Source organism: Tunturiibacter gelidiferens (assembly GCF_013410115.1).
Classification (GTDB): Bacteria; Acidobacteriota; Terriglobia; order Terriglobales; family Acidobacteriaceae; genus Edaphobacter; species Edaphobacter gelidiferens.
Genome location: NZ_JACCCV010000002.1, coordinates 691,483 through 1,614,228, shown reverse-complemented (window position 1 = coordinate 1,614,228; position 922,746 = coordinate 691,483). Strand labels below are relative to the sequence as shown.

General features: G+C 57.9%; 758 protein-coding genes, 11 tRNA genes, 4 pseudogenes and 2 riboswitches (2 of these 775 cut by a window edge). Of the genes and pseudogenes, 399 read left to right on the top strand and 374 right to left on the bottom strand.

Annotation, left to right across the window (positions count from 1 at the left end; genetic code table 11):
• The 3 genes from HDF12_RS18780 to HDF12_RS18765 form a co-directional block, all read right to left on the bottom strand.
• A protein-coding gene (locus tag HDF12_RS18780) for an ABC transporter permease (protein WP_179585867.1) crosses the window boundary here: on the bottom strand, nucleotides 1-660 show its beginning. Its footprint begins 1,950 nt before the window's first position; the window shows 660 of its 2,610 coding nt (coding positions 1-660); it begins with the start codon at nucleotides 658-660; its stop codon lies off the left edge, out of view.
• Nucleotide 661: 1 nt separating this feature from the next.
• On the bottom strand, nucleotides 662-1,018 hold the full coding sequence (locus tag HDF12_RS18775) for a PadR family transcriptional regulator (protein WP_179585865.1): 357 nt from the start codon (nucleotides 1,016-1,018) through the stop codon (nucleotides 662-664).
• A gap of 383 nt (nucleotides 1,019-1,401) precedes the next feature.
• Complete coding sequence (locus HDF12_RS18765; RefSeq protein WP_179587111.1) at nucleotides 1,402-1,653, bottom strand: pentapeptide repeat-containing protein; 252 nt, start codon at nucleotides 1,651-1,653, stop codon at nucleotides 1,402-1,404.
• 700 nt (nucleotides 1,654-2,353) lie between these two features.
• On the opposite strand from HDF12_RS18765, the gene HDF12_RS18760 reads away from it, so the two are divergent.
• A complete protein-coding gene (locus HDF12_RS18760; RefSeq protein ID WP_179585863.1) occupies nucleotides 2,354-2,788 on the top strand; it encodes a hypothetical protein in 435 nt (144 codons plus the stop codon).
• Nucleotides 2,789-2,884: 96 nt separating this feature from the next.
• Entirely contained in the window at nucleotides 2,885-3,076 is a 192-nt protein-coding gene (locus tag HDF12_RS18755) for a hypothetical protein (RefSeq protein WP_179585861.1), read from the top strand.
• A 110-nt stretch (nucleotides 3,077-3,186) separates the two neighbouring features.
• On the opposite strand, the gene HDF12_RS22695 is transcribed toward HDF12_RS18755, so the two are convergent.
• Nucleotides 3,187-3,882, bottom strand: a complete 696-nt coding sequence (locus HDF12_RS22695) for an alpha/beta hydrolase family protein (protein WP_179585859.1) — start codon at nucleotides 3,880-3,882, stop codon at nucleotides 3,187-3,189.
• Between the two features lie 812 nt (nucleotides 3,883-4,694).
• Here HDF12_RS22695 and HDF12_RS18745 point away from each other — a divergent pair.
• Complete coding sequence (locus HDF12_RS18745) at nucleotides 4,695-5,678, top strand: tetratricopeptide repeat protein (RefSeq protein ID WP_179585857.1); 984 nt, start codon at nucleotides 4,695-4,697, stop codon at nucleotides 5,676-5,678.
• Between the two features lie 9 nt (nucleotides 5,679-5,687).
• Here HDF12_RS18745 and HDF12_RS18740 read toward each other — a convergent pair whose 3' ends face one another.
• Nucleotides 5,688-8,408 carry an ABC transporter permease gene (locus HDF12_RS18740; RefSeq protein WP_179585855.1) on the bottom strand — a complete coding sequence of 907 codons (2,721 nt, stop codon included), beginning with the start codon at nucleotides 8,406-8,408 and terminating at the stop codon, nucleotides 5,688-5,690.
• Between the two features lie 10 nt (nucleotides 8,409-8,418).
• Nucleotides 8,419-8,757 carry a PadR family transcriptional regulator gene (locus HDF12_RS18735; RefSeq protein ID WP_179585853.1) on the bottom strand — a complete coding sequence of 113 codons (339 nt, stop codon included), beginning with the start codon at nucleotides 8,755-8,757 and terminating at the stop codon, nucleotides 8,419-8,421.
• A 765-nt stretch (nucleotides 8,758-9,522) separates the two neighbouring features.
• Between HDF12_RS18735 and HDF12_RS18730 the strand changes: the two genes are divergently transcribed.
• On the top strand, nucleotides 9,523-10,038 hold the full coding sequence (locus HDF12_RS18730; RefSeq protein ID WP_179585851.1) for a hypothetical protein: 516 nt from the start codon (nucleotides 9,523-9,525) through the stop codon (nucleotides 10,036-10,038).
• Nucleotides 10,039-10,073: 35 nt separating this feature from the next.
• Here the strand turns inward: HDF12_RS18730 and HDF12_RS18725 are convergent, their stop codons facing one another.
• From HDF12_RS18725 to HDF12_RS18710, 4 genes are all read right to left on the bottom strand, one after another.
• Nucleotides 10,074-10,811 (bottom strand): succinate dehydrogenase/fumarate reductase iron-sulfur subunit, encoded by a 738-nt coding sequence (locus HDF12_RS18725; protein WP_179585849.1) that lies wholly within the window; start codon nucleotides 10,809-10,811, stop codon nucleotides 10,074-10,076.
• Nucleotides 10,812-10,826: 15 nt separating this feature from the next.
• Entirely contained in the window at nucleotides 10,827-12,641 is a 1,815-nt protein-coding gene (locus HDF12_RS18720; RefSeq protein ID WP_179585847.1) for a fumarate reductase/succinate dehydrogenase flavoprotein subunit, read from the bottom strand.
• Nucleotides 12,642-13,427: a succinate dehydrogenase gene (locus HDF12_RS18715; RefSeq protein ID WP_179585845.1), complete on the bottom strand. Its 786-nt coding sequence runs from the start codon at nucleotides 13,425-13,427 to the stop codon at nucleotides 12,642-12,644.
• Between the two features lie 799 nt (nucleotides 13,428-14,226).
• A complete protein-coding gene (locus HDF12_RS18710; RefSeq protein ID WP_257025732.1) occupies nucleotides 14,227-14,847 on the bottom strand; it encodes a TetR/AcrR family transcriptional regulator in 621 nt (206 codons plus the stop codon).
• A gap of 204 nt (nucleotides 14,848-15,051) precedes the next feature.
• On the opposite strand from HDF12_RS18710, the gene HDF12_RS18705 reads away from it, so the two are divergent.
• The 7 genes from HDF12_RS18705 to HDF12_RS22500 all read left to right on the top strand — a co-directional run bounded on the left by HDF12_RS18705 (nucleotide 15,052) and on the right by HDF12_RS22500 (nucleotide 20,776).
• Entirely contained in the window at nucleotides 15,052-15,588 is a 537-nt protein-coding gene (locus HDF12_RS18705) for a cupin domain-containing protein (protein ID WP_179585843.1), read from the top strand.
• Between the two features lie 83 nt (nucleotides 15,589-15,671).
• Nucleotides 15,672-16,559 carry an aldo/keto reductase gene (locus HDF12_RS18700; protein WP_179585841.1) on the top strand — a complete coding sequence of 296 codons (888 nt, stop codon included), beginning with the start codon at nucleotides 15,672-15,674 and terminating at the stop codon, nucleotides 16,557-16,559.
• A gap of 84 nt (nucleotides 16,560-16,643) precedes the next feature.
• On the top strand, nucleotides 16,644-18,029 hold the full coding sequence (locus HDF12_RS18695) for a PQQ-dependent sugar dehydrogenase (RefSeq protein WP_179585839.1): 1,386 nt from the start codon (nucleotides 16,644-16,646) through the stop codon (nucleotides 18,027-18,029).
• A 54-nt stretch (nucleotides 18,030-18,083) separates the two neighbouring features.
• Complete coding sequence (locus tag HDF12_RS18690; protein ID WP_179585837.1) at nucleotides 18,084-18,545, top strand: cupin domain-containing protein; 462 nt, start codon at nucleotides 18,084-18,086, stop codon at nucleotides 18,543-18,545.
• A 113-nt stretch (nucleotides 18,546-18,658) separates the two neighbouring features.
• Nucleotides 18,659-19,420, top strand: a complete 762-nt coding sequence (locus tag HDF12_RS18685) for a hypothetical protein (RefSeq protein WP_257025731.1) — start codon at nucleotides 18,659-18,661, stop codon at nucleotides 19,418-19,420.
• 35 nt (nucleotides 19,421-19,455) lie between these two features.
• Nucleotides 19,456-20,646 carry a VIT1/CCC1 transporter family protein gene (locus HDF12_RS18680; protein WP_179585833.1) on the top strand — a complete coding sequence of 397 codons (1,191 nt, stop codon included), beginning with the start codon at nucleotides 19,456-19,458 and terminating at the stop codon, nucleotides 20,644-20,646.
• Nucleotides 20,647-20,650: 4 nt separating this feature from the next.
• Nucleotides 20,651-20,776, top strand: a complete 126-nt coding sequence (locus tag HDF12_RS22500; protein ID WP_257025730.1) for a hypothetical protein — start codon at nucleotides 20,651-20,653, stop codon at nucleotides 20,774-20,776.
• 171 nt (nucleotides 20,777-20,947) lie between these two features.
• Here the strand turns inward: HDF12_RS22500 and HDF12_RS18675 are convergent, their stop codons facing one another.
• The gene (locus HDF12_RS18675; protein ID WP_179585830.1) at nucleotides 20,948-21,340 is read right to left on the bottom strand and encodes a response regulator; all 393 of its coding nucleotides are present in this window, start codon (nucleotides 21,338-21,340) and stop codon (nucleotides 20,948-20,950) included.
• 275 nt (nucleotides 21,341-21,615) lie between these two features.
• On the opposite strand from HDF12_RS18675, the gene HDF12_RS18670 reads away from it, so the two are divergent.
• The 13 genes from HDF12_RS18670 (at nucleotide 21,616) to HDF12_RS18615 (ending at nucleotide 38,809) form a co-directional block, all read left to right on the top strand.
• Entirely contained in the window at nucleotides 21,616-23,271 is a 1,656-nt protein-coding gene (locus tag HDF12_RS18670; RefSeq protein ID WP_179585828.1) for a TPR end-of-group domain-containing protein, read from the top strand.
• A 220-nt stretch (nucleotides 23,272-23,491) separates the two neighbouring features.
• The gene (locus HDF12_RS18665; protein ID WP_179585825.1) at nucleotides 23,492-24,646 is read left to right on the top strand and encodes an HlyD family secretion protein; all 1,155 of its coding nucleotides are present in this window, start codon (nucleotides 23,492-23,494) and stop codon (nucleotides 24,644-24,646) included.
• 8 nt (nucleotides 24,647-24,654) lie between these two features.
• The gene (locus HDF12_RS18660; protein ID WP_179585823.1) at nucleotides 24,655-26,268 is read left to right on the top strand and encodes an MFS transporter; all 1,614 of its coding nucleotides are present in this window, start codon (nucleotides 24,655-24,657) and stop codon (nucleotides 26,266-26,268) included.
• A gap of 83 nt (nucleotides 26,269-26,351) precedes the next feature.
• Nucleotides 26,352-27,719, top strand: a complete 1,368-nt coding sequence (locus tag HDF12_RS18655; protein WP_179585821.1) for a TolC family protein — start codon at nucleotides 26,352-26,354, stop codon at nucleotides 27,717-27,719.
• Nucleotides 27,720-28,139: 420 nt separating this feature from the next.
• A complete protein-coding gene (locus tag HDF12_RS18650) occupies nucleotides 28,140-28,814 on the top strand; it encodes an RNA polymerase sigma factor (protein WP_246373825.1) in 675 nt (224 codons plus the stop codon).
• 677 nt (nucleotides 28,815-29,491) lie between these two features.
• A complete protein-coding gene (locus HDF12_RS18645; RefSeq protein WP_179585819.1) occupies nucleotides 29,492-30,745 on the top strand; it encodes an RNA polymerase sigma factor in 1,254 nt (417 codons plus the stop codon).
• 124 nt (nucleotides 30,746-30,869) lie between these two features.
• Entirely contained in the window at nucleotides 30,870-31,256 is a 387-nt protein-coding gene (locus HDF12_RS18640; protein ID WP_179585817.1) for a YciI family protein, read from the top strand.
• 190 nt (nucleotides 31,257-31,446) lie between these two features.
• On the top strand, nucleotides 31,447-31,887 hold the full coding sequence (locus HDF12_RS18635; protein ID WP_179585815.1) for a YciI family protein: 441 nt from the start codon (nucleotides 31,447-31,449) through the stop codon (nucleotides 31,885-31,887).
• Nucleotides 31,888-32,062: 175 nt separating this feature from the next.
• Nucleotides 32,063-32,527 (top strand): hypothetical protein, encoded by a 465-nt coding sequence (locus tag HDF12_RS22495; protein ID WP_246373827.1) that lies wholly within the window; start codon nucleotides 32,063-32,065, stop codon nucleotides 32,525-32,527.
• 26 nt (nucleotides 32,528-32,553) lie between these two features.
• Complete coding sequence (locus tag HDF12_RS22490) at nucleotides 32,554-32,790, top strand: hypothetical protein (protein ID WP_246373828.1); 237 nt, start codon at nucleotides 32,554-32,556, stop codon at nucleotides 32,788-32,790.
• Nucleotides 32,791-32,996: 206 nt separating this feature from the next.
• Nucleotides 32,997-33,401: a YciI family protein gene (locus tag HDF12_RS18625; RefSeq protein WP_179585813.1), complete on the top strand. Its 405-nt coding sequence runs from the start codon at nucleotides 32,997-32,999 to the stop codon at nucleotides 33,399-33,401.
• Between the two features lie 1,161 nt (nucleotides 33,402-34,562).
• A complete protein-coding gene (locus HDF12_RS18620) occupies nucleotides 34,563-36,110 on the top strand; it encodes an arylsulfatase (protein WP_179585811.1) in 1,548 nt (515 codons plus the stop codon).
• Between the two features lie 107 nt (nucleotides 36,111-36,217).
• A complete protein-coding gene (locus HDF12_RS18615; RefSeq protein WP_179585809.1) occupies nucleotides 36,218-38,809 on the top strand; it encodes a fused MFS/spermidine synthase in 2,592 nt (863 codons plus the stop codon).
• A 196-nt stretch (nucleotides 38,810-39,005) separates the two neighbouring features.
• On the opposite strand, the gene HDF12_RS18610 is transcribed toward HDF12_RS18615, so the two are convergent.
• From HDF12_RS18610 to HDF12_RS18600, 3 genes are all read right to left on the bottom strand, one after another.
• A complete protein-coding gene (locus HDF12_RS18610) occupies nucleotides 39,006-42,140 on the bottom strand; it encodes a chitobiase/beta-hexosaminidase C-terminal domain-containing protein (RefSeq protein WP_179585807.1) in 3,135 nt (1,044 codons plus the stop codon).
• Nucleotides 42,141-42,705: 565 nt separating this feature from the next.
• Entirely contained in the window at nucleotides 42,706-44,868 is a 2,163-nt protein-coding gene (locus HDF12_RS18605; RefSeq protein ID WP_179585805.1) for a DUF7948 domain-containing protein, read from the bottom strand.
• A gap of 185 nt (nucleotides 44,869-45,053) precedes the next feature.
• Nucleotides 45,054-46,046 carry a TolB family protein gene (locus HDF12_RS18600; protein ID WP_179585802.1) on the bottom strand — a complete coding sequence of 331 codons (993 nt, stop codon included), beginning with the start codon at nucleotides 46,044-46,046 and terminating at the stop codon, nucleotides 45,054-45,056.
• 197 nt (nucleotides 46,047-46,243) lie between these two features.
• On the opposite strand from HDF12_RS18600, the gene HDF12_RS18595 reads away from it, so the two are divergent.
• Both HDF12_RS18595 and HDF12_RS18590 read left to right on the top strand, forming a co-directional pair.
• Nucleotides 46,244-46,963, top strand: coding sequence for a DUF305 domain-containing protein (locus tag HDF12_RS18595; RefSeq protein WP_257025728.1), 720 nt, complete (start codon nucleotides 46,244-46,246; stop codon nucleotides 46,961-46,963).
• Nucleotides 46,960-48,969, top strand: a complete 2,010-nt coding sequence (locus tag HDF12_RS18590) for an LVIVD repeat-containing protein (RefSeq protein ID WP_179585798.1) — start codon at nucleotides 46,960-46,962, stop codon at nucleotides 48,967-48,969. The genes HDF12_RS18595 and HDF12_RS18590 overlap by 4 nt, the downstream gene beginning before the upstream one ends.
• A 297-nt stretch (nucleotides 48,970-49,266) precedes the next feature.
• Here the strand turns inward: HDF12_RS18590 and HDF12_RS18585 are convergent, their stop codons facing one another.
• From HDF12_RS18585 to HDF12_RS18545, 9 genes are all read right to left on the bottom strand, one after another.
• A complete protein-coding gene (locus HDF12_RS18585) occupies nucleotides 49,267-50,145 on the bottom strand; it encodes a cupin domain-containing protein (protein ID WP_179585796.1) in 879 nt (292 codons plus the stop codon).
• A 27-nt stretch (nucleotides 50,146-50,172) separates the two neighbouring features.
• The gene (dctA, locus tag HDF12_RS18580; protein ID WP_179585794.1) at nucleotides 50,173-51,471 is read right to left on the bottom strand and encodes a C4-dicarboxylate transporter DctA; all 1,299 of its coding nucleotides are present in this window, start codon (nucleotides 51,469-51,471) and stop codon (nucleotides 50,173-50,175) included.
• Nucleotides 51,472-51,543: 72 nt separating this feature from the next.
• Complete coding sequence (locus HDF12_RS18575; protein WP_179585791.1) at nucleotides 51,544-52,725, bottom strand: dihydrolipoamide acetyltransferase family protein; 1,182 nt, start codon at nucleotides 52,723-52,725, stop codon at nucleotides 51,544-51,546.
• Between the two features lie 37 nt (nucleotides 52,726-52,762).
• A complete protein-coding gene (locus tag HDF12_RS18570) occupies nucleotides 52,763-54,103 on the bottom strand; it encodes a M24 family metallopeptidase (protein WP_179585790.1) in 1,341 nt (446 codons plus the stop codon).
• 23 nt (nucleotides 54,104-54,126) lie between these two features.
• The gene (locus tag HDF12_RS18565) at nucleotides 54,127-55,125 is read right to left on the bottom strand and encodes an alpha-ketoacid dehydrogenase subunit beta (protein ID WP_179585787.1); all 999 of its coding nucleotides are present in this window, start codon (nucleotides 55,123-55,125) and stop codon (nucleotides 54,127-54,129) included.
• Complete coding sequence (locus HDF12_RS18560; protein ID WP_179585785.1) at nucleotides 55,118-56,110, bottom strand: thiamine pyrophosphate-dependent dehydrogenase E1 component subunit alpha; 993 nt, start codon at nucleotides 56,108-56,110, stop codon at nucleotides 55,118-55,120. The genes HDF12_RS18565 and HDF12_RS18560 overlap by 8 nt, the downstream gene beginning before the upstream one ends.
• The gene (locus HDF12_RS18555) at nucleotides 56,107-57,000 is read right to left on the bottom strand and encodes an NAD(P)-dependent oxidoreductase (protein ID WP_179585783.1); all 894 of its coding nucleotides are present in this window, start codon (nucleotides 56,998-57,000) and stop codon (nucleotides 56,107-56,109) included. Before HDF12_RS18555 ends, HDF12_RS18560 begins: the two co-directional genes overlap by 4 nt.
• A gap of 18 nt (nucleotides 57,001-57,018) precedes the next feature.
• Nucleotides 57,019-57,747, bottom strand: coding sequence for a FadR/GntR family transcriptional regulator (locus HDF12_RS18550; protein ID WP_179585781.1), 729 nt, complete (start codon nucleotides 57,745-57,747; stop codon nucleotides 57,019-57,021).
• Between the two features lie 213 nt (nucleotides 57,748-57,960).
• Nucleotides 57,961-59,328, bottom strand: a complete 1,368-nt coding sequence (locus HDF12_RS18545; RefSeq protein WP_179585779.1) for an NAD-dependent succinate-semialdehyde dehydrogenase — start codon at nucleotides 59,326-59,328, stop codon at nucleotides 57,961-57,963.
• Between the two features lie 178 nt (nucleotides 59,329-59,506).
• Between HDF12_RS18545 and HDF12_RS18540 the strand changes: the two genes are divergently transcribed.
• From HDF12_RS18540 to HDF12_RS18530, 3 genes are all read left to right on the top strand, one after another.
• Nucleotides 59,507-62,980: a TonB-dependent receptor gene (locus HDF12_RS18540; protein ID WP_179585777.1), complete on the top strand. Its 3,474-nt coding sequence runs from the start codon at nucleotides 59,507-59,509 to the stop codon at nucleotides 62,978-62,980.
• 73 nt (nucleotides 62,981-63,053) lie between these two features.
• A complete protein-coding gene (locus HDF12_RS18535) occupies nucleotides 63,054-64,319 on the top strand; it encodes an alpha/beta fold hydrolase (protein WP_179585775.1) in 1,266 nt (421 codons plus the stop codon).
• Nucleotides 64,320-64,792: 473 nt separating this feature from the next.
• Nucleotides 64,793-67,651 carry a TonB-dependent receptor gene (locus tag HDF12_RS18530; RefSeq protein ID WP_179585773.1) on the top strand — a complete coding sequence of 953 codons (2,859 nt, stop codon included), beginning with the start codon at nucleotides 64,793-64,795 and terminating at the stop codon, nucleotides 67,649-67,651.
• A gap of 260 nt (nucleotides 67,652-67,911) precedes the next feature.
• On the opposite strand, the gene HDF12_RS18525 is transcribed toward HDF12_RS18530, so the two are convergent.
• The 8 genes from HDF12_RS18525 to HDF12_RS18490 all read right to left on the bottom strand — a co-directional run bounded on the left by HDF12_RS18525 (nucleotide 67,912) and on the right by HDF12_RS18490 (nucleotide 82,127).
• Entirely contained in the window at nucleotides 67,912-71,067 is a 3,156-nt protein-coding gene (locus HDF12_RS18525; RefSeq protein ID WP_257025815.1) for an efflux RND transporter permease subunit, read from the bottom strand.
• 2 nt (nucleotides 71,068-71,069) lie between these two features.
• On the bottom strand, nucleotides 71,070-72,332 hold the full coding sequence (locus HDF12_RS18520) for an efflux RND transporter periplasmic adaptor subunit (protein WP_246373830.1): 1,263 nt from the start codon (nucleotides 72,330-72,332) through the stop codon (nucleotides 71,070-71,072).
• Nucleotides 72,333-72,400: 68 nt separating this feature from the next.
• The gene (locus HDF12_RS18515) at nucleotides 72,401-73,870 is read right to left on the bottom strand and encodes a TolC family protein (RefSeq protein WP_179585771.1); all 1,470 of its coding nucleotides are present in this window, start codon (nucleotides 73,868-73,870) and stop codon (nucleotides 72,401-72,403) included.
• A gap of 37 nt (nucleotides 73,871-73,907) precedes the next feature.
• Nucleotides 73,908-74,954: a YncE family protein gene (locus HDF12_RS18510; RefSeq protein ID WP_257025727.1), complete on the bottom strand. Its 1,047-nt coding sequence runs from the start codon at nucleotides 74,952-74,954 to the stop codon at nucleotides 73,908-73,910.
• A 67-nt stretch (nucleotides 74,955-75,021) separates the two neighbouring features.
• Entirely contained in the window at nucleotides 75,022-76,485 is a 1,464-nt protein-coding gene (locus HDF12_RS18505) for a sensor histidine kinase (RefSeq protein ID WP_179585769.1), read from the bottom strand.
• Nucleotides 76,482-77,192, bottom strand: coding sequence for a response regulator transcription factor (locus HDF12_RS18500; RefSeq protein ID WP_179585767.1), 711 nt, complete (start codon nucleotides 77,190-77,192; stop codon nucleotides 76,482-76,484). Before HDF12_RS18500 ends, HDF12_RS18505 begins: the two co-directional genes overlap by 4 nt.
• A 122-nt stretch (nucleotides 77,193-77,314) precedes the next feature.
• Nucleotides 77,315-78,565, bottom strand: a complete 1,251-nt coding sequence (locus HDF12_RS18495) for an MFS transporter (protein ID WP_179585765.1) — start codon at nucleotides 78,563-78,565, stop codon at nucleotides 77,315-77,317.
• A gap of 157 nt (nucleotides 78,566-78,722) precedes the next feature.
• Nucleotides 78,723-82,127 (bottom strand): TonB-dependent receptor, encoded by a 3,405-nt coding sequence (locus HDF12_RS18490; protein WP_179585763.1) that lies wholly within the window; start codon nucleotides 82,125-82,127, stop codon nucleotides 78,723-78,725.
• Nucleotides 82,128-82,409: 282 nt separating this feature from the next.
• On the opposite strand from HDF12_RS18490, the pseudogene HDF12_RS22485 reads away from it, so the two are divergent.
• Nucleotides 82,410-82,721, top strand: a pseudogene (locus HDF12_RS22485) (winged helix-turn-helix domain-containing protein); the annotation flags it as partial.
• 321 nt (nucleotides 82,722-83,042) lie between these two features.
• Nucleotides 83,043-84,404, top strand: coding sequence for a TPR end-of-group domain-containing protein (locus tag HDF12_RS18485; protein WP_257025839.1), 1,362 nt, complete (start codon nucleotides 83,043-83,045; stop codon nucleotides 84,402-84,404).
• A gap of 139 nt (nucleotides 84,405-84,543) precedes the next feature.
• Here HDF12_RS18485 and HDF12_RS18480 read toward each other — a convergent pair whose 3' ends face one another.
• The gene (locus HDF12_RS18480; RefSeq protein ID WP_179585759.1) at nucleotides 84,544-85,842 is read right to left on the bottom strand and encodes a hypothetical protein; all 1,299 of its coding nucleotides are present in this window, start codon (nucleotides 85,840-85,842) and stop codon (nucleotides 84,544-84,546) included.
• Nucleotides 85,843-86,035: 193 nt separating this feature from the next.
• On the opposite strand from HDF12_RS18480, the gene HDF12_RS18475 reads away from it, so the two are divergent.
• A complete protein-coding gene (locus HDF12_RS18475) occupies nucleotides 86,036-86,503 on the top strand; it encodes a hypothetical protein (RefSeq protein ID WP_179585757.1) in 468 nt (155 codons plus the stop codon).
• Nucleotides 86,504-86,542: 39 nt separating this feature from the next.
• Here HDF12_RS18475 and HDF12_RS18470 read toward each other — a convergent pair whose 3' ends face one another.
• Nucleotides 86,543-86,977, bottom strand: a complete 435-nt coding sequence (locus tag HDF12_RS18470) for a hypothetical protein (RefSeq protein WP_179585755.1) — start codon at nucleotides 86,975-86,977, stop codon at nucleotides 86,543-86,545.
• Nucleotides 86,978-87,610: 633 nt separating this feature from the next.
• Between HDF12_RS18470 and HDF12_RS18465 the strand changes: the two genes are divergently transcribed.
• Nucleotides 87,611-90,175, top strand: a complete 2,565-nt coding sequence (locus tag HDF12_RS18465; RefSeq protein WP_179585753.1) for a TonB-dependent receptor — start codon at nucleotides 87,611-87,613, stop codon at nucleotides 90,173-90,175.
• 9 nt (nucleotides 90,176-90,184) lie between these two features.
• On the opposite strand, the gene HDF12_RS18460 is transcribed toward HDF12_RS18465, so the two are convergent.
• Both HDF12_RS18460 and HDF12_RS18455 read right to left on the bottom strand, forming a co-directional pair.
• A complete protein-coding gene (locus HDF12_RS18460) occupies nucleotides 90,185-92,824 on the bottom strand; it encodes an ABC transporter permease (protein ID WP_179585751.1) in 2,640 nt (879 codons plus the stop codon).
• Nucleotides 92,825-92,833: 9 nt separating this feature from the next.
• Nucleotides 92,834-93,160 carry a PadR family transcriptional regulator gene (locus tag HDF12_RS18455; protein ID WP_179585749.1) on the bottom strand — a complete coding sequence of 109 codons (327 nt, stop codon included), beginning with the start codon at nucleotides 93,158-93,160 and terminating at the stop codon, nucleotides 92,834-92,836.
• Between the two features lie 498 nt (nucleotides 93,161-93,658).
• Here HDF12_RS18455 and HDF12_RS18450 point away from each other — a divergent pair, with 498 nt between their 5' ends.
• From HDF12_RS18450 to HDF12_RS18420, 7 genes are all read left to right on the top strand, one after another.
• Complete coding sequence (locus HDF12_RS18450) at nucleotides 93,659-94,105, top strand: hypothetical protein (RefSeq protein WP_179585747.1); 447 nt, start codon at nucleotides 93,659-93,661, stop codon at nucleotides 94,103-94,105.
• A 104-nt stretch (nucleotides 94,106-94,209) separates the two neighbouring features.
• Nucleotides 94,210-95,688, top strand: coding sequence for a MocR-like pyridoxine biosynthesis transcription factor PdxR (pdxR, locus tag HDF12_RS18445; RefSeq protein WP_179585745.1), 1,479 nt, complete (start codon nucleotides 94,210-94,212; stop codon nucleotides 95,686-95,688).
• Nucleotides 95,689-96,255: 567 nt separating this feature from the next.
• A complete protein-coding gene (locus HDF12_RS18440; protein WP_179585743.1) occupies nucleotides 96,256-97,170 on the top strand; it encodes a sugar phosphate isomerase/epimerase family protein in 915 nt (304 codons plus the stop codon).
• A 318-nt stretch (nucleotides 97,171-97,488) separates the two neighbouring features.
• Nucleotides 97,489-98,160: a TetR/AcrR family transcriptional regulator gene (locus tag HDF12_RS18435; RefSeq protein WP_179585741.1), complete on the top strand. Its 672-nt coding sequence runs from the start codon at nucleotides 97,489-97,491 to the stop codon at nucleotides 98,158-98,160.
• Between the two features lie 132 nt (nucleotides 98,161-98,292).
• The gene (locus HDF12_RS18430) at nucleotides 98,293-101,463 is read left to right on the top strand and encodes an efflux RND transporter permease subunit (protein ID WP_179585739.1); all 3,171 of its coding nucleotides are present in this window, start codon (nucleotides 98,293-98,295) and stop codon (nucleotides 101,461-101,463) included.
• A 187-nt stretch (nucleotides 101,464-101,650) separates the two neighbouring features.
• Complete coding sequence (locus HDF12_RS18425; protein WP_257025726.1) at nucleotides 101,651-102,826, top strand: efflux RND transporter periplasmic adaptor subunit; 1,176 nt, start codon at nucleotides 101,651-101,653, stop codon at nucleotides 102,824-102,826.
• Entirely contained in the window at nucleotides 102,823-104,262 is a 1,440-nt protein-coding gene (locus HDF12_RS18420; protein ID WP_179585735.1) for an efflux transporter outer membrane subunit, read from the top strand. The genes HDF12_RS18425 and HDF12_RS18420 overlap by 4 nt, the downstream gene beginning before the upstream one ends.
• Nucleotides 104,263-104,399: 137 nt before the next feature.
• Here the strand turns inward: HDF12_RS18420 and HDF12_RS18415 are convergent, their stop codons facing one another.
• Both HDF12_RS18415 and HDF12_RS18410 read right to left on the bottom strand, forming a co-directional pair.
• Complete coding sequence (locus HDF12_RS18415) at nucleotides 104,400-105,434, bottom strand: glycosyl hydrolase family 18 protein (RefSeq protein WP_179585733.1); 1,035 nt, start codon at nucleotides 105,432-105,434, stop codon at nucleotides 104,400-104,402.
• A gap of 45 nt (nucleotides 105,435-105,479) precedes the next feature.
• Nucleotides 105,480-107,828 carry a GH92 family glycosyl hydrolase gene (locus HDF12_RS18410; RefSeq protein ID WP_179585731.1) on the bottom strand — a complete coding sequence of 783 codons (2,349 nt, stop codon included), beginning with the start codon at nucleotides 107,826-107,828 and terminating at the stop codon, nucleotides 105,480-105,482.
• A gap of 296 nt (nucleotides 107,829-108,124) precedes the next feature.
• Here HDF12_RS18410 and HDF12_RS18405 point away from each other — a divergent pair, with 296 nt between their 5' ends.
• Nucleotides 108,125-109,534 (top strand): glycoside hydrolase family 125 protein, encoded by a 1,410-nt coding sequence (locus tag HDF12_RS18405; RefSeq protein WP_257025725.1) that lies wholly within the window; start codon nucleotides 108,125-108,127, stop codon nucleotides 109,532-109,534.
• A gap of 71 nt (nucleotides 109,535-109,605) precedes the next feature.
• Here the strand turns inward: HDF12_RS18405 and argE are convergent, their stop codons facing one another.
• Genes argE through hutH form a run of 5 tightly spaced genes read right to left on the bottom strand, consistent with a single transcriptional unit; the run spans nucleotide 109,606 to nucleotide 116,552 of the window.
• Complete coding sequence (gene argE / locus HDF12_RS18400) at nucleotides 109,606-110,745, bottom strand: acetylornithine deacetylase (RefSeq protein WP_179585726.1); 1,140 nt, start codon at nucleotides 110,743-110,745, stop codon at nucleotides 109,606-109,608.
• A complete protein-coding gene (locus tag HDF12_RS18395; RefSeq protein ID WP_179585724.1) occupies nucleotides 110,742-112,148 on the bottom strand; it encodes a formimidoylglutamate deiminase in 1,407 nt (468 codons plus the stop codon). The genes argE and HDF12_RS18395 overlap by 4 nt, the downstream gene beginning before the upstream one ends.
• Complete coding sequence (gene hutI, locus HDF12_RS18390) at nucleotides 112,145-113,368, bottom strand: imidazolonepropionase (RefSeq protein ID WP_179585722.1); 1,224 nt, start codon at nucleotides 113,366-113,368, stop codon at nucleotides 112,145-112,147. Before hutI ends, HDF12_RS18395 begins: the two co-directional genes overlap by 4 nt.
• Complete coding sequence (hutU, locus tag HDF12_RS18385; protein ID WP_179585720.1) at nucleotides 113,365-115,044, bottom strand: urocanate hydratase; 1,680 nt, start codon at nucleotides 115,042-115,044, stop codon at nucleotides 113,365-113,367. The genes hutI and hutU overlap by 4 nt, the downstream gene beginning before the upstream one ends.
• Nucleotides 115,041-116,552, bottom strand: a complete 1,512-nt coding sequence (hutH, locus tag HDF12_RS18380) for a histidine ammonia-lyase (RefSeq protein WP_179587099.1) — start codon at nucleotides 116,550-116,552, stop codon at nucleotides 115,041-115,043. Before hutH ends, hutU begins: the two co-directional genes overlap by 4 nt.
• A gap of 207 nt (nucleotides 116,553-116,759) precedes the next feature.
• Between hutH and HDF12_RS18375 the strand changes: the two genes are divergently transcribed.
• Entirely contained in the window at nucleotides 116,760-117,245 is a 486-nt protein-coding gene (locus tag HDF12_RS18375; protein ID WP_179585718.1) for an Lrp/AsnC family transcriptional regulator, read from the top strand.
• Between the two features lie 37 nt (nucleotides 117,246-117,282).
• On the opposite strand, the gene HDF12_RS18370 is transcribed toward HDF12_RS18375, so the two are convergent.
• Nucleotides 117,283-118,713 (bottom strand): M20/M25/M40 family metallo-hydrolase, encoded by a 1,431-nt coding sequence (locus HDF12_RS18370; RefSeq protein WP_179585716.1) that lies wholly within the window; start codon nucleotides 118,711-118,713, stop codon nucleotides 117,283-117,285.
• Between the two features lie 352 nt (nucleotides 118,714-119,065).
• Here HDF12_RS18370 and HDF12_RS18365 point away from each other — a divergent pair, with 352 nt between their 5' ends.
• The 3 genes from HDF12_RS18365 to HDF12_RS18355 all read left to right on the top strand — a co-directional run bounded on the left by HDF12_RS18365 (nucleotide 119,066) and on the right by HDF12_RS18355 (nucleotide 124,270).
• The gene (locus tag HDF12_RS18365; RefSeq protein WP_179585714.1) at nucleotides 119,066-120,454 is read left to right on the top strand and encodes a multicopper oxidase family protein; all 1,389 of its coding nucleotides are present in this window, start codon (nucleotides 119,066-119,068) and stop codon (nucleotides 120,452-120,454) included.
• Nucleotides 120,455-120,481: 27 nt separating this feature from the next.
• Entirely contained in the window at nucleotides 120,482-122,938 is a 2,457-nt protein-coding gene (locus HDF12_RS18360) for a c-type cytochrome (RefSeq protein ID WP_179585712.1), read from the top strand.
• Nucleotides 122,939-123,022: 84 nt separating this feature from the next.
• On the top strand, nucleotides 123,023-124,270 hold the full coding sequence (locus HDF12_RS18355) for an MFS transporter (RefSeq protein ID WP_179587097.1): 1,248 nt from the start codon (nucleotides 123,023-123,025) through the stop codon (nucleotides 124,268-124,270).
• 200 nt (nucleotides 124,271-124,470) lie between these two features.
• Here the strand turns inward: HDF12_RS18355 and HDF12_RS18350 are convergent, their stop codons facing one another.
• Together HDF12_RS18350 and HDF12_RS18345 are read right to left on the bottom strand one after the other, a co-directional pair.
• A complete protein-coding gene (locus tag HDF12_RS18350; protein ID WP_179585710.1) occupies nucleotides 124,471-125,436 on the bottom strand; it encodes a sugar phosphate isomerase/epimerase family protein in 966 nt (321 codons plus the stop codon).
• A 241-nt stretch (nucleotides 125,437-125,677) separates the two neighbouring features.
• Nucleotides 125,678-127,036 (bottom strand): sugar porter family MFS transporter, encoded by a 1,359-nt coding sequence (locus tag HDF12_RS18345; RefSeq protein ID WP_179585708.1) that lies wholly within the window; start codon nucleotides 127,034-127,036, stop codon nucleotides 125,678-125,680.
• Between the two features lie 648 nt (nucleotides 127,037-127,684).
• Between HDF12_RS18345 and HDF12_RS18340 the strand changes: the two genes are divergently transcribed.
• The 4 genes from HDF12_RS18340 (at nucleotide 127,685) to HDF12_RS18325 (ending at nucleotide 134,050) form a co-directional block, all read left to right on the top strand.
• The gene (locus tag HDF12_RS18340) at nucleotides 127,685-127,888 is read left to right on the top strand and encodes a cold-shock protein (RefSeq protein WP_020712649.1); all 204 of its coding nucleotides are present in this window, start codon (nucleotides 127,685-127,687) and stop codon (nucleotides 127,886-127,888) included.
• A 213-nt stretch (nucleotides 127,889-128,101) separates the two neighbouring features.
• Nucleotides 128,102-128,770: a hypothetical protein gene (locus HDF12_RS18335; protein WP_179585706.1), complete on the top strand. Its 669-nt coding sequence runs from the start codon at nucleotides 128,102-128,104 to the stop codon at nucleotides 128,768-128,770.
• Between the two features lie 91 nt (nucleotides 128,771-128,861).
• A complete protein-coding gene (locus HDF12_RS18330) occupies nucleotides 128,862-129,443 on the top strand; it encodes a KdsC family phosphatase (protein WP_179585704.1) in 582 nt (193 codons plus the stop codon).
• A gap of 50 nt (nucleotides 129,444-129,493) precedes the next feature.
• Nucleotides 129,494-134,050 carry a DEAD/DEAH box helicase gene (locus tag HDF12_RS18325; RefSeq protein WP_179585702.1) on the top strand — a complete coding sequence of 1,519 codons (4,557 nt, stop codon included), beginning with the start codon at nucleotides 129,494-129,496 and terminating at the stop codon, nucleotides 134,048-134,050.
• Nucleotides 134,051-134,457: 407 nt separating this feature from the next.
• On the opposite strand, the gene HDF12_RS18320 is transcribed toward HDF12_RS18325, so the two are convergent.
• A complete protein-coding gene (locus HDF12_RS18320) occupies nucleotides 134,458-134,625 on the bottom strand; it encodes a hypothetical protein (RefSeq protein ID WP_179585700.1) in 168 nt (55 codons plus the stop codon).
• A gap of 101 nt (nucleotides 134,626-134,726) precedes the next feature.
• Between HDF12_RS18320 and ndk the strand changes: the two genes are divergently transcribed.
• The 7 genes from ndk to HDF12_RS18285 all read left to right on the top strand — a co-directional run bounded on the left by ndk (nucleotide 134,727) and on the right by HDF12_RS18285 (nucleotide 145,102).
• Nucleotides 134,727-135,143 carry a nucleoside-diphosphate kinase gene (ndk, locus tag HDF12_RS18315; protein ID WP_179585698.1) on the top strand — a complete coding sequence of 139 codons (417 nt, stop codon included), beginning with the start codon at nucleotides 134,727-134,729 and terminating at the stop codon, nucleotides 135,141-135,143.
• Between the two features lie 96 nt (nucleotides 135,144-135,239).
• Nucleotides 135,240-135,845 (top strand): HAD family hydrolase, encoded by a 606-nt coding sequence (locus HDF12_RS18310; RefSeq protein WP_179585696.1) that lies wholly within the window; start codon nucleotides 135,240-135,242, stop codon nucleotides 135,843-135,845.
• Between the two features lie 291 nt (nucleotides 135,846-136,136).
• Nucleotides 136,137-137,240, top strand: a complete 1,104-nt coding sequence (locus tag HDF12_RS18305; protein WP_257025724.1) for an aldose epimerase family protein — start codon at nucleotides 136,137-136,139, stop codon at nucleotides 137,238-137,240.
• 54 nt (nucleotides 137,241-137,294) lie between these two features.
• On the top strand, nucleotides 137,295-137,999 hold the full coding sequence (locus HDF12_RS18300) for a CoA transferase subunit A (RefSeq protein WP_179585694.1): 705 nt from the start codon (nucleotides 137,295-137,297) through the stop codon (nucleotides 137,997-137,999).
• Nucleotides 137,996-138,655, top strand: a complete 660-nt coding sequence (locus tag HDF12_RS18295) for a 3-oxoacid CoA-transferase subunit B (RefSeq protein ID WP_179585692.1) — start codon at nucleotides 137,996-137,998, stop codon at nucleotides 138,653-138,655. The genes HDF12_RS18300 and HDF12_RS18295 overlap by 4 nt, the downstream gene beginning before the upstream one ends.
• A 79-nt stretch (nucleotides 138,656-138,734) precedes the next feature.
• Nucleotides 138,735-138,928, top strand: a riboswitch (cobalamin riboswitch).
• A 280-nt stretch (nucleotides 138,929-139,208) separates the two neighbouring features.
• The gene (cobN, locus tag HDF12_RS18290; protein WP_257025723.1) at nucleotides 139,209-143,393 is read left to right on the top strand and encodes a cobaltochelatase subunit CobN; all 4,185 of its coding nucleotides are present in this window, start codon (nucleotides 139,209-139,211) and stop codon (nucleotides 143,391-143,393) included.
• Entirely contained in the window at nucleotides 143,390-145,102 is a 1,713-nt protein-coding gene (locus tag HDF12_RS18285; protein ID WP_183791878.1) for an AAA family ATPase, read from the top strand. The genes cobN and HDF12_RS18285 overlap by 4 nt, the downstream gene beginning before the upstream one ends.
• 80 nt (nucleotides 145,103-145,182) lie before the next feature.
• Here HDF12_RS18285 and HDF12_RS18280 read toward each other — a convergent pair whose 3' ends face one another.
• A complete protein-coding gene (locus HDF12_RS18280; protein WP_179585688.1) occupies nucleotides 145,183-146,355 on the bottom strand; it encodes a diflavin oxidoreductase in 1,173 nt (390 codons plus the stop codon).
• A gap of 263 nt (nucleotides 146,356-146,618) precedes the next feature.
• On the opposite strand from HDF12_RS18280, the pseudogene HDF12_RS22480 reads away from it, so the two are divergent.
• From HDF12_RS22480 to HDF12_RS18265, 4 genes and pseudogenes are all read left to right on the top strand, one after another.
• Nucleotides 146,619-146,774: pseudogene (locus HDF12_RS22480) on the top strand (transposase); the annotation flags it as partial.
• A 39-nt stretch (nucleotides 146,775-146,813) separates the two neighbouring features.
• Entirely contained in the window at nucleotides 146,814-147,566 is a 753-nt protein-coding gene (locus HDF12_RS18275; protein ID WP_257025814.1) for an IS1595 family transposase, read from the top strand.
• Between the two features lie 1,890 nt (nucleotides 147,567-149,456).
• Nucleotides 149,457-151,241 carry a cytochrome-c peroxidase gene (locus HDF12_RS18270; RefSeq protein ID WP_179585684.1) on the top strand — a complete coding sequence of 595 codons (1,785 nt, stop codon included), beginning with the start codon at nucleotides 149,457-149,459 and terminating at the stop codon, nucleotides 151,239-151,241.
• A 66-nt stretch (nucleotides 151,242-151,307) separates the two neighbouring features.
• Nucleotides 151,308-151,712: a fibronectin type III domain-containing protein gene (locus tag HDF12_RS18265; RefSeq protein ID WP_218892498.1), complete on the top strand. Its 405-nt coding sequence runs from the start codon at nucleotides 151,308-151,310 to the stop codon at nucleotides 151,710-151,712.
• Between the two features lie 152 nt (nucleotides 151,713-151,864).
• Here the strand turns inward: HDF12_RS18265 and HDF12_RS18260 are convergent, their stop codons facing one another.
• The gene (locus tag HDF12_RS18260; protein WP_257025722.1) at nucleotides 151,865-152,533 is read right to left on the bottom strand and encodes a TetR/AcrR family transcriptional regulator; all 669 of its coding nucleotides are present in this window, start codon (nucleotides 152,531-152,533) and stop codon (nucleotides 151,865-151,867) included.
• Between the two features lie 152 nt (nucleotides 152,534-152,685).
• Here HDF12_RS18260 and HDF12_RS18255 point away from each other — a divergent pair, with 152 nt between their 5' ends.
• Nucleotides 152,686-153,315 (top strand): FMN-dependent NADH-azoreductase, encoded by a 630-nt coding sequence (locus HDF12_RS18255; protein WP_179585680.1) that lies wholly within the window; start codon nucleotides 152,686-152,688, stop codon nucleotides 153,313-153,315.
• 43 nt (nucleotides 153,316-153,358) lie between these two features.
• Nucleotides 153,359-153,751, top strand: a complete 393-nt coding sequence (locus HDF12_RS18250) for a hypothetical protein (RefSeq protein ID WP_179585678.1) — start codon at nucleotides 153,359-153,361, stop codon at nucleotides 153,749-153,751.
• A gap of 194 nt (nucleotides 153,752-153,945) precedes the next feature.
• On the opposite strand, the gene HDF12_RS18245 is transcribed toward HDF12_RS18250, so the two are convergent.
• Nucleotides 153,946-154,386, bottom strand: coding sequence for a DUF6526 family protein (locus HDF12_RS18245; protein ID WP_179585676.1), 441 nt, complete (start codon nucleotides 154,384-154,386; stop codon nucleotides 153,946-153,948).
• Nucleotides 154,387-154,551: 165 nt separating this feature from the next.
• Between HDF12_RS18245 and HDF12_RS18240 the strand changes: the two genes are divergently transcribed.
• Nucleotides 154,552-155,451 (top strand): deoxyribonuclease IV, encoded by a 900-nt coding sequence (locus HDF12_RS18240; RefSeq protein WP_179585674.1) that lies wholly within the window; start codon nucleotides 154,552-154,554, stop codon nucleotides 155,449-155,451.
• Between the two features lie 34 nt (nucleotides 155,452-155,485).
• On the opposite strand, the gene HDF12_RS18235 is transcribed toward HDF12_RS18240, so the two are convergent.
• From HDF12_RS18235 to HDF12_RS18220, 4 genes are all read right to left on the bottom strand, one after another.
• A complete protein-coding gene (locus HDF12_RS18235) occupies nucleotides 155,486-156,268 on the bottom strand; it encodes a hypothetical protein (RefSeq protein ID WP_179585672.1) in 783 nt (260 codons plus the stop codon).
• A 45-nt stretch (nucleotides 156,269-156,313) separates the two neighbouring features.
• Nucleotides 156,314-157,024, bottom strand: coding sequence for an O-methyltransferase (locus tag HDF12_RS18230; protein ID WP_179585670.1), 711 nt, complete (start codon nucleotides 157,022-157,024; stop codon nucleotides 156,314-156,316).
• Nucleotides 157,025-157,081: 57 nt separating this feature from the next.
• Entirely contained in the window at nucleotides 157,082-158,446 is a 1,365-nt protein-coding gene (locus tag HDF12_RS18225) for an FAD-binding protein (protein ID WP_179585668.1), read from the bottom strand.
• Nucleotides 158,447-158,608: 162 nt separating this feature from the next.
• Complete coding sequence (locus HDF12_RS18220; RefSeq protein WP_179585666.1) at nucleotides 158,609-159,811, bottom strand: acyltransferase family protein; 1,203 nt, start codon at nucleotides 159,809-159,811, stop codon at nucleotides 158,609-158,611.
• A gap of 149 nt (nucleotides 159,812-159,960) precedes the next feature.
• Between HDF12_RS18220 and leuS the strand changes: the two genes are divergently transcribed.
• The 5 genes from leuS to guaA all read left to right on the top strand — a co-directional run bounded on the left by leuS (nucleotide 159,961) and on the right by guaA (nucleotide 165,843).
• Nucleotides 159,961-162,549, top strand: a complete 2,589-nt coding sequence (gene leuS / locus HDF12_RS18215) for a leucine--tRNA ligase (RefSeq protein ID WP_179585664.1) — start codon at nucleotides 159,961-159,963, stop codon at nucleotides 162,547-162,549.
• Entirely contained in the window at nucleotides 162,549-163,478 is a 930-nt protein-coding gene (locus tag HDF12_RS18210) for a hypothetical protein (RefSeq protein ID WP_373563958.1), read from the top strand. The genes leuS and HDF12_RS18210 overlap by 1 nt, the downstream gene beginning before the upstream one ends.
• A gap of 276 nt (nucleotides 163,479-163,754) precedes the next feature.
• Nucleotides 163,755-163,925 carry a hypothetical protein gene (locus tag HDF12_RS18205; protein ID WP_179585662.1) on the top strand — a complete coding sequence of 57 codons (171 nt, stop codon included), beginning with the start codon at nucleotides 163,755-163,757 and terminating at the stop codon, nucleotides 163,923-163,925.
• A gap of 103 nt (nucleotides 163,926-164,028) precedes the next feature.
• The gene (locus HDF12_RS18200) at nucleotides 164,029-164,223 is read left to right on the top strand and encodes a hypothetical protein (protein ID WP_179585660.1); all 195 of its coding nucleotides are present in this window, start codon (nucleotides 164,029-164,031) and stop codon (nucleotides 164,221-164,223) included.
• A 48-nt stretch (nucleotides 164,224-164,271) separates the two neighbouring features.
• Nucleotides 164,272-165,843: a glutamine-hydrolyzing GMP synthase gene (guaA, locus tag HDF12_RS18195; RefSeq protein ID WP_179585658.1), complete on the top strand. Its 1,572-nt coding sequence runs from the start codon at nucleotides 164,272-164,274 to the stop codon at nucleotides 165,841-165,843.
• 198 nt (nucleotides 165,844-166,041) lie between these two features.
• On the opposite strand, the gene mctP is transcribed toward guaA, so the two are convergent.
• The 3 genes from mctP to HDF12_RS18180 all read right to left on the bottom strand — a co-directional run bounded on the left by mctP (nucleotide 166,042) and on the right by HDF12_RS18180 (nucleotide 169,076).
• On the bottom strand, nucleotides 166,042-167,553 hold the full coding sequence (mctP, locus tag HDF12_RS18190) for a monocarboxylate uptake permease MctP (RefSeq protein WP_373563957.1): 1,512 nt from the start codon (nucleotides 167,551-167,553) through the stop codon (nucleotides 166,042-166,044).
• A 75-nt stretch (nucleotides 167,554-167,628) separates the two neighbouring features.
• The gene (locus HDF12_RS18185; protein ID WP_353072314.1) at nucleotides 167,629-168,225 is read right to left on the bottom strand and encodes a hypothetical protein; all 597 of its coding nucleotides are present in this window, start codon (nucleotides 168,223-168,225) and stop codon (nucleotides 167,629-167,631) included.
• 74 nt (nucleotides 168,226-168,299) lie between these two features.
• Nucleotides 168,300-169,076, bottom strand: a complete 777-nt coding sequence (locus HDF12_RS18180; RefSeq protein ID WP_179585656.1) for an enoyl-CoA hydratase/isomerase family protein — start codon at nucleotides 169,074-169,076, stop codon at nucleotides 168,300-168,302.
• Nucleotides 169,077-169,133: 57 nt separating this feature from the next.
• Between HDF12_RS18180 and ribH the strand changes: the two genes are divergently transcribed.
• Together ribH and nusB are read left to right on the top strand one after the other, a co-directional pair.
• The gene (gene ribH, locus HDF12_RS22475) at nucleotides 169,134-170,015 is read left to right on the top strand and encodes a 6,7-dimethyl-8-ribityllumazine synthase (RefSeq protein WP_179585654.1); all 882 of its coding nucleotides are present in this window, start codon (nucleotides 169,134-169,136) and stop codon (nucleotides 170,013-170,015) included.
• Entirely contained in the window at nucleotides 170,015-170,437 is a 423-nt protein-coding gene (gene nusB / locus HDF12_RS18170) for a transcription antitermination factor NusB (protein ID WP_179585652.1), read from the top strand. Before ribH ends, nusB begins: the two co-directional genes overlap by 1 nt.
• A gap of 204 nt (nucleotides 170,438-170,641) precedes the next feature.
• On the opposite strand, the gene HDF12_RS18165 is transcribed toward nusB, so the two are convergent.
• Both HDF12_RS18165 and HDF12_RS18160 read right to left on the bottom strand, forming a co-directional pair.
• Entirely contained in the window at nucleotides 170,642-173,086 is a 2,445-nt protein-coding gene (locus tag HDF12_RS18165) for a hypothetical protein (protein ID WP_179585650.1), read from the bottom strand.
• 219 nt (nucleotides 173,087-173,305) lie between these two features.
• Nucleotides 173,306-175,456, bottom strand: a complete 2,151-nt coding sequence (locus HDF12_RS18160) for a S9 family peptidase (RefSeq protein ID WP_179585648.1) — start codon at nucleotides 175,454-175,456, stop codon at nucleotides 173,306-173,308.
• A gap of 645 nt (nucleotides 175,457-176,101) precedes the next feature.
• Between HDF12_RS18160 and rpsL the strand changes: the two genes are divergently transcribed.
• The 36 genes from rpsL to rplQ all read left to right on the top strand — a co-directional run bounded on the left by rpsL (nucleotide 176,102) and on the right by rplQ (nucleotide 199,039).
• A complete protein-coding gene (rpsL, locus tag HDF12_RS18155; RefSeq protein ID WP_123489299.1) occupies nucleotides 176,102-176,488 on the top strand; it encodes a 30S ribosomal protein S12 in 387 nt (128 codons plus the stop codon).
• A gap of 128 nt (nucleotides 176,489-176,616) precedes the next feature.
• Nucleotides 176,617-177,087, top strand: a complete 471-nt coding sequence (rpsG, locus tag HDF12_RS18150) for a 30S ribosomal protein S7 (RefSeq protein ID WP_158943903.1) — start codon at nucleotides 176,617-176,619, stop codon at nucleotides 177,085-177,087.
• Nucleotides 177,088-177,173: 86 nt separating this feature from the next.
• On the top strand, nucleotides 177,174-179,273 hold the full coding sequence (gene fusA, locus HDF12_RS18145) for an elongation factor G (RefSeq protein ID WP_179585646.1): 2,100 nt from the start codon (nucleotides 177,174-177,176) through the stop codon (nucleotides 179,271-179,273).
• Between the two features lie 65 nt (nucleotides 179,274-179,338).
• Nucleotides 179,339-180,526, top strand: a complete 1,188-nt coding sequence (tuf, locus tag HDF12_RS18140) for an elongation factor Tu (RefSeq protein WP_179585644.1) — start codon at nucleotides 179,339-179,341, stop codon at nucleotides 180,524-180,526.
• Nucleotides 180,527-180,654: 128 nt separating this feature from the next.
• Complete coding sequence (gene rpsJ / locus HDF12_RS18135) at nucleotides 180,655-180,972, top strand: 30S ribosomal protein S10 (protein WP_013581294.1); 318 nt, start codon at nucleotides 180,655-180,657, stop codon at nucleotides 180,970-180,972.
• A gap of 96 nt (nucleotides 180,973-181,068) precedes the next feature.
• Nucleotides 181,069-181,809, top strand: a complete 741-nt coding sequence (gene rplC, locus HDF12_RS18130) for a 50S ribosomal protein L3 (RefSeq protein ID WP_179585642.1) — start codon at nucleotides 181,069-181,071, stop codon at nucleotides 181,807-181,809.
• An 87-nt stretch (nucleotides 181,810-181,896) separates the two neighbouring features.
• Nucleotides 181,897-182,595: a 50S ribosomal protein L4 gene (rplD, locus tag HDF12_RS18125; protein ID WP_179585640.1), complete on the top strand. Its 699-nt coding sequence runs from the start codon at nucleotides 181,897-181,899 to the stop codon at nucleotides 182,593-182,595.
• The gene (locus tag HDF12_RS18120; RefSeq protein ID WP_179585638.1) at nucleotides 182,595-182,888 is read left to right on the top strand and encodes a 50S ribosomal protein L23; all 294 of its coding nucleotides are present in this window, start codon (nucleotides 182,595-182,597) and stop codon (nucleotides 182,886-182,888) included. Before rplD ends, HDF12_RS18120 begins: the two co-directional genes overlap by 1 nt.
• Nucleotides 182,889-182,969: 81 nt before the next feature.
• Nucleotides 182,970-183,794 (top strand): 50S ribosomal protein L2, encoded by an 825-nt coding sequence (rplB, locus tag HDF12_RS18115; RefSeq protein WP_179585636.1) that lies wholly within the window; start codon nucleotides 182,970-182,972, stop codon nucleotides 183,792-183,794.
• Nucleotides 183,795-183,916: 122 nt separating this feature from the next.
• On the top strand, nucleotides 183,917-184,204 hold the full coding sequence (gene rpsS, locus HDF12_RS18110) for a 30S ribosomal protein S19 (protein ID WP_158943398.1): 288 nt from the start codon (nucleotides 183,917-183,919) through the stop codon (nucleotides 184,202-184,204).
• 89 nt (nucleotides 184,205-184,293) lie between these two features.
• Nucleotides 184,294-184,815 (top strand): 50S ribosomal protein L22, encoded by a 522-nt coding sequence (gene rplV, locus HDF12_RS18105; protein WP_179585634.1) that lies wholly within the window; start codon nucleotides 184,294-184,296, stop codon nucleotides 184,813-184,815.
• A gap of 78 nt (nucleotides 184,816-184,893) precedes the next feature.
• Nucleotides 184,894-185,568 carry a 30S ribosomal protein S3 gene (gene rpsC, locus HDF12_RS18100; protein ID WP_158943402.1) on the top strand — a complete coding sequence of 225 codons (675 nt, stop codon included), beginning with the start codon at nucleotides 184,894-184,896 and terminating at the stop codon, nucleotides 185,566-185,568.
• Nucleotides 185,569-185,641: 73 nt separating this feature from the next.
• Nucleotides 185,642-186,076 (top strand): 50S ribosomal protein L16, encoded by a 435-nt coding sequence (rplP, locus tag HDF12_RS18095; protein ID WP_179585632.1) that lies wholly within the window; start codon nucleotides 185,642-185,644, stop codon nucleotides 186,074-186,076.
• A gap of 50 nt (nucleotides 186,077-186,126) precedes the next feature.
• A complete protein-coding gene (rpmC, locus tag HDF12_RS18090) occupies nucleotides 186,127-186,402 on the top strand; it encodes a 50S ribosomal protein L29 (protein WP_179585630.1) in 276 nt (91 codons plus the stop codon).
• Nucleotides 186,403-186,404: 2 nt separating this feature from the next.
• Nucleotides 186,405-186,749, top strand: a complete 345-nt coding sequence (rpsQ, locus tag HDF12_RS18085; RefSeq protein WP_179585628.1) for a 30S ribosomal protein S17 — start codon at nucleotides 186,405-186,407, stop codon at nucleotides 186,747-186,749.
• A gap of 66 nt (nucleotides 186,750-186,815) precedes the next feature.
• Nucleotides 186,816-187,187 (top strand): 50S ribosomal protein L14, encoded by a 372-nt coding sequence (gene rplN / locus HDF12_RS18080; protein WP_158790617.1) that lies wholly within the window; start codon nucleotides 186,816-186,818, stop codon nucleotides 187,185-187,187.
• 66 nt (nucleotides 187,188-187,253) lie between these two features.
• Nucleotides 187,254-187,583: a 50S ribosomal protein L24 gene (rplX, locus tag HDF12_RS18075; RefSeq protein ID WP_218892497.1), complete on the top strand. Its 330-nt coding sequence runs from the start codon at nucleotides 187,254-187,256 to the stop codon at nucleotides 187,581-187,583.
• Between the two features lie 122 nt (nucleotides 187,584-187,705).
• On the top strand, nucleotides 187,706-188,254 hold the full coding sequence (gene rplE, locus HDF12_RS18070; RefSeq protein ID WP_179585626.1) for a 50S ribosomal protein L5: 549 nt from the start codon (nucleotides 187,706-187,708) through the stop codon (nucleotides 188,252-188,254).
• A gap of 82 nt (nucleotides 188,255-188,336) precedes the next feature.
• Complete coding sequence (locus HDF12_RS18065) at nucleotides 188,337-188,522, top strand: type Z 30S ribosomal protein S14 (protein WP_020715220.1); 186 nt, start codon at nucleotides 188,337-188,339, stop codon at nucleotides 188,520-188,522.
• A gap of 162 nt (nucleotides 188,523-188,684) precedes the next feature.
• Nucleotides 188,685-189,083, top strand: a complete 399-nt coding sequence (rpsH, locus tag HDF12_RS18060) for a 30S ribosomal protein S8 (protein ID WP_158790620.1) — start codon at nucleotides 188,685-188,687, stop codon at nucleotides 189,081-189,083.
• A 124-nt stretch (nucleotides 189,084-189,207) separates the two neighbouring features.
• The gene (gene rplF, locus HDF12_RS18055; RefSeq protein WP_179585624.1) at nucleotides 189,208-189,753 is read left to right on the top strand and encodes a 50S ribosomal protein L6; all 546 of its coding nucleotides are present in this window, start codon (nucleotides 189,208-189,210) and stop codon (nucleotides 189,751-189,753) included.
• A gap of 116 nt (nucleotides 189,754-189,869) precedes the next feature.
• A complete protein-coding gene (rplR, locus tag HDF12_RS18050) occupies nucleotides 189,870-190,235 on the top strand; it encodes a 50S ribosomal protein L18 (RefSeq protein WP_179585622.1) in 366 nt (121 codons plus the stop codon).
• Between the two features lie 47 nt (nucleotides 190,236-190,282).
• Nucleotides 190,283-190,789: a 30S ribosomal protein S5 gene (gene rpsE, locus HDF12_RS18045; RefSeq protein ID WP_218884479.1), complete on the top strand. Its 507-nt coding sequence runs from the start codon at nucleotides 190,283-190,285 to the stop codon at nucleotides 190,787-190,789.
• A 40-nt stretch (nucleotides 190,790-190,829) separates the two neighbouring features.
• A complete protein-coding gene (gene rpmD, locus HDF12_RS18040; RefSeq protein ID WP_158943424.1) occupies nucleotides 190,830-191,024 on the top strand; it encodes a 50S ribosomal protein L30 in 195 nt (64 codons plus the stop codon).
• Between the two features lie 97 nt (nucleotides 191,025-191,121).
• Nucleotides 191,122-191,583 (top strand): 50S ribosomal protein L15, encoded by a 462-nt coding sequence (gene rplO / locus HDF12_RS18035; protein ID WP_179585620.1) that lies wholly within the window; start codon nucleotides 191,122-191,124, stop codon nucleotides 191,581-191,583.
• A 92-nt stretch (nucleotides 191,584-191,675) separates the two neighbouring features.
• Nucleotides 191,676-193,085 carry a preprotein translocase subunit SecY gene (gene secY, locus HDF12_RS18030; RefSeq protein WP_179585618.1) on the top strand — a complete coding sequence of 470 codons (1,410 nt, stop codon included), beginning with the start codon at nucleotides 191,676-191,678 and terminating at the stop codon, nucleotides 193,083-193,085.
• A gap of 12 nt (nucleotides 193,086-193,097) precedes the next feature.
• Nucleotides 193,098-193,823, top strand: a complete 726-nt coding sequence (locus tag HDF12_RS18025; RefSeq protein ID WP_218892496.1) for an adenylate kinase — start codon at nucleotides 193,098-193,100, stop codon at nucleotides 193,821-193,823.
• Nucleotides 193,824-193,844: 21 nt separating this feature from the next.
• Entirely contained in the window at nucleotides 193,845-194,594 is a 750-nt protein-coding gene (map, locus tag HDF12_RS18020) for a type I methionyl aminopeptidase (protein WP_179585616.1), read from the top strand.
• 146 nt (nucleotides 194,595-194,740) lie between these two features.
• Complete coding sequence (gene infA, locus HDF12_RS18015) at nucleotides 194,741-194,959, top strand: translation initiation factor IF-1 (RefSeq protein WP_013581270.1); 219 nt, start codon at nucleotides 194,741-194,743, stop codon at nucleotides 194,957-194,959.
• A gap of 178 nt (nucleotides 194,960-195,137) precedes the next feature.
• Complete coding sequence (rpmJ, locus tag HDF12_RS18010) at nucleotides 195,138-195,251, top strand: 50S ribosomal protein L36 (RefSeq protein WP_158790629.1); 114 nt, start codon at nucleotides 195,138-195,140, stop codon at nucleotides 195,249-195,251.
• 155 nt (nucleotides 195,252-195,406) lie between these two features.
• Nucleotides 195,407-195,787: a 30S ribosomal protein S13 gene (rpsM, locus tag HDF12_RS18005; protein ID WP_179585614.1), complete on the top strand. Its 381-nt coding sequence runs from the start codon at nucleotides 195,407-195,409 to the stop codon at nucleotides 195,785-195,787.
• A 3-nt stretch (nucleotides 195,788-195,790) separates the two neighbouring features.
• Nucleotides 195,791-196,213: a 30S ribosomal protein S11 gene (rpsK, locus tag HDF12_RS18000; RefSeq protein ID WP_179585612.1), complete on the top strand. Its 423-nt coding sequence runs from the start codon at nucleotides 195,791-195,793 to the stop codon at nucleotides 196,211-196,213.
• 15 nt (nucleotides 196,214-196,228) lie between these two features.
• Nucleotides 196,229-196,414, top strand: a complete 186-nt coding sequence (locus tag HDF12_RS22950) for a DUF1272 domain-containing protein (RefSeq protein WP_373563986.1) — start codon at nucleotides 196,229-196,231, stop codon at nucleotides 196,412-196,414.
• Nucleotides 196,415-196,468: 54 nt separating this feature from the next.
• Nucleotides 196,469-197,101, top strand: coding sequence for a 30S ribosomal protein S4 (rpsD, locus tag HDF12_RS17990; protein WP_179585608.1), 633 nt, complete (start codon nucleotides 196,469-196,471; stop codon nucleotides 197,099-197,101).
• Nucleotides 197,102-197,271: 170 nt separating this feature from the next.
• Nucleotides 197,272-198,375 (top strand): DNA-directed RNA polymerase subunit alpha, encoded by a 1,104-nt coding sequence (locus HDF12_RS17985; protein ID WP_179585606.1) that lies wholly within the window; start codon nucleotides 197,272-197,274, stop codon nucleotides 198,373-198,375.
• A 184-nt stretch (nucleotides 198,376-198,559) separates the two neighbouring features.
• Nucleotides 198,560-199,039 (top strand): 50S ribosomal protein L17, encoded by a 480-nt coding sequence (gene rplQ / locus HDF12_RS17980; protein WP_020715205.1) that lies wholly within the window; start codon nucleotides 198,560-198,562, stop codon nucleotides 199,037-199,039.
• A gap of 76 nt (nucleotides 199,040-199,115) precedes the next feature.
• Here the strand turns inward: rplQ and HDF12_RS17975 are convergent, their stop codons facing one another.
• Nucleotides 199,116-200,504, bottom strand: coding sequence for a GGDEF domain-containing protein (locus tag HDF12_RS17975; RefSeq protein ID WP_179585604.1), 1,389 nt, complete (start codon nucleotides 200,502-200,504; stop codon nucleotides 199,116-199,118).
• 275 nt (nucleotides 200,505-200,779) lie between these two features.
• Between HDF12_RS17975 and HDF12_RS17970 the strand changes: the two genes are divergently transcribed.
• Together HDF12_RS17970 and HDF12_RS17965 are read left to right on the top strand one after the other, a co-directional pair.
• Entirely contained in the window at nucleotides 200,780-201,211 is a 432-nt protein-coding gene (locus HDF12_RS17970; RefSeq protein ID WP_179585602.1) for a hypothetical protein, read from the top strand.
• Between the two features lie 18 nt (nucleotides 201,212-201,229).
• Nucleotides 201,230-202,435, top strand: coding sequence for a lactonase family protein (locus tag HDF12_RS17965; RefSeq protein ID WP_179585600.1), 1,206 nt, complete (start codon nucleotides 201,230-201,232; stop codon nucleotides 202,433-202,435).
• A 110-nt stretch (nucleotides 202,436-202,545) separates the two neighbouring features.
• Here the strand turns inward: HDF12_RS17965 and HDF12_RS17960 are convergent, their stop codons facing one another.
• The 8 genes from HDF12_RS17960 to HDF12_RS17925 all read right to left on the bottom strand — a co-directional run bounded on the left by HDF12_RS17960 (nucleotide 202,546) and on the right by HDF12_RS17925 (nucleotide 209,624).
• Nucleotides 202,546-203,592 carry an NAD(P)-dependent alcohol dehydrogenase gene (locus HDF12_RS17960; protein ID WP_179585598.1) on the bottom strand — a complete coding sequence of 349 codons (1,047 nt, stop codon included), beginning with the start codon at nucleotides 203,590-203,592 and terminating at the stop codon, nucleotides 202,546-202,548.
• Between the two features lie 71 nt (nucleotides 203,593-203,663).
• Nucleotides 203,664-204,203: an adenine phosphoribosyltransferase gene (locus HDF12_RS17955; RefSeq protein ID WP_179585596.1), complete on the bottom strand. Its 540-nt coding sequence runs from the start codon at nucleotides 204,201-204,203 to the stop codon at nucleotides 203,664-203,666.
• A 6-nt stretch (nucleotides 204,204-204,209) separates the two neighbouring features.
• The gene (locus tag HDF12_RS17950; protein WP_179585594.1) at nucleotides 204,210-204,491 is read right to left on the bottom strand and encodes an acylphosphatase; all 282 of its coding nucleotides are present in this window, start codon (nucleotides 204,489-204,491) and stop codon (nucleotides 204,210-204,212) included.
• 100 nt (nucleotides 204,492-204,591) lie between these two features.
• Nucleotides 204,592-205,149, bottom strand: coding sequence for an elongation factor P (gene efp / locus HDF12_RS17945; RefSeq protein WP_179585592.1), 558 nt, complete (start codon nucleotides 205,147-205,149; stop codon nucleotides 204,592-204,594).
• Nucleotides 205,150-205,299: 150 nt separating this feature from the next.
• The gene (locus tag HDF12_RS17940) at nucleotides 205,300-206,253 is read right to left on the bottom strand and encodes a nuclease (RefSeq protein ID WP_179585590.1); all 954 of its coding nucleotides are present in this window, start codon (nucleotides 206,251-206,253) and stop codon (nucleotides 205,300-205,302) included.
• Nucleotides 206,254-206,262: 9 nt separating this feature from the next.
• The gene (locus HDF12_RS17935) at nucleotides 206,263-206,850 is read right to left on the bottom strand and encodes an anthranilate synthase component II (RefSeq protein ID WP_179585588.1); all 588 of its coding nucleotides are present in this window, start codon (nucleotides 206,848-206,850) and stop codon (nucleotides 206,263-206,265) included.
• Between the two features lie 100 nt (nucleotides 206,851-206,950).
• Entirely contained in the window at nucleotides 206,951-207,931 is a 981-nt protein-coding gene (locus tag HDF12_RS17930; protein ID WP_179585586.1) for an alpha/beta fold hydrolase, read from the bottom strand.
• 85 nt (nucleotides 207,932-208,016) lie between these two features.
• Nucleotides 208,017-209,624 carry an anthranilate synthase component I family protein gene (locus HDF12_RS17925; protein WP_179585584.1) on the bottom strand — a complete coding sequence of 536 codons (1,608 nt, stop codon included), beginning with the start codon at nucleotides 209,622-209,624 and terminating at the stop codon, nucleotides 208,017-208,019.
• A 230-nt stretch (nucleotides 209,625-209,854) separates the two neighbouring features.
• On the opposite strand from HDF12_RS17925, the gene HDF12_RS17920 reads away from it, so the two are divergent.
• Nucleotides 209,855-211,120 carry a Glu/Leu/Phe/Val family dehydrogenase gene (locus HDF12_RS17920; protein WP_179585582.1) on the top strand — a complete coding sequence of 422 codons (1,266 nt, stop codon included), beginning with the start codon at nucleotides 209,855-209,857 and terminating at the stop codon, nucleotides 211,118-211,120.
• An 80-nt stretch (nucleotides 211,121-211,200) separates the two neighbouring features.
• Here HDF12_RS17920 and HDF12_RS17915 read toward each other — a convergent pair whose 3' ends face one another.
• Entirely contained in the window at nucleotides 211,201-214,176 is a 2,976-nt protein-coding gene (locus HDF12_RS17915; RefSeq protein ID WP_179585580.1) for an FG-GAP-like repeat-containing protein, read from the bottom strand.
• 385 nt (nucleotides 214,177-214,561) lie between these two features.
• On the opposite strand from HDF12_RS17915, the gene pgsA reads away from it, so the two are divergent.
• Entirely contained in the window at nucleotides 214,562-215,254 is a 693-nt protein-coding gene (gene pgsA / locus HDF12_RS17910; RefSeq protein WP_179585578.1) for a CDP-diacylglycerol--glycerol-3-phosphate 3-phosphatidyltransferase, read from the top strand.
• Between the two features lie 181 nt (nucleotides 215,255-215,435).
• Here the strand turns inward: pgsA and HDF12_RS17905 are convergent, their stop codons facing one another.
• From HDF12_RS17905 to HDF12_RS17895, 3 genes are all read right to left on the bottom strand, one after another.
• Entirely contained in the window at nucleotides 215,436-215,753 is a 318-nt protein-coding gene (locus tag HDF12_RS17905; protein WP_179585576.1) for a hypothetical protein, read from the bottom strand.
• A 523-nt stretch (nucleotides 215,754-216,276) separates the two neighbouring features.
• Nucleotides 216,277-217,800: a fumarate hydratase gene (locus tag HDF12_RS17900; RefSeq protein ID WP_179585574.1), complete on the bottom strand. Its 1,524-nt coding sequence runs from the start codon at nucleotides 217,798-217,800 to the stop codon at nucleotides 216,277-216,279.
• Nucleotides 217,801-217,971: 171 nt separating this feature from the next.
• Complete coding sequence (locus tag HDF12_RS17895; protein ID WP_179585572.1) at nucleotides 217,972-218,706, bottom strand: outer membrane beta-barrel protein; 735 nt, start codon at nucleotides 218,704-218,706, stop codon at nucleotides 217,972-217,974.
• Between the two features lie 140 nt (nucleotides 218,707-218,846).
• Here HDF12_RS17895 and HDF12_RS17890 point away from each other — a divergent pair, with 140 nt between their 5' ends.
• Complete coding sequence (locus HDF12_RS17890) at nucleotides 218,847-219,404, top strand: c-type cytochrome (protein WP_179585570.1); 558 nt, start codon at nucleotides 218,847-218,849, stop codon at nucleotides 219,402-219,404.
• An 83-nt stretch (nucleotides 219,405-219,487) separates the two neighbouring features.
• Here the strand turns inward: HDF12_RS17890 and HDF12_RS17885 are convergent, their stop codons facing one another.
• Nucleotides 219,488-220,600, bottom strand: coding sequence for a DUF481 domain-containing protein (locus tag HDF12_RS17885; RefSeq protein WP_257025720.1), 1,113 nt, complete (start codon nucleotides 220,598-220,600; stop codon nucleotides 219,488-219,490).
• 620 nt (nucleotides 220,601-221,220) lie between these two features.
• Between HDF12_RS17885 and HDF12_RS17880 the strand changes: the two genes are divergently transcribed.
• Both HDF12_RS17880 and HDF12_RS17875 read left to right on the top strand, forming a co-directional pair.
• Nucleotides 221,221-221,958, top strand: a complete 738-nt coding sequence (locus HDF12_RS17880) for a GvpL/GvpF family gas vesicle protein (RefSeq protein ID WP_179585566.1) — start codon at nucleotides 221,221-221,223, stop codon at nucleotides 221,956-221,958.
• A gap of 238 nt (nucleotides 221,959-222,196) precedes the next feature.
• Nucleotides 222,197-223,789: an OmpA family protein gene (locus tag HDF12_RS17875; RefSeq protein WP_246374183.1), complete on the top strand. Its 1,593-nt coding sequence runs from the start codon at nucleotides 222,197-222,199 to the stop codon at nucleotides 223,787-223,789.
• A 167-nt stretch (nucleotides 223,790-223,956) separates the two neighbouring features.
• On the opposite strand, the gene HDF12_RS17870 is transcribed toward HDF12_RS17875, so the two are convergent.
• A complete protein-coding gene (locus tag HDF12_RS17870) occupies nucleotides 223,957-224,178 on the bottom strand; it encodes a hypothetical protein (protein WP_179585564.1) in 222 nt (73 codons plus the stop codon).
• Between the two features lie 130 nt (nucleotides 224,179-224,308).
• Here HDF12_RS17870 and HDF12_RS17865 point away from each other — a divergent pair, with 130 nt between their 5' ends.
• The 3 genes from HDF12_RS17865 (at nucleotide 224,309) to HDF12_RS17855 (ending at nucleotide 227,321) form a co-directional block, all read left to right on the top strand.
• Complete coding sequence (locus tag HDF12_RS17865; RefSeq protein ID WP_179585562.1) at nucleotides 224,309-225,343, top strand: zinc-dependent alcohol dehydrogenase family protein; 1,035 nt, start codon at nucleotides 224,309-224,311, stop codon at nucleotides 225,341-225,343.
• Nucleotides 225,344-225,463: 120 nt separating this feature from the next.
• Nucleotides 225,464-226,405, top strand: a complete 942-nt coding sequence (locus HDF12_RS17860) for an ABC transporter ATP-binding protein (RefSeq protein ID WP_179585560.1) — start codon at nucleotides 225,464-225,466, stop codon at nucleotides 226,403-226,405.
• 31 nt (nucleotides 226,406-226,436) lie between these two features.
• Nucleotides 226,437-227,321, top strand: a complete 885-nt coding sequence (locus HDF12_RS17855) for an ABC transporter permease (protein WP_179585558.1) — start codon at nucleotides 226,437-226,439, stop codon at nucleotides 227,319-227,321.
• 163 nt (nucleotides 227,322-227,484) lie between these two features.
• On the opposite strand, the gene HDF12_RS17850 is transcribed toward HDF12_RS17855, so the two are convergent.
• From HDF12_RS17850 to HDF12_RS17835, 4 genes are all read right to left on the bottom strand, one after another.
• Nucleotides 227,485-228,786 carry an NAD(P)/FAD-dependent oxidoreductase gene (locus HDF12_RS17850; RefSeq protein WP_373563985.1) on the bottom strand — a complete coding sequence of 434 codons (1,302 nt, stop codon included), beginning with the start codon at nucleotides 228,784-228,786 and terminating at the stop codon, nucleotides 227,485-227,487.
• 226 nt (nucleotides 228,787-229,012) lie between these two features.
• Nucleotides 229,013-230,020: a YpdA family putative bacillithiol disulfide reductase gene (locus HDF12_RS17845; RefSeq protein ID WP_179585556.1), complete on the bottom strand. Its 1,008-nt coding sequence runs from the start codon at nucleotides 230,018-230,020 to the stop codon at nucleotides 229,013-229,015.
• 42 nt (nucleotides 230,021-230,062) lie between these two features.
• Nucleotides 230,063-230,770: a response regulator gene (locus tag HDF12_RS17840; protein WP_179585554.1), complete on the bottom strand. Its 708-nt coding sequence runs from the start codon at nucleotides 230,768-230,770 to the stop codon at nucleotides 230,063-230,065.
• 36 nt (nucleotides 230,771-230,806) lie between these two features.
• On the bottom strand, nucleotides 230,807-231,523 hold the full coding sequence (locus tag HDF12_RS17835; RefSeq protein WP_179585552.1) for an Hpt domain-containing response regulator: 717 nt from the start codon (nucleotides 231,521-231,523) through the stop codon (nucleotides 230,807-230,809).
• Nucleotides 231,524-231,608: 85 nt separating this feature from the next.
• Between HDF12_RS17835 and HDF12_RS17830 the strand changes: the two genes are divergently transcribed.
• Together HDF12_RS17830 and HDF12_RS17825 are read left to right on the top strand one after the other, a co-directional pair.
• Entirely contained in the window at nucleotides 231,609-233,516 is a 1,908-nt protein-coding gene (locus HDF12_RS17830; RefSeq protein ID WP_179585550.1) for a DUF2339 domain-containing protein, read from the top strand.
• Complete coding sequence (locus tag HDF12_RS17825; protein ID WP_179585548.1) at nucleotides 233,513-234,811, top strand: DUF3999 family protein; 1,299 nt, start codon at nucleotides 233,513-233,515, stop codon at nucleotides 234,809-234,811. The genes HDF12_RS17830 and HDF12_RS17825 overlap by 4 nt, the downstream gene beginning before the upstream one ends.
• Before the next feature lie 129 nt (nucleotides 234,812-234,940).
• On the opposite strand, the gene HDF12_RS17820 is transcribed toward HDF12_RS17825, so the two are convergent.
• Entirely contained in the window at nucleotides 234,941-237,616 is a 2,676-nt protein-coding gene (locus HDF12_RS17820; protein ID WP_179585546.1) for a DNA translocase FtsK, read from the bottom strand.
• A gap of 380 nt (nucleotides 237,617-237,996) precedes the next feature.
• On the opposite strand from HDF12_RS17820, the gene HDF12_RS17815 reads away from it, so the two are divergent.
• Nucleotides 237,997-238,461, top strand: a complete 465-nt coding sequence (locus HDF12_RS17815; RefSeq protein ID WP_179585544.1) for a PA2169 family four-helix-bundle protein — start codon at nucleotides 237,997-237,999, stop codon at nucleotides 238,459-238,461.
• Nucleotides 238,462-238,593: 132 nt separating this feature from the next.
• Nucleotides 238,594-238,950 (top strand): DoxX family protein, encoded by a 357-nt coding sequence (locus HDF12_RS17810; protein ID WP_179585542.1) that lies wholly within the window; start codon nucleotides 238,594-238,596, stop codon nucleotides 238,948-238,950.
• 12 nt (nucleotides 238,951-238,962) lie between these two features.
• Here the strand turns inward: HDF12_RS17810 and HDF12_RS17805 are convergent, their stop codons facing one another.
• Together HDF12_RS17805 and HDF12_RS17800 are read right to left on the bottom strand one after the other, a co-directional pair.
• Nucleotides 238,963-239,847, bottom strand: coding sequence for an undecaprenyl-diphosphate phosphatase (locus tag HDF12_RS17805; RefSeq protein WP_179585540.1), 885 nt, complete (start codon nucleotides 239,845-239,847; stop codon nucleotides 238,963-238,965).
• Between the two features lie 229 nt (nucleotides 239,848-240,076).
• Complete coding sequence (locus tag HDF12_RS17800; protein ID WP_179585538.1) at nucleotides 240,077-241,102, bottom strand: hypothetical protein; 1,026 nt, start codon at nucleotides 241,100-241,102, stop codon at nucleotides 240,077-240,079.
• 184 nt (nucleotides 241,103-241,286) lie between these two features.
• Here HDF12_RS17800 and HDF12_RS17795 point away from each other — a divergent pair, with 184 nt between their 5' ends.
• Complete coding sequence (locus HDF12_RS17795; RefSeq protein WP_179585536.1) at nucleotides 241,287-242,474, top strand: tetratricopeptide repeat protein; 1,188 nt, start codon at nucleotides 241,287-241,289, stop codon at nucleotides 242,472-242,474.
• A gap of 6 nt (nucleotides 242,475-242,480) precedes the next feature.
• Nucleotides 242,481-244,277 carry a chloride channel protein gene (locus HDF12_RS17790; RefSeq protein WP_179585534.1) on the top strand — a complete coding sequence of 599 codons (1,797 nt, stop codon included), beginning with the start codon at nucleotides 242,481-242,483 and terminating at the stop codon, nucleotides 244,275-244,277.
• A 144-nt stretch (nucleotides 244,278-244,421) separates the two neighbouring features.
• On the opposite strand, the gene HDF12_RS17785 is transcribed toward HDF12_RS17790, so the two are convergent.
• From HDF12_RS17785 to HDF12_RS17765, 5 genes are all read right to left on the bottom strand, one after another.
• Nucleotides 244,422-245,447, bottom strand: coding sequence for a threonine ammonia-lyase (locus tag HDF12_RS17785; RefSeq protein WP_179585531.1), 1,026 nt, complete (start codon nucleotides 245,445-245,447; stop codon nucleotides 244,422-244,424).
• Between the two features lie 56 nt (nucleotides 245,448-245,503).
• The gene (locus HDF12_RS17780; RefSeq protein ID WP_179585529.1) at nucleotides 245,504-247,759 is read right to left on the bottom strand and encodes a patatin-like phospholipase family protein; all 2,256 of its coding nucleotides are present in this window, start codon (nucleotides 247,757-247,759) and stop codon (nucleotides 245,504-245,506) included.
• A gap of 218 nt (nucleotides 247,760-247,977) precedes the next feature.
• Nucleotides 247,978-249,645, bottom strand: coding sequence for a ribonuclease J (locus HDF12_RS17775; protein ID WP_179585527.1), 1,668 nt, complete (start codon nucleotides 249,643-249,645; stop codon nucleotides 247,978-247,980).
• Between the two features lie 111 nt (nucleotides 249,646-249,756).
• Complete coding sequence (gene rpiA, locus HDF12_RS17770) at nucleotides 249,757-250,467, bottom strand: ribose 5-phosphate isomerase A (RefSeq protein WP_179585525.1); 711 nt, start codon at nucleotides 250,465-250,467, stop codon at nucleotides 249,757-249,759.
• Between the two features lie 200 nt (nucleotides 250,468-250,667).
• Nucleotides 250,668-251,381: a DUF4386 domain-containing protein gene (locus HDF12_RS17765; protein ID WP_179585523.1), complete on the bottom strand. Its 714-nt coding sequence runs from the start codon at nucleotides 251,379-251,381 to the stop codon at nucleotides 250,668-250,670.
• A gap of 92 nt (nucleotides 251,382-251,473) precedes the next feature.
• Between HDF12_RS17765 and HDF12_RS22470 the strand changes: the two genes are divergently transcribed.
• Nucleotides 251,474-251,596, top strand: a complete 123-nt coding sequence (locus HDF12_RS22470; RefSeq protein ID WP_257025718.1) for a hypothetical protein — start codon at nucleotides 251,474-251,476, stop codon at nucleotides 251,594-251,596.
• Nucleotides 251,597-251,835: 239 nt separating this feature from the next.
• Here the strand turns inward: HDF12_RS22470 and HDF12_RS17755 are convergent, their stop codons facing one another.
• The gene (locus tag HDF12_RS17755) at nucleotides 251,836-252,324 is read right to left on the bottom strand and encodes a zf-HC2 domain-containing protein (RefSeq protein ID WP_179585519.1); all 489 of its coding nucleotides are present in this window, start codon (nucleotides 252,322-252,324) and stop codon (nucleotides 251,836-251,838) included.
• On the bottom strand, nucleotides 252,321-252,878 hold the full coding sequence (locus HDF12_RS17750; RefSeq protein ID WP_246374179.1) for an RNA polymerase sigma factor: 558 nt from the start codon (nucleotides 252,876-252,878) through the stop codon (nucleotides 252,321-252,323). The genes HDF12_RS17755 and HDF12_RS17750 overlap by 4 nt, the downstream gene beginning before the upstream one ends.
• Nucleotides 252,879-253,204: 326 nt before the next feature.
• Here HDF12_RS17750 and HDF12_RS17745 point away from each other — a divergent pair, with 326 nt between their 5' ends.
• Complete coding sequence (locus tag HDF12_RS17745; RefSeq protein ID WP_179585516.1) at nucleotides 253,205-254,590, top strand: dihydrolipoyl dehydrogenase family protein; 1,386 nt, start codon at nucleotides 253,205-253,207, stop codon at nucleotides 254,588-254,590.
• A 247-nt stretch (nucleotides 254,591-254,837) separates the two neighbouring features.
• Here HDF12_RS17745 and HDF12_RS17740 read toward each other — a convergent pair whose 3' ends face one another.
• The 3 genes from HDF12_RS17740 to HDF12_RS17730 all read right to left on the bottom strand — a co-directional run bounded on the left by HDF12_RS17740 (nucleotide 254,838) and on the right by HDF12_RS17730 (nucleotide 258,025).
• The gene (locus tag HDF12_RS17740; protein WP_179585514.1) at nucleotides 254,838-255,683 is read right to left on the bottom strand and encodes a 2,3,4,5-tetrahydropyridine-2,6-dicarboxylate N-succinyltransferase; all 846 of its coding nucleotides are present in this window, start codon (nucleotides 255,681-255,683) and stop codon (nucleotides 254,838-254,840) included.
• Nucleotides 255,684-255,735: 52 nt separating this feature from the next.
• Nucleotides 255,736-256,656, bottom strand: a complete 921-nt coding sequence (gene dapA, locus HDF12_RS17735; protein ID WP_179585513.1) for a 4-hydroxy-tetrahydrodipicolinate synthase — start codon at nucleotides 256,654-256,656, stop codon at nucleotides 255,736-255,738.
• Between the two features lie 118 nt (nucleotides 256,657-256,774).
• Entirely contained in the window at nucleotides 256,775-258,025 is a 1,251-nt protein-coding gene (locus HDF12_RS17730; protein ID WP_179585511.1) for a pyridoxal phosphate-dependent aminotransferase, read from the bottom strand.
• Between the two features lie 467 nt (nucleotides 258,026-258,492).
• Here HDF12_RS17730 and HDF12_RS17725 point away from each other — a divergent pair, with 467 nt between their 5' ends.
• Nucleotides 258,493-258,759, top strand: coding sequence for a hypothetical protein (locus HDF12_RS17725; protein WP_179585509.1), 267 nt, complete (start codon nucleotides 258,493-258,495; stop codon nucleotides 258,757-258,759).
• Between the two features lie 61 nt (nucleotides 258,760-258,820).
• Here the strand turns inward: HDF12_RS17725 and HDF12_RS17720 are convergent, their stop codons facing one another.
• The 11 genes from HDF12_RS17720 to HDF12_RS17670 form a co-directional block, all read right to left on the bottom strand.
• Nucleotides 258,821-260,104 carry an aminopeptidase gene (locus HDF12_RS17720; protein WP_179585507.1) on the bottom strand — a complete coding sequence of 428 codons (1,284 nt, stop codon included), beginning with the start codon at nucleotides 260,102-260,104 and terminating at the stop codon, nucleotides 258,821-258,823.
• 21 nt (nucleotides 260,105-260,125) lie between these two features.
• Nucleotides 260,126-260,812, bottom strand: a complete 687-nt coding sequence (dapB, locus tag HDF12_RS17715; protein ID WP_179585505.1) for a 4-hydroxy-tetrahydrodipicolinate reductase — start codon at nucleotides 260,810-260,812, stop codon at nucleotides 260,126-260,128.
• A gap of 10 nt (nucleotides 260,813-260,822) precedes the next feature.
• Complete coding sequence (lysC, locus tag HDF12_RS17710; protein ID WP_179587074.1) at nucleotides 260,823-262,226, bottom strand: lysine-sensitive aspartokinase 3; 1,404 nt, start codon at nucleotides 262,224-262,226, stop codon at nucleotides 260,823-260,825.
• A gap of 26 nt (nucleotides 262,227-262,252) precedes the next feature.
• On the bottom strand, nucleotides 262,253-263,374 hold the full coding sequence (gene asd / locus HDF12_RS17705; RefSeq protein ID WP_179585503.1) for an aspartate-semialdehyde dehydrogenase: 1,122 nt from the start codon (nucleotides 263,372-263,374) through the stop codon (nucleotides 262,253-262,255).
• 147 nt (nucleotides 263,375-263,521) lie between these two features.
• A complete protein-coding gene (locus tag HDF12_RS17700; RefSeq protein WP_179585501.1) occupies nucleotides 263,522-263,887 on the bottom strand; it encodes a hypothetical protein in 366 nt (121 codons plus the stop codon).
• A 43-nt stretch (nucleotides 263,888-263,930) separates the two neighbouring features.
• Nucleotides 263,931-264,734, bottom strand: coding sequence for a beta-sandwich domain-containing protein (locus HDF12_RS17695; protein WP_179585499.1), 804 nt, complete (start codon nucleotides 264,732-264,734; stop codon nucleotides 263,931-263,933).
• Between the two features lie 59 nt (nucleotides 264,735-264,793).
• Nucleotides 264,794-265,840 carry an isocitrate/isopropylmalate dehydrogenase family protein gene (locus tag HDF12_RS17690; protein ID WP_179585497.1) on the bottom strand — a complete coding sequence of 349 codons (1,047 nt, stop codon included), beginning with the start codon at nucleotides 265,838-265,840 and terminating at the stop codon, nucleotides 264,794-264,796.
• A 3-nt stretch (nucleotides 265,841-265,843) separates the two neighbouring features.
• Complete coding sequence (nrdR, locus tag HDF12_RS17685; protein WP_179585495.1) at nucleotides 265,844-266,317, bottom strand: transcriptional regulator NrdR; 474 nt, start codon at nucleotides 266,315-266,317, stop codon at nucleotides 265,844-265,846.
• Between the two features lie 238 nt (nucleotides 266,318-266,555).
• Complete coding sequence (locus HDF12_RS17680; protein WP_179585493.1) at nucleotides 266,556-267,599, bottom strand: lysylphosphatidylglycerol synthase transmembrane domain-containing protein; 1,044 nt, start codon at nucleotides 267,597-267,599, stop codon at nucleotides 266,556-266,558.
• Between the two features lie 33 nt (nucleotides 267,600-267,632).
• Nucleotides 267,633-268,337, bottom strand: coding sequence for a lytic transglycosylase domain-containing protein (locus tag HDF12_RS17675; RefSeq protein ID WP_179585491.1), 705 nt, complete (start codon nucleotides 268,335-268,337; stop codon nucleotides 267,633-267,635).
• 56 nt (nucleotides 268,338-268,393) lie between these two features.
• On the bottom strand, nucleotides 268,394-269,377 hold the full coding sequence (locus HDF12_RS17670; protein WP_257025717.1) for an HAD-IIB family hydrolase: 984 nt from the start codon (nucleotides 269,375-269,377) through the stop codon (nucleotides 268,394-268,396).
• A gap of 146 nt (nucleotides 269,378-269,523) precedes the next feature.
• Between HDF12_RS17670 and HDF12_RS17665 the strand changes: the two genes are divergently transcribed.
• Nucleotides 269,524-269,877, top strand: coding sequence for a hypothetical protein (locus HDF12_RS17665; RefSeq protein ID WP_179585487.1), 354 nt, complete (start codon nucleotides 269,524-269,526; stop codon nucleotides 269,875-269,877).
• 148 nt (nucleotides 269,878-270,025) lie between these two features.
• Nucleotides 270,026-271,300: a threonine synthase gene (locus HDF12_RS17660; protein WP_179585485.1), complete on the top strand. Its 1,275-nt coding sequence runs from the start codon at nucleotides 270,026-270,028 to the stop codon at nucleotides 271,298-271,300.
• A 134-nt stretch (nucleotides 271,301-271,434) separates the two neighbouring features.
• Here the strand turns inward: HDF12_RS17660 and HDF12_RS17655 are convergent, their stop codons facing one another.
• The 3 genes from HDF12_RS17655 to HDF12_RS17645 all read right to left on the bottom strand — a co-directional run bounded on the left by HDF12_RS17655 (nucleotide 271,435) and on the right by HDF12_RS17645 (nucleotide 273,731).
• Nucleotides 271,435-271,998: a hydrolase gene (locus HDF12_RS17655; RefSeq protein ID WP_179585483.1), complete on the bottom strand. Its 564-nt coding sequence runs from the start codon at nucleotides 271,996-271,998 to the stop codon at nucleotides 271,435-271,437.
• Nucleotides 271,999-272,293: 295 nt separating this feature from the next.
• A complete protein-coding gene (locus tag HDF12_RS17650) occupies nucleotides 272,294-272,623 on the bottom strand; it encodes an STAS domain-containing protein (protein WP_246374175.1) in 330 nt (109 codons plus the stop codon).
• Nucleotides 272,624-272,753: 130 nt separating this feature from the next.
• Nucleotides 272,754-273,731, bottom strand: a complete 978-nt coding sequence (locus tag HDF12_RS17645; protein WP_179585479.1) for a zinc-dependent alcohol dehydrogenase family protein — start codon at nucleotides 273,729-273,731, stop codon at nucleotides 272,754-272,756.
• Nucleotides 273,732-275,064: 1,333 nt separating this feature from the next.
• Here HDF12_RS17645 and HDF12_RS17640 point away from each other — a divergent pair.
• Entirely contained in the window at nucleotides 275,065-275,241 is a 177-nt protein-coding gene (locus HDF12_RS17640; RefSeq protein WP_179585477.1) for a hypothetical protein, read from the top strand.
• A gap of 201 nt (nucleotides 275,242-275,442) precedes the next feature.
• On the opposite strand, the gene HDF12_RS17635 is transcribed toward HDF12_RS17640, so the two are convergent.
• Together HDF12_RS17635 and HDF12_RS17630 are read right to left on the bottom strand one after the other, a co-directional pair.
• Nucleotides 275,443-276,354, bottom strand: coding sequence for an IS1595 family transposase (locus HDF12_RS17635; RefSeq protein ID WP_179585475.1), 912 nt, complete (start codon nucleotides 276,352-276,354; stop codon nucleotides 275,443-275,445).
• Nucleotides 276,355-276,366: 12 nt separating this feature from the next.
• A complete protein-coding gene (locus tag HDF12_RS17630) occupies nucleotides 276,367-276,678 on the bottom strand; it encodes a hypothetical protein (protein ID WP_179585473.1) in 312 nt (103 codons plus the stop codon).
• A 79-nt stretch (nucleotides 276,679-276,757) separates the two neighbouring features.
• On the opposite strand from HDF12_RS17630, the gene HDF12_RS17625 reads away from it, so the two are divergent.
• A complete protein-coding gene (locus HDF12_RS17625; RefSeq protein ID WP_179585471.1) occupies nucleotides 276,758-278,143 on the top strand; it encodes an MATE family efflux transporter in 1,386 nt (461 codons plus the stop codon).
• Between the two features lie 8 nt (nucleotides 278,144-278,151).
• Here the strand turns inward: HDF12_RS17625 and HDF12_RS17620 are convergent, their stop codons facing one another.
• Both HDF12_RS17620 and HDF12_RS17615 read right to left on the bottom strand, forming a co-directional pair.
• Nucleotides 278,152-279,072, bottom strand: a complete 921-nt coding sequence (locus HDF12_RS17620; protein ID WP_179585469.1) for a DMT family transporter — start codon at nucleotides 279,070-279,072, stop codon at nucleotides 278,152-278,154.
• 91 nt (nucleotides 279,073-279,163) lie between these two features.
• Nucleotides 279,164-281,281: a M13 family metallopeptidase gene (locus HDF12_RS17615; protein WP_257025716.1), complete on the bottom strand. Its 2,118-nt coding sequence runs from the start codon at nucleotides 281,279-281,281 to the stop codon at nucleotides 279,164-279,166.
• 161 nt (nucleotides 281,282-281,442) lie between these two features.
• Here HDF12_RS17615 and HDF12_RS17610 point away from each other — a divergent pair, with 161 nt between their 5' ends.
• Nucleotides 281,443-283,104, top strand: a complete 1,662-nt coding sequence (locus HDF12_RS17610) for a hypothetical protein (protein WP_179585467.1) — start codon at nucleotides 281,443-281,445, stop codon at nucleotides 283,102-283,104.
• Between the two features lie 366 nt (nucleotides 283,105-283,470).
• Here HDF12_RS17610 and rpsT read toward each other — a convergent pair whose 3' ends face one another.
• Entirely contained in the window at nucleotides 283,471-283,749 is a 279-nt protein-coding gene (gene rpsT, locus HDF12_RS17605) for a 30S ribosomal protein S20 (RefSeq protein WP_179585465.1), read from the bottom strand.
• Nucleotides 283,750-284,197: 448 nt separating this feature from the next.
• Here rpsT and HDF12_RS17600 point away from each other — a divergent pair, with 448 nt between their 5' ends.
• Genes HDF12_RS17600 through HDF12_RS17585 form a run of 4 tightly spaced genes read left to right on the top strand, consistent with a single transcriptional unit; the run spans nucleotide 284,198 to nucleotide 288,367 of the window.
• A complete protein-coding gene (locus HDF12_RS17600) occupies nucleotides 284,198-285,235 on the top strand; it encodes a PhoH family protein (RefSeq protein ID WP_179585463.1) in 1,038 nt (345 codons plus the stop codon).
• A 50-nt stretch (nucleotides 285,236-285,285) separates the two neighbouring features.
• Nucleotides 285,286-286,257 (top strand): glycoside hydrolase family 16 protein, encoded by a 972-nt coding sequence (locus HDF12_RS17595; protein WP_373563955.1) that lies wholly within the window; start codon nucleotides 285,286-285,288, stop codon nucleotides 286,255-286,257.
• Complete coding sequence (gene ybeY, locus HDF12_RS17590; protein WP_179585461.1) at nucleotides 286,254-286,916, top strand: rRNA maturation RNase YbeY; 663 nt, start codon at nucleotides 286,254-286,256, stop codon at nucleotides 286,914-286,916. The genes HDF12_RS17595 and ybeY overlap by 4 nt, the downstream gene beginning before the upstream one ends.
• Nucleotides 286,913-288,367, top strand: a complete 1,455-nt coding sequence (locus HDF12_RS17585; protein WP_179585459.1) for a hemolysin family protein — start codon at nucleotides 286,913-286,915, stop codon at nucleotides 288,365-288,367. The genes ybeY and HDF12_RS17585 overlap by 4 nt, the downstream gene beginning before the upstream one ends.
• 455 nt (nucleotides 288,368-288,822) lie before the next feature.
• On the opposite strand, the gene HDF12_RS17580 is transcribed toward HDF12_RS17585, so the two are convergent.
• Entirely contained in the window at nucleotides 288,823-289,887 is a 1,065-nt protein-coding gene (locus HDF12_RS17580) for a rod shape-determining protein (RefSeq protein ID WP_281376834.1), read from the bottom strand.
• A gap of 102 nt (nucleotides 289,888-289,989) precedes the next feature.
• Nucleotides 289,990-291,300, bottom strand: coding sequence for a hypothetical protein (locus tag HDF12_RS17575; RefSeq protein WP_179585457.1), 1,311 nt, complete (start codon nucleotides 291,298-291,300; stop codon nucleotides 289,990-289,992).
• 182 nt (nucleotides 291,301-291,482) lie between these two features.
• Between HDF12_RS17575 and ald the strand changes: the two genes are divergently transcribed.
• The 3 genes from ald to HDF12_RS17560 all read left to right on the top strand — a co-directional run bounded on the left by ald (nucleotide 291,483) and on the right by HDF12_RS17560 (nucleotide 296,641).
• On the top strand, nucleotides 291,483-292,595 hold the full coding sequence (gene ald / locus HDF12_RS17570; protein WP_179585455.1) for an alanine dehydrogenase: 1,113 nt from the start codon (nucleotides 291,483-291,485) through the stop codon (nucleotides 292,593-292,595).
• 69 nt (nucleotides 292,596-292,664) lie between these two features.
• Entirely contained in the window at nucleotides 292,665-295,274 is a 2,610-nt protein-coding gene (locus HDF12_RS17565; protein ID WP_179585453.1) for a sensor histidine kinase, read from the top strand.
• Nucleotides 295,271-296,641, top strand: coding sequence for a sigma-54-dependent transcriptional regulator (locus HDF12_RS17560; protein ID WP_179585451.1), 1,371 nt, complete (start codon nucleotides 295,271-295,273; stop codon nucleotides 296,639-296,641). The genes HDF12_RS17565 and HDF12_RS17560 overlap by 4 nt, the downstream gene beginning before the upstream one ends.
• Here HDF12_RS17560 and HDF12_RS17555 read toward each other — a convergent pair whose 3' ends face one another.
• On the bottom strand, nucleotides 296,642-296,848 hold the full coding sequence (locus HDF12_RS17555) for a hypothetical protein (RefSeq protein ID WP_179585450.1): 207 nt from the start codon (nucleotides 296,846-296,848) through the stop codon (nucleotides 296,642-296,644). It lies immediately after the preceding gene.
• Nucleotides 296,849-296,966: 118 nt separating this feature from the next.
• Nucleotides 296,967-298,013, bottom strand: coding sequence for a GTPase Era (era, locus tag HDF12_RS17550; protein WP_179585448.1), 1,047 nt, complete (start codon nucleotides 298,011-298,013; stop codon nucleotides 296,967-296,969).
• Between the two features lie 60 nt (nucleotides 298,014-298,073).
• On the opposite strand from era, the gene HDF12_RS17545 reads away from it, so the two are divergent.
• The 7 genes from HDF12_RS17545 (at nucleotide 298,074) to HDF12_RS17515 (ending at nucleotide 310,000) form a co-directional block, all read left to right on the top strand.
• Nucleotides 298,074-299,234, top strand: a complete 1,161-nt coding sequence (locus HDF12_RS17545; RefSeq protein WP_179585446.1) for an alpha/beta hydrolase — start codon at nucleotides 298,074-298,076, stop codon at nucleotides 299,232-299,234.
• Nucleotides 299,235-299,410: 176 nt separating this feature from the next.
• Entirely contained in the window at nucleotides 299,411-300,715 is a 1,305-nt protein-coding gene (mreC, locus tag HDF12_RS17540) for a rod shape-determining protein MreC (protein ID WP_179585444.1), read from the top strand.
• 18 nt (nucleotides 300,716-300,733) lie between these two features.
• The gene (gene mreD / locus HDF12_RS17535) at nucleotides 300,734-301,258 is read left to right on the top strand and encodes a rod shape-determining protein MreD (RefSeq protein ID WP_179585442.1); all 525 of its coding nucleotides are present in this window, start codon (nucleotides 300,734-300,736) and stop codon (nucleotides 301,256-301,258) included.
• Nucleotides 301,259-301,359: 101 nt separating this feature from the next.
• Entirely contained in the window at nucleotides 301,360-303,291 is a 1,932-nt protein-coding gene (gene mrdA / locus HDF12_RS17530; RefSeq protein WP_179585438.1) for a penicillin-binding protein 2, read from the top strand.
• Between the two features lie 12 nt (nucleotides 303,292-303,303).
• Complete coding sequence (gene rodA, locus HDF12_RS17525) at nucleotides 303,304-304,404, top strand: rod shape-determining protein RodA (RefSeq protein ID WP_179585437.1); 1,101 nt, start codon at nucleotides 303,304-303,306, stop codon at nucleotides 304,402-304,404.
• A gap of 582 nt (nucleotides 304,405-304,986) precedes the next feature.
• Entirely contained in the window at nucleotides 304,987-308,739 is a 3,753-nt protein-coding gene (locus tag HDF12_RS17520) for an Rne/Rng family ribonuclease (RefSeq protein WP_179585435.1), read from the top strand.
• 265 nt (nucleotides 308,740-309,004) lie between these two features.
• Nucleotides 309,005-310,000, top strand: a complete 996-nt coding sequence (locus HDF12_RS17515) for a hypothetical protein (protein WP_179585433.1) — start codon at nucleotides 309,005-309,007, stop codon at nucleotides 309,998-310,000.
• A gap of 89 nt (nucleotides 310,001-310,089) precedes the next feature.
• On the opposite strand, the gene HDF12_RS17510 is transcribed toward HDF12_RS17515, so the two are convergent.
• The 5 genes from HDF12_RS17510 to HDF12_RS17490 all read right to left on the bottom strand — a co-directional run bounded on the left by HDF12_RS17510 (nucleotide 310,090) and on the right by HDF12_RS17490 (nucleotide 314,485).
• Nucleotides 310,090-310,482, bottom strand: a complete 393-nt coding sequence (locus tag HDF12_RS17510; protein ID WP_179585431.1) for a hypothetical protein — start codon at nucleotides 310,480-310,482, stop codon at nucleotides 310,090-310,092.
• Between the two features lie 79 nt (nucleotides 310,483-310,561).
• Entirely contained in the window at nucleotides 310,562-312,064 is a 1,503-nt protein-coding gene (locus HDF12_RS17505) for a glycosyltransferase (protein ID WP_257025809.1), read from the bottom strand.
• Between the two features lie 267 nt (nucleotides 312,065-312,331).
• The gene (locus HDF12_RS17500) at nucleotides 312,332-313,285 is read right to left on the bottom strand and encodes a radical SAM protein (protein ID WP_179585428.1); all 954 of its coding nucleotides are present in this window, start codon (nucleotides 313,283-313,285) and stop codon (nucleotides 312,332-312,334) included.
• A 223-nt stretch (nucleotides 313,286-313,508) separates the two neighbouring features.
• Nucleotides 313,509-313,907 (bottom strand): hypothetical protein, encoded by a 399-nt coding sequence (locus HDF12_RS17495; RefSeq protein WP_179585426.1) that lies wholly within the window; start codon nucleotides 313,905-313,907, stop codon nucleotides 313,509-313,511.
• Between the two features lie 119 nt (nucleotides 313,908-314,026).
• Nucleotides 314,027-314,485, bottom strand: a complete 459-nt coding sequence (locus HDF12_RS17490; protein WP_179585424.1) for a vitamin K epoxide reductase family protein — start codon at nucleotides 314,483-314,485, stop codon at nucleotides 314,027-314,029.
• A gap of 172 nt (nucleotides 314,486-314,657) precedes the next feature.
• Between HDF12_RS17490 and HDF12_RS17485 the strand changes: the two genes are divergently transcribed.
• From HDF12_RS17485 to HDF12_RS17465, 5 genes are all read left to right on the top strand, one after another.
• Nucleotides 314,658-315,323, top strand: a complete 666-nt coding sequence (locus HDF12_RS17485; protein WP_179585421.1) for a Bax inhibitor-1/YccA family protein — start codon at nucleotides 314,658-314,660, stop codon at nucleotides 315,321-315,323.
• Between the two features lie 36 nt (nucleotides 315,324-315,359).
• Nucleotides 315,360-316,331 (top strand): metallophosphoesterase family protein, encoded by a 972-nt coding sequence (locus tag HDF12_RS17480; protein WP_373563954.1) that lies wholly within the window; start codon nucleotides 315,360-315,362, stop codon nucleotides 316,329-316,331.
• Between the two features lie 76 nt (nucleotides 316,332-316,407).
• Nucleotides 316,408-316,671, top strand: a complete 264-nt coding sequence (locus HDF12_RS17475) for a hypothetical protein (protein ID WP_179585419.1) — start codon at nucleotides 316,408-316,410, stop codon at nucleotides 316,669-316,671.
• The gene (locus HDF12_RS17470) at nucleotides 316,668-317,219 is read left to right on the top strand and encodes a hypothetical protein (RefSeq protein ID WP_179585418.1); all 552 of its coding nucleotides are present in this window, start codon (nucleotides 316,668-316,670) and stop codon (nucleotides 317,217-317,219) included. The genes HDF12_RS17475 and HDF12_RS17470 overlap by 4 nt, the downstream gene beginning before the upstream one ends.
• Nucleotides 317,220-317,440: 221 nt before the next feature.
• On the top strand, nucleotides 317,441-317,980 hold the full coding sequence (locus HDF12_RS17465) for a hypothetical protein (protein WP_179585416.1): 540 nt from the start codon (nucleotides 317,441-317,443) through the stop codon (nucleotides 317,978-317,980).
• Here the strand turns inward: HDF12_RS17465 and HDF12_RS17460 are convergent.
• A complete protein-coding gene (locus tag HDF12_RS17460; RefSeq protein ID WP_179585414.1) occupies nucleotides 317,943-318,842 on the bottom strand; it encodes a DNA-methyltransferase in 900 nt (299 codons plus the stop codon). The two genes, HDF12_RS17465 and HDF12_RS17460, sit on opposite strands and share 38 nt — an antisense overlap.
• Before the next feature lie 102 nt (nucleotides 318,843-318,944).
• Here HDF12_RS17460 and HDF12_RS17455 point away from each other — a divergent pair, with 102 nt between their 5' ends.
• The 7 genes from HDF12_RS17455 (at nucleotide 318,945) to HDF12_RS17425 (ending at nucleotide 324,394) form a co-directional block, all read left to right on the top strand.
• Complete coding sequence (locus tag HDF12_RS17455; RefSeq protein WP_179587063.1) at nucleotides 318,945-319,805, top strand: PP2C family protein-serine/threonine phosphatase; 861 nt, start codon at nucleotides 318,945-318,947, stop codon at nucleotides 319,803-319,805.
• Nucleotides 319,806-319,873: 68 nt separating this feature from the next.
• Nucleotides 319,874-320,734, top strand: a complete 861-nt coding sequence (locus HDF12_RS17450) for a 3-hydroxybutyryl-CoA dehydrogenase (RefSeq protein WP_179585412.1) — start codon at nucleotides 319,874-319,876, stop codon at nucleotides 320,732-320,734.
• A gap of 86 nt (nucleotides 320,735-320,820) precedes the next feature.
• Nucleotides 320,821-321,276: a MaoC family dehydratase gene (locus HDF12_RS17445; RefSeq protein ID WP_179585410.1), complete on the top strand. Its 456-nt coding sequence runs from the start codon at nucleotides 320,821-320,823 to the stop codon at nucleotides 321,274-321,276.
• A 17-nt stretch (nucleotides 321,277-321,293) separates the two neighbouring features.
• A complete protein-coding gene (locus tag HDF12_RS17440) occupies nucleotides 321,294-321,533 on the top strand; it encodes a hypothetical protein (RefSeq protein WP_179585408.1) in 240 nt (79 codons plus the stop codon).
• A 228-nt stretch (nucleotides 321,534-321,761) separates the two neighbouring features.
• The gene (locus HDF12_RS17435; RefSeq protein WP_179585407.1) at nucleotides 321,762-322,829 is read left to right on the top strand and encodes an MBL fold metallo-hydrolase; all 1,068 of its coding nucleotides are present in this window, start codon (nucleotides 321,762-321,764) and stop codon (nucleotides 322,827-322,829) included.
• Between the two features lie 106 nt (nucleotides 322,830-322,935).
• Complete coding sequence (locus HDF12_RS17430) at nucleotides 322,936-323,427, top strand: hypothetical protein (protein ID WP_179585405.1); 492 nt, start codon at nucleotides 322,936-322,938, stop codon at nucleotides 323,425-323,427.
• 136 nt (nucleotides 323,428-323,563) lie between these two features.
• Nucleotides 323,564-324,394, top strand: coding sequence for a rhomboid family intramembrane serine protease (locus HDF12_RS17425; protein WP_179585403.1), 831 nt, complete (start codon nucleotides 323,564-323,566; stop codon nucleotides 324,392-324,394).
• Nucleotides 324,395-324,508: 114 nt separating this feature from the next.
• Here HDF12_RS17425 and HDF12_RS17420 read toward each other — a convergent pair whose 3' ends face one another.
• The 7 genes from HDF12_RS17420 to HDF12_RS17390 form a co-directional block, all read right to left on the bottom strand.
• Complete coding sequence (locus tag HDF12_RS17420; RefSeq protein WP_179585401.1) at nucleotides 324,509-328,129, bottom strand: TonB-dependent receptor; 3,621 nt, start codon at nucleotides 328,127-328,129, stop codon at nucleotides 324,509-324,511.
• Between the two features lie 577 nt (nucleotides 328,130-328,706).
• The gene (locus tag HDF12_RS17415; RefSeq protein WP_179585399.1) at nucleotides 328,707-329,180 is read right to left on the bottom strand and encodes a GAF domain-containing protein; all 474 of its coding nucleotides are present in this window, start codon (nucleotides 329,178-329,180) and stop codon (nucleotides 328,707-328,709) included.
• A 42-nt stretch (nucleotides 329,181-329,222) separates the two neighbouring features.
• Entirely contained in the window at nucleotides 329,223-329,627 is a 405-nt protein-coding gene (locus tag HDF12_RS17410; RefSeq protein WP_179585397.1) for a helix-turn-helix domain-containing protein, read from the bottom strand.
• Nucleotides 329,628-329,859: 232 nt separating this feature from the next.
• Nucleotides 329,860-330,645, bottom strand: a complete 786-nt coding sequence (locus HDF12_RS17405; RefSeq protein WP_179585395.1) for a class I SAM-dependent methyltransferase — start codon at nucleotides 330,643-330,645, stop codon at nucleotides 329,860-329,862.
• A gap of 68 nt (nucleotides 330,646-330,713) precedes the next feature.
• Nucleotides 330,714-331,835: a GNAT family N-acetyltransferase gene (locus HDF12_RS17400; RefSeq protein ID WP_179585393.1), complete on the bottom strand. Its 1,122-nt coding sequence runs from the start codon at nucleotides 331,833-331,835 to the stop codon at nucleotides 330,714-330,716.
• Nucleotides 331,836-332,284: 449 nt separating this feature from the next.
• The gene (fabG, locus tag HDF12_RS17395; RefSeq protein ID WP_179585391.1) at nucleotides 332,285-333,031 is read right to left on the bottom strand and encodes a 3-oxoacyl-[acyl-carrier-protein] reductase; all 747 of its coding nucleotides are present in this window, start codon (nucleotides 333,029-333,031) and stop codon (nucleotides 332,285-332,287) included.
• A 26-nt stretch (nucleotides 333,032-333,057) separates the two neighbouring features.
• Nucleotides 333,058-333,846, bottom strand: coding sequence for a YqjF family protein (locus HDF12_RS17390; protein ID WP_218892492.1), 789 nt, complete (start codon nucleotides 333,844-333,846; stop codon nucleotides 333,058-333,060).
• Nucleotides 333,847-333,920: 74 nt separating this feature from the next.
• Between HDF12_RS17390 and HDF12_RS17385 the strand changes: the two genes are divergently transcribed.
• Nucleotides 333,921-335,525, top strand: coding sequence for an FAD-dependent thymidylate synthase (locus HDF12_RS17385; RefSeq protein WP_179585389.1), 1,605 nt, complete (start codon nucleotides 333,921-333,923; stop codon nucleotides 335,523-335,525).
• Here HDF12_RS17385 and nhaA read toward each other — a convergent pair.
• Nucleotides 335,494-336,870: a Na+/H+ antiporter NhaA gene (gene nhaA, locus HDF12_RS17380; RefSeq protein WP_179585387.1), complete on the bottom strand. Its 1,377-nt coding sequence runs from the start codon at nucleotides 336,868-336,870 to the stop codon at nucleotides 335,494-335,496. The two genes, HDF12_RS17385 and nhaA, sit on opposite strands and share 32 nt — an antisense overlap.
• 248 nt (nucleotides 336,871-337,118) lie before the next feature.
• On the opposite strand from nhaA, the gene HDF12_RS17375 reads away from it, so the two are divergent.
• A complete protein-coding gene (locus HDF12_RS17375) occupies nucleotides 337,119-337,460 on the top strand; it encodes a YXWGXW repeat-containing protein (protein WP_179585385.1) in 342 nt (113 codons plus the stop codon).
• A gap of 357 nt (nucleotides 337,461-337,817) precedes the next feature.
• The gene (gene recA / locus HDF12_RS17370) at nucleotides 337,818-338,885 is read left to right on the top strand and encodes a recombinase RecA (RefSeq protein ID WP_179585383.1); all 1,068 of its coding nucleotides are present in this window, start codon (nucleotides 337,818-337,820) and stop codon (nucleotides 338,883-338,885) included.
• 513 nt (nucleotides 338,886-339,398) lie between these two features.
• Here recA and HDF12_RS17365 read toward each other — a convergent pair.
• The 3 genes from HDF12_RS17365 to HDF12_RS17355 are packed head-to-tail and all read right to left on the bottom strand — an operon-like array spanning nucleotide 339,399 to nucleotide 341,120.
• A complete protein-coding gene (locus tag HDF12_RS17365; protein WP_179585381.1) occupies nucleotides 339,399-339,983 on the bottom strand; it encodes a Spy/CpxP family protein refolding chaperone in 585 nt (194 codons plus the stop codon).
• A 7-nt stretch (nucleotides 339,984-339,990) separates the two neighbouring features.
• Nucleotides 339,991-340,512, bottom strand: coding sequence for a hypothetical protein (locus HDF12_RS17360; RefSeq protein WP_179585379.1), 522 nt, complete (start codon nucleotides 340,510-340,512; stop codon nucleotides 339,991-339,993).
• Nucleotides 340,509-341,120 carry an RNA polymerase sigma factor gene (locus HDF12_RS17355; RefSeq protein ID WP_179585377.1) on the bottom strand — a complete coding sequence of 204 codons (612 nt, stop codon included), beginning with the start codon at nucleotides 341,118-341,120 and terminating at the stop codon, nucleotides 340,509-340,511. Before HDF12_RS17355 ends, HDF12_RS17360 begins: the two co-directional genes overlap by 4 nt.
• A 128-nt stretch (nucleotides 341,121-341,248) precedes the next feature.
• Here HDF12_RS17355 and coaD point away from each other — a divergent pair, with 128 nt between their 5' ends.
• From coaD to HDF12_RS17330, 5 genes are all read left to right on the top strand, one after another.
• Nucleotides 341,249-341,743 (top strand): pantetheine-phosphate adenylyltransferase, encoded by a 495-nt coding sequence (gene coaD / locus HDF12_RS17350; protein WP_179585375.1) that lies wholly within the window; start codon nucleotides 341,249-341,251, stop codon nucleotides 341,741-341,743.
• A 56-nt stretch (nucleotides 341,744-341,799) separates the two neighbouring features.
• Nucleotides 341,800-342,996, top strand: coding sequence for a pyridoxal phosphate-dependent aminotransferase (locus HDF12_RS17345; protein WP_179585373.1), 1,197 nt, complete (start codon nucleotides 341,800-341,802; stop codon nucleotides 342,994-342,996).
• 64 nt (nucleotides 342,997-343,060) lie between these two features.
• On the top strand, nucleotides 343,061-344,227 hold the full coding sequence (locus HDF12_RS17340; protein WP_179585371.1) for a mannose-1-phosphate guanylyltransferase: 1,167 nt from the start codon (nucleotides 343,061-343,063) through the stop codon (nucleotides 344,225-344,227).
• 106 nt (nucleotides 344,228-344,333) lie between these two features.
• The gene (locus tag HDF12_RS17335; protein WP_179585369.1) at nucleotides 344,334-345,785 is read left to right on the top strand and encodes a phosphoglucomutase/phosphomannomutase family protein; all 1,452 of its coding nucleotides are present in this window, start codon (nucleotides 344,334-344,336) and stop codon (nucleotides 345,783-345,785) included.
• Entirely contained in the window at nucleotides 345,782-346,447 is a 666-nt protein-coding gene (locus tag HDF12_RS17330; protein ID WP_179585367.1) for an HAD family hydrolase, read from the top strand. Before HDF12_RS17335 ends, HDF12_RS17330 begins: the two co-directional genes overlap by 4 nt.
• 366 nt (nucleotides 346,448-346,813) lie before the next feature.
• Here HDF12_RS17330 and HDF12_RS17325 read toward each other — a convergent pair whose 3' ends face one another.
• On the bottom strand, nucleotides 346,814-347,164 hold the full coding sequence (locus HDF12_RS17325) for a hypothetical protein (RefSeq protein ID WP_179585365.1): 351 nt from the start codon (nucleotides 347,162-347,164) through the stop codon (nucleotides 346,814-346,816).
• Nucleotides 347,165-347,461: 297 nt separating this feature from the next.
• The gene (kdsB, locus tag HDF12_RS17320; protein ID WP_373563984.1) at nucleotides 347,462-348,247 is read right to left on the bottom strand and encodes a 3-deoxy-manno-octulosonate cytidylyltransferase; all 786 of its coding nucleotides are present in this window, start codon (nucleotides 348,245-348,247) and stop codon (nucleotides 347,462-347,464) included.
• Nucleotides 348,248-348,400: 153 nt separating this feature from the next.
• Here kdsB and HDF12_RS17315 point away from each other — a divergent pair.
• The 3 genes from HDF12_RS17315 (at nucleotide 348,401) to HDF12_RS17305 (ending at nucleotide 352,443) form a co-directional block, all read left to right on the top strand.
• Nucleotides 348,401-348,477: transfer RNA gene (locus tag HDF12_RS17315), tRNA-Met, on the top strand.
• Nucleotides 348,478-348,620: 143 nt separating this feature from the next.
• Nucleotides 348,621-349,853, top strand: coding sequence for a S41 family peptidase (locus HDF12_RS17310; RefSeq protein ID WP_179585363.1), 1,233 nt, complete (start codon nucleotides 348,621-348,623; stop codon nucleotides 349,851-349,853).
• A gap of 127 nt (nucleotides 349,854-349,980) precedes the next feature.
• The gene (locus HDF12_RS17305) at nucleotides 349,981-352,443 is read left to right on the top strand and encodes a penicillin-binding protein 1A (RefSeq protein WP_179585360.1); all 2,463 of its coding nucleotides are present in this window, start codon (nucleotides 349,981-349,983) and stop codon (nucleotides 352,441-352,443) included.
• Here the strand turns inward: HDF12_RS17305 and HDF12_RS17300 are convergent.
• Genes HDF12_RS17300 through ygfZ form a run of 5 tightly spaced genes read right to left on the bottom strand, consistent with a single transcriptional unit; the run spans nucleotide 352,394 to nucleotide 356,649 of the window.
• Nucleotides 352,394-353,374, bottom strand: coding sequence for a bifunctional riboflavin kinase/FAD synthetase (locus tag HDF12_RS17300; protein WP_179585358.1), 981 nt, complete (start codon nucleotides 353,372-353,374; stop codon nucleotides 352,394-352,396). The genes HDF12_RS17305 and HDF12_RS17300 overlap by 50 nt on opposite strands.
• The gene (locus HDF12_RS17295; protein WP_179585356.1) at nucleotides 353,371-354,156 is read right to left on the bottom strand and encodes a hypothetical protein; all 786 of its coding nucleotides are present in this window, start codon (nucleotides 354,154-354,156) and stop codon (nucleotides 353,371-353,373) included. Before HDF12_RS17295 ends, HDF12_RS17300 begins: the two co-directional genes overlap by 4 nt.
• The gene (locus tag HDF12_RS17290; RefSeq protein ID WP_179585354.1) at nucleotides 354,153-354,968 is read right to left on the bottom strand and encodes an MBL fold metallo-hydrolase; all 816 of its coding nucleotides are present in this window, start codon (nucleotides 354,966-354,968) and stop codon (nucleotides 354,153-354,155) included. The genes HDF12_RS17295 and HDF12_RS17290 overlap by 4 nt, the downstream gene beginning before the upstream one ends.
• Before the next feature lie 2 nt (nucleotides 354,969-354,970).
• Nucleotides 354,971-355,582, bottom strand: a complete 612-nt coding sequence (locus HDF12_RS17285; RefSeq protein ID WP_179585353.1) for a DUF1844 domain-containing protein — start codon at nucleotides 355,580-355,582, stop codon at nucleotides 354,971-354,973.
• A gap of 2 nt (nucleotides 355,583-355,584) precedes the next feature.
• Nucleotides 355,585-356,649 carry a CAF17-like 4Fe-4S cluster assembly/insertion protein YgfZ gene (gene ygfZ / locus HDF12_RS17280; RefSeq protein ID WP_179585351.1) on the bottom strand — a complete coding sequence of 355 codons (1,065 nt, stop codon included), beginning with the start codon at nucleotides 356,647-356,649 and terminating at the stop codon, nucleotides 355,585-355,587.
• Nucleotides 356,650-356,707: 58 nt separating this feature from the next.
• On the opposite strand from ygfZ, the gene HDF12_RS17275 reads away from it, so the two are divergent.
• The 8 genes from HDF12_RS17275 (at nucleotide 356,708) to HDF12_RS17240 (ending at nucleotide 365,905) form a co-directional block, all read left to right on the top strand.
• Nucleotides 356,708-358,276, top strand: a complete 1,569-nt coding sequence (locus HDF12_RS17275; protein ID WP_257025714.1) for a hypothetical protein — start codon at nucleotides 356,708-356,710, stop codon at nucleotides 358,274-358,276.
• A 38-nt stretch (nucleotides 358,277-358,314) separates the two neighbouring features.
• Nucleotides 358,315-359,181, top strand: a complete 867-nt coding sequence (gene mtnP / locus HDF12_RS17270; protein WP_179585349.1) for an S-methyl-5'-thioadenosine phosphorylase — start codon at nucleotides 358,315-358,317, stop codon at nucleotides 359,179-359,181.
• A gap of 75 nt (nucleotides 359,182-359,256) precedes the next feature.
• The gene (locus HDF12_RS17265; protein WP_179585347.1) at nucleotides 359,257-360,201 is read left to right on the top strand and encodes a PfkB family carbohydrate kinase; all 945 of its coding nucleotides are present in this window, start codon (nucleotides 359,257-359,259) and stop codon (nucleotides 360,199-360,201) included.
• A complete protein-coding gene (locus tag HDF12_RS17260; RefSeq protein WP_179587057.1) occupies nucleotides 360,188-361,885 on the top strand; it encodes a glycosyltransferase family 39 protein in 1,698 nt (565 codons plus the stop codon). The genes HDF12_RS17265 and HDF12_RS17260 overlap by 14 nt, the downstream gene beginning before the upstream one ends.
• Before the next feature lie 44 nt (nucleotides 361,886-361,929).
• Entirely contained in the window at nucleotides 361,930-362,733 is an 804-nt protein-coding gene (gene dapF / locus HDF12_RS17255) for a diaminopimelate epimerase (protein WP_179585346.1), read from the top strand.
• Nucleotides 362,730-363,674 carry a S66 peptidase family protein gene (locus tag HDF12_RS17250; RefSeq protein ID WP_179585344.1) on the top strand — a complete coding sequence of 315 codons (945 nt, stop codon included), beginning with the start codon at nucleotides 362,730-362,732 and terminating at the stop codon, nucleotides 363,672-363,674. Before dapF ends, HDF12_RS17250 begins: the two co-directional genes overlap by 4 nt.
• Before the next feature lie 16 nt (nucleotides 363,675-363,690).
• On the top strand, nucleotides 363,691-365,124 hold the full coding sequence (mpl, locus tag HDF12_RS17245; RefSeq protein WP_179585342.1) for a UDP-N-acetylmuramate:L-alanyl-gamma-D-glutamyl-meso-diaminopimelate ligase: 1,434 nt from the start codon (nucleotides 363,691-363,693) through the stop codon (nucleotides 365,122-365,124).
• A 46-nt stretch (nucleotides 365,125-365,170) separates the two neighbouring features.
• Nucleotides 365,171-365,905: a lysophospholipid acyltransferase family protein gene (locus HDF12_RS17240; RefSeq protein ID WP_179585340.1), complete on the top strand. Its 735-nt coding sequence runs from the start codon at nucleotides 365,171-365,173 to the stop codon at nucleotides 365,903-365,905.
• Here the strand turns inward: HDF12_RS17240 and HDF12_RS17235 are convergent.
• The 5 genes from HDF12_RS17235 to HDF12_RS17215 form a co-directional block, all read right to left on the bottom strand.
• Entirely contained in the window at nucleotides 365,884-366,576 is a 693-nt protein-coding gene (locus HDF12_RS17235) for an SPOR domain-containing protein (protein ID WP_179585338.1), read from the bottom strand. The two genes, HDF12_RS17240 and HDF12_RS17235, sit on opposite strands and share 22 nt — an antisense overlap.
• A 2-nt stretch (nucleotides 366,577-366,578) precedes the next feature.
• Entirely contained in the window at nucleotides 366,579-367,361 is a 783-nt protein-coding gene (locus HDF12_RS17230; RefSeq protein ID WP_179585336.1) for a slipin family protein, read from the bottom strand.
• Nucleotides 367,362-367,438: 77 nt separating this feature from the next.
• A complete protein-coding gene (locus HDF12_RS17225) occupies nucleotides 367,439-368,116 on the bottom strand; it encodes an outer membrane beta-barrel protein (protein WP_179585334.1) in 678 nt (225 codons plus the stop codon).
• Nucleotides 368,117-368,198: 82 nt separating this feature from the next.
• The gene (locus HDF12_RS17220) at nucleotides 368,199-369,515 is read right to left on the bottom strand and encodes an NfeD family protein (protein ID WP_179585332.1); all 1,317 of its coding nucleotides are present in this window, start codon (nucleotides 369,513-369,515) and stop codon (nucleotides 368,199-368,201) included.
• Complete coding sequence (locus HDF12_RS17215; protein WP_373563953.1) at nucleotides 369,512-371,149, bottom strand: tetratricopeptide repeat protein; 1,638 nt, start codon at nucleotides 371,147-371,149, stop codon at nucleotides 369,512-369,514. The genes HDF12_RS17220 and HDF12_RS17215 overlap by 4 nt, the downstream gene beginning before the upstream one ends.
• 190 nt (nucleotides 371,150-371,339) lie before the next feature.
• On the opposite strand from HDF12_RS17215, the gene HDF12_RS17210 reads away from it, so the two are divergent.
• Complete coding sequence (locus tag HDF12_RS17210; protein WP_179585330.1) at nucleotides 371,340-371,552, top strand: hypothetical protein; 213 nt, start codon at nucleotides 371,340-371,342, stop codon at nucleotides 371,550-371,552.
• A gap of 4 nt (nucleotides 371,553-371,556) precedes the next feature.
• Nucleotides 371,557-372,894, top strand: a complete 1,338-nt coding sequence (locus HDF12_RS17205) for a deoxyguanosinetriphosphate triphosphohydrolase family protein (RefSeq protein ID WP_179585328.1) — start codon at nucleotides 371,557-371,559, stop codon at nucleotides 372,892-372,894.
• 268 nt (nucleotides 372,895-373,162) lie between these two features.
• On the opposite strand, the gene HDF12_RS17200 is transcribed toward HDF12_RS17205, so the two are convergent.
• The 3 genes from HDF12_RS17200 to HDF12_RS17190 all read right to left on the bottom strand — a co-directional run bounded on the left by HDF12_RS17200 (nucleotide 373,163) and on the right by HDF12_RS17190 (nucleotide 375,720).
• On the bottom strand, nucleotides 373,163-374,254 hold the full coding sequence (locus HDF12_RS17200; RefSeq protein WP_179585326.1) for a hypothetical protein: 1,092 nt from the start codon (nucleotides 374,252-374,254) through the stop codon (nucleotides 373,163-373,165).
• A complete protein-coding gene (locus HDF12_RS17195; protein ID WP_179585324.1) occupies nucleotides 374,251-374,859 on the bottom strand; it encodes a hypothetical protein in 609 nt (202 codons plus the stop codon). Before HDF12_RS17195 ends, HDF12_RS17200 begins: the two co-directional genes overlap by 4 nt.
• Nucleotides 374,860-375,243: 384 nt before the next feature.
• Complete coding sequence (locus tag HDF12_RS17190; RefSeq protein ID WP_179585322.1) at nucleotides 375,244-375,720, bottom strand: hypothetical protein; 477 nt, start codon at nucleotides 375,718-375,720, stop codon at nucleotides 375,244-375,246.
• A 119-nt stretch (nucleotides 375,721-375,839) separates the two neighbouring features.
• Here HDF12_RS17190 and HDF12_RS17185 point away from each other — a divergent pair, with 119 nt between their 5' ends.
• A complete protein-coding gene (locus HDF12_RS17185; RefSeq protein ID WP_179585320.1) occupies nucleotides 375,840-376,838 on the top strand; it encodes an AIPR family protein in 999 nt (332 codons plus the stop codon).
• Nucleotides 376,839-377,103: 265 nt separating this feature from the next.
• On the opposite strand, the gene HDF12_RS17180 is transcribed toward HDF12_RS17185, so the two are convergent.
• Together HDF12_RS17180 and HDF12_RS17175 are read right to left on the bottom strand one after the other, a co-directional pair.
• Nucleotides 377,104-377,871 (bottom strand): LytR/AlgR family response regulator transcription factor, encoded by a 768-nt coding sequence (locus tag HDF12_RS17180; RefSeq protein WP_179585318.1) that lies wholly within the window; start codon nucleotides 377,869-377,871, stop codon nucleotides 377,104-377,106.
• Nucleotides 377,859-378,935 (bottom strand): sensor histidine kinase, encoded by a 1,077-nt coding sequence (locus HDF12_RS17175; RefSeq protein ID WP_218892491.1) that lies wholly within the window; start codon nucleotides 378,933-378,935, stop codon nucleotides 377,859-377,861. The genes HDF12_RS17180 and HDF12_RS17175 overlap by 13 nt, the downstream gene beginning before the upstream one ends.
• Nucleotides 378,936-379,309: 374 nt before the next feature.
• On the opposite strand from HDF12_RS17175, the gene HDF12_RS17165 reads away from it, so the two are divergent.
• The 4 genes from HDF12_RS17165 (at nucleotide 379,310) to HDF12_RS17150 (ending at nucleotide 384,017) form a co-directional block, all read left to right on the top strand.
• Nucleotides 379,310-380,593, top strand: coding sequence for a hypothetical protein (locus HDF12_RS17165; RefSeq protein ID WP_179585312.1), 1,284 nt, complete (start codon nucleotides 379,310-379,312; stop codon nucleotides 380,591-380,593).
• 239 nt (nucleotides 380,594-380,832) lie between these two features.
• The gene (locus HDF12_RS17160) at nucleotides 380,833-382,095 is read left to right on the top strand and encodes an epoxide hydrolase family protein (protein WP_179585310.1); all 1,263 of its coding nucleotides are present in this window, start codon (nucleotides 380,833-380,835) and stop codon (nucleotides 382,093-382,095) included.
• Nucleotides 382,096-382,451: 356 nt separating this feature from the next.
• The gene (locus HDF12_RS17155) at nucleotides 382,452-383,570 is read left to right on the top strand and encodes an AbiV family abortive infection protein (RefSeq protein WP_179585308.1); all 1,119 of its coding nucleotides are present in this window, start codon (nucleotides 382,452-382,454) and stop codon (nucleotides 383,568-383,570) included.
• 27 nt (nucleotides 383,571-383,597) lie between these two features.
• Nucleotides 383,598-384,017 carry a hypothetical protein gene (locus tag HDF12_RS17150; RefSeq protein WP_179585306.1) on the top strand — a complete coding sequence of 140 codons (420 nt, stop codon included), beginning with the start codon at nucleotides 383,598-383,600 and terminating at the stop codon, nucleotides 384,015-384,017.
• A gap of 113 nt (nucleotides 384,018-384,130) precedes the next feature.
• Here HDF12_RS17150 and HDF12_RS17145 read toward each other — a convergent pair whose 3' ends face one another.
• The 6 genes from HDF12_RS17145 to HDF12_RS17120 all read right to left on the bottom strand — a co-directional run bounded on the left by HDF12_RS17145 (nucleotide 384,131) and on the right by HDF12_RS17120 (nucleotide 388,008).
• Nucleotides 384,131-385,051, bottom strand: a complete 921-nt coding sequence (locus HDF12_RS17145; RefSeq protein ID WP_179585304.1) for a DUF2490 domain-containing protein — start codon at nucleotides 385,049-385,051, stop codon at nucleotides 384,131-384,133.
• An 86-nt stretch (nucleotides 385,052-385,137) separates the two neighbouring features.
• Nucleotides 385,138-386,766, bottom strand: coding sequence for an ArnT family glycosyltransferase (locus tag HDF12_RS17140; protein WP_179585302.1), 1,629 nt, complete (start codon nucleotides 386,764-386,766; stop codon nucleotides 385,138-385,140).
• A gap of 66 nt (nucleotides 386,767-386,832) precedes the next feature.
• Nucleotides 386,833-387,150, bottom strand: coding sequence for a DUF3467 domain-containing protein (locus HDF12_RS17135; protein WP_179585300.1), 318 nt, complete (start codon nucleotides 387,148-387,150; stop codon nucleotides 386,833-386,835).
• Between the two features lie 36 nt (nucleotides 387,151-387,186).
• Nucleotides 387,187-387,270: transfer RNA gene (locus HDF12_RS17130), tRNA-Leu, on the bottom strand.
• Nucleotides 387,271-387,427: 157 nt separating this feature from the next.
• The gene (locus HDF12_RS17125; RefSeq protein WP_179585298.1) at nucleotides 387,428-387,604 is read right to left on the bottom strand and encodes a hypothetical protein; all 177 of its coding nucleotides are present in this window, start codon (nucleotides 387,602-387,604) and stop codon (nucleotides 387,428-387,430) included.
• A complete protein-coding gene (locus HDF12_RS17120) occupies nucleotides 387,601-388,008 on the bottom strand; it encodes a DUF6677 family protein (RefSeq protein ID WP_179585296.1) in 408 nt (135 codons plus the stop codon). The genes HDF12_RS17125 and HDF12_RS17120 overlap by 4 nt, the downstream gene beginning before the upstream one ends.
• Nucleotides 388,009-388,237: 229 nt before the next feature.
• Here HDF12_RS17120 and HDF12_RS17115 point away from each other — a divergent pair, with 229 nt between their 5' ends.
• On the top strand, nucleotides 388,238-391,054 hold the full coding sequence (locus HDF12_RS17115; protein ID WP_179585294.1) for a M48 family metalloprotease: 2,817 nt from the start codon (nucleotides 388,238-388,240) through the stop codon (nucleotides 391,052-391,054).
• Nucleotides 391,055-391,130: 76 nt separating this feature from the next.
• Here HDF12_RS17115 and HDF12_RS17110 read toward each other — a convergent pair whose 3' ends face one another.
• From HDF12_RS17110 to HDF12_RS17095, 4 genes are all read right to left on the bottom strand, one after another.
• Nucleotides 391,131-392,306, bottom strand: a complete 1,176-nt coding sequence (locus HDF12_RS17110; RefSeq protein WP_179585292.1) for a M24 family metallopeptidase — start codon at nucleotides 392,304-392,306, stop codon at nucleotides 391,131-391,133.
• Nucleotides 392,307-392,655: 349 nt separating this feature from the next.
• On the bottom strand, nucleotides 392,656-395,823 hold the full coding sequence (gene infB / locus HDF12_RS17105) for a translation initiation factor IF-2 (protein WP_179585290.1): 3,168 nt from the start codon (nucleotides 395,821-395,823) through the stop codon (nucleotides 392,656-392,658).
• Nucleotides 395,824-395,959: 136 nt separating this feature from the next.
• Nucleotides 395,960-397,555 carry a transcription termination factor NusA gene (nusA, locus tag HDF12_RS17100; RefSeq protein WP_179585288.1) on the bottom strand — a complete coding sequence of 532 codons (1,596 nt, stop codon included), beginning with the start codon at nucleotides 397,553-397,555 and terminating at the stop codon, nucleotides 395,960-395,962.
• Nucleotides 397,556-397,644: 89 nt separating this feature from the next.
• Nucleotides 397,645-398,226 carry a ribosome maturation factor RimP gene (locus HDF12_RS17095; RefSeq protein ID WP_179585286.1) on the bottom strand — a complete coding sequence of 194 codons (582 nt, stop codon included), beginning with the start codon at nucleotides 398,224-398,226 and terminating at the stop codon, nucleotides 397,645-397,647.
• A 365-nt stretch (nucleotides 398,227-398,591) separates the two neighbouring features.
• Between HDF12_RS17095 and guaB the strand changes: the two genes are divergently transcribed.
• Nucleotides 398,592-400,118 carry an IMP dehydrogenase gene (gene guaB, locus HDF12_RS17090; protein ID WP_179585283.1) on the top strand — a complete coding sequence of 509 codons (1,527 nt, stop codon included), beginning with the start codon at nucleotides 398,592-398,594 and terminating at the stop codon, nucleotides 400,116-400,118.
• Between the two features lie 37 nt (nucleotides 400,119-400,155).
• Nucleotides 400,156-400,425 carry a DUF2277 domain-containing protein gene (locus HDF12_RS17085; RefSeq protein ID WP_179585282.1) on the top strand — a complete coding sequence of 90 codons (270 nt, stop codon included), beginning with the start codon at nucleotides 400,156-400,158 and terminating at the stop codon, nucleotides 400,423-400,425.
• Between the two features lie 128 nt (nucleotides 400,426-400,553).
• On the opposite strand, the gene HDF12_RS17080 is transcribed toward HDF12_RS17085, so the two are convergent.
• From HDF12_RS17080 to HDF12_RS17055, 6 genes are all read right to left on the bottom strand, one after another.
• The gene (locus tag HDF12_RS17080; RefSeq protein ID WP_179585280.1) at nucleotides 400,554-401,543 is read right to left on the bottom strand and encodes a GNAT family N-acetyltransferase; all 990 of its coding nucleotides are present in this window, start codon (nucleotides 401,541-401,543) and stop codon (nucleotides 400,554-400,556) included.
• Nucleotides 401,544-401,723: 180 nt separating this feature from the next.
• A complete protein-coding gene (locus tag HDF12_RS17075) occupies nucleotides 401,724-403,535 on the bottom strand; it encodes an ArnT family glycosyltransferase (protein WP_179585278.1) in 1,812 nt (603 codons plus the stop codon).
• A gap of 27 nt (nucleotides 403,536-403,562) precedes the next feature.
• Nucleotides 403,563-404,561: a DHH family phosphoesterase gene (locus HDF12_RS17070; RefSeq protein ID WP_179585276.1), complete on the bottom strand. Its 999-nt coding sequence runs from the start codon at nucleotides 404,559-404,561 to the stop codon at nucleotides 403,563-403,565.
• Nucleotides 404,558-404,968 (bottom strand): 30S ribosome-binding factor RbfA, encoded by a 411-nt coding sequence (gene rbfA, locus HDF12_RS17065; RefSeq protein ID WP_179585274.1) that lies wholly within the window; start codon nucleotides 404,966-404,968, stop codon nucleotides 404,558-404,560. The genes HDF12_RS17070 and rbfA overlap by 4 nt, the downstream gene beginning before the upstream one ends.
• A gap of 108 nt (nucleotides 404,969-405,076) precedes the next feature.
• Nucleotides 405,077-405,373: a DUF503 domain-containing protein gene (locus tag HDF12_RS17060; RefSeq protein WP_179585272.1), complete on the bottom strand. Its 297-nt coding sequence runs from the start codon at nucleotides 405,371-405,373 to the stop codon at nucleotides 405,077-405,079.
• Nucleotides 405,374-405,605: 232 nt separating this feature from the next.
• Nucleotides 405,606-405,995, bottom strand: coding sequence for a YidH family protein (locus HDF12_RS17055; RefSeq protein ID WP_179585270.1), 390 nt, complete (start codon nucleotides 405,993-405,995; stop codon nucleotides 405,606-405,608).
• Nucleotides 405,996-406,570: 575 nt separating this feature from the next.
• Between HDF12_RS17055 and HDF12_RS17050 the strand changes: the two genes are divergently transcribed.
• Complete coding sequence (locus HDF12_RS17050; protein ID WP_257025713.1) at nucleotides 406,571-407,815, top strand: cytochrome c3 family protein; 1,245 nt, start codon at nucleotides 406,571-406,573, stop codon at nucleotides 407,813-407,815.
• 77 nt (nucleotides 407,816-407,892) lie between these two features.
• Here the strand turns inward: HDF12_RS17050 and HDF12_RS17045 are convergent, their stop codons facing one another.
• On the bottom strand, nucleotides 407,893-408,441 hold the full coding sequence (locus HDF12_RS17045; RefSeq protein ID WP_179585268.1) for a dihydrofolate reductase family protein: 549 nt from the start codon (nucleotides 408,439-408,441) through the stop codon (nucleotides 407,893-407,895).
• Between the two features lie 337 nt (nucleotides 408,442-408,778).
• Here HDF12_RS17045 and HDF12_RS17040 point away from each other — a divergent pair, with 337 nt between their 5' ends.
• Together HDF12_RS17040 and HDF12_RS17035 are read left to right on the top strand one after the other, a co-directional pair.
• Nucleotides 408,779-410,983: a M3 family metallopeptidase gene (locus tag HDF12_RS17040; protein ID WP_257025712.1), complete on the top strand. Its 2,205-nt coding sequence runs from the start codon at nucleotides 408,779-408,781 to the stop codon at nucleotides 410,981-410,983.
• 378 nt (nucleotides 410,984-411,361) lie between these two features.
• On the top strand, nucleotides 411,362-415,288 hold the full coding sequence (locus HDF12_RS17035; protein ID WP_179585266.1) for a TonB-dependent receptor: 3,927 nt from the start codon (nucleotides 411,362-411,364) through the stop codon (nucleotides 415,286-415,288).
• A gap of 142 nt (nucleotides 415,289-415,430) precedes the next feature.
• Here HDF12_RS17035 and eutC read toward each other — a convergent pair whose 3' ends face one another.
• On the bottom strand, nucleotides 415,431-416,213 hold the full coding sequence (gene eutC, locus HDF12_RS17030; protein WP_179585264.1) for an ethanolamine ammonia-lyase subunit EutC: 783 nt from the start codon (nucleotides 416,211-416,213) through the stop codon (nucleotides 415,431-415,433).
• Between the two features lie 182 nt (nucleotides 416,214-416,395).
• On the opposite strand from eutC, the gene HDF12_RS17025 reads away from it, so the two are divergent.
• The 3 genes from HDF12_RS17025 to HDF12_RS17015 all read left to right on the top strand — a co-directional run bounded on the left by HDF12_RS17025 (nucleotide 416,396) and on the right by HDF12_RS17015 (nucleotide 420,046).
• Nucleotides 416,396-418,186 (top strand): ABC transporter ATP-binding protein, encoded by a 1,791-nt coding sequence (locus tag HDF12_RS17025; RefSeq protein WP_179585262.1) that lies wholly within the window; start codon nucleotides 416,396-416,398, stop codon nucleotides 418,184-418,186.
• Nucleotides 418,187-418,270: 84 nt separating this feature from the next.
• Nucleotides 418,271-419,275: a phospholipase D-like domain-containing protein gene (locus tag HDF12_RS17020; RefSeq protein ID WP_179585259.1), complete on the top strand. Its 1,005-nt coding sequence runs from the start codon at nucleotides 418,271-418,273 to the stop codon at nucleotides 419,273-419,275.
• Nucleotides 419,276-419,479: 204 nt separating this feature from the next.
• Nucleotides 419,480-420,046 carry a lipocalin-like domain-containing protein gene (locus HDF12_RS17015; protein ID WP_179585257.1) on the top strand — a complete coding sequence of 189 codons (567 nt, stop codon included), beginning with the start codon at nucleotides 419,480-419,482 and terminating at the stop codon, nucleotides 420,044-420,046.
• A 29-nt stretch (nucleotides 420,047-420,075) separates the two neighbouring features.
• Here HDF12_RS17015 and HDF12_RS17010 read toward each other — a convergent pair whose 3' ends face one another.
• A complete protein-coding gene (locus HDF12_RS17010; RefSeq protein ID WP_179585255.1) occupies nucleotides 420,076-421,452 on the bottom strand; it encodes an ethanolamine ammonia-lyase subunit EutB in 1,377 nt (458 codons plus the stop codon).
• Between the two features lie 104 nt (nucleotides 421,453-421,556).
• On the opposite strand from HDF12_RS17010, the gene HDF12_RS17005 reads away from it, so the two are divergent.
• Nucleotides 421,557-421,799, top strand: coding sequence for a hypothetical protein (locus HDF12_RS17005; protein ID WP_179585253.1), 243 nt, complete (start codon nucleotides 421,557-421,559; stop codon nucleotides 421,797-421,799).
• Between the two features lie 45 nt (nucleotides 421,800-421,844).
• Here HDF12_RS17005 and HDF12_RS17000 read toward each other — a convergent pair whose 3' ends face one another.
• Nucleotides 421,845-423,902: an EAL domain-containing protein gene (locus HDF12_RS17000; RefSeq protein ID WP_179585251.1), complete on the bottom strand. Its 2,058-nt coding sequence runs from the start codon at nucleotides 423,900-423,902 to the stop codon at nucleotides 421,845-421,847.
• Nucleotides 423,903-424,228: 326 nt separating this feature from the next.
• Here HDF12_RS17000 and HDF12_RS16995 point away from each other — a divergent pair, with 326 nt between their 5' ends.
• Genes HDF12_RS16995 through HDF12_RS16985 form a run of 3 tightly spaced genes read left to right on the top strand, consistent with a single transcriptional unit; the run spans nucleotide 424,229 to nucleotide 427,617 of the window.
• Nucleotides 424,229-424,630 carry a BlaI/MecI/CopY family transcriptional regulator gene (locus HDF12_RS16995; RefSeq protein WP_179585249.1) on the top strand — a complete coding sequence of 134 codons (402 nt, stop codon included), beginning with the start codon at nucleotides 424,229-424,231 and terminating at the stop codon, nucleotides 424,628-424,630.
• Between the two features lie 5 nt (nucleotides 424,631-424,635).
• The gene (locus HDF12_RS16990) at nucleotides 424,636-425,997 is read left to right on the top strand and encodes a M56 family metallopeptidase (protein WP_257025805.1); all 1,362 of its coding nucleotides are present in this window, start codon (nucleotides 424,636-424,638) and stop codon (nucleotides 425,995-425,997) included.
• Nucleotides 425,998-426,030: 33 nt separating this feature from the next.
• Nucleotides 426,031-427,617, top strand: a complete 1,587-nt coding sequence (locus HDF12_RS16985; protein ID WP_179585245.1) for a Do family serine endopeptidase — start codon at nucleotides 426,031-426,033, stop codon at nucleotides 427,615-427,617.
• A gap of 61 nt (nucleotides 427,618-427,678) precedes the next feature.
• Here the strand turns inward: HDF12_RS16985 and fdhD are convergent, their stop codons facing one another.
• The 4 genes from fdhD to HDF12_RS16965 all read right to left on the bottom strand — a co-directional run bounded on the left by fdhD (nucleotide 427,679) and on the right by HDF12_RS16965 (nucleotide 433,082).
• Nucleotides 427,679-428,623, bottom strand: a complete 945-nt coding sequence (fdhD, locus tag HDF12_RS16980) for a formate dehydrogenase accessory sulfurtransferase FdhD (RefSeq protein WP_179585243.1) — start codon at nucleotides 428,621-428,623, stop codon at nucleotides 427,679-427,681.
• A 50-nt stretch (nucleotides 428,624-428,673) separates the two neighbouring features.
• A complete protein-coding gene (locus HDF12_RS16975; protein WP_179585241.1) occupies nucleotides 428,674-429,609 on the bottom strand; it encodes a carbohydrate kinase family protein in 936 nt (311 codons plus the stop codon).
• A 65-nt stretch (nucleotides 429,610-429,674) separates the two neighbouring features.
• Nucleotides 429,675-430,862: an acyltransferase family protein gene (locus HDF12_RS16970; protein WP_246374161.1), complete on the bottom strand. Its 1,188-nt coding sequence runs from the start codon at nucleotides 430,860-430,862 to the stop codon at nucleotides 429,675-429,677.
• A 3-nt stretch (nucleotides 430,863-430,865) separates the two neighbouring features.
• Nucleotides 430,866-433,082, bottom strand: coding sequence for an alpha-N-acetylglucosaminidase (locus HDF12_RS16965; protein WP_179585239.1), 2,217 nt, complete (start codon nucleotides 433,080-433,082; stop codon nucleotides 430,866-430,868).
• A 222-nt stretch (nucleotides 433,083-433,304) separates the two neighbouring features.
• Here HDF12_RS16965 and HDF12_RS16960 point away from each other — a divergent pair, with 222 nt between their 5' ends.
• Nucleotides 433,305-434,591, top strand: a complete 1,287-nt coding sequence (locus tag HDF12_RS16960) for a GRP family sugar transporter (RefSeq protein WP_179585237.1) — start codon at nucleotides 433,305-433,307, stop codon at nucleotides 434,589-434,591.
• Between the two features lie 68 nt (nucleotides 434,592-434,659).
• Here HDF12_RS16960 and HDF12_RS16955 read toward each other — a convergent pair whose 3' ends face one another.
• Nucleotides 434,660-435,202, bottom strand: a complete 543-nt coding sequence (locus HDF12_RS16955) for a TetR/AcrR family transcriptional regulator (protein WP_179585235.1) — start codon at nucleotides 435,200-435,202, stop codon at nucleotides 434,660-434,662.
• 299 nt (nucleotides 435,203-435,501) lie between these two features.
• Between HDF12_RS16955 and HDF12_RS16950 the strand changes: the two genes are divergently transcribed.
• The gene (locus HDF12_RS16950; RefSeq protein ID WP_179585233.1) at nucleotides 435,502-436,065 is read left to right on the top strand and encodes a cysteine hydrolase family protein; all 564 of its coding nucleotides are present in this window, start codon (nucleotides 435,502-435,504) and stop codon (nucleotides 436,063-436,065) included.
• A gap of 85 nt (nucleotides 436,066-436,150) precedes the next feature.
• Nucleotides 436,151-436,480, top strand: a complete 330-nt coding sequence (locus HDF12_RS16945) for a hypothetical protein (protein WP_179585231.1) — start codon at nucleotides 436,151-436,153, stop codon at nucleotides 436,478-436,480.
• Between the two features lie 123 nt (nucleotides 436,481-436,603).
• Here the strand turns inward: HDF12_RS16945 and HDF12_RS16940 are convergent, their stop codons facing one another.
• From HDF12_RS16940 to HDF12_RS16930, 3 genes are all read right to left on the bottom strand, one after another.
• A complete protein-coding gene (locus HDF12_RS16940; protein WP_179585229.1) occupies nucleotides 436,604-436,750 on the bottom strand; it encodes a hypothetical protein in 147 nt (48 codons plus the stop codon).
• 154 nt (nucleotides 436,751-436,904) lie between these two features.
• A complete protein-coding gene (locus HDF12_RS16935; RefSeq protein WP_179585228.1) occupies nucleotides 436,905-437,636 on the bottom strand; it encodes an SDR family NAD(P)-dependent oxidoreductase in 732 nt (243 codons plus the stop codon).
• Between the two features lie 101 nt (nucleotides 437,637-437,737).
• Complete coding sequence (locus HDF12_RS16930; protein WP_179585226.1) at nucleotides 437,738-438,484, bottom strand: glucose 1-dehydrogenase; 747 nt, start codon at nucleotides 438,482-438,484, stop codon at nucleotides 437,738-437,740.
• Between the two features lie 201 nt (nucleotides 438,485-438,685).
• On the opposite strand from HDF12_RS16930, the gene HDF12_RS16925 reads away from it, so the two are divergent.
• Nucleotides 438,686-439,045, top strand: a complete 360-nt coding sequence (locus HDF12_RS16925) for an ArsR/SmtB family transcription factor (protein WP_373563951.1) — start codon at nucleotides 438,686-438,688, stop codon at nucleotides 439,043-439,045.
• A gap of 115 nt (nucleotides 439,046-439,160) precedes the next feature.
• Here HDF12_RS16925 and HDF12_RS16920 read toward each other — a convergent pair whose 3' ends face one another.
• Both HDF12_RS16920 and HDF12_RS16915 read right to left on the bottom strand, forming a co-directional pair.
• Nucleotides 439,161-439,916, bottom strand: coding sequence for a bestrophin-like domain (locus HDF12_RS16920; protein ID WP_179585224.1), 756 nt, complete (start codon nucleotides 439,914-439,916; stop codon nucleotides 439,161-439,163).
• Between the two features lie 362 nt (nucleotides 439,917-440,278).
• A tRNA-Glu gene (locus HDF12_RS16915) sits at nucleotides 440,279-440,356 on the bottom strand.
• A gap of 110 nt (nucleotides 440,357-440,466) precedes the next feature.
• Here HDF12_RS16915 and HDF12_RS16910 point away from each other — a divergent pair.
• From HDF12_RS16910 to HDF12_RS16870, 10 genes are all read left to right on the top strand, one after another.
• Nucleotides 440,467-441,234 carry a queuosine precursor transporter gene (locus HDF12_RS16910; protein WP_179585222.1) on the top strand — a complete coding sequence of 256 codons (768 nt, stop codon included), beginning with the start codon at nucleotides 440,467-440,469 and terminating at the stop codon, nucleotides 441,232-441,234.
• A gap of 218 nt (nucleotides 441,235-441,452) precedes the next feature.
• Nucleotides 441,453-442,544 (top strand): efflux RND transporter periplasmic adaptor subunit, encoded by a 1,092-nt coding sequence (locus tag HDF12_RS16905; RefSeq protein WP_373563950.1) that lies wholly within the window; start codon nucleotides 441,453-441,455, stop codon nucleotides 442,542-442,544.
• A 93-nt stretch (nucleotides 442,545-442,637) separates the two neighbouring features.
• Nucleotides 442,638-445,895: an efflux RND transporter permease subunit gene (locus HDF12_RS16900; protein ID WP_179585220.1), complete on the top strand. Its 3,258-nt coding sequence runs from the start codon at nucleotides 442,638-442,640 to the stop codon at nucleotides 445,893-445,895.
• Nucleotides 445,896-446,143: 248 nt separating this feature from the next.
• On the top strand, nucleotides 446,144-447,445 hold the full coding sequence (gene fahA / locus HDF12_RS16895; RefSeq protein ID WP_179585218.1) for a fumarylacetoacetase: 1,302 nt from the start codon (nucleotides 446,144-446,146) through the stop codon (nucleotides 447,443-447,445).
• An 84-nt stretch (nucleotides 447,446-447,529) separates the two neighbouring features.
• Nucleotides 447,530-448,663 (top strand): 4-hydroxyphenylpyruvate dioxygenase, encoded by a 1,134-nt coding sequence (hppD, locus tag HDF12_RS16890; RefSeq protein ID WP_179585216.1) that lies wholly within the window; start codon nucleotides 447,530-447,532, stop codon nucleotides 448,661-448,663.
• A 113-nt stretch (nucleotides 448,664-448,776) separates the two neighbouring features.
• Nucleotides 448,777-449,754 carry a family 43 glycosylhydrolase gene (locus HDF12_RS16885; protein ID WP_179585214.1) on the top strand — a complete coding sequence of 326 codons (978 nt, stop codon included), beginning with the start codon at nucleotides 448,777-448,779 and terminating at the stop codon, nucleotides 449,752-449,754.
• A gap of 249 nt (nucleotides 449,755-450,003) precedes the next feature.
• A complete protein-coding gene (locus tag HDF12_RS16880) occupies nucleotides 450,004-451,923 on the top strand; it encodes a CRTAC1 family protein (protein ID WP_179585212.1) in 1,920 nt (639 codons plus the stop codon).
• A 69-nt stretch (nucleotides 451,924-451,992) separates the two neighbouring features.
• On the top strand, nucleotides 451,993-454,290 hold the full coding sequence (locus HDF12_RS16875) for a tetratricopeptide repeat protein (RefSeq protein ID WP_257025803.1): 2,298 nt from the start codon (nucleotides 451,993-451,995) through the stop codon (nucleotides 454,288-454,290).
• A 222-nt stretch (nucleotides 454,291-454,512) separates the two neighbouring features.
• Nucleotides 454,513-454,899, top strand: a complete 387-nt coding sequence (locus tag HDF12_RS22040) for a hypothetical protein (RefSeq protein ID WP_218892489.1) — start codon at nucleotides 454,513-454,515, stop codon at nucleotides 454,897-454,899.
• A 224-nt stretch (nucleotides 454,900-455,123) separates the two neighbouring features.
• Complete coding sequence (locus tag HDF12_RS16870) at nucleotides 455,124-455,990, top strand: tetratricopeptide repeat protein (protein WP_179585210.1); 867 nt, start codon at nucleotides 455,124-455,126, stop codon at nucleotides 455,988-455,990.
• A 152-nt stretch (nucleotides 455,991-456,142) separates the two neighbouring features.
• Here HDF12_RS16870 and HDF12_RS16865 read toward each other — a convergent pair whose 3' ends face one another.
• The 7 genes and pseudogenes from HDF12_RS16865 to HDF12_RS16840 all read right to left on the bottom strand — a co-directional run bounded on the left by HDF12_RS16865 (nucleotide 456,143) and on the right by HDF12_RS16840 (nucleotide 462,903).
• Nucleotides 456,143-459,499: a TonB-dependent receptor gene (locus HDF12_RS16865; RefSeq protein WP_179585208.1), complete on the bottom strand. Its 3,357-nt coding sequence runs from the start codon at nucleotides 459,497-459,499 to the stop codon at nucleotides 456,143-456,145.
• Nucleotides 459,500-459,678: 179 nt separating this feature from the next.
• On the bottom strand, nucleotides 459,679-459,930 hold the full coding sequence (locus tag HDF12_RS22465; RefSeq protein ID WP_257025802.1) for a TOBE domain-containing protein: 252 nt from the start codon (nucleotides 459,928-459,930) through the stop codon (nucleotides 459,679-459,681).
• An 18-nt stretch (nucleotides 459,931-459,948) separates the two neighbouring features.
• A pseudogene (locus tag HDF12_RS22460) lies at nucleotides 459,949-460,086 on the bottom strand (excisionase family DNA-binding protein); the annotation flags it as partial.
• A gap of 70 nt (nucleotides 460,087-460,156) precedes the next feature.
• Nucleotides 460,157-461,536 (bottom strand): FAD-containing oxidoreductase, encoded by a 1,380-nt coding sequence (locus HDF12_RS16855; RefSeq protein WP_179585206.1) that lies wholly within the window; start codon nucleotides 461,534-461,536, stop codon nucleotides 460,157-460,159.
• Nucleotides 461,533-461,997, bottom strand: a complete 465-nt coding sequence (locus HDF12_RS16850) for a DUF4126 family protein (protein WP_179585204.1) — start codon at nucleotides 461,995-461,997, stop codon at nucleotides 461,533-461,535. The genes HDF12_RS16855 and HDF12_RS16850 overlap by 4 nt, the downstream gene beginning before the upstream one ends.
• Nucleotides 461,998-462,209: 212 nt before the next feature.
• The gene (locus HDF12_RS16845) at nucleotides 462,210-462,686 is read right to left on the bottom strand and encodes a nuclear transport factor 2 family protein (RefSeq protein WP_179585202.1); all 477 of its coding nucleotides are present in this window, start codon (nucleotides 462,684-462,686) and stop codon (nucleotides 462,210-462,212) included.
• Nucleotides 462,687-462,729: 43 nt separating this feature from the next.
• The gene (locus HDF12_RS16840; protein WP_179585200.1) at nucleotides 462,730-462,903 is read right to left on the bottom strand and encodes a hypothetical protein; all 174 of its coding nucleotides are present in this window, start codon (nucleotides 462,901-462,903) and stop codon (nucleotides 462,730-462,732) included.
• 624 nt (nucleotides 462,904-463,527) lie between these two features.
• Here HDF12_RS16840 and HDF12_RS16835 point away from each other — a divergent pair.
• Complete coding sequence (locus tag HDF12_RS16835) at nucleotides 463,528-463,896, top strand: AraC family transcriptional regulator (protein WP_179585198.1); 369 nt, start codon at nucleotides 463,528-463,530, stop codon at nucleotides 463,894-463,896.
• Nucleotides 463,897-464,068: 172 nt separating this feature from the next.
• Here the strand turns inward: HDF12_RS16835 and HDF12_RS16830 are convergent.
• The 3 genes from HDF12_RS16830 to HDF12_RS16820 form a co-directional block, all read right to left on the bottom strand.
• Nucleotides 464,069-464,145, bottom strand: a tRNA-Pro gene (locus tag HDF12_RS16830).
• 387 nt (nucleotides 464,146-464,532) lie between these two features.
• Nucleotides 464,533-466,173, bottom strand: coding sequence for a hypothetical protein (locus tag HDF12_RS16825; RefSeq protein ID WP_179585197.1), 1,641 nt, complete (start codon nucleotides 466,171-466,173; stop codon nucleotides 464,533-464,535).
• A gap of 87 nt (nucleotides 466,174-466,260) precedes the next feature.
• The gene (locus HDF12_RS16820) at nucleotides 466,261-471,495 is read right to left on the bottom strand and encodes an MBG domain-containing protein (RefSeq protein WP_179585195.1); all 5,235 of its coding nucleotides are present in this window, start codon (nucleotides 471,493-471,495) and stop codon (nucleotides 466,261-466,263) included.
• A gap of 436 nt (nucleotides 471,496-471,931) precedes the next feature.
• Here HDF12_RS16820 and HDF12_RS16815 point away from each other — a divergent pair, with 436 nt between their 5' ends.
• Together HDF12_RS16815 and HDF12_RS16810 are read left to right on the top strand one after the other, a co-directional pair.
• Nucleotides 471,932-473,056 (top strand): XdhC family protein, encoded by a 1,125-nt coding sequence (locus tag HDF12_RS16815; RefSeq protein ID WP_179585193.1) that lies wholly within the window; start codon nucleotides 471,932-471,934, stop codon nucleotides 473,054-473,056.
• Complete coding sequence (locus HDF12_RS16810; RefSeq protein ID WP_179585191.1) at nucleotides 473,053-473,610, top strand: nucleotidyltransferase family protein; 558 nt, start codon at nucleotides 473,053-473,055, stop codon at nucleotides 473,608-473,610. Before HDF12_RS16815 ends, HDF12_RS16810 begins: the two co-directional genes overlap by 4 nt.
• 19 nt (nucleotides 473,611-473,629) lie before the next feature.
• Here HDF12_RS16810 and HDF12_RS16805 read toward each other — a convergent pair whose 3' ends face one another.
• From HDF12_RS16805 to HDF12_RS16795, 3 genes are read right to left on the bottom strand one after another with little or no spacing between them, the layout of a single operon-like run.
• Entirely contained in the window at nucleotides 473,630-474,487 is an 858-nt protein-coding gene (locus HDF12_RS16805) for an FAD binding domain-containing protein (RefSeq protein WP_179585189.1), read from the bottom strand.
• Nucleotides 474,487-474,957 carry a (2Fe-2S)-binding protein gene (locus tag HDF12_RS16800; RefSeq protein ID WP_179585187.1) on the bottom strand — a complete coding sequence of 157 codons (471 nt, stop codon included), beginning with the start codon at nucleotides 474,955-474,957 and terminating at the stop codon, nucleotides 474,487-474,489. Before HDF12_RS16800 ends, HDF12_RS16805 begins: the two co-directional genes overlap by 1 nt.
• Complete coding sequence (locus HDF12_RS16795) at nucleotides 474,954-477,278, bottom strand: xanthine dehydrogenase family protein molybdopterin-binding subunit (protein WP_179585185.1); 2,325 nt, start codon at nucleotides 477,276-477,278, stop codon at nucleotides 474,954-474,956. The genes HDF12_RS16800 and HDF12_RS16795 overlap by 4 nt, the downstream gene beginning before the upstream one ends.
• 538 nt (nucleotides 477,279-477,816) lie before the next feature.
• Here HDF12_RS16795 and HDF12_RS22450 point away from each other — a divergent pair.
• The 3 genes from HDF12_RS22450 (at nucleotide 477,817) to HDF12_RS16785 (ending at nucleotide 478,619) form a co-directional block, all read left to right on the top strand.
• Nucleotides 477,817-477,939 (top strand): hypothetical protein, encoded by a 123-nt coding sequence (locus tag HDF12_RS22450; protein ID WP_257025711.1) that lies wholly within the window; start codon nucleotides 477,817-477,819, stop codon nucleotides 477,937-477,939.
• 6 nt (nucleotides 477,940-477,945) lie between these two features.
• Nucleotides 477,946-478,131 carry a carboxymuconolactone decarboxylase family protein gene (locus tag HDF12_RS22445; protein WP_257025800.1) on the top strand — a complete coding sequence of 62 codons (186 nt, stop codon included), beginning with the start codon at nucleotides 477,946-477,948 and terminating at the stop codon, nucleotides 478,129-478,131.
• A 308-nt stretch (nucleotides 478,132-478,439) separates the two neighbouring features.
• Nucleotides 478,440-478,619 carry a hypothetical protein gene (locus HDF12_RS16785; RefSeq protein WP_179585183.1) on the top strand — a complete coding sequence of 60 codons (180 nt, stop codon included), beginning with the start codon at nucleotides 478,440-478,442 and terminating at the stop codon, nucleotides 478,617-478,619.
• Between the two features lie 260 nt (nucleotides 478,620-478,879).
• On the opposite strand, the gene HDF12_RS16780 is transcribed toward HDF12_RS16785, so the two are convergent.
• On the bottom strand, nucleotides 478,880-479,779 hold the full coding sequence (locus HDF12_RS16780) for a hypothetical protein (protein WP_179585181.1): 900 nt from the start codon (nucleotides 479,777-479,779) through the stop codon (nucleotides 478,880-478,882).
• 478 nt (nucleotides 479,780-480,257) lie between these two features.
• On the opposite strand from HDF12_RS16780, the gene HDF12_RS16775 reads away from it, so the two are divergent.
• Together HDF12_RS16775 and HDF12_RS16770 are read left to right on the top strand one after the other, a co-directional pair.
• Nucleotides 480,258-481,364, top strand: coding sequence for a hypothetical protein (locus tag HDF12_RS16775; RefSeq protein ID WP_179585179.1), 1,107 nt, complete (start codon nucleotides 480,258-480,260; stop codon nucleotides 481,362-481,364).
• 175 nt (nucleotides 481,365-481,539) lie between these two features.
• The gene (locus HDF12_RS16770) at nucleotides 481,540-481,911 is read left to right on the top strand and encodes a SnoaL-like domain-containing protein (protein ID WP_179585177.1); all 372 of its coding nucleotides are present in this window, start codon (nucleotides 481,540-481,542) and stop codon (nucleotides 481,909-481,911) included.
• A 46-nt stretch (nucleotides 481,912-481,957) separates the two neighbouring features.
• Here the strand turns inward: HDF12_RS16770 and HDF12_RS16765 are convergent, their stop codons facing one another.
• The 3 genes from HDF12_RS16765 to HDF12_RS16755 all read right to left on the bottom strand — a co-directional run bounded on the left by HDF12_RS16765 (nucleotide 481,958) and on the right by HDF12_RS16755 (nucleotide 486,107).
• A complete protein-coding gene (locus HDF12_RS16765; protein WP_179585175.1) occupies nucleotides 481,958-483,727 on the bottom strand; it encodes a S53 family peptidase in 1,770 nt (589 codons plus the stop codon).
• 345 nt (nucleotides 483,728-484,072) lie between these two features.
• The gene (locus tag HDF12_RS16760; RefSeq protein ID WP_179585173.1) at nucleotides 484,073-484,819 is read right to left on the bottom strand and encodes a hypothetical protein; all 747 of its coding nucleotides are present in this window, start codon (nucleotides 484,817-484,819) and stop codon (nucleotides 484,073-484,075) included.
• A 76-nt stretch (nucleotides 484,820-484,895) separates the two neighbouring features.
• Nucleotides 484,896-486,107, bottom strand: a complete 1,212-nt coding sequence (locus HDF12_RS16755; protein WP_179585171.1) for a hypothetical protein — start codon at nucleotides 486,105-486,107, stop codon at nucleotides 484,896-484,898.
• Nucleotides 486,108-486,404: 297 nt separating this feature from the next.
• Here HDF12_RS16755 and HDF12_RS16750 point away from each other — a divergent pair, with 297 nt between their 5' ends.
• The 5 genes from HDF12_RS16750 to HDF12_RS16730 all read left to right on the top strand — a co-directional run bounded on the left by HDF12_RS16750 (nucleotide 486,405) and on the right by HDF12_RS16730 (nucleotide 497,432).
• Entirely contained in the window at nucleotides 486,405-488,324 is a 1,920-nt protein-coding gene (locus tag HDF12_RS16750; RefSeq protein WP_257025710.1) for a glycoside hydrolase family 15 protein, read from the top strand.
• A gap of 162 nt (nucleotides 488,325-488,486) precedes the next feature.
• Nucleotides 488,487-491,180, top strand: coding sequence for a malto-oligosyltrehalose synthase (gene treY / locus HDF12_RS16745; RefSeq protein WP_306458038.1), 2,694 nt, complete (start codon nucleotides 488,487-488,489; stop codon nucleotides 491,178-491,180).
• On the top strand, nucleotides 491,180-492,931 hold the full coding sequence (gene treZ / locus HDF12_RS16740; protein ID WP_179585169.1) for a malto-oligosyltrehalose trehalohydrolase: 1,752 nt from the start codon (nucleotides 491,180-491,182) through the stop codon (nucleotides 492,929-492,931). The genes treY and treZ overlap by 1 nt, the downstream gene beginning before the upstream one ends.
• Nucleotides 492,932-493,263: 332 nt before the next feature.
• Nucleotides 493,264-494,442, top strand: a complete 1,179-nt coding sequence (locus HDF12_RS16735; RefSeq protein ID WP_257025709.1) for a DUF5666 domain-containing protein — start codon at nucleotides 493,264-493,266, stop codon at nucleotides 494,440-494,442.
• Nucleotides 494,443-494,486: 44 nt separating this feature from the next.
• A complete protein-coding gene (locus HDF12_RS16730; protein WP_179585167.1) occupies nucleotides 494,487-497,432 on the top strand; it encodes a TonB-dependent receptor in 2,946 nt (981 codons plus the stop codon).
• 146 nt (nucleotides 497,433-497,578) lie between these two features.
• Here the strand turns inward: HDF12_RS16730 and hmgA are convergent, their stop codons facing one another.
• The 9 genes from hmgA to allB form a co-directional block, all read right to left on the bottom strand.
• The gene (hmgA, locus tag HDF12_RS16725; RefSeq protein WP_179585165.1) at nucleotides 497,579-498,871 is read right to left on the bottom strand and encodes a homogentisate 1,2-dioxygenase; all 1,293 of its coding nucleotides are present in this window, start codon (nucleotides 498,869-498,871) and stop codon (nucleotides 497,579-497,581) included.
• 464 nt (nucleotides 498,872-499,335) lie between these two features.
• Entirely contained in the window at nucleotides 499,336-500,772 is a 1,437-nt protein-coding gene (locus HDF12_RS16720) for an NAD-dependent succinate-semialdehyde dehydrogenase (RefSeq protein WP_179585163.1), read from the bottom strand.
• 13 nt (nucleotides 500,773-500,785) lie between these two features.
• Nucleotides 500,786-502,060, bottom strand: a complete 1,275-nt coding sequence (locus HDF12_RS16715; protein ID WP_179585162.1) for a M20 family metallo-hydrolase — start codon at nucleotides 502,058-502,060, stop codon at nucleotides 500,786-500,788.
• Nucleotides 502,061-502,097: 37 nt separating this feature from the next.
• Nucleotides 502,098-502,832, bottom strand: a complete 735-nt coding sequence (gene allE / locus HDF12_RS16710) for a (S)-ureidoglycine aminohydrolase (protein WP_179585161.1) — start codon at nucleotides 502,830-502,832, stop codon at nucleotides 502,098-502,100.
• Complete coding sequence (locus tag HDF12_RS16705; protein WP_179585160.1) at nucleotides 502,825-504,075, bottom strand: allantoate amidohydrolase; 1,251 nt, start codon at nucleotides 504,073-504,075, stop codon at nucleotides 502,825-502,827. Before HDF12_RS16705 ends, allE begins: the two co-directional genes overlap by 8 nt.
• Before the next feature lie 19 nt (nucleotides 504,076-504,094).
• The gene (gene pucL, locus HDF12_RS16700; protein ID WP_179585159.1) at nucleotides 504,095-504,943 is read right to left on the bottom strand and encodes a factor-independent urate hydroxylase; all 849 of its coding nucleotides are present in this window, start codon (nucleotides 504,941-504,943) and stop codon (nucleotides 504,095-504,097) included.
• A gap of 4 nt (nucleotides 504,944-504,947) precedes the next feature.
• Nucleotides 504,948-505,286, bottom strand: a complete 339-nt coding sequence (gene uraH, locus HDF12_RS16695) for a hydroxyisourate hydrolase (RefSeq protein WP_179585158.1) — start codon at nucleotides 505,284-505,286, stop codon at nucleotides 504,948-504,950.
• 2 nt (nucleotides 505,287-505,288) lie between these two features.
• Nucleotides 505,289-505,804, bottom strand: coding sequence for a 2-oxo-4-hydroxy-4-carboxy-5-ureidoimidazoline decarboxylase (gene uraD, locus HDF12_RS16690; protein ID WP_179585157.1), 516 nt, complete (start codon nucleotides 505,802-505,804; stop codon nucleotides 505,289-505,291).
• A gap of 13 nt (nucleotides 505,805-505,817) precedes the next feature.
• A complete protein-coding gene (gene allB / locus HDF12_RS16685; protein ID WP_179585156.1) occupies nucleotides 505,818-507,164 on the bottom strand; it encodes an allantoinase AllB in 1,347 nt (448 codons plus the stop codon).
• A 58-nt stretch (nucleotides 507,165-507,222) separates the two neighbouring features.
• On the opposite strand from allB, the gene HDF12_RS16680 reads away from it, so the two are divergent.
• Together HDF12_RS16680 and HDF12_RS16675 are read left to right on the top strand one after the other, a co-directional pair.
• Nucleotides 507,223-507,696, top strand: coding sequence for a nucleoside deaminase (locus tag HDF12_RS16680; protein WP_179585155.1), 474 nt, complete (start codon nucleotides 507,223-507,225; stop codon nucleotides 507,694-507,696).
• 3 nt (nucleotides 507,697-507,699) lie between these two features.
• Entirely contained in the window at nucleotides 507,700-509,013 is a 1,314-nt protein-coding gene (locus HDF12_RS16675) for a homoserine dehydrogenase (RefSeq protein ID WP_179585154.1), read from the top strand.
• Between the two features lie 49 nt (nucleotides 509,014-509,062).
• On the opposite strand, the gene moeB is transcribed toward HDF12_RS16675, so the two are convergent.
• The 4 genes from moeB to HDF12_RS16655 all read right to left on the bottom strand — a co-directional run bounded on the left by moeB (nucleotide 509,063) and on the right by HDF12_RS16655 (nucleotide 512,110).
• Nucleotides 509,063-510,286: a molybdopterin-synthase adenylyltransferase MoeB gene (gene moeB / locus HDF12_RS16670; RefSeq protein ID WP_179585153.1), complete on the bottom strand. Its 1,224-nt coding sequence runs from the start codon at nucleotides 510,284-510,286 to the stop codon at nucleotides 509,063-509,065.
• A 96-nt stretch (nucleotides 510,287-510,382) separates the two neighbouring features.
• Nucleotides 510,383-510,670: a MoaD/ThiS family protein gene (locus HDF12_RS16665; protein WP_179585152.1), complete on the bottom strand. Its 288-nt coding sequence runs from the start codon at nucleotides 510,668-510,670 to the stop codon at nucleotides 510,383-510,385.
• Nucleotides 510,667-511,170 (bottom strand): M67 family metallopeptidase, encoded by a 504-nt coding sequence (locus HDF12_RS16660; RefSeq protein ID WP_179585151.1) that lies wholly within the window; start codon nucleotides 511,168-511,170, stop codon nucleotides 510,667-510,669. The genes HDF12_RS16665 and HDF12_RS16660 overlap by 4 nt, the downstream gene beginning before the upstream one ends.
• A gap of 4 nt (nucleotides 511,171-511,174) precedes the next feature.
• Nucleotides 511,175-512,110: a PLP-dependent cysteine synthase family protein gene (locus HDF12_RS16655; protein ID WP_179585149.1), complete on the bottom strand. Its 936-nt coding sequence runs from the start codon at nucleotides 512,108-512,110 to the stop codon at nucleotides 511,175-511,177.
• 104 nt (nucleotides 512,111-512,214) lie between these two features.
• Here HDF12_RS16655 and HDF12_RS16650 point away from each other — a divergent pair, with 104 nt between their 5' ends.
• Nucleotides 512,215-512,628 (top strand): hypothetical protein, encoded by a 414-nt coding sequence (locus HDF12_RS16650; RefSeq protein WP_179585147.1) that lies wholly within the window; start codon nucleotides 512,215-512,217, stop codon nucleotides 512,626-512,628.
• Nucleotides 512,629-512,662: 34 nt separating this feature from the next.
• Here the strand turns inward: HDF12_RS16650 and rsmI are convergent, their stop codons facing one another.
• The gene (gene rsmI / locus HDF12_RS16645) at nucleotides 512,663-513,547 is read right to left on the bottom strand and encodes a 16S rRNA (cytidine(1402)-2'-O)-methyltransferase (RefSeq protein ID WP_179585145.1); all 885 of its coding nucleotides are present in this window, start codon (nucleotides 513,545-513,547) and stop codon (nucleotides 512,663-512,665) included.
• Nucleotides 513,547-514,653: a CBS domain-containing protein gene (locus tag HDF12_RS16640; RefSeq protein ID WP_179585143.1), complete on the bottom strand. Its 1,107-nt coding sequence runs from the start codon at nucleotides 514,651-514,653 to the stop codon at nucleotides 513,547-513,549. Before HDF12_RS16640 ends, rsmI begins: the two co-directional genes overlap by 1 nt.
• A gap of 61 nt (nucleotides 514,654-514,714) precedes the next feature.
• Here HDF12_RS16640 and rsmD point away from each other — a divergent pair, with 61 nt between their 5' ends.
• Nucleotides 514,715-515,314 (top strand): 16S rRNA (guanine(966)-N(2))-methyltransferase RsmD, encoded by a 600-nt coding sequence (gene rsmD / locus HDF12_RS16635; protein WP_179585140.1) that lies wholly within the window; start codon nucleotides 514,715-514,717, stop codon nucleotides 515,312-515,314.
• Here the strand turns inward: rsmD and HDF12_RS16630 are convergent.
• The 3 genes from HDF12_RS16630 to thiL are packed head-to-tail and all read right to left on the bottom strand — an operon-like array spanning nucleotide 515,256 to nucleotide 518,111.
• Nucleotides 515,256-515,870 carry a hypothetical protein gene (locus HDF12_RS16630; protein WP_179585138.1) on the bottom strand — a complete coding sequence of 205 codons (615 nt, stop codon included), beginning with the start codon at nucleotides 515,868-515,870 and terminating at the stop codon, nucleotides 515,256-515,258. The genes rsmD and HDF12_RS16630 overlap by 59 nt on opposite strands.
• A complete protein-coding gene (locus tag HDF12_RS16625) occupies nucleotides 515,870-517,006 on the bottom strand; it encodes a cystathionine gamma-lyase (RefSeq protein ID WP_179585137.1) in 1,137 nt (378 codons plus the stop codon). The genes HDF12_RS16630 and HDF12_RS16625 overlap by 1 nt, the downstream gene beginning before the upstream one ends.
• 46 nt (nucleotides 517,007-517,052) lie before the next feature.
• A complete protein-coding gene (gene thiL / locus HDF12_RS16620; protein WP_179585135.1) occupies nucleotides 517,053-518,111 on the bottom strand; it encodes a thiamine-phosphate kinase in 1,059 nt (352 codons plus the stop codon).
• 250 nt (nucleotides 518,112-518,361) lie between these two features.
• On the opposite strand from thiL, the gene HDF12_RS16615 reads away from it, so the two are divergent.
• Nucleotides 518,362-519,390 carry a M23 family metallopeptidase gene (locus HDF12_RS16615; RefSeq protein WP_257025799.1) on the top strand — a complete coding sequence of 343 codons (1,029 nt, stop codon included), beginning with the start codon at nucleotides 518,362-518,364 and terminating at the stop codon, nucleotides 519,388-519,390.
• Between the two features lie 276 nt (nucleotides 519,391-519,666).
• Complete coding sequence (locus HDF12_RS16610; protein ID WP_179585133.1) at nucleotides 519,667-521,163, top strand: HD-GYP domain-containing protein; 1,497 nt, start codon at nucleotides 519,667-519,669, stop codon at nucleotides 521,161-521,163.
• An 88-nt stretch (nucleotides 521,164-521,251) separates the two neighbouring features.
• Here HDF12_RS16610 and HDF12_RS16605 read toward each other — a convergent pair whose 3' ends face one another.
• From HDF12_RS16605 to HDF12_RS16590, 4 genes are all read right to left on the bottom strand, one after another.
• Entirely contained in the window at nucleotides 521,252-522,571 is a 1,320-nt protein-coding gene (locus HDF12_RS16605) for a PQQ-dependent sugar dehydrogenase (protein ID WP_179585130.1), read from the bottom strand.
• Nucleotides 522,564-523,259: a histidine phosphatase family protein gene (locus HDF12_RS16600; RefSeq protein ID WP_179585128.1), complete on the bottom strand. Its 696-nt coding sequence runs from the start codon at nucleotides 523,257-523,259 to the stop codon at nucleotides 522,564-522,566. The genes HDF12_RS16605 and HDF12_RS16600 overlap by 8 nt, the downstream gene beginning before the upstream one ends.
• Nucleotides 523,256-524,257 carry a hypothetical protein gene (locus tag HDF12_RS16595; RefSeq protein WP_257025708.1) on the bottom strand — a complete coding sequence of 334 codons (1,002 nt, stop codon included), beginning with the start codon at nucleotides 524,255-524,257 and terminating at the stop codon, nucleotides 523,256-523,258. The genes HDF12_RS16600 and HDF12_RS16595 overlap by 4 nt, the downstream gene beginning before the upstream one ends.
• 157 nt (nucleotides 524,258-524,414) lie before the next feature.
• The gene (locus HDF12_RS16590) at nucleotides 524,415-525,236 is read right to left on the bottom strand and encodes a hypothetical protein (RefSeq protein ID WP_179585124.1); all 822 of its coding nucleotides are present in this window, start codon (nucleotides 525,234-525,236) and stop codon (nucleotides 524,415-524,417) included.
• Nucleotides 525,237-525,467: 231 nt separating this feature from the next.
• Between HDF12_RS16590 and HDF12_RS16585 the strand changes: the two genes are divergently transcribed.
• The 12 genes from HDF12_RS16585 (at nucleotide 525,468) to rplK (ending at nucleotide 530,011) form a co-directional block, all read left to right on the top strand.
• Nucleotides 525,468-525,543 (top strand) — tRNA-Thr (locus HDF12_RS16585).
• 176 nt (nucleotides 525,544-525,719) lie between these two features.
• Nucleotides 525,720-525,806 (top strand) — tRNA-Tyr (locus tag HDF12_RS16580).
• A 42-nt stretch (nucleotides 525,807-525,848) separates the two neighbouring features.
• A complete protein-coding gene (locus HDF12_RS16575; protein ID WP_179585122.1) occupies nucleotides 525,849-526,022 on the top strand; it encodes a hypothetical protein in 174 nt (57 codons plus the stop codon).
• A gap of 23 nt (nucleotides 526,023-526,045) precedes the next feature.
• Nucleotides 526,046-526,120 (top strand) — tRNA-Thr (locus tag HDF12_RS16570).
• Nucleotides 526,121-526,191: 71 nt separating this feature from the next.
• Nucleotides 526,192-526,266 (top strand) — tRNA-Gly (locus tag HDF12_RS16565).
• A 47-nt stretch (nucleotides 526,267-526,313) separates the two neighbouring features.
• The gene (locus HDF12_RS16560) at nucleotides 526,314-526,631 is read left to right on the top strand and encodes a hypothetical protein (protein ID WP_306458036.1); all 318 of its coding nucleotides are present in this window, start codon (nucleotides 526,314-526,316) and stop codon (nucleotides 526,629-526,631) included.
• A 106-nt stretch (nucleotides 526,632-526,737) separates the two neighbouring features.
• Nucleotides 526,738-527,925, top strand: a complete 1,188-nt coding sequence (gene tuf / locus HDF12_RS16555) for an elongation factor Tu (protein WP_179585119.1) — start codon at nucleotides 526,738-526,740, stop codon at nucleotides 527,923-527,925.
• Nucleotides 527,926-528,208: 283 nt separating this feature from the next.
• On the top strand, nucleotides 528,209-528,358 hold the full coding sequence (gene rpmG, locus HDF12_RS16550; RefSeq protein WP_158943905.1) for a 50S ribosomal protein L33: 150 nt from the start codon (nucleotides 528,209-528,211) through the stop codon (nucleotides 528,356-528,358).
• 49 nt (nucleotides 528,359-528,407) lie between these two features.
• A tRNA-Trp gene (locus HDF12_RS16545) sits at nucleotides 528,408-528,483 on the top strand.
• Between the two features lie 66 nt (nucleotides 528,484-528,549).
• Nucleotides 528,550-528,810 carry a preprotein translocase subunit SecE gene (secE, locus tag HDF12_RS16540; RefSeq protein ID WP_179585117.1) on the top strand — a complete coding sequence of 87 codons (261 nt, stop codon included), beginning with the start codon at nucleotides 528,550-528,552 and terminating at the stop codon, nucleotides 528,808-528,810.
• A gap of 42 nt (nucleotides 528,811-528,852) precedes the next feature.
• Entirely contained in the window at nucleotides 528,853-529,491 is a 639-nt protein-coding gene (nusG, locus tag HDF12_RS16535) for a transcription termination/antitermination protein NusG (RefSeq protein WP_179585115.1), read from the top strand.
• An 85-nt stretch (nucleotides 529,492-529,576) separates the two neighbouring features.
• Nucleotides 529,577-530,011, top strand: a complete 435-nt coding sequence (rplK, locus tag HDF12_RS16530; protein WP_179585113.1) for a 50S ribosomal protein L11 — start codon at nucleotides 529,577-529,579, stop codon at nucleotides 530,009-530,011.
• A 136-nt stretch (nucleotides 530,012-530,147) separates the two neighbouring features.
• On the opposite strand, the gene HDF12_RS16525 is transcribed toward rplK, so the two are convergent.
• Nucleotides 530,148-531,245, bottom strand: a complete 1,098-nt coding sequence (locus HDF12_RS16525; protein ID WP_179585111.1) for an SPL family radical SAM protein — start codon at nucleotides 531,243-531,245, stop codon at nucleotides 530,148-530,150.
• Between the two features lie 177 nt (nucleotides 531,246-531,422).
• On the opposite strand from HDF12_RS16525, the gene HDF12_RS16520 reads away from it, so the two are divergent.
• The 6 genes from HDF12_RS16520 to rpoC all read left to right on the top strand — a co-directional run bounded on the left by HDF12_RS16520 (nucleotide 531,423) and on the right by rpoC (nucleotide 544,452).
• Complete coding sequence (locus HDF12_RS16520; RefSeq protein ID WP_179585109.1) at nucleotides 531,423-532,757, top strand: hypothetical protein; 1,335 nt, start codon at nucleotides 531,423-531,425, stop codon at nucleotides 532,755-532,757.
• A 111-nt stretch (nucleotides 532,758-532,868) separates the two neighbouring features.
• Complete coding sequence (rplA, locus tag HDF12_RS16515; RefSeq protein ID WP_179585107.1) at nucleotides 532,869-533,579, top strand: 50S ribosomal protein L1; 711 nt, start codon at nucleotides 532,869-532,871, stop codon at nucleotides 533,577-533,579.
• A gap of 77 nt (nucleotides 533,580-533,656) precedes the next feature.
• A complete protein-coding gene (gene rplJ / locus HDF12_RS16510; protein WP_179585105.1) occupies nucleotides 533,657-534,427 on the top strand; it encodes a 50S ribosomal protein L10 in 771 nt (256 codons plus the stop codon).
• A gap of 137 nt (nucleotides 534,428-534,564) precedes the next feature.
• Nucleotides 534,565-534,939 carry a 50S ribosomal protein L7/L12 gene (gene rplL / locus HDF12_RS16505; protein WP_179585103.1) on the top strand — a complete coding sequence of 125 codons (375 nt, stop codon included), beginning with the start codon at nucleotides 534,565-534,567 and terminating at the stop codon, nucleotides 534,937-534,939.
• Between the two features lie 635 nt (nucleotides 534,940-535,574).
• Nucleotides 535,575-540,062 (top strand): DNA-directed RNA polymerase subunit beta, encoded by a 4,488-nt coding sequence (gene rpoB / locus HDF12_RS16500; protein ID WP_179585101.1) that lies wholly within the window; start codon nucleotides 535,575-535,577, stop codon nucleotides 540,060-540,062.
• Between the two features lie 199 nt (nucleotides 540,063-540,261).
• On the top strand, nucleotides 540,262-544,452 hold the full coding sequence (gene rpoC / locus HDF12_RS16495; RefSeq protein WP_179585099.1) for a DNA-directed RNA polymerase subunit beta': 4,191 nt from the start codon (nucleotides 540,262-540,264) through the stop codon (nucleotides 544,450-544,452).
• A 105-nt stretch (nucleotides 544,453-544,557) separates the two neighbouring features.
• On the opposite strand, the gene HDF12_RS16490 is transcribed toward rpoC, so the two are convergent.
• On the bottom strand, nucleotides 544,558-545,028 hold the full coding sequence (locus HDF12_RS16490) for a hypothetical protein (protein WP_179585097.1): 471 nt from the start codon (nucleotides 545,026-545,028) through the stop codon (nucleotides 544,558-544,560).
• A 116-nt stretch (nucleotides 545,029-545,144) separates the two neighbouring features.
• On the opposite strand from HDF12_RS16490, the gene dinD reads away from it, so the two are divergent.
• The gene (gene dinD / locus HDF12_RS16485) at nucleotides 545,145-545,981 is read left to right on the top strand and encodes a DNA damage-inducible protein D (RefSeq protein ID WP_179585096.1); all 837 of its coding nucleotides are present in this window, start codon (nucleotides 545,145-545,147) and stop codon (nucleotides 545,979-545,981) included.
• Nucleotides 545,982-546,133: 152 nt separating this feature from the next.
• Here the strand turns inward: dinD and HDF12_RS16480 are convergent, their stop codons facing one another.
• From HDF12_RS16480 to HDF12_RS16470, 3 genes are all read right to left on the bottom strand, one after another.
• Nucleotides 546,134-546,670, bottom strand: coding sequence for a DUF417 family protein (locus HDF12_RS16480; protein ID WP_179585095.1), 537 nt, complete (start codon nucleotides 546,668-546,670; stop codon nucleotides 546,134-546,136).
• Nucleotides 546,671-546,889: 219 nt separating this feature from the next.
• Nucleotides 546,890-547,468 (bottom strand): PEP-CTERM sorting domain-containing protein, encoded by a 579-nt coding sequence (locus HDF12_RS16475; protein WP_179585093.1) that lies wholly within the window; start codon nucleotides 547,466-547,468, stop codon nucleotides 546,890-546,892.
• 90 nt (nucleotides 547,469-547,558) lie between these two features.
• Nucleotides 547,559-548,590, bottom strand: coding sequence for an alcohol dehydrogenase (locus HDF12_RS16470; RefSeq protein ID WP_218892488.1), 1,032 nt, complete (start codon nucleotides 548,588-548,590; stop codon nucleotides 547,559-547,561).
• Between the two features lie 296 nt (nucleotides 548,591-548,886).
• On the opposite strand from HDF12_RS16470, the gene HDF12_RS16465 reads away from it, so the two are divergent.
• The 7 genes from HDF12_RS16465 to HDF12_RS16435 all read left to right on the top strand — a co-directional run bounded on the left by HDF12_RS16465 (nucleotide 548,887) and on the right by HDF12_RS16435 (nucleotide 553,775).
• Nucleotides 548,887-549,225, top strand: coding sequence for an ArsR/SmtB family transcription factor (locus tag HDF12_RS16465; protein WP_179585092.1), 339 nt, complete (start codon nucleotides 548,887-548,889; stop codon nucleotides 549,223-549,225).
• Nucleotides 549,222-549,686, top strand: a complete 465-nt coding sequence (locus HDF12_RS16460; protein ID WP_179585091.1) for an SRPBCC domain-containing protein — start codon at nucleotides 549,222-549,224, stop codon at nucleotides 549,684-549,686. The genes HDF12_RS16465 and HDF12_RS16460 overlap by 4 nt, the downstream gene beginning before the upstream one ends.
• A gap of 142 nt (nucleotides 549,687-549,828) precedes the next feature.
• Nucleotides 549,829-550,359 carry an SRPBCC family protein gene (locus HDF12_RS16455; RefSeq protein WP_179585090.1) on the top strand — a complete coding sequence of 177 codons (531 nt, stop codon included), beginning with the start codon at nucleotides 549,829-549,831 and terminating at the stop codon, nucleotides 550,357-550,359.
• Nucleotides 550,360-550,538: 179 nt separating this feature from the next.
• On the top strand, nucleotides 550,539-551,900 hold the full coding sequence (locus HDF12_RS16450) for a phosphatase PAP2 family protein (RefSeq protein WP_179585088.1): 1,362 nt from the start codon (nucleotides 550,539-550,541) through the stop codon (nucleotides 551,898-551,900).
• Complete coding sequence (locus HDF12_RS16445) at nucleotides 551,794-552,291, top strand: phosphatase PAP2 family protein (RefSeq protein ID WP_179585087.1); 498 nt, start codon at nucleotides 551,794-551,796, stop codon at nucleotides 552,289-552,291. Before HDF12_RS16450 ends, HDF12_RS16445 begins: the two co-directional genes overlap by 107 nt.
• A gap of 15 nt (nucleotides 552,292-552,306) precedes the next feature.
• A complete protein-coding gene (locus tag HDF12_RS16440; RefSeq protein WP_179585086.1) occupies nucleotides 552,307-552,957 on the top strand; it encodes a pentapeptide repeat-containing protein in 651 nt (216 codons plus the stop codon).
• Nucleotides 552,958-553,319: 362 nt separating this feature from the next.
• Entirely contained in the window at nucleotides 553,320-553,775 is a 456-nt protein-coding gene (locus tag HDF12_RS16435) for a hypothetical protein (RefSeq protein WP_179585085.1), read from the top strand.
• 1 nt (nucleotide 553,776) lies between these two features.
• Here the strand turns inward: HDF12_RS16435 and HDF12_RS16430 are convergent, their stop codons facing one another.
• Both HDF12_RS16430 and HDF12_RS16425 read right to left on the bottom strand, forming a co-directional pair.
• Nucleotides 553,777-554,343, bottom strand: coding sequence for a DinB family protein (locus HDF12_RS16430; protein ID WP_179585084.1), 567 nt, complete (start codon nucleotides 554,341-554,343; stop codon nucleotides 553,777-553,779).
• A gap of 2 nt (nucleotides 554,344-554,345) precedes the next feature.
• Entirely contained in the window at nucleotides 554,346-555,788 is a 1,443-nt protein-coding gene (locus tag HDF12_RS16425; RefSeq protein WP_179585083.1) for a DUF418 domain-containing protein, read from the bottom strand.
• 418 nt (nucleotides 555,789-556,206) lie between these two features.
• Between HDF12_RS16425 and HDF12_RS16420 the strand changes: the two genes are divergently transcribed.
• Entirely contained in the window at nucleotides 556,207-556,383 is a 177-nt protein-coding gene (locus HDF12_RS16420) for a hypothetical protein (RefSeq protein WP_179585082.1), read from the top strand.
• 113 nt (nucleotides 556,384-556,496) lie between these two features.
• Here HDF12_RS16420 and HDF12_RS16415 read toward each other — a convergent pair whose 3' ends face one another.
• The gene (locus HDF12_RS16415) at nucleotides 556,497-556,958 is read right to left on the bottom strand and encodes a TonB family protein (RefSeq protein ID WP_179585081.1); all 462 of its coding nucleotides are present in this window, start codon (nucleotides 556,956-556,958) and stop codon (nucleotides 556,497-556,499) included.
• A 627-nt stretch (nucleotides 556,959-557,585) separates the two neighbouring features.
• On the opposite strand from HDF12_RS16415, the gene HDF12_RS16410 reads away from it, so the two are divergent.
• From HDF12_RS16410 to HDF12_RS16400, 3 genes are all read left to right on the top strand, one after another.
• Entirely contained in the window at nucleotides 557,586-558,302 is a 717-nt protein-coding gene (locus tag HDF12_RS16410; protein WP_179585080.1) for an ROK family protein, read from the top strand.
• Nucleotides 558,303-558,438: 136 nt separating this feature from the next.
• Nucleotides 558,439-558,828, top strand: coding sequence for a DUF6979 family protein (locus HDF12_RS16405; RefSeq protein ID WP_179585079.1), 390 nt, complete (start codon nucleotides 558,439-558,441; stop codon nucleotides 558,826-558,828).
• Between the two features lie 193 nt (nucleotides 558,829-559,021).
• Complete coding sequence (locus HDF12_RS16400) at nucleotides 559,022-559,282, top strand: GlsB/YeaQ/YmgE family stress response membrane protein (protein ID WP_179585077.1); 261 nt, start codon at nucleotides 559,022-559,024, stop codon at nucleotides 559,280-559,282.
• 85 nt (nucleotides 559,283-559,367) lie between these two features.
• Here the strand turns inward: HDF12_RS16400 and HDF12_RS16395 are convergent, their stop codons facing one another.
• From HDF12_RS16395 to HDF12_RS16385, 3 genes are all read right to left on the bottom strand, one after another.
• Entirely contained in the window at nucleotides 559,368-561,734 is a 2,367-nt protein-coding gene (locus HDF12_RS16395; RefSeq protein ID WP_179585076.1) for a sensor domain-containing protein, read from the bottom strand.
• 250 nt (nucleotides 561,735-561,984) lie between these two features.
• On the bottom strand, nucleotides 561,985-562,815 hold the full coding sequence (locus HDF12_RS16390; RefSeq protein WP_257025707.1) for an alpha/beta hydrolase: 831 nt from the start codon (nucleotides 562,813-562,815) through the stop codon (nucleotides 561,985-561,987).
• 197 nt (nucleotides 562,816-563,012) lie between these two features.
• A complete protein-coding gene (locus HDF12_RS16385) occupies nucleotides 563,013-564,563 on the bottom strand; it encodes a sensor domain-containing diguanylate cyclase (protein WP_179585074.1) in 1,551 nt (516 codons plus the stop codon).
• Nucleotides 564,564-564,957: 394 nt separating this feature from the next.
• On the opposite strand from HDF12_RS16385, the gene HDF12_RS16380 reads away from it, so the two are divergent.
• From HDF12_RS16380 to pyk, 4 genes are all read left to right on the top strand, one after another.
• Complete coding sequence (locus tag HDF12_RS16380) at nucleotides 564,958-566,076, top strand: VWA domain-containing protein (protein ID WP_179585073.1); 1,119 nt, start codon at nucleotides 564,958-564,960, stop codon at nucleotides 566,074-566,076.
• Nucleotides 566,077-566,212: 136 nt separating this feature from the next.
• Complete coding sequence (locus tag HDF12_RS16375) at nucleotides 566,213-566,701, top strand: thioredoxin family protein (RefSeq protein ID WP_179585072.1); 489 nt, start codon at nucleotides 566,213-566,215, stop codon at nucleotides 566,699-566,701.
• Between the two features lie 84 nt (nucleotides 566,702-566,785).
• Nucleotides 566,786-567,631 carry a YihY/virulence factor BrkB family protein gene (locus HDF12_RS16370; RefSeq protein WP_246373353.1) on the top strand — a complete coding sequence of 282 codons (846 nt, stop codon included), beginning with the start codon at nucleotides 566,786-566,788 and terminating at the stop codon, nucleotides 567,629-567,631.
• A 77-nt stretch (nucleotides 567,632-567,708) separates the two neighbouring features.
• Nucleotides 567,709-569,238 (top strand): pyruvate kinase, encoded by a 1,530-nt coding sequence (gene pyk / locus HDF12_RS16365; protein ID WP_257025706.1) that lies wholly within the window; start codon nucleotides 567,709-567,711, stop codon nucleotides 569,236-569,238.
• Nucleotides 569,239-569,340: 102 nt separating this feature from the next.
• Here pyk and HDF12_RS16360 read toward each other — a convergent pair whose 3' ends face one another.
• Nucleotides 569,341-569,868: a PEP-CTERM sorting domain-containing protein gene (locus tag HDF12_RS16360; RefSeq protein ID WP_179585070.1), complete on the bottom strand. Its 528-nt coding sequence runs from the start codon at nucleotides 569,866-569,868 to the stop codon at nucleotides 569,341-569,343.
• A gap of 288 nt (nucleotides 569,869-570,156) precedes the next feature.
• On the opposite strand from HDF12_RS16360, the gene mutL reads away from it, so the two are divergent.
• The 6 genes from mutL (at nucleotide 570,157) to HDF12_RS16325 (ending at nucleotide 578,099) form a co-directional block, all read left to right on the top strand.
• Entirely contained in the window at nucleotides 570,157-572,214 is a 2,058-nt protein-coding gene (mutL, locus tag HDF12_RS16355) for a DNA mismatch repair endonuclease MutL (protein WP_179585069.1), read from the top strand.
• Between the two features lie 99 nt (nucleotides 572,215-572,313).
• Nucleotides 572,314-573,204, top strand: coding sequence for a phosphate ABC transporter substrate-binding protein PstS (pstS, locus tag HDF12_RS16350; protein ID WP_179585068.1), 891 nt, complete (start codon nucleotides 572,314-572,316; stop codon nucleotides 573,202-573,204).
• A 734-nt stretch (nucleotides 573,205-573,938) separates the two neighbouring features.
• A complete protein-coding gene (locus HDF12_RS22690) occupies nucleotides 573,939-574,310 on the top strand; it encodes a PEP-CTERM sorting domain-containing protein (protein ID WP_179585064.1) in 372 nt (123 codons plus the stop codon).
• A gap of 269 nt (nucleotides 574,311-574,579) precedes the next feature.
• Nucleotides 574,580-576,832 carry a hypothetical protein gene (locus HDF12_RS16335; protein ID WP_179585062.1) on the top strand — a complete coding sequence of 751 codons (2,253 nt, stop codon included), beginning with the start codon at nucleotides 574,580-574,582 and terminating at the stop codon, nucleotides 576,830-576,832.
• Nucleotides 576,833-576,837: 5 nt separating this feature from the next.
• Nucleotides 576,838-577,635 (top strand): (d)CMP kinase, encoded by a 798-nt coding sequence (gene cmk, locus HDF12_RS16330; protein WP_179585060.1) that lies wholly within the window; start codon nucleotides 576,838-576,840, stop codon nucleotides 577,633-577,635.
• A 263-nt stretch (nucleotides 577,636-577,898) separates the two neighbouring features.
• On the top strand, nucleotides 577,899-578,099 hold the full coding sequence (locus HDF12_RS16325) for a cold-shock protein (RefSeq protein ID WP_013581125.1): 201 nt from the start codon (nucleotides 577,899-577,901) through the stop codon (nucleotides 578,097-578,099).
• Between the two features lie 148 nt (nucleotides 578,100-578,247).
• Here the strand turns inward: HDF12_RS16325 and HDF12_RS16320 are convergent, their stop codons facing one another.
• Nucleotides 578,248-579,216 (bottom strand): hypothetical protein, encoded by a 969-nt coding sequence (locus tag HDF12_RS16320; protein WP_257025705.1) that lies wholly within the window; start codon nucleotides 579,214-579,216, stop codon nucleotides 578,248-578,250.
• A 314-nt stretch (nucleotides 579,217-579,530) separates the two neighbouring features.
• Between HDF12_RS16320 and HDF12_RS16315 the strand changes: the two genes are divergently transcribed.
• Nucleotides 579,531-582,017 carry a 2-oxoglutarate dehydrogenase E1 component gene (locus tag HDF12_RS16315; protein ID WP_179585055.1) on the top strand — a complete coding sequence of 829 codons (2,487 nt, stop codon included), beginning with the start codon at nucleotides 579,531-579,533 and terminating at the stop codon, nucleotides 582,015-582,017.
• Nucleotides 582,018-582,088: 71 nt separating this feature from the next.
• Here the strand turns inward: HDF12_RS16315 and HDF12_RS16310 are convergent, their stop codons facing one another.
• The 4 genes from HDF12_RS16310 to HDF12_RS16295 all read right to left on the bottom strand — a co-directional run bounded on the left by HDF12_RS16310 (nucleotide 582,089) and on the right by HDF12_RS16295 (nucleotide 587,577).
• The gene (locus tag HDF12_RS16310) at nucleotides 582,089-582,709 is read right to left on the bottom strand and encodes a hypothetical protein (protein ID WP_179585053.1); all 621 of its coding nucleotides are present in this window, start codon (nucleotides 582,707-582,709) and stop codon (nucleotides 582,089-582,091) included.
• Nucleotides 582,693-584,387 (bottom strand): MFS transporter, encoded by a 1,695-nt coding sequence (locus HDF12_RS16305; RefSeq protein ID WP_179585051.1) that lies wholly within the window; start codon nucleotides 584,385-584,387, stop codon nucleotides 582,693-582,695. The genes HDF12_RS16310 and HDF12_RS16305 overlap by 17 nt, the downstream gene beginning before the upstream one ends.
• 229 nt (nucleotides 584,388-584,616) lie before the next feature.
• Nucleotides 584,617-585,423, bottom strand: a complete 807-nt coding sequence (locus tag HDF12_RS16300) for a HugZ family pyridoxamine 5'-phosphate oxidase (RefSeq protein ID WP_179585049.1) — start codon at nucleotides 585,421-585,423, stop codon at nucleotides 584,617-584,619.
• A 294-nt stretch (nucleotides 585,424-585,717) separates the two neighbouring features.
• The gene (locus HDF12_RS16295; protein ID WP_179585047.1) at nucleotides 585,718-587,577 is read right to left on the bottom strand and encodes a phosphoenolpyruvate carboxykinase (GTP); all 1,860 of its coding nucleotides are present in this window, start codon (nucleotides 587,575-587,577) and stop codon (nucleotides 585,718-585,720) included.
• Between the two features lie 270 nt (nucleotides 587,578-587,847).
• Here HDF12_RS16295 and HDF12_RS16290 point away from each other — a divergent pair, with 270 nt between their 5' ends.
• Nucleotides 587,848-588,579, top strand: a complete 732-nt coding sequence (locus HDF12_RS16290) for a tetratricopeptide repeat protein (RefSeq protein WP_179585045.1) — start codon at nucleotides 587,848-587,850, stop codon at nucleotides 588,577-588,579.
• 81 nt (nucleotides 588,580-588,660) lie between these two features.
• Here HDF12_RS16290 and HDF12_RS16285 read toward each other — a convergent pair whose 3' ends face one another.
• The gene (locus HDF12_RS16285) at nucleotides 588,661-589,851 is read right to left on the bottom strand and encodes a potassium channel family protein (RefSeq protein ID WP_179585043.1); all 1,191 of its coding nucleotides are present in this window, start codon (nucleotides 589,849-589,851) and stop codon (nucleotides 588,661-588,663) included.
• 272 nt (nucleotides 589,852-590,123) lie between these two features.
• Between HDF12_RS16285 and HDF12_RS16280 the strand changes: the two genes are divergently transcribed.
• The 7 genes from HDF12_RS16280 to zwf all read left to right on the top strand — a co-directional run bounded on the left by HDF12_RS16280 (nucleotide 590,124) and on the right by zwf (nucleotide 598,273).
• Nucleotides 590,124-590,495 (top strand): response regulator, encoded by a 372-nt coding sequence (locus HDF12_RS16280; RefSeq protein ID WP_179585042.1) that lies wholly within the window; start codon nucleotides 590,124-590,126, stop codon nucleotides 590,493-590,495.
• A gap of 13 nt (nucleotides 590,496-590,508) precedes the next feature.
• Complete coding sequence (locus tag HDF12_RS16275; RefSeq protein WP_179585040.1) at nucleotides 590,509-590,733, top strand: DUF2905 domain-containing protein; 225 nt, start codon at nucleotides 590,509-590,511, stop codon at nucleotides 590,731-590,733.
• 304 nt (nucleotides 590,734-591,037) lie between these two features.
• Complete coding sequence (xseA, locus tag HDF12_RS16270) at nucleotides 591,038-592,420, top strand: exodeoxyribonuclease VII large subunit (protein ID WP_373563947.1); 1,383 nt, start codon at nucleotides 591,038-591,040, stop codon at nucleotides 592,418-592,420.
• Nucleotides 592,417-593,763, top strand: a complete 1,347-nt coding sequence (gene glmM / locus HDF12_RS16265) for a phosphoglucosamine mutase (protein WP_179585037.1) — start codon at nucleotides 592,417-592,419, stop codon at nucleotides 593,761-593,763. The genes xseA and glmM overlap by 4 nt, the downstream gene beginning before the upstream one ends.
• A 339-nt stretch (nucleotides 593,764-594,102) precedes the next feature.
• Complete coding sequence (pgi, locus tag HDF12_RS16260; RefSeq protein WP_179585035.1) at nucleotides 594,103-595,737, top strand: glucose-6-phosphate isomerase; 1,635 nt, start codon at nucleotides 594,103-594,105, stop codon at nucleotides 595,735-595,737.
• 81 nt (nucleotides 595,738-595,818) lie between these two features.
• On the top strand, nucleotides 595,819-596,841 hold the full coding sequence (gene gnd, locus HDF12_RS16255; protein ID WP_179585034.1) for a phosphogluconate dehydrogenase (NAD(+)-dependent, decarboxylating): 1,023 nt from the start codon (nucleotides 595,819-595,821) through the stop codon (nucleotides 596,839-596,841).
• Nucleotides 596,842-596,866: 25 nt separating this feature from the next.
• Complete coding sequence (gene zwf / locus HDF12_RS16250) at nucleotides 596,867-598,273, top strand: glucose-6-phosphate dehydrogenase (protein WP_179585032.1); 1,407 nt, start codon at nucleotides 596,867-596,869, stop codon at nucleotides 598,271-598,273.
• A 30-nt stretch (nucleotides 598,274-598,303) separates the two neighbouring features.
• Here the strand turns inward: zwf and HDF12_RS16245 are convergent, their stop codons facing one another.
• Nucleotides 598,304-599,059 (bottom strand): DeoR/GlpR family DNA-binding transcription regulator, encoded by a 756-nt coding sequence (locus tag HDF12_RS16245; RefSeq protein ID WP_179585030.1) that lies wholly within the window; start codon nucleotides 599,057-599,059, stop codon nucleotides 598,304-598,306.
• Nucleotides 599,060-599,080: 21 nt separating this feature from the next.
• On the opposite strand from HDF12_RS16245, the gene HDF12_RS16240 reads away from it, so the two are divergent.
• The 3 genes from HDF12_RS16240 (at nucleotide 599,081) to HDF12_RS16230 (ending at nucleotide 601,742) form a co-directional block, all read left to right on the top strand.
• Nucleotides 599,081-599,749, top strand: a complete 669-nt coding sequence (locus tag HDF12_RS16240; RefSeq protein ID WP_218892486.1) for an NUDIX hydrolase — start codon at nucleotides 599,081-599,083, stop codon at nucleotides 599,747-599,749.
• A 77-nt stretch (nucleotides 599,750-599,826) separates the two neighbouring features.
• Nucleotides 599,827-601,356, top strand: coding sequence for an aldehyde dehydrogenase (gene adh / locus HDF12_RS16235; RefSeq protein WP_218892485.1), 1,530 nt, complete (start codon nucleotides 599,827-599,829; stop codon nucleotides 601,354-601,356).
• 8 nt (nucleotides 601,357-601,364) lie between these two features.
• Nucleotides 601,365-601,742 (top strand): DUF779 domain-containing protein, encoded by a 378-nt coding sequence (locus HDF12_RS16230; RefSeq protein WP_179585028.1) that lies wholly within the window; start codon nucleotides 601,365-601,367, stop codon nucleotides 601,740-601,742.
• A gap of 86 nt (nucleotides 601,743-601,828) precedes the next feature.
• Here HDF12_RS16230 and HDF12_RS16225 read toward each other — a convergent pair whose 3' ends face one another.
• From HDF12_RS16225 to HDF12_RS16210, 5 genes are all read right to left on the bottom strand, one after another.
• Nucleotides 601,829-602,197, bottom strand: coding sequence for a hypothetical protein (locus HDF12_RS16225; protein ID WP_179585027.1), 369 nt, complete (start codon nucleotides 602,195-602,197; stop codon nucleotides 601,829-601,831).
• Between the two features lie 430 nt (nucleotides 602,198-602,627).
• Entirely contained in the window at nucleotides 602,628-602,867 is a 240-nt protein-coding gene (locus HDF12_RS16220; protein WP_179585026.1) for an anti-sigma factor family protein, read from the bottom strand.
• Entirely contained in the window at nucleotides 602,864-603,490 is a 627-nt protein-coding gene (locus HDF12_RS16215; protein WP_179585025.1) for an RNA polymerase sigma factor, read from the bottom strand. The genes HDF12_RS16220 and HDF12_RS16215 overlap by 4 nt, the downstream gene beginning before the upstream one ends.
• Nucleotides 603,491-603,711: 221 nt before the next feature.
• Nucleotides 603,712-603,777, bottom strand: coding sequence for a hypothetical protein (locus HDF12_RS22945; RefSeq protein ID WP_373563983.1), 66 nt, complete (start codon nucleotides 603,775-603,777; stop codon nucleotides 603,712-603,714).
• A gap of 55 nt (nucleotides 603,778-603,832) precedes the next feature.
• A complete protein-coding gene (locus HDF12_RS16210; RefSeq protein ID WP_257025704.1) occupies nucleotides 603,833-604,204 on the bottom strand; it encodes a hypothetical protein in 372 nt (123 codons plus the stop codon).
• Nucleotides 604,205-604,566: 362 nt separating this feature from the next.
• Between HDF12_RS16210 and HDF12_RS16205 the strand changes: the two genes are divergently transcribed.
• Both HDF12_RS16205 and HDF12_RS16200 read left to right on the top strand, forming a co-directional pair.
• Nucleotides 604,567-606,975 (top strand): lytic transglycosylase domain-containing protein, encoded by a 2,409-nt coding sequence (locus HDF12_RS16205; RefSeq protein ID WP_257025703.1) that lies wholly within the window; start codon nucleotides 604,567-604,569, stop codon nucleotides 606,973-606,975.
• Between the two features lie 211 nt (nucleotides 606,976-607,186).
• Entirely contained in the window at nucleotides 607,187-607,450 is a 264-nt protein-coding gene (locus HDF12_RS16200; RefSeq protein ID WP_179585024.1) for a hypothetical protein, read from the top strand.
• Nucleotides 607,451-607,564: 114 nt separating this feature from the next.
• Here HDF12_RS16200 and HDF12_RS16195 read toward each other — a convergent pair whose 3' ends face one another.
• Together HDF12_RS16195 and HDF12_RS16190 are read right to left on the bottom strand one after the other, a co-directional pair.
• The gene (locus HDF12_RS16195) at nucleotides 607,565-608,821 is read right to left on the bottom strand and encodes an ABC transporter permease (RefSeq protein ID WP_179585023.1); all 1,257 of its coding nucleotides are present in this window, start codon (nucleotides 608,819-608,821) and stop codon (nucleotides 607,565-607,567) included.
• Between the two features lie 2 nt (nucleotides 608,822-608,823).
• Nucleotides 608,824-610,059: an ABC transporter permease gene (locus HDF12_RS16190; RefSeq protein WP_257025702.1), complete on the bottom strand. Its 1,236-nt coding sequence runs from the start codon at nucleotides 610,057-610,059 to the stop codon at nucleotides 608,824-608,826.
• A 151-nt stretch (nucleotides 610,060-610,210) separates the two neighbouring features.
• Here HDF12_RS16190 and HDF12_RS16185 point away from each other — a divergent pair.
• The 4 genes and pseudogenes from HDF12_RS16185 (at nucleotide 610,211) to HDF12_RS16170 (ending at nucleotide 615,805) form a co-directional block, all read left to right on the top strand.
• A tRNA-Leu gene (locus tag HDF12_RS16185) sits at nucleotides 610,211-610,300 on the top strand.
• A 196-nt stretch (nucleotides 610,301-610,496) separates the two neighbouring features.
• Entirely contained in the window at nucleotides 610,497-610,658 is a 162-nt protein-coding gene (locus HDF12_RS22685; RefSeq protein WP_348641504.1) for an alpha-galactosidase, read from the top strand.
• 610 nt (nucleotides 610,659-611,268) lie between these two features.
• Nucleotides 611,269-611,538: pseudogene (locus HDF12_RS16175) on the top strand (SDR family oxidoreductase); the annotation flags it as partial.
• A gap of 676 nt (nucleotides 611,539-612,214) precedes the next feature.
• Nucleotides 612,215-615,805, top strand: coding sequence for a TonB-dependent receptor (locus HDF12_RS16170; RefSeq protein WP_179585022.1), 3,591 nt, complete (start codon nucleotides 612,215-612,217; stop codon nucleotides 615,803-615,805).
• A 32-nt stretch (nucleotides 615,806-615,837) separates the two neighbouring features.
• Here HDF12_RS16170 and HDF12_RS16165 read toward each other — a convergent pair whose 3' ends face one another.
• From HDF12_RS16165 to HDF12_RS16155, 3 genes are all read right to left on the bottom strand, one after another.
• Nucleotides 615,838-617,349, bottom strand: a complete 1,512-nt coding sequence (locus tag HDF12_RS16165) for a hypothetical protein (protein ID WP_373563945.1) — start codon at nucleotides 617,347-617,349, stop codon at nucleotides 615,838-615,840.
• Nucleotides 617,346-618,554, bottom strand: coding sequence for a hypothetical protein (locus HDF12_RS16160; protein WP_257025701.1), 1,209 nt, complete (start codon nucleotides 618,552-618,554; stop codon nucleotides 617,346-617,348). The genes HDF12_RS16165 and HDF12_RS16160 overlap by 4 nt, the downstream gene beginning before the upstream one ends.
• A 367-nt stretch (nucleotides 618,555-618,921) precedes the next feature.
• A complete protein-coding gene (locus HDF12_RS16155; RefSeq protein ID WP_179585021.1) occupies nucleotides 618,922-619,560 on the bottom strand; it encodes a TetR/AcrR family transcriptional regulator in 639 nt (212 codons plus the stop codon).
• Between the two features lie 299 nt (nucleotides 619,561-619,859).
• Between HDF12_RS16155 and HDF12_RS16150 the strand changes: the two genes are divergently transcribed.
• Nucleotides 619,860-621,443, top strand: a complete 1,584-nt coding sequence (locus HDF12_RS16150; protein WP_306458033.1) for a flavin monoamine oxidase family protein — start codon at nucleotides 619,860-619,862, stop codon at nucleotides 621,441-621,443.
• Between the two features lie 28 nt (nucleotides 621,444-621,471).
• The gene (locus tag HDF12_RS16145) at nucleotides 621,472-621,963 is read left to right on the top strand and encodes a RidA family protein (protein ID WP_179585020.1); all 492 of its coding nucleotides are present in this window, start codon (nucleotides 621,472-621,474) and stop codon (nucleotides 621,961-621,963) included.
• Nucleotides 621,964-622,118: 155 nt separating this feature from the next.
• Here HDF12_RS16145 and HDF12_RS16140 read toward each other — a convergent pair whose 3' ends face one another.
• Together HDF12_RS16140 and HDF12_RS16135 are read right to left on the bottom strand one after the other, a co-directional pair.
• Nucleotides 622,119-622,391: a hypothetical protein gene (locus HDF12_RS16140; protein WP_179585018.1), complete on the bottom strand. Its 273-nt coding sequence runs from the start codon at nucleotides 622,389-622,391 to the stop codon at nucleotides 622,119-622,121.
• Between the two features lie 173 nt (nucleotides 622,392-622,564).
• Nucleotides 622,565-622,738, bottom strand: a complete 174-nt coding sequence (locus HDF12_RS16135; protein ID WP_179585016.1) for a hypothetical protein — start codon at nucleotides 622,736-622,738, stop codon at nucleotides 622,565-622,567.
• A 159-nt stretch (nucleotides 622,739-622,897) separates the two neighbouring features.
• Between HDF12_RS16135 and HDF12_RS16130 the strand changes: the two genes are divergently transcribed.
• Nucleotides 622,898-623,278 (top strand): HesB/IscA family protein, encoded by a 381-nt coding sequence (locus HDF12_RS16130; protein WP_179585014.1) that lies wholly within the window; start codon nucleotides 622,898-622,900, stop codon nucleotides 623,276-623,278.
• 206 nt (nucleotides 623,279-623,484) lie between these two features.
• On the opposite strand, the gene HDF12_RS16125 is transcribed toward HDF12_RS16130, so the two are convergent.
• Nucleotides 623,485-624,426, bottom strand: a complete 942-nt coding sequence (locus HDF12_RS16125; protein WP_257025700.1) for a LysR family transcriptional regulator — start codon at nucleotides 624,424-624,426, stop codon at nucleotides 623,485-623,487.
• Nucleotides 624,427-624,527: 101 nt separating this feature from the next.
• Here HDF12_RS16125 and HDF12_RS16120 point away from each other — a divergent pair, with 101 nt between their 5' ends.
• Nucleotides 624,528-625,394 (top strand): NmrA family NAD(P)-binding protein, encoded by an 867-nt coding sequence (locus tag HDF12_RS16120; protein WP_179585013.1) that lies wholly within the window; start codon nucleotides 624,528-624,530, stop codon nucleotides 625,392-625,394.
• A gap of 33 nt (nucleotides 625,395-625,427) precedes the next feature.
• Here the strand turns inward: HDF12_RS16120 and HDF12_RS16115 are convergent, their stop codons facing one another.
• From HDF12_RS16115 to HDF12_RS16095, 5 genes are all read right to left on the bottom strand, one after another.
• Entirely contained in the window at nucleotides 625,428-628,094 is a 2,667-nt protein-coding gene (locus HDF12_RS16115; RefSeq protein WP_179585011.1) for an ABC transporter permease, read from the bottom strand.
• Between the two features lie 14 nt (nucleotides 628,095-628,108).
• Complete coding sequence (locus HDF12_RS16110) at nucleotides 628,109-628,438, bottom strand: PadR family transcriptional regulator (protein WP_179585009.1); 330 nt, start codon at nucleotides 628,436-628,438, stop codon at nucleotides 628,109-628,111.
• Between the two features lie 121 nt (nucleotides 628,439-628,559).
• Nucleotides 628,560-629,276 (bottom strand): hypothetical protein, encoded by a 717-nt coding sequence (locus tag HDF12_RS16105; RefSeq protein ID WP_218892484.1) that lies wholly within the window; start codon nucleotides 629,274-629,276, stop codon nucleotides 628,560-628,562.
• A gap of 164 nt (nucleotides 629,277-629,440) precedes the next feature.
• On the bottom strand, nucleotides 629,441-630,013 hold the full coding sequence (locus tag HDF12_RS16100) for a PP2C family protein-serine/threonine phosphatase (protein ID WP_179585007.1): 573 nt from the start codon (nucleotides 630,011-630,013) through the stop codon (nucleotides 629,441-629,443).
• Between the two features lie 115 nt (nucleotides 630,014-630,128).
• Nucleotides 630,129-630,689, bottom strand: a complete 561-nt coding sequence (locus HDF12_RS16095) for a TetR/AcrR family transcriptional regulator (RefSeq protein ID WP_179585005.1) — start codon at nucleotides 630,687-630,689, stop codon at nucleotides 630,129-630,131.
• 192 nt (nucleotides 630,690-630,881) lie between these two features.
• Here HDF12_RS16095 and HDF12_RS16090 point away from each other — a divergent pair, with 192 nt between their 5' ends.
• Nucleotides 630,882-631,427, top strand: a complete 546-nt coding sequence (locus HDF12_RS16090) for a carboxymuconolactone decarboxylase family protein (RefSeq protein ID WP_179585003.1) — start codon at nucleotides 630,882-630,884, stop codon at nucleotides 631,425-631,427.
• An 87-nt stretch (nucleotides 631,428-631,514) separates the two neighbouring features.
• Here the strand turns inward: HDF12_RS16090 and HDF12_RS16085 are convergent, their stop codons facing one another.
• Nucleotides 631,515-633,179 carry a DHA2 family efflux MFS transporter permease subunit gene (locus tag HDF12_RS16085; RefSeq protein ID WP_179585001.1) on the bottom strand — a complete coding sequence of 555 codons (1,665 nt, stop codon included), beginning with the start codon at nucleotides 633,177-633,179 and terminating at the stop codon, nucleotides 631,515-631,517.
• Between the two features lie 151 nt (nucleotides 633,180-633,330).
• Between HDF12_RS16085 and HDF12_RS16080 the strand changes: the two genes are divergently transcribed.
• Entirely contained in the window at nucleotides 633,331-633,921 is a 591-nt protein-coding gene (locus HDF12_RS16080) for a TetR/AcrR family transcriptional regulator (RefSeq protein WP_179584999.1), read from the top strand.
• Nucleotides 633,922-634,008: 87 nt separating this feature from the next.
• Here the strand turns inward: HDF12_RS16080 and HDF12_RS16075 are convergent, their stop codons facing one another.
• Nucleotides 634,009-637,317 (bottom strand): FG-GAP-like repeat-containing protein, encoded by a 3,309-nt coding sequence (locus tag HDF12_RS16075; RefSeq protein ID WP_179584997.1) that lies wholly within the window; start codon nucleotides 637,315-637,317, stop codon nucleotides 634,009-634,011.
• A 271-nt stretch (nucleotides 637,318-637,588) separates the two neighbouring features.
• On the opposite strand from HDF12_RS16075, the gene HDF12_RS16070 reads away from it, so the two are divergent.
• From HDF12_RS16070 to HDF12_RS16060, 3 genes are all read left to right on the top strand, one after another.
• On the top strand, nucleotides 637,589-638,788 hold the full coding sequence (locus HDF12_RS16070; RefSeq protein WP_179584994.1) for a type II secretion system F family protein: 1,200 nt from the start codon (nucleotides 637,589-637,591) through the stop codon (nucleotides 638,786-638,788).
• Between the two features lie 87 nt (nucleotides 638,789-638,875).
• Nucleotides 638,876-639,574 carry a DUF2306 domain-containing protein gene (locus HDF12_RS16065; RefSeq protein WP_179584992.1) on the top strand — a complete coding sequence of 233 codons (699 nt, stop codon included), beginning with the start codon at nucleotides 638,876-638,878 and terminating at the stop codon, nucleotides 639,572-639,574.
• Between the two features lie 73 nt (nucleotides 639,575-639,647).
• Nucleotides 639,648-640,313 carry a DUF2959 family protein gene (locus HDF12_RS16060; RefSeq protein ID WP_179584990.1) on the top strand — a complete coding sequence of 222 codons (666 nt, stop codon included), beginning with the start codon at nucleotides 639,648-639,650 and terminating at the stop codon, nucleotides 640,311-640,313.
• A 207-nt stretch (nucleotides 640,314-640,520) separates the two neighbouring features.
• Here the strand turns inward: HDF12_RS16060 and HDF12_RS16055 are convergent, their stop codons facing one another.
• On the bottom strand, nucleotides 640,521-641,084 hold the full coding sequence (locus HDF12_RS16055; RefSeq protein ID WP_179584988.1) for an HdeD family acid-resistance protein: 564 nt from the start codon (nucleotides 641,082-641,084) through the stop codon (nucleotides 640,521-640,523).
• A 227-nt stretch (nucleotides 641,085-641,311) separates the two neighbouring features.
• Here HDF12_RS16055 and HDF12_RS16050 point away from each other — a divergent pair, with 227 nt between their 5' ends.
• The 6 genes from HDF12_RS16050 (at nucleotide 641,312) to HDF12_RS16025 (ending at nucleotide 647,474) form a co-directional block, all read left to right on the top strand.
• Nucleotides 641,312-642,946, top strand: coding sequence for a GspE/PulE family protein (locus HDF12_RS16050; RefSeq protein WP_179584986.1), 1,635 nt, complete (start codon nucleotides 641,312-641,314; stop codon nucleotides 642,944-642,946).
• Nucleotides 642,947-643,030: 84 nt separating this feature from the next.
• Nucleotides 643,031-644,158 carry a type IV pilus biogenesis protein PilM gene (locus tag HDF12_RS16045; protein ID WP_179584984.1) on the top strand — a complete coding sequence of 376 codons (1,128 nt, stop codon included), beginning with the start codon at nucleotides 643,031-643,033 and terminating at the stop codon, nucleotides 644,156-644,158.
• Nucleotides 644,158-644,919, top strand: coding sequence for a PilN domain-containing protein (locus HDF12_RS16040; protein WP_179584982.1), 762 nt, complete (start codon nucleotides 644,158-644,160; stop codon nucleotides 644,917-644,919). Before HDF12_RS16045 ends, HDF12_RS16040 begins: the two co-directional genes overlap by 1 nt.
• Nucleotides 644,916-645,614: a hypothetical protein gene (locus HDF12_RS16035; RefSeq protein ID WP_179584980.1), complete on the top strand. Its 699-nt coding sequence runs from the start codon at nucleotides 644,916-644,918 to the stop codon at nucleotides 645,612-645,614. Before HDF12_RS16040 ends, HDF12_RS16035 begins: the two co-directional genes overlap by 4 nt.
• Nucleotides 645,611-646,243: a hypothetical protein gene (locus tag HDF12_RS16030; protein ID WP_179584978.1), complete on the top strand. Its 633-nt coding sequence runs from the start codon at nucleotides 645,611-645,613 to the stop codon at nucleotides 646,241-646,243. The genes HDF12_RS16035 and HDF12_RS16030 overlap by 4 nt, the downstream gene beginning before the upstream one ends.
• A 25-nt stretch (nucleotides 646,244-646,268) precedes the next feature.
• Nucleotides 646,269-647,474, top strand: coding sequence for a type II secretion system protein (locus HDF12_RS16025; RefSeq protein ID WP_257025699.1), 1,206 nt, complete (start codon nucleotides 646,269-646,271; stop codon nucleotides 647,472-647,474).
• 52 nt (nucleotides 647,475-647,526) lie between these two features.
• Here HDF12_RS16025 and HDF12_RS16020 read toward each other — a convergent pair whose 3' ends face one another.
• Both HDF12_RS16020 and HDF12_RS16015 read right to left on the bottom strand, forming a co-directional pair.
• Complete coding sequence (locus HDF12_RS16020; RefSeq protein WP_179584976.1) at nucleotides 647,527-648,717, bottom strand: WD40/YVTN/BNR-like repeat-containing protein; 1,191 nt, start codon at nucleotides 648,715-648,717, stop codon at nucleotides 647,527-647,529.
• A 207-nt stretch (nucleotides 648,718-648,924) separates the two neighbouring features.
• Nucleotides 648,925-649,290: a VOC family protein gene (locus HDF12_RS16015; protein ID WP_179584974.1), complete on the bottom strand. Its 366-nt coding sequence runs from the start codon at nucleotides 649,288-649,290 to the stop codon at nucleotides 648,925-648,927.
• A gap of 132 nt (nucleotides 649,291-649,422) precedes the next feature.
• Here HDF12_RS16015 and HDF12_RS16010 point away from each other — a divergent pair, with 132 nt between their 5' ends.
• Together HDF12_RS16010 and HDF12_RS16005 are read left to right on the top strand one after the other, a co-directional pair.
• Complete coding sequence (locus HDF12_RS16010; RefSeq protein ID WP_179583710.1) at nucleotides 649,423-650,991, top strand: hypothetical protein; 1,569 nt, start codon at nucleotides 649,423-649,425, stop codon at nucleotides 650,989-650,991.
• 8 nt (nucleotides 650,992-650,999) lie between these two features.
• Nucleotides 651,000-651,620 carry a hypothetical protein gene (locus tag HDF12_RS16005; protein ID WP_179584972.1) on the top strand — a complete coding sequence of 207 codons (621 nt, stop codon included), beginning with the start codon at nucleotides 651,000-651,002 and terminating at the stop codon, nucleotides 651,618-651,620.
• Between the two features lie 8 nt (nucleotides 651,621-651,628).
• Here the strand turns inward: HDF12_RS16005 and HDF12_RS16000 are convergent, their stop codons facing one another.
• Nucleotides 651,629-654,271 carry a penicillin acylase family protein gene (locus tag HDF12_RS16000; RefSeq protein WP_179584970.1) on the bottom strand — a complete coding sequence of 881 codons (2,643 nt, stop codon included), beginning with the start codon at nucleotides 654,269-654,271 and terminating at the stop codon, nucleotides 651,629-651,631.
• Nucleotides 654,272-654,425: 154 nt separating this feature from the next.
• Between HDF12_RS16000 and HDF12_RS15995 the strand changes: the two genes are divergently transcribed.
• Nucleotides 654,426-656,048: a Na+/H+ antiporter gene (locus tag HDF12_RS15995; RefSeq protein ID WP_179584968.1), complete on the top strand. Its 1,623-nt coding sequence runs from the start codon at nucleotides 654,426-654,428 to the stop codon at nucleotides 656,046-656,048.
• Nucleotides 656,049-656,079: 31 nt separating this feature from the next.
• On the opposite strand, the gene HDF12_RS15990 is transcribed toward HDF12_RS15995, so the two are convergent.
• Nucleotides 656,080-657,147, bottom strand: coding sequence for a CPBP family intramembrane glutamic endopeptidase (locus tag HDF12_RS15990; RefSeq protein ID WP_179584966.1), 1,068 nt, complete (start codon nucleotides 657,145-657,147; stop codon nucleotides 656,080-656,082).
• Between the two features lie 147 nt (nucleotides 657,148-657,294).
• On the opposite strand from HDF12_RS15990, the gene HDF12_RS15985 reads away from it, so the two are divergent.
• Nucleotides 657,295-658,296, top strand: coding sequence for a DHH family phosphoesterase (locus HDF12_RS15985; protein WP_179584964.1), 1,002 nt, complete (start codon nucleotides 657,295-657,297; stop codon nucleotides 658,294-658,296).
• A 196-nt stretch (nucleotides 658,297-658,492) separates the two neighbouring features.
• Here HDF12_RS15985 and rseP read toward each other — a convergent pair whose 3' ends face one another.
• Both rseP and HDF12_RS15975 read right to left on the bottom strand, forming a co-directional pair.
• Complete coding sequence (rseP, locus tag HDF12_RS15980; RefSeq protein WP_179584962.1) at nucleotides 658,493-659,881, bottom strand: RIP metalloprotease RseP; 1,389 nt, start codon at nucleotides 659,879-659,881, stop codon at nucleotides 658,493-658,495.
• Between the two features lie 38 nt (nucleotides 659,882-659,919).
• Nucleotides 659,920-661,110, bottom strand: coding sequence for a 1-deoxy-D-xylulose-5-phosphate reductoisomerase (locus HDF12_RS15975; protein ID WP_179584960.1), 1,191 nt, complete (start codon nucleotides 661,108-661,110; stop codon nucleotides 659,920-659,922).
• Between the two features lie 396 nt (nucleotides 661,111-661,506).
• Here HDF12_RS15975 and HDF12_RS15970 point away from each other — a divergent pair, with 396 nt between their 5' ends.
• Nucleotides 661,507-661,770, top strand: coding sequence for a hypothetical protein (locus HDF12_RS15970; RefSeq protein ID WP_179584958.1), 264 nt, complete (start codon nucleotides 661,507-661,509; stop codon nucleotides 661,768-661,770).
• Here HDF12_RS15970 and HDF12_RS15965 read toward each other — a convergent pair.
• Together HDF12_RS15965 and HDF12_RS15960 are read right to left on the bottom strand one after the other, a co-directional pair.
• Nucleotides 661,735-662,061, bottom strand: coding sequence for a GIY-YIG nuclease family protein (locus tag HDF12_RS15965; RefSeq protein ID WP_179584956.1), 327 nt, complete (start codon nucleotides 662,059-662,061; stop codon nucleotides 661,735-661,737). The two genes, HDF12_RS15970 and HDF12_RS15965, sit on opposite strands and share 36 nt — an antisense overlap.
• A gap of 271 nt (nucleotides 662,062-662,332) precedes the next feature.
• Complete coding sequence (locus tag HDF12_RS15960) at nucleotides 662,333-663,235, bottom strand: phosphatidate cytidylyltransferase (RefSeq protein WP_306458032.1); 903 nt, start codon at nucleotides 663,233-663,235, stop codon at nucleotides 662,333-662,335.
• A 95-nt stretch (nucleotides 663,236-663,330) separates the two neighbouring features.
• Between HDF12_RS15960 and HDF12_RS22035 the strand changes: the two genes are divergently transcribed.
• From HDF12_RS22035 to HDF12_RS15950, 3 genes are read left to right on the top strand one after another with little or no spacing between them, the layout of a single operon-like run.
• The gene (locus HDF12_RS22035; protein ID WP_218892483.1) at nucleotides 663,331-663,471 is read left to right on the top strand and encodes a hypothetical protein; all 141 of its coding nucleotides are present in this window, start codon (nucleotides 663,331-663,333) and stop codon (nucleotides 663,469-663,471) included.
• Nucleotides 663,435-663,884, top strand: a complete 450-nt coding sequence (locus tag HDF12_RS15955) for a PadR family transcriptional regulator (RefSeq protein ID WP_218892482.1) — start codon at nucleotides 663,435-663,437, stop codon at nucleotides 663,882-663,884. Before HDF12_RS22035 ends, HDF12_RS15955 begins: the two co-directional genes overlap by 37 nt.
• 1 nt (nucleotide 663,885) lies before the next feature.
• Nucleotides 663,886-664,209 carry a DUF3861 domain-containing protein gene (locus HDF12_RS15950; RefSeq protein WP_179584952.1) on the top strand — a complete coding sequence of 108 codons (324 nt, stop codon included), beginning with the start codon at nucleotides 663,886-663,888 and terminating at the stop codon, nucleotides 664,207-664,209.
• A 238-nt stretch (nucleotides 664,210-664,447) separates the two neighbouring features.
• On the opposite strand, the gene HDF12_RS15945 is transcribed toward HDF12_RS15950, so the two are convergent.
• Nucleotides 664,448-665,434 (bottom strand): isoprenyl transferase, encoded by a 987-nt coding sequence (locus HDF12_RS15945; protein ID WP_179584950.1) that lies wholly within the window; start codon nucleotides 665,432-665,434, stop codon nucleotides 664,448-664,450.
• Nucleotides 665,435-665,727: 293 nt separating this feature from the next.
• A complete protein-coding gene (locus HDF12_RS15940) occupies nucleotides 665,728-666,261 on the bottom strand; it encodes a helix-turn-helix domain-containing protein (RefSeq protein ID WP_179584948.1) in 534 nt (177 codons plus the stop codon).
• Nucleotides 666,262-666,488: 227 nt separating this feature from the next.
• Here HDF12_RS15940 and HDF12_RS15935 point away from each other — a divergent pair, with 227 nt between their 5' ends.
• Entirely contained in the window at nucleotides 666,489-667,097 is a 609-nt protein-coding gene (locus tag HDF12_RS15935) for an HD domain-containing protein (protein ID WP_179584946.1), read from the top strand.
• A gap of 23 nt (nucleotides 667,098-667,120) precedes the next feature.
• Here HDF12_RS15935 and HDF12_RS15930 read toward each other — a convergent pair whose 3' ends face one another.
• The 3 genes from HDF12_RS15930 to HDF12_RS15920 form a co-directional block, all read right to left on the bottom strand.
• A complete protein-coding gene (locus HDF12_RS15930) occupies nucleotides 667,121-667,474 on the bottom strand; it encodes a hypothetical protein (RefSeq protein ID WP_179584944.1) in 354 nt (117 codons plus the stop codon).
• Nucleotides 667,471-668,106 carry a bifunctional nicotinamidase/pyrazinamidase gene (pncA, locus tag HDF12_RS15925; RefSeq protein WP_179584943.1) on the bottom strand — a complete coding sequence of 212 codons (636 nt, stop codon included), beginning with the start codon at nucleotides 668,104-668,106 and terminating at the stop codon, nucleotides 667,471-667,473. The genes HDF12_RS15930 and pncA overlap by 4 nt, the downstream gene beginning before the upstream one ends.
• 135 nt (nucleotides 668,107-668,241) lie before the next feature.
• Entirely contained in the window at nucleotides 668,242-668,715 is a 474-nt protein-coding gene (locus HDF12_RS15920; protein ID WP_179584942.1) for a hypothetical protein, read from the bottom strand.
• Between the two features lie 99 nt (nucleotides 668,716-668,814).
• Between HDF12_RS15920 and HDF12_RS15915 the strand changes: the two genes are divergently transcribed.
• From HDF12_RS15915 to HDF12_RS15895, 5 genes are all read left to right on the top strand, one after another.
• Nucleotides 668,815-670,572, top strand: a complete 1,758-nt coding sequence (locus HDF12_RS15915; RefSeq protein WP_179584941.1) for an acyl-CoA carboxylase subunit beta — start codon at nucleotides 668,815-668,817, stop codon at nucleotides 670,570-670,572.
• A gap of 240 nt (nucleotides 670,573-670,812) precedes the next feature.
• Nucleotides 670,813-671,685 carry a hydroxymethylglutaryl-CoA lyase gene (locus HDF12_RS15910; RefSeq protein ID WP_179584940.1) on the top strand — a complete coding sequence of 291 codons (873 nt, stop codon included), beginning with the start codon at nucleotides 670,813-670,815 and terminating at the stop codon, nucleotides 671,683-671,685.
• A 65-nt stretch (nucleotides 671,686-671,750) separates the two neighbouring features.
• Nucleotides 671,751-672,536 (top strand): enoyl-CoA hydratase/isomerase family protein, encoded by a 786-nt coding sequence (locus HDF12_RS15905; protein ID WP_373563942.1) that lies wholly within the window; start codon nucleotides 671,751-671,753, stop codon nucleotides 672,534-672,536.
• Between the two features lie 76 nt (nucleotides 672,537-672,612).
• Complete coding sequence (locus HDF12_RS15900; protein WP_179584939.1) at nucleotides 672,613-673,062, top strand: acyl-CoA thioesterase; 450 nt, start codon at nucleotides 672,613-672,615, stop codon at nucleotides 673,060-673,062.
• Between the two features lie 37 nt (nucleotides 673,063-673,099).
• Complete coding sequence (locus tag HDF12_RS15895; RefSeq protein ID WP_179584938.1) at nucleotides 673,100-673,837, top strand: SDR family oxidoreductase; 738 nt, start codon at nucleotides 673,100-673,102, stop codon at nucleotides 673,835-673,837.
• Nucleotides 673,838-674,045: 208 nt separating this feature from the next.
• Here the strand turns inward: HDF12_RS15895 and HDF12_RS15890 are convergent, their stop codons facing one another.
• The 6 genes from HDF12_RS15890 to crcB form a co-directional block, all read right to left on the bottom strand.
• Nucleotides 674,046-674,462 carry a cobalamin B12-binding domain-containing protein gene (locus HDF12_RS15890; protein WP_179584936.1) on the bottom strand — a complete coding sequence of 139 codons (417 nt, stop codon included), beginning with the start codon at nucleotides 674,460-674,462 and terminating at the stop codon, nucleotides 674,046-674,048.
• A gap of 146 nt (nucleotides 674,463-674,608) precedes the next feature.
• On the bottom strand, nucleotides 674,609-676,225 hold the full coding sequence (locus HDF12_RS15885; RefSeq protein ID WP_179584934.1) for an aspartyl protease family protein: 1,617 nt from the start codon (nucleotides 676,223-676,225) through the stop codon (nucleotides 674,609-674,611).
• A gap of 115 nt (nucleotides 676,226-676,340) precedes the next feature.
• Complete coding sequence (locus HDF12_RS15880; RefSeq protein WP_179584932.1) at nucleotides 676,341-678,917, bottom strand: zinc-dependent metalloprotease; 2,577 nt, start codon at nucleotides 678,915-678,917, stop codon at nucleotides 676,341-676,343.
• 187 nt (nucleotides 678,918-679,104) lie between these two features.
• The gene (locus tag HDF12_RS15875) at nucleotides 679,105-679,890 is read right to left on the bottom strand and encodes a glycosyltransferase family 2 protein (RefSeq protein ID WP_179584930.1); all 786 of its coding nucleotides are present in this window, start codon (nucleotides 679,888-679,890) and stop codon (nucleotides 679,105-679,107) included.
• A gap of 269 nt (nucleotides 679,891-680,159) precedes the next feature.
• Complete coding sequence (cyaY, locus tag HDF12_RS15870; RefSeq protein WP_179584928.1) at nucleotides 680,160-680,498, bottom strand: iron donor protein CyaY; 339 nt, start codon at nucleotides 680,496-680,498, stop codon at nucleotides 680,160-680,162.
• Between the two features lie 9 nt (nucleotides 680,499-680,507).
• On the bottom strand, nucleotides 680,508-680,930 hold the full coding sequence (crcB, locus tag HDF12_RS15865; RefSeq protein WP_179584926.1) for a fluoride efflux transporter CrcB: 423 nt from the start codon (nucleotides 680,928-680,930) through the stop codon (nucleotides 680,508-680,510).
• Between the two features lie 34 nt (nucleotides 680,931-680,964).
• Nucleotides 680,965-681,030: riboswitch (Fluoride riboswitch) on the bottom strand.
• Between the two features lie 275 nt (nucleotides 681,031-681,305).
• Between crcB and HDF12_RS15860 the strand changes: the two genes are divergently transcribed.
• Nucleotides 681,306-682,733, top strand: coding sequence for an MFS transporter (locus tag HDF12_RS15860; RefSeq protein WP_179584924.1), 1,428 nt, complete (start codon nucleotides 681,306-681,308; stop codon nucleotides 682,731-682,733).
• A gap of 139 nt (nucleotides 682,734-682,872) precedes the next feature.
• On the opposite strand, the gene HDF12_RS15855 is transcribed toward HDF12_RS15860, so the two are convergent.
• Nucleotides 682,873-683,337: a single-stranded DNA-binding protein gene (locus HDF12_RS15855; RefSeq protein WP_179584923.1), complete on the bottom strand. Its 465-nt coding sequence runs from the start codon at nucleotides 683,335-683,337 to the stop codon at nucleotides 682,873-682,875.
• 409 nt (nucleotides 683,338-683,746) lie between these two features.
• Between HDF12_RS15855 and HDF12_RS15850 the strand changes: the two genes are divergently transcribed.
• Both HDF12_RS15850 and HDF12_RS15845 read left to right on the top strand, forming a co-directional pair.
• Nucleotides 683,747-684,892, top strand: coding sequence for a LamG domain-containing protein (locus HDF12_RS15850; RefSeq protein WP_179584922.1), 1,146 nt, complete (start codon nucleotides 683,747-683,749; stop codon nucleotides 684,890-684,892).
• Between the two features lie 7 nt (nucleotides 684,893-684,899).
• A complete protein-coding gene (locus HDF12_RS15845) occupies nucleotides 684,900-688,040 on the top strand; it encodes a sensor histidine kinase (protein ID WP_179584921.1) in 3,141 nt (1,046 codons plus the stop codon).
• An 18-nt stretch (nucleotides 688,041-688,058) separates the two neighbouring features.
• Here HDF12_RS15845 and HDF12_RS15840 read toward each other — a convergent pair whose 3' ends face one another.
• Nucleotides 688,059-689,372 (bottom strand): NCS2 family permease, encoded by a 1,314-nt coding sequence (locus HDF12_RS15840; protein ID WP_179584920.1) that lies wholly within the window; start codon nucleotides 689,370-689,372, stop codon nucleotides 688,059-688,061.
• Between the two features lie 71 nt (nucleotides 689,373-689,443).
• Here HDF12_RS15840 and HDF12_RS15835 point away from each other — a divergent pair, with 71 nt between their 5' ends.
• Together HDF12_RS15835 and HDF12_RS15830 are read left to right on the top strand one after the other, a co-directional pair.
• A complete protein-coding gene (locus tag HDF12_RS15835; RefSeq protein WP_179584919.1) occupies nucleotides 689,444-689,956 on the top strand; it encodes a cupin domain-containing protein in 513 nt (170 codons plus the stop codon).
• A gap of 138 nt (nucleotides 689,957-690,094) precedes the next feature.
• The gene (locus HDF12_RS15830) at nucleotides 690,095-691,150 is read left to right on the top strand and encodes a HoxN/HupN/NixA family nickel/cobalt transporter (protein WP_179584918.1); all 1,056 of its coding nucleotides are present in this window, start codon (nucleotides 690,095-690,097) and stop codon (nucleotides 691,148-691,150) included.
• Between the two features lie 137 nt (nucleotides 691,151-691,287).
• Here HDF12_RS15830 and HDF12_RS15825 read toward each other — a convergent pair whose 3' ends face one another.
• The 3 genes from HDF12_RS15825 to HDF12_RS15815 form a co-directional block, all read right to left on the bottom strand.
• On the bottom strand, nucleotides 691,288-693,141 hold the full coding sequence (locus HDF12_RS15825; RefSeq protein ID WP_179584916.1) for an adenylyl cyclase: 1,854 nt from the start codon (nucleotides 693,139-693,141) through the stop codon (nucleotides 691,288-691,290).
• Between the two features lie 263 nt (nucleotides 693,142-693,404).
• Nucleotides 693,405-694,751, bottom strand: coding sequence for a Gfo/Idh/MocA family protein (locus HDF12_RS15820; RefSeq protein WP_373563941.1), 1,347 nt, complete (start codon nucleotides 694,749-694,751; stop codon nucleotides 693,405-693,407).
• A gap of 106 nt (nucleotides 694,752-694,857) precedes the next feature.
• The gene (locus tag HDF12_RS15815) at nucleotides 694,858-695,874 is read right to left on the bottom strand and encodes an NAD(P)-dependent oxidoreductase (RefSeq protein WP_179584914.1); all 1,017 of its coding nucleotides are present in this window, start codon (nucleotides 695,872-695,874) and stop codon (nucleotides 694,858-694,860) included.
• A gap of 203 nt (nucleotides 695,875-696,077) precedes the next feature.
• On the opposite strand from HDF12_RS15815, the gene HDF12_RS15810 reads away from it, so the two are divergent.
• The 3 genes from HDF12_RS15810 to HDF12_RS15800 all read left to right on the top strand — a co-directional run bounded on the left by HDF12_RS15810 (nucleotide 696,078) and on the right by HDF12_RS15800 (nucleotide 700,677).
• A complete protein-coding gene (locus HDF12_RS15810; RefSeq protein ID WP_179584912.1) occupies nucleotides 696,078-697,472 on the top strand; it encodes a glycerate kinase type-2 family protein in 1,395 nt (464 codons plus the stop codon).
• A 173-nt stretch (nucleotides 697,473-697,645) separates the two neighbouring features.
• Entirely contained in the window at nucleotides 697,646-699,268 is a 1,623-nt protein-coding gene (locus tag HDF12_RS15805; protein ID WP_179584910.1) for a phytoene desaturase family protein, read from the top strand.
• On the top strand, nucleotides 699,265-700,677 hold the full coding sequence (locus HDF12_RS15800; RefSeq protein WP_179584908.1) for an APC family permease: 1,413 nt from the start codon (nucleotides 699,265-699,267) through the stop codon (nucleotides 700,675-700,677). The genes HDF12_RS15805 and HDF12_RS15800 overlap by 4 nt, the downstream gene beginning before the upstream one ends.
• A gap of 33 nt (nucleotides 700,678-700,710) precedes the next feature.
• Here HDF12_RS15800 and HDF12_RS15795 read toward each other — a convergent pair.
• Nucleotides 700,711-700,802 (bottom strand) — tRNA-Ser (locus HDF12_RS15795).
• A gap of 357 nt (nucleotides 700,803-701,159) precedes the next feature.
• Here HDF12_RS15795 and queG point away from each other — a divergent pair.
• From queG to HDF12_RS15780, 3 genes are all read left to right on the top strand, one after another.
• On the top strand, nucleotides 701,160-702,326 hold the full coding sequence (gene queG, locus HDF12_RS15790; protein WP_179584906.1) for a tRNA epoxyqueuosine(34) reductase QueG: 1,167 nt from the start codon (nucleotides 701,160-701,162) through the stop codon (nucleotides 702,324-702,326).
• 103 nt (nucleotides 702,327-702,429) lie between these two features.
• A complete protein-coding gene (locus tag HDF12_RS15785; protein ID WP_179584903.1) occupies nucleotides 702,430-703,380 on the top strand; it encodes a YihY/virulence factor BrkB family protein in 951 nt (316 codons plus the stop codon).
• Nucleotides 703,364-705,604 carry a PP2C family protein-serine/threonine phosphatase gene (locus tag HDF12_RS15780; protein WP_179584901.1) on the top strand — a complete coding sequence of 747 codons (2,241 nt, stop codon included), beginning with the start codon at nucleotides 703,364-703,366 and terminating at the stop codon, nucleotides 705,602-705,604. Before HDF12_RS15785 ends, HDF12_RS15780 begins: the two co-directional genes overlap by 17 nt.
• A gap of 471 nt (nucleotides 705,605-706,075) precedes the next feature.
• Here the strand turns inward: HDF12_RS15780 and HDF12_RS15775 are convergent, their stop codons facing one another.
• From HDF12_RS15775 to HDF12_RS15750, 6 genes are all read right to left on the bottom strand, one after another.
• Nucleotides 706,076-707,296 carry a beta-propeller fold lactonase family protein gene (locus HDF12_RS15775; RefSeq protein ID WP_373563940.1) on the bottom strand — a complete coding sequence of 407 codons (1,221 nt, stop codon included), beginning with the start codon at nucleotides 707,294-707,296 and terminating at the stop codon, nucleotides 706,076-706,078.
• Nucleotides 707,297-707,633: 337 nt separating this feature from the next.
• Nucleotides 707,634-708,371 carry a cytochrome c biogenesis protein CcsA gene (gene ccsA / locus HDF12_RS15770; protein ID WP_179584899.1) on the bottom strand — a complete coding sequence of 246 codons (738 nt, stop codon included), beginning with the start codon at nucleotides 708,369-708,371 and terminating at the stop codon, nucleotides 707,634-707,636.
• 24 nt (nucleotides 708,372-708,395) lie between these two features.
• Nucleotides 708,396-709,085 (bottom strand): heme exporter protein CcmB, encoded by a 690-nt coding sequence (locus tag HDF12_RS15765; RefSeq protein ID WP_179584897.1) that lies wholly within the window; start codon nucleotides 709,083-709,085, stop codon nucleotides 708,396-708,398.
• On the bottom strand, nucleotides 709,082-709,603 hold the full coding sequence (ybaK, locus tag HDF12_RS15760) for a Cys-tRNA(Pro) deacylase (protein WP_179584895.1): 522 nt from the start codon (nucleotides 709,601-709,603) through the stop codon (nucleotides 709,082-709,084). The genes HDF12_RS15765 and ybaK overlap by 4 nt, the downstream gene beginning before the upstream one ends.
• On the bottom strand, nucleotides 709,600-710,367 hold the full coding sequence (locus tag HDF12_RS15755) for an ABC transporter ATP-binding protein (protein ID WP_179584893.1): 768 nt from the start codon (nucleotides 710,365-710,367) through the stop codon (nucleotides 709,600-709,602). Before HDF12_RS15755 ends, ybaK begins: the two co-directional genes overlap by 4 nt.
• 19 nt (nucleotides 710,368-710,386) lie before the next feature.
• A complete protein-coding gene (locus HDF12_RS15750) occupies nucleotides 710,387-710,842 on the bottom strand; it encodes a cytochrome c maturation protein CcmE (protein WP_179584891.1) in 456 nt (151 codons plus the stop codon).
• Nucleotides 710,843-711,912: 1,070 nt separating this feature from the next.
• Here HDF12_RS15750 and HDF12_RS15745 point away from each other — a divergent pair.
• Nucleotides 711,913-712,533, top strand: coding sequence for a hypothetical protein (locus tag HDF12_RS15745; RefSeq protein WP_179584889.1), 621 nt, complete (start codon nucleotides 711,913-711,915; stop codon nucleotides 712,531-712,533).
• A 304-nt stretch (nucleotides 712,534-712,837) separates the two neighbouring features.
• The gene (locus HDF12_RS15740) at nucleotides 712,838-713,326 is read left to right on the top strand and encodes a GNAT family N-acetyltransferase (RefSeq protein WP_257025698.1); all 489 of its coding nucleotides are present in this window, start codon (nucleotides 712,838-712,840) and stop codon (nucleotides 713,324-713,326) included.
• Between the two features lie 61 nt (nucleotides 713,327-713,387).
• Here the strand turns inward: HDF12_RS15740 and HDF12_RS15735 are convergent, their stop codons facing one another.
• Nucleotides 713,388-713,921 carry a YciE/YciF ferroxidase family protein gene (locus tag HDF12_RS15735; RefSeq protein WP_179584887.1) on the bottom strand — a complete coding sequence of 178 codons (534 nt, stop codon included), beginning with the start codon at nucleotides 713,919-713,921 and terminating at the stop codon, nucleotides 713,388-713,390.
• Nucleotides 713,922-714,253: 332 nt separating this feature from the next.
• A complete protein-coding gene (locus HDF12_RS15730; RefSeq protein WP_179584885.1) occupies nucleotides 714,254-715,213 on the bottom strand; it encodes an MBL fold metallo-hydrolase in 960 nt (319 codons plus the stop codon).
• 247 nt (nucleotides 715,214-715,460) lie between these two features.
• On the opposite strand from HDF12_RS15730, the gene thiC reads away from it, so the two are divergent.
• Entirely contained in the window at nucleotides 715,461-716,957 is a 1,497-nt protein-coding gene (thiC, locus tag HDF12_RS15725; protein ID WP_179584883.1) for a phosphomethylpyrimidine synthase ThiC, read from the top strand.
• An 854-nt stretch (nucleotides 716,958-717,811) separates the two neighbouring features.
• Here thiC and HDF12_RS15720 read toward each other — a convergent pair.
• Nucleotides 717,812-719,980 carry a M28 family metallopeptidase gene (locus tag HDF12_RS15720; protein WP_179584881.1) on the bottom strand — a complete coding sequence of 723 codons (2,169 nt, stop codon included), beginning with the start codon at nucleotides 719,978-719,980 and terminating at the stop codon, nucleotides 717,812-717,814.
• 304 nt (nucleotides 719,981-720,284) lie between these two features.
• On the opposite strand from HDF12_RS15720, the gene HDF12_RS15715 reads away from it, so the two are divergent.
• On the top strand, nucleotides 720,285-721,025 hold the full coding sequence (locus HDF12_RS15715) for a methyltransferase domain-containing protein (protein ID WP_179584879.1): 741 nt from the start codon (nucleotides 720,285-720,287) through the stop codon (nucleotides 721,023-721,025).
• A 216-nt stretch (nucleotides 721,026-721,241) separates the two neighbouring features.
• Here the strand turns inward: HDF12_RS15715 and mscL are convergent, their stop codons facing one another.
• The 4 genes from mscL to mtnA form a co-directional block, all read right to left on the bottom strand.
• Nucleotides 721,242-721,640, bottom strand: a complete 399-nt coding sequence (gene mscL, locus HDF12_RS15710; RefSeq protein ID WP_179584877.1) for a large conductance mechanosensitive channel protein MscL — start codon at nucleotides 721,638-721,640, stop codon at nucleotides 721,242-721,244.
• A gap of 145 nt (nucleotides 721,641-721,785) precedes the next feature.
• A complete protein-coding gene (locus HDF12_RS15705; RefSeq protein ID WP_179584875.1) occupies nucleotides 721,786-722,091 on the bottom strand; it encodes a permease in 306 nt (101 codons plus the stop codon).
• A 126-nt stretch (nucleotides 722,092-722,217) separates the two neighbouring features.
• On the bottom strand, nucleotides 722,218-724,098 hold the full coding sequence (locus HDF12_RS15700; protein WP_179584873.1) for a VWA domain-containing protein: 1,881 nt from the start codon (nucleotides 724,096-724,098) through the stop codon (nucleotides 722,218-722,220).
• Between the two features lie 89 nt (nucleotides 724,099-724,187).
• Nucleotides 724,188-725,255 carry an S-methyl-5-thioribose-1-phosphate isomerase gene (mtnA, locus tag HDF12_RS15695; RefSeq protein ID WP_179584871.1) on the bottom strand — a complete coding sequence of 356 codons (1,068 nt, stop codon included), beginning with the start codon at nucleotides 725,253-725,255 and terminating at the stop codon, nucleotides 724,188-724,190.
• 359 nt (nucleotides 725,256-725,614) lie between these two features.
• On the opposite strand from mtnA, the gene HDF12_RS15690 reads away from it, so the two are divergent.
• From HDF12_RS15690 to HDF12_RS15675, 4 genes are all read left to right on the top strand, one after another.
• Nucleotides 725,615-725,950: a hypothetical protein gene (locus HDF12_RS15690; protein ID WP_179584869.1), complete on the top strand. Its 336-nt coding sequence runs from the start codon at nucleotides 725,615-725,617 to the stop codon at nucleotides 725,948-725,950.
• 237 nt (nucleotides 725,951-726,187) lie between these two features.
• Nucleotides 726,188-726,463: a hypothetical protein gene (locus HDF12_RS22030; RefSeq protein WP_218892481.1), complete on the top strand. Its 276-nt coding sequence runs from the start codon at nucleotides 726,188-726,190 to the stop codon at nucleotides 726,461-726,463.
• 173 nt (nucleotides 726,464-726,636) lie between these two features.
• Entirely contained in the window at nucleotides 726,637-726,945 is a 309-nt protein-coding gene (locus tag HDF12_RS15680; protein WP_179586997.1) for a PadR family transcriptional regulator, read from the top strand.
• Nucleotides 726,946-726,967: 22 nt separating this feature from the next.
• Entirely contained in the window at nucleotides 726,968-729,607 is a 2,640-nt protein-coding gene (locus tag HDF12_RS15675) for an ABC transporter permease (RefSeq protein WP_218892480.1), read from the top strand.
• Between the two features lie 97 nt (nucleotides 729,608-729,704).
• Here HDF12_RS15675 and pulA read toward each other — a convergent pair whose 3' ends face one another.
• Nucleotides 729,705-733,502 carry a pullulanase-type alpha-1,6-glucosidase gene (gene pulA, locus HDF12_RS15670; RefSeq protein WP_179584865.1) on the bottom strand — a complete coding sequence of 1,266 codons (3,798 nt, stop codon included), beginning with the start codon at nucleotides 733,500-733,502 and terminating at the stop codon, nucleotides 729,705-729,707.
• Nucleotides 733,503-733,712: 210 nt separating this feature from the next.
• Here pulA and HDF12_RS15665 point away from each other — a divergent pair, with 210 nt between their 5' ends.
• Entirely contained in the window at nucleotides 733,713-734,813 is a 1,101-nt protein-coding gene (locus HDF12_RS15665) for a radical SAM protein (RefSeq protein ID WP_179584863.1), read from the top strand.
• Between the two features lie 58 nt (nucleotides 734,814-734,871).
• Here the strand turns inward: HDF12_RS15665 and HDF12_RS15660 are convergent, their stop codons facing one another.
• From HDF12_RS15660 to HDF12_RS15650, 3 genes are all read right to left on the bottom strand, one after another.
• Nucleotides 734,872-735,951 (bottom strand): YncE family protein, encoded by a 1,080-nt coding sequence (locus HDF12_RS15660; RefSeq protein ID WP_179584861.1) that lies wholly within the window; start codon nucleotides 735,949-735,951, stop codon nucleotides 734,872-734,874.
• 90 nt (nucleotides 735,952-736,041) lie between these two features.
• Complete coding sequence (locus HDF12_RS15655) at nucleotides 736,042-737,985, bottom strand: alkaline phosphatase family protein (RefSeq protein ID WP_257025697.1); 1,944 nt, start codon at nucleotides 737,983-737,985, stop codon at nucleotides 736,042-736,044.
• A gap of 231 nt (nucleotides 737,986-738,216) precedes the next feature.
• Nucleotides 738,217-739,932: a multicopper oxidase family protein gene (locus HDF12_RS15650; RefSeq protein ID WP_179584859.1), complete on the bottom strand. Its 1,716-nt coding sequence runs from the start codon at nucleotides 739,930-739,932 to the stop codon at nucleotides 738,217-738,219.
• 167 nt (nucleotides 739,933-740,099) lie between these two features.
• Between HDF12_RS15650 and HDF12_RS15645 the strand changes: the two genes are divergently transcribed.
• Nucleotides 740,100-740,903: a glycosyltransferase family 2 protein gene (locus tag HDF12_RS15645; protein ID WP_179584857.1), complete on the top strand. Its 804-nt coding sequence runs from the start codon at nucleotides 740,100-740,102 to the stop codon at nucleotides 740,901-740,903.
• A gap of 25 nt (nucleotides 740,904-740,928) precedes the next feature.
• On the opposite strand, the gene HDF12_RS15640 is transcribed toward HDF12_RS15645, so the two are convergent.
• Together HDF12_RS15640 and HDF12_RS15635 are read right to left on the bottom strand one after the other, a co-directional pair.
• Nucleotides 740,929-742,269 (bottom strand): ArnT family glycosyltransferase, encoded by a 1,341-nt coding sequence (locus tag HDF12_RS15640; protein ID WP_218892479.1) that lies wholly within the window; start codon nucleotides 742,267-742,269, stop codon nucleotides 740,929-740,931.
• A 17-nt stretch (nucleotides 742,270-742,286) separates the two neighbouring features.
• A complete protein-coding gene (locus tag HDF12_RS15635; RefSeq protein WP_179584856.1) occupies nucleotides 742,287-742,928 on the bottom strand; it encodes an O-methyltransferase in 642 nt (213 codons plus the stop codon).
• A gap of 221 nt (nucleotides 742,929-743,149) precedes the next feature.
• Between HDF12_RS15635 and HDF12_RS15630 the strand changes: the two genes are divergently transcribed.
• The 3 genes from HDF12_RS15630 to HDF12_RS15620 are packed head-to-tail and all read left to right on the top strand — an operon-like array spanning nucleotide 743,150 to nucleotide 747,109.
• Nucleotides 743,150-743,959 (top strand): MIP/aquaporin family protein, encoded by an 810-nt coding sequence (locus tag HDF12_RS15630; protein ID WP_179584855.1) that lies wholly within the window; start codon nucleotides 743,150-743,152, stop codon nucleotides 743,957-743,959.
• 52 nt (nucleotides 743,960-744,011) lie between these two features.
• Nucleotides 744,012-745,508, top strand: a complete 1,497-nt coding sequence (gene glpK / locus HDF12_RS15625; protein ID WP_179584854.1) for a glycerol kinase GlpK — start codon at nucleotides 744,012-744,014, stop codon at nucleotides 745,506-745,508.
• The gene (locus HDF12_RS15620; RefSeq protein ID WP_179584853.1) at nucleotides 745,505-747,109 is read left to right on the top strand and encodes a glycerol-3-phosphate dehydrogenase/oxidase; all 1,605 of its coding nucleotides are present in this window, start codon (nucleotides 745,505-745,507) and stop codon (nucleotides 747,107-747,109) included. Before glpK ends, HDF12_RS15620 begins: the two co-directional genes overlap by 4 nt.
• Before the next feature lie 66 nt (nucleotides 747,110-747,175).
• Here the strand turns inward: HDF12_RS15620 and HDF12_RS15615 are convergent, their stop codons facing one another.
• Both HDF12_RS15615 and HDF12_RS15610 read right to left on the bottom strand, forming a co-directional pair.
• Complete coding sequence (locus HDF12_RS15615; protein ID WP_179584852.1) at nucleotides 747,176-747,982, bottom strand: anti-sigma factor family protein; 807 nt, start codon at nucleotides 747,980-747,982, stop codon at nucleotides 747,176-747,178.
• Nucleotides 747,979-748,692 (bottom strand): RNA polymerase sigma factor, encoded by a 714-nt coding sequence (locus HDF12_RS15610; RefSeq protein ID WP_257025696.1) that lies wholly within the window; start codon nucleotides 748,690-748,692, stop codon nucleotides 747,979-747,981. Before HDF12_RS15610 ends, HDF12_RS15615 begins: the two co-directional genes overlap by 4 nt.
• Nucleotides 748,693-749,004: 312 nt before the next feature.
• Between HDF12_RS15610 and HDF12_RS15605 the strand changes: the two genes are divergently transcribed.
• The 6 genes from HDF12_RS15605 (at nucleotide 749,005) to HDF12_RS15580 (ending at nucleotide 755,133) form a co-directional block, all read left to right on the top strand.
• On the top strand, nucleotides 749,005-750,006 hold the full coding sequence (locus HDF12_RS15605) for a metallophosphoesterase family protein (RefSeq protein ID WP_179584851.1): 1,002 nt from the start codon (nucleotides 749,005-749,007) through the stop codon (nucleotides 750,004-750,006).
• Complete coding sequence (locus HDF12_RS15600) at nucleotides 750,006-750,767, top strand: heme-binding domain-containing protein (protein WP_179584849.1); 762 nt, start codon at nucleotides 750,006-750,008, stop codon at nucleotides 750,765-750,767. The genes HDF12_RS15605 and HDF12_RS15600 overlap by 1 nt, the downstream gene beginning before the upstream one ends.
• A 258-nt stretch (nucleotides 750,768-751,025) precedes the next feature.
• Nucleotides 751,026-752,603, top strand: coding sequence for a hypothetical protein (locus tag HDF12_RS15595; RefSeq protein ID WP_179584848.1), 1,578 nt, complete (start codon nucleotides 751,026-751,028; stop codon nucleotides 752,601-752,603).
• Between the two features lie 272 nt (nucleotides 752,604-752,875).
• Nucleotides 752,876-753,325, top strand: a complete 450-nt coding sequence (gene tsaE, locus HDF12_RS15590) for a tRNA (adenosine(37)-N6)-threonylcarbamoyltransferase complex ATPase subunit type 1 TsaE (protein WP_257025695.1) — start codon at nucleotides 752,876-752,878, stop codon at nucleotides 753,323-753,325.
• Between the two features lie 100 nt (nucleotides 753,326-753,425).
• Nucleotides 753,426-753,878 (top strand): DUF4019 domain-containing protein, encoded by a 453-nt coding sequence (locus HDF12_RS15585; protein ID WP_179584847.1) that lies wholly within the window; start codon nucleotides 753,426-753,428, stop codon nucleotides 753,876-753,878.
• Nucleotides 753,879-754,227: 349 nt separating this feature from the next.
• Nucleotides 754,228-755,133, top strand: coding sequence for a ferritin-like domain-containing protein (locus HDF12_RS15580; RefSeq protein ID WP_179584846.1), 906 nt, complete (start codon nucleotides 754,228-754,230; stop codon nucleotides 755,131-755,133).
• 76 nt (nucleotides 755,134-755,209) lie between these two features.
• On the opposite strand, the gene HDF12_RS15575 is transcribed toward HDF12_RS15580, so the two are convergent.
• Both HDF12_RS15575 and HDF12_RS15570 read right to left on the bottom strand, forming a co-directional pair.
• Complete coding sequence (locus HDF12_RS15575; RefSeq protein WP_257025694.1) at nucleotides 755,210-755,983, bottom strand: class I SAM-dependent methyltransferase; 774 nt, start codon at nucleotides 755,981-755,983, stop codon at nucleotides 755,210-755,212.
• Between the two features lie 7 nt (nucleotides 755,984-755,990).
• Entirely contained in the window at nucleotides 755,991-756,365 is a 375-nt protein-coding gene (locus HDF12_RS15570; protein WP_246373372.1) for a metal-sulfur cluster assembly factor, read from the bottom strand.
• A 55-nt stretch (nucleotides 756,366-756,420) separates the two neighbouring features.
• Here HDF12_RS15570 and HDF12_RS15565 point away from each other — a divergent pair, with 55 nt between their 5' ends.
• Nucleotides 756,421-756,825, top strand: coding sequence for a (R)-mandelonitrile lyase (locus tag HDF12_RS15565; protein ID WP_179584844.1), 405 nt, complete (start codon nucleotides 756,421-756,423; stop codon nucleotides 756,823-756,825).
• Nucleotides 756,826-756,914: 89 nt separating this feature from the next.
• On the opposite strand, the gene HDF12_RS15560 is transcribed toward HDF12_RS15565, so the two are convergent.
• The 5 genes from HDF12_RS15560 to HDF12_RS15540 all read right to left on the bottom strand — a co-directional run bounded on the left by HDF12_RS15560 (nucleotide 756,915) and on the right by HDF12_RS15540 (nucleotide 762,453).
• Nucleotides 756,915-757,949 (bottom strand): polyprenyl synthetase family protein, encoded by a 1,035-nt coding sequence (locus tag HDF12_RS15560; protein WP_179584843.1) that lies wholly within the window; start codon nucleotides 757,947-757,949, stop codon nucleotides 756,915-756,917.
• Between the two features lie 74 nt (nucleotides 757,950-758,023).
• Nucleotides 758,024-759,811, bottom strand: coding sequence for a hypothetical protein (locus tag HDF12_RS15555; protein WP_179584842.1), 1,788 nt, complete (start codon nucleotides 759,809-759,811; stop codon nucleotides 758,024-758,026).
• 110 nt (nucleotides 759,812-759,921) lie between these two features.
• Nucleotides 759,922-760,386, bottom strand: a complete 465-nt coding sequence (locus tag HDF12_RS15550) for a GNAT family N-acetyltransferase (RefSeq protein ID WP_257025693.1) — start codon at nucleotides 760,384-760,386, stop codon at nucleotides 759,922-759,924.
• Nucleotides 760,387-760,389: 3 nt separating this feature from the next.
• Nucleotides 760,390-761,976 carry a DHA2 family efflux MFS transporter permease subunit gene (locus HDF12_RS15545; protein ID WP_179584840.1) on the bottom strand — a complete coding sequence of 529 codons (1,587 nt, stop codon included), beginning with the start codon at nucleotides 761,974-761,976 and terminating at the stop codon, nucleotides 760,390-760,392.
• Between the two features lie 195 nt (nucleotides 761,977-762,171).
• Complete coding sequence (locus tag HDF12_RS15540; RefSeq protein ID WP_179584838.1) at nucleotides 762,172-762,453, bottom strand: hypothetical protein; 282 nt, start codon at nucleotides 762,451-762,453, stop codon at nucleotides 762,172-762,174.
• 357 nt (nucleotides 762,454-762,810) lie between these two features.
• Here HDF12_RS15540 and dnaK point away from each other — a divergent pair, with 357 nt between their 5' ends.
• The 5 genes from dnaK to HDF12_RS15515 all read left to right on the top strand — a co-directional run bounded on the left by dnaK (nucleotide 762,811) and on the right by HDF12_RS15515 (nucleotide 768,122).
• Entirely contained in the window at nucleotides 762,811-764,727 is a 1,917-nt protein-coding gene (dnaK, locus tag HDF12_RS15535) for a molecular chaperone DnaK (protein WP_179584836.1), read from the top strand.
• A gap of 179 nt (nucleotides 764,728-764,906) precedes the next feature.
• The gene (locus tag HDF12_RS15530) at nucleotides 764,907-765,119 is read left to right on the top strand and encodes a hypothetical protein (RefSeq protein WP_179583708.1); all 213 of its coding nucleotides are present in this window, start codon (nucleotides 764,907-764,909) and stop codon (nucleotides 765,117-765,119) included.
• A gap of 156 nt (nucleotides 765,120-765,275) precedes the next feature.
• Nucleotides 765,276-765,926, top strand: a complete 651-nt coding sequence (locus tag HDF12_RS15525) for a hypothetical protein (protein ID WP_373563938.1) — start codon at nucleotides 765,276-765,278, stop codon at nucleotides 765,924-765,926.
• Nucleotides 765,919-766,821 carry an Fpg/Nei family DNA glycosylase gene (locus HDF12_RS15520; protein WP_179584834.1) on the top strand — a complete coding sequence of 301 codons (903 nt, stop codon included), beginning with the start codon at nucleotides 765,919-765,921 and terminating at the stop codon, nucleotides 766,819-766,821. Before HDF12_RS15525 ends, HDF12_RS15520 begins: the two co-directional genes overlap by 8 nt.
• Nucleotides 766,822-766,871: 50 nt before the next feature.
• Entirely contained in the window at nucleotides 766,872-768,122 is a 1,251-nt protein-coding gene (locus HDF12_RS15515; RefSeq protein WP_179584832.1) for a DnaJ C-terminal domain-containing protein, read from the top strand.
• Between the two features lie 115 nt (nucleotides 768,123-768,237).
• Here the strand turns inward: HDF12_RS15515 and HDF12_RS15510 are convergent, their stop codons facing one another.
• Entirely contained in the window at nucleotides 768,238-769,266 is a 1,029-nt protein-coding gene (locus HDF12_RS15510; RefSeq protein ID WP_179584830.1) for an SDR family NAD(P)-dependent oxidoreductase, read from the bottom strand.
• Between the two features lie 118 nt (nucleotides 769,267-769,384).
• Between HDF12_RS15510 and HDF12_RS15505 the strand changes: the two genes are divergently transcribed.
• The gene (locus HDF12_RS15505) at nucleotides 769,385-769,786 is read left to right on the top strand and encodes a MerR family transcriptional regulator (protein ID WP_179584828.1); all 402 of its coding nucleotides are present in this window, start codon (nucleotides 769,385-769,387) and stop codon (nucleotides 769,784-769,786) included.
• Between the two features lie 55 nt (nucleotides 769,787-769,841).
• Here HDF12_RS15505 and HDF12_RS15500 read toward each other — a convergent pair whose 3' ends face one another.
• From HDF12_RS15500 to HDF12_RS15490, 3 genes are all read right to left on the bottom strand, one after another.
• Nucleotides 769,842-771,017, bottom strand: coding sequence for a glycosyltransferase (locus HDF12_RS15500; protein ID WP_179584826.1), 1,176 nt, complete (start codon nucleotides 771,015-771,017; stop codon nucleotides 769,842-769,844).
• A gap of 104 nt (nucleotides 771,018-771,121) precedes the next feature.
• Entirely contained in the window at nucleotides 771,122-773,077 is a 1,956-nt protein-coding gene (locus tag HDF12_RS15495; protein WP_373563937.1) for an ArnT family glycosyltransferase, read from the bottom strand.
• 125 nt (nucleotides 773,078-773,202) lie between these two features.
• Entirely contained in the window at nucleotides 773,203-775,410 is a 2,208-nt protein-coding gene (locus HDF12_RS15490) for an ArnT family glycosyltransferase (RefSeq protein ID WP_179584824.1), read from the bottom strand.
• Between the two features lie 135 nt (nucleotides 775,411-775,545).
• Here HDF12_RS15490 and HDF12_RS15485 point away from each other — a divergent pair, with 135 nt between their 5' ends.
• The gene (locus tag HDF12_RS15485) at nucleotides 775,546-777,108 is read left to right on the top strand and encodes a Ppx/GppA phosphatase family protein (protein WP_179584822.1); all 1,563 of its coding nucleotides are present in this window, start codon (nucleotides 775,546-775,548) and stop codon (nucleotides 777,106-777,108) included.
• Here HDF12_RS15485 and sixA read toward each other — a convergent pair.
• The 5 genes from sixA to HDF12_RS15460 all read right to left on the bottom strand — a co-directional run bounded on the left by sixA (nucleotide 777,060) and on the right by HDF12_RS15460 (nucleotide 782,562).
• Nucleotides 777,060-777,593: a phosphohistidine phosphatase SixA gene (gene sixA / locus HDF12_RS15480; RefSeq protein ID WP_179584820.1), complete on the bottom strand. Its 534-nt coding sequence runs from the start codon at nucleotides 777,591-777,593 to the stop codon at nucleotides 777,060-777,062. The two genes, HDF12_RS15485 and sixA, sit on opposite strands and share 49 nt — an antisense overlap.
• A 73-nt stretch (nucleotides 777,594-777,666) precedes the next feature.
• The gene (locus HDF12_RS15475) at nucleotides 777,667-778,752 is read right to left on the bottom strand and encodes a hypothetical protein (RefSeq protein ID WP_179584818.1); all 1,086 of its coding nucleotides are present in this window, start codon (nucleotides 778,750-778,752) and stop codon (nucleotides 777,667-777,669) included.
• A gap of 71 nt (nucleotides 778,753-778,823) precedes the next feature.
• Entirely contained in the window at nucleotides 778,824-780,926 is a 2,103-nt protein-coding gene (locus HDF12_RS15470) for a M1 family metallopeptidase (RefSeq protein WP_179584815.1), read from the bottom strand.
• A 65-nt stretch (nucleotides 780,927-780,991) separates the two neighbouring features.
• A complete protein-coding gene (locus HDF12_RS15465; protein ID WP_179584813.1) occupies nucleotides 780,992-781,654 on the bottom strand; it encodes a class I SAM-dependent methyltransferase in 663 nt (220 codons plus the stop codon).
• Nucleotides 781,651-782,562 carry a hypothetical protein gene (locus tag HDF12_RS15460; protein ID WP_179584811.1) on the bottom strand — a complete coding sequence of 304 codons (912 nt, stop codon included), beginning with the start codon at nucleotides 782,560-782,562 and terminating at the stop codon, nucleotides 781,651-781,653. Before HDF12_RS15460 ends, HDF12_RS15465 begins: the two co-directional genes overlap by 4 nt.
• 174 nt (nucleotides 782,563-782,736) lie before the next feature.
• On the opposite strand from HDF12_RS15460, the gene HDF12_RS15455 reads away from it, so the two are divergent.
• On the top strand, nucleotides 782,737-783,048 hold the full coding sequence (locus HDF12_RS15455) for a hypothetical protein (protein ID WP_179584809.1): 312 nt from the start codon (nucleotides 782,737-782,739) through the stop codon (nucleotides 783,046-783,048).
• A gap of 9 nt (nucleotides 783,049-783,057) precedes the next feature.
• Here the strand turns inward: HDF12_RS15455 and HDF12_RS15450 are convergent, their stop codons facing one another.
• Both HDF12_RS15450 and HDF12_RS15445 read right to left on the bottom strand, forming a co-directional pair.
• Nucleotides 783,058-784,854 (bottom strand): glycoside hydrolase family 57 protein, encoded by a 1,797-nt coding sequence (locus tag HDF12_RS15450; RefSeq protein WP_179584807.1) that lies wholly within the window; start codon nucleotides 784,852-784,854, stop codon nucleotides 783,058-783,060.
• Nucleotides 784,855-785,019: 165 nt separating this feature from the next.
• A complete protein-coding gene (locus tag HDF12_RS15445; protein WP_179584805.1) occupies nucleotides 785,020-786,156 on the bottom strand; it encodes a BON domain-containing protein in 1,137 nt (378 codons plus the stop codon).
• 450 nt (nucleotides 786,157-786,606) lie between these two features.
• Between HDF12_RS15445 and HDF12_RS15440 the strand changes: the two genes are divergently transcribed.
• Together HDF12_RS15440 and HDF12_RS15435 are read left to right on the top strand one after the other, a co-directional pair.
• Nucleotides 786,607-787,002, top strand: coding sequence for a YtxH domain-containing protein (locus tag HDF12_RS15440; RefSeq protein WP_179584803.1), 396 nt, complete (start codon nucleotides 786,607-786,609; stop codon nucleotides 787,000-787,002).
• Between the two features lie 104 nt (nucleotides 787,003-787,106).
• Nucleotides 787,107-787,688, top strand: coding sequence for a hypothetical protein (locus tag HDF12_RS15435; protein WP_179584801.1), 582 nt, complete (start codon nucleotides 787,107-787,109; stop codon nucleotides 787,686-787,688).
• 13 nt (nucleotides 787,689-787,701) lie between these two features.
• On the opposite strand, the gene mnmA is transcribed toward HDF12_RS15435, so the two are convergent.
• The 5 genes from mnmA to HDF12_RS15410 all read right to left on the bottom strand — a co-directional run bounded on the left by mnmA (nucleotide 787,702) and on the right by HDF12_RS15410 (nucleotide 796,138).
• Nucleotides 787,702-788,826, bottom strand: a complete 1,125-nt coding sequence (gene mnmA, locus HDF12_RS15430) for a tRNA 2-thiouridine(34) synthase MnmA (RefSeq protein ID WP_179584799.1) — start codon at nucleotides 788,824-788,826, stop codon at nucleotides 787,702-787,704.
• A gap of 295 nt (nucleotides 788,827-789,121) precedes the next feature.
• The gene (locus tag HDF12_RS15425; protein ID WP_179584797.1) at nucleotides 789,122-789,574 is read right to left on the bottom strand and encodes a VOC family protein; all 453 of its coding nucleotides are present in this window, start codon (nucleotides 789,572-789,574) and stop codon (nucleotides 789,122-789,124) included.
• 102 nt (nucleotides 789,575-789,676) lie between these two features.
• Nucleotides 789,677-791,662 carry a hypothetical protein gene (locus tag HDF12_RS15420; protein WP_179584795.1) on the bottom strand — a complete coding sequence of 662 codons (1,986 nt, stop codon included), beginning with the start codon at nucleotides 791,660-791,662 and terminating at the stop codon, nucleotides 789,677-789,679.
• Nucleotides 791,663-791,814: 152 nt separating this feature from the next.
• A complete protein-coding gene (locus HDF12_RS15415; RefSeq protein ID WP_179584792.1) occupies nucleotides 791,815-795,171 on the bottom strand; it encodes an alpha-mannosidase in 3,357 nt (1,118 codons plus the stop codon).
• A 226-nt stretch (nucleotides 795,172-795,397) separates the two neighbouring features.
• A complete protein-coding gene (locus HDF12_RS15410; protein ID WP_179584790.1) occupies nucleotides 795,398-796,138 on the bottom strand; it encodes a sulfite exporter TauE/SafE family protein in 741 nt (246 codons plus the stop codon).
• Between the two features lie 86 nt (nucleotides 796,139-796,224).
• Between HDF12_RS15410 and HDF12_RS15405 the strand changes: the two genes are divergently transcribed.
• Both HDF12_RS15405 and HDF12_RS15400 read left to right on the top strand, forming a co-directional pair.
• Nucleotides 796,225-797,649, top strand: a complete 1,425-nt coding sequence (locus HDF12_RS15405) for a serine hydrolase domain-containing protein (RefSeq protein ID WP_257025692.1) — start codon at nucleotides 796,225-796,227, stop codon at nucleotides 797,647-797,649.
• A gap of 150 nt (nucleotides 797,650-797,799) precedes the next feature.
• A complete protein-coding gene (locus HDF12_RS15400; protein ID WP_179584788.1) occupies nucleotides 797,800-799,128 on the top strand; it encodes a protein kinase domain-containing protein in 1,329 nt (442 codons plus the stop codon).
• A 188-nt stretch (nucleotides 799,129-799,316) separates the two neighbouring features.
• Here the strand turns inward: HDF12_RS15400 and HDF12_RS15395 are convergent, their stop codons facing one another.
• A complete protein-coding gene (locus HDF12_RS15395) occupies nucleotides 799,317-800,414 on the bottom strand; it encodes an alpha/beta fold hydrolase (RefSeq protein ID WP_218892478.1) in 1,098 nt (365 codons plus the stop codon).
• A gap of 69 nt (nucleotides 800,415-800,483) precedes the next feature.
• A complete protein-coding gene (locus HDF12_RS15390) occupies nucleotides 800,484-801,242 on the bottom strand; it encodes a bestrophin-like domain (RefSeq protein WP_179584786.1) in 759 nt (252 codons plus the stop codon).
• Between the two features lie 158 nt (nucleotides 801,243-801,400).
• Between HDF12_RS15390 and HDF12_RS15385 the strand changes: the two genes are divergently transcribed.
• Nucleotides 801,401-802,294 (top strand): SDR family oxidoreductase, encoded by an 894-nt coding sequence (locus HDF12_RS15385; protein ID WP_218892477.1) that lies wholly within the window; start codon nucleotides 801,401-801,403, stop codon nucleotides 802,292-802,294.
• Nucleotides 802,295-802,477: 183 nt separating this feature from the next.
• Here HDF12_RS15385 and HDF12_RS15380 read toward each other — a convergent pair whose 3' ends face one another.
• Nucleotides 802,478-804,406: a M61 family metallopeptidase gene (locus tag HDF12_RS15380; RefSeq protein WP_179584782.1), complete on the bottom strand. Its 1,929-nt coding sequence runs from the start codon at nucleotides 804,404-804,406 to the stop codon at nucleotides 802,478-802,480.
• A 118-nt stretch (nucleotides 804,407-804,524) separates the two neighbouring features.
• On the bottom strand, nucleotides 804,525-805,091 hold the full coding sequence (locus HDF12_RS15375; protein ID WP_179584780.1) for a glutathione peroxidase: 567 nt from the start codon (nucleotides 805,089-805,091) through the stop codon (nucleotides 804,525-804,527).
• Between the two features lie 179 nt (nucleotides 805,092-805,270).
• Here HDF12_RS15375 and HDF12_RS15370 point away from each other — a divergent pair, with 179 nt between their 5' ends.
• Nucleotides 805,271-807,154 carry an APC family permease gene (locus HDF12_RS15370; protein WP_179584778.1) on the top strand — a complete coding sequence of 628 codons (1,884 nt, stop codon included), beginning with the start codon at nucleotides 805,271-805,273 and terminating at the stop codon, nucleotides 807,152-807,154.
• A gap of 508 nt (nucleotides 807,155-807,662) precedes the next feature.
• Here the strand turns inward: HDF12_RS15370 and HDF12_RS22430 are convergent.
• Nucleotides 807,663-809,057 carry a cysteine desulfurase family protein gene (locus tag HDF12_RS22430; protein WP_257025691.1) on the bottom strand — a complete coding sequence of 465 codons (1,395 nt, stop codon included), beginning with the start codon at nucleotides 809,055-809,057 and terminating at the stop codon, nucleotides 807,663-807,665.
• 348 nt (nucleotides 809,058-809,405) lie between these two features.
• On the opposite strand from HDF12_RS22430, the gene HDF12_RS15355 reads away from it, so the two are divergent.
• The 4 genes from HDF12_RS15355 to HDF12_RS15340 all read left to right on the top strand — a co-directional run bounded on the left by HDF12_RS15355 (nucleotide 809,406) and on the right by HDF12_RS15340 (nucleotide 813,139).
• Nucleotides 809,406-810,587 (top strand): trypsin-like serine peptidase, encoded by a 1,182-nt coding sequence (locus HDF12_RS15355; RefSeq protein WP_179584776.1) that lies wholly within the window; start codon nucleotides 809,406-809,408, stop codon nucleotides 810,585-810,587.
• A 109-nt stretch (nucleotides 810,588-810,696) separates the two neighbouring features.
• Nucleotides 810,697-811,239, top strand: a complete 543-nt coding sequence (locus HDF12_RS15350; protein WP_179584774.1) for a DinB family protein — start codon at nucleotides 810,697-810,699, stop codon at nucleotides 811,237-811,239.
• Nucleotides 811,240-811,408: 169 nt separating this feature from the next.
• On the top strand, nucleotides 811,409-811,996 hold the full coding sequence (locus HDF12_RS15345; RefSeq protein WP_257025690.1) for a DinB family protein: 588 nt from the start codon (nucleotides 811,409-811,411) through the stop codon (nucleotides 811,994-811,996).
• A gap of 318 nt (nucleotides 811,997-812,314) precedes the next feature.
• Nucleotides 812,315-813,139 (top strand): EAL domain-containing protein, encoded by an 825-nt coding sequence (locus HDF12_RS15340; RefSeq protein WP_179584772.1) that lies wholly within the window; start codon nucleotides 812,315-812,317, stop codon nucleotides 813,137-813,139.
• Between the two features lie 8 nt (nucleotides 813,140-813,147).
• On the opposite strand, the gene HDF12_RS15335 is transcribed toward HDF12_RS15340, so the two are convergent.
• A complete protein-coding gene (locus tag HDF12_RS15335) occupies nucleotides 813,148-813,942 on the bottom strand; it encodes a YmdB family metallophosphoesterase (RefSeq protein WP_179584771.1) in 795 nt (264 codons plus the stop codon).
• A gap of 91 nt (nucleotides 813,943-814,033) precedes the next feature.
• Between HDF12_RS15335 and HDF12_RS15330 the strand changes: the two genes are divergently transcribed.
• Nucleotides 814,034-814,411, top strand: a complete 378-nt coding sequence (locus tag HDF12_RS15330; protein ID WP_179584769.1) for an RrF2 family transcriptional regulator — start codon at nucleotides 814,034-814,036, stop codon at nucleotides 814,409-814,411.
• Between the two features lie 60 nt (nucleotides 814,412-814,471).
• Here HDF12_RS15330 and HDF12_RS15325 read toward each other — a convergent pair whose 3' ends face one another.
• From HDF12_RS15325 to HDF12_RS15305, 5 genes are all read right to left on the bottom strand, one after another.
• Nucleotides 814,472-815,794, bottom strand: coding sequence for an MFS transporter (locus tag HDF12_RS15325; protein WP_179584767.1), 1,323 nt, complete (start codon nucleotides 815,792-815,794; stop codon nucleotides 814,472-814,474).
• Nucleotides 815,795-815,999: 205 nt separating this feature from the next.
• A complete protein-coding gene (locus HDF12_RS15320) occupies nucleotides 816,000-816,698 on the bottom strand; it encodes a hypothetical protein (protein ID WP_179584764.1) in 699 nt (232 codons plus the stop codon).
• A gap of 276 nt (nucleotides 816,699-816,974) precedes the next feature.
• Nucleotides 816,975-818,951, bottom strand: coding sequence for a helix-hairpin-helix domain-containing protein (locus HDF12_RS22425; protein WP_257025689.1), 1,977 nt, complete (start codon nucleotides 818,949-818,951; stop codon nucleotides 816,975-816,977).
• Between the two features lie 132 nt (nucleotides 818,952-819,083).
• Nucleotides 819,084-819,317, bottom strand: a complete 234-nt coding sequence (locus tag HDF12_RS15310; protein ID WP_179584762.1) for a cold shock domain-containing protein — start codon at nucleotides 819,315-819,317, stop codon at nucleotides 819,084-819,086.
• Between the two features lie 315 nt (nucleotides 819,318-819,632).
• Nucleotides 819,633-820,286 carry an NUDIX hydrolase gene (locus HDF12_RS15305; protein ID WP_179584759.1) on the bottom strand — a complete coding sequence of 218 codons (654 nt, stop codon included), beginning with the start codon at nucleotides 820,284-820,286 and terminating at the stop codon, nucleotides 819,633-819,635.
• Nucleotides 820,287-820,406: 120 nt separating this feature from the next.
• Here HDF12_RS15305 and bshC point away from each other — a divergent pair, with 120 nt between their 5' ends.
• Nucleotides 820,407-822,032, top strand: coding sequence for a bacillithiol biosynthesis cysteine-adding enzyme BshC (bshC, locus tag HDF12_RS15300; protein WP_179584757.1), 1,626 nt, complete (start codon nucleotides 820,407-820,409; stop codon nucleotides 822,030-822,032).
• 290 nt (nucleotides 822,033-822,322) lie between these two features.
• Nucleotides 822,323-822,631 (top strand): hypothetical protein, encoded by a 309-nt coding sequence (locus HDF12_RS15295; RefSeq protein WP_179584755.1) that lies wholly within the window; start codon nucleotides 822,323-822,325, stop codon nucleotides 822,629-822,631.
• A 59-nt stretch (nucleotides 822,632-822,690) separates the two neighbouring features.
• On the opposite strand, the gene HDF12_RS15290 is transcribed toward HDF12_RS15295, so the two are convergent.
• On the bottom strand, nucleotides 822,691-823,614 hold the full coding sequence (locus HDF12_RS15290; protein ID WP_218892476.1) for an acid phosphatase: 924 nt from the start codon (nucleotides 823,612-823,614) through the stop codon (nucleotides 822,691-822,693).
• Between the two features lie 187 nt (nucleotides 823,615-823,801).
• Between HDF12_RS15290 and HDF12_RS15285 the strand changes: the two genes are divergently transcribed.
• Complete coding sequence (locus tag HDF12_RS15285) at nucleotides 823,802-825,631, top strand: ABC-F family ATP-binding cassette domain-containing protein (protein WP_179584753.1); 1,830 nt, start codon at nucleotides 823,802-823,804, stop codon at nucleotides 825,629-825,631.
• A gap of 377 nt (nucleotides 825,632-826,008) precedes the next feature.
• Here the strand turns inward: HDF12_RS15285 and HDF12_RS15280 are convergent, their stop codons facing one another.
• Together HDF12_RS15280 and HDF12_RS15275 are read right to left on the bottom strand one after the other, a co-directional pair.
• On the bottom strand, nucleotides 826,009-827,412 hold the full coding sequence (locus HDF12_RS15280; RefSeq protein ID WP_179584751.1) for an amidohydrolase family protein: 1,404 nt from the start codon (nucleotides 827,410-827,412) through the stop codon (nucleotides 826,009-826,011).
• A 236-nt stretch (nucleotides 827,413-827,648) separates the two neighbouring features.
• Nucleotides 827,649-827,957 carry a DUF6582 domain-containing protein gene (locus tag HDF12_RS15275; protein ID WP_179584749.1) on the bottom strand — a complete coding sequence of 103 codons (309 nt, stop codon included), beginning with the start codon at nucleotides 827,955-827,957 and terminating at the stop codon, nucleotides 827,649-827,651.
• A 127-nt stretch (nucleotides 827,958-828,084) separates the two neighbouring features.
• On the opposite strand from HDF12_RS15275, the gene HDF12_RS15270 reads away from it, so the two are divergent.
• Complete coding sequence (locus HDF12_RS15270) at nucleotides 828,085-829,401, top strand: metal-dependent hydrolase family protein (RefSeq protein ID WP_179584747.1); 1,317 nt, start codon at nucleotides 828,085-828,087, stop codon at nucleotides 829,399-829,401.
• Between the two features lie 22 nt (nucleotides 829,402-829,423).
• Here HDF12_RS15270 and HDF12_RS15265 read toward each other — a convergent pair whose 3' ends face one another.
• Nucleotides 829,424-829,933, bottom strand: a complete 510-nt coding sequence (locus HDF12_RS15265; protein ID WP_179584745.1) for a DinB family protein — start codon at nucleotides 829,931-829,933, stop codon at nucleotides 829,424-829,426.
• Between the two features lie 208 nt (nucleotides 829,934-830,141).
• The gene (locus tag HDF12_RS15260; protein WP_179584743.1) at nucleotides 830,142-830,903 is read right to left on the bottom strand and encodes an enoyl-ACP reductase FabI; all 762 of its coding nucleotides are present in this window, start codon (nucleotides 830,901-830,903) and stop codon (nucleotides 830,142-830,144) included.
• 133 nt (nucleotides 830,904-831,036) lie between these two features.
• Here HDF12_RS15260 and HDF12_RS15255 point away from each other — a divergent pair, with 133 nt between their 5' ends.
• Nucleotides 831,037-832,353, top strand: a complete 1,317-nt coding sequence (locus HDF12_RS15255) for a Gfo/Idh/MocA family protein (RefSeq protein ID WP_179584741.1) — start codon at nucleotides 831,037-831,039, stop codon at nucleotides 832,351-832,353.
• Nucleotides 832,354-832,362: 9 nt separating this feature from the next.
• On the opposite strand, the gene HDF12_RS15250 is transcribed toward HDF12_RS15255, so the two are convergent.
• From HDF12_RS15250 to HDF12_RS15230, 5 genes are all read right to left on the bottom strand, one after another.
• Nucleotides 832,363-832,740 (bottom strand): EVE domain-containing protein, encoded by a 378-nt coding sequence (locus tag HDF12_RS15250; RefSeq protein ID WP_179584739.1) that lies wholly within the window; start codon nucleotides 832,738-832,740, stop codon nucleotides 832,363-832,365.
• 37 nt (nucleotides 832,741-832,777) lie between these two features.
• Nucleotides 832,778-833,635, bottom strand: a complete 858-nt coding sequence (murI, locus tag HDF12_RS15245) for a glutamate racemase (protein WP_179584737.1) — start codon at nucleotides 833,633-833,635, stop codon at nucleotides 832,778-832,780.
• Nucleotides 833,636-833,874: 239 nt separating this feature from the next.
• Nucleotides 833,875-834,528, bottom strand: coding sequence for a GerMN domain-containing protein (locus HDF12_RS15240; protein ID WP_179584735.1), 654 nt, complete (start codon nucleotides 834,526-834,528; stop codon nucleotides 833,875-833,877).
• Nucleotides 834,525-835,361: an N-acetylmuramoyl-L-alanine amidase family protein gene (locus HDF12_RS15235; protein WP_179584733.1), complete on the bottom strand. Its 837-nt coding sequence runs from the start codon at nucleotides 835,359-835,361 to the stop codon at nucleotides 834,525-834,527. The genes HDF12_RS15240 and HDF12_RS15235 overlap by 4 nt, the downstream gene beginning before the upstream one ends.
• A gap of 197 nt (nucleotides 835,362-835,558) precedes the next feature.
• The gene (locus HDF12_RS15230) at nucleotides 835,559-836,992 is read right to left on the bottom strand and encodes a DUF1015 domain-containing protein (RefSeq protein ID WP_179584731.1); all 1,434 of its coding nucleotides are present in this window, start codon (nucleotides 836,990-836,992) and stop codon (nucleotides 835,559-835,561) included.
• Nucleotides 836,993-837,254: 262 nt separating this feature from the next.
• Between HDF12_RS15230 and HDF12_RS15225 the strand changes: the two genes are divergently transcribed.
• From HDF12_RS15225 to HDF12_RS15205, 5 genes are all read left to right on the top strand, one after another.
• On the top strand, nucleotides 837,255-838,421 hold the full coding sequence (locus HDF12_RS15225; protein ID WP_246373377.1) for a VWA domain-containing protein: 1,167 nt from the start codon (nucleotides 837,255-837,257) through the stop codon (nucleotides 838,419-838,421).
• Between the two features lie 16 nt (nucleotides 838,422-838,437).
• Complete coding sequence (locus HDF12_RS15220) at nucleotides 838,438-839,559, top strand: VWA domain-containing protein (protein ID WP_179584728.1); 1,122 nt, start codon at nucleotides 838,438-838,440, stop codon at nucleotides 839,557-839,559.
• 104 nt (nucleotides 839,560-839,663) lie between these two features.
• Nucleotides 839,664-840,590, top strand: coding sequence for a cysteine synthase A (cysK, locus tag HDF12_RS15215; protein ID WP_179584726.1), 927 nt, complete (start codon nucleotides 839,664-839,666; stop codon nucleotides 840,588-840,590).
• A 43-nt stretch (nucleotides 840,591-840,633) separates the two neighbouring features.
• Complete coding sequence (locus tag HDF12_RS15210; RefSeq protein WP_179584724.1) at nucleotides 840,634-841,791, top strand: trans-sulfuration enzyme family protein; 1,158 nt, start codon at nucleotides 840,634-840,636, stop codon at nucleotides 841,789-841,791.
• A 238-nt stretch (nucleotides 841,792-842,029) separates the two neighbouring features.
• Nucleotides 842,030-843,187 (top strand): acyl-CoA dehydrogenase, encoded by a 1,158-nt coding sequence (locus HDF12_RS15205; RefSeq protein WP_179584723.1) that lies wholly within the window; start codon nucleotides 842,030-842,032, stop codon nucleotides 843,185-843,187.
• Between the two features lie 17 nt (nucleotides 843,188-843,204).
• Here HDF12_RS15205 and HDF12_RS15200 read toward each other — a convergent pair whose 3' ends face one another.
• From HDF12_RS15200 to HDF12_RS15185, 4 genes are all read right to left on the bottom strand, one after another.
• On the bottom strand, nucleotides 843,205-844,446 hold the full coding sequence (locus HDF12_RS15200) for a DUF5009 domain-containing protein (protein ID WP_179584721.1): 1,242 nt from the start codon (nucleotides 844,444-844,446) through the stop codon (nucleotides 843,205-843,207).
• Nucleotides 844,443-845,519, bottom strand: a complete 1,077-nt coding sequence (locus tag HDF12_RS15195) for a glycoside hydrolase family 18 protein (RefSeq protein ID WP_257025688.1) — start codon at nucleotides 845,517-845,519, stop codon at nucleotides 844,443-844,445. The genes HDF12_RS15200 and HDF12_RS15195 overlap by 4 nt, the downstream gene beginning before the upstream one ends.
• A gap of 256 nt (nucleotides 845,520-845,775) precedes the next feature.
• The gene (locus tag HDF12_RS15190; protein ID WP_179584717.1) at nucleotides 845,776-849,033 is read right to left on the bottom strand and encodes a TonB-dependent receptor; all 3,258 of its coding nucleotides are present in this window, start codon (nucleotides 849,031-849,033) and stop codon (nucleotides 845,776-845,778) included.
• Nucleotides 849,034-849,573: 540 nt separating this feature from the next.
• Entirely contained in the window at nucleotides 849,574-850,350 is a 777-nt protein-coding gene (locus tag HDF12_RS15185) for a UTRA domain-containing protein (protein WP_179584715.1), read from the bottom strand.
• Between the two features lie 369 nt (nucleotides 850,351-850,719).
• Between HDF12_RS15185 and HDF12_RS15180 the strand changes: the two genes are divergently transcribed.
• Nucleotides 850,720-852,492, top strand: coding sequence for a glycoside hydrolase family 9 protein (locus HDF12_RS15180; protein WP_257025687.1), 1,773 nt, complete (start codon nucleotides 850,720-850,722; stop codon nucleotides 852,490-852,492).
• Nucleotides 852,493-852,559: 67 nt separating this feature from the next.
• Here the strand turns inward: HDF12_RS15180 and HDF12_RS15175 are convergent, their stop codons facing one another.
• The 6 genes from HDF12_RS15175 to HDF12_RS15150 form a co-directional block, all read right to left on the bottom strand.
• Entirely contained in the window at nucleotides 852,560-854,632 is a 2,073-nt protein-coding gene (locus HDF12_RS15175) for an FUSC family protein (protein WP_218892475.1), read from the bottom strand.
• A 3-nt stretch (nucleotides 854,633-854,635) separates the two neighbouring features.
• A complete protein-coding gene (locus tag HDF12_RS15170; RefSeq protein ID WP_179584711.1) occupies nucleotides 854,636-855,835 on the bottom strand; it encodes an HlyD family efflux transporter periplasmic adaptor subunit in 1,200 nt (399 codons plus the stop codon).
• A gap of 8 nt (nucleotides 855,836-855,843) precedes the next feature.
• On the bottom strand, nucleotides 855,844-856,104 hold the full coding sequence (locus HDF12_RS15165) for a YtcA family lipoprotein (RefSeq protein WP_179584709.1): 261 nt from the start codon (nucleotides 856,102-856,104) through the stop codon (nucleotides 855,844-855,846).
• A gap of 5 nt (nucleotides 856,105-856,109) precedes the next feature.
• Complete coding sequence (locus HDF12_RS15160) at nucleotides 856,110-857,708, bottom strand: TolC family protein (RefSeq protein ID WP_373563936.1); 1,599 nt, start codon at nucleotides 857,706-857,708, stop codon at nucleotides 856,110-856,112.
• Nucleotides 857,709-858,248 (bottom strand): RNA polymerase sigma factor, encoded by a 540-nt coding sequence (locus HDF12_RS15155; RefSeq protein ID WP_257025791.1) that lies wholly within the window; start codon nucleotides 858,246-858,248, stop codon nucleotides 857,709-857,711.
• A gap of 383 nt (nucleotides 858,249-858,631) precedes the next feature.
• A complete protein-coding gene (locus HDF12_RS15150) occupies nucleotides 858,632-859,000 on the bottom strand; it encodes a hypothetical protein (protein WP_218892474.1) in 369 nt (122 codons plus the stop codon).
• Between the two features lie 288 nt (nucleotides 859,001-859,288).
• Here HDF12_RS15150 and HDF12_RS15145 point away from each other — a divergent pair, with 288 nt between their 5' ends.
• The 4 genes from HDF12_RS15145 to HDF12_RS15130 all read left to right on the top strand — a co-directional run bounded on the left by HDF12_RS15145 (nucleotide 859,289) and on the right by HDF12_RS15130 (nucleotide 866,036).
• Nucleotides 859,289-859,918 carry a response regulator gene (locus HDF12_RS15145; RefSeq protein WP_179584705.1) on the top strand — a complete coding sequence of 210 codons (630 nt, stop codon included), beginning with the start codon at nucleotides 859,289-859,291 and terminating at the stop codon, nucleotides 859,916-859,918.
• Between the two features lie 396 nt (nucleotides 859,919-860,314).
• Nucleotides 860,315-861,463, top strand: coding sequence for an efflux RND transporter periplasmic adaptor subunit (locus HDF12_RS15140; RefSeq protein ID WP_179584703.1), 1,149 nt, complete (start codon nucleotides 860,315-860,317; stop codon nucleotides 861,461-861,463).
• Nucleotides 861,463-864,699 carry an efflux RND transporter permease subunit gene (locus HDF12_RS15135; protein ID WP_179584701.1) on the top strand — a complete coding sequence of 1,079 codons (3,237 nt, stop codon included), beginning with the start codon at nucleotides 861,463-861,465 and terminating at the stop codon, nucleotides 864,697-864,699. Before HDF12_RS15140 ends, HDF12_RS15135 begins: the two co-directional genes overlap by 1 nt.
• A 68-nt stretch (nucleotides 864,700-864,767) precedes the next feature.
• Entirely contained in the window at nucleotides 864,768-866,036 is a 1,269-nt protein-coding gene (locus tag HDF12_RS15130; RefSeq protein ID WP_257025686.1) for a TolC family protein, read from the top strand.
• 358 nt (nucleotides 866,037-866,394) lie between these two features.
• On the opposite strand, the gene HDF12_RS15125 is transcribed toward HDF12_RS15130, so the two are convergent.
• Both HDF12_RS15125 and HDF12_RS15120 read right to left on the bottom strand, forming a co-directional pair.
• Entirely contained in the window at nucleotides 866,395-869,088 is a 2,694-nt protein-coding gene (locus HDF12_RS15125) for an ABC transporter permease (protein WP_218892473.1), read from the bottom strand.
• Between the two features lie 10 nt (nucleotides 869,089-869,098).
• On the bottom strand, nucleotides 869,099-869,443 hold the full coding sequence (locus HDF12_RS15120) for a PadR family transcriptional regulator (protein ID WP_179584697.1): 345 nt from the start codon (nucleotides 869,441-869,443) through the stop codon (nucleotides 869,099-869,101).
• Between the two features lie 781 nt (nucleotides 869,444-870,224).
• Between HDF12_RS15120 and HDF12_RS15115 the strand changes: the two genes are divergently transcribed.
• The 5 genes from HDF12_RS15115 (at nucleotide 870,225) to HDF12_RS15095 (ending at nucleotide 881,935) form a co-directional block, all read left to right on the top strand.
• The gene (locus HDF12_RS15115; RefSeq protein WP_179584695.1) at nucleotides 870,225-870,443 is read left to right on the top strand and encodes a hypothetical protein; all 219 of its coding nucleotides are present in this window, start codon (nucleotides 870,225-870,227) and stop codon (nucleotides 870,441-870,443) included.
• Between the two features lie 298 nt (nucleotides 870,444-870,741).
• Nucleotides 870,742-872,460, top strand: a complete 1,719-nt coding sequence (locus tag HDF12_RS15110; RefSeq protein ID WP_179584693.1) for a glycosyltransferase family 39 protein — start codon at nucleotides 870,742-870,744, stop codon at nucleotides 872,458-872,460.
• A gap of 1,118 nt (nucleotides 872,461-873,578) precedes the next feature.
• Nucleotides 873,579-877,205, top strand: a complete 3,627-nt coding sequence (locus HDF12_RS15105; RefSeq protein ID WP_257025685.1) for a TonB-dependent receptor — start codon at nucleotides 873,579-873,581, stop codon at nucleotides 877,203-877,205.
• Between the two features lie 126 nt (nucleotides 877,206-877,331).
• A complete protein-coding gene (locus HDF12_RS15100) occupies nucleotides 877,332-879,509 on the top strand; it encodes a glycoside hydrolase family 3 C-terminal domain-containing protein (protein WP_179584691.1) in 2,178 nt (725 codons plus the stop codon).
• Nucleotides 879,510-879,553: 44 nt separating this feature from the next.
• Nucleotides 879,554-881,935 (top strand): glycoside hydrolase family 31 protein, encoded by a 2,382-nt coding sequence (locus HDF12_RS15095; RefSeq protein ID WP_179584689.1) that lies wholly within the window; start codon nucleotides 879,554-879,556, stop codon nucleotides 881,933-881,935.
• 40 nt (nucleotides 881,936-881,975) lie between these two features.
• On the opposite strand, the gene HDF12_RS15090 is transcribed toward HDF12_RS15095, so the two are convergent.
• The 4 genes from HDF12_RS15090 to HDF12_RS15075 form a co-directional block, all read right to left on the bottom strand.
• Entirely contained in the window at nucleotides 881,976-884,378 is a 2,403-nt protein-coding gene (locus tag HDF12_RS15090; protein WP_179584686.1) for a glycoside hydrolase family 95 protein, read from the bottom strand.
• 10 nt (nucleotides 884,379-884,388) lie between these two features.
• The gene (locus HDF12_RS15085; protein ID WP_179584684.1) at nucleotides 884,389-886,464 is read right to left on the bottom strand and encodes a beta-galactosidase; all 2,076 of its coding nucleotides are present in this window, start codon (nucleotides 886,462-886,464) and stop codon (nucleotides 884,389-884,391) included.
• Between the two features lie 59 nt (nucleotides 886,465-886,523).
• On the bottom strand, nucleotides 886,524-887,840 hold the full coding sequence (xylA, locus tag HDF12_RS15080; protein ID WP_179584682.1) for a xylose isomerase: 1,317 nt from the start codon (nucleotides 887,838-887,840) through the stop codon (nucleotides 886,524-886,526).
• Between the two features lie 323 nt (nucleotides 887,841-888,163).
• Entirely contained in the window at nucleotides 888,164-889,852 is a 1,689-nt protein-coding gene (locus HDF12_RS15075) for a sodium:solute symporter family protein (protein WP_257025684.1), read from the bottom strand.
• Nucleotides 889,853-890,285: 433 nt separating this feature from the next.
• Between HDF12_RS15075 and HDF12_RS15070 the strand changes: the two genes are divergently transcribed.
• The 4 genes from HDF12_RS15070 to HDF12_RS15055 all read left to right on the top strand — a co-directional run bounded on the left by HDF12_RS15070 (nucleotide 890,286) and on the right by HDF12_RS15055 (nucleotide 897,439).
• On the top strand, nucleotides 890,286-891,527 hold the full coding sequence (locus HDF12_RS15070; protein ID WP_179584678.1) for an ROK family transcriptional regulator: 1,242 nt from the start codon (nucleotides 890,286-890,288) through the stop codon (nucleotides 891,525-891,527).
• A gap of 63 nt (nucleotides 891,528-891,590) precedes the next feature.
• On the top strand, nucleotides 891,591-893,072 hold the full coding sequence (gene xylB, locus HDF12_RS15065) for a xylulokinase (RefSeq protein WP_179584676.1): 1,482 nt from the start codon (nucleotides 891,591-891,593) through the stop codon (nucleotides 893,070-893,072).
• Nucleotides 893,073-894,235: 1,163 nt separating this feature from the next.
• Complete coding sequence (locus HDF12_RS15060) at nucleotides 894,236-896,668, top strand: ABC transporter permease (protein WP_179584674.1); 2,433 nt, start codon at nucleotides 894,236-894,238, stop codon at nucleotides 896,666-896,668.
• A 516-nt stretch (nucleotides 896,669-897,184) separates the two neighbouring features.
• Entirely contained in the window at nucleotides 897,185-897,439 is a 255-nt protein-coding gene (locus HDF12_RS15055; protein ID WP_179584672.1) for a hypothetical protein, read from the top strand.
• A 702-nt stretch (nucleotides 897,440-898,141) separates the two neighbouring features.
• Here HDF12_RS15055 and HDF12_RS15050 read toward each other — a convergent pair.
• The 3 genes from HDF12_RS15050 to HDF12_RS15040 form a co-directional block, all read right to left on the bottom strand.
• A complete protein-coding gene (locus HDF12_RS15050; protein WP_179584670.1) occupies nucleotides 898,142-898,741 on the bottom strand; it encodes a vWA domain-containing protein in 600 nt (199 codons plus the stop codon).
• Between the two features lie 41 nt (nucleotides 898,742-898,782).
• Nucleotides 898,783-899,220, bottom strand: a complete 438-nt coding sequence (locus HDF12_RS15045; RefSeq protein WP_179584668.1) for a vWA domain-containing protein — start codon at nucleotides 899,218-899,220, stop codon at nucleotides 898,783-898,785.
• A 193-nt stretch (nucleotides 899,221-899,413) separates the two neighbouring features.
• Nucleotides 899,414-900,322: a LysR family transcriptional regulator gene (locus tag HDF12_RS15040; RefSeq protein WP_179584666.1), complete on the bottom strand. Its 909-nt coding sequence runs from the start codon at nucleotides 900,320-900,322 to the stop codon at nucleotides 899,414-899,416.
• Nucleotides 900,323-900,502: 180 nt separating this feature from the next.
• Here HDF12_RS15040 and HDF12_RS15035 point away from each other — a divergent pair, with 180 nt between their 5' ends.
• The 4 genes from HDF12_RS15035 to HDF12_RS15020 all read left to right on the top strand — a co-directional run bounded on the left by HDF12_RS15035 (nucleotide 900,503) and on the right by HDF12_RS15020 (nucleotide 903,830).
• Nucleotides 900,503-901,588, top strand: coding sequence for an SDR family oxidoreductase (locus HDF12_RS15035; protein WP_179584664.1), 1,086 nt, complete (start codon nucleotides 900,503-900,505; stop codon nucleotides 901,586-901,588).
• A 209-nt stretch (nucleotides 901,589-901,797) separates the two neighbouring features.
• Nucleotides 901,798-902,538: a 3-oxoacyl-ACP reductase family protein gene (locus tag HDF12_RS15030; RefSeq protein WP_179584662.1), complete on the top strand. Its 741-nt coding sequence runs from the start codon at nucleotides 901,798-901,800 to the stop codon at nucleotides 902,536-902,538.
• Nucleotides 902,539-902,649: 111 nt separating this feature from the next.
• Nucleotides 902,650-903,417, top strand: coding sequence for an SDR family NAD(P)-dependent oxidoreductase (locus tag HDF12_RS15025; protein ID WP_179584660.1), 768 nt, complete (start codon nucleotides 902,650-902,652; stop codon nucleotides 903,415-903,417).
• A 20-nt stretch (nucleotides 903,418-903,437) separates the two neighbouring features.
• Nucleotides 903,438-903,830 (top strand): DUF427 domain-containing protein, encoded by a 393-nt coding sequence (locus tag HDF12_RS15020; RefSeq protein WP_179584658.1) that lies wholly within the window; start codon nucleotides 903,438-903,440, stop codon nucleotides 903,828-903,830.
• 99 nt (nucleotides 903,831-903,929) lie between these two features.
• On the opposite strand, the gene HDF12_RS15015 is transcribed toward HDF12_RS15020, so the two are convergent.
• The gene (locus HDF12_RS15015) at nucleotides 903,930-904,415 is read right to left on the bottom strand and encodes a TetR/AcrR family transcriptional regulator (RefSeq protein ID WP_257025683.1); all 486 of its coding nucleotides are present in this window, start codon (nucleotides 904,413-904,415) and stop codon (nucleotides 903,930-903,932) included.
• Between the two features lie 132 nt (nucleotides 904,416-904,547).
• Here HDF12_RS15015 and HDF12_RS15010 point away from each other — a divergent pair, with 132 nt between their 5' ends.
• The 3 genes from HDF12_RS15010 to HDF12_RS15000 are packed head-to-tail and all read left to right on the top strand — an operon-like array spanning nucleotide 904,548 to nucleotide 906,868.
• Nucleotides 904,548-905,666, top strand: a complete 1,119-nt coding sequence (locus tag HDF12_RS15010) for an alkene reductase (RefSeq protein WP_179584656.1) — start codon at nucleotides 904,548-904,550, stop codon at nucleotides 905,664-905,666.
• 2 nt (nucleotides 905,667-905,668) lie between these two features.
• Entirely contained in the window at nucleotides 905,669-906,070 is a 402-nt protein-coding gene (locus HDF12_RS15005; RefSeq protein ID WP_179584654.1) for a nuclear transport factor 2 family protein, read from the top strand.
• Nucleotides 906,071-906,130: 60 nt separating this feature from the next.
• Complete coding sequence (locus HDF12_RS15000) at nucleotides 906,131-906,868, top strand: SDR family oxidoreductase (protein WP_179584652.1); 738 nt, start codon at nucleotides 906,131-906,133, stop codon at nucleotides 906,866-906,868.
• Nucleotides 906,869-906,906: 38 nt separating this feature from the next.
• Here HDF12_RS15000 and HDF12_RS14995 read toward each other — a convergent pair whose 3' ends face one another.
• Nucleotides 906,907-907,479: a TetR/AcrR family transcriptional regulator gene (locus HDF12_RS14995; RefSeq protein WP_179584650.1), complete on the bottom strand. Its 573-nt coding sequence runs from the start codon at nucleotides 907,477-907,479 to the stop codon at nucleotides 906,907-906,909.
• A 208-nt stretch (nucleotides 907,480-907,687) separates the two neighbouring features.
• Here HDF12_RS14995 and HDF12_RS14990 point away from each other — a divergent pair, with 208 nt between their 5' ends.
• Together HDF12_RS14990 and HDF12_RS14985 are read left to right on the top strand one after the other, a co-directional pair.
• Complete coding sequence (locus tag HDF12_RS14990; protein ID WP_179584648.1) at nucleotides 907,688-908,659, top strand: quinone oxidoreductase family protein; 972 nt, start codon at nucleotides 907,688-907,690, stop codon at nucleotides 908,657-908,659.
• A gap of 138 nt (nucleotides 908,660-908,797) precedes the next feature.
• Nucleotides 908,798-909,199 carry a hypothetical protein gene (locus HDF12_RS14985; protein ID WP_179584646.1) on the top strand — a complete coding sequence of 134 codons (402 nt, stop codon included), beginning with the start codon at nucleotides 908,798-908,800 and terminating at the stop codon, nucleotides 909,197-909,199.
• Nucleotides 909,200-910,188: 989 nt separating this feature from the next.
• Here HDF12_RS14985 and HDF12_RS14980 read toward each other — a convergent pair.
• From HDF12_RS14980 to HDF12_RS14950, 7 genes are all read right to left on the bottom strand, one after another.
• Complete coding sequence (locus HDF12_RS14980; RefSeq protein WP_179584644.1) at nucleotides 910,189-911,091, bottom strand: Vgb family protein; 903 nt, start codon at nucleotides 911,089-911,091, stop codon at nucleotides 910,189-910,191.
• 468 nt (nucleotides 911,092-911,559) lie between these two features.
• Nucleotides 911,560-914,349, bottom strand: coding sequence for a protein kinase domain-containing protein (locus HDF12_RS14975; RefSeq protein WP_179584642.1), 2,790 nt, complete (start codon nucleotides 914,347-914,349; stop codon nucleotides 911,560-911,562).
• Nucleotides 914,350-914,393: 44 nt separating this feature from the next.
• Nucleotides 914,394-914,972 carry a sigma-70 family RNA polymerase sigma factor gene (locus HDF12_RS14970; RefSeq protein WP_179584640.1) on the bottom strand — a complete coding sequence of 193 codons (579 nt, stop codon included), beginning with the start codon at nucleotides 914,970-914,972 and terminating at the stop codon, nucleotides 914,394-914,396.
• A gap of 599 nt (nucleotides 914,973-915,571) precedes the next feature.
• Nucleotides 915,572-916,402: an alpha/beta fold hydrolase gene (locus tag HDF12_RS14965; RefSeq protein WP_179584638.1), complete on the bottom strand. Its 831-nt coding sequence runs from the start codon at nucleotides 916,400-916,402 to the stop codon at nucleotides 915,572-915,574.
• A gap of 313 nt (nucleotides 916,403-916,715) precedes the next feature.
• Entirely contained in the window at nucleotides 916,716-917,810 is a 1,095-nt protein-coding gene (locus HDF12_RS14960) for a hypothetical protein (protein WP_179584636.1), read from the bottom strand.
• Between the two features lie 171 nt (nucleotides 917,811-917,981).
• A complete protein-coding gene (locus tag HDF12_RS14955) occupies nucleotides 917,982-920,039 on the bottom strand; it encodes a tetratricopeptide repeat protein (RefSeq protein WP_179584634.1) in 2,058 nt (685 codons plus the stop codon).
• A 692-nt stretch (nucleotides 920,040-920,731) separates the two neighbouring features.
• Complete coding sequence (locus HDF12_RS14950) at nucleotides 920,732-921,751, bottom strand: TIGR03118 family protein (RefSeq protein WP_179584632.1); 1,020 nt, start codon at nucleotides 921,749-921,751, stop codon at nucleotides 920,732-920,734.
• Between the two features lie 751 nt (nucleotides 921,752-922,502).
• On the opposite strand from HDF12_RS14950, the gene HDF12_RS14945 reads away from it, so the two are divergent.
• Nucleotides 922,503-922,746, top strand: the 5' end (the start) of a protein-coding gene (locus HDF12_RS14945; RefSeq protein ID WP_179584631.1) for a YqgE/AlgH family protein. The gene runs 578 nt beyond the window's last position; 244 of the gene's 822 nt are visible here — the first part of the coding sequence; the start codon lies at nucleotides 922,503-922,505; the stop codon falls past the right edge of the window.

Below are 922,746 nucleotides of genomic sequence, written 5' to 3'. Positions count from 1 at the left end.
GCTGAGCAACACTGTGCCGTTGGCTGTGGGACTGTCATCGGCCTGCGTAAAATCGCGGCCCAGCGCGGGCTGCACGCCCAGTGTGCGGAGCATGTCCCAGGAAAACAACGCACTCCTCAGCTTCTCCGGCAATTGCCCGCCCGAACCCGAGAGCCCAACCCGAATACCCTGCGCGAGCGCGAGACTGCTGTAGCTGCGGTTCTGCTTCTTCCACTCGGCGTACATGCCGCCAGAGACCACGTTGGTATCGGTCGTGTCGTCCCCAAGAGCGCCCGCCTCGTAGAGCATCACAAGGCGATCCGGATCATGGAACGGCAAGGGCTTGAGCAATACGCCACGCACCACCGTGAACAGCGCGACGTTGGCGCCAATGCCCAACGCCATCACGAGAATGGCGATGATCGTAAAGCCGGGCGTGCGGCGAAGCGTGCGCAAACTAAAGCGCAGATCGCGGGCGAGGGATTCAATCCAACTCCAGGACCACACCGCGTGTGTCTGGTCACGAATAAGAGTCGGATTGCCAAAGGCGCGCAGGGCTGCGTAGCGAGCCTCTTCTCCTGAAACGCCACCCTCCCGCTGCTCCTCTTCTTCCAACTCAAGATCGGAGCGCAACTCCCGCTCCAGGTCGGCATCTCTCTTCTTGATCTGCCACCATCTCATGTCAGGCCTCCTCGGGTACCGGCCACATCACGCGCGCGACGGCTTCGGCCATCTGCTTCCACTGCGACTCTTCGACCAGCAACTGCTTCCTGCCTTTGTCAGTCAACCGGTAGTATTTGAACTCCCGATTTCGGTCCGGCGCAGTCTCCCATTTGGAGACGACCCATCCTCGTTCTTCCAGGCGATGGAGCGCGGGATAGAGCGAGCCATGCTGCATCTGCAGGAATTCATTCGTGGTCCTCTGAATATGCTTTCCGATCTGGTGACCGTGAGCAGGCCCATGGAGAAGGGTCCTCAGGATAAGCATGTCAAGCGTTCCCTGGAGCAGCCCGACCCGTTGCTGTGCTCGCTTCGCCATAGAAGACACTCTACCGTCGATCTGGCAGTGATAGTAGACATTCGACCATCGCCTGTCAAGGGACAAAGCAGGGTGAATTCTCCGAAGACGACCTCAGGGACGTAGAGCTCATTGAGAATAATTTGTGCGCCAAAAGGCCGATCAGTAACGAGAAACGCGCTTGTGTTTACCAATAGGCGGCTAGCGTTCCCGAAAAGTCCCGTTTTCGGAAACTACGGGTGCTGCCTGCATGGAAGTTGCCGAAAGCCCCGTTTTTCGTGAGGAACGGATGGTGCAGTTACGCCAGGGAATCTTAGACTCGTATTGCGCCGTGAAGGGTGGGGTCGAAATTCTCCGGCCAAATCGTCAGAGAGTCAAACGTCGCACCTATCAATCGAGTCCTGTCAAAAACACACCCGCCAAGGTTTGCTCCGTTGAGGAATCCCGTTTATAAGCGAGGCATCAGTGAAATTTGCGTGGGAAGCGTCCGCACCCATCAGGTAAGCGCCTTGAAGGTCCGCCTCAATAAAAGTTGAATATTTGAGGTCAGCTCCCTCAAATATCGCTCGGTGCAAGTACATGCCGTCAAAGTTATAGCCTGCGAGGACTGATGCATCTATTTCGATCTCAAAATCTGCGCGGGTGGCGATCTTCATTAGATCTTCAGGAGTTTAGAACCATGATAGTTCCTTGAAAGTCGGCTTTGCGGCAAGCTCAAGGTCGAAGCTTCTCATAACCCCGTTTTTCGCGAGGTTCGATGTCACACACACTCAGGCCCTATGATGTCGATGAGCCAGCGCCAACAATGCGAGCAATCATGGGCCGTGTATAAACCTCCACGGGATCTTCGTCTCGATTGTTCCCGTGGTAATACTCACCTTCGTCAAAAGCGACGAATATATCCCAGAGGGCGGGGCGGTGTTCGTCGGCTGACGTAATCACACCGTAAAAGACCGTTCACCACTGCGTCGCAGAAGGCGAACGTCATCGCAGAAGAGTGGAAACCCTGAGCTAAATTCATTGCTATTTCGTCGTACAGAGTAGAGCGGGGTTCGTCGAGCAAGCGCTCCACCGTTGAACGTCGGCTTCAGTCAACCCAGGCCCGCGAGGATGTGGGTAACCCAATTGATCCTTGTAGAGAACTTCAACTCAGTCAGGATGTCCAGGACATGCATGCCGAAAGTTTAACCCAGGCTGATTCTTTCCAACTCCGCTGGACGAAGTTTCCCAAAACTCCGTTTTGAGGGAACGTCTCACCCCGCGTATTCTCAACCCATCAACTACGCGACTGTCGTGCCTGAGTTGTTCATCCGAATTCCCAAGCTAGAAGCTGTTTATCGTACAGAATTCGCATATATGGGAGACGAAGAACCCGGTCAATACAGTGTCTTCGGCTCGATCCTCATCCCTGCCCTGACCGCTGCGATGGAGAACGGAGATCTGGAAATGATTTTGCCAATCTGTGCATTCTTGGAGGATGTCTCGACCGCTGCCCGCCACGACGGCGTACTGGAGACGCTGTTGAAGGTCGAAGTGGCAGAGTGGCTTGGATGGGCGGCGAACGAGGAGCGACTTGCTCCGTGGCTAGGTACAGAGACAAAACGCATCTGCAACTATGTTCCCGGGCTTGCGCCCAACGACTCCAGCTACGGTCTGAAGAGAAAGCCAACACGATCACTGCTCGGATCGCTGCAGCAATCAAAAGTCTCAACCCAAGGTAAGTTGAAGATTCCCGCAAAGTCGGGTTATCGGCAAGTTCACCCCGTCGGATCGGTACGCCACCTCAACTAAACTCACCCCCACCGGCATCTTTTCTGGCTTTACCGATAAATCGAAGGATCTTTCCTTCATCGATACCGACGCCCTCCGAGTGGTAGCCTGTTTGCCATGCCACAAGCCCCCGTGGATCTCTTGAACGAAAAGCTTGCATCTGTCGCGACCGACATTGAGGCCATCGAAAAAATGATCGCCTCGGAGCCGCCACAGACCACAGACCAGCTCCTGGCGCTCCGCACCGTACAGGAGCTATACCGACGCCTGGCCGACGATCTCCGAGTCGCCATCTCCCTCTTCGAGTAGCACTAAGGTCAATTTCTGGGGACAGACCGTGCTTCAGGGAGTGCGAAATCGCTTTCGCACCGACTGAGCGCCCTAGAAGTCCTCGTTTGGGAAGTGTCTCAGAAAAGCTCTCATGGCGCTTGTTCAGGCTCGGTGACCGAGATAGAACCGGAAGCGAATAATCGGAATGCCTCCACGACTAGCTTGGGCACCTCCTCGTGATTCCGCTTCGTCACGAGTTCGTGCCCTGCGCCAGGAACTGGAAGCAGTACGGTCCTTGCCCGAATGAGCTTCAGCACCACCACCACCTCATCGATGGAGCCGAACCCATCCCGTGTGCCGTGGACGAACATCGCCGGGGTTCGGAGGCGTGGGAAGTGCTCCGTTCGTAACTCATGGGGTCGTTGTGGTGGGTGAAGCGGGTATGAGAGCAATAGGAGTCCGTCGACGAGACCGGGTTCGGTCGCGCCGAGCATCGACGCTTGCCTCCCTCCGTACGAATGACCGCCGAGGAACACTCGGCCCGAAGTTTGTCGGCGCAGGGATCCAACTGCCGCTCGAAGTCCCTGTTGATCGCGCTCAGCACTGCCGCGCGGTGGGGGCCCATGTGGTCGCATCTGGCGGAAGGGAAGATCGCAACGAAGGACTGTTAGCCCCGAGTCGCAAAACGCAACCGCCAGTGCCACGAGAAGCTGAGATCCGCAGTTCGCTCCCGCACCGTGCGTTAGGACAAGGCAGTCGCCGCCCGAACCGGTCGGCCGGTGCACGAACCCTCGAACGGGTGCTTCATTCGGTGTAGCGTCCAAGAATTCCCGGCTGTTGTTCATGGCGTCCTGGAGTGGAGAAACGATCGCAGCATCGGCTGAAACAGACTTTGGTTACAGTATCTCGTGAAAGCACGAGGTCAGTTTGCGAAAACTCCGGTTATTCCCAGATGAAAGCGAGATTGTTGCTGCGTCGTATGTACCGCGATATGCTGACGCCATCATGGCGACCAGAGATGAACTCAAACTTCTTATCGACCAATTTCCCGAAGGACGCCTTGAGCCTGTGATGCAGATGCTTAGTCATCATGTAAATCATCGAAGTCCCAAACTGGATATAGTCCGTATGCAGAGAAAAGGCCAAGAATACAAAAAGCTAGTTATGCAGCGGTTTCGTGAGACAAGAAAGCCCGGAACGATAAGCTTAGGAGGTGGGGGATGATTCTCAGGAATGTATGAGGGCACTCCTTTTGGACAGCATTCCTTCGTTTACTGGGATGACAAAGCATTAGTCCACCAGACCCTTCAATCCTTCGACGGTCAAAGTTCTCCGCCGATGACATCGATGGTTCCCATTGTTCGGGAGAACATCACATTGATTCGGTGAGGCCCTGTTGGCAGTTCGCCTGTTACTTTGCCCCGAACCGCATGCCAGATTGGACGGGGAATCTGTATCTGCAAACCCGAGATGTCTGGCCGAGCTGAAGGTCGAAGTCCGTCGCAGCGTCCGCTTCTGGACAAGTCATTCTCATAAATGGACACAACAACAATCTTTTCTCATGTAGGCATTCAACATAAAAATGCGCTTATGTAGAGATCCAACATGGCAACCTAAGTGCTCTTGATGGATGCGGTCATTTAGGAGGACCTTACTCATGAAAGCCTTTTCTATGCTGTCCAGCGGATTCGTCGTGCGGTCGAAGAGATCGTATCTTCTTCTTGTTTGCCTCGCGGCATGCTGTGCGAACGGCTTGCGGCTGAAGGCGCAGATCCTGACACGGGAAGATCTGCAAAGAGAGACAGCCGCGTATGAAGCGGCGTCGCGTAGTGCGGAGCCACCGCAGATGCCGGCAGTCGAGGCAGGGGGTATATGGTTACGTCTCGGCATTCTGTACCAGGATGCAGGCAGGTACGGTCCCTCGGAGACGGCCTATGAGCACGCTATGAGGCTGCTGACGGCTGTGCCGGTCTCTGCGCCAGGCCTCGCAGATACCATTGATCGCCTGGGAACCCTTTACATGGAGACGGGTAATCTAAAGGGTGCGGAAGCTGCGGAGTCGAAGGCGATGAAGATGCGGGAGGCGGCTGGGTTGGAGCCAGAGCTGTCGCAGAGCTGGTATCACCTTTCTGCGCTATATCTGCGGGAACATCAGGCGGAGAGATCTCGATCGTTTGCGCTGCGCGCCTTCGATGCGTTCTCGAAGGACAGGAACGCCACTCCGGAGGACAAGATCGGCGCGCAGCTGGTTCTGTCCGGCTCTCTATGCCAGTTGCATCGATACCCTGAGGCCATCTCTTACCTGCAGTCCGGGCTACAGCTTTCGAACGAATTTTATGGGGCTGAGCAGCTGCCAACCGGGCTGAATACATTTCTGCTGGGCTATGCGTACTGGAAGAGCGGTGATGCGGCATCGGCGAATAGCCTGATGCAGCGTGGATCGGAGATTCTGGGCAAGACGTTGGGATGGCATCCTACTTATCTGTCTGTGCTGACGCAGTACGCGCATTTTCTTCGAGACACACATGAGCAAAGAGCTGCCCACGAGGTGGAGCGGGAGATTAAGCAGGGGCGTGCTCATTTGAGCCGGGAGCCAAACAGCCAGACGATGCAGACGATCGATATTGCTGCGCTCTTTTGAAGGGAGCGACTACTCGGTCTTCAGTGCCTGCATGGGATCGATGGAGACGGCACGCCGTGCGGGCAACAGAGCGGCCAGCACGGCGATCGATACAAGCAGCATCGCAGAGGACAGGAAGATGGCGGGATTACCTGGTTGGATCTCAAAGAGGAAGTCGCGGACCATGCGGGCGGCGAAGAATGCGCCTAGTCCTCCGGCGAAGAGACCTATGGCGAGCAAACGCATCACCTGACGCATGACGAGGTGGAAGACTTCCATGCGAGTCGCGCCGAGTGCCATTCGGAGACCGATCTCCGTTGTTCTCCGGGTCACGTTCCATGCCACAAGACCATAGACACCGATGCCGCTTAGCAACAGACCGAGGAATGCGAAGAAGCCTGACATGGCGGATAACAGCCGCTCGCGTGAGACTGAGTCGAGAAAGGTCTGTTTGAATTCGAACGGGGCGATCTCAGGACTGGACGGGGCCATCTCGTGCAATGCAGTGAGATATGCCGATCTCGCAGCGGCATCGTTGCGGGCATGAATGACGAAGAAGAGATTGGCTCCGGCGTTAGTCATGCCGGCATTGCCGGTAGTAATTGGAAGATAGACGATGGGTGGGGTCGACTCGCGCAAGGTGTCGTACTTCGTATCCTGAACGATGCCGACGATCTGGAAGTCGTGGAAGGGATAGTTGGCGTTTTTTTGGTAACGAACGATGTTTCGCAGGGTTTTGCCAAGGGCCGAGGTGTTGGGGAAGTAGAGCCGAGCTGCGGCGTGGCTTATGACGCAGGAGTTTCGGTCGGAGTCTTTATTTTCCAGGTCGCGCCCGGCGAGGATGGGTATGCCTACCGCAGAAAAGTAGTGGGCCGCTATTACATTCCCCATGACTTCAGTTGGCTGGGCTTGCCCGGATTTGTCTGCAGCGACGAATTCGTCCATCCAACGATCTCCCATGAGGGGTGAGATTGCGGCGACACTGGCCTGCTCGATGCCTGGAAGCTCCTCCATGCGCGCAGCCATGCGGCGGTAGAGGGCGACTAAGGCATCGCCTTTTTCGGGGATGCGAAGGAAGTCGGTCAGCACGATGAGTACGTTGTCGGTTCGATAGCCGGAGTCCTCGGTGAGCAGATGGGTTATGGTGGTGCCGAATAACGCAGCGATCACCACCAGTGTGAGCGAAAGGGCCAACTGAAAGGGGACGAAAAAACTGCCCAGCCCGGCGGCACCGAGATGCATTCGCGGATGGGAGCTGCGGAGGTCCGCGTCTACGCTGGTGCGGCCTGCGGTCCAGGCGGGAGCCATCCCGAAGAGGAAGGCACAGAAGACGGCACAGGCGATGGTGACAGAGAGCACGGTGAGATTGGGCCGCATGGAGATTGCCTGCTCCGCCTCGGCGTTGCCGAGCATGTGGAGGATCCAGGGGCCACTGAGGGTGGCGAGCCAGATGCCGAGGAGCGCGCCGGGGAGAGCCAGCATGAGGCACTCGACGAAGAGCTGCCGCATGATGCGTAGCCGGCTTGCTCCCAAGGCTCCGCGAATCGCGAACTCCTGCCGGCGGGCGGAGGCGCGGGCGAGAAAGAGGCCGGAGAGATTGGCACAGCAGATGAGCAGAACGGCGGCGACCATCAGTTGCAGGAGCAACAGCGGTTCCGTGTACTGTGAACGAAGCCTGCTCCAGCCAGTGCTCGCGGGCCTGACTTCGAGACGGGCTCTCTCAATCTGAGGCATATGCCGCAGAGCAGGTGGCAGAGTCGCGTCGAGGATGGCGGGAAAGAGAGCGCTGATCTCTGCTTCGGCCTGCGCGCGGGTGACGCCTGGGTTGAGACGGGCAAATGTATCGAGCCACAGCCGGCCGCCGTCGCGCTTGGTGTCCTGGCCATAGAGGATTGCCTGAAATTCGAGCGGCAGATAGATGTCGGGATGTTCGGCGACGATGACTCCCTCGAATCCAGCGGGAGCAACACCGACGATGGTCGCACTGTGGTCGGTCACGGTGATGTGCCTTCCGAGCACGGAAGGGCTGGCTTGATAGCGTTCGATCCAGATGCGATGGCTGATGACTGCGGCCAGGCCGTCGGGTCCGCCGCCCGGCTGGTCGTCGGCGGGAGTAAGCAGACGGCCCAGCGATGGGTTTACGCCCAGAGACTGAAAGGCATTGCCGCTTAGGATTGCGCCGTGTATGCCGCTGTTGACGGCTCCGTCCCTGAAGGGAAAGTCGTAGACACACCAGGCAAAGATGCCATGAAAGGAGCGCGAATGACTCTCGATGAATTCGATGATCGGGAGGTTGAGAGGCGCGTTACTGCCATTCCTTTCGGCGCTCATACTGATGGTCAACCGCACCAACTCGCCGGGATCGCGGACGGGCAGAGTCTTCAGCAAGAGGGCATGGGTCAAGGTAAAGACGGCAGTGTTGGCTCCGATTCCGAGAGAGAGCGTAAGGATGGCAATCAGAGCGAAGCCGGGAGAGTGCCTGATCTGACGGGTTCCAAAGCGCACATCCTGAATCAGCGCATCGACGAATGGGAGCCCACGTTGCCGGCGGTAGCTTTCCCTGGTCTGGGCTACGCCGCCAAATTTGAGGAGTGCGGCGCGCCTTGCGTCCTGTGGCGACATGCCGCGATGCAGGTTCTCTTCCACGGCGAGATCGAGGTGCGTAAGCAACTCCTCGTCGAGCTCCTCGTCGAGCTTGCTCTCTCCGAAGAAGGCGACGCAGCGGCTCCACAAGGTTTGCAGCCAGCCCATAGAAGAACTCCTAACGAGGCGTGGTGAGGAAGCGGGCCATCGTGGCAGCGATCCGCTCCCAGCTTTCCGTCTCTTTTTCGATCTGCTTCCTGCCGGATCGGCTCAGGGAGTAGTACTTGGCGCGGCGGTTGTTCTCTGAGGTTCCCCATTCGGCAGTAATCCAGCGCTTCTGCTGCAGGCGAAGAAGAGCCGGATAGATGGTCCCCTGATTCAGGTTGAGAGTGTCATCGCTTACCTGCTCGATCCGACGTGCTATGCCATAGCCATGCAATGGGCCCATGGACTCCAGTGTCTTCAGCACCATCAGATCGAGGGTGCCTTGCAGAACGTCAGATTTGCTCTCGCCCATTTGCTCCCCTGTTGATTCTCAACAGATACTTTGCGCCCTTTTCCAGTTGAATGTCAACAGGAAGTCCCTCGATTGTCTCAAGAGTATAGTTCGCCTATCACGAAAACCTAGGGACTATTGAGCCTCGTGAGGGGTTCCAGATTCCCGGGTTGCGGCCGGATGACGGGCAAACCCGGAGTATCCTGTAGTGCCCGTAAAGTCCGGTTATCGGCAAGTTCGATCCCGTTATTGTCGAAAAACCCGTTTTGCGTGCACTACAAAAAGAGAATGATTACTTCCGTATTGCAGACCATCCGGGAGTTAGGTGACGAGCATGGCGTTTACCAGGACTGATCTCCGAGCTGTGGAGCTGCAAGGGCCGCCGACGAGGCTCTAATCAAGTCTGGACTACGCTTAGGGAAAGAAGCATAATGTCGTGGTCAAGAAGGCAGGCGTGATGACCCCGTTGAAAACTCGGGTTCTTCAGTTGCAGACGATCTGAACCAATTCTTCGCAGAGGATTGGAACAATTAGGGATGCTGATCACTGCCAAAGGCTCATTCGCAGACGCGACGCTGAGGGTTTTCAGGACGATAGGCAGTAAACGAAGCGGCAGCCGACTATCGTGTACCGCCGATGCACAGCGTTGTTGCGTTGATGCGGGGGTTGGATCCAGACGCAGCTCACTTCCAATCTGGCCGTTGGTCGAATTGCCGGACCGGAACATAGGGCTCGGTTCGCAACATTCGCGGCGCCAGAGAAAATTGAACATGGAGGGAAAGAGCCATGGAATATAAGGTTAAACTCATTTCGACAGCTGGGATTGCTGTGGCCATCTCGAAAGCTGAACTCTATCGCTCGCTCAACGAACCGGAAGAGGCAGAGTCGATCTGTCGCGATATCTTGACCATCGAACCGCAGCATCAGCCCGCACTGCGTTTGCTTGGTCTCTCCCTTACAGATCAATTCACCGGCCGTGAGTCTGATCGCTACCGGGAAACCGAAGAGATCTTCCGGCAACTCAGGGATTCGTACGAGCGCCTCTACTACGCTGGGATTCTGCACGAGCGACGCGCAAAAGCCCAGCTCAACGCTGGGCAACTGCCTCGCTCATTGGTGGCGCTTTTCGACCATGCTCTGCGCCATTTTGCAGAGGCTGAGAAAATCCGCCCGATAGGGAACGACGATGCCATCCTTCGCTGGAATAGCTGCGTGCGGCTGCTTCAAAATCCCGCCTACGAATGGGGAGAATTGGAACAGGAATTGGTTCCTTTTGATGTCCAGGACGCCCGGCCGAGATAGCAAATCTCCCCGTTATTGGGAGAAATGAGTTTCAGTTAGAGGATGCGGAACAGCCGCTTCAGGGGATCGAAATAACGGTCCACGACGCGCTCTTTGAGCGGGATGATCGCGTTCTCTGTAATCGTGATCGACTCGGGGCAGACCTGGCGGCAACAAGTCGTGATGTTGCAGTAACCGATGTTGTGTTTGTGCCTCAAATCGCTGACCCGGTCTTCGGTGTCAAGCGGATGCATTTCCAGTGCGGCTGAATAGACGAGCAGACGCGGACCGATAAATTCGTCGTGCTTGTGGTGTTCCCTCAGAACGTGGCACACGTCCTGGCAGAGAAAACACTCGATGCATTTGCGAAACTCCTGCACGCGCTCGACGTCGGCCTGCTGGATTCGCCATGTTCCATCGGCCGCGTCGGGTGGGCGTGGCTTGAATTGCTTGATCGTCTTCTTAGCCTGGAAATTCCACGAAACATCTGTGACCAGATCGCGTATGACCGGAAACGCGTGCATCGGTTCCACGATGACTGGCATATTCAGGTCGATGGCACTTAGCCGGGTCATACACATAAGGCTGGGCATGCCATTGATTTCGGCAGAGCACGACCCACACTTGCCGGCCTTGCAGTTCCATCTCACCGCCAGGTCGGGTGCTTGCTGCGCCTGGATGCGGTGCACCGCGTCCAGAACAACCATGCCCTCCTCCACGGGTGTTGTGTAATCCCGGAATGCGCCGCCTGCGGAGTTTCCGCGCCAGATGCGAAATGTCGCTGGTGTGGCCATCTCTGTCGTCTCCCGCTATTTCATCTCTTCAATCACCTTCTTTAGCTCATCCGGCATCGGCGTCAGTGCGCGCCTTTCGACTTGCATCTCACCGTCTGCGCTTCGCCTGATGACGATGTTGTACTTTCCCCACTCCGAATCCTTGTTCGGGAAGTCTTCGCGGAACTGCGCGCCGCGGCTTTCTTTTCGCAGCAGCGCAGCACGGGTAATTGCTTCAGACACGACCATCATGTTGCCGATATCGATCGTCGTGTGCCAGCCGTTGTTGTACTCGCGATTGCCCGCTATGCCTGTTCGCTCTGCTCGCGTGCTTAACTGCCCGATCGCGTCGAGCGCCTGTTGCATTTCACTCTCGACCCGCACGATCCCGACGAGGTCCTGCATGGTTTCCTGCAGATCGTATTGAATCTGGTATGGGTTCTCGCCGGCAGGGCCACGGTCAAAGGGAGCGAGGGCCGCTGTTGCGGCGGTCTGAAGCTCCTCCTCGTCGATCGTTACTGGGCCGTTGGCGTTGGCGAATTCTGCGGCAAAGCGCCCCGCACGCCTTCCGAATACAACGAGATCAGAAAGGGAATTTCCGCCCAGCCGATTCGCGCCATGCAATCCTGCTGCCGCCTCCCCCGCGGCGAAAAGCCCGGGCACATTGGACATCTGCGAATCGCCATCGACGCGAATTCCCCCCATCATGTAGTGAGTCGTTGGACCGACTTCCATCGGCTCTTTCGTGATGTCAAGATCGGCAAGCTGCTTGAATTGGTGATACATGCTGGGGAGCTTGCGTTTGATATGCTCCTCTGATTTCGGCATGCGCTCCTTGATCCAGGAAATATCGAGGAAGACACCGCCATGCGGCGAGCCGCGACCTGCCTTGACTTCGCGATTGATGCACCGCGCAACATGGTCCCTGGTGAGCAACTCGGGCGGACGGCGCGCATTCTTATCACCTTGCGTATACCGCCAGCCTTCTTCCTCAGAGTCCGCAGTCTGCTCCTTATACAGGTCAGGGATGTCGTCGAACATGAATCGGCGGCCTTCGCTGTTGCGCAAGACGCCGCCTTCGCCGCGGACACCTTCGGTTACGAGAATCCCGCTCACGCTGATCGGCCAGACCATGCCGGTGGGGTGAAACTGAACGAATTCCATGTCCTGGAGTTCGGCTCCGGCGCGATACGCCAACGCAAGGCCGTCGCCTGTATATTCCCAACTGTTGCTGGTCACCTTGAAGGCACGCCCGATTCCGCCGGTGGCCAGCACCACTGCCTTCGCCTCCCACAACTGGAAGCGGCCCCTCTCGCGGTCGTATCCGCAAGCTCCTGCAATGCGATTTCCGTCGAGCAGCAGGCTGAGTACCGTGCACTCCATGTGGACTTCCATCCCAGTATGGACGCCGTGGTCCTGGAGTGTGCGTATCATCTCCAGGCCGGTGCGGTCGCCGACGTGGGCCAGCCGGGGATATCGGTGTCCGCCGAAGTTTCGTTGAAGAATCTTGCCGTCCGTCGTGCGATCGAAAAGCGCGCCCCATGCCTCGAGTTCGCGGACGCATTCCGGAGCTTCTTTAGCGTGGAGTTCGGCCATGCGCCAGTTGTTCAGGTACTGACCGCCACGCATCGTATCGGCGAAATGAACCCGCCAGTTATCGCGATCGTCGACATTGGCCAGCGCTGCCGCGATGCCTCCTTCGGCCATTACAGTATGCGCTTTGCCGAGTAGTGATTTGCAGACCACGCCGACCTTCGCACCCGCGGCTCCAGCTTCGATGGCGGCGCGCAGGCCTGCTCCGCCAGCTCCAATCACGAGTACGTCGTAGGAGAACCGCTGGAATTCCGGCATCTAGAGAATTCTCCAGTCATGCCAGATGCCCATCGAACAGAGACGGATGTAAATATCGGAAAAAGCAACCCAAAGAAGGCTCGCCCATGCCCACTTCTTATGCCCCGCGTTCAGTCGGCTCACAAAGTTGTAGATCTTGTGCCGAACGGGGTGATCCGAGATCTGGTCAAATGTTCCGCCGATCAGGTGTCGGAATGCATGACACCCGAATACGTATCCGGCCAGAAGCACGACATTCACGACCAAAACGAGACTCCCAATCCCGATCCCAAATCCCTCAGGAAAAAAGAAAGACCTCAACGCGTCGTAGACCAGAAAGCCCCAGACAATGTACGAGAGCCTCAGAAAGTAGCGATGAAAATTCTGCATAATGAGCGGAAAGGTTCTTTCCCCCAAATAACTTTTCCGGGGCTCACTCACCGCACATGCCGGAGGATCGGCCCAAAACGATTTGTAATACGCGCCGCGGTAGTAGTAGCAGGTCACACGGAACAAGCCTGGAATCCAGAGAATGAACAGCGCCGGAGAAAAGGGCAGAAAGTTCGGATACCATCTCGGTTTCGGGCCAAACAAGGCGTGTGGGGAGCTGCCGAAAAGCTCGGGCGAATAAAACGGCGAGATATACGGACCATAGGTGTAATGGCTGTTCTGGAATGCCGCCCAGTTGGCATAGACGAGAAACGCGCCAAAACCCAAGAGGATTGCCGTCGGAGAAAGCCACCAGGCGTCGCGCCGCGACGTTTGGCCAAACTTACCGTCTTTCCAGACTATGTCGGGAGCTGACACAAGTCCCTCCACGGCGGAGGGGCATTCGCAGACTGCGCCCTTCCCGCCTCGATGGCATCGGATTGTATAGCAAGAACTCTACAGTCAACCACCTGCCATGTGAGTCAGGCTGATTCCGGACCGACAGTCATGCGGAAGTGATCCCCGGTTCGGCCCTCGTGCTACCTAATTCCTCCCGGTTGACGGGCAAACCGGAAGTATCCTGTATGCCCGTAAAGTCGGCTTTTCGGCAACTACGCCTCATCGTGTCGCCAATCATTCAAAACTGCGGGTGATGGGCTTCATTTGGTCACCACAGAGTCACCGAAAAATGAACGCAATGTGACGAGATGCTGAAACAGTTGAATTGATTGGTGTCCCCGGTGGGATTCGAGCCCATGTTATCGCCGTGAAAGGGGGTTAGTGGTAGTTTGTATGAGCTATGCAAAGCTTCCTCCGATTCAGTGAACCTGATTCGACTCTTGTTCGGTTCCTGCAAGTTCGCGAAACTCGGGTTATTGAGTGCTCTTGTCGCTGAATGTGCAGTTCAAACAGGAATGCCCGGGCAAGAGTCTATTTGTGCCATCGCACGTTGCGGGAACATCATGTCATATCTGTTCTTCAAACATGCGTCGCGTAAAAAGGCATATCGTTGTCATCAAGAGTTCTCCGCCAATGCTTCTTGCAATTTCTGATTGCGCAAAGATCACCGGTGTCCAGTCAATCACAACAACGACTCTGTCGTTCTGCGTTTGGACGCTGACTAAGCCGCTATCATGTAAGTAGCAGCAAATACTCCATGGTGTGCGAGGTAACGTTCTTAAGGCACATTGGTACAAACATTCCCTAGAATGACGTCGACGGCAGCGCAAGCCAATCGCTCGAGTTCGGAATCACTTTCATGCTCACCGATTCCTGCCAACAGACGGTATAGGATGTCTCCCGTCAATGAGTCGTGAAGCATCACTGCTATCCGTTCAATCGGGACCGTCGTCCCTCGCAGCTCATCGCGATGGCTTTCCAATACCAATCGTATGAAGGAAGCCGTTCTGGCGGGACCGTACGTGTACCACGCCTCGCCTACTTCGGGACAATTCGCTGCCTCCCCGATGGCGAGACGATGAAGCTCCACGGACCGTTTTGCGCTGATGAGCTTCAAAATGTGAAAAGAGAGTTTCTTTAGGCTCTCTTCAAGGTTCAAACCTGTGTAGTCGATCTTCGCGAGCGGCTCATTCGACTCGCGGCACAGGTTCTCGATACTGCTAATGAACAGCCCACATTTCCCACCGAATTCGCTGTAGACGGTGCTTTTCGAACCGCCAGCCAACTCAACGATCTTGTCGATGGTGACACCTTCATAGCCGCGCTTCAGAAACAAGTCTGCTGCGACTTTTTGAAGTTTGCCGTTTCGAACGTCTCCTCGCGACCGCTTGTCAGGCATTCATCTTCCGTCCTGAACGCGTAAAAAATATTCAATAAGATCCACAGCTTCACTTCTCCCGTAATAACAGCATTTTATGTGCTCTTTTTCTTCAGCACCTCTGGAACACTCGTGCGTCGAATTTGCCGTCGAGCGCATCTAATGTGTAATGTACAGTACAGTACATTACGAACGCAAGGCAATCATGAACTACCTGGAGGTCATATGGGAAGCAAACCTAATGATTCGTTCATTGACCCGATAGCTGACCAGGTTGCGATTCAGCGCGGAGTCGCCGTTCGGTCGACGTCTCAACCGGGATCCAATTCAACGATCAGCGTTGTGCATCCCGCTGAATTGAGCAGCGAGACTCAGCAGACACCGGGATCGCTGAGGATGTCCGCCATTGCAGCGATGCATGGCATCGTCTCCTCGCTATGGGCAGGCATATTCGTGGTCGAGCCTTCAGCTAAGACCGGCATTCACCACCACGGCGAACAGGACACCGTCGTTTACGTCCTAGAAGGAGAGGCTTGTGTGCGGTGGGGCGATCTGGGAGAACACTCAGCCACCGTTAGGGCGGGTGATTTTCTGCATGTGCCGGGCTGGTTGCCGCATCAGGAAATCAATTCGTCGCGGGAGCACACATTTCGATGGGTAGTTGTACGGAGTACACCAGAGCCGATCGTGGTGAACTTGCCTGATGATTTCTGGACGTCAACCAACTCAAAACCGCTAAAGAGGAACGCCAGTGAGCACTAGAAGAGATATCTCGAGCTTTGCTGTCGAAAAGACGGCCACTCTGAATATGCCTTCCAAAATTCAACACGAAAAGGAGCAGTCTAATGAATAAGAAACCGATTCTTTCAGCTGCAGCTGCCGGCACACTCACCTTCGGTGGCGATATCACGGTCAACCGGATGGGCTATGGCGCCATGCGTATCACTGGGGCAGGCGTGTGGGGACCTCCCGCGGACAAAGCCGCCGCCTTGGCGACTCTACGGCGCGCGATTGAACTCGGCGTGAACCTGATCGACACGGCCGACTCCTATGGCCCTGGCACATCAGAAGAGTTGATTGAGGAGGGGCTCCACCCATATCCAACTGGATTAGTAATCGCAACCAAAGGTGGGTGGGAGCGCCCGGGCCCCGGCCAATGGACGCATAATGCCAGCCCGAAACATCTTACCGAAGCACTCGAGGGGAGTCTGAAGCGTCTGCGTCTGGACCGTATCGACATCTATCAACTGCACGCTCCCGATAATGCCGTGTCCTTCGAGGCTTCGGTAGAGGCACTGGCCGGACTCCGCAAGCAAGGTAAGATCCGTCATGTTGCGCTTTCGAATGTGACTCGCGAACACGTGGAAAGGGCACGCAAGATCGTGCCAATTGTCTCGGTGCAGAACCGCTACAGCTTCGCTGACCGGGAATCCGACTTCATCGTCGATTATTGCGAGCAGAACAATATTGCTTTCCTTCCGTGGGCTCCCCTCGGTCAAGCGAAGGAGGCACATGATGGCATCAAGAAAGTCGCGAATGATCTTGATGCAACTCCTTTGCAGGTCGCCTTGGCCTGGCTGCTTAAGCGTTCCAAAGTAATCCTGCCTATTCCCGGAACGTCCTCGGTCAAGCACCTGGAGGAGAATATCGCTGCTGGGGATCTTGAGCTCCCTCAGGCAGCGTACGACAAGTTGGCTGCTGTAAGCCATCCTCCCGCAAGTTTACGCGGTTGAAGCGCTGCTAAAAATTTGAATGCTTCTTGCTAAGCCATTGCACGATCGACTGTCGCCAAAAATACAGATCTGGAGATAAGAATTATGAAACGTTCACGCCTCGCAAAGTTCCAAGCATTAGTCCCTCTCGCCTTCGCCGCGTTTCTTCCGTCTGCGCTCCATGCCCAGCAGACGATCACCGGTCAGTCCGCCTTCGCCGACTACACGCAGCAAAAGCCTGGCGTCCGACGAAAGATCACCGTGGCAGACTTGCCGGAACCGAAGCCGTCTGAATCTGTAGACAACGGTCCGACCCTTGCTAAAAGGCCAGAGGGCGCGTGGCCCATTGCCCCAGCCGGTTTTACGGTTCAGCTCTATGCGGGCGGTGACGCAGCCACTCCTATGCAGCGATCCGAAAATAAGAAAGAGACGCACGGGCCTACCTCTGGAACCTTCGTGATGCCCCGCATTATCCATACTGCACCGAATGGCGATCTCTTCGTAGCAGACTCGCAGGCTGGCTCCATACTGGTGCTGCGCGGCGTTACTGATGCGGGGAAGGCGGACACCATCAGCACCTACGCTACGGGTCTCGATCACCCCTTCGGCATTGCGTTTTATCCCGCGGGCCCAAATCCTCGCTGGATATACATCGGCAACGCGACGACCGTGGTTCGATTCGCTTACAAGTCCGGAGACCTGAAGGCAGACCGCGCGCCCGAAACAGTCGTGCCCGATCTTCCTGGCTATGCTCAACTCCGCGGCGGTGGCCACTGGACGCGAGACGTTGTCTTTTCTGCCGACGGTAAGCATATGTTGGTGTCGGTGGGAAGTGGATCGAATGCGGACGATCCTGACACCCATCCCGGAGAGTTTCACCGGGCCGATGTTCTTGAGTACACCCCTGAGGGCAAATTTGTCGAGGTGTACGCCTACGGCATTCGTAACTGCGTCGGCGAGGCGATCAACTCTATTACCGGTCAGCTCTGGTGCTCAACGAATGAGCGTGACGCCCTTGGGAACAATCTCGTTCCAGACTATGTGACTTCAGTGAAAGAAGGCGGCTTTTATGGTTGGCCCTGGTTTTATATGGGAGGCCATCAGGATCCGAGACTAATGGGCACGCATCCTGAACTCAAGTCCAAGGTGATTACGCCAGATGTGCTGGTTCAACCTCATATGGCCTCGCTCGGAATGACGTTTTACCCTACCAGTAAATCCACGTTCCCGTCCCAATACGATGGCGACGGATTCGCATCCGAACACGGGTCCTGGAATCGTGCGAATCGCGGAGGCTATGAAGTTATCCGGATTCCCATGAAGGACGGCAGAGCCACCGGCGAGTATGAGGACTTTCTTACAGGATTCGTCACCGCGGATGGACAGGTCTGGGGCCGACCTGTAGGCGTGGCCGTGGGTCATGATGGCGCTCTCTACGTGACAGATGACGGCTCTCGCAGCGTTTGGCGCGTATCTTACACCGGCAAATAGCCAGACGGTGCTGAATTTCGAGCAGACATCCAACCCAACATGGAGGCAACCGACATGATTTCTAAATACTGCGGGATTGGAATCGCCGCTATCGTCATCGGATCATCTCTGACGGCCCTACTGGCTCAAACCGGCGCGAATACCGTTGCAAGCGGTAAGCGCGAAATCCTGTTGCAAACGACCGAATCGTGGAACGGCAAACCGTACATACACTACCCCACGGCTCAGCCACAACTCACGGCGATCAAACTAACCATCGCACCACATACCGCCTTGCCATGGCACACGCATCCATATCCAAACGTCGTCTATGTACTTTCCGGCACACTCACGCTGCATGACAGGGCCAGCGGCAAGACCCAGGTGGTTCATCAGGGACAAGCGGTCGGCGAGTCAGTGGACGATGTGCATCGGGGCGAGTCGGGTGACGAACCCACCGTACTGCTGATCACTTATGCAGGCACTCCAGGCGTTCCAACCTCAGTCCCTGCAAAGGGCGAGAAGGCGGAGTACTGAATCGTCTCAGCTCAACCGATCTATGAATATGGTGTTTCGTTATGCATAAGGCTTTACGGGTCGATCGAAATGAACTCAATTTTTGCCGAGTTTTGTTCCTCCTTGGGATGTGCTTGCTCCCTGGCTTCGCGAAGGCACACGCTCAAGGAAATTACGAGATCCAAGTCTACGGCGCCGACACGGTGCCACCAAAAAATTTAATGGTCGAACTGCACTCGAACTACACCATCTCTGGCCAGACTCAAACGATTAGTGGCGTCTATCCGACGAATCACCAGGAGCATGAAACCGTCGAATTAACGGAGGGAATCAACAACTGGTCTGAGATCGGTTTCTATGTATTTACCAGCGAGCAAAATGGGCTTGGAGTGCAGTGGGTCGGAGATCATATCCGGCCGCGTGTCCGAGCGCCAGATAGCTGGCATCTTCCAGTTGGCCTCAGCCTTTCCACTGAGATCGGATATCAACGAGCTGCCTACTCACCGGATACGTGGACCTGGGAGATTAGACCAATCATTGATAAGACGATGGGCCGCTGGTACCTCGCGTTCAACCCGGCGCTTGAACGCACCTTGCATGGCCCTGGCGTCAATCAAGGGCTCGGTTTTTCTCCAGGCGTAAAAGTCAGTTACGACTTCACCCGCAAGATCAGTGGTGGCTTCGAATACTACGCGGATTACGGGAGACTTGGGGACTTCTATACCCTTCATAATCAGCAACAGCAGTTCTTTGTCGTAACAGATTTGAACGTATCACCGAAGTGGGAGATCAATATGGGGATTGGAGTTGGCCCAACCGCGGCTACCGATCACCTGATTGTGAAGGGAATCATCGGCAGACGTTTTAATTGGGGGCGAAAGTCTGCGGTCGAATAATAGCTGTTTACCGTGATTGCATTCAAGGGAAGAACATGGCCGACTCGGAAAAGAAGAAACTATTAGCTGCGCTTGATGCCAACTGGCAGGCAGAGATGGAAGGTCATTACACTTACTCGGCGCTGGCGAGAGGAGAAGTTGAGCCTCAACGTCGAAACGCGTTACGTGGACTAGCCGCCGCTGAAAAGCACCATGCCGATCTTTGGGCTGGACGAATCGAAGCTTTAGGCGGGGACGCACCGCGGTACACAGGCTCGCAGTCTGGTCTAGCGGATTCTTTGGCAACCCGAGTCGGGGGACCTGACTTGGCTATGCGACGCCTAGAGATCGATGAAGGCCGCGACATTGCGAAATACGGTAGGCAGCTGAAATCGCTAGGCGATGAGCCAAGCATCGCGATTCTCAAAGAAGTGATCGCGGACGAGCGGGAGCACTATCAAACGTTGAGCAATCTCATTCGTTCACGTCGTCCGCTGCCCACTGTACCGGCTGAGCAAGCTCAGGAAGCTCTGGATAGCCTCTTGAATGCCCGTAAAGAAGGGCATCCCGAGGCAGCAGGTTGGGTCGGAGATGCGATCTACGGCGTCAACGACGGACTCGGTTCTATCTTCGGTATTGTCTCTGGGGTCTCAGGGGCGACGCTAGGTAACAGCCACTTTGTTCTGATTGCGGGATTGGCCGGGATGGTGGCGAGTGCGCTCTCGATGGGCTCGGGGGCTTACTTAGCAGCTAAGAGTCAGCGAGAGATCTATGAAGCTGAGTTTGCCAGAGAACGGGAGGCCGTTGAAGACAATGAAGCCGAGGCCCGCGAAGTACTTTCTCTCAGCTACCAAATCCGCGGGCTGCCTGAAGAAGACGCAGAGCGTTTTGTACACCATCTTTCGAAGAACAAGGAACATCTGATTAGCGCTCTCGCACGGGAGCGTCTCAATACATCCGAAGAAGCATTGAGTAAGCCTCTCGTCTCGGCGCTGTCAGGGGCTTTTTCTACGGCTTTGGGCGCTTTCATTCCGATCATTCCGTTCTTCTTTATGGCTGGGATCAGGGCTGTAATTGTCGCCGCAGTTGTTTCCCTGATAGCGCACTTTGTTGTTGGGGCATCGAAGTCGCTCGTGACAATCCGTCCGTGGTGGAGCAGCGGATTGGAGATGACGGTCGTCGGAGCGATTGAAGGAATCGTCACTTACGTGATCGGCATGGGCTTAGGGAGAATTGGAGGAGGCTAGCCGATTGAAGAAAGCCTCGGCCATCTGCGGGCAACTTACGTCGTGGTTAATGACCCAATCCAAGGTGGAGATGTCAGGAACACAGGTCCAGAGCTTTGTGAGCCATGGTCTGATGACCCTCCTCACCTAGCTCTTCAGGGCCGCGACATAGCGGCCTACCACGAGGATGGCAGTGTGGTGGAGCTGCGAGGCACTCGATTGGCTTTGGACGGTTCGCTTGGTAGCGTTCGCTTCGTTGGTGCCCGTGACCAATAAGAACTGATCGATCACTCTGAGGCCGGAATGGCCGGCTGCACAGAATTCAATATGTTAGTCGCTGATAGAAATAGTTCGTGGCCGACTCGACCGCAGTTCGCAAGTTCACTTCTGTGAACGGCGCGACAAGTACGTCGAATCCCCCTGCCTCAAGCACAGCCGACCACATCGGAAAGTCGCTGCTCAGCGTGTACACGAGAATCGACGGCTGCGGCTCCATAGTAGAGAGCAATCCCCATAAGGTCCACCACTCTTGAGTTGGTAAGCTAGCTGGTATGAGCGCAACAGCATAGATCTTTTGTCGTGAGTGTTGCGCGAAGTCATCGGCGTTGTCGCAAATTGTCAGAACTCCAACAACGGCATTCACCAGATACCGCATACTCCGCTGCATATCGTAAGGTATCAGCGCCAAAACATCTCCAGTGGAGTTCTCGGTCATCGGCGCACCTCCGCTGAGATCGAAACAAACATTATTCCCTCGGACTTTCCTACGGAAGTGAGCTAACGGTGAGCGCGAGGGCAAATCAAGGCCTAACTCGCCTTTCGTCTTAGAATGGGATTGGCCAGCGGACACAATTTGCTATGACAAATAGCTCGACACACCGATCAATGGATGCAGTTCCCACAGATGCCGCGTTGAACGCATTATCACTAGTGCTCGCCAGCGAAATCTTCGCGCGATCCAATCGACTTTCCCAGTTCCTAAGATTTGTGGTGGAACAAACGGTGCACGGCCACGAAGACAACCTCAAGGAATACACCATTGGAACTGAGGCTTATGGTCGAAGGACTGACTTCGATCCTGGCCAGGACACGATTGTAAGGACTGAGGCGCGACGACTCAGACGCAAACTGAAGGAATACTACGAGACTGAAGGCAAATCCGACGATGTAGTAATTTTTATGCGAACCGGAAGCTATGTTCCCGCCATCCGATGGAGGGCGAGCCTGGATGGCCAGTCTCAGGTATCAACACGAACAGCTAATGAGCTCTGGGTAGAGGGCGATGGAGTGCGGGTCGCTCTGACGGCTTTCCAGGCGCATGCGAACGATCCCATCGCCTCGGCATGTGCGTTTGGAATTACTGACGATTTATTGCACAGACTAGTTCAGGCTCCAGGCATCAAAGTTGTTTCGGAGACGGCGAGCCGGTCCTCCCGCAAAAATTCTGACTCCCTCAAGGAAGGCGGCGAACTAGAGGCACAGATCATTCTCGACGGAACAGTTCGCAGTGAACACAACCGCCTGCGGGTATCGGCGCGCGTCTCAACCACTCCTGGTTTGTTGCTTTGGTCACAGCGGTTTGACGCGGCAACGGATGAAGACTCTCTGCTGAAGCTGCACGATGCAGTCGCCGCAGCCTTGTTAAGCCGCATCGCTCCCAGAGCTTCCATTGTGCGCCGTTATCTGGGAACGCCAACGCAAACACTCTATCAGTTCTTCTCGAAAGCTCTTGCTGCAGAGTCACTACTCGAAGAGGGTACTGTTGTCACGATTTCAGATTCCCTCAAAAGGTTCGAGGAACTGGTCTTGGAGGCCCCGGAATACGGACGGCTCCATTGCGGTGTTGCTCAGTGTTACATGGCTTTAGCGCAAAGGGGCGCGCGCTCTTCAAAAGAATTTGTCTCAAGAGCAAGTGAGGCTTGCAAGCGCGCCATTGCGATAGATTCCAATGCCATTGACGCTCATTCAACGTTCGGGTGCATTCTCGCTCAAGAATGGAATTGGAAGGCTGCCGAAGAAAGTTTTCGCAGAGCGCTACGGCTTGGGGACCAGCACGCAGCCCATCGGCAGTTCGCGCAATTTTTACTGCTTCATTCACGCTTCGATGAATCCTGGAAGCACTTTCAGATCGCCGAGGGGATGGACCCCTTCTCTGCCCGGCAGAAGTCGTCCATAGCTCGCTTCTTTTATTACAGCCGTTGGCATCGAGAAGCGAAGGAATACTACGCCAGAGTCATGCAGTATGGCCCGTTGCCGATCGAAGCCACGCTGATTCGCGCGTTTACTGAGATCCAGATGGGTGAGTTGAAGAACGCGGTGGCACTGGCACAGGGAGTTCGCCGAAGGGTGGGAACAGTGCAGCTCTATCTCGCCACAGTTGCGGAGATCTTTGCGCTTTCAAATGAGGTGGATCAAGCGCGGTCGCTCGCCGTGAGTTCGGGCTTGCTGGCGGAACAGGCATCTCTGAGTTATTTTCGGAAGGCTTGCCTGGCTTTAGCACTGAACGAACCTGCAAAGTCGTTAGAGTTTCTGAGCGAATCGTTTAAGCGAAAAGAGGCAGAGCTACCCTGGATCGCTGCAGATCCGCGATTCGATAGAATCCGCGGCGACGCAACCTACCAGTCCATCGTCCGCGCAGTTTTCTAGGAACCAACCCCTCTAATTAGGGATCCGCGAAGGGTCGATGCATGGTAAAGTCAGGGCTTTGCTCACGGTGATCTAACCTTCCCCTCACTTCCGAGGGGCTGTATAGCCTGCTTCAATCGAAATGGGCCTTCTCGAACAAAAATCCTATCTGACCGATTCTTGGTTTGGAAGCTGTTCTTGCGAGTGGCCTGCTTTGGAGATTTCCTGATGAGGTCTGGCTGTGAAGAAGTGGTCTATTGCGATTCCGGTATTGGTGCTGGCTATAGCCATCTTTCTCATCTTTGCCATTCGAGGTCATTGGGACTCTTGGAAGAGTAACGCTGTCCTTCAAAGGACAAACGATGCCTATGTCACAGGCGATCAGATTCCTCTCAGCACTCGCATCAGCGGTACTGTGCAGCGGGTTGGCGTGCAAGACTATCAGTCAGTCAAAGCTGGGCAATCAATCGTTGAATTGGATCACTCTGATTATCAGGCAAGTGTCGATGAGGCGCGAGCTGCGATTAGCGCCGCACGTGCTGAACTCAACGCAAATCAGGATGCGAAGCAGGCCGCTGACGCGAGCATAGATGCTGCAAAGGCGTCAGTAGAGCAGGCACAGGCTGCTGCCGACGCCGCACAAGCTGGGATCGATGCCGCACAAGCTCAGGTGACACAGTCCGTCAGCGAATATCAGCGACAGGAGAAGTTGCTGGCGAACCGGGCCGCGACTCACCAGCAGTTCGAGCAGGTCCAGGAAGCCCGAGACGCCGCTCAAGCTGCCTTGCAAAGCCGCCGCGCCGATCTTGCGCGTGCTAGGGCCGCAGTAGCAAGCAGCCGAGCTGCGGTCGCTGGGGCTCTCCAGCAGAGAGCCGCTCTTAACGCAAAAGATGCATCCCTGCAGGCTCAGATCGCAGCCAAGACCGCGGGCGTAACGATTGCGCAAGTTAGTCTTGCTTACACAAAGATCGTTGCGCCCGCCGACGGTCGAGTTGGTCGACTACGGGTTCATCCGGGGCAGCTTGTGGGAGCGGGCGTTCAGGTCGTTGATTTCGTTCAAGACGGCGCATGGGTCGAGGCCAACTTCCTCGAGACGCAGCTTGCGCACGTTCGTGTTGGCGATACCGCGGACATCAAGATAGACGCCTATCCTTCCCAAATTCTTTACGGCCATGTGAGCGAGATAGCACCCGCGAGTGGGTCCGCTGCAGCACTCTTGCCGCCCGATAACGCTACCGGAAATTTCACCAAGGTCGTTCAGCGTGTGCCAGTCAAGATCCTTTTCGACGGCAACCCCTCCGGTGACATCCTCCGTCCAGGACTGTCTGCGGAGATCACTGTGCATACCGATCGGCAGGAAACAACAGATGCAACTCGTCCGGCAATGGTCCGCTAATGGGAAACATGAAGACAGGTCCACAAATCGAATCTGTCCAACGCATCAGACCTGTTCTTGGGATTGTGGGCGTGCTGTTGGGTGCCTCGCTGGCTACGTTCTTCGGGAGACTTTTGAGCGTCGGGGCGCCCGATCTGCGCGGAGCGCTGGGGATCGACGTGGACTCAGCTTCATGGATCGGCACCACTTACAACATGGGCATGATGTTCATCGGCCCCTTCTCTGTCTACCTCGGCGGCCTACTTGGACCGAGGCGCGTTCTGCTGGTCTCCGCGACGATATTTACCTTGCTGTGTATCGCGATGCCGTTTGCCGGACATCTTCCCGTTCTCTTGTTCTTGCTGGCGGCGGCGGGGATGACAGCCGGGACGTTCTATCCCCTCACATTGTCGTTCATTCTGCGTAATCTTCCCCAGAGTTACCTGCTCTTTGGAATTGCTGCCTATGCGGCGGACATCGTTGTTACGACTCATATGGCGCATTCCTACGAGGGATGGCTGATGGACGCTCTCTCGTGGCAATGGATCTTCTGGACGACTGCGCTGCTCGCACCCATCATGATCTCCTTGGTTGTCTTAGGCATTCCACCGCAACCGATCCCTAAGCCCAAGCCAGGACAGCCTTCGCCAAGCTGGCGAGGCTTCCTCTACTTCAGCCTAGGGGCGGCGTTGCTTTACGGGGCGATGGACCAGGGACAGCGGCTCGACTGGTGGCGTTCCGGCACCTTCGTCGCGATGGTCGTGTCTGGTTCCTTTCTTATTTTGGCAACGGCAGTCCGACACTTCAGCAAGCCGAATCCCCTGATCAACTTCCCCTTCCTGCGGCGGAGAAACACCATTCTGCTCGGCATGGTCATCATGATCTTCCGCTTTGTTCTCTTGTCCGCGGTTGTGCTAGTTCCCAGTTATCTCACGGCAATCCGCGGATATAGGCCGGAACAGGTCGGCCCTGTGCTTCTCTGGCTGGCAATTCCTCAATGCCTCGCCGGCCTTCTCGCGATCTACCTGCTTGGGCGCATTGACTCGCGTCTTATTCTGGCTGCGGGATTTGCCACGGTGGCTGTTGCTGCCCTGATGGATTCGCATATTACTTCCGTCTGGTCAGGGAACAGCTTCGAACTGAGCCAGATCGTGCTGGCAATGGGAGAAGGCTTCGCCTTCAACGGGATGGTCGGCACCATCGTACTCGACCTCATGAACTCTGGGTCCATGGATAAGGGTCCTGACGTGCTCAGCTTCAGCGGCTTCTTTCAGACGATACGACTCTTCGGCGGAGAACTCGGCGCCTCATACATCCAGTTTTTCCTGCACAGCAGACAGGTGTTTCATGCGGATCTGCTGTCAGCGGACATTCAGGGAGGTTCGACCCCCGTTGTCGAACGCACCCATATGTTGACTGCTGGAATGCACGCGCAGTCGGTGACCCAGGATATCGCTACGGGTCGGGCCGCCGTACTGTTTATGGGAAGTATTCGCCAGCAGGCCTTCACCTTGTCGATCATGGACGCTTTCACCTTCATTGCGTATGTCGCAACGACCTGCCTCTTGATCATCGCGTGTCTACGAGGCCTGAAGGTCGGCTTCCGCCAAATCATCGCCACTTCGGCCCAATCTGCTTCATAGGAAGTCTGCTTCAAAGGAAAAGTTGAATGGTGAGAGAAAATACTTCTTTGCGTAGAGCAGCATATCGCATAGGTAGACTACTGGTGGCGTCCGTGGTGCCGGTTGCGCTCGTCTCGCCGATATTGCTCCTCGCTCAGCAGTCTAACGCTGCTGCCGCTTCGGAGCATTTGTCCAATGCTGCCAGCGTGGACCTCACGCTCTCTAGTGCGGTTGAGATGGCGCTCGCGCACAACCGCCACATTATGTTGGCCCATCTGGCCGTGACCGATAGCATGTCCCAGAAGAGACTTGCCGAGTCGCGTTTCTATCCGATCATCAAGAACCAGTCTGCGGTATTACACATTACCGAACTTGAGGGAGTAAGAATTCCTGCGGGAGCCCTCGGGGAAACCTCTTCGGGCTTCTTGCCGGCAGAGACTCTCAATATCGGTCAGGGAGCCCTCACCAGCTATACGAGTGGGACGGAACTGGCCCAACCCATAACGCAGATCTTCAAGATCCGGGCGGGCGTGAAGGCTGCCGATGCCGAGCTGAACTCGGCGCATATTCAATCGGATGACGCGGAGAACGGCGTCGCTTTTCTTGTCCACAAACTCTACTACGGCATCCTTGTTGAGCAGTTACGTGGTGCGGCCGCAAAGGACGCCGTCGACGCCGCAACAGTGGTTGAGCAGGAGGCAAAGCACGGTGTCAATGAAGGGAAGCTCCTTGCGGACGCCGAGCTGGTGAGCCGCACAGATTTGCTCGATAAGCAGCAAGCTGCCCTGGCCTCGCACCTTAACCTCGATGACCTGACCTTGCAACTCGACGACGCGCTCGGTTTGCCGCTTGGAACTCAGCTTATCCTCGACCCAAACTCATTCGGAGCTTCCTCAATTCTTCCCACGCGTGCTGATGCAATTGCACTTCTGCTCAACAAGAGTCCTGCGGTATTGTCGGCCAGACAGACGGTAGAAAAGGCGAAGGCTGATGTCGCCGCGGCGCGAGACGAATACATCCCCGAACTAACCGGAGTAGCCCGTTACAGCTATCAGAGTGGCCTGCCTTTTTTGGCTCATAACTTTGGGACCTTCGGAGCTATCTTCACTTACACCTTGTTCGACGGCGGGGGACGCGAAGCCAAACTCCAGGACGCACGTATCAAGCTGACGATGGCACAGACGCAATTGAAGCAGACCGAGGCAGACGTCAGCATTGAGTTGTCGTCTGCTTACGACAAAACAGAACAGCTTGATCAACTGGTACGAGTGACAACTCAAGCTCTCGAGGCTCGCGAGGAAAGCTTCCGTATTCAGAGCGAGCGAGCGAAGGTTGACGCTCAACTCGCCTCTGGAGTGGCTGCAGCCAATGCAGCGTTGACCTCCGCGCATATGAATTTGCTGAACTCTCAGTTGAACTTGTCTCTCGCCCGGAACAACATTCGACGTCTCCTCGGAGAGCGGCCAGAATGAGAGATACCTCATTCCGGAGCCAGCCCGAACCGTACAAGAGCGGAAGATATTCAAGACTTCGTGCTCGGCGCGTCTTCGGCTCTTCGTTCGAAGTGAATCAAAGAGAGAGTGCGTCTCTGGATGCTTCAATCAAAATTCTGATGCTTCAGGCCGATGTTCGGAATCTACTCACGTCTGGCTCACCGTTACTCACTTCCGTCAAAGGGACTGCTTGAATAACTTGAAACCTGGCAGGGCTGAGAAATAAGTTACTGAACACTACGCCTGATCGATTCTCTTTGATAAGGCAGAACGAACAATCTTATGCTGAGAGCTGAACACTCTTCAGCTCTCACCACGAAGCATTCTTCGTATCCGCTTTAGGCCGCAAAATACCCGTAAAGCAAAGCTAATTTCGCGACTTGCCTGATTGATAACTAAATGGAAGTGCCGGAGAGTAAATTGTTTTTCGATAGCAATCGAATGAGCGCTGGTGCCTCCCCTGAGCGGGGTCAAAATCAAAGATGCTTACTTCATTATGCAAGCGATGAAAGTCTTGTCGCTGCTGCAAAGCAAGGGTTCCACATCGCGTTCGAGGTAATTTCTAACCGTCACTCGAGACGCGTCTTTAACACAGTTTATCGAATCACAAAGAATCGAGAAGACGCAGAAGATGCGTGTCAAGATGCTGCTCTCAAGGCGTTCCTTCATCTCAAAACGTTTGACGAGAGGTCGCTATTCTCTACATGGTTGACGCGAATAGCAATAAATTCTGCGCTCATGATCCTGCGGCAGAAACGTCGACGCAACGAAACCTCAATAGATGCACATCTCGACGGAAATGCGTGGGGATCTCTCGATATACCGGATCCAGGAAAAGACGTTGAGCTGTGCTACCTCGAGCGCGATCGGGAAGTACGTTTGAGAACGGCAGTCAATCGTCTCAGTCCGGTACTCCGCGATGTGCTCGAGATCCGCTTGTCCTCCGACGGGTCAATCAAGGAAATTGCACAGGAAGCGGGAATTTCTGTAGCCGCGGCAAAATCGCGCCTAATTCGCGGAAGACAAGCACTTGGAAGATATATCAACGAACGAGATGCTAAACCAGTCTTTTGAGATGACCTTGCTGCCACCCGCAATCGCTCGCTCGTCCTAATTGGGAGCGCCGGTGGCCGTTTGCGCCATCTTTGCCTTCATTCTCGCAGGACCCATTTACGACCTCACGACCCGGCACCGAATTCATCCTGCGTATACCCTGAACGTTTTATTGTTCATCATCGCGGGACCTCCGGCCCGCATCGGTTTCGCCTCGACACCTGCCTGGCACCACCCTGTGCAATGGATGATCAGCCGGTACTAACATATCTTGTGCGTCAGAATCGTTGAGGAATATATGCGTAATAAGAGGGAGACCCCACCGCAAGACTTGCATCTCTGCAGCATGTCCATAAAGTGAAATTGTTGAACAGGCCTGAACCCTTCCTCTACATGATGTGGTTCACTGAACCGAAATTCTCCGTTCAGCTGCTAATTCGTATGGAAGTCTCAATTGACGCAAAAATCGCCGGATCACTTGTCGAGAACGCCACACCGTAGGGTTGGCTATGAACAACTTGATAAACACAAGCGGAGATACCAGTACTAATCGGTCCTCGATGAGCGGCTGGCGATTTTGCGTCAACCGGGGAGCGGGTGCTGTTGCTCCGGATCTCAGAGTCACGAGTTGGGCACCTTACATCGATCCGCCGTTTGCCAAATTGATTCGGAGTAGCTGGTTTGCTAAGGTCGTCATCATGTCCGAGCATCCCACCGAGCCGATACGCGAATTGCTCGACTCCCTTTATCGTGCGGATTCGAGACGAATCCTGGCAACTCTGATCCGCTTGCTCGGTGATTTTGATCTTGCCGAGGAGGCGATGCACGAGGCCTTTGCGGCTGCGCTGAGCCTGTGGCCAAGCAGTGGAGTACCCGAGAACCCGCGACCATGGTTGATTTCGACGGCCCGATTCAAAGCCATTGATACTCTGCGTCGACGGGCAAGATTTGATGCGTCTCAAGACGAGCTCGTGCGATATCTCGAAGCGCAATGGAGTTCGGCCGAAAGGTCCAAGGAAGAGGACAGCCTTGAGGATGATCGGCTGCGCCTGATTTTTACCTGCTGTCATCCCTCTCTACCACCGGAAGCGCACGTCGCGCTCACCTTGCGTGAGGTGTGCGGGCTGACAACCGAAGAGATCGCAAAGGCCTTCCTCATCACTCCGCGTACGCTGGCGCAGCGCATTGTGCGCGCAAAGGCAAAGATTCGAGACACCCCGATTCGGTATGAAGTGCCAACTCCGCAGGAATTGCCGGAGCGACTGGGCGCGGTGCTTCAGGTCATCTATCTCGTCTTTAATGAGGGCTACTCCGCTGCGGCGGGAGCAGAGGTAACGCGCGCCGAGCTAACCGGCGAGGCGATTCGACTGGGCCGGTTGCTGACCGAACTCCGGCCAGAGCCGGAAGTCATGGGGTTGCTTTCCCTGATGTTGTTGCAGGAATCCCGTCGCGCCGCGAGAACCTCTCCTGCCGGAGATCTGATTTTGCTGGAGAATCAAGATCGTTCACTCTGGAATCGGGAGCAGATCGCGGAGGGAGTGGCATTGCTGGAGAAGGCCCTGAAGTCCCGCGGCTTCGGCTCCTACACACTGCAGGCCGCGATTGCCGCCGTTCATGCGGAGGCGGAATCGGTCGCTCTGACCGACTGGCGGCAGATTGTTGCGCTTTACGACCGATTGGTACGGATTCAGCCTTCGCCAGTTGTCCATCTCAATCGTGCCGTGGCAATTGCCATGCGCGATGGTCCGGAGGCCGGTCTGACGCATATCGACGCGGTGTTGGAACATGGCGAATTGGCAAATTACTATCTGGCGCATTCAGCCCGCGCGGATATGTACCGCAGGCTGGGCAGGACTGCTGAGGCCCGGTCCTCTTATGAGAAAGCTCTGGCGCTGACCCAACAGGAACCGGAGCGGCAATTCCTGCAAGAGCGGATTCGGCAGCTGAAATAAAAAAGCGCAGAAGAAGCAAAATTTCTTGGACGCTTTGTCGAATTCCAGTCTGGCCGTTCGACTATGTAGTGAAGACGGGGCAACCGGGCCGCCCGAAGATTAAACCAGTATAAAAGGAGAAATCATGCCGCAATATTTGCTTGCGAATTACCTTCCCGACAACTTCGACCCGTCCACCATGACCGAAGCGACGGTACGCGCTATCAATGATCTCAACGACGAGTTGGAAGCTGCTGGTGCCAGGCTCATGGCTTGCGGGCTCAGCCCAGCCAGCCATGCGAAGTCGCTACGGGGGCAGCCCAACGGCGAGGTGCTCATCACCGACGGCCCGTATCTGGAAGCCAAGGAGCACATCGGTGGTTTTTGGATACTGGAAGCCGCTGACATGGACGAGGCGCTGGCGTGGGCCCGCAAGGCTACCATCGACCCTCGGTCGCGGGGCGAGGTGCGCGAGATACCATACAGCAGCCTGCCGGGTGGCACACCTCACCCATCGCGGGTCAAGCCGTAAGCACCCCCACCGGCGAAACCGGCTGCTACGGAGCATGATCATGAGCACCGATCACAACCCCGACAACTATGACCCGTCCACAGAGGGCGAAGCGATCCAGCTGCGCTCTCTGAGTTCACCGGTTAACCACAAATAGCTAAACCCGAAATCAAGCCACCCAACCATCGCTCAACCCAAAGGAGATTCCGCAATGCGATTCATGGTCATCGCCAAAGCAACCCCAGAGACAGAAAAAGAAGGCGCCCTCCCCGATCCACAGCTCTTGCTCGAGATGGGCAAGTACAACGAAGAGCTCATGAAGGCAGGCGTCCTGCTCGCCCTCGATGGCCTTCATCCCAGCTCCAAAGGCGCACGTGTCAAATTCTCCGGCAAGTCTCGTACCGTCATCGACGGCCCCTTCACCGAGGCCAAGGAGCTCATCGCCGGCTTCTCGATTCTGCAGGTCAAGTCCCTCGAAGAGGCCATCGAGTTGGTCAAGCGTGCCCCCAACTGCAACCCGGGCAGCGACTCCGAAGTCGAAATCCGCCAGATCTTTGAGATGGAAGATTTTGCACCCATCTTGACCGAAGAGCAGATCCAGCACAAAGTAGAGCGCCGAGCTGAGCTGCCAAATCAGACCGCCAACAAATAGCCGCTCTTGCATCCACGGATTGAAGCTGGTGTGGTCGGTAGCAGTGTCCGCTACCGATCCACATCAGGTCTTCCATCGCGCCATTGAAGCCGTATGGCACATCGAGGCTGCGCCGATATCGTTGCTCGCAATAAGCCGGCGGTCACGGATAGCCCATTCTCAAGAGGGAAAACAAATGCGGAAAAAGAAGGTTCACGCAATCGCAATCAAAAGCTTCGCACTGCTTGTTGTGCTCGGTACGGCCTACCAGGCGACGGCACAGGATGCCACGACGCCGTATCCGAAGATGGCCCCGATCGACCAATACCTCATGACGGATCGGGGTGCGGAAATAGCCTTGGCGCGAAGTGCAGCACCGGAGTCCATTTCACGCGATGCAGAGGTGCTAATTCTTGGACGTCATGGGTTCGAAACAGCGGTCAAAGGCAAAAACGGCTTTGTGTGTATCGTGGGGCGTTCGTGTACGTCCGCCGCTGATCCTGACTTTTGGAATCCGAAGGTACGGGTCCCCATGTGTCTGAATGCACCAGCCGCACGTTCTTACCTTCTGCACCTCACCAAAGAGACCGAGTGGGGACTGGCGGGGCGTACGCAAGCTCAGATGAATGAGTCCATCACCGTCGCCATCGCCAAAAAATAACTGCCGCCGATGGAATCCGGAGCTATGTGCTACATGATGTCGAAGCCGGGATACGCCGGCGACGTAACCCCCACTGGTCGCCCCACATCATGTTTTTCTATTCGGACACCGACCCCGCACTCTGGGGATCGAATCTGCCGGGTTCTCCCGTCGTTGGTGTGAGCGACCCCGTGGAGCACTTGACTTCGTTCGTAATTCCTGTGCAACGGTGGTCAGACGGAGCGGAATATCGCGAAGGCTCCGTCGCCGAGCATCATCATTAGCACATGCACGCCCACCAGAGCTTTTGCTGACCAAGTCCTTCAACGGCGTGGCGCCCTGCTGCGTCCCAGGCGCGTTCCATGGATTGGTCGTCCTCTGACGAGGCTAAAAAAATGGAGTAGCTGTCGATTTTCGGTCTCCGAACGACTATCTGATAACAGAACGACGAGCTACGGCTCCATGAGTCACAGCAAACAGGGAGGAATTAATGAAATACATCTGTTTCGGATACCTCGAACCCGGCAAGTTCGAAAACATGTCTGAGAGCGAGCGCAACACCGTGTTTGACGAGTGTTTTAGCTACAACGACGAACTACGGAAGAACGGACATTTGGTCGCTGAGGAACCTCTTCAGCCCCCCAACACGGCGGTGACCGTGTCTTGGAAGAACGGAAAGGTTGCAGTGACAGACGGTCCGTACGCGGAAACGAATGAGCAATTAGGCGGAATTCAGGTGCTTGAAGCACGAGATCTTAATCGCGCCATTCAGCTCATCTCCCAATGTCCGGGAGTGAAGTTGAATTGTGGAACAATCGAGATACGTCCAGTGGCGGATATTAACGACATAGTTAGGGAGAGCGAGCGGCGACGGCGAAAGGAAACCTCGCGATGAGGGGGGCCACGAGGGAAAGAATGATCAGGATCATGGCCGAGGCTGGGTTGGCGGCAATCATGTTTTCCGCTTGCTTGGACAAGCTGACGCTAGTGCTGCTTCAGACCAGAGCAAGAAGGATGACGAAATGGAAGTCAAAAAAGGCTACGCGCCGGTTGACGGTCTCAGAATTTATTACGAGACTCGTGGAACCGCGAGTCCGACACATCCACCTCTTGTGCTGCTTCACGTCGGCGGAGGCACGATAGAGACCTCGTTCGCCATGTGTTGCCGGAATTCGCGCGTGACCCGCAAGTGATCGCGTTTGAGCAGCAAGGATACTGGCACCACACCGCGGACATTGGCACACCGGTCGTTCAACTTCGAAGCGCACGAATTCGGTGTACATCTGCACGCCGGCGTGATTTTCAGGGGTTACTGTAGAACATCTGGTCGGTCCGCGGGATATCACACGGACCGTAGACCAAAGAGCAATCCGCGTCTTCGCTGCGATCGGTGGGAAACAGATCGTTGCTGATGCGTTTCTACGTTGTAAGCCTCGCCGGCAAACATATTGCTCGACGCGTTTTGTGTCTTCCGAAGCGGCTGATCGCGGATTTTTGGCTGCACTATCCACGAACAGCGCCGTTCGCCGTGACGTAAACTGTCAAAGCCGGTTGAGTTAGGGAGGGTACGGTGGCCGACCGAAGGCTCCCGATGGCTCACTAGCATCCTGATCCAACGCGACACGCTTGGCGACACGTCGAACTTGCTGCTTGCCCCTCCGGGAAACTGACCCACGCCGCGAATATTTTCAAGCTAACCATCGAGCAAGGGAAGGGCATTCTTGACTTGACGGCCACTATGATGGAAAATTAGCCGCGTTCATTGCTTTTCCGTCCAGATCTTTTTCTTGGTCATTTTGAGTCTTTCTCTTTCCCGGCCCCGCTGGTTAGCAATTCACGGCTTCTCCCGATCGGCGAGATCTAGTAGATCCGGTTCGAGGGTAGCTGCTGCTCTAGACAGGATCCAGTCTTGACAACCAGACTGCATCCTCGGTGTTTCTCGCACGACCCTGTTGTGGATGTTAGGACGAGAAAAGGAGCCGCCATGCTTTCGATACTGCTGAGGTCTTTGCCCCGAAGGGTAAACCGATCCATTTGTCACGTAGCCTTGGGCTACTTGGCACTTGCCGGTCTTGCCCAATTATTCGTGTGCCCAGCTAGCGCCCAAGCCGCCAAGCCGAATATTTTGGTAATCTTTGGCGACGACATCGGACAGGCAAACATCAGCCGTTACACACACGGCGTAGTCGGCTACATGACGCCAAACATCGATCGTGTCGGCGAAGAAGGGATGACTTTCACCGACTACTATGCAGAGAATAGCTGCACCGCAGGTCGTTCATCTTTTATTACCGGACAGTCGCCGATGCGAGTCGGCCTCACCAAGGTGGGTGCTCCAGGGGCTCCGGTGGGACTGCAGAAGCGGGACATCACCATTGCAGAGGCTCTCAAGCCGCTGGGCTACGCAACTGGACAGTTCGGCAAGAATCATCTTGGCGATAGGGATGAGTATTTGCCCACCAATCATGGATTTGACGAGTTCTTCGGTAATCTCTATCACTTGAACGCCGAGCAAGAGCCGGAGATGCCTTATTGGCCGAAAGACGATCCCATCTTTCTGAAGGCGTACAACCCCCGTGGCGTAATTCACTCCTATGCCGACGGAAAGATTGAAGACACGGGTCCGCTGAACATCAAACGAATGGAGACGATCGACGACGAGACGTCCAATGCAGCGATGGGATTCATCGACAAGCAGGTAAAAGCGAGCAAACCCTTCTTTGTCTGGATGAACTTTACGAGGATGCACGTCTTTACGCACATCCGTCCTGAGTTCCATGGAAAGAGCGGTATGCCCGGCAATGACTACGCCGATGGCATGTGGGAGCACGATCAAGATGTTGGAAAGCTGCTCAAGCAACTGGACGATTTGAAGATTGCCGATAACACGATCGTGATCTACACCACCGATAACGGTCCTAACATGTTCAGTTGGCCGGATGCAGCGATGACTCCCTTCCGCAGCGAGAAAGACTCGAACTGGGAAGGTGCATTCCGTGTACCAGCGATGATTCGCTGGCCAGGCCATATCAAGGCGAATACATGGTCGAATGAAATTGTCTCGGGTCTGGACTGGTTCCCGACATTGCTGGCAGCAGCCGGCGATCCGAACATCAAGGAGCAATTGTTAAAGGGGACAGGGCCCGGCGGTATGGCGCACAAGGTCCATCTGGACGGCTACAACATTCTTCCTTATCTCGAGGGCAAAGAGGCGCACTCACCCCGTCAAGACTTTTTCTATTTTGATGACGATGGACAACTGGTAGCCATGCGCCATGAAAACTGGAAGTTTGTCTTCTGCGAGCAGCGTGCGCCCGGCAACCTCGTGATCTGGGCAAATCCGTTCACGTGCCTGCGACTTCCGAAGATTTACAACCTTCGCATGGATCCCTATGAGAGAGCAGACATCACATCTGACCAGTACTACGACTGGACGGTACACAACGTTTATCTGGCCATCCAGGGCCAGATTCGTGGCATAGAGTTTATGGAGACTTTCAAAGAGTATCCGCCAAGTCAGGCACCCGCGAGCTTCAGCGTCGATCCCGACCAGGTTTTGAAGATGCTGGAACACCAAAAGGCAGCAATGGCCGGAGGGAAATGAGGTTCACAAAACCCGCGGATACAGCGTACTGAAGGTTTGCATAACTGCTGTTGGAGACCGGGTTTATGCTCATAACGAGTTCGGCCTCTCAAGCTAAGAGGACTGACATGCCACGTGCAGAATCGGCTTTTCCTTCAGTTCTCAATAGAAGAGACAAAGGTGGCAAGCGGAGACGAAAGGAGCCAGTGAAGGAAGAGGCAAGCGCCGGATTCTTGGACCGCCTTCGTACTCTATTATTTGGATTCGTTCTCTTCTTGTCGGGCTCTGCGGCGATCATCTTTCAGGTTCTCTGGATCAGGCAGCTTTCTTTAGTGGTTGGGATTGAAGTCTATTCCATCACGATCGCCATTAGCGCGTTCTTCGCGGGACTTGCTGCCGGAGGCGCGATCTTTGGCCATCTCGTCGACCGATGGAGTAGGCCGCTCCTCCTTTATGCTCTGCTGGAGATTGGCATTGCTCTCGCAAGCGTAGTCGCGACTATAGCGCTCGCCCACTCGGCAGAACCGTTCATCACAATTCAAACTCACGCTGGCCTTCTCGCCTGGGTACTTCCCTTTCTGCTTGTGGGAGCGCCCGCCTTCCTGATGGGCGGAACGCTGCCTGTGGCTATTCGATCGCAGACCCTGGGGCGCCGACAAATCGCGCAAGCCGGAGGTTGGGTCTATGCCGCCAATACGGCCGGAGGCATCGCCGGCGCTTTGTCGAGTTCTTTCGTTTTCCTGCCGTGGCTCGGAGTTCGCGGTACGGCATTAGCCGCAGGCGCTTTGAATCTCGGTGCGGCAAGTCTAGTGTTGATACTGGTCCGGCGCGCCTCGATGAGTTCTCCAGAGGCAGCCAAAGAAAAGGTAAGAACCGCAAGTCCCCCATCCAAATCGCGCGTGGCGCTTGCTCTCTATGCAATCGCCGGAGGTATCGCGCTTGGCTATGAAGTCGTGTGGTCGCAGACCATGCCTCAGTTTATGAGCACCAGAGTGTTTGCATTTTCGTTGGTGCTGGCGACCTATCTCGCGGGCCTCGTGGTTGGTAGCGCCCTTTACGCCCGTTTTAGCCACAAAATCCGCGACACGTGGGGAGTATTTGGTTTCCTCATCTCTGCAGCCGGGCTGGTGGCGCAGTTTGAAATAACTCTTCTGACCCTGTGCCAGCTGCGAGTGCAGATTGAAGCGGGCGATCTGGTCTACGCAGTAGCCGGAAATGAATTTGCACGCATGTGCACACATTTTTTGGTGGCCTCACTTGGCATCGTCTTCGTCCCGACGGTATTGCTGGGAGCTGCGTTTCCAGCTGTTCTGCGATTGACAGCTGGTGTCGAGCACGCGGGTCGTGATGCTGGCACGGTTCTTGCGGTCAATACAGCTGGAGGTATCGCAGGCACCCTATTGACGGGCTTTCTGCTTGTGCCCACGCTTGGACTGGTGCGTACGCTCAGCGTGCTTGCGATTGCGGCCGCAACAGTAGGTGCGTTGGTCGTGCTGCTTGGCTTAAGCGTGAGCGGGAAGCTGCGGTTGGCCGTCTGCGTCGTCGCATTGATTGCCGTCGCGGGAGCGATCTTCACGCCGCCCGATCGTCTTGCTAGGCTGCTCCTCACGACGCGTGGCGGAGGGAACCTGATCTTCTATCAGGAAAGCGGAGGTGGCACGGTTGCTGTCGCAGATCAGCGCTCGGGCGACAATGTGTTTCGTCGGCTTTATATTCAGGGTGTTTCCAACTCCGGCGATGCCATGCCATCTCTGCGCTACATGCGCCTGCAGGCGATGCTGCCGTTGATAATTCACCACGGCGAAACACAATCCGCATTAGTGATCGGTTTCGGCACAGGCATCACCGCTGGAGCAGTCCTGCATTATCCCGGGCTGCAGCGAAGAGTATGTGTCGAGTTGCTTCCTGCGGTGGTGCGAGCAGGAGACCTCTTCCCGGAAAATTACAAGGCTGGGTCAGATCCGCGCATGCAGCTTCGCATCGGTGACGGCCGGCAGGAGCTGTTACGTACGGCAGAGCGCTATGACCTGATCACATTGGAACCGCCGCCACCTTCAGCGGAAGGAGTCGTTAACCTCTACTCGACCGACTTCTACAAGCTTGCGGGCAGGCGGCTCGAGTTTAATGGCCTTTTTGCGCAGTGGTTGCCGCTCACCACGCAGAATGATAAAGACACTCAATCATTGGTCCGCAGTTTTTTGGATGTCTTTCCCTACGCAACCCTCTGGACCACTGAGATGCACGAGATGCTTCTAGTCGGTTCATATTCGCCGATCGAGCTGGACACAACACAGATCGCCAGGCGCTTTGCGCAGAGCAGCGTAAGCACAACTCTACAGACGGTCGGCATCTCTTCGCCGGCTGCTTTGATGGCAACTTGGGTCACAGGAAGAGAAGGGCTTGAACGCTATGCGTCAAACGTCAGGCCGGTGACGGATGATGATCCCCGGATTGAATATGCGTCATGGGTGCGCCCAAAGGAAATCACCAGCACTTTGCCGAAGTTGCTTGCTCTCCGCACAGAGCCGCCCTTGATTGGGGGAGATGATGTTCTGCGAGCGGAAGTCGCCCGGCAACGCGATAGCCTCTGGGATTTCTATGCGGGCGGTATTGCCGCCTACGATGGAGATAGAGAGCAATGGACTCAGGCGATGCAGCGCGTTATGGCTTCCGACGACAAAAATCCCTACTATCTCTGGCTCTTGGGAAGCGCAAGATAAGACGGTGACCCCACTATCGAATCACATCAGAACCGAGCAGGCTGAATAGCCGTGGTGGAGGCTGAGTCGCCGGCACATTCCCGATCAGGAGTCTGCGCGAAGTTAAACTCAGAGGATCAGCAAAACCTAATATCTCCTCTCCGCCCGTGTTGACATCGCCCGTATGACCTTCCACCAAGCGGAGAGATGCTAGCTCCTACTTCGTTAGGGTATAAATCTGCGCCGCTATCGCGCTCTTAGCCTCATCCGGGACGCTTGCGATTGCCTTGATTATTTCGCTGCGCGACACAGTAATCGGGCCGGTGTAGGGAATCGAAGTGACTTCAGGATTGTTTCCTGCGTAGGTGTAATAAATCTTCGCCAGTGGTGACGCATCCGTGATCGTCACCGTGATCGTGCCCTTGAAGTCTTGTCCATTTGGACTGATTACCGGTGTCGGTGACGTGTAGGTATATTTTGCGGCGCCCACTGCGCTATTGCTATATCCGGTTTCAGTGGCGATCGCGCGTAGAAACTGAGTTGACGTCACAGTGATGGACCCCGTATAGAGCGTCGATGCCGTCGTTGGTAAGGTGCCGTCGGTGGTGTAGTAAAAGGTGACGCCTGGAGTCGTATCAGTGAGAGTGACGGTAAACGGGGATGGTCCATAGGTTCCTGGTACAGGGTTGAACACTGGAATTGCCGGCACTAGATGGTAGGTGTAAGTGGTCACTGGAGAAGATTTGAATCCTGGCTCGATCGCTATCGCCTTCACAGTCTCCGTCTTCGAGACTGTTATCGGAGCAATGTAGACAGTCGAGTTGACCGTGGGTCCGGTTCCATCGGTTGTGTAGTAGATGGGTGCGGTATCCGTCATGGTCAATGTCAGCGCGCTGTTGTAAGTCCCCGGTGCCGGGGTGATAACAGGGGCCGGCAGGGTAGGCTCTACGTTGCCGTTGAGTATCACGGTCTGGGTGGAGGGAATTGCGTTATCCATGAAGGTGAGCGAACCAGGTATCGAACCCGTCCTGACCGGTACAAAGCTAACGAGTTCGGTACAGGAGGTCCCAGGGGCGAGTGCTGCCGGCACTGCACTGGAAGTGGTCAGCTCCGGGCAGGTTGAACCACTGTCCAACGCAAACTGATTCGAGATACTGGGATTGGTTCCCTGTAGAGGTAGCGAGAAGATCAGGTTCTCATTGCCATCGTTGACGATGGTCGCGGTCTGTGGGCTGTCACTGCTCGTCTGGCCAGGAGTGGTCGGGAGAAAGTTAAATCTCGGAGCATCGGCGAAATCCAGTTTGTATAACTGACCTATAGATGGGGGGTGAAAAATAGCAAAGTCAGCAACATATACGTTTCCGCTCCAATCCACGGCAACTCCCCACGGCGTAATAATGCCGCTGCTTGAGTCGGCAAGAGTAAGGATGTTTGCATCGGCGAGAACGCTCCCGTTGACGGCTACCATCTCATAAACCGCATCTGCACTTTCATCCGCGACATAGGCGTTACCGACACCGTCTACCTTTACGTCAAACGGCGCTTTGAAGCCGCCCAGAGAAAGGATGGTTGGATTTGGAGGGATCTCGCCGTTCACCGCCACAATTTCTTTCACCTGATGATCGGGGGGATCCGCGACGTAGACGTTGCCGTTTCCATCTACTGCCAGACCCATACCAGAAAATCCGGTCGCTAGTGTCACAGGTGTTGGAATCGCCGGGACAGGCGGAATGGTTCCGTTGACCGCCACAATCTCCTGCACGGCTCCCCCACTCATAAAGTAGATGTTTCCAGCTCCGTCTACCGCGACTGCCGCGTCGTTGGGGCCGTTAGTCAGGAAGACCACGTTCGGGTTAGCGGGAATGCTTCCATTAACCGCAACAATCTTGGCGATGATGCCTATTGCAGCGACATAAAGGTTACCGCTTCCATCTATTGCGAGGCTCGTAACACTGCCGAAGGAATCGAGTGTACGCATCGCCGGATTATTCGATATCTGGCCATGATCCGCTAGGATTTCATAGAGTGTGGTGTCGCTATCGACGAAGTACACATTCCCGTTTCCATCCAACGCTACGCTGGTAGGATACAGGGCTTTGTGAGCGTTTATGTTGCCCACCGTAGTCTTGGTCCCGGGTCTCCAGGTTACCTGTGGTCCGTCTCCTATTCCTGTGATATTGGCTGTAGCAATTACCGTCCCGGAGTTATTGGAGAGTGTGACCGCGCCATATCGTGTGCCCGAGTAGGTTGGCTTGAAGGTGACGACGACCGTGCACGAGTCCCCAGCGTTATAGGTGTGGCTGGTCCCGAGGATGGTACAGGTTCCAGTTCCTGCATCGGTAAAGTCGAGCCCTGTAGCACCCTGAGTGAAAACACCAGGCGCCATAATGGAGCCGGGGCTGCTGAAGTTGAATGTCAGGGTCGCCGTAGCGGTCGCCCCAAGGGCGACGGAGCCGAAGATACCGGGCTTTAGGCTAATCTCCTGGATGGTCTCCGTGCCCGAGTCGGCAACATAGATGTTTCCGAATTTGTCTACCGCGACCCCCTTGGGCGAGGAGAACCCGCTTCCGATCGTCAGGACCTGAGATGAATCATTCGCTGCGATCTCTTTCACGGCGCGGTTGTTGGTGTCCGCGACAAAGACGTTTCCGCTGACGTCGACCGCCACACTTTGCGGATGACTGAAGCTGCTGCCCAGTGATGCTAAGGTGGTGTTCACTTCAACTTCTTTCACCGCACTGTTACCCGTGTCAGCGATGTAGACATTCGCGCTCGCGTCGACGGCGACACCATAGGCGCCCTTGAAGCCGCTACCAATCGCCACCATCGTCGGACTGGTGGGAATCGTGTTATTGACGGCAAGGATCTCTGTCACGGTACTTTGGCTGGAATCGATGACATAGACGTTCCCGCTGCCGTCCATAGCGATGCCATGAGGTGCGGAAAATCCACTGCCGAGCGTCCTGATAGTTGGATCCAATGGGATGGTGCCATTGACCGCCACGATCTCCTTTACGGTGTGGTCCCCTAAATCAGCGACGAAGACGTTTCCGCTTTTGTCCACCGCTACGCCTCTTGCGTCGCTCAGGCCGCTGCCTAGTTTCACGATCTTTGGATTGGCCGGTATGCTGCCATTCACCGCTACGAGCTCCTCTATTGAGCTCTGGTAATCAGCGGCGATGTAGACGTTTCCGCTCGCGTCGACCGCGACTCCTTGTACAACATTCAAGCCGGTCTCCAGCGTAGTGACGACCCCAGCGTAGTTTGCGGTTTGTGCTGAGCTGGCTGCCGCACCTGCGCACAGAGCGGCAAACAGCGAGATTGACGCGGATGTGAGAGTTGTCCTTAGCATGTGACTCCTCAATCGACACTAGAGAAGGGAAGGAGATCAATCTAGAAATTCATCGTAACCATGACGTCGTACTAGGCCCGGTTCAGAACTCGCAACCCGCTTCCTGTTTGGTCACCATCGGAGCGGTTGGCTTAGAGTTGGAGTACCGGGAGCAACTACGACGTTCCGTTTCGGACGTACAAGAATGCTTCTGGCGACGCCGCCATGAAGCTAAACCATAGCTTTCTGCAAGTCAATTGTTGTCACACAGTTTAGGAGGTTCGAGTTCAACGGCCGGGAAGGTCTTCGCCGGGGACGTCATTTTGCCGAAAAAGGGGCGAGACGCAGCTTGAATAAGGAAGTATGTTGCAGTAATTTTTTTGGCGTGGCGTTTCCTCGATTTTGCGGGGGGTTTGGCAAAAAACGGGTGCAAAAACGTGGTGTTTTGGTGGTGAGTTTGTGGTGTTTTGCGTGGTAAACGTGGTGTTTAAGCAGCCAGTTTTCCGGGCTCGAAAAATGCGCCACGGATTTCGGATTTATTTTGAGTTTTTCCGATTTGGGCTTCTTTCGCTAGAAGTCCAGGCGGCTAAGGAGCGTTCTCAATCACGGGAGTCTCATCCAACCTGACTACGAAGGCGTCTTCATTCGAAGCGCTCTTCCCGCCGGTGAACCGGGTGCCTGCCGTGTAAATGGTCGGATAGGTAATGATCCCGCCCAACCGTTCCGCAGGCTTCACCACCGCCACGCCACTGATTTGCGCCCCGAGGAAGACCGTATAGAGTGGGCCATTTCCGTCTTTATCGAGTTTCACCAGAAAGCCTGCAGTGGGGTTCGGCGTAATTGGGGGAGCACCGGGGAACGTGGTTGAGGATGTGTTGCCCGCGACCCAGGTGTCTCCGTCTGCATCCGTTGCAATCGCCTGTCCATCAGAGCTGCCATCCGACCCCGAAAGATATCTGAGGTAGGTCAGCTTTCCCTGGGGCGAGGCCTTCGCGACGAACGCAAAGTCTGCAGCCGACTCCTGACACGGCGAGCAGAAGGTTCCCGCTACGTAGGCGTTTCCGGCAGGGTCTACGGACACTCCAGTGCCGATGGTTGTCTCCAGGCTGAGGGATGTTGAGTATATGAGCGAGTCGCCCGCGGGGCTCAGCTTGGTAAGAAATGCCGAAGGCGACCCTCCAAACATCGTTGACTGGTAACCGGCATAGGGAAAATCATGCGAAACCGATTCGCCAGTCACGTAGGCCGAAAGCGAGTTGTCGACTGCGATGGCGGATATGGAATCGACGTCCGATCCGCCCAGGTAAGTGGAGTACATGAGCGAGGCGCCGTTGGGCGAGAGCTTCGCGACAAATCCGCTGACGGCGCCTCCGGGATAGTATTCATAGCCGTTCACAACTGGAAAATCCGTCGACGTCGTGAATCCCGCCACGTAGGCCGATTGAGACGCATCAATGGCAATCGCTCCACCGTTCTCGCCGTTCGAGCCGCCGAGGTAGGTCGAGTACACGAGGCGGTTGCCTGATGGCGATAGCTTGGTAACAAAAACGGTAGCGTCGCCTTTTTTTGCAAATTGCAAGGGCTGACTGAGAGGAAAGTCATCCGAGTGGGTTTGGCCGCCGATGTAAACACCACTGGCATCGACTGCGATTCCGTTGCCTGCGTCGTTGTCGCCACCGCCCAGATAGGTCGAAAAGAGGATGTTGCCGTGTGTGCCCAGTTTCGTTACAAATGCGTCTGAGTCGCCGGACCTGCTGCCCTGGATGATGCCTCCAACGACGTTGAAGTTACCGGAATAAGTCTGTCCAGTAACGTAGGTGTCACCTAGGCCATCGACGGCCACTGCACTCGCGGTATCGGTATCGGACCCACCGAGGAACGTGACAAACGAGATCGTCGGGTCGATCACAAGTGGTTTCTTCGGATCATATTTTTCGACTGTGAATCCGGCGGTATCTCCCTTCAAAATCCGAAATCCCCCCTTGACGGGTACCTTTTTCCCATCCACCTCCTGATAGATTTTGGGCTGGGCATGACGAAGCTGAATCTTGTTCGGCGTAGCGAGCACCAGGTCGCCATTAGCCTTGTCCACCTCCAGGCTTGCTGCTCCTTCGAACTGGAGTTGAATCTGCCTCGGATCGGCGCCGGGGGCCAGAACAAAATCGTATTCCAGTTCGCTCTCGTCGCCATGGAAGATGAGATCGACGCCTTTATAAACACTCGGGACTTTGACCTGTTCGTAGTGAGGGATATCAGTGTGCCAACCCGCCGGCATCTTTCCGATGAAGTAGTTACTGACGCCGCCAGTTGGCTTCGTCCCCATCGGCTTCCAGCCGTCGCTGCCCGTGAGATGCAGTTTCACCAGAGTGCTTTGTGCGCTCTTTTGCTTCGTCTGGACCTTGCTGAGTTGAGACGCATTGGGAAAGAGCGGTTTCGAAGACTTTGCGGCAGTGCGCTCACCAAACTCGAGTGTGGCGCCATCGGAAGTTATTCCGAGCCTGAATCCGGCACCGCGGCCTATCCACTGGTAGTTCGAAGATGCCTGACCACGATTGGGCTCGAATACGAGGGCGGTTTGCGCGGAGGAGAGCTGGACCTCGACCCCTTGTGGAGCTTTAGTCTTAGGCTGGGAGTTCGGCTGGAGATTCGGCTGGATATTCGGTCGGGTCTGAGTTTGAACAGCAGGTGCGACAACCAAAAGTGCCGCAGTTAAAGAGAATGGGAGAAGCGAGATGTGGGCCATGGCCATTAGGTCTCCTGTGTGAAGAATTGGGGCCCCACTGAGACGTTCGTTTCACCGTCGCTCACTTCTTTCGCGCTGTGTTTTCCGATTCTGCTCGCTTCCTGCACCCCCGTCAATTCGGAATCAGAATTACCGATACATTCCGAGAAGCCGATCTATCGACCAGGGAGTGCGATCCTCTGAGCGCGCAGTCATTGTAGGGCCTCATAGGTGACGTAAGCGAAGCGGGTGGAGTCGGGGGACCAGGAGTTGACGTTCATTGTGCCTTGGCCGCCGGTAGCCTGGATGAGTTTCTTTTGAGTGGCCGCTACTTTGTCGTGGTCGATTGCTACCAGCTTTAGTTCGATGGAGACGTTGCGGGGGTTGTGGTTGGGCGTGCCGGCGGGGTAGCCGATGTATACCAACTTTTTGCCGTCGGGCGAGATGTGGGGGAACCAGTCTTCGAGTCCGTCGCTGACCACCATCTCGGCCTTCTCGTCGTTGTGGCCTGCGCCTTCGGCGGGGAAGCGCCAGACGGCCTCTTTGCCGGAGCGGTCGGAGTTGATGTAGATCCACTTGCCGTCTGGAGAGTAGTCGGGACCGTCGTCGTGGTGGGGGTTGGAGGTGAATTGTTTCTCGGGTCCACCGGCGGCGGGCATGCCGTAGATGTCGAATTGGCCGCTGCCGTTGCGCTGGGCGACAAAGGCGAGCGTGCCGCTGTCGGGCGACCAGCCGTGAAAGTAGCTGGGAGAGTCGGGCGTCATCAGCTTTGCGTTGTTGCCATCGGCGTCGGCGAGGAAGACCTGCGATCCTTTGTTCGGTGGGACGGTGGCTGAGAAGGCAATCTTTGTGCCGTCGGGCGAGATGGCCTTGTCGTTATTGCACTGATAGTCGGCGGGGATCGCGAGCTTTGCTGGCTCGGCGGTGCCGTCCTGCTTGAGCGCGAACTTGTAGATGGCCCCACCGGAGTTGACGATGAGGTACTTACCGTCGGGGGACCAGTTTGGCGCCTCCCATATGGAGTCGGCCGTGTAGACCAGATGCGAGGAGCCGGTGTGCAGGTCGTAGACGAAGAGACGGCTGCGCAGATGCTGCTCTTCCGGGTACGACGGAGGCTGCTGTGCCTGGAGAGACGGTGCCAGCAGAGAGGCTGCGATGAGGGCGAGCTTACTGAAGAATCGCATTTGAATAGAGAGAACCTTCATGGGTGTGACACTCCTCTTTTGATGGAAGTCGCGGGGGGATTCGCTGGTGACGGCGATCTTAGGTGCGCGTACTCGATTCCTCCGGAGCCGAGTACGCAGTTTCCCTCTCAGCGCTCTGGCGCATGGCTTTCCCACTTGCGACTCGCAGCCGCCATGATACCGTGGGAGAACGAAAGTTGCCCGGTGCGATGGGAAGATTGAGACTCGATTCTATTGATTGGAGCCGCAACCCGCTGACCAGGGCGACCGCGACCACAGCACTCGGTGGATGGCTGGCGACTGTGGTGCTTTGCAGCTTGTCGGCCGCCGCGGTTTATGGTCAGCAAACCCAGCCAGTCTCGGCGCCGGTGGTGGTGCAGCCGGGCGCTCCGGGAACTCCAAGCAGACAGCTGCCATCTTCTACAATGGCGCAGGCGCCACAGCGGTCGCAGGCTGATGTGGAGTTTATGCAGGGCATGATCATGCATCACGGGCAGGCGGTGGAGATGACGGCGCTGATTCCGTCACACACGGAGAATAAGGAGATTCGCTCTTTGGGGGCGCGGATCGGCCTTTCGCAGGCGGATGAGATGAAGTTTATGAAGCGGTGGCTTGTGGCGCGCGGAGAGCCCGTATCGATGGCGATGCCGGGGATGCCGGATATGGAAAAGAGTGGCGCTCCCATGCAGGCGATGCCGGGGATGCTGACGCCGAAGCAGATGGAGGCGCTGCGGCAGGCCAAGGGCGCGGAGTTCGACCGGCTATTTTTGACGGGGATGATTCAGCACCACAACGGGGCGCTGGTGATGGTCAAGCAGCTGTTCGATACGCCGGGCGCGGGGCAGGATGCCGACCTGTTCGACTTCGCGACGGATGCTGACAATACGCAAAGGGCCGAGATCGGAATAATGCAGGACATGTTGAAGGAGAAAAGATGAACCGTACGCAGTCACTCGCTTTCCGTTTGGCCGGTGTGGCCTTTGGCGCGGCTTTGGTGTGTTCGAGCTTTAGAGTTTTGTGGGCGCAGGCTCCAGCCGCTCCGGCAGCGCAGGCTGCTCCAGAGGAAGAGGAAAATCCGTTTATGCCGCAACCGGCTGTGCCGCTGCCGCCGGGCATGACGGGGTCGATGACGAACGATCCGCGCGTGGGGCTGAAGCCGGGACTATATGACGCGGGCGAAACTGCGATGGGGATGGAGCATCTTGCGTTTGTGAAGAAGCCCAACGCATTTCAACTGTCGTCTACTAATCCAGACGATCCCGCGGTTCAGAAGAGTCTAGATCTGATAGGCGTGAGCAACAGGGCGAAGATGCCGAAGCCGATGCAGCTTGTGATCGCGCAGCTGGCCTTCGCAAACTCCGACTTTGCGTTTCAGGGAACACACTTGTTCCAAGGCAACTTCTATGGCGTGAACTTCTACGACATCTCGAACCCGGCGAAGGTGTCACTGATCACGTCGCTGGTGTGTCCGGGAGGGCAGGGCGATGTTTCGGTGTATGGAAATCTGCTATTCATGTCAGTGGAGATGCCGAATGGACGGCTGGACTGCGGCGTGCAGGGATTTCCGCCGCTGCCTCCACCGGAGCCGGGGCATGAAAAGGATCATCGGATCCCGACGGCGAGCCCGGATCGCTTTCGCGGTGTGAGGGTCTTTGACATTTCGGACATCAAGAATCCGAAGCAGGTGGCGGCGGTGCAGACCTGCCGCGGATCGCACACGCATACGCTGGTGGTGGATCCGAACGATAAGGACAACGTCTACATCTATGTTTCGGGGACGTCGTTTGTAAGGCAGAGTGAGGAGCTTGCGGGTTGCTCGAGGGAGGAGAAGCCGGACAAGGATCCGAACACTTCGCTGTTTCGGATCGACGTGATCAAGGTGCCGCTTGCCGCGCCGCAGCAGGCTAAGGTGGTTTCGAGTCCGCGAGTCTTTATCGATCCGCGCACGGGCGCTCTGAATGGCCTGAACAATGGTGGAAGCCACGATCAGAAAGCTGAGAAGCCTGCGGACACCAACCAGTGCCATGACATCACGGTGTATTCGGCTTTGGGACTCGCGGCTGGGGCTTGTTCGGGGAATGGCATTCTGCTCGACATCAAAGACCCTGTGCACCCGAAGCGTGTGGATGCGGTGAACGATCCGAACTACTCATACTGGCACTCGGCGTCCTTCTCGAACGATGGAACGAAGGTGGTGTTTACCGATGAGTGGGGCGGCGGTTTGCAGCCGCGTTGCCGTCCGACGGATCCGAACAAGTGGGGAGCGGATGCGATCTTCAATCTTAAGGACGACAAGCTGTCGTTCGCGAGCTACTACAAGATGCCGGCTGCCCAGACGGAGACGGAAAACTGCGTGGCTCACAACGGCTCGCTGATACCGGTTCCCGGTCGCGATATCGAAGTACAAGCCTGGTATCAGGGCGGTATTTCGGTGATGGACTTTACGGACGCTGCGCATCCGTACGAGATCGCTTACTTTGATCGTGGACCCGTCGATGCCAACACACTGATCCTGGGAGGAGACTGGTCTGCATATTGGTACAACGGCTACATCTATGGGTCGGAGATCGCGCGCGGACTCGATGTGTTCAAGCTGGTGCCGAGCAAATTTCTAACGCAGAATGAGATCGATGCTGCCAGCCTTGTGAAGGTCAGCGAGCTGAACGTACAGAACCAGCAGAAGGTCGCGTGGCCGTCTCAGTTGACGGTGGCGCGAGCGTATCTCGATCAGCTGGGGCGCTCGCAGGCACTGTCGTCGGAGCGGATTGCTGATTTGAATAAGGCGATTGTGCGGACGCAGAGGTCGCACCTTGGCAAGAAGGATCTGGCAAAGCTGCATGGCATGGCGGCGTCCGTCGAAACGAGCGCCTCGGACGCAAAGAACCCAGAGGATGCCAGACGGCTGCATGCGCTGGCTCAGATACTGGAGAGTCCAATCGCCTGAGCTCAGCGGCTTGACGTTCCTCAAGTGATGGGTCTGGTCTCGCTGACCAGGCCCATCACTGTTTCTTATTGTGGATCACGGTTGTTTTTTTGCGAAACGGGCGGATTTTGTTCACGAGTGGTCTTCTCTCACGAGAAAACAATAATCCGTCACAGATGGATGCGGAGCGTTGATTTATCGACCTCTTTTTCCCATCGTGCTATCACCAACGTTGCCACTCCATTGCCAATCATCTTCACGGCTGCACGGACAACGGCGCTGTGCACCGGAAGAAGATTGGTACTCGATCCGCACCTGTCAGTCCGGATATCTTTCACGCATTATGCGCCACTCAGAATCGAACCGGAAGGCCTGACGCGCTGGAGGTTGAGGCGTCTGCGTCTCAATGAACCGGAGTGGTTCCGATCCTCGCGTGTAGATTGCGTGCTTCGCACCGACTCCGGTCCAACATAACGTTCCGGGCTCTACGATGTACTTCTTGCCTTCAAATTCACAATCGGCCATGCCCGAAACAAAGTAGTACGACTCCTCGAAGGGATGTGTGTGGTGTGAACCACCGCCGCCTTCCGCAAATTCCACGACGAACATTGTCATGTGGGCCGATCCAAAGTTGCGATCGACCATCATCTTCTGGCTGATCAGGCGCGCACCGTCTCCGGTGTATCCGTCCATCTGCAGGTTGCCGGGCGGCGGCAGTTGGGCATCTTCAAAGTGCCCCACAAAACGGGTGCGAGCGTCCCCTTTATCGAAGCGCTCGATCTTCTCGGGCCAATCGAAGTCGCCAACGAAAAAGGTATCCTGCCCTACGGCCTTGGCCAGAGGCTGTGGAGCAATCATCTCCATCCAGCGTGCGCCGTTGCCGCTGCTTGATCTCATCGCATGTGCTGACCCTACGAGGACCAGGGCGTAATCACCGGGTCCCATGCGGTAGCTCCGGCCATCCATCATCATGTCCATCTCACCTTCCAGCATATAAAAGCTTTTTTCGTAGGCGAGCACGCACTGCTCGAGATAGCCGCCGGGTTCGAGTTGGACGATTTGATGTGCCATGTGAACGGCCGCCGCAGAGGTCGAATGGTCGATGAACGGGACTCGCGAGTAGCCCTTGGCATGTCGGCTATAACCTTCGGGAATGGAGAAGTTGTTTTCTTCGAGCTTGATGACTGCGTGAGCCATGGCCCCTCCTAAAAAGCGAATTTTGCACTACATGCGGCTGCCCAACGTGGCAGCGTCGACTTCGTTTTCCCAGCGCGCGATGACCAGAGTTGCCACGCCGCTGCCGATCATGTTGACCACTGCGCGGAACATCGCCATGAAGCGGTCGATGCCGAGGATGAGCGCCATGCCAGCCACTGGAATCGTCGGCACCACGGACAAGGTGGCGACCAGGGCGATGAAGGATGCTCCCTGCACACCGCTGGCGCCCTTTGAGGTGAGGATGGCAACGGCAAAGATGGTGAGCTGCTGCATGAGCGTGAGGTGGGTTCCAGTAGCCTGTGCGACAAATAGAGCGGCGAGGGTCATGTAGAGCGCGGTGCCGTCCGTGTTGAAGATGTAACCGGTCGGCACCACGAGCCCCACGAGCGCCTTGGAGCAGCCTACCGCCTCGAGCTTCTCCATCAGCGTAGGCATGGCAGCTTCGGAGGAGACGACCGAGAGCACCAGGAGAATCTCTTCTTTGATATAGATCAGGAACCTGAAGATGTTAAAGCCCGCGACCAGCGCAATGCCGCCGAGCACAACGACGACAAAGAAGATGGAGGTGAGATAGAACGTCGCGATCAGTTTGAGCAGCGGTCCCAGCGAGGCGATGCCGTACTTGCCTACGGTGAAGGCCATCGCACCAAAGGCGCCGATCGGAGCGAGGCGCACGAGCATGTTGACGACGGCGAAGACCGCCTGCGTCACCGTGTTGAGCAGCGCCAGCAGGGGGGTCGCGCGCTTCCCCAGCGAGGACAGGGCAAAGCCGAAGAGCAGGGCGACCAGCAGCACCTGCAGTATGTCTCCTTTGGCGAAGGCGTCGACCACTGTGGTTGGGATGATATGCATCAGGAAATCGGTGACGCCCATGGCTTTGGTCTGGCCCACATAGCTGGAGACGGCCTTGGCGTCGAGAGAGGCTGGATCGACGCGGAAGTCGCCCCCTGGATGCACCACATTGCCCACTACAAGCCCTATCAAGAGCGCGATTGTCGAGACGACCTCGAAGTAGAGCAGCGCCTTGCCGCCAACGCGGCCGACCTTCCTCAAGTCCTGCATGCCGGCTATGCCCGAGACGACGGTGCAGAAGATGATCGGCGTGATGATCATCGTGATCAGGCGGATGAAGCCGTCCCCAAGCGGCTTCATGGCGATGGCGTGAGCAGGACTGAAGTAGCCCAAGCAAATCGCCAACGCAACAGCAACGAGAACCTGGAACCAGAAAGTAAAATAAAAAGGGGTTTTACCCTTCGATTCAGTCCCTGCACTTACAGGGAGCTGCTCTACACTGACGCTTTCCATTTTTTATGCCTCATCCTGCGGTCGTCCGTGAAAGTCCATGCCTAGGTCGCGCGCCTCTCAATGTCAGAGGCACTACTTCAGCCAAAGGCCGGGTTCACGGATCGACTCAGCAAGGTCATGCAGGAAAGTCGCAGCCTTTGCCCCGTCCAACACACGATGGTCGCAGGAGATCGTCAGGCTGAAGATTGGCCGCACAACGATGACTCCATCCACGGCGACTGCTCTCTCGACGATTTGACCCACCGCTAAGATTGCTGCCTGTGGTGGAGTGATGATGGCGCAAAAGGAATCGATGTGGAACATCCCGAGATTGCTGACCGTGAAGGTCCCCCCTGCAAAGTCCGTGGGTCGGAGGCGGCCCGCCTTCGCTCTGTCCGTCAGTTCGCGACGTTGCTTGGCGATCTCAGCCAGCGTCGCAGTATTTGCGTTGTGGACCACGGGTGCTACGACGCCGTCCTCGACCGCCATCGCGATGGAGACGTTGACGTCGGAGTTGAGACGGACTCCGTTCTCGATCCAGCTTGCATTGACGCGAGGATGCCGGGCGAGGGCGCGAGCCACGAGCGCTACAAGGATGTCGGTGTGCGTGAGCTTCACTCCAGAGGATTGCTCGACTTCAGCCCCGCGAGCGGCTCGCAGCGAATTCAACGCGGTCGCATCCACCTCCCGTTGCAGGAAGAAGTGGGGGACTGTGGTCCAGCTCTGCACCGTTCGTTCGGCCATGAGACGGCCGATGGAAGAGAGAGATTCGTGTTGAACCGCGGAAGTGTGAGAGTCCTTGCCGTCTACCAGCGCTTGTATGTCGGAGGCAAGAATCTCTCCGCCATCGCCTGAGCCCCGCACGGAGTTGAGATCGATGCCGTTCTCTTTCGCGAGCCTGCGCGCCTTCGGAGAGACTCTTGCGGTGGAGTTAACAGATAATGATTGCGGAGAAGATTCATCGGAGCTCTGGATTGCTTCTGTAACTGGAGTGGCCGTCTGCGGCTGAGGCTTCGCCTCCGCTGGCACCTCCTCTCCCGGACTTAGAATCCAGGCGATAGTCTGGCCGACCGGAATGTCTGTGCCCACTTCGCCAGTGATCCCACCGAGAACGCCGTCGGCAGAGGCTTCGACTTCCATTACGGCCTTGTCTGTTTCGATCTCAAGCAACAAGTCCCCTTTCGAGACCTTGTCGCCTTCTTTTTTGAGCCAGGAGACGAGTTTCCCTGTCTCCTGCGCCATCTCGAGTGCGGGCATTACGACGCTGATAGCCATAAGTTATTGGGATACGCATGACCCTAAGGCCGCAGCGTTAGCTCCCGATCCTCTCTTTTTGTGCGCTGGATGCAACCAGGTTGCGAACGTCCGAACTGGGTTCTACTTCTGTCTCTCGCACCGTGGGAAGCGGACCGCTGACTGTGTAGTAATGAGCGCCAGCGACCAGAAGTTTCTCAGCAGGGAAGCGCGTGATCACCTCATGGCCGGTCTCCGTGACAACGATCTCTTCTTCGATTCGTGCTGCGCTCCAGCCATCTTTCGAGGGCCAGAACGTCTCGAGAGCAAAGACCATTCCAGGTTTGATCTCCTGCGGATGATCTAAAGAGACAAGTCTGCTGATGACCGGTTTTTCCCAGATCGCGAGTCCGATACCGTGTCCGTACTGAAGCGCGAAGGCCGCCTCTTCATTGGGGAAGCCGAAGTCTTGCGCTTTGGGCCACACCGAAGCGACATCGCCCGTCGAACGGCCGGGACGGATCAGATCAATCGCGGCGTCCAGATAGTCGCGGCATCTCTTATAGGCGTCGACCATTGCGTGGGACGAATAACCGATCGAGAACGTGCGGTAGTAACACGTGCGGTAGCCCATGTAAGAGTGGAGGATGTCGTAGTAGACAGGATCGCCGGGGCGCATGATTCTGTCGGAGAAGACGTGCGGATGAGGATTGCATCGTTCGCCGGAGATCGCGTTGACCGCCTCGACGTACTCTGAGCCGAGGTCGTAGAGCACTTTGCTTACCAGGCCCACAGCTTCGTTCTCCCGCATGCCCGGTTTCATCGCCATGTAAAGCTCGTGGTAGGCCGCATCGACCATGGAGGCAGAGGTATTGAGAAGCGCAATCTCGTCCTTGGTTTTGATCACGCGGGCCTCGGACATCAATTGCTGACCGTCGATGACGGTAATGCCCTCGCGCTGCAAGGCAAACAAAACTGGTAGTTCGATGATGTCTATACCTACTGGCTCTTTATGGAGGCCCCGCATCTCCAATTCGAGACGGATCTTCTTCGCGACGTCCTCCGCACGGCCGTGCTCTGGAGACATCGTTCCACGCAGCATAGAGATACCCGGCCGCGAGCGTTCTCCGAGCCATGGACAGTGCAGTTGATGATGTCGCGCTGCGGAGCCGAAGTCCCAAAGGATGGGCTCATCGTTCTGCGGCAGAAGGACGAACCGGTTCGCTTTATCCTGAGCCCATGTGCCGATGTGAGTCGATGTAAGATAACGCACATTATTCATGTCGAAGCAGAGCAGCGCTCCCATCTCAGACTTCGCAAGCAAGTTCTTCGCGCGCTGAAGCCTCTCTACACGAAGACGATCAAAATCGATTCGCTGCTCCCAATCAACTCCCATGGTTCCGTATGTCGGCTGTGCCATTGTTGCTTCTCCCGTTCGTGGTCCTACGATTTGCTACAAAGCTTCTTCGCCGCATCAAAGAGCACCTTCTCGGTCGGTACGGTCAGGTCCTCAAGCGGGGGCGAGAAGGGGATGGGAACGTGCATTGCTCCCATGCGAAGCACCGGGCCGTCGAGATCATAAAAAGCACCTTCCGAGATCACTGATGCCAACTCCGAGGTCACACCGTAGCGGCCGTACCCTTCATCAATCACAATTGCCCGGGATGTTTTCTTCGCAGAATCGATGAGCGTCTTTTCATCCAGCGGCCAGAGAGTTCGCGGGTCGACAACCTCTGCGCTGATGCCGATCTCCGCGAGCATATCTGCCGCTCCCAGTGCTACCTGCACCATGCTGCTGGTCGCTACCAGTGTGATGTCTTTGCCGACGCGCTTTATATCCGCAACTCCGAGAGGGATGGTGTATTCGCCGGTCGGCACGGGGCCTTTTAGCTTGTGGTGCATCATCTTGTCTTCGAAGAAGATGATCGGATTCTCGTCGCGAATCGCGGTCTTTAAAAGGCCTTTCGCGTCAGCTGGAGTAGATGGAATCACAACCTTCAGCCCGGGCACGTGGCATAGCCATGCGTGGAGAGACTGTGAATGTTGAGCGGCAGAGCGCCGGCTGGCTCCGAGTGTTGTGCGCAGAACCATCGGCACCTTCCACTTGCCCCCCGACATGTAGTGGATCTTCGCAGCCTGATTGACCATCTGGTCCATCGTCAGGGTAAGAAAGTCCCCGAACATGATGTCGACGACGGGACGAATCCCAGTCATGGCAGCGCCGACGGCTATGCCGGTAAACCCGGCCTCCGAGATGGGTGTGTCGAAGACACGATTCGTGCCGAACTCTTCGACCAGTCCAGACAATACTTTGAAAGGGGTTCCAGCTTCGGCCACGTCTTCGCCAAGGATGCAGACTCGCGAGTCATGACGCATCTCTTCGGCGAGAGCTTCCCTTACAGCTTGGGCAAAGGTCAGTTCACGGTCAGTAGTCTCAGGCATAGACGTGCATCTCCACTTCTTCTAATGCTGGGTATGGGGCGGCGATGGCGAACTCCACAGCGGATTTCATCTCTTCTCGAACTTCACTCTCAAGCGCGTCAAGCGTAGCTTTATCGGTGAGCCCTTCTTGGAGGAGCCGTTCGCCATGAAGCAGGATGGGATCCCGGCGCGTCTTCCATTCCTGTTCTTCCTGCTTGGTGCGGTAGTAGTCGCGGTTAATGTCGCCCACGTGATGGCCGGTGTAGCGATACGTATTGCAGAGAAGAAAAGCCGGCCCGTCGCCGGCTCTCGCAGCGTCAATGAGCTGCTTCGCCTTACTGTAGACGGCCTGCACGTCCTGGCCATCCACACTCTCGGCCTTCACGCCGAATGCGGTGGCGCGAGCGCAGATGTCTCCCGCTGTGGTCTCACTGTAGTGCGTGTACTCGTTGTAGAGATTGTTTTCGCAGACGTAGATCACAGGAAGCTTCCAGAGCTGGGCGATGTTTAGTACCTCGTAGAGCAGGCCCTGCCCCAGCGCTCCTTCGCCAAAAAAACAAACGGCAACCAGGCCGTTGTTCAGGTACTTTGCGGAGAAGGCAGCACCTGTAGCGATGCCCATGCTGCCACCGACAATCGCATTTGCGCCCAGGTTGCCGGTGGCGGGATCGGCGATGTGCATCGAGCCGCCTTTGCCATGGCAGTATCCCGCTTCCTTGCCTAGCAGCTCAGCAAACATGAGATTTGGTGTTGCGCCTTTGGCTAAGCAGTGCCCGTGCCCACGATGTGTGCTGGTGACGTAGTCTTCTTTTTTGAGAGCTTCGCAGATTCCGACTGCAATGGCTTCTTCGCCGCTGTACAAGTGAGCGAGCCCAGGCATCAACGCACGCGTATAGAGTTCATTCACCTGCTCTTCAAACATGCGGATGCGCAACATCTGGCGATAGGAGTGGAGCGCCAGTTCTTTGCTGAACGTGTTTACGGCTTCTGCGGTTTGGGGTGTCATCTTCCAACTCCTGTGTCGATGCCAGATAGTTTCGCGAGAACATCGAAGATTACGGCGAAGTCCAGCTTGGCCCAGTTCATGGCCCGTGCAGCAGTTAGAAATTCATTGGTAACCGCAGTGGTAGGGAGCGGCACATTCAGCTGCCGTCCAAGATCCAGCGCAAGCAACATATCCTTCTGCATCATGTTTACGTCGAACCAAGCCTCCTCCGGCTGTTGAAGAACGAAGGGACCGCGGTACTTGATCATGGGAGAGGCGATGGCGCTGTGAGTGAGCACGTCCACGGCAACTTCGCGCTTGATGCCGCTCTTCTCGGCCAGCAGCACGCCTTCGGAGAAGGCCAGCATCTGCACGGCAAGGCTCAGATTCGAAGCAATCTTCATGGACAGCGCCAGTCCATTGCCGCCGACGAGCGTCACCTTGGGACCTATATCCAACAGAATCGGCTTGACCTTCTCGAAGGTCTCAGCTCTTCCGCCTACCATCACGGAGAGATTGCCTTGCTGAAGAGTAATAACGCTTCCGGAGACAGGAGCATCCAGCATGTCTGCACCAAGAGCCCGGACCTTTTCCGCGATCTCGCGACTTAGATCCGGCCCAACGGTGCTGATGTCGACCAGGATCTTTCCTGCGCTGAGGCCAGCGAGGAAGCCGTTCGGGCCTTCTGCGATACCTTTCAATGCGGGGCCGTTCGTCACCATAGAGAGAACGACATCGGCTGCTTCGGCTACCTCGCGCGGAGACTCTGCGAATCTCATTCCCTTCGCGATAAGTCGTTCCGCTTTGGACCGTGTCCGGTTGTACCCGGTCACCGAGTGGCCCTTCGCCAGGAGCCTGTCCACCATCTCACTGCCCATTACTCCGAGGCCAATAAAGCCGAGGTTCGCCATTCGATTCTGCCTTTCGTTTTAAGAGGAATGCCCCTTAGGTGATTTACTTTTCATAACTGCAGAAACCTTCGAATCCTGGTGCACCTGTTGCAGGTGAGCACGCATCGCCTTGCGTGCACTGCTGGCACTCCGCTTTTCGATCGCTTCAAGGATTAGTTTGTGATGGACCTGACCGCGCTCCGGCCCACCAGTGACAGAAAAAATTCCCAGCCGTTGCTCCCGCAGGACACCCACGAGAGAATCAAGCAAAGACAAGATGAGTGGATTTCCAGCGGCTTCGGCCAGCGCTAAATGGAAGTCGAGATCGGCTTCGATATAAGCATCGGGATTCTTCATACTGCGGTCCATCACCGCCACGGCCTCTCGCATCATGACCAGGTGCTGTTCTTCAATACGCGTCGCGGCAAGTGCCGTGAACTCGGGTTCCAGAATCTCGCGCATCTCAGCAACGTAGTCAGAGTCTTCGAGGTCGCCGCTCTTGAGAAAGGAGTTCAGGGAATGGCGTATGGCCTGGGACTTTCCAGTGCTGACAAACGTGCCGCGGCCTGAGTACGCCTCGACCAGCCCCTTTTCGCTCAGGGTCTTCACTGCTTCGCGCACAGCCGTGCGGCTGACACCAAACTCCTGAGCTAACTCCCGTTCTGCCGGCAGCTGGTCCCCCGGTTTCAGCTTTCCTTCCTGGATCGACTGCTCGATCTGCTGCACGATCTGCTCATAAAGTCTCGCGGTTCGAACTACTTTGTACATAGGCATCCCCTTCGTCTGACCACCGCTAAGGGTGGTCGTGGTCGAAACACTATACAGGACGCCATGGGTTGAAATTGCCATTCTGGCAGATGATTCTCGTTCTGGGTACTTGGTTATACCGATAGACCAACTGTTCTATCGGGTTGGCAAAATACTTAAGGTGAAGCGGTTATACCAAAATGCCACTTTGGGATAAATCGCTGTGGGTGTCGTCTACTTTTCAATCCATACAGTTTTGACATTCGTGAACTCGCGAATGCCGAACGGTCCAAGTTCGCGCCCAAACCCTGACTGCTTGACCCCGCCAAACGGCACCCGCGGATCAGAGGCGACCATCTTGTTGACGAAGACCATTCCCGCCTCTAACTCCTGGATCAGATGGTCTCGTTCAGACTCGTCCTGAGTCCACACACTCGCACCCAACCCGAAGCGCGTATCGTTGGCAATGCGAATTGCCTCTTCTGCATCCTTCACGCGAAAGATGGTCGCAACCGGGCCGAAGAACTCTTCGCTATATGCGGGAGAATCTCGTGGGATGTCAGTCAGGACTGTTGGCGGATAAAAACTGCCCTTTCCCGGAATCGGCTTGCCTCCAGTCAGTAGCCTTGCACCCGCATCGACTGACTTCTGCACATCGCGGTGCAAGTCCTCAACTGCACTGGTCGAGGCGAGCGGTCCGAGTTCCGTCGTCCGATCCAGAGGATCGCCAACCTTCAGTGCTTCCATACGCGCCACGAACTCCTTCTCAAACCTGTCGGCGATGGAATCTTCCACGATGAATCTCTTGGCCGCGATGCAGGACTGGCCATTATTGGCTACACGCGCCTTGACCGCTGTTGCGACAGCTTCGGCAAAGTTGGCCGACTTCATCACGATGAACGGATCGCTCCCGCCCAGCTCCAGCACGACTTTTTTGATGCTTTTGGCTGCAGAGATGCCAACCTGAACTCCCGCGCCTTCACTTCCTGTAAGCGTTGCCGCTGCGATGCGCGGGTCGGCCAGAATGCCCTCTACCTTTGAAGCGCCAACCAATAGAGTTTGAAAGACACCCTCAGCGAAGCCCGCGCGAAGAAAGACATCTTCCACGGCCAGCGCGCTCTGCGGAACATTGGAGGCGTGCTTAAGCAGTCCGACGTTACCGGCCATCAGCGCCGGAGCGACAAAGCGGATCACCTGCCAGAAAGGATAGTTCCACGGCATGATCGCGAGAACTGGCCCCAGCGGCTGATAACGAATGTAGCTGCGGTTTGCGCTGGTCTCGACCGCCTCGTCCGCCAGAAAACGCTCGGCGTGTTCCGCGTAGTAGCGGCAGGCCCAGGCACTTTTGACGGCCTCATCGATTGCAGCCTGGATGGGTTTTCCCATCTCCAGACTCATCAGGCGGCCAAACTGGTCCTTCTCATCTTCGAGAATCTCTGCCGCTTTAATCATCCGTTCCGCGCGATAGGCGAAGCTGGTTTCACGATGAAGGACAAACGCTGCGGCAGCCTTATCGAGCTTCGTCGCCAACTCCTTGTCGGTCAGCGGATCATAGGTTTTCATTACTTCGCCGGTGGCCGGATTGATGCTTGCAATGCCCATCTCGAAAGGCCTTTCTCATGGCGCCTTGAGGTGAGCGCCTGTGGTCTGACAGTTATACCGCAAGTCCGGATAAGTTTGTCAAGCAACTTCCGAAAAGAATTTATTTTCCAAATTCCTTGACCGGTGTTGTGGTGCGGTGGTAAAGCTGTCGTACCAAAATTTAGGGGGCGAACACGCAATGAACTTTCACAGAGCAGCCAGCCTTGTAACCAGATCGATGCAAGGGGCCGCTGTCGCCCTCGCGGTCCCGGTGTTATTCCTGTCTCTCTCCGTTTCCGCAGGTGCCCAGACAAACACTGGCCGCATCCTCGGCGACGTCAGTGATTCCTCGGGAGCGCTGGTCAGCGGGGCAAAGGTCACAATTACGGATGTGCAGCGGGGAACCACGCGCTCTCTGGTCACCTCTCAGGCTGGGGAGTATGTGGCGCCGGATCTGCTTCCCGGAATCTACTCGGTGCGTGTCGAAGCTCCGACCTTCAAAGCCACAGAGCGCACCAATATTCAGATCGAAGTTGCTTCCGACGCCCAAGTAGATTTCGTTCTACAAACAGGAGCAGCCTCGGAGACAGTCACGGTCACGATGCAGGTGCCGCTGATCAACACGACTTCTTCAAGTCTCGGGGGCACCTTGGGAAACAAGGAGATCAATGATCTCCCGCTCAATGGTCGCAACTACGAAAATCTTCTCCAGCTTCGTCCCGGCATCGTGCGTTATCCCGGCGGCGGCTTCTCTACTACCAGCACCAACGGCCTGCGCGCTGAAGATAACGCCTACATCATCGACGGACTGTTCAACAGCGAGCCGTTCTCCGGCCAAAGCATCATCAATGGAGCTGGTATCGCGGGAGACTCCGCAACCATCCTCCCCGTCGATGCGATTCAGGAGTTCAACCTCATCGAGAATCCGCCGGCGGAGTACGGCTGGAAGCCCGGCGCCATGGTCAACGTCGCGCTCAAATCCGGCACCAACACACTTCACGGTACAGCCTATGCCTTCGGCCGAAACACTCCGATGGATGCGCGCAACTACTTCAATCCCATTGCAGGAGGGCCGAAGAATCCCCGCAGCCTGGAGCAGTTCGGCGGGACCGCGGGAGGCCCGATCCTCAAGGACAAATTGTTCTACTTCGGCGGATATGAGCGGCAGACCTATCAGGTGGCAAGTATCAGCCAGTTGAACACTCCGGTCACGGTCTCACTTAATGGCGACCCGAAGAACAGTGTTGTCGACGCCATCGCAGGGGTCCAAGCGGCTGGCATCGTCCCCAGCACCCCCAGTCTCACCATCGGAGGATGCACCGTGGGGCCGCCCATCGTCTGCAACGGTACAGGCTTTCCCACCAACAACGGCACCAACGCGGCCGGCCCTACGTTCATCAACTACGGCCTACCCAACGACGTCACCACCGATAACGCCGTGGCCAAAGTGGACTATCAGATCAATCAACGTCACTCGATCAATGGTCTGTATTTCTTCGGCAACAACAACGGAACGGTCTCCGACGCCAACCAGCTCCAGACCAAGTGGCTGACCCAGATCCATACTCGCGCACAGGTCGTTGGGGCGAGTTGGACCTGGATCCTCAACCCACGCTGGCTTAACGAAGCCCGCTTTGGCTACAACACCGTCTATCAGCCCACCTTCGTCAACGACCGCGACAAACCAGCCTCTTCCTACGGCCTCAACACCGGCGTCACCAATCCGCTGTACTTCGGTCTGCCGCGCGTCAACATCTCCGACTTCTTCCCCGCGCTGAACGAGCTGGGCGGATTCAACTGGCCGAAGATTCAGGGTCCCGACCGGAGGTTCCAGTTCATCGATCACGTCTCCTACACCGTCGGCAAACACGCCTACAAATTTGGCGGCGAGATACACCGCGATAGCTTCACCGGCGGAGCATATGCCGGTAGCCGCGGCCGCATCAAGTTCGGCTTCGGCACCGACGCATTCCCCGGTGCAACGCCGCTTGAAGACTTCTTCGCCGGTGTGCCCGCATCCGGCAGTCTGCTTAGCGGAGACCCCACCCGGCAGATTCACAACTGGGGATTCGCCGGCTTCGGCCAGGACGACTGGCGGCTCACCAAGAACCTTACGTTCAACCTCGGCCTTCGCTACGAACTCAACACCGTCGTCAAGGAGGCAAACAATTTGCTCGGCAACTTCGATCCCAGCGTAGGGCTGGTTCAGGTGGGCAAGGGCATCAGCGGCCCCTACAACGGCGAGCACTACAACTTCGCCCCACGCGTGGGATTCGCCTGGGACATCGGCGGAAACGGCAGAACCGTGCTGCGCGGCGGTGCTGGGCTCATCTACGAAACCGTCAACTGGGAGTCCTTCCTTGCTTTGAACAACTCCCTCGGCATCAGCACGATCCCCACCGGCGCGATGGGTGTAGGTCCCAACGGCGGCCAGGGAACCGGTTCGATCGCCGTCGGCACCGTCAACTTCACGGGCTCCGCCCTCAACTGGAACGCCGGTTACAACAGCGGCCCGTCTACTGTCTTCCCCACCGGCGTAATCAACTGCGGCGCCAACCCCTGCAGCATTCTCGGCATGGTGCAAAACTTCCGCACGCCGCAGGTCTATAGCTGGAACATTAACGTCCAGCACTCCTTCCGGCCCGACCTTGTGCTTGAGGCCGCCTACGTTGGCAACCATGGGCAAAAGCTCGTCGGTATTCACGACATCAACCAGAACGTTCCATCGGCCGACTTCAATCACGATGAACAGTCCGGCCGCCCCTTCAACGCTCTCTATCCCTATCTCAGCTTCATCTATCAGATGGGCAACATCTATCGATCCAACTATGACGGTCTGCAGATGACCATGACTGCTCGCAACTATCACCACTTCACCGCCGTTGCCGGCTACACCTACTCTCACTCGCTCGACAACGTGGGCGCAAACTGGGACTTCGGCGCCGGTTCAGGCATCCCGCAGGACAGCACCCATCCTCAGCGCGAGTACGCCAGCAGCGACTTTGACATCCGCCACCGCTTCACCCTCACCACCACCTACGCCATCCCCGGCCGAAAATCGTTCCTTCAAGCCCTCGAAGGCTGGCAGGTGAACTCCATCATCAGCCTCTATGGAGCTCAGCCCTGGGGTCCCATCGATACCGGCAACGACTTCAGTCAAACCGGAGAAGGAGTCGACCGCTGGGACTTCTTCGGCAACCCCCGCGACTTCAAGTCAGGGGGCGCGGTCGGTACCCCTTACCTTGCGGGCGCCGATGCTGTCAACGATCCAGTCTGCATGGCCCACGCCCGTTCGATCACCACTCTGGGTATCGGCGGTTGCTACAGATCGGGAAACTCCGTCATGACTCCAGCTGCGCTTGGAACCTTCGGCACGATGGGACGCAATACATTCCGCGACACCGGCTACAAAAACTGGGACTTCTCCGTCGATAAGAACTGGCACTTCCACGACCGCTACGCAGCGCAGTTCCGCGCGGAGTTGTTCAACTTCACCAACCATCCCAACTTCGCCAATCCCTTCGGCGGCCAGAACGGTTGGGGTCACAACGATCCCTCCGTCCCAGGCCAGTTCGGCTGCGGCTGCGCGACCCCGGACGTAGCTGCCTCAAACCCTGTCATTGGCTCAGGGGGCAGTCGCGCCGTGCAACTCGGCCTCAAGCTTTCCTTCTAGCGTTCGCCGTCGGCTCAAGGCGAACGTCGAAATTCAACTGCTTTGAAAACTGTGGAAGAGAGGAATTTCTATCGTGGCAACCAGGCACTCGGCGACCAGGCACTCGGCAACCAGGAACTCGGCAACCAGGAACTTCAAGACCATCGCATCATTACTCGCCATCTGCGCCGGGCTCTCTTCAGCCGGCCTCATGGCTCAGGGAGCGCCGGAGCGTACCTTGGACGAGATCAAGGTTGAGGCCGTCCATCGTGCAGAAGTCGGCGGATATCCTCTCATCGGCCTCGATCCCAACGACGTCCGCGAGGCCTTCAAGTCCATCCACACCCGCGACAAGGATGAGTGGGCCGAAGGCTTCATGGGCGTCGCCGACCGCTACATGGCCGAAGGCAAAAGCCTCGAAAAGACCGATCCAGCCAAGGCCAACGCCGATTACATACGCGCCTGGCATCTCTACTTCTTTGGCCGATGGCCTACCGACTCGTCCCCCAAGAAAAAACTCTCTTATGCCAAAGGCATCGAAGCGTTTCTTGCTCATGCTCGCATGATGGATCCACCCGTCGAAGTCGTTCACATTCCCTTCGAAGGCAAGGAGATCATCGGCTACCTGCGGCTGCCCAAAGGCGCCACCGGCCGCATCCCCATGGTCATCGCCGTCAACGGACTCGATAGCCGCAAGGAAGATCTCACCGAGAGCTTCTCCGCCATTTTGCCCTACGGTATTGGCTACATTGCAGTCGACGGCCCTGGCACCGGCCAATCTCCCGTCAAAGCCAGTCCAACTGCAGACCGCGCCCTCTCAAAGGTCCTCGACTACCTCGCCACCCGGCCCGAGGTCGACTCCCATCGCATCGCCATGCATGGCGTCAGTTGGGGAGCTTATTGGGGCACCAAGATGGCAATCCTCGAGAAAGATCGCCTCAAGTGCGTCAGCGTCCAATCCCCGCCCACCGACCTCTTCTTCCAGAGAGACTTTATCGTGAACTCTCTGGTAGGCAACCGCGAGTATCTCTTCGATCAGATGCCCGCCCTGATGTCCATCTTCGATAATGTAACTACATTGGATCAGGTGGTCGACGAGTTCTCCAAGATGTCTCTGGTCAACCAGCATCTGCTGGGCAAGCCAACCGCGCCCATGCTGATTCTCGCGGGCACCAAAGACACCCAGGTGCCGATCGCCGATGTCTATAAGCTCCTCGACAGCGGCGATGTCCCGAAGGAAGCCTGGATCAATCCTCAGGGAGGCCACCTCGGCCGCCAGGTAGGAGTCTGGCCTGATCCCCGCATCTTCAAACAGGTCATCCTTCCATGGCTCGATCGAAATCTCAAAGCCAACCCATAACGGGCTACCGAACGACAATGCAGAGAATAGGTGACCCCTCTATCTTCAAAATCTGATCTCCCTTATGGAACGATTGGCCGTAATAACGATCCCGCTCTAGAATCTATTGCGGGATCGTTAGCGGTTTACGTCTAAGTGAGTATTAACGTCCTGCGGCGTCGGGCCTCACCCGCAGAATCATCTAAGAACAAGTCCGGCGTCGATGCTTAAGTCAAGGACACGCCTTGATCTCAGCCTGGCTCGGAAGCTTTGGGACACCGTAGTTCTGTCCTCAAAATGGCTGAATCCATCAAAGCTTAAGCCAACCTTAAGATCGCTTTACGCGCTTGTTACGCTGCGTTCACGCCTCCGCAAAAGCCTCCCCCTAGTTTGACTGGAAGCCCTAAAGTGCAATGTGCCTTCTACAGCAGTGCGTCAAACCGAAGCACATCCTCGGGCGCGATCTTCCAGTCATTTTAGAAACGGAGTTGGCGATGTCTCTTGGAAATCATGCGAAGCAATTCGCAGTATCTGTATTCATGTTCTTATTCATCTGCGTGTTATCGGCAGGAGCGCAGACCGGAATAGGACTCCTATCTGGTTCGGTGGTCGATAGCCAGGGAGGCGCGCTGCAAGGGGCGAAGGTAGAGGTAAATCCGGGAGCGGCCTCGACGCTTTCGGACGCGCAGGGGCAGTTCACATTGAACGGGCTAACCGCGGGCGACCACGACGTAACGGTCTCGTATGCTGGATTTGCTCCCTTTACCAAAAAGGTGACGGTGGTTTCCGGGCAGGTGGTGCGGCTGGCTGCTTCGCTGACCGTGGCCTCGAACAAGCAGGATGTGCAGGTGTATGCGGGCCGCGAAGGCGGAGAGATCGAGTCGATCAACCGCACCTTCAATGCGGACAACATCATCAACGTGCTGCCTGCGGACGTGATCAAGAGCCTGCCAAATGCGAACGTAGCGGATGCGCTTGGGCGGCTGGCGAGCGTAACGCTGGAGCGGGACGAGGGCGAGGGCAAGTATGTGCAGGTACGGGGTACAGAGCCGCGGCTGACCAATGTGACGATCGATGGGGTGAACATCGCCTCGGCGGAGACCGTGCGCCAGATCAAGCTGGATATTATTCCCGCGGATCTGGTGGAGTCGGTCCAGATCAACAAGACGTTAGAGGCGAGCATGCCTGGGGACGGTATTGGCGGTTCGGTTGACCTGCGCACGAAGAGTGCGGGCGACCGGCCGACCGTGGCGCTCGAGTCGACCGGAGGGTACACTCCGATCATTGGAGGCCGCACGGCATACCAGTTCGATGGCACGCTGGGGAAGCGGTTTCTGGAGGGAAACAAACTCGGGCTGCTGTTCGGCGGATCGTATGACTGGAACGGACGCGGGATCAACGACGTGGAACCGGCACCTGTGCTTCTGGGCGGATACGATCAGCGGGACTACCAGTACTACCGCAGCCGGACGGGCTACGCAGGTACGGTGGACTATCGGTTCAATGAGACTTCGAGCATCTATTTGAAGGGGTTGTACTCGCTGTTCCACAACTTCGGCAATCGCTGGGACTACAACGTGGCGACCACATATACGGCGGATGGACAGCCTGACGGTACGGGCACGACTACGTTCGGCGCAGAGATTCGGCGACCGGTGCAGGACCTGGGAAGTCTGCAGCTTGGGGGACGGCACGTGATCCGGCGGTCTCTCCTTTCGTGGGATGTGGAGAGCTCAGTGGGACGGACGCGCGACAGGGGGTATTCGGACGCGACCTTCGCTCCGGGAGCGGATTCGGTGTTAAACGGAGGCATCCAGTTCTCGCTCGATCACTCCAATCCTCTGACGCCCAAGCTGGTGGCGCCGAGCGACGTAAACATCTTCGATCCGACTCAGTATTACTACGCGGGCCAGAGGGTGGACCACTACTACAACCCTGAGGTCGATCTGGGCTTCGGCGCGGACCTGGCAACTAACTACACGTTCTTCGGCCATGCGTCGAGCTTCGAGTTTGGAGGGCGGTTCCGGAACGTGCACAAGTTTGCCAATGAGGATGTTACGTACACAGTTCCAGTGGCGGCCGCCAACGACCCTTCTCTCCAGATGACGAACTTCCTCAACGGGTTCAAGGACCCAAACTACTACGGGGGGACGTATCAATTCGGGCCCGCGGTGGACTACCAGAAGGTGCAGGCCTACAACGCGACGTCGCCTCAGATGCCCGATCCCAACAATCCGAGCATTCAGACCAACAACTTCAACCTGATCGAGAAGGTTTCGGCCGGGTACCTGATGGATACGGTAACTTTGAACAAGTTCCGGATCATCGTGGGATTGCGGTTTGAAAACACAAGCGACACCGACAAGGGCAACGTTACGCCGGATTCGCCCCCCGTGGCCCGGAGTGGATCGTATCTCGATGTGCTGCCGAGTGGGTCGGTCCGTTACTCGCTTACACCGTTGAGCGGGATTCGATTGGTGTATGGACGCGGCGTGTCGAGGCCGAACTTCTCAGACCTGGTCTCGTTTGCGTCTATCTCTCCAGGCGGGGTGCGCACGACTTCGAGTGTCGGCAATCCCGCGCTGAAGCCGGAGCACGCGGATAACGTGGACCTGTTGTATGAGCGGAGCCTGAATCCGATCGGACTGTTGCAGGCGGGTGTTTATTACAAGCATCTGTCGGACCCGATCATTCCGTTGCAAACTACGCTGGCCGATGGAACGATTCAGACCCAGCCGCAGAACGCGGGCAGCGCGTACGTGTACGGATTCGAGATCTCCTTTCAACAGCACTTCACGTATCTTCCGGGGCTGCTGAACGGGACGGGACTATCGGCGAACTACGGTTACTCCGCCTCGCAGGTCACCTTCCCGGGATTGCTTTACCCTAATGGCTCGCCCACGGGAATTTCGAGGACGGATAAGCCGGATCTGCTCCGGCAGTCCCCGAACACCTGGAACATCAGCCCGACGTATGACAAGCGGAATCTGTCTGTCCGGCTGGGCCTGAGCTATAACGCAGCAAACATCTTCTCCTATCAATACAGCGACAGCAATGCCGGCCCGATCGTGTTTACGCAGAAGAAGCCAAACGACACGAACACTGGATACCTCGCGTCGGGTGGCGGCATCAAAGGGCCGAATGGGGACACGTATCTGTACGGCCATCTGCAGGTCGATCTGCAGGGAAGCTACAGGCTGCCAAAAGGGTTCACGGCGGTGGCGTATGCGTTGAACCTGAACAACGAGGTGTTCGGTTTCTACAACGGGAGCACCGTGAATCCGATCCAGCGTGAGTTCTACAAACAAACCTTCGGAGGCGGTCTCCGATGGTCGCCTTCGCGCGAAAGATAGACGGAAAAGGGTGCCAGGAGGCATTGTTCATGCCTCCGGCACCCATTCACCGCCAAGCAACTCGTAGCCTTTAGCAGTGCAAGAGATGCAGAGTGGCATTACAGAGTTCGCTGCACTCGTTGGTCCAGATACCTCCACCTGAATTCTTCCATTCGAATCTTTGCGAAGACCCTCATAGTCAGAATCGAATCGACCACGCGGCCTTCAAAGGCCTGAACCTCGGTTTGAGAACATCAGCCTGCAGGCTGAACTCATCATGTCTAAACCGTCGCGTGTGGCTCTTCCATCCCTGTCCGTTCGCTTCTAGCGGTCAGATGGTAATACATCGCCGGCGTAACGATTAGACTCAAAACCACCGAGATCAACAGGCCGCCAATCACGGCGATCGCCAGCGGCTGCAGCATCTGCGACCCGGCCCCCAACGCAAAAGCCAACGGCAGCATGCCACACATCGCAGCCGTCGCCGTCATCACAATCGGCCTCAGTCGCCTTTGGGCTGCATGCATCATTGCATCAAGCGCGTCTGCACCCTCGGCCCGCGCGCGTTCATCCGCATCGAGTAGCAGGATGCCGTTTTTGGCGACGATTCCAATCACCATAATCAAGCCCATGAAACTTGCGACGTTGAAGTCGGTTCGCGTTATCAGGAGCGCCAGAACGACACCGGCCATGGAAAGAATGGAGCTGGTAAGGATCGCGATCGGCGCGGAAAAGTTTCGAAACTCGGCGAGCAGGACGCCGAAGACGAGTGCAAGTGCAAGGATGAGAACCTGGACAAGCTCGCGAAAAGATTTCTGTTGCTCCTCATACGTGCCGCCGTACTGCACCCGAACGCTCGCCGGAAGATTGAGCTTGGCGACCGCGTCCTTCACCTTCACCATGGCGCCGCCAAGGTTGGAACCTTCCAGTCGACCGCTTACGAGCACAACCTGCTCGAGGTTTTCGCGGCGAATCTCATTCTGCGGAGGAAGTTCTTTGATCTCGGCAAGCGCACCCAGCGTCGCGGTGTGTCCTGTCGAGGAGTTGAAGACCGTGTTCTCGATCGCGCTCAAAGAGGAGCGATGTTCGTCTGACATGCGCACACGAACCGTGTAGGGCCGACCAGCAACAATCACAGGATCGGTTGAGGGGAGTCCGTCAAGCAACGAGGTCGCGTCTTCCGCTACCTCCTGAACGGTGAAGCCGAGGCGGCTCGCTAGACCAGGATCGACCTGGAATGTAGTCGCCGGACCACTCAGTGTATTGTCCACGCCGTTCTGAGTGTCGACAACTCCCGGGATAGCTGAGATGGCCGCCTGCACCTTCGGCCCAAGATCGTGCAGAAGTGTGGTGTCGTTCGAAAAGAGTTTGATCTGAATCGGTTCGGGCGAGTTCGAGAGATCGTTGATCATATCCTCAAGGACCTGCACAAACTCGACGTCAAGTTCCGGCTCCTGCTCCTTAATCTTCTGACGTACGTCCGAAATAATCTCATCGATGGGACGTGATCGCTTTGTCTTCAGGCGAACCGAGATATCGCCGGTATTCGCCTCTGTGACGGCCGCGAGACCAAGCTGAAGACCGGTGCGGCGTGTTGTAATCGAAACCTCGGGCGTATCGCGGAGAATCTTTTCGACACGATCGAGCGCTTTGTTCGTCGTTGCAAGAGAGCTGCCCGCTGGCATGATGTAGTCGAGGATAAAGCTCCCTTCGTCCATCGCTGGCAACAGATTCGATCCCAGTGCGCTGTAGGCAAAGTAGCCCAATACGATGAGAACTCCGGATATGGCTGCTAACGCCCAGGTTCGGCGAATCGTCCAGCCGAGCACGCGGTTGTGAAAGTCGAGAACGCGCCGCATGAAGGGGCCATTCTCTTGATGGTCCGCCATCGAGCTATCTGCAGACGGCTTAGAAGATGCATCTTCATGTTGACGCAGAAGCGAAAGTGAGAGCGCAGGCGTAAAGGTCAAAGCCAACAGGAGCGATGTGAGAAGCGCCGCAGTCATGGTCACGGCCAACGCCCGGAAGAAACTACCAGTCACCCCTGTAACCGCGATCAAAGGAAGAAAGACGACCACGGGTGTAACGGTAGACCCGATGAGAGGAACCGTGATCTCGTGCAGCGCAGTGCGTACTGCATCGACACGGGACTGCCCACGATCCCGATGCACGACTATATTTTCCACGACCACGATAGCGTCGTCGATGACAAGGCCGATAGCGGCGGCAAGACCGCCAAGCGTCATTAGGTTAAAGCTCTGTCCGATGATCCAGAGAAAAAGAATTGTAACTGCGACGGTGACAGGTATCACCAGGCCCGCGATCAGCGAAGAGGTCCAGTCGTGCAGAAAAAGAAACAGGATGACGCACGCAAGCAAAAGCCCGATAAGAATGGCGTCGCGAACACTGGCAATGCTCTCACGAACGAGTTCCGATTGGTCATAGAACGGCGTGAGATGAACCCCTGGGGGTAGAGTCTTGGTGAGCTGAGCGATCTCAATGGCGACCGCAGCAGCCACAGCCACCGTGTTGCTGGAAGGCTGCCGCGTTATGTTGAGCAACACGGACGGCGTGCCATTGGCGTCGACGGTAGTGTAGACGGGAAGAGTCGCAGGCCCGAGGGTTGCTACATCCGAGATACGAATCGGGACACCGGCGGCGGTGGTCTTGACGACGAGACGCCCGAGCGATTCGACATCATGCGCCTGAGCGCCCACCAGTCCAAGAATCAGCTGGTGATCGGCCTCGTACAGTCCAGGAGAATCAATGATATTCGAGGTCTGCACCGCGTTCACGAGATCGAGAACGGTGACGCCCGCCGTCTGCAAACGGGCAGGATCCGGGACGATGTGAAACTCAGGAACCTTACCGCCTTGAACCACGACCGTGCTTACGCCCATGACACGGTTCAAGGGAGGCTTGAGATCATAGGTGGCGATCTGCCATAAAGCAGTGGGCGAGACAGTGTTAGGACCACGGTCATCTGCCGTGAGCGCATACCCAAGAATAGGAAAAGTCGCGAAGGTCAGACGATTCGTGGTGATCTTTGCCGTGCTGGGCAGGCTCGACTGGATCTTTGCCAGGGCAGAGTCGGTAAGCTGCAAGGTCCGGAACATGTCCACATTCCAGTCGAAGAAAAGACTCACCTCTGCAGACCCGCGACTGGTGGTGCTACGGACCGTCATCAACCCGGGGACGCTGTTGACGGCATCTTCAATGGGCTTTGTGATCGTGACCTGCATCTGCTCGACCGGCATCACACCGTTATCGACGCCAATAACGACACGCGGAAAGTTCGTATCCGGAAAGACAGAGATGGGCACTTGGAATGCCGCGTAGATGCCGGCAATCGTGAGGACGATGAGGAAGAAGAAGATCGGCTTGGCCGCACGCGACAGCCAGAAGTCTCGTTCGTCAACAGCAGGAGGGTTCCGCAAACTCACTCTTTGCCTCCCGTTTCGGCGTCGCTCTTGCCCGCGGAATCTTTCTCCTCCGCCGGTCCCACTTTGACCTTCGTACCTTCGTCGAGCCCGTAGCCGCCAGTTGTAATGACCATATCGCTGGGCTTCAGACCGCTAACGATCTGCGCCGATTCATCAGTCTGGATGCCGACAGTGACGTTCCGCTTAGCAGCCGCGCCGTCCGCGCCTATCACCATGACGATCTTGCCTGCGCCTTCTGGAGAGCGCTGAACCGCCTCCGTGGGAATCAGGAGAGCGTTCTCTACGGTTCTTCCCTTAAGAGTGGCATGCACCGACGTACCGGCCTTCAGTGTGCCCTTCGGATTCGGTACTCGAAGCCAAACTTCAACCGTCGTGCTGCCAGGATCGAGCGCTGGACTGATGAGCGAGACCTTCGCGTCTAACGGCTCTTCTATTCCGGGCACGGCAATCGTGGCGGGAGAACCCACGACAAGCCGCTGGGCCTGCATCTGAGCAATGTGCAACTTCGCGATCATGAAAGAGGTGTCCATCACGGTTACGACGGGAGTTCCAGCAGCGGCAGTCTCCCCTGCGAAGAGGGGGCGATCGGTAACGAAGCCGGAGATCGGTGTCTTGATTTCGGTGTAGCTAAGTTGTGCTGCCGCACCCAGGTACTTTCCTTTCGCTGAGGTGAGCTGCCCCTTCGCCGATTCCAATGAAGCGCTGGTGCCAACCTTGCCAAGCGCCTCGTATTTCTGTTTCGCGATATCGTACGCTGCCTGCGCCTGCAGAGCAGTTGTTCGCGCAGTATCATAGTCACGGCCTGGTATCGCTCCCTGAGACAGCAACTGCTTGCGGGCATCGAGAATACTGTTGTCGAGATCGAGAGTAGCTTTGGCTTGTTCCAGGTCAAGCCGAGCGCGGGTCTGCTCTTCGGGTACTGCAGACTGGGTTGCCGCCGCATAAGCCCCTTGCGCTGCGTCGAAGGCACCTTTGTTATCCATCGCGGCCGCGGCGAGATCTTCGTTCTCAAGTGTGGCTAAGAGTTGTCCGGCTTTGACGTGGGAGCCACGTTGAACGTAAAACTTACGCACCGGCGCAGTCACTTTAGGTAAGATTGCAGCCTGCGCAACAGGGGCGAGAGTCGCATCTGCGTCAATCTCCTCAGTGATCGGGCCAGTTGCGGGGTGGGCGGCTTGAACGGTGACGACCGGCTTCTCGGCCGTATCATCCGCCTTCTTGCAGCCGCTCTGAACCAGCAGGGAAGCGGACAGGAACATTAAAGATGCAGCCACTCCTGGTGCCCCAGCTCGTTTTGTCGTCTTAGTTACCATTTTGTCGGCCACGGTTAAATCGTCCCCGTAAGTAGTTGAAGGTTTGCCAGCGCAACCTGATAGCGAATGTTGCCGTCCTGATACGCAAGCTCTGCGCTAGTAAAGGAGTTTTGTGCGTCGACAACCTCCAGAACGGTCGCCTCGCCTGCGGAGTAGCGCATCCTGGTCAGGCGAAGGCTTTCTCGTGCTGTCTGTACGCTCAACTCAAGCGAAGCAAGCTGATCGTGAGCGAGAGAAGCCTCTCCGTAGAACTCCTCAAGTTGTGCAATCAGTGTGCGCTGCGTCGATGTCAGCGCCACCTTGGCAGCGTCGCGAAATATGTGCGCTTGTTTGATCTTGTGCTGCGTTGCAAGCCAGTCCCAAACAGGAATGTCGAGTGTCGCCGAAGCGGAGTAGCCAAGGTTGCGAACACCGTCGGGGCCGTTCGCAGCGAACTGCGCGGCATCGATACCATACGAGTAGTTAAGCACCAGATCAGGCAGGTAGGCAGCGCGTGCGGCGGTGATGTCGAGATCTTTCGATCGCAGCGTTGCCAGGGCGCTCTTCAGTTCGGGATTATTCGCGGCTGCCTGGGTCTCCACCACGGTTCGCTCCGGAAGCAGAGTTGCTACAGGAAGCGTGACACTGTACGGCGAGCGCGGATCAGGAAACAACAGGACGCCAAGATCAAGACGGGCCTTCTGCGCCTGCAGCTGAGCATCGCCAAGATCTCGCTGCCGTTGTTGCAGCGTCAACTGTGCCTTGATCACATCCGCGTGTGCTACTTCTCTAGCTGCTTCCCGTTGCTGCGTCTGTTTGACGAAGTCAGCAGCCTCGTTAGTGGCACGCTGTTGAATAACAGTCCGTTCTTGCGCCGCTGTCGAGTTATAAAACAGACCGACTACCGTCGAAGTTAGACCCCTGCGGCTGATCTCCAACTCCGCGCTCGCGATAGCAGCCGCGGCTCCCGCGCGAGCCACAGCGTTGTACTGCGCAAGCCCCAGCGTCTCGGTAGCAACGCCCTGGCTGGTGTACTCGTGCACGGTGTTGTTGGCGATGAACTTGGGCGCAGCCTGTGATCCGATCGAGCCGGCCCCGTTATGCGAACCGTTCGGTTGGGTGTAGAGGTATTGATTGTGATAGACCACAGAAGGAAGCAAAGCCGCCCGAGCGATCGAGCGGTCAAGCTGTGCGCTCTTGCTCGCTGCCACTGCCGCGGCAAATGCTGGCTCGTTCGTTCGTGCCAGCGATAGGGCCAGGTCAAGCGTAATCGCGGGGCCGGGCTGGCTCCCATTTTGCACGAGCACCTGTGCCGCTGCTCCACCGTTCGCCTGCGTGGCTCCGGGGTTGATGGGGGACGCAGTACTCTGCGTCGGCTCTGTAAGCTCCTGGACAGCTATCCCGGAAGTACTCGACTGCCACGCGCTAGCCGGGGATGGCGCGACAGCAACCGCCACCGCCCAGCCAAACGCGAAGATCGTATTGAGTTGAAAGATTTGTTTCATGGTTTGCTTCACACCCACCGATTGCGAGGAATCCCGGCTAGTCCTGGCCGATCACCAGCACGGTAAAGCTATCGGGCAGGATAGACGGGCGCGGGTGAGGAGTCGCGGCGGTTGCAGGCGGTGCAGCGCCGAACTTGGCCGTTACCGTGTAGATCTTTCCGGTCGACGAGTCGAACGCCATCGTTCGAGCGCCCTTCATCGTGGAAAGCGTCTGTATCACCGGATACGTCGCCTTACTGGCATCGACAACGCTCAGCGTACCGTCGCCATTCGAAGAGAACACCAGCTTCTTGCTCGCGTCATATCCCGCGGCATCAGGTCCATCGCCTATGGTCGGCGTACCAAGCGACTTGCCGGTGTGCGAATCGGTGACTACCATCTTCTTGCCGTCGCAGACAGAAAAGAGACGTCCGCCATCCTTATCGAAGGCCAGCCCCGACGGCGAGTCGCATCCGGCCAGCGGCCACGTGGCAGTAATCTTTTGAGCTTTGGCGTCGAGTCGCACAATGCTGTTCTTATCTTCGATGTTTACGAAGACAGTTCCCGCGTCGTCGCTTTGGGGGAACTCCGGTTTGCCGGGCAGCGCGACGGTGCCTATCACTTTCCGATTGGCTGCATCGATCACCGTGGCGTTCTTGCTTGATCCATTGAACGCCCACAGCGTATTGGTGGAGCCCTCATAGGCCATGCCATCGGGATTCGTTCCGGCCGGAATCTTCGTCAGCGTAGAAAAATTGGAAGTATCGAAGACCACAACGTTGTTTGCTCCGCCATCTGAAGCAAAACCAGTCTTGCCATCGGGAGCGATGACGACGCCGTGGCATCGAGTCAATCCCTCAACGGCTCCGATGACCTTTCCAGTATTGGTGTCGACGACGTCGACGCGCGTCAGGTGGGCGATGTAAAGGCGATGGGATGTCGGGTCGACCGTCAGGTAGTCCCAGCCCCCCGTGCCTCCGATAGCCCATCGCTGTTCAATCTGGAATGGCTTTTGCGCCGTGGCAGACGATGTCGTAAGGAAAGGAGCCAGCGTCGATGCGGCAAAGATGAGGGAAGAGACTACTCGTCTGCTTTGATTCGGCATGTCAAGAACACTCCAGAATTGAAGAAATTTGTTTCTACAAATATCGCAGAGCTGGCTTAATGTACGCTTAAGACGTCACAGCTCCTTTTTCAAAATTCCTTGCAGTCCTATGATCTGTTCTTTGGGTTGTGGACGGCACCAGTGGCAGGGTAACGATGGCGCTCGTGCCATGCCCGGGATTACTCTTCAGGCGAATAGCTCCGTGGTATCGCAAAACGATTGCCTTTGAGATCGCCAGCCCCAGACCCGTGCCGCCAGTTCGCCGGCTACGGGACGGATCGCCTCGGTAGAACCGATCGAAGACGTGCGGAAGTACATCTTCTGGAATCCCTTCCCCATCGTCCTCAACAATCAATTGGGCCAACTCTCCCTGACTACTAACGATCGCGCGGACCTCGGTGCCGGCTCCGCTGTGTTGAATCGCGTTGTGGATCAGGTTAGAGCAAAGCAGGCGAAGCTGGTCGGGATCGCAAAAAACGAGAGTCGAAGTATCTGCGTTCACCACCAGGCTGATGCGATTGAAGCTGGCCAGCGTCCGAAAATGCTCAGCCACGTCGCGGAGAACGTCGCCCAGTTCGACAATACGATACGACTCCGGCTGTTCCCCGCCCTCTTCAAGCCGCGCCAGGGTCAGCATCTTTGCTACAAGTTCCTCCATGCGTTCAGAGTCGACTGTCACTCGCTCCAGTCCCTCTTCATATTCCTTCGCGGATCTCGTGCGCATGGTCAAAAGCTGCAGAGAAGACTTCACCACCGCCACCGAGGTTTTCAGCTCGTGGGCAGCATCGCTCACGAACTGTCTTTGTTGCGCGAAAGACTGCTCAAGTCTTAGGAGCGCGGATTCAATGGCTGAGACCAGCGGCTCGAGCTCTCGCACATAGCGGGCCTGACTGGAGGGACCCAGGTTCCACGAAGTTACCGAGATCTTGCCCGCTTGTTCGACAAGTTCATATAGAGGTTGAAGCCCACCGCGCAACAGACGCAGCAACACGACGCCGGTTATGACGAGAAGTAACAGGCCCGAGAGTGCATAGAAAGCGATGGCATCCCGAACTCTTTCCCAGACCGGGTGAGTGCGCGAACCATAGAGAATGATGACATGTCGGGCAACGCCACCTTTGGCATCTCCGGGATCGACTACTCGCAAACCGGGCCTGCGGATGACTCTATAGCGAACCCCTCGGACCGTCAGATTTCGAAACTCCCTTGTGTCGGTGCTGGCCAACTCCTGCTCCCCCCCTGGCCAGCCTTGCGACCCGATCACGCGGCCACGATCATCACGCACGATATAAATGTCCCGCTTCGGAGCGAGCCCCTCGGTTCCGTAAAGCATCAAGTTGTCTTCCGGGTCTTCTGCATCCTGGACCGCACCCAGTACGGAATCTGCTCGACCACGCAGCACTACATCCAAGGCTCGGAAGTGTGAAATCGCCTCATAGACACTGGCGATCCCAATCAAGGCCAGCAGAGAGCAGAGTTCCACCAACAGCACAGCTGTGATCAAGCGTCGTGTCAGCGAGTAGGTCTTCATGCCGATTCATCCTCGGCTTCCTTGAAGCTTGTGTGCTCCATCACAAGCCTGTAACCCCGATTGCGCAGATTCTCGATCGTTGGCGGATTCGTCCCCTCCCCGAGCTTGCGTCTCAGGTTCGAAACATGTGCCTCGATCACATTGGAGTGATGCACCCAGTTAAAGTCGTACATGTGCTCCAGCAACTCCCGCTTGGAGACAATAGCGCGAGGGCGATGCATCAGGTACTCGAGAATACGGTACTCCATGGGAGAAAGCACAATCGGCATGCCTGCACGGAAGACACTCTGGTCTCCGGTATGGAGTTCCAGATCACCCAGGCGAAGCGCAGGACTCGCCATCCCTTTGCCTCGTCGAATAAGCGCCTTTGCCCTGGCAATCACCTCTCCGAGGTCGAAAGGCTTGCTCAGGTAGTCATCCGCGCCGCTGTTGAGGAGTTGAATAATCGAAGACCGTTCGCTCCGTGCCGTCAGGATCAGGACCGCAGTGCTGTCCCTTCGTTCGCGGAGCCGGCGAAGCACCGTCAAGCCATCCAACTTCGGCAGCATAAGATCGAGAATAATCAGGTCGTAGCACAGATTTTCAGCGAGATCAAGACCCGTTTGCCCATCCTCAGCATGATCTACCGCGAAGCCAGGTCCGTCGCGCAGCGCATGTGCCACGTTTTCGGCAAGGCGAATCTCGTCTTCAACTAGCAGCACACGCATGAGTAGATCTCAACACACAAAGCTTAAGCCAGCCTTAAACTGCCCATCCGCCGAAATGATTGCCGGCGTACAGACTAACGCGAATATCAAGATGCTGAACCGTGAAACTCCTCGCAGGCCGATCAACCGGCTTTGGCTCGAAAGCTTCTTCCACGTCTCTCCGGACCAAATCCAAAGATGAAGAGCAGCATCACAATCACGACTACTTCAAAGATCGTAAGTGCTAAAGGATATCCCAGGTGATCGCGCAACAGAAACTCGATGGAAACTGCTGGAGATGCTATCAGCACTCCCAGTTGGTAGACGAATCCAGGGAACAGGCTGCGCACCGAATCTGGAGAAAGTTCGTTCAGGTGTGCCGGAATGACTCCAAAGGCTCCCTGCACCCCGGTTTGCATCAGATAGGATCCAACGACGAGCATCAGAATCGTCCCGCCGAAGGCCCATGCCGGAATCGCTGCGAGGCTCAAAACCAGAGCCATCATAATCGCATATCGCCTTCCTACTCTTTCGGAGATGTATCCAAAGAACACGGCCCCCGTTATAGCTCCGATGTTATAGATAATCGGAATCCCATACAGCGGTTTCATCCCCAGCACCAAAGAGCTTCCGACGGCCGGAATACTCTTGAGAAAGTCGGGGTAAAGATCTTGTGTCCCGTGCGACAGACAGGACATCACGACCATCACCAACAAAAGGTACGAGAAACTCCCCATGTGTTGAAAAAGAGTCTTGAAGATCGTCTTTACTGAGCCCATCCGGTGAAGCTTCCATGCTTCAGACTCCGGCGAAAGTAAAGTCAGGACGACAATTACCGCCGCCATCAACGTTCCTACGAGGAACATCGAATGCCATCCCAGGCGCGGCATGATCGTCAACATACCCACGGCTGCCAGAAGATATCCGAACGGGTAGCCTCCCTGCATCATCCCGGAGAGAAGGCCCCGCAACTTTCTTGGGGCGTTCTCCATCGCGAACGAAGCCCCAATACCCCAATAGCCCCCCATGCCAATTCCATATAGAGCTCGCATCACGACAAAGAATGTGTAGTTCGGAGAGAAGCCGCTTAAAACCGTGATGAGCGAAAAGTAGATGACACACAGCATGAGCGGCTTTCTGCGTCCAAACCGGTCGGCCAGTGCTCCAAAGATCAGGGCGCCAACCGGGCGCATCGCCAGGGTGATCGAGATCGTAAAGACAATTGCTCTCTTCTCTACTTGAAAGTGACTCGCGAGAGTGTCGAAAAGGAAGACAATGACAAAGAAATCGAACGCGTCAAGTACCCAGCCGAGCAGACCGGAAGCCACTGCGAACTGCCAGCCGGGCGTGTTCTGTTCAGTTTGCGAAACAGTCAATTCATCTTCAATATGCATGCAAGGCCCTCGCTGGCATCGATGGTGCAGGCATCGCCAGTACCCCAGCAGACTTCTGAGCTAAAACTGCGTTTCTACTCTCGACAAAGGTTGGGGAGACGAAGCACTGTGAAGCAAGCGCGATGTCGGCTTCGAGTGCCTCCATCGCGCTTAGGTTCTAGAAGACAAACTTCGCTCCAAGTTGGATCTGTCGAGATGACGAGGAGGTTTGGTTGAGTGCCGTGGGGAGGGAAGTCCCATCGAAATCATAGGCAGAATTATTTTGACCGAAGCTGTTCAGGAACCCAGGAGAGAGGTAGTTGGTGTGGTTGAGAATATTGAAGAACTCCGCCCGGAACTGCACATTGAAGGTGTCCGATATTCGCGGCACTTTTGTGTTTTTGAAGAGAGAAAAATCTACAGTCGTGAGATGTGGACCATAGAAACTGTTACGTCCGGAGTTTCCGACAACGTTCGAGCAGAACTGGCGCCCCGCAGGAGCTGCAGGTCCTGAGTAGTTGAGAAAAGAGTTAGGCGCGCATCCCAGAGGGTTCGCCGCAGTTGCAACTCCAAGAGACAACGGCGCCGTCGGTGGCGTGAAGCAATTGGTATTGATGTAGTTCAATCCCTTTCCGCCTGTGGGTTTGCAACCAGGAAGTACATCTGCAAAGTCCATGGAGTAGTCACCGTTGAACCCCGTGCCGAGAGGATCATTTCCTCCTCCCACCGTCACCGTAAAAGGAGCGCCCGTCTCTGCGGTGACGATGCTCCCAACCTCCCATCCGTGGGCCGCGAAGTTTGCAAACGAAGAAGAGAAGTTCGGTGCCGGAATCTCCCAGATGAAGTTACCGGTCAGGACCTGTCTGATATCGAAGTCACAAGCCCCAATCCTGGCCTGCTTGTTGAACAGAAGCGGAACAGCAATCGAATTCAAATAGGTGTCTCCCGTGACTGGAGCTGAACTAAGATCGCGGCACTTGCTCCAGGTGTATGAGAGTTGCCCTTGAATGCCGTGATCCGCCGTCTTCTTCAGTTGGGATTGCAGTCCCTCATAACTGGCCGCCCCATCGAACAACACAGGACGAATGCCGGCCCCGCCGCCCCAATTGGGATCGACTCGTGTCCCAGTCTGTGTGTTCGCACATGTGCTTCCTGCGCTGAGCGAAGATGGGTCACATGGAAAGACGAGACCGACTCCACTCACCACGGTCCCTTGCACGAGATTGATATCGTCAGCTGCTGCTGACAGGTGGAGGGAACGAGAGCCTACATAGCCGAGGGTCATCATGAAACCCTGTCCCAGGTCCTGCTGGATATTTACATTCCAGTTGTAAACGGCTGCGCGCTTCGGATGGATGTCGATGTAACGATTCCGAATCTTCTGACGGTTGAAGTTAACATTGCCGTCGATGACGCCCGTTCCCAGAGTCGCATTAGGATCCGTGCCAATAATTTGGAACGGAGCAGTCGCCGCTGTATTCAATCCAAACTCATAAGGCAGGGGCAGCACGTCAAACATTCCGAACGCTCCGCGCACTGCGGTCTTTCCAGCGCTAAAGGGATCCCATGAGAATCCAACTCGCGGCTCGAAGTCTTTGGTCGTGGGATTGGAGGAGATCGGACTGTTCACACCGACCGGACCACACGCTGTACTGCTGGCTCCGCAGTTGACCAGTGTTGTGATCTCCTGGAAACCCGCGGCTGCAACGGTATAACCATTGACCGTATAACCCGGAACCGTATTCGAATCGGTTGGTTTGGTCGTCGCTTCGTACCGTAGTCCCAGGTTCAGAGTGAAGTTCTTAGTCACGGTCCAGTCGTCCTGAACATAGCCAGCGAAGAGACTCTCACGCAGCCCCACCTCGGTGGACCCTCCCGGAGCAAGCGCGTTTAGCTGATCGGCTTGATTGCTCAAAAACTTCCCGAGGCTGGAGTAAGTGTTCATTCTTCCGTTTGGACTGAGTTGCTCGAGAACGTTGTATCGCATCCGCTCAAAGGCGAAGCCGAGCTTGATCGAGTGGGTGCCCTTCGTCAGGAAGGCGTCATCATAGATCTGACCTGAGGTCCACGCATGGTTGAACTTATTAAATCCATTGAGCCCATAAGCCGTCGTAAGGCCGGCGACCGGCAGCTGCGGTGGCGCTTTGGAACCCGGCGCAATCGCAAGGGCCGCATCAGTTGCTACAGCGTTGCCAGAGATAGGTGTGTTGATCTTGCCGATGATTCGGCTAACACCGCCTCGCAAAGTGTTTGCGAACGAAGGACTAAAGACGTGGGTCTCTTCCGCCGTATAGAGCTGTCTGCGAGAGAAGACGCCGTGGACTGCATTATTAAGTGGATCGGCCTGGGTCTGCGGCCCGGAATCGAAGAAGTAGGTCGCGTCAAGATTGTCCCGATTCGAGATCTTTTGATCAAAGCGGGTGATGACGTAGTTTTCTGACGCGTGGGTAGGTGTGGACACGTTGAGGGATTGAATTCCGTTTATGTCAGGCGCGCTCGTGGGGGCCACCGGCCACAAAGCAAGATAGGGAACGATCGCAGGCACCGCGAGGGCTCTCGAGGCGGCGTCCGGAACGTGGATAGTACCGGAGTTCGACTGACTCTGCCGAATACCTTCGTAGTCCACGAAGATGAAAGAGTGGTCCTTGTAGATCGGCGCTCCCGCGGAACCACCAAACTGAAGCCGGCGGAACGAGGGGATCTGTGGACCGTCAAAGTAGTTGCGGGCATCGAAGATGCTGTCGCGATCGAAGAAGTAAGCAGTCCCATGAACTGCGTTCGTACCCGACTTGGTGATCGCGTTGATAACTGCGCCGGAAGTCCGTCCATACTCCGCCGTGTAGTTGGCGGTCAGCACAGAGAATTCACCGATTGCGTCAACTCCCAGATTGACCCCCGTTGCGCCGCCGGGTGCTGCATTTGAGTAGTCATTGGTGACCATACCGTTCACCCGGTAGGTATTTTCGTTTGCACGATGACCACCGTCACTCAATTGGTTGCCAAAGCCACGATTTCCCTTGTTGGCGCTAAAGCCGGTAGTCGCCTGGTTGGGAATACTCACAACTCCTGGTTCAAGTGTCGCCAACGAGGTCCAGTCTCGACCGTTCAACGGCAATTCTCGAACTGTCCTTGAATCTACCGTTGCGTTCAGACCAGACGACGAGGATTGAATAGAAGGCGGAATCGTAGTCACGATCACAGTTTGAGAGACTTTGCCGGGCAGCAGCTTCCCATCATAGGTCTGTTGCGCACCCACAGTGAGAGTCAGACCCTCTTGCAGCACTGTGCTAAACCCGGTCGCCTCTACCTTGACGGTATAGCTCCCCGGAAGAAGATTTGGAATGACGTAAAACCCCGCGTCGTTGGTCTTGGCGGATCGGCTTGAACCGTTCGAAATATTTTGAGCGGTGACCAGCGCTCCCGGTACTATTGCGCCCGAGTTGTCAGAGATCTCCCCCGAAAGTGTCGCACCCGATACCTGCCCCGCTGCCGGTTTCGAAAGACCGACACCGACGATAAGTGCACTCAAGGTGCACACCAACAAACGCGACCCAAACTTTCTGTAGTCGATTCCAAACGTCATAGCGCCTCCAACTGCCTCATTAAGAAAGTGAATTTTCCGTGCTCAAGGCACAGTTCAGGACTCTGCAAGTGCGTGAATATTGAACCTTAGTCGTGAAACAGGCAATAGATCACGTATCAGTTGGCAAACATTTGGAGATAACGCTACTACTCCTTTGAATTGAGTGAGTTTCGCCGGCGTATAACAGGTCGCAGCCCGCGCCTTTGTAATTGACATGACACAGAAGAGGGGCTTATAGTTCGACGCTGTCGTCAAGTATTCACAAACGCGGGCTTATATCTCATGATCTCGGAGCAAGTCGAAACACATTTCCGCATCGTCCGATTCGGCCTATTTGAGGTCGATCTCGAAGCGTGTGAGCTTCGAAAGAAGGGTGTGCGCATTAAGCTCCAGGATCAGCCGCTACATATTTTAAGAGTGCTCATTGAACGTCCAGGCGAGATCGTAAGCCGGGAAGAATTACGGCATCGACTCTGGCAGCCGGACACCTTTGTTGACTTCGACCACAGTCTGAATACCGCCATGATGCGACTCAGGGAGGTTCTCGGTGATTCATCTGAGAATCCCAGATTTATCGAGACCGTCCCGCGCAAGGGCTACAGATTTGTCGCCCCGGTTCACCAGATCAGACCCGAAACACCAGCAGACTTCGCAGGAACTCAGGAAGTGAATCAGGCTACTCTTCCGCCTGCGACGGAATCGAAAGACCTCGATCAGAGCACGGGTGACGTGGCCGCTGCTCCTACAACTTGGACCAAAAAAAGTTATCAGATCTCGCTGTTTCCTGCGTTGGCGATCGTTGTAATTCTGGTTCTATTGACCGCGATCGTGTCGTCAATTTTCTTCAGACTCCGACCCGACAGCATATTTGCGTACGCCCCATCGAAGCCCATCACGTCTCTGGTCGTACTGCCAATGGAAAATCTCTCAGGCGACAAGAGCCAGGAGTACTTCGCCGATGGCATGACCGACGAACTCATCGCAAGCCTCGCGAGAATTAGTTCAATTCGAGTGCTCTCTCGCACCACGGCCATGGAGTACAAAGACTCGCATGAGTCACTCGGGAAAATCGCCCGTGACCTTGGAGTGGACGCAGTCGTCGAAGGTACGGTCCTTCGCTCCGGGGATCGTGTAAGGATCACCGCAGAGCTGATTCAAGTCTCCACCGACAGGCATCTCTGGGCCGATACCTACGAGAGTCCGATCGATGACGTCCTCACCTTGCAAAACCGGGTAGCCTCCGCAATTGTTGAACAGATCCGCATTCAACTCACATCCCAGGATAAGACACGACTCGCCAGCAGGCGTCTCGTTAAGCCCGAAGCGTACGAGGACTTCCTGAAAGGGTTGTTCTACTGGAACAAGCGATCCAGGGAAGACCTCCTCAAAGCCATCGACTACTTTCAATTGGCTATTGTGAAAGACCCGCAATACGCCTTGGCATATGCTGGTCTGGCAGACTGCTACGGCATTCTCGGAGCAGCTATCGTAGGCACTGTTCCTACGATTGAAGTCGCCCCGAAAGCGGAAGCCGCTGCCATGAAGGCGGTCGAACTGGATGACTCTCTCGCCGAGACGCAGACCGCCTTGGCGACGGTCCAGTTTAACTACAAGTGGGACTGGAAAGCCGCCGAAAGAGGGTTCCGAAGGGCCATCGAGCTGAACCCCAACTACGCGACCGCCCATCAGCGATACTCCCTCTACTTGACCGCAATGGGACGTCGAAGCGAAAGCCTGCTGGAGATGGAGCGCGCTCGGTCACTTGACCCGCTCTCCGTCAGTATGAACTTCAGTCTCGGATGGCGGCTCTACATGGCTCGCGAGTACGACCGCGCCATCGTGCAGTTGAACGATGCAATCGAAATGGATCCAACCTTCGTACTTCCTCATATCGTGCTTGGACAAGCCTACGAGCAGAACGGAGAATTTGCGAAGGCGATCGCCGAGCTGGAGAAGACGGCAATCATGTCGCACCAGAGCCCCCCTGTCATCGCAGCTCTCGGACACGTCTACGCCGTTGCAGGGAGAATCAATGAAGCCCATAAGATTCTCGAAGAGCTTCAGTCGGAGTCGCAAACTGGCTACGTCTCTCCTTTTTATGTTGCCCTTGTCTACGCGGGCTTGAAAGACGAGAGCCGCACCATGGAGTGGCTCGAGAAAGCCTACGCCGATCGCTCCAACAGTATGGTCTTCGCTAACGTAGATCCTCGACTCGACAACCTGCGAAGCGACCCGAAGTTTCAACACCTTCTCGAACGAATGAAGTTTGCTTTTTAGGCATCTTGTCAGCGAAACGTCTTTAGTGAGACGTCATCTCGACCGAAGCCGTGCGGTCTTATCGCACGGCGCAGTGGAGAGGCCCCCGCATTTCGCTTTTGCAGTTGCTTTCTTACAAGCTCGCTTGAACTTCTGGACCCTACAGCTTCGGAGAGGGAAGTACGGTGGAGTTACGCGGCGTTGTCTGAAGCACTAGCCGAGTATCGCGAGCGAAAGTGACGTCCCGTCCACGCTTGATCCACCGTTCGTAGATTGAGATCGCCGCTCCGTAGTAACCGAGTCCGGCAGCGAGGTTTCGCTGCTGCGCGGCCGTTCCGATAATAAAGCCGATAAAACCGAGACTGTTGGAAGCAACTGCATCCTTCCCGAATCCGCCACCCTTATCTTCATCGAGTGGCCGCGCAGCAAGCACCAGCAGGGTGAATGGGACCAGAAGTTTATCCTGCGGCTTTGGCTTCACCTGGCCTTCTGAATCGAGCGCAAGCTTGTCCGGAGCTGCAGAGTCGGCTCCCGTAAGAGATGCCTGAACATTCTGCGTCGTGCCGCTCGGTAGGATCAGTTGCCGAAAGGCGAAGTGCAGCGTTCCGCCACGACCGAAGTTGCGGGCCGGCTTGGCTTCTGTAACCGCCCCGACGATTGTGGCGCCTTCGGGCACTGCAATGGTGTGGTCCGGGTTATAAATAGGCTCCGCCACCGTCGCCCTTATCTCCTGGCCAGACTTTGAGGTAGCAGAGCTCAGCGAGTCGCCGAGGTAAGCCTGGATGATCCACGTCTTGCTATCAACCTGCGACGACGCAGGTGTGATCGCGACTGGCTGCGCCGTTGCATCAGTCTCTACAGCTTGTGGCGAAAGAGAGAGCGGCTCCGAGGTTTCAACCGTCCACGCCGTTTTCTTTTCAATGCGTTGAGGGTGATAGGGAAGCTGGGTGTACAGAAACTGCGTGAGGCGGTCTCCTTTATCCGGGCCGGTAATAATGGCGAGCTTATCTTTTAGGATTTGGACACCATTGTCCCATTGCTGGTGGACGAAGCCTCCTTTGCGAGGCGGCGGTGCGACCAGACGATAGATCGGAGCGCCATCGGTAGCGACACCGGTCACCAGTGGGACCGTTGTGCCATCGGCCAAAGTCACACTCGTAAAGCGAACGACAGGAATACGAAAGGGAGTGAAATCCCCACGAAGGCGGGCGGTAACGCGACGCGAGTGGTTGGCGCGCAGACCTACAACAGTGCCGGAGACAATGGTCTTGGCTGGAAGAACTTCTGTCTCGTCAACATAGATCGGGTAGATGAGCTCCGCTCTTATCGGTTGGCCAACCCGCATCGGAAGATGATCTTCGATCTGGACCGGAAAGGGTGTACCTGCAGGAAGGGTAACGCTTTGAGCTGTGCAGACGCTGGCAAGAAACGCCAGGGAGCACAAGGGGAGTTTTCGCAAAACCATACTCCATGATGAACCCCGAAACTTAACTCAACATTAAGACACGCGAAACCTAATTGAAATCAGAGATCTAGATACCAGGCCCGCACAGGAATCTACGTATTGGACGTAACGCTTCAGCCTTCACGCCCACTTAAGTCTTTGCTGGCAAACTATCGAAGTTCTTAGAGAACTGCAGGGAGCAAAAACCATGAAAAGAAACATGTCAGCTTTGACGACCGCGCTGCTGATAAGCAGCTCCTCCTTGATCGTGCTTGGACAAGAGAAGACGTTGAACCGTTCTCAGCTCCCACCCGCCGTTGAGAAGACTGTACAGACACAGTCCCAGGGAGCCACCATCAAAAGATTTATTACTGAGCGGGAGAATGGCAAGACGGTCTATGAGGCCGAGATGATCGTGAAAGGTCATACAAAAGATATTCAAATTGCCAAGGATGGAACCCTGAACGAGATTGAAGAAGAAGTCTCAATGGATTCTCTTCCTCTGGAAGTTCAAACAGCATTGCGAACAAAGGCAGCAGGGGCAGTGATCACCAAGGTGGAATCATTGACCAGGCAGGGCTCTGTGGTCGCCTACGAGGCATCAACCCTCAAAGGAAGTCAAAGAGGTGAAATTCAAGTCGGACCGACAGGAAAGCAACTCGCCCATCCTGAATAAAGCTCAAGCGGGTGGCCTCTAAGTGACGACAAACACGCTCTACTTTAAAAGAAGAGCCACCGCTTGCGAAAGGGAGATGTCCAAAGGCAGCGGCTGGAAGTCGCGATGGATTGAGTGCTGACGCCGGCCTATCGTTTTAAAGAGAGCGATACGTCCGTCGATCTTAACGTCGAGCAGGGTAGTCTTCCACACACCTGGCCCGACCAGATCGCGTGTGGTCGTGAAGTTCGTTCCCCGATGAATGGTGCCAAGCACACCGTATCCATACGAAACGTCATCGAACAGATAGCCGCTGAGCTGATGGAGTCGTCGTGATCGACCATCAACGATCAGCGTTCCACTCATGCCATGGAGGGCTCGTTCCTCAAAAGTCTGCGGAATGTAATTCGGGTTGGGTTTGTAATTGATGCGAAGCCAGGACCCCTCGTGCCCGCCATCCTCGAACACGAAAGCTCGAGGCAAAAGATCGACCATCTCCCTCGCATGTTTTTCGTCGTTCTGTTGCTCTTGCTTGCTGTTTCGAAGAGAACTCGGATCCGCTGCGATCGACTTGATCCGGGCGACTTCCTCTGCGCGACGGCCCGCGGAGAGCGGTTGGCCATCCTCTGCAATGAGATACCTGAGTCTTCCCTCCCAGATATCCGCTACTCGCTCAGTCCACTCATGCCCTTTCGTACGATCGGACGTCTCGATCGAAGTATAGAGAAACGGCGGTCTTTGCGTAGCCGCCTCTCGCTCTGCGCTGACAACCGACCTCACAACATTCGCAAAATTGTCGCTACTCTGCGCGTGCGAGCTCACGTCGTTGAATTCACTCAATCCAACAACTAGAACGAAGAAGAGAAGAGCCCGGCTGATTCTGTACCTTCGGCCTCGGGCATCTGCCATGGGTAGAGCTTACAAAGTGGGGATTAAGTGGAGCTTAAGAGTGGCTCGATTTTGTCGCTGTTGAAATTGTCTCGCACAAGCTAGAGGCACCATTCAAATTCATGAATGAGGCCTTCCGCATGCCACGGTGACACGCTCAGGATCTCGTGCGCTGATCCACGCGAACCGATCTCATCTCCCGTTCAGCATTTCTTAAGCTTCACTCGTTAACATAAGCGCATGTCACCGCGTCACTTGTTAGCTCTTCTGTTGCTCGCTCTGTCCTGCTCTTCTTTCGCGCAGACTGTGCTGTCTGTCCGCGGCTCCATCCTCGATCCCACGGGCGCAGCTATCCCTGGCGCCACCGTTCGACTCGAAACCACCGCCGGCGTTCTCGCCTCCCAATCCGAATCCGACGCTAAGGGAAACTTCACCCTCAACAACCTCTCCCCTGGCAACTATTCGCTGATTGTCCCTACCTACTCAGGCTTCGCCGCCTACACCGCCCCGCTCCACCTCACCACCAGCATCGCCAACGTAAAGATCACCCTCTTCACCCAGTCCATCAATCAGGAGGTCAACGTCGATGACACCAACCAGTCCCTCTCCACCGACTCCTCCGCCAACAAAGACACCGTCTCAGTCTCCGGCGACGACCTCCGCAAAATCCCCGTCTTCGACCAGGACATCGTCGCCACCCTCACTCCCTTCCTCGACAGCTCCGCAGGTTCATCCGGTGGCACCACCATCATCGTCGACGGCGTCGAGATGAAGTCCGTCGGCGTCTCTGCCTCCGCCATCCAGGAGGTCCGCATCAACAACGACCCCTACTCCGCAGAGTTCACCCGCCCCGGTCGCGGCCGCATCGAGATCACCACCAAACCGGGCTCCCCCATCTTCCACGGCGAGGCCAACTTCATCTTTCGCGACGCCATCTTCAACGCCAAAAATTACTTCTCCCCTGTTCGCCCACCGGAGACCCGCCGCATCTACGAAGGTCACATCGGCGGTCCCGTCGGACGTGACGGACACACCAGCTTCATCGCCTCCGCATCCTACCGCCAGCAGGACACCGCCTCCGTCGTCAACGCCATCGGCCCCAATGGCGTCATCAGCGAGAACGTCCTCACCCCCAACCGCAACTCGCAGTACTCCATGCGCGTCACTCACGACTTCTCTCCCAACCATCGCCTCTCCGTCGGCTACAACTACGAGGGCTCCACCAGCACGAACGCAGGAGTCGGCGGCATCACCCTCCCTGAAGCAGGCTACAACCTCAACTCCCGCGAGGACGACGCCATCTTCAACGACCGCCTCATCCTTACCCCCAATCTCATCAACCAACTCCTCGTCACCTTCGAGAAGGATGAGGACGTCACCAAATCCGTCACCGACGCCCCATCAATCCAGGTCAGCGGCTCCTTCATCGGCGGCGGCGCTCAGGCCGACATCGCACGCACCGAAAACACCATCCACGTCAACGAAATCCTCACCTGGAGCCGCGGAAAGCACTACCTGCGCGTTGGCGTTCAACTTCCACAGTTCAGTCGCCGTGCCGTCGACGACCACACCAATCGTCTCGGCACCGTCAAATTTGCCTCTCTCACCAACTACGCCGCAAACACGCCCTACGTCTTCACCGCGCAGCAAGGCAGCGGACGCGCCCTCTACTGGATCAACGAGCTCGGCTCTTTCATCCAGGACCAGATCAAGCTCACCCCACATCTCCAGGCCTCTCTCGGCCTGCGCTACGACTGGCAGACCTTCCTGCCCGACAACAACAACTTCTCCCCGCGCATCTCGCTCGCCTACGCCCCCGGCAAAGGCAAGACCATCTTCCGCACCGGCACCGGCTTCTTCTACGACCGCACCGGCGGCGACTTCCCCGCCACCGTCAAGCTCCACGACGGCGTCGTCCTCCACTCCATCCAGATCCAGAATCCCACCTTCCCCATCCCACCCAACTTCGACTTCAGCAACGTCCCCACCAATCTCGCCCGTTTCGACGCCCACGTCCGCACACCCTACGCTATCCAATACAGCGTCGGCGTCGAACGCCAGATCCACAAGACCATCACCGTCACCGCAGCCTATCGTGGCCAGGTCGGAGTAAAGTCCTTCCGCTCCCGCGACGCCAACGCCCCCATCCTGCCACCCGACCCGATTCTCTCCGCCAACTACCCGCGCCCCAATCTCAACTACGGCCAGATTCAACAGATCGAATCCGGCGGTCGCAATCTACTCAACGCCCTCGACCTCTCCTTCCGCGGCCAGGCTGGACGCTGGTTCTCCGGTCAGGCCCAGTACACCTTCTCCCGCTTCGAAAACAACACCGGAGGCATCAACGCCTTCCCCCAGAATCAATACAACCCCAACGACGAGTGGGGCCGCGCCGATCAGGACCGCCGCCAGCGCTTCAATCTCATCGGCAACATCAACCCCGATCACTGGCTCTCACTCGGCCTCATCGCCACCCTCTACACCGGCACGCCCTACACCGAGACCACCGGCAACGATGACTTTCACACCGGCCTCGGCAACGCTCGCCCCGCCGGCGTAGGACGCAACACCCTCAAGGCTGGCGGTGTCGCCTCGCTCGACCTCATCTATGACCACGACTTCCGTCTCACCAGGGAGACAGGTGACAAAGCCAAGTTTCTCTCCGCCGGAGTCTCCGCCTTCAACGTCCTCAACCACGCCAACTTCACCAGCTACATCGGCTCTCTCAACTCGTCTCTCTTCGAGCATCCCACCGCGGCCCTCGCAGGTCGTCAACTGCAGTTCTCCATCGGCTACAGCTTCTAGTTGAGCAGTTCACTCCTCACGCAGCAGTCTCATAGGATCCACCGACAGCGCACGCTGCGCTGGAATCCACGTCGCCACCAGTCCCAGCATCGCCATCGCCAGCACAACCCCAGCCAACACCAGAGGATCGCGCGGAGTCGCCTGATGCACGATGAAGGCCAACACCCGGCTCGCCAGAACTCCAAAGATCAGTCCCACTGCCGACCCGAATGCCAGCAATTTGACTGCGCGTCCCAGCGCCGCCCGCAGTACCTGCATCCGCTGAGCGCCGAGCGCAACGCGAATTCCGAACTCCCGCAGCCGTTTGCTCACCGAGTAAGCCGCCATCCCAAAGATCCCCGTGATCGACAGCAGCGCACCCATCATGCCAAGCACACCCAGCGATAACGTTGCGACCCGCGACGGAAACATCACCACCGACAACATGCTGTTCCACGTATTGGTGTCGACCGGCAAACCCGCATCCAGCTCGCGCACTTTACTCCTGATGGCCCCGGCAAGCTCCTGAGGATCGCGCCGCGAACGCACCGCAATATAACCCGCACTCGATGGCGTTCGCAGGGAAGGAAGAAACATCGCCGGCTCTTGCTCTTCCGTAACGCTCAAGTACTTCCCATCTTCGACAACCCCTACGATCTGCACCCGTGTTCCATCCTGCAGCTTGTAATACCTCCCAACCGCGCTCGTTACCGATCCAAACATCTTGCCCGCAAACTCTCTGTTCACCACCACAACGGCAGGGGCATTCATGTCGTCGTTCCATCGGAAGCTTCTCCCCGCCAACAGACTTGTTCCCGCTGCCTCGAAGTACCCGGGAGATATGTCATACCGGTAGGGCATCGCTGCAACATTCGATTGACTCAGCTCCGTAGTTGCATCTTTGAAGACATTAGCCCTGGTACCAGCGCCATAGATCAGTGGTGCGTAGTTATTGACCAATCCAGCGCGCTCGACGCCAGGGATCGTCTCGATCGCATCGATCATTCGTCTCTGCATAGCAGTCGCTCTGTCAACGCTATAGCCAGCCATCGCCAGGTTCGCACCGACCAGCATCGTGTTTCGATCAAAGCCTAAGTTGCTGTGCAACGTACGCACCAGTCCACGCAGCGCCACCATCGAAGAGGTAACGAGCACCGCGCAGATCGCAATCTGAACGACAAGTAACACGTCGCGGACAGTCATCTTCCGACCGAGACGAACGTTCGATCCCGCCTTGACGATCTCATACGGATTCGCCCGAAGCACCTGCCGCACGGGAACGATGGCAAACAGCAGACCACTCACTACAGCCAAAGCCACAGCGACAAGATAGACCGTCGCGTCCGGTGTGACAGGCAGATGGATCGGCGCGTCCGAAAACGGCTGCCACGTGCTCAACCGTCGCAACAGAACCGCGCTGCCCAGCAGTCCCGCGGCTCCTCCAACCAAAGAGATAATCATCGCTTCGGTGAATAGCTGCTGCAGGATGCGTCTACGACTCGAGCCAAGTGCCAGCCGCAGTGCAACCTCGCGGGAGTGGTCCGCAGCATGAGCCGCAAACAGGCTGCCCAGGTTGGCGCATGCAGCCAGCAAAATCAATCCGGAGAGCAGCATCAATCCCGCAATGAACCCCTCCGCTGGACGGCGAAACGAAGTCAGTCCCGTACGCGACAACGTAGAACTCTTATGCACCGACTCTTTAGGATAGGTCTTCTGCAAATACGCACCCACGGAGTTCATATCTGCGACAGCCTGAGCGGGAGTCACACCCGGCTTCAGATGCCCCAGGACCTCGAAGATTCCTGCGTTGTTCGCACGCGCATTCAGGTCGAAGTCAGCGGCCAGCTGCGCCTGGTTAACGATCGGCACAAAGAAGTCCGGAGAGATAAACAGCAGCGTGCCCTGAAATCCCTGCGGTGCTACACCGATGATGGTGAAAGGATGTTGGTTCAGCCGAACGACACGGCCGATCACACCACGATCATCCTGAAAACGGCTGTGCCAATACGAATAGCTGAGCACAACATAGGGCGCGCTATCCGGGCCGTGCTCGTCGGAGCCATGAAAGACGCGGCCAAGATAAGGTTGAATCCTCAACACGTCGAAGTAGTTCCCACTCGTGGCAAAGCCAGTAGATACGGAGAGGTCCTTGCCCGTCTGCACCGCCACAAAGGCGAAATTAAACGCTGCCAGCCCCTCGAAGCTGTGATTGCGATCTCGCAGATCGACGTAGTTGGGATACGACTGCCATCCTGCACCGTCCCCGTACTCGCTTCCATACAGACTCTCGGCTTGCGGCACATTCATTGGGCGCAGAATAAGTCCATTCAAAATCCCGAAGACCACGGCGTTCGCGCCGATGGCAAACGCCAGGGTCAGCACCGCTGTAAGCGCGAACCCCGGAGAGCGGCGCAACTGCCGAGCAGAGTAGCGAAGATCGGACCAGACGCTTTCCAGTCCGAGCGCCACGTCAGCCAAAGCGACACGCTCTCTTGTCGCCGTGCGGTTGCCGAAGCGGACTAGAGCGTCGCGTCGCGCCTCGACGGCGGTCATGCCGGCAGCCAGGTTGTCGTCTATACGCAGGTCAAGGTGCGACTGAAGCTCGGCGTCGATCTCACGGTCTACGCGCGAGCGGGAGAAAAGATTCGTGATACGCCGAACCAGCGACATGGAATCACCTCATGCGTACTGCAACATCGCGCGGATGCCCTTCACCAGTTGCTCAAAGCTCTCTTCCGCATCCTGCAATTCTTTCCGCCCTGCAGCCGTCAGCTTGTAGTACTTCGCTCTGCGGTTGGTCTCTGTCAGAGCCCACTCGGAGCTGATCCATTTACTCTGCTCCATGCGGTGAAGAGCCGGATAAAGCGAACCCTCCTCCACGCGAAGCAACTCCTCGGAGGCTCTCTGGATATGCAGCACAATCCCATACCCATGCAACTCCCCTCTCTGAGAGAGTGTCTTGAGAACCAGCAGATCAAGGCTTCCCTGAAAATCGTTTCTCGCCATCCCCTACCCCTGTACTTCTCAGTATGCGGGGGAGAGTATGCCTAGAAGTGGATGGATGTCAACTGAGATAGTCTCTCGAACCGCTCACTCACACAGGTCTCAGGCGTTCCTTGAAAATAATTCAAAAATCTTCGCCAAAGTTGGCGTATGAGTTATATCCAATTCGCTACAATTAAATAAGAGATTGAAACCAAGGGCTGCCTCCGGCGAAAGCTGCGGCAGCCCTTCCCATTTAACCCATCCACAACGCACCACCAACGCACCACGGAACGACCAGCAAAACACCATGGCACGCAGTCATCATCGCAAGCTCCAAAAGGAGGAACCCGCAATAACAATCCGCTAACTCAAACAAAACAAGTATTTTAGCCGTAACTCACATGGATGCAATATTTTAGCGACACACCCTGCCGCTAAACCATTGCATCCATTTCACTTATCCCCAAAATACCCCCGGGGGGAGGGGGGTACCAACCGCACCACAAAGGAGCCAAAAAAATGGAAACCGCCATCTGCCGCCATATCAAAACCAACGGACGCCGCTGCAAATCACCCTGTCTTGGTCTCTCCGCCTTCTGCTACTTCCACTCCCGCCTCCTCCGCCGCCACAGAACTCTCGTCGAAACCGCGCCCGCCCTGCCCGCAAACGAGCCAGACATCCCCGTCTCCGCAACCGGAACTCCCCAGTATCTGCCCGAAGCCCTCCCCATCGAACTCGACCTACCGCCGCTCGAAGATGTCGAATCCATTCAGGTCTCCATCTCGCTGCTCGTGGCAGCCCTCGCCCGCAACCGCATTGATTCCAAACGAGCAGCGGTCCTCCTCTACGGTCTCCAGCTCGCCTCCACCAACGCCCGCTCCGTCACCATTGAGCCCGCCGCCAGTTCCATCGTCCGCGCTCTCGTCCGCACCAAATCAGGTATGGACCTCGCAATCGACCGATAGATCCGTCCAATCGATAAAGCCAATGATTGGAGATATGGTTCGCGAGGCCAACATCCCCGGGAACAAGCGTTAAGCCCGGAACGTAAAACATATAGTCTGATGCCATGGAAGTAGCCCTCAATCTCGATCCCGTCTCGCCGATAGCCCTCTATCGCCAGATTTACGACGGCCTGCGTGGCGGGATCGTCGGAGGAAGATTCGAGGCTGGCGCCAAGCTACCTGCCTCGCGGGCTCTCGCCACGTCTCTTGGCGTCTCGCGAATTACCGTCACCGAGTGTTACGAGCGATTAGTCTCGGAGGGATATCTTGAAACCCGGCGTGGGTCGGGAACCTTTGTCTGTTCGTCTCTGCCGGAGACGGACATGTACGCGTCCGGGGTGACAGTCGAAATCGATCCGCAGGTCGAGAGTTATCCCCCAGTGCGACTCTCCCGCTACGGCGCGATCATCGACGCGCCAATCCGGCCGCCCAATCCACCCGAGATGCTTCGCCTGGACTCTCACGGACCGGATGTAACCGCATTTCCTCGAAAGCTTTGGACTAGGCTGTGGGTTCGACGCATGCAGGAGGACCCTCCAAAACTCCTGCAATATACCCAGGAGTTCAACGGCAGTACCGAATTGCGAACAGCCGTCGCCCACTATCTGCGCATGTCACGCGCCGTTGTCTGCGATCCAAATCAGATCATCATCACCAGCGGATCTCAGCAGGCACTTTACCTCGCCGCAAGAATCTTTCTGGATCAATCCGACTGCGTTGCGATGGAGGCCCCGGGTTATCGATTTGCAGGACGAATCTTCGACTCCCAGGGAGCCAACATCTTGCCGATTCCAGTCGACCGGAACGGTATGCAAGTCTCGCAGCTCAAAAAGCACAGCGACAAAGCTGTCAAGCTCGTCTACGTGACGCCTTCGCACCAGTATCCCCGGGGCGTCTCGCTTTCGATCGCACGTCGTATGGACTTATTGGCATGGGCAAGACAAGCAGGCGCACTCATTCTGGAGGACGACTACGATAGCGAGTATCGATACAACGAAAGGCCTCTCCCCTCCATACAGGGAATGGTGCCCGACGCTCCGGTCCTCTATGTCGGAACCTTTTCCAAACTCTTATTCCCCACATTAAGACTGGGCTATCTCGTCGTTCCCCGTGCTTTTCAGGACGTATTCACCGGCGGCAAACTGCTCTGTGATTTGCAGAGCTCTTCGATTGATCAACGCATCCTCACAGACTTTCTTACCGAGGGACATCTTGAACCCTATGTCAGAAAGATGCGGATCATCTACCGCAACCGGCGTGCCCTCCTGGTCGAATCGTTGCAAAAACACTTCGGACGCAGAGTCACGGTCTACGGAGACCATGCGGGCATGCACTTCCTGGCTGATTTCCAGATTGACCTCTCTGAAGAAGAGGCCTTCGGGCGCGCGCTTGCCGCCGGGGTTCGGTTAGAGCGCGTCTATTGGCCGGCATGTTCTGCGGTAGAGCGTGCCGGTCACGTGCAATTCGTCTTTGCATTTGCGGCTCTGAGCGAGAATCAATTGATTCTCGCAGCGGAACGCGTGGCTGGCGCGTTTCTCTCGTAACAGAACCTCTGCGCGATCCAGAGCTGTGCCGCGATTCGCCAGCGCATTTGGCTATAGAAATATTTCGCCACGTGGCACTGGTAATCTCTCTCGCGCCTCCATAACGTCGTTGATAGACCCAGGCAGGCTCCTGACAGTTCCGGCCTCTGCAGGGCGCAGTCTCTACTTGGAGGAAGTTACTCATCACCAGTGACGATGTTCTGTTCCACAGTAACAAGAGAATCTAGGCCGGGAGATCCGCGGCTGCCGCTCTTCTCCCGTCTTTCTGTAATCTTCTTTCGCGGTCGAGACCCTCGGGGTGGGACGAGGGGTCGGTCGCTGATCTTTTGGTACCTATTCGGAAAATAGGGATCAATCTCGGGGGCGATCATTCACCCTCCGGAGTGCGTACCTCTCCGATGTAATCATTCGCCCGCCGTCACCCTCGCGAGTATTACCAGGAAAGTCACCTATTGATGTACTGTGGTCGTTGCTGATCGTAGCGCCACCGCAGCCGAGCCAATCTCTGGGCGGAAACGATCTAACGATTAGACCTAACCACAGTTCCTCCAGGTGAAAAGGATCCCAATGACCCATTACACGCGTCGAAACTTCCTCCAGACTGCCACCGCCGCGGCTGCCTACAGCGCCTCCCTTCTCAAGTGTGATCGATTATTGGCATCCCCCTTTGGCCTGCCGATTGGCCTCCAGCTCTACTCCGTCCGCGAGATGCTCGCGAAAGACTACGAGGGAACGCTCAGACAGCTCGCCTCGCTCGGTTATCAGGAGGTTGAGGCGGCTGGCTACTTTGACCACTCACCCGAACAAGTCAAGAGTGCGATGTCGGCGGCCGGTCTCAGATGCGTTAGCGCCCACTATCCCTACTCAAGTCTCAGTAAAGACTTCGATAAGATTGTTGCCTTCAACAAAGAGATTGGCGTGCAGTACATTATCTGCGCCTTCCCTGGCATCAAAGATCCATCACGGCTGAAAGATATGTCTTATCCCGCAATGATTCGTTCCTTCACCCTGGAGGACTATCGGTGGAACGCGGATCAGTTCAACAAGTTTGGCGAAAAGCTGAAGACCGCCGGCATGAAATTCGGTTATCACAACCATACGATGGAGTTTGGTAAACAAGATGGTGTTGTCCCACTCGATGAAATGATTCGCCTGACCGATCCTGAACTCGTGACCTTCGAGCTGGACTGCGGATGGGTCATCGTTGGAGGTGCCAACCCGGTGGACTATCTCCAGCGCTATCCTTCTCGAATCTCCATGCTTCACGTCAAAGACTTCAAGCACACCGACAAGCCAGCATCTGTCATGGAGCCGCCTCCCGCCGCTGAATTAGGCAAGGGAACCCTGGATTATCGTCCAGTTTTTGAGGCAGCGAAAAGGGCAACCATCAAGCATTATTTTGTTGAGCAGGAGGCGTATGACATCCCGCCGTTGGATGCACTTAAGATCGACGCCGACTACATGAAAAAGCTGACCGTTTAAAATGGTTTAGCGTCGTCATATCGGATAACCAACTCCTCTTGCAAGTCCCCGAAGCCCAGATTCTTCGGGCGCTGCAGGCAGGTCGTCGCTGAAATTGATGCGTAAATGGTTCTAAAATCACCTGTTACTCAAAAACTAGCAGAACAATCTCTAAAGGCAAAGTCGATCATTCGATAAATCGACTCTTAATAACTATACTGAACGTACAGTTTCAGAATCATTGCAGACTCTGACTCTAACGTTCAATTTGCGATCACGGAATATTTGATTCACTTCTGCACTTGTGTGACCTGCCTATTTTCTGTTGAGAATAGACGAATGCGAAAACAGCAAACCCTGGAATATGCGGAGGAGCCAAGAAGGCGCGGGCGGCACCGCAGTCTCGAGGCAAAGGCGGCCATTCTGAAGGCGACCCTTCAGTTGTTGGAGCGCGAGTCACTCCGCAAAGTGACATCAGACGCGATCGCAAAGCGGGCTGGTGTTAGTAAGGCCACGATCTACAAGTGGTGGCGTAACAAAAGCATGGTGGCCCTCGACGCTTATCTGGCCGGAATGACAGAACGAGTTGCAACGCCGAATACAGGTTCGGCAGAGGAAGATTTTACAGAGCAATTGAAGTCATTGACCGCTTTTTACACCTCTACGTTGGGGCGGCTTTTCTGTCAGTTTATTGCGGAAGGTCAGAGTGACCCGGGATTTCTGGCATCATTTCGAGAACGCTTCCTCTACGCCCGGAGAGATGCTGCGCGTGTCATGTGGCGGCGCGGCGTGGACCGTGGGGAGATTCGCAGCGCTGTTGACGGGGAGATTGTTCTAGACCTGATTTATGGGCCCACTATTTTTCGATTGCTCGCCGGCCACGGCTCCTTAAATGACTCAGAGTCCGAGGCCATGGTGGAAGCTGTATTCGGAGGTCTAAGGCGACTTGATTATCAGCGCCCCCCGAAGAAGGCCGGCTCTCTTGTAAAACGTCGTAATGGGCAACTTTGAGTCTTGTTCTGCCGCCGCGGCATCTTATTTCTAAACGCTTGGTTTTACATGATTCAAACGAAGCTGTTTCTACACTGACATCTCTTATGGAGCCTCCGGCGAAATAAGAAAGTATCGTCCCAAGGAGCTTTGATGTGGATCGTTCGTCTCGCGCTTAGGAGACCTTACACCTTTGTTGTTCTGTCGCTGCTCTTGTTTATCATCGGGCCCGTAGTCATGCTGCGGACGCCGGTCGATATCTTTCCGAACATTGATATCCCGGTCGTATCCGTCGTATGGAATTATGCGGGACTGTCGCCTGAGCAACTGAGCGATCGAATTGTGCTGCCATTCGAGCGAAACCTTACTACCGTGGTAAACGACATCGATCACACTGAATCGCAGACGTTGAACGGTGTCTCTGTAGTAAAAATCTTCTTCCAACCATCGGTAAACATCTCTCAGGCGGTGGCACAGGTCACCGCAGTCTCGCAGACGGCGCTTCGCCAGTATCCGCAGGGTACGACGCCTCCGTTGGTAATCCAATACAGTGCGTCAAGTGTTCCCGTTTTGCAGCTTGGCGTGTCAGGACCTGGTCTTAGCGAACAGCAGCTCTATGATTTCGGCGCTAACTTCATCCGCACGCAGCTGGCCACCGTTCAGGGTGCTTCGACGCCATTTCCCTATGGAGGCAAGCAACGCCAGATACAGGTGGACGTCGACACGCAAAAACTGCAAGCCTATGGGCTTTCCGCTTCCGATATCGTCAACACCGTATCTACCCAGAATATTATTCTGCCGGCCGGCGACATGAAGATGGGGCACGTCGACTATCAGGTGGAAACCAACAGCGCACCAAGTTCGATTGCAGCGCTGAATAATCTGCCCATAAAGACGGTAAACGGCGCGACTATCTACATCCGTGACATAGGAAATGTCCGTGACGGATTTCCTCCGCAGACGAACATCGTTCGTGTAGATGGGCAGCGCGCTTCGTTGATGACAATTCAAAAGACGGGCAACGCTTCGACCTTGCAAATTATCTCGGACGTGCGAGCCCAAATCCCCCTCATCGCAGCCCAGTTGCCTCCAGCGCTGAAAATGCAGCCCATTGCCGATCAATCGGTCTTCGTTCGAGGAGCAATTAGCGGGGTGGTTCGCGAAGCGATCATCGCTGCATGTCTTACAGCCGCGATGATCTTGCTGTTTCTCGGCAGTTGGCGTTCCACCATTATTATCGCGGTCTCCATCCCCTTGTCGGTCATCTGTTCTCTGTTGATGTTGGCCGCGCTCGGCGAAACGATCAATATCATGACGCTCGGCGGGTTAGCGTTGGCGGTCGGTATTCTTGTAGACGACGCAACCGTCGAGATCGAAAATATCAATCGAAATCTTGAGGAGGGCAAGGAAGTCGAACAGGCAATTCTCGACGGTGCCGCTCAGATTGCAGTCCCAGCTTTTGTCTCGACAATTTCAATCTGCATCGTCTTCGTCCCCATGTTTTTACTCGGAGGGGTCGCGCGATACCTCTTCGTCCCTCTGGCCGAGGCGGTTGTCTTTGCAATGCTCGCGTCGTACTTCCTGTCGCGAACTATTGTCCCGACGATGGCAAAGTACCTTTTGAAGCCGCATCAAGAGGGACAATCAACGCATGTCAGCCGCAATCCGTTGGTTCGCTTCCAACTCACCTTTGAGAAGTACTTCGAAAAACTGCGCAATTGGTACCACGGTCTGTTGAGCTTCTGCCTGGAATATCGAGTCATATTCCTTCTGTCGATCGGAGCTTTCTGGGTGGCCTCTCTGGTGCTTCTGTATCCATGGCTGGGACAGGACTTTTTCCCCTCGGTGGATGGAGGACAGTTCAAGTTACATGTTCGTGCACACACCGGAACGCGAATCGAAGACACAGCGAGACTGTGCGACCAGATCGAAGATGTAATCCGCAAGGAGATCCCTGCCAAAGAGTTGGCCTCTGTTATCGACAACATCGGTATCCCGTACTCCGGCCTGAATCTCTCTTACTCAAACTCCGCTCCCGTCGGTACGGCAGATGCAGACATTCTTGTCTCGCTCGACGAGAAGCATCACCCAACAGCCGAGTACACACATGAACTGCGCGACAAGCTTACCCAGCAGTTTCCAGGTACTGAGTTCTACTATCTGCCGACGGACATGGTCAGCCAAATTCTAAACTTCGGTCTGCCGGCACAAGTTGACATTCAGGTTGTTGGACAGCAAGTCGCGCAAAATCGCGTAGTGGCCGAACAGATGATGCAGCAGATCAGTCACATCCCTGGGACGACGGACCTGCGAATTCAACAGCCGTTCAACCTTCCAATATGGACGATCGACGTCGACCGCACTCGCGCGCAACAGGTGGGTTACAGCCAGCGTGACGTGGCAGTCAGTGTGCTCACCAGCCTTAGCGGCAGCTTCCAGACTAATCCGACGTTCTATCTCAATCCGCAAAATCACGTCAGTTACAACATCGCAGTGCAGACCCCGCAGTACAACGTTCAAAGTCTTCAGCAGCTTGAAAACTTTCCGATTGCGACAAATGGATCGACGCAGCAGCCTCAAATTCTTGGAAATCTAGCCTCGATTCGAAGAGGGGCCGAACAAGGAACGGTAAGCCACTACAACGCCCGTCCCGTAATCGATATCTATGGTTCGGTTGAAGGGACAGATCTCGCAAGCGTTTCGACCAGAATTGAACAGATGGTCAAAGACAGCAAAAGCAAGCTACCTCGTGGTACCGAGATCTATGTCCGTGGGCAGATTCAGACGATGCACACCTCTTTCACGGGGTTGGTCTATGGACTCTTGTTTTCGATCGTGCTGGTCTACGCGCTGATCGTGGTGAACTTCCAGAGCTGGCTCGACCCATTCATCATCATTGCTGCGTTACCCGGAGCTCTAGCCGGAATCGTGTGGCTACTGTTTCTAACCGGCACGCACATCAGCGTCCCTGCATTGACTGGCGCCATCATGTGCGTGGGTGTGGCGACGGCGAACTCGATTCTCGTAGTCAGCTTCGCGAAGGAGCAGATGGACCTGGGCATGAGCGCTCTGGACGCCGCCCTCTCAGCCGGTTTCACGCGGTTCCGCCCAGTCATTATGACGGCCCTTGCAATGATCATCGGTATGGTTCCAATGGCCCTCGGACTGGGCGACGGTGGCGAACAGAACGCGCCGCTAGGCCGCGCAGTCATTGGTGGACTCTTACTAGCCACCTTTGGAACGCTAACCTTCGTTCCGGTCTTCTTTTCGTTTATGCATCGAAATGATCCCCCTCCCGTACCACAAGAAGCGGAGGAAGAGTAATGAGTATTTTAGGATCATTTAACCTATGGAACGTCGCGCCCGCAGCGCATTTGGAGAGATGGCAATGAACCCCGAAGAGCAGAGGACATCAGAAGTAAATCGAGACCGAGGCGTAGGTGAAGAACAACCGGCCCGGCGCGACTCTCAGCAGACAAGCCACGAGCCGCCGAAGGTTTCGCGCGGATCCTTGCTATCCATTGTCGTGATTGCGCTGGTGGTAGCGGTGGTCGTGGCAGTCTTTGGCATCATCACGCGCAAACATGCAAGCGCCGAATTGACGAAGTACACCGACAATACTTCTGCCCCTCCCGTGACGTTGGAGCAACCGGTGATGCAGCAAAATGCCCGCGAGATCGTGCTTCCAGGCAACATTCAGGCCTTTACACTGGCGCCGATCTACGCGCGAACAACCGGCTATGTAAAGGCCTGGTATCACGACATTGGAACGCCTGTGCGCAAAGGCGAGTTACTTGCCGTGATTGAAACTCCTGAGCTCGATCAAGAACTCGCCTCCGCGAAGGCAGATCTCGCTACAGCAAAGAGCAACGCTGGCATCGCGAAGGTAACGGCGGATCGTTACAACGACTTGATCGGTCGCAACGCAGTCTCTCAGCAGGACACAGACAACGCCGTCCAGGCATTGGAGGCGAGGAACACGCAGGTAGCTTCCTCAGAAGCAAACGTGCAGCGATTGGAGGAGCTCGTATCTTTCGAACGTATCGTGGCGCCCTTCGATGGTGTGATCACCGCTCGCAACATCGATACAGGGCAGCTCATCTCAGCTACCGGCAGCACCACGACGGCGGGAGCTGGGACAGTTTCGGGAAATAAAGAGATCTTCGACATATCCGCCGTCCGCACCCTCCGTGTGTTTATCAATGTCCCGCAGATTTATTCGCCTGACGCAAAGAATGGAACGATCGCGAAGTTGACTCTCCCGCAATACCCTGGTCGCACCTTTCAAGGCAAGCTGGTGCGTTCGTCCGACGCCGTTGATCCTGCAACGCGAACCCTTTTGGCTGAGGTGGATGTGGACAATCGCTCGGGTGAGCTCCTTCCGGGCAGCTACACAGAGGTGCATCTAAGTGTGTCGAGCGACGCACCCGCTCTTATAGTCCCGGTAAGTGCGATGATTCTGGAACCGGACGGATTGCGTGTTGCGACCGTGGATGCAAATCATCACGTTCACATGGCGCGCGTAACGCCAGGTCGTGACTACGGAACGACTGTCGAAATTTTAGCTGGCCTCAAGCCCGGCGAATCCATCATCGGCAACCCGCCCGATTCGCTCATCGACGGAGAAGAAGTTCGAGTCGTCAATAACAGCAACAATCAGAGTCAGGCGGCGGAGGGGAAGCGATGAAAGTCCGCAGCTTATCGCTTGCAGGAGCGCTGCTTGGCGCCTTGGCGCTGGGCGGATGCAAAGTTGGACCGAACTACAAGGTTCCATCCATGCCGGCTCCCCCCGCGTACACCGACGACGGCCACAACGGCGACTGGTCCTCGGCCAAGCCAGCCGATGGCACAGATCGAGGAATGTGGTGGGCCGTCTATCAGGACAATGAGCTAAACAGTCTGGAGCAGCGTTGTGCGACCGCTAACCAGAACATTGCCGCCGCTCTCCAGGCCTACGATCAGGCCCATGATCTTGTTCGCGAAAATCGTTCCTCGCTCTACCCCACCGTATCGGTAGGCGCCGGCGCATCCCGCAATCGCATCTCAAACAACGCTCCTTTGAGACCGGTGAACACGGCCGCAACCTACTGGGACTTTCTCATTCCGCTGAGCATCTCGTGGGAGCCGGATCTATGGGGCGGTATTCGCAGACAGATTGAGTCGAGCGCAGCCAATGCACAGGCCACATCTGCGGATCTCGCCAACACTCAGCTCAGCCTCCAGGGACTACTCGCTGTCACTTTCTTTCAGATCCGAGGACTTGACCTTCAGCTACAACTTCTGCGATCGACGATCGATGCCTATACCGAGGCACTTCAGCTTACGGAAGACCGCCTGAAGGGTGGACTAAGTTCGGATAGTGATGTCCAGCAGGCGAAGGCGCAGTTGGAAGAGACTCGGGCTCAGCTCATCGATATTGGAGTGCAGCGCGAACAGTTCGAACACGCAATCGCTGTTCTGATAGGGGAACCCGCAACAGGTTTTCACATCGCCGAGCGTCCGATCATTGGAGATCCGCCCGCTATCCCCACCGGCGTTCCATCGGAGCTGCTGCAGCGGCGCCCGGACATTGCAGCCGCAGAACGTCGGGTCGCCTCGGCGAATGCTCTGATCGGCGTTGCGAAGTCCGCTTATTATCCCACCATCTTTCTTGGTGCAGGCGGCGGCGTGCAGAGCTCCACAATCAGCAAGCTCTTTAACTCAGACAGCACGCAATGGAACGCTGGCCCCTCCGCCAACGAGATTCTATTCGATGCTGGTCGCAGAAGAGCTCAAATGGACCTTGCAATTGCGCAACGCGAGCAGGCCACCGCTCTCTATCGCGAGCAGGTGCTATCTGCCTTTCGCGATGTAGAAGACCAGCTCTCCGCGCTACGAGTGTTGGAACAAGAGGCATCGGTCCAGGCCAGAGCCGTAGACGCAGCAAAAAAGAGCACGGAACTCTCCACGCTTCGCTACAAGCGTGGTCTCGCTCCCTACCTGGAAGTGCTGACGAATCAGACGATCGAATTGACAGATGAAAGAGCTGCTGCCTCTCTAGTCTCCCGGAGAATTGTCGCAAGCACTCAGTTGCAGATGGCGCTTGGAGGCGGTTGGAACTCCGCTCAGCTTCCCGTTAACTAGAACAGGAGCTGAGAAGCAAATTAAAGCCCTCGATCTTCTTCCGGCGCATAGAGCCCTCTGCGCCCGAAAAGCCGAGAGTATTGCTGGCGTGCTATAGCGCTGTCGAAACACTTACAGCAACCGAACCCTAAGTTCAACTATTGCCGCTCCGGCAGAACGCTCCAAATAGCGTTGTCTTCCTGACCGAGAACCCAGGCACAAATTCCCTGCAGATGTCGTTCCTTGGCTAGGTTGTAGCGGTCAGCAAATCCACGTTTCTCGGTGTAGAAGATCCACTCCCGCATCTGATCGCGATAAAAGAAAAAATAAGCACTATGGTCCTGTGGGTCCCACTCCTCGTGACCGTCGTAAGTATCACGAAGGGTCTGGGAATCAATAGCGCTGATGTAATCCGCCGTGATGTTTGGCTTCTGTTCTTTTTCGTTCAGGCCTGGATCGCCGGCGTACCAGTGATATCCGTAGAGCGCAATACCGAGCGATAGCTTCTCCCTGGGCACGACCTTCAGTGCATAATCCAGATTCTCATTCATCCACACCCATCCCCCGACCGGCCCAGGCGTAGTCCATCGCGTGTGCTGGTCGTAGGTCATCAGGCAGATCAGATCCACCGACTCACTAAGCGCCTTCAGATCGAAGACACCACGCCAGTCCGCGAAGATCCACTTGCTGAAGGCGCTGTGGCCCGGGTGTCCCGGCGCATTAGGAACAACCGCGATCTGCAACTGTAGATGTTCTCGGTGCATGGCATCGGCGATGCGCTTCACCGTAGTCGAGAGAGCATCTCGATCGGTCCACGAGATATTCTCGAAGTCGAGCTGAAAGCCATCGTATCCATTCTGCTTGCACTCAGAGATCAGCGAAGCAATCAACGCCGTCTGCGCCTGATCGCTGGTAAGCAATGAATGAACGCCGGCCTTATCAAAGATAGCGATGATAGGAAACAGTGAGATGTGCCGCTGCTTTACGACGCGCATCACGCTCGGATCCGGCTCACCGTACACCATTCCGTTCGAATCCACACCATACCAGGTTGGAACGATGATATCGATCTTGGTCTGGTGCTCCATAAAGTCGCGAACCGAATCCGGATGATCGGTCATATAGAACAGTGTCTTCGTCTGCGCGAAGACCGTTGGCACAACTAATAGAAGGCAGAGCAGAAGCTTCGTCATGAAGACCTTTCACATGAGCTGGAACAAGATCATAAGTTTGGGCGTTTAGGCGCTCTCAAGAGTCAACGAAGGCGGCACATCCGCGGGTTGAGACCCAAACTCAAAGTTCGGTTTGTCCCCCATCTCGAAGACGATGCGGGCACCATTCACAATATCCCGATGATTGAACCAGGACTTCGTGTACGGCTTTCCATTGAAGCTGATCGACTGAATATACTGATCGCCCGCCGAGTGACGGTGCGCAATAATCTCAAGCTGCTTGCCGTTGCCGAGTTGCACGCTGACCTGATCGAACAGGGGTGTGCCAAAGATGTAGTTGCCGCTGACCGGATCAACAGAATAAAAACCCAACGAACTCAGGATGTACCACGACGACATCTGGCCCACGTCTTCGTTACCCTGCAAGCCATCCGGAAGCGCGGCATACATTTTCTCCATCAGCATGCGCACGCGCGCTTGTGTCTTGTGCGGTTGGCCGGCGTAGGCATAAAGATAGGCGATGTGATGCGACGGTTCGTTGCCATGCGCGTATTGACCCACCAGCCCGGCGATATCTGGCGGAGCGTCGGCAGGCAGAGTCGAAGGTTGATCGAACAACTCATCGAGCTTTTCGAGAAACTGCTTCTGTCCGCCAAGAATCTCAATCAATCCCGCGGCATCGTGCTGAATCCCAAACGTAGTCTGCCAGGAGTTCGACTCGGTAAAGTCGCGCCACTTTTTGGAGGTGCCCATCTCAATTGGATCAAACGGCGCAGCCCACTCACCGTTGGCCAGCTTGGGCCGCGCGAAGTTCATCGAGCGGTCGTAGTAGTTGCGATAGTTGCGCGAACGCTCAACCAGCATCGTTGCATCGTCCGAGTGACCAAGCTTCTTCGCGACGTGTGCAATCGACCAGTCGTCATAGCAATATTCGAAGGTCTTGCTGACAGATTCTTCCTCGAGGTCGCAAGGGATATAACCCTTTGATCGGTAATACCCAAGTCCGCGATAATCATCCACCATCGCGCGTTTCATCATCACTTTGTAGGCGCGTTCGTAGTCCACACCCGCAATGCCCTTGTTGCATGCCTCCGCGATCACAGCAGCAGAGTGATAGCCGGTCATCGTCCCGGTCTCGCAGCCCTGCAGCGGCCACACCGGCATTCCCGCAGGACTCTCCTCGGCCATTCGGATCAGCGCATTCGCAAAGTCAGGCACGCGATCCGCCGACATCAGCGTGTAAAGAGGATGAGCCGCGCGATAGGTATCCCACAATGAAAATGCAGTATAGTTTCGCTGCCCATCACGAAGCTGGTGAATCTGCTTATCCATCCCGCGGTAGCGGCCATCGACATCGTCGAAGAGCGAAGGTCCAACGCAGGCGTGGTACAGCGCAGCATAAAAAATCCGCCGATGGGTCTCATTCTCAGTCTTGATCTTGATCCGCGAGAGCTGCTGATTCCACCTCTCCCGCGCGCTGCGACGGACCTTTTCAAAGTCCCATCCCGGAAGCTCAACCTTCAGGTTGTTCGCCGCAGACTCCGCACTGACGCCCGATATCCCGGTCTTCACCAAAATCACCGGATCCTTCGCCGTGTCAAAGAACAGAACGCACTTCAAGGACTTGCCTGTCAGCGGCTGCGTCCCGGCCGGAACCTCAGCTCCCTCTTGATAGAAGACAACCCGAGTCGGCTGCTGAGAGAACTTCATCGTGAAGTAGATCTGCCGTCCGTCGCCCCAAGCCTTGGTGGTGCGCCCACCCGCCAGCGTGTCAGGCGCGGTACGTTGGAGCGAAGCCGTGACCACGGCCGACTGCCCGTTGTATGCGTAGCTATGCTCAAGATCGACGATGATATGGCCCGACTTCGGAGCACCCTCGCCAGTAGGGAAGGTGTATCGATGCAGTCCGGTACGCTCTGTGGCCGTCAGTTCGGCGCGAACTCCATAGTCCTTCAGAAGAACAGAGTAGTAACCCGGTTCGGCATGTTCGTCCGCGTGGTCAAATCGCGAGCGATAGCCTGCATCTGGATTACTGCGTGGACCGGGAACAATCTTCGACTCGCCGGTCCCGGGCATCACAAGAAAGTCGAGCAGATCGCCACAGCCCGTGCCGCTCAGGTGAGTATGGCTGAAGCCCATGATCGACGTGTCGGAGATGTGATAGCCCGAGCACCAGTCCCATTGATCATTGAAGGTATCGGGACTGAGTTGGACCGCACCGAAAGGCACCGTTGCTCCAGGGAACGTATGCCCGTGGCCGCCGGTTCCAATCCTGATATCAACCAGCGATGCCGCATCGAAGGTAGTATCAGTCTTCGAAGATCCGTGGATTACTTTGCCGAACGCGCTCGTCTTAGTCGCGCCCACCGCACAGACAGCCGAGACGCCGCCGAGGAATGTTCTTCTGGAAATCACTGATGCTCCCTAGATACTGAGTGTGAACACTGAATCTCAAAGAGGAAAGTCACTCAGACAGGTTTCCTGCCCTTCGTAACACTTACTCTATTGACGTAGACTAAACTGAACAGTGAGATAATTCGATCAAAATATTGACTAATCTTTGATCAAAAAGTCATTTCTGTGAAATATTCTCTATAAGGGCCGAGTTTTCGCCAGAACCAGAATAAGAGGTACGTTCAAAAACCTCACATCCGAAACCGTTTGATCACCAGATGACACAAGGCAGAATCAGCCGCCGAGAGGCGCTCCGAATGGTAGCAGGAACCGCAACAGCTGCCGTGCTGCAACCTTCGACCGTGTTCGCAGGCGCTATGCCTTCGTCATTTACCTCCAAACGCCCCGCGATCCAGGACAGGAAATTTCACAGCGCAGCCGTTGAGGCCTATCTTACGGACGTGAGCACCAGGATCGGTGATCCCGAACTGGCGTGGCTGTTTGAGAACTGTTATCCGAACACGCTCGACACGACCGTCGAGTTCGGTGCCTTCGAAGGCAAGCCGGATACGGCAGTCATCACAGGGGATATCCCAGCGATGTGGCTGCGCGACTCCTCAGCGCAGGTGTGGCCGTATCTCCCGCTCGCTGCCAAAGACATACAGCTGCGTCGAATGCTCGAAGGCATCATCCGCAGACAGGCCAGATGCATCCTCATCGACCCCTACGCGAATGCCTTCATGGCTAACCTCGACGCGCCTCCGCTCGAGTGGAGCAGAACCGATGCGACCGAGATGAAGCGCGGAGTCGGCGAGCGAAAGTGGGAGCTCGACTCCCTCTGTTATCCGATCCGTCTCTCCTACGGGTACTGGCGCGCGACCGGCGACACCTCTCCCTTCGACAAAACCTGGCACGCCGCGATGAAGCTGGTCGTCGAGACCATGCGCGTTCAGCAGCGCAGGCAAGGCCCCGGCCCCTATCACTTTCAACGCACCTCAAAGACCCCCACCGAAACCTTGCCCGGTGACGGATACGGTGCTCCGGTACTGCCCGTCGGCCTCATCGCATCCGGCTTTCGGCCATCGGATGACGCCTGCACCTTTCCGTTCCTCGTGCCCTCCAATCTCTTCGCCGTCACAGCGCTCGGTTATCTCGCGCAGATGGCCAACGAGATCCTGCACGACTCAACTCTCGCCAATCAGGCAGACTCACTGTCAGGCGAGGTAAAGAAAGCGCTCCAACAACATGCCGTGGCGCAGGCCGCAGAGGGCACCATCTGGGCCTACGAGGTAGACGGCTACGGCAGCCAACTGCTCATGGACGACGCCAACGTCCCGAGTCTGCTCTCGCTTCCGTACATCCACAGCTCACCCGACGCCGCCCTCTACGCCCGCACCCGCAGCTTCGTCTGGAGCGAACGCAATCCCTGGTTCTTCCAAGGCACTGCAGGCAAGGGAATCGGCGGACCCCACGAAGGTAAAGACATGATCTGGCCCATGGCCATCACCATCTACGCCCTCACAAGCCAATCAGAGAAAGAGATCGACCAGGCCCTCGCCATGCTGAAGCAAGCCAGTGCCGGATCAGGCTTCATGCATGAAAGCTTCAATCGCAACGACGCCACAAAGTTCACGAGAAGCTGGTTCGCATGGGCCAACTCGCTATTTGGCGAACTCGTCGCCAACATAGCCACGACCCATCCTGCGTTAGTCCAGACAGCCCACTAACTCGCCACGCGCCTGGCTCGGAAACATCCGACGAATCGATCAAAATAGAACGAATGCACCCCAATCGAATGCTAGCTGCAAAGCTCCTCAATGGCCCTGCGCAAAATTGCAACGCACTCATCGAGTTCCCCACTCGGCACACATTCGCGTGGACTATGCGCCGTCAGCATAGACCCTGGCCCAATCACCACCGCCTCAGCGCCCATTCGCGCGAGCCACGGCGCTTCCGTACCAAAAGAGATAGTCTGGATCTTCGAGTCTGTCTCTTTCAACACCGCCTGAATCACGGCGCTATCGATTCGAGTCTCAAAGCCGCCTTCCATCCTTAGAGCCTCAATCTGCACCTCGAAGCCTTCCCAGCTTTCCTCCGAACTGAGGCGACGAACGACCTCACGCAGCCGCTCAAGAACAACCTCCGGCCGCTGAGTAGAAATAGGTCTCCACTCCAGCAAAAAAGAGCACTCAGCCGGAACAACATTCTTGGCTGTCCCCCCGCGGATCTCCCCAACGTTCAACGTCGTCCACGGCGGAGAAAAAGCATCATTGCGCTCCACCATCAACTCCAGCGCCAGAGCCTCGATCTCTCGCAGCAACCGCGCCGCAGCAAAGATGGCCGACCGTCCAGCCTCAGGAAAAGCACTGTGTGCAGCTCGCCCGATTACCTTGATCGAAGCAAGACAGTAGCCCTTCCCGGCACGCGCAGGAGTAAGCGAAGTAGGTTCCCCAACGATTGCGTACCGTGCACGAATCGCATCAGCCTCGAGAAGAAAGCGAGCCCCCCGGCAACCAACCTCTTCGTCCGCCGTAAACACCAGACAAAACCGCTTGCTCATCTCGCGAGCACTCACCGATGAAGCTGCGGCGAGCATACAAGCAAGAAAGCCCTTCACATCGCACGCGCCGCAACCGTGAAGCATCCCATCCCGCTCACGCAGCTCCGTCGCCTCCCGCCACTCAGCACCAAAGGGAACTGTGTCGGTGTGACAGACGATAGCAAGTTCCGCCTCGATCCGCCCATCTCCCATAGGCTGTGGCGAGACAACAAGATTCACCTTCTCCACGCCCGCCGCATCGTCGTAGCAAAACAGCCGATGATGCCACCCAAGCGGTTCAATAAATCTCTGAATCCACTCCACCACCGGGCGATTGCTCATGCTGGACACACTCGGAATCGCCACCAACTCCTGCAGCAGCGTCTGCGGACGAGTCATAGCTCAGTCCCCAGCCGCGTCTGCACGCTGCGAAAGGCGTCCACGATCTCACCCTGCATCGCATGTTGCCCATCGTCGATGATGACCCGACCATCGACGACCACATCCCGGATCGCTCTCGGAGACATACTGAAGACAATATTCGTCAGCAATTCGTCCGGCAGGCTTCCCGCAATCGAAGCCTCGGAGAGATCTACCGTGAAGAAATCAGCAGCCTTTCCAACCTCCAGCGAGCCAGCCTCGACGTGCAGCGACCGCGCCCCAGCGCGCGTCGCGAAGTCGAACAGAAGAACCGGCAACGCCTCACCTTGTCTGCCGTCAAGGACTGCGCGCTGCAGATGTCGCAGACGCAAGTTCGATTCCAGTTCCCGCGCATTTTCAAGCGCATCTGTCTGAGTGTGGCTATCAGTTCCAAAGGCAATCGACACGCCCGCATCAATCAAAGCATCCGCATCAAGAATCCCGTCGCCGAGATTTCGCTCCGTCGTAGGACAAGCCCCCACCGTAATCTTCCCGCGTCCCATCCGCTCAATCTCGCCACTCTGCAGATGAATCGCATGAATAGCAGTAAAGTCATGCGTCATCAATCCGAGCCCATCCAGGAACTCAAAAGGAGTCGTTCCATACTCCGCGACACAAGCCCCAATCTCTGCAGGTTGTTCGGCAACATGCATGTGCAGCGGCATGGCATGCGTCTGCGCCCAGGCTGAAATATCTTCAAGATAATGACGTGGAACAGCTCGGACACTATGGGGCGCAAGGCCAAAACTCACGGTCGGACGCATCGCTGCAATCTCATTCCGCAACCTCTCCGAATCGTGCAGGAATCTCTCCACGTCAGGCTCGATAAAGCGGATCTGGCCAGAATCAGGGGGAAGCTCAAAACCCGCACGAACATAGGCACAGCGAAGCAACGCGATTCTTATGCCAACACTTTCTGCAGCGCGAATCACCTGCTTAGCCAAAAGGTTCGGATCAGCATAAGCCTCGCCCGCCGGCGTGCGGTGGAGATAGTGAAACTCCCCAACGGTAGTAATGCCCGCAAGTGTCATCTCAAGAAACGCCATGCGAGCGACGTCGTAGATCTCCTCCGGTGTCAGTGCAAGCGCACACCGATACATGATGTTCCGCCACGACCAGAAGTCAGGTCCACTCCTGCGCCTCGACTCCGCCTTGCCTCGGAGCGCACGTTGAAACGAGTGCGAATGAATATCAATCATTCCCGGCAACAGCGCACGACCCGGCAAGCGGCGTACGTCGGAGAGACTCGCGCCTCCACCATCTTTCTCCGCCTTCACCGGCCCAATGGAGAAGATCGTTCCGGCGTCGGTTACAACAACTTCATAACCACTGCGAAAGCGTCCATCAACATAAACGAGATCCGGCTGGTAAGACACGCTCATACAGCCTGCTTTCGTCCGGCGACCCAGACTTCACGCACCATATTTTGCCCAAGCGTATACGGCAGATCCCGCCAGTCTGAACTCTCAAGCACAAGAAAATCTGCGTGCATTCCAACCTCCAGCCGTCCAAGGTTCGACAGGCCAAGCGCCGCCGCAGCATTCGCAGTGGACGCGGTCAAAGCCTCGGGCGCGGTCAGTCCATTCAACCGCACCGCCAGAGCCATCGCCGCTGCCGTGGAGAACAGCGGACTGGACCCTGGATTCAGGTCGGTCCCGATAGCCACCGCAGCTCCGGCATCGATCAGCGCACGACCCGGCGCAGCGGGAAGGCCCAAGTGTAGGCTCACCCCCGGCAGGAGCGTTGCGATCGTCTTCGACCTCGCAACCAACTCACACTGTGCCAGCGAACAGACCTCAAGATGATCGACACTCAGGGCTTCCATCTCTACTCCCAACTCTAGGCCACCGACCTGCTGAAACTGTTCCGTATGCAGCTTGATGCTCAAACCAGCTGCCTGTGCGCAAGCGAGCACAATCCTCGCATCCACCGCGCTCCAGGCATGACGTTCAACAAAGATGTCCACTGCGGAAGCAAGACCACGTCCTGCAACCTCCGGTATCAGCTCGCTGCAAACCATCTCGCGATAAGCTTGTCGTTCAGTAAACCCTTCCGGGCAAATGTGTATCAGCAACGTAGGTACCAGGCGACTCAGCGTCCGCTTCTGTAGTAAGCGGATAGCCTCAAGCATTCGCAACTCCGCTTCGAGCGTGTACCCATAACCAGATTTCACCTCGATAGTCGTAGCGCCAGAACGTTGGAGAGCTTGAATGCGAGGCAACGCAAGCTCGGCCATCTCCTCGCTGCTTTTCTCAGCAGTCTCACGAATCGTATGCCAGATCCCGCCGCCAGCCGCGAGAATCTCTTCGTAGGTCGCACCGGCACTTCGCGCCTCAAAGTCGATGAGACGATCACCTCCCCACACCGCATGGGTATGAGGATCGATAAGTCCAGGAACGACTGCGCGACCACCCAGATCAACTACCGACTCGGCATTTCCGCTCCACTCATACTCAGGTCCAATCCAGGAAATTACACCCGCATCGATAACAACTCGCGCCCGTTCAATAATCTGTAGTTGCCCCATCGCCGCCCCACGCCTCGATCCTTGCCCAAGCGGAGTAGCCAACTGGGAGATCCCCGTCAAAAGCAACTCGCTCATTTCGCTCCGGCAGAATCTGTTGTTGGAGCACTCGGCATATCGAGACCACGCTCAGCCGCGACCCTGTGAGCCTTCTTATACCCCGCATCGGCATGACGAACCACGCCCATCGCTGGATCGTTGGTGAGACAGAGTCGCAGTCGCCGATCGGCCTCCTCGCTGCCGTCTGCCACAGCGACCAACCCGGCATGCTGACTGTATCCCATGCCGACTCCCCCACCATGATGAAAGCTCATCCACCCCGCTCCGCTTGCGATCCCCGTAGCAAAGTTTAGCAACGCCCAATCCGAAACCGCATCCGAACCATCGAGCATAGCCTCGGTCTCACGGTACGGACTTGCAACCGAGCCCGCATCCAGATGATCGCGACCAATCACAATCGGCGCCTTCAGCCTGCCATCTCGCACCATCTGGTTGAACAGCAGACCCGCCTTATCGCGTTCCCGATAACCTAACCAGCAAATGCGCGCAGGCAATCCCTGGTACGCGACATGCTCTCCCGCCCAGGGGAGCCATTGATTCAACCGCGCATCATCAGGAAAAAGTTTGAGCAACGCCGAGTCAGTAGCCGCAATATCAGCCGGATCGCCCGAGAGAGCAACCCACCGGAACGGTCCCCGGCCTTCGCAAAAAGAATCACGAATAAACGCAGGAACGAATCCCGGATAGTCGAATGCATCGCTAACGCCGCCGATCTTTGCCTGCGCCCGCAGATTATTCCCGTAGTCAAAACAGATCGCACCCCGGCGCTGAAGCTCCAGAATCGCCTGAACATGCTGAGCGATATCGGCGCGCACACGCTCGAGATAGCGCTCCGGCTCCCGGCTGCGCTCTGCCGTCAGGTCTTCATCTTCTTTGGCAATCGGCCAGTAGCCGTAGAGCGGATCATGGGCGCTCGTCTGATCTGTAACAATGTCAGGCACAAAACCGGATCGCACAATCTGCGGCAAGATAGCAGCTGCATTCCCAAGCAAACCAATCGAAACCGCACGCCCCTCCTTGCGCGCCACCGTTGCCCGCGCAATCGCATCTTCCAGCGACGTCGCCACCTCATCAAGGTATCGGGTTGCAATACGACGCTGAATCCGGCTCTTGTCTATCTCAACACAAATACTCACGCCTCCCGCCAGCTTCACCGCGAGCGGTTGCGCTCCCCCCATGCCCCCCAGTCCGGCAGTCAGCGTGATTGTCCCCTTCAGCGAACCGTTGAAGTACTTCTGCGCCGCCCCCAGAAAGGTCTCGTAGGTCCCTTGCAGGATCCCCTGCGTCCCGATATAGATCCACGACCCAGCCGTCATCTGCCCATACATCATCAAGCCCGCGCGATCCAGTTTGTCGAATTCGTTCCAGTTAGCCCAATGCGGCACCAGGTTCGAATTCGCAATCAGCACGCGCGGAGCCATCGGGTGCGTCTCCAGCACCGCGACAGCCTTCCCCGACTGCACCAGCATCGTCTCATGGTTTTTCAGACGATCGAGCGTGTGAACCAGCGTATGGTAGGCCTCCCAGTTGCGCGCCGCCTTCCCACGTCCACCATAGACAATCAACTCCTCCGGCTTCTCAGCCACCTCCGGATCGAGATTGTTCATCAGCATGCGTTTGGCTGCTTCCTGGATCCAGCCCTGCGCAGTGCGTGTGTTTCCGCGCGGTGCACGAATGGGGGTGTAAGCGCTCATGCGTGAACGACCTCTCGCGTGTTCAATGTTGACGCCCAGTTGGCCCTCGCGAGAAATCCATCCGCCGCAGCCATGATTCCCGACAAAACCAGATCTCCCTCCCACCCGGGACACTCGAGCCGAAATGCCCCGCGAGCTGCGTCCAGCATCGGAGACACGGATCGATCGCCGCGGAGGTCGAGCGCCCGCGTCGCCGTGAGCCATTCGATCGCCAGCACCACCCGGCAATGCGTTACAGACTGTATCAGCTTCAGCGCAGCGGTCATTCCCATGCTCACAAAGTCTTCCTGGTTACCGCTGGTCGGGATAGAGCAAGCAGAGGCCGGCGTAGCCAGAACCCGCATCTCCGCGACCAGTGCCGCAGAGGTCACCTGCGCCATCATCAGTCCCGACTCGATTCCTGGCTTCGTAGCCAGAAACGCAGGAAGCCCCTCGTTCAGACTAGGGTTCATCAGCCGCTCCGTTCGGCGCTCAGAGATGCCCGCCAACTGGCAGAGAGCAATCGCAAGCTGATCCAGTACCAGCGCCAGTGGCGCTCCATGAAAATTTCCGCCCGAGATAAAGTCATCCTCAAAGAGCAGAGGATTATCCGTCGCGCTGTTCAATTCGATCGCGAAGACCCGCTCCGCCTGACGTAGCGAGTCCCACACCGCCCCGTGAACCTGCGGAACGCATCGCAGACAATAAGCATCCTGAACGCTCGTGCTCGAGCGGTGCCGCGTTGATCCCTCAAGCAGGTCGCGAAGCGAAGCCGCGCTATGAACCTGCCCCGGATGAGGACGCGCCGCATGAAGCCGCTCATCATATGCCGCGGCCGTGCCTCGCAGAGCCTGCAGCGTCAGCGCCGCCGCAATCTGTGCCGACTGAAACAATTCGTCGAGGTCATGCAGCTGCAGACATCCGATCGCCAGCATCGCCTGCGTTCCATTCAGCAGCGAGATCCCCTCCTTCGCCTGAAGCTTCAACGGCTCCAGTCCCACTCGTTGCAGGCACTCCGCCGCCGGTCGCCGCTCCCCGGCAAAAAATGCCTCGCCCTCACCAATCAGCACCAGCGCCATATGCGCAAGAGGAGCCAGGTCTCCGCTCGCGCCAACGCTTCCACGCATCGGCACAACCGGAGTGATGCCATAGTTCAGCAGGTCGCACAAACGCTCCGCAACCACCGGCCGAATCCCGGACAGACCCATCGCAAGAATATTTGCCCTGATCAGCATCATCGCCCGAACAACATCCTCCGGCAGCGGCTCTCCCACTCCGCAACAATGCGAGCGCACCAGGTTCAACTGCATCTGCTCAATCCCATCGGCTTCAAGCCGAACATTCGCCAGCAGTCCCACGCCCGTGTTCAACGCATAGACCGCAGTTTGGCTCAGAAGCGCTTCCTCCACCTTGCCGCGTGAAATCTTCATGCCATCCAGCGCCGTGCCCGCGATCAAAGCGGATTCCCGGACCCGCGCAACTCGAACAACCTCATCAACTGTCAACGATCTTCCAGTAAGTTCAACCATACCAAGCAGCATAGAGGAGCGAGGTTGGCTAAGCCATGCAAAGTCACCGGAAAACTGCCCGATAATCAGAGTAAACATTGGTAGAAGCGATCCGGAAAAGTCGAATCAATCGAACACGGCATGATCAGCGCACGATACACTCGTAACAAGTCTTTAGACAAACTGCAAATTCTGGCTCTGAATTTCGAAAACGGAGAGGCGATATCCATGGCTCATGATCTCGATCCCATCGACCACAACATCGTCCGTATGCTTGCCGAAGACGCCCGAACTTCTTACGCAGAGCTTGGCCGCAAGGTAGGTCTCTCGCCCTCCGCCGTAGCCGAACGAATCCATCAGCTCGAGAGCGCGAAGGTCATCCTCGGATACCGTGCTCTGCTCGACGAAAAAGCCTTCGGCTACTCCGTCATGGCCTTCATCCGCCTCACCTGCGACAACACCCACTACCGTCCCTTCCTCAAGTTCCTCCCCACCATCGACGCCGTTCAGGAGTGCCATCACATCACCGGCGGAGAAGCCTTTCTCATCAAAGTTCGGCTCTCCTCCATCGATCAGCTGGAGCCCCTCATCGAACGTCTGCTCCCCTACGGAATGCCCACAACCAGCATGGTCCTATCGACTCCCGTCTATCGCCAACAGGAGGCGTGGCTCCTCAGGCACGCCGGCTTCCCCTCGCGCACCAGAAAGAAATAAAGAAAGCCTCTCAAAAGAAGAACTCGTTCCCACCAGCCTATTGCGAGGTGAGCGCCTTCAGGAACAGATACTCAAACTCAACTCCGTTATAAAAATCGACGGAACGAATCCGTTCATCGCGGCCATGAGCACGGTCATCATCCCGATCCACGCCCATGCCCGAAAACCCATAACTCGGAATCCCCGCATCCATCGTATAAATACTGTCCGACGCTCCGGTCTCCATCTCGGCGATCACCGGTATCCCCGGCCACATCAACTTCACGGTCGCCTCAAGCGGCTTGAACACCACCGGCTCCAGCGGCGGCGGAGCCATCGACTTACGATCCGACCCCTTCTCCAGCACCTCGCCAGCGTTGGTGACATACTGCACCTTCAGCGTCGGATCGGCAAAGATGCGAATCAGTTCCTGGCGAATCTCCTCCTGCGAATGTCCCGGAAAGATGCGGCAGTTGACGTTCGCGACCGCACTCCCCGGCAGCGCATTCGGCGCATGACCGGCAGACATCATCGTCGCAACGCAGGTCGTATGCAGTAGCGAGTTGTAGATCATATCCTTCGACAATCGCTGCGCAGCCGCCGCATCCGGCACAGGCCCAGACACAGCGGTAAGATCCTCCGCCAGCTGTCCCTTTTCCGTCTTCGCACTGCTGGCAAAATAGACGCGCGTCACTTCATTCGTCTCCAAGGGAAACGTCGTCTTCTCCAATCGCCCCAACGCATCGGCAACATGGTAGATCGCGTTGTCAGGCCGGGGCAGGGAACTGTGTCCTCCCGGATTCGTCGCGGTCACGCGGTAGTCGGCATAGAGCTTCTCCGTCGCCTCCACTCCCATGCTCACAGCTCTGCCTTTCTCCAACTCAGGTCCGCCCGAATCCGGATTCAGCGCAAACGCGCTATCGATCAGATCGCGATGATTCTTCAACAGCCAATCCACACCGTTCGACTTTCCACCCTCTTCGTCCGCAGTCAGCGCAAGAATAATGTCGCGGTTCGGAACAAATCCCTCACGGTGCATTCGGATAAAGCTCTCGACCACCGCAGCGTCGCTGTCCTTCATATCCTGCGTTCCGCGGCCGTAAAAGTAGCCATCCTTCTCGACAAATTGAAACGGATCAGTCGTCCAATCCGAGCGTTTCGCCTCGACGACATCAATATGAGCGATGATCAGAACCGGCTTCAGCGTCGAGCCAGGTCGTCCGCGATATCGCGCCACCATGTTGCCCTTCCTATCATTCGGTCCCAGTACCACCACGTCCGCCTCCGCAAACCCGGCATCGAGCAGCCGTTTCCGCATCGCATCGGCCGCTAAGGTCGTGCTACCAATTGAGTCGGTCGTATTCGTCTCGATCAACTGTTGAAAGATGTCCCGGGCAAGCGTCTTATCGACATTCGGCAACTGGTTCGATTGAGCATAAAGCACAGGCGTCAAAACAACGGAAATCAGACAAGCAGCAATTGATCTCAAGCGGCTATCCTTGTGCGTCAAAGTGGGAGATATGGTCTTATATTCGCACACCAGCGATTCCCTCTGGAGAAATAAGAAACTGTCCAAAGGACTCCAGAGATACTAGAGACAAAAGATGCGTCATCGCGACCGGAGCCGTGCGGTCTCATCGCACGGCGGAGTGGAGACCGCGCATTGCGCCTTTGCTGGTGCTTCTTTTGCAGTACGTACAAGAGTTTTCCAAACACGTTCTAAGAGCTTCGGAACCGACGCAGAAGCACTCCCGCCGCAGCCAGACTGGACAACTCCAACCCAGACGCATATTACTCTAAGACGTCCTTGGAATAAGATCTCGAGCACGAAACGAGTCTTGATGAACCGGAGAAGTTTCTTAGCCGCAACAGGAGCAACGCTGGCACATGCTGCGGGGCCACGGATCACCTGGGGACTGGCAGCATCGGAACACTCGCCCGATTTGCGTCTGCGAATCGAGCCTTGCACTCTGGACATCGGCCACGGCGTTCAGATCAACACCGTCGCGTACAACAGTCAGATCCCGGGTCCCTTGCTCCGTTTAAAAAAGGGGAAGCCAGTGACGATCGATGTCACCAACGCTTCCAAAAATTCAGACCTCGTCCATTGGCACGGGCTCACCACTGATCCCTTGAATGACGGTGCGGTAGAAGAAGGTTCTCCGTTGATCGCACCCGGGGCGACCTTACGATATCAACTGACACCCAACCCCTCCGGCACCCGCTGGTATCACACCCATGCCATGGCCATGGGCGATCTCTCCCTCGCCGCCTACACCGGCCAGTTCGGTTTTCTTCTCGTCGACGGCGCACCTGACCCAGGCCGTCACGACAAGGAAGTCAACCTCGCAATCCGCCATTGGGGTCCTCACTTCGTCCCGATGGTCGAAACCATGCGCGCCGAATCGCAGAACATGCCACAGACCACCGGCTCCGACGTGGGCTACGATCACGCCACCATCAATGCGCACATGCTCGGCGCAGGTGAACCCATTCGCGTCAAACAAGGAGAGCGCGTTCTCTTCCGCCTTTTGAACGCAAGCGCGACAGAAAATGTGCTTCTCGCTCTCCCCGGCCATACCTTCAAGGTCATCGCCATGGACGGCAACCCTGTCCCCAATCCATACTCCGTCGAAGTGCTCTCCCTCGCGGTCGCAGAACGCGTCGATGCCATCGTCGAGATGAACTCTCCAGGCGTCTGGATTCTCGGTTCGACCCTGAAGGAGAGCCGCGACATAGGCCTGGGAGTCGTCGTCGAGTACGCCGGCAAATCCGGCGAACCCATCTGGCGCGATCCCGCTCCCGCCGAATGGGACTACACCCGCTTCGCCGCCAAAGATCCAGTCCCAGAGCCGGAGGAGACCTTCACCCTGACCTTCCGCGATGCCGGTGCGCTCAACAACTCGAAGTTCGATACCTGGACCATCAACGGCGATGCATGGCCCAACGTCAAACCACTCAAGGTCAAGCATGGCAAACGCTATCGCATGCTCTTCCGTAACGCGAGCGGCGACCAGCACCCGATCCACCTGCACCGGCACAGCTTTGAAGTCACCAGAGTCGAAGATCAGCACCTCAGCGGACTCATCAAGGACACCGTCAACGTCATGCCGCTTCAAACCGTTGCCGTAGACTTCGTCGCAGACAATCCAGGCGACTCGCTCCTGCACTGCCATCAGCAACTCCACATGGACTACGGCTTCATGCAAATCATCAAGTACACGGACTAGCCCATGGGCCCAGTGAAAAACGTGAAGATGCAAATACAAAGGTCCGTCACTGGCAATCTGGCCCCCGCTCTACTTGCGGGCGGCTTAGCATTCAGCCTTGGAAACAACGGACACCTTCTCACCGTAGCCGACGCACAGGCAAAGCACACCCCACCTCGCACGGACTGGCCAGTCTACGGCGGTCAAAGCGCAGACGATCACTACTCCGCCCTCCATCAGATCGACCGCACCAACGTCCACAAACTCAAAGTCGCATGGAGCTTCGACACCAAGGAGCCCGGCGGCCTCCAGACCAATCCGCTGATCGTCGGCCGCGTTCTCTTCGGCTTCACCCCAACGCAAAAAGTCATCGCGCTCGACGCAGCCACCGGAAAAAATCTCTGGACCTTCAGCACCGGAACCCCCGGCCTGCAACCCACACGTGGTCTCAGCTACTGGACCGACGGAACCCAAAGCATTCTCTTCGCCGGTCTTCTGAGCAACCTCTACGCGATCGATCCCGCAACCGGCAAACTCATCTCCTCCTTCGGTGACGGCGGCAAGATCGACCTCCGCAAAGATCTCAACGAAAAAGACGTCACTCAATCCTTCGCCGCCCTCACCACCCCCGGCCTCGTCTATAAAGACATGATCATCGTCGGCTTCCGCGCGCCCGAGACCGAACCTGCCCTGCACGGCGACATCCGCGCCTACGACGTCCACACCGGCAAGCTCCGCTGGATCTTCCACACCATCCCCCTTCCCGGCGAACCCGGCTACGAGACCTGGCCCAAAGACGCCTGGAAGGTCACCGGCTCCGCCAACAACTGGGCCGGCATGGCCCTCGACGAAAAGCGCGGCATCGTCTACGTCCCCACCGGCTCCGCCGTCAACGACTTCTACGGCTTCGACCGCCTCGGCGACGACCTCTACGCCAACACCCTCCTCGCTCTCGACGCCAACACCGGCCAACGCCTCTGGCACTTCCAGGGCGTTCATCACGACATATGGGACCGCGACTTCCCCTCACCGCCGTCCTTGGTCACCGTCCATTCCCACGGCAAACAGGTCGACGCCGTAGCCCAGACCACCAAGCAGGGCTACCTCTTCCTCTTCGACCGCACCAACGGCAACCCGCTCTTCCCCATCGCAGAGCACGCCTTCCCCGCCTCCACCGCCCCCGGCGAAAAAGCCTCCCTCACCCAGCCGGTCCCATCCATCCCCGCGCCCTACGCCCGCCAGTTCCTCACCGCCGACATGCTCACCACCCGCACCCCCGAAGCTCACGCCTGGGCAGCCGAACAGTTCAAATCCTTCATCAGCAACGGCATCTTTGTCCCCTTCACCGTCGACAAACAAACCGTCGTCTTCCCCGGCTTTGACGGCGGCGCCGAGTGGGGCGGCTCCGCGGTCGACATCAAAACCGGCGTCATCTACATCAACGCCAACGACATCGTCTGGACCGGCGGCCTCACCGAAAACAAACAAGGCGGCAGCCTCGGCGCCAACGTCTATCAAAGCCAATGCTCCATCTGCCACGGAGGCGACCGCAAAGGCAATCCTCCCGCCTTCCCCTCGCTCATCGACGAACAGAAACGCCTCTCCGACGCCCAGGTCACCGAGATCATCCACAACGGCAAGGGCCGCATGCCCTCCTTCCCCAACGTCGAAGCCGCTCGCCTCACCGCTGTCCTCGAATACCTGAAAACCGGCGACACCGGCGGCAGCGCCACATCCTTCACACCCAAATCCGCCAACCGCTCTGAAATAGCCGGCGCCAAGATCTACGACAAAAACTGCGCCATCTGTCACGGCGACGATCTCCTAGGCGCCCCCTCCAACTACCCCGGCCTCCTTGGCGTCCGCCTCCGTCTCACCGACCAGCAGATCCTCCAGAACATCCACACCGGAAAAGGCCGCATGCCCGCCTTCCACAAGCTCTCCGACGCCGACACCGCGGCCCTCCTCCGCTTCCTCGGCGACAGCGCCTCCCCCATGGTCGAAGCCGCCCTTACCTCCAACAACTCCTCCAAGAAGGAAGTCGAATCCGCCCTGGCCCCACCCGGCGGACTCGCCAAATATCGCTTCACCGGCTACCGCAAGTTCCTCGACCCCGACGGCTACCCCGCAGTCCAGCCGCCCTGGGGCACCCTCAACGCCATCGACCTCAACACCGGCCGCTACCTCTGGAAGATCCCCCTCGGCAACTATCCCGAACTTGCCGCCAAAGGCCTCAAAGACACCGGCAGCGAAAACTACGGCGGCCCCATCGTCACCGCCCGCGGCATCGTCTTCATCGCCGCCACCAACTTCGACCACACCATCCGCGCCTTCGACAGCCGCACCGGCGCCCTCCTCTGGCAAGGCGACCTACCCTACGCCGGCAACGCCACCCCCGCCACCTACATGGTCGACGGTCGCCAGTACGTCGTCATCGCCACCAGCAATGCACGCAACCCCAAAGGCCCTCAAGGCGCAGCCTACGTAGCCTTCGCGTTACCCTAATCCAAGTAGCGGAACAAGCAGCGGAACAAGCAAACAAGCAGCGGAACAAGCAGCGAAACAAGAAGGGAACACCCCACCGTGAACATGCAGATCCGTCTACGACTCGGCGCAATGATGTTCCTCGAGTACTTCATCTGGGGAGCGTGGTACGTCACCGTCGGCACCTGGCTCGCCTCGTCCCTCCACTTCACCGGCCAGCAAATCGGCCTCGCCGCCGGCACCACCGCCGTCGGAGCCATGATCGCCCCCTTCTTCGTCGGCCTCATCGCCGACAAGCTCTTTGCCACCCAGCGCGTCCTCGCCGGCCTCCACCTCCTTGGCGGCATCCTCCTCTTCCTCGCCTCGCAACAAATCGTCTTCAGCGCCATCTACCCGCTGCTCCTCCTCTACTGCCTCTGCTTCATGCCCACTCTCGCCCTCACCAACTCTCTCGCCTTCCGCCAGATGACCGACCCCAAGCTTGAGTTCGGACCCATCCGCGTCCTCGGCACCGCCGGTTGGATCACAGCCGGTCTTCTCGTAGGCACCCTCCGCCTCGAAGCTACCTCCCGCCCCCTGCAACTAGCCGCCGCCCTCTCCATCCTGATGGCCCTCTACTGCCTCACCCTCCCCGACACCCCACCCCTCGCCCGCGAAGGCCGCTTCTCTCTCTCCAGCATCTTCCCCCGCGAAGCCATCGCTCTCCTCCGCGAGCGCTCCATGGCCGTCTTCGCCATCGCATCCTTCCTCATCTGCATCCCGCTGCAGTTCTACTACGCCTTTACCAACCTCTTCCTCAACGAGTCAGGCGTGCACAACGCCGCAGGCAAGATGACCGGCGGCCAGATGTCCGAGCTCTTCTGCATGCTTCTCATCCCGTGGTTCTTCCGTCGCCTCGGCGTCAAATACATGCTCGTCGCCGGCATGTCCGCGTGGGTCCTCCGCTATCTTCTCTTCGCCTACGGCAACGCCGACAGCAAGGTCTGGATGTTCTGGCTCGGCATCCTTCTCCACGGAATCTGCTACGACTTCTTCTTCGTTACCGGCCAGATCTACATCGATCGCAAGGCGTCCCACGCGCTACGAGCCGCAGCCCAGGGCCTCATCACCTTCATCACTTACGGCGCAGGCATGTTCGTAGGTTCGTGGCTCTCCGGAGCAGTCGTAGAGCGCTACACCACAACTTCAGCAACCGGGTTACCGGTTCACTCCTGGCAGTCCATCTGGATTGTCGCGGCCTCAGCCTCGGCCGCGGTCCTCGTGCTCTTCCTCGTTACCTTCACTGACAAAGAAAACTCACCAGTCACAGCCGCTGAAAGCGCAGGCGCAACCCCTATCGAAGCGCCTCTCTAATTCGAAAGATATGTCCTGCCGGCCGGGCCTCCTCCGCGGAGGGCGGTCACTTCGTGACGTGTATACCGCTTCGCTCGACGCTCCCGTTGGTCGCGAGTTTGGATCTCGTGCCGACCAACGGGAGGACTACGCGAAGCTCTAAAAAGGCGTGCGAACGCCCGCCCCACGCGCAGTGGGCCCGTCCGGCAGGACACGCGCCTCTAAGCCCACCAGGCCTCCACCGGAGGCTCCTTCAGCAGCACCCGCGAAAGCATCGATATCGCCGAAGACAATCCCTCCTGCGTAGAAGCCAGAGCATCTTCATGCTCGATACTCATCACATAGTCATACCCCACGAGCCGTAGCGCAGAAGCAATCCGCTTCCACTCCAACTCGCCATGCCCCCAGCCAACCGAACGAAACAACCACGACCTCTTCGCCATCTCACGATAGCTCTTCGTATCCAGCACTCCATTCACGTTGCGCATTGCGGTATTTATCGCCACATCCTTCGCATGAAAGTGAAAGATCGCATCCCCCAGCGCAGCAATCGCCGCCGGAATATCGATCCCCTGCCACCACATATGGCTCGGGTCTAAATTGATCCCAACCGAATCGCCCACAGCCGCACGCAAACGCAGCACAGTCTCCGGGTTATACACACAAAACCCCGGATGAGCCTCCAGCGCCACCTTCACCCCAGCATCCTTGGCAAATTGCGCCGCACCCTTCCAGTAGGGAATCAGCCGCTCCTCCCACTGCCAGGCCAGCGCATCCGAAAACTCCGGAGGCCAAGCCGCTGTAATCCAGTTAGGGGTCACATCCTGCGCCGAACCACCCGGACACCCGGAAAACGTAACCACCACAGGCACATGAATCTGCTCCGCCAGCCTCACCGTCTTCCGCAGCACCTCATCGTCGCGCCCAGCGATCTCTTTCTTCGGATGCACCGGGTTTCCATGGCACGACAACGCACTGATCGTCAGCCCCGCGTCCTCCAACTTCGACCGATACGCCCGCGCCGCCTCTTTACTTGCAAGCAAAGCATCCAGATCAAGATGGCTGCTCCCCGGCCACCCACCAGTCCCAATCTCCAGCGCTTCAATCTGCGGATACTTCTTCAACTCCACCAGCAGATCATCCAACGACAACCCATTAAATATCGGTGTAAACAACCCTAACCGCATCGATAACTCTCCTTAACCCAAGAAGTCACAACCCATGCCGATTCCCAATGAAGCGTAATCGCATCGAAAACTCTCCTCAACCCCAATGAAGCGTCATCTCGACCGAAGTCGCGCGGCCTCATCGCGCGACGTAGTGGAGAGACCCCCGAATTTCGCCTTTGTTGTTGCCGTTGCCTCTCTGGTTGTCATCCCCGAAGGGGATCTGCTTTTGCTTTGCATCCACAAAGCAACCAAAAGAAAATCAAGCCGCAGGCTTCACCTTCTCATGCAAATGTTTCTGCATCGACTCCAGCGTAAACCCCTTCGTCTCCGGATACACAAACAGCACCACCAAAAACTGCACCACCATCATCACTGCAAAGAAGAAAAACGGAATCGACTTCGAATAACGAGCCAGCACCGGAAAAATGCTCGCAATCAAAGCATTTGTAATCCAGTGCGCCGACGAACCAAGACTCTGCCCCTTCGACCGAACACTCGTTGGAAACACCTCGCTGATATAAACCCAGATCACCGCCCCCTGCGAGAACGCGAAGGAGACAATATAAGCAATCAACACCGCCAGCAGAAACTGCTGATGCGACTGAGTCTGAAAGATCATCGCAGCAGCCAGAAGGCAAATCCCGCAGCCCACCGCTCCCACCAGCAGCAGCTTCTTACGTCCCACCTTGTCGATCAGCGAGACTCCAGCCAGCGTCGCCACCAGGTTCATCGCCCCAATCGCCACCGCCTGCAGGTCACTCGACACCCGGCTGAATCCCGCACTGGCAAAGATATCGTTCAGGTAGTACAGAATCGCGTTGATCCCCGTCAGTTGATTGAACATCCCAATCGAGATCGCCAGAAAGATAGGCAGACGATTCTGCGCAGAGAATAACTTCGTCGCCGACTCCAGCCTCTCCTGCCGAATCGACTCGATAATCTCCTGCACCTCTGCCTCAGAGTCAGGCGAACCCATCCGCTGCAGCGTCAGCGTAGCCTCCGCAATCCGGTTCTGCGTAATCAGCCATCGCGAACTCTGCGGAACACTCAGCAGCATGATCAGAAACAGAGCCGCCGGAACAAACGCCACTCCAATCTGCACCCTCCACTCGATCGCTCCCAACCCAAAGTGCGCCACAATCGCATTCGAGAGATACGCCAGCAGAATTCCAACCACCACGTTGATCTGAAACAGCCCCACCATCCGCCCGCGCCACTTCGCCGGCGAAAGCTCCGCAATATAGACCGGCCCCAGCACCGACGAGCCGCCAATCCCCAGGCCGCCAAGAAAACGGAAGAACAAAAATATGGTCCAACTACCCGCCAGCGCACACCCCAACGCCGAGATCACGTACAGCACCGCCATCCATCGCAGCGCCTTGCGGCTGCCCAGCTTCTGACCCAATGCCCCGCTGCCCATTGCCCCAATCACCGTCCCCCACAGCGCGATCGAAACCGTGAAGCCAAGATTCGCTGGCGACAGTTGGTACTTGTCCGTCAGAGCATGAGTAATTCCCGCGATCACAGCCGTGTCGAAGCCGAACAGCAGACCGCCAAGCGCACCGGTAATAGCGCTCTTGGCCAGAAGAAGAACGGAACTCGTCTTTGAAGTTGTCATAGGGCAATGCCTATCCTAGCCTCTGAAACCCAAAATCAGCCAAGTCTCGACCAGCCAAATTTCATGACCGAAAAATAACCAAACAAAACTTCGCCAAAGTTGGCGTATCAGTTATGTCCAATTCGCTACAATTAAGGTTAGAGATCAAAATCCAAGGGCTGCCTGTGGCGAAAGCTGCGGCAGCCTTGGCATTTAAAACGTCTACAACGGACCACAAACTCACCACGAAAGGCCAGCAAAACACCACGAATTGGCGTAGCTACTTCGCTCCTTGGAACAGCGGGAACTCGTCGCAATAGTCCGCCAACTATAACAAAACAAGTATTTTGTGCGTAACTCGCCTGGATGCAATGGTTTAGCGGCAAACCCCGCCCCTAAACCGTTGCATCCATTTCACTTACCTCCAAAATACCCAGGGGTGGGGGAGGGGTACCGACCGCGCCACGAGGAGAAAAAAATTGGAAACCGCATCAAGCGCAAGTCCAACCGTCACAGAATATGCCATGAAAGACCACATATCGACCTTCGAAAACCCGCTTCAGCCTCTTTCCCCGAAGAAACCTGTAACCTTATTGATTGAAATTCGCTCACATCCTGCTACCCTTATAACTAATGGCGAAATATCGCCTTATGAAAGTAGGACGCATCATGGCAAACGGAACAGTGAAATGGTTCAACGACGCAAAAGGTTTTGGCTTCATCACCCCGGAAGACGGTGGAGAGGATCTCTTCGCGCATTACTCTGCAATTAACTCCAGCGGCTTCAAGTCCCTCCAGGAAGGCCAGCGCGTAACGTTTGATATCACCACTGGCCCCAAGGGCAAGCAGGCTGCAAACATCCAGCCCGCCTAACCCCACCCATCTCCGCGGAAGCTGCCGAACCAAGCTGCGCAGTTCCGTGCCCAACAAAGCTACATAAGGGTTGCAATGGCCGCTTGGCGTCTATTGCAGCCCTTCGCAATTCACCCTCCACCCCCGCCACGCGCCGTACAACTATCGAGTGATTCAGTACCTCATTGGTAACTGCTAAGTTACCTGCACTGCGATCCAGCAGGAGGTCTCCCCATGACTCGAATGCAGCAAATCTCCCTCCTCCTTGCCCTCATCCCCCCAACCGTTACCTTCGCTGCCACCGTTCCCCAGACCATCCTTCCCGATAACGTAATCACCTGTCAGCCCAACGCAAATTGTGTCAGCAAGAAGCTTAACGGTCGTAACTATAAGGTGATCAACTCCCCGCGCTTCACGGTCATGGTCTCCATCTCTAAAGAGGGTCCCTACACCCGCGCCGACGTCAGCATCGCCAACAACACCGTCATGCCCCAGAATGTGACCCCGGAAGACTTTCGCGTTGAGGTTATCACCCCAAAGCCCAAGGTACTGCTCTACGTCTCTCCCAATGACGTAAAGGATCTTCCTTCGGCCCCCACCCCGCAATCTCCGACATCCCCAACGCCTCAACTCGGCTCCTCTTTGCTTCCCCGACAAGTTGCCACATCATCGACCGGTCCGGGCGACTCACAAGACCCCAACCCCGAGCAATTCGACGCAGAAGCAAAAAATAGAGCCGCCGACCAAGCCGCTAGCGAACATCCCCTCGAGCCAACGTCCCTCTCTCCTAACGAAGTTACTAGCGGCCGCGTCTACTTCGAGCGTGTCAAGCACGAGCAACTTGTAAATATCGTCCTGCCAATCGCTGGTCTGGTATTCGAATTTCCCTACAACATGAAATAAGCAGGAGGCTGACCATCCCGCTGAATCCAGGAACAACTGCGAGGATATCTGTGTCTGACTTGATCGTGGCCCGCCAAGCTATGATCAAGCCATGACCGCCGACGCCCGAGCGAAAAATATCAAGGTTCTAATCTTCGACGTAGATGGAGTTTTAACAGACGGACAGATCTTCGTCATCCCAAACTCAGAAGGCCATGGGATCGAAGCGAAAGGCTTTTCTGCCCACGACGGACTCGGAATCTCCCTTGGCCGTCTCGGCGGCCTCCGCATCGGAATCATCACCAAGCGTCAATCTCAGACTGTAGCCATTCGCGCCCATGACCTCAAGCTGGAGTTCATCTACCAGGGCCAATCCCACAAGATGAACGCAATCAATGAAATCCTTGAAAAGACCCGCTGCACGCTCGAGCAGCTGGCCTACGTTGGTGACGACATTATTGACCTCCCGGTCATGCGCCGGTGCGGCCTTGCCATCGCCACTGCAAATGCTCGCCAGCAGGTAAAATCCGTAGCTCACTTTGTTACTCCGAATCCCGGAGGGTTTGGAGCCGGTCGGGACGCCATTGACTTCATCCTCTCGGCTCAGGGAACTCTTGAAAAAGTGATCGAGCAGTACCTCGATGAATCGAGCACTGCAGCTGCCGCCTCCGATGTCGGCACTGGCAATATGTAGATAACAAAGGGCGAATAAAGAACGAATAAAAACCGCGCTACAATCAGCGAATGTCGTTGGAAGTCCCTCAATCGCTCTCTTGGGCGCATCCCATCACGGCCGAGTGGTTTCTCTCCAAATTCGGCAGCCCCACCGAGCCTCAGACCTATGGTTGGCCTAGCATTCTTGGTGGCAATGCCACCCTCATCTCAGCTCCGACCGGGTCAGGAAAGACCCTCGCTGCGTTCTTAGTCTGTATCGATCAGCTTCTGCGGCAATCGATCTCCGGCCAACTGGTCCCCTGCACGCAGGTTGTTTACGTTAGCCCCCTCAAAGCCCTCTCCAACGACATTCAGAAAAATCTCGACGGTCCACTCGCCGAGATTCAACAACTGGCAATGCAGCGCGGTTATCTTTGTCCCGAGATCCGCACCGGCGTCCGGACAGGCGACACGCTTCCAAAAGAACGCGCTGCGATGCTCCGCAATCCGCCTCACATTCTTGTCACTACGCCCGAATCTCTCTACATCCTCCTCACCGCCGGCAAGAGCAGGGAACACCTACGTCGCGTTCGAACAGTTATTGTCGACGAAATCCATGCGGTAGCCGACGACAAACGCGGCGCTCACCTGGCTCTATCACTCGAACGCCTCGACGCTCTCGTTACCGGCGAAAATCGTCTCAGCCCCGGTCAGTTCCTCACTGGCCTCGCCGCGCGCCCCCAGAGAATCGGTCTCTCAGCCACGCAGAATCCCATAGAACTTGTGGCCAGCTTTCTCACCGGCATCCACGAAGACCGCGAACCCGCCACTGTCGTACAGGTAGGTCAGCGCCGCGAACTCGACATCGCGATTGAAGTCCCCAGCGACGAACTTAGTTCCGTTACCCACAACGGCATGTGGGAAGAGATCTTCGACAAACTCGCCGCTCACGCTCAAAATCACCGATCAACCCTGGTCTTCGTCAACACCCGCCGCCTCGTCGAAAAGATCGCTTTTGAGCTCGCTACCCGCATCGGCCCTGAGCACGTCGCAGCACACCACGGCTCGCTCTCCCGCACCCTCCGGCTCGACGCCGAGCAGCGCCTCAAGAACGGTCAAATCAAAATCCTCATAGCCACTGCATCTTTGGAGCTTGGCATCGACATCGGCGACATCGACCTTGTCTGCCAGATCAGTACTACCCGATCAGTCGCCGTTGCCATGCAGCGTGTAGGGCGTGCCGGCCACTGGCGCGGAGCCATCCCCAAAGGCCGCCTCTTCGCCACCACGCGTGACGATCTCCTCGAACAAGCCGCTCTCGTCAGAAAGATGCGATCCGGCGAACTGGATCAGTTACAAATTCCTCCGCAGCCTGCCGACGTCCTCATGCAGCAGATCGTCGCAGCCTGCGGAGCGGAGCCCTGGGAGGAAGACGCCCTCTACAACACACTCCGCCGCGCCTATCCGTACCGCAACCTCACACGACAAGCCTTCGACGATCTCCTCATCCTCCTAACCGAGGGCATCGAATCCACCCGAGGCCGTTATGGCGCCTACATCCTCCGCGACGGCGTTCAACATCATCTCCACCCTCGCCGCGGTGCACGGATGATTGCCATCTCCAACGGCGGCGCTATACCTGATACAGCTCTCTACAGCGTTATCCTCCAACCCGAGGGTGTCCAGATCGCGACCTTGGATGAGCACTTCGCCGTCGACTCCAGCCCCGGCGACGTCGTTCTACTCGGCACCTCAAGCTGGCGCATCCAGCGCGTCGAGGCAACCGGTCGCGTCCTCGTCGAAGATGCACATGGCGCACCTCCCAGCTTGCCGTTCTGGGAAGGCGAGGCCCCGCAGCGGACCGCTATCCTCTCGGACGGCGTCGGCGAGCTTCGCGAACAAATCTCCGCACTTACCTCCAACCTAACCCCCGGATACCTCTCTCCCGCACAACCCGAAGTCGCCGCCGCATCCGCCTGGCTAATGCAGGAGTGCGGCGTCTGCGCCAGCGCGGCCCAGCAACTCATCGCCTACATCGTCATCGGCCGCGCCGCCCTCGGAGCTGTTCCCTCCAAAACCACCATCATCGCCGAACGTTTCTTCGATGACGGCGGCGGCATGCAACTCATCCTGCACGCTCCCTTCGGTGGCCGAATCAACAAAGCCTGGGGGCTTGCCCTACGCAAACGGTTCTGCCGAGGCTTCAACTTCGAGCTACAAGCCGCCGCCACAGACAACGGCATCAATATCTCCCTCGCCGAGCAACACAGCTTCCCTCTCGGCGATGTCTTCCAGTTCCTCACCGAACACACAGCGAAGGAACTTCTGGAGCAAGCCTCCATCGCGTCCCCCATCTTCAAGAATCGCTGGCGTTGGGCCGCTGGCCGCAGCCTGCAGCTACTCCGCTTCTCAAAAGGCAAACGCATCGCCCCCCAGATCCAGCGCACCCGTTCGGAAGATCTTATGGCATCGGTCTTCCCACAGGCTGCCGCCTGCTTCGAGACCATCGTCGGCGATATCCAGATACCAAACCACCCGCTCGTCAACGAGGTCATGCAGGACGTCCTCCAGGAAGCGATGGACCTTGAGGGTCTCATCGAGGTTCTTCGCGGAATAAAGGACGGCACCATCTGTTGTCTCGCTGTTGACACGCCAACCCCCTCTCAGTTCGCTCACGAACTCCTCAACGCCAATCCCTACGCTTACCTCGACGAAGCCGGTCTCGAAGAGCGCCGCGCCCGCGCCATCTCACTCGGCCGAAACCTCCCGGACCAACCCGGCAAGCTGGACCCTGCCGCAATCGCAGCCATCCGTAAAGAGATATGGCCCGACCTCCGCGACGAAAACGAGCTCCACGACCTCCTCCACTCCCTCATCGCCCTCCCGCTCACGGTTATCGACCGCGAAGAATCTCGTCACTGGCCCGTCTTCTACGAACGCCTGACACAAAGAGGCCGCGCCCAAACCCTCGACCTAAATGGAACGACCTGCTGGGTCGCCACCGAACGCCTCCCCTACATCGCTGTCCTCAATCCGCTCCGAGACGAATCTCGACTTACCCAGGATGGGTCATTTCGACCACTTTCTGATGCGTCATCTCGACTTACCCAGGATGCGTCATCTCGACCGGAGCAGCAGACGGTTTCATCGTCTGCTGCGGAGTGGAGAGACCCCCGCATTTCGTTTGAGACGGAACAAATCTCCGCCTCGGAGCCAAATGCGACCAACCCAGTTACAAAAAAAGAATCCATCCAGAAATTAGTTCGAGGCTGGTTACAAATTATCGGCCCCACTACAGCCAGCGCCTTCGCAAGCACGCTCCACCTAGACCCTGCCGCCATCTTCCAGGCCTTCCTCACAATGGAGATGCAAGGCCTGCTAATGCGTGGTGCTTTCGAATATCCCGCTAAAACGGAAGACCACGATATTGAGTGGTGCGAACGCCGCATTCTCCAACGTATCCACCGCCGAACCGTGGCAACTCTCCGCAAGCAGGTCGAGCCAGTCACGCCCGCGGTCTACATGCGCTGGCTCCTCACTTGGCAACACCTTGCCCCTCAAACGCAGCTCTCAGGCGAAGAGGGAGTCTTGGAAGCTCTTCGTCAACTGGAGGGCTTCGAAGCTCCTGCCGTCGAATGGGAGCGTACCCTCCTTCCCTCTCGCGTCGCGAACTATGACCCTCGCTGGCTCGACGCCCTCTGTCTCTCCGGAGCAGTAGGCTGGGGTCGAATCTCGCCTCATCCAGCATGGTCTTCAGGAGACGGAGCTGCCCCACGCCGCGTCATTCCCACCAACGCCGCACCCATCACCTTCTTCATTCGCGAAACCGCGGACTGGCTCCCTCACGCCCTGGCACAACAGTGCGTTCAAGACGACAAGCTCGCCGCGGCCCTCAGCCCCGCAGCTCTGCAACTTCGAACCCTTCTCCAGCAACGCGGTGCCTGCTTCGCCAACGATATCCAGCGCATCTCTAACCTCACTCGACAGCAAACGCAGCAGGCTCTGTGGGAGCTCGCCACCGCGGGCCTCGCAGCCGCAGACGGCTTCGACCAGCTTCGTGCCTGCATGGATCCCCGCCGTAAATCCATCACCACCGAAACCTCCGCCGGGCGCACTGCACGCAGTTCGGCTGGCAGATGGTCACTGCTCACCGCAGAGCTTCACGCCGCGCCCACAGCGATCGAGCAGGCTCACCGCACCGAAGCCGCTCTGGAATCCTTCGCCCGCCAACTTCTAAATCGTTACGGCGTTCTATTTCGCGACCTGCTCCTCGGCGAATCCAACGCTCCCAGATGGCGAGATCTTCTCAATACCCTTCGGCGTCTCGAAGCCCGCGGCGAGATCCGCGGCGGTCGTTTCCTCTCCGGCTTCCGTGGCGAGCAATACGCACTCCCTGAGGCTGTCGAATCCATTCGCACCTCCCGCACTCGCGAGTGCAGTGCGATCATCGCAGTAGCCGCCGCCGACCCGATGAACCTCGCCGGTGTCGTCATCCCAGGGGATCGTGTTCCCGCTGTTCCCGGAAGACAAGTCCTTTATTCCAACGGTAGGTTGCACTCGGAAACCTGCGAGCAGAGGGTCGTCGACACCGTCATAGGCGTTCCCCCCTATGCGCCGCCGGGCTATCCCGTCTCTCCTTTGCTCTAAGTCAGCGATCCAAACTCAAAAACATCTTCACTTTCACCGCCTGCCACTTGCGAGATGGCTCTTCGCGGCCCACTTCGATTGTCAACCCCTCTATCCATGTAAGATAATTGTAATCAATCACATCCGCTTGGCGTATTAGTTATGGTCAATCCGATATACTGAGTAAATAGGGAAGAGTTGCCAGGAGTCTCCAAAATCTTATGACGGTTAAACGCAACGAAAGCGCGTAACCCCTTTGCCTGGACGTATTTAGCTGTAACCCCTTCAGAATGACTATTTTGCAAATATGACTATTTTGTAAGTAACTGATATAAAATGGTTTGCGCGAAAATACCCCGGGGGAGGGGTGGGGTACCCTCATGGGCATGAGGAAGCCCCAATCGCATAGAACGAGCCCACCTGCCTCTTCAAGTCTGACGGCGATAAAAAAGCCCGGCGGTGAAGAAAACAATCGCGACCATCAGAGCGAGGCGCGCATGAAGAATGTTATGCAGCCGCAGACTGAGGAGTGCGTCCGCAAGCCACGCGGCGAAGCCCAAAAACCATATCCAAGCTGTCTTTTGGAACATCCGCATGCATCCATGCTCCGGGGAGAAGTTGCAGCCAAGGTCGAACAGGCGCGGTTCGCTGGCCTTGTTCTACACTAAGTAATAGAGACTCACCTAGGAGAAATACGTTGTCACAGCGCACTTTCAGCATCATCAAGCCGGACGCCGTTCGTAAGGGCTACTCCGCAGCTATCCTGGCCGAGATTGAAAAGGCAGGGTTTAAGATTGTTTCGATCAAACGGCTTTCGATTTCGAAGGAGCAGGCAGAAGGCTTCTACCATGTCCACGCGGCGCGGCCGTTCTTCGGTGAACTGACGGAGTTCATGTCGAGCGGGCCCATCTTCCCGATGGTACTTGAGAAGGACAACGCGATCGCCGATCTGCGCAAGCTGATGGGCGCGACTAACCCTGCCCAGGCCGAGGAAGGGACTATCCGTAAGAAGTTCGCCTCGTCAATTGGAGAGAATGCGATCCACGGCTCGGATGCCGAAGACACTGCGGCCTTTGAGATTGGGTACTTTTTTGCCGGTCACGAACTGAAATAGTTAATTCGATTTAGACAAGCCGGCGGCGGGTGAGACCACAAGTTCTGGTCGCACCCGCCGCCGCTGATCTTTGCACGCACGGATAAGGAGTGATTGATGGGGGTTGAATTGCCGAAGTTGACGCTGCCGAAAGGGACTTTCAAGGCCTACCTGTTTGATTGTGATGGGACCATTGTCAATTCGATGCCGCTGCACTATGTGGCGTGGAAGAGGGTTCTGGCGGAATGGAACTGCGAGTTTGGAGAGCAGACGTTCTATGCGTGGGGTGGAATGCCTGTAGCAGAGATTATCGCCACCCTCAATGTACGCGACGGTTTGGCGATGCCAGTGGAGGAAGTGGCAAAGCGCAAGGAAGCACTATACTTCGAGATTCTTCCCGAGCTGAAGGCGGTGCCAGAGGTGCTGGAGCATATCGAGTTTAGCCACGGACACATCCCGTTTGCTGTGGTATCTGGCAGTACCCGAGACTCTGTAACGGCTTCACTGGAGGTGCTGGGACTTCTGGACAAATTCGAAACGCTGGTCTGTGCGGGAGACTATGAGCAAAGCAAACCCGATCCAGAGCCGTTTCTGCTTGCGGCAAAGCGGTTGGGAGTGAAGCCCGAGGACTGCCTTGTCTTCGAGGATACGGAGATGGGAATTCAGGCGGCGACGGCCGCTGGTATGGCTTCGGTGAAGGTGTTGCAGCCATGGGAGTGGTAGAAGTCTCTTGTGGTCGCCCGGCTATTGATTAGGTTCTTTCAAAGATGTTTTGCGGAAGCTACAACTTGTTCGATGATCTCGACCCAAGCGTTTCGTCAGCACTCGGTGAGCTTATGTGATCGGTCCGGATGGCCGATGCTCTTCCCTTCCTGTAGTGGACTCGATGTCCCATCTTATCGCTGTTTCGCGGTGCTTCACGTATAGTGGCGGAGGTCGCTGGAGCGAGCAATATCTCGCTGCAAACAGACCGCATAAAGGATGCTAGGCTCGAAAATGGCGAGGAGAGTGACGATGAGATGGCTAAAGATTATGCTGCTTAGCATGACAACTGCGATGGCTGCACACGGCTCGGTGACGAAGACCCCATTTGGGACAACACCCGATGGCACGGCAGTGGATCTTTACACGCTGAAGAGCGAAGGCATCGAGGCAAGCATTATGACCTTCGGAGCTCGCGTGGTTTCGATCAAGACGCCAGATCGCGACGGCAAAATCGCTGATGTGGTCCTGGGCTACAGCGCGTTGGATGGCTATCTTGCGGATAAGTCGACATACTTTGGTGCGATCGTGGGACGATATGGGAATCGCATCGCGTTCGGAAAGTTTTCACTGGATGGCCATCAGTACCAGATCCCAACGAATAACGGCGCCAACTCGCTGCATGGTGGCACGGTAGGTTTCGATCGTCTGGTGTGGACAGGGCGAGCTATTGCGGACGGAGTGGAGATGACATTGGTGAGCAAGGACGGCGACCAGGGATATCCGGGAACGCTGACGGTACACGTACGATACACGGTTCATCACGGCGCATTGCGCATCGACTATAGCTCCTCGACCGATAAAGATACCGTGATTAATCTGACCAATCACTCGTACTTCAACCTTTCAGGCGATCCGAAGAAGACCATTCTTGACGAGCAGATTATGATTCCGGCAGATCAATACACGCCGGTGAACTTAAGTCAGATCCCTACGGGAGAGCTGGCTTCGGTGGAGGGCACACCGTTTGATTTTCGTAAGTCTACGGTTATTGGTGCACGGATCAACGACGACAATGAACAGCTGAAAATCGGCGGTGGCTATGATCACAACTGGGTCCTGCGCGGCAAGAATGGTGAGGTGAAGACAGCGGCTCGAGTCTACGATCCTTCGAGTGGACGTGTTCTGACCGTGACGACAACTGAGCCTGGAGTGCAGTTTTATACCGGCAATTCACTCAATGGTGCCGCGTATGGCAGCGCGCAGCAGAGCAATGCGAAGAACACCGCTCTCTGTCTCGAAACGCAGCACTTTCCCGATTCACCGAATCATCCTTCCTTTCCGACCACGGAGTTGAAGCCGGGCGAGATGCTTCACAGCACGACGACCTTTACTTTTTCGACGCAAACCAAATAACGATTCGCCCCAACGAGGCGTGTACTCTTCCGCCGCACGTGAGGTTTTTATCCGATGAATAAAGTCGTTCGGACTGCAGACGACGCTGTGGTCGATATTGCGCCAGGTTCTACGATAATGCTTGGCGGCTTTGGGCTTTGCGGGATCCCAGAGAACCTGATCGCCGCCTTAGTGAAGCGCAGGATTACCGGACTGCATACGATCAGCAACAACATGGGCGTTGACGGCTTTGGAATGGGGTTGATGTTGGAGGCCGGTATGATCGCCTCGCATATCGGCAGCTACGTAGGCGAAAACCGTCGGTTGGAGGCCCTGGTATTAAAGGGAGAGCTGGATCTAACCCTGATTCCGCAAGGGACGCTCGCGGAACGGATTCGCGCAGGTGGCGCAGGTATCCCGGCGTTCTATGTGCCGACAGGTCTAGGTACGGTTGTGGCCGAGGGCAAAGAAATACGCAAGATTGGCGACAGAACTTATGTACTTGAGCAGGCGCTTGATGCAGACGTTGCACTGATCAAAGCTTGGAAGGGAGACCGGTTGGGGAATCTGGTCTATCGGAAGACGGCGAGAAACTTTAATCCGGCGATGGCGACTGCCGCCAAGCTAACCATCGCCGAGGTCGAGGTGCTGGTCGAGCCGGGTGAGCTTGATCCGGACCACATCGTTACTCCAGGAATTTATGTAAACCGCATTGTGGTCGGGGCGGCATATCGAAAACCAATTGAGTCGAAGTTTATTCAATCCGGAGGTGCGTTGTGACAGGCAAGGAGCGGATTGCACGGCGGATTGCACGAGAGTTTCAAGATGGGTTTTATGTAAATCTAGGCATTGGACTTCCAACGATGATTGCAGGATATGTGCCTGCGGGTATCGATGTAATGTTTCAGTCGGAAAATGGAATGCTGGGTGTTGGTGCGCCTCCGACCGATGAGTGCGCTGACCCTGACCTTATCAATGCAGGCAAGCAGCCCGTTACGGAACTTCCGGGGTGTTCATTTTTCTCGAGTGAGGAATCGTTCGCGATGATTCGCGGTGGACACATGGATATGAGCATCCTTGGGGCGATGCAGGTAGATGAGCATGGCAACCTTGCGAACTGGACGATTCCGGGAAAGATGGTTAAGGGTATGGGGGGCGCGATGGATCTGGTGGCGGGGGCGCGTCGGGTGATTGTTGCGATGGAGCATCAGACCAAGGATGGAGCTTCAAGGATTTTGAAAGAATGCACGCTGCCGCTGACTGGACAAAGTGTTGTGCATGATATAGTCACGGAGCTTTGCTGGATTCGCGTGACGGCGGAAGGACTAGTGTTGACTGAGGTCGCAGAGGGGATGGACGTCAACGAGGTGAAGGCGCGGACCGACGCGAAGCTACTAGTTTCGCCAGATATGCGAGTGATGACCGTTAAAGCGTGATGCACACGTTTGGTGTCGGATCTGCCGGCTCATCGTTAGCGCTTACACGAGCCCGACAATTTAGCGAATTCATTGTGGTATAACGAAGGCTGTCTCGGGTGCCCACCAGGGCATAACAGGGAAGTCCGGTGAAGAGCCGGCGCGGTTCCGCCACTGTAAGTGAGGAAAGCTGCTTTAAAGTACCACTCGGCCGATGGCTGGGGAAGGTAAAGCGGCGTGCAGATCATCCTGCAACCTCCAAGCCAGGAGACCTACCCGAGAGTAACCGGCAGACTTCTGCGGAGAACATGAAGATGCATGATCGTTATTTTCATACCGTTGCTCATTTGGGTTTTCTGCCTCGAACCTGCCGCCGTGGCATCAGAAAGAGGTGCGAACCTTGACTGATATGCATCGGCAACGCGTAGTACGAGCGGATGGGCGCCCTGTGAATATTGTGCAGCGGCGCGCGCACCTTTCCTATTGCTTTTCAGGATGCTGTTGTGGGAGGACTGAGCGCGGCTATGCACAGGTCCCAGTCGAAACCTACAAGGAGGAGTGGACTCGCCGGAAGATGCGCAATACCGTCCATCTGACGAAGGCCGGATGCCTAGGACCCTGTGTTTTGTCTAATGTTGCGAGCTTGGTCTTCGACGGGCGATCGGTATGGTTTCATTCCGTCAACAGTCCCTGGCAGGTCAGGCAGATATTTTCCTACATCGACACAATGTTGGAAGCAGATCGTTTTCTACAGCCGCCCGAGGAACTGCTTGAGTATGTCTTCAACTTCTACGACTGGGATACGCGACCTGCAGCTTCAGTCTCGAATGCCGCGGAGAGAAACACACATCAACAAGTGCAGGGCATCGCGATCTTGACGCATGCGGACACCGACCTGGTTACGCTGCAGAACGCACGCGCGGCGCTCCCTGGAGACATCGATGTGTTTCCATACTCATTGAATGGTCTACGCAGCGAGGAACAGATGACTGCGCTGCTCGAAGGAGCTTTGGCGCGTGCTCGCGTTATCGTACTGCGTTTGCATGGCCCATTGAATTCGGTCGTGGGCTTCTCGCTTCTTCGTGCCATGTGCGTTACACAAAACCGATTCCTCGTCGTAGTGAGCGGAACCGGTGAGATAAATCCTGAGTTTCTCAATGCTAGTACCGTCGATCTGGATGTAGTCGCGTCGGTAACGACATATTTCGAGCGTGGTGGAACATCGAATATCTTGGAGTGCCTGAAGTTTTTGTCCGACCGTCTCTTGCTGACGGGGCACGGTTATGAGAAGCCTTCGACTCCAGCAGAGCACGGGATTTATATGCCAGATCTCGAGCATGCGGAGTACGAAGACTGGCTGCAACGCGCAGATCCTGCGAAGCCCACGGCAGCTATCCTGTTCTACCGTGCCCATCTTCTCAGCGGGAATACTGCATTCGTTGATGCACTTGCTGAAGCTATGGAGTCTCGTGGTTTGAACGCACTCTGCATCTTTACATCGAGCATGAAGGCTCTGGATGATGGTTTTCCTGCGGCGCTCCGACTTGTGGAACGACGCGTCAATGTCGTTGTCACCACGTTGTCTTTTGCCCTGGGCGAGATCAACACCGGTGATGTGACACTTGCTGGCGAAAATGTTTCGATCCTGGAGAAGTTGGGAGTTCCGGTTATTCAGGCGATCCCAAGCGGGATGCCAAGAGGAAATTGGGAGGTCTCTCGGCGCGGTTTAAATGCGTTGGACACAGCGATCAATGTGGCACTTCCGGAGTTTGATGGCCGCATCATCTCCGTCCCGATCTCGTTTAAGGAACGAGGAAATGTTCAATCCGGCGATCTTTATGTCCCTCATCAAGAGCGTGCAGACCGAGTCGCCGGAATTGCGGCCCGGCTGGCGAGACTTCAGATTCTAGCCAATCCTTATAAACGTGTCGCGTTCGTTCTTACCAACTCTTCGACGAAGGCGGCGCAGGTTGGGAATGCAGTTGGCCTTGACTCGCCGGCGAGCTTGCTGAATCTGCTACGCGCCATGAAAGGACGTCGGTATTCCATCGGAGACCTGCCGAAATCGGGAGATGATCTGATTCACGATCTTCTTTCACGGGGAACGTACGACGACGTATACCCCCTGGACGGGGACCGCGCCCACAGGTACTCGCGCGCGGTCTATCGGCGACGTTTCGAAAGCTTTCCTGACGCCCCACAGAAGCGGTTAAAAGATTCGTGGGGCCAGCCAACTGATCGCGGTTATACGCTGCGATCGTCTTCGAAGATCGATAAGAAGCTGATGAGCGAGGTTGCGACCAAGATTGCTGCGATGGACTTTGAACCATTTAGTGATACTGATGACTACCTGTTCGCAGCGATGCGTCTGGAGAACGCACTGATAGCAATCCAGCCGCCGCGGGGATATGGCCTGAATCCCGATGCCATTTATCACACTCCTGATCTTCCGCCGACTCATCACTACACGGCGTTCTACCAATGGCTGGGGACTTCCGTGGAGGATGGCGGGTGGGGTGCCGATGCGATCGTGCACGTTGGAAAGCATGGAACGCTTGAGTGGCTGCCGGGAAAATCTGTTGGTTTGTCTGACGAATGTTTCCCGGATCTTCTGCTCCAAGATATGCCGCTTATTTACCCGTTCATCATTAATGATCCAGGAGAAGGTAGTCAGTCGAAGCGCAGAGGTCATGCGGTAATTGTGGATCATCTAACGCCACCTATGACGAGTGCAGAAACCTACGGGCCGCTCGCTGCGTTGAATCAATTGGTGAATGAGTACTACGCAGTTGAGAAGCTGGACCCCTCGAAGCTGCCTTTCATCCAGCAACAAATCTGGGAGTTGATTCAGGATGCGAATCTCAACACCGATCTCGATCTTAAAAATATGTTATCGCGCGATCATGGCGATCATAAGCATGATTGGGAGGAAGAACTCACCTCAGAAGGCGTACCCGTTACATTGGCCGAAATGAATGGAAGCGAAGTTGCACATCTGATTGAAGACATCGATGGGTATCTATGTGAGCTTGGCATGGCGCAGATTCGCGATGGTCTGCACATTCTTGGCAACATGCCACCGCTTCCTGAGATGCTGCGCTCCATGACGCGATTGGCGAACGTAGGTTCGCCCAGTCTTTTAGGTGCCATCGCCCGCAATCTTCAGTTCGACTACCAGAAACTTCTCGAAGAGCCAGGAAAGAAGCTTGATGTTGCAATCACTCTGTCTGAGACTGTTTGTTACACGAATGCTGATGTACTCGAAACGCTGGATAAAATGGCAATAAGTCTCTACGAAAAGCTTGAAAAGCTTGGCTTTAGTGTCCAGTCGCTCGAAGATCTGCAACATGCGATTGTCGGCTCTGCTTCGCAAGAGGTCACAGCAGCTCTTACATTCGCCTGCCAGAAGATTGTTCCAAATCTTGAGAGGGTCAATGAAGAGGTTGAGCATGTCCTCGATGCTCTGGAAGGCCGCTACATTCCAGCGGGGCCTGCCGGTGCACCGACACGCGGAATGGCACACATTCTTCCTACAGGCAGAAATTTTTACGCGGTCGATCCACGGGCGCTTCCCTCCGAAGCTTCATGGCGCGTTGGTCAGCAGCTTGCTCGTGAGGCGATAGAGCGCTATCGTGCAGAGGAAGATCAGTACCCCGAGACAGTGGGACTCAGCGCATGGGGTACTTCTCAGATGCGTACGCATGGTGACGACGTGAGCGAGGTGCTGGCGCTACTTGGTGTGCAGCCTGTATGGAATAAACAGTCGAGGCGGCCAGAAGGCGTCTCCCTGATTCCGCTGGAAAAACTTGGTCGCCCGCGCATTGATGTCACCCTTCGAATCAGCGGATTTTTCCGTGATGCGTTTCCTCATCTCATTGACATGATCGATGACGCGGTAGCGCTTGTCATTCAGCAGGATGAGCCGTCTGAAATGAATTTTGTCAAAAAGCATTACTTGACTGAAATCGAGAAAAATAGAGATCAGGGCGCCGAAGAATCGGAAGCATCCGCCAGATATCGAATCTTTGGAGCGAAGCCTGGCACCTACGGTACGGGTGTTCAGGCTTTGATGGAGACACGTCATTGGAAGGAAGACGCGGATATCGCGCAGGTATTTCTCGAATGGGGCGGCTACGCGTATGGTAAGGCAGCAAACGGTGTGGATGCGCGGAGCGTATTTTCGGAACGGCTGAAAAGCGTACAGGTCGCGGTGCACAACCAGGACAACCGCGAGCACGACATCTTTGACTCTGATGATTATTTCCAATTCCACGGCGGCATGGTGGCGACCATTCGCGCCCTTACCGGGGTACAACCTAAGGCTTACTTTGGTGATAGCTCCCGCCCGGATGCTGTCCGTGTGCGCGATTTGCGCGAAGAAGCGCTGCGTGTTTATCGCTCGCGCGTGATCAACCCGAAATGGATCGAGAGCATCAAGCGCCACGGTTACAAGGGTGGGTTGGAGCTAACAGCAACTGTCGACTATATTTTCGGCTTCGATGCGACGGCACACGTAGCTCCAGACTTTATCTATGAAGGGCTCGCTCAAGAATATGCGCTAGACGCTGATACGCAGGACTTTCTGAAACAGTCAAATCCTTGGGCGTTGAATGCGATCGCCGAACGTTTACTCGAAGCGAACGAACGTGGACTATGGGAAGACGCAAGACCGGAGACGCTCGACGCATTGCGTGGAGTCCTGTTCGACAGCGAAACCTTATTGGAAGCACGCGGTGAGATGAGACGGAGCGCGGTATGATCCGTCCAACTTATCCGTTCGCCGCGATTGTCGGCCAGGAGCAGATGAAGATGGCGTTGCTGCTGGCCGCTGTGGATTGGCGCTTGGGCGTGCTCTTGCGTGGAGACAAAGGCGCGGGAAAGACCACAACAGCCAGAGCTCTAGCCGAATTGCTTCCGAAGCCCGGCCGCTTCGTCAATCTTCCAATAGGAATTACGGAGGATCGTCTTCTTGGCGGAATGGATCTGGGGAGTACGTTGAAGGGTGAACCAGCGCTTCGACCTGGACTGGTGGCAGAAGCGAACGGCGGTGTTCTTTATGTCGACGAGGTCAACCTTTTGCCTGACCATCTTGCCGACGCACTGTTGGATGCGGCTGCGACGGGTGTGAGCACGGTCGAGCGAGAAGGTTTTAGCGCGGTACAGGAAGCGCGATTCGTTTTAATGGGAAGCATGAATCCAGAAGAAGGATCGCTGCGGCCTCAGTTGCTCGACCGGTTTGCCCTCGTTGCCGATATTGCTGCCATCAGATTGGCAACCGAAAGGAGGGAGGTCGTTGAACGACGTATGGTCTATGACACCGATCCTTCATTTTTTGTTGCTCAGTGGATGGAGCAGCAGACATATCTTCAACAGCGGATCGCAGCTGCGAGGGTGATGCTTCCGTCTGTGCGTTGTCCTACTGCTATGTTGGAGTACATTAGTACGATCGTTTGCGAGCACGGTGTCATATCTCTTCGTGCGGATCTCGCCATAGCGCGTGCCAGCTGCGCACAAGCAGCGATGCTGGGTTGTGAAGAAGTCACGGCGGAACACATTGGGTCCGTGCTGCCGCTCGCCTTGGCTCATCGCATAGCGCGTTCACCTCAGAGGCCACCCCTTCCAGGAACATCTCCGCCACTAATGCCCCAAACACCGCCGCAGAGTAGGGAGAGTGAAGGTACGGACGAAATGACGGAACAACGCTTTTCGTCGCTGTCAGTCAAAACACCCGAGTTGCGTTGGACTGTGGACGGTGGGAGAAGCGGTGCAACAGGTGGGCGCAAACGGCAAGCGCCGGGACCAGTTGTGAGAACAAAAAAGAACGAGCGGCCTGCGGAACTGGACTCTCGCTTTTCCGTACTTGAAGCTGTCATACAGACCGGTCAGCCGAGCCCACGTCCCCAGGACTTATATGAGAAGATGCGTGAGCCGTTAGTCAGATCGCGATTCTTGTTTGTCGTGGATTCGAGCGGGTCACATGCTGCGCACGAACGGATGAGGGCGGTCAAGGGGGCAGTGTCCGGTCTCATTGAACGCTCTCTGCGACGTCGTGACGAGGTAGCAATGATTGTATTTCGAGGAGAATCTGCCGAGATTTTGGTTGCTCCTACAAGCGACGTAGCGACGGCCCTCGCAGCTCTGGAGTATTTGCCGACAGGCGGCCGTACCCCCCTCGCGCATGCGCTTGAACTGGCGAAAGAACTTGTCACTCCTGAGACACTCTTGTTGCTTGTCACCGATGGACGCGCGAACGTTCCTTATGGCAGCGATGACGCCTGGTATGACGCGTTGCAGGCGGCGGCCAGGATTCGATGTCCCGGTCTGGTGGTCGACACCGAGTCAAGCAACAACGCATTCGGTAAAGCGAAGGAACTTGCTGACACAATGCAAATGGAGTGCATTAGGTTGTCAGAGTTTGAAGCGGGATATGATTTTTCCGTTCTGCTGAAAAACGGCGTCGATCGATAAAGTACGAAATCTTCTGTCTTTCTCCAGAGATAGGTGGCGCGACATATTCGAGCAACTTTTGCCGCGCCGCCTCATGGCTTCTAGTAGACATCTCGCTGGTAACGCTTTTGTTTTTTCATGGCGGCCAGGTACTCGGCGGCGTGGTCGAGGGTGCCGTTCGAGCCGCGGGCGATGACGTCGAGCAGTGCTGTTTCTACATCCTTGGCCATGCGGGTGGCGTCTCCGCAGACGTAGAAGTAGGCTCCGCGTTCCAGCCACTCGTAGAGATCTTTGCAGCGCTCCTGCATGCGGTCCTGGACGTAGACCTTGCGGGCCTGATCGCGGGAGAAGGCCGTATCGAGACGGGTGAGGATGCCGTCTTTGTGCATGGACTGGAACTGATCTTTATAAAGAAAGTCCATGGCCTCGCGCTGTTCGCCGAAGAAGAGCCAGTTGTCGCCGCTTTGGCCGGTGGCCTGGCGCTCTTCGAGGAAGGCGCGGAAGGGGGCGATGCCGGTGCCGGGGCCGATCATGATGACCGGTTTGGTGGTGTCTTCGGGCAGGCGGAAGTTGTTGTTGGAGTGGAGGAAGATCGGCATCGAAGTGCCTTCGCCGGCGCGGTCTCCCAGGTGTCCGGAGGCCACCCCCTGGCGGTCGCGGCCATGGGACTCGTAGCGGACTACCCGGACCGTGGTCTGGACGTTGTCCTTGTGCATGGCCTGGCTGGAGGCGATGGAGTACATGCGGGGGGTGAGGCGCTGAAGGATGTTGAAGAGCTGCTGGGGGTCGGTGACGACCCTCGGGAAGTCGGTGGCGAGGTCGACGAACTCGCGTCCCCAGCAGTACTCCTCGGCGCGGGCCTTGTTTTCCGGGCCGACGAGGCATTTTAAGCCCTCGATGGTGGGGGCCAGCTTGGCGTACTGGCCTACGGAGCCGCGGGCGAGTTTGCCGATGCCGAGGCGGGTGCGGAGGGCCTCTTCGAGGCTGATTTCGACCTTGTAGTGGTCGAGGACGCGCTCGCGGCCGGTGAAGTGGAGGGCTTCGAGGGCCTCGGCTACGGCGATGGCGCGGTTTTCCGGGATGATGCCGACGGCATCGCCGGGGGTGTAGGTCATGCCCTCTTCGATGGTGAGCTCGACGTGGCGGGTCTCCTTCTCCGAGCCCTCGCCGGTAAGGAGGCGGTTGTAGGTCACGGTGGAGAGGAAAGGGTTGTTGCGGGTGTATTTGGACGCGTGTCCGGTCGATTGCTGTTCTTGAGCTTCCACTTCGGTCATCCTTCTATCGTAAAACGCATCGGGGCAAAATGCTTGCAAGGCTGTGTTCTTTTGCGGTGTTTTCGTGGTGTCTCGCTGGTGCGCTGTGGTGATTCCGTGGTGCGTTGTTGCCTCTTGTCTCACGGTATTTCTGAGTCAAGTCTCTTTCGACCCCTCCCCCCTCCCCACTAGGGGTATTTTGCAGGGATGTCTTTTGTTTACAATGGTTTGCGGGGGGAATAATATACTTGACCGACTACGCTATTCCTGTTATTGTTTGATTCATGGAAAGCCCAAAGACATTAATCGAAGCAATCCAATACTTTAGCGATGCCGAGAACTGCCGCAAATTTATGATATCCGTCCGATGGCCCGATGGAATCGTGAAATGTCCTCATTGCGGATCTGAGAAGGTCACGTATCTTGAAAAAGCTAAAGTCTATCGGTGCTACTCCAATCACCCAAAGCAAAAGTTCTCTTTGAAGGTTGGAACCATTTTTGAAGACTCCGCCATTGCCCTCGATAAATGGCTATGCGCTTCTTGGTTACTTTCCAATTGCAGGAACGGTATCAGCTCTTATGAAATGGCCCGAGCAATCGGGGTTACACAGAAGAGCGCATGGTTTATGTCTCATCGCATCCGCGAAGCAATGTCAGATGACAACAAAGGCAAGATCGGCGGAAACTCTAAAGACCCCGTAGAGATCGACGAAACCCTGATCAACGGTAAGCCGCAAAATCGGCATGTTGCCAACCGCACTCAAGACGGCAAGAAAGCCATCGTTATGGGGATGAAAACCCGTAATACACGCCAAGTACGCGCCATGGTTGTCCCTGATACGAAGCGGATAACCCTACAAGAGAAAATCCTTGAGCATGTCGGCTGGGGTTCCCACATCTACACCGACCAGTACTCGTCTTACGACAAACTCAATGCGACGAATCTGTTCGTTCACAAGACCGTGAATCACATGGTTGAACACGTCAAAGGCAATGTTCACACGAATGGAATTGAGAACTTTTGGGCACTGCTGAAGAGGACTCTAAAGGGCACGTACGTTGCTGTAGAGCCTTATCATCTCGACGCTTATGTTACAGAGCAAGTGTTCCGCTTCAATAACAGCCACGGAAAAACCGACGCACAACGGTTCAACAAAGTTATTTCTCAAGTCACAGGCAAGCGTCTTACGTATGCAGAAGTAACAGGCAAGACCGAAGAAAGACCGTTCTAAGAAGCGGCAGGGCCGGGGGAAGAGGAAGCAGGGGTAGGCTGCTTATCTTTCTTGGCGGGATTAACCGCAACTATCTTCCGCATAAAATCTGTGAACTTCTCGAAGTCGCCCTCTGTCTTCAAGGTAGCGTCCGATGCCGCACGTCTTACCGGATTTTTCCAGGATCTCTTCATCTGCATAAGCTTACCTCCCACGGCGTTCGCATACAAATCCCCAACTTGTAGGGTTAGGAAACAAACCATTTTGTATTTCAGGGAAAGTCGTGTATTTTAAGTTACATGGCTCCGCCAAACCCTGAACTCGTCCTGAAACTCGCCAACGATTTGGTTGTCGCACAGAAGCATCTTGAATCTTTGCAGGCGCAATGGGAAGCTCTTTTCTCAAATTCCCCGACTCCTAGTATCCGTAAACCAATGGGTGGAATTGCCTCTCGCGTCTTGCTTGAGATTAACCAGAATCCTAGTTACGCCTTCAATGTAGATAACCTACACAAGATTTTCGGACCTGACGTTGATCGGAAACCTATCGAGTCTGCTCTCTTCAATCTCCACAAAGCTAATAAGATTGTTCGGGTTACGAGGGGTTCCTATAGTTCAATTAAATCTAACGTAGAACCTCAACAGGAAGACATGGAGGACATTTTCAAGTGATTTGTTTGATGAGGACTTATGCCATGAGAAGAAGGAAAAGTCTCTGTTCCAGCATCGGGAATGGCGGCGGATACGAAGGGAATGTCCAGAGCCGCTAAACCTTTTGCCGAGGGTACGGCTCTGGACACCAGATGCAACATTTATTGTGGGGGTAGTTGGACGGGGCAGGTCCGCAAAACTCAGCTCCCGAGGGTTCGAGTCCCTCTACCTCCACGCTTCAGCAAATATGACCGGAGAGCTAATCCTTACTGGATAGGGACACGAGCTTGCACCTCGTGAACAAGGGGTTCGACTCCCTCTCCGGTCTTCACTTGCCTTCTGAGAGATTAATCCACCACCATATGGACATGCAAGTAAAAACATGTACAGGCGAGTAAAAACTGGTAAATCTAGGAATCCGTGACCCTCCATAGTCCCTCATAGATAAAGGAGAACTTTGCTGCCATGGCTGACTATCAAACCGCTATCTTTGGTCTTCAGGAGAACTTACGCCTTCTGAACGGCAATCAAAATCCAGAGGCTCTAGCCCTTTGGAACATAAGTAACGCTCTACTAGTCGTTTGTGACGCTCTACAGGCGCAAGAGCATCGAATTCGTCGGATAGAGAACGGACAAAAATAAGCCATTCTGTGGCGGTTGCTGGGACGGAATTGTTCTGCTGCCCTGTCACGGTTCCTCCATGTTAACTAAATAGTTACAGTCAGTCAAGTATATTATTACCTTTGCGGGTGAGGTGTGTCTGTAACGTATTCATTACAGATGGGTTGCTCGCAAAATATTGAAGATAAATGAGTTATGGTTCCTTTCTATGCCACCCCTTGTTTATCGCTTAAATGAAAAGCTGCAAGGAGCCTTTGGCGCCTTGCAGCTTTTCCTGCTAGTACAAGTATATCGGATTGGGTGGGCGTAATGTGCCACGCGAATCTCCTTGTCTGGCGCGGGGATTTGCTGGTCGGGGGCTTGACAGGTTTGTTCTTTCGATAGTTTTTCCCCTTGGGAAAGAAGAACGAGGCAAATGCTGAGGTTTCGTCGTTGTGCTCAGAATGACAGACGTTCTTCAATCGTTGTGCGGTAACACTTAGCGTGAAAGTTCCGCCGATTCGATGCCTCTATCCTTGTGTGTTGCTCCCTGTTTTGCCGACAAGTCTGGAAGCCGAATGACGAGAAGCGCGTTTAGCATTACTGATACCGTATCCGGACGTCATAACAACCCGAACGACGACTCACGAAGAGGTTATCTATGGATCGGCGAATGCTGGCGATAGTAGCGGTCGTTGTAGTTTGTGTACTGGCGCTGCTCATGACCTTGACAAAACGAACGGTGCCGCCGCGGCGTGGACCCGTCCTCTCAGGCTCGGTTTACAACCCATACCCGCTTGGCATCCTCCCGCCCGATTTGAATTCCGAGATAGATCGTGTTGAACGGGAGGTGGACGTCATTGAAGACCGAGCGCTTGCACGCTGGCACGGGTTACAGCCTCCGATTCTGACAGGTCAGCCGCCGGTGCTTAGGGATATCGGAACGGAAGCAGTAGAGACACTCGGCGAGCTCATGCTTTTCGACAAGAACATATCAACCAACAGAAATCAAGCGTGCGCGTCTTGCCACATGCCATACGTCGGTTTCGGCGGGCCGATTCCCTCGGTCAACCTGACAATAAGCGCGTTTCCCGGATCGGTTCACACTCGGGCAGGCAAGCGGACCCCGCAGCGACACCCGTATTCACCCTTCTTCCCTGTCCTCCAATACAACCAAGCGCAGGGCCAGTTCTTTGGAGGAAATTTCTTCGATTCACGCGCGACCGGGTATTTGCTAAGGATTCCCGACGCCGAGCAGGCACAGGGCCCTCCCGTCGATACTCAGGAAATGGGTCTCCCCGACACTGCCTGCATCGCATTCCGGCTTTCGCAGGCTGTGTACCGACCTCTCTTTGAGGAGGTATGGGGCAAGGGTTCGTTCGAAATCAACTTTCCCCGTGAGACGGAGCAGATCTGTGCGACCCCTGGTGGGGCTGCGGTGTTTGGCGGGAGCACCACGTCGATTCCTCTAAGTGCGGCCGACCGAACCCGCGCCAACACGGTCTACGACCGTTGGGCACAGTCGATTGACGCATACGAGCAGTCTGCACAGGTCAGCGCCTTCTCATCGAAATTCGACGCGTTCCTGGCCGGTAAGTACAAGCTCACACCAGAGGAGATGGCGGGGTTCAAGCTCTTTGACGGCAAGGGCAACTGCAATTCATGCCACCTCGACGGACGAGGAACGACACTCAAGTTAAACCAGACAGACACTAGCTCGGCCGCGATGGTGAATCCTCTGTTCACGTGCTTTGGCTCGGCCAATGAGGGCCTACCTCTCAATCCGCGAGATTCTTTCTATTACGAGACCACACCGGATGCTTACGGATTCACGGCGAACCCTTACGGTTTTGGCTACAGAGATTTGGGACTTGGGACTTTCCTAAGAAGCGGATTCGGCTCCGGTCCCAACCCAAATATGAACTGGAAGCAATACGCACCTGCGGCAGACGGACAAATGCAGGTATCGTCGGCCCGCGATGTGGCTATGACACCGCCACAATGTCCTACCACGGAGGCTCCCGGGCCGTACTTCCAGAAAGCGTTCTTTCACAACGGCTACATTAAGAGCCTGAAGCAACTCGTACATTTCTATAACACGCGCGATAAGTATGCGTATCCTGTCACTTCCGGACATTGCCCGAAGGGAACAACTGAAAAAGTTGATTGCTGGCCTACGCCTGAGGTACGGAACAATATCGATATGACCAGCGGGAATCTTGGCCTCACGGATAAGGAGGAGGATGAAATGGTTGCGTTTCTTCAAACACTGTCGGACGGTTTCACGAGGCCTTACCGCAACAACGATACTTATACGGGGGCTTGTATGAGGGGCGGTTCGGCGGCGACCCAAGGTAACGAGTTGCTGATCCCAACTCCGCCTCTACCACCCTGCGCGTCGGCGATCTGCGGCGTCACGCCTGTACCCAAACCGCCTATTCCGTAGCGTCAACGTTAAACGGTGGGGATGTGACTTCGATTATCTGGCCAGCGACCTTTTTCAGGTGTGATCATGAACAGAGTGGTTGGAATATTGGCGATCTCGGTTTTGAGCAGCAGCGTGTCCGCCCAGGAAAGTCAAACGACTCCAAAAGCTGCGCAGGTACGGATCATCCATGGGCCCGAGATCGAATTGGCGAAGGCGCATGTGACGATTATCAACTGGACGACGAACAATCCCGGTGGCTCCCCCGTGCACTACGGAATCGTGCACTATGGGACAGATCCACATAGACTGATCGAGACCGCAAAATCTCCGATCAGGTTGAACCCGGGTCACTCGTCGACGGTGTTCCGCGTACGTCTCGATAAACTGGAGCCACGGACGACCTACTACTACACCGTTGACTCGATGGAGTCCACCGGCAAGGGCGATGGAGTGAAGAACTCGGTCAACCACTTCAGTACCCTTAGGTAGCGTAGTCCACTTGGCTGCAAGTCGCCCTCGCCAATCAACTGTTTGAGCTGAAGCTGATATCAATCACAGATAATTTTGAAATGCGAGACTGCCTCGTTTGATCTCTCGTTCGATTTCGAGGATTTAGCGAAACGCAAGACGTCGATACGCTCTTAAGCTGGGGCGGAGTGGGACGGTTCGATCAGGGCCAGAACGGGGTGGACGAGGGTGAGGATGGTGTCTGCGATCTCGCTGGAGGGGGGGCGGTTGGGGGTTTGTGCCCACTCTTTGGCGGCGCCGTAGATGGCCCATGCGGTGGTGGTGGCGATCATCTGGGGGGAGGTGGGTGCGGCGGAGGGGTGTTTTTCGAGGCCGTCGAGGAGCATGCGGCGGACGACGGCGATGATGGCGGACTCCATGTGGGGCTCCATCTGTCCAGGGTGGTCGGTGCAGAGGAGCTGGGCTGAGGCGATGAAGTCGCAGACTCCGAGGACGATGGCGCGCAGGGCGGCGGTGCAGGTGCCGTTGAAGGTGATTCCGCGTTCGGAGAGGAGTTCGTTGAAGCGGGTGCCGACGGTGCACTCGAGCAGGGCGAACTTGTCGGGGTAGTGGTCGTAGAAGGTGGCGCGGTTGATGGTGGCGGCTTCGGCGATGTCCTGCACGGAGAGGCTGTCAAACTGCTTTTCTTTCATGAGGTTGACGAGGGCCTGCTGGAGGAGGTTGCGGGTGCGGAGGATGCGCGGATCTGTAGTCCGCTCGGGGGTCCGCTCGGGCATGAGCTCGGGGGCTTGCTCTACGGTCAGCTCGGGAACTTCGGCGAGTTTTGCGGGAGGGCTGGACATTTTGAATTTACCCGGCTGGCACTATTTTATCTGACCGGCCAGTTGTATTTTACTCGATTTTGACGACAGTACTTGCTTAAGCGACATTCGTTGTGTTTTTCTGAATCGACACAAGTTGTTTAAACGTCAGATGTCGTATAGGAGATTTTGCCATGTCCACTTTACTTGTTGTGAATTCCAGCCCCTTTCATGAGACCTCGGTCTCTCGCCATCTCTCTGAGGAGTTCGTCCAGAACTGGAAGCAGGCGAACCCGAACGGAAGAGTGATCACCCGCGACCTGACCTCGAGCGATCTGAAGACGGTCGATGCTGCCTGGGTTGGGGCCGCGTATACGCCGAAGGATGCTCGCACGGCGGAGCAGAAGCAGGCGCTTGAGGTGTCCGATACGCTGCTCGGCGAACTGCGGGCGGCCGATGAGTATGTCTTTGGCGTGCCGATGCACAACTTCGGGATTCCTTCGCTGCTGAAGCTGTGGATCGACCAGATTGCTCGCGTTGGCGAGACGTTTTCGTATTCGGAAGCAGGGCCGAAGGGTCTTCTGCAGGGGAAGAAGGCTACGTTCCTGATCGCCTCCGGTGGGGCCTATGACGCGGGGACGGTGATGGCTTCGTTCAACCATGTTGAGCCGTATCTGCGTTCGGTGTTTGGTTTCATTGGCGTGACGGATACGAAGTTCCTGTCTGCCGGCGGCGCTTCGGCGGTGATGTCTGGGCAGGTGGATCGGGCTACGTTCCTGAAGCCGCATGTTGAGGCGATTCGTTCGCAGTTTGTGGCTGCTTAATCGCTGAGCCGACTTAGCTGATTTCTAAGGAGGAGGTATTGGTATGAAGATCGCATCGCTGGTTGCCAGGTATCTGCTTGGCTTTATCTTTCTTGTCTTCGGATTGAACGGCTTTTTGCACTTCATTCCGACGCCTCCTCCTCCTCCTGGAGTCGCTGGGGATTTCATGATCGCGCTGTTTGAGTCACACTATCTGGTCATCATCTTTCTACTGCAGTTGATTCCTGCGGCGTTTCTCTTGATCAACCGGTTTGTGCCGCTGGCTCTGGTGTTGCTTGGGCCGGTGATCGTGAACATTATTTGTTTCCACGCGCTGATGGCTCCGGCAGGGTTGCCGATGGCGTTGTTTGTGACGGTGCTGTGGGGGCTGGTGGCTTATGGTGTTCGGTCGGCGTTTGCGGGGTTGCTGCAGGTGCGGGCTTCGGAGACGGCCTGAGATTGGCCTGTGTCGCAGCGAGGAGACGGGAACAGCAAAGGCAAATGCGGGGGTCTCTCCACTACGCTGTTCCCGATGAGACCGGGAACAGCTTCGGTCGAGATGACGGCGTTTGGGGGGGTGGAGAATTTAGACGGGGCGCTTCTCTGGTTTGCTGCCAGTGGGCGGCGATGGGGCGTAAACTTTCGTGGAACTCAGATGCGTTGGTTGTCGGGGCGCCAGTTGACGATGGCTTGCTTGATGGCCTTGGGGTCCATGTTTTTGGTGAGGGCTCGGTGGGCGAGGTCGGGGAGTTCGGCGTCGGAGGCGAAGCGTAGGGCGATGAGTTGAGGGACGGTGAGCTCGTCGATGTGCGCGCGGTCGGCGGCGGGGAGGAGCGCGGCGAGGCGGAGACGCTCTTCGAGGCGGATGATGCGGTCCTGGGCTTTGAGGGAGGAGCCACGGGCTGCGCCGGCCATCAGGAAGAAGACGATGGCCATGACGATTCCCCAGAGATGGGTGTGCTGGTAGCCGGGCCAGTTGTGAATGGTGATATAGATGGAGAAGACGAGGTTGAGCAGGAGCAGGGGAAGGATGATGAAGTGAAAGAGTGGGTAGAAGCGGGCGTGGTTTTTGAAGTTCTGCGGGGCGGGCATACGGCGTCCTCTTTGCGGGAAATGATGGCGGGGTCAGCATAGCACCCTGGGCTGTTATGGGTTCCTAAAAGCAAGAACAACGACAGAAGCAGATCCCTACAGGATGACAACAAAAGAACAAGCAACCCTCCAGCAAGGGTAAGGCGAGTGGGGTAGCCTTGGGGGATGACGAGTTCAGCTATCACAAAGACGGGGAAGAAGCGGATTGGTGTGCATGTGGGCACTGCGGGGGGAACGTGGACTGCGGTGGAGCGGGCAGTGGCGGCGGGGGCGAATACCTTTCAGATTTTTTCTTCGAGTCCGCGGCAGTGGCGGGCGGGGGCGGTGAAGCCGGAGGATGCGAAGAAGATGCGGGAGCTGCGGGCGAAGCATGATGTGGGGCCGGTGGCGGTGCATGCTAGTTATCTGATCAATCTCTGCAGCCAGACGGAGAGTGTGCGGACCAGTAGCGTAGGCGCCTTTCGTGGGGAGGTGGAGCGGGCGCTGGCGCTGGGGGCGGAGTACCTGGTGCTGCATCCGGGGAGCTGGAAGGGGCTGACGCGGGAGGAGGGGCTGCGGCTGGCGGGGGAGTCGATTGAGAGGGCGATCGATGGGGTGGACTTTACTCAGGCTTCGGGGCAGGGGAAGGAGTTCAAGATTTTGATTGAGAATACGGCGGGGGCGGAGTTTTCTCTTGGCGGAAAGCTGGAGCAGGTGGCGGAGCTGGTGGAGAGGCTGAAGGCGTGTGCGCCGGTGGGTGTGTGTCTGGATACGTGCCACGTGCATGTGGCGGGGTATGATCTGGTGTCGCCGGATGGGTATGTGGAGACGATGCTGCTGGTGAAGGATACGGTTGGGTTCGATGCGGTGAAGGTGTGGCATTGCAATGATGCGAAGGCGGCGATGGGGTCGAAGCTGGATCGGCATGAGCATATTGGAGAGGGGACGATTGGGGCGGAGGTGTTTCGGCGGCTGCTGCATGATGAGCGGTTTGCGCATGCGGCGTTTATTGCAGAGACGCCGGTGGACGCTCCGGGGGATGAGGCAAGAAATGTTGGGGTGTTGCGGACGCTGGCTGCGGGGTAGTTACTGGCTGGGTTCATTTAGACGGCAGAGCTGCTTACGGTTCGGGTTTGCGCTGATCTTCGATGGTGAAGCCTTCGGGCAATGCGAAGAAGCGAGCTTCGGGCTCTGAGGTGGAGAGGTCTTTTGCTGTGAAGGTCTGCTTGCCGGACTGAGGCGAATCGAGCTTGGAGAGGATGTTGATGCCGAGTTGGGGGGAGTACCAGAATTCGCGCGTGGTGACCATCGGTTGGTCGTTTCCGAAGACGCCTGGATTGAGGGTGGTGATCTCGCGATAGCCGACCGTTTCGATGCCAGCGAGGTTGTTATGTCCGAGATCTTCATGCTGATGGTAGCCGGTGTTGTCTGATAGGGCGCCAGAGGGATGGATGGCAGGTTGATAGGTGCTAGTCACCGACCCCGTGTAAGCCACTACGAAACATTTCTTGATGTCGATTTGACAGTTGTACAGAGTGTGGTCGGCGGGGTTTGAGATCTGAATAAAGTCCATGACGGATTGCATTTTTCCGTTTTTGGGGACCAGCAGCCAGCGCTCCTGATAGATGCGTCCTGTGCCGTCGCGCATGATCTGCCGCTTATTGACGAGGGTGTAGGTCCCGCCGCCCGACATGGGGCGAGACCACTCGGTTTCGAGAGTCAGGCTAAAGGGCGCGTGGGCCAGAGGTGGAATGAAGATGCTTTCCAGTGTTTGGCGCGTTCCTCCGTCGTAGGTTTTGACGGTCGGTTGCGTAGTCTGCGAGAGGAGAAGTGTGTGAGAGGCTAGGAGCGCGATCGTGAGACAGAACGGGCGAAGCGCGGACGACATTAGAACTGTTCGCATGCCTGACTCCGAGAAGTAGGACGAATTATAGACGTTGGGCCAATGTCAGTTGGGCAGATTGATCGGAATCGAAGGGCTGAAGACGAAGGATGTGGATTTGAAGTAGAGGGAGGTGCAGTGGGGGAGTACGACGCCGGGGGCGTTGCCGAAGAAGTCGACGCGGTCGAGGCCCTTGTCTTTGAATCCTTCGTAGAAGCCGTAGCCTTCGGAGTTGTCGCAGATGATGATTCCATCCGGGGCCAGACGTTCGCAGGCGACGTCGATCATCTGCGAGCGGGTGAGCCCGTCGATCACGATGACGTCATAGCGGGCGATTGTCTTTGTGGAGAGGATTTGAGCGACTTGCGCTGCGTCGGTGATGGGTGCGGTTTTCTCTACGTAGTGCAGCTCGACGTTGGCGGGCATGCCGGATGCTATGCGATCGTACCAGTCCTTTTTCCCTTCGAAGGTGACGACGTGTTTCGCTCGTGCCGACCACCACAGGGTGGATTGTCCGCCTCCGAACTCGAGGACTGTTTTGCTGGAGTAGTTGCGGGCGGTGAGAAAGTCCAGGCTGGAGTAGGTGTACCAGGGGATCGGTTCGCCGTGCCGGGATACGGCTGCCATCTTCAAGCTGCTGCGGAAGTGGCCGGTGCGGACGCTGTAGAGGATGGGAGTGAGGACCGCGGTCAGGCTGTTGCGTATAGGGTTGGACAGCCAGGCCGGAAGGAGTTTTTTAATGGGAGCGAATGCTTCGCGAATGGCAAATTGCGACACGTTTGTTCCTTGTAAGACGCTGGCTGATGTTGCGGCATGTATTTGTAAGGGGCGCGATCAGGCGCTGAAGATGTTGGTGTCCAGGAAACGGTTGCGGAACTTTCCTTCTGGATCATATTGCTTGAGGAGGGCTTTGTAGTCGGACATCCTGGGGTAGAGACGCTGCAGGGTTGAGGAGGGAATGGTGTTGACCTTGGCCCAGTGGGGGCGGGCGTTGAAGGGCGCTAGTTTTTCTTCGACGAGGGGGAGGAGGGCCTGGACCGCGTCGTTCTCGGGCTTCCAGGTGAAGTGGATGGCGAGGGAGGGGCGCTGGTAGGCCATGCTGAGCCAGAGGTTGTCGGGAGCGACGGTGCGGAGCTCGGTGATGAAGAGGTGAGGGGTGATGCGGTCGCGGAGCTGCTCGACGGCGAGGATGGCCTCGTAGGCGTGCTCGCGGGGGACGAAGTACTCGGTTTGGATTTCGGCGCCGCTGCTGGGGATGAAGTTGAGCTTGAAGTGGGGGAGGCGCTCGTACCAAGGGCCGGGGACGCCGAATTGTTCGGTGCAGCTTTCGGCGGAGTGGCCGGCGACGGGGTGGAGTTTTTGTTTGGCCTGTGTGGCACCGAAGAATTCGGGGGCGAAGGCAATGGAAGTGGTGCCGGGATCGAGACGGCGCTTGACCCAGACTTCGGTGGCGCGGTGGTTTTGCCAGTCGGTGAAGAGGCTGACGCTGTAGCCGCTGAGGAATATCTCGTCGAGATGATGTTCGAGCTGGGAGAACGAGAGGTTTTCGTAGACGACCTGTGCGACCTGGAAGGTGGGTTGGAGGTCGAGGGTGGTTTTGGTGACGACGCCGAGGCCGCCGAGGTTGACGACTTGGCCGAGGAAGCGGTCGCCATCCTTGGCGCGGGAGAGGGTGTGGAGGGTGCCGTCGGCGGTAACTAATTCGAGGCCAGAGACGATGGTGGCGAGGTTGCCGTTGTTGCTCCCGGAGCCGTGGGTGGCGGTGGCGCAGGCTCCGATGACAGAGACGTGAGGGAGCGAGGCGAGGTTGGGGACGGCGAAGCCCTGGGCGTCGATGATGGGGGCGAGCTTGCCGTAGGTGACGCCTGCGCCAACGGTGGCGGTGCGGGCTTTGGCGTCGATGTCGATGGAGTCGAGCTGCTTGAGGGAGATCTGTGCGTGGGTGCTGTCGGCGATGGCGTTGAAGGAGTGGCCGCGGCCGAGGGCGCGGAGTTTGTCGCAGCTCTTGACGATGTGCTGGACCTCTTCGGCGGTTTTGGGCTGGTAGAGGGTGTCGGTGTGAAAGGTGAGGTTGCCGGCCCAGTTGGTTCGAGGTGCGGTCTGGTGGACGGCGTCTTGCTCGGAGGCTGAGACGAAGCGGGAGAGCATGGCGGCAGTGAGGACGGAGCCGGAGCCTGTAAGGAATTGTCTCTTGTTCATGTCGCACACTCGATTCGGTTGAAGCCTGCGCCTGGTTTGGGGATGGAGCGTGCTGCTCCAGTTGCCGGGTCAGGCCTTTATAGGGATTTGGCGGCTTCGACGCAAGGGGCTCGCCGGAGAGGGATGATTTACGAGCGTGATTCGTGCGTGGGTGGCGTCTGGCTAGGTCGCCTGAAGCGGGGTGGATGTTTCCTTTTTGTTGTAGCTGAAGTAGCGCTTGAGGCTGAGGAAGCGGGATTCGTAAAAGTGATAGCTGAGCAGCGCGACCGGGATGGTGGCAGCCATGACTACGCAGGCTCCGGCGAGAACTCCGAGGGCTTTGGAGTGGAGATGGTTGCTGACGTAGAGACGAGTTGGACTGTTGAGCATCGTCTCGAGGGAGTAGTGGAAGACGTAGATGCCATAGCTGTATTTGCCGAAGAAGCGAAGGGCGCTGTTGGAGAAGAGTTGTTGGGTCTTTGAACCGCGGCGCAGGGCCATGGCGATGAGTGCTGCGAAGGAGATGGCGACGAGAGTGAAACCGAAGGTAGGGATGAAGAAGTTGGTCTCCCAGAGAAGGCCGTGATAGCGGAGCCCGGCGACGATGAGGATCACCGCGCAGATGGTGAGAATGCGGGGGGCGAGCGCGAGGATACGTTGACGGGCGGGTGTGCGGAGAAGGGCGCAGAGGGTGCAGCCGAAGAGGAGGTTGTCGGCGCAGGAGAAGGTGGGGGAGTAGGGGAGATAGAGGTTGTGAAGCCGGGGGCGCAGAGCTACGAGGATGATGCGGAGTGTGAGGATTGCTGCGCAGGCGACGAGGGAGAAGGTGATGAGTGTCTGGAGGCGCTTGATTCGATAGACGAGAAAAGGCCAGACGAGATAGAACTGCTCCTCGACCTGGAGAGACCAGAAGTGGTTGATGTTGAACGCGTGCAGATTGAGAGGGCCGACGGTCCAGAGGGCGAGGTTGGCGGTGTAGGTCAGATAGTAGATCGGCCAGCCTGACCAGATGAAGTGAAGAGGGCGGGTAAGAAGAAACAGCACGATGAGAACGCCGTAGTAGAGCGGGAAGATGCGGAGGGTGCGGCGGGCGTAGAAGGTCTTGAAGAAGTGAGGGAGGGCGCGTGTGTCGAGCAGAATGCCGGTGATGAGAAAGCCGGAGAGAACGAAGAAGAGGTTGACGCCGAGGTAGCAGGACTCGCGGATGCGGTTGAGAAGATCCAGAAGTCTTGAGCCGGTATCGGGATTAGACGCGAAGAGGTGGAAGAAGAGGACCATGAGGATGGCGAGTCCTCGAATGCCGTCGAGTGCTGGAATGTGCTGAAAACCGCCGGGATTTTCGGGATCGCCGGAGGAAGCGTGCTGCGCGGGGGAGGCCGGAGGCATGTCTGGATTATCGGTTATTTGCAGAGAGGCCACAAAGATAAATGTCGGAGGCTTTGGTTGGCGGACGACTGCGAGGGGTTTCGGCTGGACGGGCGAGGTTTTGAAGCGGAGCAACGTTGAAGCGGGCTGGACGGTACAATCAAAGGAGTATGCCTGAGACACGAACGAGCGAAATCGGCGGGAAAACCGCGAATATTGATGAGAGTTCTTCTGCTGCGGAGGGGAATCAGCCGCAGCGGTACAGCCCGGCTGAGATCGAGCCGAAGTGGCAGGCCCGTTGGGATGCGGATCCTTCGCTGTATGCGGCCGAGGGGCACGATTCGGGGAAGCCAAAGTACTACTGTCTGGAGATGCTGCCGTACCCTAGCGGCGCGCTGCACATAGGGCATGTGAGGAACTATGCGATTGGGGATGCGCTGGCCCGGCATATGTGGATGCGCGGGTATAACGTGCTGCACCCGATGGGATGGGATGCGTTTGGGCTGCCGGCGGAGAATGCGGCATTGAAGAATGGCGTGCCGCCGCGGGAGTGGACGTTTGCGAATATCGCGGCGATGAAGAAGCAGTTCCAGCGGCTGGGGATGGGGTTCGACTGGACGACTGAGGTGACGACCTGCCTGCCTGAGTATTACAGGTGGAACCAGTGGTTCTTTTTGAAGATGTTCGAGAAGGGGCTCGCGTATCGGAAGAAGAGCAAGGTGAACTGGTGTCCGGATTGCCAGACTGTGCTGGCGAATGAGCAGGTGATTGGCGGGCGCTGCTGGCGGCATGAGGATACGGTTGTTGAGCTGCGCGATCTGACGCAGTGGTTTTTGCGGATTACGAAGTATGCCGATGAGTTGCTCGAGGGCCTCGACAAGTTGGAGGGTTGGCCGGAGAAGGTCCGGACGATGCAGCGGAACTGGATCGGTCGGAGCGAAGGCGCGCATGTAGATTTCGCTGTGGCGGATGGAGACTCGAAGATCACGGTGTTTACGACGCGGGTGGATACGATCTTCGGCGCGACGTCCGTGCAGCTTGCGCCGGAGCATGCGGTGTCGAAGGCGTTTGCGCTGGAGGATGACGCGCTGCGCGTGCAGATTGAGGAGTTGCTGGAGCAGCAGCAGAAGGCTCGTGAGAGCGATGCGCTGGGTGCGATTGAGAAGCACGGTGTGTTTACCGGGCGCTTCGCGGTGAATCCGTTCAACGGGGAGCGAGTGCCGATCTGGGTGGCGAACTACATTCTGGCGGACTATGGGACGGGCGCGATTATGAGCGTGCCAGCGCATGATGAGCGGGACTTTGAGTTTGCGCAGAAGTATGGGTTAGCAGTGCGCCGGGTAATTGCTCCTGCCATTGATACAAAAGACGCCGCGGGCGCTGATACAAATGATCTGGCGTTGCCTTATACCGATGAAGATGAGGCCGTGCTGATCGATTCGGGGCAGTGGACTGGAGAGAACTGCCTCGAAGCGCAGGAGAAGATGGCTGCGTTTGCGAAGGCGAAGGGGTTTGGTACTCCTACGGTTACATATCGGTTGAAGGACTGGGGAGTCAGCCGGCAAAGGTACTGGGGAACGCCGATTCCGATGGTGTACTGCGACAAGTGCTCACCGGACGAGCCGTTGCCGGTGGCTGAGAGCGAGTTGCCGATTGTGTTGCCGGAGCAGGTGGATATTACACAGACGAATGGCTCGCCGCTCGGGCGGATTGCCGAGTTTGTGAATGCGAAGTGTCCGAAGTGCGGGGGGGTGGCACGAAGAGAGACGGACACGATGGATACGTTCGTCGATTCGAGCTGGTACTTCTATCGGTACACGGATGCGAAGAATTCGGCTGCGCCGTTTGATTCGGATAAGGCGAACTACTGGTTTCCGATTGATCAGTACATCGGCGGAGTGGAGCATGCGATTCTGCATCTGATCTACTCGCGGTTCTGGACGAAGGTGATGCGGGATCTTGGGTTGGTCAAGAACGATGAGCCTGCGGAGCGGCTGTTTACGCAGGGGATGGTGATCAAAGACGGCGCGAAGATGTCGAAGTCGAGGGGCAATGTGGTTTCGCCTGACGAGATGATTTCGCGGTATGGCGCGGATGCGACGAGGATGTATGCACTGTTTGCGGCTCCGCCGGATCGTGATCTGGAGTGGCAGGAAGAGGGTGTTGCGGGGATCTCGCGGTTTTTGGGGAAGGTGTATCGGCTGACGACGAAGTTCTCGAGTGTTGCTCGTACGAATGGAGCTGCGACGAGGCCAAAGGATCAGGCGTTGTTGCGTCGTCTGCATCAGACGATTGCGAAGGTTACGCAGGACTTTGATGGACGATGGCACTTCAATACTTCGATCTCTTCAATCATGATTCTGGTGAACGAGATTACTGCGAACGAAGCGGCGATGGATGCGGGAGAGATCTCTCCGGCTGCGGTGTCTGAGGTGTTGCGTGGTCTGATTTTGCTGCTGGCTCCGTTTGCGCCGTTTTTTGTGGCGGAGATGTGGGAGGAACTTGGCGGCGAGGGCGTGGTGTTTCGCACGCAGTGGCCGGTGGTGAATGAAGAGCTTGCGCGGGAGGATGAGATTGAGATTCCGGTGCAGGTGAATGGCAAGCTGGTGAGTGTTGTGAAGGTGCCGGCGGGTAGCGATGATGCTGTTGTGAAGGCTGCGGCTTTGGCTGATCCTAAGGTGATCGCGCGGATTGAAGGCAAGACTGTGGTGAAGGTGATTGTGGTGCCGGGTAAGCTTGTGAATCTTGTGGTGAAGTAGTGGAGCAGATTCCGCAGGATGGAGTGGTGGTTGCGGCTGGGACGGTTCGGGGGACGCAGTCGTTTGTGCATACTCTTTCGGAGTGCTGGCGGCGGCCTTCGCTGACGGCGCTGGAGGTGTTGTGGCGGTGGGCGTATGGGATTCCGGCGCTGCTGCTGCTGCGGTATGAGGGGTTGAAGATTTTGCAGGCTACGCCGTTGGACTATGCGGCGCTGAAGAGTATGACGGTGGTGGATCCGCTGGGGTCGGCGCAGACGCTGGCGAAGGCGCTAGCGCTGTTGGTGCCGCAGGTACCTGGTGTGGCGATGTGGCTGGCGCCGTTGCTGGTGGTGGCGTGGGTGGTGGTGTCGTCGGTAGGACGAACGCTGGTGCTGAGGCGGGCGGATAAGCGGCTGGAGCGCCGCGTGGGGACGCTGATTGTGCTGCAGGCTGTGCGGGTGGTGGCGCTGCTCGGGAGTTTTGCGGTGTGGTTCTGGTGCATGGAGCGTGTGGCGGAGTGGACCGTGACCGGGCCGATTGCGTCGGGTGGAGAGCCTAATCTGGTGGGGTATTTTTCGCTGGTCATTGTGGCGACGCTGGGGCTGTTTACGCTGTGGGCGGTGGTGAGTTGGGCGCTGTCCGTGGCTCCGTTAGTTGCGATGCTGCGTGGGTTAGGTGTGAGAGGGAGTCTGGCGGCGGCGTTTAGGCTGGGGGCGTTGAAATCGAAGCTGGTAGAGATCAACCTTGTGATGGGGATTGTGAAGATCGCGTTGATTGTGCTGGCGATGGTGTTCTCGGCGACTCCGCTGCCGTTTGAGAGCGTGACGACGCCGGAGTTTTTGTTTTGGTGGTGGGCTGGGGTTACGGTCCTTTATTTTCTTGGATCTGACTTCTTCCATGTGGCGCGGCAGGTGGCTTATTTGCAGCTTTGGCGAGCTTACGAAGATTGAAAGGCTATCCGGCCGGACGGGCCTCCTGCGCGGAGGGCGGTCACTTCGTGACGCGTGTACCTTCTTGTGGTTAGGGAACGATGCTGGTCCTCCCGTTGGTCGGCACGATCCACCTTGCGACCAACGGGAGCACCTCGCGAAGCTTTCACAAGTCACGAAGTGACCGCTGCCCGCGTAGGGCGCCGTCCGGCAGGACAGCTTCTAAGAAGATTTTCCTCTCGACGGCACGCAGATTCTGCATCATACGGGAATCGGCTTACAGAGGGGAGGTTGAGTATGTCATTTGGGATCTATGCGATTGGCTATTTGATTCTGATTGCAGGTGTGGCTTATCTGGCTCACTTGATGCACATTCCTCAGCACTACATCGTCGCGATTGCGGTGATCATGCTGGGAATCGGGGTTGTGACGGGTGTGCAGACTACACGACATAAAGACCCCAGCTAGCGCGGCAGCCGCGGGCATCGGGTACTAAAGTTTTTTCTTTTCGAGAGGGAGATACTGCATCCTATCTCTGCATGGGCCCCTCATTCCCGTTTGGAGAGAGATCATGTCCTCTGCCTTGTATGTCTTTGCCTATCTTCTGCTGATAGCCGGTGTCTCTTACCTGGCTTATCTGAGCCACATTCCGGAAGCCTACATTGTCGCAATGGCTGTGATCATGGTGGGCATCGGCGTGGTGAGTGGGATGGAGAGTGCGCGGTTGAGGAGCTCTCACTACAGAAGAGGGCCTGGCCTCTACTGAAAAGCCTTCGTCTCAGAGAGACGGCGACGTCGCATTTACACTGGGTAGGTGGATACCTCAACGATCGTTATTCTGGATTTTGGGTCGCAGTATACGCAGCTGATTGCGCGGCGTATACGTGAATTCAATGTATTTTCTGTCGTATTGCCTTGTACGGCCCCGCTTGAACAGGTGAAGGCGCTGAACCCGAAGGGTGTGATTCTTTCGGGAGGGCCGTGCTCTGTCTATGACGCGGACGCGCCTAATGCTGATGAGGGTGTACTGGCGATGGGTGTGCCGGTGCTGGGGATCTGCTATGGGCTGCAGTTCATCGTTCATCATCTGGGAGGGAGGGTGGTGGGGGCCGCGGCGCGTGAGTACGGGCATGCCGAGGTGACGGTGGTGGCTGAAACGCCGCTGTTTCGCGGGTTGCCGGGGACGATGGATGTCTGGATGTCGCATGGGGACGAGGCGGAAGAGTTGCCGCTGGGGTTTCAGCTGACGGCGAAGACCGCGAATGCGGTGGCGGGGATTGCAGATGAGTCGAGGGGAATCTGGGCGGTGCAGTTTCATCCTGAGGTTGCGCACACACGGCAGGGGATGGAGCTGCTGAAGAATTTCTGCCTGGATATCTGCGGGGCAGAGCAGGACTGGACGCCGGAACATTTTATTCAGTCGACGGTGGAGAGGGTGCGGGCGCAGGTTGGGACAGGACACGCGATATGCGGGTTGAGCGGAGGTGTGGATTCGAGCGTGGCTGCGGTGCTGGTGGCGCGGGCGATTGGGGACCGGCTGACCTGTATTTTTGTGAACAACGGAGTGCTGCGGAAGGATGAGTTTCTGAAGGTGCAGACGACGATGCGCGAGCAGTTGGGGCTGAATGTGGTCGCGGTGGATTCTTCACAGCGCTTTCTGGAGAAGCTTGCTGGAGTAACGGATCCGGAGAAGAAGCGAAAGGTGATTGGGAACGAGTTTATTGCCGTGTTCGATGATGAGGCGAAGAAGATCTTCGAGGCGCAGAAGGACAGTCAGCCGAGTGCGGGAGAGGAGATCGCGTGGTTGGTGCAGGGCACGCTGTATCCGGATGTGATTGAGTCGAGCAGCGTGCATGGGCCGAGTCATACGATCAAGAGTCACCACAATGTTGGAGGCCTGCCGGCGGATATGAAGCTGAAGCTGATTGAGCCGCTGCGCGATCTGTTCAAAGATGAGGTGCGGCGGATTGGGCGGGACCTGGGTATGCCTGAGGACATCATTGAACGGCAGCCGTTTCCGGGGCCGGGGCTTGCGGTGAGGATTCTTGGCGAGGTGACGGCGGAGCGCGTGGCTATTCTGCAGGAGGCCGATCAGATTGTGGTGGATGAGATCAAGAAGGCTGGACTGTATCGGAAGGTTTGGCAGAGCTTTGCGGTTCTGCTTCCCGTCAAGAGCGTCGGGGTGATGGGGGATCAGCGGACGTATGCGAATACCTGCGCGGTGAGGGCGGTGGAGAGCGAGGATGGGATGACGGCGGATTGGGCTCCGCTGCCGTATGAGGTGCTAAGGACGATCTCGAGCAGGATTGTGAGCGAGGTAAGAGGGATCAATCGGGTGGTGTATGACATTACGTCGAAGCCGCCGGGGACGATTGAGTGGGAGTAAGTGCGCTTGTCCTGCCGGACGGCCCACTACGCGTGGGGCGGTCACTTCGTGACTTGTGTACCGGTCTTGGCTGGGCTAACTTTTAGGGCCTCCCGTTGGTCGGCACGGAATTTAGCTTGCGACCAACGGGAGCACCTCGCGAAGCTTTCACAAGTCACGAAGTGACCGCTGCCCGCGCAGGGCGCCCGTCCGGCAGGACTAGCCTACATAGGCTGCAGCGTCGGTGACATCGGTTCCGGAGTTCAGCTTCATTGCGCGGAAAATTACAGTCAGCAACGTGGAGACGGCTAGATTCAGCAGTAGGGCGGGCACGGCTGCGTACATGGGGTACGTGCTGCCGAAGAGGTGCAGCGGGTAGACCGAACTTTTCAGTCCTAACGCTACCGCCATGGCCGTGCCGCTGAACATGCCTGCCGCCCAGCCGATGAGGAGAGCCCAGGGATTGAACCAGCGGGTGAAGACACCTAGAACGACCGATGGGAAGAGCTGACCCATCCAGATTCCGCCGAGTAACTGCATCTCGATGGCGTAGGGAGCGGGGAGCTTGAGGACAAAGAGCAGTGCGCCGAACTTTACGACGAGCGAGACGATCTTGGCCATGCGGGACTCTTCTTCGGGGAGCATCTTTCGTCGCACCAGCGCTCCGTACAGATTGCGGGTGAAGAGATTGGAGGCGGCGATGGACATGATCGCTGCGGGGACGAGTGCTCCGATGGCGACGGCGGCGAGGCAGAAGCCGGCGAACCACTCGGGAAACATCTTGAGGAACAGAAGAGGTACGGCTTGATTTGGATCTTTGGTGACGACTCCGGCGGCTAGTGCGAGATAGCCGAGCAGGGCGATGAGGCCAAGGAGGAAGCTGTAGGCGGGGAGCATGGCGGCGTTGCGGCGCACTACGTTGGCGCTCTGCGCGCTGAGGACTGCGGTGGCTGTGTGCGGGTAGAGCATGAGCGCTATGGCAGAGCCGATGGCGAGGGTGGAGTAGCCGAGGAACTGGCCTTGTCTCAGGGAGATTGTCGCTGTTGGCATGTGGTGTGCCAGCTGTTGATTTGCGAGTTCGAAGACTCGTGCGTAACCGCCGAGTTTGTGGGGGATATAGATCAGGGCGGCAAGCACCATGACATAGAGCATGACGTCTTTTACGATGGCGATGACGGCCGGAGCGCGCAGACCACTGGAGTAAGTGTAGGCGGCGAGGATGACGAAGGCGGCTGCGAGGGGCCACTCACCGTGGATGCCCATGGCTCCGATGACGACGCGGATGCCGACCAGTTGGAGGGCGATGTACGGCATGAGAGCGAGGATGCCTGTGAGAGCGATGGCGATGGTCAGCCAGCGGTTTCCGTAGCGGCCACTGACAAAGTCGGCGAAGGTTATGTAACCGTGGCGGTGGCATACTGTCCAGAGGCGTGGCAGGACGAGCATCATGTACGGGTAGGCGATGACGGCGTAGGGGACTGCGAAGAATCCCATGGCGCCTGCACCGTAGAGTGCTGCCGGGACCGCGATGACGGTGTAGGCGGTGTAGAGGTCGCCGCCGATGAGGAACCAGGTGATCCAGGTGCCGAAGCTGCGGCCTGCGAGGCCCCACTCTTCGAGCGAGCCCATTCCTGCCTTCGGTCTTCGCCACCGTGCGGCCCAGAATCCGGCGAGCGTTACGAGCAAAAAGAAAAAGCAGAAGACTACCAGTGCGGTCGTATGCAGTTGCAATCGTTCACCCAGCTCTAGAGATTTGCCGCACTCACAGGTTAGCGCAACGGTGCAGGAAGAGGGATGTTTGCTGAGTTAGCTTCGTCCGTTGTCGCCCCACTCGTAGACGACTACGCCGAGGTCGTTGAGGGTTTTGATGACGGCCTCCAAGTTGCGGCGAACCTCGGGGCGCGCGCTGGCGGGGACCTGATGGGCTTCTTCGACGGCGACGACGCGACCATAGGGCCAGGAGTTTTCCGGGATGGCGTTGAGCGCGGTGGGCAGGTCGATGACGCGCACGTTCAGGTCGCGGCGGCGGGCGCCGATGGGCCGTAGCATTCCGCCTACGCCGAGACCGCTGGTGTTGCCGTCGGCGACGACCACGTGCAGTGTTGCCATGGCGCCCTGCACGGTGAGGTAGGGATTTTCCCAGAGATTGAGGCTCTTGACGGCCATGTAGCGGGTCTTCGAAGGGGGCGGGATTAGCTCCATCTGCTGGCGCGCGAGGTTGGTCTCCTGCTGGTGTTCGGCGGCGAGGGCGTTCTGCTCGGCCACGTTGGGGATGGCAGGCTTTGAACAGCCGGCGAGGGCGAGAGGAAGCAGAAGAGCAGCGGGAAGGAGCGTGTCTCGCAGCAGCGAATAGTTCTCGGGCGGCGAGTGTCGGGACAGCGAATGTCGGAATATCGAGGGCACGAATATCAGCATATCAAGCGATGGCATCGATCAAAAGGCCAAAGTTTCCGGCAATTTTCGATGAAGACGAGTGGTTATCGTCCGGTCCATACTGCGGGACGTTTTTCCAGAAAGGCCTTTGTGCCCTCCTCTTTGTCGGCGGTTCCACAGAGGCGGCCGAAGATCTTTGCTTCCATGTCGATGGCTTCTTCGAGGCTGATCTCGCTGCCATCGCGGACTGCTTCGAGGCATGCGGCGACGGCCAGGGGGGCCATGGCGACGATGGTGCGGGCGAGAGCTTCGGAGCGCTCCATCAACTTGTCTGCGGGCAGGACCTCGTCTACCAGGCCGATTCGCAGGGCCTCGGCGGCGTTGATCATCTCGCCGGTGAGCAGGAGTTTGAGCGCCATGGGCTGGCCGACGAGGCGTGGGAGCCGCTGGGTTCCGCCGTAGCCAGGGATGAGGCCGAGCTTGACTTCGGGCTGGCCGAGGCGCGCGGTCTCGCTGGCGAGGCGTATGGTGCAGGCCATGGCCAGCTCGCAGCCGCCGCCGAGGGCGAATCCGTTGATGCAGGCGATGACGGGCTTGCCGCAGGTCTCGATGAGACGGAAGACGCCCTGGCCGCGGCGGGCCTTGGTCTCTCCTGCGTCGGTGGCGGCGAGCTCTTTGATATCTGCGCCGGCCGCGAAGGCCTTTTCGCCTGCACCGGTGAGGAGGATGACCCGGACGGCGGGGTCTGCGGCGAGTGTTGAAAAAACGGCCTCCAGTTCGTTGAAGACCTGGGTGTTGAGGGCGTGGAGCACCTGGGGGCGGTTCAGCGTGACGCGTGCCACCTGATCCTTTATCTCGCACAGCAACGTCTCGTAGTTCACAGACCTCTCCTCTTGCGGGCGATGTGGCGTCGCACTCCAGACGATACAATCGAATCTATGATTAAGGGAATTACGCACGTCAGCGCGATTGCATCGGGGGCTGAGTTTGACCGTATTTCGAGCCTCTTTTCTGCCCTTGGCTTCGAACAGGGCAAGGGATGGCAGGATGCGCAGGGCCGGGGTGCGGCGTTTCTTGCGCCGATTGGCAATCTCGAGTTTGTTACGGGCAGGGAACCGGCGGTTCCAACCGTGCTGATCGAGGTCACGCAGCTGGATCACATTCGTGCGTTGGTGGAAAAGTGGTTGCTTGCGAGTTACCGCACGGAAGAGATTCCGGACATTCTCTCTGCCGCTGAGCTGACTCACTGGAACAGCAGGCTGTTTACGGTGCAGATTACTACCGAGCTGCGGATTGGGTTCTGGCAGTCGGAGAATCCGCTCCATGGCCAGCCTGAGGCTGTTGAGGGTGACCTGAGCGCTGCGAATATGCGGTTTGCCGTGGTGACGACGCGCTGGAATACGGTGATCACCGACCGGCTGCTACAGGGCTCTCTCGATGCGCTGCATCGTAGCGGCGCTGCACGGAAGGATATTGAGATTGTCCGTGTTCCCGGGGCGTGGGAGGTTCCGTCGGCTGCGCGCACGCTGGCGGAGTCGAAGAGGTTCGATGCGATCATCACGCTGGGGTGCCTGCTGCGTGGGGAGACGGCGCACTACGAGGCGATCTACAACGAGGTGGCGCGGGGGATCGGGCAGTCGCAGCAGGAGACCGGTATTCCGCATGCGTTTGGAGTGCTGACCTGCGAGACGCTGGAGCAGGCGCTCGACCGGGCGGGGCTGAAGGCGGGGAATAAAGGCTTCGAGGCGGCCAGCGCGGCGATTGAGATGGTGTCGATTCAGCGCAAGCTCGCGGCGCAGAACAGCCAGGTGAAAAAATAATGGGGACTCGCCGCAAGTCGCGCGAACTCACGATGCAGATGCTGTTTCAGGGAGACCTGGGCAAGCAGTCGCCTGCGGAGGTTCAGAGGCTTTTTTGGGCTTCGGTCGAAGATGTCGATGCCGAGACGCGTGGGTTTGCCGAGGATCTTTATCGCATTGCGACGACTCGCGATGAAGAGATCGACAAGCTGATTGAAGAGCATGCGCAGAACTGGCGGCTGGAGCGGATGCCGGTGGTAGATCGAAATCTGCTGCGGGCTTCGGTGGCGGAGATGCTGGGCTTTCCGAATACACCTGCTGCGATCATCATCAACGAGACGCTGGAGATTGGACGGCGATATGCTGCGCCGGAGTCGATTCACTTTCTTAATGGCGTTCTGGATGCGATTGCGCGGGATCTGCTGAAGAAGCGGTTGGCGTAGGGCGGTTGTCCTGCCGGACGGGCCCGCTGCGCGCGGGGCGGTCACTTCGTGACGTGTATACCGGTCTTGGCTCGACTAATCTTTAGATCCTCCCGCTGGTCGGCACGGAATTTAGCCTGCGACCAGCGGGAGCACCTCGCGAAGCTTTCACAAGTCACGAAGTGACCGCTGTCCGCGCAGGGCGCTCGTCCGGCAGGACCGATTCTAGGATGTGGCCTTACGTGGCTTCTGTACCAGCAGATTAGGAGCGACGATGTTCCCGTTCACGTCGGGTAGTTTCGGCGCGATAGGGGTTGTTGTGTCCTTGTAGGTGCCGTCGGTTTGTTTGGTGATGAGGTGGACGGCGTTGTCTCCCGAGGTGCCTACGAAGAAGGTCAGGTTGTCTGCACTCACCACGCCGGCGACCGGTGCGACGGGGGTTCCCAGCGCAGTCGACAGGGGGATGCTGCCCAGAGTTCCGGCACCGGTGGCTTGTGGCGTGTAGGTCGGCACAACCGCTCCGCTGCCCTGATAGGTCACGAAGGCGATCTTCGAGTCCGAGGTTGGGAAGACGCCGGTGATTGCTGAGGCCGTTACACCGGGGAGCGCACCTGTGAATGCGGTGGTGGTGGGGAACTTCTGCGCGGGGGTATCGGCGGCCGGGCATTGGCCAACGGGAAGGCCTGGTGCAGCGGCAGTACTACCGCTGGCTGGGGTTCCGATTGCGAGATCAGTCAAGGTCGGTGTTGGGGTGACGGTTGCTCCCAAAACGTGGAGGCCGTCGTTGGTGGTGGCAATTCGATCGGTCTGCGGCCCGAGCACTCCGGCATCCGGATAAAAGAGGTTGGTCGTGGTCGAGGAGGTTGTCGGGGGGAGACCTACTGTGGTGGTCACGGGGCAATAGGAGCGGGCTGTGGTCGGATTGCCGCCAAAGAAGGCTCCAACACTTGGCACACCGATGGCCACGTCAGTGGTCGGTTGAGACGACGTTGTCGGATACCAGCCTGTGAAGGCGGAGTGAACCAGCAATGTATTGTTCGGAGTCGTGACGCCGGTCGAAGAGTTGTAATCGCCGAGAGTGATGTAGACGGTCGTACTGTCTGGCGAGAAGACGGCGTGGGTGCCAACGCCGCCGTACTGCGTCAGAATGCTGCCCTTGGTGCTGTAGAGGTAGACAAACTGGCGGATTGGATCGGTGAGGACCAGCGTTGTGCCATCGGGCGAGACTGCGAGCACGATGCCGGGTACGGTCGTGTCCTGGGCGCTGATGCTGTTCGACGTCGCGCTGAAGGTCATGAGCTCAAAGGAGCTTCCCATGTAGATGGTGGATCCGTCGTTGCTGATGACCATGGAGTTGGGCTGATAGGGCAGGCGAACCGGGCTGCCTAGCTGAGTCTGAGTGAAGTCCACGGGCACGAGATAGAACGAGTTTGTGCTCGCGATATACAGATTGGTGCTATTGGTGCCGGGGGCTGTAACGAGCACAGGATTCGAGGTGATTGCTTTTCCGTTGCCGAAGAGGCCAATCTGGTTGAACGGGGACGGGTTGCAGGTGGGTGGTTGGCAGACCGCGGTGATGGCAGCGGCGCCGGGAAAGATCGGGGTGACCGAGGCCGCTGAAGCGGCGGGTATGGTGGTCGGAGTTGTAGATTCGAAGTTGAGAGTCAACCCGGTGAGGACTGTCTGGTTCTTATCCACTGCCACGTAGTTGATTGGTTGAACATTGTTGGGATTTACGGTCACGCTGGTTGAGTTGCTTGTGCCGTTGGTGGCGGTGAGGTTGATCGACACTGGCGGGCAGGTGGAGAAGAAGCCAGCAGAGCTTCCGGCGTTTGAGATGTTTGCGGTGATGACGGTCGATCCTGGCTGCTGCGCGGTGGCGACACCGTTCTGGTCGATGGTCACGATGGAAGCAATCTGCGGGGCGTATGAGAGATGACCGACCTGGCAGCTGATATTCGCGCCGTTTCCGGCCAATACTCTGGCTGCTAGCTGGCTGGTCACGGACTGAGAGACACAACCTGTTGCGGCGACTGCGTTCACTGTGGGTGTGACCGGGACGGTGCAGCACCCATTGCCATTGGTGGTTTGCGCGCAGGTCGTGGTCTGGGTAACGAAGGCCGCGGGGCTGCAATTGGTTGCCGGATCGTTGACGCAGTCGGTCGATAGCGCCCCGAGGGTCACGTTGGTAACGACGGGATGGACGAAGATCGGAAGTGGGTTGCTGCTGACGCCGCCACCGTTTGCTACGACGTAGACTGTGCCGGATTTGTTGGTGGGGTTGCAGGTGGTGAAGTCGGCGATGCCGCCGCCGGTGTTCCTGTTCCAGGTGCCTGCGCAGAGGCGACCGGTTGTCGGCTGGACATCGGCGATGGTCATGTCCGGCTGGCCATTGGGCAGGAAGGTGGCATAGGTGTAGCTGGACACGGTCACGGCTGTGCCCTTGCAGTCGATGGCGGTCGGTGTGGTGACCTGCCCAATCTGAGCAAAGTTCAGCGATACGCCGAAGATCTTGGGTTGTAGCGCGATGTTCGACACCTGACCTACGGCAGGTCCGGTGTCTCCGCCGTTGCAGAAGACTGTGGCTGTTTTCTTGGAACAACCCGAGATAGAGACACCGAAAGGAATCGTGAAAAGCAGAAGAAAGACTAACGTGGCAAACCGACGCATTGAACCTCCCCGTCCAACCAGAACTCAAGCTGAACGGTCACACCGCAACCGCTGAATAGCTGAACCCATAGTGTAAAAGCTGCACAGACCGGAAGCAAATCTTCCGGGCATATTAGTGTTCGAACGTTGGTTGGACGATCCAACCAATCATTCGCATCGTGAGAAGATCGCTCCCTTTCGTGAAAAATCGCCGACGGGGCGAGACCTGAAGGCTTATCTCTATTTCGCGGGCATCTCTGTCTCGAACCAGTTGAGAGCCCGCTCGAGAACATCTCTGCGATGCGCGGGGTCGTGGAACGCATGCCCCTCGTTCGGGTATATCACCAACTGCGTCTTTACGCCTTCGGCGCGGAGAGCATGCCAGAACTCAAAGCTCTGCGGAGCGGGGCACTCGCCGTCGCGATCGCCGACGACGACCAGGGTTGGAGTCTTTACTTTCTTGATGTATTCAATTGCGGAGCTCTTGGCGTAGACGTCGGCATCGTCGTAGACGGTCTTGCCGAAGAATGGCACCATCCACTGGTCGATGGAGTTTTCGCCGTAGTAGCTCTTCCAGTCGCTGATGCCTGCTCCGGCGACCGCGGCCTTGAAGCGCGTTGTCTGGGTGACTCCGAACATAGTCATGAAGCCGCCGTAGCTCCAGCCGGTGAGGCCTTCACGGTTCTTGTCGATGGGGAACCGTTTTTCGAGGACGTCCATGCCGGCGAGGATGTCGTGGAGATCGCCGTAGCCGAAGTCCTTGATGTTGGCCTGGGTGAACTTCTCGCCTTGTCCGTAGCTGCCGCGCGGGTTGGGCATGAAGACGAAGTATCCGAGTGCGGAAAATGGAACACCGCCGTAACCGACGCCGGGCCAGCGTGGGGTGACGGCGGCGGAGGGGCCGCCGTGGACGCTGACCAGGAGGGGATATTTTTTTGTGGGGTCATAGTTGGCGGGGTAGAGGAGCCATCCCTGGACCTTAAAGCCGTCATTGGTCCATTCGATGTTCTCAGTCTTGCCCCATGAGGGCTTGAGGCCGTCATTAAGGTGGGTGATCTGCTTGAGGTCGTGGAGGGAACCGGCCCATACCTCGGGGGCGCGGTCGAAGGAGCTGCGAATCAGCGCGATGGTGTGCTCGTGGGAGAGGGAGACGCTCATTGCCAGGCCGCCGGCACCGATGGTTTCTGGGAAGGTGACGCTGGCCTGCGGGATGTCTCTGCCGTTGGCGAGATCGAGGGCGGTGAGGTGGCTGTTGCCGCCTACGTGTTCGGCGAGGGCGATGAGTTCGGGGCCAGCCCAGCCGAAGTAGGCGATGGATGCGGCGCGGCCTGGGGTGAGGTCCTTCGGTTCGCCTCCGGCGGAGGGGATCAGGTAGAGATCGCCGCCGGTGGATCCCTGGTCGCTCATGATGCCGCCGATGAAGGCGATCTGTGTGCCGTTTGGGGACCAGCGGGGGACGGCGATCTGTAGGTTGTGGAGAGGGCCTGAGACACTCCTTGGATCAAGGACCATCCGCGCTTGGTAATAACACCGGTTTTCAATATAAACGCAGGCATTTGCGCTTTTTGAGCCCGCAGTTTCTCCATGAAGGATCTGATCCACCTTTGTTGCGAAGAGCTTTGCCACCCACCAGTTGTTTTCGCCAGGTGCGCTCGCGGCAACGAAAGCAATCTGCTTCGAATCGGGTGACCAGGCAAATTCATATGTATGTTGATCCGGTGTAGCCGGAATAAGCCATGCACCTTTTCCGGCCGAGATGTCGACTCCGTACACTCCTTGAATTTCCAACGAATCTTCGCCGATGACGCCCGACCATGGCTTCATGGCGGCTAGAGCACCTGCGCTGCGTGTGGCATTTTCGACGAAGAGGAAAGCGATCGACTTTCCGTCTGGTGACCAGGCGAGGGAGTCCAGTCCGCCTTTGAGGTGCGTGAGTTGCTTGGATTCGCCTGAGGTTTTCGACCAGAGAAAGACCTGTTCTTGTCCCGGCTGGTCAGTCTTTGCGGTGCAGTCGGAGATGAAGGCGAGGGCTTCTCCGTCAGGCGACCACTTCGGATCGGAGCTGCTGCAGTTGGTCGCTCCTGAGCCGGTGGTGACGATCTTTTCCTTGGCGGCATCAGGATTCGCAACGTCTGAGAGATGAATCTGACTGCCTTCGTGGGTCCGGACCGACCAGGCTACGGTGGTTCCGTCGGGCGAGATGGCTACGGAGGTGGGGTTTTTAGTCTGGCCAAGCGTCTCAATGAGCGAACCAATCCGTGGATCTTTGGGGATTGAGGAGGTCTTGTCGGCCTCTGCTCTCGCTGCGATGGTGGTTCCAAATGTCGATAGAACGGTAAAGGCGATGAAACCAAAAGAGAGCGAGCACCTGCGAAGATCTACCAAAGCCATGCGAAAAGCCTAGCATGGAGGGGGTGGCCTCTTTGTCATAGAGGCGGCGACTGCATCCCGGCTTGTGCAATCTCCGATTTTTGATGGGAAAATCGACGAAAAGTTTGACGTTTTGCGGTCGAATTGCTATTGTAAGAAGGTTCCGCGAGTATCCGGACCGTGTCGTAGGGGAAGCTCGACGCACGGATGGGTGGAGAAAAACCCACGTGATCTTAGGTTCGCCTCCTGTCGCAAAACGGGTTGAGAACGATTGCGTTATACTGGATACAAGAGATTCACCGCAGGACATTCCCGATCTGTGTTTCGCTAGATTCATTGGATCTGAATGTCGTTCGTCTGCGGCCTATCGCAATCGTGCCTGCGACACCCTCCACCCTGGATGGGCTATGCGGGCCGGGACAGCGAAACGGAGTCGGCTCATCCTTGAAATTGAGGGAAAGACGCTCGGCCACCGTCGACTGTTTACGTCTGGTTTGTTGTACCGGTTTACAGACGCAGCAGGGAAGATCTTCGTCAGAGACGCTTCAGCGTTCTCACTTTTTTGCGTGTACGGCGTATGTACTGCAAAAGGCGAAGCTCAATACTACCTGCGCGTCTCACATAAGTTTGGTTGTAATGTTTCGCGCGCATTAACAAGGAGTTCTAGTGCCTACGTTCCATCAGCTCGTCAAGCAGGGCCGCACGCCCACTCGTTATAAGACCGCCAGCCCTGCGCTTCAGGGTTCGCCCCAGCGCCGTGGCGTCTGCACCCGCGTCTACACTCAGACCCCCAAGAAGCCGAATTCGGCTCTCCGCAAGGTTGCGCGTGTTCGCCTCACCAACGGTATTGAGGTTACGACCTATATCCCGGGTATCGGCCACAACCTGCAGGAGCACTCAATTGTGCTGATCCGCGGCGGCCGTGTGAAGGATCTGCCGGGCGTTCGTTATCACGTCGTTCGCGGCACGCTCGACTCTGTCGGCGTTGCCAACCGGAAGCAGAGCCGCTCGAAGTATGGCGCGAAGCGTCCGAAGGCTGCTGCTGCAAAGTAGTTTCCGGCTTGAAGCAGTTTTGGAGTTTTTAGATCAACCCCAGTTGGCTGGATGGATTTGGCTGGCTGCATAAATCAGGTTCAGGGCTTGAGAGTTCAACGGTCCTGAAGGAAGACGAGAAGAGTGCAATGCCGAGAAAAGGTTACATCGCTAAGCGTGAAGTTGCTGCAGACCCTGTTTATAACTCGACCCTGGTCACGAAGTTTGTCAACTCGATGATGTGGGGTGGTAAGAAGTCGACCGCGCAGGGCATCTTCTACACCGCCATGACCAACCTTGAGCAGAAGGGTGGCGACGAAGCCCTCAAGCTGTTCAAGAAGGCGATCGAGAACTGCAAGCCGCTTCTCGAGGTTAAGAGCCGCCGTGTTGGTGGTGCGAACTACCAGGTGCCGATCGAAGTTCTGCCGGAGCGCCGTACGTCGCTCGCGATTCGCTGGCTTGTGACCTACGGCCGCGCACGTGGCGAGAAGGGCATGGTTGAGAAGCTCACTGCTGAGCTGCTCGATGCGGCTAACGGCCGTGGCGCCGCAATGAAGAAGAAGGAAGACGTTCACCGTATGGCCGAAGCCAATAAGGCTTTCGCACACTACCGCTGGTAATTCGCTTCTCCAGCAGCGTCATTTTTGGATTTTAGGTTCAACGCAGTTATTACCGCGAGCAGATGCTCGCAGATGAGAGATAGATCGTGGCACGCACTACACCTCTGAATCGTTGCCGGAACATCGGAATCATGGCGCACATCGACGCCGGCAAGACGACGACGACCGAGCGCATTCTCTTCTATACGGGCATCACGCACCGTATCGGAGAAGTGCACGAGGGAACTGCGACCATGGACTGGATGGAGCAGGAGCAGGAGCGCGGAATTACGATTACTTCTGCCGCGACGACCTGCACCTGGAAGAACATCCGCATCAATATCATTGACACGCCTGGCCACGTGGACTTCACGGCCGAGGTGGAGCGTTCGCTCCGCGTGCTCGACGGTGCGGTAGCCTGCTTCGACGCTGTCGCTGGTGTGCAGCCTCAGTCTGAGACTGTTTGGCGTCAGGCTGACAAGTACAAGGTTCCCCGGATCTGCTTCATCAACAAGATGGACAAGGCCGGCGCGGACGCCGTCTATGCGACCTCGACGATTGTTGATCGTTTGGGCGCGCGTGCAGTGCCGATCAATATTCAGATCGGTGCCGAGGCGAAGTTTCTTGGTGTCGTCGATCTCGTTACGATGAAGGCTATTTACTGGCACGATGAGACCATGGGCGCCGAGTATTCGGTGGAAGAGATTCCCGCCGATCTGCTCGAGAAGGCTAAGGCTGCACGAGCTTCGCTGATCGAAGCTGTCTCTGATTCTGACGACGAGATCATGCATCTCTATCTTGAGGGGCAGGAGCCCAGCGAGGCTCAGCTCAAGGCCGGCATTCGTAAGGCGACCATCGCGATGAACATCTTTCCGGTGCTCTGCGGTTCGTCCTTCAAGAACAAAGGTGTTCAGACTCTGCTCGATGCAGTTGTCGACTACCTGCCCAGCCCGCTCGATATTCCTCCCATGATCGGCCACAACCCCGACAACATGGAAGAAGAGGTTATCCGCAAGGCTGATGATGCCGAGCCGTTTTCGGCACTTGGCTTCAAGATCATGACGGATCCGTTTGTTGGTCAGCTCATCTTCATCCGTGTCTACTCGGGTCAGTTGAAGACTGGCGACTCGGTGCTGAATCCGCGTACTGGCAAGACGGAGCGTATTGGCCGCCTGCTGAAGATGCACGCCAACAAGCGTGAAGAGATTACCGAGATCCTCGCAGGCGATATCTGCGCTGCGGTTGGTCTGAAGAATCTCGTCACGGGCGATACCATCTGCACGGACAAGCATCCTATTGTGCTTGAGTCGATCGACTTCCCGGCGCCAGTTATCGAGGTTGCTGTGGAGCCGAAGACCAAGGCCGACCAGGAAAAGATGGGTATGGCTCTCGCCAAGCTGGCGCAGGAAGATCCCACGTTCCGCGTTCGCACCGATATCGACTCGGGTCAGACCATCATCGCCGGCATGGGCGAGTTGCACCTTGAGATCATCGTCGACCGCATGATGCGTGAGTACAAGGTCGAAGCCAACGTTGGTAAGCCCCAGGTGAACTACCGCGAGACCATCCGTGCGAACTCCGATGCTGAAGGTAAGTACATCCGTCAGACCGGCGGTTCGGGTAACTACGGTCATTGCAAGATCCGTATCTCGCCCAACGAGCCGGGTAAGGGTTATGAGTTCACCAACGATACGAAGGGTGGCGCTATTCCGAAGGAGTACGTCAAGCCGATCGATCAGGGAATTCAGGACGCGATGCAGCGTGGCATTCTGGCTGGCTACGAGATGGTGGACGTCAAGGTTTCTCTCTACGACGGCAGCTATCACGATGTCGACTCGAACGAAATGGCGTTCAAGATCGCCGGATCGATGGCCTTCAAGGAAGCTGCCCGCAAGGCCAAGCCAGTCCTGCTGGAGCCGGTGATGTCTGTCGAAGTGACTGTTCCTGAGGAGTACATGGGCACGATCATCGGCGATCTCAATAGCCGTCGCGGTCGTATCGAAGGTATGGAGATGGTCGGTGGCACGCAGGCGATCAAGGCCACGGTTCCGCTGAGCACGATGTTTGGTTATGCCACTCACATGCGGTCATCCACGCAGGGTCGCGCGAACTACTCGATGCAGTTCAAGCAGTACGAAGAAGCGCCTCGCTCGGTCTCGGAAGAGATCATTGCCAAGGTGCAGGGCAAAGAAGCAAACGCAAAGTAATCGCGAGGCGTTAGTCTTCGCAGGAATTTAGAAGTCAACGAAACACAGGAAACACGGAGAGAGTCATGGGCAAGGAAAAGTTTGACCGGTCAAAGCCGCACGTAAACATCGGGACGATCGGGCACATCGATCATGGCAAGACGACGCTGACGGCGGCGATTACGAAGGTGCTTTCGAAGCACAACCCGAACAACAAGTTTCGTTCGTTCGACACGATCGACAACGCTCCTGAGGAGCGCGAGCGCGGTATCACGATTGCCACCTCGCACGTGGAGTACGAGACCCCGAACCGGCATTACGCGCACGTCGACTGCCCGGGTCACGCGGACTACATCAAGAACATGATCACCGGAGCAGCGCAGATGGATGGCGCGATCCTGGTGGTGGCAGCGACCGACGGCCCGATGCCCCAGACCAAGGAGCACGTGCTGCTGGCGCGTCAGGTTGGCGTTCCCTTCATCGTGGTGTTCCTGAACAAGTGCGATGCGGTTGAGGACGAAGAGCTGATCGAGCTGGTGGAGATGGAGGTTCGCGAGCTGTTGTCGAAGTACGACTACCCTGGCGATGACACTCCGATCATCCGCGGCTCCGCGTTGGGCGCGCTGAATGGCGAAGCCCAGTGGGAGGCGAAGATCGACGAGCTGATGGCGGCGGTGGACAAGTACATTCCGCAGCCTGAGCGTGCGGTCGACCAGCCGTTCCTGATGCCGATCGAAGATATCTTTTCGATCTCGGGCCGTGGCACTGTGGTGACGGGCCGTATCGAGCGCGGCAAGGTGAAGGTTGGCGAGGACTGCGAGATCGTGGGCTTCCGCGAGACCCGCAAGACGGTCTGCACCGGCGTTGAGATGTTCAAGAAGCAGCTGGACGAGGGTCTGGCGGGCGATAACGCGGGGCTTCTGCTGCGCGGTATTGCGAAGGAAGATGTGGAGCGCGGGATGGTGTTGGCCAAGCCTGGTTCGATCAAGCCCCACACCGACTTCAAGGGCGAGGTCTACGTGTTATCGAAGGAAGAGGGCGGACGTCACACTCCGTTCTTCAACGGCTACCGTCCCCAGTTCTACTTCCGTACCACGGACGTGACGGGTTCGGCGAAGCTTCCTGCGGGCACTGAGATGTGCATGCCCGGCGACAACATTCAGCTGGAGATCACGCTGCATACGCCCGTGGCGATGGAGAAGGGTCTGCGCTTCGCCATTCGCGAAGGCGGACGCACCGTCGGAGCCGGCACCATCAGCGAGATCATCAAGTAAAGAAAGTGCACCACAGAGAAGTTTTTTGGTTGTTGCTGTTTTGAAAATCGAGGGCTACCGGTTCGTGCAGAAGTTCATGGCCGGCAGTTACTCCAAACGATCTTTGAGTAGCGTGAAAGAGACCCAAAATGGCTGGACAAAGAATCAGAATTCGTTTGAAGGCATATGACTACCGCGTGCTGGACACGTCGACCGGTGAGATCGTCGAGACGGCCAAGCGTACCGGAGCCCAGGTTGCGGGTCCGATTCCGCTGCCGACGATGAAGAACAAGTACTGCGTTCTTCGCTCGCCCCACGTCGACAAGAAGTCACGCGAGGCTTTCGAGATCCGCACGCACAAGCGGCTGATCGACATCCTCGAGCCGACCCAGCAGACCGTGGACGCACTGATGAAGCTTGATCTGCCCGCGGGCGTCGATGTAGAGATCAAGACGGTTCAGAAGTAAAGAATTTTTCGGCGAAGTGTTTCAGGATTCGCTTTAGAAGTATTGACCCGGCAGTGCTGAACTTCGAGTCCAGCATGATGAGGAAAGGAAGCTCCAATGTCAGTAGTAGGAATTCTCGGAAAAAAAGTCGGCATGACGCAGATCTTCGACGAGCGCGGTGATATTCACCCTGTGACCGTTCTGAAGGCTGGTCCATGCGTGATCACTCAGTTAAAGACGCTTGCGAAGGACGGGTACGAAGCCGCGCAGATCGGCTACGTTGACTTCGTGAAGGCTTCGAAGATCAATAAGGCGATGACTGGCCACTTCGCAAAGTCGAACGTTCCTCCGGTCAGGATGATCAAGGAAGTTGAGCTCGAAGCAGTGAAGACTGTTGAAGGCGAAGAGAAGGTTACAGCCAAGGCTGGCGATCGCGTCCTGGTCGACATTTTCAATGACGAGCGCTTCGTCGACGTCATTGGCACTTCGAAGGGTCGCGGTTTTGCCGGCGTCATTCGTCGCCACGGGTTTGGTGGCGGTCCTAAGTCGCACGGCCACATGTTCCAAGTGCAGGGTTCGATCGGTGCTTCTTCGTTTCCCTCGCGTGTTTTTCCTGGTCAGCGTATGCCTGGTCACATGGGCCACGCACAGATCACGGTTCGCAACCTGCGTATTCGCGGTATCGATCTTGAGGATAACCTTCTGCTGGTGGAAGGCGCAGTACCCGGCCCGCGTGATGGTTTCGTGCTGATCTCGAAGGCAAAGGCTCCGCCGCGCGAGCGTCGTGGATTTGCGGGCGCAGCAACGAAGGACGCTTTGAAGGCTTCCAAGAAGGCTGCACCGTCCAAGAAGAAATAAGTAGTCGGTTGAAAAGGCTTGCTGCATGAAGCCGCAAACAAGGTTATGGCTCGCCGCATCGATGGCGCGCAAAGAGAGAGAAGAACGATGGCAAACATCAATGTAGTAAATCTCGCTGGAGCGAAGGTCGGAGAGTTCGAACTCGTCGACGAGGTCTTCGCGGCAGAGATCAACGACGGCCTCCTCTGGGAGTCGGTGAAGCACTACCGTGCCGCTCTTCGGCAGGGAACCGCCGCAACCAAGAACCGTAATCAGGTATCGGGCGCAGGTAAGAAGCTCTGGAAGCAAAAGGGAACGGGCCGTGCGCGTGTTGGTTCGATTCGGACTCCGCTCTGGCGTGGTGGTGGTACGGTTCATGGACCGAAGCCACGTAGCTACGAGTACGCCTTTCCGCAGAAGAAGCTGATGGGTGCCCTCCGCTCTGCGATCTCCGCGAAGATCAACGACGGCAAATTCACCATCGTCGACTCGTTCGAAGTTGCCGAGGCGAAGACCAAGCTCTTCCGCACCGCGCTGAACAAGCTCGAAGCGGGCAAGACGACTCTGCTGGTTGAGAGCAGCCGCAAGCTTGACGAGAAGCTCTACCTGGGCTCGCGCAATCTGCAGGGTGTGGAACTGGTTCTCAGCTCCGAGGTTCATCCCTACGACCTGCTCCGTTATGAGCACGCTGTCTTCTCGAAGGATGCCATCGAAGCTCTTCAGGACACTCTCAAGAAGTTTGTATCCAAGCGCAGTAAGGCAACAGATGAGCGCAGCAAAGCCGCCGCGCAGAAGGAGGTTGCGTAATGCCAACTCTCTATACCGTCATTCGCCGCCCCCTCATTACTGAGAAGGGCATGACCGTCAAGGAGACACAGAACACCCTGGTGTTCGAAGTCGCCCTGAAGGCCACCAAGACCGAAGTCAAGCAAGCTGTTGAAACACTCTTCAAGGTCAAAGTCACTGGTGTTCGCACCGCGACCGTTGAGGGCAAGGAGCGCCGCCGGGGTAAGTTCGCCGGCTACCGCCCCGACTGGAAGAAGGCTTACGTTCGCTTGAAAGATGGCGAAAGGATGCCGGAGTACCTCAACAGCCTCTAAGCGAGATTGTTTCGCGAGTAACAGAATTCAGGACCGAAGCGCCGCTAAGCGATTAGCAGCGCGGGCAAGGGAATAAAGACGATGCCGATCAAATCATTTCGACCGATTACCCCATCACTCCGCTTCGCGACGAAGCTTGTCAACGATGACATCACGACGGACAAGCCGCACAAGCCGTTGCTCGGAGTCAAGCAGCGCACCGGCGGCCGCAACAACAACGGCGGTCTCACGATGCGTCACCATGGTGGCGGTCACAAGCAGAAGCTGCGCCTCATCGACTTCAAGCGCGAAAAGTTCGGGATCCCCGGTACGGTTGCGACGGTTGAGTACGATCCTAACCGGAGCTCCCGCATCGCGCTGATCCACTACGCGGACGGCGAGAAGCGCTATATCATTCAGCCGATCGGTCTCACGGTCGGGCAGTCGATCATGAGCGGCCCAGAAGCCGACATCCTCGTCGGCAACGCTCTGCCGTTGAAGTTCATCCCGACCGGAACGATTGTGCATAACATCGAGCTTCGTCCGGGCAAGGGTGCACAGATGGCTCGTTCAGCCGGTGCCCAGGTGAACCTGATTGCCAAGGAAGGCGACTACGCTCTTCTGAAGCTGCCTTCGGGCGAGACCCGCAAGGTTCTTGTTGAGTGCATGGCGACCATTGGCCAGGTTGGCAACACGGACCACGAGAACGTCACGATCGGTAAAGCTGGACGCAATCGCTGGAAGGGTATTCGCCCCTCCAACCGTGGTGTTTCGATGAATCCCGTCGATCACCCGCACGGTGGTGGTGAAGGTAAGACCTCTGGCGGTCGTCACCCGGTTACTCCTTGGGGTCAGCCGACTCGCGGATACAAGACCCGCAACAACAAGCGGACCGATACCTTCATCGTGAAGCGTCGTACGAAGTAAAGAAACAGCTTTTCAGTAAATGTTGTTAGTTTTTGGTTCCGCAGCAAAGGGCAACACCAAGTCTCGCAGGCAAGAGATTCGTCGTATCCAGCATCGCAACAAGAAAGTCGGAGCTTAGCAAAATGTCACGTTCAGCGAAAAAAGGTCCTTTCATCGACGATCACCTCATGAAGAAGATTGTGGGGATGAACCAGGTCAATGACAAGAAAGTACTGCGCACCTGGTCGCGCCGGTCTACGATTCACCCGGACTTCGTCGGTCATACCATTGCCGTACACAACGGCCGCAAGTTCATTCCGGTGTACGTGACGGAGAACATGGTGGGCCACAAGCTCGGAGAGTTTTCGGCCACCCGCACCTTCAAGGGCCACTCCGCGCGTGCCGCTGAGACCTCCGCGAAGCCCAAATAAATCGGGCCGACGGTTGCAGTTAGGTAAGACCGCGAGCCCGCGGCAACGGATGTCGGGCAGCGAAGCAGAAGTTTTGAAGGACGAAGATTATGGCTAAGGCAGCAGAAAAAATCAGAGAGTTCCGCGCAGAAGCTAAGTTTCAGCGCACCAGCCCGCAGAAGGCGAAGCTTGTCCTGGATCTGATCAAGGGACTACGCGTCGAGCAGGCGCTCAATACCGTTCACTTTAGTACGAAGCGCATGGCGCCCGTGGTGGAGAAGGTTCTGCGTTCGGCGATCCAGAACGCGACTTACGTCTCGCAGGAGCAGGGGCTCGACGTCGATGTCGATAACCTCTACGTCCGTACCGCAATTGCGAACGAAGGTCCGCGTATGAAGCGCATCCGCCCTGCCCCAATGGGCCGCGCGTTCCGCTACCAGCGCAGACTCGCACACATCATCGTCACGGTTGCGGAGAAGAAGTCGGCCACTGCGATCAGCGCAGCTGCTGATGCAACTCCAGCTCCAGCCGCGAAGAAGAGCACCAAAAAGGCAGCCAGCAAGACTGCGGCAAAACCCGCAGCCAAGAAGGCAGCCGCCAAGAAACCCGCAACGAAAAAGGCCGCGAAGTAGGCCGGTTTCTTGTAAAATTAAAGTTTTGCACTACCGCCCACCGGCTCAACCGGAGAGGGCACGGAGTAAAGGGAAGCTATGGGACAGAAAGTCCATCCGTATGGGTTGCGCCTCGGCATCAACAAGCCGTGGAAGTCACGCTGGTTCGTGGAACGCGGCTATGACAAGCTGCTGGTCGAAGACGTCAAGCTGAAGGCTGAGCTGCGCGAGAAGTTGAAGGCAGCCGGTGTCAGTTCGGTCGAGGTCGAGCGCCCAGGCAACAAGCTGCGCCTGATCATTCGCACTGCGCGTCCGGGCATCATCATCGGCCGCAAGGGCGCCGAGATCGACAAGCTCAAGGCTGATATTCAGAAGCGCACCAGCCGCGAGGTCTTCATCGACATTCTCGAGGTCAACAAGCCCGAGCTTGACGCTCAGCTGGTTGCCGAGAACATCGCGCTGCAGCTCGAAAAGCGTGTCAGCTTCCGCCGCGCGATGCGCAAGTCGGTTGACTCAGCGCTCCGCTTCGGTTGCAAGGGTATCAAGGTCCGCGTCTCCGGTCGTCTCAACGGAAACGAGATCGCCCGCTCCGAGTGGTATCTCCAGGGCCGTCTGCCGCTGCACACGCTGCGCGCCGACATCGACTACGGTTTTGCTGAGGCGCACACCACCTACGGCATCATCGGCGTCAAGACCTGGGTCTATCGCGGCGACATCTACGAGCAGAAGAAGCGTCGCGACCAGGGCGTTACCACTGGCGCATTCGCAAGCTAAGTTTTCCCGGCTTGGCCGGAGTTTCCGGGGAGCGTGTTGAGCGTATCCCTGAAAGAGTGAAGAGGGTTTTCTTATGTTGATGCCAAAGAAGGTCAAGTTCCGTAAGCAGCAGCGCGGACGAATGAAGGGCAAAGCGTGGCGCGGCTCCGATCTCTCCTTCGGTGACTTCGGCCTGAAGGTGATGGAGTGCGGTTACATTACCGACCGCCAGATCGAAGCCAGCCGTATCGCGATGACTCGTTTCATCAAGCGTGGCGGTAAGGTCTGGCTCCGTCTGTTCCCAGACAAGCCGATCACGAAGAAGCCTGCCGAAACCCGTATGGGTAAAGGTAAGGGCGCTCCGGATCACTGGGTCTGCGTTGTTCGTCCGGGTCGCATTCTGTTCGAGATGGAAGGCGTCACTCCGGAGCTTGCCAAAGAGGCGATGCGTCTCGCGGCTCACAAGCTTCCGCTCAAGACCAGCTTCGTCCAGCGCCACGATGTCAAGGCGACGGTCGTTTCCAAATAAGACCGGGCCAAGTAGCTTTTAGCAATCTTTTAGTAGTTAGGAAAAAGACAATGGAATTCGAAAAGATTAGCAATTTCAGTGACGAAGAGCTCAAGAGCGAGCAGGCCAAGGCCGGCGAGCAGCTCTTCCGCATCCGCTTCCAGAAGAGCCTGGGCAATAACGAGGGCATCAAGAAGCTGCGGACGCTCAAGCTGGACATTGCCCGCATCAAGACCGTCGAACGGCAGCGCACTCTGGCCGCCGAGAAGGCCGCCAACCCCGTCGTCGCCAACGTTGCGCCGGCCAAGAGCACTCGCACCGCCCGCAAGAAAGCGAAGAAGGACTAATCATGGCAGATACAACCAACACAGCAGCTGCAACTCCCGAAGCTCAGACCTCGCGTCGCAATGAGAAGGTGGGTCTGGTCGTCTCGACCAAGATGCAGAAGACGATCGTCGTCGAGATCGAGATGCGCAAGGCGCACCCCAAGTACAAGCGCGTGATGAAGTCGAACAAGAAGTTCTACGCGCATGATGAGCAGAACTCCGCACGCGTCGGCGACGTTGTTCGCATCCGAGAGGCGCGCCCTCTGTCGAAGCTCAAGCGCTGGTCGCTCGAGGAGATTGTTCGCCGTTCTTCGCTCGCGTTGGCTGAAGAGAAATCCGCCGCCGCCCACGCTGCCGAAGCCAAGTAGCTTCTAGCGTCTACCAAGTTCAAGCATGGGGCATGAGCCCCGGCCGTATCACCCAGGAGAAGAACGATGTCAGTGCAAATGAGAACAATGCTTGACGTGGCCGATAACTCCGGCGCGCGCAAGTTGCAGGTGATCCTGCCCCTCGGTGGTGGTCTCGGCAAGAAGGCAGGCCTCGGCGACGTCGTCACCGCAGCTGTCAAGGAAGCCTCTCCCGATGGCACCGTCAAGAAGGGCAAAGTTGTCAAAGCTGTGATCGTCCGTACGCGCAAGGAGTATCGCCGCCGCGACGGGACGTATATCCGCTTCGACCAGAACGCCGCTGTCGTCATCAACGATGCCAATGAGCCAGTCGGGACTCGCGTATTTGGACCTGTGGCCCGCGAGCTTCGCGAGAAAAAGTTCCTCAAGATCGTTTCGCTCGCACCCGAAGTCATCTAATCGATTTCTATTTTCAGTCGGAGTCCGGCTCCGAGGTTTCACGATCGTCGAGGAAAAGAGAGAGCTATGGCAGGCATCAAGATCAAGCGCAATGACAAGGTCGAAGTAATCGCGGGCAAGGACAAGGGCAAGCAGGGCCGCGTCCTTCGCGTCATCGCTGAAAAGAATCGCGTGCTGGTTGAGGGCGTGATGATGGCGAAGAAGCACGTGAAGCCAAATCCGCAGCGCAACATCAAGGGCGGTATTGCAGAGCAGGAGTCCACAATCCACGTCTCGAACGTGATGTTGCTCGATGGCGACGGAAAGAAGTCCCGCGTTGGATCACGCTTCGAAGGCGACACCAAGGTACGCTTTGCGAAGACCAGCGGCGCGACGATCGCTGAGAAGAAGAAGTAAAGAAGATTTAGCGAAGTTTTGTTTTTGTAGAGAAGTTTAAATCCTGTAGCAACGGTTCACCCCACGCATCGGTACACGGGCCAAAACCCAACCCGGCAACCGTGGAGAAAGCGAAGAAAACAATGGCAGCACGTCTGAAGCAGAAGTACGAGACCGAGATCAAGCAGGCGCTGGGCAAAGAGCTCAACATCACCAACGCCATGGCGATCCCGAAGCTCGAGAAGATCGTCATCAACATGGGTCTCGGCGAAGCCACCCAGAACGTCAAGATCATGGATCCCCTGGTGGCCGATCTTGCCTCCATCGCCGGCCAGAAGCCTGTGACCACCAAGGCCAAGAAGTCCATCGCAGCCTTCAAGGTGCGCGAGGGCATGCCCATCGGAGCGATGGTGACCCTGCGCGGCGACACGATGTACGAGTTCCTTGACCGCCTCATCTCGATTGCTCTTCCCCGCGTCCGCGACTTCCGCGGCGTCTCCTCGAAGAGCTTCGATGGCCGCGGCAACTACACCCTTGGCCTGCGCGACCAGCTGATCTTCGCTGAGATCGACTACGCCAAGGTCGATAAACTCAAGGGCATGAACGTCACCATCGTCACGACGGCGAAGGATGACAACGGTGCCCGCGCCCTGCTGAAGAGCTTTGGTATGCCCTTCCGCGTTGGAGCATAAAGAAAGATCAACCAAGTTTTTTCTGAAGAAGATCAACCAGGTTTTCTTTTTGAACTTGCAGCAAAGATAGAGAGCAAAACACATGGCAACTACAGCAAAGCGCGTCAAAGACGCAAGGAAACCGAAGTTCAAGTCTCGCCAGCACAACCGCTGCCAGCTCTGCGGTCGTCCCCGCGCCTTCCTGCGGAAGTTCGGCGTATGCCGTCTCTGCTTCCGTTCGCTCGCCCTCAAGGGAGAAATTCCGGGCGTTGTGAAGTCGAGCTGGTAGAATAAAAGGATTCGTGTGCGGCTCCGGTCGCGCACTTTCTCCAGAGACCTCATCAGGGCGCAAGCTTATGGTGCAGAAGTCTGGACGTATCACCCGAAACAGACATCCCCGCTGGTTCTTGCGAGAGATACTCGTGAGCGAACGGGGGATGAAGGAGAATGAATGAACCTCACAGATCCAGTAGCAGACTTTCTGACCCGCATCCGTAACTCCATCCGTGCGCGTCATCAGAAGCTCGACGTCCCCGCCTCCAAGCTCAAGGCCGAGATCGCCCGCATCCTCAAAGAAGAGGGCTACATCGCGAACTACAAGCCGACCGAAGAGAATGGCATGAAGGTCATCCGCGTTTACCTGAAGTACGGCCCGAACAACGAGGCTGTCATCCGCGACCTGCAGCGTGTGTCGCGTCCCGGCTGCCGTGTGTATCTTGGCCGCGACGAGATCCGCCGCGTTCAGGGTGGTCTTGGCATCTCCATCATGACCACCCCCAAGGGTGTCATGACCGGCCGTCAGGCACGTCGCGAAGGTGTTGGCGGCGAGATCCTCTGCGAAGTCTGGTAAAGAAAAAGAAACAAAGTCCTTTCCGGGATTCAATTCTGGAAAGGTGCATTCGAGCCATCGGCTCATCGGCTGCAGTGGAACTTAGAGATCTTAAGCGACTCGCAAGCCACAAAAGGGATTCGTTATGTCACGTATTGGTAAGAAGCCGATCGCTCTACCCGCCGGCGTCAAGTACACGGTCAGCGAGAACGGCAACACCGTCCTGGTCGAAGGACCCAAGGGCAAGGTCAGCGCGATGCTGCCTGGCGGAATCACCCTCGTCCAGAAGGATGGCCACCTGATCACCGAGCGCCAGACGGATAAGCAGGCGGCGTTTCACGGCCTCGCCCGCGCGCTGGTCTTCAACGCTGTCACCGGCGTCACCACCGGCTGGACCAAAGAGATCGACATCGTCGGCATCGGATACCGCGCCGAGTTGAAGGGGAAGAACATGGTGGTCTTCACCCTGGGCTACTCTCACCCCATCGAGTTTCCTCTGCCAACCGGTATCTCTGTCGAGATCGACCCCAAGCAGACTCACCTCACCGTCTCCGGCATCGATCGGCAGAAGGTAGGCCAGATCGCTGCAGACATGCGCTCTCTCCGCAAACCCGACCCTTACAAGAACAAGGGCGTCCGCTACACCGGCGAGAAGCTGAAGAAGAAGGTCGGCAAGACCGGAGCGAAGTAATCTGCGCTGCGTGAGGAGTGAGATTTGACTTGCTCCTCACGCAGCCACTCAACATTAGTTTCAATAACCGAACGTCCTCAGCACTCTGGGGACGCCACTAGGAAGGAAAGTCAATCATGATCAATCCACGTCAGCGCAATGTGATCCGCCAGCGCGTTCACACCCGCATTCGCGAGAAGATGTCCGGTACCGCCGAGCGTCCACGCCTCAACGTCTATCGCTCGCTCAACCACATCTACACGCAGCTCATCGACGATCTCAACGGAGTCACGATCACCTCTGCCTCTTCTATGGGCAAGAAGACCGAAGAGAAGAAGTACGGCGGAAACATTGCCGCGGCTGCCGAAGTCGGCAAGCTGATCGCCGAGCGCGCGAAGGAGAAGGGCATCAAGAAGATTGTGTTTGACCGTGGTGGCTATCTGTATCACGGCCGCGTCAAAGCCCTCGCCGATGCAGCCCGTGAAGCGGGTCTCGATTTCTAAGGTTCCCACGGCGCCAGATTGGCCGCCAGAAAGCTGGATAAGACATTATGGCAATGAAGAAAAAAATCGATGCGAACCGCCTCAATCTGAAGGATGAGGTCGTTTCGATCAACCGCGTCACCAAGGTCGTCAAGGGCGGTAAGAATATGTCCTTCGCCGCGCTGGTGGTCATCGGCGACCCGGCGGAAGGCGTTGTCGGCTACGGCTCCGGCAAGGCCAAGGAAGTTCCCCAGGCCATTCGCAAGGGGATTGAGTCGGCCAAGAAGAATCTGCACAAGGTCAATCTGACTGAGAGCACGATTCCTCACCAGGTCCTCGGCCACTTCGGCGCAGGCCAGGTCATGCTCAAGCCCGCCCCTGAAGGTACTGGCGTCATCGCCGGTAAGACGGTTCGTGCTGTGATGACCGCTGCCGGTGTGCAGAACGTGCTGACCAAGAGCCTCGGCTCGGCGAACCCGCACAACGTCATCAAGGCTACGTTCGATGCTCTGATCCAGCTTCGCAACAAGGCCGAAGTCGCCGCCCTGCGCGGTAAGGCAGTGGAAGAGCTCTAAGCTCTTGCCCCTGCTCCAACAAGATTCAAGGAGCTCTCTCATGGCTGACACCAACGCAATCGCCAAAATCAAGCTGCAGTACTTCCGTTCCAAGATCTGCACCCCGGTCAAGCACAAGCTCGTCATCAAGGGCCTCGGCTTTACCCGTCTCAACCAGATCGTCGAGCGCGAAGATACGCCATCCATTCGTGGCATGGTCGCAAAGGTCCCCCATCTCGTCCGCGTCGTCGACTAGTCGCGATCCGGCATAACAGCACGACCCCGTAAGGGCTAACTCATAAGCGAGTCGGCGAAGAGCAGAAGCTGCTTCACCGGCGTTAAGCGAGGAAACAATGGCAATCCGTAATCTCTCCAATCTCCGCGCCCCCAAGCGGGCGAACGAAAACAAGAAGCGTGTCGGCCGCGGTATGGGTTCGGGCATGGGTAAGACCTCCACCCGTGGACACAAGGGTCAGGGCTCCCGCTCGGGTTCATCCCTCATGCGTGGTTTTGAAGGCGGCCAGATGCCCCTTCACCGCCGCCTGCCCAAGCGCGGCTTCACCAACATCTTCCGCGTGGAGTACCAGGTGCTTGGCCTCGACCGCGTCGCCGAGATCGTTGCGGCCGAGAACGTTACCGAGTTCACCCTCGACAAGATCATCGAACTTGGCCTGCTCCGCAAGAAGGGCGCGTTGATTAAAGTGTTGAATAACGGAGAGATCAAGACCGCTGTGACGGTTCACGCGCACAAGTTCTCGAAGACCGCCCAGGAGGCGATCGAAAAGGCCGGCGGCAAGGCCATCCTGATCGGCTAGGCAGCATTTAGAATGATTGGCAGGCGAGGGCGCGTGCCCTCGCATCGCCGTTTCACCAGATCACAGGTTTTACCCCGAGGTTCCCGCACCCGATGTTCGAGAAAATCGCAAACATCTTCAAAATCCCCGACCTCCGCAAACGCGTGCTGTTTACGCTTGGCATGTTGGCCGTATACCGCCTCGGCGGGCACATCCCCACCCCCGGCATCAACGCCGACATGCTTGCCCAATTCTTCAATCAGAACTCCGGCTCAGCTCTGGGCCTGGTCGATCTCTTCTCCGGCGGAAACCTGCGCAAGCTCACCGTCTTCGCGCTTGGCATCATGCCGTACATCACGGCGTCGATCATCTTCCAGCTGCTCACCGTCATCTATGAGCCGCTGGCGAAGCTGCAGAAGGAAGGCGAACTCGGGCGCCGCAAGATCACCCAGTGGACGCGTTACGTTACGGTGCTGCTTGGAATCGTGCAGTCGTTTGCCATCGCGCTGACGCTGACGAACACCAGCACCGGCCAGACGATGGTCACCATCTCCCGCGCTGCCTTCATTCCGCTCTGCGTCATTACTCTCACTGCCGGCACTGCATTCATCATGTGGCTGGGGGAACAGATCACCGAACGCGGCATCGGCAACGGGATGAGCCTGCTCATCTTCGCTGGTATCGTCGTCGGTCTGCCGAAAGGCATTGAGAATCTCTACGAGAAGGTACGCGACAACGCCTGGGGTGCGCTGACTCCCCTTGCTGTTGCCCTCCTGATCGCAGGTATGATCGCCGTCGTTGCCTTCATCGTCTTCGTGGAGCGCTCGGAGCGTCGTATTCCGGTCCAGTACGCCAAGCGCATCGTTGGCCGCAAGATGATGGGTGGCCAGTCCACGCACCTTCCGCTCAAGGTCAACTCCGGCGGCGTGATGCCGGTCATCTTCGCCAGCTCGATTCTGTCCGCGCCTCTGCTCTTCTCCGGCGCTCACATCTTCGGCTACTCTCTGCAGGACTCCTCCTTCTTCGGCCCGATCCTGCGTGCCCTGGCTCCTGGTGAACCCTGGTATGAATTGCTGCAGATGGTCGCGATCATCTTCTTCGCTTACTTCTATATCTCGATCGTCTTCCGCCCAGACGACATCGCCGACAACATGCGCAAGTACGGCGGCTTCATCCCGGGCATTCGTCCCGGCAAGCGGACGGCCGACTTTATCAACGACGTGCTGACCCGCATCACTCTCGTCGGCGCTCTCTATCTCATCATCATCACCATCATTCCGCAGCTGCTCATCAGCGGAATCCACTTCAACCATCTCTGGCTCATCGGCTCGGTCTTCGATAGACTGCCGACCTGGATGACCAACGGTCTGGGCGTCAACTTCTACTTTGGTGGCACCAGCCTGCTAATCGTTGTCGGCGTGGCCATGGACACAGTCCAGCAGATCGAATCACAGCTCATCATGCGTCACTACGACGGCTTCACTCCCAAGAGTGGTCGCATCCGTGGCCGCAAGAGCTGGTAGGAAGTTAGCCCGTTGACGACAAGCATCGTATCTGAAACCGAGACGGCCCCGGCAGACAAGAACTTTCTGCCCGGGCCCGTGCTCCTCTTGGGCGCTCCAGGCGTTGGTAAAGGCACGCAGGCGAAGGCTCTGATGGCCGCATACGGCATACCCCAGATATCCACTGGAGATATCCTTCGCGCCAACATCTCCAACGGGACGGATCTGGGCAAGGCAGCTAAAGCGCTCGTGGACCAGGGAACGCTTGTCTCTGATGACCTTGTCAATCAAATGGTCGCGGATCGGCTGAAACAGCCTGACACGCGTCGCGGCTTCATCCTGGACGGCTTTCCTCGGACGCTGAACCAAGCTAACTGGCTCGATACGCATCTGGCTGCCGATTCCGGCGATCTGCCAGTGGTCGCGATCAGCATTGTGGTCGAATACGAACAGTTGCTTCACCGCATCACAGGTCGTCGGATCTCGCCGGCGGGTCGTATCTACAATGTCTATTCGAATCCACCGGCTGTTCCAGGTATCTGTGATGTAGATGGTTCCACTCTCGTCCAACGTCCCGATGATTCTGAGGCTGTCTTTATGGAACGCATGAAGACTTTCGAAGCCCAGACCGCTCCTGTGATTGAACACTACCGGAAGCGGGGCCGCTTCGAAGTAGTAGACGGGGATCGTCCGGTTGAAGAAGTGACTGCCGGAATCTTGTCTGCTCTCAAACGCCTTCGCAAAGATTCGAATCAGTAGCTCCAGAGACAAAGCTGCCCTATGGCCATCATGATTAAAACGGCGCAGGAGATCGAGAAGATGCGGATCTCCGGCAAGGCTCTCCGCCAGGTCCATAACGCGATCGCCCCCCACGTTGTTCCGGGCGCTTCGACGATGGATCTCGAGGAGATTGCCGTCAAAAAGATCGCCGAGCTCGGCGCTATTGCAGCCTTCAAGGGATACCACGGTTATCCTTCCGCTTTGTGTACCTCGGTCAATAACGAGGTGGTTCACGGCATGCCGAATGCCAAGCGCATTCTTGCCGAAGGGGATATTCTCTCGATCGATTGCGGTGTGATTATCGACGGCTACTACTCCGACGCCGCCGTGACCTACCCGATCGGCAAGGTAAGTGCGGAGGCTACAAAGCTTCTTGACGTCACCAAAGCCTCCCTCGAGAAGGCCATCGAGCAGTGTCAGGTGGGCGGGCGTCTGGGCGATGTCTCCGCCGCCGTTCAGGAGTTGTGTGAGGCTGAAGGTTTTGGAGTGGTCCGCGAGTTTGTCGGCCACGGAATTGGCCGTGCTATGCATGAAGATCCGCAGGTTCCGAACTTTGGGGCTGCCGGGAAGGGCCCTCGCCTCAAGGCGGGTATGGTTTTGGCTATCGAACCTATGATCAACGCCGGCGGCCCGGAAGTCCGCGTTTTGAAGGATGGTTGGACGGCGGTGACCATTGATGGCAGCTATAGTGCCCACTTTGAACACACCGTTGCTATTACAAAAGATGGCCCTCAGGTGCTAACCCGCTAGGAAAATAGGCCCCTTTTGGGGTACTATAAGAGATGCGGTGTGCGCAAGTATGTCGCACGGTACTACTCGGTTGAGGAAATGCTCAACTTATAGAAGAAGTTGTGGAGATGAAAGGGGTTAGCCTCTTCACCTCCAAAGGAGATCGTTTGTCGAAGGAAGATGCAATTGAAGTGATGGCGGTGGTTGTCGAAACCCTGCCGAATGCGATGTTCAAGGTCGAGCTTGAGAACAAGCACCAGGCCCTTGCACACGTCTCCGGACGTATGCGCAAAAACTTCATTCGTATCCTCCCCGGCGACCGCGTCGCGATTGAGCTCAGCCCGTACGATCTCAACCGCGGCCGCATTGTCTACCGCTACAAGTAGACAACGGCTACGGGAGCCCATCCCGTCTCCATCATGGGTTGCTCAAGCGCATTTGCACTTGGGATAGGTCAGGGCGATTTGCCCTGGCATTCAGGTCGTTTGTCGGAAGGGAGTTTCGGCCCTTGAGACGCGTCCTCTGGTTTGTCGGGTTTACGTTGCATAAAAGAAGGGAATCACAATGAAGGTTCGTGCCTCAGTAAAGAAGATGTGTGATAAGTGCAAGGTCATTCACCGCCGTGGTGTGGTGCGTGTTATCTGCGAAAACGCGAAGCACAAGCAGCGCCAGGGATAAGAAGACCGCGAAAGGTCTTCTGCAGCACCAAGCATTACCGGCCCCGTCGGGCTAGTTAGCCGAAGTCAAGGCTTGCGTTGAACCCGACGGACCTGCCGTAAACCAAGAACCCGCTTCCGTGGCGAAGCTACGAAGCTCAACCGAAAAGGAACCCCATGGCACGTATTGCTGGAGTCGATGTCCCTAACAACAAACAGGCGCGCATCGGTCTCACCTACATCTTCGGAATCGGCGACTCTCGCGCCGCCAAGATCCTCGCGAAGGCGGATGTCGATCCGGTCGCGAAGGTTGGCACGCTCGATGAGGACGCGCTGAACCGCATCCGTCAGGTTATTGAAGCCGAGGGCCAGATCGAAGGCGATCTCCGCAAGGACATCTCGCTCAACATCAAACGCCTGATCGAAATTCAGTCCTATCGTGGCCTCCGTCATCGCCGCAGCCTTCCTGTTCGTGGCCAGCGCACCCACACCAACGCTCGCACCCGCAAAGGCCCACGTAAGGGAACCGTTGCCGGTAAGAAGAAAGCGACGAAATAAGACATGGCGAAGACACAGAATACGAAGGGCGCAGCAAAGCCCGGCAAGAATAAGAAGTTCAAGAAGCGCGAGCGCAAGAATGTTCCATTTGGTCTCGTCTTTATTCAGGCTTCGTTCAACAACACTATCGTCACCATCACCGACCAGGTTGGCAACACACTGAGCTGGAAGTCGTCTGGTTCCCTTGGCTTCCGCGGCTCCCGTAAGGGGACTCCGTTTGCGGCGCAGCAGGCCGCAGTCGGTGCAGCCAACGCAGCTCGCGACCATGGTGTTCGTTCGGTCGATGTGCGCGTCTCGGGTCCCGGCTCCGGCCGTGAGTCCGCGATCCGCGCTCTCGCCACCACCGGCATCGAGGTGCGCAGCATCCGCGACGTTACGCCGATGCCGCACAACGGTTGCCGTCCTCCGAAGCGCCGCCGCGTCTGATCTGTGGCACTTCTGATGAAGTCCGAATGCGAGCGCTGTAATGCAGCTCTCGATGCAAGCGGAATAGCCTTCATCTGCAGTTATGAGTGCAGTTTTTGTGCAACATGCGCTCAGGTTATGAATGCAATCTGTCCCAACTGCGGCGGTGAGCTTGTTCTCAGGCCCCGTCGCAGGCAAGACGTTACCGCAACTGGATCGTGAAGAAGCGCTGGCCGCGCGTAAAGCGATCGTCACCCGAAGTCAGGAGTTATAAAAATGGCACGTTACACCGGACCCGTCTGCCGCCTTTGCCGCCGCGACGGCACCAAGCTCTTCCTCAAGGGAACCAAGTGCTTCTCTGAAAAATGCCCCGTCGAGAAGCGCAACTTCCCCCCAGGCCAGCACGGCCAGTCCCGCAAAGTGAAGAAGGTCGTCGGCTACGGACTGCAGCTCCGCGAGAAGCAGAAGGCCAAGCGCATCTACTTCACCCTCGAGACCCAGTTCCGCGCCTACTACCAGAAGGCCTCGAACAAGACCGGCGTCACCGGCGAACTCCTGCTCCAGCAGCTTGAGACCCGCCTCGACAACGTCGCATACCGCCTCGGCTTTGCCATGAGCCGCCGCCAGGCACGTCAGGTCGTCCGTCACGGTCACCTCCAGGTCAACGGCCGCAAGGTCAACATCCCGTCCTTCCAGGTGAAGGTTGGCGATGAGATTGCGATCCGCGAAGGCTCCAAGGCTCTGGTTATGCTCGAAGAGGCAAAGAACTTTGCCGCGGGCCAGAACCAGGTTCAGTGGCTCGACATCAATCGCGACAATCTCTCCGGCAAGGTCATCGCTCTGCCGAAGCGCGAGGACGTCAACCTGCCCGTCAACGAGCAGCTGATCGTCGAACTCTACAGCAAGTAACCGCTGTAGTTACACATATAAGATTCGTCATCTTGCAGCGTGGCAAAGAATATCGTATTTGTTCTTTGCCGCGCTACAAATGCGAAAGCAACACAACAAACTAACGCGCAATAGAAACACCCCGCCATCTCGCAGAATGCATCGCGAGTGAGCCGGAAAAGGAGAAACACATGCTTTGGAGAGGTTTTCAAAAGCCCAAGCGTCTCGCAGTTGACACCGAAACACTCACCGAAAAGTACGGCAAGTTCTCCGCGCAGCCCTTTGAGCGCGGCTTCGGTACCACTATCGGCAACGCCCTTCGCCGCACCCTTCTGTCCTCAATCGAGGGTGCCGCAGTAACCGCCGTTCGCATCGAAGGTGTCCTGCACGAGTTCCAGTCCATCACTGGTGTTGTAGAAGATGCAACCGACATCATCCTGAACCTCAAGCAGATTCCGTTCAAGCTTGCCGGCGAAGGCCCCAAGGCTCTCTACCTCCGTGCCGACCAGGCCGGCGTCATCACCTCCGGCATGATCGAAGCTGACGGCGACGTCGAGATCCTCGACAAGAACGTCTACATTTGCACCGTCTCTGAAGGCGGCAAGATCGACATGGAGATGCGCCTCAAGCGCGGCCGTGGCTACATCTCTGCCGACAAGAACTTCGACGGCGACCTCGGCCTCGGCTTCATCCCGGTCGACTCTGTTCACTCGCCCGTTCGCAAGGTCAACTACCTCGTTGAGGCAGCACGTCTCGGTCAGATCACCGACTACGATAAGCTCACGATCGAGATCTGGACCAACGGCACCGTGCTCCCGGCGGATGCGCTCGGCCTCTCCGCCAAGCTGCTGAAGGACCACATGACCATCTTCATCAACTTTGAAGAGGAGATGGAAGCCGGTCACGACGGCAGCCACGACGGCCCCGCCCTGCGCAACGAGAACCTCAACCGCTCGGTCGAAGAGCTCGAGCTCTCCGTCCGCAGCTACAACTGCCTCAAGAACGCCAACATCGCCACCATCGGCGAACTCATTCAGAAGACCGAAGCCGAGATGCTGAAGACCAAGAACTTCGGCCGCAAGTCTCTGAACGAGATCAAAGAGATCCTCGCGCAGATGGGCCTGTCCCTCGGCATGAAGATCGACGAGAACGGCAACCCGCAGCCCGGACCCACCTCCGTTCTGCCCGCAGCTACGCTCGCCGCCAGCTTTGGCAACTTTGACGACGATGATGACGAAGACGAAGATGAGGACGAAGACCTCGACCTCGTCGGTAGCGAACCAGAGAACTTCTAACCAGTACTGCGGCGGTAGATTCGCTCTGCCGCCGCAGTCTCTAGATAAAATCGCAACGCAAGTTGCGTAGCAGTAGGCCTCTTGATTGACCCGAGGTAGCTTCACCCGCGCCAGGCTTAGGCCGAACGCACACATTCCAAGCAATACCGACTCACGGCCAGAGCCGAGTCGAAGGAGATCATCGATGCGTCACCGTAATGCAGGATACAAACTAGGCCGCAACACCAGCCATCGCCGCGCCATGCTGCGCAACCTCGTCACCTCCGTCATCCTGATGGACCGTGTCGAGACCACCATCACCAAGTGCAAGGCCACCCGCCCCCTCATCGAGAAGATGATCACCCTCGGCAAGCGCGGTACCGTCCACGCCCGTCGTCAGGCCGCAGCTTACCTCATGACGCCTGAGTCGGTTGACCGCCTCTTCGCCACAGTAGCGCCCCGTTACGCTGCGCGTCAGGGCGGATACCTCCGCATCACGCGCCTTGGAGCCCGTAAGGGTGACGCCGCCGAGATGGCCTACATCGAGCTCCTCGGTGCAGAGCACGAGCTCAACGAGAAGGCGCAGAAGCGCGCCGAAGCCCGTACCAAGAAGCGTGAAGAGCTTGCCAAGCAGATGGAAGAGCGCGGCGAAGGCGAAGCTGGCGATCCGAACGCGGAAGCGTAACCTTCAGAGCACGATATCAACATAGAGAGGCGCACCCCAAAGGTGCGCCTCTTTTTCTTGCAAGATCTAAAATTATCTAACCGCTGTGCACCATAACACGATTTTTTCCCGCGCGTTTAGCGGCATACAAAGCCTCATCTGCCAGTTCCACAAGCTGAAATCCATTCTCCAGGAGCTCGTTCATCGAAGCCATTCCTACGCTGATTGTCAGTGGTTGATTTTCCCAGTCCTCCGTAGCAACCCGCTGCATGACGCGTCGGGCGAGGCCCATGGCGCTCTCTTCGCCGCTCTCCGGCAGCAGGACTACAAACTCCTCCCCTCCGTAACGCGCAGGCAGGTCGGGCAATCGCACTGTTGTTCGTAGGATCATGCCAAGTCGCCGCAGTACCTCGTCCCCCGCCGCATGGCCCCAGCGATCATTGATAGTTTTGAAGTCGTCAACGTCGATCAGAAGTACCGAAAGTTCCCGCTTTCTCCGCCGCGCCAGTGAAAACTCCATGACCAGTCGCTCTTCAAACGATCTGCGATTGCGCAATCCCGTCAGCTCGTCGGTGACGGCTAGCTTTCGCAGCTGATCGTTGGCGTCTTCGAGTTCGCGATGATAGCGTTCTAGTTCCGCCTGATGGGCTACCTCCTCAGACACGTCGACGGCCACTCCTGCCAGCAGCACGTTTCCCGCTGAATCGTGACAGGGAAACTTGAAGGATCGTAGCGAGCTAACCGACCCGTCGGAGTTCCGAATATGCTCCTCGGTCTCGACCATCTTTCCGCCAGCCATTACTTCGAGATCATGAGTTCGTACAGACTTGGTCAGTTTTCTCGACCAGAGCTGCTCGTCAGTTCGTCCGAGCCACGCGTATTCGCTTACTCCAAACCGTTTTGCGAAGCTGCGGTTATAGAAGAGCAATCGTCCCGCAGCATCTTTGATATAGCTCAGAAACGGGCTGGCATTCATGAACGCGCGAAACAACTCTTCACTCGCCCTAAGACCCGCGCTCGCCCTTTCTTTCTCCGCCAGGGCCTGTTCCAGCGCCCGCCGCTGTACCATCGCTTGCAATCGGAGACTTATCTGTCGCCCGAATATCTCGAGAGCCTCGGATTGATCCTCACTGAGGATGCGAGGGGACATATCGACTACGCAGAACGTCCCCATCGGCTCATCGTCTGAGTTGTACAAACCCACCCCGGCGAAAAAGCGGATTGCCGGATCCAAAGTCACCAAAGGATTGCTGGAAAACCGCGTATCCAACAAGGCATCCTTCACCATGAAGAGCCCCTTTTGCCGGACCGCGTGCGCACAAAAGGCTACCTCCCGCGGTGTTTCACCCATCTTCAGCACTTTGGACGCACGATACCATTGGTGTCGCTCATCGAGCAGCGTCACCAGGCCGAGTGGAGTTCCGCAGAGACAGGCAGCAAGCCGTACCAGTTCGTCACATTCAAGCTCTGGCTGGGAGTCCAACAAATCACGTGTCCAGATCGCCCTTAAGCTAGCGGCTTCAGCTTCTGTTCGACGCACGCTCATCTATCACCGTAAAATCAAAGACAAGAATAGCTGCGGTAACTTGCATATGCCAGAGGCAATTTCAAGTGCTTACGAAAGTAACCTTGTACTCTATTCCCATTGTGGGAAGCATTCGCGGCTGCAGACCAAATTCCGTATAGGTCCGACCAGTTCCGGGTTGGTCTCATGCCAAAGCCTTGCTGATCCCCTCACCCTGCTCTAATCTAGAGACAATCATGTATGAAGACTTCAAAGTAACCGACCGCTGGACCGGGGAAGACCTTCACTGCGTATGGAAGGGAACCATCGTGGCCATCGCGACGCGCCATGCCGACGCTACCGACATCCGCTTTGCCGTCAATGGCAAACCTGTCTGGATCGCCATGCCAAACCTGGCTTGGGTCGAGCAGAAGCGCCGTACGGGGTATGTTATTACGGATTATCTTGCTGCACAGACCGCCGGCCGGTATCTGCAGCACGCCGTCAAGTCTGGATACGATAATGGCCGCGAGATGTACACCATGACTGTCGATGAGGTCCTCGAACACGCCAGCGCCGTAGTAAAGGAAGCTGGCCGCACCGACAATCTTCCAAGTCTTCCCGTCATCAACGAGAATATTCGAGCCGAAGACGAGTTGGGCATTCACCTTCCAGGCGAACCAGCATAACCTCCCGGGGTTTGGTCCATGTTCACGCGCCGCCGATTCCTTGTCTTGTTTCCTGCCTTCGCGGCTTCTGCGCGCGCCTTCGCCGCCTGGCCCATTCGCAAAAAGAAAATAGTCCCGCCGCCCCCGATTCATGTTTTTTTCGGAACTGACACGAACAAGGGAGTCTGCAAAGGCATTTACCGGTCGGTCTTCGATCCTGCCCTTGGTCAACTGGATCCGCCAGTGCTCATTGCCGCCACGGCCCGACCGTCTTATCTTGCGGTGTCGCCTCCCGGCTCGAGTCGCCGCTCTCTTTATGCGGTCAATGCCATCAACGATCCTGCCGCCACAGTTACGACTTTCATGCTGGATCCAGGAACCGGCAACCTTCAGCAGACCGGTCAAGTCCCCTCTGGCGGTGCAGGACCGGCTTATGTTTCGGTAGACTCTACCGGCCACGCTGCCTTTGTCGCTAACTACATGGGCGCTTCCATCGCCTCGTATCGTGTCCAGCCGGATGGCACGCTCAGCCAGCCGGTCGAACGCCTCGATTTCAAGGATCATCAGAAGTTTGGGGCACTCGGGCCTAACTCTGCTCGTCAGGAGAACTCGCACCCGCACTGCGTTACGATCTCGCCGGACGACCGCTTCCTCCTGGTTTGCGATCTTGGAACCGACCACATCTCCGTCTTTTACATTCATCCTGAGACGGGCCAGCTCTCCGATCCGCACCTGTTCACCAACGAGCGTCCAGGGTCAGGACCGCGCCACGTCGTCTTCCACCCCAACGGCCGCTGGGTCTACTGCATCAATGAGATCGACTCCAGCATCGATCGCTGCCTGTGGACAGCTACTCGCTTCAGCAACGCGCCGCAGGGCCTTCTGGTAAACTCCACTTTCTCCATCAAGACGATCGCGCCGGACTTTCCTGCCGAGAAGAATACCGCGGCTGAAATCGCCATCTCACCCGACGGAAATTTTCTGTATGCCAGCAATCGTGGGGAAGACTCTCTAGTCGTCTTCTCGATTGCAAAAAACGGCGACCTTACGCTGCTCCAGCGGATCGCCTGCGGCGGCAAAACGCCTCGCCACTTCACGCTGGATCCGACGGCGCAGTGGCTGCTCTGCGGGAATCAGGACTCCGCAAATGTCAGGGTCTTTCGCCGCGATGCGGCTACTGGAAAGCTCTCCGGCCCCGCGCAGACCGTCGCTTTGGACTCGCCTCTGTTCACGCTCTTCGCCTAGGATCGCGATGACAATCGGCTGGGAAAATTGCAGGTGAGCCTTACAGAAGGCTCCTGCCCTGGCGCCCCTTTCGTCTCACAGACGCCGTCGCCAGGAGCGAAGAGGCCCGGTTAAACTTTAGGCAATGTAGCCATATCGATTACGAAGCGATACTTCACATCGGCCTTCAATACCCGCTCGTAAGCTTCGTTCAGTTTGTCGACCGAGGTCAGTTCAATGTCGGAGACGATGTTGTGCTCGGCGCAGTAATCCAACATCTCTTGCGTCTGGTTCATCCCACCGATCCCCGATCCTGCCAGCGAACGCCGATTGGCCACCACAGAAAACGGAGCCACCGACAAGGGTGTTTCAGGCAGACCCACCAGGCACAGGGTTCCATTCAACCGCAGCAGATTCAGATACTGGTTTATGTCGTGGGGCGCCGAAACGCAGTCGAGAATAAAGTCGAAGCTCCCAGTGTGTTTGGCTAGGGCAGCGGCATCTTTAGTGACAACCACCTCATCGGCACCCAACTTCTTCGCGTCTTCGATCTTGTTTTCGGAGGTGGTGAACTGCACCACATGCGCGCCGAAAGAATGAGCGAACTTCAAACCCATGTGACCCAAACCGCCCAGTCCAACCACGCCCACCTTGCTGTTCTTTCCAACCTTCCAATGACGTAGTGGTGAGTAGGTTGTAATCCCTGCGCACAGCAACGGCGCCACCGCAGCGAGGTTCAACTTCGGGGAGATCGTGTGGACATAATTCTCGTTCACAACGATGTTGTTGGAGTAACCGCCGTAAGTGACTTCTCCCGCGTAGTCGCGCTTGTTGTAGGTTTCGACTGCACCCTTCAAGCAGTACTGCTGTTCGTCGGCCTTGCAGTTCTCGCACACCCGGCAGGAGTCGACGATCACTCCGACGGCGGCGAGATCGCCTACCTTGAACTTCTTTACCGCACCACCAACTGCGGTCACATGCCCGACGATCTCGTGCCCTGGCACCATCGGATAGATCGAGCCGCCCCACTCATCGCGAGCCTGGTGGATATCCGAGTGGCAGACACCGGAGTAAGCAATCTCAACGACTACATCGTTCGCGCCTGGCTCACGTCGCTCGAAGTTGAAAGGAACCAGAGGCGACTTCTTATCGTGCACCGCATATCCACGTGACTTCATCTTTTCCCCTTTGTCTTTGCACTATGCCATTAAGAGATGTTTGTTCTGGCGCGAGCTCCGCTCGATTTCAGTTATTCGTCGTAGTGGAGCAGGCTCAATACGTCGTACTCTTGAAACTTCTCGCGGCCCTTCAGAAAATCGAGTTCAATCGCAAACCCAAGTCCCGCGATCTCTCCGCCGAGCTGCCGCACCAGTTGCACCGTCGCCTGCATCGTGCCGCCGGTCGCGAGCAGGTCGTCGACAATCACGACGCGCTCACCCGGTTGGATGGCATCGAGATGAATCTCCAGAGAGTCGGTCCCGTACTCAAGATCGTAGTTCACACGAGCTGTTGGGGCGGGAAGCTTCTTCGGCTTGCGCACCGGCACAAATCCCGCGTTCAAGCGATACGCCAGCGCCGGTCCGAAGATGAAGCCGCGAGCCTCGATGCCCAGCACCAGGTCGATCTCTTTTCCAATGTAGTACTGCGCGAAGGCGTCGATCAGCGTGGCGAATCCCGCCTTATCCTTCAAGACCGTCGTAATGTCATAGAACAGAATCCCAGGCTTGGGAAAATCCGGCACGGTGCGGATCAGAGTCTTCAGTGGTTCACAATTAATCGGTAGTGTCATCAGTTCTTACCAGGCTCCTTCAATCTCAAATGGTCCGAGCTGCGCGCCTTCGCTCTCGACCAGTTCCTGTTCCTCTACGGCGTCGACGCGGCTGCCGCGCGAACCCTTCCGCAGCGCGTCCTTCAACTCGGCAAGCTCTTCTGGTTTCCCCGCCGCAACGATCTCGACGTGACCCTGGTCGGTATTCCGGACCCATCCCCGCAGGCCAATCTCAGCCGCCTCCTGGTGCACGAACCAGCGAAACCCGACTCCCTGCACGCGACCTTTGACGAGGTAATGGCACACCATGGAGTCTCCAGTTTCGCAGAGCAGCCACCCCCATGCAAGGCACAGCAGACGAAAGAAAAGGCGGAGCCAATGACTCCGCCATCTCTAAGAATGAACTTTGTTACGCCCTGCTCATGTAGGCGCCTTCTGCAGTATCCACGCGAATCTTTTCGCCTTCGTTAATGAAAGCGGGCACCTGCACGACGAGCCCTGTTTCGAGCTTTGCTGGCTTGGAGACCGACGACGCTGTCGCCGACTTAATCCCCGGCTCAGTCTCCATCACGGTCATCTCGACTACTCCTGGAAGCTCGATGCCGACTGCCTTCCCATCGTGGAAACTGACGTTGATCGAGAGATTCGGCAGCAGATAATCTACCGCATCCCCCAGGGTGTCGCGCTTCAGCATGGTCTGCTCAAACTTGTCATCCATGAAGTAGTACTCATCGCCGTCGTTGTAAAGAAACTCCATCTTTACCTCGTCGACGATGACGCGTTCAATCGGATCAGGCGAGCGAAAGCGCTCGGTGAACATCGCGCCCGTGCGCACATTGCGAAGCTTTGCCTGGATGAAGGCGCGGAGGTTGCCGGGAGTACGGTGTTCTACCGAGAACACCAGGTGAAGATCGTCCTTGTACTTGATAATCATGCCCGGGCGCATCTGCGTTGCGGGAATCGACATAAGAGAAAACCCCTGATCTGTGCTGAATTCAGCTGTACTGAGAATTTTTGGTGTGAGCCTCGGCATCTCTGCCGGCGAGCCTACAACCCTATAATTGTAGCTCAGTGAGCACGTTTCATGCTCCCGCCGCCGCCTTGACATCACGGCTGATCAGTCGCCAAAGATCTTTCGGAAGAACCGGCCCAAAGCGTGCGCGAAACCGTGACGAGTTGGCGTTGGCGGTTGCGAATTGGGCGGGGTTGTAGTCTGCGCAGCCGCGCTCGTGGTCGCTTCTCCGGTCTTTCCCTTCGGCTCTGGCGCAGCAGCCGGTGTCAGGCTATCCGCTCCCTCGCCGGAGCTGAGGGTCGCCGCAACCTGCTCATGCAGATCTCCCGCTGGAGCCTGCGGCACCGCAACCGGAGCCAATCCCGCACTCACGGCAGCAGGGAAGGGATGCTGTTCCGCCGCAGTCTTTGAGGCGTCACCTGGGTTCAAGAGTGCGTCGGCTACCGTCATCGTAGGCTCGGGAGCAGGCTCCGGAGGACACCCGCACGAAGAACTCTCGTGGTCGACAACCTCTTTCAGGCTGCCATGCTCGAACAGCACATGCTGTCCGGCTTTCAGCTCGTAGCTCGTCTCACCAAATTGATCGGCAATGTTGAGCACGGGAGCCTGTGCTCCACGGTTCTCAACACACGTGTCGCCGTTCCTCGTCACGCGTAGCTGCAGATCGAGCGGTCCATCTCCACGCATCGTAAAACGCAGGTCAGGCGTCATCACCATATCGTGAGTCGTCGCGGCCATCTGGACCTCAATCGCCCCGCGATCCAGTGCCAGCATCAACGGCTGCTGGCTAGCTCCCTGACCACCCACTCCCTGACCCGACGTCACATGCAGCCCGCTGGTCGCGCACACCCGCACCGTGCCGCCGCGCTTCAACTCAATCTCCGCCGTATGATCTCTCGCCGTGACGGTCGTGTTCCCCACCAGGATCGCCTGCCCGTTGCTCACCTCGAGAGCCCCCGCAACGTTCGCATTCTGAATCCCCACCACCCCAATCGGCTGCTGCGCCCGCGCCACTCCACATCCGATCGCGAACACAACCATCAGCCGACGCACCATCACAACCCCACCCTACATCTTCAGAAAATTTTGAATGATCTGCTTCCCATGCACTGTCAGCACGCTCTCCGGATGAAACTGCACCCCTTCAATCGGCAGCTCACGATGCCGCAGGGCCATAATCGTCTCTCCATCCGCCGTCCTCGCCGACACCTCCAGCTCCTCCGGCAGCCCCTCATCCGACACAATCAGCGAGTGGTACCGCGTACACGTCATCGCCGATGGTATACCCGCAAAGATGGTCTTCCCATCATGCTCTACCTCGCTCGTCTTGCCGTGCATCAGCTTCGGCGCGCGAATCACATTGCCCCCAAACGCCGCCCCAATCGCCTGATGCCCCAGGCACACCCCAAGAATCGGCACCCTCGGCCCACCCGCCGCCCCCAGCGCGGCGAAGTGCTTGATCAGCTCCATGCTGATCCCCGCATCCTGCGGCGTACAAGGCCCCGGCGAGATCAAAATCCTCTCCGGCCGCAGCGCCTCAACCTCCTTCGGCGTCAGCTCATCGTTGCGCCGAATCACCATCTCGGCCCCAAGCTCACCCATATACTGCACCAGGTTGTAAGTAAACGAATCGTAGTTATCCAGAACAAAGACCATAGCAATCCTTAAATTCTACGCCCCACGAAGCACGCTATTCTCGATGCTTAGCGAGAACTTGCCGATAAGTTATTGCGCCGTCCAATGTTTGGAATCGCGGTTAGGTTCCACTTTTATGGAGACTGGCAAGAAACTCCTTCATCTCGGCGATGACCTGTGTTTCGTTGGAGAGGTACACATAGTGGTCCGCATTCGGGATCAGTACAACACGGGCGCTCGGCACGCCGCGCCTGAGGACGTTGGCCCAGTTGGTACAGCGTCCTGTGTCGTCCGCAATCAAAGCGGCTTTGCGGTCCGGCTCGTTGGCGGGAAAGCGGTCCCAATTGTGTGGGCAAGCATATATGGCAAGTATCGGAACAGGAATGCTTGTGTACTTCTGTGCGCCGAAGTTGAGGGCGGCACCTATCGGCGAGCGTGGTGGTAATGGAGGCATGTTTGCCACCTCCGCGTTGTTCTGATGAAGAATGGTCTCGAACTTCGCGATGACAGCCTCCAGTTCCAATAGCTTTTTCTGTTCATCCACGCCACCGGTCTCGATCTCGTCGATACGTCGCTTGAGGTCGTTCATCTCGATCGATAACAGCGGATGCGCTGGATCGTAGAAAGCAAAGCTTGTTGCGGCGTCAAGATAAATGAGTCCGGAAACTTTCTCCGGAAAGCGGCTTCCGATGGAACTTAGTTCCTGGCCTGCAAGAGAGTGCCCCACGAGCACGGGACGTTCGATTTGAAGCGCCTTCATCACCGCAAGAACGTCATCCCCGAGATGGTCCGCCGAGTAATTGCTGTTGGCCGGTGCGGGTTTGCTCGATGCGCCAAACCCTCTTCTTGTGATGCCATAGACATGATGTTGCCCGGTGAACCGCGGAGCGAAACCGTCTAAGCGATGTGCGGTATCTCCAGCCCCGGCTAGAAAGATGAGCGGGCTGCCTGAGCCGCCCCAATCCAGAACTTCAAGCTGAACACCTTGTTCGACGGTCACGAGCTGGATTTTATGCGGCGAGGAGTCGGTCTGGGCGATCACGTGTATAGGAAGTAAGAGTGTGACACTGAATAGCAAGGTAATCTTCCATCGCTCACCCACAGGAAACCTCCTCGAAAAGCGTTCATTATGAAGCGAATACTAGTACTCGGAAACGCGCTTCTTCCATTCGACTCACGCACTAACACTAAACTCCCCTCGCCCGCTCAATCGCCCGCATCACCGCTCTTGCCTTATTCCCACACTCTTCAAACTCCTTCTCCGGCACCGAGTCCGCCACAATACCCGCCCCTGCCTGAAAGTGTCCCTGCTCGCCATTCATATACAGCGTCCGAATCGCAATGCACGAATCCAGGTTCCCTCTGAAGTCTGCATAGAGCACACTCCCGCCATACACCCCTCGCCGAGCAGGCTCCAACTCCTCAATAATCTCCATCGCGCGAATCTTCGGCGCACCGCTCAGCGTCCCGGCAGGGAAGCACGCACGAAACGCATCCAGCGCCCCCAATCCAGCCTTCAGCTTGCCCTCCAGCGAACTCACCATATGCATCACGTGGCTATACCGCTCCACGAACATCAGATCCTTCACCTTCACCGACCCAAACTCACTCACCCGCCCCACATCATTCCGCCCCAGGTCGACCAGCATAATGTGCTCGGCCACCTCCTTCTCATCCGCGCGAAGATCCGTCTCCATCGCCCGATCCTTCACCTCATCCACACCCCGCGGACGCGTACCCGCTATCGGCCGATACTCCACCTCGCGCCCATGCACCCGCACCAATAGCTCCGGCGAAGACCCCACAATATGCGCTACCGTCTGGTTTTTCTTGCCGCCATCCTTCGCGAAACTGTTTCCCTTATCGGCGAACTTGCCTTTCTTGTTGTCATCCTTCGCGAAGTGGAGGATCTGCGTTTCGTCTTTCGTTCTTCCCTCCAACCCAAACCGCAAAAAGTACATATACGGCGAAGGGTTTACAATCCGCAGCGCCCGATACACCTCAAACGCATCCACCCCCGGCACACAATCGAACCGCTGCGACAGCACACACTGAAACACATCCCCCGAAGCGATGTACTCCTTCGTCTTCTCCACCGCCTTCAGAAACTTGAGCCGAGGTGTCCGAGAAGTAATCTTCAGCTTCCCCTCAGGCTTCTTCTTCTTTCGCACCGGCAGCGCCTCCGCCAGCCGCCTCTCCATCTTGTTCAGTCGCCGCACGGCCCGCTCATACGCACCATCGCGAGCCTCCCGCGTCAGGTCCGCCGTCACCATCAGGTGAATCTCCTTCTTCACATGGTCGAACGCCAACACCTGATCAAAAAACATCAAGCAAGCATCCGGAACTCCCAGCTCATCCTTCGCAAGTGTTGGCAGCTTCTCGATCTGCCGCACCACGTCATACGCAAAGAACCCCACCGCCCCAGCCGTAAAGGGAGGCAGCCCCGGTAGCCGCGCCGGAGTATGCCCACTCAGCGCCCGCTTCAGTTCCTCAAAGATGTCCCCATCAAAGGTGCTCTCCCGCCGCCCCTCACGAACCGTAATCCGCGTCCCCCGCGCCACCATCTTCTTGTACGGCTGTATGCCGATAAAGGTATAGCGACCCACATGCTCGCCGCCTTCGACCGACTCCAACAGAAATGCCTCCGGCTCCTCGGACGCGATGCGCAGAAACGCCGACACCGGAGTCTCGAGGTCTGCCGTCACAGTGCGATAAACGGGCACCAGCGAGTGTTTACGGCTTAACTTCAGAAATTCACGGGCAGAGGGGAGGGAACTGGAGTCGAAAGAAGGCATGGCTTCATCCATCATAAATGCGTCTTTATGCACGTTTTACGCTAGGTGCTCTAGCCTTAATCGTAACGGCTCCTCCCCCATCCGTTCGATTGCACATCGTCATTCGGCGAGCCTATACTCCTCGAGTTTGGCCACAGACCGGTCTGGCACAAGCTGTATCCTGCTTCTTGTGAGGCAAAACGATGGCCGGAGAATCGCTGATACCAGCAACAGAACAAAGGAAAGTAAAAATGCAGACCCTTACGCTCGAGCAGGAGACTAACCCCTGGGAAGCCCAGGCCGCTCGATTCGACTTCGCCGCAAAAAAACTCAATCTCGATCAAGGCATCTGGAAGGTCCTCCGCTACCCCTCTCGCGAACTCATCGTCCACATCCCCGTCGGCATGGACGACGGATCCATCGAAGTCTTCACCGGCTACCGCGTCCAGCACTCGGTGGCCCGCGGCCCCGCAAAGGGCGGCATCCGCTACTCCCCTGACGTATCACTCGACGAAGTCCGCGCCCTGGCCTCCTGGATGACCTGGAAGTGCGCAGTCGTCAACATCCCCTTCGGCGGAGCCAAAGGCGGCGTCATCTGTGACCCCAAGAAGATGTCCCAGGGTGAACTCGAACGCATGACCCGCCGCTACACCGCCGAACTCATCGAATTCATCGGACCCGAAAAAGATGTCCCAGCCCCCGACATGGGCACTGACGAGCAGACCATGGCCTGGATCATGGACACCTACTCCATGCACATGCGTCAGACCGTCAACGCCGTCGTCACCGGCAAGCCCGTCAACCTCGGCGGCTCGCGCGGACGCAAAGAAGCCACCGGCCGCGGCGTCTCCGTCGTCTGCGACGAGGCCATCAAGCACCTCGGCATGTCGATCGACGGCTGCCGCGTTATTGTTCAGGGCTTCGGCAACGTCGGCTCGAACTCCGCCAAGCTGCTCGCGCAGAAGGGCTATACCGTCATCGGCATCGCCGAGTACGACGGGGCTCTTTACAACCCCAACGGCATCGACATCCACGCCCTGCTCGAGCACCGCAGGAAAGCCGGAACTATCACTGGCTTCAACGAGGCTGAGGCCGTCGACAGGCACGAACTCCTCACCTACAACTGCGAGATCCTCATCCCCGCAGCCACCGAAAACGTCATCACCAGCAAAAACGCCGATCGCATCCGCTGCAAGATCCTCTGCGAAGGAGCCAACGGCCCGACGACTACGGTGGCCGACGAGATCCTCGCCGACAAGAAGGTTTTCATTATCCCCGACATCCTCGCCAACGCTGGCGGCGTCACCACCAGCTACTTCGAGTGGGTGCAGGACCGCATGGGCTACTTCTGGACCGAGGCCGAGGTCAACCAACGCCTCGACAACATCATGACCGAGAGCTTCAACGACGTCGTGACCTACGCCCAGAACCACAACGTCAACAACCGTATCGCTGCCTATATGCTCGCAATCGACCGCGTCGCCTACACAACCAAACAGCGCGGCATCTACGCCTAAAGCTCACACAACAACAAAGGAAGAGGCAGCTCACGAGGCTGCCTCTTTTGCCGTAGTCGCCGGCGTTCCAATCTGAGCAGCTAGTCCTGCACCGTTACCTTTACCTTAGTCGACACGATGCTCGCAATCGTTCCCGATCCGGTCCCAATGACTCGAATCATATAACTCCCCGGTTTAGTCCCCAGGTTGGTGCAGGCCCCGCATCCTGTCAGCGAAGCCGTTCCGCAAATTGCAAGGACCGCGATCAGCAGGCTCCTAATCGTACGTCTTCGCTTACCCGGTAAGAGCAGAACAACCAGCGCCGCGAGAGTCGTACTCGCAAACGGCAGACCAGCCGTCCGCGACTCGGAATCCGCAACCTGGCATGATCGTGGGGCCATCATGCGCAACTGCAGTGTCGTTGTCCCGCCCCCTCCTGGGATCGTCCCCGTCGCAAACCTGCACGTCGCCTCCGACGGCAGATCACTGCACGATAACTGAACCGGCTGCAGATAACCGGCCTGAGGAGCCACAGCCACTTGGAGGTTCACCATCCCGCCTACTACCGTGGTCGTAGAACCTGTCACCGAAATACTGAACGCACTCATCGTCGCTGCGAGCGGCAGCACTGTCACCGTCACCGGTGCGGAGGTCGATCCCTGATGCGTTGCATCTCCTGAGTACACCGCCGTCAGTGTATGTATCCCCACAGCGAATCCTGAGCCTGCGCTCGCCGGGCAGTTTGCCGCCTGGGTTACAGGGATCGTGCAGATATTCGTCGTGCCGTCGAAAAAAGAGATCGTTCCGGTCGGTGTGCTGCCATCACTCGCAGTCACCACCGCGGACCCACTCACCGTCTGTCCGAAGTAGATCGTCGACGGCGTCGAAATCGTGAAGACCACCGTAGTCGGGATGCCCATTACTGCATGGCTCCCGTTCAACACCACGCTGTTGTAGGTAGAACTCCCGTTGTACTCGGCTGTCAACGCATGCCATCCGATCGGCACCGTTCCGGGGACAGAGATCGAAGCTACACCGCCGCTCACCGGCACGCTCCCCACCGCCTTGCCGTCGACAGCAAACGTCACGGTTCCCGTGACCGACGGGCCATTCGCTGGAGGGGTGACCTGTGCCACAAGCGTGAAGGTCTCGCCATAGTCCGTCGCATTCGGGGCAGCCGTGAGTCTGCCAGAGACAGTCTTCGTCTGGATCCCGCTGAGCAGCACCGTGATCCCACCGGTAATTACGCCATCGTTCTCCGGCGTTGTTCGGCCGATCGCTGGATTCACAATCACTGTCCCGCCATTAGCAACGACCAGGTCTGTCAATCCATCGTTATTCACATCTCCAGCGGAGATTGAATTGATTCCCATTCCCGCCAGGAAGTGCGCTTCTTCCCCAAACATTCGCCCGCCGAGATTGTTCTGGACATTCACCACATAACCGTCGCTCATCACCAAATCCGGCCGACCATCGCCATTTACATCGACTACTGTCAATTGGAAAAAGTTTCGCGAGGGCGCCATCAAGACAGGCGAAGAGAAGCTTCCATCGGCGTTCCCATACCAGATATAAATCGCGTTCGCTATAGATGCCGTCGGGTGAGCGTGATCAGCGCTTTGGTTGTCATAGGCCACGATCACATCCTGGTTGCCATCACCATCGAGATCGACCGTTACCGCCGCCGCTTGCACTAGCCCTGCCATCTGCGGCTCTCCCGGCAGTCCAGTAATCTGAGCGTTAGCAGTCGCACCCGCGTACGCGGTCGTCGGTGTTGCTGTAGTGGAAAACGTTCCGTCTCCATTCCCGTGCAGCAGGAGGGCCTGCGAGGCAGAAACATTCACAACTGCATCCAGATTGCCCGATCCACTGAACTGCCCCAAAGCTCCGCTCAACGCCGGCTGTCCTGCCGCAAACGCGCGCGAACTCCCGAGTCTTCCATCCGCGTTTCCTACCAGGATCGCAATTCCTTCAGGCGAGTCAACTGCTACATCCATCAAGCCGTCGCCATTGAAGTCCGCAACTGCGAAGTTCGTCCGCCCCGGTCCCGCGTTATAGATTCCCTGCAGTGTAAGGCTCAAATCGCTCTGTCCAAGCAGAACACTCATGCCAGCGGGAGTCGCTGTATAAAAATTGTTCCGCCCCGCAACATCAGTCACCGCGACAAGATGTCCCCCCAAACCGGTCGTCGCGTCTGCGCTTCCACTTCCACCCTCGGAGGTGGTCGAAAAACTTCCATCCGCGTTCCCATGAAAGATCTCAATCCGCCCCCCAACTCCCTCCAGCACTAGATCGGGATGTCCGTCGCCATCGACATCATGCAGCAGCATGCTCTGTGCCGCGCTTGATCCCGCATAGGTCCCGGCAGCAGTCAGCAGTCCATCCGTCGAGCCAAGAAAGACATCTGCTGCGCCGCCGGCGACAGACTGAATCACCAGATCGGTGTGACCATCCCCGTTTAGATCTGCTGTCGCCATCGGCCCCACGCCGTTCGCGAGTCGCGTCCCGACGATCCTCACCAGCGTGCCGCTCTCGTCCATCGTCAGCGTAATCAACGAAGGGTTGGCAGCATCCTCCACCAGCAGATCCAAGGGCCCCGTATCGTGCAGCTGCGCTCCCATCACGTAGAGGAACTGCGGTGCCTTCGTTCCCACAATCGCGAAGGTGCCAAGCTCCTGCGCCGGTGCAAAGGTTCCGTCCCCTCTTCCCAGCGCAAGATAGGCTTTGCCGAGTCCAACCGCGCCCCAAACCCATGCGAGATCAACATGCCCGTCGTGATTGAAGTCGGCAACGGCAATCGAAGCCCCCGCTGTGGCAAGTGTCTGTCCTGGGGCGAAGGTTCCCTCCTCGTTACTCAGCAAAATATGAGTCGTCGACGCGGTCGCGGTCGCGCCGTAGTCGGTATAGATCAGATCGGCCCTGCCGTCTCCGTTTAGATCTGCCGCTACGATCCCTGCCGGCCAACTCCCCGTCGCAATCACCAGAGGTTGTTGAAACTGCTGTGCCGTCGCAGCCAGGGCAACAAGGCTCAGAGAGCAGAGTGCAATCGTCTTGGGCAAGACACTTCGAATCGGCATATCGACGCTCGGACTACTTCTCTATCGGCGTCGTCGAATGAACGGAGAGGGGCTTCTGACAGGAAAGGGTTTATGTAAGAGCCCTTTCCCTTGCGGGTATGGAAAACGAACCTCAGAGTCGTCGAAAACCCCGGCATATTCCGTTAAAGACCTCAGCTATCTTGTCGATAGCTACCCATCGTGGCCAAAGCCGGGCGCAGCGCTTGACGTGCGCGGTGCCAACAGCCAACCAAAGCCACTCCTGCGCCGGAAAGTCGGACTATGCTCAAGAGGAAGCGCGCCCCGCAAACTCAGGCTGCCTTTAGCCTTTCCCACTTTCACGCGTCTTACTGTGGCAGAATGCTAGTGTGCCGCGTACTCCTGCTGCGGACTGTGTAACCTCTCGATGAACCTGCCCAACTCCATCACGATGAGCCGTATCGCATGCGTTCCTCTGCTCATCTGGATACTCTCGCCCGCCTTCCCCTTCACCGGCGGACACGGAGCGGTAGGCCTCCGCGGCGGCGAACAGGAGATCATCGCCAGCATCGTCTTCATCCTTGCCGCCATTACCGACGGCCTCGACGGCTACCTCGCCCGCCGCCGCAAACAGATCACCACCATGGGCATGCTGCTCGACCCCCTCGCCGACAAGCTCATGGTCACCGCCGCCTATATCATCCTGGTGGCCTACAACCCTCGCGTGGTCCCACCTTGGATCGCGGTCCTGGTCATCGGGCGCGAGTTCCTGGTCTCCGGTCTCCGCAGCATCGCCGCAACTGAAGGCTTCACCATCGAAGCCAGCGAGATCGGAAAGCTCAAGACCGTCATCCAGATTGTCTCGGTCGTCGCGGCCATCCTCGCGCACCGTTGGGACTACTGGAACTGGGGCGGCTATATCGTCGGCGTCCACTTCATCGCCGTCACCGCTATCTACTGGATGACCATCGTCTCCATCATCTCCGCGATCGACTACTTCATCGGCTTCTGGAAGAAGATCGACCACGCCTCCGACAAACGCCGCAAGCGTCGCAGCTTCGTCCTCAGCCGGAAGCCCAAGCCTGTGCCTCCGACAGAGCACCCCTCCCGCATCACTTAGCAGAGCCCTGGAATTCGGGTGCCCCATCTTCATGACGGTCTCATCGTCGCTAAGGTGGGCATCGTGCGCAGCACGACCCGCTCCGGGTTGCCAACGCTTGCTACCGTAACCCCGTTTCCGTGAACTCCGACCCTGAGGTGCTTATCCACGTAGCGAATTCCGCAGTCCGAGACGACGCGAGCTATGCGGAATTTATGACTTGCAAGCAGATCGGCGGGTATTCGCGGGCGGGGCCGACTGAGTTCAGCTGTTCTTTGGTGAGAATCACGATCCAGAGTGCGGGATCATCTGTCCTAAAGTCTGCTAAGACCTCGGCCACTTGACCGAACGGCAATGACTCATCGGCATAGAAGAAGAGAACTTGTTCCTGACGGGTCGCCATGATCATCCTGATTTGACGGCGTAGATCATTTTCCACAGGCATCAGATCGTCGTTCACGAGGCTGCTGTGATCAAGCCTATAGCGCACAAAAATCTCTCTACCGTCGCCCATGTTCATCAGTTCCTGCCGCTTACATTGATGAGATAAGAGGACTGGAATTCCACTTGCGGACCGACCCAGCGTAGACCATGCATTCGAAAGCATCCAAAGTGCGGCAAGCCCAACCGTCATTGTAAGCAGTGGCCCCAATCCCTTCGTCATCCTTGAATAGACACCCAACTCCGCGGCTTAGTTCCGGATGTTCCCTTAAAGTCGGGTTACAGGCAACTTCACATCAATGGGTTCAAAACTAACCCACTGCCCGATTCTGTCAAGCTCTTAACCAATCTAACCATCATCGTTTCAAAGAGATACGCCTGTCATAATATCCTGCCCCAACTGCTATACTGGTGATAGAGCTAACAGAGAAGGCCCCGACCATCCATCGGGGCCTTTACCTTTTAGTAAACATTTTTTCGCTAAGTCCTTTGAATGGAATAATGTACACCTAAAGTACAAAGCTAAGCCTTCTGTTTTTAATACTTTAGCACTTTGACGACGGGGGAGGGGTACTGTGACACAGACCAACAGTCGCACGCAGCTACTGCAGAATCGGAATCCCGGCGATTCTGCGCGACCACTCCTCCGGTCCCGTCGTATGCACGCTGGTGCCTTTGGTGTCGACCGCCACGGTCACAGGCATATCCTGCACGTCGAACTCGTAGATCGCCTCCATCCCCAGATCGGCGAACGCCAGGACCTTCGAACTCTTGATCGCCTTCGAGACCAGATACGCGGCGCCGCCAATCGCGATCAGATACACCGCCTCGAACTCGCGAATGGCATCAATCCCTGCCGGACCGCGCTCCGCCTTGCCGATCATCCCCAGCAGGCCAGTCTCGGCCAGCATCTGTCGCGTGAACTTGTCCATGCGCGTTGCCGTCGTCGGTCCGGCAGGTCCTACAGCCTCATCGCGCACCGCCTCCACCGGCCCCACATAGTAGATAAACCGGTTCTTGAAGTCGACCGGAAGCTTCTCGCCTCGCGTCAACATGTCGGTCATTCGCTTGTGTGCCGCGTCGCGCCCGGTCAGCAGTTTGCCCGAGAGCAGAATCACCTCGCCCGGCTTCCAAGTCTTCACATCGTCGTGTGTCACGGTATTCAGATCGACCCGTCGCGCTGTATGCACGTCGTACTCCAGCTTCGGCCATGCATCCAGCTTCGGCGGATCCACCATCACTGGTCCGCTGCCATCGAGGTGGAAGTGAAGATGCCGCGTCGCCGCACAGTTCGGAATCATGGCGATCGGCAGATTCGCCGCGTGCGTCGGGAAGTCCATGATCTTCACGTCAAGCACAGTTGTCAGTCCGCCCAGCCCCTGCGCACCGATGCCCAGCCGATTGACCTTGTGATACAGCTCGATCCTCAGCTCTTCGATCTTCGTCTTGGCCCCCCGCGCGATCAACTCCTGCATGTCGATCGGGTCCATCAGCGACTCCTTCGCCATCACCATCGCCTTCTCCGCGGTCCCGCCGATCCCGATTCCCAGCATCCCCGGAGGACACCATCCCGCTCCCATCGTCGGAACTGTCTTCAGCACCCAGTCCACCACCGAATCCGAAGGATTCAACATCGCAAACTTGCTCTTCGCCTCCGAGCCTCCGCCCTTCGACGCAACCGTGACGTCCACCTCTCCACCCTCCACCAACTCGACCACCACCATGGCCGGCGTGTTGTCGCCGGTATTTCTGCGTGTAAATGCAGGGTCTTCCAGAATACTCGGCCTCAACACGTTATCGGCGTTCCGCCACGCCTCGCGCACCCCCTCATCGACCATCTCCTGCATCGTCATCATGCCGCCGATGCCGGGCTCCCACCGAACCTCCATTCCGACTTTCACAAATGCCGTCACAATTCCCGTGTCCTGGCAGATTGGCCGATGACCCTCGGCGCACATCCGCGAGTTGATCAGAATCTGCGCCATTGCATCCTTCGCGGCGTGGCTCTGCTCCATCTCGTAGGCCCGTGCAAGGTTCGTAATGTAGTCCACCGGATGGTAGAAGCTGATGTATTGCAGCGCATCCGCCACACTCCGGATAAAGTCGTCCTGCTTGATCGTCGCCATTACGAACTGCCTCCTACGAATCATTCCCGCCACAGCATTTTACTTGCGCCACAGCATCTCTGGTCGAACGTAGCCTTGCTTCACCCGCATCCCAGGATCAACTCTTGCGCAAAACAAAAACGGGTGCAGCGAAGTCTCTCGCCGCACCCGCTCACAATCAACAACCAACTCTTACTTGATCTTTCCGAATCGGTACACCAGACCGACATTGACGCCAAAGTTGTTCTGAATCGTGCTCTGCGGTCCGTGAGTCAGATCCGTCGGATCCAACCGGAAGAACGTCGCTAGGTAGGTTGGCGAAACCCGAAACGCGATGTTCGGATAGAAGTTGTAGTCGAAGTTGGCACCAAGGGCAAACGCCGGTTTGGTCGCATCCTGCCATACCCCGATATCCCTAGACTGAAAACCCTTGGCGTCGCCGTCAAACTTGCCCAGAACAGCTCCGCCTTCGCCTGTCACAGTCACAGCAATCTTCTCCTTCGCATACACCCGGTAGGCCACTCCGCCCAGGAACGGGTATTCCGAGATCTGCGGATTGAAGGGCAGGGTTACTGGCGAGCCTAGATTGTTCCCGATCTTCGCATTTCCATACGCCCCGCGAACTTCTCCGATGATGCCCAGCTTCGGATTCAGGAAGTAGGTTCCCGACATCCAGAACGTCACTTCATTATTCTTCTGCAGGGAAGAGCCTGGTTTGAACCGCATGTATCCGCCGCCCCCCGCAACTTCATACCGATGGCTGTACGTCTCCGCAGTCGTCCGCGCAATGCGAGCCTTGCGGTTGGCGCTCGACTCCCGCCGCGTCCTGTGCGTCACCTGTGCCTGTACCGCAACCGCCCCGCTGGCCATCAACCCCGCCAGCAACAATCCTGCTACCTTCTTTACACTCGAACGAAAACCGAACATCAACGATTACTCCTGCACAAGCTTGGTTTTGCTATTGTGGTACTCGAGACCTGCGGGCTGGAAACCCAACTGCGGCCATCCCTTATTAGAACATCCGCCGCCCCTCAAAGCGGCCCTCACCCCCAAGGAGTTTGCTCAAGATGGCGAAAAAAAGCAGCGGCAGTGGCGGTTTTGGCAAAGTCTTTCTTGGTTTCTTGCTCGGTGTTGTCGCTGTCGCCCTGGGACTCTTCGCCTATCTCAAGTTCGGACCGCTGCCGGTCGCAGTGGCCGACTCGCCTCTCCCCTTCGAAAAGCAGATTGTCCACCTCCCTCTTGACGCCCGCATCGAACGCGAGTCCAAAGCCGCTCCCTTCGGCACAAGCGAAGATGTCTTTGAGTCCGGAGCACACATCTACCGTGCTCAGTGCGCGAGCTGCCATGGCACTCCTGGCCGCGATGTACCCTACGCCAAGGCTATGTTCCCCTCAACTCCGCAGCTCTGGAAGAAACACGCGACCAGCGACGTAGTCGGCGTCAGCGATGATGAAGCCGGCGAGACCTACTGGAAGGTAGCCAATGGCATCCGTCTCTCTGGCATGCCGTCCTTCAAACACATACTCTCCGATACCGAGATGTGGCAGGTCAGCCTGCTCCTGAAGAACGCGGACAAGGAACTACCCGGTCCGGTCACCCAGATCCTGAACTCGCCGACTCCATAAGCTCTGCCGTCACTGAGAAATCTGACAAAAAGAAAAGGCCTCGGACGCAGTATATGCGGCGAGGCCGTATCTCTTAAAACTAGCTACTTCAGCGTGTACGTTACGCCAGTTACAAACTGGAAGCTGTTGTCTTTGTACCCAAACGCCGGATTGCTCAGATAGTTATCCTGCAGGTTGAGGTTAAGGCTGAATCGCTTGTAGGTCGGCAGCTGCAGACCTGCCGCAAAGATCGCGGAGTAGATGCTCGGATCGTTCCAGGACGGTATAAACGTTCCGCTCTCCGTGAAGAGGATCTTCCGTGGCAGGGTGCGGTGATATAGCTCGGTGAAGCTTGATCCGATCAGATCCGTACTCGCAGTGGGCGGCACGAAGTTCTGCCTTTCATAGTGCACATCCACCTTCACATCAAACTCCTGAACCGGGGTTTCAATGACGGTGTAACCGATACCAGCGCCATAGATCTGTTGCAGATTCAGGCCCTGCGCGAAGTTGTGATCATACGACAAACCGACCAAGCCATAGAGTCGAGGAGTCAAATACTTGTCATGCTCTGCGTCCGCATGAAAGATGTTCGTCTTTGCGACGGAATCCGGAGTCGGAGGCGTAGTCTGCGGAATCACGGGCTGCGTCAACTTGCCATACGTCTCCAACACGTCGATCGTGTCGCGTGTCCGTGGAGGCAGAAACTCGACCGAAGGGACGAGCCGTATCAGGTTGACTGCCGCGGTGAAGCTCTGCCCCGTCTGCGTGGATTCGACCAGCGTGACCCCACCAGATAGCCCCCCCGTCCAATCCTGGAAGATCCCCGGGTTTCCGGTCACCTCTTTGGTGTACGTCGCTCCGTCGATCAAAGCAGAAAGGTCCTTCACCGGTACCGTATCAATTACGCTCGAGGAAGACGTGTCCGCCAGCGTCACAGCGCTGTCCTGATAGGTGATCGTTCCCGGTGTCTTCGAGGTGCGAGTGACCTTCTCTCCGTTCCTCAACGCGACGAACTTACCCCCGCTGTGGAGCTCTTTGATCTTGTCCGCTGTCACCGTAATCTCACCGACCACATCGCTCTTAAAAACAAAAGAGTCACCGTTGGCCCGCTCCAGAGTTCCCGTCAACTGATCGCCATTGGTAAACACGATCACATCGGGTGCCGGTTTGGCCGCGGCGCTCTGGGCCCATCCTGTCGATGCCTGGTAAAACATGGCGCCTAAGATCAGGCTCAAGACAAACAGGTTGTGCCACTTACCTCGCCTGTTGCCAGGGGTTGTTTCGTAGTATGGGCTCATCCGTTAAAAATAGCGTAGCCTAGCGGAAGTTCAGACGTTTTCGAGGTGAATATGCGACCTGTTGTTCGTGTCATTGGAAAAGTGTTGCGTCTGGTCGGCATCTCAAGCCCCGAAGATTCTGCTCCCAAGCCGATAACCGCGTCGGATCCCCCCTCGTGGCGGACTCCCGAGCACCCTCCGGTGAACCCAAAAGAAACTTCAACCGAGAAGTAGATCAGCGATTCTATTCGCCACGATCTGCGTACTTGCTGGTATCGCATCTGGTGGTACGACCTCTTCAGGCCTCGATAGATTGGCCAAGCGCGTGCCCACAAAATAGTGCATCTTTCCGGCGAAGAAAGTGTTGCCAATCGTACTTCAATAGGCATACTATCCGTTTCGGTTCGGCGGAGTCTGCGGCAAATCGCATGCTTCTCAGGGCCAAAAACCTATTGAAATGAAGAGCTCCTTCAAAATTTCCGTATCGGTTTGAGTTACATAACCAACTTCCTGATGGGGCGGTTAGACCCCTCAGCGTGCTCGGAAGGATAAAATTTATGGCATGGTACGCGTATTGCGTCGCAGAGAGACAGGCATTTCCAGAGCTTTGCCGCCACCGCCGCCCGATGCCCCTGACGAATGTCTCGGGGCTCTTCGGTAACCAGACGTTCTTGTTTCCCGCCAGTGATTTAGCCGTTATCGTCTCTGAACACAGCCCCGAAGACAGCGCACGGCTCGACCAACAGGCCGCCAAAGATCACGCGCGTGTCGTCGCAGACTGCTTCAAGCTCTCCACCGTTCTGCCTTTTCGCTTCGGGACCACCTTCCAGGACGACGATGCTCTGCGCCGCTCCGTTCGCTCCAATCAGCGCCACTTTCAAGCCAACGTCGAGCGTCTCCGCGGCAAAGCCGAGATGCATCTCAAGGTCCTCGTCGACGATATCTGCCCAGGCAACGCGACTCGCGACATGACCGTGGGCCAGCAGTATTTGACCAGTCTGCGAGAGAGCGCCAGTCGTCAGCGCGAGCGCCAATCCAAAGCCCGCGCCCTCTCCATCCAGATGCACCGCATGTTCCTGCCGCTAGCCGAAGAGATCACCTGCAAGCGAATGGACACCGGCAAGATGCTTCTCGACATCGCCCACCTCATCGACAACAAGACCGTCGAGCGTTATCAGAACAAGTACACCTCTGCCACGCTCGAGCTCAAGGATTGCCGCATGCAGCTCTCCGGCCCCTGGCCTCCGTACCACTTCGTGCATAAAACCACACCGCAACACCAGCACAGCGCATAACGCAAAAATCAATTACGGCGGCTCCCTTCAGACAGGGGGCCGTTGTTCGTTTCACGACATTTCGCAAGCGCCCTGGTTTGTGCTATTTATGTCCATGGAACCGCGTGGGATGTACCCGGGACAGGGTGCCTTCCCGGACACCCTTTACCCCGTCCTGCGCATCGCATCATAAGTCGTCAGACGCAGGAAAAGCTCTGCGCCTGTGCCCACTAGTTCGTGTTCGGCAAGGAGATCGTGAATGAATCGCACCAAGAACGTCTTTACTGCCCTAATGATTTCTGTTGGAATCTTTGGATATTTTGGGGCTGGCTCGACAGCGCTCCACGCGCAGGAGCCAAACCCGACGGCGCAGACCAATCCTCCCCAAAATCCGGATGAGATCAAGAAGCAGGACAACGGAATCTATATCTACCGTGTAAAGGTCGTTCAGCGCGACCTCGACGCCGTCAACTACCTGCATCGCAGCGGTTCGACCAATATCGGCTTCAGGGGGACACCTCTTCTTCCCTTGGCCAAAGGGGAGGCCAAAGTCACAAGCGAGCGTGGTGGAATTCACATCTCAGCGCGGTTCCAGGGGCTCACACCAGCCAATGGCTTCGGTCCCGAGTACCTGACTTACGTTCTTTGGGCGATCACGCCCGATGGCCGCCCTAACAATCTTGGCGAAGTCCTTCCTGCGAACAATAAGAACAACATAGAGGTGACCACCGCCCTCCAGTCCTTCGGCATGATCGTCACCGCAGAACCCTATTTTTCAGTGACCCAGCCAAGCGACGTCGTCGTGTTGCAGAACGTGATTATCAACGACAAAACCACCGGCGTCCTCGAAAAAGTGAATGCGCACTACTCCCTTTTGGCACGCGGCTCTTACGCCCAGACGGAGGGCTCCAGGTCGAATCTCAATCCCATCACAAGGGATGAAAGATCCCCGCTTGAGCTCTATCAGGCCAACAACGCGGTCCGAATCGCGCAGGCAGCAGGAGCCGATAAATACGCTCCCGACATTATGGCGGAGGCGATGCAGGATCTCCGCAACGCTACCGACATCGACCAGAACAAAAAGGGCGATCGCAAGATGGAGATCACCTTCGCGCGCCAGGCAGTACAGCGTTCTGAAGACGCCCGTCTCGTTACTTTGCGCAAGCAGGCTGCGGAGCGCCAGTTGAACGCAGACAACGCCAAACGCGACGCCGAGGCTCAGGCCCAGCAGTCGCAACTTCAGGCTCAACAGTCGCAGCTTGAGGCTGAACGCGCCCGCGCCGCCCAGGCTGAAGCGGATGCCGACCGCGCCCGTGCCGAAGCAGCCGCCGCCGAAGCTCAGGCTCGTGCCGCCGCCGCCAATAAGAGCGCAACAGACGCCAACGCCGTCCGTGAAAGGCTTCGTAGTCAGCTGAACAGCGTCCTCGCCACCAGCGAATCAGCCCGGGGCCTCATCGTCAACATGTCCGACGTGCTCTTCGACACTGGCCGCTACACCCTCAAGACGAACACGCAGATCAGTCTGGCTAAGGTTGCTGGAATTCTGCAGGCCTATCCTGGTCTGAAGCTCCAGGTCGAGGGCTACACCGATAGCGTCGGAGGAGACCAATACAACCAGAAACTCTCGGAAAACCGTGCTGATGCCGTTCGCGACTTTTTGGTTACGCAGGGCGTCCAGACGGATAACATCTCCGCCACTGGCTACGGCAAAGCCAAGCCTGTAGCCGACAACGCCACAGCGCAGGGCCGAGCCCAGAACCGGCGCGTCAATCTTGTCGTCTCGGGCGACGCGATTGGAGTCCAACAGAGCAGCCCCGACGCCGATCCAGCCCCACCGACAACACCGCAGTAAACTTGTTTCTTCCCAAAACCAGAAGGCCGCCTCAGGCGGCCTTCTCTTCCTAAAACACGAGTCAATTCAAGCGCCCAACAAACTGTAGAGTCAACGATTAGGTCAGCCCACCCAGTGGAACGCGACGCGATCCGGCCCACAACTGCCAGAATCAAAGCAGTCAAACCCTATAAGTGAATCGACCAGCCAAGCTCCGAGAGCTTCTCTTCAATATCGGCAAGCGCGATCGTTAGTGCGGATCGCCGGTGCGGGCTCGAAGTCCGCTCCGACAGAATACGTTCCCGCTGCAACTCCAACGCCTGTCGCCTTCGTTTGCGTTCCGCTACCTCGGCATTATCGTTTGCGGTGACAGGTTTCGGAGCGGCAGCCTGGTTTTGCTGTTCTTCCACGGATTTACTCTCCCATCCTCGCGACATACTGTTCATTCTACGCTGCGATATATCAATATATAAATAGTTTCGCTACTCTCGTCTCCTCGGCGATTCCAAATCGGCAGCATCCAACTCTTCCAGAGACACTATGCGCGCATATCCTATCCAGCAATTCGGCCTCGATCACCTCCGGCACCTTGATCTGCCTACCCCGCAAACAACCCCCGGTACGGTCCTGATCAAAGTTCACGCCGTCTCTCTCAACTATCGCGATCTCATGGTCGTCAAGGGTCTCTACAACCCGAAGATGTCCCTGCCACGCATCCCCTGTTCGGACGGAGCGGGAGAAGTCGTCGCCACGGGCGAAGGTGTCACCCGCGTTAGAGTGGGTGACCGCGTCTGCGGCATCTTCATGCAGCGGTGGCTCGACGGCCCACTCACCGCCGACAAATCAAAGGCCGCTCTCGGTGGCGACGTAGACGGCATGCTCACCGAGTACGCTGTTCTCGACCAAGAGGGAGTCGTCCGTTTCCCCGAGCATCTCACCTACGAAGAAGCTTCCACCTTCCCCTGCGCTGGCGTGACTGTTTGGAACGCTCTTCATCACGCCGGAGACCCACCCAATCCAGTACATCCAGGAGAAACCGTAGTCATCCAGGGCACGGGCGGCGTCTCTATCTTTGCGCTCCAATTCGCAAAGCTCCTCGGAGCCCGCGTCCTCGGCACCTCCTCGAGCGAAGAGAAGTTAACCCGCGCACGCAGCCTCGGCCTCGACGAAGGATGCAACTATAAGCTGCGCCCCGACTGGTCAAAATGGGTTACCGAAACGACCGCTGGCATAGGAGCGGATCGCATCATCGAAGTGGGCGGCGCTGGCACCTTCGGTCAATCTTTGCGAGCCGCCCGAGTCGGCGGCACCGTCGCGCAGATAGGCATCCTCTCCGGCGGCACTACCTCAGACCACGTCGCCCTCACGCCCATCCTTCACAAGCAACTCCGCGTGCAGGGCATCTACGTGGGCTCCCGCGCCATGTTCGAAGAGATGAACGCTGCCATCTCGAAAGCCAGCTTGCGTCCTGTTATCGGCAAGGTCTTCGACTTACCTCAGGCCGCCGAGGCCTTCGCTCACATGGAGTCCGCATCGCACTTCGGAAAGATCGTTATCCGCGTTACATCAGACTAAACGATACCCGACAACCTCAGAACACAGCTTGTTGACCGTGCAAAACAGTCGAAGCCTCAGCCACCGAAACGCTACGTGACGTTGCATATAATCGCAGAAGCGCAGGAGGAGTTGAGCCAAATGATAGTCGAGATCGAAAGCCTCCAGAAAATCTACGATGGCAAGCAACGAGTCGTCGCCGTCGACGGCATCGATCTCAGCGTTCACGAGGGCGAACTCTTCGGCCTTCTCGGTCCCAACGGCGCAGGCAAAACCACCACCATCAGCATCTGCACCACTCGCGCCCTGCCCACCTCGGGTCGTGTTCGCATCGCAGGAATCGACGTCGTCAAAACCCCCGCGGTGGCTCGTCGCTTCATCGGCGTAGTACCCCAGTACAACACGCTCGACCGAGCCTGCACCATCTACGAAAACATCAACTTCCACTGTCTCTACTTCGGTTTCTCCGGCCCCGAAGCGACCGAGCGCACCAATCAACTCCTCGCGCAATTCCACCTGACCGAACGCGCCGGCGCCTATCCCGCCCAACTCTCCGGCGGCCTCGCCCAGCGCGTCCAGATCGCCCGTGCCATCGCCCATCGCCCCAAGGTTCTCTTTCTCGACGAGCCCAGCGCCGGACTCGACCCGCAAAGCCGCATCGCCATGTGGGATGCCGTCCGCAACCTCCGTCAAGAGGGAATTACCGTCGTCCTCACAACCCACTACATGGAAGAGGCCGACGAACTCTGCGATCGCGTCGCCATCATCGACCACGGCAGAATCCTCGTGCAGGACACCCCAACAGCACTCAAAGGTTCCGTCGGCGCGCAGAAGGTCTACGAGCTATACCTTCGCAGCCAGGACAACATCCCCACCCTCGTGCAGCAACTCCAGCAACTCACCGGAGTAGCCAGCGCAGAGCCTACCCCCAAGGGTGTTCGTGTCCTCGCACACGGAGCTGAAGGCCTCCTCTCCGACGTCGTCCGCGAGGCAAACCCCTACGGCCTCCGCGACCTCACCATCACCGAAACCAGCCTCGAAACCGTCTTCATTCGTCTCACCGGCCGCGACCTTCGCGAGTAGTCAAGAGAACCGTCTAAAGACCGAGATATCTATGACCCAACTGGCAGAAGTCGCAAAACCGAGCACGTCGCTAAATCGCCAAACCACCCGCGGCCCTCAGAGCTCGAAGCTCACCCAGTACGCGCGCGCCTTCGTTGGCCTCTTCCGCCGCGATCTCCACGTCTTGCGACGCGAGCTATTCCCCTTCATCATCCGCGTCTGCATGAACCCCCTGCTCTTTCTCTTCGTCTTCACCTACGTCATCCCGCACATGAACGCAGGCGCCGCCATGAATCCCACAGCGTCCATGGCTGGCAACGCCTTCTCGACGGTCTTACTTCCGGGTCTCATGGCCGTGGCCATCATGTTCTCCGGCATTGCCGCGGTCGCACTCCCTCTCGCGCAGGAGTTCGGCATCACACGCGAGATCGACGACCGTGTCATGTGCCCCTTGCCCGTCCCCTTCGTCGCCATCGAAAAGATCTGCTTCTCCGCGGTCCAGAGCGTCATTGCCGCCTGCATCGTCTACCCGCTGGCCTACTATGTTCCAGCGACACACCCCACAACCCATATCAGCAACTGGCCGTTTCTCATTCTTGTCGTAGCCCTTGCCAGCCTTACCGCAGGCGCACTCGGACTCACCATTGGCACCAGCGTCAAGCCGCAGCAGATTGGTCTCATCTTCGGCGTCGTCGTCATCCCCATCACGTTTCTAGGTTGCGTCTACTACCCTTGGGCCGCGCTCACTCATATCCGCTGGCTCCAGGTTGGCGTTCTCATCAACCCAATCGTCTACATGAGCGAGGGCCTCCGCGCAGCCCTTACTCCCACGCTGCCGCACATGAACCCCTTCCTCATCGTCGGCATGCTCATAGCCTCTCTCTGCCTCCTCACCTGGCTGGGCATCAAGGGCTTTCTACGCCGCGTCATCGGCTAGCTTTTTCTGCAGATCCTTCTGAATTTTGAATAATCCGGGTATGCGACGACAGCAACGTCTCAGGAAATCGGCGCAACTGTAAAGCTGATTAGCAGGACGATTGATCAAGCGCGAGATGGCAGCGGCCGCAGCGAGTGCAAATACGGTGTGCCGAAAAGTTAGGTTAGACACGTTTTACATCAGGCAGGGGAAGCTCAACCGTTGAAAGATGCTTCGCCATCTGCCGACCAATTCGAACGCTCTCTGAGATTCCCCTGTCCTCGGGATAATAAAAGCAAGTGTCGGCAACCTGTAGTCCTCGAATCGGAGTTTGGATCGGCGGAATCTTTGCTGCGAATCCGGGTTCACAGACAGGTTGCGCATGACGAAGACGGGCTACATGCTGCGCGATAATGTCCTCGCGCGTCAGCTGCGGATTCAACCTCTGGAGATATCCGAAGGACTCATTCAGAAGTTCTTCGTCGGTCCAGGTGAATTTGATGTTGTCGTTTGGCATGTAATAAGGCACATACACCACAGTGTCGCCACCGACCGGTCTGAGCTGCGAGAACTCAATGATCCCAGGGGTAGAAATATCTGGTTCGCTGATATTGACCCAGAAGTGTGGACTCACCGATCGCTTGAGTTTGAAGACCAGGCAGCAAATACCCATATTTACTATCGATTCGTAACGAGCCTTCCAATCTTCAGGTAGGTCTGGGATCATCGCTGTGACCAGCGGCGTTGGGACCGTACAAATAACCGCATCCGCTCGCACGAACCCCTCGGGCGTCATGACCCCCTTCACCTGCCCATCTTCCACAATTACTTTCTGCGCCCCACAACGCGTGCGGACCTTGCCTCCGCTCTTCACAATCGACGAGCACAGAGCATTCACCAGCGTCTGACTTCCGCCTTCAATGTAGCCGAGTTCTTCCTCCATGAATGACTTGCGGGATCGACCGATCCGCTTGATCCGGGTCCAGATCCAGGCAGCTGAGACATTATCCGCATATTGATAGAACTTCAATGCAAACAGTGGTTTCCAGAGACGCTCAAACACCTCCGTCCCACACCATCGAGTGATCCAAGTGTGGGCTGCCTCTGTTTCAATCGCATCCCAGCGCTCCCGCCGCACAGACAAAAACGCAAACAGGCCATATCTGAGTCGAGAGAGGAGGCTGATTTCAGGAAATTTCAATAGCGCAAAGGGAGTGCCCCAATCGTGCATCCTGTTGCCCGTAAAGATGCCCATGGAGGTAGTCCTCCACTTTAGCTGGTCGCCGATGCCAAGTTCTTCCAGCAGCGCCATTGTTGGCGCATCGCTCTTGCAAACGAAGTGGTAAAAGCGCTCTATGGAAAGCCCCGCCATGTCAAAGTGAGCAGCCATGCCGCCGGGCTCAGGCGCAACCTCCAGAACTTCCACCGTGTGTCCGGCCTTCGCGGCGTGGAACGCTGCAGAAAGGCCCATTGCCCCTGATCCAATGATTACAACGTGAGCGATAAAGCACCTTCTCCTGAAGTTTGCGCAAAGCGTGAAGTCGTATGGTTCGTTACGGACATTACGCAACCAACAGAGGAGATCTGGCTCTCCTTGCGCAGCACATATTCCCCTGAAAATTTCTTCGGTTGTCGGTTCCAGACTACCATCCGTCAGGGAGTCAGCAACAGGACAGGATGGAAGGGCTATCGCTCCAGCCTAGCCCCGCAACCTAAGCCGCAACTCGCTTCCTTCGCAGATCTTCCGCGATCAACTTCCCATGGAAGCGCCCATTTTCGATGAAGATCTCACTCGTCCGCTCCCCCGCGACAATGACTCCAGCCGCATAGATTCCCGGCACATTGCTTTCGAGCGTACCCGGATTGCATACGGGGCAACGGTCATTCGCTTTATCCAGCTTTACCCCCAGCCTCTCGATGAACTCGAAGTCGGGATGGTACCCCGTCAGCGCAAACACAAACTGGTTCGCAATCGTCACCTTTCCTCTCCGGGTTGCGAGAGTCACATCGTCCTCTGTAATGTTCGTGACAACGCTGTCGAAGTAGGCTTCGACCTCATGATTCTTGATCCGGTTATTGATGTCCGGCAGAATCCAGTACTTCACACTTTTTGGAATCTCCTTACCCCGATGCACCAGCGTCACCTTCGCACCATGACGCCAAAGGTCCAGCGCTGCAATCGCCGCGGAGTTCTTTCCCCCAATCACCAAGACATCAAGCCCATAGTAAGGATGTGGCTCATGATAGTAGTGCTTCACCTTGCTGAGATCCTCGCCGGGAATCCCAAGGTAGTTCGGTAGATCGTAGTATCCGGTGGCGACCACCAACTTCCGTGCACGATGGTTCACCGCCCGCCCAAAGCGATCCATCGTACGAACGCGAAAATTACCGTCTGCACCATCTACCTGCTCAACATTCTCATACTGACGAACGTCCAGCCGATAGAACTCAGCCACCTTGCGGTAGTACTCAAGCGCCTCACTGCGATTGGGTTTCTGATTTGGACTGGAGAAGGGCATATCCCCGATCTCCAGCAGCTCCGGCGTTGTAAAAAATGTCATATGCGCCGGATAATGAAACAGTGAATTGCAAAGGCAGCCTTTATCGACCAGCATCGTCGTAAAACCCGCCCGTTGCGCCTCAATCGCGCAGGCCATGCCAGTCGGCCCCGCCCCAATCACTAATAAATCCACAATCTCTGAAGCCGCACCCTCGCTCATACCTTCATTTTACTGAAGGCCCGCAAACGGCAGATCCGAGATCTAGTTGTCCAGAACAACGAGCTTGTGAGCGATCGCAAACAGCGCCAACTCCAGCCGCGTCGAAACGCCGGTCTTATCGAAGATATTCGAAAGATGCCGCTTCACCGTCTCCTCACTGATCGTGAACTGCTTAGCAACATCTTTGTTGCTGCAGCCTTCCACGATGCAGGTCACGACCTCCAACTCCCTGGGCGTCAAACCATAGGTCTTCCGCTCCGGAACTGCGGCTGCCTTCTTCATCAGCTCGTTCAGCGCCGTCACCAGATTAGCAACCCGCTCCCCGCCTATCCAGTAGTCGCCAGAGAGCACAGCCCGCAGCGAACGGGAAAGATCGCCCGCAACCGCATCCTTCAGCACGATACCGCGAGCTCCGATCTGCAGCGCTTCGATGATCTGTTGCGTTGAGATCGTACTCGTCAGCATGATGATCTTCACCCGCGGCGACTTGCTCATAATCGCGCGCAGAGCCTCTAGTCCAGGCAGCCGTGGCATCTGCAGGTCCAGCAGCAGAATGTCCGGCTCCAGCTCCAGTGTCTGCGTAATCGCCACATCGCCATCTTCGGCTTCGCCTACCACCTCGAAGCCGGCCTCATTCTCCAGCATGTTCTTCACGCCGAAGCGCACCACCGGATGATCATCGGCAACAACGATACGGATCGGTGTCGCCGCAACAACTGCATCGTCAGATTTCTTTATCGATTCCTTCATCGTTGCATCATCTCCCGACAACTCGTTGACCCGACACTAGTTGCTTTCGCGTGCGACCAGAATACGCCGCAGCCGTTCGCACGCCACCATGAATTCGTCCAGTGTAGCTACATCGTCATCACGCAAACCCCGCTCCTCCATTGACGTTGCAAGTCTTTGCAGCTCAACCGCACCCACCATCCCGCATCCACCCTTGATGGCATGAGCTTCCTTTCTATACGCAGCGTCATTGCCATCGGATGTTGCCCGTCGCATCTTCCCAATCCTCGCCTCGGCATCCTTGAGGCAAAGGGCATACAACTGCTCCAGCTGCGACCGCCGCATGGACTGTGAAAGCTTCCCATAGACCCCCTCATCCAACACACCCCCCTTCGCACCGCTTGATCCCTCGTCGGCTCGAGCAGAACCACGGGAGATTGCTCTCGCCAGGGTCTCCATCGTAAACGGTTTCAGTAGAAACCCGTCGAACTCCTGCCCCGTCCCATCCTCCAACTCACTCCCGCTCATCGCCAGCAGTAAGCTCCCCGTCCCGCACAATCCGCGCAGGCGCCGAGCAAGTTCATCCCCCGCAGTCCCAGGCATCTGCATATCCGTCAACACCACCTCAGGCAACGGACGGGCCCGCTGCACGTGCACCAGCGCGGCATCCCCCGACTCCAACGCCTCAACCTCGTATCCCGCCCTCTCCGCCAGCAGCATAAGCACCTCCCGGCTCAACTCATCGTCATCCACAATCAAAATCCGAACCGGCATGTCTCTCACTCGTCCTTAGCGCAAAGACTATCAACTGACAGTCTTGAGTACCATTCTGGCGCATGATAGCGGTAAAGTAGTTGCCATGGCTTCGGAGGATGTGCAGGACGACCAGAATCAGGACCGGCCGAAGCAGCCCAACGAGCAAGCCCAGCTGGCCGCGACCCTCGCAGCCCTCTCCGCCCGCGTCGAGAGTCTTGAACAGCAGTTAGCGCAACTGCGTTCTACCCCCTCCTTCAAAGCGCGCAAACTCGCAGCCCCTCCACCACGCCCTTCCTCAACTCCATCCACAGAAGTCCCCGTCCCCGACTTCGTCTGCAATCTTCCCAAACCCAACGGCTCACTGGAAGACCGCATCGGCTCCCAGCTCTTCAGCCGCATCGGAATCGTCGCCCTCCTCATCGCCACCACTCTCTTCCTCAAGTGGGCGATCGACAACCACTGGATAGGCCCCACAGGCCGCATCCTCGCCGGTCTGATCGCAGGCGCGGCCATCGTAGTCTGGTCCGAGCGCTTCCGCCGCCAGGGCTTCAACGCCTTCTCCTACTCGCTCAAGGCCATCGGCAGCGGAGCCCTCTACCTGTCCCTCTGGGCCGCCTTCCAGCTCTACCATCTACTACCCGCCGGCATAGCTCTCACCGCCATGATTCTGGTCACCGCCTGGAACGCCTACATGGCCTGGTCGCAGAACAGCCAGATTTTAGCCGCCTACGCACTCGCTGGAGCCTTCGCAACGCCCTTGCTCCTCTCCACCGGCGGCAATCACGAAGTCTTCCTCTTCACGTACATCCTCGCAATCGATGTCGCCACGGTCTCGCTCGTCCGCCTTAAGCCCTGGCCGCACCTTCTCTTCGGAATCTTCCCCGCCACCGTGGCCTTCTTCATCGGCTGGTACGTCGAATGGTTCGACGTCTACAACACGCCGAAGCCGCTCTCCACCACAGCGATCTTCATCGGCCTCTTCTTCCTCACCTTCCTCCTGCCATCCATCCGCACTCAGCAAAATGACCAACACCCATCAAGTCCAATAACCGAAATCCTCCTCCCATTGGCGAATGCAACCTTCGCGGCACTCGCGCTCTACTCCGTCCTGCAGGACACCGGCAATCACGATCTCCTCCCCTGGCTGGCGGTTCTATTCGCCGCGTTCTATCTGGGCCTGATGCGCTTGCCCCAATCCCGCATAACCTCCGCCGTCCATCTCTCTCTCGCGATCGTCTTCCTCACCATCGCCATCCCACTTAAGGCCAGTGGCCGCTGGATCATCGTTGGCTGGCTCGCTGAGGGCGCAGCTCTCCTCTGGGTGGCGGCACGTCTCTCCAGCCCAACGCCAGTCAAGGACGCCGCTTCTGCTCCACTCATCCTTCGCCGCCTCGCCACCATCGCTCTCGCCCTCGGTGTCTGCGGCCTCCTCATCGAACCCTTCTGGCTCAATGAGCAAATCGACACGGCCTTCTTCAACCTCCGTTTCGCCACCGCCCTCTTCGGACTCGCCGCTCTAGGCCTCTCCGCGCTCATCGCGCATGGCTCCCTGCGCCACTCCGACCAGCAGAACAAAGCGTTCCCAAACTGGGTCACCATCGCGGGATCCTCCATCGTCGCGTTCAACTTCATCGCCATCCTCTCGTGTCTCCGCGAGCTTGACTCCGCATGGCGCGTCTCTGCTGGCAACCCCGAAGCCGATCTGCAAAAGGCCCTAGCCATCTCCACCTTTCTCATGCTCTACGGCGCGTGCCTGCTGGCTTTGGGCTTCTGGAAGCGCTCCGCCTTCATCCGCTGGCAGGCGCTCCTCCTGCTGGTCTTCACCATCGGTAAAGCCTTCCTCTACGACTTGCGCAACCTCAGCCAGGGCTACCGCGTCCTAAGCTTTCTCGGACTCGGGGCCTTATTGATGGCCATCAGCTTCGCCTATCAGAAGGACTGGCTGGCTCTCCGCCTCCCCAATCCCACACCCGAACCCCATCTGCCCCCGCAGGAAGGAGCCGACCGGTGAAGTCTGCGATTCTCCTGACCGTCCTTCTCTGGCAGTCGAACGCAAACCCGGAGCCAACTGACCCTCACTATCTTCGCTTCGAACGAGCCATCACGGTACCGTCAGGCGCAGGTCAAAGCTGCGCCATCATCGACCCCTCTCTCTTCCCACACGCCGGTCCGTCCCTCAAAGATCTCCGCCTCTTTCAGAACAACCGAGAGATCCCCTATGCCATCACGCTGAGCGAACCGCAGCAACCTGACAGCGACACCGCCGTCATCCGTAACCTCGGCCTTCGCGGTCGCAACATCGTCTTCGACCTCGAGATGCCGAACCGCCCCTACACCGAACTCACCCTCGAGCTAGCCGGACACGACTTCATCGCCACCGCCACCGTCTCCGGGACCCACGACCCCAACTACGCGAACCAGACGAATCTCGGCGAGTTTACGATCTTCGACCTGAGCAGCCAACATCTCTCTCGCAGCACAACGATTCATCTGCAGGAGACCAGCCTCCCCTATCTCCACATCGAACTAGCAGTCTCCCCAGCTGCCGCCGCACACGCCTTAGACACCTCTCCGCAAGTTCTTCAAAAGATAGTGAAATCGGTCACCGTTCCCCCCAGCCGCGAAGCTCAGTCTCTCTACACCAAGGCAGCCGAAGTCTCAAGCATCATTCAGCGCGGCCGCCAAAGCATCGCCACCTTCGCCCTGCCACAACGTATTCCCATTGAGCGAGTCTCCTTCTCTCTCTCGCCGGCCTTCAAAGTGAACTTCAGCCGCGATGTCAACATCAAGGACCATCCCACCGCCACTCCCAATCCAGCCGACGCACTCAGCGAGACCCTGGCCGGCACCATCTTTCGCGTCCACCTCACTCAAGCAGGTCGCGAGATCCGTCAGGAGCAACTCAGCGTCCCCGCTACCCTGGGCTCGAACATGCAAAGCGCAGCCACAGTCGAAGTCGCGGTCAACAACGGCGACGACGCCCCACTCCCGATCACCGCCATACGCCTCGAGATGCGTCAGCGCAAGATCTGTTTCGACGCCCCCACGGCAGTGCCTCTCACCCTTTTCTACGGCGACGCCGCCCTCACTGCGCCCCAGTACGACTACACCCGCCTCTTCTCTCCCTCGAGCGAGTTTCACGAAGCAAAGTTAGGACCTGAACAGTTCAACCCTGCCTACCGCGATCGTCCAGACGCCCGCCCTCTCACGGATCGCCATCCCCATCTGCTCTGGATCGCCCTTCTGGTCGTGATTTGCATTCTCGCGATCGTCGCCATCCGTTCGTCGAAGACAGTCCACCACTAGCTGTCCGCCGCTGGCAGCATATCTTCCGACCAAAGGGAGGGCTACGTCTTCCAACTCCGCCGAGACAAGGTATACAAGTCACGAAGTGACCGCCCTCCGCGCAGGAGGCCCGTCCGGCAGGACAGATTCTTACCGAATCGCCGCATCCACTTCACTGATCCAGTTAGGAGACTTCAGAATCTCACGCGGCTTCGACCCATCCGCCGGACCCACCAAACCATCGTTGTACATCATGTCGATCAGATGAGCGGCGCGCCCATAACCGATCCGCAGCCTGCGCTGAAGCAGGGAAGTGCTCGCCTTCCCAAACTCAAACACCAGCCGAACCGCATCGTCATACAGTTCGTCGTTATTGTCCCCATCCACGCCACCATCCCCATCTTTGCCGGTCCCGTTGTCTTCCTTCGGCCCTTCCAGGAAGCCATGCACATACTCGGCCTCACCCTGCGCCCTCCAGAACGCAGTCACGGCCGAGATCTCTTTCTCGGTCACAAACGGCGCATGCACACGCTGCACCCGGCTCGTCCCTGGCGGCAGATAGAGCATATCGCCGCGTCCCAGCAAGCTCTCAGCACCATTCGAATCGATGATCGTCCGCGAGTCCACCTTCGTCGCCAACCTGAAGCTCATACGAGTAGGCACATTGGCCTTGATCAATCCCGTAATCACGTCCACCGAAGGCCGCTGCGTCGCAAGCACCAGATGAATACCCACGGCACGAGCCATCTGCGCCAACCGTGTGATCGACTCTTCGACATTCGCCCGATCCAGCATCATCAAGTCAGCCAACTCATCGATGATGATGATGATGTAAGGCAGCGGCTCCTGATTCACATCCTCAAACAAGTACTCGCTGCCATGGTCGAACAGTTTATTGAACTGATCGATATTCCTCACATGATTCGCCGCCAGCAGCTTCAACCTTCGTTCCATCTCGCGCACAGCATTTCGCAGCGCATTTGCTGCCAGCTTCGCCTCGGTAATGATCGGCGTAAACAGGTGCGGGATTCCCTCATACATCCCAAGCTCCACCCGCTTCGGGTCCACAAGAATCATGCGAACCTGTTCCGGCGTCGACTTGAACAGCACACTCATGATCATCGCGTTGATCGCAACCGACTTGCCCGAGCCAGTCGAACCGGCAATCAACACATGCGGCATACTCGCCAGGTCTGCCGTCACGATGCGCCCGTTGATGTCCTTACCAAGTGCAATCGCCAGCCTGCTCTTGCTCTGCGCGAAGCTCTCACACTCGACCACATCCCTCAGCCAGATCGTCTCCCGCTCATGGTTCGGCACCTGGATCCCAACCGTGCTCTTACCCGGCATCCGCTCAATCAGAATCGACTCAGCCGCCATCGCAAGGCAAAGATCATCCGCCAGCCCCGTAATCCGAGCGACCTTAACCCCAGCCTCCGGCTTGAACTCAAACGTCGTCACCACCGGCCCCGGATTGATCTGCGTCACCTGCCCATCGACACCAAACTCAGCCGACTTCTCCACCAGCACCCGCGCCTCTTCACGCAGCGCATCCTCGCGAACCACAGCGTGCTCTTCACTCCGATAAAGCAGCGACGAAGGCGGCAGCTTATACCCCCGCACACTCTTCGGCACAATCGTTACCGGCTTGATATCCGCATCCGCCCGCTTGCCAAACGAAATATTATCCGGCAACGTGTGAAGCGGCTGCGAAGCAGCAGGGACTGGAGCAAACGGAGCTCTCGGCTCCTCCGCCACCTTCTTCGGCACCCGCATCGGTGCCGGAGCCTTCATCGAAACAGGCTCACGCCCGTCCTCAGCACCAGCAAAATCTCTGAAGTTCGACTCGTCATCCAGCGCATGCACCGGGGCCGCCGCCTTGGCCAGCACCTCCGCAAACGGCGCCGCCGCCGCCACCGCCGTACTGAACGCTGTCACCGGAGGAGCATCCACCAGCGTCCGCGGCATAGCCTCGAAGATCGAAGTATGATGCCCGACCGCAACCTCCTCGGGTGAAATCGAGATCGGCTGCACCTTCTTCTTCCTGCTCAACCAGCCAAACAAACCACCCAACAGCGTCGTCGACTCCGGCTCAGGCTCCAGTCTCCTGCGCTCTGCCGCCTCCGCAAGCTCACGAGCCCGCCGCGCCCTGGCATCCGCCTGCTCCCGTTTACTCCCATAAGCCTCTTCCAGATCTACCTCAGCACCAGCCCGGCGACTCCGACGCTGCGACCACCACTCCCACAGCCGCTGCACAAATCCAAACCGGATTGTCGCCCACTCCCGTGCCGTATTGAACGTAAACGTCGTTGCCAGGTAGAGCGACACCGCCACCATCAGCGTCAGAACAATCGCAGCTCCGGGCAGATTCAAATAATGCACCAACAGATCCGCCAGCAGCCGCCCCGTCGTCCCCTCAACGGGCAGCGAGCCGCGCCACATCATCTCCCCAGGCAACAGCGCAATCGCAGCCGGCCCAAACACCACCCACATCCCCAACCCAATCGTCTTCGCCAACGGAGACCCAGCCGGTCGAGACCGCATCCAGCAGATCCCCAGCCGTCCCAGCACCAGCGGCAGGAAAAACGCCGCAACCCCAATCAGCTGCAGCATCGCATCCGCGAGATACGCCCCAACCATCCCCGTCCAGTTATGTGCAGGCCGCCCTTTCACATACTGTCCCACCGTATCGAAAGACGGATCGGTCGGCGTATAGCTCGCCAGCGCCAGCAGCAGCAGCCCCGCGCTCACCAGTACGACCATCCCGAGAATCTCATTCAGGCGGCGGTTGCGCGTCGGGGTCGAAACAAGTCTCAGCGTTTTCATTGGGGAGCCTTCATGTGAGGGGGACGCGCGGACTCATTCGTCACAGCGCGCAACACCTCTCACGCCGTCCGATCCAAACCGAGCCCGCAAATCACCAGAGCACCTTCGATTATCCCAGACCCTCCCCAACCCCCTGCACAAATGTCGAAAAACCTCACTCCGGGGTACCCACATACAAACCCACGGGCACACCCTGCATCTACTCCTTCATATTCACCGCCGAGCAAAATTTCACTCGGCGGTCCTTAGAACCGGTTGGCAGGGGAGCGGGATTTTCGCGATTTCTCCAGCTTGCCGTCGGCGGAGGAGAATCGCGCACAACCGACGGACCCTGCTCCAACCGCACCCCGAACCCACTTCACCCAAGATTGAGGTCCATAATGCCGACAGATTCAGGTAAGCAGAACGAAATGCACCGCGCTCTCAACTCCCTCATCAGCACCCTTCTCGACAGCCAGAAAGGCTTTGCCGACATCGGCGAACATCTGAAAGAAGACACTCTCAAACGTTACTTCCTCGCCGAATCTCTCAAGCGCGCCAGCTTCCGCGGCGATCTGGAGGAGGTCCTCCATCAGAACGGCGTACACGACATCAAAGAGTCCGGCACGACCGCCGGCACCCTCCACCGCGTCTGGGGAGACCTGAAAGCCAAGCTCGGCGGCGGCGACCACACCCTCCTCGAGACCGCCGAACAGGGCGAAGACGAGGCCAAGAAGGCCTATGCCGACGCTCTCAATCAGGATCTTCCGCTCCCCGTCCGCCAGCTTGTTGCAGAGCAACAGGCCCACGTCCTCACCTCTCACGACTACGTGAAGAGCCACCGCGACGCACTCGTATCCAAATAACCAAGGCGATGCAACTCGACGATGGGCAGCAGGGTTCGTCCCCGCTGCCCATATTTTTTGTTTTGTTGGCGTCAATAATTGTGCTTCTGTAGATATGCGTCAAGACAGGCGCAAAGAGGGAAGTGATTCAACATGATCGGCCGCATCCTCCTCGCCTCAATCTTCCTTATCTCCGGCACTCTTCACTTCCTGGCCCCCGACGTTTACCTCCGAATCATGCCGCCCTACCTACCCGCGCACACACTTCTAATCCACATCAGCGGTGCGGCGGAGATACTTGGCGGCATCGGCCTGCTCATCCCCTGGACGCGCCACGCCGCAGCTTGGGGTCTGGTGGTTCTGCTCATCGCCGTCCTTCCAGCGAACATCTACATGGCAACGTCGCACATGCGCTTACCCGGCATCATGGGCCAAAGCTGGGCGCAGTGGCTACGCATCCCTCTGCAAATCCCACTTATCTACTGGGCTTGGCTCTACACGCGCCGATAGCCGATAGACGGTCTAATACCCGGCGCGATACAGCCCAAACACCACCACGGACGCCACCAGGCAATAGATCCCGAAGAGGTACCATCTGCCCTCTTCCAGCCAGCTGCTCAACCACCTCAACGCCAACAGTCCTGCCAGAAATGCAAACACAGCACCAAGCAACCCCATCACCATGCTTCCGTGCAAATCAATCGGCACCCCCGCCGCCGTCGCCTCATGGGATGCCTTCATCAGCCGCAGCACCTCGCGTCCCACCGCTGGAGGAGTCAGCACAACCGCGAGCGCAAAGCTGAACCGCTCCGCCCGCTCTTTGCTCGCCCCCGTCAACATGCCCGTCGAGATCGTAGCTCCCGACCTCGAAAATCCGCGGAACGGCAGGCACAAGCCCTGAATCGCACCAATCCAACCCGCCTGCCGCATCGTCACGCTGTCGCCATAGACCTTCTCGTGCGCGCCCATGCGCCGTTTCTCCATCAGGCCAGCCAGCAGAATCAGCAAACCAGCCGCCGCCAGAGCAGGAGCAATCAAATCCAGCCGCCCGAAGAGCAACTCGATCTCTCCCTTTGAAGCTCCCTTGAACGCAGTCTTCTCAATCACTTTGATGATCACTTCGCCAATCACTGCCGTCAGCAGCGAAGCCCATACCAGCCGGATCAGAAATCGCTTGAACGCATCGCCACTCGAAAAATAGGTCTTCTTCCACTGGTTCCAGAAGTAAACAATCACGGCGAACATCGTGCCTGTATGCAGCATCACCAGCAGCAGTGTCATCTGCGGCGTAGTCGGGTCCAGCCCCAACAGCTTTTCAGCAACTACAACGTGAGCGGAGCTCGAGACAGGCAAAAGTTCAGCGAGCCCTTGCACGATGGCAAGGATGATGACATGAAGAATCGACATGCATCCATCCTAAAGCGTCCGCGTGTGTAAACGGTAAACAAGATAGGTCCTGCCGGACGGGCCCACTGCGCGTGGAGCGGTCACTTCGTGACTTGTACCGCTTCGCTTGGCGCTCCCGTTGGTCGTGAAGGAAGATGATTCCGACCAACGGGAGGACGACGCGAAGCTTTAAAAAGGCGTGCGAACGCCCGCCCCACGCGTAGTGAGCCCGTCCGGCAGGACATCGCCTCTAGTCCCGATCACTCCCATAGATCGCGATCCCCTGCGAAACCCGAAACGCAATACTAGCCCCGCGCGCCGCAAACTCCGACTTCGGATATCGCGCCTTTAGATCCATCGCCAGTGCCTGCGTCCTCTTCGCCGCCTCGTCCGCCCGTTTCTTGTCCTCCTGCACCTCGTACATCGTCACCACCACACCCTGCCGATACACCGCGTTATACATCGCCTCCGCAGCCTTAGGTCCATCCGCATACTGCTGCGCATACTTCAAATAAAGCCCCGTCTCCATCTCCGGACACTTTGGCAGCCCCTGCCAGTCCCCACACAGCTTGTTGTCCAGCAGATCGAACGCCGCGCGCGCCGCAAACTCGCTCCCCGGATACGTCTTCATCACCTTCTTCAACTCTCCCTCATAGATCTGCGGCCGCAGATAGGCCTCCTGCTCCTTCGCACTCGGCAGCGTGCTGATATCGACCTTATCCAACTGCCAGCGAATATCCGCTGCCCGCCACGCCGCCTCAGCCGCCAGCGGCGAGTCCGGAAAGTACTCCGCCACACGCTTATAAAGTAGGTGAGCCGCCCCAGCCGCCCCCTTAGGCGCATGCGGCCGCTCCGCCTCATCTTCAAAGTTCGCCGCCGACCCAAACAAAATTACATCCCCACCCGCCGTCCCAGGCCCCAGAATCCCTTTATCCCGAATCCAACCCGACGCCGGTGTTACATTTGCGTCCTCGCCAAACTCAGGCTTGTTGCGATCGTCCTCATTCGCATCGTCGTTAATATCGGTATTCGCAAACACCTTCACCCACGGCCCACTCCGCTCAACGATCTGCACCTCGTGTCCCGGCGTTACCAGCGAAAGCTTCTGCGCATCTGCATCTGACGCAACATACACATTCGCATCATGCAGCACAGTCGCAATGGCCGCCCTGTCGTAGTTCGGTCTCTTCTTCTGCCCCATCGCAGCGGCGCTCGTTATCAGCACAGCCGTCCCAACACCCATAGCCGCACATCGCCTGATAGAAAAAATCCGCATAGTCCTCACTTCGACGCCGCCACAATCCGCAGGGCAGCGAGATACGGTCCAGTCTAAACTTTTGCTCCTCGACGAAACGAACCAACATCCGCCATGACTCCACAAACTGCGCCACTATCTCTGTGCGCATCAAACCCATAGACTAAAGAAAGACCATGCAGCAAGATAAAAACGTGCAAATCGCATGATGACACTGCAAACGGAAGACTATTCGAGCCTCAAGCGGAAGTTGATCCTCCGCGACACCCTGACCTTTCTCAGTCTGCTGCTCGTCACCATCGTCCTGTTCCTCCTTACGTTCTTTCTCTTTCGCTCCTTCACCACTCATCGCGAAGAGCTCGCCCAACGCTGGTCCGCACGAGGCCAGACCGCCATCAACGCAGGCCATCCCGATCAGGCCATCGTCGCCCTCCGCACCGCCCTCTCCTACGCCCCCGGCCAGCGCTCCTGCGAGCTCCTCCTCGCCCAGGCCCTGGGCGACGCCGGCCACACCGAGGAGTCCTTCAACTACTTCCTGGGCCTATGGGAGACTCAACCCGGCGACGGCTTCATCAACCTCAGCCTCGCCCGCCTCGCCGCAAAGAAGAACGAGGTACAGCCCGCCATCAACTACTACCGCGCGTCCGTCTATGGCACCTGGGAGGGAGACGGAGTCGTTCGCCGCCGCGAGGTCCGCCTCGAGCTCTCGCGCTATCTCATCGCGCATCAGGACTTCAGCAGCGCCCGCACCGAACTCCTCATTACCGGAGGCAACGCGCCCGACGACGTCCCCCTCGCCATCACCCTCGCACAACTTCTCGAGCAGGCCAAAGCCCCTCACGACGCCTTGACCTACTACCGGAAGGTCCTCGCGCAGGAGCCAGAAAACCAGATCGCCCTCCAATCCGCCGCTCGCCTCGAATACGACTCCGGCCACTTCGACGAAGCTCACCGCCTCATGGAACAGGCCATGCACCAGCAGGAAAACTCCCCCTCCACCCACGAAGCAACAACCCTCGCCGACAAGCAGATGCTCGAAGACTCCAAACGCATCCTGGAACTAGCACCCCTGAAGAAGCTCCCCGACAACGAACGTGTCACGCGCATCCTAAAAGCCCGCGCCCTGGCGAAGAAGCGCTTCGACGCCTGCAGTACCCAACTCTCTGCCGCCAGCGGCCTCTCCACTCGGCTGCAGGATCTCACCACGAAATGGGCCAGCAAAGACGCCACCAGCAGCCGCTCCGCCCTCCTCAACGACCCCACTCAGCAGGACGCAACCCTGCAACTCATCTTCGACACCGAGACCCAGACCAGCAAAATATGCTCCGCTCCCACCGGCGACGACGCGCTCCTCTTGCAACTCGCCCAATTTCCAAAAGCGATGGAGCCCTAAGCGAAGATGGAAGATCAAACAGCAATAGCGGAGACTGAACCAATCGCACCCAGCACTCTCCGCGAAGACGTGATCGCCCGCATCGCTCCCGGCCGCGAAGAGCGCGTCTTTCTTCTCCTCTCCATCTTCATCGGCGTCGTCTCCGGTCTCCTCGTGGTCTCCTTCCGCATGGCCATCGAGTGGCTCAGCGTCCTCCTGCTCGGCTCGTCTCCAAACCCGCATCAGCCGCGCCTCCTCTACGTCCCCGCCGCCGCCGGCCTAGTCATCGCAGTTCTCACCCGCTACGTCTTCCCCAAAGTACGCGGCAGCGGAATCAACCAGACCAAAGCCGCACTCTACATCAGTAACGGCTACATCTCCTTCCGCACCGTCATCGGCAAGTTCCTCCTCTCCGCCCTCGCCATCGGCAGCGGCCACTCCCTCGGCCCCGAAGACCCATCTCTCCAGATCGGCGCCGGCGTAGCCTCCCTCATAAGCCGCCGCTTCGGCATGTCGAAGGAAAAACTCCGCATCTTCGCGCCCATCGGAGCCGCCGCCGGACTCGCCGCAGCCTTCAATGCTCCCATCTCCGCCATCCTCTTCGTCATCGAAGAGGTCATCGGCCAATGGAGCGCCGCAGTCCTCGGCTCCATCGTCCTCTCCGCAGTCGCCAGCGTCGTCGTCGCCCGCTCCTTCTGGGGCGCGCAGCCCATGTTCCGCATCCCCGTCATCGATCTCCGCGACTCCCGCGAGCTCCTCGCCTACGCCGCCCTCGGAGTCGTCGGCGGTTTCGCCTCCCTCCTCTTCGCCAGGGCCCTCAGCTATCTCCGCCCCAAACTTCGCAGCCAGCCTCAATGGTCGCAGCTCCTCCAACCCGCCGCGGCCGGACTCCTCGTAGGAGCCATCGGCTACTTCGGACTCGTCCAGGTCATGGGCGCCGGCTACCAGGCCATCGACCAGGCCATGCACGCCCAGTTCGCCTGGAAGATGCTCCTCCTCCTCGCTCTCTTCAAGATCATCGCCACCACGCTCTCCTTCTCCAGCGGCACTCCCGGCGGAATGTTCGCACCTACACTCTTCATCGGAGCCATGCTCGGCGCCGCAGTAGGCACCTTCGAAAAGATCTACTTCCCCCACCTCACCGGCACCATCGGCTCCTACGCGTTGGTGGGCATGGGGGTCCTCTTCGCCGCGTTTCTGCGCGCCCCCCTCACCTCAGTCTTCATGGTGCTCGAGGTCAGCGGCAACTACTCCATCGTCCTGCCCGTCATCCTCGCCAACACCATCGCCTACCTCATCTCCCGCGTCCTCCAGCCCGTCCCCATCCTAGAGCAGTTCACCCACCAGGACGGCCTCGATCTCCCTTCCATGGAAGAGCTTCGCGAAGAGAGCAACCTGCACCTCGAAGACGCCATGCAGCCTGTCACCGTCCCCATCCTCCAGGGCAGCGAAACCATCGTTGACACTCTCAGATCCCTAGCCCAATACGAAGACCTGAATTCCATCCCGGTCTTCCTCGTTCACTGCACCGATGGCCTCTGGTACTCCGCAAGAAGAGAACAGCTCGAAGCGCTCACCCAGACCCCTTCCGCCGACCCGCTCGAAGATCAATCCGCAGCCACACCTGCACCCACAGCCGCAACATTAGCCGAACATCTAGGCCCGGAACGCACTCCCGTCCTCTTCCCCGACCAGCCTCTGTCCAGCGCACTCCCACACTTCCAGCGCTGGCCTCTCCTCCCCATCACCAACCGCGCCATGCGAGGCTCCCTCGAAGGCGTAGTGTCCCTCCATGACGTCCTAACCCGCTACCAAAAACACTAAGTCGATCCCGACCAACGGGAGGACCGAAACAGCAGTGTCTGCACGACCGGTATACAAGTCACGAAGTGACCGCGCGAACCGGGGTCCCCGCAAACAGGTCTTCGTTTGTGGGGTGGCCAAGCGTAGCGGGCCCGTCCGGCAGGACTAAGCCTTCGCAGCCAACTCCCCCTCCAACTGCTCCCGCAGCGCCGGCTCCAGATTTCCCCCACTCAAAATCACCGCTACCTTCTTCACCTTTGGCAACTCCTCTGCATGAAACAGAGCCGCCGCCAGCGTCACCGCCCCACTCGGCTCCGGCACCAGCTTTGTCGCACGCAACATCACCCGCATCGCCGCCAGTATCTCCTCTTCCGACACCGTAACAATCCCATCCACAAACTTCATCACATGCGCAAAGTTCAACACGCCCATACTCTGCGTCCGCAGCCCATCCCCAATCGTCCGAGTAGTCTTCGCCGCGGGCCACTCCACCAGTGTCTTCGAATAAAAACTCTCCTTCGCATCCGCCGCCAGCTCCGGCTCCGCGCCCCACACCTGCACCGCGGCGCTCACCAACCCAGCCTGCGCCGCCAGCTTCACCGACGTAGCCGTCCCACTCAGCAACCCACCCCCGCTCACCGGAGAGATCACCAGCTCCACACCCGGCAGCTGCTCCGCAATCTCCAACCCGCACGTAGCCTGCCCCGCGATAATCTGCGGAGCGTCATAGGGCGGAATCATCGCATACCCCAACTCCGCTACCAGCTCTTCCGCCTTTGACCTCCGCTCCGACGAAGCCGGTCCCACCTCCACAATCTCTGCACCAAGCGCCCTCGTAGCCGCCTTCTTCACCTCCGGAGCATTCGAAGGCATCACAATCACGGCCTTCGCCCCCAGCGCCCGCGCGGCATACGCCACGCCCTGCGCATGGTTGCCACTCGAATAAGTAATCACCCCACGCCGCAGAGACTCAGGTGACAACTGCGCCACCATGTTGTAAGCCCCGCGCAGCTTGAAGCTCCCAATCGGCTGTTCACTCTCCGCTTTGATATAGAGATCAAACTCCGGCTCCGGAAACTTCCCCATCCGCAACCGAGCCCGTTCCACCCGATAAAGCGGCGTCCTCACTGCAATCCCAGCAATCCGTTCTTTCGCCGCCCGAATCTCCTCCAACGTCACAAACTCACTCATCAACCCACATCTCCTCAGCTCATCGCCGCAGAGATAATACTATCCGCCCAGCCGAACTAAAACACTCTCCCCAATCCAAAGAACCACTTGCGATGATCGCTGTCACCTATGCTCCCACCCCCATAAAACGGACCCAGCAGCGTCTTCACCACCACTGCGCCTGAGATGTCGTTTGGCAGAGTCGGTGTCCCCGGAGCCGCGTTCCAAACCTTCCCAATCTCATAAAATCCCGCCGCATAGATAGAATCGCCAATCACCGGATTCAGCTTCGTCAGCCGGTACAGATAGCCCGCCTGCCCCAGAAAATAATCGCTCCCCAGCAGCTCTCCGCGATCATACGCACTCAGCCGCAGCGCGCCGCCCAGCGAAAATCCTGCCAGCCCGAGGTTCGTCGCTCCGAAGCTCGTTCCTCCCTCCATCGTGCCGAAGATAATGCCCTTCTCCCCCACCGGAAGAAAATGCGCAACCTTCGAATCCCATTGCGAGTACCCACCCTCGCCAAACGGCCTCTGCGTCGAGTACGCGTACCGTGTCAGCAGCTCCGACCCTCTGGTAGGAACCTGCACATTATCCTGCCCCAGATACTGAAATCGCACATTGCTCACAAATGGAGTCAGATGAAAGATCTGCTCAATCGGCTGCCCCACCCGCAGCGTCTCGCCATACCACTGGTAGTCCTCGCCCACTCGCAACTCAGCCTTCGAGCTGAACCGATACCCAAGGTCGACCCCAAACCCATTCCGCTCCTCGGTGTACTGCGACAGCTCCTGGCTCCCCGAGTAAAACGAATCAATCGTGTGCGTATAGTAGGCTCGCGGCGCAACAAAGTACCGCTTGCCCACAATCAACGGCTGATACAACTCCCCGGCAATCCCCGCCACCTGACCGATCGATGCATCCACCCTCACCTCAGACCCCGGCCCCGTCAACCCGAAGAACGTAGCCCGTCCACCCAGCCCAAGCTGAATGTCATTCGAGTCATTGGACGCAAGCGTCAGGCCCACATTCAAAAATGGCGGCCCATAGTTTGTCAGCCGCGGCCGCACCAGCAACCCCGTCTTGTCCTTCTCATCGAGCAGGTTGTAGCTGATGCTCGAGTACGTTCCCGTGCCCTGCAAGTCCGCAATGGTGCTGTTAATCCTGTCCGGATCGACAGGTTTCCCGACATACTTCGTGAACTCATTCGCAACCTCTGCCCGCTGCGCCCCTTTGAGCCCATACACCGTTACAAACTGCGGCACCGGAACCCTTGTCCGTCGCCGGGCATCCCGCTGCGCCACATACGCCTGCCAGTCAGCATCGTTCAGCGCGTACTTCTCCAACTCCGCCGCATGCTCCTCCGCCACCTTCACGCCCTGCGGAATAATCTCCGCGCTCTTCTCAAACTCGCTGGAGCTGAACTTGCTCACGTCGACCTTCAGCAGAACATTCGCGTCTTTCATGCTCTTCAGCTCATTGGCCGCGACCATGATGGATAGATTTCTTCCTGCTACTCCAACCAGCGAATTGAAACTCGTCTTATCCACCGGCCCCGTGTCCAGATACACGGCAATCACGATCTCCGCGCCCATTCCCCGCGCCACATCTACCGGCAAATTATTCACCGCAGCGCCATCTGAAAAGACTTCGTCCCCATGAGCCACCGGTGCGAATACCCCTGGGATCGACATCGTCGATCGCATCGCCTGCGCCAGAGATCCATCCTTGAAAACATGCTCGTGGCCCGTCGTAATATCCGTGGCTACGCAGCGGAAGGGAATCGGCAGATCATCGAAGCTCTTCAAATCGTAGTAAGGCAGCATCGTCCGATCCAACAGCAAGCCCACCCCCGACCCTGAATTCAACCCGTTCGGCAGGCTCAATCCATGCTTCAGCCCAAACTGCAGCCGGTTAGGGAAAGCGAGTCTGTCCTCTTTGCGCCGATAGCTCAGCGCAGGAAACGGAACCTGCCCGCTCAACACCGCCGGCCAGTCGATTCCCCCAACAAATGTCTCAATCTCCTGCGGGCTGTTTCCAGACGCATACAACCCGCCTATCAGGCCGCCCATGCTGGTTCCGGCAACATCGTCCACTGGAATATGATGCGCCTCCATCCACTCAATCACGCCGATATGCGCAAAGCCCAGCGCCCCGCCGCCCTCCAGCACCAACCCAATCCTGGGCCGCGTCGGCGGCTCAACCACCGGCTTCTGCGCCTCAGCCGCTCCTGCGAATGTCGCCGCGATCGCGATCGTCGCGAACATCCACCGGTAAAACAGAGAGACACCTTGCCTGACACCGCGCATCGCTACTCCCTGAGAGGCTTCGTTCACTCTCCAGCAACTAACCGTTCGCGCTGATCCTACTATCCCCGCACCCTCATCTCGACCGCTAACTCAAAGGGGTAACCACCGCTCTAACCCGCATCAACACTCGCAAAATCAGATCTCGAGTAGTCGTTCTCGGTCTGCAACCACTCCTGGCAGACCGAATCAAGACGCAAAAAAAAAGCGCCCCGCCAGGAGCGCCTTTTCGTCTTCCTACAGACTCGTCAGATCTCCAGAATCACCGGCATGATCAAAGGCCGCCGGCTCGTGCTCTTCTGGATATACCTCTTCAAATCGTTCCGAATCTTCTCTTTGATCACGCCATAGTCGGCCTTCTCCTCCGATGAAGATCCTTCCAGCGTCCGCTGCACTACCTGCCGCGCCTCACTGATCAAACCCTCTTCTGTTGCGATCGCCATACCGCGGATCACAATCTCAGGCGGATTCTCCAGCAATCCCGTCTGCTTATTGATCGCAATGATCGGCAGCACAATGCCATCCTCGCTCAAATGCTTCCGGTCGCGAATGACAATGTCTTCCACCACATCCGTCGAGGTCCCGCCCGAATCGATGCACACTCGCCCGACCGTAACCTTTCCGGTCTTCGTGGCAGAGCCCTTATCGAACTCCAGAACCTCGCCGTCTTCCATCAAAATCGTCTTCTCGACCACGCCCATCGACCCCGCCAGCTCCGCGTGACGCTTCAGGTGGCGATAGTCTCCATGGATCGGAATAAAGAACTTCGGACGAACGAGATTAATCATCAACCTCAGCTCCTCCTGGCTCCCATGTCCGCTCACGTGGATCAGCCCCGACTGTCCATCATCATGGATCACCTTTGCATCGCGCCGCTCCAAGTGATCAATCATCCTGTAGATCGACTTCTCATTTCCCGGAATCACCCGCGAACTCAGCAACACCGTATCGCCAGCTTCGATATGCGCAAATTTGTGGTTGTTCACCGCCGCCCGGCTCAGCGCACTCATCGGCTCACCCTGCGTACCGCTGATCATGATCAGCAACTTATTCGCAGGAAAATCACGAATCTGTCCCGGATTGATCACCAAGCCCTGCGGCAGATCCAGATACCCAAGGTCCTGCGCAATCTCGGTCGAGTTATCCAGCGACCGTCCAATCACCGCGACCTTGCGCCCATGCTGATGCGCCAGCTCCATCGCCAGCCGAATCCGATGAATCGAAGATGAGAAGCAGCTGAAGAAAAGCTTCTTCTTCGTCTGCGAAAAGATCTCATCCAGCTTCGGCCTAACAGCCCGCTCACTCGGCGTATATCCATTGCGATCGACGTTAGTCGAATCCTGCAGCAACGCCAGCACACCCTGCTTGCCCAGCTCCGCAAACGCATGCAGATCGAACGGCTTGTTATCCGGCGGCGACAGGTCGATCTTGAAGTCGCCCGTATGCAGCACCACGCCCACTGGCGTATGAATCGCCAGCGCCACGCAGTCCACCAGCGAGTGCGTCACCCGGATCGGCATGATCGAAAACGGCCCCAGCGTAATCCGATGCCCGGGAATCATCTCGTTCAAATCCGCGTCATCCAGCAGCCGGTGTTCTTCCAGCTTGCCCTCAACATACGCCAGCGTAAACTCGGTCCCATACACCGGAACATTCAGTTCAGACAGAATCCACGGCAGCCCACCAATGTGGTCTTCGTGTCCATGGGTCAAAAGGATCGCGCGAACCTTCTCGCGGTTTTCAGTCAAATAGCTGATATCCGGGACAACAATGTCCACACCCAGCAACTCTTCTTCAGGAAACATCAAACCGGCGTCGATGACAATAATGTCATCCTGCCAGCGGAGGGCCATGCAGTTCATACCGAACTCGCCAAGGCCACCCAGCGGAATCATCTTCAATTTATCTTGTGCCATCAATAGTTAAGCTTACCATCGCAAGCTCAACTGCCCTTGGCAACGAGGCAAACAAGGCATCTTCACCGCCCGAAATGACATGCGATCAATTGTCAACGCCCGATGAATCGCCTATCCCGCCGCCTCCAGAACCTCGATCCCCTCAAGGCCACCAATCACCACCTTGCTCGCCATCCCCAGAAACAGCCCGTGCTCCACGACCCCAACCGTCCCTTTCAACTTCGCCGCCGCCTCATACGCATCGAAGCCAACCTGCGGCAGCTTGCAATGCACAATGTAGTGCTTCCCATCGGTCACATAGGGTTTGCCATCATCCGTCACCCGCAACTCAGACTCAAACCCGAGATCCTGCAGCCGCTTGATCGTCGTCTCATAGCCAAACGGCACCACCTCAACCGGCAGCGCAAACACCGCCCCCAGAGTCTTCACCAGCTTTCTCGGGTCCACCGCAATAATCAGCTTCTTACTCGCCATCGCCACAATCTTCTCCCGCAGCAGCGCCCCGCCATGCCCCTTGATCAGATAAAGCGTCCCTTCCTGCACCTCATCCGCGCCATCGATCGTCAAGTCCAACTCCGGCAGATGCGCAAAGTCGCTCATCGGAATCTTCAACTCCAGCGCCAGCTTCTGCGAGGCCTCAGACGTAGCAATCGCCTTGATCCGCAATCCCTCCGCAACCCGTCGCCCCACCTCTTCAATCACCAGCGCCGAGGTAGACCCCGTCCCCAGGCCCACCGCCATTCCATCTTCAATCTGCGACGCCGCCCACACCGCAGCCCGGCGCTTAGCTGCATCGGTCGAATTGCTCTCAGGAGAACTCATGCCTTCCTTGATATCACGGGAAGCAAAAATCTGCACGACACCGCCAACAAGTCAGGGACGAGCCGGTTAGATGAGCGCATCGCCCTGTTCTCGTCAGCTGAAAATTACTTCCGGTTTGCCCGTCATTCACGCGCCATGCATGACGGCACTCTTCTCACCTTCGACGAAGGGCATCATGAGACGTCAGTGATCGGATGGACTCAAGAGACTACGGTCGGCTCCCGGACCTTCCAACCCCTGATCCAGAGCCAAAGGGTGAAGAGTACTTCGCCGAAGGCCGTGATGAAAGTGAAGTCAAGGTTGGCATTCGGAAGAACGTATGGCCCCAAGCCGGCAATCATCCAGCCCAATCCAGCGATGAACAACGCAATCCCCAATATCCACGGAATATAGCCGGAGCGGTACACCAAATAGCCCAGTAGAACCAGATGAAGCCCAAAGATGATCAGGGACACGGACCATTCGTAATGGAACGAATGGAGCTGAAACCACACCTGTGCCTGCAGCGGGCCGGAGCCGAAGAGGGTGAGGTAATACGGGGTGACGAGGAGATGGTAGACATTCAGCAAGCTAAACACGCTGCAGAGAGCACCGGCGGCGTAGACCAGCTGGCACCACGCGGTTAGCAAGGACAGCGCTCTGTTGACCGGTGCGAGCAGGACATACAGCGCCCAGGCAATGATGACGTCACCGATAAAGCTGATGATGTAACAGAGTATGGCGACAGCAAAGAGGCCAGGGTGGGCGGAGATATTCTGCATGGTTTGAGCGGCGTTGTTCGCAGCCACCAGCTTCGGGTAAATGGAAAACTCAGCGTAGCTGACAGGATTGAGCAGGTAGGCGAAGCCGGCGACCACCGCTGCCTGACGCAGTGTGACGCCGTCGTAAGATTTTGCAGCGGATACCGGCTTCATTGGCTTGCTCCTTGCGACGGGTTTGCGGTGAGTGGTCCTTGAGTTGAGTTCGGTGGGAATTGCGCAGTGCCGCACCAGGAGCAGAATCGCTGATGGTTCGAAACAGTCATGCCGCAGTGGGCGCAGGTCGCGGCGATCGGCTGACGCAGGACAAAGTAAAGAAGAAATCCGAGCAAGTGAGGAAACAAGGCTGCGACCAGAACCCAGAGGACTGACCGCATATCGCGCCGCCGAGCGTCCGCATACACGAACCCGAGACACAGAAGCCAGATAGCGCTCACGATGCCGAACACTAAGGCAGCGCTGCCATACGCGGACATTGTCCGCAACACAGCGCCCTGGTCAGAGGCCTTGTATCCCATAACCAGCCCGACCAGCAACATCCAGCCCATAAGGACCCAAGCCCAAGGCCGAATTGTCTTCGGAACAATGTTCAAAAATTGACGGAGGTGTTTCATAAAATCCTTTCTTCCCGGTGAGTGCCGGCTTTCGATAGCAAAGGCAATAGCGGAAACAGCAGTAAGAAACAAAGAGAGGGCACAATCCAGAAAGCGAGCAGCCCCTGCCGCACCTGCATGCGCTGTATATCGAAGACAGAAGCGATCAGGCCCCCAAATTGCAGATCGACGAATGAGCCGCCCATTGTGAGTACGACGGCGGCAACGCTGATCAACGCCCATCGCCGGCGGCCTGGCTGCGCGGCCTGGACCTGCTGCGCAGGCAGCCTGAGGGACGCGAAAACCCTGGCATTGAGGTTTGGATCCACCTCGAAGGAAAAACCGCCGAGGCCCGCGATAACCCTGTTGCTGGCGCTGAGATACTCCTGGCATGGAGCGCAAATGTCAAGATGCTCGCGAAGAGATTGTTCCCTCTCAGCCGAGATGCTGCCCGCCAGACTCTCGTCGATCATTTGCTGGAAACTTTCGTGGTGGTCAATGTTCATGCTGTTTCTCCCTCGAACTGCGGCCGCAGCGTTGCCAACCCTCGATAAATTCTTGAAGCGACGGTAGAGACCGGCGCTCCCACAACGACGGATATCTCCTGTAGCGATAAGTCCTCTTGAAAGCGCAGCACGAGGGCTTCGCGATAGACGGGTTCCAGGGTTTGCAGCGAGCGAGCAAGCCGGTCAGCATCTTCTGTCCGCGCCGCAAGCGTGAATGGCGAAGGCGAATTGGACGCAGGCGCTGGCCGAACACCACCATCATCATCGTCTGAGTCCAGACTTAAATTCCGCCGCTTACGCATGGCATCGACAGCAATATTGCGTGCGACCCTGAAGAGCCAGGGCTCAAAGCGGGAGTGTCCGTCGTAGGAGGAGCCTCGCTCAAGAACGCGCAGCCAAGTCTCCTGCACCAAATCGTCAACCCCGTCGCGTCTGCCCAACAGGTAAATGAGATAACGAACAAGTCGATATTGGTATTGCTCGACCAGCGCCTCAAGGACAACGACATTTCCCTGGCGCAACCCAAGCGCGATTTGTTGCGTATCGCTCTCCATTGACGCCCTCGAAGTCAGCCCATAATCGAACATACGTGGTGTATACGAACCATGGGGCCGGAATTACGAAAAGGCTCGAATCAGCGGCAATTGGGAACTCGAAACTCGCTTCTTGCCAGTCAAATAGTATTTCCTGGCGATGGTCGGCCACTTGGAAGTTGGCCGATTTCCCGTTTCAGTTTATGCAAAATCCCCAAAGCACTCATCGATTGACAGCTGGGTACCTACAAATCAACTGACGGGACGCGATAATGTAAGCCATCTGCGACCTCGGGTGCATCTGAGAAATGCCCCGATTATTAGTTCAATCGCAACGGAGATCTCTCATGTCCACGCCCGAACAGTACGACGCAATCATCATCGGCAGCGGAGAAGGCGGAAAATATCTAGCCTGGCACCTTGCCTCCCAGGGCAAGAAGGTCGCCAACATCGAAGACAAGCGTCTCGGAGGAGCCTGCCCCAACATCGCCTGCCTCCCCAGCAAGAACGTCATCCACTCCGCCAAGGTCGCCTCCTTCTTCCAGCGCGGCGCAGAGTTCGGAATCGTCCACGGCAAATGGCACGTCGACATGGAAGCCGTCAGCGCCCGCCGCCAGCGAATGATCGATGGCCTCCGCGACATGCACCTCAACAACTACGCCAAATCCAAAGCCGAGATCGTCATGGGCTTCGGCCGCTTCCTCGCCGAAAAAACCGTCGAGGTCGCCCTCAACGCCGGTGGCACCCGCACCCTCCGCTCCGATTACATCTTCCTCGACACCGGCTCCCGCGCCACCATCGACCCCATCGCCGGCCTCGCCGAGTCCGCCCCAATGACCCACATCGAAGCCCTCGAACTCACCATCCTCCCCGAACACCTCCTCGTCCTCGGCGGAGGCTTCATCGGCCTCGAGCTCGCCCAGGCCATGCGCCGCTTCGGCTCCAACGTCACCATCGTCGAGCGCAACCCAACCCTCGTCCATCGCGAAGACCCCGACGTCACCGAAGCCCTCCACCAGCTCTTCGCGGACGAAGGCATCGATATCGTCACCAACGCCAGCGTCACCCGCGTCGAAGGCACCTCCGGCAAATCCGTCATCGTCCACCTCGGCGACGGAGCCAGACTAGAGGGCACCCACCTCTTAGTCGCTACCGGTCGCACCCCCAACACGCAAAACATGGGCCTCGACCTCGTCGGCATCAAGACCACCCCCTCCGGCCACTTCCAGGTCAACGACCGCCTCGAGACCACCGCCCCCGGCGTGTGGGCCATGGGCGACTCTGCCGGCTCGCCCCACTTCACCCACATCTCCTTCGACGACTTCCGCATCATCCGCGACAACCTGGCCGGAGCCAACCGCACAACGAAGAATCGGCACGTCCCCTCTGTCACCTTCACCGACCCTGAGCTATCCCACGTAGGCCTCACCGAAAACGAAGCAAAGAAGCAGGGAACAGCCTACCGCCTCGGCAAAATCCCCATGGCCGCCGCCCTCCGCACTCGCACCCTCGATGAAACCCGTGGCTTCATGAAGGTCCTCATCGCCCCCGACGATCGCATCCTCGGCTTCACCGCCCTCGGCCCCGGCGTCGGCGAACTCCTGCCCGTCATTCAACTTGCCATGTCCGCAGACCTGCCCTACACCGCCGTCCACAACCTCATCCTCACCCACCCCACCCTCTCCGAAGGCTTCATCAACCTTTTCAACACCGTCCCAAAGAAACCCGCTTAGCAACCAAACCCAAGCGAATCACTCCATCCCGACCAACGGGAGGGCCACCTCAGATCCTTTATCACAGCAAGGTATACACGCCACGAAGTGGCCGCCCCACGCGTAGTGGGCCCGTCCGGCAGGACAGCGCTCACAAAAAATAAACTTCAAAAACGTGGCGTATTTTTCGACATCCAAAAAGCAGCATTTAAAACACCACATCAGCCACACAAAACACCACAAACTCACCACGATTTACCACCACAAATCACCGCAAAATCTCCTCTAACACCAAGGAAAGCTCCGTTTTCTCGTCCCGATATTTAACAATCACCGGAGCCGCCAAACTAAGCCCCCACTCCGCGCCCTTGCCCTTCGAAACCGCCCGCGACCCCGGCACCACCACCGCTCCTTCAGGAATCACCAGCGGCATCTCCGCCGTAGCCTTATAGATCTCGCCCTTCACCAGGTCATACACCGGCGTCCCCCGCGTCAACACGGTTCCCGCCGCCAGCACCGCGCGCCTGCGCACCACGGTTCCCTCGTAAACACCAGTGTTTCCGCCAATCAAGCAATCATCTTCAATAATCACCGGGCTAGCATTCACCGGCTCCAGCACTCCGCCAATCTGCGCCGCCGCACTCAGGTGCACCCGCTTACCCACCTGCGCACAACTCCCCACCAGCGCATGCGAATCCACCATCGTCCCCTCATCCACATAAGCGCCCACATTCACGTAAGAAGGAGGAATCAACGCAACCCCCTTAGCCACATAGGCCCCACTCCGCGCACTCACCCCACCCGGCACCACGCGCACCCCATCCGCAACCACAAATCGTCGCACCGGATACGTATGTTTATCAATAAACCTCAGCGTCTCACCACCCATCTCCCGCATCGTTCCAATGCGAAACCCCAGCAAAATCCCGCGCTTCACCCACCCATTCACCCGCCACCCCAGCGGCACTGAAGCATCCGGCTCAGCCGCCCGCAACTCGCCAGCCTCCAGCTTCCCGCGCAACTCAAGAAAACACGCCTCCGCCTCAGCACTCCCAATCGCCGCCGCACCCTGCGCAAACCAATCCTCAATCCGCTCCTGCAAATCTCCGTTCAAAACGCACTCCTCATCTCTCTCATCTCATAACTATCAGACATCTGCATGCAGCCTAAAACATTCGCAGATCTTCACCCGAAGACGGAACGCTCACCAGCATTCCCAGCTCACCCACAATCCGCTCCAGCCGTCTCCGCGTCGCATCCGACACCGGCACCATCGGCAACCGCAGCACATCCTCGCCGCGCCCCAGCATATGCAGCACCGCCTTCACTGGAGCGGGACTAGCCTCCCAGAAGTGCGCCTGCATCAGCCGGAAGAACTGCCGGTTGATCCGCCTCGCATCCACCCAATCGTTCTCCAGCGCAGCCCCCACCATCCGCGCCATCTGCCCCGGAATCACATTCGAAGCCACCGAAACCAACCCCGCCCCACCCAGCGCCATCACCGGCAACGCCAGCCCATCGTCGCCAGCAAACACCTTGAAGCTCCGCGGAGCTGTCGTCAGCAGCTCGGTAATCTGCGCAATATTTCCGCTCGACTCCTTCACTCCAATCACATTCTTCAACTCCGCCAGCCGAAGCACCGTCGCCGGCTCCAGGTTCGCACCCGTCCGCGAAGGAATGTTGTACAGCAGCACCGGCAGTTCTGTCGCCTCCGCAATCGCTCGAAAGTGCTGATACTGCCCCTCCTGACCAGGCCGATTGTAGTAGGGATTCGCAGACAAAACGCCCGTCAACCCATGCACCTGCGACAGCTTCTGCACCCGCGCCACAGCCTCGTGCGTCGAGTTATGCGTGCATCCCGCAAACACCGGCACCCGTCCCCCCGCCGCAGCAACCACGACCTCGATCGCCCGCAACCACTCGACTTCAGTCAAAGTTGAAGCCTCGCCGGTCGTCCCACAAGGCACAAGAAAATCGATCCCGCTCTCAACCTGCCACAGCACCAGCGCACGCAGCGCAGGTTCGTCGACGCTGCCGTCCCTGCGAAAGGGAGTCACCAGCGCCGTTCCACAACCCATCAATTCCATAATGACTGCAAGTTTACCGCGTCAGCGGTGTTGATTTCAGAACATCCGTCCCCGCCGCTCCGCAAAGCAAAAAAAAGCCCCGACGATCTCTCGCCGAGGCTCAACACTTTTTACACGACTAGCCTCGATAAAGCTCCGACGGCACATGGAACTCCGGCATATGCAGCGCCGCCGCTCCGTTCGCCGCGCCCGCCGGCATATCCATGCACTTCACGAAAGCCGTCTGGAACTTCGCCATCTCTGCCTTCGTCCCCACCGTCACACGCACATAGTTCGGCATCGCCGACCAGGTCCGCCCAATCGCAACGTTCTCCTTCAGCATGGCGTTTTGAAACTCCTTCCCAGGGCGTTTCACATCCACCATGAACATATTTCCCTGAGACCCCGGAATGACCTTGTATCCGTGTTTGGCCAAAAACTCCACCGTCTCCGTACGAATATCTGCGTTGATCTTCTTGCGCAGCGGCACAAGGTCCTTGTCCTGCAAACTTGCACGAGCAGCAGCAGCGCTCGTAATTGAGACGCTGGCCAGGCTCTGGCTAGGCCCACCAACATTATTGAAACGGTCAATCAAATCAGGTCTCGCCACGACGAACCCCGCCCGCAAGCCAGCCATCCCATAGATCTTCGAGAACGTCCGCATCACAATCACATCTTTATCCTGGTTCACCAGGTCGATGCATGACTCGTCATTCGAGAAGTGATGATAAGCCTCATCGATGATCACCACCGACCCCTTCGGCTTGTTATTCACCAGCCACACGATGTCTTCCTTAGGCGTCATCGTCCCTGTCGGGTTATTCGGATTCACAATGTAGTAAGCGCCAGGCGAAGGATGCGCCTTCAGCATCGCCTTCACGTCATGGGCATAGGTTGCAGTCAGCGGCACCGGATACTTCGGCGCCTTCATCACCTCAGCCGCGCGCGGCCCCTGTTCATAACTCGGATCGCCGTAAACCAGCGGCTTGTCCGGGCCAAGGTTCGACATCAACGCCAGATCCAGCGGCCCGCTCGATCCAGGAAACAGCGCCGAATAATCCTTCTTCAACCCAAACTCCCCATTGAAAACATCGATCGTCTTGACGTATTCATCCCAGTGATAACGGCCGCCCTGCACGCCCATGCTACATATCGCCGTCAACGCGGACTGTGCCGGTCCCAGCGGATTCTCATTCGAACTGATCACGACGGTGTCAGCCGACAGCGGCTGCATCCCACGCGATCCACTTCGTCGGCCCGCCTGCCCTGCGGGCGCAGCAGCAGGTGCGATCGCGGCAAAGGCTGGAAAAGAGGTAGCGGCCGCCGAGGCTGCACCAACAATGCGCAGAAACGATCTGCGGGAAACGCCTTGCGTCATATCGGAATTCATAGAAGTTCTCCTCGAAAGTCGATTAGTAGAGATGCGACACCGCGGCAACAGAAGGAATACGCCTACTGAGGGAACGAATAAGCTAAAGGTCTCCCGCAAACCAGATCGTCTTGCCGGAACTGCTCTTTGAGAACTTGGATGTTTGGACGAACCGCAGTGCGGTTGAACATCAATCTACAGCGAATTTCCTGCGAATGCGAGGAAAATTTCCTGAATCGATCCGAAAAACCGGGTGGAACTTCTCCGCGATCTGTCTCGTAGTCCTGCACGACCAACGCTGACCGCACCTGCGAAAGCTCGTAAATCGAAACTCGGAGTCTAGATGCCAGACATAGCCGGTTCCTCATCTTCATGGCAGCCGCGTCTCTTCTGTTTATTGCCGTCCTCTTGTTTGTCACTCGTAAACGAAAGACAAGCCCAACTCGAGGGCACTTCTAACCCTTGCGACAATCGTAGTGGTAGCAGGAATGGTCTTCGCGAGATATTCCCATCTCTGGTTCCACACACTCCCGTGGCAGATCTACTACGGCCTCCCAGCCCTGGTCACACTCACCCTAGCGCCGCTTGCTTTGCGAATGTCCCGCATCGAGATTTGCCAGTACGTCCCTATAGCGTTTCTCATGGCGCCTCTGATCCACGTTGTCTTCTCCCTGCTCGTCGGATGGCACGACTACATGCCCTTCCCCTTCTACATCCCCTCGCTAGCCGAGTTTTTCGGAAGCCGAATCCGCTGACCGGTTCAAGTGGACACTGAGAAGCCCGGTTAGCCATAGAGCCCACATAGGCTCAACCCGGCTAAACCCACTCACCCTTGCGCATCAACGGCTCGGCTGTTCCATCGGCGGCCACACCATCCACATCCATCTCACCCGACCCAATCATCCAGTCGACATGGATCAAACTGGCATTCGCGCCCAGCGCCGCCAGTTGCTCCGCATCCATCTTTTCGCCGCCGATCAAGCACGTCGAATAAGCCTGTCCCAGCGCAATATGGCTCGCCGCATTCTCATCGAACAGCGTATTCCAGAACAGCACCGCACTCTGCGCAATCGGCGACGAGTGCGGCACCAGCGCCACCTCACCCAATCGTCGCGCCCCATCGTCCGTACTGATCAGACGATTCAACACATCCTCACCAGCCGTCGCCGTGGCCTCGACAATCCTGCCGTCTTCAAATCGCACCGCAATATTTTCAATCAATGTCCCCTGGTGCGACAGTGGCTTGGACGCCCTGACCGTCCCATCCACGCGGTCCTTGTGCGGAGTCGTAAAGCACTCCTCGGTAGGAATATTCGGCTGACAATAAATCCCATTCCCCGCAGTCGTCCCACCACCGGCCCAAAGATGATCATCCGCCAACCCAACGGTCAAATTCGTCGTCCCACCTTGCGATTTGAAGTGCAACGCCGAAAACCGCTTCGCATTCAGCATCTCCATACGCTTCTTCAGCCGCGCACCATGCTCCTGCCACTCAAGCACCGGATCATCCACCGCCACGCGTGAGGCCACAAAGATCGCCTCCCAAAGCTTCGCAACTGCGACCTCCACCGGCTCGCCCGGAAACACCAGCTTCGCCCACTCCGGCGTCGCACACGCAACGATCGTCCAGTTGATCTCGTGCCGCGTAATCAACTCCATCACCGGCTTACCCGCCTTCGACGCCGCAACATTGGCCCGCGCGACCTTCGCCGGATCCTGCTTTGCCAGCAGCGCAGGGTTAGTCCCCGCAATCGCCAGCCGCGCCGCCCCGCTCCGGAATCCCTCTGCAATCCCATCCTGCAGCCACTTCGGCGCATAGTCGAAGCTCGCATCCGCACCATACTCGAACCGCGCCAGCACACTCGGATCATCCGCATAGAATGTTGTCACCAGCAGCGCCCCTGCTTTATACGCGTGTTCGGTGATCCGCCGCACCAACGGCAACGCCTCCATCGGAGCGGACATGATCAGCTCCTGTCCAGCGCGCAAGCCCAGCCCGACCTTCACCGCGACCTCTGCCAGCCGATCCAGCTTCTCTTCAAACGTGAGATCTGCGAACTTCATCACTGGCGACTTTGAAACCATCTCCGCAACACTCATAACATCTCCTCGCAACACCAACTAAATCTCGTTAAAAACACTCTGGAAGTCGTAGCATCCGGACCGCGACGACAACCACTCCGCTGCTCGCACCGCGCCCTCGGCAAATCCCCGTCGCGAAAACGCCTCATGCGTCAGCACCAGACGGTCTGCGTCGCTCGCAGCAATCAGCGAATGCAGTCCCATCACATCGCCGTCACGCTTCGACTCAACCGGCACCGCAGTCGCACCAGTCGCAGCCTCCACAACCTTAGACAAACTTATCGCGGTGCCAGAGGGCGAATCCAGCTTGCTCGCATGATGCGTCTCCGCGATCGAAAACGCATACCCCGCCTTCTTCAGATCTTCCCCCATCGTCTTTGCGAGGCGCAGCATCACCTGCACACCGATGGAAAAGTTCGTTCCATACAACAATCCCGCCTGTTTCCGCTCCGCCAACGACTTCATATCCGTCAGCTTGTCATACCATCCCGTCGTCCCAATCACCATCTTTGCGCCCGTCGCCAGGCAAGCCCGCATATTCTGAACCGCCGCCTCTGGCGTAGTGAAATCAATAACCACATCGAACCCCGAAACAAACGGTGGTGTCAGCGCCGAGGCTCCCGCATTCTCCTTCGCGTCCAGCACATTCACACTATGCCCACGTTCCGCCGCAACCGATGCCACCAGCTTGCCTGTCTTCCCCATCCCCAAAACCAGAACCCGCATGTATGCCTTTCTAAGCCTTGCTCTCTAGCTGAACCCTGTTCGCAACATCGAACACCGTCTCATCCGGGTTCGCAAAGAAGTGGTTGTGCAAACTGCGCACCGCCTCCTCTACATCCTCTTCATCGATCATGAAACTCATATTGATCTCGCTCGCTCCCTGCGAGATCATCCGCACATTCACATGGCTGATCGCCGAAAATACCTGGCCTGCAATGCCATTGTGTCCACGAATATCCTCTCCCACCAGGCAGACCAGGGCCTTGTGCCCCTCCATCTTCACGTCCGCAATCTTCGCCAGCTCCGCGCAGATCTCCGGCAGTTGCTGATTGCTGTCCACCGTCAGCGAGATACTCACCTCACTCGTCGAGACCATATCAATGGCGCACTTCCACTTATCAAAGACATCAAACACAGCCTTCAGATACCCATGCGACATCAACATCCGACTCGCGACGACATCAATAATCGTCAACCGCTTCTTCGCCGCGATGCTTTTGAACGGACTCGCGCACTTCGCCGCCATCGCTGTAATCTTCGTGCCTTCATTCTCCGCATTGCGCGAGTTCAGCACCCACACCGGAATGCTCTTCTGCACTGCGGGCAAGATCGTCGCCGGATGCAGCACCTTCGCGCCGAAGTAAGCCAGTTCAGCCGCCTCTTCAAAGCTGATCGTCTTCACCCGCAGCGCATCCGGGCATATCCGAGGATCGGTCGTCATAATTCCATTCACGTCGGTCCAGATCTCAATCGCGCCCGCATGCATCCCGCCACCCACCAGCGCAGCGGTGAAGTCACTCCCCCCACGCCCCAGCGTAGTGGTCACACCCTCCGCCGTCGATCCGATAAATCCGCCCATCACCGGCGTCTTTCCAACTGCAACCAGCGGCAAAACAATCTCCGCCAGCTTCGCTTCAATCGCTGCATCCTGCGGCACCGCCTTGCCATAGCTTGCATCGGTAATAATGCAGCTTCGAGCGTCGACATGTGCGCCCTGCAGCCCGTGCTGATCCAGCGCTTCCGCCATCATCCTGCTCGACAGCCTCTCGCCAAAGCTCACCACCAGATCATTCGTACGCGGAGTCAGCTCTCCCACCGCCGCGATTCCACGCAGCAGATCGTCCAGCGCATCGAACTCCTGGTGCAACATCTGCTGAACTCGAACGCACCGCTCCCCCTCAAGCAACGCGGTCGACGTATCGATATGCCGGTGCCTCAACCGAGCGCCAATCGCCAGCGACCCAGCCTTGTCACCGCGTCCAGCCGCAGACGCAGCAGACAACAACAGATCCGTCACCTTCGCCATCGCCGATACCACAACGACAGCCTCCAGCCCCTTCTCCCGTCGTCCGCGAACGATCGCCGCAGTCCGCTTCATGGCCGGCGCATCTTCCACCGACGTGCCGCCAAACTTCATCACGACCAGCTTCTCTCGCGCTACACTCAAGCCGTCACCGCCACGGCCCTGGCCGAAAACCTCTCCAATGGAACGCCCAACTTATCCAGTTTGCCCAACAACGCCAGCACCTCCGCGTTCAACACCGCCGCGCCTGCGGCTCCGCGAATCGTATTGTGCGACAACACCACAAACTTCCAATCCAACAAAGTGCACTCGCGCAAACGTCCCACCGTCGCCGCCATCCCATGCCCGCGCATCCTGTCCAGCCGAGGCTGCGGCCGGTCCACTCCCTCGGCATACTCCACCGGCTGATCAGGAGCGGTCGGCAGATGTTGTCCCTCCAGCGGCAAAAACTCTTTCCACGCCGCCAGAATCTCCTCGCGCGTAGCCTTCTTCTTCAGCTTGATGCTCACGCACTCCGTATGTCCATCCTCCACCGCCACCCGGTTGCAATGCGCGCTCACCTTCGCATCCAGCAACTCGATCTTCGAGCCCTTGCGCTCCCCCAGCAGCTTGCCGACCTCTTCCTGCAGCTTCTCCTCTTCATTCTTGATGAACGGCACAACGTTCCCCAGAATGTCGAGCGATGCCACCCCCGGATAGCCCGCGCCGCTTACCGCCTGCATCGTCGAAACGAACAAGCTCTCAATGCCAAACTTCTCTTCAAGCGGCTTCAGCGCCAGCACCAGCCCAATCGCGCTGCAGTTAGGATTTGTGACGATATATCCACCACGCCCGCCATGCTCCTTCCGCCAACTCTGCGTCTCCAGCAGCGCAAGATGATCCGCATTCACCTCAGGCACCACCAACGGCACATCCGCCGTCATCCGAAACGCGCTGGAGTTCGAAATCACCGCGCATCCCGCTGCCGCAAACTGCGGCTCCAGCTCCCGCGCAATATCCGCATCCAGCGCGGCAAAGATAATCTTTGGCAGCTCAATCGCCGAGCCCTCAGGAACATTTGGCTGCAACGTCATCGCCGCGATTCGCTTTGGCAGTGGAGTATCCAGCTTCCACCTGCAAGCATCGGCGTACGTCTTCCCAGAGCTGCGATCGCTCGCCGCCAGCCACGCAATCTCGAACCACGGATGATTGCTCAAAAGTTGAATGAATCGCTGCCCGACCATTCCGGTCGCGCCAAGAATGCCAACCCTGCGTCGTTCCATCCACTAAGAATAACGCGCCGGCCGAACACCGTCACTCACCCATAAGCCGACCAACGGAAGGACCAAGCGGAAAACTCAACAAAAAAGGTATACAAGTCACGAAGTAACCGCCCTCCGCGCAGGAGGCCCGTCCGGCAGGACGGGCCTCTAATTATCCCGCCGCCGCGAGCGCGTCATCCGGTGCCCACCGCCCGCCCACACCAACAAGGCCACCAGCAGATGGAGCAGAAACCAGAAGTGAATCCCCTGATCCTGATAGATCAGATACAGCACCAGCGCCCTTGGCAGCAGTAGCCAGAAAAGCAGAGGAACCAAGCCCTGGAAGTGTGGTGGTGTCAGATCGAAGTGAAACGGCCCCAGCAACCCCTGAAACCAAGCCACGACCATCGCCAGCCGTGGCAGAAACAGAGCAAACACCAGAAACCAAAGCGGCAGCGCATGTACCACGAAGGCCAAATCAACCGTAAACTGCGCCGAATGCTGTGCCGCCAACACCGCCAATCCTGCAATCATCCCGCCTCCGTAGCTGTCCTTTGATTTTTTTCGCGATCAACTTCTACTTCACGCTGAAACTGAAGTCCGCCTTCGTCGTTCCCTTCGGCTCAACCGTCACCGTCATCGTCTGCTCGCCGAGCTTCTCGTGCACCGCCGCCAAAGTATACGTCCCCGCCGGCAATCCAGTGATCCCAAAATGTCCATCGGCATCCGTCACCGCAAAAAACGGCGTCGCCGACACATTGATAAACGCGTTCATCCAGGGATGGTTATTGCATCGCACCGGAATCATCACCTCCGGCTGATTGAACTGCTTCACCTGCGGCGCGCCCTTCGGCCCCTGCGAGATATCGATCGGCTGACTTCCCACCACCGTCGGCATCGTATGAATGTTGTGCATCGTCGAGTCTGAGTTCCTGAACTCCACCGACCCGCCCCGCACCACTGCGATCACATGCGGCACATACTTGCATCCCACCTGGTCCAGCACCACCGGAGCAGGCGTCGGCCCACCCGCCAGCATCGCAGCCGGAGGCCCGCTCTTGATATACACGTACACATTCCCGAGCTTGCCACCCTTCACCGCATACTGCTCCGCAAAGTTGTCTCCCGCAGTCATCGAGCAAACTGGATCCATCGACATATCGATCTTCACAGGCTCCGCGGTCTTCCCAACAAAACGGATTGTTCCAGTCACCATTCCCAGAGTCGCCTTGTCGAACTGAACAGTCGAAGCCGGAGGAGTGGTCGGCACCGTCGCCGTGTTTCCATCCCCGCTATGCTTCACTGCGTCACTCGGCTTACATCCGCTCAACCCTGCCGCTGCAATCGCGGCGGCCATCAACCAACCACAAATCCGCCTCATACCACCTCACACAACCGACCCTTTGTTGAGAACCTCAGAGTTGCATCAAACACCCAGACTTAAGCCGCCGCCACTGGAGCTTCCATCGCCTCCACCACTGCATCCGCAAACGCCTTCGTCCCGCTCGTGCCGCCAACATCCTTCGTCAGTGTCTTTCCTTCGCGATAGACCTGCTCCAGCCCAGCCTGCACGCGCTCTGCCGTCGCTGGCTCATCGATGTGGTGAAGCATCAGCACCGCGCTCTGCAGCAGGGCAGTCGGATTCGCCATATCTTTTCCCGCAATATCAGGAGCCGACCCATGCACCGCCTCAAAGATCGCGCACTCCGTCCCCAGGTTCGCCCCTGGCACCAACCCAAGCCCACCCACAAACGCACTGCAAAGGTCGCTCAGAATATCCCCATACAAATTCTCAGTCAGCAAAATGTCGTACTGATAAGGATTCATCACCAACTGCATACATGTGTTATCAACAATGTGCTCGTGGTACGCGATCTCCGGAAAATCCTTCCCGACCGTCTGACAGCACCGAAGAAACAGGCCATCGGACAGCTTCATGATGTTCGCTTTATGGATCGCATGAATTTTCTTCCGCCCATGCTTCCGCGCATAGTCAAACGCAAACTTCGCAATCCGTGTCGAACCCTTCTCGGTAATAATCTTCAGAGCCTGCACCACCCCCGGCACCACCTCATGCTCGAGGCCAGCGTACAGATCCTCCATATTCTCGCGCACAATCACGAGATCCAGCCCAGGATACTTCGTCTTCAAACCCGGCAGATTCTTCACCGGCCGAAAGTTCGCAAACAGCTCAAACTTCTTTCGCAGCGTCACGTTGATCGAAGCGAACCCTCCACCAACCGGCGTAGTCACCGGCCCCTTCAGCGCCACGCGATTCTTCTCGATCGAGTCATACAACACCTTCGGAATGTACTCACCCGTCTTCTCGAACGCATTCGCCCCCGCGTCATATGGGTGCCAGTCAAACGCCACACCCGTCGCCGCACCCGCGGCCTCAAGAATCTTCACCACCGCGCCAGAGACCTCCGGGCCAATCCCATCTCCCGCAATCAAAGTAATCCTGTGCGTCTTCTTCGTTGCCGTCATTCCCTACCGCCTTTTCTTTAGGTCTTTTCCATTCAGAAGCTCTTCCAACTCTTCCTTGAACTCGCGAACATCCTTGAAGTCCCGATACACACTCGCGAACCGAATATACGCAACCGTATCGATCTCCTTCAGCCGCGACATAATCAACTCGCCAACCTCATTGGTCGTCCGCTCTCGCTCCGGAGAATCGACCACATACGCCTCGGTCTCATCTACGATCCGTTCCAGATTCACAGCGGCGACCGGCCTCTTTTCGCAAGCATGCAGCAGCCCGCTCAGCACCTTCTGCCGGTCGAACTTCTCCCGCCGTCCATCTTTTTTCACCACCATGTAGGGGATCTCGTCGATCCGCTCATACGTCGTGAATCGCTTGTTACAGCCTTCGCACTCCCGTCGCCGGCGTATCGAATCGGCGTCTTTACTCTCGCGTGAATCGACAACTCGGTCCTGGGCAAAACCACAGTAGGGGCACTTCATCGGAATAAATCGATTCTAGCAGCGCGTGTCCTGCCAGACGGGCGCCCTGCGCGGGCGGCGGTCACTTCGTGACGGGTATACCTGTCTCGGCAAGTCGTCAGCAAAGATCCTCCCGTTGGTCGGAATCACGATCGCCGACCAACGGGAGGCCAGCGCCCTTCACTCACCGCAAAAAGGTACACAAGTCACGAAGTGACCGCCGCCCGCGTAGGGCGCCCGTCCGGCAGGACATCGCCTTCTACCCCTCCACCACCGCAGCCCCAGCCGCCTCGCTCTCCTGCGCCACCTTCTTCAAGCTCACATGCTCCACCCGCGAATAAATCAACCCAGTAGGAATGATGCAAAGAAAAGTCACCACCAGCAGTAACGCTCCGCAAGCCGTAGCAGCCTCTATCGGCGCACCATAAAACGTATGCATCGCCGCAGCCGTAATCGCAATCTGAGTAAACCACCCAATGATCGGCAGCTGCACCAAAGACCCGCCAATACTCGCCGCCATCAGCAGCATCGTCCGCGAAAACGTCACCCCTGCCAACTCAGGCGTATGCACAAACGCATGCGCCGTCTCCAAATAAGCGAACCCGATCATCATCCATATCGTCAGCGACAGCAGCGTCACCACACCAAAGTCCCGCGCCGAAGACAACGCATTCAGCCCATCCCGGAACCCGATAATCTTCGTAGCAATACTCTCTCCAGCAGGCTTCGAAACCAGCCCCACCGTCCCCCGTGCGAATGACGCCACCGCCCCACCCGCCGCCCGCACCACACCCGCAAAGATAGCAATCGCCAGCGTCGCCGCCATGCTCAACACGCCTGCCCGCACGAACACCTCATGATGCGGCAGCCCCTTAGGAGTAAACGCCAGCGCTCCAGAAAAGATAAGCGCAGCCGCGCCCAGATCAAACATTCGCTCAATCGTCCAAACCGCCACCTGGGAACTCAAGGACAGATTCTCCCGCCGCGATATCAGGTACGGCCGAGTGAAATCAGCCAGCCGCCCAAACAGTGCCACAGCCGTAAAGCCAATAAACTGCGAACCCACCAGGGAAGTGGCCGCAACCTTCTTCGTCGGCGACAGAAACACCGACCACCGCACCGCCCGCAGATAAAACGTAACGTAAATCAGCACAATACCCGCAACGATATGTCCCACGCTCACATACCGAAGCTGTTGCCAGAAGTTGGCCCAGTCAAACTGCACCTTGGCCCGAAACAACCACACCAGCACCACCAGCGCGACTGCGCCGACTCCCCACACCACTCCATTACGCTTCGTCATCAATCTCTCTCTTGGTCTGTAGCCTGTGCTGTCTTACCGTGCCTGAGCGACCATTGCCATCTGCTTCCGCCGGTTGAACTCGCGAATCACTCTGGCCACATACGCCCGCGTCTCGCGATACGGAGGCACCCCGTGATACTTATCCACCGCACCCGGCCCGGCGTTGTAAGCAGCCAGTGCCAACGCCACATTGTCGTGATAGCGCGTCAGCATCAAATCCAGATACGCCGTACCGCCCGAGATATTCTGCTCCGGACGAAACGCATCCTCCACGCCCATCGCACTCGCAGTCCCTGGCATCAGCTGCATCAAACCCTGCGCGCCCGTCCGCGAAACTGCCCTTACCTGTCCGCCACTCTCTGCCCTCACCACACTCGCCAGCAGATCCTCATCAATGTTGTGCGCTGTTCCCGCATGCGCCAACATCTCATGCATCTCTTCCTTCGTCGGTGCGGTCATCAACGTTACTGCGGACGGCGCCTTCACCTCCGCCACTGGTTCCGGCAAATCCGCGATCATCTCCACCCGAACCACTGCGTCCGAAGCGACGTCCATATAGTTCGAATCGGACGCGGGCTTACCCTTCTCAACAAAGTAGAGACGGACCCTATCCCCAACCGCCTCCCGCCGAACGCAATCCACCTCGAACCCGTTCTTCAGCGTCACATGCTCAGCCGCGTGCGCCAGCGGGCACACCGCCGCCAACGCTACGCCGAACACAAACGCTTTAAGACACATTGCCACCTTCAAAGCCTAACACCCTCAACCCTCCACCGACCCGATCAAAACTCCCACTATCGTGTCACTGGCAGACCGTTCAACACCGCTTCAATCGCCTCCGCGACACCATCCTCATCATGCCGCAGCCCCATCACCCACCCTCTCTCTGCAGCCATCGCCTTCAAATCCTCCGGAGCGTTCCCCATCAACACCGCCTGCCCCGCAACCTCCAGCATCGAAACGTCATTCCAGTTATCCCCAATCGCCAGAATCTCCTCCGCCTTCACCCCATGCGTCTCCGCCACTCGCAGCAGCGCCGACCCCTTGCTGCACCCCGCCGGCAAAATATCCACGATACTCAAATCCCGCTCCGGATACTCCGTCCGATGCAGCGCCGCCTCCGCGCCAACAGCCCTCCCCTGGGGAGAAATTCCACCCTTAGTCCGCCCAATATCCTGCAACCGCCCCACTTCATCCTTCCCGAGCGGCGTAACCCCAACAGCCGACACCCCCGGATGCTCCAGCAGCCGCGCCTCCGCCCGCCGCATCCGCTCCACCGTCCCGCAAAGCATCATCTGGATCGGCGCGTGCCCCTCCAGCGCCTTTTCAATCGGCACCACACATTCGATATAAGGCTCATTCGCCGCCACCCACCTGCCGATGCTCGCGTTCAGCTCCGCCAGATGCTCCACCACCAGTGCCCCCCGCACATCCTCCCCATCGTCGCCCACCTTATCGAAGGTAACCACCAGCGCATCGCGAAACTCCTCCACATGTCCACATAGCCACCGTGCCGTTTCCACCGGCAGCAACGTCCTCTCCAGCAGCTGCGCCCCAATCGTCCGCGTCACCGTCCCATTCGAGCTGATCAGCGCATCCTCCTCCCGCAAACCCAGCCGACGCAGCACCTTCATCGCATAAGAGTGCCGCCGCCCCGTAGCCACCACCACCTGCGCCCCGGCCCTCTCCGCCGACTTCATCGCGGCCAGATTTCGCTCGCTCACCTGTCCATCGGGCCCCACCAGCGTCCCGTCCATATCCACCGCGATCAAACGCATTCCTAACCTCGATTCCTCTGCATATTCTCTCATTTCTCTTGAATACATATCCATAAACCATTCATTTTCTTTGATTTACTGGAAATTCACTCGACATTCACCTGCCCCTGGGCGACACTGGAAGCAGGCACCACAAAGGCTTGTTTATGTTTCACAAAAATGTACTAACCTCCCTCGGGAGCATCTCACCGCAGCAAATTCCAGCTTCTTCTCCCCAGCTCCCCAATCGAATTACGCTGGTTCCCCCAGGCGGCGAAGCTCCGCCCCAGAGGAAACCATCTCCGCTCCTCGACCTGATCGCCATCGCCGCCCCGCGTTGTTCCTCGTTCTTCGCAGAAGCGGCGGTCCTCGTCCTTGTCTTGGCCCTGCTCGACAGGTTCATGCTCAAAGGCCGGATGGAGCTCAACTGGGTCATCAGCGCCTTGGCCATCAGCGTCGCGCTGCTCATCGCCAGCATCGTCACGGACTTCTCGTCCCGCCGCTGGCTCCAGCGCCACTGACGATTTGATTACAACCTCATCACGAGTCAGATCGCAAAGCCCCACGCGGTCTGACCAGTAACCATCGACAAAGGAAAATCTCACTCATCAGTCTTTACCCTGTTGAGAATGCGTCTTTTCGCCCAAGGTATCCGTTAGCATCTAATATATGGCCGTTATTGTTTCGCTCGAATGTTCTCGCTGTCACCACCACCTCTCTGCCGAAACTCCTCAAACTCTTTGCCCCCTCTGCGCCGGCTCCCTCTACGTCCGTTACGACATGGACAAGCTTCGCCAAACCGCAAAGCGCGAAGACATCGCCGCCCGCGCCGCAGCCTCCCCAGCGAGCCTCGGCATGTGGCGCTACTCCAGCGTCTTGCCAGACGTAACCCCCGTCACCCTCGGGGAGGGCTGGACCCCCATGCTCCACAGCAAGCGCTACCCCGGCCTCTACATCAAGGAAGAAGGCGCAAACCCCACCGGCACCTTCAAGGCCCGCGGCCTCTCGCTCGCCGTCACCATGGCGAAGCACTACGGCCTCCAGCATCTCGCCGTCCCCTCCGCAGGCAACGCCGCCGGAGCCCTCGCCGCCTACGCCGCCGCAGCAGACATCAAGGCCCACATCTTCATGCCCCAGGACGTCCCCTTCGCCAACTACCTCGAAGGCATCGTCTACGGAGCCGACGTCACCATGGTCGACGGCCTCATCTCTGACTGCGCCCGCCTGGTCGCCGAAAACATCAAGGCTCAGCGCGACGCCAACACCCCCGCAAATCAGGTCTGGTTCGACATCTCCACCCTCAAGGAGCCCTTCCGCGTAGAAGGCAAAAAAACCATGGGCTACGAACTCGTCGAGCAGCTGGGCTGGACCTACCCCGACGCGGTCTTCTACCCCACCGGCGGCGGCGTCGGCCTCATCGGCATGTGGAAGGCCTTCGACGAAATGGAGCAGTTAGGCTGGGTCGAGAAGGGAAGCAAGCGCCCAAAGATGTACGCCCTCCAGGCCTCCGGCTGCGCCCCCGTCGCCAAAGCCTTCGCAGAAAATAAACCGGCCAGCGACTTCTTCGAGAACGCGGCCACCTTCGCCGCCGGCCTTCGCGTTCCCAAGCCCTACGGCGATGCCATCATCCTCGACATCGTCCGCCAGTCCGGCGGCGCATCCCTCGCCTTCTCCGACGAGCAGATCCTTGCCAGCATCCTCGACTGGGCCAAACACGAGGGCATCTTCCTCTCCCCCGAAGGTGCCGCCGCCACCGCGGCCTACGACGCCCTCCTCGCCACCGGCGACCTCAAGGCCACCGACAAGGTCGTCCTCTTCAACACCGGCGCCGGCCTCAAGTACACCGACATGACCGCGGAAGCCATGCACCTCAAGCGCCCCAGCGAAAAGAAAGCCCATCTCCCCAGCAGTATGCCGGTAGGAGGCATCATCACCCCACAGTAAGCCCATTCCGACCAAAGGGAGGACCCACGCACATCACCCACCAAGACCGGTACACACGTCACGAAGTGACCGCCTCCCGCGCAGGGAGCCCGTCCGGCAGGACTCACGAAACAGGATAGAGCGCGCCATCCCGCCTACCCGAGCGCCTTCACAATCTGCGTCACACTCCGAACCCGCCCCATCATCGGAAACACATTCTTTATCGGGAACTCATGCGCCTCCGCGCTCACGCTCGACATCGCATCCTCGGCGAACACCACCTCATACCCCTGATCGAACGCAGCCCGCGCGGTAGACTCCACGCCAAAATTAGTAGCGATCCCGCCAATCACGATCGTCTTGATCCCACGCCGCCTCAAATGCAGTTCGAGATCGGTCCCATAAAACGCGCCCCACGACCGCTTCTTCACAATCAGATCCTCCGCCTGCACCCCGGCCTCCGGAACAAACTCAGTGGCATTCGGCGGCGGCGTGCCTCGCATCAAAGACGTATCCACCGGCAGCTGCAGCATCTCCGGAATCAGCACCTTCACGAAAATTACCGCCGCGCCCTTCTTCCGAAACGTCTTCGCCAGCCCAGCGCACCGGCTCACCACATCAGCCGAGCTATACGGCGCCAGATCCATTGCCGCAATGCCATACTCCAGATCGATCAGCACCAGCGCCGTCGTCTTCGGATCAAGAACAAGATCGCTCACAGAACCCCCTTGGTATCTCTCGATATAAAGATGCGAAAACTTCGCGGCGAGGCTTCTTCACAAAAAGGAAAACAGCCCTGTTTTGCAGTTAAGTTTGTTCTTTGGATGTTGTTCTTCTGTCGTGGCTGTTGCCTGTTCTTCTGTCGTGGCCGTTGCCTGTTCTTTTGTTTGTCATTCCGCACCTGAGCGAAGTCGAAGGGGGAGGAATCTGCGGTGGCCGTTGCCGTTGTCTTTTCTAAAGATCCGCGTCCTCGCCGAAGATCAATATCAGCCCTTCAGTGTGACGGACAGGCTCCTAGAGACTTGCCTCCGCCGCATCCACCGTCGGGAAGGTCTTCAAGACTTTGTGCACCTTCGTCATCTCCAGCAGCGACTCAATCCGCTCATTCGCCCCCGCCAGCAGCAACTTCCGCCCATGACTCTCCGCCGACACGTAGTAGTTCATCAGTAGCCCCAGCCCGGCCGAATCCATATACGGACTCTCGCTCAGATCCACAATCATCACCTGCGGCGTCTGTCCGCGAAACTCATTCTGAAATCCGAAGATCGTAGACAGGGTCAGCGGTCCAGCGAGCTTCAGGATCGTCGTGCCCTCGCTCTTTCCGGGCGTAAAACTATGAGTCAAAGGTTGATCAAGCATGTTTGAAAGTGTAGCAAGCCTCCCCGGCCGCAGATTACAGCCGTGTAAATCCTGCAGACCCGCTCGCCACTCCCAAAACAAACGCCACACTCCGACTCGAACATTCACAATTACGTTAGAGATCGACCACCACTTTACCCAGAGCACCGGACTCCACCAATGCATGGGCAGCATCAAGATCTGTTCCGGCAAAGGGTCGTTCGTTCATCATCGGCCTCAGCTTACCGTCATCAACCAGCGCCGCCGCCTCGCGAAGAATCTCCCCATGATGCGCCTGCCCCACTCCCGTTAGCAGAGGCATCAGCGTAAACACACCCGAGTACGTCGCTCCGCGAAACGAAAGCGGAGCCAGGGAGTGCGTGCTCCATCCCAGGCAACTCACCACATGGCCGCTATACCTCTTCACTGCAACAAACGATGCGTCAATCGTCGCACCGCCCACCGTGTCATACACAATATCGAAGCCCTCACCATCGGCATACTGCACGACATATTGCTCCGCCGAAACCGCGCGGTAGTCGATAGCCGTTGCACCAAACTCTTCCACGACTCGTCGCTTCTCCGCCGAAACCGTAGCGAACACCTCCGCGCCAAACGCCTTCGCAAGCTGCACCGCAACATGCCCCACTCCACCCGCACCCGCATGCACCAGCACCTTCTGTCCCCCATGCACCTTCGCGCGATCAACCATGCCCTCCCACGCCGTAATCGTGATCAACGGCAGAGCCGCGGCCTCGCGCATCGAAAGCGACTTCGGCTTCCTTGCAATCAGGTCGGCATTCGCCACCACGAACTCCGCCAGTGCCCCCTGCAGCCCACCCACGCCGCCCACCATGCCATAAACCTCATCACCCGGTCGAAACGCCGTCACCCCCGAACCAACCTCCTCCACCACCCCAGCCATATCAAGCCCCAGCACCGCAGGCAACGGCTGCTTCGCATGAGGAGCCTTCCCCGCGCGAATCTTCGTGTCCAACGGATTCACGCCACTCGCGTGCACACGAACCAGCACCTGGCCTGCCAACGGAACAGGGCGGGGAAGTTCTACCTGCATAAAAGCTGCTTCGGGACGTTCCACAATAAAGGCGCGCATTCGGTTCTCTCATCCTGTGAGTAATTTGTAGTTAACCTGTTCCAACCATCGGGGCCACAAACGTTTGATTCGGCGGCCTCCAAAGCGGTCCGGCCACCTCCAGCCGAAAGCTGTCAACCCCCAAACTCACAAATCCCCGCGCCAGACAAGCCGATTCGCTCCTGAGCAGAGTCGAATGACACAAACACCGAATTCTGCCCTTAAGCCGTTGCAGCCATGGAATCTGTCCTCAAGCCGTTGCCATCATCCTGAGCGGCGCGAAGGATCCCGATGAACCTCTAACCTGCCCTCACCGCTCGTTCCTTTCAGCCCACCCTCTCCAAGCCGTTGCCGGAATTCTGTCCTCAAGCCGTTGCCGCTATGGAATTCTGTCCTGAAGCCGTTGCCGCTATGGAATTCTGCCCTCAAGCCGTTGCCGCCATGGAATCTGTCCTCAAGCCGTTGCCGTCATCCTGAGCGGAGCGAAGGATCCCGATGAACTCTAACCTGCCCTCACCGCTCGTCCCTTTCAGCCCACCCTCTGCTGCGTTGTCTATTCTCCCCTCGCGACAGAGCTGCTCCTATTTATCACAATCTACGGCCGTACCGCTCTTTGCCCTTGTCAACCCCCAAACTCACCAATCGCCGCGCCACACAAGCAGATTCGCGTGGCGTATGAGTTTCATTCCACCAGTTATACTGGTAGCAGACTTCAAAAAAGACCCCGGCGTAACCCGGGGTTTCGTCTTTTCCGGAAAAATCTCGAGCTAAATATAACAAAACAAGTATTTTAGGCATAAGTCTCTAAGAATCAATATTTTACAGACACCATAGGCTTCTATCTTGCAGATTCGATTGAACTTGCGTCCAAAATAAATGATTATATGTTTCACGTAGGACGTTGAAACTAAAAGACATTAATCTAAAACGAGTTTACTTGACAACGCAAATCCCTGAAATTAAAAGGTTTTCCTTTGTCTCGAAACTCCCATCTAGCCGACATTCCGATCACAACCCGCTATGGGGTCGAAGCTAGATGGCATCCGAGCCTGAGTTGCCTATACGCCAAAGACGATGCTGATGGTTGGGTGTGGTGTAGCTGCAAGCTGGTTATCGAGGGTCGTTTGGTATGGTTCCTGCCTCAAAGTCAATCCCGTCTTTGCTTAGGTATTGTTGCTGATGGCCACAGTTAGCGCATTTGATTTCCGTTAGCGGGACAACATGCCAATCGGCCTGATTCGGCGCAAGGTTGAGATTTAGGTCTTCCAAGATGATTCCAGCCTTGCACTTCTTACATTGAACTCCGAAATGTGCCGACAATCTTTTGTCTCCTTTAATTCCCTACAATATTCGCATGGCCGAAGACATCATGTTCGACAAAGACAAGCTAGAAGCCGTTCTCAAACGGATGATTGACGCGAAGCCGACCACGTTCAAAGAAGCTGTTGCAAAGCCCAAATTGAACAAGGATGGATCGCCGCGCAAGAAGAAATCTGTCCAGAAAATGGACAGACCCTCCCCACAGGGTTAGCTGCAGGAAGGGAGTTTCTGTAAATCGCCCCTTTACCGCTTTGCGGCTGGCTTAGTTGTTCTCAACTGTCGCCAGAGAGCCAAGCAAGCAGAAACAAGCAGAACAACATGGTAAAAGTTGTTTACGTAATGCATGGTTATCCTCAGTGCCTACCTTCATGCTCCCGATGTTCTGCGGAGTTTGGTGGTCTGAGTCAGAACGTTAGAAGATCAGATCCTTATAGGGCAATGGCTTTCTAGTTGCCATGTTTTCAAGGGTCATGTTGAACAACCAAGGTTGTAGGCCGCGACGGTTATATCGCCAGCAGAACTCACCAAGGTATCTATCAAGGTGATCGGCTGAAAGCTGGTGATAGTTGCCTACCAAACCCCGTTTGAACAACGAAAACGCATTCTCTACCGTTTGTGTCGAAGTCCAGTTCTTGTTGTAGAGTTCGTGCTTGTGGATGCCGACCACATGCCGATCTTTCGGAAACATCGACTTGTATTTCTTATCGCCGTCTGTGACAACCTTCTCAGTTTTCTTGTCCAGTTTTTCTCTCAGAACGGGCCGAATATGCCAATCTTTGGAAGACTTCACACGCTGTAGATGAATGCTTCCGTCACGTTCTGCGATGCCGACAACAACGGTCTTAGACTTCTTGCCACCCTTTACGCCTTGACCACGTCTGCGACCACCAACATAGGTTTCGTCAATTTCTACAGTGACCGATTCACCACCAAGTTTCATTGATTTAGGTTCTTGCATGGCTTCGCGGATTCGGTGGCACAGATGCCATGCTGTCTTGTAGGTAATCCCGAGATGCCGCGCCACCTGACTAGCAGAGATGCCCTTCTTAGCCTCAGTCATTAGGGTGATCGCCATGAACCATTTAGTCAGTGGAAGATGTGAGTCGTGAAAGATCGTATTGGCTGTTGGGCTAAAGTGAAGACCACAGTCAGCGCATTCAAACTTGCGGTATATCTTGCGTGTTGTGCCTTTGGTTTCAATCAAATAGCACTTATCATGGTCGCAAGCTAAACACCGCACCCCATTCGGCCATCTTGTCTTGATCCAGAACGCAAGAGCCATCTCTTCATTAGGAAAAGTCTTAGCAAGTGAGTAAAGATTCATCAGCCACGTCTCCTAGTTTGACTTACGTGCTTCTGGCATGGTCGCGAGCAAACGCTCGACTTCATGGATGTCCGCCACATGCTCAAGACGAAGCAAAAGTGGCTCGTATTGTTCAGAGATATTTCGGTACGCAGGAGTCTGACGAGCGAGTTCTAGAGCGATCTCCCATTGATCCACCGGAACAAGACCTTGTTCAGCAATCGTTAGCATTCCGCGAAGAGTATGAACGTCAGCTAGCTGAGTTGTGTACTCGCGAATCAAAGCAGCAATCTTTCGGGGAAACTCAGGCGGCATCGAAGACATAGCTTTTTTACCTAAAAACAATTATGTGCTCTGACCCAACCTACGTCAAGCATATAATCATTCCAAAATACCCCGAGAGGGGGGAGGGGGGTACCCAGAAATGTCCATTCGCCAGCAAATCCCGCCCGTGCTCACGCTCGCCCTCCCGCTCATCCTCGCCGAACTCGGCTGGATGTCCATGGGCATCGTCGACACCATCATGGTCGGACACATGGCCAACCCCGCGCTCGCCATCTCCGCCGCCGCCCTCGGCCAGGTCCTCTACAACACCATCGCATTCGGCATTGCCGGAATTCTCCTCGGCCTCGACACCTACCTCTCCCAGTCCCACGGTGCAGGTCGCTTTGAAGAAGCCAACCGCTGGCTCCTCCACGGCCTCATCCTCGCCGCTGGCCTGGCCCTCACGCTCATCCTCATAATCCTCTGCGCCCCGGCGCTCATGCTCCGCCTCCCCATCGACCACGCCGTCCTCACCGGCTCGGTCGCCTTCCTCGGCGCTCTCAACTACGGCACCCCGGCACTCTTCCTCTACTTCACCCTCCGCCGCTACCTTCAGGCCTTCAACCACGTACGCCCCATCGCCGTCGCCCTGGTCACAGCAAACCTCATCAACGTCTGCGGCAACTGGCTACTCATCTACGGCCATGCCTTCGGCCCCTTCCATATCCCCGCCCTCGGCGTCACGGGCGCAGGCCTCGCCACCTCTTTCTCCCGCTGCTACCTCGCCCTCTTCATGGTCATCGCCCTATGGCGCATCGAGCGCCGCCACCACTACGGCCTCCGCAGCATGGCCCGCCACTTCGAGCCGCGCCGCCTCCGCCGCCTCGCCCTCCTGGGAGCACCCGCCGGCGGTCAGATCTTCGTCGAAATCTCCATCTTCGGCATGGTCACCTTCCTCATCGGAGTCATGGGACGCCTCCCCCTGGCCGGCCACGAGATCGCACTCAACTGTGCCAGCTTCACCTTCATGGTCCCCTTCGCCATCTCCGCCGCAGCCGCGGTGCGCGTCGGCCAGGCCATCGGCCGCAAATCCCCCGCCGAAGCCGCCTCAGCAGGATGGGCCGCAATCCTCCTCGGCGCAGGCGTCATGGCCTGCTTCTCCGCTGTCCTCCTGCTCTTCCCCCACGCCATCGCCGCCAGCTTCACCACTGACCGCGACGTCATCGCCGCAACCATCCCTCTGCTCTTCGTCGCCGCCATCTTCCAGTTCTTCGACGGCCTCCAGATCACCGCCACCGGCTCCCTTCGGGGTGCAGGAAACACCCACGCCGGCCTCGTCGTCCAGATCGTCGGCTACTGGGTCATCGGCCTCCCCATCGGCTACCTCTTCGGCTTCCGCCTCCACTACGGAGCCGTCGGCCTCTGGCTAGGCCTCTGCGCCGGCCTTATCGTAGCCGGCACCACCCTCACCCTCATCTGGCGCCACACCACCAAAAAATTGAAGTCGTCGACCGTGACCCAGGAGCCACTAACAACCATCCACTAGCCACAACTTCAACCAGCCAGAGCCATATCCTCGCGCACCCTGGTCTTCGACCGCGTCGTCAACGTAACCGCCGAAGCAAGAATCAACCCACCCCCAACCCACGCGCTCGGCCCCAGCCGCTCTCCCAGCACAATCACTCCCAGCAGACTCCCGATCAGCGGCTCCATATTCAGCAGCACACCCGCCTGCGAAGCTGGAACCTGAGTCATCCCCCAGTTCCAAAGCAGCGTAGTGGCGGCCGTACAAAGCACCCCACTGGCCGCCAGCGCCAGCCATGCCTTCACCGAAACCCCCGCCACCGGCGGCATCCCATACCGCACCGGCACCCACACCATCAGCATCAAGGTCCCCAACAGCAACCCATACGCCGTCACCACAATATGCGAGTGCCGCCCCATCAACTCCTTATTGAAAAGAATCCAGAACAGCGCAATCAGCAACGACACCACCACCAGCGCATCCCCAGCCAGTGTAGCGCCACCCTTGGCATGCAATCCGCCACCCAGCGCAATCAGGCCCGCCCCGCAAGTAGATCCCGCCAGAGCCACCCACCCCACCCAATCCATCCGCTCATGCGCAAACACCGCCGCCCCCACCGCAAGAATCACCGGCATCGTCCCCACCATCAGCGCAGCATGACTCACTGTCGTAATCGATAGCCCGTAAAACTGAATCAGAAACTGCAGCGGCACCCCCATAAACGAAGCAACCACCAACAACCCCCACTCCCGTCGATTCAATCCCGGACGATGCGTTACCAGCAGCGGCAGCAAAACCACCATCGCAAACAGGAACCGGTACAGCACCATATGCGCAAAGCCCATCTCCGCCAGCGCAATCTTTCCAAAGAAAAACCCGCATCCCCACAACGAACTGGCCAGCGCACAAGCAGCAAACCCCAGTGCCCGTCTCTTCTCCAAAACCGCCATACTTCCACTCTCGCACACTTAAAAGCGGACGGGAGAGAAAGCCGAAGCCTCTCTCCCGCAGCGTCCCGAATTCGAATACTAAGCTAATTCGCTACCAGACGCGGCAGCTCTTTACCGGCACCATCGGCGACCCCTTCTTGCAGCCGAAAGCCGCCGCAAATCCTGGCTGATTCACAATCGCTCCATTCGCGCGGAAGTGATCCGGCGAGTGAGGATCCGTCAACACCTGCGTCCGCACCTGCTCCGGCCTTGAGTTCTCGCACCAGTTCTGCGCATAGCCGATGTAGAACCGCTGCGGCGCCGTGTATCCATCTTTCTTCGTCGCCAGATCCACGCCCTCCTTCTTCGCACGATCGAGGTAAGCCATATAAGCCAGCAGCAAACCGCCATTGTCCGCAGTGTTCTCGCCCAGCGTCAGCTTGCCATTCACCTTCACATCGTCAACGGCGACAAAGCTGCCATACTCATCCGCAAGACAGTCCGTCCGAGCTACGAAGTTCTTCGTATCCTCCGGTGTCCACCAGTCGCTCAGGTTGCCCTTACCGTCGAACTTCTTGCCCTCATCGTCGAACCCGTGGGTCAGCTCATGTCCAATCACCGCGCCGATATGACCATAGTTCACTGCATCATCCTGCTTCGGGTCGTAGAACGAGGGCTGCAGAATGCCAGCAGGGAAGTTGATGTCGTTCATGCTCTGGTTGTAGTAGGCATTCACCTCCGGAGGAGTCATGCCCCACTCGCTGTGGTCCACCGGCTTGCCGATCTTGTTCAACTGGCGGTCATTCTCAAACGCATCCGCACGTCGAGCATTACCCAGTGCGTCATCCGGTTTGATCTCGAGTTTCGAGTAATCGCGGAACTTATCCGGATACCCGATCTTGTTCGCCACCTCGTGCAGCTTCTCCTTTGCCTTGACCTTGGTCGCGGCAGACATCCACTCCAGTTGGTCGATATCCCGTCCCATCGCTGCCTCAATGTCGCCGACCATCTCCACCATCTTCGCCTTACTGTCTCCCGCAAAGTACTGCTCCACATATACCTTGCCCAACGCCTCACCCAGCGCGCCATTCACGGAGTTCGAGCAGCGCTTCCATCGTGCTGCCTGCTCGGGCTGACCATTCAGAATGCGTCCGTAGAAGTCGAAGTTCTCTGCATCGAACCTCTTCGGCAGCCTGCCCGCCGATGTCGTCAACACCTGATATCGCATGTAGGCCTTCAGCGTCTCCAAGTCGGTCGCCTGGATCTCCTGCTCGAGAACAGGAAAGAAATCGGGCGTCGAATTGTTAATCTCTGTCACATGCGGAGAGTGCATTTCATCCTCGAACTCTCCAAATTTGAACCCCGGCAGACTCGCCTCGAACGTCGCAATCGGCTGCAAGTGGTAGGTCTTCTCCGGGTCGCGCATCTCAGTTACGCTCATCGACGCTTTGGCCAGCGCGGTCTCGAACGTCATGATCGATTGCGCATCCTTCTTTGCCTTCTCGGGAGAGCTCCCCGCGAGTTCCAGCATCTTTGCTACGTGAGCAACATACTGCTCTCGCAACTCGACGTCCTTCGCTCCGGTTCGAAGGTAATAGTCTTTTTCCGGTAACCCAAGCCCACCCTGCTGTGCAATCGCAATCTGCTTGGTCGCGTCCTTATAATCCTGCTGTTCCCCATAACCGAAGAACACATTCACGCCAATCCTCTGCAGCTTCCCCATCAGTGGCGGCAGGTCAGACTTGCTCTTCACCGCGTCGATCTCGTGCAAAAGCGGTTCAACCGGAGCCAGTCCTTTCGCTTCAATGGCGTCCGTATCCATGCACGCCTTGTAGTAGTCGCCAATCTTCTGCTCATCGGGCGAACGTCCCGTGCCGCCAGCAGCAGCCTTGTTCAAAATCCCATTCAACGATTGAGTGTTCACGTTATAAAGCGCGTAGAACTGGTCTACGTTCGGTTGATCTGAGGGGATCGGATGGTTCGCCGCGAACTTCCCGCAGGCAAACTTGTAAAAGTCGTTACAGGGATCGACCGAAGTATCCAGAGAGGTAGTATCAAATCCCGGAATCGGCAGATAAGTCTCGGTTGGCTTGCTATTGTCGCTCACCACCTTGGTCTGCTGTGCCAATCCGGCACTCCAGGCGCCGGCCATAGCCAAGCCAATTACTAAACCAACTCCAGCCCGGCGTCTCATCGTGCCAGGCACTCCCAACATCCATGTGTTCGACATTTCATCATCCTTTGTGCGCAGAACTTCTGCAGCCTTTGTATCACCAACCCAACGCCGGCCATTATTTTCACCCGTTCGTCCGCATACCTTGGCGTCGCCCGCGCGTCTGTGAAAGCATTACAGCCAGCGTTCTCGGTGAGCAGAGATACGCATCTACTCCCATGACGGTTCCCAGATCTCTCATTTCGACGTTCCGCCGCCGCCTCCCGCTTATTGGTGTTGTTCTTTTTTCCCTCTCTTCCCCCCTTTTCGCAGCCCGAGGTCCCGAGCCTCCGCTGCGCCTGCCACTGGAACCGTTCGGCTTCCAACCGCTCTCCGAGCAGTTCCTTCTCGCAGGCAGCTCCATGTTGACGATCCACTATGTCGACAATCAACACCTCTTGCTCACCTTCAGCGCCCGTCACCTCCTCAAGCGCCTTCCCGACGAGCCCGAGGACGATATGGACCGCACCATCGACGCCGTCCTCCTCGAACTTCCCTCTGGCCACATTTTGGCCCGCACCACGTGGCGCACCCACGACCATGGCCAATATCTTTGGAGTCTGGGCCACGGTCACTTCCTCCTCCGTATCCGCGACACCCTCACTACCTTCGCTCCTCTCGCCAATCTCTCCACCAGCCAGCCCTTTGCCGAGCACCCTTTTCTCTCCACAGACAACCGCCGCATAGCCGCCGTCATCCTCTCTCCCGATGCCGACCTCCTCACCGTCGAGACCGTCAAGCGCACTCCGGCCCCTCCCAAACCGAAGACTCCACTCTTCGGCCCAACCCCGGTCGAGCCGGCTCCTGAACCCCCCGTCGTTCAAATCAATTTCTATCGCCTCCACCTGCCACCGGAATCTGGTGCTGCAGTCAAATCCAACTTCGCCGGTGTCGCCCACTCCAGGGGCACGGGAGGAGTCCCGGTCACCATCGCCGGCTATCTCGCCACCGTGGACCAGGGCCATCGTCATTACGCCTTTGACTTCCACTCCTACGCCGGCAAGGTCGACGAGCTCTCTCCCTTCGACTCCACCTGCCGCCCCTTCCCACTCTTCGTCAGTCACAGTGAGTTCATCGTCTTCGGCTGCCGTGCCGGCAATGCCATCGGTGCAGTCGGCGGCTTCAACATGAGGGGGCAGGAGATGTGGGAACAAGGTCTCTTCGGCGACTTCATCGCTCCGTCCCTCGTCTACGCCCCGTCCAGCGGCCGATTCGCCCTTAGCCGCGTCCTCCTCCACTCCTCCGCCATCTCCGATCAGCCCATTAGCGCCGACGAGATCTCGTCGCAAACCGTCGTCGTCTATCAGACCGACAGCGGCAAGCAAATCCTCCACGCCGACTGCACCCCCGTAGAGCGCGCAGGCCAAAACTTCGCCCTCTCCCCCGACGGCCTCTCCCTCGCCCTCATCCACGCCAACGCCATCGAGATCTACCATCTCCCACCCCTCACCCCCAAAGAGGAGAATGCGGTCAAACTCGCCCAGACCTCCGCTCCGCCCGAAAACGATCTCCCCGTCCGCTTCGTCACCCAACCCTCTCCGTCAGCCGAAGAGGCCGATTCCACCGTTCAACCCGAAGCTCAGCCCGCCAACGCCGTCGCCCCAACCCCAGCAAACACAGCTACATCGACCTCCGATTCCGCACAGCCGCCTGCACCCGCAAACCAAGCCCCCGCTGCGGCATCCAGCGATGCTGCTGAAGCATCGACCGACGCCGCACAAGCCTCTGGCGACCCGTCACCCGAAGTCCACCGCAAACCGCCCACCCTCTACACCCTCCCCACAGACAAACCATCAGATCGCCCAGCCAATTCCGACCGCCCAAAGGACAACCCTCAATAAGCTCTCTCATCCAAAAACAATCTGCACCGACGAAGCAATCGGCACTACGAAACGATCTGCACCCGCTAAATCATCCGCACTCACGAATCGTCATCTCGACCAATGCACGAGGCGCCCCTGTACGCTCTCGGTCATCTAAATCATCTGCACCCAATCATCTGCACCCACGAATCGTCATCTCGACCGAAGTCACGCGGTCTCATCGCGTGACGCAGTGGAGAGATCCCTGTATTTCGTCGTTGCGGTTGACGTTCGAGTCGCCTGCCGACAACAGGGACAAACAGAAAAAGGCTGGCTACGGTCTCCCGCAAGCCAGCCTTTTTCATAAATCTCTACGCTCGAAACCTTCAAATCAACGACTGAAAATTAAGCAGCCTTCTTAGGCGCAACAGCCTTCACGCGCGCGTTCAAGCGGCTCTTGTAGCGGCTCGCCGTGTTCTTGTGCAGAACGCCCTTCTGAACGCTCTTGTCCAAAATCGAAGCGGTTTCGCGGTATTGGGTGGTCGCCGCAGCGTGGTCGCCCTTGGCGATCGACTCGCGCAGAAGGCGCAGGGTTCCGCGCAGCTTGCTTTTGTTGGAGCGGTTCACCGCAGTCTTGGCTACGGTCTGACGTGCGCGCTTCAAAGACGAAACATGATTTGCCATAAACTCTCTTCTCTCAACCCTTACATTTGTAGGGGAAAATGGGATGCAGGCTCAAGGCCAGCCGACTCTGTATCCAGTCACGGCCTGCCGCACTCCCTGCAATATCTAAGTCTACGGAAACCTGGGCCTTTGGTCAACCCATCTTCTACCCGAAAATACGGCGTATTAGCCCCGAAAAGCATCCAATTCGTAGAAAACATGCCGTACCGCGATCCCATCCCGGTTCTGCACCAAAATCTATTCATCATTTGCCCCTTGACGCCATCTTCCCGACGTTCTACTCTTTGCCCATCTTCGACACTAGATTGGCACTTTCCGCCATCCCGGTCGCAGTCAAAGGGCGCAGCCAATGCGCCACCAGCCAGTGTCCGCTCTTCCCCTCAAAAACTCCCAAGTCAACCGGCCAAGCACCCAACCCAGCTCCCCCTGACGGAGGTCAGCACACTACTTGATCAAAAAATCCCTGGAAATCACACCTGGCATTGAGCCCCTGTACGGGACCCACGACGAAAACCTCCGCATCCTCGAGGACAAACTCAACGTCACGATCGATCTCCGCTCCGACGCTATCCACGTTACCGGCGAAGCCACCAACGTTGCTCGCGTCGAACAAGTCTTCACCGACTTCGATACCCTACGAAAATCAGGCGTCAACCTCCACAACGGCGAACTCAACGGAATGCTTAAGCTCGTCGTCGCCGATTCCACCACCACCCTCAAATCTCTTGTCGACGCAGGTAAGCAGCGCTCGGCCGGCGTCAAACGCATGGTTCAGCCCCGCTCGCCCAACCAGCGCAAGTATGTCGAAGCCATAGAACAATCCGACATGACCTTCGGCCTCGGCCCCGCCGGCACCGGAAAGACCTACCTCGCCGTAGCCATGGCAGTCTCGGCGCTCATGGCCAAAAAAGTCAGCCGCATCATCCTGGTTCGTCCCGCAGTCGAAGCCGGCGAACGTCTCGGCTTCCTCCCCGGCTCGCTCCAGGAAAAAGTCGACCCCTACCTCCGCCCCCTCTACGACGCCCTCTACGACCTCCTCGACCCCGTCAAGGTCGACAAGCTCCTCGAATCCAACGTCATTGAGGTCGCTCCTCTCGCATTCATGCGTGGCCGTACCCTCTCCGACGCCTTCATCATCATGGACGAAGCCCAGAACACGACCATGGAACAGATGAAGATGTTCGTCACCCGCCTCGGCAACAACTCCAAGGCCGTCATCACCGGCGACCTCACCCAGACCGACCTGCCCAACCCAAAGAAGTCCGGCCTCCTCGAAGCCCTCCACGTGCTCGACGGCGTCGAAGGCATTCGCTTCTGCCACTTCGAAGACGTCGACGTCGTCCGCCACCAGCTCGTCCAACGCATCGTGCGAGCCTACGACAGCTACGGAAAGGCCCAGCAGCAGCTTCCGCTCCCCATCGGCGAAACCGCCCTGCCCGATCCGAACGTCATCCAGGCCGCCAAACCCATACCAAAACCTCAATGAACTCAACCAATCTGCGATAATCAAGGACAGGGGGCGCAATCGAGCCCCCTGTGACATTTGGCACCACCTGCTTCCAAGCGATGACCACCACCGAACCTCCAAGTACTCGCTCCATCCCCGCGCTCCGCCGCCTCGGCTACTTGCGCACACTCTCACGCGCCTGCCTCGCGCTCTCTCTCACAGCTGGACTCTCGACCGTTCTCAGAGCCGAAGCTCCAAACCCATCGGACTGGATCCTCACTTGGAGCGACGAGTTCAACGGCCCAAGCGGCTCCTCCCCCGATCCCGCCAAATGGAAATTCGACATCGGCGGCAGCGGCTACGGCAACCACGAGCTAGAGTCCTACACCAACCGTCCCGTCAACGCCCACCTGCAGGACGGCCACCTCATCATCACCGCCCTCAAGGAAACCCACACCGGTCCCGACGGCATTACCCAGCCTTACACCTCCGCCCGCATCCTCACCAAGGGTCTCTTCTCCCAGCCCTACGGACGCTTCGAAGCCCGCATGAAGCTTCCCACCGGCAAAGGCATCTGGCCCGCCTTCTGGCTCCTTGGCAGCAACATCGACTCCGACCCCTGGCCCAAATCCGGCGAGATCGACATCATGGAGAACATCGGCAACCCCACCGAAGTCCACAGCACCCTCCATGGCCCCGGATACAGCGGCGCGCATCCCATCACCGCAAAGTTCACCCTCCCGGCAGGCGAGGCCGTCAACACTGCCTTTCATCTCTACTCCGTTGAGTGGACTCCGAACGACATAAAATTCTTTGTCGACGATCACCTCATCACCCACCGCACTCCCGCCGACCTGCCGCCCGGCACCCATTGGGTCTTTGATCATCCTTTCTTCATCATCTTGAATCTGGCCACCGGCGGCGACTGGCCCGGCAATCCCGACCACACCACCACCTTCCCCCAGCAGATGGTCATCGACTACGTTCGCGTCTATAAACCAAATCAGACGCAACCCAGCCAAACACCCATCGCAGCGTCCACTCCGAAGTCTCTTCAATGATCACCATCGAATTACCCTCTAGCATCAAAGAAAACCTCTCACGCCCCGGCCTGACGAGCTTTCTCAACCGTGCCCGCCTCGCCGTCGGCGTTACCGGTCAGGTCGAGGTCCTGCTCGCGGACGACCTCACCCTTCGCCGCCTCAACAGATCCTTCCGGGGCAAAAACAAGCCCACCGACGTACTCAGCTTTCCCGCCCCTGCAGAAATCTCCGACACCCACGCCGGAGACCTCGCGATATCCCTCGAAATCGCAGCCCGTCAGGCCGCCATCTACGGCCACTCCCTGCGCGACGAAGTACAGATCCTTCTCTTACACGGTCTCCTCCATCTCTCAGGTCTCGACCACGAAACCGACGACGGAGAGATGGCAGCCCGCGAAACCACTCTCCGCAGCAAACTTAAACTCTCCAACACTCTCATCGCGCGAACTACCGCGCACCCGCGAAAATTACTGCCACCCGCAACCAAAAAGAGCGCGTCGCGTTTAAAAACCCCGTCCGTCCGATCAACAAAAAAATCTTCAACCCTCACGAAAAAATCGTCATCTCGACCCAAGGCGGCGCTCTATGCCGCAGCAGTGGAGAGCCCCCCGCATTCCGCGGGAAGCACCAAAGAACTCAAAAGCGCAAAGATCAAACCTAAGCGAGGCGCAAAGTGACTCCCGGCTACGCCTATACCCTCGCCCTCATTCTCCTCCTCGCTATCCTTGCGTTGGCTGCCTACGTTGACCGCATCTACTCCGAGATGGGCAAGTTCCTTGCTCGCGAGTATCAGGACAATATCGACTCGTGGGAGCGAGTCGTCGAACCCCGTCTCCGCCTCGGTCGGGAGTCGATCGCCCTTTCAGCTTCAGTCCTTCGCCAGCTCTCCTTGGCAGCTTTGGCCTTGCTCTCTGGCCTACGCCTCTACACCCACACCACTCTGGTCCCGACCCTCGCGCGTACCCCAAGCCTCAGCGAAGTTCTCCGTGCCGTCTTCGAACTCATTCTCCTGATCCTCATCTTCGACCGCCTCCTCCCCCAGCTCCTCTTCTCCCGCACCCGCGGCCTCTGGATCGCGCGCATCACGCCCCTTCTTCAGACCCTCTTCTACCTCATCCTTCCCGTCACTCTCCTCCTCGGCCTCCTCCTCTCCATTGCAGCCCTCGCCGAACCCGAAGACACCACCGAAGAGGACCATCCCTCCGAAGCCATGGACGCTCTGCTCGAAGCCGGCGAAGAAGAGGGGATCCTCGAAGAGTCAGACCGCGAACTCGTCCGCTCTGCCGTGGAGTTCGGCGACAAAATCGTCCTCGAGGTCATGACCCCACGCCCTGAGATCTTCTCCGTTCCCGGCACTCTTACCCTGCAGGAGTTCACCGCCGAGATCAACGAGCACGCGTTCTCTCGTGTCCCCGTCTACAACGGTTCGCTCGACCACGTCACCGGCATCGCCTTCGCCCACGATCTCCTCAAGGTCCTTGACACTGAGGCCAACACCCGCACCGTAGCCCAGATTCAACGCCCCGCCGCCTTCGTACCCGAGACCAAAAAGGTAGCCGAACTCCTTCGCGAGATGCAGCGCGAAAAGCAGCACATGCGCATGGTCATCGACGAGTACGGCAGCGTCGCAGGCCTTGTCACCATTGAGGATTTGCTTGAGGCGATCGTAGGCAACATCGCCGACGAGCACGACGAACCTGAAGCAGACGACGAACCTATCCGCGAAACCAACGGCGCTTACGTCGTCTCTGGTTCGTTCGAGCTTTCTCGTCTGCGCGACCTCTTCGCCGATCAATTTGAGCCGAATCATCGCGCTACGCGACCCGCTGAGGATGGAGAACCGCATGATGCGGAAGAAGAACGGGTTGAGCTGGATGGGGGTGAGAGGGAAGAGGCGGAGGATTTGAAGGATCTTCGCGATACGCGGGACGATCCTACGGCTCTACGGCTTCCAGAACACTATGAATCTACGACACTTGGGGGCTTGGTGTCGGAGATTGCGGGGCATATTCCTCTGCCCGGCGAGGTGGTGGAAGAAGATGGGCTTCGGCTGGAGGTGCTTGCCAGTACGGACCGGCGGATCGATCGGATTCGTGTGAGTCTTACGAATCCTCCTGACCTTTCCTAAAAAAATTGCAGTGTGGTTATGTTTTTTTCTGACGTGGTGAATATGCGAAAAATAAAGGGATTTTGCGAAAATAGCGCGTTTTAGCGTGGTGTTTTGATGGTGTGATTGTGGTGGTTTGTGTGGCTGGGATGGTGTTTTAGCAGCCATATTTCGAGGGGCTAAAAACACGCCACGTTTTTCAACTTTATTTTGGCTCTCCTGCCGGACGGGCCCACTACGCGTGGGGCGGTCACTTCGTGACTTGTATACCCCTTCGGTTGGCGCTCCCGTTGGTCGCGAGGGAAGATTGATTCCGACCAACGGGAGGACCACGCGAAGCTCTAAAAAGGCGTGCGAACGCCCGCGCTCCGCGCAGGAGGCCCGTCCGGCAGGACAGCTTCTACAACAGAAAGGTCCCGGATTGAGTCCGAGACCTTCCCTGTAACCAGAGTGGAACCATCGCATCAGTGTCTTGTTTAGTCGATTGAGATCTTTCGGAGCAGTTTGAAGTCGGAGAGCATCTTTCCTGTTCCGAGCACGACAGATGCCAGGGGGTCGTCGGCGATCGAGACGGGAAGCCCTGTCTCCTCGCGGATGCGCTTGTCGAGGTTCTTGATGAGGGCGCCGCCGCCGGTGAGTACGATGCCGCGGTCGGAGATATCGGCGGAGAGTTCGGGCGGGGTTCGCTCGAGGGCTACGCGGATGGCGTTAATGATGGTTGCGATGCACTCGCTGAGGGCTTCGCGGATCTCGGAGTCTTCGATGGTGATGGTCTTCGGCACACCCTCGATGAGGTTGCGGCCCTTGACCTCCATCGAGATGGGTTTGTCGAGCGGGTAGGCCGAGCCGAGGGAGATCTTGATCTGTTCTGCGGTGCGTTCGCCGATGAGCAGGTTGTACTTCCGCTTGAGGTAGGTCATCACGGCCTCATCCATCTGGTTGCCAGCCATGCGGACCGAACGTGAGTAGACGATGCCTGCGAGCGAAATTACCGCGATGTCAGTGGTGCCGCCGCCGATGTCGACGACCATGTTGCCGCCCGGCTCGGTGATGGGCAAACCCGCGCCAATCGCGGCGACCATGGCCTGTTCGACCAGGTGAACCTCGGAGGCTTTGGCTCGATAAGCCGAGTCCATGACAGCTCGTTTTTCTACCTGAGTGATCTCGGAGGGGACGCCGATCACGATACGCGGGTGAACCATCATCTTCCGGTTGTGCGCCTTCTGGATGAAGTAGTTCAGCATCTTTTCGGTGTGGCGGAAGTCGGCGATGACGCCGTCTTTCATCGGCTTGATGGCGACGATATTTCCCGGCGTGCGGCCGAGCATCTCTTTGGCCTCTTTGCCGACGGCCTCAACCTCGTTGGTGATCTTGTTCACCGCGATGATGGAGGGCTCGTTGACGATGATGCCTTTGCCGTGAGCGAAGACGAGCGTGTTCGCCGTGCCGAGGTCGATAGCAAGGTCGCTGGAGAAGAGGCTGAAAAGAGACCGCATATTGTGAATGCGGGAGTAACGCATCTGAAAACTATTCGAAGACATAGGTGTTTGCGATCGATCCTAAAAAGAGACTCACACTAGTGTATTCCTTTAGCAAGCTGTATTTCAGCACCTAACCTAACCAGTAAGCATGCCTCTTCTGTGTTAGTCCCGTTCTGGTTCACACAGCAGCCGACAGCAGAAGAGCGCCGAGGGATAGATGAGTATGCTGACGTGGCGGGTGTAGGCGAAGCCGGCGAGGTAGGGAAGTGTGGAGGCTACTACCAGGGCTAGAAATGTAGCGGCGGCCACGCGCAACGAGCGATCGTCTTCGAAGCGACGCCGGAGCAGCAGAACGATTGCGCTGACAGTCGCGATCCAGAACATCAGCCGGAAGAGCAGCATCCCGGCGATTTCGATCAGTTGCCGGGCGCCAAAGATTGCGGTTGAGCCGTACTTCTCGACCGAGAAGAAGAGGATCCTCAGCTTGCGCCGATCTCCTGACAGCGTCTCTCGAGGATGAGTTTGCAGATACTGGAGCGCCGCCCGCAGGTGATAGTCGTTGAAGCTCCACTCGTCGGGGAAGCTCATTCCGCGATTCAACTCGAAGTCGTACCAGTCGAGGGAGTCGCCATGCGTGGGTGGGTAATTCTGAAGAAAGCCGGCGTTGTTGCCTTTATGGAGATTGATGCCGTCGAAGCTGGTTCCCACGCTGAATCGTCCGCTCGCGTGGTGCTGATGGAGCGCCCACCCCAAAGGCGCTGCCGCAACCAGCAGCACGGCGAGCCATCGCAGCTTGGTTTGACGCTCCAAAGCCAGGAAACCCACCAGCAGCACCAACACGGCGACCAGCATCCCGCTCTTCGAGAGGTAAAGTCCATCGAGCGCTGCTGCGAACAGCACGGCTCCTCGAACGCCGCGCAGACCAGGCCAGTCGAGGAACAGCATCGCCGCGGCCATCGCCAGAAAACTGTAGGAGAACCCTTCGTCTACCTGCAGATTGGTCACGTCGGCCAGAAACGCCGGAATGAAGAACGGAATAAGAAGTAGAAGGATTACCATCAGCCTGCGACCGAACGGCCGCGGCAGGCAGCACCATGCCAGATAGATGGCGAACTCGACCGGCAACAACAGGAGGATCGTCTTGAAACAGGCGACGGGAACGTAGCGGTCGCCAAAGAGCCGAATGCCCGAGGCGACCGTGATCGCGGTGGCCGGCATGCGCGCTGCATGGAAGCAGATGGGATTGCCGCGAGTCCCCATCTCCTCGGTGCAGACCGTAATACCACCGCCGTTGAGCAGGCTGCGCGTAGTTGGTCCCACCAGATTGGTGAGGGAAAAGAGCGACCTGTCTGCCCTCGCCTGATCGAGGGTCCACACCGCGGCCAGCGACACCAGTACAGGGACGATCAGCAGCACCAGCAGCAGGCGGCGGTCTTGCTTTGTCTGATCCAAATCGCCTGCGGTTCGTGGCATCTGCCCAATCTAATCGAAGTTGACCCGATTGCTACTTTTTCCTGTCCTGTTTCCTCATGGTGTTATCGCCCCGGTTCGGTTATGGGACTGTGCTTGAGGATGGCTTTCTCATCCTGCCGCGACATCGTTCTGGTGCAAATAGATACAATCGAAATAAGCTTCAGCGATGTGGAGACAGACGAATGATTATTGGTGTGCCTAAGGAAGTTAAGGATCACGAGAGCCGCGTAGGGGTAACCCCGGCTGGCGTCAAAGCACTGGTTGAAGCGGGACACAAGGTTCTGGTGGAGCATGATGCCGGGGCGCTGTCTGCCATGCCGGACGACGAGTACCAGGAGGCGGGCGCGGAGATCGTCGGCTCAGCGTATGACGTTTGGCGGTTGGCCGAGATGGTCGTCAAGGTGAAGGAGCCGGTTGAGAAGGAGTACAAGCACTTTCGCGAGGGCCTGGTTCTGTTCACGTATCTCCACCTCGCTCCGTTGAACGACCTGACCGATTCGCTGCTTACCTCGAAGGTCACAGGCATCGCTTATGAGACCGTTCGCGATCGCACGGGAGCCCTGCCGTTGCTGACCCCGATGAGCGAGGTCGCCGGTCGCATGAGCGTCCAGGTTGGCGCAGCTTATCTTGAGAAGGAGCATGGCGGACGCGGAGTTCTTCTGGGCGGCGTTCCGGGTGTGCCTCCGGGAAATGTTTGCATCATCGGCGGCGGCATTGTGGGCACGAACGCTGCGAAGATTGCGTTGGGCATGGGCGCGAAGGTGACGTTGATTGATTTGAACCTGAATCGTCTACGCGAGCTTGACGACATCTTTGGCGGCCGCATCTACACGGTTGCTTCGAACAGCTACAACATCGAACATGCGGTTCGAGAGGCGGACCTTGTGATTGGAGGCGTTCTGATTCCGGGCGCGGCTGCGCCGAAGATCGTGACGAAGGCGATGGTGGCGAAGATGAAGAAGGGCGCGGTGATCGTCGATGTTGCGATCGATCAGGGAGGCTGCATTGAGACCGCGCACCCGACCACGCACTCGAATCCTTCGTATGAGGTCAACGGCGTGGTGCATTACTGCGTGACGAATATGCCTGCTGCAGTGCCAAATACGTCGACGCTTGCCTTGACGAACGCGACTTTTCCCTACGTGCTGAAGCTGGCGCGGCTGGGGGCCAACGCGGCGATCAGTGAAGACAAGGGCATTGCAGAGGGAGTCAATACCTTCAACGGCGTTCTGACCTACGGTGCAGTGGCCCAGGCGCAGAAGCGCGAGTGGCAGGCTGTGGCGAAGCTGGTGTAGCTGGTGCGGGTTGAGCGAGGGATGCGTGCTCCGCCCGCATATAATCTGGGGGATTGAGGAGGGCGAGCCATGGGAACTACGAACCGGCGAAAGATTTGGATCGTAGCTCTGGGTGCGTGCCTGCTCATCCTCTTCGTGGCCCTTGCCACGCTGAACGCATTTAACACACAGCTGCCGAAGCCCGCCAGCACGCAACAGACGGTCATCTTCACAGGCCTGTCGATCGTGGCTTTTCTTCTCTTCGTCGTGGTGCTTCTGCTGCTCGTCCGCAACGTGTTGAAGCTTTATGCCGACCAGCGCAGCCGCGTGATGGGTACGCGTCTGCGCACGCGGATGTTGTGGGGCGCGGTGCTGGTGAGTCTGGTTCCGATTGCCTCAATGTTTGCGTTCAGCTATCAGCTGATGAACCGCGCGGTCGATCGCTGGTTTACGCAGCCGGTGACGGATATGCGGGAAGACAGCAATAACATGGCGTTGGAGCTGGCGCACTACACGACCGCTAACGCTCGCGCGGAGGCGGATTCGATTGCCGCCAGCCTTCCTGCGGCACCGGTGGTTGCTCCCGAGGGCAAAGCGCCCGGTGCTGCACACGCGGCTGCTTCGGTTCATGGCTCCGGCCGCCGCTCGAACCACGGTCCCCTGCCCGGTGTTGGTCATGCGGTCGTGCCGTCGGCTGCGACTCGGAATCGCGAGGCAATTCACGATGTTTTGCGACAGCACGAGATCACGTTGCAGAACGGCTTTGCGATCGTCTATCGCGAGGGCCGCGTCGTTGCTTCGTTTCACATGCCGCAGCGTGCCGGTGCGACGGCGCAGGTTAAGGTTTGGCTCCCGGATCAGGTGGCTGGGGTTGATACGGACGAGTCGGGGGCTCGTGCACCCACTGATCCAACGGATACTGCGATTCTTGCCGCTGCGCTGCGCATCGACCAGCCCGTGTTCTCGCTTGGAACTACAGACTACGCGCTTGGCGCGACCACTCTTAAACAAGGTGAGACCGTTGTCGTAGGCCTGCCAATGCCGTTTGGGATGGCTGCGACGATGACCAATCTGCGCAAGGCGGCGGATGCGTACTGGGTGCTTTATAGCGAGCGGCGTCAGATCAGGGATCTTTATATGCTCCTGTTGCTGATGATGACGAGCCTTGCTCTGTTCGCGTCGTGCTGGCTTGCGCTGCATCTGTCGAAACAGGTGACTAAGCCGGTTGAGGCGCTGGCGGATGCGATGGAGGCGATTGCACAGGGGGATTACGGCCACCGCGTGCAGGAGAGCGCGACCGAAGAGCTTGGGGAGCTGGTGCGGAGCTTCAACCATATGGCTGCCGATCTTGAGGGCAGCCGGCGCGCGGTGGAGGAGTCTACGGTACAGCTGAGTGCGGCCAACACCGCGCTTGAGGCGCGGCGCGGCGAGCTTGAGACGATGCTGGAGACGATTCCGAATGGAGTTGCTACGCTCGACACCGATCGCCGGATCATCCTGGCCAACCGGGCGCTTAGCGAGATGATGGATCCCGGCGGGCAGAGGCCGTTCTATGGGCTGGTGATGGAGGAGGTCTTTCCGCCTGAGGTCTCCGAGGTGCTTGACCGGCTGATTAAACGCAGCCATCGCATGGGCTCGGCGTCGAGCGAGATTGAGATTACAGGCTTCCCGCAGACCTCGAGCGACAGGTTCGGCGGGACGATGAACCTGCTGGCTACGGTCGCGCTGCTGGAGATGCCAGCGGCGACGGAACGGATGCGGCGCGAGCACCAGGGGTACGTGATTGTTCTTGAAAACGCGACCGAGCTGCTGCGTGCGCAGAAGCAATCGGCGTGGAAGGAAGTGGCGCGGCGTGTGGCCCACGAGATTAAAAATCCGCTGACACCGATCAGCCTGAGCGCTGAGCAGATTCGCCGCCACATCGATCGCCTGGCTCGCGCCGTCGCCGAGGTCACACCTGCAAGCGCTCCTGAGCCGCCTTCTATCGCCGTCATTCGTCGATGCTCGGAGGTGATCACCTCGTCGGTGGAGAGCATGCGTTCGCTTGTCGATCAGTTTGCCGCGCTCGCTGAGTTTCCGACGGCTCGACCCAAGCCTGCGGACCTCAACACGATTGTGGAGAACTCGCTGGCGCTGTTCGCCGGACGCATGCAGGCGATTCGCATCGTGCGCAAGATGAGCCCCGACCTGCCGTTGATTATGGCGGACCCTGAGGCTCTCAAACGCGCTCTCGGCAATCTCATCGACAACGCCGCCGAGGCTATGCAGCAGAGTCTCTACCGCGAGCTGCAGATCGGCACATGTCTCTTAGAGAATGGAATGGTCGAACTCGCGATTGCCGACAGCGGCTCTGGTCTTACTGACGACATGCGCGAGCGACTCTTTCTGCCTTACTTCTCCACCAAGCAGCGTGGCACCGGCCTCGGTCTCGCGATTGCCGCAAAGATCATTCAGGAGCACCAGGGTACGATACGTGCGGAGAAGAACGAACCAGCAGGGGCCAGGTTCATCATCGAGCTGCGCCCAGCCCTTTCGCTTGATAGCGACTCCGACGCGCCGGCGGGCCTCAGCGCCTTCGCCATTCCGCAGAACGGCCATCAGCCGCCGGTCGAGGTTGAATCTGCCACTGAGACTCCAGTTCCCAGCAACACTAAAGCAGAGGACGACTTTGCTTCCACCCTCCCCAGAGGCCCACAATGAACCACGTACTCATCGTTGACGACGAAGCTGAGATCCGCGAGTCGCTCGAAAGCATCCTTCGTGAAGAGGATTATCTCGTCACCACTGCCGCGACTGCGGGCGAAGCTCTCGAGCTTCTGCGCGACGCTGCCTACGATGTTGTTCTGCTGGATATCTGGCTGCCCGATCGCGACGGTCTCGATACTCTGACCGAGATCCGTCAGATGGAGTCGACGAATGTGCCTGAGGTTGTGATCATCAGCGGTCACGGCACGATCGAAGCGGCTGTGCGCGCCACGAAGCTGGGGGCCTATGACTTCCTCGAGAAGCCTCTGTCGCTCGACCGCACGCTCATCGTACTTAAGAACGCGATGAAGGCTCGCCAGATGCGTGAGGACAACCAGGAGTTCTCGCGTCAGCTTACAAAGGGAACGGTGACAGGAAACTCCGTCCCGATGAAGGCGCTGCGCCAGCAGATCAAGTTGATGGCGCCGACGAACGGACGCGTGCTGATCTACGGGGAGTCCGGGGCAGGGAAGGAGCTCGTCGGCAGAGCCATGCACGCGGAGAGTCTGCGCAAGGACCGTCCTTTCGTTGAACTCAACTGCGCCGCGATCCCGGAGGATTACATCGAGAGCGAACTCTTCGGCTATCGCCATGGAGCGGTGCCGGGCGGCCCAACCGAGAAGCGCGGAACGTTTGAGAGAGCGGATGGCGGCACACTCTTCCTCGACGAAGTCGGCGACATGAGCCTGAAGACGCAGGCCAAGGTGTTGCGCGCTTTGGATGAGCAGCGCTTTCTTCCGGTCGGAGCTTCGCACCCGGTGCACGTCGATGTGCGGGTTATCGCAGCTACCAATAAGGATCTTGAAGAGGAGATCGCTCGGGGCAACTTCCGCGAAGATCTGTTCTATCGTCTCAACGTCATTCCGTTTTTTGTGCCGCCTCTGCGCGACCGCAAAGAAGATATTCCTCTGCTCGTCAAAGAATTTCTGCAGCAGTTTGGCGCCGAGTATGGTCGTCCTCACGTCGAGATGACCGAAGATGCGCTAGCGGCGTTGAAGCAATACCATTGGCCAGGCAACGTTCGCGAGCTGCGCAATTTGGTGGAACGCGTCCTGATCCTCAACCCGAAGACGCTGCGTATTGAGCGCAAACATCTGCCCATGCTCGTCTATCGTGACTCGGCCAAGGACTCCAACAAGGGCAATGGACGCGAGGAGTTCACCAGCCTGCTGCAGGCTCGTGAAGCCTATGAACGCGACTACATCCTGAAAAAACTAGACGAGTTCCATGGCAACGTCAGCCGCGCTGCCGAAGGGCTTGGCCTTGAACGCAGTCATCTGTACCGCAAGATGAAGGCTCTAGGCGTTAGCGTCAAGGAATAGTCACTTTTTCGCTTTGCCATACGCTTCTTCAAGGTGTTTCAGAGCTGCTGAAAGTTCGCCATCGTCTTCAATCGCGAAGCTTTGCCACTTTTCGCCTTCAGTCTGTCCAGGTTCATTCAGTTTCGTTGCGATTGCGTTCGGCAACTCCAACCCTCTTGTGCCGGGAAGCAAGGCAAAGATCGTATCGCCCCGATAGATGCTGATCATTCCAAACATGCGGCCTGTTCTTGTCTCAGGCCACCGTCGAACCTCTTCTATCAACAGAATCGACCGCCGCCGCATCTCCTCAGATACCTTGGGTAGCGCTGGCCGTCTGGTTCCCATATCACTCTTCCGTTTGCTGTTTTTCCGCAATCAACTCCAACTGGCGGCGCCAGTCGAGGTCTTCGACGAAGCCGCGGCTGGAGCGCCACTCCTCCTGAACCTTGACGAAGAGCTCGAGAAAGACGCGTGTGCCGAGGAGTGATTCGATGTCTTTGCGGGCTGCGGTGCCGATGCGCTTCAACATCTCGCCCTGCTTGCCGATGAGGATTGCCTTCTGGCCCGTTCGCTCGCAAAAGATGGCGGCGGAGATTTTGGTCACCGGCAGCTTGCCGTCCTTCATCTTCTTCATAGAGGCGGGCTCTTCGAACTTCTCGATCACTACCGCAGTGGCGTAAGGGACTTCTTCGCCAGTCAGCATCAGGATTTTTTCGCGGATGAGTTCGGCGACGAGGAAGCGCTCCGGCTGGTCGGTCAGTTGATGCTTTGGGAAGTAGCGCTGGCCTTCTTTGAGCTGGCCAACGATCTTTTCGAGAAGCAGATCGAGGCCTTCCTTCTTGCGGGCGGAGATTGGAATCACGTCGGCGAAGGAGTGCAGCGTGGACCAGTGCGCTATCAGCGGGAGCAGGTCCTTCTTTGGAATCGCGTCCATCTTGTTGAGAACCAAGATCACGGGGCATTCCAGCTTTTTGATCAACGAGAGCGCGAAGTCGTCTTCGGCGGCAGACATGCCCATTCGCCCTGTCGTCTTGCCGCTGTCGCCTGCACCGGGAGTCTTTGGCAGACGGTGGGTCACGTCGACGATGAAGAGCACGGCGTCGCGCGACTCCAGCGCGTCGTGGACCTCCTGCATCATCCGTTTGTCGAGCTGCGTGTCCGGCTTATGGATGCCCGGTGTGTCGACCAGAACCACCTGCGCGGCGGGATGCCCGGGTTCGCCTTTAGCCTTCTTTTTCAACGGAACTTCGAGCACACCGTGGATGCGGGTGCGCGTCGTCTGCGGTTTGTGCGTGACGATAGCGAGCTTCTGTCCGAGCAGCGCATTGAGCAAGGTTGATTTCCCCGCGTTGGGGCGACCGATGATGGAGACGAAACCGGAGCGAAAGGCCATTCTCCTTATTATGCGCTGTTATAGTGCCCGAATCTGCAAACGTCGTCTAAACTGACTCGTATGAGATTCACCAAACTGCGGACTGCTCGCAGATTCGCTCGAGGTCTGGCCCTGCTATCCTCCGTCACCGCACCACTTTTCCTTTCGGCTCAAGCCATCAAACCCTTCTTTTCGATCGAGGTTCATTCTGACCGGACGGTGACCTTCTCCTACAAAGATGCCGCGGCGACCACGGTTGAACTCGTGGTCGGCGGATTGCCGAAGAAGCTGCCGATGAAGAAGGATGCGGCCGGCATCTGGACGGTGACGACGCCGTCTTTGCCGCCCGAGATCTACGGATATCACTTCGAGTCGGACGGCGATTTCCGGCTCGATCCTGCCAATCCAGACACGACGATCAACCTGGTTGATGTCGCGAATGAGCTGACGGTACCAGGCGACACGCCGCAACTATGGGAGGTAGCTAACGTCCCGCACGGCGTCCTGCACCACTACAACTACACGACGAACACTGTCCTTGGCCTGCCTCAAAATCAGAGTCGTTACTACGTCTACACTCCGCCGGGCTATGACCCGAAGGCTCCGCAGCCGTATCCGGTCCTCTATCTGCTTCACGGGTGGAGCGATTCTGACTCGGGCTGGACGGCGGTGGGCCGCGTCGATCTGATCCTCGACAATCTGCTGGCACAGGGAAAGATCAAGCCGATGGTTGTGGTGATGCCGCTGGGCTACGGAGATATGTCCTTCATTCACCAGTTTCATGTCTGGGAAGATCCTGCCGCCATCGACCGGAACACCGACCTGTTTGCCAAGGCTTTGCTCACCGAGGTCCTTCCGCGTGTTGAGGCCGATTACCACGTCTCGAAGGATCGCAACGACCGCGCCATCACCGGACTCTCCATGGGCGGCCTTGAAAGCCTGGAGATCGGACTCTCGCACACCGATAAGTTTGCCTGGGTCGGAGGGTTCAGCTCGGCCGTTCACAACTTGAACTACGAGGGCAATTTGGCATCGCTCAACCCCAAGGCCGCCGATCTTCGCCTGCTTTGGGTGGCGTGCGGAACAGAGGATTCACTGATCGAGCCGAACCGAAGATTCGTTGAGTTTCTCAAGAGCAAGAACATGCAGGTGAAGCAGATCGAAACACCTGGCTACCACACGTGGATGGTCTGGCGGGATAATCTGAGCCAGTTTGCTCCGCTGCTCTTTCAGCCGAAGTAGCGCCGGGCAGCATGCGCCGAACGTGGTATGGACCATCTCGCAAATCGGAGTCAAGGTCTTACGCGAGTACGGTGTAGTGGGGAAATCGTTCGGCAGGTAAGAAAGAAAAGTTGGCCTCCGCATCCAGCACGCCACCTCCGCCCGCGCGTGACTTCGCGGATAATCGGTGTTAGCGCATGGAATCTTTCTTCACACGGTTTAAAAACGTTCTGGTGCTGGTGGCGATCCTGCTGGCCCAGACGATCGGTCTTGCGGTGCAGGTTCGCCGGCCGGTCGAATCGGGTGCGCCCGACAGCAACAGGGTTACGCTTATCCGCTATTGGGCCGTCTCCATCGTTACTCCGTTTGAGCGATTCTTCCACGGAATCGGCCACACTGTTCGCTATGGATGGTCCGACTATGTCGACCTGCGCAACACCCGCCAACAGAACCACGACCTTCAGGAGCAGATCGCACGGCTCCGGCTGGAGCAGGCTTCTTTCGCCGAAGACGCCATGCAGGGGCATCGGCTGCAGGCCATGCTCGACTTCCAGCAACACTACGTCTCCACCACTGTCGCGGCGCAGGTGATTGGGACGAGCGGCAATGATCTCTCTCGCGTGGTCTATATAGATAAAGGCGCGAAGGATGGCCTGAAGGCGGACCAGGCGGTTATTACTCCGGACGGCATCGTCGGGAAGATCCGGGATGTCTTCCCGCACACGTCGCAGGTGCTGCTGATCAACGACCAGACCTCGGGGGCGGGCGTGCTGCTTGCTACCACCCGGATTCGTGCCATTCTTCGGGGTAGCACCACCGGCCAGATTCTTATCAATAATCTGACTCCGGACGATCGCATTAAGCCCGGCGAGCAGGTGCTCAGCTCCGGCGGCGACCAGGTTTATCCGCGCGGGCTTCCCGTCGGCACGATCGAGTCGATCAAGGTCGACCCGGATCACCAGCCTTACACGCTCATCCAGCTTCGACCCGCAGCCAATCTGAATCAGCTTGAGGAAGTTCTGGTGATCACTGGCACCCAGATCACGCTCCCCGTGGCCGCCCAGAAGGATCTGGCTGCAGGTGTTGTGACTGCCGAGACTCAGGCCGCTGCCAAACAGCTCGCAGATCAGCAGACTGCCGAGGCTGCTGCCCGGTCGGCCGCTCAGATAGTGGCTGATCGCCTGCCGAGCATTCATGAGGGAGACGATGCCGCCAAGACCGGAGCCGCGACGACACCCGCCGCCACTACTCCTCCGCTCAATGTCGTGCCGAAGCCGCTTCCGACTATTCACTCAGACCGCTATTCGCCAGGAGCAACTCCATCGGCGGCCAGTCTCAAGCCTGGCGCTCCTGAGGCGGCCAATCCGGTTGTGCCTCAAACGACTCCGGACGCAACGACTCAGCCAGCCACGCAGAAGCCGGTGCAGCCAAAGCCTCGGAAACCTCAGCCTCAACCGGACTCGGCTCAGCCCCCGGCCCAGTCCCCAAACCCGCAGCCGTAGCAGTCCGCTAACTACACCATGGCCACCCGCAGCTTTACATCCCGTCGAGAGCTAGAGCAGCACAGCTTTCCTTCTGCCGTCGCGTTGCTCGTTCCGTTGGGGGCGATCCTTCTGCAGGCGCTGCTCCCCAGGCCGTTTCCGCGACTTGCCATCCTCGATCTCCCTCTGATCGTCACCATCTTCTTCGCTGTCTCGCGTCGCAATCCTGTCGCAGGAACCCTTACTGGAGCAGCCATTGGGCTTCTTCAGGACGCCCTCACCGCTCAGCCCATCGGGGTCAACGGCATGGCGAAGTCGGTCATCGGGTACATCGCGGCCAGCATTGGCATCCAGGTTGACGTGGAAAACCTTACGACCCGCATTCTTATCAACTTCGGCTTCTTTCTTATCAATAGCTTCCTGCTCTTCCTCATCAACCGCCGTCTCCTTGGACTCACAAACTTCCACATCTATTGGAGCCACGAGTTCTTCCGCGCTGCAATTAATACAGTCGTAGCCCTTCCCATCTTCTTTCTGCTCGATAACACCAAACGCACCGAGTAAAACGTGGATTTCATTTGTCTAATTTCATTCGTCTAAACGGTACTCACGACACAACAGTGGTATGCACGAATCATCAACTCCAGTCGTAGACTGAGATAAGCATGCAACTAACCCACCATATCGACCCGAATGACGTCGGCCCCAACGGCAGGGCCGAGAAGGTCTCTGCGGGGAAGCTTCATGCAGCTCAGTACATCGTCGCGCTCATTCTGATCGTTCTTATCACCGGTCTCTGGCGGCTGCAGGTTCTTGGCGCTGATAACTTCCGCGCGCTCGCCGAAGCCAATCGCATTCGTAAGGTTCCAATCCTCGCTCCACGCGGTCGCCTGTTTGACCGAGAGGGCCGGCTGCTCGTCGACAACTACCCTTCGGTCTCCTGCTATTTGCTGCGCGAGCAGGTCAAAGACCTTGATGCCGATCTGCCTCTCATCTCGCAGGGTCTCCACATTCCCATCGAGCAGATCCAGTCCACGCTGCGCCGCTACCAGATCGCGCCCAAATATCAGCCCATTCCGTTGAAGCAGGACATCTCGCCCGACGAGCAGGCCTTCATCGCGGCCCATCGCGACGAACTTCCCGAGCTCGAGACCCTGGACGAGCAGCGCCGTCTCTATCCTCGGGATGGATTCGCCGCCCACCTTATCGGGTATGTCGGCGAAGTCTCTGAGCAGATGCTCGACGACCCACGCTACGCCTTCTACTCGCCCGGCGACGTCGTTGGCCGCTCTGGCGTTGAACAGACCTACGACGCGCTGCTTCGCGGGAAAGACGGCAGCCGCGACGTCATCGTCAACAGCCACGGCAAGGAGCTTGGCCACCTCGGCCAGGAGCTTGCTGTCCCAGGCAAAGACCTGAAGCTCACCATCGACCTCGACCTGCAGATTGCCGCTGAAAAAGCTCTCGATGGCAAGAACGGCGCCATCGTTGCGATGGATCCTCACACCGGCGAGATCCTCGCGATGGTCTCGCGCCCAACCTACGATCCCAACCAGTTCTCGGTTCGCCTCACCAAAAACTACTGGAACGAGATCATCAATAATCCCGATCACCCGCTGCTGAATAAGAGCCTCCAGGCGCAGCTCGCTCCGGGCAGCACCTTCAAGATCATCATGTCAGTCGCGGGTTTGCAGGAGAATGTAGCCCAGACCATGCACGTAAGCTGCAACGGTGGTGCGGAGTTCTACGGCCACTTCTATGCCTGTGACAAACACCACGGTGCGGTCGACATCAATAATGCGATTCCGTACTCCTGCGACACCTTCTACTACACGCTCGCTAATCGTCTTGGCATCGATACCATCGCGAAGTACGCTACATCTGTGGGTCTGGGTCAGAGAACAGGAATCGACCTGCCCGATGAGGTTGCCGGAACGATGCCCTCCACGGCGTGGAAGCTGAAGACTCAGCACGACAAGTGGTTCGCTGGCGAGACCATCTCGGTTGGTATCGGTCAAGGTGCCGTAACTGCAACACCGATGCAACTCGCTCGTGCACTCAGCGGTATCGCATCGGGTGGAGTCTTCCGGCGTCCCCACGTTGTCTTTGCCGATGAAGTTCCGTCCGACATGCAGCAAGCGATTCAGGAGTCCTTCCCCGGGTCCGGCAATGCGACCATTCCGCTGAGTACGGAGAACTGGCAGCTGATTACTGACGCCATGGCGAATGTGACCAGCAGCCCTATCGGCACTGCCTACGCCGCTCATCTTGAAGGGGTCGATTTTGCAGGCAAGACCGGGACTGCCCAGGTGATCGGCCATGACGCATTGGCCAAGACCAACAAAGGTCATAACACGGAGCCGAACGCCTGGTTCGTCGGCATGGCTCCGCGGCGGAATCCCGACATCGTTGTCGCCGTCCTCTGGGAGCATGGGAACTGGGGCAACAACTCCGCCAAGCTCGCCTCGCAAATCATCGACGCCTATGTGAACAAACAGCGCAAACGCGACAACAACATCCGCATCGCAACTACGCCTGAGCCTGCCAAGCCCACGACTCCCACCAGCGAAGCACCTACCGTACCGAGCGCCGAATAGGACAGACCAGCCATGCCCCGTTTCTCCTCCTACCGCGACTTCGATTGGGTCCTTCTCGGATTCGTGCTTCTGCTCTCGCTCATCTCTGTCCTCGAGATCAAGTCGGCCACGCTCCACACCAAGTTCCACGGCTTCGATCATAAGCAGATCCAGTTCCTGGCCGGCGGCATCTTCCTGATGTTCGTCATCTCCCTGATCGACTATCACCGCCTGATCGACATCATCCACTGGGCCTATGGCGTCAGCGTGCTGTCGCTCATTGCGGTCCTGATCGTCGGCACCAAGGTGCTGGGCGGGCGGCGCTGGATCAAATTTCCCGGCGGCATCCACTTTCAGCCGTCCGAGTGGGTCAAGCTCGTGCTCATCCTCACAGTGGCCCGCTACTTCTGGGGGCTGGCGGGTAAGGAACTCACGTGGGGGGACATCGGCAAGGCCGCTGCCATGGTCGTTGTTCCGATGGCGCTGGTACTCAAACAGCCGGATCTTGGGACAGCGTTGACTTATCTCCCTATTTTGATTTGTGGGTTATTCCTCGGCGGCATCCGCGTCAAGCAGGTTGGCCTCGTCGTCCTAGCGCTTGCCATTATCGGTGGCGTAGCCTGGAAGAGCGGCAAGCATCTCAAGCCATATCAGCAGGCACGGATCAACGCCTTCATGGACCCCGACTCTGACCCGCGCGGCTCCGGCTACCAGATCCGCCAGTCTCTTATTGCGGTCGGTTCAGGCGGAATTTGGGGCAAGGGCGCGAACAAGGGCACCCAGACCCAGGGCGACTTCTTGCCCATTCCTTACACCGATTTCATCTTCGCGGCCTTCTGCGAAGAGCACGGCTTCGTCGGCGCAATCGGAGTTCTGCTCCTCTACTTCCTCATTCTTATGCGTTTAATTCAGAACGCCCAGACCGCTTCTGATCTGCCTGGCAGCTTCATCATCATGGGGGTGGTCGCAGTAATCGTCTTTCAGATCGCGGTTAACGTAGGCATGGTCGTCGGCCTGATGCCGGTCACGGGCATTCCTTTGCCGTTGCTGAGTTACGGTGGTTCGTCGGTTCTGTTTACGTTTCTCTCGCTCGGCATCGTGATGAACATCCGCATGCGGCGCTTCGTCAACTAGCGGCATGTCAGTCAGCGGATCGCAAGGGGTTACAGCTTTACAACAAAGGAATGTGAATGCCGTGTGGCTTTTGCAACCGCTTTAGTGCAATACTGTTAGCAACACCTGTTCGGCTGTAGATGCCGCTCAGTGTACCCCGCTACTCAGGCGCACGGTCGCCAGTCAGCGGCAACAAAAGACTTTTTAGAAGAAAAGGCCGGCCAGCCAGAGACATCGATCCGTTGGCCGGACAGGTTTTAGGGAATGATTGCATCCGGATGGCGAACGGCCCCGCCTCAAGTGTCTGATTTTGAGGTTGTTCTGGTCACAAACTCCGCATGTCTCGAATTGCTTGAAGCATCCCCCCGTGTCCCCGATCTACCCGGTAACGCCGAATCCGCCCTCGCCTTGAGTGCGCCCACGGCAGAGCTGTACTCCTACCTCGCACCGGTCGTCGAGTTCTGTTCACGAGCTTCCGCAGCCCGTAATCTGTCCGCTCCACGGTGAGCCAAACCTGGCCTCTTGGTCAGGCGAACTCCCGATTGTTCTCTGTCGCGTCTGCCGCTCGAACCTCATTGAGGTCGGGCAGAAAGAGCACAGCGAATGTCGAAAGAAATTTATATCTCCAGTACTCCCCATGAGACCCGTCTCGCCATCGTCGAAAACGACGCCCTAACCGAAATCTATTACGAGCGCGAGAACGAATACACCCTCGCCGGATCCATTTATAACGGCAAAGTCACGCGCGTTCTGCCAGGCATGCAGTCCTCCTTCGTGGATATCGGCCTCGAGCGCGACGCCTTCCTTTACATCACGGACTTCATGGAGGAGGCCGGGGACTCGGCTGACTTCGATACCAATGGCGACTCCGGCCGCCGCTCCGAGGGTCGGCGCAATGACCGTGGCAACGGCAGCGCCACCACCATCGAAGGCACGGTAGCCAGCCCTCCGGACCGCCTCGACCAGACCAGCGACTCCGGTGTTCGCTCTTCTGAGCGCACGGACCGCGGTGGCCGTGGCGACCGTGGCCGCGGTGGCAGAGGCCGTCGTGACCGCGGCGGCAACCGCGACCGCCAGCCCGTCGCCGACCCGCTCGCGCCCACGTCGCCGGATGACGCCTTCGATGCGCCGGTCGCCGACTACCTCTCTGCCGACCAGCCAGCGGAAAACATCATCACCGACCGAAACGATGGAGGCGAGATCGGCGAAGGAGCTCCCGGTGCCGATGGCAGCCGCCGCTGGCGTGGCCGTCGTGGCCGTCGTCGTGGCCGAGGCCCGTCTCAACGCGACGAGTCGCCGAACGTCGCCAGTGCCACTCCAGATAACGCCTCAGCTGAGGTCGCCTATGACGAAGACTCTTTCGACATCGACGGAGCCGCCGCACCTATCGCGCCTTCCAGTAGCCCGACTGCGCCAATCGCCTCTGCCTATGGGACCCCCGAGACGACCACCGCCTCTTCTGCGGAGAACGCAGACCGTGGCAATCGCGACCGGGGAAATGACCGTGGCGAGCGCAACGATCGCGGGGGACGTAATCGCGGAGGCCGCAACGACCGCGGCAATCGAGGTGACCGTGGCGGCCGTGATCGCGAGCCGCGCATCCCTCGCGGCTTCGCTCCAAAAACCTCGCTCTACGGCGTCGACGACTCACCCGCCTACGATCAGGCGCCTGAACTCGATGCAAACGCTCCAGAGCCCATCGTTCTCCCTGGCGAGTCTCTCTCCAAGTACCGCAAAGGCGGAGACGAGCCTGTAGCCGCGGCGTCAAAGCCTCTCGAGATAAACGTCATCGTCCCATCCGCGCCGGCATTCACCATTCCAGAGGGCTGGGATGGCGGATCGATACTTCCTGGCGAGTCACTCTCCCGTCATCGCCGCCAGGAGAATCGCAACGAGCCTCGCGCAGAGCCTCGCCAGGAGGCCCGTGCAGACCACCGCAATGCTAGCCCCGCGGCTTCACAGCCTCGCGCCGAAGTCGTTCGCGAAGCTGACGGATTCAGCGTCGCGGAGACTCTTGAGGAGCAGCCTGAGGTTCTTCTCGCCACGCATCCCGACCTCATCTCCCCCGAGCAACTTCAGCACGAGACACCGGCCGAGCCGGTCGAATACGAACCCACCGAAGCCTCTGCCTCCTATCGCATCGACCCGGCAGCTCCCAGCGAGTACCGCCAGAGCGCGCCAGTGCTCGATGCTCCAGAGGAGATCCAGCCGGAGACCTCGGCTGAGCCGCAAGCTTACGACCACAGCGCCGTTCACAGCATCACCCCGGGCCCGGACGAGCACGTTGCGCAGTTGCACGCTGAGTCGGCACCCGCTGAGTACGAACCATTTGACTGGCAGACCCCTGCAGTAACCCATGTCGAGTCTGCATCCGCTGTTCATGCCGAGACCGCACCTGCGCCTCACGAGCTGACCACGCTTCACGCCACCGGCGAGATGCACTCTGAGGCTCCGGTCGCGATCTTTACGCCCGAGCATGCCACCGAAACCGTCTCGCCGATTGAGCACGAGACTGCTGTCGCGAATCCAGCTGACAATGTCATCGCAGATGAAGCGGCTCCCCAGCACTTTGCGCCTGGCATCGGGTCACTCGAAGAGGAGACACTCGAGGAGGAGGACTTCAACACCACTCTCCACGCCAGCTCTATTGAAGAGATGGACGACTTTGAGGAAGAAGAGACCCTCGAAGGCGCAGCCGATCTCGGCACCATGATCCGCGAGATGTCCATCGACCAGATCACGCGCTCCGGCAACGTGGACGAAGAGGAAGAGGACGACCTCGAAGAAGAGGACGCTATCTACGATCCTCTCGTCGGCGATCTTGAGGACACTGACGAAGAAGACCTCGACGAATCCGACACCGAAGAAGATGTTCTGCATGAGGAGTTCGTTGAAGGCGATGAAGTAGCTGCCAACGGATTTGATCAGTCGCAGGCTGGTGCTGCGGCTCCCGCGACCGATCGCAATCGCGATCAGGACCGTGGCCGTGGCCGCCGTGATGGTCGTCGTGATGGCCGCCGCGGAGACCGATATGGCCGCGGCGATCGCAACGACCGTCCTCGCAACACCGGCGGCGCTGGCGACCGTGAGCGTGCCAGCGGCGGTGGTGGTCGCGATCGTCGTGGTGGCCGCAGTTCCATGCAGTCCACAAATCTCCCAGCCATCAGCGAGCTGCTCAAGCCAGGCCAGGAGATCCTCGTTCAGATCGCGAAGGAGCCGATTGCAAAGAAGGGCGCACGCATCACCTCGCACATTGCGCTCCCGGGCCGTTTCCTGGTCTTCATGCCAACCGTCAACCACACCGGCGTCTCCCGCAAGATCGACTCTGATAGCGAACGCCGTCGCCTGAAGGAGATTCTGCTCAGCGAGAAAGGCGAGGCTGCTGGCGGGTTCATCGTCCGCACCGCCGCATCAGGAGCCAGCGAAGAGGAGCTTCGCTCCGACCTGCGCTTCCTCCTCAACCTCTGGGCCGACATCAAGCAGCGCTCCGAGTCTTCGAAGTCGCCAGCGCTCATCTATCACGACCTCAATCTCGTTGAGCGCATCCTTCGCGATCAGGTTACGGATAACTTCTCCGCCATCTGGGTCGACAGCGAAAGTGAATACGAGCGCGTTCTGCGATTCCTGCAGCGCTTCCAGCCCTCGCTGATTCGCCGCGTGAAGCTCTACACCAAAGAGACTCCTCTCTTCGAGCAGTTCGGCATCACCGAAGAGATCAATAAGGCCCTCCGCTCCAAGGTATGGCTGAAGTCCGGCGGCTCCATCGTCATCAACCAGACCGAGGCCCTCGTCGCGATCGACATCAACACCGGCAAGTTCGTCGGCAAGACGGCGCGCCTCGAAGACACCATCGTCAAGACCAACCTCGATGCGATCCCAGAGATCGTCCGTCAGATTCGTCTGCGCGATCTTGGCGGCATCATCATCATCGACTTCATCGACATGGACGAGCGAAAGAACCGCAACAAGGTCATGGCTGCGCTCGAAGAGGAGTTGAAGACCGATCGAGCCCCTTCGAAGGTTCTTCAGTTCAATGACTTTGGCCTGGTCGCCATTACTCGCAAACGCGTCAAGCAGTCGCTGGAGCGCACGTTGTCCACCACCTGCAACATCTGCACTGGCACTGGCATGGTCAAGTCGCCCGTCACGGTCTGCAACGACATCTACATCGAGATGCGCAAGATGCAGAAGCACCTGGACCGCGGCGACGTGATGCTTCGCGTCAACCCCGAGGTTGTCAAACAACTCAAAGCGCCAGGCACCAAATGGCTTCAGGAGATGGAAGAGATGGTCGGCAAGACGATCCTCGTCAAATCCGATCCCAGCTTGCACCCTGAGCAGTTCGACATTCACTAGACCGCTGTTTCGGAGAGGAGCTGCGGGCTTTAGCCTGTGACGAGACTCCGAAAAAAGATCGATCCATGGCATGAGATACTACGGGCGTCCAACACCAGGACGCCCGTAACTATTCCTCCCTCAGCAGCTTATAGCAGAGGCGAAGTGTAAAAACTCTCGCGGTTTGTCATCCTAAACGACATTTCCTGCGTCTTACACAACAAGCGCGTTACAGTTGGGTTCAAGCCAATGAAGAACCTCACAGCACCAAGGGAGCCACGCAAAGATGCACACCACGATCATTGGGAATCGCCTACACCGTATCCTTGGCCGCACCGCGGCAATCACTTTTTTTGCTGCTGCAGGGAGCCTGGGCCTTCACGCGCAGCAGTCTGCCGGAACCGCATCACCCTTGCCGCCGGTTAATCTTAAGGCGAGCCTCGTTGCGCCGCTCAATCTTTACACTCCGGACGATCTCGGCTACAGCAGCAGCACCGGCAGCGTCGAGACCGCCAATGCCGTGGACTTCAACCTCAGCAGCGATGCCACACAGCCCCCACCGCGTCGTCGTTATAGCCGCCCAAACTACAACGACAGCCGAACCAACGCTGATGGGTCCGCGAAGTATACCTTCGTCGTTGGTGGCGGTCTGACGGTGCCCACGGGCCCCACCCACAGCGCACTTACGACTAGTTGGAAGGTCCAGGCCGGCGTCGGTCGCAACTTCAATAAGACCTTCGGCGTCATCGCCCAGTTCGACTACGACAACTTCGGGGTCAACACCAGCACGCTCAACAATCTGCTGGCGATCTACGACTCACTCGGAGTAGTAGATCAGAACGGCAATCCTATCTCTCAGCTAAGCGGAAATAGCCACGATTGGTCTTTCACTCTCAACCCGATCGTCAACTACTATACTTCGGACACTAAGGGCGCTTATGTGATCGGCGGCGCGGGTTTTTATCATAAGACAGCTAATTTCTCCACGCCCCTGCCCGGTATCTATTGCGATCCTTTCGGCTTTTGCTACCAGTATCTGGCCAATGCCACGATCGACAAGTACACCAGCAACGCATTCGGTGTGAATGGTGGCCTGGGCTTCACCTATAAGGTCTCTCGGTTCGCTTCCACGCGATTCTTCGTTGAGGGCCGCTACGTCTACACGTTCAACTCTCAACGCCAATTCTCCTACGGCGACGCAAACGGCAACGGATTCAACGTCTTTCCGCAGAACAGCGCAAAGACGAGTTACATCCCGATTACCTTTGGTCTGCGTTTCTAGCGGTTACCCACGAAATCGAGTTGCAAGAAGAGAGGCGCATTGCCTCTCTTCTTTTTTAAGATTCTGACGTGTAACTATTTAGCGTCTCTTCAGGGAGCGGACCATCGCAGCCGAAGAAAAAATCCCGCACTCACACCGACCACTGTTGCAACGCTCATCAGGATCTGATGGCCAACCCCACGCTGACGCATCTCCCACGCATTCAGCCACAACACGCCGATGAGAACGGCCATTAAAGCTATCCCGCCAATCCACGGAGAGTGCTCTCTCCCGAGGACAAGCGCTGTCATATAGCCCCCCACCGTTGTGCACACCAGCCACACCCCATCCTGCAGAAACTTGTATCTTGACGTGATTCGGAAGTCCCGCGCGACCAGATCGGGCGAGGCCGTAGTCATGGCAAAGGTTGCCGCCATCGACAGGCCCACTGTTACCAAATATCCAAGAACGATCGCAAGTAGAAGAAAAGCGCCAGTAATCATGAACCCATTCTGGTCTCCTGCGCTGCGGACCGGCAGCTTTTTCGGAGACATCGACAGCCAGTCTATCAGTCTCGATCGTCTAAACGCCCACGGGATACGGCTTCTCGTGCATCTCCTGGTCGGGGTCGCGGCTTCGTTCAAACCGCCCTTGCAACAGGCTCAACAGGCCTGTGTACCAGTAGCCAAACACAAACAGCACAAGAAACGGCACCGTAAAGAAGTTCTCCGTCGAAATGGCATAGTAGACGGTCCAGGCAAAATAGCATCCGATCGCCATCTCAATCCAGGGAATCACGCCCAGTCGTTTGCGATACACCTTCGCCTGGCTCTTCTCGCCCTTTTTCTTCACGCTGTACTTAGGCGTCCTCGCAAACGCGCTCTTCACTCCGAACAGCGCCTCCAACACAGCCTTGGTATTGGTGATCGTCAACCCGACCCCACCCAACGCCATGACAAACGGCACATAGATGATCGATTTGTACCAGCTCTTCGGATAGAGCTCCTTCTGGCTCACCATGTAGAACGTTGAAACCGACATCGTGCTGGCGATGAACAGAGGGAAGTCGATCAGCAGCATCTGGATGTAGCCTTGCCAGCTGCGGATAATCATCGCGGGCATCAGCAAAACACTCAGCACAATCATGAGTGGATAGCTGATATTCGCTGTAAGGTGATACCACGCCTCGAGCTTCGTATGCCAAGGAGCATCGCTCTTCAGCACCCGCGGCAAAATCTTTTTCCCTGTCTGGATCAGGCCCTTTGCCCATCGCGCCTGCTGCGTTTTGAACGCAGTCATCTCGATCGGCAGCTCCGCCGGGCACTCCACATCCTGCAGATACTTGAACTGCCACCCCACCAACTGCGCCCTGTAGCTCAGGTCTGTATCCTCAGTGAGCGTGTCGTGCTGCCAACCACCCGCGGTTGAGATCGTCTCTCGCCGCCACATCCCCGCCGTGCCGTTGAAATTAAAGAACACTCCGGCGCGGCTTCGTCCCCCATGCTCGAGCACGAAATGCCCGTCCAGTAGAATCGCCTCGACCTGCGTCAGGAAGCTGTAGTTCCGATTCAGGTGGGTCCACCGCGTCTGCACCATGCCGATCTCCGGTTGCGCGAAGTGGTGAATCACCTGCATCACCCACTGTCGCGGAGGCACAAAGTCTGCATCGAAGATCGCCACAAACTCGCCACGAGCGACATCGAGACCCTTGTCCAACGCTCCCGCCTTATACCCATGCCGGTTGCTGCGATGCAGATACACAATCGGCTGCGGAGCCATTCCGACGAATCCGCGCGCGTAGCGCTCGACAATCTCCCGCGCTACTCCGGTGGTCTCATCGGTTGAATCGTCCAGCACCTGAACCTCAAACCGGTCTCGCGGATAGTCCAGTCTGCAGACCGCCTCAATCAACCGCTCGATCACGAATTGTTCATTGAAGATTGGTAGTTGAATCGTCACGAAGGGCAGCTGCCCTTCAGCGAACCGCATGGGCGGCTCGCTCCACTTTGCTGCGTTTTTTTTGTTTTTGAAGTAAAGCCACACCAACTGATAGCGGTGAATCCCATAAAACGCCAGAATGATCATGACGATGAAGTAGGGAATCAGCATCGCTGTATCGAACGCATTCCATCGATACAGGTGCTCAAACGTCTTGTCCGCGTAGTGCGTCTTCCAATAGTGACCGAAGCCCTTTGGACCGACCAGCAACCCGAGTTGGGACGTCAAAGTTTGAAGAGAAAATTGCAGGTCGTTGCTCCACGATAGGTTGGGGTACCCAACCGATTCTACGCGAATCACTGCTTGAAATCAGGTTAAGACGGCCGTACTTCAGCAAGAGACAGCGACTGCCCCTTAATTCAAAAACATGGTCCGGAAGACCGTATCGCGTTGAACGGGCTTGAACCCTGCGTCGCGAATCACCTGCCGTAGCTGCTCCTCGGTTGCCGCGTTTGCACCCTCGGCGAGCATCACGCTGCCTACATCGTTGCCGCCGAAGCGTAGACCCACCTGCAGCACTTTGAGTCCCTGGGTCTCCAGGTTCGACTGCACGTTCTCGATGTTGTCGAGGTACATTCGCGAGATCGCCAGCGTCTTCAGATACTCGACCGCCGTCGCCTCCTCAAACCCCTGCATCGACGCGGCTTTTGGTGCGAAGGCCCACGGCGTGAACGAGGCAAACCCCCTCGTCTCTTCTTGCAAAACGCGAACTGCCTCCAGGTGATTGATGCGGTGCTCCATCGTCTCGCCGCAGCCGAAGGTCATAGTGGCAGTGGTCTGCATTCCGAGCTTATGGGCCGCGCGATGAACTGCGAGCCAGTCCGCCGTGGGCCGCTTTGTGCTGGTGCCTTGTTGTACCGCGTCGTCTAGAATACCCGCGTCATCACCGGGGATTGAGTCGAGTCCGGCGTCGTGGAGGCGTGCGATGGTGTCCTCTACGGGGGCTCCAGTTTGCTCTGCGATTGAGAGGATCTCGCCGGCGGACAGGGAGTGCAGCCAGATAGCAGGGAAGCGCTGTTTGATGCTGCGAAAGAGCCCGTCAAACCAGGAGATTGTAAGCGCCGGGGTTACCTCGCCCTGGAGCATCACGCCGTGACCGCCCCGCTCGACTACGTTGGAGATCTGGTTGCAGAGTTGATCAAAACCCGCGCCAGCTGCGGCTTGCGTGTAGGTTACTCTTCCGTCGATCGCATAGCTTACTACGCCCTCGGGGTGCAGACGGCGGCGTACGGCGTCGGCCTCCATTCCAATCCCAATCAGATCATCGCTGCGAAAGCAGTCCAGCGCTTCGTTCCGGCTAATTCCCATGCTTCAATTCTACGGTTTTTGACGGAAAAAATTCTGGATGAGGGAAAAGGCGTTTTTTCACGGCTATTTTGCGTTTTTTGGTGTGTTTGCTGTGGTGAAAACATGGTGAAGTTGTGGTGAAATGCGTGGCTAACGTGGTGTTTTAGCCGTCACTTTTTCGATGTCGAAAAATGCGCCACGTTTGCACGTTTATTTTTCAGCCGGAAACCGATCCCATAGTCACTTATCGCTGAAGCAGCCTAACCAGAAGAACAACGACCATCGAGACGAGTGCAATCAGGATAGGAATGCCGGCCTTCAGCCACATGCTGAACGAGGCCACCTGTTTTTCGAGCGCCTCCATCCGGTGTTCGTGCTGTTCCATTGAGAGCTGCGCGCGCTTCACCCCTTCGCCTACTTCGGTGATCTGCGCGCTCTGGTCCTGGAGTTGGCGGTAGAGCCCCAGATGAGCCTTCGTGACCTGTCCGAGGTCGCCGCGAACTCCTTCGGCCATGGCCAACATCGCGGCCTCGTTTGCCTTTTCGGCGGCAGCCTTGGACGTGAAAAACCTGTCTGCCATCGGCACCAGCCGAGAGATGTGAGGCAACAACTCAACTAACTGCGCGAATACCTTTGGCCACATACGCTGCTCCGGTCTTTCTCTTCTTATCGTTTTATCGTTGCTACAGCAGCCCAAACCGATTCCTAATCCTAGTCCAGACGCGTCCTTTGCTGATCCGTGCCGAAGCTATTTGGAGACTTCTATGAGGTCAGCGCCGAGCGCTTCTGTCGCCATTTCATTACGAGCGCAACGACTGTGACCAGCAGAATGGCTGTCACGATTCCCTGCGACCATAGGCAGTAGATGCACCACTTCTGCAGGACGTACGCCTCGATGTAGCTTAGAAACGCGGCGAAGAGAAAGCCCACCTGGGCGAACTCGAAGACCAGCCACCAGCGGCCCATGAGAGCGAGTACGCCAATCGCTGCATAGCCCGCAATCCCCAGCATTGCCACGGGAATATGCGATCCCGCCTTTGGGTCTTCGTCAAAGGTACGCGGCGGAAAGACGGCAAACCGGCTGTGATTGACTGCGCCGCAGTCGAATTTTTCGGTCACAGCACAGGGCGGAGCCAGGGCGGGGTCCATATAGTGAACGCGCAACGCCATCGTTGAAACGACAATTCCTGTAACTGCCAGCAACGCAATCAGATACTTCATAACTTCGATTTTACTTCGTGAGGTTGCCGAAGGCGACGAAGGGCCGTCTTTGAATTTGATGGCATGTAGTTCGGGCTTCGGACGTTGGACCGGTCATGGTTAGGGGCGCGTATCATAGAGATAGGCGAGACACGCCCGAATAAAGCTTCAGGGCTTGCCGCGGAGAGATGAGATGATTGACAACCGCTTGAACATGAACGGGTATCCCACCACGCTCGAGGGCGCACGCGAGGAGACTGCCTCGTTGCTCGCGAAGGTGCTGGGCATTACTTCGTTAGGCTTTCTGATCACGGCGTTCGGCGTTGCGACGGCTCCTCCGTGGAGCACGCTGCCGGGGATGATTGCGGTGCTTGTCCTGGTTCTGGCGATCACCTTCACCCGCAAGGCGAGTCCGGCGCTTGCGCTTGGGCTGTTTCTTACGCTGACCTACTTCATGGGTTGGGAGATCGGCCCGCTGATTCACCGCTACGTTCAGACTGTTGGTTCGGCCGTGGTCTTCAACGCGGCGGCAACTACCGGTCTGGGCATGGCTGCCATGGGATGCGTCGCGTATCTGTTCAATATCAACTATCGACGCATCGCCGGTATCGGCTTCGCGGCTCTGTTGCTGCTCATTATCGCCGGTATCGCGAGCATGTTCTTCCACTTTATGACGCCGGACACCTACTCCTGGCTGACGCTGGGGATCTTCACGCTGCTCACGGTCGGCGACTTCGCCCGCATTCGTGTCGGCGGCGATGGCCGGTCTGCGGTCTCGCTTTCGCTGTCGATCTATCTTGATGCGATCAACATCTTTCTTGCAGTCTTGCAGTTGATGAGCGGACGCCGCAGGAATTAGTGCAGATTCGCTTGATCAACTGAAGATACGCTTTGGGTGGATCTCGCGATTTATCATGAAGCCGTGAACTCAACCAATCGCAGACAATTTCTCACGATGCTTGGTGCTACCGGTCTTTCGGCCGCCGTTGCGCCTTCGCTTCTTGCTGCACCAGCGCCGGTCCGTGGACAAGTTCGTGAGCCGTTTACTTTCCTGTTCGTTACGGATGCGCATCTCCAGCCTGAGTTGAACGGAGTTGTCGGTACGGATATGGCGTTCAAGAGAGCTCGCGCGGTCAAAGCCGACTTTGCCATCAACGGCGGCGATCACGTCTTCGACGCGCTCGGCGTACCGAAGCAGCGCGCCCTCACCCTCTTCGACCTCTACGACAAGACCGAGCAGAACCTCGGTGTGAAGGAGTATCACACCGTCGGCAATCACGACGTGCTTGGCATCTACCCAGCGAGCGGCATCGCGCAGGATGATCCGCTCTACGGCAAGAAGCTCTTCGAGCAGCGCTTCGGCAAACTGTACTACTCTTTCGATCACAAGGGTCACCACTTCATCGTGCTGGACTCGATCGGCATCACGCCGGACAGGGCCTACGAAGGCCGTATCGATGCGGCACAGTTACAATGGCTGGCGGCCGATCTCGCCGGGTTGCCTGTTGGAACCCCTGTCATCGTCTCAGTGCATATTCCACTGGTCACTGCGATCGCAGCGTATATGCCAGAACCTGCTGTTGCGCCAGCGCATCACGGGATGAGCGTCGCCAATGCAAACCAGGTTCTGGATCTGTTCGCCGGACATAATGTGCTTGGCGTTCTGCAAGGCCACACTCACATCAACGAGACGGTTGTGTGGAAGGGCGTTCCGTACATGACCAGCGGAGCGGTGTGCGGCAACTGGTGGCATGGCACACGTCTCGGCACGCCCGAAGGCTTTACGGTCGTCACCGTCGCAAACAACAAGCTCACGACACACTACGAGCCCTCCGGCTTCCAGACGATCTCACCGCAAAACACTTAGAGAAGCACTCGCGTCGGTCGGAGTCCTTGCAGATGGACTTCCGCGATCCATTGGTTACCGTGGTACATTGGTACACGTGGCAGAATCGAAAAAACTCGTTGAGATTGAGCGGATCCAGACGGGCGTCCGCATGGAGAAGCGGCTGCTGAAGGTGCTGAAAGCCGTAGCCGAGCTGAAGGACATGAGTCTGGGGGATCTGCTGGAGGGCATTGTGCTTCATGCCTTCGAGGGTAAGTCCGCGTTCTCTCCGCAGACCATGAAAGAGATCGAGAAGTTGAAAACTATCTATGGCCTGACGCTGCGCGCGTCCGACAGCCATCGATTGAAGGAGCGCAGATGAAAACACGCACGTTACTTCCTCTGGTACTTGCAACGGGCGCGATGAGCGGAGGCCAGCATGCTGCGGTCGCGCAAGCAACTGCGGCTCCCGCTCATGTCAGCAACAGCTTTCGGTTTGTCGTGCCGGCTCCGCTGAAGCGCGCCTCGGCGCTCTTTGGCCCGGAGGGGGAGCGATGCTGGGCGGGCGAGCACTGGAAGCCCGAGTTTATTCATCCTCAGCTGGCGGAGGACATCCAGGGGGCTATCTTTACAGTCCAGCATGGTCCGCACAAGAGCGTGTGGGTCAATACGATCTTCGATCCTGCTGGCGGCCGTATGCAGTATGTGTCCTTCATTCCTGAGACGCTCGTCTTCACCGTCGATGTGCGTCTCTCTGTGCTCACTCCGGCGACCACGAAGGTAGAGGTGACCTACGTTCGGACTGCGCTCGACGCGTCAGCGAATGAAGACGTGGTGGCCATGGGGAAGCGAGATGGAGAGAGCGGGCCGGAGTGGCAGAGGGCGATTGAGGACTGCCTAGCGGCCGAGCGAAAGACTGTACAGCGCTAATCGGCTGATGGATGCGGCGACCGCACGGGTTTGATCCTGCGCGGCTCGCCGGGCTGCAGGCGGCGGGACTAAATTACGCAGAGCCGCGAAAAAATCGACCGAATCACGCCAATTCCGGGGTATGCTGGGTAGCACTTCAGACGAGGTCCAAATTTCAGAGCTGTCTCGACCTGACTTTTCTTTTGCACGTGGGCCCAATTTCATCTCTCAGGAGTGATGCCATGCAGTGTCCGGTCTGCCATAACGAAGTCTCGGCCCAGAGTGCATTTTGTAACAGTTGCGGTGCGCCCCTTGCTACGGGCGGCGCCTCTGCAAGTTCAAGCGTGCCACCGCCAACGAACTACACAGATGTTCCGTCGGGTTACTCTGCCGTTCCACCTGCTTACGTTGCAGCACCGCCGGCCGCGACCAGTTCGGGGCTCTCGGAGAATGCGGCAGCGGCGATCGCCTACCTGACGATTATTCCGGCGATCATCTTTCTATTGCTCGAGCCCTACAACAAGATGCCGCTGGTCAGATTTCACTCGTGGCAGTCGATCGGCCTCTGCGTCGCTGCGTTTGTGCTGCAGGCGATCATCAGCTTCGCGGAGATTGCGATGCACTTCGTTCCGGGGATTATTCTGCTGTTTTCGCTGGTGCATCTGGTTATCGGCGTCGGTCTCTTTCTGATCTGGTTGTTCATTATTTTGAAGGCCAGCAAGGGCGAGTGGTACAAGCTGCCGGTTATTGGCGACTTCGCCGAGAAGCAGGCGCGCGGCTAGCTTTCCGGGCCTTGGGGAGCGGCAGATCCTCTCTTCGCGGATTGAAGGGCGCGAGTCGCTTCTCCATCACGACAATGGCAGCGGCGCTCTCGTCGACCATGATGAAGCTGCGATCGTGTTTGGCTGCAGCCACGCCTGTCGTTCCGCTGCCGGCGAAGAAATCGAGCACCGTGTCACCCGAGTTGGAATGAACGCGCACGATGCGCTCGAGAACTCCCAGTGGCTTCTGCGTGGCGTAGCCGGTCTTCTCCCTGCCGGTGGGCGAGACGATGGTGTGCCACCAGACGTCGGTGGGCGTCTTGCCGCGCGCGGCCTTCTTCGCACCGACCAGCCCCGGGGCCATGTAGGGAATGCGGTCGCTCTCGTTGAGGTTGAAGGTGTAGCGTTTTGGATCTCTGGTGTACCAGAGGATGTTGTCGTGCTTGGCGGGCCAGCGTTTGGTTGCGCGCGCGCCGTAGTCGTAGGCCCAGATGATCTCGTTCTGGAAGCACTCTCGGCCGAAGATCTCATCGAGCATGATCTTGCAGTAGTGGACCTCGCGATAGTCGATGTGAAAGAAGAGCGAGCCGGTGGGCGAGAGGACGCGGTGGGCCTCGACCAGGCGCGGCCGCAGGAAGCCGAGGAAGTCGTCGAAGCTGTCGCCGTAGCCTGCGCCCCCGCTTTGCTGCTCGAGTACTTCGGTGCGGTAGCGTCGGCCACCGAATCCTGTGCGGTCGCCTGCTTCGTCGCGAATGGTCTTAATCTGGGTGCGACTCTGACGTTTGCCCGTATTGAAAGGGGGATCGACGTAGATCAGCTCTACGGATGCGGTTGCCAGTGACTGCAAAACGACTAGGTTATCTCCCTGCACGATCCGGTTCATACCAACGTTCTCCGCTCCTAACACTAACGTACCCTTGGTCTCGGCGGCTTCGACGTGTATCGTTCTCTTCGGATGGCCTGTCTGCATCGGCCACGTTCGACTATGTCCGCCACTCACCTTATCTACGCTATGCTCACCCATCGCGGCCGCGTCCGTAAGGGCAATGAAGATACCTGCGCGGCAGCACCGGAGATCGGGGCGTTTGTCGTCTGCGACGGCATGGGCGGCGCAGCCGCCGGAGAGGTCGCGAGCAACCTGGCCGCCGATACCTTCCTGGCGAATCTCGCGCCACCTCGGCCTGGAAGCAGCGAAGAGTTGCAGAGGCCGGAGGCGCGCATGAATGCTGCGATTCAGGCGGCCAATCATGCGGTCTATCAGCAGTCACGTCACTCGAGGCAGTACAACGGTATGGGTACTACGCTGGTCGCGCTGCTGCACACGCCCGTCGTCAGTGGGCAGAATGGGAATGCTTCCGCGGCGCGTCGTTCGCCGGCCAATCATCTGAACTCCCGAGTCACCGATCCTCCCACGCTCTGGCTGGGCCACGTTGGCGACAGCCGCTGCTACCGGCAACGTCGCGGCAAGCTCGAGCAGCTCACCATCGATCATTCGCTGGTCGAAGAGCAGCTTCGCGCCGGGCAGATCACGCTGGATCAGGCGGCGCACTCGCCTATGCGCAACCTCATCACGCGCGCCATCGGTTCGCAGGCTACGGTGCAGGCCGAGATTCAGAGCCACCGCCCCCAGGCGAACGACGTGTATATGCTCGCCTCCGACGGTCTGACCCACGAGGTCAGCGACGAAGAGATCGCGGAGATTCTGACTGCGATCCCCAAGCCGCAGACCATGGCGGCGCTCACCATAGCGTGCGAAGAGCTGATTACGACTGCCAATCGGAACGGTGGTAACGACAACATCACTGTGCTGCTGGTCGCGGTCGCGCCGGATCTACCTCGTCCCTGACATGACCCACCCATAATCCGCGTCCCCCTCGCAAGCTGCTACACTGCGAAGTCGTCTGAAACTCCTCTATGTCCGACTTGAAAAGCATTGCAATCCTCGGCGCCGGGACCATGGGCAACGGCATCGCACACGTCTGCGCCCGCTCCGGCTTCAACGTGATCCTCTACGATCTGCAACAGCCGTTTCTTGATCGCGGGCTCGCCACCATCGAAAAAAACCTCGCACGTGAAGTAGCGAAGAGCAAGCTTACCCAGCAGCAGGCCGACGAGGCCAGAGCCCGCATTACACCCACGCTCGACCGCGAAGCTCTCAGCAGTTGTGGCTTTGCCATTGAGGCGGCGACTGAGAAGTTTGCGATCAAGGCGGAGATCTTCCGCGATCTCGACCGCATCCTTCCGGCTGACGCCATCCTCGCGACGAACACCAGTTCCATCTCAATCACGAAGCTCGCGGCAGTGACGAAGCGCCCCGAACAGATCATCGGCATGCACTTTTTCAACCCGGTACCGGTGATGCAGCTGGTGGAGGTCATCCGCGGCCTCGCAACCTCGCAGGCTACCTTCGACGCTGTCCACGCGCTCTCCAAAAAGCTTGGCAAGACGCCGGTTGAGGTCAACGACGCCGCTGGATTCATCTCGAATCGCGTGCTGATGCCGCTGATCAACGAGGCGATCTACTCGGTGATGGAGGGCGTGGCTACCGCCGAGGCTGTCGATCAGGTCTTCGTGCTCGGCATGGCGCATCCGATGGGCCCGCTTACCCTCGCCGACTTCATCGGCCTCGACGTCTGCGCCGACATCATGCGCGTTCTGGCCGACGGTCTCGGCAGCCCGAAGTACAACCCCTGTCCACTGCTTGTTCGTATGGTCGACGCCGGCTGGCTGGGCCGAAAATCAGGCCGCGGCTTCTACACTTACCCCACGTCTTGAGCTAGACGAGTCCGTGCGGCTTTACACTAACGAAACCAGCCGAAGCCTGAAGCGAAGTGCAGCATCCAAAAGGAACAGGAGAGACAATGCCCCAGGAGTTTTATTTCGAAGACTTTTACGTAGGCCAGAAGTTTCACTCGCTTGGCCAGGCCAAGGTGAGCGCCGAAGAGATCAAAGAGTTCGGCAGCAAGTACGACCCGCAACCCTTCCACCTCGACGAGGCCGCCGGCGAGAACTCGTTCTTCAAGGGCCTCGCTGCCTCGGGTTGGCTCACCGCGGCCGTCGTTATGCGCCTTCGCGTGCAGTCGATCACGGTCGCCGGCGGCATGATCGGCGCTGGCGTCGAAGAGATGCGCTGGACTGAGCCTGTCCGACCGGGTGACTCGCTCCGTACCGAGATCGAGGTGGTTGGCGTGCGCCACTCCAACTCCCGCAAGGAGTTCGGCGTGGTCCGCACCCGCACCCTCGCCTTCAACCAGCGCGACCAGGTCGTCATGCGTTCGACGGTCAACTTTCTGGCTCCCGTCAGGCCCACTGTCTAGCAAAGGATGAGCCTTCCATGACTAGTGAGGATCTCGCTCTTCTCAAGTCGAGCATCGACCTCGTCGTCACCCTTGAGATGGCAGACGGCGAGCGGTTCCTCGCCCAAATCCTCTTTGTCTTCGACTCTGAGGATACCCCTGACGTCTTTTACCTGAAGGTTGAGCGTGGCCCCCACGGCAACTTTGTCCCTCTGGGAAGCGGCGGTTATTCAACACTTCTCTCCGACATCGCTGCGCTTCACCGCCTGGAGCCCTGAGGCGTTCGCACGCGTTTTTACTGCTTCGCGCGGTCCTTCCCTTGGTCGGAATCGACTTCTTCCCGACCAACGGGAGGACCAGCGCAGATCGTCGGCTGCAAGAAAGGTATACGCGTCACGAAGTGACCGCCCCGAGCGTAGTAGGCCGGTCCGGCAGGACAGCTTCCTGGTGAACCAAACTGATTACCCCGGCGACATACTCACAATTAATCGGCGTATTCTTACCAGATGATGCGTATGACAGTGCTCGCCTCCGGGTCCAAAGGCAATAGCACCGTTATCGCCAGCTCCCGAACGCGCGTTCTGGTCGACGCCGGTCTCTCATGCCGCGAGCTTTTGAAGCGCATGGCCGTTGCGGGAGAAGATCCCGCCAGACTCGACGCCATCCTCGTCACGCACGAGCATCAGGACCACATCGCAGGCCTCGCGGTCCTCGCCCGCCGTCTCAAAATCCCTGTTTTCTTTACCGAGCCGACCCACCGCGCCTGGGTCCGTATGCTCACCCCGCGCAGCACGATGACCTACGCCAAATGGCTCGATCACGTGCAGCGCGAAAAGGAGGCCCGCGCCACAGCTATCGCAGCGAGTACCTCTACCGCCGGCCTCGCCACCCAGCTTGCCGCCCAGTCCGAGGCGATCGCCAGCGTCTCCGCCGAGGCCGCTGCTCTCAACCGCTCCGACGATCCCAACGCGACGCTTGAGCTGCCCATCGATCCAGACGAAGAGGAGCTTTGCGGTCCGGAGCCCGATTCCGCCGCCGCGCAGAAAGCTGAACAAAAGGCTGATCCTACGCACCTTCCCGCCGTGGAGTACTTTCACTCCGGCACCCAATTCTCAATCGGCGACATCGAGATCACCCCTTTTACCATCCCGCACGATGCGGCCGACCCCTGCGGCTTCGTCTTCGAGGCCGAGGGGATTCGCATGGCGTTGGCCACCGATCTTGGCTACATGCCCCCCAACGTCAAGGCCGCCCTCAAGCGCATCGACGTCTTGTTGCTGGAGTCAAACCACGATCTAGAGATGCTCCGCGACGGCCCCTACCCTTGGTCGGTCAAGCAGCGCGTGCTCTCGCGGGTTGGCCACCTGTCCAATCACGCGACTGCCGAGTTTCTGCAAAAAGACTACGACGGCGGCGCTGCCTGGATCGTCCTCGGCCACCTCTCCGAGTCCAACAACGCTCCCGAACTTGCGCGTCTTTCTGCGGAGCAGGCGCTGGGTAACCAACCGACGCTGCTCGGTAACCGGATTCTTTTGGCTGGACAGGCTGTTCCGCTCGATCCAATCACTCTTTAGTTCTGCATTTTCAAGCGCTTAGTGAGGGTACTCCAAGGGTTACGATTCGATGAATCCTTTCCTTTCTTCCGGCTATCAAACAGGATAGAATGGTGACTATAAACTGATGAAAAAAACAGCGTTAGCATTTCCCGTCAACCGCAGAACTCACACCTCGGGTTGCATCGATCAGGTAGTGGGGGACATTCTCTCCGGTTGGCGCTATGACATCTCGGGTCTGTCTCCGGCCATGCGCACGGACTACGACCAGCATCTGTCAGATTGCAGTCATTGCCGTCGCCGCCAGCGCATCGCCCGTACCATCGATGTGCTTCTGATCAGCGTGAGCACCCTTTCGATTGTTGCCTTTCTGCTGGCTGCGGTGGTTATTCACCGGGTCGAGGTCGTCACCCACATCAACACGGTTCGGGTTCATCTGAACCAGGCCCACGCTGTGGCCGTCTCGCTTGAGGCTGTCGCGATTGCCGGCCTGATCTTCTCGACACTTCTCTGGGTGCTGGTTGCCGTCGCGACCCCGCTTCCTGGCTTTATCGGCAGCATCGTCCAGCAGCGTATCCCCGCAGACCTCCGCGACCGCTTTACCAAGGACGCCGCCTGAAGACAGTCTTGAACACTTAGTGATCGTTAGATGGTGGCCTGGGATCGATCCTTTCGAGATGCAGTGGCATTCTCCGACTACTTCTGACGAACGACTCTCCACCGTCTCCTTGCATTTGATAGCGTAGTAGAACATCATGCCTCCCCCTACTCCTGAAGGCGAAGTCCTTCCGCCGCACACCGACGCGGTCCCCGCTCAGCCGATCCCCGACTACGAGCGCGAGGTCTCGCGCCCGAACTCCCGCGAACGCGGCTGGAACATTCTCGCCACGCCGGGTACTTACATTCTGCTTGGGATCAACATCGCGGTCTTCTGCTACATGATCTTTCGGGGAGTCTCGCCCAGCAACCCAACGCCCAACCAGCTGCTCTACTTCGGTGCCACCAACACCGAGTTCATTATGCACGGTCAGTGGTATCGCCTGCTTACGGCTACCTTTGTCCACGTCGGCCTGCTCCATATCGCGACCAACATGTGGTGCCTCTGGAACCTGGGACTGCTCGGTGAGCCGCTGCTGGGTCCCTTTGGGTTGATCGCGGTGTATGTCATTACGGGCATTTCTGGCAACCTGCTCGGACTGTTCTCCAATGTGGTCTTTCGAGACTACGGCTCGGTTGGCGCGGGAGCCTCGGGTGCGGTCTTCGGCATCGCCGGTATCCTGATCGTTCTGCTGTCGAACAAGAAGCTGCCCATCCCGGCGTTCGAGCTCAAGCGGCTCCGCCGCTCCGTGATTCAGTTCGCGGTGTTGAACCTGATCATCGGAATCGGCGCCAACTTTACCAGTATTGTCCGGATCGACAACCACGCCCACATCGGCGGGTTTCTGAGCGGGCTGGCGCTGGGTGTTCCTCTGGTGCCGCGCATGACCTCCGGCCGCACCCGCTACCTCGCGCGGCAGAAGCTCACCTTCGCCGCCGCCGCGTTTCTGCTCTTCCTCTTCGCGTACTTCATCACCAAGCTTAAGTAGATCTGCTTAGCAAGTCAGCGAGTTAGCAAGCTAGCGAACTTCTCGCTGACTTGCTAACTCGCCTACTTCCCGCTGACTCGCTAAAAGACGAGTCCGCCGATTCGGCACGTAACCTCAGAACGTTAGCTTGAGGGCAAGTTGTATTAAGCGCGGATTGTTGACAGTGGAGTTCACTGAGCCGAAGAAAGGGGAGACCGTGCCCGCAGCCGGTGAATTGAAGTTGATGTCGGCGATTGGCGATCCGTATTGCGGATGATTGAACAGGTTGAAGAACTCAGCGCGGAAGTTCAAGCCCACCTCACGTGGCAAGCGAAATTGCTTGATGAGTGAGAAGTCAGAGTTGACGAAATCGGGTCCCGAGACCGGGACACGATTGGCATTGCCGAGCTTGCCGGGGACGATTAACTTACCGGTGCTGTCAAATTGTTGGGCCTGAGGGGGGGCGAAGCAAGCAGAATTGATCCACTGGTAGTGGCTGTGACTCGCTGCGTGCGTATCGCAGCCGGGAATCTGGTCGGGCCGGTTGTAATTGAAGCCGTTGCCGGCTTCATTGAAGTTAGCGCCCGACTGGTTACTGGTGTCGATCAGAGGAACCGGGAACCCGGAGGAGATCCTTTGAATCAGCGTGACCTGCCAGTTGCCGAGAAGAGTGTCGGTCACAGGGCCCCAGGTGCTTCCGAACGCTTTGCCTTTGCCGACTGGCAGGTCATAGATGATGCTCGCAGTGAAGCTGTGATTCAGGTTGATCTGCGACAGTCCCCAGTCGAGGTTTTCCCAGTTGGGCAATGGGAAATAGGGGGCGCTCAACAACGAGCCAAGGCCGTCGCTTAGACCATTGTCGTAGGTGCGCGAGTAGGTGTAAGCGATCAGCGCGTAAAGGCCATGCTTGGGCGTCTTGGTCTCTGCTTTGATCTGCAGCGAGTTGTAGTGGGTTTTGCCCACATCGCCAAAGAGAATGATCGAGTTAAAGTTCTCGGTGGGGTAGGGATAGATGTAGGGTGCGCCGCCGGGCAGGCAGCCGATCGTATAGGTAGAGTCGACTCCGCAAGCAGAAGGGCTGTTGACGTTGATGGCATTGCCGCTTACCAGTATGTGGCCGGCGACCGCGCCGGCATAGCCAGCGGTGAGCAGAACATCGCCTGGCAGCTGGCGTTCCACGTTGACGTTATATTGATGAACCCTGCCAGGCTGGAAGTTGGGTGGCTGATAGTAGAACGTGCCTTGGAAGTTGGCCACAGTCCCCGGCGTGGGCGGAATCGGAAAGCCGTCGGAGAGGAAGAAGGTTCCCGAAGGTGTCTGGCCGTTGAGGGCGCAGAATGAAGTCGCAAAGGCGCAGCCCGCTCCATGGAATTGATCGGTCTCGCCGAGGTTGGGCGGATTTTGCCACAGGCCCTGCGCGCCCTGGCTCCAGACCGAGTCGTGGTAGATGCCGAAGCCGCCGCGGAGCACTGTCTTGTCGCTACCGAGGACCTTCCACGCGAAGCCCAGACGGGGTTCGTATGCGCCTCCGAACCTATTGATGCCCGCCGATCGGCTCACTCCGTTCTGGCCTGCGATCTGAAGCTCTCGGGTCGAGGGGATGTAGTTCGCCATCCGGTCATGGACCTCGGTGATCGGACTCGTGACGGCCCACGCCAGGCCCAGATTGAGGGTCAGCGACGGGATGATCCGCCAGTCATCCTCGACGAAGGGTCTTACGATCTTCCAGCGGCGGCCTGTGACTGCACCATTGAATGTCTGGTCGTGGATGGCGCCGCCGCTAATCCCCATCAGCAGGTCGGCCTCGGGATTGCCGGGGGCTACACCTGCCCCGCTGAAGTTGCCCGTGACACCGGGGAGCAGAAAGCCGGATCCAAAGGCTTCTGTGCCGACATTCATCTGATTGGCACGGAGATCGATTCCGACGTGAATATCATGTTTGCCGCGGATGAGGTCGAGATCGTCTTTGAAGGAGTAGATATTGGTTCCACCCTGGAAGGGAGAGTAGCCACGATCGCCGATTGCCCAATATCCGCTGGTGGGCGAGACGGAAACCACACCTTGACTGTAGGATCCTCCGGCAAGGGGGGTCCCGGTAGGCGAGCAGCCGGTATTGGCATTGGGGATGCCGAGGAGGGCCGATCCGCAGGTGAAGTTACCCTGTGAGTCAATGTAGTTGAAGATGCGGTCGTAGCCGAAGGTGGCCTGGTTGAGTGTGTTGGCCGCAAACACGTGGCTCCAGCCGATGCCGGCATTGCGTGCGTGATTGATGAGGTTTTCATTGCTGCCGAAGGCATTCTGTTCGGCGAGGCCGGGCGCGCCGCCGGGCGCAAAAGAAAACGCCTGGTCGTAGCTGAAGCGGCCAAACAGGTTGTCCTTGGCTGTGAGCGTCTCATCCAACCGAATATCGAATTTGGTTTCGTTTAGGACGCGGACGGGCTCGTTGACATAGTTGTAGCTCCCACCGGAAGCGTTGGGCGCAGGATAGATATTGAGCAGGCCCTGACCAGCGCTGTTGATCAGGTTTGAAGGAATCTTGTTGCAGGGGGTTCCCTGTGCCTGGCTGCCGTCGGGGTTCGCGGGTATTGGAGTGCCGGAGGCGTCGCACTGGAAGTAAGGGTTGGGTGAGCCGAACATATTCGGGTTAGCGATGACGGGATTGAAAGCGCCATTGGTGCCTGTCGAAATATTGGTACCGAAGGGGTCGGCCGAGAAATCGCCTTTGCGCATGGCCAGTGAAGGAATCAGACCGGTGAAGGTGATTCCTTGACGCTGATACTTCTGCTCGCCATCCACGAAGAAAAACGTTTTGTTGTGGAGGATCGGTCCTCCGATAGAGCCGCCAAATTGATTCAGATTGAACTTCGGGGTTGTAGTGTCAAAGTCCCCCTTCGCGTCGAAGGCGGTGTTACGGACGAACTCGAAGAGAGATCCGTGGAAGTCATTTGTACCCGACTTGGTTGTGACCAGCACGGTGGGGCCGGCGCGGGAGCCGTATTCCGCGGAGTAGCTGTAGGTGAGTACTTTGAATTCCTGGATATCGTCGATGGAAGAGAAGACGCCGATTCCGCCCGCCGTCAGTTCGTTATTGTCGACTCCATCGAGCAGCCAATCGGTGCTGTTGGGCCGGGAACCGCCAACCGACAGAGAGAAGGAACCGCGCGCGGCCACTTCGCTGTCGGTGCCGGAGGTGAAAAAGCTGTTGGGGTTGGTCTCTGCTGTAGCGCCTGCAGTGAGCGTGGCGAGTTGGACGAAGTCGCGACCGTTCAAGGGAAGCTGCGACACCTGCTGCGAAGTGATCACCTGGCCGAGAGAAGGATTCGTGGTCTCGGCGGTTACCGCGTCCCCGGAGACCGTCACGGTCGAGACTACGGTTGCAGGAGTGATGGAAAAATTGAGTTCGCGGGCTTCGCCAATCTGGAGATTGAGATCTTTGGCTTCTGTGCTTTGAAAGCCGGTGAAGTCGACGCGCACGGTGAAACTTCCGACAGGGAGCAGAGGAATCAGATAGTGGCCGGCGCTGTCCGTCTTGGATTCGCGAGTCAGGCCGGTGCTCTGGGCGGTGACCGTGACCGTAGCCCCCGCGATGGCCGATCCGGATTTATCAAGCACAGTCCCGGAAAAACTACCGCTTGCCTGGCCGTACATTGTTGGACAGATGGCAAGCAAGAGAGCGAAGGCAACAACAAAAAAAGATCTTCTCAACGAGATCCTGTTCGTCAAACCTTCTGCAAAGTTTCGACATTCTGCGCTCATGATTATGCGTCTCATCACCAACCCCTTTCGATCACATCGGCTAAAGGCGATTCTTGCGTGTAAAGAAGATTGCAGCTTATAGAGCAGTGCACTACTCAGGCAACGAAATTCAACGAAGAACTGAACCCCTTCGAAATAGGCCGTCCTGCTCCTCGCGGATAACGAGAAGTTTGTGGTTCTCCGTGAACTAATTGAGACCAAAGCCCGCGTAACGCGATGATTTACAAACCTAAAATGGGAGGTACGACTAACCTACACACAAAATTTCTGAAGTCAATCTAAAACGACACAGCGCTCGATCTGAGCTTCGCTGCCATCGTCCGATGCCTCTCAGGATGAGTCCGGACACCGAAGTTACTGAAGTGTGGATCAACGAGTTCTCAGCGCTACCTTTGGAGAGCATAGAACGTGACGTCTGCATCCTCTCATTCTCGGGATACAGTGCATACGTTCAACGAAAGGATTGAGTTCGCAAGAATTGCGATTTTTGCTGAATGCATACGCAGACTGGAAGCGAACAAGGCGGCTGGCGCTCGCCAATCAGGAATACAGGGCAAGAGGCGCTACCGTAGCCCCATCATCTGGCCTCAGCCCAAAACTCTTCGAGCACGCGGGCACACTCTTCCAGCAGCGCCTGCGCGTCTGCATCGAATGCATTCAGGTGTTCGCTCTCCACATCCAGCGTGCCGATGACGCGATCGCCGTGGCCGTGGGCAAGAACCGGGACGATGATCTCCGCTCGCGTGCTGTCGAACGTGGTCATGTAGCCCGAATCATCCGCTACATTTCCAGCGTTGATCGTTCTTATTCCAGCGATCGCTCTGGCGGTGAGTCCCTGCGTAATAGGAAACGCAGGGTGCGACGGCGCAGAGTACCCGCTCCAGGCGATATTTACAACCAGTCCGCGTTGGAAGTCCACATCATAGATCCCCACCCAACGCCAGGATCCTTCCTTCCGAATTGCATCCGCAATTCGTTTCGCCCGCGTTGCGCGATCTGAGTTTTCAGCAGTGATGTCCCTGAGCTTGTGCAGAAGTTCGCTATCCGGCACCAGTCGATCCTCCGGTCTGAGTAGAGTGAGACGAAGTTCGTCTTAGCTGAGAGTCGTCTGAGCGAACTTTCTCACCATGGCCAGCAGCAGTCTCCGGTCGCTCTCCGACAGGTGTGCCGAGTACCGTTGCACCTGCGTCAAAAACCGGATCTCCTCTTCGCCCAGGTTCAGCCCCGACATCTCCTTGGCCATCGTCTCTTCGGCAAAGAACTCCGAGAGCTGCAGGTCCAGCGCGCGCGCAATCTTCTGGAGTGTCTCGAGCGACGGCACCGTGTGCCCGTTCTCCACTCGCGAGAGATAGCAGCGCAACAGGCCGGTCCGCTTCTCGATGTCACCTTGCGACATTCCCTTTTGCAGCCGATATCCGCGAATCGTAGAACCGATATTCATCGAGATGGAAAGAGCCTCAATCGACTCGTTCGCCAGATCAACAGGTATAGTTTGCATGTCAGCCATTAGCCACAAAGTAAACAGGCGCAACGAGTTGGTCAATGACTATCTTTGGGGACTCAGGTGTTTCCTGTACCATCCCAGGTTCATCGAGAGGCAGTTACCAGCCAAACCCTGAAGCCTTACTTGAACTCCGGGTGAGTCTGGAACCGGCCCAGACATTACAGGATCAGTTACTAGTCTTAAAGTAACTCGGCCTCCCGGCGGATGGGGCTTGCGGAGAGGTCAATCACACTCCCACCCACCGGTATACGCTGCATAGATCCTCCGGCGAGGCCACGTGGTCCGCGGCCGCATCCTCCTCCGACATCTCCACTGTCCCGGTCCACAGAAGTTTGAAGCCGGCATGAGCCTCCAGCAACTCTCCAGCCTCGGGGTTGAAGTAGATGACGTCCAGCATCCCTGGCCTGCCCGCAAATTCAGTCTCCAGCCGCTCGATCAGCCGCTTCACCACAGGAGCAGCGAACGGATTGAAGAGATAAAGCAGGCACGGCCCCTCTGGAAACGAAAACTCCGTCGCGTCTTGACAGAGAATCTGCACCGGGCACACCGCTCGCCCAGCGTCGGTCCACGCGACCACGTTCGACTTGGCAGTCTTCGCCAGCGATGCGTTGAGCTCCACGCCGATCACTTGCCGAAACGAAAACTCCGACGCCATCATCACCGCACGCCCCTTCCCGCACCCCAGATCGATGAAGCTGTACTGAGAGATCGCGGCGTGTCCGGAGTCGGAGATCCAATCTTCGACCACCCGCCGAAACCGCGAAGGAGCCATGCCGTAGTACGCGGTATTGAACACATCGTTTTTATGGCCCGAGCGCAGGTCTCCGCCACCGATCAGCCCGCTCGTATCGACGCCGTGGCGTTGGTCGAACGGATGTAGCATCGGCTTCTCTACACCCGCTGTGCCGTCCTGTGGCTGGAGTCGCCCCAGCGCGGTCCGCATCGTCCCCGCGAGGCCCCGCTGAGCCAGCGACCATCGCAGCTTCGACCATGCTGTGCTGAGTCTCGTCATTGGATATCGTGTCTGCGTCAGAGTCTCTGCGAAACGAAGTCGCGCCGGCTTCATTCCTGAGTAGAAACTTAGTGCAACTCCCAACGCAACGCAGGATCAACCAGCGTCTGCAGCAGAAAGTTATTTCTTGGCGGCGACCAGTGGGCCACCCGGCGCAGCAGCGAGACAAACAGCGACCGCTTCGCCACCACAATATCAACCGCCTTCTCGGAGATGAATGCATGCCGCATCGAGTGCGGCGTCCCTCCTTCGAAGAACAGCCTGTCCGTTCCGATCTCTATCTCGTGTTCGATCAGGTACGCCCGGATCACCGTCCCAACCGAGTATCGCTCCAGGCCTCCGCGATTCATCTGCCAGTCGATCTCCGAAATGCCATGATGTCTCCGGCCACCCAGCAAGCTGATCCACTGGCCGTCGGGCGTCTTCACGCCAACGCAGAATAATCCGTCCAGCGCCTTCATCGTGCTGTATCGCCTCTCGAGGACGGCCTCGGAGACGGGATGCGTCGAGGCCCGGTTCAATTCAATCAGCTGAGCTTTGCCCAGCATGCTCTTCACGTCGCCTTCAAAGGTGCAGCCGAGCTCTGCTTCGGCCTTGCGGCGGTAGTACCTCAGGTTTCGGCGTGTGTGTTTGCCCATGGCGGCCAGGGTCGCATCGACCGTCTTCTCCAGCACGATGGTGGCTCCTACCTCGCGTGTCTGGGTGGTCCACAGGCGCTTTTCGTCTCCTGGAATCGAACCGTCGAAGCACTCCGACCATGTCTCATCGCCTTCGCCAGCATAACTGAGCATGACAACCTGGGCGCCGTTCGTCATCAGGTAGCGGCCCACGCTGGCTGAGATCTTTGTCCGCTCGGCAGGCAGTGCAATCACAGCTCTGCTGCCGTTGAAGTCGCTCGTGGTGAAGACGCGCGACGGCATCCCCAGCACCTTGTACTCATAAACCAGTACCGCGCCCTTCAGGTCTTCTGCCCGCAGTGCGGCAAGGTCCAGATCCCGCCGCTTTCCTACCAGCACCATGTAGGGAATCTTCTTGAGATTGTCGGTTCCAGTAAGGAAGTACTCCAGGTAGTCCATCGCTCCGGTCTGTTTGCACAGCGCGCTCAGGCGGACCAGGACAGGCTGAATACGCAGAATCGCAGCCCGTCCGCGCAGAACGAAAAAGTGCGCGGCATCCAGATCATTGCCCAATAAGTCCTTCGCTTCATGGCTGGTCGACAGCATAGTTACGTAGTTAACCGAAGATCGCTAAAACTGTGAGGACATTCGTCTTTTGCGGCGCGGTAGACCTTGGTCTGTTCGTGGTCTGGTTCGTGTGATGCGTCTTGCCGGTTCTATGGCCGGCTTGCCTCTAACAAATTAGGAACAACTTCTTGCAGATGAGTCACACAGCGGCTAATGAGATACGCCAAATCAAACAGATTGGATCTTCCGTGCTTCAACAACTGCTGCAAGGATTCGGAACCTGGTTTCTCAATTCCTCCCCATAATTGTCTATGGGAGGCAACCCTAAAGGTCTCTGATGGGTGCAAAAGATCGACCTCGAGATTCAAAAGAAAATCGAACCATAAATCGATTACTAGAAAGACTTTACAGCAAATAGCCGACGAACCCTCTACTTTGTGGTACCCAAAAGAGAGTTACCCCATGTGCATCCCGCCGTTGACGTCCAGCGTGTGTCCGGTGATATAGCTGGCCTCCTCCGATGCGAGAAACGAAACGGCATGCGCGACCTCGACGTCGGTTCCAACTCGTCCCAGCGGAATGAACTGTGCATTCATCGCCTTCTGCTCCGTGGTCAGGACCTCCGTCATCGCCGTCTCGATGAATCCCGGCGCCACCGCATTCACGGTAATCGTCCGGCTCGCCAGCTCCCGGGCCAGCGACTTGGTCAGCCCAATTAGGCCGGCCTTCGAGGCCGCATAGTTCGCCTGCCCCGCCTGTCCCGTCTGCCCCACCACCGAGGTCACGTTGATGATGCGCCCCCAGCGGCTCTTCACCATCTGCGACATCACCGCCTGCGTCATCAGGAACGCGCCCGTCAGATTCGTCGTCAGCACATCGTCCCAATCCTTCCGCTTCATCCGCAGCGCCAGGATGTCCCGTGTGATTCCGGCATTGTTGACCAGAATATTCACTGCGCCAAAGTGCGTGATTACCGCTTTAGCACACTCTTTAATCGACTCTTCGCTCGAAACATCCAGAGCAAACGCATGCGCCTTTCCACCGGCAGCCGCAATCTCTGCAGCAACGTCGCCCAGCTTCTCGAGATTTCTTGCAGCCAACGCTACCGTCGCTCCCGCCCGTGCCAACTCCATCGCACAAGCGCGTCCAATCCCCTGCGAAGCCCCAGTCACCAACGCAATACGACCTGCCGAAATGCTCATAACTCTCCTTGAATCAAACCCCACCATTATACGAACCCGTTCAGCGGATTCTGCGAACCGTCTTCGCGCAGCGACCAGATATAAACATGCAGCTCTCGCGCAAAGTGCAACACCGGCGCACGGTCCGGCAGCGTAATTCCATGCGCCGCGGGCAGTTCATTCACGCGAATCTCCGCCTCGGCCCGCTCCAGCGGCCAGGGAAGATGATGAATATGCCCCACCAGCACCTTCCTGCCGTGGGGCGTAAACAGACAGTAACGCTCCGTCAAAAAATGTTCCAGCGTGCCGTAGACACTTGGTCCCGCGACCTCACCCAGCCCGCGATAGCTCGCTTCAAAACGAACGTTGCGCCCAGTCAACAGCCGTCTGCTTCTGTACTCGATCGTTCCATCCTCAGCGGTCTCACGCTGCATGTCGGCCAGAAAATACGGCAGGTGAAACAGCGTCCGCGCCCCGACAACCGCCAGCGCACTCGCCGCATCCAGCGAGAAAAAATACACACCGCGCAGTCCAGTAGTCCGCGAGCGTACATACGTTCGCAGATTTAACTCACAAAACGAAGCCGTGCCCGGCACTGTGACGCATCTTTGCCCCAACGCACGCGTCCGCACCCGATCCATCCAGAACGGCACCACGCCCGCCCACGCCCATCCGTCAAAACTATCGACCTCCAGCTCATCAGGCAGTAGCCGCGCCATCGCGTCCACCGCAATCGGCCAGTGCGCGAACAGCAGGTCGTTCCACCGCTGCCCCATGCGCCACCGTCCAGCAGGCAACGCATACGGTCGATGCTCGACGGCGCTCAAAACATCCATGATCTCAGCATAGCCGTCTCGAAGACCCCCTTCGGAAAACCAGCTTCACCGGATCAAGTATCCTGAGCATCACCATGCCAGCGAACCAGAAGACAGACATCCAGACCTCCTCCCCCGCCAACGCCCCCGCCGCACACCCGCCAGCCAGCGAGACCGACGTCTACGCCATCCACGGCGCCGACCCCGAGGTCCTCGCCTACGCCATGGCCAAGTACTCCCGCTCCGCTCTCACCATGAAGGAGTCTCTCTCCGAGATCAGCTCCCAGCGCGCCGAGCAGTTCCTCAACACCTTCTACTTCGCCTACGGCCATCGCTCCATCGCCGACCTCGCCCACATCCCCTTCGCCATCGAGCGCCTCTCTCTCCTCGCCGCCATCGAGCTAGTCGACGAGACACGCTGGGACGGCCAGGAGCGCTCCACCCGCTATCAGAACTTCCGCCTCTCCGGCTGGTTCACCCCCGCGCTCGCCGCCGAAACCCCCACCTTCACCGCCGCCGTCGAGCGCCTCTTCGCCACCTACGACAAGGTCAGCGCCGGCATGCTCACCGCGCTCAAGGCCGCCATTCCGCAGCCCGAATCCATGAAGCCCGACGCCTACGAGCGCACCCTCAAGGCCCGCGCCTTCGACGTCGCCCGCTATCTCCTCCCGCTCGCGACCAACACCTCACTCGGCCAGATCGTCAACGCCCGCACCCTCGAAACCCAGGTCTCCCGCCTGCTCACCAGCGACTTCGCCGAGATCCGTCAGCTCGGCGAAAAGCTCCGCAACGCCGCCTCCGAGGCCGCGTGGAACGTCCAGCACGCAGCCGGCGAGGTTCTCTGCGAAGAGATCGCCTCCGTCGACGCCGACTGCGCCCGGCGAGCCCACGAAGCCTTCCTGCGCCCCGTAAAAGCCGCGCCCACGCTGGTCAAATACGCCACCCCCAACGATTACCAGCGCGAAACCCGCAGCGAACTCGCCCACGCCGCAAAGCTCCTCATGGGCAGCCAGCCCATCGCCCCCGCGCCTGTCGTCGATCTCCTCGACGGCGACGAGCCCCTCGAGGTCGAACTCGCCACCTCGCTCCTCTACCCGCACTGCCACTACCCCTACCGGCAACTCCGGCACAGCGTCGCCGCTCTCAGCGCCAACCAGCGCGGCGAGATCATCTCCCTCGGCACAAAACATCGCGGCCGCCACGACGAGCTCCTCCGCAGCTTCTCCTCCGGCCACAGCCTCCGCTTCGACATCCTCATGGACATCGGCGGCTTCCGCGACATGCACCGCCACCGCCGCTGCGTCCAGCTCCTCCAGCCCTACACCGACCTCCACGGCTACGACGAGCCCATCTGCCCCGGCCAACCTACCCTCGCCGAAGCCGGCCTCGAAACCCTCTACAGCGAAACCCTCGCCGCCACCTACGCCACCTACCGCAGCCTCCGCGACAGCGGCGTCCCCGAAGCCGCCCAATCCGCCCAGTACTGCCTGCCGCTGGCCACCCGCTGCCGCTCTCTCTTCAAGATGGACTTCGCCGAAGCCCTCTACATCTCCGAACTTCGCAGCGGCGTCGCAGGCCACTTCAGCTACCGCCGCGTCGCCTGGGAGATGTACCGCGCAGTCGCCAAAAAGCACCCGTCCCTCGCGCAATACTTCCGCATCGAAGACGTCAACGAACCAGTGGATCTTCTGCGACGATAGGGTCTTCGGCTTTCTGCGATCTCAGCAGAAGAAAACTTCCGAAGATCCCATCGACGATGGAGGCCGCGAGCGTTCCGATCTTTGCAAGGTCCAGCGGCTCGCCTTCGGGAAATACCAATGCGGCGATGAACAAAGACATCGTGAAGCCGATACCGCAAACCCAGCTCGCGGCGAAGATCTGTGTCCAGTTCACTCCAGCAGGGCGCGAGGCTAATCTCATTTTCTCCGCAGCCCAGGCAAATGCGGTGATTCCGAAGGGTTTGCCGACGAGTAGCCCAAGTGCGACGCCAAGCGTGACCGGATTCCTCGCAGCGATGAGAAGTTTTCCGAGGACATGCACCCCGGCATTCGAGAACGCAAACAGCGGCATGATAACGAAGCTCACCCACGGCTGAAGCGCATGTTCGATACGGTGCAGCGGCGACTCCATGTGGGCACACTGCTCTTCCATTGCGTGCAGAGCCGCATGCGCTTCGATCGAGTCCGGCTCCGCTGCATCAAAGCGCTCCACCAGGCGTTGCATCTTCGCCACAAATCGTGGCTTGCCACTCGAACTGCTACAGGGGATCGTGAAGGCAAGCATGACGCCGGCGATGGTCGCATGCACTCCGGATTGCATCACCACAAACCACACGACGACGCCGATAATGGCATACACCCAGGGGTTTCGCACGCCAGCCTTGTTGGCTCCATAAGATATGCAGAGCCCCACCGCACCGAATACCAGGTACAGGAAGTTCAGATTCGCCGTGTAAAAGACCGCGATGACGAGCACAACGATGATGTCGTCAGCAATCGCGAGAGCCGCGACGAAGAGCTTGAGTGAGACAGGGACTCGATCGCCCAACAGAGTAAGGACGCCGAGGGCGAATGCGATGTCGGTCGCCATGGGAATGCCCCAGGCGTTGGCCACCGGGGTTCCGTGATTGACTGCGAAGTAGAGTGCCGCAGGCAACAGGCAACCGCCCAGTGCGGCGATAAACGGAAACGTCGCCTGCTGGAACGAAGCCAGCTCGCCGATCAGCAGCTCGCGCTTGATCTCAAGGCCCACAAGAAAAAAGAAGACGGACATCAGGCCGTCGTTGACCCAGAGATGTCGGCTCCAGGTCAGGACAGTGTGCCCGAATCCGGCTGTGACTTCCTTCTCCCATATCATGTGGTAGCTGTGCTCCCACGGGGAGTTGGCCCAGACGAGTGCGAGCACAGTGGCGGCCAGCAGCAGAATTCCGCCCGACGCCTCCATCTTCGCAAAGCGCGTGAAGGGGCTTTTTAGTACATCGATGGGAGTTCGGGCCGACGTCGAGAGAGCAGACCTGCCCGGTAACGTAGGCTGCAACTCTTCCATGGAGACTCCTGATAGATTTCGGCTTCGAGCGTCAGGAATATCGTACATGCCTGACCGATGATCACTTGAGATATCACGCTATGCCAGGACGTGGCGAGCCCTCTGCATCTCCGAACTACCCAACTTCACCTCTGTTCCCGCTTACAGCCGAGCCCCGTATCCGGGAAGACGCGGTTCGGGTCATTGACATCGTGATGAAGATAAGGTTCTCTCGAAGCTGGAACTGAAACGGAGAACTTAATTTGAAGATGAAATGGCTTTTTGCTGCAGTCACCACAGTCACCCTGACAATGCCCTCGTTTGGCCAGATCGGCATCTACATCGGCAGAACGCCTCCGCCGTTGCGTTACGAAGTACGCCCACCCATGCCCGGAGACGGGTATGCCTGGGTTGATGGCTACTGGGGAGTCAACGACGGTCGCTACGTCTGGGTTCCCGGCCGATGGGATCGTCCACCCTATGCCGGAGCCTATTGGAGCCATCCGCACTACGACCACTACGAGCAAGGATGGCAGATGCACGAAGGACACTGGGACCACGAAGACCATCGCGATCATCACTACGACGATCATCACGATGACCACCACTAGAACGTAATCCAAGCTGAGGATATGTCCTGACGGACGGGCCCACTACGCGTAGGGCGGTCACTTCGTGACTCGTATACCTTGTCTCGGCAGGGTTAGACTTCTTCGGTCCTCCCGCTGGTCGGAATCAGACTGTGCCCGACCAACGGGAGGACCAATGCCGCCAGATTCACCCGGAAAAGGTACACACGTCACGAAGTGACCGCCCTACGCGTAGTGGGCCCGTCCGGCAGGACACGGTCTTCCAAAAATCACCTCTAAGTTGTATTCGCCTTTTATTTGCTTTTCCCGTTTTGAATGCTAGAATCCCAAATTGAAACATCAACCTCCCTTTCACTCACTCTTCAGGAGAGAAATATCGTGGCAGATGACCGCAGCAAGGCAATAGAACTGGCCCTTTCCGGGCTGGAAAAGCAGTTTGGCAAGGGTTCCATCATGCGGCTCGGCTCGAAAGACGTCGTTCCCATCTCGGTCATCTCTACCGGTTCCATCTCCTTCGACGCAGCGCTCGGCGTTGGCGGCGTCCCACGTGGTCGCGTCATCGAGATCTTTGGCCCTGAGTCCTCGGGCAAGACCACCATCACCCTCCAGATCATCGCCGAAGCCCAAAAAGCCGGCGGCCTTGCTGCCTTCGTCGACGCAGAACACGCGCTCGACCCCGCCTACGCCGCCAAACTCGGCGTCGACATCGACAACCTCCTCGTCTCGCAGCCCGACTACGGCGAACAGGCTCTCGAGATCGTCGAAGCCCTCGTCCGCTCGAACGCCATCGACGTCCTCGTAGTCGACTCGGTCGCCGCGCTCGTCCCCAAGGCCGAGCTCGACGGCGAGATGGGCGACTCCCACATGGGCCTGCAGGCTCGACTCATGTCGCAGGCCCTCCGCAAGCTCACCGGAACCGTCTCGAAGTCCCGAACCTGCTTGATCTTCATCAACCAGATCCGCGAGAAGATCGGCGTCATGTTCGGCAACCCCGAGACCACCACCGGCGGCAAGGCCCTCAAGTTCTACTCCTCGGTCCGCATCGACATCCGCCGCATCGGCGCAGTCAAGGACGGCGACTCGGTCGTCGGCTCCCGCACCAAGGTCAAGATCGTCAAGAACAAGGTCGCCGCACCCTTCCGCGACGCCGAGTTTGACATCCTCTACGGCGAAGGCATCTCCCGCGAGGGCGACGTGCTCGACCTCGCCGTCCTGCACAACATCGTCGACAAGAGCGGAGCCTGGTACAGCTATCAGGGCGAGCGCATCGGCCAGGGCCGCGAGAACGTTCGCGCCTTCATGAAGGAAAACAAAGACGTCTTCGCCCGCGTCGACTCCGAACTACGCAAGAAGCTCGGCATCTCCGGCGTAGCCTCAGCCGAAGTCCCCCCGGTTCCCGCCGACGGCCCCGTTCAGGCCAAGGAAGCCGTCCGAGCCAAAAAGTAATCGTCATCACAGCAGGGAAGCACCCGAGGAAGCGCCGGCATCAGGTTTGCCGGCGCTTCTCCGTCTAAATGCCTCTGGAAGCCACATACGACACATCATCTCGGCGAACCGCGAACGGTTTCATCGTTCATTGTGCAGTGGAGATCCCTGTATTTGTCTTTTTCGCAGCCAGAGGGGGTTTTCAGACAGAGGGGTTTTCAGTTGTCAAGCCCCAATCGAAGCTAAATCTATGCAAACAAGCCACATAGACGTGGCACATGAGTTACGCCAAACAATTTATACTGGAATCAGATGAAAAAAGCCCCGGGCTAATCCCGGGGCTTTTACTTTCAGAAACACAAAAACTCCCGTAACTCCTTTGCCTGCAGGAATCTGCAGGCAACTCGTTTGGAATGAAGGCTTTACAAGGTAATACCCATGCTCTAAGCTAATGAAATAAGCGACTTATGCGCAGGTAATAGGGGGGGACCCCCTGAAAAACGAGGGAACCAAAGCTGGCAACGCAGCCCCTTACTACATCCCCTCGCCGCCGCCCGGGCCACCTGGAGGTGGTCCCTGGCCATCGGGAACCCGACCCGGTCCTTCCGGTCCACCCTGCATCCTCATGCGGCGGCGCTCGCGCCCCTCGGCCTGCAGTTTGGTCCATTGGTCCGGTGTCAGCACGTTGCGAATTGCCAGCAGCATCTTGGCGTTCGCCTTTTCAAGCTCCGCGCGAGCCTGGGCTGTCTGGTCGATCTGCGCCAGGATCTTGTTCGTATCCGGAGGATTCGCCGCCAGCATCGGCTCCATCAGAACCTCCTGCTTCTCGACGTTCGCCCTCAAGTCGATCAGCTGCAGCTTGCTCTGCTGAAGGATGTCATCCATCTTCTTCTGCTGGTCCGGCGTAAGCGTCAGCTTCTGGATCAGGTCAGGATTATGCCACCAAATCCCTGGAGGCCCGATGCGAAAGCCCCCGCGCATCCCCGCTCCTCCACCCCATCCGCCGCGGTCCCGATCCATCGGGCCACCCGGCTGCGGTGGCGAACCTGCCGGTGGCTGCGCCGTCAAAAAAGTTCCAGAAAGAGTCGCAAATAAAACAATCGAAAGTAAAGGTCTCATGCGCATGTCAGTTCGTCCTTTGGTCTGAAGTGGAGGTTACAGAAGTTGTTCCATCGGTCGGATCAGCCAGCGGCTCCATCGGCGAAGGCACATCGGCAGAGACCTTCTGATCGATATCTGACAGCAAAGCCTCGTCCGACTCAGCCGCCCGCGAAGACGCCGCAGCGGCCTTCGTCGCCGCGGAACGAGCGGCAGACTGCTGTTGATGCAAGGTGATCGGGAATAGGGCAGCGACAAAGACTACAGCCGCTGCAGCCCAGTAAAGTGGCTGCGAGAGCACATGGTGCGGAGGCGCGATGGAGGAACGCCGCGCGTAGCTGTGAGCGAATTCCTGCCGCGAATAAGAGATCGACGCGTCGCGGAAGTGAGAGAGCGAATCGCGCAGGCTCTTCAACTCCGCCGAGCAGATCAGGCAAGCCTGAAGATGCTGATCAACAACATCGGTGTCGCGATCGGCGCCAGCAGACCGAAGTGACGAGTCGGCGAGGAGAACGTCGCAGAGTTGCTCGTGAGTGAGGTGGAGGTTCATAGAGAGTCCTTGAGAGAAGCGTTGTGACGTGCCCGAATGGTTGCGAGGGCGCGGTAAAGGTGCGTCTTGACGGTGCTGATTGGCAACCCCGTAATGCTGGCGATCTCAGAGAGCTCAAGCTCTTCGAGGAACCGAAGGAGGAAGATGCTGCGCTGGCGATCCGAGAGCTGTGCGACGCTCTCCCAGACTAATGTCATCTGCTCGCTGGCAATCAGACGCGACTCAAGCGAACTGTCGCGATGCGGAACGTGCGACGAGATGTCGGATACATCAATGGCTGTATCCGAGACCCGCTTCCAGAAGCGAAAACGGTCGGTGCGGGTATGATCGCGAACCAGGTTCAGCGCAATCCGCATCAGCCAGGTCAGGATCGAACAGTCGCCGCGGAAGCTGCTACGCGCCGACCAGGCTCGAACGAAAGTATCCTGGGTCAACGTCTGCGCCACATCGCGGTCCCGAATTGAGATCAGATGGAACCTGAAGATCCGCTGCTCGTACGTAGCAACGATCGAGTCCATATCGTCGAGCGGTGTGGCCGAAGCCTGCGGTGCGATGTTCGTCTGCCGCGTGATAGTGAGACCGTCGGTGCTAAGAGCTTGTGATGGCATTAGGGAACCGTATTCAGCGCGCTGCCGCATTGTTTTGGCTATTGGGAGAGACGCTTGAGGGCACACGCAAGACTACAGGAAGGCGTGGATTTATTTTTTACCGATAAAGCGCGGTATGCTGCTCATGCATGCATACGGTAAAAGCGATTTATCCAGGGACCTTCGATCCGCTGACCAACGGGCACCTCGACCTGATCGCCCGAGGGTCGAAGATAGTCGACGAGTTGGTCGTAGCGATTCTTCGCAACTCCGAAAAAGGCACGCCTCTGTTCACTGTCCCGGAGCGCGAAGAGATGATTGCCGAAGCGACCCGCAACTTTGGCAATGTCTCGGTGACCACGTTCGACGGCCTTCTGGTCGACTTTGCCCGGCAACAGGGTGCTAAAGCTGTCCTCCGAGGCATTCGGGCTATCAGCGACTACGAGTATGAGTTTCAGATGGCGATGATGAACCGCAAGCTCGATCCGGAGCTCGAAACCCTCTTTATGATGCCGGCAGAAAAGTACACCTACGTCAGTTCAAGACTGATAAAAGGGGTCTTCCAGCTCGGCGGCGACGTTACGGCTCTGGTGCCTCCTCTCGTGGTCGAGCGCCTCAAGGCCAAGGTTCCGAACCGGCTCTGAAGGCCTGAGAAGACTTGCTCCTTTATCTCGGTGGCCAAATCTGCCACACTAGAGGCATGACCACAGCGACAGCGACGAAGATATTTGCGGACCGTATCGGCCGCATCGAAGTTTCCGCAACCATGGCGATCACAGCCGCAGCGCTGAAGCTCAAGTCTGAAGGCGTGAACCTCGCAGACTTCGGTGCGGGCGAACCTCATTTCTCCACTCCGCGCCACATCAAGGACGCGGCCATTGAGGCGATCGAGAAGAACTTTACCCGCTATACGAATGTCGCGGGTATTCCCGAGGTTCGCAAGGCGATCGTGGATCGTCACGCCTGCGACTTTGGCTCGAACTACACTCCCGACGAGTGCGTCTTCACCACTGGAGGCAAGCTGGCGCTGTTCAATGCGATTCAGGTTCTGGTTGACCACGGGGATGAGGTTATTCTTCCCGTTCCCTACTGGGTCTCTTTCAAAGACATCATTCAATACGCCGGTGGCAAGGCCGTTTTGGTCGAGAGCAAAGAGGAAGAAAACTTTCGCATCACCGCGAAGATGATCGAGGCAGCGATCACCCCGAAGACCAAGGCGATTATCCTAAATACTCCGTCGAATCCTTCCGGTGCTGTGGTAGCTCCGGAAGATCTCGAAGCTATCGTTCGTCTCGCTCACAAGAATGGGATTTACGTGCTGCTCGACGAGTGCTACGTCTACCTGACGTTCACTGGTGAGGTCGTCAGTGGCGGCTCCTTCACAGATTGCAAGGAACACATCGTTGTGTTGGGATCCCTCTCGAAGACCTACGCGATGACAGGATGGAGAGCAGGCTTTGCGCTTGGCCCCAAGCCGATCATCGCGGCGATGAGCAAGCTACAGTCGCAGAGCACCTCGAACACAGCCAGCATGGTGCAGCGTGCGTCGATCGCCGCACTGACCGGATCGCAGGAGTGCGTCTCAGAGATGCGCGCCGACTACATCAAGCTGCGCGATCAGACTCTGGCAGGCTTCAAAACCATCCCGGGTCTGACCTGCACGGTGCCGCAGGGAGCCTTCTATGTGTATCCGAATGTGAGCAAGTTCATTGGTAAGGGCGGTATCAAGTCGGCGTCAGACCTAGCGGCGAAGCTGCTGAGTGAGGCGCATGTCGTCGTCGTTCCCGGTGAGGCCTTCGGGACTTCAGAGCATATCCGGCTCTCCTATGCGGTATCGCACGATGTCGTGGATGAAGGCGTAAAGCGAATGCGGGATTACTTCGCAACGTTGAGTTAGCTGTTGATCTTGCGTCTGGACCGCACTGCTTTACGGTGCGGTCTCTTCACTAAGACGGAGGCTTATGCCCATTGAAGGTAGTAAGACGGAGCAGAGGTTCGCTCCGGTGATTCTTGCAGGCGGCAGCGGAACACGGTTCTGGCCTCGAAGCCGGAAGGCGCGGGCGAAGCAGGTGCTGGCTCTGGATGGAGAGCGCACCATGATTCAGCAGACGGTTGAGCGTCTGACTCCGCTGGTTGACCCTGCCGAAGTGTGGGTGATTACGAATAGCCTCCTTGGTGACCTTATCGCCGAGCAACTTCCTGAGGTGCCTCGCGAGCATATCCTGAGCGAACCTGCGGCCAGAAATACTGCGCCTGCGTGTGCTCTTGCTGCGTTCCTGCTGGAGCCGAGTTCACCAGAGACGGTGATTGGGATCTTTCCATCCGATCATGTGGTGAAGAACGGGGCGAGATTCGCGGAGGTGATTCGGGCTGGGATTGCGCTGGCTGCGAGTGGGGAGAAGATTGTCGTTCTCGGCGTTCCTCCTACGCGGGCAGAGACTGGTTATGGCTACATCGAGCTGGGTGAGGTCGTAGATCCTTCGAAGGTGCCTCATTCCGGAGTTGCGGTTCGTCGCGTGAAGCGGTTCACAGAGAAGCCGAATGCCGAGGTTGCGGAGCAGTTCGTTGCTTCGGGGAACTATGCGTGGAACGGAGGGATCTTCCTTTGGAGCGCGCGAACTCTGGCGAATGCGATTCGCGAGCACTGTCCTGCGATGGCTCCGCTGCTGGAGCGGATTGCTGCGGCTTATCGGACGTCGAAGGAGGAGTTCGAGCGCGTCTTCGCGGAGGCTTATCCACTTTGCGACAACATCAGCATCGACTATGCGGTGCTCGAACCGCGCTCGGCCAAAGGCGAAGCAGGCGCTGAGATCTATAGTCTTCCGGGCGACTTTGAGTGGAACGATCTGGGCTGCTGGTCGGCGTTGCATGAGCATGCGGCTGGTTGTCCTCCGGAGAGCGTCTCGCTGACGAATGTGTTTGAGGGCGAAGATCCGCTTTGCATCTCGATCGACTCGAGCGGGAACTACATTCATGCGCCGGGAAAGGTCATCGCTCTGGTTGGCGTGACGAATCTAGTTGTGGTTCAGACCAAGGATGCTCTGCTGATTACGACTCGCGAACGCTCGCAGGATGTGGGCAAAGTCGTCGCTCAACTGAAGAGTGCTGGGCGAGAAGACCTGATCTGAAGTTCGTTTCTTCGTTCACCTTTCGTCTTCATTTATTTTCTTGTCTTCCTTTCTTTTCGCTGTTGCGGTTGCTGCATCAATCCATTCAGGAAAAATCGAAGAAACTATGGCAGAGACAGTTGTAAAGTTTGGCACGGACGGCTGGCGGGGCATTATTGCGGATGACTTTACTTATGCAAACGTTCGGGTGGCGGCGTCTGCGATTGCGAACTACGTTTTAGCGCAGGAGGATGCGGCGGCCGGGGTGTGTCTTGCGTATGACACGCGGTTCGGCTCGCACTCCTTCGCGAAGGTTGTGGCTGAGGTGCTCGCGGGGGCGGGCATTCCGGTGGCTATGGCGGCGGAGATCACGCCTACGCCTGCACTCTCGTATGCGGTGCGCGAGCGGAAGGCGGCGGGTGGTGTGATGATCACCTCGAGCCACAATCCGGCCGAGTGGAACGGCGTGAAGTACAAGGCGAGCTACGGCGGTTCGGGCAAGCCTTCGATCATGGCTGCGATTGAGGGGTATCTCGACAAGCCGTTGGCGAAGGCCGCGAAGCCTGCGCCGATCGAGACGGTCGATTTCAACACGGATTACGTTGCTGCGATTGCGCGGTTTGTTGATCTCGATGCCATTCGCGCCTCGGGATACAAGTTTTTGATTGATTGCATGTATGGAGCAGGCCGTGGAGTGGTTGCCGGGATCTTCACGAGGGCTGGAATTCCTTTCGTCGAAATTCGCAATGAGATCAATCCGGCGTTTCCGGGGATCAATCCTGAGCCGATTCTGCCGCACATCAAGGCTGCGCAGGCTGCGGTGGTTGCGGAGAGGTGCGATGCCGGGCTGATCACGGATGGAGATGCAGACCGGATCGGCGCGGTGGATGAGCATGGCAATGTGGTGGATGCGCACAAGATCTTTGCAGTGATTCTGAAGTGGCTGTTGGAGCGGAAGAAGTGGCCGGGCGATGTGACACGCGCGTTCAACACGACGAAGATGCTGGACCGGATCTCGGCGAAGTATGGGCGACGGCTGCATGAGCACGGGATCGGGTTCAAGTATGTGTGCGACCTGATGCTCGAGCAGGAGATTCTGATTGGCGGCGAGGAGTCGGGCGGCATTGGCATCAGCCGGCATCTGCCGGAGCGGGATGGGATGCTGAACTCGCTTTTGCTGGCGAACGTGATGGCGGATGAGAAGAAGACGCTCGGGCAACTCGTCGCTGCCTTGCAGGAGGAGTTTGGCGAACACCAGTATGGACGCATCGATATGCATATCGATGAGGAACTGAAGCAGTCTGCGATTGCTCGGGCGAAGACCTTGAAGGATTCGGTGGGAGCGGCGGACTTTGCGGGGCTGAAGGTGCTTCGGGTGGAGACGCTGGATGGGATCAAGTTCTTTCTCGAGAATCCTGACTGTGCGGGCAAACCTAACGCTGCTGAGACTTGGGTATTGTTGCGGGCGTCGGGGACGGAGCCGCTGTTGCGGGTGTATTGCGAGAGCTGCTCGGTGGAGTCTGTGGAGCGTGTGCTGGCAGCGGCGAAGAACTTTGTGCTGCAGGGACGTGGGGCTTGAGCGAAGAGGTCTGCGTGAGGGCGAAGGGCATCCTGTTCGATATGGATGGGGTGCTGGTGAGCTCTATCGGTTCGGTGGTGCGTTGCTGGCGGGAGTGGGCGGAGCACTATGAGATTCCGAATGCGGAGGTTTTTATGGTGCCGCATGGGATGCGTGCCATCGAGATTGTGAAGGAGCTGCGCCCGGATATCGATGCGGAGGAAGGGCTCCGGTACATCGAGGATCTGGAGATGAATGATGTGGCGGACCTTGTGGTGCTGCCGGGAGTGAAGGCTCTGTTGGAGAGTCTGCCGGCGGAGCGGTGGGCGATTGTGACCTCGGCGACACGAAGGCTGCTGCTGGGCCGTCTGAAGACGGCTGGACTGCCGGTGCCGGAGCGAATTATCAGTGCGGATATGGTGGAGCGGGGAAAGCCCGATCCGGAGCCGTACCGCCGTGGCGCGGAGCTGCTGGGACTGAGGCCGGAGGAGTGCCTGGTGGTGGAGGATGCGCCTTCTGGCGTGGGTGCCGGGTTGGCAGCCGGGTGCCGGGTGCTGGGCGTTGCCGGGACGCACAACGTAGACGACCTGAAGGGTGCGCAGTGGGTTGTTCGGTCGCTTGAGGGGGTTTCGGTGGGCGCGGGCGTGGATGGGCTGGAAGTGCGGTTTACCCCGGTGGGCTGAGTCTGGGGGCTGCTGGATCTGTCGCCTGCCTGATGTCTCTGTCAACGTCTTGTCTCCTCTCCCCAGGTTCAGGGGGAACCCCCTATTACCAGGATATAAGTTATTTATTTTCAATAACTTAGACGTGTGTATTGTTTGTAAAATATAGATAACAAAGGTCTTACTTGCAGATTCCTGCAAACAAATAAGTTACGGCTGAGTGTTCGCTTTAAACGCAAAAAACTCCACGGTTTGGTGGAGTTTTTGTTCCTTTGTTTCAAGTATAGAGGATTGGGGTAACTGATACGCCACGCTTATCCTATTGATTATAAGCTGGTTACTCTGTTTTTGAGGTTGACAACGGTTTTGAGCCCGTTTTACGCGCTCTTACCAGTGAATGGATGGGCTGAAGATGTAGTGGGTTTCGAGAAACGAAGCCAGCGGGAAGAGAAGGAGCATGATGGCGGTGGCCCAGTAGAAGAGTTGCAAGGGGAGGGTGGCGGAGAGGGGTGGATGGGGGTAGGGCTCGGCTTCGCGGAAGATGAAGGCGCCGATGAGGGAGATGCCGGCGGAAAGGGCGAGGAGGAGGACGGAGTCGATGATGCGGTCCTGGATAGCCTGGTGGGGCTGGAGGAGGAGCTGGGGGTCTTCGAGGGCGAAGAAGACGGTGTGAAAGACCGTGAGGAGGGAGAGGAGGCAGAGGAGGAGGGCTACGGGTTTGGCTAGTTCGAGCAACATACTTCTGCTCCGCGGGTGGAGTTCTAGTTTACTGCTTTCTTGGCGATTCTTGTCAGATGGAAGAGAACAAAGATGACAGGAGATTCCGCCGTGCGCTGCGGAATGACAATAAAAGAACAGACAACGGCAACAGCAGATCCCATTCGGGGATGACAACAAGAAAGAGAAAGGCAACGACAAAAGAAGAAAGACAAAGGCAACTGCCAAAGCGGAATGCGGGGGGCTCTCCACTGCGCTGTTCACGATGAGACTGTGAACAGCTTCGGTCGAGATGGCGGCACTTTTGTGTGGGTAATGTTAGCGGAGGAGGGCTTCGACGCGCTGGAGGTCTTCTTCGGTGTCGACTCCGATAGTGTCGAATTCGGTGGGCTCGACGTAGATGGGGATGCCGTTTTCGAGGAAGCGGAGTTGCTCCAGGCGTTCGGTTTGTTCGAGAAGGCTGGGGGGCAGGGTGGGGAAGCGCTCGAGGGTGGTCTTGCGGTAGGCGTAGAGGCCGATGTGCTTCCAGTACTGCGGGGCGGTGGCTCTGTCGCTGGCTGCGCTCTCTCGAATTGTCTTGTTGAGGGCTGCTCCGTCGCGGGCTTGTCCTTTGCCGATTTGTCCATCACGATCGAAGGGGATGGTGGCTCGGGAGAAGTAGAGGGCTCGGCCGTCGGCGGCGGTGACTACCTTTACGGCGTTGGGGTTGGCGATGTTTTCGGGTGTGCAGAGGACTTTGAGGGTGGAGACTTCGACGTGATGGTGGGTGAAGGGGCGGAGGAGTGCGGTGAGGTGTTGCGGTTTGAGGAGGGGCTCGTCGCCCTGGATGTTGATGTAGATGTCGGCGTGGTGGTGGCGGGCGACGGCGTGGACGCGATCGGTGCCGCTGGGGAGGTCGGGTGAGGTGAGCTGGACGGGCCATTGGTTGCGATGGCAGAGGTCGGCGACCTCGTCGGAGTCGGTGGCGATGAGGACGCGATCGAGCTGGGGGCAGGCGCTGGCGGCGTCGTAGACCCAGGCGAGCATGGGGCGTCCGGCGAGATTGCGGAGGACTTTGCGGGGGAGACGCGTGGAGGCCAGACGGGCGGGGATGACGCCGAGGATGGACGGCTTCTCGCCTTGGCTGGCCCGCTGATGGCTGTCCGTGGCTGGCTTTTCGCTGTGGCCGGAATCAAGTATGATTGGAGATGGCTGTGCCGTGGCGATCGTTCTCTCTGACTACAGAGGAGTTTTGTGCCGGCATGCCTTATACACATTGGCGGTGTAGCTCAGATGGTTAGAGCGACGGACTCATAACCCGTAGGTCGGCAGTTCGATTCTGCCCACCGCCACCAAAGTGTTATAGCGACTGCTGGCGCACTCTCTATGGATCGAGAGTATCATTTTGTCTATATTGTTTTGCCTGCGGGATCGTTTCGCCTGCGGGTGCGTCTAACCGGTATTGCGCCGGGAACACCCCTTGGAGTCGCTCCGAACTATGCCTAAGATCTCGAAGATACTGTTGCTTGCTGTGTCGGTTGTTCTGGTTGTCACCGTGTTTTTAGGGGTGAACTCAAACCCTGTGAGCGCTGCGAGCGAGCCGCAGGATGGTGCTTATCGCCAGATCAATGTGTATAGCGAAGTGCTGCGGCATATCCAGACGGATTATGTGGAAGAGCCGAATATCAACGCGGTGACCAATGGCGCGTTGCGTGGGCTGCTGGAGTCGCTGGATGCGGACTCGAGCTATCTGACGCCGGAAGACTATAAGGCGTTCAAGGCGGATAAGGGCGGCAAGGCGCAGGTGGGGATCAATGTTTCGAAGCGGTTTGGGTATGCGACCGTAGTTTCGGTGGTGCCGGGGAGCCCGGCGGATAAGGCGAATCTGTCCGATGGCGACATTATTGAGGCGATTGGGCCGCAGGATACCCGGGATATCTCGCTGGCGATGATTCAGCTGCTGCTGGAGGGGGCTCCGGGGAGTGAGCTAACGGTTTCGGTGGTGCGGCCGCGGAAGGCTGCGCCGGACAAGATCGTGATGACGCGGGTTTCGACGCCGCCGCCGCCGGTTGCGGAGACGATGTATGAGAACTCGTCGATTCTTTATCTGAAACCGGGTGTGCTGGACCATGATCATGTGCAGCAGATCGAGGCGAAGTTGAAAGCGATGCAGAAGGTGGGGAATAAGAAGATTCTGCTTGATCTGCGTGACGTTGCGGCGGGCGATATGCCTGAGGCGACTCGGCTGGCGAATTTTTTCCTGAAAGACGGCACGATTGCGATGCTGGAGGGGCAGAAGGTTGCCAAGCAGACGTTTACGGCGGATGCGTCGAAGGCGATCAATACGACCGCGCCGGTGGTAGTGCTGGTGAATCGCGGGACGGCGGGGCCGGCGGAGCTGGTGGCTGCGGCGCTGCTGGATAACAAACGCGCGGATCTGGTGGGGGAGAAGACTTTTGGCGAGGGCGCTCAGCAGAAGACGTTCGAGCTGCCGGATGGTGCGGCGTTGATTCTGTCGATTGCGAAGTATGAGTCGCCTTCGGGTAAGAAGCTGCAGGATGATGGCGTTACGCCTGGAGTGCTGGTGGCTTCGACTGCCGAGGATGCGGTAGCGGAGGAAGACACGACGACTCCCGCGGAGAAGACGCAGCAGCCGCTGCAGAAGCCTGCAGTGACGGTGGATGAACAACTGACGAAGGCGCTGGACCTGTTGAAGAGCAAGGCCGCTTAGGCTGATTGTTTCGGGCGTGTGATTGGCCCTTTTGTGGGAGAGAAACGTCTCCTCTGCCGTGCTATCGTGAGACTTCGTGCAGAGCTTACACAGCCCCGAAAAAAGGCCGCCAACGCCTGATGACGAGATGCCCGATTGGCAACGTGCGCTGCGCCGCGCCACGCTGAATGGGCCTGATTATCCGAGTCGCCGCATTGCGAGGCGGGTTACGTTTTATGCGCTGCTCGGGCTGTCTGCTGTTTTTGGGGCGCTTTGCGGGTTGATGCTGGTTTACTCCATTGATCTGCCGCAGATGGATGACCTGGCGCGGTATCGTCCGAACACTACGACAGAGTTGCTGGATGTGCATGGCAAGCCGTTTGGCTCGTTTGCGCTGGAGCGGCGGGTGGTGCTGCCTTATTCCGAGTTTCCGACGGTTCTGAAACAGGCGATCATTTCAATTGAAGACAAGAGCTTTGAGAGCAACTGGGGAGTGAACCTGGTGCGGGCTGTGGGGGCCGCGTATCGGGATCTGCACTCGAATGGGAGAGCACAGGGGGCATCGACGTTGACGATGCAGCTGGCGCGTAACTTGTTTCTCTCGTCGGAGAAGACGTATGGCCGCAAGCTGCAGGAGGTGTTCCTGTCGGTTCAGATTGAGCGGCGATTTACGAAACAGCAGATCTTCGAGCTATATGCGAACCAGATCTATCTGGGGCATGGGACGTATGGGTTTGAGGCCGGATCGGAGTATTTCTTCAATAAGAAGGTGCATGATCTGACGTTGCCGGAGGCTGCGCTGCTGGCGGCGTTGCCGAAGGGGCCTGAGGCTTATTCGCCGATCAAGTTTCCCGATCGCGCGTTGAAGCGCAGAAATCTTGTACTGAGCGAGATGCTTGCGGACGGCAAGATCACGAAGAGGCAGGAAGAGGCTGCTGAAGCGGCACCGCTTGGGCTGCATCTGGAGCCGCCTGCGAACAGCGTCGCACCTTATTTTGTGGAAGAGGTGCGAAAGCAACTGGAGAAGCAGTTTGGTGTGGAAGAGGTTCATGGCGCGGGTCTGAAGGTTTATACGACGCTCGATCTCGATCTGCAGCAGGTGGCGAATAAGGCGATTCTGGATGGTACGGCAACATATGAGCGGCGGCGTGGCTGGAAGGGAAGGCTGCCGAACGTTGTACTGGACGGAGCAGATATTGAGAGCTATCGTCATCCGGATTGGGTGCAGCCGATTGATATTGGAAGCTATGTCCACGGGGTGGTCACGGCGGTCTCTGCGAAGAGAGTTACGGTGAAGGTAGGTGCGCGGCTGGTTGTGCTTACGCCTCAGGACTGGAGATGGACGCAAAACACCGATGGCGACAGCTTTCTGCGTACAGGGGATGTCGTGTACGTGAAGGTACAAAGCTTCGCCGGGGATGGAACGCTGAACGCTTCGCTGGAGCAGGATTCTGGAGCGCAGGCCTCGATGATGGCGGTGGATAACTCTACCGGCGAGGTGTTGGCGATGGTGGGCGGGCGGGACTTTGGGTTGTCGCAGTTCAATCGCGCGACGCAGGCGCAGCGGCAGGTGGGTTCGTCGTTCAAGCCTTATGTTTATACGACCGCGATTGAGGGTGGTGCCAAACCTACGGACTTCATTGTTGACGGGCCTACGACCTTTCCTACGCCGAATGGGCCTTATACGCCGCATAACTATGAGGGAGACTACAAGGGGACGATGTCGCTTCTGAACGCGTTCGCCGAGTCGAGGAATATCCCGGCGTTGAAGCTGGCGGACCGGTACGGAATCCGCAAGGTGATTGACACGGCGCATCGGTTTGGAGTGACCAGCAACATTCCCGTGTTTCTGCCGGTGGCGATTGGTTCGGCGGATATTACGCTGGCCGAGCAGGTGAGCGCCTATAGCGTCTTTCCGAACGACGGCATTCGGATTGAGCCGCGCTACATTCGCAAGGTGACGCAGGCGGACGGGCTGCCGCTGGATGCGGCTCCGTCGCAGGTTTCAGAGGTGATTTCGGTTGATACGGCGCGGACGATGATGCAGTTTCTGCAGGCGGTGGTTCGATATGGGACTGGCGCTTCCGCTTCGCAGTTGAAGCATCCTCTGGGCGGTAAGACAGGGACCACGAACGACTTCACGGACGCCTGGTTCATTGGGTTTTCGCCGTCGATTACGTGTGGGACGTGGATTGGATTTGATGATCGCGAGTCGCTGGGTGAAAAAGAGACCGGGGCGAGAGCGGCGTTGCCGATGTGGATGGATTTTATGAAGGCTGCGATTGCGACCAAGCCGGATGAGGCATTCCCCACGTCGGGCGCGCCGAAGAAGAAGTTGGATGTCCCCACGGGTGGTCCGAATGCAGCTAAACCTGTACAGCCGCTGGTGCCGAAGCAGGACCAGAGTCTGGAAGCGCCGAGCTTAGAGAGGTCGAAGCCTGCCGCTCCAGCTTCCGCTGCGCCGGTACCTGCTGAGGAGAAGCCGAAGATGCCTGAAGCATCTCGTCCTGCGCCGCAGCTGGTTGCGGTTCCGGTAAAACCAACGGTGATGACCGCGAAGTCTAAGGACGAGCGGAGTGGAGTTTCGAACCCACCGCCCGACATATATTGAAGTAGCGTTTTGCCTTGGTGACGTCGCGGCCGATCTGTTCCTTGAGCGCTTCGGGATTTGGCCAGCGCATCTCTGCGCGAAGACGACGCAGAAACGTCAGGGTAAGCGGCGTGGATTCGTTCAGATCGATGGGGTGGAAGTTGAGCAGGTGGGTTTCAACAGTGAAGGAGTCGGCTCCGAAGGTTGGGCGATTGCCTACGTTCGTCACTCCATCAAAAGTCTCGCTTGAGGTTCCGGTGCCGACGGTCAACTCCGTGATGTAGACGCCGTTTGCGGGAAGCAGCTCGGTGTAGGGGGCGAGATTGATGGTGGGGACGGTGTAGCGGGTGCCGTAGCCGCGGCCTGAGGCGGGAGTGCCGCAGATGGCGAAGCTGCGGCCGAGCAGGGCGCGAACGTGGGTGACGTCGCCTTCGGCGATCATCTGGCGGATGCGGCTTGAGGAGATAGTCTCTCCGCGCAGATGACGCGGCGCGTAGACACGCACGCTGAAGCCGAGTTCGCGGCCGAGTGCTTCGAGGCTTTCGACGCCGGCCTCGGCCTGATAGCCGAAGCGGAAGTTTTCTCCCTCGTGCAGCTGGGTGACGTGCAGGGCGTCTTTGAGCACTTCGGTGGCAAAGGCGCGGGCGGTCATATGCGAGAGTTCTGTGGTGAAGGGAAGTACGAGAACGGCGTCGATGCCAGTGGCTGCGAGCAGCTCGAGCTTTTGCGGGAGCGGCGTGATGAGCGGCTGGCTGGATTCGGGGCGGATGACTCGTGCAGGGTGTGGATCGAAGGTGATGGCTATGGAACGAATGTTTTCTGCGCGTGCCTGCCCTACGACCTCGGCGGTGACCCACTGGTGGCCGCGATGGACGCCGTCGAAGTTTCCGATGGTGGCGATCGAAGGACCGAAGTCAGCGGGGATGTCTGCGAGAGAGTTGAAGATGATCATGGCTTCGCTTCGTTCCTTGATTCTCCGAGAAGAGCCGGTACGCGAGAGGTCGGCGCACCGATAAGTCCGTGATGCTCGGGAAGGTTGTAAAGAACGGCGTAGTCTTCCCGAGAGTGGGACCCCGCCCATACATAGTGTTTCTGGTTGTAGCTTCGAGATACGACCAATGAGTAGACTGCTTTAGATTCAGGATGGACGATGAAGACCGAGAACGGGTCGTAGGTGGTGGCATAAGGTTTTGTGGAACCGTTGAAGCCGTCCCCACCCATAACCTGAGAGAGAGTCTCTTTGCCGACTATAAGACCAGTACCGTCGGGAGTCGATTGAAATGAAGTGACATCCAAGTAGTCGCGTTCAAGTACTTTGTAAGGATCGCCCGAGGTTGAAAATCCAATTACAAGTAATGCGGCGGCGTCGCTCGCTCCGGCATCGCTGATGAAAAATAGAAGGGTACGCGAGTCCGAAGCTGTGCCATATTTGCCAACAAGGAAATAGCGAGAAGGATGAAGTTTCAGGCCCGGGATATCGATCCAATACCCGAGCGCCCGACGCTCGTTAGGATTTGCTGGAATACGAGCTATAGAGTTTCTCGCGGTGAAATCAAAGTGCTTGCCTTCGAAATCGACCTGAAAGGAACGAAACGAGGAGTTACCTCCTGGTTTGGATTGAAACGTAAACGAGATTAGCTTGTTGGTTTCGGGCAAGCTGAAGTTGACGGACTCGCCAGCGGCGACTTGATACGAGGCTATGACGAGAATCAGGAACTTCCATGCGATACTCATGCGGCGGTCTCCGGTGCGATCTCGAAGGTGATCTTGAGGCCGTCGTAGGCCAGACGAACGTGGGGTGGGAGCTCGGCTTCGGTGGTGGCGTGGTCGAGGTCGTGGCTCATATGGGTGAAGAAGGCACGGCTCGGTTTCAGCTGATCTACCAGGGCTACAGACTTATCGAGGTGCGAGTGGCTGGGATGAGGGTCGCGGCGGAGGGCATCGAGGATGAGTACGTCGAGATTCTGGAGGAGCGGGATGCTCTCGGGTGGGATGTCGCTCATGTCGGTGAGATAGGCAGCGTTGCCGAAGCGGTAGCCGGTGATCTCCTCGCGGCCGTGGGTGACCGGGACTCTGCGAAAACATGCACCGAAGAGATCGACGCCTGCTCCGGGTGTTGGGTCGATGCGGTGAATCTCGACCTGGGCGCTGGTGGGGTAGCGATCTTCTTTGCGGAAGGTGTACTCGAAGATGCGCTCGAGGCTGCTTGCGGTGGCGTCGTCGGCGTAGATGGGCATGTCGCCTTTGACGCGGAAGCTGAGGGGGCGCAGGTCGTCGAAGCCGAGGACGTGATCGGCGTGACCGTGGGTGTAGAGTACGGCGTCGACGTGACGGATGTTTTCGCGGATGGCTTGCGCGTGGAAGTCGGGGCCGGTGTCGACGAGGACGGTGTGGTTGTTGTAGTCGAGGCGGATGGAGGGGCGGGTTCGGCGATTGCGCGGGTCTCCGTGTGGCGAGACGGCGGAAGTGCAGACGGCGCAGTCGCAGCCGAGGGTCGGCACCCCCATGGAGGTGCCGGTGCCGAGGAAGGTGAGGGTCGCCTCCATCGTTAGCGGACGATGCTGGGGCCTGCGGGGCCTGGACGGCCTGCGCCGCCTGGTGCCTTGGCTGCTGCGGACCGTGCGAGTGCCTGGGTGACTTCAAGAAACGCCATGCGCAGTTCGAACAGTGCGCTTTCAAGGAGGCGGGTCTCTTCGGGGGAGAGATTGCCCTTGGTCTTGTCTTCGAGGACCTGGAGCATGTCGATGCTCTGGCGCGCTCCGAGGATGTCGACCTGGGGCTGCTGGCCCTCCTGCGTGGTGCCGCCGAGCTGCATGATGGAGGTCATGTAGACGGACTGGACGAGCTGATCGAAGCTCATGGCGGGCGGGTGGTCCATGCCGGGGTTGGCCGAGCGAATCGCGGTGTCTAGGCGATCAGCGGTCATCTCGTAGGCGCGCTTTGCCTGTTCGGTCTGCTCGGCGGTCAGGGCTGGCGGAAGTTCGGGCTCTTGCGGTGTCTCGGGCGCGGCGGGCGGGGGCGGTGCGGCAGCTGCTGGTTCGGACGACCTTGACTCGCGCTCTTCTCTTTCAGGGGAAGGGTCGGCATCGGGGCGCAGTTCGCCGTCCATGGTGAACTTGCGGCGGTCGGTTACAACGAAGGGCTTGTTCTGTTCAGGCATGATCACACTCTTTCAGAAAGTTCAGATGCAACCGGAGGCGCGGAGGCTGCAGACTGCGAAAAGGGAAGCGAGACCGGCGTAGCGATACCACCGGAGTAAACGATTGGAAGGCCGCGGTCCAGAGCTTCGCGACGGATGTAGCCTAGTCCGAGGTTGATGGCGTGAGCTTCGCCGGGCAATGGGACGGCAGCGACGCTGGTGAGTCCGCCGATTTGCTTACCGTCTGCTTCAAGGGATGTGCCGGCGGCGGGGAGGTCGCCTGCGAGATGGAAGCCGCTGAAGGTGCGATGGACGTTGCCTCGGGAACGGATCCGCTCGACGATCTCCTGGCCGAGGTAGCAGCCTTTGGCGAAGTGCAGGGCGCGCGTCTGGCCGGTCTCTTGTGGGAGTTCGCGGTCGCGGATATCGGTTCCGATCTGCGGAGTTCCTTCGAGCACGCGGAGCCATTCGAGGCTTTGATCTTCGCAGAGTGTTGTGCCGAGATCCTGAAGGGTGCTGGCGAGCTTTGCGGTTGTCGCTTCATCGGCCCACAGTTCGTACCGCGGTATTAGAGGACTATATGCGTGCAGGATGTCTACATGGGAGTCGTTCCAGGTGAGTGAGCGCATCGCAAGGGCTGCGAGATTATCGGTTGTCAGACCGATTTGCTGTAGGAGCGAGGCTGCTTTGGGACCAGCGATTAACAGACCCGATCGCGTGCTGCTGATGTCTGCGAGTTCGACGTCGTCCATGATGATGAACCGGTCGAGGAGCGCGATTAAGCCTGCGACCTGAGGCGAGGTTGTCTCCATGAGGAGATCGTCTGGGCGGGCGAAGATGGTGGCGTCGCCCTGGATGCGGCCTTGAACGCTGAGGAAGAAGTTATAGTTGCCCTCGCCGGCAGTCAGGTGCTGGATGGAGTTGGTGACCATTCCGTTCAACCAACGGACGCGGTCTTCTCCGGTGACTCGGATCCAGCCGGTATTGTGCAAAGGGGATAGGCCGGTGTTCTGGAGGAGCGCCGTAAGCCGCGAGGCGGGGGTCGAAGTTGATGAGATCGAGATGTCGGATTGTGTTGGTGAACTCATGACGAAATGATGCGAGAAACTTGCGTACACTTGATTATAGCGGTGGATCGAGAGGGTTATGTTGCTGGGAAGGCTTTGGGCCGGGAGCGAGGGTTCGACGAAGATGATTGCGGCGTTTGCGCTGTGGTCGACAAGTTTTGCATACGCAGCGCAGACGGCGACCCAAAGTGTTCCTCAGCCAGCTTCGCCTGCCGCGAGTCAGCAGCCAATGACGAAGCAGCAGGCGAAGGAGCTTTTTCGTTCTGTGGATGAGATTCTGAACTTCGTGAGCAGCGACACCAAGTTGCCGATTGAGCATACCGTGAAGCGCAAACTAATCTCGCGCGATCAGGTCAATCGCTATCTCAAGGAGAAGTTCGACGAGGACGAGGGAGCCAAGCGCATGGAGCGGTCGGAGGTTGTGCTTAAGAAGTTCGGGATGCTTGATCGCGATTTTCATCTTCGACCGTTTTTGCTGTCGCTGTTGACCGAGCAGGTTGCCGGGTTTTACGACAACAAGACGAAGACGGTTAACCTGCTTGACTGGATCGAGCCTGACGAGCAGAAGCCGGTGCTGGCGCATGAACTGACTCACGCTCTGCAGGATCAGAGGATCAATCTGACCAGTTGGTCTGATGTGAGTCTGGCTAACACCTCCTATAACGTGCAGGAAGACAATCATCATCTGCAGGTGGATGAGGCAGACACCGCACGCACCGCCGTGGCGGAGGGGCAGGCGATGGCGGTCTTCATCGATTACACGTTGCGGCCATCAGGGAAGACGATTGCCGACGCGCCGGATCTCGCGGACAAGTTGAAGGACCAGGTGACAGATACGGGCGGCTCGCCGGTGATGGCGCGCGCGCCTCTGTTGCTCCAGGAGTCATTGCTGTTTCCGTATGGCGAAGGGCTTAGCTTCGAGCAGGCGATTCTGGTCAAGGCGGGCAAAGAAGCGGCGTTCAGTGGCGTGCTCGCGAATCCGCCGTCTTCGAGCTTCGAGATTATGAATCCGCAGGCCTACATGGCGCATGCACCGGTGCCGGTGATTCGGTTACCGGATATTCATCCACTGCTTGACCCGGAGTATGCACCGTATGACATCGGCGTGATGGGAGAACTGGATGTTCGCATTCTTGCCGAGCTGTTTGGTGGAAGAGAGATTGGAACTGCGCTGGCGCCGGAGTGGAACGGCGGTGTCTACTACGCAGCGCAACGCAAATCGGCTGTGACTGCGGCGGAGAAGGAGTCGACGGCCTCTATCGGGTTGCTCTACTACTCGCGCTGGAAAAATGCCGACTCGGCGAGTTCCTTCCTCCGCATCTATGCGGCGCAGATTCCGAGAAAGTACTCCAACGTTGTGGAGCGAAAGAAAGATGAGGCCAGTGAGACGGAACTGGTTTACTCCACGAACGAGGGGGATGTTCTGATCTCTCGACTGGGAGATGCCGTCTTTGTTGGTGAAGGTTTCAACCTTGCCCTCGCACGAAAGCTGCGCGACACAATCGCAAGCATGCAGCCGCAGGGGCCGATGCAACAGGCTGATATGCCAGTGACAGAACCGGCATTGTCGATGTCGCGGGTTCTGGCGTCCTTTGGCGCAGTGAGTGAAAGCAGCCTGCAACGGTATACTTCCAGAGGGGCGAAGTAGCTAGCCGCAACGTGTCCGCTAAAGGGAGCAAAGTTATTTTGAAGAAGGCAGAGATTGGAATTATCGGGGGCAGCGGTCTGTACGCCATGCCCGGACTTACCAATGTGCGCGAGGAACGCCTGACAACTCCATTCGGCGAGCCGTCGGATGCTTTTGTTCTGGGCGAACTCGAAGGCCGAAACGTCGCTTTTCTCGCTCGTCATGGGCGTGGTCATCGCATTCTCCCCAGTGAGTTAAACTTCCGCGCAAACATCTTTGCGATGAAGATGCTGGGTGTCGATTCGATTCTTTCGGTCTCGGCCGTGGGCTCGCTGAAAGAAGAACACAAGCCGACGGACTTCGTGATTCCGGATCAGTTTATCGACCGCACCTTTGCTCGCGCTTCTACATTTTTTGGCGAAGGCATCGTTGCTCATGTCGCCTTCGGCGATCCTATATGTGCGCCGCTGGCCGACGTATTGAAACAGGCTTGCGACACCGTTGGTGTTGTCGGCAAGCTTGGTGGGACGTATGTCTGCATGGAGGGACCGCAGTTCTCCACCCGCGCGGAATCGAATCTCTATAGAAGCTGGGGCGCAGATGTGATTGGGATGACGAACCTGCAGGAGGCGAAGCTCGCTCGCGAGGCCGAGCTCTGCTACGCCACCGTGGCGATGGTCACTGACTACGACTGCTGGCGCGCGGGTCACGACGACGTTACCGTGGATCAGATTGTTGCTGTGATGCATCAGAATGCAGACAACGCTTCCAAGGTGGTCCGTGCGGCCGTTGCGGCGATGCCGGCGGATATGACGAAGGGTTGCGCCTGCGTCGATGCTTTGAAGTATGCCATTCTTACTGATCGCAAGGCAATTCCAGGGGGGACAAAGCAGAAGCTCTCGCTGCTTCTCGATAAGTATCTCTGAGGGCATTATTCGCGTCTTAGATTTATGTATCAGAAATAGTTACTAATAAAAAACCAGTGTGCAAAAAGGGAGTTTATGGCAATTCTTGTTGTGGGTTCGGTGGCATTCGATAACATTGAAACTCCCCATGGTGCTGTGAAGGATTGCCTGGGCGGCGCGGCAACGCACTTCTCGCTTGCTGCCAGTTACTTCACGCCAGTACGTGTTATTGCCGTCGTGGGAAAAGACTTTACCGCTGAACATGAGGCGATTTTTACTCGTCGCGGCATTGATACGAGAGGTATCGAGCGCTCGGAGGGCCTCAGCTTTCACTGGACCGGCTCCTATTCGGGGAATATGGATGAGGCGAAGACGCTCGGTACAGACCTGAATGTGTTCGAAACCTTCGAGCCGAAGATTCCGGACGCTTATAAAGACAGCGAGTATCTCTTTCTTGCGAATATCGATCCGGTGTTGCAGTCTCGTGTGCGGAGTCAGATGTCCAACGTCCGGATGGTTTGCGGCGATACGATGAACTACTGGATTGCCGATCACTCTGCGAATCTTGCCAAGGTGCTGCGCGAACTCGATGTGCTGCTGATCAATGATGGTGAGGCTCGCATGCTGGCCGGAGAACGCAATCTGGTTTTGGCGGCAGAGAAGGTGCTCGCCATGGGACCGAAGACGCTGGTGGTCAAGCACGGCGAGTATGGCGCGACTGCTTTCTTCAGTGATCGCTCGTTCCCTGGTGTTGGCAAGGCGCTGCGTCCATTCAGGGCACCGGCGCTGCCTCTATCGGAGGTGGTTGACCCTACGGGCGCTGGAGATTCTTTTGCTGGGGGGTTCTACGGGTACCTCGCGTCGCAACCTGAGTTGACGCCGGCGGTTCTTCGGACTGCGATGTTTTATGGTGGCGTGATGGGTTCGTTTGCGGTGGAGCGTTTTGGAACCGAGCGTCTGCAGAATGTGTCTCGCGAAGAGATCGATGAACGATTTAAGCTCTTCCTGGAGATCTCGCACCTTGAACATGCGGGCGTCTAAAAAGTCTCGGCTGGACAAGCCGGCGGCATCGGCCTTTGCGGCCGGTGCCGCTGACTCGGGCGCTGTGAAGTTCGACCCTGAAGAGGTACGGCCAGCGACGCGGCAGGAGACCTTTCCAGTTGCGTTAGCGGCGGTGCTGCTGTCTTTTATCGCGCTGCTTCTGTCGTATTCGCGTGGATATCTTCTGCTCTATGGTGATGCTGTCGCTCATCTCGGAATAGCTCGTCGCATTCTGGATTCGCGCAACCCCGGGCTTGTTCAACTGGGTGGAGTCTGGTTGCCGTTGCCCCATCTTCTGATGCTGCCGTTTGTGCAGAAGGTTGAATGGTGGCAGAACGGGCTCGCGGGAGCGTGGCCTTCGCTGATCTGCTACATCGCCAGCGTAGCGGGGATCTATCGGCTTGCGCGTTTGATTATGATTCCTCGGTGGGCTCTTGCGGCGACGGCTCTCTACGCGCTCAATCCGAATCTGCTTTATCTTTCGACCACGGCGATGACGGAGCCGTTGTTCCTGATGCTTCTCATCTGGACGACGCTGCTTACCGTTGAATGCGTCGCCGCAATCAGAGGCTCTCGACCGAGCGCCGTCAGCCGACGTCTGTTCCTGCTTGGGATCTTTATCGTGGCGGCTGTTTTTACTCGTTACGACGGATGGATTCTTGGTGCTGCGGTTTGGTGCATTATAATGTTCTCACTTGCGCGCAATCGTGTGGTGTGGCGCAAGGTCGCTCCCCTTTTTGTTGTTTTTACCCTGCTCGTGATTGCCGGACCGGTTAGCTGGCTGGCTTATAACCAGCACTTCTTTCATGATCCGCTGGACTTCCTGCGGGGGCCTTATTCGGCGGCCGCGATTGAAAAGAAGACGATGCCGCCTAACGGCCATCACCATCGTGGATGGCATAATCCTGCGTGGGCACTGTTGTTTTATACGCGCACGGCGCAGGTGGACGCTGCCTTCTGGGAGACTGGGTTTGTGCTGATGGCGGCTGCGGTGAGTGGGCTGATCCTGGCTATACGTCGTCGCTTCGCGCTGTCGTCGTTATTGCTCTGGATGCCGTTGCCCTTCTATGTCTATTCGGTGGCTTATGGTTCGGTACCGATCTTCATTCCGCAGCTTTGGCCACACTCTTACTACAACTCGCGTTACGGGATGGAGCTGCTGCCGGCGCTGGCGGTCTTTACGTTTGTAGCGGTGCAGTGGATGGAGCGGCGGTGGAGCGAGACGCAGCCGCTTGCCAAGAGATTGATGCAGCCGGTGGTGCTTCTGCTGATCGCGTTGAATACGGTCGGAATGATGTACCGCACGCCGCTGGTGCTGAAAGAGGCGCTTGTCAATTCGACGACGCGTGTTGCGTTTGAGACAGCGCTCGCTCGTCAGCTGGGCGAGTTCCCCTACGGCTCGACCATCCTGATGTACAACTCCGATCACATCGGGGCGCTGCAGGATGCAGGAATTCCTCTGCGGCAGACCGTCAACGAAGGAGATTACGACAGCTTTCAGGCGGCGTTGGCTGCGCCTGCTGAGCACGCGGGCTATGTTGTCGCAGTTGCCGGAGATCCGGTGGCGGCTGCTGTCGCGATGCATCCTCAGGGACTCACCGAGTTGACGATTCTTTGCACGAGCGGCCAGCCTTGCGCACGGATCTACAAGTCCGACCGATCGAGTGTTGCATCGCCAAAGTAGGGTCAGCCGACCTCGCATATCGCCATGAGGCACAATAGGAGCACATGATTTCTTTCGTCAAAGCGCATGCTTGCGGTAACGACTTTCTGATCATTGAGGAGCCGCTCGCACAGCGTCGACATGCCGAGCTTGCCCGGAAGCTCTGTGCACGGAACACCAGTGTTGGTGCGGATGGAATTGAGTTTCTGGATCGAAGGGCGAACGGTGAGTTTTTTCTGCGGCTCTTCAATGCGGACGGAAGTGAGGCGGAACTCTCGGGTAATGGGACGCGCTGCGTTGCTGCGTGGCTGGCGACCAGTGAGGGAAGGCAGGAGGTCGCGCTTGGGACTCATGGTGGCCTGCGAACCTGCCATGTGATTGAGTCGAACGATCCGCTCTATCTGATCGAGAGCGAGATGGGTGTTCCTCGTGTGATGCAACGCACGATTGTGCTGCCAGGGGTTGGCGAGGTGTCGGGTGCGATGGTGAATGTTGGCAACCCTCACTTCGTTCTCTTCGTTGATAGCGAAGATTTCAGCGCGCATGGGTTGAGCTGGCAGGAGCTTGGGGCGCAGATCAGTGGGAGTCCCGCATTTCCTCATGGGACCAACGTTGAGTTCGTTCGGGTTCTGTCGCCTTCGGAGATAGCTTTTCGCATCTTTGAGAGGGGTTGCGGGCCTACCACCTCGTCCGGGACGGGCACGTGCGCTTCTTCGGCAGCGGCGATGGCGCTTCGCGGCTCTGAGCGGGAGTTGACCGCGATTGCGGAGGGCGGACCGCAGCGGACGGTGTGGTCTTCGAACGATGCAGTGATGCGTTTGACGGGACCGGCGGAGATTATCTGCCGAGGTGAGGTCGCGGCTCTGTGACAACATCCTTTTTCAAGCCTCGGGCTCTGCGTTCAGGCGCGACTCTTGCGGTTTTGTCGCCGGCGAGTACTCCTAAGCCGGAGTTGGTGGAGCGCGGCATAGCCCACTTGCAGCGGCTTGGGTACAACACCGTGCTCAGCCCGCATGCTTTGGATAACGGGCCGCTTTACTATGCGGGCAAACTTGAGGATCGTCTCCAGGATTTGCATGCGGCGTTTGCGAATCCGGAGATTGATGGGATCGTCTGCACGCGGGGTGGGTGGGGATCGGCGGAGTTGCTGCCTTATCTTGATGCGACGCTTATCCGATCGAATCCGAAGCTGTTTATCGGGTACAGCGACCATACGTCGCTTCATTGCTGGCTTCACAACGAGGCGAATCTTGCGACGTTCTATGGGCCGATGGTGGCGGCGGATTTCTCGCGGGATGATGGCGTGGATCTTCCGAGCTGGCATCATAGTCTGACGGACAGTGGAGCATGGTCGCTTGGTGAAGCGGAGGGGCTTCGCGTCTTGCGTGCGGGGCGGGCGGAGGGCGTGGTCGCGGGTGGGTGTCTGTCCATCTTCGTGGAGGCGATTGGTACGCCGTATGCTCCGCGAATCGAGCGGGAGAGCATTCTCTTTTTGGAGGACATCGGGACGAAGCCGTACCAGTGGGACCGCATGCTGCTGCATCTTCGCTATGCCGGAGTTCTTGAAAAAGCGACGGGGATTGTTTTCGGGGATATGGGGCAGTGTGTTTCACAGGAGGAGCAGGACTATCTGGAGCGCGCGATTCTTCACTCGCTTAGGGAGTTTGATGGCCCGATTGCGGTCGGGCTGCGTTGTGGGCATGTGAGCACGTACAACGTGACGTTGCCGCTTGGGGTCTCCGCGAGACTGGACCTTACTGACGCGAGGAATCCGCGGATGCACCTTCTCGAAGCAGCGGTGAGCGGTTAGGCTGGAGTCTCGCGACATGCAAAATTCCAAACACATTCATCTGATCGGCATCTGCGGTACGGCGATGGCCTCGCTGGCCGGAATGCTGCAGCTTCAAGGACACCGCGTTACGGGGTCGGACACGGCCGCCTATCCGCCGATGAGTGATCTGCTGGCTTCGCTTAAGATTCCGATTCGTGAACCATTTTCAGAGAGCAATCTGGAACCGAGGCCGGACCTGGTTGTGGTCGGGAATGCAATCTCGCGTGGAAACGTCGAGCTTGAATATGTTCTTGATACACGCATTCCATTTTGTTCGATGGCCTCGATTCTGCACGATGAGTTTCTGCCGGGGCGGGAGTCGCTGGTTGTCGCGGGAACGCATGGCAAGACGACAACTACGAGCATGCTGGCGTGGATCTATGAGGTTGCGTCGAGACAGAACCCCGCGCTGGCGCCCTCGTTTCTGATTGGTGGCGTTGCGGAGAACTTTGGGACCAGCTTTATGGTTCGCTCGACGAAGCCGTTTCTGCTCGAGGGGGATGAGTACGACACTGCGTTCTTCGATAAGGGGCCAAAGTTTCTTCATTATTTTCCGGACGCTCTGATTTTGACTCACGTCGAGTTCGATCATGCGGATATCTACGCTGATCTTGGTGCGGTGAAGACCGCCTTCAAGCGGCTGGTCAATCTTGTGCCGGGGCGCGGGCGGATTGTTGCGTTCGATGGCAGCGAGAACGTGAGTGAGTGTATCGAGAAGGCCTTCTGCGCGGTGGAGCGATATGGCTTCGATCCTCTGTCGCACTGGCGTCTTGCAGATCTGCGGCATGAAGGGGCGTTGACTCGCTGGACGGTGACGCGCGCGGGTGCTCCGTTTGCTGATCTGAGCCTGCCGATGGCGGGGGCGCATAACGCGCTCAACGCTACGGCGGCGGCGGCGCTTGCAGCAGGGCAGGGTGTTCCGAGTGGGGCGATCGTCGAGGCGCTGGCGACCTTCAAGAGCGTGAAGCGAAGGCTCGAAGTCCGTTCCGTTGTGGGGGGCGTCACGGTAATCGACGACTTTGCGCATCATCCGACGGCGATTCGCGAGACTCTCCGGGCGCTCCGCGAATCGTACCCGAACCGACGCCTCTGGGCGGTGCTGGAGCCGCGATCGAACACGCTCAGGCGGAATGTGTTTGAGCTCGATCTGGTGGACAGCCTCGCGCTGGCAGACCGGGTTGTGCTGGCCTCGGTCTTCAAATCCGCGAGCATTCCGACGGACGAACGATTGCACCCCGAGCATGTTGTGAGTGCTTTGAACAAGCGCGGAGTACCTGCGAGTTTGCTGGCCGATGCCGATGCGATCGTCGGAGCGGTTGCGCCCGAGTTGCGAGAGGGAGATGTTGTTGCGATCCTTTCCAATGGCGGATTCGGGAATATCTACGGGAAGCTTCCGGCGGCGATTGCGGGCCGAATCTCAAGGACGTAACGCAGCCGGTCGGAGCTCTGTCGCGACTGTTATCCTTGAAGATGGTATGTTCGCAACCCTGAAGCTCGTCTTTGTTTATCTCGCCCTAGGTCCAATCGCCGGGATCGTTGGCATTCCTTACACTTTGTTGGTCGGAGACATCACCCGGCTCTATCGGGTTGCGATGTGGATCACGAACGCGGGGGTGCGTGCTGCTGGAATCAAGATCGAGATCAGCGGGTTCGAGAATATTCCAGCGGGACGCAGCTGCATCTTCATGAGCAATCATGTCTCGAATCTTGATCCTCCGGTTACGATTCCGCTTCTTCCAGGGCGTAGTTCGGTTTTGCTGAAGAAGGAGCTAATGAATATCCCCATCCTGGGAAAGGCGATGCGGCTGGCGAAGTTTGTGCCAGTAGAGCGTGGCAACCGTCGCGATGCCGCGCAGGCCAGCGTGGCGGCCGCTGTGGATGCGCTGCGCTCGGGGCTGCACATCCTCGTGTATCCGGAGGGAACTCGTTCGCCGGATGGGCGACTCTCGACCTTCAAAAAGGGGCCATTTTTTCTGGCGCAGGAGACGAAGGCACCGATTATTCCTATCGCTGTGTCGGGGACGCAGACGATGATGAGGAAGGGAAGTAACGCCATCACGCCTGGATTGGCGCGCGTTCAACTGCTTCCGGCTATCGAGCCGTCGGACTATGCGACTCGGGAGGAGCTGATGCGGGCGGTCCGGAACGCGATTGCAGAGGCTCTGCCGCTGGAGATGAAGCCTGCAGATTACTTGACGATGGCGTTGTAGCCGTCGGTCTGGAGACGCTGCCGCATGGCGTCGGCATCCTTTTTGGTTGGGAAGGGCCCGATCTGAACATGAAGCAGCTTGTCCTGCGGCTCCTTGTGAATGGCGACGTTGTAGCCGCGATGCTTCAGGGCATTAACGAGGACGTCGGCGTCCTCCTGGTGTGAGACGGCGGCGACCTGGACGATGGCTACTCCCGGTGCTGCCGGCCCTGTAGGCGCGAGCGACACTTGCCTGGTGGTGGGCTTGGTCGCTGATTCGGTGCGGGTATCGGGGCGAAAGTCTGCGGCGACGGCCTTGACCCTGGTGATGGCTGGAGTGGGCTGGCTCGGCTCGTTGGACGCGGTTGTTGGAGCGTCCGAGAGGCTGGGAGTTTGGCTCGCGTCGTCGGCCTGGATTGCAGGCGAAGAGGGCGCTGTGTGGGCTGCGGGGCTTCCCGGTGCGGGTTTGGAGGCACTGGGCTCAGAGCTTGTGGTGGTCTCCGCTGCGCTGATAACAGGTGGGGCGGAACGCCTGCCCAGGGAGTAGCCGAAGCCGAAGAAGACCGCGCAGAGCAGAGCGAGCACGAAGAAGATGCCAAGGATAGTGGTGGCGCCAAGCGAGATCTCGCGATCCTGTCCGCGAGAGTCGTGAAGATCCTGCAAGTCATCGTCGGTTTGGTAGCGGCTGTTCACGGTCAGACCTTTTTCTCCAGCGCCGCGTCGGGCGTGAGTGTCGTCTTATTGAACAGGTTCATCAGCTCCATTGGAAGGGGAAAGACGATGGTGGTATTTTTCTCGACACCTATCTCGGTGAGGGTCTGGAGGTAGCGGAGCTGGAGGGTCATGGGCTGGGTGGCCATGAGCTGGGCGGCTTCGACGAGCTTGGCGGCGGCGTTGAACTCACCCTCGGCGTGGATGATCTTCGCTCGGCGTTCGCGTTCAGCTTCGGCCTGCTTGGCCATGGCGCGGAGCATGGACTCGGGCATGTCGACCTGCTTGACCTCGACGGAGACGACTTTGACGCCGAAGGGGGCGGTGTGGCCGTCGATGATGGTCTGAATGCGGATGTTGAGGGCTTCGCGGTGGGCGAGGAGGCCATCGAGGTCCACTTCGCCGAGGACCGAGCGCAGTGTGGTCTGGGCGAACTGCGAGGTCTGATAGATGTAGTTTGCCACCTCGATGACGGCCTTGGTGGGGTCTACGACGCGCAGAGTGATGACTGCATTGACCTTGAGGGTGACGTTGTCGCGGGTGATGACGTCCTGCGGGGGAACTTCCATCGCTTCCTGGCGGAGACTGACGCGCACGATCTGGTCGAGGGGGCGGAAGATCCAGATGAGACCCGGTCCGGCTGCGGCCTGCTTGACCCGGCCGAGACGAAAGATGACGCCTCGCTCGTACTCTTTGAGAATGTTGAGGGAGTTAACCAGGTAGAGAACTACGATGACGATGGCAAAGAGGAGCGGGAGAGACATCATGGGTAAAACCTCTGTCGGCCCAACTGCTGCCGCCGCTGCGATTGTAAAGCAGGCGCAGCAGCGGCCGGTGTTACTGGCTAGAAGCGAAAGAAGAAGCCGAAGCCGGGTTGGAGCTCGGTGGTGTGTTTCTGAATGGTGAGATAGTTGGTTTCGAAGTCCGGAGCCTTGAAGAACAGCTGGCGAAACTCGGCGCGTGCTCCGAAGTGCTTGTTTAGCATGTAGTCGCCGCCGACGTTGTAGTAGTAGGTGGCGCGTGCCTGCGGCGACAGGCCTTCTCCGCCGCCGGGTGTGGGTCGGAAGGCGGTTGTACCGGCGCCACCACCGGCGAACGGGGCGATCCCATGAAACTCACGGCGGAAGTGGGCTACGTAACCGAAGGTGTATTCGGAGGCATTCTGCTGAACTCCTCCGACCGGCGCCGCTCCAAAAGGAGTGAAGGTCTGGGTGTATCGGGCGTAGGCGTAGTTGAACTCAAACCCGAGGTATGGGGATTTCGTATAGCGGATGGTTACGAGTGGGCCTACGGTATTGCCGGGGTGGAGATTGACCGCGGTCGGGACGGTGTTGATGACGACGGTGCCGTTAGAGTCTTTGTTGATGATGGCGGAGGCGACCACGCCGATGTCGAGGCGGGAGAGCTGACGGTCCAGGCCTGATTGCGGGGTGGCCTGTGCGTTGGCGGTTAATCCGGCCGCGGGGAGCAGCAGGCAAAGTACAACGTTCCGAACCCACGACGGGCGAGACACATTCAACATCAAGAAAAGACTCCCTTATTCAAAACTACTGTTCTTTCAGTCTACTCTGGCGCGGAGTCTGGTGGGGCCTTCGACTGGCGCGTCAGACGGGCTTATTGGCGGGTTCGACGACCAGGGTCAGGCCGTCCAGGTCGCGGACTGAGACCAAAGAGCCTACGTCGAGAGATTCCTGTCCGCGGAGCGAGGCCTGCCATAGCTCGCCGCGAATCTCCACCTGCCCAGTGGGGCAAAGCGGGGTGCGGACGACGGCGATGCCGCCGATCATGGCCTGTGGGCCGGTAAGGACCTTGCCACGCCGGGCACGAAGCGCTATCCAGGCAAGGCCGAAGGAGATGGCGCCGAAGCCGAGGCCTGCGCCCAGGGCTGTCGCGATGTGGACGCGGAGTTCTGGGATGGGCCCGTCGACGAGGGTGGCCAGGCCGAAGACGAGAGAGGCGATGCCGGCGATCGCAAGGACGCCGTGACTGCCGAACTTTGCTTCGAGCAACATCATTATGAACGCTGCCAGCAGGAGAACGATTGCTGTGTGGCGGACGGGGAGAAGGTTCAGCCCGAAGAGGCCCAGGAGGATGAAGAGCGTACCGATGGAGCCGGGAACCACGGTGCCGGGAACGTTGAACTCCAGGTAGATGAGGAGGCCGCCGAGAACGAGCAGCAGGACGGCGATGTCTGGGTTGGTGAGTTTGCTGAGCAGGCGCTCGCGCTCGGAGGGAGCGGTGGTGACAATCTCTGCTCCCTGAAGATGCAGGGTCTGGGTGGTGCCGTCGAAGCGGTGGATCTCGCGGCCATCCAGCGTTTTGAGCAGGGTGGCGTCGTCGGCAGAGACGAGGTCGATGAGCTTCAGCTTCAGTGCCTCTTCGTCGCTGTAGGACTTCGAGTTGCGAACGGCGTCTTCGGCGGCTTCGACGTTGCGACCGCGGCGGGAGGTGTAGGAACGGAGGAAGGCGGCGGCGTCATTCTCGATCTTGTCTTTGAGGACGGGATCGAGCTGACGGCCTTCGACGATGGGATGAGCCGCTCCGGCGTTGGTTCCGGGGGCCATCGCGGCGATGTCGGCTGATTCGAGGATGAAGAATCCGGCCGAACCTGCTCTGCTGCCCGATGGTGAGATGAAGATGATTACAGGGACGGGTGAGTTTTCGATGGCCTGAACCATGACGCGGGTGGATTCGAGCAGGCCGCCGGGGGTGCTCATTGAGATCAGCACTGCCTGAGCGTGGCGATGGGCAGCCTCGTGGAGGCCACGCTGAAGATAGTCCGCGGTTATGGGCTGGATGGTGTCGTGAATGGTGAGTTTGACGACGGTGCCGGGGGAGTCGGGAGCGGCGAACAAACGTGTGGACAGTGAGCAGGAGATCGCCATCAGCAAGAGAAGGGCGAATCTCGTGACGGAAGTCATGGCAGGCTCTGTCCGCGTGCCTGCAGGGCCTGACGCATGCCTTGCGCTGAAGAGTCCTTCGGGTCGAGTTGGAGTGCTTTACTGACGTCTCTCGCAGATGCAGACGCGTCATTGGCCTGCAGATCGAGGCGGGCGAGAACGAGATAGGCCGGGATGTTCGGATGCAGCATGATGGAGCTTTGAGCTTCGGCGCGCGCGTCAGCTGAGTTTCCGCTGCGCTCGCGAACCTGGGCGAGCCCCGCGTGCGCCTCTGCGCTTGCGGCGTCCGCGGCGATGGCGGTCTGGAACTCCTGTTCGGCTTCGGGAACCAGCCCTTGCGTGAGATACTCGTGGCCCTGTTGCGTGTACTCCGCGGCCTGTTCCGCAGGGGGCAGGGTGGCCAGACGCATGGCACGCATCTGGTCGAGTTGAAAGGCCGCCTGACGGAAGGAGGCCTCTGAGTAGGTGCGGCGAATGCGTTCGAGTGGGTCGAAGTCCGACGATGCTGTCGTGTCGGTGGCGGCTGCGGCGGCCACAGCTGGGGGTTTTCGGCCTGAGTTGATGCTGGTCTTGAGTTGTGCTGCTTCAGAGTCCGCAGGGCGCAGCTTCAGGGTGAGATCAACTTCGCGTTTGGCTCCTGCGAAGTCGCCTTGGCGAAACAGGGCAACAGCGAGGTTGTAGTGGTAGTCCGGGTCGTTGGGATCGGCAGTCGAGGCGCGCTGAAAGAGCGGAACAGCGTTGTGGCCCTGGCGGCTGGAGGCGACGGCCTGGTTATTGACAACTTCGGGAAGCGGCAGTCGGCTGGCGACGAAGGCGAAGGCTGATTCGGCCTCGGCGTACTTTGCGGTGTTGAAGCGGGACAGGCCGATATAGAACCCTGCTTCAAGAGCGCGGCGGTCCGTTTGAGGAATCTTCGCAAACGTTACTGCGGCCTGGTCGTACTCTCGCTCTGAGTATTGTGCTTTGCCGAGAGCGAGAAGGGCTGCAGGATAGTTCGGGTTCGCCGCAATGGCTGCCTGCAGGCGCTTGATTCGCTCTTGCGAGGTTGGCGCGTCGGTGCCGCGAATGTAGTTCTCGAAGGCGCTTAGCTGGACTCCGCCCGAAGCGGCGAGAAAGGTCTGTTGGGCCACGTTGAAGTGAGGATCGATTTGGCGTGCCGCCTTCCACGCGATGGCGTTTTCTACGTCGAAGAGGCGGTTGAGTTCGCTTGAATCCTGCAGCGGCGCAGAGAGTTTGAGGTTTTTGACCTCGAGCACCTGGGCTTGTACCGCGATGCGGCCATTCGCGACGTTGTAGCTGCCTACGATGACGAAGTCGGCGTCGAGATTTTGCGCAATGCGAATGGTGGTCGCGCGGGATGGCCTGAAGTCGATGGGCAGGCCGAGATGGTCGAGCGCGTACTGCCGGTCTTCGCGGGCGATGGTGAGGAAGCCTGCAGAGGTGAGGCGCTGGTTCAGCGTGTCGGGAAACGAATCGCCAACCCATGCCAGAGCTGCCTGTCCGGAGCGGTTGTCGAACGGGAGAACGAGTACGACGCGACCTCCGGCGTCAGAGGTCTCCGACGATTGTGAGATTCCGGGAATACTGCATAGCAGAATTAGGGGGAGGAGCCAGGACCGTCGAAGGATCGAGCGAACTTGAAGGCGCTTCTTCACAGATATGAGTATAGAGGGTCAGGGTTTTTGAAGTGGGGGATAGCTATAGGGACGGGAAAATTCACCCCCTTCGATAAAACTGAACCGGGTGACGACAATTCTTGGGGAAAAATTCTGCCGTCGCCGAAGCCAGCCAGGCACTATTTCGTGATTCCACTGGTAATGTATGATGGCGGTTCAGGGGGAGAATATGCCAGCATCTAAGCCGTTGAAGCAGGTGTCTCAAAAAGTCTTCAAACGTGTGGAAAAAGCTGCATCGCCTCTTCGACCGACCCAACTCTTGGATGATCTCAGCCGAAAATATAGTTATGCGGATGTGCAAGATGCTCTCTCCGATCTACTTGAGGATCAGCGGATTTCCCTCACTCCTGATCGACATCTGATCATCAGCAGCAAAGCATAATACTGTGAGAAGTATTGCTGGTCAGAGTCGATTAGTCCCTGAACCACCACGAGACGGAGACGACCGCAACGACTTTCAGCGCGATCGGGATTCCATTCTTTATTCTTCAGCGCTACAACGTCTTTCGACAACAACCCAGGTCGTATCAGGCGAACAGGGTCGGGTTTTTCATAATCGATTGACCCACTCCCTTCAGGTAGCGCAGGTGGGGCGCCGACTTGCGGAGAAGCTCAAGCTTAAACAGCCTGCACTGGCGACTCGTTACGGCCTGAATGAAGATGTAGTCGAAGCTGCTTGCTTAGCTCACGATCTCGGACATCCGCCATTCGGACACCTAGCGGAAATCATGCTGGATAAATTAGCCAGTGAATCGAAGGGGGTCCAAGGTTTTGAAGGAAACGCTCAGAGTTTCCGGATAGTGACAGTATTGGCCTTTCGATCCGAAAAATTTGAGGGACTCAACCTCACAAAGCAAACTCTGCGCGCAATTCTTAAGTATCCTTGGACCTATTCAGCGAAACGTTCAGATGAAAAGCGCAAAAAGTGGGGGACGTACGACTCCGAATTAGATATCTTTCAAGCGGCTGTTGGAAAGAGAGGCAAGGGCCCCTACCCTCGATCTGTTGAGGCTGAATTGATGGACTGGGCCGACGATTTGACATACGCAATCCATGACGCTGAGGATTTTTATCGCGCTGGCCTTATTCCCCTGCACCTACTGCGATACGTTTCTGGCATGGCCAATTCGTCCGAGAGGGACAATTTTCTAGATTACGTTTCAAGCAAGAAAACGAAAATTTCGGAGCTACGAAACTGTTCGAATGAAGATCTTGATTCTATGCTGCGAGAACTCCTCGCCACGTTTTTCAAGCTCTCTGGACCTTACCAAGGTACTCGAGAAGACCGCAGTAAACTTCGCACCTTCACCAGCGAGTTGGTTGGACGGTATATCAATGGAATCAAATTGATCGCGGAGGACTCCGACGGGAAGAAGGTCTCGGCTGGTAAAGAATTGCAAAAGGAAATCGCTTTACTCAAACAACTGACTTGGTATTACGTGATCGATGGCCCGGGCCTGGCTCTCCAGCAACACGCGCAACGTAAGATCATCGAGGATTTATACAAGACCTTTCTTAACGAAGCTCGAAGAGATTCGCCCTCTTATCTTCTTCCGCCATACTGCCGAGACCGTTTGAAGAAAAAAGAGAAAGATAATCGCGATTCGCCCGAACGGGTGGTAGTCGATCTGATAGCGGGAATGACCGAGTCCCAAACGCTCCTTACCTACCAAAAACTCAACGGCGTCGTAATGCCTTCGGGTCTCGAACACTGGGTCCTGTGACAAAAGCCTTAGGTGTTGCGGCAGGTCCCTGACTATTGAGGGGTCTTTCAGCCTGCGTTAGCAAGGAATTTCCCGTTCAGTGACAAAGACAACTTACCCCCGGCAAAGTGAGCTTATCGGCATGTTCGATCCCGTAGTTGCCGAAGACCCCGCTTTGTCAGGAACTATAACGTCAGGTCGGAACGTCGGCAGGCTGTTTCCGAGTTGCCGACCATCCGGGAGTTTCGTGAGGATAAGAGCGTCTATCAGGAGTGGTTCCCCTAATATGTCACTGTGCCCATTCCAGGACGCCATCAGCATAGAATCTGCCGGCTGGTCGTACATAGAAATCGCACCCTTTCGCTTCATTTTCCGCCTTGTTGTACTCAGACAATTCGCTGTCATCTTTGAAGTGTCCGCTGACGTTAACGCTGATATAGCGGTAAAACTTTTTTATCCGCTCAGTTGAGTCTTCTTTCCGCGAGTCAGCTGATCTTTGAGAAGATTTCCAAGCATCCGCGCGAGGGGCTTGATCGAATCCATGATCTCTAAAAAAATCGGGCGATACTCCAAAGTCGATCCTGTATCGACGATTGTCCTTTTGCGGAACTTCGTGAAGAAACTCTGACTCGATAATCATCGGATCGGGATTACTCGAGTAAGGGAAAAACGCTCTTACGTCCGGACTTATCTCTCGACCACGGAGCGAGGACGTTGCAACGCCCGACTTATCTACGCTAATGATATGTACGTCTTCGACACGGTCTTCCGCCGAAAGACCTCCAGTTGCGCTACCACGCCGTAATTCCGCTCTCAGGCATTCGAGGTAGACGGCTGACTCATCATCGTTTTGAACAAGAACATCAAAGACGAATCGGCCTTCTCCTCCAGGCTGGGCTATCACTTTGATGCTAACCGATGTTCTTTGCTTCAATTTGACGCGCTCCATCGGAGGGCGGAAAGACTTTGTTGGGGATGTCCCAGACGGTATTGGCCCCACATTAATCCGGTGGGTCCGGTAATTCGGCGTGATCACTGACACCGGAAGATTAGCTCCGATACCGTATTTACTTGGTGGGTCGGTGAGGATCAACGTTCGAGGTTCGTCTCCAGAGTCAAAGACCCCCTGAGTGCCTTCGCTAACTTGTCGAAGTAATTCAGGGCCAAAATCCTGTGGACGAATACCGTCGGGAATGATCAGCACAGCGCCCTTAATCTTCCGGTTGTTCTCGTCGACGATCTCCAAGCTGACGACAACAGAGGGTCCGTTCGCTTCAGAAACCAAATAGTTGAAAGCCAATGAGCCTTTAGCGCTTAATATCAGGCTTTCGATTACCACCCCCAAGCCACTCGTGACGCAACCGCGGCGCGTTAGTTTCATCGCTTTTCTCCTTTGCAGTCCACTTGAACTTGCACGCCCCCATCTGAACTCTTCACTTCTCGAAAGAATGAGACGTATTCCTTCGCTGGTTCGCCAAACACGAAGAGGTATGGGATGGGCCAACGGGCTGTCCGTTCTGCGTTGAAAACGCCATCATCATCGGTTCGCAATTCGGGACCACGAAGCAAGTCATGTCCTTCTCGATCCCTCAATTGAACGATGGCCCGGGTGAGCGGAGTTAGACTTCCGCTGCACACACATGTGCCGTGTAAAACCAGCGGGGCTGTTAGCCCCTTTATAAGTTCCGTATAAATGATGGCCGGGAAACTAAAAAGCAACACAAAAGCAAAAAGAGCCTTGGCCGCCAGACGCTCCGATCCCGAACTGAAGTAAGAATGTTGAGATATCGAATACGTTGAATCTGAGTTGATTACTCTTGTCTCAGTTATCACACGGTATGCCAGCCCGATAGCAAGAAGCTGGGCCGCTAGCTTCGAGACTAAAGCCCATCCACCTCCGAAACCCAAGAAGACGCGGTCCGTCCAGTCCGACAGCGCACCTAGCTGGGTTGCAGCACCAGTCAAGAGCGTTACAAATCCGGACACTGTCAACTCCGTGGACTTGTCGTCGGCGGTTGGCGTAAGGTCAGTACGCCTATCCACTAGGTCTTCCCAGAACCGGCGCAACCAGCGCCGAGCGCCTGACACAACACTTTTCAAGTCCGTGGTCATGTAGAGTGATGTGGAGTATACCAAAGGTAGGCGTTTATCGCGTTATTGGAAGAGCGACGCGAAGGGGATGTTCAGCCTATGCGGCTGTGGTCGCGCTACAAGAGTCGTGAAGCCTGCTCGCAGATTGTACGGGTGGCTCTGCGGGTAACCCGAAGGGTTGTATCAGTTTTCCTCAGTCAATCGACTGAATCACGACTTTGGTTTGTCTCCACAAGATTACGGTGACCCTAAAGCCAACAAGACGTACCTCAGGTTGCTTCACTGTAGCGTAGCGACGATTCGCTGAATCGTAGAGCCCCGAACCGATGCACCCCGAAGCACTTTCCTAATAGTGTTGCGATCGACATTTGCCATGCGGACCAAACTTTTAATGGGCACTCCCCTGATTCGTTCGATCAATCCTGCGTCAGCTTTCACAATCTGGCCCAAGTCATCAAATTCAGCCGGTTTGAACGCGAGTAGTGAGAAGTCATCGCCATGTTCCCACTTTCGATCCGTCTCTTTGCCAATGTAGCGCGCTCGCATGGCAGTGACATGCATCCGTTGTAAAACCCCTCGTGTATCTGCAGTGCACGGCGACCCATCGGGTGCAAATGATTTAGATTCGGGATGAAACGGATAGAGCCTCAATATGTAGCCGAAAGTTTGCGGGATCACCTTGTCAAATTGAGGTGTTTGTGTGAACGCAAGTGAATGATGACTTTTATCGTGAACATTGATGCAGTCGGCTTTCATCCAAGCGTCACGATTCTTGGTAAATGACGTTAGCAATGCAAATCGGTCTCGATTGATACCTGCCGGATACGCTTCCGGACTTTTACAAGTTCATCACACGTGACGTAGACGAGCAGCTCTTGGAATACATTTTCGACGCCAACGTCCGCGATCATGCGCCCGATGTAAAGGTGAACAAGGGCATACAGACAACATTGTCTAATCCTGGAGGTGATGATTTCTGGTGGCTGAACAACGGCGTCACGATCATTGCTTCAGACGCGACGTTGAAGGCAGGAGCATTGCAGATCGAGAGCCCAATGATCGTCAATGGGCTACAGACCTCGTACGAGTTGTTCCACCATTTCAAGAATGATGGAGGGGATAAAAAGGATCAGCGAACAATTATGGTAAAGGTAATCGTCAACAGCAAAGATGACACCTCCGATCGGATCATCAACGCCACAAACAGTCAGACGAAAATCGACGCCATAAATCTCCATGCAACTGAGAAGGTTCAACGCACAATCGAAACAGCGTTGAAGACTGCGGGCTACTTCTATGACCGCCGCAAGAACTTCTATCGCAACCAAGGTAAACCAGCGGCAAAGATTATCACGATTCCCTTCATGGCCCAGGCTGTCACTGCCATCGTTTTACAGCAGCCCGATCATGCGAGAGCTAGACCGGGAACCGTGGCAGAGAAGAACTATAAAGAGCTCTTCAGCGACAAATACCCAGTGAACCTTTACCCAAAATGTGTAGAGATAGTGAAGCGCGCGCAGAGGTTTTTGTCGGACCAAAGCGATGTTAGACGGGCTGACAATTTGAATCTGCTCTACTACCTCGCAATGTATTCAGCCTCAGCAGCAATTGGGAGTGTGAAACCCAATAGGCAGGCAATCGCTGACTTGGATGTAGCTACCGTCACTGAGACCGTTATGGTCAACGGATACGAGTGGACTTCACAGAAGTTCAAAGAACTCGGTGGCGATGACAAAGCCGCTAAAGGACCCCATCTCGCTGAAGCGCTTAGAAAGCATCTTCTCGCTACATTTGCAAAAAAGAAATCAGTTACGGGCAAGAAATCTCAGCTCCCTAACAAAGAGGTCACGAGCGACGGGTCACTAGTTCAGTAAACATCCCAAGGTCGTCGTCAATTGAACTTCGGTGAGCTGAGGGGGGTGAAATTTCCCTAGCCTATAGCTATCCCAGGGTTTTTGAAGTGGGGGATAGCTATAGAGCGGGGAAAATTCACCCCCTACAATAAGAACTGACTGTCAGGAATTTTCAATATGTTTATTTCGATAACCCCGTCTTGACCCTCTCGTGCATCAGGAAATCCATGACCGCATTTGGAGTGAACGATCGCAGCTGCCGTTGGTCAGTCGGCTCAGAGTTAGCCTATTTTTGGCAGACCCTACCTGATGACAACCAGCGCTCAAGTCGATCCGCGTAGGTGCGGCTCGAGCGATGCTCCGAGCCGTCCGAAAGCTTCACTGTGAACTCGCGGTTTTCGATGTATCGCAGCTCCAGTATGCCTCTGGTCTGCACAATCCGGGAGCGGTGTATGCGGATAAACTTTGCCGGGTCGAGCCTTTGTTCGAGAGACACCATCGTCTCGCGTAACAGGTACGAACGACCGTTGACGTGGAGTTCAACATAATCACCAGCAGCCCCAACCCACTCAACATCCTCCGCAATGACGATTTGAATGCGAGATCCAGCTTGCACCGTGAACCGGGATGCGAATCCGTCTGAGGTGCGGCCCAGCATTTTGATGACCCGCTGTGCCATGTCGGCCTTTAATGCGGAGTCGACCAGATCACGAGCTCGACTAACAGCTGCCGCGAAGCGCGTGTCGTCCACTGGCTTCAACAAGTAATGCAGCGCATGAACATCGAATGCCCGCAAAACATGTTGCTCATACGCTGTGAGAAAAATGAATGCGGGCAGACTTTCTGCAGGCAAGGCCCGCACCACCTCGAAACCGTCCATTCCGGGCATCTGGATGTCGAGGAACACAACATCGGGAGATCGTTCCAGAATTCTTTGCACTGCGGACTGCCCATCTGCGCATTCCCCAACAATCTCGACATCCCTGAATTTGCGTAATCTGAGAACGACGCCACGACGCGCCAAGGGCTCGTCGTCGACGATTAGAGCGCGCACGGTGGAGCCTCAAGCAGGCTCCGAGTCCTGCGTAACGGCAATTCCAGCACGACCTCGCAACCGCCTGCCTCAGGCCACCCAAGCGAGAACTCGAAATTCGCTCCATAAAGCGTCTTCAGGCGCTCCGCTGTGTTTCCGAGACCAATTCCATTTCCATTCTTCTTCTTGCCTTCACCAGGCCGTCCGGAGTTCCCGATGACAATTCGCAACCTGTCGTCATCGAGTCCACTCTTGATCGCAATCCATCCACCTTCGATCAACGGCGCCACTCCGTAGCGCACTGCGTTCTCAATGAGCGGCTGCAGCACCATGTTCGGCACCAGGGCATCCCGCGTTTCGAATGGAATAGCCATATCGACTTTTAGCCGCCCTCCGAGCCTCGTTTGTTCGATCGCCAGATAGCCTTCGGTAAAGGCCAGTTCCTGAGAAAGCGTCACCTCTGCTGTGACTTCGGAGTCCAGGCTTGTGCGCAGAAGGTCTCCGATCTGTGCCAGCATGCGCGTGGCCGCAGGGGCATTTCCATCCAGAACGAGAGTTGAGACGGCATTGAGCGAATTGAACAGGAAGTGTGGGTTCAACTGATAGCGAAGTGCGAGCAGCCTCGCCTCTCTGAGCGCAGACTCTGCGCGAAGTAGCCGCTCGTTCTCCATGCTCGATTGCTGCCATTGCTTAATGCTGAAGTAGAGACTGCACCACATGAAGAGCATGAAAAATGACCACGCCCAAACCGTAACCAGAGCGTGCCACGGCACATGATTGAAATTCTGCAAAATGAGGCCGGATGCGCAAGCTACGGGAATGGATGTGACCATGGCCGCCGCGGCTCCCTTCAATTCAAATGCGATCCAGGACCGCGATTGTCTCAGCAGCCAACGGCAAAAAGGGCGCAGGATAACACTTCCCAGGAACATGAAGAAGACAGGCACCGTCTCCTCCCGGAAGAACACACGCTTAGTCAAAAACGCATGAATGGATTCCAGAAGGTGGAAGAGATAAAAGCAGCACCATCCAATGATCTGGATTTGCCAGAAGGACCGCAAGTTCAGGACATTCTGTCGATTCATGCATAGCATTTTAGCTAAAAGTGTGGATCGGCATTCCTCGCCCTGACGCACGAAACCCTCGGCTCATCGCATTTCTCAATCGCCGAGCAGATTAGGCCTGGCTTATCAACTTCATTGAGCTAGGCTCTGAACACAATTTGAACGAGGCTGTTAGTTCGCCAGTCGTTTTCGGACTCTGAAGAGCTGGGCCTGTAGTCTCACGTAATCGTTCTGAACGTGGAACACCACATGCACTTCTCACTCAACAGGAATCCGTGAAGTTGTGAGCCAATTCTGCTGTCAATAGCACGCTAACTGTCAGAGCGCCGACTGGTACCTGACGTAATACACCAATCATCTCGGCAACACAACTTTACTGGCGGAAAAGAGGAGATATGAACATGCTTATACAGTTGCTGAAATTCCGGACGCTGTGGGTGACAACGATTGCATTGGCTTGCTTCAGCAATGCATTCGCTCAACAGAGCTACAGAATGACCGACTTGGGCAATAACAAGAATACGAACAACTTCGCGATGGTCATGGGCCTCAACAATCTAGGGTGGGCGGAGAACATGGATGGGATCGTAAACCCTCCTGAGACAAGTACGTCTACGACAATTGCAAGCGGCCGCGCCGTGATCAGCATCTACGGATTCAACATCGACCTGGGCACGCTTGGAAAACCCGACGCCAACAGTTGGACTGACTATGGCGGGATCAACGACCTCGGGGAAGCCGTTGGTTTCTCCGAAACAGCTGTGCCGGATCCGAACGGCGAAGACCTTTGCGGCTTTGGCACACATCTTGAGTGCGTTCCGTTTCTTTGGCGAGAAGGCCACATGAGTGCTCTTCCCACGCTCGGCGGAATTAATGGGTGGGCCAACGCCATCAATAACCGCGAACAAATCGTCGGATTTGCCGAAGACGGTGCCCTGGACTCCACATGCGGAGACACCGTGACGAACAATCGAATTATCTTGCCGGCGTTGTGGGAAAGAGGCAACGTCAAAGCTCTTCCTCTGGCAAGTAGAAGCGATAAAGACGGTTTTGCGAACGGGATTAATGAACGAGGCCACGCCGTAGGCTACTCAGGAAACTGCACCGAGGCTCACGCCGTAGTGTGGAAAGACAAGACTGTCTTCCCGCTTAAGGATTACGGAGTTTTCAGTTCCGCATACGCCATTAACAACAGCGGTCAGATCGTCGGGCAAATCGGCAGTGCTGCAGGCTACTTTGCCGCATTTTGGCCGCAGGGCGCAGATGGCGAAGTCAAAAGCCTCAAACTTCTGCCGGGAGATTCTGCCGCCTTTGCCACCGGCATCAACAACCGGGGTCAGGTGGTGGGAAGCACTTTTGACTCGAATGGCGACTGGTCCCACGGCTTCATCTGGCAGGACGATGTGATCACCGACCTTAATACGGTAATTCCCGACGATTCCAACCTCCTTATAATCGCAGCTAGCAATATCAATGAGCTCGGACAAATCTCAGGCATGGCAACGGTGCAAAACGGCCCCCATAAGGGCGAAATTCATGCCTTCCTTTTGACCCCGGCAGACATACGCATCGGCGCCTCGATGGCAGACTACGCACGTACACACCCGCATTTGGCTTTACGCGCGAATGCTTGCAATCACTCCTCTAAGAGATTCGGACCTGCCCGACTCCAGCGATAAAGGTCTGCGTTCCGTCGCGTATGTGTCTGAACTCTCCCAGGTTTACCCAGACGCGACGGAACGCAGGGGTGGGAACACGAGCCCGTGAGACGTGTCAAACGGCACGCCTCACGGCTTTTCAATGAGCGCACCGCAGATGTCGGCGAACGCTCGTCAACAGCTGTTGTCTAGGAACGCCGGATCAGATATAAGGATGGCCATTTGAGGGCAACCTCGGAATCATTGAGTGAAGCAAGAGCATGATGAAAACTGGATTCGAGAAAGCGAAAAGGACAGGCTGGCAGGTTGAGAGGTTACTTCTGGTCGCGTTGCTTTTACACTCCGCAATTGCACTCGGACAGATTCAAGCGACTAAGAAGCTTGAACCTGTTCCAATCCGGCCATTCAAAATGCATGTTCCCGACAGTGTTCTAAATGATCTTAAACGCCGTTTAGCAGATGCCAAATGGCCCGATCAACTTCCGGGGACGACCTGGGAGTACGGCGCCGACATCAAGAAGGTTCGGGAACTTGCGGACTATTGGCAGAACGGTTACGACTGGCGTGCGCAAGAAGCGAAGATCAACCAGCTTGACCAGTTCACAACGAAAATTGATGGGCAGCAGATTTACTTTATTCATCAGCGATCTCCTCGCCCCGGCGCCATACCGTTGATGCTGATTCACGGATGGCCCGGCTCGATTTTGGAGTTTGAGAAGCTCGTTGGGCCGCTCACCCGGCCCAAAGACAAAAACAGCCCGGCATTTGATGTAATCATTCCTTCGCTTCCTGGTTTTGGATATTCCGGACCTACCACAGCCCGTGGCTGGGGCCCGCAGCGTATGGCAACGGCTCTAGTTGTTCTGATGGACCGTTTGGGTTACTCCAAGTACGGCGTACAAGGTGGTGACTGGGGTTCGGCAATAGCCCAGGACATGGCTTACCAGGCGCCAACACACGTGATCGGGTTGCATCTGAACCTCATCTACGTGCCGCCGCCGAACCAGGAAGCCGTTGCGAAAATGAGCGATGCGGAGCGGAAACGGTATTCCTACTTTGACCGGGAAGAGAGCAGCTTCTTTTTCCTCCAAGCCAGTGAACCGCAGACTCTTGCCTACGCCCTTACTGACTCCGCAGTGGGGTGGCTGGCCTGGATGATTGGCAAATTTCAACTGCTTACGGACAACAACGGCGATTTCCTTACGGCTGTGGATCGCGACACATTTTTAACCGATGTTACGCTCTATTGGGTAACCGGCACGATCGGCTCCGCTATGCGAATCTATCGTGAGAATCGGCTCACTATTGAGGAAATCGTGCCAACACCACACCTGGAGACTCCTGTGGGGTATGCGGATTTTCCTAAGGAAGTGGCTGTCCCGCCGTTTAGCTGGATTACCCAGACTTACAACATAGTACAAAAAACTTGCATGCCGAAGGGCGGACACTTCGCGGCTCTGGAACAGCCCGATCTCTTGGTTGCCGACATACGGAAGTTTTTTGCAAAGCTTGATCAGAAGTAATTAGATATATATGAGCTGTAGAGAGTGCCCTTGTTAGTCGACAGATTCGACCCCACGTTGGAGCAGTCCGCCCCCCAACATTTGAGACCAATCACTATGGCAATTGCGTGAGCGCGGCTGCAATTCGCTGAAGCGTCGCGCGTCGAACAGGTATGGACTACCGAATTGCCCGAAGACATAAGCACGGGCGGAGTGCGCCATCATTGTGTGAGATCGCTCTGCAGATTAGAAAGACGGCGTGTCCTCCTTTGGCTTCATGTTCAAAACTCTTTCCAGATCGAGACAGCGAATTGGGAGCAAAATGATCGGCAAGTGGAAGAAAAGCTCATCCGCCCAGCCGCTCTACAATGCTCTGCATGGCAACCATTGAAGAAATTGAACCAATATTAAATGCCTGTCTGCTGAATGCCGAGAGGCTGCTGAGTTCCGCAAAGGTCGTGATGGCCCCGGGGCAGTACCATGTCGCCTACCACCTCGCCGCGCTCGCCATGGAAGAGATTGGCAAAGCCGGATTGATCTTCATCGAGTCGGTGGACCCGAAAGACGAGCCAGAACAGGAAGATTCGCGTCTCAGCAAATGGATGGAGGACCACGAACGAAAGCTGTTCTGGGCTATCTGGCTACCGGCTTTCGGAATCGAGGCCAATTGGCGGACGATCCCGAAACATATGGAGTTAGCCAAGGGTATTCACGAGACCAGATTGCAGACGCTCTACTTCGATCCCGCATATCCGAACGCCCAGGATGAAATCACCGAAGAACGTGCTGGCCGCCTCGTTAGGCTGACAGAATCGCGTCTGGAGATGGAAAAAGCGAAGCGATACCGGGACCTGGATGAGCAGGAACGGTCTGACATGCAGTGGTTCTTCTTAGCAACGCGGAACCCGGAGATGAAGCCGTTCATTTTCTCGAAGCAGAGCATTGAAAAGCAGATCGAGCTGCAGGATAACCGCACGGGTTGGATACGCTGGCTGCGTGAGCTGTTCGAGGAGCAGGCTCGCAAGGCAATGGAGCAGGCACAGATCGAAATGCAACGTCAGCGACCCGAAGGAGAGGAGAAATACACCGACAAGTGGAAGCTACGTATCCGGCTTAAGTCGTGGTCGCACTCAATCCGGCCCAACCAGCTCACAGGCTGGAATAAAGACATCGACAAGATCAAGCTGATTCACACTTCGGACAGAAACGAGCTGATAGTCGAATTCACAATTGGCAAAAACATCCTGATGGGGAATTTGTGGGGCATGGGCATGCAGAGTGTCATGATCTTCGTGTCTGCTCTGAACATCTCTACGAGCGGTTTCTTTTGGTGGTATCTACCCACCTTCACTTCTCGCTTCTATGAGACGATCACCGATCTTGAGACCGACCACCAGGTCATCATCGAACGCGTTCCGGAGCTTCGGATTTCATGGGGCCACATGGCTCTCAAGGAAGATGACTTGCTACGCCAGATGCCGATGGTTTTCGGTTAGGTCGCAAAGGCATCGGAGCAGGAACAGGTGTTTTACCACCGCTATTTCAGCATGCTGGGCATGATGGCGAAGAACGACATCTTCTTTCAGTTCGAACACAATCTAGTCGTTGGTTTTATGGAGTGCTTCGATATGGCTCTTAAGACCTATGAAGATTGGGACGGCAAACCGGAAACCTACGAGGCATCGGTCAACGCCGTATTCACGCGTTTCGCTACTTCCGAAGAGTTCATGAGGATGCTGAAGGAATGTGCGAACGCCGTAATTCAGGTGAAAACACAAACGTTCACAAGGCCAATCACCTTGGAAGATGTAGCAAGATCAAAAATCATCTTCGACATCTATATCCGCCTCAAGGCGGCGGTATACATGCAGGAGCAGATCGCCAGCGGAGCATTGAAATCGGAGCCTACCGCGCCAGCCGATGAATCTCCAGCAGCGGAATAGAGAATTCTTCGACCGTCTCACGCGTTACCACGTGACATAACTCCGAGTGTTGTTCCAACCCAGTTCACCCCCTGCAATAGGAACTGACTGTGCAGGAACCCTTCCGCGGTATCTCACTCCTCAGGAGGTGCACTGTGGGAGAAGTTCCAGAAGGCATTTACGGAGAAGATGTTGTCAACCCGGTCGGGACCGTTGTTGTTGAAGGTATATTGATTCATGTAGCCCAACTCTGTGCGGATCGATCTGCTGAGGTTGATGCCCGGGCCGATGAAGGCCCGATTCCTGTCCGCTCCTGACCTGGCTCCAAAGTTGGTGCTGTTCATGTTGACGAATATTTCGTCGTACACCGCAATCAGCCAGATCTTTTTCACACCCAGCGGTTGTATCAGCTTGCCCATTTCGCGGAGACGCACGCCAGTGCCGCTGCCGGCGCTATGGAATCGTTGCTCTAGACGCGTTCGCGACGAAAGGTCCGTACTGCCGACAAGATGCTGCCAACTGATCTGTTCCCAGATGCGGTTTTCAGTCGACGGTTTTAGCGCATATGGCTGGTCCGTGCGGACGTAGGCATAGCCAACCCAAAGCGACCAGGCTTGATTCAGCGAATAGCCGAAACCCGGTCGCACCAGTCCCTGTGAAAAACGGCTCGAGTCGTCTCCAAGCCGCAACTGTCCATCCATCCATAGCCGCCATGAACCTTTCGGATTGTTCATCGACTGCGGAAGCTTCCCCGTCATTGAGCCCCCGAACCACGTCCCTGAGTCAACGTATTGTGCTTCAAGTGTTGGAGCAAAAACGAGCATGACTGCAATGAACAAGAAACCGATTACGAGGAGATGGTGCAGGCGTTGCCTTTTGGCTATGTGCTCCGCCTTTAGTTGAGTTTTCTGTCCCGGGATAGCATGCAAACCGGCGTGCGTTCCACCAGGATCAGCCTCCCGCAGGTTTGGCGCAACATCGCGATCTTCCTTCCTACGTTGATTCCAGACCGCTACGCCTTCTTTCAGTTTGGTGAGATGTTCGGGATTTGCCATTTGATCGCAGTAGTCGATGCGCCGAGTTCATCATAAGGCTACGATCAAAGCGTTGTTCAGTTTGCTGCCGAGAAACGTGCTCCTCCTTATTCGGGTGAAATCGGCAGTGGGGGGTGAATTTTCCCTACTGTATAGCTATCCCCTGGTTTTTGAAGTGGGAGGAGCGCTGCTTCGACGATGCGGGGGAAGTGCAGGACGGCCGCCCACTCCCCTTTGCGGTGCCCCTGCCAGACGACTTCGCCGTGAAGGAGTATCGCGACTTCGGCCGGAGAAAGGTCGCGATGGAAGTCGAAGTACTTTGTGTCCGCGGACTCGTTCTGGCGACCGAGGTTGACGCGGTTTGCCGGGGGAGCCCATTTTGTGGAGAAGAGGAGCGCAACATCGTAACTTCCAGGATCGGCGGCTGCCCTCTGAATCTGATCGAGGGAGAAGTTCTGGATGGGAGTCGTCTTGATGGGGTGATTAGTGTAGCCGAGTTCGGGGCGGTTGAGCTCAGAGACTGCGGGCCATGCCGTGAGCACCGTGGCCTGAGGGTACTTCAGGTCGATGAAGCGGATCGCCTGCTGATGCAGCACGATGAAGTCGCGATAGGTCAGGTTGTCCTCAGGCGCGAAAGCGTAGGGCGGGTTGATCCAGATGCCGGCGAGGAATGCAGCAGCGCTCAGGGCAGCAAGGAGAGGCCATCGCTCGGGGATGCGGCGGCACCAGGTGTTGACGCAGACGAGCAGGATGAGCGGATACATCGGCAGCAGATAGCGAGTGAGGAGCGCGCCCCCGAGGACGGAGAATGCGATCCAGTTCGCGAGCAGGATTACGCCGATGGCTTTCAGTGCGGGGCGAGAGATGGGGGACCGCGAGTTAGTGGCAGCGACGGGGATCAACATCGCGGCGATCGTGCATACGACGGGGACGAACATATTCATGTGTGCGAAGAGATGAAGGAAGCGGTGCCATAGACAGAGGACGATGCGATAGGCGTCGAGGTTTGCGGTGGCGTTGTAGCGAAGGAACTCCGGATTGCCGAAGACAAAGCCGGTGTGGCGATAGTGATATCCATACCAGGCGGCAAGCGGCAGTATCGGGGCTAGCAGTGCGACGATCCAGCAGAAATGGAGTCTGCGCAACGAGGTCTCGCGACGATTTTTTTGAAGAAGGACAATTTCCCAGAGGGCGAGCGCTGCTGGTGTGACAATAGATGTTTCTTTAGACAGAGCGGCGAGAGAAAACATTGCCGCGGCATAGATCGTATTCAAGCCGAGTCTCGACGGTGTCTCAGCAGCGCCTTCGCGGTTGAAGTAGAAGGCGAGGCCCCAGAGGCTGAAGGCGGCAGCGAAGATGTCGGCGTGAGCGAGTGTGCTCTGTGCGAACCAGACGGGATAGATCGCGGTGAGTACGACTGTGACCGCCGCAACTCCCGCGGTCGTCAGCGTCTTTGCAAGTTTGAAAACACCAAGCAGAGTAACTGCGGCGACCATGCAGACCAGTGTGCGAGTCCCGCTGACGACGTATCCGGAGAGGTGCCACCAGGCGGCCAGGAGGATCGAAGGCAGCGGAGGATGCGCGTTGGTGACGGTGCTCTGCGGGATGAGGGTGCCGGTGCGAAAGAAGTCCCACGCAGCGGGAATGTAATAGCCTCCTTCGTCCCAGAAGTAGGGGAGGCGAAGGAGGCGAAAGTGGGAGAGGTAGACGGCGACGAAGAAGAGCGGATAGAGCATCCAGAGAGGGATGTTCTCGAAAGCTCGTTGCCCGTCTTCTTCAGTGCTGCGTTGGGGTCGCACGCTTTAGTTGATGGGGCCTTCGGTCTGGGGAAGCTGCTCGAGGGTGATGGAGCCGAAGGTCTGCTCGTACTGAGCCAAATTGTGGCCGAGCACGTTCCAGAGAGCCTTTGCCTGCTGCGGGCTGAGATAGATGCCTTGAAAGTTCTTCACGTTCAACTCCTCCGGGTTGTCCTGGCTCATGGTGCCGAAGACGAGGAAGAAGTCCCAGACGCTCATGCGGACCTGAACGCTGTTGGCGTAGCCGTCACGATAGTCCGCGGTGCTGGTGAGCTTGAGCTGGGGCTGCTTGTCCTGGGGCTGATTGGGGTTCTGCTGGCTCATCGAATCTCTTTCGGGGGTTGGGTTGCTTTCAGATATTGGTGCGGGAGAAGGGACTCGAACCCCCACGGATTTCTCCGCTTGGACCTAAACCAAGTGCGTCTGCCATTTCGCCACTCCCGCATTCTTCATTGGGCGACACCGTGATGGTGCGCGAAGAACTTGAGTGCCACATCCAGCCTATGGCAAAGGGGTGTTGAATGCAACGTTCAGCGCAGGAAGAGATGCGATCAGTCCCCGGAGGTCAGTGCCCGCAGGCCAGTGCTTGATCAGTCTCCGCTCAGTGCTTGATAAGCCACATAATCCAGCTGGCTGCGATCGTGCCGCCCACAAAGAGAACGAAGCAGAAGGCGCCGAAGCGGATCATCGTGCGGGGTTCGGAGCGCTGCGTAATACCGAAGACGATCGAAGTGAAGAGGGAGAAGAGCAGGACTGCTCCGAAGTGAGAGATGGTCACGAGCGCTTCCTCCCGGTCGCCAGCGAGTGCGCGTCGACGGCGGAAATAATGTTGAGGAGGCCGGCCACCACCATGAACTTGGTGCCGTAATCGGCGGTAGCGACCTGAACGGTGACCTGGCCGAGATCGAAGATGCGCGCGAGGACGTAGAGCAATCCGTTACCGAGATCGCCGGCGAAGTTGAGGATGTCCAGCAGGTCGCCGGTGTTGGGCGAGTAGATCTTGCCCTTGAGGGCGAGGCCGATGGTGAACATCGCGACGATCGAGACCATCAGGAGGCCGCCACGGATCCATTTGCGCTGCAGCAGATGACCTGCACCGGGAATGAGCCATCCAGCGATCAGGACCAATGTCGGAAATGAAGTAGATTGCGCGCGCGCTTGTGCCGAAACGTTAGTAGCCATTGCTGCTTCGATGATAACAGGATGCTTGGCTGCTAAGAATTTGAACTTACAGGCAAGCCAGCCTCAAGGTTTTGAAGCTGGAATTGTCATGGAAGCGTAGCTGGTCATACCTCGTAAAGGGGATTGCAAACGCCAGGCACGCGTCGGATGATCTCCCACGAGGAGACAAACAGGGTACGGAGGATCCGATCACTCGAATATCATTGTCTCAGTTCACTCCAGGCCATCTATGCGCTCTTGTTCGACTCTGCTGTTCTCTCTGCTTCTTGTGGTCTCTCATGCCCTCCCCCAAACGGTGCGTCAATCGACCTGCGGACCGCCGCCGGCCATTCTCCAGTCCACCCAACCCAACATCTTCTCCGAGCAGCAAGAGGAATGGCTCGGCGAAGCTATGGCGGACTACATCGATCGCGAATTCCGCCCCGTAAAGAACTCCGAAGAAAACGCCTACGTCGCTGCCATCGGCGACCGCCTTTTGGCGGCACTTCCGCCAACTAAGATCAAGTTCCACTTCGCGCTCGTCGAATCTATCGACGTCAATGGCTTTTCGCTCGCCGGCGGACGCGTTTACCTCACCCGCAAACTCGTCGCCAGCGCTCACAACGAAGACGAGGTCGCAGGCGTCATCGCTCACGAGATGGGCCACATTCTCTCCCACCAGTTCGCTATCGAGACTACCGCAGACCTTCACCGTCTCCTCGGTGTCACCTCAGTAACTGACCGGGCCGACATCTACGCCAAGTTTCAACGCCTCACCGACGCCCGCCTGCACGACAGGAATGGCACCAACGGAGACTCTGACGAGAACCAAGATGGGGCAGACCGCGTCGCCGTATATGCTGCTGCCGCCGCTGGCTACCGACCACAGGCCTATGCCGAGTTTTGGGACCGTTCTTTCTTCGTTGGCGGCAAGACCGGCAGCCGCCTTGGCGATTTCTTCCAGACGACAACTCCCACGCAGAAGCGCCTGCGACGTATCCGCGGCATCATTGCCGAACTCCCCGTTGGCTGCGGAGCCATTGCCGCAAACACTCCCCCTGCCTTCGAGCATTGGCATACCCTCGTCCTGGAAAACCAGGCAGCTGCTGCACCTTCCCCATCTGGACCCGGGGCCAGTACAGCCACGGTCCAACTCACTCCGCCCCTCCACCTCGAAATCGAGCGGCTCCGCTTCAGCCGCGATGGGCTGTACATCCTCGCGCAGGACGAAAGCTCCATATTCGTCCTCTCTCGTAGTCCGTTTCGTCATCTCTTTCGTTTCGATGCTGAGCATGCCTTTCCTGCGGACTTCACGCCGGACTCGAAACAGATTGCCTTTTACAATCGCGATCTCCATGTGGAACTCTGGAGCGTCGCCCAGCAGAAACTCGTTTCAGCTCACGAGGTCGTTGCTCAGGAAGAGTGCCTCCAGACGCTCCTATCGCCCGACGGACGAACCCTGATCTGCATCGCCTATCCACCAGCCAGCAGCGATCTCAAGCTCCTACTTATCGACGTCGAAACTGGAAAAGTCGTCTTCGAGAACAGCAACTGGTTTCAGCCGAGCGTTCAATTGGAATACTCGGTTTACGCTAACTTGTTTACCCGCTCCGGTGTCCTGCCCTCAGCGTTTTCAGCGGACGGCAACACTCTCCTCCTCGGTCCTGCGCCGGAGCGCGTTGCCTTTGACCTGCGCACCCGGACTCCCCTCAAGATCTCCGGGGCTCTTACTGGCAACGAATTCCCAATCAGCTACTGCTTCCTGGGCAACGACAAGGTCCTCGCAATTCACGGTTCTAACCCTATGCAATCGGGTGTCTTCACCTTCCCCGAAGGTAAGCGTCTCCAGTCGATCAAACTCGACCTCCCTTTTTTAGACGCTACTACTGGCGCCGAACACATCATCACTTCGGGTCCCCATGGGCCCGGGGTGGGCGTCGTCGATGTGAACGCCGCAAAATACGTCTTATCCTCCAAATCCTCGGCAGTCGACGTCATCGGCGGTTCCTTTGTCAGCGAAAACGTCGATGGCTCCATATATCTTGGAAAACTTGGCGATCGGGCCCTGGTCGATGGGATTCGAGCCGACATGCCTCTAAGCCCTCTCCCAGCCGCAGGCTCTGTCACGCTCTCACCCGACGGGCGCTATCTCGCCCTCTCAGCCCGAACTCGCGGCGCCGTGTGGGACCTCGCCACCGGCAGACAGATCTTCCTTGTCCGAGGTTTTCGCTCGTCATGGTGGACCCCGGAAGGCAAACTCTTCGCCGAATTCAGTCGAATCGACAAGGATCACCCGACCGTCGTGGCTGAACTCACGCTTGAACCGCATAGCGCAAAAAACATGGGCTACAAGTTACCAGAACAGGCGCATCTCGCAAACGACTCTCTCCTCGAGTGGACGTCCCAGAATAAGAAAGCGTGGACGCTCACGGCTTACTCGCCAGCCGACCTAGCCTTGAAGTGGACCCGAAATTTCCCAGACGGTCGTCCTGGCTACACGACCAACGATGGCGATACTGACCTCATCTTCAGCGACCTACTCCAATCCCCGGCCGCGAAGGCCAAACTTCGCGGAAACCCCGCGATCAAAGGGATGGCGGATGCAGTTAAGCAAAAGGCCGCTGGACGTCTCATTGAGATCGTGAACGCAGAGGACGGCACCATGCGCGCACAAGTCATTGTCGAGGTGCCGCTCACCTACCAAGGCGTCGTCGGCTTCAACAAAATAGGTGATTTGCTTTACCTCTCCACCGGCGACAACCGAACTATCGTCTACTCCATTAAAACGGGCACCCAGCTCCGCCAACTATTTGGGACCGTCGTCGCTGCAGACCAGTCCTCCCAGATCGTCTGCACCACCAACCGCCGAGACGAGGTCATCGTCTCAGACAGAAGCGGCGGTGAGCTCTTTCATCTCGCCGTTGGCAGCCCCATCCGTTTCGTAGAACTCCGCGACCATGGCACGCAACTCCTCATCCTTACCGCCGACCAAATAATCCGCCGTTACAACATCCCGGTTCGGTTCTCACAAAACGAACTGCAAAGCACTGCTTCGAGTGCTCCATGATCGACGGTCATTGTTAAGACGCGGATATATCTTTGATGATTGATGAACCCCGCCTCCGATGATTGTTCCAAAGCGTTCAGGCGCGAACCAGCTCATTCTGGATGCGACCGGTGACCTCGGCTTTGCCTTTGCGGGCGATCATGTCGACTTCGCTGCGGATGCCGAACTCGCCGGGGAAGTAGAGGCCGGGTTCGACAGAGAAGCAGGTGTTGGGAAGGAGGAGGCGCTCGTCGTGGGTCTCGAGGTTGTCGAGGTGCGCGCCGTTGCCGTGGAGGACGGTGCCGATGTTGTGGCCGGTGCGATGCGTAAACCAGTCCCCGAAGCCAGCATTGCGGATGACGTTGCGCGAAGCATCATCGGCCTGCCAGCCGGCGATGGGCTGGTTGGCGGCGAAGGCGTCCTGCACGACTTTGATGGAGGCGTCGCGTGCATCGCGGACGGTGTTGAAGATGAGGTGTTCTCGTTCTGTGGGTTCGCGGCCGACGACGCCGGTCCAGGTGATGTCGTACCAGACGGCGGAGGGGTCGTCTTTGAGCTTGGCCCAGATATCGATAAGGACGAAGTCGCCTTTGCCGACGGGACGGGAGCTGGCGGCTGTGGGCTCGTAGTGGGAGTCTGCGGAGTTGGCGCCAGCGCTGACGTTTGGACCGTGTTCCCAGTCGAGTCCAGCTCGGGCCATTGCTTCTTGCAGGTACTGGACCATGGCGTGCTCATCGGTGCCGCCGGAGCGAGCGCGTGTGCCAATCTCGCTCCATGCCGCAGCAAGGATCTCGTCGATGTGCTTTTGCGCAACGTAGTGGGTGGCAAGCTGGGCGTCGGTGAGGACAGCCTCGAAGTGGCTGACGAGGTCGGCTGAGCTGACGATCTCTTTGCCCAGGCTGCGAAGGAACTCGATGGTGCCGGCATCGACCATGGAGACGTACATGATGGCATTTCGCGGTGAGTACTGCATGGCGATCTTCTCCGAACCCACCAGTATTCCTTCGAGCCTTTGCTCAAGCTCCTGCCAGGAGGAGTATTCGGTCTTTTCGCCTGGCAGTGAGTCGAGCTTGCCTGATTCGATTCGATGGACAAGTTTCTGCGGCACTCCCCCATGTGAGGGAATGTAGTAATACCAGCGGCGAGTGACAAAGGCGTTCGGATCAAGGCCGAGGATGCTGTAGGCGAGCGGGTCGCGGTGGTGATGATCGTAGAAGAGCCATCCATCAAGGTTGGCGTCGCGCAGAGCCGACTGAATTGCCGTGAGGTTCATGATCTCAATCCTAATCTGTCGATCCACCGGGCAGGGGAGGGTGCGCCAGACAAATCACCAGGAGCGGGATGCCACCGGAAATAAGAAAGACGAAAAATAAAGTTAGAATTCGTGGCGTATTTTTGACTCGCAAAAAGACAGGTGTCAGAACACCACGTTTACCACGCAGTCCACCACATCTACACCAGCAAAACACCACGTTCTGCACCACGAATTCCGCAAAAACCCCTTATAAAACGCCAATTCACCACCGCAGAAAAAAATATCCGAACCCAGCCCGTTTTTCCCATCGCGCAAACAGCAAAGAGCCGGGATTTCTCCCGGCCCTTTGTGTTGTGAAGTGATCGATTTATGCGTTGACGGGGTTCTCGGCGTTGGCTGCAGCAGCGGCTGCGGCGGCCTCGCGTTCTTTTTCGGCTTTCTCTGCTTTTCTGGCTGCGGCAGAGTTCTGGCCAAGTTCGGCGGCGAGGGTTTCGGTGGTGAAGGACTCGATGACGTCGCCGACACGGATGTCCTTGTGTCCTGCGAGATCGATACCGCACTCGACGCCCTGACGGACTTCGGAGACGTCGTCCTTGAAGCGCTTGAGCGAGGCGATCTTGCCCTTCCAGACCTCGGCGCCTTCGCGGAGCAGACGTACCTGCTGGTCGCGTTTGATGAGGCCATCGGTGACGCGGCAGCCGGCGATCTGGCCGACCTTGGTGATCTTGAAGACGTTGAGGACCTCGGCGCGGCCGGCGTAGTTCTCCTTGAAGACTGGTTCGAGGAGGCCGTACATCGCTTTGGTGATCTCGTCCTGCAGCTCGTAGATGATGGAGTGCAGACGAATCTCGACGTTTTCGCGCTCGGCAACTTCGGCGGCCTTGCGGTCGGGACGGACGTTGAAGCCGATGACGACGGCGTTGGAGGCGGAGGCGAGGAGGACGTCGGACTCGGTGATGGCGCCGACGCCGGAGTGGAGGACGCGAACGCGAACCTTCTCGGTGGACATGCGCTGGAGCGAGTCGGCGAGGACCTCGACGGAGCCTTGTACGTCGCCCTTGAGGATCAGGTTGAGATCCTTCATGCCAGCCTGCTTGATCTGCTCGGCGAGGCCTTCGAGCGAGACGCGGGAGCTCTTGGCGAGTTGAGCCTCGCGCTCCTTCATCTTGCGGTACTGAGCGATGCCCTTGGCCTTGTCGCGGTCTGCCATGACGAGGAAGGTGTCGCCTGCGTCGGGCATGCCTTCGAGGCCGAGGATCTCGACCGGGGTGGAGGGGCCGGCTTCGGTGATGGGACGGCCGCGGTCGTCGAACATGGCGCGGATCTTGCCGAAGGTGTTGCCGACGATGTAGCTGTCTCCGGTACGGAGGGTTCCGTTCTGCACGAGGATGCTGGCAACGGCGCCGCGGCCACGGTCGAGCTTGGCTTCGATGACGGTTCCGACGGCGGGTCGGTCGGGTTGGGCCTTCTGTTCGTTGACGTCGGCGACGAGGCAGATCATCTCCTCGAGCTTGTCGAGGTTGAGATGCTTCTTCGCGGAGACTTCGACGAACTCGGTGTCGCCACCCATGTTGGAGGGTTGAAGGCCGCGCGCGGTGAGCTGCTGGATGACCTTCGAGGGGTTGGCCTCGGGCTTGTCGATCTTGTTGACCGCGACGATGATCGGCACATTGGCTGCGCGGGCGTGGTCGATGGCTTCGAGGGTCTGGGGCATGACACCGTCGTCGGCTGCAACGACGATAACGACGATGTCGGTGACCTTGGCTCCGCGGGCACGCATGCGGGTGAAGGCCTCGTGGCCGGGGGTGTCGAGGAATACGATCTCGCGACCGAAGGCGGGGGAGTCGGGTTTGGTGATTTTGACCTTGTAGGCGCCGATGTGCTGGGTGATGCCTCCGGCTTCGCCGCCTGCGACGTCGGTGGAGCGGATCGCGTCGAGGAGCGAGGTTTTACCGTGATCGACGTGGCCCATGACAGTGACCACGGGCGAGCGAACGACTTCGACCATGCCGGTGGTGTCTTCGAGGAAGCCTTCGATGGCCTCGTTTTCGAGCTGCTCTTCGACCGAGATGATGGTGGCGTCGGCGCCGAACTGGCGGGCAACGTCCTTGACCAGCTCGCCTTCGAGGGACTGGTTGACGGTGACGAAGACGCCCTTCATGAGGAGGGTCGCGATGAGATCCTTGCCGCGGACGTCGAGCTTCTCGGCGAGGTCCTTGACGCTGATGCCTTCAGTGACGGTGATGGTGCGGGTGATCGGCACCGGCTCACGGGAGATTTGGGCGCCGCCGAAGCGTGGTGGCGGCTGGAAGCCCTTCATCGGGCCTTCCTTGGTCTTCTCGTAACGCTGTCCGCCACGGCGTGAGGCTGGGCGTGCTGCGGGGCGCATCCCTGGCTTTTCGCCAGGGCCGGGCATTACACCGGGTGCTCCGCCTGGAGCGCCGCCTGGGCGGGCACCGAAGCCAGGGCGGGCAGGGAAGCCGGGACGAGCGCCGGGAGTGAAACCGGGACGGCCGGGTGCACCACCGGGGCCGGATGGGCCTCCGGGGAAGGTGCGTGTGGGGTGCATCGGACGGCGTGCGCCTGGGGCTGACGAGGACATCGGCCGGGAGCCGGGTGTACCGGGCGACTGCGGACGGGGGCGCTCGAATATGGGGCGGCCGCGCTGAGGTGTGCCGGGAGCCACTGGAGGTGCGGTATAGATGGGGCGCGGGCCGGTCTGCGGCATGATGACGCGACGAGCCGGCGGTCCGGGGGGCGTGGCCGGCGCTGCGGGTGCTGCTTCTGACTCTGCCTCTGCGGTGCCAGCTGACGCTTCTACGACCGGAACAGCTGATGGCGTTTCAACTGCCGGAGACGGCAGGACCGCGGCCTTTGGTGCCGGGGTCACTTCTTCGGCCGGGGTTGGTGGTACCGGCTTTGCGACCGGCGGAGGAGCAACGACGGTAGTGGTCGCAACGACCGGGCGGTCAGTGGCCGGTGGGCGGACTGCTGGAGGACGTGCGATGACGGGACCGACCGGCGGCTTGCTCGCGATGGCGGGGCCAGGCGCAGGCGCGACGATATTCGCGCCCTGCCGCGGCAGAGGCACGATTCGGCGAGGCACTACCGGTGCAGCCTGGGCTGGCGCTGCTGAGGAGGCCGGGGCCGGAGGCGCTGCGATGACGCGCGGCGGTGCAGCTGCGACGGTGGCAGATGCCGGAGGCGGCGGCGCGACGACGGCGGTTGGGCGCGGTGGTGGCGCGGCTTTGGCGGTCGCTTCGGCCTGTTTGCGCTCGAGGATTGCCTTTAGGGCGTCGCCTGGTTTGGAGACCTTTGAGAGGTCAAACTTCGGCTTGTTCTCGGCCTGTTGCTGGCGGCTCGCGCTGCTTCTTCCGCCGTTTTTGAAGTAATCCCGAACTCTTTCGGCCTGATCGGCTTCAATCGAGCTGGAGTGGGTCTTTCCAGACACGCCAATGGCTTCGAGCGCGTCCAGAATGGGCCTGCTCTTTACTTCCAGTTCTCGTGCCAGATCGTTAATTCGAACTTTGCTCATCCGTCCCTTTTCGCTTGCCCTGCGCGGTTAGCTGTTCATAGCAGCCTCATCGTTGCAGGAATCTCTATTGTAAGTGCTCTCACTGGATTTCGAGAGTTCTTGATCCAGGGAATGCTGTGGCGCGTGGTTGAAATGGCTAACCACGATCGTTTCCATCGTCGATACCTTCATCCGAGTTCTCCTGGGCTTCGTCAACCAAGGTGTCTACGGTGTCGTTATCCAACTCAATCTGTTCTTCGCGTGCATCGTTGTCCGAGAAGGCATCGGTGGCGGATTCCGCCTCTTCTGCGTTAGCGATGTCTTCGGACGAGAGGTTGTTGACCTCTTGTGCGGTGCCGACGCCCGCTTCTTCGGCGAGAATTGCCTCGGGTGTCTTTTCCATAGAGCCCTCCTCTGATTCTGTTGCTTCCGTTTCAGATGCAGCGGAGAGGGCCGGGGCGGGACGATCTTCGCCTTCTTCGTACTGGCCGAAGTAGTGACGAACGGCGACGGAGATCTTTTCGACGGTCTTTTCGCCGATGCCGGGAACCTCTTCAAGCTGTTCGGGGGTCATGTCGGCGAGGGCTTCGACGGTGGTGATGCCGGCGGCGATGAGCTTCTCCAAGATGGCTTCGCCGAGCTCGGAGACCTGCTCGATCGGCGTGGTCGGACCGCCGCTCATGGCCTGCATCTGGCTCTCGACCTCCTGACGCTTCTCCTCTTCGCTCTTGATGTCGATCTTCCATTGGAGGAGCTTGGCGGCGAGGCGGACGTTCTGGCCCTTCTTGCCGATGGCGAGCGAGAGCTGGGTGTCGTCGACGATGACTTCGATCTGCTTGTCGGCGAGGTCGGTGATGGAGACCCGGCTGACCTTGGCGGGCTGCAGGGCCTTCTCGGCGAAGGTGGTGATCTCTTCGGAGAACTCGATGATGTCGATCTTTTCGCCGCGCAGCTCGCGGATGATGGACTGGACGCGCATGCCCTTCATGCCGACGCAGGCGCCGACGGGGTCGACGTCTTTGTCGCGGCTCATGACGGCAATCTTGGTACGCTCGCCGGCTTCGCGTGCGATGGCGCGGATGGTGACGGTGCCGTCGTAGATCTCGGGAACCTCGGACTGGAAGAGGTTTTGGACGAGAGCTGGAGCGGCGCGAGAGACGATGACCTGGGGACCCTTGGCGGCGCGGTCGACGCGAAGGAGGACGACGCGGACGCGTTCTCCGACGGCGAACTGCTCGAGACGTGATTGCTCGCGCTTGGGCATGCGGGCTTCGGCTTTGCCGAGGTCGAAGATGACGTCCATCGGCTCGAGGCGCTTGACGGTGGCATTGAGGACCTCGCCGGCGCGGTGGTTGTACTCGTTGAAGACGGTGTCGCGCTCGGCTTCGCGAACCTTCTGGAAGATGACCTGCTTGGCCATCTGGGCGGCGATGCGGCCGAGTGGAGTGGTGTCCTTGTAGAAGCGCAGTTCGCCGCCGACCTCGACCTCTGGGGCCAGTTCGCGGGCCTGCTCGAGTGTCATCTGGTTGATGTCATCCTCGACCTGTTCGGGGGTCTCGACGACGGTCTTGAAGACATAGGCGCGAATCTCGCCGGTTTCGCGGTCCATCTCGGCGCGCATGTTCTCCTGGGTCTTGTAGTACTTGCGCGTGGCCAGCGCAATGGCGTCTTCCACGGCACCTACAACAACGGCCGGCTCGATTCCCTTGTCTCGGCTCAACGTCTCAATCGATTGATACAGAACACTTGCCATTGGTCACTCTTCCTTGCTCTTGCCCGATCTCTCGGGTTTGTTTCGTGCTTGTTGTGCTGATTTGAATCTGTCCTTTGTGCGAACAGTTTCTAAATCTCTGCGACTAAATTGGCCTTTTCGACGTTCGCCAAGGCGATGTCGACGGTGGATTCTGTCACAGCCTTCTTTGCCTTGCCCTTCTGTTTGACGGCAGAGAGGTCGATCGTCAGTACACCGTCTGCAAATTTAGTGAGACGGCCTTGCCACTGCCTGTTCTTGTTCACCGGCGTGAAGGTCTGGAGCTTGACCAGACTACCTTGAAACCGGGTGAAGTCTTCGGGCCGAAACAGCTTCCGTTCGAGGCCCGGTGAGGAGACCTCGAGGGTGTACTCTGCGCCCGGGATAAGGTCTTCTACGTCGAGCACGGTGCCAAAATCCTGTGCAAATACAGCGCAATCCTCGTGGGTGACGCCGGAGAGCCTTTCTACCGGCACTCCTTTTGGAAGATCTGCAACGGCCTCATTTGCGGCGAGTTCGGCAAGTTTGGCTCGTTCGGCTGCATTCTTTTCTACAAAGACGCGCAAGGTGCGGAATTTGACTCCGCCCTGAAACTCAAGATCGACGAGTTCCAGGTTGTGGGAGGCGGCGACACGCTCCGCGGTTGCTCGAATTTGGTCTAGCTGGACTGCCATAAGCGTTATTTCCGGTGCAATGGTCCCGTGTGCACAAACGTTTTTAGAGCAAATAAAAAGTGGGCTTTAGCCCACTCATCTCTTCCGTCAAATCACCGGTGCGGTCACGGCTCTTATTCTTACGACGGAACAAAATCGTCTGCAACTCAAATGATACATCTCCTTTTGCCGTAATTCAATGGGGCTCGCCGGTTCGAAGGAAGGGGGAGGAGTTCCGAGGGGCCGCGAAACTTTCGTGAAATTGTGCCATCCAATTTGCTATGGGTCGGATACGACTCTACAATCGATGAAATCCGGCGAAATACAGCCTTGCTGCCGCACGGCCTGTCGCTTTTAAACCATCACAACTGGATCTTATAAAAATTATGATTAGCTCCCCCGTACCCGAAGCCCTTACGTTTGATGATGTTCTTCTTGTGCCTGCTTACAGCGATGTTGTTCCGACCCAGGTGAGCACGCAGACGCAGCTGACACGAAATATCACTCTGAGCACGCCGCTGATGTCGGCTGCGATGGATACGGTGACGGAGGCGCGGCTAGCGATTGCGATGGCGCAGCAGGGTGGGCTGGGCGTGGTGCATCGCAATCTGACGATCGAACAGCAGGCGGGAGAGATCGATAAGGTAAAGCGGTCGGAGAGCGGGATGATTGTGGACCCGGTGACGATTACACCGGAGCAGACGATCGCCGATGCGCTGGAGGTGATGCGGCGGTACAAGATCTCCGGAGTGCCGGTGACGAAGAATAAGAAGCTGGTGGGAATTTTGACGAATCGCGACCTGCGGTTTGTCTCGCGGACGGATCTGACGATCGATTCGGTGATGACGAAGACCAATCTGATCACGGTTCCGGTCGGTACGACGCTGGAACAGGCAGAACAGATTCTGCATCAGCATCGCGTGGAGAAGCTGCTTGTTGTGAATGATGACTACGAGCTAAAGGGTTTGATTACAGTCAAGGATATTCAGAAGAAGTTGAAGTATCCGAATGCTTCGAAGGATTCGCAGGGGCGGCTGCGGGTGGCGGGAGCGATTGGAGCTACGGGAGATTTTCTGGAGCGGGCTGAGGCGCTGGTTGCAGCGCGGGTGGATGCGCTGGCGATCGATTCGGCGCATGGGCACTCGTCGCGGGTGCTGGAGGCTGTGCGCGAGGTGAAGAAACGGTTTCCGCAGATTGATTTGATGGCGGGGAATATTGCTACGTATGAGGGCGCGATTGCGCTTATGGATGCGGGGGCCGATGCGGTGAAGGTGGGGATCGGGCCGGGGTCGATCTGCACGACGCGCATGGTGACTGGTGCTGGGATGCCGCAGATTACGGCGATCTCAGAGGCTTATCGTGCGGGGCAGGAGCGGGGAATTCCGATTATTGCGGATGGCGGGATTAAATACTCGGGCGATGTGACCAAGGCGATTGCTGCCGGGGCGAGCGTGGTGATGATGGGGTCGCTGTTTGCTGGGGTCGATGAGAGTCCGGGGGAGACGATTCTTTATCAGGGGCGCTCATTCAAGGCCTATCGCGGGATGGGTTCGCTGTCGGCTATGGCGCAGGGATCGGGGGAGCGCTACTTCCAGGGCAAGAGCGATATGGAAGATGCTGCGAGCACGGAGAGGCCTTCGTTGACGGCGCGGGAGAACGGCGGCTCGAACCGGCTGGCGAAGTTTGTGCCGGAGGGAATTGAAGGGCGGGTGCCGCATCGTGGACCGCTTGAGGGCATGGTATATCAGCTGGTTGGCGGTCTGCGTTCGGGGATGGGGTATTTAGGATGCGGAACGATCGCGGAGTTGCAGGCGAATGCTCGGTTTATTCGGATTTCGAACGCCGGGCTGCGGGAGAGTCACGTTCATGACGTGATCATCACGCGTGAGGCTCCTAACTATCACGTGGAGTAGGATTCGGTCGTTAGTTCCTATGCGTTGAGGTGAAGCAATGTGCAGGAATATCAAAACACTGTTTAACTTCGATCCTCCCGTCACGGACGCAGAGATTCGAGATGCGTCGCTTCAGTTTGTCAGGAAGATTAGTGGTTTCACCAAGCCATCGAAGGCGAATGAAGTTGCGTTTGAGTCTGCGGTGGATGAGATATCGCTGATCTCTGGCCGCCTTTTGGCCTCACTCGAGACCAATGCGCCGCCTAAGGATCGAGACGAAGAGGCCGCCAAGAAGAAGGCTCGCGCGGCGGAACGGTTTGCTGTTTGATCTTGGTGAGGGTCCTGCCGGACGGGCCCACTGCGCGTGGCGCGGTCACTTCGTGACGTGTGTACCTTGTTTCGGTGGGATAGTCATCGCTTGTCCTCCCGCTGGTCGGGAATAAGACTCTGTGCGCTTCAGGATGTCTGATTCGTCTTGTCGAGAACCATGGCGTCGAAACGATGGCGTGTGAAGAAGCTGTGGTTCTCATAAAGCTTGACGGCCTGCTGGTTGGCTTCGGTGACTGTCAGAGTGATGGCTGCGAAGCCGGCGTGGGTTAGATGGTGGGTGCAATGGTCGAGGAGGGCTCGTCCAAGGCCTTGGCCTCGCCAGGTGGGTGCGATGCAGAGCTGGGTGATGTGGGCCACGTCGCTGGCTACGCGCGAACATAACAACATTCCGACGATGGCGCTGGTGTGGCGGTCGCGAAGCACCCAGGAGGCGTTGGGCTCAAAGACGCCGCAGCCGGGGAAGCGGACGATGTTGTGGAGGAAGCGAAGTGAGCCGTGGAGGGAGCAGTACTGATCGTTGATGCGGGCGTCGATGTGGCCCAGATAGCACTCGTGGATCAGTTCGGCGGCGGCCTGATAGTGATCGGTGGACCAGCGCAGCAGCTCTACATTCGCGGGAAGATTCAGTTCGGGTGAGTCGTGGGGGGCGTCTCCCGAGGCGCTGAGATCACACTCCATGAAGAGGCGGGGATACATAGTGAAGCCGGCCGCCAGGAAGGCCTCGTTGATAGAGCCGGCGTCGTATAGCAGGAGCTGGGACTCGATCCGTTGAATGCCGGGAGAGTTTTGCAGTAGCTGCAGCAGCTGGTGGAGCAGGGTCTGTGTAGTCTGAAGCATCTGCGCCGTGTCGTTGGCGATGGCGAAGGCGTCACCGACAACTGCCTTCTGGCCTTCGTAGACGCAGAAGGTGAAGCCGCAGATTCGTCCCCGGTCCAGCGCAACAAAGCCGGGCAGGATGCGGGAGTCGAGGTATTGAAGGAGAAGTTCGGTGGAGCTTTGATAGTTCCAGCGAAGGCGGTGCTCCCAGACGCGCGACTCGGTTTCGAGCAGGGGACGGAGCTGGCGCGCCGAAAAGTGGCGAAGGTCCAGTATCTCGAGTTGGGTCGCGACGGCCATACCTGTGGGAGGTCTTTCGTCGAGCTTATAGGAATTTTGGAGGGATGGGTGAGTGTTAGGTGGGGCACCCCAATGTCCTGCCGGACGGGCTCCCTGCGCGGGAGGCGGTCACTTCGTGACTTGTGTACCGGTCTTGCCTGCGCCAAGTGCTTTGGTCCTCCCTTTGGTCGGGACCAAGGTCTAGGGACGAGCGTAGACGCGGTAGACCTCGATGCCTTGCGATTCGTAGAGGAATAAGGGCTTGTAGACGCGTCCGGCTAGCCAGCGGTCGAGGTCGGCGGCGTCGCTGGCGCGGATGACTAGGATGTGTTCCTCGCTGGGGACGCCGTCGGTGCTGTAGTGGATCATAGGCTCGTTGCGGTAGAAGGCGAGGCCGTAGTCCATGTCGCGCTTGATATCGGTGGCGACCAGTTTTACGTCGGGCGCCTGTTGCTGGATCTCGCGGGCGAGCGGCCGGGCAGAGTAGTTCATGTCGAGCTCTTTGCCGTAGAAGCCGAGGAGAAAAACGAGGGTCGCGAGGACTGGAAGCAGGGTTACATTGCAGACCTGCGGGATGCCCCAGCGACGGATGGTGAGGAAGACGATGGCTCCAAATGCTAGTGCGGTGGCGCCGGCGATCAACAGCCATTGCGTGGAGGGTACGAGGGTCTCGTACTTCATGTGCTGGGGGGCGAGGGCGAGGACGAAGACGAGGAGACCACAGGTGGCGGCGTGAGCCCAGACAAGCCATTGGGGCAGACCTTGGCGGCGACTACGGTTGAGATAGTCGGCCGTGAGGATGGTCAATGGAGGAATAGAGGGAAGAATATAGCCGGGGAGTTTGGAGCCGGAGAACGAGAAGAAGACGATGGGGAAGAGTGCCCATAAGACCAGGAACTCGGGGAAGGCGTCGCCGGCGCGGGTGTGGCCGAGGTAACGCTGTGGATTGTGGCGGACCTTCCACTCGGCGATTGAGACTTCGATGGAGTCGACTAAGGCACGGATGGCCATGACAGTCCAGGGCATCAGGCCGATGAGGAGGACGGCGAGATAGTACCAGAAGGGCTGATGGTGCTGGTAGCGGTTGGTGGCGAAGCGCTCGAGATTGTGTTCGAGAAAGAAGAGGCGGTAGAAGGTCGGGTTGCGCTTTTGAACCGCGATGTACCAGGGCAACACCATGACGAGATAAAGGACAACACCGGGGATCCAGATGGTGCGGCGAAGAACCGACCACTCGCGCCGGAGGCCAACGAAGAGAAGGATGATGGATAGTGCAAGAAAAGGGGCTACAGGACCTTTCGCCAGCGTCGCGGCTGCTCCGAAGAAGTAGAGATCGAAGAGCCAGAATTTTTTGCCTGTTTCGTACCAGGCGTACCAGCCGAGCATTCCGATGCAGAAAGGGGCCGCGAGCTGCATGTCGGTGGAGGCGCCGCGGGCGAAGCTGACGATGGCGACGCAGGAGGCGGTGATGAGTGCGGCGTCGAGGTGGCCTCCGGGCCGGAAGCGCCTCATGTGGAGGAAGACGAGGACGACGAGCGCCAGAGTCGCAGAAGAGGACGGGAGGCGGGCGGTCCAGTCGGAGACTCCGAACTCCTTGAAGAAGCTCATGGCGCGCCAGTAGTAAAGGGCAGGCTTTTCCAGCCAGGGCTTGCCGTAGAGGATGGGGGTGACGGTGCCGCCTGCGATGCAGTGAAAGGAGTTGCGAATGTCTTCCGGGCGGAGGCTGCGCGGGACCATCTTAGCGTCGACATCGTGGCAGGCCATGGAGTGCGCGGTGAGCATCTCGCGGGCGATCTGGGCGTATCGTGGTTCGTCTGCGCCTACCAGTCCAAGCTGGTCGCCGCCGAAGACCGGGACAAGACCGTAGAGCAAAAGGAAAACAGTGACGACGAAGAGAATTACAAACTCGCGGATCGTGGTGATAGATGGCAGCTTCAGATAGTGCTGCAGCCGCTTCATGGTTGCGCTGCCATTCCTTGCGCCGGAGACGGCGGGATGTTGGATATCGTTCATTTTCCTAAGAGAAGCGAGACAAGGCTATCAGAGTCCTGTCCGCAGCTGGGTGAGGATTCGCTCGAGGGCCACCGGGAGGGGGCCCTCGAGGGTGCATCCGCTGGCGTTGCGATGGCCGCCGCCGCCGAAGCGTTCGGCGATCCGGGCGACGTCAGTCTCGCCTTTGCTTCGTATGCTGAGGCGAAACTGGTCGGCGTTGGCGACCTCGCGAAGGAAGACGGCAGATTCGACACCGGCGATGCTGATGAGGTAGTTGACGACCCCCTCACAGTCCTCGGCGTTGGCACCGATGCGGTCCATATCTTCGCTGGTAACCCAGGTCCAGGCTAGATCGTCGTCGCACTGGAGGTTGGAGAGGGCGATGCCTAGCAGGCGGATCTTGCTGGCCGGATTGGAGAGGTAAATGTCGCGGGCTATCCGGCTGGGATTGGCGCCACAGGCTGCGAGATGGTGAACCATCGCGAAGGTGTCGGCGGTGGTGCTGGAGTAGGTGAAGGTGCCGGTGTCGGAGAGAATGCCGGCGTAGAGGCAGGTGGCCATGGAGGGCGTGATCTCGACGTTTGCGGCGCTGGCGATGTGGTAGACCATGGCGGCGACGGCGCAGGCGTGTTCGTCGATCCAGTTGACCGAGGCGAAGTGACGGCCGCTGGCATGGTGGTCGATGTTGATAAGGGTGCGGCCCTCCAGGCCGAGGAGGCCGGTGCGGACGATGCCGTCGCACTCGAGGAGTATGGCGGGGGTGGTGCCCGTGGGGTCAACGTCGTTCGCAGACGGGACGTGGTGGATCCGACTGATGTTTGGAAGGGTGTTGTAGGAGGAAGGGATGGGGTCGGCGAAGACGATGTCGGCCTGGCAGCCGAGTTGGTCGAGTACTTCGGCGAGGGCGAGGACCGAGCCGATGGCGTCCCCGTCGGGGCGAGTGTGCGAGGCCAGGAGGAAGCGGGGATAGGACCGAAAGGCCGCCAGTAGATCGTCAATCTGCGCTGCGTGAGGCTTCGCCTCGAGGAGCTGGGCTTGGGGAGTCATGGTTTGGCGGGGGCCCCTGGGGTCGGTTCGGCTGGGGTGCGCCTCTGCTCGCGCTTTCGGGTGCGGGCAAGAAGCTCGTCCATGCGTCCGGTCATCTTCTCGGAGCGGTCGATGGCGAAGGTGAGCTCGGGCACATGGCGAACGCCCATGCGATCGCGGAGCTGGGAGCGAATGTAGGCGCGGGCTGTGGTGAGGCCTTCCAGGGTGGAGGCCTCTTCCTCCTCGTTGCCGTGGACGGCTACGAAGATGCGGGCGGATTTGCCGCCGGGAGCGAGGACGACCTCTGTGACGTAGCTGGGTGCGATGCGGGGATCGGAGAGCTCGCCTTCCAGCATGGCTCCAATCTCCTCGGAGAAGGTGTTGGCGACTCGGTTACGGTGGTAGGTTCTGGCGCGCTGCTCGGGCATAAGATTTTGACTAGGTAGAACGGTTGAGGATATCAAAGTTGGGGCTTTCTACCTAGCGCATGGCGGCGATTCTGGCGGATTTCTTGTGGATTGCGGCGACTTTCCGGGTCATTCCGGCAGGATTTCGGCGTAGGAGTCGGTGATTTCGGCGCTTAGATTGGCGGCGATGCGGTGGACGGCGTGGTCGATCTGGTGGAGCTGGCCGGTGAGGTAGCTGGTGGAGGAGGAGATGGCGGCGATACCTAAGGTGGCGCGGTTCCAGACCATGCCGTCGTCGAGCTCGGCTATGGCTAAGTTGAAGCTGTGGCGGAGTTTATCTTTCATGGAGCGGAGGACCTGGCGGCGGTCTTTGAGGGACTGGGCGTGGGGGATTTCTAGTTCGATGGTGAGTTTGGCTATGGGCATGATGTTTTTACCCTCCCCCTCCCCCCTCTCAGGGTATTTTGGACGTAAGTCTTTTACTTCGTTGTATTTGGAGGAGGTGTGTGGCTGTAAAATATTCCATCTAAAGGGCTTGCTTGCAAAATATTGAAAGCAGGAGACTTGCGCGATGCTCTTTGGATTGGGAAAGTTCCTGGCTTGAGTGGTCGCCTTCTGTGTGGTTGTTTTGTCAAGTCCCCCTGATTTTTTTTGGTGTCTAACGGACGAGAACCAAGTAGATGGCCATGGCTATTCCCACGGCAGCCAGGATAAGGCCGAGAAGGACGGCGTCGCGAGAGACGCGGCCGGGACGCCAGGTGCCGGAGCTTAGTTCGTGGACCAGCTGGAAGTGGCGGTAGACGGAGCTGAGGTTGACGATGACACCGAGGGCCACTAGGAAGACTCCTGACCAGAGAGATAATCCCGTGGTGCGGGGAGGCAGGTGGGACTGGGCGGCGGTGATCTGACGGAGGAAGAGGCCGAAGCGGCTGACGGCGAAGCCGATTCCCATGAGGCCGAGGCCGGTCCGGATCCACGCGAGGAAGGTCCGCTCGGCTGCGAAGTAGACGCGGGGGTCCTGCTCGGCGGGCTGGGGCGAAGGGGCCATGGTGGGATTGTAAGGCAGCGGGGGTGGTTCGAGGCGTGGGGGAACGGTGTGGTGGTTGTGGTGTTTCGTTGGTGTTTTAGTGGCAGATTGTGGTGATTTGGGGTGGTGCTGCTGGGGGGAGGCTCTCTGATGCGCTAACAATTCCTTTTTCAGTATGCGGATCTGACGGCTCATTAGAACAGGCCGGAGAGGAGGGCATACCCCAAGGGCTAAAGCCCCCTTTTCTTTTTGTCTTGAGAGGCCCAAGGCTGAAGCCTTGGGGTACCTAGAGGCAAAGGCAAGGTGCAAATGCAAATGCAAATGCAAATGCAAATACGGAGGTCTCTCCACTGCGCTGTTCACGTGAGGCTGTGAACAGCTTCGGTCGAGATGACGGGGCTTTGCGTTTGGAGGGAGGATGAGCAAGCGGCGATCGAAGGCTCGGCTGGGAGCGGAGGGTTAGCGCCTGGATGGGCTGACAACGCTCTGGATGGGCTGACGACGCTCTGGATGGGCTGACGACGCTCTGGACTCGCTTAACAACGCTCCGGACGCGCTGACAATTTTGTGACGGCGTTCGCTTATAGTCGGAGACCATGATGGGGCAGGGGGATGGATGGGGGGAGAGGATGATGGCCGGCGGGTGGCGGTTTTTTTTCGTGCTTGTGTTTACGGGTTTGCTTGCAGGCTGGGCGAGGGCGGCTACGGTGAAGGCGGAGTTTGTGGGCTCGGAGAGTTGCAAGACGTGTCATGCTGCGGCGTACAGGGGGTGGAAGCAGACGCGGATGGCGAATGTGGTGCGTGATCCAAAGGCGCATCCCGAGGCGGTGCTGGCGGACTTTACGCATCCGAATCCGCTGGTGACGTTTGGGCTTGATGATGTTGCGTTTGTGTATGGGAGCCGGTGGAAGCAGAGGTTTTTTACCAAGCGTGGGGACGACTACTATCCGGAGCCGGCGCAGTGGGATGTGAAGAAGGGGAGATGGCTGCCGTATCACGCGGAGACGGGGACTGACTGGTGGCTTCCGTTCTACGGGCCGAGTAACTTCGATCGTCCTACGGGGCCGACGTGCGATGGGTGCCACTCGGTGAACTACAACGTGGAGACGAAGCAGGTGACGGAGTGGAATGTGGGCTGCGAGAAGTGCCATGGGCCGGGGAGTCTGCATGTAGCGCATCCGACGAAACAGAACATTGTGAACCCGGGAACGCTTGATTATGTGCGGGGGAACGATACCTGTATTCAGTGCCACAGCCAGGGACGGCCGATGGGGAATCCGATCGAAGGGAAGTACTTCGACTGGCCAGTGGGTTTTGTGCCGGGGGAGCGGCTAGCGGAGTTCTGGACGCTGGAAGAGTTGAAGCCGGGAGTGACGAACTTTTTTCAGTATGCGGACCTGACGGCGCACAAGAACAGGATGCAGGGGAATGATTTTGTGCAGAGCAATATGTATCACCGGCAGATCAGATGCTTTGACTGCCATCAGGTTCACAGTAATGAGAACGAATCGGACCTGATTGCGAGGGGGAATGCGGTTTGTCTGACGTGCCACACGAAGGACAATCCTGCGGGGCTGAAGGGGACGGTCAGTGAGCATACGCATCATGCGGCGGGGAGCAAGGGGAGTGAGTGTGTGGCGTGCCATATGCCGAAGATCGAGCAGACGATCAAGGACAACTTTGTGAGTGCGCATACGTTCCGGTTTATTACGCCGAAGGAGACGGAGTTGTCGGGGATTCCTAATCCTTGTACTTCGTGCCATAGGGATAAGTCGACGGCGTGGGCTACGAAGGAGTTGAGGGGGTGGAAGACTACTTCGCCCTGGCGAGTGGGGAATTAGTTGCTTGTCGCAGAGACAGTGTTACTGCGGATGCGGCGGTCGGATTATTTCCACTGGATCGCTAACAAGCCTAATGGCTATCTTTTGGGCTCATACCGCATCGCCACCGCCCCCGAGCCGAACTCCTGCCGGCTCACGAGCCTCAAGTCGACATGCTTCGATAGCCCGGAGAACAACGTCGGCCCGTGGCCCGCCAGCCTGGGCTGCACCACGAACTCGTACTCATCGATCAATCCCAACTCCGCCAAGGCCAGCGGGAGCTTTACGCCTCCCACGAACAGTCCCTTACCCGGCTCTCGCTTGAGCTGCTGAACGGCCTTCTCCAGATCTCCGCGCACGAGCTCCGCGTTCCAATCGACCCGGTCCAAGGTGCTCGACACGACGTACTTCTTTGCCGCGTCGATCGTCCGGGCGAAGGGTTCCATCCAATCAGGCCTCGTCCCGGCCCGCGCCGGCTGCCGCCACGCTGCCTCCATCATCTCGTAAGTCACCCGGCCAAAGAGGAGGGCATCGGCCTGGTTGAGGTTCTCGACCGCGTGGCGATGCAAGTCTTCATCCGGGATAATTGCTCGATGATCGCAGCACCCGTCCAATGTGACGTTGATGGAATACCGGAGGGGTTGCATTCCGCAAGAGTACCGCCGATGGGATAGACCAGCAAGGCTAGCCCGCTTCAGGGCTAGGAGCCACTCACCTGATGCATGACGATGACAATTTGAGCGATGTTAGCGGCATGTCGCAGAGACAATGTTGCTGCGGAATGACAGTAAAAGGGCATGCAAGTGCAAGTGCAAGCGGAGCCGCAACGCAACCGAGTGCAGGTGCAGCTTCAACCGCAGCTTCCTCCGCTTCGCGTCGGAATGACAACAAAAGGGCATGTAACCGCAACCGCAAGTGCAAGTACAACAGGAAACCCGCGGCCCTTCGGAAAATCTTCTACAATTTGGGATTGGGAGATGCCCATTGCGACAGACATGGTTGTCAGGGATTGCGCCGGTTTTCTTGCGGCGTGCGAGTTTAGTGGTGGTGTTGGGAGCGTTTGCGGGGGTGATTGTGAGTAGTTCGCAGGGTGCGGTAGTGAACGACAAGCAGGTGGCGTTTGGGCCGGGGAATCCTTTTTATGCGAAGAGTACGCTGCCGTTTGAGGCTCCGCCCTTCGACAAGATCAAGGATGGCGACTATGAGCCGGCCATTGAGGCTGGGATGGCGGAGGAGTTGAAGGAGATCGGCGCGATTGCAGATAACTCCGCTGCGCCTACGTTTGAGAATACGGTTGTGGCGATGGAGAAGACAGGCTCGCTGTTTCAGCGGGCGATGGCGGCGTTCAGCGGAGTGACGGGAGCGAACACGAATCCTGAGTTGGAGAGGGTACAGAAGGAGCTGGCTCCGAAGCTGGCGGCGCACAGGGACGCGATTTATCTGAACACGAAGTTGTTTCATCGTGTGGCTGCGGTGTATGAGCAGAGGGAGTCGCTGAAGCTGAGCCCGGAGGGGCTGCGGCTGGTGCAGGTGAGGTATAGAGACTTTGTTCATGCGGGAGCGAACCTGTCGGATGCGGATAAGGACAAGCTGAGGAAGCTGAATGAAGAGGAGTCGACGCTGTCGAACGGCTTCCGAAGCAAGGTGCTGGCGGCGACCAAAGATGCGGCTTATGCGACGACGGATCAAGCTGCGCTGGCGGGGTTGACGGCGGCGGATTTGAGCGGGGCGGAGGCGGCGGCGAAGGAGCGGAAGAAGGAGGGGTATGTGTTGCCGTTGCAGAATACGACGCAGCAGCCCTATCTCTCGTCGTTGAGTGTGAGGGCGACGCGGCAGGCGGTGTTTGATGCTTCGTGGACGCGGACCGAGCGTGGAGATGCGAACGATACACGATCGACGATTGCGCGCCTTGCGCAGCTGAGGGCAGAGAAGGGCAAACTGCTGGGGCATGACAGCTATGCCGGATGGAAGCTTGAAGACCAGATGGCGAAGACGCCGGAGAACGCATTGAAGTTTATGGATGCGCTGGTGGCTCCGTCGACGGCGAATGCGGCCGATGAGGCGAAGGATATTCAGGGGGTGATCGACTCTCAAAACAACGATACGCAGAAGGGTGGGTTTTCGGTTGAGGCGTGGGATTGGGAGTTTTACTCGGAGCAGGTGAGGAAGGCGAAGTACGACATCGATGAGGCGCAGGTGCGGCCTTACTTCGAGTTGAATAACGTGCTTGAGAATGGTGTGTTTTATGCGGCGGGACAGCTGTATGGGTTGAGTTTCAAGGAGCGGAAGGATATTCCGGTGTGGAATCCGGATGTGCGCGTGTTTGAGGTGTTCGACGGGGATAGCAAGCCGCTGGCGCTGTTTTACTGCGACTACTACAAGCGGGATAACAAGAACGGCGGCGCGTGGATGTCGAACTTCGTCGATCAGTCGAAGCTGATGGGCACGCTGCCGGTGGTGTACAACGTTGCGAATCTGCCGAAGCCTGCGGCGGGGGAGCCGGCGCTGGTCAGCTTCAGCGATGTGGTGACGATGTTCCATGAGTTTGGGCACGCGCTGCATGGGATGCTGGCGGATAGTGAGTATCCGAGCCTGTCGGGGACGTCGGTGGCGCGGGACTTTGTGGAGTTTCCGTCGCAGTTCAATGAGCATTGGGCGACGTATCCGGCGGTGTTCGCGCACTATGCGAAGCACTATAAGACGGGCGCGGCGATGCCTGAGGATCTGGCAACGAAGATCAAGAAGGCGGCGGACTTCAACCAGGGGTATCTGCTGACGGAGTTGCTGGCGGCGGCGGAGCTGGATATGCAGTGGCACTCGCTGCCGGTGGGTGATGGGTTGCAGGAGCCGGATGCGTTCGAGAAAGCTGCGCTGGCGAAGAAGGGTTTTGCGCTGAGCTATGTGCCGCCGCGGTACAGGTCGAGCTACTTCTCGCACATCTGGGGCGGGGGATATGCGGCGGGGTACTACGCGTATCTTTGGAGCGAGATGCTGGATGATGATGCGTTCCAGTGGTTTCAGGATCATGGCGGATTGACGCGGGCGAATGGAGACCGGTTCCGGAAGATGGTGCTGTCGCGTGGGAACACGGAGGATCTGGCGAAGATGTATGAGGCGTGGCTGGGGAGTGCGCCGAAGGTGGAGCCGATGCTGAAGTATCGCGGGCTGGAGAAGGGTGCGACGAAGTAGGTTGGAGCTGAGATGAACGAGGTGTGAGTGAGCCGCTTGCGATGATGTCGCAGGCGGCTTCTTTCTTTGTGGCGGGATGTTTCGGCGTAAGTGCGAGATGTTTTACGGCTTGAGGGACTCAGATCGCGCGGGATGGGTGGAAGGCGCGACGAGATTTTTCTTCGCAATTTTGACAACTTCAGATATGCTGATTTTCATTCCAAGTTCACATAGCAAACTGAATTTCACCTGTCGCGAAGTTTAAGTTCACAGTTGCCTGGGCGTCGTCACCGCGGGTCCGCCGTGTTGCATCGCTGCATTTGTGTCTTCCGGATTGGTTATCTTCAGACAAAAAGAGACTTGTTTCCGTTCACGCTGCACTACTTCAGGAGCCAGATTATGACTAAACGTATGCGTTTTTCGTTTCTCGTCCTTGTTTGCCAGATGGCGTTGCTGCTTCTGGTTTGTCCGGTGTTTGGGCAGCAGACGCTCGGTGGTCTGACGGGTGTGGTGACCGATAGTCAGGGGGGGATTCTGTCGGGCACGGTGGTGACCGTGGTGGGAGATCAGACGGGTTTGACGCGGACGCAGACGGCGGGGAGCAATGGGTTTTATGACTTTGCCAATCTGCCGATTGGGACGTATACGCTTTCGTTTTCGAAAGAGGGATTTCAGACGCAGAAGATGAACGCGATTCCTGTTCAGAGCGACCGGACGGGCACGGTGAATGCGAGTTTGAGTGTGGGCGCAGTGAACACAGTGGTAAGCGTGGACGCCGCGCCATTGATGAATGCGGTGGATACGACGAACGGCTACGTTCTGGATAAGGCGCAGATCGAGTCGATACCGCAGCCTACGGGGAGCTTTACCGGGCTGGCGATTCTGTCGCCGGGTGTGAATGCGGAGCTGTCTGGCGGTACGGGAGCTCAGTCTGGACTTGGGAATCTGCCGATCTGGGCGAATGGTCAGCGCGATACGAGCAATAGCTTCTCGATCAACGGCGTGGACGCGAGCAATCTTTTCAACGGGAAGAGTACCAGCCAGGTCGGCTCGCAGCGCGTCGTGAATAGTACTGGCGCTTCGACGACGCAGGGCGGAGCGGGGGTGATACAGACGGTCGCCTCGGTGTATCTTTCGATCGGCAATGCTATTCCAACGCCCGCGCCGGAGACGATTCAGGAGGTCCGGGTGAACGCCTCGATGTATGACGCGCAGCAGGGCTCTACTTCTGGGGCGCACATCGACTTGAATACTGCCTCCGGCACCAACGCGTATCACGGCACGGCGTATGGGCGTCGCGGGACGAATTGGATTAATGCAGCGCCGTTTTTCTTCAAGAACAATCCGCTCCTGGCGAATGATTCCAAGGATCAGAATCCTGAGTTGCATCGCTATGTCGCCGGGGGCACCTTTGGTGGTCCGATTATAAAGGACAAGTTGTTTGGCTTCGTGTCGTACCAACACCTGCAGGTATCGGATACGGAGATCGGCGACAACTTCATCAACGTGCCGGTTGGTCTCTCCGATAACAATCGTGATGCTGCTGATTTCGCGAACCTGATCAACGGTCCCTTTGGTACCAGTCTGACCGCGGCCAACATCGATCGTACTGCGTTGGCTCTGTTCAACTCGCCTTCGCTTCCGGGTCAGCCGGGCAAGTGGCTTGTGCCGAACGACACAGGATCGTCGGTCATGTCTGCCTCCCACCCCTACAACGCTTTTCTTCCGGGCACTGGCCGTTTCAAGGCCGATATGGCGGTGGCTAATCTTGACTACAACATCAACAGTAAAGACACGCTTTCGCTGAAGTATTTTTATCAGCACGATCCCACCCTTGCTCCTTATGCCTACTCGAGCGTTCCGGGATTTACCGAACACCTCGACTCCGGCGCGCAAGTCTTCTCCATCATTAACACCTACCTGGTGAAGTCGAACTTGAGTACGACGGAGAGTTTGGGGTTCCTTCGCGAGAAGACGTGGGTGGATAACGAGCAGCCCTTTGGGCCGAACGCGATTCCTGGAGGGTCGCAGGGCACGGTTTCGATCAATGAGTTTGGGTCGAACTATTTTCCCGGCGTGTCGATTGTAAATGTGCTGGGGAGCGCACAAGCCCAACATGGTTTGGTTAGCTCCGGCATCCTGAACATCGGCCCGAATGCCGAGGGGCAGGCTCCTAACACCGGGGCCTTCCAGAATCGCTGGCAGCCGTCGGGCAACGCCATCTGGACGTTGGGTAAGCACACGGTCACCTTCGGAACCAACTACAGCTATACGCAGCTGAACACGATCGACAAGCGTACGGGCACCGGCACCGTCGCGACAGACGACTTGAGCGCTTATGCGCAGGGATATGTGACGCCGGGCAGCTCTTCGACGTCTTTCTATGTCAGCTCGTTCCTGCAGGGCGATGCGAGCCGTTACTACCGGGCAAACCAGGTGGGAAGCTATGTACAGGACAAGTTTCAATTTACGCCGACACTTTCGATCACCGCTGGGCTGCGTTATGACTGGGACGGCGGCCTGACTGAGAAGAACGGACGTATCTTCAACTTTGACCCCGCGCTTTACAACTACAACGCGTCGTCGGACACGATTGTGAACCCGGGCTTCATCATTGCGAGTAACAACAAGAACGGCACCAGCGGCGTGAGCCCGACGACGCTGACGGGACGGCAGTGGGGAGTTGGTCCGCGGTTGGGCGCGGCGTGGCAGCCTGAGAAGTTCGGGGGGAAGGTGGTGGTCCGGTCGGGCTTCGGGATGTACTACGACCGCGGCGAACTCTTTAGCTACTTCTCACCTGGGTATGCAATTGGTACGGTCACGGGCGGGCCTTTCGGAGTCAATCAGCAGCTTCCGTTTGTGACGGCGCAGAGTTGCCCGGTCCAGAGCCTTTACAGCTACTACATTCCGACGTGCGGCGGCGGCGGCGGCTTCTCGCCACCGGTTACAGAGCCGACGGCTGCCACGGGTAACCTGGCAAACCCTTATACGAACGTTCAGAATGCGCCGCCGACGAATCCGCAGTCGTCCGACCTGAGCAACTACCTGCCGAATATCGCGAGCATCAACAATGGTGGGCAGCCGATTTCGCTTGGCGTCTACGATCGCACGAACAAACTGCCTTACACGTTCAACTACACCCTCGATATCCAGTGGCAGCCACGCAACGACCTCGCGGTCACACTGGGCTATGTCGGTAATCTGGGCCGGCATCAGGTGATTCCGGTTCCGTTCAACCAGCCGGGTATCGCATCACCCAGTGCCAGCATCCACGGCGAGAAGTATTCCTACGGCTATAACGTCGGCGGAGCCACTTTGCCTGACGGTAGTGGATATGATTTCGACTATGAGGGCGGCAACATCGATCATCGGGTTCCGTATGTTGGGTATGCTGCAGAGTCGATCTCGTATCGGGCGGCGGGCGTGGATGCCTACAATGCGCTGACGGCCCATCTTGAAAAGCGCATGAGCCACGGGATCCAGGTGGCTGCCTCTTACACGTACTCCCATGCGCTGGATGAACAGAGCGGCCTGGGGTTGTTCTATAACGGCAACAACCCTCGCAATCTGCGCGACGGATATGCTTCAGCCGACTTTGACCGCACGCATGTGATCAACTTCAACTACGTCTTCCGGCTGCCCGATTTAGTCCATAGCCACTCTATTGAGAGCTATTTTACGAACGGCTGGTCGCTGGTAGGCCTGACGATTCTGCAGAGTGGTCAGCCCTATAGCGTGATTGACTTCAGCGGAGCCGTGGGTAGCATCTATTACGGCGTCAGCAACGGCATTACGAATCCAATTGTGCCGCTGGCTTCTGGCTGCACGGCGAAGAACGCGAAGACGGGCCACTCCGGGGCGTTCAATCCAAGCGGCGACCCGAATCTGAATGCTTTGAAGGCATCCTGTTTTACGATTCCTGTGCTGCAGGCAGGCGGACTGAGCGGCGCGGTTCCGACCTCAGATCCTTATGAGACCGACTTCACCACGGGTCAGCGCAATATCTTCCGCCAGGCTTTCCAGAAGCGCTCGGATGCCTCGCTGATGAAGGTGACGAAGTTCACGGAGCGGTACAGTCTCACGTATACGTTTGATGTTTATAACCTGACGAATACGAGCAGCTTCGATGTGCCCGGCAACGAGGTGGCGCAGAACGTAAACTATAACGGATTTCCGGCGGCTGGAACGCCGGTCCTACCGACGGGCTGCAATACCACCACCCCAGGCACCGGGAGCTTTTACAATTGCCCGAGTGGGCTGGGCACGGTGACGCACACGATTGGTAGTCCGCGACAGATACAGATGTCGTTGCGGTTCCTGTTCTGACTTCCTGTTTGGAGAGGGCTGTCCTGCCGGACGGGCTCCCTGCGCGGGAGGCGGTCACTTCGTGACGTGTATAACCCTGTCGTGGCGGAGATGATGTGCGGCCGTCCCGTTGGTCGGGATGAGAGGGCTACACTCACGCTCTTTAGGATTTCAGTTGGGGATGGGTGATCTCTTTCAGGGCGGTGCCGGTGAGTTGGAGTCGCTGGGCTTCGGTGCAGTAGAAGGCGATGCGGGCGGCGGCGGTGATGTAGTCGAGGCCGGCGGTGCGGATGTTCGAGATGCAGTTGCGATCGGCGTCGGTGCGGCCTGGGGCTGGGTTCCAGGTGATGTAGGCGCCGAGGGAGTCGGGGGAGCTGAGGCCGGGGCGCTCGCCGATTAGGATTACTGAGAGGCGGGCGTGGAGGAGAGAGCCGATTTGGTCGGCGATGGCGACGCGGGCCTGGGTGGCGATGCAAATTGGGCCGAGAGTATGCGGAAGCGTGGGAAGGAGCGCGGCGAGCAGGGGGATGGCGTGGTGCTCTATCGCTGTGGCGGAGAGGCCGTCGGCGATGACGATCACTATGTCGCACGGGGATGGATGGAGGAGAGCGGCGGAGGCGGGAGCGAGGGTTCGGCCGAGGTCGGGACGGCGGAGGTAGGAGGCGCGGTCTGGGGCGGCGCTGGCAACGGCCAGGATTGGGGTGGGCAGGGAGGGGATCTCGGTGCGTAGGCGGCGGATGAGATGTTCGGTGTCGAGTGCGGCGTGGACGGCGTCGCGGGCCTGGGCGTGGGCGAGTTGGAAGTCGAGGATCTCTGTGGTGGTGAGACTTACGCCGGTGCGGCGGAGGGAGACTCGAGCTGGCGTGTAGTTGCGTAGCGAGGGAGTCGTTGTACTCGCTGGGGTGGCGGATTGAGAATGGTCTATCTTTATCTCGTGTTCAGGCATGTTGGTCTGGGACGTTCGGGAGACGATGATAGCCAGTGTACGGAATGAGCTGGAGTCCTGTAGGAGCTAGTTGCGTGAAACGGAGCTTGTTGGTGAGATGGTGTTAATTTCTACTTGAAGACCGAATCTATCAGTTGGACCTGCGATTCTGCACGGGGTGTCATGTTTTACCAGGGCTCTCTATGTTGCGGTTTATTGGAAGTCTAATTCGGCCTTATCGCGGCACGCTGGTGGGGATTTTTGTCGCCATGCTGGTCGAGACGGTGATGAGCCTGGCGACGCCGTGGCCGTTGAAGATCATTCTGGACAATGTGGTTGGCGACCACAAGATGGCTCCATGGCTGCATCGGCTGGTTGGGCTGTTGCTGGAACATGAATCAAGGATGCATATAGCGGGGCTGGCGGCGTTGGCGTTTGTGTTGATCTCGCTGCTTGGCGCAATCGCTTCTTATATTGACAACTATTACACGGAGAGCGTGGGGCAGTGGGTGGCGCATGACCTGCGCATGAAGATGTATGAGCATCTGCAGCGGCTTTCGCTGGGGTACTACAACACGCATGCGACGGGAACGATTCTGAGCACGATTACTGCAGATATCCAGACGATCCAGGGGTTCGCTTCGTCTTCGACGTTGAATATTCTGGTGGATCTGCTGACGATCGTCTGCATGCTGGGGTTGATGTTCTGGCTGAACTGGGACTTCACGCTGATTGCAGTTGGAGTGACGCCGTTTCTGCTGCTGTTTGTTTCGCGTTTCAAGAAGGCGGTGAAGAAGGCGACGCATGAGGTTCGCAGGGAGCAGAGCGAGATTGTTGCGGTGGTGCAGCAGGGGCTGGAGTCGATCCAGGCGGTGAAGGCGTTTGGGCAGGAGGAGACGGAGCAGGCGCAGTTGCAGCTGGTGAGCGAGGCGACGGTGAGCGCGGCGTTGAAGGCGAGGAGCGTGAAGGCGCTGTTGTCGCCGGTGGTGACGATTACGGTGGCGCTGTGCACGGCGGTGGTGCTGTGGCGGGGGGCGGCGCTGATTCTGGCGAGGACGATGACGGTGGGGGAACTGACGGTGTATCTGGCTTACCTGGCGAAGTTCTTCAAGCCAGTGAAGGATCTGGCGACGACAACCAATGCGGTGGCGCAGGCGGCGGTGGGGGCGGAGCGGGTTCGGGAGATTCTAGAGACGGATACGGTGATTCCGGAGAAGGCGGATGGGTTTGCGCCGGGTACGGTCGCGGGGGCGATCGAGTTTGAACATGCGGCGTTTGGATATGATGCAGCGTCTCCGATTTTGACGGATGTGAGCTTCAAGATTGGGGCGGGTCAGTTTGTGGGAATCGTGGGGCCGACGGGGAGCGGGAAGTCTACGGTGGTGAGTTTGATTCCGCGGTTCTACGATGTGCAGTCGGGAACGGTGAAGATCGACGGCGAAGATGTGCGGGACTATAAGCTAAAGTCGCTGCGATGCAAGATTGGATATGTGCTGCAGGATACGGTGCTGTTTCGCGGGACGATTCTGGAGAATATCGCGTTTGGACGGCCGTCGGCTACGAAGGATGAGGTGGTTGCGGCGGCGAAGCTGGCGAATGCTGATGAGTTCATTATGAAGATGCCGCTGGGGTACGAGACGATGGTGGGGGAGCGGGGATCGACGCTGTCGGGTGGGCAGAGGCAGAGGATCGGGATTGCGCGGGTGATGGTTCGGAACAGCCCGATTCTGCTGCTGGATGAGCCCACAGCGGCGCTCGATAGCGAGTCGGAGAAGCTGGTGATCGATGCGCTGGAAAAGCTGATGAAGGGGCGGACAGTGATTGCGATTGCCCATCGATTGAGCACGATCCGGGATGCGAATCAGATTATTGTGATCAACGGCGGGGTTGTGGCGGAGAATGGGACGCATGAGGAGCTGATGGCGGTGAATGGAATCTATGCGGCGCTGCATCGTACGCAGTTCGACGCGGGGTTGGATAAGGTGATGGCGTAGAGGAGCTGGAGTTGTGTTGAGCCGGGAAAGGCTGTAGAAGATATCAACGCCGGTTCTTGAGATCAGTGGTTGAAGGAAGAGATTATGTCGCGCTCTGTGATTGTTTTGCCTGACGACTCCGCTCAGCCGATTTTGGACGCCATTCATGGTGCGAAGGATTCGATCCGGGTAAAGATGTTTGTATTTTCGGATCCGACTTTGCTGCAGGCGGTGATGGAGGCGCATCAGCGCGGGGTGAAGGTGCGGGTGATGCTGAACCCGGAGCGGCGGGATGGGGAGAAGGAGAACGGCGAGTCGCGGATTGCGTTGACGGACGCGGGGATCGAGGTGCTGGACAGCAATCCTTGCTTTGACCTGACGCATGAGAAGTCGATGGTGATCGATGACAGGATGGCGTTTGTCGAGTCGCTGAACTGGGAGACGAAGAATCTTACCGAGACGCGGGACTATGCGATTGTGACGACGCATAAGCACGAGGTTGAAGAGATCATGGAGTGCTTCGACGCGGATTGGAAGAGAGAGAACTTCAATGCGGGAGAGCACTCGCATCTGATCTGGTGTATCGGCAATGGGCGGCAGCGGCTGGGGCAACTGATCGATGAGGCGAAGCACTCGTTGTGGCTGCAGAATGAGCGGTACCAGGATCCGACGATCATTGAGCACCTGGTGAGAGCGAACCAGCGTGGGGTGACGATTCACATCATGGCACGGCCTCCGCACAAACTGAAGAAAGACAAGTTGATTGAGGGTGTGAGCGGACTGAGGGTGCTGGAAGACATTGGCGTGAAGATTCACAAGCTGAAACACATCAAGCTGCATGCGAAGCTGCTGCTGGCTGATGATGCGCGGGCGATCATTGGGTCGATCAATCTTGCTCCGGGGAGCTTTGATAGCCGGCGGGAGCTGGCGATCGAGGTGAGGGATGAGCACATTATCGACCGTCTGAAAAAGATCGTTCGGCATGACTGGGAGAATTCCAAGCAGCTTGATCTTTCGGATGAGGGGCTGCTGGCGGAGCTGGGTCAATATGATCCGAACGTTGCGGAGGATCTGGGGCTCGAGACGCATAAGGGTGGGAAGAAGTATTGAACGGGCGGTGCTTTACAGCTGTGGAAGTGCAGGCCGTTGGTTTCCTCGAAAGAATGGCTCTGTGATTCGCTCGAAGCGGGTGCACGCAAAGGAAAGAACAACAGAAGACGCCTGCGCTGCGGAATGACAAAACAAAAACCAGGCAAGCGCAACAGCAACTGCAAAAGTTGGGGGTTCCGCAACACTCGTCTACGGAGGAAACTTATGCGATCGTTTCTTGCCTTAATCGGTTGCTGTTTCGCGGTGGCCGCCAGCGTAACGGGTTACGCCCAATCGACTCATCCAGCTATAAAGGAGCAACGCGCCAACTCTGTAACGCACAAATTGGTCGGCACGTGGCGGCTCGTCAGCGTTGAGACCGTTCGCCCGAACGGCGAAGTCATCTATCCGTTCTACGGCCGACATCCGGAAGGAGTGTTGATCTACGACCGCAGCGGTTGGATGAGCGTGCAGATTGTTTCGGACCCAAAACCAACTTTGGCCAGCAGTGGCTCTCGCGAGGGTTTGCTGGCGGCGACGCCGCCCGAAAAGGCTAATCTGGTTGACGGTTACTACGCGTATTGCGGTACCTGGACTGTAGACAAGTCAAACTCCACAGTGACCCATCACATCACACAATCGTTATATCCAGCCGAGCGGGGCACGGAAGGCGTCCGGAACTTTTCCCTGGATGGTAGCCGGCTGATATTGGTTGCAAAAGGGATTCATGAGATGGGAGAAGTTCACGAACGGAGTCTAGTTTGGGAGCGCGTTCCGTCTGAGTTGCCATAGCTTCGCGTGGCGACAAGCGGGTAGTGCGTCTAGGGGAGCATGGCCGGCAGGTGAAGGCGGTGGGGGGCGGTGGTGTTGAGCCAGGATTCGAACTCGGGGGCTGGGCGGAGGTTGAGGAGGCGGCGGAGGTAGAGGGCGTCGTGGAAGGATGTGCTCTGGTAGTGGAGCATGATGTCGTCGGCTCCGGGGACGCCCATGATGTAGTTGACGCCTGCGGCGCCGAGCATGGTGAGGAGGGCGTCCATGTCGTCCTGGTCGGCTTCGGCGTGGTTGGTGTAGCAGATGTCGCAGCCCATGGGGAGGCCGAGGAGTTTGCCGCAGAAGTGGTCTTCGAGGCTGGCGCGGAGGATCTGCTTGCCGTCGTAGAGATACTCGGGACCGATGAAACCGACGACGGTGTTGACGAGCATTGGGTTGAAGTGGCGGGCTACGGCGTAGGCGCGGGCTTCGAGGGTTTGCTGGTCGATACCCTGGCCGCGGGTTCCGCGGTGGGCGTTGGCGCTTAGGCTGCTGCCCTGGCCGGTTTCGAAGTACATGATGTTGGGGGTGGGGTTCTCTGGTGCGCGGTTGAGGCTGCGGGCTTGTTGGTGGGCTTCTTCGAGGAGGGCGAGGTTGATGCCGAAGCTCTTGTTAGTGGCTTCGGTCCCTCCGATGGATTGGAAGAGGAGGTCGAGCGGCGCGCCTTGCTGCATGGCTTGCATCTGGGTGGTGAGGTGGGCGAGGACGCAGGATTGGGTGGGGATGTCGTAGCGGCGGCGGATGTGGTCGACGAGGTGGAGCAGGTTGGTGAGGGTGGCGACGTTGTCGGAGACGGGGTTGATGCCGATGACGGCGTCGCCAGAGCCGAGGAGTAGGCCGTCGAGGATGGAAGCGGCGATGCCTGCGGGGTTGTCTGTCGGGTGGTTGGGTTGGAGACGGGTGGAGAGGCGTCCGGGGAGGCCTACGGTGGTGCGAAATTTGGTAACGACATTTATTTTGCGGGCTGCGAGGATGAGGTCCTGGAGGCGCATGAGTTTGGAGACGGCGGCGGCCATCTCCGGGGTAAGGCCGGGGGCGAGGGCGGCGAGGCTGGCGGGAGTGGCGTCGTCCGAGAGGAGATGATCGCGGAGTTCGCCTACGGTGAGGCTGGAGATCGGGGCGAAGGCGGTGATGGCGGCGGGGGTGCGGCTGGTGTCGAGGATGAGGCGGGTGACCTCGTCGGTCTCGTAGGGGACGATGGGTTCGTTGAGAAGGTGGGTGAGGGGGAGATCGGCGAGGGTGCGCTGCGCGGCTACGCGTTGTTGTGCGCTGGTGGCGGCGATGCCTGCGAGTTCGTCGCCCGAGCGGGCGGGGGTGGCTTTGGCGAGGAGATCGGCGAGGGAGTCGAAGGTGTAACGGACGCTCGCTATGGTGTGGGCGTGGGCCATTTGGTACTACGCTAGCAGGGTTCGCTTGAGAGGATGGCTCTGCACGCAGAAGAAAAGAAACAACCGCAGATTCCTCCCCCGTTCGACGAAGCTCAGGGTGCGGAATGACAAGCAAAAGGACAGGCAACCGCAAAAGCGTTACGTTTCTCTTTGCTGCTATGACTGCAACGACAAATACAAAGGCGAAATACAGGGATCTCTCCACTGCGTCGTGCGATGAAACCGCCGCGACTCCGGTCGAGATGACCATTTTTGGGGGGGTGAAGAACGAGCAAAAGGCAAAGGCAAAATACAAAAAAGCAGATCCCTGCGGGATGACAACAAAAGAACAAGCAATGACGAGATAAAAGCAGGTGCAAGTGCAAAAGATAGCTGGGAAGAGTTGTGGCTTATTAGTGAGTTTCGAGTTTGATTTTGAGGACGGTGTTGAGGTCGGAGAGGCGCTGCATCTCGCGCTTGTCTTCGTCGATGTCCTGGATGGCGACGACGCCGCCGGAGACTTTGCCGTCCGGGTCGAGAACGGGGGCGCCGGTGAGGCTGATCCAGGCGCTTGAACCGTCGCTGTGGAAGCGGAGGTACTCGGTTGGGCCGATGGATTTTCCTCCCATGATGGCTTTGGCGAGCGGATGGTCATGGTCCTGATCGATATTCCGGTTGGATTCCGAGTTGGGTCCGGGTGTGAACGAGATGGACTCTTTGCAGTAGTCGTCGATCATGGCTGGAGCGGCCTCGGTGCTGCGAAGGATCTCCTCGGCTCGCGGATTGCTCATGACGACGCGGCCATCGGGTGCTTCAGCGATGACGATTCCTACTGGAACCGCGTCGAAGACCGCTTTGAGACGAGCTTCGCTGCGGCGGAGGGCCTCCTCGGCACTTCTCTGGTCGTTGATGTCCTCGACGGTGCCGTACCAGCGGATGATTTTGCCGTTCTTTCCGCGGCGTGCCGTTGCACGAGCGCGCATCCAGCGCCAAGTGCCATCGACGCGATGGATGCGGTACTGAACGTCGAGCGGGCGGCCGGTGCGGAGGGACTCCGTCCAGATGCGGGAGGTTGGTTTGACGTCGTCGGGGTGGAGGGCGCGGATCCAACCGGTTCCGAGAGAGTCCGAAACGGAAAGGCCGGTGAGGCTCTCCCATCTTTGACTGGCATCGAGGATCATGCCGTCGGGGTCGGCGGTCCAGGGAACCTGGGGGTTGAGCTCGACGGTGTGGCGGTAGTGGTCTTCGCTTTCGGCGAGAGCCTGCTCGGCCTGTTTTCGGCGGGTGATATCGACGACGGAGACGGAGACTCCGATGACCTCGTCGGCCTCGTCGCGGGCGGGGTGGAAGGAGATGAGATGAGTGCGCTTTTCGTTGAGGGGATTGGGGTCCGGGTAGCAGATCTCGAGGTCGTTGCTGGCTTCGCCGTTGAGTGCGCGGAGGAGGTAGGGTTCGCAGAGGGGGAAGACGGTTGGCATGACCTCTGAGATATAACGGCCGAGGTGCGCGGCTACGGGGAGGTGATGCATTCCGGCGAGGCGTTTGTTGACGCTGACGTAACGCAGGTTGCGATCGATGAAGCAGAGTCCGACTGGGACCCCATCGTAGATGGCATTGAGTTGCGCGAGGCGTTGAGTGGGAAGAGCTTCGAGGCGCAGAGGGAGGGTGGAGTCGGCTGCGGGGGAGCGGGGCTCGGGGATGGGAGGAGCGGGGTCGAGCCTGGCGGCGAGGACCTCGGGGAGTTGTTCGGGCGGGACGGGGCGACCGTAGAGCCAGCCCTGGCCGAGATCGCAACCTAGCCAGAGGAGCATGTCGGCTATGGTTTGGCTTTCGACGCCTTCGGCTACCGTGGTGAGGCTGAGACTGTTGCCGAGGCCGACGATAGCGGCGGCGATCTTGCGGCTCTCTCGGGTGTGGCCCATGGAACGGACGAAGCTGGCGTCGATTTTGAGCTCGTCGAAGGGAAGTGACTGGAGGTGGCGGAGGCTGGAGTAGCCGGTGCCGAAGTCGTCGAGGGCGAGACGGGAGCCTTGCTCTTTGAGTTCGGTGGCGATGCGGTAGGCGTGCTCGGTGTTGCTGGCGAGAGCGCTTTCGGTGATCTCGAGGATGAGACGGTTGAGAGGAAAGCTGGCTTGCTCGGCGGCGGCGTGGATGTGTTTGGGGAGGGAGAAGTCGGTGAGCTGGGTGAGGGAGATGTTGACCGAGAGGGTGAGGTGGTCGGGGATGTTTTTTGCGGCGGCGAAGACGGCTCGGAGGAGGTTGCCGGTGAGTTGGCCGTTGAGGCCGGTGTCTTCGGCGAGGGGGATGAATTCGTTGGGGGTGATGAGACCGCGGACGGGGTGCTGCCAACGCGCGAGGACCTCGAATCCGCTGAGCAGGCCTGTGCGAAGCTCCACCAGCGGTTGAAAGTACGGAATAATTTCGTTCTTCTCGAGCGCTCTACGCAGATCGTTCGCGTCTTCCGCAGCCATGGCAAAGACGATACTACGGTCCGGATGCAAGTTATACAGGGATTTTTGGTTTGGCCGCGGACAAACAGATATGGGTTTATTCGTTTGAGTGTGGGCTCTTAGAGGTGGGCCTCCTGTTGTCGAAGCATCCTTCGATGGGAAGCTTCGATCGCGCTGTTTCTGCTTGATTCGGATCGAAGCTGGTGTAGGTTTATCGCGAGCAATGGTATCCAGAGGCGACTATTTTTTTGGGGTTGTTGTGCTAACTAATGGATTAGTTGATCGTCTCTCCTTTGAATAGTTTCAGACTTCTGATCGCTTGAGGGAGTCTGGACGTTGAGAGGGTGATGCCGCCGAAGAAGTCCATCACGTTGACAGAGGCTGAGTTACGGCTCATGAAGATACTGTGGGCGCGCGGCGAGTCGGCTGTGGGAGAGCTGGTGGCTGCGATGCCAGAGGGGGCGGCGCTGGCTTATAACTCTGTGCTGACGACGATCCGGATTCTGGAGCAGAAGAGGTATGTGAGTCACCGGCAGGAGGGCAGGGCGTTTCTGTATAGCCCCTGCGTTGCAGAGCAGGAGGCGAGCCGGTCCGAGGTTCGTCATATGCTGCAGCGTTTTTTTGGTAATTCGAGGGAGAGGTTGCTGCTTTCGCTGCTTGGGGATGACGAGGTGACGGCGGAGGAGTTGCAGCGCTTGAAAGAGGCGATTGCGGTGGCCGCGGATGACCGCGCGGGAGACGAACTGTGATTGGGATGGATTTGAACCTATTGCATGCTGTCGAAGGTCTGTCGCGAGTGGCGGCTGGGGCTGTGGTGTCGGGGTTGTGGCAGGGGCTGGTGCTGGCTGCCTGTGTGTGGATCTGTCTGCGGCTAGTGCCGAAGACTACGGCTGCGGTTCGGTTTGCGGTTTGGACGGCGGTGTTTGCAGTTCTGGCGTTGCTGCCGCTGCTTCATGCTTACGGAATTCATTCTAGTGATGAGGCGGCCGGTCATGGTGCAGTGGTGCAGCTGGATGTGCGATGGAGCTTTGCGATGGCTGCGCTGTGGCTGACGGTTGCGATGGTGCGCGGGGCGAAGTTGGCGATCAGTGCGGTGCAGCTGCGCGGGATTTGGAAGCGCGCGACGCCGTTGGAGACGGGCTCGGGTTGGGATTTGTCGCTGGCGGCAGCGGGGTGGCGTGGGGTGACGCTTTGCACGTCGGCGGATGTGGACCGGCCGAGTGTGATTGGATTTTTTTCGCCGCGGATCTTGATTCCCCTTGAGGTGTATGAGCGGCTTACTCCAGCGGAACTGGAGCAGATTGTGTTGCACGAGATTGGACATCTGCGGCGGGCCGATGACTGGATGAATCTGGTGCAGAAGATCGTTTTGGTGCTGGTGCCGTTGAATCCGGTTTTGCTATGGATCGAGCGAAGGTTGTGCTTCGAACGGGAGCTGGCGTGCGACGACGCAGTGCTTCGAACGACCAAGGCTCCGAAGGCCTACGCGACGTGCCTGACGGGGCTGGCTGAGCAGCGTTTGAGGCGGAGAGCAGCTGTGCTTTCGCTGGGTGCGTGGGAGAGACGATCGGAGTTGGCGCAGAGAGTGCATAGCATTCTGCGGCGCAGTGAAGGGATGGGCAGGACGCAGGCTCGCGTGTTGATGAGTGTGCTTGTGCTCGGACTCGTTGGGGGAGCGGCTGAGCTTTCACGTTGTCCGCAGGTTGTTGCGTTCTCCGGTGGTGCAGCTGCTTTGCATGCCGACATGCAGCGTTCCGCTGCGGCCGATGCAGAGTATCAAGCTGTCGCGTTTCGTCCTTCTGTAGCGAATATTCCTGCTGCGGGCGCGACACACGAGATTCTGCTAAAGGCTTCTATGCCGATGGGTTCGACTGGCCAGATTATTCAGCCAACGAAGGCAACTGCGGCTAAACGGCGTCGCTCGGTGCATTCGGCTGCGCTGCTGCGCGCGAAGCAGGATCGAGGGATGGTGCGGATGCAGAGATGGGTTGTGCTGACCTCTTGGGAGGAGTCGTTGCAGCCAAGGATGGTGCTCACGGTGTCGAGTGAGCGGGTGTTTTCTTCTTCGTTTGCAGCCGTGCCTACCGCGGGCGGCTGGCTGGTCATTCAACTTTAAACAAAGCTGTACGAACCGTTGTGAGGATCGATCATGTCGTTTGAAACTAATAAATTAGTAGGTAAGGCGGGACGGGTTGCCGTTCCTGCAGGCGCTGCCGCGGCTCTGGTGCTGGCAGCTGGGATGCTGGTTCATCACAATGGCGTTCATGCGGCGATGATCTCGTCGCCGATCTCTTCTCCCGCACCGATGGATGACAACAGTGTGTCTTCACTGGTTGCGCTGGACAACGCTGTGGAGGCGGTTGCGGCGCGGGTTACGCCGGCGGTGGTTAACGTTGCGGTGACATCGCGTGGCTCGGCGGAACACCAGGTGGGTGAGGATCAGGAGGACGGTCAGGAGCAGGGTCAGGCATTGCCGCCGGGGCTTCAGCAGTTCTTTGGACAGCTGCCGCCGGGGATGATGCAGCAGCTCCATCCGCAGCAGCCGCAACTGGAGCATGGGATTGGTAGCGGGATCATCATCTCACCGGATGGTTATATCGTGACGAACAATCATGTGATCGATGGTGCGGTGGAGATGCGTGTGACGCTGCATGACCGGCGTGTGCTGAAGGCGAAGCTGGTTGGGCGTGATCCTCTGACGGACATCGCGGTGATCAAGGTGGAAGCGCACGACCTGCCGAGCATTGCGTGGGGCGATTCGACGAAGCTGAAGCCGGGACAGACGGTGCTGGCGTTCGGCAGTCCGTTTGGGTATTTTCAGTTTTCGGTGACGCGTGGAATCGTGAGTGCTGTGGATCGGCAGAATCCTTATCGTGACGATGCACGAAAGCCTGGTGGGTATATTCAGACCGATGCTGCGATCAATCCTGGCAACTCGGGCGGCCCTCTGGTGAATGCGCGGGGAGAGCTGGTTGGAATCAATACGTTCATCATCTCGAACGGCGGCTCCTTTGCGGGCGCCGGGTTCGCGATTCCCTCGCAGATGGTGAGGGCGACGGCTGACCAGTTGATCAAGACGGGCGCGGTGCATCACGGCTATCTCGGGATCAGTATGAACGACGTGACGCCTGAGAATGCGAGCTTCTTCAACCTGAAGGAGGCGACGGGTGCGATTGTGACGCAGGTGTCGCCTGACTCTCCAGCTGCGCAGGCGGGGCTGAAGAACGGCGACGTGATCGATGAGCTGAATGGGCAGAAGGTGATCAACGGAGGCGCGCTGCAAGTCGCGGTGAGCGAAGATACTCCGGGGACGACGATTGCTTTGGGCCTTATTCGAAACGGGTCTTCGCAGACGGTGAACGTGAAGGTTGGCGAATATCACAAGGATGCCGAGGTGGCGAGCAATGGTGAGAGCGCGGGTCCGCAGAAGGGGAGGCTTGGACTTGCTGTTGCTGAGCTGACGCCTGATGTTCGGCAGCAGTTGCATATTCCTTCGCAGGTGCAGGGCGTTGCGATTCAGAGCGTTCGTCCGGGAAGTCCGGCGGATGAGGCGAGCCTTGCTCCTGGGGATGTGATCCTTGAGGTGGATCGGCATCCGGTAACTTCGGCGGAGCAGTTTGTGAATGCAGCGCACGCGAATCCGACAGGGAAGGATCTGTTGCTGCTGGTCTGGTCGCAGGGCGGTGCGAGCTATCGCGTGGTTCATCCGGATGCAGGAAACCAGAGCGGTATGTAAGCGCTTGACGTAGTGAAGGCCGCTGCGGGAGATCGTGGCGGCCTTTTTTTTAGTGTCGTGCTTAGTCTGATGTGTAACCGAGTATGTGGTGTGCGCCGTTGTAGATGTTGAAGTGACCTTCGCGGAGGAAGCCTGCGAGGGTGATGTCGAAGTCCTTTGCAACTTGTACGGCGAGGCTTGAGGGAGCACCGACAGAGGCGACCATGGCGACTCCGCCCATTAGAGCTTTCTGCAGGAGCTCGAAGCTGGCGCGGCCGGAGAGTAAGAGCAGTGTGTCGCGGAGGGGAGTGCGGTCGGCGAGAAACTCTGCACCGAGGAGCTTGTCGACGGCGTTGTGGCGGCCAACATCTTCGCGGACGGAGAGGAATTCACCGGCGGAGTTGAAGAGAGCTGCGCCGTGAATTCCGCCGGTTTGATTGAAGAGGGTTTGTGCTTCGCGCAGGCGATTCGGGAGCTGATAAAGAGTGTCGGCTTCAATTTGAAAGACGTTTTTTCTGCGTGGTGGACAGACGGTCTGGAGCGCAAGCAGCGAGGCTTTGCCGCAGATGCCGCAGCTGGAGGTGGTGTAGAAGTTTCGCTCGAGATTGGCGAGGCTCACGGCCACATCGGGTGCGAGGTCTACGCGGACGACGTTTTTCTCCGGCCGATAAGGGAGCGCGCTCTCCATCTGGAGATTTGCTGCGGGGAGTTCGGTGCTGTTGGCGAGATAGACGATCTGGTCGATGTCGTTTGGGTCGCGCACGACTCCTTCGGTCATGAGGAAGCCCGCGACGAGGTCGAAGTCGTGGCCGGGTGTGCGCATAGTGACGGAGATGGACTTTACGGATCTTGCGTCGAGAGCGCCGTGGGCAAGTTGGATCTCGAGTGGCTCCTCGACGGCGAGGGAGTCCTGGGCGTGATGCGAGCTGAAGCCCACGACTTTTTCGATCGCCAGAGCGTGGGTGGCCCGGCTCAGCTCTGGATTTGCTTGGAGATTTTGCTGTGAGATTGGAGCGGAGCTCTTCATGAGGGGTGCGAGTCCTTCTGAAAATCTAGCGAGCAGCTTAGTGAACGGACCTAGACATAGTGAGGCGTGTGATGTCGTGAGCCGGCTTTCATTAGATCTTCGATGGTTTCGAGGGGTTGGATTCCGCCTCTGGCGCCTACGGCGGTGCAGTTCAGAGCAGCTGCGGCGCAGGCAAAGTCGAGTTGGCGTGCAAGAGGCCATTCTTGCAGCAGGCCGTAGATGAATCCTGCGTGGAAGATATCTCCGGCGCCGGTGGTGTCGACAACGGAGACGCAAAAGGCGGGAGTGTGATGGAACTGCTTGCCATCCCAGGCGACGACGCCCTCTTCGCCCAGCGTGGCGGCTACGAGAGTGCATTTATAGCGACGTTGGATTAGCTGTAGCGCTTTTTCGAGGCTGGGCTCCGACGTCAGACGTTGGGGGAAATCCCGGCTCACAATGAGGTAGTCGATGTTTTCGATGAGCTCTTCTACGCCGAGATAGAGCTCATCTAAATCGGCGATGACCGGTATGCCGGCAGCGCGAGCCCAGGTCGCCGCGAGGGTTGCAGCGGCGGTGTCGTGGCCATCGACATGAAGCGCCCGCGCGTTGACGATCCATTCGCGGTTGAGGTCGGTCGGCTGAAGGATGAGTCGTTCGTCTCGGCGGCAGAGGACGGTTCTTTCGCCGCCGGCGTCGACGAGGATCAAGGACTGTGGACTGGCGGCGCCTGCGGCTGTGATGATTTGGGTCTCGACTCCCGCGTGAGCGAAGGCTTCGCGATGAAGTGCGGCGGCTGCGTCGTCGCCCAGCTTGCCTACATATCGTGTTTTGATTCCCCAGCGCTGGCAGGCGACGACTGTCGACGCGACTTGTCCTCCCGGTAGGACGGTCGCAGTTTGGTACTCAACCTTAGAGCCACGTGGTGGGTAGTTTGTCAGGGGGATAACGGTGTCGGTGGCGTTGAGCCCCACGCCCACGAGATCGACCTTCGACAGTTTCGTCATCTTGTCACTGTAAATGGAATTATGTGTCCGGCGATATCGCCGGACACATGATGGTTGGGTGTGGTTTAGATCTTGATGAAGATTTTGCGGCGGTAGAGGACGGCTACGAAGAGCCAGCATACGGCTACGAACGCGAGGGCGTAGAGCAGAGAGGCGAATGCTGTGTTCGGAACGGCCTGCAGGATCGAGCGAAAGATGGATTGCTGAAGGTTGACGCCTGGATGGACGGGGATGCTTGATAGTGCAGCTGCCAGTAGCTCGGAGAAGACGTAGGCGACGATGGCGTTGGTTCCAAAGATGAAAAAGGGCTTGAGGAGGCCGTCGTGATTTTGTTTGGCGTTTTGTTTCTTGGGTAGATCGACGATGAACAGGCTCAGGGCGAGGAGGGAGAGGCTGAGGCCGCCGGCGAAGAGGACGTAGGAACTGGTCCAGAGTTTTTTGTTGATGGGGAAGGAGAGGTTCCAGAGTCCTCCGAGAAGAATGCCGCTGAGGCCTGCTGTGGCGATGCCGGTTATCTTCTGATTGAGCGTGCGCTGGGTGCGCAGCCAGATGCCGGTGAGGACGCCGAGGAGAGCGGTGGCGAGGGCGGGGATGGTGCTGAGAAGACCTTCGGGGTCGCGGGTGTGCTCGTAGAGATGAGAGGCGGAGAAGATCTGTCGGTCGAGCCATGCGGTGAGATTGGCGTCGCGGTCGAGGAGAGGAATGTCGTGGGTGGGAACGCCGTATCCCGGGACAGGGACGAAGCGCATCAGGATCCAGTAGGCAAGGAGTGCGGAGACGGCTAGAACTGCTTTGCTGCGCCAGCCGGGGCTGATGAGATAGAGCGAGGCAACGACGAAGTAGCAGATGGCGATGCGGGGGAGCACTCCGTAGAAGCGCATGGTGTGGAGGTTGAAGAAGGGAAAGCTGTTGACCAGGAGGCCGAGCAGGAAGAGGATCACGGCACGGCGGAGGACGTGGAGCAAGAGGGATTGTCGGGTGGCGCCTTGAGCGAGCCTCGAGGCAGTGGAGAAGACGGTCGAGATACCGACGAGAAAGAGGAAGGTGGGAAAGACGAGATCGGTTGGGGTGAAGCCGTTCCAGGCGGCGTGTTTGAGGGGCCAGTAGGCTCGGAGTTCATCGCCGTTGTTGTTGACGAGAATCATGAAGGCGATGGTGAGGCCGCGCAGGAAGTCGAGTGAGAGAAGGCGTGCTGGACGGGCGCCGGTAAGAGAGGGCCAAGGGGTTTCGGAGGGTGCGCTCATTGTGGTCATAGTTTACTGGTGAGCCTCGGACTGTTGGTTGGGAGCGAGGTGAAGGGTGCGGGCGATAGCAAGAGCAGCGGCGTAGGAGTCGCCGTGCGGCTCGGCGTCGTAGGTTTTGCGGCTGTGATTCCAATCGTCGCCGAAGGAATACCAGTCCATGGGCTTTGGGGCTTCGCCGGTATCGAGCGAGGCAGAGAGCGAGTCGAAGTACATCTGCCAGCGGACCATGTAGTAGTCGCTCGTCAAGCCAGCCCAGTCTCGGTTGCCGTACTCGTGAAGGCCGTACTCGCTGGCCTTGCGGTCGCCCCAGGTGGTGAGGATGGAGCGGGCATCGTAGTTGAGCCGTTCGAGCTCCCCTGGTGACGATGCCCAGGGCGGGACGAAGGAGAGCCATCTTCCGAGAAGGAAGAAGGGGCTGGTCTGGAGGAGTTGGTCCTGTAGCTCCATGTCGTGAAGCCATTCCTTCGTGAGTTTGGCGAAGGCCGTCTTGTCTTTGGAGTCGTAGGCTTGCTTGATCAGCGGCAAGAGGCGGCGGCTCTCATTGGCCATCGCCTGCCGGGCTACGTCGACGAGGTCGTAGTGATAGGTTTCGGTGGAGCGTAATGCGGGGTCGACTTCGAGAAGTTCGGTGAGTGCGGGGGCGAAGTCGGCTGGGTTGTAGCGCAAGACGTCGGGGGACCATGTTGCGGCGCGTGCTGCGGTCAGGGATGGCTGGGAGTTGAAGACGGAGTCTTGTGAGGCGTCGCGTTCTCCGTGCTGTGTGTTGCCGTCGGCTCGGTAGCCGTAGGCTGTTTGGAGTAGGATCTGCCAGGCGCGACGAGCGTGTGAGTCGTCCGCTCCGTATCGGCGGGTTGCGTAGGCGTTGGTCCATTCGGCCAGGTCGACGGAATCAGTGTGCCAGGCCATCTCGGTGTAGAAGTCGAAGGCGAAGGGGTTGGTGTCCATGCCTTCGGTGAAGACGGCGGTCCCGACGATGCGGCTGTTGGGGAGCGCGGCCAATTTGGGGAGGCGAACGGCGTAGTCGTAGAGGGGCGCTCCCATGGTGGTGCGTCCGCCGAACTCCCAGAGTCCACCGTAGAGCCAGGATGCACCACGAAACTCGCGGTCACGGTTCTCTCGGGGGATGCGGCCTTGCTCGATCTCGGCTATGAGAACGTGACTGGTGTCTACGGCAGAGAGTAACTCCTGGGTTGGGTTTTGCTGCCATCCGAGGAGCATCCAGAGCGCGTTGGGGTGGTCGCGCATGAGGGCTTGTTGCACTTTTTTTGCGGCGGCTGGAACCGGGACGTCGCCGGCTGCGCCGCCCTCCTGGAAGATCTCCATGTCGTAGATGGCCGAATCGCCATAGAGGGCGTGCTGATGGCGGTAGAAAGATGTCGCTAGTTTGTCGAAGTTTGGATCGCGGGGATCGAGCCAACCGGGGCGAGTGAATCCATTCCAGTCGCCTTGCCTGATGACGTGTGCGCCGGGGTGAAGGGAGGCAAAGTCGGCGGGGACGATGCCGTAGTAGCCGGGCAGAACGGGCGTGATGCCGAGGCTGCGGAGTGCGGCGATGAGTTGTTGTGCTGAGTGAGAACGTTTTTCGAGAAGCTCCATGGAGATGGGACCCTGGAAGCAACACATGTTGCCCATCAGCTGCCAGTTTTGGTGAGCTGGCTGAACGATCCAGTTTCGGATGGCCTCGTCTGAGTAGCCGGAGTCGCGAAAGGTTTGGTAGAGAACAAGGTCCATGCCGCGTTCGATGAGGATGGCGTTGGTGCCGCTCAGGGCGAGGATGTCTATCTCATGCTGCCAGCGTTCCTGATCCCAGTAAGGAGCGGAGTAGCCATCGACGTTCTCATTCAGGGCGTAGCGCCAGGGGTAAAGAGCGGGCTTCTCGATTGGGACGTCAGGTGCGGGGAGGATCAGGCCGGGAGAGCCGAGCTGTGAGCCGTTGGGTGAAATCTGCAAGTGGGCTACGTACTTCAGATACCAGTTGACGCCATACAGCAAGGTAGGCTGCGTGGCTGCTGCAACGAGAATGTGGCCTCGGGTGCCGGTGATCCGGAAATAGTCCTTGTGGTCGGGCTTCGGGACGAGAGCGAGTTGTAACTGTGGCGCAAGATGAGGCATGAGCCGATGGAGCACTCCTTCGGCTGGTAACGTGGACGACTCGGCACACGCGGATGCAGGCGGCACGATGAGGCCGATGGCGACAAGCGGAATTGCGAGGAACAGCCTCAAATGCATGCACACCAATGTAGCGAAGTTTAATGGAGAGCGTAACCACTTACTATGGACAAGATCGTTTGGAGGTTGATGTGAGTTTCGGAAAAAGGGTAAAGACGATTGCTACCGACAGCCACTTCCTAATTCCACTCTGTGTGCTTGTGCTGGGGATTGCTCTGCTGGCGGCGTTGCATTAAAGCGGTGGAATACGGGCGGTTTGAAGGAAAGCATCGAGGGAGTCGAATGGCGCTTGCGTTAGATCGGGTGAGAAGAACGCGGTTGTCTCTGCATGGTTTGGGTGTCATCTGCGGATTGACGGCGGGCGTTTGGCTGGGCGCGGCGGAGGCTCCGACGAAGCTTGTGAATGCAGGGTTCTCTCCGTTTGCGATCTCGCTGTGTATGGTTGCGGGGGTATTTACGGCGCGATGGACCTTTCCTACCCTGTTGAAGGGGACGGGTTACGTCTTCGAGGATCTGTCGGAGAGGAAGCATTTGATCGTGTGGGCGCTGATGGCGGGCGCGCTGTGGGCGGTGGCCAATACTCTCACCGTCTTTGCGATTCGTGATGTGGGATTGGCTGTGGCGTTTCCGATGTGGAATGCGAACTCGCTGATTGGGTTGTTCTGGGGACGAGTTCTGTTTCGAGAGTTGGAGGGAGCGAGCGGAAGGAATATTGCAAAGGTTGTCGTGGGCGCGATGGCAATCGTGATTGCTGCGGTGATGCTGGGTTTCAGCACGATCTACGGCGGAGTGGTAGGGAGTCATGCTTTTCGCGGGATTATTGCGGCGTTGGGCGCGAGCCTGATGTGGGGGACCATGTATGTTCCGTATCGCAAGGCTTATCTGAGCGGGATGAATCCGCTGTCGTTTGTGACAGTGTTTACGGTGGGCGAGTTGGGAACAGTGCTGGCGTTAACGCTGACTCTGGATGGCGGGCTGCACTCGTCGGCGTTCCGGCTGTTTCAAATGCCGGGAGTGTTGTTCTGGCTATTTCTTGGGGGATTTGTGTGGGTGATCGGGGATCTGTTTCAACAGTTTGCGGCGAAGTATTTGGGGATTGGACGGGGGATCCCGCTTTCGAATACGAATCAGCTTTGGGGACTTGCGTGGGGTGCGCTGGTATTCGGCGAATTAGCGGCGGCTGACTGGCAGCATAAGTCGATGGTGATTGCAGGGTCAGTCATTATGATCCTTGGTGCACTCGCTATCAGCACAGCGGTGGCATCGGCAAAGGAGCGAAGTTCGACGAATGAGGCTGTAATGCGGGAGTGCAATCGGTACGGCTTGAACTACCAGCGAACGATGATGGCGCAGGCCGGAGATGAACTCGACGGAAGAGACAGACGGCGTCGTTGGTGGGACTACGTCATCGTTCTGACTGCGACTGCGGTCTTTGTCACTCTGGGAGTTCGGGCAATGACGCCACCGCTGACGATGGACTTTCGTTGGGCCGTGTTTCTGAGTGTGGTGTTGATGATTAGTCTCTTCGTCGGAGGGTGGTGTCTTTGGCGGCGGACTCGATTCACGTGAAGTCGCAGCCGCGTTGATGATCTTATGGGGCCATTGGTTCAGGCTACAAATCGGGTCTGGTCACTTCTTTATGGGGCCAAACGCGACTCTAGATAGGCAGCGAGAGCGAGTTTGTATTCCTTGACAAGTTCTTCCCGTTCTTTGAAATTGGCTTCTGCGTAGAGCTTGTTCATGCTTTTGATGATACCCAGAGAGACGTTCGCCATTCGGAACGCCATTTCTTGCGAAATGGCAGGTCTTTTGCTGCGGAATACGTTGGCGATTCTCTCCCTTAGTCGGTTTCTTGCTTCTTGACTGCGCTTGTATTTCACCGGAGCGTCAAGGATTGCGAAATAGGCTGGGTGTTCGTCTACGAAACGAGTCGTCAGTTGGACGAGATGGTGAGCTATCTGCCTCACAGTCATCTCCGCCACGGTCTGCTCGTTGAGGTGCGCCCAGCGCTCTTCCATCTCTGCGACGTATTGTCTCCGGAGTGCCAGGACGATCGCCGGCTTATTGGGAAAGTATTGATAGAGGGTTCCGATGGAAGCACTGGCGCGGTCGGCGATCTCAGTCATGGTGGCAGCGTCGTAACCAACCTCAGCCAGCAGAGACGCGGCGGCTTCCAGCAACTGGCTAAGACGTCGTTCTCCTCGCTCTTGCTGTGGAGCCCGCCTCGGGCTTGACATTGTTGAGGACATACTCATATTCTAAGCCCTTAGAACAAACTTGAGGGTTACCTCATGTTTAGGACTCACCGATCCCTGCTCGACAGCTCTCAGGCTTATCAATCCAGAAGCGGCGTTATTGGTGTGTCGCTAGCTCCGTACTCGACGACCGATTCACCAGTAGCTCACGGTTCCTGTCGAAATTTTTCTAATGCTCCGCATTCCAGGCTAACCGCAGTTCGAAACAAAAGAAGGAGAACACCATGGCAATAACGGCTGTTGACCCGAAGACCGCTCTTGTGATCATCGATCTGCAGAATGGTATCGTTGCGATGCCCACCGCACATCCCGTGGGGGGTGTCGTGAAGCATGCCAGTTTATTAGCGGATGCGTTCCGTCGACATGACTTGCCGGTAGTGTTGGTCAACGTCTCCGCCGGAGCACCGGGGCGAACGGAACAGGCACCCAGAGTTCGTGAGTTTCCTGCCGGATGGACGGATCTCGTTCCTGAGTTGAACCAGCAGCCGCGAGACCACACGGTGACGAAGCGGACGTGGGGAGCCTTCACGAATACGGGTCTTGAGGAACATCTGAAGAAGCTGGGTGTCACGCAGGTTGTGGTCGCCGGGGTCGCCACGAGTTCCGGTATCGAATCCACTGCCCGGCAGGCGCACGAGAACGGTTTCAACGTCACCCTCGCTGTGGACGCTATGACGGATATGAACCTCGATGCTCACATCAATAGCATCACCAGGGTCTTCCCGCGCTTGGGTGAAACCGGCACGACCAAAGAGATCGTCGCTCTCCTCGACAGCACCCGCGCGTGAGGTGGCGTCACCGCGCTCTGGAACAGGTTTGAGGCGAATGTAACTAAGAAAAATTCTTGTTCAACGAAAAGGAGCATCCTTCCAAATGGAATGGGGTCAATCTGCAGCGTACTTGTTTGGCGGCGTTTTTCTCACAAACGCTATTCCGCATTTTGTGAGCGGCGTGATGGGACGTCCCTTTCAAAGCCCATTTGCTAAACCGCCTGGCGAAGGACTTTCTTCTTCGTTGGTGAACGTGCTTTGGGGATTTTTTAATCTGATGGTTGCTTATGTTCTGATTTGTCGTGTTGGCAGCTTCAGTTTGCGTTCTACGGATCATGTCGTTTCTTTGGGATTGGGCATTCTTCTGATGGGTGTGATGACGGCGCGCAGTTTCGGACGGTTCCACGGCGGCAACTCACATGGGAACTCATGAGCGGGCCGACGAAAGGGACCTTCCGTTCGCTGAACAGCTTCAACTATCGAGTGTGGGCTTGTGGGGCGCTGGTCTCTAACGTGGGAACGTGGATGCAGCGCACCGCGCAGGATTGGATCGTCCTCAGAGATAGATAAGCCTGTTCTTCCCGGGAGCGACCTGTTCGAGAAGCTGCTCTTCTGTAAGAGCGCCGAAGAGTTTCGTTGTGCGGTCAACGTTTGACTTCCAACCGCGGAGCGCCGAGTCGATGAGCGAAGCTTCTGGGTTCATGCTGTAGTACCTCTCTTATCGAAAAAGCCAAAATGACTATGAATTCAATCATTGGTAGTTCCTACTCTGGTCTGAACTGGGGCCGCCACGCTGCTTGATGCTGACGGACAGCGTGGCGAGTTCACTCAGTTTGTTTCATCGATATCTAGTTGTGTTAGATCTGTGCTGTTCCGCCGTCTACGAATAGCTCAATACCGTTGACGAAGCTTGAGTCGTCAGAGGCGAGGAAGAGCGCTACGGTCGCGATCTCTTCGGGGCGACCGATTTCGCCACGTGGGATAAGTGTCTTGAAGTACTCCTTCGCGTCGGGTCCTAGAGGATCGAGGATTGGGGTATCGATGGTCCCTGGGCTGAGGACGTTGACGCGGATTTTGCGGTCCTTGAGGTCATTGAGCCATGTGCGCGCAAAGGATCGCACCGCGGCTTTGCTGGCGCTGTAGACGCCGAAGGCAGGGAAGCCCTTGATGCTGGCGATGGAGCCGTTCATGAAGATCGAGCCGCCGTCGTTGAAGAGCGGGAGGGCCTTCTGCACGGTGAACAGTGTGCCGCGCACGTTGAGGTCGAAGGTTTTATCGAAGTGTTCTTCGGTGACTTCACCGATCTTTGCGAACTCGCCCTGGCCTGCGCTGGCGAAGAGGATATCGATCTTTCCTTTTTCTTTCTTGACGGTTTTGTATAAGCGATCGAGGTCAGCGAGGTTTGCAGCGTCGCCCTGGACGCCGGTCACGTTCTTGCCGATGGCCTTGACGGCTTCATCGAGTTTGTCCTGACGGCGGCCGGTGATGAAGACATATGCGCCCTCTTTCACGAAGAGTTTTGCTGTGGCAAGCGCCATGCCTGATGTTGCTGCCGTGATGACTGCTACTTTTCCTTCGAGCTTTCCCATGTCAGTCCTTCCTTTCACGGTTGGTGTTCTTGCTTTTCGGTCGCGATTTGAAGGCCACCCAATTACGGAATGATGCTCGGCGTTGAGTGGCCTTTGTGGAGTTAGCGGAGACCGCCGCCGGTGATCACGCGCTCGCCGGTAATCCACTTTGCGTCTTCGGACGCGAAGAAGGTTACGACGGAGGCGATGTCGTCGACCTGGCCGGCGCGGCCGAGGGGAGTTTGCGCGACGAGAGCTTTCTCGAAGTCGGATCCAATGAACCCGGCGGACTGTGTGCCTTCGGTGTCGACGATGCCGGGGTTGACTGAGTTGACGCGGATCTTACGCGCACCAAGTTCCTTTGCGAGGACACCGGTGATGGCATCGAGAGCGCCTTTGGTGCCTGTGTAGACGGCGCTGTTGGGAGGGGTGATACTGCTGACGCCAGAGCCGATGTTAATGATGCTGGCCCCCTCGCCGAGGTGCTTGACCGCTGCCTGGGTGGTGAGGAGCACGCCGAGTACATTGATGTTGAAGATCTTGTGGAACTGTTCTTCGGTTACGGTTTCGATGGGAGAGAACTCATAGACGCCCGAGTTGTTAACGAGGATGTCGAGGCGGCCGTAGTTCTTGATGGCTGCGTCGATTATGCCCTGTGCTTCTGCGGCCTTGGAGACGTCTCCACCGACGGCGACGGCTTTGCCTCCGGCTGCGGTGATGGCGGAGACGACGGTGTCTGCACCAGACTTGCTGGAGGCGTAGTTGACGATAACGGATGCGCCTTCTGCGGCGAGCGACTTGGCGATGGCGGCCCCGATACCCTTGGATGCCCCGGTGACGACTGCTACTTTACCTTTTAGCTTGCTCATGTCTGAGTCCTCTTCGAGATTGCTCTGTCGAACTTGGGATTTCTGAATTGCCCGTGAAGGCAGGCTCTCATTACTGCTGAGTAGATGGAGTTCGATCATGAGAAGATTCATTAGTTCTGGTTTTATGCACTATTGAACAATTTATGTAAAAAGACTATCGTGGTGTTCATGAGGCCTCTATTCCACCCCTCGGTCCAGGACGTGACGGTTGAAGCGATCCTTCATGCCTTGTCTGACCCGGTGCGTGTGGCGATCTATGCCGACATTGTGGGACAGGAGTGTTCCCACAACTGTTTGGCGTTTTCGAATATCAGCGAGAAACCGATACCGAAGTCAACGCTTTCGCAGCACTTCAAAATACTTCGCGAGGCCGGGTTGATACGGGGCGAGCGTCAAGGTGTCGAGATGCACAACACTTCTCGTTGCGCGGAGATCGACAAGCGTTTCCCAGGGTTGATCGGAGCTATTGTTACGGCGCACAATATCCAGCTGGCCGACGGGGTGCGGCAGACTAAGGCGATCAGACGGAAGTCTTCTCAGCGGATTGTAAGAAGTAAGTAAAGGCACAGCGACAAGATCAGAGACTCGCGACCCCGACCGTGCGTGATGCTGTCCGGCCGACAAGCCACTCCCAACGAAGAATGAAAGTGTGAATCGATCAGGAGCCCGTCTGCTTTCAATGTCCCATCTGGCTCAGCGCATCGAGAATCGGGGTCGGCAAGATCTTGAGAACTCCGCTGAATGGCGTATACATCTCCAGGATGAGGAAGATCGCAGAGGAAACCGCCATCGCTCCAAGAGCTAGTATTATCAGGACCGTGGGGTTGGGCGGGGCGAAAAGACCGAAGCTGACAAAGATGGCGGCCAGCCACGAGACCAAGACCAACAGGAGTGGAATCGGAACGGCGTTCTGCTCCGCCCTGAGGAACATTAGCCATTGAGTCTGCCGTAAGCCAAAAACCATTGTCATGATCTGGGCTTTCTCGGCGACCTGTCTGTCATCTTTCGGGGCCAGCAACTCCAGCTTGCCGAAAAGAATTTCGCCGTGATCCCCCGGTCTGAGTTCGAACTTCCGGGATGCCTGACTTGGCCAGATGCGCTCGAGACCAGCCTCCACTGTCTGGTGAAACTCCGCACGAATTGGCCCGGTCTCGGGGCCATACTTTACCAGTAGGCGATCAATGGCGACAATCTCCGAGGACATCTCCGCTACCTCGTTCTTGCGAGCATCGTAGGAAGACTTTGCGGAAGAGATCAGCATCCCGAGGACCAGCGCGGCCATGGTCGCAATGAGCCCAGTCGCGAGCCTGATGACTTCCTTTGCATCTGATTCGACGTGATCGTCCGGAACGACCCGGCGGACAGCCATGCCGACGAGAGCCGCGGCGAAGACGGATACGAAGATGATCGAGCTGACTACGATTGAATTCATCAGTATCCCCTTTCGACTACGCCATTCTTGCAAGGCAGGTAGATTTCTGCCCGCAGCAAAGTTTGGCGCGGACCGTTCTGCAAACTGCGGGGTCCGCCTTCTGTCGGAATCACTATAGGAGGGTGCATGACCCAAAGACAACGTTGCAGACCCTAAAATGCTAGCCGTGTATGCATTAATCCGTTAGCGCCCCGAAGGACCTAGTGGGAAAGCGGCTTGGTCCAGTAGCAACCAAAATTGCAACCGAAACGGTGACACAATGCAACCGGCCCGGGGAAAGGGCGAATAGCGGGCAGCCACAATAGTGGCACAGGTCACCTTCCTGCGACACTATTGTTTTAATTTAGGTCTTTTAGAATCTTTGGTGTCCCCGATGGGATTCGAACCCATGTTATCGCCGTGAAAGGGCGGTGTCCTGGGCCGGGCTAGACGACGGGGACGCACCAGGTAGAAGGCACCCGCAGCACCCTCACCACTTCTAACGCTAACAACCGAGCCATGCTCTGTCAAAAACTGGCGCGCCTCACGTTGGCACGGCATACTGGTATCGATGCCGTCGCAACTCCACACGATCCAACCGGCCCCCACGCCATCGACTCTTCGCAGTTTCAAGTATCTTGACGCCCTCACGACCGCATTCGTAGTCATCCTGCTTGTTTCGAACCTCATCGCGCAAAAGGTCTGCCTCTTCGGGCCAATCTCCATCGGCAGCCGGTCCATCGGCCCATTCGCGGTCAGCGGAGCGGTTCTCCTGTTCCCCATCACCTATATCTTCGGAGACGTCTTTACCGAGGTGTACGGCTTCGCCGCCTCACGGAGAGCCATCTGGCTGGGCTTCTTCGGCACCGCCCTCCTGTATCTCATCGGAGCCGTCGTCATCGCACTGCCCTCTGCTCCGGGGTGGAAGAATCAGCAGGCGTTCTCTACGGTCTTTGGTTTTATCCCGCGCATCCTGGCCGCCAGTCTTATCGCCTTCTGGGCCGGTGAGTTCGCCAACTCCTATACTATGGCGCGGCTCAAGCTCTTCACGAACGGACGCATGCTTTGGACCCGTACCATCGGTTCCACCGTCGTCGGCCAGGCGGTCGACACGGTTCTTGTCATTATTCTGACCTTTGGCGGAATATATCCCGTCCGCATCCTCCTCAACATAATCGTCACCGGTTACGCCCTGAAGGTAGGCTATGAGGTGGTCGCTACCCCGATCACGTATCTTGTCATAAACTGGCTCAAGCGAGCCGAGCAAGCCGATGCGTTTGATCGTCACCAGAGCTTCAACCCTTTTGCATTTGCTGAAAAGAGCAGTTTGGACGCCTGACACCCCCGGGGAATTGGTTGGGACACCTTCAAAAACTCTTTAGATACATATTCCCGAACCCTTCTCGGGGACGCAGTCATCTAAAATGGAAATCCTGAGTCGTAGCCAGTAAAACGTTGATCCGCAGAATCTTGCGCCGTAAATCTTCCTGTCCACCACTTATTGCAACCCGTTTGGTGGCTTGTCGTCGAAGTCGTCGCTTGTGAAGGAGAAGTTCTGTGCCCTTGATTTTGAACACCCCCCGCGTCTTCCCAGTGCTTGTCTGCGCGGCTGCATGCCTGGTCGCAGGTTGCAAGTCGGCACCGCCCCCGCAGCCTCCCCCGCAGGCCATGCCGGTGAAGGTAGCACCCGTCTCGTTGTCGCCTGTTCCCAACTCCGACACCTACGTCGCCACCATCAAGAGCCGTCGCTCGTCCACCATGCAACCGCAGGTCGACGGCAACCTGGTCAAGATCTTCGTGAAGTCCGGCGACGCCGTAAAAGCCGGTCAGGTGCTTATGCGAATCGATCCCTTGAAGCAGATGGCATCGGTCCAGTCGCAGCAGGGAACTCAGGCGCAGAAGAAAGCCCTCTACGACTACAACAAGATCGAAGTCGACCGGCAGCGCAAGCTATTCGAAGCCGGGGTGGTCTCGCGGGACACATACGACCAGGCGAATCAGGCCTACGAAAACTCCAAGGCCGACTTCGAGTCCAATCAGGCCCTCACCGATACCCAGAAGCAGCAACTCGCCTACTACGATATCCGCGCCCCCTTTAACGGCGTTGTGGGCGATATCCCAGTTCACCTCGGCGACTACGTCTCACCCACCACGCTGCTGACCACGGTGGACGAGAACGCTGACCTTGAAGCTTATATCTACATCCCAACTGAACGCGCCGGCAGCATTCGTAATGGACTTCCGGTAGAGATTCTAGATACGGCAGGCAACGTCCTGGTCAAAACGAAGGTTGACTTCATCTCGCCGCAGGTTGATAACGGACTGCAAAGCGTCCTCGCTAAGGCAAGTGTCCCACGGACGGCGGACATTCTTCGGAACCAGCAGCTGGTGAAGGCTCGCATCACCTGGAGCACCGCACCTGCGCCCACAGTGCCGGTCCTTGCCGTCAGTCTCGTCGGCGGCCAGACCTTCGTCTACGTCGCAACGCCTAAAGGGGACGGCTACGTTGCGCACCAGGTGCCGGTCACCGTCGGCGAAACAGTCGGTAACACCTATCCCGTTCTTGGTGGTCTCAAGACGGGAGAAAAAGTAATCACCTCAGGCCTGCAGTTTCTGCAGGAGGGTGCGCCGGTCAAGCCACTCGGCTAATCAACTGATTCATCGATCCCTGCGGACTTCATCCTGACTCCGCACAGTCTCACGCTCCACCCCGGGGCCAGCCGCTCCGGTTAGAGGTCAGCCTTGTTCGTAGACTTTTTTATTCGTCGTCCGATCTTCGCCACGGTCTGTGCGCTCCTCATCGTGCTCGCGGGCGCGGTCTGCATTCCGAGCCTTCCGATCTCGCTCTATCCGGATCTCGCGCCGCCTCAGGTCATCGTCTCCAGCAACTACATCGGCGCCAACTCCAAAGACGTCGAGTCCGCCGTCACCATCATCCTCGAGCAGGCCATCAACGGCGTTGAAGGTATGCGGTACATGAGCTCCACCAGCTCCAACGATGGCACCTCTTCTATCATCGTCACCTTCCAGACTGGCTATAACCTCGACATAGCCGCTGTTGACGTACAGAATCGCGTTGCCACCGTTCAAGGCCGTCTCCCCGCCACCGTCAACAACACCGGTATCAGCATCACCAAGGCGAGCTCGAACTTCATCTTCGCCGCCGGCTTCATCTCTCCCGACCACTCCCTCTCCCCGGCCTTCATCTCCAACTACCTCGACGTCTATGTCTCGGATGCACTCAAGCGCGTCCCCGGCGTCGGTGCCGTCATCATCTTCGGCGAGCGCAAGTACGCCATGCGCCTTTGGCTTGATCCCAACCGGCTCGCGGCCCGCGGTCTCACCGCACTCGATGTCACCAATGCCCTCGCAGGGCAGAACGTAGAAGTGCCCGCCGGACAACTCGGGCAACCTCCCTCCGATCCCAAGCAGGTCTTCCAGATGGCGGTTCGAGTCATCGGCCGCTTTGACGACCCGAAACAGTTCGAAAACATCGTCATCAAAAACAATCCCACCGCCGGCGGCGTTGTTCTGTTCAAAGATATCGGCCGCGCGGAGCTAGGCGCCGAAACCTACAGCACAGCCCTCAAATACTCCGGCGGAGATGCCATCGGTGTCGGCGTCCAGCAGCTCTCCAACGCCAACGCCCTCGACGTCGACAAGAAGTGCCGCGCCGTCCTCGCAGAGCTCCAGAAAAACTTCCCCCCTGGCATGAAGGGCATCATCGCAGTCGACACCACCCTTGTCATCGGCGAGTCGGTCAACGAGGTCGTCACCACCATCGGTGAAGCGATCGTCATCGTCATCATCGTGATCTTCCTCTTCCTGCAGGACTGGCGCGCCACCATCATCCCCGCCGTCACCATCCCGGTCTCGCTCATCGGCACCTTCGCCTTCATCAAGATCTTCGGCTTCAGCATCAACTCCCTCACCCTCTTCGGCATCACTCTCGCTACAGGTCTAGTCGTCGACGACGCCATCGTCGTGATCGAAAACGTGCAGCGCCACCTCTCCGGCCACTCCATCATCCCGGAGCGCCACGAACTCAGCGAACCCGACCCCTACGCCCCCGACACTCTCGCGCAGGAGAAGGTTGGCAAAGGCATGCAGCAGACCTCCTCCGATCCCCACAAGGCCACCAGCATCGCCATGGCCGAGGTCACCAGCGCCGTCATCGCCACCTCGCTCGTCCTCATCTCCGTCTTCATCCCAGTCAGCTTCTTTCCCGGCACCACCGGCATTCTCTATAAACAGTTCTCGCTTACCATCGCCTTCTCCATTGCGATCTCAGCCTTCAACGCCCTCACCCTCTCGCCGGCCCTCGCCGCCATCCTCCTGCGTCCGGAACAAAAAAAGACCGGCATCATGGGGCTGCTCCTGAACCCCATCGAAGCCGTCATCCAGTGGGTCATTCGGACTTATGCGCGCATCGTCACCTTCGTCGTGCGCATTCGCTACGTCATGCTTTTGTTCTTCGTCGGAGCTCTCGCAGCCACGGCGTTCATGTACAACTACGTGCCCACTGCCTTCATCCCGCAGGAAGACCAGTCCTACTTCCTCATCATCGTGCAGACGCCCCCGGGAGCCTCGCTTAGCTATACCGGCGAGTTCGCCGACCGCGTAGCTGATCTCGTACGCAAGAACGACGGCGTCTTCGGCACCTTCTCCGTCATGGGTTTCTCGCTCGCCGGCGGCAGCTCGCCAAACTCCGGCCTCATCTTCGCACCGCTTAAGCCCATCAACGACCGCACCAAGATGGGACCCAAGTTTACCGCTCACAACATCGTCCTCGACGTAGGACCCAAGCTCTTCGGCGTCCCCGGCGGTATCGCCTTCGCAGCCGAACCACCCGCCGTCGCTGGCCTCGGCACCGTCGGTGGCTTCCAGTTCATCCTGCAGGACGGTGGCCGCAACTCCTTCGACGATATCTCCCGCGTAGCCCACACACTAGTCGCGCAAGGCAGCGCCCCTGGCTCTGGCCTCACCGCGATGAACACGCAGTTCACTTCGAACGATCCGCAACTTCAGGTCATCATCGATCGGCAGAAGGCCGAGACCATCGGCGTCCCCTTCGCCCAGATCACCGCCGCCCTCGGCACCTTCATGGGCTCCAGCTACATCAACGACTTCAACTTCAACAACCGCTCCTACCGCGTCTACGTTCAGGCCGACGAGCAGTTCCGCCGCAACGCGCAGGATCTCCGCCAGTACTACGTTCGCTCCAACACCAACCAGATGATCCCGCTCGACAACCTCGCCACTGTCACTCAGATCTCGGGCCCACAGGTCATCAACCACTACAACCTCTTCCGCTCGGCCGAGATCGACGGCTCGCCCGCCCCCGGAACTAGCTCGGGTCAAGGCAACGACGCCATGGTCAAGCTCTTCCAGAAGAACAAGCTTCAGGGCATGACCTACTCCTGGACCGGCCTCGCGCTTGAAGAAGTTGAGTCCGCCGGCAAGGCCATCATCATCTTCGGCCTTGGCCTGCTGGTCGTCTACCTCACCCTCTCGGCCCAGTACGAGTCCTTTGCGCTGCCGTTCATCATCCTCCTTGCCGTTCCTATGGCGATCCTCGGCGCTCTCTCTCTCGTCTCTCTCCGCGGCCTGGTCGACGACGTCTACGTCCAGATCGGCCTGGTCATGCTCATCGGCCTCTCAGCCAAAAACTCGATCCTCATCGTCGAGTTCGCCGAGCAACTCCTCGAGCAGGGCCGCTCGATCATCGACGCCGCCATCGAGGCCGCAGAACTCCGCCTCCGACCCATCCTGATGACCTCCATCGCCTTCATTCTCGGCGTCGGTCCTCTCTTTTTCGCCACTGGAGCCGGAGCCTACGGCCGTCACTCCGTCGGCACAGCCATCGTTGGCGGCATGGTGCTCTCTACCGTGCTCAACCTCTTCTTCATCCCGGTCCTCTACGTCATCCTGAAGACTATCCTCGTCAAGTACTCGCGCAAAAAAGCCGTAGCCCCAAACACGGAACTACCCGCTAAATAGGAGCGATGTCCTGCCGGACGGGAGCCCTGCGCGGCGGCGGTCAGTTCGTGTGACGTGTGTACCGTTCCAGGCAGGAAGAATATCCACGGTCCTCCCGCTGGACGGCACGGGCACTAGCTTGCGACCAACGGGAGCACCCCGCGAAGCAACTACAAGTCACGAAGTGACCGCTGCCCGCGCAGGGCGCCCGTCCGGCAGGACAAGATCTCCAGAAACGCTCAGCCCTCTTGGGTCGGCTATCATGCTCCATGGCAAAACAAAGCATTGCGGCTCACAAGAGCTGGCTTCCCGACGCCAACCACCCCACCACCGACTTTCCGCTCACTCATCTCCCCTACGGCGCTTTCGCGGTCGAGGACCAGCAACATCTCTGCGTCGCCATTGGAGCCCACCTCCTCGATCTTCACGCCTGTGCCGCATCAGGCCTGCTTCCCGCCACCCTCACGGAAGCCTGCCAGGCTCCCACCCTCAACCTGCTCATGTCTCAGGGCTCTCAATCCTGGGCTCTCCTCCGCAAAACCCTCACCACTCTTCTCCACGCCGACGTAAAATCCGAGCACAAGGAAAAAGTCGAAGCCGCGCTACACTCCATCGCCGGATCAACCTTCCAAAAACCGGTCCACATCCCCAACTACACCGACTTCTACGCCTCCATCCACCACGCCACCCGTGTCGGTCAGCTTTTCCGCCCCGACCAGCCTCTCCTCCCCAACTACAAGCACATTCCTATCGGCTATCACGGGCGGGCCTCTTCCATCCTGGTGAGCGGCGAACCCATCGTCCGACCCATCGGCCAAACCCGCCCGTCCGCCGGAGAAATCCAACCCAATTTCATTTCCACCAGCAAGCTGGACTACGAATTGGAACTGGCGCTTTACATAGGGAAGCCCAGTACTCAGGGCACCCCTGTCCCCATCTCCGATGCAGCCGATCACCTCTTCGGCATCAGCCTCCTCAACGACTGGTCGGCCCGCGACATCCAGTCCTGGGAGTACCAGCCTCTCGGCCCCTTTCTGGCCAAAAACTTCGCTACCACCGTCTCCCCCTGGGTCACCCCAATCGCCGCACTGGAACCCTTCCGAGTCCCCGCGGCCCGTCGCTTGGCCACCGATCCGAAACCTCTTTCCTATCTCCACTCCGCCGCAGACCAGAAGTCCGGAGGATTGGATGTAGCACTTGAAGTCTTTCTCCTAACCGCAACCATGAAAGCTAATAAACTTGAACCTTTCCCGCTCAGCCAATCCAACGCCCAGGACCTTTACTGGACCCCCGCCCAACTGACCACTCACCACACGAGCAACGGCTGCAACCTCCAGGCAGGCGACATCCTCGCCACCGGAACGATCTCCGGCCCCGCCGAAGCCTCCGCCGGCTGTCTCCTCGAGCTCACCCGCAACGGCGCCCAACCCATCCTTCTCCCGACAGCCGAAACCCGCACCTTCCTCGAAGACGGCGACGAGATCATCCTTCGCGGCTCCTGCGAATCGCCAGGCCATCCCCGCATCGGACTAGGCGAGTGCCGCGCCACCATCCACTCAGCCCGCACCTGACCGCCCTAGCCAACTCCAACCCAAGTGAACTATCCTCATCTTGCGCCGCGGGCTACCCACGCCCGCCGCATCGGAGACCTCCTCATGGCAACACACGCCCCGACCCATCCCCAACAAGAATCAGCCACCACCGACTTTCTCCCCCTCAAGGGAACCGACCACGTCGAGTTTTACGTCGGCAACGCTCGTCAGGCCGCTTATTTTTACCGCGCCGCCTTCGGCATGTCGCTCGTCGCCTACTCCGGCCCCGAGACCGGTCAGCGTGACCGCGCCAGCTACGTCCTCCAGCAAGGCAAGGTGCGTTTTGTCCTCACGACTACCCTTCGCACAGACTCCGATATCTCCCGCCACGTCGACAAGCACGGCGACGGCGTCCACTCGATCGCCCTCTGGGTCGATAACGCCCGCCAGTCCTGGCTCGAAACCACCAGTCGCGGAGCGCGCAGCATCCAGGCACCCACCGACGCGAAGGACGCCGGCGGCAGCGTCACCACCGCCAGCATCGCCGCCTACGGCGACACCATTCACACCTTCGTCGAGCGCACCCACTATAGCGGTCCCTTCCTCCCCGGGTATCAGGCCGTCTCCAATGACAACATCGCCCGCCCCGTTGGCCTCCTTCACATCGACCACATCGTCGGCAACGTCGGCTGGAACTCCATGAATCAATGGGTCGACTTCTACCGCGACGTCATGGGTTTTGGTCTCTACCAGCACTTCGACGACAACGACATCTCCACCGAGTACTCCGCCCTCATGTCTAAGGTGATGGCCAACGGCAACGGCTACGTCAAATTCCCCATCAACGAACCCGCCGAAGGCCGCCGAAAGTCCCAGATCGAGGAGTACCTCGACTTCTACCAGGGCCCGGGCGTCCAGCACATGGCTCTCGCCACCAACGACATCCTCGCCACAGTCGCCGCGATGAAGCAACAAGGCGTCGACTTCCTCACCGTCCCCCACTCCTACTACACGGAGCTGCAGACGCGCATCGGTAAGATCGACGAGCCCATCGAAGAGCTAGAAAAACTGGGCATCCTCGTCGACCGCGACAACGAAGGCTATATGCTCCAGATCTTCACCAAGCCTGTCGAAGACCGCCCCACAGTCTTCTACGAGATCATTCAGCGCAAGGGAAGCCGCAGCTTCGGCAAAGGAAACTTCAAGGCTCTCTTCGAAGCCATCGAGAGAGAGCAGGAGTTGCGCGGAAATCTGTAGACAACAGGAGCGACGCGGCAACTAACCAGGCCGCCTCACGCCAACTTCATCGCAGGCAGGTCGAACGAAAGGTAGACTTGGTGGCTCTGCTGACAGAAAAATCACATTCAGCATTGTCGCGTCTCGCTGCCTGTTGCTGTCTCGCCTGGCTGCTCCTTCTGCGCCCAGGCAACGTCTCCGGGGCCATAACACCCGGAGCCGTCTGGTTCGACAATCGCGGCCAGCAGATTCAGGCTCATGGCGGCGGCATCCTAAAGGTCGACGACACCTTCTTCTGGTTTGGGGAGGATCGCTCCCAGGGTCTCGATCCGAATAAGCGCTACGTCAGCTGTTACGCGTCGAAAGATCTCGAACACTGGACCTTCCGCGACCAGGTTCTCAAGCTCTCCGATCCTGAAAACTTCGGCCCAGGGTGGCTCATCGAACGCCCCAAGGTCTTCTACAACGCCGCGACAAAGAAGTATGTCCTTTACGCCCACGTCGACGACGGCACCTACAAACTCGCTCGCGTCGGAATCGCCATCAGCGATACAGTCGACGGGAACTATCGCTACCTCAAAAGCTTTCGCCCTCTCGGCTTGGAAAGTCGCGACATAGGTCAGTTCATCGACGACGACGGCACAGCTTACCTCATCTTCGAAAGCCGCCCCACCAAAGGATTTGTCATCGCCCGCCTCTCTCCCGACTACCTCAACGTCGAGAAGCAGATGAGTCTCGTCCCCGCTCCGCTCGAAGGCGGCGCCGTGGTCCACTATAAGGGGCTGTACTACGTCATCGGTTCGCATCTCACGGGATGGAGTCCGAACCCCAACGTCTACGCCACCGCCACCAGTCTCGAAGGTCCATGGACAGAGTTCAAAAACATCGCTCCTCCAGCGCTCAAAACCTATAACTCGCAATCCTCCACGCTGCTCAGGATCATAGGCACGAAGACCACCTCGGTCATCTTCATGGCCGATCAGTGGAAGCCAAAAGAGTTATGGGACTCGCGCTACCTCTGGATGCCTCTGCAAATTGATGGAGGTCAGCTTCTACTTCCCGAGCCCAGGCCGTGGACGATCGATATCAATACCGGGGAGGCAAAGTATTAGCGCGATCGGCAAGACGCGTTGCCCCATAATGCTTGGTCGAAATAGTGATAGACACGAGCACTTACAAGAACGATGATGCTGGGGCGACGACTTAATCGCCAGCAAAGGGGCAAGATCACGCGCTTATTGGCAATCCTTCTGGGACTATGTGCTCTCGCGGGACGGAGCATGCCGGGTTTCGTGAATGTTTCTTCTCGCTTAAGCTTCGAACCCCGCGCTTGAAAGTTAACGGATGAGAATAAAGAGGTTATGAAACACCTTCAAAAAACGATCCTAACGATCGCTTTGATAGGCGAGCTCTTCGCGGGCGCACTCGGGGCGGCACAGGAAACAGGTAAGGCTGGCGCGGGTTCGACTCAAGACCAGCCCGTCCCGACTGTCCCACATGGCGGGTCTGCGACAGCAGGTGTGTTTGCTGCGGTAAAGGATTCAGAGTTGCGTCCAATCACCGCTGGCGGGTTTGTTAACGACGGCCCAGTGATCTTCAAAGATGTCGCCAAACAAGCCGGCCTGACAGGGTGGCATCACGTGATGGGCACGCCGGAAAAGAGGTACATTTTGGAAGCGCCTGGATCGGGGGTAGCCTTACTGGACTATGACAATGATGGCTGGCTCGATATCTACCTGGTAAACGGCTCCACCTACGACGCTTTGAAGGGTACTGCTGATCCACCTCATGCAGCACTGTTTCACAATAACCACGACGGAACGTTTACCGATGTTGCTGCCAAGGCCGGAGTTGCCAACGATCGTTGGGGTTACGGCGTCGCAGTTGGAGATTACGACAACGACGGCTGGCCGGATATCTATGTCTCCAACTTCGGCAAGAACCGGCTCTATCACAATAACCACGATGGAACCTTTACTGACGTGGCAGAGAAGGCGGGCGTAACGTTGGGGAACTGGTCTACCGGTGCCACGTTTGGAGACTACGACGGAGATGGCCGACTCGACCTCTTCGTTCCCGGGTATGTTCACTATGACGTGAACCATCCGCCTGATCCCGGCTCCGAAACAGTCGGGCTAAGTTACTGCCAGTTTCGGGGTGTAAACACCCTGTGCGGTCCGCGTGGACTTGAGGGAGAGGCCGATCATCTATTTCACAACAACGGGGATGGGACCTTTACTGACGTCAGCGAAAAGGCGGGCGTCTCAGATAAGGCGCGCTACTACGGATTTACGGCAGTGTTCGTCGATATCAACAATGACGGCAAGGTTGATCTGGTCGTGACGAACGATTCGTCGCCGAACTATCTATATATGAACAACGGAGATGGGACCTTTGAAGACGCAAGCTACTACTCTGGTTTCGCATTGAACCAACAGGGACGCGACCAGGCCGGCATGGGCCTGGCTGTTGGTGACTACCTCAATAATGGCTTGGTCGACCTCTACACGGGTACATTCTCCGACGACTATAAGCCGCTCTTCAGAAACGGAGGTGACCAGGGGTTCACCGAGATTAGTCCGGAGATGGGGATCGCAGAGATCACTTATCCTTTTCTCACCTGGGCGACCGAGTTTATTGATTACGACAACGACGGCTGGAAAGATATTTTTCTAGTCAATGGACACGTATATCCTCAGGTGGACAAGTACGACTGGGGAACCTCTTACGCACAGCGTCCGCTGCTATTCCATAACGTAGACAAGGGAAAGAAGTTCGAGGTAATGCCGGCCGTGATCGGAAGTGGGTTGGCGGAGGTGATTCCAGGCAGGGGAGCCGCATTCGGCGACCTTTTCAACGACGGTAAAACGGATGTCGTTATCAACTCAATGGATCATGTGCCGTCGTTGATGCGAGATGTCAGTCCAGACCATCACCACTGGGTTGGATTAAAGCTAATCGGAGGGCCGAAGAGTCCGCGAGATGCTGCGGGGGCTACGGTGTATCTGGTGGCGAACGGAGTGCGTCAGCGAGCAGATGTACTGAGCGGTGGCAGCTATGAATCTTCCAACGATCAGCGGCCACACTTTGGGATAGGTGACGCAACTACCGTGGATTCTGTGGAGATTCGCTGGCCGAGTGGAACTGTGGAACAGCTAACGCTCCCGAGTGTCGATCGTTTTTTCACCGTTCAGGAGGGGAAAGGCATTGTGCCGGGCCTTCTCAATCCGCCGGTAACGGTAAAGAAGACCGCAGAAATCAGCAGACAGAAGACTCACTAGATGAGTAGAATTCCGTCAACCTTTCGCAGCAGAGTGGCTTGTAAGTCCGCGAAGAAAAAGTTGGGTACGATGCTGTTTTTCAAGTGGGCCAAAACGCAGGTGAGGCGTATGGTTGTCAATCGGCGGCGACTGGCTGTCGCGAGGGGAGCCTACGTCAGTCTGGTCGGGGTGCTCGCTCTTGGAAGCGTCTTTGCTTTTCTTCCTCGAATTCAAGCTCATTCAGATTTGAGCCAGACCCAGCAGAAGATTGCAGACGAAGCTGCAGTCCGCAAAGATTATGCAGATAGAGTTGGCAGAACCTACAACTTTGCCTTTGGAAAAGGAAACATCTCAACACCCGGAAATGCTGCGGTCGAGGGCGACAACTTTCTCGAGCCTGATGCGTTTCCGACGGCCGATTACTGCGGTCACTGTCACAAAGAGGCGTACCACCAGTGGCGGCAGTCTTTGCATTCCAACTCATTTAGAACGCCGTTCTATCGCACGAGCGTAAATATCCTTATCAGGACTAAGGGAATCGAGTTTTCCCGTCACTGCGATAGCTGTCACAACCCGATCGCCGTTCTCGGTGGCGGATTAACGCAGAACTCAATGGTTGACCGAAAATTTGATCAGGACGGGTTGACCTGCACTACGTGCCATTCCGTTCAGAAGCTGCAATCGACGCTCGGCAACGGTGGCTATGTGATGGGCGTACCCGCAGTACTGGTTGATGAAAAGGGCAGTCGCATCCCTGGCCTCGTGCCGGACTCGGAGATTTTGGCGCACCTTGATAGGCATTCGAAGGCGGTGATGCAGACCTTCTATCGTACGCCCGAGTTTTGCTCCGCTTGCCACAAAGCCAACTTGCCAAACCCACTGAATGATTACAAATTCATTCGCGCGTTTACCGCATACGATGAGTGGCAGAACTCAAAGTTTTCGCAGCGAAATCCTCTCACGTTCTATCAAGCTGATTTCACCACCTGCCAGGGCTGTCACATGAAGCGCGCGTCGAATGCGCTGCCCGAGCCGGGAGCGAAGAACGGTACATTCGCATCGCATCGCTGGACAGCGGGCAATACCGCCGTTCCTTTCTACTACGGGTTTGATGAGCAGCTGGAGAAGACAGTCGAATTTCTGAAGACAGGCAACTATCTAAACGTCGATCTATTTGCAATTCGTAAGGCGAGTGACGACAAGCTGATCGCACCGTTGGGTTCGACTGCGTTCACTCTTGCTTCGGGTGATGTAGTACAGGTGATGACTGTTATTCAAAACAAAAACATCGGCCATTCCCTGATTCCCGAAGTGCGCGATCTGTATGAGGCTTGGGTAGAGTTTGTCGTCACGGACTCGAACGGCAAGGAGATCTATCACAGCGGTTTCATCAAGCCGGATGGAATGCTGGACGAGCGGGCACACAGTTTTACGAACCGTCCAGTCAACACGGACGGGGTGTTCGTCGACAATCACAAAGTATGGACGATCCATTCTGTCGCTTATGACAACACAGTTCAGGCAGGCAGGTCGTCTCTCATTCGCTACGAGTTTCGCATTCCTCCCGAGGCGAAGGGGGCGGTGACTATAACCGCCAAAGTGAACTATCGACATCTCCGGCAGAGCTATCTCAATAACGTTTTTGGCAAGGATCACGTTGCATATCCAATCGTCGAGCTCGCCTCGCGCAGCCGAACGCTCAACATCGGAGACAATCCTGTTAGCGCGCCTGATCCTCACGATAACGCTGACTGGATGCGCTGGAATAACCTTGGCATCGCCTATCTCGATCAACTCCAGTACAGCGACGCGATTCAGGCTTTTTCCCAGGTAATCAAGCTGCGTCCTGACTATGCGGATGGCTACACCAATATCGGCCTAACGAATATCGAATGGGAAAAATATGCTTCAGCTCGTGGGGGTCTTGAAAAAGCTCTAGAGCTAAGTCCCAACAATGCGCGTGCTCTTTACTATCTTGCATTGGTAGAACGACGAGCAGGGCATCCCGATGCTGAAGTAGAAGATCTGAAAAAAGTGCTTGCGCAGTACCCTCAATCGCGAGATGCTCGTCGCGAGCTCGGAATCTCTTACTACCAACAACGTAGACCACAAGAAGCGATGGAACAGTTTGAGGCGTTACAAGCGATCGACCCCGATGACCTGACCGCGCATTACAACCTCGCACTGCTTTACCGTCGTGCTGGAATGAAGGACAAAGCCAAAGAACAATCCGCGAAGTTTGTCACGAAGAAGATAGATCCCGGCGCTCCGACTTATTCCCTGGATTTTCTCCGCAAGCATCCTGAGATCTCGATCGAAAGCGTGCCGTGGCATGTACATAAGGATGTATCGCAACCGGAAGTTATGAGCGCTGGGGGAGAGCACTAAGGCGAGCCGTGTGCAACCTTCTCCGCCTCCGGCATACTCGACAACACTCTACGGTGAGATACTTCCTCTGCCAGAGGGAATTACGTTAGGGGCAAAAACTTGAACAGAAGAAGTTTGACCGTACTTGTATTTGTGGTGATAGCTGGCACATTCGTCAGCCCTGTGCGATGCAGGGCCCAAACTCAATGCCCTTGGCTAAATGCGGCAACGGCCGCAGGTGTTTTGGGCGGTGAGGTCCAGGCGACCACGACCCCTCTTACGTCACAGGGCGATACCACCTGCGACTTCAAGCGCAGTGAGCATTCGACCGTTTTTGAGTTGACAATTGCTGTGCACACGATGGCGCTTCCCTCGAAAGACTTTGCCATGTATCTTGCGCGATGCTCCGGTACGGCAGTTCCGCTGAAGGCGATTGGCAATGAAGCAGTCCAGTGTGTCCCGAGTAACAACTCCCTCAACGGAGGCGAGCAGATCATCGGCCGGGTACGAGATCGTGTTTTCGTCATTGACATCCAGAGAGGCTCGCCCAGACAGTCAGTTTCAACCCAAACTGGCCTGAGTGAAGAAGCGAGAAACGTTGCCGAGCAAGTAGCGGGAGCGCTCTTTTAGACATGTCCTTTATCGCTCGTTCTCCGCGCATGCATCTGGACTTGATTAAGCTGTGCTTGGTTTGCTGTGTGGGATTAACTCCGATCTCTTATGCGAAGGCACAGCAGGACGCTCGCGCGAGCGCATCAAATACTTCAACTGATTCAGTCCAGCATAGCCCGAGCCCGACAGAGGAAGTACAACGGCTAATCTCCCGTGGCCAGTTGAGCGAAGCCGAGACACGCTTGAACTCCTTGGCAACGCAACAGCCGGAGCCGGCGGGGGTAGAGCGTATGCGTGGAATGATTCGATACCAACGCAATAGCTTTGCAGACGCGAATTTAGCCTTCGAAAAAGCCATAGTTCAGGATGGCAACGATCTGCTGGCGATACAGATGCGCGGTGTGACGCTGTATCGCATGGGGCAACCGGCCGCAGCGATTCCTCTGCTTGAACGTGCGAACAGTCCAATTGCCAGCGTCAACGCCGATGGAACCTATGTTCTGGCGGTCTGTTATCTCGAAGTGCATAGATACGATGATGCGCGTCGCATCTTTGCCCAACAGTACAAAATCCCAGCCGACTCCGCAGCGGCGTATTTATTCTTGGCGCGTATGCTGTTCCGTCGCAACTACCCCGCCGAGTCCGAGCAGATGGCACGCAAAGCCCTCCAAATCGAACCAAGACTGCCTTTAGCTCATCTGTTGTTGGGACAGCTCGCCCTGTCGCGTTCAAACGCCGCTGGAGCTGTCGTCGAATTTGAAGCCGAACGGGCAATCAATCCAATGGATGGAGAGGTGTATGAGCGTCTGGGCGACTCATACCTGAGAGCTCTGCGATACGAAGATGCGCAACAGGCGTTGAACTGTGCGCTTCTACTAGAGCCGAATTCGACAGGGCCATATATTTTGCTGGGGCAGGTTCTGTTGAAACGAGATGATGCCTTGACGGCGCTAAACTATCTGTTGCGTGCGGAACACATGGATTCCAGCAATCACCTTATCCACTTGCTTCTGGGGCAGGCCTTCCGCGCTTTGGGGCGCAAGGAAGATGCGACGCGCGAGTACAAGAGCGCAGAGACTATCCAGAATGCTGTCGAAAGCCAAAGATAGTGTCATGCACGACGCCGTTCTCACTATGCGAATCTTCTTTTGCATGTGGATGCTCGAATCTCTCAGCCAACACTGTCCGAGCAGACCGGACCGTTCGCAGCGTTAGGAACGCTGTTCGTACAGACGAGCTCTAGGGTTGCACTGAAGACTGGCTATCTACTTAGTCTGATTGCGAATTGCACGACTCGAGGGTCGGTTGTAGTAGCGGTGATGCTGCCGAACGCGGGGGAACCAAAACTGCCGTTGGGCTGCGCGAACTCCGGCGTATTGGTAACGTTGAACATCTCGGCGCGGAACTCCAGGTCAGCTTTTTCTACCAGCCGGGTTCGCTTGATGAGCGATACATCCAGGTCGCGGTAGGCAGGGCCACGCACGGGGTTGCGCGATGCGGTGCCAATAACGAATTGAGGGGCTGTGCTGAATGCGGCAGTGTTGAAGTAGTGCGCGGGGGTACGCTGGCCGGCCGTCAAATTGGGGTTGCCAACGATGTCGGGGCGCTGAAGAGAAAAACCTGCGAAAGCGTTGTTATTGGTGGCCTGTGTGACGGTGACCGGCATCCCCGATTGCAGCGACAGGATGGTATTCAAGCTCCAGCCTCCGAGCATCGGGTTGCCTACCCCGGTCGAGGCGAAGCGATGGTTTCGCCCAGCCGGTAAATCGTAGATGCCGCTGAACGAGGTTACATTGGGCATATCGCCATTCGATGAGTCGCGTTCCAGATGAGGGCGGTAGGTGTCCGCTGCGATGAGAGAGCTTGTGTTGGGTGAGGAGAGAACGGTGGAGGAGAAGACGGAAGACGCATCATCGATGAGTTTGGAGTGAGTATAGGCGAAGAGGAAGGAGATACCGTGCGAGAAGCGTTGTTCGGCCTTGGCCTCAATTGCGTTGTAGTTGGTGGTTCCCGAGTTATGGCGGTACGTCGCAACGTTTTGGAAGCGAGGATAAGGTTTGATGAGTTGTGCGGCAGCGATGTTCTTCGTATTCAGAGAACTGGATGGCGGAAGTTGGCCGAAGTAAGGATTTGTGACTGGGGTGAGGAGCGAAGCGCCCTCCGCTAGCTGATCGGCCGTGAGCTGGTTAAGATTCGAGTCGGGGATACCGACGTGAATAATGTTCGACCCTACGTATGCAACCTCAACAGAGAGATTGTTAGTCACGGCGCGCTGGACGGCGAGGTTCCACTGCTGGACGTAACCCGAACCGGCGGTGCGATCGGCAGTGTATACACTTTGGCCAAGACCGGCGTTGGGAGTAAGTGGAATTGGAGCCACGGAAGGTCCGTGCGAGAGTGCAAAGGCGGCGTTCACGCTGTCCTGAGTCTTCTGCGTAACACTTTGGATGAAAGGGAATTGGGGAATAGTAAATGGAGTTGTGATCCCTGACTGGTCGATAAAGACAATTCCAAAGCCAGAGCGAATTACCGTCTTCTCGGTCGCGAGATAGGTGAACCCCACACGAGGAGCAACGTTGCCGTAGTGGAGTTCGCGGGCACTGCGCGAGTTTCCATCGACGCCTACGTAGTCAAGCTGTTGCGTCCCGAGGTTGAAGACAGCTCCTTGGTTGTTCTTTTCGGTAGAGGGATGGTGCAGGGTCCAGCGCGCTCCGATGTTGAGTGTTAGGCGATTGGAGGCCTTCCAGTCGTCTTGAAGAAAATACTCCTCGATGTAGTCGCGAGGACGGAGCTTAGCCTGTTGCAGGTCTATTTGAAAGGTGTCGACCTGTCCTAGAAGAAAGCTTGCGATGGAATTACCGTTGGTGAGCTTATCGCCGGGGGCGATGACAAGACCCTGTTGATTTGTGCCGGTGGTGGTGAAGGCAAAGGAGCCGGTGGGGTTGGGCGGCGAAACAGTATTGAGTTGGTACCAACGGAAGTCGATGCCAGCCTTAATGGCGTGGGCACCGCGTGTGTAGACAGCCGTGTCGACGACCTGCCAAACCGAGGTCTGGAAGTTCGCGAAGGTGCTTGCGGAGGGACCAAGCTGCTGGATGCCAGTGAGCGTAAAGAGGGGAAGGGCATTATTGAATGCTGCGTTGGTAGGGATGCCGGGGATGCCAAGCGTGGCGGAGGCGGTACTGTCGAGTTCAGGACCGATGATATTGTTGCTGCGACGGGTGTACCCACCCGTGAGGTTGTTGACCAGTCGCGGGGAGAAGATATGGGTCTCGTTGGCGACGGCCTGTTGTCCTCGCATGTTCGAGAGTCCAGGGACTCCGCCAGTACCGAGAGCTGATCCGCTGATGAGGCCGCTACCATCGGGCAACGGGGTGACGGGCTGCTCGACTTCGTTGTAGTAGGTGTAGCGGCCAAAGGCGTGGTCACGAGTACCGTACGCACCGTCGACGCGAACGTCAAACTGATTCTGATGGTCCGCGTCGTTTGCAGTGCGGCTGTAATTGTTGGCGGCATTGCCGTTGGTCGGAAGTGGAAAGCGTGCAAGGAGAGCCTGGGCGGCAGGATCGAATGGTATGTTGATGACGTCTCCGGGAAATTCCTGCCTCACATTCTTTCCATTGACGATGGTTGTGGTGGTGGGATTGTAGATATGCGAGACATTGTGGAAGATGCCGTTGCGTTCGTTGATTGTGGGGATCGTCGAGGTCAGGGTGCGGCCGATGAGCTGCTTGATTCCTTGATAGTCGCCGAAAAAGAAGAGACGATCGCGGAGAATAGGCGCGCCGAGTGTAGCGCCATAGAGGCTGCGACGATACTCAGGCTTGCGGCCCGTCGGCGCGAAGTAGTTGCGGGCATTAAGATCTTCATTGCGAAGATATTCAAAGAGGCTGCCATGCACCTCGTTAGAGCCCGACCGGGTGGCAACGTTGACCACACCACCGTTGAATCGGCCGAACTCCGCCGGCACGTTATTGGCTTCGATGGTGAATTCCGCAATGTCGTCGAGGATAGGAAAGAAGGCTACCTGACCAGGTTCGGGCTGCAGCGCAGAGATGCCGTCGTAGATGTACTCATTGGTACGGGGGCGACCGCCATTGATGCGAGGAAGCAAGGTTCCGGGAGGCAACTCGACCCCCGGGGCCAGTGTCGTGAGCTGAATGAAGTTTCTTGTATTGAGTGGAATCGCGGCAACATAGGCGCCGGAGATGTTGGTCTCGATATTGCTGGTCTCCGCTTGCAGGAGTGGCGCGTCGCTATTGACGGTTACAGTCTGTCGATCGCCTCCAGGACTCAGCGTGAGATCAAGGCTCACCGTCTGTCCAACGATGACGTTGACGCCCTCGCGATCCAGATTTTTGAACCCGGGTGCCCGTACTTCTACACGATAAGAGCCCGGGTTGAGATGGATTAAAAGATAATCGCCGGAGCTGGAGGTGGTCGTAGACTGATGCAGGTTCGTGGAGGACTCGGTTAATTCAATCGGCGCGTTTGCGATCGCGGCGCCAGAGGGATCGAGAACGCGGCCCTTCAGATCCGCTGCGATTTGAGCGGAGGCAATGGCTCCATCTATCAAGATAAAGAGGAAAAAGGCGTAAGAAAGGCGCTGAAGCTTCATGAAACCCGCTCCTGGAAACGCAGCTTTGAGGTGCGTCCGGTGGTAGTAAGGATTAGCGCGAACAGTCGAGCTGAAGACTGGCCTCCCCGCACGTGTTCCACTCGAATAGTACGAAGCTAGTCGATTTAAATCGTATAGTCAAACGATTCATCTAGGTGCCGGAGAGGCATCTACTGTGTCTATGAGGGATCGTCAAGGCGCTCAATCATTACGTCGGTCGACTTAATGAGAGCAGCTGCAAGATCGCCTTTCTTCAACTGAAGCTCGCGAACCGCATTTGCGGTGATGATTGCCGTGACATGCGTGTCTCCTACAGAGAGCACAACCTCGGCAAGCAGCCCTTGTATCTGGATACTCACAACCTTACCGGCGAGTTGATTTCTACCGCTCACCCGGCGATATCGTTGTCGCGAGTCGACTGCGGGTTTCATCTGGTCTCTTGTCAGAAAAGGCTTCAAAGCTGCCTCCGACAAGCGATGGTGCCCACCGGGGGTCTGGACGGTCTTCAACTTTCCGCTCAATATCCATTGTTTGATCGTTGGGTAGCTCACGCCCAGCATTCGGGATGCTTCTCGAGGCGTCAGCATTTGGCGAGTCGTCGACATGGCCTACAGTTTTAGCATTTTTTCGGAGTAGGAGAAACCCTGAATTTGAATTTCACCTAAGTGGTCTCATCGATTGGAGCATCGTGGGAATCAGCTCCGAAACCGTCGGATGAATGTGAACCGCGTGAGAGAGAGTAGTGTAGGGGGCGCCTGCGTACATCGTACTCAGGATGCAGTGAATGGCCTCGTCTCCGCCGGTTCCCAGGATGGCGGCTCCCAGAATTTTTTTGCTCTCTGCGTCCACTAGTATCTTCATGAAACCCTGCGACTCTCCCTTCTCGACGGCACGTCCAACTTTCGTCATTGGGCGAGTTCCAATCAAGGCAGCGCGTCCACTCTTGCGTACCTGCATTTCGGTGAGACCGACCTGTGCCAGAGGCGGGTCAACGTAAAGGGCGCTCACAGGGATGCGGTCACTGACTCGCCGCGAGGCCTTGTCGAGGAGATTATCAGCAACAATCTCAAAGTCGTTGTAAGAGGTATGAGTAAAAGCTCCTCTACCGTTACAATCTCCCAGCGCCCAGATTCCCGCAACGGAGGTTTGGAGCTGATCGTCTGCAGTGATGTAGCCGCGCTCATCAGTCCGCACGCCGGCGGCTGCCAGTCCAAGATCGTCGGTGTTCGGCCGTCTTCCAACGGCAAGCAGGATCCGCGATCCTACGACCCTAGGATGACCCTCAAGGCAGTCGAGCCCGATCGCTACTCCTTCGCCGTCGTTTTCAAGTCGGATACAGTTTGCGTCGAGACGAAGCTGAATACCCTCGGACTGCAGGATCTCCTGAACGCCGGATGAGAGGTCGTGATCCTCGTTGGGTATGATCCGCGCTTTGCGCTCGACAACTGTTACCTCAGCGCCGAAGCGGCGATACATCTGAGCAAATTCCAACCCGACGTAGCTTCCACCTACGACAATGAGGTGTTGTGGCAGTTCATCAAGATCGAGGACGGTCGTGCTGGTCAGAAAAGGAACCTCGTGGACTCCAGGCATATCTGGTACAGCCGGCCTCGCGCCAACGTTCAGAAAGATATTCTTCGCGTGAATCACCTCGTCGCCAACCCGAATCTCATTCGGAGACACGAAGCGCGCAGTCCCTGTAAAGACCGTGCATCGCTCCATGCCTCGCAGCCAGCTTTCGATGCCTGTTCGAGACTTCATAACGATGGCGTCTTTGCGAGCCAGGACTTGCTTCATATCAACGCTCACCGGTTCGCGTCGTATGACTCCGAAGTCGCTTCCTCGGCGCGCAATATGCGCTGCATGCGCGCTCGCGACCATGGCTTTGGTCGGAGTGCATCCGTTGTTTACACAGGTGCCCCCGAATAGCTTGCGCTCGACGATGGCGACCGTCCAGCCGGCCTGCGTGAGTCGGCCTGCCAACGATGGTCCTGCCTGTCCGGCACCAACGATGATTGCGTCGAAAGACTGTTTCATCCGAGTCTCGTAACCACCACGATAGCAAGTATGATCGCCACGGCGTCCTCAAGCAAGGCGGCAGGGAGATCTTTTCCAAAGACCTCACCAAGTTTGGTGCGTACGGCGGCGCCCCCAAGTGTGCCTGCAACCGCGCCCACGGCGCCGGCGACAAGGCCGAACGTCAGCGACTGTCGTGCTGCTCCCACCGCCGCTCCAGCGAACGCCCCGCTGATGACCCGCGCGATGAATTGAGGAGGCACCTTGCGGCTGGGAGTCTTGGGCAGTTTGTCGTTGATCAACTCACCGATAGCGAGGAGTGTAAAGATGTAGGGTGTCGCCGCATATCCTAAAAAGGCGAGAGGAGTGCCCTGGAGTGGCAAGATACCCAGCCGGGCTGCCCAACTTACGGCCGCGGGTGCGGTCATAGCGCGGAGCCCGGAGACAATACCAATCAAAAATGCAAGCGCAATGATGAACATAATGCTCCTGTTGCGGAGAGATATTTTACTTGTCGTGTTGACGGGGGCTTTGCGACCGCATATGAGCCGAAGATAGCTTGCCTATTTACTAAGCGTTGTTGGCTGAGGATATGTCAGGGGTGTGATAAAAGAAAGACCCCAAAAGCATACGCTGCCACCAACCCTTTCGAGGGGCTTCGGTGGCAGAGCCTCACGTCGAAGGGTCGTCGAGCCTAAAGGCCAAGCTCCGTAAGGCCCGGGTGGTCGTCTGGGCGCCGGCCAAGTGGCCAATGAAAGAGCCGCTCACTCTCTTTGATAGGGAGATCGTTGATGCAGGCATAACGATGGTGCATCACGCCGTCGTTGTCGAACTCCCAGTTTTCATTGCCGTAAGAGCGGTACCACTGGCCGGTTGCGTCATGCGATTCGTAGGCAAAACGAACCGCGATGCGGGAGCCTCCAAAGGCCCACAGCTCCTTGATGAGCCGATAATCCAACTCCTTTTGCCATTTGCGAGTGAGAAATTGAACGATCTGCTCTCGTCCGTTGACGAACTCAGAGCGATTGCGCCACTTGCTGTCGACGGTATAAGCAAGGCAAACCTGTTCGGGATTGCGCGAGTTCCAGCCGTCTTCGGCCTTGCGTACCTTAAGGATTGCCGTCTCCTGCGTGAACGGCGGGACGAGTGCGACTGCCTGTTCCTTGCTCATACCTCTGCTCCTTCGAACTGCGCCGATGGCCGGTAAACATACACTATCTGTGAAGCATTACGGTCAGAACAAAAACAAACAGAGCAATGATACCGACAACTGTGCCGAGAAGGCCCGTCGCGATAAAGATCGTTGCCGAGCGTTTGTTCTCGGGTTTGGGCGGGGTGATGCCGACTGTCATGATGAAGCCGTCGACTACTCCCTGTATAAGTCCCATCTCAGTTTCCTCTCCCTAGAGATACCGGATTTTCAATGGGCGCATGTGGCTGATCTTGCGGTAGGTTGTCTGTTCTTGCTGGATCTATGATGAATAAGGGAGATCGCGCATGACTGGGTTCGGTGGCGGGACAAACGGAGTGCTTCGTAGGCTCGACGCCGTCCCTTGCCACGACCCGATGAGGTCGAAGCGCATCTCCGTCTTAATGGAAGGGGAGTCGGTGCCCCTGCTCCCTGGACAACCCACTACCAATAACGAACGCTCACCCTGGACTGGCATGATCCTGGAGAGGCATCGCCTCGGCGCAGTAGCCATACCAGAGCATGAGCACACACGTTTTGTCTGCATCTTCAATCCAGTGGTCCGGTCGAGATGGACTGGAACAGCTCCGGACAAAAAGGCCGTGTCCGATCGGATGTTGGCAGCCTAATCCTACTGGCGCCGGGGACCCGAGACAGCCTGCTCTGGCATGGGCCTTCGCAGCGTATCGTGGCATCTCTGGAGCCATCGCTGCTCAGTCAGGCTGCCGAACAAATTGGTATCAGAGGGCTATGCGACTTCGAAAATCAGTGGTCGTTTCAAGATGAACAGTTGCGTCTCCTGCTAACGGAGATGGAGCGAGAGATGAGCGCAGGCTGGCCCATGGGATCTCTTTATGGAGATATGTTGGGGATGTCCTTGTCGATAGCTCTCATCAAGAAGTATGGGCTTACTTCATCGGCCCCCGCCAGAATAAAAGGCGGCCTCTCGCGCCCGAATCTCCGGCGAGTGCAGTCCTACATAGAAGCAAATCTGCATCGCGATATTCGCCTCCAGGAGTTGGCGGCCCTCACAGACCTAAGTGTCTTTCACTTCGCACGGACTTTTAGGGAAAGTTCAGGATCCACGCCGCATCAATACATCGTGGGTATGAGAGTCCAGAAGGCGAAGACATTAGCCGAACCCGAACAAAAGGTCCAGAAATTACCGCATTGGACGATCAACCAACAGTAGCCCGGCCAAGATATTGGGAACTCCTCTTTTTGGGCAAAAAGTGCACAGAATGGCGAGCTTCAATACCGTCCCCGGGTGGAAACAACGCTTTCGGTGTACTCCGCGGCGGCACCAGTTCGAACACGACAAATGGCTTGGGCTGTAAATTGTTGAAAAGCAAGAGGGATTTAAATGGTCGGGGCGAGAGGATTCGAACCTCCGACCCCCTGGTCCCGAACCAGGTGCGCTACCAGACTGCGCTACGCCCCGAATGTGCTGCGGTGAGATGTCGATGAGAGTGCTTTCCGTAAGGCTCAAGCGCGCGGGTGGGCTTGCAGGATCGCTATACCGACTCAGGTAGTTTAGCAGATTTGGCGGCGGGGTGGCGATGGAGCGGGAAGCGGTGACTTCGGCTGTGCTGGTTCGAAGTGAGTTGCGGCGTATCGAAGACAGGAAGCAACAAGGGAGAAGCAAGGTGCGGGCGCTCGATTGCGCGGTTACGCGATGATCTATTGAGCTGGTACTGGCGAGGTTAGGATGTTCGCGAGTGCGCTGGCTGAATGGGCGCTTCAGGTTTACCGTGAGGCGGAAAATAAGAAGAAGCCTGGAGCTCCTCCTCTCAGGTTTGAGACAAAAGTCGATCAGATTCGTGATTGGTTAGTGATTCGTAGTGGATTTTGGCTTAGCGTATGGCTGGCCCTCCCGTTTCACCGAGTTTGCGTCGAAGGTAGCCGTGTCCCCGGGGGTGAATGAGGCTCCGTCGGGAACGAGTGTGCTGTCGAGGACGCGACCAGGTTGGCCGCTGGTTCGCATCGAGATGCGTGCAGGATCGATTCCTTTTTCGTCGATGAGGTACTGCTCTACGTTGAGGTCGCGCTGGGCTGCAGCATCAGGCGTTTCATCGTCGGAGTGTCTGCCGACAATTACCAGTTTTGAGGTGGTGTCGCGGTTGAGGGTGAGAGCGATCTCGTCCAGGCAGGCCTTCCCTTCGTTGTCGACGCGGACGGGACGCTTCAGATCCCGCTCAAACGAAACGCTGCAGAGGGGGCGTACCTGCGGGACCGGCGGAGGTGGAGGCGTGATGATTGTCACTGTGGTGTCGGCGGAGGCGTGTTTGCCGAGATCATCGACAACGTTGCAGGTGACCGTGACGATGCCTGAGGGAGCGCCGCTGGTGACGAGCGTCGCGGTAGGTGTGGTTCCGGAGATCTGGCCAGCGGAGGCGGAGTAGGAGTAGCTGAGGGTGAGACCCTCCAGGCTGCTCGCGACGGCTGTGATGGTCGAGGGGTCGCCGGGCATGACGGTGCTGGGGTTGGCGGAGCAAGCGATGGAGGGCGGAGCGGGGTTATGGATGCGGAAGCCGGCGGAGCAGTTGGCGCTCTCGCCAGGGCGTTTGCCTTCGCTGACGTGACCCGAGACGGTATAGTCGCCTGGTGCGAGGCCTGCGGTGTTGATGTTGGCTGTTGCGTCGTTGTTGGTGAGCTCACCGCCGCTGGCGGTCCAGGTGTAGGAAAGCTTCTTCTTCGCTTCGAGGTTTGTAGCAGTGGCTGTAACGGTTACGGGATCGCCAGGGAAGACGTTGGTTGGTTGAACGGTGCAGCCAAGTTGGACAGGTGGGGGAGGCGTTTGCTGGCCGAAGCGCAGAACTACGCCGGCAGAGAGGCGGTAGGCAGTGATATCACCAACGCCTCCGGTTACCTGGGCGGGGTCGACTGGACCGTAGTCAACGTGGGAGTAGTTGAAGTCAGCTTGGGCTATGCGAAGGGCGATGTGATTGTTGAAAACTGGCAGGACGAGGTCGAGACCTGCTCCGGCGGTGACGCCCCAGCCCCAGGTGCAGGGTTGGAAGGCTGGTCCGCCTGCTCTGGCTCCGCCGCCGAGAACGTGGGCGAAGGGGATGAAGCGGCCTTTTTGGTAGCGGAGAACAGGGCCGGCTTGGGCGGTGTAATAGCAATCGTTGGTCCCGTTCGGGAAGAAGCTGCCCTCGGCTTGGACGCCCAAGTAACGATTGAAATAGGCGGTGGCACTTGCGACTGCACCGGCATTGATGGGCTGATAGACGAAGGGGGTGATTTCGCTGTTGAAGGGATGGAAGTAGGCGTAGCCGCCGTAGAGATCGAGCCGCGAAAAATCGGGAGGTGGCGTGGAGGCGGTTTTGACCGCCTGCGCTACAGCGGACAGCGGCGAGGCTGCGATGCAAAGGGCGACGAGGAGCTTGGTCCCGGAATTGAGTAGGGCACTCGTGAGGCGCTTGGTGTGAGGGCTCAATTTATTGGGGCTCACGGGGCGGAGATGCATAAGGATGAAACCTCCAACTGCGGTGCTTTCCTGATTTTCTTTACCCTGTATGTCCTGTGAGATTGCCAGGACACACGGGTAGCACTATTACTTCCCGACGGACAGAAAAACCGAGGTAGATTGAGCCGGCGTCGTGAAGTTCGCGCTGGTGCCGGTGATGTTGACGGTGTAGGTCTGGAATGTGGTGTTGAAGCAGCAACCCGCCAGGCCAAGGATACCGAAGGAAAGAAGGATGACTGCGAGAAGGCGAATCTCGTGAGTACCTAGCTTTCTGCGGCGCCGGAGTCCGGCAAAGAAGATGCCAAGTCCGGTGAGTTCGACCGGGAAGACGGCGGCAGCGGTGATTGGGGTGAGATCCATGGGTTTGAGGTTAGGGATCGATGGATTGCTAAGTTTGGCGTCGGCCGCGGTAGTGTTGATGGTCAGCGCGACAGTGGCGGTGCCTCCGGCGGTGAGTGTCGGATTGCTGGCGAAGGTGCATGTAGCGTCAGCAGGAAGGCCAGAGCAGGAGAGATTGATCTGGCCCGCAAAGGCTCCAACGGAGGTAAGTACGATCTGATAGCTCGTTGCACCAGGACCGCGAATGAGCTGAGTGGGAGGCGTGGCGGACATTGTGAAGCTGCCCACGGGAGCGTTGATGACTTGGGTGAGGGTGGCCGAACTGGTGGAGAAGTTGGTGTTGGCCTGGAAGATGGCGGTGATGGTGTGGCTGCCTGAGGTAAGAGCGCTGGTGGCGAATGTAGCGATACCGCTGCTGTTCAGGGTACCGGTGCCGAGGAGATTTCCGCCATCCGAGAAGTTGACGGTGCCAGTGGACACACCAGTTGTGGTGGTGACCGTGGCCGTGAAAGTGACGGTGGTGCCAGCGGCTGCAGGCGAGCCGGAACTTGTGACCGTAGTGACGGTGCCGACAGGACTGATGTCGAGCGTGCCGGGGTGGATGGTGGCGATATAGTTGCCGGCAGAGGTTCCCGAGACGCTGGCACCGATGGGGTATTGGCCTGCCGCGGACGTGGGGGTCGCGACGGTCGTATAGGTGACGACTACGTCGTCGCCAGGGACTACGCCGGTGACGGTTCCAGAAAATGCGGGGTTGGGTGCGCCGTAGAGACGGCTCGCGCTGTTGACGTTAATGACTAGAGCGCCTTGATTTTGGGTAATGGTGAGCGAGCCGTTGACCAGGTTGACGGAGTAGTTTGAGAGAGCCGCGCCGGAGACCGAGGGAATGATCGGGTAGGTGCCCACGGGGGAGTTCAGAACAGCGGAACTGTTAAACGTGGTAGCGACAGAGTCGCCTTTGAGCAGACCGGTGGTTGTTCCGGTGAAGACAGGGTTCGGTGTGTTGTAGGTGCGCGTGGCATTAGTCGCCGTAACGGTTAGCGTGGCTGGGGTAATGGTGAGAGTTCCGTTTGTCGTTGTTATGGTGCTGTAGTTGGCGGTCGCAGGACCTGAAACAGTGGGGATGATCGTGTAGGTACCAATCGGTGATGTTGGTGTGTCCGTGGTGGTGTAGGTAATGGTGAAGGTATCGCCGTTCAGGGCGCCATTGACCGTGCTGGTAAAGGTGGGATCGGTCGCGCCGTAGTTGCGTGTGGCGTTGTTAGCAGTCACGTTGACAGTGATGGAGGCCTGAGTAATCGCGAGAGTTCCCGGGGTAACCTGGACTGTGTAGTTGGAGGCTGCAGGACCGCCGACCGCGTCATTAATCGGGTAGGAGCCGACTGGTGACGCGACAGTGGCTATAGTCGAGTAAGCGTTCGTGAAGGTATCTCCGTTGAGAGCGCCACTGACAGTGCTGCTGAAGATTGGGTTGGCTGCTCCGTAGGTCTTGGTCGCGTTGTTGACCGTGATGGTGAGGACCGCAGGCGTGACGGTGAGGGTGCCGGCAGCGACGGTGATGGCGTAATTGCCGACGTTTGCTCCGGCCACGGTCGCGTTGATGGGATAAGTTCCAGCAGGCGAGGTGGCTGTGGCCGGTGAGGTATAGGCGATTGTGAGCACGTCGCCGTTGAAGGTTCCCCCACTAACGGTATTGCCGTTCAAGACGCCGAGGGTGGTGCTGTTGAAGGCGGGATTGGCTTGGCCGTACTGACGGCTCAAGTTGAGAACTGTTACGACGATGGGAGCCTGAGTGATGGTGAGGGTTCCGGGTGTGTTCGTGATCGCGTAGTTGGAGAGGTTTGTTGTCCCAGCCGTGGTGAGAGTCGCGATGATCGGGTAGGTATTTACAGGAGAGGTGACGGTGGCGGTGCTGGAGTAGGCGACGAGAATCGTGTCGCCCGAGGCAACTCCGGTCAGTGAGCCGGTGAAGGTAGGGTTGGACGCTCCGTAGAGGCGGGTAACGTTGTTGACGGTGACGTTGAGCGCAGCCGGAGTGACCGTGAGGTTCACGTTACCGGTGGCGGGCAAGTAGTTGGTGTCGCCGGAGTAGTTGAAGGTGAGTGTGTAGGTGCCGACGGCGAGGCCGCTGTTGGAAGCGTTGCAGGTGGAACCTAGTCCGAAGGTACCGGTGACGTTGCAAACAGTCCGTGCACCGAGGCTAAAGGTGATGGTGCCGCTCGGAGAGGGGCTGCCATTGGTGACGTTGACGGTTTGAGAAAAGGGTTGGCCGTAAACTTCGGTTTCGGCTGGCAATGTGAATTGAAGCGGCGCAATGACCTTTCCGGTTCCGGTAAGCGTGATTGTCTGAGGGCTGTTGTACGAGTTGGAGATGATAGTGACGGCGGCCGTCAGCGAACCCTTGGCGGTTGGAGTAAAGACGAAGCCCAGGTTGCAGGTGGAACCCGAGATGATGGTGGTACCGCAGGTGGTAGTGCCCGGATCGATCGTGAAGTGAGGATCGGAGGTGGTAATTGAACCGTTGAGGGTGAAGGGAGCAGAGCCAAAGTTACTCAAGGTCTGCTGGATGACGCCGGAGCTTTGGCCAACCAGAACGTTGCCGAAGGCGAGCGTGGGATTGGGATAGGTAATCTCGCGGACGGAGTTGTTGCCGTTGTCGACTTCGAAGAGATCGCTGTTGCCTTCAACGGCGATGCTGAGGGGGTTGTTGATCTGGGCGAGGTTGGCGAAGCCGCCATCGCCTGAATTTCCGGCAGTCCCGGTGCCAAGGGTGGTCGAGATGTTGCTGCCGCTGCTTGTGGTAGAGACGAAGACAGTGTAGACGGTGTTAGCGGTGGCATCCGCAATGTAGAGGTCTCCAGCCGCATCGAAGGCTAGGGAAGACGGAGAGATGATGGCGGTCCCTGTGGCTTGGCCAGCAACTGTTGTGGTCGTGGTTCCATTTCCGGCAATTTGGTGAATGATGCCGAACTTATCCACTGCGTAGACGAGATGTCCGCCTGTGTCGGCGATGTAGAGGATGCCGGTAGCGTCGAGAATGAGGCCGCCAGGTGAGACGAAACTGGCAGTCGTGGCGAGGACGCCGTCGGCCGAGGAGTTGGTTCCGCTGCCTGCGATAGTGCGGCTCCCGCCACCTGCAAAGACCTCGATCACGTTATGCGTCGAGCCTGCCTGGGCGATGAAGAGGTTGTCGAAGCCATCGACATAGATGGAGGTTGGCGTATCAAGGCCGGTTACATAGCCGGTATTCAGGCTGCCATCGACGCCAAAGCGGGAAACTGTGCCGTGAACGGCGTCGGTTATGAAGTAGTTTCCGGTGGAGTCAATTGTGATGGCTGAGGAGGTGAGTAGGCCGGATCCTCCGGGAATGATGGGAAATGGCGGGCCGCTGACAGGAAGCTTTAGGAGGTTGCCCGAGCCGGGAGTTGCGCCAGTTTCGAGGATGTACGCGTTGCCGGCAGGGTCTACCGTTACTGCTGAAGGAGCGGTAAGGGAGCTGACAACAGTTTTCACGATACCGGGGGTGAAGACACCGAGCGAGCCGGTTGCCCTGCCTTCGAGCCCTTGGGAGATGCTGTTGCCGGAGACCGAGTCGGCGAGCTTGATGGGAGCGCTGCGCAGTCCAAGAAGAGTGGGTGTGAAGCGAACAAAGACCTGGCAGGTAACAGGTGGCGCGCCCGGAGCCGAAGGGGTAAGGACGCCGGTGCAGGTATTTGTGATGATGTTGAAGTCTGGCCCTGAAGTAACAGATAGATTTACTTTCTGGTTGACAACAAAGGTGACCGGGAGGCCAGCGCTGAGACTCCCGACTGGCGTAGGCGGGAAGATGATGTTGCTGCTGAGTTTGCGAAGGATGCTGTTGCTGGAGTCAGCGAGAGAGAAGTTGCCTAGGCTGTCGACGGCAATTCCGCGGGGACCGTTGAGAGGGAAGTCGAGTGCGGAGGTTCCGTCCTGGACCGGGCTGTAGGAGCCGGAGGCGCCATTGGGGAGGCCCGCGGTGATGGTCACGCTGGATGCGCCCAGGACGTAACTGACCACGACATCGGGAGTGGTCTCGGTAATGTAGATTGACTGCGTGGGCGAAAAGGCTAGACCGTATGGCTTGTTCAGTGCCGTGGCGATTGTGCCTGAGTTGTCATTGGAGCATTGGCCGACGGCTGTTTGGAACGTCAATAGGCCGACGACCTGGCGGACGCAGTTGTTGCCGGTATCGGCGATGAAGAGATCTCCTGCGCCGTTGATTGCGAGACCTGAGGGGGCGTTCAGCGTGACATTGCCGGTGACGCCGGGGCAGGTTGTAGAAACTAGTGCAGAAGGCGCGCCAGCTAATACGCAGAGGCTCGAGGAAGGAGCCTGGAGCAGGACCTGATAGGTGCTGAGAGCAGCGGGGACTTCAGTATCCTGAATGGCGATGTAGAGGTTGTTGCTGGCGTCAAGGGCCAGACCGTTGGGGTTCGGGGTGGTTGAGACTGCGGAACCGCAGGTGCCGGAGACGGTGGTAAGCGAAGCGACTCCGGAGGCTCCTGCGGCGAGTTTGCGGACGCAGTTGTGACTACTGTCTGCGATGTAGAGGTTGTTCGAGCTGTCGACCGCAAGACCCGTGGGTTGGTATAGACCCTGGGAGGGGGCCGGAGTGCTGTTCGATGAAGTGGAACAGGTGTCTCCTTTGCCCGAAACAGCGAGTCCGACCAGGGTACTCATCGACCCCGAGCTATCGATTTTGCGCACGCAGTTGTTCAACGTATCCGAGAGATATTGGTTGCCGTTCGAATCGAAGACAATATAGGACGGAGTGTTGAGGCTGACCGTTGTCGCGGGTCCGAAGTCCCCGTTGAAGCCTGGAGTGATGGTTCCGGCATATCGAGTGCCGCTCTGCACCAAAGTAAGGGCCTGGGCGTGTGCGAGAGACGAAACGGTGGCGGATGCAACGAGAACGACCAGGGCAGACAGGGCCTGAACACCGGCAAGACGGCTGAGATGCATGAATGAAGCTCCTAGGTTCGTGCTACAAAGTGAATCAGGACGGACGCGCAAGTGCAGGTGAAGCGGTTCTTTTGGAGTTGCGACGCTCCATCAACGGTAGGTATCCGGTCTCCTGCGCCAAAAGTATTGCATATAGAGGATTTGAGGGAACTACCTATAAAGTGGCAGTTGCAACAGCCTCGGGACGATTGAGTTTTTGGAAATTCGAGCAATCTTCGGCTAAGAGTAAGAGAAGACGCTACAGGAGGAAGGGTGCTGTTCTGCGTAGAGTAACTACTCTCTTCGCGGCAGCTAGCCCTGTTTGAGCACTTATCTCTCATCACTTGAGATCCCACTCTTGGAACGACCCGAGGCTACGGCGTCTGCCGTTTCGATGGACAGATGAGACCCCGACGCGGAGAATAGCAGTCAGGGTTGAGGGAGGCAGACTTTTGGCATGAAAGAAAGTCGGCAGATCGTTCGGATGTGGCGGCAAGGAGGAGCAGCCGCGATGGTGACGCTTGTACGGGTCGAGGGATCGAGCTATCGACGGCCGGGAGCTCGCCTGCTGCTGGGGAAGCAAGGAGAGTACGCAGGGACGATTAGTGGAGGATGCCTAGAGGCCGAGGTGATGCGCAAGGCCGCGTGGTTGGTTCGGGATGGCGCCGTGGTGGAGCGGTATTCGACGATGTTTGATGACACGGCGGAGGTGCCGTTTGGGCTGGGGTGCGGGGGGATAGTCGATCTACTGATCGAACCGGTCGATACTCCTGAGTGCCGAGCTGCGCTCGCGGCACTGGAAGTTGCGCTTGCTGGGGATGAGGTGACGGTGCTGACCTGGCTACCGTGTGCCGGAAGGAGCCTGGAACGTGCTGTACTTGCGGCGACGGGAGATTTCACATTTGCCAGCGCGGGCCTGACAGAGCCTGAACTAATGGAGGCGAGGGCAGCCGTACTACTTCGAGGCGCTGTTGCGAATATGCTCTCTGGCGTCTTTGTGGAGCGAATCACCACTCCACAGCGGTTGTTCGTTCTGGGGGCAGGTGACGACGCGAAACCAGTGGTGAGTATGGCGGCGTTACTGGGTTGGAGCGTTTCGGTGATGGATGGACGGGCGCAGATGGCTCGCGCGGATCGATTTCCGGAGGCGGAGCGGGTGATCGTGGCATCTGCCGCGTCGAGTGAGCTTCTGGCGATTCGTCCTGACGACGCAGTGGTGCTGATGACACATAGTTATGAGCAGGACAGGGATCTGCTGGCCGCGGTGCTCCCGTTGCATCCCAGGTACCTTGGTCTGCTGGGAGCACGGCACCGGAGTTCGCTGCTGGTCAGCGAGGCTGCAGCGATATTGGGATGGACGGTTGGGGCGTGCTGCGACCGTATCTATGCGCCAGTGGGGTTGGATCTTGGCGGCGACGGGCCGGAGGCAATTGCGCTTGCGGTAATCGCTGAGGTGCAAGCGTCGTGCATGGGGAAGCTGGGTGCTTCGCGAAGGTTGTCGCCGGAAGATGTTGAGATTCACCTGAGAGAGGGTGGCGTCGCACGCTATTTGCAAACACAGTGTGCGCTGGATGTTGCGTGAAGCGGATCGGTGCCGTGATTCTCGCGGCTGGGGCTTCGAGGCGGCTCGGGGAGCCGAAGCAACTGGTGAAGATAGGGGCCGAAAATCTGTTGGAACACTCGGTGAGGGTAGCTCGTGAGGCCGGATTTTCACCGGTGGTCGTGGTGTTGGGGGCTTCTGCGGAATCGATCGAGGCGGAGTGTGAGTTGGGTGATGCTGATGTTTTGAGGAATGACAACTGGTGCGAGGGAATGAGCGCTTCAGTGCGAGTTGGAGTGGGGGCTCTGCATGACCTGGACGGTTGTGTGGTGATGACTTGCGATATGCCGGGTGTGACGGCTTTGCACCTACGGAGCCTGGCGGCTTCAGGAGAGGTAGCAGGGTCCACGTACGATGGTCGGCGAGGAGTGCCGGCTTATTTTCCGGCGTCCTTGTTTAAGGATCTGATGGAGTTGCGGGGCGATGCCGGAGCAAAAGATTTGCTGCGGTCGGCACAGTGCGTAGCGTTGGCTGGTGGGGAGTTGGATGTGGATACGATTGAAGATCTGGCACGTGCGCGTAAATTGTTTGGGTAGAGGCTCTCGCGGCATGATGCTAGAGGGTGTGCAGAAACTCTTCGAGGAGGTTGGCAGCAACTGCAGCGCGGTATTTCGCAGTGCTGCGGATGTCATCGATGGGAAGGGTTTCGCTCAATAAAGCTCCGCGGGCGGCGGCGAGGGAAGCGGGCGTCACGGGTTTGTTGAGGAGAGACTGTTCCGTGGCGATGAGGCGGGCAGGAGTCTCGCGCAGGCTGGCGGCTCCGATGCGGATACTTTCGATCACGCCACGGTTGGTGCGGGCGACTGCGGCGATTGCGACCTTTGAGATAGCTTGGGCGTTCCGAGTCCCCACCTTGCGAATGTAGATTTTGTAATCAACGAAGTTACGTGAGAGCGTGATGCTGTGGAGGAGTTCATCAGGGGCGAGAGCGGCTTTTTTGTAGCTTAGGTGAAAGTCGCGGTAAGGAATCGTGCGACTGCCGCGAGTTGAGACGAGGGTGACGATGGCGTCGTAAGCGAGCAGCGCGGGAGGGGAGTCGGCGGCGGGGCTGGCATTGACGATGTTGCCGCCGATGGTGCCGCGGTTCTGGTTCGCAATCGAGCCGGTCCAGCTGGCGGCCTGAGAGAGGAGGGAGAGTTCGCTGGCGATGACGGGGTGATTGCGAACGTCACTGAAAGTACTGCTGGCACCGATGCGGACTGCGTCTGGAGTGACTTCAATGAAACGCAGCTCTTGGAGGTTCCAGAGAGAGACGAGCTTTTTGGGCTGTAGACGCCCAGCGCCTAGCGCGACCATTAACTCGGTGCCGCCGGCGATCGGGGTGTAGCGGTCGGGCGAGTCTGCGAGGATTTGGAGAACAGCATCGAGCGATTTTGGCGCGATGAGATCGTAATGCGTGATGTTGGAGCGCATTATTCGGCGGCTCCAACGAGAGCTGCGGCCTGGACAGCGTTGAAGATGCGAATGTAGCCAGTGCAGCGGCAAAGATTGCCGGAGAGACCGTCCTGAATTTGTAACAGAGTTGGTTGCGGATATTTTTCGAGCAGGTGGCGTGTGGCCAGAATCATGCCTGGGGTGCAGATGCCGCACTGTGCCCCCCCGTTCTCAAGGAAGCATTGCTGGATAGGGTGAAGTCTTTCGTTGATTGCGACGCCTTCAATCGTCGTAATCTCCGCCCCTTCTGCTTGCAGGATAGGAACGAGGCAAGAGTTGACCAGATCGCCATTCATAAGAACCGAGCAGGAGCCACATTCTCCCTCGCCGCAGCCTTCTTTTGCTCCCGGAAGGTGAAGGTCTTCGCGAAGAACGTCGAGGAGACGCTTCATTGGCGGGGACTCGATGGTCTTTGACTGCCCGTTGACAGTGAGTTGAATCGTGGTCACGCGGTGGCCTCGCTGAAAATTGGGCCGGCCACCGCGGGATCGAGAGATTCGCTGCCTGCTTCGGGAGTGCGGGTCATTCGTTCGAAGATGTCTTCGGGAAGGAGCGGAATTTCGGTGAAGGAGATGCTGGTGGCATGCTCGATGGCGTTGAGGATGGCGGGAGCAGGGCCGTCCATAGGGAGTTCGCCGATGCCTTTGGCTCCGAAGGCTCCATGGGGGCTTGGAATCTCCTCGAAGGTGACATGGATGGGCGGGACGTCGGCGCTGGTGGGCATGATGTAGTTCGTCATCTGGTTGTTGGCGAGATGGCCGTTTTGCCAGAGGCATTTCTCGTAGAGCGCGTAGCCGATACCCTGGGCGACTCCGCCTTCGATCTGGCCGGCGGCGAGGATTGGGTGAAGGACCTTTCCTACTTCCTGCAGGGCATAGAAGTTTGTGACGCTTGCAGAATAGGTGGTGGTATCGACGGCGACCTCGGCGACGTAGACGGCCCAGGCGTACGCGGGATAGGCTTCGCCACTATAGTTTTCGTCGTCCCAGAAGATGTCGCCGGGGGATTGGTAGCGGGCTTCGGACTTGAGGGAGCCGTGTTGGGCGAGGAAGAGAAGCGCGGCGGGGCGGAAGTCTTCGGGGGGGTAGTCAGGTGCGAGATAGCCGCTGTGGACAAGGCTGCCGCAGAGTGATTGCGCGGCGCGTTCGACGAGTTTGCCGACCACCATCGCGGTGCGGCTGGCTACTGTGGGGCCTGAGTTAGGTACCCGGCCGGTGTCGGGTTGGGCGATCAGGATCTGGTCGTAGGGTAAGCGGAGGGTTTGGGCGGCGATCTGGCAGAGGATGGTGTTGGTCCCCTGACCGAACTCTGTGGAGGAGACGAGAAGGCGCGGTTGGCCTTCGGGTGTCAGCTCGATCTCTACGAGGGAGTTGAGGCGGCGTTCGCCGGAGCCGGTGAAGCCTGCGCCGTGGAAGAAGGTAGCGAAGCCGATGCCGCGTTTGACGATGCTGGTTGGGTTCTCGCGGTTGAACTGGTCGCGTTTGGCGTGGTAGTCGGACTCTTCGAGGGCTCGGGTGAGTAGGTGCTGCATGTCGACGGGATCTTTGAGGAGCTGGCCGGTTGCGGTGTGGCCTCCGGTGCCGAGGAAGTTGCGGCGGCGGAGCTCTTCGGGGGTGAGGCCGACGACCTTGGCGATCTTGTCCATGTGACGTTCGAGGGCGAAGATGCTTTGCGGTGCGCCGAAGCCGCGGAAGGCTCCGTGGGGCGGAATATTTGTTGCGACTGCTTTGGCGCGGACGGTGAGGTGGGGCCAGTGGTAGGGGCCGGGGGCGTGGATGGTGCCGCGGGAGAGGACGACGGGGGAGAGGGTGGCGTAGGCCCCGCCGTCGATGGCGAAGTCTATCTCGCCGGCGAGGAGCTTGCCGTCCTTGCTGACGGCGGTGCGATGGCGGGTGCGGCTGGGGTGGCGCTTGGTGGTGGCGCCCATGTCTTCGGCGCGGTCGTAGCAGAGCTTGACGGGGTGGCCGGACTTCATGGCGAGGAGGGCGGCGTGGCTGCCGATGACGGAGGGGAAGTCCTCCTTGCCGCCGAAGGCTCCACCGGTCTCGGTCTGGATGACTCGGCACTTCTCGGCAGGGAAGTTGAAGACGAGCTCGAGGGCGTGGACCAGATAGTAGGGGCACTGCATGGAGCCGCGGACTGTTACTCCGGCTTCAGGCGAGTACTCGGCTATGACTCCGTTGTTCTCGATGTAGAGCTGCTCCTGGGCTCCGGTGCGGTACTCGCCTTCGACGATGTAGTCGGCTGTCTGCCAGATCTCGTCGGGGATCGGCTTCTGGTTCTTCTGCATGAGGTAGGTCTTGAAAGTGTTGGCGTTTTCGCCTTCGCCCCAGATGATCTGCTCTTTTTTTTCGGAGTCCTCGATGGTGTAGATGGCGGGGAGTTCTTCGTAGGTGATGTGGACCGCGGCTACCGCGGCGGGGAGTACGGCCCGGTCGGGATGGGCGAGGAGGAGGATGGGCTCTTCGGCGTGGTTGACGTGGGTGACCGCCAGGCAGGGGTGGTCTTTGGTGAGGTGGACGATGGTGTTTTCGCCGGGGATATCGGCGGCGGAGACGATGGTGTATTCGTGCCAGGGAATGGCGGGGTCGAAGGCGATGGAGGTGATGCGGCCGCGGGGGATGGTGCTGCGGACGGTGGCTCCGAACCACATATCGGGAAGGCTGATGTCGTCGACGTACAGGGCGCGGCCCATGACCTTGTCTCTGCCCTCTTTGCGGATGGGGGAGCTGCCAACGATCTGGGATCCGATCTGGTGATGGCTGGTCATGGAAGATGTTGCATAAGGATAGACGAAGTTTGGTGGCTAAGGATAAGATCGTTCGGTTTGAGGGTACCCCCCCCTCCCCCTCATGGGGTATTTTGGAAGCAAGTCCTTTTATTTGAAAAGTTTGCAGGTGGGTAGTGGCTGCAAGATCTTCAAATAAAAGGGGTTGCTTCCAAAATACTTGTTTTCAATACGATGCGAGGCAGTTCCTGGTGCTTCGGAGGGATAGAACAGCGCTGACTGTTTCCATCTCGACGCCTGTATCCAGTATAGAGGGTTGAGAGTAACTCATGCGCCACGCGATTTCGCTGGATTGGCGCGGGGTTTCGCGATCTGGGGGCTTGACAGAGATTTTTTGGTTCGAGTGGTTTTGAATGGACTCGTCTGGCGCCTGGTGTTTGGTGAAAGCGAGTACTACGGTTGACGATGTCGGATTGCGAGTCGAAACTGGCTGGGAATTGAGCGGCAGCCAAATGGGGGCCAGACTACTTGGCAGACGTGTTCCGGGTAGACAAATATTTCGCAGGATGGGAGAGACGCGATGTATGACATGGCGAATTTGAAGAAGCTGGGGGCGCTTGGGGATGGAGCTTCGGAGGCGACCAAGGCTTTCTGGGCGTTCGATAAAGCGGCGATGGCGGACGGGGCTATTCCTAAAAAATAGAAGGAGCTGATTGCGGTGGCGGTGGCGTTGACGACGCAGTGTCCCTACTGTCTGGAGTTGCATCGATCCGGGGCGCAGGCTGCAGGGGCGAGTCAGGAGGAGTTGGCTGAGACGGCGTTGGTGGCCGCTGCGCTTCGTGCGGGGGCGGCGATTACGCATGCGGCTCATGTGATGGGCGGGGCGAAGAGTTAGTTGCTGCGGGTGCTCTTGGTGTGAGGCGCCCGCGTATGTGGTGAACCTAAACGGAAAGCGGGTTTCTCCACTGCGCGGGCCACGATGAAACTGTGGGCCGCTGCGGTCGAAATGACGATTCGAAGGGGTGGGAAGTGGGGTCGAGGGTGACCGCAGATTCCTCCGCTGCGCTGCGGATGACAACAAAGGACAGGAGACAACAAGGGCAACGACAACAGCAACAGCGACGGCAACGGCAACGGCAACGGCGAATACGGGGTCTCTGAGCTGCGCTGTTCACGATGAGACTGTGAACAGCTTCGGTCGAGATGACGACCGAAGGGGTGGTGGAAGTGGGGTCGGGGGTGACCGCAGATTCCTCCGCTGCGCTGCGGAATGACAACAAAACGACAGGCAACAACAAGGGCAACGACAACAGCAACAGCCACAACAAGGGCAACGGCGAATACGGGGGTCTCTCCGCTGCGCTGTTCACGATGAGACCGTGAACAGCTTCGGTCGAGATGACGATTTTGCGGAGGAACGGGAACGGTTGGAGTGTTTGGGTTGGAAGGTCCGAACGGTCTGGGTGGGTCGAAGGTGTCGGGATCCTTCACTCCGTTCAGGATGACGGCGAAGAGCAGACAACGGCAAAGGCAACGGCAACGGCAACGGCAACGGCAACGGCAACGGCAAATACGGGGATTCTTCGCTTCGCTCAGAATGACGGCGTTTTTCGGTGAGTGGGTTAGTGGTGAGTGGTGAGTGGTTAGTGGTGGGTGACGGTGGCGAGGGCTTGATGGGTGAAGCTGTCGTAGAAGAGTTTGTAGCCGGATTCGTTACCGCCCTGAACCTGGAAGAGTAACTCGGAGTGGCCTTCGTGGGCGAAGTCGGCGGCGCCGGCGAGGTGCATGAGGCGGCCGAGGTGGTGAACTTCGCCCATGGGGGAGATGGCGAACCAGTGGTTGACCCAGGCGTCGTCGGGTGGGCCGTCGCAGAGGTAGCCGTTGAGCGTGACCTCAAGGATGCGCCAGTTTTTGTTTGAGACGTAGGAGGAGCCGGGGGCGATCTGGTCGTCTGTGATGGTGGAGTCGTGGTAGTTCGATGGTGAGTTGCTGGTAATTTGCGTGCAGTTCTTTGGGTGAGGGTAGAGTTTACGGAAGGCCTGCCGGACGTTGGTGAGGTCGAGAGGGAAGACTGCCGCGGGACGCCAGTTGTCGGGGTCTTTGAGGGTGGGGAGGGTGGTGGCGAGGATGGTGTGGGGCGGGTCAGGCCGGTCGGGCGTGGGGTGGGGCTCGAGGTTGGATACGGAGGCGGGGTTGGTGATGGCCTGGACGCCGATCTCTGAGTAGAAGTGGTAGGCGGCGGGAGTGTTTGCGACGACCATGGCTACGGGCTTGCCGTCTTTGACGAGATTCCACGCGGTGGTGGGCGGGAAGAGGGAGGTGATGGTTGTGAGGCAGGCCTGGTCCTGGCAATGAGCGTTGTAGGAGCGCCAGAGCCGGCCGGATTGGTGGAAGAGGACGCGGACTCCGGGCTGACCCTGGTTGTCGCCTGCCTGGTTGTCGGCACGGGCGGAGGAGGTGGACTCGAAGATGCCGATGAGAGGTCTTTGTGCTGAGGCTGTGAGGGTGGAGAGAAGCAGGAGGGTGAGGGCTCGGGGCTTCATGGTGGGGTTAGTTTACTCATGAGATGAGACTGCGCTGCGGTTCGGAAGACGATTTTTGGGTGGTCGTGGGGAGTCGGGTAGTGGCTTAGGGAACCCTGGGAGCGAGGGGTAACAGAAGAAGCAATAGGAAGATAACAGTAATAGAAGAAGTGACGGTAAAGATAGCAACGACCGCAAAAGCAACGACAACGGCAAAGCAACGACAACGGCAAAGCAACAACAACGGCAAAGCAACAACAACGGCAAAAGCAACCGCAGATCCCCTTCGGGGATGACAACAAGAACGGCAAAAGCGACGGCAAGGAGGGAACACCGGGCGGAAGGCGGTGAGATTTGCAATTTTGAGAGGACTACACGGGTCACGAAGAATTCATCTGGCGGTCATACTGCGTTGCATCCATCGGAGGAGTATCGCTTTGAACGTAGCTTTCTCTGTTTCATCCAACTCTTCCGCCTAGTTGATTCAGGAGGTTTCACCATGTCTACCGCACTGTTTCCAATGATCTCGCGCAATGCTCTTGTTGCGTCTGCCGCCATGCTGCTTAGCGTTGCCCCGGCGTTTGGCCAGGCCAGCACGCCTACCGCTGTTGACGGTTACCACGTCAGCGTCTTCGCAAGGGGATACAAGGGGAAGTTTACCGCTCCCGATTCGATCGCCGTCTACAAGGATCATGTTTATATCGGCTACGGCGATGGAAATGATCCCGCGGGCGCAGATGGAAAGTCGAACATGATCGTCGAATATAACCTGGCCGGGCAGATGGTTTATAGCTTTTCGGTGAAGGGACACAATGACGGTCTGAAGCTGAACCCCTACACGCACAAGCTTTGGGTGATGCAAAATGAGGATGCAAATCCAAGTCTGGTGATCTTCGATCCGGATACGCGGGTGAAACAGACGGTTCCCTTTGCGGCTGCGCCCGCGGCGGGAGGCGGATATGACGACATCACCTTCGTGAAGGGCAAGACCTATCTGAGCGCCTCCAATCCGGCTCATAATCCGAACGCAGCGCCGGCTATCGTCGAGGCAAAAATTGAAGGCGGGCTGGTGGTGGTGACGCCGGTGTTGGAAGGCACTGCAACGGCAAAGAACGTCCTGACCGGGCAGCCTGTGACGTTGAACCTCCAGGATCCTGACTCGATGACGACATCGCCGCTGGGAGATATTGTGCTGGACAGCCAGGGCGACTCTGAGTTGGTTGTGGTGCGGTATCCCGGGAGCACGGCTCAGAGTGCGCTCCAGATACCGTTGAGCTCTCCCTATGGCCAGCCGCAGGTGGATGACACGCTGTTCGCGCCGTCGACCGATGGCTTCCTCCTGGTGTCAGATGAGCCTGCCAACGTCACGTACAAGATCACCAAGGATGTTTTTAGTCCAGGCGCCGCTTACTCGGCGGGAGTTGCGGGTTCAAGCGCGGCTCCGGGGTTTGTGGGACGGCTGGACCTGGAGTTCGGGCAGCTGACGCCAATTGTGAGCGGCATGAAGAGTCCGCATGGACTTGGTTTTGTGAGCACGAATGATAAAGAGGTAGAAACGAAGCAGGAGGAGATGAAGGAAGCCTGCCAGATTCTGCTTTCTAACTAGCGGGGTTGTAGGGGCTGTTGCGTGGTGATGGAGGCCGCTTAGGATGATTGTGATCTGGATCCTGGGCGGCCTCGCGTTGCAGGTACTGTCCAGAGTTTGCCAGGAACAGCCGTGCGCCTCTTGCCTTATGATGGCGGGGTCTGGAATACACAGTTTTTAGAAAAGGAGACGCACAATGACGACGCAGGAATTGGCCGACAAGTTGGTGAAGCTTTGCCGGGAAGGCAAATTTAAGGAGGCAACCGAGAGCCTATACGGCGAGGACATCGTGAGCATGGAGGCGGGAGCGCCTCCGGGAGGATCGCGCGAGTCCAAAGGACTGGAGGCGGTCAAAGCCAAGGGCGAGTGGTGGGCGACAAACCATGAGGTTCACTCCTGTACGGTCGAGGGACCTCTGGTCGCCGGCTCGCACTTTACCTGCACCTTCAAACTGGATGTGACGTTCAAACCGCAGAGCCGGCGGTTCGTGATGGAAGAGGTTGCGGTGTACAAGGTTGTGGGCGGCAAGGTGGTCTACGAAGAGTTCTTCTACGACATGGGCCAGTAGTTGCTCCCTCCGCCTGGGGATCGATTCCGGGCGGAGGGTTTTAGAGTTATCGACGTTTGCCGGCAGCGGCTTTGCGCCGGTTGGTTGCGGCGTGCGGCTTGCGTGCCGGGCGCGTGCGGACGGGCTTTTTCTTGCTGCCCTTGCTCTTTCCACCCTTCGAGGTGCTGGTAGATGAGGGGTTGACGACGGCGATGAGCTTTGTGCCGATGGGGGAGCCGAGGCCGGTGCAGGCGTCCCAGCCGGGGCCGGCGGTGAAGCCTGTGGGAGAGCCGGAGTAGTTGGTGCCGGAGGTGATGTCGTTGAAGGCGGCGGCGCCTTTGGCGGCGTAGATGGCGGGTTGAATGAAGCCTGCAGTAGTTCCGTTCTGTGCGTTAGCTACGGCGATGAGGCCGGCCCAGAGAGGAGCTACGGCGCTGGTGCCGCCGATGGGCAGGGTCTTGCCGTCGACGCGGATGATGTAGCCGGTGGAGGGGTCGGCGTCGCCGGAGACGTCGGGGACGCCTCGGCCGCCTGCGGAGTTGGTGGGGGCGGGGACGCCTGCGTTGGCCTGCCAGGTGGGGAGTGGGAAGAAGTTGCTGACGCCGCCTCCGGTTGCGCCTTCGTTGTTGGCGATTTCGTTCCAGACGACCTCGGAGTTGATGGAGGAGCCGGTGCCGATGAGTTTGGTTCCTCCGCAGGCGAGGACGTGGGGGCTGGAGGCGGGGAAGTCTACGTGGTTGCTGCCGTCGGTGAGGCCGTCGGTGGAGCCGTTGTCGCCGGAGGCTACGGTGATGGTGATGCCGAGGGCGGCGGCGGACTGGCAGGCGGCGTCGAGGGCGTTGAGGGACTGGGTGGTCCAGCTAGACTCGGGGCCGCCCCAGCTGATGGAGATGACGCTGGGTTTGTTGGTGGTGTCATGGACGGCGGTGGCGATGGCGTCGATGAAACCCTGGTCGGTGTTGGGGGCGAAGTAGACGACGATGCTGGCGCCTGGGGCGACGGATGCGGCGACTTCGATGTCGAGCATGACCTCGCCGTCGGCGCTGTTGGCGTTGGTGGGGCTGTTTTTGCCGCCGTCGACGGAGACGGTTTTGACGCTGGGGGTTTTCTGGCCGAGGGTTTTGAAGTAGGCGGTGAGGTCGGTGGTTTTGTAGCCTCCGCCTAGCTCGATGATGCCGATGGTCTGGCCTGCGGCGGAGGCGTTGGGCGGGAACTGGTAGAGCGCGGCGATCTGAGGCGGGGTATAGGAGATGCTGGTGCCGGAGGCGTGGGGATGGGCGAAGCCTCCGGCCTGGGCGATGTTGGCGGTGAGGTCGCCGGCTTCGCCTGCGATGCGAAAGTGGGGCTGTGCCTGGGGGCGGTTGTCGAGGCCGAGGACGGCTTCGACGGGGCCGACGAGGTCGGTGGGGAGGGTGATGCTGCCCTCGCGGACGCGGTAGGTGGTGCCGTCGTGAGTTTTGTGGACGAGGGTGACGCCGAAGGCCTTCTGCATGGCGGCGACGGTGCCGGTGAGCTTGATGGTGCGGCGCTCGGGGCCGGGCGTGTCGGGTGCGACGGTGAGGCCGAACTCTTTGGCAAAGGTGCGGACGAGTTTGACGGCGGCGGGGTCGGCTCCGTGAGTCTTTCTGTATTGGGCGTGGGTGAGGCGCTGCTTGCCGAGGCGGTTGGCGACTTTGAGAGGGGCCTTGCGGCGGACGACGACCGAGACGGTGATCTTTGTGCCGGAGGGCGCGGGCTTTTCGCCGGCGGTTTGCACGAAGGCAGATTTTTCGCTGCCGGGAAGTACGGTGCGGGGGGAGGCTGAGATGTGGGGAGTGGATGTCTTTTTGGTTGCCATTGAATGGTCCTCGAAATTTGGGGATGAATTTGTGTGAGGGGCCGGATTAGGTGGCGAGTTTCGCGAAGACCAATAGTATGCCTGCTCCGTGGAGGAAGGAAGCTGTTGGAGATGAAAATTCGCGACGCCTGCGGGATAGTGCGCAGACGTGAAGGATCGTATCGCCGTCTTCGGACGAGCGCGTGTGGGGGTGTGGCTCGATTGAACTGGAGCAAATTTCGAGTTGACGTAGAGGATACCGAACGGAGGGCAAAAGCAGATTCCTCCCCCTTCGGCTTCGCTCAGGGTGCGGAATGACAACAAAAATGAGCGGTAGAACACCTCTATAGCAACAGGAAATTTGCTTTAGAAGTGACGCAGGGGTTCGGTGGGTGCGGAGGATTTGAAGTCGGGATCGCCGGGGATGGGGTCGAGGTTGGAGCGAAGGTCGGCGCTGCGTTCGAGAGAGCGGCTGACGATGTCGCGGGAGCCGAGACCGACGGCGAGAGCGAGGGTGAGGACGATGCCGCCGAAGAGGATTCCGAAGGCGAGTTCGACGACGGCGCCGCCGATCTGGAGGTGGTCGAGGACCATGGCGGCGGTGAGGACCAGGACGAGCCACTTGATGCCGAGAGAGAGGAAGCGGGCGTACTGGAGCTTGGCGTTGACGGCTCCGATGAGGACGGAGCGTTCGAGGAAGCGGGCGATGAGGGTGCCGGCGATGAGCAGGAGAACGGCTCCGATGGAGTGGGTGAGGTAGGGGAGAACGAAGAGGGAGATCTGGGATTCGCCGGGGAAGGCGGCGTCGAAGGCGGAGATGCCGATGAAGCAGCCGATGGCGACGCATCCCCAGAAGACGACGCGGGCGAGGAGGGCTGTCGGGCTATGGGCGGGAGACCAGTCGGAGATGGTGGCGGAGGAGTTGCGGGCGAGGCGCTCGTCGAACTTGGCGGCGGTGAGCGAGCGGCGAAGGAGTGCGGCGAGGCCCATGCCGATGGCGGTCATGATGACGAGGGCGAGAAGAAGGGCGATAAGGGCCGGGAGAAAGCTCGCCAGCTTGTAGAGGACCTGCTGGGCGGATTGGCGGAGTGCCTGTTCGACTTGTTGCCACATGAGAGGGTCTCCTTACGGGTTTGCTGGCCTATTTTGATTTGCCGTTCGGTTAGAGATTTTTGCTGAAGTGCTTTCTCTATGGGTTGAAGCGGTCGGGCCAGCGCCAGCGTGATACGAGATAGGGTTTGTCGGTTTCAAAAGCTACGGCGAGATCCTGAATGTGCTTTTCGGGGGGCGTGCCCGTGCTGATCAAGGTGAGATGAGAGGCAACCCAGGCGAGATAGAGCGGGGTGAGCGCGCCGAGAAGGTGACCGCGGTTGATGGTGCGCAGGCGGTAGGCGAGGATGAAGTCGTAGACGATGCGAGCCCAGAGATTATCGGGCATGCGGAAGTTTTCCGGTTGGAGCATGGAGAGTTTCTTGAGGCCGAGGAGCGAGTTGGGCGGAAGGACCAGGGACCAGATCTCGTGGAGGTTGGTGTAGGCGAGACGGAAGGCCTCGAGCATGGGTGCGGTTTCGGGCGGCTCGGCGACGTGAGCGGTTTGCGGAAGGGGCTGTGCGGGTTGGGTGCCGCGGGCACGCTGCCAGAAGGAGGCTTTGGCGTCGACGTCGGCGAAGAATGAGCCGGTGATGTGGGCGAGGAGGCTGTTGAGGTCGCGATTCGCGGGTTGAGGGATGGCGCGAGGGGTGACCTCTACCTCGGCGACTGTGAAGTTGGCGTTTGCTGCTTCCGCGAGGGGCCAGAGCAAGGAGTCGTCCTGTGCTGTGGCGGTGAAGCGCTGTGCTGTGGCGGCGAGACGGCCGGCCATGCGAAGGGAGAGGCCGAGGTCGATGGCGAGGGGGTAGCGCGGGCGGGTGCCGAAGAGGGCGCGGGTGACGGGGTAGAGCATCGCGGAGTTGACGAGGCCTTCGCGGGGGCCGAGTTCGTAGTGCGCGACGGAGAGGTCGCTGGTGAGAGTGGATTGGGCTAGAGCGCGGATGGTCTCGGGATGCAGAGACTGGCATTCGGCGCCGAGAAGGAGGCAGCTGGTGGCGCGGTTTTCCTGCGCGAGTTTGTAGGTGTTGAGATAGTCGGCTGCGGTGAGGACCCAGGGGGTCGCAGAGACGGCGGTGGGGGTGTAGGGGATGAGGCGCAAGGGGCTGCCGGAGGAGAGCTGAGGCGCGGTGTCCGGGGTGGCGACGAGGACCGTTTCGTTTGGAAACGCGAGGGCAAGGTTTGAGAGCGTGATTTCGAAGGCCTCTTGAGAGAGGGGAACCAGGCTAACGAGCATGCTGCTGGTTGCGGTCGTCGCGGGCGTCGGGTTCATGGCGTCCGAGGTAAGGTCGATATTTGTCTGCGCGGAGGCCATCGTGCGATGTGGACTTTCTCGGTTCGGTTAGCGGCGCCTCAGGTTGTCGATATCTGCCGGAAGGTACTTATCGTCTGAAGAGGCGTTCCTGCCGTGAGTGTACTGCCGATTCTGAGGCTGCGCGAGAGCAAGGGTGGCAGCGGCGAAAGATTTTTCACGGGCCCGGTTGCTCGAAGGGTAATTTCGCTGGCATACTTCATTGCCTTGCCTTGGGGTCGCGGTGTTGCGCATCTGATGGGTTAAATCCATTCCTGAAAGAGATGCCGGGTGTGGCGTAAGTGGTTGTAGGCGGGCTGAATGCACCGGCAAGTTGGAGGTTTTGTGGCGAAGGCGAAGAAGAAAGTCGCAGGCAAGTTGCATGGTGCTGTAGACGGGGCGGCGCATGGGGCGTTGCACGGGGCGTTACATGGGGAGAGGATTGAAGACTACGCGATGATGGGGGACTGCGAGACTGCGGCGCTGGTGTCGAAAGAGGGGTCGATCGACTGGTTATGCTGGCCCACCTTCTCGTCTGCTGCTTGCTTTGCGGCGCTGCTGGGGACGCGGGATCACGGCTTCTGGCAGATCGTACCGAAGGGTAAGGTGAAGGCGACGAGGCGGGAGTACGAAGGGCACACGTTGATCGTTGAGACTACTTTTGAGACGAGGGAGGGAGAGGTGTGCCTGATCGACTTTATGCCGCCGCGCGAGAGGCACTCTCATGTTGTGCGGATCGTGCGTGGCATTCGCGGCAGGGTATCGATGCAGATGGATCTGGCGATCCGGTTTGATTACGGACGGACGATTCCCTGGGTGACGCGCACGGCGGACGGGTTGCGGGCGATCGCCGGCATGGACATGGTTACGCTGAGAACGAAGGCGCGATTGCGTGGAGAAGGCATGACGACGCGGAGCGACTTCACGGTGCGTAAGGGCGAGACGATGAGTTTTACGCTGACCAGTTCTTCGTCTCTAGAGAAGAGTCCACCTGAGCTCTCGGTGGATAAAGCGTTTGCGGAGACGCAGAGGTTCTGGAGCAAGTGGAGCCGGAAGAATGCGTACGCCGGGCCTTACGCGGAGGCGGTGGAGCGTTCGCTGATTACTTTGAAGGCGATGACGTATCGACCGTCGGGGGGGATTGTGGCGGCTGTAACGACCTCGTTGCCGGAGAGGATTGGCGGGGCGCGCAACTGGGACTATCGCTATTGCTGGCTGCGCGACACGGCGTTTACGTTGCTGATTTTGATGCAGGCCAGTTATGTGGACGAGGCGGTGGAGTGGCGTAAGTGGTTGCTGCGCGCCATCGCCGGGGCACCCGATCAGGTGCAGACGATCTATGGCATCTGCGGCGAGCGGCAGCTGGTGGAGTGGCAGGCAGACTGGCTGCCCGGTTATGAGAATTCGAGTCCGGTTCGGATCGGGAATGCGGCGGTGGATCAGTTTCAGCTGGACGTCTTTGGTGAGGTTTCGTCGGCTCTGTCGAGGGTTCCGCAGGCTGAAGACGAGATACGTGTGTCGGCGGCGTCGGTGCAGGCGGCACTGATCGATCATCTGTGCAAGGTGTGGCCGAACCCTGATGAAGGGATCTGGGAGACACGCGGCGGTGCGCAACACTTTACTCACTCGAAGGTGATGGCGTGGGTGGCGCTTGATCGGGCGATTAGGCATCACGAGCAGTTCGATGGGAAGGGTGACGTCAAGCGATGGAAGAAGAACCGCGAGATGTTGCATCGGGAGATATGTAAGAAGGGGTTTGATAAGAAGTTGAACAGCTTTGTGCAGTCGTATGGATCGAAACAGCTCGACGCCTCGTGTCTGCGAATTGGGCTGGTGGGATTTTTGCCGATGGATGATCCGCGGATTATTGGCACGGTGGAGGCGATCGAGAGACGGCTGATGAAGGACGGCTTCGTGGAACGGTACGATACCAAGAAGACGAAGGATGGGCTTGCAGGAGGTGAAGGCGCATTTCTGGCTTGCAGCTTCTGGCTGGTTACGAACTTGTGGCTGATCGGGCGAAAGGAAGATGCGAAGGCGATGTTTGAACGACTGCTTGCGCTGCGCAACGACGTTGGGCTGTTGTCGGAGGAGTACGATCCTATTGGAAAGCGGATGGTGGGGAACTTCCCCCAGGCGTTATCGCACATTGCGTTAATACATTCTGCTTTTGCGATGTCGGGTTTGTGGCGGCCTGAGCAGAATGCTGCGGCGGAATCTGCATCTCGTCGAAAGAAGTAGAGCTAGATACGCGTCGTGTGACGCCGTTGGGTCTCCACGGTTATCTCCAAATGCAACCAACGAGAGCTTCTGAGTCTCTAACCGATTACCTGGATTTTTTTGTGCGGGATTTCTGCGTGATTTTTACTGCCTTGTTTCCTGAACGCTACTTTCGATTGGTTGATGATGCTACGAATTCCAGGTTCTACCTACAGACTGCAACTGCATAAAGACTTCACCTTCGACGATGCAGCGAAGATAGCCGATTATTTGCATGAACTCGGAATCTCGCATGTTTACAGCTCTCCCTATCTTCAGGCTGCGCCGGGGAGCATGCATGGATATGACGTGGTCGATCATCAGAAGGTAAATGAAGAGCTGGGTGGTGCGGCGGCTCATGAACGGTTCTGCAAGAGGCTGGGTGAGGCGGGGTTGGGGCAGGTGCTGGACATCGTGCCGAATCATATGTCGCTCGGCAAGGAGAACCGCTTCTGGTGGGATGTGCTCGAAAACGGCACGTCGAGCCGGTATGCTTCGTTCTTCGATATCGACTGGCAGCCGCAGGAGGAGCGGCTGCGGGACAAGGTGCTGGTGCCGATCCTTGGGGACCAGTACGGGAGGGTGTTGCAGGCGGGCGGGATCAAGGTGGTGCGGCGCGGCATCAAGTTTCAGGTGGAGTGTTCGGGGCAGTCGCTGCCGGTGTCGCCGCAGTCGCTGCCGGTGATTCTGTCTCGAGCGGCGGAGTATGCGAAGTCGGATACGTTGAGTTTTCTTGCGGCTTCGTTCGGCCGTTTGCCGGCGCCGGAGTATGTGGATCGGCGAACGATTCTGGCTCGCCATCGCGACAAGGTGGTGTTGTTTACTCTGCTGGAGCGGTTGTGCGCGGAGGAGCCGGAGATCTTCGATGCGATGGACCGGGCGATGGCGGACCTGAATGAGAACCTAGACGCAGTGGATGATTTTTTGAATCAGCAGAACTACCGATTGGCTTACTGGAAGACTGCGGACCAGCAGCTGAGCTATCGGCGATTTTTTGATGTGAACACGCTGATTGGTCTGCGAGTGGAGCGCGAATATGTGTTCGAGGAGACGCATGCGCTCGTGTTGGATTGGTTGAAGCGGGGAGTTCTGGATGGCGTGCGGGTGGATCATCCGGATGGGCTGCGTGATCCGAAGGAGTACTTCAAACGGCTGCGCGAACGCGCTCCGGATGCGTGGGTGATCGGGGAAAAGATTCTTGAGCCTGGCGAGTTCCTACGCGAGGATTGGCCGATTGAGGGGACGAGCGGGTACGACTTTTTGAATGTTGTTTCGGGAGTGCTGGTGGCGCCCGAGGGCATGATGGAGTTGAGCTCGGTCTATGCGGATTTTACGGAGCAGCCTACGGACTTTCACGCCATTGCGCATGAGAAGAAGATCAACGTGTCGCAGGAGGCACTGGGGAGCGATGTGAATCGGCTGACGTCGATCTTCGTGGAGATATGCGAGGCGAATCGTGATCGGCGCGACTACACGAGGGCCGAGGTGAGGCGCGCGATTCGCGAGGTCGCGGCGTGCTTTTCGATCTATCGGACGTACGTGGTGCCGGAGCGTGAGGAGATTACCGAGGAAGATCGCGAGTACATTACGCAGGCTGCGGAGTGCGCGAAGGAGAAGCGGCAGGATATCGATGGAGGGCTCTTCGACTTTCTTCGGGACGTGTTGACGATGGAGGTGAAGGGGAAGCTGGAAAGCGAGTTTTTGTTGAGGTTCCAGCAGTTCACCGGACCGGTGATGGCGAAGGGCGTGGAGGATACGGCGTTTTATTGCTTCAATCGGTTGACGGGAATGAATGAGGTGGGGAGCGATCCGGGGCGAAATGGATTGAGCGTTGAGGAGTTTCATTCGTATTGCGGGAAGATGCAGGAGACGCATCCTTGCACGATGACGACGCTGTCGACGCATGACACCAAGCGCAGCGATGACGTAAGGGCGCGGTTGGCCGTGCTGTCGGAGGTACCGGGGAAGTTTGGTGCGGCGATACAGCGCTGGTCGCGGATGAACAATGCGTTTCGCGCGCGCAAGCCTGGCGTGGATCCGTTGCCGGATCGGAATACGGAGTACTTTTTCTACCAGACTTTGATTGGGGCGTGGCCGCTGCCGATGGATCGCGCTCAGGCGTATATGTTGAAGGCGATGCGCGAGGCGAAGCAACAGACGACCTGGGTGGCGAACAATAAAGAGTTTGAAGATGCACTGAGTCTGTTCATTGAATTTACGTATAGCTATGCGCCGTTTCAGCGAGAGCTACAGCAGTTTGTGGAGAGGATTCTGGAGGCGGGGCGTGTGAATTCGCTGGCGCAGACGCTGTTGAAGTACACCGCTCCGGGTGTGCCGGATCTGTACCAGGGAACGGAGATCTGGGATTTGAGTCTTGTGGATCCGGATAATCGTCGGCCGGTGGACTATGCACTGCGGCAGAGGTTGCTATATGAGTTGAAGCAGATGAACGGCGGTGATGCGGCGGCACAGGTGATGGCAAGAGCTGAGGAAGGGCTGCCGAAGATGTGGACCATCCATAAGGCGCTTCAACTGAGACGTGAGAGGCCGAAGTCGTTTGGTGCAGAGGCGGACTATGTTCCGTTGATGGTGGATGGAGCGAAGCATGACCACGTGATTGCGTATCTGCGAGGTGAGGATGTGGTGACGGTGGCGCCAAGGCTCACTGTGAAGCTTGACGGAGCGTGGAAGGACACAGTGGTGACACTACCGGAGGGACGATGGAGGAATCGTTTGACGGGAGCGATCGTTGAGGGTGGCGAGGTCGAAGTCAAGGGGCTGTTGAAGGATTTTCCGGTGGCGCTACTGGCGCGCGAAGAGGTTGGGGGAGACCGCTGATGCATGAGTTTACGGTTTGGGCGCCGAGTGCGTCGAAGATGGGCGTGAAGATCGGCGATGTTACTTATCCGATGAGCGGGCCTGACGAACACGGATGGTGGAGTGCTTCCGTGGAGCAGGCGGGACCCGGGACGGACTATGGCTTTGTGATTGGAGATGATCCGAAGGCCTGGCCTGATCCAAGGTCGGAGTGGCAGCCGGATGGAGTGCATGGACTGTCGCGGGTGTATGACCAGAGGGTTTTCAAGTGGAGTGATAGAGGCTGGAGTGCGCCTGCGCTTGCGCATGCAGTGATCTATGAGTTGCATGTGGGCACGTTTACGCCGCAGGGGACCTTCGATTCGGCGATAGAGAAGCTTGGGTATCTGGTCGAGCTTGGCATTACGCATGTGGAGTTGATGCCGGTGGCTGCGTTTCCAGGTGGGCAGGGTTGGGGGTATGACGGGGCTGCGCTGTTCGCGGTGACCGAACAGTATGGTGGGCCGGATGGGTTGAAGCGGCTGGTGGATGCCTGCCATGCGCGTGGGCTCGCGGTGTTGCTGGATGTGGTTTATAACCACTTCGGACCGGTGGGGAACTACTCGGGCAAGTATGGACCTTACATCACGGAGAGACACCACACTCCCTGGGGGGGCGCGATTAATTTCGAAGGTGAGGGAAGCGACGAGGTCCGGAGGTTTTTCTGCGACAACGCGCTGATGTGGATGAGGGATTATCACATCGATGGACTTCGCCTGGACGCAGTGCATGAGTATGTCGACCGGTCAGCGATTCATTTTATGGAGCAGCTCTCGTTCGAGGTGAAGGCGTTGTCTGCGAAGGTGGGACGACGGCTGGTGCTGATCGCCGAGAGTGATCTGAACGATCCCAGAGTTGTTACTCCTGCGAGGGATGGCGGGTACGGGATGGATGCGCAGTGGAGCGATGATTTTCATCATGCGCTGTTTACGGTGCTGACGAACGAAGGAACGGGGAAGGGATACTACTCGGACTTCGGCACATTGGAGAAGCTGGCGAAGTCCCTGGCGAAGAACTTTGTGCAGGACGGGAGCTACTCGGAGTATCGGAGGCGATCGCATGGGCGCCCGGCTGATGATCTGTCGCCGCATCATTTTTTGGGATATATCCAGAATCACGACCAGGTTGGCAATCGTGCGGTTGGCGACAGAGTAGATCAGACGGTGGGGTTCGACCGCGCGAAGGTGGCGGCGGCGATCGTAATGACGGCGCCATTTATTCCGATGATCTTTCAGGGCGAGGAGTACGCCGCGTCGACTCCGTTTCAATACTTCGCGGACCACGAGGATCCTGAGATGGCAAAGTCGGTAAAGAACGGGCGTCGAGGCGAGTTTGCGGCGTTTGGGTGGAACCCGGAGGACATTCCCGATCCGGAAGATGTCGAGACGTTTCTACGCTCGAAGTTGAATTGGGAGGAGATTCATCAAGGGCGCCATGGGGAGATGTTGGATTGGTACCGGAGACTGATTCAGCTGCGGCGTGGGTCTGTGGCGCTGAATGACGGTGCGGTGGGACATGTGAAGGCGACCTTCGATGAGAAGGGGCGTTGGCTGATCTTCGAGCGGGGGGTGGTGACGGTGATGTGCAATCTTGGATCGGAGAAGGTGGAGCTTCCCCACGCAAAGAGATCTGCATTGTTGCTGGGTTCGAAGGCTGAGGTTGTGGTCAAGGGTGGCGCTGTGGAGTTGCCTACGGAGAGCGTGGCGATCCTTTCGAGTGAGACGCTTCGGTAGCCGTCCTACAGGGAGCTTGTTCCGTTCGATCCTGGATTTGAATCGGATCTTTCCGGTGCGGAGGTCTTTGCCATGAGTGTTATTGTCGCAAGTTGAATCGCGTTATGAGAGACTGACGGGCGATGGTTCTGTGGGCAGGGAACCGCAAAGCGTTTAGCATAGAGCAGTGGGTGGGAGCCGGTTTGCTCGGGGGTCCGCCTTCTTCTAGACAAGGCTTTTCCCAGGAAACTTTTGCGCTGCTATCTCGTCTTCCTTAGTGGATGGCGACCTGGAGGAGTAAATTTCAGGCGACCGACGAGGATGCGGCGGTATTTCACTTGAGGAAGAGAACCATGTTTAAAAATTCTGGGTTTTTCCGGGCAGTCGTATTGGGCACCGGTTTGATCGTTTCGATCGCCGCATTGTCTGTCGGAGAGGCCATTGCTTTAGCGCAGAGTCCGGCTGCGGCGTCTGCAGCTGTGCGCCAGATTGGTACGGTGAAGACGATAGCAGGGAACAGCGTGACGCTCACGACGGATGCGGGGCAGGAGGTTGTCGTGAGTGTGGCCGATGGGGCTCGCATTTTGCAACTAGCGCCGGGCAGCACCGATTTGAAGACGGCACAGACGATTACGCTGGGTGACATTGCGGCAGGGGACCGGGTGCTGGTGAGTGGCAAGGCTGGTGACGGCGGTGCGGGGCTTACGGCATCGCGTGTGATCTTGATGAAGTCGTCGGATATTGCGCAGAAGCATGAGGCGGAGCAGGGCGATTGGCAGAAGCGGGGCACGGGCGGGATTGTGAGCGCCGTGGATGCCGGGGCCGGCTCGGTAGCGTTGTCGGTCGGCGCGAAGAAGCTGACGGTGAAGACGTCGAGTGCGACGAAGTTTCGGCGATATGCGGGCGACTCGGTGAAGTTTGAAGATGCGAAGCCGGGAACGCTGGCACAGATACAGGTGGGAGATCAGCTGCGTGTGCGCGGCGCGACGTCCGATGATGGGTCGTCGATCCAGGCGGAAGAAGTTGTGAGCGGGTCGTTCAGGAATCTTGCTGGTCTGATCGCAACGATCGATGCGGCTGGCGGAACGCTGACGTTGAAGGACCTGGCGACCAAGAAGACGGTGACGGTGAAGATTACAGACAACTCCAGCCTGAAGGCGTTGCCGCCTCAGGCTGCGGCAAGATTTGCGGCTCGTGCAAAGGGCGGGGGCGGCGACTCTCAGGCTCCTGCGCAGGGTGCAGGACAGGCTGCCGGCGGCGGTGAACGGACGGGCGGTACGGGCCACTCTGCTGGAACGGATCTCTCTCAACTGGTGAGCCGGCTGCCGAGCCAGGGTGTTGCGGATCTTAAGGTGGGAGATGCAGTGATGATCGTCGCGTCGCAGCCGGACTCGGCCGTCAGTCAGGTGACGTGTGTGACTTTGCTCTCGGGGGTAGAGCCGATTCTGGCGGCGACACCTAGCGGGGGGCCGGCGTTGACGCTCTCTCCCTGGAGCCTGGGTGGTGGTGCGGCTGAAGGTGGCACGCAGTAGCCCGATCGCGAAGTGAAACGGTAGAAATTTTTTTAGGAGAAGGAATGTCATTCCGGGCAGGGTTGAAGTTTGTTTTGTTCTTTTTTGTTGCATTGATGCCGGTGATTTCGAGCGCCCAGCAGACGGGTGCAATCGTGCGTGGGGTGGTAGCGGATCCTGAGAGTGCGGTGATTCCGGGGGCGACGGTGACGCTGACGCCGGCCTCTGGCAAGGCTTTGATCACGCAGTCGCAGAGTGATGGAAGCTATGTGCTGCGTGGTGTTCCGGCGGGGACCTATTCCCTGACGGTGACGATCTCGGGATTCGCGTCGTATGTGAAGCTGGGGGTGAGGATTGCGGCGGGGCAGAACCTGACGCTGGATGCGAAGATGGCGATCCAGGAAGAGAAGCAAGAGGTGAACGTCAATGCGCAGGGTGCGCAGGTGAGCGTGGACTCCGACAGTAATGCCAGTAGCACCGTTATCAAGGGGAAGGATCTGGATGCGCTCTCGGATGATCCGGACGAGTTGTCTTCGGAGTTGACCGCACTGGCGGGGCCCGCTGCGGGGCCGAACGGTGGGCAGATTTATGTGGATGGGTTTACTGGTGGACAGCTGCCTCCGAAGTCTCAGATCCGGGAGATTCGCATCAATCAGAATCCGTTTTCGGCGCAGTACGACAAGCTTGGCTATGGGCGCGTCGAGGTTTTTACGAAGCCGGGGACGGACAAGTATCACGGCAGCCTGAGTGTGCAGGGCGGGGATAATGCCTTCAACACGTCGAACCCATTCTTGGGGCCCTCGAATACGCAGCCTCCGTACCACACGATCTTTATTCTGGGCAGCGTGAGTGGCCCTATCAATCGCTTCGCTTCGTTTACGGTTGGTGGATCTCATCGGACGATTCAGGACAACAATATCGTCAATCCGAGTGGCTACTATGCGACGTCGGCTGATGCGACGACGCCGTGCGATCCGGGTGTTGCAACGATTTCAAGCTGCTCTTATTTTTCTTCTTATCCGGAGTCGGCGCGAGCTGTGTCGCATCCGCAGACGCGAAGTGATGTGAGTCCGCGGGTCGACCTTGCGCTGGGAGAGAAGAACACGCTGACCGTGCGCTATCAATACAACGTGAATGGACAGCAGAACAACGGCATTGGGAATACGAATCTTCCGACGGCGGGCTATAACACGGAGACTACGGAGCATACGGTCCAGATCAGCGATACGCAGATTCTGAGTCCTCGCGTGATCAATGAGACGCGGTTTGAGTATCAGCGTGACTACTCGACGCAGGACCCGCTGAGCACGGCTCCAACGCTGTCGGTGCAGGGAATCTTTACGTCGGGTGGATCGAGCCTGGGGACGCAGAGGAGCACCAGCACTCACTTTGAGGTGCAGAACTACAGTTCGATTGCGCTGGCAAAAAACTTCATCCGGTTTGGTGGGCGGTTGCGCACGACCAACGAGTCGCTCTTGTCAAATGCGGGATCGAATGGGACTTTTACTTACTCTTATCTGCTGGATCCTTGTTTCGATTCAAATCCTGGTATCAAGCGACCGAGTACTTGTAATCCTGCGGCGACCAAGCCCTGCGATACGCTGAATGCAGGGATTTCGTCGTACCAGTGTGGTTTGCCCGGGCAGTATGCGGAGACGGCGATTAATAAGCTGCAGGTGGATGGGCGCCTGACCGATGTCGGGTTCTATGCGGAGGATGACTGGAAGCCGAAGGGGAATCTGACGATTACGTATGGGCTTCGGCTGGAGGCGCAGAACGTGATCAATAGTGGTCACGATTTTGCGCCGCGGATTTCGTTCGCGTATGGGATTCCGCGGGGGGGCAATAAGTCGCCGGTCACAGTGGTACGAGGCGGATTCGGAATCTTTTACGATCGCTTTACGCTGTCGAATTATCTGACTACGCTGCAGGAGAATGGCTTCAATCAGGTGACCTCGACGGTCCTTAATCCCGGGGCTGTGTGCACGCCGGACAATCCTGGTAACTGTGGCGCGTCGGTCGCGAACAAAATTACAACTTACGGACTAGGCGACGGGATACGCAGCTCGTACACGATGCAGGAGGCGGTTGGGGTCGATCAGCAGCTTGGGCGCGCGGCCACAATGTCGGTGAACTACCTTTATGCGCGTGGCGATCATCAGTATCTGAGCAGAAACTTCATTATCGATACGGGCTTCGATCAGCAGTTTCAGTCGGGCGGTGTCTATAAAGAAAATCAGCTATTGATCAATGGAAATGCGCGGTTGAAGAAGCTGACGTTGTTCGGGTTTTATTCGTTGAATCTTGCCGATGCCAATACCTCGGGGGCGGGATTCTTTCCGACCAGCAATACGGACACGAAGGTGGACTATGGGCGTGCGTCGTTTACGCATGCGAGCTTTGCGGTTGTCGGGGGGAGCTGGCAGCTTCCGTATAGCTTCTCTGCGAGTCCGTTCATTATTGTGCAGTCGGGAACGCCGTATAACCTGACGACCGGTCTCGATCCTACGGGTTCCTCGATCTACAACCAACGGCCGTTTTTCGAGAGTGGAGATAGTGGGCGCTGCAGGATTTCGCGTGACTTCAGCTCCACGCAGACCGGCAGCCTGACGCCGGTGCCGATCAACTACTGCGATGGTCCGTCGAACTTTACGTTCAATCTTCGCGCTTCGCGGACGTTTGGATTTGGGGAGCGAACTCGCGGAGCTACTCCGGCGGCGGGAGCGAGTAGCGGCCCTGGTGGTGGTCCCGGAGGACTTGGTGGTGCTCGTGCCGGTGGGCCGGGTGGTGTTCGTGGAGGGTTCGGGCCACAGGGTGCGAGTTCGGGTCATCGGTATACGTTCACCCTCGGCGCGCAGGCATTCAACTTGTTCAACGTCATCCCCTACGGCACGCCTACGAGTAGTTTGAGTTCGCCTCGGTTTGGTCAGTTCACTACGCTGGCTGCTGGGCCGTTCAGCTCTGCTACGGCTTCGCGGCGGATTACGTTGCAGGCTACGTTTAATTTTTAAGGGGCACGGAAGAGACGTCCTGGCGGACGGGCCCACTGCGCGTGGGGCGGTCACTTCGTGACTTGTATACCTTGTCTCGTTTGACCGAACACCAATGGTCCTCCCGTTGGTCGGAGACTGGATGTGACTTGCGGCTTGAATGAGTGCTACGGTTTGAAGTTCTTCTTCAGGGTCTGCCAGCAGGTGTAGTACTCGTGCTGGCGGGCGGCGGTATCCATTGCGAACTTTGTGGGGCAGCAGACGAAGCGAGTTTCGAACATGAAGGCAAGGGTGCCTTCGAGTTTGACAGGCTTGAGGTCGGCTTTGCTGGCGCGGTCAAAGGTTTCTGCGTCGGGACCGTGACCGCTCATGCAGTTGTGCAGGCTGGCTCCGCCGGGGACGAAACCTTCGGCTTTGGCGTCGTACTCGCCGGTGACGAGGCCCATGAACTCGTTCATGAAGTTGCGGTGAAACCACGGCGGACGGAAGGTGTGCTCGGCGACGATCCAGCGCGGGGGGAAGATGGCGAAGTCTACGTTTGCGGTGCCGGGGATCTCGCTGGGCGAGGTAAGGACGGTGTAGATGGAGGGGTCGGGGTGGTCAAAGCTGACCGAGTTGATGCAGTTGAAGCGGGCGAGGTCGTACTTGCAGGGAGCGTAGTTGCCGTGCCAGGCGACGACGTCGAGCGGGGAGTGGTCGAAGTCGGAGGCCCAGAGATTTCCCTGAAATTTTGCTACGACCTGGAAGGTGCCGTTGTCGCGGTCGTCGTAGGCGGCGTGCGGGGTGAGAAAGTCGCGGCTGTTTGCAAGGCCGTTAGCGCCGATGGCGCCGAGCTCGGGTAGGCGGAAGCTGGCGCCGTAGTTCTCGAGGAGATAGCCGCGGGCCTGTGGGTCGAGAAGCTCTACGCGGAACTTGATGCCGCGGGGGATGATGGCGACTTCGCCGGGGGTGAGTTCGAGGATGCCGAGTTCGGTGTGGAGCATGAGCCGGCCGAGCTGGGGGACGAAGAGAAGCTCGCCGTCGGCGGTGTAGAAGAAGCGGTCGGTCATGCTCTTGGTTGCGGCGTAGATGTGGATGGCGACGCCGGAGTGCATGGTGAGGTCGCCGTTGCCGGCGAGGGTGGTGAGGCCGTCTACAAAGTCGACTGGCGTCGTTGGTAGTGGAAGCGGGTCCCAGCGAAGTTGGTTGGGTGTGGTTTCGATTTCGTTGAATGGAGTGGCGCGAACCATGCCGTTGGCGATCCGCTCGTAGGGTTTGTGCATGACGGAAGGGCGGATCCGGTAGGTCCAGGTGCGACGGTTGAGCAGGCGGGGCGCGGTGAAGGGGCTGCCGCTTAGCTGCTCGGTGTAGAGGCCGAGCGGGGCCTTTTGTGGGGCGTTCTGACCGACGGGGAGTGCGCCGGGGTGGGCCTCGGTGGCAAACTCATTTCCGAAGCCGCTGGAGTACTTGAGATCGGGCATGGTGATCCTCTTGTGTAAAAAGTGTGTCTGGTCGACGAGGGCTTCACGACGAGCGGAGACGGCTTCTCGACGACACAGAAGCTTAGCCGAAAACGGGTGTCTCGTGTTGGGAGAGGGGAAGGCGTCAGTGTTCCGAATTTAAATTTCACAAGAGACTAATTGCTTCCGGATGGAGCCGCATCTTGCTAGAGGGTGATTAAGAACAGACAACGGCTTGAAAGGCGTGGGTGAAAAGGGACGAGCGGTTTGGGCGTGGCGGAGTTCGTCGGGATCCTTCGCTGCGCTCAGGATGACAGCAAAGGCTAATACTGGCGTGGCCAGCTCTTCGGCAGGATGACAGCGAGGGCCTAATACGCGGCTTGGCCACCTTATTCGGGGCTTTGGTGTTCGATCTTGCTTAGGACTAGCCGTTCGATCTTGCTTAGGACAAAGGATGCCTACAATTCGCTCGGGGCTGATACAGGCTAGCGGGTGGGGGAGGGGTCGGCGGTGGAGACGAGGTATGGCTTGGTGGCGGGTTCGTTGGGGGTCGTCGCGGAGGAGATGACGACGGTTTTTGCATTGAGGAACTCGCGCATGCCTGCGGCGGAGAGTTCGCGGCCATAGCCGGAGCGCTTGATGCCGCCGAAGGGCAGGCGGGGATCGCTGGCGACCATGGCGTTGAGGAAGACGCCGCCGCATTGCAGCTCGGAGATGAAGCGTTGTTGTTCGGCGGGGTCGCGCGTCCAGGCGGAGGCGCTGAGGCCGAAGGGGGTGTCGTTCGCGATCTCGATGGCCTCGTTGATGTTCTCGACGCGGAAGAGCATGGCTACGGGGCCGAAGAGCTCTTCGCGATAGACGGCGGAGGTGCGTGGGACGCCGGTGAGGACGGTGGGCTCGAAGTAGTTGCCGGTACCGAGCATGCGTTCGCCTCCTGTGAGGATGCGTGCTCCAGCGCGTGTGGCGGCTTGCACTTGTTGCTCGAGCAGGTCGACGGCGCGAACAGTGGCGAGCGGGCCGATGTCGGTGCGGTCTTTCATGGGGTCGCCTACGCGCATGGCTTCCATGCCTGCGACGAAGCGCGATTCGAAGACGTCGTAGACCTCGTCGGCGACGATGAAGCGTTTGGCCGCGATGCAGGATTGTCCGGAGTTGACGCAGCGGGCGCGGACGGCGGTTTCGATGGCGGCGTCGAGATCGGCGGAGGGCATGACGATAAAGGGATCGCTGCCGCCGAGTTCGAGGACGGATTTCTTGATGAGCCAGCCGGCCTGCGCGCCGATGGCTCGACCTGCGGTCTCGCTGCCGGTGACGGTGACGGCGGCTACGCGCTCGTCGCCCAAGACGGTTTCGACTTGATGAATTTCGAGGAGGAGGCTTTGGAAGGTGCCGCGGGGAAAGCCAGCGCGACGAACCAGGGACTCGATGGCGAGTGCGCACTGCGGGACGTTGTTGGCGTGCTTAAGGAGAGCGACGTTGCCGGCCATGAGCGCCGGTGCGAGGAAGCGGAAGACCTGCCAGAAGGGGAAGTTCCACGGCATGACGGCCAGCACGATGCCGATTGGATCCCACCGCACGTAGCTGTAGTTGTCTTCGGTGGGGATGGACTCGGGTGCGAGGATGCGGGCAGCGTGTTCGGCGTAGTAGCGGCAGGCGTCGGCGCATTTGAGGATCTCGAAGCGAGCTGCCTCAAGGGGCTTGCCCATCTCCTGGGTGATGAGGATGGAGAGGTCGTCGATCTCGTGTTCGAGGATGGAGGCGAGCTTGCGCATCCACAGGGCGCGGTGTTCGAGCGGCACGAGAGAGTAGGTGCGAAAGGAGTCGGCGGCGAGGGCGATCTTCTGGCGCGCGGCTTCGTCGGTGAGCGGGTCGAAGCTGCGCAACAGCTTGCCGGTGGCGGGATTAATGGATTCGATGGCCATGCCGAATGCGGAGTTACTCTGACGCTAGTTTAGCAAGAGCTGAGGCAAGCACCTGTACCCCGAGAGTGGTATCCGCTGGCGTGGCATATTCGTCCGGTCTGTGGCTTACGCCGTTGCGGCAAGGGATGAAGATCATGGCGATGGGTGCGATGCGGGCCATGAACAGCGAGTCGTGATAGGCACGGCTGACCATCTTTCTGGGAGAGATGCCGTGGGTGGCGCAGACCTCTTTGAGGAGTTCGACGAGGTGTGGGGAGGATTGCGCGGGGGCGTCGGCGTTGATGATCTGCTCGGTGATGATGACGCCGCGGCGTTGGCGGAGGGTTTCGATGTCGCGGCGGATGGCCTGCGTGACGGACTCGCGGCGGGTGGGGTCGGTGTCGCGGATGTCGAGTTGGAGGACGACACGGCTGGGGACGCTGTTGACTGCGCCCGGAAAGACCTCGCAGGTGCCGACGGTGGCAACGGTGTCGATGGCATGGGTGGCGAGGGTGTGTTTTTCGATTGCGAGAATGAGTTCGGCCGCGGCGCAGAGAGCGTCTTTGCGGTCGGGCATGAGGAGCGCGCCTGCATGGCCGCCGAGGCCGCTGATGGTGAAACGATAGCCTGCGGGGGCGGCGATGCTGGTGACGATGCCGATGGGAGTGCCTTCGCGTTCGAGCAGGGGACCCTGTTCGATGTGGAGTTCGAGCCAGGCGTGGTAGTGGTTCGGTGAGAGCTTAACCGAAGCGAGGTCGCCGGTGAAGCCCGCAGCCGTGCGAACTTGTGCGAGGGTCTTGGCCGTGTCGGCTGGCTCGTTGGCTTCGTGGAGAGCGTCGGCTTGTTTAGGATCGAGGGTCCCGGACATTAGGCGGCTGCCGAGACAGCCGATGCCGAAGCGGGTGGGCTCTTCGGAGGTGAACATGACGAGTTCGATGGAGCGGCGGGGCTGCAGGCCGCTGCGTTTGAGCGTGCGCATCGCTTCGAGACCGCCGAGGACGCCGACGGTGCCGTCGTACATGCCGGCGTGAGGGATGGCGTCGGTGTGTGAGCCGGTGGCGACTGCAGGCGCGTCGGGGTCAGTGCCGGTCCAGCGGATGAAGATGTTGCCTACGGCGTCGTCGCGAACCTCGAAACCGTCGGCGGTGGCAAGTTCTTTGAGCCATGCGCGGGCGCGGAGATCGTCTGGAGAGAAGACGATGCGGGTGACGGAGGTGCCGTTGCTGACGGGCTCGGCGTCGGTGAAGGTTGCGAGGGTTGCGAGTTCGCTCGTCAGCCGTGGTTGATCGATCTGAATTTGCTGTGCCAAAACTGTTGCCTCCTTTTGGCCGAGGTTGACGTAGATGCTAGACCAGTGGGTGACGGTTCCAGTCTTTGTAGATGAGGTATTTTGCGGGACGCTTGCCGATGGCTGCGAACCACTGTGGACAGAAGGGTCCCATCCAGATGAAGTCGCCTGCAGTGACTGGATACCAGCTGTCTCCGAGGCGATAGATGCCGCCGCCTTCAAGCATCAGAAGGCCGTGCTCCATGATGTGAACCTCGACCATGCTGAGTGCGGCGCCGGGCTGGTAAGTCATGGTGTTGACCGCGAAATCGAAGGACGGAGAGCCGGGCAGGAGGCTGCGAACCTGGAGGTCGGGGTCGTCGTTGAGGGGGACTGAGAGCGTCTTATCTTCGTGGCCTATGAGGAGCTCTGGTGGAGGAACGGAAGCGATCGCTTCGTAGGGTTTTTCGATGATGACGAGGCGCGTGGCCTGTTGCGCGGTAAGTGTGTGTGCGGCGTCTTCAGGGATGTAGGTGAAGCTTCCTGGGATGAGTGATTGAAACGTGCTGTCGGTTGCGAGATCGGCTGCACCCTCGAGGGTATAGATAAAACGCTGGTTGGATGTGGGTCCCAGTTTGCCGCCGGGTTCGAGTTCGGCGGTGTATTGGGTGAAGGCAGCGCCTGCTGCGGGGGAGATGTGGACGACGGCGGTGGCGAGTTCCATGCCGGGCAGCACTGTGCGGACGAAGGTGTCCGGCGTGTGGAGAAGATGATCGCGCTGATTGGTGCTGCGGGTCTGTCCCAGCTTATGCATGGCTATCCTTGGTTTTATCATCGCTCAGGAGCGCGAGGAACTCCATTGCAGTTGAGAGTGCGGCTTCTACGTCCTGTGGGAGTACGGCTTCGTCGGGGTGGTGACTGAGTCCACCGGGGCTGCGGAGGAAGAGCATCGCCGAGGGGATGGTTGGGGCGAGGATCATCGCATCGTGGCCGGCTCCGCTGGTCATTCTGTTGCTGGGGAAGCCAGCGTTTGCGGCGGCGCTTTGCAGTAAGGCTGTGACACGGGGGTCGAGCGGGACAGCGGACTGCTCCATCTCGGTGATGAGTGTGAGGGTTACGCCGCGTTTGGCTGCTGCTTTCTTTGCGATTTGCGTCAGAGCGTCGACCGCAGCGTGGCGTGTGTTGTCGTCTGCGTGGCGGATGTCGAGCGACGTCTTTACTCTGCCGGCGATGACATTTCCAGCGCCGGGGAAGGCGTCCAGCTTGCCGACTGTTGCGACGAGGCCTTCGTGAGCGGTGGCGTAGGCCTCGACGGAGACGATCCATTCGGCTGCGGCGGCCATTGCGTCGTGTCGCAGGTGCATTGGAGTGGTTCCGGCGTGGTTTGCCTGTCCTTCGAAGAGGAGTTGCAGGCGGGTCTGTCCTACGAGTGCCTCGACGACGCCGAGTGATGCGCCCACGCTCTCCAGAATGGGGCCCTGTTCTATGTGAAACTCGAGATAAGCGAAGGCGTCGCGGGATAAGACTGCTGCGGGAAGGTTTGCGGGATCTAGGCCGTAGTGGCGTATGGCTTCTGCGATGCTTACGCCATCTGGATCCGTGCGCTGCAGTGTCTCTGGATCGAGCTTTCCTACAACGGCGAGGCTGCCGAGGAAGGCTTTGCTGAAGCGGACACCTTCCTCCTCTGAAAAGCCGATGACTTCGAGGGAGAAGGGAAGCCGGTGTTCTCGTGATTCTTCGACGACGGCGATGCCAAGGATGACCCCGAGGATGCCGTCGAAGGCTCCGGCGTTGGGTACGGTGTCGAGGTGCGAGCCGATGATCAGGCGAGGGGCGTTCGGGACAGGAGACTGCAAAAGTCCGCGAAGGTTGCCGATGGCGTCGACGTGTACCGTCATTCCGGCGGCCTCCATCCACTGTCGCAGCAGCGCGTGGACGGCGTGCATGGGAGGGGTAAGGAAGCGACGGGTGATCTCACCGGGGACTTCGGTGTGAGTGGCGATCTCGCGGCAGCGAGCGATGATGCGAGTGGCGCAATCTCTTTTTGTGCCTGTCATGGTTGCTTATTTGCTGCGCTCACGATTTGCGGCGGACGCGCGCCTCGATGTATCCGTGGGGTTCGTCGGTGGGGACGAAGATCTCGTTTGGATTGTCCTGGTTGAAGCGGGAGAGGTCGACGAGGAGGCAGTGCTTGTTGGGCATGGTGATCTCGATCTCGTTGATTGCAGGGACGGCTTCGAGCGCGCTCTCTGCCATGGCGTAGAGGGTCTGCTGAACGGATCTGCTGTCGTGGTTGGCGAAGGTGCGCAGCATCGTCTCGCGAAGCTTTGTACGTAAAGCATCGAAGTTCAGACCGGGTGAGGTGTAGCGCCACTCCGCAGTGACGGCGGTTCCGAAGAGGCGATCTTTGGTCTCGGGCAGAGTGGTCAGTGAGTCCTTGATGTAGCCCTCGAAGCCGGAGTTGGCGGTCTTGAGAAGGACGAGGTTGTCGAGGCCCGAGAGGATGTGAAAGCTGCCGCCCTGCTCGCGTTCTACACTGGTTGTTTGAAGTTCGCCGCTGCCACGCATGAAGGCGCTGGGATGTGGTTCACCGTCAACGGTAAGGCGCTTCCACATGGTGCTTTCGATGCGGACCGAGGCGGAGGAGACCTGCGGATTTCGTCCTAGCAGGAAGTCGACCAGCTCTTTGGCGTAGTCCTCCATGGCGGTTGCCTTTGAAGTTCGCGCGAGGGAGTAGACGGTGTTCTTCATCGTGTCTGTCGGCAGGATTTTGCTGTTGTCCCCGTCAAGGTGAGCGGTCTCGAAGTCGCCTTTCAGTAAGACTTGAACCGTCCATTCGCGCAGGTCGTGGCCGTGAGCGTGGCGGGTCACCTTCATCAGGCGGACCCGGGATTTTCCGTAACGATTTTCAGCCAGCTCAATCATCTGGTCAGCTTCCTCGATAGGTGGTGTAGCCGTTCGCAGTCAGAAGTAGCGGGATGTGGTAGTGCTGCTCGCCTTCGGTGACTGTAAAGACGATTTCGATATATGGATAGAGGCCGCTCAGCTGATGCTGGTTGTAGTAGGCGATGGTTTCGAAGTGAACGCGATATATGCCCGGCTGCAGGGCTTCGGTTGCAGGAAGGAGATGTTTGCAGCGACCGTCGGCGTCGGTGATTGCTACGTTGAGGGACGACCACTCCCCGTCTGTTAGGCGAGCGAGGGTGATGGGGACGCCTGTGGCTGGCCGTCCCAGGGCTGTGTCGAGAATATGTGTGGAGATGCCCATCGTTAGTCCGACTCCAGCCAGCGACGAAGGCGAAGCTGCGTGATCTGGCGTTGTTGTTCGGCTGCTTCATGTAGCTCTGTGGCCGCGTCGTTTTGCATTCTGCTTTCAAGGATGGCAAGGATCTCCGCGGATTTCTTGCCTGAGGCGCAGACAATGAAGATTCTGTCGAAGCGCTGTTCGTAGAGACGGTTCGCTGCGTCGAGAGCCAGTTTCGCAGCATGGTCGTCGGAGTGAGCTGCGTGTTGCTCCTGTGCCGACCAGCGCAGAGACTCTTCGGTTGTCTGGGTCTGCGCATGCTTTTGGCCAATGCGGGGATGGCTGTCGAACGCCTCCTGCCATGCCTGCTCCGGAAGAGCAAACCATATGGAAGCGGAGGTTTCGAGGAGGGAAGCTTCGTCGGCGATTGGGCGCGCGGATGCCAATGTCTCTGCCCACGCATGGGAGCCGCAGCAGGGGAGAGCCTCGCGGGCGGCAATGGTGGGGTCGAGCGAATTCCATCGGGCCAGAACTTTGTTCATGCGTGTCTGCCTACTATAACTTGACCTCACGGCCCTGAGGCGTGGGGGCGAAGGTGCCTTCAACGTAAGCTGGCTCTCCTCGCAGATAGGTGGCCTTTACCAGGCCGCGCAGCGTCTCCCCCATGTACGGTGAAATGGTGTGGCGATAGTGTAGTTTGTCGGGAGTTACGGTGAACTCTGCCTCGGTGTCGAAGACAACGAAGTTGGCGTCACGGCCGGATTGCAGTGCGCCTGCCTGATGAGTAAGACCGGCGAGAGCTGCAGGTGCTGCGCTCATCCAGCGCGCGATGTCTTCGAGCGTGTGGCCGCGATGAGTGCAGTTCGTGTGGATGACCGAGAACGCAAGGGACAGGCTGGCGATACCGCCCCAGGCCTGATCGAAGCGGCCAGTGTCTGTGCGCTTCATCTCGGGCGGGCAGGGGGAGTGGTCGGTGACGATCATGTCGATGGTTCCATCGCGAAGACCGCGCCAGAGCCCTCGTTGGTTTTCCCTGCTGCGAATGGGTGGCGCGCACTTGAGCAGGGTTGCACCGTCGGGGATCTCTTCTGCGGCGAAGTGCAGATAGTGAGGGCAGGTTTCGACTGTGATTGGGAGGCCTTCTTTGCGGGCGGAGGTCAGCTCGGCCAGAGCGAGCGCGGTGGAGAGGTGAACGATGTGCAGGCGGAAGTCGTATTGGCGGCAGAGCCGGATCATCAGGCGAATGGCCTGGAGTTCGGCTTCGTCGGGGCGCGAAGCGAGATAGGTTTGGTATTGGCGCCAGTCTGCGTTGCGCAGTGACTGGGTCGCAGCGTCGATCGGGGCAGCCAGTTCGGCGTGTACGAGAAGAGGGAGGCCTGACTGCGCGATCGATGGCAGCGCGGCTTCCAGTTGTTGCTGGTCGATCATTGTGAAGCCGTCGCAGCCGGGGTAGATGAGAAAGCATTTGAAGCCGAGGACTCCGGCTTGCGCTAGAGGGAGGATGTGCTGCTGATTGTCCGCGACGGCTCCGCCCCACGGTGCCCAGTCTACGAAACACTCTCCTTGTGCGGCTTCGCGCTTCTCTTCGAGTGCGGCTACGGTGGTGGTCTCGGGGAGACAGTTGAGTGGCATGTCGATCAGGGTAGCGTAGCCTCCCGCTGCTGCTGCACGGGTCGCAGTGCGGAAGCCTTCCCATTCGGTACGTCCCGGCTGGTTGATGTGTACGTGTGTATCCACCAGCCCGGGAAGGAGAGCATCGTTGCCGCAGTTGTGGACGATGGCGTCTGTGGGAACCTCGGACGCGCGGCAGACAGCGCGGATCGTTCCGTCCTCCACGAGGAGCGCGCCGGGTTGTGTGCCCTGTGGAGTGACGATGCGTTTTGAGAGAAAGGCATGTGCCATAATCTGATTATTCCGTTACTGCTGCCGCACAGATTGTTCCATAAGGATACCGAGCCGAATGCAGGGCAACCCAGTCTTCATGCAGAGAGCGATCGCGCTGGCGACGGAGAATGTCACCTCCGGTCGCGGAGGACCGTTTGGCGCGGTGATTGTGCGCGATGGTGAGATCGTTGCTACGGGCGCGAATCTTGTCACTGCGACGAACGATCCAACGGCGCATGGCGAGATTGTAGCAATCCGTAACGCTTGTACGGCGCTTGCGAGCTATCAGCTGACGGGATGCCATATCTATACCAGCTGCGAGCCTTGCCCGATGTGCCTCGCAGCGATCTACTGGGCACGTTGCGAGGCGATCTTTTACGGGAGTTGCGCCGCCGATGCTGCAGCAGCTGGTTTTGACGATGCTTTTCTCTATGAGGAGATGAAGCTGCCGCTTGATCAGCGGAAGATACCGACGGTAAATCTTCTGCCGGAGCAGGCGATTTCGAGCTTTGAGGCCTGGCGTGAGCGCGCCGGCAGAATCGACTATTGAGACATGACGACGAAGCGGAAGAAGGTAGCGGCAAAAAACAATAAAGCGGATTCTGTTGTGAAGGTTGCACTGCTTGGATTTGGCACGGTTGGTGGATCGGTGGCGCGGGTGCTTGCTGCGTCGAGGTTTCCGGGTGTGCAGTTGACACATATCTTCAACCGCAATGTGGATCGGAAGCGTAGCTCTGAAGCTGCGAAGGCCGTGCCGGCTTCGGTGGTGTGGACCGATAGCATCGATGTGATTCTGCGGTCGGATGTTGATGTTGTTATTGAGTTGATGGGTGGCCTGAACCCGGTGGAGGGGTGGCTGCGGAAGGCTCTGGCCGTGGGCAAGTCGGTGGTGACGGCGAATAAGCAACTAATCGCGTATCGAGGCACGAATCTGGCGAAGCTTGCAGCGCAGCATAACGTTCATCTGCTGCATGGAGCTGCCGTGGCAGGTGGCGTGCCGGTGATTCCGGGGATGCTGCAGGGGTTGTGCGGCGACCAGGTGACCAGGCTCAGTGGCATCGTGAACGGTACTTGCAACTACATTCTGAGCCGGATGGAGGCTGGGGCGGATTACGCGACGGTGCTGGCTGATGCGCAGCAGCTCGGCTATGCGGAGTCTGATCCGTCTGCCGATGTGGACGGTTACGATGCGCGGGCGAAACTCTGTATTTTGTCGCGCATTGCGATGCACGCTGAACTTGATCCGGATGCGGTTGCGATACAGACCATCTCGGCGATTGAGGCGATCGATTTTTCTTATGCGAAGGAGTTGAACTGCACCATTCGCCAGGTTTCGCGTGCGGAGCTCGATGGGAAGATTGTGCATGCGCGGGTTGCGCCGATGCTGGTTCCGCTGGTCTCGCCGATGGCCTGGTCGCACGGTACGCAGAACATGGTGGTGGTGAGTGGAAGATTTGGCGGGGATGTTGTCTTCTCGGGGCATGGCGCTGGTGGCGAGCCGACGGCGGTTGCGGTTGTGTCGGATCTGCTGGCCGTCGCGCAGGATTGTAAAACGGTGCAGCTGCCAGTGCGCAGGCGCGAGGTGACGGGAGATTTTCTGGCACCGCACTATCTGCGATTTGTCGTCGACGATAAGCCGGGAATTGTCTCGGCGATTTCGGGGGCGCTCTCGAAGGTGGGCGCCAATATCGATTCGCTGCTGCAGCGGCGGGGATATCCGAAGCATCGGCTGCCCTTTGTAGTGACGACTGAGCCTTGTCTGAGCTCGACGATTGAGCGGGCGCTGGCGTCGGTCGCTCGCATGGATTGCATGCTGGAGAAGCCGCTGTGCTTGCAGATGCTTGAAGTGGAAGATAAAGCAGAATAGGAAGCGGCGCAGGGTGAGTGCGCCGCCTCTTTGGGTTACTGGAGGTGGGTTAGTACTTGGGCAGCGAGGGATCGATCTTGTCGGCCCAGGCGAGGATGCCGCCGGTTAGATTTGACACGTTGGAGAAGCCGGCTTGTTTGAGCGCGAGTGCCGCTCTCTGGCTGCGTGCGCCGGACTTGCAGTGGACGACAATCTCGCGATCCTTCTTGTCGGCCAGTTCGGCGGTGCGAAGCGCGATCTCACCGACTGGAATGAGCGGCGCGCCGAGATTTACGATCTTGTACTCGTGCGGTTCGCGGACGTCGAGAACGAAGACGTCTTCCTTGGCGTCGAGCTTGCGCTTCAGCTCCTGGACGGAGATCTGGGGGATGCCGTCGACGACGGGAAGGTCGCTTACTGCCTTGTCGCGGGCGACTTCGAGTGGGCCGACTTCGCTCGGCGGAGTGATGCCGCAGAACTGGTCGTAGTCGATGAGCTCTGTGACGGTGGGATTGGGACCGCAGACGGGGCACTCGGGATTCTTGCGGAGCTTGAGGGTGCGGAAGGTCATGCCGAGGGCGTCTACAAGGAGCAGGCGGCCGATCAATGGCTCGCCGATGCCGAGGATCAGCTTGATGGTCTCGGTTGCCTGGATGACTCCGACGAGGCCCGGAAGAATGCCGAGGACGCCGCCCTCAGCGCAAGAAGGAACCAGGCCAGGCGGTGGCGGCTCGGGATAGAGGCAGCGATAGCAGGGGCCTTCTTTGGTGCCGAAGACGCTGGCCTGACCCTCAAAGCGGAAGATGGAGCCGTAGGCGTTGGGCTTACCGAGCAGGACGCAGGCGTCGTTGACGAGGTAGCGGGTCTGGAAGTTGTCGGTGCCGTCGGCGATGACGTCGTAGTCTTTCAGGATCTCGAGCGCGTTGGCGCTGGTGAGCATGGTGTTGTGCTTGATGACGTTGACGGTGGGATTCAGGCCCTTGAGCATGATCTCGGCGGAGTCGACCTTGAGCTTGCCGACGGTCGCGGTGGAGTGGATGATCTGGCGCTGCAGGTTGCTGGCGTCGACGGTATCGAAGTCGACGAGGCCGATGGTGCCTACGCCTGCGGCTGCGAGATAAAGGGCGAGCGGTGCGCCAAGACCGCCTGTGCCGACGCAGAGTACCTTCGCGGCCTTTAGCTTCTGCTGGCCCTCCATCCCGACTTCGGGGAGGATCAGGTGCCGGGAGTAGCGAGCGATCTCATCGTTGGAGAGCTTTGGGAGTTCTACGGTCTCTTCTAGGGCTGCTGGCATTGTCTTTTCCTCTGCCTCTCATGGAAGCGTCAAAAATCTTCATCTCGTAAAACCGTCTTCGAACTGATTCTTTAGACGGTTACAAATAGGAAAATTTTAGGGTCGACAGTTCGTTCCGCCGGCGATGGAGGGGATGATCGTGAGTTCGTCCGTGTCGGTTGCCGGGGTCTCTTCTTTGTTTGGGAGGTAGCGGATGTCGTCATCGTTCAGGTAGACGTTGACGAACGAGCGCAGCTTGCCTTCCGGGGTGAAGAGGTGCGGCTTCAGTTCGGGGTATTGGACGGTGAGCTGCTGAAACACGCTGCCGACGGTTGTTCCCGCGACGCTGACGGTCTCTAATCCGCCTGTGTAGGCGCGCAGCGGGGTGGGGATGTGAATGTTCATGCCTGACCTTTCTGGTTGGGTGCCGCTGCTTCGGCGACGTTAGTGGCGATGTCGATCTGAATTGGTTCATCCTCGAAGTTCTTGTCGTCTTCCCCTGTCCCGCTTAGCAGAAAGGAGTTTGTCAGGACAGCTTTGCCCTGTTCGACGCTGGTGATGATGTAGGAGCAGCTGAGCCAGTGGGCTTCGGCGAAGTCGGTCTTCGACCATTGGGCTGGATGGTCGGGATGCGAGTGGTAGAAGCCGACGATGTCCAGGCCGAGGCCGCGCGCCTGGCGCTGAATTTTGACGAGCTCCTGCGGGGCGATGTGGTAGCGGTTGTGGGCAGAGTCGGTGCGGGTGTTGCCGGCGCGAACGATCTGCTGGACGTGATTGACCGCCACGGCGCTATTGCCGTCGCCGGCGATGTTCTTGCCGAGCAGGACGCCGCAGCACTCGTTCGGGTAGGTCTCTTCGCCGTGGACGCGTAGGGCTTCGTAGTCGGCGTAGTGGATGCGAAGCATCTGGTTAGCCCTCCTGCCAGAAGCGTTCGCTCATGTACTTCTCAGCGGAGTCGCAGAGGATGGTGACGATGACTGCTTCGCGGCCGGCGCTGGCCTCCTGCTCGCCAATCTGAAGAGACGCAGCGACGGCGGCGGCAGCGGAGATTCCCACGAGCAGGCCCTGATTGCGGGCCAGATTTTTCACCATGTCGTAGGCGGTTTCGGTGGGTATGTCGATGTTCGCGTCGGCGAGTGATGGATCGTAGATGCGCGGCACAATTGCGGTTGCCATGTGCTTGAGGCCTTCGAGACCGTTGAAGGGCGAGTCCGGCTGCATGGAGATGCAACGGATCGATGGGTTCAACTCCTTCAGGCGTCGGGTTGTGCCCATAAAGGTGCCGCTGGTCCCGAGGCCCGCGACGAAGTGGGTCACCTGGCCTTCGGTCTGCTCCCAGATCTCGTTCGCGGTGGTGCGGTAGTGCGCCTTCCAGTTCTCGTCGTTGGAGTACTGGTCGGCGTAGTAGTACTTGTCTGGTTCGGCTGCGGCCATCTCTCGAGCTTTACGGATTGCGCCGTCGGAGCCGTTGGCTGGGTCGGTCCAGAGAACCTCTGCTCCGTAGGCGGCGAGATAGCGTTTGCGCTCGGGCGAGACGTTCGATGGCATGCAGAGCGTGACCCGGAAGCCCAACGCAGCGCCGAGCATGGCGTAGGCGATACCGGTGTTGCCGCTGGTGGCATCGAGCAGGCCGCGGCTGTCGCTGAGGAGACCTCGGCGCTGTGCGTCGGCGACGATGGCGGAGGCAGCACGATCCTTGACCGAGCCGCCTGGGTTCGCCCATTCGGCTTTGCCTAAAATCTGGACTCCGGGCAGATGGGCGCTCAGGCGTTCGAGCCGCACCAAGGGGGTGTGGCCAACGCGGTCGAGGATGCCGGTTCCAAACGGTTTGACGGTGGTGATCATGCAGCTTCCATCTTCTTTTGATTCATTTGAATCGTTCTGCGCTGCGGTGATTGAAGGACTTCCGCGGATGTGCGACAGTTAATCGAGTCTAACGTATTGCACTTATGGCGAAAAAGATCCCACAACGAAGCTTTAATGATGTTCTTGGTCTCCTCGGAGGCCAGAGATTCGATGTTGCCCCCGCGCAGGAGGGTGCAAAGCGAACGCCAAATGCAGTCCAGGTAAGGAAATACGGCTGTGCGGCTGAGATTGCCGCGGCGCCTGATGGCACGGTTGAGATCCTGGCCCGTCCCGGCTGGCTGCTGAATGGGGAGATTACGCGTCTGCTCGACCGGGGATACCAGAAGTTCCTCAAGACGAGCAAGCTGGAGATTCCCGCATCGGCGGATCATCTGCGGGCGATCCATGAGTTCACCGAAGAGTTGAACGAGGCGATAGGCGCGACCAGCCTTTATAACCAGGCGCTGGGAACTACCAGCAACGTTTATCACTACGATCGGGTCAAGGGGCGGGACTAAGATCTGGGCCGGGAATGAACTGCGGCATGGCAGCCTAGCGCAGCTTGTTCTGTTCGCGTTGCAACTCTCGATAGGCTTGGCTCTTGCCGATGCCGCGTTCGCGAGCGACTCGCTTCAGGGCGTCCATCTCGCTGATTCCTTCTGACTTCATCATGGCGGAGACCTCGGCGGCAAGGGTGTTTTTCTTGTCTTCGGAGGTGCTCTCGATGGTTGTGGGCGCGAGCATCAGCACAATCTCCCCGCGCACGCTGGCGCGACTGGAGAGTTGGGACCGTAGGTCGGCGACCGTGCCACGCAAAAACTCTTCATGCATCTTGGTCAGTTCGCGCGCGATGACGATGTGCTGTTCGGGGCCGAATACGCCTTCGATGTCTGCGAGGGTGTCGAGGATGCGATGGGGGGCTTCGTAGAAGACGTTGGTTACGTCGCCTCGTACGAGGTCTTCGAGAGCGGTCTTTCGTTGGCCTGCTTTGGCGGGGAGAAAGCCGTGGAAAGTGAATCGTTCGGTGTTGAGGCCGCTTGCGATCAGGCCGCTGATGGCGGCGTTGGCTCCGGGGATGGGGAAGACATCAACTCCTGAGGCGAGGGCGGCCGCGACGATCTGGCCTCCGGGATCGGCGATGCCGGGGGTTCCGGCGTCACTGACGATCGCTATGCGCGCACCGTTTTTTAGTTCGGCTATGAGTTCTTCGGTGCGTGAGCCCTCGTTGTGCATGTGATAACTCACGGTCGGGGTGCGGATCTCAAAGTGATTGAGCAGCTTCTGGGTCTGCCGCGTATCCTCGCAGGCGATGCGGTCCGCCTGACGCAGCACTCGGAGCGCACGCAAGGTGATGTCTTCAAGGTTGCCGATGGGGGTGGCTACGAGGTAGAGACCCGGCGCCAGCGGCCGGTCGTCGTTGTCGCGACTTGCGGGCATTATTCCGGTTGCCGCAGCTTGCGGCGCTGGTTCAGCATTCCCATGGAGAGAGCAAGATTCTGCGGCGTGATGATGCCGACGATGCGGTCGCCTTCGAGCACGGGAACCATCTGCGCGCCCTGGCCGGCCATGATGCGGCGCAGGGTTTTGACGAGGGAATCGTCGGGCTGCGCGGTTTGGAAGGAGCGCGTCATCACGCCCTGGACATAGCCGTTGCCGTCGCTTTGCAGGGCATCGACGATGCTCTGCCGCGAGACAGCGCCAACGAGGTTAGATCCGCGCACTACGGGAAAGACATCCTGCAGGGTGTGGACCGAGCGCTGGAGCGCATCTTCGAGCGTATCCGAGGCCGAGAGCATGCTGAACTGCGTCAGCATGACGTCGCGCATCCGCACCGCGTCCACATCGGTTTGAAGCAGCAGGCCCTGATCTTCCATATGTGCGCCGATCATGAGGAAGGCTCCGATCATGACCAGCCACATGTTCGGCACAAGAAGGCCGGCGACTATGAGCGCGATGGCGATGAATTGGCCGAGACCTGCCGCTGCTCGTGAAGTCTTGATGACGCCCTTTGTCTTGGCGAACTCGCCGCGAAAGACACGTCCACCATCAAGCGGCGATGCTGGCAGCAGGTTCACGACACCCAGCAGAATGTTCATCCATATCGCCGCCCTCAGCAGGTGCGCAGGCGACATCCATGGGCGTTCGAGAAGGCTAACCTCAGGCGCAATGGTTAGTGTCATCGCGGCCAGCAGCAGGCCGAATCCGATGTTTGCACTCGGCCCGATGACGGCCATGCGCTTCTGCATCTCCGGCGTTGTAGCCTTTTCGGTTGCCTCGGGGCTTGCGTAACTCATCAGGCCGCCTACGGGGAGTAGAAGCACACTGCGGAGTTCAAGTCCGAACCACGCGGCGCCGATGGCGCGAGCTACCTCGCGGACGATGACTGCGAGCAGGAGCAGCAGCCAGAGAGCAAATCCGCGGCTCCCGGTTGCTCCCGTCATCGAGGCGTAGCTGACCGACAACCCAAGGATAAGGAGGAAGAAGGTATGAATGCGAACATCCACGCCGAGAAATCTGCCGATCGGAAAAGACCACCCACGCATATTCTCCATTGTATGCGCTGCGGTTTACCAATTCGCGCGCTTGCGGCTTACCATAGGAAAGATGCGCGTCATTGCAGGTACTTACCGTTCCCGTCAACTCTCTGCTCCGCCCGGTTTGAAGACGCGCCCGACGAGCGACCGTCTGCGCGAGACCCTCTTCAATATTCTCGCGCCGAGGCTGGAAGGTTGTCGATTCGTCGATCTCTACGCCGGTACGGGAGCGGTTGGAATCGAAGCGATAAGTCGTGGCGCGGAGCACGTATGGTTTGCTGAGAACGCCGAACCGGCGCTGGCTTCGCTGCGGCAGAATCTTGCTGCGCTGAAGATCAGTCGCGGCTTCACGTTGGAGGATCGTGGTGTGGGGGCGATGCTGCAACGCCTTGGCAAACTGCCGCAACCGGTGGACATCGTCTATCTCGATCCGCCGTACGAGGCGGAGGACGAATACTCAGGCACGCTGAATTTTTTTGGAAGTGTGCGAGGAAGTGCGATTCTCAGTGCGAATGCTTTGGTGATCGCCGAACACGGGCGTAAGGGCAAGCTTGCTTCAAAATATGGCGTGCTCGAACACACTCGGCTCTTGAAGCAGGGCGATGCCGCGCTCAGCTTTTTTGTCGCTGCGGCGGCTGAGCGAACCCTCCACCCTGATGGTGACCAGTAAGAAGATCTACTTGGAATGCAACCTCGCGATCGGTCAATAGGTTCCATCCAACGCCGTGCAGCGTGTTGCCTTCGATGCCGATGATACGCACGCCTTCCCAGCTAAGCCGCGCTGTCTCCCACGCTATTCCGCCTGCGCTCCAGGCGATCATCGAGTGAAACCCAACAAATAAGAGAAGTCCCTGCGTAACGAGGGGGTGTGTTTCAACGACCGGTTTCATTTCGATGTGAGTACAGTGCTCCGGTTGAATGGTATCGACGATATAGGCGTAGCCGCCGGCCACAGCGCACATCTCCTGCGGATTTGGACAGGCAAAGACGCCGGTCGGCATCTTTGAGTTGGTGAAGCCCAGGGCGCAGGTTGCGAGAAATGCTCCGCCGTTGGCTGGCTGAACCATCAGCTGCAACGCACCTCGGGCGAGGGCATCTTCTTCGCCTGCGATCTGCCTAGGATAGATAAACTGCCGTGCGGGCGCGATCAACGGCGCCGTCTTCAGTATCTCAGCTGTCCAGTTCTGAGCAAATTTTTCGCTGGCATCTGTCGCCTGATTGAGCATTAACGGGTTGCATCCAGGGCTTGCGCCATATCTTCGATGAGGTCCTCGATGGCTTCGCAGCCGGCGCTCAGGCGGATGAAGCCGTCGGGTACTGTATCGCCGCCCCACTTCGCGCGACGTTCGGCTGTTGTCGTTATACCGCCAAAGCTGGTGGCGTCTGTTAGCAACGTTGACTGGGAAAGAAAGGTCTCTGCGGCGGTTTTATCTCGCAACACGAAGCTCAACACCGGGCCGAAGTAGCGCATCTGCTTCTTCGCGATCTCGTGGCCGGGATGCGATGGTAAGCCGGGGTAGAAGACGCTAGTTACTTCTTTCCTTGACGTGAGAAATTCGGCGATGCGTTGCGCGTTTTCGCAGGAGCGCTCGAGGCGCAGGGGAAGTGTCGCGATGGAACGAAGCGCAAGCCATGCTTCCATCGGGCCCAGGGCGGCTCCGGTAAGGGTGCGCCATTGGTCGATCTTTGCGCGAAGTTCCAGGTCTCGCACTGCGACGTGACCGAGCAGGAGGTCGCTGTGGCCGGTCATGGATTTCGTGTCTGAGGCGACGGAAAAGTCTGCGCCTAATGCGAGCGGAAGTTGTCCCAAGGGTGTGGGCGTGGTGTTGTCCACAGCGACCAGAGCTCCTGCACGATGTGCGGCCTCGCTCAGCAGGGCGATGTCACATATCTCCATGCCGGGGTTACTTGGCGACTCCAACCAGAGGAGTCGCGCGCCTTCGAGCAGCTCGGCCTGTGCGTTTCCGGCAGTCGGTGACATGCGCAAGGTGATCCCCATGGGAGCGAAGTACTCCTGCAGCAGCACGCGTGCGGTGTAGTAGGCGTTCGAAGGAAGTACGACAACGTCTCCCGGTCGTAGCACCGCTCCAAAGACCGCAGCACACGCGGCCATGCCGGAGGCGAAGACCAGCGCGGTTGCCCGGTAGCTTTCGCCTGTAGCGAGGTGGCCGGATTCGATTTGGCCGATTGCTTTTTCGAGTGCGGTCCAGGTTGGGTTATGCGAGCGTGCGTAGGTGTAGGGAGTGTCCGATGGGTCACCCGGCGTGTGATATGGCGCGGCGAATACTGGCCCCGTGTGGAGCGGCTCGCCGGGGACAGTCCGGCTCAGCGTAGAACGAATGATTCTGGTGGATTCGCGCATATTTTTAGGGTGCAGATTCGATTCGAACCGATTGATGGTAGCAGGCTCAGCGGGGTGTCTTTTTTTCTGTCTTGGTGGATTTGGAGAAGTGCTCCCATCCGCCGGGTTTCAACTCCGTGCGGCTGCCGTCTGGTGCGAGCAGAGTCATCAGGGGTTGCGCGGTGCGGCGAGCCTTCAGAGTTCCAATTCGCGTAAGTGGTACTCCTGCGAGGGAGGATGGCATCGTGACTGAGGATGGCGCGGTGAAGAGTAGTTCGTAGTCCTCGCCCCCGTGCAGTGCTGCGTGGAGTGCGGCTTGGGCATCCAGCTTCCCGGCGAGGGGATGGATTGGCAGCGCTTCCTGTTCGATCTCTGCGTTCACTCCGGAGGCGCGACAGAGGTGGGCAAGGTCGGTCGAAAGCCCGTCGCTGATATCGAGGCATGCTGTGGCGAGGCCTCTTCGCAGCAGGGCCTCGCCCACATCCAGACGCGGTTCGGGAAACAGGTGGGGATGGTCGTCGGTGGTTTTCAAGTTGATGATCCGTTTTCTTCGCCCCAGCAAGGTGGCCAACTCTGCAGCCGCGCCCCCGAGTTGGCCGGTTACGTAGAGGGCATCTCCGGGGAAGGCTCCAGAGCGTCGTAGAGCCTTGCCCTTTGGCGCAGATCCGATCAGCACGATGTCGGCAAGGATCAGGGCTTGTTTGCCGCCGGGCGACTCCGAGGTGTCTCCGCCCGCCAGCGGTACGGCATGCAGCTCAGCCAGCGCACGGAGGCCGTTGAAGAAGCGGGTCGTCCAGGCTCGTCCTGCTGCCTCGGCGAGCATGGTGGAGGGAAGCGCCAGGGAGAGGAAGGCCGCCAATGGGGTCGCGCCCATGGCCGCAAGGTCGCTCAATCCGCGAGCGAGGCAGCGATGGCCGACCGACTCCGGTGGATGGGAGTCGCGGCGGAAGTGGCGACCTTCCAGGGTAAAGTCCGTGGTCACAAGGACTTCACATCCGGACGGAGGCCGCAGAATCGCGCAATCGTCACCGATGCCCAGTTTGACCGCACTGCCGGTCGTCGCGAAGTCACGGCGAATCTGCTCGATCAGGCCCAACTCTCCGAAGGGTGAAAAAGGTTTCTTCATCTAAAGGCAGACTAAATGGTAAGCACAATGTGACTCTTTTGTGGTAGTTACGCGATGAAGATCTGGACTAAGCTCGTTTGCACGGTGGGTAACTGCTTTGGTACCCTCTAAGAGGAAGCTCATGAGAGATGTTCAATTGGAAATGGCGATTGTCGAAGTCGATTTACATCGCGTGATTCATTTGATTGCAACCTCTCCGAGCCGCGGTTTCGCTTCGCGGTCAAATCTGGGCCAGGGATTCTGATTGAAGCTGAAAAAACGCCATTACATCATGCTCGTCAGCCGCGACGAAGAAGGCAACCTTAGCAAGGTACCTGTTCCTCTGCACTACGCTTATCTGTTTGTGGCTGCCGCGATCATCGGCATGTTTACGATCACCGGGTTGGCCGGGTCCTACTCCCGGATGCTGATCAAGACTGCCCGATTCAATCAGCTGCGGCAGGACCACAACTCGCTCCAGAAGGACTACGCGCACCTCGAGAAGGCGGCGCATGAAAAAGATATTCAGGCGGCTTCACTGGGTTCTCTCGCGAGCGAGGTCTCCGTACTGTACGGTCTGACGGCGAGCAAACTTGCGTCACCCATGGGTAAAGTCAGTGACGGGCATCATGGCAAGTCGTCGGGAGTGGCTGAAGCGATCGCTACGACGCCAGTGACCGGCGGCTCGGATTCTTCGGATACCTCGGAGCAGGCCTACTACAAGTCCATCGGTGCCTTCTACTCGCTCCGCAGCTCTGCGATGAGCGGGACGGCTACCCGGGCGATCTCGAGTCTCAACGGTCCCGGATTCGTCTCTACGGATCTACTGGGAGCCAGCAGCCTGGAGGTTGCGTCGTATGTCCCGACACTATGGCCGATCATGGGGCCCATTACCAGCAGCTTCGGCCAGCGCGAAGACCCGGTCCTGGGTAACGGCGAAGGAGAGTTCCACACCGGCATCGACATCAGCGCTCCGAACGGAATACCAATCCGCGCGACCGGGGACGGCATCGTGAAGCAGGCCGAGATGTCCAATGGCTACGGACGCGAGGTCGTGATCGACCATGGGCATGGGGTTGAGACTGTCTATGGGCACATGTCCGGCTTCGCCTGCATCGCGGGGCAGACGGTGGTTCGCGGCCAGGTGATCGGCTACGTCGGTCACAGCGGGCGCACCACAGGCTCGCACCTGCACTACGAGGTTCGTATCAGGAATACCCCGGTGAATCCGCATAAATATCTGCGGACAACGTTGGCGGATCTGGGCACGGAGTCAGCGACGGGGCAGAAGGGGCAATAGTTCCAAAGGAATCCAGACGGCAGGGCTGATGCGGGTTGTCGGCTCTGCCGTTTTTTGCGCTCGTGAAACAGGGTGGATGAACGGGCATTCAAAGGTCCATTCCCGTAACGGGAGAACGCTTTGGCCTATTCCTCTTGTGCACCATTTGGGTAATACCAACTCACCTATGCCGCCGATATATTCACCATGAACACTGAAGTTCTGCAGTAGATCGCGTCTGTCAGCCCTGGAAAAAGACACTATTCCAATCTGGCTTTACGAGAGAACAAGACACACATGGCGCAGACCTCGGCTGCTTTTCGACGTAACACGCAGGGCTTTGACGGATCCATCTCCCTGTCGGAGATTATTTCGGCGCTCTCCTACGCGCTCGACCTGACCGAGGGCGCGGTCCATGGGCATGCGCTCCGCAGTTGTCTGCTGGGTATGCGCATCGCCGAAGAGGTTAACCTTCCGTCCGACCAGACCAGCAGCCTCTACTTTGCACTCTTGTTGAAAGATATCGGCGGCAGCCGCAGCGCCAGCCGCGTAAGCCAGATTATTGGCGGAGTGGATCGAGCGGCGAGCGCAGCGCTGAATCTTGAAGACTGGAGCAAACCGCACAAGCCGAGTCTCTCGACCCTGAAGCTTCTCTGGAGCCAGGTTCTTCCCGACGCCGGTCGCGTCGTAAGGGCAGCCAGATCCCTCAAGAACGGCGTCACTCGTCACCACAATACTTTCGATAGAATCGGAATTCGTTACGACCGCGGAGCAAGCATACTCAACGAACTCGGCATGGGACCTATCGCTGCCGAGGCCGTCCGCAGTGTGGACGAACGATGGGACGGCAGCGGCTACCCGGACAGCCTGAAGGGAGAGCAGATTCCCCTGTTGGCCCGCATCTGCGCTATTGCCCAGCACCTGGATCTCACCTCCGCGGCAGCTGGAATGCAGAGTGCGATCGACACCCTCGAAGAACGCAGCGGAACCTGGTTCGATCCACAACTTGTCCGCATCGCACGATCCCTGCATCGCCGCAGGGAACTCTGGAACAACTGCTCCCCTGCGGATGCAGAGCAGGACACGCGGCAGGCTGTTCTCGACCTCGACTCCGGCAAGCGGCACCAGTTGGAGTCAAGCCAGATCGACCGGATCTGCGAGGCCTTCGCAGACGTGGTTGACGCCAAGTCTCACTTTACCTTTCGCCACTCGCAAGGGGTTGCGGACGCCGCCTTCGGCATCGCGCAGGCAATGGGACTCGCACCAGACCGCGCACAGCTGGTTCGCAGAGCTGCATTGCTGCATGACATCGGCAAACTGGGTGTCGCCAATGCCATCCTCGACAAGAAGAGCCAGTTGAGCCCGGAAGAGTGGAAGGCAGTCTACGAACATCCGCGCATCACGCGGCGCATCCTGGAGCGAATTGCGCCCTTCCACGAGATGGCCGTGATTGCAGGGGAGCATCATGAAAAGCTTGATGGTTCGGGCTACCCGGATCATCTGAAGGGTTCCGATCTCTCGGTTGAGTCTCGCATCGTTGCGGTTGCGGATGTGTACGCGGCGCTCTCGGAAGATCGCCCTTATCGTGCTGGTATCGAGCTCGATGAGACTCTGTCGATTATGTCGAAGCTGATTCCTGTACAACTCGACGCAGACTGCTTCGAGGCGCTGGTCTCGGTGGTTTCGAGCGAGCGCGACGCCACGGTCCCGGCGCCGCAGGTTGCGGGTTCGTCCCTTGGCTATTCGTTCAAAAACAGGGGCTTTAAAAACCCCGCCTTTGAAAGCGCTCTCTGACACAACAGCTCAGAGATCCCTACAAAACAAGAACGGCCGAAGATCTCGGCCGTTCTTATCATTTTGAGGCTGTAGGCTTGAGACGGTCCTATTTCCCGGTGTAGCTGACGTGCCAGATCGTCTTTGACCCATCGTCCGTGACGAAGAGCGAACCGTCCTTGGCCACGGTGACGCCGACAGGACGGCCCCAGACCTTGCCGTCAGGGGTGACGAATCCGGTCAGGAAGTCCTCGTACTCGCCGGTCGCCTGGCCGTCGTGCATAGGGATGCGGATGACCTCGTAGCCGGAGCGGTGCGCGCGGTTCCAGGAGCCGTGTTCGGCTGCGAAGCCGTCGCCACCGTAGGAGGAGGGGAACTGCTTGCCGGTGTAGAAGGTCATTTCGAGCGACGCAAAGTGCGACTGCAGGAGGACGTCCGGGGTGATGACCTTGTTCTTCAGCTCCGGGTGCGTGCCCACCAGACGCGGGTCCTGATGGCCGCCCATGTAGTACCAGGGCCAGCCGTAGAAGCCGTCCTCCTTCACGCTGGTGATGTAGTCGGGGACGAGGTTGTCGCCGAGCCGGTCACGCTCGTTGGTGGAGCACCAGAGCTGCCCGGTCGTCGGGTTGATGGCCTCGCCGACGCAGTTGCGAATGCCGCTCGCGAAGATCTTCACGAACTTGCCTTCAGGAGAAAACTCAAGGACATCGGCGCGGTGGAACTCGTTGGGGTGCGTGTCCGGATCGTCAGCGTTAGAGGCCGAACCGACGGAGATGAACATCCGCTTGCCGTCCTGCGAGAAGGCTACGTCGCGGGTCCAGTGGCCGCCGCCGCGGAGCTGCGCGTAGCCTGGAAGTACCGGCACAATCACCTCAGGCGCAGCACTCGCCTTCATGTCGCCGTCTTTGTAGGCAAAGCGGACGACGCTGGTGGTGTTGGCGACGTAGACCCACTTCGGGTGCTCTCCCAGCGGATAGAAGGCGATGCCGAACGGGTGGTCGAGCCCTGTTGCGAAGACCTCGGTGGTGGTTGCTTTGCCGTCGGCTCCGACGCCGCGCAGCACCTTCACCTGACCAGCTTTGCTGTCGGCGAGAAAGAGATCTCCGTTCGGTGCGGTGCGGATCAGGCGCGGCTCGGTGAAGCCCTGCGCGTACATCTCGACCTTGAAGCCTGCTGGTGCGACAGGCCATGCGCCCTCGGGCCGCGGAACGACGCTCGGGCCATTGTCGACGGACTCGTCGGGCTTCGGCTCGGGCAGGTCGGCAAGTGTGATCTTGCGGCGGACCCCGGGGTGCTCTTGCGTGTAGTCGGCGAAGGCTGCCTGCCCGGTGATGACTGCGCCAGATTGCGCGAACGCGGAGGACGGCAGTATCGACACCATGGAGGCAAGAGCCAGGACTCGAAGAACGGAGGGAGTAGAGCTATGCATGAGACGTTTCTCCTTGGAGCGTGAAAGCGGTTAGATGCTGCTGCCCGATCATTCGAAGTTGATTGTTGACCACCTCGAGTTCGACTGCATCGAGGTTTTCTATAAAGTTGACGAAATGAAAGCGCCGAAAGTTTGACATCAGCTGCTGATCGGTCGCATTGGGGAAGAGTAAGAGAATGCGAATGGCCTGCATGAAGAAGCCGTGGGTAAAGACGGCGATGCATCCCTTTGATTTCAATTGGGCAAGTCGTTTGATTACGTTGCGGGCGCGGCTGACAAAATCGCTGAATGATTCAGCGCCGGCTCCGTCGGAGTAGGACGGGTCGTCTCGCTCCCAGAACCCTAGAATGTGCGGCATCTGCTGCTCTTCGCTCGTTCCGTTGTGTTTTGCAGGGTTTAGATAATGGAATTCCTGGATCGGCCACTCTTCAATTGGCACCCCGGGATAGCGTTGTCGCAGCGGGACCGAGGTCTGCTGAGCACGGAGATAAGGCGAGATGAGAAACAGCGTCGGTTCGCAGGAGAAGCCGTCGGCGAAGGCCTTTGCCTGGGCGTGACCGAGTTCCGTCAGGGGATTGGTGATGTGGTCGGGCGGTATGCCGCCTGCATTCGCGACGCTCTGGCCGTGGCGAATGAGCAGGATACGGGTGGGCGGGTGCGTAGCAACGTCAGTCGTCTCGGTCGTCATGGCTGAAGATCGGTGTTGGGCGCTGCGAGTTGCTTGACGAGTTCAAGCGGGATGTTCGCCGTTAGAACGGCACGATCTTTATGCTGTTCGATCTTCGTCGAGTCGGTCAACTCGCGGAATGCGGCATCGGTAGTGGGGTGAGGCTGGATCTGTGCCTGTGCCTGTTGCACGGACTTCATGAGCGTGAGCAGCGACGCGAGAGTCTCCGTTGCGCGGGCCGCTTCAGCATCGGTGGTGGCGATCTGTTCGATGCGCAGGTGAATCGTGCCTAGATAGCGCAGGCTGGCGACGAAGGTAGTGTCCTCCGGCAGGGGGAGTTGCAATCCGAAGATGCTGATGGAGCCTCGCTCGGAGAACGGTAGACCGATGTGGCCGATCGCCCAGGCGCTCGAAAATGCAGGCACATCGCGGTAGCGCGCAGACAAGAGCGACGAGCCCGAAAACGGCGAGGCCGCGGAGCGATGTCGATCGAGAATGGAGTGAATCTGTTCGGCGGTCGGCATGTTCGAGGCGGCGATGGTGTCGTAACCGAGCTGCGAGATCCGCAGGGGCCGCGTAGCCTTCTCGTCACCGACGCGGATGGTAAAGATATCGTGGTCCGCGTAGCTCTCCGTTGCTGTCGCGATCGAGGCGAGGTAGCGTGCCAGACGAGCACCATCAAAACGGCCCTCGAAGACCTCGGAGTAGCCGACCGGACCGTTCGGACCCGCGGGGTCGTCCATGCGGTGGAGAGCAAAGGCGACGGAGTCGAGATCGCGCTCGGGTACGATGCCGGTTGCGTCGATGAACTGTTGATACTCGGGGGTCCGATCCACGGGCGAACGATCGAAGTGAGTGGCAGCCCGCAACGGCTTCAGGTTGGCGTAGACGATCGCGTCAGACTCGGGGAGCAGTCGCGCGACCTCCGGCGGAGCGGCCTTTCGCAACACCAGCGCGACCACCAGCGCGGCCATCAACGCCAGCATCAGCAACAGAGAGTAGCGTGTGCGCTTATGCATCAGGGACATAGCCGTTCGGGCAAAGTGTCAGCATGGTCAGTACGATTCACGAACTGCAGCGCCTCAAGCAATAAGCATAGCCCATCTTGCGTCATGGCCTTCGGTCGTTGCTCGTTGACGTGCGAGGTGGAAGAAGAGTTCCGAGCTGTTTCGCGGTTTATTCCACGATGGCGAAGGTGTAGATCTTTCCGCCGTTGGTGACGTTGCCTGTGCCAGGTGGCAGAATGCCGAACTCGCCGCCTGCGACGTTGTTTTCCACGGTAAATTCGTAGGTGCGCGGGGCGGTTCGCACCGGCTTGAAGGGGACCTCGTCTCGGTCCGCTCCTCCACTGGAGTGGAAGACGCCGCCAGTAAGGATTCGGAACTCACGGTTGCTGGAGTTGAGGCGGAAGCGAACGAAGGTGTACTCGCTGGCCGCGACGCCCTCCGGCGTGTAGAGCAGAATTTCGATCGGACGCTTCAGCGCGAGTGCCGATTCACGGCCATTGACGCGGCCGTTGCGATCCTGCTTGATGATGCCGTTGGTCACGGTTGACTTGATGAATCCGCCGGACTTGATATGAACGATCTCTGGATCGATCGCGGTCCACCTTCCAGTGCGGTCTTTGTAATAGACACCGATCTCATTGACGTCGGAGAGAACGACAGGCTTTTCGGTCTCCGGCACATTGGTGATCTGCCGTCGACTCTTGTTCATCATTGCGGAGACGACCCGGTCGGAGAGTCCAGCCGTCTTGAGCGCGACCAGGGCGTCAGCGTCGGTGATATATCTCCCAGGCTGTGTGTTGATGGTTTGAATGATCAGGTCATCGCCGAGGCCCGCCTTCACCATCTTCACTACCGAATCGTTGTTCATGACCGCGGACTTGGACGACGATGTTGTCTGGGGGCCTTCAATCAACTGGGGGGCATCGCCTGTGCTCTGCGCCACTACCGGCAAGGTGCTGAAGAGAAGAGAGAGTAGAAGCAAAAAGCGCATGAATTTTGTCCGACCGGGTCCCGGGATTGAAAGAGAAATGCTCGCATAGCCTAGCATAGCGGCGCATTTTGGACGCTCCGCGCGACGGCCTTGTGAGCCGAAGAAATCCGCAGCGAGAGCGCCATTGCTCCGAGGTTCCTGCTATGCTAAAGTTACGTCTGCGGCGCACTCTGCGCGGGCACTGCTGCGCGTTGGGCGGCTGAGCTTACAGAGAGCAAAATTGCTGTTTGGGCTGGCGTAGCTCAGCTGGTAGAGCATCTGATTTGTAATCAGAGGGTCGGGGGTTCAAGTCCCTTCGCCAGCTCCAGTTTCAAGCAGCGGGAAAAGAAAGATGGTTTTGGTTGAACTGCTTGCCGTTCTGGCTTTGCAGGCCTCCTGGTCATTCCTTCAAGGGTAGATACCCGCCCGATTCGGGGTTTAGAATCGAAGTGTGGGCTTGAGAGATTGAGATGAGGGCTGCGCGCTGGGGTTCAAGCGGGATGTGCACAGGTGGCCGAGTGGTTAATGGCAGCAGACTGTAAATCTGCCACTCTTCGAGTTACGGAGGTTCGAATCCTCCCCTGTGCACCACTTATTTGCAGGGCGGTTTGGTTGCAGGAGTTGGTGAGTGTTGTGGATCTAAGCCCGGCAGGCAGCGGAAGGATGGTGATTGCGCTGGTTGTGCTGGGATTGCTGGCGGTAGCTGTCTGGCAGACGATGGAGCCGGGCAAGTACCAGCAGCTTACTTGGATCCTGTTAGGTTTTTTTGCCTTCCGTGTCATACTCGGACGGCTGCGTTCGCGGTAAGATTGGTTGGTTGGTTTTTATAGGCTGGCGTAGCTCAGTGGTAGAGCACTCCCTTGGTAAGGGAGAGGTCGAGAGTTCAAGCCTCTCCGTCAGCTCCAGAGATTGATTGCAGGGCAGTTGTCCTTCGATGCCCGTAGCAGGAAGCAAAGGGCTCGGTCCCTGCAGGTTAGCGGGAGTAACTCAGTGGTAGAGTCACAGCCTTCCAAGCTGTTGGTCGCGGGTCCGATTCCCGTCTCCCGCTCCAAAGATTGATAGACGCGGTCAGGTAGTGAGAGATCGCAGGAGAGTGTGTTGAGCAGTCTGTATCAGCAACCCGTACTTACCGTCTCTGATCCCGAGACCTTCAGCAAGGTGAAGTCAGCAGTTGAGGCCTCCTTCTCTTCCAGCAGGGTCGCGGACTTCCTGAAGTCGCTGGAGAGGTCGAAGCTGCGGATTCGCGACTTCGAGACGGTTCTCGGCAAGGGAGACTTGGGAGCCGCCACACAGGCGGAGTACAACAGGCTGGGCAACTCCGACCAGGGCCAGATTCGCGAACTCTATCTCGCCAGCCTGGAGCAGGTTGCACCGGAGCTGCGAGAGAAGTTCTTCAAGCTGTACGCGTACTACTGAGACAAACTTCCGTTCATCAAGTTTAGATTTTCGCTTTTAGTTTTCGTTTGAAGTATTCACCTGAACCCCGGTGCACGCGCCGGCCAACACGAGGAGACGAGCAGTCATGGGCAAGGAAAAGTTTGACCGGTCAAAGCCGCACGTAAACATCGGGACGATCGGGCACATCGATCATGGCAAGACGACGCTGACGGCGGCGATTACGAAGGTGCTTTCGAAGCACAACCCGAACAACAAGTTTCGTTCGTTCGACACGATCGACAACGCTCCTGAGGAGCGCGAGCGCGGTATCACGATTGCCACCTCGCACGTGGAGTACGAGACCCCGAACCGGCATTACGCGCACGTCGACTGCCCGGGTCACGCGGACTACATCAAGAACATGATCACCGGAGCAGCGCAGATGGATGGCGCGATCCTGGTGGTGGCAGCGACCGACGGCCCGATGCCCCAGACCAAGGAGCACGTGCTGCTGGCGCGTCAGGTTGGCGTTCCCTTCATCGTGGTGTTCCTGAACAAGTGCGATGCGGTTGAGGACGAAGAGCTGATCGAGCTGGTGGAGATGGAGGTTCGCGAGCTGTTGTCGAAGTACGACTACCCTGGCGATGACACTCCGATCATCCGCGGCTCCGCGTTGGGCGCGCTGAATGGCGAAGCCCAGTGGGAGGCGAAGATCGACGAGCTGATGGCGGCGGTGGACAAGTACATTCCGCAGCCTGAGCGTGCGGTCGACCAGCCGTTCCTGATGCCGATCGAAGATATCTTTTCGATCTCGGGCCGTGGCACTGTGGTGACGGGCCGTATCGAGCGCGGCAAGGTGACGGTTGGCGAGGACTGCGAGATCGTGGGCTTCCGCGAGACCCGCAAGACGGTCTGCACCGGCGTTGAGATGTTCAAGAAGCAGCTGGACGAGGGTCTGGCGGGCGATAACGCGGGGCTTCTGCTGCGCGGTATTGCGAAGGAAGATGTGGAGCGCGGGATGGTGTTGGCCAAGCCTGGTTCGATCAAGCCCCACACCGACTTCAAGGGCGAGGTCTACGTGTTATCGAAGGAAGAGGGCGGACGTCACACTCCGTTCTTCAACGGCTACCGTCCCCAGTTCTACTTCCGTACCACGGACGTGACGGGTTCGGCGAAGCTTCCTGCGGGCACTGAGATGTGCATGCCCGGCGACAACATTCAGCTGGAGATCACGCTGCATACGCCCGTGGCGATGGAGAAGGGTCTGCGCTTCGCCATTCGCGAAGGCGGACGCACCGTCGGAGCCGGCACCATCAGCGAGATCATCAAGTAGAGATTCGAACGATAGACGGCAGGAAGAATCCTGCCGTCTATCGTTTAGTGGTTTTGTTGCTTCATGGTTTTATTCGGCAGCCATCGTTCTGGCAGTTCGGTTCCATGGCTTTCCTGAAACACTGTTTTAAGAGATAATTTACGAGGACGAGCGTGGCCTGACCGCTTTTCTTCCGTCTCACAATCAGGATTTGGTTGCAGGGGCCATTGCCCTGTGTCGCGGCGTGTCACTACGCTGCTTGCCAGCCGAGGTGGCTGGCCACGTTAGAAGGAGATTTTTCATTATGCGCGAGATCATTACTCTTCAGTGCCCGGATTGCAAGAACCGGAACTACTCCACGACGAAGAACAAGAAGACGACCACCGGTCGCCTCGAGTTCTCGAAATTCTGCAACACCTGCCGGAAGCACACGGACCACAAGGAAACGAAGTAGTCTCCAGCCGGATTCTGGGGTGAGGCGCAGGTCTCACTCCGCACAACCTGGGGGAGTAAGCTCAACGGTTAAACTGTCGGTCTCCAAAACCGAACTTCTCGGTTCGAATCCGAGCTCCCCCGCCAGTTTGCCCGGTCCCTCAAGTCCGGGAACAGACACCACAACGCACCACGAAGATTGAGGCAGTTACTATGGCCAAGACAATAGCGGTAACCGAACAGCCCAGCACCGGATTGCAGCAGTTGAAGTCGCAGCCAGCCCGTCTCGGCGAGTTCCTCAAGGACGTTCGCAGCGAGATGCGCAAGGTGATCTCGCCTTCGCGCGCCGAGGTTCAGTCGACTACGATCGTCGTGCTTGTGACCGTCTTCATCTTCGCCGCGTACTTCTGGCTGGTGGACAACATCATCGGCCGGGCGATCGAAGCCCTGTTGCACCGGCTAACCCAGCACTAAAAAGATTTGATTCCGAGCAAGAGCGGTAGAGAGAAGTACACGATGCGTGAAAAAGGCACAACGATGGCGGCAGAAGAGCAAAATCCGGAAGAGCAGAATCCTCAGGGAGAACCCTCTGAGCAGCTCGCTCCACCGGTCAATGAGAACTTCAAGTGGTACATCATTCACGCCTACTCGGGCTTTGAGCGCAAGGTGCGCGAGTCGCTCGAGAGCCGTATCACCGCCTTCGGTCTGCAGAACCGCATCGGCCGCATCATGATCCCGACCGAGCCGGTCACCGAGCTGCGCAACGGCAAGAAGTACACCATCGAGCGCGTCTTCCTGCCTGGCTATGTTCTGGTCGAGATGGATCTGGACAACGACCTGTGGCACGTCATCAAGAACACACCGCGCGTCACCGGCTTCCTCGGAACCGGCGACAACCCGGTTGCGCTCTCCGAGCAGGAGGTAAGCTCCATCCTCTTCCGCACCGAGACCGCAGGCAACAAGCCGACTATGAAGGTCAAGTACGAAAAGGGCGAGCAGGTCCGCATCAACGAAGGCCCCTTCGCCAACTTCACCGGTGCGGTCGACGATATCAACGAGGACAAGCAGACCCTCAAGGTAATGGTCAGCATCTTTGGCCGCTCCACTCCGGTCGAGATCGAGTTCTCCAAGGTCGACAAGGTCGTCGACGAGTAGTTCAAGAGTTTTGAAATAACATTAAGCAGCAGGCGTTTGGATATAACAACGCCCGCCGCTGGAAGAGTAAAGAGGATTTACCCGAATGGCACCGAAGAAGATCACTGGATACGTCAAGCTTCAGATTATGGCCGGCAAGGCCACCCCTGCACCTCCGGTCGGCCCCGCGCTCGGTCAGGCTCAGGTCAACATCATGGAGTTCTGCAAGCAGTTCAACGAGCGCACCAAGGCGCCTGACATGGCCGGACTCACCATCCCCGTCGTCATCAGCGTCTACGCAGACCGCACCTTCAGCTTCATCACCAAGACCCCTCCGGCTCCGGTGCTCCTGCTCAAGGCCGCGGGCATCGAGAAGGGCTCGGGCACTCCGAACAAGGAGAAGAAGGGCAAGGTGACAGAGAAGCAGATCATCGCCATCGCCACCCAGAAGATGCCGGACATGAACGCGACCACCGTCGAGGCCGCAGCGAAGACCATTCGCGGCACTGCCCGTTCGATGGGCATTGAAGTCGTAGGCTAACTCACGGCTGTTCGCACCGACTAAGTTTTCTACAATCGAGGACGCAAGGAATCATCACCGATGTTGTCTGTCGACGATGACCTCCGGGCGTCCTCTCTCGTCGTTAACTGTGCCCGGGCCTTAGCCTTCTCGTGGACTACGCAAATAGTCTTTGTTGCCTCGCTGTTGTTGCCACACTCCGAGTCGGTCTTTTGCCTCCGCCCTCTTCGTTTCGAGTGAGCAGGGCGTCGCTCGATCGCTTCCCTAGGCCGTACCGTCGGCACGCGCTGTCGACCATCCTTGCGAGACGCTCGCGATACTCTCTTCCGGCGAAGTCAGCTGTAGCGAAGCGCTTGGCATAGTCGGCCTGTAGGGCAGGGAAGTGCTCACGAACGAAGCTCAGGTAAGTAGGACGTGAGCACGGCTTGAGGAAGAGTGGATGGGCGGCGAAGAAACTCGCTCCGACTGCAGCTGCGCGACGAGCCATACCGTCCAGCGCCTCTTCGTTATCGGTAATGCCGGGCAGCAGCGGCGAGCCGAAGACTCCTGCGACGATCCCAGCCTCTCGCAACCGCTTCACCGCCTGAAAGCGTAGATCAGGCCGGGGCGCTCGTGGCTCCAGCAGACGCGCCAGCGCTGCATCTGGTGTCGTAATCGTCACGTGCACCACCAGGGTATTGCGGCGAGCAACTTGTACCAGCAGATCGATATCTCGTTCGATTAGCCGCGACTTGGTCACAATGCCAAGGCGGTACCCTTCCTTTCGCGCAAACACTTCGAGCAGGCTGCGCGTGATTCTCGCTCGCCGCTCGATCGGCTGGTAGGGATCGGTGGCGGTGCCGAGTGCCACCTCGTCCGCCGGGTCGATCTTCTTCAACTCCTGCTCCAGCAGCCATGCGGCGTTCTGCTTCAGAAAGATCATTCGCTCGAACGCTAGAGGGTCTCTCATATCTATCGCGTTGTTCGTGACCTCCGCGCTCGTCTCCGCCGGTACCTTCGGAGCCATGAACTCATGCGTATACCGTGCATAGCAGTACTTGCAGCCGAACTCGCATCCCCGGTACGGATTGATGCTGTAGGCCAGCGACAGCTGCCTCTTCGACACCGATTTATTCAGGATGCTTCGCACCTTCAACATCTTGAATTCGATCAGGTGGCCATCGTCGGCGTGCTCCGCTTCAGCCGCCAGCCGGGCGATGCCGGTAGGTTGCTGCGGCAGAATTGGGAAGAGAGTTGCGCCTAGTTTATTCGCCATTTGTTCGCCTTCCGGAAAACTAATATATCCCGGGCCTCACGCCTCGTCAAAGCGTGTTCTCCCACAGCCTTTCGAGGCCAGACGAAAGAGAGCGATTACTGGGGCGATATTCATCTTGCGGAAGATTGGAATGTTTGTAAAATCCCGCATATGCTAGGCATCCAGGCATGGCGGAGGATGAAGTACATTCTTCTGTTCGCGCTCGTGTTTTTTTTGTCGTATCGGGCTCGTCACGCCCAGATCGACGACGCTCTGATCTACGCGCGTTACATCAACAACGCGCTCTCGGGCGACGGGTTTGTCTTCAATGTCGGAGAGAAGGTGAATGGGCTCACCTCCCCTCTGTTCTGCTACCTCCTGTTCGCTGTCTCATGGATACTTCACGGCAACATTATTCTCGCGTCGGTTCTCATCTCCGCCACATTTCTGTTCCTCGCAAGTGTCCTTGCCGAGCGCATGGTCCCGTTTGCCGGCTTTCTGATAGCTAGCGTCGGATATTTTTATGTTCAGGTGGGCATGGAGACCGCGTTGTTCCTCTTCATGCTGATACTTACGGTTACGCTTTGCCGGGAGGAAATATACAACTGGCTGCCTTCGGTACTGGCGCTTTTAGTGCTCACACGATTCGAAGGCGGCATGATGCTTCTGGTGGTTTGCGCGCATCTTTTTCGCCGTCGACGCTGGCCAGCGTTATCGTCTTTTCTTCCGGCTCTGGCGATTGCGGCCGGTTTTCTCCTGCTGAACTATCGTGTCTACGGTCAGATCCTTCCCTCCTCAACCACCGCGAAGATCGGACAAGGTCTATCGGGCGCCCTGGGACCATGGCCAACGGCCTTCTTCGGAATGGCGTGGCAATTGGATAAGGACTTCAAACCGACGATCTATTTCGTGTTGGCGGTGGTGGCACTTACCTTCGTGGGGGTCAAACGTCTGCGGGGAACGGCTCTGAATGAAACGGTCTTACCCTTCTGCGCGCTGCTCCTCGCGTTCTACGTGCTATTGAATGTACCGGGGTATCGCTGGTACTTCGCACCGTTTATCTTCTTTGGCCTGGTCTATGGAGCCGAGGGCATCCCTCGGAACCGAGTTGGATATTCCATTGCGGCTGTCGTTCTAGCTGCCGTCGCCCTTACAAATGCCTTCGTGGTGCAGAGATTCAACGAAACGCCCGAAACCGACTACCGAGTATTGGCGGAGTGGCTGAACCGGAATACTCCTCAGGAGGCAACGATCGAAGCCGTGGAGACTGGGCGACTCGGCTACTACTGCAGCCATCGATATATCTACGATGTGATGGGCCTGACGACGCCCAAGAACGCCGACCACGTGACTCACGGAGATTGGGTCTCCTGGGTCGCTGAAGATAAACCGGACTATATCGTGATGCATTCACCGGCACTCAAATGGGAGAAGGCGGCACTCAAAGATCCTGCCTACGAGGCGACTCCATTTCTCTATCGCGGGGTGTACGTTTTGCGGAGGAAACCAGCCCAACAGGCGGCCAATCCTTGACGTGGGGCCGCGTTTCCGGCATACTCATAAGAGTGCCTCAATGTCCAATTGAGGCCAGTCGAGAACCACGCCCGGAGGGAACAGCTCCAGAGGGGTGGGAGACGAGGGAAAATGGCAAGGAAGCTCTCTAAGAATCTAGTAAAGGCGCGTGCGCTCGTTGAGCCCCGTCCTTATCTGTTGGCGGACGCTGTTCCGCTCCTGCAAAAAGCAAAGTATGCAAAGTTCGACGAGACCGTCGATCTGACCATGCGTCTTGGCGTCGATCCCCGCCACGCGGACCAGATGGTTCGCGGTACTGTGGTCCTCCCACACGGCCTGGGCAAGTCCAAGATTGTCGCCGTGATCACCTCGGGCGATCGCATCAAGGAAGCAGAGGCCGCTGGCGCTGAGTTCTTCGGTGGCGAGGAACTGGTTGAAAAGATTCAGAAAGAAGGCTGGACGGCCTTCGACGCTCTGATCGCGACCCCCGACATGATGCGTTCGGTCGGACGTCTCGGCAAGGTGCTCGGCCCCAAGGGTCTGATGCCCAACCCGAAGACGGGTACGGTCACCACTGACGTTGCCGCCGCGGTCAAGGAGATCAAGGCCGGTAAGATCGAGTTCCGCACCGACAAGACTGCGCTCGTTCACGTTCCAGTTGGCAAGCTCTCGTTCGATCCGCAGAAGCTGGTCGATAACGCGATGACCGTCATTACGAGCGTCGTCAAGGCTAAGCCGTCGGCCGCCAAGGGCAAGTACATCAAGGGTGTCACGCTGAGCTCGTCGATGGGCCCCGGAATCCAGCTCGACTACGCCGCTGCCGAACTGGCAGGCAAGGCCTAATCAATTTAGTTAGCACGAAACCCCCTCTGGCCGCGGAAGCGAGGAGCGGGGCAAGCGAAAGCGAAGAGGATTCAGTCATGGCATTGTCCAGAGCATCAAAGACGGAGAAGGTGAAGCAGCTCGCAACCGAGCTCGAGCACTCGACCTCCGCTATCATCGGCACCTTCAAGGGCCTCACAGCCGCGAAGGACTTCGAGCTGCGTAAGACGGTTCGCGCCGCCGGCGGAAACTACCACGTTGTCAAGAACAAGCTGGCTGCACGCGCCAGCGAAGGCACCAAGATCGAGTCGGCGCTGCAGGGCCTCAAGGGCGTATCGGCTGTTGCTTACACCTCGGGCGACCCCGTCGCTCTGGCCAAGGCACTTTCGACCTGGGTCAAGGACAACGCAGAGTTTACCTTCAAGCTCGGCATCGTCGACGGCAAGGTGATCGACGTTCGCGAGATCGGCGATCTCGCCACCATGCCGGGCAAGGAAGAGCTCTTCTCGAAGCTCCTCTTCCTCATTCAGTCGCCCGCGCAGCGTCTGGCCACCGTCATCAACGCCACAGGCCGCGATCTCGCGGTTGTCATCAACCAGGGCGTCGAAAAGGGCAAGTTTGCTGGCGCAGCCGCTCCGGCAGCCGCAGTCGAAGCTCCGAAGGCTGAAGCCAAGGTTGAAGAGACCCCTGTCGCAACCGCAGCAGCTGCTGAGGCTACTGTCGTTGAGGCTCCCGCAGCTGAAGGTCAGCTCGTCGCCGAGGCACACGCCGTTGAAGCTCCGGCCGCCGATGCAACCGCTGAGCAGCCTGAGAACTCCACCGCATCGCAGGGTGGGGAAGCCGCAACCACGGACCCGGTCGAAGGCTAAACAAGTTTCGCCTGGTCTTCCCGGGGGCGCTGGTCTGGGCGCAACGGAAACCCTGGAAGGCATAGGCAGCCGAAGCGCAGTCAGGCTTTGGTAGAGCAATAAGCACCACAAAGTTCAGTTCTAATTGGAGAAATAACATGGCAGACATCCAGCAGTTGGAAGATTCAATCGTTAGCCTCAGCCTCCTCGAGGCTTCGGCTCTGGTCAAGAAGCTCGAAGAGCGTCTCGGCGTTTCGGCAGCAGCAGCAGTTGCAGCCCCGGCAGCAGGCGGTGGCGCAGCGGCAGCGGCTCCGGTCGAAGAGAAGACCGAATTCACCGTCATCCTCAAGGATGCCGGCGCGAATAAGATCAACACCATCAAGGCTGTACGCGAAGTCACCGCTCTTGGGCTGAAGGAAGCCAAGGATCTGGTCGATGCCGCTCCCAAGCCCTTGAAGGAGAACATTTCGAAGGATGACGCAGCTGCCATCGCCAAGAAGTTCGAAGGCGTTGCCACCATCGAAATCAAGTAGTTAACTGCCAGCTTGCACGATAAGGCGGAACGCGATATTCTTGACGTTAGAGAAAATTCGTTCCGCCTTGACGTGCTCGTAGGCGGCCAGCTGTATCCAGAAAAAACTTCGTTGTACCCGGATCATCCTGTCTTCACAGGTTAAGGAACCGGCCACTATACGCTTCGAGCGGCGGATGCGCATAGTGCAATAAGAAACATGCGAGCGGCACAACTTTGGGGTAGGCGAACCTCAATGGCGGCAGGCATTAACACCACTTATATAGAAACAGTGCACAAGTCGACCTTTGCGCTCATGGGGCATGCTGTCCCCGCGAGCGCTTTGCCGTGTTTATCGGCATTGTCTCCACTATAGGAGCCAACAGTACGCTGCACGCGTTCTTTATAGCAGCTTCGAACGCCGGCAGGTAGTAAAAGTTTCAAGATTTATCCGCGCCGCGGACCATTACGGCAAGACATTTTGCGCACGGGACTCGCTGCCATCGAGGACAGCAAGACCCGAAGATCTTAAAGACTGCGCGATCAGAACCAAACCCGGAGGGCCTGACCGATGCCCTCCCCTAACGAGTGAAGCCAGCAATACGATGCAGGCAGACGCACTCGGGAGGCCTCGAAGGTCAGTTTTCAGGAGAGAGCATGTCTGGCGAGTCCAACAACAGCGAAATGCGCGCGATCCGTAGTCGTCTTGATTTTTCGAAGATCCCCACATCCATTCAGATTCCCAACCTCATCGAAGTGCAGCGCCGCAGCTACGAGCGCTTCCTGCAGATGGACAAGCTCCCGCAGGAGCGCGAGGACAACGGCCTGCAGTCGGTCTTTACCTCCGTATTTCCCATCACCGACTTCCGTAACGTCTCCGAGCTCGAGTTCGTCGACTTCTCCATCGGCAACTGGGAGTGCAAGTGCGGCTACCTCAAAGGTCTCAACCACCTGCGCACGGCCTGCACCAACTGCGGCCACATGGTCATCACCGACCCCTTCCACCCGGGCGACGTGCTCTGCAACTTCTGCGGAACATACAACAAGAACACCCCTGACTTCTGCACCAAGTGCGGCGACCCTGTCGGCCTGCAGCTGAAGTACGACCAGGCAGAGTGCGAAGAGCGCGGCATGACCTACTCTGCCCCTCTCAAGGTCACCATCCGCCTGAAGATCTACGACAAGGACCCGGAGACCGGCGTCAAGAGCCTGCGCGACATGAAGGAGCAGGAAGTCTTCTTCGGCGACATTCCGCTGATGAGCCAGAACGGCACCTTCATCGTCAACGGCACCGAGCGCGTCATCGTATCGCAGCTCCACCGTTCGCCCGGCGTCTTCTTCGAGACGGCGAACAACCGCACCTACTTCCTCGGCAAGATCATCCCCTACCGCGGCAGCTGGGTTGAGTTCGAGTACGACCAGAAGAACACCCTCTACGTCCGCATCGACCGCAAGCGCAAGTTTCTCGGCACCATCTTTCTGCGCGCGCTCGGCCTGCGTACCGACGAGGAGATCCTTAAGACCTTCTACACCGTCGACACCATCAACGTGGCCGACGGCAAGCTCAGCTGGAAGGTCGCTCCCGAGGGTCAACTCAGCAACCTGCAGGGCACCCGTCCGGCCCATGCCATCACCGTAAAGGGTGAAGAGATCGCACCGGCCACTCGCAAGATCTCCGCTCACACGATGAAGGGTCTGCGCAGTCACAAGATCGACGCAGTTGAAGTCGAGACCAGCGAGTTCGACGGCGCCATGACCGCCGCCGACGTCGTCGATCTCACCACCGGCGAGCTGCTCTACGAAGCCAACCAGGAGCTCACCGCCGACAAGCTGCACAAGATCATTCAGTCCGGCGTCACCAGCATCGAGGTCTTCTTCCCCGAGCGCGACGACGTGGGCAACATCATCACCAACACACTCCGCCGCGACTCCGTGCGCAAGCCTGAGGAAGCTCTCATCGAGATCTACCGCAAGCTGCGTCCCGGTGACCCACCGACTCTCGACACCGCCACTGCGCTCTTCGAAGGCATGTTCTTCGATCCGCGCAAGTATGACTTCTCGCGCGTCGGCCGCCTCAAGTTCAACATCAAGCTATACGAGAACCAGGATCCCTCAGGCCTCGACAAGCGCACGTTGACCCCCGAAGACTTCTACGGCACCATTCGCTACCTCCTCAAGCTGCGCAAGAACATCGGCGTGGTGGATGACATCGATCACCTTGGCAACCGCCGCGTCCGCGCCGTCGGTGAGCTGATGGAGAACCAGTTCCGCATCGGCCTCGTCCGGATGGAGCGCGCCATCAAGGAAAAGATGTCGGTCTATCAGGAGATGTCGACCGCGATGCCGCACGACCTCATCAACGCCAAGCCAGTCATGGCCGCGATTCGTGAGTTCTTCGGCTCCTCGCAGCTCTCGCAATTCATGGACCAGACCAACCCCCTGTCGGAGATCACGCACAAGCGTCGTCTCTCCGCCCTTGGGCCCGGTGGTCTCTCCCGTGAGCGCGCTGGCTTCGAAGTCCGCGACGTGCACCCCACTCACTACGGCCGCATCTGCCCGATTGAGACGCCGGAAGGCCCGAACATCGGTCTTATCTCGTCACTCTCCTGCTTTGCGCGCATCAACGAGTACGGCTTCATCGAATCGCCCTACCGTCGCGTGAAGGAAGGCCGCGCGCTCGACTACGTCTCCGTTTCGAACGCCGGCGAGTCCGGTCTGCGTCAGGGCGACTACCTCGAGATCGAAGAGGCTCGCGCCAAGAATGCAGAACTGAAGAAGGCTGGCAAGCGCACCATGGACCTCGCCCCCTTCAGCTTCTACCTCTCGGCCTGGGAAGAAGATCGCCACACCATCGCGCAGGCGAACATCGAGCTCGATGAGAAGTTGAACATCATGCAGGATGTTGTCGACGCCCGTCGTCAGGGCAACTTCGTCCTCGTCAACAAGTCTGAAGTGGACTACGTTGACGTCTCACCGAAACAGCTGGTCTCGGTCGCGGCCTCGCTCGTCCCGTTCCTCGAGCACGACGACGCGAACCGCGCACTGATGGGCGCCAACATGCAACGGCAGTCAGTTCCTCTGCTCGTCGCTGAGGCCCCGTTCGTCGGTACCGGCATGGAAGGCGTCACCGCCCGCGACTCCGGCGCCGTCATTCTGGCTAAGCGTAACGGCATCATCGACTCGGTCGACTCCGAACGCATCATCGTCCGCGTAGAAGGCGAGCATCACCCCACGCAGCTCTCGCGTGAGGTCGGTTCGGACATCTACCAGCTCACGAAGTTCAAGCGCTCCAACCAGAACACCTGCATCAACCAGAAGCCGATCGTCCGCAAGGGTGATCGCGTCGTCAAGGGTCAGGTCATCGCCGACGGTCCTTGCACCGAGCAGGGCGAACTCGGCCTCGGCCGCAACGTTCTGGTCGCCTTCATGCCGTGGCGCGGTTACAACTTCGAGGACGCGATCCTCATCTCGGAGAAGCTGGTCCGCGAGGACTACTACACCTCGATCCACATCGAGGAGTTCGAGATCGAAGCCCGCGACACGAAGCTTGGGCCGGAAGAGATCACGCGCGATATCCCCAACGTCAGCGAGCACGCACTTCGCGATCTCGACGACTCGGGCATCATTCGCATCGGCGCGAAGATCGGTCACAACGATATCCTCGTCGGCAAGGTAACGCCGAAGGGTGAAACGCAACTGACGCCGGAAGAGAAGCTTCTCCGCGCCATCTTCGGCGAAAAGGCCGGCGATGTTCGCGACGCTTCGCTCACGTGCCCTCCGGGTATCGAAGGCACCGTCGTCGACGTCCGCATCTTCTCCCGCAAGGGTCAGGAGAAGGACGAGCGCGCCAAGCAGATCGAGCAGGAGATGATCGAGAAGCTCGAGCGCAACCTCGCGGACGAGATTCGTATTCTCACCGACGAGCGCCTCAAGCGCCTCGAAGCTATTCTCGGTGCGAAGGAAGTTCTCGCCGACCTGCATGACGAGCGCACCAACAAGAAGCTGCTCAACAAGGGCGACATCCTCGACCGCGACACCATCGAGCTCATCAGCACTCGTAACCTCAAGCGCATTCGCTACGCCGACAAGGACCCCCGCGTCAACGAGCAGATCGACGAGATCGAGGAGATGACCTCACGCCAGATCGACGTTCTCCGCAAGATCACCAACGAGAAGATCGGCAAGATGCAGAAGGGCGACGAACTCTCGCCCGGCGTCATCAAGATGGTCAAGGTCTACATCGCCATGAAGCGCAAGCTCTCTGTCGGTGACAAGATGGCCGGCCGCCACGGTAACAAGGGTGTTATTGCACGTATCCTCCCTGAGGAAGACATGCCGTACCTTCCCGATGGAACTCCAGTCGAGATCGTCCTCAACCCGCTCGGCGTACCTTCCCGTATGAACGTCGGTCAGATCCTCGAGACGCACCTTGGGTGGGCTGCACACACCCTTGGCGCACAGATCGCTGAACTCGCCGCAACCATGGAGTCGGCCAACGAAGTCCGCGAGCTCTTCAAGGCGCGCTTCGCCGGTACCGCCGCTCTCAACCAGCTTCTTGACCTCGACGACGAGCAGACCCTGCGCGTTGCCGCCGGCATGAAGCGTGGCATCTGGTTCGGCACGGCAGTCTTCGACGGCGCACGCGAGACCGAGATCAAGGCGCTTCTCAAGGCCGCTGGTCTTCCCAGCTCGGGCAAATCGCAGCTCTACGATGGCATGCTCGGCGATCCCTTCGAGCAGCCCGCCACCGTCGGCTACATCTACATGCTCAAGCTGTCGCACCTTGTCGACGACAAGATCCACGCTCGTTCCATCGGACCGTACTCGCTCATCACTCAGCAGCCGCTGGGCGGTAAGGCGCAGTTTGGCGGGCAGCGCTTCGGTGAGATGGAGGTCTGGGCCCTTGAAGCTTACGGCGCCGCCTACATCCTGCAGGAGCTGCTCACCGCCAAGTCCGACGACGTCTTCGGTCGTACCAAGATCTACGAGGCCATCGTCAAGGGCGAAGCTGCCATCGAGCCAGGTGTACCCGAGTCGTTCAACGTTCTTATCCGCGAACTGCAGTCCCTCTGCCTCGACGTCGAACTGATCAAACAGGCCGACCAGAAGAAGCAGCCGCTGCCAGCCATCGCCGCAGCAGATTAGTCGATACCGCTCCACCCCAGGCACGGTCCTTCTGAATGAGGCTCACGCTCAACATTCACGAAGGGCCGGCCAAAGGGGAAGAGCAACTAAAGAGAAGCAGGCGACGGACCTAACCACCCACCGCCCAGCAGAAGTAAAGCAGCAGTAACCAGCAGCAAGGCGCAAAAAACGCCAGACACTGCACACGGAGACGCCAAATATGTTTCGCTCCAGCCCCTTTGAACTGACCGGACCCATCGCCGACTTCGACGCCATCAAGATCCAGCTCGCCAGCCCTGAGAAGATCCGCAGCTGGTCGCACGGCGAGGTCACCAAGCCGGAAACCATCAACTACCGTACCTTCAAGCCCGAGCGCGACGGCCTCTTCTGCGCCCGCATCTTCGGACCCATCACCGACTGGGAGTGCCTCTGCGGCAAGTACAAGCGCATGAAGCACCGCGGCGTCATCTGCGACAAGTGCGGCGTCGAAGTCACCCTCTCGAAGGTTCGCCGCGAGCGCCTCGGACACATCGAGCTCGCCAGCCCCTGCTCGCACGTCTGGTTCTTCAAGGGCCTTCCCTCGCGCATCGGCCACCTGCTCGACATCAGCCTGCGTGAGCTCGAGGCCGTCCTCTACTTCGAGTCCTACGTCGTCGTCGACCCAGGCGATGCGCCGGTCAAAGAGCGCGAAGTCATCAAGGACGAGACCAAGTTCCGCGAGCTCGACCAGCAGTACCGCCCCTCCGGCTTCAAAGCCATGATGGGCGCCGAGGCCATCAAGGAGCTTCTCAAGCGCGTGGAAGTCACCGAGCTCGCCATCGAGCTGCGCGAGCGCATGAAGACCGAGACCTCGCTGCAGAAGAAGCTCAAGTACTCCAAGCGGCTCAAGATCGTCGAGGCCTTCCGCAAGTCCGACAACCTCCCGCAGTGGATGATCCTCGATGTGATCCCCGTGATCCCGCCAGAGCTTCGCCCCCTCGTTCCGCTCGACGGCGGCCGCTTCGCCACGTCTGACCTGAACGACCTGTATCGCCGCGTCATCAACCGCAACAACCGCCTCAAGAAGCTGATGGACCTCCACGCACCTGAGGTCATCGTCCGCAACGAGAAGCGCATGCTGCAGGAGGCCGTCGATGCTCTCTTCGACAACGGCCGTCGTGGCCGCGTTCTCCGTGGCGCGAACAACCGTCCGCTGAAGTCGCTCTCCGACACCCTCAAGGGCAAGCAGGGCCGCTTCCGTCAGAACCTCCTCGGCAAGCGCGTCGACTACTCTGGCCGTTCGGTCATCGTCGTCGGTCCCGAACTGAAGCTGCACCAGTGCGGTCTTCCCAAGAAGATGGCGCTCGAGCTCTTCAAGCCCTTCATCTATCACCGCCTCGAGCAGACCGGCCACTGCACCACCATCAAGCAAGCCAAAGAGATGGTCGAGATGCAGGAGCCGATCGTCTGGGACATCCTCGAAGAGGTCATCAAGGATCACCCGGTTCTCCTGAACCGTGCCCCGACGCTTCACCGTCTCGGCATCCAGGCCTTCGAGCCCGTGCTCGTCGAAGGTAAGGCGATCAAGATCCATCCGCTCGTCTGCACCGCCTTCAACGCCGATTTCGACGGCGACCAGATGGCCGTTCACATCCCGCTCTCGCCTGAGGCCCAGATCGAAGCCAGCGTACTCATGCTCGCTTCGCATAACATCTTGTCCCCAGCCTCTGGGCAACCGATCACAGTCCCGACGCAGGACCTCGTCCTCGGCCTTTACTACCTCACCAAGGCAAAGGTTAACGCCAAGGGTGAAGGCCGCGTCTTCGCCAACATCGAAGAGGTCTTCATGGCCCTCGAAGCGAAGCAGGTCGAGACCCTCACCCCGATCCGTCTGCGCTACACCGGCCCTGTCCTCGACATGACCACCGCGTACGACGATCAGGACCTCACCCACACCGAGCCGGTCGAGTTCAACAAGCAGTACATCAACACGACCGTCGGCCGCGCCATCCTCAACGATGCGCTCCCCGAGGGCATGCCTTACGTCAACGGCTTGCTCAAGAAGAAGGGTATCGGCCAGCTCATCAACTACTGCTACCTGAATCTCGGCCTCGAAGTCACGGTCAAGACTCTCGACCGCGTCAAGGACCTCGGCTTCACCTATGCCACGCGCTCCGGCCTCTCTGTGGGCTTGGACGACATGGTCATCCCCGACTCCAAGTACACCGTCGTGGGCGAAGCGGAAAAGCAGGTTCTCGCCATGCAGCAGCAGTACCTCGACGGAGCCATCACCAACGGTGAGCGCTCCAACAAGGTCATCCAGATGTGGTCTGGAGTCACCGAGCGCGTCGCCGACGAGATGTTCAACAACATGAAGCGTGCCGACAAGGAAGGAGCCATGAACCCGATCTACATCATGGCCGACTCCGGTGCTCGTGGATCCAAACAGCAGATCCGCCAGCTCTCCGGCATGCGTGGTTTGATGGCCAAGCCCTCCGGCGAGATCATCGAAACCCCCATCACGGCGAACTTCCGCGAAGGTCTCACCGTGCTGCAGTACTTCATCTCGACTCACGGCGCACGTAAGGGCCTCGCCGACACCGCACTCAAGACCGCAGACTCGGGTTACCTCACCCGTCGTCTGGTCGACGTTGCGCAGGATGTCATCATCTCGCACAACGACTGCGGCACGGTCGAAGGCATCTACGTGACGCCAATCATCGAGGCGGGCGAGACCATCGAGCCCCTTCGCGACCGCATCATCGGCCGCGTCTCGCTCGAGAAGCTCAAGGACTTCGAGGGCAAGACCATCGTCGACATCAACCAGGAGATCGACGAAGATCTCGCCAGCGCCGTTCAGGCCGCGGGTATCGAGCGCGTCAAGATTCGCTCGGTCCTCACCTGCGAATCCAAGCGCGGCGTCTGCATCCTCTGCTACGGCCGTAACCTCGGCTCCGGCAAGATGGTCGAGATGGGCGAAGCCGTCGGCGTCATCGCGGCGCAGTCCATCGGCGAGCCTGGCACCCAGCTCACCATGCGTACCTTCCACATCGGCGGTACGGCATCGCGCGTATCCGACGCCTCGCACCTCGAGGCCAAGAACGTCGGCACCGTGCGCTTCATCAACCTCGTCACCGTTCGCTCCAAGGACGGCGGCCTGGTCGCCTTCAACCGCAACGGTTCGCTCGCCATCGTCGACGAGAAGGGCCGCGAGAAGGAGCGTTACGCTGTCGTCTACGGTGCCAAGCTGAAGGTCGAAGAGGGCCAGCAGGTCGTCCAGGGCACGCGCCTCGGCGAGTGGGATCCCTACACCTTCTCCCTCCTCACCGAGATCGCCGGAACCGTCCAGTTCAAGGACCTCCAGGAAGGCCTCACACTCAACGAAGAAGTCGACGAAGTCACCGGCCTCAGCCGTCTTGTCGTCACCGACTCCTCCGATGAGAAGCGTCAGCCCGCCATCATCATCAAGTCCGCTCAGGGCAACAAGCGTTACCTCATGCCTTCACGCGCTCACCTCATGGTGGCCGACGGCGACGAGATCTTCCCCGGCGACATCCTTGCCAAGATCCCACGCGAAACCACGCGTACCAAGGACATCACCGGCGGTCTCCCACGCGTCGTCGAACTCTTCGAGGCCCGCAAGCCCCGCGACCCGGCAATCATCAGCAAGATCGATGGTGTCGTTCGCTTCGGCGAAGTCTCCAAGGGTCAGCGCAAGGTCTACGTCACCGCGGACAACGGTCAGGAAGAGGAGTACAGCGTTCCCCGCGGTACTTACGTCAACGTGCAGGAAGGCGAACGCCTCCGTGCCGGTGATGCTCTGATCGACGGTCCCCGCAACCCGCACGACATTCTGGAAGTTCTCGGCGAGCGCGCACTTCAGCAGTACCTCGTCAACGAAATCCAGGAAGTCTACCGGCTCCAGGGCGTCACCATCTCCGACAAGCACATCGAAACCATCGTTCGTCAGATGCTTCGCTGGGTCAAGATCGAAGAAGTCGGTGACACCAGCTTCCTCGTCGATCAGCAGACCGACCGCTTCCGCTTCAACGCCGAGAACCAGCGCGTGTTGATGTCCGGCGGCAAGCCTGCCATCGGCCGTTCGCTCCTGCTCGGCATCACCAAGGCGTCGCTCTCGACCGACAGCTTCATCTCGGCCGCCAGCTTCCAGGAGACCACCCGCGTACTCACTGAAGCCAGCATCAACGGCTCCATCGACACGCTCCGTGGCCTCAAGGAAAACGTCATCGTAGGCCGCCTCATCCCCGCCGGAACCGGCATGGAGTACTACCGCAACGTCCAGCTCTCACCCGAACTGGAAGAAGCGGCAGCCCAGGTCCAGCAGGAAGTGGCATCCGCCATCGAAGCCGAAGAACGCGAGCTAGAGCAGATGCGCATGGAAGGCGAACAAGAAGAACTAGCCGCCGAGTAAGTACTTCGTACCGTCCTCGACGCTTCGCGTGAAAACTTAAACTGCAGCAACAAAACGGGCGGACTCGAAAGAGTCCGCCCGTTTTGTCTACCATGTGTGGCTCTCTCATTCAGGAGGTGACATCTCATCCTCATTGTCATCCAATTCCATCTTCCCAAATTTTTCAGGAAGTTCCTCGAGTTGATCCTCAATATCACCGAATTCGATCAAACCGAAAGTATTTGGGGCAGGACGGTTGAAGACTCTTCCTTTGCGGGAATAAGACCCAAGAGTTCCAACTAAAGAAACCCGACTTGAAGCGTCGATTGGTTTTCCAAGTTGCGAAAGAATATCGTTGACATGCATCGGACCGCCCTTGTCCCTCAAGAGATTTTGAATTGCGAACAATGTTGTCCCCGGACGCAGAGATGCTTCCGCGTCGACTGCCTTGGAATGTTCAACCTCTTTGGGAAGAAGTTTTATTGAGTCTTGTAGCGCTTGGATGTATGCATTAGACTCCCTAATGCGCATCTCCAACTCTCTGATTTCATTCTGCTTTCTTTCGACTAGTTTTTGGAAATTCTCACGTATGCCCATGGGTATCTCCTCGCAAATTCATTATGGCATGGTAATAATGGGAAATTGTGGGAAAGTGTACAAACGTTTTGCCCTCTTGAGGTGTACCATCAGAAAGATAGGAGTGCTTGACCATCATGGCAGAAGACTTAGATGAAATCGTCAATTCGCTGGACAATCTAAAGAAAACCGCCGCAAATCAAGAAAATTACTGGATGGCCCGCGATCTGCAAATAATTCTTGGATACAAAAACTGGGAAAATTTCGAGAAAGTAATTGAAAAGGGAAAGATAGCGTGCGAAGGGTCAGGAGTGAAAGCTGGATATCACTTCCTTGAGTCCAAGAAGATGATCGAAGCCGGAAAGGGAGCAAGGGTAGAAAGGGCAGACTGGTATCTCACCCGTTATGCCTGTTATCTGATCGCAATGAATGGCGAATCCTCCAAACCCGAGATAGCAAAGGCTCAAACTTACTTCGCGGTGCAGACTCGTCTCCAAGAGATTCACGCTGAGGAAGATCAAGACGTAGAGCGAATCAAACTTCGTGAGCGTGTTCGCACTAATAATAAGACGCTTGCCGGAGTGGCAAAGGAATGTGGAGTACAGCGCTTTGGGATCTTCAACGACGCCGGTTATAGAGGCTTATATGGAATGGGAATCGCTGATATTAAGCGTGTAAAAGGAATTGCTGAAAAAGACAGCGTCCTCGATTTCTCGGGGAGAGCTGAACTGGCTGCGCACGACTTCCGAATTACCCAGACTGAATCAAAGCTTAAAAGGGAACAGATTTCCGGCGAACATCGCGCCACAGAAGCACATAAGATAGTTGGACAAGAGGTCAGAGAAGCCATTAGGCGTGTCGGGGGGACAATGCCGGAGAAACTACCCAAAGAGACCAATATAAAAACCCTGATATCTGCGCAAAAGAAAGCGCTTAAATCGAGTGCTAAAAAGCACCCGAAACAATTGTCTTAAATCCATTTGAACGGGCGGGTGGCTCACACACCCTTAGTCTTGCTAATTTGAACCAACCACAAAAGATCGGGTGCCCCATCCTTCGCGCACTTGCGAAGGGGGGAGTGTAATCAGCTCAGGACTCCGAGATTCATCAATTTCCCCGTAGACCATCATCTCTGATTCTCAGCCATGATCGCTTTTCGGCCATAGTAGCTGATCAGATAGAACGCAACTCCGAAAGCGATAATGTCCTTGAAGAGAAACAGGCCAGTGTTGTTCATGTAGTGGATGCCGTTCACCACGGCGGTGTCATCCGGAGTCGTGATCAACATGGTGGTTGTCGTGAAGAACATGCCGACTAGAATGATCCCGCCCAGAATGCCTGCTTTCGGCTTGAAGTAGCCAATGATCAGCAGGATTGCTGCAGTCCATTCCGTGAGCCCGATCATGTCCCCCAAAATATATGGTCCAAAGTGATTGAACTGCCAACTGGTCAATGGGCTGTTACTGACAAGCGGGATGATGCCCTCTGCTCCCGGTACTGTCATCTTGAATTTCCCCGCCCACAGCAACATCACGATCATTCCAACACTGCAAATAAGGAAAGGGATATTTCGATTTGCGACAAACGCCGCGATCTTTGTTAGCACACTCTTCGCCTGTATTTCGTTATCGCCCCATGCCCCAGTCGGTGTGGTTTCAGCCATAAAAAGACTCCCTAATGTAAGGTCATCATCGAGCAGATGGCCCACATCTAAAAGTCTATATCTGGCCCTACATCTCGATTGTGAGATGTGGGCATTCACGCCACGCTAGCACCGCTTCTCTTGGCAGAACCTAAATGTTCGCCAGCCCAACTGCGCGTACCAAATGATTCGCGAGCCACCCGTCGCGAGTGTTAGCGCAGTCCGCAGGAGCCGCCGCCGCTAGGAAGCTCTTCGGGCAGCTCGCATGCGGCTGAAGCCAATTTGCAAGAGACCGGCAAGGCCGGTACCGAGCAGGACAAGGCTCGACGGCTCAGGTGTGGCCTCACCTCCCGTCACCACGAAGTCGAGCGAGGTAATCTCCTCGACCACCTCTGTCTGGTCCCCGCCGATAGAATCGCGAACGCCGCTGCCATAGCAGGTCGTTGTTACGAAGGTAGGCACCGCCCCGGTGCCGGCGAGAGGGGGGATGTCCTGGCAGGTACCGTCGATTTCGAAATCGTAGATGAAATTTGGTCCAAAGTTGGTGAACGCGAGCGAGCCGCCAAAGAAATCCACTGTGTCGAAGCTGCTCGGGCTCGGAAACTCGGGCGACTGAATGAGGGGATACAAGAAATCAAACTGGTAATTTGGGTGGAGATAGAAGAACACCTTGTCCGGATCGAACGAGAAGGTGGTCGAGCCCGTGTCGTCGAAGTTGTGGTAGACGAAGTTGACGGTAACCGTCACGAGTGGATCGGCCTGAGCCGCAAGGCAACCGCCAAAAACCAGTAGACACAGAAGACAAAGGGATCGACGCATGAACGCCTCCTAAATTCCTCTTCTAAGGCACGTCTACACTAGCCCCGAATTAGCCCCAGGTCAATGGATGAATTCAGGACCTCGGTCACGCTACATCGTCAGCACCACGCGAAACTGTGCATTCCCGCTCATCATCCGCGCATAAGCCTCGGTTGCTTTTTCGAGCGGATAGGTTTCAATCATGGGCCGCACGCCGGTCAGCTCTGCGAAGCGCAGTGTGTCCTCGGAGTCAGTTGGTGTTCCCGAAGCCCACCCTTGAATCGTTCGGCTAGAAGTGATGAGCTGTATTGGCGTGACCTCAATGGGATCGAAGCTGGCACCAATCACCATAAGCTTGCCGTTCGGCCCCAGCCCATTGATCAACTCAGACATCGCCTTCGAACTCGGAGCGGTCGCCAAAATCACCTTTGCCCCGCCCAGCTTTTGTAACTCCTCGGCAGCGTTCGTCGCTTTGCTGTCGATGTACACATTCGCTCCAAGCTTCTTCGCAAGCGCCGCGTTCTCCGGTCCACGCCCGATCGCCGCAACGTTATAGCCAAACTTGCTCGCAAACTGAATCCCAAGGTGACCCAGACCGCCGATACCCTGAACCGCAACGAGGTCACTGGGCAGCGCACCGCTGTGCCGCAGCGCGTTGAAGGTAGTAATCCCCGCGCAGAGCAATGGCGCCGCTTCAACGTCACTCAGACTATCCGGCATCGCCACCAGAGCCTCCACGGGAGCAACCATGTACTGCTGATATCCGCCGTCATAGCTGATGCCCGGAATCTTCATATTCGAACAGTTTCCAAAATCACCACGCCGACACGAGAGACACGAGTTGTCATGGCCGCCATGCCAGCCCACACCGACACGCTGTCCCTTCTTCCACCCCGAAACACCCGAACCCACCTCATCGATGACGCCGGCCACCTCATGTCCGGGAGCGCGCGGATACTGAATTCCAGGCCACGCGCCTTCTTTCGTCAGCGAATCACTGTGACAAACGCCGCAGGCCAGCACCTTGATCCTTATATGCCCCGCATCTGGGTTAGGAATCGCACGCTCCACAATCTGAAAATCTCCGCCGGCCGCGGAAACTTGAGCCACCTTCATCGTTGCTGCTGCGACGGCTGTTGCCATAAATCCTCCTGAGCTTTCAATCACGATGTTGGAAAAAGCTTGCTGGTGGTGCATTGACCTCTTCGCTGCCTACGTCCATTCGCGCGAGCAGGTCATCGCACAAAACTTCGACGGCGGGTAGCCCACCTTGGTTTCATCAATTTCCACCAACCAGAAATAATCGGGTGCCCCATCCTTCGCGCACTCTCCAAAGGGTGAGATGGAAAACAGCCGGAGCCACCCGTCAATAGCGACTCTCCGCATATGATGAAACTTAAATCTTGACAATAAGTTATTACTTATATAAGTTATAACCTATGAATGGCCTCGACACAAAGTTCTCCGCCTTAGCTGACCCAACTCGCCGGGCGATTCTGGCGCGGCTCTCACTGGGCGAGGCCACGGTCAATGAACTGGCACGTCCCTTCGAGATGTCGCAACCGGCGATATCGCAACATCTCAAAGTGCTCGAAGATGCTGGGCTGATCATGCGACGGGTGGAAGGCACAAAGCGCCCCCGTCGTCTCGCGAAGGAGGGAATCGAAGCGATGAATCAATGGCTTGGAATGCTCCGCACTGCGCTTGAGAAGAACTACGACCGGCTGGACGGAGTTCTGGCCGCTATCGACACAAAGAAGAGAGGAGAGATGCGATGAGCAAGATGACGTTGAAGACGGAAGGCGATACCCATGTGATTGTGACGAGGCGCTTTGATGCGCCGCCGGAAGCGCTGTATCGCGCGCACACCGATCCGAAGTTGTTACAAAAGTGGCTGCTCGGCCCTGAAGGCTGGAGCATGCCTGTCTGCATCAACGACGCGAAGCCTGGAGGGAAGTTCCGCTACGAGTGGACCAACGGCAAAGGCGCCGGATTCCACATAACGGGTGAGTACCTTGAACTGAACCCTTTCAGCAGAATCGTCCACGTCGAACGGATGCACCTGCCGGATCCAACGCCGGACAACCACATTGAAACCACCTTCGACCGCGACGGCGAAGGAACCTTGATGACAATCAGGATGACTCTACCCGATGAGAAAACGCGAGCAACGATGCTGGCGACAGGCATGGAACACGGTATGGAAGCAAGCTACGTGCGCCTCGAAGCAATGATCTAGCGTGCCTGCTGTGCGGAACCAAACGTAAGCGAAAAACAAGCTACGCCGGGTGCCCCATATCTCGACTCCGAGATGTGGGCATTCGCGCTGGCGCGAACCGTCTTTCCACTTCTATACTGGCGGCTCACTCCCGGGAGCCACTATGTTCAAAGCAATCGGCCTCATCGTTGTTCTGGCTGTCGCTGCAATCCTTCTCCTCGCGCTCACCAAGCCGAGCAGTTTCCGAGTCGAGCGCTCCACCACCATCGCCGCTCCGCCCGAAAAGATCGCCGCCCTCATCAACGACTTCCATCAATGGAACGCGTGGTCGCCCTGGGCGCACCTCGATCCCATCATGAAGACCACCTACTCTGGCCCATCCAGTGGCGTCGGCTCCGTCTACGAGTGGGAAGGGAACAGCAAAGTAGGCAAGGGCCGCATGGAGATCCTCGCCATCGAACCCACAAAGACCACCATCAAGCTCGACTTCCTCAAGCCCTTCGAAAACCACAACACCGCCGACTTCGTGCTCGAACCGGAAGGTTCCACCACCCGCGTCAACTGGATCATGAACGGCCCGCTCAGGTTCTTCCCGGGCAGAGTGATGAGCGTCTTTACCTCAATGGACAAAGTGATCGGCCCCGACTTCGACAAGGGGCTCGCCAACTTGAAAGCCGCCGCCGAACATCCGTAATCAGAGGCTTCAAAGAGGGCTCGCCCCGTAGCTCACAACATTAATTCAGCCCGGCTGTCCTGATTGCGAAGCGCCATTTTTTGGTGCAACTCTGTTTTTTCGATTGTGCCTTGCCCAGGCCGGTGCTACAACGTCGCATGCTTGACATAACTAGTATCCCGCCTTCCTTACAGGATCTCGTGTCCTCGCATGCCAACCCTCAACCCAACCTCAACCAACATAACCGCCGCAAGTTCCTGAGTCAGATCGGGGGAACACTGGCCGCCGGCGCACTCGCATCCCCTGTCTTCGCGTCGGCGCAGTCCGGCTCCGAAGAGGCTCCCTCATCGGCGAAGGTTCAGACTACCGCGAGCGGCTTCGGCATACCAAGCAATCCGCGGGTCCAGGCATCGTTTGCGATCCGTCTCAACGCGGCGATCGCTCAGGCTCTTGTTCCAATTCCTTCCCATCAAACCAACGGCGATCAGCAGCGTTATCCCGACGGTTCGGCCACCTACACTAAAGTTGTCCTTCAGGATTCGATCGGCTTGGTAAACCCCGCCGCTTATCGAACCTTCACGACCGCTCTGGCCAGCGGCAAACCATCGGACTTCGAGAACATCATCATTGGTGGAACCCGCACTCTGAACGGGCCACAGGGCGGCTTAGCCTTCACGCTCGAGGGAACAGACTCGCATCAATTCGGCAGTTCACCCTCTCCTCACAACCAGGAGACCGAAGTCGTCGTTCCAGCGCCGCCAGCCTTCTCCAGCCCCGCCTGGGGTACCGAGCTCACCGAGCTCTACTGGTGCTCGCTGCTGCGCGACACAGCCTTCACCGATTACCAAACCAGCCCCGTAGCCGCCGCGGCCTGCGCCGAGCTGACCAGCATGCCCAGCTACGCCGGGCCGCGAACGCATTCCGGTCAGGTCACACCCAATCTGCTCTTCCGCGGCTCCTACCCAGGCGAGACACTTGGGCCCTATATCTCGCAGCTGATCATCACACCCAGCTTCTTCGGACCCTTGCCCCTCACCAATCAGTACATAACCTATCAGGCCGGTCTCAACTACATGCTGGATCCCGATTCATTCCTGCAAGTCCAGAACGGGATCAATACAGGCCTCACCAATCAAGCGGACCCCAACGTTCGCTTCCTGCAAAACGGCCGTGGACTCGCCGCGTGGACCCACGTCGACGTGCTCTTTCAGGCATACTTCGTCGCGTTTCTCGTCATGAACACCCTCGGCGTACCCCTCAATCCAGGCAATCCCTACGCAACCTCCCGCACCCAAAATGGATTCGACACACTAGGTGGCCCGGACATCTCCGCCACCATCGGCGAAGTAGCAGCGCGTGTTCTCGACACGGTCTGGTATCAAAAGTGGTTCGTTCATTTGCGTCCACGGCCTGAGTCCAGCGGCGGCATCGCCTACCTCACCAGGACGAACCCAGTTGGGCAGCCTTCAGGCCAGGCTGAACAACAACTTCCTCAACTCGCAGGCCCTCCAGGCGAGCTATGCCGCCTACAACAGCTGGTTTCTCTCGCAAGCCTTTCCTGAGGGATCGCCCGCTCACCCCGCCTACCCCACCGGTCACGGCACTGTCGCCGGGGCTTGTATCACCGTTCTCAAGTTCTTCTACGATGGAAACTTCGTCATCCCCAACCCACAGGTGCCTGCACCAGACGGTCTTTCGCTCAACCCCTACACAGGCCCTGACGCAGGTAGTCTCACCATCAACGGCGAGCTCAACAAACTCGCGCACAACATCACCTTCGGCCACGGCATTCACGCCGGCATCCACTGGCGCAGCGACAGCGACGATTCGCTCCGCCTCGGAGAGGCCTTCGCCATCAGCTTCCTGCAGGACAAGATTCGCGTCTACAACGAAAAACTAACGGTGCATCTCACCAAGCTGGACGGGTCCATCGCCACCATCTCCAATCAGTGAGGATATTCTGGAAGCATGGCGACGAAGACCAAGGGCCGCATCGCCCCGCAGATAGAGTTTGATCTACTCACGGAGACTTTTACCGAGCAGTTCGAATCCGGGCAGGTAAGCGACGCCACAGGGTCAGACATGGCTTTGCCTCCGCTTCTAAGTCCGCGCGGACAACCCGCGAGAATCGATCGCTGTCTTCTAAACTCCGTCTCGCTGGCTGATCCAACAGCACACGGGCTGCACTTGCACGACTCCCGCATCGAAAGCTCCGATCTGGCGAACGGTGACCTGAAGGCAAGCTCCATCGAGCGCGTGGAGTTCGTCTCAACGAGACTCACCGGCGCTATCTTCACCGATGCCCAACTGAAGAGCGTCCTCTTCAAAGAGTGCAAGCTGGACTTCGCTCTCCTGCGAATGGCGCGCCTTCAACACTGCGTCTTCGAGAACTGCAACCTGACCGATGCAGACTTCTACAGCGCCGATCTGTCCGGCACCATCTTTCGCGACTGCGACCTCAGCCGCGCGGACCTGTCACACGTGAAGCTCATTGGTGCGGATATTCGCGGCTGCCGGCTCGACGGCCTTCGGGGGACACCAGCCACCATGAGCGGTCTCACCATCAGCTCAGACCAAGCTGCCCTGCTAATAACCCTTTTTGATGTCCAGGTGAAATGACGACACGTCAAACCGGCGCAACCAATTCGTCGAGCGATGTAGAACAGCGACGCCACACCGTAATGTCCCGCATCACAAGCCACTGAGAGATGACAATCAGGGAAGGATGCTCTGGCTCCTGCATCAGTCAAGAACATCGTGATGGTTCACAGCGCATTTGCGGACGGTTCAAGCTGATCGAAGGTCATCCCGCTCTCCGCGCTTTGGGTCCACCTCCTCAGTCGAGACAGCCGCAGTCCAAGTGGTACCTTGTATCAACCTTGCAGTGTGTTATCTATAGAGACCTGCCACCCAAGCCGAGTTTGGTCTAGTGTGCACGTGCTACCGGGAAGCGCAGTGCACTGCGAGTCGAGGATACTTCCATGACCTTTAGCCCCAGGTACATCTTTCAACCCTCCGCAAAATACGATGGCGTCCGCCCCATCAACATCTATCTCCTGCGCCTGCTCTACATCCTGATGTTCTTCGTGCTGGGCAAAGAAACCTGGACCCACATCCTCACTCATCAGGGACCGTGGGAGCCAATGGATGCCGTCGCGTGGTGCCTCTGGACAGCCTTCGCCACCCTGGCTGGCCTGGGAATCATTCGCCCTCTCAAGATGCTGCCGATCGTGCTGCTCGAGGTCTTCTACAAAGTCATGTGGCTCATCGTAGTGGCGTACCCACTCTGGTCGAAGGGCACGTTGGCGGGTTCATCAGCCGAAGGCACCACCTCCGCGTTTCTGTGGGTCATACTCCCCATCGTCGCAGTTCCGTGGGGATACGCGTTCCTGACTTACGTCTACAACCCAAAAAAACTACTGCAGGCAACCACATGATCTAAGAACCGTAGCCGGGACCGCGAGGCCACCCGCACTCTCTCCAAAGCTTCTCCCAGTTCCAGATCCCGTCCGACGCCTCATACGGCAACGCAAATCCCATCTGATGCGCGAGCATGCACACCTGACCACGATGGTGAGCTTCGTGAGCAAGCATGTAGCAAAGCATCTCCACGCCAGCCGGCCACTCCGGAGCCCACCCGTCCCGGCGAAACTTCTCGATGCGGCCGCCCTCACCACCCAGCGCTTCAGCCAGCATCTCCTCGCAGCGAGCGGCGCTCTCGGCCAATCCCTCACGAGCCTGCTGCGGCGTGCAGTGCGCGCGGTTCAGTTGTAGTGGAACCTTCAGATGCGGAGCCGTAAGCCTGACCCACTTGCAGCGGACGTTATGCACGTGCGTGAAGATCGCTGCAATGGTGCGAGCCTTATCCGGCGGTTTGGCCGGCGGCTTGGCTCTCCACGCCGCAGGATCAAGATGTTCGATCAGCATCTGGTTCATGCGATCGTTGGCCGCAAACATCTGAACTGGTACCCGGCCAAGCTGCGTGCGAACCTCGTGTTGACGCATGGTCAAACAGTAGCGTCGGCAACCACCGGCGCCGGAGCCACCGCCCGAATCCGCATCGGCTGCCGCTTCCAGTACGTCAGCGAACGCCACACCCACTCCATCGGACCAAACTCAAAGTACCGCAGCCAGATCGAGCTGAACGCCATATTGAAGATCCACATTCCCAGCACCGCATAGTAGATCTTGTAGTACTCCACATAGCCGTACCAGTGCCAGGCGCCCCACACGAAGATCGTCTTCATCGTGATGCTCGTCAGCAGATAGTTCGACAGCGCCATCTGTCCGACCGATGCGATCCGTGCCAGCAGCCACTTGAACACTCCCGTCTTCAACAGAATCAGCAGCAGCGCAGCATTCCCCAGCGCTCCTGCAATCCTCCCTATGTCATATGGAGCCTGCATCCAGATCAGAGTTTTGAACATGTCGAAGTGTCCCGCCCATGCCTTCCACGCGCCAACCCCCGTCACAGCCCAGCCTACCCCGAGTCCGATCACCGCGATCCACGCGTACGTCTTCAAGCTTAAGCGGCCCGGCAAAAAACCATTCTTGTACAGCGCCATGCCAAGAAGCATCAGCCCGACCCAGTCGCCGAACCCGAAGTAAGCGCCCTTCAACTCGCCCATCAACACATTCCCAGCCACGTGCCCCTGCGCCTTCAAATACCCCTTCTGCATCGCGGCGATATCTTCGTACTTCTTCTTGTCCGGAGCACGCCATCTGTCCTGCGTGCTCTGCCACTTCTTCAGATCGCCGATCTCATCCTCAGTAAGCGTCTGGTGTTGCGCCAGCTTCGCATTGGCCTTCGCCGCGGCCTGCTTCGCGCTGTATGCGCTTCCGTACTGCCCCCCCATCATCAGCACGGAGTTGAGAAACAGAATGACGCCCGCCGTCCACATCAGGCGCTTCACCCGAACATTGCGGAAGGGAAACAGAAACAGCAACGCCGCCACGCCGTAGTAAAACAGGATGTCGCCGTCCCAGATCAGGTAACCGTGAATCATCCCGATCAGCACCAGCCATATGTTCCGCCGCGTAAAGATGTCGGCCGCCTTGATCCCTGCTCCTCGCGCCAGCGCCCGCTCCGTCAGCAGGATCACACCCGCCCCAAACAGCATGGAAAACAGCGCACGCATCTTGCCCTCGGCAAAGATCCAGCGCAGAAACCACACAGTCGTATTGATCTTCCAGTGCGGTCCATCGAACACCGGTTTCACCGTGCTCAGAGGATACGCATAGTTACGAAATCCATAAGCGAATTCACAGATGTTCATCACCAGGATGCCCATCAGCGAAAAGCCCCGCAGCACATCCATGCTGCTTATCCGCTCCCCGCGCGCTACTGGCCTCGTGGCGCTCAGTTCAGCGTGCGCCGGTCCAGCCAACTCCTCGGCAGCCCCGGGAGCGATCATGCCCTCATCAACACCCACTCCAGCAACACTCGCCATGCTTCCCTCCGGGGAGCACTCGCAGGTCCTCTCGGCCCAGGCCGCGCGCGTCGATTCATCGCATTTTCACCCGAAGTATCCCACCCCGCACTCCCGCCAATCAAGCGAAATCGCTTGCCACAGCCCCAGAGCCGCCATTTCAGGTCCGGAACCCACCAGTGAAAAGCCTCTCGCCACCAACGAAGCGCAACCGGTTCGCACCCCCATCCGTGGACGAAAATAAATTCGACAAAACTGGCGTATTTTTTATCTAGCATCTTGATGGTATTGATTCACCACGTTTACCACGCATCCCACCGCGATCACACCGTCAAAAGACCTCACGCAGCCGTCACGTTTTCGCAAAAACCCCCGCGAAATACACCCTTTCAGCACCTATAAAAAAACGCGGACCTCCACATTCTGCATCCAACCACCCATGGCCTCCTCCCCCACCCCGCCGCCTGAGAAGAGACAAGCCTTCTGCAGCCCCATCCTGCTGATCGTCATCGCCTGCGTCATCGCTGGAGCGATCGCGGTCTTCCTTGTCTTGCGCCCAAATCCCAATGGCAAAGGGCAGAGCAGCCCCACCGCCACTCCAGCCTCCCAACAATAACGCCTCTTCTTGCAACGCAAAAAAGGCAGACTCTAAAGAGTCTGCCTTTCAGCTTGAACCAGGCCCACATCAACGATCTCCGCTGAAGGGAGGGCTGTCAGTCAAACAGGGAACTAACGGGCTCCACGCAGAACAACCGCCAGATTGACCGGAACCGCAGTAGGCTGGTCATCCAGTGTGCCCGGAGTGAAGCGATACTGACTGACCGCAGCCAGAACGTTACGGTCCATCACTGGGTTGACCGACTGAACGATCTTTAGATCCGTCGGCTTACCGCTCGGGTCGACCGTCATCGCAACAACAGCGGTTCGCTCAAACTGGGTCGTTGGAGCGAAGTCGGCGTCCGATTCGACCGCGACGGTGTAAATCAACTTGGGAACATTGACTCCGGTGGAGATCCGAACAGGAGCCGCGGTTGTAGAGGAACCGCGATCGGACTCAGCGCCGGCAAACGGTGCGGCAACCAGCTCAGCGCGCAGGTTGGCGGCAGAGGTCTGGGTTTTTGCAGGCGAATTTGCCTGAGCGTGAAGCAACATGGGGGACAGGGCGAGAGTGGCCACAATGATTCGACGCATATTATCAATTCCTAGGGCATATGTGCCCATCACCACAATAAACCAAATAAAATACGACTGTCAATAAAAATGTCTTAAAAATGTAAACCAATTGTATTGAGAGACTTATTCGGATAGAAAATATGCAAACGAAAAGATTCATAATGTCTTCATTAATTTAGATTCGCTTTGTTTTCGCTTTGACTATTGGGAGAACTACCGAAAACCCTTTGTAGCGCTACCCACAGAACCCGCCACTTTTTTACAGAGGCAAAGACATGGGCAAACTTCCCTGTAAAAATGGCTGTCAACCCCCAAACGCGCTAAAACCCGCGTCCAGTAAGGCTTTTGGCGTGGCGTATAAGTTATGTCCCATCCTGTAAAATTGAAATTAGGTTCTAGGGTGAAGGACCGAATACGTCGAGTGTTGGTGACCAAGGCTATAACCCCAATGGAATGACGTTTTTGCCTATAAGTCCTTTGCTATGTTAATTTTAGAGAGAGGCTAAATTGTAAGTGGCTGAAAAAGCGATACTTGAGTGGTATAACCCCCCCAGGGGGTACCCCCCGGAAGTCTGGAGCGTCCGTTTTGATCACCTTCCGCCAAAGTATCCAAAGGTATCCGCAACGCTGCTAACATCCAATTCAATGAAAGTTCTGGTCATCGACATCGGGGGCACCAACATCAAGGTTGCCTCGACCGACATGCGCGTCCCTATCAAGATCCCCTCCGGTCCCACCATGACCGCTGAACAAATGACCCAAGACGTCCTCGCCGCCACCGCCGGATGGACCTACGACTGCGTCTCCATCGGCTACCCTGGTCCGGTCGTCCACCATCGTCCGATCGCCGAACCCCATAACCTCGGCGGAGGCTGGATCGATTTTCCATACGAGAAGGCATTCGGCAAGCCCCTCCGCTTCATTAACGACGCCGCGATGCAGGCTCTCGGCGGTTACAAAGGAGGGCGCATGCTCTTCCTCGGCACCGGCACCGGCCTAGGCTCGGCAATGATCTTCGATGGCGTCATCATCCCGCTCGAACTCGCTCATCTGCCTTACAAAAAAGGGCTGACCTACGAACAGTACATCGGTCTCGTGGGCCTCGAACGTCGCGGAGTCAAGCGCTGGAGAAAGTCCGTCCTCGACATCATTAGCCGCCTCAAGGCCGCGATGGTCTGCGACACCGTGCTCCTCGGCGGTGGCAACGCCAAGATGATGAAGTCCCTGCCCAATCATGTGATTCTGGGCGCGAACACAAACGCGATAGACGGCGGCATCAAGCTCTGGCAAGACACCGCACTTGACCCATCAGGCACCGGCCCGACGAAACAAAGTTCGACCAAGCCAACTTCAAAGACCTGACCAGACCGGGAGCGTCGCAGGACGATTCGGCAATCGATCGTCAGGTTTGGGCGAGACCGCCTCGGCAGCACGATCGCGTGCGAGCGGCGATCACGCCTGCTACCGGATCTGAAACAATCCTCACAGGAGAGATACTATGGCGAACAAATACGGCGAGGCCGCTCTGATCGCGGCCCGCATGGATACCTACGGCAAATCGATCACGCCCGCAGCTCGCTGGGACCAGGCGACCGCAAAACTCTATCCGACCAGCCCCTCGGCCCAGCGAAAGGGTGGCCCCCGGTTCGCCTTCCTCAGTCTTTGTGAAGCCGGCCTGGTAAAGGGAATTCCTGCCGGGCAATATGCTCCATCCAACAAGGCCAAGGCCTATGCTCTTCGTGCCGTAGCGCTTCTCAACGCAGGCACCCACAAGACTGTCTCTACGCTCTGGGCTGAGGTCACCGACGGCGAAGACATCGCGCACAACAGCCAGATGGACGTGGTCCTGGCTCTTTGGAAGAACGATCTGATCGTCCGCAGTGCCTAAGTCGTCATTCGCCGATCTGCAACGTGGTTGTCTTGTTGACCGGATAAAGCGCGCCCACCCGCCGTACTCTCTTACCGAAAATCTCCGAATCAGCAAGATCAAACTCTTGCGTCGGCACAAAGTAAGAGTATCCTTCTCCCATCCAGCGAGACGTATCCGGCCGCCCCGGAAAACCAAACACGGAGGATCAGCTATGTTTCATCTGCTTTGGACGGCTCTCATCGGTCTCATCGTCGGTGCGCTTGCCAAGCTCATCATTCCGGGCAAAGAGCCCGGTGGCATCTTCATTACGATGTTGATCGGCATAGCAGGGTCCTTCCTCGGGACCTTCCTCGGCCGGGCTATTGGTCACTATGAGCCTGATCAGTCCGCTGGCTTTCTGATGTCGCTTGTCGGTGCCCTCATCTTGTTGGGCATCTACCACCTGATCAAGCGCAGCCGGGCAACGACCTAGCAATCACAAGTAGTTTCTGAAGATTCAGCGGTTGTCGCGCGCCCAGGGATACCTCCGTCGCGATCGTCGCTGTGCCAAAAGTCCTCTACCGAACCAATCCGGTAACGGGCTCCGAGGCACGAGCGGCGGGGCCGTTGGCGTACTGCCTTATCACGTCACTGAACTCCGCCATCGCCACAGGTTTCGCAATGAAGTTGCCCTGCGCTTCGTCACACTTCCTTCGCAACAAAAATCGCATCTGTTCATCGGTCTCGACCCCTTCGGCGACTACTTTAATATTTAGCCCGTGAGACATCGCGATAATCGTTCGAACCACGGCCGCGGCATTGGCGTCGGTTCCGGCCTTCTTCACGAAGCTCTGATCGATCTTCAGCCGGTCGACCTGATATTCCAGCAGATACGAGAAGCTGCAGAATCCCGTGCCGAAGTCGTCAATGGAGATACGGACTCCCAGCTCCCTCATTCTCTGCAACTTGTCCAGAACATGCTCGGAGTTGACCATCAACATATTTTCCGTGATTTCGATCTGTAGTTTCTCGGGAGAGAGACCGCTCTTCGACAGCGAATGTTCAACAATAGGGACGAGATTTTTTTGCTGAAACTGCCGTGGCGACAGATTGATTGAGACCGTTAGATCCATCCCAAGCTCGTCCTGCAGCGCCTTCCCCTCGCAGCATGCGGTCATAAAGGCCCACTCCCCGATCGGCACAATGAGTCCAGTCTCTTCTGCCAATGGAATAAATTGCGATGGCGAGATGCTTCCAAGTCTAGGATGATTCCAGCGGAGCAACGCTTCCATGCCGGTAACGGCTCCGGTGGTCAGCGAGATCTGTGGCTGATAATGCATGCTGAGCTCTTTATTCGTCAATGCGTGGCGCAGTGCATGCTCCATCGTCAGTCGCTCTGCCGTCTCCTTCAGCATGCTCTCGCTGAAGATCTGGAACTGGCTCCGCCCATTCTCCTTTGCCGCGTACATTGCCGAATCCGCCCGTTTGAGCAGATGCTTGGCATCGCTTGCGAAGTCGGGGTAAATGCAGACTCCGACACTCGCGGTCACACGTACCAGGTGCTCTTCGATTGATATCTCCGGAGATAACGCGGCTACCAGATTGGCTGCGCATTGTTCAACGTCGTCCACGTTGGTGATGTCCGGCATTACAACAACAAACTCGTCTCCACCTACCCGCGCCACCACATCCGTGCTGCGCACGGAGCGACGCAGTCTCTGCGCAGCCTCGATCAAAATCTGGTCCCCTGCCGAATGTCCCAAGGAGTCGTTGATACGTTTAAAGTGATCTAGATCGATGACAAAGACTGCGACCTTGGTTCCATACCGTCGTGCCAGTTCCACCGTCTGAACGGTCTTGTCCTGCAAAAGCGCGCGCCCGGTCAGTCCCGTCAATTGATCGTGTGTGGCCAAATGAGTGACATACTCCATCATCTGGCGCCGGTCCGTAATGTCGAACGCGATGCTCACAAAGCCGCTTACTTCACCGGCCTCGTTGGTCACGGCTCTCATGGCCAGATTGATCGGGGTTCGTGCGCCGTCGCGTCGGACAAGCGTCCACTCCTGTTCCTCCATCTTTCCCGCGGCCGCCCTCGTCGTCAGAACTTCGAACCCATACTTTTCCAACGTCGCGGCAGAGTCGATCGCGACCGCCCTACCCAACAGCTCTCGTTCGTCGTGCAGCACTGTTAGTGAAGCCTTCTCGACTAGTTCCTCGCGGCGATACCCCGTCAGCTTCTCTGCTTCCCCGTTCATTGCCGTAATCATTCCCGCGATATTGGTCGCGATAATGCTGAAGGGAGCGTTCTGAAAGACAGAGTCCGTAAACTCCGCCAGGTGCGCGTATCGTTCCTGCGTCGCCTTGGCTTCGCTGATATCGCTGAAGGTGATGGCCAGCCCATCTCCGAGCTTGACGACCTGGGTTCGCAACCAGGTTGCCTTGACGCTCGGGTAACTTACGGGAAACTCTTCGTTGAGCGATTCCCCAGTCTCGACAACTCTGCAAAATCTCGTGAACATCGGCCCCGTGGTCTTAATCGGAGTCACTGCGCACAGAGTCTGTCCCAGGAGCTCAGAACGTGATCGTCCCGTCAGTCTCTCAACGTTGGCATTGACGTACAGAACTCGGAAGTCTACGACTCTGCCTGCTTCATCTCGTACAGATTCAAAGAGCCCAAAGGCATCCAGACTGGTCTCGGCGGCTGCCAGAAACTGTGAATGCGCCTGCTCGGCCCCTCTTAGCTTCTCTACGCGGCTATATTCGCGCCACAGCGCCCAAATTGCAACGGCGGTGCCGGATATTGCAATCAAGACAGCGCTCAACTTTCCGAACTCGGCCCCATGATTGACTCGCCAGAGTTCCGCCACCACCAGCGAAACCGGCGCCGCTGAGAGAATCGTCTTCCAAATCCAGGATCGCTGGGATTCGAGCGCAGAAGCCTTCAAGAAATACCTCGAAATACGTGCAAGTATAGCGCCAGCATCGTGCTTCTCTAACCCCCCGTCCGCTAGCATAACCGGACGAAGCAACTTCTCTCGCAATCAAAATGCGTGATCCACGTGCACCTTGTAAAACGTTTGCCTTCGACTTTTATTCCGCAGCGATACCAAATGCAGTCTATTCGTTCCTAGCAGCCTGGGATCAACTTTTTTGATTCCATCTCGCTTGAACGAGCGCAGCGATCTCTTCGGCACACTATTCCTGCGACATCCAGCCATGCATTTCCATCCAATTCGCGAGCAGTGTCGGATAGATGGCTAGCTCGGACATTCCTTTCATCCCCTGAGCCATTCCCGTTCCATGTTGCCCGCGTTCGAAGATGTGCAGCTCCACTGGCACACCGGCCTGCTTCAATGCGTCGTAGAATGCCGTTGCATTCATCGGATTGACAGTCTGGTCGGCCGTAGTGGAGAAGATGAAGCAGGGAGAGGTATTCTTCGTCACCAGCTTCACCACCGAGATCGAGTCCAACATTGCCTTCGTCGGATGGTCGCCCAGCAGCCCCTCCATATTCGTCCTTCTCGGTACTGAGTCGTCCATTGTGAATCGCCCATAGGACACAATCGCGAAGTCCGGCCGGTCGCTGACTCTATCAACAGGATCCTCAGCGCCCGAAGAGCCGTTATCATTCACTGCTGCCAGATAGCCTGCCAGGTGACCGCCAGCCGAGAAGCCCCACAGCCCGATCTTGTCCTTCGCTACTCCCAGTTCTGCTGCGTGGCTGCGTACATAGCGCATCGCCCGTGCGCCATCCAGCATCGGAGAAGGGAAGTGGTATCGCGGTCCCAGCCGGTACTCCAACACGAAAGCTGTTACGCCATGCGCATTCAGCCAACGCGCCTCCTCCCCACCCTCCTTTTCGATCGCCAGATGGACATATCCGCCGCCTGGCATCACGATCACAGCAGAATGTAAGCCAGCCCCCGGTGCTGGATACACATACATCTTCGGTACGTCTCCTTCACCGTCGCCCAATGCGCCGGGCGCTCCGTTTGGCCATAACACGACGGTCTTTGCAAATCCCATGGGAGGCTTCGTCACGGTTGCTGCGACCAGCGAGTGAGCGGGTGTAGCAGCCGTAGCCGAGTTTGAGGCGCACCCGACTCCAAGGAGCGCACAGAAACAACCAACTGTCAGCCAAAGAAGTTGTCTCATCGTCCCGTCAAGATACATTCTTCTCAACCCATTGCGTTGGCAAAATACGAGATGGCGGACCCGCATTGTCAGGCCGTCGAATCCGCAGTGGACATCTCGGCTGTCGATTTCACCGCCGTCGTCGACTCCACTCGGTTTCGTCCCAGATACTTGGCACGATACAACGCGTGATCGGAGGCCGTTAGTAAAGATATCACCGCAGTGTTCCGGTTCGGTACCTCCGCCGCCACCCCCACGCTGATGGTTTGGATTCCAAGTTGGTTACCCGAGTGCGGCACCTTCAAGGATGCGACAGCCTCGCGGACGTTTTCCGCCACTCGCACCGCAACTTCGATCGTCGTGTTCGGCAGGATCACGGCAAACTCTTCGCCCCCAAAACGCGCTGCGATCTCAGCTTTACCTTGTAACGCACTTGCAATCACCTTCGCGATGCAGCGCAGACATTCATCCCCGCCAACATGTCCATAGAGGTCGTTATACGCTTTGAAAAGATCCACATCGATCAGCAGCAGCGACAGCGGTTGCTGATCGCGCATAGCCCGGTGCCATGCCTCCTCGAGCCTTTCATCAAAGGCCCGCCGGTTGGCAAGACCGGTCAGGGAATCCGCATTGGCCAGTTCGCGGTATCGCAGTTCGCTCTTCTGCAACGAAATCTCGAGCGCTTTGCGCTCCTCGAGTAGAGCCGCCACTGGAAAGAAGGTGAAGAGGGCCACGGCAAGGAAGATCTGCTCAATCACAATCTTGTGGAGCAGATTTGTACCAGTAATCAGCATCAACGGCCCGTGTCCAGTGACAGTGAACCAGATCGAGATCAGTGCAATTACAAACACGGCTAGAACCGTGCCCGGGAAACCCAACCGGAACACCACCAGCAACAGCGCGGGAAAGATAAAGAAGATGAGCGGGTCTTTGCTGTGGCTGAACACCAGCGCTGTCGCGGCCGCCGGAACCATCAGTAATAACAGTGTTCTCGGCAGTTCCTGACTTCGCAGCATCGTAAAGAAGCCTGGCCGCTGCAAGATGAAGACTAGTGGCGCGATGATCGCCATCCCCAACACATCACCCAGGTACCAAGTACGAAACAGCATCCACCAGGGGCCTGCCTTCACAAAGAGTAACGTCCACGAAGCTCCCAGAGCACTGGTCAGCGCCGTCGCCGCAACGACCGCGACGCCAAGAAAGCCCAGCAGGGGAAGGCGCTTCGTCAGCTGCAGAGGGTTGCCGAACCAGCGCGTCAACAGCACAGATGAGGTGATTACTTCCACCGAGTTGGCTACCGACACGCCGATCGCCAGCCGCAACGGGTCGCCGTAGATCACATCGGCCAGCGTATCGGCCAGGAAACCCGCAATGAAATAAGGGATCCAGGTTTTTTTCGGGCGCGTAACCACCAGCGCAAACAAAAGTCCGTTGGTGAACCAAATCGTCGCAACTCCATCCGACTGTCTCGAAAGCACAATCCCCAGCCAGGAAAAAAGCAGCAGAATAAAGAACGTAGCGATCAGGTGTCGCCAGTGAATGGACCCGGAGCGCGAGTGTGTATCTGTGACTTCAGGAGCAGCACAATGAGCCAGCTCTACATCGAGCGACGCTTCGCCAACGCTCTTGCTTATGTCCATTGCATTCTCGTTCCAGCATTTTCCCAACGCTGTCAGCATACTGCAAGGAGAGCTGTCTAACACCTTATCGCGCAGAGCAACTCCACCTATCTTTCGCCTGCTTCTTCAGGAAACGCGGCCGTTAAAGTTACGAAGATCCGCTGGCGATTGCAAACGGCTCCCGAGCCGAGGGCGCAAAGACTCCACGAGCCGAGGATTTTCGTTCTGCAAGCGGTTCACTTGAATCAGAGAAACCGGAATGCGGAAGAGCAGATTGAACGATGAATCGATAGTAGCAAGTCAGAGATTTCTCGTCAGCAAAAACGTCAGGTCAAACGACTCCAGTTTGAAACCCCACCCACCCGGTGTCGTCTAAACTCACATGATCGCCCCCCACCTGCTCCGGCCTCTTGTTATGGTCGTTGTCTTACTCGCCTCCGGCCTGCGCGTTCCGAGCATCGCCGCACAACAAAAAACCTCTCCGCCCGATCAGTCCCCTTCCACCACGGCAGCGACGATCGCCGTCGACGCCCGGCTGGTCAATCTTCCCGTGGTCGTACGTGACAAAAAGGGAGCACTTATCCAGAACCTTACCAAGGATGACTTCACCCTTCAGGTGGACGGTAAGGCCCAGACCATCCGGTACTTCGACAAGGACACTAACCTCCCGCTCACCCTCGGCCTCCTCGTCGACACCAGCCAGTCCCAGCGCGGTGTCCTGGACGAAGAACGCACCGCGAGCAGCACCTTCCTCGATCAGATGCTCACCAACCCGAAGGATCAGGCCTTCATCGTCCAGTTTGCGCGTCAAACGGAGCTGTTGCAGGACTTAACGACTTCGCGCCCGCTGCTCCAAAGGGCTCTGAAAGAGATCGATACTCCCGCCCCCGCCTCCGCTGATGACGATAGTGACAGCCGCAGCCACAGCCGGGGAGGGACCGTTCTTTATGATGCTCTCTTTTTGGCTTCCGACGAGCTGATGAGTAAGCAGACAGGCCGCAAAGCCCTGATCATTCTCTCAGATGGTGTAGATCGAAACAGCAAGGAGAATCTCGTGCGATCCATCGAAGCCGCCCAGCGAGCCGACACCATCATCTATGCCATTTACTTCAAAGGGGAAGAGTCCCATCCGCAGAACAATAACCCTCAGCATGGCCGTGGTGGCTATCCTGGCGGTGGCTTCCCCGGGGGCGGATATCCTGGTGGTGGCTACCCCGGCGGCCGTGGCGGCTATCCCGGAGGTGGCAATGGGGGTGGCAATGGGGGGAACTATCCCAGCCAGAGCAAGGTCGACGGAAAGAAGATCCTCGAACGCATGGCACAGGAGACTGGTGGCCGTCTCTTCGAGGTAAAGAAAAATCAAGACGTCGCTCAGATCTATAACCAGATAGCGGAAGAGCTTCGAGCACAGTACCGCCTCGGTTACACCCCCGCCCAGGACGCAGCTTCGAACGGCTACCATCAGGTCGCGGTAGACATCCATCAGAAAGGTCTCGTCGTCCAGACCCGCGACGGCTACTATGCCGGGAAGTAGCCGTCACCGGCTTCTCTCAGCATAGTTTTGCGTTACTCCCTGATCTTCATGCATCATCTGTAGATATCGGGATTGAATGTAGATATCCGGATCGCAGCGGGCGCCCTCACAGTCCTGTCCTACGAACAAGGTCTCGATGAACACGATACGTCGCATCACGATTCGCACTGTTGCAGTAGCGCTTCTGGCGCTCATGATGACTTCATTCGCTCCGGCCTCTGCTCAGTCCGTCTTCATGGTCAACAGGAACCTCTACTCAGAGACCGCCAACGCCAATGCTGACATTGCCGCCGCAATGGTCACCGCCCGCCGCGAGCACAAGCGCATCATCCTCGACTTCGGTGCAAACTGGTGCGGTGACTGTCAGGTCCTGGATTACTACTACCGCCAAAGTCCCAATGCGGAACTCCTCGCCAAGCACTTTCTTGTTGTGCACATCGATACCGGCCATGTAGACCACAACGTGGATGTGGCAAAGAAGTATCATGTTCCCATCGCCCATGGCATTCCTTCTCTCGCTGTCATCGACGCCCACGGCACCCTCCTCTACGCCGAACACGAGAAGGAGTTCGAGCACACCAGCGTTGAAGCCGTCACGGCTTTCCTCAATCGGTGGAAGGCGTAATCTGTCTCTTTCGCTCTTCGGTGTGCCCTTATGAGAAGACTTCTTCGTCTTCCCAGGATCCTCCACGGAACGCTGCTCCGGGCAATGAGGCACGATAGCCTCAACCTCGCCCAATCTACTGCCTACTCGGCGATGGTCTCACTGTTTCCGGCCCTCATCGTCGCTGCCGCCGCTATCAGCCTCGTTCCGGACAATACTCCTTTTCGCTTCCAGTTCGCTCTCTTCTTCGATCGCATCCTTCCTCCAGATGTCAGCCCCCTGCTGCAAAGTTATTTTGTCGCTTCGCCACAAACGACCCGTTCCACTCACGCACTGAGCCTTGCGGCGCTCGTCAGTCTCAGCGGCGCCTCCAGCGTTCTAGCGACCATCATGGAAGGTCTGCGCCGTGCTAACGATCTCCCGTTCGACTGTTGGACTTTTTGGCAGCGTCGCATCCGAGCACTCGTTCTGGTCCCCCTCTCGCTGATTCCCTTCGCGCTCGCCAGCGTCCTCGTGGTCTTCGGTCACTTCATCACGACCTGGGTCGCCCTGCACATCACGCCCTCTGCCCGTACGTCGGTCTTTATCCTTGCTCTCGTCATCCGATGGAGCGTTGCGCTTATCGGCAGCATCGGCGTCACTGCCCTCATCTACCATATGGGAACTCCCATGCAACAATCATGGAAGCGTACCCTCCCTGGGGCCTTCGTCTCCACCGCCATGTGGTTTTTTGCGACTGTCGTCTTCGGCTGGTATGTCACACGCTTCGCCAACTACTCTCAGGTCTATGGATCCCTGGGCGCCGGCATAGCGCTCCTGTTCTGGCTCTATATCATCTCGCTCTGCGTTCTGTGCGGGGCTGAGTTTAATGCAGAGTTCCACTCTCGATTTTTCCACCCGCATCATCCTCATTCCAACCCCGCGCCCCCAAACACCCTCCTCCCCGGTTAGAATTGCCACGGCAGTTAAAACTCACTGGTCATACCATCATTCTTTCGCGATGGTGAGAAAGTCTCCTCAAGCGACCCATGAAGAAATCTTTGAACTCAATGCCCAATGTTGCTCCCTTTGCCGCAATAGAACGTGGTCGCCGCGCCAAGATCGTCGCCACCCTCGGCCCCGCTTCCAGTACTCCGGAGATATTCCGCCAGCTTGTCCGCGCCGGACTCGACGTCGCCCGCCTGAACTTCTCTCATGGCAGCCACGAACAAAAGGCCGAGCTCATACGCATGGTCCGCACGATCTCCAAAGAAGAGGGCAAGCCCATCTGCATCCTCGCCGACCTGCAGGGCCCCAAGATTCGCACTGGGAAACTCAAAGGTCATAAGCCTGTGCAACTCGTCGCCGGCAAGCGCCTGACAATCACCCCGCGCGAGATCGAAGGCACCGCCGCTTTGGTGGGCACCACCTTCAAGACGCTCGCCGAAAACCTCGAGCCCGGCTCCCGCATCCTGCTCTCCGACGGCCTCATCGAGCTGCGTGTCGAGACGGTCAAAGGAGTAGACGTCACCTGCGAGATCATCAACGGCGGCATGCTCGGCGAAAACAAGGGCATCAACCTCCCGGGTATCGCCGTCAACGTTCCTTCGCTCACCGAGAAGGACGAAGAGGACCTCATCTTCGCCATCGCTCAGGGTGTAGATACCGTCGCCGTCTCCTTTGTCCGCACCGCCGACGACGTACGCCACGTGAAGAATCGTCTGGCCGCTCTGAAGTCCGACGCGTGGGTTGTTGCCAAGCTGGAAAAGCCACAGGCGATTGAACATCTCGATAGCATCCTCGAAATCACTGATGCGATCATGGTCGCTCGCGGCGACCTGGGCGTAGAGGTTCCGCCGGAAAAGGTTCCGGCTCTCCAAAAGCACATCATTCGCCGCGCCGCTGAGTTCCGCAAGCCCGTGATCACGGCCACGCAGATGCTCGAGTCGATGATCGACAACCCGCGTCCCACTCGCGCCGAGGCGTCAGACGTCGCCAACGCCATCTACGACGGCACCGACTCGGTCATGCTCTCCGCCGAAAGCGCTGCAGGCAAGTATCCCGTCGAAGCCGTCGCCATGATGGCCAAAATCATTACCGAGACAGAGCACCAGATCCGCCTCGATCCTCGTCCCGCACTCGGTCATCACCCCAGTGTCCGCCTCTCCATCGCGGAGACAATCTGCGAGTGTATGTCGCATGCGGCCGACGACCTCGACGTAGCCGCTATCGCCATCTTCACCGAGAGCGGCATGACCGCCCGGCTCCTCTCCAAGTACCACCCCGACCCGCCCATCTTCGCGCTCTCGCCCTTTGAGAAGGTCATCAACCGCTGCATGCTTCTCTGGGGCACATATCCTATCCTCTGCGCTCGCTTTCGCGATACGGACAAGCTCGTCAACATGGCCGAACAGATCCTCGAAACACAGGGCCATGTTCATCAGCGTCAGATCGTTGGCATCGTCGCCGGGACTCGCACCAAATCCGGGGCGACGAACTTCATGCGTCTCCACATGGTAGGCGACCGAGATACCGAAACCCACAAATCCAAAACCGCAACAAAGAAAAAAGTCAGATGATCGGTAGATAGTCATTCGACTGCCGCCTACCTCTACATAAAAAGAAGAGCCGCTTCATATTGCGAAGCGGCTCTTCCGTGACTCATGATGCAATGCAGTGAATCAACCAAAGCGTAATTTGAGGCGCATCGCACCGGCGATACCGAAGATACCCGTGCCAAAGAGCGCAAGGCTGCTGGGCTCGGGAACCGGCGAATTCTTGCTTACGTCTACAGTGTCGGATTCGGGAAGGCTCAGTCCCTTCGGCCCTCCTATCGTTGCTGTCTCAATACCCCAGGTAGCGCTCAGATCGATAACGTCTCCATCGGCGAGGCCGAACGACAAACCTTTGGAATCAAAAAAGCTGGTTGGCAAAAAGAATCCAGGGACAACTCCCGGGTAGGTAAGTTTGTTGTCACCGAACCCTTGCAGAGAAGTGATCTTCGAAGATCCTGCCCAATCTTTGACGGTGCCCGTAACGCCCGTAATGTCATAGATATCTGAAGCGCCTCTTTCTGTCGCGGTAAACGTACCGGAGCCAGAGAAGAGAGGGCCCGAAAAACTGAAATCGAAGGTATCGGCGAACGCGGCAGAAGTGGTGGCGAGAGTAACCAAGGCCAGAATGCAGAGTCCCAGTGTTCTATGTTTCATAACGCTCCTAAAGGTCGCAGGACGAGTACTTGCAACGTGTACTTGCATTCTGATGGCCAATCACGAGACGCGAAAACTCGTTCATAATCGCTTTCCAACCCTCATCGGCGTGGTATTTTGCCCCAAAAAGTGCAATCAAATGCATGTGAAAGTGGTATTCATTTACCCATTTGGACAACAGCTGCGAATCTATTTCCCACAATGAGCTGAAAGCGTTCGCTTCTACAGCCGAATTGCCGCTGTGGCCGAGTGAATCAGCAGGCGCACCCATCCCCTACAATCGATCTCATGGGCCGCATCCATATCCTCTCCGACCTCGTGGCGAACCAGATCGCTGCCGGCGAAGTTGTCGAACGACCCGCATCCGTCGTCAAAGAACTCCTCGAAAACTCCCTTGACGCCCACGCCACCCGCATCCGAATTGAGGTCGAGGCCGGCGGGCGCAAGTTGATCCGCATCACCGACAATGGTCACGGCATGGTACGCGACGACGCCCTCCTCGCCTTTGAGCGCCACGCCACCTCCAAGCTCCGCAGTGCCGATGACCTCCTCTCCATCGCAACCTTAGGCTTTCGCGGCGAGGCCCTGCCTTCGATCGCCAGTGTCTCTCGCCTGAAAATGGAAACCCGCGTTGCCGAAGAGGCCTCAGGCACCGTCGTAGAGATCGCCGGCGGCAACATCCTCCGCGTCGAAGACGCCGGTCTCCCAGTTGGGACCACCATCACCCTTCGCGATCTATTCTTCAACACCCCCGCTCGCCGCAAATTCCTCAAGTCCGAGCAGACCGAGCTCTCCCATATCGCCGCCCTCGTCACCCACTATGCCCTCGTCCACCCCGCAAAACACTTCGAACTTCACTCCTCCACGCAGGCTCTTCTTGTCGCCCCCGCCGTTGCCAACGCCGCCGACCGCCTCTTCCAGATCTTCGGCAAAGACACCAGTCACTACATGCTCCCAACCACCGCCGAACTTGACTTCACTCGCGCCGGCCTTCCCGAGCCCCCACCATGGAAGCGCGATGAGGACTACGTTGCACCCGACCCCGGTTACCTGCGCCTGACTGGCTTCGTCTCCAAGCCCGAACTGCAAAAGCTCAATCGCAACTCCATCTATGTCTTCGTCAATCAGCGTCTCATCCGCGACAAGCTTATCCTCCACGCACTCTCCGAGGCCTACCGCAACATCCTACCTCCGACCTCCTACCCCGTCGTCCTCCTATACCTCGAGATGCCGCCGCAAGAGGTCGATGTAAACGTTCATCCAGCCAAGACCGAGGTCCGTTTCCGCCAGCCAAGCTTCGTGCACGACTTCGTTCGCGACACCATTCGCACCACGCTCATCCAGGCCCGTCCCGCAGCCAGCTTCGCCACCGCTCTTCAGAATGGTCCGCACGGTGTTTCAAGCGCTCTGCTCATCGACGTAAGCCCGCTCCCCGGCCCTCCAGACGGCAGCAACGCCATACCCCAGCCAGTCTTCGGCCCCACCTTTCAACCGTCGACATTCGAAGGCCATCCACTTACTCGTCTGACTGTCGAAGAAGAAGGTGCTCGTTATTTTTCGAATGGCTCCGAAGCCGCGCAATGGGATGTTCCAACTTCGACCGAGACAGTAAAGTCTCCCAACTTCCAACTTGCTGCCCCGATCGTGCCCCCGTCTCCGGGCCGCTTCGCCTTCGCCGGACATTCGATTCCCGTGGGCTACGAGTCCATCGAAACTGAGCCTGGATATGACCCCGCCTCGCCGCAGCAAGCCGACACCCTCACCGCCCTCTCCACCCTCAAGCCGCTTGGTCAGCTTCGTGACTCATTTATCCTCGCCACCAACGAAGAGGGCCTCTGGATCATCGATCAGCACGTGGCTCATGAGCGCATCCTATTCGAAAAAGTTCTGCGCGATCGCGACACCGAACAGATCCAGCGACAGCGTCTGCTCATGCCTCTGCTCATCGACCTCCTCCCCGCGCAGATGATCACCTTCGCCGAGATCGCCGAAGAGTTGGAGCGCAACGGCTTCGAAGTAGAACCCTTCGGCCCCCGCACTCTGGCGGTCAAAGCTGCACCGGTGGGTCTCGAGGGCCTCGAGCTTGAACACCTGCTTGAAGAGATCCTGGCCGTCCCCGACCGCAATCGCCAAACCGAGAACTCGGAAGCCCGCCGTCGCCGCATCGCGGCTTCTATCGCCTGCCACGCTGCGATCAAGATCAACCAGCCACTTGAACACTCGAAGATCGAGTGGCTGCTCGAGTCACTCGGAAAAACCGAGCATCCCACGGCTTGTCCTCACGGCCGGCCCATCGCTCTGCGCTACTCCTATAAGGACATTGCGAAGGCCTTCCAGCGCATCTAGCTCTGTGAAGACTCTGCGAATATGTCGTTTGGGCGGCAACCAACACTCCGTGGTCGTGCAACAAAACTAAGATAAATCTTCGCTTCACGGGAGAAGACTTTGCGCAAATCTATCGATAGCTTCCGCGTCCCTCTCCGAGCAGCCCATGTTCTTTGTTTTGCGTCCACCCTTTTTTTTGTCTCCCTAGTGGGCTGCAAATCAAGCTCTGGTGGCAGCGAAGCTCAGAGTGTCAATCTAAATGGCGCCGGAAGCACCTTCGTCTATCCAGTAATGTCCCAATGGACTTCGGCCTTCTCCAACGCACACTCCAGTGTGCGCATCAACTATCAATCCATCGGCTCTGGGGGTGGCGTTCAGCAGGTCAAAAACGGCACAGTAGACTTCGGAGCCTCCGATGCCGCGCTCAATGATGATCAACTCAGTGGCATGAAACCTGTAATCCAGATCCCCGAATCTGCAGGCCCGGTTTGCATCACCTACTCGCTACCCGGCCTCAGCAAGCCGATCCAGCTCTCTCCCGATGCCGTCGCGGGGATCTTCCTCGGCAAGATCACCTCATGGCATGACCCGATCCTGGTAAAAGACAACCCAGGTGTTGCTCTGCCCAACATGAAGATTCTCGTCGCCCACCGCACCGATGGCAGCGGCACCACGAATGCTTTCACCACCTATCTCTCGTCCGTCAGTCCAGAGTGGCAGCAGAAGGTTGGCAAGGGCAACTCCGTCGACTGGCCCGTTGGCATGGGTGGAAAGGGAAGTGAGGGAGTCACTGGGCAGGTCCGTCAAACTCCTGGAGCCATCGGATATGTCGAACTGACTTTCGCGCAGCAGAACAAACTACCCGTCGCCTCGGTTAAGAATCTCGCCGGCAAGTACATCCTGCCGGATACGTCCAGTACCACCGCCGCTATCGCAGCCTTCACCGATCAACTCTCAAAAGATCCACGCACTCCGATTGTGAACGCCCCAGTCTCCGCGCCAGACGCCTAACCCGATTTCGACCCTCACCTTCCTCATCATCCCGAAGGACGGCCCAGATGTCGCCAAACGAACGGCCCTTCGAAACTTCATCCAGTACGTCATTACCGACGGACAGGCCGCGGCGGCCACGCTCAACTACGCACCACTTCCCGATGGCGTCAAAACTTATGACCGTCAGCAGCTCCAACAGATGACTGCTGCGGGCCAGCCTATCCCGTAAAACTTCAATTGACCCACTTTGTAGCTTCTACCGGGGACAAGTCGAGGGCGCGCTTCTTCAGCAAAGATGGCGCAGCTTACTCTCCGGCGCTCTTGTTGCAAATAAAAAATCGCAAGAATTGCTCGTTTACCACTTCCGCCTCCTTTCCAAACCGGGTAAGCTACGGTGCTATAGCAGTTAGATCGACAAACAGATTTTGCAGTTGGAAGACAGTACGCATCCTCGGAGGTCTTATGCGTTCTTCGTTCCGTTCGTTTCTGGTCCTCGCTTCCGCCTTTCTACTAGGCGCAAACCTTGCAAAAGCAGACACCATCAGCGTCTCCATCTCGGAGCTGGCTAGCGGCACCCTCGGAAGTCAATCTTCACCAACGAGCTTGTAACCTTCACCGGCACATTTGCGAGTCAGCAACTCTTGGCCTGCGTCGCTGCGAACAGTTGCCTTGGTTCTCTGGGTCCAGGCGAGTACATACTCTCCACCTTCACTGACCCTGAAACAACCACTACTCTGGTAACGACCCTCACCGTGGCCGGTCTCGGGATCTTCCTCGCGAACAGCGGCGACAATTTCATAGACATCTTCTACCCGGGCGGTCCCCTGACACATGTCTCGATAGCCGACGGCGGTGACCCCAATGGCCATCTCACCTTTCCGCTTGATACAACAGATCTCAATCTCCAGAACTGTCTGTCGGACTTTCCTGCGAGCGATTGCCCTCTCAGCGCCTCTACCTCCGGCGGAACCTTGATACTGACCGCCGCGAGCGAAGACTACACGACCTCCACCGTGGTCACCCCCGACAGCTCGTCCGTTCCTGAGCCCTCAACCCTGGCCCTGCTCGCAACCGGCATCGCGGGGCTCTCTGAACTTATCCGCCGCCGCGTGCGATCCGCCTGATTCCTTCAACGAAGCTCTCGGAGGCGTGCATCTGCACGCCTAACCCTTGCTAACAATTCTCGCAAACAAGCACAAATTCAAAAGAATCGATGATGACCTCCCTTGAACGTCAAACGGAGAGCTACTTCTTAGAGGGCTCTATCCGGCAAACCGTCCAACTTTGCGGTATTCTTGTAATAACGCGCAGCAGACACTTGACCGAACTTTAGTCGCGCGCCGCTCCTTTTGAATCGAAGACCGTCCTTCGGCCCAGGCCGAAGATTGCTGGAGTGCGGATCATCGCCCAGCAGGAAGGCAACACCTTGAGTAACCTAAGCACTCCCACGGCTGACCAGCTCGCCGCCGCCCGCCTCGCGCATTGGCATCACAACGCCGATCCCATCCTCACCATCAACATGCTCCGCGATTGGCTCAACACCACAGGCCTGGTCTTCTTCACACCTCGCGCAGCTCAGCTTCCCGCGCCCGCGCCCTCGTTCGTCGAAGCCATCCTCGGGACCGCCAACGCCGCTCCTACTCTTGCCGACACCGACCAGTCCCGCAGCCTCCTCTCCCGTCTCGTCCTCGACGGCGGTGCGATTCCCCTCAATCTACTTGGTTCCCCCAACGGCACCGGCAGCGAAACGCCAGACTTCATCGTCTCTCCGCTCGCCTTCCCCTACATCTTCACCCTGCGGGGCGACAAAGCTTGGAAGCAGCCACCCGCCACCAGCGGCGCCACCAAGGTCTCCCCCCTCGCCCTCAACGCATACACCCTTCTCGCGGAACGCGCGAAAAACCACTCCACCGGCATGAGCTCCTATGATCTCACCACTCAGCTTGGCAAAGAGGTCACCGAGACCGCCGTCCTCCGCTCGCTCACCGAGCTCTGGCAGCACCTCCGCGTCATCCCCGTTCCCCAGCCTGACGGAGCCGCCACCCTCTGGGAGCTCACGACCGCCCGATTCACCAAGCAGATTAAAGCCGGTGCCAACGCAGGACAACCCTCGGCCCTCTCGGCCCTCATCTCTCTCTATCTGGGCCAGGCCATCGTCGCCTCTGAAGAAGACATCGAGACCTTCCTCTCGCCTATCGCAGCCCGCTCGCGCATCCGCGACGTTATCCACGCGCTCATCTCCGCGCGCCAGCTGGAGACCATCGCCGTAGAGGGCCGCACAGTCCTCCACGTCGCCGGCGAACTCCCCACCTTCCTCGCAATCGCAGCTCCCGCACCCGACGACATCGACTCTATTGTCGTCACTACCGAAGGCGACAACGCAGAATCCTCCGAGGAAACTGGCCGGATCAAGAAGTTCATCCCCAAGCCCCGCAAGGTCGGGACAGGATTTGTAACCAAACCTGGTCGCAGCTCCGAATCCACTCCTTCCCCGCGCGAGCGCCGGCCCTTCACCCGCGAATCCAACCGGCCCGACCGCCCCAGCTTCACCAAACCCTGGCAAGAAGAGAAGGCCGACCGCCTCGCAGCCGCATCCGCCTCAGACATCTCGAACGAAGGCGACAGCGCCGAAGCCCCCCGCGCCCCTCGCACTTATGACCGCAAGCCGAGCTCCGATCGAGCGGGGAAGCGACCCTCCTTCGGCTCGAAACCATTCGGCTCAAAGCCCTCTTTTGGATCGAAGCCGTCCTTCGGCAGCCGCCCAAGCTTTGGCAACAAGCCGGCGTTCGGCAGCAAGGCCCGCTTTGGCACCGATCGTCCCTCTGTCGGGGGGGACCGCTCCAGCTTCCGCCGCAGTGAAGACTCTGGCGACAGTCGCCCGCCGCGCCGTGAATACACACCGCGCCCACACACCGATGCCCCAGTAGGAGACAGCGACCGTCCGCGCAAGACCTTCTCCAAGTCAGGCACCTTCGGGCGCAAGCGTGAAGGCTTCGCAGGCAAGCCAAGCTTCGGGCGCGACAGCAGCAACTCCCGTCCGCCCCGCCGCGACTACGGCGACTCTCGCCCCCCACGCCGCGACTTTGCACCTCGTCCCGACGCAGACGCTGGAGAAAGCCGCCCTGCCCGTCGAACCTTCGGCGACAGGTCAGCCAAGCCCAGCTTCGGTGGACCCCGTAAACCGGGCAGCTTCTCTGCTCGCCCGCAACGCAGCTACGACGGCGGCGACCGCACCAACGGCTTCGCCCCACGCAAAAACTTCTCTCGCGACTCCGAAGACCGACCCCGCCGCACAGAGGGCCGTGCAGCACGTCCCGACGGTCCCCCCTTCCGCAAGTTCGACGCGCCTCGCACCCCACGTCCCAAGGGCGCCTTCGAAGGCAAATCCAGCGGCAGCTTCGGCGAGAAAAAGCCGTACAGCAAAACCGCCAGCAGCTTTGGCGCAAAAAAGCCGTACAGCAAATCCAGCGGCGGCTTCGCCGGCAAATCAACTACTGGCAGCTTCGCCGGCAAGAAACCGTACAGCAAATCCGCCACCACCGGAGCCGGCAAACCCGCCAGCACGTTCGACAAGTTCAAGGGCAACAACAAGCCCTTCGGCAACAGGCCTCCCGCCCGCAAATTCAAACGTGAGGAAGGGGAGTAAGCCGGATGACGCAGCCGCACGAGGACTCCGCACCCGCAACGCAGCCTGAAACCAAAAAGCGCCAGCGTCCCGTCATCGCCATCGACGGGCCTGCTGGCGCCGGAAAAAGCACCCTAGCCGCCCATCTCGCCCGCCGCTTCGGATTCCTCAACCTTGAGACCGGCGCCATGTACCGCGCTCTCGCCCTCAAAGCCATCGAGAACGACTACGACTTCGATGAAGAAGCGCCACTCATGGAACTCGCCGCCCACACCCGCATCACCCTAGAGCCCCAACTCGAAGGCAACCGTGTCCTGCTCGACGGCATGGACGTCTCCCGCCGCATTCGCGAAACCGACGTCACCAACGCCGCCTCCAAAATCTCTGTCCACCCTCAACTTCGCGCCTGGATGGTCCAGCAGCAGCGTGCGCTAGGAGAAGCTGGTGGGGTCGTCATGGAAGGCCGCGACATCGGCACGGCTGTCTTTCCGGACGCTGAAGTCAAAATCTTCCTCGACGCGGCCCCCGAGGTTCGGGGCAGCCGCCGTTATCGCCAGGCCGCGCCCGGGTCCGATTCCGTTGGACCTACTGTCAGGCAGAACTCCGCGCGCCAAGCTCCCGATCCCGTCACGGCAGAGCAGCAGCGCCTCTCCGAAGAAGCCGTCCTCCGCGAGCTGAAAGACCGCGACTACCGTGATCGCAATAGGGCCGAATCCCCCCTTAGGGCCGCCGCCGATGCAGTGATCCTGGACTCGACCTCTATGACCCTTGACGAGGTCTTGAATCAGGCCGAGGAGATCGTCCGAACTCACCTCAAAGCGTAACGCTGCGTGATATCTAACATTGTCGATGCACGTTTGTCGAATCCATCCAACCCCGATATCCTCTAACAAGCCGAAATATTCACATTTTTTGCACCATAAATAGTGCAACCATAACTATTTAGGAGAATAAGTAAAAAAAACTTGGCAACTGTGCTAACCTTCACACATCGTTTGAAACAGATTGGATTTCTGCAAAGCTCGTACTGTACGAACCCCGATTTGGATCTAGCGGCAAATTCAATAGCAATAAGGAAATAGCGAACATGGAACAGGGAACAGTGAAGTGGTTTAACGATGCCAAGGGGTTTGGCTTTATCAGCCGTCAGAACGGCGAGGACGTATTCGTACACTACTCGGCGATCAATTCGAACGGTTTCAAGAGCCTTCAAGAGGGCCAGGCTGTACAGTTCAACGTGGTAAAGGGACCTAAGGGTTGGCAGGCGTCTGACGTTCAGCCTCTCTAGTCTTTAGCACTACGACTACAGCGACAACCAAGTTTTGCGAAAGGGATGGCCTCGGCTATCCCTTTGCGCGTTTTTCGCTATGTTTTGCCGCAAACCATCCATCATCTTCCCCCGGAGAGCTGGTGTAGTCTCCGCTCACGCCTGACGATCACTTCGGTATCGCCTCCGGCTCAACGGAACTCTCCACCGGTACTATCGTCGAAGTTGCCTTGAACTTCCGATAGTCCGATTCGACCGCTTCAATGTGTCCGTTGAAGCCCAAAAACAGCAAGGCTCGAGCAGACCCCTGGCCTTCGAATCTCGCCGGCAACCATACCTCGCCATTAACCTTTCTCTGCTCCATTGAGAAGTTTGTCCCCTTCTGAATATTCGCCACCAGCCCGCCACCGATCTTGAAGTTATTCACAAAGTGTCCTTCGGCCTTTACCAGCACGCGGTCCTGTTCATCGACCCACACCGTGCCCATCATGTCTCGAACCACCTCCTCGAATCTGGTTCGTGTCTTGGCCTTCGGATCGCCTGCATAGTCCGCCACAATCGTGTCCCTGCCATTCAACTGCACTCGTCGCGGACTGGTAAAGCTTCCCAACTCCAGCGCTCGCGAGGCCGTCATCAAATCGTGCCCGCGCGCATCGGACTCCTTCCCCTCCTTATCGGCCTTCTGTCGTCTCTCCTTGGCCTTCTCGGAGTCCTTATCAATCCGTTCATTCTCTTTCTTCTGTTCGTCCGGGCTTAGCTCTCGCCCATCCTTCTTTACCAGCCGGCCCACCGGCACTCCATTCGCCCAAAAGACCTCATACTCCATTGTCTCGGTCTTCTTTAGTCCGCCACGCGAATCCAGTCGTTGTTCCGTCACCAGCGACCGATACAAATAGTCCTTCTCGATCGCCTCTGCGGCTCTCTGATTCGTCTCTACGTCGTTCATGAGAGCAGCAATATCCGGCAGCGATCGTTCCGCAGCCTTCCCGTCCTCCTTTGCCGGAGCAGAGGTAGTAGGAGCAGAAGGGGTGATAGGAGCAGAAGGAGCGACACTTTGTGCAGGCTCCTGAGCCGAGGGCGGCGCAACTGTGTTTGCCTGGCCCGGAAGGGTCAGAGCAATCGCTTCGGACAAACCCATCGAACCCACCACTAGGAGCAAAACCAGAAACCTGCGAGCCTCGACCACCATAAGTTCCCACTATAAGCGGCAAATCGAGACTCCGCTCCTCCGAGACTATGTTCCATAGTCGAAATCCCACCTCTAACCCGCTGGGAAAAAACGGCTTACAACATCTCTGGGCTCTCTGTCCTTTGGCTCGCTGATCTCAGAGGGTGCAACTTTATGGTCATAGCCTCTCGCGGGCCGCTCGAGAGCGTGCACCCGACCTCCGAAAGGTCTAGCATAGATAGAGGACGCGCACCGCTCGCGAATAGATCTGAAGTGAGGAAGCAATGGCCACGAAGGCAGAGGCACTGACTGCAACAACACCCGCAGTTGAACAACACGAACGAGAGACAATCTTCGATATCTTCCGCCGCTGGGGCTACCTCCAGGCATCACTTGACCCTCTCGGTCAGTACCTTCCTCCCGAGCCATTTCCAACTCCCGCACCAGAAGGCGATATTGCGAAAGAAGCGCGCAGCTACTACTGCGGAACCATCGCCGCGGAGTTCATGCACATCCCCAGCAACGAACAACGTCAGTGGCTGCAGGAGCGCATCGAACAAGTTGCTCCCAAGCCTGATCAAGCATTGATCCTCACGCAACTCATTCGCGCCGACCTCTTCGAGCAGGTCATTCAGTCGCGTTACCTCGGCACCAAGCGATTCTCCCTCGAAGGAATCACAGCGCTGATCCCGTTCCTCGATCGCGTCTTCGCAGTCAGTGCGGGAACCGGCGTCGCCACGGCCATGATCGCAATGAGCCACCGCGGCCGCCTCAACGTCATGACCAACACCATCGGTCGGTCTCCTTCAGAGATCTTCACAAAATTCGAAGACGTCGATCCCCGCAGCACCATGGGTGGCGGCGATGTGAAGTATCACGTCGGCGCAACCGGCGAATACCACTCGCCCGACGGAAAAACCATCTCGCTCCATCTCGCCTCGAACCCAAGCCATCTCGAAGCAGTCGACCCCGTAGTCCTGGGACGCACCCGAGCCAAGCAGGAGCGCATCGGTAAAGATGGCAACGATCAGGTTCTGCCGCTGATCATCCACGGAGACGCAGCATTTGCAGGACAAGGCATTCTCGCCGAGACGCTGAACATGGCCACGCTGCACGGATACAACGTCGGCGGCACCATCCACGTCATCGTCAACAATCTCCTCGGATTCACAGCTGTCCCCGAAGAGTCGAACTCCTCGCGCTTTGCCACCGACATCGCGAAGCGTCTCCCCATTCCGATCTTCCATGTCAACGCCGAAGATCCGGATGCCGTCGTGCGAGTCGCCGCAATCGCTGCCGAGTATCGCAATCGCTTCCACTCTGACATCGTGGTCGATCTCGTAGGCTATCGCAAACACGGACACAGTGAAGTCGACGATCCCACCGTCACGCAGCCCCGCCGTTACGCCATCATCAAGGATCGCCCCGCGCTCTACCAGCTCTATGCAAAGCAGATCGGCATCGACCCCACCGCCGAAGTGCAGAAGGTCCAGCAAGAGCTCCTCGACGATCAAAAGACCGCGACCCATGCCGATCATAAGCCGCAGCTAGCCCAGCTACCCGCCTATTGGGACCCCTACAAAGGTGGCGAATGCGAGCCCGAGTATAACGTTCCCACCGGCCTGCCTGCCGAGCGCATCAACCAGCTGGTCACCTCGCTGACCTCATACCCAAGCGGATTCCATATCCATCCCAAGGTGAAGAAACTCTTCGAGCAGCGTCAGGAGATGGGCGCAGGCTCGCGGCTCTTCGACTACGGTATGGCCGAGCTCGTAGCCTTCGCCTCGCTACTGGAAGCCGGAGTCCCCGTGCGTCTAAGCGGACAGGATTCGCAGCGCGGAACCTTCAATCAGCGCCACGCCGTCATGGTCGATACTGAAACCGAAGTCCGCTACATTCCCCTCGCTCATCTAAACGAAACGCAGGGCAAGTTCGAGGTCTACAACTCGCTCCTCTCCGAAGCCGCGGTCCTCGGCTTCGAGTACGGCTTCTCCCGCGACTATCCCGAGACCCTCGTCCTGTGGGAAGCGCAGTTCGGCGACTTCGCCAACGGCGCGCAGATCATCATGGATCAGTTCATCGCCGCCAGTGAAGCGAAGTGGGGTCTCCTCTCCGGCATAGTCCTGCTTCTTCCTCACGGCTACGAAGGCCAGGGGCCCGAGCATTCCAGCGCTCGTATCGAGCGTTACCTGCAGCTCGCCGCGAACGACAACATCCAGATCTGTCAGCCCTCGAATGCAGCGCAGTACTTCCATCTCCTGCGCCGACAGGCTCTCAGGCCATGGCGCAAGCCGCTCGTCGTCTTCACCCCGAAGAGCATGCTTCGCCACCCCGACGCTTCTTCAACCCTCGCCGACTTCGCCATCGAGCACTTCCAGAACGTACTGCCCGACAACGACGTAAAAAATCCGCGCCGCCTACTCGTCTGCAGCGGAAAGATCGGCCACAACCTCCGCGTCGAGCGCGAGAAACGCAAGGACTTCAGCGTCGGCATCATCTTCCTCGAGCAGATGTACCCCTGGCCCGAGCAGGAACTGCAGGCTGCTCTCGACCAGCACCCGGACGCACAAGAGATCATCTGGGTCCAGGAAGAGCCAGCCAACATGGGAGCATTCTCCTACGTGATGCCGTTGCTGCGGCGCATGTCCGGCGACCGCGCTGTACTCAGCGTCAAACGGAGTGCCAGTGCAACGCCAGCAACCGGTTCCGCCAAGGCTCACGAGATCGAAGAAAAAACCCTGATCGACCTGGCACTCGGCGCGGCCGTCTAATCAACGCTGCAAAATCCGCGGGCACAGCCTTGGTTTCGGCTGTGCCCGTCGTCGTCCATGGCAACGAAAGTTTATTCGGCGACGTGTACCGCAACCTTTCTGCGGCGAATAAAGCCCGCAGCTGTCAGCAGCCCGCTCCCCAGCAATACAAAGTTGCGAGTCTCCGGGATATCAGGAAAGGCAGCCTTCCTGAAAACGACTGCATCATCGTAGTCTCCATCAAAGAGCGGAATGAATGAATCTTCCGCTTCAAGGTATCCATTGGAACTGTTATAGATCGCGGAGCCGTTTGGTACGGAGTAAGTCATCATCGAGCCGCTTCCCATCTGCGGCATTGTCGATGCGTTGTTCCTCATCTCGATAAACGGGTTAGGGATGGTGTCGGCAGAAGCGAGTTTGGCAGAAAATAGCGCGACAACCAACGAGGATGTAGCGCAAAACACACGTAGCGTTAACCTCATGGCAAGACCTCGGAAAAGTTTTTCAGAGAAGGGGCCTGCCCGAGTAAGGAGCACGCCGGCGGCCAAACGTATTTCCTCCTCTTCCGGAAGCCTCGCAACTCGCCACACCATTATTTTCAAAGATTTGCGGGCTGGACTTTTATTGACTCCGTCTTCCATTTCCCCAACAACCGCAAAAAGCTGCAGGAACGAAAGAAAACAGTTCGATCCAGTATTACGGCTTCGTTTCAATAGTGCTCGCAACAGAGTGCGACGGTATCGGATTCGCAACCTCTCGCGCATAGATCTGGTACGTCGTCTTCGGCGGATCTTCATGCTGATGTAACGCACGCACGCGAGCGCGAATCGTCTCATCAGCCGCAGTAATCCTTTCGCGCGAACGCAGGTAATCCAGCCACGACTCCATCACGAAGGTCTCGTTCAGATGTTTCGGATCGATGGCGTCGCGGTAGATGCCCCATCGCATCGCGCCATCCCGCAGCCGCACGCCTCGAAGCTGATGGATCGCAGAGGTGAACTCCGCATAGTTTTCGATCGGCACGCAGTACTCAATCGAAATTCGGACAGGACCGTCTGTAGGCTCCGTATCGAGTGCAAGCTGTGGCGCAGGATGCTTCCATTGATACGGCGTGTGGTCAGGAAGCGGACCCTGCAGGATATGAAACCGTCTCGCGAATGGGAAGGTGATCAGCAAACCACACGCCGCTGTGGTCAGCGAGATCGTCGTCGATGTGTGTTCCGCGATGTACCCCCACAGAATCGCGCCGAACGCCATGCCTCCCTGAAAGGTCGTCATGTAGGTGCCCAGCGCGCGAGCCTGTACCCACGCCGGCACCGAAAGCTGAACCGAAACGTTGATCGTCGACATCGTGCTGGTCCAGGCCGCGCCAGATAAGACAAGCGTCGCGATCAGTATCGAGGGGCTGCGCACGAACGCCAGGACCAGCAGTACAACGACGTTGTAGAGCGTCGAAGTCGCCAGAATCTGATCCGCGGAAAATCGCTGCCGAATGCGATGAAGCGTAGTAGCCGCGATCACTGCTCCCAACCCCAGCGAGCCGTTCAAAATTCCATAACCCAGTGGACCCTGTTTCAGATCACGCTTTGCGACGACGGCCAGCAGCGACCAGATCGCAGAGATGAAGAACGTGTAGATGAACGCGCGCACCAGCGACGACTGCAGGTCCGGCGCGTATCGCACATAGCGCAGCCCCGAGCGGATCGAACCAGCGATGCGCTCCGACGGCAGCGCAGACTTGAACAGGGGAATCCTCTTCCAGTTCACCAGCACCCAGATCACGCCTGCGAACGAGAGTGCATTAAGCGCGAACACGGAGCCGGCCCCTGTGTAAACCCTCTGGAAGCCGGCAACCATCAATCCGCCGAGCGCTGGGCCCACCGCACGGGCCAGGTTGTTGCTCGCGGCATTGAGCGATACCGTATCCGGAATCAGTTCGCGAGGCACCAGCTCCGGCACAATCGCCTGCCAGGCTGGGTTGTTCATCGCTGAACCGATGTTGAGCAGGAACGTAAAGGCGAGCAGAGCCCACGGCGAGATGTGGCCTATGAAAGTAAGGATCGCAAGAATGCCCACCGAGCCGAGCATCCAGGCCTGCCAGAAGATCAGCAGCTTGCGCCTGTCGAAGATGTCCGCCGTTGCCCCCGCCAGCAGCCCCAGCAGCAACACCGGCAGACTGGCCGCGGTCTGCATCAATGCAATCAGCAGAGGCGACGCGGTCAGGGATGTCATCAGCCATGTGCCTGCAGTGTCCTGCATCCACGTCCCTACAGATGAGATTGTGCTGGCAATCCATCGGTCACGAAACAGAGGAATCTTCAGCGGTGCGAAGCCGTTGGAACTTGCCGGAATCGAGGCTTCAGGGGCGGTGTTGGGAGATTCAAGGGGCATCGCTCCGATTAGTTTACGGTGTGACGGTCACTCTTCGAGGATTTCAAAAAACGCGCCGAGGGAGATGATCCCATATAGTTCATGGTTAAAAAGGAAACCCACGCAGCGCGGTGGGGGCTGTTGCGTGGGTATTCCAGTAAAGCAACGAAGTGGGTGGACTTCGTTATGACTGACTCAACCCGAAGGGAGTCTTGCCACTCATTAAAGATAAAGGCAAAGGGGATAGGAGTCAATAGGCATTTGTGGGGAGTGCCTCGTTCTGGCGGGCATGTTTGACCATCTCGACCAAAACGGAACGGGTGTCACCGGGCGTGGTCGCCTCGCGGGAGAAGACGATGCGGGCGCCCTTGATCCCCGCCGAAGTAACGGCACGTACATGGAAGCCCAGACGGTCGACCGAGGTCATGGTTGCGGACTCGGCTTCGAGGTTTGCGTGGGCCTTCGTGAGCAGGATGAGGGCATCGCCGTGGTCGGCATTCATGTGGTCAAGAATGCCCTGCGCTGCCTCTGCAAGGGGGTCAGGAGAGGCTGAGGCGTACTCCGGGGCAGTAACCCAGCCCATGACGCCGAACCCGCCCACATAGTAGACATCCACCGGTTCCAGACGGAAGAAGGCGAAGTCCGTGAAGTCCACCCAGTAGTGGCTGTTGGGGTGGGCCTTCAGATAAAGTTCGCGAGCCTCGGGCTTCTCGTCGTCGGTGATTTGAAGGACGTTTCCAACGAGTGTGGCTCGCGCAGCGCCGAGCACGTCGCCATCGGCGGGTGGTTGGGTGACGAAGAGGCTGGCACGAGGGTCCGCCTTCAGATTCTGGGTGTGCATCGCCATCGTGCTGATCAGGAACAAGGGCCGACCTGCGGGGTCGAGTGCGTAGGGCATCAGGGAGCCGAAGGGGAAGCCAGGCTGCTTGCGGGAGACCGTCGAAAGGGTCGCTACGCTAGCCAGGTGGAAAAGGGTGCGGGCGCGTTCGGCGTGGCTGGGTTCGGGCGCCGGTGGCTGCGGATTGGGGTTGTAGGGTGCTGCGTGCTGATTCGACATAGGATCTGCTTCGCTCTCTGGGTGGTGCTTTCGTTGGGACCTCTGAAGGTCAATCACGATTCAAATAGAACCGGATCTCGGGAGATCTGACTCCCGGCTGGAGGGGGGAAAATAAAGTGCTGAAACGTGGCGTATTTTTCGTGACCGGAAATCGTGGTGGTTTCAGCCAGCATTTCACCACGATCTCACCACGTTTCTCCATCCGGAAAACCACGTTTTCGCACCTGCATTTTGCAAAAACCCCTGCAAAAACGCTTGGCCACCACGCAGAAAAAAATACCGTATCGGCCGCTCCTAAAGTCTGCAGATCAGGAGTTCGCGCTCGTAGATCATCTCGGGGGGGAGATGGTCGTGGAGGGCTAGGAAGAGCTCTTCGTGGCCCATGACCTCTTGTTTCCATTGGGCGCGGTCTACGGTCTGGAGTGTGTCGAAGGTGGCTTTCATCTGTTCGCGGGAAATGTCTAAGCCCTTCCAGTTCATGTCGTCGAAGTGTGGGGTCCAGCCGATGGGGGTTTCTTTGCCCTGGGCGCGGCCGCGGACACGGTCGATGATCCACTTGAGGACGCGCATGTTTTCGCTGTAGCCGGGCCAGAGGAAGCTGCCGTCGGGCGCTTTGCGAAACCAGTTGACGTGGAAGACGCGAGGGGTGGCGGAGAGGTTGCGCTGCATCTTGAGCCAGTGACGGAAGTAGTCGCCCATGTGGTAGCCGCAGAAGGGAAGCATGGCCATGGGGTCGCGGCGGACTTTGCCGATAGCGCCTCCGGCTGCTGCGGTGGTTTCGGAGCCCATGGTGGCGCCGATGTAGACGCCGGCGGACCAGTTGAAGGCCTGGTAGACGAGGGGCATGGTGGTGGGGCGGCGGCCGCCGAAGATGAAGGCGGAGATGGGGACGCCGTTGGGGTTCTCCCAGTCGGGGTCGATGGTGGGGCACTGGGCGGCTGGGGCGGTGAAGCGGCCGTTGGGGTGAGCGGCGGGTTGGCCGGTTTCTTTGGAGATTGCGGGAGTCCAGCGGTTGCCGCGCCAGTCGATGAGTTCGGCAGGTGGGGTGTCAGTCATGCCCTCCCACCAGACGCCGCCTTCGGGGGTGAGGGCTACGTTGGTGAAGATGGTGTTTTTGGCGAGCGTGGCCATGGCATTGGGGTTGGTTTTGGAGCTGGTGCCGGGGGCTACGCCGAAGAAGCCGTACTCGGGATTGATGGCGCGGAGTTGGCCGCTGGCGTCGGGCTTGATCCAAGCGATGTCGTCGCCAACGGTCCAGACCTTCCAGCCTTCGAAGCCGGCGGGGGGGATCATCATGGCGAAGTTGGTTTTGCCGCAGGCGCTGGGGAAGGCGGCGGCTACGTAGGTTTTCTCGGTGGTGCCGTCGGGGCGCTTGGGGGATTCGACGCCGACGATGAGCATGTGCTCGGCCATCCAGCCTTCGTCGCGGGCGATGTTGGAGGCGATGCGGAGCGCGAAGCATTTTTTGCCGAGGAGCGCGTTGCCGCCGTAGCCGGAGCCGTAGGACCAGATCTCGCGGGTTTCGGGGAAGTGGACGATGTATTTTTCGTCGTTGCAGGGCCAGGGGACGTCCTGTTCGCCGGGAGCGAGGGGCGCGCCGACGGTGTGCATGCAGGGGACGACGCGCTTTTCGTCCTTGTCGATTTCGGCGAAGACGGGTGCGCCGATGCGGGCCATGATGCGCATGTTGACCACGGCGTAGGCGGAGTCGGTGAGCTGGACGCCGATCTGCGACATGGGCGAGCCGATGGGGCCCATGGAGTAGGGAAGGACGTACATGGTGCGGCCGCGCATGGCTCCTTTGAAGAGGGCCTTGAGCTTTTTGCGCATGACGAAGGGGTCTTCCCAGTTGTTGGTGGGGCCGGCGGTGTCCTTGGAGAGGGAGCAGATGAAGGTGCGGTCTTCGACGCGGGCGACGTCGTTGGGGGCGGAGCGGGCGAGGAAGCAGCCGGGCCAGAGCTTTTCGTTGAGCTTGGTGAAGGTTCCGGCGTGGACGAGCTGGCTGCAGAGGAAGTCGTACTCGGCCTGGGAGCCGTCGATCCAGTGGATGCTGTCGGGCTGACAGAGGTCCGCCATCTTTTCGACCCAGCGGATGAGGTGTTTGTTGGTGGTAGGCGGGGCTGCGATGGCGGTTTCGACGGCTATGGTCTTCATAGGTTGGCGCGATTTCCTTCGGGTACAAGTCTTCGCTTCTACCGTTGGGCTGTCAACCCTTGGTTGTGGGGGTGCTGGATTTTGGAAGATTCTTATCGGCGATTCGCTGATCCTGGGAGGGTTTGGCATGATGGCCGACCTGAGATTGGGGTTTAGGCCACACTACTGTTCCCGGCGCTGGTAGACTTAAAGTTCTGCGCTGTGACTTCGCGCGACCAGTTCTCTCAAAGCGGCAAACCGCGACGAGCAAAAAAGGAAGAACAAGACAAAGTGGACCAGCAGACCAAACAAGCTCTCAAGCATGACCAGTTCGTCGATACGACTCAGCATGGCCTGGAATGGGCCAAAGAAAACCGCCGCTCCGTGATTGCTACCAGCGCTATTGTGCTGGTGGCGATTCTGATCGTGGTGGGTGGATTTCTGATCTATAACAGCCGCGCGAACCAGGCTTCGGTCGCCTTCGGGGCTGCGATGCAGGCTTATCAGACACCGCTTGCAGCGCCTGGGCAGCAGGTGCCCGCGGGTGTGAAGACTTATGCGTCGCCGACCGAGCGTGCCAAGGCGGCCAACGATCTTTTTATGGGCGTCGCGTACAAGTACGGTATGACTCCGGATGGAAGGGTGGCTCGCTACTTCGGCGGGCTGACGTATATGGAAGAGGGGCAGAACGGCCCGGCGGAGAGCACGCTGAAGCAGGTGGCAAGTAGTTGGAATGGGGATCTTGCGGCGCTCGCGAAGCTTTCGCTGGCGCAGCTTTACCGCCAAACGGGGCGGGATTCTCAGGCTGTGGATATTTATAACGAGCTGACTGCCAAGCCGACGACCACGGTGCCTTCGGGGCTGGCGCAACTGCAGCTGGCGGAGTTGTATGAAGCACAGGGGAAGCCGGAGCTGGCGAAGAAGATCTACGCGCAGCTGAAGGATAAAGATGCCAAGGGCGCTGCGGGGTCGCTGGCTGCTCAGAAGTTGAATCCTGCGCCGACGGGACCTGCTGGACAGTAGTTCTTGGATGTAATTTGGGAGTGAGTTCGGGATGCCGGGGTTTCAGCCTTGGCATCCCGAATCTGCGTGTGGGGAAGAAGATTAGCCGTGGTCTTCGTCGTGAAAGAAGGGTGTGCGATCGCCTGCGGACTTCAAGGCTGTGGCGGCGTCGGTTCGCATTCTGGTCAGGATGCTCCACTGGTCGTTGACTTTTGGAGGCGCGACCCAGACCGGGAGCGGGAGGCGCAGGTAATCGGACAGGCCGTGGGCGGCCGGCTCGTAGAGCGCACGGATGGTGTGGAGGCGTTTTGCAGCGGCGGGATCGCCACAGAGTCGGAGTTGATTTTCGCCTAGCGCCTCACAGAGATGGTAGAAGTCTTTGGAGGGGAGGCGGTCAGGGTCGGTGCGGGGTTTGCCGTCTTTTCGTTCGAGGACTTCGAAGACTTCGCCGATGTCGATGAGGGCGTGGCGGGACATGACGAAGGTGAGTTGAGCCTGGCGGGAGTGGGCGCCTTCGATGACTGAGATGAGGAGCGCGCAGGTGTCCAGGATGGAGACGAGGGCGGCGAGCCAGCTTTGGGTGTCGTGCTGGGAACGGTAGTAACAAAGAAGTGGGTAGGAGATGTGCGATTCGAGGATCTCGGCCGACCATCGCTCCCACTCCTCCAAGAGGTCGATGAGGGCTTCTTCGCTTCCTTCGAAGGCGTGGCGGCGGAGGAGCTCGGCTGCGTTGGGCGGGGAGCCGGCGCGCGCGTCGAGAAGGGCCACGTTGATTTCCCGCCGGGAGAAAGCCTGATACAAAACGGGAAGGTAGCCGATGACGAGGGCGACGAAGCCGAGGCCTACGCCTGATTCAAAGATGATGAAGGCTCGTGCGAGCAGGCTGTGTGGGACGACGTCTCCCAGGCCAAGGGTGAAGAGGGTTGTGCCGCTGACGTACAGATCTGTGTCGAATTGTGCCCAGGCGCTGTTGGTGTGGATCAGCATCGCGTCGCCGAACGGGGAGCCCAGGGAGAAGTAAAACAATCCGAAGCCGAAGATGAGAAGAATCGCCCAGAGGAGGAGAAGCAGGAGAAGGGAGAGGGGGCCGTAGATGCTGTAGATCTGCCCGCGGAGTTTTTTGTCGGTGACGCGATCGGCCATCAGGACCCAGGGAACCCAGGTGGCGATGAAGAAGATGCGGGTGATGCGAAATCGTCCGGTGGGGCGGCGGGGGAGGATGATGGTCTGGAAGGCGTCGAGGGCGACTCCCAGGCAAAACAGTAGACCGGCGATGAATGCGGCGACTTGCAAATTGTGATCCTTAATCCAGTCGGAGTCAGCGTTCTGTCGTAAACCTTACCAGAGACTGCAGTTGCGATTCTCTGCGGATGGAATCGCAGCTCGTTGTTCGCAACATTGTTTTGCACAGCCTGGCTCGTGACCTTGTCTGGAGAGTGGAGTCTAAATCTTTAGAACGAAATCATTGAATTTTGATTCGACAAATATGTGTTTTGAAGCCTAGTCTTGACCCATCAGGCATGTGTTGACGTGCACACCCCAAACGATTCGCACGGAGGGCACCGATGAATCGAGTTCTGGTGGTTGATGATGACCGTCTGGTGGCCGACACGCTGACTCTTATCTTTGAGAAGAGTGGTTTCAAGGCGAAGGCCGCTTACTCCGCTGATCAAGGGTTAGAGTGTTCTCGCGAGTTTGTGCCTAACCTGTTGTTATGCGACGTGTCGATGCCCGGACGAGATGGACTTTCGCTGGTAAACGATGTGACGCGGGAGCTGCCCGCGTGTCGCATCCTTATGCTGACCGGTTTTTATTCCAATCTGAAAAACGTGCGTGAACAGGCGCGTACCTGGTCGAGGCCTGTAGGCATACTTACAAAACCGTGTCAGCCCTCGGAGCTTCTACGTGAGGCTGCCGTGCTGCTGGCGACTGCTTAGCGAGTGATGCGGCATGCCTGAGCTAGGCCGTACTCTCCTCATCCTCGGGTTGCTGCTGGCTTTTGCCGGGGGGATCATTCTCGGGCTGAATCGCCTGAATCTGCCTCTTGGACGCCTCTCTGGGGACCTCAGCTGGCGTGGCCGGGGATGGTCGGTTTCGTTTCCAATCGCGACTTCGATTCTGATCAGTGTTCTTCTGAGCGTGATTCTTTGGGTTGTGGGACGGCTGCGCCGCTGACCGTCCGATTAGCCGCGTCGCGATGCTAGACTCAGGCAAGATGTCCGAAAGGGAAGACAATCCGCCGACACTGGCCAGCCTTCGAGCGCGGCGAGGGAAGGTCCGGACTGAAAGACGGTCAACATCGAAGGCTCCGGCAATTCCGTCGCCGGACCTGCTGCTTCAAACGGATTTTTTTTCATTCTTTGAGGAAGAGGCCGCGATCGCGGTTGCTGCTTCTGTTGATTCAGTCCCTCGCAGTGAAGGGTCCAGCGAGATTGCGATAAAACCCCCGCCTCGAAGTGTGCCGGGCATGAGGGAACCGGTGACTGAGCGTCGCATCTGGAGCGTTCGCTCCCTTGTGACGAACGTTAGACAACAGATCGAGATGACCTATACCGACCTCTGGGTCGAAGGTGAGATCTCCAACTGCCGGCCGGCCCCCTCGGGGCACATCTACTTCACGTTGAAGGATGGCGAGGCCCAGTTGCCGGTTGTGCTGTTTCGCCGTCAGGCGGGTTTGTTACGTTTTCGGCCTGCGGATGGGCTTTCCGTTCTGGTTCGTGGCCGCATCTCTGTGTATGAGAGCCGCGGGCAGCTGCAGCTTATCGCGGAGACGATGGAACCTCGCGGCGCCGGTGCGTTGCAACTTGCGTTCGAGCAGCTGAAGGCGCGACTGCTTGCAGAAGGACTGTTTGATGCGTCGCGTAAACGTCAGCTGCCATCGTTCCCGAAGTGTGTTGGCGTCGTTACTTCACTCTCCGGCGCAGTGATCCGCGACATCGTTACGGTCGTTCGCCGTCGTCATGCGCGGCTCAATCTGCTGGTGTATCCCGCTACGATGCAAGGTGGGTCCAGTCCGGAGTCTGTCGCTGCAGGGATTCGGTGGTTCAACAAAAATGCTTCGCTGGTCGATGTCATCGTGGTTGCAAGAGGCGGCGGGTCGATGGAAGATCTCGCCGGCTTCAACGATGAGGCGCTGGCCCGTACGATCGCCGCGTCCGGACTGCCTGTCGTCTCTGCAATTGGCCACGAGACGGACTTCACGATCGCCGATTTTGTCGCGGATCTTCGCGCGGCGACGCCTTCGGCTGCTGCCGAGTTGATTACGTCTGCCCAACATCGCATCGAGGAGCGCGTGGCTGCGTTGAGTGCGAGAGTGCAACGTGCTGGAAGATTCCACCTGATGCACGCACGACAGCGCTACGCACGACTTTCTGCGGAGGCGGTTTTGAACCGACTGCGAGATGCCGTCAACCGCAGAGACCAACGGCTCGACGAGCTTCGGCTACGTCTTGAGGCGGCAGCGCAAGGGCGCCTTCGCGTTCCGATCCAACGGCTGAATTCGATGAGTGATCGTCTCCGGCGCCAGGATATTTCTATTCGCATTGCCGCGACGGATCATCGTTTGCAGGCTGTGGCGGTGCGGTTGCAGCGCGCCGCGGTTCAGACGGTTGCGAGTCGGCATACACGTCTCGAAATGACTTCGGCGAGGCTCGACGCGCTGTCGCCACTCGCAGTCTTATCGCGTGGCTATGCTCTCGTTTATTTGCAAGGCGGCGCTGCAGACGGTACGTTGCTGCGTTCCTCCGCAGATGCCGCGGTTGGACAGACGATACGCGCGCGGCTTGCACAGGGGACGCTCGAGGCCGAAATAAGTCAGACTCATATGGAAGACGCAAACATAATGGAGACCTGGAAGTCATGAAGAAGCTCTTTGGAACCGACGGCATTCGCGCTGTCGCAGGGCAGTCACCACTTGATGCCACCACGGTATACGCTATCGGACTTGCTCTTGCACATATTCTCGGTGCGAAGACTCCGACGCCGCGTGTCTTACTCGGAATGGATACTCGCGAATCCAGCGAATGGATTGCCGCAACCTTGACCGCCGGGCTCGATGAGGGCGGAGCTTCTGTTGAAAGCGCTGGTGTGATCACAACGCCGGCGGTTGCGTTTCTCACGCATACTCATGGCTTCGCTACCGGCGTCGTCATCTCGGCCTCACACAATCCGTGGCAGGACAACGGCATTAAACTCTTTGGGCCAGATGGTTATAAGCTTCCGGATGCCGTTGAGCTTGCGATCGAAGAGGAGATCTTCCGTCAACTTGCTGCATCGACGACGTCGCCGCAAAGGACCGCGTCGCCTGCTGTGAATGAGGCCGACCGCGCAGAGTATGTTCAGTTTCTGTTGGCGTCCGTTTCTGAGCTTTCACTGGATGGGAAGCGGATCGTGATCGACTGCGCCAATGGAGCTGCTTCGTCGGTTGCACCGCAGCTGTTTTCTGATCTTGGCGGAGAGGTTTTGATTACTCACGCCAGTCCGGATGGGAGAAATATCAATGAGGACTGCGGGGCATTGCACCCGGAGATCGTTGCCGAACAGGTGAAGAGGTGCAAGGCGTCGATGGGGATTACGTTCGATGGCGATGCCGACCGTGCGCTCTTTGCAGATGAGCATGGTCGCGTTGTGAATGGGGATGCCGTACTTCTGCTGGCAGCACGCGATCTACAACGTCGTGGGCTTTTGACGAACTCGACGGTGGTTGCGACGACGATGTCGAACATGGGGCTTGAGGCGGCGCTGAAACGCAGCGGAATCGACATGCTTCGCGCCGCTGTCGGAGACAAGTATGTTCTTGAGCAGATGATCGCCACCGGCGCAGCCCTGGGCGGAGAACAGTCCGGTCATATTATCTTTAGCGGACGCAGCACGACGGGGGATGGACTGCTGACTGCTTTGCTGCTGCTGGATGTTGTCCACAGGAGCGGGAAGTCTTTAGCGGAACTTGTGGCAGATCTGAAGGTTTTTCCGCAGGTGATTGTGAACGTCAAGGTGCGCGAGAAGAGACCGCTTGAAGGGATTCCAAATGTGGCTGCTGCTATTCGCGCTGCCGAGGTGGAACTTGCTGACTCGGGCCGAGTTGTGATTCGTTACAGTGGCACGGAGGCTTTGGCGCGGGTGATGATCGAGGCTGAATCAGAGCCGCTCATGCGGCATCATGCCGACACGATAGCTGCGGCGATTCGTACCGAGATTGGTGTTTGAAGAGACAGCACGTAACTGATTTGCGACGGCTGAATGCGAAAAAGAGCCTTAACTGATCATCTTCATAAAAGTGGTAACTTTTATGCGGCCAGTCTTCTCATAGACGATGGAACGGGCTCGGTATTTTCAGGAATATCTATTTGCCTTTTCGTCATCTACTGCAGAGAGAGCGAACCACGGGGGAGCGGGAGTGATGCGAACTTGCGTACTGAAGTATTTTCGTTAATTTTGGGGAAATGTGCCGAGTTTTTTCGGCTTACTCCTTCCACACGTTACTTGTAACAGGAATGGATAGTAGTCTGGTTTGGCGGAACAAACAGAGATGCAAGGAGTATGTAGATGACTACGAAATTGACGCCGCTCGGCGAGCGTTCGGCATGGAAGGCGCTGGGTGCGCACTATCAGCAGATCCACGACAAGACGCTACGCCAGCTGTTTGCGGATGATCCGGCGCGCGGGGAGCGGTTCACCCTTGAAGCTGCTGGGATCTTTCTCGACTACTCGAAGAATCGGATTACGGACGAGACGCTGAAACTTCTGATTCAGCTGGCGGAGGAGTCGGGGTTAAGAGCACGGATCGACGCGATGTTCCGTGGGGAGAAGATTAATATCACCGAGAATCGGGCTGTGCTGCATGTTGCGTTGCGCGCGCCGAAGGGTGAGAAGATCATCGTCGATGGTGAGGACGTTGTGCCGGCGGTTCATGTCGTATTGGACAAGATGGCCGCCTTCGCGGAACGTGTCCGAAGTGGAGCGTGGAAGGGACACACTGGAAAGCGGATTAAGAATGTCATTAATATTGGGATCGGCGGCTCAGATCTTGGGCCGGTGATGGCGTATGAAGCGCTGAAGCACTATAGCCAGCGCGATATCACCTTCCGGTTCGTCTCGAATGTGGATGGCACGGACTTTGCGGAGGCTGTGCAGGATCTCAATGCGGATGAGACGCTTTTTCTGGTTGCTTCGAAGACCTTTACGACGCTTGAGACGATGACGAATGCGCACTCGGCACGGGACTGGTCCCTTGCTGGATTGGGCGGCGACGAGAAGGCGGTTGCGAAGCACTTCGTGGCGATCTCGACGAACGCCAAAGAGGTTGCAAAGTTCGGCATTGATACGGCGAATATGTTTGAGTTCTGGGACTGGGTCGGTGGGCGCTATTCGATGGATTCGGCGATCGGGCTGTCGACGATGCTGGCGATTGGGCCGGACAATTTTCGCGCGATGCTGGATGGTTTTCATCAAATGGATGAGCACTTCCGTACCGCGCCGTTCGCGAGCAATCTGCCCGTTCTGCTGGGGCTGCTCACAGTCTGGTACACCGATTTTTTCGATGCGCAGACCGTTGCGGTTCTGCCGTATGAGCAGTACCTGAAGCGTTTTCCGGCATACCTGCAGCAGTTGACGATGGAGAGCAACGGCAAGCACGTGACGCTTGATGGAACGCATGTTGCGACCGAGACGGGGCCGATCTATTGGGGCGAGCCTGGGACGAATGGACAGCACTCGTTCTATCAGCTGATCCACCAGGGAACACGGTTGATCCCTTGCGACTTTATTGGGTTTTACAAGACGCTCAATCCGCTGGGGCAGCATCACGATATGCTGATGGCGAATGTGTTTGCGCAGGCTGAAGCGCTGGCGTTCGGCAAGACGGCGGAGCAGGTGAAGGCGGAGGGTACGCCCGATTGGCTGGTTCCGCATCGGGTGTTCGAGGGCAATCGTCCGTCGAATACGATCCTTGCGGATCACCTGACTCCGGAGGTGTTGGGAAAATTGATTGCTCTGTACGAGCATGCGGTGTTCACGCAAGGTACTATCTGGAGCATCGACTCGTTCGATCAATGGGGCGTTGAGCTTGGCAAGGTGCTGGCACAGAAGATTATCGGAGAGCTGGAGAGTAAGACGGAGCCTGAGCTTTCGCATGATACTTCTACAACAAATTTGATTCGGAGATACAGGAAGAACAAATAGCCCGGCGGCTAACGGACGCAAGAAGACTCTGCGCCGTTTTTGATGTTCAGTGAACCAGCAACTTTGGAAAGGGAGCGTTTAATGCAACTTGGAATGATAGGCCTGGGCAGGATGGGTGCCAACATGGTGAAACGGTTGGCGAAGAATGGGCATGAATGCGTCGTCTTCGACAGGTCGCAACAGGTAGTCTCTGACCTTGCGAAGGAGAAGGGCGTCACGGGAGGATCTTCGCTCGGCGACTTCGTTAGCAAACTGTCCAAGCCGCGCGCTATCTGGCTGATGATTCCTGCGGGAGTTGTGGATCAGACGATCGCTGAACTGGTGCCTCACCTGGAGAAGGACGATATTCTGATCGACGGTGGGAATTCGTATTACATCGACGACATTCGCCGTTCCAAGGAGCTTGAGCCTAAGGGAATTCGCTATGTCGATGTGGGCACGAGCGGAGGCGTATGGGGACTCGAGCGCGGGTACTGCATGATGATTGGCGGACCGAAGGCTGTCGTTGAGCATCTGGATCCAATCTTCAAGACGATTGCTCCTGGGATTGGCGATATTCCCAAGACTCCGGGGCGCGAGAAGGTTGGTGGGACGGCGGAGTTGGGGTATCTGCACTGTGGGGAGACGGGCGGCGGTCACTTCGTCAAGATGGTGCATAACGGGATCGAGTACGGGATGATGGCGGCTTATGCTGAGGGTCTGGGCGTGCTGAAGGCGGCCGATATCGGCAAGCACACGGCGGAGATCGATGCTGAGACGACGCCGTTGCGAGATCCGGAGCATTATCTGTACGACTTCAACCTGCCCGATGTCGCCGAGGTATGGCGCCGCGGAAGCGTGATTGCATCGTGGCTGCTGGATCTGACCGCGTCGGCGCTGATTGGAGATCCGGAGCTGTCGAAGTATGGCGGCAGGGTCTCGGATTCGGGTGAAGGACGGTGGACGATCAAGGCTGCGATCGATGAAGGCGTTCCAACTCCTGTGCTGACGACGGCGCTCTATACGCGGTTCAGTTCGCGAGGTGAGGCTGACTTCTCGAACAAGCTGTTGTCTGCGATGCGCTTCGCCTTTGGCGGCCATCTTGAGAAGCCGCACGAAAAATAGTCTTAGGACTTGAAGGAGAAAACTCGTGAGTCAAACTCATTCCGATGCGCTGGTCTTCTTTGGCGCGACCGGCGACCTTGCTTATAAGAAGATATTTCCTGCGCTTCAGTCGATGGTCAAGCGGGGCACCCTCAACGTGCCGGTGATTGGTGTGGCGAAGGCTGGTTGGAACCTTGACCAGTTCAAGGCGCGTGCCCAGGATAGTCTCGAGAAACATGGCGGACTCGATCCTGCAGCGTGGGAGAAGCTGAAGTCGCTGCTGCAGTATGTCGATGGCGACTATGTGGATCCGGCTACGTTTGTCGCGGTGCGGAAGGCGTTGGGTTCTTCGGAACATCCCGCTCATTATCTGGCGATTCCTCCTTCTTTGTTCGAGGAGGTGGTCGAGCAGTTGGTGAAGTCCGGCTCGGCCAAGGGCGCTCGGATGATTGTGGAGAAGCCGTTCGGGCATGATCTGGCTTCGGCACAGGAGCTGAACCGGATTTTGCTGTCGGCGTTTCCGGAGTCATCGATCTTTCGTATCGATCATTACCTGGCGAAGGGGCCGGTTCATAACATGGTGTCCTTTCGCTTTTCGAACACATTTCTGGAGCCGATCTGGAATCGTGACTATGTTGAGACCGTTCAGATCACGATGGCGGAAGACTTTGGCGTTCAGGGCCGTGGCGCTTTTTACGACCAGACGGGCGCGATTCGCGATGTGATTCAAAACCATATCTTCCAGGTGATGTGTAATCTCGCGATGGAGTGTCCGGCGCGAGGCGATGCTGAGTCGATGCGTGATGAGAAGGTGAAGGTGCTCAAGGCCATTCCACCGATCGAGTCGAAAGATCTGGTTCGTGGACAGTTTCGCGGCTATCTGGATGAGAAGGGTGTTGCGCCGAACTCGAAGGTCGAGACGTTTGCTTGTCTTAAGCTGGAGATTAAATCGTGGAGATGGGACGGTGTTCCTTTCTACATCCGTGCGGGAAAAAATCTTCCGGTGACATGCATGGAGGTGATGGCGCGGTTTCGCAAACCACCGACCACGAACATCACAGAGCCGAATACGGCGCAGAACTATATGCGCTTCCGCATTAGTCCGGAGATGACAGTGGCGATGTCGGTCTCTGTCGCGGACGAGCTTGGGGGCGGGCGCGAGGCGGTGGAGTTGATTGCGAGCCGTCATCCGAGTCCGCAGGAGATGGAGGCGTACGAGCGGGTGCTAACGGACGCGATTGCCGGTGACGCTACGCTATTTGCGCGACAGGATTACGTTGAAGAGGCCTGGCGGATTGTCGATCCTGTTCTCAAAGAAGATACGCCGGTGTACGTTTACGAGCCCCACACGTGGGGTCCGCCAGAGGCAGGGAGGAATATTGTTCCTTGCTGCGGATGGGATACGCCGCTTGCCCAGGAGCCGGACGACTTCAGGGTTGTCGCGAGAGGATAGAGGAAGAGCCTCGCCGGTGGCCGGGGCTTTTCAGGCCCGGGTGACGGTGATTCCGAGTTTTGCGTAAGGGCGTAAGAGAGTTTTTTCCGCAGAGCGTTCTGTGATGATGCCGCTGATCTCCGAGAGGGGGACGACGACGTAGGGAGAGGCTGCGTTGAGCTTTTCGGAGGAGGCTAGGACGAAGGTCTCTGCTGCAGCGTGGCTCAGGGCTCGCTTGATCGCAGCTTCTTCGTAGTTGCCTGTGGTGAGGCCCGTCTTCGGATGGACGCCGGTGACTCCCATGAAGAAGGTGTCAGCGTGGATTTGAGCGATGGCCTCGATTGCGGAGGATCCGACGGCGACGACTGAGTGGCGGAACAGGCGTCCGCCGATGAGGATGACTTCGATGTTCTGGTGGTCGATGAGTTCCAGAGCGATGGTGGGGCTATGTGTGACGATGGTGGCTTTCAGGTCGAGAGAGATGTGCCGTGCGACTTGCCTGGCGGTGGTGCCGCCGTCGAGGATTACGACTTGTCCGGCCCGAATCATCTTTGCTGCTGCGCGACCGATGGCTACTTTGCCCTCGGGAGCGATTCGCTCGCGGCTGGGGAAATCTGCGACGGCGGGGGAGGAAGGCAGAGCCCCGCCGTGAACGCGTTGGAGGAGACCTTCGTGGGCCATTTCGCGAAGGTCGCGGCGGATCGTGTCTTCTGAGACCCCCATTGCGACGCTTACTTCTTTTGCGATGACCTGGCCCTGGCGCTTGAGGATGGAGAGGATCTGCTGTTTTCGATGAGTGGTTAGCATTTTCGCTGTTCACGATAATACTTGACTTTGCACGAAACTGCACGGTATGGTTTCGGCATGTTTAATTTCGTGCAGGCCTCCTCCATGAAAGACCGCGTCCGGATCAAGAAGATCGAGACACTTTCCGATGACTGGTACGTGTTAAAGAAAACTACGTTCGAACTGCAACGGAGCGATGGGACCTGGCAGCAGCAGAGCAGGGAGACCTATGACCGGGGCAATGGTGCAACGATCCTGCTGTACAACCTGGAGTGGCGCACGGTTGTACTGACAAGGCAGTTTCGGTTTCCGGCTTTTGTGAATGGGCATCCGGGCTTGTTGATTGAGACGGCGGCGGGGCTTCTGGATAAGGCTAGTCCGGAGGAGCGGATCAAGGCGGAGGTGGAGGAGGAGACCGGGTATCGCGTCGAGCATGTTCGGAAGATATTTGAGGCTTTCATGAGTCCGGGGTCGGTGACTGAGAAGCTCTATTTTTTTCTGGCCGAGTATGACAGTGGGAACAGGGTGGCGGTCGGTGGCGGAAACTTTGTTGAGGGCGAAGATATTGAGGTTTTGGAGCTTTCGATGGAGGACGCAATGGCAGCGATCGAAAGGGGCGAGATTGCGGACGGCAAGACGATCATGTTGCTGCAGTACGCGTTTATTCATGTGTTCAGCGAGAGAGGAAAGGCGATTCCGACTGTTTGTTGAGGGCTGTGACAGATTTCGGTGTGGAGGACTACAATTTCGAGCGCGGTGTAGGTAACGATCTCGAGGGAGTGGATGCTATGGCTACGATGACAGCGCTGCAGCCGGGGACCTATGGGTTTCCTGTGTCGATCAAGAAACGGTATGAGAACTTCATTGGCGGGGAGTGGGTGGCGCCGCTGTCGGGACAATATTTTGAGAATGTGACGCCGGTGACGGGACAGGTGCTGTGCGAGATTGCGCGCTCGAATGCTGCCGATGTGGACCGGGCACTGGATGCGGCGCATGCGGCGAAGAAGGCTTGGGGGAAGACTTCGACTACTGAGCGCGGGCGGATGCTGGAGAAGATCGCGCAGCGGATCGAAGACAATCTCGAGATGCTGGCGACGGTGGAGACGTGGGATAACGGGAAGCCGATTCGTGAGACGATGGCGGCGGATATGCCTCTGGCGGTCGATCACTTCCGTTATTTTGCAGGTGTGATTCGGGCGCAGGAGGGGTCGATCTCGGAGATCGATAAAGACACGATTGCCTACCACTATCATGAGCCGTTGGGTGTGATCGGGCTGATTATTCCGTGGAACTTTCCGATCCTCATGGCGACGTGGAAGCTTGCGCCGGCGCTGGCGGCAGGGAACTGTGTGGTGCTGAAGCCGGCAGAACAGACGCCGATGTCAATCCTGGTTTTGATGGAGTTGATTCAGGATATTCTGCCGCCCGGTGTGGTGAATATCGTCAACGGGTTTGGGCTGGAGGCAGGTAAGCCGCTGGCTTCGAGCAAGCGCATCAACAAGATTGCGTTTACCGGGGAGACGACGACGGGGCGTTTGATTATGCAGTATGCGTCGCAGAATATTATTCCGGTGACGCTCGAGCTAGGGGGGAAGAGCCCGAATATCTTCTTCAAGGATGTCGCGAGCGCGGACGATGCGTTCTTCGACAAGGCGTTGGAAGGCTTTACGATGTTCGCATTGAACCAGGGCGAGGTATGTACTTGCCCTTCGCGCGCACTGATTCAGGACACGCTCTACGATCAATTCATGGAGCGTGCCCTGAAGCGCGTTGGTGCGATCAAGCAGGGGAATCCGCTGGATAAGACGACGATGATTGGGGCGCAGGCCTCGAGCGAGCAGATGGAGAAGATTCTTTCTTACTTTGACATCGGCAGGCAGGAGGGTGCTGAGGTGCTGGCTGGAGGGAAGCGCGCTGCGCAGACGGGTGATCTGGCAGAGGGGTTCTATATTGAACCGACCGTCTTCAAAGGCAATAACAAGATGCGCATCTTCCAGGAGGAGATCTTTGGGCCTGTGGTCTCGGTGACGACCTTCCACGACGAGGATGAGGCGCTGGCGCTGGCGAACGACACGTTGTATGGGCTGGGCGCAGGGGTTTGGACAAGGGATATGAATCGGGCTTACCACTTTGGGCGGGCGATTGAGGCGGGACGGGTGTGGACGAACTGCTATCACCTGTATCCGGCTCATGCGGCGTTTGGAGGATATAAGCAGTCGGGCGTTGGGCGTGAGAATCACAAGATGATGCTGGAGCATTATCAGCAGACGAAGAATCAGTTGGTGAGCTATAGCCCGAATGCGATGGGATTTTTCTAGAGGCAGAGATGGTGGATGTGCCGGAACAGGTTGTAACGACGCCTGCTGCTGAGGAGCTGATGGGCAGGTTGTCGGACAAACATGGGGAGCTGATGTTTCATCAGTCGGGAGGTTGCTGTGACGGCAGCTCTCCCATGTGTTATCCGCGGGGAGAGTTTCTGGTGGGGGATGGCGATGTGCTGTTGGCTACGCTGGGAGAGACTCCGTTTTATATGAGCGGGAGCCAGTTTGAGTACTGGAAGCACACGCAGCTGATCCTGGATGTGGTGCCGGGGCGCGGGGGAATGTTTTCTCTCGAGAATGGGGAAGGCGTGAGATTTCTGATCCGGTCGAGGGTGTTCACGGATGCGGAGATTGGGGCGTTGCGGGTGGCAGGGCGGATTTGATGTCTCCGCGCGACTAGAACCCTGCAACTGGTGATACAATTGCGGCCCACCCACGGGAGGGGTCACCTCATGTGCCCTGTCTCAGCTCAAAAATCTCTCTGGATCATCGCAATACTATTTGCAGTCATCGGTGTTGCGTCAGCCCCCGAAGCCCATGCGGATTCGATTACCGACCCCGCCGCGACTTTCACGTTCAAATGTTGTAACAGCGTAACGGCGAAGGTGTACGACCTACAGGTCACGATCGATTTGCCAGCCTCTGGCAACCCGTTATTCGGAATCATGCCACTGGACCCAACCTGCGCCTCGTCGTTCCAGAACCCATTTACGGCAACATTTACATGCGGCGATGGGATCGCCACTACGGATACGATCCGTGAATCCGTAGTGGTAAAAGGCAACACAGTGCCGAGAGTGCTGATCGCAACCTGGAGTGACAAGGAGGGCAAGATCATCGGCTCCGCCACTCCGATACCTGAGCCCGCCAGCATAGAGTACGTACTGGGGATCGGGATCCCATTGCTCGTGGCACTGCGAAAGCGTATCGACTATAGGCGCTGAGATTAACGTGAGCCCATGGCGCACTCTTCGATCCGGCAGGCAAGAAGCAACCGCTATCCCGGCGCTGAGCGTATCTGCGTAATACGCCGCAGGTGGTCGGGTGAAATGCTCGTGTACGGATCTCGTGGGAGGACCGAGCAACCCTCTAACGCTGCCCAGTGATTCGTTGCGGAAGGTACAGAGCTTCAAAGAACATAGGAGCGCCATAGCATTGGTTCAATGCGGCTGCGGCAACTGCGGGCTCACACTCCGTGCAGACGACAATCAGTTTTTCCGCGCTGGAAGAAAAGCTCCGTCTAAGAAGAGCTTCTAAGGTCTCTTAGGTTATTTCTTTACGGCCAGACACTTCGCCATGATGGCGGAGTGAAGGCGTTCGCGTAGTCCGGGGGAGACTTCGTAGATCTCGTTGCCCTTGTAGACCTCGATGGTCTGGTGGGTGGTGTTGAGCACGACGCGGCAGTGCTGGCAGCCAGCGGTGTGTTCGCTGATCTCCTCGCGAAGCTCGGCGGTGAGATGGTCGTCGAAGTAGTCGGAAAGATGGCTCAATAGGTCCGTGCAGTTCATGCTGGCTGGCCCTCCTGCTTCTGCCGGAAGTATCGGCTGAGACGTTCGCGCAGCTGAAGACGCGCACGCAACAATCTGGATTTCACTGCGGGTACGCTCAAGCCGAGTGCCTCCGCTGTCTCTTCCGTGGAGAGATTTTCGACGTCGCGAAGAGTAAAGACGGTCCGAAATCCTGGAGGGAGACCCTGAATGGTCTTGCGGAGGATGTCGGCGAGTTCAGCCTGGTTGTACTGCTGCTCGGGATTTGGCCGCCACTCGGCGAAGTCGCGAGGGATAGATCCTTCGTCGGTCTGGACGTCTTCGTCCATGGAGACGGTCTTGCTGGTTTTGCGCTTGCGCAGCCGCATGAGGCTCTCATTGACCGCGATACGGACGAGCCAGGTCGAGAACTTCGAGTTTCCCTGGAACTGGTCCAGCTTCTCGTAGGCCTTGAGGAATGCGTCTTGCGTGATGTCTTCGGCGTCTTCACGGTTTTGCGTAATATGCTGTGCGACCCGGAAGATCTGGCGTTCATACTGACGAACCAGCTGCTCGAATGCGGCGGTATCCCCTTCTTTCGCGCGCGCTACAAGCGCTACGTCGGGGTGTACCTCTTCCGTGGCTGGGGATTGGATGGCTGGCATGAATGAAAAGGTGCGGAAACAAACACTGAAATCATCCGGTTAAAGGAGCGGAGAGATCAGTATCTACAACATAGTAAATGTCTGTGAGGTAGAGAGCAAAGTTATGGATTTGGGAGAGCTTTTGCGGAGAGCGATTTTTATTGCCGATAGCGCGGTTACCGGAGAACTTAGCCCGAGAGGCTGATGTTCTCCGGTGCTGCCGAACATTGAGGGCGCAGGGTTTAGCCGCGCACGAACTTGCGACGGAGTGCGCTGGCTGCTCCGACGAGACCGGTCCCGAAGAGGATGATGGTGCTCGGCTCCGGGGTCGGGGTTGAGGTGACGTTGGTGATGACGATGTTGTCATCGTTGTAGTCGAGGTCGGAGCCGGTAGTCGACAGAGCTGAAGTATTGACCGGTTGTCACGTCGTCGAGGATGAAGACGAGGGAATCGCCGGCTTTGACGGAGAGGGAGACGGAGGAGCCAACCGCGGAGGAGTGGTTGTCGAGGGAGGGCGTGGTCTTTGCGCCTGAGGTCTTGTCCCAGAGAATGATCTTGTCGTCGTTGGCGGCGCTGGAAGCATAGAAGTAGGCGGTAATTTTTCCGTTGCTGGTTGCTGTAAACGACTGATCTGGAGCCAGCTGGCCTACGTTAGCGTAGGGGATGGCATCAGCAAGCAGGGGGGAAAACCCGAGAGCGAGAATGGAAGCAAAGATGAGCAGTGTCAGACGCATAGGTTTCCTCTGGCGGGTCTTCGATCTCTTTTTGGGGTTGGAGAAAGTAATCGTGGGAGCAAAATTTAACTATGAGTTCGCTGCATATGCATATTTGCTCTCTCCTATTTGTCTATTCGGCTGAGGCGGACAAAGGTTTACCCTCTGTGTGGAAGAACGATTTGGAAATTGGTTACTTTTGGGCGGTTTTGATTGAACGTTGCTGGGCCGATAAGAGGCTTGAGGGTAACTGGAACACCTCTCACGAACGATCCGGTGAGGTATCGGCTGAAGTATCTGTGGTGGTTCGTGCTCGATTGGTGCTGCGGAGCTGGAGCGGCGCAGCTTAGAGTGGAGATGTGGGTTGGAGAAACAAGGGAACGATGGTGACCATCAGGGGTAAGGTTTGGTCGGCGGTGGTTGCCGCCTCTTTGATGGGGATGAGCGTGCCGTTCTGGGCGGGCTGTGCAATGGGGCTGGCGCAGAGCACTGAGCTGGCGACGCCGCAGACGAAGCAGACTAAGAAGCCACCGTCCAAATCCGAGACACCTTCCGGAGGCGCAGGGAAGTCTTCGGGCTCCAAGCCGAAGGGTTCGAGCGGAAAGTCAAAGGCCGGATCTTCCAGTAAAGCGAAAGGGAAGAAGGGCAGTACGACTCGGAAGAGTCATGTGGTTTCGCGAAAACCGACGGCGCAGACCATCCACCTGACGAGCGCCTTCAAGGCTTCGGAGCAGCTTCGTCCGATGGCGCAACAGTTGGCTGCGACTCGCTCCGTAGCGGCATATAACGGAGTGGAAGCGTATGCGCGGCAGCATCCGGGAGAAGGTGCGGCTGCGGCTTATCTGGCGCTTGGACATGCTCAGTTGCTGGATCACCGTTATGACGATGCTGTGCGCAGCTATCGGCAGGCGAATGCAAGCGGCACGGCTCTGGACGATTACGCCGATTATCTGGGCGCACAGGCCGCGGTGCAGGCGGGTCATGGAACCGATGCGTACGGTTTGCTGGATCGGTTTGAGGAACGACATCCGGAGAGTATCTTCGATGCGAGTGCGCCGGTGTTGCTGGCGAATGCTTATCTTCAGCAAAATGATCCGCAGGGTGCACTGAAGGTTCTGGTGCCGCTGGCAGATTCGGCGCAGGCGTCGCATGTAGATTTTCGCTATGCGCTGGCGCGGGCTTACCAGACCTCGGGTGATACGACCCATGCTGGCGTGATTTACAAGAGTATTTATGTGGGGTTTCCGTTGAGCATTGAGGCGGCACAGGCGCGGGCACAGTTGCAGGCGATGAATACACCTCCCAGCGCGGCGGAGCGGAAGATTCACGGGGACCAGCTGTTCAACGCCAAGCGATACGCCGAGGCTGGTGAGGAGTACCACGCGATCGAGCACGATGGTTCGGGTTTGAACTCGGCAGATCATGATGCTCTGTTGATCTATGCGGCGGCGTGCGATATGAGGTTGAAGAAGATCAGCCGGCGAGAGGTGGAGAAGCTTCCGGACACCAGGGACGATAGCGCAGCGCTGAAGCTGTATCTGCTGGCGGAGCTGTCGCGAACGGAGAACGACCAGGTCGCGCATGACGCTTTGATTTCGCAGATGGTCAGGGATTTTCCGACGAGCCGGTGGCTTGAGGAGGCACTTTATTCGGGCGGAAATATGTATCTGTTGAAGCACGACCCGCAACAGGCGACTTATCACTACGCGCTCCTGGTGAAGCTGTTTCCAAAGAGCGCGTACGGGCCTTCGGCACACTGGCGGGCTGCGTGGATGAACTATCGGCAGCATAACTATGCCGAGGCTGCTCGCTTGATGGAGGAGCAGATCCAGATGTTTGGCGGGGGGATTGAGATTCCCGGGGCTCTCTACTGGCGCGGACGAATCTACGAGGATGAAGAGAAGGACTTTGGTCAGGCGGCGAACTACTATCGCGCGGTGACGGCCTCTTACGTCAACTCCTACTATGCAGGGCTTGCGAGGCAGCGTCTGAATGTACTGAAGACGCAGGCCACAAGTGTGGCTCCAGCTGCGGCTTTGAGTGCGGTGCACGTGCCTGTAGTTCCCGATCTGACTGGGGAGTTGCCTGAGAACGAGCCTCATCTGATCAAGGCGAGGCTGCTGGCGAATGCGGCGTTGAATGAATATATCGGGCCCGAGATCCAGGCGAGTTCGACATCGAGCGAATGGGGGGCGCTGGCTCAGGCTGAGATCTATTCGTCATATGGGGAGACGACGCGGGCGATTCAATCGATGAAACATAGCGGGATCTCCTTTTTTTCGCTGCCGTTGGACCAGGTTCCGACGATCTATTGGAAGCTTCTGTTTCCGCAGCCCTACTGGGTGGATCTGACTGCTTACTCGCAGAAGAATGGGTTGGATCCTTTTCTTGTGGCGTCGCTGATTCGGCAGGAGTCAGAGTTCAATGCGGGAGTTGTAAGCCATGCGAATGCTTGGGGGCTGATGCAATTGCTTCCTTCGGTGGGAAAGTCCGCGGCCAAGAAGCAGGGAATCAAACACTTCGATGCGAATATGTTACTGAATCCGACTACGAATCTTCAGTTGGGAACACTGAATCTGCGGGAAGTGATGGACCGGTTCGGCGGTCAGGCTGAGTATGCGCTGGCAGCTTACAACGCAGGGGACGTACCGGTGCGACAGTGGATGGCGATCGGAGACTACAAAGACATCGCCGAGTTTGTCGAGTCGATTCCTTACACCGAGACCCGGGAGTATGTGCAGGCGATTCTTCGGAACCGCGAGATCTATCGTGCGCTCTATTCGACCCGGTAGAAGAGAACCAGCGAGGCGTCTCCCCGAGCAAAATTGTGCAAAACGCGGGATTGACAGCGGCAGGAAATCCGTTATGCTTTGCACCAGAAGTAGTGCATAGAGCTACAAGGCAAAAGCCATCCAGGAGGTCTCTTCCGCAGCCCGACAAATCGGTATTGGCGCTAGAACGTGAGTCATGAACCGCAGACAACCGTTGGAAGAAGAGGCAAGCATGGTAGCGGAATTGAACCTACTTGAAGTGTGGATCCCGGAGCAGATGCAGCCGGGTACGTTGTTTCTGCTGGAGCAGGCAGGCGAGCTGGGTAAGGCGGACAACCCTTACTGGGCGGTGCTTGCGTGTCCATCGTGCGGGTCGCTGGGGTTGATTACGAAGCAGCAGTGCGCGGGTCTGCAGGCGATGATCTGCGGAGGTTCCGATTGTTCGGCGGAGTATTTTCTTGAGGATCAGACGATTCGGTATCGTCTGGCTAATTAGAAGCGTGTGTCCTGCCGGACGGGCCTCCTGCGCGGAGGGCGGTCACTTCGTGACTTGTGTACCGGTCTTGGCTGGATGAGTGCGTGAGTGTTCCCGTTGGTCCGGACCAAGGGGCTACTCGTGTCGAAGAGCGACGACGGGATCCATGCGTGAAGCGCGCACCGCGGGGAGGAGTCCAGAGATGACGCCGACCGCGGCGAGGATTGCGAACGAGACGAGCATGATGGTCGGGGAGGCGCGGAGAAGGATGTCGCCCTCATGGTTGGCGGTCTTGTAGATGTCGGAGTAGAGCGGCATCGGCGGAATGAGGTACGCGACGATGACGGCTACGATCATTCCGATGATGCCTGCGAGGAAGGTTAGCGTCAGGCTTTCGAGGAGAAACTGCGTGAGGATGTCTTTGCGGCGTGCTCCGAGAGCTTTGAGCAGGCCGATCTCGCGTGTACGCTCGGTGACCGAGACGAGCATGATGTTCATGACGCCGACTCCGCCGACGCCGAGGGTCATGGCGCCGATGATGCCGAGGAGAAGATCGAGCGCGGTGCTGAACTGCATGATCTCGGCTGAGTCGGCGACTGTGTCCCAACTGGGGACGGCCTTATCGTCTTTGGGGTCGAAGTGGTGCCGTTGCGCGAGGACGGCGCGTACTGCCTGCAGCGCCTTGAGATGAAGTTCGGGCGCGCTGGGTTGAAAGACGATGCTGTCGGGGTCGCGCTGGTTGCGGAGCAGACGCATCATGTCGAAGGGGACGAAGGCGTTTTCGTTGTCTGGACCGTTGTTGGAGGAGTCCTGGATTTTGTTCTTTAGAACGCCGATTACTTGAAAGACGTGACCTTCGATCTCAACCGACTCGCCTACGGGAGGGTAACCGTTGAAGAGCTTTTGCGCGGCGTGCGGACCGAAGATGACGACCTGGCGATGGTCGGTGAAGTCGGCGGCTTCGAAGTAGCGGCCCTGATCGACGTTGAGCCTGCGCATTCCGCCGTAAGGGAAGTCGACTGCTTTGCTCTGGATGTTGACTACCTTTGAGCCGTACTTGAAGCTGAAGCCATCGTCGGTCTCGGAACTGACGGCTTTGAGGAAGGGGACAGCGTCGCGGACGGCTTCGGTATCGCCGTCGAGGAACTTTACTTTTTTGCCGGATCGTTCGCCGCCCGCTTGCATGCTGGTTTGTCCGCCCCACACCATGATGACGTTGTCGCCCAGGCCCATGAAGCCGTTGAGTACGCCCTCTCCGAGGCTCTTGCCGTAGCTGAGCAGGAGGACAACGGTGACCAGGCCCCAGATGATTCCGAGCATGGTGAGACCAGAGCGGAGACGGTTGCGAAGGAGCGAGTCGAGGCTTTGGCGAATGATCTCACTAAGGTTCATCGCTATTCGGTCCTCAGGCATTCCATGGGGCTAAGATTTGCGGCTCGCAGTGCGGGATACATTCCAGCGAAGACGGTGATGGCTGCAAGAGTGGTGAGCGACGCGGCGATGGCCAACGGAGAGATTACTGGATGTGGCACGAAGTCAGGGAGCGGGACGTAGCGCATCGCTATGCAGACACCGACTCCGAGTGCAAGGCCACCGAGACCGCTTACCAACGTGATGATTGCGGACTCGACGAGAAATTGGCGTTTGATGTCGATGGCCGTCGCACCGAGCGCTTTGCGTACACCGATTTCGCGAGTGCGTTCAGTGACCGCGACCAGCATGATATTCATGACCCCGATACCACCCAGAGCGAGAGTGAGGAGCGCTACCGCTCCGAAGAAGAACGTCATGACGCTGAAGATGCGCTCGGTAAACTTCGAGCCTTCGAGAGTGTCCCAGATCCACAACGCTTCTTTGTCGTTGGGATCGTAGTGATGGCGCTCCGCGATGATTCGTGTGACTTGGGCCAATGCTTTTTCATGCATCTCGGGCGATACCGGTTCGACGACGATGTTGTTTACATATCCGCGAATGACGCCGGGGCCTTCGGTGGGTGGGAAGTCACGGGCCATGGCGGAGTATGTTGTGAACAGTTGTGTGTTGTCCGGGCCGCTGCCGTAGCTGCCATTCTGCTTCTTTTTGGCGAGCACACCGATGATGGTGTATTGGTAGCCGCTTACCATAAGCGGTTGTCCGATGACCGGTTTTCCGGGGAAGAGCTGCCGGTTTGCTTCGGCTCCAAGTATTATGACTCGTGCTCCCTCAGCTTCGTCCTGCTCGGTCATGAGGCGTCCTTGCTCGACGGTGAGGGACCGGAATCGCTGATAATCTGGCCACACTCCGCGCACAGCTCGGTTGGCTGCGTTCCACTGGCTGACCTCAGAGACGCTGCGTCGTAGTTCGGGGCTTACGGTCTTTACTAGCGTGGCCTGCTGCTGGATTGCGATGGCGTCATCGACGGTGAGATGGATGTCGCGGCCAGCAGCGTATCCTCCTGCCTGGGCACCGGTCTTGCCGGCAAAGATGATGGCGATGTCGGTGCCGATTGTGCGGAGATGTTCCTTTTGGTCCACGTTGAACCCGATGCCCAGCCCAACGAGCAGGATCACCGAAGTGATGCCCCAGACGATGCCGAACATAGTCAGAAAGCTACGGAGCTTGGTGTCCCAGAGCGCAGATAAGGTTTGCATCAGGATTTCGTTGAATGGCATAGCTGGGACCGACCCGGGATAATATGCAAACTGAGTTTCGAAGATACGCACATATGCTCGTTGATGTTCCGTGACTGGAAGTCTTCGGGAATGCGTTAAGATGGTGCAGGCGGGGTGTTCTTTCTCGCGAGCCCGGATGGTGAAATCGGCAGACACAGCGGACTTAAAATCCGCAGACCCTTATCAGGTCGTGGGGGTTCAAGTCCCCCTCCGGGCACCATCCTACAATTACGCTGTGGTTCAATCTATTGATTTTAGTGAACACTTAGACGCGCTATTTCTGCAAACGAGAGCCTGGAGACGCCAAAGTTTTATGCGGGCTACACGTCGCATGGGCAAGGACAAGCTTCGCATGCTCTTCACAGCTCCAGGTAGCGGGGATTCTGCCAACACATCCGGATCCCAAACCACGACCTGTGATTTACAACTCGTGGGAGGCGACCGAATTCGCTTTTGATGAGGCAGGCCAAATCGCGTTGGCGGACAAAGCTGGCAAGCTGGGGGTGGAACGTTTCATCGTCGATGACGGGTGGTTTGGACAGCGAAACAGCGATCGAGCCGGACTTGGAGATTGGTAATACTGACGCGCTGGACAGATTAGCCCTCCAAGATGGCTTCACTCACGCCGATACGCCAGAGACTATGGCTGCCTGGGTCACGGACGTGCCGAACTTTCTCGACAAGCGTGCGATCCCATTGCAGTTTAGATTCGTATCCGCGATGCAGGGTGCGTTGGGAATTGGGGAAACCTAAGCAAGTGGGCACCAGACGAAATAGATACTGCGGCGCCTTACCGTCTGTAAAGTTGAAACTGCGAGACGGCACTCAGATGAGCGCGGCGACCGATCAGTCTGGGAGCTTTACCTTCAAGAATCCTTCCGCGCGCTCTCAATATTGCTCAAGGATGCCTCGGGGTCTTCACAAGCCAGGTTCCCACAATTGGAGGGGAATTAGTTTGCCACTGAGGCTTGCTGACGACCTGCCAAACTGAGATATACAGCGATCAAGCGACAAGCTCTAGGAGAGGCTTGCGTATCCCGGCTCCTTCGCACCGTGTTCCAATAGCAAACCATTGGAACAGAGATTCAGCAACCGCTTTGGGTTCCTGAATCGAACTTCGCTAGCTCGCTGGCTCCCATTCCCCTTCGGCTGATCGTTGCGTATGCCGGTGCTTAAGCCTCTACCAAGGGAGCAATTGAGACTCGGGTCAGACACTGGGCTGCCATTCTTGGATCGCGTGGCGTACGCGTGAACGCTATCGCGCCAGGAGTAATCGATACGGATATGTCGAGTTTTACGAAGACAGAGTCAGGTCGAGAAGTTGCTCTGGAAATGCAGGCGCTGAAGCGACTCGGCAAACCCGAGGACGTCGCGGACGTAGTCGCTTTCGTGGCATCAGACTGTGCGCGTTGGATCACAGGTGCGAGTATTCCCGTCGATGGCGGCTCGAGGCTTTAAGCGTGAGTGTAAAAGTTTCATCTCGATAGCGAATTCTGAATCAGCAGTAAGAGTCAGCTTGCCGAAGGTTTAGATGGTCAGAGCGTCTTAGACCCGCACTCGCGAATCATCAGCTGCGAGCCTTCGCAGAGTGGCTATGGGATTTTTTTTTGAGGTGGCCATAGCAGATCCCACCAGGTTCGCCTAAAGTCAGTCCTACCAAGTAACGATTCGATTATTTCGAAGTAGTTTATGGCTTACAGGGTGCTGCGGCTTTGGCTTTCTCCACTTTCGATGCGAGCCTGCCTCGTCGATTCTTCCGAAACTAAATGGAAGAATCTATGGCCCGCAATTCTTCGGAAGATTTCACCATGTCGTGTCCGGCGTCCAGAACAAATTCCACCCTCAACAGCATTGAACGTTGCGTAAATAGAACCCAGGCGTGATTACGATCCGTTCCATCTCGGATTGGAAATCTTCATTGCACGAAGCGAAGGGTGCTTCAGGTATTGGCCAATCTGGTCAGTCAACAGCATTCATTCGTCAATGGATCTGATGGAACACATGCCTACCCAAAAAACGACCGCTCAGATTGTTATTCAGTTTGCGTGAGGTCGGCCTGAATACAGCTTGTCGATCCGCGGTCATGCATCGCGGCGTCGCTTTTGATGATCTTGCGAGGCACAGGAGACGAATCATGAAAACACTATGTGGGTTGCTAATACTATTGCTCGCCACAACGTTGAACGGAGCGGGGCAGGCGATCTCGGTCAATGGCGGGTCGATCCAGGGCACCATCACAGATAGTACGGGAGCGATCGTACCGGATGCGACGATCTTTATTCTCGGTAATGACACCAATTCGTCGAAGACTTTGAAGTCTGACTCCAGCGGCTTCTATAGCTTAGGGCCTTTGACTCCCGGGCCTTATACGGTGACAGTGAATGCTGCGGGGTTTGAGAAGCTTACGGTGAAGACGGTTGTCCGTACGGGGACGGCGACTAATGGAAATTTCAAGCTCGCGATCGGCTCCTCGACTGAGACGGTGGAGGTAAACGCCGGCGCGCTTCAGATTAACACGGATCAGGCGGGCGTCAGCGACGTTATCACGAAGGACCAGATCGATTCTCTGCCGGTGAACGGGCGAAACTTTCTCGATCTCGCCCAGATCGAACCAGGGGTCATCCTGCAGAGTGGGGAGTCGTTCGACCCGACGAAGGCAGGCTACTCTGCGATTTCGACAAGCGGTGTTTCGGGTCGCACCACGCGTATTCTTCTCGACGGTCAGGACATCACTGACGAGAACGTCGGAACAACCATCTTCAATGTGTCACAGGGCGCGATCGGTGACTTTCAGCTGAACCGCTCGACACAAGACGTCTCAGGCGAGGTAACCTCGACTGGTCAGGTGCTGGTGTCAACGAACTCCGGAACCAACAAATTCCATGGCCAGGCGTTCTATAACTTTCAGGATCACAGCGCGCTCTTTGCGAGAACTGCGGGCGGCATCGATACTCCTTTTCAGAGGAACCAGTTCGGTGGAAGCATCGGGGGGCCGATTCTCAAAGACAAGTTATTTTTCTTCGCGAATGCGGAGCGCATTAAGCAGGAGTCACCAGTTTCGATCACACTTGCTCCGCTCTTCTCGGCGATTCAGGAGGCACACCCGACAATACCGTCTCCGTACCGAGAGACGTACTCCACCGTTCGGTTGGATTACAGCGGACGATGGGGCGTGCATTATTTCGCTCGCGCCAACTACGACGTCAACAGCTCGAGCTCGAACTTCGGAGCCGGCTATGAGATATACAACAACCGCGATAACACACCTGGTATCGCGGGCGGAGCTGACTTTACAATCGGGCATTTTACCCACTCGTTTCGTGCAAGCTACGAGAAGTTCCATAATCTTTTGATCGACGGTACGACAGGAAACGCCAGTGTTTATAATGGTTTTCCAGGCTTGAACTTTCGTCTGAGCTCTGCGGGTCTTTACTCAGGGCCGAACGTCGATTCTCCGCAAGAAACCTATCAGTCGGATAAGCAGTTCCGCTACGACGGAAGTTGGACCAAAAGCTCTCATCTGATTCGTTACGGGTATAGCATCAATCGCATTCTGGGCGGCGGCTTTGCAAGCTTTCTTGGACTCGCTCCCCGAGCGACGCTTACAGCGTCCACTCAGCTTGCCGACTGCGGAAGTGGAACGCCTGGTCCGTGCCCCTCGGATCCTCTGAACGGGTACTACGCCTCTACCGTGTTGTTTGGTAATGGACAGGGTTTTTTCACAGAGAACCCAGGCTTTGGTCTGCCAGGCGGGGGAGTCGAGGATTGGCGGGAGGGTGCCTACGTCTCCGACAACTGGAAGATTACTCCGAGCTTCACTCTTACTGCGGGAGTGCGGTGGAGCGTCGATACTGATCGGGCTAACCAGGATCTGCCAACTCCGCTCTGCTCCGACGTAACGATCTCTCCTGCCCCTTGCTCTGGCAGCGCGCCGCTCTTCGACCAGTTTCAGCCGGGGCTAGGGAAGAGGATTCACCAGCCCTATGCAAACTTCGGCCCGCAGCTTGGATTCGCTTTCAGTCCCGGGGATCATAAGACTGTCGTGCGCGCGGCCTTCGGCATCTTTTACGAGGGCGATGTCTTCAACAACACCCTCAACTCACGCCAGGCTCTGATCAAGAAAGGACTGTTCAACGATACGAACCACAGTATATGCGGCGGTACAAACTCCCTCACGCTGCCGGACGGTTCAGTCGTCACGAGTGACGGCGGAGTCTCCATTGCCGATATTTGTACGGAGCCTTTGAGTCAGGCAGGCCAGCACTTTATCAATCTTCAAAATCTGTTTCAGCAGGTGACTAAATCGGTTGGCCCGGCCAGCAACGGTCAATATGTCGGGAATACACTGACGATAGTCGGCGCATACGCGGCACCCTATCGAACGCCGTACTCGGAACAGTGGAACGGCGGTATCCAGCGGGAGATCTTCAAGGGGGGCATTCTCTCAGTCGACTATGTCCACAACTCTACTCTGAAGATCGCTCAACAGATTGATGTGAATCGCGTGGGCGCCGCACGTACGCTGAATCTAGCTGCGGCTCAGAACGCGATCGCTTCTGCTACCAGCTCCTTCCACTGCGCTGGCGGATACAGTTCTGCGGCCATTGCCTGTGCTATTGCCGCTGGAGCGCAGATCGCTGACTTCGCGGCAAACGGTCTGGACTCGGGAAACACCTTCCTCAATAGCAATCCCGCGTCGTACAACGGGTTGACAGTGGCTACAGGGGCGGCGTTTCCGGGTATCAATCCAAATCTAGGTGAGGGCCTGTTTCTGTTTCCCGCCGGGAGGTCAGGCTATGATGCGCTGCAGGTGGTATTTCGTGAACAGAAGGCACACCCTGCTCCTGGAATTATGAGTTCCAATCTGCAGATTTCGTATTCCTTCTCGCGTGCCATCTCTACAGCAAACCCCGCGACAAACAATGGGAACACAGGTGTTGGTGATCAGTTCTTTTCATCGCCATCTTACGACTATGACAATCCCACGGCCTATATCGGCCGGAGTGGGCTAGATCATACCCATGAGATCTCGTTTGGAGGATCAGCGACACTGAAGTATGGTCCACAGATCGGTATCATCGGGCACTTCTTCTCTGCTGCGGCCACGAACCTCTATCTTGACAATGGTGGAACGAGCGGCAGCGCGGTAGGGGGTATCTTCCAGTCCGATGTTACGGGCGATGGGACAATCGGCGATATCGTTCCTGGAACCCAACCTGGCGCGTTCATGCATGAGTACAAGGGGAACAATCTCAATAAGTTAATCTCTCAGTACAACTCAACGCAGGCCGGTCAGTTTACGCCGGCGGGTCAGGCGTTGCTTACAGCAGGACTCTTTACTCCGGGGCAACTGTCGGCTCTTCAGGCGACACAGCAGCCGATTTCACCTGTCCCGGAGGCGCGCGGTCCAGAAAACGCTTTTTATCGCGCCCTCGATCTGAGCATCTCGTATCCGATTCGTTTGAGTCGGCTGCGGGAGGGAGTGTCGCTGGTGCCGGGGATCGCATTCTATAACGTTGGCAACTTCTCGAACTTCAAAGACTACATCAACGGCACACTCGCAAACACGACAACCGCGCTGGGCGGGAACGCCGCTTTGAGCGGGTTGCTCAATGGCCCCAACAGCTTCGCCGACCACGATCAGAATCGTGTGCAGCGCGGTTCGGGCACATCGGATATCGGTGGACCGCGAACTACTGAGTTCCAATTGCGACTGAACTTCTAATCATCACGACGGGGCCTTCGGAAGAGTCTTCCCTATGGGACGACGACGTCGAAGGCTCCTGTCTCAATCGTCGCGCTGTGTTTCATCTGGATGAAGATTCGATAGCGGCCAGACGAGGGAAAGCCGTAGGGGAATTCGACGGTGCTGGAGAGCGGCGCGCTGTGTGTTCCCATGTCCATGTTCATGGCTACTGTGTTCATGGTTCCACGGCGGTCGCTCGCATCATTCTCGCTGCTTCCGTTGGCGAGCATGAGCGCGGCCATCGCAGCGGAACCCTCAGGATGAGTGTGGGCAAAGACGGCACCGTCGGTCTTGACGAAGGCTGCGTGACCCGCCATGCCCATGTAAGGCTCAACGTCAGTTGCAGGCTTTCCGTTGGCGTCAAGCAGATGAAAGCGGAAGGCGTATGCGGTGTTTGCGCTGATGGTTGAGGGGCGATCCCACACCATCATGTATCCATCAGGTAGTTTGTAGGAGTTGCCGAGTTGACCCTGGCTGAGCGGCTGCGGAGATCCCTTTGCGTCGTCGGGGCCGAGCGGTCCGCCCGGCATATCGGCTGGAACGGTGATGGTGGAGACGAGTGTTTCGGGGAAGCCGTTCGCGTGAACGATGTCGCCGTAGAGCTTGTAGGTGCCGGCGGGCATGGCAGGCAGCGCGATACGAAAGTCTCCTGCGGAGGCGAGTACGGGATGCAGGTGGAAGACAGCATCCATCTCCGGCTCTCGAATCGCGTAGAGATGCATCAGGTGTCCGTGGTCGGGAAGAAAGTCTTTGTTGGATCGGAAGCTACGCTCCTTGCCTCCATCGTAAGACTGCACGTTGAGATCGAGGGTATTGCCTGAGAGTGCCGGTGTCAGCGCCATGGGGTGATAGACATCCAGCGCGTAACTGGCCGCCTCGACGTTCCACCAGGCCGCGCCGCCCCATATCAAGAGAGCCATGACCACGAGGCTGCCTGCAGTTGCAAGAATGGCTCGACGTCTGCGATTTGGAGATGGAATGGCGCCGGGTTCCAGGCGAGCATCCCGGACAGCCGCGGCGACGATACCGGCCATGCTGACAATCAGGAAGAGGCCAAGGATTCCGAGAGTGATTCCGAGGCCATGTTGCATCTTCAACGTCGAGAGGGCGACGGCGGGTACGGGAACTGAGACGGTTTGAGTTCCTGCGTCTCCAGCGATCTCAAAGCGAACCTGCCAGGAGCCGGAGGCCATCATCCAGATGCTGCCGGTAAAGAATGCCGGGTCGGCGCTGGAGTTTGTCATCGGGTCGGAGGTGGGAGGATGCTTCGACGCTTCCCCGGTGATTGGAAGAGGAGTAATCCGGATGCTTTTGACTGTCGCGCCGTTCGAACGTGCTTCGACGGAAGCTACTCCGGGAATCACGATTGGCGTGCGGATCGTGACGAAGAGTTTGTAGGGGCCTGCATCGACCTGTTCATAGACATCCTTGCTGCCTACGTGAGCGTGGGCTCGGAGGGGAGCGGCGAAGGCACAGAGCAAGAGGAGCAGAATTGCGCGAATCGGGCTGGACAAACGCTTCACCGTTGCACGCTCCGCATCCAGCGTCCGAAGCTGAGGCCGATCCAGGTTCCGATGGAACCGTAGATTGCTGCGCGCAGCAGTCCACCAAACAGAACGGAGCCGTGATCGGGCTGGTAGAAGAGACGCAGGCGATCGAGGCCGTTGGGGCGGGAGTTGTAGTCGAAGTAGATGGTGCCGAAGAAGCGGTTCTCGGATGCCTTAGAGAGCAGGAAGGTAGCGAACGGCCACTCCACGATGACCAGCACGGAGACGAACAAAAAGCCGGAGACGAGAGCGACCATCCAGGGCTTCCAACTGCGGGTTCGCTGCCAGAGCAGATCGAGTGCAAGCGCGGGAGCGAAGATGAGGACGGGGAACTTTGCCGGGACCATGTGGGTGACGGGATAGAAGACGGGACCAAGCTTCGGCTGTGCGGGGAAGAGAGGAAGGATAAGAATCTCTGCGATTGCGAAGATCATGTAGACCATCGCTGCGGAGGTGGCAGCCCACTTGTAGCGGGAGGCCTGGGAGAGCATGGCGAAGACGACCGGAAGGCCGATTGCCATTGCGATGTAAGCAGAGGCCGAGTGGAGCTGGACGTCCCATGTGTACTCGATGAGAAAGAACATCTGGCCGGCTATAAAGAGACCACCAACGTAAAGGAGGAGGCGCTGCAGGGTCTTGAAGGTGCTTTCGCTGGCCTGCTGTCCTTCGGCCGCGCAGCGATTCATTGCGGCGAGGATGAGAAAGAGGATGCCGACTCCGACGCCGCGAATGCCGAGAATTAATAGCGTGTGGGGTGGACTCACGATCTTGACGTCGAGACCGTAAGCGGCGTGCCACCAGTTGTCGAAGGGGGCTGAGGTGATCATCGCGATGCCGCCCCAGGCCGCGATGAAGGCACCGAGCGGGGCGCGGAAGCCGAGGACATTAACCGATGCGACGCGCGTGCTGGAGGAGCGTCCGAAGGTGTTGACCAGCATGAGGTAGCCGCAGATGATCGCGGCCAGAACTCCGCAGGCATAGATGGCCATGTGCGCCGGCGTCCAGAAGCTGTCGCGGCCTATGGAACGATGCCAGGAGACGTCCCAGGCTCCGCCGATGGAGGAGGAGGTGACGGCGAGGGCGCCCCACCAGATGTACCAGGGAACGCTCGAGGTCTTTGAGGCTACCAGCGTGCCAGCCTGCTTTCCAGCGTATGGAGTTGGGAAGGTGGAAGAAGCCATGGTGACCTCGCTCTGATGGGTCCTATCTTATATGTTGCTTTGCGTTGATTTGTCAGGGTTGAGGGGTTACCCCCCTGGGGGGTATTTCTTGCTAAACCACTTATTTTTAGTCGCTTACGCATTTTTATCTTTTCCAAAATCGTCATTCTAAAGTAGTTACAGGTAAATTTGTCTAATCAAAGGAGTTATCGGCTTAAACGAAAAACCCGGCTGAGCTGCCGGGGCTTGGTATCTCTTCTATTTCAGTATAGCTGTTGGCGCGTAACTGATACGCCACGCGTATCTTCCTTATTTACTGAGAGATACATGGTTTGGCGACTTGACAGGATTCTAATGCCATTGGAGCGGTGCCTGCGGGTGAGCAAGACTATGGTTTTGCCGCACGTGGAGTTCGGGTGGCGATTCGCTTCTTTCCCCCTTTTGGCGGTCGTGGCGTGCTCTTACTTCGGATGCCGTTAGCTACGGCGTGAAGAGTCTCATTCGAGAATGCGGCGTCATCGACGGCGCGAGCGATGACGATGGCACCGACGAGGCTTGCGTAGAGTGTGATGGCTCGCTCGCGGCGGAGGCTGGCGGAGCTGCCCTGAACGATTGCAGACAGGTAATCGATGAAGGGCTTGAGCTCTTCGGTTACGATGTGGCGCACGGCGGTGCTTTGCCGGGCGATCTCTGAGCCGAGAGCGGCTATGGTGCAGCCCCGGCCCGCGTTGTCGCGATGTTTGGCGGCGAGGTAGGTATCGGCAAGCGCGTGGACGGGATCGCCAGTGGTCTGGTCGAGTACTTTGATCCAGCTGTCGCGCATCTTTTGGACGGCGCGTCCGCAGGCCTGGGCGACGAGATCATCTTTTGATCTAAAGTGGCCGTAGAAGCCGCCGTGGGTGAGGCCGGCGCTCTTCATGAGATCGGCGACACCGATGCCGTCGATGCCGCGCTCTCGAAAGAGCCTGGTTGCAACATCGAGGATTCGTTCGCGGTTCTCTGCTGCTTTTGTACGGCTTACTCTCATCGAAGATCGACCTTGGGGGTTGATTGAAGTTCGAGTCTTATTTTATGACGATCGTCATCTTTGTTGGGTTTTAGCCATGCCGATGTTAAATCGGTTGTCGAAATTTGCTGACCAGCAAGGAAGTTTTGCGATAGAGTAAACATAACTTTTCGAAAAAATTGATTTTCTTAGTTCTGTGCTTCAGGCGATGCGGCTCTCGCGATGTCTTTGGCGGAGCTTCCATTTCTTTTCGTTCCACCACGATGTTCGTTCTCTTGCAGCTGCATCAGGATTTGAATTCATTGGAAGAAAGAGGTGGCATGATGGGGATCTCCCGGCGCGATTTTCTGATGCGAGTAGGGCAGGTGGGTGGCTATAGTGCCGCGTTTGCAACGATGCAGTCTCTCGGGCTGATGCCGATGAAGGGTGCGCAGGCGGAGCCGATTCAGGCGGCAGCTGGGTCGGGCAAGGGCGTAAAGGTGGTGGTGCTGGGTGGTGGGATCGGCGGCCTGGTTTCAGCTTATGAGCTGCAGAAGCTGGGATATGAAGTGACTCTGCTGGAGGCACGCGAACGACCGGGTGGGCGCAACTGGACCGGACGCGCCGGGCAGGAGGTTTGCTTCTGCGATGGAAGCAAACAGGCGATCAAGTGGGAAGAGGGAAACTATCAGAACCTTGGACCGGCGCGGCTGCCGAGCACCCACTGGACGATGTTGGGATATTGTCGCGAGCTCGGCGTTCCGATGGAGGTGGAGATCAATACGTCGCGCTCCACACTGCTTCAGAACGACCGGGCGAATGATGGGAAGCCAGTACCGCAGAGGAAGGCGATCAACGATACGCGGGGGCATGTTTCGGAGCTGCTGTCGAAGTGTGTTGCCCATGGCGCGCTGGACTCGGAGTTGAGCAAAGAAGATCGCGAGCGGATGACGGCGTTTCTGAAAGTGTATGGACCGCTGGACGATAAGGGTGCGTATGTTGGGTCGGAGCGGGCTGGATATAAGACGGCGCCGGGCGCCGGGGCACAGGTGGGGGTGGCGGAGATGCCGCTGGATATGCGGGTGCTGCTGGATGAGGACTTCTGGTATGACCTGTTCATCGAAGAAGATTGGGACTGGCAGGCAACGATGATGCAGCCGGTGGGCGGGATGGACCGGATACCGTATGCGTTTGCGAAGGCGCTGGGACCGGTGGTGCAGTACAACTCACCTGTGACGGAGATTCGGAAGACGTCGAACGGTGTTCGCGTGATGTATACGCAGGGCGGCGCGACGAAGCAGGTGGAGGCTGCTTACTGCATTACGGCGTTGCCGTTTTCGATGCTGAAGAAGATCCCTAATGATCTGTCGCCGACGTTCAAGAAGGTAGTGGACGAGAGCACGATGGGCGGGGCGTACAAAATTGCGTGGGAGAGCAGAAGGTTCTGGGAGCAGGACTACAACATCTATGGTGGGCTTTCGTATCTGATGCAGGGGCCAAGCCCGATCTGGTATCCGTCGTCGCGGCTGATGCACCCGACGGGTGTGGTGGTGTCGGGTTATTCGGATGAGCTGGATACACCGTTTTACAACTTGACGCTGGAGGAGAAGTTTAAGGCGTCGCGGGCGTCGATTGAGAAGATTCACCCGGGGCATGGGAGTGAGCTGAAGAACCCCGTGTTCTGCGGGTGGAGCCGGGTGCCGTGGAATGAGGGCTCCTGGATTAGTCAATATGGCGGCGGGAAAAGCGGGTATGACGTGATCATCCAGGCGGATGGGCCGATCTACTTTGCTGGCGATACGGCGAGCCACATTGTCGGATGGCAGGAGGGTGCGGCGCTGAGCGCGCGCCGTGCGGTGGGGATGATCTCCGATAAGGTGAAGTCTGCGAGACTTGCCGGGGCTGCTAGCGCGGTGCTTGGATAGTTTTTTCTGGAAGCATAGGGAGTGATTGATGAAGATTAAGCTTGGTGTGATGGCAGCAGCGTTGATGGCTGTTGCGTGTGGAGTGCAGGCACAAGTTGTCGTGAAGCATCTGCAGCCGAATGAGAAGTCGCCTATCGCGAATGGTGTGTGGGCTGGAGACACGCTTTATTTGAGCGGGCAGCTGGCGTCGCCTGTGACGCCTGCCGATGAGACGAAGGGGACTGCCGCGGTTTATGGCGATACAAAGACGCAGGCGATGAGCGCGCTGAACAAGATTCAGGCGCTGTTGAAAGAGCAAGGGCTGGATATGAAGGACGTCGTGAAGATGACGGTGTTTCTGGCGGGTGATCCGGATAAGGGTGGCAAGCTGGATTTCCCGGGGCTTCAGGCGGCGTATACGCAGTTCTTTGGCACGAAGGATCAGCCGAATAAGCCGGCGAGGAGCGCGTTTCAAGTAGCGGCGCTGGCCGCTCCGTGGGCGCTGATTGAGATAGAAGTGATTGCGGTGAGAGGGAAGTAACGACACACGTCGGACGGCGGGAGGGTAGAGGCTTCTCTCAGGAAGACATTACACTCCCGTTGCGGTAGGGCGATTTTTCCAAGGCATAGAGCGCGGCGGGTAAGCATACGGCCGGCACGGTCTTTACGAGACGGCCGGCCCGTGTTTTCGAAGATCTACCTGAGATGCTGCCAGGCGTCGAAGGTGAAGATGCCGATGATGCCCGCGGTCATGACCGCAGCCGCAACACCAAAGACGCGGACGAACGGCGCGATCTTGGTTACTTTACGGACGATCTCGGTCTGTATCTGTTGTTCGTGAGTCGCGTTTTCACTGAGGAAGAGCTGGTCCTCTTCATAGCGGGTGAGCTGTCCCTTGTAGGCGAGTAGCGCGAGGAAACAGGCCGAAAATACCGCCCAGACGATTAGGAGAACAGGTAAAGCGCTCATAGCGGTTCCTCCGCCCTGTGACAGGGCCGACGTTTTTTCGGGCGGTCCGTGTGCCGATTCTTGCGAGTTATGTGTCTTTGGTAACGGGCCGTCCGTCGCAATGATACGCTCTGGGACTATTGATGGAACAGGGTTTTTCGAAGGGGAGACTAAGTTATAACGAGGCTGGAATGTTAGTGGTGAAAGGCCCAGCGGATGGCCAGAAACGCAATGGTTGCAACTACGGCGAGCACCGTAGACAGCATGATGAAGATGAACCACGCTGCACGATTTGCGGCCCTGGGTGAGGGCTGGGTGATGCCCATGGTGTTGATGAAGGCGTTCGAGATGAAGAGGAGAAGCTTCACGTTAGGTTGGATGGAGGGTCTAGTGGAATGGTAGCAGGATTCTTAGGCAGGCTGCTGAATCGGACTGGGCTGCGGCGCATCCTATGCAATGAGCACTTGCCGGAGCAGAGGCAGGCGCATACACTTAAAGATGTCTGAATGAGACAAGGAGATTTGCCGATGTCGACTGCTACTGTTACCCCTGAAGTCGTTGTTGGAGCACCTGCTTCGACTACGCCTGTGACTTTGACTCCGGCCGCGATCAACAAGGTTCGGGAGATCATGGCGACGCAGACTCCGGTTCCCGCTGGGCTTCGGATCGGTGTGGTTGGTGGTGGATGTTCGGGTTTCCAGTACTCCATGTCGTTTGAAAATCAGAGCGGAATGATGGACAAGGTCTATAAGTTCGAGGATCTAAAGGTGTTTGTGGACGCGACCTCAGCTATGTACCTGCAGAATTGCACGGTGGACTATGTGGAGACGCTTGAGGCCGCCGGGTTCAAGTTCGAGAATGCCGCGGTGAAGAGCACCTGCGGTTGCGGATCGAGCTTCAGCGTTTAGTTTTTTTGGGATTTGGTTTAGAAAAAAAGCCCCGGTGGTTGCCGGGGCTTTTTTGCGTCCTTTGGGGCGTTTTTGGGGGTGGTTTTAGGAAAAGTGGTGGTTTGGACGCGGTGTTTTTGTGGTGAGATCGTGGTGTTTTGCGTGGTGGATGTGGTGGCTTGGCATCGGTTTGGCGGACAACGAAAAATGCGCCAACTTTTTCAGATTTATTTTTGAGGACGTGAGGGAGGGTTCGCGAGTTCGAGGACGAAGTCGAGGAAGGCGCGAAGTTTGGCGGGTGGAAGGTGGCGGGAGGGGTAGAGGGCGAAGAGGGGGAATCTCTCGTCGGGCCAGTTGGGGAAGATATCGATAAGATCACCGCGGTCGAGTTCGGTCTGGACTGAGAGGGCGAGAACCTGGGCGATTCCTGCTCCGGCGACGCAGGCCCCGAGGAAGGTGTAGGGGTCGGAGAGCATGAGACGGCCTGAGGTCTTGATGGGGACGATCCTGCGGCCGCGATGGAACTCCCACTCGTAGGGCTGGTTGGTTCGTGGATCTCGGAATTGGAGGCAGTGGTGTTTTGCCAGATCGGTGGGCTTCTCTGGGCGTCCCTGCCTGGCGAGATACGATGGGGCCGCGACGGTGACGATGTGGGTTTCGAGGAGTTTGCGTGCGACGAGTGATGAGGAGGGCGGTTCGCCGAAGCGGACAGCCAGATCAAAGCCTTCGGAGACGAGGTCGCCCAACTCTGGGCGGGTGAGGAGCTCGAGCGAGACCTCGGGGTAGCGGTCGAGAAAGCCGCCCAGATGCGGGGCGAGGAGAAGGCTGGAGAAGAGCGGGTCCATGTTGACGCGGAGGCGGCCACGGACGGTGGCGGAAGATCCGGAGGCGAAGGTGACAGCGTCGGCGATGCCGGTGAGGAGAGGGCTGGTCTCTTCGTAGAGGCGGCGGCCTTCGGCGGTCAGGGTGAGGGAGCGGGTGGTGCGGTCGAGCAGACGAACGCCGACGCGGGATTCGAGGCGGGCGATGGAGCGACTGACGGCTGGCTGAGTGATGCCGAGAGCCTCAGCTGCGCGGATGAAACTACCCCCTTCGACAACTGCCATGAGCACACTGATGCCGCTTAGCAGGCGATCATTCGGAGCATTGGAGGGTGTCATTTTATTCATAACTGCTGGTAATGATTCTAGTTCTGTTTATGTATGAATAGTCATTTTGATTTTCCCATCCTATATGCGGATCTGATTTTGATTCCTCAAGGAGATTGACCATGTTTGCAGTGATGGGAGTAACGGGTAATGTCGGCGGTGAGATGGCAAGAACTCTGCTGGCTGCGAAGAAGTCTGTGCGTGCGATCGTGCGCGATGCCAAGAAGGGTGAGGAGTGGGCGAGGCTTGGATGCGAGATCGCGGTTGCTGATTTGAATGATGTGAAGTCACTGACTGCAGCGTTTCAGGGAGTTGATGGCGTGTTTACGATGCTTCCGCCGATATACGATCCGACGCCTGGTTTCGCGGAACATATGGCGATGTCGAAGGTTTTGACGGAGGCTTTGAAGTCTGTGCGCCCGAAGAGGGTGGTGCATCTTTCGACGATTGGAGCACAGGCGACTGAGCAGAATCTGCTGTCACTGCATACGATCCTCGAGAGGATGCTGGGAGAGGTGTCCCTGCCGATGACGATTCTGCGTCCGGGCTGGTTTATGGAGAACTCAGCGCATAATGTTGTCTCTGCCCGTGACCAAGGCGTGATTTATAGCTTCCTGACTCCGGCTGATAAGGGGTTTCCGTTTATCGCGACCGCGGATATCGCGCAGCTTGGCGCTGAGTTGTTGCAGGAGGTATGGAGCGGGCATCGCGTGGTGGAGTTGACTGGGCCGCGCCCTGTATCGCCGAATGACCTGGCTGCTGGATTTGCAAAGGTGCTGGAGCGTCCGATTGCGGTGGAGATTCTTCCGCGTGAGGAGTGGGAGGCGCTGTCTCGTTCGCAGGGGATGAAGAATCCGACGCCGTGGATGCGAATGCTCGATGGATTCAATGAAGGCTGGATTGAATTTGAGAGACCCGCGGAGGTGCGGAAGGGCAAGGTTGAGTTGGAGACAGTTTTGAAGGGCCTGGTAGAAAAGGCTGCCGTATAAGACCGGAAGACTCACGGTCAGGGATTTGACCGCTTACTCGGTCCTCAGGGCTTGCATGGGATCGATCTTGAGAGCGCGAAGGGCGGGGATGGCGCAGGCGGCGACGGCGGTGAGCAGAAGACTGCCAATCATGGCGGCGAAGACGACTGGATCGTAGGGGCTGGTTCCGAAGAGGATCGACCGTATGAGCGTTCCGACGACTGCGCCGCCTGCGAGGCCGATGAGGAGGCCGAGGAAGACGGGACGCAGGCCGTCTAGAAGAATGAGGCGCAGGACCTGGGAGCGCTGGGCGCCGAGGGCGATGCGGATGCCGATCTCCGTGATGCGCTGCGAGATGAGATACGAGAGGACGCCATAAAGTCCGATGGCGGCGAGAAGCAGCGAGAGCAGGGCGAAGGCGAGTGTGAGAGTAGCGCTGAAGCTCTGGCTGGCGGTGGTCTTGCCGAGGATCTGTTGCATGGTGAGAACGTCGTAGACGGGAAGCGAAGGATCGAGCGCGGCCACTTGTTTCTGCACGGGAACAGAGAGGAGGAGTGGATCACCGGGGGTGCGCACCATGATGGTGGAGCTGCTGACCTGGTTGGGAAGGCCGGACAGGACAGGGAAGTACATGGTGGGTTTGATGGGCTCGGCGACGTCGTAGACCGTGTCGCCGACTACTCCGATGATCTCGTAGTTTTCCGGCTCTGGAACGTCCCAGCTTACCCGGATATGCCGGCCGATGGGGTTATCGCCGGAGAAGTATTGGTCGGCGAGTTTTTTACTGATGACGATGTAGTGATCGCGGGTGAGACGCTCTTGATTGGTGAAGACGCGGCCGCTGAGGAGTGGAATCTGCATGACCTTGAAGTATTCGGGATCGGCGGAACGATAGATGGCGTCGTCTTGCAGGACGGAGGCGGCTGGCGGGTGCTCGGGGATGGTGAAGACGTCGTCGCCTTCGTAGCCTCCTCCGGGAGGAGTGGAGACGAGGGCTGCAGAAATGACTCCGGGTAGGCGTCGCACTTTTTCGAGCAGAGACTCATGGAAGGCTACGACCTTTTCCCTGGTGTTGTACTGATTCTCCGGCAGGCCGTATTTGATGGTGAGGACACGATCGGTGACGCAGCCAAGATCGGTGGTTCTGAGATGCATGAAGCTTTTGAAGAGGAGGCCGGCGGAGAAGAGCAGGATGACGGTGAGCGCGATTTCAACTGCGAGGAGAGTTTTGCGTATTGTTGCGCGCGAGGTGCTGCCCCCGATGGATCGCGAGGACTCCTGAAGGACTCCGAAGGCCATCTTTCCGGTTGCTGAGATGGCGGGCAGCAGACCTGCCAACAACGCCGTTAAGACGACGAGACCCATGGAGAAGGCGAGGACGGGGACGTCCATCCGCACCACCTCGGCGCGGGGCAGCGCGTCCCAGTGCGTTGCGAGCCAGTGGGTTGTGAGAGCAGAGATTGCCAGTCCGAGTACACCTCCGGCGGTGCAGATCAACAGGCTTTCGGTCATCAGTTCGCGGATGAGGGTGAGACGTGTGCCGCCCAGGGCGCCGCGCACTGCGATCTCTTTGCGCCGGGCCGCGCTGCGTGCGACGAAGAGGTTGGAGACGTTGAGACAGGCGATGAGCAACATGCACCCGACGGCGCAAAAGAGGACGGTGAGTGGAGTCTTTATGTCGAGGACTACGTCGTCGATCATGGGCCGGGAGACGGCGCTTTCTGCGACGGGCTTCGACGCGTTGGCCAGATGCAGTTGGTACTGCAGAGCGCTGACTTGTGCGAGCGCCGATGTGGCGGTGACTCCAGGCTTGAGCCTGGCGATGACGAGGCTTTGATGATTGTCGTGCGCGTCGTATTGGCGTGCGGTGAGGGTTTGTGCGTAGGGCACCCAGACCTGGGTCTTCGAATCGGGATAGGTGAACGAGGCGGGGAGGACGCCGATGACCGTGTACGGATTGCTGTCGAGACGAACCTGTTTGCCTACGATGGAGGCGTCTCCGGCAAAGCGCCTTTGAAAGATGTTCCAGGTGAGCAGGACAACGTGGTTGGCACCGACCTGATCTTCTTCGGGGGTGAAGGAGCGGCCGTGGGCCATCTGAATACCGAGGAGAGGAAAGAGATTCCAGGAGCCGCCTGCGGCCTTGACGACCTCGGGTAGTTCGGCGTGTTCGCCGGCGAGATTGAAGCCATACTCGCGCCATGCGGCCATGTCCTGATAGCCGTTGGTGTGCGCACGCCAGTCGCGGAAGTCGCCGGGTGCGACGACGTTGAATCCATCGCCGAGCTGGTTGTCGTGAAAGTGCTCGTAGACCATGACGAGATTGTTGGGATCGTGGAAGGGCAGAGGCTTGAGCAGGACGGCGCGCACGATGGTGAACAGCGAGGTGGTGGCGCCGATGCCGAGGGCCATGACGAGGACGGCGACGATGGCGAAGCCGGGAGAGCGGACGAGGGTTCGGGCGCCGTATCGGACGTCGCGGGTGAACTTTTCCAGCCAGCTCCAACTCCAGGTGGAACGCGCCTGATCGTGAAGCAGGGTTGGATTGCCAAAGGTGCGCAAGGCGGCGGAGCGGGCCTGATCCGGGGCCATTCCGGCGGCTATGTTTTCGGCGATCTGCTGGTCGAGGTGAAACTGCATCTCCTGGTCGAGACGAGCTGTTTCGGAGCTGCGGCGGAAGAGCATCAACATGGCCATGCGGAGACGTTGGATCCAGCGCATTTGTACCTCCGTTGTTATACGTTCTCGACCACCAAGTTGATGGCGTTGGAGAGCCTGCTCCAGCTTTCCTTTTCACGCTCCAACTGGGTGCGTCCGGCGGCGGTGAGGGAGTAGAACTTGGCCTGTCGGCCGGTTTCGGTCTCGCTCCATTTGGCGCGTATCCATGCCTGCTGCTCGAGGCGGTGGAGAGCGGGATAGAGGGAGCCCTGTTGGACCTGGAGGACCTCGTTCGAGATCTGCTGGATGCGTTTGGCGATGGCCCAGCCGTGCATCGGCTCGAGTGCGATGGTTTTGAGGATGAGGAGGTCTAACGTGCCCTGCACGAGATCGCTTGGCTTACCCATACTATGACTATCTACACAAGGCTATTGTAGATAGTCAACAATTATTTTCTTTTGGGTTGGTGCGCAGGATGGAGCGCCGCCGGATAGGGTTCCGGCGTGTTGAGGTGAGTGATTTTGACTGCTAGTGCGTATCCTGGGGGGCGAGCGTGCCGTCCGACCAGTGGCCAACTCGGAGGAGAAAGATGGTCATGCGGTCTTCGGGGACATTGCCGGCAATCGTGGGCACCCCGGCCAGATTCGCTCCCCAGCTTTGAGTTGCGTCGCCCGGGACATACCACATCATGTGCGGATGCCAGTGCGTGTCATCGTCGCTTAAATACTGCTGCTTTGACATCATGTAGCACATCGCATTCGGCTCCAGCGTGGGTAGTTCCTTTTTGTCGAGTGCCGCTTTGAGCGTCTGCGCGATTTCCGTCTTTGACTTTCCTGCCAGCACGAGTTTGGTCTTGAGCAGGACAATAGGCAGATAGGTCTTTGCGGCGGGCGCATTCAAGCAGTGAGGGGCTTGAACTTTGGGGTTCCAGAACTCCGGATCGTCCGTGGACTTGGCCCATGACCGCTCTACCAGACAGACGAAGCCATTGCTGCCCTTGACTGCGGTCGTGTAGCCCTGCTGCGAGAGCACAAGCACCTCCGCTCCGTCCGAGATGGATGCGGGGGCAGCACTGCGAGCGAGCTCGATCTCGGAGGTTTTCTCCGGGATGAGGTACTGATCGAGAGGAGCGGCGACGGGATAGGGAGCCGCCGGCGCCTGCGCTCGTGCCTGCCAGGGGGTGCCGGGGACGACAAATTGCACAGTGACGAGTAAGGCGATGAGACTGATCAGCTTCTTCGGCATGGAGTTCTCCAGTGCACGTATTTTCAGCTTCAGGCCCGCACATACCGGCCTCCGGTATGGCAAAACAGCTATGGTGCGGATAGTAGACCACGGAACCAACGTCGATCTACATAGTCTCTGACGCGAAGGCTCAGGGTTTGTGAGCCGCGCGAGTTCGCAAGTTTTCAGGCGACTGAGGGTACGAGTGGCGGCGCTTCGAGTACGGTGGCGGATTCGACTTCGGTGGCGAGGCGCGTGATCGTGAGGACGGTGAGGTCGTCTTCCTGACCGAAGTCTACGGCGGCCTCGGTGGCCTGCTTGGCGTCGGGACTGGTGGCGACGAGTTGCTGGAGGCGGTCGAAGCCGAAGAGTTCGCCGTCGAGGTTGCGGGCTTCGAGGAGACCGTCGGTGTAGAGGGTGAGGCGGTCTCCGACTTCGAGTTGAATCGTTGTCTCTTCGTACCTGGCTGACGGGACGAGGCCGAGAGTGAGCGCGGCGGGAAGATGAAGCTCGTTCTGGTTGAGATAAGGCGGAAGATGGCCGGCGTTGGCGAAGGTGCAGAGGCCATCGGGTTCGAGACGGAGGATGAGGCAGGTGACGAATCCGTTTTGCAGGCGGTTGTGCAGGCGGCGATTGAGACCGGAGAGGATGTCGGCTGGATCGGTGAACATCTCGGCGAGGGTGCGGGAGCCTTGCTGGGAGGCGATGCGGACGACGGAGATCATTCGGTGAAGAAGGCAAAGAAGGCGACGAGCCATGTGGCGAAGCTATGGCGCTTTTTGAAGGCGAAGGGGATCAGGATCAGTGGGAACACTGGAGCTGGAGACCGTGCTGAAGACGCTGGTCGAACGCGCCGTTTCCTGAGAGGGCGAGTTACTCGTAGGTCAGGAGCGCGGGTAACTCGTCGAGAGCTCTGCGAAAGGCCTTGGTATCACCAAGGACGCGGCCAACGATGAGGGACCCTTCGATCTGGATGATTGCCTGCTCGGCTCTTTTGCGCGCCTCGGCGCTGGGCAGGCCGCTCTCTTTTGCTATGTCGGTGAAGGCTTTGATCCAGGCCTGGAGTGCGCCTTTGAGTGCGTCGGCAAGCACGGGGCTGCCGCCAGCGAGGGAGAGCACCTCGAAGGCGCAGGGGAGGGTGCCGTCGGCATAACAGGCTCGTAGCTGCTCGATGGCGGCGCGAAGTTTTTTGCGGGGATCTCCCGGCTCCTTGAGAGGCTCGAAGACATTCTGCCGCAGCCATGCGTGCGTTCCTTCGGCGACCGCCAACGCGATCTGCTCCTTTCCTCCGGGGAAGCGGTGGTACAGGCTTGCCTTTTCCAGTCCTGTCGCCTCCGAGAGGCGTGCGAGGCTGGTTCCCTCGAAGCCGTATGTGCGAAATACTCCTGCAGACCGGACGAGCAGCTCCTGATCGCTTACGGTGGAGTGTGCCATGTTGAATCTCCCTTCGCTTCGACCTTCTTCGTTCCCACTTCTTTAGAGTATCCCGATCGTTCGTTCGCTTCATTTTCGGTGCATTTGTAAATTTATAAAATTCTTTTGCAACTTTACCGATCGTTCGGTATCAAACGAGGTGAGTCAGAAGTTTAGGCTTGCAGTTCATTCGAACCAACGAGGAGAATTTCTATGTCGCGTCTTTCCGCTATCGATCCAAATGTTGCAACCGGTAAGGCAAAGGATCTGCTCACTGCTGTCCACGGTGCTCTCGGGATCGTGCCCAATATGACCAAGGTCATGGTGAACTCGCCTGCTGTTCTGGAGGGTTATCTGGGGTTGAGTGGTGCTTTGAGCCACAGTCTGCTGGATGCCAAGACTCGGGAGCAGCTTGCCCTGGTGACCGCGCAGGAAAACCATTGTGATTATTGCCTCTCGGCTCATTCGGCTATCGGGAAGATGGTTGGCCTGACGTCGGAGCAAATTGGCGAGGCCCGCAGCGGGCATGGTCAAGATGCGCGCGCTACCGCGGCGTTAACGTTTGCGCGTCGTGTTCTGGAGACTCGTGGAGAGATAAGCGATGAGGATCTTGCTGCGGTTCGCGTGGCCGGCTTCAATGATGGCGAGGTAGCCGAGATTATTGCTCACGTCGCGTTGAACGTGCTGACGAACTACTTCAACAATGCGGCGCAGGTCGAGATTGATTTTCCGAAGGTCTCGTTTGCCAAGGCAGGCTGACGATCGGTCGAGTTGGCGCAGCCCGCGTATCGGCAGAAGTTCTCCAGTGCGCGGGCTGCATAGTTCTGGCCCGTGCTCCGCGAAAGCTTAGTGGCCTTCTGGAGCTTTGGCGGGTGCTTTGAAGCTTTTGGTGAGCAGGACCAGTGGGGCTGCGATGAGGGTGATGACGCCGATGATGTGGAAGCAGTCCATGAAGGCGAGGAGCTGGGTTTGGGCGTGGAGCTGGTCGTAGACGCGTCCGTAGGCTGCGGTGACGGCGTCGGCTGCTGACATGCCGTGGGATTGCAGGTAGGCGGCAGTCTGGTGGATGTTCTGCTGGAGAGCGCCGTTCGAGGCTGCGATGTTTGAGCCTACGCGCTCCTGATGGAAGTTCTGGCGGCGCTCGGACATGGTGGTGATGAAGGCGATGCCGAAGCTGCCGCCCCAGTTGCGGAAGAAGTTGGTGAGCGATGAGGCTTTGTTGTTTTGCGCCGGGCTGAGCTGCGAGTAGGCGATGACCGAGAGCGGCACGAAGAAGAAGCCGTAGCCGAGACCCTGGAGCGCGCGGGCGAGGGCGTAATGCTTGTAGTCGGTGTCGAGGTTGAAGTGGCTGTAATGGAGGAAGGACATGCCGACGATCATGACGGCTCCGAAGAGCAGGATGCGGGGCTTGACGATGCCTCGTTGAACCAGCTGCGCGCCTACGGGGGCGAGGAAGGTGATGACTAAGGCTCCCGGCCCAAGTACCAGACCGGCGTCGATGGCGCGGTAGCCGTAGAGGGACTGGAGGAGCTGCGGGATCATGGTGGTGGAGGCGAAGAGGCCGAAGCCGAAGACGAAGTAGAAGAAGTTGGCGAGGGCGAAGTTGCGGACCTTGAGGAGGCGGAAGTCGATGATGGGATCGGGGACGTGAAGCTCCCAAAAGACTGCGGCGGTGAGGCAGGAGATGCCGATGACGAACATCGTGATGATAAAGCGGGAGCCGAACCAGTCGTCGATCTGGCCGCGGTCGAGGAGGACTTCGAGGGCAGCGGAGCCGAGGCCGACGAGGGCGATGCCGATGCCGTCGACGCGGAGTTTTCCTGGCTTTCCGTTAACCGCTGGGCCGCGGACGGTCTTGCGCTCTTCGGCGTAGGCGGGTGGGTCGTGGACGAAGCGGTTGGTGAGGAAGAGGGAGAGCAGGCCGACGGGGATGTTGATGAAGAAGACCCAGCGCCAGTTGTAGTTGTCGGTGATCCAGCCGCCTAGGACGGGGCCGATGGCCGGGGCAGTGACGATGGCGACGGTGTAGAGGGCGAAGGCGGAGGCGCGTTTGGCGGGGGGGAAGGCGTCTACGAGGATGGCCTGTTCGACCGGGGCGAGGCCGCCGCCGCCGATGCCTTGCAGGACGCGCGAGAGGAGCATGATCCCGAGGGTGGGAGCGATGCCGCAGAAGAACGATGTGATGGTGAAGAGGGCGACGCAGGCCATGTAGTAGGTCTTGCGGCCGAAGACGCGGGAGAGCCACGCGGACATCGGCAGGACGACGGCGTTGGCGACGAGGTAGGTGGTGAGGATCCAGGTGACCTCGTCGTAGGAGCGGCCGAGACCGCCGGCGATGTAGGGGAGCGAGACGTTGGCGATGGAGGTGTCGAGCAGCTCCATGAAGGTGGCCAGGGTGACGGTGAGGGCGACGACCCAGGGGTTGATGACGGGGCGGCGGGGGGCTTGAGCGACTTTTTTAGACTTTGGCGGGGCGACCTGGACTGGTTCAATGAGGGTGGCGGTGGCCATGGATGTGTCGATCTCCTCCCGAACCGCTGATAGGGCCTCTCAAAAAAGAGACTGAACGGTTTCTTTAAGCATCTGATTCATGAGAGGCGCTGCACGATTCGTTTTTCCTGCTGTAGGATTTCGAAGCGGGCGGCACAGCGAGGCTAAAGGTATGGGAAAAGGTGAGTTGACGCGGCAGAGAATCATCGAGGAGGCGGCTCCGATCTTCAATCAGAGGGGTTTTGCGGGGTGCTCGATGCAGGACGTGCTGGATGCGACGGGGTTGGAGAAGGGTGGGGTTTATCGTCACTTCGAGAGCAAGGAGGAGCTTGCGGCGGAGGCGTTTCGGTATGCGTGGGCGCGGGTGGCCAAGGCGCGGCGTGAAGGGCAGGATGCGATTCCGGGGGCAGTGGAGAAGCTGAAGTACTCGGTGAGGCGGTTTGCGGAGACTCCGGGGATCTTTCCGGGGGGATGCCCGCTGATGAATACGGCGATCGATGCGGATGATGGGAATCCGTTGCTGCGCAGCCTGGTGTGCGCGGCGATGAAGGAGTGGAAGGCGCGGCTTGCGAGCATTGTGGAGGAAGGGATCGAGGGTGGGGAGATTCGGGGAGAGGTAGAGCCGCGGCGGGTTGCGAACACGATTATTGCGACGCTGGAGGGAGCGCTGATGATCAGCCGGCTGGAGGGGAATCGGACTGCGGTGCAGGATGCGCGGGAGTCGCTTGAGATGATGTTGGGCGGGATCGAGGCTGCTTCGTAGGGCAGTTCGAGACAAGTAAAATCCCCGGTGATCCCGGGGATTTTTTATGGGTTGATTTTTAGGAACGATTCTTTTCTGCGCGACCGATCACTGCACGGTCACTTGAAAGTTGATTGCGTGTGAGAGGTTGCCAGAGGAGTCTGCGGTGGTTACGGTGATGGTCTGGGCGCCGGCTGGGGTGCCCGGATTGGTGACGGGGTTGGAAGGCGAGGAAGAGCTGCAGCCAGAGAAAGTAAACAGGCCTGCAGCTAGTAAGAGTGTGAACAACATTGCGCGCGCGAAGCGACGGTTGAGTCCGCGGGTGCGGCGGGGAGAGAAGGCCAGAAAGAGAAGGCTGGCCCACGCAACACCTTGCAGCGGAACGGAGAGTCTGCGCAGGAAGGCGGTGGTTGGCGCGGTGGTTGTGATGGTGAGGGTTGAAGTTGCCGCGCCGCTCGATGGGGTTACAGAGGAGGGGGCGAAGGTGCAGCCGACGCCGGTGGGCAGCGTGCCGCAGGAGAATTTCACCGTGCCGGTGTAGCCACCCACAGGGGTGACGGTGAGAGTGGTGGTGGCAGACTGTCCGGCCTTGATCGTTGCGGAGGACGGGGAAGCGGTGATGGTGTAGTCCGGCGCGGCGACCGTTACTGTGACTGGTGTGGAGGCGCTGCCGAGGTTGGCAACGTCGCCGGCGTAGGTTGCTGTAACGGCAAAACTGCCGGTGGCAGTGAAGGCGAAGGGTAGCGTCGCCACTCCGTTGATGAGTGAGGTGGTGCCGAGCGTTGCGGTTGACGAGGCGAATGTAACTTTACCGGTTGGGTTGAGACCAGTGACCGACGCCGTGAAGGTGAGTTGCTGGTTAGTTCCGGCGCTGCCTGCAGAGACGGAGAGGGTGGTGGTGGAATTTACGGGAGCGACGAAGATCGAGACTGCGTTGGAGGAGCTTGGAGTATTGTTAGCGTCTCCGGGGTAGTTGGCGATGACGGGATAGGTGCCGGCCGCCGCGAAGGAAGTGGCGAGAGCGGCGGTGCCGTTGGTGATAGCTGCTGTTCCGAGTGCTTTGCCGTTGGTGATGAAGGAGACTGTGCCGGTTGGGCTGGCTCCGGTGACCGTTGCTGTGAGGGTGAGCTGCTGGCCGGGCGCTGCGCTGGTTGAGGAGGCCGCGAGTGTGGTCTTCGAGGGAAGAGGAGCCGGAGCGGTTGGAGCGGGGTTGAGCTGGTTAAGGAGAGATATGGTTGCACCACCTGCTGTGTAGACGTAGTCGAGCGTATGATCGCCTGGCAGACTGGGCGCTTGAGCATTAAGTCGAGCCAGCATCGAGAAGCCTGTACTAATTAGAGGATAGGTATTCTCAAGAACGAAGTTACCTGTACCGTCTCCTAAAAACACCGCAAGAACTCCAGGCTGCCCATAAGGAAAAGATTGCAGGAGCAGATCCGGGTGGCCATCTGCGTTGACATCCCCAATTGACGCTAACGGGGAGGCGCCATAAGGAAAGGTGCCCGTGAGGTCGGGAGTGTAAAACGGTGTTGTCTGAAATGTCCCATCCCCATTTCCAGCATATAAGCTAACACCGGTAGGGCCGTTATTGTAGACCACCAGATCCGGTTTTCCGTCGCCATTCAAATCGCTGAGAGAGATGGCGTTTCCGGCGATGCTTAGAGGTTGGCGGTTGAAGGTGCCATCGCCATTGCCCAGGAGAGTGGAGTTGTCCCAGATGATATCGAGGATGCCGTCTCCGTTCAGGTCGGCTATGAGTATTGGTGAAACGAGGGAGTTCGGTATTTGTTGCGCTAGTTCGACCGGAGCGGCGAAATTTCCGGCTCCATTGCCTGCAAGATAGTAGAGAGTCTCATAGGGATAGGCTCTTGAAGAAGGGGTGGTATAGACGATGTCTAGATTTCCGTCGCCGTTGAAGTCTCCTACGACGGTAGCTCCTACCCCAGGAACGGGTATCTGTAACTCATTGACGATGGGCTGGAAGGTACCGTTTCCGTTCCCCGCCAGAAATTCTACCTGGGCATTGCCACTAGGTGTTACGCCCGGAAAGAAGAGGACATCTTCCTTCCCATCTCCGTTGAAGTCCCCTACCGTAGTTGGGCCAGCGAAAGGATTGGGGGAAACTTGAGTTCGGCTTACCACAGTAAAGCTGCCATCGCCGCGTCCTAGAGCTACGATCAAGTTGCCGGACTCGTCGGTGGAAAGCACATCTGTGAGTCCGTCGGCGTTTAGATCAGCCACCGCTTGGTAGTTCGAGCCCAGCAACGTAGCTCTGGGGCCCTGAAAGGTGCCGTTGCCGTTTCCTGCAAGGACGATGGACTCGACATTGGATTGGAAGTAAAGGTTGGTAATTCCATTATCAGCTGTCTCAGGTATGGCAAAGTTGGAGACGCCGTAGCTCTCCCCAAGAGTCAGACCTCCAGCCCCGTCGTTGAGGGCAATAGTCGTCACGTTGCCAATGAGAGCGAGATTTGTAATGTTGCTGGCATTCGTATTCTGGAAGGGAACGATGTATAGGTACTTTACTGTTGGGTCGAGCGCCAGGCTGCTTCCGTTCGTCAACGTTCCACTTGAGTCGCCAAGCAAGACCTGGAGCGATGACGTCGGGGTCTGAGGATTCGGTCCAAGGTAGGCAACGTCGGTCAACCCGTCGCGGTTGAAATCCCCGACGACAAAAGCTGTCCCTGTGCTCGCCGTAGTGAGTTGTGGCGTGTTCAGCGTTCCATCACCGTTTCCGTAATAGATCGCAATTTGCGTGTAGCCTGCGATGATGTCCTGCTTGCCATCGCCATTGAAGTCACCAGCGTTGATGGTAGACAGAGATACACCTGACGGCGCGGGATAGAGCTTAGGCGAAGAGAGCGATCCTGGTTTGCCGACGCCCTGATTGAGAAGTACGCCCACATTCACCGTATCTGCGACAACGGCGATATCGAGGTAACCGTCTCCGTTTAGATCGACTGCGGTGATTCCGCTAAGCGCGCTCGAAGGGACCGGGTAGTAGGACGCTGTTTGAAAGGTACCGTCCCCATTCCCTAGCATTACACCGACGTACGCACCTGAACATGAAAAGGCAAGGTCAATCTTGTTGTCATTATTCAAATCCGTTGCCAAAACGAATTGCGGGGAGCATGACAGTGGGATGCTTGTAAGAGTTGGAGATGACGCCGGGCCGTTGTTCAGTCTTAGGCCCATCGCGTTGATACCGTTTGGAGTGGCCTCATCAATTCGTCCATCGCCATTGAAGTCTCCGAATGCGCCGGTGGCTGTTGGGAAGAGTGCGAAGTTGTACGGAAGCGTTGGGTAGATGGGTTTTTGAGTCTGAGCGACGGCGGGAAGGGTGAGGAATGGGGCGATCAGGAGGACGAGGAGTGATCGGGCTCCGGAGGGGGTCTTGAACCAAGAGGTCGCAGTCATTTGTGGCATGTCCTTCAAAGATGCTCAGCGGGAAGAGGTTTGTGGATCTCGTACCGTGCTTGTATGTGCGAGTCGGTGCCACCTGCGAATCTCACCGGAGGTGACCCGGAATGTCACACCAGATCATACAAGAGCGCAGTTGCCTGGTCGTAGAGGATCTTGTGAACTGTTTGGGGGATGGAGAAGGTGTGTCATTCTGAGACGCGTTTTGGTTGTGGGAACGTCTAAGATGGACGTGTAACTTTGAGCGGAGACTGGTGCCGTAGGGTCTATGACTGAGTTTGTAATCAAGCTGGCGGACGAGCGCGGACGGGTGATGGAGCAGAGCCATGCGGCGGCTACCGCAGAGGAGTTGAAGGCGCGGTTTACGCAGGCGGGGTACTTCGTCTATTCGGTCAAGGCGAAGAGTGCGCTGGGGGCGAGCAAGAAGAAGGTGAAGCTGGAGACGTTTCTGGTCTTCAATCAACAGTTTTTGACTTTGATCAAGGCTGGGTTGCCGATTCTGGGGTCGCTGGAGCTGCTGGGCAAGCGGCAGAAGATTCCGCACTTTCGCGCGCAGCTGGAGGACGTGGCATCGCGGGTGAAGACGGGTGAGTCGATCTCGCAGGCGTTCGAGGCGCAGGGTGGATTTCCGATCGTGTATACGACGACGCTGCTGGCGGGAGAGCGGTCGGGAAATCTGGAAGAGGTGCTGCAGCGGTTTCTGGACTTTCAGCGGGTGTCGCTGACGTTTCGGAAAAAGCTGAAGGCGAGTCTGATCTATCCGGCGCTGCTCGTGGTAATGGTGATTGCGCTGTTTATTTTTCTGATCACGTTTGTGGTGCCGCGGTTTGCGCAGCTTTACGATCAGCTAGGGACGAAGCTGCCTGCGTTGACTACGTTTTTGCTGGATTTGGGGCGCGAGGCGCAGGCTTACGGAATCTACGTAGCGGTGGTGGTGGGGGCTGTTGGATTTTTGCTGTATCGCTGGTCGAAGACAGATGCGGGCGCGAGACTGATCGATAAGATTCGGATCAAACTGCCGGTGTTTGGCAGTGTGTGGCTGAAGTACCAGGTGGGGTTGTTTTCGCGGACGCTTTCGACGCTGTTGACGGGCGGTTTGCCGTTGGTGCCATCGCTTGAGACGGCGGCGAAGTCGATCGATTCGCGGGAGATTGCGAGCGCGGTCTATAAGTCTGTGGAGACGGTCCGCGAGGGGAAGGGTTTGTCGGTCAGTCTGCAGGCGACGAAGGTGTTTCCGGAGCTGGCGATCGAGATGATCGAGGTGGGCGAGTCGACTGGCGCGCTGCCGCAGATGTTGAATTCGGTGGCGGAGTTTTTTGAGGAGGATGTGCAGACGAATCTTACCGCTGCGATGAGTCTGATCGAGCCGCTGATCCTGATCATGATGGGGCTGGTGGTGACGACGATTCTGATTGCGCTGTATCTGCCGATCTTCAGCTTGAGCGCGGGCGGAACGGGCGGACAGTAGGGAACGGCGGGATTCTTCTTTGCGTACCTTCGGGTATCCTCGCGTGTCTGAGCGGATTGCGGCTTGGTCTCGCAGCAGGGAGGGGGTATGGATACGAAGGCTTCGGCACGGGGAGTCGAGGTGCGAGAGGGCTCCTTTCGTGCCTATCCTAAATATCATCAGTATCCTGGGTGGCTGAAGGTGGGTTTCTGGTTCTGCGTTGTGATTGCGGTGGCGGTAGTGCTGCGTCGAGTCGCGGTGTTTGCTCATCTGGCGCAGGGTGGATCGTCGTCGCCGACGGCGGCCCTTGATGCGGTGTTTGCGTCGCATGAAGCTTTGACGCTTGCGCATATTCTTCCGGCGATGGCGTTTGTGCTGCTGAGTCCGTCTGTGCTGTTGCAACGGTCGAGGACGATATGGGCGGAGCGGCTGTTCTTCCCGTTGGGAGCCTGGGTGGGAGTTACCGCGTATGCCATGAGCGCTCATCCGGTTGGAGGGTGGGTGGAGCGGTCGGCTGTTCTGTTGTTCAACAGCCTCTTCTTGTTTTCGCTGCTGCGGGCCTTTGTGGCTGCGCGGCGGGGTGAGGCGGTTGAAAAGATGCGCTGGATGTTGCGGTCGGTTGCGATTCTTCTTGGTATCGCAACCACGCGGCCGGTGATGGGTGTGTTCTTTGCTACGAGCCGGTTGACGCATCTTGAGCCGGCGCAGTTCTTCGGCGTTGCGTTCTGGATCGGATTTTCGATCAACACGATTGCTATTGAACTCTGGCTGCGTTCGAGGGGAGACCGGCTTCCTGTTGTGGGTTAGGGCGCATTCAGGCCAGGGTCTTTGAGAGAGAGGTTACAATTCGTCAAGCTCTGGCGGGGTGGAGGAGTTGACTGTGATCTCTCGGCGTTGGGTGTTGCGATACGTGATGGCGGTGGCTCCGCTGATTCTTCTGGCTGGGTGTACCAGCTCCTACTACAAGGCGATGAAGACGTTTGGCAAGGAGAAGCGGGACATTCTGGTGTCGCGGGTGAAGGACTCGAAGAAGGACCAGCAGCAGGCGAAGGAGCAGATCAAAACGACGATGGAGTCGTTTCAGGAGCTGACCGGGTTTCAGGGTGGGTCGCTGGAGAAGAACTACAAAAAATTAAACGGAGAGTACGAGAAGGCTGCGGATAGTGCGCAGAAGCTGCACAACCGCATCGACTCGATCGATCAGGTGTCGAACGATCTCTTCAAGGAGTGGCAGAAGGAGATCGATGGGATGGAGAACAAGAAGCTGAAGGCGCAGTCTGCGGTGATGCTGCGGCAGTCGCGGTTAAGTGAGGCGGGATACATCAAGTCGATGCGGCAGACTGAGGCGCGGATGACACCGGTCATCACGGCGTTTCGCGATCAGGTGACGTTTCTAAAGCATAATTTGAATGCGCGGGCGATTGGATCGTTGAAGGGAACCTCGGCGCAGATGTCGACCGATGTGGATGTGCTGATGGTGAGCCTGGATGCGTCGATCGCGCAGGCCGATGCTTTGATTGCTTCTTTGAATACGGATCAGCCTTAGAAGATCTGTCCTGCCGGACGGGCCCACTGCGCGTGGGGCGGGCGTTCGCACGCCCTTTTACTGCTTCGCGTGGTCCTCCCGTTGGTCGGAGGAAAGATGGCGCCGACCAGCGGGAGGCTCTATGCTGCTGGCTTAGCCAAGACCGGTATACCCGTCACGAAGTGACCGCTTCCCGCGCAGGGAGCCCGTCCGGCAGGACATGGTCTGTCAGAGACTCTGCTTGAGCACGCGCTTGGCGGCGAGCGAGAGCATGAGGCGGGAGAAGCCGCTGAACATCATGCTGATACCGACCAGCGTTCCGATGACCCAGACCGTGCTCGCAGGCCACGAGCGCCAAATCATAATGGCCAGGATGAGAGTGATGACACCGTCGAACAAGAGCCAGCTCGCTCCGTGGCGGGGACGAAGCTGGAAGGATTGGATGATCTCCACGATTCCTTCGAAGACCAGATAGACGGCAAGGATCAGCGTCAGGACGATGAGGGCATCGAGCGGGTGCAGCAGGAGATAGACGCCCGTGAAGAGGTAGATGGCGCCGACGAGCAGCTCCCAGAGCACGCCGCCGGTGGTGTGGGTCTTGAAGGCGAAGACGAAGTGTGTGATTCCACTGATGATCATCGCCCAGGCAAAGATGAGTGTGACCGCGATGCCCGAGAACGGCGGGACGAGAATAGCGAAGAGGCCAGCCAGGATGAGCAGAATGCTGAGGGCTATGGACCAGTTGATGGCTTTGGGGGCGAGCGCGGCTAAGGTGGGTGGGTAGGTGCTCATGGTGGGGTCCTCCAAAAGACGTAGGTCTGTGAGACTAAACGGGGTTGCGCGGAGGATACCATAAGAGGTGATTCTGCTGAATAATAGAAGATTGGACGGAAGTTTCGTCTCCTGCGGATTTCGGCTTTTTCTTATGACCGGATTCGCGCAAGAAAGATCGTTTGAACACACTGTGAATGACGCGAAGGTGTGAGTGACGGTTTGGTTGGAACAGGAGTCTTACGAATATGGCAATGGCACCGTTGGCAATACCGATTAATGAGGCAGGAATGGGCGAGGTGGAGCGCGCGCAGTCGCTGGCGCGACGCTATCGTGCTGATTTCGTAGACCTGAAGAACTTCAAGATCTCGCATGAGTTGTTCAAGAGCGTGCCGGTGGACATGATGTTCCGGTACAACTTCGTGCCGCTGGAGCAGATGGAGGGCAAGCTTGCGATTGCGGTCTCTGATCCTTCGAAGCTGATGGTGCTGGACGAGATCTCGGGGTTGCTGGGACAGCGGCTGGTGACGCGGGTGGCGACACTGAGCCAGATCACCGAACTGCTGAAGAAGACCGAGCAGAGCCAGCGTGTGCTCGATGAGGCGAGTGAGGGTCTTGCGTTCGATGTGCTGCACGGCGATGAGAACCAGGACTCGAATATTTCGATTGAGCGGCTGACGAGCGAAGACGATATCTCGCCGATTATCCGGCTGGTGGACACGACGATCTTTACGGCGCTGGAGCGACGCGCTTCGGATATTCACCTCGAGACCTTCGATGATTCGCTGCTGGTGAAGTACCGCATCGACGGCGTGCTGCAGCAGGCGATGGCTCCGATTGCGCGCGAGCATCATCAGACGATTCTTTCGCGTATCAAGGTCATGAGCGAGCTGGATATTGCAGAGCGGCGCGTGCCGCAGGACGGTCGCTTCCGCGTGCGGTACAAGGGCAGGCTGATCGACTTCCGTGTGTCGATTATGCCGACGGTGCATGGCGAGAATGCCGTGCTTCGTGTGCTCGACAAAGAGTCGATGTCGGAGAAGTTCAAGTCGCTATCGCTGGATGTGGTGGGGTTTGCGGCGAAGGATCTGGAACGGTTTCGGCGGTACATCAAAGAGCCGTATGGGATGGTGCTGGTGACGGGGCCGACGGGTTCGGGTAAGACGACGACGCTTTACGCTGCGTTGAACGAGATTAAATCTGAAGAAGATAAGATCATCACGATCGAAGACCCAGTGGAGTATCAGATTCGCGGCATCACGCAGATTCCTGTGAACGAGAAAAAGGGACTGACGTTTGCTCGAGGGTTGCGGTCGATTCTGCGGCATGACCCGGACAAGATCCTGGTCGGAGAGATTCGCGATGCGGAGACCGCGCAGATTGCCATCAACTCCGCGCTGACGGGGCACCTTGTTTTCACAACGGTGCACGCGAATAACGTGGTCGACGTGCTGGGCCGGTTTTTGAACATGGGTGTTGAACCTTACAACTTTGTTTCTGCGCTGAACTGCATTCTGGCACAGCGTCTGGTGCGGCAGGTTTGTGAATTTTGTGTGAGAGACGTGCACTATAGCGATGCAGAGTTGTTGGCGAGCGGTCTGGATCTGCACGAGTGGCGCGGGTTCAATTTTCGCGAGGGACCTGGATGCATTGAGTGCGGCGGGACGGGGTATCGTGGACGGTCGGCGATTCACGAACTGCTGGAACTGGACGATGAGATTCGCGAGATGTTGCTGGCGAAGAAGCCGGGAAGCGAGATTCGTAAGAAAGCCAAGCAGAAGGGGATGGCGTTTCTGAGGGATTCGGCACTGGAGAGAGTAAGGGATGGGATCACGACGCTGAAGGAGATCAACAAGGTTACGTTTATCGAGGCGGGACGGTAGACGGGCCGCGGAAACACGATTTGACACCGCGCACCACGATGGTGACGTAGTGACAATCGATAGAGCAAGGTAGTCTAGGACGGAATGGAAATTTTACCGAAGACATTGGGCACGCGGCCGCGGCTGGCGGTTGAGGTTCGCGCAGAGGGCGTCGTGGCGGCGCGGGCTGAAGATGCCTCTGCTCTGCTGACCGCTGTGGCACGAGTTGACCTGGCGAATGGCGCGCTGGCTCCTGGACTGAAGCCTGGCAACCTCGTTGATAAGACTTGCGTGTCGTTAGCGGTGCGCAAGGCGCTCGACACGGTTTCGGGGCGTGGGTCGTCGGATCGGGCAGAGCGGGGCGCGGGGCGCCTTCGGGATGTGACGCTGGTGGTGCCGGATTCGGCGGTGCGTGTGTTGTTTCTGGACTTCGAACAGCTGCCCACCAAAGTGGCGGAGGCTTTGCCTCTGGTGCGGTTTCGTTTGAAGAAGCTGCTGCCCTTCGACGCGGATGATGCAATGGTGAGCTACCAGGTGATGTCGAGCGAGAAGGGAACGATCAAGCTACTGGCGGTTGCGATCCCGAAGGCTGTGCTCGAAGAGTACGAGGCGATGGTGCTGGCTGCGGGATATCTGCCGGGCGCGGTGCTGCCGAGTACGCTGGCTGCGCTGGCGGGCCTAGACGAGACGCCGTCGCCGGTGCTGGTGGTTAACGCCGGGCTCGGTTCGGTGACGACGGCGATTGTGCAGGCGGGAGTTCTGCTGCTGCATCGTTCTGTGGATATGGGTGCGAGTGCAGGTGCTCCGGTTGAACTGGTTGAGAGCGCGATACCGCTGGTGGACCGGGAGAGTTCGGTGCAGGAGTGGGCGCGGCAGGAGCCGCTGGGGCCCGATGGATGGGATCGGTTCGATGCGCCTTCTGGAATGCCGCCTTCGGTGATGAATTCGGCTTTGGTGCGAGAGATTGAGGCGCAGGCAGCGGCGCGTGAAGTGGCGCAGGCGGTGAGCGTGGCGGCGGCTTACTTTGAAGACTCGTTGCATACGGCTCCTGAGCAGTTGCTGATCGCGGGAACACTGGATGCGGGGACGCTGACGGCGGCGACCGAAGAGAACGGGCTGGAGGGCCTGCGGGTGCGCGAGATGATGGATGCAGGGATGATGGAGGCGGGAGCGGTGACGGCGAGTGTGCCGCGAGGCTGGCTGGCCGGCGTCCGGGGAGCGCTGAAGAACTGATGCGAATCTCTGTCAATCTTGCGAATCGACCGTTCATTGAGCTGAGGCCGTTGTTTGCGAAGCTTCGGCTGGCGATGGTAGTGCTGGCTCTGCTGGCGGTGGGGCTGGGGTTTGCGTTGCACTCTCTGAATGCCAAGGCTCGCGTGGCGCAGGCGCAGATGGACGCACTGAAGGCGAAGACGCAGAGGTATCAGAACGAGCGCCAGGCGAACGAAGCGAGGATGCACCAGCCGCAGAATATGGCAGTGCTGGAGCGGTCGCGTTTTCTGAACCAGATGTTTGCCGAGAAGAGCTTCAGCTGGACGGCCGTGATGATGGACCTCGAGAAGGTGCTGCCGGTTGGGGTGCAGGTGACCAGCATCGATCCGGCGATTACGAAGGAAGGCGATGTGAATATTCGGCTGCGGGTGAGCGGCGATCGCGACAAGGCAGTGCAGCTGGTAAGAAATCTGGAGACGTCGCAACGGTTCCTTTCGCCGAGGCTTGCTTCGGAGCAGGCGCAGACGCAGGAGGGAAACCGGAGTGCGGCGCAGGTGACGGTTCCCGGCGCAGTACAGTTCGATGTGTTGAGTGGATATAACCCGCTGCCGGAGAGGTCTGTGAAGGATGTCGCGGCGAAGGGCAAGGGCGGTGCAGCGGAGGGTGATTCGCCCGCGGACGGGGTGAAGAAGAAGAGGGCGACGGCTCCGAAGAGCGCATCTCCTGCATCTCCAAAAAGCGGCTTGGCGAAGACTCCAGCGCAGAAGGGAGCTGCGCGATGACGACGGTAGCCGAGAAGAAGCGAACCGCAGTTGCGGCGAAGCAGTGGGCCGAGAAGGCGAGCCGTCTGGGCACCCTGAAGAACTTCCATATCGCAGGAGTCGTGGCGCTGGGGCTGGTGAATCTTTACCTGCTGGCGCATATGGCCTTCGCGTGGCGCGCGGCGAACAGCCAGAATGCGGCTGCGTTGGCGGACCAGATGGTACAGATGAGGACGGCGGAGATCGCAAGACAGCCACTGGAAGGTTTGGACGAGAAGCTGGCGCAGGCCACGAAGGATGCAGACAAGTTCTACAAGCAGCGGCTGCCGTTTGCGAACTCCGAGGTGGCTGGAGAGCTGGGCGCATTGGCGAAGAAGCAGGGAGTGAAACTGACGCGGGTGCAGTATGCCTACTCGCCGGTGATGGATGGGACCGTCGGCGCACTGACCGAGGCGCGGATGGATGCGAGCTTGAGTGGGGACTACCGGCCGCTGGTGCTGTTTATCAACTTGCTGGAGCGGGACAAGATGTACTTCCTGATCACGGGGCTTACACTGACCGGGCAGCAGAGCGGGACGGTCGGGCTAAGGCTGCGGCTGACGACTTACCTGCGGTCGCCGGTGGGGACCGAAGGCTCGGAGAAGAGCGTAGCTGGTGCTGGTGAGAAGGCGGCTGACAGCACCTCGGAAGCAACTGCGGCGGGAGGCCAGCGATGATGCGGCTGACTGCGGATCAACAGAAGAAGGGCGCTGCGATCGTTGCGTTCGTGCTGGTTGCGGCTGGCGTCTTGTACTACGAGCTGCGTGATGACAGCCCTGCTCCGGTGGCGCCGCCTGTGGTCGTCACGGCTCCGGCGAGGTCTGCTCCTGCTGCGGGGGCGGTTGTTGCGCTGCCGTCGGGAAATATCGCGGGTGCGGCGGCGAAGAAGCTTGGGACGACCTCGGCACAGCTTGATCCGACGCTGCGAATGGATGCGATGCTGGTCACTGAGTCGCTGGTGTACTCGGGTGGTGGACGGAATATATTTTCGGCGAACTCTGCCCCGATTGATATCCCAAAGCCGATTGTGCCAGTCAGAACGGTGAAGGCTCCGCCGCCGGGTCCGCCGCCACCTCCACCTGGTCCGCCTCCACCACCTCCGATCGACCTGAAGTTCTTTGGTACCGCGACCGCCGCGGACGGAACACGCAGAGCATTTCTGCTGCACGGGGAGGATGTGTTTCTGGCCTCCAATGGCGATATCGTGCAGCGGCGGTATAAGGTGATAACGATCTCGGCCAACTCCGTGCAGGTGGAGGATATGGCGAACAACAATACGCAGACGCTGCCGCTGTTGGCGCGGTGAGACTGCGAAGCTGGAGGTAGATGCGATGAGGAAGCTTCGCCCCGGTTTTCGGCTCGGTGACCGCAATCCCCGTGTGTGCGCGAAGGGTGATCTGCGCGTCGGGGATCTGCACATTGATGACCTCCACATTGATGTTCGACACGGAGAGCAGGGCTTCATGCTGGTGGGGTTGATCGTTGCGATCTTCATCATTCTGCTGGTGCTGGGAATCGCGGCTCCGAAGATGGCGCAGGAGCTGAGGCGCGAGAAGGAGGTCGAGGCGGTCCATCGCGGAAACCAGTACGTGCGCGCGATCCAGCTCTACTACCGCAAGAACAACTCCTATCCGGGCACGATGGATGCGCTGGCGAAGGGAACGCCTGTGAAGTATCTGCGTCAGGAGTACGTCGATCCTTTCACGGGCAAGGCGGATTGGCGATTGATTCACGTCGGCGAGGCGAAGACTACAGTGAAGGGATTCTTCGGCAAGCCATTGACGGGTCTTGCGCCGGGGTTGGGTTCGGCCGCGGGCCTGGCATCTCCTGGGGCGGCCGGGGCGGGAGCCGCAGGTTCCTCGTCGGCATTTGGGTCTTCGAGCGGCAGCGCATTCGGTTCATCGGGGGCAGGGTCGGGGTCAAGCGCCTTTGGGGGCTCTTCCGGAACTACGCTGGGAGGTACAAGCTCCGCCGGGGCTACCTCGGGTGGCACCACGGGCGCTGGAACTTCAAGCCCCGGTGCGAGCGGGGCGACGGGTTCAACGGACAGCTCGGGAGCCGCCTCAACTGGGACCGGCACGAACAGCACATTGGGGTCTGCGGCCGGGATTGCCAGCCAATCCACCGGTGGTTTTTCGGGGGGTGGAGCACCGTTCGTCGGTGTTGGCATTCCGAAGGAGGGGACGTCGATCAAGGTGCTGAACGAGCAGACGTCGTACAACACGTGGGAGTTTATCTACGATCCTCGGATTGAGCAGATGAAAGCCGCCGCGGGTCTGCAGGGTGGAGGAACGCAGGGACTTGGATCGGCCGGCGGACTGAGCTCCGGTGTTGGTGGTACTGGGACTGGTACTGGAACGTCTGGGTTTGGATCGTCAGGCACATCGGGATTTGGGTCTTCACCTAGTTCCGGATTTGGCTCGTCGCCCAGCTCAGGATTTGGCTCATCGCCAAGTTCGGGCTTCGGGTCGTCTCCTTCATCAGGGACTCAGGGGAGCGGCACGACTACTCCGACTACGCCACAGCAGCCTCAGTGATCCCTTTGAGGCTCCAGTGTTGCGCGGGAAATCGTAGCTTGAGGCCGGGCGACTACGGTTTCTTTGTGACCGCTGCTTTTTGATCGATGGTGCGCAGACGGCCGATACGTCCATGCGGACCCACGACGAAGGGAAGCGAGAGCGCGTTCCAGTTCTTGTCGGCATCCGCAGGGTCAGTCGGTGAGGGAGTAAGCGGACGCCAGTTTTTGCCGTCGTCGGTGGAGATGTCGGTGCCGTTGGGGCCCACGGTGATCCAGAGTTTTTGATCGGCGTCGTAGGCTACGGAAGAGCGGTAGCCGTGGGGTTGCGTTTGAGCTATCACAGGATTCTCGAAATAGCTGCTGAAGGGGACGTGAAATCCAGTCTTCTGAATAAGCAGGGATGTCCTGCTTGGTTCTTCAGGTTTCGTGTAATCACCGCCAACCACCATGACTTTTTCTGGCAACCATCCGTCCCATTTTGTTATCGCTTGCGCAAACGCTCCTGAAGATGAGCCTCCGCCGCCGAAATCCAGTCGGTCAGACATGAAACTCGTAGAGCAAGGTGGGCCATCCCATTCCGAGTAATTACTAGAGACTAGTCTTGCTCTTGATTTTCCGCCCGTTACGAAGAGAAACTCGGGATAGACAGAAGTGCTAAAGAGTAACGATTGGTTGCTCGCTGCAAATATCGCTTCGCCGTTCGCGGCTTTAGCATTGCGTTCGCCGCATGGACCTTTCCAGCCTGATCCGTTTCTTCCCCATTTGCGCCAGTTATTACCACCATCTGAGGTAATAAAGATTGCGAAGTTGCCGTCGACAGGATCTCCAATCAAGATGCCATTTAGGTAACCAGTACGTAATGGTTCGAGCTGGATCGCGTCCCAAAAGCCGTCTTTATCAGGATTGATGAAGACGAGTTTCCACGTCTGACATCCATCCGTGGTTTTGTAGAGGCGCGATTGATCGCCTGGGCCGCTCGACATGACGATGGCGGTGTTTTCGTCGAACGCCTGAACGCCGCGGAAGTCGAGCTTTTCAGATCCGGGCGGTATCGCGCAGGTCTGCCAGAGGTAGCCGCCATCTTCGGTGCGCAGCACGGTGCCGTTGGTGCCGCTGGCCCACGCGACTCCTCCGCCAACGTTGTGAATGCCGCGCAGGCTTGCGGTGGTGTGGGACTCTTCGATATCCCATTGAGCAAAGGCAAAGTTCGCGGCTTGTGTTGTTACCAGGGTGAGCGCCAGAAGAAGGTGAGAGGATCGCATCTGCTGATTAGTGTATGACGGAGCCCTGAACGAAGCGCGGAGGCTGATGTGAGGAAAGCGGTTCGTGCTGCGCACGAAGGCCCACACATCGCGATGAGACTGCGATGTATGGGGCACCCGCACCCGCCGATGTATTGGGCTCCGGCGATGAGAGAACAAAGGGGACTCGGCCGTTGAGCTGACCCGCTGCGATACGTCGTTGGGGGGTTACGTCTTCTGCTGCCAGAGGCCGAGCGGTGCTCCGGTGGGGTCGCTGATAACGCTGAACCAGCCCATGTTCGGCACCTCTTGAACGTCTACGTGGACCTTCGCGCCGAGGCCCGCGGCTTGTTTTGTAGCCGCGTGGATGTCGTCGACTGCAACATAGGGCAGCCAGGCCGACGGCGCTCCGGGGACGGGTTGTGTCATCATGCCGCCGCCGGGGCCGTCGCCCTCGGGTTTGAAGGTGGAGTAGATCATGCTGCCGCCCATATCCGTGTCGGTGATCGTCCAGCCGAACATATTTGTGTAGAAGGTTTTGGCTTTAGCAACGTCGGTGCTCCCTAACTCCAGGTGACAGAAGGGGTGTGCCATTGAGTTGTCCTCTTTTTTCAGGATGGTGTTTCGCGGCCCGCGTGCACGCAAAGGATTTTACTCGGAAACGGTTTACAGGGTTGTGACACCATTCTTCAAAGAGTGGAAGCCTGCGATCCCCGGAGGAGTTCCATGATGAGACGCATTGGATGGATCGGAGTGCTGAGTCTGGTATGCGCTGGGATGGGCGCAGCGAGGATGGCGGCGCAGAACGGGACAAACCATAAAGGCGGCTCGACCTCCGGAACGTCGTACAAGCGGCAGCAACCGGCACCGAAGGGAGCTCCTGCCGCTGGGGCGAAGGTGGCGCCGACGAATGCGCAGAAGCAGCCGTTGGTGCAACCTCAACCGACAGGTACGCTCAAGCCGCTCCAGACGCTTCCTTATCAATCGCCAACAGCGAGTGCGCCGGCGAAGGGGGCCACTGTTCCGACGCAGCCGTCCGGATCTGCGCCAGCGGCGAATCCCGCTAACCAGCTGTACATGAACCGGCAACCGATCGGGACGAGGACAACTGGATCGGCTTCGACGCCTATACCTACACCAACACCAACACCAACACCAACACCTACACCTACACCAACACCAACACCTACACCAACACCAACACCTACACCAACACCAACACCTACACCTACACCTACACGAGACACCACGGGAGCCTCGACCGGGTCGGGAACGATTGGGTCAAATTCGCCGCCAGGGACGGCGCAAAACCCGAATGCTTCAGGCGAAGGCTCGAAGGAGTCACCGGGGACTGGATCGAACTCGCTACCATCAACGACAAAAAATCCGCCGCCTGCTACCGGTATGACTACCCGGCAACCTCCGCGCTGGCCGCCGAAAGGATCGCAGACGCCGGCACCGACGTATCCGCGACATCCTCCGAAGACACCGCCGCCGATTCCCTACTATGGGGCGCTGCCGCCGTATGGATATCGGCCGCCGCTGCCGCAACAGATCACTTCGCAGGCGCCAGGTTTGCCGCCCCCGCAGACGGTGCAGCCGTCTGACAACGGACAACCACCACAACCGGTTCAGAGCGCGCAGACACCAGCAGGGCCGACACCGAGTGCGCCGCCGTCGACAGCTCAGACCTCAGAGGCGCCGTCGGTGAATACACAGACGCCACAGCCTCAAGCGTCGTCGAGTCCGGACCATCCAAAGAGCATTCCTGCGATCGAACCGCCGCCGTCCGGATTGAGTCCGGTTATCCCTCTGGTGCCATCGGAGGTCGCTCTGACCTTAACTCCTTCATCCCTTCGACCGGTGGTAGGAAGAAAGATCGTCGTGGTGCCGGCGTTGACGCCGTCGCATGCTGGGACGAGCTACCAGCTGAACTGGGGCGACGGTTCGGCGATGGAGACTGTAACCGATTCGGGCACACATCGTTATGCGAAGCCGAAGTTATACAAGGTATCGGCCAGGGCCGTGGTGGGGACCAGCGAGTTGAACCGCGAGATTCTGCTGCAGGTGGGCCCGGTGGTCCCGCCGTGGGTTGCTGTGCTGCTTACGACAATCGCAGGAGTGGGGCTCTGGGGCATGCACACGCTGGTGAAGGTGACTACAGGCTGCCGCTGGGAGGTGCCGAAGATGAAGTTGTTAGGCAGAGAGACGTATGTGTCGCTGAGTTTTGTATCTGATATGGGGCCCGCTGAAGAGCGCATCACGTTTTCGAAAAAGAGACGCAGGTCCGGATAGGAGCAGCGATGACAGAGACAGCCGAGGAGAACAGAACGAAAGAAGCGACTGCAGTTCTTACCGAGAATATGAGCATAGGAGATCTGTTTTCGCTGGTCTCAGGCGGCGAGGCAGAGACCGACCTGAAGGCGGGGCTCGGCGCGGAGGAGTTGACGGATCTGCGCAAGAAAGTTCCGAAGATGATCTCGTGGAGCAGCGTACAAGAGGGTGTGACCGATTCGCTGGCGGAGGCGATGCATGTAAGCGTGTTGGCAACGCTGGCGAACGGATGGAAGCATTACTCGAAGTTTATGGAAGACGTGCGGCAGAGCCGGAGCAACCCGGAGATGGAGATTGTCTCAGCGATCGCCGACCACTCCATCCACTCCACCCTGCACCCGTATGTGGATGTCCGGCTGGCAGGAGTGAAGGTTCACGAGATCGCGTTCGATGTCGGACTTGTGACCACGATTCGGGGGCTGCTGCTGGGGTTGAAGAAGGGCGAGATCGTCTCGGTAGAGCTTGGGGAGTGCGAGTGGTCCGGAAAGATTGCGGTGGCGGAGGTGGATGTGCTTGAGCGAAAGCTCAAAAAGCTGAAACTTCCAGGGCATCTACGCCTGCAGCATGGCATCGCGATTCCTCTCAGTTGAGACCGTCGCTACTTCGGAGTGAGCGTCAAGGTGTGAGTGGTGGCGGCATCGACTGCTGCATGGCTGAAGGGCAGGGGAAACGTGGTGCCGTGATACCAGGCTGGCCACTGATCCATGAACCAGACGCTCAGAGGATTGGAGGATTCGCCGAGGACGAGGTTTAGGGTGCTGTTGTCGAGTTCGGATAGATCGGCAGTGAAGCGCTCGGAGGGGCCGAAGCTGTGGCCTACCTGCTTGACAGTGACGTCGTCGCCGCTTTGGGGCTGGGGGCCGGGGCTGGTGGGCAGGCCGAGGACGCGCTGAAGGATCGGAGACTGGCTATAGATGGGGTGTTCGATGTTGATGGGCCGGAACTCTCCGTAGTGCCACCTGGAGAGATCGGCTGGAGCGTGGCTATCGGCGAGGGCTTTTGAGACGGCGGCGGTGAGGAGGTCGTCCCAGCAGGAATAGGCCGGGGGAAGCCAGCGGCTGGGGGTGTGCATGATGAGCCACTCTTCCGCGTAGGATTTGTTGCCCCAGGTGTAGAGAGCCGCTCCAGTGCGGCGGACTCCAGGCTGAAGATCCGATTTTGTTCCGGGCTGCGACGTGAACTGCGGGTCGAGCAGGAGTGGCCACAGCGCGGCGCGAGTAGCAACGACGATGGCGGGAGCCGCGGCGTCCGCTTCCACGTTGCCGTTCCAGTCGCGGAGAAGATCGGCAGCCTGGTGAAGACGTTTTGCGGCGACCTTTTCTGTCGTGAACTCGGCTTTGGTGGTGTGATCGAGGGCATAGGCGAGACGCTGAGCGATGACGTGATCGACATCGGAGTATACGTCGGTCTGGAGCGCGAGCATGTCTGCGGCGGTGAGGTGGTCTTTGGTCTCGGCGGCGCGCGCAGTGAGGACCTTCCAGATGCGCTCATTGCGGTAGGGAGCGGCCCAGTTGAGAGTGATGGGGTAGGGATAGTCGTCGCTTGTGACGCGGGCGTTCGCGGTGGCGAGGATGCCGTTGGGCGGGTCGGTCGCCTGCGGCAGGTTGTCATAGGGAATCGTGCCAACCCAATCCTGCGCGGGGTCGAGCGCGTCGGCGGGAACCGGGCTGATGGGGCTTGGCGTAACGATATTGCCGCGAATCGGAATCTTTCCGACGGCATGGTAGCCGATGTGGCCCTGGTCATCCGCATAGACGAGATTCTGCGCAGGGCCGCCAAAGCTGGAGAAGGCAGAGATAAGGCCGGCGCCGTCGGTTGCCGTATCGACGGCCAAAAACGATGGCGAAATGTTTGCGGGATCGTAGATCGTCCAGCGAAGGGAGAGGCTGCGCTTCTCGCTGGGAAAGATGCCCGAGATGACAGGCGTATTCACGCCGCCGTGCTGAGTGGCAGGCACATCAAGGACAACATCCTTCGCTCCTTTGACGTGGATGATCTCCTGTTGGTGAATCACCGCATGCCAGGCGCTGTCGTGCGTTTGATACTCCATCGTGTCGCCACTACCGCGTATGTGTTCGACGTAGACATCCTGCACCTCAGCGCCGAGATTCGTAAATCCCCATGCCACATGGGCGTTGTGGCCGACGATGATAAACGGGACGCCGGGCAGTGAGACGCCGGAGACGTGCAGATCTCCACTCGGCGCGGGTGCTTCAAGATCCGCTTCATACCAGATCCCCGGAATATTATGCGCGAGGTGCATGTCGTTGGAGAGCAGCGGCTTGCCTGTAGCCGTGTGAGCGCCTGAGACGACCCAGTCGTTCGACCCCGCAAAGCATCCGTCGCACACAGGATTTTTCAGTATCTGTTGCAGGGCGAGCAGATCTTCGGGACTCGCAGTAGGAAGCGCCGGTCTCCGAAGTTTCGTCTGCGATTCGTCGAGTGGAATATCCGGAATATCCTGCTGCGGCGCAGTCAGATCGATCAGCGGCTGAGCCGGCGGATGGTCGCGCCACGAGCCCACAGGATACAGGTCCCCAACCAGATGCGAAGGCAGCCGCGCCGTAAGCGCCTCGCGATTCAACTCCTGCGGAAAGCTGTTCGTAAGATCCTGAAACATCACCAAGCCAATCAGCAGGCTGTCGCGCGGAGTCCACGGCGCAGGCACATAGCGCAGCAGCCGAAACTCGAGCGGAAGATGAGCGCTCTGGTCGGCGATCGACGCATTGACGCCAGCGGCATAGCGCTCCAGCAGATGAAGCTGATCTGCCGGGAGAGTAGCCAGCGCACGATCGGCCGCAGCGCGAATCTGCAGCGTGCGTTGAGCGCGATCGTGCTCAAGCAGAGGCGCACCGAGGATCTCCGCAAGGTTGCCCGCGGCGTGTCGGCGCAGCGCATCCATCTGCCACAGCCGGTCCTGCGCGGTCACATATCCCTGCGCCGTCACCAGATCGTCAAGCGAACTTGCCCGAAGATGAGGAACGCCATGGCCGTCGCGCTGAACCGAGACTGGAGCGGACAACCCAGAGATGGAGATGACTCCATCCAGCTGCGGCAGAGCATCGTGCATCGCCTGGCGAGTCCAATGGCGCGCGTAGAAGAAACCAACCGCGCCGGAAACCAACACGAGCAAAGTAAAAATAACGACGAGTCGATAAAAGATCCGTCTGCGCTGAACCCGCAGAGCGGTGCGGGCTTCTTCCGGGGAGGCTGCTGCGGCGATCGATTCGTACGGGTTCATAGCCTTGATCGAAGTGTAAATGGAGTGCGGGAATCTGCGCGCAACTCGACATCGCCTCGCACATGTCATTTAATCTGGTTTACTTGGCATCAGTTTCAGAGACACTGGACGTAGTTTCGTTTGCAACGCGGTGCCGGACCGAAACGAGGGTGTTATGGAAGCTGGATCGAGTCTGCATGCTGTCGAGACAGTCATTCTTCTTCTGCTGGTGCTGGTCGCCGGTTTTGCGGCGATGGCGCGGCGGATCAAGGTGCCCTATCCCATCGTGCTGGTGCTGGCGGGGCTGATCATCAGCTTCCTGCCGCGTATGCCGCGTGTTCCGCTCGATCCGAACGTCGTCTTCGTGGTCTTTCTGCCGCCGCTGCTGTACGCGTCCGCGTGGTGGATGTCCTGGCGTGAGTTTCGCCGCAACGCAATCTTGATAAGCCTGATGGCGTTCGGGCTGGTCGGCTTCACGGTGTGGGGCGTAGCGGAGTTCTCCGAGCACTTCATCACTGCGCTCGACTGGAAGGCTGGCTTTCTGCTCGGTGCGGTCGTCGCAACAACAGACGCGATCGCCGCAACCTCGATTGCAAAGTCCATCGGCCTGCCCAGGCGGATCGTCGACATCCTGGAAGGTGAAAGCCTGTTGAACGATGCGACCGGTCTGCTGGCGCTCGAGATTGGACTTGGAATCATCCAGGGCGGTGAGACCCCGACGCTGGGCGGGGGCCTGGCGAGGCTGCTGTATCTGGTAATCGGAGGCATCGGGATCGGCCTGCTGATCGGGGTGATCGTGGGCTGGCTGGAAAAGTTCATCGACTACGGTCCGGTCGAGCTCGTGGTGAGTCTCGTCGTTCCGTACGCAGCTTACATCGCAGGAGAGCACGCCAAGGCCTCAGGAGTTCTGGCAGTCGTGGCGTGCGGAATCTACCTGAGCCGCAAGAGTACGCAGTTCTTTTCGCCGGAGGTGCGTCTGCAGGTGCATGGCGCCTGGGACGCACTGACCTTCATGCTGAATGGCCTGGTCTTTGTGCTGATCGGATTGCAGCTGCCCTACGTCCTGAACGGGATTCACGGCAAGTTCGGCAGGGGAACGCTGATCTTTTACGGAGCCGTCTTCAGCGTGGTGCTGATCGTGCTGCGAATGGTCTGGGTCTTTCCGGCCATCAAGATCGCGTCGTATGTGGAACGGCGATGGATGGGGCATCAAGAGGAGGAACTGCGCCCGCGCGAGGTCTTCGTCGTCGGATGGACAGGAATGCGCGGTGTCATCGCGCTGGCTGCGGCGTTCTCTGTTCCGGAGATGCTGGGAAACGGTAGAGCTGAGACAAGAAACCTGATCGTGTTTCTGGCGTTCTGTGTCATCCTGGTCACCCTCGTGCTCCAGGGTCTTACGCTGCCCGCGTTGATTCGCGCGCTGGGACTGGCCGGCGTACCGGGCATGGATCCGGAGGAGAAGGAGGCACGGAGAATCGTACTTCGTGCGGCGCTTCATCATCTTGAGGAGGAACGCAAGCGGCAAGGGCAGGACGCAGAGCATCTATACGACGACCTGATTCATCGGTACAGGCACAAGCTTGCAGCCGTCGGCGGTGGCGAAGAAGGAGATCTTGAGGCCGCCGACACCGAGACGATGACACGTCTGCGAAGCATCCTGGAAGATGCCTTGCAGGCCGAGCGACGCACGCTGATCAGTCTGCGCGACAGGGGGCGGATCAGTGATGACACGTTGCGGACGATGGAGCGCGAGTTGGACCTCGCCGAGACCAGGTATCAGGGGACGCCGATCGCGTAGCTCTGGCATGCCGTAAACCTTCCAGATGGAACTACTCCAATCCAGCTCCCCTGATGACACCATCCTGAGACTCGACCGGTGGCTCCAGGAGCCGGGTATAGCCCGCGTTGGTGCGCGGCAGCGTGAAGACGATGACCGCGATAATCAGGATGATGATCGGCAGGATGACGACGCTGCCTTCAGGACCCGTTGTGCCTCCACTCAGCAGCGGCTTGCCGACGGGGTGGGTAGCGAGGAGGTGGTGTTGCACCATGATGCCGCTGTCGGCTACTCCGTAGAGGAAGGATTGGCCCCAGTCCCAGGTAGTGTGAAAGCCGACGGCCCACCAGAGAGAGCCGGTACGCCAGAGGACGAGACAGAACATCATCGAGGCGATACCTGCGGTAAGCAGCCCGATGGGCGACTCTCCGGGATTGCTGCCGTGGATCAGGCCAAAAAACGTTGAAAAGATGACAGCCGAAGTCCAGAAGGCAAGAACGTTGCTGTGAGGAGTTTTGAAGGCTGATCGAAAGAGGCCGGCCAGGCCGCGAGTGAGCGTGTACTGGAGATAGCCACGAGTGAAGTACTCCTCCAGTAAACCGACAGCGAAGAACAACGCCAGCCACTGCGCGCCGTAGCGGAGTATGTCGCTGCCAAAGAGGAGGCGATTGTCGAAGACAAGAAAACCAGCCTTCCAGAGGATGAGAATGAACGGTGTGAGGCAGATGATGCCCCAGGCGAGCCCCGCGACAAAGTGCGGGAGCTTGCTGGCACCTCCAAGACCATAGACGCCGATAGGGCGGCGCTCCACCTTCGACATGATCCACGTGATGATCCCAACTCCGAACAGCGGTACGGCCTCGTTCAGAAACATGAAGTAAAAGGGGATAGTGTGGTCCGGCGAGGTGTGGTGGGTGGGTGGATGAATCTTGTGCGTGATGAAGTTCGCGAGAAAGAGAAAGGCCGCGAAGAGAGCAATAAAGATGAGCATGCTCCAGCCGGCGCGAAGCCCGTCCGTGCCGAAGAACACATGGCGCAGCGGCGAGGGTCGCTCGATCGGAGAGTGCGGGGTCGGAGGAAGCGGCGTGTCGGGCAATGGATCTTGGGTATTGGTCTGCAAGGGAATCCTCGTAGGGCTGGATTTGGTATACGCGAAGAGCCTGCGGGAAGTTCCGCGAAGTGACAGGGATCGCGACCGATGCAGGGTGCGCTATGCTGGACTCTTCACACCTTCCAGGAAAGGTGTTGAGCACGGGAGAGAGCCGATTTGGACTGTAAGATTTTTTATCACGATAAGTGCTTCGATGGTGCTTGTTCGGCTTCGCTATTCACGCGATTTCACCGGGAGTGCGTGAAGACGGCGACCTCGTACTCCTACCATGGGCTGGTGCATCGAGCAGGCGCACTCTTCGACGAAGCCGAGTTCATCAGCGGCGAAAACGCGATCGTGGACTTCAAATACTCCGCTTCGCCCAAGGTGACCTGGTGGTTCGATCATCACCAGAGTGCGTTTTTGACGCCCGAAGACCAGATGAACTTTGAAGCAGGACAGGCCGACGGTTCGCAGCGCATGCGAAAGTTCTTCAACCCGAACTACATCTCCTGCACTAGCCTGATCGCAGACATCACGCAGGTCAACTTCGGCTTCGACACAGCTCCCATGCTGGAGCTGATCCAGTGGGCCGACATCGTCGACGGCGCGCGGTACGAAAGCGCCAAGGCCGCAGTCGAGATGGCCGAGCCTGCGATGAAGCTGACGATGGTCATCGAAAGCTCCGCCGACGGCACCCTGGTGAAGAGACTGATTCCGCTTCTGACCGAGATGAGTCTGCAGCAGGTTCTGGACCAGGGATTCGTTCAGGAGCAGCTTGGCCCGTTGATGGGCCGGCACTGGGCCGCGCTTGAGCTCATCAAACAGCGAGCCACCGTCGACCAGGGCGTGATCACCTTCGACATCTCCGACCAGCCGACCGAGGGATACAACAAGTTCATCCCGTACTACCTGCATCCTGACGCAACCTACAACGTGGGGTTGAGCAAATCGAGCTTCCGAACCAAGGTGTCCGTAGGAACCAACCCGTGGACCAAGCTGATGCCTTCGGAGCTGGTCAATCTCGCTGCCATCTGCGAGCGCTACGGCGGGGGAGGCCACGCTCGCGTAGGCGCGATCAGCTTTCCCCCTGATCGCGAGGACGAAGCGCGACAGGCAGTCGGCGAGATCGTGGCGGAGCTGCGAGCAGCTTCAACCGGACCTGAAAAAAATAGTTGAAAAAGTTGGCATATTTTTTCCACCTGGAAAAGTGACGGTCAATGCACCACATTCACCATGCATCCCACCACGTTCTCACCACCAAAACACCACACCAAAAACACTCTTTTTCTAAAACACCCTCAAAAAATACCAGCAAAAACAACAAACCCCGGAGCGAACCATGCTCGCTCCGGGGTTTTGTTGTTTTTCTAAACTAAGGTTTAAGTTTTGTAAAAAGATTGAGCTTCGTCAGATCGTTGAAGATGACGAACGCAAAGAACGCCAGCAGGCAAACAAACGCAACCTGGTACACGCGCTCCTTGATCTGCTGATTTACATCCCGCCGCATGATCGTTTCAATCAGCAAAAACAGGATCATGCCGCCGTCGAGAATCGGAATCGGCAGCAGGTTGAAGATCCCCAGATTCAACGAGATGTAGCTCATCAAGCCAATCAAAGGCATCCAGCCCGGCATCTGCGCCGCCTGATGAATCTGCTGCCCAATCCCAATCGGACTCTGCAAACTCTTAACCGAAACCTGCCGGGTAAACAGCCGTTTCAGAACCTCAACGATAAGAAGAGAGCCTTTTTTGTTGAACTCCCACGACGCAACCATTGCCTTACCCAGCGGCAGCCTCTCTACTTTGACGGGAGGCTGCACAGCCACAAAACCTAGCCGGTAGTCCTTTTCCTTAGGTCCACCGGGAGTCTCTGCTAGCTCCGGAGTGACCTGAATTGGTAAAGTCTGCGTCGTGCCATCAGGCGCAGTGCGTTGAATCAAAAGGGCCGCGGGCTTACCAGCCTGATTCTGAAGATAGGACAACAGTGCAGGAACCGAGTGCAACTGAAGCCCGTCGATGCTGAGGATCTTGTCGTGTGGCTTGAGTCCAGCTCGGGCTGCGGGCATGTTGGGCTCAAGAGAGTCGACCTGAACGGGCGTCGTCTGCATCTTCGGAATCAGGCCAAGGTTGTCGAGAGAAAAGTCGTCGGGTGCGCCCTTGTTTTCAACGAAGAGTTTGGTGTCGGTGCGCTGGCCGTTGCGGATGAAGGAGAACGGCACGGTCTGGTTAAGATTCAGAAGGGAGCGTATTCCGACCTGGTCCCAAGTGGGGTTTTCGATGGAATCATAGTGGACGATAGTGTCGCCGCTACCGATGCCGGTCCTGCTTGCGGGCGTGTTCGGGGTGATGTAATCGGTGTGGGCAGGCCCGTCGATGAACTCCTGCACCTCGTTGTGGAGCATGGAGACGCCGGTCATGAGGCCGAGGGCGAGGATGAAGTTTGCGATCGGGCCTGCGAGTGCGACCAGGATGCGCTGCCAGCGGGGATGGGCGTTGAAGTCGCCGGGATCGGTTGTGCGAGGCTCGTCCGTCTCAATGGTCTGGAAGGACATTTCGCCGGCCATCTTGACGTAGCCGCCGAGGGGAACGGCGGCGATCTGGTATTCGGTGTCGCCGCGGCGGAAGCCGAAGAGGCGCTTGCCGAAGCCGATGGAAAAGACCTCGACGCGGATACCGCAGAGCTTGGCGACCGCGAAGTGGCCGAACTCGTGGACCAGAACCATGATGCCGAGGACGATGAGAAGCTGGATGATTGTTGCCATGAAGTTCGGGAGGACCTCGTTACTTGGTTGGCTGCAGGCTACCGTTGGGCGCCGGTGAGTTGGCGGGCAATCACTTCGCGCGCAGAGGCACGCGCGGCAAGATCTGCATCAAGCACATCGAGGATAGACGCCGGAGATTGACCGGAAGTTAGCTGCAGCACAGCCTCTATTGTACGCGGGATGCCAAGGAAGGGGATACGTCCTTCGAGGAATGCGGCTACGGCGATCTCGTCGGCGGCGTTGAGGGCGATGCAGGCGTTGCCACCGGTTTCGGCTGCTTCGTAGGCGAGTCGGAGACAGGGGAATCGATTGAGATCGGGCTGGGAGAAGTCCAGCTGCGAGAGTGTGGTGAGGTCGAAGGTGAGGGCCTCTTTTTCAGTCACGGCGACGCGCTCTGGATAAGCGAGGGCGTAGAGGATGGGGAGGCGCATGTCGGTGACGGAGATCTGGGCGAGGATGCTGCCGTCGACGAACTCGACGAGGGAGTGGACTGTGGATTGAGGGTGGATGGTGGTGCGGACCCGGCTGGCAGGGAGGTTGAAGAGGCGGCAGGCTTCGATGACCTCGAAGCCTTTGTTCATCATGGTGGCGGAGTCGATGGTGATGCGCTGGCCCATGACCCAGGTGGGATGCTTGAGGGCCTGCTGCGGGGTGATGTTCTCGAACTCGGCGAGGGGAGTGTTGCGGAAGGGGCCACCCGATGCTGTGAGCCAGATCTGCTTCACTTCGGCTGCGGTGCCGCCGCGCATGCACTGGTGAACGGCGTTGTGCTCGGAGTCGATGGGGAGGAGGGCTACGTTGTGTTGCTTTGCCGCGGCGATGATGAGCTCGCCTGCGGCTACGAGGCACTCCTTGTTGGCGAGGCCGATGGTCTTGCCGGCGCAGACTGCGGCATAGGTGGCTTCGAGGCCGGCTACGCCTACGATGGCCGACACTACGAAGTTGACCTCAGGCAGCGTGGCGACATGGATGGTGCCTTTGCTGCCATGGACGACTTCGATGTTGGTGATGCCTTCGGCTTTAAGGCGAGTCAGCAGAGCGGCTGCGAGGGCTTCGGTGGCGAGAGAGATGACTCTGGGCCGCCAGCGTAGGCACTGGGCGAAGGCATCGTCGATGTTGGTGCCAGCGGCGAGGGAGACGACCTGGTAACGGTCGGGGAAGGATTCGCAGATGGAGAGAGTGCTGTGGCCGATCGAGCCGGTCGAGCCGAGGATTGCTAGCTTTTTCACGAGGCCTCGGCCTCGGGGTCTATGGGGTGCTTTGGATTCTCAAGGTGGCTGGCGGCGCGCAGCGTGGCTGGCCTGCCGAAGGGGTCTCCCCCCCTATTACCTGCGCGTAAGTCTTTTCCTTGCATAGATATGGGGGTCGCGTTGTCTCGTAAATATTTCATATACAAAGGGTTACTTGCAAATATGTCCAGTCAAAGGAGTTACGTCGCATCCTTGGTAAACGTCGGGGTTTACTTCAGAACTACTTCAAGTATAGCCGGTTGAGGGAAACTAATACGCCATGCGAATTCCCTTGATTGAGGCGGGTTTGAGCTGTTTCTGGGCTTGACAAGATTTGGCCGCGAGGGCTTCCGGGGAATTTGTGCGATTTGGGTGAGAAAGGGGTGGACGGTCGGTATGGGTGGGTCCGACCTCTTCGGGATCCTTCGCTGCGCTCAGGATGACAGCAAAGGCGATGATTCGACGGCAGAGGCGACTGCACAGGCTGAGGATTCGATGGCACAGTCGATTGATTTGACTGCACAGGCTAATGATTCGATGGCAGAGGCTGATGATTTGATGGCGCGGGCTGATGCGAGGCGAGAGCGGGCACGGCAGTTGAGAGATCGCGGGTTTCTTCGACTCTTATTTCTGGTCGGCTATGTTCTGGTGTGGGGTTAGGATTTGCCAGCCGTGTTGGGCAGCGAGGTCTTTGAAGTCAGGGTTTTGCTGGATGATGAGGGCTAGTTTTTTGGTTCGGGTCCAGCCTTTTATTTCTTTTTCTCGGGCTATGGCTGATCGGATGTCGCCGAAACGCTCGTGCAGGAGAAGACGGTTGCAGTGATATTTGCTGGCGAAGGTGGACTTGATTCCGTTTTTGTGTTCGAAGAGGCGCTGGTCGAATCTGCTGGTAACGCCGGTGTAGAGGGTTCCGGTGCGGCTGCCGAGGATATAGACGTGGCCTTCTGGCATGGTTGTTTTGTGGGGAAAAACGGGTTGTTTTCGCAGAAAGGGTGGAACGGTATGGGTGGGTATGAGTGTGTCGGGATCCTTCGCTGCGCTCAGGATGACAGCAAAGGCGGACAACGGCAAGTGCAAAGGCGAACAATGGCAAGTGCAAAGGGCGGACACAGGTGCAAAGGGCGGACACGGAAAGTGCAAAGGGCGGACACGGAAAGTGCAAAGGCGGACACGGAAAGTGCAAAGGCGGACAACGGCAAGTGCGAGAACGTTTGGAGTGCCGTTAGAAGCGGCCGAGGCCGAAGTAGTCCTTGAGGAGAAGGACGTACCAGAGGACTGGGGCGGCGAGGAGGAGAGCGTCGATGCGGTCGAGGATGCCGCCGTGGCCGGGAAGCATGGTGCCGGAGTCCTTGACGCCTGCGCCGCGTTTGATGGCGGACTCGAGAAGGTCTCCTAGCTGGGCGGCGATGTTGAGGATCGCGGCGAGCAGGAGGGATTGCCAGAGTGGCTCGGAGATGTGAAGCAGGGTGTTGCCGTGGGCGGTGAGGGTGTCGGCGATGGCGATGACGATGCTGGCGGCGATCACGCTGCCGACGATAGAGGCGATAGAGCCCGCCCAGGTTTTGCCAGGGCTGAGACGGGGGGCGAGCTTGCGTTTGCCGAAGGCGCGGCCGATGTAAAGGGCTGCTATATCGCCGGCCCAGACACAGACCATGAGGAAGAGGACGAGCGCGGGACCATCCTCCTGTTTCCAGAGGAGGGGGACCAGCGTGAGGGGGTAGGCAATGTAGATGAGGCCGAAGAGGCCCTGGGCGGTGTCGGGCAGGACCTGGATGAGCGGGGCTCGAAAGCCGTTCCAGGCGAAGAGAATCAGGGTGAGTCCGCTGAGGACGGGAAGCTGGGACTCGACGGGAACGTTGGGGAGGGTGACGACGAAGGCGAGAGCGGTTCCGAGGGTCATCCACCAGATGGGGATGCGGAGTTTGGCTCCGTGTGCTTCTGCACCGACGGAGGCCAGCTTGAGGTATTCATAGGCTGCGAGTTCTGCAACGATGGCGCTGAAGAGTGTGATCATCCACAGCTGTCCGAAGAAGATGAGGGCGAAGACGGCGAGGATGAGAACCGTGGCGGTGAGGACGCGTTTCATGAAGTCCTGAACAGGATATATCGGGTCATAAAAGATCATTTTATTTTATATCTTGACTTATCAAGATATATCTTAGTACTATCCATTCATGAGAAACTTACACGAACACTTACACGAGCACTACAGAGGTTGCCATGGCACAGAAGAAGGGCGTGGTGAGAGACACAGGGACGATCAACGGGGCGGATTTGGCGACTTTGGCGGGCGGCACGGCTTTCGCGGAGGACGCGGAGGGCCGATGCGGTTTTTTGGGGCAGGCGATCTTCGTTATGTGATTTTGCAGCAGATTGCGGAGAAGCCGAGCCATGGATACGAGATCATCAAGTCGATCCAGGAGCGGCTGGGCGGGATGTATGCACCGAGTCCGGGGGTGGTGTATCCGATGCTGACGATGCTGGAGGAGATGGGACACGCGACCGTGGTCTCCGAGGGCGCGCGCAAGCTTTATACGATCACGGAGGAGGGGTCGAAGTCACTGGCTGAGAATAAAGCGGTGGTGGATGCGATCTTCGCGAGGATGGACCATGCTCGCAGCGAGCAGGGGAGTGGTCGTTCTCCTCAGATTGAACGCGCGGTGGAGAACTTCCGGATGGCGCTGCGGATGAAGAAGGGTCCGCTGACGACGGAACAGATTCACGTGATTACGGACATCATTGACGCTGCTGCAAAGCAGATTGAGAGGGCTTGAGATGAACTCTTACCGTTACAAGATCACGGTGGAGGCGCTGACTGGAGCGAAGGGAGAGCCGGTGGAGGGACGGACACTGTCGTTCGAGACTGCGAACCACGACGATATTCTGGGGATCGTGGAGCGAATGCAGACTCGGTTGCCATTCGATAACGACACGGTCGCGTCGCTGGGAGTTGGTTTGAAGCTGTTCTCCGAGGTGGCGCTGATGCAGCGCAACGACCCGATGTTTGCAGCGATTCGTCCGGCGCTGGGGGAGTTTGTGCGTGGATTGAAGCAGCGGCCGGAGACCGTTGGTTCTGACGGTCCGGGCAGGTTGCTTTAGGCTAGCGGCGGGTGAAGGGATGCGGAGCGGGGCGTCCTGCCGGACGGGCCCGCTGCGCGGTGCGGGCGTTCACACGCCTTTTTACTGCTTCGCGTGGTCCTCCCGTTGGTCGGGGAAGAAGTTGATTCCGACCAACGGGAGGACCTGCGTCGATAACCTGCCGAGACAAGGTATACACGTCACGAAGTGACCGCCCTCCGCGTAGGAGGCCCCGTCCGGCAGGACTATTGTTAGCTTGTTAGCGGCGGGTGAGGACGGCATCGGGCTTTGCTTCTGCTTTAGCCTCGACTTTGTCATCCGATTTGGGGATGAGGTGGTCCTTGATCTCTGCGGCTACTTCTTCCGCGGGCTCAAGGTTGTTGAGATCCTCATCGGTGAAGCTTTCGCCGAGGCCACCGAAGCGGCGCTCGCGATGCTGGTAGGCGTTGATGGCCTCGAGCAGGTGTAGGCCGTTGAAGTCGGGCCAGAGGCGGTCGGTGACGAAGATTTCAGAGTAGGCGATCTGCCAGAGCAGGAAGTTGGAGATGCGCTGCTCGCCTGATGTGCGGATGACGAGGTCGGGGTCGGGCATGTGCGCGGTGTAGAGGGCGCGGGCGATGGTGGGCTCGTCGAGAGACTCGAGGGCGCCGGCGCCGAGGAGGTCATCGACGGAGCAGCCGCGGGTGTGGGCTTCGGTGGTGAGGTCGGTGAGAATGGTGCGGACGGCGTCAACGATCTCGGAGCGGGCGCCGTAGTTGAGAGCGAGGGTGAGGGTGGTGCCGGTGTTCTTTGCGGTAGACTCCGAGGCCCACTGCATGGTGTCCTGGACTTCCTGCGGCAGGTCGTGGGTGCGACCGATGTAGGCCATGCGGACGTTGTTATCGTTCATGCGCTTTACGTTGCCGACGAGGTAGCTTTTGAGCAGCTTCATGAGGAAGCTGACTTCGGATTTGGGGCGGCGCAGGTTGTTTTCGAGCGAGAAGGCGTAGAGGGTGAGCCAGGGCAGGTTGATACGCGAGGCAGTTTCTACAACGAACTGGACGGATTCGGCGCCCTTCTGGTGGCCGAGGAAGCGCTTGAGGGAACGTTTTCCGGCCCAACGGCCGTTGCCGTCCATGATGATGGCGACGTGTTGCGGAATTTTGGCTGGATCCAGCTCTCGGTATACGCTCTGCTCTTCGGCAGAGAGCTCATGGCTGCGATTGGGGACGCGGCTGGAGTTCGGTAGGGGTGTTGATGCGCGCAAAGCGACCTCGCAGATATTGACGCTAGCACACCGCTGGAGGGCGCGCAACGAAGGACGTCGGTTTTGCAGAGCCGGAACAGCGCGAGTGGTTGGGGGGACCCGCAGATGGAATTTTTCGCCGAGGTCGCGAGCCAGCGCATCTTCGGATTGCAGAGGGTTTAGCGAGCGTCTGAGGCTAGAGATTCGTAGTGAGTACAAAGAGAACGGGCTGAAGAGAAGATCGAGCGGAGAGGAGAGCATCACCACAGTGGTGTTGCTCTCCCTGGAGGTTTTAACTATGCACGAGCTGCGGTTCAGGCAGTACGGCGGCGTCCTGCAGCCAACTCGCGAACATGGTTGAGGAAGATGGAACGTTGCAGATCGTCGAGCTGCGATGTGTACATGGCGATCTCGGCGAGGAAGGGGTCGGTCATGAGGACCGCGGTCTCGTCGCGATGGCGGGTGTTGGAGTCGCGCAGCAGGGCGGAGATGTCGACCTGGAGAGCGCGAGCGAGGCGATCGAGAGAAGACAGGGTCGGCATGGCTTTGCCATTCTCGATCTTAGAGATGTAGGTGCGAGGCACTCCCATGCGAGCTGCGAGCTGACGCTGCGAGAGATTACGCACATGGCGCAGGTCTCGAACAGCGCGGGCTACCTGCAGTCCGCCTTCTTGAGTTGATGGTGGGGGAACCAGCGCCAGTGGTGCTGGAGCGGGTTCGGGCTCTTCGACCTCGAGGCATTTGTGGCAGCGACGGCACAGCGCATTGGCTGTCCGAAACTGCACCAAACTGCAGTGGTCGCAACGTAGTACCTCACGTTGTTCGACAGGTGCCATCATGGTTGCCATAAGTTTTGTTGTAGCGAAGGGACCCAGAGCAAGGACCCAGCACATGTCCGATAACGGAACATATGATGTGCCTAGATTGACACTGGCTCTTGGGGGAGTCAACAAAAAAACCGCAGACAAATCCACAAAAACCTAAAAAAACAGGAAAGGAACCAAAGTGGTAACTTGCTTGCTGCTTCGGAAGGCGGTAGGCGGCCGCGTTAGATTTGGAGAGGAGGAGTTTTTGAATGAGCGATGGTTTCGGGCGAGTGCAGGCGCTGGCGTTGTTGGAAGAATGGACCAAGGGCGAGAGTCTGCGGAAGCATGGGTTGGCAGTCTCGGTTTGTACGGAGTCCTATGGCGTGATGGAGGCTTCGCGGTTGGGGCTCGAGGGGGAGGAGGCTTCGTCGTTTGTCGAGAGATATGCGAGCGCGGGGCTGCTGCACGATATGGACTATGAACGGCATCCTTCGCTGGAGGAACATCCGTTTGTCGGGGTGAGGCGTTTGCGGGAGCTGGGCTGGCCGGAGGAAGTGCTGCGTGCGATCCTGGCGCACGCGGACTACTCGGGAACGCCGCGGGAGTCGCATCTCGATAAGGCGCTGTTTGCGTGTGATGAGCTCGCTGGATTTCTGACGGCTTGCGCGCTGGTGAAACCTTCGAAGTCGATTCATGAGGTCGAGGTGGCGAGCGTCAAAAAGAAGATGAAGGATAAGGCGTTCGCGCGGGCGGTGAAGCGGGAGGATATTACCGATGGCGCGGTGCTGCTTGGGGTGAGCGTGGAGGAGCATGTGGGGAACTGTCTGCGGGCGATGCAGGCGCGGGCCGGAGAGCTGGGGCTGGAGGGTCAACTCTGATCGTGGCCAGTGTGATCCGTGCGTTAGTGGCAGCCGCGGAGGATGGCTAGCCAAAAGAGCGAGAGAAAAATGGAACCGATGATGCCGATGATTAGGATCGGTGGCCGGGTTGGGTTGGGTGTGGTGACGGAGCGATGGCTACGGCTGTTTTGCTCGGGATGGAGCGGGTTATAGGTGATGGAGATTTGCTCGTTCTGGGGGACAGCGATGGGGGATTGGAACTCGTCGGAGTAGAGGCGGCCGTGTGCGTAGTAGTCGAAGGAGATGCGGAACTTTTCGCGGTTCTGGAAGCCGAAGGCCAGGATGCTGAGGCCGGGAGACTGGTAGCGGCAGGTGGTGACGGTGGCTTCGGTGGCGATCCAGGGCTGCTCGGTCACAGCGTGTTAGATGCTATGCGCGGAATGCCGGCGGCGGCTAGGGCTTCATTGGTTTCTGCGACTGAGCCGGGCAGGTTGACGGGGCGGCTGGCGTCTTCGACGACGATGGTTTCGAAGCCGAGGGCGTGGCCGTCGAGGGCGGAGTAGCGGATGCAGAAGTCGTAGGCGAGGCCGCAGAGGAAGAGACGGGTGAGGTTGCGTTCGCGGAGGTAGCCGGCGAGGCCGGTGGGTGTGGTGTGGTCGTTTTCGAGGAAGGCAGAGTAGCTGTCGATGTGGCGGCGGAAGCCTTTGCGGAGGATGAGCTCGGCGTGGGGGATGTGGAGGGCGGGATGGAAGGCTGCGCCTTCGGTGTGTTGCAGGACGTGTTCGGGCCAGAGTGTCTGCGGGCCGTAGGGGGCTTTGATGATCTCGTAGGGCTGGGCGTTCGCATGAGTTGCGGCGTGGGTGGTGGCGAAGGAGATGTGTTGGGTGGGGTGCCAGTCCTGAGTGAGGATGACGTGGTCGAACTTTTTTGCGAGGGCGTTGATGAGGGGGACTATGGCGTTGCCGTCTGCGATGGCCAAGGTACCGCCGGGCATGAAGTCGTTTTGGAGGTCTATGACTAAGAGCGCGTCGGTGGGTTGGAGTTGCATGGTGACTTGATGGTAGTGCAACAGGTGAAGACTACGGTCGTCCTTCGGACGATGCCCACATCTCAAAATCGAGATATGGGGCACCCGGCGTCATTGGACATGAAATAAGTCTGACATTGCTGCCTGCGTTAATGCTTATGGTTTGAGGTTTGTGGTGTCCTGGATGGTGCCGATTTTTATATCGGAGCTTTTGCAGTTCTTGTCGAGGCAGAAGCCCGTGATCCAGACTTCGCCGTCGCCGAGCATGACGCCCTGGGAGTTGACGAAGAGAGCGTCATATTTCTGTTTGAGGATGACGTCGGAGATGTCGTGGGTGATGATGCGGTCGTAATCCTTGATGAAGGCCTTGGGGGATTTGATGGTTATGGGACGCTTGCCGGGGTTGACCTTGATGGGGTAGTGAACGAGGGCGGCGACGGCGGCGGGGTTGTGCTTAGCGACGGCTTGCTGGAGGTTGAAGAGGAGCTGCTGAACTTTGACGTGGCTTCCGACGGAGAGATCGATGGATTTGTCGAGGTCGGCGGTAGGGGTTTGAGCGATGCCGCGGGCAGGCAGGAGAAGCACGCTGGAGATCAGGATCAACTGTGCGAGTTTAGTGCGGAGGTTCATTCCGTATCTCCAAGGAAGTTCTCTGAAATAGCTCTGGATTCAGTTCGAAGATAGGGTACACGTGTTCGGACGAGACGGTGAACCTAATGTGCGGCTAAGATGCTAGGCTGGCGAGCTTTTGTGAATGGCCGGTCAGCGGAGGAGTCGAAGTTGGAGAGTGTGTTGGGGTCGAAGCTGGATGTGAAGGCGGCGCGGTTTGGAGCGAATCGTGCAGCGTTGCAGGTATTGATGGCGGCTTTGCGGGTTTCGGAGGACGAGATTCGGCTGGGTGGCGGGGCGAAGGCGGCGGAGGCGCAGAGGGCCAAGGGGCGGCTGACGGTGCGGGAGCGGCTGGCGCTGTTGCTGGATGAGGGCAGCGAGTTTCTGGAGTTGGGGCTGTGGGCCGCGTATGAAATGTATGGCGAGTATGGTGGTGCTCCGGCGGCGGGTGTGGTGACAGGGCTGGGTCGGGTGAGTGGGCGGCTGTGCATGATCGTGGCAAATGATGCGACGGTGAAGGCAGGGGCGTTTTTTCCGATGACGGCGAAGAAGGTGCTGCGGGCGCAGACGATTGCGCTGGAGAACCGGATTCCGACTCTGTATCTGGTGGATTCGGCTGGGGTGTTTCTGCCGCTGCAGGAGGATGTGTTTCCGGATACGGATGATTTTGGCAGGGTGTTTCGCAATAATGCGGTGATGAGTTCGCTGGGGGTGCCGCAGATAACGGCGATTATGGGGATGTGCGTGGCGGGTGGCGCTTATCTGCCCGTGATGACGGATACGGTGTTGATGACGGAAGGATCGGGGTTGTTTCTGGCGGGGCCGTCGCTGGTGCAGGCGGCGATTGGGCAGAAGACGGACGCCGAGGAGCTGGGTGGGGCGGCGATGCATGCGGAGATCTCGGGCACCGTGGACTTCAAGGAGCCAAATGATCATCTGTGCCTGGCACGGTTACGTTCTCTGGTGGGGAAGATTGGTTCGCCTGCCAAGGCGCCGTTTAGTGTTGTTGCGTATGACGGGGGGAAGGACGCGCCGAAGTTTGCCGCGGAGGATTTGTATGGGTTGATCGATCCCGATCCAGCGAAGGCTGCGAGCAATGTGTATGACATGCGCGAGGTGATTGCGCGGATTGTGGATCGTAGCGAGTTCGATGAGTACAAGGCGGAGTTTGGGCGGACGGTGTTGTGTGGGTATGCGCGGATTGGCGGGCGGGCCGTGGGGATTGTGGCGAATCAGAAGATGCACCAGTCGCAGACGGTTGCGGTGGGGCCGCAGGCGGGAGAGAAGCGAACGGAGTTCGGCGGGGTGATCTATACGGAGAGTGCGCAGAAGGCGGCGCGGTTCATTATGGATTGCAATCAGAGTCTGGTGCCGCTGATCTTTCTGCATGATGTGAATGGGTTCATGGTGGGGAAGGATGCGGAGTGGAGTGGGATTATTCGTGCTGGGGCGAAGATGGTGAGTGCGGTGAGTACGAGCGTCGTACCGAAGATTACGGTGATTGTGGGTGGGAGCTTTGGGGCGGGGCACTATGCGATGTGCGGGAAGGCTTATGATCCGCGGTTTTTGTTTGCGTGGCCTACGGCTCGGTATGCGGTGATGAGCGGGGCTTCGGCGGCGAATACGCTGGCAGAAGTGAGGGCGAAGCAGATGGAGCGTGGGGGGCAGGTGCTGTCGGATGCGGAGAAGAAGGCGCTGTATGACGAGATCAAGTCGTCGTATGATGCGCAGGCCGATCCGAGGTATGGGGCGGCGCGGCTTTGGATCGATGCGATTATTGACCCGGTGAAGACGCGGGAGGTTTTGACGACGGCGTTGGAGGCGGCTAGTTTGAACCCTGACGTGGCTAGGTTTAATCCGGGGGTTTTGCAGACGTGATCTCCAAAGGAGTGGAAGTCTTGTCGGATTACGGGTGGTTGGCCGTGATTCTCTGGGCCGTTCCTGGATCGGTCTTAGTGGGCTTGGTCCTAATTGGTTTTTGGGGATTGGGTTTCGCTGGGACGGCGATGCCCTCCGGACTCTATTGGCTGAGCTGGCTTTCCGTATTGTTGTTTCTCACGTACTTATTTGTGACTGTGCGCGTCGGCGTGGTCTTCATACGGCAGAGGATTAATAAAGATGTCTGATCACGTGAAAATCATTGAGTGTCCGCGGGATGCTTGGCAGGGGCTGCCGAAGAATATGCCGGCGGAGGTGAAGGCGGATTATCTGCGGGTGTTGATTGCGGCGGGGTTCAAGCATATCGATGCGGTGAGCTTTGTTTCGCGGTCGGCGGTGCCGCAGATGGCGGACTCGGAGCTGGTGCTGGAGTATCTGGATCCGCCGGATGATGTGGAGATTATTGGCATCGTCGTGAATGCGAAGGGTGCGGAGCGAGCGGTGAAGACGGGTAGCGTGCAGACGCTGGGATTTCCCTATTCGGTGTCGCCTACGTTTTTGCAGAGGAACCAAGGGCAGACGCCGGAGGAGGCGCTGGAAGAGCTGGAGAAGGTGGGCACGCTGGCGTACAAGGCTGGGATGGATGTGGTGGCGTATATCTCGATGGCGTTTGGGAATCCTTATGGCGAGGCCTGGGACATCGATGAGGTGGTGGCGGCTTGCGATCTGCTGGCCGATAGCGGGGTGACACAGATCTCGCTGGCGGATACGGTGGGGCTGGCGACGCCGAAGCAGGTGAGCGATCTGGTGGCGGATGTTCTGGCGGTGCATGAGGGGATTGAGATTGGGGTGCATCTGCATGCGCGGCCGGATCAGGCTGCGGAGAAGATTCGCGCGGCGTACGAGGCTGGGTGCAGGCGGTTCGATGCGGCGATTGGCGGCCTGGGTGGATGCCCGTTTGCGCAGGATGCGCTGGTGGGGAATGTCGCGACCGAGGTGCTGCTGGCGGAGTTGAAGGGGCTGGGGGCGGAGTTGGAGCCGCTGCGGCCGTTGGATGGGTTGCTGGCGGCGAGTGCGGAGATCTCTCGGAAATATGGTGAGAGAGTGCAGTAAGAGCAGCGAGTCAGCTGATCAGCGAGCTAGCTGGGCTGGCGGAGGACAGAGTTAGGAGGCTTTTTGTGAGTTATGTAACGATTTTAGTTACGGATGTGGATGGAGTTCGGATGATTACGTTGAATCGTCCGGAACGGCGCAATGCGATGACGCCGGAGATGCAACAGGAGTTGATTCGGGCGATGGAAGAGGCTGCTGCGAGCGATTGTAGTGTGGTGGTGTTCGCGGGTGCGGGTGAGGCGTTTTGTGCCGGGTTGGATTTGAGCGCGCTGCAGGGGATGAATGACAAGTCTGCTGCGGAACACACCGCGGACGCGGAGCGGATTGCGCGGCTGTTTCGAACATTATATGAGCTGCCGAAGCCTACGATTGCGGCGGTGCACGGAGCTGCGATTGCGGGTGGGACCGGGCTGGCGACGATGTGCGACTTTACACTGGCGGTGCCGGGTGCGAAGTTCGGGTACACGGAGGTGAAGATCGGATTTGTGCCGGCGGTCGTGTCGGCTTTTCTTGTGTTGCAGATTGGGGAGAAGCCGGCTCGGGACCTGTTGCTGACGGGGCGGATCTTTACCAGCGAAGAGGCGCAGCGTTTGGGGTTGGTGAATGAGGTTGTCGACGCGGAGAAGCTGACGGCTCGGACGCTGGAGCTGGTGGGGATGTTGCGGGCTAACAGTCCGGAGGCGATGGCGGCAACGAAGCGGTTGCTGAGGGCGCAGAATAAGCCGTGGTTGGATGCGGCGATTGCAGAGGCACTGGCGGCGAATGCGGAGGCCAGAGGGACGCATGATTTTCGCGAGGGCGTGGCGGCGTTTCTGGAGAAGAGGAAGCCAGTTTGGGGAAGGGGCTTGTAGTTGCGGGGACGCGTAGCTGGAACGACTCGGATGCAGATCGATCAGGATCGTGGTTCCGATTAGGTAGACTGTCTGGATGACTGAAGTTGTCGCAGAGAAGCGTGTTGGGGAGGCCCGGATACGGGTGCGGTATGCCGAGACCGACCAGATGGGCGTGGTATATCACTCGAACTACCTGATCTGGTTTGAGGTGGGCCGGGTAGAGTTGATCCGCAATATGGGGTTGGACTACAAGCGAATGGAGGTGGAAGAGGGCTGCGGGATTGCGGTGGTGGAGGTGCATGTGCGATACCGTGCGCCGGCCAGGTATGACGATGAGCTAATGGTCGAGACGAGGTTGATGGCCGCGCGCGGGGCGGTGATTAAATTTCGCTACAAGGTGTTGCGGATTGCCGATGGCGCGTTGCTGTGCGAGGGCGAGACGGTGCATGTTGTGGTGGGCAAGAATATGAAGAAGATGTGCTTGCCGCCAAAGTATGCGGAACGTTTTGCGGCTTATCTGGCGTCACACGCATCCCATGAGTAAGTGGTTTGCAGTCAGATCTGTGATGAGGTGAGTTTGGATGAGTACTGACAAAAAGGTTGCGCTGATTACGGGTGGAAATAAGGGAATTGGTCTGGAGACGGCTCGGCAGCTTGGGAAGCTCGGGATTACTGTGCTGATTGGCGTTCGCGATGTGGCCAAGGGCGAAGCTGCGGTGGCCGAGCTGAAGAAGGACGGTGTGGAAGCTCGGGCGGTGAAGCTTGATGTGGATAATCCCGCGGACTATGCGGCGGTGGCGAAGTTGATCGAGAAGGATTATGGCGTGCTCGATATCCTGGTCAATAATGCCGGAATCTTTCTGGATGGGCGGAAGGGAAATGCGACCTCCACGACCTCAAAAGAAATTTTGCAGAAGACGTTCAATACGAACTTCTTTGCGGTGGTGGGTCTGACTCAGGCGCTGCTGCCTCTTTTGAAGAAGAGTCTGGGTGGGCGGATTGTGAATCTTTCGAGCATCCTGGGCTCGAATACGTTGCACGCTACGCCGGGGTCGTTTATCTACGATGCGAAGACGTTCGCTTATGACGCTTCGAAGGCGGCGCTCAATTCGTTTTCGATTCACCTTGCGCATGAGTTGAAGGATACAAAGATCAAGGTGAACTCGGCGCACCCCGGGTGGGTGAAGACGGATATGGGCGGCGAGGGCGCGCAGCTCGATATCGTGACTGGGGCGAAGACCTCGGTGGAATTGGCTACGCTGCAGGATAGTGGGCCGAATGGTGAGTTTCTTCACCTTGGTAAGGCGCTGCCCTGGTAGTTGATTTGTCCTGCCGGACGGGTGCCCTGCGCGGGCGGCGGTCACTTCGTGACTTGTATACCCCTTCGGTTGGCGCTCCCGTTGGTCACGAGGAATGATCATTCCGACCAACGGGAGGCCTGCAGAAGTTCATCCTGCCGAGACCGGTATAAGTGCCACGAAGTGACCGCGCGCCGCGCAGGCGGCTCGTCCGGCAGGACATTAGTTTTCAAAGAGCAAAGGTTCGCGGTTTTACGTTTTCACGGATGAAGGTGATGGTGGTTTCAAGCGCCGTTCCCGGTCCGAAGATGGCCGAGACGCCGTTTTCTTTTAATTTCGGCTGATCCTCGTCGGGGATGGTGCCTCCCAGGACGAGGAGGATGTCTTCGGCTTTCTGTTCGCGGAGCAGGGCGGTGATGCGGGGGACGATGACGTTGTGAGCGCCGGAGAGGATGGAGAGGCCGATGCAGTCGACGTCCTCCTGGATGGCGGCGGAGACGATCATCTCGGGGGTCTGGCGGAGGCCGGTGTAGATGACCTCCATGCCGGCGTCGCGGAGGGCGCGGGCGATGATTTTTGCGCCGCGGTCGTGGCCGTCGAGGCCGGGTTTTGCGACTAGAACGCGGATTGGAGGCGTATTAGGCATTGAGGAGCGAGTATATCTGGCGGGTGGCACCGTGGGGTACCCCTCCCCCCTTCCCCTTCCGAAGGTGGAACCGTGGCGTCTTGATGCGTTTGTTGACAAAGGGATTTCGAGCGCACGTCGACTTACTGGGATTGGCTAATCTCCCTTCACTTGTGCGCGGTGGGTGCTTCGAATAAAACGAGGTTGTCGCGATAATCGATGTGCATGACGAGTTGTTGGAGAGTGGGGTAGCCGAGGAAGCCGTGAACTCCGTCGAATCGTGACAGGTTGATCGAGTCCATCCCGGTGACGGGAAGCCGAAGGCCGGCGAAGTCTGCGGTGAAGCTGCCGGCTTCTTTCAGTTTGCTTACTCCGGAGACACCGCGGATAAAGGTCATGGAGTCCTTTGTTTGGGTCATTTGTTTTGCGAAATCAGTGTCGATCAAGTTGGTGAACGAGCCGGTGTCGACAATAAAGAGCGTCGGCTTGCTGCTGTTGATGACGACGGGCATGATGAGTTGATGACCCCGGCGGTAGATGCTTGTCCAATTCTGCATGGATGGCGCTTTGAAGCGGTCGAAGCTGGTGAGATCATTTGCCGGATCACCACCGAGTGCGTCTAGTGGTGCGGTGGGAGCGGAGGAAAGTTGGGGCAACGGCTCAAGGCGGATCTCGTGTTTTACGTAGTCGAGAGTGACGAGGTAACGAGAGAAGATGTCGGTGCCGACGAGGCCGTCGCTCGTATCGAGGGCCTGGCCGATGTGGCCGCCGCCCAAGACGCTGAAGTTTTCCAGAGCACCGACGTTGCAGTTTTTGAACTCGATGCCTCCGATACGAACTGACGCGGCGGTGAATTGGTCGATGGCGTTGGACCCCTGATCACCGAAGCCCCAGACGCGGGAGGAGCTCACCTTTTGCAGACCCATTCCGGCGAATACGCTGTGCGCAAGGAGAAATCCGCTGGCGCCGGTGTCGATCTGGAGGGTGCGCTTGTGTCCGTTGAAGGCGATTTCAAGACCGTAGTGGTCGATACCGATGGCACCGTAGACGGGCGTCATCGGTATTCGCAGGGGGCCGGTTGCAGACGATAGTTCGCAACGGTTTTTGAGTTCCGAGTCTTCCTGTGCGAGCTGTCTGGTCAGTGTAGCCCGACGTTTGTCGTCGATCGATTTGGCGTCGTGGACAAAATTTGCAAGTTCGGTCGCGGACTGTTCGTCGTTCAGGGAGTTGATCCACGCGAAGCGGATGTTCTCATTATTAGGGCTGAGCTGATGGGCGAGTGCAAGGTGTTTTTGGGCGGTGGCGTGATAACCGGCGAGCGATTCGTACTTAGCTAGTCCCTCGTAGGCGGCGGGGAGACAGGGGTCGAGCTTGAGCGCCTTGAGCATAAGCGCATAGGATTCCAGCCAGTCTCCTTCAGCGTGGCGGAGTTCGCCTGCAGTGACGATCGCAACAGGATCTGTTGGTTCGGCGAGCGTCCATGCATCGGTTTTTTTCCTGGCTTCGTCGAGTTTGCCCTGACCTATCAGGCTGTCAATCTCAAGCTGCCGACTACGGCTATTTTTGGGGTCGGCCTTGTATTCGGCCGCGGCGAGGTCGGCCGATTTTTTATAGTCTTCACGATAAAACGCCAACTCGGTTGGGGTGGGGACAACTTTATCGATTTGGCAGGAAGAACTTTTGGCAGAGGGAGTCGTTTGTGCAAAGCCGGTTGAAGTGAGGATGGCTAAGACGAAGAGGGATAACCAGGAGGTAGGCAAGAGCGCGGCGGCCGAGTCTTTCATGTTTATGCTGAATATAGTCAAGAAAAGAGATTCCTTCCATCCTAAGTCCAGATGGATTAGGGATGAAGATATATCGTTTGTGGGATTTCCTAAAGAGCCGGTCTCTGCAAAGAAATCAGAGGTCGTCGGCGGTGCCGATGGGCATGCCGGGTGGGGCTTCGATCGGCTTGGCTGGGATGAACTTGGCGGGGTCGCGGTTGAAGTCGTTGATGCGGTCGATGAGGGCGGCGCGGTGGATGGCTTCGGCGGTGTCGGGGAGGGGGGCGGCGGTGGTCCACTGCTTGAGGAGGTCGTTGAGGTGAGAGCGGGCGATGGCTCGGGCCTGCGTGGAGGCTTGCGGGTTGACGGCGAGAGAGAGCATGGCTTCGAGGGCGCGGAACTCTACGGCTCGCTCTACTTCGGAGGACATGGTGTGGCCGCCTTCGGGTCGCTCGGCGGTGGTTTTGGAGATGGCTTCGAGGACGCCGCGGAGGGAGGGGGCGCCGGCGAGGCGCATGTGGTACTGGACGAGGCGCGAGGCGCGGGCGGGGTTGAGGAGGACGTTGAGGGTGAGGTCGGCGGCTGACTCGGCGGTGGCGACGGGGTCGAAGGTGAGGCCGGTCTCGGAGGGGAAGGATTCGCGGGTGCGGGGGAGACCGGGAGGGCGTGGGGGGAGGATCTTGAGGAGAGATTCGGGGAGGGTGAGGGTTTCGGGGGAGAGGGTTTTGAGGACGGCGGTAAGGGCTTTCTTCTGTTCGGCGGAGGGGACGATCTCGGGGGCGGGTTGGTTGTCGCCGCGGAGGTTGTAGCGGTAGTCGAGGCCGCCTATTTCTTTGATGGCGGCTTCGGTCTGGTAGCGGTGGAGGAGGTAGAGGGGGACGAGAGTGTCTTCAAGCTGCGCCATAGGAGTGCCGGTAGTGATGGCGTCTTCGTTGAAGCGTGCGAGGGCGGCGGTGCGGATGGTGAGGATGCGGTCCAGTTCATCGGCGGGGTTGGTGCCGTTGTCCCAGAGATGGGCGTGGGGGTGTGCTTCGCCGAGGGGGCGCGCGTCTTCGTCGGTGATGTAGAGGAGGCCGGTCTTTTCGCTGGCTTCGAGGATGGCGTTGAGGGCTGCGGGGTCTTCGGTGGGTTTGCCTGCGGCGTCGAATTCGCGGTAGCCGTAGTCGATGGCTACCTTGTCCCAGATGCCTATGTTCACGCCGTAGGTTTGGGCGAGGGTGGGGATGCCTTCTTTGTTCAGCATGATGTAGGGATGGGGGTAGTCCATGACGGAGACGGACTCTTCGGGGGTGTGGGGGAAGGAGCTGGCGGCGAAGTTGTGGGCGAGACCTAGGGTGTGGCCGGTCTCGTGCGCGGCTAGCTGGCGGGTGCGGGCCAGGGCCATTTGGAGCATCGGATCGGTTTCGGGATTCTTTTGAGGATTTGCGGTTGTGCGATTCCACGTCCCAAGTGGGGCACCCGGAATCGGTGTAAATCCGGGACCTCGTTCGAATTCCCTGTAGGGGCTGAGGAGGGCTTCGGCGATGAGGTAGTCCTGGCGGCTGCGGAGGGAGCCGAGGGTTACGTTGCCCTTAATGATCTCGCCGGTGCGCGGGTCGACGACAGCGGAGCCGTAGCTCCAGCCGCGGGTGTAGCGGTGGACCCACTGGATGATGTTGTAGCGGATGTCCATGGGGTCGGCGTCGGCGGGGAGGATGTCGACGCGGAAGGTGCCCTTGGCCCAGCCTGCGGCCTGGAAGGCTTGATCCCACCAACGTGCGCCTTCGAGGAGCGCGGTGCGGATGGGTTCAGCGGCGCCGCGGTCGACGTAGTACTGGATGGGGGTTACGGCTTCGCAGGCGTGGGTGCAGGCGGGATCTTTTTTGAGGAGGCGGTGGCGGATGATGAAGTCCTGATCGAGCGGTGCGCCTAACGGAGCGGCGTAATCGCGATAGCTGGTGGGGAAGTAGCCGGCGCGGGGATCGAAGCGGCGGGGCGTGAAGCCGGGGCCGGGGAGTTCGATGAAGGACTGGTGCTCGCGGAGGGTGAGGGCGTGGGGGTCAGGGGTGACGTTGGCGACGAACTCTCCTTTCGAGGGGTCGTCGGTGGTGAAGGTGAGGATGGATTCTACTTCGGTGTTTTTGGGGAAGGCTTTGGTGGCGTCGAGGGCAATGGTGGAGCGGGTGGGGTCGAGCTTGTAGGTGCCTTGCTTGGTGGTGGTGAGGGTCTCGGCTACACCGTGGGCGTCGCGGAGGTAGAAGTCGGTTGCGTCGATGAGGACTGCGCCGTTGGGGTCTTCGGCCTCGACTTTGAAGCCGTAGAGGATGGACTCTGGGAAGGACTGGCGGACGGCTAGCTGCTCGAGCGGGTCGGTGGAGGTGGAGCGGAAGTGCTGGTTGGGTTCTACGAGGAGAAGCTTGGGGCCGGTGCGCTCGAAGTGGAGGATCCGGCCTTCGGAGATCTGGCCGCGGTCGAGGCCGAGGTCGTTGGAGCCGGTGCCGTAGGGGAGGGAGTGGGTGTAGAGGAGGTCGGGGCTGTGGCCGTTGGCGTCGAGGTGGGGGATCTCGAGATAGAGCTTGCCGGCTTTGGCGTCCCAGTCGAGCGGGAGGTAGCCGTCGAGGTGCTTCATGCCGGTGGTTTTGGCAGCGATGGTTTGCGCGGAGATTGTAACCGGAAGCGTGGCATATAGCGTTGGGGAGATGGCGAGGAGGGCCAGGGTCATGCGTTTGGGCATGGTTTTGTTTTACACCAGAGGGGCAAGACAAGAGCAACGGCAAAGACAAATGCGGGGTCTTGACGGATACCGTAGAATGCATCGGTTCGCTGCAACTGAGAGATGTGGCCGCAATCCACTGCGCGGTTCACGATGAGACTGTGACTGCTTCGGTCGAAATGACGATTACATTTCTTGAGGAAGGAGGTCAGGACCTGCGGGCGGTCTGCCAGGCTTTGGCGTACTGCCAGCTGGTGTAGGTGGAGTGGTAGAGGTGGAGCAGGAGGCCTTCGCGGCCATCGAGGAAGCCGAGGCGGAGAAGATAGTTTCGGAAGAAGGTGAGGAGGGGGAGGACGAGGACGTTGTGAAGGAGGGCAAGGCGTGAGTAGCTGGTGTGGCCCTTTTCGATGACGGTCTGCGCACCGAGGGTGCTGTAGCGGTTGAGGCTTTCGATGTAGCTCTCGAGGGTTGGGTAGGCGTGGTGGACGATGTCGTGTTTGAGGGTCTCGGTGACGCCATCGAGTGCGATGGTCTCGTGGACGGGACGGTCGGTGAAGCGGGCGGGAGGAGCGAAGTTGGCGGAGTGGCGGCGGAAGAGGCGGAGGTGGGGATCGGGATAGAAGCCGCCGTGGCGGATCCAGCGGCCGAGGAAGAGATTGCGACGACGGAGGAGGTAGGCGTCGGCGGAGGGAGAGGCGGCGAGGAGAGCGCTGATCTCGGCCTGCAGCTCGGGGGTGAGGGCTTCGTCGGCGTCGAGGGAGAGGATCCAGGTGCCGGTGCAACGCTCGATGGCGAAGTTTTTCTGGGCGGCGAAGCCCTGCCAGGGTTCGAGGAAGAGTTTGGCCTTGAAGGATGCGGCGATCTCGAGGGTGCGGTCGGTAGAGCCGGAGTCCACAACGACGATCTCGTCGGCGAATTGGACGCTAGCGAGGGTACGGGCCAGGTTGGCCTCTTCGTTGAGCGTAATGATCGCTACGGACAGCTTCGGCGTCATGATGGCTATCCCATCCTCCCTGGTCTGGGAGCGAAACTCGTTAGTTGTTTTGTATGCCAGTTGGCCGGATGGCCGCGTAGGGTTTTAGCTTAATACGGTTTGCGCTTTGAAGTTCATTTTTTTGTTGCGGGTGGGCACCGCTTTCCGTTTAAGGAAAACGGGATCGTGTGGCGTGGAGGCTGAGCACTCGCCTGTGCCGCGAACGATGAGGCTGTTCGCGGCTTCGATTGTTGAGGTTGGATAGGTGAAGGCAGGGGTGTTGTTGGTGGTCAGGGGAGGGTGATGGCGGGGTCTTTGAGGTGCTCGCGGAGGAGGCGCTGGGTGAGGGTCTTGAGATCTTCTCCGGTCTTGGTGAAGGTGAAGGTACTGGTGGCTTCCGCCCAGTCGAGCTTGTAGCTGGTGGCCTGGGCCGAGATCCAGACCTGGCGGATGGGGGTGTTGGGAGTGATGACGAACTTGCTGGAGCCGTTCTCGAAGATGATGTTCATGACGCCGTTGTTGTCTTCGAACTCGAAGCCCGCATCGTCGTCCTCGGCGGAGATGAGGGACTGTTTGAGGGATTCGAGGGCGCGGTCGGATTCGCGGCGGAAGGTGGCTTCGTCGATCATGACGTTAGTTTACCCGGTGTACTCTTCTTGGGCTGTTTCGGCGATGGCCTGGGCCGGGACTGTGCGGTAGGCGAGAAGGTGGCCTGCGGCTACCGCAGCGACGCATAAGACCACGGACAGAACAACATTCGCGAGGGCTCTGCCCCACGCGCCGGATCGCATCAGGTCGAAGGTCTGGAGGCTGAAGGAGGAGAAGGTGGTGAAGCCTCCGCAGATGCCGACCATGACGAAGAGGCGGAGATTCTCGGAGCCGGGATAGCGGCCACTTTGCAGGGTGAGCGTTCCGAAGTAGCCGATGATGAACGACCCGAGAACGTTGATGAGAATGGTGCCGAAGGGAAATCCGACGCTGTAGGTGAGAGTGAGGCGCGTGATGGCGTAACGCAGTAAGCCGCCCAACGCACTGCCGATTGTGACCCAGAGATATGACATCGTCTGCCTCGTTGTTCCTCAAATTAAGAAGATCGAATTGGCAGAGGTCATCAGCCGGATCTTTACGGCGGTTTTGGGAGACCTCATTCCCATGAACTTATCGTAACAGTAAAGGGATGGCTGCTTTTGTAGGTCAATTTCAAAAAGGCGGCCGTCCTATGCTGCGGGCGGCCGTGAGGAAGGACATCTGGCGAGTACCGCACTGCGACGGCGGCACGCGGCTCGGTAGGAGCAGAAGGTGGCTGCTCACTGCAGGTCTGTTCCCCTGAATGGTAGGTAGAACGGGAGGGCGAATTGTCAGGAGAAAGTCAGGTTCAGATCATTTGATTGCACTATTGATTCAGTCGATCTGCATCGTTTTCGTAAAATGGGTTGATGAAAAAGAGTATTTCCCCGATTTACATCACGAGCCTGATCGCGGGCGCCTTTTTCATGGAGAACTTAGACGGCACGATCATCGCTACTGCGCTGCCCCAGATGGCACGCAGTTTCCATGTCGGCGCGGTCAATTTGAACATTGGCATGACCGCATATCTGCTTACGCTTGCGGTCTTCATCCCGATCAGTGGATGGGTTGCCGACCGTTTCGGTTCGCGTTCCGTCTTCGCGTGTGCGATAGGTGTCTTCACGCTGGCTTCGCTGTTGTGCGGTGCAGCTGGGACGCTTACGCAATTTACCTTTATGCGGGTTCTGCAGGGTATTGGCGGCGCGATGATGGTGCCGGTGGGTCGACTTATTGTTCTTCGGACTACACCCAAGGAGAAGCTGACCCAGGCAATCGCTTACATCACGTGGCCTGGTTTAACGGCGCTGGTTATTGGCCCTCCGCTCGGAGGCTTCATTACAACGTATGCGAGCTGGCACTGGATCTTCTTTCTCAATCTCCCTGTCGGAGTCCTGGCTCTGGTGCTCACGCTGCTTTGGATCGAAAATGTTCGAACCTATGAAAGACATCCTTTCGACTGGACGACGTTTCTGTTGGGAGGCTTCGCATCGACCGGGGCTGTGTACGCGATGGAGAAGCTGGGAGGAGACGGCGACAGCTGGCAGGTGCCAAGTGCCATTCTTGCTCTGAGTGCGCTCAGCGGAGTTGCGGCGATCGTCTTAGCAAGACGCAAGCCGGCGACCGCGTTGGTGGACTTCGAATCGTTGAAGCTCAAGACGTACTCGCTCTCGGTCTATGGAGCAAGCGCATTTCGAATTGCGGTTGCGGTGCTCCCATTTCTTCTGCCACTGATGTTTCAGATTGCCTTTGGACTGAACGCGTTTAGATCTGGCCTTTATCTGCTTGCGCTCTTCGGGGGCGATCTGAGCATGAAGGTATTTGTGATCCAGGCGCTGCGCCGGTTCGGCTTCCGCAACATTCTGCTGGTCAATGGAGTGATTACGGCGGCATCGATGGCACTCTGTGCGACGTTGAACCCTTCTACGCCAACTCTCGTGATTCTCGCGATTTTGTTCTTTCACGGAGCTTGTCGATCGATGGAGTTCACCTGCATGACTACGCTCGCCTACACGGAGATCCCTCCTAACAGGATGAGCCGCGCGAATGGATTCCTGAGCGCGATTATGCAGCTGAGCATGGGGATGGGCGTGGCCGTGGGTGCGATTACGCTGCGTCTGGTTGCGCACGCGCACGGTCACTCTGCCGCGGTGCCGCAACTACGCGACTTCCACATGGCAATACTCTTTATCGCTGTTCTGGCGCTTGGGCCGGTCTTCGATAGCCTTGGACTACCACACGATGCGGGAGTCGCCACGAGCGGTCATCGCCAGGAGAGTCTCGAGGTAACTCCGGTTTAGCGAGAGCGCGCTGGAGCGTTGAGGGCGTGCTGATGGTCGTATGTGCGATGACGCCTGTGGCGGGATGACGAGCAAGATCAAAAAGGCCCCTCGTTGTGAGGAGCCTGTTGATGAAAGGATCAGATGCTGCTGTGTGAAGTTAGAAGGGGATGTCGTCGTCGGTGATGCCTACGTCGGCGTAGTCGGGCTGGCTGGAGGGGGTGCGCTGGTCGTAGCTGGCGGTGTTGGACTTGGAGTAGCCGCCGGTGGAGGCGCCTTCGCCACCGGATTTGCCGCCGAGTAAGGTGAGTTCATTGCAGAGGATCTCGGTCTTGTACTTTTTTTCGCCGCTGGTCTTGTCATCCCAGGAGCGAGTCTGGATCTTGCCTTCAATGAGGATCTGCGAGCCTTTTTTGACGTAGTCGCGCACAACCTCTGCGGTGCGCTGGAAGCAGACGATGTTATGCCATTCGGTCTTGTCGGCCCAGTTACCCTGGGCGTCTTTCTGGCGGTCTGCGGTGGCGAGAGAGAAGCTTGCGACGGTCATGCCGCCGGCGGTGGAACGGATCTCGGGGTCTTTGCCGACGTTGCCGAGGAGGAAGACTTTATTGACGCCTTTTGCCATGTGAAGAACTCCGGTGTTTTTTACGAAAGTGAGGTGGCTGCCCAGGTTGGTGCTTGTCGCTGCTTCAGGTACGTCCTCCCGTGGACGTTGTTCGAGGGTACTTCAGTGCATAAACTTTATCCGCTTCGTATCGAAGCTGGGATCTTCCATGCAACGATCCAACCGCATCTACTGGGCGGAAGACCATATCTTACACCATGAGAACCAAGGCTTTCGACACGGCCAGAGGCTTATTGCAAGCGCGATTTGCGGCTGAAAGAACGATGAGATCGGAGTTCTTTCCGTTGCCGGATCAAAGGGGAGGAGGATCGTAGTGGCAGGCTGCGAAGGGAGATAGGGATGGATTATGATTGCTATCTCAATCAGGCAAATTGAGATAACTCCGGGGGTTCTTGTGTCCGAATGGTATGTGACCGCTTCCAAGAATGACTTCCGGCTTCGGGATCGGCGGGGCGGTCGCTCGGGCCTCAGTCAGAGTTTGCTGTGGTTGATTACGTTGCGCCACGTGGTTTGTCTTACGGCGTTTCTGTTTTTGCTGGCTGGGTGCCGCTCCCGGCAGAACGTCGCTGGTCCGACGGTGGAATTTACGAAGATTCCCCCCGCTGCGCAGGGCGGCCGGGAGCGCGTCGACACGATCTCAGGGCGTGTGACTGGCTCACGGCCAGGTCAACGGATCGTAATCTATGCGATGAGCGGGCCGTGGTGGGTTCAGCCCTGGCCGGACCAGCCGTTTATTACCATTCAGACGGATTCGACGTGGAGCACGTCAAGTCATCTCGGGTTCAAGTATGCTGCGATGCTGGTCGATCCGGGATATCAACCGCCGCCGACGATGGATGTGGCACCTACGGTTGGCGGTTCGATTGCGGCGTTGGCGATCGTCGATGGTGTTGGCAAACCTCAGATTGCGCCTACGGTGCCGATTAAATTCAGCGGCTATGACTGGGGAGTCCGCACGATCGCTTCGGATCGCGGAGGGTTGAATCTTCCCTACGAAGGCGATAACGCGTGGGTCGATCCGCAAGGGGCGCTCCATCTTCGCATCAGGAAGAAAGGGAACAAGTGGTCTTGCGCGGAGGTGGAGATGAACCGAAGTTTGGGATATGGAACCTACATCTTTACGGTAAGGGACACGTCTCATCTGGAACCAGCCGCGGTCTTAAGCTTGAACACTTTTGACGATTGGGGAGGAGAGCAGAACTATCGTGAGGTGGATGTTGAGATGAGTCAATGGGGCGATGGCGCCAGTAAGGACAATGCACAGTTCGGTATTCAGCCTTTTTATGTTCCGGGCAATGTCGCTCCGTTTGTGGAGCCTGCGGGTAAACTGACTCACTCGTTCCACTGGGAGCCTGGGCGAGTGAAGTTTGTGACGGTGCGAGGAGACTCGATTCGCGAAGGCGCGCCCGTTGTTGCGGAACATGTCTTTACCTCGGGCGTACCCTCGCCTGGCCACGAGAAGATGCAGCTGCTGTTTTACGTGGTTGCGAGCGATAAGTATCCGATGCAAAAAGAGAGTGAAGTTGTTCTGGAGAAGTTCGAGTACCTTCCGTGATGGGGTTATGAAAGTTCATCGGCTTGTCGGAAAAATGGTGGCCGTGTTCGTTGTGATGTTCGTCGCCCAAACGGTTCACGCTGTCGATCCGAACCGGGCTCTCTCGCAATACATGCGAGAGAGTTGGGGGCTTGAGAGAGGTTTCACCGGGGGCGCGGTGACCTCGATCGCTCAGACCGCAGATGGGTTTCTGTGGATCGGGACGGAGAAGGGCCTGGTTCGTTTTGACGGACTAAGCTTTCACGTCTTCCAACAGCAGATTCCAGCGACGCTCCCGATCGGCCCCGTGCAGGAACTGGTTGCGGACTCTCAATCGAATCTGTGGATCCTTCTGGCGAATACTACGATCCTGCGATATCACGATGGGAAGTTCGACCCAGGCCACAGTCAGGCAGAGGTTGGAATTACATCCATTGGGCGACGCAGAGATGGTTCGGCGCTTCTCTCGTCCCTGGCTCTGGGGCCGCTTGCGTATCACGCAGGCAAGTTCGATGTTCTCACCGCGCCTCAGGCGCCTGGGAGATCCGATCCTGCTCAGGCAGCAGTGATGAATGATGAGCTCTCCAGCCGACTGAGCTGGGCAACCGGCGTGGCTACTCACCGATTTGCCAAGCCGAATACTGCGGTAGCGGCAGTAGCAGAGACCAGCGATGGCGTCATCTGGTTAGGTACACCCGATAAAGGTCTCTTCTATTTGAGAGACGGGCAGGTTCACAGCGTAGCGCTGGAGGTGGATGACGGAAGGGTTAATTGCCTGCTTCCGATGGAGAATGGCGAACTGTTGATTGGAACCGACAAAGGCGTTTTGCGCTGGAATGGCTCGAAGATTACTCGCGAGGGCGTGCCCTCTGTACTTTGGAAGGTTTCGGTTCTCTCGGCGATTCGTGACAGGGACGGAAACATCTGGATCGGCAGTTCTCATGGACTGCTTCGATTCAACGCCCTCGGCATCTCTTCTGATGACGAAGGGACGGTTGCTTCGGGCCTGGCGGTGAACACTCTCTTTGAGGATCGAGAGGGGAACATATGGATCGGAACGCCGCGGGGTATTGAAAGGCTTCGTGACAGCACTTTCGTGAGCTACGCGGTTGACAACGACTTACGGTCGGCGAGCGGTGGTCCGGTCTATGTCGATGCAGGAGAACGCACGTGGTTTGCCCCTCTCGACGGTGGGTTGCATTGGCTGAGAGATGGAAAGATCGAAAGCGTGAACGCTGCGGGCCTGGACAGAGATGTTGTCTACTCCATCACGGGCAGCCGCGATGAGTTGTGGGTGGGCAGACAACGAGGCGGGCTCACACGGTTGCGTTTTACGAACGGCGCCTTCGAGACCAAGACCTACACGCATGCGGATGGACTCCTTCAGGACAGTGTGTATGCAGTTCATCGGAATCGCGACGGATCTGTCTGGGCTGGGACTCTTAACGGAGGGGTCAGTGAAGTAAGGGACGGAAAGCTTACTTCCTACACCATGGCGAATGGGATGCCGTCCAATGCGGTGACATCGATAGCCGAAGGTGCCGATGGAACCATGTGGTTCGCAACCCCGGTTGGTCTGACTCAGCTATCGCATGGGCAGTGGCGAACCTTTACAGAGAACAATGGGCTGCCATCACCCGATATTGATTGTCTGCTTGAGGATTCAAGCCATGTATTGTGGGTCGGGACGACGTCTGGCCTCGCGTATCTCAACTCCGGTACAGTCCATATCCCTCGTAATGTGCCAGAGGCGCTGCATGAGCAGATCTTCGGAGTTGCGGAAGACACCAATGGCTGGCTCTGGGTTGCGACCTCCAATCACGTTCTAAGAGTGAAGCGCGATAGACTGCTGAGCGGCGTGGCGCAGGAGGGAGATGTGCGAGAGTATGGGACTATCGATGGATTGAGTGGAGTCGAGGGGGTCAAGAGGCAGCAATCGGTCGTCGCAGATCCACTGGGACGCATCTGGTTTTCCATGAATCACGGACTTTCGGTGGTCGATCCGATTCGAGCGACGCACTCTACGGCACCAGTGTTGGCGAAGATAGATGCGGTTTCGGTCGATGGAGTTCCAATCGATTTAGCGACTTCTGTGCGCGTTCCATCTGTTCGTCAGCGAATGACGTTCAACTTTTCGGGTGTGAGTCTCTCTGTGCCGGAGCGAGTTCGATACAAGTATCGTCTTGATGGATTCGATCGTGGATGGAGTGAGCCGGTTGGGTTGCGAGAGGCTGTGTACACAAACCTGGACCCAGGATCTTACACGTTCCACGTTATCGCCTCGAACAGCGATGGGGTGTGGAACATGGACGGGCCTTCGTTGAATCTGACGGTGGTTCCGGCGTTTTACCAGACGAACTGGTTTCTGTTGCTGTGCGCGGCGACGGTGGCAGTTCTGGCGTGGGCGGTTTATCAGTGGCATGTCGGCCAGGTAACGTCGCGGATGGATATCCAGTTTATCGAGCGACTCTCGGAACGAACTCGCATCGCTCGTGAGCTTCACGACACACTGTTGCAGAGTTTTCAGGGATTGATTCTTCATTTTCAGACGGCACGGGACCTGATTCCAAGAGATCCTTCGGAGGCGGAGAAGAGTCTCGATTCCGCTCTGGAGAGTGCGGATCAGGCGATGGTGGAGGGACGCAACGCAATTTACGACATACGGTCTTCTACTTTGGTCGATGACGACCTGGCGCACATGATCACCACGCTGGGAAGAGAGCTTGGAGCCAACAGCGAAGATGGAACCGGGCCGCGGTTCTCTGTCGTCGAGGAAGGAACCGCGAAGCCACTGGATCCGATCTTTCGGGACGACGTCTACCACATCGTTCGAGAGGCGCTGCGAAACTCCTTCAAGCATAGTGAAGCGCAGAAGATCGAAGCGGAGATTACGTACGGGAAGAGGCTGCTGCGCGTGCGGATCCGCGACGATGGGAAGGGAATCGACCGGAAGGTCCTCGAGGAAGGGGAGCGCGCGGGGCATTGGGGATTGCCTGGCATGCGAGAGCGCGCCAAACGGATCAGTGGACAACTGGCGGTGTGGAGTGAGGCTGGCGTTGGGACCGAGGTGGAGTTAAACCTCCCCGGATCCCTGGTTTACGAAGCAGGCTCCTCTCAATTTTTGCTTCGATTCTTCCGCAGGATTGGAACTCGAGATAAGGGGCTGTGAAGTTCGTGGAGTCGTAGTCTATTTGCGGACGAGAAAGATGAAGCGGAGAAGGAATAGGGCTGCGAGAAGATAGAGCATCCAGTCCTGACGGCGAGCGCGTCCGGCGAGGAGTTGCAGAAGCGCGTAGCTGGTGAGGCCGAAGCTGAGGCCGTCGGCGATGGACCAGGTAAGAGGGATGGTCGCAACGGTCAAGAAGGCGGGGATACCGATCTGCGGATCGTCCCATTCGATCTCGCCGAGGCCGGTGAGCATGAGGCCGCCGACCAGGATGAGCGCGGGCGCGGTGGCGAAGGTTGGGATCGCTCCGACGAGAGGAGCGATGAAGAGCGAGAGGAAGAAGAGGATGCCGGTGACGATGGCAGTGACGCCAGTGCGTCCTCCTGCTGCGACTCCAGCGGAAGACTCGATGTAGCTGGTGACCGTGCTGGTGCCGGCGAGTGAACCGAGGATGGTGGAGGATGCGTCGGCGAAGAAGATGCGGTTGAGGCGAGGGATGGTGTGGTCGGGGGCGATGAGGCCGGCGCGCTGAGTGACGGCGACGAGCGTGCCGATGTTGTCGAAGAGGTCGACGAAGAGAAAGACGAAGATGATCTCGAAGGCTCCGACGTGGAGCGCGCCAAGGATGTCCAGGTGGAAGGCTGTCGCTTTGATCGCGGTGAGGTCGTAGGTAGAGGGTTGCCAGTGAACCTGGTGGCAGAGAATGCCTACGAACATTGTGGTGAGAACACCGATGAGCATAGAGGCTCGGACGCGAAGGACCTGCAGGATCGCGATGAGTAAGAGGCCGAAGATGGCGAGCGCGGTTTGAGGGGCGCGGAGGTTGCCCAGAGTGACGGTGGTGGCGGCGCTTGGGACGATAATGCCCGCGTTGCGGAAGCCGATAAAGGCGATGAAGAGGCCGATGCCTCCGCCTACCGCTGCATGGAGTTGATGGGGGATAGCGGCGACAAGGCGCTGGCGAATACCGGTGAAGGTAAGGGCGAGGAAGATAACTCCGGAGAGGAAGACGGCGCCGAGAGCAGTTTGCCAGGGGACTCCCATGCCGAGGACGACGGTATAGGTAAAGTAGGCATTGAGACCCATGCCGGGTGCGAGGGCGAGGGGATAGTTGGCGATGCTTCCCATGAGGATGCTGCCGAAAGCCGCGCAGAGACAGGTGGCCGTAGTAATGGCGGCGAGGGGCATGCCGGTTTTGCTGAGCAGAGAAGGGTTCACGAAGATGATGTAAGCCATCGTGATGAAGGTCGTTAGTCCGGCAAGAATCTCTGTTCGCCAGTTGGTCGCGTGTTCTGAGAAGCCGAAGTAGTGCTCCAGGCGAGTGCGGATGGGCATCAGGTCAGGCTCCTGTGAGACGGGAAACTAGAATGGATGGAGTAGTACCAGCATAGCGTGAGAGGGCTTCGATGACGGCAGAGGACGTGAAGAAATTGCTTGGGTTGCAACCGCATCCGCGCGAGGGCGGGTGGTATGTGAGGACCTACGAGGCCGCGGAGAAGGTGGACGCCGAGATATTTAAGGACAAGAGGTATGCGGGAGCACGACGGACTGCGACTGCGATCTATTATCTGCTGGAGCCGGACACGTTCAGTGAGATGCACCGGCTGAAGTCGGATGAGGTGTTCCATTTTTATGCCGGCGACGCGGTGGAGATGCTGCAGTTGGTCGAGAAAGGTAAGGGCGCGACGGTGGTGATCGGGAACGATCTGCTACGAGGTCAAAGGCCGCAGGTAGTTGTGGAGCGGGGCGTGTGGCAAGGCTCACGCCTGGTTGACGGAGGGCGATGGGCGCTGCTGGGATGTACGGTGAGTCCAGGGTTCGAGTTTGAGGACTACGAGACCGGCGAGCGACGGGAGCTGTGCGAAGCGTGGCCCGAGTTTGCTGAGGAGATTACGGCTTTGACCAGAGTCGCTCCCTGAGAGATGGAGGCCAGTGCTTGCTGCATCCGATATTGCAGTCAGCGATTACCTTTGAAGATGTGGATATTTTCAGCGACGAATAAGACGCCTTTTCACCTGATGTTGTACTGTGATTCGTATTGTTTGGGTACGGACTGAATGAAACATCTGTTTAGCGGCGTGCTTGACCATATTGCGGCCAGTACCAGGCGCAAGGTCATCGCTATTTACATTCTTCTTCTCCTGATGAATGTGTCTGCCTGGATGTGGGCTTTTCTTGCATTTCGACACTATCCCGTGTTGCTGGGTACTGCATTCCTGGCTTACAGCTTCGGCCTTCGTCATGCGGTGGATGCCGATCATATTGCAGCGATCGACAACGTAACGCGGAAGTTGATGCAGGAGGGCAAACGCCCGGTTGCGGTGGGATTCATGTTCTCTCTCGGACATTCGACGATTGTGGTCCTGGGCTCGATTGCTATCTCGGCTACAGCATTGTCGCTGCAACATCGACTGGATGCCGCGAGACACATCGGCGGCGTGGTAGGGACGCTCGTTTCGACACTGTTTCTCTTTGCGATCGCGATCGTGAATATGGCGGTTCTGCGGTCGGTGTATCTTGCTTTCCAGCGGGTTCGTCGAGGGGAGCGGTATGTTGAGGAAGACTTCGATCTGCTGCTGGGCAGCCGCGGATTTCTCTCTCGCCTGTTTCGTCCCATGTTCGCGTTGATCCGCCGCAGTTGGCACATGTACCCGCTCGGCATTCTGTTCGGCCTTGGATTCGACACCGCGACGGAGATTGGATTGCTTGGCCTCTCGGCCTCTGAGGCCGCAAGAGGATTGTCGCTGTGGTCAGTTCTGGTCTTTCCCGCGCTGTTTGCCGCAGGTATGTCGCTGATCGACACCACCGATAATGTCTTGATGCTTGGTGCTTATGGGTGGGCTTTTGTAAAGCCGATTCGCAAAATCTACTACAACATGACAATCACCCTGATCTCGGTGGTCGTTGCGGTGTTGGTCGGGGGAATTGAAGCCCTCGGCCTGATGGCAGATCAGTTCCATTTTCATGGGGCTTTTTGGGCTTTGGTTGGAACTCTCAATGAGAACTTCGGCACACTGGGGTACGTCATCATTGGGCTTTTCGCTTTGAGCTGGATCGTCTCGATCTGGTTTTACAAGTGGCGCAGGTTCGACGAGTTGGAAGTGAGTACTTGAGTGCGCTTTGTGGTTGCTTGCGTTCGAGAGCACGGTGTCTTGATTCATCGACAGAAACAAAATAATTGAGGGACAGCATAACGTCTGCTGCCCCTCCAGGAATGATTGGACAAGTCTGTTCTTGAAGTGCCTTGTATTTAGGGGTAGAGCACGACAGGATTCAGACTGCCTCCATTGCTGCTGTTGGCAGTTGTGCCTTGTCCGTTGATGACGTGGGTGATCTGACCGCTGCCATTCAGAAAGACGGTGCCGACGTCGTGAATCGCTATCCCGCTTGTATCGGGGACAGTCATCGCGTTGTCTTCGATGATGTTGATTCCCTGATTGAAGAAGGAGTAAATGCCCAGACCGTAGGCCTGATGCGTGTTCGCTGAGTTGGAGACTACGTACGACGGGTAGCCATTGGCCGATCCGTCGGTCCATGCGCTCTGGCTCGGTGGATCATATGGCAACTCGCTTTGATAGAAGATAGTTTCGCCGCCATTGCCGTTCCACAGCACCTGCTCCTTCTGGTAGTGTTCTACGGCGAGGCCGAGCGCTGTGACGTTGTCACCATTGACAACGAGGCCATGGTCCGCGGTATTCACTATCCAGCCGACGCCGGTGCCGTGGTCCGCGCGCCATGCCCAGATGTCGTCGAGCAGGACGTCGTTGCTGTTGATTTCGAGACTGGTGGTGGCGCTTCCAGCGGTGGCTCCGCCGATGCGGAAGAAGACATCGCTCAAGGAGGATGGATTCGAGGAGTGATCCCGGAAGCGGTTAAATCCGAACCAGTTGTCCAGGCCTCTCAGCCTCGAGCTCCCGAGTTGGACGAGCGCGTCGGAGTTGATCGGGCCGGCATCGACGATTAGGCCGGCGATCCTCACTCCATCTACATCCGTAACCGTGATGGCAGGTCGGCCTGTCTGCGGGACAAGCGTAGCGAAGCCGAGGCCGAGCACAATGGTGTTGGGATAGAGGACGCGGATGGAGTCTTTGAGCTGATAGACCCCCGGCGTGAGGATGAGGCTCTTGCCCAGGAGTAGCGCGAGATTAATCACCTCCACGTTGGTTGAAGGGGTCGCGACAAAGAAGTTGTTGATCGACCTTGATTGACCTGGTGTGTTTGCGCCTGACCAGCTGACGCCAGACGAGTTTTTCTGCAGCGCAGGAACAAAGACCTTATAGTTGCCATTGCTGTCGGTATAGAGGAAGGGTTTTTCGCGACTGATCGGGGTGCTCGGCAGGGTTGTGTAGGCTGGATTGGGATAGCTTTGCGCGGGCGCTCCGACGACGCCGGTGAAGACCTGGTCCCAGACCGCGTTGGACCATCCACCGATGCTGCTGTTCCGCACATAAAACTGCTGCTGCGATCCGTTGATGACAAAGCCGGTCTGAGAGTCAGCGATGAAGCCACCGCTCGCGAACTGCGGACCGGCGCTGCAGTAGTCCTGGAGGGAGAGATTGGCCCCGGTGATGTTCACCCGCCGCATCGGCGCGGCCTGCGAGACCGCCCAAAAGTCGGCCGAGGACTGACAGCCGGAGAGACCCATGACGTTGATCGTCAGGTTCGACATTGAACGCCAGAAGTTGTCGAGAGCGATGCAGTTGTTGGCGGCGAAACACTGGTTATATACATCGACGTGGCCGTTGATGGTGACGTCGGCCGGCGACGCGCCCAGTCCGGCGACCTCCGTGTAATAGCCCACCTGGAAGTCGAGAGGAGTGGCGGCGCTGCCGTAGACTCCTGGCTTGAATAAGAGTGCGTAGCGCTGCGTGCCAAACTGATTGCTAACCTGCTGGTTGGCTATGGAGTCGACCGTTGCCTGAATCTGACTTGTCGACATGCTGGGATCGAAGATGTAAACATTGGGGCCAAAGTCTGAGGCGACTTCGGTTGCGTTCTGAGCAACGGCTGAGCCGCTTAGAGCACCTACCGTTAAGAGAAGTGTTCCGACGAGGCGCGCGAAGGCTAGCTTCGCAGTGGAAGATTCGCTTGTTGTATTTTTCACGTTTGCAACTCCGGTACGCGTGGGGTGGATTGCGCCGGCAACGATAAGCTGCGTTTCACTCGCTTGTCAAACCAGGAGTGCTGGTAGTTTGTGCTCCACAAAAAAGTGTCAAGTATTCATTTTTTAACAAAGGATTCGTGAGATTGAGATTGACTTTCCGCTGAGTGGCTTCGAGATCAATTGTTGCGCGCCAACCGCTTCAAATGGCGGTCGATTAAACAAACCACAGCGACTTTGAGTGCTGCGTGCAGAAATATATCTCTCTATAGAAGCTTCATCGAGTCGGGATCCCACTTCACTACTTCACCACGCTCCATGCTCAGATTGCTCAGTAGGGCAGCACCGGCGGCGCGGAAACCAAATACCGCATCTTCCACAACGGGCTTCCGTGTGCGAACCGCCGAGAAGAAATTACTGAAGTGGTCGTAGCTGTCGCTGTATCCGGCGGGGGCGACATATTTTTCATACCCGGCCGACGGACTTCCCGTTGGATGTGAGACCGGATACTTCTGGCGGTAGCTTTCCAGGAAGCGTTTTTGCATTGCATCCGTAAAGGTTCCGATTGTGTAGCTTGGTTCTTTCTGGAGCGGCACTCGGCTAATGCTGACTGTGTTGCCGGCAATCTCCATGGTGCCTTCCGACCCGGTGAAGATCAGCCCTTCACTCTCCTCGCCACCGTCGACGAAGTTCACGCGAAGACTGAGGTTGAATCCTTCACGGTAGTCAAAGAGGCCCAGCATCACGTCGGGGACGTCGCGCCCGTCCTTCCAGAAGCGCAGCCCGCCTGTTGCCATCGCTCGCGTGGGGCCATTTGATCCGGTGATGAAGTGGGTGCCGCTAAAGAGGTGAACGAAGAGATCTCCCGCTACGCCGCTGCTGTAGGCCTTCCATTTGCGCCACTGAAAGAAGTGCTCTGCATTGAATGGAATTTTGGGAGCGGTCCCCTGAAAGCGAGGCCAGTCGCAGGTTTCCGTTGAGGCGTCGAGTGGCACGGTATAGTTCCATGCGCCCATGGACGAGTTACGGTCCCAGCGCGCGGTCACCATATTGAGTTGGCCAATGGCTCCCGAAGCCAGCAGCTCCTTGGCCTTCGAGTAGATGATCGAACTCACGCGCTGGCTTCCGACCTGGACGATGCGGTTTGTCGTGCGGGCGGTTTCAATGATCTCAGGTCCATCGGAATAGAGATGGATCATCGGTTTTTCGCAATAGACATCCTTGCCCGCGTTCATGGCGTCGATGGCAGCCTGCTTGTGCCAATGGTCTGGCGTGGCGATGATGACGGCGTCGATATCCTTGCGGGCCAGGATCTCTTTGTAGTCGCGCGTCGTAAAAATGTCTGTGCCCCAGAGTTCCTTGCTGCGCTCGAGCCTGCCGTCGTAGCAGTCTGCTACGGCCACCAACTTCGCGCCCGGAACCTGCACTGCAAACTTCGTATCGGACTGGCCCTGAATGCCGGCTCCAATCAGTGCGAACTGTACGTGATCGTTGGCTGTAACCGGCGCGGCAGGGCCAGTCTGAGCTGCTGTCAGCGCATACATCTTTGACCCCAGTAACGTCTCCGCGGTTGCTGTTCCCGCGGCTTTCAGGAAATTTCTACGGTTCAGCACGTGCCCCTATCCTCGCAACATGAAGTTGACCACTCTCTGCAACGATATTCTCTGTCAAAGACTTTGTCTTGTTTCCAGAGCGGCGAAGGTTTGAATCGTCGACCAATCAGGTTTGCTGCGTCTTTGGGTTGCTGGCGACCGTGCATCCAGCGATATCTTCCATCACACGAATGGAGCCGCAAATATCTTCTTCGCCGTAGCCTTTTGCGATGGCCGCGCGAAAGAGTTGTCGCGAGAGTGCCGTTAGCGGTGCTGGCACGTTCAGTTCGGCAGCGGACTCCAGCATCAACTCCATATCTTTCTCCAGCCACTTGACGGAGAAGTTCGTGGTGAAGTTTCGGGCAAAGACCAAGGGCGCCTTGATTGAGATCAGGCCCGATTTGGCGGCGCTATTGTTGAGGATATCTAGCATCATCTCAGGATCGACTCCGGCTTTAGTGCTGAGAATGAGACTCTCGTTGAAGGCCTGAAGGAGATTGCCGAGGATCATGTTCTGCGAGAGTTTGGCGTGGAGCCCCATGCCGGCCCCCCCGCAGTAGTACAACTGCTTGCCCATAGCCTCGAAGTATGGGCGCACCTTTTCGAAGACGTCCTGTGATCCTCCGACCATGAAGGTGAGGGTGCCTGCTTCCGCCCCGCCTTTTGATCCGGTACAGGGAGCGTCCAGGAATGCGATGCCTTTCTCGGCGAGTTCGGCGGCGATGGCGCGGCTTGCAGAGGGAGAGACAGTACTACAGTCCACAATGATGGATCCTTTGGCAGCGGTCTCCGCGAGTCCATCTTTGCCGAGGATCGTCTTTCGCGACATCTCCGTGTTGCCGACGCAGAGGAAGATGCAGTCGCTTTGCCGCGCTACCTCGGCAGGTGTATCGCACGAAATCCCACCTTTAGCCGCGAGTGCCTCAACTTTTCCTCTGCTAAACGACCATAGTGCGACTTGATGGCCTGCTTCAATAAGATGAAGGGCCATTGGGCCACCCATAATGCCTAAGCCAAGAAATCCAAGCTTTGCCATGCGATTTTGATCTCCTCGTGAACTTGAGCTAATGATGAAAGACGGCGGGGTGAAAGAGAAATTTTGACGATGGTGCGACCTATTAATTAGTATCTCCTTCGTTGCCATCCTTGTGCCACTGTGCGGGGAGGGGTTCGGTATTTCGGCAGGCGGAACTGCATTTTCCTTTTAGTCTGAGAGTTAACTTAGGAAGCTGTATTTTTAATCGAGGCGCGTGGCGATCGATAGCTAGAGTAATTTGCCTGGCCGGAAGTCGCGCTCGGTGGCTGTGCTTCCAAGTCTAAGAGCGGGTATTGCTGGGGTGTCACTGCATGATAACGACTGCGTCGGGCTTACGAGAGGTTGCCTGTAATCTCTTTTTGCAGTCACTTGCGGATTGCAGCATCGAGCAAGCTGTTAACCGTAAGGTGAAGCGCATAGCCGGGGCAGGCGATACTACGTTCTTAGCTATTGGCGACGACGTAGTCGACCTTAGCCGTATACGCCGTATCGGCGTGGTGGCTGCGGGTAAAGCTGCCTCTCCAATGCTCAAAGCACTGCTGCCCTCTTTACGAGGGCTGAGCCAATGCGATTTGTCTGGTGTGGTGATTGCCAGCGACCGACCAACAGATCTTCCTCCAGGCTTTCAGTTTTTTGCCGGAGGACATCCAACACCCAATCAAGCCTCGATCGATGGAGCGGAAGCGGCCGTGGCGCTTGTGCGTTCGCTACGGAAGGAAGCTATCGCGACGGGAGATTCGCTCTGTCTGTTTCTTATCAGCGGAGGCGCCTCCGCGATGATGGAATTGCCACTTGACTCCAGGATCACGCTTGAAGATATGGTGAAATTTCACCGAGAACTGGTGCATAGCGGCGGTTCTATTGCTGAGATAAATTGTGTTCGCAAGCACTTCTCGGCGATGAAGGGAGGCCGCCTGGCCCTTGAGGCCGAGGGCATCCTGAGCTACTCTCTGCTTGTCTCGGATGTGCCGTTGGGGCATCTGGACGCCCTGGGATCTGGCCCTACGCTGCCGGATAGCTCTACCGTTGATCAATGCAAAGAGATTCTTGAGCGGTATGGATTGATGAACAGATTTCCGGTTTCGGTCCGGCAGTTTTTTTCATCGACCCAACTTCACGAAACACCCAAATCGGCTCAACTCCGTTCAAAAGCCGTGACTCTGCTATCGTCCGAGGATCTGGTAGAGATCGTCGAACAACGCGCCAGAGATCTTGGGTTCTACGTGGTCGTCGACAATACCTGCGACGACTGGAGCTACAGTGTCGCCGCCGAATATCTGCTGGAACGTCTTCGGGACCTGAGGCGGGATCATGGACGCGTCTGCCTGATCTCTTCTGGTGAAGTGACGGTTGAGTTGTCCGCAAGAGAGTCCGAGTTGGATGGTTCGGAGCGGGACGATACGTTGGGGGTTGGTGGACGCAATCAGCACTTTGCGCTCTATGCCGCGACCTTGTTGAGGTCGTTGGACGCGCGCACGGTCGTCCTCTCTGCGGGCACAGATGGCGTCGATGGGAATAGTGCGGCCGCAGGCGCCGTTGTGGATGAGACTCTTTTGGATGACGAAAAACTGCTGTTTCAGGCTCAGGGGTCTTTGCAACGCTTCGACTCCGGCACTTTTTTGCAGGAAGCTGGCTTGAGCATCGTAACCGGCGCTACTGGAAACAACTTACGCGATCTGCGCATTTTGTTGGCGGCCGAGTTCTGAAATAACAAGGACGCAGGCCATTTGCTCGAGCTGAGCAAACCTAAGGAGCGTCATCTTCGCGACAAGTAGTTTTGCATCGACGGATCCCCCAGCCAACAGCGATTGGCGAAACAAGGTCAACGTATCGGTTGTTTTCCCTTTGTTATTAGAACTCTGACGTAGATACTGCCAGTATGTCTGCAACGGCAGCAGTGTTGGGAAAAGTCGGGCTTCCAGCGCCAATCAAAGAGATCGCGGCACGCCCCTGGGATGCGATCGTTGTAGGCGCGGGCCACAACGGGTTGGCGTGCGCGACTTACCTGGCGCGGGCAGGTCAACGCGTCCTCGTGCTCGAAAGCCGGGAGCGAGTTGGGGGTGCCTGTACTGTCGAAGAGCCGTTTCCCGGCGTTCGAATGTCGCCCTGCGCCTATCTTGCCGGACTGCTGCATCCGCTCGTGATCAAGGAACTCGGCTTGCCGGGCCGCGGCTTCGATTGGACGCCCGCTGTCAACGGACTCTTTGTGCCCTTTCTGGACGGCAGCAGCATCCAGCTTTGGGACGATGACGCTCGATGCGAAGCGGAGGTTCGCCGCTTTTCGTCACGGGACGTCGAAGGCTGGCGCGCGATGAATGACGTAATCCGCAGATTGCGAGATGCGCTGCGGCCTGCAACCGGCATTCCTGGCGACGATCCAGACGAGAGCCGACGCGATCTATGGATCGGCGATGCACCCACGCAAGAGCGACTCGAAGAGCTTCTAAAGGATGACGCCGAAGCGCGCGGTCTTCTTTTTGATTGGTCCATGGCGGAGTTCGTTGACCGCTACCTTATCGATGAGCGAATGCAGTCTGCCTATCTGGGGCAGGGCGTGATCGGCACCAACGCAAGTCCTTTTGACGCTGGTACGGCCTCCATCCGCTTCCATCACTCCTCAGGCAGGCTCGGCGATATGCCAGGCATGTGGGGTTATGTGAAGGGCGGGATGGGGATGGTCTCCTTCTACTTCTGTGATGCTGCCAGAGAAGCCGGAGCGATCGTGGCCGCGGGCGTGAACGTGGCACGAATTCTCCCCGGTGAGGGCGTGCTCCTTGAAGGTGGAGAGCGAATCACTGCACAGGTTGTCGTCTCCAATGCGGACCCGATCCGCACGTTGCGCATGCTGGACGTCGATGCGGACCCAGCCTGGGCTGCAAAGGTGCACTCGGTGCCGATCGAAGGATGCACGGTCAAGCTAAACGTATTGCTTCGCGAACTGCCAAACTTCAAGGCCCGACCGGGAATCGAACAGCCACAGCACTACGGCCAGATCAATGCTCCTCTAACGAAAGAGGAGTGGAAGGCCAGTTATGCCGCAGCCCGTTCAGGATCCCTTCCGGAACAACTCTGGTGCGAGCTTTACTTTCAGAGCGTCCACGATGCAACCGTAGCTCCAGCGGGTCTCCACACCATGAGCGTCTTCGCGCAATACGTTCCGTACAAGTTCGCATCTGGAAGTTGGGAGGAGCGTCGCAACGACGCCAAAGCCTTGGCATTGCGGTCGATCGGCCGCTTTTGCAGCAATCTGAAGGACGCTGTCGTCGACGCGCAGGTACTGGGGCCGCCGGACATCGAGCAGAAGGTCGGCCTCACCGGCGGACATATATTTCAGGGCGAGTGTCTTCCTGCTTACATGTGGAGCAAGCGCCTTACGGCGAGAACTCCGATGAAGGGCGTCTACCTCTGCGGCGCGTGCACACACCCTGGCGGTAGCGTCATCGGGATCAACGGGCGGAATGCTGCGATGGCGGTGCTTCGCGATCTGGATGAAGCCCGATGACTGAACCCGGCCATCTGGGAGAGAAACAACTACTGAAGCGCGAGTTGGGTCTCTTCGATCTGACTCTCTTCTACATCGCGGGCGGACTGAGTCTGCGCTGGATAGCAACAGCCGCTGCCGCCGGGCCAAGCACAATCCTTGTCTGGATCTTCGCGTGTCTGTTCTTCTTCGTGCCTCTCGCTGCGAGCGTGCTCGAACTTTCGGCGCGCTATCCGGAGGAAGGTGGACTTTACGTCTGGACGCAACGCGCGTTCGGCGACTTCTCGGGCTTTCTCGCAGCGTGGACGTACTGGATGAGTAATCTTCCATACTTCCCCGCGGTGCTCTACTTCGGAGCCGGTAGCTTGCTCTTCGCCTTTCCCCACGGACAGAAGCTTGCCGCCACCGGCAGCTATTACCTTTTGTTTGCTCTGGGATGTCTCGCTGTGATTACGGTGCTCAACGTTCGCGGGCTGAAATTCGGAAAATGGCTGAACAGCGTCGGCGCATTCGGCAGTTGGATTCCGATCATCATCCTGCTAGTGCTAGCCGGTGTCAGCGTCTTGCGCTTTGGGTCCGCCACGAAGTTCACGGCTGTGAGTATGACTCCTCACGCCGATCTCAAAAACGCCATCTTCTGGTCGACGATCTTCTTCGCTTTCGGTGGTTGCGAGACTGGCTCCTTCATGAGCGAGGAGATCAAGAACGCTCGGCGCACTATTCCCCGCGCACTCATCGTTTCAGGAGTAATTCTCGCCGGCAGTTATATCGCAGGAACAATCGCAATGCTCGTCGCTCTGCCGAGCGCTGAAATTAGTGGTGTCGGCGGTTTCGCAAGTGCCATCCAGGTGATGTGTAGCCGCCTTGGTCTTTCGTGGATCGTTGTAGTGATCGTGCTCCTCGTTGCACTCAACAGCATCGGAGGAGCTGCGTCCTTCCTTTCATCGACCTCCCGCTTACCCTTTGTGGCCGGCATCGATCGATACCTGCCGAAGGCCTTCGGACGCGTCCATAGAAGGTGGGGCACGCCATGGATTGCGATCATCTTTTACGGCTTTGCAGGAATGCTCTGTGCCTTGCTGAGTCAGGCCGGCAGCACAGTGCAAGGCGCCTACGACCTGCTCGTCAGCATGTCGATCGTCACCTACTTCATCCCATTTGTCTTTCTATTCCTGGCGATGATCCGCTTGCAGCGCGAACCTTTCCCGCAGGGAGGAATTCGGTTTCCGGGGGGACGGTCCGTCGCAGTTCTACTCGCCTCCGTCGGCCTGATTACTACTATGTTGACGATTGTCCTGGCGCTCGTTCCGCCCGACGACGAGCCGGATAAGGGGTTAGCGATCGCCAAGATACTTGGCTCAACATTCCTTCTTGTCGGTGCCGGAGCAGCCGTCTTTCTAACTGCGAAATGGCGACGGGAAACCGAATAAACAGCGACCGAGCCGTGGTTTTGACCAGGTTGATGGCGGAGAGGGAGGGATTCGAACCCCCGATAGACTTACGCCTATGTCTGATTTCGAGTCAGGTGCATTCAACCGGGCTCTGCCACCTCTCCGCATTTTTATCAATCACCTGAATACCGTCTTTAGCTTGGCCAAAGTGCCGGTGTCAGCGTGGCGTTAATTGCAGTCTGAGGAACTGTAACTAACCTATCGATGGCAGCCGAATACCAGCAGGCGCGAAAGCCGAAGAGCGCACGTCCATCGATAGTGATTGTGACCTGGCATCTCCCCGAAGATTTCGGACGTCGTGCCCAGCTAAGACAAGTCTACCGGCAAAGGCGTGTCTGGTGCAATGCCATCTGTATTCCTCGACGTGCCATCTTATGCGAGCACGGAAAGAGTTGTTCCCTTCGCCATTTATCCTGAACGTGGATTAATAAGATGGTTCTTTGCGGGATGACAAGCTTTTGATGACCCAGACAGCACAACCCGCCGCGGCCTGGACATCCGATCTCAAGCAATGGCTGCGTGAGTTAGCCGCGCGCTCCGGCTTCGATACCGCGGGAGTAGCGCCAGTCGTCTCCGCAACCTCCGAAGCAGACGCAAAGCCTCTGGACGCGCAGCGATTTGCAGCCTGGGTCGACGCCGGCAGAGCAGGCGAGATGGAGTATCTCAAGCGCCGCGACGACCACGGAGTTCTGCTGCGAAGCGACGTGCAAATCGTGATGCCCTGGGCGCAATCGGTCATCGTCTGCGCGTTGAACTACAACACCGCCGCCCCACTCTCCATCGACGAGGCCTCACCCGGCACCGGATGGATCGCCCGCTATGCCTGGAGTGGCCGCACCGACCCCACAAGTCCTGACGAACTCGCCCCCACCGACTATCACGACGAGCTGCTAGGCCGCCTGCAGAAGATCGAATCACAACTTCACGAGCGGTTTGCCTGCCAGACTCGCTGCTACGTCGACACCGGCCCTCTGGTGGAGCGAGCCGCGGCCGCAAAGGCCGGCATCGGCTGGGTCGGCAAGAACACCTGCATCCTCGATCAAAAGCTCGGCTCCTGGCTTCTGCTCGGCGTCATCGTCACCTCAATCCCCGTGTCGTCCGAGTTCGAACCAGATATCGCTGCCGACCGCTGCGGAAGCTGCACCCGTTGCATCGACGCCTGCCCCACCGGCGCGCTGGTTGCGCCGCATCAGATGGACGCCTCGCTCTGCATCGCCTACCTCACGATCGAGAAAAAGGGAGTCATCGCCGAAGAGCTGCGCGAGCCGATGGGCCGCCAGGTCTTCGGCTGCGATATCTGCCAGGATGTCTGCCCGTGGAACCGCCGCTCTCCAGTCTCCCAGAACGAGGGCATGCTCACACGAAAGCAGCTGATCAACCCGTCGTTGTCCTGGCTCGCGGCAATGGACCCCGCGACGTTCAAGCGTTGGTTCAAGGGCTCTCCCCTGGAGCGAACCCGGCTCAAACGACTGCAGCGAAACGTCGCCATCGCCATGGGAAACAGTGGCGACCCACAGTTCATTCCACAGCTCGAGCAATGGAGCGCGGTCGAAGATTCCGTACTCGCGGAGTCGTCTCAATGGGCTTTGGCACGCATCTACAGCCTCTCGGCCGCTCCAAACGGCTAGCCATCCCAAGCCAACACCAGCGACCACCACAAACGGACACCCTCTGCTAGCATCGGAGTGAGTCGCGCGGCCCAGTTCGCCTGACTCTGCATCGAACTCTCCTATGCCGTCAATTTCTCCTAACGAACCCCAATCGAAGACCGACCAGGATCTGCCACCCAGGCCGATCGAAGACGTTCCGCCCGTCGTTTGCGACGACAGCTTATCTGGGCAGATCGTCGCGCTGGTTCGCTATATGACGCGCACCGAGGTCCACACCTACGCCTTCAGCGTCGCCGCCAACGTGATCCTTTCGCTCTTTCCCTTCATCGTGCTGCTGTTGACCATCTCCCGCAGCGTCTTCCACTCGCGCTCGATGGAAGCTATCGTCGGCGACATGATGAAGAATCTGCTTCCTGTCGGCCAGGACTTCGTCATGCGGAACATGCAGCTTCTGGCCCACCCCCACAAACAAACGCAGCTCTTCTCGCTGGTCATGCTGCTCATCACCTCGACCGGTGTCTTTCTCCCCTTGGAGGTTGCGCTTAACAGGGTTTGGGGAGTACGTCAGAATCGAAACTATCTTCACAATCAGGCCATATCACTTGGACTCGCCTTTGCCGTCGGCGTGCTGGCGATGGCCTCAGTCGCGTCCACGGCGAGCCAGCAGACCATCCTGGCCTGGGTCTTCTTCGGTCATACAGAAAACGTTGTCTTCCACTTCGTCTCTTACGGCTTCCTCAAGCTCTGCGCCGGGCTTGCGAGCATCCTGATGTTCTTTCTAATCTATTGGGTGCTGCCCTACAGAAAAATTCCGGCTCTAGCGGTGCTGCCAACAGCCATCGTCATCGGCCTGCTGTGGCAGATGGCGAAGTACCTCTATATCAGGGCTCTTCCCTGGCTGGACTTCCAGTCCGTCTACGGACCGTTCTATATTTCGGTAGGGTTGATGATGTGGGCGTTTCTCTCCGGCTTGCTCTTGCTGGCAGGAGCACACTTTTCGGCAACACGGCACAGCCTGAAGCTGGCACGGCGAGCGGAACTGGAGGCGGCAAACGATGCAAGATCCGAATAGCCCTACCGGGCCGCGCTTCCTCACGCTGCTGAGGGAACGGCTACCGACAGGACTTGCCGGAGCCGCGGCGTGGCTTGGGTTATGGTTCTGTGTGTTGTTCGTTCGTCGTTGGATCTCAGGCGGATTCGGGACCTTTTTAGGAGTCCTGCAGTTTTTTGTTGGAATTGCTCTCGTCTGTGTCGCGATCCCACTCACCTGGCAGATGGTGCGAAAGCATCTGCTCTGGAGCCTCCGCAACAAGCTCGTGCTTACCTATCTCCTCATCGGTCTTGCACCGGTGGTCCTGTTCCTCACCCTGGTTGCCGTTCTGGCCTACGTCGCCGCAGGGCAGTTCGCCATTCACCTCACCGACTCCCGGCTGCAGGCTGAGCTGGTTCAGATGAGAAACGAGAGCGGCCACCGCGCCGACCTCACCACAGCGCTCGTCGCCGGACGCCCGAAGGATTCGGCGCAGCAAATTGGCAGTGAGATCCAGGACATCGAACAGGCCGGGGAAGTAGCTCGCCTCGAAATACCCCGCATCAGGGCCCATCGCGAGCTACGCGTCTTTATGAACGGCGCTCAGCTCGACCTCGGCCCAAAATATCGCGGGAAAGCGCCGTTCGGTCTTCCTCCCTGGGCGACGGAACTGCCGGGTGGTGAATTCTCAGGATTGGTTCTCGACGGACATGACCTTTACCTTGTCGCCGTTCATCAGAAAAAGTGGAACGACGGACGTATCTTCACTCTGATGTCGAGCTTGCCGGTTGACAGCGCCTTCCTGAAGTTGGCCTCAGAGGGCCTGGGACAGGCCAGCCTGCTCCCCCAGCGCGCTGGAAGAGCAACCAACGAGATCAGTCAGGAGAACAACGGCGCCACTCCTGCAACCACTAAAAAATCGAATCAAAAGGTTAGATTCGCAGTCGGAGCAGATGGTATCAACGGTGGATCGACCTGGGTCGTCGGGGGAGCCGAGCCGCCTGCCGTCAACTTCGCTGACGCCCGCGTAAGCTTCACCTCGACCGAGCCCATCATCGAGTGGGATTCCGGAGAGCGAGACAACATTCTCATCGCCGTCTCCTCGCGGCCCTCTCTGCTGTACAACCAGTTGTTCGGCTCCTCGCTCGGTGGTATTGTCACCAGCGTTCTGCGCATCGCCATCATCCTGCTCTGCGTGGTCTTCGCGCTCATTGAACTCCTGGCGCTGTGGATGGCCATCGGACTCAGTCGCTCCATCACATCCTCCGTAGCCGATCTCTACAGCGCAACGGAGCATATCGAGGACGGGGATCTCGACTACCGTATCGGCGTTAAGAGCGACGACCAGCTAGCCGAATTGAGTCGATCCTTCAACACCATGTCAGGGTCCTTGAAGCGGCTGCTTGAAGAACAGAAGGAGAAGGAGCGTCTGCAGAACGAGATCTCCATCGCCCAGGAAGTTCAGGCCAACCTCTTTCCGCTGCACTCTCAGGGACTTGAAACCCTCGATCTGCACGGAGTCTGCCGGCCTGCACGCTCAGTCAGCGGTGACTACTACGACTTTCTCGTCTTCCACGAAGAAGCACATTCGGGCATGATGAGCCGCCGCGAGACCGGCGTAGGCATCGCTATCGGCGACATCAGCGGGAAGGGAATCTCGGCGGCGCTGCTCATGGCAACCCTCCACTCCGCAGTGCGGGCCTACCGCTTCGCCAGCGAAGAGCTCGTCTACAGCGAATCCAGCGTGGCCGGTCTGATGGCCAGCAGGGAAGGCCGCGGGGGAGACTGCGACGAGCTATTCCAATCGCCGGGACGCATCCTCTCCCTCCTCAATCGACACCTCTACCGCAGCACGCAGCCGGAAAAGTACGCGACCCTGTTTCTCGCCCACTACGACGTAGCCACAGCCATGATGACCTACTCCAACGCAGGACAACTTCCGCCTCTCGTCCTCGGCCGTGACGGCCACATCCGAAGACTCGACAAAGGCGGCACCGTAGTTGGCCTCATGGACGGCATGCACTACGAAGAAGACCGTTTCCGCATGCAGCCGGGAGACATCATGGTCGCGTACTCCGACGGTGTCACCGAACCCGAGAACGACTTCGGCGAGTTTGGCGAAGAGCGGATGATGGAGGTCGTTGCACGCTACCGGGATCAGCCCCTGCACGTCATCTCGGGCCAGGTCATGCTGGCGCTCGACGCCTGGATCGGCGCTGAAGAGCAACCCGACGACATTACCCTCGTACTGGCCCGCAAGACCTAAAATTCGGGCCCAATCGCCAGCCCACTTAGTGAAACTCTTAGAACCTGTCCTGCCGGACGGGCCCACTACGCGTGGGGCGGTCACTTCGTGACGGGTATCCCGGTCTTGGCGAAGCGATCTGCAACGGCCCTCCCGTTGGTCGGCATGAGCATAAGCCCGACCAACGGGAGGACCGGGCGAAGCTTTAAAAAGGCGTGCGAACGCCCGCCCTCCGCGCAGGAGGCCCGTCTGGCAGGACAGCGTCTTCTGGAATTTTTTAGAAGCACCTCAAAAAAATAGTTGGAAAACATGGCGTATTTTTCGGCGGCGAAAAGTACGCTGTCAGCACACCATCTTTACCACGCATTTCACCACGATCGCACCATCAAAAAACCACGATCAAACATGCGCTTTTTCCAAAACACCACTCAAAAACCCAGCAAAAGAACAGAGATCTAGTCGCCCACCACGCCAAACTTTTTTCTTGAAAAACTATTTCTCTCGAATCGCTTTAATCGCAATCGAGTTGGGAGAGATTCCAGCCGGAAGAATGGTAAAAAGTGCAGGTCCTTGTTTCCCAGCGGTCCGAATCAGCGCAACGTCGCCAGAATGGGTATCTGCAGCCAGCAAAAGATGCTCATCCTCCGAAAATGCAAGCGCATCTGGCCCGGAACCCGTACGGACACTGCCAGCCAGCTTCCCATCATCGATACTGTAAAGCCCAATGGAATCTGCACCTGTATTCGCGACCCAAAGCATACTGTTGTCGCGGCTCACGATCCCACGAACTGGCCTGTTTCCAATGGCGTAAGTTCCTCCAACCTCATTGGTCCATGTAGCGATCTCCGAGAAGCTGTCGGAATCAAAGTTTGAAACAAAGATCTCGCCGCCATCCGGTTTCATCGCAAGATGAACCGGCGTCTTCCCAACATCAAGCAAGGCCAGCATATGGTCGGATGTAAGCGAAGGATTTTGTTTAGCTGCCCACGATCCAGCCGCCGCCGTAAGACTCACTGCCATCACCTGATGTCCCGCGGAACAGGCCACGAACGCCTTCGAGGAGTCGGGCAGAATGACAGTGTCTGCGGCTCCTGGACAGCCGGAAAATGTCGAACGGAGGTGTATGGCCGTTCCAGACGACGGCTTAGCTGAGTCATAGGGAGTTACATCGAGGAGAGACACGCTGCCGCTGCCATGGTTTGTGATCACCAGTGTGCGGCCATCGGACGATATGTGCGTCTGGATGGGTTGCTCGCCGGCACCTGCGACGGACACTTCGCGGCGACGATCGAGGTCAAGGATACTCACGCTGTTCGAGCCGTAGTTGGCGACGTAGGCCCGGTGTCCAGTAGGGTCGACCGTGATGAAGTACGGTTGGCGGTGGACTGAAATCGTCGCAACAACGCGATTTGTCTCGGCGTCGATCACGGAGATAGTGCCAGATTGAGCGTTGGCGACGTAGATCTCATTTCGAGCCGGGTTGACAGCCAGGTTGGTTGGATTGGCGCCTACCTGTAGCGTGCGATCCTGACGAAGGTAGACGAGATCAAGCACGGTGACTGTATTCGATCCACCGTTGCTGATGTAAGCATACTCTCGATAGCCAGCTGGAACGTCGGGGAAGCTGCTCCTGCGGCAGCCAGAGAGGCTGAGGAGGAATGCAAGTGCTGCGACGATATTGAAACGAAAGGCAGACAGGTGGGGCGTGGGCACTGTTCGGAGTCTATCGAGGTGTTCCAAGGGCTGCAAGAGGAAGTGCGATAGCGAAGTTTTAGCTGTTTCCGAGAAACTTCTCGATGCCACATGGTGTTTATATTGTCGATGCTGATCATAGAAGGTCGATTTACAGCATCACATGCAATTCCTACTCGGACAACGAAGCTGCGGTCCCCCTGCGGCTTCGTTGATTTTTAGCGGCGTGCACCCCGCACATGGGCCCAGTTCCAGGCAGTCCATGCGAAATATCCTCCCTGAATAACCCATACAGTCACATAAGCGAAGAGTAGGTGCCGGTGAGGCATGCTGCTGATATCGAAGAAAGAACGCCAAGTCATTGCGGGATCTCCAAAGAAGCTTCGATGGCCTGCAGGGCGGCTTCCTGCTCGGCAAACTGACGGCGTCGCTCGAGGGCGAAACGGAAGAGAACGATACAGACGCCCCAAACGGTCCAGCCAGCGAGGTTCCAATAAAAAGCAGGGAGCATGGAAGGATCGACGCCCGAGTCAGGTCCACCGCCGAAGACCGGCGCAGGATGCTGGGTGCGCCACCATCGAATGGACATGTAGACGATGGGAACATCGACTGCGGCAAACACCGAGAGGACCGCGGCCAGTGTATGGGTCTGGCCGGTGGAGGAGAAGCGGCGCAGCATGAGGTAGCTGACATAGAGCAACCATAGGAGCAGCATGCTGGTAAGGCGTGGATCCCAGGTCCACCAGATGCCCCACGTGGCGCGGCCCCAGAGCATGCCCGTGAGCAGGCAGATGCTCGAGTAGACGACAGTTACTTCCGCGGTGCTAAGCGCGAGGGCATCTGCGGTGAGGGCTTTGAGTGGCTCTCGACGTCGCCAATAGAGGTAGAAGAGCGAGGCTACGAAGTTGATGTACGGGAAGATCAGGCTCAACATCGCAATGGGAACGTGATAGTAGAAGATGCGACCGACGTTGCCCTGTGCCGCATCCGTGGGGACGAGGAAGATGGCCTGTCGGAAGCCGACGGCGAGCACAGCGACGCTGATTCCAAACCAGAGCCAGGCGACGCCGCGGAGAGTGGGGGTACGCTGCTCCATAGACCTAGTTTATCCCGAATGCCGTCATTCGGCGTTGAGTACGGTCTCAAAGAGCAAAATGCAGACCGTGGTAAAGATGATGTCGTAGCCGAGGAGTTGCTTGATCCAGGTGTTGATCTGGATTGGGTCCAGGTCTGCGGTTAGGACGCCAGTGGTGGCCTCGACCATTGCCAGGAGGGCGGGGAGAGAGATTGGCAGGAGGAGGAGCGGGAGGAGTAGTTCACGGTTGCGGGCGCGAAGTCCAAGGGCAGCGAAGAAGGTGCCGTTGACTACAAGCGCCCAGGTTCCCAGCGGCAGGATGAGAGCGAGGAGCCAGACGTTGCCGAGGGCGTGAAGGTTGAAAAATACGATGAAGATAGGGGCTAGGACCGCCTCAACCAGGAGAACGAAGAGCATGTTGGCGAGCGCTTTGCCTAGGAAGAGGGCGGAGGCTGGGGAGGGGGCCATGCGCTGGGCTTCGAGGACGTTGTTGCGCTGCTCCCGGGTCCAGGACTGGTTGAGGGCAGTGATGGAGGCGAAGAGGAGGGCTACCCAGAGGATGCCGCCGGAGATCTGGCGGGCCATGGTGGGGTAGCTGGTGGGGTCGAAGGCCAGGCCGAAGACTACGACCACCAGGAGGGAGAAGAAGAGCATCCCGTTGATGGAGTCGCGGGAGCGCCACTCAAGGCGTAGGTCTTTGCGGAGGTGGTCGAGGACGTGCTGGAGATACTTCATGCCGGCGCGTGGCCTTTGGTGAGGTCGGCGAGGGTTGCGTTGGCGGCGCGGAGGTAGTCGGCGGGAGCGAGGAGGAGCTGGAGGCCTCGCTGGCCGGCGGAGACGGAGATCTGGTCGAAGAGTTCGATGGTCTCTTCGGCGAAGGCAGGGAAGGGCTTTTTGGCTCCCATGACCGTGACTCCGCCACGGATGTAGCCGGTGAGCGGCTCGACCTCCTTGAGGGAGGCCAGTTCGGCTTTTTTTGCTCCGGCGGCGTGGGCTAGTTTTTTGAGGTCGAGTTCGGCGTCGCCTGGGATGACCGCGAAGACGTGGTCCATCCCTGCTGGGCCGCCGGCGCTTGTGTTGGTGTGGGCGAGGAGGGTTTTGAAGACCTGCTCGGGGGGGAGGCCTATCTTGCGGGCTACGGAGATGGCGGTGAGGTCGTCGGGATCGACCTCGTAGGGGCGGAGTTCGTAGGGGATGCCGAGGGTGTCGAGGAGGCGGGCGGCGTTGGTCTTGGCTGGGGCGGGCGTCTTCACCCAGCGGCCTCGGCTGGGGAGTCCATGATGTGGTGGTTCGTCTGCTGCGAGCTTACGATCTGGCCGTTGCGCATGGTGAGGATGCGGTCGGCGATGGGTTCGGCCAGGGCGGACTGGTGCGTGGTGAGGAGGATGGTGCGGGCACCGGCTACGCCGTTGACTGGTGCTACGGGCCAGGTTCGGAAGTCGGCGAGGAGCTCGACCATGTGGCGGGCGGAGGCGGCATCGAGGTTGGAGAAGGGCTCGTCGAGGAGGAGTATCTCGGGGTCGGTCTGGAGGACGCGGGCGAGCGAGGTGCGCTGGCGCATGCCCTGGGAGTATTGGCCTACGGGGCGGTTGAGCTTGGGGTCGAGGCCTACGGCGCGGAGGGCCATCTCGGGGTTGCCGACGCAGGCGCAGCCTCCGTCGCGATGAAGAGAGGAGAAGTAGTTCAGGTTCTCGATGGCGGTGAGCTCGTCGTAGAGCATGGGTGAGTGGCTCATGTAGGCGATGCGGCGGCGTTGCTGGTGGGGATGGTCGGAGAAGACGGTGACACGCCCGCGCGTGGGTGTGATGAGGCCGGCGATGATGCGGAGGAGGGTGGATTTTCCGGCTCCGTTTTCGCCGAGGATGACGGTGCAGGAGCCGGTGCAGAAGCTGGTGGTTACGTTGCGGAGTGCGGCGAAGGTGCCGTAGATCTTCGAGACGGAGTCGAGCGAGATGCAGTTGCTGGCGGCTGCGGATGGAGTCGGACTGCTGCGGGTTGTCTCGGCCGTCTGCGTCATATTTTTTGTGCGCGGCGGGTTAGCGAGTTGCAGGAAGCGTTGCGGCGGCGGTTGTGGCCGGGGTTGCAGAGGCTGGCGCCGGGGCGTACTTGGAGGCGCATTTGGCCTGGAGCTGGGTGGCGTGGAAGACGCCGTCGTGGCCGTAGGTGCCGACGGCGAGAGCCTGGGCGTCGTCCTTGAAGGTGTCGGGCGGCGGCTCGGAGCCTTGGTAGGCGACCGAGAGTTTGCGGCCCTGTTCGAGGAGGTCGAAGGTGGCGCTGGTGCCTACGCGGTGGATGCTTCCGGGGGCGACGTTGCCGGCTACGCGGAGGTGGCGGACGTAGGCTTTGTTCCCCATGCCCTGGAGCTCGCCGATGGTGACGTAGTAGCTCTTATTGTCGCGGCCGCCGGTGAACGAGAGATAGGCGATGGTGGCCACGATGATCAGTGTGGCGACGATGAATTTGATCGGGCTCTTGCGGGGTGCGTTTGCCATGTTCTTCGTCTTTCAGTCTACGTTCGCGGGTTCGATTTGGGTAGTCAGCCGGTTGGGGGATACCCCCTCCCCCCCCTTGGGGGTATCTTGGGCGTAAGTTTATTGGAATGAATAAGTTACAGGGGGTTTGTGTCTGTAAATATTCCATTCAAAGGACTTGCGTGCAAAATACTTGTTTTGTTGCAGTTGCGCTCCTTATTGAATGAATGGTGCGGGAGTATATTCGATTCCTGCTCGCTACTTCTATTTTAGACGATTGGCGGGGGGGTAATACGCCACGACAAAAGCCGCTCTGGACAAGGGTTTTAGCGACTTTGGGGGTTGACAAGAATTTTGATGTGGCATGCTTCGTTGGACTTTGCGAGATTTTGACGGATGTGCCGGTTTGAGTCAACCAACGCTGAGGCATTTTCACTTTTCCCGGTGTCTAACCTCGTATGGCTTTTAGAATGTGGGCTGTGCGCTTGGTCCGCTTTGCAGGTTGGGTGGTTGTGTCTCTGGTGCTGCTCGCTTTTCTGGCAGTGCAGATTCAGCTGATAATATCGCGCTGGCGAGCCGAGCGGCTGTCCGCAGATATGCACCAGATTCGCCTCTATCAGAGCACGTGGGCCGATGCCCAACGCCTTATGAATCGCTGGGGAGCGTGGGGCCACTACGACGGCAGTTGCACGGCTGCAAGTTGCCAATACGCAATCGGCATGGGCACCATCAGATATCAAAACCCCCATGCCCCCCGTCGCGCTTGGGTAGAATGGTTTTCCGCGCACGATCGACTCAATCTCTACCAATGGCTCGGCGGGCGCGACGTAGTGTTTTATGCTTCCTTCACAGTTCATGATGGGAGCATCTGGAGAACAGGCAGCGGGATCGGCGTCGACGTCCCCACCAGGAGGATGCGAAGGGAAAACGATTGGCCCTGGAGTCTCTCTATCAGTGCCGCGAGTCGCCAGCGACTTCATCGGACAATAGAAGACCCGTTCAGTTCCAGTTATCTGGGCTCTGAGGATGAACTCGCCATACACCCGTACTACAAAGTGTGGAGGCCGAGTGGTTGCGAGATTCTCTGCCAAATGGTGGTTGCCTACTATTCCACCCATACGCCACCGGCCGAGATCGAGCGTCTGACGTCATACAACTTCTCCTGCTTTACTCAGTTGATCGCGTGTGCACACATTGAAGATCTATTGCCTGCATCCAAAGAGTGGCACCTCTACGACGAATACCAATCCAGCCCCACTGTGCCGATACCACCTCCAAGACCCGAATCCAGCTATGCAAAGATGCCAATCCCTCCCCCTTGCAGCAACATTCCCGTATGGGCGCATGCGCGTGACGTCCGCTATACTTTAGCCGTCGAAGTCCTCCCGACGACTGCAGATGATCAGAAGTACGATCCCGGAATGGCAAAAGTGCGAGTCGTCACCTCTCTCAAAGAGCCTGCTCCCTGGCTGCCCGGCGCTATCGTAAGGACGTACCACTACGGCAACGGATCCATCCCGCCTGAGAAAGACGGAGAACTGGTTTCTGGAAAACGGTTCATCGTGTTTCCCGTTGGGAATGACGAAAGGCACGATATCGTAACAAAAGACTCACCAATCAAACTCGAACGATGCGGTGTGCTCGAAGACACTCCCGAAATACGGCGCGAGCTTGAGAAGGGTTTTGCGCAGAACGACACGCTGAAGCCTTAGTCCCAAGTGAAAACAAGCAACTGCAAAGACGAAATGCGGGTCTTGACGGATACCGCAGCATGCATCGGTTCGCTGCAACTGAGAGATGTGGCCGCAATCCACTGCGCCGTGCGATAAGACTGCACGGCTCCGGTCGAGATGACGATCAGTAAAGTTTCTGGACAGGTTGAAGCGCGATCTGGGCAGGCGGCTGGCCTCTTTGCCGGAGGTGGATGAGGCGGCCCTTTCGCATGTTGGGAGTGAAAAGTAGAGTTAATGTATGGAAATCGCTGGAGGAGTTACAGGGAAGAGTGATCGAGGTCGGATGGCATACAGCCTGCGTCCGCATCGAGTGGGAGACATGGGGTGGATTGTCTATCGAGAAGGTCTCGGATATGCGGAGCAGTACGGATGGGATGAGACGTTTGAGGCGTTGGTGGCGCGGATCGTGAGTGAGTTCCTCATGAACTTCGACGCTGAGCGAGAGCGCTGCTGGATTGCTGAGGTGGATGGCAAGAGTGTGGGACATGTGTTTCTGGTGAAGCATCCGACGGAAGCCGAGACGGCGAAGCTGCGATTGCTGTTTGTTGAGCCAAGTGCGCGAGGCATGGGGCTGGGAGATGCACTGGTGAGTGAGTGCGTTCGTTTTGCGCGGGGTGCGGGGTATAAGAGAGTGGTTTTGTGGACGCAGAGCATTCTTACCGGCGCGCATCGAATCTATGAGAGAGCTGGGTTCAGACTGGTGAAAGAGGAGCCGCACCACAGCTTTGGCAAAGATCTTGTAGGACAGACCTGGGAGCTCGATCTGATTTGAGGGGATTGAGACGAACGAAGCGGAGATCTTTTTGGGACCTCCGCTTCGTTTTAGAAAGCGCTTAGACGCTGGTGGTGGTTGTGGTTTTGGTTTCGGCGGCGGTGGTGTTGACGCTGTCGGAGATGGTGGAGAGGAGCTCGTCGGCGTTCTTCTCTTCGTCGAGGATGCTGTCGAGGAGGTCGGCTGCGTCGTCGTCGCCGAGAAGTTCGGCCCAGGTGCGGAGGGTGCCGTAGACGGCGATCTCGTGATGTTCGACCTGCTGGGCGGAGGCGATGAGGGTGATGTCGCGGATGCTGGGGTCGGCTGCGTCCTTGATGTTGTCTTCGGCTTCGGTGACGAGGGCAGAGATGGCTTTGCATGTGGAGGTGTCGGCGTTGCCGTTGGTGGCGTCGCGAAGGATGCTTTCGACCTTGGCTACGTGGCCCTGGGTTTCGGTGAGGTGGTTGCGGAATGCGCTGGCCAGCTGCGGGTCGGTGGACTTCTCGATCATGGTGGGGAGGGCCTTGGTGATCTTCTGCTCCATGTCGAGCGCCTTTTTGAGGTTGGCGATGTAGAGGGTGCGGAGGTCTTCGATGTTTTCTGAGAATAGTTTCATGGGTGATGCTCCTTTTTTGGAAAGATCGCGAGATGTCTCGCTGGCGCGCGAAGGCGTCTTGTGGTGTTGCGTGATGATGTGTGGGTGAGAGCGGCGAACGTTCAAGCCGGGGTGCTCACGGTCGTTCTGGCGATCTGCTGGGTTGGATGCGAGGTTTTGGAGAGGGTTGGCTGTGGAATTCGGCTTATTCCTGCTGGGTGGGGAGGTGTGGAGCGCGGCGCAAATTATGGAGTGGTCAGTTTCTATTAGACCGTGATTGGGGCAGAGTCGATCGGCCACATGTCGGGTGTCCCGACTATTCGTACACTTGCAACAACGAGCCCATCAGAGATTCACTTTGCAACAGTTTCGAGAGGAATCGCTTCGAAATACTTTGGCACAATCACCTTTGTTTTCGGAGAAGCAGCCACAATCTCCTGTACGAAGGATTGTAGGGCCTCTAGAGCAGGCTGCTGCGAGGCGCTATACGGCGCCAGAAAGTTGTCCCAATGAGTCGGGAGAACTATGGCTGGATAATGGAGGTCGCGCATAAGGCGGCCGCTATAGTCGTAGATCTCCTTTCGAGAAACACCGGCTCCAATCAACGCGACGTCCGGCTCCAGTCCGGCTATTTCGCGTTCGATGTAGTTCATCCCGCCAAACGCGAGAATCTGATGACCGTGGAAACGGATCAGGTAGGCGAGAGTGCCTCCCTCTGGGTGAATCTGTTCCAAGGTCAACGGTGCTTTCATTCCAGCCGGGGCAGTCGCGGAACTAAAGTAGCGCTTGTGGTCCAGAGGGCTATGAATACTGGGAATGACTTTGAGGGAAAAAGAGCCGAATTGGTAGTCTTCTCCGCCACGTACAGTGATCAGCTTTTCTTCAGGCACGCCGTAGGCCCGCATGACATTTTCGGTGCTCTCGGTGCCGATTACTGCGGCGCCAGTTTTGAGGGCGATGTGGGGAACATCCAGAATGTGGTCGTAATGAGTGTGAGTGACGAGGACGAAGTCTGCTCGTTGAATGTGCGAATCGATTGTTGCTATGTCCGGCGTTGCGACGTCGTCCCACCGAAACGCCCGGCGGACATCTCCTGGCATGGGGTGACCTCCGGGTGGTGGAGGTCCGTTGATTCTCGACAGATATGGATCGATCAGAATCGTCATGGTTCCATCGCTGATCTCCCATCCTGCCGTTCCCAGATATTTCAGGACGACTTGGCTGTTCTTTTCCGCGGTCGGTTGATTCTGAGTCGCCAGAGTTGTGAGCACAGTTACCGTGAATACAAAGCAAACGAGCCAGGATTTCATCATGGAAATGCGCCTCCCAGCCGAACTTGCTGCGCAGTCTACTTGAGCAGAGCAACGAGGTGCAAAAAAGGCACTATCATTACGGGTCCCTACGCTTATTGCGGCTGCAACGGTCCGAAAACGGTTCCACAGAGTTGAGGATGGATCGTGGCTAGTCGGAAGCGGACCCTGCAAACATTGCGGGAAGCGTCAGTGGAGGTGCGTGCATCGTATACTTACTCGATAACACGGCAGGACGGGCAGGGGAGACATGAGCGAAAACGGGAACAGCGCAGCGGCAAACGGCAATGGCAATGGGGCGCACTCGCACGGCAACGACTACAAGGTGCCGACGGGGCGGGCGGAGTGGATTGTGAAGCGCAAGGCCGAGGCTGCGCGGACTGGCGATACCAATATGAGCCAGATGCACTTTGCGCGGAAGGGCTTGATTACCGAAGAGATGGCTTATGTCGCGCAGCGGGAGAAGATTGCGGCGGAGCTGGTGCGGAGCGAGGTGGCGAAGGGAACGATGATTATCCCGGCGAATATCAACCACGTGGAGCTGGAGCCGATGGCGATTGGAGTGGAATCGCTATGCAAGATCAATGCGAATATCGGGAACTCGGCGCTGGTGTCGAATGTGGATGAGGAGCTGCGGAAGCTGCATACGGCGGTGCACTTTGGCGCGGATACGGTAATGGATCTGTCGACGGGCGGGGATATTCCAATGATTCGGGAGCAGATTCTGCGGCATTCGCCGGTGCCGATTGGGACGGTGCCGCTGTATGAGGCGTTGTCGCGAGTGAAGCGGGTGGAGGATCTGAATATCGATCTTTACCTTGAGGTGATTGAGGAGCAGGCTCAGCAGGGAGTCGATTACTTTACGATTCATGCGGGCGTTCTGATTGAATATGTGCCTCTGGTGGCGAAGCGGATTACGGGGATTGTGAGCCGGGGCGGGGCGATTCTGGCGCAGTGGATGACTTCGAAGCATAAGCAGAACTTTTTGTATGAGAACTTTGATCGGATTACGAAGATCATGGCGAAGTATGACGTGAGCTACTCGTTGGGTGATGGGCTGCGGCCCGGATGTCTGGCGGATGCGAGCGATGAGGCTCAGTTTGCGGAGTTGAAGACGCTGGGCGAGTTGACTCGGCAGGCGTGGAAGAGCGACGTGCAGGTGATGATCGAGGGGCCGGGACATATTCCGATGGACCAGATCAAGCTGCAGGTGGATAAAGAGGTCGAGCTTTGCGATGGGGCTCCGTTCTATGTGCTGGGGCCGCTGGTGACCGATATCGCGCCGGGGTATGACCACATTACGTCTGCGATTGGCGCGGCGATGATTGGGTGGCATGGTGCGGCGATGCTCTGCTATGTGACTCCGAAGGAGCACCTGGGGCTGCCGAATGAGAAGGATGTGAAGGACGGGATTATCGCTTACAAGATTGCTGCGCATGCGGCGGATGTGGCAAGACATCGGCCGGGGGCGAGGGATAGGGATGATGCGATCTCGCATGCGCGGTATACGTTCGATTGGGATAAGCAGTTTGCGCTGTCGCTTGATCCGGAGACGGCGCGGGGGATGCACGATGAGACGCTGCCGGATGACTACTACAAGGAAGCGGCGTTCTGCAGCATGTGCGGGCCGAAGTTCTGCAGCATGAACTGGTCGAGCAAGGTGGATGAGTTCAATGCGAAGGAGCATGGTCTGCACAAGCAGGACCTGACGCAGATTGTGACTGAGCAGATGGCTTTGCGGGGGTAGTCTTTCGGGTTGCCGGGAGGGTTCGAACGGTATGGGTAGGTGGAAGGTGTCGGGATCCTTCACTCCGTTCAGGATGACTGCAAAGGCAACTGCGAAAGACAAAAGCTAAATACGGGGATCCTTCGCTTCGCTCAGGATGACGACCGTATTGGAGGGGTGGCTTCGTTGGAGTGGCAGTGGTTTTATAGAGAAAGGCCGCGGCCCTGGTTTGGGAGGCGGCCTTTATCTTTTTGGGGAGGAGTTTGGTTTAGGTTGGCTCGTAGCGGTGGCTGCGAGTTTGTTGCGTCGGGGGCGAATCGGACTGGGCTGCGGGGCGGCACGGGGTAGCTCAGAGCTGGGTTCGAAGGACGGCTCGAATTGGTCAGCGCTGAAGTTGAAAGCCATGCCCGCGATGCGATGGAGGATGCGGTTTGGTGTGGGCTGGCAACAACTTACTCCGTGGGGCGGCAGCACAGGGGTGAATCTAGAGAATATCTTTCTCCTGTTTGTCAGATCGCATGGCAAGAAGTGCAGGAGCAATAATCATTGCGAGAAATACCAAAGCTAAAACGAGATCATGGACCATTGGGGAGTCTCCTTTGGGCGGCTTTGACCGTCTTGAGAGTAATCATGCTGCAGGTGACTAAGTGGGGATATCCCACTTCGGCAATGAAAGATACATCTTTTGGGGGATGGTCTTCTTTTTCTTTGGCGCTGCTGTCCTGCCGGACGGGCCTCCTGCGCGGAGGGCGGTCACTTTGTGACGCGTGTACTCCTTCGGGTGGTCCTCCCGTTGGTCGGAATCTAAAGTCAGCCAGCTTTCTGGTGGTGGCTGACTGTGGTGTTGAGGATGGTGGTTTGTGGTGGGTTGATGGTTATTTGGCGGCCTCCTTGTTTGCGTTTTCCAAGATGGTGGCGGAGCGGTTGAGGGCTGCGGTCAGGGCGGCTAACTGGGATTGTGCTCGGGGGGCGTCGGGGGCGTCGATGCCCTCGTTCACTCCGGGGATGACGACGGCGGCGTAGCCGGTGAATTCGCCTGGGGCGTAGATGGTGTGTTTGTACCAGGAGCGCTTGGGCAGGCCCTCGGGGTTGAGGAGAGCGCCTTCGGCGTTGCGCAGGGACTGGTTGAGGGTGGTGGGGTTCGCCGGTGGTGTGGACTGGGTGGCGCGGATGGCGGTGCCGGCGGCGGCGAAGCGATTGGCTGCGGCGAGGGCGGGAGCAAAGTCGAGGGTGAGGTTTTTGGTGGTGGCTTGTTTTTGCGCGGCTTCGAGGTAACCGACGATCTCTTTGCCATAGAGCTGATAGTCGTAGGGTAGGACGTCGGCGTCGGCCATGTGGAGGATTTCGAGGCCGAAGACGCGGGCCTGCTGCTGCTCGTAGACGAAGGTGGGGTCGGCGAATTTGGTGAACCAGTTGTAGTTGTCGAAGACGGAGTGGTAGACGCCGTAGGGACCTTCGGAGCCGATGTCGGTGGAGGGAACGCCGAGGTGCTGGATGAAGGGGGTGTAGTCGGAGCCGGAGCCGAGGGTGCCGATGTGGACGTCGGAGTCGGTCGCTTCGGTGGGGCGGCGGGTGCGACGGGTAGGAGGGGGTGCGGCCTGGTCGGCCTTCCACTGGTCGTAGACTGTGCCGCCTTTGGGGCTGGCGACCTCTTTCGTGACTTCGCGGACGAACTGCTTGAGGGAGGGTACGGCGGCGGCATCGAAGTTGGGGCCGGCGACGCCTACGTCGGTGTTGAAGTAGGCGACGGCGTGGGCGAGGACTTTTTCGTGCTGTTCGGCCCACTCGGTTGAGCCGATGAGGCCCTCTTCTTCGGCGTCCCAGCTGCAGATGACGATGGTGCGCTGGGGCTTCCAGCCTTGTTTGAGGAGGTCGCCGAGGCCGTGGACGGTTTCGAGCATGGCGGCGGTGCCGGAGTTGGGGTCGACCGCGCCGTAGACCCAGGCGTCGCGGTGGTTGCCGGCTACGACCCAGTCGTCGGAGTTGTCGGTGCCGGGGATCCTGCCTTCGACATCCCAGATGGTGCGGAGGGCGATGTCCTGGTCGAGGTGCATGTGGACGGTGATTTTTGGGGGAGTGCCGTGGGTTCCGCCTGCTCCGAGGTGATAGGTGAAGGGGAGTGCGCCTTGCCAGTCGCGGGGGGATTCGGCTCCGCCGAGGGCTTTGAGGATGGGAGCGGCGTCGTGGTAGGAGAGGGGATTGGTGGGGATGCTGGGTTGATTGTTTTCGAGCTTGTCGACGGGGATTCGTTTGGAGTCGGGTAGGTCGAGGGTGGAGGCAACGCCTGGCGTTGTGGGATCGCCGGGGTAGATGGGGAGGAACTGGATGGAGCCGCGCTGGACGCCGGTCTCGGGGCGATAGGGCCCGCGGGGGTACATGTCGCCGCGGAAAAAGCCGTCGTCGGCGGGGTCGGAGTAGATGAGGACGCCGACGGCTCCGTACTGCTGGGCGATGTAGGTCTTGATGCCGCGGAAGTTTTCGCCGTAGCGGACGAGGACTATCTTGCCTTTGACGCTAACGCCTAGTTTGGCGAGCTGTTGGAAGTCGGCGAGGGTGCCGTAGTTGGCGTAGATGACCTCGGCGGTGACGTCGCCGGAGGGAGAGGAGCCGTTGAAGGCGGGGAGTATGCGAGGGTCGTCCTGAAAGGGGTCGCCACCGAATTTGTTGGGATCTACATGTTCGGGGGTGGGGCCGGACATTATTTTTTTGCCGTCGGCATCGAAGGCTTCTATGGCGATTTTGACGGGCTTGTTGAGGAGGACTTTGTAGGGGACGATCTGGGTTTCGAGGCCGGCGGCTTTGAACTTGTCGGCGACGTAGACGGCAGTGGCGTAGTCCTCTGGCGAACTGGCCCAGTGGGGAGCGGAGGTGAGGGTTTTGAGGTGCTGGCCGGCGAGTGCAGCGTCGGGAACTGCCATGAAGGATTTGTCCCACTTTGCCTGTTGCGAGAAGTCGCGATAACCGAAGACCTGGGGGGTAGGGGACTGGGCGAGCGTGAGGGCAGCGAGAGGAAGCAGGCAGGCTACGGTGCGGAGACGGGTCAATTCGTGGGCCTCGGTGTGGTTTGTGGACTATGAGGTAGGGTATCGCAAAAGAGTTGTGGACTGGGGTGGCATCTGTCTGGGTTTGAGATGCTTCGCGAAGTTTAAAAATTAACACGAGGAGTTGACGACACTCGCACTGCTTTTCGCATCAGAGAGCGGAGATGTGGTTCTGCGGCTGGGACTGACGAGCAGAAGAGTAGCGCTCGAGGGAACACTGGGCAGAGGGTCTTCGCGGCCGATACGACGACTGGGCTAACTCTCTGACCATGGTAAACTTGCGGAAAGTCTAGACTCCGAGGTGTTCGTGGTTAACCAGGATTCGTGGCGAAGCCGTCTGTACTCCTCGTATGTAACGAGCGGGCAGGCAAAAGCTGATCCTTCACAAAACCAGTCGATGTTTGCGGATCGAAGGCGATATATCGAGCCGGTCATTCGTCGCCACTTTGCGGTTGATAAAGACACGCCGATACTTGACCTGGGGTGCGGGCACGGGGCGTTTGTTCACGTTCTGCGACTGAATGGGTTTACTTCGGTCACGGGCGTCGATGTTTCGGGAGAGCAGGTAGCTCTTGCCCACAAGCTTGGAATCGACGGCATATCCCAGGGCGAACTTCTGGACTCACTGCAAGGCACGGAGAGCGGGTCGGTGGGAGTCGTTCTGCTTTGGGATATTGTGGAGCACCTGACGCGGGACGAAGCGTTTGTGGTTCTCGACGAGGTCTTTCGGGTGCTTCGTCCGGGGGGCAAATGTCTTATCCATGTTCCGAATGCGGAGGGCATCTTCGGAATGCGGGTTCGTTACGGCGACCTTACCCATGAGCAGAGCTTCACTCCTACCTCTGCGAACCAACTATTGACGACGATCGGATTCTGGAAGGTTGCGGCTTATGAGGATAAGCCGGTTCCGCATGGATTCATGAGTCTGGGGCGACGGGTGGTGTGGGAGGCTGGAACTTTTCCGTATCGGTTGCTGCTTGCGGCTGAGACGAGCGACACGCGGTTTGTTCTCTCTCAGAACATGCTTGTTGTGGCGCATAAACGCTAGTTTGTTTGGGCTAATCGTTCCTTCGCCACCCGGGGTTGGGCGGGCTGGTCTTTAGGATGATCTTTTCTTAGGGGGTTCTCTTCAGTTGAAGGAGGACCCCTTTTTTGTTGCGGTTATTGGGCTTGATTTTGGAGTTACAGCAATGAGTTGTTGACGACGCGGAAGGGCCCACGACGGATTGTGGGCCGCTCTCGCGATGTCGTTTGTCGAGGAGAGTTATACGGGCTGGGTGCAGAACTTGCAGCGAGTGGCGGCAATGGGAATGTCGCCAAGGCACTGCGGGCAGGCTTTGGTGGCTGGCGGTTCAACTACTGCGGGGTGAAATTTCTTGAGGAGATATTGGGTGGGAATGACGAGGAAGAAGTAGACGACGGCGGCGAGGATCAGGAAGTTAATGACGGCAGTGAGGAAGTCGCCGTAACGGACTTCGCCGCCGTTGACGTGTCCGACCAGATATCCGAAGTTGGGCTTCCCTACGATGGCTCCGATAAGCGGACCAATCACTTTTTCAGTGAGGGAGGTAACGATGGCCGTGAATGCTGCTCCGATGATGACGGCGACAGCAAGATCAATGACATTGCCACGCAGGACGAAATCGCGGAATCCTTTGAACATGAGGTCAGTCTCCTAAAAGTTGATCGTGCCTGGAACCGTTTGATCGCTGCTCGTTCCGGTGCGGCGAGTATAACGCAGAGGGTTTTTAGAGGATGGAGTGGGTGGTTGATCGGGTGAACATGGCGGGAATTCGCTACGAGGTTCGTTATTGCGAGGATGCAATCCAGCGGGCGTAGGGGTAGAGGAGAAAGAAGAGAATCATGCAGAGGGCCATGAGGTCCATGTAGATGCAGAGGATGACGCCGGCGTGGTAGAAGCTCCAGCGGCGTTGTATGCAGCGGACGGTGTCGGCGGTGCCGGCGATGGCAAAAAGGACGGGAAGGATAAGGAATGGGGTGGCGCGGTTGTGGGGGAAGTCGGAGAGGAGTAGAGCGGCTGCGAGACTGAAGAGAACGAGGAGACTGCCGCGTAGAAGAGAGTGGGCACGCGGATTGAAGATGGGATGTCTCACGCCAATGTGTCTACAGACAAGGATACGGGTGTAGACGGTTTGGCGCCATTTTGTGGGAGCGAGTCTTGTGGAGGCACAGAGAGTTACGGGGGCGGCATTTTTGACCGCGGCAAATCGATTGTGGGGCTACTTCTCTGGTGAGGGTGCCGCGGGCGTTTCCGTGGCAGCGGAGGCGGGGAGTGGAGGCAGGTCTTTGACGGCACCTATGGGGACTTCGAGAGACCCGATGCGGTTGGTGACGAGATCGTGAATGCCGACGCGGAGGTAGAAGTCGCCTTTGAGCGGGACGCTGATCTCCTGGCGGTACGGAAGACCTGAGTGCAGGATTTGTTTATAGAGATCGGGTGAGAAGTTCGCTCGGACGGGGTCGCTTTCCATGTTGAGGAGGCTGCCGTTTCGATCGTAGACATAGGTGAGGAATTGAAGCTCGGCGTGGTAGTTGCCGTCGGAGGCTTGCTCGGTGTGGATGGAGTAGGGGTCGGCTGCGATGTCGATGGCGTAGCGGCGGTAGGGACCTTTCATGTCCGAGGATGGATTGAGGGTGTTGCCTTTGGCTACGTCTGTTTCTCGAGCTTTGCTGGTGGGGAGAACGCGAACCTTGAGGGTGATCTGGGTGGAGTCGGGGGCGCCGTGCATCATGGCGACGTGCATGGGATCCACTGGTGGGGCTGCGGTGGCTGAGGCTTTGCCAGATCTGTGATGGGGTTGTAGTGAGATGTCGGGGTCATCGGCGAAGTAGCCGCGACGGTAGGCGAGGTTTAGACCGGATTGCTGAAGTTTGACCTGGATTTTTCGGAAGTTTCCATTCCATTTGGAGTCGGTAGGGGAGTAGGTGAGCGTGTAGTAGTGGGAGCCGGCGGCTGTGGCTTTGTTTATCGCGTCAACGAGGTCGTTGGTGTTGATGAAGGCGTGGCCTCCACTGTCGTCGGCCATTCTGAGCATCGTCAGGTTTTCGGCGCCGGCTGTCAGGTGATACTTAACCTCGTCGGCGTTGAAGCGTTTGGCGTCGTCGAGGTAGATGGAGGTGGACTGAGAGATGTCCATGTTGGGGGATGTCATGGCTCCGCGGGCGTCGATGGGATAGACGGCGACCTGTGCGCGGGTGAGGAGGTTTGTCGTCTCGCGATACTCCGCCTCGGAGCTGGCGACTACCGTGAATGGATCGTTGATGGAGCCATCGGGGAGGACGTCGAGTGGAAAAGAGCCCGAGAACCAGATCAGATTTTTTCGGCCCGGGATGCCGGAGAGGAAACGAGCGAGCTGATTGATGGCATCGAGGGTGTATTTGGCTCGGAGTTGGGACTGGAAGGAGTTTTGTTGCGCGTCGAACTGTTTGAGGTCTGCTATGACTTGTTGCATGAAAGCCGTCGACCCGGGTTGTGCAGTAACTCCACTTGTGGCGACTGTCTCGCTCATCTGATCGGCGGATTGGGTGGTGTTGCCTCCGGTGACGCGCTCAATAAGAGGGGAGTGGGCTATGTTCTTGTTGTCGATGGCGGCTTTGAGAAGTTCCGGATCTGAAGTGAAACTCTGCAGAAAGAGGAGCTTGGTGGTGAGGCCAAAGATTGCTGTGGGGACGCCAGGTTTGGCAGTTTTTATGTATTTGCGAAATTGATCGTGGAGGTAGATCTGGTCGGTGACGGGCGTGTTGAGAGTGTCGACGAGAAGCACGTTGACCGCGTCGCTGGGAGCGGGAGAGTAGTTGGAGAAGATGCCGGGGGAGTTCACTGGCATGGGTTTCGTTGCGGCGGTGCCGGATGGGTCGCCATGTTCTTCGAAGGACTTTATCTGCTGAGGCTGGCCGCTCTCCAGCAGGGTGAAGTCGCTGGCTTTGAGATTGCGGACCGGGTTCTGGCTCTTGTCTGTGACGACTACGTCTACGACGACCAGCTGCGTGTGGGCGCGGAGCGTGGCGACGGACTGCGTGGGCTGCGGCGCTTGTGAAGTAGTTTGTGCGAGGCTGGCAGTGAGGGGAAGGAGAAACAGGAGGGGAAGCTTGCTCAGCATGGGGTCTCCGGTTGGGTTCAACCTAGTTGACCACAAACCGGAGTGAATACGGGTAGGAGGAGCGTGATTCAGGTGCGCGAGGAAGCTGCCTAGACGGCTGTGAGCTCGGGTTCTGTCTGCTTTGCCATGATGCGGATCGATTGGTTGTAGGGGGCTGTGAGGACGCCGCGCTCGGTGATGATGGCGGTGACGTACTTTGCGGGGGTGACGTCGAAGGCTGGGTTCTCGATGGCTACGCCGTGGGGCGTCATCTGCTTGCCGTTGGAGTGAGTGACCTCGCGAGCGTCGCGCTGTTCTATGGGGATGCTGTCGCCCGTGGCAGTTTGAAGGTCGAGGGTGGACCAGGGGGCGGCGACGTAGAAGGGGATGGTGTGTTCTTTCGCGAGGATGGCTACGCCGTAGGTGCCGATCTTGTTGGCGACGTCGCCGTTGGCGGCGATTCGGTCGGCTCCGACGATGACGGCCTGGATACGGCCCTGGCGCATGAGAGAGGCGGCCATGTTGTCGCAGAGGACGGTGGTGGGGATGTTGTCCTTCATGAGCTCCCATGCGGTGAGGCGGGCGCCCTGGAGGAAGGGACGGGTTTCGTCGGCGAAGACATCGATTTTGTGACCGCGGGCTATTGCGGACCTGATCACTCCCAGCGCCGATCCATAGCCGCAGGTGGCGAGGGCGCCGGCGTTGCAGTGGGTGAGGACGGTTCCTTCCGTGGGAAGGAGCGATGCGCCGTGTGCGCCCATCTGCTTGCAGGCAGCGATGTCTTCGTCGTACATGCGGCGGGCTTTGGCGACGACGGCGGATTTGATCTCGGCGAGGGGGGTGTTTTTGGCGGCGAGTTCGATGTAGAGATTGCGGATCTCGTCGATGCCCCAGAAGAGGTTGACGGCGGTGGGGCGGGTTTCGGCGAGGGTCTTGGCGATGAGGGCGACTTCTTCGGTGAGGGCGGGAAGGGTGGTCGCGGAGCTGCGATCGATGCCGATGGCCATGCCCATGGCGGCAGAGACGCCGATGGCCGGTGCTCCGCGGACGATCATGTCGCGGATGACCGTGGCGACCTGTTTGTAGTCGGTGGCGAGGACGTAGGTCTCCTCGAGGGGGAGTTTGGTCTGGTCGAGGAAGTTAACGCCGGTAGGGAGCCATTCGAGGGTAGGGATCATGTCCCTTCTAGTTTATCGCGAATGGCCTGTATGGGGGCGGATATGGGGACCGTAGGCGGTTCTGGGGGCGTAGAAGCGCTGGCAGCAGCAGGTGCAGCGAACCGGGCGCAGAGCCAGGTAATGGAAGAACCAGTCCCAGCCGCGGCGATGAGAGCGGTGCAGGGATTCGGTGTTGCAGTGGGGACAGAATCTTCCGTCGGAGAACTTCGGCTTTGAGAACATGGGGGCTATATCGGCGGGGATGTTGCGAGTGTTAGGTTCGTGAGAATTATTTCTCTCTGGTGAGGCTTTACGTGCGGGTTCTCGTCCAAAACGGGAATAAAGCTGCGGCTGAGTTTTGGTTGGTGAGGGAGGTTCTCGTGAGAAAAGATGTGCTGACAAATATTCTTCTGGCCGTGATTGCGATAGCGTTGGTTGCGATCGCTGCGAGGCCGTATGTGTCTCCTCCAACGGTTGCGGCTGACTCGGCGGCGGCTCATGCGCTCTACATCGAGCCGGGAGTGCAGAATCTGCGGTATCCGGATGGGACGGGGCAGGTGTACGGGAAGGTGGTCGTGGATCTGCGGACCGGGAAGATCTGGGGTTTCCCTACAGGGACCGTCGATCCTTATCCTTCTTATCCGCTGGACAGCAAGCCGGCGGTTTCGCGTCCGTTTGCGCTGGGACGGTATGCGTTTGAGGATACGGATAAGTGATGGAGGAATGATTACGTTTGTTGCCACTTGAATTGAGGAGGAGGATCGCTATGCCGGTTCAGTTTGTTCATTCGACCACCGATGAACTTTCGATGGTGAAGATTCCTGCGATGGGCTCGAGCTCGCGGTGCGGCTGCAGCATGATGCAACCGGGGAGGCGCTTACTTTGATGGAGACGGTGAATGCGCCGGGGTTTGGGCCGCCGCTGCATCGTCACTCTGAGACTGAGGTGTTTGGGTGCTTGAAGGAGAGTATCTGTATGAAGTGGAGGGAAAGATTTCGGGCTACGACGGGAGATGTTGTCAGGGAGGCGTGGCGCATACCTTCGTGAATGTGAGCGATCGCCCGTCGCGGCAATTGGTGTTGCTGCTGCCGGCGATGGATGCGATGAAGTTTTTCGCTGGGTTGGGAGAGATTAGGAAGGCAGGGCGTCCGGAGCAGTCGATGTTGAACGCCTATGGCGCGGAATGGGGTGTGGAGTTTCTTGGGCCGCCGATCAAGGCTACTGCCTGATCGACAGCTTGCTATGGCTAACGGGTGGTGATTGTAGTGGGGGGCTTCGTAGGCTTTGCGATAGTTTGCGGTAGCCTTCGCTTCCCATAGACGGTCGAGTGGTGTTATCTTTCTCCCCATAGACGTTCGAGTGGAGAGTGGCTTTGGACCGAAGCAAAAAACAAGACAGCGAGATGGTCCAGGGAACATTGGACATGCTGGTCCTCAAGGCGCTCGTGATGGGGCCGGCGCATGGCCACACCATCGCGCGGGTGATTGAACAGACGTCAGAGGACGTGCTGCAGGTGGAACAGGGGTCGCTGTATCCTGCGCTTCACCGGCTTGAAGATCGCGGATGGCTTCAGGCGTATTGGGGCACAAGCGAAAACAATCGCAAGGCGAAGTTTTATCGGCTTACTACGGCGGGGAAGAAACAGCTGGCGCTGGAGACGAATCGCTGGCGAGAGATGGTGCGTGCAATCGGCCTCGTCATGGGGGAGTAAGTGTAACGCGAAAGGAAGTCAGATGAGCTTGCGTAGGTTTTTCAAAAGACGGCTAAGCGATGCAGAGGTGAGACTCGAGATGGAGAATCATCTTGCCCTCGAATGCGATGAGTACCTTGGTCGCGGAATGAGCGAAGAAGAAGCGCGACGACAAGCTTATCTGAAGTTCGGATCTCCGCAGCGTGTCCGCGAGGATCTTTGGCGGAGGAACAGCATTGCGCCGCTGGAAAATATACTTCGCGATCTTCGCTATGCATTGCGAACGCTACGTCGCAGTCCAGGATATGCGTTTATGGCGATTCTGACGCTCGGCCTGGGTATCGGTGCGAATGCTGCGATCTTTGTTGTCATTAATGGAGTACTGCTGCGCCCGCTGCCGTATGCGCAGCCAACCCAAATCGTGCATGTTGAACAGACAGCGTCGCGCATCGGAACGGATCCGATTGAATTCTCAGTGCAGGAGGTGGAGGAGTATCGCCAACTGAATCACGTGTTCTCCGACCTGGCCGAATATCATTCGATGACCTTTACCTTGCTTGGAGCAAAGGTGCCGGAGCGTGTGAGTACAGGGGTGGTCTCTGCGAACTTCTTCGACGTGCTGGGAGTGAAGCCTGTGCTGGGACGGCTTATCACACCGGCAGACGAGAGTCCGAAGGCTGAGCCTGTGCTGGTGCTGAGTTATGCGTACTGGGTCAAGAACTTTGGCCGGGATCCGAAGATAATAGGCCGCACGTTCGAGATGAATGATCGTGTTCATACAGTCGTTGGGGTACTCCCGCCGCTTCCGGAGTATCCGGACGCAAACGATGTTTATATGCCGACGACGTCGTGCCCCTTCCGGTCCAACCCGAAGATGATCGCCGACCGGGATATGCGGATGGTGACGGTCTTCGCGCGAATGAAACCGGGGGTGACGGCAACTCAGGCACAGAGTGATCTGGCTACGATCACAAATCGGCTTGCCCTCAGCTATCCGAAATCGTACCCGTCAGGCGCGGGACTTTCGACGCAGATGACCGGCCTGGAGCAGGAACTGACTCATGCGGCGCGGCCCACCTTTCTGACTTTGCTGGGGGCGGCTGGACTGGTGCTGCTGCTGGCGTGCGCGAACCTGGCGAATCTGGCCATTTCGCGACAACTTCGTCGATCTCAGGAGACGGCTATCCGCATGGCCACGGGTGCGAGCTCCTGGGATATCTTTCGACAACTTCTGACCGAGAGCATGGTGGTGGCTTTGGCAGGAGGGGTGTTGGGACTTGGAATTGCGGCGGTTGGATCGAAGCTGTTGATTGCCTATGCGGCACGAATGACACCGCTGTCGGGAGAGATTCACCTTGATGGTCGGGTGTTCCTGTTTGTAGCTGCCCTGTCGGTTATTGCGGGCGTGATGTTTGGAGCGCTTCCTGGATTTGTGGCCAGCCGCGATCGTCTGAGTGTCCTGACTAGCTCTGGCGAGAGATCAGTTGGAAGCGGAGGAGTGACGCGGGCTCGGCAGGCACTGGTGGCGGTGCAGGTGTCGCTCTCCTTCGTGTTGCTGATGTGTGCGGGATTGATGCTCCAGAGTTTGCACAAGCTGCTGTCAGTTGACCCGGGATTCAAGACCGCGAATGTGCTCTCGATGCGTATCAGTTTAGATTGGACCAAATATGCGAAACGCACAGAGCTGAATCAGTTCTTCCACCAGGTGCTGAGCCGTGCAACGGGACTGCCCGGAGTCGAGAGCGCTGCAGTGAGCGTGATGGTCCCGCTCAACAGCAACATGGGCACAATGACTGGAGGTGTGTTGCTGGAGGGACGGCCTTTGAACCCGGGCGAGTTGATGCCGCAGGTGGACTTTGAACTCGCAAGTCCCGACTATTTTCGTGTACTTGGTGTGCCGATTCTCGCGGGGCGTGCATTTACGGACGGAGATACGGAGCACTCTCCGGCAGTAGCTGTCGTGAACGCGCGCATGGCAAAACACTACTGGCCTACGGAAGATCCGATCGGCCGTCATGTGTCGATAGATAACGGTAAGACGTGGATCACTGTGGTTGGAGTGGCAAGCAGTGTTCATCAATATGGACTTGATAAGGATTTGAAAGAGGGAATCTATCTGCCGCAGGATCAGTCTCCTTCTCTCACCGACGCTCACCTGCTGGTACGAACGCGTGTCGATCCGATGCACACCGCCAACCAGATCGCCGATGTCATTCACCAGATCGATCCGCACCAGCCGGTGACTGAGATACGGACGCTGGATCAGCTGCGAAGCGCGCAGTTGGGAACTCCCAGGGTGACGGCTACCCTGTTGGGTCTGTTCGCAGCGCTGGCATTGTTCATTACTGTGGTGGGGGTGAGTGGAACACTTGCGCTAGCGGTGGCCCATAGGACCAAAGAGATCGGGATACGAATCGCACTTGGCGCTCCGAAAGGGGAGATTCTGCACAATGTGCTGGTGCGTGGCATGATTCCGGTGATCGCCGGAATAGCAGCGGGGGCTATCGTGGCGATGTTCTCAACGAGACTCTTGGCTAGCATGCTGTTCGCGATCAGACCTGATGATCCACTGACCTTCGGGTCTATCGCGATTCTTCTTGCCATGGTGGCGCTGATCGGATGCGCGATTCCGGCACGGAGCGCAATTCGAGTCGATCCGATAAAAGCGCTGCGCACGGAGTAGTGCTCGCCGAGAACGCGAATGCGTGCGCAGCGCGGTTATCTCTTTGATTCGCGTGCTCTCACGCGCTTGAACGGACACCGTTGTAGGCGATGGGTGCCTACTCGCTTTCGGCGACAAAGACAGCGGTTGTGAGCGCCGGGACTATAACGGTTCCTTCTTTCGAGTTGAACGTGGACTGCCTAGTTGCGGGATCGCTGGAGTTTCGCTGCACCGGGTGCAGATGCAGGCCCAAGCCCTGGAGATGAGTGTTGGTGAACGTCACGGAAGCATTGGTTGCGTTGAAGACGACCAGGATGTGTTTGTAGATTCCATAGCCCCCGCCATTCGCATCGAGATTCATTACGATCAGCCCCGGCGTCTGGCTTGAACCGGTATTCAGAAACGTCAGGTTCCGCTGCACTTCCTCAAACGTAGGCATGCGGAACAGCTCTGAACTGTAGCGGATCTGCAGCAATTCACTGAATGCTGCTTTACTGTATGCGATATTTGCCGGAAGCGGGGTGTAGGAGGGGTTACTGAGCAGCGGCATCATGATCGGCCACTGGGCCTGGTTCTGGCTTGCAATGGGCAGACCGATGCCCCAGTTTGCGGTCTTACCGCTCCAGTCGATCTTATTGAACCAGTCTCCGGAGTTGTAGCTGTTCTGGTCCATGTCCTTGGAGCGCAGGAGATCATCGCCTGCCTGGAAGAACGGAATCCCCTCTCCGAGGGTTACGAGGCTCATGCCCATCAGCTGCCTGCGGGCACGAGTGGCAATGTTGTCGTTGTAGCTCGACTTCAGCTGCACCTTGTCGAAGAGGTCCTGGTTGTCGTGGACTGAGGCATAGTTCACCGCTTCGATTGGGCTCTTGGTGTATCCGGTTGGTTGTCCGTTATAGAGCACCTGGGCTCCGGTTACTGTTGCCCCGGCGCTGTCGGTAAAGCTGTAGTCGCGCAGATTTCCCGTGAGTCCTACATCGATCCAGTCAGAGTACTGCAACAACTGATTTTGCTGACCGTTTAGCGGCGGATTTGAGTTGGTGTAGTCGCTTGGGTCGGTGAAGAGCCCGGTGGCAAAGCCCTGCACGCGCTCATCAGTAAACGGGCTGCCGCCGTGGATGCCGTCGCGGATGCGGTCGTTGAAGGTTCCAACGCCAAAACCATACAGATTGATCTGCGAGGCATTGGGGCCTATCTGATTGTTCGCGGTGTCTCCGAAGTTGAAGCCTTCTCCATACAAATAAATCTTCGATCCGTCGACACCATCTTTCTCGGGAGTGAGTGCCTGAAGGGCCTGCTGGATGGCCTGCACGTTGTAAGTGAACATGAAGCTAAGGATGTCGAAGCGGAAGCCATCGATCTTGTAGTCCTTCGCGTTGAGTACGAGGGTGTCGATGATCAGCTTTTCCATCATGCGATGTTCGCTTGCGGTATCCGGGCAGCACGAACCTGTTTCGAGGTTTCCATTCGCATCGAGGCGGTGATAGTAGTTTGGTACCACCTCGTCGAGGTTGGAGTTGGGTCCCTCGCCGCTGGCATTGGTGTGATTGAAGACGACATCCTGGACGACGCGCAGACCGGCTTTGTGCAGGCCGTCAACCATGACCCGATATTCGCGCACGCGGTTATCGGGATTGATCGCGTAACTACCCTCGGGCGTCAAGTAGTGCACAGGATCATAGCCCCAGTTATATGCGGGGCTGGTCTGGCTGGCGGTTACTGCTGCCTGCTGCTGCTGGCCATCGGGTGGATATACCCCCAGACCGGTGGGAATGATCCATTTGGATTTGTCTTCATTCACGCTGGCGAAGTGGAACGAAGGCAAGATGTGGACTGCCTTGAGCCCGCTTTCGGCCAGCGAGCGAAGATGCTTCATGCCGTCCGAGCCCTGGTCCTCAAAGGCCTCGTACATGCCGCGGTGAGCCAAGGGAACTGTGAGATCGTTCACGCTGAAGTCGCGAATATGCAGTTCATAGATGCTCATATCGCTGACGCTTCTTAGCGGAGGTGACGTCTCCTCGTCCCAGCCTGCGGGCTTCGTCCTGTCGGAGTCGAGATCTGTGATTCTGCTCTTGGTGCCATTCAATGCGATATCGATCGAATAGGGATCGCTGGTGACATTCGTGTCCACCGCGCCGTCGGCTGACACCCACACCTTCACGCTGTAGAGATAGTATTTATCTTTCCAGCTGGGGTCGCCTTTCGCTACCCATACTCCATCGTGCTCATGCATCGTGACGACGGCGGAAGGCGCGGTGTCGGATTCGTGATCGAAGAGCTGGAGGGAGACGTTCTGCGCGGTGGGGGCCCAGAGCTTCAGCTTGACGGCGCAGTCCTCGTCGTCGGGCCAATCGCGCCAGTTTTTGTCGTCCCAATGGTGAAAGACGACGCCTAGCTTGCCGGGGTAGTAGTAGAGATCGTCCAAAACACCTGCGAATTGAATGCCAGTGGCATACTGCAGCATTCCATTGGAACCGACCGCGGAAAACGCGAGTTGTCCTTCGAGCGCGGTTTGCAAGGTCGAGAGCTGCGTATTCTCCGGTAGCTGGAGGACGGTGTATCCACTCAGTTGCGGGTAGCGTAGCAACTCGTCTGCAGTCAGGGCTCCGCCAACGGTGAGCGGAATATTGGTGCCTCCAGTGACGCCGGTGGGAGTTACAGACAGGCCGCCGGTGAGGCTGGAGCTGATCGCGAAGGTGTCACCACTTTGAGCAAACTGCGGCTGGATGGCCACTCGCTGGCGATCAAGCCAGTATGCCTGCTCTACGTTCAGAAGACTATCCAGTATCTGGGTAGGAGTCGGAGTTGTGAGGAAGACAGTCGCGTTGCCTGAGATCACCCAAGCCTGGGTATTGGTGGCGACATCCAGATGCATATCAGGTCCGGGATCTTTAACCCCGGTAGAGATGTTGTGGATGATGAATCCGAGGTCCTTCGGGTTGGGAATCAGACTTATGTCGAAGTACGCGCCGTAGGAGTCATGGCTGGTCACTCCAGTCAGTCCATCGTTGTAGTCGCCGGTGTACTCCGCTGTGTCGTTGAAGGCATAGACGGTCCAGTTCGCATAGTTCCCGTCGGGCCGGAAGTAGTGAATGCGGGCGTACCCGGGCAGGAGCGCGGTGGGATTGGTGAGACTGGGTTGGCTCTTGTAGAGCTTGCCGATCCCGGTGTAGCCCCAGTACTCGAAGCCTTCCGTGGAAGGATCGACAAATTCGTTCGGCCCTGGGTCTTTCTGATCGCCGCCAGGCGCGGAGGGATTGTGAATGATGAGCCCAAGGTTCTGCGCGTTCGGGACAGCCGCTACGTCAAAATACGCTCCGTATGCGTCAGTATTCGTCACGGGGACGAGTCCGCTGTTGTAGTCGCCGGTGAACTCCGTGGTGTCGTAGAAGGCGTAGATGGTCCAGCCTCCGTAGTTGCCGTCCGTCCGGTGGTAGTGAACACGGACGTATCCCGGCAGCAGCGCGGTGGGATTGGTCAGGCTGGGTGCAGTTGTATACAGCTTGGCTATCCCGGAGTATGCCCAGTACTCGATGCCCTGGGTCGCGGGATCGACAAAGAGATTGTTGGGAGTGTCCTTCTGGTCTCCGCCCGATGCCGTCGGGTTGTGAATGATGATGCCAACTTCTTGCGCGCCGGAGGTCACTCCAACGTCGAAGTACGCGCCGAAGGTGTCGGTGCCAGTGACCTGTACTGGGCCGCCGCCATAGTTGCCAGTGTTTTCTGTTGTGTTATCAAAGGCATAGATCGTCCAACCGGCATAGTTGCCATCCGGTCGGTGGTAGTGAATACGTATATCGCCGGTTGGAATGGCTGGATCCGCAAAGGCCTGGGCTGCTGCAAAGACGCACAGTAGAAGCATGAAGAAGTGGGATCCTGCCTTGCGCAGAAAACGCCGTGATGTAACGAATTTCATGAGTGGCTCCCCGGAGAAACTGGCTGGTTTCGTTTGGAGTCAACGGCGCGGACGGTCAGCGTTCGTCTAAGACTCCCAATAGCAGCGCCGCGACACTAGTTGAATTGAACTTCCAGTGTCAAGAGAATTGCGGGCCCTTTTCTTTGTCCCCTCGGTTTGCTTTTGGGATTGCGAGTGGTCTGGCTGGCGCTGGCGAACTAGACTAGAAGGATGAGCCAGATTGCCGCTTCGGTCGCGAGTACGTTTTCCGAGATTGCCGCTAGGGTCGCACAGGGTTCCCGGATTGGACGGGATGATGCGCGATGGCTCTGGACGAACGCGTCCGATGCCGAGTTGTGCTCGCTTGCCGCCGGGGTGCGCGGGCGATTTCATGCGCCGGGTTCCTGTACGTATATGGTGATGCGGATCATTAACTATACGAACGTATGTGTAGCGCAATGCGACTACTGTGCTTTTTACAAACTACCTAGCCAGGACGGCGGGTACGTGTTGAGCCACGAGGAAGTATTTGCGAAGCTGGATGAGCTGCTTGCGCTGGGCGGGGATCTGGCGGCCTTCAACGGAGGGTTCAATCCACATTTGCCGTTGAGTTACTACTGCGAGTTATTTGCTGCGATTCGAGCACGATATGGGGATGCGCTGGAGTTCTACGCACTGACGATTGCGGAGTTCATGTATCTGGCCGACCACGCAAAGCTGAGCTATTCGGAGGCGGCGACGCGGCTGAAGGATGCAGGCGTCCGTTGGATCACTGGCGGTGGATCGGAGATTTTGACCGAGGATTTTCGTGCGCGGCACTCTAAGTTTAAGTACACGGTGGCGCAGTACATTGAAGCGCAGCGGGCGATTGTGGAAGCTGGGCTGAAGACGACGGCGACGATGGTGATCGGATTTGATGAGGGCCTCGAGGAGAGGCTTGAGCATCTCGAGCGAACGCGGCAGTTTCAGGATGAGACTGGAGGACTGGGAAGTTTTCTCTGCTGGACGTATAAACCTTACTTCACGCAGATTGGTGGTATCGAGATTACGACTGCGGAGTATCTGCGCCATCTTGCTCTCTGTCGGATCTACCTGGACAATATTCCGAGAATACGTACTTCGGTACTTACACAGAATGAGCATGCGCTGGTGGGTTTGAACTATGGCGCGGATGACTTCGATCTTCCGATCGAAGATGAAGTAACTCAGAAGGCAGGCGCGACGATCAGCTTAGACTTCGAGAGGATATTGAACTACGCGCGTGAGCTTGGATACTCGCCGGAGTATCGACATGTTTCGTTGGGGCAGCCACCGTGGTTGGCTGTGTCGTAGTCTGCGATAGGAACCACGTTTGAGCCCTCCTTCGGATACGTTTGAATGCTGCTCTTAGTTAGCGTCCGACGACGATGACAGAGAAGGTGCCGGGGATTGGAGTTGGCCGGAACTGTAGTTCTTCGGATGCGGCGCCGGTGTTCTGGCCGAACCTGGACGTTACCAGGTAGGCTTTGGCGTCATTTTGACTGACGATCATGGTTCTGGCACCGGGCTGGGTTTTGACCTGCTGAATTCGAGAGTATTTGAGTAGTGATTCGCGGCGAAAGATAGAAAGTGTGCCAGTTGTGTCTGCGACGAAGAGCAGATTGTGGCGTGAATCGAAGTCCAGATCTCCTGCGTTTGCGGGACCATCTGCGATAGCGGCTATTTGGCCCGTTTCCGAACTGACGGTGATCAGCTTGTGGTCTTCGCAGGCGGTGAATAGTTGATGGCGGACGCTGTCGATCGCGAGTCCGCTGGGTCCGGTGCACGGCGCTAGTTGCCATGAAGCCGAGACATTCTTCGCGGTCGCATCTATTCGGATAATCTCACCGAGGGCCGGAAGGGTCACGAAGACAGTACCGCTTTGATCGGTGATCGCTGAGCCTGGACGTCCGGCAAGCGGGATGGTGGCGGTGACCTGGTTGGTCGTAGCGTCGATCACGGTTGCGCTGTGACTATGAGAATTAAAGGCGATGACCGAGTTCGAAGATGGGTCGAAGACGATGGCAGCGGGAACGGCTCCGGTGGGCACCGATGCGACCAGCTTGAGGCTGGAACGATCAAAGACGCGGACAAAGCCGGCTGATCCGTCGGTCGGGTCGGTGACGTAGCCGTATTTTCCGGAGTCATCGAGGGCGATGTCGCGAATGTTCTTCATGCCTTCGACTTCGCCGAGCAGTTTGCCGGTGTCGGTATCGACCACCATCACGCGATTGGTGCGGGGAATGTAGAGACGATGGGCAGGCGCGTCGAGAACGATATAACCCCAGCCCCCTGTGCCGCCGAGGTTCCATTGGTCTCGTACATGAAACTGTGACAGAGGTGTAGGACTGGCTGAGTAGAGCAGGGAAGAGGAGAGGGTTACCAGGAAGAAGATCGCTGAGGGAATCGTCTTCGACGTTAGTTTTTGTAGATGTTGGATCGTGTTATTCATTGGATTTATCGGTGAAGTACCTATTTAGAAAGTTATCTTCGACGGCCAGTTTGGCTGGCCGTCGAAGAGTTGGTCGAATGAGACTAGCTATTATTTAGAGGAGAATTGGAAGTCATCCGTTAGATCGCCGATTGCTGGGCTGTTCGTCGGGACGTAGGGGCTGCTGGCTTTCTGGATCGGGTTCGGCAGGTTGTCGCGGCTGCGGTCGGAGATGGTTGGAAGTCCCCAGTTCTTCTCGATGTACTTCATGAGTGAGACGTGATCGCCGTACTCGTGCGAGACGTGGCCGCCCACAGAGTACTTCGACACAACGATGAGAGGGATGCGGGTACCGTCGCCGAAGAAGTCGACGGGCTGGATGTAGCCGGAGTCATAGTATCCGCCGCCCTCGTCGAAGGTGACGAAGATAGCAGTGTCGGCCCAGAGGGTCGGGTTGGCTTTGACGCCGTCGATGATCTTCTTGGTGAAGCCTTCGAAGAGGTCGAGTTTGGAAGATGCCGGGTGACCATCGTTGAAGCCGCTGGGCTTGACGATGGAGACTGGCGGCAGGTTGCCGGTGTCGATGTCCTCATAGAGCTCAGTCGTGTCCGCGATGTAGGTCTGGCGGGCGGCCTGGGTCCCCATGAACTGGGTCTGGTACTGGAAGGGGTTGCAGATGTTGCAATACGCATCGAAGGAGTTCGACTCGGTGGGATCGGTTACGTAGAGATCCCAGTTCTCGCCGAAGTATTTGAAGGGAACATTGTGAGCGACGAGGTCGTCGCCGATGCTCTTCTGGCTGGTTGGTGGAATGGTGAAGGGCGAGTACTGCGAGGTGAGGGTACCGTCGCCGTTGTAGCCGGGGTTGTAGTTATTGACGAGGTAGTAGTCACCCTTGACGCAGTTGGACTTCACTGGCCGCTTGAGGGACTGGAGGTAGTTGGTCACTGCAGGGACACCTGGCTGGCTGATGTCTCCGCAGTTGACGTAGCTGCCGCCGCCGTAGCCATCCTGATCATAGAAGTCATTGGTGGCGGGCTGGGGGTTGGGGTTCTCCACCTGGTTGGTTGGGGGCTTCGCGGCAACGCCCTTGCTGTTGGTGTAGAAGATGGCGTCGCCGAAGCCGAACATGATGTGGTTGGCGCCGGTGCCGCCCATGACGGACTGGTGGAAGTTATCGCTGATGGTGTACTCGTCAGCGAGCTTCTTGAAGTACGGAGCGTCGCCCTGGGCCATGTTGTAGAAGCCCATGGAGGTGGCGCCTTCGCCGGTGGTCGTTTCGTTGAAGTTGGCTGGCTGCTTGGCTCCATTGCCGCCGGTGCCAACCGAGACTTCAACCCAGGGGAAGAGGTCGTTCAAGCAACCGCTGGCGTTGTCTTCGGTGGCGTAGTCGGCGTTGCAGTCCGTCTGCTGCCACATCTGAAAGAAGCGGTGCACAGGGCTGTTGGTGTAGGCGTCGTACGGCATTTTGGGTCCGCTGAGCTGGAAGACACCTTCGCGCAGGTTCGTGTCGTTCGTAATGCGAGTGTCGGGCTTGCCGCCGGCGATACCGGTTGCGCCAGTCAACAGAAACTTGTCATAACCAGCAGCGAGACCGGTATCTGCAAGTTCGGCGACCTTGAGCGTAGTGAAAGGAGCGCTGGTTTCGCTGGGTTTTTCAGGACCTCCAGCGAGAGCCGCCGGAAGCGTGCTGTAGATGCTCTTGGACTGAGGGCTATTGGAATACTTTCCGTTGTCGGCGGTGGTGGTGTCGAGGGCCGAGAACTGCGCGGAGAGCGAGTAGTTTGGGCCGGCCTTGCCGTTGGCATTGACGATGCCTTTGGAGAGGAGGTTCGAGACGGTCTCGCCTTCCTTGGGCTTGTAGGTCGCGTAGACGTGATCGAAGGTACGGTTTTCGCCGATGATGATGATGACGTGCTTGATGGGGGTCTTTGTTTCGGGGACAGCAGTTTGGGCGTAGGCGGATTGTGGCAGTCCCGCAAACACTTGCAGCGCAATCAACATCATCGCGCCGCACTTCAAGGTCCCGTTAGGGGCGTTGACAGTACGTTTCAAAGTGATACCTCCGGAAAACTGAGGGAACGGATTGAGCCGTTGGGGAATACAACCTCAGTGGGATAACCGTAGAGGTATCAGCATGCTTGATGTGTCACGCCAAAATGAAATGATCAATAATTACGATTACATTGTTCGTCGCATTTCGTCGCGCCAAATATCATTTTGAAAAGTAACATTCCGTTCATTCGGTATTCACTGTTCAAGCGATGCAAGATTGAATCTTGCGATCTAGACGACGACTTTGTAGGGTCTCATCATCTCGTTGTCTTCGTGCTCCAGGATGTGACAGTGCCAGACGTAGAGGAGTTCGTCGCCGGGAGAGACCGGTGCTCCGTGGGGGAGATCGAAGCGCATGATGACGCGGGTGACATAGCCTGGGTAGGACTTGATCGTATCTTTGTAAGCGGGGCGCTCATTGCTTTCTGGCGCCATTGGCTTTCCGGTGAAGACGAGCTTACCGGTCTGCTGGTAGGTTGGCACGTCGAAGGCCTGGCGATTCAAGACCTGGAAGCGCACGAGGTGGACGTGCAGGGGATGAACGTCGCCAGTAGTGTTGACGAAGGACCAGATCTCGGTCGAACCGGCCTTCGGATCTTCGGTGATGGGCTCATGCCAGCGCGCATTTCCCAGAAGGCCGATGATAACGTAGCCGTCGGAGGGGCGCTCTTTTTCTGAGACGAGGAGGAGACGCTCCCGGGTTTCGTAGTTGGGGGAGAGCGGCTCGAAGGGTACGAGCGTTTCAGGGACTACGCTGGTGTCTCTGCCCGAGAGAGGTTTGGTCACCTTGAAGAGCATGACGTCCTCGGTGAGGTACTGGCCGCCCATCGTATAGGGGGCAGGGGCGTCGTTGACGAGCGAGAAAGATTTGCCTTCACAGCTGGAAAAGTCGACGACAATATCGAAGCGCTCGGCTGGTCCGATGAGGAGGTAGTGGAGTTCGAGAGGGGCAGGGAGCAGACCGCCGTCGGTGCCGACCTGCTGGAAGGACGGCACGTCCAAGGAGTCATTCTGAACCTTGCCGGCAGCGTTGGAGTTGAAGAGTCGCAGGTGGTAAAAGCGTGCATTAGCGGCGTTGACGATGCGGAAGCGGTACTTGCGTGGCTCGACCTCGAGGAACGGTGCGACTTTCCCGTTGACACAGTTGTAGTCGCCGTAAAATTCCTGGATCCAGACCGGGTGTTCCTTCGGACCGTTGACAACTTTCGGGTAGAAGAGCGAGCCGTCATGGTGGAAGAGGCGGTCTTGCAACATGAGGGGAATCTCGAAGTCGCCCTGCGGCAGATTGAGTGCTCTCTCCGCGTCGTCGCGAATGAGATAGGTGCCTGCCAGACCAGCGTAGACGTTCAGCCGAGTGATCCCAAGGCAGTGATCGTGATACCAGAGGGCAGTAGAAGGTTGGCAGTTGGGATAGGCAGAGGGGCGCGGGTTGAACTTTGACCCATGCGGCCCATGTTCGCCTTGCGCGGTGAACCATGCTTCGGGGTAGCCGTCGTCGTCCGGCATTGTGCAGGCGCCGTGGAGGTGCGCCACATTGCGGACAGCAGGCAGGGACGATTCGGCTCCGTGGATGGAGTGATCGATGGGAAGCAGATGCGTAGAGGGGAGCTTGCTGATCCAGTTGACGCTGAGAGGTTTGCCGCCTTCGGCCTCTATGGTTGGACCGGGCCAGCATCCGTCATATCCCCAGAGGGTTGTGGGCGGGAGATCCCGATGCACCTTCTGTTGAAACTGGCGCATTTCGATGTCGATGACTTCGGCTGGTTTGCCGGTTGCGCGGATAGTTGGCGGAATGGGAAGGGCATCGACGTAGGGCGTAAGCTTGACTCCGCTGCGTACCTGCGCGGGTGAAGCCATCGCCTGTTGCATCGCCGGCACGGTCTTGCTGAGGGTGAACCCAGCAGCGGTGGTGAGGCCCCTTTGGAGAAGGCGGCGTCTGCTTAGCATCGTATGCGGCCGGGACCGGATGGGATTATTGCGAGGGGAAAGTCCATTAATTGCGGTTCAATCTGCTTGTTTTCAATCTTCCTGCACCAAGAAAACAGTAGTCTGACTTTGTTACGACACGATGAAGGTATCCGAATTCGGCGTGAAGGCAAATAGAATGAGGAGACATGCCGAGGTCGACACTATCCGTTGCCATCATTACGCTGAATGAAGAAGCCAACCTCGCGCGGACGCTCGCTAGCGTGCATTTTGCGGATGAAGTGGTGGTGGTGGATTCGGGATCGACTGATCGTACGTCGGAGATTGCGAAGTCGTTCGGAGCGAAGGTCTTTACGGAGCCGTGGAAGGGTTTTGCGAAACAGAAGAACTCTGCTATTGAAAAATGTGTGGGTACGTGGGTTCTTTCGCTTGACGCGGACGAAGAGCTAACGGTTGAGCTTCAGAGAGAGATCGGTCAGATGCTTGAGGCAGATCCTCAGGCCCTGCCGCAGATAGATGGCTACCGGCTTCGGCTGCGACATGTCTTTCTCGGGCGCTGGATGCGTCACGGGGGCTACTATCCGGATTTTAAGTTGCGCTTGTTTCGTCGTATGACCAGCTCTGGTGCGGTCTGCTTCACCGATCGCCCGGTGCATGAGTCTGTGCAGATTGCGGGTGGGGTTGAGACGATGAAGAATGACTTTCTCCACCATGGCTATCCCGATTTAAATATCTATCTTGAACACATGAACCGGTATAGCAGTCTTGGCGGCCAGATGGTTGCTGCGAAGGGGAAGGTCAGCCGTTCGTGGGTAGCTTTCTGCTGGAATGTTGCTTTGGTCCCGATCCTGACGTTTGTCTGGAACTTTGGGTTTCGCCTGGGTTTTCTGGACGGTCGCGAGGGGCTACTACTTCATCTTTACCATTCGGCCTATATCAGTTGGAAGTATGCGAAGGCGTGGCAGATCGGGAGTCATGCAGGTGACACCTAGAGCATTCACACTCATGAGGGCGATGTTATGTCGGCCTCATATCAAGGTCGCGGCTCGATGACCTGAGTGTGGCGGATTGGAAGAGATAGACAGCAAGAATGGTCATGAGTGGTTCGAGCGGGTGGCGAAAGCGTGCCTGGACGGTGACGAAGTAGTAGGTAAGCGGTAGAAGTGCAAAAGCCCACGCGAAGAGGATGGCTCCCGGGATGCGTTGCTTCAGCGCCAAGAAAAGACCTAGAAGCGCGGCGAGGCTGACAAAACTGTAGTTCAGAACGCGGAAAGCTTCGTTGAGAACTCCTTTTTCGGGTGGTTTGGGGACGCTGATCCAGTAAAAATAAAACCGCTTGAGGGCGAGTTCGAAGAAGCGCAGTTTGTGGGTGCGGATATGTTCGCGCGCGAGCTTTCCTTCACGCTGGACGTAGGCGTATTCGCCCATATTTTTGTATTCAAGATACTCCGGGCAGACGTCGCAGACGGGCACTCTAGTGCCGACGGTGAATCCGTTATAGGAGTCGAGAACGGAGTCGTGCAGTTCTGCGCCGAGGTTGCCGCGAATCGGGATGAAGGCGCGAAATACTTTTTGGTTGCGGATCATCCACGGGGCGAGACAGGCGACGAAGATAAGTGCTGCGATGATGGCTTTTCCAATTGCGGGGCTGAGCGTCGCCTTCTGCTTCGCTGCACCAAGGAGCATCCATACACCACAGACTGGAAGGAAGAGGAGAATGGTCGAGTTCAGGAGCGCGATCATTCCCCAGAAAAGTCCGAAGAGGCACCATCGAAGGTTGGTTTGAGGGTTCGGCTCTGGAGGATCTTCGCCTATGTTGCGAACACGAAGGGCAATAGTGATTACAGCGGAGAACAGCAGAGCTGTAAGGGCCATGTCCCAGACCCAGTGAACGGCATATTGCAGAGCGGCAGGATAGAGCGCCCAAAGCCATGCTGACCACAGGGCGATGTTACGAGCTCGTCCGGTGGGTCGAAAGCATCTTGCGGCAATCTCAAATATAAGTGGAGCCGTTGCTGCGGAGAAGATGCTATTGATGGTCAGGATTACCCAGGCGGACTTCGCGCTGTAGACGCCGAAGATCTTGAAGACGCCGGCAAGCAGCAGAGGATACAGAGGCGGTACCCATGCGGTGGGCCCGGAATGACCAGTGAAGGGGTCAGCGTAACCGAAGCCGGTGACTAGTGCGCGGGCGATGCGGCCCATCTCCCAGCCGAACTGAAGGTGATCCTCCGACGGGCGGATGCGATAGGTGTGGGCGAGAGTGATGTAGAGGACGCGGAGGAGCAGTCCGATCCAGAAGATGTGCCAAGGCGCTCGAAAAGAAAGGGACTGTCGTTGTGTCTGTGGGCTTGGCATTCGCTGATTCCCCGCGTTTAGCTGCGGTCGCCGCGAGGCTGCGCGATGACAAGACCGCGAGGGGTAGGTAAGAAGACGACGGAGAGAAGACCTTCCGATTCCATCGACTTCGCCGCGTCACGGACGACTTTGTGGTGCGAACTGGCGTCGTGCATGAGGATGAGGCCATTGGGATTGATCTGGGGGAGAAAGCGCTTAACCTCCTGCTCACGGATAGGCATGTCGGAGTCGGAGAAGAAGAGATCGATCGTGCCGTCGATCTTCATCTCGAGGCTGGACTGGTTGCGAAGTTCGATCCAGGGGTTGAGGGGGGAGGCTTCGAGGCGTTCTTTTGCGCGAGCGTAGACGACTGGGTCGAACTCGCAGCTGATGACCTTGCCGAAGCCGTTGCGTTCGAGGCCTCTTGCAACCCATTCTGTTGAGACACCGAGGAAAGATCCTGTTTCAACGACCAGCTTGGGTTTTATGGTGGTGACCAGCGTCGCAAGGAACTCCAGGACCTCGAGCTCGGCGGTCATGGAGTCGATCATGCTCCAGTGCTCGGGCTGGGGGCACTCGGGGGTGGCGCGGTGTGATTCAGGTTGAAGCATACCGGCGGCGCGATCATGCCGGAGCATGATCTTGTGTTCCTGCTTTATCTTCTTGCTGAATAGACCCATGCGAAAACTCCCTGATCATCCATTATGCGGGATCGGAAGGAGCAACGAGGAGTGGACGAAGAACTTCGTCGATATCCGGATTTTGACCAGCATTATGCGGCAACCCTCCGCGCAATGAAAAAAATGTAGATAATGGCGAACGAGCGGGCAGCCGCAATTTCGACTTTTGTGGCTCTTCCCGAGTGAGATAAATCGAACAGCAAGCCAGGAGAAAACGCTGCATGAGTAAGACGTTCGCGGGGCAACTGATATCGGAAGCAATGGCTATGTTTATCATTATTGCCTTCGGCGACTCGGTCGCGGCAATGTACACGCTCTATAGTCCAAGCCCCTACCAGCAGGCATATTGGGGAGTGTGCATTGCGTGGGGGCTGGCCGTAACGATCGCTATCTATACGACGACTTCGGTGAGTGGTTGCCACGGTAATCCCGCTGTTACGCTGGCACTCGCGGTATACCGGCGGTTTTCCTGGAGTAAAGTGATCCCGTATTGCCTTGCGCAAGTGACCGGAGCCTTTCTGGGCGCGGGGATCGTATACACACTGTTCTCCCCAGTGATCGACAACTTCAATCTGACGAATCACCTTACGAGAGCGGCCGGCGGGGCTGCGGGGGTCTTCTTCACTCACCCCGGCCTGGCGATTACGCCCATGCACGCCTTTAGCGACGAGATCATCCTGACTGCATTTTTGATCTTTGGCATTTTCGCGATTACTGAGCAGTACAACGAAATGGCGCCCGGTGCGAATGCGGGAGCGTTGATGATTGGTTTTCTGGTGGCGTTGATTGGCGCTTCGATGGGTTACCTGGAGGCCTGGGCGATCAATCCTGCTCGCGATTTTGGACCGCGACTGTTCTGTTTTCTCATGGGCTGGGGCGCTTCTGCGTTGCCGTCGCCACAGAGTTATTGGTGGATTCCAATCGTCGCGCCGCTGCTCGGAGGACTTGTGGGCGGCGGAACCTACCAACTTCTGATCCGGCCCTTTCTGCCAGCGAGAAAGAAAGCATTGCTCGACGCCATGAAGGCATAACGTTCGATGCAGGTAAGTCGTCCTTCAAGCCACGAGCATCAAAGGAGACAAGATGAAGTATGTACTTTCGCTCGATCAAGGAACGACGAGCTCCCGCGCCATCCTCTTCGACCACGACGGACAGATCGCGGGGACTGCATCGCACGAGTTTCCGCAGATCTATCCGAACAGTGGCTGGGTAGAGCATGATCCTTTTGACATTCTCACCTCGCAGCTCGGCACTGCGGTTGAGGTGATGGGCAAAGCGCGAGTACGTCCAAGAGATGTCATCGCACTTGGAATCACCAATCAGCGGGAGACTACCGTCGTTTGGGATCGCGAGACGGGGAAGCCGGTGTACAACGCCATCGTCTGGCAGGACAGCCGTACCGCTGCCCTGACGAAAAAGCTTGCCGACGATGGAGCGGAGGACACGGTGCGGCAGAAAACGGGGCTTCTGTTGAGCCCTTACTTCTCCGCGAGCAAGGTCGCCTGGATACTGGAGAATGTTGGTGGAGCGCGCGCTCGGGCCGAGGCAGGAAAACTTGCCTTCGGGACGGTCGACAGCTGGCTGGTGTGGAATTTGACCAGTGGGAAACGTCACGTCACAGATCGCACCAATGCGTCGCGAACTCTTCTCTACAACATCGTTGAGGACCGGTGGGACGACGATCTGCTGAAGCTCTTCAATATTCCAAAGAGTCTTTTGCCTGAAGTTGTCTGGTCGAACGAGAACGTAGGGCAGGTGACGACCTCGCTTGGTCTAGGCGAGGTAGAGATCGCAGGAATCGCTGGCGACCAGCAGTCGGCCTTGTTTGGGCAGCTTTGTGTCTCTCCTGGCGACGCCAAAAATACCTATGGTACGGGTTGCTTCCTGCTGCAGCATATTGGCGGTAAGTTCGCGCTTTCGGGCCACCGGCTGATTACAACGCTTGCGTGTAGCACCGATCGGAAGCTGGCCTATGCGCTTGAGGGCAGCATCTTCATAGGCGGAGCGGTGGTGCAGTGGCTTCGAGACAACATGAAGTTTTTCCGGAAGTCCTCGGAGGTGGAGGCCATCGCGGCCTCTGTGCCTGACTCGGATGGTGTGGTCTTTGTTCCTGCATTTACCGGCCTTGGAGCGCCGTACTGGGATGCGCAGGCAAGAGGCCTGATCATTGGCCTGCAGCGCGGTACACAAATCGCCCACATAGCGAGAGCCGCCATCGAGAGCATCGCATTTCAGGTTGCGGACGTTCTTCGAGTGATGGACTCCGATACAAAAAATCCCTTCACGGAGCTTCGCGTAGATGGGGGAGCCGCAGCCAACGACGACCTCATGCAGTTTCAGGCCGACCTGTTGGGTGTCCCGGTTCATCGGCCCGCTGTGCTTGAGACGACTGCGCTTGGCGCTGCCTATCTGGCCGGTCTCTCCAGCGGATTCTGGAACAGCATCGACGAGTTGAAACAGCATCGCAAGGCTGACACGATCTTCGAGCCGAAGACCGATAAGAAACAGATGCAAAAGCTGCAGGAAAATTGGAGAGAAGCCGTCGAGCGTTCTCGCCACTGGAACAAGGAGAGCAGATGAATCGCGATGAGATGGTAGCCCGTGTACGGAACAGGAAAGAACCCTGGGACATTGTGGTGATCGGCGGAGGAGCTACAGGGGCCGGAGTTGCCGTCGACGCAGCATCGCGAGGTTATGACGTGCTGCTTCTGGAGCGGGAAGACTTTGGCAAAGGAACCTCGAGTCGCGCAACCAAGCTCGTTCATGGTGGCGTCCGCTATCTTGAGCAAGGGAACGTCTCGCTTGTGATGGAAGCGTTGAAGGAGCGGGGAATCCTCCTGCGGAACGCTCCACACATCGTGAAAGACCTGAAATTTATCGTTCCAAACTACTCCTGGTGGGAGGCGCCGTTCTACGGAATTGGGATGAAGGTCTACGACTTTCTTGCAGGCAAATACAGCTTCGGCGCATCCAAGGTACTTTCACTCGAAGAGACGATGCAGCTTTTGCCCACGATTCGCAAGGACGGCTTGCGCGGCGGGGTGATGTACCACGACGGGCAGTTTGATGACACGCGTCTCCTGATCAATCTGATGACAACTGCCGCAGAGCATGGAGCGGCCCTGTTGAACTACGCAGGCGTTATCGAGCTGAAGAAAGATGAGTCGGGGTTCGTGCAAGGGGTGGTGGCGGTAGATGGTGAAAGCGGAGAAAAGTATGAAATTACGGCTCGTTGCGTGGTGAATGCCACAGGCATCTTCACTGATGAAATTCGCCGGTTCGCCGAACCCGGGGCCGAGCAAATGATGGCACCCAGCCAGGGGATTCATCTTATGTTCGACCGGTCCTTCTTGATCGGGGACACGGCTCTGCTGGTGCCCCATACCGACGATGGACGCGTACTGTTTGCTGTCCCGTGGCACAACCGGACTCTGGTCGGTACCACGGATACGCCCATCGAGACGGTCTCGTACGAACCGCTACCCTTTGAGGAAGAGATCGAGTTCGTCCTTGAGACTGCGGGCCGCTACCTGAGCCACAAGCCGACTCGAGAGGATATTCTCAGCGTTTATGTCGGCATCCGGCCGCTGGTAAAGGCTGCTGGAGCCAGCGATGGAAAAACTTCCTCGCTCTCTCGCGACTACACGATTCACATTGACCACTCCGGTCTGCTCACAATCGTCGGTGGGAAGTGGACGACCTATCGGCATATGGCCGAAGATTGTGTCGATCACGCCACGACCCTTGGTCGACTGGACGAAAGGCCTTGTGTTACGGCTACTATGCATCTTCACGGCTACCATCAGCATCCTGAGGAATTTGGCAGTTTGTCAGTATATGGAGCAGACGCTCCAGCAATTCTTGAACTTGCAAAAGAAAACCCGGAGCTCGCCAAACCGCTGCATCCTGATCTTCCTTACATTGCCGCAGAGGTCGTTTGGGCCGCACGAAACGAGATGTCTCGCACGTTGGACGATGCACTAGCGCGGCGCACTCGTGCGCTCCTATTGAACGCGCGTGCCGCAATAGCGATAGCGCCTGAGGTCGCATCTTTACTCGCTAGAGAACTCGGCAAGGATGCAGCGTGGGTCGAGGAGCAGGTGAGAATCTTTGGCGCGCTCGCAGCCCAGTACATTCCTCAGGGTACTAAATATCCGACCGCACCCCCTCCTATTGTGTGAGATTTTGCAAACGATGAGGCTTAGATACGGAGGATTTCGTTTGTGCCCAAGAGGGACTTCGTTCGATCACGCGGATTTTTGTATATGAACCAAGGCGGCCACCAGGAGATCGAGGTCGGCGGGATTGACGTCGCTGACGGCAACAATACGCAGGTCTGATGTGGTGGCGGTTTGGAGATTGAAACCTGCACGTGTATTGGGCAATGTTGTGAGGGTGGGGCTGGTGGATCGTTGCGTTAGGAAGATGGAGACTTCATGTCTGTGAATGGTGAAGAGGAGCAGTGCGGCCGGTTGTCCGTTGAGGTAGGTGAGGTCGGCTCCTTTTAGGATGGTATCGGGCGGCAGGGAGTCGGGAAGGTTGAAGCTAAAGGGAAGACGACCTTGAAACCACGGTTTAACGGTGTGCCGATCGGTCGAGATGACTTGTGGGGCCGCTCCGTTGGAGAGAGTTGCGAGGTGCTGGTCGAGGAGTTCTGCGGCGAGGTTGTTGGTTGGATGCAGCTGACGCCAACCGAGGAGTGAGAGGGCAAGAAGGATACCCGCAGCGAGGGCTGTCCAGACTGCGGGACGGAAGTGAGAGATGGTTGCAAACGTTTTCGGTTGCGTTTGCGCGGTCTGCGTTTGGTGCGAATGGAGCCGGGTGGTAAGGCGGGCGAGGGCTTCAGGCGGCGGGGCGAATCGTTGCCCGGCGCGGACGGTGGCGGCCTTGAGTCGTGTCGCGGAGAGGACGCGGAGCGTGCAGGCATGGCAGGTGGAGAGATGAAGCTGAATTCCGTCCTGCTCGCTCGATGAGAGTTCGCCGTCGATAAAGGCGTTGAGCTCGTCTGGATTGAGATGTTCCATTGACCGATTGTTTTGCGACATCTGATTCATAGGGATTCCCCAAATTGCGGTTGCAAGAGTTGACGGAGGGAGCTGCGGGCGCGTGAAACGCGCGACATAACCGTGCCGATGGGGACGTCGAGGATGAGGGCGATGTCTTTGTATTTGATCTCTTCAACGTCGCAGAGGAGCAAAACTTCGCGAAGTTGTGACGGAAGCTGATCGAGTGCGATGTTGAGAGCGGCCTGGTTGTCGAGACGAATGAGAGTGTCTTCCGGGGTGGGGCCAGCGTTGGTGGTGTCGAGTGTTTCGGGATTGTCTTCGAGGTAGACGGTGCGGGAGGCGGCGATGCCAGTGCGCGAGGTGAGAAAGGTGTTTCGAAGAATGCGGAAGACCCAGGCCTTGAAGTTGGTGCCGGACTGGAAGGAGTCGAAGGCACGGAGAGCCTTGGAGAAGGTCTCCTGCACGAGATCTTCGGCCTCGGCTTGATCATGAGTGAGCCAGAAGGCGTGGTTGTAGAGCGATGCGAAGAGAGGAAGCGCGAGTCGCTCGAAATCTGCGCTGCGGGTGTTTTCAGAGAGCATGGTGCGGTTTGCCTCGAGCTGGCTGGGGTTATGGACTGCGGTCCAGGGGGCGGACCCAGACCAGGATTGATCCCAACGACTACCAGGCTCAGCAGCTTTGAGGATCATAGCAAAGTCAGGCGAGCAGGATGCCCGGGGGATGGAGGAATGGGCGTTGTGTACGGTTTCAGGGGTCATGGTGTGAGGATCAGCATGAGACGAATATCAAGGATTGGTAGCGAAAACGCATGTCGGAACCTTGGCTGAAGAGAAGTCTTGTATCACTCCTCAAACTAAAGATGAGAGGCGGATTTATTCCATGCGATTTACAGCGTTCTAGAAATGAGCGCGAGACTTGCCGTCCCTCGGCTACAGCAGACAAACAGACATCTTTGCTAACCATAATGATGACGGATTATTCCTCGCGCTTTTTCTTTGGACGGACGGGAATAAACGCGCGTCTCGCCAGTTTAGGAGGGTGTAGGCGATCAAAAACAAACGGAGCTTGATATGAGTCGGTTCAAAGAAGACGAAGTAATGCGGGCAGACCAGGGTGCTGCGCGATCCGCGGGAGATGGCATCGATCGGCGCAATTTTTTAGGGTGTATGGCATGGGCCGGCACAGGGCTCCTGTGGTCGATGGCTGGCGGCGTGCCAACTTCGACGTTGTTAGCGCAGACGATGAAGGGTGGTGCTGCTGCTGGGGTTGGTAAGGTGGAGGACTTCTCCTTTGTGCAGATTAGCGACAGCCACATTGGTTTCAATAAAGGTGCCAACCCGGATGTAACAGGAACGCTGAAGAAGGCGATTGACAGGGCCAATATTGTGCCTGCCGGCATGAAGGCTCCCGATTTCATGCTTCACACCGGCGACATCACGCAGAATTCGAAAGCAGCGGAGTTCGATACCGCGTCGCAGGTCATTAAAGGGTTCAAGAACGAAGTGTTCTATGTGCCGGGAGAGCACGACTATATCGACGATGGTGCGCAGTACAAACAACGTTTTGGCAAGGGCACTGTGGGCAATGGTTGGTACAGCTACAACCACAAAGGGGTTCACTTTGTAGGCTTGAACAACTGCGTGCAAGTAGATGCGATGGGGAATATGGGCGATGACCAATTGAAGTGGCTGAAGTCTGACCTGGCCGGGTTGAGCCACTCGACCCCTATCGTGGTCTTCGCGCATATTCCTTTGTGGATGGTCTATGAGAAGTGGGGATGGGGCACGAAGGATGGAGAGCAGGCGCTGGCCATGCTGAAGCCCTTTGGTTCGGTGACGGTTCTGAACGGTCACATCCACCAGGTGGTGCAAAAGGTTGAAGGCAATGTGGCCTTCCACACGGCAATGGCGACGGCGTTTCCGCAGCCTGCACCGGGAGCAGCGCCGAACCCAGGGCCGATGATGGTTCCAGCGGGCAAGCTGGAGAGTGTGCTTGGAGTGACCAAAGTCAAGGTCGTTCGAGGACATACTCATCTGGCTATTGTCGACACGAACCTGGCGGGGACTGTCTAGTGCGCCCGTGGACTGCTGCGGCATTGACCGTAGCCGTAGTAGTTGCTTTGGGGTATGTTCATCCGTTTGGGAATCCGCGTGTCGAGCCGGCGAAGGGGCTCGGCAAGCTGCTGGAGGGTGCGATTATGCCGGCAGACGCAAAGGCGGTGCTGGTGAACAAGTGTGCGGACTGCCACTCGAGCGAGACTCGCTGGCCAGTGTATGCGCGGATCGCTCCAGGATCGTGGCTGATCGAGCGCGACATCATCGAGGCACGCAAGAAGATGGACCTCTCAAAATGGGAACATATGCCGGCGGATAAGCAGGAGGTTTTGACTGCAAAGATCTTCGAAGAGGCAAAGAGCGGGGAAATGCCTCCGCTGCAGTATCGGTTGCTGCACTGGAATGCAAAGCTTTCCAAGGCCGATGTGCAAACGCTGTCTATGCTCGGCAAGAGTTCGGGTGGGAGCGAGGCGACATTGGCTGGGGATGGCGATGCGGTGCGGGGTAAAGCAGTGTTTGAGAAGCGGTGCACAGGCTGCCATGCGATGGCTGTCGACCGGGAGGGACCGAGGTTGGCCGGAGTGTATGGCAGAAGGGCCGGGATCATTGCGGGATTTACTTATTCCACGGGCTTGAAAAATTCTGCCGTGACTTGGAACGATGCGACCCTGGAGAAGTGGTTGAGCGATCCCGATTTGATGGTTCCGGACAACAATATGAGCTTTAGCGTTCCCAAGGCAGAAGAGCGGCGGGACTTGATCGCTTACCTGAAACAGTAGTGAGAGGTTGGCTGAAGATTGCAGGGAGAGCACATTTTGATGGCTGAGCGAGGTCATTGGCAGGATTGTGGATGTTCGCGTCGCATTGCTATTTCTGTGCAGGAGTAAAGCCGATCACTTGCGACGGAGCACGAATGATCAGCCTAACTATTGGCTAAGGAGCGAGGCGACTAGTTCCTGTGCGCTCCAGAGAATCCCACGAGCAACAGTAGCCGTGCAAACTCGTGCTTGTTCTTTCGCGAATCTCGGAGGATCGACATGATTCGTTTCAATCTCGTAGGCGTCGCATCGTTTCGCTCTACGTTGAGGCTAGGTCAGGTGCTCGCGCTTCTATTTGTGGGATTAGGTGCGAGTATCGCTCTGAGAGCTCAAAGCGTTAATCTCGTGTCTTTTTCTCCGTCGTTCGGTAATGGCTCAGAGCAGGTATTTGTGGCGACCTACTTCGTTCCCAGAGGTGTAACGGATGGGCAGTCGTTTTCTCTCTTTATTATGAACGGTGTTGCTCCGGGGAGTAAGAGAGGGTGGTCGTCAGATCAATGCATTTTGACCTACAACGTTAGTTCAGGCGTCATCCAGCTCGCCGAAGACTCGGGAGGTAAATTCCTCTCGACCACCGCCACCGCTGAAACTGCGCAAAGTGTTAGCAACTCTCAGTGCTCGGTGCTGGCCAGTCTATCTTCCGCAACCATCTCCGGCGACAGTGTGACGGTTAGATTTTTTGTAGCGTTTTCCGCTGCATTCAGGGGGGCTAAGCAACTATACCTGTCTGCTGATAGTAAAGGATGGATGGGAGATACAAATCCGCCGATACAAGTCGGAACTTATAACGTCACCGCCAGTGTGTCCTCGGTATTTATTTCGCCTTCTTCCGGTAGTGGTTCAGAGGAGACATTTATGGCGATATATTCAGACGTAACCTCTCAAATTCAATCCGTTTTCTTGAATCTGAAGAGTTCAGGCAATAACACCCTCGCCGCCAACGCATGTAAGTTGCGTTATGACCCCGGCTCGACTGACATTTTTCTTGTAAACGACGCTGGCACCAACTATGGCTCGCCACTAACATCCGGATCAACTGCCGTCCTTAGTAATAGTCAATGCACGTTGTTTGGTATAGGGACTTATGCGACCACCTTCGGTAACAACGTTATTGCTTATTTCAGGGTTTCTTTCGCCCCTGTATTTGTTGGCAAGAAGGAGATTACGTTGGGAGGGGTAGATCAGACTGGCGTTTCTACTTTTAGCAATCTGTCGCGTGGGACCTACATTGTCACCGCATCGTCCCCTGCCGCTTCTCAAACCTTCACGCTTACCAGCACGCCAGTCAACATTGCGGCCGCCGGAGGATCTGCAAATTCGGCCATCACGGTGTTTTCAAACGGAGGATTTAAAGGAAGTGTGGCATTGACATGTGCTGTCATCAGTCCTGGAGGATCGGCTTACCAACCTACTTGCCAGATTGTCGAACCTAGTACCGTATGGTTGGGCACATCGGCGACAGCAACCCTCGTTGTCAACACTACTGCCGCTTCGGCTTCCACGTCTCGGAGCACCGTGAAGCAACTCTCTGTCTTTTACAGCAGCGTCGCTGTAGCCCTCCTAGTTTTTTTTCGACCGCGTATCCGATGGAAACGGCAAACGATACTTCTCCTGCTGGTATTCACTATCGTTTCCGGAGCTGCCATCGGGTGTGGCAGGATCGATAGCCCAGTCATTGAACCCACCGGTTCCGGCGCAACAAATTCAGGTACGACCGTTGAGAACTATATCATTGCAGTAACGGGCACAAGCGGTTCAGTCACGGCAACGACAGCGGTGAGCGTCACCGTGAAATGAACGCTCGGGTAAGCCGGTAAACGAATATCATCGCCGATAAATCCTGACCGTTCATCAATCAAAAATTCGACATGGATTGCGTGTTTATAACGATTTGATACTCCACCTATAAGAAGCAAATATGGATTCTTCGCTTGCTTTCATCTCGAAAGTATCTGCCGGAATTTAAGCGGAACGCAGGGACCTGTATCGAGGGAAATGGGTTCGACGGAGGAGCGCGTTTATTCAGAATGAGAAGATGGAGAATGACTTGGGGGAGATGAGGGGGGAGCTTGGAATTTCGGGAAAAGAAGCGGTTCAAGACGCGGAGTGCTGCGGGGACGCTGGCGATGGGGGAGAGGGTAGCAGAGATGTTGCTGCCTGTGCCAAAGATGTTTGTGCTGCGAGGGGATTTGGGCGCGGGCAAGACTACGCTGGTGAAGGGGATTGCTGCGGCCCTTGGAGCAGCCTCGGAGGAGGAGGTGACCAGTCCTACTTTTACGCTTGTGCATGAGTACACAGGAAAGAAGGTCCGGCTGTTTCATCTGGATCTTTACCGGTTGGAGACGGAACGGGAGTTGTTGACGCTGGGACTGGAAGAGATGAGCGAGGAGCCAGATGCGCTTGTGTTGGTGGAGTGGGGCGAGAAGTTTCCGAGTGTCGTGGAGCGGGCCGATGGGGAGATCGTGATTGAACATGCCGGTGGGGATGAGCGCATGTTTTATGTGCGGGTGAAGGCGTAGAGCAGTTGTCTGTGATGCTTCAGTTGGAAACGGCGGCAAGGCGTAATACGATTGGTTTGTTTGAAGTCAATCTAGGATTTCGATCAGCGGGAGGCCTTGCATGCGTAGAGTTTCGAGGATCGTCTTGGCAGTGTGTGTCGTGGTGGGAGCGACGCGAGGACAGTTGAGTTTTGCGATGCAGGAACACGCTCCGCAAGCGCAACAGGATGCGGTTCAACTTGCGGCGCGTGATGCGGAAGAGTGGATGATAAAGCTGGATGCCGGCAAGTATGCAGAGTGCTGGACTGAGGCGTCGCAGATGGTAAAGAACGCTGTCACGATGGAGAAGTTTGAGTCCTCGATGAAGGCTGTGCGTGATCCGATGGGGAAGCTCGAGAGCAGGAAGCTGCAAAGCGCTTCGCATACGACGTTGCTACCGGGAGTTCCTTCTGGCGAGTACGTCGTGATTCTCTATGAGACTAGCTTTGACCACAAACCTACAGCGCAGGAGACTGTGATTATGAGCCGGGAGAAGGATAAGGTTTGGCGGGTGGCGGGGTATTACATTAAGTAAGGTTTGTGGGGATCGCAGGCGCGGCTTGCGGTGTGCGGTGGGAAGCGTTGGAGGCGGAAGCTCAGATCTAACCATTGGATCGATCCAATGAGCCCGTGTTCAAGACGGCTTGAATTGTGTGTGCAAGATGTTGCAACTTCACTTACTTAGCAGACAAAAATTAATGATTGAAGGCCATCCAAGTTGCTTCCGGTCACGTTTTGAAAGTACCGAGTAGCACGATTCAGGATCGTCTCCAACGTTTCTCTCCGAGCAACCTTCCTCCTTCCGCATCTCGATCGCAGTATAGGCCAGCTTTCAAGTCGACAAAGTGTGTGTAGGGTTTTGTGGCCTCAGGAGGGCCAAAGTCATGAATGGAAAAAGTCTTGTCGAGCCTGTAAGGGGCTCGTTGCCGCGTCGTTCGTTCGTTACCCGTGCTGGGTTGTTCGGCTTGTCTGCAACAGCAGCGGCGTTTCTTCCGGGCACGCCACTTCGTGCGCAGACTCCGGGTGTTGATAACCTGAGTGGCGATACGGCGCAGGAGATCTTTACTGCGGCTCTGATTGCCGAGGACTTGGCGAGTACGTTCTATTACAACGGTCTGGTGGGTCCTGTGGTTATGGATCCGAACCTTGCCGGACCTGGCGGGACGGCGACGCATGTGGAGCCGACCGGTAACCTGGGCAACGTTGAATACTTTCGCGCTGCGTTGAGCGAAGAGATTCAGCATGCCGATCTGCTTCGTTCTCTGATTGGGAAGACGTCTTCGACGACCGATCCGATCCAGACGTTTTATCTGCCGACGGGAACGTTCGATACACTTTCTGCCTTCATCAGTGTTCTGAATACTCTGGAGAATACTTTTATTGCGGCTTACCTTATGGCTACGATCGAGTTTGCGCAGATGGCGTCGGATACGAGAGGTGGTCTGGTTATTGAGCGCGATGCTAGCGGGGCTGCTTATACGGCGCGGGACCTGGAGTACTTTGCGCAGGTGGCTGCCTCGATCATGGGCGTGGAGGCGGAGCATCGTGTGCTGGGCAGAGTGGTGATGAATCAGAATCCGGCTAACAACACGAACTACGAACGTACGGATTTACTGACAACGGTCTACAACGGCAAGAGGTCTGCTGTAGCTGCGCTGACGCCGTTCTTGTCGCCTGGAGCTGGGTTGACGGCGTATTCGCTGCAGACTGCGCTTACCAATGCACCAAGCGTTTACTTGAATGTACCTGGTGGACCGCCGAAGCCACCTTCTTACCCGGCGGGACACTGATGGCGGCAGGTTGATCAGCAGCAAACTACGATTCCCGGGGCGCGGCTTAGGGTCGCGCTCCGGGAGTCGTTCTGACTCAGGCGGGTTGTTTCTCGCGGCCGGTGAGGCGGTAGATGGCGCACTCCTCGTCGCCGGTGGAGCCGTACTCTTTTTGCTGGGCGATGGCGGCTAGGTCGGCAGCGTGGTCCTCGGGGGACATGGCTACAGGGCCGAGAAAGAGTCTGGTGAAGGCTGGATGGTGGTCGAGGATGGCTCGGCACTCGGAGTTGACGTAGAGAAGGTCGAAGGCAGGGGTGGGTGCTCCTCGGCGTGGGGCGAATTGAGTTTCGATGCGGCGGAGGAGGAGCTTGAGTACGGGAGCTTCGAAGGGGTGGAAGAGGAAGGCGAGAGTGGGGGCGCGGGGAAAGTCGAAGGTGAGGGCATCTTGTTCGAGGAGGCGGATGGGGGCGAGGGGCTGCGCGGTGGAGTCGACGGTGTGGGAGGCGCGCCAGTGCTCGAGGTTGAGTTGGGCGGTGTCGGCGAGGCTGGGGTTGAGTTCGATGCCGATCACCTGATGGAAGGGCAGCTCGCTGGCGACGAGCATGGCGCGGCCTTTGCCGGCTCCGATGTCGACGAATGTGTAGTGGTGGATGGGGTGCGGTGGATTAGTGTCGCGCCAGAGGCCGATGAGGGTGCGGAGGATGCTGGGGGCGACGCCGTAGTAGGCGGTGACGTGGGCATCGTTTGGGTGGCCGGTGGTGAGGTTGCCTGCGGCGATGAGGCCGCTGGTCTCTACGCCGTGGATTTGATCGAAGGGATGCTGGGGTGGAGAAGATGCAGGCATGACCAAGGCGGACTTTGATTTGCGCATGGGCATGTTAGCGGATTTGGATCAGGTTCGGATTGCCGTTAAGGCCTAAAGTTTTGCGGCCTGCGGGAGTGATGTTAAGGGGTGTCCAGATGGGCGTGTTGAGGAGAGTGACGGTGGTGCGGCTGACTGTTTCAAGGCCGGCGAGGCGGTTTAAGATTTGTGCGCTGAGTTGGGCGTTGGCGGCTTCGTCGGTTTGGCTCGGGATTAGCGAGACTTCTACGATGTGTTTTTGCGGGATGCCTGGTATTCCTGCGCCGGGAGCTTCGGCGTCGGGGGTGATGGTGATGGAGCGGATGAGACCGAGGTCGACGACGTTGCAGGGCAGGACGGGGTCGTAACAGTCGCGGAGGGCCTGAAGGATGTCGGGTTCGGTGAGCATCATCTTCGATGATAGCGTCCCCGCTGAGTGTCGAGTCGAGAAGTGCTAGAGTGGCGAGATGAAGATTGTGACGGGCAGTGAGAGAGGAAGCAAGAGGGGTCCGGAGGCTTGGTTCACTGGAGATGTATGGGTGGACGGAATTGCGGAGCCGGCTGCGCCTTCGCGGTTGCAGGCAGCTCGCGTGACGTTTTCCCCTGGGGCGAGGACGGCGTGGCATACGCATCCGGTGGTGCAGGTGTTGGAGGTGATCTCTGGCCTGGGGTGGGTGCAGCTTGAGGGGGAGGCGGCGCGGGCGATTCATCCTGGAGACGTGGTTGTGATTGGGGCAGGAGAGAATCATTGGCATGGCGCGCAGGCCGGACGCACGCTGGTGCACCTGGCGATGCAGCAGGCGGATGACTCAGGAAAGACGGTTGCGTGGGGCGTGAAGGTTACGGACGAGGAGTATGGTGCGGCGGGGTGATGGTGGCTTTCCTGGGCAGGGGAAGGAAGGCCGCAGATCGCGGATGACAACCAGAATGCGACGGCGCTAATCAGTTTTGCGGTCGACCTCTAGTTTTTTCGTTCGACCAGATATTGGGCGAGGGATTTGAGAGGGTCGGCGGCGGGGCCGAAGGGGGCGAGGGCGGCGAAGGCGTCGGCGATGAGCTCCTGTGCGTCGTGGAGGGACCGGTCGATGCCGAAGACGGCGGGCCAGGTAGCTTTGATGCTGGCGGTGTCCTTGCCTGCGGTCTTGCCCAATTCTTCGGAGCTTTGCGTCATGTCGAGGACATCGTCAACGATTTGGAAGGCGAGGCCGGCCTTCTCGCCGAAGGTGCGGAGGCGGGCGATGGTGTCGGCGTAGGGGGCGTAGGCGGTGCGACCTGTTTCAGAGCGAGACTTTGAGTCGCTGGCGGGTTCGTCGTTGCCGTTTCCGTAGCCGCTGCTCGCTGAGCGATGCCGCAGACTGAGACCGTAGAGACCGCCGGAGACAATGCTGGTGGTGATGAGAGCGCCGGTCTTGGAACGGTGGATGGCTTCGACGAGGGCGGCGGTTGGAGGCGTGCCTTCGGCTTCGATGTCCATAACCTGACCACCGATCATGCCGGGAGGGAGTTTTGTGTCGAGGTCACCGACACGACCTACGCCAGTGCCTACCGCGACGGAGACTTCGCGAAGGATCGCAACGGTGGTGGGTGATGGGATGGGAAGGCTGGCGATGGTTTGGAAGGCGAGGGTTTGGAGGGCGTCGCCAGCGAGGATGGCGGTGGCTTCGCCGAAGACAACGTGGCAGGTGGGCTGGCCGCGGCGCAGATCGTCGTTGTCCAGGGCTGGGAGGTCGTCGTGAATGAGGGAGTACGTGTGGATCATCTCCAACGCTGCGCCTAGATCGGCGATGCCTTCGGGGTAGGTTTCCGTGGCTGTGACCATTCTTGCGGCTTCCATACAGAGGATGGGACGGAGACGCTTGCCGCCGGCGAAGGTGCTGTGACGCATGGCGCGATGGATGGAGTGAGGTAGGGTGTCGGTTGCGGGCAGGAGGCGTTCGAGGGCAGCATCGGTGAGCTGAGCGCCGGAGAGAAGCAGATCTTTTACTGTGGGTTGCATCGGCTTCGATGATAAATCAGCTGAATGATGTGAGGTTGGCCATGTGGTCAGTATATGCGGATGGTGCGGATTTTTTACGGAAGCGCAGGTTGAGATTTCGGTTTGCGGAAGAGGAGCAGGAGCAGAGTGGCGATGGCGATGAGTGAGATCGCGTCGCCGAGGGTTTGGTCGGGAGTTTGGACGTGGGTGATCGTGACGGTGGAGGAGCCGGCGGGGATGGGGAGAGCTATGAGGCCGTCGTCGCGTTGGTCTCGGGTTGAGTCAGACGCGCCGTTGAGGGTGATGTGCCAGCTTGGGTAGTCGCGGAGATTTAGGATCAGGTCTTCGGCGATGGGGGCGTCGATGGTGAGGTGTGTGGGAGTGGGGCTAGGTTGGGTGTCGGTTGGGGCTTTGCTGTTTGGATTCGGGGAGAGCCAGAAGGCGGGGTCGTTGTGGGCGAGGGAGTCGTTGTCGGCGGTGGTGGGGGTGTATTCGTCGGTGGGGTCGGTGCCTTGGTTGGAGTGGAAGAGAGCTTCGCGGGCTGCGGGTGTGTCTTCTTCGTCGCAGGATTGACGGAAGAGGGTGTAGGCGGGGTAGGTGAGGGCTGCGGCGAGCGTGATCGCTATGAGTGTGCAGGTGAGGGGTTTGAGATGCACGCGGGTTAGCGCAAGTGCGGCAGATAGGCCGAAAACGGCGGCTAGGATTGCGAGGAAGCGCCAGGGGAATTGCAGGAAGGCGAGCTCGGGGGCGTGGTTCCAGATGAAAGCGGTGAGAGGGGTGAGGAGAAGAGTAATGGCTATGGTGAGGGTGGCGAGGGACGCCAGGGGAGAGCTGTTGTGCGAATGGTCGGGGGCGACGGCGGGTTTGGCAAAATGCGGGGGTCTCTCCACTTCGCTGCGCTTCGGTCGAGATGACGCTTCTTTGACTAGTTCGTGTTGGTTCTTTGTTGGATGCTCTCGCGTGTTCGACAACTTTGTTCGCGCCTTCGGGATCGCAGGGCGGTGGAGGCGGCTGATGGCGATAGCGAGGACGGTTAGCGCGAGGATGATTACGGCGAGGAGGGATGCGGTGTGGAGAACCTGATCGTGAGGGAGGTCGCCGGTGTGATGGAAGAGGAAGTTGTCCTGGATGCGCATGTTGGGGATGATGGCCATGGCGATCTGGACGTAACGGCGTTCGTAGGCGGCGGGAACGATGTACAAGGCGGCTAGTCCGAGGCCGAGGATAGTGCCGGAGATTGTGTTGACTGCAATATCTTTGCGAGGCGTGTTGGAGGGCCTGGCAAGGCGGAGGAGGGTGAGGAGAGCTAGAGCGTAGCAGCTCATGACGGCGGCGGGAGCATTGGTGAGCCAGAGGAGGGCGATGGGTATCGCGATGCCGGGGATGGTGACTCGCTCCCGGAGTATGGCGTGGAGGAGAAGCGGGATGAAGGCGGCGGCGAGGAGTTCGGCGTACGCGGTGCGCTCGTAGGCTGTGAAGAGCATGTAGGGATTCACCGTGTAGAGGATCGCGGCCAGGAGAGAAGCGGTGGGGGCAGCGAAGGCGCGGGCGAGACGGTGGAAGGCAAGGCCGCTGGCTGTTAGGGCTAGCCATGTGTAGACGATGGGGGTTGCGGTGATTGGGAAGATGACGGTGAGGATGGCGCCGAGGGTCCAGGAGAGTGGAGGGTAGAAGACGAAGCGTGGTTCACCGGCGTTCCACGCGGCGGTGTAGGCCCAGTGAGGATGAAGGTTGCCGTGGGTGAATTGGCGGGCGGCCTCCATCCAATTGAGGAGATGGAAGTCGAAGTCGTGGCCGCAGGAGCAGCCGTGGAGGATGAGAGGGAGGATGGCGATGTAGGCGGCTAGTGGAATCAGGAGATAGGGGAGCCGGTCGCGCTGCATGTCTTTGAGGGTATCGCAGAGTCAGACGCGGGCATTACACGATGTTGACTGCTGTCGATCGGTCTGAGAGCGGGAAGATCAAAGAAGCAATTTGGACATTTCGTATTCGATCAGATTGGGATGGTTGGGATATGGCTCGGTTCGGCCGTTTTTGGTGAATCCAAGGCGCTCGTAGAAAGATATGGCGGCAAGATTGTTGTTGGTGACCATGAGACGAAGAGTGTGCGCTGCACAGAGCGAGCCCAGGATTCGATCGCATTGACAAGGAGCGTGCCTGTGCCGGCGCGACGGTGGTTGGGCGCAACCCACATGGAGACGAGCTCGGCGCTGCGCGGAACTTGTTGATCGAGGAAGCCACAGGCAATGCCGCAATACTCGTCCTGATGATACGCGAGGTATCCGATCGACTGTTGGGTGCAGAGATTGGCGGCGCGGCTATGCCAGTCGGTTTCAGAGAATTGAGATTCGCGGGCGGAGGTGCTTCCGAAGGCGGATGGTGTGTCCTGGAGAGCGCAAAGGCGAACTGTTTTGTAGCTGGCGGATAGGGTTGGAGTGATCCGGTGAAGAGTGACCATGAGCTAATGAGCGCCGGCGGGGGGCTTGCCTGGTTTTACTTTTTTGAAGAGCCAGACGATGCCGACGCAGAAGAAGCAGAGGAGAGAGAGCCAGCGAAAGACGTCGACGAAGGCCCAGAGGGAGGCCTGGCGGCCAAGCTGTTGGTAGAGCGAGGCCTGGGCGGGATCGGCGGCGTTCGCCTGTCCGTAGGGGTTGGTAAGGAACTGGGTCATGCTGCCGATGGAGTTTTGAAATTGCTGGCCGGTGCGCGGGACGTAGTTGATGATCTCGTTTTGGTGGACGTCCGAGCGTCGGGTTAGCAGGGTGGAGGCGATGGAGATGCCGATGGAGCCGCCGACGTTACGCATGAGGTTGAAGAGTCCGCTGGCGTTGCCGATCTGTTTCGCATCAAGGGTTCCGTAGGCGGCGGTGCTGATGGGGACGAAGACGAAGCTGAGACCGAAGCCGGTGATGAGGATGGGGAGAAGCAGGGTCGTGGGGGAGATGTCGAGGGTGACGTTGCCGAAGTAGAGAGTAGTGAGGCCGAAGGTGAAGAAGCCGAAGGTGAGCAGGTAGCGCGGGTCTACTTTGTTGGAGAGGTAACCGATGATAGGCATGCCGCAGACAGCACCGATGCCGCGCGGCGCTACGACGAGGCCAGCGGTGAAGGCTGTGTAGCCGAGGAGCTCCTGGTAGAAGAGCGGCAGGACGGTGACGGTGGAGTAGATGCCGACGCCGAACATGAAGATAAGGATGGAACCGAGGAGGAAGTTCCGGTCTTTGAGGACTTTTAGGTCGACGATGGTGTCTTTGTCGCGCCAGCAGTGCCAGCAGAAGTAAATAAAAGATGTGACGAGGAAGAAGACGGCCCAGCGGATCCAGGTGGCTCCGAACCAGTCGTCTTCCTGACCTTTGTCGAGGACGACCTGGAGGCAGCCGGTCCAGACGACGAGGGCGGCGAAACCGTAGCGGTCGAAGGCGGGAACCCGGGCTTTGCTGATGTACGGCGGGTCATGGACGAAGCGGGTGATCATGAGGATGGCGAGGACGCCAATGGGGATGTTGATGTAGAAGGCGTAGCGCCAGGAGTAGGTGTCGGTGAGCCAGCCGCCGAGGGTGGGGCCTAGGACCGGGGCTACGACGACTCCGAAGGCGAAGACGGCCATGGCGGCTCCGCGTTTGGCGGGTGGGAAGGATTCGAGGAGGATGGCCTGGGAGAGAGGTTGGAGTGCGCCGCCGCCTGCGCCTTGAACGATGCGGGCCAGCAGCAAGATGCCCAGGGTGGGAGCGGCTCCGCAGGCGAAGCTGGCGACGGTGAAGATGACGATGCAGGAGAGGAGGAAGCGTTTGCGGCCGAATTTGAGGGAAAACCAGTTGCTCGCGGGGAGAACGATGGCGTTGGCGACGAGGTAGCTAGTGAGGACCCAGGTGGCTTCGTCGTTCGAGGCAGAGAGGGAGCCGGCAATGTAGGGAAGGGCGACCGAGGCGATGGCGGTGTCGAGCACCTCCATGAACGTGGCGAGCATGACCGAGGCGGCGATGAGCCAGGGGTTCACACCCTGGGTGACTGAAGCGGATTGATCGGGTGGTGCGGTCGCAGCCGAGGCCATGGTCTTTAGAGGGGTTCCTTGGGTGCAGTGATTGTCTCCTAAATAGAGGCAAAAAAGGAGTTGATGGATGCATTTCGAGTTCCCGCGTGCGGTTAGCGGCGCAAAAAAGGCGGCAGGCCCGTTGGATGGAGCCTGCCGCGCTTTGTTGGTTATGGTTATCCGGCGCTCGAGCTGCCGGTTCTGTGTCGACGGACTTTAGGAGGGATTGCGGCCCATCGGGCCCATCGACTGGGAGACGTTGTGATAAGAGCCCATCTGAAGCCTCCGCGTGGAGGGGGAGTGGCGGAGTGGGGGGACTTGAACGGCGTCGAGGCTCTTGGGGAGGTGGGTGGACCAGGTGTAGGTGGTGGTCGAGATGTTGGGGGAGTCTTCGGTGGCGTTACAACCCGAGAGAAGACCGGCTAGGAGGCCTGCGAGGCCCAGGGAGGCGACTTTCAAGAGACGGCGTGCGGTGCGGCTTGCAGTAAGGGAAGGCATGAGCAGAGCTCCAAGTGATGCATTAATTGAAGGAAGCGTAACCGGGGGCATCAAGGGCGACAATGACACCTTCGAGGGACCGATTGGGTGAGGGCGCCGGGATGTTTTGGCGGATCACGTGTTTGGTTTATCGGAAGTAGCTGTGGGGACTGGAGGTTCTTCGAGAGGATTTTGGGGTCAGGTTTCAGTTCTTTTGTAATGGCTGAAGACATCTAAAGCTATTTGAAAGAAGGGGTAAGGGTTCTGAATTCTAAGGGTGGCTAGGTACATCAGAATAGTTGACAATAAGTGACTCAAGGTGAGATTCTTAAGAGGTCAAAAATGTGATGGGCTGTGCGCCCGGAATGGGGATTTGGGATGGCGAAGATTATTGGAATTGACTTGGGAACAACGAACTCATGTGTGGCGGTGATGGAAGGTGGCGAGCCAAAGGTGATCCCGAACGAAGAGGGTGGCCGGACGACTCCGTCGGTGGTTGCGTTTACCAAGGGCGGGGAGCGGTTGGTCGGCCAGGTTGCCAAGCGGCAGGCGATTACGAACCCGGAGAACACGATCTATTCGATCAAGCGCTTTATGGGTCGCCGGTTGAACGAGGTTGGCGATGAGATGAAGATGGTGCCGTACAAGGTGGTGGCGAAGGGCGACAACATCGTCATTGTGGCGCAGGGCAAGGAGTACACGCCGCCTGAGATCTCGGCGATGATTCTGCAGAAGTTGAAGAAAGCTTCGGAGGATTATCTGGGGACTTCGGTGACCGAGGCTGTGATTACGGTTCCGGCTTACTTCAACGATGCACAGCGTCAGGCGACGAAAGATGCCGGCAAGATTGCCGGGCTTGATGTGAAGCGCATTGTGAACGAGCCGACGGCGGCTGCACTGGCGTATGGGCTAGATAAGAAGAAGGACGAGACGATTGCGGTCTATGACTTCGGCGGCGGTACGTTCGATATCTCGATCCTCGAGGTTGGCGAAGGCGTGATTGAGGTGAAGTCGACCAATGGCGATACGCATCTTGGCGGCGACAATCTCGACCAGCGCATTGTGGATTGGCTGATTGCGGAGTTCAAGTCGGAGACTGGACTTGATCTGCACTCGAAGGGCAACGAGATGGCGCTGCAGCGGCTGAAGGATGCTGCGGAGCGGGCGAAGATCGAGTTGTCGACGGCGCAGGAGACGGAGATCAATCTGCCGTTTATTACTGCCGATGCGAGTGGGCCGAAGCACCTGGTGCGGAAGTTGACTCGGGCGAAGCTGGAGTCGCTGGTCGATGATCTGCTGCAGCGGTCGATTGGACCTTGCAAGCAGGCGATGAAGGACGCCGGAGTGGATGCGAGCAAGATCGACGAGGTGGTTCTGGTCGGCGGTCAGACTCGTATGCCGAAGATTCAGCAGCTGGTGAAGGACCTGTTCGGCAAGGAGCCGCATAAGGGTGTGAATCCGGATGAGGTTGTAGCGATCGGTGCGGCGGTTCAGGCTGGTGTGCTGGCTGGCGAGGTGAAGGACCTGCTGCTGCTCGATGTGACTCCGCTGACGTTGTCGATTGAGACGATGGGCGGTGTTGCCACGGCGATGATCAACCGGAACACGACGATACCGACGAAGAAGACGGAGACATTCTCTACGGCGGCCGACTCGCAGACTGAGGTTGAGGTGCATGTGTTGCAGGGGGAACGACCTATGGCGGCGCAGAACCGGACGCTGGGCAAGTTCAAGCTGGCTGGAATTCCTCCGGCTCCGCGTGGCGTGCCGCAGATCGAGGTGACGTTCGACATCGACGCGAACGGCATTCTTAATGTGACGGCGAAGGATAATGCCACGGGTAAGGATCAGAAGATTACGATCACGAGTTCGTCGGGCCTGAGCAAGGAAGAGGTTGAGCGGATGGCGAAGGATGCCGAGGCTCATGCTGCTGAAGATAAAGAGCAGCGCGATGCGGTTGAGGCGCGGAATGGACTGGATTCGCTGGTCTACAACATCGAAAAGATGTTGAAGGATGCTGGCGATAAGGTTCAGGCGTCGGACAAGACCGAGGTTGAGACGGCGCTGGCTGAGGCTAAGACGACTCTGGCTGGCTCGCCGAGTGCGACTGATCTGAATGCTGCGAAGGATCGTCTAACTACGGTTAGCCACAAGCTGGCTGAGGCGATGTACAAGGCCTCAGCAGCTTCAGCACCGACCGATGGTGCGACAGGCACGACCGAATCTCATGAAGAGCCGAAGAAGGATGAAGGCGTGATCGATGCCGAGTACGTCGACGTCGATGAAAAGAAATAAGTGTAATCCGGAAGGTCTGGTTTTGACGTAATAAAGGTGAGGGGCGTTCCTGAGGGGGTGCCCCTCCTTTTTATCAGGCTGGCTTACGGCGATTGGCGTGTAGAGTGCGTCTATCACCAGAAAGGTGTGTATCGGTGAGCAAGACAAAAAGCGAAGATAGGTACGCAGAGACGTTTTGGATGGAGAACCTGGAACTCAATCGATTGCTTGGAGGGAAGACCATGACCGAGACGATGTGGAAGTGCGACCAGGTTCGAGCAGGCCGGCTGTACAACCGGATGATGTTCGACACCAAGGAAGAAGCGATGCAGTTCGCCCAGCGGATGCAGCAGATGGAGCCGGACCAGATGTTTCAGATTGAGGCGATTGAGGCACGGCAGGTTTGGAACTAATGCTTGGATGAAGCGCGGTTGAAATGAGCCGACGTGCTTCCTGGTACTGGTAGGAGATCGAGATTAAGCAGTTGGTGAGGACGAAGGCAGGCGCGACTTCAAGTGCGTTGGCCGTCGTCCTCGCTGTTTATGGGCACCGGTTAGATGGGATCCTGCGTGGATGCATCAAAGGAGGCTGGAGGACACCTGGTGGTCAATTGGGAGGCAGTTCAGGCGGTGGCAACCGTTGCTCTCGTGGTTACGAGTGCTGGCGCTATCTCCTACGCGGGGTTGCAGCTGAGGCATGAGCGGGATTACCGGGCGGTTGAGAATCTTGAGAAACAGTTGAGCTTCTTTTTGTCGGAGAAGTTTGTGGCGGTAAGGCGCAGGCTTGCGGAGTCGCGGCTGGATGAGACGGGATTGAAGTCCTGGACGGTGGAGGAACCTCCGGTGAGTGCATTCGAGGTGCTGGATTTTTATGAGCACCTGTCGCTATTGGTGAAGAAGGGCCACCTTGATGTCTATGACGTGTGGCACACGTTCTATGAATGGGCGCAGCCGGTGTATGTGGATATGCAGCCGCTGATCGAGAGCGAAGAGAGTGCTTACACGGAGCACTACAGAGACCTGCAACGAATGATGCGTCAGATGGATGAGATTCAGATGGACAAAATGCAGACGCAGAAGGGCGAGCACTGGGCGCTGTGGACTCCGGAGCGCATTATTGAGCACTACCAGTATGAGTTGAAGACGAGTGGGCGGCCGCGTCGTATTCGGCGGCGACATCAGACGCAGGTGACTGCGACGAGGTTGAGAGACGATGCCTGAGGGAAATGAGATTCATCGCTGGGCGGAGCGGCATGCGGCGGCGTTTGCCGGGAAGATCGTTCGGGTGGATGGGCCGCAGGGGCGGTTTGTCGATGCAGAGATGATCGACGGAAAGAAGCTGCGGCGTGTGCTGGCTGTGGGGAAGCATCTGGGGTATGACTTTGGGAAGGACTTGATTCTGCATGTGCATCTCGGCTTACAGGGGGACTTCACGGAGGGCTCGGGACCGCTGCCGGATGTGCGTGGTGCGCTGCGGTTGCGGATTTGGAATGAGGCTGCGGTGAAGAAACCGGCTGCTCCGGGAGTGAGTAAGCGGCATGCGTGGTACTCGGATGACGATGGGACCGGACATATTGAGGCTGCGAATGTGGCCTGGGTGGAGCTGCGGGGGCCGATGGACTGCTCGATTTATTCGCAGGCGAAGTGGGAGGCACTTCTTGAGCGGCTTGGGCCTGATCCGCTGAATGGAGACGGGCCGGAGAAGATGATTGCGAGGATTGCAAAGAGTAAGAAGGCGATTGGCGAGTTGTTGATGGATCAATCGGTGGCCGCGGGAGTGGGGAATATCTTTCGCGCGGAGTTGCTGTTTCGGGCGAGGCTGAGTCCATTTACGCCGGGGAAGGAGGTAGAGGAGAGCACGCTGCGGTCGATATGGAAGGAGGCGGGCGTGTTGATGAAGGCGGGGATGGTTGACCGGCGGATTGTGTCGACGAAGCCGAAAGATCGCCCGCATAAGAGTGGGCCGGTGCTGAAGGAAGAGGCGCATTATGTGTATCGACGGCAGGGGCGGCCCTGTTGGATTAGCGGGACGAAGATTTTGACGAAGGTAATGGCGGGACGGAATCTGTTCTGGTGTCCGGTTTGCCAAGCGGCACCTGAGGAGAAGGTTCAGTAAGGTTTAGAGATGCGCGTGAGGCGCATTGGTAAGAGAATGGAAGAAAGATTATGGCGACGACACAGACGAAGGACTATTACGGCACGCTCGGCGTGAAGAAGACGGCGACGGCAGAGGAGATTCGCAAGGCTTTTCGGAAGGCTGCGCGGAAGTATCACCCGGACGTGAATCCGAATGACAAAAAGGCTGAAGAGAAGTTTAAAGAGATCTCTGAGGCGAACGATGTGTTGAGTGATGAGAAGAAGCGGAAGATCTATGACCAGCTTGGCTTCTACTCGGACAATATCGATCCGGCGGCGGCGGAGGCTGCTGCTCGTGGCGGCTATGGCGGCGGTGCATCTTCTGCTGGATATGGCGGCGGGCGTCCAAGCGCAGGCCGGGGAGCGGGTCAGGAGGTTCCGTTCGACTTTGGGGGGTTCGATTTTTCGGATTTTCAGAGCGGACGATCGGCGCAGCAGGAGCAGGGTGGTGGGTTTGGCGGGAGCTTCAAGGACATCTTCAGCGGGATGTTCAATGGCGGGAAGCAGGCTTCGCGCGGGCCGCAGCCGGGGACCGATCTTGAGTATCAGGTGAGTGTGGACTTTTGGACGGCGGTGCGCGGTGGCGTGACTCGGCTGGAGATTCAGCGGCAGGAGGTTTGTCCGACTTGTAAGGGTAAGTCGACTACGGGCGGGAGTGTGGAGTGTCCGGAGTGCCATGGGTCTGGGCAGGTGACGCAGATGGGTGGGAGGATGAAGTTCAATATTCAATGCCCACGGTGCGGCGGGTCGGGGAAGGTGCAGAACTCGTGCCCGACGTGCGATGGTGAGGGGGTGGTGACGAAGAGGGAGCCGCTCGAGTTTCGCATCAAGGCGGGGACGCGCGATGGCCAGAGAATTCGGCTGGCGGGAAAGGGAAATGCCGGGATTAATGGTGGGCCTTCCGGGGATCTGTTTTTGATTATCAAGGCGGGGACGCATCCGGTGTTTACTCGGAGCGCGGATGACATATATGTAACCGTTCCGGTTACGATGACGGAGGCTGCGCTGGGAGCGAAGATTGAAGTGCCTACTATCGATACGCATGAGGGTGGGGCGAGGACGCAGTTGAAGATTCCTCCTGGAACCCAGACGGGGCAGAAGTTGCGACTGCGAGAGAAGGGAGTGCCTTCGGCTTCGCGGGACGGAGTGCGGGGCGATCAGATTGTGGAGGTGAAGATCGTGGTGCCGAAGGTGCAGGATGAGCGGAGCAAGGAAATCCTGCGGGAGTTGGCGAAGTTGAATCCGGAAGATCCGCGGGACGGATTGTTTACGGCGGTTTGATGAACTGAATGTGCGTTTGTTTTGAAGGCGGGGCTGATCTTGGTTCGATCAGCCCCTTTTCTCGTAATTGGATGCGGGATTATTTGTTGTCAGGTCGGCTTTGGTGTGATTTTGATTATGTTTCGAATACCTCGCTGGCTTTGTGTGCCGACACCTTCACGGTGAAACCGAGCGGAACCTCGTTGTTGCCGGAGGGGGCGGGCAGAAGGAACTCGTTGGCAAGGCTTGCGAGGTACTGAGTGGCTTCGGGGGCGAGACCGGCTATGCGGGCCGCGAGCCAAGCTTGTGGGGTTATGGTGATCTCGGCGCGGCCAGCGGTTACGGCGTCGTAGATCTTGTTGGCGGCGCGGTTGACTGAGGCTGCAAGTATGGGAGTTTTGGCGGCAAGTTTGAACCAGCGCTCCTCTTTTTTGGCCTGTCCAGTGTAGTTCGCATGAACCGCTCCGCCGGTGCGCATGAGGCCCGGGCAGACGGTGGTGACGCGAATACCCTTGTGGCGCAGTTCGGCGTGAAGCCCTTGGGAGTAGCCCACCAGGGCGAACTTGCTGGCAACGTAAGGAAGCAGGTGAGGCATAGCGAATTTGCCACCTATGCTGGCGATGTTGACGATGGCGGCATCACCATACATGGGGTTGCGTTGGAGCAGGTGAGGAAGAGCGGCGTTGGTGGTGTAGAGCGCTGCGAAGAAGTTGGTTGCCATGGCGCGGCGGTAGGCGGCGATGGGCTGGTTTTCGACGGGCCCGACCTCAATGACGCCAGCATTGTTGATGAGGATGTCGATGTGGCCGAAGAAGCCAACGGCATAGTCGACCAGCATGGCTGCCTGGGCGGCGTCGGTGAGATCGGCGGGTAGAAGGAGGATGTCGTCGGGGTGCTGAACGGCGTTGTGGGCGAGGAGGGTGTCACGAGCCTGGGTGAGTTCGTCGGAGTTTCGGGAGACGAGGATGAGTTTTGCGCCGGATTTGCCAAAGCGGTGCGCGAGAGCAAGACCCAGGCCTCGGGATCCGCCGGTGATGAGAACGACCCGGCTGCGGTGGCGCTTTTCGGTGTGAGGCATAAAGGCGCGGGCTGCGGCGATGGCGGCGATGGCGGCGATTCCGGTGAGGATCTGCGTGGCGTGAAGTAAGGCTCTGGAGGTCTTCATAGTTGTAGGTGAGATGCTGATCCAGAGCATAGTGGAGTTTGTTTGACTTGCGTATGTCGTGAAGAGCTAGACTTCGGTAAGGCATCTGATCAGGGTTGGGACTTCAGGGGTTGGGACTATGGCGACAAAGCGGAAGACCAAGGGCGCGTACATGATCTCGTCGGTGGCGGAGATGTACGAGATTCATCCGCAGACGCTGCGTCTGTATGAGCGGGAGGGGTTGCTGCGGCCGTCGCGAAGTGAAGGAAATACGCGACTATATACCGATGAGGATCTGGAGCGGCTGGAGTTTATTTTGAACCTGGCGCGGGATCTTGGGGTGAATATTGCCGGAATCGCGATTGTGTTGCAGATGCGGGAGCGGATGGAGGAGATGAATCGACAGATGCAGGGTTTTGTCGACTATGTCCGGACGGAGATGCTGACGCGGATGCAGCAACAGCAGGCGCCGGGCGCTGGGTTGGTTCCAATGCGTAGGCAGGTGCTGATTCCTGGGCGGAAGGATAAGAAAGGCAGCTGAGGACAGCGTTGGGACGGGTCGGTTGGGGCCGTGTGTCGAGTGGACAGTGAATGCGTTACAAGGGACCAAGACGAACCAGGACGCCGCCTGGGTTGATGCGATAACGCTCGCCGCGGTAGACGATCTCTCGTCCAAAGTAGCTGGCGGCCCAACTGTAGAAGCCGAGCAGATCGCAGAGCGGGTAGAGCCAGAAGAAAGTAAGAGAGAGCTTGTCGCGCATGATGACGAAGCCGATGAGCAGGGCCTGAAGCCACCGATTGACGAGGGCGGCGAACAGTAGCCAGAAGCCGATAACGGGTCGGCCGATGGCGAGTGCGGAGAGGAAGCCGATGATGCCGAAGGGCATGGCGAAGGTGAGGCCGGAGCCGAGGTGTCCGGCGGGTCTGGAGCAGCGAGTGTTCTTCATCCAGCTGATCTGGTGGTGCAATCCGCCGATGATGCTTCCGTAGTTGATGAAGTGATCGACGATGGTCGTGGAAAGGGTTACTTTGTAGCCTTTATCTGCGATCCGGTTGCCGAGCCAGAAGTCGTCGGCGAGCAGATCTCCTATGTCTTTGAGACCTCCTATTTCGCGGATCAAGGCCTTTCGAGTGAGAAGAGTTGGGCCGAGTCCGAACTTGATGTCTTCGAGTAGATTTGCGGTGAGGACTCCACTGGAGAATTCGACAGTTTGGGTGAGCGCGGTCAGGAGAGAGCTGTTTCCTGCTGGTTGGCCCCGAAAAGCGCAGGTGACCAACCCTACGGCTGGATCGGCGAGAGGCTGCAGGATCTCGTGAAGGTAGGATGGGCCGACGCGGACATCGCTGTCAGAGAAGAGGATGACCTCGTGCTTCGCTGCTTCGACCAGGAGCGACATGGAGAAGGTCTTGGGATTCTGCCAGAGCGGCTCGCCCGAGGCCAGAAAACGCGTGGGGATGGATGGGAATCGACGAGCGACCTCCTGAGCGCAGAGGATTCCGGGATCAGAGAGCGATCTTGCGCAGAAGATGAGTTCGAACTCCGGGTGGTTGAGGGTGAAGAAGCTCTCGAGGTTTTCCTCCAGTCCTGCCTCCTTGCCGTGCAGGGGCTTGAGGATGCTTACCGGCGGGGAGTAGTTGCCCTGATCGTTGCGACGTGAGCGAAAGTGAAGGCCGCCCAGGAAGGCGAGAAGAAAAGATACTCCGGAGGTCAGGGTGCCGAAGATGCCAACTATGAGGGCACCTCGAGCGATCAGGAGCAGGATGGGAGACATGGCTTCTATAAGGATATCGGCTCGTGTCCTGTTGTGCCACTGCGGGGATTCGGGGGGTACTGTGGTCTTATGCGGGGTCTGTTGAAGCGGTGGCTGCGAGACAATCAGCGGTTGGAGAGGATGAATTTACCGCCTTCTGTTGCGAGCAGGTGAACGGGAGCGAAGCGAGCGAGGTCGGCGGCACGTTGCTTGCTGAAGGTGAGCAGGAAGATTCGTTGGGAACCGGTCCAGGCTTGGCGGAGTCCGTCGTCGGTGCCGAAGATCGGGGGAGCGTCGGGCCAGAAGGAGCCGTACCAGGGACCGTAGATTCGCCCGTTGACAAGGCCTGCCTGTTGGCCGGTGTAGAAGAGGATGGAAGATCCTGAGGAGAGCCAGCCGTCGATGATGACGCGATCGCCGGGACGAAGTTCCTGGTTGACGGCGAGGGCAAGGTCCTTCGAACCGAGGATGGGATAGAAGCGGACGAGGCCCTCGTGTGCGGCCAGGAGAGAGACCGTCATGGCTGCGGCCAAGACGAGATTAGCGGCGTAGGTGAAGGAGCGGCGGCGCAGGAGGTAACTGCCGATGCCGATGCCAAGCATGCTGAGAGCGACGGCGGTGAGTGGTGCGCGGAATAGTCCCATCGCGTCTCCGGTTAGGTCGAAGAGATGGCCGAGAGAGAGGTTGTAGAAGTCCGGGTTGGAGTTGAGAAGAGATGCGAGGTCGGTGCCGGGGGCCGGGTGCGGTGCGGTGAGGGCGAAGTATCCGCAGGCGATAGCGATGACCGTAGTGAGAGGGACGAGGAGGTAAAGATGCCAGCGGAGGGCGCTCTTCGCTGCGTCGACTCCGATTGGCATGGAGTCTGGAGATTGGTCGGATCGAGCGAGGAGCCCGCCAGCCATGAGACACAGGGCGGGAATCGCGGGAATGGAGTAGTACTCCTGGCGACTTGAGAGGGAGAAGAAACCCATAACGAGGAGAGACCAGAGAAGAAGGGAGAGCGATGCTTCGTGTTCGCGTGCAAGGGTGAGGGTGTTTGTGGTGATGCTGGCCGCGCGGTGGCGGAGGTTTCGGATATGGCCGGCGATAGCTCCGGGCAGGAAGACCGTCCAAGGCGTGATCCAAATGGCGAGATAAACCCAGAAGAGCAAGAGAGGGGTTTGGCCGTAGTCGTGGGGAATGCGTTTCGAGAGGAATCGAGCGATGTGCTCGTTGTAGAGATAGAACCAGGCCCAGCCGCCGGTTGCAGGGAGGCCAAGGTTCGCGGGGAGGGGGATCGCCGGGGTGCGGAGGGCGGCGAGAATGTGCCACGGCGCTGCGAGTGCGAGGAAGACCAACGCGCTGGGAAGAGGGTGGAGCTTAAGGAGGGCGCGAAGTTGTTTTGTGAAGGCCAGGTAGAGGAGGACGAAGCCGATGGGGAAGACGAGGCCTATGAGGCCCTTGGTCAGGACATTTGCAGCCATGACGGCGGCGAACGAGAGGCACGGCAGGAGGGCTGATTTTTGCGGTTGGGAGGCCGGTGATGTGCGACCCGGTTGAAGGTGGACTGGTTGGACGCGATTCAGGGCGATGAGGAAGAGATGGACGGCGAGGGTCATCCAGAGAGCGATGAGAATGTCTGGGATGTAGAAACGAGTGTAGAGGTAGGGGCCGATGCTGGTGGCCATGGCGACAGCGGCGTAGAAGCCTCCGCGATCGGGGTTTTCGGCCGGAGAGATCGTTGCGAAGAGGCGAATGCCGAGGGCGTAGACGGCAAGGAGCAGTGCGAGAACGGCGAGAGCTAGAGGAAGGCGTGCGGCCCAGTCGCGGACGCCGAAGAGATGCATGGATCCGGCCGCCATCCAGTACATGAGTGGAGGCTTGTCGAAGAAGCGAACGCCGTCGATGTAGGGGGTGACGAAATCGTGGCGCTGGAGCATCTCGCGGGCGATCTCGATGTAGATGGAGTCGACATCGTCGAGGAGGCCGGGGCTGAAGAGGCCGCCAATCTGAAGGATGAGCCAGAGAAAGAAGATGACTGCGAGAGAGACCGGGTTCCAGAGGCGGCGCGGTCTGGCGTTATGGGGAGAGGTCTCGTGCACTAGGGTTTCTTCGTCGAGTTTTGATTTGTTCAGTGTGTGCGGTTTATGGCTTTTGTCGTTAGACGCTTTGCCAGATAACCCGGTGCTGCGAGAGAGCTGTGATATCAAGATTGCCGCGGTTCGGATCAGGGAGTCCTGCCTGAGTTTTCGAGTGGACGGTCGGTGTAGAGGGCTTTGCCGGAGCTTTCGAAGAGGAGGATTTTGTGGTTCCCAAGAAGTCGATCGACTGCGCCACGTTGATCGAGAGGGACGAAGAGAAGCTTGCGTTCGCCTTGCCCCCAGATGTTCAGGAGATCCTGCGGTGTTAGGAAGATGGGTGGTGCGTCGGGAAAGGTGCCGCCAAACAGCATGGAGGAGGCACGGCCGTCGACGAGGTCGATCTGACGGCCGAGGTAGAAGGTGATCGAGGATCCGTAGGACTGGTCACCGTAGAAGATGACTTTGTTTTCAGGGGAGATGGCGTGACTGGCTTCGAGATGCTGGATTGTGTCGGCAAAGCTCTTGGAGGAGAGCATGGGGGCGAAGCGGGCGAAGGCGATGTGGGCTGCGATGAAGAAGGTGGTAGCGGTGACGGCCACGGCCACGGTTGAGGCGAGATGCCTGCGCTGGGTACGAAGAAGCCACGCGACCGAGGGACCGATAAGGAAGGCGATGGCGGCGAGTGCGGCTGGAAGGCGCAGCGCGGCGAAGCTGGGGCCAGTGAGATCGAAGATGCCTGACATGGAGAGGGTGTAGTCGCCGACACCGCGATGGGCGAGAAGGTCGCCTATGTCGGGAACGAAGGGAAGGTGGCGGGAGGTCCAGAGGCCGTAGGCGAGGGTGATGGCAATGGCGATGCCGAGGACGGTGAGTGTGGCGTGGCCGACCATGATCCAGAGACGGGAGGATCGGTCGGCGGCGAAGGTCTGCTCGGCGCGACTGAGGGCGACGGCGAGCAGGATGATGATCGCGAGGTAGGCGGGGAAGGTGTAGTACTCCTGGTTTGTGGAAACGGAGAAGAAGACCAGGACGAGTGAGGCGAAGAGGCTAAGAACGAGAGTGCTGCGCTGGGCGAGGGTCTCGACGCTGAGCAGCGGAGTGCCGGACGGAGAGTTCGACTGTCGGCGACGGAGGCCGTGGAGCAGGAAGAGAATGAGTGCCAGAAAGAGGGTGAAGATGTAAGGGACTTTCAGGGCGTTTTGCAGAACGAGGCCAACTACGACGACTGCGTAGGGCTGCCAGTAGAAGGTTTTTGCTTCGTCTACGGGAGCGGGGTTCGAGGCGCGATAGCGCTGGAACGCGACGTAGGCCTGCCGGCACAAGGTTCCGCAGAAGAGCGACCAAGGAAAGAGCCAGACGAGATGAAGGCTCCAGAAGAGGTAGCCCGGTAGCTTGTTGTAGTCCTTGGGATAGCGGCGACCAAGGAACCGGAGAACGTGCTCGTTGATGAAGTAGAACCAGAAGAAGCCGTGCCCGTTCATGCCGCCGGTGTTGCGCAGGCCGGCGAGGATGTGCCAGGGAGCTGCGATGACGAGATAGAGCAGGATGCCTGTGAAGGGCTTGAGACCGCGCCAGTTTTTGTACTCCCCGCTGAGAATGAGGTAGGCGATGGCTGTGCCAAAGAAGAAGACGAGGGCTACGAGGCCTTTGGTGAGGACAGCCAGAGCGAGAGCTGTCCACATGCCGTAGGCGTAGACAGCTGGTGAGAAAGATGAGGAAGCTCCTCTACTCGGCTGGGTTCCGGTCGCGATGGCCACTATTTTCTCGGCGTTGGAAGAGCCAGGATCGATCCTTGTTGGCCGTTGAGCTATCGCTGTCTGACTTGTTTGAGGAACTACCGATCGGAGGAGGCAGAAGAGGGCGAGCGCCAGAAAGAGCGAGAGCAGGACTTCGGGAATGTAGTAGCGGGTGAAGAGAAAGACACCGACTGTAGTGAGGGTTGCGAGGCCGGTGTAGAAGGCAGTGCGGGGGTTGAAGGCGCGATAGGCCCATTGATAACCGAAGAGAGCCAGGAGAAAGACGCCGATTGCCTGCGGAAGGTGCACGGCGAAGGTGTTGAATCCGAAGAGTCGGAAGCTCAGCGCCCCCAGCCAGTAGGGTAGCGGTGCCTTTTCGAGATAACGGATGCCGTCGACACGGAGAGTAACGAGGTCGCCGGAGAGAGCCATGTGTTGGGCGGCGTCGGCATGAGTGGCGTCGGCGTCATCGAGCAGCGGGGGAGAGAAGAGGGCTGCGAAGAAGATGATGAGCCAGAGGCCGGTGAGAGTGAGAAGGGCTGCAGAGCGTCGGGGGGTGCAGGATTCGAGGGAGGCCTTAGGTTCGGCGATTTTTTCCAATACGGTGTCTGCGAGCATGATTTTGTGTGGCTCTCTAAGCATAAATGGGTGAGAGGGTAGGCTGCTGGCACGAGCCAGCCGGATTCAGAGAATCGATCGCGGGATGTAATCTGCTGGTGGTGGGATTTTTGCTCCCTGAGGTGATTCCGAAATATGCCTACGTTTGCCGCGATCGATATTGGGTCGAACTCTTGCCGGTTGAAGATTGCTACGGTTCAGATGCACCGATTGAAGACTTTGCATGAAGATCGTGAAGTTACGCGGCTGGGAGAGAGTGTTTTTCAGACCGGAGTGATCTCACCGGAGGCGATGGCGGCTACCATTCGGGCGCTCAAGCGGTTTCATAAAGCGGTACAGCTCCATGTGGCGGATAAGGTCCGTGTGGTGGCGACGAGCGCGATGCGGGATGCGCGGAATGCCGCGGCGTTTACCGAGTGGGTGAAGGCGACGACTGGGTGGAGCGTTGAGGTGATCTCGGGGCTTGAGGAAGGGCGGTTGATTCATCTGGGGGTGGTGACCCATGAGGTCGGGGCACGGGGTCGTTGTCTGCTGATTGATCTGGGTGGCGGGAGCTGTGAGGTGACGCTCTCTGATGGCGGACGGATCAAGACGATGGTGAGCATGCCGTTGGGCGCGGTACGCCTGCAGGAAGAGTTTCTGCGCACCGATCCGCCGTCGAAGGAGGATGTTGCGCGGTTGAAACAGTTCATCGACCGCGAGTTGAAGCGGGCAGAGAAGAAGCTGGGGACGCCGAGGGTGGGGTTGGTGATTGCGACCTCGGGGACGGCGTCGGCGCTGGCGGAGGCGAGTGGTCATGTTCGCAAAGGCAGAACGGTGAAGAAGACGCTGGCCAAGAAGCGGGTGGAGCGCGTGGGGGCGTTGACTGCGGATACTCCGGATGTGCGGAGGCTGGCTGATCGATTGGCGAAGATGAACAATGCGGAGCGGGAGGCTGTTCCGGGGATCGGTCCGCGGCGGTCGGAGATCATTATTGGCGGGTCGCTGGTGTATGCGAGCCTGCTGGAAAAGATGGGATTGAAGGGCTTTCGCTACTCGCCGCTGGGGCTGCGGGATGGGATGTTGGCGCAGATGCTGGCGGAGGTGGATCTGCGGACCTCGGTGCACCAGAAGATTGAGAGCGAACGCTGGGCGGGGGTGCTGGAGGTTTGCGAGAGATATGGAATCGAACAGCGGCAGGTGGAGCCGGTACGGCAACATGTGGTGGAGCTATTCGATGCGCTGGCACGAGTGCATGAGCTGCCGGAGGAGTACAGGCTGTGGCTTGAGGCGGCGGCGATGATGCAGGATGTCGGCAAGTTTATGAACCACCAGGGACACTACCGGCATACGCAGTACATTATTGCGAACTCGGAGATCTTCGGATTTTCTCCAGAGCAGCGAATGATTGTGAGCGCCGTGGCTCGTTATATGGGGAAGAGCCGGCCGGATCCGCTGGACCGGCCGATGCGATGGATTCCTGTGGAAGAGCATGCCAACGTTACGCGGGCGGTGGTCCTGCTGCGGCTGGCGGTAGCGCTGAATCAGGATCGGGCCAGCGCGGTACTCCAGATGAAGACCCACGTGTATCCGAAGCGGGTGCTGCTGGAGCTGGTGCCGGGGCGCGGCGGGGCAGAGTTAGAGGCCTGGTCGCTGAAGAAGGAAGCGGCTTACTTCCGCGAGGTCTTCCGGCGGGAGCTCTTCGTTGAGGTGGCGTAGAGGGCGCGGACGGTACGAGGATCCAAAAGGGCTTGCAGGGTGGCAGGGCCGCGGGTTAGGACGACACGGGCAATGGACCCCTTGCGGAGGCGGATCTTGGCTTCCGGGCTTGAGGCGGGCACCAGGAGGGAGCCTAAGAAGACAGATATGTTGGGGTTATGGCCCACAACGAGAACGTTTTCGCGATTGGAGAGCTCGCGAAGGAGCTTTTGGAAGTCTTTTACGGTGGCGGCGGGGGCCAGTGCGTCAGATTGTTGAATCGGCGCCTCGTAACCGGTCTCGGTGCCGATCATAGCGGCGGTCTGGAGACTGCGCTTCAGCGGGCTTGAGACGATGAGGTCGAACTGTATGTTCAATGCATTGAGCACGTAGGCGAGTTGTAGGCTGTGTTTTTTTCCTTCTTTATCGAGCGGACGCTTCATGTCGAGAAGGGGGTTGGCTCGGCGAAGGCCGGCACTGGCATGGCGAAGAATATACAAATTCATAATCTATTCACATTCTATCGCAGTGTTGTTTCTGGAACATGGCCGGGCGGTGAACGTGTGGTGAGATCCCGGACTAATGCGGTGGTTTGGCTGGATCGTGATGGAAGACTCCGGGATCTGGTTCGTCGAGCGAGGGTGAGGCGGGTTCCGGGTTTGGGATCGGGTCGAGGGGCAGAGCGGATCGCGGAGTTGGGATGGTGTGATTTGGGTGCAGAGGGTCGATAGGGTTGACCTTGCCAACTATCGGTAGGATCGGCAGGGGCGAGGGGGTGAAGATTGGATTCTGGAGAGCTAGGGAGGTTTCGGCTCCGCGCTGCCAGAAGCGAGTGAATAAGAAGAAGAAGAGGCCTGATTGGGCGAGCAGAAACATTGGCCAGACTCGCGGCTGGGCGAGCATGTGCATCGAGACGCGGGCGGTGAGGATTACGGCGGCCGCTCCGAGCAGGGTGAGAAAGAGGAAGATGGGCCACGCTTGCGAGAAGTGAGCGCGGAGGGTTCGCCACGCGGGGGCGAGGGCGCGGCGGACGCGGCGGTCTGGCTTGCCGTTGTGGCGCAGATGCAGACCTAATTGGACGGTGTAGACCTCGACGAGATCGAAGTAGAGACGAAGGATGGAGGCTACGAGGAAGATGAGGATGTAGCCGATAAGGGTTGCGAAGAAGGCATGACGTTCGACCGCGTGTTTGTCGACGTGATCAGCCCACTTGGACTGGAGGAAGACGAGAGGGCCGAGGATGAGCGTCGAGATGAGGATGGTGAGGAGAGTGATTCGGAAGAATCTCCAAAAGTGGAGCAGGCCCTGGTGCAGAAGAGTACTAAGGCGGGCAGGGCTCTTGGTTTGGTAACAGTAGAGGGTTCCGGGCACGAGCAAGAGATACACGAGGAGATAGAGGGGAATAGCGGAGTAGGACTCCGTCCTGCCGCCTGAGGGACCGTCTTGAAGGCGGAGAAAGGCTTCGCCCATTGTGCCGAGGTCGAAGCCGCCCATGAGTCGTTGTGCGGCCAGGGAGTGATCCATCATGGAGCTGAACTGACTGTGGAGGCGAACGGTGAAGATCAGAGCGAGACCTAGGTTGAAGACGTAGGCCCACAGAACCGCAGGGAATCGGCGTAACGTCAGGAAGAGGCCGTGAAGGAAGATGTTGCGGCGTTCGAGCATGTGGCGAAACTCCAAATTTGTGGTTGCGGGGCGTCAGGGTTGTCGGACGATTACTCACACGATCCAGGCACTCACACGATCCAGGATGAGAGTTGGGCCAAGAGCTGTTGAACGCTAAGCCAGATGTTGGAGAGTTTGAGTGCGGGGATGTTATTGGGTGTGGTGACGTAGCTGTTGTTGAAGGGATCTTTGTCGAGCAGGGTGACGTGGTCGGGGTCGATCTCGACGGAGACGATCTTAGCGTTGCGGGTGAAGGTGAGCTTGGTCCAGCGGTCCAGGCCGTCCCAGTGTTCGCGAAGGCGGGTGCCGTCGTCGAAGGCGATCTCGGCGGTGACAGGGAGGGTGAAGTCACCCTTGCGATGCAGGTAGACCGTGGAGAGGTATTGGATCTGCTTCTTGTCTTTAGTTTCGGGAAGCCACCACTTGACTGGATCAGAGGAGACTTGATCCACGGTGTAGTCGAGAACTTGCGTTCCGTAGACGGCCTGATTGAAATAGGGGCGGAGGCTTGAGATGGGGACAACCTGAGAGTTGCTCGGAGCGTTGAAGACGGCGGCGAGGCCGGTCTGCGGAATGAACTGGGGCGTGTCTGCATGACGCGCGGTCTGAGTTGAAGGATTGATGACTGTGCCTCCGAGGGCGGTTGCGCGACCGTTTTTGATGGCGACTTCTTCGATGGTACGGAGGAAGTCTTCGGTGGTTGGATGGGTGAAGCGGTAGCGCATGAAGTAGGTGCGCATCGCTTCCTCCATGGTGTCGCGACCGATGAGGCCTTCAAGTGTGGCGAGGAGTGTCGCCGACTTACCGTAGGTGATGCCGCCGTAGGAGAAGAAGTCACGAAATTTGAAGGCCCAGCGGGTGACCGGATCGAAGTCAGGTTTGGCTCTGTAGTCGAGGCGACGGAGGTCGGTGTCGCTGAAGTTCGCGTAGGAACGTCCGAAGACGGAGTTCTGGGAGCCGAGGATCGCGTTCATGACCGTAACTTCGGTGTAGGAGTTGATGCCCTCGTCAAGCCAGGCATCTTCGAACTCGTTGGTGGCGACCATGCCGTACCAGTACTGGTGGCCGAACTCGTGCTCGGCAGCTTGCTCGGTGAGGTAGGTGGGATCGTACCAGGAGGTGTCGCCAGTGAAGAGAGTGGGATACTCCATGCCGCCGATCTCGGAGCCTGGTTCGGGATCGATGACGGTGATGATCTTATAGGGATAGGGCCCGTAGCGATGGTCATATTGCGCGAGGGTCTTCTGCATGATGTCGAGGTAACGAGCACCGGCTTTGGGATGGGCGGCGAGCGCGAGGACGTGGATCTTTACCGGGCCGAGGGAAGAAAGATAGGTGCCATCGGTGATGGTGAAGTTCGGGCTGGCGGCCCAGGCGAAGTCGCCTATGTCTTCGCCGTAGAAGCTGAGAGTCTTGGTGTTGTCCGGGTTGATGGCTTCACCCGTGGGAATGCCGCTGGCTCCGACGACGTAGCGGCGCGGGAGGGTGAGTGAGACGCGGAAGGTGGCGAAGTCGGAGAAGAACTCTGTGGTGGAGTGGTACTGGTGGCAGTTCCAGGCGCCGTGCCAGAAGACGCCGGGCTTGGGATACCACTGGCCTCCCATGATGAAGTCGCGCTTGTAGCCGTTGCGCGCGACGGAGAGAGGGAAGACGTCGTGGAAGTCGAGGCGGAAGGTGATGGAGTCGTTGGGCGCGAGCGGGTGAGGGAGGCTGAGCTCGGTTACGGTGTGGTCTTCGGCGTTGTTGTCGTCGGGTGCGATGAAGTGCATGGCTGTGGTGAGGTCGCCGTAGCCGTCGGCCTCGATGTGGGAGATGGTGATGCTGCCGCGCTCTTCCGCGGGATAGTCGTTATCGTCTTCGTTGCCGCGAACACCGCCGGTGAAGTGGGTTTCGCTGGTGAAGGTGGACTCGGGGCGGAAGGCGTTGAGGTAGAGATGAAAGGGAATTGTAGTGAGGGGCTGGCCTGTGAGGTTTTTGTAGGTGAGGGTCTCGGTGGCGTCGAGGGTCTTTTTGCCGGTGTCGAGTTTGGCGTCGATGTTGTAGGCGACGACCCGGGTGGAGAGAGGTTTGCCATCGGGGGAGTTGGTGGCGATGCTGGGCTGCGAAGTTGTTTGGGCCTTGACGGCGAGCGGCAGAAGGAGTGCAGCGACGAGGAGCGGGTGGGTGCGCGGCATACGGGGATTGTAGGTGTGGTTGTGGATTTGGCGAGGAAAAAGTTTGTGCTCCGTCGTCGAGGGGCTCATGGAGTGGCCGGGTTGAACTGCCAGAGTTCGGTGACCAGGATGCCGGCGAGTCGGTGTCGATGTGCGATTCGAGTGAGGCCTGCTTGCTGGAGGGAGGTGGCGTGGTCGGGGAGTCGAGCGGTGCGGAGCCCGGTGAGGATGCGGAAGGCGAGGTAGAGAGTGCGGACGAGGACCTTTGCAGGGAGACGCATGGGGCCGCTGGGGATGTGGAAGTCAGAGACCAGCCAGAGGGCTTTCGGGGCGAGAGTTGGTGCGATGCGGTTGACTAGATTCTCGAGGTCGGGCTGCGTGAGGCAGTCGAGGAAGAAGTGGGTGACGATGAGATCGTAGGGTCCGTCGAGTGGGCAGGTGAGTGCGTTGGCTTGGTGGGTCTTGAGGCGGGTGGATGCGTTGGGGGCCAAGGCTTCGCAGCGTTTACGGAGGAGCAGGAGCATGGCGGCGCTGGTGTCGATCGCATCGGCGCGGAGGTGAGGATTTTCGGCGAGGAGTTGGGCGAGGAAACGGCCGTCGCCATCGCCGAGGACGAGGGCTTGCTTGCGCTTGAGGAGGCTTGGAAGGTAATGGAGGCGGCAGTCTTCGAGAGCGCGGCCGAGGGTGATGTATTCGAGCCAGCGATAGGGGCGTGCGATGAGATCGAAGTTGGGTTGGGCGGTCGTCATCGAGGGAGGAAGGGGAGTAGGAGGAGCGGAGTGATGAAGGCGAGGTCGGCGAGGCTGCGGAGGGCGAGCCGGCCTGTGTGGTGGCGACGGCGATGGAGAAGGAGAAGGGATGTGGCAGAGACGGCGATCGCAAATGGGATTGGCCAGGAAGCCTGGTGGTCGAGCCGGGTGAGGGCGGCGCTGAGGAAGATGAGGCCGGTGGTGAGAAGGGGAAGGTTGCGGAGGGCCAGATGAGTGGCGGCGTGTGCCTGATGATCGGATTGCGGAAGAGAGCTGTGTTCCCAGGCGTAGATGAAGAGGCAGTTGAGGCTGCACGCAGTCGCGAAGAGGATTGCGAGCGGGAGCAGGGAGATGCGGAGGTCGGGACGGCGAGCTATGGTGGGAATGAAGGTGGCCGCGGCGAAGAAGAGGCCGACGGCGATCTCCTTTGGAAGTCGATGAGCGCTGCTGGTGGCGTGAATGAGAATGAAGTAGCCGCAGAGCAGGCCGCCGAGGATGAGATAGAGATGGATGGCCTGGGCTTCAAGGTGGGGGAGAAGAATTGCTAGAGCGACGGAGGCACTGAGGATGCCGGTGAGGAAGCGGCGGCGATGTCGGTTATGGAAGTAGTGGCGGGCTTCGAGCTTTGCGTTGGTTGATGCGCCGATGTAGCGGGCGTCGAGGAGACGGTCGGCGGCGTAGAGCATCCAGACGGCGAGGAACATGGCCACGATACTGATCGCTGGGAGATGGAGGTGGTTGGCGGAGGCGATAAACCAGGTCCAAAGGGCGGCTACTGTGGGGGCATCGAGGGAGAGAAGATGCCAGAGGGTGAGGGGATTCCTGGGAGATGTGGCTTGGTGGCTGAGAGTGGCGGTGTGGGGTGGGGTTTGGGTCGCTGTCGTCACCGTCAGTCTGGTCCTTTCCATTAGTCTCTGATGCCATTGGTTGTGCGATTGGGGGTGGAATTTGGGGGGTCCCCCCGGGGGGTACCCTACCGTAAACTACCTTTTTTCAAATATTTACGATTTTTTGCCCTTTGCAAAATCTTCATTCCAAAAGGGTTGCGGGTAAATTCGTCCAATCAAAGGGGTTACGGTTTAATGTCGAAAACCCCGGTGGTTTCCGGGGTTTTTCTCTTTGCTTATTCATTCATTATAGCTGTTGGCGTGAAACTAATACGCCACGTGAATGTGCTGGATTGGCCCGGGTTTTCGTGGTTTTGGGGCTTGACAGGTTTTCTGGTGAGCGCGCAGGTCTTGGTTGACCATCGCTTAGGGTGGCGATTGTCTGGTGATGGGAGAACGTGCAACGACAAAGAGCAAAAGCAGATCCCCTTCGGGGATGACAACAAGAAAAGCAGAAGAAAAAGCGACGGCGACGGCAACGGCAAGAACAACGGCAGAGTTTGGTAAAGGAAAAGGCTAGGCGGTGGTTTCGACTGGGTGGGGGATCGGTGTAAGAGGATGGGTCTCTGCGGCACCGGTTACCCAGAGGCCGGGGTCGATGTCGGGGAATATGCTGTCGCGGAGTTCGATCTCGGTGAGGCGGGTTTGCTCGGCTTCGGTGATTGCGCCGGTTGACTCGAAGGTCTGCCAGAGGGCTTTTATTTCATTGAACTGATCGTTATGGGTGAGGAAGCGAATTTCGGCGTAGTCGCGAGCTGCACCGGTGGTGATCAGGAATTGCCAGTCGGAGGACTCCAGGAGGAGGAGTTCGCGGCATAGTTGTTGCATGATGCGAAGGCCCAGTGAGGAGGTGCGCCAGAGGCCTGCGGTGCAGACATCACGGGTGTAGAGCTCGGCGGGGTAGATGTGGGTGTAGGTCCAGCTGGTCTCGGGGTTGAGCCAGACCTGGTTGTTGCCTTCGGATCCCCAGGAGCCTTCGTTCATGGCGATGAAGCCGGCGCGCGGGTACTGGTCGAGGTAGTCGGCGCAACTGATGAGCTTGATCCCCGAATCGTAATCATGGAGATTGCGGGCGACGGATTCGAGCCAGAGGGGACCCTCGAACCACCAGTGGCCGAAGAGTTCGGCGTCGAAGGGGGAGCAGAGGATGGGTGGGACGGTGTCGTTGAAGCCGGATTTGAGCGCCTCGTAGACGAGATGGACGAAGTGGCCGGCGTGAGCCTTGGTGCGCTCGGCGGCTTCGTGGGGGTAGTAGGGCTGTTTGTCGTTCATGTCGACCCTGGAGCCAGTGACGCGCCAGTAACGATGACCGCCGGGCCAACGCTTCTTGTGGAAGTCGAGGTAGACGCTGTCGCCGGGATAACCGGTGTCGCCGGACCAGACCTGGAGGCCGGTGCGGGGATCGCGGGGAAAGATGGTCGTGGCGTGTTGCTTGTCGTAGGGTCCGTCAACGTAGTAAGGCTGATAGAGGGAGCGATGCGGCTGATGGGTCTGGCGATCCTCATCAGGGCTTTGCGGCTTGTTATTGCCGGGGCGGTCGTAGGGGGAGGCGGTGCGCCGGGACTCCTCGATAAGGTGGGTGTCTACAAAGAAGAACTCGAGGCCGGACTCGGAGAGAGCTTGTTCGATGCCGATGCGATTGAAAGCTGGAGGGGTGGGGCTGCCGTCGGCGTTAGAGACGGGATAGCTCCAGGGACCGGCGGGACGGTAGCCACACTCGGGTGCCCAGATGCCGCGGGGAGCTTTGCCGATGTGGCGGATGTGGGTGTCGACGGCGGTGCGGATCTGGGCTCGGACGCTTTCGTCGGTGCCGAGCAGAGGCATGTAACCGTGGGTGGCGCCGCAGGTGATGATGTCGATGAGGCCGGTGTCGTTGAAGTGGCGGAAGGCGGCGATGAGATCACGGTCGAAGTGGTTGAAGTCTTCGAGTGCCTGGGAGAAGAAGCGCTGCCAGAAACGGGCAGTCTCGGCGAGATGACCATCGCCGGCTTGCAGGAAGAACGCCTCGTCTTCACGGGCGGCGACGATCTTGCGAGTGAGGTAGTGAGGAAACTCGGCCAGGAAGACAGGGTGAGAGAGCTGTTCGAGCAGGATGGGCGAGAGGTTGAGATTGCAGTTAAAACGGATCTGGTCGCGCTCGAGATTTTTGAGGACACGGAGGAAGGGGAGGTAGGTCTCGGCTGCGGCTTCGTGGAGCCATTCCAGGCCGTGGGGCCACGTGCCGTGATTGACGACATACGGAAGATGCGCATGCAGGGTGAAGGTGAGAAACCCTGCGGGGCGAGACGCATTGTCGAGCGATGCCTTCGTCAAGACGGAACACCTCTGGAGTTACGCTTCGGTTAGGGGCAGTCTTGTGACGGATTCGTCGGCTGCAGCTTGGTTTAGACCGGCTTCGCAATGATGAGCTTCAGGCGACGGGACGACAGGCCGGGTGGTCTGCGTCCCTTGTTCTAAACGGTTAGATGCAAAGTTTTGCTATTGTGGCGGCTGGTCTGCAGGTCGCTGTTGAAGATCGGGATTGGAGCTGGTGCTCTCGGTATTTTTTGTGGAAACTCTGAGAGATAAAGTGTTGGTCAGACGGAAGCGGATGAGGCTTTCGGATGGGATCTGAACTTGTTCGCCGCGGGTGATGGTGTTTGCGCCAGCGCCGACACCGCCACCGGCTGCTGCGCCGATTGCTGCTCCTTTGCCACCGCCGAGGATGCCACCGAGGATAGCACCGACGGCTGCTCCGCCGCCGACTTTTTCGGCTGTATTTTTACCGCGGCCCTTGCCTTCGACGCTGTAGGGTTCTGTGGTGACGGCGAGCTTTTCGCCGCGGCGGTTAATGCTGGTGAGTTCGACGGTAAGTAGGGAACTGCCTTTGTAGTGGGCTGCTTCCTGGACGGCGGAGACACGGCCTGAGACAGGGGTTCCCTGGCGAATGACGACGAGACCATCGAGGATGATGTCGGTGGCAACGGTGCCGGTGAAGGTGTCGCCCTGTTGGGTGGTGGCGCTGTCGAGAGTTTGAATGATGCGAATGGGGATCGTGGTGTCGGGTGGAACTGTGATGCTACGGAATTCAGGCGCGGGCGGCGGGGGTGGAGGAGGCGGAGGGAGTTCCTGCTGGGGGGCCGGGGGCGGGACGGCGGCTGCTACCTGAGGGGGAGGAACATCGGCAGGCGCAGACTCGTGAACGACGGGGGCGGGCTTTGGCTTGGGTGTTGGCTTGGGGGTCGGGAGTTTCTTTGGTGCGACGGGGGGAGGGGGTGGAGGCGGAGGAACGACTGCGGCAGTGATGACGGGAGCGGGAGCCTGCACGGAGAGATTGTTGACTACAGTCTTGATCCCGGCGACTTGAGCGGCGTCGGCTGCGGCGAGGGAGCGCGCTGCTTCGCTGCTGACGTTGCCGTTGAGGGTGGCGACGCGTCCCTGGACGGAGGAGTTGATGGGCTCGGACTTGAGTGCGTCGTCCCCGAAGATGCGGCTTTGCACAGCGGCGGTGAGACTGGCGTCGTCGGTAGGAGTCGCGGGCGCGGAACTCTTGCATCCGGAGAAGCCGAGAGTGATGGCTAGAGTTGCGACGGCCAGTAGGGCGCGGGTGGCGGAGAGATGACGTTCGGCGTACATGAAACCCCTTTCGTGCGTCGAGTGACTTGCACTGCGAACACTCTAAATCACTGAACAGCTATCCGATGCAGCGTCTCAGTTCGAAGTTTCGAGGGAATGATGGGTTTCCCTATCTTTGCGGAGCGGTGGTCTTCCTGGGGATTAGACGAACCTGTTTCCGAAAGATATCGAAAAATCATGGGTAGCATTTTGGCTCAGATCAAGCAGGGATGCCCAGCAGGGCATGCGAGGTTCTGCGACAAATGATGCGTGGTGAAGATGAGGGCGCGCAACCTAATTGGAACGCAGGGCATCTCCCTAAACGAAGGCAGTGCGGCTTTACCGGTTGATTGGGCGAGGCAGGGTATTCCTGATTCGATTTCAGATCTGACGGATTAGAAATCTGCAAGTTGAGATATAAAAGGCGGAGAGGCAGATTCCGCACTTGAAGCCTGAAAGAGGAGAATGAGCATGTCAGATAACGACAACGAGAGTGGAGTAAGTGGATTGGGTTGGTTCCTGGCGGGACTGGGGATTGGTGCACTTGTAGGGGTACTGTATGCCCCGAAGGCCGGGAAAGAGACGCGGGAAGATCTGGTAGCGAGCGCGCTCGATGCTAAGGACAAAGCGGCTGTTCTTGCGCAGCAGGCGCAGGATCGCGCGACTGTTCTGGCTGCACAAGGCAAGCAGCAGGTGAGCGAGTACGTTGATCGGGGTAAGGAGTACTATGACCGCGGTCGGACTCAGTGGGCTCAGTATGTTGAGAAGGGTAAAGGCCTGGTGCAGGAGCATACCGATAAGGTGAGTGCTGCGATTGACGCGGGTAAAGAAGCGTATGCGAGCACGACGGGCGAATCTCACTCGTAAACGTTTATCTTTTAGTCGTTTCTGATAGTCTGGGCCCGGTCGACCCTTGCTGGCGGCCGGGCCTTATGATTGTTATCTCGTAACTTGAGGGATTGAGAGACGTTATGGAAGCGATGCGGATCGTGATGTCAGGAATGTGGCTGCAGGACCCAGACTCGCTTTCGTCGGGGAACTCGAAGATGTTGATGGTCTTCGTGGGTATGGTTGCGGTTGCTCTGGTGGTTCAGGCGGGCGCTCTGATCGTTATGGCTGTTGGCGCGGCGAAGGCACGGAAGCGCGGACTTGAGATTTTTGAAGAGATTCGCGCGAAGGTGATGCCGCTTATGGAGAGCTCTCATGGTTTCATTCAGGACACTGCTCCGAAGGTGAAGATCATCACGGAGAACCTGGTTGAGACGAGCCATGTTGTTCGCGCGAAAGCTCAGGAGTTTGACGCGACCGCGAGCGATTTGAACTCGAAGACACGGGCGCAGATGGCGAGGGTGGATGGGATGGTGACCTCGGTTCTGAATACTACTTCCGACATCTCGGAGACGGTTCAGCGGGGGATCAAAGTTCCGCTTCGCGAGGTTTCGGGGCTGGTGAATGGGCTGAAGGCGGGGTTGGACGTTCTGGCTGGCCGGGCGAAGGGATTTGGAAGCGGGCGGGCGAGCGGTCGTCGTCCTGACTCCGATGACGGCTGGTAGGTTCTGATTTCTGTCAGGTGATCCAACCACCCCCGACTACCTCGTCTTCCTGATAGAAGACGGCGGACTGGCCGGGGGTGATTGCACGTTGGGGCTCGTCGAAGAAGGCGTGGACTGTCTGGTCGTCGATGCGGGTGAGGGTGGCCATGGCCGGTGTGTGGCGGTGGCGGATCTTGATGCTGACTCGGACTCCCTCGCCTTCGGCGAGGCCGGGGATGGAGATCCAGTTGAGGCGATTGGCGAAGAGGTCGCGGGAGAGGAGATCTTCGTCTGAGCCTACCGTCACCTGGTGGGAGTCGGGGTGGATGGCCAGGACGTAGAGGGGGTTCGGCGATGTGATGCCGAGGCCTTTGCGCTGGCCGACGGTGAAGCTCTGGATGCCTTCGTGATGGCCGATGACTTCGCCGGTGGTTGTGACTAGCTCGCCGGCTGTATTGGGGAGGTCTTCGCCCTGCTCGTCGAGGTAGGCCTTGAGGAAGGTGTTGTAGTCGCCGCCGGGAATGAAGCAGATCTCCTGGGAGTCGGACTTCTGGGCTACGGCGAGGCCGGCTTCTGCGGCCATCTGGCGGACGGCGGGCTTCTGCATCTCGCCTAGTGGGAACATGGTGCGGCTTAGCTGCTCCTGGGTGAGGCCGAAGAGGAAGTAGGTCTGGTCCTTCGATTTGTCTTCAGGGCGGGAGAGGATCCAGCGCTGTCTGACTTGGTCAAAATGATTTCGCGCATAATGCCCGGTGGCGATGCGGTCGGCGCCGATCTGCCGGGCGGTGGTGAGGAGCTGGTCGAACTTGAGGTGGTTGTTGCAGAGGGTGCAGGGGATGGGCGTGCGGCCGGCTAGGTATTCGCTGACGAATGGCTTGACGACGTCGGCTTCGAAACGCTCCTGCTGGTTGACGACGTAGTAGGGGATGTCGAGTTGCTCGGCTACGTGGCGGGCGTCGTAGACGTCGTCGATGGAGCAGCAGCGTCCCTGGACGGATTCGGGCATGCCCTCGTGTCCGGCGAGACGGCGCTGGTTCCAGAGCTGGAGGGTGAGGCCGACGAGGTCGTGGCCCTGAGCGCGCAGGAGGGCGGCTACAGCGGAGGAGTCGACTCCTCCGGACATGGCGACCGCTATCGTGTTGTTGGGCTCGTTGGGCATTTGTTATGTGCGGGCCTGAGTGGGGGGCCCCTCCTATTACCTGCTCGTAAGGCGCTTATTTTCGTAGACTTGCGACAGGTATATCTCTGTAAAATACTACTGCTAAAGGATTTACTTGCAGATTCCTCATTTCAAAGGGCTTATGTGCTAAACGCACGGAAAGCCCCGAATTGTCGGGGCTTTTTCCTTACTCTTTATCGAGTATAGCAGTTTGAGTGAAACTGATACGCCACGCGATTTCGCTGGATTGGCGCGGGTTTTGTTGTGTAGGGGGCTTGACAGGATTTTGGCGGCCTCAGTTTCGGTGACGAGAGTTGGCCGGAGCCAGCGTTGCGCCCCACTGTTCGGGACTTAGATCGCGGGCATGTCGTGAAAACAACCAGAGGTGACCGTCCAGATCGAGCGCGCCGTACTGGAGCTCGCCATAGACGGTCTCATTAAGCTCCTCGATGATGGTGGCTCCTGAGCTCTTCGTGTGTTGGAAGTGGGATTCGACGTCTTCCACAAAAATCGTGAGGCTCTGGGTGTAGGCGCCTAGCTGCGCGGGTGCGGCTCTGTCTGCGCGTGTGGACTGGACCATGATCCACGCATCGCCGAGATGCATTTGAGCGCCGCTGAGGGGGTCTCCATAGCGGTAGTGTTCCGCGAAGCCCAAGGTCTTGGTCAACCAATCGATGGCTGCGGCCAGATCGCGATAAAAGATGTGGGGAAGTAGGGTGTCGACCGGGACAGAACGGTTCGCGATCATGAGCGTCCTCCTGGAGATCGTGCGAGCAAGTTTGGGGCGACGCCAATCCCCGAGGATGCGGGCTCTGGAGGGTGGCCTTATCTGTGAGACTGGTTTTGCATTTTACTGAGTTGCTTTCGCGACGGTGTAGAGCGAGATATTGATGCCGGAGAGAATGGCGAGTTGAGCGCCATCGGGCGATAGAGCGAACGACTGTTCGGCGAGGGAGACGTCGGGGTTGAGGGAGAAGAAGAGACGTTTGCCGTCACTGACCCTGTAGACGCTGATCTCCTGCTCCTTGAGGTCCTGTTTTTTGAATGTCTGGCCGCGTGCTCTGGAGGAGTGAGCGCGGACAACTCTAACTGCGACGTCGTTCTGGTTCGTACTGCTTGAGGATTGTTCGATCTCGTCCGAAGAGCCTTTGCCGGTGAGGATGGGATGGCCGTCAAGACGAATGAGGCGATACCAGTTCTGGAGGGGAGAGTCGCTGCAGCCTACGAGGAAGACAGAGCCGGTGAGAGGCGTAGCGAGGTCCGGGCGACAGGCAGAGGTGAGATTCGCGATGGTGTGTTCGGTGCGGTCCCAGCGGAACTCGCGAATGCGCCAACGATTTCGACCGGTTGAGTTGACCCGAACCTCGCCGGTGTCGGAGAGGACTGGCGGAGGGAGAGCGGAGGTTTGGCGGGAGGTGAGTAGAAGTTCGAAGTTTTGATCGAAGAGGCGGATATCGATGTCTTCTTCTGGTTCGATGTGGGTGTCGTGGGCGAGCTCGGCATGCATGGTTGCGGTGTGTCGCTCATGTAGCGTTCCGACGGCGACGAACTCTCCGGAGGGTGAAGTTGAGACGAAGACGAGTTGGCCGGGAATGGAGGTCTCGCGAACAACGTTGAGGTCGGAGTCGAGAAGACGGAGATGGTGGCCGAGATGAACCAGGATCTGACCGGATGCGCCGTGCCAGATGAACTGACCTTCTCCCTGAACCTGCCAGTCGACGATTTTTTTTACCTTGAGCGTTGCGGGATCGAGGAGGACGGCGCGTATGGTGCGCATGGATTCGGTGCGGATGCCGGCAGGAAAGCGCTGGCGTAGTTTGTGCGGGTCGTAGGTGAAGAGAAGGTTCTGGGAGTCGAGGTAGGTCACCGTGGATTCGTAGTCGAAGGCGCTGAACTCTCGGCTGTCGTGAGGCGAGAAGCCGAAGAGAGCGGCGGAGATGGAGAGGGAGGCGTTTGCCGATACGGTGCTGGTTTCCGTGGGGACTGTGGAACAGGAGGTGGTGCAGATACTTGTTTCGTCGATCTCTGGTGGAGGAGGAGGCGGGGGAGGAGGAGCTGGTGCTGGTGCCACAGCGGGGGATGGTGATTCGGAGCCCAGGGCGGGCGAATCTGACTTGGCCTCGAGGGTTGGGCCTGGACGAACAACGATCGAAGACTGCGGCATGAGAATGAGCTGAGTTGCGCCTTCGAGCCGGATGTTGTCTTTGAGGGAGGAGAGGACGGAGGCGCCATCGGGACCAGTGCCGACGCTGAGGGTGACTTTCTTAAGGCCGATGACCTGCCCTGCCTGGATGACTTTCGGGGTCTTGTCCTCTACGGAGTTTCCCCTGACGCTCATGTCGTCCTTCGAGTTGACGGGAGGTGGTGCGGGTGCAGTCGATCTTCCCATGCCGAAGTGCGGATTACTGCTGGCCGCGCCGAACCTCGCGCCGGTGTCTGCCAATGGGATGCCCTCGTCGACGTGTGGGACGGCGATGAGGGCGAAGAGAGTGAGCGGAAGGGGAGAGATGTGGCCATCACAGTCGGCGTGGTCGAAGGCGACGGTGAGGCTGGACCCTTTGTTAAGCTTTGATCGCTTTTCGAGATCGACGACGTGGCCGACGACCATTGATCCGGCGCGAAGGTGGCAGTTGGGTTGATTCCAGTCCACGCGCGCTTTCGCGAACACCGACGCGCCGGGCGAAAGCTTGCCAACATCGAGAGCGGCAAGGAGCTCAACCTGGATGGGGGCCTGCGACGTAATGGGCAGGTCCCGATTTTTGGTCGTACGCTGAGCGAGAGAAGGAGTTATTAAAGAAAAAGGGAGAAAAAAGTGGAGCAGAGCCCGGCGAATCATGAGAAAAGCCTTAAGCACTAAGTGATTTGATCGAGTTTGAGGAAAGTATAAATGGATCCGAGGATTACCTCACGTGATGTTTCCCCAGGTCAGCAGAAAGCGCCACCGGAGGCGTGAGCTCTGGCGGCGCTTATCGGTGGCTGGGTGAGAGGTTATTTATTGATTGTTGCCGCGGTGGGGGGCGGGTAGATGGCCTGGAGGGTGAGGATCTCGTAGGGTTTGATGGGGATGGTGACTACGTCGTTGGTGAGGGAGAGGTGGTCGCCTTCGGGTTTTTCCATCATGTTGGATTCGATCGCGTAGGTGGCTCCGGGGGGGATGTGGAGTTTGACTTCGGATGCGGTGCCGGCCCACTCGTACATGCGGAAGACCAGGGCGTCGGAGTCTTCGGCTTTTTTGATGGCGGTGAGGGTTACGTTGGGGTTTTCGATGCTGGCGAAGGAGTGCTCGGCGGGGAGAGTGCCGGTGTGGGCGAAGACCTGCGTGGCTTTGAGGGGGTCGTTGAGCTCATACCCGCGACGGACGGTCTGGGCTTGCTTCCAGCTTCCTGCGTGGGGGTAGAGGGCGTAGACGAAGTGCTGGTGGCCGCGGTCGGCTTCGGCGTCTGGCCAGGTGGGGGAGCGGAGAAGCGTGATGCGGAGGGTGTTGCCGACGGCGTCGTAGCCGTACTTGGAGTCGTTGAGGATGGAGAGTCCTTGTTTGTCGTCGCCGAGGTCGGCCCAGCGCATGGCGGGGACTTCGAACTGGGCCTTCTCCCAGGAGTTGTTGCGGGTGGTGGGGCGCTCGATGGAGCCGTAGGGGATCTCGTAGGTGGCTTTCCCGGATGTGGCGGCTAAGGGGAAGGCGGCTTTTAGGAGGACGTGGGTCTCGTGCCAGTCGATGTCGTTGGAGATGCGGACTGTGTCGGCTCCGGCGTCTAGGGAGATGTCCTGAACGAATTTGGAGGACTGCCAGGTGCGGGTGATCCGGATGGTTTTACGGAGTGGGCCGTTATCTGTGATGGCGATGGAGTCCACGTTAGCGATGGGAGTCATCGTGCCGTCGAGAGTGCCGGGGTCGATGTTCCAGGCGTCGTATTGCTTGGGGGTGTCCTTGAAAGTTTGGAGTTGATTGCCACAGCCGTTAGGGGCCAGCGCCTCCTGCTCGTGGACTAGATCGAAGATGAGAGTTTTTGACTTAAGGCTTGTAATGCAACCAGATTTGCGGTCGATCACTGCTTCTATGTGAGCGTTACCGAGAGTAACCGAGTTGGGCCCCTCGTCCACATGGAGAGCAGAGTAGGGATGAGTGTCGGGCGCTGACTTTTCTACGTGGAGTACGGTGTAACCGAGTGCCGGAATGTTATCTACACGGGCGAGAATATCGAAGCGATGAGTAGCTGCGTCGTGCGAGACGACTTGGGCGAGCACGGGTTTGTTCCTGGAGTCATGAATTTGAATCCCGTCGGAAGAGTCTGGAAGCTGCACCGACAGGAAGACGGTGTCGCTTCGCTGCCAAGCCATGGGATTGGTTACGAGAACGGGGATGCCGCTCTTGCCTGTGGTGTCGATTTGGTCGGCGAGGGTTTTGAGAGAGGCGTCGGTGATGAGTTTGTCGGCGTTAAAGACTTCGGTGTAGTCGCGCTGGGCGTCTTTGTAGATGACGGCGATGCCGGAGCCGGCGGCGAGGTCGTGGAAACCGTTGAAGGTGATTTTTTTCCAGCTTTCGGTGAGTTCGGCGTTGGGGTAGGGCTGGCCGTCGAGCCAGGCGAGGGAGGCTAGTTTTTCGGCGTCGAGGGTGGCTACCTCGCTGGTGCGCATGTTGCGTTTGTGCGCGGCTTGCGTGGTGTAGACGCCGCGGTGGTACTCGAAGTAGAGCTCGTCTTTCCAGGTGGGGATGCCGAGGGCTCCGTTGGCGGCTGGTGGGGCGGTGTAGCCTTTCGCGATGGAGTCGTAGTCCCATGTGGGGGAGGTTGGGTTGAGGTTCTTTTCTACGTTGGTGAAGTAGTTTTGCGCGGTGTGGTAGCGCATGGTGGGGACGGCGTCGTGATCTTTGGAGCCTGCGGCGATCCAGTGGTCGGCCTGGTCGAGCATGGCGCGGGTGGGGCCGCCGCCGTGGTCGCCGATGCCGTAGAGGTCGAGCATCTCGGTGGTGCCGGGGTTGCGGTCGGCGGACTCGGCGAAGTCGGCGGAGATGCGGGTGGGGTTGACGTTGTCGTGGACGTAGTCGGTGGGGAAGTAGGTGAGGACTTTGCTGCCGTCGGGCGACTCCCACCAGAAGAGGCGGAAGGGGAGCTGGTTGGTGTCGTTCCAGTGCATCTTTTGCGTGACGAAGTAGTCGAGGCCGGAGCGCTTGTAGATCTGGGGGAGCTGCCAGTTGTAGCCGAAGGAGTCGGGGTTCCAGCCGATGCGGGCGGTGACGCCGTACTGCTGCTGGAAGTAGCGCTGGCCGAGGAGGAGCTGGCGGACCTGGGATTCGCCGTCGGGGAGGTTGAGGTCGGGCTCGACCCACATGCCGCCGACGATCTCCCAACGGCCCTCTTTGACGCGCTGCTTGATCTGCTCGTTGAGCGCGGGATATTTTTCGGCCATCCACTCGGTGTACTGGGCGGCGGATTGGGAGAAGGTGTAGTCGGGGTACTCGTTCATGAGCTGGAGCGCGGTGGTGAAGGTGCGCTTGACGACGTCGATGGTTTCGCTGCGGGGCCAGAGCCAGGCGGCGTCGATGTGGGAGTTTCCGGCGAGGTCGATTTTGGCTTCGGCGAGGACGGGGTGCAGGGTTGTGAGGATCTCCTGGGCGTGGCGGAGGGATTTGTCGAAGGCGGCCTGGTCGGCGGAGGTGAGGGCGTTGGTGTCGATGGCGGCTACGGCCTCTTCTACTTTGGGGAGGAGGTCTGGGCGCGGGGTGGGGAGCGCGGGGAGGAGGTTGGCGGCGGCGATGCACTGGATGCGGATGTCGTCTGGGGATGGGCGGGCGTTGGCGCCGGTGGCGTTGGGATTTGGCTCGATGGTGAGGCGGACGCCGGAGAAGTTCTTGTCGTCGACGGTCTGGAGGAGTTTGACGGCTACGAGGATCTTGTCGCCGGGGTGGGCGGGTTCGAAGAGGACGATGGGTTCGAGGTCTTCGCCGAGGGCGACGCGCTTGCCGTTGAAGTAGATGATCTCGGGGACGGCACCGTTGGCGTCGGAGCGGAACTGGAAGGAGATGCGGGCGCCGGTGATGTCATAGCCGTTGAGGGTCTTGGGGACTTCGATCTCGCGGCGATACCAGACGGCCTCGTGGGGGGCTTTGGATTTGGGCTGGACGAGGGTCCAGGAGGAGTCGTCGAGGGTGGGGGATTCGCCGTGGGGGATGTCGCCTACGTGGAAGCGCCAGTCGCCTGCGGGGAGGGAGTTGAGGGTCTCGAGGGTGTGGAGCTTGGCTACCGCGGCGGGAGAGAGGTTCTTTTGTTCGCGGACTGGAGTAAAGGATTGGGCGAGGAGGGGGGCGCAGGAGAGCAGGAGGGCGAGCGAGAGCCGGCGAAGACGCATAAGGGGAGGTTAGCAAATGCAGCGACCTTTGCAAGTGCGGGTGTCCTGCCGGACGGGCGCCCTGCGCGGGTGGCGGTCACTTCGTGAAGCGTATACCGGTCTTGGCACGAAGAACACCCACGGTCCTCCCGTTGGTCGGCACGAGCTTCTGCTTGCGACCAACGGGAGCACCAAGCGAAGCGGTACACAAGTCACGAAGTGATCGCCGCCCGCCCAGGGCGCACTTTTATCTATGCCGCGCCGCCTGGATCAGCAACAGCACTCCGACGCAGAACAGTCCAAGGTGGACGTATTTGAGAAAGGTTTCTCCGCGAAGGCGTTGATTGACGGCCCTGCCGAGAAAGATGGCGGGAAGCGCGACCGTTAGCGAGATCAGGTAGAAGTGCGTCACTGCAGGAACCCAGAGTCCCGCGAGCCGGTATCCTGCGAGCGCGACGATGCTCGCGGGCAGGAAGTACCCCTGGAGGGTGGCGCGAAAGTGCTGCGGAGACCAGCGCCGCATGGCTCCATAGACGACAAGCGGAGGCCCGTTCATTCCATAGGCGCCGCCGAGCACACCTGCGAGAAACCCGCAGCCTAGCAGCCATCTGCGGCTGTCGTCGTGGAGCCTGGGCGGTTTTTTGCCGAGCAGAAAATATCCCGAGAACGCGAGGATCAGGATCGCCAGAGCAGCCTTGACGAGGTGCTGATGAGTGCTGGTCAGAAGCGCGATTCCCAGCGGAATGCCAAGGAACGTGGGGGCAAGGAGCCAGCCCGTGCTGCGCAGATGGATCTTCCGCCAGTCCTGCGCTACGACAAGGGCGGAGATGGTAATCGAGAGGAGAACGACGACCGGAGCGGCGACCTCTATAGGGAGACTGAGGGCGAGCAGCGGGACAGCGATCAATCCTTCGCCGAAGCCGAACGTAGATCGAATGAGGGTAGCGAAGAACACCACCAGCAGAACGTGCAGGGTCGTTGAATCCATTCTCTCGCAAGCATACTGTGCGAAACGAATTTGAGATTTACGCAGCGGGCTGGCGGGTGGATGGGGGCGCTGATAGTCTTTCGTGCATGAGGAATCTGCGAGTTAGAGCGGCGGCAGTGTTTGGATTCGGTTTTGTAACGATGGGTGCGGGGTGGGCGCAGAACTCGCTGCCTGCGGCTACGGCGACGGGGATTGACGCGGCGGCGGCTGAGGTGTTGAAGGCTACCGGGGTGCCGAGTGCTTCGGTGGCGGTGGTTGAGGGTGGGAAGATCGCGTACGTGAAGGCTTATGGGAAGGCGCGGCTGGAGCCGGTGATGCTGGCGGAGCCGGGGATGCAGTACTCGATCGGATCGGTGAGCAAGCAGTTTACGGCGGCGGTGATTTTGCTGTTGGTGCAGGACGGCAAGGTGAAGCTGGACGATCCCCTGGGGAGGTATCTGCCGGAGTTGACGCGGGCGAAGGACGTGACGGTGCGGCAGGTGTTGTCGATGACGTCGGGGTATCAGGACTTCTGGCCGGAGGATTATGTGATGACGTCGATGATGCAGCCGGCGACGCCGCAGCACATTCTGGAGGTGTGGGGGAAGAAGCCGCTGGACTTCGAGCCGGGGACGAAGTGGCAGTATTCGAATACGAACTATGTGATTGCGGGGCGGATCGCGGAGGTTGTTGCGGGGAAGCCGCTGATCGAGCAGTTGCAGGAGCGGATCTTTCGGCCGTTGAAGATGACTGGGGTGTTGAACTCGGACGCGAGCAGGCTGCCGTCGAACGATCCTACGGGGTATTACCAGCATGCGCTGGGACCCTTGCGTCCCGCTCCGCAGGAGGGTGCGGGATGGATGTTTGCGGCGGGGGAGCTGGCGATGCCTGCGAGCGATCTGGCGTTGTGGAATATCAGCTTGATGAATCGAACGTTGCTGGCTCCGGCTTCCTATGACGAGATGTTTACGGAGGTGAAGCTGAAGGACGGGAGCGGCACGCATTATGGGTTGGGCGTGCAGGTGGGGGAGCGAGAGGGGCACCGCATCGTGTCGCATAGCGGGGAGGTATCGGGGTTTGTCTCGCAGAATACGGTGTTTCCCGACGATAAGGTGGCGGTAACGGTGCTGACGAATGAAGATGCTTCGAGCGCGGCGGCTGCTTTGGCGCGGAAGATCGCTCCGCTGGTGCTGGGGCAGAGTGCCAGTGCCAATGCGGCGGATAGTGCTGCGGGGGCGGAGAAGCGTGCGCTGGATATCTTTACCGGGTTACAGGATGGAAAGCTGGATCGTTCGCAGTTGACGGCGTTTTGCGATGCGTACTTTACGGCGGAGGCTGTGCAGGATTTTGCGAGTAGCTTGAAGCCCCTGGGGGTGCCAAACAGTTTCAAGCAGGCGGACGAGGAGTTGCGCGGCGGAATGACGTTTCGAGTCTTCGATGTGAGCTTTCCGGATCGGAAGTTGCGGGTGACGACGTATGAGGAGCCGGACGGGAAGCTAGAGCAGTACCTGGTAATTCCATCGGGGAGCTAGTATCCGTTGAGAGGCGCGGCGCAATAAAGGATAATGGTCCTTGGTGTACGAGGCGTATGGTTGCACGAAGATGTTTTCGTCGTCCCTCTTTGTTTTATTTGGCCTGTGCGGCTTTCTCCCTTGAGTCAATACTTAGGACGGTGGATTAACATGGAACTCTGGACGGAATATGAAGGAAGAACGATCGATGGAGCGTTCCCTCTCACGAAGCTGATACGGCCCGAAGGCAGAAGCGCCTTCTTTTCGACGTCGAACGGCGTGGGTGGACCGACGGTGATACGGCTGATCGAGTCTCACTTCGATGATGAGGAGATCCTGGTGCGGTGGCGCGGGATTCAGGCGCTGAATCATCCGAATCTTGTGAAGCTGATTCAGTTTGGACGCGTGACGCTGGATGAGACCTCGCTGGTCTACGCGGTGATGGAGCCGGTGGATGCCAACATGGGCGAGATTGTGACGGAGCGGCGGTTGACGGTGCCGGAGACGAGACAGGTGGCGACGAGCCTTGCGTCTGCGCTCGACGCGCTGCACACAAATGGTTTTGTGCATGAGCATATCGAGCCGGCGAATGTGCTTGCGGTTGGCGAGGCGATCAAGCTGCGAAGCGACTGCATTCGGGAGACTCCCGAGGGGCAGGAGGGACGCGAACTGAAGAGCAAAGACGCGCGTGATTTCGCGGTGGTGCTGCTGCAGGCGTTGACGCAGAAGAAGACGTTGGAAGAGGCGAAACGAGACCAGCCGCTGGAGGCTCCGTTCGATGCAATTATTCGCAAGGGAATGAGTGGGGAGTGGGGAATCCCGGAGATAGTCGCGGCGTTGCGGCCGGACACGGAGATTCGGGTCGAGGCCCGTCCTGTTGTGGTGAGCGAGCCTCAGGCGGAGAAGGTGGTTGAGACGCCTGCTGAGCTTCCGACGTATCCGACGCATCGTGTCCAGGTGCCAGTGGAGGAGGAGTCACGCGGCCTTGAAGGGCGGCGGCTTGCGATCGGTGCAGGGGCGATGCTGCTGTTGTTGCTGGTCGCCTTCTTTGTGCATGGCCGATGGTCGAAGTCGAGCGCCGCGGTGCAGGCGAATGCCGCTGTTCCTGCGATTGCGACGGAGGCGAGTGATGCGGCTGCTGCACCACCGGCACTGGAGACGCCTGCGGCTGATGCTGCTCCTGTGGTGGCTGCGCCAGCTCCCGCTGCGGTGACGCCGGTGGCTTCCGTGCCTGAGCGGGCGACGCAGGGGAGCGGTACTGGTCAGTGGCGGGTGGTGGCGTTTACATATAACGGCGAGGCTTTGGCTCAGCAGAAGGTGGCGAGTATTGCAGCGAAGCATCCGGATCTGCGGCCCGAGGTGTTTACGCCGAATGGACATGCACCGTACCTGGTTGTGGTTGGAGGGACGATGGGGCGGGATGAGGCTTTTGCTTTTGTGAGGAAGGGGCGCGCGGAGGGACTACCTCACGACAGCTATGCTCAGAACTATCGTCGGTAGTGGGGTTGGATCAGGCGAAAACAAGAAGGTGCGGAGATGGTTCTCCGCACCTTCTTTGTTTTTTTGGATGCTTGATGTCCTGCCGGACGGGCCCACTGCGCGTGGGGCGGTCACTTCGTGACAGGTATACCTTGTCTTGCTGGGTCAAAAATATTTGTCCTCCCGTTGGTCGGAGTTTGGATAAGGCTCTAGTGTTTTTCTGTCTGGGCCAGGAAGTCAATGAGGTATTGCTTCCAGACGATGGCTTGTGTGTGGGTCCCGTGGCCACGGGTGGCGTCGGAGATGGGGATGAGGATGAACTTTGCGTTAGGCATCTTCTTGACCATCGTTTCGGCGATGCCGAGTTCGGGTGGGTTGATGAAGTCGTCGGCGGAGTTGATCCAGAGGACTGGGGCGGTGATGGTGGGGAGCTTTGGCTCGGGATTGTAGTTGCGCGAGGCGTTGACGTAGTAGAGGAAGTTGTTGGCGTCGGTGTGGGCGATGTCGGCGGCGAGGACGCGGTCGATGTAGGCTTCGGCCTGGGCTCGGGTGGGATAGTTTTTCTGCATCTGAAGCGGAGCCCCGCCCGCGATGACGATGAGGGTGTTGGCTCCGCGCAGGCCTTCGGCGGGTTCGGTGGTGTACTCGCCGTTGTTCCAGGCGGGGTCGTGCTTGATGGACTCCATGGCCATGTAGCGCCACATGCGATTGCGGCCAGCGAGTTCGACGGGGAGGCAGGCAAAGGGGGCGAGGGCGTCAGAGAATTTGGGGAAGGTCTCGCCCCAGACGAAGGACTGCATGCAGCCCATGGAGGTGCCGAGGATGAGGCGGAGGTGGTCGACGTGGAGGCCTTCGAGGAGCATGGTGTGTTGCGAGGAGACCATGTCGTCGTAGTCGTACTGGGGGAAGTGCATGTGGAGGCCGTCGGAGGGCTTGGAGGAGTCGCCGTGGCCTATGTCGTCGGGGAGGATGATGAAGAATTTTGTGGTGTCGAGGGGTTGGCCGGGGCCGAAGAGGACGTTGGAGAAGGCGGGGTTGAGGAGGGAGTGGGCGTCGCCGCCGGTGCCGTGGAGGAGGAGGACGGCGTTGTCGGTGTGGCCGTCGGCGCCGCGGTGGGGTTGGCCGAGGGTGAGGTAGTGGAGCTTGAGTTCGGGGAGAGTTTCGCCGGTGCCGAAGCGGAAGTCTTTGATGATGTAGGTGCCATCTTGATTGGGCCACTTGGCGGGGGTGGTCTGAGCTGTGGCGGCTACGAAGGAGAGGAGCAAGAGGAGAACGATGCGGCGAAGGTGGCTGATCTGCGTTGTCAACTGTGACTCCCGCGGCGATGGTTTCGCGTGTTGATTTCAAGATATATCGGATATCACGGATCGAGGCTGCTAATCGTTCATATTCTGTTGGGCGCGCTGGAAGGCGAAGTCGGTGACATGGACCCAGCCGCGAAAGGGCAGGTTGACGTCGGCGATGGCGAGCAGAACGAGGGTGATGAGGAGCGTGAAGCAGAAGACCTGAACGGCGTGGAGGGCTCGATTGGCGGAGCCGAAGAGGGAGGCGGAGAGGACGGTGACGAGGCCGCCGACGAGCAGGACTGCCCAGAAGATGGTCGGGAGGCGATAGGCGCTCTGGAGGAGGCGGGTGCGGCGGTGTTCGGTGAGGGAGCTGAGCTCGGTGAGTGCGTGATCCTCGGCGGTGAGTTCGGAGGGCGTGGCGGCTTTGACGGACATGAGGGTCTTCCACATGTCGCGATTGAGGAGGTGGCTTTCTTCGGGGAGTTTGCTTTGGTGCATCTCGGGCCAGTCGTAGTTGATGACGGCGTCTGCGTAGGTGCGGCATTGTTGCTCGAGGAGGATGCGCTGCGGTGTGGGAAGGCCTTCGGCGATGCGGTAGACGTTGCGCAGGGCGTTGGCTTCGAGGTCGGCGTTGAGGTTGGCTTCGCCGAAGTTGGTCCATACGGTGTAGAGCATGAAGCCGAGGATGACGGCGTAGGTGGTGCCGAGGATACCGAGCTGCCAGCCGATGAGGTCGTTGTGCACGGTGCGCCGTTCGCGTGGCCAGACGCGGTTTAGAAGTGCGAGGAAGAGCATGGAGAGGGTCATCGTGACGATGAGGATGACGATGTTTTGCGTGAGGGTAAGCATGGAAGGTGAGGATCTCCGCGGGATGGTCTCCAAGCTTACCGAAGGTTGAGGGGTTTCTGCCGCTATTTTTTTTGAAGCGATGTGGAGATGTGCGCGTTGGCCAAATCTGCATCAAACGCGCAGGTGAGTGCTTTACGAAAAGGAGTCTGGTGAATTCGATGAGTGATCTTTATACGTTGCAGGACCCGACGAAGCAGTATCCGCGGCCGAAGTTCAAGAAGCAGACGCAGGCTGTGCCGGGGTTGGATAAGAAGATGACGCCGAAGGCCGATCATGGCGAGACGAGCTACCGCGGGAGCGGACGGTTGGCGAATCGGAAGGCGCTGGTGACGGGTGGGGACTCTGGGATTGGAAGGGCGGCGGCAATTGCGTTTGCGCGGGAGGGCGCTGATGTTGCGATCAACTATCTGCCGAGCGAGGAGGCGGATGCGCGTGAGGTGATCGCGTTGATCGAGGCGGAAGGAAGGAAGGCGATTGCGTTACCGGGCGATCTGAAGGATGAGAAGTTTTGCGTGAAGCTGGTGAAGGAGGCGCGCAAGAAACTGGGTGGGTTGGATATTCTGGCTTGTGTCGCGGGCAGACAGCATGCGGTCGAAAAGATTGCGGATATGACGACGAAGCTGTTCGAGGAGACGTATCGGGTGAATGTGTTTGCGTTGTTCTGGATGTGCAAGGCGGCGCTCCCGTTGATGCCGCCGGGCGGATCGATCATTACGACGGCTTCGATCCAGGCGACGCATCCTAGTCCGAGCTTGCTGGATTACGCACCTACGAAGGCTGCGATTCTTGCGTTTACCAGGGCGCTGGCGCGGCAGGTTGCGGAGGACGGGATTCGCGTGAACTGTGTGGCACCCGGGCCGGTTTGGACTCCGCTGCAGACGAGTGGTGGGCAGCCTGCAAAGAAGATTCCTGATTTTGGTTCGGAGACGCCGATGAAACGGCCGGGGCAGCCGGTGGAGATGGCTCCACTGTATGTGCTGCTGGCTTCGCAGGAGTCGAGCTATGTGACGGGCGAGGTGTATGGAGCTACAGGTGGGTTGGAGGTTTCGTAGAGTGATTGCCTGCGCTGGGAGAGAAGCAGATTCCTTCGCTACGCTGCGGAATGACAAACAAGGGAACTGGTAACAGCAACAACAAGTGCAACTACGAGACCACGGAACGACAGGCAAAAGCGAAGTCAAAAACGAAGCGCCGCTCTCGATGAGAACGGCGCTTCATTCGTTTGGTTTGGATGATTATTCGGCGGAGTCTTTTTCTTTCTTCTCGGCTGGGATGGGTTCGGATTTGGCGAGGGGTTTGGTGATGTCGTCGAGGTAGGCGGGGGTGCCGTCTACGCGGACGAGGCGGGGGTAGCGTTCGCCGTCGTGGTAGTCGATGTCGGCGGTGGTGACGAAGGCGTCGCTCTGAAGGATGAAGTGGATGGGCTCGGAGGTTCCCTTTGCCTGCTTGATCGCGGTTTTGAGGGCGTCGGCGGAGAAGACGTTGCCGTTGACGGCGATGATTTTTTGTCCTGGGAAGAACTTCGCCTTGTCAGCGGGTCCGTTCCAGCGGACGTCGGAGATCAAACCTTCTTTATTGAGGCGAAGGCCCAGGGAGTACCAGGCGTTGGTGCCAATGCCGTAGCGAGCATAGGTCTCGGCGACTGTGCGTTCTGATTTTGTGGGCTCTTCGGTGTAGACGAGCTTGTAGCCGCCGCGTTCGATGCCGGCGAGATCGGCGCGTGGGTTGAGGTTGTCGATGCGCTCGTGGATGAAAGTGGCCCAATCGTACTTGTAGACCTGATTGAGGTCGGCGATGAGTTCGTCACGGTTGTAGGTGACGATGAGGGGGCCGGTGTTGCCGCCTTTGCCGAGGAAGATGTGCAGGAAGTCGGTGAGGGACTTCTTGTTGCTCGTCTTCTGGCGGATGAGAGTGTCGGCGTCGAGCCAGAAGAGTTCGCCCTCCTGGTAGTAGTCCTGACCGCGCTTCCAGTTGGACCATGCGGGGTTGCCGCCGCGGAGGATACTGGCAGCGATGGCGGTGTCCTCGGTGGAGCGCCAGTCGCGGCCGGGCTTGTAGTCAAGCTGGGCGGCAGAGAGGGCCAGCATGTCGCGGTACTGCTCCTGCGACTTGAGACCGGAGCGGGCGGCGAGAACGTTGCCAAGGTAGTGGGTCATGCCTTCGTAGACCCAGAGGAGCGAGCCCTGCTGCATCTTTTCGAAGTCGTCCTGGTAGAGGTTGAAGGGGCGGCGGTACTTGCCGTTCCAGGAGTGGGTGAACTCGTGGGAGAGGAGGTCGGATTCGGCGAGTTGATGCGAGGGGTCTGAGAAGCCTTTTTCGCCTACGCCGTTGTCGGAGGATTGGCCGTGCTCGAGGCCTTCGCCACCGGCTACGTCAGAGAGAGTAAGGAGGAAGTGGTAGACGTTGTAGTGGCGGGAGTCGTATGCTGCGCCGGTTTCGCGGACGAGGTTGTTGAGCTCGACGAGGAGGGCGGGGCGGAGCTTGGAGTCTTCGGGTGAATCGGAGACTACGTCGATGTAGTGCTTGGGTGTGACCTCGGGTGCGAGGGCGAACTCGTGGAAGTACTGGCCGGTGATGACGGGCGAGTCTTCGAGCTGCTCGACGGTGGTGGGGGCATAGTGGGTGAGGCCGCCTTTGGGGTTCTGCGGATCGTAGCCGTCGGTGGGGGTGAGGGCGGTGCCGATGCCCCAGCCTGCGGGGACTTTGACCGAGGGTTGAATGGCGATGTCTTTGACGGGGGTCTTCGCGGGGTAGAGGAGAAGTTTCTCCCATTCGAGGACAGCTAGCTTGTCGGTGACGCGGGCGGTGACGATGCAGTCGAGATGAGCATGGAGCGTGGTGACTCCATCGGGAACGGTGACGTGGAACTCATAGAGGTCTTCGTCGTCGCGACGCCAGGGGAGGACTTTGCCGTTGGCGGTGAAGACTACTCCGGTGATGTCATCGACGGGGCCCGTGGGGCGGTGGTTGCCGGGGATCCACTTGGGTGTGGTGAGAGAGACGGGGCCGGGCTGGACGGGGATGTCGACTTCAGCGTGATAGACCTTGCGGGGAGCTTCGGAGAGGTCGGCGGTGATCTGGATAGGAGCCTGCTGGGCTCGGAGGAGGCCAGGGGTTCCGAGGGCGAGCAGGGCTAGAGGCAGGAGAGCAGTGCGGGTGGTCATGAGCGGGGACGGTTCCTCTCGAAGCTAAGGGGGGATTTTAGATATTAGGTGAGACGGATAAGGAGAACGAAAGGACGCATGCTGATTTGGGGGTCAGGATGCGTCCTTTGCTTCGGAATCAGGAGTTGAGGGCGGACTCGATGGCGGCGACGATGGTGGGATCATCGGGGAGGACTTCGGGAGAGAAGCGGGCGGTGACGTTGCCGTTGCGGTCGATGAGGAACTTTTCGAAGTTCCAGAGGATGCCGGGTTCGGGGTTGGTGGTGGCGTTGTGCTGCTGGAGGAAGCCGTTGAGGTTTTCGCGGAAGGCTTCGCGGCCGGGGCTGGTGGCGTTTGGTTCGGCGGCGATGAGGGATTGATAGAGGGGATGGGTGTCGGGGCCGGTGACGGTGATCTTGGAGAACATGGGGAAGTCGACGCCGAAGGTGGAGCGACAGAAGGTCTGGATGTCCTCGTTGGAGCCTGGTTCCTGGCCGCCGAAGTCGTTGGCAGGGAAGCCGCAGACGACGAAGCCGGAGTCTTTGAAGCGGGCGTAGATCTTCTCGAGGGCGTCGTACTGGGGGGTGAGACCGCACTTGGAGGCGACGTTGACGATGAGGAGGACTTTGCCGCGATAGTCGGCGAGGGAGGTGCCTTCGCCGGTGATTTTGTGGACGGGGATGTCGTAGAGAGCAGCGGGGGACATGGGTTCTCCTGAAATCTTTATTCAGTCGATTATAGGCGGGGTGGGATCTCCGGAACTCCTTTCAGATGGCGGAGATCGTGCGAGTCTTTATGCGATCTTTACGACTTTTTCGAGGGGCTGAAGGTTAAATGCAGAGATTGAGTGAGTTGAGTTGACATAGAAGGTACGATCTAAATCGTATGTCATTAACAGATTCGATTATTGGACGGCCCCTTGCTACGAGTGAGGAGCGGGCAGAGCACATTGGTGTTGCTGCGGGAATTCCTATCTTTGGCCTGGATGGGCTGACGAGCGCGGCGTACGGGCCTGAGGCGGCGATGACGCTGTTGATCCCGTTGGGGATCGGCGGAGTGGAGTACGGTTGGCGGATTATTTCGGCGATCCTGATTCTGCTGGCAATTGTTTACTTCAGCTATCGGCAGACGATTGCTGCTTATCCAGGTGGTGGCGGGAGCTATACGGTCGCGTCGGAGAATCTGGGCGAGAAGCCTGGGCTGCTGGCGGCCGCGGCGCTGATGATCGACTATATTCTGACGGCGGCAGTGGGAATCTCTGCTGGCGTGACGGCGTTGACGTCGTCGGTGCAGGGTACGCGATTCGCAGGGCTGCAGAGCCATACGCTGCTGATCTGTCTGATCATCCTTGTGATTCTCGCATTGGTAAATATGCGAGGCGTGAAGGATACGGGAACGGCATTTATGCTGCCTACGTTCCTTTTTGTCAGTACGCTGCTCGCGTTGATTGTGGTTGGGATGTGGAAGACGGTGCATGCGGGTGGGCATCCGATGCCGATGGCTCCGATTCCTGCTGCGCTGCCGGCGACGGTTGGGACGCTGGGAACGTGGATGCTGTTGAAGGCGTTTGCAAGCGGATGCGCGGCGATGACCGGAGTGGAGGCGGTGTCGAATGGGGTGATGGCGTTCGGCGAGCCGAGGGTGCAGCGGGCGCAGCGGACGCTGACTGTAATCATCGGAATACTGATGGTGCTGTTGTTCGGGATTGCCTATCTGGCGAAGACTTATCGAGTGATGCCGATGGATCCGGATGCGGCGCACTTTCAGAGTTTGTTGAGCTTACTGGTGACCGCGGTCTTCGGGCGGGGATGGTTTTATTTTCTGACGATGGGCAGCGTTTTGCTGGCGCTGGCGTTGAGTGCGAATACGGCGTTCGCGGACTTTCCGCGGCTGACCAGGGCGATTGCGATGCATGATTATCTGCCGCATGTGTTTATTCTGCGTGGGCGGCGGCTGCTGTACTCGCATGGGATCTATGCACTGACCGGGTTTACGGCGGTGATCCTGATTCTGTTTGGCGGTGTGACGGACCGGCTGATTCCGCTGTATGCGATTGGAGCGTTTCTTGCTTTCACGCTGTCGCAGGCGGGGATGGTGGTGCATTGGAAGAAGGGCGAGGCTCATCCGGGGCGCGGCTGGCACATGTTTGTGAACGGCATTGGCGCCGTGGCGACGGGGATTACAACGATCGTCGTGCTGGTTGCAAAGTTCCGGGCAGGCGCGTGGGTTACGGCGCTGCTGGTGCCGGTGCTGATTGGGATCATGTGGGTGGTGAAGCGGCACTACTCGCGGGTGAAGCGGGAGATGGCGGATTTGACGCCGTTGAACCTGGTGAATCTGCAGGAGCCGATTGTGGTGATACCGATGGCGAGATGGGACCGGATTACGGAGAAGGCGATGCGGTTCGGGCTGCTGCTGTCGAAGGAGATCAAGGTGGTGCATGTGCACTCGGATGATGAAGAGGGCAGCCTGGATGAGCTTTGGCATGAGTATGTGATGGATCCGATCAAGAAGGAAGGGCTGCAGGAGCCGGAGTTGGTGACGATTCCTTCTAACTACCGATTCGTTATCAATCCGCTGATGGACTACATTTTGAAGCTCGAGGAGGACAATCCCGGGCGGAAGGTGGCGGTGCTGCTGCCGGAGCTGGTGGTGCGGCATTGGTGGGAGAATGCGCTGCATAATCAGCGGGTCCAGCTGCTGAAGTTGTTGCTGCTGTTGAAGGGGAATCAGCGGATTGTGGTGGTTAATATTCCCTGGTATTTGTGAGCGTGGTGGGGGGCGTTTTTGTTGGGGTTCTGGGGAAACAGATGTTTTGGGCCTGGTGTTTTGATGGTGAGTTTGTGGTGAGATGCGTGTTGAGACGTGGTGTTTCGCCGCGTGTTTTTCCGTGACAGAAAATACGCCAACTTTTTTGGTTTTTTTTGGATGCTGGCCCCTCTTGCGAGGCGGCTTTGCTTTAGTCCGCTGGTTTGAATCCCAACGTTCGGAACGCGAATATTGCGTGCCGATGGGGATCGTCTCGCAGGGACGATAACAGGCAACGGCTGGAGAGGGTGGGTTGAAAGAGTCGAGCGGTAAGGGTGGCGCAGGGGATCGTCGGGATCCTTCGCTGCGCTCAGGATGACAGCAAAGGCTTGTGGCTCAGGATGACAGCAAAGGTTTGTGGCATGTTGGATTTTTTGTTGCGCTCAGGAGGACGGCAAAAGCTTGTGGCATGTTGGGATTTTCGCTGCGCTCAGGATGACAGCAAAGGTTTGTGGGTACGTATGGGGTTCTAGGCGGGGATCAGGGCGGGGGCCTTGCGCCAGGCGGGGCTTAGGTCGCGGAGGCGGGCTACGGCGGTGGGGATCAGGGTAAGGGCTTCGTCGATCTCTTCGGCGGTGGTGAGGCGGGAGAGAGAGAAGCGGATGCTGGCGCGGGCACGGGCGGGAGAGAGGCCCATGGCGGTGAGGACGTGGGAGGGTTCGGTGGCTCCGGATTGGCAGGCTGAGCCTCCGCTGACGGAGAGGCCTTTGAGGTCGAGGGCGATGACGAGGGCTTCGGCTTCGATGTGATCGAAGTAGAGGCTGGTGGTGTTGGAGACGCGGGGCGCTCCGGCTCCGTTGATGCCGCACTCTTCTACCTGGGAGAGAATGCCTTGCTCGAGACGGTCGCGCAGGGCTGCGAGATGGGTGGGGCTGTCGGCGTAGTTGGGAGGGGCGGGGGCGGTCGGGCGTTCGCCCGATGCCCACATCTCAGAGTCGAGATGTGGGGCACCCGATTCTGTGGCGGGAGCGGAAGTTGGGGCAGGTGATAACCCACCCTTCGCAAAGCGCGCGAAGGATGGGGCACCCGGAGTTGTGGAACTGTCGAGATTGGCAACGCCTGCAGTTGTGGCGGATGTTGTTGCGAGCCAGGCCTGGGCGAGTTCGGCGGCTTTGCCGATGGCGACGATGCCGGCCACGTTTTCAGTTCCGGCGCGGCGCTGGCGCTCGTGGTTGCCGCCGTGGAGCATAGGGGCGAGGCGGACGCTGCGACGTACGAAGAGGACACCGATGCCTTTGGGGGCGTAGATCTTGTGGCCGGAGAGGGTGAGGAGGTCTACGTCCTTGAGTGCGCCCTTGGGGCTGAGGTCGAGGGGGAGACGGCCTACGGCCTGGACCGCGTCGGTGTGGAAGAGTGCGCCGGCGGCGTGGGCGATGGCGGCGAGCTCAGCGATGGGCTGGATGACGCCGGTCTCGTTGTTCGCGAACATGACGCTGACGAGTTTTGTGTTGGGGCGGAGGGCGGCCTGGAGCGCGGCTGGTTCGATGAGGCCTTGCGGGGTGCTGGGGAGGAAGGTGACTTCGATGTTCTTCTTTTCGAGGGATTCGGCGGCGCGGAGGATGGCGTCGTGCTCGATGCTGGTGGTGATGAGGTGGGCGGGCTCGGCGGTACGCTCGAGGGTTCCGAAGAGGGCGAGGTTGTCGCTTTCGGTGCCGCCGGAGGTGAAGACGATCTCGGAGGTGCGGCAGTGGAGGAGGCTTGCGATCTGATCTCGGGCGTGATCGACGGCGGCGCGGGCGAACTGGCCCTGCTGGTGGATGGAGCTGGCGTTGCCGTAGTGCTCGAGGAAGAAGGGACGCATGGCCTCGAAGACCTCGGGGAGGAGAGGTGTGGTGGCGTTGGCGTCCATGTAGATTCGGCGCATGGTTTTATTTTACTGCCAGAGTGATTCGAGGCTGGATTGGCGGGCAGAGGAGGAGATGCAGCTCCAACGTTGTATGCCGCGCGTTGTAATCGCATCGAGTTTGAGCGAAGAAGATAAATCGGGCGTAACGTAAAGGCTCGATTCTTCACGATACAAGGCATGAAGGATGAGCTCTTGTTCTTCAGGAACGTGGAAAGTGCGACTTGATTGGCCGGAGGGCGAAAACGCGAAGAGAGAGATCGAGGATGAAGTGAAGCTGGCCTAAGCGGTCGAGTAGGCGCCAGATGGACCTCCTGATTCCCCCGAGGCGTGATGGGAATTTCAGATCTGAGTCACAAGGAGATCACGATGGCGCAAAAGGCAAAATTGGACTCTCGCAAAGCATCTTCACCACTGACTCCGGAGCAGGTGTTCCGCTTAGACAACGTGATGAAGCACGGAACGCCGCCCAAGGCGCTGCAATCACTCAAGTCCTCCAACAGCTTTACGTTTGTTGATGCGCCGGGCGATTTGAAGTTAGAGAAGTTGATCCACAAGGTGTCGCTGAAGGATGGGATGGCGGCGTACCAGATTGAGAACAAGTACGGGTTGCTGCGTGGATTGCCTATTCAGGAGTACATTCGTCAGCGCCCTGGAGTCCAGGTGGAATCCCCGACGCTGCCTCTGCCTCCGCCCGCGCCTCCTTTCTATGCGGAGTGGGCTGACCGGATCTACCATCCGAAGCTGTCTCCGCGGATCACGAGAACCATAATGAGGCGCAAGGACGGTAGTCGTCTTTATCCGCATGGGTATATCTGGGGTACCGATGTCCGGCAGGCGTTCTTCCCGTCGGGGTATCCATGGCAGTGCATTGGGAAGCTCGATGTCTATACGGATCCTTCGAGCTTTGTGCCGTCGGGATTCGGAACGGGAACGCTGGTGGGACCCAATACCGTGATCACTGCGTCGCACATGGTGCCGTGGGGTGCGAACCCGGCGATGATTCAATTTACGCCGGGCTACTTCAATGGAGTGTCGGTTGCGGGCGCCGGGGTGACCTCGTATGTTGAGGCGTCTTCATCGTACGACACCAATAGCCCTCCAGCTCCCGCGTTTGATTTCGCAGTGTTGAAGCTGCAGGACCGATTGGGAGATAGTTTGGGCTGGCTCGGAGCGCGGTCGTATGACGATAACTGGAACGATCTGAATGTCTGGACCCTGGTTGGCTATCCGGGGCTGATCGCGAATGCGGAGCAGCCCTCTTTTCAGGGTGGGATCAGCTTTCATGATGACGATGAGGATAGCAACGACTTCGGCGATGCGATGGAACTGGAGACTCAGGACGGGGATTCCAGTCCCGGGGACTCCGGCGGGCCGTATTTTGCTGAGTGGGCGGATGGGCCTTATGTTGTGGGCGTGGATGTTGGGGGAGAGGCGGAGTTCTCGCTGAATCCTTTTACTCCGTGGCCGTTTGAAGACGATAACAATGTTGCGTCGGCGGGGCCTGCCTTTTTACAGCTGATCAACTGGGCGCGTGCGAACTGGGACTAAGTGGCTTGGTTGGTGTGAGTTATTTGTTGAGACCAGTGGCTTCTGTTTTTGCCGCCGATGTTGTGCTCCAATCGTTGGAAGAGAGTGGTTGGAAGGACGGGAGCGAGGAATGGAAGTACAGGAGCGGCGACTTGTGATGGAGCAGCTGGCTTCGAGTGAAGCGAGGCTATTGGAGTTGGTGCGTGGATTGACGGACGAGCAGTGGAGCTTTCGCGAGACGCCTGAGCGATGGTCGATTGCAGAGAACATCGAGCACTTGATTGTGTTTGAAGGATTCATCCGGTCCGCGATTGCGAAGACTCTGGAAGGGCCGGCCGAGCCTGAGAAGAAGGCAGATGTTGGCGCGAAGGAGCCGCTCGTTCTGGGAGTTGCAGCTGGCCGGAGTAACAAACTGATTGCCCGGGAGGTCGTTCGTCCGACGGGGAGGTGGCCGGACCGGAGTGAGTTAGTACTTGAGTTACAAAAGACCAGGGCGGTTACAGTTGCATTTGCTGCGGGGACGAAGGCGGATCTGCGCGATCATTTCTTCCCTCATATTGCGTTCGGAGATCTGGACTGTTATCAGTGGCTGGAGGTGTTGGGCCAGCATAGCGCGCGGCATGCGTTGCAGATTGAAGAGATCAAGGCTGACGCGGGGTTTCCTGTCACTTAGACTCTGCGGGGGATGTGGGTGCGGAGACGCTTTTGATCGTGGGTGGCTGGTGGACTCGATTGCTGCGCGGGAGGCGCTGCTTCGTGACACATCAAGAGATGAAATCTGGTAGGCTTAGCGCGGTTCTGCGGTGATTGTTTGTAACAGATTTGAAACAAATATGGAGACGATGATGATGAAGCGGATTGTTGTGGCGTTGGCGCTGGCGGGTTGTTGTGTGACGGGCGTGCAGGCGCAGATGGATGCGAAGGAGCCGAAGATTGCTGCCGGAACGATCATTGAGCCGGCGAAGAGCTTCGATGGGATGCTGAAGGGCTTTGAAGAGGAGTTTGTGCCGCTGGCGGAGGCGATGCCTGCGGAGAAGTTCGACTTTGCACCGAGCGCGGCGATCTTTGTGGCTGGGCAGGGAAGCGAGTATGCGACGGTGAGCACGTTTCGTGCGATGGTGCTGCATGTGGCGTCGGCGAACTACTTTTACGCTTCGATGGTGAGCGGGACCAAGCCGGATGTGGATGTGAAGGCGCTGGCGGATATCAAGGGGAAGGATCAGGCGATTGAGGCGCTGAAGGCTTCGTTTGTGTTTGCGCATAAGGCGTTTGGCACGCTGACGGCGAAGAACGCTTTTGAGAGCGTGCGTGGGACGCAGACGCGGGCGAGCCTTGCGGGAGGACTGGTGGCGCATGGCTTCGATCACTATGGACAGCTGGTGGAGTATCTGCGGATGAATGGGATTGTGCCGCCGGCGAGCAGAAAGTAGGGCTACACCCGGCCTGACCGTGGGCGGGATTTGAGGAAGCAGGGAAGAGGGCAGCCTTTACGGGCTGCTCTTTTTTACGCGATGGATTGGGGATGGTGATGTCATTGGTGTTATCAAATTTGCCGTTAAACAAGGCTTTTGGAGGGAAAAACTAAAGAAACGCTACATCTGAGCCGATGTTTTCTTCGTTAGCTCAAGTACAACCTGCCGGATTGTAAGGGGAGAAGACCCCAACATGACCCGTCCGCCGGTTGGAAGCATAGGAAATGTTTATATCTCCCAGACTTCTTGAGCTATGCGAAGTAAGGGAGGCCTGCAATGTTTTATTCGACGCAGAGCGGTTACGGATCGAAGCATCGGATGCGAAGGACGTTTCCTGAGTTTCAGATTGTCTTGCAGCCGATCGTGGACTTAGAGACCGAGACGGTCTATGCGTATGAGGCGCTGTGCCGCGGGCCGCATGGAGAGAACTACTCCGAGCTGGTAAAAGACTTTGAACCCTTCGAGATTCCTGCGTTCGACAAGCTTGCGATGGCGAGGTCGTTGCGCCTGGCGGCAGCGATGCGGTTGGAGCAGAGCGGCGTCAAGTTTGCCATCAATCTTGGGCCTTTGATGGAGCTGCGGGGCAAGGATGCTTACTATGTGGTTCGGCTGGCGAAGCACTACGGATTGCGGGCGGATTCTCTGGTGCTGGAGTTGTCAGAGGGTGTGCGACTGGATGGCAACGAACTGGCACGGATCGTCGATCTGCATCGCAAGGCTGGGGTGGTGATTGCAATTGACGACTTCGGGGCGGGGTATGCGGGGCTGAATGTGCTGGCGCGGTGCGCTCCGGATGTGGTGAAGATCGATCGGGAGCTGATCAAGGGGATCGCGACGAATCGTGCGAAGAAGACGATTGTGGAGGCGTTCAGCAAGGTTTGCCGGAAGATGCGGGTGAAGCTGATCGCGGAGGGCGTCGAGACGGTGGAGGAGTACCTGACGCTGCGAGGGTTTGGGATCCGGTACATGCAGGGATTTCTGTTTGCGCGTCCGGTAGGGTGCGAGATTCCGCAAGTGCGGTATCCGCGGAGTGAACCGAAGCATTTTTCCCGGATCACGCGCACGGAGCTGGAGTGGTTTCGAAATGCGATTCGGCAGTAGAGCCGGAGCTATTCGCCGAGCATGATGCGCTGGATGTGATGGGCGCGGCCGGTGGCTCCGTCGCAGGTGATGAGGGCGGCGCACATCTTTGGGTTGCCCTTGGCGGGTTCGAACTTGCCGGGCATGCCGGTGAGGAAGCGGGCGAGGACGAGCTCTTTTTCTACGCCGATGACGGAGTCGTAGGGGCCGGACATGCCGACGTCGGTCTGGTAGGCGGTGCCGTTGGGGAGGATGCGTTCATCGGCAGTGGGGATGTGGGTGTGGGTGCCGAGGAGAGCGGTGATGCGGCCGTCGAGGTACCAGCCGAGGGCTACTTTTTCGCTGGTCGCTTCGCCGTGGAGGTCGAGGAGGATGACCTTGGCGGTGATCTTGCTGAGGAGTTCGTCGGCTTTGCGGAAGGGGTCGTCGCAGGAGGACATGAAGACGCGGCACTGGAGGTTCATGACGGCGTAGGGCTGGCCGGTGGGGAGCTCGCCCTGGTAGACGCCGAAGCCGGGGGTGCCGACGGCGTAGTTGGCGGGGCGGAGGACGCGGCGGCCGCGGGCGTGGGAGTCGGCGGGGACGGTCATGTATTCGAAGATCTCGCGCTTGTCCCAGATGTGGTTGCCGGTGGTGATGACGTGGGCGCCGAGGTCGAAGAGCTCTTCTGCGATGGAGGGGGTGATGCCGAAGCCGCCGGCGGCGTTTTCTCCGTTGATGACGAGGAGGTCGACGGCGTTGGTTTCGAGGACGTGGGGGAGGTGTTCGCGGACGATGTGGCGGCCGGCGGAGCCGAAGACGTCGCCGACAAAAAGGATGTTCACTGAAGAAGTTTACATGGTGGTGGGGTGGAGAATTTTTAGTGGATAAGGGATGAGGCGGCGAATCCTCGGCTGGGTGTGGTAGCTTTTTTGAATGGCACAGAGCGGGCGGTTTCAGTTGAGCGTGCGAATTTTGGCGGTGCTGGCGAGCGAGCCGGGGGCAATGCATACCTCGTCGGCGATTGCGGAGGAGCTGAAGGAGAGCGCCGTGATGGTGCGGAGAGCGTTTCTGCTGCTGCATAAAGCTGGTCTGATCGAGCAGAAGAAGGGACCTCATGGCGGGGCGAAGCTGAAGGTTCCGGCGAAGCAGATCGGGCTTGGGGATGTGTTCGAGGCTTCGGCGGGAGACTGGTTGAGCATTGAGGACAAGGCCGTGAGCGCGTGGATCAAGAAGGTGCGCGGGGACGCGGTGGCTGCGATGAATGAGCACACGCTGTCTGGCGTGGTGAAGCGGATGAAGAAGACGAAGTAGGTCTTTCGATCTTTTTCGAGACAGCCTCGGTGGGAGCCGGGGCTTTTCTGCGTTTGTTGGTTATATGTCCTGAACGCTGAGGGTGCGGGGATCAGTGACTCGCTGCATGAGGGCGGCTGCGATGAGCATGCAGAGGCCACCGGCGATGATGGCGTAGATGCGGTTGTTGTGGAGGAAGTGAGTCATGACCCAGCCGAAGAAGAGGGAGGCCAGGATTTCGGGGGTGACGACGAAGAAGTTGAAGATGCCCATGTAGACGCCGGTGCGCTCCGGGGGGAGGGTGGCGGCGAGCATCGCGTAGGGCATGGAGAGTGTGCTGGCCCAGGCGATGCCTACGCCGAGCATGGTGAAGAGGAGCATGTACTTGTTGTGCATGACGACGACAGAGATGAGGCCGATGGCTCCGCAGAGCAGGCAGGCGGTGTGGGTCTTTTTTCTTCCGATTTTTTTGGCGAGCCAGGGCAGGGCGAAGGAGAAGGCGAAGCAGACGGCAGAGTAGGCGGCGAAGCAGATGCCTCCCCACTCGATGCCTTCTTTGTAGAGCGGTGAGGCGGGGTCGTTCGCGCCGAAGACATTGTGGGCGACGGCGACGGGGAAGTAGAGCCACATGCAGAAGAGGCCGAGCCAGGTGAAGAGCTGGACGGGACCGAGCCTGCGCATCGTCTCCGGCGTGTGGGCGATTGCGGAGAGGATCTCCTTTGCGCCGGCGATCAGGCCGGTTTTTTCTTTTTTGGCGCGGCGAAATGCTTCCATGTTCTCGGGGGGATATTCGGGCGTGGTGAAGATGGTCCATAAGACCGCGCCGAGATAGGCTGCTGCGCCGATGTAGAACGAGATGCGGACGGTGGTGGGGACGGCCCGGGTGTCGCCGACGACCTGGGTCAAGTGGAAGACGTTGGTGAGAAGCCAGGGAAGTGCGGACGCGATGACGGCGCCGAGGCCGATGAAGAGGCTCTGCATGGCGAAGCCGCGAGTGCGCTGGCCTTCGGGGAGGATATCGGCGACGAAGGCACGAAAGGGCTCCATGCTGACGTTGATGGAGGCATCGAGGATCCAGAGCATGCCGGCGGCCATCCAGAGGCTGGAGCAGTTGGGCATGAAGAGGAGCATGAGGGAGCTGAGGATGGCTCCGACGAGGAAGTAGGGGCGGCGGCGGCCGAGAGGGCCCCAGGTGTGGTCGCTGGCGTTGCCGATGATGGGTTGGATGAGCAGGCCGGTGAGTGGAGCGGCGAGCCACAGGATGGGGATCTGATCGGCGCGGGCTCCGAGGTACTCGTAGATGGCGCTCATGTTGGCCATCTGGAGGCCCCAGCCGAACTGGATGCCGAGGAAGCCGAAGCTCATATTCCAGATCTGCCAGAAGCTGCGTTCAGGCTTTCTCATGGAGGTTCTTGCAGGTTCTTCGAGATGCAGCGCAGCGGGAGGGAGGTTCTGGGCTTGCTGGGCGGGAGCAGTCGGATGCGACGAGATGTTCGGGCGCGGGCTCACAGCGGGGAAGCATAACAGCCGCGGTGCCGGAGAAGCTATGCGTTTAATTGCGAGGCTTCGCGGGAGCCTGGGCAGGGTTGCGGAGGGTTTGTTGTGGGGGCTATTCGTTGCGGATGTCGAGTGAGCCCATGCCTACGTTGATTTCAAGAGCTCCGGCGCCAGAGCCTGAGTAGTTTTTGGTGGTGGTGAAGTGGCCGTCGGAGCCGCCGGGGCGGTGGTCGTGGAGGGTGCCAAGGCCAACGTTGACTTCCAATTTGGAGTAGCTCTTGTCTTTGTCGAGGAGGAGATTCATGTGGCCCATTCCGACGTTGAACTGCCGGTGGCCGGCGCTGCCGGCTGCGTTGAAGTTTAGGTCGCCGTAGCCGAGGTTGATTTCGTTGTCGGAGTTGAGGCCCATGGGGAGAGTGATGGTTACAGTTGCGTGGGCTGCCTTGGGGAAGTTGAGATTGATGACACCTTTGTCGGGCAGGACGCGGAGGGTCTGGATGTAGTTGGCGATGGTGTAGCTACCGGACTGGGTGTTGAGCGTGATCGTGAGCTTGATCTCCTTTGCGTCGGGCTGAATGTTGAGGCGGAGGTCGGCGCGGCAGATGTGGAGCTTCAGTTTTCCGTCGGGGGCGAAGGAGCGAGCGACTTCCAGGTGGTGAGGCTGGAGGATGTCGGAGGGGGCGCTGGTGTAGTCGTGGGTGGTGATGGGCTTGTCGAATTCGCCGCAGTCCATGGAGTCATTCTGTGCGGCGCGGGCGCAGAGCGTTGTGGCTGCCATAAAGGCGAAGACGAAGAGGAATGATTTAGGCACGCGGCTCTCCTATGGTGTTAGTGGTGGTACGTGGCTTGGGATTCGGTGGTTCCTTGATTTGAAGTGAGGGAAGGCAACTGCAGATTCCTCCCCCGTTCGACTACGCTCAGGGTGCGGAATGACAAACAAGAGAGCAGGCAACTGCGACAACAAGTGCAACTGCGATAGCAACTGCAACGACTGCGATAGCAAATGCAACGACAAGTGCAACTGCGGTAACGAATGCAACTGCTGTGGGACGGTACTCGATTTGCTCCACTTCGTCGTGCTGTGGAACTAAGGTTTGGGACGGAGGTTCTTGAGGAGGGCTTCGGCGGTGGGTTGAGTGTTGAGGATGTCGGCGGGCGAGAGCCAGGCGCGGCGGAGCTGGGTGATTCCGTAACGCATCTGGTCGAGCTCTTCGGTGGCGTGGGCGTCGGTGTTGATGACGATCTTGCAGTTGTGTTTTTTTGCGAGGCGAAGGTGAAGGTCGTTGAGGTCGGCTCGGGCTGGGCTGGCGTTGTGTTCGACGGCTACGCCTAGTTTGGCGGCCTGTTTGAGGATGGTGTCGATGTTGATTGCGTAGGGTTCGCGGCCGAGGACTTTGCGGCCTGTGGGGTGGCCGAGGATGCGGACGTGTGGGTTCTCGAGGGCGCGGAGGACGCGGGCGGTCATCTCGTCGGCGGCCTGATTGAAGTGGGAGTGGACGCTGGCTACGACGATGTCCATCTGGGCGAGGGTGGAGTCGTCGAGGTCGAGGGCGCCGTCGGCGAGGATGTCTACTTCGATGCCGGGGAGGATGCGGAAGGTGAGGGGGAGGGTGAGTGGAGGTCTTGTGGTCGCATCGGCGAAATGCGGGGGTCTCTCCACTGCGGCGGCAAAGTGCGCCGCCTCCGGTCGAGATGACGAAGCTTGTGATGGGTCGGCTATGTTATGGTCCGGTCGAGATGACGAGGTTTTTAGGAGGTCCCAAAGATTGGAGATGCGTGAGTTTGTTGGAGGGGTGTCGCGGGCTAGCGACTCGTTGAGTGCGACGAGGTCTTGTTGGAGTTGGGCGTCGACTTCGCGGATGCGCTTGATGTGGGCGAGGGCGCGGGTGTCGTCGAGGCCGTTGGTCATGGCGAGGTTTTTGCTGTGATCGGTGATGGCGATGTAGTTGAGGCCGCGGAGGAGGGCGGCTTCGGCCATCTGGCGGATGGTGTCGCGGCCGTCGGTGGCTTCGGTGTGCATGTGGAGGTCGCCGCGGATGTCGGCTAGTGTGATGAGCTGCGGGAGGTTGTGGGTGGCGGCGGCTTCGAGTTCTCCACCATTCTCTCGGAGCTCGGGTGGAATGTAGTCGAGGTCGAGGGCGTTGTAGATGTCGGCTTCGGAGGCGGCGGCTACGATGACGTTGTCTTCGAGGCGGAGGAGGGCATACTCGCTGAGGGTGAGGCCGCGTTTGATGGCGCGTTGGCGGAGGGCTACGTTGTGCATCTTCGAGCCGGTGAAGTATTGGAGGGCGGCTCCGTAGCTGGCGCGGGGGAGGAGGCGGACGTCGACCTGGAGGTTGTTGCGGAGGGTGAAGCTTACTTTGTTTTGGCCTTTGGCGATGAGCTTGTCGATGAGGGGAAGGGACGCGACGTGTTCGACGGCTGCGCTGACGACGTCGGGTTCGCAGGCGGGGCCGGTGGCGAGGAGGTCGAGGTCGCCTACGGTCTCTCGGCCGCGGCGGAGGGAGCCGGCGGGGATGATCTCGTCGATGCCGGGGAAGGCGCGGATGAGATTGATGATGGTGTCGGCGTGCTGCTGGGCCTTGTCGATGCGGAAGCGGCTGGAGTTTTTGCGGTGGTCTTCGATGCCCTTGAGGAGCTTGATGACGAACTTTTCGCCCATGCGGGGGAGCTTGGTGAGGTGACCGGCTTTGGCGGCGGCCTCGAGGCCGTCGATGTCGCAGACCTGGCAGGCGGACCAGACGAGGGCAACGGTCTTGGGACCCATGCCGGGGAGGCGAAGAAGGTCGAGCATGGTGGGTTTGTACTTTTGCAGTAGCTCTTCGCGGAGGGGCATGGTGCCGGTGGTGAGGAGAAAGACTATGTTGGCGGCCATGCCTTTGCCGATGCCTGGGATGGCGAGGAGCGCTTTCGGGTCGTCGGCGATGGTTGAGAGCTGAGTGGTTTGCTGCTCGACGGCCTCGGCGGCGCGGCGGTAGGAGCGGATGCGGAAGGGGTCTGCTGAGTCGATCTCGAGTAGGGAAGCGGTTTCGTCGAGGAGGCGGGCGATCGAGATATTGTCCATGGGAGGGCTTCAGAGGCGCGTGCGGCCACTGATGTCAGTATGCAACAGATGTGAGGGGAAGAGCCTTGCAGGGGTCGAGCAGGGCTGATCGTTCGAGCCGCTGCGCCGACCGTAGAGGGTCGAACCTCTGTCTTACTGGGACTGAGACTGAGTTGCTTCCTTGAGACGGGCGACTTGATCAGCCTGAGGACCCTTAGTGCCCTGGATGATGTCGAACTCTACTTCATCTCCTTCTTTAAGGCTCTTGTATCCCTCGCGTTGGATGGAGCTGTAGTGAACGAAGACGTCGGCCCCGCCATCACGGCCCAGGAAACCGTAGCCTTTTGCGTTGTTGAACCACTTGACCGTACCCTTATATTGAGCCACTTGAGATGCTCCCTTTTTATGCGTCCTAACACTGATGGTGTACCGGGAAGTGAAAGCGTTTCAACGGTACCGCCATTGGTAAGGTGTGACGCAAACAGCCTCGTGGGAGTTTTCCGCATGCTGTGATCGTGGGACGGTTTTTTAAGATAACCAAATGTATGGTTACGGACGTGCTGGTGTTGTACTGATGCGTTGCGATGATACGGCTGACTTCGTCCTCATCTTGTGGATGGCATGAAAAAACTACGACGCTAGTGGGCCTTTTGTCGGGTAGGAGCTTGACTTCAGACCACTAAAGAGGCTGGTGCTCGGCGACTAGAGGCGGCCAGACCTGCGGGCGGAGTCGTAGAGCATGAGGCCGATGAGGGTTTTGCCGTCGTGGATCTTGTTGGCGGCGATGAGGGCGAGGGCTTCTGAGAGGGGGAGGCGGAAGACCTCGATGTTTTCGTCGGGTTCGGGGGCGGAGGCGCCTTCGCGGAGGTCGCGGGCGATGTAGATCTGCATCCACTCGCCGAGGAAGCCGGGGCTGGCGAAGTATTTGGTCAGCAGGGTCCAGCGCTTGGCACGGTAGCCGGTCTCTTCGATCATCTCGCGCTTGGCGGCGGCAAGGGTGGCCTCGTTGGCGTCGACGCGGCCGGCTGGGAGCTCGATGAGGAACTGGCCTGCGGCGTGGCGGAACTGTCGTACGAGGATGACGTCGGGGTCGGCGGGGTTTTTGGACTCGTCTACGGCGAGAATGACCACGGAGCCGTTATGACGGATGACGTCGCGGGTGTGGACGAAGCCGCTGGGTTCTTCGACCTTGTCGGTGAAGACGGAGAAGACTCTGCCTTTGTAGGAGAGTTTGGAGGAGATGAGCTTTGGTTTGGCAAACTTCGACCCTGGTTTGATGGTGGTTGCGGCTGGTGGTTTCGGGGCCTGGGTCTGGAGGGCGCTGGGCTTGGTGGACTTCTTTCTTTGTACGGACATGAGGCTAAAGTATCATCCTGCATCTAGACTTAGGTGACGGGCATCCAACGGAATGCGCGGAAAATTTTGAGTCGCCTGGCTGCGGGTTGTGGCGGTGGTTGAGATTGAGGATAGGTCTGCATGAGCGTTGAGTGTTTTCCGAACACGGTGTTGCCGCATGTGTCGCATATCTATCGCGACTATCTTGCGATGGCGGAGAGCGCGGGTGATTCGGCGGTGCGGAAGTGGTATGGGGCGGAGCCGTTTGCCGGGAGGTGGGTGGGGAAGCGTTTGCCGGTGAAGGATGCTGGAGCGCTGGCGGATTTGTTGGAGAAGCAGGCGGTTGAATTTGGCGCGGGGGATGCCGCGAAGGCGAATATTGCGAAGTTGAGAACAGGTGCGCGGGCGGTGGTGACGGGGCAGCAGGTGGTGCTGTTCGGTGGACCGCTGTTGACGATCCTGAAGGCGGCTACGGCGGTGGCGCGAGCCAAGGAGGCGACCAAGGCAACTGGTGTTGAACATGTGCCGGTGTTCTGGATGGCGACGGAGGACCATGATCTGGAAGAGGTGGACCAGGTTTCGCTGTTGACGAAGAGTTCGGTGGAGACTCTGCGCGCGGGGTTGAAGGTGACGAAGGCAGTGCCGGTGGGTGGGGTTGTTCCGGGGCCTGGGCTGGAGACTGTGGTGGAGCGGGCGTGCGAACTGCTAGAGTTCGCGCCGGTGAGCGAGTGGTTGCGGGAGTGTTATTTGCCGGGTGATGGAACGCGGGCCACGCTGGCGTTGGCGTTCGGGCGGCTGATCTCGAGGATCTTTGCAGACCAGGGGTTGGTGGTGATGGATGCGGCCTCGCGGGAGTTTCATGCATTGGGTGCGAGTACGCTGCGGTACGCAATTGAACATGCGGCGGAGCTGCAGGGCGCTTTGATGGCTCGGGGTGAAGAGTTGGTGGCGCGTGGGTATCACGCGCAGGTGCTGGTGGCCGAGGGTGGCTCGATGTTGTTTCTGCTGGATGAGGCGACGAGAGAGCGGGTGGCTCTGCGGCGCAGCACAGACGGACAGTGGAAGGCTGGTGGGCGAAGTTATTCGACGGCTGAGTTGATTGCGATTTTGGAAGCGTCGCCGGAGAGGCTGAGCCCGAATGCGCTGCTGCGGCCAGTGTTTCAGGACACGGTATTGCCGACGGCGGCGTATGTGGGCGGACCGGCGGAGATCGCTTACTTTGCGCAGAGTGCGGTTTTGTATGAGGCAATTCTGCGGCGGATTACGCCGGTGCTGCCGAGGTTGAGCGCGACGCTGCTGGAGCCGGCGATCGCGACCGTGATGGATAAGGATGAGGTACAGCTGCCGGACGCGATGACGACGGCAGAGGCGCTGGCGCAAAGACTGGGTGCGCGGACGATGCCGATTGAAGGGAAGCGTAAGTTGGCTGCCGTGGGGAATGCCGTGGAGGTCGAGCTTAGCGCGCTAACAGAGTATCTCGGTGGAATGGATGAGTCGCTGGGGCGGTCGGCGGAGGTTTCGGGGTCAAAAATGCTGTACCAGATGAATCGGCTGAGGAGGATGGCGGCGACGTTTGAGCTGCAGAAGGAGGCGAGTTTGCGGAAGCATGCGGAGGCGATTGTGCTGAACGTGTTTCCTGGTGGGCATCCGCAGGAGCGGGTGGTTGCGGGTGTTTGGTTTATGGCGCGGTATGGGGATGGGTTGGTGGAGAAGTTGGTGGGAGTGGCGGGGAACCAGTGTCCGGGGCATGTGGTGGTGCGGTTGTAGCTTTGATGGATTTTTCTGAAGCATTATCGCTGGACTGCAGGAAGGCATACCCCGGGGGCTAAAGCCCCTTCTTTTATTGCTGGACGGAGAGGCCCAAGGCTGAAGCCTTGGGGTACCTAGATGCGAATATCTCTGCACAAAGAGACCAAAGCTAATGCATTGGGCTACCAGCCCTGATCTTGGTCCGCGTTGAGACTCAAGGCTTAAGCCCTGGGGTATCTGGATGCGAAGGCAAACCTGGGACTCCTGGATGCGCTGGCGGTTTTAGAATGGGTGGGTGAGGTGTTGCGATGGGTTTGAGTGATCAGCCGTTTGAGGTGATGTGTCCGGATTGTGGGGCGATGTTGAAGGTGGACCCGGTGACGCGGTCGGTGATTGCGCACAAGTCCGCTCCGAAGAAGAAGATGTTTGAGGACTTTGGTGAGGCGGCGAAGGCGTTGCGCGAGGCGGATGCGCGGAGGGATTCTATCTTTCAGCAGAGCGTGGATGCGCAGAAGAACAAAGATGATGTGATGGCGAAGAAGTTTGCGGAGGCGGTGAAGAAGGCGAAGGAGACTCCGCTGACGGATCGGCCGTTGCGGGATTTCGATTTGGATTAGGTGGTTGGCTGGGCGACGACGCTGGGTGGAACTGAGATTTGGCTGGTGTCCGGATCGTGTCAATGCACGACTGGCTTTGTCTCGATCGCGAGAGGGGTCGCGAGAGCCGCGGCTTCTGCAGCACAGTCGCGCGAGGGTTTTAGTTCTTTAGCGCGAGCTACGTCATATTCGACTTTAGCAGCGTCGAGATCGGCACGAAAGGCGGGGTCAGCGTGCAGTCTTGCGACTGTGCTTGCACCCATAATCCTTCCCTCGTTTACGTCGCTTTGCCAATGTACGTTGCAGACCAGGCGACTATCTCCGAATGAACGTCCGCGCGCCAGGATCGCGTCGGTCTGTTCAGGAGCAATCTCAGTCAGAATGAGGGCCCAAGCCCATCCGATCGTTGTGTGTCCCGATGGGTATGAGCCATCTTTCCTCAAGGACGTTTCGTCGTTCGGAGTGCAGGAGGGGCGGTTATTTTCAGCAAACGGACGGCTTCGGTTGTAATGATTCTTGGCGGCATAGGTGGAAAGCGCAGCATCGGTAAATGACCGCCGCAACAACATGTAGAGATGCGGTGTCTCGGCCTCGGTAATCGGAATGCCGATGGAGCAGGAAAAGGTTTCGGCTACATGAGGGAACGAAAGGTCAGCATCGCTCGTTGCCTGCTGCCAACGCGGAGACCCTTGCAGGGCGAGGCTGGCTCGGCTGACAGCTTCGTCCAGCGCATAAATAGCGGTGCCCGGCACGGGTGCTGGTGGAACCAAAGCCAAACTATTTGGCAACGCCCCCTGCGGCAAGTATCCGGCCAGGATGCCCGGGTAGATCTCCGGCACCGAGATCAGTCCATAGGATTTTGTTTGCGAAGGAGTTGAAGGTGCAGTGGCAACTGAAGCAGGAACCCCTGCCGGGGCTGGCGTCGGATTCTGCCCTCTGGACTGAGTCGCAATTGTGACGCAAAGGAGTGCAACAAGGAATGTGCCGAAAGGCTTTATCTTCAAGGTCTATCCTCCGCGCAGTGCCGTGATGTATTGACTTCGACATTATGAACCCGTTGCCCCCGCAATCTGCTGGCATGCGCGACTTTTTTAGCGGAGGACATGATCTTGAGATGCGGCTTATTCGACTGAATCGCTGATTATGCTCGCACGATTAGGAATGGTGTGGTCCAGACGGTAAACTGGAGGAATGCCACCAATCTTAAATGCGCAGGGTTTGACTAAGGCCTTTGGCGCTACGCCTTTGTTTCGTGAGATCAGTTTTACCGTGAGTGATGGGGATCGCATTGGGCTGATTGGGCCGAATGGTGCGGGGAAGTCTACGCTGCTGAAGGTGCTGGGGGGGGATGAAGACGCTGATGCCGGGGATGTGGCGGTGCGGAAGCGGGCGCGGGTGGGGTATGTGGAGCAGGAGTCGGTGTTTGCGCCGGGGGTGACGGTGCGCGAGGTGCTGGAGGCTGCGCTGGTGCGGGCGAAGGTGGCTGAGGGCGAGCATGAGGGGAGGTTGCGGGAGACGAGCGGGCGGACGGGGTTTCCGGATTTGAGAGCGGAGGCGGCGCGGCTGAGCGGTGGGTGGCGGAAGCGACTGGCGATTGCGGAGGCGGTGGTGACGCATCCGGATGTGCTGCTGCTGGATGAGCCGACGAACCATCTGGACTTAGCCGGGATTGCGTGGCTGGAGGAGCTGCTGAATGAGGGTAGTTTTGCTTGTGTGCTTATCAGCCATGATCGTTATTTTCTTGAGAATGTTGCGACAGAGATAGTGGAACTGAATCGCGTGTATGCCGAGGGGCTGCTGCGGGTGAAGGGGACTTACTCGAAGTTTATCGAGGGCAAGCAGGCGTATATGGAGGCGCAGAGCAAGCTGCAGGATGCGCTGAAGAATCGCGTGAAGATTGAAGTGGACTGGCTGAGGCGTGGGCCGAAGGCGAGGAGTACGAAGGCGAAGGCGCGGATCGATAATGCTCAGGATCTGATTGGGCAGTTGAAGGAGGTCAACTCGCGGGTGCAGACGTCGAGCGCGGGGATTGATTTTTCGGCTACGGACCGGCAGACGAAGCGGCTGGTGGAGCTCGAGGATGTCTCGGTTGTGCTGGGGGATCGGAAGATTGTGGAGGGGTTGAATTTTCTGGTGACCTCGGGGATGCGCGTGGGATTGGTGGGACCGAATGGGAGTGGGAAGACTACTCTGCTGCGGTTGCTGACAGGTGAGTTGGAGCCTTCGAAGGGGGCGATCAAGAAGGCGGCTTCGCTGAAGATTGTTTACTTCAGCCAGATGCGAGAGCTGGAGGAGGGGGTGACGCTGCGGCGGGCGTTGGCTCCGGATTCGGACTCGGTGGTTTACCAGGGACGCGTGGTGCATGTGGCTAGTTATGCTACGAAGTTTCTGTTTACGAGTGAGCAGCTGAACCAGCCGGTGGAGAGGCTGAGTGGAGGCGAGCGGGCTCGCGTGTTGATTGCGAAGCTGATGCTGGAGCCGGCGGATCTGCTGCTGCTCGATGAGCCGACGAACGATCTGGATATTGCGACGCTGGAGATTCTGGAGGAGAGTTTGCTCGAGTACACGGGGGCGCTGGTGTTGGTGACGCATGATCGTTACATGTTGGATCGTGTGTCGACGATTGTGCTGGGGCTGGATGGGAGGGGTGGTTCGGAGATGTTTGCGGACTACTCGCAGTGGGAGCAGTGGCGGGGTGTGAAGGTGGAAGAGGCGATCGCTCCGGGGGCTACGGGGGTTGCGGTTTCGCCTGCTGCTGTTTCGAATGGGTCGAATGGGGCTTCGAGTTCGGGCGGGAAGAAGAAACTTTCTTATCTTGAGGCTAGGGAGTATGCGGGGATTGAGGGTGCGGTGGAGGCGGCGGAGGATCGGCTGCAGAAGGCTCGGGAGACGATGGAAGATCCGGCGGTGGCGGTGGATGCGAAGCGGTTGACGACGGCGCTTGCGGAGATGGAGGCGGCTCAGGAGGCTGCGGATGGGCTGTATGCGCGGTGGGCTGAGTTGACGGAGAAGGTTGGTTAGATCCTTTCCTGTTGCGAATATGTTTGAGTGGCGGACGAGAGCGGTCGGGCTTTCGCCCGATGCCATACATCAAAATCGATGTATGGGGCACCCGGCTTTAGGGACCTCTGATTTAAGCCGTAAGTAGAAAGTTTGGTGGTGGGTGGGTGCTAAGGCCCCGGAGGTGAGGGTCGAAAAGCTTCGATGGTATGGGGTATGTGAAGACTGTCGGGATCCTTCGCTCCCGCTCAGGATGACAGCAAATACTGGGGAGCACCACTAATCAGAGGTTCCTTAGAGCGGATTTGATGTTGGTGTGGAGGAAGGCAACCGCAGATTCCCTTCGGGAATGACAAACAGAATGCCAAGAGGCGGCTCTACACAACTGCGGCGTTGCTCTAGTGTTGTGCGAGGACGCGACGGTTGGACTCGGATTGGATTTTGTCGAGGTCGTGGTGTAGGAGTTGGTTGTGCTCGACCATCAGTTCGCCGCCTACGTAGACGCTGTCGATGTCGCGCTCGGCGGCGATGAGGACGAGATTTGCGTAGGGGTCTTCGAGGGAGACGCCTAGACGCTTTGGGTTGATGAGGAGGAAGTCGGCGAACTTGCCGGGTTCAAGTGAGCCGAGTTTGTCTTTGACGTTGAGGACGTCGGCGGAGCCCATGGTGTGCAGCCAGAGGACCTGATAGGGACTCATGACGGAGGCGTCTTCGTATTTGTCGTGGATGGCGTAGAGGCCGGTGCGCATGTTTTCAAAGGGGTCGGCGAGGTCGGCGCTGGCTTCGCCGTCGACGCCCATGCCGACGCGGATGCCCATCTTGAGGTACTTCGGTATGTCGGCTACGCCTGAGGCGAGGCGGCCGTTGGAGAGCGGGTTCCAGGACATGGAGGCGCCGGCTTTGGCGGTCTCTTGGAGGATGAATTCGTCGGAGTGGATGAAGTGTCCGAAGATGAGCTGGTTGTTGAGCAGGCCGCTGTCCATCATCCAACGAAACTTGGAGCGCTGTTCGCCTTGGTCGTCGGGCGCTTCGATGTAGTGGGTCTGATTGCCGAGGTGGAACTCCTTCATCATGGCAGCTTCCATCATTGCCTGCTGGTAGGTGTTGTTGAATGCGGTCATGCCGCTGATCATGACGCTGAGGAAGTGCGGATTGGCTGGCTGGGCGGAGGTCCAGTCGAGGAAAGTCTTGAGGCGTGCGCGTGCCTGATCGATGGTGATTGAGGGAGACATACGGTCGGGTCCGTAACTATGCACGAAGCGGATGCCGGACTCTGATGCACCGCGGAACTGGGCTTCTTCGAACTGATTGTTTAGCTCTGCGGTTTTGGCTCGGCCGCCGTAGGTGAAGTTGTAGGCGGTGGTGATGCCGTGCTCAAGGTGGTCGAGCGAGCCGAGGAGAGCGAACCAGTACATGTCCTCGGGCGACGCTTTGGCAGCGTGGATTCCGTAGAGATCGTCGATCCAGCCGGGGAGAGTTTTGTCGGCTGCGAGGCCGCGGTAGGCAGCTTGCCAAAGGTGGCTGTGCGCGGAGATGAAGCCGGGGATCATGAGGTCGCCGTGGGCGTCGATGACTTTGTCGGCGTGGAGGGTGGCGGGCGGGTCTCCGGCAGCGACGGCGAGGATGGTGCCGTCTGATGCGATGGAGAGATAGCCGTTGATAGGCTCGCGCTGGTTGGCGGCCATGGTCATGATGCGCGCGTTACGGATGATGAGTTTGGGGTTCGCGGCGAACGCGGCAGAGGTAAGGATCGCGAGGAGGATGGCCGTCCGGCGAAGGAGGACTGGAAGATGACGGGGCATGGTTGTGTTTAGCGCGGATGGATTGTCAAGTCAATTGGAAAGTGTGCGATGCGGGAAATGGCAGATGTTCTTGGTGTGGGGTGAATGTGCGGAGAAGGCAGGTTGGCTGGGACCTCCGGCTACTGGTTGTGGGCTGCTTCGCCGGATGCCGCGTCGCAACACGCCGGATGCCCGATTGCAAAACATAGATGCGGGCACCCGGGTGTAGTTTTGAGTGCTGCTTGACGAGGTTTGTGTCAGGCTGACTTTTTGTGTTTTGGGTTGGCGGTGTGTGGTTTTTTACCGAGATCGTGCCAGTCAGTTTCGGGCATTTCTACACCGTAGTGTTTGGCTGCAGCTTTGATATTGGCAAAGGCCTGTTCGCGTTCGTGATCGGTGACATCCTTCACCTGGTCGAAGCGGGCGATGGCGTTGCGGACGTGGGAGGCGTTACTAAGAGGCTCTTTGCGCTTCTCAGGAAAGGCGTAGACAGAGGCCGGAAGGTCGTTACGCTCTTTGGCGTCGAGAGCGTTGTTGTCTTCGTGGTGTTTCCAGGTTGCTTTCATATTCCCTCCATGTGTACTCCAGCTTGCCGCTGGTCGGGTTGCGTACGGAGGTTGGATGTGGCGCGGTGGCTGCGGCGTTGTGAGGATGGGCGCGATCTGGCTGATTTCACGGTATGCTGCTGGAACTATGAAAAAACTTCTTTGTGGACTAGTGTGCGGGTTGGTTGCGGGTTTTGCGGCGTTGGCGATTTGCTTGGCGCAGGATGCAGGGCCAGCTAAGCATGTGGTGGTGCTGCATGCGGCGCGGATGCTGGATGTAGCTGCCGGGAAGTTGGTGGCTCCGGGTGAGGTGCTGGTGGAGGGAGAGAGGATTGTTGCGGTGGGTCCGCACGTGGAGCGACCTGCCGGCGCAGAGGTGATCGATCTGGGGGATGCGACGCTGATGCCGGGGTTGATCGATGCGCATGTGCATCTGTTTCTGCATCCGGGGGCGGAGGATTTGCAGACAGTGCAGGAGAGTGTGCCGGAGCGGACATTGATTGCGGCGGGGGCGGCGAAGGCGGATTTGATGGCGGGATTTACGGCGGAGCGCGATATGGGTACCGAGGGTGCGGGTTGCGCGGATGTGGCGGTGCGAAATGCGATCAACTCCGGGTTGATACCTGGGCCGCGGATGCGGATGAGCTGCAATGCGATCGATTTGACCGGCGGGCACGAGGACGCGATTGGGTATAACCCGGCGCAGAGGGTGCTCTCGAATGCAGACTATGCGGATTCGAGTGAGGAGATTGTGAAGGTGATGCGGGAGCAGCGGAAGGGCGGCGCGGACTTTACGAAGGTGTATGAGACGGGGAAGGATGGTGTGCGGGAGGGTGAGTTTGTGACGCCGTATCAGTACACGGAGGCGGAGCTTCGAGCGGCGGTGAAAGAGGCTGAGCGGACGGGCGGTGGAGTGGGATCGGGGCGGGGGGTGGCGGTGCATGCGACGGGGGAGCCGGGGACGGGGTTTGCGGTGGCGGCGGGTGTGGCCTCGGTCGATCATGCGTATCAGTTGAGCGATTCGACGATGAAGGCGATGAAGGAGAAGCAGATTTATGCGGTGCCTACGTTTGCGATCAGCGAGTACTTTGCCGACCACGCCGCGAGTAAGGCGACAGAGGCGAGAGAGAGGCAGTTGATTGTCTACCATGCGGCGGAGTTCAAGAAGCAATTGGCGGCGGGGGTGCCGATGGCGGTGGGGAGCGATGTGGGGCCGTTTCCGCACGGGACGCAGGCGCGTGAGTTGGAATTGATGGTGGAGTTTGGGATGAAGCCGGCGGCGGTGTTGCAGGCGGATTTGCTGAATGGAGCGAAGCTGCTGGGTTGGGCTGGGAAGATTGGGGAGTTGAAGGCTGGGTACTATGCGGATGTGATCGCAGTGCCGGGAGATCCGTTGGTGGATATCTCGGCGACGACGAAGGTGGTGTTTGTGATGAAGAATGGGGTGATCTACAAGCGGCCTTGAGGTGCGGCCTGAAGGATTGCTCTCAGGCTGACCATTGCTCGTCGGCAGAGGGGCCGTAGAGTGCGGGGACGGGGATGTCGTTGAGGCGGAGATACACTCCAACCTGGGCGGTATGGTGGATGAGATGGTCGAAGCACATCTCGCGGAAGGATTGGGAGCGCGGTTTGTGGGAGATGACTTGTTCGCCGTAAGAAAACTTCCACAAAGTGGAGAGACGCTCGTCGCTGGCGGAGGCTAAGGAAGCACGGCATTTGGCGGAGCATTCCTCAAGCTGCTTCAACGCGTTTTCGCGAGTGGTGAACTCGAGAGCCATGTGTGGGCGTTTGGAGGTGGCCATATCCATGCCGTCGTCTTCCAGGATGTAGTAACCGAACATAGGAAGAGTGGCGCAGTGCATGGCGAGCCTGCCGAGAGGCATTGATTTGTCGTGACACTTCCAGTTGTTTTTGTTCTCGGGGACGCGCTCGAGGGTGCGGCGGGTGTTGGAGATTTCGGTGTCGAAGTCCTGGAGGAGAATTTCAGCGATCGTCATGTCGGCTCCGTCTATACGGACAGAAGGATATACGAAGCGGGAAGAGGGAAAGATGAAAAGTAAATGCGAAATACAGGGATCCTTCGGCTGCGCAGGTCACGATGAGACTGTGACCTGCGCAGCTCAGGATGACGTGCTGGGTGGTTGCTATCGGGTGTGGTTGCCGTGGTAGTGGCCGGTGACGTTGTGATACGCGGGGGGGCCTTTGTTATAGACCGGTGATGTTGAAGCCGCAGTCGACGAAGGTGATTTCGCCGGTGATGCCGCTGGCGAGGGGGCTCGAGAGGAAGAGAGCAGTGTTGCCAACCTCTAAGGCATCGACGTTGCGATGGAGTGGGGCGCGCTGTTCGACGGCGGTGAGGATGCTGGTGAAGTCGCTGATACCGCGGGCGGCGAGGGTTTTGATGGGCCCGGCGGAGATGGCGTTGACGCGGATCTTCTTTGCGCCGAGGTCCGAGGCGAGGTAGCGGACGGCGGCCTCGAGGCCGGCTTTGGCGACGCCCATGATGTTGTAGTTGGGGAAGACTTTTTCTGCGCCGTAGTAGGTGAGGGTGAGGATGGAGCTTCCTTCGGCCATGAGAGGCTCTGCGGCGCGAGCGAGGGCGATGAGGGAGTAGACGCTGATGTCGTGCGCGATGCGGAAGTCTTCGCGGGCGGTGTTGAGAACGTTGTTCTTGATGTTCGGGGCAAAGCCGATGGAGTGGACGAGGATGTCGATCTTGCCGTAGGCGGATTTGAGCTGGTCGATGACGCCGTCAATGTCGGCGTCGATGGAGACGTCGCAGCGGAAGGTCTTTGTTCCGGGGAGATCGGCGGCGAGCTCTTCGGCTTCGCGCTGGAGGCGTTCGTTCTGGTAGCAGATGGCGAGGGTGGCGCCGGCTTCAAAGAGCTTCTGGGCGATGCCCCAGGCGATGCTGCGTTTGTTGGCGAGGCCGAAGACGACGGCTACTTTGCCTTTGAGGTCAATCATGATGCGCGGTGATCCTTTCGAGATGGCTTGGCGGCTGAGGCGCGGCCCAACAGAAAGGATAGCAGGGTGAGGGCGGTACGAGAGCGCGGCGGATTCTTCTATAGTGGAGGCGTTGTTCGAGGAGGATATTTTGATGTCGGAGTTTTCGCGCAGACGGTTTTTACAGACGGGGAGTGGGTTGGCTATGGCGGCGGCTCTGCCGGGAGCGGTGGTGCTTGGGCAGGAGCAGGCGCAGCCGGTGGCGAGTGGGGACCGGGTAAGATTCGCGAGCATCGGCGTGGGGATTCAAGGGTCTTCGCTGTTGAGGGCTGCGGTGACACTGCCGCAGGCGCAGTGTGTGGCGGCGTGCGATCTGTATGACGGGCGGCACACGTTGGCGAAGGAGATTGCGGGCGCGAATATCAAGACGACGCGGCGGTATCAGGACATTTTGGAGGACAAGGATATCGAAGCGGTGATTGTTGCGGTGCCAGATCACTGGCATAAGCAGATCACGGTGGATGCGATTCGCGCGGGGAAGGATGTGCATTGCGAGAAGCCGATGTCGCACACGATCGCTGAGGGGGAAGAGATGGTGGCGGCGGTGAAGGGGAGCAACAACTTTGTGCAGGTGGGTTCGCAGCGGGTGAGTTCGAAGGTATTTGGGAAGGCGAAGGAGTTGTACGACTCGGGCGCGATTGGCGAGGTGCATCAGGTTGAGCTACAGCTGGGGAGAAACTCGCCGGGTGGAGCGTGGGTGTATCCGCCGCCGTTGGATCTTTCGCCGGAGACGCTGGACTGGGCGACGTGGCAGGGGAGTGCGCCGAAGAAGGCGTTCGATCCGATTGCGTTTGCGCGGTGGCGTGCGTTTCACGAGTACGGCACTGGGATGGCGGGTGACCTGATGGTGCATCTGCTGAGCGGGATGCAATTTGTAACTGGGATCAATGCAATTCCGGACAGGGCTTATTCGATTGGGGGGATCTATCGCTGGAAGGATGGGCGGAATATGCCGGACCTGATGGTGACGGAGTTTGAATATAGCGGTGTGCCGGTGACGGTGCGATTGACACTGGGGACGGATACGCCGGAGGTGACGCGGGTGATGGGGCCGAAGGGTGTGATCGAGATTTCGAATACCAATACGGTCACGTTGATTCCTCAGCTGGGAGTGGATCGGTCGCCGGCTTATGGGATCAATGGGTTTCCGGCGGCGATGCATGCGCAGTATGAGAAGCAGTGGCACGCGGAGCACGATGCGTTTCTGGCGGAGCATCCGTTGGATGACACGATGGCTTGGAAGGGACCGTCGTGGGATGAGCTGCGGCCGCACCTGGCTACGTTCTTCGATGCGGTGCGGTCGCGGAAGCCGGTGGCGGAGGACGTGGTGTTTGGATACCATGCGGCGGCGGCTTGCCATATGGCGAATGCTTCCTACTTCGAGAAGAAGGTGATCTTGAAGAAGGCTTAGGAAGAAGGCTTAGGTGGTGAGCCAGTCGTACTGGGCGTCGGTGAGGGGGACGACCGAGAGGCGGAACTGGCGGAAGAGGATGGAGTCTTTGAAGACGGCGGCGGTGCGCATCTCGTCGAGAGGCTTCTCGGTTTTGAGGCGCTTGACGGGCTTGATGCGGACCTGCGGGTTTTTGGGGTCGGTAGCGTCGACGGAGACGACCTTCGCTGTGCCTATGGCGGCTTTGCCGATGTTGGAGTGATAGATGACGAGTTTTTCTCCGGGCTTCATGCCACGAAGGTTGAGGAGGGCCTGGGGGTTGGAGATGCCGTCCCAGGTGGTCTCGCCATCGCGCTCGAGGTCTTCGAAGGAGTATTTGGTGGGTTCGGTTTTCAGCAGGAAGGGCATCGTTTTCTCTCCGTTTGAAGGATAAAGCAGGTTCAGCTTAGCCGCCGAGGTCGACGAGATTGACTTCGGTGACGGGCTGGCCGAGGAAGTTGGAGCCGAGGCGCTGGAATTTTTCTATGGAGTCGGTGGCGTAGAAGGTGCAGGTGGGTTTGGCGGTGGGGGTGAGGTTGGGGAAGTGGTGGGCTACGAGGGTGGCGGTGGCTCGGGCGGTGGCGTCGGCGGAGTCGATGATGGTGAGGGGGTGGCCGATGGAGTCGAGGGTGCGGTGGATGGCCGGCTCGATGAGTGGGTAGTGGGTGCAGCCGAGGAGGAGGGTCTGCGTGGCGGGTGCGGCGGCAAGGGCTTCGGTTAGGTAGATTTTTAGAACTTCGTCGGTGACGGGGTGGTTGGTCCAGCCCTCTTCGACGAGGGGGACGAGGAGGGGGCAGGCTTTTTCGCAGACTTCGAGGCCGAGGGCGTTGAGGGCGTGGGTGTAGGCGTGGGACTGGACCGTGGCCTGAGTGGCGAGGACGAGGACGTGGTTGGGGCTGTCGGGGAAGCTGGAGGTTGCGAGGGCCGCCTGGGCTCCGGGTTCGACTACGCCGATGACGGGGATGGGCAGGGCTTGCTGGATGTCCGGCAGGGCGAGGGCGGTGGCGGTGTTGCAGGCGATGACGAGGAGGTCGGCTCCTTGTGCGTGGAGGAACTTTGCACTGGAGACGGCGTAGCGGGCGACGGTCTCGCGGGACTTGGAGCCGTAGGGGAGACGCGCGGTGTCGCCTAGGAAGAGGTAGTGGGCGTGTGGGATGAGCGGGAGGAGCGCGCGGAGGACGGTGAGGCCGCCGAAGCCTGAGTCGAAGACGCCGATGGTGAGGGATTTTGCGGTGTTTGGATTGGCTGCGGGGCTTTCGGTCATGGTTGTTTTATTGCTGAAGCTGCTTTCTTTTTTGTTGAGGGCTGTTTCTCTTGCTTAGGGCTGGTTCTTTCTGCTGAAGCTCTTGTTATTGTTTGAACATTCTTTTTTGGCGGAAAGGTTCGGAGGTTGTGAAGGGGCGGAGACCTTCGGGGTCCTTCGCTGCGCTCAGGATGACGGCAGAACGTGGAACGGCAAGAACAATAGTCGAGGCGACGAATGAACTATTTATGCTCTTTCTTTTATAGCTGAGGAGCTTCGGTGGGTGGGGCTGGGTGAGAGGTGGTGTCGACTGCGGGGTAGGTGCGGAGCAGGTCTGCGTGGCCGGCGAGGGTGTCGTGGGGCTGGCCGTCGACGAGGAAACGGACGCCTGTGACCTGCGGGAGGGCGGCGTGGAGGGTGCCGATGATCGATTGCACGGTGAGCGCTTCGACCTGAATGCCAGAGGGGTGGTTGTCTACGAAGGAGCCGCGGAGATTGACGATCGCCAACTGGGCGTTCTGTGACGAGCCGATGTGATACCTGTCGGGAGTGTTTGTCGCAGGGGTGAGGAGGAAGACATCATCGACCGCGGGACCGCTTTGGAGGGGGTGTTTCGAGGCGGGAATGGAGTAAGTTGCGAGGAGATGCTCGAGGAGGGTGCGGGCGCGGAGGGTGGGGGCCTGAGGGAGGGCGACGGATTCGGTGGTTGGGGTGATGGAGGCGTCCGCGTCGTTGGCGAGGTAGAGGGAGATGTCTTCGGTGCTGGTGGCGGTGGGTGCGGCGATGGGAGTGGCGTCGTTGAGTGCGGCGAGACGTTTGTGAGCCTGCTGGCAGCCGCGGAGGAGGAAGGCGGACATGAGGAAGATGCCTGCGATGAGGCTCCAGAAGAGTATGCGCTGGTAGCGGGGGATCATCGGGCGGCTCCAGCGAGGGGGTTCTGGTTTCTGCGCCAGTTGGCGAGTCCGGTGGCGATGGCTTGGGCGATCTGCTGCTGATAGTTGGCGTCGCTGGCGGGGGTGGCTTCCCCGTCGGCTGGGACGAGTGGTGCGATCTCGATTGCGACGGCGGGGCAGGTGAGGTTGTCGAGAGGCCGGAGAGAGGAGCGGGTGAGTAGGACTGGCAGGCGGGAGTGGAGGAGGGCGAGGCCGAGGGAGTTGGCGAGGGCGAGGCTTTGGGGGATGGATGCGGATTGGGCGGTGTCCCAGGGGATCGCATGGCGGGTGTCGGCGTCGGAGTCGTCGGGTGGGGGAACGTCGGAGGTGATGATGTGGATGCCGTTGCCGCTGGCGGTGGCGTGGAGGACGAGGCAGGCGGTGGGGTGGGAGTGGTTGGCGATCTCGGCGCGCTGGTCGGTGGTGAAGGGGATGGCGGGGTCGGAGTCGCGGGTGGCGATGACGGAGAAGCCGCTGGTGGAGAGGAGAGCGCGGAGGCGGGCGGCGAAGGCGAGGGTAAGGGATTTTTCGGGGAGGCTGTCGGAGAGGCGGGCGCCGGAGTCGGAGCCGCCGTGGGCGGGGTCGAGGAAGATGGTGGTGCGGGGAATGGGTTGCTGGGCTTGAGCGGTGAGGGGGGCGAGGCTCGTCAGGAGGACGAGGAAGAGACGCGCGGCGAATTGTTTGCAGGGATGAGTCAAGAGAGTGTCTGGATGATTGTAAAGGGTGGGGTGGAGTGGGGAGAGAAAAGCGAAATACGGGGTCTTGACGGATACCGCAGCATGAATCGGTTCGCTGCAATTGAAAGCTGTAGCCACAATCCACTGCGCAGCTCACGATGAGACTGTGAGCTGCTTCGGTCGAGATGACAGTTTTAGAATTGGCGAAACTCCAAACAGCAGATTCTTCGCTTCGCTGCGGAAATGACAGCAAAAGGACAAGCAACAACAAAGCAATGGCACTGGCGAAAGCTGTGGCTAACAATGCGGGCAGGCTTTCTGCTTTGTCAGGCGTTTTAGTCGAGGGCGTAGATGGCTAGGCCGCTTAGGAGTTTTGGGTAGAAGTCGGTGGATTTCTGGGGCATGACGTCGCCGGAGAGGGAGATGTCGCGGAGCTGGTCGAGGGTGATGGGTTTGATGAGGAAGGCGATGTCTGCTTCGCCGCTGGCGACGAGCGCGGTGGCTTCGGAGGCCTCGCGGATGTAGCGGACGTTGCCGAGGCGGGTGATGGTCTCCTGATCGAGGCCGAGGAGCTTGTCGAGGATGATGCTGTGGAGCTGCACGACATCGAGCTGGGCCTGGCGGGGGGAGATGCCTTTGAGGGCCGCTGCGATGATGTCGGGCTTTGGGGTGAGGAGGTAGTTGCCGTCGCCGGTGGCGGCGAGGAAGGCGGTGCCGGGAGTGGCGTTGAGGTCGGCGAGGTCGGGGGTGGCGAGTTCTTTGACGTTGAAGAAGGCGCTGGCTTTGGTGACGAAGTCGGGTGAGCTGAAATTGGGCAGACCGTGGACGACGCGGTGGGTGGGGAGGATGGTAATGCCGGGCGCGTCCATATTGACGAATGTCATCATCATGGCGGCTTCGGGGAAGGCGGGGGTGGGCAGGGTGGAGCGGGTGTCGCCGTCCGCGATGACCGATGGGGAGCCGTCTTCGTCGCCGGGGATGGGCTGCTTGAAGGGGAGCTTGAGTTGGGCTGAGCGCTCCTTGGCGTAGGCGACGGAGGTCTCGTAGCGGTGATGGCCGTCGGCGATGATGAGTTTTTTGTCGGCCATGGCGGTGAGGAGGAGATTGATGATGTTGGGGTCGGTGATCTTCCAGAGGCGGTGGACGACGTTGTACTCGTCGGTGATGGCGAGGTCGGCTGGGGCGGTGTCCGGTCCGATCATGCCGCTGAAGTTTTTGCCGGGGCCGTTGGCGCCGAAGATGAGCTTTTCGGCGGTGAATGCAGGGTCGGAGTAGAGCATGTAGATCTGCTCGCAGTAGGCGCGGGTGGCCTTGAAGAGGGCGAGGCGGTCGGACTTGTGCTTGGGGAAGGTCTGCTCGTGGCGGTAGACGACCTTGTCGGCGTAGTCGTAGAGGTGGCCGAGGGCGATGAAGCCGCGACGTTCCCGGATTTCGTTGGTGCCGGGAACTTCGTAGGTCTGGGAGTAGCCGTAGACGGCGGGCTCGGACTCTTCGGCGAGGACGTGGTTGCGGCGCCACTCGCGGAGTGTCTCGGCGGCGCGGGTGTAGACGTTATGGGCCTGTTCGCCGGGGGGGAGGAAGTCCTGGGCATCAGTGTCGCCGGGCTCGTGTTTGCCGAGGATGACGCGGATGAGGTTGTAGGGGCTGGCTTCGTAGTAGCGCTGCTGCATGGCCGGGGTGATCTTGTCGTAGGGCTGGGTGACGACGTCTTCCATGTTGACGCGAGCGGGGTCGTAACGGAGGGCGCGGAAGGGGTAAAGACGGGCCATGCTTTGCAGGTTCTCCAGAGTTGGAATATGAGGTGATTGTACGGGTTGGGGTGTGAAGAGAGGGTAAGAAGGGGGTGACGAATCCGAAAGCGCACCTAGAACGTTGACGAGACAGCGTTAGCGACGCTCTGTAACGATCTGCAGCGAAATGATGACAAAAGGGGTTGACACGGGGTCTATTATCTTCAGAACGCAGCATCTGGTGGACTTGGCGGGCTGTGGGTCTGGTGATTAGTGGAGATGGTGTGGAGGAACTCCACGGATGGTACGACGGCCAAGTGGTCGCGAGGATGGCATAGGTGCCGAGATGGAGATCAACATACGGGACAAGGTAGTTGCCGGAGACGACAGGCGGAGAGATTGGGTGGCGGGTCGCCAGAGAGGGCGTCTGGCTGTGTGGGGGCTCGTGGTGCTGCTGTGCCTGGGGTTGTGGGGTGCATCGGGAAGTGAAGTCTGTCGCGGGCAGGAGCAGGAGAATCCGCTGGATGTGGTAAATACGCCGGCGCCGCCTACACCACCGAAGACACCTGAGGACAAGAAACCGGTTATTGAAGGCGCAGCAAACGCGGCTGCGCTGGCCACCTCGAGGCGGGATGCGCGGATTCGTGTGGATGTGAACCTGGTGTTGATTCCTGCGACTGTGACTGACTCGATGAACCGGCTAGTCACGGGATTGGAGCGGGAGAACTTCGAGGTCTTCGACAACAATGTGGGGCAGGTGATTAAGAGCTTTTCGACGCAGGATGCGCCGGTAACGATCGGAATCATCTTCGACCTGAGCGGGAGCATGTCGTCAAAGTTTGTGCGGGCACGGAAGGCGCTCAGTGAGTTTTTGAGAACGTCCAATCCTCAGGACGAATTTTTCGTGGTGGGGTTCAATGATCGGCCAGCGGTGATTGTGGACTATACGTCGGATGTCGACGATGTAGAGGCGCGGATGGTGATGTTGAAGCCCGAGAACCGGACAGCGCTGATCGATGCGATCTATCTGGGTGTGGATAAGCTGAAGCAGGCGAAGTATGAACGGAAGGCGTTACTGATTATCTCGGACGGTGGAGATAATCGAAGCCGTTATACGGAGGGCGAGCTGCGGCGAGTGGTTCGAGAGAGCGATGTACAGATTTACTCGATCGGGATCTTCGACCAGTATGCGCCGACGACCGAAGAGCAGCTGGGGCCTATTCTGCTGACGGATATCTGCGACATGACCGGAGGACGGATGTTCCGAGTGTCGGAGTTGGGGGATCTGGGCGATATTGCTTCGCGGATCAGCGCGGAGCTGAGAAATGAATATGTGATCGGGTACAGGCCTTCGGAGGTGAAGCAGGATGGGAACTGGCGTAAATTGAAGATACGACTCGTTCCGCCGCCAGGGCTTCCGAACCTGACGGTACATAATCGCCAGGGGTACTATGCACCTTCGCAGTAAGAGCTTTTGGCCAGGGATGGCCGCAGGATGGTTGATGCTGATGGCTGGTGGGGTGGGCGGTTGGGCCCAGCGGCCGGCATCTCCGCAGACACCCGCGAAACAACAACCCGTTTCACAACAGCCTTCGCTGACCGTCGATCGCGATCCGGTGGCTTCGCCTGACCCTGATACGCCGGCGCGGAGCCAGACAACCGCGCCGCAGGGTGTGGGGAGTAGCGGTACGATTGCGCGGGAGAACGGCAAGTATACGTTGCGGCAGGATGCTTACGAGGTCCGCCTGAATGCGACGGTGCTGGATGGGAGCGGGCGGTCGATTCAGACGCTGGATAAAGATGCATTTCATATTTATGAAGATGGAGTTCCGCAGACGATCAATTCGTTTCGGCACGAGGATCTGCCGGTGTCGCTGGGGCTGCTGATCGACAGCTCTGGGTCGATGTACGACAAGCGAGTGGCGGTGGACAAGGCGTCGCTCGATTTTGTGAAGCTGTCGAATCCCGAGGATGAAGAGTTTCTGGTGGACTTCTCATGGGAGGCGTTCATCGATCAGGACTTTACGAACAATATCGACAAGTTGCAACAGGGGCTGGGATACATCAAATCGAGCGGTGGAACAGCGATCTACGATGCGCTGGTGGCTTCGGCGGATTATCTGGCGAAGAACGCAAAACATCCGAAGCAGGTTCTGCTGGTGATTACGGACGGCGAAGATAATGCTTCGAGTGCAACACTGGAGCAGACGATTCGGAGGATTCAGGATCTCGATGGTCCGGTGATTTACTGTGTAGGCTTGCTGTTTGGTGAGGATACGGATAAGCGCGAGTCGCGGCATGCGCGCAGGGTGCTGGAGACGCTGGCGGAACAGACCGGCGGTGCGGCTTACTTTCCGAAGTCGGTGAAGGAGGTCGATACGATCGCCGCGGAGGTGGCGCAGGATATTCGCACGCAGTACACGATCTCCTATCACTCGACGAAGTCGCCGACGTTGGGTGGTTATCGCGAGGTGCATGTGGAGGCTAAGTCGAAGAACTTCGGGCGGCTTTCGGTGCGGACGCGGACTGGGTACTATCCGAGGGTGGTGGCGGATGCGAGCAAAGGTGGCGGCGCTGGCTTTAGTGACCCAGAAAAGAAGAACTGAGGCGTAGGATCGCTGATGGAGTTAAAGGCGATTGCCTCAGGATACCTCCGTCTGTTAGTACGATTGAACCTGACGGTCGATTTTGTGTGTGAAGGATTGGATTGATGAAGGTTGTTGAGAGCATTTTGGAGTTAGTTGGGCAGACGCCAATGGTGCGTCTCCGCCGGCTTGAATTGAGAAGTGGTAGTGAGAACTGCGCAGAGATCTGGGCAAAGCTGGAGTTCTTGAATCCGGGTGGAAGTATTAAAGACAGGGCTGCGCTCGGGATTGTGCTGGATGCTGAGCGGCGGGGCGTGCTGCAGCCTGGCGGCACGATTGTGGAGGCGACGGCTGGGAATACTGGTGTTGGGCTGGCGCTGATCGGAGTCAATCGCGGGTACAAGGTGATGCTGTATGTGCCGGAGCAGTTTGCCGAGGAGAAGTGCAAGCTGATGCGCGGACTCGGAGCGACAGTGGTTCGGACTCCTGAACCCGAGGGCATGGCGGGGGCTATTCGGAGGGCCCTGCAGTTCGAGAAAGAGACGCCGGGGGCGTTCGCTGCGCTGCAGTTTGAAAATCCGGCGAACCCTGACTTTCATGAGGAGACGACTGCAGCCGAGATTTGGGAGCAGATGGAAGGCCGCGTGGACGCGTGGGTCTCAGGGGTCGGTTCGGCGGGAACGTTTACCGGAGTGGCCCGGTTTTTCAAGAAGAAGCGGGCTGAGATTCTGACCGTTGCCGTCGAACCGCAGGGGAGTGTTCTGGAGGGCGGCGAGCCGGGACCGCATAAGGTGGAAGGAATTGGAGTTTCGTTTATTCCTGCGACGTTTGACCGCTCTGTGTGTGATCGCGTGATGATGGTGATGGACGAGCCAGCGTTGGAGATGGTGAAGCGGCTTGCTGCGGAAGAGGGTGTGTTCGCGGGGTCCAGCGCGGGGGCGATGTTGTGCGCGGCGGTTGACGTGGCGCGGGAGCTGGGAGCGGGGAAGAGAGTGGTGACGGTGATTCCGGATTCGGCGGAGCGGTATCTGTCGAAGGAATTGCTGAATTAATTTTTGATTGCAAAATAGATTGTGTTTATTGAGGTTACAAATAATGGAAGCGACGAAGAAACCTGGGTTTGCAACACGGGCGATTCATGATGGGCAGGCTCCTGACCAGTTGACGGGCGCGGTGAATGTACCGATTTATCTGACCTCGACATATCAGCAGGAGGAGATCGGGAAGAACAAGGGGCACGAGTATGCGCGGCTGACCAATCCAACACGAGATGCGTTGGAAGAAAGTCTGTGTTCGCTTGAGGGCGGGACGAGCGCTCATGTGTTCGGCAGCGGGATGGCGGCGATCACGGCGCTGTGCACGATGATGAAGTCGGGTGACCATGTGGTCTGCTCGGATAATGTGTACGGCGGGACCGGGCGGCTGTTTGACAAAGTACTGACGAACTATGGGTTGACGTTTACCTACGTCGATACGAGCGTGGCCGAGAATGTCGCTGCTGCGATTACTCCGGCGACGAAGTTGGTGCACATCGAGACGCCGACGAATCCGATGATGTCGCTGACGGATATTGGCGCAGTGGCGAGGATCTGCCATGCGAAGGGTGTGGAGTTGAGTGTTGACAACACGTTCCTGTCGCCCTATCTGCAGCAGCCGATCGCACTGGGCGCCGATATCGTGATGCATTCGACGACGAAGTTTTTGAATGGCCACTCGGATGGGTTGGGCGGCGTTCTGATCTGCACCAAACCGGAGCATGCGGAGACATTTCGGTTTGTGCAGAAGTGTACGGGCGGGATCTTGTCGCCGTTTGAGAGTTATCTATTGTTGCGCGGGGTGAAGACTTTGGCCGTGCGGATGAAGCAGCATGATGCTAATGGCCGCGTAGTTACTGAGTTTTTGAAGGGTCATGCAAAGGTTCAGCAAGTGTTTTATCCCGGGTTGGTTGAGCATCCGCAGCACGAACTGGCGAAGCGGCAGCAGCACGGGTTCGGGTCCATGATCTCGATGGAACTTGGGTCGCTGGAGAAGGCAAACAAGTTTGCAAAGGCGCTTAAGCTTGGACTGCTGGCGGAATCACTGGGAGGGGTGGAGACGTTGATATGTCATCCGGCGACGATGACGCATGCTGCGGTGGGAGCGGAGGGTCGCGCGCGTCTAGGAATTACGGACGGATTGATGCGGGTTTCGGTGGGGATTGAGGATGTGGAGGATATCGTCGCGGATTTGGGGCAGGCGCTGGATAAGATCTGAAGCGACGTCCTGCCGGACGGGCCTCCTGCGCGGAGGGCGGTCACTTCGTGACGGGTATACCTCGTGGTGGCGAGTGAAAGGCTGTGGTCCTCCCTTTGGTTGGAAGGAGATGGCGCAGATCAACGGGAGGCCCGATGCAGCGGACCTCGCACTTACATTGGTATACGCGTCACCCGTGCCAGAGTATGCATGAATGTGATACATGTATTAGCGCAGGTTATGAAGCCTTGGAGGATGCATGTTTGGGTTGACCGATGAGCAGAAGCAGTTGCAGAGCGCAGTACGGGCGTTTGCCGAGGGCGAGATTGCGCCACATGTCTCGGAGTGGGATGAAAAGAGCGAGTTTCCGCACGATGTGGTGAAGAAGCTTGGGGAGATGGGTTTGCTGGGGGTGATCTTTCCCGAGTCGCTGGGCGGAGCGGGTATGGGTTACGTGGAGTATGTGCTGGCGATTGAGGAGCTTTCGCGCGTGGATGGGAGTGTAGGAATCATCGTTGCGGCGCATAACTCGCTGTGTACGAATCACATCATGCTTGGTGGGAACGATGAGCAGAGGAAGCGGTGGATTCCCAAGCTGGCGAGTGGCCAGTGGCTGGGTGCGTGGGGGTTGACGGAGCCGGGTTCGGGCTCGGATGCCGGCGGGGCCCGCACCACGGCGGTAAAGCAGGGAGATAAGTGGGTGCTGAATGGGAGCAAGACGTTCATCACTAATGGGAGTTATGCGAACTGCGCGGTGGTGCTCGCGGTGACGGATAAGGAGAAGGGAACTCGCGGCGGGATCTCGGCGTTTGTCGTGGAGCGCGGAACGAAGGGGTTTCGGTCGGGTCGGAAGGAGAACAAGCTGGGGCTGCGGGCGAGCGACACGGCGGAGTTGATCTTCGAGGACTGTGAGGTTCCATCGGAGAATCTGGTTGGGAAAGAGGGAAACGGGTTTAAAGATGCTATGCGGGTGCTCGATGGAGGGAGAATTTCGATCGCGGCGCTGAGTCTGGGGATGGCGCGAGGAGCGCTCGATGCGGCGATGAAGTATGCGCAGGAGAGACGGCAGTTCGGTAAAGCTATCAGCGAGTTTCAGGCGATTCAATTCAAACTCGCGGACATGGCGACGCAGCTCGATGCGGCTTGGCTGTTGACGATGCGTGCAGCACAGATGAAGGATGCGGGCAAGAAGGTGACGCTAGAGTCGGCGATGGCGAAGCTGTATGCGAGCGAGGCTGCGTGCAAGATCTGCGACGAGGGCGTGCAGATTCATGGGGGGTATGGGTTCATCAAGGATTATCCGGCAGAGAAGTTTTACCGGGATGTAAGGCTCTGCCCGATTGGTGAGGGAACAAGTGAGATTCAGCGGATGGTGATTGCGCGAGAGCTGCTGGGGAAGAGCCCCAGCCGTGGATAGTGCAGTTTTTTATTGGGTCAGATCTGAAGTCTTAGCTTCCATTTGGTGAGTAGTGCAGCGAGGGCCAGAATCAATGCTGTGAAGATCAGGCATCTCAGCACGCCCGGGATGCCTGAGTTAGCGTGTTCCGCGAAGTATGTGAAGCCACACGCAGAGGCAATAAAAAAATAAAAGTCTGGGAGGAGGTAGGTGAGAAGGGTATTCTCGCCTGCTGGACGTGTAAATGCGGCCCAGCGAACGGCTCGCCTGACATCGCAGATCCAATAAAGCAGCGTGAATAACAGTACGTTGCAGCCAATGCTGTAGAGACACCAGGTTGGGGTGGCGCGAATCTTTGAGATGCCTAATGGAGTAAGGAGCCATCCGCATAAGAGCGTGATGCTGGCGAATGAGATGGCCGCGATAGATTTTTGTCGAGGCGTTTTCCATCGGAGGTCGCGGTTGTTCACAAAGATGCCCGAAGTGACAACTCCGGCCAAAGCGATCGAAGCCATGGCTCCGTTGCCGAATGGCCATAGGTAGAGCGGAATGCCGTGTAGAAATAAAATCCATTTTGCCGTTGATGCAATGCAGAGGACAGTCATGACGACGAACCACACGAGGGGCGCCCAGCGCCATTGTCGAGTTGCGATGTATAGGATTGAGACTGCGAGATACGTGTATCCGATCAATCCCAAAATCTCTGGATAAGATGTGCTGATCCACGCTGCGTGTCCGTCAGGCGTCGCTCTGCGGAAGATGGCGAACATCACTACCATCAATGCCAGACCGGAAAATCGCAGGATTCGAAATAGGGTTTGGTGGCGTTCGGAGCGGCTGTACACGTTCCAATAAAGTACGGCGCCGATAAGAGCGAAGATGGTCCAGAGCGCCGAATCGATCCCCATCAACGAATGGCTTCCGAGTTCAGCGTTGGCAAGAATAAGTCCGAGAACGACCAACGCGATGGTTCGTAGAATCACGTGGAGCCAGAGAGCGGGCATGGAGGGGTTTTTGCGGAGACGATGTTCCAGGGCGATGGGAACGGTCATACCGAGGATGAATAGGAAAGCCGGGAACACCATATCGACGTAGGTCATGGCATCGACTTTTGCTGGGGCGTGATAGTTCCACCAGGGAAGATCTTTGACTGCGGCTAATTCGTTGACGAAGATCATGAGAGTCATCGTGAGTCCGCGAAAGATATCGATGGATGCGACGCGATTGGCGCGAGTCGAACTGGTTATGCGCGTCAGGGGAAGTTCAATCGTCGAATTCATTTGGACTCCGTTGCCGTCGTGGGGTGACGCTGCAGACCGATATTGATTGAATCAAGGAGGGTATTGGCCGAGTCACCGGAGTACTCCCAGAACATGACGCCGGCTAGCTTGTGATCAATCACATACTCGCACTTCTTCTTTAGTGACTCGGGGTCCTCATACGATATGAAGGTTTGGGTGTCCCGATTGTAGAGGTAGGGAGCAGAAGCCTGCGCATCCCAATAGCGAATGTAACCGTCAGCCTGCAGGCTGGTTAAAGAGTTGTACGGGAGGTAGGTGTTGGGTGCTTCCTTGCCGGGCTGAAAAAGTCCGTGGGTTTGATCGGGGACCTGGCTCCAGCTTTTTCCATAGAAGGGCACGCCGAGCACTAATTTTTTCGCTGGCACGCCAGCACTCTCATACTCGTGAATAGTACGGTCGGCGGAGATCTTCTTCGGATCGGCCGGATTGGTGAAGAGGGGCGCGTGGTGTCCGGTGGTTTTATCCCAACTTGGAACGTAGTAGTCGTAGGACATCAGGTTGACGGTGTCCACGTATTTTTGCACTCTAGCCATCTCGGTGTGTTCCAGGAATTCAGTTGAAGCGCCGGTTGCGATAGAGATTAGGAGGCGCCGATGAAGACTCTTCTTTTCGTGATCGAATCGTGATCTCAGCTCTTTGAGTAGAAGAGTGTAGTTCTGCTTGTCTTCCGGACGATAGCGATGGCTATCCCCAGACATTCCGGGGTACTCCCAATCGATATCAAGACCATCCAACTGGTATTTTTCTACAAATTTGACCGCGCTATCGATGAAGATCTTTCTGCTTTGTTCTGTTAGGGCCATATCGGAGAAGTCACCCGACCATGTCCAGCCGCCAATTGAAACCAACACAGTGAGAGATGGGTTGTCGTGTTTTAGAGCATTGAGGGCAGCAAAGTTTTCAGCATCGTGCGCGAAGCCTTCTACAATTTGACCGTTTTGTAGATTGGCAAAGGCGTAGTTGATCCGCGTCAACTTTTCTGCTGATATTTCTCCGGGTGCGATGATCCTGTCTTTTGGAAAAATGTATGCAATGATCTGTTTTTTGGACAAGTCAGACGTGTCGGCGTGCAAGCAGGGTGAGAGGAACATAGTTAGAACAAGAATAGCCAGTGACGAAGGAGCAACACGAACTCTGAAATGATTTGAAGAGGAGCACCTACAGTTCATGGAATTCCTACTCTAGCCACGTCAACTATTTTGCGACTTTCTCTGTGGCCGAACGTCCGGGCAATAATTTCATTCTCGATGAAGAAAGAAAGAGGACGGCGAAGGTTCTTCGCCGTCCCGGAGGCTTCGTATTTATGGGTTAGAAGACAAATTTCAGTGCCAGTTGGATGTTGCGAGGTTCGTTGACTGTATTGCTGATCTGACCGAAGTTGTTTCCAGGGCTGGCGTTGTTGCTCGGCGGAGCCAAACTGACCATGTTGAAGGCGTTCAGGAAGTCGCTGCGGAACTCAACGTGACTCCCTTCTGTGATCGCGAAGTCCTTGGACAGGGCGAGGTCGATCTGCTGATAGCCAGGATCACGTTCTGAACCCACCGAGGAGTTTCCAAAGCTCGAGGCGCTCTGCTCTTGGTAGGCACAGGTTCCATTGTCGAAGTCACTTGCGCAGGTCTGAGCTGAAGGATCGGTGCCAAAATAGTTGGTTTCTGTACGACCCCTTACATGGAGAGAACGGAGGTGGTTGGCACGAGCTGCTCTGGCATTCACCGAGTTCGAATAGAAGGCATTTGAAGCTACGGTGATGGGGAAGCCGGTGTGGAAGCTCATGATGGAACCCACTTTCCAACCTCCAACCACCTCATCCGCAATGCGATTCATGCCACCACCGAACTGACGCCCGCGGCCGAAAGGCAACTCGTAGTAGCCAGAGATGGAGACGTTGTGCTTAGCATCGAAGTACGTCGGACCATAATCCGCGCCACCGTTATATGCATCCTGCCAGTACGCACTTTGTGAGTCGCCCGCACCGCCGCTTGCACCATAGTAGCCCAGGTTATTGCTGAGGCCCTTGCTGTAGGTCCAGTTGGCCAGGAACTCGAGGCCGTGGTCGAGGCGACGCCGTCCGGTTACCTGCAGCGAACTGTAGTTCATGACAGCTTCCGACTCGGTGTAGCTGATGTTCGCAATCTGGTTTAGGGCTGGGTTGAGAACAGATAGAGTCGTGATAGGAAGGGCGCAGGTGAGGCAGGCGCGCTGGTTTCCTTCACGCGGATCTACCAGGTGAGTTCCGTTCTGTCCCAGGTAAGCGACCGTTACGGAGGTGAAGTTGTCTACTTGATATTCGGTAGTAAGGTTGTACTGCTGAATCAAGGCGGGCTTCAGATTTGGCTGCCATGCCCGTACGTTACCCGCATATACAGACGGATCGGACGGACGATAGAAGCCGTTGGTGATGCTCAGGAAGGGAGCTCCGTTGGCGCAGGGCAATTTGTTGGTGCAGGATGCGTCGACAAAGAACGGCGGGTTGAGCGTGAGCCGCAGATTGGCTCCCGTGCCCTCCAGGAAGTTGGTAATGCCGTAACCGCCGCGAAGCACAAACTTGTCATGGAAGGATTCCGGCGACCACGCGAAGCCCAACCTCGGCATAAAGCCCGCATGATAAGCATTGTAGAGAGCACGCGGAGCACCGTTCACACCTGCGTTGGTGATCACGCCGGTGGTAAGGTTGATATTCGCCTGCTTGTTGTTGACCTCTATATAGGGCTGATCGTACTCCCAGCGCAGGCCGAGATTGATCGTCAGGTTGGAGGTCAGTTTGAAGTCATCCTGCGCGAAGACGGCGGGACGATACTGGCGTTGTCCCCAGCGGCCGGTTAGAGCGCCCTGACCTTCGGAGGTTACGTTGTCGCTCAAGAAGTCACCAACTTTGCCATTGAATCCGAACCAACCTAGTGACCCATCGTTGCCCGAGTAGTAGCGATTCTCCTGGTAGCGAAGCACCTGAGCACCGAACTTCAGTGTCTGTTTGCCGTGTTGCCAGGTGAGATTATCTCCGTAGGTATAAGCGTTCACGATGCTGTCGCTATTGATACCGCCGTAGGACCCATTGCCATCCTGAGCCTGCGGAGCGCCGATGTCATCCACTGTGCCAGAGTTAGCGCCATTGCCGATGACGAGGGTGCTGAAGCCGGGAACGAGTTGGGTTCCAGGTATGCCAAGTTTGGCGTTGCCAGTGAGGCCCCAATTGCCGGAGACGTCGGTTGGAGTTTGAATGTAGCGAGTGCGGCCATAGCCAGCACGCGCTTCATTGACGATGCTGGGCGAGATTTCGTGGGTCCAGTTGACAATGAATCCGGTGTAGGGGTCGTTGTTATTCGTTGGAATGTCGGTCGGTAGAGCGACCTTCGAGAAGCCGTCGTTCTCGCGGCCGATAGAGAAGCGACCAGAGATCGTGTCCCGGTTAGTCGCCCGCCAATCGATCTTGAAATCGCCCTGGTTGTTGACTGTGGCCTGGCCCGATGCCCCGACGAAGTTTACGGACGTGTTCGTCACGGTATTGGGCTCTGGATAAAGCTCTGGGTGGGCGAAGAGATAGATTGCTGCGGGATTCGTGATGCCGGGCAACGTGCGATCTGCTGCAGAGACGACCGTTCGGTTTTCGACGGTGGAGTTATGCTGGCGAGCTCCCTGGTAATCCACAAAAAAGAAGAGCTTGTCTTTGAAGATGGGACCGCCGAGTGTGCCGCCGAAGATGGCGCGGTTGAATGGAGCACGTGGTGCGCCGGTCAGCTTTGCAGCCCATGTATTTGCGTTCAAATTCTGGTTTTCACCGAAGAAGAAAGCGTTGCCATGGAATCGATTGGTCCCGCTTTTAGTGACCATGACTACCTGACCGCCGTTTGCGTTGCCGTACTCAGCGGTAGAATTGCCGGTGATGATGCGGACTTCGCCGAGTGCGTCGACGTTGGGGCTGTAGCCGATGTAGTTATCGATCGCCTCGTTGATATCGGCTCCGTCGAGAGTGTAGTTGTTGCTCTGCTCGCGGTTTCCGTTGACGTTGAACCCGCCATTATATTGACCGCGGCCCACGTTATCGAGCGCCTGGGGGTTTGGAGTGATGGCCCCGGCGACTAACAGAGTGAGCGTGGAGAAGTTGCGGCTCTGCAACGGCAGCTCCGTGGCGGCTGCTGCAGTAATCGTGTCGCCGGTCGTTGCGTTTTCTGTGTTAAGAATGGGCGCCGTGTCGGTGACGATGACATTGCTATTTGTTCCGCCGACCTTCAAGGCTACGTTTACTTTCGCTTCCTGATCGACTTCAAGCGAAAAAGCGTTGGTGCTTTGTGGAGCGAAACTACTGGACTCTACGGTGATCTTGTATTGTCCAATCTGCAAAAAATGGAGAGAGTAGATGCCACTCGGATTGGTCACAGTCGGAGTGGCTACACCTGTTAGGACGTTGGTAGCGGTTACCTTAGCGCCCGCCACGACAGCACCGGTTGGATCGGTCACGATACCGGTAATAGAGCCGGTAATGGTCTGCGTGAACGCTGGCAGACAAGTCGCGATGACCAGCGCTAACGCTGATAGACAACGGAATCCGAACTTTAGTCCTTTGTGCATTGCGTTCCTCCAAAGTAAATTTTCGAGCGAATTGCTTGTGCCTATGCGAGGTTTCGCGGTTGGCTTGTTCTGGCCCATCATGCTTGCTGCAACAGATCGTGTGCATTTCATTGGGTGGGACTTGAAAGCGTCAGACTTCGTGAATAGTCCGTAGGTCGAAATGAAAGGTTGCCGCGTTCATCGAAGCTTGTGATCTCTTCTGAGTGCGGATACTACATCTCCCGGAAAAGCAGGGAGCTCAATTTCTGATGTGACCAAAAGAAGGCAAAATTTGTTCAAGAATTGAAATGTGCGGATGACAGATCGTATAGACAACTGTACTGAAGTGCAAGAGATTTTTTTGAGCACCGTCTCGGAGGGACGAAAGGAGCTCCGAGCACATGGAACGTTTCGCCTGGATTGCGAAGCTCTGAATCCGGGTGGCAGGGGACACTGTCCGACTAGACCGGGCAGTTTTTTTGCAACACTCGGGTAAACGGCGGCTGCTCAATTAGATTTGATCCGAGCAGGAACGGTATTCCGGTGTAGGTCAAAGCCTCCTTACTCGATCGTGGTCGTCGGAACGCGGATGGACGCGCGGTATCGGTGGCCGCAATAACGAGAACACGCGACTTCAATTGGTATCTCTGCCGTCGTCATGATGACTCGGGAGATCGACAGCATGATCGCGTTCTTCGGGATGGAAAGCAACTCCGACTCTTCGCGGGTTGCCGGCGAGGCCTCGAGTACTTCATCGGCCCAGGCAGCGCGAACGCCGTATTTGTCACGAAGCACCTTGTAAAGCGACTCTGACGAGAAATCGGTTCGTTCGAGTCCGGGATAGTGTTTCAAAGGAATGTGCGATTCTTCGAGCGCCATCGGAGTTCCATCCGCAATTCGCAGGCGACGAAGTTGCAGGACTGCCGAACCTTCTTCCACTCGAAGCTGTTCCGTGAGAACACCTTTAGCTAGCAGGACGGTTTGCGCGAGGAGTCGTGAACTTGGCATCATCCCGCGTCGTTTCATGTCCTCAGTAAATCCCCTGAGGTGCATGATGTTCTTCTCCAGCTTGGGCCGGGTGACATAAGTGCCTCGTCCTTTTTGGCTGAGCGCGTAACCCCGACTCTTCAGGTTATGCAGGGCTTGCCGGGCAGTCATTCGGCTGACCTGATAAGAACGCGCCAGCTCAAACTCCGAGGGAAGGCAATCGCCAACCGCCAATTCGCCAGCCTGAATCTTTTCGATCAAAGCCTGTTGAATCTGGTAGTACAACGGAATGAACCCGTTTTTATCTAACGACAGCGAATAAGAAAAGGATTGGGCATCGGGTTTTTCCACGCGGTCTCCTGGGAAAGTGTTATGCGTCCAGTTTTGCTGACGGGAGAAATCAGTCGATCAGTGGAAACCTAATCGTGATCAAGAGCATCTTCAAAACACCTCACACGCTGCATTTCTCTGCAGACCTGCTGGCGTGATTTTGGGGAAAACAATGGGCTGCCATCGCGCTTTTTTTCTGGTTTAGAGATTAGCGGATGAGTATAGTCGTCCAGACAAGTTGACGCAATGAGAATTCCGAGATTCTCAGGTCGCAACTCGTCGTTCGCCCAGATTTTTATCTCACAATGGTTTTCGAGGATTAGAAAAATTAAACACCCACGGATCATGGCTCTAATCGGTTGCTTTGTTGGAATATCTCCTTTCACGGCTATGGGACAGCTAAACGTCGTAGTCGACCAGGTCGGCTATGAGACGCGGTCGTCCAAAGACGCAATCGTAGTCGGAACGGAGCGGGATCACCCAGAGAAGTTTTCGCTGATCGATACGGTAAGCAGCAGGGTTGTGCTGACAGGGAGCCTGACTCCCAATGGCCAGGTAGATTCATGGGGTGGCCGCATCTTCTGGACTGCAGACTTTTCCTCATGGCAGGTCGTTGGCCACTACGCGATTCAGATTCAGTCGACCGCCGGCGAGGTGCGTTCCTGCCCGTTCGATATTGATGACGATCTTCTCGAACGTAATACGCTCTCCAATATCATCTACTACTTCAAAGGACAGCGCGCCAGTGGCTTGATGGATCAGGCGGATCGTCATCTTCGCCTGCCCGCAGGCCAGTCAGGCTTTGTAGATGTTCATGGTGGCTGGTATGACGCGACCGGCGACTACGGAATCCATCTTTCTCATCAAAATCCCACCTCTTACTTCAATCCTCAACAGGTGCCGCTGGTTGCGTGGACTTTGTTGAAGAGTTATCGAGTTCTTGAAGCTCGACATGACGATAACTTTAGCGAGTACATGCGGCGAATGCTGGATGAGGGGCTCTTTGGCGCTGACTTTCTCGTGCGAATCAAACGGCCGGGTGGCTCTTTTTTCGAAAGTATTACGGCTCCGGGAAAGAATAAGCTTCCGCAGGATCGTGCGATCGGCAATCCTAACTGGCGAACACAGATCAAGAAGAATGCTTCAGATTCGACCGAGCAGATACAAACTGCGGAGGGTCCGCACGCTTATGAGGCGAGCTTTCGCGCAGGAGGAGGCATGGCCATTGCCGCTCTAGCGCTCGCCAGTACTATGCCGATCGACGGAGATCTGCATCGCACTGAATACCTTCGTGCCGCTGCGGAAGCGTTTCGATTTCTCGATGTGCACAATCGCGAGTTACTCAACGACGGGAAGGAGAACATCCTCGACGACTACTGTGCGCTGATGGCTGCTACTGAACTGTATCGGGCCACGAAGCGGGAAACGTATCGCCTGGCAGCTGACCGGCGAGCCCTCAATTTAATGGAGCGTCTTAACAGCGCTGAAGGCCGCCACGACTATTGGCGAGCCGATGATGGTTCGCGGCCCTACTTCCATCCCTCTGACGCGGGCTTGCCTATCGTCAGCTTGCTTGAATACGCACAGATTGCCTTGCCTGATGCACAGAAACATCTGCTTAGCGTCGTAGAAAGATCGCTGCGTTTCGAGCTTGGTATTACGTCGGAGGTCAACAATCCATTCGGATACGCCAGACAACTGGTTCGTATGGGAGATGGCAGGGTTCGCAGCGCATTTTTCTTTCCTCACGACACAGAGGCAGCGCCATGGTGGCAAGGCGAAGATGCTCGATTGGCCTCGCTATCAGCCGCTGCGCGGATGGCATCTCCGCTTTTCGATTCCGACCCCGTCTTTCAATCACAGCTTCAGGAGTACGCCTGGAATCAGTTGCACTGGATTCTTGGCCGGAACCCCTTTGACGCAAGCATGCTGATGGGGAGCGGACATGGAAACGCACCGTATATGTTCTTTCGTTCTTATAAGTACACGAGTGCTCCAGGCTCCATCCTCAACGGTATTACTGCGGCTACCGACAGTGAGGACGGCATTGCTTTCAACGAGGGATACGCCGTGACCGGCAACGATGAAGACTGGCGCTGGACTGAGCAGTGGCTTCCGCATGCTGCCTGGTACTTATATGCCGTTAGCCTTCCACACTCTTGATCCAGAGGATCGTGTGCGCCGTCGATGCCTGATCCCTCGACCGCGAGGCCAACGAGTTTCAGGAGCCTTAGACTTCATGGCTTAGAATTAGCGCGAACGCTTGAAGTTCTTCAAACCGCGCGATCGTGTTTCGAGAATATTCCCCGTAACGCGGGTCATTAAGTATCGCTGGAGCTAGGAAAGCATTCGCGGGAACCGTAACGGGAACCGTCTTTTTCACAACGCCTTCGGCCAGCCCATCAATATATTCCGCTAGTCTTCGACGCATTTCGATGAGGTCAGGTTCAGTGAGAAAATCTTTGTCTTCTTCACTGTAGAGGACCGCGAACTGATTCCAAAAGAGCGTTCCTGCGGTGAGAGATGTTCGGAGAATCATCTCGCTTGTGCGGACATGCCGTTCCCGGTCAACGCCGAATTCGTAATCTACAGAATCATTCATCGATCGAAGCGCAACAACTGTCTTGCCGACCTGATCCCGCAGGGCATCTGCTTGTTCAAGCAGATCTTTCTGGTCGGGACGAGGTTCGATGAGACGGAGGAAACTCGCAACGGTCTTGAGAACGCCTGCAAGGCCCTGACGCATGACTGTGACAGTGCGCACTGGCCATATCTGATCGAAGACAAACCACATGACGAGAAGTGCGACGAGTATGCCGATAAGACGGTCACGTGCGGGGGCGAGCTCGGTGGGAGCACTAAAATCTTCAAACGCCACGAGGTAAAACGAAAACGCCATCTGTAACCCTACATAATTGAACCTTGGGCCCGCGGCTGTCCAGGCTGAGATGAATGCAACGAATCCAATAAGAATGACCAGCGATGTGATCGAATCCATGTGCGGAAAGAGAAGAGAGATCGCTCCAAGACCTAGAATGAGACCGCCGAAGATCGAGCCCAACAGACGGAAGAAAAGTCTTTGTTTAATCGCGCCACTACTACTAAGCCCGGTGACAATAACCGTAATCACTGCAGTCGAAATTCCAGGCCAATCAACAGCGTTGTAGACAACATAACAGAGAGTCGCGCATAGGCTGATCTTAAGTCCGAATGCAATCGTGTCGCTTCTGCCAACCGCCCCTGGAATGAAAAACGGCGCCTTTCTTACGGGCATCGCGACTAATTCTTTATTGCCCAATTGGGCGGCGTCGGTAGGCATTGTCAGAAGAGCATGAAGGGCTGCTTCGACCCGATCCAGCAACGTCACACAGTTCTCGGGCATAAATTGCAAGCGGCTTTCAATTTTTGGAATGGAAACCGGGATCAGTTCACGGCACTGTTCAGCGATGATTGCGCACCGTCGTCTTAGCTCTGGACTATCTTCCTCAGTATTTTGCAGGCCGAAAGCGGCGGAGACATCCAGGATCTGGGAGAGCATCGTGAGGCGCAAACGTGTTCCCGGAGGGAGGGTCCCTGCATCGAGATCTCGCTCCGCAATTTTGTTGTATAGCTCCAGCATTCCATTTGTACCGGCTATTGCAAGGCGGGAGACGGGAAGCACTGCGGCGGATCGCTCTTCTGTTGTCCCACTCTGAGCGTATACAGTGAACATCTTCTCCAGCGCCTGGTATCGGATTTTGCGCTGTGCTTCTAATTTTTTCGCGGGGTCGCGATCGCCGAAGAGGTACTCCACCAGAACAGCAGAGCCGACCGCGACTGAGAGCGTCGCGAGCAGCCAGAGCGAGCCTTTAACCAAACTGTCCGCAGGGGCATGTTTCTCCCAATTCCCAATTACGGTGCAGAATATTAACCCCCAGGTCGATCCGAGAGTCGGAAAGTTGGTTGAGGCCACCAGCACACCCGCAACAAATGTAACGATGGCGACGCTCAGTACACGGGCCATCGGATCGTTGTCACTAAGGATGACAACTCCCAGCTCAACTGCAATCGCAATTGCGACAGTGAGCAACGAAATCAGGCCGGTCCGGAAGGAAATTGTGGGACTGTCGCGTCCGACGAGGAAGATAAAGTACATGCCGATGTAAATAGACGGCATCCGCCAGGTCAACATGAGGCTCAGAGCGATTATCGTTGCAAGTACGATACGGAGAGAGCTGTTGAGCCGCCCAGGCGTGGGTTGTAGATCCTCCCAGAACTTTCGCTTTAGAGACGTGATGGTGCCGAATAAGGATGTTTCCACCATTTGCTATCTCACGACCGTCACTGCGGTAGCGCCGATGCGAAACAAATTCGGGTCGGGATCCTTGACCCGAACACGAACAGGGAATCGCGTGGAAAGATGAACCCAGTTCAAGGTGCGCTCGATGTTGGGTAGTCCGCCGGTGACGCTTCCATCTTCCGGGAAGACGCCGAATCCAATGCTCTCGACGACCCCATTGAACCGTCGGTCAGGATGCCCCATGAGGTACACATCAACATGCGCTCCGATGCCGATATTCTTCACCTTCGACTCGCGATAGTTTGCGACAACCCACCAGGTCCGAGTGTCTATGAGGGTGAAAAGCGGCGTGCCTGGACGCGCGTACTCGCCTACAGAGATATTCATGTTGGTCACGTAGGCATTGAAGGGAGCGACAACGCGGCAGCGCTCCAGATCGAGGCGCGCACTGTCCACCTTCGCTGCCTTTCCTGGCCGTTCCGACATCAGCGTGTCGACCGTATCGATAGTGTGAATTGCCTGCCCCAGCTTCGCCTGCGATTCTGCTGCGGCAGAATCCGCCTCTTGTTGTCGCAGGATCGACGTGGCGAGTTGAGCTTGCGATTGCTCCAGCGCGGCCTGGGCTTCATCGAAGTTTCCTTGGGCGACTCGGACTGCGGTATTGGCCTGATCGATCTGCTCTACCGTCACGTACTGCTTTTTTAGCAGTGGTTCGATGCGGTGCAGGTCATTGGTGGCCAGCTTCAACTGAGCCTCCGCAGCCGCTACGGATGCTTGAGATCGGGAGACGGTGGCCTTCGCCACATCAATGCTGCTGCCTGCAGTTTTGACACCGGTTCTGGAGCTATGGACACCCGCAAGAGCAGCTTCGGCGGCGCTGTTCTGGGCCGCGATTCTTCGTTTCGCATCGATGATCTGCTGCTCCAGTGCCTCCTGATCCGACAACGCCTGCTGTAGGGCGTACTCATAGGGGCGAGGATCTATAAAGAACAGGAGGTCGCCTTTCTTCACGAACGCATTATCCTTTACCGGAAGTTCCACCAGCCTGCCGCTTACCTCTGGGGCAATCTCGATGTAATTCGCCCGCACGCTCGCGTCGTCGGTGCGTGGGTGAAGATCGGTTTGCAAGATGACAATAAAGAGGGCGACTAATGCGGACGCAACAACGCCGATGGCAATCCTACGGCCAATTTGTTTGCGGTCAAGAGCTTCGGGTGTCTGTTCCATGTGTCCTCCTACCGGAAAAAAATCAGCCAGAGCAGGCTTGTGAAGAGTATGACGACGCTGGGGTAGAAGAGCGCGACCGGCCCAACCTCAGAGTCCAACTTGAATCGAACCAGGAAGTGACGTACGACGAACGCGAGGACCACGGCAATCGACAGACAGAGCATCCATACCGGGAAAAAGGAGCCAATAATATCAATCGACGGCGCATGGTGGCACCCGGCGCAGAGTAGGCACAAAGCTAATAGGGAAGCTGGACGCTTGCTTCTCATGGTCATCACTTCTGGCCATCCTGTGTATGTAATTTCGTTGCGGGTGGTTTGGTCCTAAGCAGGTTTCCAGTCACAAACTCAAGATCAACGGCTTCCAGAAGCAACTGAGATCGTGCCGAGACGCCGGAGAGTCGAGCCTGTGCTAACTGTCTTTCGGCAGTAACCACATCGATCAAATTTTTCACTCCATATTGATAGGCTTCCAGAGAAGCAGAGTACGAAGTGTTCGCAGAGTCGAGCAGGGCAAGTGCGGCCTGCTCTTTTCTCAGTGCCGTACGAAAAGCAATAAACGCTGTCCAAACTTCCCGTGTTGCCTGATCGTGTTTCGCGGTCATTACATCCTGTGCCTCACGTCTCGTCGATTCGGCAATGGCCACTCCGTTTTTTCTAGCTCCTCCATCGAAGATCCGCCACTCCACTCCCAACTCGGCGGACCAGGTAGTTACGTTGGCATAGCCAAGCTGGCCATTGTCCGCCGTAGGCCATACCACGGTCTGTGCCGCAGAGCCCGACAGTGAAATCTTCGGACGATATTCCGCTTTGGCCGCTCTCACCTGATCGTCAGCCGCGCGAATCTCTGCAGCCTGAGCCATCAGGTCAGGCCGATCCGACAGGGCTCGATCGATCAGCTCATTGATGGAAAGGGTAAGCGATTCGGGCAACGAGGAATTTTTCTGCGCGTCGATAGTTATATCCGGCGAAGGCTCCACGCCTATCGCTTCGGTAAGCGTTACTCGCGAGATTTTCTCGTCGCCGTCCGCAGACTCCAAATCGAATACGGCCTGCGAGGTCTCGGCGCGGGCATTGAGCACGTCAGGCAAGGTGGAGCGTCCGTTTGCTAGTTGATCTTCGGCTGCATCCTGAGTGGTTTGCGCGGTCTTAAGCGTCTCCTGTGCCGCCTGCAGTCGTTCCTGCGCAGTAAGCAGTTTGTAATAGTCACTAGCTACTTGAAAAGCCACTTCCTGATTCGCCTGGATGAAGTTAGCGCCGGCGGCTAGTTTTTCGGCTTTCGCGCTGTCGACCTTGGCCTCTCGTTTGCCAAAGTCAAAGAGCAGATACTGCAGCGTGACCTCGGGTTGGATCAGCGGGATCTCAACCGTAGAATAGCCGCGAGGTAAAAGCGACTCCGGAAACGGGGAGATCGTCCGCTGGTCAGCAAATACTGCAAGTCCAGCGAGCACAGGGTAGTAAGCGCTCTTCTCTATCCCGAGCTGTTCGGCCTTTTGCTTCGCTTGCTCCCACACGATTCGAGTGCGGGGATTATTGCGTTCCGCTATATCGATCAGTTCGGGAAGCGTGTACACCCGTTTAGGATCGAGGGTTGCAACCTTTCCCGACGGAACGGCATGAGCAGCACAGTCTGATGCCGAGCCAGGCGTCGACGCGGTACCCGCACACTGCGTAAGCCCGCTTTGTGGTGTCCAGAAACCCACAAAGAAAAACATCAGCGCCAGCCTGAAACTGGATTTAGAAAGAAGGTGTGTCGTGTCTTTCATCTGAGAGTGGTCAAAGTCTACCAGTTCGTTCCCGACAGAGAGATTGTAATTCCGATCGAAAAAGATGAGGAGACTGTACGAGTCGTTAGACTGGAAGAGATTGACCACTCATCCGAGCGACCGGCGCAGCACGGTTCTGGCGCGCAACAAACGGGATTTCGTCGCGGCTACGGAGATTCCTGCGATTTCGGCGATCTCTTTGATCGAAGTGTCGTGTACCTGTTGAATTTCCACGATCGTGCGAAGCGCTGGTCTCAGCCGGCGGATTGCGCGTTTTAGATGGTGTTCTCGTTCGGACCTCGCATAGTGCTCTTCAGTATTGGCCCGTCGATCGGGCACCTCCCAATGCTGCCACGTTTCGCCCTCCGCCCCGCCATCCATTGAAATCTCGGGATGCGCGCGTTTCCGACGTAGAATCATGAGCGCGGAGTTGATGGCAATTCGTGTAACCCAGGTGGAGAAAGTCGACCTGCCGTCGAAGTTCTTGAGGTGAACATAAGCCTTCAGAAAAGCATCTTGAAGTGCATCTTCCGCGTCTTGCCGATTTCTCGTGATCCGATACATCGTGCTGAAAGTTTTCTTTGAGTGGCGATTCCAAAGCTCGGAGAAAGCGAGATGCTCTCCCGTCTTCGCTGCGGCGACCAACATCTCATCATTGGAGGTCTCGAGAATAGCTTGCACGCTTATGGTGCCCGTTGAAAAGTATGAGTCCATTTGGAAGGCCTTTCTGAGAAATTTTGGAGAAATTTCGCTATGTCGACGATTAAGATCAAACTTCGTACCAATTAGAAGACCAGTGAAACGTTTGATTCAGGTATTGAAGAGAGTTGCTCCATGAGTGCTTGTATTTGTCCTGTGAGCGATGAGAATCGCTAAACGGATAAGGATCTTCCCGAAGGTAAAGCGGAAACCGATCGCTCGATAGCCTAAATCGTGCTTCTATTGGGACACTCTTTCGAGGGGGGAGGAGAATTTCCTCAATGCGAATATCGCTTGCTCGCGAAGGGTGCGCTCGCTACAGAAAGGTTGGTTTAGTCGCCGCTCATGGTCTTGTCGGAGGACGAAACCACCAGTCGTCGTCCAAACATCCGTGCGTCAAGGGAGTAGGCTCCAGGTCCCAACAGCCCCAGAGAAGCGGCGACCAGAATAGAAGAGATGAGAGGGATGAAGACGAGATCCTTCATGTCAAGCAGCATCGCTACCTCAATCAGACAGCATGCGATCGAAGACACTGGAGTGAATAGTCCAAGACAGATTGCAACACCCAGCAAACCCAGGCCGGCGGACTGCCAAATGTGAGCGGCTGGATTTCCCTGGGGCATTGCTTCGGTGAAAAGCGTTGCAGCGACAGAGACACGCAGAAGAATCAAAGCAACGCCCGCCGCTCCCGTCGGGAACATCGAAAAGAGTCTCTGCACAGTCGTGAGCCTATCCGGTCTACGGAAAACCGGCAAACCCGAAGAGAGGGTACGAAGAGTAATACTTTTGGGGGGTATCGCAGTACTCTACTCACCGGTCTGCCCCGCATCTTGCAGTGAGCTCAGCAGGCGGATTCGGAAGTTTAATGTCACTCCAGCTCAGCCACGGAGATAAAATGAGACGTCCACCACCGAATCAAATCGGTCGATGCTCGGGAGCTTCCATCTGGGCTGTTCTGTGGAAGATCCGAGCGGAGTAGAAGGATCGAAATGAGTGAAATACGTACAATTAGAGTTCTTACGGTCGACGATCATCCGCTTCTTAGAACTGGAATTTCGGGCGCGATCAACGCGCAGCCCGACATGTCAGTCGTGGCCGAAGCTGCCGATGGCGAAGAGGCGATTGCATCGTTTCGATTACACCGCCCGGATGTAACACTGATGGATATTCGGATGCCCAAGACGAATGGCATCGACGCGATCTCAGCCATTCGTAAGGATTTTCCTAACGCTCGCATCGTCGTCCTGACCACCTACGGAGGCGATATTCAGGCTCTTCGAGCTTTCAAGGCTGGAGCAGTCGGGTATCTCTTGAAAAGTATGCTGCGTACCGAGCTAATCGACACCATACGGCTCGCTCATGCAGGTATGAGACGGATTCCGCCCGAGATAGCCCAGGAACTGGCAGAGCACGCCGGCGACGAGATCCTCACAACGCGAGAGATCGAAGTGCTGCGCGATGTTGCCAAGGGAAGTTCTAACAAGGTAATCGCATCGCGACTTGCCATCTCTGAGCATACCGTCAAGGGGCACCTCAAAAACATTCTTTCCAAGCTCGACGCCAGTGATCGGACTCACGCAGTTATGATCGCTCTCAAGCGCGGCTTTCTAGACATCTAATGTTGGTTAGTAGACCGGCTAGTCACGGTAGGGAGGATGTCTCGATCACATAATCTACAGTAGTCCTGCTTGACATCATCGTAGCGTTCGCGAAGGTCGACAGCGCAACTTTGAAGGGGTTGACTGTCTCCATTTTGGATCGAGCTTCTTTCTCTCACATTCGATTGGCCTTCTCCCATTGAGCCGCTACCGAAACAGGGTCAACTTCAGTCAAAAAAATTGACACGGGAATAGCAACCAAACGATAGACTTTAGTTTAGGCGTGACGAGTGCGTCATGTGATTCCAGAAATGCGCTTTATGACTGATTCAAGCGTCGCTCAGATCGCGTGCATCGGATGATCTCTAAAATGGAAGAATTAAGGCTTGATCCTATGGGGGATAACGAGTTTACGCGATGAGTTCAATCAGCTTCAGGCACCCTGCCACTCTGTTGTTCTGCTTCGGCGCCTGTCTACTAGCAGGTTGCAGCGCAAAGCCATCCGATCCAAAAAGCGAAGCTCCACCGGCCGCTGTCGTCCAACCCGATGCCGACCCAAATCTGGTTCACGTTGATCACCCGGATCAGTTCACGCTGGTTGCGGCGACAGACTACGCTGCCACCTCCACGATCCAGGTCACCGGCACGGTAAATCCCGACATCTCGCGCACTATTCCGGTGATATCCATTGCCTCCGGCCGCGTCGTTGAGGTCCACGCCCGCATCGGTGACTACGTTAAGAAGGGCCAGCTCCTGATGGACGTTCAGAGCACCGACGTGTCCGGTGCTTTTGGCTCTTACCTGAAGGCTGTGAACGACGAACGTCTTGCCAAGGTACAGCTCGACCGGGCGAAGATCCTCAACGACAAGGGGGCCATTCCCAATAGTCAGGTTGAGATCGCCCAGAACGCCGAAGACGATGCAAAGGCAGCCCTATCTGCCTCCGAAGAGCAACTCCGCGTTCTTGGTGTTGACAAAAACCACCCAGCCGCAACGGTCAAGGTTTACGCACCCGCCTCGGGCTTTATCATCGCCCAAAATGTCACCAATGCCGCCGCAGCCGGAGTCACTTACGCCGGCTCGGCCAACGCCTTCACCATCGCCGACCTGTCGCACGTATGGATTATCTGCGACGTCTACGAGAACGATCTTCCCACAGTCCATCTCGGTCAGAAGGCGGACATCCGCCTCACCGCCTACCCCGACCGCGTTCTCACCGGCGTCATCAGCGACATCGGAGCCGTCCTCGACCCGCAGATCCGCACGGCCAAGGTTCGTATCCAAGTTGAAAACCCCAACACTTTGATGCGCGTCGGCATGTTTGCCACCGCCACCATTCACGGCAAGACCGCGCAGACGCACGTGCAGGTGCCTGCCACCGCAGTACTCCATCTGCACGACCGCGACTGGGTCTACACTCCCGCCGGGGACGGCAAGTTCCGCCGAGTGATGGTGCGCGGGGGCGCATCCTTGCCGGGCAATATGCAGGAGATTATCTCCGGCCTTAACGCGGGCCAGCAGGTCGTCACCAACGCCCTCGCGCTGCAGAACACGGCGGATCAGTAATGATTCGTAAGCTCGTCGATTTTGCACTGAACAATCGCTGGCTGATACTCGGCCTCGCGATTATGCTGTTCGCCTGGGGCATCGTCTCCTTCCACAACCTGCCGGTGGAAGCCTACCCCGACGTTGCCAACAACTACGTCCAGATCATCACCCAGTGGCCCGGCCGCGCCGCCGAGGAGATCGAGCAGCAGGTCACCATCCCGCTCGAGATCGGAATGGCGGGCATCCCGCACATGACCCACCTGCGGTCAACCTCGCTCGCCGGAATCTCCAGCCTCAACCTTATCTTTGACGACGACTCGGTCAACGACTGGAATCGTGAAAAGGTTCTTGAGCGCCTCGCCCAGGTCACTCTCCCAACTGGCATTCAACCGCAGATGGGCACCGACTGGAGCCCCGTCGGTCAGATCTATTGGTACACCCTCCGCAGCACCAACCCGCTCTACGACAACATGGATCTCAAGTCCCTCGAGGACTGGACCATCGAAAAGCAGTTTAAATCCGTTCCCGGTGTTGTCGACGACTCAAGCTTTGGTGGCATGACACGCGAGTATCAGGTCCGCGTCGATCCCGACAAACTCGTTGCTTACGGGCTCAGCATCGGTCAGGTCGAGCAGCAGCTGGCCAACAACAACACCAACGCAGGCGGCAGTTTTATCGAACAGGGCCAGCAGCAGATCAACGTCCGCGAAGTTGGCCTTTACAAGAATGTCCACGATATAGAAGAGACCGTCCTTAAGACTCAGTCCGGCACCGCACTCCGCGTCAAAGATATCGCGACGGTCGCCCAGGGACCGAAGATCCGGCTCGGTCAGATCGGCAAAGCCTGTCGCGCCGGGGGCCTGCCTCTCACCGACCCACCAGGTTCCTGGACCGCGAACGACCCGTGCGTCGATCACCAGGACAAGCCTGGCAGCTCAAAGGCGATCCATCGGGAAGATGGAAAGATCGTCGATGACGGGGACGTTGTTGAAGGCATTGTTGCTCTCCAGAAGGGGGATGACTCTGAGTTCGCCCTGGCTGGCATTCACAAGAAGGTGGACGAACTCAACAACCGTGTCCTCCCGCCAGGAGTCAAGGTCGTCCCGTTTCTTGATCGAAGCGACCTGCTTCACTACACAACCCATACGGTGCTGCATAACCTCACCGAAGGCATCATCCTCGTCGTCATCATTCTCTTCCTGTTTCTGGGGAACGTCCGCGGCGCTCTCATCGTCTCTCTCACCATTCCGTTTGCTCTTCTCTTTGCCTCCATCTGTCTCGACCTCCGGCACATCCCCGCGAATCTCCTGTCTCTGGGCGCGTTGGACTTCGGCATGGTTGTCGACGGCGCTGTCGTAATGGTGGAAAACATCGTCCGTCACCTCAGCCATCAGCGCAAAGACTCGCTGTCTCCGGCAGAGCAGATTCGCGAGGCCGCGCACGAAGTGCAGCGCCCCGTCTTCTACGCGATCGGCATCATCATCACGGCCTATCTGCCGATCTTCACCCTGCAGGCAGTTGAAGGCCGTCTCTTCCAGCCCATGGCCTGGACCGTGGCGTTCGCTCTTCTCGGTGCTCTTGTCTTCTCCATGCTGATCGCGCCGGTTCTGGCCAGCCTGCTCTTTCCCAACGGCACCACGGAGTGGCAGAATCCGGTGATGGCGTGGCTCACCGACCGCTACCGTCACTCCGCGCGATGGGCCATCGAGCATCGTTACGTTACGCTCAGCGTGGCAGGTGGGGCTCTTGCTCTTGCTCTGTTCCTGGGGCTCAGCGGCGTGATCGGGTCAGAGTTTCTTCCTCATCTCGATGAAGGCGCCATCTGGGTTCGTGGCACACTCGCCCCAAGCACCGGCCCGACGGAGAGCCTGCGAGTGATGAATCAAGCTCGTATCACTCTCTCTTCTTTTCCCGAGGTGACCCAGGTCGTAAGTCAGACCGGTCGTCCTGACGACGGCACCGATGTTACCGGTTTCTTCAATACCGAGTACTTTGTTGACCTGAAGCCCAAAGAAGCGTGGCGTCCCGTCTTCAAGAAAAACAAAGACGAGCTGATCGGTGCGATGGACCGCGAGCTGGAGAAGATGCCCGGCGTCATCTGGAACTTCTCGCAGCCGATCTCCGACAATGTCGAAGAGGCCGTCAGCGGTGTCAAAGGCGAACTCGCCGTCAAGATCTACGGGGATGATCTCAAGACCCTCGAGGCGAAGGGTGACCAGATCGTCTCCATCATGACCAAGATCAAAGGAGTAAGTGATCTTGGGCTATTTCGTGTCATCGGCCAGCCCAATCTGAACTACACCGTGAATCGCTCGGCCGCGGCACGCTTTGGAATCAATGTCGCCGATATTCAGGACGCAATCCAAACCGCAGTGGGGGGCAACGCAGTCAGCCAGGTCCTTCAGGGAGAAGCGCGTTACGACCTCGTCGTCCGCTATCTGCCGCAGTACCGCGACACGCAGGAGGCCATCAATAATATCCGGCTTCTTTCGCCCTCAGGGGAGCGTGTCTCGCTGGCACAGCTTACCAACATCTCGATGGAAGATGGTGCTGAAACGATCTCTCGCGAAGGTGGCCAGCGCTTTGTGGCCATCAAATACAGCGTTCGCAATCGAGATCTCGGCAGCACCGTCGAAGAGGCCATCGCTAAAGTCAATGAGCAGGTAAAGCTCCCGCCCGGCTACAAGATCGACTGGGCTGGCGAGTACGAGAGCCAGAAGCGCTCCTCTCGCCGTCTCATGCTCGTACTTCCCGTTACGATCCTCATCATCTTCATCATTCTCTATTCCATGTTTCACTCCGGCAAATGGGCCGGCCTTATCTTAGTCAATGTCTCAATGGCTCCAGTCGGCGGTCTGCTCGCTCTGCTCCTTACTCACACAAACTTCAGCGTCTCCTCTGGCGTCGGCTTTCTGGCTCTCTTCGGCGTCTCGGTTCAGACGGGTGTCATTATGCTCGAGTACATCAATCAGATGCGGGTTCGTGGCCACTCCATCGAAGAGTCCGCAATCGAAGGGGCAGTGCTTCGCCTTCGTCCCATCATGATGACCATGCTCGTTGCCACTCTAGGTCTTCTACCTGCAGCAACCTCGCACGGCATCGGGTCCGACTCGCAGCGTCCCTTCGCCATGGTCATCGTCGGCGGTCTCATTGGCGCGCTTCTCATCAGCGTCTTCCTTCTGCCCACGTTATACGTCTGGATTGCAAGGCCCGACGATGTCCTCCCTACCCCCGAGACGGAGTTTGAGAACTAATGCAGTTCAAGCATGCAGGCAAATTTTCAATAAGAACTACGCAGACCAAAGGAGGTTCGGAAAACTACATGACGAAGAAAAAACATCGAATCCTCCTTGTTGCCTCCTGCCTTCTGCTCGTGGCTCGTGTCGCGTTTCCGCAGACTCAGCCATCCAGCTCCGCCCCTGCCGCCATCACCATGCAGCAGGCCGTAGATATAGCGCGAATGAAGAATCCCAACCTGCTCTCCTCACAGCAGAACCTGCTCTCAGTCAAAGCTCAGGAGATTCAGGCTGGAGTTAGAGCCAATCCCTACTTCGGATTTACTGGATCAAACATAACTCTTCCTGCAGAGGGAGCCTCTAATCCATATGCCTATAGCTTGCAGGTTTCGAGGCTCTTCGAGCGCGGCGAGAAGCGTCGCTGGCGTCTCGACAGCGCCCGCTCCACGACGGCCCAGACCGACGCCCAATACCACCAGCAGGAGCAACAGACCATACTTGCCGTGCGCCAGGCCTTCACCAGCTTCGTCATCGCAAAGGCTGCAAAAAAACTAGCCGACGACAACCTAAGCGACTTCAGGCACGAGCTCGACATCGGACGGGAGCGCTACAAAGCCGGAGATATCGCCAAGCTCGACTTCGAACGCCTCGACCTCCAGCTGGCTCAGTTTGAATCTGACGAGTCCAACGCCATCACGAATGCCCAGCAGGCCAGCATCCAGCTTCAGGCTCTCCTCGGCTATGACAAAGCTCGCACCGACTTCGATGTCATCGGTGATGTTGTGCCGCCGCTCGTCTCCGACACGATGGAAGGGCTGGAACAGAAGGCGCTCGCCGCACGCCCCGACTACCATGCCGCCCATCTCGGCGTGGCCGTTGCCGATGCCAACGTCAAGCTCGCCTACGCGAACGGCACCACCGACCCAACCCTCGAAGGCGAATATGACCGCAGCGGCACCTATAACTCTGCCGGCTTCAACTTCAATATTCCCATCCGAATCTTTGATCGAAATCAGGGGAATAAAGAGACCAGCAAATATCTCGCACAGGCTAGTCGTTTCACCGAGCTTGCGACCCGCAATCAGGTAGTCGCCGACGTCGATCAGGCTTGGTCCGGCTACGCTAATGCCAAGGTCCTCTCCGATCGCTACAACGGCCACTACCTCGATGAAGCGAAGGACGTTCTCGATATCGCCCAGTTCAGTTATCAGCACGGCGGCCTTGCCCTGATCGACTATCTGGACGCACTGCGCGAATCCCGCTCCGTCACATCCGACGCTCTCAACGCCTACTCCCAAACCTGGATGGCAATCCACCAGCTAAGCTTCGCCACCGCCACCGAGATAGTCCCATAGCCTCGCTGAGGTTCTGTATCACCTGGCAAAGAAGCGACAGACATACTAGCCCAATTGCAAACAGCTAAACCGCTCCTCTGCGCGACGGCATCAGACGATCCGCGCTTTCGCCTGAACGGCTGAACCGTCCATTAAGAATCGATCCACCCTTCCAGACGAAAAATAAAGTCGAGAAAAGTGGCGCATTTTTTATGCCTCAGAAATGTGGTGTTTGGAAACCACGTTTACCACGCATTTCACCACAACCTGACCACGTTCTCACCACCATCTGCAGCCGAAAATCTGGAAAAACCCCTGCAAACCGGTGCAAACACCACAGCTGTATATTTATGTCCGCAATCCTCGTTGCAAGGGTTAGTTACTGGGCTTTCAGCGCTTCGACTGGATCGACTCCAGCAGCGCGGCGCGCTGGTAGATAGCTGGCAATCGCAGCCGCTGTCGCCAGGACAACCGGTACCGCAAAGAACGTCAGGGGATCGAGCGGGCTGATGCCGAAGAGCAGGGTTTTCATGAGCTGCATCAGTGCAGCTGCTGCTCCAAGGCCAACGGCAATGCCAACTCCGGTTAGCACAAGAGCCGATCGAACGAACATCCACCGCAGCAGGTTTTTCTGTGCTCCAAGTGCCAGTCGAATTCCTATTTCGCGAGTCCTCTGCGAAACAGCATATGAGATAACTCCATAGATGCCGACGAGGCTCAGGGCAAGTGCCATTGCACCGGCAAGCGCCAGCATTACAAGCGTGAATGAGGTCCGCGCAAGCGACTGGCTATAGATCTCCTGCATAGTGTTCACCGATGCGAGCGGCAGGCTCGCGTTCACAGACCAGACGGCCTGTTGCACCTGGTTGAGGAAGCTTTCAGTTCCAGCACGGTTACTGCGAATGGCGAACGTGACAAAGCGTGGGGCATCGATGGTAGGCTTCGGCGTATATGGATCGTTGATCATTGCCGGCCAGTAGACGATGGCGGGCGCTTTCTCATCAACGCCGTGCACCCTCACATCTTCGACGACTCCGATCACCTCCTGCCATGGAGTGTTTGAGAACTGACGGAGCCGTTTGCCGATAGCCGAGGACGCCGAACCCCACGACTCCCGCGCAAAGTTCTCCGACACGATCACCTTGGGCCGCAGGTCGTAGATATCTGCCCATGTGAAGTCGTGACCAGCCACAAAACGTGTACCCATAGCATTGAAGTACGCTGGTGAGACGAAGTTGAAGAGCCTGAGAGGAGGTTCCCCGCCTTCGTAATTTTTTCCTTCTACGCGAATCTGGTCCCAGTTGGGGTCGATGTTCTCCATGGGAACAGATCCGGCGAACCCAACCGAAGTGACTCCCGGAATGGCAGCGATTTTGTCGGCGATGTTGTTCTGAACGTGCGTGACCACTTGCGGATCGGAGACCAGCAGGTCGGGAATCCAAATATGCGTGGTTTGCAGGTGCTGGGGATCGGCAAAGCCGGGCTCGACGCGGTGTAGCGCAGCGAAGGTGCGAATCATAAGCAGAGCGCTTATTAGCAGAACGAGCGCCATGGCTACCTGTGCTATGACCAGTACATTGCGCGAGTGCTGCCGCGCACGACCAGCGCTGGCTGTCCGGTTTCCGCCTCCCATCATTGCGGAGGTTTGGGTCCGCGCATATCTCATAGCCGGTATGGATCCGAAGAACAGCCCCGAAAGAATCGAGAGAGCGAGAGTCAGGCCGAGCGAGCGCGCATCGAGAGAGAGTTCGCTCAGGCGCGGCAGATCGGCGGGACCCGTGGCAACGAGGAGGCGCAAGCCGACAAAGGCTACCACGATCGCAAGTACGCCGCCGAGGAGTCCGAGCGATATGCTTTCGATCATCAGCTCACGCGCGATGCGCATACGGCCAGCGCCGAGCGCGGCTCGAATGGAAAGCTCCTGGTGGCGAGACTCCGCGCGCACCAACAGGAGATTGGCCACGTTGGTGCATGCAATCAGCATCACGAGTCCGACGGTCGCCATAACCACCCACAACATACTGCCTACGCCGCCAATGATCTGCTGCTTCAGTGAACGGAGGCTGGGTGTGATTCGCCACGTCTCGTAGAAGTGAGGGTTGGTCCCGGGGCCGTTTGACCAGGAATCCATCCAGACAGGAATCAGACGCGCAATGTCGGCATCTGCCTGTGCGATCGCGATCCCGGGCTTGAGACGAGCGATTCCGTAGAAGCCGAAGCCTGCGAGTTTTTGATTGGTGCGATCCAGCGCCAGCGGGATCAGAAGATCGAAATCACGATCGACGAGCCGGAAGCCGCGCGGCATCACGCCAACAACCTCTCTGGTCTGGGCGTCGACCTGAATAGGGCGCCCGATCACATTGCGATCTCCGCCGAAGCGGCGTTGCCAATACCCGTAGCTCAATACCACGCTCTTTCGTCCATGCGGATCCTGATCGACTTCAGAAAGCCAACGGCCGGCTACAGGAGGAACTTTAAGTGTCTCGAGTACGCCGTCGCTCACGATCTCGGTTCGCACCTCTTCCGGTTTAGCCACGCCCGTTACACTGGCCGTACCCGGCGTCCAAATACCCATTGTCTCGAACGTTCGATTGTGCTGAGAGAAAGTGAGGTACATCGACGATGAGAGCTGAAGGCCGTTGGAAAAGTTGGCGAGTCCCCCGGCGCCAGGAGCGTTGAGCCATAGAGAGACAAGCTGTTCTGAATTGGGGTAAGGCAACGGCTTCAAAAGGATGCTGTTCAACACGCTGAAGATCGCGGTATTGGCCCCGATCCCGATCGCCAGCGTAAGGAGAACGGTCGCGGTAAAGCCCGGCGACGTCCGCAGCCTTCGGAAGGTGAACTTCAAGTCGGCCACAATGGATTCAAGCGCCGGCCATTGCCATACTTCACGGCTGCGCTGTTCAATGAGAGCCACGTTGCCAAATTCGCGCCGCGCCTCCTGCTCTGCCTGCTTGCGCGAGATGCCGTCGTCCATCAACTCCTCGATACGGTTCTCCATATGTTCCTGGATCGAAACGGAGATATCGTCATAGCGGCGGCGTCGAGAGAAAAATTGAGCGAACCACTGCAATTGTGACCTCCTACGCCTTGGCAACAGCGAGCACGCGCGTGATGCCGGCGAACATCTTTTCGAAGCTGATGACTTCTTTCTCGAGGTGGCGGATGCCCGCGTCAGTAAGTCGATAAATGCGCGTGGGGCGGCCCTTGGTAGAGACTCCGGTCTCCGCTTCGAGCCAGCCTTCCTTCAGCATTCGCTGGAGTGCCGGATAGAGAGAACCTTCTTCCACCTGCAGCAGGTCGTCGGACAACTGTTTAATATGCTTCACGAGTGCATAGCCATGCATGGGGTGTAGTCGCAGGGACTGAAGAATCATGACCTCCAGCGCACCAGGGAAAAGATCGCGATGTTTGGGGTTCTTCGCCATGGAAGAATACTATATCAAAATACCTATTCTAAAAATAGGTATTTTGTCAGGTGAAGCATACATAAAAAACTTCGCTCCTTCAACTCGGGCAAATTCTGCATGTGATCTATAGGCGGGCTCCAAATCGTGCAGAGAACGCAGAGTTGGATCGGTACGGTAAGCCCCGCTCGCTGCGGAAACGTTTCCGCAGACAACTCCTGCTTCATTGCGGAAGGAGGGCGTACGGTGCGGCGGGGGCTGCGGCACTGTTGCCTGTCGCAAAGAGATCGTGATGGTGACGAGGATCAATCACACCGCCTCACTACCTAAAATGTTCCGGCACTGACGGAGTTCTTCTGCTCAACGTTCGATTTGCAGACGGTGGAGAGACCTAACGAGAAACTAGCGGTGCAGCGGAACACCGACGGCTTTATGCTGATACCGTGGTACGGCAAGCGCATGACTCCGCAGCAGTGGTCTGCCCGATTCTTCTGCATCCGTGAGAGTGATTAGTAGCGCGTCCATAAGTTGCGTGGCAAACCGTGCGCGGGATGAGACCCGCTACTAGACCGAGGCCCAACCTGGACATGCGGAAGAAATTGGGATAGAAGATATACAGTAACCGTGGACCCAATGAGTATAACTTTGGGGCTGGTTCGCTGCCGCTCGGACCTCAAGTCCGGAGCTGGCATTCAAGACAGCCTTCTATATTTCAGGTATCCCGAAACCTCAGGCTACCGAAGCCAAGACCCCTATCTAGCGACTCCATCCGGCACGAGACATTTAGCATAAGGAAGTTGCCATGAGCACTCTTTGGTTCCTTGCCGCATTGGCTTTGGATGATCGTACGTTACCGACTCCAGGTGAAAATCCAGGCGAAACTGGCAGTTTTCTCCCAGGAATACCTGACAACCTGCTGATACTCGTTGTCTCGATCGGCGCGCTTCTGGCGGTGCCAACCTTGAAGGTGGCAGTCCTATTGCTTCGAGAATTTAAGTTCTGGCTTCGTGAACATCTCTAAGAAATTGTATCAGCGTAGAAAACGGTGAGGGTTAGGAAACTTTTCTACCCTACGTGATGCTGCTTTCGCAGTCGTTGTCTGCGTACCAACAATTCTCGTCCTCGGATTTTTGCCAAGCCCACACTAGTATCACGTCGTCGTAACCTGTAGTGCGATTCTCAATGCGGCGATCACTGTGGCTGTCTGTTGGAATCCGGATGATATGACCAGGAGTACGGCCTTATCCAACAATGTATAAACAAGAAAGTCTCTTGTTAACGGGGGCTACTAACTCCTGTAGATGAGGTGGAGGAATCTTTTGTTTGCGCGAATTCGTAAATCTGCATTCGGTCCTGCCTTGTGCGGTCTGTTTCTTGTCCTTGCGATTGTTGTTTCACATCCTGTAGCCGAGATGGGTCTGGATGACGATTGGTCTTACATTTGGAGCGCACGGGTACTCGCCGATACGGGGCACGTTGTTTATAACGGATGGTCGGCCGCTATGCTGGGTTGGCAACTGTACCTCGGCGCACTCTTCTTCAAGATATTCGGATTTTCTTTTTTTATTGCTAGGGTCTCCGTACTAGTTGTTGCGGTAGCGACGATCATGTTGGCTCAACGCCTTCTCGTTCGCTTAGGAGTGAACGAGTGGAACGCTACGGTCGGCGCTCTGATGATTGCGCTGTCACCAGTGTTTTTGTCAGTGGCCTTTAGCTTTATGTCCGACGTCCCGGGGTTTTTCTGTATAGTTCTTTGTTTCTACAGTTGCGCACGCGCGATTCAGGCAAGCACGACGCGGAAGGCGATTGGATGGCTCGTGTTTGCAGCGCTATCAAATGCAGTTGGTGGGACTGTCCGCCAGTTAGCTTGGCTTGGGGCTCTGGTAATGGTTCCTTCCGTAGCATGGCATCTTCGGAGAAGGGCTGGCATTCCGATAGTGGCAGCTGCGTTGTGGCTCATCAGTGTCGGAATGATCGGATGGAGTATGTACTGGTTCCGCCACCAACCTTACTCACTTACCGATGCGCTCGTACACATGCCGCACGGACGAGTAGGCGGTGTGCTGAAGAACATAGTGCTGCGTAATAGCCTAGCTATCTGTTTCTTCGTCCTTCCAATTATCACCGCCTTCATAGTCAAGCTGCCCTTTCGCGATCGGCTAACGCGTTTTGAAGCTACTGCCCTATTAAGTGCCTTTGCAGTGGTGGGGCTTCTCGGTTTGATTTTCAGCAAGCAGATTAGCTTCGAACTTGAGTTCACTAGCAGCACCGTTATAAACAGAGGATTGACCAGCGGATCTGGGATTCTTGGTGTACAGCCGGATGTACTTCCTTATGACTGTCGTATGGTGCTCACTCTGCTAACCCTTGCTGCTCTCTCGGGTTTCATTCTGTTTCTACTTAACGTTTCCAAAATTCAACGCCCGCATTGGAAAGGCAAAGCGACATTCACATGGAGTAGTACGTTTGCGATGTTTGGTCCATTTACCATGGCCTACATCGTATTGCTCGTGACAAGGACAAACATCTTCGACAGATACCTGATTCCCTTGATCTTTGTGGCCGTAGTGGGTCTTTTGAGGTTATATGAGGAGAGAGTCGGTGGTCGTCTACCGTTGTTGACCGTGGCTTTAATTCTGATGTTTGGAACCTTTGGTGTTGCTGAACTTCACGACTTGTATGCCAGAGATCGTGCGGTGTTGGCAATCACAAACGAAGTGCTGTCCACGGGTGTGACTAGAAGTGAGATTCGTGCTGGATTTGAATACGACGCCTGGACAGAACTCGAGAATTCTCGTTATGTCAACGATTCTCGGTTGATGGTTCCAACAGGAGCTTACAAGATTCATCCAATGCGGCAAGGTCTTTCGCCGGCATGTCAATCCTGGTTTTCAGGCCTCATGCCGTCGTTGAATATTCACTATGCTTTGGCGTACGACCAATCAACGTGCTATGAAACGTCATCTTTTGCGCCTGTTTCCTTTCAGGCGTGGTTACCTTCTCACAATCGCACTCTATACGTTCAGAGGGTCCCGTAAAGCAAAGGATAGTCGGAATCATAGACCCTGAATTCGATAGCTCGCTCAATCGTCGGACCGCCCCTACCTTCATTGTTAGAGACTCAACAGGGTAGAAGGGGGCAGCGGCTTGAACTGCGACGATTGTTCCGGCTCTTCTGGTCAGCGAGTGGCGGCAGTCGGCAGAGTGGGGAACAAAGACAGTGATCGAAGGGATGTCCTAATAGGATGCTTCCATTTCGGGGACGACAACCTCGAAACGGGAGCAAAAATCGGCACAAACGGTTAGATGAAGCTGGCTTGGACCTCAGCATAGGTTGGCCATAAGAACCGTCAGAGTCACAACCCTTCGACTCTGGTTGCCTCCACTAATCCGACCACTCACCTCGTCAACCTCAAACTTCACGCCATATACCAGCGCGGGTTTGCACACGCCGCCCGCGTCACTCGCATTGGCATTTACGAGCATAGTTCACGCGCAAGGCACGATGGACTTTTCCGGTGCTCAAACGCTCACGGGAACTTTCAAGACTTTTGCGGTTTATGCGGTCATCTGTTTCGGCTGATCTTCGCCAAATTCGGATCATGAGTGGTCGTTTTCGAAGACGCCATCCCAGGCCTCTTCGTAGCGCTGTTTGGTGCAGGCGTCTTCGGATGGGCTCCTGGCTGGATCGGTTCTCTGATGGGCCAATCAATGAACAGACCAAGGGCCAAGCACGGCCTCGACCCCTCAACAGGGATGGCGGTCATATTAGTCACGGTAATTCTGAGCTTCGCGCTGAAACACCCTGCGACTCCGCCTGACGGTTGTAGACCCCTTTATTTATTCTTTATTCCCTACTTGCAATGTTCCTGCAAGTGGCCAAGTTTCTGAAAGTCCATTGCCGTAACAATATATCTAGACACGCTCAGTCCATGCGTGCTTCGTTTCGCGCTTGCTGCCCATTAAAGCTCCTTGATCCCTCGAAAACCGACAAAAGAGCGGTTTTTCATCTTTTTAATTTCATAGTTGACTGTTTTTGTTTGCGTGTACTATGCTCATTTCGATTTCGTACAAGACTAAATCTATTCCCTGACAGAGAGCTACCCAACAACAATTAGTTCGGGTCACAAAAAAATCAAGTGAAAGAGGCCGCACCATGCTTTACACAATGTCTAACCTTCAACTCAAAAGGAGACTCGCTTTACTCCTATTCCTGACCGTCAGCTTGCTCGGCACAGCTACACATCTGCAGGCGCAGACTACTGCCAGTCTCTCGGGCAACGTCGTCGATACGACCGGCGCCGTCATCCCGGGAGCCACGGTCAGCCTCACCAACACGGCAAGCAGAGACAAGCGCAACGTGACTTCCAACGCCTCCGGCTATTTCACCTTCGCTGGTGTTATCCCAGGGACCTACACGGTGCAGATTGCGGCGCCTGGTTTCCGCGGATTCCGTCAGGATAATGTGACGGTCGACCCGGGAGACGTTCGCAATCTCAACAACCTCAGCCTCACTGTCGGTGGCAGTACAGACACGGTCACTGTAGAGAGCGCTGCCAACGAGATCGCCCCCCAGGACTCCGGCGAGCGCTCGGCGCTATTGACCGCCAGGGACATAGAGAGGCTTCCTATTGAGAGCCGCAACCTCTCTGAATTACTAAAAATTCTCCCTGGAACCACGACAACCGCGAGTGGCACGGGCAACGGCCCTGGCTTCGACTTCAGCGATAACGGGTCTTCAGGCTCTGCGGTTGGAGTAGGCCTTAACACCAATGGTGCTCCCTATCGCGGAGGCACAGCCTATCTGTTGGACGGCGCGAGCATCATCGATCCCGGCTGTGCCTGCTGGTCGATCGCAACTGTGAACCCGGATATGACCCAGGAGGTTAAGGTTCAGACCTCCAACTTCGGCGCCGATGCGGCCCAGGGCCCCGTCGTCATCAACGTGATCAGCCGCTCCGGTTCGTCAGAGTTCCACGGTCAGGGGTATTTCTACGCGCGTAACAGTGTGCTGAACGCCAATACCTGGCAAGACAAGCACAGCACAACTCCAACCGCACGGCCGGAAGCCTCTTACTACTATCCGGGCGGCAGCGTGGGCGGCCCCATCCTGATTCCTCACACCAACTTCAATTACAGCCGCAAACTGCTTTTCTGGGCTGGGTTCGAAGATTTTCGTCAGACACTCCCAGCAGCCTCACCCTTAACCTCCTATGTGCCGACCCCGGCCATGCGCGCCGGCAACTTCAGCCTCAGCGATCCGGACAACGCAGCACTCTGCGCTACGAGCACAGGAAACGATTTCTGTCAGTCACTGAACGGCGGATACGCTCCGGATGGAACAAAGCTGAGCGGCACGCAGATTCCTACGCAGTATCTCGATCCAGGTGCGCTGGCGTTACTGAAGCTCTTTCCCCAGCCCAATACGAATCCCTCGAGCAACGGCAGCGGTTACAACTACTTTCTGCAGACGACCAACGTCCACAATGGATATATCTACCGCGGCCGCGTGGACTACAATCTCAGCGACAAAAACAAGTTGTTTGTGAGCTACCAATATGGCAGCGACTCCGAGACCAGCCTGGCGCATATCTATTACACCCCTTCCAATGCCGTCGCCTATCCTGGTGGTCCGCTCGTAAGCGCCGTTCACTCTCACGTGTTGAGCGGCAGCTACATTCATGTGTTTAACTCCGCGGCGACCAACGAATTACGCGTCGCCGTGGGCTGGCTGGACAATCCGTTCTCCGCCAGCAACCTGAAGGCGATGGATATCTCTACCCTCGGCTATCCCTACGGCACCGTTTACAACAACGCCTCCGAGCTTGTGCCGTCAATTAACTCGCCGGGAGCCCGTACGTTACCCGACATTTCACAACCAGACCTGTTTGGAAATGGCGGAGTCTACAACACCAACAAGAAGGCCCCGTCTGTGGCCGATGACGTCACGTTCGTCTACAGAACACATACTTTTAAGATGGGTGGCTACTGGAGCCGGTCAGGTAATAAGCAGGAGACCTACGGCTCTCCCAACGGGTCGCTCTCGTTTGCAAGTGGGGCAAAGACCGATCAGGTCACCGGCCTGACCATAGGCACGGTCAATCCGCTGGCAAACTTTCTGATGGGCATCACCAGCGGCTATACGCAGAATAATAGTAATCCCACCGACGACATGGCCTATACCACCGGTGCCGGCTATTTCCTGGATAACTGGAAGACGACCCGCCACCTGACGCTCAACCTCGGACTTCGCCTCGAACACCTCGGTCGATGGCAGGACAACACAGGTACGGGTCTTGCAGTGTGGGAGCCCAATCGCTACGCTGCCGACGTCAGCACAGGCAAGATCTATCCTGGTGTCTATTGGCATGCTATCGATGGGGCCGTCCCTAACGGAGGATCTCCAGTACAGACGATCTTCTTCGAGCCTCGCCTCGGATTAGCCTATGACGTTAGAGGCAACGGTGAGACTGTTGTGCGCGGCGGCTGGGCGGCCTATCGCTGGAACGATCAGTACAACGACTATGCTGGTCCGCTCCAGACATCACTCGGGGTCAAGACGTACAACTCCAGCAATAACCAAGCAATCACCCTCAAGGAGATTGCAGCCCTCGGTTCAAACTCGGCGTCGCTTGGTTCACTGCCTTCGAGCGTTTACGCTACCGACCAGGCCGACGACAAGGTGGGCGTAACCTATGCCTACAACCTGACCATCTCGCAGCGCATCCCGCGCAATATGCTGCTGGAGGTCGCCTATGTCGGCAATCAAACTCAGAACATCCTCATGGGTGGACAGAGCGGCGGCTCCGGTGTAGGCGGCACCAGCTTCGTCAACCAGAACAAGGTTCCGGTCGGCGGACTTTTCAAACCAGATCCCGTCACCGGCGCACCTGCTCCGGTTGATCCTGAGAACGTTCCCAACATCGCGGACTATTTCCCCTACTACAAGGGCTACGGCACCAACGCAATCTCGGTCAACACCCACTCGGGTTATGCGAACTATAACGGAGCCCAGGTCAGTCTGCTTCGCCAGACGGGCCGTGCAACTTTCAATGTCAACTACACCTACTCAAAGTCGCTGGGAATCGTCGGCGGCGTCGGCAACTCATCGACCTCGGTCGATGCCTTCAACGTCGCGGGCAATTACGGCGTCCTGAACATCGACCGTCCCCACGTCGTTAACACTTCCTATGCGTTCGATCTCGGCTCGCCCATTCACGGTCATCTCCTGGCGGGTGGATTTGTGAACGGGTGGACGCTCTCCGGCACCACTACCTGGCAGTCAGGTGGAAATCTGCAGGCAAACACAAGCCAGAACCTCGGCTTGACCATCGAGAACACCACGCTTGGCCACACCGTAGGCTCATCCACTTTCTACGGAACGCCATTCAACAGTGTGCTCCCGGTCACCATCTGCAATCCAACCGCTGGCCTTAAGCACAATCAGCACGTCAACCTCGATTGCTTCACCGCGCCACAGATCGGGCAGGTGGGAGACCGTCAGGCCCCGTATCTCAGCGGCCCGTCCTACTTCGACTCCGATCTCGGCATTTACAAGAGTTTCCACGTCACTGAGCATCAGGCCCTGCAGATTCGTGGATCGGCGTTCAACTTCCTCAATCATCCGCTGCCTGGCTACAGCACCTCGGATCTGGTGACACTAAAGCTTCAAACTCCGAATAACAGTTCCTTCGCGTCTCAGGTCTCTAATGTCGACCGTGGCATCACCGACGCGAAGTACACACAACGCACCCTATTGCTCGCAATCAAGTACAACTTCTAGCGGAGTTGTTCTCCAATTGTGCAATTGGACGAGCTCTGCCGCCACCTGCCCTGGCGGTAGAGCCTGTCTTATGTTCCGTCTGTATCACTCTGCAAGTCACGCCGAACGATAGGGAGTATCGCTGTCATGTATAGGTTCAACCGATCCATCTACATCGCGTCTACGCTCGCTGTCGTCTCCTTCTCGCAGCTTCTACCGGCGCAGCAGAGCTATCGTTTTCAAGACACCCATCTCCCCGTCGAGGAACGCATCACCGATCTGCTCTCGCACATGACGCTCGAGGAGAAGGTGCAAGCACTCAGCACGAACCCAACCATTCCCAGGCTAGGAGTCGTCGGCACCCAACACGTAGAAGGCCTGCACGGGCTCGCCCTTGGAGGTCCTGCCGGGTGGGAGGGTAAGAATCTTCCCGTCATTCCCACGACTCAGTTTCCTCAGTCGCGCGGACTCGGCCAGACCTGGGATCCCGCACTCATTCAGAAGGCTGCTGCTGCTGAAGGTTACGAGACTCGTTATGCGTACGGGAAATACCATCGTGGCGGCATGGTCGTTCGCGCGCCAAATGCTGACCTCAGCCGCGATCCGCGCTGGGGTCGCAGTGAAGAATCTTACGGAGAAGACCCGTTCCTCGTCGGAACAATGGCCGCTGCTTTTACCCGCGGACTGCAGGGCGATGATCCTCATGTCTGGCTCACTTCCTCGCTCCTCAAGCACTTTCTCGCCAACAGCAACGAAGACGGTCGCGATGGCTCCTCGTCGAACTTCGACGAGCGCCTCTTCCGTGAGTATTACTCCGTGCCGTTTCGCATGGCCATCCAACAAGGTGGTGCCAACGCCATGATGACCGCCTACAACGGCTGGAACGGTGTGCCGATGATCGAGAATCCTGTGCTTCGCTCTGCGGTCATCAAGGAATGGGGATTCGACGGCATCATTTGCACCGACGGCGGCGCTCTCACAAATCTCGTCACCCATCACCACGCCTTCAAAACTATGTCTGAGGCTGCCGCTGCCGCGATTCACGCGGGCATCAACCAGTTTCTTGATGACTACCGCCAACCCGTCATGGACTCCCTCAAACAGAACCTCATCACCGAGCAAGAGATCGACGCCAACATCCGCGGCGTCTTCCGTGTCATGCTGCGACTGGGCATGCTGGACCCTGCCGAGCAGATTCCTTACGCCAAAATCGGCGTAGTCGATCAGGTAAAGGGAGATCCATGGAACTGGCCCGAACGACACGCTCTCGCACGTCAGGTCACCGATGAGTCCATCGTGCTTTTGAAGAACGAAAATAACATCCTTCCTCTTCGTCCCGACAACGCAAAGAACATCGCAGTCATCGGCCCACTCGCCGACCGCGTAGCACTTGACTGGTACAGCGGTACTCCGCCCTACGTCATCACGCCGCTCGCTGGAATCCGCACACGCGCTGGATCGTCCACATCCGTCGCCTTCTCGAAAGGGGATGATGTAAACGAAGCTGCCGCTCTCGCCGCCAAAGCCGATGTCGCCATCGTGATCGTGGGCAACCACCCTACATGCGACGCTGGATGGTTCAAATGCGCACTGCCGAGCGAGGGCAAAGAAGCGATTGATCGCAAGAGTCTCACGTTGGAGCAGGAAGAACTCGTCAAGGCTGTCTACGCCGCCAATCCCAAGACCGTTGTTGTACTGCAAACGAGCTTCCCTTACACGACCAACTGGACCCAGGAGCATATACCAGCCATCCTCCAGATCACTCACAACAGCGAAGAGCAAGGAAACGCCCTCGCGGACGTGCTCTTTGGTGACTACAATCCAGCGGGACGTCTAACTCAGACATGGGTTAGCTCCATCGATCAGCTTCCTCCCATGATGGACTACGATCTTCGCCACGGTCGTACTTACCTCTATCTCAAACAGAAACCTCTATATGCCTTCGGCTTCGGCTTGAGCTATACGAGTTTCGTCTATTCGAATTTGCACGTCAGCACATCCACCCTCGCGCCGAACGGCGACTTGACCGTCACCGCCGACATACGCAACACAGGCACGAGAGAGGGTGACGAAGTCGTCCAACTCTACGTCGCCTATCCTCACTCTACCGTGTCGCGTCCCATCGAAGAACTAAAAGGCTTCGAACGCACGCACCTTCGCGCTGGTGAATCCAAAGCCGTCACTCTTCACCTACCCGCACAGTCGCTCGGCTACTGGAATGAAACACAACACGCCTTTGTTGTTGAACCTGGCCCCATCGAACTTCGAATCGGCGCCAGCTCGGACGATATCAAGCTAAGCAAAACCTTAAACGTCGCCCGTTAGGTACGGACCCCTCTGGTAGATACTTGAACAAAGAAGAGAAAATTATGTCCAGGCACCTCCGCACCGCTGTCCACTTCATTCCGCTTTCTTGTCTCTGCGCGCTTCTGGCAACTCCGGTGATTCGCGCTCAGCAGCTGTCGCTCTCTCGCGATAACGCCACGGTGCTCGTCGAGCCCTACGCGCCAAATATCGTTCGCGTCTCCATTAGCCTGCGGCGCGAGGATGCGCTCGCTGCACCGGGGTATGGCATCGTAGCGACGCCAGCTCCTACGGGATGGACAGCCGGGAGTGAGACTTCAGGTGACACCTTGCGTTCCAACCGCCTTGTCGTCACGATCTCACCCCAGGGGCCGAAGTGGGTTCCCACCGGAACCAGAGCCGACATAGCGAAGTTCTTCAACGGCTCCACTCCAGGCGTCGGCCTCTCCATAAAAACCCCCGATAATGCGGACCTCGTTCACATGCAGGGCTGGCAGATGTCGGTCCCCAACCACAAGGACGGTAACGCCGACATCCTCTATGACAGGCGCGCTACGGACCCACCCTTCTTCCAGGTGGGCGCCAGCTTCGCTTCTCCTCCGGACGAGCACTACTATGGCCTGGGCCAGAATCAGGAAGGTTACCTCGACCATCGCAACCATGTACTTCGTTGTGCTCACGATTACAACGCACCCTCGGGCCAAAGTGTATGTGTTCCATTCATAGTTACAAACAAAGGTTACGGCATCCTTTGGGACAACCCGTCCGCGACCACCGTTGCCTTCGGATTCAACGATCAGGTGCGTTGGACGTCAGACGTCGGCCAGCGAGTATCTTTTTTCGTCATTGCCGGCGCAACCTACGATGAAATCTACGCCGGTTATCGTCTGCTCACCGGCTCAACCCCTATGCTCCCAAAGTCTGCGTACGGATACATTCAAAGTAAGCAGCGCTACACGAGTCAGGCCGAACTTCTCGGTGTGGCGCACGGATATCGCGAACGTCACTACCCGATCGACGACCTTGTCATCGACTGGTTCCACTATACGATCATGGGTCAGATGGACATGGATCCCGCCAAATGGCCAGACCCCACGGCGATGAACAAAGAATTGCACGCCATGAACTTCCACACCATGATCAGCATCTGGCCCCGCTTTGTCTCCCAAGGCCGTTACTACAATACTGTGCTAAAGAATGGATGGTTCGAGCATCTCGCCGACGACACGCCCACCAATGGTTTACCGTACGACCGCGCCGGCTCAGACATCGACACCACCAATCCTGACGCCGCAAAGTGGTACTGGGGCGTGGTCAAAGAGAACTACATTAGCAAAGGTTTCGACGCCTTCTGGGCCGACGAGACCGAGCCGGATCTTCCTCCTAGCGGAAGTTACTTCCACATTGGCCCTGGCACGCAGTTCTTCAACACCTACCCCCTCTTTCACACTGCAGCCTTCTACAACGGCTTTCGCGAAGACCTTCCGACCCGCGCACTCATCCTCGCTCGCGACGCCTATCTCGGGGCGCAGCACAACGGCGCCATCTTCTGGTCATCCGACATCAGCGGAAATTGGGACACCCTGAAGCGTCAGGTCCCAACCGGCATCAACTTCGTGGCATCGGGTACACCCTACTGGAGCACCGACATCGGTGGCTGGCAGTATCTTCCCTCGCATCACACGCCGCTGCACACTCCGCTCATCGACCCCTCTGACGCCCGCGAAAACATCGGCCACTACGATGACTATCCCGAACTCTACGTACGCTGGTTCGAGTACGGGGCCTTTCAGCCCAACTTCCGCAGTCACGGAAGCCGTCCGCAGAATGAGGTGTGGTCCTACGGCAAGCAGGCCGAACCAATCCTCGTGAAGTATCTCCGCCTTCGCTATCAGCTCATGCCGTATATCTATAGCCTAGGCCACATGACCAACCAGACCGGCGCTCCCTTCATGCGCGGACTGTTCATGGACTTCGGAAGCGACCCTAAGGTTGCCAACATCGGTGACGAGTATATGTTCGGACCTGCTCTGCTGGTCGCTCCGGTAACAGAGCAGGGAAGTACTTCACGGGAGGTTTATCTGCCCGCTGGAACCGACTGGTACAACTACTGGACGAATGCGAAGGTGCATGGTGGGCAGGCCATCACTGTCGATGCTCCCATCGACACGATTCCCCTCTTCGTTCGTGCCGGTTCTATCATTCCTCTCGGCAGCGCTGTTGAAAGTACCAACGAAGATCAGAAGATCGATCGCGTTCGCGTCTATCCCGGCGCCGACGGCGACTTCGACCTCTATCGCGACGATGGCAACACCTACAACTATGAGAAGGGCCAATTCCAACTCACCCATCTTCACTGGTCCAACGCAACAGGAAAGCTAACCCACAGCGGTCCAGACGCATGGAGCGCGCCCGATGCCTCGGTGATGGAGGTAGAAAACCGATAGCTAGAGTCGCACCTTCTGAGACGGGTTACTCGAACGCGCTCTAGCCAACCGTTCGCAGCAACCCGTCGAGTACCTTCCTCGCGCCAGCCTTCATCTGCAACTCGCGAACAACCGATCCATAGCGAACTTTGACAACCCCATCGCGCTTTGACTGTAGCCTCAACTCTGTCATTCGCCCAGCCTTCCATGTCACTCCAACGGTCACTCCTCCCATCGCCCGTAGCCCGTCGACTCGCCCCTCGGGCAACGCGGAGGGCAATGCTGGCAGCACGCGAACTTCATTCGGACGGCTATCCAGCAGCATCCCCGCAATCGCCGCGGTTGCTCCAAGGTTTCCATCGATTTGGAACGGCGGATGCGCATCCCACAAATTCGGAAAGCTTCCCGCCGAGCTCTGCTTAATGGGATCTACTGGATTCCACAGGTTTCGGAGCAAGGCATACGCATGGTCGCCGTCTCCGAGCCGCGCCCACAGCAACATTTTATAAGCAAGCGACCAACCCGTTGCGCCATCACCTCTTACCTCCAGCGACTGTCGCGCCGCCTCAGCCAGCTTCGGAGTTGTTTCAGGATCGATCTCTCCTCCGGGATACACGGCCCACAGATGCGAAACATGACGGTGATGCGGATCGACCTCGCGATATGGCTCAAGCCACTCCATCACGCGGCCGTCGGTGCCAATCTGGATAGGAGCAAGCTGCGTCTGAGTTTGGATCAGCTTCGTTCGTAGATCCTCGTCCAGCCCAAGCTTCGCCTCCGCCTCTGCCGTCGCGCCGAACAGGTAACGCAGATTCTCCTCGTCGATCGCAGGTCCCATGCACACACTGGCCTTCCGTCCATCGGGCATGTAAAAAGTGTTCTCCGGCGAATTGGAGGGCGCGGTGACAAGCCATCCATGCTTCGGTTCGTGAACCAGCATCGACAGATAAAACTCTGAAGCGCCCTTCATCGTGGGATACATACGTCGTAGAAACTCCGCGTCGCCCGTGTAGAGATAGTGCTCCCATATGTGCTGGCACAGCCACGCCGAACCGATAATAGTCGAACCCCACGAAGCCTCTTCTCCGGGTGACGTGAAGCCCCACGCATTCGTCATCACATGCGCGACCCATCCATCGGCGCCGTAGTAGCTCCGTGCTGTATGCCCGCCGGGCACCTGCAGTCCTTCCATAAGAGCGAACAGCGGATCCGTTAGATCTCCTAGCGCCGTCGGCTCCGCTGGCCAGTAGTTCATCTGCACATTGACGTTCAGGTGCCAGTCGCCCTTCCATCCAGGATGAATCCCCTCTGCCCAAAGCCCTTGAAGATTTGCCGGCAGGCCACCCGGACGAGACGACGAAATCAACAGATAACGCCCAAACTGAAAGTAGAGCGCCGCCAACCCAGGATCGTTCGCTCCCCAATGAGCCGCGGCTAAGCGGTCTGCGGCCGTGCTCTGTTCCAGCGCTGCGTCGCCGTCTCCCATCGCAAGCGATACTCGGCGGAAGTAGCTGCGATAATCCGCCTGGTGGCGCGCAAGCAACAACTTATAAGGCTGCTGTGCCGCCGCGCGCATATCCTGCAGAGCGACGAACTCGGCGTCATGGCTGTGACGGCCTGCGAAACCTCCATAGTTGGTTGCCGCGGTCACCAGTAGCGTAACCTCGTCAGCGCGATAGATCAAAAGAGAATCGCCATCGACTGGTTTTATCGTGCCGCCGCGAGTGAACGCTCGCACACGGGTGGCATACCGAAGACCAGCCACGTCGTGCGCGCCCGAATCCAGCGCGCCCGTCATTACCAAGCCATCTTTACCATCGGTCTTCGTCTGGAAACGCTCCACTCTGCCCAGACGAACGCGCAACGAAAGCGAACGGGATCGGCTCACCCGCAGGTGCACCACAATCACCTGATCCGGGGCGCTTGTGAATACTTCGCGTGTATAGCGCACTCCATTTACAACAAAACTCGTTGTCGCCACGGCCCCATCGAGATCAAGCCATCTGCGATATGCGCTGGCGTTCGCATCCTTCATCCCATCAAACGAGAGCAGTAGCTTTCCCAGCTCCTCGTACGAACCATAGCGAGGATCGCCGCTCCCCGCATCAGCCGATGTAAAGCTCTTATTTACCAGCGTCTCAGCGGCCACATTGTCACCTGCAAGCAGAAGCCTGCGAATCTCTGGAAGCTCCTTCGCCGCGTCTGTGCGATCCGAGTCGTGGGGTGAGCCGGACCACATTGAACTCTCATTCAGGTCCACTCGCTCCTCGGAGACGCCTCCATACATCGTCGCTCCCAGCCGTCCATTGCCCGTTGGCATAGCCTCCTCGAAGACGCGTGCCGGCGCACCGAAGCGCACCATCAGGTCACCGGAAGGCACGAAGCTCTGGGCTGCAAGCATTGAACTGAAGCCAAACAACAACGTGAGCGCGCCCCATCGTTCCGCCTTCGAGAAGCCAGACAAAGCGATCCTCCTACTTACTCCCAGCCGACTCCTGAAGCACCACAACACCAAACCGCGGAAGCGAAACGCTTGTCGTGTCCCCACCCTTGAGCACATCGTGCATTGCATGTGGCAGCTTGATGACGCGCATCTCCGATCCATAGTTCGTCAGAATGAGAACCCGCGTCTTTGCGTTCGACCGTATCGCCATATCCACGTCTGCCGGAATCTCAGGCAATACTGTCGCGATGTCGCTCTCCTTGAGCATCCACTCAGCAGCACGTCTCATCGCAGCCGCATCAAGCCCCGTGCCAATGTATGTAATCGTTCCCCGCCCAACTTTGCGTGTCACAGCCGCGGGCTGTCCGTCCAACCAGCCGTTGCTTGTTCCGTAACGCATCAGAACCTGCGTAGCCTGATCCGTTACGCCAAGCTGTTCGGCCCAGGTCGTATCCTGCGCATCTCCCCACACGCCGCTCACCGGCACTGTTTGATCCAGTGCGTAGAACTGCTCAACCCTCGCTCCCAGCATTGCGGCGAGTGGTCCCGGCTGCCGCTCTGGAAATAGACTGTTGTCTTCGTCCTTCATGGCACTCCGCTGCCCCAGCACAAGATTGCCACCTGTACGAACGTAAGCCTCCAAATTCTTTGCAGCCTCTGGCGTCAGTACGTTCAACGCCGGAGCGACGACCAGCTTGTACTGCGTCAGAGGGGCTGTATCCGCAACCACGTCAACCGAGCCAGCAAGTTTATGCAGCGGAGCGTAGTAACTCAACAGAGCATCGACCGGATCGAATGCTTTATTGTGCCTCTGCCAATTAATAGCCCATCGACTCGAGTAGTCCTGCAGCACCGCAATCTGCGACCTCACGGTCGTTCCAGCCAGCACTGGAGCGACCTTCTCGAACTCTTCCCCAATCTGCTTCACCTCGCCGTATAGCGGGACGGGCGTCCCATCGGCTCCAACCAGCGTACCGTGGTACTGCTCCTGTCCGTTCAGCGCGCTCCGCCACTGCCAGTACTCCACTGCCTCCGAGCCATGGCCAATCGCATTCCACGCCATAGCCCGAACCTCGCCCTTATCGAGCGCATTGTTGTCCGTCTGCCAGTTCACAAAGCCCGGCTGCGTCTCCATCACCCAGAAGTTCTTGCGCAAAAATCCACGAGTCAAATCGTGTGTCGCCCCATTGCGCACTGGGTCCAGATGTCCCGTCCCCACATAATCGTCCCACGAGGCAAAGTCCAAATCCTGCGCCACGGTGTAGTGATCGTATGCGTCGAACCATCCCATCATGTTCGTAGTGATCATCTGTCGAGGCTCAGCATGCGCGCGAATCGCATCCAACTGGTTCTTCTGATAACTCCGCCAAGTGTCGGAGACGAACTCTTTCCAGTTCAGCATCAGACCAGGATTCCCACCATGCTCCTCAATAGGAATCTGGCTCCAATCCTGGTAGGTCTCGCTCCAATAAGCGGTGGTCCACCGCGCATTTAGATTCTCAAGTGTTCCGTACTTGGCACGAAGCCACCTTTGAAATTGTGCCTGGGTCGTTTCTCCGAAGCTCTCGTTGGCGTATTCGTTGTCTATTTGCCAACCGATCACATTCGCGTCATGACCGAACGCCTCGGACATTTTCTCCGCGACCTTCCGGCTCAGCTCGCGATACGTCGGATCGCTCCAGTCGAACTGTTGGCGATTTCCATGCCCATCCTTCCTGCCGTTTTCCATGGTGCGCAGGGTTTCCGGATACTTCTGCGTAAGCCAAGCCGGCGGCGCGGCGGATGGCGTGCCCATCACAACCGCGATGTGATGCCGTTCTGCCGCACGCACTGCATGCTGCAACCACTCCAGATGAAATTCGCCCTCGTGAGGCTCGATGGTGCTCCAAGCAAACTCACCCACACGTACAAAATTTACATGCGCCTGTTCCATGAGTGTGAGGTCTGCATCCCATCGGCTCTCGGGCCACTGCTCGGGATACCACGCCGCTCCGAGCCCCAACGCAGGGCGTCGCGCATCAGGGGGCAACGCAACCTGAGCAAGAGCAGGGACACTCAAAGTCAACAGGGCAAATGCAGATCGTTTAACCCAACGGCGGAAAATCATGGAAACTCCTTCACTCGAGGACCCACAGGTATTCGCTGTCCGATGCGGCCCTTGCCTCGCTACAGGTAACGGTTGATCAGGTTTTCTAGCTGCTCCTGCCGTCCCGATCGCGGCTGGGGATTAATGTTGTGCTCTTCGCTTCGGGCAGCGATTGTGTCCAGCGACTCCTCGCCTGCAAGCATCGCCTGGTTCTCCGGTAACTTCCAGCCGGCATATCGGGTTGCAACAATTTCGGCGAGGCGTCCTTCCTCATGGATCTTTGCCGCGATTAGGAACGCACGCGCACACATATCCACCCCGCCGATATGCCCATGTAGCAGATCCTCGGGATCGATCGACTGCCTCCGCACCTTAGCGTCGAAGTTCATTCCGCCCGGCCCTAGACCTCCAGCCTGGATCACGTGATACATCGCCAATGTCATCGAGTACAGATCGACTGGAAATTGGTCCGTGTCCCAACCAAGCAACGGATCGCCGCGGTTGATATCGAGCGAACCGAGAATTCCAAGGTCAGCGGCGGTCGCAATCTCATGTTCGAAGGTGTGACCCGCCAACAACGCATGATTCCCCTCGAGGTTCACTTTCACTTCGCTCTCAAGCCCGAACCTCTTTAAGAACCCGTACACGGTCGCCACATCAAAGTCATATTGATGCGCGGTGGGCTCCTTCGGCTTCGGTTCAAGCAATATCTGACCATTGAATCCGATCTTGTGTTTGTAATCGACCACCAACGCAAGCATGCGGCCCATCTGCTCCAACTCATGTTTCAGGCTGGTGTTCAGCAGCGTCTCGTAGCCCTCGCGGCCGCCCCACAATACATAGTTCTCGCCACCCAACTTCTTCGTCACATCCATGCAATGCTTGATCGTCGTCGCACTGTACGCAAAGACCTCAGGGTCTGGATTAGTCGCCGCACCCGACATGAATCGCGGATGAGTGAATAGGTTCGCCGTACCCCACAACAGTCGAGTTTTCGACGACTCCATCTTCTTCAACAGATAATCCGACATGTAGTGAAGATTCGCGATTGACTCACCTAGGGTTCTGCCCTCGGGAGTGACATCGCGGTCATGAAACGTGTAGAAGGGAAGATCAAGAACACGAAATAGATCAAATGCGGCGTCTGCCTTGTCCTGTGCAGCTTGCATCGCGTCGCTACGACCCATCCATGGACGATGAATCGTTGGAGCGCCAAACGGATCGCTGCCGTTCATTGCAAGACTGTGCCAATATGCCACCGCAAATCGAAGGTGCTCGCGGAGTGGTTTGCCCAACACTGTTCGATCCGCATCGTACCAGCGGTATGCCAGATCGGACGTGCTCTCGGCTCCCTCATATCGCACGGTCGGAAAGTTGCTGAAAATAGATTGACCCATATATCCCCCAAATAAGTGTGTTTTGTGCTGTGTGCTGCACAGAAACTCAATCCACCGAGTGCGCCGTAGGCCGGAACCGCACAGTGTAGAACGCTCCGAAGAGAGTCAGAAGAACGCCCCACCAGAGCGTCGGTTGTAGATTCGCTAAAACCGTTTCGGGCTCGTGCCCGAACCGCTCAAAGAGGCCTTGGCCTAATAGAACCAGACCGTCAGCCAGCATCAAGATGCCGCAGAAAAACCATATGGAGATCCTTGCTCTGCGCGTCTGCCATTTCCGCTCTTGCGATCGGTTGTCTCTCATCGTCTCTCCTCGCAGCTCAATTCTAAAAAAACACTATATTCAGAATGAAAAACACAACAATCACCACAACCGCCCAGAATGCGGGCTTCTGCCAAAGGTTTTCGGCCCCATCGCTAGGCAGCGGAGTGACTCCGTACACTAGGCCCGCAAGCTGAGCGGTCGGTATGGGCTTCGTCATCAGGCTTACAACCACTGTAACTCCGACGCAGATAAGCCAACTCCACAGCGCGCGGTAGAGATTTTCTGCCATGGGACGTGCATCGGAACTCATCGCGATATACCGCAGACCGTCTGCGTTTACACGGACCCACACGAACATCCCTATTGAAGCCACGGTCCCGGCCAGCAGGCCCCAGAATCCTCCGGCCTTCGTCGCCCTCTTCCAGAGCATCCCGAGAATTACAGTGCCAAAGAGCGGCGCGATAAAGAAACTGAACAGCGCCTGCACGTAGTCCATAATCGATGCTGCATTCATCACGAGATACGCTGTCGCAATCGACACAAGCATTCCGATAACCGTTGACCATCGTCCCATCGCGACGTAGTGTTTGTCCGAAGCTCTTTTATTGATGAAGGCGCCGTAGAGGTCGTAGGTCCAAACAGTGGAGAATGCGCTGATATTGCCTGCCATACCGCTCATAAAGCCCGCGATCAATGCCGTGATCCCAAGTCCCAAAAGACCGGGGCCACAATAGCGAATTAACATCAACGGCAGAACGTCGTCGTAGCTATGCTGTCCGGTCGCCTTTGCTACATTGCCGGAAACCAGGTGAAACACCATGGAGCCATCCGCATTGTGCAGGCCAAGTGCAATCAGACCCGGAAGAATCACGATCAACGGAACTGCCATCTTGAACGCCGCGCCGATCACGGGTGCCATCTTTGCGGAGCGTAGGCTATTCGCACTCAATACGCGCTGAACCACAAGAAAATCTGTCGTCCAGTAGCCGAAGCTGATGACAAACCCTAGGCCAAACACGATGCCTGTCCAGTGCACGCCCATCGGATTGTCCTTGAATCCTCCAAGCGTGTTCCACAGGTGCGTATAGTTGGCGCTCCCTACGTTCGCCGCAATCTGCGCCTTCAGGTTTGTCCACCCATGCGCCTCAAGCAACCCTAGAATCGGAATCGTCGCGGCCCCCGCCCATATCAAAACGAACTGCAGCACCTCGTTGATGATGGCCGAGCGTAAGCCGCCGAGCATTACGTACAACGCCACTGTCCCCGCGCCCACCCAGATCGAGAACATCAGATTCCAGCCAAGCACCGTCTGCATCACGACAGCCATGGCGTACATATTGACCCCGCTCATCAGGATCGTCATCAGCGCAAACGACACCGCGCTCACCGCTCTTGCACCCTCGCCAAACCGAAGATGCAGATATCCCGGCACGGAGTGGGTCTTCGAGATGTAGTAGAACGGCATCATGACGATGCCGAGGAACAGCATCGCCGGAATTGCGCCTATCCAATACCAGTGGGTCGCCAGCATCCCGTATTGATACGCGGCCCCGGCCCATCCCATTAGCTCCAATGACCCCAGATTCGCTGATACGAAGCTCAGCCCAGCCACCCAGGCAGACATCTCTCTTCCAGCAAGAAAGAACTCTTCGCTCGTGTTCGTCGATCCCTTCACATAAAACCCAATGAAGATGACTAGGGCGAAGTAGAGCAGCAGGATCAGGACGTCGACTGGATTCAGTCGCGTCATCTGGGCGCCGAGTATAGAAGAGCTTGAAGCGATAGAAAGCATTATGTACTGCGGAGAGCCTTCCAAAAGGTTAGGTGCAGCAGCATCGGGGCCACGTCGAGAACGTTATTTTACTCGCGACCCGAACTATATCGACTCCCCCACAAATTTGTCAATGGACGATGTGTCGACCACAAAGCCCTATTATCGCTCTGACCGCCTAGAATTTGGAGTTCGCAAGTTTTCTTTTCCTTCTCCTGAGATCGTTCAACTTAGCCCTGTAAATTGCGACGGCACACCGCTATACTGAACCTCGAAGAAATAGTTCTTGCGGTTGTATTAACTCAGGGAACGCCACGCACATCCCTGCAAAGTCGAGATAGGCCAATTTTACGGGACCTGCATTTCTCCCGCTATGGAGCACTGATGAATTCTCAGCTCGTGCGAGCGCACCATGTCTGCTAAAGAAAGAACAGGACATGTCGACAAAGGATTCAGGCGGGTAGACCTCGCCTATGTAGAGCTAGCATCAAGCGAGATCGCTCGCGACATCAACCGCGACATCGTATTGGAGATCGTTCGTTCCAAGCAGCCCATCTCGCGTGCTGATCTATCACGCGTCTCTGGCTTGCAGCCAAGTACCGTCTCCAATATCGTCGAGCAGCTCCTCCAGGAGACATGGATTGTTGAGGGTGCTGTAGCCCGAAGACCGCGCGGCCGTCGCCCGACTATGCTCTCGCTCAACGACAACCTCGTGATGTTGGTCGCCGACCTTCGACCCCGCAGAGCAATCCTCGCCATTATCGACCTCAATGGCCGCATGCTTGCCCATGAGGAGATCAGCATCTTCTCTGATCCGGAGCGATCGGTCGCGGGAATGATCGAAACCATGCAGGCCATGCGCGATCGCTTCCCCCACAAAACCTTCGAAGGCGTCGGAATAAGCGTACCGGGCCGCGTTCATCCAAAGACAAACCACCTCATCCACGCCCCGAATCTCAAATGGGCGGACTACGACATCAAAGGAGCGATTCAGAAAAAGCTTCGCCTTCAGGTCGAACTCGACAACGACGCGACAGCCTGCCTTCTCTCTGAACTATGGTTCGGTCGCATGGACAAAACGCGCAACGCCGTTCTCATCAGCCTCTCGGAAGGCCTTGGCACTGCAATCTTCGCCAACGGACAGATCGTCTCGGGCCTTAACGGCCTCGCCGGTGAGTTCGGTCACATCCCGGTCGATCCTGCCGGTCCTCTCTGCGGCTGCGGCAAGCGCGGTTGCTGGGAGACGCTCGCTTCATCCGACGCAGCCCTGCGCTTCTATTCCGAACTCAACCCAAACGCAAACGTCACTTCCATTCAAAACCTCATGCACCTCGCCGAAGAAGGTGATTCTCTCGCAATCAAGGCGATAAAGAAGCAGGCCCTGCATCTCGGACAAGGCCTCCGCCTCGTCACCGCGGCCCTATCTCCCGAACTCATCCTCATCACCGGCGCCCTCACCACAGCTTGGTCGACTTTCGGCTCCATTGTGCAGGACGAGTTAGTCTCAGGCATTCTCGCAGGCTTACCACCTCGCCTCGAGATCACAACGGGAGGAGAGATGGCCCGCCTTCGCGGGGCTGCCGCGATCGCACTCCAGCGTCATTCCGGCTATCACAGTTCATCGCGCCGTGGCGCGAAGATAAATCGAACGTAAGCAAGCGCTCCGAGATTAATGACTAAACCGCAAGCAACGCACATAATCACGAGACTCACATCAATGTATCTAGGAATCGACTGCGGCACTCAAGGGACAAAGACTCTCCTGATCGATGAGCAAGGCATCGCGCACGGTCGAGGACATGCCACGCATCAAGTCATCCAGCGACCCTCCGGCACCCGCGAGCAGGAACCAAAGTGGTGGATTGATGCGCTCCGTTTCTCAGTGAAACAAGCGATATCACAGGCTCCTGGCCATCAAATCGAAGCTCTCGCGGTCTCCGGCCAGCAGCACGGCCTTGTCGTTCTCGACGAGCACATGCAGATCATTCGTCCCGCCAAGCTCTGGAACGATACCGAAACAGCAACGCAAAACGCGGAACTCATCGCCCGCTTCGGAGGCCCGCAAGCCCTTTTCGAGCGCTTCGGCATCATCCCCCTCACCGGCTACACCGTATCAAAGCTGCTCTGGCTGCAGCAGCGGGAACCAGAAAACTTCGCCAGAATCCGTCACATTCTTCTTCCCCACGAGTATCTCAACTTCTGGCTTACCGGCAATCTCTGCGCGGAGTACGGAGACGCATCCGGAACCGGATACTTCGATGTCCGCAATCGCACCTGGGCCGCCGAGGTCCTCGCCTCCATTGATCACGGCACCGGTCATCTCCTTCGAGCGCTGCCACCTCTCGTTCCCGCGCAGCGGATTATCGGCACCGTAAAGTCGGATGTAGCCGCCGATCTCGGCATCTCCAACTCCTGTCTCGTCGCCAGCGGCGGGGGCGACAACATGATGGGAGCCATCGGCACAGGCAATGTTATCGAAGGCGTCGTCACCATGAGCCTTGGTTCCTCTGCCACGGTCTACTCCTTTCGCAACGAGCCCGCGGCTAAACCGAATCCGGGCATCGCTCCCTTCTGTTCCTCTTCCGGCGGCTGGCTTCCGCTCGTATGCACGATGAACGCAACCAACGTCGTCACGCAGATTCTAGACACCCTTGGCCGTACCGTAGCCGATATAGAGTTTGCCCTCGCCACCACAAGCCCCGGGTCAAACGCATTGACCTTCATTCCTTTTCTGAACGGCGAGCGTACCCCCGATCTGCCCTCCGCGCTAGGCGCTCTCATCGGAATCTCCGCATCCAACTTCGGGCCTGAAAACTTTATCCGCGCAACAATCGAGGGAGTCAGCTTCGGCATTCTAGACGGCCTCGATCTTATTCTCGAAGGCACCCACGCCAAACGCATTCTGCTCATCGGTGGCGGGTCAAGATCCGCGCAATGGCGTCAGCTCCTCGCCGATGCCAGCGGCACAGCCGTTCACGTCCCTCTTGAAGAAGAGGCAGGCTGTCTCGGCGCCTGCATTCAGGCGATCTTCGCCGCTCGCAGCGAAATCGGCTCGCCGGAGACTTTCATCGAAATCTGTGATCGTTGCGTCAAAGTAGATGACAAAAGAACAGCCTCCCCGAATCTTGCCCTGGCATCTCAATATACTCAAGCGCGCGCAGCTTACAAGCACCACCGGGCTACTCAATACGGGATTTAGCCGGGGCGATTCGCTGATCGGCGGTTGGCGCCCACAGTACTATTAGTCATGGAAATTCAGGTTCCAAACAAATCTGAAATCTTCCGTCTCTCTGACATTCCGTCAAAGAGACTGAGTGCTACTACGCGACCAGATTGCTTTCTAGGTAGACGAGAAAGCGCCTGGTCACCCATCGAGCCGTGATTGGCAACCAGAAGTCTGCCTCTCGCCCGTGAAGTCCTTTGGGTGAGAGCCAGGCTCGTTTGTTTACAGGATCTCGCAGCGCTCTCTCTAAAACAGAGAAATATTCCCTGTGGACACCCCTAAAGAAAAAAACTTTGACGGCGAGAGAGAATCTCTGCGGGCCTGTGTCGAGGTTGTTACGGACCTCAGTTCGCGAAATGGTGGAGGGATGCGATTGATCCAGTTAACGATCATCGGATTCGGGAGCGGGCGCTATGTGCTGGCCCATCAGGCGTGGTGCACCGCTTCCGTCAATTTGGTTGGGCCGAGCACGTTTGTGATGCGCTTTAGATCATATGCCATTGCCGCGAGCCCGATTTCCACCTTTGCCCGGACAACCCTCGCATCAGCAGACGAGGATGTCCGAAAATACGGTACTCCATCGTAGCGAAGGGATGCTCGATGGTGGATCGGCGTAACCTCATCGCTTCTGGGGTCATAGCGGAAGTCCTCCTGCTCGAACAGCTTGCCATCGCATTGATTATTAACTGTCCTCCGTAGCAGCCGGTATTGTGAGGACAAATGTTGTCCCGGCCTGAACACCACTTTCAAGGGAAATCTTTCCGCCGTGCGCTTCTACAGCTTTCTTCGCCACCAACATCTGCCATTCAGTACAAGGGAATGCTGCCACCCTTCAGCGATCATCAAAGGTGTGCAAAGTCTCATTCACGCCGGATGCGTGCGGTTATAGCTAGGGCGATGTCCGGTTCGGACTCAGAGGAGTAAGGTGCGGTTTGCCGACAAACCTGAAGTCAACTCACGAGAAGCGCGTTTTTCGTTACTAATCCTCGGACCAAGCTCACCAGAGCTCAAAAAGCGCACTGCCCAGCTGTCCCTGGGAACTGGCAACATCAAATGGAACCGCCGTCCCAGCACGTGCGTACACCGATACAAGCCCCGGGAGTCCGAGGGAAATACACGACGATGCGTAAGGGGGGAGCATGAACGCCGATATACGACTCGCTCTACGACAGTTGCGAAAAGCGCCTGGATTCGCCCTGACCGCCGTGCTCACACTTGCACTCGCCATTGGTGCCAATGCAATCGTGTTCAGCGTACTAAATGCGTTGATCCTACGACCCCTCAACGTGCCGCACCCTGAGACGCTGTTGATGCTGGAACGCGCCTACGGGTCAGATTCATCTCCATCGGAGTCCTATCCGGATTACCGTGACCTGCGTGATAGGAACCGCAGCTTCGACTCGCTGGTGCTATACAACATCATGGGTGGCGTTGGGCTCGATACCGGCCACGGAAATCCCTCCGTAGTCTGGCCCTATACCGTAAGTGGCAATTACTTCGATGCCCTCGGCATCCAGCCCTATCTTGGCCGGTTTATCCATGCTTCTGAAGAACATGGGCCGAACAGCGTGCCCGAGATTGTTCTGAGCTATGCGCTCTGGCACAGCAGCTTTAACGGGGATCCTGCTGCAGTGGGCCGCACTGTTCAGATCAACAAGCATCCCTTCACCATCATCGGCGTTGCTCCGCGGGACTTCCGCGGCACCGAACTCTTCTTCGCGCCCGATCTCTGGGCTCCCATCGTCGATTCGCCCCAAATTACTGATTGGTTTTCGCTCGAGGAGCGTGGCAACCATAACGCCTGGGCGATAGGACACCTCAAGCCCGGAGTAACGCCAGCCGCAGCTACCTCGGACTTGAACACCATTGCAAATTCGCTGGCGAAAACCTATCCCAAATCCGATGATGGCCTGAAATTCTCCTTGTCCCGCCCCGGACTTGCTGGAAATACGCTCGGTCGACCCACGCGCGCTTTTATGTTCGGGCTTATGCTCCTCGCAGGTCTTATCCTGCTTGCCGCATGCGCCAATCTTGGTAGCCTGTTCGCGGCGCGCGCAGGGGATCGCTCACGGGAAATCGCAGTGCGCATGGCTCTGGGATCGCGTCGCCAGCTCATCTTCCGCCAGCTCATCACGGAAGGCGTTTTGATCTCTCTGGCCGGAGGTCTTTGTGGCACGGCGGGAGCTGTAGTCATCCTGCGCGCTCTCAGCACATGGCGGCCGATTCCGAATATCCCGATCAACATACCGGTAAATCCGGATGTGAACACCTACGCTCTGGCCTTCCTGCTGGCTGTCTTCAGTGGGCTGTTCTTTGGCTTGGTCCCTGTCCGCCAGATTCTTCGCTCCGATCCCTGGCAGATCATTCGCTCCGGGTCCACAAGCGTCGGCGGGTCACGCCGCTTTACACTGCGCGACGTTCTGTTAGGTTTACAGATCGCCATTTGCGCCGTATTGGTCACCGCTTCGCTCGTCGCCGTGCGCGGCCTGGCTCGTTCGCTACAAAGCAACTACGGTATTCAGCCTAAGGACGTGATGCTCGTAAAGACCGATCTGAAGATGGCTGGATATGATGCCGACAAGCGTGTACAGATGGAGAAACGCATGCTCGATGCCGCCGCTGAGATTCCGGGTGTCGCTGCTGTGGGATATGCCGATCGCCTTCCACTCAGCATTGGCGGAGGGGATTCCGACGTATACACCGACACCACCACCGATTTTCGCCCGACGAGCGCTGCAGCCGATGCCCAGAACTTCAGTGTCTCGCCCGACTATTTCCGTGCCGCCGGCACTGCTCTCCTCGTCGGCAGAGCTTTTACCATGCACGACGAAGACAAGGCTCCCATCGTGGCCGTCGTGAATCGAGAATTCGCCCGCAAGGTCTTCGGATCCGTCGACAAAGCCGTAGGTGGCCATTTCAAGTTTTGGGGCGGTAACCGGGCGGAAGTGGTAGGCGTGGTCGAAGACGGCAAATATCAAACCTTGACCGAAGATCCCAAGCCGGCCATGTTCTTTTCCTTCCTCCAGCACCCTTCCAGCGACACTTGGCTCATCGTTCGCTCGGAGCGTGACCCGAAGGAGATTGCTCCAGCACTGCAACGTTCGATGCGCAGCCTCGATCCAGCTCTACCGCTTGAAATAAGGACCTGGCACAGCGAGCTCGATTCCGCACTCTTCGCCGCTCGCGTAGCCACCGTTTCTCTCGGCGCGCTTGGCCTGCTGGGCGCGATGCTTGCCATCACCGGCATCTTCGGCATGGCCGCTTATACCGTCAGCAAACGCCTCCGCGAACTCGGCATCCGCATAGCTCTCGGAGCTGATCAACACGAACTACTCGGTTCAGCGCTCGGACGTACCTTCCGGCTGCTCACGATTGGATCGATAGCTGGCATGACTCTCGGCGTACTGGCAACCCGTGTCCTGTCGTCTATCGTGTATCAGGCCACGCCGAAAGACCCCGTCATTCTCGGCGGTGTCATTCTCACCATGCTTTGCGTAGGTCTCGTAGCCGCTTTGGTTCCCGCTCGGCGTGCCCTCGCTGTCGACCCGATGATCCTGCTGCGCGAAGAATGAGTTGAAGCAAACAAGTCACAGTCGACAAGTGAGCACTTGCCAATGCACATCGACACGATGATTAGTCCTCATACGTCGACATTGCGGGAAGTGATCCGCGATTCACATTAGCGTTGGCGCGATGCTCCCGGATCACGGGCAAACCGCGCCTTACTCCCCTGTTGCACTCGCGTGGCAGCATTCCATGGCAACCAGCACTACAAGACCGCACCTCTCTGCAAGACGGCACAGCTGGAGCACGAGGTGAAACGTTGGAGCAGGATCGTGGCGAAGCCCCTTGTCCACGATCGACACGGATCGACTTCGTCCGACAAGTTACGCGGCAGACTCTTTATCGCCGCTGTGCCATGCGGCCCGTACGCTCTTCTCCAACTGGTCCTGTCGTGCCTTGACCCAGGGAGCATAGTGCTTTTCCGTGATCTTTGACGCTCTTGTGACCGAGGAGGACCGAGACTTGGTGGATGGGACCCCTGCGAGGAGCAATTCGATGGCGAAGGTGTCGCGGAGCATATGGGGATGGCAGCGCTTCGGAGTTCCGTCCGGCTTCTTGAGCGCGGCCACTTCGAAGAGCCTTCGATAGGCCCGCTGCCAATCGGCACAGCCGATTTCGGATTGCCGGTCCCCCTCCAGAAGAAGTATTGCGGATTTGGTTTCGGCCCGGGGAGGGTGCCGACCAGCCACTTCATGCAGGTGAAGTTTGCTGGTGGCGTCGCGCTTGTTTTTGGGTGGTGCGATGGCGGACGTAGACGGAAGCATGGCGTCATCAGTTAAGTCTGAACGGTACAAATTTGCCACAGGTTCCTAGCTTGTCCGGATTTTACGGTGCTAATTATTTATTTTGTTTTACTTAGAGATGGTGGAGGCGGTGGGAGTCGAACCCCTGTTTCGCATTGATGCAGCGTAACTTATTGATTCTAAAAACACACAAAACACACAAAATGGCATGTTTCGCAGGGGACTAGCACAAATTAGCACAAAATGACTTTTTACTCCGAAGCGTGGGTTCTTACCAGACTCACGCTTCGGCGCGCACCCTCGTAGTCTCGGTTGTGCGCCCGATTCCTAGGCTGAGCGCATACTGCTCCCTTAGTAGACCCGACACCATTTTGGGGAAGAGAGGTTGTTAGGGGAGGGGAGAAGACACGATATGGTGACCCGACCGAAGGCTGTTGAGGTCCGGTCACGAAGCGAGACAACAGCCAAGATTCAGGCAACTCCTTCGAGTCGCCGTCGACCCATTGAGACCACCAGTGTTTGCGGCAAGTTCAAGGTCGAAGTTTGTCATAACGCCGTTTTCAAGGAATCAGGTTACTACTTCCCAAAAGCCGACCTATCGTTACTTATCAGGTGTCGCTGAGTCCATTGGCGATCCATCACACTATTGAAAAATCCATAACGAGAAGGGTTGGCAGCACTCATCTTGTCCGACAAGCCGATGCTGACGACGGTGCCGGGTTGTTGCATGCCTACCGCCTAGTTCGGAGGTGGCGGCAATACCCTCCGCGAGCCCGGCTTCGGAGCCTCCACCTCCGGGTGCAGCGTAGTCGGGTCGGCAAGCACCTTCGGGTTCGCGACCGGGAAGGTCACTCCCGTCGTTCGGATATACGCCTTACCATTCAAAATGGACCCTGCGATACTGTGATGCCCCGGCTTGAAATCGTCGCTTCGCGGAAACTCCAGGATGTACCGGTGGCGCACCATGGTTACCAGCTCTTGAAGCGTCTGGTCCAGTGTCCGTTTGGTCGCAAACAGCTCCACGCCGCCCGTCAGTTCACAAATAATGTCGAACGGGTCCTCTGGGTCCGCGCTCCCGGTCGTCAGCACCCCGAAGATGGCCACCGACTCTATCTGCCCACGCTCCTGCACCGTCCACCACGTTGCCTTGTTGCTTCCCGAGTCCGCCCCATCAGAGATTGTGACGAGCACTCTCCGCCCCGGCTGTTGATGGAGTTTCTCGGTCACATACGACAGTGCATCCCAAAGGGGCTTGCAAGCCCTGGAATGTGCATTTGAAACCGTAACGCCTGAACCCGTCCTCTGCCGGATCGCCCACGCCGCCATCGCAGTGTTCATCGCGTTCTCCAGAGACTTCGCATCTGGCGTAATCTGGTCGGCTACAAGGGTGAGGTCGCAGCCCATCGCATAGATGGATACCGGTCTTGCGGGCCCAGGGACCCACGCGCTAACCCCGTCACCGCTTCTTGCACTAGGGGCAGCAATTCGCTCTTCGGTACCATCGTGTCGATCAGGATCGCCATCGAGATCGGGTCGTCGCCCTCCATCCGCACATAAGTCGGTGGAACCGCCGGTCCCGAGTCAAGGCTCAGCCGAAATTGCGCAGGCGGCACCGGCGTCATCTCCTTGTGCCTCTTCGTCAACACAAGTGTCGGAACCTGCGCCAGGTTCGTATACAGATGCAGCGTCGTTATGGGTGCGTCGTTCGCGGGCGAAGTCTGCTGAGCCCATCCGCAACCCGCACCCAGTAAACCTAGCCATACCCACCATAGCCAGCCAGACCCAAAGCTCTGCGAAGGTACCAGGCGCCTCCCCATAGTGCCAACCAGTATGCCATTTTCGGCGCGCCTTCGCAGCCGGTCAACCCGACCGTCACAGGCCAACGCACTCATTGAGCAACGTTGGAATATTAGTCCTGTAAAACGCTCTTCTCGGAAGTAATGATTCGTCATCACCCGCGGAGTTGAGTTGCAGTTCCTTGTCTTGATGGCCGAAGATCCCGTCACAGTACTAGTTGGGTCGTGGATTGAACTGGAAACAAAGTGCAAAAGTCTTCTCTAGGTGCTCTATGAAGATGCGAACTTTGGCAGACATCCTGCGGCTCGCCGGCCGCACAGCAAGGATCGGCACTGTCCGTTCAAACGGAGTGAGAAGACGTACAACTGTACCTTCTCTGAGCTCTGCAGCGAAGAGCCATGCCGGCGCCTGAGCAATACCTAAATGCTCAAGGACACCCATCCTCATCTGTTCAATATCGTCGGTTCTAAAGACTCCTGTGGGGACAACACGCTTCACATCTTGTCCAGAGCCAAAGCTCCACGGCTGTATGGAACCTCGTTCGACAAAGACGACGGATCGAAAGCGGCTAAGATCCTCAGGTGATTCCGGTGCTCCGTAACGTGCGAGGTACTGGGGGGTCGCGACGAGAACGGTCATCGTCTGCCCCAGTCTTCGCGCAACCAGGGTGGAGTCCGGGAGGTCACCGGAGTGGATTGCCAAGTCGAATCCGTCTTCGATGATTGTTGCGGGACTTTCCGATGTGGACATCTCGATCGCTATATCAGGGTAGGCAGTAAAAAATGCAGGCAGCTTTGACACCATATGGAGGCGGGCGAATGTGGGAGGAACGGCTACTCGAATGAGGCCTTTCGGGGCGGTCTGGCCTCGACCAATTCGCGAAGTCGCGTTTTCAAAATCGTCGAGAATGCGCAAGGCTGACTCGTAAAAGTCGCGGCCTGCCTCAGTCAGAGCAATGGAACGAGAAGTGCGGTGAATCAACTCGGTGCCGAGTTCCTCTTCAAGGGAGGAAATCTGTTTGCTAACAGCAGGCTGACCAATTCCACGTTCTTTCGCAACTGCGGAGAAGCTCCCTTTCTCAATCACTCGGACGAACGCTTGCATCGCATCCAATCGGTCCATACAGCCTCCCTATTCCTCTGTGGAATGGATTGTATTTTGCTAGAGAAGGATTCACGTCTTGAGTGAGTATTCCCATCTGGAATTGCTTGAATTCCTCGAAGCACCATATCTTCTTGCAGGAATGGCACATCAGATGAGCGTCGCTTAATACCACTCAACACGACATGGAAGGAAACCTCGATGACCCCGACCTCTAAAGAGTCAGCTTCGGACCGTGAAATCCTGCTCGTTGGTCCATATGGCGTGCTTGGAACAGGAGTGATCGACGCTGTTGCCGCTAACCCGGTCTGGCGTATCACTACAGCAGCGCGCCGGCCTGCGCCGACATATCGCGCCCAAATCCCACCCCGCCACATTAGCGTCGACCTTATGGATCGTGACAGCACGATCAAGGCTTTCTCGAATCTGGATACCGTGACCGATCTGGTTTACGCGGCCTATGTTGAGAAGCCGACGATGGCCGAAACCGTAGCACCCAATGCCAGGATGCTGACAAACACACTTGAAGCCCTTGCGGCGCGGAATATCCCTCTCAAACACATCGTTCTGGCGGGCGGGGCCAAATCTTATGGATTCAGTCTAGGCTCGTTCAACGCTCCCGCAAAAGAAACTGAACCCCGTCTTATCGCACCGATCCACTATCACCAACAGGAGGACATCGTTGCCGCTTGGTCCAGCAAGAATGGAGCGACCTGGACGGTCTTGCGCCCGCATCTCGTGATGGGGCCGAGCTTAAATTCGCCGATGAATCTTGTCACGAGCCTAGCTACCTATGCTGCGATGAGCCGCGAACTTGGAATTCCGTTGCGGTTTCCAGGCCGCCGCGAAGGATGGAACACACTTCAAGAAACCACCGATGCAGAGTTGTTTGGACGGGCCACCCTGTGGGCGCTCGACGAAGACAAGGCACGTAACGAGATCTTCAATGTGTCCAACGGGGACCTCTACCGTTGGCGGCAGCTTTGGAACGAGTTGGCGTTTTTTTATGATCTTCCCGTGGCAGAGCCTCTTGCTCTGTCTACAGGTTCGGAGATGAGTGAGAAGGGTTCGTTGTGGGATTCGATAGTAGCTCGCTATGGACTGCATGCAACGCCGTACGAGCAGATCGCGAACTGGCACTTCGTGGACTGGATGCTCAACTTCGGCGAAGAGGTAACCCTAAGCACAATCAAGATTCGCAAAGCCGGCTTCGCTGATTGCATCGACACGCATGAAAGTTTCAGACGACAACTGACGAAGCTTCGGGAACTACGAATCATCCCGTAGATTGCGCTTTCGCGGTGCGTTAGAAGATGCGGGGGGTCACTCTCCCACATCGCACCAGTTTCCCATTCCTTTCAGGAATAGTCGGTATTCCTGATGCTGCCAAATCTGATTCAGAACTCACACATCAGATGAATGTCTGGCAGCAGGATGCGCTGGCGGTCAGTTGATCAGCGAACCGATCAAACATTTTCAGAAAACGAAGGAGATCCATGTCTAAGTTAGCTAACAAAGTGGCACTTGTTACCGGCGGTTCCAGGGGTATTGGCGCAGCAATTGCGAAACGTCTGGCTGCAGATGGAGCAAACGTAGCCTTCACGTACGCCAAGGACGCTGGTGCGGCCGCGGCTGTAGTCAAGGCGATTGAGCTCGGCGGTGGAAAGGCCGTCGCGATCCAAGCAGACGCTGTTAAAGTCGAAGCGGTCAAAGCCGCGGTCGAAAAGACCGTCGCGACCTTCGGCCGGTTGGACGTACTTGTGAACAACGCTGGCATGGCCATTCCGAAATCGTTCGAAGAGGCGACTCTGGAAGAGATGGACCTCGTGATCAACATCAACATCCGTGGTGTATTCGCCGCGACTCAGGCGGCGCTTAAGCACTTGGGTGACGGTGGCCGAATCATCAACGTCGGTTCGTGCGTGGGCGAGCGTGCCGCTGCACCCGGTCTTGTGCCCTACGCGGCCACAAAGGGAGCCGTCAAAATGTTCACTCAAGCGCTGTCCAGAGAGGTCGGCAGCCGGGGCATCACGGTCAACAACGTGCAGCCGGGTCCGATCGATACGGATTTGAATCCTGCCTCGGGTGATTGGGCGGTACCGCAGAAGGCCGCCACAGCACTCGACCGCTATGGGAACGTTGAGGAGATCGCCGCAATGGTGGCGTTCGTCGCCGGTCCTGAATCCTCTTACATCACCGGTGCAAATCTGACCGTTGATGGCGGAATGAATGCCTAAATCAGCACCTGCATTCAGGCCAGACGCGACCAGATATGTCACCTCGCATATCTGGTGCTCACTTTCAACTGAGGGTGCACTCGTGAGGCACCTGCATAGCCAAAGAGAACAATGACTACACTTCAAAACAAAACGGCGCTCGTGACGGGCGCATCGAGAGGAATTGGGCGCGCGACAGCACTGACGCTTGCTGAGGCTGGGGCACACATCCTGGTTCACTACAGCCGCTCAAAACAGGAAGCAGAGTCTCTCGTGGCCGCGATTCAAGCTAAGGGCGGCCGCGCAGATGCTATCTCAGCGGATCTGGGAACTCCGGACGGTGCTTCGTCTCTCACCAAACAGGTGCGCTCCATCATCGGCGATCGACTAGATGTGCTTGTACTCAACGCCGGAATCAGCAAGCTTGCCCGCATCGAGGATCACACGATAGAGGATTTTGACAACCTCTTTGCGACAAACGTCCGAGGTCCGTTCTTCGTGGTTCAGCAACTCCTGTCCGTTCTAGGCGAGGGTTCGAACATCGTTGTTATCTCTTCTGCTGTAGCCCGTACAGTGGTCGGTAAGCCTGGGTTGGAAAATCCTTCCATTCTTGCCTATGCCGCGACCAAAGGGGCCCTGGAGACTCTGGTCAAGAACTGGGCTGCTATTCTCGGGCCGGGCGGCATTCGTGTAAATGCTGTCGCTCCAGGGGTCATCGACACGGATATGTCGAATTTCACCAAGACCGAAGTGGGACGCGAGGCTGCGCTGGGGATGCAGGCGCTGAAGCGGCTCGGTAAACCCGAGGATGTCGCCGATGTCGTCGCCTTTGTGGCGTCCGATGCGGCGCGCTGGATCACCGGTGCCAGTATTCCCGTGGATGGTGGTTCGAAGCTTTAACCGGCAACGTGAGGAGCGCAATGGATACCAAGTCGAGCAAAGGTAAAGATGTCAAGATTCCCGGGCCTGACCATCCCATCACAATTTCTCTTACTGAGGGCAAGGTCCGTATAACGGTTGCCGGAAAGATCGTCGCTGAATCGACACGAGCACTTCTGCTGGAGGAGAAGGGGTACCCACCCGTCTACTACCTGCCGCGCAACGATGCGGACATGTCGCTTCTCGCTCGGACAACGCACTACACCTATTGTCCGTATAAAGGTGATTGCACGTACTACAGCATTCCCAGTGGTGGAGCGAAGTCAGAATATGCCGTTTGGACCTACGAAAAGCCTTACGAAGCAGTCGCCGACATTAAAGAGCATCTGGCGTTTTATCCCTCGCGTGTCGACGCAATCGAAGTCATATCGTAAGGCGCGAGCTGATTTCAGGGAACTCATTGCTTGATTAGAGGGTACGAAGGGCTGCCATAAAGTTCTCGATTTTGCGGGTCGACGAGACTTTGCCGGATTTCAAGTTGCGCTCGATGCATAATCCGGAAAAGAAGGACAGCACCATCTCCGCAATTGCGGATGGAGCCATCCTGGTTTTTTCGGCTTGATATTCATAGCGAGAAGGCGCTGCAGCAGTGTTCGAGCTTCCGCCATCATCTCGCCGGTTTGACCGGGTAGGATGGCGAGTTCCCGCATAGAGTTGACGGAAAAGCAGCCCTGCTGGTCTCCCTTGTTGTAGGGACCCTGCTTGAGGAACGTCTCGACGTTGTTCCAGCCAAAAGGTTGAGTGGTAAGAAGCCCCCTCTTCTCCTGGGTGTCAAGGTAGTGCTGAAGACACGCTACAAACAAATCTTCCTTGTCTCGAAACTCGGTATACAGCCCTGACTTGTTCACGCCTGTGGCTTGTTCCAGTTCCTGGAGACTCGTGTCCGCAAACCCATGCTTCCAGAAGACGGGCATCGCCTTCTCCAGCACTTCCCGGCTAAAGCGCTTTGGACGTCCCATAGCAGTATTATCTGATAACGAACCAAATAGTTCAATATCTCTGCATCCTCGCCGCCCCATCGTCATCGTATAGAACTAAACGGTTCTAAACCGTACGCAAGGTCGAATAAGCCCGATGCCGGAGTTCATGTGATGTCGAATCAGCCGCTTTTTACAGCATATCGGATGGGAGACCTGGATCTTCCTAACCGCATCGTCATGGCCCCTCTTACTCGGATGCGCGCGCAATCACACGATCATGTGCCTACTGCGTTGCAGGCGGGTTATTACGCGCAGCGTGCTTCAGCCGGAGTAATCATCGCCGAGGCCACCGCGATTAGCCCGGAAGGATTTGGCTGGGCCGATACGCCGGGACTGTGGACGGAAGAGCAGGTCCGCGGATGGCGACGCGTCACGAAGGCCGTCCATGCGACCGGTGGTCGCATCATTGCGCAACTTTGGCACACCGGCGCAATCTCGCATCCGGAATTACGGGACGGCGCGCAGCCCGTGTCCGCATCCAACGTCGATCCAGGCCAGATCTCGGTCACGCGGACCGGAAGGAAGCCTACGGTAACACCGCGGCCCCTGACAAAGCAGGAGATTCAAGTCACGGTTGCGGACTTCGGGCGAGCTGCTCGAAACGCGATGGAAGCCGGCTTCGATGGTGTCCAGATCCTCGCCAACTATCTCTATTTGATCTCACAGTTTCTAAATGCCACCACCAACCTGCGTCAAGACGAGTATGGCGGGCGCCTGGAAAATCGTTCGCGCTTTCTCTTCGAGGTCGTTGAGTCGGTCCTGGGTGAGGTCGATGCACAACAGGTTGGAGTCAAGATCAGCCCGATGCACGAAGGCGGTGCATTTCAGGCCAACGCCGAAACTCTGCCCGTCACCGAATATGCAATTCGGAAGCTGAGTACCTACAATCTTTCGCACTTGTTGCTCATGGGCAATACCACCGACTTCTCCGGAACTCCACTCGAAAAGTTGGCCGGGGATGGTATGTTCCAGCATTTCCGCCCTCTCTATAACGGGACGTTGATCGCCAACGTGAATATGGATCGCGAGCGCGGGAACCGGCTTATCTCAGAAGGATTGGCCGACCTGATCGCGTTTGGCCGTCCCTACATCGCAAATCCCGACCTGGTTGAGAGGTTTGTAGAGAACGTCCCTCTCGCTGAGGTTGATTGGGACACAGTCTACGGCTCGGGGCCGCGTGGCTATTCCGACTACCCAACCTACCAGCCATCAGAACTCACACGGAGCTGAACATGCCAAAGACAACACCCGAACAAAACAAGGCGATCGTTCTCGAAGCCTTCGATACTCTCTTCAATAAACGCGACTACGCCGCAGCTGAACGCTTCTGGTCACCGAAGTACATTCAGCACAGCGCGCACATCGCTCCGGGACGCGAAGGGCTTTTTACTCTTGTCCGCGCGACCCCAGATACGCTGCGCTATGAAAACCAACTCATCGTCGCAGAAGGAGACTATGTCATCGCGCACGGCCGTTTCACCGGGATGGGGAGGCCCGCAGCCTGGATTGCCGCCGACGTTGTCCGATTCGAAGACGGTCTCTTGGCCGAGCACTGGGATGTATTGCAAGACGAAGCCACACAGGCAGAGTCCGTCAGCGGCCTTCCCATGTTTGGGGACACATTCCCTTCGTAAGTGTTCGGCATTCACATTTCGGGGACAACTGAGAGCAACGGAGACAGAGGACGCCTGCTGATGAGCGGACATAAGAAGCTGCAAGGAAAAATAGCAGTGATTACTGGTGGCACAACCGGGATCGGGTTGGCTACGGCGAAGCTCTTTGTAAAAGAGGGCGCCTATGTCTTCATAACAGGCCGCCGCCATAAAGAACTCGACGAGGCAGTGAAAGCAATTGGCAGCAATGTCACTGGCGTTCAGGGAGACATTGCCAAACTAACGGACCTTGATCGTCTCTATGAGGCTGTCGCGGCCAAGGGAAGGATCGATGTCGTCTTCGCGAATGCCGGCGTCGCTGAATTTGCTCCACTCGGCAAAATCACTGAAGAGCATTTTGACAAGCTCTTCGACATCAACGTCAAGGGAACGCTATTCACTGTGCAGAAATCGTTACCGCTGATGAACGATGGTGGTTCGATTATTCTCAACGGCTCAGTCGCGAGCGTGAAAGGCACGGCCGCCTTCGGCGTTTATGGCGCAACGAAGGCAGCTCTCCGTTCTTTCGTCCGAACCTGGACCTCGGATCTAAAGGACCGTCATATTCGTTCCAACGTCATTAGTCCAGGACCGACCGATACGCCGGTTATCGATGGGCAACCTGCAGACGCAATTGCACGAATCGTGTCCACCATCCCCATGGGACGCATGGGACGACCCGATGAAATTGCTAAAGCCGCGCTTTTTCTGGCGTCCGATGATTCCAGTTTCGTCACGGGTATCGAGCTGTTCGTCGATGGCGGCAGAGGGCAAGTCTGATCAACGCACGCTGCACCGAATACCTTGCCTTGTCACGTTCAGGAGGGATGCTTTAGAAGGTTGGCCACCGTCTTCAGGATTTCGTGCGAAAGCGCCTCATCCGATACGGCGTGGGCCAGCGACATCGCTCCGACAAGAGCGCTGAACGTCAGGATCGCCTTCGATCTTGCCGCGCGCTTATCCCTACCTGGCAGCAACCCGACAAGCAAATCAAGATCGGCCTCGACTTGATCAGAGGTGAGCGCACGAGTCCGCTTATCGCTGCGAGCGATTTCCGGGGCCAATGCACTGAAGGCACAGCCTGCACCGGGATTCTTGCGGTGCGCATCGCTCACATAATCGTCGATAAGCTTCTCGAAGGAGAGCGGCTGCCCGCTGGATGCGCCAACTTCCTTTTGTCGCTGCCAGACACCGAATGCATCGCCGAGTGCCTCCGCCACGAGTTCGTCACGAGAGTCGAAGTGCTTATAGAAGCCGCCTACCGTCAGGCCCGCTTCCTTCATCAACTCCGCAATTCCAAATCCCGCAAGGCCCTTTTCACGGAATCTCTTTGAGGCAATGGCAACGATGCGCTTATGCGTCTTCTCCTTTTGCGCCTGGGAATAACCCATCTGAACCTCACCGAAAATAATCTGCGACCGAATCAGGATTACGAATCTAATCCGGTAATGAGGATTATAGCAATAATCCACAGTGCTAGACGAAGGCCAAGGACTCAAGCTATTCGGGATCTGCTGGTGGTCTCGATCGACACTAATAATCTCCGGAGTTGCGACCTAGCGACGCAGGTCAGGAGTGACGGGAAAAGGGAGAACCAAAATGCGTGCAATGAGAGCAGAGCAATTTAGCGGTTATGAAGCGTTGAAGCTCGTAGAGCTTCCAAAACCAACGGTCACCGACGGGAAGGTACTCGTGCGAATCACTGCTGCAGGTGTCACGCCGCTCGATCATACGATTCTCGTCGGCGATTTTCACATCCCGGAGAGGCCGCTCATCTTGGGCAACGAAGGAGCGGGCGTGGTGGAGGAGGGAGGCGGAGCGGATTTTCCCACTGGCTCGCGTGTGATGTTCTGGGGCACCTATGGCGCTTTTGAAGATGGGACCTATTGCGAGTGGATTGCTGTACGGAAGGAAGACCTCTGCTTGATTCCTGACAATGTCGATGACGTGAGTGCTGCTGGCATTCCAGTCGCATATCTCACAGCTCAAGTGGCTCTTTCTCTGGCAGGGTTTCGTTGCGGCAAGACTGTTCTGGCACCAGCGATCGGGGGATCGGTCGGCAACGCTGTAACGCAATTGGCCCGCGCTCTTGGAGCAAAGCACGCTATATCGAGCACGACCAATCATGCGAAAGCCGAGCAGGCGAAGGCACTCGGATTCAATGAGGTAATCGATACCTCCGTGGAAAAGTTAACTGACGGCGTACGTCGTATCACAGACGGCTACGGCGCAGACATCATCATCGACGGGATCGGCGGCGATGTGTTGAGCGAAGCCGTCAAAGCGCTTGCGCCGGGAGGAAGCCTCATAACGCTGGGGTATTCCGCAAGCCGCAAGACCACCATTGACGTGACAAGTCTCATTGTGTCGCAGACCAGCATCCGGGGTTTCAATATGTTCTCTCAGCCGCAGGCGATCGTTGCTGACGCCTGGAAATCTACTGCCTCTCTGCTTAGATCGGGTGCGATCAAACCGATCGTGGCTAAGACGTTCCCTCTGGCCGAAGCTACTGAGGCTCTGCGTTATCTCGTTGAAGGCCGCCCCTTCGGGAGGGTAGTTCTCACAGTCTGACGACAATTGATGGGGGAAACATAACAGGTATCCCGCTCCCGCAATTGGCGCGAGGTTCGCACTACGCGCAGGCGTAGTGCGAACACAAGTTGTCAAATCAACCCAACTACACTCGGACGAGCTTACTCAGAGGAATCAATGACAACAATAAAGACGATTCGGCTAGCTCCGGTGGTCACGGCAATCAATGTCCTGGTCGCGAGCTGCTTTTCCATCGTGGGGATCATCCGTCCGCAATACCTGGTCCCTGCGGGATACGTTCCAACGCAGGCGTCGTTGATATTGGCGATGTACGCGGCGGCGCGCACAATTCCCCTGGCCTTGTTCGCATTGGGGGCGATCTACAAGCAGGCGACTTCTGCGTTGCTGATCCTAGGTGCGCTCGCCGGCGCCATGCAATTGCTGGATGCCGGAATCGGTCTGTTTGAGCATGATCTTGGGAAATGCGCTGGGCCGCTCTTTATCGCCGTCCTCCAATTCTTCGTGGTGTATCTGCTTCACAGATCAGTGCGGATCACGCCGGAAACGAAGCGTGAATAAACGTCCGCTTGTTGCCGCAGATATTCCTCACCGTTGCATTGTCGGTACCCACATGGTCGACTTTTTGCAGAGCTTGCCTCAGATGCGGAGACGGCCATGCTCGTCTCACTGTCTTCGAAGACGCTGGCCTCCAGTCTTCAGGAGATGCGCGCTGTGGACCGAGAGACATCTTCACCTAAGCGTAGGGCCGCTTCCAGAACAAAAGGAATATCGAATACAAGGCCAAAGCCCTCATTGTTAGCCGGCTACGCGTGATTGTCAGAATTACTCCCCACAAACGCCGCAGGATCCACGAATATTTGAGTTTCCGAGCGGCAGTCAAGACAGACGCAGGCACGGCTGCAGCAGCCCCCACTGACGAGAGTAAGGTGCGGGTTGCCCGTGATCCGCCCAGAACTCCGAAGTCCTGAAATTTCTCGGCCCGCAGTGTTCCCTGAGTGCGTTGGCGATTTACCACTCGTCGAGACCCGGTGCCGCCGGAACCTGAGGTTCGCTGAAGCGAACTCCGTCTATCGTGACTAATACCGTGGCCGCTGTTCAGTTGGCTAAAATCAGTTAGAGCGCTATTCGGTTGGCACCACAGCAAACGTGATTGCAGCTAACGCGCAGGATGCCAATAGTCTCGTCATGATTGTCTCCTCATTTCCTCCGTCATATGGCGCGCGCCTTCCTGGCGTGAGACTCGGCTGCTACGGTGTTGCGTGTTGAAGTCGCGATCACCGGAAGCCGCGCGCTCTTGCTGAGTAATAGGAATTCCAAAATAATTCGGCTAAGCGTGGCGCAATCTTTTTTTGTGGAGCTTGCAACCAGAGGAAGAGACGCAGGTTGGAGTGGAGCCCGGTCCGTCTCCCAGCGTGTACGCGTTCTACCGGGGCTTCACTCCGCAACGTCTGGTAATTCTGGCGCTGGCGGTAATGACCTTTGCCGCAGCGTTCACGCTCGAAAGTCGGACGAAGAGAACGCACGCTGCCGCTGTGCCAAGCCACTTGTCAGTTACGATCTTCCGGCTGGGGAAGTGGGTCCGCCAACACGAGACCGGTGGAAAGACCAAAGGGCATGGCGGCGACCGCACTCTCAAAACCTGTTTTGGGATCGATCACATAAAGACCGGAGGCACCAGTGAAGTCGGTCGCATACAATTTGCCGTCCCGGGCGAAAGCCAACCCCATCACGGTGTTACTTCCCACCAGATTAACGATCTTCGTGGCTGCGCCGGTTTCGGGATTGATGCGATACAGGATCGCAGGAACATAAGAAGGGTTGAGAGTGGTCGTCACACCGTACAGGTTCCCGTGACGATCGAATGCTAGGCCCATAAAGTATTGAGGAGCGCCCGTTGGACCGATGCGGGTAAAGTCCCCGGTAAACTTATTGACCCTATACAGCGAGTTGAAATTTGGGTCTGAGCCGGAGCAGTCGGTGTTCAGATCGTTCGGGTCACCGTTCGGGTAACAACCTCCAACCGCGTATAGAGTCCCATCGGGACCGAAAGCCATGGCCATGACGGCGAGCCCGGGAACGGGAACACCGAACAGCGTGGCCAGTCCGGTTTTCTTATCGAAACTGGTGAGCTGCTGGGTCCCAAAAAGTTTGCCGCACATGCTGAGTGGTGTCCCAGAGGGCGACATCGCCAGCGTGGCGCAGCCCGTTTTGATTGGTCCAATGTCGGTCGTGGTGATCTTCCCGCCGGTCACTTCAATCGCCCACATTTCCCTCACTCCAGGAGGAGAAGCAATAGTATAGAAGACATGTCTGGTTTGATCGTCTTCATCAGCCGCGGGAGTCGCCGCCAGGACGCCTTTGGACGTTAGAACACCTGTCATTGCTAACGCGATGAACAGGCACAAGCCATTCGATAGCAGGTTTTTTCCTGAGAGTGATTTTCCGAACATGGTGACATCCTCCTCGAAAGAGACTTGGAAGCAAACGGAATCCGGCGCTGGAATCGGCCTAGCACTCGGTCTTCCGACTGTTCTCGCAGCACCTTAGCCTGTGGGCTGTGGTCGATTGATCCGCAGGTTACAGGAAGCCGCGCTCTCACTAAGTAAAAGGAAATTCCGAGAGAATTCGGCTCAGCGGTGCCCGATCTTTTCGGGCTTGCAACCAAGGAGGACAAAGCGGACTCAGTAAAGGCTACCGACCAATCCAGGAGAGAGACTAGCGGAGTCAGAAGTCCTTAACGAGCACCCAGCCGCAGATTGGCTAAGGCCATAGCGGGCGCTCATGTCCCGATCTGGCATGCATTACGTAACCACTTACCTACACAGCTTGCGTACCGGGATTATGGAAGGCAGATACATTTCTGAGTTTGGCGACTCATTGAGCGAGTGATTTCACTTCGGCGAATGATTCCGATGTATTCATTTCTTCTCCAGAGTGAGCGCATAAATATCGTCGGTCCCCGAGTATCGAAGCATCAGAGGCGCATCTGTCGTGTCAAGCGCCATCCAAGGGCCCCTTGCATAGCGGAAATCTTTCAGGTCAATTACTAGTTCCGGCATTCCACCCTTCAAAGGGATTCGAAACACGCCTGGATTGCCATGCAGGCTCACAAAAAAGATGAATCGGCTATCCCTTGACCAGACGTGCCAGATCGCTTCCCTACCGATTTGCAGCACCCAAGCTTGCTGCGTCACGAGATCAAAGATCTTCAGGCCGAGCGCGTCGTCCGCCTGTACCTCGATGAAGCGACCGTCTGGAGACCACTGTGGAGCGGAGAACCCCTCCGATCCGGGTAGTGTGCTCACATGATGGGTGGCGAGGTCGAGGATGTATATCATGCCTGGAACATTCCTATCCGGCCCACGTGAGAATGCGATTCTCCGTCCATCCGGTGACCAATTCGGAGCATCCTGCGCTCCCTTATCCTCGGGGAGGAGGAGCCGGGGTGTGCCGCCGGAAGAAGAGACGATATAAGCTTCAGACTGGCCACTTGGAGTGTCCGCCATAAACAAGATTTGGGAGCCGTCAGGCGACCAGCGCGGCAGCACGGGATACATGGGAGGGTTGCTGAGTTGCACCGGCTTGGTGCCATCCAGGTTAGCTCTCAACAGGACGCCTTCCGGGAAGGAAACGTACACAACTGATTTGCCATCCTTGGAGAAGTCAACGAACTGAGCTGAGATGCCCTTAAGGAAGGGCTCAAACTTACCGGACTTCGAGTCGAACCGGACAAGTTCGCCGCGGAAAGTGAAACCATCCGCAAAGATCTTCTTTCCGTCCCTGCTGGGAAGAGGATCTCCCCAATAAAGTGGGCCTGAAGTTAATTTGACCGGCTCTGCGGGATGCTGGCGAAACAGACCCAGGCGATCGTCGAGAGCCCAAATCTGGTGGCCGGATGGCTGGTCGCCAGCCATGAATATGAAGAACTCGCCATCTGGGGTCCACTGACCACAACAACTCGCGTAAGAGGGACGCCAATTGTGGAGCAACTCATGAAGGTTGGAGCCGTTCGACGACATCTCCCAGGGCCGACCGTCCTTGAAAAACCTCATCGTTTTGCCGTCGGGAGACCAACTGAGTCCATCGATCCCGCTGCCACCTACGCGGGCCAGCGTTCGAACTCCTGTTCCGTCGCTTCGAATCAGGTTTATATCGCCGTCCGCCGTAGAGTAGCCCACTGATTCTCCGTCGGGCGACCAGGTCACGGCTACAGCGTCTGTCAGGTAGCGAACCGAGCCTCCGGGTACCCGAACTATCGATACCGATTTGGTCGGCTTCTTGTCCCATACACCAAACGGCCAGGCAAGCATTCTGGACCCATCCGGCGAGAGGCAGCCCGGCAATAGAACGGCATTTTGTAATTCAACCGAGATCGGCTCGCTTACTCCACCTGACACAGCTATCTGCTGAATGCCGCCTTGTTCGTCCAGGGAATAGTACAGTCTGATCCCGTCGGTCCCGCCCGCTCGCTTTCCGTGACCATCAAACGTCATTTGCGTGTATTCCGAGATTCGAGGCGGAGGAGGCGGGCGATGCATATACCAGACTGCGATGACCACGCTGACGAGCACGGCGGCGCCCGGCAGCAGCCAACTCAAAAGCATTTTGCGTTTTGCCTGTGAACCCGGTTTTGGAGTTGGGTCTGTCGTCACGACTTTGCCCGAACCAGTGTCGCGCTTGAGCCGGTTCAGGTCGGCGCGCAGGTCGGCGGCGCTCTGGTAGCGCAGATCGCGGTCTTTCTCCAGCGCCTTGCTGACGACATGATCCAGGGCTTTCGGAAGAGCTGAAACCACCCTCGATGGTGGAGGTGGTGTTTCGTCGAGAATGGCCTTGTGTACCAGGGTCGTGGTCTTGCCGTGGAACGCCATCTTTCCCGTAGCCATCTCGTAGAGCACCGCACCCAGGGAGAAAATATCTGTCCGTGCATCGAGGTCTTCGCCCCTCGCCTGTTCAGGCGACATGTAAGGCGCGGTTCCCATCGCGACGCCCGGCGTTGACAGTATTTTCTGGTCCCTTGCGGTCTCGGCTGACGTATCCGACTCGGGGCCCGACTCGTCCAGTTTCGCTAGTCCGAAGTCCAGTACCTTCGATTCGCCGTGGGTCGTGACGAAGACGTTCGCCGGTTTGAGGTCGCGATGCACAATGCCTCGCCGATGCGCGGCTTCAAGAGCATCGGCGACCTCTGCCGCGTAGCGGAGAGTCAGCTCAAGTGAAAGCCTGCCCTTCTGCAATCGCGTCGCGAGCGTCTGACCTTCCAGATACTCCATTACAAGGAATGGTGTTCCGTCCTGTTGACCGACGTCATGCAACGTGCAAATGTTGGGATGCTGAAGAGCCGAGATCGCCCGTGCCTCCCGCTCGAATCTCTGCTGGCGAAATGAATCGGAAGACAACGCACGCGGGATCACTTTGATGGCAACGGTGCGATTGAGCCGTGTATCTCGCCCGCGGTACACCTCGCCCATGCCTCCGGCACCCAGGAGAGCCTGAACCTCGTACGGCCCGAGTCGAGTTCCCGCCTCCAGCATGGTGTTGCCCGGGGCAGTCGACCCGGGGAGTGCGACCTGCTGTGCTGCCGGAGACTCCAAAAAGTTCGGATCGAGCTTGCCTTCGATGGAGAGCATCTCGTCGACGTCCTCACGCAGCGACGGATCGGAGGCGCATTCGCGGTCAAGAAACGCAGCCCGGTCCGCTGGACGCAGTTCCATGGCGCTTTCCAGGACCCCGCGAACCATCTGCCAGCGTTCCGGAGTCATGCGTGGGCTTTTCCGCAAAGTTGCTGGTACAGCCAGACCCGCGCGGTCGACCAGTGCCGCTTCACTGTTGCCGGTGAAATACCGACTACCTCGGCCGTCTCTTCGATCGAAAAGCCGCCGAAGAAGCGCAGCTCCACAATTCGGGCTTGTTCCGCATCCAGATTAGAGAGTTCGGTCAATGCACGGTCCAGATCGAGCAGATCCACGGGCCGGCCCTGCATGACCGCATGAACATCCTCGAGGGTACAATTCCTCACGCCACCGCCTCTCTTCGCCGCTCGCTTCTCCCGCTCGTAGCCGACCAGGATCTGGCGCATCAGCAACGCACAGACGGCAATGAAATGCGACTTGTTCTGAAATTGGCCCCGGAACTGATGATGGAGGCGCATGTAGGCCTCGTGAACCAGTGCCGTGGTTTGCAGCGTATGCGGCGATAAGGCCCGTCGCAGTTGCTGGCGGGCAACCCTGCGAAGTTCCTCGTAGATCAGCGGTATGAGTGCCCGAAGGGCCTCCCGGTCTCCCGCGCCCCACTTGGCCAGGAGTTCATCAACTTCGGGCAAATCGGTTCGTGGCATGGGCCCCCCAGACGAACTAGAGTAGCGACTGGATATTGCTTCAGGGAACGCGATAGGGGACTATCGATGCGTTGCCGACATGATATCTCCAAAAATGTCGATTTTGTGAGATATCTTCTCTCCGCAACCTCGTTCGCATATCTTCGGCCATTTCGTATACCGGGTAATCTGGCCCCAACGCGACGAGAACGCGCCAAAGGCGAATCTATCGTTGGGCGGCCCCGCGGCCGCGCCGGGGTTTTAGCCGGAGCCGCATGACGAATCTGGAAGCACCTAGAGGAATTGTGAAGGATTAGTCCCTATGTCGGCCAGTGTCCAGCGATGCCTCATCTGCTGCTCGTGGACTTGTGCTAACAGGACGAGGCACTCATCCAGATGGGCTGAAGGTCAAATCGCCGGTTCCGGTCAGATCGTCGGCAACTCGTCAATTAACCCGTCGGCTAACGGAATACGACCGGTAAGGTGCGGGTTGCCCGTAATCCGCCAACAAAGCCGGATTCGCGTTCAGTCTGAGCTTTCACGAACGCTCACTGAGTGCCAGGCCGATTTATCCCCAAACCGGCAAGGGTATTTTCGTTGGGACACAATCAGGGACGTATTCAGGGTTTCTGGAACGTTCTTACGCGTTCTCGCTCCCGTTCGATTGCTTCGCGGATCGCTCTTGTGATCAAGTCGGGCTCATCGATAGGAACCATATGCGAGCTGTTCCACGCTATGATCTGTTCACTCGTTCGTGCCAACGCCAAGAGATCCTTTTGGAATGCTCTGTAATCCTGGCAGTCGTTTGACGTATTAATAACCCATAGGGGCGTATCTCCCAGAGGGTATTGGTGTCCACCTGTCACCTTGTTTATAAGGGCGAAGCAATCAGCTGCCATCTCCGGACCAGGCCGAACCGGGTGCTGAGAGAGAGCCCACATATGAAGCTCCTGATCACGTGCCGGCAATTTGCTGAAGTTTGAATCGTCTTCAAAGCCCAGAACGATAGGTGCCTTGGAAAGAAGCACCGGCGGACTATAGCCACGTGACGAACCATGGGAAGGCGAAACATGAGGCGGAACGTCTTTGCCGACACCGGAGAGAAATGCGTGGTCCACGATGATCATCCCGGCGATATTGTCGGGGTAACGGGCGGTGTAGATTCGCTCCCAAAGGGCGCCTACGGAAAACCCGACGAGGACATAACGACCGTCGATAGGCATTTTTGTAAGAAGCCTATGGATCTCGTCGACTCTATCCGTGCATGTCGGTGTCGCTTTTGCTGCAGGCGTTCGATCGGAGGCCTGGGACGAGGGAATCAATGTTGGGGTCTGGAAAGGGTCGCTCCATGCGTTCCCTGATGGATCGAAGGTGCACACTCGCGTCCACTTCGCGACTTCAGGTTGAACCAGTCCCCAATCGAAGGAGAAAGCCGCGCCCACGATCATCACCGTTGGGCTCCCTTCGCCGATGCAGTACAAATGCACCCGATAGCCTCCTACGTCGACGAGAGTGCCTAGGGGCAGAGGCTTCGATTGATTCGTAATTTGAGTTCTGGCCGTTGACCCAGCGGACAACAGAAGAGCTACGCAAGCACCCATAAGAAGCGGATTGTGGCCGAGGTGTGAGCAAGCCGCCTTTAGAAGGGATCTTCCTGGAACTCTCATGACGTCAACCATCCTCCCACGCACTCGGCAAGAACACCCCTTCGATACTCTTCTTAGGGCTTCTCTATACGCTCAACACGGTTTGCAATCGCGCCAATCAGCAATCTTTCCGAACCTTGTGTGGAAGAACAGCATTGGAGCGCACGACACCATCTCGAATTACGATCCCAGCAGGAAACGAATCGGCATGAAAGATGTTCAATTCTGATTCAGGTACCACCAGAACGGACACAGTCGGCGGCAGCGTCCGTTGCCACTCACGCAAAGCGTCACGTATCTGGTCTGAAGGTATATCCTCCCGTCCCGTGTTGGCGCTCCAGGAGGTGATTGCATAGATCCGGTGTTGCGCAGAATATTTTGCCAGATCCCGCACAACACTGGGCGCACCTGGGGACCAAAGGGTGAAAGGAAGAAAGATCACTGTGCCGTTTGCCAGTCGGACCGTACGAGGAACAAGCGTGTTTTTACTGATTGCGTGTCCATGTAACGAGTTCAATGGCACCTTTGATCCGACCATCGTTTGCCGAGCCAAAGCAGCCTGCATTGGCGCGAGATCCGCAGTGCCCATCCAACTCTTTTGCTGCGCAACTTCGATTAGCACTTGCAGGACGGCTGGGGTAGCGCCTTTGGCCGACTTCTCTGAAAGGGCGGCGCACCGTACCGCGTCCGAGAACAAAACGCTTGAGGAGGCACCTACGTCTTTGCCTTCAATCGCCTTTCCGCTGACAAGGAGAGGAAGTGTGATGGCACTTTGCGACTCACACAGGTGCAAAGCCAGTTTGTCGAATGTGGCATCTACGCCCTCAGCAGCATCGATCACTTGACTGATGGCAAAGTGGATCTGCGCATCGTACGGATAGTCACTCAAAAGCGACCTAATCTCTGCCGCTGCAGAAGCCGGTTGGTTTAGACCGAGATGCGCGCGCACAAGCAGGATCAGAGCTTGTCTTTTATTTAATGCATCGGGAAGCACAAGATATTTTGTTAGAGAAGCACGCGCCGGTTCGAACTGCTGCCCGAAGAGACACAACTCGCCCAAAGAAAGCAGTTCTTTGGCGTTAGTTGTGAGGGCGGATACATCCGCCGAAAGTGCGAGGCAGTCACGAGACGCCATGCCTATACCAACACCTAGTGCAAACTTGTCCGCCTCGGTTAGATCGTTTTGCTGGGCTCTGGCTGCATTGAGGGGCAACAGAGCAGCTTTATATGCCTCCGAGGGGGATAGAAACTTTGTATCTTCTTGAGCTTGAGCCCCCTTGTTTGCCGACCATCCAAGAGTTGGCGGTAGATCGGTACACTCTACCGCGCTAGGCAAGATCTATGTGCGGATGATGATAAGGGGAGCTTTTCTCATCCGTGACAATCAACGCGGAGACTCAAGCGCTGAGAGCTCACTCCGTGCGGTCCACAAGGGGATACGGTAGTAGCCGGGTTCTCCTAATTCCGCCAAACGGATGGCTTCGCGGTATTCGGCGCGCGCTTGGGGAAGCTGTTTCCTCTTGGCCAAGACCTGCGCCAGCGTGAGATGGCATTGCATTCTTTGTGGGGCCATCTCAACCGCAGTGCGGGCTTCCGCCAGTGCTTCGTCCAAACGCCCCTGAGACGCAAGGACCTGCGCCTCGGTAGAGTGGCTCGCTGCGGAAAGCGGCGGTAGATCGAAACGGCCTTGAAAGATGAGGGTATGTCCACCCAAGTTGGCTACCGGCTTTACGTGCCACAGTGGGCCATAGGGATTAAGCTCTGGAGGACCCCAGATCATCCCAGACAATTGCGACGTGGAAATTAAGAGAGTCCCTTCCACCGGGCTTGGAACGATGGCAAATCGATTGGACGTAAAGGCAGAAGCGCCCGGAAATGACTTGCAGGGTACGTCGTAGTAATCCAGGTCGGCTGTGCCGAAGGAAGCAATCCAGCAATCGGTGATTCGGTTACGTGCAAGATAGTTTCTTTCATCGATGTGCCCGCCTCCGGTGTCCACGTTCGAGGCGGACAGGTAACGATACGTTTCCTGCGGACCTCCCCAGATTTCATTAGAGTAGGAAAGATAATTAGGAAACGCTTTTAGTGAAGAAACGCAATGAAGAGCCGCAAGGGCGACCACGACATACATCCAGGCACGCTTGCGCCCAGCCAGCCGCCACGCCGCACCTGCGGCGAACACAATCAGGAACGGAAAAATCGGCAGAATGTGCCGTATACCGATATTGAGCCGCGAGGTCAGGCTCACACTGAAAAACACAGCTGCCGGGACCGTAAGGAAAAGTGTCTCGCGCTTCTTCTCGTGCCATAGATATGGACCTGCAACAACTACAAGGAGGAGCAGTAGCAGAAAGCCCAGAGTGCTCTTGATCACAAATGCAACCGGAAAGTAGAACCACTGCCCCGTGGGATAGAGATGGCCCAGAAGAAACGTCTGGCGGCCGCCAGCTGAGGCGATTGTAACGTTGGCCATACCGTAGAGATAGGACTCAGGCAGCAGCGAGGTCAGCCGCGGAATTACCTTTGACAGCAACACGCTGTGGACGCCGCCGTTCTGGATGGCATCCTGAATGTAAGCGGAGATGGAATCCGACATCTCGTGACCCGGAGGCCTCGCGGAGTAGCGAAAGAGATAAAATCCCCAGAGAATGGTGATGGCTAGGGCAACAATTACCGCAAGAGGCACTGCACGGCTAATCAGCAATTCCTTCCATTCGCTGCGAGGGTCACCGGAACCTGCGGGGGCATGGGTTCGCCGGCGCGTCCAGAAGTCCGCCATCGCTAAGATGGCAAGAGTTGGAAGCAGCAGGATGCCGGAATGCTTCGCCGCGAGCGCCAGGCCCGTAGCCAGAGCGCAGATAATCATCTGTGTCAGCGTCGGCTGCTGAGTGTAGCGATAAAAGGCGTAGACGGCTACGAAAGCCCAACAGGTCACGGGCAAGTCCGTGGTTACGATCGCGCCGTGCGCCAGAATTGTCGGCTCAAATACGAGCAGCACCAAAGCGAGAAGCGCCGCGCCCCCGCCGAACATCTTCCGCGCTGCAACGAAGACGAACACGGCCAGCAAGAGCGTGAACGACGCAGCAAAGAAACGAGTCTCTGCCAGGATTTTTCCCGCGTCGTTCGAATAAAGAAAATCGTGCCCGTGTAAGAAATCGGCGGATTGGCCCGTCTTGTATGATGCGCAAGGCGCGCCGGGATTTTTCGGCCGGTCGAAAACTAGTGGGAGGGTGTCGACGAGCTTCGCGAAGGGTGGATGCTCGGGATTGACGCCGAAATCGCCGCATTGCCAGTAGCGATAACCCGCGAAGATGTGGTCCGCCTCATCGATCGTTTGTGATTGCCGGCGCGCGAAAAATCCTAACTCGGCCACGAGAACAAGCAGGAGGAAAGCCACCGAGACCACCTCGAAATACCTCTTCGATACAATACGTGATCGCATGTCCTACACCGCGCGGGGACGAACTTGCATGGCGAAAGCTCAAAGGTGAACTAACACGCCGAAGATATACCGACGAGATCAAAACGAACAACATTTTTGACTACTCTGCTGCGCTCGACCGTAGGAAGGCTGCAGCTTGCCTTAGCGTACATGAATTTCCGTTTCGTGAGGTGTCCCCTTAAGCAATTGTTGCCGAAGCGTCGGCTGCTTGGTGCGATCGAGAGTGAACCCAATCTCTTGCGCACTCTTAGCATCCTTCGTTGTTTGGTCAGCGCAGAGAACAGCACCTGGCATCATACCCACGCCGAAGATGAAGGCGAGCTGTCTGATTGTTCGATATCGCACGAACGGTGAAAACTCCATCGAATCACCCCAGTGGATCATACTTACTTACAGCGGGCATGTTGAATCGTGAGCGTTTCGCTAGCCACCCGGAAGTTGGACTCCCGCCGCGATAACTTCTTGTTTGCCCGTGATCCGGGAGTTACTGATTTCCTTCCCACAAGCCGACTTTGCAGGGATTGATCTGTGTCGCTACTTCCGTTTTGCGGACTACTGATTCCTTTTGCGCGGCACACATTCATTCCCAACAAAAACGATACCCCAGAATCCCGGGGCATCGCATGTCACTTCAGCCTGAATGCAGACTCGTGCGCTCTTTGCTTCAACCATCTTTTCGTGCTCGAGGCTCTCTATTTCTCGAAGGCGATTACCCCGAACAGTCCAGTGAAATTATTGTCCGGGCCAGCGGTGAAAAAGAGCTGATTGGTGGCACCATTTTTGCCGGTTCCATCCCCAAATTCAATTCCCCAGAGCTGGTCGATGTGGATGACCTCGCCGAGGGTGTTGGTCAGCGTGCCAACAAATTGGCCCGTGACTGCGTTGAATGAGTTGATGGTCCCGCTATTGGTATTGTTCGTGACCAGCAGCGTGTTGCTGAATGGTCCGAAGTTCTTCGGCGCGATGGCGAAACCCCATGGCTGATTGAGCGGCTTCCCCTTGGCCAGCTGTTTCAGGAGCGTTCCGTTCTCGGCAAAGATGTCAATGTATCCACCGGCAGCTCCTGAGGCGCTGGCGAATGAGACGTAGACGAGACCACCGAAGTCCTGAATGCCGAACGGTGCGAAACCAGCAGGAACAGTCGGGTCGGTAAACGAAGTTACGAGTTTGAAGTTGCCATCATAAATATCAACCTTGTTGTTTTTATTGTCGACGGCAAAGAGATAGTTGCCGGAAGGCTTGCTGGTGATCGCTAAACCGGTATAGGACGCGCCCGGTGTGGTGACGGCAACGAGGGCTGCGTTGAAACTTACGCTGGGGGCCCAGCCACTGATGGTGCCGTCAAGGGTGGCAAACAGGAAGGCCGCCGGAGCGCCTTTGATCTGGAACTCTGGCGATTTGTTGAAGACGATGCCGGTAGGAGAACCGGGCCCATCTCCGCCTGCTGTGGGGATCAACACGTCCAAGGGTACTTTGGTCCCATTGGAGTCATAGAGCGTGGACCAGCCTGAGTTGGCATCGCTGATCCAATAAGGTCCGCCGGGCGCATAAGTGAGTCCCCAGGCATTTACCAACAAGGGATCTGTAACCTTTGCCGCTCTCTCCTGGTTCGAGACCAGGTTGGTCACCTTATATTGTGCGAAGGCAGCGTTAGGGACGGACAACGATGTGAGTGCGAAAGACGCGGTCAGAACGACAGAGCGAAATGACATGGTGGTTCTCCTTTAGAGAGCAGGTGGCGGTTTTTCAGTTACTGAACTGAATGGTTGGCCTGTCGCCTACAAGGGTGCTGCTGCAGAACACCTCGATTGTCAGAGAATTGTCATCTCTCTGTGAAACTTCGGAATAAGAGTCGAGAAGGCAGACCAAGAGATTCAGCTGGAAGCATTCCTGAAGCGGGATTCGTGCATCACGGATCGACGCATGGCTGCTTTCGTTCGTAATCGGCAGCTCGAATGTTGGCTGTCCCTGCGACTCGGCGATGACTTCTGAATAACGGACCATTCGGAGATGATCCAAGGAATAGGTCACGACAAGCGCGCTTCTCATCAGTTATCGCTGGATCGTCGGCTACTCGGACAGAACCTCTTTTGCAGGCCAATGTTCCGAAGGCGTAACACCATTCCTCCCGGATCGCCGCCCAACCGGACATTACCTTTCCGGTAATGCCGGTTGGCCGACAACACTCCCGCGATCCGGGTTTTATCCTCAATAGGTGAGGTCTGCGGCCCCATGCGCCTTAATCCTGAGCAGCTTGCGGTTCGGTACTATTATGACGATCTACAGTATAGAAAGCTTCCGCGAATTGCTGTCGACGCGCTCGGGCAGGGCTATGACGGCCTGCGTTGAGGTCCTGACGTGCAGAAGGTTCGAGGTCCGGAGTGATCGGAAAACGGGAGAGAACAGAAATCTCGGGTCGGATCTCCAGAAAAAATCGGATCTCCTCTGGGAAGGATCCCGATCATGTCGCTGCGTAAAGGGTTGCTGTTCGCAATGCTGTTGGCGATCGTTGCCTTGGCGGAGCCCGGAAGGGTCAACGTTGACAAGGCGGAATTTGATGTGCCGAAGCCGAATACGTTGTTGCGCGCTCCTGCGCCTGCCACTGCGGCATTGCCTTGGTACGGCAGCTGGCCGGCAAACAAGCTAAGTCGATGGCTCAAGGCATTCCGCAGGAAAGGCGAATTGGTGCCGGCGTCATTTCTTCCGA

Excerpts from the sequence above, each read along its gene's own strand:
- rpmD (WP_158943424.1), top strand. The coding sequence starts at position 190,830 with ATGGCTGACACCAACGCAATCGCCAAAATCAAGCTGCAGTACTTCCGT.
- rplR (WP_179585622.1), top strand. The coding sequence starts at position 189,870 with ATGATCAATCCACGTCAGCGCAATGTGATCCGCCAGCGCGTTCACACC.
- HDF12_RS18690 (WP_179585837.1), top strand. The coding sequence starts at position 18,084 with ATGATTTCTAAATACTGCGGGATTGGAATCGCCGCTATCGTCATCGGA.
- HDF12_RS16030 (WP_179584978.1), top strand. The coding sequence starts at position 645,611 with ATGATGCGGCTGACTGCGGATCAACAGAAGAAGGGCGCTGCGATCGTT.
- HDF12_RS16075 (WP_179584997.1), bottom strand. The coding sequence starts at position 637,317 with ATGACTGCGACCTCTTGGTTCAAGACCCCCTCCGGAGCCCGATCACTC.
- rplE (WP_179585626.1), top strand. The coding sequence starts at position 187,706 with ATGGCAGCACGTCTGAAGCAGAAGTACGAGACCGAGATCAAGCAGGCG.
- HDF12_RS18205 (WP_179585662.1), top strand. The coding sequence starts at position 163,755 with ATGTCATTTGGGATCTATGCGATTGGCTATTTGATTCTGATTGCAGGT.
- treY (WP_306458038.1), top strand. The coding sequence starts at position 488,487 with ATGATGCTACGAATTCCAGGTTCTACCTACAGACTGCAACTGCATAAA.
- HDF12_RS17690 (WP_179585497.1), bottom strand. The coding sequence starts at position 265,840 with ATGACGGCAACGAAGAAGACGCACAGGATTACTTTGATTGCGGGAGAT.
- mtnA (WP_179584871.1), bottom strand. The coding sequence starts at position 725,255 with ATGATCCCTACCCTCGAATGGCTCCCTACCGGCGTTAACTTCCTCGAC.
- HDF12_RS16275 (WP_179585040.1), top strand. The coding sequence starts at position 590,509 with ATGCCTGAGCTAGGCCGTACTCTCCTCATCCTCGGGTTGCTGCTGGCT.
- HDF12_RS14970 (WP_179584640.1), bottom strand. The coding sequence starts at position 914,972 with ATGCCACGAACCGATTTGCCCGAAGTTGATGAACTCCTGGCCAAGTGG.
- HDF12_RS16415 (WP_179585081.1), bottom strand. The coding sequence starts at position 556,958 with ATGCGTCGAATCATTGTGGCCACTCTCGCCCTGTCCCCCATGTTGCTT.
- HDF12_RS16990 (WP_257025805.1), top strand. The coding sequence starts at position 424,636 with ATGGATTTGAACCTATTGCATGCTGTCGAAGGTCTGTCGCGAGTGGCG.
- HDF12_RS15420 (WP_179584795.1), bottom strand. The coding sequence starts at position 791,662 with ATGATTCGCCGGGCTCTGCTCCACTTTTTTCTCCCTTTTTCTTTAATA.
- HDF12_RS17005 (WP_179585253.1), top strand. The coding sequence starts at position 421,557 with ATGACAAGCAAAAGGACAGGCAACCGCAAAAGCGTTACGTTTCTCTTT.
- HDF12_RS15565 (WP_179584844.1), top strand. The coding sequence starts at position 756,421 with ATGAAGATTGTGACGGGCAGTGAGAGAGGAAGCAAGAGGGGTCCGGAG.
- HDF12_RS17745 (WP_179585516.1), top strand. The coding sequence starts at position 253,205 with ATGTCCACGCCCGAACAGTACGACGCAATCATCATCGGCAGCGGAGAA.
- HDF12_RS17765 (WP_179585523.1), bottom strand. The coding sequence starts at position 251,381 with ATGAAGCCGGTATCCGCTGCAAAATCTTACGACGGCGTCACACTGCGT.
- HDF12_RS18585 (WP_179585796.1), bottom strand. The coding sequence starts at position 50,145 with ATGGCTCACGCAGTCATCAAGCTCGAAGAAAACAACTTCTCCATTCCC.
- HDF12_RS16455 (WP_179585090.1), top strand. The coding sequence starts at position 549,829 with ATGTTCAAAGCAATCGGCCTCATCGTTGTTCTGGCTGTCGCTGCAATC.
- HDF12_RS15460 (WP_179584811.1), bottom strand. The coding sequence starts at position 782,562 with ATGGAAAGGACCAGACTGACGGTGACGACAGCGACCCAAACCCCACCC.
- rplA (WP_179585107.1), top strand. The coding sequence starts at position 532,869 with ATGGCAAGGAAGCTCTCTAAGAATCTAGTAAAGGCGCGTGCGCTCGTT.
- pgsA (WP_179585578.1), top strand. The coding sequence starts at position 214,562 with ATGAACCTGCCCAACTCCATCACGATGAGCCGTATCGCATGCGTTCCT.
- HDF12_RS17405 (WP_179585395.1), bottom strand. The coding sequence starts at position 330,645 with ATGACGAGACTCAGCACAGCATGGTCGAAGCTGCGATGGTCGCTGGCT.
- pdxR (WP_179585745.1), top strand. The coding sequence starts at position 94,210 with ATGGAAGTAGCCCTCAATCTCGATCCCGTCTCGCCGATAGCCCTCTAT.
- HDF12_RS15435 (WP_179584801.1), top strand. The coding sequence starts at position 787,107 with ATGGAAGCGATGCGGATCGTGATGTCAGGAATGTGGCTGCAGGACCCA.
- HDF12_RS15175 (WP_218892475.1), bottom strand. The coding sequence starts at position 854,632 with ATGGTGGAAACATCCTTATTCGGCACCATCACGTCTCTAAAGCGAAAG.
- HDF12_RS18555 (WP_179585783.1), bottom strand. The coding sequence starts at position 57,000 with ATGGCGAACCTCGGCTTTATTGGCCTCGGAGTAATGGGCAGTGAGATG.
- HDF12_RS16440 (WP_179585086.1), top strand. The coding sequence starts at position 552,307 with ATGGCGACGAAGACCAAGGGCCGCATCGCCCCGCAGATAGAGTTTGAT.
- HDF12_RS17385 (WP_179585389.1), top strand. The coding sequence starts at position 333,921 with ATGCCAGCGAACCAGAAGACAGACATCCAGACCTCCTCCCCCGCCAAC.
- HDF12_RS17665 (WP_179585487.1), top strand. The coding sequence starts at position 269,524 with ATGTTTCACAAAAATGTACTAACCTCCCTCGGGAGCATCTCACCGCAG.
- HDF12_RS17140 (WP_179585302.1), bottom strand. The coding sequence starts at position 386,766 with ATGCTCTATCCGCTCTTCTTCGTCGCCGTCTACCTCTCCCACTTTCGC.
- HDF12_RS16055 (WP_179584988.1), bottom strand. The coding sequence starts at position 641,084 with ATGAGCACCTACCCACCCACCTTAGCCGCGCTCGCCCCCAAAGCCATC.
- mreC (WP_179585444.1), top strand. The coding sequence starts at position 299,411 with ATGGAATCTTTCTTCACACGGTTTAAAAACGTTCTGGTGCTGGTGGCG.
- rplJ (WP_179585105.1), top strand. The coding sequence starts at position 533,657 with ATGGCATTGTCCAGAGCATCAAAGACGGAGAAGGTGAAGCAGCTCGCA.
- HDF12_RS15810 (WP_179584912.1), top strand. The coding sequence starts at position 696,078 with ATGATAACGACTGCGTCGGGCTTACGAGAGGTTGCCTGTAATCTCTTT.
- HDF12_RS18615 (WP_179585809.1), top strand. The coding sequence starts at position 36,218 with ATGCCACGTGCAGAATCGGCTTTTCCTTCAGTTCTCAATAGAAGAGAC.
- HDF12_RS18440 (WP_179585743.1), top strand. The coding sequence starts at position 96,256 with ATGACCCATTACACGCGTCGAAACTTCCTCCAGACTGCCACCGCCGCG.
- HDF12_RS18305 (WP_257025724.1), top strand. The coding sequence starts at position 136,137 with ATGAGATGGCTAAAGATTATGCTGCTTAGCATGACAACTGCGATGGCT.
- HDF12_RS17645 (WP_179585479.1), bottom strand. The coding sequence starts at position 273,731 with ATGCGCGCCTTTATTGTGGAACGTCCCGAAGCAGCTTTTATGCAGGTA.
- HDF12_RS17515 (WP_179585433.1), top strand. The coding sequence starts at position 309,005 with ATGCACACCACGATCATTGGGAATCGCCTACACCGTATCCTTGGCCGC.
- HDF12_RS22425 (WP_257025689.1), bottom strand. The coding sequence starts at position 818,951 with ATGGACAATATCTCGATCGCCCGCCTCCTCGACGAAACCGCTTCCCTA.
- dctA (WP_179585794.1), bottom strand. The coding sequence starts at position 51,471 with ATGGAAAGCGTCAGTGTAGAGCAGCTCCCTGTAAGTGCAGGGACTGAA.
- HDF12_RS18240 (WP_179585674.1), top strand. The coding sequence starts at position 154,552 with ATGACGAGTTCAGCTATCACAAAGACGGGGAAGAAGCGGATTGGTGTG.
- thiL (WP_179585135.1), bottom strand. The coding sequence starts at position 518,111 with ATGAAGAAACCTTTTTCACCCTTCGGAGAGTTGGGCCTGATCGAGCAG.
- HDF12_RS18640 (WP_179585817.1), top strand. The coding sequence starts at position 30,870 with ATGCCGCAATATTTGCTTGCGAATTACCTTCCCGACAACTTCGACCCG.
- HDF12_RS18600 (WP_179585802.1), bottom strand. The coding sequence starts at position 46,046 with ATGAAGGTTCTCTCTATTCAAATGCGATTCTTCAGTAAGCTCGCCCTC.
- HDF12_RS17775 (WP_179585527.1), bottom strand. The coding sequence starts at position 249,645 with ATGGCACAAGATAAATTGAAGATGATTCCGCTGGGTGGCCTTGGCGAG.
- HDF12_RS16435 (WP_179585085.1), top strand. The coding sequence starts at position 553,320 with ATGACCTTTAGCCCCAGGTACATCTTTCAACCCTCCGCAAAATACGAT.
- HDF12_RS17025 (WP_179585262.1), top strand. The coding sequence starts at position 416,396 with ATGTTGCGGTTTATTGGAAGTCTAATTCGGCCTTATCGCGGCACGCTG.
- HDF12_RS17055 (WP_179585270.1), bottom strand. The coding sequence starts at position 405,995 with ATGGCCCCTTCGCCCCAGCCCGCCGAGCAGGACCCCCGCGTCTACTTC.
- HDF12_RS17225 (WP_179585334.1), bottom strand. The coding sequence starts at position 368,116 with ATGTTGAATGTGTCTCGCCCGTCGTGGGTTCGGAACGTTGTACTTTGC.
- HDF12_RS15415 (WP_179584792.1), bottom strand. The coding sequence starts at position 795,171 with ATGCGTCTTCGCCGGCTCTCGCTCGCCCTCCTGCTCTCCTGCGCCCCC.
- HDF12_RS16095 (WP_179585005.1), bottom strand. The coding sequence starts at position 630,689 with ATGGCACACTCCACCGTAAGCGATCAGGAGCTGCTCGTCCGGTCTGCA.
- HDF12_RS15375 (WP_179584780.1), bottom strand. The coding sequence starts at position 805,091 with ATGTCCCCCGCTGCTCTCTACGACATCCCCGTCCACAAAATCACCGGC.
- HDF12_RS15385 (WP_218892477.1), top strand. The coding sequence starts at position 801,401 with ATGAGTGATCTTTATACGTTGCAGGACCCGACGAAGCAGTATCCGCGG.
- HDF12_RS15135 (WP_179584701.1), top strand. The coding sequence starts at position 861,463 with ATGATTCGTAAGCTCGTCGATTTTGCACTGAACAATCGCTGGCTGATA.
- rpmJ (WP_158790629.1), top strand. The coding sequence starts at position 195,138 with ATGAAGGTTCGTGCCTCAGTAAAGAAGATGTGTGATAAGTGCAAGGTC.
- HDF12_RS15880 (WP_179584932.1), bottom strand. The coding sequence starts at position 678,917 with ATGCCCAAACGCATGACCCTGGCCCTCCTCGCCATCTCCCCAACGCTA.
- HDF12_RS17615 (WP_257025716.1), bottom strand. The coding sequence starts at position 281,281 with ATGTCGAACACATGGATGTTGGGAGTGCCTGGCACGATGAGACGCCGG.
- HDF12_RS15835 (WP_179584919.1), top strand. The coding sequence starts at position 689,444 with ATGACGGCAGAGGACGTGAAGAAATTGCTTGGGTTGCAACCGCATCCG.
- HDF12_RS18265 (WP_218892498.1), top strand. The coding sequence starts at position 151,308 with ATGAACAGAGTGGTTGGAATATTGGCGATCTCGGTTTTGAGCAGCAGC.
- HDF12_RS15700 (WP_179584873.1), bottom strand. The coding sequence starts at position 724,098 with ATGCTGAGCAAGCTTCCCCTCCTGTTTCTCCTTCCCCTCACTGCCAGC.
- HDF12_RS17885 (WP_257025720.1), bottom strand. The coding sequence starts at position 220,600 with ATGTTTTACCAGGCATCGACAGGATGGGCCCAGAGCGCCGCGGCCAAA.
- HDF12_RS17305 (WP_179585360.1), top strand. The coding sequence starts at position 349,981 with ATGCCCGATTGGCAACGTGCGCTGCGCCGCGCCACGCTGAATGGGCCT.
- HDF12_RS16420 (WP_179585082.1), top strand. The coding sequence starts at position 556,207 with ATGGCCTCCTCCCCCACCCCGCCGCCTGAGAAGAGACAAGCCTTCTGC.
- HDF12_RS17080 (WP_179585280.1), bottom strand. The coding sequence starts at position 401,543 with ATGGCCGTCGCGACCCAACTCGAGATACTGGACCTTCGCCACTTTTCG.
- HDF12_RS17260 (WP_179587057.1), top strand. The coding sequence starts at position 360,188 with ATGCGGGCGTCTAAAAAGTCTCGGCTGGACAAGCCGGCGGCATCGGCC.
- rseP (WP_179584962.1), bottom strand. The coding sequence starts at position 659,881 with ATGGCAACAATCATCCAGCTTCTCATCGTCCTCGGCATCATGGTTCTG.
- HDF12_RS15785 (WP_179584903.1), top strand. The coding sequence starts at position 702,430 with ATGCCGTCAATTTCTCCTAACGAACCCCAATCGAAGACCGACCAGGAT.
- HDF12_RS16930 (WP_179585226.1), bottom strand. The coding sequence starts at position 438,484 with ATGAGCAAGCTAAAAGGTAAAGTAGCAGTCGTCACCGGGGCATCCAAG.
- HDF12_RS18730 (WP_179585851.1), top strand. The coding sequence starts at position 9,523 with ATGGAATATAAGGTTAAACTCATTTCGACAGCTGGGATTGCTGTGGCC.
- leuS (WP_179585664.1), top strand. The coding sequence starts at position 159,961 with ATGCCTGAGACACGAACGAGCGAAATCGGCGGGAAAACCGCGAATATT.
- HDF12_RS15120 (WP_179584697.1), bottom strand. The coding sequence starts at position 869,443 with ATGGCGAAGAACCCCAAACATCGCGATCTTTTCCCTGGTGCGCTGGAG.
- HDF12_RS17720 (WP_179585507.1), bottom strand. The coding sequence starts at position 260,104 with ATGAGTGTTGCGGAGATGGTTTCAAAGTCGCCAGTGATGAAGTTCGCA.
- HDF12_RS16020 (WP_179584976.1), bottom strand. The coding sequence starts at position 648,717 with ATGCGATCCTCTCACCTTCTTCTGGCGCTCACCCTGGTAACAACACAA.
- HDF12_RS17510 (WP_179585431.1), bottom strand. The coding sequence starts at position 310,482 with ATGATTACTGGCGCTTTTCTTCTACTTGCGATCGTTCTTGGATATTTG.
- HDF12_RS17070 (WP_179585276.1), bottom strand. The coding sequence starts at position 404,561 with ATGACTCCCCAAGCCCAGCTCCTCGAGGCGAAGCCTCACGCAGCGCAG.
- HDF12_RS16210 (WP_257025704.1), bottom strand. The coding sequence starts at position 604,204 with ATGCGTCTGACACTGCTCATCTTTGCTTCCATTCTCGCTCTCGGGTTT.
- rplX (WP_218892497.1), top strand. The coding sequence starts at position 187,254 with ATGGCAGGCATCAAGATCAAGCGCAATGACAAGGTCGAAGTAATCGCG.
- HDF12_RS15285 (WP_179584753.1), top strand. The coding sequence starts at position 823,802 with ATGCCACCAATCTTAAATGCGCAGGGTTTGACTAAGGCCTTTGGCGCT.
- pncA (WP_179584943.1), bottom strand. The coding sequence starts at position 668,106 with ATGCAACTCCAACCCACCGACGCGCTCTTAGTCATAGACCTCCAAAAC.
- rpsQ (WP_179585628.1), top strand. The coding sequence starts at position 186,405 with ATGGCAGATACAACCAACACAGCAGCTGCAACTCCCGAAGCTCAGACC.
- HDF12_RS16220 (WP_179585026.1), bottom strand. The coding sequence starts at position 602,867 with ATGAACTGCACGGACCTATTGAGCCATCTTTCCGACTACTTCGACGAC.
- HDF12_RS16140 (WP_179585018.1), bottom strand. The coding sequence starts at position 622,391 with ATGAGCGCTTTACCTGTTCTCCTAATCGTCTGGGCGGTATTTTCGGCC.
- HDF12_RS15800 (WP_179584908.1), top strand. The coding sequence starts at position 699,265 with ATGACTGAACCCGGCCATCTGGGAGAGAAACAACTACTGAAGCGCGAG.
- dapF (WP_179585346.1), top strand. The coding sequence starts at position 361,930 with ATGATTTCTTTCGTCAAAGCGCATGCTTGCGGTAACGACTTTCTGATC.
- HDF12_RS16630 (WP_179585138.1), bottom strand. The coding sequence starts at position 515,870 with ATGCTCAATCAGGCGACAGATGCCAGCGAAAAATTTGCTCAGAACTGG.
- HDF12_RS16610 (WP_179585133.1), top strand. The coding sequence starts at position 519,667 with ATGGCGCAGACCTCGGCTGCTTTTCGACGTAACACGCAGGGCTTTGAC.
- HDF12_RS17985 (WP_179585606.1), top strand. The coding sequence starts at position 197,272 with ATGCTTTGGAGAGGTTTTCAAAAGCCCAAGCGTCTCGCAGTTGACACC.
- HDF12_RS16375 (WP_179585072.1), top strand. The coding sequence starts at position 566,213 with ATGAACACGATACGTCGCATCACGATTCGCACTGTTGCAGTAGCGCTT.
- HDF12_RS15640 (WP_218892479.1), bottom strand. The coding sequence starts at position 742,269 with ATGCCAAGCCCACAGACACAACGACAGTCCCTTTCTTTTCGAGCGCCT.
- rpsH (WP_158790620.1), top strand. The coding sequence starts at position 188,685 with ATGAACCTCACAGATCCAGTAGCAGACTTTCTGACCCGCATCCGTAAC.
- HDF12_RS15410 (WP_179584790.1), bottom strand. The coding sequence starts at position 796,138 with ATGGATTCAACGACCCTGCACGTTCTGCTGGTGGTGTTCTTCGCTACC.
- HDF12_RS18675 (WP_179585830.1), bottom strand. The coding sequence starts at position 21,340 with ATGACCGAGAACTCCACTGGAGATGTTTTGGCGCTGATACCTTACGAT.
- HDF12_RS18635 (WP_179585815.1), top strand. The coding sequence starts at position 31,447 with ATGCGATTCATGGTCATCGCCAAAGCAACCCCAGAGACAGAAAAAGAA.
- HDF12_RS16755 (WP_179585171.1), bottom strand. The coding sequence starts at position 486,107 with ATGGCCTCCGCGCAGACAAATATCGACCTTACCTCGGACGCCATGAAC.
- HDF12_RS16480 (WP_179585095.1), bottom strand. The coding sequence starts at position 546,670 with ATGGCTGAAACCACACCGACTGGGGCATGGGGCGATAACGAAATACAG.
- HDF12_RS15840 (WP_179584920.1), bottom strand. The coding sequence starts at position 689,372 with ATGCCCATCCGCACTCGCCTGGAGCACTACTTCGGCTTCTCAGAACAC.
- HDF12_RS18520 (WP_246373830.1), bottom strand. The coding sequence starts at position 72,332 with ATGTTCCTGTCCGCTTCCCTGCTGGTTCAGAGCGGCTGCAAGAAGGCG.
- HDF12_RS16195 (WP_179585023.1), bottom strand. The coding sequence starts at position 608,821 with ATGAACCTTAGTGAGATCATTCGCCAAAGCCTCGACTCGCTCCTTCGC.
- HDF12_RS16170 (WP_179585022.1), top strand. The coding sequence starts at position 612,215 with ATGAAAACACTATGTGGGTTGCTAATACTATTGCTCGCCACAACGTTG.
- HDF12_RS16280 (WP_179585042.1), top strand. The coding sequence starts at position 590,124 with ATGAATCGAGTTCTGGTGGTTGATGATGACCGTCTGGTGGCCGACACG.
- HDF12_RS15740 (WP_257025698.1), top strand. The coding sequence starts at position 712,838 with ATGGCATACAGCCTGCGTCCGCATCGAGTGGGAGACATGGGGTGGATT.
- HDF12_RS18500 (WP_179585767.1), bottom strand. The coding sequence starts at position 77,192 with ATGCGTGTGCTGCTAGTTGAAGACGAGATTCGCCTTGCCGAAAACGTG.
- HDF12_RS16305 (WP_179585051.1), bottom strand. The coding sequence starts at position 584,387 with ATGCCCCTTGAATCTCCCAACACCGCCCCTGAAGCCTCGATTCCGGCA.
- HDF12_RS15620 (WP_179584853.1), top strand. The coding sequence starts at position 745,505 with ATGAATCGCGATGAGATGGTAGCCCGTGTACGGAACAGGAAAGAACCC.
- HDF12_RS17865 (WP_179585562.1), top strand. The coding sequence starts at position 224,309 with ATGCGCGCATATCCTATCCAGCAATTCGGCCTCGATCACCTCCGGCAC.
- HDF12_RS15950 (WP_179584952.1), top strand. The coding sequence starts at position 663,886 with ATGAACTCTTACCGTTACAAGATCACGGTGGAGGCGCTGACTGGAGCG.
- HDF12_RS16835 (WP_179585198.1), top strand. The coding sequence starts at position 463,528 with ATGAGCGCAGGCTGGCCCATGGGATCTCTTTATGGAGATATGTTGGGG.
- HDF12_RS18540 (WP_179585777.1), top strand. The coding sequence starts at position 59,507 with ATGAACTTTCACAGAGCAGCCAGCCTTGTAACCAGATCGATGCAAGGG.
- HDF12_RS15955 (WP_218892482.1), top strand. The coding sequence starts at position 663,435 with ATGCGGTTTTTTGGGGCAGGCGATCTTCGTTATGTGATTTTGCAGCAG.
- crcB (WP_179584926.1), bottom strand. The coding sequence starts at position 680,930 with ATGTCATATCTCTGGGTCACAATCGGCAGTGCGTTGGGCGGCTTACTG.
- HDF12_RS15030 (WP_179584662.1), top strand. The coding sequence starts at position 901,798 with ATGTCTAAGTTAGCTAACAAAGTGGCACTTGTTACCGGCGGTTCCAGG.
- HDF12_RS15730 (WP_179584885.1), bottom strand. The coding sequence starts at position 715,213 with ATGATGAAATCCTGGCTCGTTTGCTTTGTATTCACGGTAACTGTGCTC.
- rpsE (WP_218884479.1), top strand. The coding sequence starts at position 190,283 with ATGGCAATGAAGAAAAAAATCGATGCGAACCGCCTCAATCTGAAGGAT.
- HDF12_RS16385 (WP_179585074.1), bottom strand. The coding sequence starts at position 564,563 with ATGGACATAAGCAAGAGCGTTGGCGAAGCGTCGCTCGATGTAGAGCTG.
- HDF12_RS17610 (WP_179585467.1), top strand. The coding sequence starts at position 281,443 with ATGACGGTTCCCAGATCTCTCATTTCGACGTTCCGCCGCCGCCTCCCG.
- HDF12_RS15305 (WP_179584759.1), bottom strand. The coding sequence starts at position 820,286 with ATGTCCGTACAAAGAAAGAAGTCCACCAAGCCCAGCGCCCTCCAGACC.
- HDF12_RS16490 (WP_179585097.1), bottom strand. The coding sequence starts at position 545,028 with ATGGGCATACGTGAGAATTTCCAAAAACTAGTCGAAAGAAAGCAGAAT.
- HDF12_RS15605 (WP_179584851.1), top strand. The coding sequence starts at position 749,005 with ATGAGTCGGTTCAAAGAAGACGAAGTAATGCGGGCAGACCAGGGTGCT.
- HDF12_RS16400 (WP_179585077.1), top strand. The coding sequence starts at position 559,022 with ATGTTTCATCTGCTTTGGACGGCTCTCATCGGTCTCATCGTCGGTGCG.
- HDF12_RS18455 (WP_179585749.1), bottom strand. The coding sequence starts at position 93,160 with ATGGCGAGAAACGATTTTCAGGGAAGCCTTGATCTGCTGGTTCTCAAG.
- HDF12_RS18660 (WP_179585823.1), top strand. The coding sequence starts at position 24,655 with ATGAAGACAGGTCCACAAATCGAATCTGTCCAACGCATCAGACCTGTT.
- HDF12_RS18065 (WP_020715220.1), top strand. The coding sequence starts at position 188,337 with ATGGCAACTACAGCAAAGCGCGTCAAAGACGCAAGGAAACCGAAGTTC.
- dnaK (WP_179584836.1), top strand. The coding sequence starts at position 762,811 with ATGGCGAAGATTATTGGAATTGACTTGGGAACAACGAACTCATGTGTG.
- HDF12_RS16595 (WP_257025708.1), bottom strand. The coding sequence starts at position 524,257 with ATGCATAAGCGCACACGCTACTCTCTGTTGCTGATGCTGGCGTTGATG.
- HDF12_RS16065 (WP_179584992.1), top strand. The coding sequence starts at position 638,876 with ATGGATACGAAGGCTTCGGCACGGGGAGTCGAGGTGCGAGAGGGCTCC.
- HDF12_RS15170 (WP_179584711.1), bottom strand. The coding sequence starts at position 855,835 with ATGGAACAGACACCCGAAGCTCTTGACCGCAAACAAATTGGCCGTAGG.
- HDF12_RS18740 (WP_179585855.1), bottom strand. The coding sequence starts at position 8,408 with ATGGGCTGGCTGCAAACCTTGTGGAGCCGCTGCGTCGCCTTCTTCGGA.
- HDF12_RS17365 (WP_179585381.1), bottom strand. The coding sequence starts at position 339,983 with ATGAGACCTTTACTTTCGATTGTTTTATTTGCGACTCTTTCTGGAACT.
- HDF12_RS17010 (WP_179585255.1), bottom strand. The coding sequence starts at position 421,452 with ATGGCCCACGCCCACACCATAGCGAGCGTCCGTTACACCTTCGACTCC.
- HDF12_RS15230 (WP_179584731.1), bottom strand. The coding sequence starts at position 836,992 with ATGGCCCGTCTTTACCCCTTCCGCGCCCTCCGTTACGACCCCGCTCGC.
- HDF12_RS15040 (WP_179584666.1), bottom strand. The coding sequence starts at position 900,322 with ATGGACCGATTGGATGCGATGCAAGCGTTCGTCCGAGTGATTGAGAAA.
- HDF12_RS15995 (WP_179584968.1), top strand. The coding sequence starts at position 654,426 with ATGGAAGCTGGATCGAGTCTGCATGCTGTCGAGACAGTCATTCTTCTT.
- HDF12_RS17625 (WP_179585471.1), top strand. The coding sequence starts at position 276,758 with ATGTCCATTCGCCAGCAAATCCCGCCCGTGCTCACGCTCGCCCTCCCG.
- HDF12_RS15900 (WP_179584939.1), top strand. The coding sequence starts at position 672,613 with ATGACTGAAGTTGTCGCAGAGAAGCGTGTTGGGGAGGCCCGGATACGG.
- HDF12_RS16300 (WP_179585049.1), bottom strand. The coding sequence starts at position 585,423 with ATGTCGAATCAGCACGCAGCACCCTACAACCCCAATCCGCAGCCACCG.
- hutU (WP_179585720.1), bottom strand. The coding sequence starts at position 115,044 with ATGAGCGCTTACACCCCCATTCGTGCACCGCGCGGAAACACACGCACT.
- fahA (WP_179585218.1), top strand. The coding sequence starts at position 446,144 with ATGGCAAAACAAAGCATTGCGGCTCACAAGAGCTGGCTTCCCGACGCC.
- nusG (WP_179585115.1), top strand. The coding sequence starts at position 528,853 with ATGCGTGAAAAAGGCACAACGATGGCGGCAGAAGAGCAAAATCCGGAA.
- HDF12_RS15050 (WP_179584670.1), bottom strand. The coding sequence starts at position 898,741 with ATGAACACTGCGATGGCGGCGTGGGCGATCCGGCAGAGGACGGGTTCA.
- HDF12_RS15855 (WP_179584923.1), bottom strand. The coding sequence starts at position 683,337 with ATGGCAAAAGGCGTCAATAAAGTCTTCCTCCTCGGCAACGTCGGCAAA.
- pulA (WP_179584865.1), bottom strand. The coding sequence starts at position 733,502 with ATGAAATTCGTTACATCACGGCGTTTTCTGCGCAAGGCAGGATCCCAC.
- HDF12_RS17555 (WP_179585450.1), bottom strand. The coding sequence starts at position 296,848 with ATGATCAGCATCTATCGGGGCGATACGATCTTTGCCTTGCTTCCCGGC.
- HDF12_RS17145 (WP_179585304.1), bottom strand. The coding sequence starts at position 385,051 with ATGGCAAATCCCGAACATCTCACCAAACTGAAAGAAGGCGTAGCGGTC.
- HDF12_RS17835 (WP_179585552.1), bottom strand. The coding sequence starts at position 231,523 with ATGCCGGTTCGGATTTTGATTGTGGATGACGATGAGTTGAGCCGGGAG.
- rplF (WP_179585624.1), top strand. The coding sequence starts at position 189,208 with ATGTCACGTATTGGTAAGAAGCCGATCGCTCTACCCGCCGGCGTCAAG.
- HDF12_RS15575 (WP_257025694.1), bottom strand. The coding sequence starts at position 755,983 with ATGCGCAAATCAAAGTCCGCCTTGGTCATGCCTGCATCTTCTCCACCC.
- HDF12_RS16650 (WP_179585147.1), top strand. The coding sequence starts at position 512,215 with ATGGCGAAAAAGATCCCACAACGAAGCTTTAATGATGTTCTTGGTCTC.
- HDF12_RS17135 (WP_179585300.1), bottom strand. The coding sequence starts at position 387,150 with ATGAGCCAGCAGAACCCCAATCAGCCCCAGGACAAGCAGCCCCAGCTC.
- efp (WP_179585592.1), bottom strand. The coding sequence starts at position 205,149 with ATGTCGATTCCCGCAACGCAGATGCGCCCGGGCATGATTATCAAGTAC.
- HDF12_RS15545 (WP_179584840.1), bottom strand. The coding sequence starts at position 761,976 with ATGGCCTCGGCTGCGACCGCACCACCCGATCAATCCGCTTCAGTCACC.
- HDF12_RS18560 (WP_179585785.1), bottom strand. The coding sequence starts at position 56,110 with ATGACACCCCAAACCGCAGAAGCCGTAAACACGTTCAGCAAAGAACTG.
- HDF12_RS14950 (WP_179584632.1), bottom strand. The coding sequence starts at position 921,751 with ATGTCATTTCGCTCTGTCGTTCTGACCGCGTCTTTCGCACTCACATCG.
- dapB (WP_179585505.1), bottom strand. The coding sequence starts at position 260,812 with ATGCGGGTTCTGGTTTTGGGGATGGGGAAGACAGGCAAGCTGGTGGCA.
- HDF12_RS18760 (WP_179585863.1), top strand. The coding sequence starts at position 2,354 with ATGGGAGACGAAGAACCCGGTCAATACAGTGTCTTCGGCTCGATCCTC.
- rpsC (WP_158943402.1), top strand. The coding sequence starts at position 184,894 with ATGGGACAGAAAGTCCATCCGTATGGGTTGCGCCTCGGCATCAACAAG.
- queG (WP_179584906.1), top strand. The coding sequence starts at position 701,160 with ATGACCCAGACAGCACAACCCGCCGCGGCCTGGACATCCGATCTCAAG.
- HDF12_RS17670 (WP_257025717.1), bottom strand. The coding sequence starts at position 269,377 with ATGCGTTTGATCGCGGTGGATATGGACGGGACGCTGGTGGGGCCCGAT.
- hmgA (WP_179585165.1), bottom strand. The coding sequence starts at position 498,871 with ATGCCCGATCTCAAGTACTCCAGCGGCTTCGGAAATGAGTTTGCCACC.
- HDF12_RS15255 (WP_179584741.1), top strand. The coding sequence starts at position 831,037 with ATGTCGGAGTTTTCGCGCAGACGGTTTTTACAGACGGGGAGTGGGTTG.
- tuf (WP_179585644.1), top strand. The coding sequence starts at position 179,339 with ATGGGCAAGGAAAAGTTTGACCGGTCAAAGCCGCACGTAAACATCGGG.
- murI (WP_179584737.1), bottom strand. The coding sequence starts at position 833,635 with ATGACCGAAAGCCCCGCAGCCAATCCAAACACCGCAAAATCCCTCACC.
- HDF12_RS16085 (WP_179585001.1), bottom strand. The coding sequence starts at position 633,179 with ATGGCCACCGCCACCCTCATTGAACCAGTCCAGGTCGCCCCGCCAAAG.
- HDF12_RS16985 (WP_179585245.1), top strand. The coding sequence starts at position 426,031 with ATGTCGTTTGAAACTAATAAATTAGTAGGTAAGGCGGGACGGGTTGCC.
- HDF12_RS15140 (WP_179584703.1), top strand. The coding sequence starts at position 860,315 with ATGAGTTCAATCAGCTTCAGGCACCCTGCCACTCTGTTGTTCTGCTTC.
- HDF12_RS18470 (WP_179585755.1), bottom strand. The coding sequence starts at position 86,977 with ATGGTCGATCTTTTGCCTCGAGCTTTCGTGTTCGAGGATGGCGGGCAC.
- mrdA (WP_179585438.1), top strand. The coding sequence starts at position 301,360 with ATGCAACTAACCCACCATATCGACCCGAATGACGTCGGCCCCAACGGC.
- HDF12_RS17955 (WP_179585596.1), bottom strand. The coding sequence starts at position 204,203 with ATGACACTACCGATTAATTGTGAACCACTGAAGACTCTGATCCGCACC.
- glpK (WP_179584854.1), top strand. The coding sequence starts at position 744,012 with ATGAAGTATGTACTTTCGCTCGATCAAGGAACGACGAGCTCCCGCGCC.
- HDF12_RS15145 (WP_179584705.1), top strand. The coding sequence starts at position 859,289 with ATGAGTGAAATACGTACAATTAGAGTTCTTACGGTCGACGATCATCCG.
- HDF12_RS15015 (WP_257025683.1), bottom strand. The coding sequence starts at position 904,415 with ATGGGACGTCCAAAGCGCTTTAGCCGGGAAGTGCTGGAGAAGGCGATG.
- HDF12_RS15470 (WP_179584815.1), bottom strand. The coding sequence starts at position 780,926 with ATGCCGCGCACCCACCCGCTCCTCGTCGCTGCACTCCTTCTGCCGCTC.
- HDF12_RS15390 (WP_179584786.1), bottom strand. The coding sequence starts at position 801,242 with ATGCTTACCCTCACGCAAAACATCGTCATCCTCATCGTCACGATGACC.
- xylA (WP_179584682.1), bottom strand. The coding sequence starts at position 887,840 with ATGGGTCAATCTATTTTCAGCAACTTTCCGACCGTGCGATATGAGGGA.
- HDF12_RS18710 (WP_257025732.1), bottom strand. The coding sequence starts at position 14,847 with ATGCCTGACAAGCGGTCGCGAGGAGACGTTCGAAACGGCAAACTTCAA.
- asd (WP_179585503.1), bottom strand. The coding sequence starts at position 263,374 with ATGGAACGACGCAGGGTTGGCATTCTTGGCGCGACCGGAATGGTCGGG.
- HDF12_RS16120 (WP_179585013.1), top strand. The coding sequence starts at position 624,528 with ATGTTTGCAGTGATGGGAGTAACGGGTAATGTCGGCGGTGAGATGGCA.
- HDF12_RS16525 (WP_179585111.1), bottom strand. The coding sequence starts at position 531,245 with ATGGCGAATAAACTAGGCGCAACTCTCTTCCCAATTCTGCCGCAGCAA.
- HDF12_RS17785 (WP_179585531.1), bottom strand. The coding sequence starts at position 245,447 with ATGAGTGAGTTTGTGACGTTGGAGGAGATTCGGGCGGCGAAAGAACGG.
- HDF12_RS17725 (WP_179585509.1), top strand. The coding sequence starts at position 258,493 with ATGGTCTTCGCGAGATATTCCCATCTCTGGTTCCACACACTCCCGTGG.
- HDF12_RS15055 (WP_179584672.1), top strand. The coding sequence starts at position 897,185 with ATGGCAGCGCTTCGGAGTTCCGTCCGGCTTCTTGAGCGCGGCCACTTC.
- HDF12_RS16110 (WP_179585009.1), bottom strand. The coding sequence starts at position 628,438 with ATGGGTAAGCCAAGCGATCTCGTGCAGGGCACGTTAGACCTCCTCATC.
- dapA (WP_179585513.1), bottom strand. The coding sequence starts at position 256,656 with ATGGAATTGATGGGTTGTGGAACGGCGCTGGTGACTCCCTTTCGCAGG.
- HDF12_RS18300 (WP_179585694.1), top strand. The coding sequence starts at position 137,295 with ATGAATAAAGTCGTTCGGACTGCAGACGACGCTGTGGTCGATATTGCG.
- HDF12_RS16605 (WP_179585130.1), bottom strand. The coding sequence starts at position 522,571 with ATGCATAGCTCTACTCCCTCCGTTCTTCGAGTCCTGGCTCTTGCCTCC.
- HDF12_RS18365 (WP_179585714.1), top strand. The coding sequence starts at position 119,066 with ATGAACCGGAGAAGTTTCTTAGCCGCAACAGGAGCAACGCTGGCACAT.
- HDF12_RS16920 (WP_179585224.1), bottom strand. The coding sequence starts at position 439,916 with ATGAATTCAATCGTAGTCAGCTCGATCATCTTCGTATCCGTCTTCGCC.
- HDF12_RS18645 (WP_179585819.1), top strand. The coding sequence starts at position 29,492 with ATGTCCGAGCATCCCACCGAGCCGATACGCGAATTGCTCGACTCCCTT.
- HDF12_RS16965 (WP_179585239.1), bottom strand. The coding sequence starts at position 433,082 with ATGCATTTGAGGCTGTTCCTCGCAATTCCGCTTGTCGCCATCGGCCTC.
- HDF12_RS22950 (WP_373563986.1), top strand. The coding sequence starts at position 196,229 with ATGAAGTCCGAATGCGAGCGCTGTAATGCAGCTCTCGATGCAAGCGGA.
- HDF12_RS17805 (WP_179585540.1), bottom strand. The coding sequence starts at position 239,847 with ATGTCGATTCTTCATGTCATCATCCTTGCCATCGTGCAAGGGCTCGCT.
- HDF12_RS18650 (WP_246373825.1), top strand. The coding sequence starts at position 28,140 with ATGGAAGTGCCGGAGAGTAAATTGTTTTTCGATAGCAATCGAATGAGC.
- rplL (WP_179585103.1), top strand. The coding sequence starts at position 534,565 with ATGGCAGACATCCAGCAGTTGGAAGATTCAATCGTTAGCCTCAGCCTC.
- HDF12_RS16815 (WP_179585193.1), top strand. The coding sequence starts at position 471,932 with ATGAAAGAAAGTCGGCAGATCGTTCGGATGTGGCGGCAAGGAGGAGCA.
- HDF12_RS17815 (WP_179585544.1), top strand. The coding sequence starts at position 237,997 with ATGCCGACAGATTCAGGTAAGCAGAACGAAATGCACCGCGCTCTCAAC.
- rplC (WP_179585642.1), top strand. The coding sequence starts at position 181,069 with ATGTCAGTAGTAGGAATTCTCGGAAAAAAAGTCGGCATGACGCAGATC.
- HDF12_RS16940 (WP_179585229.1), bottom strand. The coding sequence starts at position 436,750 with ATGAACCCAGAAGCTTCGCTCATCGACTCGGCGCTCCGCGGTTGGAAG.
- HDF12_RS15355 (WP_179584776.1), top strand. The coding sequence starts at position 809,406 with ATGGCGCAAAAGGCAAAATTGGACTCTCGCAAAGCATCTTCACCACTG.
- HDF12_RS17500 (WP_179585428.1), bottom strand. The coding sequence starts at position 313,285 with ATGGGAATTAGCCGGAACGAAGCGCTGGACTGCTTTCGCAGCGATGAT.
- HDF12_RS17220 (WP_179585332.1), bottom strand. The coding sequence starts at position 369,515 with ATGACTTCCGTCACGAGATTCGCCCTTCTCTTGCTGATGGCGATCTCC.
- HDF12_RS18165 (WP_179585650.1), bottom strand. The coding sequence starts at position 173,086 with ATGCGTCGGTTTGCCACGTTAGTCTTTCTTCTGCTTTTCACGATTCCT.
- cmk (WP_179585060.1), top strand. The coding sequence starts at position 576,838 with ATGACGCAGCCGCACGAGGACTCCGCACCCGCAACGCAGCCTGAAACC.
- rplK (WP_179585113.1), top strand. The coding sequence starts at position 529,577 with ATGGCACCGAAGAAGATCACTGGATACGTCAAGCTTCAGATTATGGCC.
- coaD (WP_179585375.1), top strand. The coding sequence starts at position 341,249 with ATGCATACGGTAAAAGCGATTTATCCAGGGACCTTCGATCCGCTGACC.
- HDF12_RS16005 (WP_179584972.1), top strand. The coding sequence starts at position 651,000 with ATGACAGAGACAGCCGAGGAGAACAGAACGAAAGAAGCGACTGCAGTT.
- HDF12_RS18475 (WP_179585757.1), top strand. The coding sequence starts at position 86,036 with ATGAAAAGAAACATGTCAGCTTTGACGACCGCGCTGCTGATAAGCAGC.
- HDF12_RS17445 (WP_179585410.1), top strand. The coding sequence starts at position 320,821 with ATGCCCCAGGAGTTTTATTTCGAAGACTTTTACGTAGGCCAGAAGTTT.
- HDF12_RS16475 (WP_179585093.1), bottom strand. The coding sequence starts at position 547,468 with ATGCGTCGATCCCTTTGTCTTCTGTGTCTACTGGTTTTTGGCGGTTGC.
- HDF12_RS15585 (WP_179584847.1), top strand. The coding sequence starts at position 753,426 with ATGCGTAGAGTTTCGAGGATCGTCTTGGCAGTGTGTGTCGTGGTGGGA.
- HDF12_RS17165 (WP_179585312.1), top strand. The coding sequence starts at position 379,310 with ATGAACATGCTTATACAGTTGCTGAAATTCCGGACGCTGTGGGTGACA.
- HDF12_RS17425 (WP_179585403.1), top strand. The coding sequence starts at position 323,564 with ATGCCTCCCCCTACTCCTGAAGGCGAAGTCCTTCCGCCGCACACCGAC.
- HDF12_RS17820 (WP_179585546.1), bottom strand. The coding sequence starts at position 237,616 with ATGAAAACGCTGAGACTTGTTTCGACCCCGACGCGCAACCGCCGCCTG.
- HDF12_RS16765 (WP_179585175.1), bottom strand. The coding sequence starts at position 483,727 with ATGGCAACCAAAAAGACATCCACTCCCCACATCTCAGCCTCCCCCCGC.
- pucL (WP_179585159.1), bottom strand. The coding sequence starts at position 504,943 with ATGATTGAGCTGGCTGAAAATCGTTACGGAAAATCCCGGGTCCGCCTG.
- HDF12_RS18220 (WP_179585666.1), bottom strand. The coding sequence starts at position 159,811 with ATGCCTCCGGCCTCCCCCGCGCAGCACGCTTCCTCCGGCGATCCCGAA.
- gnd (WP_179585034.1), top strand. The coding sequence starts at position 595,819 with ATGCAACTTGGAATGATAGGCCTGGGCAGGATGGGTGCCAACATGGTG.
- HDF12_RS15370 (WP_179584778.1), top strand. The coding sequence starts at position 805,271 with ATGTCATTAACAGATTCGATTATTGGACGGCCCCTTGCTACGAGTGAG.
- HDF12_RS17240 (WP_179585340.1), top strand. The coding sequence starts at position 365,171 with ATGTTCGCAACCCTGAAGCTCGTCTTTGTTTATCTCGCCCTAGGTCCA.
- HDF12_RS17440 (WP_179585408.1), top strand. The coding sequence starts at position 321,294 with ATGACTAGTGAGGATCTCGCTCTTCTCAAGTCGAGCATCGACCTCGTC.
- HDF12_RS16050 (WP_179584986.1), top strand. The coding sequence starts at position 641,312 with ATGGCAATGGCACCGTTGGCAATACCGATTAATGAGGCAGGAATGGGC.
- HDF12_RS16040 (WP_179584982.1), top strand. The coding sequence starts at position 644,158 with ATGCGAATCTCTGTCAATCTTGCGAATCGACCGTTCATTGAGCTGAGG.
- HDF12_RS18160 (WP_179585648.1), bottom strand. The coding sequence starts at position 175,456 with ATGGCTTTGGTAGATCTTCGCAGGTGCTCGCTCTCTTTTGGTTTCATC.
- treZ (WP_179585169.1), top strand. The coding sequence starts at position 491,180 with ATGCATGAGTTTACGGTTTGGGCGCCGAGTGCGTCGAAGATGGGCGTG.
- HDF12_RS17465 (WP_179585416.1), top strand. The coding sequence starts at position 317,441 with ATGCAGTGTCCGGTCTGCCATAACGAAGTCTCGGCCCAGAGTGCATTT.
- HDF12_RS18270 (WP_179585684.1), top strand. The coding sequence starts at position 149,457 with ATGGATCGGCGAATGCTGGCGATAGTAGCGGTCGTTGTAGTTTGTGTA.
- HDF12_RS16705 (WP_179585160.1), bottom strand. The coding sequence starts at position 504,075 with ATGACAGGCACAAAAAGAGATTGCGCCACTCGCATCATCGCTCGCTGC.
- HDF12_RS16660 (WP_179585151.1), bottom strand. The coding sequence starts at position 511,170 with ATGCTTCGCATCCACTACGCCGACTACGAAGCCCTACGCGTCCACGGC.
- HDF12_RS15465 (WP_179584813.1), bottom strand. The coding sequence starts at position 781,654 with ATGACGACCGCCCAACCCAACTTCGATCTCATCGCACGCCCCTATCGC.
- HDF12_RS16995 (WP_179585249.1), top strand. The coding sequence starts at position 424,229 with ATGCCGCCGAAGAAGTCCATCACGTTGACAGAGGCTGAGTTACGGCTC.
- rpsT (WP_179585465.1), bottom strand. The coding sequence starts at position 283,749 with ATGGCAAATCATGTTTCGTCTTTGAAGCGCGCACGTCAGACCGTAGCC.
- HDF12_RS17345 (WP_179585373.1), top strand. The coding sequence starts at position 341,800 with ATGACCACAGCGACAGCGACGAAGATATTTGCGGACCGTATCGGCCGC.
- HDF12_RS17700 (WP_179585501.1), bottom strand. The coding sequence starts at position 263,887 with ATGATTGCAGGATTGGCGGTGTTGGCGGCACAGCATTCGGCGCAGTTT.
- HDF12_RS17155 (WP_179585308.1), top strand. The coding sequence starts at position 382,452 with ATGGCAACCATTGAAGAAATTGAACCAATATTAAATGCCTGTCTGCTG.
- HDF12_RS15130 (WP_257025686.1), top strand. The coding sequence starts at position 864,768 with ATGACGAAGAAAAAACATCGAATCCTCCTTGTTGCCTCCTGCCTTCTG.
- cysK (WP_179584726.1), top strand. The coding sequence starts at position 839,664 with ATGAAGGTTGTTGAGAGCATTTTGGAGTTAGTTGGGCAGACGCCAATG.
- HDF12_RS17905 (WP_179585576.1), bottom strand. The coding sequence starts at position 215,753 with ATGAACATGGGCGACGGTAGAGAGATTTTTGTGCGCTATAGGCTTGAT.
- HDF12_RS14995 (WP_179584650.1), bottom strand. The coding sequence starts at position 907,479 with ATGGGTTATTCCCAGGCGCAAAAGGAGAAGACGCATAAGCGCATCGTT.
- HDF12_RS17575 (WP_179585457.1), bottom strand. The coding sequence starts at position 291,300 with ATGCCACGAACCGCAGGCGATTTGGATCAGACAAAGCAAGACCGCCGC.
- rplB (WP_179585636.1), top strand. The coding sequence starts at position 182,970 with ATGCCGATCAAATCATTTCGACCGATTACCCCATCACTCCGCTTCGCG.
- HDF12_RS16520 (WP_179585109.1), top strand. The coding sequence starts at position 531,423 with ATGAAGTACATTCTTCTGTTCGCGCTCGTGTTTTTTTTGTCGTATCGG.
- HDF12_RS15405 (WP_257025692.1), top strand. The coding sequence starts at position 796,225 with ATGAGGAATCTGCGAGTTAGAGCGGCGGCAGTGTTTGGATTCGGTTTT.
- HDF12_RS15295 (WP_179584755.1), top strand. The coding sequence starts at position 822,323 with ATGGGTTTGAGTGATCAGCCGTTTGAGGTGATGTGTCCGGATTGTGGG.
- HDF12_RS16795 (WP_179585185.1), bottom strand. The coding sequence starts at position 477,278 with ATGACCAGCCATCACCAGATCGGATCCCAGATCGTTGGCAGCTCCCCC.
- HDF12_RS15895 (WP_179584938.1), top strand. The coding sequence starts at position 673,100 with ATGAGTACTGACAAAAAGGTTGCGCTGATTACGGGTGGAAATAAGGGA.
- HDF12_RS17485 (WP_179585421.1), top strand. The coding sequence starts at position 314,658 with ATGATTGACAACCGCTTGAACATGAACGGGTATCCCACCACGCTCGAG.
- HDF12_RS18625 (WP_179585813.1), top strand. The coding sequence starts at position 32,997 with ATGAAATACATCTGTTTCGGATACCTCGAACCCGGCAAGTTCGAAAAC.
- HDF12_RS17000 (WP_179585251.1), bottom strand. The coding sequence starts at position 423,902 with ATGGCTGCGGAAGACGCGAACGATCTGCGTAGAGCGCTCGAGAAGAAC.
- HDF12_RS17275 (WP_257025714.1), top strand. The coding sequence starts at position 356,708 with ATGTTGCTGGGAAGGCTTTGGGCCGGGAGCGAGGGTTCGACGAAGATG.
- HDF12_RS18395 (WP_179585724.1), bottom strand. The coding sequence starts at position 112,148 with ATGAGCGTGTCTTACCAGCCGGATCTCGTTTATGTTGATGGACGCTTT.
- hppD (WP_179585216.1), top strand. The coding sequence starts at position 447,530 with ATGGCAACACACGCCCCGACCCATCCCCAACAAGAATCAGCCACCACC.
- HDF12_RS15680 (WP_179586997.1), top strand. The coding sequence starts at position 726,637 with ATGGTCCAGGGAACATTGGACATGCTGGTCCTCAAGGCGCTCGTGATG.
- ygfZ (WP_179585351.1), bottom strand. The coding sequence starts at position 356,649 with ATGAGTTCACCAACACAATCCGACATCTCGATCTCATCAACTTCGACC.
- HDF12_RS18120 (WP_179585638.1), top strand. The coding sequence starts at position 182,595 with ATGCCAACTCTCTATACCGTCATTCGCCGCCCCCTCATTACTGAGAAG.
- HDF12_RS18485 (WP_257025839.1), top strand. The coding sequence starts at position 83,043 with ATGGAAAATCTCTCAGGCGACAAGAGCCAGGAGTACTTCGCCGATGGC.
- HDF12_RS15350 (WP_179584774.1), top strand. The coding sequence starts at position 810,697 with ATGGAAGTACAGGAGCGGCGACTTGTGATGGAGCAGCTGGCTTCGAGT.
- HDF12_RS16855 (WP_179585206.1), bottom strand. The coding sequence starts at position 461,536 with ATGAAACAGTCTTTCGACGCAATCATCGTTGGTGCCGGACAGGCAGGA.
- HDF12_RS17045 (WP_179585268.1), bottom strand. The coding sequence starts at position 408,441 with ATGCAACCCCTCCGGTATTCCATCAACGTCACATTGGACGGGTGCTGC.
- HDF12_RS17310 (WP_179585363.1), top strand. The coding sequence starts at position 348,621 with ATGCCTAAGATCTCGAAGATACTGTTGCTTGCTGTGTCGGTTGTTCTG.
- HDF12_RS18505 (WP_179585769.1), bottom strand. The coding sequence starts at position 76,485 with ATGAAGACCTACTCGCTGACACGACGCTTGATCACAGCTGTGCTGTTG.
- HDF12_RS16000 (WP_179584970.1), bottom strand. The coding sequence starts at position 654,271 with ATGAACCCGTACGAATCGATCGCCGCAGCAGCCTCCCCGGAAGAAGCC.
- HDF12_RS16935 (WP_179585228.1), bottom strand. The coding sequence starts at position 437,636 with ATGGGAAAGCTCGAAGGAAAAGTAGCAGTCATCACGGCAGCAACATCA.
- HDF12_RS16205 (WP_257025703.1), top strand. The coding sequence starts at position 604,567 with ATGGTGACCATCAGGGGTAAGGTTTGGTCGGCGGTGGTTGCCGCCTCT.
- HDF12_RS16640 (WP_179585143.1), bottom strand. The coding sequence starts at position 514,653 with ATGCGTGGGTGGTCTTTTCCGATCGGCAGATTTCTCGGCGTGGATGTT.
- HDF12_RS15755 (WP_179584893.1), bottom strand. The coding sequence starts at position 710,367 with ATGACGCAGACGGCCGAGACAACCCGCAGCAGTCCGACTCCATCCGCA.
- HDF12_RS16160 (WP_257025701.1), bottom strand. The coding sequence starts at position 618,554 with ATGGCTTCTTCCACCTTCCCAACTCCATACGCTGGAAAGCAGGCTGGC.
- HDF12_RS18250 (WP_179585678.1), top strand. The coding sequence starts at position 153,359 with ATGAAGATCGCATCGCTGGTTGCCAGGTATCTGCTTGGCTTTATCTTT.
- HDF12_RS17420 (WP_179585401.1), bottom strand. The coding sequence starts at position 328,129 with ATGAGCGCAGAATGTCGAAACTTTGCAGAAGGTTTGACGAACAGGATC.
- HDF12_RS15425 (WP_179584797.1), bottom strand. The coding sequence starts at position 789,574 with ATGATCGCGAACCGTTCTGTCCCGGTCGACACCCTACTTCCCCACATC.
- rpsK (WP_179585612.1), top strand. The coding sequence starts at position 195,791 with ATGGCGAAGACACAGAATACGAAGGGCGCAGCAAAGCCCGGCAAGAAT.
- HDF12_RS18530 (WP_179585773.1), top strand. The coding sequence starts at position 64,793 with ATGTCTCTTGGAAATCATGCGAAGCAATTCGCAGTATCTGTATTCATG.
- HDF12_RS15815 (WP_179584914.1), bottom strand. The coding sequence starts at position 695,874 with ATGGCAACGAAGGAGATACTAATTAATAGGTCGCACCATCGTCAAAAT.
- HDF12_RS16600 (WP_179585128.1), bottom strand. The coding sequence starts at position 523,259 with ATGACGACCGAGACGACTGACGTTGCTACGCACCCGCCCACCCGTATC.
- HDF12_RS18405 (WP_257025725.1), top strand. The coding sequence starts at position 108,125 with ATGGTAGCAGGAACCGCAACAGCTGCCGTGCTGCAACCTTCGACCGTG.
- HDF12_RS17565 (WP_179585453.1), top strand. The coding sequence starts at position 292,665 with ATGGGAACTACGAACCGGCGAAAGATTTGGATCGTAGCTCTGGGTGCG.
- HDF12_RS16770 (WP_179585177.1), top strand. The coding sequence starts at position 481,540 with ATGACGACGCAGGAATTGGCCGACAAGTTGGTGAAGCTTTGCCGGGAA.
- HDF12_RS16295 (WP_179585047.1), bottom strand. The coding sequence starts at position 587,577 with ATGAAGACCATAGCCGTCGAAACCGCCATCGCAGCCCCGCCTACCACC.
- HDF12_RS18255 (WP_179585680.1), top strand. The coding sequence starts at position 152,686 with ATGTCCACTTTACTTGTTGTGAATTCCAGCCCCTTTCATGAGACCTCG.
- HDF12_RS16865 (WP_179585208.1), bottom strand. The coding sequence starts at position 459,499 with ATGAAGCTTCAGCGCCTTTCTTACGCCTTTTTCCTCTTTATCTTGATA.
- HDF12_RS17520 (WP_179585435.1), top strand. The coding sequence starts at position 304,987 with ATGTCGAAAGAAATTTATATCTCCAGTACTCCCCATGAGACCCGTCTC.
- HDF12_RS17660 (WP_179585485.1), top strand. The coding sequence starts at position 270,026 with ATGGCCGTTATTGTTTCGCTCGAATGTTCTCGCTGTCACCACCACCTC.
- HDF12_RS15280 (WP_179584751.1), bottom strand. The coding sequence starts at position 827,412 with ATGCCCCGTCATCTTCCAGTCCTCCTTCGCCGGACGGCCATCCTCCTC.
- HDF12_RS15885 (WP_179584934.1), bottom strand. The coding sequence starts at position 676,225 with ATGAAAGACTCGGCCGCCGCGCTCTTGCCTACCTCCTGGTTATCCCTC.
- rpsD (WP_179585608.1), top strand. The coding sequence starts at position 196,469 with ATGGCACGTTACACCGGACCCGTCTGCCGCCTTTGCCGCCGCGACGGC.
- HDF12_RS17935 (WP_179585588.1), bottom strand. The coding sequence starts at position 206,850 with ATGGTCTTTGTTCTGGATAACTACGATTCGTTTACTTACAACCTGGTG.
- HDF12_RS17890 (WP_179585570.1), top strand. The coding sequence starts at position 218,847 with ATGGCGAAAAAAAGCAGCGGCAGTGGCGGTTTTGGCAAAGTCTTTCTT.
- HDF12_RS16015 (WP_179584974.1), bottom strand. The coding sequence starts at position 649,290 with ATGGCACACCCCTTCTGTCACCTGGAGTTAGGGAGCACCGACGTTGCT.
- HDF12_RS17060 (WP_179585272.1), bottom strand. The coding sequence starts at position 405,373 with ATGCCCATAGCCAAACTCACCATCGAACTAGAAATCCCCCACGCCCAG.
- HDF12_RS14975 (WP_179584642.1), bottom strand. The coding sequence starts at position 914,349 with ATGGAACTGCGTCCAGCGGACCGGGCTGCGTTTCTTGACCGCGAATGC.
- HDF12_RS18705 (WP_179585843.1), top strand. The coding sequence starts at position 15,052 with ATGGGAAGCAAACCTAATGATTCGTTCATTGACCCGATAGCTGACCAG.
- HDF12_RS18515 (WP_179585771.1), bottom strand. The coding sequence starts at position 73,870 with ATGAAACAAATCTTTCAACTCAATACGATCTTCGCGTTTGGCTGGGCG.
- HDF12_RS17085 (WP_179585282.1), top strand. The coding sequence starts at position 400,156 with ATGTGCAGGAATATCAAAACACTGTTTAACTTCGATCCTCCCGTCACG.
- HDF12_RS16975 (WP_179585241.1), bottom strand. The coding sequence starts at position 429,609 with ATGACGAAACTGTCGAAGGTCGATCTCGTGGGCGTGGGGCTCAACGCC.
- HDF12_RS15155 (WP_257025791.1), bottom strand. The coding sequence starts at position 858,248 with ATGTTGGTCGCCGCAGCGAAGACGGGAGAGCATCTCGCTTTCTCCGAG.
- HDF12_RS14980 (WP_179584644.1), bottom strand. The coding sequence starts at position 911,091 with ATGTTCGGAAAATCACTCTCAGGAAAAAACCTGCTATCGAATGGCTTG.
- HDF12_RS17050 (WP_257025713.1), top strand. The coding sequence starts at position 406,571 with ATGATGGGGCAGGGGGATGGATGGGGGGAGAGGATGATGGCCGGCGGG.
- HDF12_RS15910 (WP_179584940.1), top strand. The coding sequence starts at position 670,813 with ATGTCTGATCACGTGAAAATCATTGAGTGTCCGCGGGATGCTTGGCAG.
- moeB (WP_179585153.1), bottom strand. The coding sequence starts at position 510,286 with ATGCCAGCAGCCCTAGAAGAGACCGTAGAACTCCCAAAGCTCTCCAAC.
- HDF12_RS17300 (WP_179585358.1), bottom strand. The coding sequence starts at position 353,374 with ATGATCATCTTCAACTCTCTCGCAGACATCCCCGCTGACTTCGGTCCT.
- HDF12_RS15665 (WP_179584863.1), top strand. The coding sequence starts at position 733,713 with ATGAGCCAGATTGCCGCTTCGGTCGCGAGTACGTTTTCCGAGATTGCC.
- HDF12_RS17435 (WP_179585407.1), top strand. The coding sequence starts at position 321,762 with ATGATGCGTATGACAGTGCTCGCCTCCGGGTCCAAAGGCAATAGCACC.
- HDF12_RS18460 (WP_179585751.1), bottom strand. The coding sequence starts at position 92,824 with ATGTCGCTGGTTCGGCGTATCACGAATCTTTTCTCCCGCTCGCGCGTA.
- HDF12_RS15105 (WP_257025685.1), top strand. The coding sequence starts at position 873,579 with ATGCTTTACACAATGTCTAACCTTCAACTCAAAAGGAGACTCGCTTTA.
- HDF12_RS17970 (WP_179585602.1), top strand. The coding sequence starts at position 200,780 with ATGTATGAAGACTTCAAAGTAACCGACCGCTGGACCGGGGAAGACCTT.
- HDF12_RS15475 (WP_179584818.1), bottom strand. The coding sequence starts at position 778,752 with ATGCTCGAACGCCGCAACATCTTCCTTCACGGCCTCTTCCTGACGTTA.
- mnmA (WP_179584799.1), bottom strand. The coding sequence starts at position 788,826 with ATGCCCAACGAGCCCAACAACACGATAGCGGTCGCCATGTCCGGAGGA.
- HDF12_RS15765 (WP_179584897.1), bottom strand. The coding sequence starts at position 709,085 with ATGAAGTATCTCCAGCACGTCCTCGACCACCTCCGCAAAGACCTACGC.
- HDF12_RS15550 (WP_257025693.1), bottom strand. The coding sequence starts at position 760,386 with ATGGTCACTCTTCACCGGATCACTCCAACCCTATCCGCCAGCTACAAA.
- HDF12_RS18355 (WP_179587097.1), top strand. The coding sequence starts at position 123,023 with ATGCAGATCCGTCTACGACTCGGCGCAATGATGTTCCTCGAGTACTTC.
- HDF12_RS17495 (WP_179585426.1), bottom strand. The coding sequence starts at position 313,907 with ATGTGGCCAAAGGTATTCGCGCAGTTAGTTGAGTTGTTGCCTCACATC.
- HDF12_RS17450 (WP_179585412.1), top strand. The coding sequence starts at position 319,874 with ATGTCCGACTTGAAAAGCATTGCAATCCTCGGCGCCGGGACCATGGGC.
- HDF12_RS15500 (WP_179584826.1), bottom strand. The coding sequence starts at position 771,017 with ATGTCTCCCATCCTGCTCCTGATCGCTCGAGGTGCCCTCATAGTTGGC.
- HDF12_RS18340 (WP_020712649.1), top strand. The coding sequence starts at position 127,685 with ATGGCAAACGGAACAGTGAAATGGTTCAACGACGCAAAAGGTTTTGGC.
- rpiA (WP_179585525.1), bottom strand. The coding sequence starts at position 250,467 with ATGAGTTCTCCTGAGAGCAATTCGACCGATGCAGCTAAGCGCCGGGCT.
- HDF12_RS16145 (WP_179585020.1), top strand. The coding sequence starts at position 621,472 with ATGAAGATTAAGCTTGGTGTGATGGCAGCAGCGTTGATGGCTGTTGCG.
- pyk (WP_257025706.1), top strand. The coding sequence starts at position 567,709 with ATGAAGAAATCTTTGAACTCAATGCCCAATGTTGCTCCCTTTGCCGCA.
- HDF12_RS18350 (WP_179585710.1), bottom strand. The coding sequence starts at position 125,436 with ATGCGGTTAGGGTTGTTTACACCGATATTTAATGGGTTGTCGTTGGAT.
- eutC (WP_179585264.1), bottom strand. The coding sequence starts at position 416,213 with ATGCCTGAACACGAGATAAAGATAGACCATTCTCAATCCGCCACCCCA.
- HDF12_RS18755 (WP_179585861.1), top strand. The coding sequence starts at position 2,885 with ATGCCACAAGCCCCCGTGGATCTCTTGAACGAAAAGCTTGCATCTGTC.
- HDF12_RS16115 (WP_179585011.1), bottom strand. The coding sequence starts at position 628,094 with ATGCGCTGGATCCAACGTCTCCGCATGGCCATGTTGATGCTCTTCCGC.
- HDF12_RS15735 (WP_179584887.1), bottom strand. The coding sequence starts at position 713,921 with ATGAAACTATTCTCAGAAAACATCGAAGACCTCCGCACCCTCTACATC.
- HDF12_RS16880 (WP_179585212.1), top strand. The coding sequence starts at position 450,004 with ATGAAACACCTTCAAAAAACGATCCTAACGATCGCTTTGATAGGCGAG.
- lysC (WP_179587074.1), bottom strand. The coding sequence starts at position 262,226 with ATGAAGTTTGGCGGCACGTCGGTGGAAGATGCGCCGGCCATGAAGCGG.
- HDF12_RS16325 (WP_013581125.1), top strand. The coding sequence starts at position 577,899 with ATGGAACAGGGAACAGTGAAGTGGTTTAACGATGCCAAGGGGTTTGGC.
- glmM (WP_179585037.1), top strand. The coding sequence starts at position 592,417 with ATGAAGAAGCTCTTTGGAACCGACGGCATTCGCGCTGTCGCAGGGCAG.
- HDF12_RS15440 (WP_179584803.1), top strand. The coding sequence starts at position 786,607 with ATGTCAGATAACGACAACGAGAGTGGAGTAAGTGGATTGGGTTGGTTC.
- HDF12_RS16760 (WP_179585173.1), bottom strand. The coding sequence starts at position 484,819 with ATGTGGCAACAAGTCGAACAGGCACTCCGCCAATCCGCCCAGCAGGTC.
- nusA (WP_179585288.1), bottom strand. The coding sequence starts at position 397,555 with ATGGCAAGTGTTCTGTATCAATCGATTGAGACGTTGAGCCGAGACAAG.
- HDF12_RS15805 (WP_179584910.1), top strand. The coding sequence starts at position 697,646 with ATGTCTGCAACGGCAGCAGTGTTGGGAAAAGTCGGGCTTCCAGCGCCA.
- rodA (WP_179585437.1), top strand. The coding sequence starts at position 303,304 with ATGCCCCGTTTCTCCTCCTACCGCGACTTCGATTGGGTCCTTCTCGGA.
- HDF12_RS18320 (WP_179585700.1), bottom strand. The coding sequence starts at position 134,625 with ATGCGGATGTTCCAAAAGACAGCTTGGATATGGTTTTTGGGCTTCGCC.
- rbfA (WP_179585274.1), bottom strand. The coding sequence starts at position 404,968 with ATGCCCGAGCAGCGCGCCAGAACCTACCACCGTAACCGAGTCGCCAAC.
- HDF12_RS18235 (WP_179585672.1), bottom strand. The coding sequence starts at position 156,268 with ATGCGAACAGTTCTAATGTCGTCCGCGCTTCGCCCGTTCTGTCTCACG.
- HDF12_RS16390 (WP_257025707.1), bottom strand. The coding sequence starts at position 562,815 with ATGGGATTTGCAAAGACCGTCGTGTTATGGCCAAACGGAGCGCCCGGC.
- HDF12_RS18695 (WP_179585839.1), top strand. The coding sequence starts at position 16,644 with ATGAAACGTTCACGCCTCGCAAAGTTCCAAGCATTAGTCCCTCTCGCC.
- HDF12_RS15610 (WP_257025696.1), bottom strand. The coding sequence starts at position 748,692 with ATGACCCCTGAAACCGTACACAACGCCCATTCCTCCATCCCCCGGGCA.
- HDF12_RS17960 (WP_179585598.1), bottom strand. The coding sequence starts at position 203,592 with ATGAAGTCACGTGGATATGCGGTGCACGATAAGAAGTCGCCTCTGGTT.
- HDF12_RS17175 (WP_218892491.1), bottom strand. The coding sequence starts at position 378,935 with ATGAATCGACAGAATGTCCTGAACTTGCGGTCCTTCTGGCAAATCCAG.
- HDF12_RS18360 (WP_179585712.1), top strand. The coding sequence starts at position 120,482 with ATGCAAATACAAAGGTCCGTCACTGGCAATCTGGCCCCCGCTCTACTT.
- HDF12_RS17160 (WP_179585310.1), top strand. The coding sequence starts at position 380,833 with ATGATGAAAACTGGATTCGAGAAAGCGAAAAGGACAGGCTGGCAGGTT.
- allE (WP_179585161.1), bottom strand. The coding sequence starts at position 502,832 with ATGCATAAGCTGGGACAGACCCGCAGCACCAATCAGCGCGATCATCTT.
- HDF12_RS16430 (WP_179585084.1), bottom strand. The coding sequence starts at position 554,343 with ATGCGTCAACACGAGGTTCGCACGCAGCTTGGCCGGGTACCAGTTCAG.
- HDF12_RS15085 (WP_179584684.1), bottom strand. The coding sequence starts at position 886,464 with ATGATTTTCCGCCGTTGGGTTAAACGATCTGCATTTGCCCTGTTGACT.
- HDF12_RS15915 (WP_179584941.1), top strand. The coding sequence starts at position 668,815 with ATGCTAGGCTGGCGAGCTTTTGTGAATGGCCGGTCAGCGGAGGAGTCG.
- sixA (WP_179584820.1), bottom strand. The coding sequence starts at position 777,593 with ATGAATTTGTATATTCTTCGCCATGCCAGTGCCGGCCTTCGCCGAGCC.
- HDF12_RS17355 (WP_179585377.1), bottom strand. The coding sequence starts at position 341,120 with ATGCCATCACAAGCTCTTAGCACCGACGGTCTCACTATCACGCGGCAG.
- HDF12_RS18260 (WP_257025722.1), bottom strand. The coding sequence starts at position 152,533 with ATGTCCAGCCCTCCCGCAAAACTCGCCGAAGTTCCCGAGCTGACCGTA.
- HDF12_RS17695 (WP_179585499.1), bottom strand. The coding sequence starts at position 264,734 with ATGAGGCGGATTTGTGGTTGGTTGATGGCCGCCGCGATTGCAGCGGCA.
- HDF12_RS17265 (WP_179585347.1), top strand. The coding sequence starts at position 359,257 with ATGGCAATTCTTGTTGTGGGTTCGGTGGCATTCGATAACATTGAAACT.
- HDF12_RS16850 (WP_179585204.1), bottom strand. The coding sequence starts at position 461,997 with ATGTTCATCATTGCGCTTGCATTTTTGATTGGTATTGTCTCCGGGCTC.
- hutI (WP_179585722.1), bottom strand. The coding sequence starts at position 113,368 with ATGAGCGAGTTGCTTTTGACGGGGATCTCCCAGTTGGCTACTCCGCTT.
- HDF12_RS17020 (WP_179585259.1), top strand. The coding sequence starts at position 418,271 with ATGTCGCGCTCTGTGATTGTTTTGCCTGACGACTCCGCTCAGCCGATT.
- HDF12_RS15595 (WP_179584848.1), top strand. The coding sequence starts at position 751,026 with ATGATTCGTTTCAATCTCGTAGGCGTCGCATCGTTTCGCTCTACGTTG.
- HDF12_RS15010 (WP_179584656.1), top strand. The coding sequence starts at position 904,548 with ATGTCGAATCAGCCGCTTTTTACAGCATATCGGATGGGAGACCTGGAT.
- HDF12_RS16405 (WP_179585079.1), top strand. The coding sequence starts at position 558,439 with ATGGCGAACAAATACGGCGAGGCCGCTCTGATCGCGGCCCGCATGGAT.
- HDF12_RS18245 (WP_179585676.1), bottom strand. The coding sequence starts at position 154,386 with ATGCCCGCCCCGCAGAACTTCAAAAACCACGCCCGCTTCTACCCACTC.
- HDF12_RS17860 (WP_179585560.1), top strand. The coding sequence starts at position 225,464 with ATGATAGTCGAGATCGAAAGCCTCCAGAAAATCTACGATGGCAAGCAA.
- HDF12_RS15115 (WP_179584695.1), top strand. The coding sequence starts at position 870,225 with ATGAGCACTCTTTGGTTCCTTGCCGCATTGGCTTTGGATGATCGTACG.
- HDF12_RS15515 (WP_179584832.1), top strand. The coding sequence starts at position 766,872 with ATGGCGACGACACAGACGAAGGACTATTACGGCACGCTCGGCGTGAAG.
- HDF12_RS15260 (WP_179584743.1), bottom strand. The coding sequence starts at position 830,903 with ATGATTGACCTCAAAGGCAAAGTAGCCGTCGTCTTCGGCCTCGCCAAC.
- HDF12_RS15960 (WP_306458032.1), bottom strand. The coding sequence starts at position 663,235 with ATGATCTTTTATGACCCGATATATCCTGTTCAGGACTTCATGAAACGC.
- HDF12_RS17340 (WP_179585371.1), top strand. The coding sequence starts at position 343,061 with ATGCCCATTGAAGGTAGTAAGACGGAGCAGAGGTTCGCTCCGGTGATT.
- HDF12_RS15615 (WP_179584852.1), bottom strand. The coding sequence starts at position 747,982 with ATGAATCAGATGTCGCAAAACAATCGGTCAATGGAACATCTCAATCCA.
- HDF12_RS15075 (WP_257025684.1), bottom strand. The coding sequence starts at position 889,852 with ATGACGCGACTGAATCCAGTCGACGTCCTGATCCTGCTGCTCTACTTC.
- rpoB (WP_179585101.1), top strand. The coding sequence starts at position 535,575 with ATGTCTGGCGAGTCCAACAACAGCGAAATGCGCGCGATCCGTAGTCGT.
- HDF12_RS18200 (WP_179585660.1), top strand. The coding sequence starts at position 164,029 with ATGTCCTCTGCCTTGTATGTCTTTGCCTATCTTCTGCTGATAGCCGGT.
- adh (WP_218892485.1), top strand. The coding sequence starts at position 599,827 with ATGGCTACGATGACAGCGCTGCAGCCGGGGACCTATGGGTTTCCTGTG.
- HDF12_RS15845 (WP_179584921.1), top strand. The coding sequence starts at position 684,900 with ATGAAAGTTCATCGGCTTGTCGGAAAAATGGTGGCCGTGTTCGTTGTG.
- HDF12_RS18490 (WP_179585763.1), bottom strand. The coding sequence starts at position 82,127 with ATGACGTTTGGAATCGACTACAGAAAGTTTGGGTCGCGTTTGTTGGTG.
- nhaA (WP_179585387.1), bottom strand. The coding sequence starts at position 336,870 with ATGGAAGAGTTGCAGCCTACGTTACCGGGCAGGTCTGCTCTCTCGACG.
- thiC (WP_179584883.1), top strand. The coding sequence starts at position 715,461 with ATGAGCGAAAACGGGAACAGCGCAGCGGCAAACGGCAATGGCAATGGG.
- HDF12_RS15580 (WP_179584846.1), top strand. The coding sequence starts at position 754,228 with ATGAATGGAAAAAGTCTTGTCGAGCCTGTAAGGGGCTCGTTGCCGCGT.
- HDF12_RS17190 (WP_179585322.1), bottom strand. The coding sequence starts at position 375,720 with ATGAAAGCCGACTGCATCAATGTTCACGATAAAAGTCATCATTCACTT.
- HDF12_RS15660 (WP_179584861.1), bottom strand. The coding sequence starts at position 735,951 with ATGAATAACACGATCCAACATCTACAAAAACTAACGTCGAAGACGATT.
- HDF12_RS18680 (WP_179585833.1), top strand. The coding sequence starts at position 19,456 with ATGGCCGACTCGGAAAAGAAGAAACTATTAGCTGCGCTTGATGCCAAC.
- HDF12_RS15340 (WP_179584772.1), top strand. The coding sequence starts at position 812,315 with ATGTTTTATTCGACGCAGAGCGGTTACGGATCGAAGCATCGGATGCGA.
- HDF12_RS16730 (WP_179585167.1), top strand. The coding sequence starts at position 494,487 with ATGTCATTCCGGGCAGGGTTGAAGTTTGTTTTGTTCTTTTTTGTTGCA.
- HDF12_RS16370 (WP_246373353.1), top strand. The coding sequence starts at position 566,786 with ATGAGGCACGATAGCCTCAACCTCGCCCAATCTACTGCCTACTCGGCG.
- HDF12_RS18375 (WP_179585718.1), top strand. The coding sequence starts at position 116,760 with ATGGCTCATGATCTCGATCCCATCGACCACAACATCGTCCGTATGCTT.
- HDF12_RS18700 (WP_179585841.1), top strand. The coding sequence starts at position 15,672 with ATGAATAAGAAACCGATTCTTTCAGCTGCAGCTGCCGGCACACTCACC.
- HDF12_RS22430 (WP_257025691.1), bottom strand. The coding sequence starts at position 809,057 with ATGCGCCGAATCTACATGGACGCCAACGCCACCACACCTCTCCTCCCC.
- HDF12_RS17845 (WP_179585556.1), bottom strand. The coding sequence starts at position 230,020 with ATGAGCGAGGGTGCGGCTTCAGAGATTGTGGATTTATTAGTGATTGGG.
- HDF12_RS16805 (WP_179585189.1), bottom strand. The coding sequence starts at position 474,487 with ATGCGCTCCAACATCACGCATTACGATCTCATCGCGCCAAAATCGCTC.
- HDF12_RS16225 (WP_179585027.1), bottom strand. The coding sequence starts at position 602,197 with ATGATCTTGCCCTCCTTGTCACTCCAGGTTGCGATCAGCACTCTCGGC.
- HDF12_RS17950 (WP_179585594.1), bottom strand. The coding sequence starts at position 204,491 with ATGGTGTGCCATTACCTCGTCAAAGGTCGCGTGCAGGGAGTCGGGTTT.
- HDF12_RS15275 (WP_179584749.1), bottom strand. The coding sequence starts at position 827,957 with ATGAAAGCAACCTGGAAACACCACGAAGACAACAACGCTCTCGACGCC.
- HDF12_RS15270 (WP_179584747.1), top strand. The coding sequence starts at position 828,085 with ATGAAAAAACTTCTTTGTGGACTAGTGTGCGGGTTGGTTGCGGGTTTT.
- rpsJ (WP_013581294.1), top strand. The coding sequence starts at position 180,655 with ATGGCTGGACAAAGAATCAGAATTCGTTTGAAGGCATATGACTACCGC.
- HDF12_RS16360 (WP_179585070.1), bottom strand. The coding sequence starts at position 569,868 with ATGAAACATAGAACACTGGGACTCTGCATTCTGGCCTTGGTTACTCTC.
- HDF12_RS16380 (WP_179585073.1), top strand. The coding sequence starts at position 564,958 with ATGGTCGTTGTCTTACTCGCCTCCGGCCTGCGCGTTCCGAGCATCGCC.
- HDF12_RS16045 (WP_179584984.1), top strand. The coding sequence starts at position 643,031 with ATGGAAATTTTACCGAAGACATTGGGCACGCGGCCGCGGCTGGCGGTT.
- HDF12_RS18575 (WP_179585791.1), bottom strand. The coding sequence starts at position 52,725 with ATGGCTATCAGCGTCGTAATGCCCGCACTCGAGATGGCGCAGGAGACA.
- HDF12_RS16410 (WP_179585080.1), top strand. The coding sequence starts at position 557,586 with ATGAAAGTTCTGGTCATCGACATCGGGGGCACCAACATCAAGGTTGCC.
- HDF12_RS16105 (WP_218892484.1), bottom strand. The coding sequence starts at position 629,276 with ATGCCGAAGAAGCTGATCAGTCTCATCGCCTTACTCGTCACTGTGCAA.
- fabG (WP_179585391.1), bottom strand. The coding sequence starts at position 333,031 with ATGAGCATTTCGGCAGGTCGTATTGCGTTGGTGACTGGGGCTTCGCAG.
- tuf (WP_179585119.1), top strand. The coding sequence starts at position 526,738 with ATGGGCAAGGAAAAGTTTGACCGGTCAAAGCCGCACGTAAACATCGGG.
- HDF12_RS16820 (WP_179585195.1), bottom strand. The coding sequence starts at position 471,495 with ATGCATCTCAGCCGTCTTGCCGGTGTTCAGGCCCTGTCTGCCCTGGTC.
- mpl (WP_179585342.1), top strand. The coding sequence starts at position 363,691 with ATGCAAAATTCCAAACACATTCATCTGATCGGCATCTGCGGTACGGCG.
- HDF12_RS16875 (WP_257025803.1), top strand. The coding sequence starts at position 451,993 with ATGCTGTTTTTCAAGTGGGCCAAAACGCAGGTGAGGCGTATGGTTGTC.
- HDF12_RS16970 (WP_246374161.1), bottom strand. The coding sequence starts at position 430,862 with ATGACCACAATGAGCGCACCCTCCGAAACCCCTTGGCCCTCTCTTACC.
- secE (WP_179585117.1), top strand. The coding sequence starts at position 528,550 with ATGGCCAAGACAATAGCGGTAACCGAACAGCCCAGCACCGGATTGCAG.
- rplN (WP_158790617.1), top strand. The coding sequence starts at position 186,816 with ATGTCAGTGCAAATGAGAACAATGCTTGACGTGGCCGATAACTCCGGC.
- HDF12_RS16780 (WP_179585181.1), bottom strand. The coding sequence starts at position 479,779 with ATGAAGCCCCGAGCCCTCACCCTCCTGCTTCTCTCCACCCTCACAGCC.
- HDF12_RS17505 (WP_257025809.1), bottom strand. The coding sequence starts at position 312,064 with ATGATCATTCTGGCGTTTTATGGGATTCACCGCTATCAGTTGGTGTGG.
- HDF12_RS14985 (WP_179584646.1), top strand. The coding sequence starts at position 908,798 with ATGACAACAATAAAGACGATTCGGCTAGCTCCGGTGGTCACGGCAATC.
- rpmC (WP_179585630.1), top strand. The coding sequence starts at position 186,127 with ATGGAATTCGAAAAGATTAGCAATTTCAGTGACGAAGAGCTCAAGAGC.
- HDF12_RS18495 (WP_179585765.1), bottom strand. The coding sequence starts at position 78,565 with ATGCATATTGAAGATGAATTGACTGTTTCGCAAACTGAACAGAACACG.
- HDF12_RS16080 (WP_179584999.1), top strand. The coding sequence starts at position 633,331 with ATGGGAAAAGGTGAGTTGACGCGGCAGAGAATCATCGAGGAGGCGGCT.
- HDF12_RS15165 (WP_179584709.1), bottom strand. The coding sequence starts at position 856,104 with ATGAGAAGCAAGCGTCCAGCTTCCCTATTAGCTTTGTGCCTACTCTGC.
- HDF12_RS18335 (WP_179585706.1), top strand. The coding sequence starts at position 128,102 with ATGACTCGAATGCAGCAAATCTCCCTCCTCCTTGCCCTCATCCCCCCA.
- rsmD (WP_179585140.1), top strand. The coding sequence starts at position 514,715 with ATGCGCGTCATTGCAGGTACTTACCGTTCCCGTCAACTCTCTGCTCCG.
- HDF12_RS15745 (WP_179584889.1), top strand. The coding sequence starts at position 711,913 with ATGGTGGTTGCCTACTATTCCACCCATACGCCACCGGCCGAGATCGAG.
- HDF12_RS18550 (WP_179585781.1), bottom strand. The coding sequence starts at position 57,747 with ATGTACAAAGTAGTTCGAACCGCGAGACTTTATGAGCAGATCGTGCAG.
- HDF12_RS16625 (WP_179585137.1), bottom strand. The coding sequence starts at position 517,006 with ATGCGCGAATCCACCAGAATCATTCGTTCTACGCTGAGCCGGACTGTC.
- HDF12_RS15890 (WP_179584936.1), bottom strand. The coding sequence starts at position 674,462 with ATGCCTAATACGCCTCCAATCCGCGTTCTAGTCGCAAAACCCGGCCTC.
- guaB (WP_179585283.1), top strand. The coding sequence starts at position 398,592 with ATGATTAGCTCCCCCGTACCCGAAGCCCTTACGTTTGATGATGTTCTT.
- HDF12_RS18745 (WP_179585857.1), top strand. The coding sequence starts at position 4,695 with ATGAAAGCCTTTTCTATGCTGTCCAGCGGATTCGTCGTGCGGTCGAAG.
- HDF12_RS17675 (WP_179585491.1), bottom strand. The coding sequence starts at position 268,337 with ATGTGTCTTAAAGCGTTTGTGTTCGGCGTAGCGTTGGCGGCGGTGTGC.
- HDF12_RS17290 (WP_179585354.1), bottom strand. The coding sequence starts at position 354,968 with ATGGAGGCGACCCTCACCTTCCTCGGCACCGGCACCTCCATGGGGGTG.
- HDF12_RS15940 (WP_179584948.1), bottom strand. The coding sequence starts at position 666,261 with ATGGCAACCATGATGGCACCTGTCGAACAACGTGAGGTACTACGTTGC.
- HDF12_RS18510 (WP_257025727.1), bottom strand. The coding sequence starts at position 74,954 with ATGCCGAATCAAAGCAGACGAGTAGTCTCTTCCCTCATCTTTGCCGCA.
- cobN (WP_257025723.1), top strand. The coding sequence starts at position 139,209 with ATGCGCAATACCGTCCATCTGACGAAGGCCGGATGCCTAGGACCCTGT.
- HDF12_RS15630 (WP_179584855.1), top strand. The coding sequence starts at position 743,150 with ATGAGTAAGACGTTCGCGGGGCAACTGATATCGGAAGCAATGGCTATG.
- HDF12_RS17075 (WP_179585278.1), bottom strand. The coding sequence starts at position 403,535 with ATGAACGATATCCAACATCCCGCCGTCTCCGGCGCAAGGAATGGCAGC.
- HDF12_RS15095 (WP_179584689.1), top strand. The coding sequence starts at position 879,554 with ATGTCCAGGCACCTCCGCACCGCTGTCCACTTCATTCCGCTTTCTTGT.
- HDF12_RS15830 (WP_179584918.1), top strand. The coding sequence starts at position 690,095 with ATGAAACATCTGTTTAGCGGCGTGCTTGACCATATTGCGGCCAGTACC.
- HDF12_RS17200 (WP_179585326.1), bottom strand. The coding sequence starts at position 374,254 with ATGAAACTAACGCGCCGCGGTTGCGTCACGAGTGGCTTGGGGGTGGTA.
- HDF12_RS16035 (WP_179584980.1), top strand. The coding sequence starts at position 644,916 with ATGACGACGGTAGCCGAGAAGAAGCGAACCGCAGTTGCGGCGAAGCAG.
- HDF12_RS15970 (WP_179584958.1), top strand. The coding sequence starts at position 661,507 with ATGGGTGGGTCCGACCTCTTCGGGATCCTTCGCTGCGCTCAGGATGAC.
- HDF12_RS17335 (WP_179585369.1), top strand. The coding sequence starts at position 344,334 with ATGGCAGAGACAGTTGTAAAGTTTGGCACGGACGGCTGGCGGGGCATT.
- HDF12_RS15150 (WP_218892474.1), bottom strand. The coding sequence starts at position 859,000 with ATGTTCCCGACGGGAGCGGCGGGCGTTGCTTTGATTCTTCTGCGTGTC.
- rsmI (WP_179585145.1), bottom strand. The coding sequence starts at position 513,547 with ATGCCCGCAAGTCGCGACAACGACGACCGGCCGCTGGCGCCGGGTCTC.
- HDF12_RS17110 (WP_179585292.1), bottom strand. The coding sequence starts at position 392,306 with ATGAACCTCACGGCAATTCAGTCGGCTCTGCGCGACGCCAACCTTGAT.
- HDF12_RS15965 (WP_179584956.1), bottom strand. The coding sequence starts at position 662,061 with ATGCCAGAAGGCCACGTCTATATCCTCGGCAGCCGCACCGGAACCCTC.
- HDF12_RS15220 (WP_179584728.1), top strand. The coding sequence starts at position 838,438 with ATGGCCGCAGGATGGTTGATGCTGATGGCTGGTGGGGTGGGCGGTTGG.
- HDF12_RS16025 (WP_257025699.1), top strand. The coding sequence starts at position 646,269 with ATGAGGAAGCTTCGCCCCGGTTTTCGGCTCGGTGACCGCAATCCCCGT.
- HDF12_RS17855 (WP_179585558.1), top strand. The coding sequence starts at position 226,437 with ATGACCCAACTGGCAGAAGTCGCAAAACCGAGCACGTCGCTAAATCGC.
- HDF12_RS17875 (WP_246374183.1), top strand. The coding sequence starts at position 222,197 with ATGAATCGCACCAAGAACGTCTTTACTGCCCTAATGATTTCTGTTGGA.
- HDF12_RS16010 (WP_179583710.1), top strand. The coding sequence starts at position 649,423 with ATGATGAGACGCATTGGATGGATCGGAGTGCTGAGTCTGGTATGCGCT.
- HDF12_RS16910 (WP_179585222.1), top strand. The coding sequence starts at position 440,467 with ATGCCGTCGCAACTCCACACGATCCAACCGGCCCCCACGCCATCGACT.
- xylB (WP_179584676.1), top strand. The coding sequence starts at position 891,591 with ATGTATCTAGGAATCGACTGCGGCACTCAAGGGACAAAGACTCTCCTG.
- mreD (WP_179585442.1), top strand. The coding sequence starts at position 300,734 with ATGGCCACCCGCAGCTTTACATCCCGTCGAGAGCTAGAGCAGCACAGC.
- HDF12_RS18465 (WP_179585753.1), top strand. The coding sequence starts at position 87,611 with ATGTCACCGCGTCACTTGTTAGCTCTTCTGTTGCTCGCTCTGTCCTGC.
- HDF12_RS18310 (WP_179585696.1), top strand. The coding sequence starts at position 135,240 with ATGGGGGTTGAATTGCCGAAGTTGACGCTGCCGAAAGGGACTTTCAAG.
- HDF12_RS16825 (WP_179585197.1), bottom strand. The coding sequence starts at position 466,173 with ATGCATCTCCGCCCCGTGAGCCCCAATAAATTGAGCCCTCACACCAAG.
- HDF12_RS16200 (WP_179585024.1), top strand. The coding sequence starts at position 607,187 with ATGGTAGCGGAATTGAACCTACTTGAAGTGTGGATCCCGGAGCAGATG.
- HDF12_RS15240 (WP_179584735.1), bottom strand. The coding sequence starts at position 834,528 with ATGATCCCCCGCTACCAGCGCATACTCTTCTGGAGCCTCATCGCAGGC.
- HDF12_RS15000 (WP_179584652.1), top strand. The coding sequence starts at position 906,131 with ATGAGCGGACATAAGAAGCTGCAAGGAAAAATAGCAGTGATTACTGGT.
- rpmG (WP_158943905.1), top strand. The coding sequence starts at position 528,209 with ATGCGCGAGATCATTACTCTTCAGTGCCCGGATTGCAAGAACCGGAAC.
- HDF12_RS17640 (WP_179585477.1), top strand. The coding sequence starts at position 275,065 with ATGGCCGAAGACATCATGTTCGACAAAGACAAGCTAGAAGCCGTTCTC.
- HDF12_RS15650 (WP_179584859.1), bottom strand. The coding sequence starts at position 739,932 with ATGCTAAGCAGACGCCGCCTTCTCCAAAGGGGCCTCACCACCGCTGCT.
- HDF12_RS17095 (WP_179585286.1), bottom strand. The coding sequence starts at position 398,226 with ATGGCAGTCCAGCTAGACCAAATTCGAGCAACCGCGGAGCGTGTCGCC.
- HDF12_RS17800 (WP_179585538.1), bottom strand. The coding sequence starts at position 241,102 with ATGCGGATTTTTTCTATCAGGCGATGTGCGGCTATGGGTGTTGGGACG.
- HDF12_RS17900 (WP_179585574.1), bottom strand. The coding sequence starts at position 217,800 with ATGGCGACGATCAAGCAGGACGACTTTATCCGGAGTGTGGCGGATGCG.
- HDF12_RS18325 (WP_179585702.1), top strand. The coding sequence starts at position 129,494 with ATGTCGTTGGAAGTCCCTCAATCGCTCTCTTGGGCGCATCCCATCACG.
- HDF12_RS18590 (WP_179585798.1), top strand. The coding sequence starts at position 46,960 with ATGAACCGTACGCAGTCACTCGCTTTCCGTTTGGCCGGTGTGGCCTTT.
- cyaY (WP_179584928.1), bottom strand. The coding sequence starts at position 680,498 with ATGATCGACGAAGCCACCTTCCGCCGCGAATCCGACCGCGCCCTCGAA.
- HDF12_RS22450 (WP_257025711.1), top strand. The coding sequence starts at position 477,817 with ATGTATGACATGGCGAATTTGAAGAAGCTGGGGGCGCTTGGGGATGGA.
- HDF12_RS17620 (WP_179585469.1), bottom strand. The coding sequence starts at position 279,072 with ATGGCGGTTTTGGAGAAGAGACGGGCACTGGGGTTTGCTGCTTGTGCG.
- mutL (WP_179585069.1), top strand. The coding sequence starts at position 570,157 with ATGGGCCGCATCCATATCCTCTCCGACCTCGTGGCGAACCAGATCGCT.
- HDF12_RS17925 (WP_179585584.1), bottom strand. The coding sequence starts at position 209,624 with ATGCCTTCTTTCGACTCCAGTTCCCTCCCCTCTGCCCGTGAATTTCTG.
- HDF12_RS15505 (WP_179584828.1), top strand. The coding sequence starts at position 769,385 with ATGGCGACAAAGCGGAAGACCAAGGGCGCGTACATGATCTCGTCGGTG.
- uraD (WP_179585157.1), bottom strand. The coding sequence starts at position 505,804 with ATGAACAAAGTTCTGGCCCGATGGAATTCGCTCGACCCCACCATTGCC.
- HDF12_RS16785 (WP_179585183.1), top strand. The coding sequence starts at position 478,440 with ATGACGACCGAAGGGGTGGTGGAAGTGGGGTCGGGGGTGACCGCAGAT.
- HDF12_RS17730 (WP_179585511.1), bottom strand. The coding sequence starts at position 258,025 with ATGAATTCCGATATGACGCAAGGCGTTTCCCGCAGATCGTTTCTGCGC.
- HDF12_RS18345 (WP_179585708.1), bottom strand. The coding sequence starts at position 127,036 with ATGACAACTTCAAAGACGAGTTCCGTTCTTCTTCTGGCCAAGAGCGCT.
- HDF12_RS16230 (WP_179585028.1), top strand. The coding sequence starts at position 601,365 with ATGGTGGATGTGCCGGAACAGGTTGTAACGACGCCTGCTGCTGAGGAG.
- HDF12_RS17635 (WP_179585475.1), bottom strand. The coding sequence starts at position 276,354 with ATGAATCTTTACTCACTTGCTAAGACTTTTCCTAATGAAGAGATGGCT.
- HDF12_RS15560 (WP_179584843.1), bottom strand. The coding sequence starts at position 757,949 with ATGCAACCCACAGTAAAAGATCTGCTTCTCTCCGGCGCTCAGCTCACC.
- HDF12_RS15025 (WP_179584660.1), top strand. The coding sequence starts at position 902,650 with ATGACTACACTTCAAAACAAAACGGCGCTCGTGACGGGCGCATCGAGA.
- HDF12_RS17325 (WP_179585365.1), bottom strand. The coding sequence starts at position 347,164 with ATGTTGCTCGAACTAGCCAAACCCGTAGCCCTCCTCCTCTGCCTCCTC.
- HDF12_RS17015 (WP_179585257.1), top strand. The coding sequence starts at position 419,480 with ATGCGATCGTTTCTTGCCTTAATCGGTTGCTGTTTCGCGGTGGCCGCC.
- HDF12_RS22495 (WP_246373827.1), top strand. The coding sequence starts at position 32,063 with ATGCGGAAAAAGAAGGTTCACGCAATCGCAATCAAAAGCTTCGCACTG.
- rpoC (WP_179585099.1), top strand. The coding sequence starts at position 540,262 with ATGTTTCGCTCCAGCCCCTTTGAACTGACCGGACCCATCGCCGACTTC.
- HDF12_RS16720 (WP_179585163.1), bottom strand. The coding sequence starts at position 500,772 with ATGGCCATCGAATCCATTAATCCCGCCACCGGCAAGCTGTTGCGCAGC.
- HDF12_RS16245 (WP_179585030.1), bottom strand. The coding sequence starts at position 599,059 with ATGCTAACCACTCATCGAAAACAGCAGATCCTCTCCATCCTCAAGCGC.
- HDF12_RS16460 (WP_179585091.1), top strand. The coding sequence starts at position 549,222 with ATGAGCAAGATGACGTTGAAGACGGAAGGCGATACCCATGTGATTGTG.
- rpsM (WP_179585614.1), top strand. The coding sequence starts at position 195,407 with ATGGCACGTATTGCTGGAGTCGATGTCCCTAACAACAAACAGGCGCGC.
- HDF12_RS17915 (WP_179585580.1), bottom strand. The coding sequence starts at position 214,176 with ATGCCGATTCGAAGTGTCTTGCCCAAGACGATTGCACTCTGCTCTCTG.
- HDF12_RS15520 (WP_179584834.1), top strand. The coding sequence starts at position 765,919 with ATGCCTGAGGGAAATGAGATTCATCGCTGGGCGGAGCGGCATGCGGCG.
- HDF12_RS15020 (WP_179584658.1), top strand. The coding sequence starts at position 903,438 with ATGGATACCAAGTCGAGCAAAGGTAAAGATGTCAAGATTCCCGGGCCT.
- ribH (WP_179585654.1), top strand. The coding sequence starts at position 169,134 with ATGATTAAGGGAATTACGCACGTCAGCGCGATTGCATCGGGGGCTGAG.
- mscL (WP_179584877.1), bottom strand. The coding sequence starts at position 721,640 with ATGTTCAAAGGATTCCGCGATTTCGTCCTGCGTGGCAATGTCATTGAT.
- HDF12_RS15205 (WP_179584723.1), top strand. The coding sequence starts at position 842,030 with ATGTTTGGGTTGACCGATGAGCAGAAGCAGTTGCAGAGCGCAGTACGG.
- era (WP_179585448.1), bottom strand. The coding sequence starts at position 298,013 with ATGGCCTTTCGCTCCGGTTTCGTCTCCATCATCGGTCGCCCCAACGCG.
- HDF12_RS17810 (WP_179585542.1), top strand. The coding sequence starts at position 238,594 with ATGATCGGCCGCATCCTCCTCGCCTCAATCTTCCTTATCTCCGGCACT.
- HDF12_RS17295 (WP_179585356.1), bottom strand. The coding sequence starts at position 354,156 with ATGAGTATCGCATGGAAGTTCCTGATTCTCGTCATAGCCTCGTATCAA.
- HDF12_RS18775 (WP_179585865.1), bottom strand. The coding sequence starts at position 1,018 with ATGGCGAAGCGAGCACAGCAACGGGTCGGGCTGCTCCAGGGAACGCTT.
- HDF12_RS16315 (WP_179585055.1), top strand. The coding sequence starts at position 579,531 with ATGGCCACGAAGGCAGAGGCACTGACTGCAACAACACCCGCAGTTGAA.
- HDF12_RS18450 (WP_179585747.1), top strand. The coding sequence starts at position 93,659 with ATGGAAACCGCCATCTGCCGCCATATCAAAACCAACGGACGCCGCTGC.
- HDF12_RS18610 (WP_179585807.1), bottom strand. The coding sequence starts at position 42,140 with ATGCTAAGGACAACTCTCACATCCGCGTCAATCTCGCTGTTTGCCGCT.
- HDF12_RS22035 (WP_218892483.1), top strand. The coding sequence starts at position 663,331 with ATGGCACAGAAGAAGGGCGTGGTGAGAGACACAGGGACGATCAACGGG.
- HDF12_RS15060 (WP_179584674.1), top strand. The coding sequence starts at position 894,236 with ATGAACGCCGATATACGACTCGCTCTACGACAGTTGCGAAAAGCGCCT.
- bshC (WP_179584757.1), top strand. The coding sequence starts at position 820,407 with ATGAGCGTTGAGTGTTTTCCGAACACGGTGTTGCCGCATGTGTCGCAT.
- HDF12_RS15380 (WP_179584782.1), bottom strand. The coding sequence starts at position 804,406 with ATGACCACCCGCACTGCTCTCCTGCCTCTAGCCCTGCTCGCCCTCGGA.
- HDF12_RS16680 (WP_179585155.1), top strand. The coding sequence starts at position 507,223 with ATGCAGGGCAACCCAGTCTTCATGCAGAGAGCGATCGCGCTGGCGACG.
- ccsA (WP_179584899.1), bottom strand. The coding sequence starts at position 708,371 with ATGGAGCAGCGTACCCCCACTCTCCGCGGCGTCGCCTGGCTCTGGTTT.
- HDF12_RS15780 (WP_179584901.1), top strand. The coding sequence starts at position 703,364 with ATGCAAGATCCGAATAGCCCTACCGGGCCGCGCTTCCTCACGCTGCTG.
- HDF12_RS17840 (WP_179585554.1), bottom strand. The coding sequence starts at position 230,770 with ATGAAGGAATCGATAAAGAAATCTGACGATGCAGTTGTTGCGGCGACA.
- HDF12_RS15005 (WP_179584654.1), top strand. The coding sequence starts at position 905,669 with ATGCCAAAGACAACACCCGAACAAAACAAGGCGATCGTTCTCGAAGCC.
- HDF12_RS16425 (WP_179585083.1), bottom strand. The coding sequence starts at position 555,788 with ATGGCGAGTGTTGCTGGAGTGGGTGTTGATGAGGGCATGATCGCTCCC.
- map (WP_179585616.1), top strand. The coding sequence starts at position 193,845 with ATGGCCATCATGATTAAAACGGCGCAGGAGATCGAGAAGATGCGGATC.
- HDF12_RS15510 (WP_179584830.1), bottom strand. The coding sequence starts at position 769,266 with ATGAAGACCTCCAGAGCCTTACTTCACGCCACGCAGATCCTCACCGGA.
- secY (WP_179585618.1), top strand. The coding sequence starts at position 191,676 with ATGTTCGAGAAAATCGCAAACATCTTCAAAATCCCCGACCTCCGCAAA.
- HDF12_RS15490 (WP_179584824.1), bottom strand. The coding sequence starts at position 775,410 with ATGCTCGCAGACACCGTATTGGAAAAAATCGCCGAACCTAAGGCCTCC.
- HDF12_RS15530 (WP_179583708.1), top strand. The coding sequence starts at position 764,907 with ATGGAGAACCTGGAACTCAATCGATTGCTTGGAGGGAAGACCATGACC.
- infB (WP_179585290.1), bottom strand. The coding sequence starts at position 395,823 with ATGAGCAAAGTTCGAATTAACGATCTGGCACGAGAACTGGAAGTAAAG.
- fdhD (WP_179585243.1), bottom strand. The coding sequence starts at position 428,623 with ATGAAGAGCTCCGCTCCAATCTCACAGCAAAATCTCCAAGCAAATCCA.
- HDF12_RS17790 (WP_179585534.1), top strand. The coding sequence starts at position 242,481 with ATGGAAGATCAAACAGCAATAGCGGAGACTGAACCAATCGCACCCAGC.
- HDF12_RS16155 (WP_179585021.1), bottom strand. The coding sequence starts at position 619,560 with ATGAGAGTAAGCCGTACAAAAGCAGCAGAGAACCGCGAACGAATCCTC.
- HDF12_RS18725 (WP_179585849.1), bottom strand. The coding sequence starts at position 10,811 with ATGGCCACACCAGCGACATTTCGCATCTGGCGCGGAAACTCCGCAGGC.
- HDF12_RS17545 (WP_179585446.1), top strand. The coding sequence starts at position 298,074 with ATGAGATTCACCAAACTGCGGACTGCTCGCAGATTCGCTCGAGGTCTG.
- HDF12_RS16320 (WP_257025705.1), bottom strand. The coding sequence starts at position 579,216 with ATGGGTTTGTCCGAAGCGATTGCTCTGACCCTTCCGGGCCAGGCAAAC.
- HDF12_RS15345 (WP_257025690.1), top strand. The coding sequence starts at position 811,409 with ATGATGATGAAGCGGATTGTTGTGGCGTTGGCGCTGGCGGGTTGTTGT.
- HDF12_RS14955 (WP_179584634.1), bottom strand. The coding sequence starts at position 920,039 with ATGCGATCACGTATTGTATCGAAGAGGTATTTCGAGGTGGTCTCGGTG.
- HDF12_RS17410 (WP_179585397.1), bottom strand. The coding sequence starts at position 329,627 with ATGCAAACTATACCTGTTGATCTGGCGAACGAGTCGATTGAGGCTCTT.
- HDF12_RS16665 (WP_179585152.1), bottom strand. The coding sequence starts at position 510,670 with ATGAACATTCACATCCCCACCCCGCTGCGCGCCTACACAGGCGGATTA.
- HDF12_RS14990 (WP_179584648.1), top strand. The coding sequence starts at position 907,688 with ATGCGTGCAATGAGAGCAGAGCAATTTAGCGGTTATGAAGCGTTGAAG.
- HDF12_RS15035 (WP_179584664.1), top strand. The coding sequence starts at position 900,503 with ATGACCCCGACCTCTAAAGAGTCAGCTTCGGACCGTGAAATCCTGCTC.
- HDF12_RS16150 (WP_306458033.1), top strand. The coding sequence starts at position 619,860 with ATGATGGGGATCTCCCGGCGCGATTTTCTGATGCGAGTAGGGCAGGTG.
- HDF12_RS15325 (WP_179584767.1), bottom strand. The coding sequence starts at position 815,794 with ATGAGAAAGCCTGAACGCAGCTTCTGGCAGATCTGGAATATGAGCTTC.
- HDF12_RS17680 (WP_179585493.1), bottom strand. The coding sequence starts at position 267,599 with ATGACGAAGCGTAATGGAGTGGTGTGGGGAGTCGGCGCAGTCGCGCTG.
- HDF12_RS17750 (WP_246374179.1), bottom strand. The coding sequence starts at position 252,878 with ATGGAGAGCGATACGCAACAAATCGCGCTTGGGTTGCGCCAGGGAAAT.
- HDF12_RS17115 (WP_179585294.1), top strand. The coding sequence starts at position 388,238 with ATGCGCTCTTGTTCGACTCTGCTGTTCTCTCTGCTTCTTGTGGTCTCT.
- HDF12_RS15400 (WP_179584788.1), top strand. The coding sequence starts at position 797,800 with ATGGAACTCTGGACGGAATATGAAGGAAGAACGATCGATGGAGCGTTC.
- HDF12_RS16130 (WP_179585014.1), top strand. The coding sequence starts at position 622,898 with ATGTCGACTGCTACTGTTACCCCTGAAGTCGTTGTTGGAGCACCTGCT.
- HDF12_RS17035 (WP_179585266.1), top strand. The coding sequence starts at position 411,362 with ATGACTAAACGTATGCGTTTTTCGTTTCTCGTCCTTGTTTGCCAGATG.
- HDF12_RS18720 (WP_179585847.1), bottom strand. The coding sequence starts at position 12,641 with ATGCCGGAATTCCAGCGGTTCTCCTACGACGTACTCGTGATTGGAGCT.
- rpsG (WP_158943903.1), top strand. The coding sequence starts at position 176,617 with ATGCCGAGAAAAGGTTACATCGCTAAGCGTGAAGTTGCTGCAGACCCT.
- argE (WP_179585726.1), bottom strand. The coding sequence starts at position 110,745 with ATGACTCGTCCGCAGACGCTGCTGCAGGAGTTGGTGGCGATTCCGAGT.
- HDF12_RS15250 (WP_179584739.1), bottom strand. The coding sequence starts at position 832,740 with ATGCCCTTCCTGCTGAAAACCGAACCCACCAAATACTCCTTCGAAGAC.
- HDF12_RS16950 (WP_179585233.1), top strand. The coding sequence starts at position 435,502 with ATGGCAATAACGGCTGTTGACCCGAAGACCGCTCTTGTGATCATCGAT.
- HDF12_RS17360 (WP_179585379.1), bottom strand. The coding sequence starts at position 340,512 with ATGAACCTCCACCTCACTCACGAGCAACTCTGCGACGTTCTCCTCGCC.
- ald (WP_179585455.1), top strand. The coding sequence starts at position 291,483 with ATGATTATTGGTGTGCCTAAGGAAGTTAAGGATCACGAGAGCCGCGTA.
- HDF12_RS15540 (WP_179584838.1), bottom strand. The coding sequence starts at position 762,453 with ATGCCTTCCCTTACTGCAAGCCGCACCGCACGCCGTCTCTTGAAAGTC.
- HDF12_RS16125 (WP_257025700.1), bottom strand. The coding sequence starts at position 624,426 with ATGAATAAAATGACACCCTCCAATGCTCCGAATGATCGCCTGCTAAGC.
- HDF12_RS15445 (WP_179584805.1), bottom strand. The coding sequence starts at position 786,156 with ATGTACGCCGAACGTCATCTCTCCGCCACCCGCGCCCTACTGGCCGTC.
- HDF12_RS17965 (WP_179585600.1), top strand. The coding sequence starts at position 201,230 with ATGTTCACGCGCCGCCGATTCCTTGTCTTGTTTCCTGCCTTCGCGGCT.
- rplO (WP_179585620.1), top strand. The coding sequence starts at position 191,122 with ATGGCAATCCGTAATCTCTCCAATCTCCGCGCCCCCAAGCGGGCGAAC.
- rplD (WP_179585640.1), top strand. The coding sequence starts at position 181,897 with ATGGCAAACATCAATGTAGTAAATCTCGCTGGAGCGAAGGTCGGAGAG.
- HDF12_RS18435 (WP_179585741.1), top strand. The coding sequence starts at position 97,489 with ATGCGAAAACAGCAAACCCTGGAATATGCGGAGGAGCCAAGAAGGCGC.
- HDF12_RS17460 (WP_179585414.1), bottom strand. The coding sequence starts at position 318,842 with ATGAACCGGATCGTGCAGGGAGATAACCTAGTCGTTTTGCAGTCACTG.
- pgi (WP_179585035.1), top strand. The coding sequence starts at position 594,103 with ATGACTACGAAATTGACGCCGCTCGGCGAGCGTTCGGCATGGAAGGCG.
- HDF12_RS16655 (WP_179585149.1), bottom strand. The coding sequence starts at position 512,110 with ATGATCACCACCGTCAAACCGTTTGGAACCGGCATCCTCGACCGCGTT.
- HDF12_RS15860 (WP_179584924.1), top strand. The coding sequence starts at position 681,306 with ATGAAAAAGAGTATTTCCCCGATTTACATCACGAGCCTGATCGCGGGC.
- nusB (WP_179585652.1), top strand. The coding sequence starts at position 170,015 with ATGGGGACTCGCCGCAAGTCGCGCGAACTCACGATGCAGATGCTGTTT.
- HDF12_RS17895 (WP_179585572.1), bottom strand. The coding sequence starts at position 218,706 with ATGTTCGGTTTTCGTTCGAGTGTAAAGAAGGTAGCAGGATTGTTGCTG.
- HDF12_RS15675 (WP_218892480.1), top strand. The coding sequence starts at position 726,968 with ATGAGCTTGCGTAGGTTTTTCAAAAGACGGCTAAGCGATGCAGAGGTG.
- HDF12_RS18545 (WP_179585779.1), bottom strand. The coding sequence starts at position 59,328 with ATGGGCATTGCAAGCATCAATCCGGCCACCGGCGAAGTAATGAAAACC.
- HDF12_RS16735 (WP_257025709.1), top strand. The coding sequence starts at position 493,264 with ATGTTTAAAAATTCTGGGTTTTTCCGGGCAGTCGTATTGGGCACCGGT.
- HDF12_RS15875 (WP_179584930.1), bottom strand. The coding sequence starts at position 679,890 with ATGACGCCGAAGCTGTCCGTAGCGATCATTACGCTCAACGAAGAGGCC.
- nrdR (WP_179585495.1), bottom strand. The coding sequence starts at position 266,317 with ATGAAGTGCCCCTACTGTGGTTTTGCCCAGGACCGAGTTGTCGATTCA.
- HDF12_RS17580 (WP_281376834.1), bottom strand. The coding sequence starts at position 289,887 with ATGTCTTCGAATAGTTTTCAGATGCGTTACTCCCGCATTCACAATATG.
- HDF12_RS15100 (WP_179584691.1), top strand. The coding sequence starts at position 877,332 with ATGTATAGGTTCAACCGATCCATCTACATCGCGTCTACGCTCGCTGTC.
- HDF12_RS16215 (WP_179585025.1), bottom strand. The coding sequence starts at position 603,490 with ATGCCAGCCATCCAATCCCCAGCCACGGAAGAGGTACACCCCGACGTA.
- rplP (WP_179585632.1), top strand. The coding sequence starts at position 185,642 with ATGTTGATGCCAAAGAAGGTCAAGTTCCGTAAGCAGCAGCGCGGACGA.
- HDF12_RS17120 (WP_179585296.1), bottom strand. The coding sequence starts at position 388,008 with ATGGCTACTAACGTTTCGGCACAAGCGCGCGCGCAATCTACTTCATTT.
- HDF12_RS16775 (WP_179585179.1), top strand. The coding sequence starts at position 480,258 with ATGTCTACCGCACTGTTTCCAATGATCTCGCGCAATGCTCTTGTTGCG.
- HDF12_RS15070 (WP_179584678.1), top strand. The coding sequence starts at position 890,286 with ATGTCTGCTAAAGAAAGAACAGGACATGTCGACAAAGGATTCAGGCGG.
- HDF12_RS16945 (WP_179585231.1), top strand. The coding sequence starts at position 436,151 with ATGGAATGGGGTCAATCTGCAGCGTACTTGTTTGGCGGCGTTTTTCTC.
- HDF12_RS17230 (WP_179585336.1), bottom strand. The coding sequence starts at position 367,361 with ATGATGTCTCTCCCGCTCCTCTTTGCCATCGTCATCGTAGTTCTCTAC.
- HDF12_RS16750 (WP_257025710.1), top strand. The coding sequence starts at position 486,405 with ATGCACCGGCAAGTTGGAGGTTTTGTGGCGAAGGCGAAGAAGAAAGTC.
- HDF12_RS15225 (WP_246373377.1), top strand. The coding sequence starts at position 837,255 with ATGGTACGACGGCCAAGTGGTCGCGAGGATGGCATAGGTGCCGAGATG.
- HDF12_RS16465 (WP_179585092.1), top strand. The coding sequence starts at position 548,887 with ATGAATGGCCTCGACACAAAGTTCTCCGCCTTAGCTGACCCAACTCGC.
- HDF12_RS15935 (WP_179584946.1), top strand. The coding sequence starts at position 666,489 with ATGAGCGATGGTTTCGGGCGAGTGCAGGCGCTGGCGTTGTTGGAAGAA.
- HDF12_RS18420 (WP_179585735.1), top strand. The coding sequence starts at position 102,823 with ATGAAAGTCCGCAGCTTATCGCTTGCAGGAGCGCTGCTTGGCGCCTTG.
- HDF12_RS17455 (WP_179587063.1), top strand. The coding sequence starts at position 318,945 with ATGTCCGCCACTCACCTTATCTACGCTATGCTCACCCATCGCGGCCGC.
- HDF12_RS16960 (WP_179585237.1), top strand. The coding sequence starts at position 433,305 with ATGGCGCTTGCGTTAGATCGGGTGAGAAGAACGCGGTTGTCTCTGCAT.
- uraH (WP_179585158.1), bottom strand. The coding sequence starts at position 505,286 with ATGGGCATCTCCACACATATTCTCGACACAGCCCTGGGACGGCCAGCC.
- HDF12_RS15265 (WP_179584745.1), bottom strand. The coding sequence starts at position 829,933 with ATGACGATCGCTGAAATTCTCCTCCAGGACTTCGACACCGAAATCTCC.
- HDF12_RS22465 (WP_257025802.1), bottom strand. The coding sequence starts at position 459,930 with ATGAAACCCGCAGTCGACTCGCGACAACGATATCGCCGGGTGAGCGGT.
- HDF12_RS17430 (WP_179585405.1), top strand. The coding sequence starts at position 322,936 with ATGAAAAAAACAGCGTTAGCATTTCCCGTCAACCGCAGAACTCACACC.
- HDF12_RS17880 (WP_179585566.1), top strand. The coding sequence starts at position 221,221 with ATGGCATGGTACGCGTATTGCGTCGCAGAGAGACAGGCATTTCCAGAG.
- HDF12_RS17795 (WP_179585536.1), top strand. The coding sequence starts at position 241,287 with ATGATGACACTGCAAACGGAAGACTATTCGAGCCTCAAGCGGAAGTTG.
- HDF12_RS16090 (WP_179585003.1), top strand. The coding sequence starts at position 630,882 with ATGTCGCGTCTTTCCGCTATCGATCCAAATGTTGCAACCGGTAAGGCA.
- HDF12_RS18225 (WP_179585668.1), bottom strand. The coding sequence starts at position 158,446 with ATGAACAAGAGACAATTCCTTACAGGCTCCGGCTCCGTCCTCACTGCC.
- HDF12_RS18605 (WP_179585805.1), bottom strand. The coding sequence starts at position 44,868 with ATGGCCATGGCCCACATCTCGCTTCTCCCATTCTCTTTAACTGCGGCA.
- HDF12_RS18565 (WP_179585787.1), bottom strand. The coding sequence starts at position 55,125 with ATGCCTGAGACTACTGACCGTGAACTGACCTTTGCCCAAGCTGTAAGG.
- dinD (WP_179585096.1), top strand. The coding sequence starts at position 545,145 with ATGGCAGAAGACTTAGATGAAATCGTCAATTCGCTGGACAATCTAAAG.
- HDF12_RS15750 (WP_179584891.1), bottom strand. The coding sequence starts at position 710,842 with ATGGCAAACGCACCCCGCAAGAGCCCGATCAAATTCATCGTCGCCACA.
- HDF12_RS17285 (WP_179585353.1), bottom strand. The coding sequence starts at position 355,582 with ATGCCTGAACAGAACAAGCCCTTCGTTGTAACCGACCGCCGCAAGTTC.
- HDF12_RS18765 (WP_179587111.1), bottom strand. The coding sequence starts at position 1,653 with ATGAAGATCGCCACCCGCGCAGATTTTGAGATCGAAATAGATGCATCA.
- HDF12_RS15455 (WP_179584809.1), top strand. The coding sequence starts at position 782,737 with ATGTCGAAAACCCCGGTGGTTTCCGGGGTTTTTCTCTTTGCTTATTCA.
- HDF12_RS18570 (WP_179585790.1), bottom strand. The coding sequence starts at position 54,103 with ATGGCACAGCCGACATACGGAACCATGGGAGTTGATTGGGAGCAGCGA.
- HDF12_RS17920 (WP_179585582.1), top strand. The coding sequence starts at position 209,855 with ATGCAGACCCTTACGCTCGAGCAGGAGACTAACCCCTGGGAAGCCCAG.
- HDF12_RS16590 (WP_179585124.1), bottom strand. The coding sequence starts at position 525,236 with ATGCGCTTTTTGCTTCTACTCTCTCTTCTCTTCAGCACCTTGCCGGTA.
- HDF12_RS17210 (WP_179585330.1), top strand. The coding sequence starts at position 371,340 with ATGCCAGCATCTAAGCCGTTGAAGCAGGTGTCTCAAAAAGTCTTCAAA.
- HDF12_RS15485 (WP_179584822.1), top strand. The coding sequence starts at position 775,546 with ATGCCTACGTTTGCCGCGATCGATATTGGGTCGAACTCTTGCCGGTTG.
- HDF12_RS16675 (WP_179585154.1), top strand. The coding sequence starts at position 507,700 with ATGACGACGAAGCGGAAGAAGGTAGCGGCAAAAAACAATAAAGCGGAT.
- HDF12_RS15330 (WP_179584769.1), top strand. The coding sequence starts at position 814,034 with ATGGCACAGAGCGGGCGGTTTCAGTTGAGCGTGCGAATTTTGGCGGTG.
- allB (WP_179585156.1), bottom strand. The coding sequence starts at position 507,164 with ATGGCACATGCCTTTCTCTCAAAACGCATCGTCACTCCACAGGGCACA.
- HDF12_RS15045 (WP_179584668.1), bottom strand. The coding sequence starts at position 899,220 with ATGGGGAGGCGCCTGGTACCTTCGCAGAGCTTTGGGTCTGGCTGGCTA.
- HDF12_RS15555 (WP_179584842.1), bottom strand. The coding sequence starts at position 759,811 with ATGCAGCGCGACCGGCTCCCCTATCTCCTGATTCCACTAGCCGCCTAC.
- HDF12_RS15180 (WP_257025687.1), top strand. The coding sequence starts at position 850,720 with ATGGGACAGCTAAACGTCGTAGTCGACCAGGTCGGCTATGAGACGCGG.
- HDF12_RS16100 (WP_179585007.1), bottom strand. The coding sequence starts at position 630,013 with ATGGCTCGTCGCCTTCTTTGCCTTCTTCACCGAATGATCTCCGTCGTC.
- HDF12_RS18280 (WP_179585688.1), bottom strand. The coding sequence starts at position 146,355 with ATGACCGAAGTGGAAGCTCAAGAACAGCAATCGACCGGACACGCGTCC.
- HDF12_RS16845 (WP_179585202.1), bottom strand. The coding sequence starts at position 462,686 with ATGAGCAAGGAACAGGCAGTCGCACTCGTCCCGCCGTTCACGCAGGAG.
- hutH (WP_179587099.1), bottom strand. The coding sequence starts at position 116,552 with ATGGTTGAACTTACTGGAAGATCGTTGACAGTTGATGAGGTTGTTCGA.
- HDF12_RS16840 (WP_179585200.1), bottom strand. The coding sequence starts at position 462,903 with ATGGGACTTATACAGGGAGTAGTCGACGGCTTCATCATGACAGTCGGC.
- ybeY (WP_179585461.1), top strand. The coding sequence starts at position 286,254 with ATGATCACCATCGAATTACCCTCTAGCATCAAAGAAAACCTCTCACGC.
- HDF12_RS17375 (WP_179585385.1), top strand. The coding sequence starts at position 337,119 with ATGAAATGGCTTTTTGCTGCAGTCACCACAGTCACCCTGACAATGCCC.
- HDF12_RS17560 (WP_179585451.1), top strand. The coding sequence starts at position 295,271 with ATGAACCACGTACTCATCGTTGACGACGAAGCTGAGATCCGCGAGTCG.
- HDF12_RS15570 (WP_246373372.1), bottom strand. The coding sequence starts at position 756,365 with ATGATGCTCACCGAACCCGACATCCTTCAGGCCCTCCGCGACTGTTAC.
- HDF12_RS15200 (WP_179584721.1), bottom strand. The coding sequence starts at position 844,446 with ATGAATTCGACGATTGAACTTCCCCTGACGCGCATAACCAGTTCGACT.
- HDF12_RS15190 (WP_179584717.1), bottom strand. The coding sequence starts at position 849,033 with ATGCACAAAGGACTAAAGTTCGGATTCCGTTGTCTATCAGCGTTAGCG.
- HDF12_RS15210 (WP_179584724.1), top strand. The coding sequence starts at position 840,634 with ATGGAAGCGACGAAGAAACCTGGGTTTGCAACACGGGCGATTCATGAT.
- HDF12_RS16190 (WP_257025702.1), bottom strand. The coding sequence starts at position 610,059 with ATGCAAACCTTATCTGCGCTCTGGGACACCAAGCTCCGTAGCTTTCTG.
- rplV (WP_179585634.1), top strand. The coding sequence starts at position 184,294 with ATGGCTAAGGCAGCAGAAAAAATCAGAGAGTTCCGCGCAGAAGCTAAG.
- HDF12_RS17470 (WP_179585418.1), top strand. The coding sequence starts at position 316,668 with ATGAAAACACGCACGTTACTTCCTCTGGTACTTGCAACGGGCGCGATG.
- HDF12_RS17490 (WP_179585424.1), bottom strand. The coding sequence starts at position 314,485 with ATGAAGTATCTGATTGCGTTGCTGGCAGTTACAGGAATTGTCGTTTCA.
- HDF12_RS22695 (WP_179585859.1), bottom strand. The coding sequence starts at position 3,882 with ATGAACAACAGCCGGGAATTCTTGGACGCTACACCGAATGAAGCACCC.
- rpsS (WP_158943398.1), top strand. The coding sequence starts at position 183,917 with ATGTCACGTTCAGCGAAAAAAGGTCCTTTCATCGACGATCACCTCATG.
- HDF12_RS15920 (WP_179584942.1), bottom strand. The coding sequence starts at position 668,715 with ATGAACCTCCGCACTAAACTCGCACAGTTGATCCTGATCTCCAGCGTG.
- HDF12_RS18285 (WP_183791878.1), top strand. The coding sequence starts at position 143,390 with ATGATCCGTCCAACTTATCCGTTCGCCGCGATTGTCGGCCAGGAGCAG.
- HDF12_RS17755 (WP_179585519.1), bottom strand. The coding sequence starts at position 252,324 with ATGAACATTGACCACCACGAAAGTTTCCAGCAAATGATCGACGAGAGT.
- rplQ (WP_020715205.1), top strand. The coding sequence starts at position 198,560 with ATGCGTCACCGTAATGCAGGATACAAACTAGGCCGCAACACCAGCCAT.
- HDF12_RS18330 (WP_179585704.1), top strand. The coding sequence starts at position 128,862 with ATGACCGCCGACGCCCGAGCGAAAAATATCAAGGTTCTAATCTTCGAC.
- HDF12_RS17830 (WP_179585550.1), top strand. The coding sequence starts at position 231,609 with ATGGCTTCGGAGGATGTGCAGGACGACCAGAATCAGGACCGGCCGAAG.
- HDF12_RS15635 (WP_179584856.1), bottom strand. The coding sequence starts at position 742,928 with ATGGGTCTATTCAGCAAGAAGATAAAGCAGGAACACAAGATCATGCTC.
- HDF12_RS17390 (WP_218892492.1), bottom strand. The coding sequence starts at position 333,846 with ATGGATGTTTTGAGCGCCGTCGAGCATCGACCGTATGCGTTGCCTGCT.
- HDF12_RS18735 (WP_179585853.1), bottom strand. The coding sequence starts at position 8,757 with ATGGGCGAGAGCAAATCTGACGTTCTGCAAGGCACCCTCGATCTGATG.
- HDF12_RS18415 (WP_179585733.1), bottom strand. The coding sequence starts at position 105,434 with ATGACGAAGCTTCTGCTCTGCCTTCTATTAGTTGTGCCAACGGTCTTC.
- HDF12_RS16470 (WP_218892488.1), bottom strand. The coding sequence starts at position 548,590 with ATGGCAACAGCCGTCGCAGCAGCAACGATGAAGGTGGCTCAAGTTTCC.
- HDF12_RS18430 (WP_179585739.1), top strand. The coding sequence starts at position 98,293 with ATGTGGATCGTTCGTCTCGCGCTTAGGAGACCTTACACCTTTGTTGTT.
- HDF12_RS22470 (WP_257025718.1), top strand. The coding sequence starts at position 251,474 with ATGGTTCGAAACAGTCATGCCGCAGTGGGCGCAGGTCGCGGCGATCGG.
- HDF12_RS15645 (WP_179584857.1), top strand. The coding sequence starts at position 740,100 with ATGCCGAGGTCGACACTATCCGTTGCCATCATTACGCTGAATGAAGAA.
- HDF12_RS16070 (WP_179584994.1), top strand. The coding sequence starts at position 637,589 with ATGACTGAGTTTGTAATCAAGCTGGCGGACGAGCGCGGACGGGTGATG.